895 protein-coding genes, 32 tRNA genes, 4 rRNA genes, 2 other RNA genes, 4 pseudogenes, 4 riboswitches and 5 other annotated features (2 of these 946 cut by a window edge) are annotated in these 922,746 nt (G+C 34.2%); of the genes and pseudogenes, 142 read left to right on the forward strand and 795 right to left on the reverse strand.

The genetic code is table 11. The features are described 5' to 3' along the window. The 3 genes from QTL86_RS10075 to QTL86_RS10085 form a co-directional block, all read right to left on the reverse strand. Positions 1–352, reverse strand: the 5' portion of a protein-coding gene (locus QTL86_RS10075; protein ID WP_127066192.1) for a TetR/AcrR family transcriptional regulator. Its footprint begins 287 nt before the window's first position; 352 of the gene's 639 nt are visible here — the first part of the coding sequence; the start codon lies at positions 350–352; its stop codon lies off the left edge, out of view. A 367-nt stretch (positions 353–719) separates the two neighbouring features. Next, on the reverse strand, positions 720–2,006 hold the full coding sequence (brnQ, locus tag QTL86_RS10080) for a branched-chain amino acid transport system II carrier protein (RefSeq protein ID WP_127066191.1): 1,287 nt from the start codon (positions 2,004–2,006) through the stop codon (positions 720–722). A 405-nt stretch (positions 2,007–2,411) separates the two neighbouring features. After that, positions 2,412–2,747: a YddF family protein gene (locus QTL86_RS10085; protein WP_127066190.1), complete on the reverse strand. Its 336-nt coding sequence runs from the start codon at positions 2,745–2,747 to the stop codon at positions 2,412–2,414. Positions 2,748–3,057: 310 nt separating this feature from the next. Between QTL86_RS10085 and QTL86_RS10090 the strand changes: the two are divergent. Continuing rightward, positions 3,058–4,197 (forward strand): annotated as a pseudogene (locus QTL86_RS10090) (IS3 family transposase). A 43-nt stretch (positions 4,198–4,240) separates the two neighbouring features. On the opposite strand, the gene QTL86_RS10095 reads toward QTL86_RS10090, so the two are convergent. From QTL86_RS10095 to QTL86_RS10120, 6 genes are all read right to left on the reverse strand, one after another. Next, positions 4,241–4,426, reverse strand: coding sequence for a hypothetical protein (locus QTL86_RS10095; RefSeq protein ID WP_127066189.1), 186 nt, complete (start codon positions 4,424–4,426; stop codon positions 4,241–4,243). Positions 4,427–5,075: 649 nt separating this feature from the next. After that, positions 5,076–5,840 (reverse strand): alanyl-tRNA editing protein, encoded by a 765-nt coding sequence (locus QTL86_RS10100; RefSeq protein ID WP_127066188.1) that lies wholly within the window; start codon positions 5,838–5,840, stop codon positions 5,076–5,078. Positions 5,841–5,850: 10 nt separating this feature from the next. Next, complete coding sequence (locus QTL86_RS10105; protein WP_410497119.1) at positions 5,851–6,162, reverse strand: AzlD domain-containing protein; 312 nt, start codon at positions 6,160–6,162, stop codon at positions 5,851–5,853. Positions 6,163–6,209: 47 nt separating this feature from the next. Then, positions 6,210–6,944 (reverse strand): AzlC family ABC transporter permease, encoded by a 735-nt coding sequence (locus QTL86_RS10110; RefSeq protein ID WP_013656532.1) that lies wholly within the window; start codon positions 6,942–6,944, stop codon positions 6,210–6,212. Between the two features lie 29 nt (positions 6,945–6,973). Further along, a complete protein-coding gene (locus QTL86_RS10115) occupies positions 6,974–7,954 on the reverse strand; it encodes a serine O-acetyltransferase (protein WP_243118657.1) in 981 nt (326 codons plus the stop codon). Between the two features lie 58 nt (positions 7,955–8,012). Then, positions 8,013–8,927 (reverse strand): PLP-dependent cysteine synthase family protein, encoded by a 915-nt coding sequence (locus QTL86_RS10120; protein ID WP_127066186.1) that lies wholly within the window; start codon positions 8,925–8,927, stop codon positions 8,013–8,015. A gap of 142 nt (positions 8,928–9,069) precedes the next feature. On the opposite strand from QTL86_RS10120, the gene QTL86_RS10125 reads away from it, so the two are divergent. Beyond that, the gene (locus QTL86_RS10125) at positions 9,070–10,509 is read left to right on the forward strand and encodes a PLP-dependent aminotransferase family protein (RefSeq protein ID WP_127066185.1); all 1,440 of its coding nucleotides are present in this window, start codon (positions 9,070–9,072) and stop codon (positions 10,507–10,509) included. A gap of 306 nt (positions 10,510–10,815) precedes the next feature. Here QTL86_RS10125 and QTL86_RS10130 read toward each other — a convergent pair whose 3' ends face one another. The 13 genes from QTL86_RS10130 to QTL86_RS10190 form a co-directional block, all read right to left on the reverse strand. Continuing rightward, positions 10,816–11,724, reverse strand: a complete 909-nt coding sequence (locus QTL86_RS10130) for an NlpC/P60 family protein (protein ID WP_190283568.1) — start codon at positions 11,722–11,724, stop codon at positions 10,816–10,818. 221 nt (positions 11,725–11,945) lie between these two features. Next, complete coding sequence (gene purD, locus QTL86_RS10135; protein WP_410497120.1) at positions 11,946–13,199, reverse strand: phosphoribosylamine--glycine ligase; 1,254 nt, start codon at positions 13,197–13,199, stop codon at positions 11,946–11,948. Positions 13,200–13,202: 3 nt separating this feature from the next. Further along, complete coding sequence (gene purN / locus QTL86_RS10140) at positions 13,203–13,784, reverse strand: phosphoribosylglycinamide formyltransferase (protein WP_127066158.1); 582 nt, start codon at positions 13,782–13,784, stop codon at positions 13,203–13,205. Then, positions 13,772–14,815, reverse strand: a complete 1,044-nt coding sequence (gene purM, locus QTL86_RS10145) for a phosphoribosylformylglycinamidine cyclo-ligase (RefSeq protein ID WP_127066157.1) — start codon at positions 14,813–14,815, stop codon at positions 13,772–13,774. The genes purN and purM overlap by 13 nt, the downstream gene beginning before the upstream one ends. A 134-nt stretch (positions 14,816–14,949) precedes the next feature. Further along, the gene (gene purF, locus QTL86_RS10150; protein WP_127066156.1) at positions 14,950–16,347 is read right to left on the reverse strand and encodes an amidophosphoribosyltransferase; all 1,398 of its coding nucleotides are present in this window, start codon (positions 16,345–16,347) and stop codon (positions 14,950–14,952) included. Between the two features lie 15 nt (positions 16,348–16,362). Continuing rightward, complete coding sequence (gene purC, locus QTL86_RS10155) at positions 16,363–17,067, reverse strand: phosphoribosylaminoimidazolesuccinocarboxamide synthase (RefSeq protein WP_013656491.1); 705 nt, start codon at positions 17,065–17,067, stop codon at positions 16,363–16,365. A 125-nt stretch (positions 17,068–17,192) separates the two neighbouring features. Next, the gene (purE, locus tag QTL86_RS10160; protein WP_013656490.1) at positions 17,193–17,681 is read right to left on the reverse strand and encodes a 5-(carboxyamino)imidazole ribonucleotide mutase; all 489 of its coding nucleotides are present in this window, start codon (positions 17,679–17,681) and stop codon (positions 17,193–17,195) included. A 120-nt stretch (positions 17,682–17,801) separates the two neighbouring features. Beyond that, positions 17,802–21,518, reverse strand: a complete 3,717-nt coding sequence (locus QTL86_RS10165) for a phosphoribosylformylglycinamidine synthase (RefSeq protein ID WP_410497121.1) — start codon at positions 21,516–21,518, stop codon at positions 17,802–17,804. 364 nt (positions 21,519–21,882) lie between these two features. Further along, positions 21,883–22,602, reverse strand: a complete 720-nt coding sequence (sigF, locus tag QTL86_RS10170) for an RNA polymerase sporulation sigma factor SigF (protein ID WP_127066153.1) — start codon at positions 22,600–22,602, stop codon at positions 21,883–21,885. A gap of 23 nt (positions 22,603–22,625) precedes the next feature. Then, a complete protein-coding gene (gene spoIIAB / locus QTL86_RS10175; RefSeq protein ID WP_013656487.1) occupies positions 22,626–23,054 on the reverse strand; it encodes an anti-sigma F factor in 429 nt (142 codons plus the stop codon). A 24-nt stretch (positions 23,055–23,078) separates the two neighbouring features. Next, positions 23,079–23,420 carry an anti-sigma factor antagonist gene (locus QTL86_RS10180; RefSeq protein ID WP_013656486.1) on the reverse strand — a complete coding sequence of 114 codons (342 nt, stop codon included), beginning with the start codon at positions 23,418–23,420 and terminating at the stop codon, positions 23,079–23,081. A gap of 201 nt (positions 23,421–23,621) precedes the next feature. Beyond that, entirely contained in the window at positions 23,622–25,007 is a 1,386-nt protein-coding gene (locus QTL86_RS10185; RefSeq protein WP_127066152.1) for a tetratricopeptide repeat protein, read from the reverse strand. Further along, positions 24,997–25,170, reverse strand: a complete 174-nt coding sequence (locus tag QTL86_RS10190) for a hypothetical protein (RefSeq protein ID WP_013656484.1) — start codon at positions 25,168–25,170, stop codon at positions 24,997–24,999. The genes QTL86_RS10185 and QTL86_RS10190 overlap by 11 nt, the downstream gene beginning before the upstream one ends. 237 nt (positions 25,171–25,407) lie before the next feature. Here QTL86_RS10190 and QTL86_RS10195 point away from each other — a divergent pair, with 237 nt between their 5' ends. Then, positions 25,408–25,764, forward strand: coding sequence for an ArsR/SmtB family transcription factor (locus tag QTL86_RS10195; RefSeq protein WP_013656483.1), 357 nt, complete (start codon positions 25,408–25,410; stop codon positions 25,762–25,764). Between the two features lie 19 nt (positions 25,765–25,783). After that, positions 25,784–26,962, forward strand: coding sequence for a PLP-dependent aminotransferase family protein (locus QTL86_RS10200; protein WP_127066151.1), 1,179 nt, complete (start codon positions 25,784–25,786; stop codon positions 26,960–26,962). A gap of 152 nt (positions 26,963–27,114) precedes the next feature. Here the strand turns inward: QTL86_RS10200 and QTL86_RS10205 are convergent, their stop codons facing one another. The 4 genes from QTL86_RS10205 to QTL86_RS10220 all read right to left on the reverse strand — a co-directional run bounded on the left by QTL86_RS10205 (position 27,115) and on the right by QTL86_RS10220 (position 31,019). Further along, a complete protein-coding gene (locus QTL86_RS10205) occupies positions 27,115–28,005 on the reverse strand; it encodes a RimK family alpha-L-glutamate ligase (protein ID WP_410497122.1) in 891 nt (296 codons plus the stop codon). A gap of 117 nt (positions 28,006–28,122) precedes the next feature. Further along, complete coding sequence (locus tag QTL86_RS10210) at positions 28,123–28,545, reverse strand: hypothetical protein (RefSeq protein ID WP_410497123.1); 423 nt, start codon at positions 28,543–28,545, stop codon at positions 28,123–28,125. 298 nt (positions 28,546–28,843) lie between these two features. Beyond that, positions 28,844–29,827 carry a tetratricopeptide repeat protein gene (locus QTL86_RS10215; protein ID WP_410497124.1) on the reverse strand — a complete coding sequence of 328 codons (984 nt, stop codon included), beginning with the start codon at positions 29,825–29,827 and terminating at the stop codon, positions 28,844–28,846. Positions 29,828–29,882: 55 nt separating this feature from the next. Next, positions 29,883–31,019 (reverse strand): SLC13 family permease, encoded by a 1,137-nt coding sequence (locus QTL86_RS10220; protein WP_410497125.1) that lies wholly within the window; start codon positions 31,017–31,019, stop codon positions 29,883–29,885. A gap of 398 nt (positions 31,020–31,417) precedes the next feature. Here QTL86_RS10220 and fba point away from each other — a divergent pair, with 398 nt between their 5' ends. Further along, complete coding sequence (gene fba, locus QTL86_RS10225; protein WP_127066146.1) at positions 31,418–32,281, forward strand: class II fructose-1,6-bisphosphate aldolase; 864 nt, start codon at positions 31,418–31,420, stop codon at positions 32,279–32,281. Positions 32,282–32,635: 354 nt separating this feature from the next. Further along, positions 32,636–32,800: an alpha/beta-type small acid-soluble spore protein gene (locus QTL86_RS10230; protein ID WP_013656476.1), complete on the forward strand. Its 165-nt coding sequence runs from the start codon at positions 32,636–32,638 to the stop codon at positions 32,798–32,800. 75 nt (positions 32,801–32,875) lie between these two features. Here QTL86_RS10230 and QTL86_RS10235 read toward each other — a convergent pair whose 3' ends face one another. The 13 genes from QTL86_RS10235 to QTL86_RS10295 form a co-directional block, all read right to left on the reverse strand. Then, positions 32,876–34,570 carry an ABC transporter substrate-binding protein gene (locus QTL86_RS10235; RefSeq protein ID WP_410497126.1) on the reverse strand — a complete coding sequence of 565 codons (1,695 nt, stop codon included), beginning with the start codon at positions 34,568–34,570 and terminating at the stop codon, positions 32,876–32,878. 87 nt (positions 34,571–34,657) lie between these two features. After that, positions 34,658–35,647 (reverse strand): ABC transporter ATP-binding protein, encoded by a 990-nt coding sequence (locus QTL86_RS10240; protein WP_127066144.1) that lies wholly within the window; start codon positions 35,645–35,647, stop codon positions 34,658–34,660. Continuing rightward, positions 35,634–36,662 carry an ABC transporter ATP-binding protein gene (locus QTL86_RS10245; protein ID WP_013656473.1) on the reverse strand — a complete coding sequence of 343 codons (1,029 nt, stop codon included), beginning with the start codon at positions 36,660–36,662 and terminating at the stop codon, positions 35,634–35,636. The genes QTL86_RS10240 and QTL86_RS10245 overlap by 14 nt, the downstream gene beginning before the upstream one ends. 18 nt (positions 36,663–36,680) lie before the next feature. Beyond that, a complete protein-coding gene (locus QTL86_RS10250) occupies positions 36,681–37,865 on the reverse strand; it encodes an ABC transporter permease (RefSeq protein WP_127066143.1) in 1,185 nt (394 codons plus the stop codon). A 10-nt stretch (positions 37,866–37,875) separates the two neighbouring features. Next, positions 37,876–38,796 carry an ABC transporter permease gene (locus QTL86_RS10255; protein WP_127066142.1) on the reverse strand — a complete coding sequence of 307 codons (921 nt, stop codon included), beginning with the start codon at positions 38,794–38,796 and terminating at the stop codon, positions 37,876–37,878. Positions 38,797–39,182: 386 nt separating this feature from the next. After that, positions 39,183–40,142: a D-2-hydroxyacid dehydrogenase gene (locus QTL86_RS10260; protein WP_013656470.1), complete on the reverse strand. Its 960-nt coding sequence runs from the start codon at positions 40,140–40,142 to the stop codon at positions 39,183–39,185. A 4-nt stretch (positions 40,143–40,146) separates the two neighbouring features. Further along, positions 40,147–41,274 (reverse strand): SPFH domain-containing protein, encoded by a 1,128-nt coding sequence (locus QTL86_RS10265; protein WP_410497128.1) that lies wholly within the window; start codon positions 41,272–41,274, stop codon positions 40,147–40,149. 137 nt (positions 41,275–41,411) lie between these two features. After that, positions 41,412–42,641, reverse strand: a complete 1,230-nt coding sequence (locus tag QTL86_RS10270) for an aminopeptidase (RefSeq protein WP_410497129.1) — start codon at positions 42,639–42,641, stop codon at positions 41,412–41,414. 79 nt (positions 42,642–42,720) lie between these two features. Beyond that, complete coding sequence (locus QTL86_RS10275; RefSeq protein WP_127066138.1) at positions 42,721–42,903, reverse strand: DUF4250 domain-containing protein; 183 nt, start codon at positions 42,901–42,903, stop codon at positions 42,721–42,723. Positions 42,904–43,071: 168 nt separating this feature from the next. Continuing rightward, positions 43,072–44,358: a bifunctional folylpolyglutamate synthase/dihydrofolate synthase gene (locus QTL86_RS10280; protein WP_410497130.1), complete on the reverse strand. Its 1,287-nt coding sequence runs from the start codon at positions 44,356–44,358 to the stop codon at positions 43,072–43,074. Further along, positions 44,337–45,116: a folate family ECF transporter S component gene (locus QTL86_RS10285; protein ID WP_127066136.1), complete on the reverse strand. Its 780-nt coding sequence runs from the start codon at positions 45,114–45,116 to the stop codon at positions 44,337–44,339. The genes QTL86_RS10280 and QTL86_RS10285 overlap by 22 nt, the downstream gene beginning before the upstream one ends. 71 nt (positions 45,117–45,187) lie before the next feature. Continuing rightward, positions 45,188–45,285: riboswitch (THF riboswitch) on the reverse strand. 121 nt (positions 45,286–45,406) lie between these two features. Next, positions 45,407–46,840, reverse strand: a complete 1,434-nt coding sequence (locus tag QTL86_RS10290) for a sensor histidine kinase (RefSeq protein ID WP_127066135.1) — start codon at positions 46,838–46,840, stop codon at positions 45,407–45,409. Continuing rightward, positions 46,837–47,523 carry a response regulator transcription factor gene (locus QTL86_RS10295; protein ID WP_013656464.1) on the reverse strand — a complete coding sequence of 229 codons (687 nt, stop codon included), beginning with the start codon at positions 47,521–47,523 and terminating at the stop codon, positions 46,837–46,839. Before QTL86_RS10295 ends, QTL86_RS10290 begins: the two co-directional genes overlap by 4 nt. Positions 47,524–47,705: 182 nt before the next feature. On the opposite strand from QTL86_RS10295, the gene QTL86_RS10300 reads away from it, so the two are divergent. Continuing rightward, entirely contained in the window at positions 47,706–47,924 is a 219-nt protein-coding gene (locus QTL86_RS10300; protein ID WP_013656463.1) for a helix-turn-helix domain-containing protein, read from the forward strand. A gap of 13 nt (positions 47,925–47,937) precedes the next feature. Here the strand turns inward: QTL86_RS10300 and QTL86_RS10305 are convergent, their stop codons facing one another. From QTL86_RS10305 to QTL86_RS10325, 5 genes are all read right to left on the reverse strand, one after another. Continuing rightward, on the reverse strand, positions 47,938–49,677 hold the full coding sequence (locus QTL86_RS10305) for an ATP-dependent metallopeptidase FtsH/Yme1/Tma family protein (protein WP_410497131.1): 1,740 nt from the start codon (positions 49,675–49,677) through the stop codon (positions 47,938–47,940). Positions 49,678–50,127: 450 nt separating this feature from the next. Further along, entirely contained in the window at positions 50,128–50,799 is a 672-nt protein-coding gene (locus QTL86_RS10310; RefSeq protein ID WP_127066133.1) for a GntR family transcriptional regulator, read from the reverse strand. Positions 50,800–50,878: 79 nt separating this feature from the next. Beyond that, positions 50,879–52,138, reverse strand: coding sequence for a hypothetical protein (locus QTL86_RS10315; RefSeq protein WP_410497132.1), 1,260 nt, complete (start codon positions 52,136–52,138; stop codon positions 50,879–50,881). Between the two features lie 62 nt (positions 52,139–52,200). After that, positions 52,201–52,356: a DUF1540 domain-containing protein gene (locus QTL86_RS10320; protein WP_013656459.1), complete on the reverse strand. Its 156-nt coding sequence runs from the start codon at positions 52,354–52,356 to the stop codon at positions 52,201–52,203. A 63-nt stretch (positions 52,357–52,419) separates the two neighbouring features. Continuing rightward, positions 52,420–53,256, reverse strand: a complete 837-nt coding sequence (locus tag QTL86_RS10325; protein WP_013656458.1) for a phosphatase PAP2 family protein — start codon at positions 53,254–53,256, stop codon at positions 52,420–52,422. A 116-nt stretch (positions 53,257–53,372) separates the two neighbouring features. Between QTL86_RS10325 and QTL86_RS10330 the strand changes: the two genes are divergently transcribed. Together QTL86_RS10330 and QTL86_RS10335 are read left to right on the forward strand one after the other, a co-directional pair. Then, entirely contained in the window at positions 53,373–54,275 is a 903-nt protein-coding gene (locus QTL86_RS10330) for a tetratricopeptide repeat protein (RefSeq protein WP_127066131.1), read from the forward strand. Between the two features lie 36 nt (positions 54,276–54,311). Next, positions 54,312–55,397 (forward strand): sensor domain-containing diguanylate cyclase, encoded by a 1,086-nt coding sequence (locus tag QTL86_RS10335; protein ID WP_127066130.1) that lies wholly within the window; start codon positions 54,312–54,314, stop codon positions 55,395–55,397. Between the two features lie 72 nt (positions 55,398–55,469). Here the strand turns inward: QTL86_RS10335 and deoD are convergent, their stop codons facing one another. The 3 genes from deoD to QTL86_RS10350 all read right to left on the reverse strand — a co-directional run bounded on the left by deoD (position 55,470) and on the right by QTL86_RS10350 (position 57,469). After that, positions 55,470–56,171: a purine-nucleoside phosphorylase gene (deoD, locus tag QTL86_RS10340; protein ID WP_013656455.1), complete on the reverse strand. Its 702-nt coding sequence runs from the start codon at positions 56,169–56,171 to the stop codon at positions 55,470–55,472. A 154-nt stretch (positions 56,172–56,325) separates the two neighbouring features. Beyond that, positions 56,326–56,490: a hypothetical protein gene (locus QTL86_RS10345; protein ID WP_013656454.1), complete on the reverse strand. Its 165-nt coding sequence runs from the start codon at positions 56,488–56,490 to the stop codon at positions 56,326–56,328. Positions 56,491–56,614: 124 nt separating this feature from the next. Further along, entirely contained in the window at positions 56,615–57,469 is an 855-nt protein-coding gene (locus tag QTL86_RS10350) for a DUF6734 family protein (RefSeq protein ID WP_410497133.1), read from the reverse strand. A 454-nt stretch (positions 57,470–57,923) separates the two neighbouring features. Between QTL86_RS10350 and QTL86_RS10355 the strand changes: the two genes are divergently transcribed. The 3 genes from QTL86_RS10355 (at position 57,924) to QTL86_RS10365 (ending at position 59,930) form a co-directional block, all read left to right on the forward strand. After that, positions 57,924–58,820 (forward strand): NAD(P)/FAD-dependent oxidoreductase, encoded by an 897-nt coding sequence (locus QTL86_RS10355; RefSeq protein WP_410497134.1) that lies wholly within the window; start codon positions 57,924–57,926, stop codon positions 58,818–58,820. Positions 58,821–59,038: 218 nt separating this feature from the next. Next, complete coding sequence (locus QTL86_RS10360; RefSeq protein ID WP_127066127.1) at positions 59,039–59,536, forward strand: TetR/AcrR family transcriptional regulator; 498 nt, start codon at positions 59,039–59,041, stop codon at positions 59,534–59,536. A 31-nt stretch (positions 59,537–59,567) separates the two neighbouring features. Then, positions 59,568–59,930: a hypothetical protein gene (locus tag QTL86_RS10365; RefSeq protein WP_127066126.1), complete on the forward strand. Its 363-nt coding sequence runs from the start codon at positions 59,568–59,570 to the stop codon at positions 59,928–59,930. Positions 59,931–60,171: 241 nt separating this feature from the next. On the opposite strand, the gene QTL86_RS10370 is transcribed toward QTL86_RS10365, so the two are convergent. The 5 genes and pseudogenes from QTL86_RS10370 to QTL86_RS10390 form a co-directional block, all read right to left on the reverse strand. Continuing rightward, a complete protein-coding gene (locus QTL86_RS10370) occupies positions 60,172–60,768 on the reverse strand; it encodes an HAD family hydrolase (RefSeq protein ID WP_410497135.1) in 597 nt (198 codons plus the stop codon). A gap of 81 nt (positions 60,769–60,849) precedes the next feature. Continuing rightward, on the reverse strand, positions 60,850–61,299 hold the full coding sequence (locus QTL86_RS10375; protein WP_410497136.1) for a GNAT family N-acetyltransferase: 450 nt from the start codon (positions 61,297–61,299) through the stop codon (positions 60,850–60,852). 96 nt (positions 61,300–61,395) lie between these two features. Next, positions 61,396–61,770 carry a hypothetical protein gene (locus QTL86_RS10380; protein ID WP_013656450.1) on the reverse strand — a complete coding sequence of 125 codons (375 nt, stop codon included), beginning with the start codon at positions 61,768–61,770 and terminating at the stop codon, positions 61,396–61,398. A gap of 297 nt (positions 61,771–62,067) precedes the next feature. Continuing rightward, positions 62,068–62,778 (reverse strand): CPBP family intramembrane glutamic endopeptidase, encoded by a 711-nt coding sequence (locus QTL86_RS10385; protein ID WP_410497138.1) that lies wholly within the window; start codon positions 62,776–62,778, stop codon positions 62,068–62,070. Positions 62,779–63,124: 346 nt separating this feature from the next. After that, positions 63,125–63,532 (reverse strand): annotated as a pseudogene (locus QTL86_RS10390) (IS3 family transposase); the annotation flags it as partial. 240 nt (positions 63,533–63,772) lie between these two features. On the opposite strand from QTL86_RS10390, the gene QTL86_RS10395 reads away from it, so the two are divergent. Continuing rightward, positions 63,773–64,246, forward strand: coding sequence for a hypothetical protein (locus tag QTL86_RS10395; RefSeq protein WP_127066121.1), 474 nt, complete (start codon positions 63,773–63,775; stop codon positions 64,244–64,246). Between the two features lie 54 nt (positions 64,247–64,300). On the opposite strand, the gene QTL86_RS10400 is transcribed toward QTL86_RS10395, so the two are convergent. The 5 genes from QTL86_RS10400 to QTL86_RS10420 form a co-directional block, all read right to left on the reverse strand. Continuing rightward, positions 64,301–64,438, reverse strand: coding sequence for a hypothetical protein (locus QTL86_RS10400; protein ID WP_190283560.1), 138 nt, complete (start codon positions 64,436–64,438; stop codon positions 64,301–64,303). 283 nt (positions 64,439–64,721) lie between these two features. Continuing rightward, on the reverse strand, positions 64,722–65,084 hold the full coding sequence (locus tag QTL86_RS10405) for a hypothetical protein (RefSeq protein ID WP_410497139.1): 363 nt from the start codon (positions 65,082–65,084) through the stop codon (positions 64,722–64,724). 14 nt (positions 65,085–65,098) lie between these two features. Then, positions 65,099–65,254, reverse strand: a complete 156-nt coding sequence (locus tag QTL86_RS10410) for a hypothetical protein (protein WP_410497140.1) — start codon at positions 65,252–65,254, stop codon at positions 65,099–65,101. Between the two features lie 438 nt (positions 65,255–65,692). Continuing rightward, positions 65,693–65,878, reverse strand: a complete 186-nt coding sequence (locus QTL86_RS10415) for a hypothetical protein (RefSeq protein WP_410497141.1) — start codon at positions 65,876–65,878, stop codon at positions 65,693–65,695. Positions 65,879–65,992: 114 nt separating this feature from the next. Then, positions 65,993–66,065, reverse strand: a tRNA-Thr gene (locus tag QTL86_RS10420). Between the two features lie 139 nt (positions 66,066–66,204). Between QTL86_RS10420 and QTL86_RS10425 the strand changes: the two genes are divergently transcribed. Next, positions 66,205–66,702, forward strand: a complete 498-nt coding sequence (locus QTL86_RS10425; RefSeq protein ID WP_410497142.1) for an amidase domain-containing protein — start codon at positions 66,205–66,207, stop codon at positions 66,700–66,702. 53 nt (positions 66,703–66,755) lie between these two features. Here QTL86_RS10425 and gltX read toward each other — a convergent pair whose 3' ends face one another. The 5 genes from gltX to QTL86_RS10450 all read right to left on the reverse strand — a co-directional run bounded on the left by gltX (position 66,756) and on the right by QTL86_RS10450 (position 72,219). After that, positions 66,756–68,408, reverse strand: a complete 1,653-nt coding sequence (gene gltX / locus QTL86_RS10430) for a glutamate--tRNA ligase (protein ID WP_410497143.1) — start codon at positions 68,406–68,408, stop codon at positions 66,756–66,758. Positions 68,409–68,691: 283 nt separating this feature from the next. Continuing rightward, positions 68,692–69,873 carry a glycosyltransferase gene (locus QTL86_RS10435; RefSeq protein ID WP_410497144.1) on the reverse strand — a complete coding sequence of 394 codons (1,182 nt, stop codon included), beginning with the start codon at positions 69,871–69,873 and terminating at the stop codon, positions 68,692–68,694. 27 nt (positions 69,874–69,900) lie between these two features. Next, positions 69,901–70,545: an ABC transporter ATP-binding protein gene (locus QTL86_RS10440; protein ID WP_410497145.1), complete on the reverse strand. Its 645-nt coding sequence runs from the start codon at positions 70,543–70,545 to the stop codon at positions 69,901–69,903. Then, on the reverse strand, positions 70,542–71,231 hold the full coding sequence (locus QTL86_RS10445; protein WP_410497146.1) for an ABC transporter permease: 690 nt from the start codon (positions 71,229–71,231) through the stop codon (positions 70,542–70,544). Before QTL86_RS10445 ends, QTL86_RS10440 begins: the two co-directional genes overlap by 4 nt. 34 nt (positions 71,232–71,265) lie before the next feature. Then, entirely contained in the window at positions 71,266–72,219 is a 954-nt protein-coding gene (locus QTL86_RS10450; protein ID WP_410497147.1) for an ABC transporter substrate-binding protein, read from the reverse strand. A 123-nt stretch (positions 72,220–72,342) separates the two neighbouring features. Here QTL86_RS10450 and QTL86_RS10455 point away from each other — a divergent pair, with 123 nt between their 5' ends. Beyond that, positions 72,343–73,503, forward strand: a complete 1,161-nt coding sequence (locus tag QTL86_RS10455) for an amidase domain-containing protein (protein ID WP_410497148.1) — start codon at positions 72,343–72,345, stop codon at positions 73,501–73,503. A 118-nt stretch (positions 73,504–73,621) separates the two neighbouring features. Here QTL86_RS10455 and QTL86_RS10460 read toward each other — a convergent pair whose 3' ends face one another. The 10 genes from QTL86_RS10460 to QTL86_RS10505 all read right to left on the reverse strand — a co-directional run bounded on the left by QTL86_RS10460 (position 73,622) and on the right by QTL86_RS10505 (position 84,317). Continuing rightward, positions 73,622–74,374, reverse strand: coding sequence for an N-acetylmuramoyl-L-alanine amidase (locus tag QTL86_RS10460; protein ID WP_127066094.1), 753 nt, complete (start codon positions 74,372–74,374; stop codon positions 73,622–73,624). Positions 74,375–74,506: 132 nt separating this feature from the next. Continuing rightward, entirely contained in the window at positions 74,507–75,196 is a 690-nt protein-coding gene (locus QTL86_RS10465) for a DUF554 domain-containing protein (RefSeq protein WP_127066093.1), read from the reverse strand. 74 nt (positions 75,197–75,270) lie between these two features. After that, a complete protein-coding gene (locus tag QTL86_RS10470; RefSeq protein ID WP_127066092.1) occupies positions 75,271–76,449 on the reverse strand; it encodes an acetylornithine transaminase in 1,179 nt (392 codons plus the stop codon). A 2-nt stretch (positions 76,450–76,451) separates the two neighbouring features. Further along, a complete protein-coding gene (argB, locus tag QTL86_RS10475) occupies positions 76,452–77,321 on the reverse strand; it encodes an acetylglutamate kinase (protein WP_013656417.1) in 870 nt (289 codons plus the stop codon). A 39-nt stretch (positions 77,322–77,360) separates the two neighbouring features. Next, complete coding sequence (gene argJ / locus QTL86_RS10480; protein ID WP_013656416.1) at positions 77,361–78,581, reverse strand: bifunctional ornithine acetyltransferase/N-acetylglutamate synthase; 1,221 nt, start codon at positions 78,579–78,581, stop codon at positions 77,361–77,363. A gap of 250 nt (positions 78,582–78,831) precedes the next feature. Next, a complete protein-coding gene (locus QTL86_RS10485) occupies positions 78,832–79,707 on the reverse strand; it encodes a metallophosphoesterase (protein ID WP_127066090.1) in 876 nt (291 codons plus the stop codon). A 20-nt stretch (positions 79,708–79,727) separates the two neighbouring features. After that, entirely contained in the window at positions 79,728–80,246 is a 519-nt protein-coding gene (locus tag QTL86_RS10490; protein WP_127066089.1) for a methylated-DNA--[protein]-cysteine S-methyltransferase, read from the reverse strand. After that, entirely contained in the window at positions 80,239–80,874 is a 636-nt protein-coding gene (locus QTL86_RS10495) for a regulatory protein RecX (protein WP_013656413.1), read from the reverse strand. The genes QTL86_RS10490 and QTL86_RS10495 overlap by 8 nt, the downstream gene beginning before the upstream one ends. A gap of 110 nt (positions 80,875–80,984) precedes the next feature. Continuing rightward, positions 80,985–82,988, reverse strand: a complete 2,004-nt coding sequence (locus QTL86_RS10500) for a YcdB/YcdC domain-containing protein (RefSeq protein ID WP_410497150.1) — start codon at positions 82,986–82,988, stop codon at positions 80,985–80,987. Positions 82,989–83,363: 375 nt separating this feature from the next. Beyond that, positions 83,364–84,317, reverse strand: a complete 954-nt coding sequence (locus tag QTL86_RS10505; RefSeq protein ID WP_410497151.1) for a carbohydrate kinase family protein — start codon at positions 84,315–84,317, stop codon at positions 83,364–83,366. 251 nt (positions 84,318–84,568) lie between these two features. Here QTL86_RS10505 and speD point away from each other — a divergent pair, with 251 nt between their 5' ends. The 3 genes from speD to speB are packed head-to-tail and all read left to right on the forward strand — an operon-like array spanning position 84,569 to position 87,119. Next, positions 84,569–85,402, forward strand: coding sequence for an adenosylmethionine decarboxylase (gene speD / locus QTL86_RS10510; RefSeq protein WP_013656410.1), 834 nt, complete (start codon positions 84,569–84,571; stop codon positions 85,400–85,402). Between the two features lie 9 nt (positions 85,403–85,411). Then, positions 85,412–86,269, forward strand: a complete 858-nt coding sequence (gene speE, locus QTL86_RS10515) for a polyamine aminopropyltransferase (protein WP_127066085.1) — start codon at positions 85,412–85,414, stop codon at positions 86,267–86,269. Then, positions 86,262–87,119: an agmatinase gene (gene speB, locus QTL86_RS10520; RefSeq protein WP_127066084.1), complete on the forward strand. Its 858-nt coding sequence runs from the start codon at positions 86,262–86,264 to the stop codon at positions 87,117–87,119. Before speE ends, speB begins: the two co-directional genes overlap by 8 nt. 115 nt (positions 87,120–87,234) lie before the next feature. On the opposite strand, the gene QTL86_RS10525 is transcribed toward speB, so the two are convergent. Both QTL86_RS10525 and QTL86_RS10530 read right to left on the reverse strand, forming a co-directional pair. Then, positions 87,235–88,125, reverse strand: a complete 891-nt coding sequence (locus QTL86_RS10525; protein ID WP_127066083.1) for an S-layer homology domain-containing protein — start codon at positions 88,123–88,125, stop codon at positions 87,235–87,237. Between the two features lie 87 nt (positions 88,126–88,212). Continuing rightward, entirely contained in the window at positions 88,213–88,908 is a 696-nt protein-coding gene (locus QTL86_RS10530) for an MgtC/SapB family protein (protein WP_127066082.1), read from the reverse strand. Between the two features lie 189 nt (positions 88,909–89,097). On the opposite strand from QTL86_RS10530, the gene QTL86_RS10535 reads away from it, so the two are divergent. The 3 genes from QTL86_RS10535 (at position 89,098) to QTL86_RS10545 (ending at position 91,202) form a co-directional block, all read left to right on the forward strand. Then, positions 89,098–89,436, forward strand: a complete 339-nt coding sequence (locus tag QTL86_RS10535; RefSeq protein WP_013656405.1) for a hypothetical protein — start codon at positions 89,098–89,100, stop codon at positions 89,434–89,436. Positions 89,437–89,499: 63 nt separating this feature from the next. Further along, entirely contained in the window at positions 89,500–90,912 is a 1,413-nt protein-coding gene (locus QTL86_RS10540) for a DEAD/DEAH box helicase (protein ID WP_410497152.1), read from the forward strand. Between the two features lie 26 nt (positions 90,913–90,938). Continuing rightward, positions 90,939–91,202 (forward strand): hypothetical protein, encoded by a 264-nt coding sequence (locus tag QTL86_RS10545; RefSeq protein ID WP_127066080.1) that lies wholly within the window; start codon positions 90,939–90,941, stop codon positions 91,200–91,202. A 185-nt stretch (positions 91,203–91,387) separates the two neighbouring features. Here QTL86_RS10545 and QTL86_RS10550 read toward each other — a convergent pair whose 3' ends face one another. The 3 genes from QTL86_RS10550 to QTL86_RS10560 form a co-directional block, all read right to left on the reverse strand. Then, complete coding sequence (locus tag QTL86_RS10550) at positions 91,388–91,810, reverse strand: DUF3783 domain-containing protein (RefSeq protein WP_190283553.1); 423 nt, start codon at positions 91,808–91,810, stop codon at positions 91,388–91,390. 75 nt (positions 91,811–91,885) lie between these two features. After that, positions 91,886–93,988, reverse strand: coding sequence for a diguanylate cyclase (locus QTL86_RS10555; protein WP_410497153.1), 2,103 nt, complete (start codon positions 93,986–93,988; stop codon positions 91,886–91,888). A gap of 631 nt (positions 93,989–94,619) precedes the next feature. Further along, positions 94,620–95,738 carry a glycoside hydrolase family 105 protein gene (locus QTL86_RS10560; RefSeq protein WP_127066077.1) on the reverse strand — a complete coding sequence of 373 codons (1,119 nt, stop codon included), beginning with the start codon at positions 95,736–95,738 and terminating at the stop codon, positions 94,620–94,622. Between the two features lie 371 nt (positions 95,739–96,109). Here QTL86_RS10560 and QTL86_RS10565 point away from each other — a divergent pair, with 371 nt between their 5' ends. Further along, positions 96,110–97,267 carry an AI-2E family transporter gene (locus QTL86_RS10565; RefSeq protein ID WP_410497154.1) on the forward strand — a complete coding sequence of 386 codons (1,158 nt, stop codon included), beginning with the start codon at positions 96,110–96,112 and terminating at the stop codon, positions 97,265–97,267. An 87-nt stretch (positions 97,268–97,354) separates the two neighbouring features. Here QTL86_RS10565 and QTL86_RS10570 read toward each other — a convergent pair whose 3' ends face one another. From QTL86_RS10570 to thrC, 28 genes are all read right to left on the reverse strand, one after another. Then, positions 97,355–97,525, reverse strand: a complete 171-nt coding sequence (locus tag QTL86_RS10570; RefSeq protein ID WP_190283550.1) for a hypothetical protein — start codon at positions 97,523–97,525, stop codon at positions 97,355–97,357. A gap of 80 nt (positions 97,526–97,605) precedes the next feature. Next, the gene (locus tag QTL86_RS10575; protein ID WP_410497155.1) at positions 97,606–98,937 is read right to left on the reverse strand and encodes a M48 family metallopeptidase; all 1,332 of its coding nucleotides are present in this window, start codon (positions 98,935–98,937) and stop codon (positions 97,606–97,608) included. Between the two features lie 13 nt (positions 98,938–98,950). Next, positions 98,951–99,175: a hypothetical protein gene (locus QTL86_RS10580; RefSeq protein WP_410497156.1), complete on the reverse strand. Its 225-nt coding sequence runs from the start codon at positions 99,173–99,175 to the stop codon at positions 98,951–98,953. A 333-nt stretch (positions 99,176–99,508) separates the two neighbouring features. Further along, positions 99,509–102,118 (reverse strand): DEAD/DEAH box helicase family protein, encoded by a 2,610-nt coding sequence (locus QTL86_RS10585; RefSeq protein ID WP_410497157.1) that lies wholly within the window; start codon positions 102,116–102,118, stop codon positions 99,509–99,511. Positions 102,119–102,179: 61 nt separating this feature from the next. After that, a complete protein-coding gene (locus QTL86_RS10590; RefSeq protein ID WP_410497158.1) occupies positions 102,180–103,889 on the reverse strand; it encodes a hypothetical protein in 1,710 nt (569 codons plus the stop codon). 68 nt (positions 103,890–103,957) lie between these two features. Next, positions 103,958–105,073, reverse strand: a complete 1,116-nt coding sequence (locus QTL86_RS10595) for a dsDNA nuclease domain-containing protein (protein ID WP_410497307.1) — start codon at positions 105,071–105,073, stop codon at positions 103,958–103,960. A gap of 203 nt (positions 105,074–105,276) precedes the next feature. Then, positions 105,277–105,417: a hypothetical protein gene (locus tag QTL86_RS10600; RefSeq protein ID WP_410497159.1), complete on the reverse strand. Its 141-nt coding sequence runs from the start codon at positions 105,415–105,417 to the stop codon at positions 105,277–105,279. A gap of 20 nt (positions 105,418–105,437) precedes the next feature. Further along, entirely contained in the window at positions 105,438–105,719 is a 282-nt protein-coding gene (locus tag QTL86_RS10605; RefSeq protein WP_410497160.1) for a hypothetical protein, read from the reverse strand. A gap of 2 nt (positions 105,720–105,721) precedes the next feature. Then, entirely contained in the window at positions 105,722–106,087 is a 366-nt protein-coding gene (locus QTL86_RS10610; protein WP_410497161.1) for a hypothetical protein, read from the reverse strand. 126 nt (positions 106,088–106,213) lie between these two features. Then, positions 106,214–106,870 (reverse strand): PHP domain-containing protein, encoded by a 657-nt coding sequence (locus QTL86_RS10615; protein WP_410497162.1) that lies wholly within the window; start codon positions 106,868–106,870, stop codon positions 106,214–106,216. A 35-nt stretch (positions 106,871–106,905) separates the two neighbouring features. After that, the gene (locus QTL86_RS10620) at positions 106,906–107,955 is read right to left on the reverse strand and encodes a TnsD family Tn7-like transposition protein (RefSeq protein WP_410497163.1); all 1,050 of its coding nucleotides are present in this window, start codon (positions 107,953–107,955) and stop codon (positions 106,906–106,908) included. Between the two features lie 266 nt (positions 107,956–108,221). Further along, the gene (locus QTL86_RS10625) at positions 108,222–110,642 is read right to left on the reverse strand and encodes a SpoIID/LytB domain-containing protein (protein WP_410497164.1); all 2,421 of its coding nucleotides are present in this window, start codon (positions 110,640–110,642) and stop codon (positions 108,222–108,224) included. A 92-nt stretch (positions 110,643–110,734) separates the two neighbouring features. Next, on the reverse strand, positions 110,735–111,157 hold the full coding sequence (locus QTL86_RS10630) for a Fur family transcriptional regulator (RefSeq protein WP_013656394.1): 423 nt from the start codon (positions 111,155–111,157) through the stop codon (positions 110,735–110,737). A gap of 25 nt (positions 111,158–111,182) precedes the next feature. Further along, on the reverse strand, positions 111,183–112,052 hold the full coding sequence (locus tag QTL86_RS10635; RefSeq protein WP_410497165.1) for a putative manganese transporter: 870 nt from the start codon (positions 112,050–112,052) through the stop codon (positions 111,183–111,185). An 82-nt stretch (positions 112,053–112,134) separates the two neighbouring features. Next, entirely contained in the window at positions 112,135–112,623 is a 489-nt protein-coding gene (locus QTL86_RS10640) for an HD domain-containing protein (protein ID WP_127066070.1), read from the reverse strand. 105 nt (positions 112,624–112,728) lie between these two features. Then, positions 112,729–112,920, reverse strand: a non-coding RNA gene (ssrS, locus tag QTL86_RS10645) — 6S RNA. Positions 112,921–113,070: 150 nt separating this feature from the next. Further along, positions 113,071–113,688 carry a V-type ATP synthase subunit D gene (locus QTL86_RS10650; RefSeq protein WP_410497166.1) on the reverse strand — a complete coding sequence of 206 codons (618 nt, stop codon included), beginning with the start codon at positions 113,686–113,688 and terminating at the stop codon, positions 113,071–113,073. A 3-nt stretch (positions 113,689–113,691) separates the two neighbouring features. Further along, a complete protein-coding gene (locus tag QTL86_RS10655) occupies positions 113,692–115,077 on the reverse strand; it encodes a V-type ATP synthase subunit B (protein ID WP_410497167.1) in 1,386 nt (461 codons plus the stop codon). Between the two features lie 16 nt (positions 115,078–115,093). Continuing rightward, the gene (locus QTL86_RS10660) at positions 115,094–116,863 is read right to left on the reverse strand and encodes a V-type ATP synthase subunit A (RefSeq protein WP_013656389.1); all 1,770 of its coding nucleotides are present in this window, start codon (positions 116,861–116,863) and stop codon (positions 115,094–115,096) included. Next, positions 116,856–117,497 (reverse strand): V-type ATP synthase subunit E, encoded by a 642-nt coding sequence (locus tag QTL86_RS10665; RefSeq protein ID WP_013656388.1) that lies wholly within the window; start codon positions 117,495–117,497, stop codon positions 116,856–116,858. The genes QTL86_RS10660 and QTL86_RS10665 overlap by 8 nt, the downstream gene beginning before the upstream one ends. 11 nt (positions 117,498–117,508) lie before the next feature. Next, the gene (locus QTL86_RS10670; protein ID WP_013656387.1) at positions 117,509–117,817 is read right to left on the reverse strand and encodes a V-type ATP synthase subunit F; all 309 of its coding nucleotides are present in this window, start codon (positions 117,815–117,817) and stop codon (positions 117,509–117,511) included. 84 nt (positions 117,818–117,901) lie between these two features. Continuing rightward, on the reverse strand, positions 117,902–118,342 hold the full coding sequence (locus QTL86_RS10675) for an ATP synthase subunit C (protein WP_013656386.1): 441 nt from the start codon (positions 118,340–118,342) through the stop codon (positions 117,902–117,904). A 28-nt stretch (positions 118,343–118,370) separates the two neighbouring features. Further along, complete coding sequence (locus tag QTL86_RS10680; RefSeq protein WP_410497168.1) at positions 118,371–120,344, reverse strand: V-type ATP synthase subunit I; 1,974 nt, start codon at positions 120,342–120,344, stop codon at positions 118,371–118,373. A gap of 19 nt (positions 120,345–120,363) precedes the next feature. Next, positions 120,364–121,401: a V-type ATPase subunit gene (locus QTL86_RS10685; RefSeq protein ID WP_410497169.1), complete on the reverse strand. Its 1,038-nt coding sequence runs from the start codon at positions 121,399–121,401 to the stop codon at positions 120,364–120,366. Positions 121,402–121,403: 2 nt separating this feature from the next. Continuing rightward, complete coding sequence (locus QTL86_RS10690; RefSeq protein ID WP_013656383.1) at positions 121,404–121,721, reverse strand: hypothetical protein; 318 nt, start codon at positions 121,719–121,721, stop codon at positions 121,404–121,406. Positions 121,722–122,144: 423 nt separating this feature from the next. Beyond that, positions 122,145–122,663 (reverse strand): hypothetical protein, encoded by a 519-nt coding sequence (locus tag QTL86_RS10695; RefSeq protein WP_013656382.1) that lies wholly within the window; start codon positions 122,661–122,663, stop codon positions 122,145–122,147. Between the two features lie 71 nt (positions 122,664–122,734). After that, positions 122,735–123,241 (reverse strand): SEC-C metal-binding domain-containing protein, encoded by a 507-nt coding sequence (locus tag QTL86_RS10700; RefSeq protein ID WP_013656381.1) that lies wholly within the window; start codon positions 123,239–123,241, stop codon positions 122,735–122,737. A 286-nt stretch (positions 123,242–123,527) separates the two neighbouring features. Beyond that, on the reverse strand, positions 123,528–125,006 hold the full coding sequence (gene thrC, locus QTL86_RS10705; protein ID WP_127066067.1) for a threonine synthase: 1,479 nt from the start codon (positions 125,004–125,006) through the stop codon (positions 123,528–123,530). A gap of 261 nt (positions 125,007–125,267) precedes the next feature. Here thrC and QTL86_RS10710 point away from each other — a divergent pair, with 261 nt between their 5' ends. Further along, positions 125,268–125,462, forward strand: a complete 195-nt coding sequence (locus tag QTL86_RS10710) for a hypothetical protein (RefSeq protein ID WP_013656379.1) — start codon at positions 125,268–125,270, stop codon at positions 125,460–125,462. Positions 125,463–125,503: 41 nt separating this feature from the next. Next, entirely contained in the window at positions 125,504–125,920 is a 417-nt protein-coding gene (locus tag QTL86_RS10715) for a hypothetical protein (protein ID WP_410497170.1), read from the forward strand. A 125-nt stretch (positions 125,921–126,045) separates the two neighbouring features. Here the strand turns inward: QTL86_RS10715 and sigH are convergent, their stop codons facing one another. The 6 genes from sigH to epsC all read right to left on the reverse strand — a co-directional run bounded on the left by sigH (position 126,046) and on the right by epsC (position 133,864). Next, positions 126,046–126,696 (reverse strand): RNA polymerase sporulation sigma factor SigH, encoded by a 651-nt coding sequence (gene sigH / locus QTL86_RS10720; protein WP_410497171.1) that lies wholly within the window; start codon positions 126,694–126,696, stop codon positions 126,046–126,048. A 391-nt stretch (positions 126,697–127,087) separates the two neighbouring features. Then, positions 127,088–129,712 carry a PA14 domain-containing protein gene (locus QTL86_RS10725; protein ID WP_410497172.1) on the reverse strand — a complete coding sequence of 875 codons (2,625 nt, stop codon included), beginning with the start codon at positions 129,710–129,712 and terminating at the stop codon, positions 127,088–127,090. Positions 129,713–130,212: 500 nt separating this feature from the next. Next, on the reverse strand, positions 130,213–131,118 hold the full coding sequence (gene rlmB, locus QTL86_RS10730) for a 23S rRNA (guanosine(2251)-2'-O)-methyltransferase RlmB (protein WP_410497173.1): 906 nt from the start codon (positions 131,116–131,118) through the stop codon (positions 130,213–130,215). A 27-nt stretch (positions 131,119–131,145) separates the two neighbouring features. Further along, entirely contained in the window at positions 131,146–131,598 is a 453-nt protein-coding gene (locus QTL86_RS10735; RefSeq protein WP_013656374.1) for a Mini-ribonuclease 3, read from the reverse strand. After that, positions 131,598–133,013 (reverse strand): cysteine--tRNA ligase, encoded by a 1,416-nt coding sequence (cysS, locus tag QTL86_RS10740; RefSeq protein ID WP_410497308.1) that lies wholly within the window; start codon positions 133,011–133,013, stop codon positions 131,598–131,600. The genes QTL86_RS10735 and cysS overlap by 1 nt, the downstream gene beginning before the upstream one ends. A gap of 14 nt (positions 133,014–133,027) precedes the next feature. After that, entirely contained in the window at positions 133,028–133,864 is an 837-nt protein-coding gene (gene epsC, locus QTL86_RS10745) for a serine O-acetyltransferase EpsC (protein WP_410497174.1), read from the reverse strand. Between the two features lie 144 nt (positions 133,865–134,008). Further along, positions 134,009–134,220, reverse strand: a binding site (T-box leader). A 169-nt stretch (positions 134,221–134,389) separates the two neighbouring features. On the opposite strand from epsC, the gene recJ reads away from it, so the two are divergent. Continuing rightward, positions 134,390–136,063 (forward strand): single-stranded-DNA-specific exonuclease RecJ, encoded by a 1,674-nt coding sequence (gene recJ, locus QTL86_RS10750; RefSeq protein ID WP_410497175.1) that lies wholly within the window; start codon positions 134,390–134,392, stop codon positions 136,061–136,063. 101 nt (positions 136,064–136,164) lie between these two features. Here recJ and QTL86_RS10755 read toward each other — a convergent pair whose 3' ends face one another. The 7 genes from QTL86_RS10755 to QTL86_RS10785 all read right to left on the reverse strand — a co-directional run bounded on the left by QTL86_RS10755 (position 136,165) and on the right by QTL86_RS10785 (position 145,380). Next, positions 136,165–137,376: a sugar ABC transporter permease gene (locus tag QTL86_RS10755; protein WP_410497176.1), complete on the reverse strand. Its 1,212-nt coding sequence runs from the start codon at positions 137,374–137,376 to the stop codon at positions 136,165–136,167. 9 nt (positions 137,377–137,385) lie between these two features. Further along, positions 137,386–138,912: a sugar ABC transporter ATP-binding protein gene (locus tag QTL86_RS10760; protein ID WP_013656369.1), complete on the reverse strand. Its 1,527-nt coding sequence runs from the start codon at positions 138,910–138,912 to the stop codon at positions 137,386–137,388. Between the two features lie 79 nt (positions 138,913–138,991). After that, positions 138,992–140,113 carry a sugar ABC transporter substrate-binding protein gene (locus QTL86_RS10765; protein ID WP_410497177.1) on the reverse strand — a complete coding sequence of 374 codons (1,122 nt, stop codon included), beginning with the start codon at positions 140,111–140,113 and terminating at the stop codon, positions 138,992–138,994. A 140-nt stretch (positions 140,114–140,253) separates the two neighbouring features. Next, entirely contained in the window at positions 140,254–141,279 is a 1,026-nt protein-coding gene (locus QTL86_RS10770; RefSeq protein ID WP_013656367.1) for a sugar ABC transporter substrate-binding protein, read from the reverse strand. 1 nt (position 141,280) lies between these two features. After that, positions 141,281–142,858 (reverse strand): response regulator, encoded by a 1,578-nt coding sequence (locus QTL86_RS10775; protein ID WP_410497178.1) that lies wholly within the window; start codon positions 142,856–142,858, stop codon positions 141,281–141,283. Next, entirely contained in the window at positions 142,851–144,353 is a 1,503-nt protein-coding gene (locus tag QTL86_RS10780; protein ID WP_127066059.1) for a sensor histidine kinase, read from the reverse strand. Before QTL86_RS10780 ends, QTL86_RS10775 begins: the two co-directional genes overlap by 8 nt. A gap of 10 nt (positions 144,354–144,363) precedes the next feature. After that, positions 144,364–145,380: a substrate-binding domain-containing protein gene (locus QTL86_RS10785; protein WP_410497179.1), complete on the reverse strand. Its 1,017-nt coding sequence runs from the start codon at positions 145,378–145,380 to the stop codon at positions 144,364–144,366. Between the two features lie 232 nt (positions 145,381–145,612). On the opposite strand from QTL86_RS10785, the gene QTL86_RS10790 reads away from it, so the two are divergent. Further along, positions 145,613–146,239, forward strand: a complete 627-nt coding sequence (locus tag QTL86_RS10790; RefSeq protein ID WP_013656363.1) for a histidine phosphatase family protein — start codon at positions 145,613–145,615, stop codon at positions 146,237–146,239. Here the strand turns inward: QTL86_RS10790 and QTL86_RS10795 are convergent. Genes QTL86_RS10795 through QTL86_RS10805 form a run of 3 tightly spaced genes read right to left on the reverse strand, consistent with a single transcriptional unit; the run spans position 146,236 to position 148,901 of the window. After that, positions 146,236–147,036, reverse strand: coding sequence for an ABC transporter permease (locus QTL86_RS10795; RefSeq protein WP_410497180.1), 801 nt, complete (start codon positions 147,034–147,036; stop codon positions 146,236–146,238). The genes QTL86_RS10790 and QTL86_RS10795 overlap by 4 nt on opposite strands. 2 nt (positions 147,037–147,038) lie before the next feature. Then, the gene (locus QTL86_RS10800; protein ID WP_410497181.1) at positions 147,039–147,866 is read right to left on the reverse strand and encodes an ABC transporter permease; all 828 of its coding nucleotides are present in this window, start codon (positions 147,864–147,866) and stop codon (positions 147,039–147,041) included. A gap of 12 nt (positions 147,867–147,878) precedes the next feature. Further along, positions 147,879–148,901 (reverse strand): ATP-binding cassette domain-containing protein, encoded by a 1,023-nt coding sequence (locus tag QTL86_RS10805; RefSeq protein ID WP_410497182.1) that lies wholly within the window; start codon positions 148,899–148,901, stop codon positions 147,879–147,881. 242 nt (positions 148,902–149,143) lie between these two features. Between QTL86_RS10805 and QTL86_RS10810 the strand changes: the two genes are divergently transcribed. Then, positions 149,144–150,802: a glutamine--tRNA ligase/YqeY domain fusion protein gene (locus tag QTL86_RS10810; RefSeq protein ID WP_410497183.1), complete on the forward strand. Its 1,659-nt coding sequence runs from the start codon at positions 149,144–149,146 to the stop codon at positions 150,800–150,802. A 93-nt stretch (positions 150,803–150,895) separates the two neighbouring features. Here the strand turns inward: QTL86_RS10810 and QTL86_RS10815 are convergent, their stop codons facing one another. From QTL86_RS10815 to QTL86_RS10870, 12 genes are all read right to left on the reverse strand, one after another. Further along, complete coding sequence (locus tag QTL86_RS10815; RefSeq protein WP_410497185.1) at positions 150,896–151,453, reverse strand: AAA family ATPase; 558 nt, start codon at positions 151,451–151,453, stop codon at positions 150,896–150,898. Next, complete coding sequence (locus QTL86_RS10820; RefSeq protein ID WP_127066052.1) at positions 151,453–151,875, reverse strand: hypothetical protein; 423 nt, start codon at positions 151,873–151,875, stop codon at positions 151,453–151,455. The genes QTL86_RS10815 and QTL86_RS10820 overlap by 1 nt, the downstream gene beginning before the upstream one ends. A gap of 74 nt (positions 151,876–151,949) precedes the next feature. Continuing rightward, positions 151,950–153,188: a CapA family protein gene (locus tag QTL86_RS10825; RefSeq protein ID WP_410497186.1), complete on the reverse strand. Its 1,239-nt coding sequence runs from the start codon at positions 153,186–153,188 to the stop codon at positions 151,950–151,952. Between the two features lie 153 nt (positions 153,189–153,341). Further along, a complete protein-coding gene (locus tag QTL86_RS10830; RefSeq protein WP_410497187.1) occupies positions 153,342–154,514 on the reverse strand; it encodes an MFS transporter in 1,173 nt (390 codons plus the stop codon). A gap of 28 nt (positions 154,515–154,542) precedes the next feature. After that, the gene (locus QTL86_RS10835) at positions 154,543–155,838 is read right to left on the reverse strand and encodes an alpha-amylase family glycosyl hydrolase (RefSeq protein ID WP_410497188.1); all 1,296 of its coding nucleotides are present in this window, start codon (positions 155,836–155,838) and stop codon (positions 154,543–154,545) included. 90 nt (positions 155,839–155,928) lie between these two features. Beyond that, the gene (locus tag QTL86_RS10840; RefSeq protein ID WP_127066048.1) at positions 155,929–156,828 is read right to left on the reverse strand and encodes an AraC family transcriptional regulator; all 900 of its coding nucleotides are present in this window, start codon (positions 156,826–156,828) and stop codon (positions 155,929–155,931) included. A 174-nt stretch (positions 156,829–157,002) separates the two neighbouring features. Next, positions 157,003–157,075, reverse strand: a tRNA-Lys gene (locus tag QTL86_RS10845). A 22-nt stretch (positions 157,076–157,097) separates the two neighbouring features. Then, a tRNA-Pro gene (locus QTL86_RS10850) sits at positions 157,098–157,172 on the reverse strand. A 62-nt stretch (positions 157,173–157,234) separates the two neighbouring features. After that, positions 157,235–157,306: transfer RNA gene (locus QTL86_RS10855), tRNA-Glu, on the reverse strand. 141 nt (positions 157,307–157,447) lie between these two features. Continuing rightward, the gene (locus QTL86_RS10860) at positions 157,448–157,738 is read right to left on the reverse strand and encodes a hypothetical protein (RefSeq protein WP_013656352.1); all 291 of its coding nucleotides are present in this window, start codon (positions 157,736–157,738) and stop codon (positions 157,448–157,450) included. A gap of 369 nt (positions 157,739–158,107) precedes the next feature. After that, positions 158,108–159,244 carry an isocitrate/isopropylmalate family dehydrogenase gene (locus tag QTL86_RS10865; RefSeq protein WP_410497189.1) on the reverse strand — a complete coding sequence of 379 codons (1,137 nt, stop codon included), beginning with the start codon at positions 159,242–159,244 and terminating at the stop codon, positions 158,108–158,110. A gap of 197 nt (positions 159,245–159,441) precedes the next feature. After that, positions 159,442–160,806, reverse strand: coding sequence for a 2-isopropylmalate synthase (locus QTL86_RS10870; protein ID WP_410497190.1), 1,365 nt, complete (start codon positions 160,804–160,806; stop codon positions 159,442–159,444). Positions 160,807–161,384: 578 nt separating this feature from the next. On the opposite strand from QTL86_RS10870, the gene QTL86_RS10875 reads away from it, so the two are divergent. Beyond that, positions 161,385–161,621: a hypothetical protein gene (locus QTL86_RS10875; RefSeq protein ID WP_013656349.1), complete on the forward strand. Its 237-nt coding sequence runs from the start codon at positions 161,385–161,387 to the stop codon at positions 161,619–161,621. 270 nt (positions 161,622–161,891) lie between these two features. Here QTL86_RS10875 and QTL86_RS10880 read toward each other — a convergent pair whose 3' ends face one another. Continuing rightward, complete coding sequence (locus QTL86_RS10880; RefSeq protein ID WP_013656347.1) at positions 161,892–162,281, reverse strand: hypothetical protein; 390 nt, start codon at positions 162,279–162,281, stop codon at positions 161,892–161,894. 129 nt (positions 162,282–162,410) lie between these two features. On the opposite strand from QTL86_RS10880, the gene QTL86_RS10885 reads away from it, so the two are divergent. Together QTL86_RS10885 and QTL86_RS10890 are read left to right on the forward strand one after the other, a co-directional pair. Beyond that, positions 162,411–162,932 (forward strand): hypothetical protein, encoded by a 522-nt coding sequence (locus QTL86_RS10885; RefSeq protein WP_127066045.1) that lies wholly within the window; start codon positions 162,411–162,413, stop codon positions 162,930–162,932. Between the two features lie 37 nt (positions 162,933–162,969). After that, on the forward strand, positions 162,970–163,242 hold the full coding sequence (locus QTL86_RS10890) for a hypothetical protein (RefSeq protein WP_410497191.1): 273 nt from the start codon (positions 162,970–162,972) through the stop codon (positions 163,240–163,242). A 96-nt stretch (positions 163,243–163,338) separates the two neighbouring features. Here the strand turns inward: QTL86_RS10890 and QTL86_RS10895 are convergent, their stop codons facing one another. Both QTL86_RS10895 and QTL86_RS10900 read right to left on the reverse strand, forming a co-directional pair. Then, entirely contained in the window at positions 163,339–163,497 is a 159-nt protein-coding gene (locus tag QTL86_RS10895; RefSeq protein WP_013656344.1) for a hypothetical protein, read from the reverse strand. Positions 163,498–163,600: 103 nt separating this feature from the next. Beyond that, complete coding sequence (locus QTL86_RS10900; protein ID WP_127066043.1) at positions 163,601–164,380, reverse strand: AAC(3) family N-acetyltransferase; 780 nt, start codon at positions 164,378–164,380, stop codon at positions 163,601–163,603. 201 nt (positions 164,381–164,581) lie between these two features. Here QTL86_RS10900 and rbsK point away from each other — a divergent pair, with 201 nt between their 5' ends. Continuing rightward, positions 164,582–165,508 (forward strand): ribokinase, encoded by a 927-nt coding sequence (rbsK, locus tag QTL86_RS10905; protein ID WP_127066042.1) that lies wholly within the window; start codon positions 164,582–164,584, stop codon positions 165,506–165,508. Positions 165,509–165,591: 83 nt separating this feature from the next. Here the strand turns inward: rbsK and leuS are convergent, their stop codons facing one another. From leuS to QTL86_RS10950, 9 genes are all read right to left on the reverse strand, one after another. Further along, positions 165,592–167,988, reverse strand: coding sequence for a leucine--tRNA ligase (leuS, locus tag QTL86_RS10910; RefSeq protein WP_410497192.1), 2,397 nt, complete (start codon positions 167,986–167,988; stop codon positions 165,592–165,594). A gap of 130 nt (positions 167,989–168,118) precedes the next feature. Then, positions 168,119–168,334, reverse strand: a binding site (T-box leader). 88 nt (positions 168,335–168,422) lie between these two features. Beyond that, the gene (locus tag QTL86_RS10915; RefSeq protein WP_127066040.1) at positions 168,423–169,409 is read right to left on the reverse strand and encodes a DUF4349 domain-containing protein; all 987 of its coding nucleotides are present in this window, start codon (positions 169,407–169,409) and stop codon (positions 168,423–168,425) included. A gap of 713 nt (positions 169,410–170,122) precedes the next feature. Next, a complete protein-coding gene (locus QTL86_RS10920) occupies positions 170,123–171,439 on the reverse strand; it encodes an IS4 family transposase (RefSeq protein WP_410497193.1) in 1,317 nt (438 codons plus the stop codon). A gap of 239 nt (positions 171,440–171,678) precedes the next feature. Next, on the reverse strand, positions 171,679–173,289 hold the full coding sequence (locus QTL86_RS10925; protein WP_410497195.1) for an FtsW/RodA/SpoVE family cell cycle protein: 1,611 nt from the start codon (positions 173,287–173,289) through the stop codon (positions 171,679–171,681). Next, a complete protein-coding gene (locus QTL86_RS10930) occupies positions 173,261–173,623 on the reverse strand; it encodes a PadR family transcriptional regulator (RefSeq protein ID WP_013656338.1) in 363 nt (120 codons plus the stop codon). Before QTL86_RS10930 ends, QTL86_RS10925 begins: the two co-directional genes overlap by 29 nt. A gap of 210 nt (positions 173,624–173,833) precedes the next feature. Beyond that, on the reverse strand, positions 173,834–175,165 hold the full coding sequence (gene mgtE, locus QTL86_RS10935) for a magnesium transporter (RefSeq protein WP_127066038.1): 1,332 nt from the start codon (positions 175,163–175,165) through the stop codon (positions 173,834–173,836). A 287-nt stretch (positions 175,166–175,452) separates the two neighbouring features. After that, a riboswitch (M-box (ykoK) riboswitch) is annotated at positions 175,453–175,629 on the reverse strand. 112 nt (positions 175,630–175,741) lie between these two features. After that, positions 175,742–175,882 (reverse strand): hypothetical protein, encoded by a 141-nt coding sequence (locus QTL86_RS10940; RefSeq protein WP_190283549.1) that lies wholly within the window; start codon positions 175,880–175,882, stop codon positions 175,742–175,744. Between the two features lie 93 nt (positions 175,883–175,975). Next, the gene (locus QTL86_RS10945; protein ID WP_410497196.1) at positions 175,976–176,680 is read right to left on the reverse strand and encodes a DUF3169 family protein; all 705 of its coding nucleotides are present in this window, start codon (positions 176,678–176,680) and stop codon (positions 175,976–175,978) included. Continuing rightward, positions 176,677–176,886, reverse strand: a complete 210-nt coding sequence (locus QTL86_RS10950) for a helix-turn-helix transcriptional regulator (protein WP_127066036.1) — start codon at positions 176,884–176,886, stop codon at positions 176,677–176,679. Before QTL86_RS10950 ends, QTL86_RS10945 begins: the two co-directional genes overlap by 4 nt. Positions 176,887–177,091: 205 nt before the next feature. On the opposite strand from QTL86_RS10950, the gene QTL86_RS10955 reads away from it, so the two are divergent. From QTL86_RS10955 to QTL86_RS10965, 3 genes are all read left to right on the forward strand, one after another. Beyond that, the gene (locus QTL86_RS10955) at positions 177,092–177,301 is read left to right on the forward strand and encodes a cold-shock protein (protein WP_127066035.1); all 210 of its coding nucleotides are present in this window, start codon (positions 177,092–177,094) and stop codon (positions 177,299–177,301) included. Positions 177,302–177,323: 22 nt separating this feature from the next. Continuing rightward, positions 177,324–177,527, forward strand: coding sequence for a heavy-metal-associated domain-containing protein (locus tag QTL86_RS10960; protein WP_127066034.1), 204 nt, complete (start codon positions 177,324–177,326; stop codon positions 177,525–177,527). A gap of 385 nt (positions 177,528–177,912) precedes the next feature. Next, positions 177,913–179,385: a DUF1846 domain-containing protein gene (locus QTL86_RS10965; protein WP_127066033.1), complete on the forward strand. Its 1,473-nt coding sequence runs from the start codon at positions 177,913–177,915 to the stop codon at positions 179,383–179,385. Between the two features lie 93 nt (positions 179,386–179,478). Here the strand turns inward: QTL86_RS10965 and QTL86_RS10970 are convergent, their stop codons facing one another. The 7 genes from QTL86_RS10970 to QTL86_RS11000 all read right to left on the reverse strand — a co-directional run bounded on the left by QTL86_RS10970 (position 179,479) and on the right by QTL86_RS11000 (position 186,289). Further along, positions 179,479–179,724: a DUF1292 domain-containing protein gene (locus tag QTL86_RS10970; RefSeq protein WP_127066032.1), complete on the reverse strand. Its 246-nt coding sequence runs from the start codon at positions 179,722–179,724 to the stop codon at positions 179,479–179,481. A gap of 79 nt (positions 179,725–179,803) precedes the next feature. After that, positions 179,804–181,069: a cytosine deaminase gene (locus QTL86_RS10975; RefSeq protein WP_410497197.1), complete on the reverse strand. Its 1,266-nt coding sequence runs from the start codon at positions 181,067–181,069 to the stop codon at positions 179,804–179,806. A gap of 157 nt (positions 181,070–181,226) precedes the next feature. After that, positions 181,227–182,468 (reverse strand): cytosine permease, encoded by a 1,242-nt coding sequence (gene codB / locus QTL86_RS10980; protein WP_127066030.1) that lies wholly within the window; start codon positions 182,466–182,468, stop codon positions 181,227–181,229. 263 nt (positions 182,469–182,731) lie between these two features. Continuing rightward, the gene (locus QTL86_RS10985; protein WP_410497198.1) at positions 182,732–183,274 is read right to left on the reverse strand and encodes an NUDIX hydrolase; all 543 of its coding nucleotides are present in this window, start codon (positions 183,272–183,274) and stop codon (positions 182,732–182,734) included. A gap of 32 nt (positions 183,275–183,306) precedes the next feature. Then, the gene (locus QTL86_RS10990; RefSeq protein WP_127066029.1) at positions 183,307–184,488 is read right to left on the reverse strand and encodes an iron-containing alcohol dehydrogenase; all 1,182 of its coding nucleotides are present in this window, start codon (positions 184,486–184,488) and stop codon (positions 183,307–183,309) included. A 209-nt stretch (positions 184,489–184,697) separates the two neighbouring features. Next, positions 184,698–185,345, reverse strand: coding sequence for a peroxiredoxin (locus QTL86_RS10995; RefSeq protein ID WP_127066028.1), 648 nt, complete (start codon positions 185,343–185,345; stop codon positions 184,698–184,700). An 80-nt stretch (positions 185,346–185,425) separates the two neighbouring features. Beyond that, entirely contained in the window at positions 185,426–186,289 is an 864-nt protein-coding gene (locus QTL86_RS11000) for an SDR family NAD(P)-dependent oxidoreductase (protein ID WP_410497199.1), read from the reverse strand. 234 nt (positions 186,290–186,523) lie between these two features. Between QTL86_RS11000 and QTL86_RS11005 the strand changes: the two genes are divergently transcribed. Together QTL86_RS11005 and QTL86_RS11010 are read left to right on the forward strand one after the other, a co-directional pair. Beyond that, positions 186,524–186,913 (forward strand): GntR family transcriptional regulator, encoded by a 390-nt coding sequence (locus QTL86_RS11005; protein ID WP_013656304.1) that lies wholly within the window; start codon positions 186,524–186,526, stop codon positions 186,911–186,913. Next, a complete protein-coding gene (locus QTL86_RS11010; RefSeq protein WP_127066026.1) occupies positions 186,906–188,018 on the forward strand; it encodes a DUF1648 domain-containing protein in 1,113 nt (370 codons plus the stop codon). Before QTL86_RS11005 ends, QTL86_RS11010 begins: the two co-directional genes overlap by 8 nt. 188 nt (positions 188,019–188,206) lie before the next feature. Here the strand turns inward: QTL86_RS11010 and QTL86_RS11015 are convergent, their stop codons facing one another. The 14 genes from QTL86_RS11015 to QTL86_RS11080 all read right to left on the reverse strand — a co-directional run bounded on the left by QTL86_RS11015 (position 188,207) and on the right by QTL86_RS11080 (position 206,580). Next, positions 188,207–190,321, reverse strand: a complete 2,115-nt coding sequence (locus QTL86_RS11015) for a transglycosylase domain-containing protein (RefSeq protein ID WP_127066025.1) — start codon at positions 190,319–190,321, stop codon at positions 188,207–188,209. A gap of 67 nt (positions 190,322–190,388) precedes the next feature. Beyond that, on the reverse strand, positions 190,389–191,165 hold the full coding sequence (locus QTL86_RS11020) for a hypothetical protein (RefSeq protein ID WP_127066024.1): 777 nt from the start codon (positions 191,163–191,165) through the stop codon (positions 190,389–190,391). A gap of 12 nt (positions 191,166–191,177) precedes the next feature. Next, positions 191,178–191,867, reverse strand: a complete 690-nt coding sequence (locus tag QTL86_RS11025) for a hypothetical protein (RefSeq protein WP_127066023.1) — start codon at positions 191,865–191,867, stop codon at positions 191,178–191,180. After that, entirely contained in the window at positions 191,867–192,748 is an 882-nt protein-coding gene (locus tag QTL86_RS11030) for an ABC transporter ATP-binding protein (protein ID WP_127066022.1), read from the reverse strand. Before QTL86_RS11030 ends, QTL86_RS11025 begins: the two co-directional genes overlap by 1 nt. Next, complete coding sequence (locus QTL86_RS11035) at positions 192,748–193,119, reverse strand: GntR family transcriptional regulator (RefSeq protein ID WP_127066021.1); 372 nt, start codon at positions 193,117–193,119, stop codon at positions 192,748–192,750. Before QTL86_RS11035 ends, QTL86_RS11030 begins: the two co-directional genes overlap by 1 nt. 261 nt (positions 193,120–193,380) lie before the next feature. After that, positions 193,381–194,931 carry a hypothetical protein gene (locus QTL86_RS11040; RefSeq protein ID WP_410497200.1) on the reverse strand — a complete coding sequence of 517 codons (1,551 nt, stop codon included), beginning with the start codon at positions 194,929–194,931 and terminating at the stop codon, positions 193,381–193,383. A 256-nt stretch (positions 194,932–195,187) separates the two neighbouring features. Next, positions 195,188–197,251: an elongation factor G gene (fusA, locus tag QTL86_RS11045; protein ID WP_127066019.1), complete on the reverse strand. Its 2,064-nt coding sequence runs from the start codon at positions 197,249–197,251 to the stop codon at positions 195,188–195,190. A 198-nt stretch (positions 197,252–197,449) separates the two neighbouring features. Further along, complete coding sequence (locus QTL86_RS11050) at positions 197,450–197,857, reverse strand: hypothetical protein (RefSeq protein ID WP_013656296.1); 408 nt, start codon at positions 197,855–197,857, stop codon at positions 197,450–197,452. 170 nt (positions 197,858–198,027) lie between these two features. Then, on the reverse strand, positions 198,028–199,263 hold the full coding sequence (gene glyA, locus QTL86_RS11055; RefSeq protein ID WP_127066018.1) for a serine hydroxymethyltransferase: 1,236 nt from the start codon (positions 199,261–199,263) through the stop codon (positions 198,028–198,030). A 154-nt stretch (positions 199,264–199,417) separates the two neighbouring features. Further along, positions 199,418–199,999, reverse strand: coding sequence for an indolepyruvate oxidoreductase subunit beta (locus QTL86_RS11060; RefSeq protein ID WP_127066017.1), 582 nt, complete (start codon positions 199,997–199,999; stop codon positions 199,418–199,420). A gap of 1 nt (position 200,000) precedes the next feature. Then, on the reverse strand, positions 200,001–201,728 hold the full coding sequence (iorA, locus tag QTL86_RS11065) for an indolepyruvate ferredoxin oxidoreductase subunit alpha (RefSeq protein ID WP_410497201.1): 1,728 nt from the start codon (positions 201,726–201,728) through the stop codon (positions 200,001–200,003). Between the two features lie 256 nt (positions 201,729–201,984). Further along, entirely contained in the window at positions 201,985–204,438 is a 2,454-nt protein-coding gene (locus tag QTL86_RS11070; RefSeq protein WP_410497202.1) for a DUF4129 domain-containing transglutaminase family protein, read from the reverse strand. Then, positions 204,439–205,617, reverse strand: a complete 1,179-nt coding sequence (locus QTL86_RS11075) for a DUF58 domain-containing protein (protein ID WP_127066014.1) — start codon at positions 205,615–205,617, stop codon at positions 204,439–204,441. Positions 205,618–205,644: 27 nt separating this feature from the next. Continuing rightward, positions 205,645–206,580 (reverse strand): AAA family ATPase, encoded by a 936-nt coding sequence (locus tag QTL86_RS11080; RefSeq protein WP_127066013.1) that lies wholly within the window; start codon positions 206,578–206,580, stop codon positions 205,645–205,647. A 242-nt stretch (positions 206,581–206,822) separates the two neighbouring features. Between QTL86_RS11080 and QTL86_RS11085 the strand changes: the two genes are divergently transcribed. Together QTL86_RS11085 and QTL86_RS11090 are read left to right on the forward strand one after the other, a co-directional pair. After that, positions 206,823–207,605: a threonine/serine exporter ThrE family protein gene (locus tag QTL86_RS11085; protein ID WP_127066012.1), complete on the forward strand. Its 783-nt coding sequence runs from the start codon at positions 206,823–206,825 to the stop codon at positions 207,603–207,605. After that, the gene (locus QTL86_RS11090) at positions 207,602–208,027 is read left to right on the forward strand and encodes a threonine/serine exporter family protein (RefSeq protein ID WP_127066011.1); all 426 of its coding nucleotides are present in this window, start codon (positions 207,602–207,604) and stop codon (positions 208,025–208,027) included. The genes QTL86_RS11085 and QTL86_RS11090 overlap by 4 nt, the downstream gene beginning before the upstream one ends. Before the next feature lie 8 nt (positions 208,028–208,035). On the opposite strand, the gene QTL86_RS11095 is transcribed toward QTL86_RS11090, so the two are convergent. The 64 genes from QTL86_RS11095 to QTL86_RS11410 form a co-directional block, all read right to left on the reverse strand. Beyond that, the gene (locus tag QTL86_RS11095; RefSeq protein ID WP_127066010.1) at positions 208,036–208,902 is read right to left on the reverse strand and encodes a DegV family protein; all 867 of its coding nucleotides are present in this window, start codon (positions 208,900–208,902) and stop codon (positions 208,036–208,038) included. Between the two features lie 273 nt (positions 208,903–209,175). Next, positions 209,176–210,141: a hypothetical protein gene (locus QTL86_RS11100; RefSeq protein WP_410497203.1), complete on the reverse strand. Its 966-nt coding sequence runs from the start codon at positions 210,139–210,141 to the stop codon at positions 209,176–209,178. A gap of 105 nt (positions 210,142–210,246) precedes the next feature. Continuing rightward, positions 210,247–210,690 carry a hypothetical protein gene (locus tag QTL86_RS11105; protein ID WP_410497204.1) on the reverse strand — a complete coding sequence of 148 codons (444 nt, stop codon included), beginning with the start codon at positions 210,688–210,690 and terminating at the stop codon, positions 210,247–210,249. A 431-nt stretch (positions 210,691–211,121) separates the two neighbouring features. Then, on the reverse strand, positions 211,122–211,976 hold the full coding sequence (locus QTL86_RS11110) for a type II toxin-antitoxin system PemK/MazF family toxin (RefSeq protein ID WP_410495001.1): 855 nt from the start codon (positions 211,974–211,976) through the stop codon (positions 211,122–211,124). A gap of 172 nt (positions 211,977–212,148) precedes the next feature. Beyond that, positions 212,149–212,856 carry a lysozyme gene (locus QTL86_RS11115; protein WP_410495002.1) on the reverse strand — a complete coding sequence of 236 codons (708 nt, stop codon included), beginning with the start codon at positions 212,854–212,856 and terminating at the stop codon, positions 212,149–212,151. Between the two features lie 2 nt (positions 212,857–212,858). After that, on the reverse strand, positions 212,859–213,065 hold the full coding sequence (locus tag QTL86_RS11120; RefSeq protein WP_410495003.1) for a hypothetical protein: 207 nt from the start codon (positions 213,063–213,065) through the stop codon (positions 212,859–212,861). Continuing rightward, on the reverse strand, positions 213,031–213,312 hold the full coding sequence (locus QTL86_RS11125) for a hypothetical protein (protein ID WP_410495004.1): 282 nt from the start codon (positions 213,310–213,312) through the stop codon (positions 213,031–213,033). The genes QTL86_RS11120 and QTL86_RS11125 overlap by 35 nt, the downstream gene beginning before the upstream one ends. Next, positions 213,302–213,598, reverse strand: coding sequence for a hypothetical protein (locus QTL86_RS11130; RefSeq protein ID WP_410495005.1), 297 nt, complete (start codon positions 213,596–213,598; stop codon positions 213,302–213,304). Before QTL86_RS11130 ends, QTL86_RS11125 begins: the two co-directional genes overlap by 11 nt. A 64-nt stretch (positions 213,599–213,662) precedes the next feature. Beyond that, complete coding sequence (locus QTL86_RS11135; RefSeq protein WP_410495006.1) at positions 213,663–213,806, reverse strand: XkdX family protein; 144 nt, start codon at positions 213,804–213,806, stop codon at positions 213,663–213,665. A gap of 1 nt (position 213,807) precedes the next feature. Beyond that, the gene (locus tag QTL86_RS11140; RefSeq protein WP_410497205.1) at positions 213,808–214,107 is read right to left on the reverse strand and encodes a hypothetical protein; all 300 of its coding nucleotides are present in this window, start codon (positions 214,105–214,107) and stop codon (positions 213,808–213,810) included. Positions 214,108–214,109: 2 nt separating this feature from the next. After that, positions 214,110–214,559: a hypothetical protein gene (locus tag QTL86_RS11145; protein WP_410497206.1), complete on the reverse strand. Its 450-nt coding sequence runs from the start codon at positions 214,557–214,559 to the stop codon at positions 214,110–214,112. Further along, positions 214,559–214,789, reverse strand: coding sequence for a hypothetical protein (locus QTL86_RS11150; RefSeq protein WP_127065813.1), 231 nt, complete (start codon positions 214,787–214,789; stop codon positions 214,559–214,561). The genes QTL86_RS11145 and QTL86_RS11150 overlap by 1 nt, the downstream gene beginning before the upstream one ends. After that, positions 214,786–215,814: a hypothetical protein gene (locus QTL86_RS11155; RefSeq protein WP_127065812.1), complete on the reverse strand. Its 1,029-nt coding sequence runs from the start codon at positions 215,812–215,814 to the stop codon at positions 214,786–214,788. The genes QTL86_RS11150 and QTL86_RS11155 overlap by 4 nt, the downstream gene beginning before the upstream one ends. Position 215,815: 1 nt before the next feature. Beyond that, entirely contained in the window at positions 215,816–217,753 is a 1,938-nt protein-coding gene (locus QTL86_RS11160) for a hypothetical protein (RefSeq protein ID WP_410497207.1), read from the reverse strand. Further along, complete coding sequence (locus tag QTL86_RS11165) at positions 217,754–220,165, reverse strand: phage tail tape measure protein (RefSeq protein ID WP_410497208.1); 2,412 nt, start codon at positions 220,163–220,165, stop codon at positions 217,754–217,756. Continuing rightward, entirely contained in the window at positions 220,158–220,463 is a 306-nt protein-coding gene (locus QTL86_RS11170; RefSeq protein ID WP_410497209.1) for a hypothetical protein, read from the reverse strand. The genes QTL86_RS11165 and QTL86_RS11170 overlap by 8 nt, the downstream gene beginning before the upstream one ends. 11 nt (positions 220,464–220,474) lie before the next feature. Further along, on the reverse strand, positions 220,475–220,807 hold the full coding sequence (locus tag QTL86_RS11175) for a hypothetical protein (RefSeq protein WP_410497210.1): 333 nt from the start codon (positions 220,805–220,807) through the stop codon (positions 220,475–220,477). Between the two features lie 48 nt (positions 220,808–220,855). Further along, positions 220,856–221,428 carry a hypothetical protein gene (locus QTL86_RS11180; RefSeq protein ID WP_410497211.1) on the reverse strand — a complete coding sequence of 191 codons (573 nt, stop codon included), beginning with the start codon at positions 221,426–221,428 and terminating at the stop codon, positions 220,856–220,858. After that, on the reverse strand, positions 221,429–221,809 hold the full coding sequence (locus QTL86_RS11185) for a hypothetical protein (RefSeq protein WP_410497212.1): 381 nt from the start codon (positions 221,807–221,809) through the stop codon (positions 221,429–221,431). It abuts the gene before it with no gap. Between the two features lie 4 nt (positions 221,810–221,813). Next, positions 221,814–222,125: a hypothetical protein gene (locus tag QTL86_RS11190; protein ID WP_410497213.1), complete on the reverse strand. Its 312-nt coding sequence runs from the start codon at positions 222,123–222,125 to the stop codon at positions 221,814–221,816. Continuing rightward, positions 222,118–222,423, reverse strand: coding sequence for a hypothetical protein (locus QTL86_RS11195; RefSeq protein ID WP_410497214.1), 306 nt, complete (start codon positions 222,421–222,423; stop codon positions 222,118–222,120). The genes QTL86_RS11190 and QTL86_RS11195 overlap by 8 nt, the downstream gene beginning before the upstream one ends. Next, on the reverse strand, positions 222,420–222,719 hold the full coding sequence (locus QTL86_RS11200; protein WP_410497215.1) for a hypothetical protein: 300 nt from the start codon (positions 222,717–222,719) through the stop codon (positions 222,420–222,422). Before QTL86_RS11200 ends, QTL86_RS11195 begins: the two co-directional genes overlap by 4 nt. 21 nt (positions 222,720–222,740) lie before the next feature. After that, positions 222,741–223,598: a hypothetical protein gene (locus tag QTL86_RS11205; protein WP_410497216.1), complete on the reverse strand. Its 858-nt coding sequence runs from the start codon at positions 223,596–223,598 to the stop codon at positions 222,741–222,743. 39 nt (positions 223,599–223,637) lie between these two features. Further along, positions 223,638–224,267 carry a DUF4355 domain-containing protein gene (locus QTL86_RS11210; RefSeq protein ID WP_410497217.1) on the reverse strand — a complete coding sequence of 210 codons (630 nt, stop codon included), beginning with the start codon at positions 224,265–224,267 and terminating at the stop codon, positions 223,638–223,640. 213 nt (positions 224,268–224,480) lie between these two features. Beyond that, entirely contained in the window at positions 224,481–224,663 is a 183-nt protein-coding gene (locus QTL86_RS11215; protein ID WP_013656002.1) for a hypothetical protein, read from the reverse strand. Next, complete coding sequence (locus tag QTL86_RS11220) at positions 224,653–225,441, reverse strand: hypothetical protein (protein ID WP_410497218.1); 789 nt, start codon at positions 225,439–225,441, stop codon at positions 224,653–224,655. Before QTL86_RS11220 ends, QTL86_RS11215 begins: the two co-directional genes overlap by 11 nt. Beyond that, positions 225,431–226,801, reverse strand: a complete 1,371-nt coding sequence (locus QTL86_RS11225) for a phage portal protein (RefSeq protein ID WP_410497219.1) — start codon at positions 226,799–226,801, stop codon at positions 225,431–225,433. The genes QTL86_RS11220 and QTL86_RS11225 overlap by 11 nt, the downstream gene beginning before the upstream one ends. Positions 226,802–226,813: 12 nt before the next feature. Continuing rightward, positions 226,814–228,046 carry a PBSX family phage terminase large subunit gene (locus QTL86_RS11230; RefSeq protein WP_410497220.1) on the reverse strand — a complete coding sequence of 411 codons (1,233 nt, stop codon included), beginning with the start codon at positions 228,044–228,046 and terminating at the stop codon, positions 226,814–226,816. Next, positions 228,037–228,336 carry a ribosomal-processing cysteine protease Prp gene (locus QTL86_RS11235; RefSeq protein ID WP_410497221.1) on the reverse strand — a complete coding sequence of 100 codons (300 nt, stop codon included), beginning with the start codon at positions 228,334–228,336 and terminating at the stop codon, positions 228,037–228,039. Before QTL86_RS11235 ends, QTL86_RS11230 begins: the two co-directional genes overlap by 10 nt. 407 nt (positions 228,337–228,743) lie before the next feature. Further along, the gene (locus QTL86_RS11240) at positions 228,744–229,163 is read right to left on the reverse strand and encodes a phBC6A51 family helix-turn-helix protein (protein ID WP_013655997.1); all 420 of its coding nucleotides are present in this window, start codon (positions 229,161–229,163) and stop codon (positions 228,744–228,746) included. Positions 229,164–229,308: 145 nt separating this feature from the next. Further along, on the reverse strand, positions 229,309–229,713 hold the full coding sequence (locus QTL86_RS11245) for a hypothetical protein (protein ID WP_410497222.1): 405 nt from the start codon (positions 229,711–229,713) through the stop codon (positions 229,309–229,311). A gap of 476 nt (positions 229,714–230,189) precedes the next feature. Next, on the reverse strand, positions 230,190–231,155 hold the full coding sequence (locus QTL86_RS11250; protein ID WP_410497223.1) for a tyrosine-type recombinase/integrase: 966 nt from the start codon (positions 231,153–231,155) through the stop codon (positions 230,190–230,192). 68 nt (positions 231,156–231,223) lie between these two features. Continuing rightward, positions 231,224–231,472: a hypothetical protein gene (locus QTL86_RS11255; protein ID WP_410495033.1), complete on the reverse strand. Its 249-nt coding sequence runs from the start codon at positions 231,470–231,472 to the stop codon at positions 231,224–231,226. Positions 231,473–231,500: 28 nt separating this feature from the next. Next, positions 231,501–231,785 (reverse strand): hypothetical protein, encoded by a 285-nt coding sequence (locus QTL86_RS11260; protein WP_410495034.1) that lies wholly within the window; start codon positions 231,783–231,785, stop codon positions 231,501–231,503. A gap of 49 nt (positions 231,786–231,834) precedes the next feature. After that, a complete protein-coding gene (locus QTL86_RS11265) occupies positions 231,835–232,092 on the reverse strand; it encodes a hypothetical protein (RefSeq protein WP_410495035.1) in 258 nt (85 codons plus the stop codon). A 26-nt stretch (positions 232,093–232,118) separates the two neighbouring features. Beyond that, on the reverse strand, positions 232,119–232,391 hold the full coding sequence (locus QTL86_RS11270) for a hypothetical protein (protein WP_410495036.1): 273 nt from the start codon (positions 232,389–232,391) through the stop codon (positions 232,119–232,121). A gap of 26 nt (positions 232,392–232,417) precedes the next feature. After that, on the reverse strand, positions 232,418–232,708 hold the full coding sequence (locus tag QTL86_RS11275; protein ID WP_410495037.1) for a DUF3850 domain-containing protein: 291 nt from the start codon (positions 232,706–232,708) through the stop codon (positions 232,418–232,420). A 24-nt stretch (positions 232,709–232,732) separates the two neighbouring features. Next, positions 232,733–233,017 (reverse strand): hypothetical protein, encoded by a 285-nt coding sequence (locus QTL86_RS11280; RefSeq protein ID WP_410495038.1) that lies wholly within the window; start codon positions 233,015–233,017, stop codon positions 232,733–232,735. Beyond that, positions 233,010–233,186, reverse strand: a complete 177-nt coding sequence (locus tag QTL86_RS11285) for a hypothetical protein (RefSeq protein ID WP_410495039.1) — start codon at positions 233,184–233,186, stop codon at positions 233,010–233,012. The genes QTL86_RS11280 and QTL86_RS11285 overlap by 8 nt, the downstream gene beginning before the upstream one ends. Positions 233,187–233,234: 48 nt before the next feature. Continuing rightward, positions 233,235–233,531, reverse strand: a complete 297-nt coding sequence (locus QTL86_RS11290; protein ID WP_410495802.1) for a hypothetical protein — start codon at positions 233,529–233,531, stop codon at positions 233,235–233,237. Positions 233,532–233,589: 58 nt separating this feature from the next. After that, complete coding sequence (locus QTL86_RS11295) at positions 233,590–233,865, reverse strand: hypothetical protein (protein WP_410497224.1); 276 nt, start codon at positions 233,863–233,865, stop codon at positions 233,590–233,592. A gap of 90 nt (positions 233,866–233,955) precedes the next feature. Continuing rightward, on the reverse strand, positions 233,956–234,777 hold the full coding sequence (locus QTL86_RS11300) for a DNA-methyltransferase (RefSeq protein ID WP_410495042.1): 822 nt from the start codon (positions 234,775–234,777) through the stop codon (positions 233,956–233,958). Between the two features lie 76 nt (positions 234,778–234,853). Next, a complete protein-coding gene (locus QTL86_RS11305) occupies positions 234,854–235,183 on the reverse strand; it encodes a hypothetical protein (RefSeq protein WP_410495161.1) in 330 nt (109 codons plus the stop codon). 186 nt (positions 235,184–235,369) lie between these two features. Then, positions 235,370–235,765, reverse strand: coding sequence for a hypothetical protein (locus tag QTL86_RS11310; RefSeq protein ID WP_410497225.1), 396 nt, complete (start codon positions 235,763–235,765; stop codon positions 235,370–235,372). A gap of 29 nt (positions 235,766–235,794) precedes the next feature. Next, positions 235,795–236,103, reverse strand: a complete 309-nt coding sequence (locus QTL86_RS11315; protein WP_410495799.1) for a hypothetical protein — start codon at positions 236,101–236,103, stop codon at positions 235,795–235,797. Positions 236,104–236,324: 221 nt separating this feature from the next. Then, positions 236,325–236,777: a hypothetical protein gene (locus QTL86_RS11320; protein ID WP_013655983.1), complete on the reverse strand. Its 453-nt coding sequence runs from the start codon at positions 236,775–236,777 to the stop codon at positions 236,325–236,327. 34 nt (positions 236,778–236,811) lie between these two features. Further along, positions 236,812–237,288, reverse strand: coding sequence for a hypothetical protein (locus QTL86_RS11325; RefSeq protein ID WP_410497226.1), 477 nt, complete (start codon positions 237,286–237,288; stop codon positions 236,812–236,814). 2 nt (positions 237,289–237,290) lie between these two features. Beyond that, positions 237,291–237,515, reverse strand: coding sequence for a DUF3310 domain-containing protein (locus QTL86_RS11330; protein ID WP_410497227.1), 225 nt, complete (start codon positions 237,513–237,515; stop codon positions 237,291–237,293). Beyond that, on the reverse strand, positions 237,508–237,714 hold the full coding sequence (locus QTL86_RS11335) for a hypothetical protein (RefSeq protein ID WP_410497228.1): 207 nt from the start codon (positions 237,712–237,714) through the stop codon (positions 237,508–237,510). Before QTL86_RS11335 ends, QTL86_RS11330 begins: the two co-directional genes overlap by 8 nt. 9 nt (positions 237,715–237,723) lie before the next feature. Then, on the reverse strand, positions 237,724–239,169 hold the full coding sequence (locus tag QTL86_RS11340; RefSeq protein ID WP_410497229.1) for a VapE domain-containing protein: 1,446 nt from the start codon (positions 239,167–239,169) through the stop codon (positions 237,724–237,726). Beyond that, on the reverse strand, positions 239,169–239,684 hold the full coding sequence (locus QTL86_RS11345; RefSeq protein ID WP_410497230.1) for a CHC2 zinc finger domain-containing protein: 516 nt from the start codon (positions 239,682–239,684) through the stop codon (positions 239,169–239,171). The genes QTL86_RS11340 and QTL86_RS11345 overlap by 1 nt, the downstream gene beginning before the upstream one ends. Before the next feature lie 10 nt (positions 239,685–239,694). Further along, complete coding sequence (locus QTL86_RS11350; RefSeq protein ID WP_410497231.1) at positions 239,695–240,087, reverse strand: single-stranded DNA-binding protein; 393 nt, start codon at positions 240,085–240,087, stop codon at positions 239,695–239,697. A 2-nt stretch (positions 240,088–240,089) separates the two neighbouring features. Next, entirely contained in the window at positions 240,090–240,614 is a 525-nt protein-coding gene (locus QTL86_RS11355) for a Rad52/Rad22 family DNA repair protein (RefSeq protein WP_410495053.1), read from the reverse strand. 11 nt (positions 240,615–240,625) lie between these two features. Continuing rightward, on the reverse strand, positions 240,626–241,177 hold the full coding sequence (locus tag QTL86_RS11360; protein ID WP_410495054.1) for an ERCC4 domain-containing protein: 552 nt from the start codon (positions 241,175–241,177) through the stop codon (positions 240,626–240,628). A 57-nt stretch (positions 241,178–241,234) separates the two neighbouring features. Next, positions 241,235–241,759, reverse strand: coding sequence for a host-nuclease inhibitor Gam family protein (locus tag QTL86_RS11365; RefSeq protein ID WP_410497232.1), 525 nt, complete (start codon positions 241,757–241,759; stop codon positions 241,235–241,237). Then, positions 241,759–242,100, reverse strand: a complete 342-nt coding sequence (locus tag QTL86_RS11370) for a hypothetical protein (protein WP_410497233.1) — start codon at positions 242,098–242,100, stop codon at positions 241,759–241,761. The genes QTL86_RS11365 and QTL86_RS11370 overlap by 1 nt, the downstream gene beginning before the upstream one ends. A 1-nt stretch (position 242,101) precedes the next feature. Further along, entirely contained in the window at positions 242,102–242,248 is a 147-nt protein-coding gene (locus QTL86_RS11375; RefSeq protein WP_410497234.1) for a hypothetical protein, read from the reverse strand. Then, positions 242,245–242,415, reverse strand: coding sequence for a hypothetical protein (locus tag QTL86_RS11380; protein ID WP_410497235.1), 171 nt, complete (start codon positions 242,413–242,415; stop codon positions 242,245–242,247). The genes QTL86_RS11375 and QTL86_RS11380 overlap by 4 nt, the downstream gene beginning before the upstream one ends. A 254-nt stretch (positions 242,416–242,669) precedes the next feature. Further along, positions 242,670–242,792 (reverse strand): hypothetical protein, encoded by a 123-nt coding sequence (locus QTL86_RS11385; RefSeq protein ID WP_410497236.1) that lies wholly within the window; start codon positions 242,790–242,792, stop codon positions 242,670–242,672. Then, on the reverse strand, positions 242,789–242,923 hold the full coding sequence (locus QTL86_RS11390) for a hypothetical protein (RefSeq protein ID WP_410497237.1): 135 nt from the start codon (positions 242,921–242,923) through the stop codon (positions 242,789–242,791). The genes QTL86_RS11385 and QTL86_RS11390 overlap by 4 nt, the downstream gene beginning before the upstream one ends. 23 nt (positions 242,924–242,946) lie before the next feature. Further along, positions 242,947–243,120, reverse strand: coding sequence for a hypothetical protein (locus tag QTL86_RS11395; RefSeq protein WP_410497238.1), 174 nt, complete (start codon positions 243,118–243,120; stop codon positions 242,947–242,949). A 13-nt stretch (positions 243,121–243,133) separates the two neighbouring features. Continuing rightward, positions 243,134–244,060, reverse strand: coding sequence for an ORF6N domain-containing protein (locus QTL86_RS11400; protein ID WP_410497309.1), 927 nt, complete (start codon positions 244,058–244,060; stop codon positions 243,134–243,136). A 12-nt stretch (positions 244,061–244,072) separates the two neighbouring features. Then, positions 244,073–244,219, reverse strand: coding sequence for a hypothetical protein (locus QTL86_RS11405; RefSeq protein ID WP_410497239.1), 147 nt, complete (start codon positions 244,217–244,219; stop codon positions 244,073–244,075). Positions 244,220–244,260: 41 nt separating this feature from the next. Further along, a complete protein-coding gene (locus QTL86_RS11410; RefSeq protein ID WP_410497240.1) occupies positions 244,261–244,443 on the reverse strand; it encodes a helix-turn-helix domain-containing protein in 183 nt (60 codons plus the stop codon). Between the two features lie 249 nt (positions 244,444–244,692). Here QTL86_RS11410 and QTL86_RS11415 point away from each other — a divergent pair, with 249 nt between their 5' ends. The 3 genes from QTL86_RS11415 to QTL86_RS11425 are packed head-to-tail and all read left to right on the forward strand — an operon-like array spanning position 244,693 to position 247,195. Next, positions 244,693–245,049 (forward strand): helix-turn-helix domain-containing protein, encoded by a 357-nt coding sequence (locus QTL86_RS11415; protein WP_410497241.1) that lies wholly within the window; start codon positions 244,693–244,695, stop codon positions 245,047–245,049. A 20-nt stretch (positions 245,050–245,069) separates the two neighbouring features. Next, the gene (locus tag QTL86_RS11420) at positions 245,070–245,714 is read left to right on the forward strand and encodes an ImmA/IrrE family metallo-endopeptidase (RefSeq protein WP_410497242.1); all 645 of its coding nucleotides are present in this window, start codon (positions 245,070–245,072) and stop codon (positions 245,712–245,714) included. An 11-nt stretch (positions 245,715–245,725) separates the two neighbouring features. Next, entirely contained in the window at positions 245,726–247,195 is a 1,470-nt protein-coding gene (locus QTL86_RS11425) for a recombinase family protein (protein ID WP_410497243.1), read from the forward strand. Here QTL86_RS11425 and QTL86_RS11430 read toward each other — a convergent pair. Beyond that, the gene (locus QTL86_RS11430) at positions 247,192–247,356 is read right to left on the reverse strand and encodes a hypothetical protein (protein WP_410497244.1); all 165 of its coding nucleotides are present in this window, start codon (positions 247,354–247,356) and stop codon (positions 247,192–247,194) included. The two genes, QTL86_RS11425 and QTL86_RS11430, sit on opposite strands and share 4 nt — an antisense overlap. A gap of 192 nt (positions 247,357–247,548) precedes the next feature. On the opposite strand from QTL86_RS11430, the gene QTL86_RS11435 reads away from it, so the two are divergent. Beyond that, positions 247,549–248,727, forward strand: coding sequence for a hypothetical protein (locus QTL86_RS11435; protein ID WP_410497245.1), 1,179 nt, complete (start codon positions 247,549–247,551; stop codon positions 248,725–248,727). Positions 248,728–248,819: 92 nt separating this feature from the next. After that, positions 248,820–250,406: a transposase gene (locus QTL86_RS11440; RefSeq protein WP_410495382.1), complete on the forward strand. Its 1,587-nt coding sequence runs from the start codon at positions 248,820–248,822 to the stop codon at positions 250,404–250,406. 167 nt (positions 250,407–250,573) lie between these two features. Here the strand turns inward: QTL86_RS11440 and QTL86_RS11445 are convergent, their stop codons facing one another. The 5 genes from QTL86_RS11445 to QTL86_RS11465 all read right to left on the reverse strand — a co-directional run bounded on the left by QTL86_RS11445 (position 250,574) and on the right by QTL86_RS11465 (position 254,874). Then, positions 250,574–250,993 carry a SoxR reducing system RseC family protein gene (locus QTL86_RS11445; protein ID WP_127066007.1) on the reverse strand — a complete coding sequence of 140 codons (420 nt, stop codon included), beginning with the start codon at positions 250,991–250,993 and terminating at the stop codon, positions 250,574–250,576. 66 nt (positions 250,994–251,059) lie between these two features. Beyond that, on the reverse strand, positions 251,060–252,205 hold the full coding sequence (locus tag QTL86_RS11450) for a DUF4097 family beta strand repeat-containing protein (protein ID WP_127066006.1): 1,146 nt from the start codon (positions 252,203–252,205) through the stop codon (positions 251,060–251,062). A 3-nt stretch (positions 252,206–252,208) separates the two neighbouring features. Further along, a complete protein-coding gene (locus tag QTL86_RS11455; protein WP_013656282.1) occupies positions 252,209–252,874 on the reverse strand; it encodes a permease prefix domain 1-containing protein in 666 nt (221 codons plus the stop codon). A gap of 24 nt (positions 252,875–252,898) precedes the next feature. Continuing rightward, a complete protein-coding gene (locus QTL86_RS11460) occupies positions 252,899–253,219 on the reverse strand; it encodes a PadR family transcriptional regulator (RefSeq protein WP_013656281.1) in 321 nt (106 codons plus the stop codon). A 164-nt stretch (positions 253,220–253,383) separates the two neighbouring features. Then, the gene (locus QTL86_RS11465; protein ID WP_127066005.1) at positions 253,384–254,874 is read right to left on the reverse strand and encodes a DHH family phosphoesterase; all 1,491 of its coding nucleotides are present in this window, start codon (positions 254,872–254,874) and stop codon (positions 253,384–253,386) included. Between the two features lie 170 nt (positions 254,875–255,044). Between QTL86_RS11465 and ilvA the strand changes: the two genes are divergently transcribed. Then, positions 255,045–256,265, forward strand: a complete 1,221-nt coding sequence (gene ilvA / locus QTL86_RS11470) for a threonine ammonia-lyase (RefSeq protein ID WP_127066004.1) — start codon at positions 255,045–255,047, stop codon at positions 256,263–256,265. A gap of 92 nt (positions 256,266–256,357) precedes the next feature. On the opposite strand, the gene QTL86_RS11475 is transcribed toward ilvA, so the two are convergent. The 4 genes from QTL86_RS11475 to QTL86_RS11490 form a co-directional block, all read right to left on the reverse strand. Then, positions 256,358–256,732 (reverse strand): VOC family protein, encoded by a 375-nt coding sequence (locus QTL86_RS11475; RefSeq protein WP_013656277.1) that lies wholly within the window; start codon positions 256,730–256,732, stop codon positions 256,358–256,360. Positions 256,733–256,898: 166 nt separating this feature from the next. Continuing rightward, a complete protein-coding gene (locus QTL86_RS11480) occupies positions 256,899–257,654 on the reverse strand; it encodes an exodeoxyribonuclease III (RefSeq protein ID WP_410497310.1) in 756 nt (251 codons plus the stop codon). A gap of 38 nt (positions 257,655–257,692) precedes the next feature. Continuing rightward, complete coding sequence (locus QTL86_RS11485) at positions 257,693–258,154, reverse strand: YbaK/EbsC family protein (RefSeq protein WP_127066002.1); 462 nt, start codon at positions 258,152–258,154, stop codon at positions 257,693–257,695. A 94-nt stretch (positions 258,155–258,248) separates the two neighbouring features. Further along, on the reverse strand, positions 258,249–259,880 hold the full coding sequence (locus QTL86_RS11490; RefSeq protein WP_127066001.1) for a serine protease: 1,632 nt from the start codon (positions 259,878–259,880) through the stop codon (positions 258,249–258,251). A gap of 172 nt (positions 259,881–260,052) precedes the next feature. Here QTL86_RS11490 and QTL86_RS11495 point away from each other — a divergent pair, with 172 nt between their 5' ends. Beyond that, positions 260,053–261,630, forward strand: coding sequence for a YceG family protein (locus QTL86_RS11495; RefSeq protein ID WP_410497311.1), 1,578 nt, complete (start codon positions 260,053–260,055; stop codon positions 261,628–261,630). Positions 261,631–261,645: 15 nt separating this feature from the next. Beyond that, positions 261,646–262,821 carry a toxic anion resistance protein gene (locus QTL86_RS11500; protein ID WP_013656272.1) on the forward strand — a complete coding sequence of 392 codons (1,176 nt, stop codon included), beginning with the start codon at positions 261,646–261,648 and terminating at the stop codon, positions 262,819–262,821. A 138-nt stretch (positions 262,822–262,959) separates the two neighbouring features. On the opposite strand, the gene QTL86_RS11505 is transcribed toward QTL86_RS11500, so the two are convergent. Next, positions 262,960–263,781, reverse strand: a complete 822-nt coding sequence (locus QTL86_RS11505; RefSeq protein WP_127066000.1) for a hypothetical protein — start codon at positions 263,779–263,781, stop codon at positions 262,960–262,962. Positions 263,782–264,005: 224 nt separating this feature from the next. Here QTL86_RS11505 and QTL86_RS11510 point away from each other — a divergent pair, with 224 nt between their 5' ends. Next, positions 264,006–264,659 (forward strand): M48 family metallopeptidase, encoded by a 654-nt coding sequence (locus tag QTL86_RS11510; protein WP_410497246.1) that lies wholly within the window; start codon positions 264,006–264,008, stop codon positions 264,657–264,659. 266 nt (positions 264,660–264,925) lie between these two features. Here the strand turns inward: QTL86_RS11510 and QTL86_RS11515 are convergent, their stop codons facing one another. From QTL86_RS11515 to QTL86_RS11575, 13 genes are all read right to left on the reverse strand, one after another. After that, the gene (locus tag QTL86_RS11515; RefSeq protein WP_127065999.1) at positions 264,926–265,702 is read right to left on the reverse strand and encodes an EFR1 family ferrodoxin; all 777 of its coding nucleotides are present in this window, start codon (positions 265,700–265,702) and stop codon (positions 264,926–264,928) included. A 157-nt stretch (positions 265,703–265,859) separates the two neighbouring features. Next, entirely contained in the window at positions 265,860–266,507 is a 648-nt protein-coding gene (locus QTL86_RS11520) for an amino acid ABC transporter permease (protein ID WP_127065998.1), read from the reverse strand. Continuing rightward, positions 266,507–267,226 (reverse strand): amino acid ABC transporter permease, encoded by a 720-nt coding sequence (locus QTL86_RS11525; RefSeq protein ID WP_127065997.1) that lies wholly within the window; start codon positions 267,224–267,226, stop codon positions 266,507–266,509. The genes QTL86_RS11520 and QTL86_RS11525 overlap by 1 nt, the downstream gene beginning before the upstream one ends. A 128-nt stretch (positions 267,227–267,354) precedes the next feature. Further along, positions 267,355–268,197, reverse strand: a complete 843-nt coding sequence (locus tag QTL86_RS11530) for a transporter substrate-binding domain-containing protein (RefSeq protein WP_127065996.1) — start codon at positions 268,195–268,197, stop codon at positions 267,355–267,357. Between the two features lie 76 nt (positions 268,198–268,273). Next, complete coding sequence (locus QTL86_RS11535) at positions 268,274–268,996, reverse strand: amino acid ABC transporter ATP-binding protein (protein WP_013656263.1); 723 nt, start codon at positions 268,994–268,996, stop codon at positions 268,274–268,276. Between the two features lie 214 nt (positions 268,997–269,210). Beyond that, positions 269,211–270,026, reverse strand: a complete 816-nt coding sequence (locus tag QTL86_RS11540; RefSeq protein ID WP_190283548.1) for an HAD hydrolase family protein — start codon at positions 270,024–270,026, stop codon at positions 269,211–269,213. Positions 270,027–270,051: 25 nt separating this feature from the next. After that, the gene (locus QTL86_RS11545) at positions 270,052–271,173 is read right to left on the reverse strand and encodes a cysteine protease StiP family protein (protein ID WP_127065994.1); all 1,122 of its coding nucleotides are present in this window, start codon (positions 271,171–271,173) and stop codon (positions 270,052–270,054) included. Then, complete coding sequence (locus tag QTL86_RS11550; protein WP_410497247.1) at positions 271,166–272,650, reverse strand: phosphoribosyltransferase family protein; 1,485 nt, start codon at positions 272,648–272,650, stop codon at positions 271,166–271,168. The genes QTL86_RS11545 and QTL86_RS11550 overlap by 8 nt, the downstream gene beginning before the upstream one ends. Continuing rightward, positions 272,625–273,785 (reverse strand): HpcH/HpaI aldolase/citrate lyase family protein, encoded by a 1,161-nt coding sequence (locus QTL86_RS11555; RefSeq protein ID WP_013656259.1) that lies wholly within the window; start codon positions 273,783–273,785, stop codon positions 272,625–272,627. Before QTL86_RS11555 ends, QTL86_RS11550 begins: the two co-directional genes overlap by 26 nt. Before the next feature lie 85 nt (positions 273,786–273,870). Further along, positions 273,871–274,548 carry a response regulator transcription factor gene (locus QTL86_RS11560; protein WP_127065992.1) on the reverse strand — a complete coding sequence of 226 codons (678 nt, stop codon included), beginning with the start codon at positions 274,546–274,548 and terminating at the stop codon, positions 273,871–273,873. A gap of 186 nt (positions 274,549–274,734) precedes the next feature. Then, positions 274,735–275,316 (reverse strand): TerD family protein, encoded by a 582-nt coding sequence (locus QTL86_RS11565; RefSeq protein ID WP_013656257.1) that lies wholly within the window; start codon positions 275,314–275,316, stop codon positions 274,735–274,737. Positions 275,317–275,343: 27 nt separating this feature from the next. After that, a complete protein-coding gene (locus QTL86_RS11570) occupies positions 275,344–275,922 on the reverse strand; it encodes a TerD family protein (protein WP_013656256.1) in 579 nt (192 codons plus the stop codon). A 60-nt stretch (positions 275,923–275,982) separates the two neighbouring features. Beyond that, on the reverse strand, positions 275,983–276,585 hold the full coding sequence (locus tag QTL86_RS11575; protein ID WP_410497248.1) for a TerD family protein: 603 nt from the start codon (positions 276,583–276,585) through the stop codon (positions 275,983–275,985). A 276-nt stretch (positions 276,586–276,861) separates the two neighbouring features. On the opposite strand from QTL86_RS11575, the gene QTL86_RS11580 reads away from it, so the two are divergent. Next, on the forward strand, positions 276,862–277,758 hold the full coding sequence (locus tag QTL86_RS11580; RefSeq protein ID WP_127065990.1) for a helix-turn-helix domain-containing protein: 897 nt from the start codon (positions 276,862–276,864) through the stop codon (positions 277,756–277,758). On the opposite strand, the gene QTL86_RS11585 is transcribed toward QTL86_RS11580, so the two are convergent. The 5 genes from QTL86_RS11585 to QTL86_RS11605 all read right to left on the reverse strand — a co-directional run bounded on the left by QTL86_RS11585 (position 277,743) and on the right by QTL86_RS11605 (position 284,144). Next, a complete protein-coding gene (locus QTL86_RS11585; protein WP_127065989.1) occupies positions 277,743–279,290 on the reverse strand; it encodes a glycoside hydrolase family 28 protein in 1,548 nt (515 codons plus the stop codon). The two genes, QTL86_RS11580 and QTL86_RS11585, sit on opposite strands and share 16 nt — an antisense overlap. A gap of 18 nt (positions 279,291–279,308) precedes the next feature. After that, on the reverse strand, positions 279,309–280,172 hold the full coding sequence (locus QTL86_RS11590) for a carbohydrate ABC transporter permease (protein ID WP_127068026.1): 864 nt from the start codon (positions 280,170–280,172) through the stop codon (positions 279,309–279,311). Positions 280,173–280,227: 55 nt separating this feature from the next. After that, positions 280,228–281,133 (reverse strand): carbohydrate ABC transporter permease, encoded by a 906-nt coding sequence (locus QTL86_RS11595; protein ID WP_127065988.1) that lies wholly within the window; start codon positions 281,131–281,133, stop codon positions 280,228–280,230. 54 nt (positions 281,134–281,187) lie between these two features. After that, positions 281,188–282,531 (reverse strand): ABC transporter substrate-binding protein, encoded by a 1,344-nt coding sequence (locus tag QTL86_RS11600; protein ID WP_127065987.1) that lies wholly within the window; start codon positions 282,529–282,531, stop codon positions 281,188–281,190. Between the two features lie 233 nt (positions 282,532–282,764). Continuing rightward, complete coding sequence (locus QTL86_RS11605) at positions 282,765–284,144, reverse strand: ABC transporter substrate-binding protein (RefSeq protein WP_127065986.1); 1,380 nt, start codon at positions 284,142–284,144, stop codon at positions 282,765–282,767. Positions 284,145–284,545: 401 nt separating this feature from the next. On the opposite strand from QTL86_RS11605, the gene QTL86_RS11610 reads away from it, so the two are divergent. After that, on the forward strand, positions 284,546–285,514 hold the full coding sequence (locus QTL86_RS11610) for a pectinesterase family protein (protein ID WP_410497249.1): 969 nt from the start codon (positions 284,546–284,548) through the stop codon (positions 285,512–285,514). A gap of 101 nt (positions 285,515–285,615) precedes the next feature. Here the strand turns inward: QTL86_RS11610 and QTL86_RS11615 are convergent, their stop codons facing one another. From QTL86_RS11615 to QTL86_RS11635, 5 genes are all read right to left on the reverse strand, one after another. Beyond that, the gene (locus QTL86_RS11615) at positions 285,616–286,437 is read right to left on the reverse strand and encodes a sugar phosphate isomerase/epimerase family protein (protein ID WP_410497250.1); all 822 of its coding nucleotides are present in this window, start codon (positions 286,435–286,437) and stop codon (positions 285,616–285,618) included. 209 nt (positions 286,438–286,646) lie between these two features. Next, positions 286,647–287,477 (reverse strand): 5-dehydro-4-deoxy-D-glucuronate isomerase, encoded by an 831-nt coding sequence (kduI, locus tag QTL86_RS11620; protein WP_127065983.1) that lies wholly within the window; start codon positions 287,475–287,477, stop codon positions 286,647–286,649. Between the two features lie 105 nt (positions 287,478–287,582). Further along, positions 287,583–288,344, reverse strand: coding sequence for a 2-dehydro-3-deoxy-D-gluconate 5-dehydrogenase KduD (gene kduD / locus QTL86_RS11625; protein ID WP_127065982.1), 762 nt, complete (start codon positions 288,342–288,344; stop codon positions 287,583–287,585). Between the two features lie 49 nt (positions 288,345–288,393). Further along, entirely contained in the window at positions 288,394–289,830 is a 1,437-nt protein-coding gene (locus QTL86_RS11630) for a UxaA family hydrolase (RefSeq protein WP_410497251.1), read from the reverse strand. Between the two features lie 12 nt (positions 289,831–289,842). Continuing rightward, positions 289,843–291,306 (reverse strand): tagaturonate reductase, encoded by a 1,464-nt coding sequence (locus QTL86_RS11635; protein ID WP_127065981.1) that lies wholly within the window; start codon positions 291,304–291,306, stop codon positions 289,843–289,845. A gap of 176 nt (positions 291,307–291,482) precedes the next feature. Here QTL86_RS11635 and QTL86_RS11640 point away from each other — a divergent pair, with 176 nt between their 5' ends. Continuing rightward, positions 291,483–292,478 (forward strand): LacI family DNA-binding transcriptional regulator, encoded by a 996-nt coding sequence (locus QTL86_RS11640; protein WP_410497252.1) that lies wholly within the window; start codon positions 291,483–291,485, stop codon positions 292,476–292,478. A 27-nt stretch (positions 292,479–292,505) separates the two neighbouring features. After that, entirely contained in the window at positions 292,506–293,912 is a 1,407-nt protein-coding gene (gene uxaC / locus QTL86_RS11645; RefSeq protein ID WP_410497253.1) for a glucuronate isomerase, read from the forward strand. A 222-nt stretch (positions 293,913–294,134) separates the two neighbouring features. Here uxaC and QTL86_RS11650 read toward each other — a convergent pair whose 3' ends face one another. The 3 genes from QTL86_RS11650 to QTL86_RS11660 all read right to left on the reverse strand — a co-directional run bounded on the left by QTL86_RS11650 (position 294,135) and on the right by QTL86_RS11660 (position 297,898). Continuing rightward, the gene (locus QTL86_RS11650; RefSeq protein WP_410497254.1) at positions 294,135–295,163 is read right to left on the reverse strand and encodes a YheC/YheD family protein; all 1,029 of its coding nucleotides are present in this window, start codon (positions 295,161–295,163) and stop codon (positions 294,135–294,137) included. A 166-nt stretch (positions 295,164–295,329) separates the two neighbouring features. Beyond that, a complete protein-coding gene (locus QTL86_RS11655) occupies positions 295,330–296,562 on the reverse strand; it encodes an ATP-grasp domain-containing protein (RefSeq protein WP_410497255.1) in 1,233 nt (410 codons plus the stop codon). A 295-nt stretch (positions 296,563–296,857) separates the two neighbouring features. Continuing rightward, positions 296,858–297,898: a YheC/YheD family protein gene (locus QTL86_RS11660; RefSeq protein WP_410497256.1), complete on the reverse strand. Its 1,041-nt coding sequence runs from the start codon at positions 297,896–297,898 to the stop codon at positions 296,858–296,860. A gap of 273 nt (positions 297,899–298,171) precedes the next feature. Here QTL86_RS11660 and QTL86_RS11665 point away from each other — a divergent pair, with 273 nt between their 5' ends. After that, on the forward strand, positions 298,172–298,456 hold the full coding sequence (locus QTL86_RS11665) for a hypothetical protein (RefSeq protein ID WP_127065975.1): 285 nt from the start codon (positions 298,172–298,174) through the stop codon (positions 298,454–298,456). 106 nt (positions 298,457–298,562) lie between these two features. On the opposite strand, the gene QTL86_RS11670 is transcribed toward QTL86_RS11665, so the two are convergent. From QTL86_RS11670 to QTL86_RS11710, 9 genes are all read right to left on the reverse strand, one after another. Next, entirely contained in the window at positions 298,563–299,354 is a 792-nt protein-coding gene (locus QTL86_RS11670; RefSeq protein ID WP_410497257.1) for a RelA/SpoT domain-containing protein, read from the reverse strand. Positions 299,355–299,544: 190 nt separating this feature from the next. Then, positions 299,545–300,225 carry a lysoplasmalogenase gene (locus tag QTL86_RS11675; RefSeq protein WP_410497258.1) on the reverse strand — a complete coding sequence of 227 codons (681 nt, stop codon included), beginning with the start codon at positions 300,223–300,225 and terminating at the stop codon, positions 299,545–299,547. 133 nt (positions 300,226–300,358) lie between these two features. Then, complete coding sequence (gene hisS / locus QTL86_RS11680; protein ID WP_410497259.1) at positions 300,359–301,672, reverse strand: histidine--tRNA ligase; 1,314 nt, start codon at positions 301,670–301,672, stop codon at positions 300,359–300,361. A 353-nt stretch (positions 301,673–302,025) separates the two neighbouring features. Beyond that, the gene (locus QTL86_RS11685) at positions 302,026–303,000 is read right to left on the reverse strand and encodes a Gfo/Idh/MocA family protein (RefSeq protein ID WP_410497260.1); all 975 of its coding nucleotides are present in this window, start codon (positions 302,998–303,000) and stop codon (positions 302,026–302,028) included. A 132-nt stretch (positions 303,001–303,132) separates the two neighbouring features. Beyond that, positions 303,133–304,020, reverse strand: a complete 888-nt coding sequence (locus QTL86_RS11690; RefSeq protein WP_410497261.1) for a hypothetical protein — start codon at positions 304,018–304,020, stop codon at positions 303,133–303,135. Then, the gene (locus QTL86_RS11695; RefSeq protein WP_410497262.1) at positions 304,010–306,343 is read right to left on the reverse strand and encodes a DUF3160 domain-containing protein; all 2,334 of its coding nucleotides are present in this window, start codon (positions 306,341–306,343) and stop codon (positions 304,010–304,012) included. Before QTL86_RS11695 ends, QTL86_RS11690 begins: the two co-directional genes overlap by 11 nt. Before the next feature lie 360 nt (positions 306,344–306,703). Next, the gene (locus QTL86_RS11700; protein ID WP_410497263.1) at positions 306,704–309,493 is read right to left on the reverse strand and encodes a calcium-translocating P-type ATPase, PMCA-type; all 2,790 of its coding nucleotides are present in this window, start codon (positions 309,491–309,493) and stop codon (positions 306,704–306,706) included. Between the two features lie 293 nt (positions 309,494–309,786). Beyond that, the gene (locus QTL86_RS11705) at positions 309,787–310,107 is read right to left on the reverse strand and encodes a pyrimidine/purine nucleoside phosphorylase (RefSeq protein WP_127065967.1); all 321 of its coding nucleotides are present in this window, start codon (positions 310,105–310,107) and stop codon (positions 309,787–309,789) included. 181 nt (positions 310,108–310,288) lie between these two features. Beyond that, positions 310,289–312,505: a glucose PTS transporter subunit IIA gene (locus QTL86_RS11710; RefSeq protein ID WP_410497264.1), complete on the reverse strand. Its 2,217-nt coding sequence runs from the start codon at positions 312,503–312,505 to the stop codon at positions 310,289–310,291. A 441-nt stretch (positions 312,506–312,946) separates the two neighbouring features. Here QTL86_RS11710 and QTL86_RS11715 point away from each other — a divergent pair, with 441 nt between their 5' ends. Then, entirely contained in the window at positions 312,947–313,864 is a 918-nt protein-coding gene (locus tag QTL86_RS11715) for a copper amine oxidase N-terminal domain-containing protein (protein WP_127065965.1), read from the forward strand. Between the two features lie 151 nt (positions 313,865–314,015). Here QTL86_RS11715 and QTL86_RS11720 read toward each other — a convergent pair whose 3' ends face one another. The 6 genes from QTL86_RS11720 to QTL86_RS11745 all read right to left on the reverse strand — a co-directional run bounded on the left by QTL86_RS11720 (position 314,016) and on the right by QTL86_RS11745 (position 320,526). Beyond that, positions 314,016–315,716 carry an FAD-dependent oxidoreductase gene (locus QTL86_RS11720; protein ID WP_410497265.1) on the reverse strand — a complete coding sequence of 567 codons (1,701 nt, stop codon included), beginning with the start codon at positions 315,714–315,716 and terminating at the stop codon, positions 314,016–314,018. A gap of 52 nt (positions 315,717–315,768) precedes the next feature. Next, complete coding sequence (locus QTL86_RS11725) at positions 315,769–316,092, reverse strand: rhodanese-like domain-containing protein (RefSeq protein ID WP_127065963.1); 324 nt, start codon at positions 316,090–316,092, stop codon at positions 315,769–315,771. A gap of 94 nt (positions 316,093–316,186) precedes the next feature. Then, positions 316,187–317,419 carry a M14 family zinc carboxypeptidase gene (locus QTL86_RS11730; RefSeq protein WP_410497266.1) on the reverse strand — a complete coding sequence of 411 codons (1,233 nt, stop codon included), beginning with the start codon at positions 317,417–317,419 and terminating at the stop codon, positions 316,187–316,189. A 27-nt stretch (positions 317,420–317,446) separates the two neighbouring features. Further along, positions 317,447–318,142 (reverse strand): Crp/Fnr family transcriptional regulator, encoded by a 696-nt coding sequence (locus QTL86_RS11735; protein ID WP_127065961.1) that lies wholly within the window; start codon positions 318,140–318,142, stop codon positions 317,447–317,449. Between the two features lie 240 nt (positions 318,143–318,382). Next, positions 318,383–320,305 (reverse strand): hydroxylamine reductase, encoded by a 1,923-nt coding sequence (hcp, locus tag QTL86_RS11740; protein ID WP_410497267.1) that lies wholly within the window; start codon positions 320,303–320,305, stop codon positions 318,383–318,385. A 95-nt stretch (positions 320,306–320,400) separates the two neighbouring features. Then, positions 320,401–320,526 (reverse strand): hypothetical protein, encoded by a 126-nt coding sequence (locus tag QTL86_RS11745; RefSeq protein ID WP_410497268.1) that lies wholly within the window; start codon positions 320,524–320,526, stop codon positions 320,401–320,403. A gap of 418 nt (positions 320,527–320,944) precedes the next feature. Here QTL86_RS11745 and QTL86_RS11750 point away from each other — a divergent pair, with 418 nt between their 5' ends. Next, positions 320,945–323,206 carry an S-layer homology domain-containing protein gene (locus QTL86_RS11750; RefSeq protein WP_410497269.1) on the forward strand — a complete coding sequence of 754 codons (2,262 nt, stop codon included), beginning with the start codon at positions 320,945–320,947 and terminating at the stop codon, positions 323,204–323,206. A 422-nt stretch (positions 323,207–323,628) separates the two neighbouring features. Here QTL86_RS11750 and QTL86_RS11755 read toward each other — a convergent pair. Both QTL86_RS11755 and QTL86_RS11760 read right to left on the reverse strand, forming a co-directional pair. Further along, a tRNA-Leu gene (locus QTL86_RS11755) sits at positions 323,629–323,711 on the reverse strand. 53 nt (positions 323,712–323,764) lie between these two features. Then, on the reverse strand, positions 323,765–325,180 hold the full coding sequence (locus QTL86_RS11760; RefSeq protein WP_410497270.1) for a glycosyl hydrolase family 18 protein: 1,416 nt from the start codon (positions 325,178–325,180) through the stop codon (positions 323,765–323,767). Positions 325,181–325,376: 196 nt separating this feature from the next. Between QTL86_RS11760 and QTL86_RS11765 the strand changes: the two genes are divergently transcribed. Continuing rightward, the gene (locus QTL86_RS11765) at positions 325,377–325,766 is read left to right on the forward strand and encodes a DUF4870 domain-containing protein (protein WP_013656197.1); all 390 of its coding nucleotides are present in this window, start codon (positions 325,377–325,379) and stop codon (positions 325,764–325,766) included. An 81-nt stretch (positions 325,767–325,847) separates the two neighbouring features. Here the strand turns inward: QTL86_RS11765 and QTL86_RS11770 are convergent, their stop codons facing one another. The 5 genes from QTL86_RS11770 to QTL86_RS11790 form a co-directional block, all read right to left on the reverse strand. After that, positions 325,848–327,923, reverse strand: a complete 2,076-nt coding sequence (locus QTL86_RS11770; protein WP_127065957.1) for a methyl-accepting chemotaxis protein — start codon at positions 327,921–327,923, stop codon at positions 325,848–325,850. A 147-nt stretch (positions 327,924–328,070) separates the two neighbouring features. Next, entirely contained in the window at positions 328,071–329,072 is a 1,002-nt protein-coding gene (locus QTL86_RS11775) for a siderophore ABC transporter substrate-binding protein (protein ID WP_127065956.1), read from the reverse strand. A 279-nt stretch (positions 329,073–329,351) separates the two neighbouring features. Next, complete coding sequence (locus QTL86_RS11780) at positions 329,352–330,107, reverse strand: ABC transporter ATP-binding protein (protein ID WP_013656194.1); 756 nt, start codon at positions 330,105–330,107, stop codon at positions 329,352–329,354. Further along, complete coding sequence (locus QTL86_RS11785) at positions 330,104–331,072, reverse strand: iron chelate uptake ABC transporter family permease subunit (RefSeq protein ID WP_013656193.1); 969 nt, start codon at positions 331,070–331,072, stop codon at positions 330,104–330,106. The genes QTL86_RS11780 and QTL86_RS11785 overlap by 4 nt, the downstream gene beginning before the upstream one ends. Beyond that, positions 331,062–332,027, reverse strand: a complete 966-nt coding sequence (locus QTL86_RS11790; RefSeq protein WP_013656192.1) for an ABC transporter permease — start codon at positions 332,025–332,027, stop codon at positions 331,062–331,064. Before QTL86_RS11790 ends, QTL86_RS11785 begins: the two co-directional genes overlap by 11 nt. 179 nt (positions 332,028–332,206) lie before the next feature. Between QTL86_RS11790 and QTL86_RS11795 the strand changes: the two genes are divergently transcribed. Then, positions 332,207–332,935: a helix-turn-helix transcriptional regulator gene (locus QTL86_RS11795; protein ID WP_013656191.1), complete on the forward strand. Its 729-nt coding sequence runs from the start codon at positions 332,207–332,209 to the stop codon at positions 332,933–332,935. Positions 332,936–333,069: 134 nt separating this feature from the next. Here QTL86_RS11795 and QTL86_RS11800 read toward each other — a convergent pair whose 3' ends face one another. Next, a complete protein-coding gene (locus QTL86_RS11800; RefSeq protein WP_127065955.1) occupies positions 333,070–333,597 on the reverse strand; it encodes a putative immunity protein in 528 nt (175 codons plus the stop codon). A gap of 226 nt (positions 333,598–333,823) precedes the next feature. On the opposite strand from QTL86_RS11800, the gene QTL86_RS11805 reads away from it, so the two are divergent. Then, the gene (locus QTL86_RS11805) at positions 333,824–334,720 is read left to right on the forward strand and encodes a D-alanine--D-alanine ligase (RefSeq protein WP_127065954.1); all 897 of its coding nucleotides are present in this window, start codon (positions 333,824–333,826) and stop codon (positions 334,718–334,720) included. A gap of 336 nt (positions 334,721–335,056) precedes the next feature. Here QTL86_RS11805 and QTL86_RS11810 read toward each other — a convergent pair whose 3' ends face one another. The 7 genes from QTL86_RS11810 to QTL86_RS11840 all read right to left on the reverse strand — a co-directional run bounded on the left by QTL86_RS11810 (position 335,057) and on the right by QTL86_RS11840 (position 341,912). Next, the gene (locus tag QTL86_RS11810) at positions 335,057–335,872 is read right to left on the reverse strand and encodes a PhzF family phenazine biosynthesis protein (protein WP_410497271.1); all 816 of its coding nucleotides are present in this window, start codon (positions 335,870–335,872) and stop codon (positions 335,057–335,059) included. Positions 335,873–336,424: 552 nt separating this feature from the next. Continuing rightward, entirely contained in the window at positions 336,425–336,964 is a 540-nt protein-coding gene (gene thiW / locus QTL86_RS11815) for an energy coupling factor transporter S component ThiW (protein WP_410497272.1), read from the reverse strand. 363 nt (positions 336,965–337,327) lie between these two features. Then, positions 337,328–338,635 (reverse strand): phosphomethylpyrimidine synthase ThiC, encoded by a 1,308-nt coding sequence (thiC, locus tag QTL86_RS11820; RefSeq protein ID WP_127065951.1) that lies wholly within the window; start codon positions 338,633–338,635, stop codon positions 337,328–337,330. Between the two features lie 168 nt (positions 338,636–338,803). Then, a riboswitch (TPP riboswitch) is annotated at positions 338,804–338,910 on the reverse strand. A 68-nt stretch (positions 338,911–338,978) separates the two neighbouring features. Next, entirely contained in the window at positions 338,979–339,821 is an 843-nt protein-coding gene (locus tag QTL86_RS11825; protein WP_410497273.1) for a 4-phosphopantoate--beta-alanine ligase, read from the reverse strand. Positions 339,822–339,916: 95 nt separating this feature from the next. After that, a complete protein-coding gene (locus QTL86_RS11830) occupies positions 339,917–340,180 on the reverse strand; it encodes a CD3324 family protein (RefSeq protein ID WP_013656184.1) in 264 nt (87 codons plus the stop codon). Between the two features lie 16 nt (positions 340,181–340,196). After that, positions 340,197–341,234: a hypothetical protein gene (locus QTL86_RS11835; RefSeq protein ID WP_410497274.1), complete on the reverse strand. Its 1,038-nt coding sequence runs from the start codon at positions 341,232–341,234 to the stop codon at positions 340,197–340,199. A gap of 264 nt (positions 341,235–341,498) precedes the next feature. Further along, complete coding sequence (locus QTL86_RS11840) at positions 341,499–341,912, reverse strand: C-GCAxxG-C-C family protein (protein ID WP_410497275.1); 414 nt, start codon at positions 341,910–341,912, stop codon at positions 341,499–341,501. 237 nt (positions 341,913–342,149) lie between these two features. On the opposite strand from QTL86_RS11840, the gene QTL86_RS11845 reads away from it, so the two are divergent. Then, positions 342,150–342,866 (forward strand): hypothetical protein, encoded by a 717-nt coding sequence (locus tag QTL86_RS11845; protein ID WP_410497276.1) that lies wholly within the window; start codon positions 342,150–342,152, stop codon positions 342,864–342,866. A 68-nt stretch (positions 342,867–342,934) separates the two neighbouring features. On the opposite strand, the gene QTL86_RS11850 is transcribed toward QTL86_RS11845, so the two are convergent. After that, entirely contained in the window at positions 342,935–343,921 is a 987-nt protein-coding gene (locus QTL86_RS11850) for an aldo/keto reductase (RefSeq protein WP_410497277.1), read from the reverse strand. 427 nt (positions 343,922–344,348) lie between these two features. Between QTL86_RS11850 and QTL86_RS11855 the strand changes: the two genes are divergently transcribed. Continuing rightward, positions 344,349–347,837 carry a starch-binding protein gene (locus QTL86_RS11855; protein WP_410497278.1) on the forward strand — a complete coding sequence of 1,163 codons (3,489 nt, stop codon included), beginning with the start codon at positions 344,349–344,351 and terminating at the stop codon, positions 347,835–347,837. Between the two features lie 82 nt (positions 347,838–347,919). On the opposite strand, the gene aspS is transcribed toward QTL86_RS11855, so the two are convergent. The 4 genes from aspS to deoC all read right to left on the reverse strand — a co-directional run bounded on the left by aspS (position 347,920) and on the right by deoC (position 353,413). Next, positions 347,920–349,722, reverse strand: coding sequence for an aspartate--tRNA ligase (gene aspS / locus QTL86_RS11860; RefSeq protein ID WP_410497279.1), 1,803 nt, complete (start codon positions 349,720–349,722; stop codon positions 347,920–347,922). A gap of 117 nt (positions 349,723–349,839) precedes the next feature. Continuing rightward, positions 349,840–351,105 (reverse strand): histidine--tRNA ligase, encoded by a 1,266-nt coding sequence (gene hisS / locus QTL86_RS11865; RefSeq protein ID WP_410497280.1) that lies wholly within the window; start codon positions 351,103–351,105, stop codon positions 349,840–349,842. 143 nt (positions 351,106–351,248) lie between these two features. Continuing rightward, positions 351,249–351,453, reverse strand: a binding site (T-box leader). Between the two features lie 58 nt (positions 351,454–351,511). Continuing rightward, entirely contained in the window at positions 351,512–352,414 is a 903-nt protein-coding gene (locus QTL86_RS11870; protein WP_013656175.1) for a chemotaxis protein, read from the reverse strand. A gap of 318 nt (positions 352,415–352,732) precedes the next feature. Then, positions 352,733–353,413 (reverse strand): deoxyribose-phosphate aldolase, encoded by a 681-nt coding sequence (gene deoC, locus QTL86_RS11875; RefSeq protein WP_127065942.1) that lies wholly within the window; start codon positions 353,411–353,413, stop codon positions 352,733–352,735. Between the two features lie 221 nt (positions 353,414–353,634). Between deoC and QTL86_RS11880 the strand changes: the two genes are divergently transcribed. From QTL86_RS11880 to QTL86_RS11895, 4 genes are all read left to right on the forward strand, one after another. Further along, a complete protein-coding gene (locus QTL86_RS11880; protein WP_127065941.1) occupies positions 353,635–354,291 on the forward strand; it encodes a hypothetical protein in 657 nt (218 codons plus the stop codon). Positions 354,292–354,550: 259 nt separating this feature from the next. Further along, on the forward strand, positions 354,551–356,554 hold the full coding sequence (locus tag QTL86_RS11885; RefSeq protein ID WP_127065940.1) for a methyl-accepting chemotaxis protein: 2,004 nt from the start codon (positions 354,551–354,553) through the stop codon (positions 356,552–356,554). Between the two features lie 225 nt (positions 356,555–356,779). Continuing rightward, positions 356,780–357,358 (forward strand): transposase, encoded by a 579-nt coding sequence (locus tag QTL86_RS11890; RefSeq protein WP_410494965.1) that lies wholly within the window; start codon positions 356,780–356,782, stop codon positions 357,356–357,358. Positions 357,359–357,383: 25 nt separating this feature from the next. After that, a complete protein-coding gene (locus tag QTL86_RS11895; RefSeq protein ID WP_410494966.1) occupies positions 357,384–358,112 on the forward strand; it encodes a transposase in 729 nt (242 codons plus the stop codon). A gap of 182 nt (positions 358,113–358,294) precedes the next feature. Here QTL86_RS11895 and QTL86_RS11900 read toward each other — a convergent pair whose 3' ends face one another. From QTL86_RS11900 to QTL86_RS11930, 7 genes are all read right to left on the reverse strand, one after another. Then, positions 358,295–358,921 (reverse strand): AAA family ATPase, encoded by a 627-nt coding sequence (locus QTL86_RS11900; RefSeq protein WP_127065939.1) that lies wholly within the window; start codon positions 358,919–358,921, stop codon positions 358,295–358,297. A gap of 290 nt (positions 358,922–359,211) precedes the next feature. Continuing rightward, positions 359,212–359,898 carry a phosphate signaling complex protein PhoU gene (gene phoU, locus QTL86_RS11905; protein ID WP_013656169.1) on the reverse strand — a complete coding sequence of 229 codons (687 nt, stop codon included), beginning with the start codon at positions 359,896–359,898 and terminating at the stop codon, positions 359,212–359,214. Between the two features lie 44 nt (positions 359,899–359,942). Continuing rightward, positions 359,943–360,692 carry a phosphate ABC transporter ATP-binding protein PstB gene (gene pstB / locus QTL86_RS11910; protein WP_013656168.1) on the reverse strand — a complete coding sequence of 250 codons (750 nt, stop codon included), beginning with the start codon at positions 360,690–360,692 and terminating at the stop codon, positions 359,943–359,945. A gap of 12 nt (positions 360,693–360,704) precedes the next feature. After that, the gene (pstA, locus tag QTL86_RS11915; protein ID WP_013656167.1) at positions 360,705–361,496 is read right to left on the reverse strand and encodes a phosphate ABC transporter permease PstA; all 792 of its coding nucleotides are present in this window, start codon (positions 361,494–361,496) and stop codon (positions 360,705–360,707) included. Continuing rightward, complete coding sequence (pstC, locus tag QTL86_RS11920; RefSeq protein ID WP_013656166.1) at positions 361,496–362,359, reverse strand: phosphate ABC transporter permease subunit PstC; 864 nt, start codon at positions 362,357–362,359, stop codon at positions 361,496–361,498. The genes pstA and pstC overlap by 1 nt, the downstream gene beginning before the upstream one ends. A 24-nt stretch (positions 362,360–362,383) precedes the next feature. Next, complete coding sequence (locus tag QTL86_RS11925) at positions 362,384–363,211, reverse strand: phosphate ABC transporter substrate-binding protein (RefSeq protein WP_410494967.1); 828 nt, start codon at positions 363,209–363,211, stop codon at positions 362,384–362,386. A 357-nt stretch (positions 363,212–363,568) separates the two neighbouring features. Continuing rightward, positions 363,569–364,480, reverse strand: a complete 912-nt coding sequence (locus QTL86_RS11930; RefSeq protein WP_013656164.1) for a phosphate ABC transporter substrate-binding protein — start codon at positions 364,478–364,480, stop codon at positions 363,569–363,571. 250 nt (positions 364,481–364,730) lie between these two features. Between QTL86_RS11930 and QTL86_RS11935 the strand changes: the two genes are divergently transcribed. After that, positions 364,731–365,903 carry a class I SAM-dependent RNA methyltransferase gene (locus QTL86_RS11935; protein ID WP_013656163.1) on the forward strand — a complete coding sequence of 391 codons (1,173 nt, stop codon included), beginning with the start codon at positions 364,731–364,733 and terminating at the stop codon, positions 365,901–365,903. A 183-nt stretch (positions 365,904–366,086) separates the two neighbouring features. Here QTL86_RS11935 and QTL86_RS11940 read toward each other — a convergent pair whose 3' ends face one another. After that, a complete protein-coding gene (locus QTL86_RS11940; RefSeq protein WP_410494968.1) occupies positions 366,087–367,484 on the reverse strand; it encodes an ATP-binding protein in 1,398 nt (465 codons plus the stop codon). Between the two features lie 3 nt (positions 367,485–367,487). After that, positions 367,488–368,198: a response regulator transcription factor gene (locus tag QTL86_RS11945; protein WP_013656161.1), complete on the reverse strand. Its 711-nt coding sequence runs from the start codon at positions 368,196–368,198 to the stop codon at positions 367,488–367,490. Positions 368,199–368,375: 177 nt separating this feature from the next. Here QTL86_RS11945 and QTL86_RS11950 point away from each other — a divergent pair, with 177 nt between their 5' ends. From QTL86_RS11950 to QTL86_RS11960, 3 genes are all read left to right on the forward strand, one after another. Continuing rightward, positions 368,376–368,810 (forward strand): hypothetical protein, encoded by a 435-nt coding sequence (locus tag QTL86_RS11950; RefSeq protein ID WP_013656160.1) that lies wholly within the window; start codon positions 368,376–368,378, stop codon positions 368,808–368,810. Between the two features lie 72 nt (positions 368,811–368,882). Next, complete coding sequence (locus QTL86_RS11955) at positions 368,883–369,806, forward strand: TIGR01212 family radical SAM protein (protein ID WP_127065935.1); 924 nt, start codon at positions 368,883–368,885, stop codon at positions 369,804–369,806. A 53-nt stretch (positions 369,807–369,859) separates the two neighbouring features. After that, on the forward strand, positions 369,860–370,384 hold the full coding sequence (locus tag QTL86_RS11960; RefSeq protein WP_013656158.1) for a DUF4364 family protein: 525 nt from the start codon (positions 369,860–369,862) through the stop codon (positions 370,382–370,384). A 227-nt stretch (positions 370,385–370,611) separates the two neighbouring features. Here the strand turns inward: QTL86_RS11960 and QTL86_RS11965 are convergent. The 9 genes from QTL86_RS11965 to tig form a co-directional block, all read right to left on the reverse strand. Continuing rightward, positions 370,612–370,686: transfer RNA gene (locus tag QTL86_RS11965), tRNA-Pro, on the reverse strand. 4 nt (positions 370,687–370,690) lie between these two features. Beyond that, positions 370,691–370,763, reverse strand: a tRNA-Gly gene (locus QTL86_RS11970). Positions 370,764–370,854: 91 nt separating this feature from the next. Beyond that, positions 370,855–371,793, reverse strand: a complete 939-nt coding sequence (locus tag QTL86_RS11975) for a hypothetical protein (protein WP_410494969.1) — start codon at positions 371,791–371,793, stop codon at positions 370,855–370,857. A 37-nt stretch (positions 371,794–371,830) separates the two neighbouring features. Further along, entirely contained in the window at positions 371,831–372,421 is a 591-nt protein-coding gene (gene yihA / locus QTL86_RS11980) for a ribosome biogenesis GTP-binding protein YihA/YsxC (protein WP_013656156.1), read from the reverse strand. Between the two features lie 18 nt (positions 372,422–372,439). Then, a complete protein-coding gene (lon, locus tag QTL86_RS11985; RefSeq protein ID WP_410494970.1) occupies positions 372,440–374,743 on the reverse strand; it encodes an endopeptidase La in 2,304 nt (767 codons plus the stop codon). 37 nt (positions 374,744–374,780) lie between these two features. After that, entirely contained in the window at positions 374,781–376,424 is a 1,644-nt protein-coding gene (gene lonB, locus QTL86_RS11990; RefSeq protein ID WP_013656154.1) for an ATP-dependent protease LonB, read from the reverse strand. Positions 376,425–376,606: 182 nt separating this feature from the next. Further along, positions 376,607–377,893, reverse strand: coding sequence for an ATP-dependent Clp protease ATP-binding subunit ClpX (gene clpX / locus QTL86_RS11995; RefSeq protein WP_013656153.1), 1,287 nt, complete (start codon positions 377,891–377,893; stop codon positions 376,607–376,609). 19 nt (positions 377,894–377,912) lie between these two features. Beyond that, on the reverse strand, positions 377,913–378,527 hold the full coding sequence (clpP, locus tag QTL86_RS12000) for an ATP-dependent Clp endopeptidase proteolytic subunit ClpP (RefSeq protein WP_256372395.1): 615 nt from the start codon (positions 378,525–378,527) through the stop codon (positions 377,913–377,915). Positions 378,528–378,538: 11 nt separating this feature from the next. Next, positions 378,539–379,837, reverse strand: a complete 1,299-nt coding sequence (gene tig, locus QTL86_RS12005) for a trigger factor (protein WP_013656151.1) — start codon at positions 379,835–379,837, stop codon at positions 378,539–378,541. 291 nt (positions 379,838–380,128) lie between these two features. On the opposite strand from tig, the gene QTL86_RS12010 reads away from it, so the two are divergent. Continuing rightward, positions 380,129–380,566: a hypothetical protein gene (locus tag QTL86_RS12010; RefSeq protein WP_013656150.1), complete on the forward strand. Its 438-nt coding sequence runs from the start codon at positions 380,129–380,131 to the stop codon at positions 380,564–380,566. Between the two features lie 101 nt (positions 380,567–380,667). Here the strand turns inward: QTL86_RS12010 and QTL86_RS12015 are convergent, their stop codons facing one another. The 3 genes from QTL86_RS12015 to QTL86_RS12025 form a co-directional block, all read right to left on the reverse strand. Further along, the gene (locus QTL86_RS12015; RefSeq protein ID WP_013656149.1) at positions 380,668–381,216 is read right to left on the reverse strand and encodes a DJ-1 family glyoxalase III; all 549 of its coding nucleotides are present in this window, start codon (positions 381,214–381,216) and stop codon (positions 380,668–380,670) included. An 892-nt stretch (positions 381,217–382,108) separates the two neighbouring features. Then, positions 382,109–384,067, reverse strand: a complete 1,959-nt coding sequence (locus QTL86_RS12020; RefSeq protein ID WP_410494971.1) for a hypothetical protein — start codon at positions 384,065–384,067, stop codon at positions 382,109–382,111. Between the two features lie 15 nt (positions 384,068–384,082). Further along, positions 384,083–385,165 carry a glycosyl transferase family 2 gene (locus tag QTL86_RS12025; RefSeq protein ID WP_013656147.1) on the reverse strand — a complete coding sequence of 361 codons (1,083 nt, stop codon included), beginning with the start codon at positions 385,163–385,165 and terminating at the stop codon, positions 384,083–384,085. Between the two features lie 250 nt (positions 385,166–385,415). Here QTL86_RS12025 and QTL86_RS12030 point away from each other — a divergent pair, with 250 nt between their 5' ends. Beyond that, positions 385,416–385,874 carry a CYTH domain-containing protein gene (locus tag QTL86_RS12030; RefSeq protein ID WP_013656146.1) on the forward strand — a complete coding sequence of 153 codons (459 nt, stop codon included), beginning with the start codon at positions 385,416–385,418 and terminating at the stop codon, positions 385,872–385,874. Between the two features lie 408 nt (positions 385,875–386,282). Here the strand turns inward: QTL86_RS12030 and QTL86_RS12035 are convergent. The 31 genes from QTL86_RS12035 to purR all read right to left on the reverse strand — a co-directional run bounded on the left by QTL86_RS12035 (position 386,283) and on the right by purR (position 408,844). After that, positions 386,283–386,354 (reverse strand) — tRNA-Gln (locus QTL86_RS12035). 6 nt (positions 386,355–386,360) lie between these two features. Then, positions 386,361–386,434: transfer RNA gene (locus QTL86_RS12040), tRNA-Arg, on the reverse strand. A gap of 5 nt (positions 386,435–386,439) precedes the next feature. Next, positions 386,440–386,510: transfer RNA gene (locus tag QTL86_RS12045), tRNA-Gly, on the reverse strand. Between the two features lie 26 nt (positions 386,511–386,536). Next, positions 386,537–386,618, reverse strand: a tRNA-Leu gene (locus tag QTL86_RS12050). Between the two features lie 30 nt (positions 386,619–386,648). Continuing rightward, a tRNA-Lys gene (locus QTL86_RS12055) sits at positions 386,649–386,721 on the reverse strand. A 23-nt stretch (positions 386,722–386,744) separates the two neighbouring features. After that, a tRNA-Gln gene (locus tag QTL86_RS12060) sits at positions 386,745–386,816 on the reverse strand. Positions 386,817–386,847: 31 nt separating this feature from the next. Beyond that, positions 386,848–386,921: transfer RNA gene (locus QTL86_RS12065), tRNA-His, on the reverse strand. 5 nt (positions 386,922–386,926) lie between these two features. After that, positions 386,927–387,000: transfer RNA gene (locus QTL86_RS12070), tRNA-Arg, on the reverse strand. A gap of 5 nt (positions 387,001–387,005) precedes the next feature. Further along, positions 387,006–387,076 (reverse strand) — tRNA-Gly (locus QTL86_RS12075). 113 nt (positions 387,077–387,189) lie between these two features. After that, a complete protein-coding gene (locus QTL86_RS12080) occupies positions 387,190–387,732 on the reverse strand; it encodes a metallophosphoesterase family protein (RefSeq protein ID WP_127065931.1) in 543 nt (180 codons plus the stop codon). An 8-nt stretch (positions 387,733–387,740) separates the two neighbouring features. After that, positions 387,741–388,337 (reverse strand): XTP/dITP diphosphatase, encoded by a 597-nt coding sequence (locus QTL86_RS12085; RefSeq protein ID WP_410494972.1) that lies wholly within the window; start codon positions 388,335–388,337, stop codon positions 387,741–387,743. Continuing rightward, the gene (locus QTL86_RS12090) at positions 388,306–388,788 is read right to left on the reverse strand and encodes a chemotaxis protein CheW (RefSeq protein WP_127065930.1); all 483 of its coding nucleotides are present in this window, start codon (positions 388,786–388,788) and stop codon (positions 388,306–388,308) included. Before QTL86_RS12090 ends, QTL86_RS12085 begins: the two co-directional genes overlap by 32 nt. Before the next feature lie 19 nt (positions 388,789–388,807). Further along, positions 388,808–389,918, reverse strand: a protein-coding gene (gene prfB, locus QTL86_RS12095; protein ID WP_190283543.1) for a peptide chain release factor 2 whose coding sequence is annotated in 2 segments (ribosomal slippage) — positions 388,808–389,842 and positions 389,844–389,918 — 1,110 coding nt in all. Because the reading frame shifts where the segments join, the coding sequence is not laid out codon by codon here. 124 nt (positions 389,919–390,042) lie between these two features. Further along, positions 390,043–390,115, reverse strand: a tRNA-Met gene (locus QTL86_RS12100). Between the two features lie 75 nt (positions 390,116–390,190). Continuing rightward, the gene (locus QTL86_RS12105; RefSeq protein ID WP_127065928.1) at positions 390,191–390,472 is read right to left on the reverse strand and encodes an FtsB family cell division protein; all 282 of its coding nucleotides are present in this window, start codon (positions 390,470–390,472) and stop codon (positions 390,191–390,193) included. An 85-nt stretch (positions 390,473–390,557) separates the two neighbouring features. Then, entirely contained in the window at positions 390,558–391,079 is a 522-nt protein-coding gene (gene yabQ, locus QTL86_RS12110; protein ID WP_127065927.1) for a spore cortex biosynthesis protein YabQ, read from the reverse strand. Between the two features lie 12 nt (positions 391,080–391,091). After that, positions 391,092–391,373 carry a sporulation protein YabP gene (gene yabP / locus QTL86_RS12115; RefSeq protein WP_127065926.1) on the reverse strand — a complete coding sequence of 94 codons (282 nt, stop codon included), beginning with the start codon at positions 391,371–391,373 and terminating at the stop codon, positions 391,092–391,094. 62 nt (positions 391,374–391,435) lie between these two features. Then, a complete protein-coding gene (locus QTL86_RS12120; protein ID WP_013656138.1) occupies positions 391,436–391,675 on the reverse strand; it encodes an RNA-binding S4 domain-containing protein in 240 nt (79 codons plus the stop codon). A gap of 55 nt (positions 391,676–391,730) precedes the next feature. Further along, on the reverse strand, positions 391,731–392,009 hold the full coding sequence (locus tag QTL86_RS12125; RefSeq protein ID WP_013656137.1) for an HU family DNA-binding protein: 279 nt from the start codon (positions 392,007–392,009) through the stop codon (positions 391,731–391,733). Between the two features lie 59 nt (positions 392,010–392,068). Continuing rightward, positions 392,069–392,758, reverse strand: coding sequence for a nucleoside triphosphate pyrophosphohydrolase (mazG, locus tag QTL86_RS12130; RefSeq protein WP_410494973.1), 690 nt, complete (start codon positions 392,756–392,758; stop codon positions 392,069–392,071). A 263-nt stretch (positions 392,759–393,021) separates the two neighbouring features. After that, the gene (spoVT, locus tag QTL86_RS12135) at positions 393,022–393,573 is read right to left on the reverse strand and encodes a stage V sporulation protein T (RefSeq protein ID WP_013656135.1); all 552 of its coding nucleotides are present in this window, start codon (positions 393,571–393,573) and stop codon (positions 393,022–393,024) included. Positions 393,574–393,763: 190 nt separating this feature from the next. After that, entirely contained in the window at positions 393,764–394,777 is a 1,014-nt protein-coding gene (locus QTL86_RS12140) for a peptidylprolyl isomerase (protein WP_127065924.1), read from the reverse strand. Positions 394,778–394,833: 56 nt separating this feature from the next. Continuing rightward, positions 394,834–398,313 carry a transcription-repair coupling factor gene (gene mfd, locus QTL86_RS12145; RefSeq protein WP_410497312.1) on the reverse strand — a complete coding sequence of 1,160 codons (3,480 nt, stop codon included), beginning with the start codon at positions 398,311–398,313 and terminating at the stop codon, positions 394,834–394,836. Between the two features lie 56 nt (positions 398,314–398,369). Continuing rightward, positions 398,370–398,942, reverse strand: a complete 573-nt coding sequence (gene pth, locus QTL86_RS12150) for an aminoacyl-tRNA hydrolase (RefSeq protein WP_013656132.1) — start codon at positions 398,940–398,942, stop codon at positions 398,370–398,372. Between the two features lie 176 nt (positions 398,943–399,118). Then, positions 399,119–401,947 carry a glycoside hydrolase family 26 protein gene (locus tag QTL86_RS12155; RefSeq protein WP_410494974.1) on the reverse strand — a complete coding sequence of 943 codons (2,829 nt, stop codon included), beginning with the start codon at positions 401,945–401,947 and terminating at the stop codon, positions 399,119–399,121. A 493-nt stretch (positions 401,948–402,440) separates the two neighbouring features. After that, a complete protein-coding gene (locus QTL86_RS12160; protein WP_013656130.1) occupies positions 402,441–403,397 on the reverse strand; it encodes a ribose-phosphate diphosphokinase in 957 nt (318 codons plus the stop codon). 124 nt (positions 403,398–403,521) lie between these two features. Further along, on the reverse strand, positions 403,522–404,886 hold the full coding sequence (gene glmU, locus QTL86_RS12165; protein ID WP_410494975.1) for a bifunctional UDP-N-acetylglucosamine diphosphorylase/glucosamine-1-phosphate N-acetyltransferase GlmU: 1,365 nt from the start codon (positions 404,884–404,886) through the stop codon (positions 403,522–403,524). Positions 404,887–404,999: 113 nt separating this feature from the next. Then, positions 405,000–405,305 carry a septation regulator SpoVG gene (gene spoVG / locus QTL86_RS12170; RefSeq protein WP_013656128.1) on the reverse strand — a complete coding sequence of 102 codons (306 nt, stop codon included), beginning with the start codon at positions 405,303–405,305 and terminating at the stop codon, positions 405,000–405,002. 183 nt (positions 405,306–405,488) lie between these two features. Then, positions 405,489–406,598, reverse strand: coding sequence for a glucose-1-phosphate adenylyltransferase subunit GlgD (glgD, locus tag QTL86_RS12175; protein WP_013656127.1), 1,110 nt, complete (start codon positions 406,596–406,598; stop codon positions 405,489–405,491). 11 nt (positions 406,599–406,609) lie between these two features. Beyond that, positions 406,610–407,875: a glucose-1-phosphate adenylyltransferase gene (locus tag QTL86_RS12180; protein ID WP_013656126.1), complete on the reverse strand. Its 1,266-nt coding sequence runs from the start codon at positions 407,873–407,875 to the stop codon at positions 406,610–406,612. 159 nt (positions 407,876–408,034) lie between these two features. After that, on the reverse strand, positions 408,035–408,844 hold the full coding sequence (gene purR / locus QTL86_RS12185; RefSeq protein ID WP_013656125.1) for a pur operon repressor: 810 nt from the start codon (positions 408,842–408,844) through the stop codon (positions 408,035–408,037). Positions 408,845–409,057: 213 nt separating this feature from the next. Here purR and murC point away from each other — a divergent pair, with 213 nt between their 5' ends. The 4 genes from murC to QTL86_RS12205 all read left to right on the forward strand — a co-directional run bounded on the left by murC (position 409,058) and on the right by QTL86_RS12205 (position 414,145). After that, positions 409,058–410,440 carry a UDP-N-acetylmuramate--L-alanine ligase gene (gene murC, locus QTL86_RS12190; RefSeq protein ID WP_410494976.1) on the forward strand — a complete coding sequence of 461 codons (1,383 nt, stop codon included), beginning with the start codon at positions 409,058–409,060 and terminating at the stop codon, positions 410,438–410,440. Positions 410,441–410,622: 182 nt separating this feature from the next. Next, positions 410,623–411,681 carry a DnaD domain protein gene (locus tag QTL86_RS12195; protein WP_410494977.1) on the forward strand — a complete coding sequence of 353 codons (1,059 nt, stop codon included), beginning with the start codon at positions 410,623–410,625 and terminating at the stop codon, positions 411,679–411,681. Between the two features lies 1 nt (position 411,682). Continuing rightward, positions 411,683–412,687: an ATP-binding protein gene (locus tag QTL86_RS12200; protein WP_013656122.1), complete on the forward strand. Its 1,005-nt coding sequence runs from the start codon at positions 411,683–411,685 to the stop codon at positions 412,685–412,687. 132 nt (positions 412,688–412,819) lie between these two features. Further along, the gene (locus QTL86_RS12205) at positions 412,820–414,145 is read left to right on the forward strand and encodes a PLP-dependent aminotransferase family protein (RefSeq protein WP_410494978.1); all 1,326 of its coding nucleotides are present in this window, start codon (positions 412,820–412,822) and stop codon (positions 414,143–414,145) included. Between the two features lie 38 nt (positions 414,146–414,183). Here QTL86_RS12205 and QTL86_RS12210 read toward each other — a convergent pair whose 3' ends face one another. The 3 genes from QTL86_RS12210 to QTL86_RS12220 all read right to left on the reverse strand — a co-directional run bounded on the left by QTL86_RS12210 (position 414,184) and on the right by QTL86_RS12220 (position 417,527). Continuing rightward, positions 414,184–414,882, reverse strand: a complete 699-nt coding sequence (locus QTL86_RS12210; RefSeq protein ID WP_410494979.1) for an N-acetylmuramoyl-L-alanine amidase — start codon at positions 414,880–414,882, stop codon at positions 414,184–414,186. 113 nt (positions 414,883–414,995) lie between these two features. Then, entirely contained in the window at positions 414,996–415,775 is a 780-nt protein-coding gene (locus tag QTL86_RS12215; RefSeq protein WP_410494980.1) for an alpha/beta hydrolase, read from the reverse strand. An 87-nt stretch (positions 415,776–415,862) separates the two neighbouring features. Next, entirely contained in the window at positions 415,863–417,527 is a 1,665-nt protein-coding gene (locus tag QTL86_RS12220) for a glycosyl hydrolase family 18 protein (RefSeq protein ID WP_410494981.1), read from the reverse strand. Between the two features lie 190 nt (positions 417,528–417,717). Here QTL86_RS12220 and QTL86_RS12225 point away from each other — a divergent pair, with 190 nt between their 5' ends. Continuing rightward, a complete protein-coding gene (locus QTL86_RS12225; RefSeq protein WP_410494982.1) occupies positions 417,718–418,374 on the forward strand; it encodes a hypothetical protein in 657 nt (218 codons plus the stop codon). A 110-nt stretch (positions 418,375–418,484) separates the two neighbouring features. On the opposite strand, the gene QTL86_RS12230 is transcribed toward QTL86_RS12225, so the two are convergent. After that, positions 418,485–419,195 carry a Bax inhibitor-1/YccA family protein gene (locus QTL86_RS12230; RefSeq protein WP_127065913.1) on the reverse strand — a complete coding sequence of 237 codons (711 nt, stop codon included), beginning with the start codon at positions 419,193–419,195 and terminating at the stop codon, positions 418,485–418,487. 239 nt (positions 419,196–419,434) lie between these two features. Further along, positions 419,435–420,718 carry an adenylosuccinate synthase gene (locus QTL86_RS12235; RefSeq protein WP_127065912.1) on the reverse strand — a complete coding sequence of 428 codons (1,284 nt, stop codon included), beginning with the start codon at positions 420,716–420,718 and terminating at the stop codon, positions 419,435–419,437. Between the two features lie 351 nt (positions 420,719–421,069). Here QTL86_RS12235 and QTL86_RS12240 point away from each other — a divergent pair, with 351 nt between their 5' ends. The 3 genes from QTL86_RS12240 (at position 421,070) to QTL86_RS12250 (ending at position 423,317) form a co-directional block, all read left to right on the forward strand. Continuing rightward, the gene (locus tag QTL86_RS12240; RefSeq protein ID WP_013656114.1) at positions 421,070–422,692 is read left to right on the forward strand and encodes a putative manganese-dependent inorganic diphosphatase; all 1,623 of its coding nucleotides are present in this window, start codon (positions 421,070–421,072) and stop codon (positions 422,690–422,692) included. A gap of 122 nt (positions 422,693–422,814) precedes the next feature. Continuing rightward, positions 422,815–423,024: a DUF1858 domain-containing protein gene (locus QTL86_RS12245; RefSeq protein ID WP_127065911.1), complete on the forward strand. Its 210-nt coding sequence runs from the start codon at positions 422,815–422,817 to the stop codon at positions 423,022–423,024. Positions 423,025–423,155: 131 nt separating this feature from the next. After that, on the forward strand, positions 423,156–423,317 hold the full coding sequence (locus tag QTL86_RS12250; RefSeq protein WP_013656112.1) for a DUF1540 domain-containing protein: 162 nt from the start codon (positions 423,156–423,158) through the stop codon (positions 423,315–423,317). Positions 423,318–423,388: 71 nt separating this feature from the next. On the opposite strand, the gene QTL86_RS12255 is transcribed toward QTL86_RS12250, so the two are convergent. Continuing rightward, positions 423,389–424,072, reverse strand: coding sequence for an adaptor protein MecA (locus QTL86_RS12255; RefSeq protein ID WP_013656111.1), 684 nt, complete (start codon positions 424,070–424,072; stop codon positions 423,389–423,391). A 418-nt stretch (positions 424,073–424,490) separates the two neighbouring features. Between QTL86_RS12255 and pflB (QTL86_RS12260) the strand changes: the two genes are divergently transcribed. Together pflB (QTL86_RS12260) and pflA are read left to right on the forward strand one after the other, a co-directional pair. Beyond that, the gene (gene pflB / locus QTL86_RS12260) at positions 424,491–426,719 is read left to right on the forward strand and encodes a formate C-acetyltransferase (protein WP_127065910.1); all 2,229 of its coding nucleotides are present in this window, start codon (positions 424,491–424,493) and stop codon (positions 426,717–426,719) included. Positions 426,720–426,837: 118 nt separating this feature from the next. After that, the gene (gene pflA, locus QTL86_RS12265) at positions 426,838–427,563 is read left to right on the forward strand and encodes a pyruvate formate-lyase-activating protein (RefSeq protein WP_127065909.1); all 726 of its coding nucleotides are present in this window, start codon (positions 426,838–426,840) and stop codon (positions 427,561–427,563) included. 109 nt (positions 427,564–427,672) lie between these two features. On the opposite strand, the gene QTL86_RS12270 is transcribed toward pflA, so the two are convergent. The 24 genes from QTL86_RS12270 to QTL86_RS12385 form a co-directional block, all read right to left on the reverse strand. After that, on the reverse strand, positions 427,673–428,329 hold the full coding sequence (locus QTL86_RS12270) for a helix-turn-helix domain-containing protein (RefSeq protein WP_127065908.1): 657 nt from the start codon (positions 428,327–428,329) through the stop codon (positions 427,673–427,675). A 97-nt stretch (positions 428,330–428,426) separates the two neighbouring features. Next, on the reverse strand, positions 428,427–428,924 hold the full coding sequence (locus QTL86_RS12275; RefSeq protein WP_127065907.1) for a GNAT family N-acetyltransferase: 498 nt from the start codon (positions 428,922–428,924) through the stop codon (positions 428,427–428,429). A gap of 268 nt (positions 428,925–429,192) precedes the next feature. Continuing rightward, a complete protein-coding gene (dnaB, locus tag QTL86_RS12280; RefSeq protein ID WP_013656106.1) occupies positions 429,193–430,521 on the reverse strand; it encodes a replicative DNA helicase in 1,329 nt (442 codons plus the stop codon). A 47-nt stretch (positions 430,522–430,568) separates the two neighbouring features. Continuing rightward, positions 430,569–431,015, reverse strand: a complete 447-nt coding sequence (gene rplI, locus QTL86_RS12285) for a 50S ribosomal protein L9 (RefSeq protein WP_013656105.1) — start codon at positions 431,013–431,015, stop codon at positions 430,569–430,571. Further along, positions 431,012–433,021, reverse strand: a complete 2,010-nt coding sequence (locus QTL86_RS12290; RefSeq protein ID WP_013656104.1) for a DHH family phosphoesterase — start codon at positions 433,019–433,021, stop codon at positions 431,012–431,014. Before QTL86_RS12290 ends, rplI begins: the two co-directional genes overlap by 4 nt. Positions 433,022–433,040: 19 nt before the next feature. Further along, entirely contained in the window at positions 433,041–434,024 is a 984-nt protein-coding gene (locus QTL86_RS12295) for a DUF2232 domain-containing protein (RefSeq protein WP_127065906.1), read from the reverse strand. Positions 434,025–434,243: 219 nt separating this feature from the next. After that, positions 434,244–434,477 carry a 30S ribosomal protein S18 gene (rpsR, locus tag QTL86_RS12300; protein WP_013656102.1) on the reverse strand — a complete coding sequence of 78 codons (234 nt, stop codon included), beginning with the start codon at positions 434,475–434,477 and terminating at the stop codon, positions 434,244–434,246. 32 nt (positions 434,478–434,509) lie between these two features. Further along, positions 434,510–434,959, reverse strand: coding sequence for a single-stranded DNA-binding protein (locus QTL86_RS12305; protein WP_127065905.1), 450 nt, complete (start codon positions 434,957–434,959; stop codon positions 434,510–434,512). Positions 434,960–434,986: 27 nt separating this feature from the next. Then, complete coding sequence (gene rpsF, locus QTL86_RS12310; RefSeq protein ID WP_013656100.1) at positions 434,987–435,277, reverse strand: 30S ribosomal protein S6; 291 nt, start codon at positions 435,275–435,277, stop codon at positions 434,987–434,989. Positions 435,278–435,431: 154 nt separating this feature from the next. Further along, positions 435,432–435,605: a DUF951 domain-containing protein gene (locus tag QTL86_RS12315; protein WP_013656099.1), complete on the reverse strand. Its 174-nt coding sequence runs from the start codon at positions 435,603–435,605 to the stop codon at positions 435,432–435,434. A gap of 132 nt (positions 435,606–435,737) precedes the next feature. Then, positions 435,738–435,808, reverse strand: a tRNA-Cys gene (locus tag QTL86_RS12320). Positions 435,809–435,866: 58 nt separating this feature from the next. Continuing rightward, positions 435,867–435,938, reverse strand: a tRNA-Asn gene (locus QTL86_RS12325). Positions 435,939–435,961: 23 nt separating this feature from the next. Then, positions 435,962–436,032, reverse strand: a tRNA-Cys gene (locus QTL86_RS12330). 6 nt (positions 436,033–436,038) lie between these two features. Further along, a tRNA-Glu gene (locus tag QTL86_RS12335) sits at positions 436,039–436,110 on the reverse strand. Positions 436,111–436,119: 9 nt separating this feature from the next. Beyond that, a tRNA-Asn gene (locus QTL86_RS12340) sits at positions 436,120–436,191 on the reverse strand. A gap of 112 nt (positions 436,192–436,303) precedes the next feature. After that, positions 436,304–439,206 (reverse strand): 23S ribosomal RNA (locus tag QTL86_RS12345). Between the two features lie 232 nt (positions 439,207–439,438). Then, a tRNA-Ala gene (locus QTL86_RS12350) sits at positions 439,439–439,511 on the reverse strand. A gap of 53 nt (positions 439,512–439,564) precedes the next feature. Beyond that, positions 439,565–439,638, reverse strand: a tRNA-Ile gene (locus QTL86_RS12355). 5 nt (positions 439,639–439,643) lie between these two features. Then, positions 439,644–439,761, reverse strand: a 5S ribosomal RNA gene (rrf, locus tag QTL86_RS12360). Between the two features lie 144 nt (positions 439,762–439,905). Beyond that, positions 439,906–441,432 (reverse strand): 16S ribosomal RNA (locus QTL86_RS12365). The 16S, 23S and 5S rRNA genes sit together here with 7 tRNA genes alongside, the layout of an rRNA operon. 323 nt (positions 441,433–441,755) lie before the next feature. Then, positions 441,756–442,445, reverse strand: coding sequence for a CvpA family protein (locus tag QTL86_RS12370; protein ID WP_013656098.1), 690 nt, complete (start codon positions 442,443–442,445; stop codon positions 441,756–441,758). A 2-nt stretch (positions 442,446–442,447) separates the two neighbouring features. After that, the gene (locus tag QTL86_RS12375; protein ID WP_127065904.1) at positions 442,448–443,632 is read right to left on the reverse strand and encodes a DUF5711 family protein; all 1,185 of its coding nucleotides are present in this window, start codon (positions 443,630–443,632) and stop codon (positions 442,448–442,450) included. Between the two features lie 172 nt (positions 443,633–443,804). After that, positions 443,805–445,265 carry a glycogen synthase gene (locus QTL86_RS12380; protein WP_410494983.1) on the reverse strand — a complete coding sequence of 487 codons (1,461 nt, stop codon included), beginning with the start codon at positions 445,263–445,265 and terminating at the stop codon, positions 443,805–443,807. Between the two features lie 99 nt (positions 445,266–445,364). After that, positions 445,365–446,651 carry a LysM peptidoglycan-binding domain-containing protein gene (locus QTL86_RS12385; RefSeq protein WP_190283541.1) on the reverse strand — a complete coding sequence of 429 codons (1,287 nt, stop codon included), beginning with the start codon at positions 446,649–446,651 and terminating at the stop codon, positions 445,365–445,367. Between the two features lie 308 nt (positions 446,652–446,959). On the opposite strand from QTL86_RS12385, the gene yyaC reads away from it, so the two are divergent. Next, complete coding sequence (gene yyaC, locus QTL86_RS12390) at positions 446,960–447,529, forward strand: spore protease YyaC (protein WP_127065901.1); 570 nt, start codon at positions 446,960–446,962, stop codon at positions 447,527–447,529. Here yyaC and QTL86_RS12395 read toward each other — a convergent pair. The 9 genes from QTL86_RS12395 to QTL86_RS12435 form a co-directional block, all read right to left on the reverse strand. Beyond that, entirely contained in the window at positions 447,526–448,617 is a 1,092-nt protein-coding gene (locus QTL86_RS12395) for a PTS transporter subunit IIC (RefSeq protein ID WP_190283540.1), read from the reverse strand. The two genes, yyaC and QTL86_RS12395, sit on opposite strands and share 4 nt — an antisense overlap. Positions 448,618–448,739: 122 nt before the next feature. Next, the gene (locus QTL86_RS12400) at positions 448,740–449,258 is read right to left on the reverse strand and encodes a transcription repressor NadR (protein WP_127065900.1); all 519 of its coding nucleotides are present in this window, start codon (positions 449,256–449,258) and stop codon (positions 448,740–448,742) included. A gap of 254 nt (positions 449,259–449,512) precedes the next feature. Next, a complete protein-coding gene (locus QTL86_RS12405; RefSeq protein WP_127065899.1) occupies positions 449,513–450,859 on the reverse strand; it encodes a glucose-6-phosphate isomerase in 1,347 nt (448 codons plus the stop codon). A 256-nt stretch (positions 450,860–451,115) separates the two neighbouring features. Further along, on the reverse strand, positions 451,116–451,862 hold the full coding sequence (locus tag QTL86_RS12410) for a hypothetical protein (RefSeq protein ID WP_127065898.1): 747 nt from the start codon (positions 451,860–451,862) through the stop codon (positions 451,116–451,118). Positions 451,863–452,042: 180 nt separating this feature from the next. After that, on the reverse strand, positions 452,043–454,520 hold the full coding sequence (locus QTL86_RS12415; RefSeq protein ID WP_127065897.1) for a hypothetical protein: 2,478 nt from the start codon (positions 454,518–454,520) through the stop codon (positions 452,043–452,045). Between the two features lie 459 nt (positions 454,521–454,979). Continuing rightward, entirely contained in the window at positions 454,980–455,717 is a 738-nt protein-coding gene (locus QTL86_RS12420; RefSeq protein ID WP_127065896.1) for a 5'-methylthioadenosine/adenosylhomocysteine nucleosidase, read from the reverse strand. Positions 455,718–456,058: 341 nt separating this feature from the next. Next, a complete protein-coding gene (locus QTL86_RS12425; RefSeq protein WP_013656087.1) occupies positions 456,059–456,460 on the reverse strand; it encodes a heavy-metal-associated domain-containing protein in 402 nt (133 codons plus the stop codon). 37 nt (positions 456,461–456,497) lie between these two features. Further along, the gene (locus tag QTL86_RS12430) at positions 456,498–457,448 is read right to left on the reverse strand and encodes a tocopherol cyclase family protein (RefSeq protein WP_190283539.1); all 951 of its coding nucleotides are present in this window, start codon (positions 457,446–457,448) and stop codon (positions 456,498–456,500) included. A gap of 60 nt (positions 457,449–457,508) precedes the next feature. Further along, complete coding sequence (locus QTL86_RS12435) at positions 457,509–457,988, reverse strand: MarR family winged helix-turn-helix transcriptional regulator (RefSeq protein ID WP_013656085.1); 480 nt, start codon at positions 457,986–457,988, stop codon at positions 457,509–457,511. 133 nt (positions 457,989–458,121) lie between these two features. Here QTL86_RS12435 and QTL86_RS12440 point away from each other — a divergent pair, with 133 nt between their 5' ends. Further along, complete coding sequence (locus QTL86_RS12440; protein WP_127065894.1) at positions 458,122–458,463, forward strand: DUF5658 family protein; 342 nt, start codon at positions 458,122–458,124, stop codon at positions 458,461–458,463. A gap of 104 nt (positions 458,464–458,567) precedes the next feature. Beyond that, positions 458,568–459,452 carry a DUF368 domain-containing protein gene (locus QTL86_RS12445; protein ID WP_410494984.1) on the forward strand — a complete coding sequence of 295 codons (885 nt, stop codon included), beginning with the start codon at positions 458,568–458,570 and terminating at the stop codon, positions 459,450–459,452. Between the two features lie 419 nt (positions 459,453–459,871). Here QTL86_RS12445 and QTL86_RS12450 read toward each other — a convergent pair whose 3' ends face one another. The 4 genes from QTL86_RS12450 to QTL86_RS12465 form a co-directional block, all read right to left on the reverse strand. After that, positions 459,872–461,482, reverse strand: a complete 1,611-nt coding sequence (locus QTL86_RS12450; protein WP_410494985.1) for a CTP synthase — start codon at positions 461,480–461,482, stop codon at positions 459,872–459,874. A 244-nt stretch (positions 461,483–461,726) separates the two neighbouring features. Then, on the reverse strand, positions 461,727–462,788 hold the full coding sequence (locus tag QTL86_RS12455) for a methyl-accepting chemotaxis protein (RefSeq protein ID WP_410494986.1): 1,062 nt from the start codon (positions 462,786–462,788) through the stop codon (positions 461,727–461,729). A 29-nt stretch (positions 462,789–462,817) separates the two neighbouring features. Further along, entirely contained in the window at positions 462,818–463,876 is a 1,059-nt protein-coding gene (locus QTL86_RS12460; protein WP_410494987.1) for an undecaprenyldiphospho-muramoylpentapeptide beta-N-acetylglucosaminyltransferase, read from the reverse strand. Between the two features lie 14 nt (positions 463,877–463,890). Next, the gene (locus QTL86_RS12465) at positions 463,891–465,045 is read right to left on the reverse strand and encodes an NADP-dependent malic enzyme (protein ID WP_013656079.1); all 1,155 of its coding nucleotides are present in this window, start codon (positions 465,043–465,045) and stop codon (positions 463,891–463,893) included. 392 nt (positions 465,046–465,437) lie between these two features. Here QTL86_RS12465 and asnB point away from each other — a divergent pair, with 392 nt between their 5' ends. Next, positions 465,438–467,270 carry an asparagine synthase (glutamine-hydrolyzing) gene (asnB, locus tag QTL86_RS12470; protein ID WP_013656078.1) on the forward strand — a complete coding sequence of 611 codons (1,833 nt, stop codon included), beginning with the start codon at positions 465,438–465,440 and terminating at the stop codon, positions 467,268–467,270. 103 nt (positions 467,271–467,373) lie between these two features. Here asnB and QTL86_RS12475 read toward each other — a convergent pair whose 3' ends face one another. The 17 genes from QTL86_RS12475 to dnaX all read right to left on the reverse strand — a co-directional run bounded on the left by QTL86_RS12475 (position 467,374) and on the right by dnaX (position 484,817). Further along, positions 467,374–467,790, reverse strand: a complete 417-nt coding sequence (locus QTL86_RS12475) for an HIT family protein (RefSeq protein ID WP_013656077.1) — start codon at positions 467,788–467,790, stop codon at positions 467,374–467,376. A 24-nt stretch (positions 467,791–467,814) separates the two neighbouring features. Next, complete coding sequence (locus QTL86_RS12480; protein ID WP_127065889.1) at positions 467,815–468,969, reverse strand: SCP2 sterol-binding domain-containing protein; 1,155 nt, start codon at positions 468,967–468,969, stop codon at positions 467,815–467,817. A 169-nt stretch (positions 468,970–469,138) separates the two neighbouring features. Continuing rightward, positions 469,139–469,837 (reverse strand): hypothetical protein, encoded by a 699-nt coding sequence (locus tag QTL86_RS12485; protein WP_127065888.1) that lies wholly within the window; start codon positions 469,835–469,837, stop codon positions 469,139–469,141. 380 nt (positions 469,838–470,217) lie between these two features. Next, a complete protein-coding gene (locus tag QTL86_RS12490; RefSeq protein ID WP_127065887.1) occupies positions 470,218–470,463 on the reverse strand; it encodes a pro-sigmaK processing inhibitor BofA family protein in 246 nt (81 codons plus the stop codon). 66 nt (positions 470,464–470,529) lie between these two features. Continuing rightward, positions 470,530–470,748: a DUF2508 family protein gene (locus QTL86_RS12495; protein WP_127065886.1), complete on the reverse strand. Its 219-nt coding sequence runs from the start codon at positions 470,746–470,748 to the stop codon at positions 470,530–470,532. A gap of 102 nt (positions 470,749–470,850) precedes the next feature. Further along, positions 470,851–472,011, reverse strand: a complete 1,161-nt coding sequence (locus QTL86_RS12500; RefSeq protein WP_410494988.1) for a flagellin — start codon at positions 472,009–472,011, stop codon at positions 470,851–470,853. Positions 472,012–472,033: 22 nt separating this feature from the next. Further along, positions 472,034–472,471: a flagellar protein FliS gene (locus QTL86_RS12505; protein WP_127065885.1), complete on the reverse strand. Its 438-nt coding sequence runs from the start codon at positions 472,469–472,471 to the stop codon at positions 472,034–472,036. Then, on the reverse strand, positions 472,446–472,598 hold the full coding sequence (locus QTL86_RS12510) for a hypothetical protein (RefSeq protein WP_190283538.1): 153 nt from the start codon (positions 472,596–472,598) through the stop codon (positions 472,446–472,448). Before QTL86_RS12510 ends, QTL86_RS12505 begins: the two co-directional genes overlap by 26 nt. Before the next feature lie 11 nt (positions 472,599–472,609). After that, positions 472,610–475,423 (reverse strand): DUF6240 domain-containing protein, encoded by a 2,814-nt coding sequence (locus QTL86_RS12515; protein WP_127065884.1) that lies wholly within the window; start codon positions 475,421–475,423, stop codon positions 472,610–472,612. A gap of 20 nt (positions 475,424–475,443) precedes the next feature. Next, entirely contained in the window at positions 475,444–476,622 is a 1,179-nt protein-coding gene (locus QTL86_RS12520) for an ABC transporter permease (protein WP_410494989.1), read from the reverse strand. Next, positions 476,619–477,845: an ABC transporter permease gene (locus QTL86_RS12525; RefSeq protein ID WP_410494990.1), complete on the reverse strand. Its 1,227-nt coding sequence runs from the start codon at positions 477,843–477,845 to the stop codon at positions 476,619–476,621. The genes QTL86_RS12520 and QTL86_RS12525 overlap by 4 nt, the downstream gene beginning before the upstream one ends. Beyond that, complete coding sequence (locus QTL86_RS12530) at positions 477,842–478,519, reverse strand: ABC transporter ATP-binding protein (protein WP_127065881.1); 678 nt, start codon at positions 478,517–478,519, stop codon at positions 477,842–477,844. Before QTL86_RS12530 ends, QTL86_RS12525 begins: the two co-directional genes overlap by 4 nt. Before the next feature lie 138 nt (positions 478,520–478,657). Further along, positions 478,658–479,119 carry a hypothetical protein gene (locus QTL86_RS12535; protein WP_127065880.1) on the reverse strand — a complete coding sequence of 154 codons (462 nt, stop codon included), beginning with the start codon at positions 479,117–479,119 and terminating at the stop codon, positions 478,658–478,660. Positions 479,120–479,208: 89 nt separating this feature from the next. Then, positions 479,209–482,058, reverse strand: a complete 2,850-nt coding sequence (locus tag QTL86_RS12540) for an EAL domain-containing protein (RefSeq protein WP_127065879.1) — start codon at positions 482,056–482,058, stop codon at positions 479,209–479,211. Positions 482,059–482,222: 164 nt separating this feature from the next. Beyond that, on the reverse strand, positions 482,223–482,801 hold the full coding sequence (gene recR / locus QTL86_RS12545) for a recombination mediator RecR (RefSeq protein WP_041713446.1): 579 nt from the start codon (positions 482,799–482,801) through the stop codon (positions 482,223–482,225). Positions 482,802–482,824: 23 nt separating this feature from the next. Beyond that, the gene (locus QTL86_RS12550) at positions 482,825–483,157 is read right to left on the reverse strand and encodes a YbaB/EbfC family nucleoid-associated protein (protein WP_013656062.1); all 333 of its coding nucleotides are present in this window, start codon (positions 483,155–483,157) and stop codon (positions 482,825–482,827) included. A 46-nt stretch (positions 483,158–483,203) separates the two neighbouring features. Further along, on the reverse strand, positions 483,204–484,817 hold the full coding sequence (gene dnaX, locus QTL86_RS12555) for a DNA polymerase III subunit gamma/tau (RefSeq protein WP_127065878.1): 1,614 nt from the start codon (positions 484,815–484,817) through the stop codon (positions 483,204–483,206). Positions 484,818–484,984: 167 nt separating this feature from the next. Between dnaX and QTL86_RS12560 the strand changes: the two genes are divergently transcribed. Further along, complete coding sequence (locus tag QTL86_RS12560) at positions 484,985–485,608, forward strand: manganese efflux pump (protein WP_127065877.1); 624 nt, start codon at positions 484,985–484,987, stop codon at positions 485,606–485,608. Positions 485,609–485,879: 271 nt separating this feature from the next. Continuing rightward, a complete protein-coding gene (locus tag QTL86_RS12565; RefSeq protein WP_127065876.1) occupies positions 485,880–486,797 on the forward strand; it encodes an AraC family transcriptional regulator in 918 nt (305 codons plus the stop codon). Positions 486,798–486,887: 90 nt separating this feature from the next. Here the strand turns inward: QTL86_RS12565 and ffs are convergent. The 3 genes from ffs to tadA all read right to left on the reverse strand — a co-directional run bounded on the left by ffs (position 486,888) and on the right by tadA (position 488,144). Beyond that, an RNA gene (gene ffs / locus QTL86_RS12570) (signal recognition particle sRNA large type) lies at positions 486,888–487,151 on the reverse strand. An 81-nt stretch (positions 487,152–487,232) separates the two neighbouring features. Beyond that, entirely contained in the window at positions 487,233–487,667 is a 435-nt protein-coding gene (locus QTL86_RS12575; RefSeq protein ID WP_013656058.1) for a hypothetical protein, read from the reverse strand. Positions 487,668–487,685: 18 nt separating this feature from the next. Further along, on the reverse strand, positions 487,686–488,144 hold the full coding sequence (tadA, locus tag QTL86_RS12580) for a tRNA adenosine(34) deaminase TadA (RefSeq protein WP_127065875.1): 459 nt from the start codon (positions 488,142–488,144) through the stop codon (positions 487,686–487,688). Between the two features lie 152 nt (positions 488,145–488,296). Between tadA and QTL86_RS12585 the strand changes: the two genes are divergently transcribed. Then, positions 488,297–489,736: a spore germination protein gene (locus QTL86_RS12585; protein ID WP_127065874.1), complete on the forward strand. Its 1,440-nt coding sequence runs from the start codon at positions 488,297–488,299 to the stop codon at positions 489,734–489,736. Positions 489,737–489,792: 56 nt separating this feature from the next. Here QTL86_RS12585 and QTL86_RS12590 read toward each other — a convergent pair whose 3' ends face one another. Continuing rightward, positions 489,793–490,377 (reverse strand): hypothetical protein, encoded by a 585-nt coding sequence (locus QTL86_RS12590; protein ID WP_127065873.1) that lies wholly within the window; start codon positions 490,375–490,377, stop codon positions 489,793–489,795. Between the two features lie 94 nt (positions 490,378–490,471). Continuing rightward, complete coding sequence (locus QTL86_RS12595) at positions 490,472–491,956, reverse strand: hypothetical protein (protein WP_127065872.1); 1,485 nt, start codon at positions 491,954–491,956, stop codon at positions 490,472–490,474. Between the two features lie 508 nt (positions 491,957–492,464). On the opposite strand from QTL86_RS12595, the gene QTL86_RS12600 reads away from it, so the two are divergent. Beyond that, positions 492,465–493,766 (forward strand): YjiH family protein, encoded by a 1,302-nt coding sequence (locus tag QTL86_RS12600; RefSeq protein WP_330547594.1) that lies wholly within the window; start codon positions 492,465–492,467, stop codon positions 493,764–493,766. A gap of 653 nt (positions 493,767–494,419) precedes the next feature. Here the strand turns inward: QTL86_RS12600 and pyk are convergent. Continuing rightward, on the reverse strand, positions 494,420–496,162 hold the full coding sequence (gene pyk / locus QTL86_RS12605) for a pyruvate kinase (protein WP_127065870.1): 1,743 nt from the start codon (positions 496,160–496,162) through the stop codon (positions 494,420–494,422). A 386-nt stretch (positions 496,163–496,548) separates the two neighbouring features. After that, complete coding sequence (locus QTL86_RS12610) at positions 496,549–497,016, reverse strand: ferritin family protein (RefSeq protein WP_190283537.1); 468 nt, start codon at positions 497,014–497,016, stop codon at positions 496,549–496,551. A 177-nt stretch (positions 497,017–497,193) separates the two neighbouring features. On the opposite strand from QTL86_RS12610, the gene QTL86_RS12615 reads away from it, so the two are divergent. Next, on the forward strand, positions 497,194–497,385 hold the full coding sequence (locus QTL86_RS12615; RefSeq protein WP_127065868.1) for a ferredoxin: 192 nt from the start codon (positions 497,194–497,196) through the stop codon (positions 497,383–497,385). A 92-nt stretch (positions 497,386–497,477) separates the two neighbouring features. Here the strand turns inward: QTL86_RS12615 and QTL86_RS12620 are convergent, their stop codons facing one another. From QTL86_RS12620 to gshAB, 14 genes are all read right to left on the reverse strand, one after another. Next, entirely contained in the window at positions 497,478–498,287 is an 810-nt protein-coding gene (locus QTL86_RS12620) for a DUF2225 domain-containing protein (RefSeq protein WP_127065867.1), read from the reverse strand. A gap of 42 nt (positions 498,288–498,329) precedes the next feature. Next, entirely contained in the window at positions 498,330–499,862 is a 1,533-nt protein-coding gene (locus QTL86_RS12625) for a response regulator (RefSeq protein WP_410494991.1), read from the reverse strand. 2 nt (positions 499,863–499,864) lie between these two features. Continuing rightward, the gene (locus QTL86_RS12630) at positions 499,865–501,655 is read right to left on the reverse strand and encodes a sensor histidine kinase (RefSeq protein ID WP_410494992.1); all 1,791 of its coding nucleotides are present in this window, start codon (positions 501,653–501,655) and stop codon (positions 499,865–499,867) included. 155 nt (positions 501,656–501,810) lie between these two features. Then, on the reverse strand, positions 501,811–504,159 hold the full coding sequence (gene yicI, locus QTL86_RS12635; RefSeq protein WP_410494993.1) for an alpha-xylosidase: 2,349 nt from the start codon (positions 504,157–504,159) through the stop codon (positions 501,811–501,813). A gap of 100 nt (positions 504,160–504,259) precedes the next feature. Next, entirely contained in the window at positions 504,260–505,987 is a 1,728-nt protein-coding gene (locus tag QTL86_RS12640; RefSeq protein WP_127065863.1) for an ABC transporter substrate-binding protein, read from the reverse strand. 41 nt (positions 505,988–506,028) lie between these two features. Next, the gene (locus QTL86_RS12645; protein ID WP_207669764.1) at positions 506,029–506,916 is read right to left on the reverse strand and encodes a carbohydrate ABC transporter permease; all 888 of its coding nucleotides are present in this window, start codon (positions 506,914–506,916) and stop codon (positions 506,029–506,031) included. Between the two features lie 15 nt (positions 506,917–506,931). Further along, on the reverse strand, positions 506,932–507,888 hold the full coding sequence (locus QTL86_RS12650) for an ABC transporter permease (protein ID WP_330547593.1): 957 nt from the start codon (positions 507,886–507,888) through the stop codon (positions 506,932–506,934). A gap of 147 nt (positions 507,889–508,035) precedes the next feature. Further along, complete coding sequence (locus QTL86_RS12655) at positions 508,036–510,306, reverse strand: glycosyl hydrolase family 95 catalytic domain-containing protein (RefSeq protein ID WP_127065862.1); 2,271 nt, start codon at positions 510,304–510,306, stop codon at positions 508,036–508,038. Between the two features lie 203 nt (positions 510,307–510,509). Further along, on the reverse strand, positions 510,510–511,658 hold the full coding sequence (locus QTL86_RS12660; RefSeq protein WP_127065861.1) for an alanyl-tRNA editing protein: 1,149 nt from the start codon (positions 511,656–511,658) through the stop codon (positions 510,510–510,512). A 48-nt stretch (positions 511,659–511,706) separates the two neighbouring features. Beyond that, positions 511,707–512,507: an endonuclease/exonuclease/phosphatase family protein gene (locus QTL86_RS12665; RefSeq protein WP_127065860.1), complete on the reverse strand. Its 801-nt coding sequence runs from the start codon at positions 512,505–512,507 to the stop codon at positions 511,707–511,709. Between the two features lie 142 nt (positions 512,508–512,649). Then, positions 512,650–516,177 (reverse strand): pyruvate:ferredoxin (flavodoxin) oxidoreductase, encoded by a 3,528-nt coding sequence (gene nifJ, locus QTL86_RS12670; RefSeq protein ID WP_410494994.1) that lies wholly within the window; start codon positions 516,175–516,177, stop codon positions 512,650–512,652. 324 nt (positions 516,178–516,501) lie between these two features. Then, positions 516,502–517,335 (reverse strand): sugar phosphate isomerase/epimerase family protein, encoded by an 834-nt coding sequence (locus tag QTL86_RS12675; RefSeq protein ID WP_127065858.1) that lies wholly within the window; start codon positions 517,333–517,335, stop codon positions 516,502–516,504. Between the two features lie 316 nt (positions 517,336–517,651). Next, complete coding sequence (gene nifJ, locus QTL86_RS12680) at positions 517,652–521,191, reverse strand: pyruvate:ferredoxin (flavodoxin) oxidoreductase (RefSeq protein WP_410494995.1); 3,540 nt, start codon at positions 521,189–521,191, stop codon at positions 517,652–517,654. 213 nt (positions 521,192–521,404) lie between these two features. Further along, positions 521,405–523,738 (reverse strand): bifunctional glutamate--cysteine ligase GshA/glutathione synthetase GshB, encoded by a 2,334-nt coding sequence (gene gshAB, locus QTL86_RS12685; protein ID WP_410494996.1) that lies wholly within the window; start codon positions 523,736–523,738, stop codon positions 521,405–521,407. A 238-nt stretch (positions 523,739–523,976) separates the two neighbouring features. On the opposite strand from gshAB, the gene QTL86_RS12690 reads away from it, so the two are divergent. The 3 genes from QTL86_RS12690 to QTL86_RS12700 are packed head-to-tail and all read left to right on the forward strand — an operon-like array spanning position 523,977 to position 527,335. Then, positions 523,977–524,804: a DUF4358 domain-containing protein gene (locus QTL86_RS12690; RefSeq protein WP_410494997.1), complete on the forward strand. Its 828-nt coding sequence runs from the start codon at positions 523,977–523,979 to the stop codon at positions 524,802–524,804. A 13-nt stretch (positions 524,805–524,817) separates the two neighbouring features. Beyond that, positions 524,818–526,203 (forward strand): MBOAT family O-acyltransferase, encoded by a 1,386-nt coding sequence (locus QTL86_RS12695; RefSeq protein ID WP_410494998.1) that lies wholly within the window; start codon positions 524,818–524,820, stop codon positions 526,201–526,203. A gap of 10 nt (positions 526,204–526,213) precedes the next feature. Then, complete coding sequence (locus tag QTL86_RS12700) at positions 526,214–527,335, forward strand: DHHW family protein (RefSeq protein ID WP_127065853.1); 1,122 nt, start codon at positions 526,214–526,216, stop codon at positions 527,333–527,335. Between the two features lie 94 nt (positions 527,336–527,429). Here the strand turns inward: QTL86_RS12700 and QTL86_RS12705 are convergent, their stop codons facing one another. Next, complete coding sequence (locus QTL86_RS12705; protein WP_013656030.1) at positions 527,430–527,771, reverse strand: immunity 51 family protein; 342 nt, start codon at positions 527,769–527,771, stop codon at positions 527,430–527,432. A 209-nt stretch (positions 527,772–527,980) separates the two neighbouring features. Between QTL86_RS12705 and QTL86_RS12710 the strand changes: the two genes are divergently transcribed. Then, positions 527,981–528,655, forward strand: a complete 675-nt coding sequence (locus QTL86_RS12710; protein ID WP_013656029.1) for a Crp/Fnr family transcriptional regulator — start codon at positions 527,981–527,983, stop codon at positions 528,653–528,655. 83 nt (positions 528,656–528,738) lie between these two features. Here QTL86_RS12710 and QTL86_RS12715 read toward each other — a convergent pair whose 3' ends face one another. Both QTL86_RS12715 and QTL86_RS12720 read right to left on the reverse strand, forming a co-directional pair. After that, positions 528,739–529,194, reverse strand: a complete 456-nt coding sequence (locus tag QTL86_RS12715; protein ID WP_127065852.1) for a DUF986 family protein — start codon at positions 529,192–529,194, stop codon at positions 528,739–528,741. A gap of 57 nt (positions 529,195–529,251) precedes the next feature. Continuing rightward, the gene (locus tag QTL86_RS12720) at positions 529,252–529,866 is read right to left on the reverse strand and encodes a restriction endonuclease (RefSeq protein WP_410494999.1); all 615 of its coding nucleotides are present in this window, start codon (positions 529,864–529,866) and stop codon (positions 529,252–529,254) included. A gap of 142 nt (positions 529,867–530,008) precedes the next feature. Here QTL86_RS12720 and QTL86_RS12725 point away from each other — a divergent pair. Further along, positions 530,009–530,081, forward strand: a tRNA-Pro gene (locus QTL86_RS12725). Positions 530,082–530,307: 226 nt separating this feature from the next. Here the strand turns inward: QTL86_RS12725 and QTL86_RS12730 are convergent. The 67 genes from QTL86_RS12730 to QTL86_RS13060 form a co-directional block, all read right to left on the reverse strand. Next, positions 530,308–530,985, reverse strand: a complete 678-nt coding sequence (locus QTL86_RS12730; RefSeq protein WP_410495000.1) for a hypothetical protein — start codon at positions 530,983–530,985, stop codon at positions 530,308–530,310. A gap of 343 nt (positions 530,986–531,328) precedes the next feature. Further along, a complete protein-coding gene (locus tag QTL86_RS12735) occupies positions 531,329–532,183 on the reverse strand; it encodes a type II toxin-antitoxin system PemK/MazF family toxin (protein ID WP_410495001.1) in 855 nt (284 codons plus the stop codon). 172 nt (positions 532,184–532,355) lie between these two features. Next, entirely contained in the window at positions 532,356–533,063 is a 708-nt protein-coding gene (locus QTL86_RS12740) for a lysozyme (protein WP_410495002.1), read from the reverse strand. Between the two features lie 2 nt (positions 533,064–533,065). Continuing rightward, entirely contained in the window at positions 533,066–533,272 is a 207-nt protein-coding gene (locus QTL86_RS12745) for a hypothetical protein (RefSeq protein WP_410495003.1), read from the reverse strand. After that, on the reverse strand, positions 533,238–533,519 hold the full coding sequence (locus QTL86_RS12750; protein WP_410495004.1) for a hypothetical protein: 282 nt from the start codon (positions 533,517–533,519) through the stop codon (positions 533,238–533,240). The genes QTL86_RS12745 and QTL86_RS12750 overlap by 35 nt, the downstream gene beginning before the upstream one ends. Continuing rightward, positions 533,509–533,805 (reverse strand): hypothetical protein, encoded by a 297-nt coding sequence (locus QTL86_RS12755; RefSeq protein WP_410495005.1) that lies wholly within the window; start codon positions 533,803–533,805, stop codon positions 533,509–533,511. The genes QTL86_RS12750 and QTL86_RS12755 overlap by 11 nt, the downstream gene beginning before the upstream one ends. A 64-nt stretch (positions 533,806–533,869) precedes the next feature. After that, complete coding sequence (locus tag QTL86_RS12760; protein WP_410495006.1) at positions 533,870–534,013, reverse strand: XkdX family protein; 144 nt, start codon at positions 534,011–534,013, stop codon at positions 533,870–533,872. 1 nt (position 534,014) lies between these two features. Next, positions 534,015–534,317 carry a hypothetical protein gene (locus QTL86_RS12765; RefSeq protein WP_410495007.1) on the reverse strand — a complete coding sequence of 101 codons (303 nt, stop codon included), beginning with the start codon at positions 534,315–534,317 and terminating at the stop codon, positions 534,015–534,017. Positions 534,318–534,319: 2 nt separating this feature from the next. Next, positions 534,320–534,880 (reverse strand): hypothetical protein, encoded by a 561-nt coding sequence (locus QTL86_RS12770; RefSeq protein ID WP_410495008.1) that lies wholly within the window; start codon positions 534,878–534,880, stop codon positions 534,320–534,322. A gap of 12 nt (positions 534,881–534,892) precedes the next feature. Continuing rightward, positions 534,893–535,948 carry a hypothetical protein gene (locus QTL86_RS12775; protein WP_410495009.1) on the reverse strand — a complete coding sequence of 352 codons (1,056 nt, stop codon included), beginning with the start codon at positions 535,946–535,948 and terminating at the stop codon, positions 534,893–534,895. Beyond that, positions 535,935–537,233, reverse strand: coding sequence for a hypothetical protein (locus tag QTL86_RS12780; RefSeq protein WP_410495010.1), 1,299 nt, complete (start codon positions 537,231–537,233; stop codon positions 535,935–535,937). Before QTL86_RS12780 ends, QTL86_RS12775 begins: the two co-directional genes overlap by 14 nt. 12 nt (positions 537,234–537,245) lie before the next feature. Continuing rightward, on the reverse strand, positions 537,246–537,590 hold the full coding sequence (locus QTL86_RS12785; RefSeq protein WP_410495011.1) for a DUF6711 family protein: 345 nt from the start codon (positions 537,588–537,590) through the stop codon (positions 537,246–537,248). Positions 537,591–537,606: 16 nt separating this feature from the next. Beyond that, positions 537,607–540,855: a hypothetical protein gene (locus QTL86_RS12790; protein ID WP_410495012.1), complete on the reverse strand. Its 3,249-nt coding sequence runs from the start codon at positions 540,853–540,855 to the stop codon at positions 537,607–537,609. Between the two features lie 6 nt (positions 540,856–540,861). Continuing rightward, positions 540,862–541,086, reverse strand: a complete 225-nt coding sequence (locus QTL86_RS12795; protein WP_410495013.1) for a hypothetical protein — start codon at positions 541,084–541,086, stop codon at positions 540,862–540,864. A 143-nt stretch (positions 541,087–541,229) separates the two neighbouring features. Beyond that, positions 541,230–541,586, reverse strand: a complete 357-nt coding sequence (locus QTL86_RS12800) for a DUF6096 family protein (protein ID WP_410495014.1) — start codon at positions 541,584–541,586, stop codon at positions 541,230–541,232. 55 nt (positions 541,587–541,641) lie between these two features. Next, a complete protein-coding gene (locus QTL86_RS12805; protein ID WP_410495015.1) occupies positions 541,642–542,085 on the reverse strand; it encodes a phage tail tube protein in 444 nt (147 codons plus the stop codon). Between the two features lie 14 nt (positions 542,086–542,099). Then, positions 542,100–542,456: a hypothetical protein gene (locus tag QTL86_RS12810; protein WP_410495016.1), complete on the reverse strand. Its 357-nt coding sequence runs from the start codon at positions 542,454–542,456 to the stop codon at positions 542,100–542,102. Next, on the reverse strand, positions 542,456–542,896 hold the full coding sequence (locus QTL86_RS12815) for an HK97-gp10 family putative phage morphogenesis protein (RefSeq protein WP_410495017.1): 441 nt from the start codon (positions 542,894–542,896) through the stop codon (positions 542,456–542,458). Before QTL86_RS12815 ends, QTL86_RS12810 begins: the two co-directional genes overlap by 1 nt. After that, positions 542,896–543,204: a hypothetical protein gene (locus tag QTL86_RS12820; RefSeq protein WP_410495018.1), complete on the reverse strand. Its 309-nt coding sequence runs from the start codon at positions 543,202–543,204 to the stop codon at positions 542,896–542,898. Before QTL86_RS12820 ends, QTL86_RS12815 begins: the two co-directional genes overlap by 1 nt. Next, on the reverse strand, positions 543,185–543,505 hold the full coding sequence (locus QTL86_RS12825) for a phage head-tail connector protein (protein ID WP_410495019.1): 321 nt from the start codon (positions 543,503–543,505) through the stop codon (positions 543,185–543,187). Before QTL86_RS12825 ends, QTL86_RS12820 begins: the two co-directional genes overlap by 20 nt. 28 nt (positions 543,506–543,533) lie before the next feature. After that, positions 543,534–543,668, reverse strand: a complete 135-nt coding sequence (locus QTL86_RS12830) for a hypothetical protein (RefSeq protein WP_410495020.1) — start codon at positions 543,666–543,668, stop codon at positions 543,534–543,536. A 15-nt stretch (positions 543,669–543,683) separates the two neighbouring features. Continuing rightward, complete coding sequence (locus QTL86_RS12835) at positions 543,684–544,595, reverse strand: hypothetical protein (protein WP_410495022.1); 912 nt, start codon at positions 544,593–544,595, stop codon at positions 543,684–543,686. Between the two features lie 26 nt (positions 544,596–544,621). Further along, positions 544,622–545,287 (reverse strand): DUF4355 domain-containing protein, encoded by a 666-nt coding sequence (locus QTL86_RS12840; RefSeq protein WP_410495023.1) that lies wholly within the window; start codon positions 545,285–545,287, stop codon positions 544,622–544,624. Positions 545,288–545,374: 87 nt separating this feature from the next. Then, on the reverse strand, positions 545,375–545,821 hold the full coding sequence (locus QTL86_RS12845; RefSeq protein WP_410495024.1) for a DUF2829 domain-containing protein: 447 nt from the start codon (positions 545,819–545,821) through the stop codon (positions 545,375–545,377). A gap of 15 nt (positions 545,822–545,836) precedes the next feature. Beyond that, complete coding sequence (locus tag QTL86_RS12850) at positions 545,837–546,862, reverse strand: minor capsid protein (protein WP_410495025.1); 1,026 nt, start codon at positions 546,860–546,862, stop codon at positions 545,837–545,839. 5 nt (positions 546,863–546,867) lie between these two features. Then, complete coding sequence (locus tag QTL86_RS12855) at positions 546,868–548,328, reverse strand: phage portal protein (RefSeq protein WP_410495027.1); 1,461 nt, start codon at positions 548,326–548,328, stop codon at positions 546,868–546,870. 10 nt (positions 548,329–548,338) lie between these two features. Further along, positions 548,339–549,634, reverse strand: coding sequence for a PBSX family phage terminase large subunit (locus QTL86_RS12860; RefSeq protein WP_410495029.1), 1,296 nt, complete (start codon positions 549,632–549,634; stop codon positions 548,339–548,341). A gap of 135 nt (positions 549,635–549,769) precedes the next feature. After that, a complete protein-coding gene (locus QTL86_RS12865; RefSeq protein WP_410495030.1) occupies positions 549,770–550,258 on the reverse strand; it encodes a terminase small subunit in 489 nt (162 codons plus the stop codon). 146 nt (positions 550,259–550,404) lie between these two features. Next, positions 550,405–550,809, reverse strand: a complete 405-nt coding sequence (locus QTL86_RS12870) for a hypothetical protein (RefSeq protein ID WP_410495031.1) — start codon at positions 550,807–550,809, stop codon at positions 550,405–550,407. Positions 550,810–551,168: 359 nt separating this feature from the next. Then, positions 551,169–552,134 carry a tyrosine-type recombinase/integrase gene (locus QTL86_RS12875; RefSeq protein WP_410495032.1) on the reverse strand — a complete coding sequence of 322 codons (966 nt, stop codon included), beginning with the start codon at positions 552,132–552,134 and terminating at the stop codon, positions 551,169–551,171. A 68-nt stretch (positions 552,135–552,202) separates the two neighbouring features. After that, complete coding sequence (locus QTL86_RS12880; RefSeq protein WP_410495033.1) at positions 552,203–552,451, reverse strand: hypothetical protein; 249 nt, start codon at positions 552,449–552,451, stop codon at positions 552,203–552,205. Between the two features lie 28 nt (positions 552,452–552,479). After that, complete coding sequence (locus QTL86_RS12885; RefSeq protein WP_410495034.1) at positions 552,480–552,764, reverse strand: hypothetical protein; 285 nt, start codon at positions 552,762–552,764, stop codon at positions 552,480–552,482. Positions 552,765–552,813: 49 nt separating this feature from the next. Further along, complete coding sequence (locus QTL86_RS12890) at positions 552,814–553,071, reverse strand: hypothetical protein (protein WP_410495035.1); 258 nt, start codon at positions 553,069–553,071, stop codon at positions 552,814–552,816. A gap of 26 nt (positions 553,072–553,097) precedes the next feature. Further along, positions 553,098–553,370: a hypothetical protein gene (locus QTL86_RS12895; protein ID WP_410495036.1), complete on the reverse strand. Its 273-nt coding sequence runs from the start codon at positions 553,368–553,370 to the stop codon at positions 553,098–553,100. A gap of 26 nt (positions 553,371–553,396) precedes the next feature. Continuing rightward, a complete protein-coding gene (locus tag QTL86_RS12900; protein WP_410495037.1) occupies positions 553,397–553,687 on the reverse strand; it encodes a DUF3850 domain-containing protein in 291 nt (96 codons plus the stop codon). A 24-nt stretch (positions 553,688–553,711) separates the two neighbouring features. After that, positions 553,712–553,996: a hypothetical protein gene (locus tag QTL86_RS12905; protein WP_410495038.1), complete on the reverse strand. Its 285-nt coding sequence runs from the start codon at positions 553,994–553,996 to the stop codon at positions 553,712–553,714. After that, positions 553,989–554,165, reverse strand: coding sequence for a hypothetical protein (locus tag QTL86_RS12910; RefSeq protein WP_410495039.1), 177 nt, complete (start codon positions 554,163–554,165; stop codon positions 553,989–553,991). The genes QTL86_RS12905 and QTL86_RS12910 overlap by 8 nt, the downstream gene beginning before the upstream one ends. Before the next feature lie 36 nt (positions 554,166–554,201). After that, positions 554,202–554,378, reverse strand: a complete 177-nt coding sequence (locus tag QTL86_RS12915) for a hypothetical protein (protein ID WP_410495040.1) — start codon at positions 554,376–554,378, stop codon at positions 554,202–554,204. 52 nt (positions 554,379–554,430) lie between these two features. Further along, positions 554,431–554,709: a hypothetical protein gene (locus QTL86_RS12920; protein WP_410495041.1), complete on the reverse strand. Its 279-nt coding sequence runs from the start codon at positions 554,707–554,709 to the stop codon at positions 554,431–554,433. A gap of 78 nt (positions 554,710–554,787) precedes the next feature. Next, the gene (locus QTL86_RS12925; protein WP_410495042.1) at positions 554,788–555,609 is read right to left on the reverse strand and encodes a DNA-methyltransferase; all 822 of its coding nucleotides are present in this window, start codon (positions 555,607–555,609) and stop codon (positions 554,788–554,790) included. 87 nt (positions 555,610–555,696) lie between these two features. Next, complete coding sequence (locus QTL86_RS12930; protein WP_410495043.1) at positions 555,697–555,957, reverse strand: hypothetical protein; 261 nt, start codon at positions 555,955–555,957, stop codon at positions 555,697–555,699. Positions 555,958–555,978: 21 nt separating this feature from the next. After that, a complete protein-coding gene (locus tag QTL86_RS12935) occupies positions 555,979–556,194 on the reverse strand; it encodes a hypothetical protein (RefSeq protein WP_410495044.1) in 216 nt (71 codons plus the stop codon). A gap of 21 nt (positions 556,195–556,215) precedes the next feature. Continuing rightward, complete coding sequence (locus tag QTL86_RS12940; protein ID WP_410495045.1) at positions 556,216–556,380, reverse strand: hypothetical protein; 165 nt, start codon at positions 556,378–556,380, stop codon at positions 556,216–556,218. A 21-nt stretch (positions 556,381–556,401) separates the two neighbouring features. Further along, positions 556,402–556,719, reverse strand: a complete 318-nt coding sequence (locus QTL86_RS12945) for a hypothetical protein (RefSeq protein ID WP_410495046.1) — start codon at positions 556,717–556,719, stop codon at positions 556,402–556,404. Between the two features lie 34 nt (positions 556,720–556,753). Next, entirely contained in the window at positions 556,754–557,047 is a 294-nt protein-coding gene (locus tag QTL86_RS12950; RefSeq protein WP_410495047.1) for a hypothetical protein, read from the reverse strand. Positions 557,048–557,267: 220 nt separating this feature from the next. After that, on the reverse strand, positions 557,268–557,720 hold the full coding sequence (locus QTL86_RS12955) for a hypothetical protein (RefSeq protein WP_013655983.1): 453 nt from the start codon (positions 557,718–557,720) through the stop codon (positions 557,268–557,270). A gap of 34 nt (positions 557,721–557,754) precedes the next feature. Next, positions 557,755–558,231 (reverse strand): hypothetical protein, encoded by a 477-nt coding sequence (locus QTL86_RS12960; RefSeq protein WP_410495048.1) that lies wholly within the window; start codon positions 558,229–558,231, stop codon positions 557,755–557,757. After that, on the reverse strand, positions 558,212–558,430 hold the full coding sequence (locus QTL86_RS12965) for a hypothetical protein (protein WP_410495049.1): 219 nt from the start codon (positions 558,428–558,430) through the stop codon (positions 558,212–558,214). The genes QTL86_RS12960 and QTL86_RS12965 overlap by 20 nt, the downstream gene beginning before the upstream one ends. Positions 558,431–558,440: 10 nt before the next feature. Then, a complete protein-coding gene (locus QTL86_RS12970) occupies positions 558,441–560,300 on the reverse strand; it encodes a DnaB-like helicase C-terminal domain-containing protein (RefSeq protein ID WP_410495050.1) in 1,860 nt (619 codons plus the stop codon). Positions 560,301–560,303: 3 nt separating this feature from the next. Beyond that, positions 560,304–561,056, reverse strand: coding sequence for a transcriptional regulator (locus QTL86_RS12975; RefSeq protein WP_410495051.1), 753 nt, complete (start codon positions 561,054–561,056; stop codon positions 560,304–560,306). A 9-nt stretch (positions 561,057–561,065) separates the two neighbouring features. Then, positions 561,066–561,458 (reverse strand): single-stranded DNA-binding protein, encoded by a 393-nt coding sequence (locus QTL86_RS12980; protein ID WP_410495052.1) that lies wholly within the window; start codon positions 561,456–561,458, stop codon positions 561,066–561,068. A gap of 2 nt (positions 561,459–561,460) precedes the next feature. Continuing rightward, positions 561,461–561,985: a Rad52/Rad22 family DNA repair protein gene (locus tag QTL86_RS12985; protein WP_410495053.1), complete on the reverse strand. Its 525-nt coding sequence runs from the start codon at positions 561,983–561,985 to the stop codon at positions 561,461–561,463. Positions 561,986–561,996: 11 nt separating this feature from the next. Then, on the reverse strand, positions 561,997–562,548 hold the full coding sequence (locus QTL86_RS12990) for an ERCC4 domain-containing protein (protein WP_410495054.1): 552 nt from the start codon (positions 562,546–562,548) through the stop codon (positions 561,997–561,999). Positions 562,549–562,605: 57 nt separating this feature from the next. Beyond that, on the reverse strand, positions 562,606–563,130 hold the full coding sequence (locus QTL86_RS12995; protein ID WP_410495055.1) for a host-nuclease inhibitor Gam family protein: 525 nt from the start codon (positions 563,128–563,130) through the stop codon (positions 562,606–562,608). Between the two features lie 145 nt (positions 563,131–563,275). Next, complete coding sequence (locus QTL86_RS13000; protein ID WP_410495056.1) at positions 563,276–563,503, reverse strand: hypothetical protein; 228 nt, start codon at positions 563,501–563,503, stop codon at positions 563,276–563,278. Between the two features lie 39 nt (positions 563,504–563,542). Further along, entirely contained in the window at positions 563,543–563,821 is a 279-nt protein-coding gene (locus QTL86_RS13005; protein WP_410495057.1) for a hypothetical protein, read from the reverse strand. Further along, the gene (locus QTL86_RS13010; RefSeq protein ID WP_410495058.1) at positions 563,811–563,987 is read right to left on the reverse strand and encodes a hypothetical protein; all 177 of its coding nucleotides are present in this window, start codon (positions 563,985–563,987) and stop codon (positions 563,811–563,813) included. Before QTL86_RS13010 ends, QTL86_RS13005 begins: the two co-directional genes overlap by 11 nt. Beyond that, a complete protein-coding gene (locus QTL86_RS13015; protein ID WP_410495059.1) occupies positions 563,926–564,186 on the reverse strand; it encodes a hypothetical protein in 261 nt (86 codons plus the stop codon). Before QTL86_RS13015 ends, QTL86_RS13010 begins: the two co-directional genes overlap by 62 nt. Before the next feature lie 87 nt (positions 564,187–564,273). After that, on the reverse strand, positions 564,274–564,459 hold the full coding sequence (locus QTL86_RS13020; protein WP_410495060.1) for a hypothetical protein: 186 nt from the start codon (positions 564,457–564,459) through the stop codon (positions 564,274–564,276). An 81-nt stretch (positions 564,460–564,540) separates the two neighbouring features. Further along, positions 564,541–564,675 carry a hypothetical protein gene (locus QTL86_RS13025; protein ID WP_410495061.1) on the reverse strand — a complete coding sequence of 45 codons (135 nt, stop codon included), beginning with the start codon at positions 564,673–564,675 and terminating at the stop codon, positions 564,541–564,543. Between the two features lie 30 nt (positions 564,676–564,705). Beyond that, complete coding sequence (locus tag QTL86_RS13030; RefSeq protein WP_410495062.1) at positions 564,706–564,858, reverse strand: BC1881 family protein; 153 nt, start codon at positions 564,856–564,858, stop codon at positions 564,706–564,708. Between the two features lie 13 nt (positions 564,859–564,871). Then, positions 564,872–565,195: a hypothetical protein gene (locus QTL86_RS13035; protein WP_410495063.1), complete on the reverse strand. Its 324-nt coding sequence runs from the start codon at positions 565,193–565,195 to the stop codon at positions 564,872–564,874. A gap of 37 nt (positions 565,196–565,232) precedes the next feature. Continuing rightward, complete coding sequence (locus QTL86_RS13040; protein ID WP_410495064.1) at positions 565,233–566,069, reverse strand: Rha family transcriptional regulator; 837 nt, start codon at positions 566,067–566,069, stop codon at positions 565,233–565,235. A gap of 36 nt (positions 566,070–566,105) precedes the next feature. After that, the gene (locus QTL86_RS13045) at positions 566,106–566,489 is read right to left on the reverse strand and encodes a hypothetical protein (RefSeq protein ID WP_410495065.1); all 384 of its coding nucleotides are present in this window, start codon (positions 566,487–566,489) and stop codon (positions 566,106–566,108) included. After that, positions 566,486–566,746: a helix-turn-helix domain-containing protein gene (locus tag QTL86_RS13050; protein ID WP_013655963.1), complete on the reverse strand. Its 261-nt coding sequence runs from the start codon at positions 566,744–566,746 to the stop codon at positions 566,486–566,488. Before QTL86_RS13050 ends, QTL86_RS13045 begins: the two co-directional genes overlap by 4 nt. Positions 566,747–566,754: 8 nt before the next feature. Continuing rightward, the gene (locus QTL86_RS13055) at positions 566,755–566,961 is read right to left on the reverse strand and encodes a helix-turn-helix domain-containing protein (RefSeq protein WP_410495066.1); all 207 of its coding nucleotides are present in this window, start codon (positions 566,959–566,961) and stop codon (positions 566,755–566,757) included. Position 566,962: 1 nt separating this feature from the next. Further along, positions 566,963–567,637 carry an ORF6N domain-containing protein gene (locus QTL86_RS13060; protein ID WP_410495067.1) on the reverse strand — a complete coding sequence of 225 codons (675 nt, stop codon included), beginning with the start codon at positions 567,635–567,637 and terminating at the stop codon, positions 566,963–566,965. 287 nt (positions 567,638–567,924) lie between these two features. Here QTL86_RS13060 and QTL86_RS13065 point away from each other — a divergent pair, with 287 nt between their 5' ends. The 3 genes from QTL86_RS13065 to QTL86_RS13075 all read left to right on the forward strand — a co-directional run bounded on the left by QTL86_RS13065 (position 567,925) and on the right by QTL86_RS13075 (position 570,509). Continuing rightward, entirely contained in the window at positions 567,925–568,257 is a 333-nt protein-coding gene (locus QTL86_RS13065; protein WP_410495068.1) for a helix-turn-helix domain-containing protein, read from the forward strand. Further along, complete coding sequence (locus QTL86_RS13070; protein ID WP_410495069.1) at positions 568,254–569,273, forward strand: ImmA/IrrE family metallo-endopeptidase; 1,020 nt, start codon at positions 568,254–568,256, stop codon at positions 569,271–569,273. The genes QTL86_RS13065 and QTL86_RS13070 overlap by 4 nt, the downstream gene beginning before the upstream one ends. Before the next feature lie 132 nt (positions 569,274–569,405). Further along, positions 569,406–570,509 carry a tyrosine-type recombinase/integrase gene (locus QTL86_RS13075; protein ID WP_410495070.1) on the forward strand — a complete coding sequence of 368 codons (1,104 nt, stop codon included), beginning with the start codon at positions 569,406–569,408 and terminating at the stop codon, positions 570,507–570,509. 346 nt (positions 570,510–570,855) lie between these two features. Here the strand turns inward: QTL86_RS13075 and QTL86_RS13080 are convergent, their stop codons facing one another. The 22 genes from QTL86_RS13080 to QTL86_RS13185 form a co-directional block, all read right to left on the reverse strand. Then, positions 570,856–571,692: a S1 RNA-binding domain-containing protein gene (locus QTL86_RS13080; protein WP_127065850.1), complete on the reverse strand. Its 837-nt coding sequence runs from the start codon at positions 571,690–571,692 to the stop codon at positions 570,856–570,858. 281 nt (positions 571,693–571,973) lie between these two features. Next, a complete protein-coding gene (locus tag QTL86_RS13085; protein WP_127065849.1) occupies positions 571,974–572,669 on the reverse strand; it encodes a flavodoxin family protein in 696 nt (231 codons plus the stop codon). A 34-nt stretch (positions 572,670–572,703) separates the two neighbouring features. After that, positions 572,704–573,117 (reverse strand): hypothetical protein, encoded by a 414-nt coding sequence (locus QTL86_RS13090; RefSeq protein ID WP_410495071.1) that lies wholly within the window; start codon positions 573,115–573,117, stop codon positions 572,704–572,706. A 121-nt stretch (positions 573,118–573,238) separates the two neighbouring features. Continuing rightward, positions 573,239–574,735 carry a MutS-related protein gene (locus tag QTL86_RS13095; protein WP_410495072.1) on the reverse strand — a complete coding sequence of 499 codons (1,497 nt, stop codon included), beginning with the start codon at positions 574,733–574,735 and terminating at the stop codon, positions 573,239–573,241. Next, a complete protein-coding gene (locus QTL86_RS13100) occupies positions 574,710–576,329 on the reverse strand; it encodes a MutS-related protein (RefSeq protein ID WP_410495073.1) in 1,620 nt (539 codons plus the stop codon). Before QTL86_RS13100 ends, QTL86_RS13095 begins: the two co-directional genes overlap by 26 nt. A 65-nt stretch (positions 576,330–576,394) precedes the next feature. Then, complete coding sequence (locus tag QTL86_RS13105; protein ID WP_410495074.1) at positions 576,395–576,841, reverse strand: MerR family transcriptional regulator; 447 nt, start codon at positions 576,839–576,841, stop codon at positions 576,395–576,397. Positions 576,842–576,991: 150 nt separating this feature from the next. After that, positions 576,992–577,702, reverse strand: coding sequence for an ABC transporter ATP-binding protein (locus QTL86_RS13110; RefSeq protein WP_127065845.1), 711 nt, complete (start codon positions 577,700–577,702; stop codon positions 576,992–576,994). Between the two features lie 15 nt (positions 577,703–577,717). Then, complete coding sequence (locus QTL86_RS13115) at positions 577,718–578,476, reverse strand: ABC transporter ATP-binding protein (RefSeq protein WP_410495075.1); 759 nt, start codon at positions 578,474–578,476, stop codon at positions 577,718–577,720. After that, positions 578,457–579,443 (reverse strand): branched-chain amino acid ABC transporter permease, encoded by a 987-nt coding sequence (locus tag QTL86_RS13120; RefSeq protein ID WP_127065843.1) that lies wholly within the window; start codon positions 579,441–579,443, stop codon positions 578,457–578,459. The genes QTL86_RS13115 and QTL86_RS13120 overlap by 20 nt, the downstream gene beginning before the upstream one ends. A gap of 9 nt (positions 579,444–579,452) precedes the next feature. Then, on the reverse strand, positions 579,453–580,328 hold the full coding sequence (locus tag QTL86_RS13125) for a branched-chain amino acid ABC transporter permease (protein ID WP_013655949.1): 876 nt from the start codon (positions 580,326–580,328) through the stop codon (positions 579,453–579,455). A gap of 206 nt (positions 580,329–580,534) precedes the next feature. After that, the gene (locus QTL86_RS13130; protein ID WP_013655948.1) at positions 580,535–581,662 is read right to left on the reverse strand and encodes an ABC transporter substrate-binding protein; all 1,128 of its coding nucleotides are present in this window, start codon (positions 581,660–581,662) and stop codon (positions 580,535–580,537) included. A 408-nt stretch (positions 581,663–582,070) separates the two neighbouring features. Next, complete coding sequence (locus tag QTL86_RS13135) at positions 582,071–582,775, reverse strand: ABC transporter permease (protein ID WP_410495076.1); 705 nt, start codon at positions 582,773–582,775, stop codon at positions 582,071–582,073. Continuing rightward, a complete protein-coding gene (locus QTL86_RS13140) occupies positions 582,772–583,617 on the reverse strand; it encodes an ABC transporter ATP-binding protein (RefSeq protein ID WP_127065841.1) in 846 nt (281 codons plus the stop codon). The genes QTL86_RS13135 and QTL86_RS13140 overlap by 4 nt, the downstream gene beginning before the upstream one ends. After that, a complete protein-coding gene (locus tag QTL86_RS13145) occupies positions 583,607–584,092 on the reverse strand; it encodes a hypothetical protein (protein ID WP_013655946.1) in 486 nt (161 codons plus the stop codon). The genes QTL86_RS13140 and QTL86_RS13145 overlap by 11 nt, the downstream gene beginning before the upstream one ends. Beyond that, entirely contained in the window at positions 584,092–584,532 is a 441-nt protein-coding gene (locus QTL86_RS13150) for a LytTR family DNA-binding domain-containing protein (protein ID WP_410495077.1), read from the reverse strand. Before QTL86_RS13150 ends, QTL86_RS13145 begins: the two co-directional genes overlap by 1 nt. 453 nt (positions 584,533–584,985) lie before the next feature. Then, entirely contained in the window at positions 584,986–585,774 is a 789-nt protein-coding gene (locus QTL86_RS13155; RefSeq protein ID WP_410495078.1) for an RDD family protein, read from the reverse strand. A gap of 315 nt (positions 585,775–586,089) precedes the next feature. Beyond that, positions 586,090–587,577 carry a TRM11 family SAM-dependent methyltransferase gene (locus tag QTL86_RS13160; RefSeq protein ID WP_410495079.1) on the reverse strand — a complete coding sequence of 496 codons (1,488 nt, stop codon included), beginning with the start codon at positions 587,575–587,577 and terminating at the stop codon, positions 586,090–586,092. A gap of 409 nt (positions 587,578–587,986) precedes the next feature. After that, positions 587,987–590,212 (reverse strand): formate C-acetyltransferase, encoded by a 2,226-nt coding sequence (gene pflB, locus QTL86_RS13165; RefSeq protein WP_410495080.1) that lies wholly within the window; start codon positions 590,210–590,212, stop codon positions 587,987–587,989. Positions 590,213–590,471: 259 nt separating this feature from the next. Continuing rightward, a complete protein-coding gene (locus QTL86_RS13170) occupies positions 590,472–590,834 on the reverse strand; it encodes a response regulator (RefSeq protein WP_013655940.1) in 363 nt (120 codons plus the stop codon). 109 nt (positions 590,835–590,943) lie between these two features. Then, the gene (locus QTL86_RS13175) at positions 590,944–592,395 is read right to left on the reverse strand and encodes a PLP-dependent aminotransferase family protein (RefSeq protein ID WP_127065836.1); all 1,452 of its coding nucleotides are present in this window, start codon (positions 592,393–592,395) and stop codon (positions 590,944–590,946) included. Positions 592,396–592,541: 146 nt separating this feature from the next. Beyond that, on the reverse strand, positions 592,542–592,814 hold the full coding sequence (locus tag QTL86_RS13180) for a hypothetical protein (RefSeq protein WP_013655938.1): 273 nt from the start codon (positions 592,812–592,814) through the stop codon (positions 592,542–592,544). 35 nt (positions 592,815–592,849) lie between these two features. After that, a complete protein-coding gene (locus QTL86_RS13185; RefSeq protein WP_127065835.1) occupies positions 592,850–594,451 on the reverse strand; it encodes a hypothetical protein in 1,602 nt (533 codons plus the stop codon). A gap of 272 nt (positions 594,452–594,723) precedes the next feature. Between QTL86_RS13185 and QTL86_RS13190 the strand changes: the two genes are divergently transcribed. Next, positions 594,724–595,230: an RNA polymerase sigma factor gene (locus QTL86_RS13190; protein ID WP_190283533.1), complete on the forward strand. Its 507-nt coding sequence runs from the start codon at positions 594,724–594,726 to the stop codon at positions 595,228–595,230. 5 nt (positions 595,231–595,235) lie between these two features. Further along, positions 595,236–596,060, forward strand: coding sequence for a zf-HC2 domain-containing protein (locus QTL86_RS13195; RefSeq protein ID WP_410495081.1), 825 nt, complete (start codon positions 595,236–595,238; stop codon positions 596,058–596,060). A gap of 72 nt (positions 596,061–596,132) precedes the next feature. Here QTL86_RS13195 and QTL86_RS13200 read toward each other — a convergent pair whose 3' ends face one another. The 7 genes from QTL86_RS13200 to QTL86_RS13230 all read right to left on the reverse strand — a co-directional run bounded on the left by QTL86_RS13200 (position 596,133) and on the right by QTL86_RS13230 (position 603,699). Beyond that, positions 596,133–596,972 (reverse strand): HAD family hydrolase, encoded by an 840-nt coding sequence (locus tag QTL86_RS13200; protein ID WP_127065832.1) that lies wholly within the window; start codon positions 596,970–596,972, stop codon positions 596,133–596,135. 80 nt (positions 596,973–597,052) lie between these two features. Continuing rightward, on the reverse strand, positions 597,053–598,780 hold the full coding sequence (locus QTL86_RS13205) for an FUSC family protein (RefSeq protein ID WP_410495082.1): 1,728 nt from the start codon (positions 598,778–598,780) through the stop codon (positions 597,053–597,055). Positions 598,781–598,865: 85 nt separating this feature from the next. Then, the gene (locus QTL86_RS13210; protein ID WP_410495083.1) at positions 598,866–599,576 is read right to left on the reverse strand and encodes a hypothetical protein; all 711 of its coding nucleotides are present in this window, start codon (positions 599,574–599,576) and stop codon (positions 598,866–598,868) included. A 256-nt stretch (positions 599,577–599,832) separates the two neighbouring features. Beyond that, the gene (locus QTL86_RS13215) at positions 599,833–600,798 is read right to left on the reverse strand and encodes a polyprenyl synthetase family protein (protein ID WP_127065829.1); all 966 of its coding nucleotides are present in this window, start codon (positions 600,796–600,798) and stop codon (positions 599,833–599,835) included. Next, positions 600,798–601,340, reverse strand: a complete 543-nt coding sequence (locus QTL86_RS13220) for a Gx transporter family protein (RefSeq protein WP_410495084.1) — start codon at positions 601,338–601,340, stop codon at positions 600,798–600,800. The genes QTL86_RS13215 and QTL86_RS13220 overlap by 1 nt, the downstream gene beginning before the upstream one ends. A gap of 10 nt (positions 601,341–601,350) precedes the next feature. Next, positions 601,351–601,734 carry a NusG domain II-containing protein gene (locus QTL86_RS13225; RefSeq protein WP_127065828.1) on the reverse strand — a complete coding sequence of 128 codons (384 nt, stop codon included), beginning with the start codon at positions 601,732–601,734 and terminating at the stop codon, positions 601,351–601,353. An 81-nt stretch (positions 601,735–601,815) separates the two neighbouring features. Continuing rightward, the gene (locus QTL86_RS13230; RefSeq protein WP_013655928.1) at positions 601,816–603,699 is read right to left on the reverse strand and encodes an FAD-dependent oxidoreductase; all 1,884 of its coding nucleotides are present in this window, start codon (positions 603,697–603,699) and stop codon (positions 601,816–601,818) included. Positions 603,700–603,934: 235 nt separating this feature from the next. Here QTL86_RS13230 and QTL86_RS13235 point away from each other — a divergent pair, with 235 nt between their 5' ends. Next, positions 603,935–604,990, forward strand: coding sequence for an FAD:protein FMN transferase (locus QTL86_RS13235; protein ID WP_127065827.1), 1,056 nt, complete (start codon positions 603,935–603,937; stop codon positions 604,988–604,990). A gap of 100 nt (positions 604,991–605,090) precedes the next feature. Here the strand turns inward: QTL86_RS13235 and QTL86_RS13240 are convergent, their stop codons facing one another. The 33 genes from QTL86_RS13240 to QTL86_RS13400 all read right to left on the reverse strand — a co-directional run bounded on the left by QTL86_RS13240 (position 605,091) and on the right by QTL86_RS13400 (position 627,524). After that, positions 605,091–605,576: a hypothetical protein gene (locus QTL86_RS13240; protein WP_013655926.1), complete on the reverse strand. Its 486-nt coding sequence runs from the start codon at positions 605,574–605,576 to the stop codon at positions 605,091–605,093. A gap of 234 nt (positions 605,577–605,810) precedes the next feature. Further along, positions 605,811–605,884, reverse strand: a tRNA-Arg gene (locus tag QTL86_RS13245). A gap of 61 nt (positions 605,885–605,945) precedes the next feature. Further along, complete coding sequence (locus QTL86_RS13250) at positions 605,946–606,827, reverse strand: DUF3881 family protein (RefSeq protein ID WP_013655925.1); 882 nt, start codon at positions 606,825–606,827, stop codon at positions 605,946–605,948. Between the two features lie 239 nt (positions 606,828–607,066). After that, positions 607,067–607,795 carry a glycerophosphodiester phosphodiesterase gene (locus QTL86_RS13255; protein ID WP_190283530.1) on the reverse strand — a complete coding sequence of 243 codons (729 nt, stop codon included), beginning with the start codon at positions 607,793–607,795 and terminating at the stop codon, positions 607,067–607,069. A gap of 109 nt (positions 607,796–607,904) precedes the next feature. After that, complete coding sequence (locus tag QTL86_RS13260) at positions 607,905–608,102, reverse strand: hypothetical protein (protein ID WP_410495085.1); 198 nt, start codon at positions 608,100–608,102, stop codon at positions 607,905–607,907. Between the two features lie 124 nt (positions 608,103–608,226). Further along, positions 608,227–609,153, reverse strand: a complete 927-nt coding sequence (locus QTL86_RS13265; protein WP_410495086.1) for a polysaccharide deacetylase family protein — start codon at positions 609,151–609,153, stop codon at positions 608,227–608,229. 35 nt (positions 609,154–609,188) lie between these two features. Then, complete coding sequence (locus QTL86_RS13270; RefSeq protein ID WP_013655921.1) at positions 609,189–609,494, reverse strand: hypothetical protein; 306 nt, start codon at positions 609,492–609,494, stop codon at positions 609,189–609,191. 277 nt (positions 609,495–609,771) lie between these two features. Then, a complete protein-coding gene (locus QTL86_RS13275; protein WP_410495087.1) occupies positions 609,772–610,119 on the reverse strand; it encodes a zinc-ribbon domain-containing protein in 348 nt (115 codons plus the stop codon). A gap of 38 nt (positions 610,120–610,157) precedes the next feature. After that, a complete protein-coding gene (locus tag QTL86_RS13280; RefSeq protein WP_410495088.1) occupies positions 610,158–610,925 on the reverse strand; it encodes a sulfite exporter TauE/SafE family protein in 768 nt (255 codons plus the stop codon). Between the two features lie 149 nt (positions 610,926–611,074). After that, positions 611,075–612,367, reverse strand: a complete 1,293-nt coding sequence (locus QTL86_RS13285) for a Na+/H+ antiporter NhaC family protein (protein ID WP_410495089.1) — start codon at positions 612,365–612,367, stop codon at positions 611,075–611,077. 187 nt (positions 612,368–612,554) lie between these two features. Then, positions 612,555–613,421 carry a cysteine ABC transporter substrate-binding protein gene (locus tag QTL86_RS13290; RefSeq protein WP_127065822.1) on the reverse strand — a complete coding sequence of 289 codons (867 nt, stop codon included), beginning with the start codon at positions 613,419–613,421 and terminating at the stop codon, positions 612,555–612,557. Beyond that, on the reverse strand, positions 613,418–614,173 hold the full coding sequence (locus tag QTL86_RS13295; protein ID WP_013655916.1) for an amino acid ABC transporter ATP-binding protein: 756 nt from the start codon (positions 614,171–614,173) through the stop codon (positions 613,418–613,420). The genes QTL86_RS13290 and QTL86_RS13295 overlap by 4 nt, the downstream gene beginning before the upstream one ends. A gap of 12 nt (positions 614,174–614,185) precedes the next feature. Further along, positions 614,186–614,863 carry an amino acid ABC transporter permease gene (locus QTL86_RS13300; protein ID WP_127065821.1) on the reverse strand — a complete coding sequence of 226 codons (678 nt, stop codon included), beginning with the start codon at positions 614,861–614,863 and terminating at the stop codon, positions 614,186–614,188. Further along, complete coding sequence (locus tag QTL86_RS13305; RefSeq protein ID WP_127065820.1) at positions 614,844–615,503, reverse strand: amino acid ABC transporter permease; 660 nt, start codon at positions 615,501–615,503, stop codon at positions 614,844–614,846. Before QTL86_RS13305 ends, QTL86_RS13300 begins: the two co-directional genes overlap by 20 nt. A 929-nt stretch (positions 615,504–616,432) precedes the next feature. Next, on the reverse strand, positions 616,433–616,639 hold the full coding sequence (locus QTL86_RS13310; RefSeq protein ID WP_410495090.1) for a helix-turn-helix domain-containing protein: 207 nt from the start codon (positions 616,637–616,639) through the stop codon (positions 616,433–616,435). A 292-nt stretch (positions 616,640–616,931) separates the two neighbouring features. Continuing rightward, positions 616,932–617,138, reverse strand: coding sequence for a hypothetical protein (locus QTL86_RS13315; protein ID WP_410495091.1), 207 nt, complete (start codon positions 617,136–617,138; stop codon positions 616,932–616,934). Further along, the gene (locus tag QTL86_RS13320) at positions 617,110–618,120 is read right to left on the reverse strand and encodes a S8 family serine peptidase (protein WP_410495092.1); all 1,011 of its coding nucleotides are present in this window, start codon (positions 618,118–618,120) and stop codon (positions 617,110–617,112) included. Before QTL86_RS13320 ends, QTL86_RS13315 begins: the two co-directional genes overlap by 29 nt. Positions 618,121–618,516: 396 nt before the next feature. Continuing rightward, positions 618,517–619,290 (reverse strand): sigma-70 family RNA polymerase sigma factor, encoded by a 774-nt coding sequence (locus QTL86_RS13325; protein ID WP_410495093.1) that lies wholly within the window; start codon positions 619,288–619,290, stop codon positions 618,517–618,519. A 71-nt stretch (positions 619,291–619,361) separates the two neighbouring features. Further along, positions 619,362–621,560: a hypothetical protein gene (locus QTL86_RS13330; protein ID WP_410495094.1), complete on the reverse strand. Its 2,199-nt coding sequence runs from the start codon at positions 621,558–621,560 to the stop codon at positions 619,362–619,364. A 38-nt stretch (positions 621,561–621,598) separates the two neighbouring features. Next, the gene (locus QTL86_RS13335) at positions 621,599–621,904 is read right to left on the reverse strand and encodes a hypothetical protein (RefSeq protein ID WP_410495095.1); all 306 of its coding nucleotides are present in this window, start codon (positions 621,902–621,904) and stop codon (positions 621,599–621,601) included. Continuing rightward, positions 621,901–622,230: a hypothetical protein gene (locus QTL86_RS13340; protein WP_410495096.1), complete on the reverse strand. Its 330-nt coding sequence runs from the start codon at positions 622,228–622,230 to the stop codon at positions 621,901–621,903. The genes QTL86_RS13335 and QTL86_RS13340 overlap by 4 nt, the downstream gene beginning before the upstream one ends. 4 nt (positions 622,231–622,234) lie before the next feature. Further along, positions 622,235–622,471, reverse strand: a complete 237-nt coding sequence (locus tag QTL86_RS13345) for a hypothetical protein (RefSeq protein ID WP_410495097.1) — start codon at positions 622,469–622,471, stop codon at positions 622,235–622,237. A 2-nt stretch (positions 622,472–622,473) separates the two neighbouring features. Continuing rightward, on the reverse strand, positions 622,474–622,623 hold the full coding sequence (locus QTL86_RS13350) for a hypothetical protein (RefSeq protein WP_410495098.1): 150 nt from the start codon (positions 622,621–622,623) through the stop codon (positions 622,474–622,476). A gap of 2 nt (positions 622,624–622,625) precedes the next feature. Further along, positions 622,626–623,252, reverse strand: a complete 627-nt coding sequence (locus QTL86_RS13355) for a hypothetical protein (RefSeq protein WP_410495099.1) — start codon at positions 623,250–623,252, stop codon at positions 622,626–622,628. Positions 623,253–623,533: 281 nt separating this feature from the next. After that, a complete protein-coding gene (locus QTL86_RS13360) occupies positions 623,534–623,962 on the reverse strand; it encodes a phBC6A51 family helix-turn-helix protein (protein ID WP_410495100.1) in 429 nt (142 codons plus the stop codon). Between the two features lie 116 nt (positions 623,963–624,078). Continuing rightward, positions 624,079–624,495 (reverse strand): sigma factor-like helix-turn-helix DNA-binding protein, encoded by a 417-nt coding sequence (locus QTL86_RS13365; RefSeq protein ID WP_410495101.1) that lies wholly within the window; start codon positions 624,493–624,495, stop codon positions 624,079–624,081. A gap of 10 nt (positions 624,496–624,505) precedes the next feature. Continuing rightward, positions 624,506–624,721 (reverse strand): hypothetical protein, encoded by a 216-nt coding sequence (locus QTL86_RS13370; protein ID WP_410495102.1) that lies wholly within the window; start codon positions 624,719–624,721, stop codon positions 624,506–624,508. 13 nt (positions 624,722–624,734) lie between these two features. Further along, entirely contained in the window at positions 624,735–625,442 is a 708-nt protein-coding gene (locus QTL86_RS13375) for a hypothetical protein (protein ID WP_410495103.1), read from the reverse strand. A gap of 111 nt (positions 625,443–625,553) precedes the next feature. After that, complete coding sequence (locus QTL86_RS13380; protein ID WP_410495105.1) at positions 625,554–625,787, reverse strand: helix-turn-helix domain-containing protein; 234 nt, start codon at positions 625,785–625,787, stop codon at positions 625,554–625,556. After that, positions 625,787–625,954, reverse strand: coding sequence for a hypothetical protein (locus QTL86_RS13385; protein ID WP_410495106.1), 168 nt, complete (start codon positions 625,952–625,954; stop codon positions 625,787–625,789). Before QTL86_RS13385 ends, QTL86_RS13380 begins: the two co-directional genes overlap by 1 nt. Positions 625,955–626,430: 476 nt before the next feature. Next, positions 626,431–626,628, reverse strand: a complete 198-nt coding sequence (locus QTL86_RS13390; RefSeq protein WP_410495107.1) for a hypothetical protein — start codon at positions 626,626–626,628, stop codon at positions 626,431–626,433. 12 nt (positions 626,629–626,640) lie between these two features. Further along, positions 626,641–626,964, reverse strand: a complete 324-nt coding sequence (locus tag QTL86_RS13395) for a hypothetical protein (RefSeq protein WP_410495108.1) — start codon at positions 626,962–626,964, stop codon at positions 626,641–626,643. Between the two features lie 365 nt (positions 626,965–627,329). Further along, positions 627,330–627,524, reverse strand: a complete 195-nt coding sequence (locus tag QTL86_RS13400; protein WP_410495109.1) for a helix-turn-helix transcriptional regulator — start codon at positions 627,522–627,524, stop codon at positions 627,330–627,332. A gap of 160 nt (positions 627,525–627,684) precedes the next feature. On the opposite strand from QTL86_RS13400, the gene QTL86_RS13405 reads away from it, so the two are divergent. Continuing rightward, positions 627,685–628,197: a helix-turn-helix domain-containing protein gene (locus QTL86_RS13405; protein ID WP_410495110.1), complete on the forward strand. Its 513-nt coding sequence runs from the start codon at positions 627,685–627,687 to the stop codon at positions 628,195–628,197. Positions 628,198–628,216: 19 nt separating this feature from the next. Then, positions 628,217–629,434, forward strand: coding sequence for a tyrosine-type recombinase/integrase (locus tag QTL86_RS13410; protein WP_410495111.1), 1,218 nt, complete (start codon positions 628,217–628,219; stop codon positions 629,432–629,434). A gap of 121 nt (positions 629,435–629,555) precedes the next feature. Here QTL86_RS13410 and QTL86_RS13415 read toward each other — a convergent pair. Continuing rightward, positions 629,556–629,629 (reverse strand) — tRNA-Arg (locus QTL86_RS13415). Positions 629,630–630,355: 726 nt separating this feature from the next. Here QTL86_RS13415 and QTL86_RS13420 point away from each other — a divergent pair. Both QTL86_RS13420 and QTL86_RS13425 read left to right on the forward strand, forming a co-directional pair. After that, on the forward strand, positions 630,356–630,898 hold the full coding sequence (locus tag QTL86_RS13420) for a hypothetical protein (protein WP_410495112.1): 543 nt from the start codon (positions 630,356–630,358) through the stop codon (positions 630,896–630,898). 13 nt (positions 630,899–630,911) lie between these two features. Further along, positions 630,912–632,480 (forward strand): hypothetical protein, encoded by a 1,569-nt coding sequence (locus QTL86_RS13425; RefSeq protein WP_410495113.1) that lies wholly within the window; start codon positions 630,912–630,914, stop codon positions 632,478–632,480. Between the two features lie 106 nt (positions 632,481–632,586). Here the strand turns inward: QTL86_RS13425 and QTL86_RS13430 are convergent, their stop codons facing one another. Further along, complete coding sequence (locus QTL86_RS13430) at positions 632,587–633,465, reverse strand: hypothetical protein (protein WP_410495115.1); 879 nt, start codon at positions 633,463–633,465, stop codon at positions 632,587–632,589. A 5-nt stretch (positions 633,466–633,470) separates the two neighbouring features. Then, a complete protein-coding gene (locus QTL86_RS13435; RefSeq protein WP_127065767.1) occupies positions 633,471–633,983 on the reverse strand; it encodes a sigma-70 family RNA polymerase sigma factor in 513 nt (170 codons plus the stop codon). 222 nt (positions 633,984–634,205) lie between these two features. Here QTL86_RS13435 and QTL86_RS13440 point away from each other — a divergent pair, with 222 nt between their 5' ends. Then, a complete protein-coding gene (locus tag QTL86_RS13440; protein WP_410495116.1) occupies positions 634,206–634,388 on the forward strand; it encodes a heavy-metal-associated domain-containing protein in 183 nt (60 codons plus the stop codon). A gap of 238 nt (positions 634,389–634,626) precedes the next feature. On the opposite strand, the gene QTL86_RS13445 is transcribed toward QTL86_RS13440, so the two are convergent. Continuing rightward, a complete protein-coding gene (locus tag QTL86_RS13445; RefSeq protein WP_127065765.1) occupies positions 634,627–635,619 on the reverse strand; it encodes a Gfo/Idh/MocA family protein in 993 nt (330 codons plus the stop codon). 25 nt (positions 635,620–635,644) lie between these two features. Then, entirely contained in the window at positions 635,645–636,352 is a 708-nt protein-coding gene (locus QTL86_RS13450; protein ID WP_127065764.1) for a FadR/GntR family transcriptional regulator, read from the reverse strand. Positions 636,353–636,538: 186 nt separating this feature from the next. On the opposite strand from QTL86_RS13450, the gene menA reads away from it, so the two are divergent. Next, the gene (menA, locus tag QTL86_RS13455; protein ID WP_127065763.1) at positions 636,539–637,483 is read left to right on the forward strand and encodes a 1,4-dihydroxy-2-naphthoate polyprenyltransferase; all 945 of its coding nucleotides are present in this window, start codon (positions 636,539–636,541) and stop codon (positions 637,481–637,483) included. Between the two features lie 66 nt (positions 637,484–637,549). Here the strand turns inward: menA and QTL86_RS13460 are convergent, their stop codons facing one another. Beyond that, entirely contained in the window at positions 637,550–638,194 is a 645-nt protein-coding gene (locus tag QTL86_RS13460; protein ID WP_127065762.1) for a TetR/AcrR family transcriptional regulator, read from the reverse strand. A 200-nt stretch (positions 638,195–638,394) separates the two neighbouring features. Between QTL86_RS13460 and QTL86_RS13465 the strand changes: the two genes are divergently transcribed. After that, on the forward strand, positions 638,395–639,747 hold the full coding sequence (locus tag QTL86_RS13465) for an S-layer homology domain-containing protein (RefSeq protein ID WP_410495117.1): 1,353 nt from the start codon (positions 638,395–638,397) through the stop codon (positions 639,745–639,747). 204 nt (positions 639,748–639,951) lie between these two features. On the opposite strand, the gene QTL86_RS13470 is transcribed toward QTL86_RS13465, so the two are convergent. Together QTL86_RS13470 and QTL86_RS13475 are read right to left on the reverse strand one after the other, a co-directional pair. Next, the gene (locus QTL86_RS13470) at positions 639,952–641,658 is read right to left on the reverse strand and encodes an ammonium transporter (protein WP_410495118.1); all 1,707 of its coding nucleotides are present in this window, start codon (positions 641,656–641,658) and stop codon (positions 639,952–639,954) included. 240 nt (positions 641,659–641,898) lie between these two features. Further along, positions 641,899–642,354: a TM2 domain-containing protein gene (locus tag QTL86_RS13475; RefSeq protein ID WP_243118651.1), complete on the reverse strand. Its 456-nt coding sequence runs from the start codon at positions 642,352–642,354 to the stop codon at positions 641,899–641,901. A 175-nt stretch (positions 642,355–642,529) separates the two neighbouring features. Here QTL86_RS13475 and QTL86_RS13480 point away from each other — a divergent pair, with 175 nt between their 5' ends. From QTL86_RS13480 to QTL86_RS13490, 3 genes are read left to right on the forward strand one after another with little or no spacing between them, the layout of a single operon-like run. Continuing rightward, positions 642,530–645,490, forward strand: a complete 2,961-nt coding sequence (locus tag QTL86_RS13480) for a hypothetical protein (RefSeq protein ID WP_410495119.1) — start codon at positions 642,530–642,532, stop codon at positions 645,488–645,490. Beyond that, the gene (locus tag QTL86_RS13485; RefSeq protein WP_127065758.1) at positions 645,480–647,288 is read left to right on the forward strand and encodes an SWIM zinc finger family protein; all 1,809 of its coding nucleotides are present in this window, start codon (positions 645,480–645,482) and stop codon (positions 647,286–647,288) included. Before QTL86_RS13480 ends, QTL86_RS13485 begins: the two co-directional genes overlap by 11 nt. After that, positions 647,285–648,772: a reverse transcriptase domain-containing protein gene (locus QTL86_RS13490; protein WP_410495120.1), complete on the forward strand. Its 1,488-nt coding sequence runs from the start codon at positions 647,285–647,287 to the stop codon at positions 648,770–648,772. Before QTL86_RS13485 ends, QTL86_RS13490 begins: the two co-directional genes overlap by 4 nt. A 429-nt stretch (positions 648,773–649,201) precedes the next feature. Here the strand turns inward: QTL86_RS13490 and serS are convergent, their stop codons facing one another. From serS to QTL86_RS13690, 40 genes are all read right to left on the reverse strand, one after another. Continuing rightward, entirely contained in the window at positions 649,202–650,485 is a 1,284-nt protein-coding gene (gene serS / locus QTL86_RS13495) for a serine--tRNA ligase (RefSeq protein WP_127065756.1), read from the reverse strand. 131 nt (positions 650,486–650,616) lie between these two features. After that, positions 650,617–650,822, reverse strand: a binding site (T-box leader). 133 nt (positions 650,823–650,955) lie between these two features. Continuing rightward, positions 650,956–652,479, reverse strand: coding sequence for a methyl-accepting chemotaxis protein (locus tag QTL86_RS13500; protein ID WP_410495121.1), 1,524 nt, complete (start codon positions 652,477–652,479; stop codon positions 650,956–650,958). Between the two features lie 53 nt (positions 652,480–652,532). Next, positions 652,533–653,663 carry an alpha/beta hydrolase gene (locus QTL86_RS13505; protein WP_207669763.1) on the reverse strand — a complete coding sequence of 377 codons (1,131 nt, stop codon included), beginning with the start codon at positions 653,661–653,663 and terminating at the stop codon, positions 652,533–652,535. 761 nt (positions 653,664–654,424) lie between these two features. Next, positions 654,425–656,197 carry a S8 family peptidase gene (locus QTL86_RS13510; RefSeq protein ID WP_410495122.1) on the reverse strand — a complete coding sequence of 591 codons (1,773 nt, stop codon included), beginning with the start codon at positions 656,195–656,197 and terminating at the stop codon, positions 654,425–654,427. A gap of 10 nt (positions 656,198–656,207) precedes the next feature. Then, a complete protein-coding gene (locus tag QTL86_RS13515) occupies positions 656,208–658,580 on the reverse strand; it encodes a hypothetical protein (protein ID WP_410495123.1) in 2,373 nt (790 codons plus the stop codon). 10 nt (positions 658,581–658,590) lie between these two features. After that, positions 658,591–660,282: a S8 family peptidase gene (locus QTL86_RS13520; RefSeq protein ID WP_410495124.1), complete on the reverse strand. Its 1,692-nt coding sequence runs from the start codon at positions 660,280–660,282 to the stop codon at positions 658,591–658,593. A gap of 600 nt (positions 660,283–660,882) precedes the next feature. Further along, positions 660,883–661,212 (reverse strand): hypothetical protein, encoded by a 330-nt coding sequence (locus QTL86_RS13525; protein WP_410495125.1) that lies wholly within the window; start codon positions 661,210–661,212, stop codon positions 660,883–660,885. Positions 661,213–661,367: 155 nt separating this feature from the next. Next, positions 661,368–662,003, reverse strand: a complete 636-nt coding sequence (locus QTL86_RS13530; RefSeq protein ID WP_410495126.1) for a M15 family metallopeptidase — start codon at positions 662,001–662,003, stop codon at positions 661,368–661,370. Further along, positions 661,996–662,202, reverse strand: coding sequence for a hypothetical protein (locus tag QTL86_RS13535; protein WP_410495127.1), 207 nt, complete (start codon positions 662,200–662,202; stop codon positions 661,996–661,998). The genes QTL86_RS13530 and QTL86_RS13535 overlap by 8 nt, the downstream gene beginning before the upstream one ends. After that, positions 662,168–662,449, reverse strand: coding sequence for a hypothetical protein (locus tag QTL86_RS13540; protein WP_410495128.1), 282 nt, complete (start codon positions 662,447–662,449; stop codon positions 662,168–662,170). Before QTL86_RS13540 ends, QTL86_RS13535 begins: the two co-directional genes overlap by 35 nt. Next, complete coding sequence (locus QTL86_RS13545) at positions 662,450–662,683, reverse strand: hypothetical protein (protein ID WP_410495129.1); 234 nt, start codon at positions 662,681–662,683, stop codon at positions 662,450–662,452. A 67-nt stretch (positions 662,684–662,750) separates the two neighbouring features. Then, positions 662,751–662,879, reverse strand: a complete 129-nt coding sequence (locus QTL86_RS13550; protein ID WP_410495130.1) for a hypothetical protein — start codon at positions 662,877–662,879, stop codon at positions 662,751–662,753. A 15-nt stretch (positions 662,880–662,894) separates the two neighbouring features. Then, a complete protein-coding gene (locus QTL86_RS13555; protein WP_410495131.1) occupies positions 662,895–663,203 on the reverse strand; it encodes a hypothetical protein in 309 nt (102 codons plus the stop codon). 2 nt (positions 663,204–663,205) lie between these two features. Next, positions 663,206–663,832, reverse strand: coding sequence for a hypothetical protein (locus tag QTL86_RS13560; protein WP_410495132.1), 627 nt, complete (start codon positions 663,830–663,832; stop codon positions 663,206–663,208). Positions 663,833–663,844: 12 nt separating this feature from the next. Further along, complete coding sequence (locus QTL86_RS13565) at positions 663,845–665,410, reverse strand: phage tail spike protein (protein WP_410495133.1); 1,566 nt, start codon at positions 665,408–665,410, stop codon at positions 663,845–663,847. A gap of 12 nt (positions 665,411–665,422) precedes the next feature. Further along, on the reverse strand, positions 665,423–666,247 hold the full coding sequence (locus tag QTL86_RS13570; RefSeq protein ID WP_410495134.1) for a distal tail protein Dit: 825 nt from the start codon (positions 666,245–666,247) through the stop codon (positions 665,423–665,425). Between the two features lie 4 nt (positions 666,248–666,251). Then, positions 666,252–668,666, reverse strand: a complete 2,415-nt coding sequence (locus QTL86_RS13575) for a phage tail tape measure protein (protein ID WP_410495135.1) — start codon at positions 668,664–668,666, stop codon at positions 666,252–666,254. 14 nt (positions 668,667–668,680) lie between these two features. Next, entirely contained in the window at positions 668,681–668,935 is a 255-nt protein-coding gene (locus QTL86_RS13580) for a hypothetical protein (RefSeq protein ID WP_410495136.1), read from the reverse strand. An 11-nt stretch (positions 668,936–668,946) separates the two neighbouring features. Beyond that, a complete protein-coding gene (locus QTL86_RS13585) occupies positions 668,947–669,273 on the reverse strand; it encodes a hypothetical protein (protein ID WP_410495137.1) in 327 nt (108 codons plus the stop codon). Positions 669,274–669,284: 11 nt separating this feature from the next. Then, positions 669,285–670,163 (reverse strand): hypothetical protein, encoded by an 879-nt coding sequence (locus QTL86_RS13590; protein ID WP_410495138.1) that lies wholly within the window; start codon positions 670,161–670,163, stop codon positions 669,285–669,287. Between the two features lie 7 nt (positions 670,164–670,170). Further along, positions 670,171–670,551: a hypothetical protein gene (locus tag QTL86_RS13595; protein WP_410495139.1), complete on the reverse strand. Its 381-nt coding sequence runs from the start codon at positions 670,549–670,551 to the stop codon at positions 670,171–670,173. Then, the gene (locus QTL86_RS13600) at positions 670,548–670,991 is read right to left on the reverse strand and encodes a hypothetical protein (RefSeq protein ID WP_410495140.1); all 444 of its coding nucleotides are present in this window, start codon (positions 670,989–670,991) and stop codon (positions 670,548–670,550) included. Before QTL86_RS13600 ends, QTL86_RS13595 begins: the two co-directional genes overlap by 4 nt. Next, a complete protein-coding gene (locus tag QTL86_RS13605) occupies positions 670,978–671,280 on the reverse strand; it encodes a phage head closure protein (RefSeq protein ID WP_410495141.1) in 303 nt (100 codons plus the stop codon). The genes QTL86_RS13600 and QTL86_RS13605 overlap by 14 nt, the downstream gene beginning before the upstream one ends. After that, positions 671,270–671,545: a hypothetical protein gene (locus QTL86_RS13610; RefSeq protein WP_410495142.1), complete on the reverse strand. Its 276-nt coding sequence runs from the start codon at positions 671,543–671,545 to the stop codon at positions 671,270–671,272. The genes QTL86_RS13605 and QTL86_RS13610 overlap by 11 nt, the downstream gene beginning before the upstream one ends. 165 nt (positions 671,546–671,710) lie before the next feature. After that, entirely contained in the window at positions 671,711–672,967 is a 1,257-nt protein-coding gene (locus tag QTL86_RS13615) for a phage major capsid protein (protein ID WP_410495143.1), read from the reverse strand. Continuing rightward, entirely contained in the window at positions 672,942–673,535 is a 594-nt protein-coding gene (locus QTL86_RS13620) for an HK97 family phage prohead protease (RefSeq protein ID WP_410495144.1), read from the reverse strand. Before QTL86_RS13620 ends, QTL86_RS13615 begins: the two co-directional genes overlap by 26 nt. Then, a complete protein-coding gene (locus QTL86_RS13625; protein ID WP_410495145.1) occupies positions 673,528–674,742 on the reverse strand; it encodes a phage portal protein in 1,215 nt (404 codons plus the stop codon). Before QTL86_RS13625 ends, QTL86_RS13620 begins: the two co-directional genes overlap by 8 nt. A 47-nt stretch (positions 674,743–674,789) precedes the next feature. Beyond that, positions 674,790–676,490: a terminase large subunit gene (locus QTL86_RS13630; RefSeq protein ID WP_410495146.1), complete on the reverse strand. Its 1,701-nt coding sequence runs from the start codon at positions 676,488–676,490 to the stop codon at positions 674,790–674,792. A gap of 22 nt (positions 676,491–676,512) precedes the next feature. Then, a complete protein-coding gene (locus QTL86_RS13635; RefSeq protein WP_410495147.1) occupies positions 676,513–676,887 on the reverse strand; it encodes a P27 family phage terminase small subunit in 375 nt (124 codons plus the stop codon). Between the two features lie 85 nt (positions 676,888–676,972). After that, entirely contained in the window at positions 676,973–677,266 is a 294-nt protein-coding gene (locus QTL86_RS13640) for an HNH endonuclease (RefSeq protein ID WP_410495148.1), read from the reverse strand. A 240-nt stretch (positions 677,267–677,506) separates the two neighbouring features. Beyond that, the gene (locus QTL86_RS13645) at positions 677,507–678,076 is read right to left on the reverse strand and encodes a site-specific integrase (RefSeq protein WP_410495149.1); all 570 of its coding nucleotides are present in this window, start codon (positions 678,074–678,076) and stop codon (positions 677,507–677,509) included. A 227-nt stretch (positions 678,077–678,303) separates the two neighbouring features. Beyond that, positions 678,304–678,768 carry a hypothetical protein gene (locus QTL86_RS13650; protein WP_410495150.1) on the reverse strand — a complete coding sequence of 155 codons (465 nt, stop codon included), beginning with the start codon at positions 678,766–678,768 and terminating at the stop codon, positions 678,304–678,306. A gap of 12 nt (positions 678,769–678,780) precedes the next feature. Further along, a complete protein-coding gene (locus QTL86_RS13655) occupies positions 678,781–679,746 on the reverse strand; it encodes a tyrosine-type recombinase/integrase (protein ID WP_410495151.1) in 966 nt (321 codons plus the stop codon). A gap of 99 nt (positions 679,747–679,845) precedes the next feature. Then, complete coding sequence (locus QTL86_RS13660; RefSeq protein ID WP_410495152.1) at positions 679,846–680,040, reverse strand: hypothetical protein; 195 nt, start codon at positions 680,038–680,040, stop codon at positions 679,846–679,848. Next, positions 680,030–680,272, reverse strand: a complete 243-nt coding sequence (locus QTL86_RS13665) for a hypothetical protein (protein ID WP_410495153.1) — start codon at positions 680,270–680,272, stop codon at positions 680,030–680,032. The genes QTL86_RS13660 and QTL86_RS13665 overlap by 11 nt, the downstream gene beginning before the upstream one ends. A gap of 35 nt (positions 680,273–680,307) precedes the next feature. Continuing rightward, positions 680,308–680,592, reverse strand: a complete 285-nt coding sequence (locus tag QTL86_RS13670; RefSeq protein WP_410495155.1) for a hypothetical protein — start codon at positions 680,590–680,592, stop codon at positions 680,308–680,310. Beyond that, positions 680,582–680,863, reverse strand: coding sequence for a hypothetical protein (locus QTL86_RS13675; protein ID WP_410495156.1), 282 nt, complete (start codon positions 680,861–680,863; stop codon positions 680,582–680,584). Before QTL86_RS13675 ends, QTL86_RS13670 begins: the two co-directional genes overlap by 11 nt. A gap of 51 nt (positions 680,864–680,914) precedes the next feature. Then, positions 680,915–681,082 carry a hypothetical protein gene (locus tag QTL86_RS13680; protein WP_410495157.1) on the reverse strand — a complete coding sequence of 56 codons (168 nt, stop codon included), beginning with the start codon at positions 681,080–681,082 and terminating at the stop codon, positions 680,915–680,917. Between the two features lie 22 nt (positions 681,083–681,104). Then, positions 681,105–681,380 (reverse strand): hypothetical protein, encoded by a 276-nt coding sequence (locus QTL86_RS13685; RefSeq protein ID WP_410495158.1) that lies wholly within the window; start codon positions 681,378–681,380, stop codon positions 681,105–681,107. Positions 681,381–681,414: 34 nt separating this feature from the next. After that, positions 681,415–681,630, reverse strand: a complete 216-nt coding sequence (locus QTL86_RS13690) for a hypothetical protein (RefSeq protein WP_410495159.1) — start codon at positions 681,628–681,630, stop codon at positions 681,415–681,417. Between the two features lie 416 nt (positions 681,631–682,046). Here QTL86_RS13690 and QTL86_RS13695 point away from each other — a divergent pair, with 416 nt between their 5' ends. Beyond that, positions 682,047–682,505, forward strand: a complete 459-nt coding sequence (locus tag QTL86_RS13695; protein ID WP_410495160.1) for a hypothetical protein — start codon at positions 682,047–682,049, stop codon at positions 682,503–682,505. A 61-nt stretch (positions 682,506–682,566) separates the two neighbouring features. On the opposite strand, the gene QTL86_RS13700 is transcribed toward QTL86_RS13695, so the two are convergent. The 17 genes from QTL86_RS13700 to QTL86_RS13780 all read right to left on the reverse strand — a co-directional run bounded on the left by QTL86_RS13700 (position 682,567) and on the right by QTL86_RS13780 (position 688,493). Further along, entirely contained in the window at positions 682,567–683,388 is an 822-nt protein-coding gene (locus QTL86_RS13700; protein ID WP_410495042.1) for a DNA-methyltransferase, read from the reverse strand. 76 nt (positions 683,389–683,464) lie between these two features. Continuing rightward, a complete protein-coding gene (locus tag QTL86_RS13705) occupies positions 683,465–683,794 on the reverse strand; it encodes a hypothetical protein (protein WP_410495161.1) in 330 nt (109 codons plus the stop codon). A gap of 24 nt (positions 683,795–683,818) precedes the next feature. Beyond that, the gene (locus QTL86_RS13710) at positions 683,819–683,992 is read right to left on the reverse strand and encodes a hypothetical protein (protein ID WP_410495163.1); all 174 of its coding nucleotides are present in this window, start codon (positions 683,990–683,992) and stop codon (positions 683,819–683,821) included. Between the two features lie 21 nt (positions 683,993–684,013). Then, positions 684,014–684,277 carry a hypothetical protein gene (locus QTL86_RS13715; RefSeq protein WP_410495165.1) on the reverse strand — a complete coding sequence of 88 codons (264 nt, stop codon included), beginning with the start codon at positions 684,275–684,277 and terminating at the stop codon, positions 684,014–684,016. A gap of 18 nt (positions 684,278–684,295) precedes the next feature. Continuing rightward, positions 684,296–684,505: a hypothetical protein gene (locus QTL86_RS13720; RefSeq protein ID WP_410495166.1), complete on the reverse strand. Its 210-nt coding sequence runs from the start codon at positions 684,503–684,505 to the stop codon at positions 684,296–684,298. Then, positions 684,495–684,653 carry a hypothetical protein gene (locus tag QTL86_RS13725; RefSeq protein WP_410495167.1) on the reverse strand — a complete coding sequence of 53 codons (159 nt, stop codon included), beginning with the start codon at positions 684,651–684,653 and terminating at the stop codon, positions 684,495–684,497. Before QTL86_RS13725 ends, QTL86_RS13720 begins: the two co-directional genes overlap by 11 nt. Before the next feature lie 31 nt (positions 684,654–684,684). After that, complete coding sequence (locus QTL86_RS13730; protein WP_410495168.1) at positions 684,685–685,161, reverse strand: hypothetical protein; 477 nt, start codon at positions 685,159–685,161, stop codon at positions 684,685–684,687. A 65-nt stretch (positions 685,162–685,226) separates the two neighbouring features. Beyond that, entirely contained in the window at positions 685,227–685,604 is a 378-nt protein-coding gene (locus QTL86_RS13735) for a hypothetical protein (protein WP_410495169.1), read from the reverse strand. A 1-nt stretch (position 685,605) separates the two neighbouring features. Then, positions 685,606–685,791: a hypothetical protein gene (locus QTL86_RS13740; RefSeq protein ID WP_410495170.1), complete on the reverse strand. Its 186-nt coding sequence runs from the start codon at positions 685,789–685,791 to the stop codon at positions 685,606–685,608. Further along, on the reverse strand, positions 685,778–686,011 hold the full coding sequence (locus QTL86_RS13745; RefSeq protein ID WP_410495171.1) for a hypothetical protein: 234 nt from the start codon (positions 686,009–686,011) through the stop codon (positions 685,778–685,780). Before QTL86_RS13745 ends, QTL86_RS13740 begins: the two co-directional genes overlap by 14 nt. Before the next feature lie 2 nt (positions 686,012–686,013). After that, positions 686,014–686,277 (reverse strand): hypothetical protein, encoded by a 264-nt coding sequence (locus QTL86_RS13750; RefSeq protein ID WP_410495173.1) that lies wholly within the window; start codon positions 686,275–686,277, stop codon positions 686,014–686,016. Continuing rightward, positions 686,277–686,525, reverse strand: a complete 249-nt coding sequence (locus QTL86_RS13755) for a hypothetical protein (protein WP_410495174.1) — start codon at positions 686,523–686,525, stop codon at positions 686,277–686,279. The genes QTL86_RS13750 and QTL86_RS13755 overlap by 1 nt, the downstream gene beginning before the upstream one ends. Then, on the reverse strand, positions 686,498–686,959 hold the full coding sequence (locus QTL86_RS13760; protein WP_410495175.1) for a hypothetical protein: 462 nt from the start codon (positions 686,957–686,959) through the stop codon (positions 686,498–686,500). The genes QTL86_RS13755 and QTL86_RS13760 overlap by 28 nt, the downstream gene beginning before the upstream one ends. Then, entirely contained in the window at positions 686,949–687,143 is a 195-nt protein-coding gene (locus QTL86_RS13765; RefSeq protein WP_410495176.1) for a hypothetical protein, read from the reverse strand. The genes QTL86_RS13760 and QTL86_RS13765 overlap by 11 nt, the downstream gene beginning before the upstream one ends. Continuing rightward, a complete protein-coding gene (locus tag QTL86_RS13770; RefSeq protein ID WP_410495177.1) occupies positions 687,144–688,049 on the reverse strand; it encodes a phage replisome organizer N-terminal domain-containing protein in 906 nt (301 codons plus the stop codon). It lies immediately after the preceding gene. 40 nt (positions 688,050–688,089) lie between these two features. Beyond that, complete coding sequence (locus tag QTL86_RS13775; RefSeq protein WP_410495178.1) at positions 688,090–688,329, reverse strand: hypothetical protein; 240 nt, start codon at positions 688,327–688,329, stop codon at positions 688,090–688,092. Further along, positions 688,326–688,493, reverse strand: coding sequence for a hypothetical protein (locus QTL86_RS13780; protein ID WP_410495179.1), 168 nt, complete (start codon positions 688,491–688,493; stop codon positions 688,326–688,328). Before QTL86_RS13780 ends, QTL86_RS13775 begins: the two co-directional genes overlap by 4 nt. A 74-nt stretch (positions 688,494–688,567) precedes the next feature. On the opposite strand from QTL86_RS13780, the gene QTL86_RS13785 reads away from it, so the two are divergent. After that, positions 688,568–688,924 carry a hypothetical protein gene (locus QTL86_RS13785; protein WP_410495180.1) on the forward strand — a complete coding sequence of 119 codons (357 nt, stop codon included), beginning with the start codon at positions 688,568–688,570 and terminating at the stop codon, positions 688,922–688,924. Positions 688,925–689,015: 91 nt separating this feature from the next. On the opposite strand, the gene QTL86_RS13790 is transcribed toward QTL86_RS13785, so the two are convergent. From QTL86_RS13790 to QTL86_RS13800, 3 genes are read right to left on the reverse strand one after another with little or no spacing between them, the layout of a single operon-like run. Continuing rightward, positions 689,016–689,864: a Rha family transcriptional regulator gene (locus tag QTL86_RS13790; protein WP_410495181.1), complete on the reverse strand. Its 849-nt coding sequence runs from the start codon at positions 689,862–689,864 to the stop codon at positions 689,016–689,018. A gap of 42 nt (positions 689,865–689,906) precedes the next feature. Further along, entirely contained in the window at positions 689,907–690,092 is a 186-nt protein-coding gene (locus tag QTL86_RS13795; protein ID WP_410495182.1) for a hypothetical protein, read from the reverse strand. A 26-nt stretch (positions 690,093–690,118) separates the two neighbouring features. Next, positions 690,119–690,322: a helix-turn-helix domain-containing protein gene (locus QTL86_RS13800; protein ID WP_410495183.1), complete on the reverse strand. Its 204-nt coding sequence runs from the start codon at positions 690,320–690,322 to the stop codon at positions 690,119–690,121. Positions 690,323–690,601: 279 nt separating this feature from the next. On the opposite strand from QTL86_RS13800, the gene QTL86_RS13805 reads away from it, so the two are divergent. From QTL86_RS13805 to adhE, 4 genes are all read left to right on the forward strand, one after another. Then, the gene (locus QTL86_RS13805) at positions 690,602–691,003 is read left to right on the forward strand and encodes a helix-turn-helix domain-containing protein (protein WP_410495184.1); all 402 of its coding nucleotides are present in this window, start codon (positions 690,602–690,604) and stop codon (positions 691,001–691,003) included. A gap of 13 nt (positions 691,004–691,016) precedes the next feature. Then, complete coding sequence (locus QTL86_RS13810) at positions 691,017–691,451, forward strand: ImmA/IrrE family metallo-endopeptidase (protein WP_410495185.1); 435 nt, start codon at positions 691,017–691,019, stop codon at positions 691,449–691,451. A 106-nt stretch (positions 691,452–691,557) separates the two neighbouring features. Then, positions 691,558–692,610 (forward strand): tyrosine-type recombinase/integrase, encoded by a 1,053-nt coding sequence (locus tag QTL86_RS13815; RefSeq protein WP_410495186.1) that lies wholly within the window; start codon positions 691,558–691,560, stop codon positions 692,608–692,610. A gap of 531 nt (positions 692,611–693,141) precedes the next feature. Further along, entirely contained in the window at positions 693,142–695,757 is a 2,616-nt protein-coding gene (adhE, locus tag QTL86_RS13820; RefSeq protein WP_127065754.1) for a bifunctional acetaldehyde-CoA/alcohol dehydrogenase, read from the forward strand. A 107-nt stretch (positions 695,758–695,864) separates the two neighbouring features. On the opposite strand, the gene QTL86_RS13825 is transcribed toward adhE, so the two are convergent. From QTL86_RS13825 to QTL86_RS13835, 3 genes are all read right to left on the reverse strand, one after another. Beyond that, the gene (locus QTL86_RS13825) at positions 695,865–697,988 is read right to left on the reverse strand and encodes a methyl-accepting chemotaxis protein (protein WP_127065753.1); all 2,124 of its coding nucleotides are present in this window, start codon (positions 697,986–697,988) and stop codon (positions 695,865–695,867) included. Between the two features lie 170 nt (positions 697,989–698,158). Beyond that, positions 698,159–700,195, reverse strand: a complete 2,037-nt coding sequence (locus QTL86_RS13830) for a methyl-accepting chemotaxis protein (RefSeq protein ID WP_410495187.1) — start codon at positions 700,193–700,195, stop codon at positions 698,159–698,161. A 29-nt stretch (positions 700,196–700,224) separates the two neighbouring features. Beyond that, positions 700,225–700,740, reverse strand: a complete 516-nt coding sequence (locus QTL86_RS13835; RefSeq protein ID WP_013655810.1) for a hypothetical protein — start codon at positions 700,738–700,740, stop codon at positions 700,225–700,227. A gap of 82 nt (positions 700,741–700,822) precedes the next feature. Between QTL86_RS13835 and QTL86_RS13840 the strand changes: the two genes are divergently transcribed. Continuing rightward, positions 700,823–701,443, forward strand: coding sequence for a hypothetical protein (locus QTL86_RS13840; protein WP_410495188.1), 621 nt, complete (start codon positions 700,823–700,825; stop codon positions 701,441–701,443). Positions 701,444–701,667: 224 nt separating this feature from the next. Here QTL86_RS13840 and QTL86_RS13845 read toward each other — a convergent pair whose 3' ends face one another. The 12 genes from QTL86_RS13845 to QTL86_RS13900 form a co-directional block, all read right to left on the reverse strand. Continuing rightward, a complete protein-coding gene (locus tag QTL86_RS13845; RefSeq protein WP_410495189.1) occupies positions 701,668–702,051 on the reverse strand; it encodes a hypothetical protein in 384 nt (127 codons plus the stop codon). 188 nt (positions 702,052–702,239) lie between these two features. After that, positions 702,240–702,665: an acetolactate synthase gene (locus tag QTL86_RS13850; protein ID WP_127065749.1), complete on the reverse strand. Its 426-nt coding sequence runs from the start codon at positions 702,663–702,665 to the stop codon at positions 702,240–702,242. Between the two features lie 19 nt (positions 702,666–702,684). Continuing rightward, positions 702,685–703,983: a phenylacetate--CoA ligase family protein gene (locus tag QTL86_RS13855; protein ID WP_127065748.1), complete on the reverse strand. Its 1,299-nt coding sequence runs from the start codon at positions 703,981–703,983 to the stop codon at positions 702,685–702,687. Positions 703,984–703,994: 11 nt separating this feature from the next. Continuing rightward, the gene (locus QTL86_RS13860) at positions 703,995–705,293 is read right to left on the reverse strand and encodes a phenylacetate--CoA ligase family protein (protein ID WP_127065747.1); all 1,299 of its coding nucleotides are present in this window, start codon (positions 705,291–705,293) and stop codon (positions 703,995–703,997) included. A gap of 298 nt (positions 705,294–705,591) precedes the next feature. Beyond that, a complete protein-coding gene (sppA, locus tag QTL86_RS13865) occupies positions 705,592–706,539 on the reverse strand; it encodes a signal peptide peptidase SppA (RefSeq protein WP_243118650.1) in 948 nt (315 codons plus the stop codon). 17 nt (positions 706,540–706,556) lie between these two features. Further along, positions 706,557–707,105, reverse strand: a complete 549-nt coding sequence (locus QTL86_RS13870) for a Fe-S-containing hydro-lyase (RefSeq protein ID WP_127065746.1) — start codon at positions 707,103–707,105, stop codon at positions 706,557–706,559. Positions 707,106–707,119: 14 nt separating this feature from the next. Then, the gene (locus QTL86_RS13875) at positions 707,120–707,962 is read right to left on the reverse strand and encodes a fumarate hydratase (RefSeq protein WP_127065745.1); all 843 of its coding nucleotides are present in this window, start codon (positions 707,960–707,962) and stop codon (positions 707,120–707,122) included. Next, complete coding sequence (gene ytvI, locus QTL86_RS13880) at positions 707,940–709,073, reverse strand: sporulation integral membrane protein YtvI (protein ID WP_127065744.1); 1,134 nt, start codon at positions 709,071–709,073, stop codon at positions 707,940–707,942. The genes QTL86_RS13875 and ytvI overlap by 23 nt, the downstream gene beginning before the upstream one ends. 458 nt (positions 709,074–709,531) lie before the next feature. Then, positions 709,532–710,323 carry an endonuclease/exonuclease/phosphatase family protein gene (locus QTL86_RS13885; RefSeq protein WP_410495190.1) on the reverse strand — a complete coding sequence of 264 codons (792 nt, stop codon included), beginning with the start codon at positions 710,321–710,323 and terminating at the stop codon, positions 709,532–709,534. A 2-nt stretch (positions 710,324–710,325) separates the two neighbouring features. Continuing rightward, on the reverse strand, positions 710,326–712,008 hold the full coding sequence (locus QTL86_RS13890; RefSeq protein WP_127065742.1) for a PTS transporter subunit IIBC: 1,683 nt from the start codon (positions 712,006–712,008) through the stop codon (positions 710,326–710,328). A 153-nt stretch (positions 712,009–712,161) separates the two neighbouring features. Next, positions 712,162–713,811, reverse strand: coding sequence for a glycoside hydrolase family 13 protein (locus QTL86_RS13895; RefSeq protein WP_127065741.1), 1,650 nt, complete (start codon positions 713,809–713,811; stop codon positions 712,162–712,164). A 103-nt stretch (positions 713,812–713,914) separates the two neighbouring features. Next, a complete protein-coding gene (locus QTL86_RS13900; protein WP_127065740.1) occupies positions 713,915–714,910 on the reverse strand; it encodes a LacI family DNA-binding transcriptional regulator in 996 nt (331 codons plus the stop codon). 199 nt (positions 714,911–715,109) lie between these two features. On the opposite strand from QTL86_RS13900, the gene QTL86_RS13905 reads away from it, so the two are divergent. Next, positions 715,110–715,853 carry a zinc ribbon domain-containing protein gene (locus tag QTL86_RS13905; RefSeq protein WP_127065739.1) on the forward strand — a complete coding sequence of 248 codons (744 nt, stop codon included), beginning with the start codon at positions 715,110–715,112 and terminating at the stop codon, positions 715,851–715,853. Positions 715,854–716,228: 375 nt separating this feature from the next. Here QTL86_RS13905 and QTL86_RS13910 read toward each other — a convergent pair whose 3' ends face one another. The 3 genes from QTL86_RS13910 to QTL86_RS13920 form a co-directional block, all read right to left on the reverse strand. Then, positions 716,229–718,109: a DUF4914 family protein gene (locus QTL86_RS13910; protein WP_127065738.1), complete on the reverse strand. Its 1,881-nt coding sequence runs from the start codon at positions 718,107–718,109 to the stop codon at positions 716,229–716,231. A gap of 342 nt (positions 718,110–718,451) precedes the next feature. Continuing rightward, positions 718,452–718,536 (reverse strand) — tRNA-Leu (locus QTL86_RS13915). 151 nt (positions 718,537–718,687) lie between these two features. Beyond that, positions 718,688–718,772 (reverse strand) — tRNA-Leu (locus QTL86_RS13920). Positions 718,773–718,948: 176 nt separating this feature from the next. Here QTL86_RS13920 and QTL86_RS13925 point away from each other — a divergent pair. The 3 genes from QTL86_RS13925 to QTL86_RS13935 all read left to right on the forward strand — a co-directional run bounded on the left by QTL86_RS13925 (position 718,949) and on the right by QTL86_RS13935 (position 721,548). Next, the gene (locus QTL86_RS13925; RefSeq protein ID WP_190283519.1) at positions 718,949–719,716 is read left to right on the forward strand and encodes a zinc ribbon domain-containing protein; all 768 of its coding nucleotides are present in this window, start codon (positions 718,949–718,951) and stop codon (positions 719,714–719,716) included. Continuing rightward, positions 719,700–720,134 carry a hypothetical protein gene (locus tag QTL86_RS13930; protein WP_127065736.1) on the forward strand — a complete coding sequence of 145 codons (435 nt, stop codon included), beginning with the start codon at positions 719,700–719,702 and terminating at the stop codon, positions 720,132–720,134. The genes QTL86_RS13925 and QTL86_RS13930 overlap by 17 nt, the downstream gene beginning before the upstream one ends. Positions 720,135–720,294: 160 nt before the next feature. Further along, on the forward strand, positions 720,295–721,548 hold the full coding sequence (locus QTL86_RS13935) for an AI-2E family transporter (RefSeq protein WP_127065735.1): 1,254 nt from the start codon (positions 720,295–720,297) through the stop codon (positions 721,546–721,548). An 89-nt stretch (positions 721,549–721,637) separates the two neighbouring features. Here the strand turns inward: QTL86_RS13935 and trxA are convergent, their stop codons facing one another. The 13 genes from trxA to QTL86_RS14000 form a co-directional block, all read right to left on the reverse strand. Then, positions 721,638–721,955 (reverse strand): thioredoxin, encoded by a 318-nt coding sequence (gene trxA / locus QTL86_RS13940; RefSeq protein ID WP_127065734.1) that lies wholly within the window; start codon positions 721,953–721,955, stop codon positions 721,638–721,640. 186 nt (positions 721,956–722,141) lie between these two features. Continuing rightward, positions 722,142–722,789 carry a tRNA (guanosine(46)-N7)-methyltransferase TrmB gene (trmB, locus tag QTL86_RS13945; RefSeq protein ID WP_127065733.1) on the reverse strand — a complete coding sequence of 216 codons (648 nt, stop codon included), beginning with the start codon at positions 722,787–722,789 and terminating at the stop codon, positions 722,142–722,144. Between the two features lie 146 nt (positions 722,790–722,935). Further along, positions 722,936–723,442: a stalk domain-containing protein gene (locus QTL86_RS13950; protein WP_190283518.1), complete on the reverse strand. Its 507-nt coding sequence runs from the start codon at positions 723,440–723,442 to the stop codon at positions 722,936–722,938. Between the two features lie 275 nt (positions 723,443–723,717). Further along, positions 723,718–726,873 (reverse strand): glycoside hydrolase family 9 protein, encoded by a 3,156-nt coding sequence (locus tag QTL86_RS13955; protein ID WP_410495191.1) that lies wholly within the window; start codon positions 726,871–726,873, stop codon positions 723,718–723,720. A gap of 261 nt (positions 726,874–727,134) precedes the next feature. Then, positions 727,135–727,893: an alpha/beta hydrolase gene (locus QTL86_RS13960; RefSeq protein WP_410495192.1), complete on the reverse strand. Its 759-nt coding sequence runs from the start codon at positions 727,891–727,893 to the stop codon at positions 727,135–727,137. A gap of 242 nt (positions 727,894–728,135) precedes the next feature. Next, a complete protein-coding gene (trpA, locus tag QTL86_RS13965) occupies positions 728,136–728,918 on the reverse strand; it encodes a tryptophan synthase subunit alpha (RefSeq protein ID WP_410495193.1) in 783 nt (260 codons plus the stop codon). Next, entirely contained in the window at positions 728,911–730,098 is a 1,188-nt protein-coding gene (gene trpB / locus QTL86_RS13970) for a tryptophan synthase subunit beta (protein ID WP_127065728.1), read from the reverse strand. The genes trpA and trpB overlap by 8 nt, the downstream gene beginning before the upstream one ends. A 48-nt stretch (positions 730,099–730,146) precedes the next feature. Continuing rightward, on the reverse strand, positions 730,147–730,773 hold the full coding sequence (locus QTL86_RS13975; protein ID WP_127065727.1) for a phosphoribosylanthranilate isomerase: 627 nt from the start codon (positions 730,771–730,773) through the stop codon (positions 730,147–730,149). Between the two features lie 32 nt (positions 730,774–730,805). Then, positions 730,806–731,594, reverse strand: a complete 789-nt coding sequence (gene trpC / locus QTL86_RS13980) for an indole-3-glycerol phosphate synthase TrpC (protein WP_410495194.1) — start codon at positions 731,592–731,594, stop codon at positions 730,806–730,808. Further along, positions 731,591–732,613: an anthranilate phosphoribosyltransferase gene (gene trpD / locus QTL86_RS13985; protein WP_127065725.1), complete on the reverse strand. Its 1,023-nt coding sequence runs from the start codon at positions 732,611–732,613 to the stop codon at positions 731,591–731,593. Before trpD ends, trpC begins: the two co-directional genes overlap by 4 nt. A 3-nt stretch (positions 732,614–732,616) precedes the next feature. Next, complete coding sequence (locus QTL86_RS13990) at positions 732,617–733,183, reverse strand: anthranilate synthase component II (RefSeq protein WP_127065724.1); 567 nt, start codon at positions 733,181–733,183, stop codon at positions 732,617–732,619. Further along, entirely contained in the window at positions 733,180–734,676 is a 1,497-nt protein-coding gene (gene trpE, locus QTL86_RS13995; RefSeq protein ID WP_190283517.1) for an anthranilate synthase component I, read from the reverse strand. The genes QTL86_RS13990 and trpE overlap by 4 nt, the downstream gene beginning before the upstream one ends. A 513-nt stretch (positions 734,677–735,189) precedes the next feature. Then, entirely contained in the window at positions 735,190–736,512 is a 1,323-nt protein-coding gene (locus tag QTL86_RS14000) for a PAS domain-containing sensor histidine kinase (protein WP_127065723.1), read from the reverse strand. A 269-nt stretch (positions 736,513–736,781) separates the two neighbouring features. On the opposite strand from QTL86_RS14000, the gene QTL86_RS14005 reads away from it, so the two are divergent. After that, positions 736,782–737,351 carry a LemA family protein gene (locus QTL86_RS14005; protein WP_127065722.1) on the forward strand — a complete coding sequence of 190 codons (570 nt, stop codon included), beginning with the start codon at positions 736,782–736,784 and terminating at the stop codon, positions 737,349–737,351. A 2-nt stretch (positions 737,352–737,353) separates the two neighbouring features. After that, on the forward strand, positions 737,354–738,142 hold the full coding sequence (locus tag QTL86_RS14010) for a TPM domain-containing protein (protein WP_127065721.1): 789 nt from the start codon (positions 737,354–737,356) through the stop codon (positions 738,140–738,142). 200 nt (positions 738,143–738,342) lie between these two features. On the opposite strand, the gene QTL86_RS14015 is transcribed toward QTL86_RS14010, so the two are convergent. The 11 genes from QTL86_RS14015 to QTL86_RS14065 all read right to left on the reverse strand — a co-directional run bounded on the left by QTL86_RS14015 (position 738,343) and on the right by QTL86_RS14065 (position 755,793). Further along, the gene (locus tag QTL86_RS14015) at positions 738,343–739,731 is read right to left on the reverse strand and encodes an MATE family efflux transporter (RefSeq protein WP_127065720.1); all 1,389 of its coding nucleotides are present in this window, start codon (positions 739,729–739,731) and stop codon (positions 738,343–738,345) included. A 112-nt stretch (positions 739,732–739,843) separates the two neighbouring features. Next, positions 739,844–740,278, reverse strand: a complete 435-nt coding sequence (locus tag QTL86_RS14020; RefSeq protein ID WP_127065719.1) for a DUF3788 domain-containing protein — start codon at positions 740,276–740,278, stop codon at positions 739,844–739,846. Between the two features lie 63 nt (positions 740,279–740,341). Then, entirely contained in the window at positions 740,342–741,256 is a 915-nt protein-coding gene (locus QTL86_RS14025; RefSeq protein WP_410495195.1) for a helix-turn-helix domain-containing protein, read from the reverse strand. A gap of 194 nt (positions 741,257–741,450) precedes the next feature. Beyond that, positions 741,451–743,067 carry a hypothetical protein gene (locus QTL86_RS14030; RefSeq protein WP_410495196.1) on the reverse strand — a complete coding sequence of 539 codons (1,617 nt, stop codon included), beginning with the start codon at positions 743,065–743,067 and terminating at the stop codon, positions 741,451–741,453. Positions 743,068–743,165: 98 nt separating this feature from the next. Continuing rightward, positions 743,166–746,963 (reverse strand): glycosyl hydrolase 53 family protein, encoded by a 3,798-nt coding sequence (locus QTL86_RS14035; RefSeq protein ID WP_410495197.1) that lies wholly within the window; start codon positions 746,961–746,963, stop codon positions 743,166–743,168. A 32-nt stretch (positions 746,964–746,995) separates the two neighbouring features. After that, positions 746,996–749,011, reverse strand: coding sequence for a methyl-accepting chemotaxis protein (locus QTL86_RS14040; RefSeq protein ID WP_410495198.1), 2,016 nt, complete (start codon positions 749,009–749,011; stop codon positions 746,996–746,998). 129 nt (positions 749,012–749,140) lie between these two features. Then, positions 749,141–751,213: a beta-galactosidase gene (locus QTL86_RS14045; RefSeq protein WP_410495199.1), complete on the reverse strand. Its 2,073-nt coding sequence runs from the start codon at positions 751,211–751,213 to the stop codon at positions 749,141–749,143. 20 nt (positions 751,214–751,233) lie between these two features. Further along, on the reverse strand, positions 751,234–752,076 hold the full coding sequence (locus QTL86_RS14050) for a sugar ABC transporter permease (protein WP_013655726.1): 843 nt from the start codon (positions 752,074–752,076) through the stop codon (positions 751,234–751,236). Beyond that, positions 752,076–753,398: a carbohydrate ABC transporter permease gene (locus QTL86_RS14055; protein ID WP_127065713.1), complete on the reverse strand. Its 1,323-nt coding sequence runs from the start codon at positions 753,396–753,398 to the stop codon at positions 752,076–752,078. The genes QTL86_RS14050 and QTL86_RS14055 overlap by 1 nt, the downstream gene beginning before the upstream one ends. Before the next feature lie 79 nt (positions 753,399–753,477). Further along, positions 753,478–754,749 (reverse strand): maltose ABC transporter substrate-binding protein, encoded by a 1,272-nt coding sequence (locus tag QTL86_RS14060; protein ID WP_410495200.1) that lies wholly within the window; start codon positions 754,747–754,749, stop codon positions 753,478–753,480. A 24-nt stretch (positions 754,750–754,773) separates the two neighbouring features. Beyond that, complete coding sequence (locus QTL86_RS14065) at positions 754,774–755,793, reverse strand: LacI family DNA-binding transcriptional regulator (protein ID WP_243118649.1); 1,020 nt, start codon at positions 755,791–755,793, stop codon at positions 754,774–754,776. Positions 755,794–756,244: 451 nt separating this feature from the next. Between QTL86_RS14065 and QTL86_RS14070 the strand changes: the two genes are divergently transcribed. After that, complete coding sequence (locus QTL86_RS14070) at positions 756,245–758,155, forward strand: hypothetical protein (RefSeq protein ID WP_410495201.1); 1,911 nt, start codon at positions 756,245–756,247, stop codon at positions 758,153–758,155. Positions 758,156–758,222: 67 nt separating this feature from the next. On the opposite strand, the gene aroE is transcribed toward QTL86_RS14070, so the two are convergent. Both aroE and QTL86_RS14080 read right to left on the reverse strand, forming a co-directional pair. After that, entirely contained in the window at positions 758,223–759,089 is an 867-nt protein-coding gene (gene aroE / locus QTL86_RS14075) for a shikimate dehydrogenase (protein WP_127065709.1), read from the reverse strand. A gap of 222 nt (positions 759,090–759,311) precedes the next feature. Continuing rightward, a complete protein-coding gene (locus tag QTL86_RS14080; RefSeq protein WP_410495202.1) occupies positions 759,312–763,766 on the reverse strand; it encodes a stalk domain-containing protein in 4,455 nt (1,484 codons plus the stop codon). Between the two features lie 410 nt (positions 763,767–764,176). Between QTL86_RS14080 and QTL86_RS14085 the strand changes: the two genes are divergently transcribed. Beyond that, a complete protein-coding gene (locus QTL86_RS14085; RefSeq protein ID WP_013655719.1) occupies positions 764,177–764,533 on the forward strand; it encodes a DUF1622 domain-containing protein in 357 nt (118 codons plus the stop codon). Between the two features lie 116 nt (positions 764,534–764,649). Here QTL86_RS14085 and QTL86_RS14090 read toward each other — a convergent pair whose 3' ends face one another. Further along, positions 764,650–765,927 carry an HAD-IA family hydrolase gene (locus tag QTL86_RS14090; protein ID WP_410495204.1) on the reverse strand — a complete coding sequence of 426 codons (1,278 nt, stop codon included), beginning with the start codon at positions 765,925–765,927 and terminating at the stop codon, positions 764,650–764,652. A 719-nt stretch (positions 765,928–766,646) separates the two neighbouring features. Here QTL86_RS14090 and QTL86_RS14095 point away from each other — a divergent pair. Further along, positions 766,647–768,563, forward strand: a complete 1,917-nt coding sequence (locus QTL86_RS14095; protein WP_410495205.1) for a glycoside hydrolase family 9 protein — start codon at positions 766,647–766,649, stop codon at positions 768,561–768,563. A gap of 56 nt (positions 768,564–768,619) precedes the next feature. On the opposite strand, the gene QTL86_RS14100 is transcribed toward QTL86_RS14095, so the two are convergent. The 4 genes from QTL86_RS14100 to QTL86_RS14115 all read right to left on the reverse strand — a co-directional run bounded on the left by QTL86_RS14100 (position 768,620) and on the right by QTL86_RS14115 (position 773,676). Continuing rightward, positions 768,620–769,540: a sensor histidine kinase gene (locus QTL86_RS14100; RefSeq protein ID WP_410495206.1), complete on the reverse strand. Its 921-nt coding sequence runs from the start codon at positions 769,538–769,540 to the stop codon at positions 768,620–768,622. Continuing rightward, positions 769,537–770,223: a response regulator transcription factor gene (locus QTL86_RS14105; protein WP_410495207.1), complete on the reverse strand. Its 687-nt coding sequence runs from the start codon at positions 770,221–770,223 to the stop codon at positions 769,537–769,539. The genes QTL86_RS14100 and QTL86_RS14105 overlap by 4 nt, the downstream gene beginning before the upstream one ends. A 170-nt stretch (positions 770,224–770,393) precedes the next feature. Then, positions 770,394–773,000 carry an ABC transporter permease gene (locus tag QTL86_RS14110; RefSeq protein WP_410495208.1) on the reverse strand — a complete coding sequence of 869 codons (2,607 nt, stop codon included), beginning with the start codon at positions 772,998–773,000 and terminating at the stop codon, positions 770,394–770,396. Next, positions 772,993–773,676 carry an ABC transporter ATP-binding protein gene (locus tag QTL86_RS14115; protein ID WP_127065702.1) on the reverse strand — a complete coding sequence of 228 codons (684 nt, stop codon included), beginning with the start codon at positions 773,674–773,676 and terminating at the stop codon, positions 772,993–772,995. Before QTL86_RS14115 ends, QTL86_RS14110 begins: the two co-directional genes overlap by 8 nt. A 225-nt stretch (positions 773,677–773,901) precedes the next feature. Here QTL86_RS14115 and QTL86_RS14120 point away from each other — a divergent pair, with 225 nt between their 5' ends. Further along, positions 773,902–774,648 (forward strand): alpha/beta fold hydrolase, encoded by a 747-nt coding sequence (locus QTL86_RS14120; protein WP_410495209.1) that lies wholly within the window; start codon positions 773,902–773,904, stop codon positions 774,646–774,648. A gap of 137 nt (positions 774,649–774,785) precedes the next feature. On the opposite strand, the gene QTL86_RS14125 is transcribed toward QTL86_RS14120, so the two are convergent. Then, entirely contained in the window at positions 774,786–775,721 is a 936-nt protein-coding gene (locus tag QTL86_RS14125) for a helix-turn-helix transcriptional regulator (protein ID WP_127065700.1), read from the reverse strand. A 110-nt stretch (positions 775,722–775,831) separates the two neighbouring features. Here QTL86_RS14125 and QTL86_RS14130 point away from each other — a divergent pair, with 110 nt between their 5' ends. Both QTL86_RS14130 and QTL86_RS14135 read left to right on the forward strand, forming a co-directional pair. Beyond that, positions 775,832–778,624, forward strand: coding sequence for a glycoside hydrolase family 3 protein (locus QTL86_RS14130; protein WP_410495210.1), 2,793 nt, complete (start codon positions 775,832–775,834; stop codon positions 778,622–778,624). Between the two features lie 254 nt (positions 778,625–778,878). Then, the gene (locus QTL86_RS14135) at positions 778,879–779,370 is read left to right on the forward strand and encodes a PepSY domain-containing protein (RefSeq protein ID WP_190283513.1); all 492 of its coding nucleotides are present in this window, start codon (positions 778,879–778,881) and stop codon (positions 779,368–779,370) included. A gap of 165 nt (positions 779,371–779,535) precedes the next feature. Here the strand turns inward: QTL86_RS14135 and tnpA (QTL86_RS14140) are convergent. Continuing rightward, positions 779,536–779,676, reverse strand: a pseudogene (gene tnpA / locus QTL86_RS14140) (IS66 family insertion sequence element accessory protein TnpA); the annotation flags it as partial. A 26-nt stretch (positions 779,677–779,702) separates the two neighbouring features. On the opposite strand from tnpA (QTL86_RS14140), the pseudogene QTL86_RS14145 reads away from it, so the two are divergent. Then, positions 779,703–780,131 (forward strand): annotated as a pseudogene (locus QTL86_RS14145) (IS3 family transposase); the annotation flags it as partial. Between the two features lie 243 nt (positions 780,132–780,374). Here QTL86_RS14145 and QTL86_RS14150 read toward each other — a convergent pair. Then, the gene (locus QTL86_RS14150; protein ID WP_410495211.1) at positions 780,375–783,074 is read right to left on the reverse strand and encodes a glycoside hydrolase family 9 protein; all 2,700 of its coding nucleotides are present in this window, start codon (positions 783,072–783,074) and stop codon (positions 780,375–780,377) included. A 150-nt stretch (positions 783,075–783,224) separates the two neighbouring features. Here QTL86_RS14150 and QTL86_RS14155 point away from each other — a divergent pair, with 150 nt between their 5' ends. Then, on the forward strand, positions 783,225–784,004 hold the full coding sequence (locus QTL86_RS14155; RefSeq protein WP_127065696.1) for a helix-turn-helix transcriptional regulator: 780 nt from the start codon (positions 783,225–783,227) through the stop codon (positions 784,002–784,004). A 278-nt stretch (positions 784,005–784,282) separates the two neighbouring features. Here QTL86_RS14155 and QTL86_RS14160 read toward each other — a convergent pair whose 3' ends face one another. From QTL86_RS14160 to QTL86_RS14265, 22 genes are all read right to left on the reverse strand, one after another. After that, on the reverse strand, positions 784,283–784,660 hold the full coding sequence (locus tag QTL86_RS14160) for a type II toxin-antitoxin system death-on-curing family toxin (RefSeq protein ID WP_190283512.1): 378 nt from the start codon (positions 784,658–784,660) through the stop codon (positions 784,283–784,285). Beyond that, positions 784,660–784,833, reverse strand: a complete 174-nt coding sequence (locus QTL86_RS14165) for a hypothetical protein (protein ID WP_190283511.1) — start codon at positions 784,831–784,833, stop codon at positions 784,660–784,662. Before QTL86_RS14165 ends, QTL86_RS14160 begins: the two co-directional genes overlap by 1 nt. A gap of 72 nt (positions 784,834–784,905) precedes the next feature. After that, positions 784,906–785,169, reverse strand: coding sequence for a hypothetical protein (locus QTL86_RS14170; protein WP_127065694.1), 264 nt, complete (start codon positions 785,167–785,169; stop codon positions 784,906–784,908). Between the two features lie 35 nt (positions 785,170–785,204). Beyond that, on the reverse strand, positions 785,205–785,534 hold the full coding sequence (locus tag QTL86_RS14175; protein WP_127065693.1) for a hypothetical protein: 330 nt from the start codon (positions 785,532–785,534) through the stop codon (positions 785,205–785,207). A 339-nt stretch (positions 785,535–785,873) separates the two neighbouring features. Continuing rightward, on the reverse strand, positions 785,874–786,632 hold the full coding sequence (locus QTL86_RS14180) for a pentapeptide repeat-containing protein (RefSeq protein WP_127065692.1): 759 nt from the start codon (positions 786,630–786,632) through the stop codon (positions 785,874–785,876). 260 nt (positions 786,633–786,892) lie between these two features. Then, complete coding sequence (locus QTL86_RS14185; RefSeq protein WP_410495213.1) at positions 786,893–790,525, reverse strand: multicopper oxidase domain-containing protein; 3,633 nt, start codon at positions 790,523–790,525, stop codon at positions 786,893–786,895. Positions 790,526–790,544: 19 nt separating this feature from the next. Then, a complete protein-coding gene (locus QTL86_RS14190) occupies positions 790,545–790,787 on the reverse strand; it encodes a hypothetical protein (protein WP_013655702.1) in 243 nt (80 codons plus the stop codon). 15 nt (positions 790,788–790,802) lie between these two features. Next, positions 790,803–791,156: a hypothetical protein gene (locus QTL86_RS14195; RefSeq protein WP_207669761.1), complete on the reverse strand. Its 354-nt coding sequence runs from the start codon at positions 791,154–791,156 to the stop codon at positions 790,803–790,805. 18 nt (positions 791,157–791,174) lie between these two features. Beyond that, positions 791,175–791,837, reverse strand: a complete 663-nt coding sequence (locus QTL86_RS14200; protein ID WP_410495214.1) for a hypothetical protein — start codon at positions 791,835–791,837, stop codon at positions 791,175–791,177. Between the two features lie 191 nt (positions 791,838–792,028). Next, entirely contained in the window at positions 792,029–793,789 is a 1,761-nt protein-coding gene (locus QTL86_RS14205; protein ID WP_190283510.1) for an oleate hydratase, read from the reverse strand. A gap of 97 nt (positions 793,790–793,886) precedes the next feature. Then, a complete protein-coding gene (gene pheA, locus QTL86_RS14210) occupies positions 793,887–794,831 on the reverse strand; it encodes a prephenate dehydratase (protein WP_127065689.1) in 945 nt (314 codons plus the stop codon). Then, positions 794,832–795,860 carry a 3-deoxy-7-phosphoheptulonate synthase gene (gene aroF / locus QTL86_RS14215; RefSeq protein ID WP_127065688.1) on the reverse strand — a complete coding sequence of 343 codons (1,029 nt, stop codon included), beginning with the start codon at positions 795,858–795,860 and terminating at the stop codon, positions 794,832–794,834. It lies immediately after the preceding gene. Between the two features lie 775 nt (positions 795,861–796,635). Further along, a complete protein-coding gene (locus tag QTL86_RS14220; RefSeq protein WP_127065687.1) occupies positions 796,636–797,403 on the reverse strand; it encodes an ABC transporter ATP-binding protein in 768 nt (255 codons plus the stop codon). Next, positions 797,403–798,425: a FecCD family ABC transporter permease gene (locus QTL86_RS14225; protein ID WP_013655695.1), complete on the reverse strand. Its 1,023-nt coding sequence runs from the start codon at positions 798,423–798,425 to the stop codon at positions 797,403–797,405. The genes QTL86_RS14220 and QTL86_RS14225 overlap by 1 nt, the downstream gene beginning before the upstream one ends. A gap of 1 nt (position 798,426) precedes the next feature. Next, positions 798,427–799,428: an ABC transporter substrate-binding protein gene (locus QTL86_RS14230; RefSeq protein WP_127065686.1), complete on the reverse strand. Its 1,002-nt coding sequence runs from the start codon at positions 799,426–799,428 to the stop codon at positions 798,427–798,429. A gap of 72 nt (positions 799,429–799,500) precedes the next feature. Continuing rightward, positions 799,501–799,632 carry a hypothetical protein gene (locus tag QTL86_RS14235; protein ID WP_256372388.1) on the reverse strand — a complete coding sequence of 44 codons (132 nt, stop codon included), beginning with the start codon at positions 799,630–799,632 and terminating at the stop codon, positions 799,501–799,503. 26 nt (positions 799,633–799,658) lie between these two features. Next, a riboswitch (cobalamin riboswitch) is annotated at positions 799,659–799,832 on the reverse strand. A 222-nt stretch (positions 799,833–800,054) separates the two neighbouring features. After that, positions 800,055–805,424, reverse strand: a complete 5,370-nt coding sequence (locus tag QTL86_RS14240; protein WP_410495216.1) for an S-layer homology domain-containing protein — start codon at positions 805,422–805,424, stop codon at positions 800,055–800,057. Positions 805,425–805,612: 188 nt separating this feature from the next. Further along, entirely contained in the window at positions 805,613–806,932 is a 1,320-nt protein-coding gene (locus QTL86_RS14245; RefSeq protein WP_410495217.1) for a cadherin-like beta sandwich domain-containing protein, read from the reverse strand. An 89-nt stretch (positions 806,933–807,021) separates the two neighbouring features. Beyond that, positions 807,022–807,267 (reverse strand): phage tail protein, encoded by a 246-nt coding sequence (locus tag QTL86_RS14250; protein ID WP_127065683.1) that lies wholly within the window; start codon positions 807,265–807,267, stop codon positions 807,022–807,024. 492 nt (positions 807,268–807,759) lie between these two features. Beyond that, complete coding sequence (tnpA, locus tag QTL86_RS14255; protein WP_410495218.1) at positions 807,760–807,870, reverse strand: IS66 family insertion sequence element accessory protein TnpA; 111 nt, start codon at positions 807,868–807,870, stop codon at positions 807,760–807,762. Positions 807,871–808,631: 761 nt separating this feature from the next. Continuing rightward, entirely contained in the window at positions 808,632–809,498 is an 867-nt protein-coding gene (gene rsmA / locus QTL86_RS14260; protein WP_127065682.1) for a 16S rRNA (adenine(1518)-N(6)/adenine(1519)-N(6))-dimethyltransferase RsmA, read from the reverse strand. 216 nt (positions 809,499–809,714) lie between these two features. Then, complete coding sequence (locus QTL86_RS14265; RefSeq protein WP_127065681.1) at positions 809,715–810,596, reverse strand: ROK family protein; 882 nt, start codon at positions 810,594–810,596, stop codon at positions 809,715–809,717. A 187-nt stretch (positions 810,597–810,783) separates the two neighbouring features. Here QTL86_RS14265 and QTL86_RS14270 point away from each other — a divergent pair, with 187 nt between their 5' ends. Beyond that, positions 810,784–811,692 (forward strand): helix-turn-helix transcriptional regulator, encoded by a 909-nt coding sequence (locus QTL86_RS14270; protein WP_127065680.1) that lies wholly within the window; start codon positions 810,784–810,786, stop codon positions 811,690–811,692. A 31-nt stretch (positions 811,693–811,723) separates the two neighbouring features. Here QTL86_RS14270 and QTL86_RS14275 read toward each other — a convergent pair whose 3' ends face one another. From QTL86_RS14275 to QTL86_RS14320, 10 genes are all read right to left on the reverse strand, one after another. After that, positions 811,724–813,364, reverse strand: a complete 1,641-nt coding sequence (locus tag QTL86_RS14275) for a hypothetical protein (RefSeq protein WP_410495219.1) — start codon at positions 813,362–813,364, stop codon at positions 811,724–811,726. Positions 813,365–813,373: 9 nt separating this feature from the next. Continuing rightward, positions 813,374–814,543, reverse strand: coding sequence for an MFS transporter (locus tag QTL86_RS14280; protein WP_410495220.1), 1,170 nt, complete (start codon positions 814,541–814,543; stop codon positions 813,374–813,376). Position 814,544: 1 nt separating this feature from the next. Next, positions 814,545–815,870 (reverse strand): glycoside hydrolase family 28 protein, encoded by a 1,326-nt coding sequence (locus QTL86_RS14285; RefSeq protein WP_410495221.1) that lies wholly within the window; start codon positions 815,868–815,870, stop codon positions 814,545–814,547. After that, complete coding sequence (locus tag QTL86_RS14290; RefSeq protein WP_127068006.1) at positions 815,871–816,962, reverse strand: glycoside hydrolase family 105 protein; 1,092 nt, start codon at positions 816,960–816,962, stop codon at positions 815,871–815,873. Between the two features lie 120 nt (positions 816,963–817,082). Next, positions 817,083–818,336 (reverse strand): ABC transporter substrate-binding protein, encoded by a 1,254-nt coding sequence (locus QTL86_RS14295; RefSeq protein WP_127065676.1) that lies wholly within the window; start codon positions 818,334–818,336, stop codon positions 817,083–817,085. Positions 818,337–818,359: 23 nt separating this feature from the next. Beyond that, entirely contained in the window at positions 818,360–819,178 is an 819-nt protein-coding gene (locus tag QTL86_RS14300) for a carbohydrate ABC transporter permease (RefSeq protein WP_127065675.1), read from the reverse strand. Positions 819,179–819,192: 14 nt separating this feature from the next. Then, on the reverse strand, positions 819,193–820,095 hold the full coding sequence (locus tag QTL86_RS14305) for a carbohydrate ABC transporter permease (RefSeq protein ID WP_127065674.1): 903 nt from the start codon (positions 820,093–820,095) through the stop codon (positions 819,193–819,195). 299 nt (positions 820,096–820,394) lie between these two features. Next, the gene (locus QTL86_RS14310) at positions 820,395–821,252 is read right to left on the reverse strand and encodes a S66 peptidase family protein (RefSeq protein WP_410495222.1); all 858 of its coding nucleotides are present in this window, start codon (positions 821,250–821,252) and stop codon (positions 820,395–820,397) included. 74 nt (positions 821,253–821,326) lie between these two features. Beyond that, positions 821,327–821,740 (reverse strand): hypothetical protein, encoded by a 414-nt coding sequence (locus QTL86_RS14315; RefSeq protein WP_410495223.1) that lies wholly within the window; start codon positions 821,738–821,740, stop codon positions 821,327–821,329. 26 nt (positions 821,741–821,766) lie between these two features. Beyond that, positions 821,767–822,327 carry a TetR/AcrR family transcriptional regulator gene (locus tag QTL86_RS14320; RefSeq protein WP_127065671.1) on the reverse strand — a complete coding sequence of 187 codons (561 nt, stop codon included), beginning with the start codon at positions 822,325–822,327 and terminating at the stop codon, positions 821,767–821,769. A gap of 212 nt (positions 822,328–822,539) precedes the next feature. Between QTL86_RS14320 and QTL86_RS14325 the strand changes: the two genes are divergently transcribed. Continuing rightward, positions 822,540–823,199, forward strand: coding sequence for a hypothetical protein (locus QTL86_RS14325; protein WP_127065670.1), 660 nt, complete (start codon positions 822,540–822,542; stop codon positions 823,197–823,199). Between the two features lie 241 nt (positions 823,200–823,440). Here the strand turns inward: QTL86_RS14325 and QTL86_RS14330 are convergent, their stop codons facing one another. The 15 genes from QTL86_RS14330 to QTL86_RS14400 form a co-directional block, all read right to left on the reverse strand. Continuing rightward, positions 823,441–824,559: a copper amine oxidase N-terminal domain-containing protein gene (locus tag QTL86_RS14330; protein ID WP_127065669.1), complete on the reverse strand. Its 1,119-nt coding sequence runs from the start codon at positions 824,557–824,559 to the stop codon at positions 823,441–823,443. A gap of 314 nt (positions 824,560–824,873) precedes the next feature. Continuing rightward, entirely contained in the window at positions 824,874–826,910 is a 2,037-nt protein-coding gene (locus tag QTL86_RS14335; RefSeq protein ID WP_410495224.1) for a methyl-accepting chemotaxis protein, read from the reverse strand. Positions 826,911–827,172: 262 nt separating this feature from the next. Beyond that, positions 827,173–827,328, reverse strand: a complete 156-nt coding sequence (locus QTL86_RS14340) for a hypothetical protein (protein ID WP_410495225.1) — start codon at positions 827,326–827,328, stop codon at positions 827,173–827,175. A gap of 382 nt (positions 827,329–827,710) precedes the next feature. Then, positions 827,711–828,448 (reverse strand): amino acid ABC transporter ATP-binding protein, encoded by a 738-nt coding sequence (locus tag QTL86_RS14345; protein ID WP_013655685.1) that lies wholly within the window; start codon positions 828,446–828,448, stop codon positions 827,711–827,713. 19 nt (positions 828,449–828,467) lie between these two features. Beyond that, positions 828,468–829,238, reverse strand: coding sequence for an amino acid ABC transporter permease (locus tag QTL86_RS14350; protein WP_410495226.1), 771 nt, complete (start codon positions 829,236–829,238; stop codon positions 828,468–828,470). A 113-nt stretch (positions 829,239–829,351) separates the two neighbouring features. Beyond that, positions 829,352–830,179 carry a transporter substrate-binding domain-containing protein gene (locus tag QTL86_RS14355; RefSeq protein WP_127065666.1) on the reverse strand — a complete coding sequence of 276 codons (828 nt, stop codon included), beginning with the start codon at positions 830,177–830,179 and terminating at the stop codon, positions 829,352–829,354. 199 nt (positions 830,180–830,378) lie between these two features. Next, positions 830,379–832,118 carry an ABC transporter ATP-binding protein gene (locus tag QTL86_RS14360; protein WP_410495227.1) on the reverse strand — a complete coding sequence of 580 codons (1,740 nt, stop codon included), beginning with the start codon at positions 832,116–832,118 and terminating at the stop codon, positions 830,379–830,381. A gap of 197 nt (positions 832,119–832,315) precedes the next feature. Then, the gene (locus QTL86_RS14365; protein WP_127065664.1) at positions 832,316–833,338 is read right to left on the reverse strand and encodes a 3D domain-containing protein; all 1,023 of its coding nucleotides are present in this window, start codon (positions 833,336–833,338) and stop codon (positions 832,316–832,318) included. A 572-nt stretch (positions 833,339–833,910) separates the two neighbouring features. Then, a complete protein-coding gene (locus QTL86_RS14370; protein WP_127065663.1) occupies positions 833,911–834,669 on the reverse strand; it encodes a TatD family hydrolase in 759 nt (252 codons plus the stop codon). A 243-nt stretch (positions 834,670–834,912) separates the two neighbouring features. Further along, positions 834,913–837,252 (reverse strand): MFS transporter, encoded by a 2,340-nt coding sequence (locus tag QTL86_RS14375; protein ID WP_410495228.1) that lies wholly within the window; start codon positions 837,250–837,252, stop codon positions 834,913–834,915. Next, positions 837,221–837,667: a MarR family winged helix-turn-helix transcriptional regulator gene (locus QTL86_RS14380; protein ID WP_243118646.1), complete on the reverse strand. Its 447-nt coding sequence runs from the start codon at positions 837,665–837,667 to the stop codon at positions 837,221–837,223. Before QTL86_RS14380 ends, QTL86_RS14375 begins: the two co-directional genes overlap by 32 nt. A 212-nt stretch (positions 837,668–837,879) precedes the next feature. After that, positions 837,880–838,476, reverse strand: coding sequence for a 5' nucleotidase, NT5C type (locus tag QTL86_RS14385; RefSeq protein WP_410495229.1), 597 nt, complete (start codon positions 838,474–838,476; stop codon positions 837,880–837,882). Positions 838,477–838,652: 176 nt separating this feature from the next. After that, positions 838,653–840,323 (reverse strand): phospholipid carrier-dependent glycosyltransferase, encoded by a 1,671-nt coding sequence (locus QTL86_RS14390; protein ID WP_410495230.1) that lies wholly within the window; start codon positions 840,321–840,323, stop codon positions 838,653–838,655. Between the two features lie 183 nt (positions 840,324–840,506). Continuing rightward, on the reverse strand, positions 840,507–841,082 hold the full coding sequence (locus tag QTL86_RS14395) for a cyclase family protein (RefSeq protein WP_190283508.1): 576 nt from the start codon (positions 841,080–841,082) through the stop codon (positions 840,507–840,509). An 86-nt stretch (positions 841,083–841,168) separates the two neighbouring features. Next, positions 841,169–842,536 carry an MATE family efflux transporter gene (locus QTL86_RS14400; protein ID WP_410495231.1) on the reverse strand — a complete coding sequence of 456 codons (1,368 nt, stop codon included), beginning with the start codon at positions 842,534–842,536 and terminating at the stop codon, positions 841,169–841,171. Between the two features lie 298 nt (positions 842,537–842,834). Here QTL86_RS14400 and QTL86_RS14405 point away from each other — a divergent pair, with 298 nt between their 5' ends. Next, complete coding sequence (locus QTL86_RS14405) at positions 842,835–843,179, forward strand: PH domain-containing protein (RefSeq protein ID WP_410495232.1); 345 nt, start codon at positions 842,835–842,837, stop codon at positions 843,177–843,179. An 81-nt stretch (positions 843,180–843,260) separates the two neighbouring features. Here the strand turns inward: QTL86_RS14405 and QTL86_RS14410 are convergent, their stop codons facing one another. The 13 genes from QTL86_RS14410 to QTL86_RS14470 form a co-directional block, all read right to left on the reverse strand. Next, the gene (locus QTL86_RS14410; protein ID WP_127065656.1) at positions 843,261–844,196 is read right to left on the reverse strand and encodes a GTP-binding protein; all 936 of its coding nucleotides are present in this window, start codon (positions 844,194–844,196) and stop codon (positions 843,261–843,263) included. Positions 844,197–844,215: 19 nt separating this feature from the next. After that, positions 844,216–845,337 (reverse strand): CobW family GTP-binding protein, encoded by a 1,122-nt coding sequence (locus QTL86_RS14415; protein ID WP_410495233.1) that lies wholly within the window; start codon positions 845,335–845,337, stop codon positions 844,216–844,218. A 285-nt stretch (positions 845,338–845,622) separates the two neighbouring features. After that, complete coding sequence (locus QTL86_RS14420) at positions 845,623–847,287, reverse strand: diguanylate cyclase (RefSeq protein WP_410495234.1); 1,665 nt, start codon at positions 847,285–847,287, stop codon at positions 845,623–845,625. A gap of 163 nt (positions 847,288–847,450) precedes the next feature. Continuing rightward, positions 847,451–849,427, reverse strand: coding sequence for a methionine--tRNA ligase (gene metG / locus QTL86_RS14425; protein ID WP_410495235.1), 1,977 nt, complete (start codon positions 849,425–849,427; stop codon positions 847,451–847,453). Between the two features lie 195 nt (positions 849,428–849,622). Beyond that, positions 849,623–849,916, reverse strand: a binding site (T-box leader). Positions 849,917–849,987: 71 nt separating this feature from the next. Next, the gene (locus QTL86_RS14430) at positions 849,988–850,599 is read right to left on the reverse strand and encodes an HD-GYP domain-containing protein (RefSeq protein ID WP_127065652.1); all 612 of its coding nucleotides are present in this window, start codon (positions 850,597–850,599) and stop codon (positions 849,988–849,990) included. 121 nt (positions 850,600–850,720) lie between these two features. After that, positions 850,721–851,650: a dipeptidase gene (locus tag QTL86_RS14435; protein WP_410495236.1), complete on the reverse strand. Its 930-nt coding sequence runs from the start codon at positions 851,648–851,650 to the stop codon at positions 850,721–850,723. A 104-nt stretch (positions 851,651–851,754) separates the two neighbouring features. After that, entirely contained in the window at positions 851,755–852,309 is a 555-nt protein-coding gene (locus tag QTL86_RS14440; RefSeq protein WP_410495237.1) for a hypothetical protein, read from the reverse strand. A gap of 118 nt (positions 852,310–852,427) precedes the next feature. Beyond that, positions 852,428–852,751, reverse strand: coding sequence for a DUF1540 domain-containing protein (locus QTL86_RS14445; RefSeq protein ID WP_127065649.1), 324 nt, complete (start codon positions 852,749–852,751; stop codon positions 852,428–852,430). Positions 852,752–852,769: 18 nt separating this feature from the next. Next, positions 852,770–853,312, reverse strand: a complete 543-nt coding sequence (locus QTL86_RS14450) for an NADH peroxidase (protein ID WP_127065648.1) — start codon at positions 853,310–853,312, stop codon at positions 852,770–852,772. Positions 853,313–853,387: 75 nt separating this feature from the next. Continuing rightward, positions 853,388–854,575: a class I SAM-dependent methyltransferase gene (locus QTL86_RS14455; protein WP_410495238.1), complete on the reverse strand. Its 1,188-nt coding sequence runs from the start codon at positions 854,573–854,575 to the stop codon at positions 853,388–853,390. 70 nt (positions 854,576–854,645) lie between these two features. Then, positions 854,646–855,680, reverse strand: a complete 1,035-nt coding sequence (locus QTL86_RS14460; RefSeq protein ID WP_127065646.1) for a YbhN family protein — start codon at positions 855,678–855,680, stop codon at positions 854,646–854,648. Next, positions 855,677–856,741: a glycosyltransferase family 4 protein gene (locus QTL86_RS14465; protein ID WP_127065645.1), complete on the reverse strand. Its 1,065-nt coding sequence runs from the start codon at positions 856,739–856,741 to the stop codon at positions 855,677–855,679. Before QTL86_RS14465 ends, QTL86_RS14460 begins: the two co-directional genes overlap by 4 nt. Positions 856,742–856,844: 103 nt before the next feature. Beyond that, the gene (locus QTL86_RS14470) at positions 856,845–857,402 is read right to left on the reverse strand and encodes a hypothetical protein (RefSeq protein WP_127065644.1); all 558 of its coding nucleotides are present in this window, start codon (positions 857,400–857,402) and stop codon (positions 856,845–856,847) included. Between the two features lie 172 nt (positions 857,403–857,574). Here QTL86_RS14470 and QTL86_RS14475 point away from each other — a divergent pair, with 172 nt between their 5' ends. After that, on the forward strand, positions 857,575–859,137 hold the full coding sequence (locus tag QTL86_RS14475; RefSeq protein ID WP_410495239.1) for an oligosaccharide flippase family protein: 1,563 nt from the start codon (positions 857,575–857,577) through the stop codon (positions 859,135–859,137). Here the strand turns inward: QTL86_RS14475 and QTL86_RS14480 are convergent. Next, positions 859,134–860,423, reverse strand: coding sequence for an aminotransferase class V-fold PLP-dependent enzyme (locus QTL86_RS14480; protein ID WP_127065642.1), 1,290 nt, complete (start codon positions 860,421–860,423; stop codon positions 859,134–859,136). The genes QTL86_RS14475 and QTL86_RS14480 overlap by 4 nt on opposite strands. Before the next feature lie 274 nt (positions 860,424–860,697). Here QTL86_RS14480 and QTL86_RS14485 point away from each other — a divergent pair, with 274 nt between their 5' ends. Further along, positions 860,698–862,356, forward strand: a complete 1,659-nt coding sequence (locus tag QTL86_RS14485) for a phosphoenolpyruvate carboxykinase (ATP) (protein WP_013655652.1) — start codon at positions 860,698–860,700, stop codon at positions 862,354–862,356. A gap of 145 nt (positions 862,357–862,501) precedes the next feature. Here the strand turns inward: QTL86_RS14485 and QTL86_RS14490 are convergent, their stop codons facing one another. The 7 genes from QTL86_RS14490 to QTL86_RS14520 form a co-directional block, all read right to left on the reverse strand. Beyond that, positions 862,502–862,696: a hypothetical protein gene (locus QTL86_RS14490; protein WP_410495240.1), complete on the reverse strand. Its 195-nt coding sequence runs from the start codon at positions 862,694–862,696 to the stop codon at positions 862,502–862,504. A gap of 341 nt (positions 862,697–863,037) precedes the next feature. Then, positions 863,038–863,232, reverse strand: coding sequence for a hypothetical protein (locus tag QTL86_RS14495; protein WP_127065640.1), 195 nt, complete (start codon positions 863,230–863,232; stop codon positions 863,038–863,040). Between the two features lie 47 nt (positions 863,233–863,279). Continuing rightward, complete coding sequence (locus QTL86_RS14500) at positions 863,280–863,474, reverse strand: hypothetical protein (protein ID WP_410495241.1); 195 nt, start codon at positions 863,472–863,474, stop codon at positions 863,280–863,282. Positions 863,475–863,509: 35 nt separating this feature from the next. Continuing rightward, on the reverse strand, positions 863,510–863,674 hold the full coding sequence (locus QTL86_RS14505) for a hypothetical protein (protein WP_190283505.1): 165 nt from the start codon (positions 863,672–863,674) through the stop codon (positions 863,510–863,512). 73 nt (positions 863,675–863,747) lie between these two features. Continuing rightward, positions 863,748–865,268, reverse strand: coding sequence for a radical SAM protein (locus QTL86_RS14510; protein ID WP_410495242.1), 1,521 nt, complete (start codon positions 865,266–865,268; stop codon positions 863,748–863,750). Positions 865,269–865,554: 286 nt separating this feature from the next. Then, positions 865,555–867,573 carry a methyl-accepting chemotaxis protein gene (locus QTL86_RS14515; protein WP_410495243.1) on the reverse strand — a complete coding sequence of 673 codons (2,019 nt, stop codon included), beginning with the start codon at positions 867,571–867,573 and terminating at the stop codon, positions 865,555–865,557. 210 nt (positions 867,574–867,783) lie between these two features. Beyond that, positions 867,784–868,437: a DUF1836 domain-containing protein gene (locus QTL86_RS14520; RefSeq protein WP_243118645.1), complete on the reverse strand. Its 654-nt coding sequence runs from the start codon at positions 868,435–868,437 to the stop codon at positions 867,784–867,786. A gap of 193 nt (positions 868,438–868,630) precedes the next feature. Here QTL86_RS14520 and trhA point away from each other — a divergent pair, with 193 nt between their 5' ends. Beyond that, positions 868,631–869,272 carry a PAQR family membrane homeostasis protein TrhA gene (trhA, locus tag QTL86_RS14525; RefSeq protein WP_410495244.1) on the forward strand — a complete coding sequence of 214 codons (642 nt, stop codon included), beginning with the start codon at positions 868,631–868,633 and terminating at the stop codon, positions 869,270–869,272. Positions 869,273–869,384: 112 nt separating this feature from the next. Here trhA and QTL86_RS14530 read toward each other — a convergent pair whose 3' ends face one another. The 5 genes from QTL86_RS14530 to thyX all read right to left on the reverse strand — a co-directional run bounded on the left by QTL86_RS14530 (position 869,385) and on the right by thyX (position 875,333). Further along, positions 869,385–871,079 carry a methyl-accepting chemotaxis protein gene (locus QTL86_RS14530; RefSeq protein ID WP_127065634.1) on the reverse strand — a complete coding sequence of 565 codons (1,695 nt, stop codon included), beginning with the start codon at positions 871,077–871,079 and terminating at the stop codon, positions 869,385–869,387. Positions 871,080–871,314: 235 nt separating this feature from the next. Continuing rightward, complete coding sequence (gene gltA, locus QTL86_RS14535; RefSeq protein ID WP_410495245.1) at positions 871,315–872,700, reverse strand: NADPH-dependent glutamate synthase; 1,386 nt, start codon at positions 872,698–872,700, stop codon at positions 871,315–871,317. Then, a complete protein-coding gene (locus QTL86_RS14540) occupies positions 872,701–873,537 on the reverse strand; it encodes a sulfide/dihydroorotate dehydrogenase-like FAD/NAD-binding protein (RefSeq protein WP_127065632.1) in 837 nt (278 codons plus the stop codon). Between the two features lie 382 nt (positions 873,538–873,919). Beyond that, positions 873,920–874,117: a cold-shock protein CspD gene (gene cspD, locus QTL86_RS14545; protein WP_013655645.1), complete on the reverse strand. Its 198-nt coding sequence runs from the start codon at positions 874,115–874,117 to the stop codon at positions 873,920–873,922. Between the two features lie 352 nt (positions 874,118–874,469). Next, a complete protein-coding gene (gene thyX, locus QTL86_RS14550) occupies positions 874,470–875,333 on the reverse strand; it encodes an FAD-dependent thymidylate synthase (RefSeq protein WP_127065631.1) in 864 nt (287 codons plus the stop codon). Between the two features lie 273 nt (positions 875,334–875,606). On the opposite strand from thyX, the gene QTL86_RS14555 reads away from it, so the two are divergent. Beyond that, positions 875,607–876,095 carry a dihydrofolate reductase gene (locus tag QTL86_RS14555; protein ID WP_127065630.1) on the forward strand — a complete coding sequence of 163 codons (489 nt, stop codon included), beginning with the start codon at positions 875,607–875,609 and terminating at the stop codon, positions 876,093–876,095. An 88-nt stretch (positions 876,096–876,183) separates the two neighbouring features. On the opposite strand, the gene QTL86_RS14560 is transcribed toward QTL86_RS14555, so the two are convergent. Both QTL86_RS14560 and QTL86_RS14565 read right to left on the reverse strand, forming a co-directional pair. Further along, entirely contained in the window at positions 876,184–877,962 is a 1,779-nt protein-coding gene (locus QTL86_RS14560; RefSeq protein WP_127065629.1) for a DEAD/DEAH box helicase, read from the reverse strand. Between the two features lie 207 nt (positions 877,963–878,169). Further along, complete coding sequence (locus tag QTL86_RS14565) at positions 878,170–879,561, reverse strand: alpha-glucosidase/alpha-galactosidase (protein WP_127065628.1); 1,392 nt, start codon at positions 879,559–879,561, stop codon at positions 878,170–878,172. Between the two features lie 154 nt (positions 879,562–879,715). On the opposite strand from QTL86_RS14565, the gene QTL86_RS14570 reads away from it, so the two are divergent. Continuing rightward, positions 879,716–880,564: an AraC family transcriptional regulator gene (locus tag QTL86_RS14570; protein ID WP_127065627.1), complete on the forward strand. Its 849-nt coding sequence runs from the start codon at positions 879,716–879,718 to the stop codon at positions 880,562–880,564. 110 nt (positions 880,565–880,674) lie between these two features. Here the strand turns inward: QTL86_RS14570 and QTL86_RS14575 are convergent. From QTL86_RS14575 to rrf (QTL86_RS14660), 18 genes are all read right to left on the reverse strand, one after another. Then, a tRNA-Leu gene (locus tag QTL86_RS14575) sits at positions 880,675–880,756 on the reverse strand. Between the two features lie 121 nt (positions 880,757–880,877). Next, complete coding sequence (locus QTL86_RS14580) at positions 880,878–883,490, reverse strand: hypothetical protein (protein ID WP_410495246.1); 2,613 nt, start codon at positions 883,488–883,490, stop codon at positions 880,878–880,880. Next, on the reverse strand, positions 883,491–884,759 hold the full coding sequence (locus QTL86_RS14585) for a TRAFAC clade GTPase domain-containing protein (RefSeq protein WP_410495247.1): 1,269 nt from the start codon (positions 884,757–884,759) through the stop codon (positions 883,491–883,493). Positions 884,760–885,067: 308 nt separating this feature from the next. Beyond that, on the reverse strand, positions 885,068–885,700 hold the full coding sequence (locus QTL86_RS14590) for a hypothetical protein (protein ID WP_410495248.1): 633 nt from the start codon (positions 885,698–885,700) through the stop codon (positions 885,068–885,070). 8 nt (positions 885,701–885,708) lie between these two features. Then, entirely contained in the window at positions 885,709–886,923 is a 1,215-nt protein-coding gene (locus QTL86_RS14595) for a vWA domain-containing protein (protein WP_410495249.1), read from the reverse strand. 3 nt (positions 886,924–886,926) lie between these two features. Then, entirely contained in the window at positions 886,927–889,248 is a 2,322-nt protein-coding gene (locus QTL86_RS14600) for a hypothetical protein (protein ID WP_127065622.1), read from the reverse strand. 32 nt (positions 889,249–889,280) lie between these two features. Next, positions 889,281–892,667, reverse strand: a complete 3,387-nt coding sequence (locus tag QTL86_RS14605) for a tubulin-like doman-containing protein (protein WP_127065621.1) — start codon at positions 892,665–892,667, stop codon at positions 889,281–889,283. Between the two features lie 24 nt (positions 892,668–892,691). Next, positions 892,692–894,473, reverse strand: a complete 1,782-nt coding sequence (locus QTL86_RS14610; protein ID WP_127065620.1) for a vWA domain-containing protein — start codon at positions 894,471–894,473, stop codon at positions 892,692–892,694. A 14-nt stretch (positions 894,474–894,487) separates the two neighbouring features. Continuing rightward, entirely contained in the window at positions 894,488–896,254 is a 1,767-nt protein-coding gene (locus tag QTL86_RS14615; protein WP_410495250.1) for a hypothetical protein, read from the reverse strand. Between the two features lies 1 nt (position 896,255). Then, positions 896,256–897,167, reverse strand: a complete 912-nt coding sequence (locus tag QTL86_RS14620) for a hypothetical protein (protein WP_410495251.1) — start codon at positions 897,165–897,167, stop codon at positions 896,256–896,258. 49 nt (positions 897,168–897,216) lie between these two features. Then, positions 897,217–897,348 (reverse strand): hypothetical protein, encoded by a 132-nt coding sequence (locus QTL86_RS14625; protein WP_410495252.1) that lies wholly within the window; start codon positions 897,346–897,348, stop codon positions 897,217–897,219. Positions 897,349–898,603: 1,255 nt separating this feature from the next. Then, positions 898,604–899,494, reverse strand: a complete 891-nt coding sequence (locus QTL86_RS14630; RefSeq protein WP_127065617.1) for a carbon-nitrogen hydrolase family protein — start codon at positions 899,492–899,494, stop codon at positions 898,604–898,606. Between the two features lie 322 nt (positions 899,495–899,816). After that, positions 899,817–899,887: transfer RNA gene (locus QTL86_RS14635), tRNA-Gly, on the reverse strand. 125 nt (positions 899,888–900,012) lie between these two features. Continuing rightward, positions 900,013–900,582 (reverse strand): hypothetical protein, encoded by a 570-nt coding sequence (locus tag QTL86_RS14640; protein ID WP_127065616.1) that lies wholly within the window; start codon positions 900,580–900,582, stop codon positions 900,013–900,015. A 129-nt stretch (positions 900,583–900,711) separates the two neighbouring features. Then, on the reverse strand, positions 900,712–901,632 hold the full coding sequence (locus QTL86_RS14645) for a stalk domain-containing protein (RefSeq protein WP_410495253.1): 921 nt from the start codon (positions 901,630–901,632) through the stop codon (positions 900,712–900,714). 337 nt (positions 901,633–901,969) lie between these two features. Next, complete coding sequence (locus QTL86_RS14650) at positions 901,970–902,689, reverse strand: SAM-dependent methyltransferase (RefSeq protein ID WP_410495254.1); 720 nt, start codon at positions 902,687–902,689, stop codon at positions 901,970–901,972. Positions 902,690–903,179: 490 nt separating this feature from the next. After that, positions 903,180–903,252, reverse strand: a tRNA-Gly gene (locus tag QTL86_RS14655). A 4-nt stretch (positions 903,253–903,256) separates the two neighbouring features. Then, positions 903,257–903,374: ribosomal RNA gene (gene rrf / locus QTL86_RS14660) — 5S ribosomal RNA — on the reverse strand. A gap of 301 nt (positions 903,375–903,675) precedes the next feature. On the opposite strand from rrf (QTL86_RS14660), the gene QTL86_RS14665 reads away from it, so the two are divergent. Continuing rightward, complete coding sequence (locus tag QTL86_RS14665; RefSeq protein WP_127065613.1) at positions 903,676–904,590, forward strand: CorA family divalent cation transporter; 915 nt, start codon at positions 903,676–903,678, stop codon at positions 904,588–904,590. Positions 904,591–904,738: 148 nt separating this feature from the next. Here the strand turns inward: QTL86_RS14665 and QTL86_RS14670 are convergent, their stop codons facing one another. Next, complete coding sequence (locus tag QTL86_RS14670; RefSeq protein WP_410495255.1) at positions 904,739–905,620, reverse strand: LysR family transcriptional regulator; 882 nt, start codon at positions 905,618–905,620, stop codon at positions 904,739–904,741. A gap of 142 nt (positions 905,621–905,762) precedes the next feature. Between QTL86_RS14670 and asd the strand changes: the two genes are divergently transcribed. Then, positions 905,763–906,854, forward strand: coding sequence for an aspartate-semialdehyde dehydrogenase (asd, locus tag QTL86_RS14675; protein WP_127065611.1), 1,092 nt, complete (start codon positions 905,763–905,765; stop codon positions 906,852–906,854). 104 nt (positions 906,855–906,958) lie between these two features. On the opposite strand, the gene QTL86_RS14680 is transcribed toward asd, so the two are convergent. Then, positions 906,959–907,363: a pyridoxamine 5'-phosphate oxidase family protein gene (locus QTL86_RS14680; RefSeq protein WP_127065610.1), complete on the reverse strand. Its 405-nt coding sequence runs from the start codon at positions 907,361–907,363 to the stop codon at positions 906,959–906,961. A 133-nt stretch (positions 907,364–907,496) separates the two neighbouring features. Here QTL86_RS14680 and QTL86_RS14685 point away from each other — a divergent pair, with 133 nt between their 5' ends. Beyond that, a complete protein-coding gene (locus QTL86_RS14685) occupies positions 907,497–907,820 on the forward strand; it encodes a winged helix-turn-helix transcriptional regulator (protein ID WP_127065609.1) in 324 nt (107 codons plus the stop codon). Between the two features lie 58 nt (positions 907,821–907,878). Here the strand turns inward: QTL86_RS14685 and QTL86_RS14690 are convergent, their stop codons facing one another. Next, the gene (locus QTL86_RS14690) at positions 907,879–908,451 is read right to left on the reverse strand and encodes a DUF1062 domain-containing protein (RefSeq protein WP_127065608.1); all 573 of its coding nucleotides are present in this window, start codon (positions 908,449–908,451) and stop codon (positions 907,879–907,881) included. 385 nt (positions 908,452–908,836) lie between these two features. Between QTL86_RS14690 and QTL86_RS14695 the strand changes: the two genes are divergently transcribed. After that, on the forward strand, positions 908,837–910,045 hold the full coding sequence (locus QTL86_RS14695) for an MFS transporter (RefSeq protein WP_127065607.1): 1,209 nt from the start codon (positions 908,837–908,839) through the stop codon (positions 910,043–910,045). Positions 910,046–910,120: 75 nt separating this feature from the next. Here QTL86_RS14695 and QTL86_RS14700 read toward each other — a convergent pair whose 3' ends face one another. The 12 genes from QTL86_RS14700 to QTL86_RS14755 all read right to left on the reverse strand — a co-directional run. Further along, positions 910,121–910,711, reverse strand: coding sequence for an NAD(P)H-dependent oxidoreductase (locus tag QTL86_RS14700; RefSeq protein WP_127065606.1), 591 nt, complete (start codon positions 910,709–910,711; stop codon positions 910,121–910,123). Positions 910,712–910,828: 117 nt separating this feature from the next. Beyond that, positions 910,829–912,883: an SPFH domain-containing protein gene (locus tag QTL86_RS14705; RefSeq protein WP_410495256.1), complete on the reverse strand. Its 2,055-nt coding sequence runs from the start codon at positions 912,881–912,883 to the stop codon at positions 910,829–910,831. Between the two features lie 215 nt (positions 912,884–913,098). Continuing rightward, positions 913,099–914,085, reverse strand: coding sequence for a DNA polymerase beta superfamily protein (locus QTL86_RS14710; RefSeq protein WP_127065604.1), 987 nt, complete (start codon positions 914,083–914,085; stop codon positions 913,099–913,101). An 8-nt stretch (positions 914,086–914,093) separates the two neighbouring features. Next, a complete protein-coding gene (locus tag QTL86_RS14715; protein ID WP_127065603.1) occupies positions 914,094–914,870 on the reverse strand; it encodes a DNA polymerase beta superfamily protein in 777 nt (258 codons plus the stop codon). Between the two features lie 64 nt (positions 914,871–914,934). After that, positions 914,935–915,573, reverse strand: a complete 639-nt coding sequence (locus tag QTL86_RS14720) for a DUF3267 domain-containing protein (protein ID WP_127065602.1) — start codon at positions 915,571–915,573, stop codon at positions 914,935–914,937. Positions 915,574–915,693: 120 nt separating this feature from the next. Further along, positions 915,694–915,987 (reverse strand): DUF2087 domain-containing protein, encoded by a 294-nt coding sequence (locus QTL86_RS14725; protein ID WP_127065601.1) that lies wholly within the window; start codon positions 915,985–915,987, stop codon positions 915,694–915,696. Between the two features lie 44 nt (positions 915,988–916,031). Beyond that, a complete protein-coding gene (locus tag QTL86_RS14730; protein WP_127065600.1) occupies positions 916,032–916,793 on the reverse strand; it encodes a DUF2087 domain-containing protein in 762 nt (253 codons plus the stop codon). Between the two features lie 325 nt (positions 916,794–917,118). Continuing rightward, on the reverse strand, positions 917,119–917,916 hold the full coding sequence (locus QTL86_RS14735) for a flavodoxin family protein (protein WP_127065599.1): 798 nt from the start codon (positions 917,914–917,916) through the stop codon (positions 917,119–917,121). A gap of 45 nt (positions 917,917–917,961) precedes the next feature. After that, on the reverse strand, positions 917,962–919,416 hold the full coding sequence (locus tag QTL86_RS14740) for a hypothetical protein (RefSeq protein ID WP_127065598.1): 1,455 nt from the start codon (positions 919,414–919,416) through the stop codon (positions 917,962–917,964). A 387-nt stretch (positions 919,417–919,803) separates the two neighbouring features. Then, positions 919,804–921,282: an endo-1,4-beta-xylanase gene (locus tag QTL86_RS14745; RefSeq protein ID WP_410495258.1), complete on the reverse strand. Its 1,479-nt coding sequence runs from the start codon at positions 921,280–921,282 to the stop codon at positions 919,804–919,806. 257 nt (positions 921,283–921,539) lie between these two features. After that, a complete protein-coding gene (locus tag QTL86_RS14750) occupies positions 921,540–922,367 on the reverse strand; it encodes a carbohydrate ABC transporter permease (protein ID WP_410495259.1) in 828 nt (275 codons plus the stop codon). Positions 922,368–922,381: 14 nt separating this feature from the next. Continuing rightward, positions 922,382–922,746 carry the 3' end of a carbohydrate ABC transporter permease gene (locus QTL86_RS14755; protein WP_127065596.1) on the reverse strand. 523 nt of this gene lie beyond the right edge of the window, so only the last 365 of its 888 coding nucleotides appear in the window; its start codon lies off the right edge, out of view; the stop codon is at positions 922,382–922,384.

Below are 922,746 nucleotides of genomic sequence, written 5' to 3' on the forward strand. Positions count from 1 at the left end.
GATGCATCAAGGCATTCTGTGGTTTATGAATATGCTCTACAATTTCCTGCCCACCTTGATTGGTTATATTAAGTGCCATCACAACGCGAATAATCCGTTCATCTACTGGTATCCTTTGATCCTCAGCAATAACCTTGGCTGCTGCTAGAAGCCTATTATTATACCTTTCAATAAGTGCATCCATAATATGCTCTTTTGACTTGAAGTGATAATAAAGTGTTCCTCTGGCAATGCCTACTTTTTCAAGAATATCGTTGGTACTTGTGGCATCAAAGCCCTTTTTTTCAAACAGCTCACTTGCCACATCCAGTATTTCATTCCTACGTTCTTCTGCATCTTTTACATCCCTCATCTTATATTCCCCTTTCTAGACCGACTGTCTGTCGGTTATATAATATTCTTATATTTTAAAATTGTCAATATGTTTTCAAACAATTTTAAACCGTAAAAAAGCTCTAAAAAGAATACAATACCAAATTGTGTTCTTTTTAGAGCTATATGTTTTATTCAACACCAAAAGTCTTTTAAAACACTTATCCTAACTATAAGTTATCTATTACTTTTTTCTAGATTTTGACAGGTTTGATGTAAAAACATTCTATCCTTAGTTTCTAACTGTTCTTTATTAATAAAAAACGTTAAATGTCTATAAATTGAAATAAATGCTACAGCCTAACCATCCTTACATAATAGATAACGAATAATACACTATTATTGTATTACTCCTTTACCTGGTTCCAACTTATTAGTTGATAAACTATAAATACCACTAGAACTGGTACAACCCATGGAAATCCCATGCTACTTAAAGGAATAAGTCTAATTACTTTTTGTAACGGCATAATCCCTAATGTTTGCCCCATAACATCAAATAAAGATATGGCTAGGGTTGTATAAACCGCTATTTGATAAACTCTATCACTAGCAATCCATTGGTCTACAAATGTAAGTCCTATAAGTACAATAATAACAGGATAAAGAATTTTAAGCACTGGTAGTGTAATCCCTACGATTCGATCTACTCCCATAAGTGCTATGCCCATACTTACAATCGAAATTAAAATAGCCCCTAACCAATAAGGTAATTTCCCCTTTGTTAAATCTGAAAAATACTCTGCTCCTGTAGCAGTTAACCCTATAGAGGTTGTTAAACACGCTAAAGATACTGATATTGCAAGAAAAACAGATCCCGTTTCACCTAGAATTTGATGTGCAAGCGATACAACTAAAGCTGTTTTTTCTATTGTTCCTTTCATATGACCTGTATACATCCCCAGGTACATCAATCCTCCATAGATAATGCCCAGGCCAATGATAGCTACTAAAGAAGATTTTAATGTAAGTGTTATAATCTCCTTAGGCTCATTATAACCTTTGGATTTAATCGTATGAACTATCATACCACCAAAGCACACTGCTGCAAGAGCATCCATGGTCTGATACCCTTCTATTAAAGAGTCTGCAAATACATTATCTAAAGTTGTTTCTGTTACTGGCCCTAAAGGTGATATACTCCCTCTAACAATTAATGTCACTAAAGTAACTAATAAAATCGGTGTTAAAAACTTACCTATTAAATCCACAATAGATATAGGACTAATAACAAGGAAGGTATTTATTAGAAAATATATACCAATAATTGCTACAGGATTGATATTTTCAAAAAAAGGTTTAATCCCTATCTCATAGGTTGTTGCAGCTGTTCTTGGAATAGCAAAAAAAGGGCCTATAGTTAGCATAAGTGATGTGATTAAAATTGCAGAGAACAAACTACTTACATGGTTTCCTACAACCCTGAAATCCCCTCCAACTTTAGCTGTTGCCATAACACCTAATAGAGGAAGCCCTACGCCCATAATCATAAATCCAATTAATCCTATCCAGTACTGATCACCTACCATACGCCCAAGGTAGGGTGGAAAAATAAGATTACCTGAGCCAAAAAACATTGCAAACAATGCAAATCCAATAATTATCATGTCTTTTATACTTGTGTCTTTTTTCATGTTGAATCTCCTGTCCATTATTTATGTAACCTACAGATTGTATTTTAATCTATTTTGCTGTGTAAATATAGTCTCAAAAAGTTTAACGCCAATTAAAAAATATTATTTACCTTCTTCTATTATTTTAGTCATAAAGGTATAGCTTACTATTTACTGACACCTTCTCGGGCTACAACGACCATGTAAAAAAGAGCCAAATGACATCTATCATTTGACTCTTCTTTGCATTCCAGCATCTCATTATTCTTTTTGATTTATTCTATAGCAAAAAAGGCATAGCCGTAATCCCTCAGCATGCCCTGCACTTAAAAAAGTAATCTGATATGTTATAGAATTGAATTCCACATTAATTATCTGACCGCTGTCACTCTTGGTAAAAGCCAAGGTCAATTCCTTTCTTGATTACTATTTAAGACGAACCATTCTCTTTAAACAATAACCAATATCCTCTACTTCTTCCCGATTAAGAACAACACCTTCATCTGGTCTTTCATTAAGTTTGAAAACAATGGCTATTTGTCCCACCTCTTGATGAAATTGAATTCGGTTCATCATTATAGGCTGCTCTAATAATTCTCTCATAATAGTTGCTGTTGCTTCATGACCAATAGCTGATATAAATCCATAAGTTTGTAAAAGTTCTCTAGCTGTATCAGTATCAATGTCTGATATTTCATAAAGTCCATTTGTTGTTGCTACAGTTCCATTAAATAAGGCTATAGGCCACGTATTTTCTTTCACCCACTATCTCCCCCCCTAAAAATCTTCCGTTTTTATGAAGTTTAAAACTTTTATCTTGTATATTATTCATACCTTTTCTTATTATTATACTTTCTTCTTAGTTCATTCCAGTCAATGTATCGTCATTTTATAGTCTCATTATATCACAATTCATCATAAAAATAGAAAACTTTCATTTATCTCATATGAAGTTACCTCATTTAATGCAAGAAAAGCTACATCATTAATCATTTGTGGATCTATATTAAATAAGTAGACACAATTTGATATTAGTGATTATATTAAAGTAGACACAAAAGGAGGTGCCCACATGGCAACTAAACAAACTCGTTATGATGAAGATTTTAAAAAATCAATCGTTGCACTTTATCATAATGGCAAAACTCAGACTTCTCTCTGCCAAGAATATGATATTTCACAGACTTCTCTCGCTAAATGGATTAAACAATATTCTACTGTTGAGACCGATGATGGCAAAGTCCTAACTGCTAAACAAATTAAAGAAATGCAAAAAAGAATGGCTCAACTTGAGGAGGAAAACCTCATATTTAAAAAGCGATTGCCATATTCACGCCACACTCTCTGAGCGACTAGATGCTGTTTATAAACTACGCTTTCAGCATGATATCAAAACCCTTTGTCGTGTACTAAACGTAAATCTCAGCACTTACTATAAGCACTTCAACTCTGAATCTGCTCCAAGAGTAAGGGAAAACCTAAATATCAAACGTGTCATTCTTCAGATTTATTCTGACTATGATAAATGTCTTGGTGCTTATAAAATCACATATATCCTCAGTCGTGATTATGGTATAAACATCAGCGTGGGACGAGTGTACCGACTGATGCAATCAATTCTCTTCCTAAAATGTCTACAGATAAACCTTGTAGAGTAAAACATCACGATCAGGGAGAATGCGATAATCACCTCCATCAGGAATTTAACCAAAAGGCTCCAAATCTTGTCTGGGCTAGTGATTTCACTTACATAAAAGTTAATGGTAAATGGTATTATCTTTGCATTGTCATGGGCTTGTTTTCTAGAAAAATCATTGGTTGGCACATAGCTAGCAACCACGATGTTACCTTAACAATGTCAGCTTTTAATAAGGCTTATAAAAGCCGTCATGTTCAGTATGGCCTCATATTTCACTCTGACCAGGGATCTGAGTATACTGCTTTTGCATTTAGAAATCTCTTAGATTCCTATAATGTTGTGCAGTCATTTTCTAAAAAAGGATACCCTTTCGATAATGCTTGTTGTGAAAGTTTTTTCAAATATCTCAAAAAGAATCGCACCAATCGCAGAAACTATCATACCTTAGAGGAACTTCGACTAGATATTTTCGAGTACATTGAAAATCTATATAACAATCGTCTTCCCCACGGTGCGATTGGATATAAAATGCCAAATGAGTTAGAAGCAGAATACTGGGATCAGCACGCATAATTGTTGATCTCAACAAATTTTTTCGTTACAAATCGTGTCCAAACTATTGACTATACTCCAGAGCATCACAAAAGAACCTTAACCATTTTCCTTCTTGTGTAATGCCTAACATCATTAAGTTATATTTGCTTAAATCCATATTTTCTATCGCTGCTGCAGCTGACTTTAAAGATACTTCATATTCATTTGACATCCCACCAAAGATTACTAATACATTTTTCTTTTTCATCGCTCATTCTCCCTTTGATACGCTCAGTTAAATTTTTATAAACTTGCTATATATCTAGATTAACAATTCTTTATAACAATCCACTTACTATTTTCATTACGAATTTGTCATAAATTATTTTTTAATGCTATTAGTGTGGCAATCTGACTTTAGCATGCAAAAAGAGCCAAACAACATTTGTCATTTGGCTCTTTTTATGCTCCAGCACTTCATTATTCACTTTTTCTTACTTATGCTATTGCCAAAAAAGGGCATAGTCATAGCTCCTCAGTACACCTTGCACTTTAAAGGCCTGATAGCATAAGTTATAAAAGTTTCAACGAAGAGTGAGGAGCTCTTAAAAGTCTTAGCCGGTGCACCCTTATGTTAGGAAACTAAGACTTTAAGACTCTGGTTTAAAACTTTATTTAATTGTAAACTTTATAAAAACGTTTTTTGACAACTTATAAGTGGTGCCTCCCTTGCAGCGTACAAGCGAACATTTTCCTTAGAGCTAGAGGTACCTGCAAGGCAGATTGAGCCTTAGTCCAAGCCCGGTCAGTTCATCAATTTGATACTGTGGTGATTATACCATGGCAGTTGTTTGTTATGTTTTTACACCTATTATATGTACCCTAAAAGTGGAATCCCTAATAAAAATTTAACCTTCTTAATCTTTATGATATAATTCCATTGGTAACACATGATTAGGGAATTCTATTGTAATTCTTTGTAGATTTTTTCCTTTACTTTTCTTAGTGATACGCACATTACCAATATATTTGGTAGAAGGTAAGTGTGTTCCTCCACATGCACATACATAATCTAAGCATTTCCAGTAAACAGCTTCTTTTTGCTTAACATGAGCATATGTTTCTATTTTGTAGTCGTTTAAAATAAGTTCATTTACACATTCTGTAATTTTCATTATCTCATCATCATTTAATTTATCATGTATAAAAAAATCCAGCCTAGCTAAATCTTCCCTAATATCTGCCCCTTTAACATACGTTATTATTCCTTTCCTTACTCTATCAATTGCCATTAGCACAAGGTGAATAGCTGTATGTGAAATAGTTAATCTAGCTCGCCTTTCTACATCTATACAAATCTTCACTTTCATTCCTACTTTAAAATATCTTAGATATTCAACCTCTATATAATGATAAATAGGAGTATTAACAGATATAGTTGGAAAGTCTTGCTCCAAGAAAACATCTCCTACTCCTTTTTTTACATTTAAAAAAAGAATTTTTAAGCTTTGCTTAAAATTATCTTCTATTAAAAAACATCCTTTATCTGCCTGTTGTCCTCCTCCTTCTGGAAAAGCTACCGTTTGGTCACATACAATACCCATTTCACTAACTTCTACTACTGTAGCAATACATGTTGTTAAATACAAATCATCATAATATATTTTTTCTGTTTTTATCATTAATATCTCCTTAAATAAAAAATAACTGTATTAAAATAGTTACCGCTACTGTTCCGCAAATAGTATATGTTATATTTAGCTTAGCATAAGAAAGTATGACTGCTACACATCCACCTACTATACCTATTATAGGATAATTTGTATTTACTGATAAAATGCTTGGAAATATCAAAGCTCCTAATGCTGCATAGGGTATAGCTTTTAAAATACCTTCTAACTTCTGAGATATATGCATTTTATCTAATATCATTACAGGCAGTACTCTTGGAATATATGTTACTAAAGACATTCCTATTATTATAAAAACTATTTGTATATCCATTGAGTTCCCTCCATTTGAAGCAAATTTTAATTTATGTAAAATCCCTTTTATTCCTTGTCGATTTTGCTCATAGTGTATTTCCCTTCTTCATTAGTATCACGTAATATTTCGGCACCTATAACACCACCTAGTATAGTCGAACAAACAATTGCCCAGCTAGACTTCATAATTATTCCTAATAATATATTGATACAGATGCTGATAAGTACTACATATAAAACTTTAAAATCTTCATGAATACTTGGCATAATCAAACCAATGAACATAGCATATAGTGCAATAGACATACTTGAACAAATACTTGTTGGAATAATATCTATGATAACTGTCCCCAATATGGTTCCACCAATCCAAGAAACATATGTTATTAATGCTAATCCACCAAAAAAGTATTGATTACAATGGCTATCTTCTTCCATAGACATAATTCCAAAGGTTTCATCTGTTACGCCAAATGCCAATATCCATTGCAACCATATAGGTACATTTTTTAATCGATTCATTATGTAAGTACTCATAATTAAATGCCTAATATTAATAATTAATGTAGCAATTATAATTTCTAAACTTCCAGCACCGACAGATAACATATTCACTGCCATTAATTGACTAGCTCCTGCTAACAACATTATTGACATGACAATGCATTCAAGCTTAGATAATCCTGTTTGAACAGCAATTACCGAAAATGCAATTGATATAGGTATAAAACCTATTAATATAGGTATGCCTTTTTTTAGTCCCCATATAAACATTTGCTTATTTTGATTTAACTTCTTCATGGCAAACCTCTCTCTTTTAATATTTAATATCATCCTATCTGTTCTTTATAACCCTCTCTTCCTAATGCCACTGCCTCTATAATAATTATTTGAAAATCATCCTCAAAATCAATTCGTATATTCATTTTCTTGCATTCTGGACTCTTTTTTTCTTCAGTAAATTTAATTGTTAAGCATATTACACTATCTTCAATAGTAGTCACCTCAAGCTGAACACCTAATATTATACTATTATTTTCATCAACCAAATAAACCCTTGGTTTAGTTAAATTTCTCCCATGTATTTCTATTTTATCGTTACTTTTAGGTATTACTCCATAAATTAAGACCTTTTCCCTATCCTTGTTATACATAATTTGCATCTGATTAGAAATAGAGACTACAGTCTGAGAAGGAATATTCGTCGTTACAACACAATTAGGATTAATGACGACATCGTCTCCAATATTTATAGGCCCTAATATTCTTGCACCTCCACCTATCTGAACATTATTACCTATTGTAGGATGTCTTTTCCCCGGCTTATTATTAGCTATCCTTCTAGAACCAATAATTACACCTTGCAACAAATAACAGTTATCTCCTATAATTGCAGTTTCTCCAATCACACTACCTACACCATGATCAATTACAAATCTCTTTCCAATCTGAGCTGCGGGATGAATTTCTACATGAGTCTTTACTTTAGCTTCTTCAGAAATTAAACGTGAGATTTGTCTACGCTTAATTTCTTCTAGTGTCTTTTCATAGTAAATCGCATTAGCCATTCTATAATATACAACTGCTCTAAAACTCAAATATGAATTAAAGACATACTCCAATTCATTTGCTGCAGGGTCTTTTTCTCTTAGTGCTATTAAATCATCTCCTACACGCACACATATTTCATCTATAACTTGCTTTTTAATATCAGTAATCATCCCGATATCATCCCATTCTTCTTTCGGTAGATATAAATAAAATAAATTTTCTATTTGCTTTTTTATTATTTTATAAATTTTTTTGTCCATTCGTCTATTTCCCCTTTGATTCCTATATCGTGCCCATCAATAAACTACTTATTTCCTATTAATAATGTTCTAAATAACTTCTCCCACTATCCGGTGCAACTGTAACTACTACTTTTCCCCTTCCTAATTCTTTTGCAAACTTTAATGCTATACAAATATTAGCACCTGCTGAAATCCCCACAAGTAAGCCTTCTTTACATGCCAATTGTTTCATCATTCCATTAGCCTCTTCATAAGTTATATCAATGGCATTATCAATAACCTCGCCTTGAAGAATAGGTGGTATCATTCCTATTGAAAGACCCTGGATTTTATGAGGAACTGAATTACCTTCTAAAGATTGACATCCTTTAGGCTGTACTACTACTATATTTGCATTACTAAACTTCTCCCTAATAGCTTTTCCAACACCACTTATAGTTCCACTACTTCCCATTCCTGCAACAAAACAATCTATTTGTTCCAATGCACTAACAATTTCCTTTCCCGTTCCCCTATAGTGTGCCTCTACATTCCCCATATTACTTAACTGATCTAGCCATATATACTCTGGATGTTCATTTAATATTTCATTAACTAATCTAATATGTGAATCATTTCCTGTACTACTATCTGATAAATATACCTTCGCACCATATGCTTCTAACATCCTAATCTTTTCCTTACTATAATTATCAGGAATAACTAATATTAAATTATAACCTAATATGCTCGCAGCCATAGCCAATCCTATTCCTGTGTTTCCACCTGTTGGCTCTATAATTGTCTGCCTAGAGTTAGGAACTAACACCCCTTTTTCTTGGGCTTCTCTAATCATCTGAATTGCAACCCTACTTTTTACGCTACCCCCTGCATTAAATTCTTCTAATTTCACATACACATCAGCCATATCTTCTGACACCACTCTTCTTAATTGAATCAATGGCGTGTTTCCTACATAGTCTATAACAGTATTTCTAAACTCTTTTTCCATAAAATTCCCCTTAGTATAGTTTATTTTTTCAAATTTTCTAATATAATATAACATATACTAAAATTTAATTTTAGTACCACAATTTTACTTTTTTTCTAGTACCACGTTGAATAAACCAACTTTTTACGAAAGGATACTAACTATGATTTGGATAGAAATAGATAAAACAAAAAAACTTCCCCTAATTAGACAAGTTTATCAGCAATTACGAAGTAAAATATTAAATGGTCAATTAAAATCAGGTGATAAACTACCTTCCTCTAGAGAATTAGCTATCTTCTTACATATTTCTCGAAATGTGATTTTAGAGGCATACAATTTACTATTGTTAGAAGGATACATTATTAGTAAACCTTCTATTGGTACTTTTGTTGCAGAAGGCATCTTATTAGACAACACCCTAACCACTCCTTCTCAAAACTTTTCATCTTCTCTACTTTCAAAAAATTCTATTTCTAATGAAAAAACCATAGATTTTCGTTCAGGCATTCCTGCACTAGACTTGTTCCCCCTAAAAAAATGGTATACTTTAGAATCTCAACTTGCTTTAGAGACATCGCCTAATTGCTTTGATTATGGTACGCCTCAAGGAACTCCTGAATTACGCACCTCTATTTGTACCTACCTCCAGCGAACACGTGGCCTAATTTGTGATCCCTCACAAATTATTATTACCAGTGGGTCCATTCAAAGCTTCTCTCTTCTATCTAAACTTCTACTGACTCAAGATACCTCCTATATCATTGAAGATCCTTTGCATTATGAAATCAGAAAAACCTTTGAAACCACTTGCATCAATCATTATAGTGTTCCAGTAGATGAACAAGGTATTCTTACTGCTTTTCTTCCTGAAAATATTAATCCTTCATTTATATTTGTGACACCTTCACATCAATACCCATTAGGTGGTCTACTTTCTATTCAACGTAGAATTGAATTAATTAGATATGCTGAAGAAAAAAATTGCTATATTATAGAAGATGACTATGACAGTGAATTCCATTATTTAGGATCTCCTGTTTCTGCTTTATATGATTTGGCTCCTAATCGTGTCATTTATGTAGGTACTTTTAGTAAAATTCTCTCGCCTTCTCTTCGTATAGGCTACATGATTCTTCCTTATGAATTGGTTGATTGCATTTGCGAATATAAAAAAAGAAGTGACTATTTCACCAACACCCTTAATCAACTGCTTCTTTCTAAATTTATAGATAATATGTACCTTAACAAACACATACTTAAAATGCGCAAGTTATATTTTAAGCGCCATAATACACTTATTGAATCACTACTAAGTACCTTCGATAATTCCGTAACAATTCAAGGAGAATCAACAGGGTTACATTTAATAGCTATGTTTAAACATGTAGAATTTACAGAGCCTCTAATAAAATTTCTTTATCAAAACGGTGTTGCTATTTATCCTATTTGGATTCACTCTCTAAGAAAAGATTACCCAAAAAACAGTATTATTTTAGGCTACAGCCACCTTTCCTGTGAAATGATTCAAAAAGGTATTACACTTTTAAAAGAGAATCTTATTGTTTGGTACAATCAGATTGATAGCAACAATAATGGCTAACGCCACCGTTTAAATCAACTTGTAGTATTCTTTTAACTTACAGGTTGATTTTTTATCTAATGAATTTGTCTATAATAACACTTCGATGTCTTTCATACGGACCTCTTAATACTGCAATATCTAAAACTCATCTTAACTAACTACAATTACTTAAAATACGTACTATTTTATTACTAACGCAAAAATCTCTCAAGACATTAACTAGCAATATCTTGAGAGACCTATTATTTTATACTTATTCTAAAGTCATTTTATGACACATAGTTTAGAAAAACCACCAAATTTTAATATTTCCATTTTTATATTTTATATTACTCTTCTAATCACTTGAAGCGGTAAACTGCCAGATGTATAGGCACCTGAAATAATAATCCCTGTTGATGGTGTACTTGCATGAATCATCTTACCATCTCCTATATAAATGCCACAATGACTAATGGCTGATGCACTGCTTCCAAAGAATAACAAATCTCCTTTTTGAAGGTTTGCTTTAGCAATCAATGCTCCTACTTTGCTTTGATCAATTGAGGTCCTTGGAATCGTTACTCCATGAATTTTCATAACACTTTGTGTAAAACCAGAGCAATCTGTCCCATTTGTTAGACTACTCCCACCATATACATAAGGGTTTCCTAAATACTTCATGGCTGTATCAACCACTTTTTCACCTTTTGAACTATTAGTGGTTGTTGTGCCACCTGTCCATACAGGAATCTCTCCAACATTACTGAGTGGCTGGGTACTAATATAAGCTCCATACTTACAGTCTATATATTGACTCGACACAAACCCGGCACTGCCATTAACCATAATCTTATAAAAGTCATTAACTTTATATAAAACTTCAACATTAGTTCCGCTTTTCAAACTTCCAATAATTTTTGACTTTTGAGTATCCGGATAGCTCCTTATATTTAAACTTGTTGCTTTAACAGTCCCATCAGCTTTTGTGAGTGTTAGGTATTCTCTTTTAATATAAGCTTTTGTACCTTGAATATCGACTTTATACCATACATCACTTGTTCCTACCAAATCAACAATCTGTACTGACTCTTTAGCATAAACCTTCTTAACAATAGATGAGGTTGCTGTAGGATTTGATCTCACATTAAGAACATTTGCATTAACAGTACCTACTGTTTTACCAAATGCAAACTGAGGAAGCATCATCATGCTAGCTCCTAATATCAATGTTATTTTCTTTCTATTCCACATAAAAACCTCCATTTTCGTACCATAAGTTGTATATATTAACAATTTATTACATTTTGTTACAGACATTGTACATCTTTTTAAAACAAATGTCAATTTCTGTAAGAGTATTTCTGTAAAAACTACATAGCGCTATTAATTAAACCCTCCTAATAATTGATTCAAAATAAAAAGCCTCACAACTCTTGAAAATCAAGTAATTGTAAGGCTCAAACCTATTCCTTTTATTTTGCTATATCGCTTCTGTATTGCATACCATCGAAGTTAATCTTTTTCACTTCTTCATAAATAGTAGCTCTAGCTTCACTTAAGCTAGCACCTAAGCTTGTAATAGCTAATACACGTCCACCATCTGTTTGGATGGTACCATCTACTTTTTTAGTGCCTGCGTGGAATAAATAAGTATCTTTATTTAAATCAGCAAGACCTGTAATGACATCGCCTTTATGAGAGGTTTCTGGATACCCTTTGCTAGCAAGTACTAAAGTCACGCTTTGTCTTTCATCCCATTTAATTGGTGTATTTGCAAGGTTACCATCAATGCAAGCTTGCATGATTTCTATTAAATCTGTTTTTAATCTTGGAAGTACACTTTGAGTTTCTGGATCGCCAAAGCGTACATTGAATTCTAGCACTTTTGGTATATTGTTTTCGATCATTAAGCCGATGAAAAGCACCCCTTTAAATTTAAGGTTCTCTTTCTTGAAGCCACTTATAATTGGCTCTAGGATTTGTGTATCAATATTGGCTTTAACTTCTGCCGTGATGATTGGATTTGGTGAGAAGCCACCCATACCACCTGTGTTGAGACCTTTATCATTATCAAGAGCACGTTTGTAGTCTCTAGCTGTTTCCATTGGTACAATACTATCTCCATCTACGAAGCAAAGAAGGGAGGCTTCTGTTCCTGTTAAGAACTCTTCTAATACGATAGTACTACCTGCTTCAGCAAATTTACCACTAAAGATTTCTCTTATAGCAGCTTCTGCATCTTCGTATGTTTCACAGATAAGTACACCTTTTCCTGCTGCTAAGCCATCTGCTTTAACAACCACTGGTAAACTAAAGTTTTTGGCTTCTGCTATACAAGCTTCTACTGCATCGCTTTTAAAGCTAGCGTATGCTGCTGTTGGAATGTCATTGCGAATTAAAAATTGTTTTGTAAAGTGTTTACTTCCTTCAAATTGAGCACATTCTTTATTAGGTCCAAAGATATTTAAGCCTCTTTTTTCAAAAACATCTACAATACCCATTACAAGTGGTACTTCTGGTCCTACAATAGTAAGATCCACTTGCTTTTCTTCTGCAAAGTTAGCTAATACTTCAAGTTCCTCTACTTTAATAGGAATATTTGTAAAAGCATCTTCTGTTCCCCCATTACCTGGTGCTACAAAAATCTCAGCTTCTGGATGAAAACGTCTCACTGTATGTGCAATGGCCGATTCTCTTCCACCATTTCCTACGATTAATATCTTCATGGTTTAGTTGCTCCCCTCTATCTGTTTGATAGCTTCCACCAAAATTTTGTGTTCAATTTCAGCTAAAATACGTTGTTGTAAACTTTCTGGTGTATCGTCTTCCAATACCTCTAATTGACGTTGAAGAATAATTTCACCTGTATCTACACCTGTGTCAATATAATGAACAGTTGCACCACTTTCTTTTTCACCTGCAGCAATTACGGCTTCATGGACATGAATGCCAAAATAACCCATGCCCCCGTATTTGGGAAGAAGTGAAGGATGAATATTAATGATACGTCCTTTAAAGGTATTTACTAATTTTTCATCCATGATTTTTAAGTATCCTGCGCAAACCACAAGGTCTACTTTTTGCTCTAATAATAAAGCCAGCAACTCCTCATCATAATGACCATTCTTTGGATCCACATGAAAAGCGGGGATATTGTGTTTTCTAGCACGTTCAAGCCCATAAGCCGATGCTTTATTAGAAATAACACAGACAACCTCACTTGCTAGCGTGCCATTTTCTACTGCATCTATAATGCTTTGCAAATTGGTGCCACCACCTGATACAAGTACACCTATTCTTAATCTTGACATAAAATCACACCCTTGTTACCTGCTACGATTTCACCGATAACTAATGCTTTTTCATCTGCCTCATGAAGTGCTGCTAATACTTTTTCACTGTCAGCTGCATCAACTACTAACATCATACCAATACCCATATTAAAAGTATTATAAAGCTCATTAACCTCAAGGTTTGAGGTTTCTTCTAAAAATTTATAAATAGGAGGTTTTTCGATGACATTGATATTGATTTTAGCATCTACGCCCTCTGGAAGTGTACGTGGTACATTTTCGATGAAACCGCCACCTGTGATATGTGCAATCCCTTTAATTCTAGCTGCTGCTTTTGCTGCTTTGACTGCTTTGACATATAGTTTAGTTGGTTTAAGCAGTGCTTCACCGTAAGTTTCACCAAGTTCTGCACTATAGGCTTTAAGGTCTACACCTGCTGTTTCCACTAATTTTCTAACAAGCGAGTAACCATTACTATGTACACCTGTTGAAGGAAGTCCAATAATCACATCTCCTGCTTTAATAGTGCTGCCATCAATCATTTCTTGGCGATCTACAATACCTACTGCAAAACCAGCTACATCATATTCACCATCTGGATAAAAACCTGGCATTTCTGCTGTTTCACCGCCAACTAAGGCACATAAGCTTTCTTTACAACCATCTGCAATACCTTTTACAATGCTTGCAATATGTTCTGGTGCAATACGTCCTGTTGCAATGTAGTCTAAGAAGAATAAAGGCTCAGCGCCACCACAAATAATATCATTCACACACATAGCTACTGCATCGATACCGATTGTATCGTGTTTGTCCATATCAAAAGCTAATTTTAATTTAGTCCCAACTCCGTCTGTTCCTGATACAAGTACAGGTTCTTTCATACCTGCAAAAGCACCAAGAGAAAAGGCACCGCCAAAGCTTCCGATATCTGTGAGTACCCCTGGGATAAAAGTTGATTTAACATGCTCTTTCATCTGTGCTACTGCTTCATATCCACGGTGAACGTCCACCCCAGCATCTTTATATGTGATTTTACTATTAGACATTTTTCTTCCTCCTATATCAGCCATAGCACGCTATAGCTATTATTTTTATATTTTATCATTTTTAGAAAAGTATTTCATTCACTATTATAACAGAATGTACCCTAGACAGATGATAATCTAGGGTACTTTCTTTATTAACATTGTGAAGGTGGTGTGCCAATAGGTACTTCCATTGGATACTTACCATTAAAACAAGCTTTACAGAATTGACTCTTATGATTGCATACTTCGCGAAGACCATCTTCACTTAAGTAAGTTAGAGAATCTGCTCCTAAGTATTCACAAATTTCATCGACTGATTTTTGCGCTCCTATCAAAAATTCTCTATAAGGTGTATCAATCCCAAAATAACAAGAATATTGTACTGGAGGTGAAGTAATACAAACATGTATTTCTTTAGCGCCTGCTTTTCTCACTTGTTCTACAATACGTTTACAGGTTGTTCCCCTTACAATCGAGTCATCAATCATAATGACTCTTTTACCCTCAAGATTTTGTTTAAGTGGAGAAAGCTTAATCTTAACTGCATTTTCTCTCATCTCTTGAGTAGGTTGGATGAAAGTCCTTCCTATATATCTATTTTTTACAAGTCCTTCTCCATAAGGAATACCTGATTCTTTAGCATATCCAATAGCTGATGGTACTCCTGAGTCTGGTACCGGCATTACCATATCTGCTTCAATCTTTTTCTGTTTTGCTAACATTTTTCCTGCATTCACACGGAAATCATACACACTATCCCCATCAATGACACTGTCAGGTCTTGCAAAGTAAATAAGTTCAAAGACACAAAGATGTTTTTGACACATATTAGAAGGCTCTATACTTCTTAGCCCTTCCTTATTAATCACCACAATTTCTCCTGGTTCTATGTCTCTTACAAACTCCGCATCTAATACATCTAGTGCACAACTTTCAGACGCTAATACATATCCATCTTTAAGTTTTCCAATGCAAAGTGGTCTAAGACCGTGTGGGTCACGAATACCAATAAGTTCTTCTCCTGTTGTTAAAACTAAGGCATACGCACCCTTTAAAAGACTCATAGTATTTTTAATCCCTGTTTCAATGCCTTTATTACTGTATCTAGCAATCAAGTTTAAAATAGATTCAGTATCTGTGGTGCTATGAAAAATAACACCACTATCTTCTAGAATCTCTCTAATGTTTTCCGCATTTACAAGGTTTCCATTGTGAGCAAGCCCGATATCACCTTTTTTGTATTTAGCTACTAAAGGCTGTGCATTTCTCACATCTTTATCTCCTGCTGTCGAGTAGCGTACATGGCCAATAGCAATATTCCCTTGAAGTTCGTTAAGGGCTGTTTCATCAAATACATCTGCTACAAGTCCCATGCCTTTTCTAACTTCAATGTCCCCTTCACAATTAACTGCAATACCTGCACACTCTTGCCCTCTATGTTGAAGAGCAAAAAGTCCATAATACGCAAGTCTTGAGGCATCTTTTTCTTCTCTATAAACTCCAATTACGCCACATTCTTCATGTAGTGAATCATCTTGTAAAAACTTCATATGACCGCTCCCCTATTATTTGGTTACTCTTGCGAGCATTTCTGCATAAACTTCTTCTACACCGCCAAGATCTCTTCTGAAACGGTCTTTGTCTAATTTTTTGTTTGTTTCAGCATCCCAGAAACGGCATGTGTCTGGAGAAATTTCATCAGCTAGAATAATCTTGCCATCTACACGGCCAAGCTCGATTTTAAAGTCAATGAGTTTAACACCAATTTTTAAGAAATATGCTTTAAGAAGTTCATTAATTTTGAAAGTCATCTCACTCATTACTTTAAGCTCTTCTTCTGTAGCAATATCAAGTGCTAAGATTTGATAGTCATTAATCATTGGATCACCAAGAGCATCATCTTTTAAACAGAATTCAAGTGTTGGATTTTTAAGTACTGTTCCCTCTTCTACTCCAAAACGTTTTGAGAATGAACCAGCAGCTACATTACGTACGATAACTTCTAATGGTACGATTTCTACAGCCTTAACAACTGTTTCTCTATCATTAAGTTCTTCTACTAAGTGTGTTTCAATACCATTTTGTTCTAACATACGACACATAATGTTGCTCATACGGTTATTAACAACACCTTTACCTACGATTGTTCCTTTTTTCTCACCGTTAAATGCTGTTGCATCATCTTTATAACTTACAATGTAATATCTTTCGTCATCTGTTTTAAATACTTTTTTTGCTTTTCCTTCGTAAAGTTGCTCTCTTTTTTCCATTTTAAATTCCCTCCATTTTTTGAATGAAGAATTAAGAATCAAGAGGGAAGAATGAGTTAACTCATCCCCTTATCACGCTCTTCCTTCTTTAATTCTTCTTTTTTGAATTTATTTTTTTAATTGATTTATTGGAATCTAGCGCTTACTGCTGCATCCTTTTCTGCTACTTTTTCCGCCATATTTTTCTTGTGAAGCGCTAACTTTTCTTTTAATTCTGGGCTACTTAAAGCAAGCATTTGAACAGCTAAAATCCCCGCATTCTCAGCACCATCAATAGCCACTGTAGCTACCGGAATACCTGGAGGCATTTGTACCATTGATAAAAGTGAATCAAGACCATCCATAGTACTAGACTTAATAGGAAGCCCAATAACAGGCAATGTCGTAAAAGCAGCAATAACACCGCCTAAATGAGCCGCTTTACCTGCTGCTGCAATAATGACACCAATGCCATTTTTCTCTGCATCTCTCGCAAATTCTTCAGCAGCATAAGGTGTGCGGTGAGCCGAAATAACTCTAACCTCTACCTCTACGCCAAAATCCTTAACTGTTTTTACACCTTTTTCTACAACTGGAAGATCTGAGTCACTTCCCATAACAAAAGCTACTTTCATAATAACCTCCTAAGTTATACTCTCTTGTAATCTAATCTTTTTAGACTATATAACCAACTATCTATTCTATGCTATTTCATAAACCATCTATTTAAAACTACGCTTCACATAGCTTGTTTTTTATTTAAAGTAATTCACCCCAGATGTAAACAGATTTTGCTCTTTATTACCTGGAATATTTTTATGAATAAACTCACCCACACGTTCACTATGTCCCATCTTACCTATAATACGGCCATCAGCAGATATAATCCCCTCGATGTTATGCATACTACCATTTACATTGACATTACCATCTTGACTTGCAAAACCATTTTCATCTACATATTGGCTAAATACTTGACCTTTAGCAATAAGCTCTTTCAACATAGCTTCTGGTGCTACGAAACGACCTTCACCATGTGAAAGTGGGATTTCATGAAGGTCACCTAAGCTAACCCCGTTAAGCCATGGAGATTGCACACTTGTAATTTTTGTTCTAGCCATAAGAGAAATATGTTTACCAATCGTATTAAAGGTTAATGTTGGGCATTCTCCATCCATTTCTCTAATTTCACCATATGGTAATAACCCTAATTTAACAAGTACTTGGAACCCATTACAGATTCCTAACATTAATCCATCTTGCGTATAAAGGTGTTCATGAATGGCTTCTTTTAATCTTTCATTTCTAAAAGTGGAAGCAATGAACTTACCACTACCATCTGGCTCATCACCAGCTGAGAACCCACCTGGGAAAGCAATAATTTGTGCCGACTTAATACCTTGATATAAACGTTCAATTGAATCTTCAATGTCACTGTTTGTACGGTTAATAAATAGTACTTCATTTACCTTAGCGCCGGCTCTTTCAAAAGCACGTCTTGTATCTACTTCACAGTTAGTCCCTGGGAATACCGGAATAAGTACTTCCGGCTGTGCGATTTTTTGTTTAGCTACATAGATTTTTCGCTCCCCAGTGAAGGTTGCATCTGTTGCTGCTAATGGACTATCTACTTTTTGAGTAAAGACATTAGCCGTTGGTGCTAACATAGCTTTAATGATTTCACTGATTTCTAAAGTCACTTCATCTATAGTTACTACTTTTTCTGTTACAGTTTCACCAATGACAGTAACGTAATCTTCTTTTAAGCTTGCTGCTACTTCTGGTGCTACTTCTAATACAATATCTCCATAGGATGCTACAAATGGTGCTATTTCTGGTGGTAATTCTACTTTTACTCCGATTTCATTACCAATAGCCATTTGACTAAGTGCAGCTACTACTCCTCCAGCACCAATAGCATAGGCACTTTGTACTTTATCCGCTTTAACAAGTTCATAAATCTTACTATAAGCTTCATGCATTATACTAAAGTCTGGCATGTAAACATTATCTTTTGGAATAGCAATATAAACAAGACGATTACCTTCTGCTTTTAAGCTACCACTTACACATTCTTTAGCGTCTCCTAAGTTACAGGTAAAAGAAATAAGTGTTGGAGGAACGCTGATATTTTCAAAAGTACCAGACATACTATCTTTACCACCAATTGCTGCAAGCCCTAATTCTTTTTGAGCTTTTAATGCGCCAAGAAGTGCTGCTACTGGTTTACCCCAGCTCGTTTCACCATTTAATCTCTCAAAGTATTCCTGGAAAGAAAGGTAAGTCTTCTTGTAATCTGCACCTAATGCTACAATTTTTGCAATACTTTCTACTACTGCATAAAGAGCACCGTGGAATGGTGATTTTTCTGAAAGATATGGATCAAATCCATGTGTCATAAAGGTTGCTGCTGTTGTTTCACCTTTTACTAAAGGCACTTTAGCCACCATACCATTTTCTTTTGTTAATTGGTTTTTACCGCCATATGGCATAAGTACTGAACCTGCTCCAATGGTACCATCAAACTGCATCCCTAACCCTTTTTGGAGGCCTACATTTAAGTCTTTTAAGGTAGCAAGTATGTTATCTTTTGAAAGTTTCTTCACTTCAATTTCAATTTCAGGAGCTGTTACTTTTGCTTCTCTTTGCTGCGTTACACCTGCGCTGTCTAAGAAACTTCTATCAATATTAACAACTTCTTTGTTCCTCCAAGTCATTACAAGACGTTTTTCCTTTGTTACCTCTGCTACACAAACTGCATTTAAGTTTTCTTTATTAGCTAGATTAATCATCAACTCTAAATCATTTTTATCAATGGCAATTGCCATTCTTTCTTGAGACTCAGAAATAGCAAGTTCTGTTGCATCAAGTCCCATATATTTAACTGGTACAAGGTCAAGGTTAATACGAAGCCCTTCAGCGATTTCACCGATTGCTACACACACACCACCTGCACCAAAATCATTACAACGAATAATTCGTTTTGAAAATTCTGGGTTTCTAAATAATCTTTGAAGTTTTCTTTCTTCTACTGGATTACCTTTTTGTACCTCAGAACCACAAGTATGTAGTGATTCTTCTGTATGCTCTTTAGAAGAACCTGTTGCACCACCACAACCATCACGACCGGTTGCGCCACCTAAAAGTAAAATCACATTGCCTGGGACTGGTTCTTCATGCTTTACATGTGAGCGTTTAACTGCTCCTACTACAGCTCCTACTTCAAGACGTTTTGCTTTATATCCTTGGTGATAATATTCTTTAACTTCACCTGTTGCAAGTCCTATTTGGTTACCATAGGCACTATAACCATTGGCAGCTGTTTTTGTAATCACACGTTGTGGTAATTTACCAGCCATTGTATTTTCTAATGATTCATTAGGATCAGCTGCACCCGTTACACGCATAGCTTGATAAACATAGCTACGTCCTGAAAGTGGATCACGAATAGCACCACCAAGACATGTTGCTGCACCACCGAAAGGTTCGATTTCAGTTGGGTGATTATGTGTTTCATTTTTAAATAAGATAAGGTATTCTTCATCTTTACCATCTACCTTAATGTTATCTACAATTGTACAAGCATTGATTTCCGCTGTCTCGAATAATTCTTTTAAGCCACCTTGTGCTTTAAGATGTTTTACAATAATGGTTGCCATATCCATAAGAGATACTTTTTTATGATTACGTCCTAGTTCTTCACGCATACCATAGTATTCATCTAAAGCTGCTTTAATAGGTGCTGCATATTCACCTTCTTCAACCTCTATCTTAGTAAGCTCCGTCATAAAAGTTGTATGACGACAGTGATCTGACCAATAGGTATCAACTACTTTTAATTCTGTAAAGCTTGGATTTCTATTAATCCCTTTAAAATAACCTTGGAAATAAATAAGGTCATCCAAATTCATTGCTAAGCCTTGTTCTTTTCTAAAGTTTTCTAAAGCTACTTCATCCATATTAATAAAATCTACTAATACCTTGACATCCTCTGGAACAGGATAAGTCATATCTAAACTTGCTACTGGCTCTAAAGAAACTTCTTCAGCTTCTACAGGGTTAATCACATGCTTTTTAATCTTTAATAATTCTTCGTTTGTTAATTCGCCATCCACAATGTAAACTCTGGCTGTTCTCACAGTAGGTTTAAGGGTGCTATCAATAATACGAATACATTGCTCACAAGAGTCTGCTCTTTGATCATATTGTCCTCTTAAATAACTTACAGCAAAAGCCTTGCCACTTGTTAACGCCAGTTCCTCTACTAATGTATCTGATTGAGGTTCTGAAAAAATCGTGTTTAATGCTTTTTCATAAACCTCGTTTGTAATATGCTCAATATCATATCTGTTTAAAATTCTTACTCCCTTAACAGCTTTTATATGTAAAAACTCTTTTAACTCGCTCTCCATACGCTTCGCTTCTACATCAAAACCATTCTTCTTCTCTACATATACTCTGAAAACACTCATCGTGGTTCCCCTTTCGTATGAATTAACCTTAATTAGCTATTGTAAGCGTATCATAATTTAAGAATAGCGTCAATCATTTTATCGAACAATATAGTTTAAGTTTTATTTATCGTTCGACATGCCTCTCGCTTTTTGGATATTTTTAACATTTAATCCTATATTTTTTAATTTCTTTCTCGGTTATACTTCCCTTATCCAGGCATTTTACCGAACGTTTTCATTCTAGCTCTTTATTTGTTGTTCGGTTTTATCAGTTGTAACATGTCTTTTTTATACGCAAAATAAAAGCTAGACCAAGTGTTGCTTCAGCGCAACTTATCTTCATCTAGCCTTTTTATTTCTTATTTTTATAGAGAGCTAAGCTTTAGCTTCCTAACATTTCTCGCATTTTCTTTAAAATACGTTTTTCAATTCGCGACACTTGAACTTGGGATATATCTAAGGCACTAGCAATTTCTGTTTGCGTACGGTCTTCAAAATATCGCATATGAATAATCTCTCTTTCAATGGGTAGTAGCCTTTCTATGAGCTCTGTCAGAATCATTTTGTCTACTAAGCTATTTTGGAGTGTTGGCACCTCATCGATTTTATCCGATAACGTAATAGGCTTGCCATCTCCTTGATAAATAACAGCATTTAAAGATTCTACCTCTGCATTTGACTCTAAAGCCTCTACCACTTCTTCAACTTGTAAATCTAAGCCGGCTGCAATTTCACTAATCGTTGGTTCTCTATTGAGTTCCCTTATTAGCTCATCCTTTAGAATTCTTACTTTATAAGCTGTTTCCTTTAGAGAACGACTTACCTTAATCATGCCGTCATCCCTTAAAAAACGTTTAATCTCTCCTACAATCATAGGCACTGCATAGGTAGAGAATTTAACATTAAAGCTTAAATCAAACTTATCAATACTTTTTAAAAGTCCAATACTCCCTATTTGAAATAAGTCCTCCATATCATAACCACGATTACTAAATCTTCTTACTAAACTCCAAACTAGTCCTAGATTCTCTTGTACTAATATGTTTTTGGCTATTTCATCACCTTGTTGTGCACGTTGTATGAGTTCTAAGGTATGATCCATATTATCCCACCTTTACCTCGGGCTTAGACCGCGAGAGATCTTTTCATTTTTACACTTGTTCCTTTGCCCATTTGTGAGAATACCTCGACCTCATCCATCATGGATTGCATTACCGTAAAGCCTAGACCTGCTCTTTCCTCTTCTAATGAAGTAGTATAAAGTGCTGTCATAGCATCATCTACATTCGGTATGCCTTTCCCCTCATCCACAACTTCTATTTCTACAGTGCGTTCTTCATAAGCACATCTAATGGTAATTAAGCCATCTTCTTTATTACTATAACCATGAATAATACAATTTGTAACAGCTTCTGAAACGGCCATTTTAATGTCATAAAGTTCCTCAATTGTTGGATCTAATTGAGAAACAAACGAACTAATAGCTACCCTAGCAAAACCTTCATTAATAGAACTACTTGCAAATTGTATTTGCATTTGATTTTTCTTTGGCACTTTTTTGTCCCCCTCATGCTTCTCTTAAGCAAAAGCTGCTAATGCTTCCAGTGCTTCTTGTTTACTATTATAAGTTTTCATTAATTTATAAATACCTGACATACTGAGTATTCTTCCTGCTTCTCTTGAAACGTTGTATAATCCAATACTTCCCCCACATATAGCCACACTTCTATACCTTCCCATAAGCATACCTATACCTGAACTATCCATAAAATTCACTTTTTCAAAATCAAAAAGTAAATCTTTTGCTCTATTTTTTTGATATTCCCTATCTACCTCGCGTCTAATTTCAACACAAGTATGGTGGTCAATCTCCCCTTCTAAGACAACCACTAATGTTCGCTCCACCATAATAAATTCCATTCGCAATGTCCTCGCGCCTCCTTATCTTTAATCTCTTATAAGAATAGCGCCTTTTCCAATAATTGTCAATCATTTTCCAATTATTAACTAATATCATGCATTTTTATGATTAGTGGCATTTTTATGTATTTATATTCCTATTCGTAACCATTTTGCCACTATCATCAATCGTAACTTTATGGCTTAGTACTTTAAAACTAATTATTGAATCCTTTCTTTTGCACGTCTTGCTTCATAAGTATCAGGAAATTCTGTGATCACTTTGTTATAGTAATTTTGTGCCTCTGTTATATTCCCTAGTTTCTCTTCTGTTTCCCCTAAGTAATATAAACTTCTTCTAGCTGTTTGTGAAGTCCCGTCATATATAAGGGCAGCTTCTAATTTTCCTTTAGCCCCTGCATAATCTTCTCCATTAAGTAATTGATATCCCTCGTTATACAGTTCCGCTGCTGCCTTTTCATAACAAGCTTCTTTAAGAGCCTCATAAGTCATTTTACTTTCTTCATCTAATAAAGAAGGTGCAATATTATATAAAGCTTCTGCTGCTTCAACATACATTCTTTCCTCTATATGTGTTTTTGCTGTAACTAGCTTATCCTTTTGTACATAAGCACCTAGTTGCTTTTCATATTCTTGTGTCTGTGTTTTTAATTTTGTATTATCAGCTTCTAAAGTAGCAGCTTTTAAGTTAGTATCTTTAATAATTTGATTAAGTTCATCACTTAACTCATCTTGCTTATTAGTAAGTCTTGTAATTTCTTGTTCATAGGACTTTACTTGATTAGGATGTATGAGGAAATGATAAATCACAAACATAGCTATAAGCCCTATAATAAAATAAAGCACTGAATACCTTAAAGATATACTACGATCAATAACACGGACTGGCTTTACTTTTTTATGAGACTGGTTAGTTGGAATGTATTCTAGCTCATAAGGCTGAACTGTAGAAGTGTCTTCACCGCTCAATGCCTTAAAATATCTTAATGCCTTTTGATGTCCACTATCTATCTTTAGTGCACCTTTTATTTGTTCATTTGCTTTGTAAAATTGCTTATCTTGCATATAACATAAACCTAATAAAACCTTTGCTTCTACAAAATTAGGATTGACACCTACTGCCTTCTTTAATCTAATAATGGCTACATCAGTGTTTTTTTGCTTTAAATACTCCAAAGCTTTATTATATAAATGAATCACTTCCTTATAACTAACTAGCTGTTTAGGTGATTTCTGAATTTCATTAATATAGTGCGTAGATACTTCATCTTCCTTATTTAAGGAATGACTTATAATCCACTCTTTTAATGCTTCTCCTACTCTTCCCACTTCAAAATAAATAAGCCCCAATAAATTCCTTGCTTCCGTATTATATTTATTAAGATGAAGTGCTTTCTGTAAATAATCTATTGCTAAAGTCAAATTCTTTTCTTCTGCTGCATAATAACCTCTATTATAGTAAGCTATGCTTCTCTCCCAGATTTCTTTGACCCAGTCTATTTTGCGGTGGCAGGTATGGCAATAAACGTCATGCTTTGCTTTATTTCCACAATATGGACATACATACTCCATCATCTTATTCCCCATCCTTCATCTCTCTTAAGGCACTTGCTTCATTATAAATGTCATTATCAAAAAACTTAAATATATCTATCATATCCATCATATCTTCTTGGCTAATGCGCTCCTCAATACGATTTACATTAAGGATAGGTCTAAATTTCTCTAATTCTTTTTCAAAATTAATCATTTTTCCCCCTCTTTCCCTCTAAAAATAAAATTTATATAAATATTGTCAATTATTCTTATTTCATAGTACAACTTACCATTTAGTTTATCAATATAAATCGTTCAATTCTACTATATTTTTTAAAGTTTTTTGCTTTCTCATTATTAATGTTTTAAGCCTTGTGACTTGACAGTTTCTTAAAAACTATGTACCCTAAATATTAAAATAATGTGTCTTCACATAAAAGAGGTGTCCACAATGTCCCAAAAGATAGATACTTGTACCTGTACCGTCATTCATCAAGATGTTGTACAAGCTGCTTATAAAGCGATGCTCCCCGCTGATACAACTAGTAGCTTAGCTGAACTTTTTAAGATTTTTGGCGATGCTACTCGTATTAAAATTTTAAATGCTCTGAAATGTTCTGAGATGTGTGTTTGCGACCTCGCTGCTTGCTTAAACATGACACATTCAGCTATTTCACATCAACTACGTGTTTTAAAGGCCTATAATCTCGTCAAACCACGTAAAGAGGGAAAAGTTGTTTATTATTCTTTAGCCGACTCACATGTAACGGCGATTTTAAATACAGGCCTTGAACATATCAATGAATAAAACTAAAGGTGGGATACACATGAGTGAAATGTTTTCAAATCGTATTTTAAATACCAAAAAATCTTTTATTAGAGAAATTCTTAAAGTTACCCAAAATAAAGAGGTCATTTCTTTTGCAGGTGGACTTCCAAATCCTATTTCTTTTCCTATAGAAGCACTTAAAACTTCTATGAACAGAGTGGTAGATGAAAATGGCAGTAATGCTTTTCAATATGCTACTACAGAAGGTTACTTACCTTTACGTGAGCAAATTGCCACACGTTATAAAAAACGTTTTGGTTTAGAAGTAAGTCCTAGTGATATCTTAATCACCAGTGGTTCTCAACAAGCTCTTGACCTTATTGGCAAGGCTTTAATCAATAAAGATGACCACGTCCTCATTGAGAAACCTGGTTACTTAGGTACCATTCAAGCCTTATCACTTTATGAACCTCAATTTCATGGTATTAACTTATTAGAAGATGGCTTAGACATACAATCTTTAGAAGTAGCACTTAAAGCTTATGCTCCTAAATTACTTTACACTGTACCTAACTTTCAAAATCCTACAGGTCTTACCTACAGTAAAGAAAAACGTGAAGCGATTTGTAAATTACTTAAAACAACTTCGACTTATCTTATTGAAGATGACCCTTACGGTGAACTTCGTTTTTCAGGAGAAGATTTACCTTATATTGGTTCCCACGGATTAGAACATAGCATTTTATTAGGTTCATTTTCAAAAATTGTTACGCCAGGTATGCGTATTGGCTGGATTTGTACAAAAGACAGTAAGCTTATGGATAAGCTTATTATTGCGAAACAGGCTTCTGATCTACATACAAATTTCTTCTCACAATGTGTGATTTCTGACTATCTTGCCCACAACGATTTAGATGAACATATTCGTAAAATCAAGTCACTTTATAAAGAACAAAGCTCAGCTATGGTAAACGCTATTAAAACGTATTTCCCTGGCAATATTCAAATCACTATTCCTGAGGGTGGTATGTTTTTATGGGCTACCTTGCCAGAAGGAACGTCTTCTTTAGAGTTATTTGACTTAGCTTCTAAAGAAAATGTTGCTTTTGTTCCTGGTGAGCCATTTTATACAGAAGAACTTACTTCTCGTACCTTCCGCCTAAACTATACTAATTCAGATAGTGAAACGATTGAAGAAGGTATTAAACGCTTATCTAAAGTCATTAAAAACAGATAAATATAAAAGGAAGAGGATTACTCAAAAGTAATACCTCTTCCTTTTATATTGCTTCCACTTATTACAACAATCTGGCTTACACAAGTTAACTATTCGTTTATATCACTAAATTAAGCCTACTTTTTTAATATGCCTAGCCATCTATCACCTGATTATAACTGTGCTATTATATGACTTATAATCTTCTCTGCTACGTTAACACCTGTACAACTTTGAATAGCCTTAATATGTGCATTGGAATTAACTTCACATAATATAGGCGTCTCCTCATCTTCAAAAAGCAAATCAATCCCTAGGAAGTCTGCTCCTAAAGCTTTACTTACCTCTAATGCCAACAGATTAAAAGCAGTAGGTGGCTCATAAGCTACTCCTATACCACCATTATTAATGTTGGCTCTAAAATCTGTTTCAGAGGTCCTTAACATCGTTGCTACTATTTCATTTCCTACTATATAAATTCTTATATCCTTCCCTTTGCTATAGCCAATATATTGCTGATATAAATGAGGTACTGTTATTAATTCTTTTCTCTTAGCTGCCAACTCTTCTCTATTTGTCACTAAGTAAACTTGTTCTCCAAAAGAACCATAGCATTCTTTAACTACCATGGGATAACCTAATATTTTTTCTACCTGTAAGAGATACTCTTCCTCCTTCTCTACTCCCCTGAACATTAAAGGTGCCATAATGGTATTAGGCATATGAATCCCCTTACCTGCTAAATACTGAAAGGTCTTTGCTTTATCATCACAAATTTCTATTACCCTTGCACTATTAAATACCCTTACTCCAAGTTGCTCTAATTGCATGGCAAGCCTTATATCCTTATCTAGAAATAAGACGAATTTAGGAAGCTGACTAGGCTTAGCACCTTTTAAAAACAGCTGATCGTCTCCTACTCCTATTATGAGTTCATTATTAAAAATCAGTTCTAGTCCTAATTCTACTTGAGCAGCCGCCTTTTTATAATGATCTACCATCTCCATAAATGTGTCCGTTTTAAGTGATCCATTCACTATCAACCAACCTGTTATTCCAGTCATTATGTTATTCCCTCCATTCACGTCACTTTCTTCCTCTATTTTAAGCTATTTTATAACTAATAAAAAGTGCCTAGCGTGATAAACTGCCGCTGGCACCTTTAAGAGAAATTCATATGATTAAACCCACCATTTCCCATCTTCATCAGACTTAATAGTAGGCTGTTCATCTTTTCGCAAATTAAACTGTTCTTGCCCATTTCTTTGTACTTCTCCTGGTCTAACTTCTTCAAGTGATTGTAATACTTCACTCATTTTGCCTCTTTCTTGTTCTTTATAGGTTTGCTTTTCTTGTTCTTTACTTCTAGTTTCTTCTTTCGCTTTCTTTTCTAATTCCTTTTCTTTAAGTAACTTAATCTTTTCCGAGGAAACAACTTCTTTTTCTTCTTTCCATGGCTCTATATATTCTAGTGAACTATGCTGATAATGCATACTTACATTGTTATTGCTTTTTTTCTGTTTTAAGTTTCTTACTAAACTAAAACCTACTAAAATTGCTACCCCTATAGCAAAAATAATAGCACCTATTAAAAATACACCCAAATGCTTACCCCCTCCTATTTATCTAAATTTTCCATCTTTACAATTATAGCACACGTTTTAATTTTTTATACACAATTTTAACAATTTTATCTATTTACTTTTTAAAATTGATTATCAATTTTAAGTTAGGTAATATAATTGCTATATCCATTTTATTCCATGTTGTTTTTTTATACAAGTATTTATTTTCATTTCAAAATAATAAGGTCACATAGCAAATGAATCTACAAAATCCATTTTACTATCTGACCTTATCAGGTTTTATTGATTTAATTAACGATCTAGTTAGCGTTCTTATCTATCCTAAACAGTCTACAAGCTGTTTAAAAATCAGGTTTTCTGGTTCAGCAGCGTAAGCTTTTTTAAAAGCTTTACTTGCCAACTCCTTTTCACCTAGATGATAATATGCAATCCCTCTTTCTGCCAAGGCATTCATATCATCTTTTCTTCTATTAATATAGAAGTTCATTTCTTCCACACAATTTTTATAATCACCAATGAGCCCATAAATAAGACCTAAACAATAATGTGCATTTTCATTATCAGGTTCAATCTCAAGTACTTTTTTGTAAACCTCTAAAGCTTCATCATACATCTTAAGACTTAAGAAAATGCTTCCTTTACATTCGTAACCAATAGCTAGCTCAGGTTCTAGGGCAATAGCTTTATTAAAACAACGTACTGCCTTTCCATATAAATCTTTGGCTAAAAACTCATCTGCTTTAGCAAAATACATTTCATATTTAGGGAAATTTAAAATAGAAGCACCTTCTAAGTCTTTTTTAGCAAAGAGGTAATTCATTTTATCTCCTGCATAGTTATGTATATACATAGCCACATCTGCAATAATTTTTTCATCTTTTTCAAAAGAAATACCTTCAGACATTTCTTTTGCATCTAATAAGCGAAGTTCTACAGGTAATAATAATGCTTCTGCTGCTGGTGCTACAATGCTATATTTAAAAAACAAACGTTCACCATCCATACTCAAATAAGTCTTAGCTTCACGATAAATGGTAGCCTTTTTATACCAGCCGATCACTTTATTTTCGCCTTCTCTGTTCTTTGAAGTCCATACAACTGTTACATCTTCTACTTGTGTATCATTTGCTAAACCACCGTCTATTTGTTCTAAGGCAATTTGGTCTAAGCCTTCACCATAGCCATAATAATAACCATTTACGTGTTGAAAATTATAACCGCATGTAGGCACTAGCTTTTCTTCATCACCTTCACCTGTATAATATTTCATCCATGGCACATTAATAAATACAATTTTCATGATTTTTCTCCTTTTTTGCCTCTAAAACTTAGTAATTCTAGTTTATCATCAAAATTTAAAATAGTAAATGTAGAAGCTGTAATAGTCCATAACCTAGAGGTACTAATAAAATTAGTCCTAACACATTATACCATGTAAAACTCTTAAAATAGGCTTTCGCTTCTTGCTGATATTCTTTGACAAAGAGTTTATAAGAAATAACACTTGCTAAAGAAGCAATCAGCGTTCCCATGCCACCTATATCTACACCTAATACAAGCTCTTGCCAATTTCCCGTGAAAGGTGCTAGTAACATGGTGGCCGGTACATTACTAATGACCTGACTCATCACAAGTCCACTTAAATAGGTATATCCCTCTTCTTTTAAAAAACTTTGCAGTGCAGCTTTAATTGCAGGGATAGCTGCCAAATTACCTATAAAAATAAAAAAACCTATAAACGTCAATAAAAGTGTATAATCTATTTGAAATAATAAATGTCTATTTACTAAAAGTGTTACAATAATGGTTATACAAAAGGCAATACGATAATCTAAAACGCCAACAACAGAGCTTAAAATAATGATAAAAAGTATTAGAAACACCATAAGTTGTTTAGGTGCCTTCATCTGTACTGGTTCTAGAACTATGGTAATATCTGTCTTTCTCTCTTTTAACAATAAACAGCCTAGGAAAATAGCAGATAAAATAACTAGGCCAGTAGCTACTTTTAAAAACTCACCTAAATGCACACCATAATAAGTATAAATAAAGAGGTTTTGCGGATTTCCCATAGGCGTTAAGCTACTTCCTAAGTTAGCCGCTAGCGTTTGAAATACAACCCACTTAATGGGTACGATTTTGAGCTTTCTTCCTATAATCAGCGTAAGAGGGATGAAGGTAATAAGTGCCACATCATTTGTCATAAACATAGCTGCAACAAAAGTAATACCTACCAATACCAAACCCGTTTGCTTACTATTTTGACAATGCCTTAGCAGGTTAACTGCTAAATAGTCTAACAGGAGCTGCTCCTTAAAAGCCGCTATAACAACCATTAAATTAAAAAGTAACAAAAGTACCTTGAAATCTATGTATGACCACTTGGGTGCTTCCCAGAAACAAGAAATAACCGCTAATACTACTGCTACTACAAGCACTATTTCTTTTTTGATCCAAGTTTTTATTTTCATTAGTCCAAAATGCTCTTTCATACTTTTTTCTATTCTCTCCTTCTAGCTTTTGTCGTATTTTATAATATACAGCTTTTCTATTATATCATGTTTCGTCTTTATTGTTGTTTTATCACCTTAAATTTTAAAGAAATATTTCAAAATTTATTTTTGAGTTTTAATGGTTATAAGTAGGTGAAATTGTAACATATTAACAAGTATTTCTTGTATTTTTTAGCTAGTATTCATTCATTTTCTCACAATTACTTTTATAAAGAAGCTAAATTAATTAATATTTTATGATAAACAACAAATTTTTGTACTTCGCAATGATTAATTTGCTGTTTATTTTTTATCAAAATACCGTTATAATAAAAGCAGGAAGACAAATAATATAATGATTATTATTTTCTCAAAAATGAATAGATGGAGGGCGTAATATGTTAGTTTCAGCAAAAGACATGTTAAACAAAGCAAGAGAAGGTAAATACGCTGTTGGACAATTCAACATCAACAATCTTGAATGGACAAAAGCTATTCTTCTTACAGCACAAGAAAATAATTCCCCAGTTATTTTAGGTGTATCTGAAGGTGCAGGTAAATACATGGGTGGTTATAAAACAATCGTAGGTATGGTTAATGGTATGATTGAAGAATTAAACATTACTGTACCAGTAGCACTTCACTTAGACCACGGTTCATATGAAGGTGCTTTAAAATGCATCGAAGCTGGTTTCTCTTCAATTATGTTCGATGGTTCACACTATCCAATCGACGAAAACGTTGCTAAAACAACTGAACTTGTTAAAATCACAACTGAAAAAGGACTTTCTTTAGAAGCTGAAGTTGGTTCAATCGGTGGCGAAGAAGATGGTGTTGTTGGTGCTGGCGAAATCGCTGATCCAGCAGAATGTAAGAGAATCGCTGATCTTGGTGTAACAATGCTTGCAGCTGGTATTGGTAATATTCACGGTCAATACCCAGAAAACTGGAAAGGCTTAGCATTTGATGCACTTGAACAAATCAACGCAGTAACAGGAACTACTCCTCTCGTACTTCACGGTGGTACAGGTATCCCTGAAGAAATGATTAAAAAAGCAATCTCATTAGGCGTTGCTAAAATCAACGTTAATACAGAATGTCAATTATCATTCGCTGCTGCTACACGTGGTTACATCGAAGCTGGTAAAGACCAACAAGGTAAAGGTTTCGACCCACGTAAATTATTAGCTCCAGGTTTTGAAGCTATTAAAGCAACTGTAAAAGAAAAAATGGAATTATTCGGCTCAGTTGGCCAAGCATAATTCTTTTTATAAAAGAAGGTATTGTAAATTTACAATACCTTCTTTTATTTTGATTTACTACTTTATACTTGTTGTCTTATTTGAAGTATGACATTTTTTTTAGTGCATACAATAAATGTATTGTTCATAAACTTGATTTTAGAATTCTCTACAAAAAATATAATTTTTTATAAACGGTTACTTTAATTTTAACTGCTGACTACTCCCAACCTAATAGGAAAAAAATACTAGAATAAAAAAAATCATACTACACATATTAATACCATAGTAACCGCAAAACATTCCACCTCTTCAAAGAGCATAGAATATTTCGTGGTTACTAAAAAACTAAAAACCTTATAGGGGGCAACCATTATGTCAAACAAACAAGCTTTTGAATCTATGAAATACGAAGTAGCAAAAGAAGTTGGAGTACCTTTAAAACAAGGATACAACGGAGACCTTACAGCTAGAGAAGCTGGAAAAATCGGTGGAACAATCGTACAAAAAGTGTTTGAAAGCTACAAAGGATCAAAATAGTTGATAAGTAAGAAAAAAACCGTCTCATATGAGACGGTTTTTTTCTTACTTATCAATTATTTATTCTTCAATTTCTTATTCTTGTACTTCAATCATTTCAGCATCACCAAACCAAAGTTTGCTTGTTGATGTTAATTCTAAGTCATGTACAGAATCTTGAATCATCATGTTTGTTACATAGTAGTATACAGGAATTATTGGCATATCTTCCATTAAGATATCATGAGCTTTGTATAAGTGTTCCATACGTTCTGCGCCCATTGTTTCTCTTGATAATTGCATTTCTGTATCAAAAGTTTCACTGCTGTAACGACCAATGTTTTGTGTATTAGTAGATTCAAAGATTTCAAGCATTGTTTGTGGGTCATTGTAATCGCCAATCCAACCACGACGTGCTAATGAATCGAAGGCATTATTATTAGTTGTTTCTTGGAATACAGCCCATTCTTGATTAGTTAATTTAACATTAATACCAAGGTTTTGTTTCCACATTTCTTGCATTGCTTCTGCAATTAATTTATGACTTTCACTTGTGTTATAGAGGATTTCAATTTCTGGAAGTCCTGCTCCATCTGGGTAACCAGCTTCTGCAAGTAACGCTTTAGCTTTTTCTACATCACCTTTTGGATTAATACCGTAGTCTCCAGCTGTTTCTGTAAATGATTTTCCTTCATTATCTGTAATACCTTCTGGCATGAAACCATAAGCTACTTTTTGTCCACCTTTAGTTACTTCTTTTACGATTTGTTCACGGTTAATTGCAAGTGATAATGCTTGACGTACACGTGCATCTTTAAGCGCTTCATTATTCATATTAAATGCATAGTAGTATGTCCCGATTTTAGGCATGATATAGAATGTTGGATCCTCTGCAATAAGTGTTGGAATTTCATCTGTTGGAATGAGTTCATTCACATCTAATTCGCCTGCTGTGTATCTTGTATGTGCTGTTGATTCATCTACAATCATATACATTACAATTTTTTCAAGATTTACATTTTCTGCATTCCAGTAGTTTTCATTTTTAACAAGTACAATTTGGTCTCCCATTTTGTATTCTGACATTTTAAATGGACCGTTTCCAATGTATTTAGCTGGATCTTTAGCCCATGCTCCTTCATCATCTACCATATCTTCTCTTACTGGCATAAGCGTAGCAAAGCCTGTAAGTCCTAAGAAGTAGTCTGTTGGTGCACTAAGTGTTACTTCTAAAGTTTTATCATCAATAGCTTTAACACCAAGCTCATCGATAGATTTTTCACCTTTAGCAATAGCACCTGCATTTAAGATATTTGCTGATTCAAAAAGGTACATATATTCTGAAGCTGTTGCTGGGTTTGCACCACGTTTCCATGCAAACTCAAAGTCACCAGCTGTTACAGGTTGTCCATCAGCCCAAGTTGCATCTCTTAATGTGAAAGTATATACGAGACCATCTTCTGATAAAGTATAACTTTCTGCAATACCTGGTACTACCTCTCCATCTTTTTCTCTCATAAGTCCTTCAAAAACATTGTTAATGATATGGCTAGCATCAGTAGCTGAATTAAGTTGTGGGTCTAATGTTAATGGGTCTGCTCCTAAGTTATAGCGAAGTGTTTGGTCTACAGCAAGTACATAGTCCTCATCTGAATCTGTTCCTGTTTCACCTGTAGTTGCTTCTGAACCAGTTGCAGTTCCTCCTGCTGTTTCTGTTTTACTAGCACATCCAGCAAGAGCCATGCTTGATGCCATAATCATAGCAAGTCCTAGTGTAAGTTTCTTTTTCATATTATTTCCTCCTAATATCTATTTTTGTTAACTTCAATAACTTCTTATTTATAAATAGGCATATCTTTCTTAAAGATGGCGCACTAATTATTTTGAATATAAGTGGCAAGCTACTTGGTGCCCTGGTGCCACTTCTTTAAGTGTTGGCGTTACTTCTGAACAAATCTTCATGCATTCACTACAACGTGTACGGAAACGACAACCTGATGGTGGATTAAGTGGACTTGGTACATCCCCTTCCAATACAATACGTTTTTTACCTCTTGCCATATCTGGATCTGGTAATGGTACTGCTGATAGTAGCGCCTTGGTATAAGGATGCGCAGGATGCTTATTAATTTCATCGCTACCACCAATCTCTACAAGGTTACCTAAATACATAACCCCTATACGATTTGAAATATGTTTTACCATAGATAAATCATGGGCAATAAATAAGTAAGTAAGTCCCATATCATTTTGTAAATCTTCAAGCATATTAATAACCTGTGCTTGAATAGATACATCAAGTGCTGAAATAGGTTCATCACAAATAATGAATTCAGGCTCTACTGCCAAAGCACGAGCAATTCCTACACGTTGTCTTTGACCACCACTAAATTCATGAGGGTAACGGCTAGCATGATCCCTCATTAATCCTACTCGTTCTAAAAGATAGTGAATACGATCATTTTTTTCTTTTCCTGTAGCAATGTGGTGTGTTTCAATGGCTTCCCCAATAATATCATTAATTGTCATACGGCTATTAAGCGAAGCATAGGGATCTTGGAATACCATTTGCATACGTTTTCTAAAAGGTAGCATTTGCTTTTCAGAGTATTTGGTGATATCTTCACCATCGAATAGAATCTTCCCCTCTGTTGGTTCATATAACTTAATAAGCGTACGTCCTGTTGTAGATTTACCACAACCTGATTCTCCTACAAGCCCTAAAGTTTCTCCTTTTTTAATATAGAAAGAAACATCATCTACAGCTTTGATGTATTGTACATTTCCTCCCCATAGCCCACTGGTTTTAGTAAAGTATTTTTTAAGGTTTTGAACTTCTATTAAGTTCTCTCTTTTATCTATGTTCATGCGCTCTAGCCTCCTTTACAAAACCTTCTACTGTTGGTGCATTTGGATGTAATAAATGACATCTTGATTTATGCGTTTTAGTCACTTCATAAACTTCTGGAATCTCTTCTAAACATTTTTTCATTGCAAATTTACAACGGTTACAAAATGCACAGCCTTTTGGTGGATTTAAAAGGTCAGGTGGTGTTCCTGGAATAGGTTCAAGCCTTTCTTTAACATCTGATTTAGGATTTGGTACTGAGTTCAGTAATCCCATTGTGTAAGGATTCTTCGCATCGTAGAAAAGTTCTTCAACTGTTCCTTCTTCCATGACCATCCCACCATACATAACAATGACACGAGTGCAAAGCTGAGCAATAACCCCTAAGTCATGTGTAATGAAAATAATTGAGCTATTTAAACGGTTTTGAATATCTTTCATGAGCTCTAAAATTTGTGCTTGAATGGTTACGTCTAAAGCTGTAGTTGGTTCATCTGCAATAATGAGCTCCGGATCACAAGAAAGTGCCATTGCAATAACCGCTCTTTGTCTCATCCCACCACTAAATTCATGAGGATAGTTCTTCATACGTTCTTCTGGAGAAGGAATTCCTACTAAAGTTAACATATTAATAGCAATTTCTTCTGCTTCTTTTTGACTTACTTTTTTATGATTACGAATCACTTCTGTCATTTGATTTCCAATGGTATAGACAGGATTAAGTGCACTCATAGGATCTTGGAAAATCATTGAGATTTCATTTCCTTGAATCTTACGCATTTCCTTTTCTGATTTTTGAACAAGGTCTTCACCTTTGAAGAGTACTGTTCCTTCTTTAATTTTTCCTGGATGTTGAAGTAATCTCATAACAGAAGAACAAGTAACAGATTTACCACTTCCTGATTCTCCTACTACCCCTAATACTTCTCCTTTATATAAATCAAAATCTACATCTCTAACAGATTGAACTTCTCCTAAATGGGTATAAAACGAAGTTTTTAATCCTCTGACTTCTAATATCTTTTCTTTATTCATCTTTAATAACCTCGCTTTCTATTTACGGAGTCTTGGATCTAGTGCATCTCTAAGCCCATCACCCAAGAAGTTGAATGCAAACATAGTAATCGCAATAGCTACTGCTGGCGCAATAAGTTGGTAAGGGTATGAACGAATACCACCTAATGCATCATTAGCAAGTGTTCCCCAAGAAGCTTCTGGTGCAGATACCCCTAAACCAATGAAGCTTAAGAAAGACTCAGTAAAGATAGCACTTGGAATACTCATTGTTAAAGAAACAATAATAGGTCCCATAGCATTTGGAATAAGGTGTCTCATAATAATTTTGAGTTTGGATACACCAATAGTTCTAGCAGCTAGAACGAATTCTTGCTCTTTTAAGCTCAGTACCTGTCCACGTACAAGTCTAGCCATACCTACCCAATAAATAAGACCTATGGTTACAATAATCGTTGTAAGACCTGGTTTGTAAACAACCATTAATAAAATAACCACTAATAAAGACGGTACTGAATTAATGATATCTACAATACGCATCATGATGTTATCTACTCTTCCGCCTTCATAGCCGGCAATACCACCATAAATAACACCGATAAATAAATTAACTAACGAAGCTACAAGACCTACTGTTAAAGAAATTCTTGCTCCATATAAAATACGAATCCAAACATCTCTTCCTAAACGGTCAGTCCCTAATAAATTAGTTTTATTTCTTACCGTTTTTACTGGTGTTGTATCGATTTCTTTACCTTCTACAAAAATTTTATATTTAACACCACCATTTTTCTTTGCTTTTTTAGCATAAGAATAGTCAAGAACAACTTCTTTCCCACCAATTTCATAGGTTTTAGTAGAAAAAGCCATATCTTCTTCTATAGTATCTGGTGCTGCAAGTAATTCACCCTTTTCACTTACTTCTATCAGTTTGTACTCGTTATGTACATATACATATTGACCATCCCAAAGTTTAGTAATGGGGAACTTCGGAGGTATATTTCCAAAACCTGGTTTTTGGTCCGAATAACTTACCTCTGAAAACATCGGTACTAAAACTGCTGTTAATGTGATTAATATAATTGTAACAAGGCCTATCATAGCTAATACATTTTTGCGAAGCATGCGCCATGCATCTTGCCAATAAGTATGACTTGGTCTCGATATTTGTTGTGATTGTTTTTCGCTGTTATCTAATAATTCCCACTCTGAATGTTTACTCATGATCTGCCTCCTAACCTTTAATTTTAATTCTAGGGTCAATATATGCATAAGCAATATCTACAATAAAGACCATTACGATATAAATTGCTGCATAGAATATAGTAAGTCCCATAATAACGGTGTAGTCACGGCTAGATACACTTTCTACGAAGTATTTACCCATACCTGGCACAGCAAAGATTTTTTCTACAACAAAAGAACCTGTAAGAATAGATGCCACCATTGGTCCTACATAAGTTACAACTGGAATAAGTGCATTTTTAAGAGCATGCTTACCGATAACTCTCAACTTGCTAAGTCCATTCGCTCTTGCTGTACGGATGTAATCTTGACGTAATACTTCTAACATACTAGAACGTGTTAATCTTGTTACATAAGCTATTGAAAATCCTCCTAAAGCAATAACCGGTCCAATATAACTCTTCCAACTTTCAAGTCCGCCTGCAGGAATCCATGCAAGTTTCTCTCCGAATATGTACATAATGAATGTACCAATAACAAAGCTTGGTATAGTTACCCCTATAGTTGCAATAATCATAATCACATAATCTATTGCATGATTTTGTTTAAGTGCAGAAAGTACGCCTAACGGTATACCTATTACTAAAATTAAAACAACAGCTAGAGCACCGATTTGTGCTGATGCTGGGAAAGTTTTAATAATAATTTCATTTACCGTTACACCTTTCTTTTTAAAGGAAACCCCCAGATCTCCTTTTGCTAAATCTCCTATATAATCTAAGTACTGCTCCCATAAAGGTGCATCTAGGTTATATTTTTCTGCTAAGGCCTTCTCAATTTCTGGCGTTAATGCTCTCTCACTTGTAAATGGTCCCCCTGGTATAGAACGCATTAAGATAAATGTAATCGTTGCAATTAAAAATAAAGTTATGAGCATCGATACGATACGTTTTAAACTATATTTGAACATAACCTTCCTCCTTCTCTCAAATATCTGATTGTTTAATTCAAATCCAATTAATTTAACTGATTAACATAATACATTATTTTATGATGTTTTGCAAGTTAGTATCGCCATTTTTTTATTTTAACCATTATTTTATGCTATTGGACGATGTTTTTTGACAGAAGTCTGCTGATTATCTTGCAAATTTCTTTTGTATTTGTCCAATTCTTTTCTTAATCTGATTACATAACTTTTAAGTATTTTTCACCTAAAAAGTATACATAAGTGCCAATATCATACCCGCCCACTTTTCAAATAAGTCTGACTTGTCGCTTTACTAAAAAATATAAATAAAAAAAGACTTATAGTTTTTATTCCTATAAGTCTTTAACTATTTTTTGATTTTTATTTTAAACTATGCGATTACGCATTTCGCCTACTTCAAAAGCTCTAATATTTTCAATCACTTCCTGCACTAACACCTGACGTGCTTCCACACTAGCCCAAGCTATATGAGGTGTGATGAAAAGCTTCTCTTGCTCTTTCACCTCAAACAAAGGATTCTCTGCATCAATAGGTTCATTAGCCAGCACATCTAATGCAGCACCCTCAATCAGATTATCATTTAATGCTTTAGCTAATTCCTCTTCTACTACAATCTTACCACGACCTAAATTGAGTAAATAAGCCGTTGACTTCATTTGTGCTATTTCTTTATATCCTATTAAGCCATGAGTTTTTTCATTATAAGGTGCGTGGATAGAAACAACATCGCTGGATGCCAAAAGTTCTTCCAAAGTAACATTCTCATATTGAGTATCACTGATATTTTTGCCTGAAGTAGAATAATAAATCACCTTCATCCCAAAAGCTATACCTATTCTAGCTACAGCTTTACCAATTGCACCAAGTCCAATAATACCTAAGGTTTTCCCCGAAAGCTGATGAAATGGCCATGCAATATAAGTAAAGGTTTCACTACTTGCATAACGTTTACTTTTTACATAAGCATCATAAGCACTGTTATGTTCAATTAAATGCAGTAACATGGCAAAAGTATGCTGCGCTACACTTTCTGTTGAATAGCCAGCCACATTAGCTACTGCAATACCTCTTTCTTTAGCGTATGAAGTATCGATATTATTATAGCCTGTAGCTAACAAGGTAATCAATTTCAAACGCTCCGCATGCTTTAAATTACTTCCATTTAATACAACCTTATTCGTAATAATAACATCTACATCTTTTATACGTTCTTCCACTTCTTCTGGTGCTGTTAAGTCATAAACGACCACTTCACCACAGCTTTCAAAGGGTGTAATATCTATGTCCGCTCCAAGTGTCAATGCATCTAGTATACAGAGTTTCATGCTATTATTCTCCAATCTTTGTTCCACATTCAGGACAGAATTTTACGCCACCTTCTATTGGCTTTCCGCATCCTGTGCAAAATCTTTTCTTTTCTACCACTTCTATCTTTTGACCACATTCAGGACAGAATTTACTCCCCTGTTTAATCATACTTTGACAGTTAGGACATGGCATAAGTTCCCCTGCTGGTGTTGCTGAAGCCACTGGTGTACTTACTGGCTGAGCATTCATAGCGGCAGCCTGTGCCATTTGATTGGCATTCATTTGGTTTAACCCTCCTGCAAAGGCATTGCCCATATGGAGCCCCATGCCTAAGCCCATACCATTTTGCATCATAGCATTAAGCCCATCATTTTCGGTTGACTTACTCATAATCTCTAGCTGCTTTAAGATTTGAATTTTACTTAATTTATCATTTTGAACACTACCTAAAATATTCATGCCTGTTAATTCTTTAAGGTGCTTTTCAATTTCTTCTGGCAAACCAATATTGCCAATCGTAAAGTGTGTCACACTTAAACCTAATTTACCGAAAGATTCCCCTAAAGTGTCTGATAAAGCTGCTGCAATTTCATTATAATTAGATGCAATTTGAGTTACTGTTAACTGTAGGCTACCAATGATATCAGTAAACTGATTGACAATGAATCCTCTTAACTGTTCAGTTATGTCTTCTAAACGATAACGTGATTTAGTACCCACAATATTCGTTAAAAAAACAACTGGATTTTCAATCTTAAAGGCATAATTACCATGTGCTCTTACTTGAACTTGCCCAAACTGGCTATCTGGAATCCAAACTGGATTATTGGTCCCCCATTTATTATTTAAGAACTCTTTCATATTTAAGAAGTAGACATCTGATTTAAAAGGTGATTTAAAACCATAGGCCCATCCCTTTAAGTCACTTAAAAGTGGTAAATTCTTAGTTTCTAGATTATACATACCCGGGCCAAAAACATCAGCTATTTGTCCTTGTTCTACAAAGATGGCCACTTGACCTGGTCTAACCGTAAGCTGTGCGCCATTTTGAATTTCTTGATCTTCCATAGGAAACATATAAACAAGTGTATTACTACTTTCATCTAACCACTGAATAATGTCTAGAAGTTGCTTTTTAAAAAATCCCATTCCAAAACCCCCTTGATTCGTTTAAAAATAGCTTCTTATGAAGCCTCAAAACATCATTTAACCTAAGTATACCAAGAAATCTTCTAAATAGCCATAGCCTCTCTACATCGGTTTGCTATAGCTTCTTTGAAGCATACTTAAAATGCCCATTCTCCAGCTTTTAAAATATAAAAGCTTTCTCCTGCCGTTGTCGTTGCTTTAATATCTAAGGCACTACTTCCTACCATAAAATCATTATGGGTAATAGAAGTGTTTGCTCCTGCTGCTTCTAATTCCTCATCGGTCATAGTTGTGCCGCCTTCTATATTAGTAGGGTAGCTACTACCAATAGCAAAGTGACAAGACGCATTTTCATCAAATAAAGTATTAAAGAAAATGGTATTAGTCTTAGAAACAGGTGAACTTTCTGGTACAATAGCCACTTCTCCTAGGTAACAAGCACCTTCATCTGTTTCGATAAGCTTTTCAAGAACAGCTTTGCCTATTGCCGCATCAAAATCTACGATTTTTCCATCTTTAAAGGTAAAGCTGAAATCTTCTATGAGATTACCACCAAATACAAGTGGCTTAGTTGCTTTTAAGGTACCATTGACACCATATTTGTGAGGCATGGTAAAAATCTCTTCTGTAGGCATATTAGCCACAAAGTAAGTTCCCTTACCACTGCATTCTCCTCCACCTTCCCATTTATGTCCTTCTGGAAGTTCAACTGTTAAATCTGTTCCTGGAGCCACATAATGCAAGGTTTTAATTTTCTTTTCATTTAAGAAAGCACATTTCTTAGCCAAATTGTCCGTATGCGCCTTCCAAGCTGCCACTGAGTCTTCTTCATAAATACGAGTGGCAGCGAAAATTTTATCCCATAACATTGCTTCTCTTTCTTCTTCCCTAGCATCCGGAAATACTTTTTTACTCCATGATGGTGTAGGCATAGATACCACGCACCAACACACCTGCGAACTGCTTACTGCTTTTCTAAATACTGTAAGTGCTTTGCCAGAAGCTTTTTGTGCGATAGCAATTTTGTTAGGCTCGATATCTTTCAGCAAATCTGGATCTCCTGCACTAATACTAATAAAAGCTGCATTTTGTGCTACTAAATCCTCATACTTCTTGACTTCCCATGCTGGAAAATCTCCTAAAGTTTCTTCGGAAGCATAAGTATAAGTTAATTTTCCAATTTGCTCATCACTATACTCTACAATAACTTTTTTAGCTCCTACTTTGTAAGCACACTCTGTCATGGCTCTAGCAAAGGTAGCTCCTTCAATAGGTGTACGAATCACTAACACTTGGTCTTTTTGTACGTTAACACCTACTTCTACTACTAATTTGGCATACTTGTATAAATTATTCTCTAACGCCATATCCGTTATCTCCTTTTATTATTTTTTGATGCTACTAAATAGTTACTTTTTGTTCAAGTTCACTATAGCTATATTTTAATTAGACAGCAATAAATTGATTAGTCTTCTTTTCATAATGGTAACCAATTTTGAGGAGTTGCTCCTCTAACTCTTGTTGATTTTTATCATAAGACTTACAGAGTTCTGTCAAGCTATCTGCTTCATCTCTTAATTTCATATTGACAATACTTAGTAATAAATAGGGATCTTTCTTATTTAACATATCCTTCTCCTTCGTTCATTTTCACCATTCTTAAATCTGATTATAGATAGTTTTATCCACTTTGTAAACTTCTATTATAGCATTCCCTAATGTGCTTTATTAAACCCATTATCAAATAAAAAAATGACATTTATCAAGCCTTTTCACTTAATAAATGTCATTTTCACCTTATATCAGTTCCAGATAACGCTGGCGTATTTCACCAATCATATATAAAGAACCAAAGGCAATTATTTGACTAACACCGTGGTATTCTTTTTCAATTTTCAATGCCCTCACTAGTGCTTCTTGAATATTAGCCATTACTTCTACCTTCATCGAATAAGCACTTAGTTTTTCTGCTAACCATTCTTTTTTTAAAGCTCTTAGGTTATTCGGCTCAGTTACCAAGAGTATATCAAACTGTTTGCTAATAATCGGTAACATTTGTTCTACTTCTTTATCTCTCAAAATACCTATTATGCCTATGGTATAACGTTTTGGTAATTGATTTATCGTTTTAGATAATGCCATAAATCCGTCTACATTATGCGCGCCATCTATAAATACAAGTGGTTTTTCACTTAGTTTTTCAAAACGTCCTTCCCAGACCACTTGCTTTATACCTTGTTTTATTTGTGGTTCTGTTAAAGGCATATGGTAGGCTTCTTGAAGCTTCCTCATAGCTTTAATAGCAATCATACAATTATATGCTTGATGAACACCTAACATTCGAATTTGAAAAACTTCACCTGCTAGTTCAAAACAAGTACCTTTTTCATTCACTGTTACTTGCTTAAGTTCTGCACAATCAGCTACGACTAATTCAGCCCCTTTTTCTTTGGCCGCTTGTTGTAAAACCGTCATCACTTCTACTTCTTGACTTGGTGTAACTACTATCGAATGTGATTTTATAATACCCGCTTTCTCTGTAGCAATTTCAGCTAATGTGGCTCCTAAAAAGTCAGTATGATCAATAGCAACCTTAGTAATAATAGACATGATTGGTTTCTTAATAACATTAGTTGCATCTAATCTACCACCCATACCTACTTCCAAAATAACAAAGTCCACCTCTTGTTCATAAAAGTATAGCAAAGCCATTCCTGTTAGGATTTCAAAATACGAAGGTGCTAAGTCTTCCTGCCTCATTTCTTCTGCAACCTGCACTACTCTACTTGAATAACTTAGAAAAGCTTCTTTTGAGATATCTTGATGGTTAATACGTATATTTTCTCTTGGAGAAATAAGTTCTGGTGAACTAAACACCCCTACTTTATAGCCTGCTTCTTGTAATATGCCTCTTATAAACTGAGTCGTAGAACCTTTTCCATTAGTACCACCTATATGAATTATCTTCAGTTTATCTTCTGGGTTGCCTAAACGCTGCATCAATATACTTATATATTTTAATCCTAGTTTAATAGTGCTACTTTTAAATAGGTTTAGGAGTTCTAAAGCTCGTTGTTCTTGCATAAGTAAGCTCCCTTTACTTTTTGTGGTAATGTACATAAAACGACATAAATGAGTGCTACCTGTAAAGGTATATCAATTAATGATTTAAAAATACGTACAATAACAGAGGCCATGATAGGTACACCATAAAGATTTTGAATCCAGAAAGGGGTTAATATAAGATGAGCCACTATAAAATTTAGTATACATACAAATATTACTTGATCAATAGTAAATAAACCATTAGCTATTCCAAAGCGCTTTTGCACCCAAAGAACAATGATAATAAGTAATATAAGTACCATTACCATCAATATGCTTAAAACAATATTCATAGGAATCCCCATAAAACTGCCTAGATTTTCAACTTCATGAATCCCTATAAAATTAATATAAATCTCTGTACCTGCTAAAGCTAAAACACCTAAAACAAGGTTTATTTTATTGAGGTTCATTGTATTTCTTTGGTTTTTAAAATAATAGAAGGCCATACCAGGAATCAGTCCTACTAAAGTTGCATTTATAGTAAATCCTGGATGATATGGTGCTCCTTGGCTTGTAAACATAAATCCTATAACATCACTTACAAAGCCTGCGACGGCGCCATAAACACCACCAAACAAACTACCTGCTATAAATATGGGGATACTGGTCATAGAAAAGCGTACCGATTTGAAACCAAACATAGGAATATAGATGACAAACGTACTAAAAATGATACTAATGGCAACTAGCAGCGCTGTTGCTGTGAGTGGAAAATGAGATTTGTTTTTTTGCATAAAAATGCCTCCTTAAAATAATATAAGGAGCCGGTCGTTCAAAACAATTTTATTATGCATTATAATAATATTGCAGTGAATGCAAGTAATGAACCGCAACCTCTGAGGTTTTCGTCTATGTTCAACATTCCGTAACAATAGCACTTAACGCTCATTACTTTACCCTGCTCGATAGGTTCTATTTTAACATAAGCTACATGCAATTCCTACGTAAAAAATACACTAAATTTATTTATTTTTTGGATTTATTCTGTAAAAATTAAAACAGGGTTGCAATTAGCAACCCTGCTTTAATTTTTAGTCATTTTCATATAGTTACGCATTTTACCACTAATATTGTTAGGTTCCAACATTTTCGTATGGATAGGAAGTGTTACTATAATCTTAGTATATTCTCCTTCCACACTTTCTATAGCTACTTTACCATTGTGCTTCTCTACAATATTTTTTACCATTGTAAGGCCTATGCCACTACCTTGGTACTGCTCCCTGCTTTTATCACCGCGATACATACGTTCAAATACATAGGGTAAATCTTCTTCTGCAATACCAATCCCATGGTCTTCTACTGTAATGGTACACTCTTTTCCTTGCATACCTGTATATACTTTTATTTCTCCTTTATGATCACTAAATTTAAAGGCATTAGATAATAGATTCATCCAAAGCTGCTTCAGTGCATCTTTATCTGCTGATACCATAACATTTTCTGTTTCAGTATGTTTTATATGATAGTTTATTTTCTTTTCTTTAGCCACTATTTTAAAAGCATCAAATACTTCTTGTACGCTTTCATTTAAATTAATAACCCTAAAATTCATACGTGATTCATTTTCTTCAACATTTTTAAGAAGGTCTAGATTATTAAGCAGCTTTCCAAAACGTACTACTTCTTGATAAAGAACGTTCATTTGTTCCTCATCGATAGGATAAATACCGTCAATCATGGCTTCTAGATTACTTTGTAGAATATGAAGTGGCGTACGTATTTCATGCGAAACATCTGAAATAAGCTTCTTACGAATGGTATCCTGTCTTTCTAGTTTTTCACCTAAATAGTTCATACTATGGCGCAAGGTTTCAATTTCTTTAATCTTACTTTTAAATGGATACCTTGCATTAAGCTTACCATCTGCTAAAGCAATAGAGGTCTTGCTAATACCATAAATATGATAAGTAAATAACCTAGATACATAAAGACCAGCTAAGATAAACCACATTAAAATCATACTAGAGCACCAAACAATACTAACATTAACGTTCTTCTGAAACTTTAAATCGTTTTTCGTTAGTATATCGCTTGGATAATAGCCTATCTTCACATAAGCAATAATCTCACCTGCTTTATTATGAACCGGACGTTCTTCTTGCCTATATAAACTAGGATCTACTTGGTTCGGATATTTTTGATTAAGATCTTCTATAAAGCTTTGCTCAGTCTCTCCCCATATAAAATGCTTATCTGGTCCTAGGAGAGTTACAACAAAATTGCCCATATAATTCTCTAGTAGACTCTGCTGCATTGCATTGTTCTCTAATTCCCCTTTTTCATAAAGCTTCTCCACAAGGGCTACAATGCTATTACCAGCTTCTCTAATATTATTATCAATATAAATCTCAAAGTTCTTTTTAATACTGATATTAACAATCAAAGAAGTCGAAAATACCATAATACAACCAATGCTTAAGAAGATAGAAAAAAGCTGCTTACGAATGGATATCATGCATGTTCCCCTTCAAACTTGTACCCCACTCCTGTAACTGTTTTGATATAACGTGGGTTTTTAGTATCTGTCTCGATTTTCTTTCTTAAATTTTTGATATGCACATCTATAGTACGGTCAAAGCCATCAAAGTCAATTCCCATAACAGCTTCTATAAGTTGGTCTCTACTAAATACACGACCTGGTGCTGAAGCTAATTCATAAAGCAAGTCAAATTCATTGGGTGTTAAGGTGATTTCTTCATTGTTGATTTGCACAATACGTTCTTGTAAGAAAATTTTAAAGTGCCCTTTGTCAAAAACAAGCATTTCTTTATTTTCTTCTCTTTGTTTTCTCGTATCCAGTGCTTTAACACGAGCTACTACTTCTCTTGGGCTAATAGGTTTTACCAGATATTCATCAGCGCCTCTGTCAAAGCCATCAATTTTACTATCTAAAGTACCTTTAGCCGTAATCATAAAAATGTGCACATTAGATACTTGTCTCATTTCTGCGCAAATTTCCTCTCCTTGTATATCTGGAAGCATCAAGTCAAGGAGTACAATATCTATTTTATTTTTATAAAAACAATCTAGCCCACTTCTACCGGTATAACAAGTAAACACCTTATAACCTTCTTTTTCAAGATATTTGGTCATAATGTCAGCTACACGTTCTTCATCCTCTATTACTAATATATTCATGTTAATCGTCCTTTCTAGATGGGATTAATATAACCGTTTTTTATTATTATAAAACAACTATATGAAGAAAGTGAAAAGCCTATAAAATTTATCAATAATTGATTTTACAAAATTAATAATTGTTGATAATTTATCGCTTTTACTTTACAATAGTAAATATATTGGGTAAGGGGGAATAAAAAATGAAATATACTTTCGATGATAAAGAACACTTAATCAACTTTATATGTAATGAAATTATTACCACAGCCGAAGCAACAACGATGCTCAATTGTTCCAGACAATATCTTGATGAACTTGTAAGCAAAGGTAAGATTACCCCCATTAAAACGATCAATCGCGTTAGACTGTATTGGAAAAACGATATTGTGAGTTTATTACAGAGAAAACACAGCAGCTAAAATAAGCTAGCTTCTAGTTAAAGAAGCTAGCTATTTCTTTTTCATTCAATGTTTCTTTTTCTAATAAAGCTGAAGCTAAGCTTTCTAGCTTTTCCTCATGCGCTTTCATTAAAGCTTTTGTTTCTTCATACAAAGCTTTCATTTTTTCTTGACACTTGGTTAGAAGATAATCATAGTCAATAGTTTGTTTACCCATAATGGCTTCTATATTAACAAGGCCAAACTCTTCATCCATGCCATATTTCACTATATAATTCTTCATATCAATGCTAGCTTTTTCAATATCATTACTAGCACCTGTAGTAACATAGTCTTCTCCAAAGGTAATCTCCTCCGCCACACGCCCAGCAAGACTAATTTGAATACGTCCTAAAAGTTCTTTTTTAGTTAGATACATTTTATCCTTGGGTACATTCATACTAAAGCCACCTGCGCCTTTAGTACTCGGAATAATCGTTACCTTTGTCACACTGTTTTCTGGTGCTACAAGTTTAGTGATTAAAGCATGACCAGCTTCATGATAAGCTGTGATTTTACGGTCTATTTCACTAATATTGCTACGGTCTTTCTTTTCTTTCCCTGCAATAACCGTATAGAACGCGGCTTCAATATGACTCTCATCAATAATAGCCTGGCCTTTAGTTGCTGCTAAAATAGCGGCTTCATTTAAAAAATTTTCTAGCATGGCTCCTGTAAAGAATACCGTTTGTTTAGCAAGCTCCTTAGCACTAATCTCACTAGAAATCGGTTTATTTCTCAGGTGTAATTTAATAATGGATTCTCTAGCTGCTAAGTCTGGATAACCGATTTCGATATGTCTGTCAAAACGACCTGGTCTAAGAAGAGCATCATCTAACATATCTAACCTATTAGTAGCTGCAATCACTATAATCCCTTCATCGTCTTTAAACCCTGACATTTCTGTTAATAAAGCATTTAAGGTTTGATCCTTTTCGTCATTGCTTTGGGCTGCATTTTGGCTTCTTTTTTTACCAATGGCATCTATTTCGTCTATGAAAATAACTGCTTTTTCATGTTTTCTCGCTTCTTTGAAGATATCTCTTACACGACTTGCCCCCACACCCACATACATTTGAACAAAGTCTGAACCACTGGCTGAAAAAAATGCTACACCAGCTTCTTTTGCAATAGCCTTAGCCATAAGAGTTTTCCCTGTTCCTGGTGGTCCATACAAAATAAGTCCTTTTGGCATTCTAGCACCCATTTTGGCATATTGCTCTGGATTCTTCATAAAATCGATAACATCTTCCACTTGTTCTTTAGCTTCTACATTTCCGGCAATATGAGAAAAATCTATTTTTAAATCCTTAGGTTCAATAGCTTTTTGACTCATTTTCATGCCACCACTTCCGGCTCCAACCTTTTTAACACTCCTAAAAATCATAATGAATAAACCTACCATAAGTGCCATACTTGCTATATATTGAATGGTAAAGGCCGCCTCTTGAGTTGCTTCTTCTACTTGAATTTGCTTTAAGAGAAGTTCTTCTTTAAAGCCTTCCTTTCTTGGGTTATCTGTTATATAAACCGTGTCATCTTGTTTTAATTTAAATTGTAATTTTGGGCCGCTACTTAAAGTGACTTGTTCTATTTTATTAGCATTTAAATGATTTATAAAGTCATAATAGCTGACACTATTATCGTTCTTATGCTTCTGACTATAAATACCTATAATCATTAGTAAAGCTATTAAACTAACACTAACAATGATTCCTACTCTCTTTTTATTCATATTTCCCCCTTCAAGTCCTCTCCCCTTACACAAGAGAAAAGCTAGTACACTGCTGTAAGAGCATTATAACTTAGGTACTAGGCCTATTTCATTAGTGAGTATATGGAAAACGAGCAAAAAAAGAGAAGAAAGACGACGGGCCTTTCTTCTTGAGAGAAGGTATTTTATTCTAGGGGTAGCAAATAATTAAATATTTGCTGTAACATCTGGGGGAAGTTACAAGTACATTATAGCAAGTGTTTCCCGATAAGATTGCCCTAACTTTTTTAAATTTTATTATATTTTTTATCTATTTTTAATGCGGGTTATTTTTTGTTGTTATTAATACTTTCTTTATTGCTATTTTTTTCACATTATTGTTCATACTGCTTAATGAGTTTCCAAATATTGGTTTGCTTTATTTTATTTTTATGCACTTTTATTGTTTTTCAAAGATTTTAGCTTTTCTAATTAGTGATATCTTGGAGCATCATCTAAATGCATATTTTTACTTACCTGTTCAATATGCTTATTGGTTAGCTCTTCCGCTTTTTCGCCATCTTGATTTTGTATTGCTTTAAAAATAGCTGTGTGCTCTTTTAACAAGCATGTTGCTCTACCTGGAGTTGCAAGAGATTCCATTCTTGTTTTTTGCACGTAAGTATGAAAATCTGATAACATCTGCTTGAGTATTTTACTTTTAGTTGCTTTATAAATCATATCATGAAAGCGATGGTCTAATTCACCTATATGTACTAAGTCCTTCTTTGTTACATAGAACTCAGTTAGCTCAAGTACTTCCTTTAGTTTCTCTAGTTCTTCAGGGGTAATGCGTTCCGCTGCTAATTTGGCAGCCATACCTTCTAAACGACTTCTAATCATAAAAATATCTTGTACATCTTCTTGTGATACACCAGTAACAACCGTTTCCTTATTAGGAATAGATTGTACTAAACCTTCTAATTCTAATTGTCTAATAGCTTCTCTTACAGGTGTTCTACTTACATTTAACTCTTTTGCAATCGTCGCTTCTCTTAAAGCATCCCCAGGCTTATATTTCCCCTCTAGAATGGATTCTCTAATAGACTTAAATACTTTTTCTCTCAATGACGCCTTATCATTTGAACCGGAATCAAATATCACGTCGTGCCTCCTCGTTTTATCTTTTGTATATTTGTATACAAATATATTACCAAATATTCTAGAAATTACAATGGTATTCCTAATATTGAATCCATTTTCCTTCTAAATCTTTAACAGCAATCACACTTTCCTTAATAGAACGATTTACTATTTTCCACTCATTTGTACTAATATCCACTATTGTCTGCCATTTAATGATAACTTTATAAACTCGCTTTACTTCCTTTTGTTCTAAATCATCATATTCCTGATTCGTTAGTTCTACAGTTTCTGTAATACTACTATGTAAACGTCCCTCTTGATCTATAGTTACAGCCTCTGGTTTATAAACTACATCTACTCCTACAATATTTTTTTCTGCAATATACCACGCATTAAATAAATTTAATTGCTTTTCCTTTTGCGTTTCTAAAAAATAAGGACCTATCCCTTCACTTGTATGTTTAGTAATAGCTTCTTCATAACTTTGATAAAAATCGTTTAAGAATTGTTGCCACTTAGCACTGCCTACTTTAGAAAGACTATACTCTTGTATATCTATCATATTATTTCCTTCAGTAACTCGAATAGGTATTTTAACTGGATTTAAATAACCTTCTGGGTGAACTAATTCTAACTGATAATTACCCACTAAAATATCCGACAATTGAATAATCCCTTGATTACTCGCTTCACTTAACTGATCTAAGTGTACTTCTAAATGAGGGGCACAAATAATTTGAACCTGCCCTAATGCATAAGGCAATACAACCTTGGTTATCTGAGGGATTTGAATCATTTGATAATAATCTTTATCTGCTTCATGGGGTAACTCCACCTTGAGCATATATTTACCTGGTAAAAGCTTTTCTTTTTTGTAGCCTATCCCCATTTTATAATCAAGTTTTACACCACCCAAAGAAACCTGCGAGCCGTTAGGCGCTATAATTTGCACCTCTGAAAAGTCAAAAGGAAAACAAATTTTCCAGCCATCCCTATTCTTATTTAGAGTTAATGCCTCTTTCTTGACACCATCTGCAAATTCATATGCTAAGATATATTTCCCATTTAGCCAGCCTACTTTTGAAACATGAATGAGTTTATTTTCCTTGGCATAAAACCGATTGTAATACTGGGTAACAACGGTTTTATCGTTCATTTCCTTTATAGAATTTGGATCTAATAGATGATATATTTTTTCATACGCTTGTTCATTAAGAGCTTTCACATAACAGTCAATGCTATACACGGGACTTGAGTAGTAATGCCACATATATTCAGCACTCTTTAAAAGTAGAAAGCCCATGATGACAGTTAAACAACTAATCATTAATATATTTTTCACTTGATTCTTTTGCATAATAATCCCTCCTATTTGTATAGTTTATATATATGATAGGAGGGACAAGTTTATCACTATTGTTATTTTCTTTCAAACTGCTGGCAATCTGTAATAGAGGAAGACTTATTATTAATAGCTTGCTGTATTTGTATATGTTCTAATGTGCAATATTTTTCTTGTGGATGATGGTGCTTACAAGCCTTTACCTCACACCCAATACTCATGTTCATACTCATAATCTCAACTCCTTTAAGGTGATGAGTTTATTTTTTGCTGATTAATAATAAATATACTTGGCCTTATTTTAACTTTTTAAAAATAAAAGGTGCACCAGCTGTAATCCATAGCAATAGAAGTGCATATTTAATCATCTTTACAATCTTAACAGCTGGTAGTACCTTACTTAAAATCAAGTATATCAGTACAAGACCGCCGAAACCAATAAGTATTTTCTTCAGCTGAATACGCCAATTTTGAACTGCTTCAAATTGTATATACTTCTGTTCAATGTAAGCACCACAAGTCATACCCCATAAAGCTGCTGCGCCCTTATATAAATCAGCATCTACTTTAAAAATCATTACCAATAATACTACAATACTAACACCTATAACATGGGCTGGTCTAATTTCACCCTTATCACCTAAGAGTTTGTTGGCTAATAAAGTAAAAATGACTCCAAAGAAAATACCGCCTAATACATCCATTGGCCAATGTACCCCTAAATATACCCTAGAAAGTGCTGTTAATAAAATGATACAGCTTCCCATAACATACATTCCTTTTGTGCGTAACACTAGCATGGCACCACTCCAAAAGCTTGTAGCTGTTTGCGTATGTCCACTAGGAAATGAAAAACTTGTAGCTGTTTCTGCTCTTATGGGTTTTACAACACCTAAATCAAACGGCCTAGGCATTTGGATTAAATTTTTAATCATTCCATTACCTACAAAGTTAAATAACACAAACCATGCAAGACGTTTACTTTTTATTTTATCAACACACCAATACAATCCTGCTAAAATAGCTACAATAAATAAGCTCTCAGCCATTATGGTAATTGTTGTCATTAGCAAAGTTAGTGTTTCTGTTCTTATTTGTTCAAAAAACTGAAGTATCTTTATCTGTATTTCCATTCATAATCTCCTTTAATCTAATTTAGTACATTCAAAATAATCACATTATATTGTATATATCTTGTTTTTGCATTACAATATATATAATAAGTATCTTTACGACAAGGAGGTTTTCTATGGAGACTCTGAATGCACAACAATCCTTGCATCTTTCTCCTCAAAATTACTTAAAAAATGCTTTAAGCTTGCTTCGCCAAGAGCAACTGCAAGATGCTTTACAATCTATAGATGCAGCCGTTATTTTTAGTGGTAATTCTCCTTTTTACATTTATCAAAAAATACGTATACTATTTAATTTAGGTGCTCTTCAAAGTTGTAGTCAGCTTATTGTATCACAATTAGAGTATTTATATAAATATGGTTCATTATATATTTTATGTCGTAGTATAGATTATTACCAAAAAATCAATGCTTGTAACCTTGAGGAGTTAGAAAATCTGTTAAAAAATGTTCATGTTCCTTACTGCTTAGCCAGTATTTACAAAGAACTTATGTTGCAAAAGCAAAAACCTTTTTTAGCAAAAGCACGTAAAGCCATGGTTCAGGATCATTATCCATTATGTATTGCTTATAGTGATTTATATCTAAAGCTTAATCCAGTTACAAAAGACTTGGTCTACATGAAAGCTTATTCGTATCATATGTTGGGTCAATTGCAACAAGCGCTTCCCTATTACAGAGAATACTTAAAGCTTAATCTGAAAGACCCAAAAGCTTACATTGAATTAGGAGCCATTTTATTAGAAATGGGGCAAGTAAGTGAAGCCTTAGAATACTTTGAAAAAGCATCCTATATGGATCCTACTAATAAAGAATATTTGTCTTATATAGCAGAATGCCATATTGCTTCTAAGAAATACGATTCTGCTATTGCTACTTATCAAACGATAGAAAAATATTATAGCACTGATATACAAAATTACTTTAACTTATCCTATGTTTATAGGAAAATCAATAAAAAACATCTCTCTAAACGTTACTTAAAAAAAGTCAGACAACAACTCAAAACAAAGTACTGATTTAACTAATTATGTATAACAAAGGGGTACGATGGTATGGATAATAAAACTGCAAATAATACCTACTTAGACCTAAATAGTATGGATTCTGAGAAATTCGAAAAGTATCAACGTTTTACAGAACAAACTATTTTTGATCTTTCTCAGCAAATTACTGAACTAGAGCAAAAGCTTAATGTTTTTACTAACCTTTTGGAAATTAGTAATTATATTAATCAATATATTAAAAGCCAAAACTTATTTCCATTAATTAATGATATGCTCATTGGTGTATTTGGAGCTAAATATTCTACCATTTATATTAAATCAGATGATGACTATGCGCAAGTGACCTCTAGGAATTTTTCCTATGATTGTATTGAAATGGAAAAACAACTTATATTTGAGCACCATGAAGAAGAGTTCATTATTAATAGTACAGAGCCTATTTATCCTGCAAAAGATGCCTCAACTGCTATATACTCTTGCTTAGGTGTACCTATCAAAATTAATAGTGGACCTCTAGGCTTTATCTTAATTCAGCATCGTGAAAAAAATTATTTTTCTAAAGATCATGCCACCTTTCTGTCTTCGCTCGCTAACCATGTAGGTGTCGCTATTGAAAATAACTTGCTTTATAATCAAATCAAAGAAAGTGCATGTAAAGATGGTCTAACTAATATCTTTAATAAAAAATACTTTTTTGATACGATTCTATCTGTCCCCAATTTGGCTCAGCAATACTATACGATTGTCATGATAGATATTGATAACTTTAAAAAGGTTAATGATACCTATGGTCATCCTTATGGAGATATTGTGCTTAAAACCATTTGTTCCATTATTAAAAATAATACACGCCCTAATGATATTGTGGCTAGATATGGTGGGGAAGAAATCATTATTTACTTTAATAACTTCATTGATAAGTCTTTAGTTGCTAAACGTGTGGAGCAAATGCGTTATCAGATTGAAACCACCTCTATACCTGGTGATGGTTTCGAATCTTCTGTAACTGCAAGCTTTGGTGTGTATGTTAAAACTGATGAAGCTCTTTCTTTAGATGAAGTCATTAAACTAGCGGATAGCAATCTCTATATTTGTAAACGTTCCGGAAAAAACAAATTTCTTATTAATGAATAAACCTTAATACATAATAAAGGAGCTATGATTCATCTCATAGCTCCTTATTTGCATTTAAATATTCTTATTTGATTAAGCTAATTCTAAAGCAATTTCCATCATTTGGGTAAATGTATTTTGTCTTTCTTCAGCTGTTGTTTCTTCTCCTGTAATAAGGTTATCTGAAATAGTAACCATAGCAAGAGCATTAACACCTGCTGCTGCTGCTTCCATATAAAGTGCCGCTGCTTCCATTTCCACTGCTAAAACGCCCATTTTTGACCATCTTTCAGTAGTTGTTGTATCTGCATTATAAAAAATATCAGAAGAAAGGATATTACCTACATGATAAGGTACATTGTTTTCCTTTGCTTTTTCAACTGCTTTTTCCAACAAGCTGTAGCTAGCAACTGGTGCAAAAGTACCTGGCAAATTGTATTGAATTGCATAATTAGAGTTCGTACAAGCTCCCATACCAAATACAATGTGGCGTAATGGTAGATCAGCACTCATACTTCCTGCTGAACCAATTCTAATAAGATTTTTACATCCGTATACATGAATAAGCTCATGAGAATAAATACCAATAGATGGCATCCCCATTCCACTTCCTTGTACAGAGATTTTTTTACCTTTATATGTTCCTGTATAACCAAACATATTTCTTACTGTATTGTACTGAACAACATTTTCTAAGAAGTTGTCAGCAATATATTTTGCTCTTAATGGATCTCCAGGTAATAAGACAGTTTCTGCAATATCCCCTGGTTTTGCTGCGTTATGTGGTGTTGACATTGTTCTCGTCCTCCTAATTGTATGTTTGGCTATTATTTTTAGCCATGAAGCTTTGCTTCTTTAGATAGCTTATCCTATTTCTTTTAAGATATCACTATCTAACCAAACCTTTTTTCTAGTATATCACATTTCTTAGGAGTTGAACACGCTAGTTTTATGGTCTATGGGCCCTTGCATAACAGGCCTTACATATTTTTCTTGCCCCTCGCACGCCACTTTCAGGCCATACTATCTTCACTCTTGTTCTCCCACAAACTGGGCAGGTTCCTCTCCAGTTTCCTTCTGCTTTAATTACTTTGCCTCTTTTAGATTTTGCCATAAGTTTATCCCCCTTTTAACATTTAATACTCTTTATAAATGTACTCAAGAGTTGTCCACTTTATGACTAATTTTAAATTTCTTTATACATAGCTTATTAGTATTCTGCTATTTTTTATATTGATTTACGATTCATCATATACTTTTAAAACTTCTATCTGCTGCAATACCGGATAAAAATCTGGATAATCTTTTTTTATTCTTTTCATACAACGCTTGCAAAAAGCTATTCTTCTTTCTGGATGGTTACGTAAGTATCTTTTATGTCCCCAAATATGGGTAAAACATTGCTGATGCTCATTAAAAAGCTCCCCTACTTCTGCAAAAGCAAATAGTTCTATCTGCTTTTCCTCTGCACACATCGCTAGTAATCGTTGCTCAGCAAATACCATATATGTAAGAGGATCGTCCCCTTGCGCTGCTCTCATAAACGCTTTAGATTCATTTACATAAAACTGTTTAAAATCTTCGTCACCTATGTACATAAAAGCTGTATTACACGGCCTAACTTCCCAGTTCCATCTTGAAAAAGCCTCATAGTCTGAAGCCATATGTAAAGATTCTTTGGCTGGATAAACATTCGGCTGAAGCTCTTCTTTATGAATAACCGCAATTGAATGCTTCCTTAATTCTTCTTCTACTTTATTCCAAACGATAAAGTCTGTATCCATCATAACACAAGGTGCTTCTTCTTCTGCTAGGGCATAAATCTTCCCTGCTGCCCAAAACACCTTTGGATTTAAATGTGGATCTATATCCGTCAATCTTTCCTCTATTCCTAAATTCCATAGATGCTCTAGTCCTAAATCTCGATAATAAGCTGCACCTATTGGATCTGTTATCATTTTTATATCTCCATTTAACTCCTGCCATTTAAGGGCAGATAAAACGGTCGTAAGTAGCTCAAAATCTTCCACATAAAAATCACCTTTTTGTGACTTTAAAAAAGGGCCTGTCCATGTTGAATGAAATGCGCGCATACTTGTCCCCCCTTATATCAGATTTAAGCCATATCCCTCTAATCCTGAACCTGAAGTTGTTTCTACATTGCTTATACTTGTCATTTTCACCACTCCTTCAGCTATTGTTCTTTTACTTTTATTTCTATTTTATTATATCATTTATGGGATATTTTTTCAATTTACATTATATTTCAAATAAGTATTATTATTCTTGTTTTAATTCCCAATACAGCTTCCCAATACAGCAATACCACTTGATAAAATATCTGTTCCTTCATTTCCGTAGTGGGAACGTCCACCTATAACCAATAGCCTAGAAAAAATCATTTTATCTCCTCAACTATAAATTTATTTTATAAGCATATAGTTTTTTATTATTTTACATTATATATAATCTAGTATATGATGTATAAAAACAGCGAATATTACTCATAAACTTTGACTATTTCACAATTAAATTAGGAGGCTTATTATGTATGATATTATCGTTATAGGAGCTGGTCCTGCTGGAATAAGTTCGGCCATTTATGCTACTAGTCGAGGTAAAAATGTACTGTTAATAGAAAAGGAAGAAATAGGCGGAACTATTAGTAAGGTTTCAACTGTAACACATTATTCGGGTATTATTGCAAGTGAAACAGGTCCTACCTTTTCAAATAGATTGAAAGAACAGGCTCTTGCTTCTGGTGTAAAGATTATTTACGAAAATGTAATCGGTGTTTCTTTATCAGATGACATCAAAACAGTTACTACTCATCAAATGACCTACAAAGCAAAAAAAGTCATTTTGGCCAATGGATGTACACCTAGAAAACTAGGTATCCCAGGTGAAGAATTTTTAACCGGCAAAGGAATAGGCCTCAATGCTATTAGAGATAGTGAAAACTATAGGGAGAAAAATATATATGTAATTGGTGGTGCAGATGGTGCTATCAAAGAAGCCATTTATCTCGCCAAACTAGCAAATAAACTTACTATCATTCACTTCGAAGATAAACTTGGCGCCATACCAGAGTTCCTTGACCAAATTACACAGCTAAATAATGTAGAAGTTCTTACAAACTCAAGGCTAACTGCAGTATATGGCAAAGAACAAGTAGAAAGATTAGAGATTACAAATGAAGCAACTCAGAGTGTCCAAATAATTGAGGATTCTGGTTGTGGCATTTTTGTTTATGTCGGTTCAGCTCCAAATACGCACTTATATGAAGGTCTTACTTTAATAAATGGATATATTTGTGTGAATGAAAAGATGGAAACAAGTATTTCTGGTGTTTATGCAGCAGGAGATATTTGTGCAAAGCAAGTACGCCAAATAGCAACAGCAGTCGCTGACGGTGCTATCGCCGGCATAAATGCTTCAATTTAATATCTCACATTATATATAAGAAACTATTGTATAATAGGTAAATACCTCAAGAGCTACATAGCTAGTGTAAACTTCCTAGCTATGTAGCTCTTTTATTAAATAAAATTACTAAATGTAATCTTTCCAAATGTTCAGTATACTATTGTTGACAAAAATTATAGATAAGGATAAAATAACACTGTTATATAACATAGTTATTATTAAATGGAGATTGTGTCATGCCGCCTAAAAAGCAAATAACCAAAGAAATAATTTTAGAAAAGGCATTTGCCATCACAAAAGAATTTGGATTTGATAGTATTTCTGCACGAACACTTGCTAAGCAGCTTGATTGTTCAACTCAGCCTATCTATCAAGCCTTTACAGATATGGATGGGCTAAAAACAGCAATTATAGAAAAATCTATTTCTATAATGCTGAATTTTATTATCGAACATAAAGATCCTACATTACCTGAGGAACTTGGCTTTATTATTGGCTATGTCCAGTTTGCCAATTTAGAAAAACAATTATTTGCCCTACTCTTTTCTTCTGGCACAAATGGACTTATTCACTCTTTTGCTACTTCTCGTCAAATAAACTTTAATATGGATATGATTATCTATGCCAATGGTATGATTATGATGTCTACATTTCATGCACTCAATCAGTCTTGGGAAGAAAAGAAAAGCATGCTCATTCATGCCTATGAACTATTTTGCCAAGTACAATTATAAATCAAATTGTAGGGAGGCTAGCAATGCCGCTATGAAAAAAATTAATTCAATTGGATATGGTGGTAAAATCCTTGCGATTGGCATGGTTTTTCTCCTACTCATCCCTATGATCACCTATATTTTATCCCCTATCTGTAGGCATGTCGTTTATAAATATATCGGCAAAATATCACTTCTTATAGGCCTACTTACTTTGCTATTTCTTATTCTACTTTTGACAATCGAATTAAGACAAGATAGAAAACTGAATCTCTATTATGACAGTCAAAAAAACAAAAAACTGAAACTAGGAAATGATATTTTTGAATGTCAATCCTGTGGAAATCGAAAGATTCAAGCCTCAGATACCAGCTGCCCTATATGCGGCATTCATTTTACAAACAAGGGAGAATAATGATGGAAACAAAGAAAACTGTACAATTAGAAGCGTTTTCTCAAACTTTACTTATTCCACAGTTAATGTAAAAATAATACATATAACTACTATCAACAAGCTAGACACTAGCACTTGTCTCTAAATTTGAAATTCTATTTAATAGAACCAAGTCATACACTTATTTTTCCTCAACTCATAATTCCATTTAATATACAGCAAAACAGGAATATTTATTTTGATAAATTATAATTTGTCAGTTTCACTTAACTATTAGCCTATTTGCAAGTTCTTTGAAATTCGTAACAGCTTTCCCATCATATTCAACATTTCTACTATTAAATAATATGGTATCCATACCAAGCGCTTGTGCTGCGGCTAAGTTATATCTTCTGTCATCTATATAGGTACAATCAGACGCTAAACACCCCAGTTTTTCAAGTGTATGCTTAAATATTTGTTTATCAGGCTTTTTGATTTTTATGTCTCCGCTTACTGTTATGACATCAAAATAATCATTAATTTTATATTTATCACGGAAATATCTGCTCCATTCACTTGAATCATTTGATATCAAAGCTAATTCATAATATTTCTTTATGCTTGATGCAAATTCGAAAAATGATTCATCAATTTCTACTGTATCTAAATATTCTTTTTCAATTTTGCATAAATTACCTTTAAAGCCTAATCTTTTAAAAACTTCTAAAGAAGATATTTCTCCTACATCTGCTTTATCCCAAATCGGATATATATCAGCTGGAGTTAAATCAGGGAATGTGCGATTTACAAATGAATAGAATCCGTCTCCTGAGTCTTTTAAAATTACACCATACATATCTAATATTACTGCTTTCATATATAATCCCCCTAAGCTCTATCAAGTAAATAAATTCAAATATATGAGTCTATTGCTCTTTTAAATTTATGTAATCGAAATTTAAACAATACTTTTATAAAAGCATACTGCTTCTTCATGATGCGCATATTTTCCGTAATTAGGGCAAATCCGATATCCATTTTTCTGATAAAAACGAACAGCTGTAGTATTAATTTTTCGTGTTTCCAATACGATTTTCCTATATCCATAGCTATACGCATACTCTTCTAGAGTCCACAAAATTTGTGTTCCAATCCCTACTCCTTTTATTTTGGAATAAACACGTTTTATCTCGGCGATATCGTTTGAATAGTTTTGTAGTGCTCCGCAGCCTACAGGCTCGCCAACACTATAAGCAATAACAAAAATTGTACGAGCTGCTTTTAATGCATCAGCCTGAAAACTTGCATTTCCACTACTTCCTGTAATATTCTCCAGTATAGATGACAACTCCTCAATCAACTGTACTGCTTCTTTAGATGTTACAGAGGCTCGCCTTATCTCTATCATCAAAAGTCTTCTCCTTTTAAATTGAAAGTCATAATTCTATAAAATATCTATTTGATTTGTTGCGTTAAACACTTAAAACCAACCCTATTATTCATTTTACATATTTAATCCCGTAATCCAAAAACAAATGGCAGCTATCACAGATAATGGGGTAGCACAATATTTTTCTTTCTTACTTGTTGATAGTAAATTCATGATGGTATTTAGCGATAGATAGATAGCAAAAAATAATACTATGTATTTTGTTGTTTTAATAGAGAACCAGAGAGGTACTATATTCCCAGCTTGCAAGATCACTATAATTGCGAACAATTGAATTACTAAAGAAATCCAACAAAGTATTCTTAATTTTGATGGAATCACCTTATATTTTCCTCCCATTGAAAACTCCCCCAAAGGCAATCCAAGACCTATTAGCATGGTCAATATCGCTACAATTCCAAATAATATCGCTCCTAAAATTTGTATCATTCTTATCCTCCTTAATATTTATACTTTAACTAATTTATAAAATATCATTTTTATCTATTATACAAAAATATTCTTTTAATTGCTGGTTTAAATAACTATTTATTACGATAAAACAAAATTTAACTGTGTATTAATCTATTAACTTGTTTAAAAGCATACTGTTCTACCCTCATAGGATAGTTATAGTTAAGCAGTTTTGTTGTTTCTTGTGATTTGCTTGAAAACATTTCCACTGTTTTTATTGGCGACTCACCAAAATGTGTGCTTGATAGCCACTAGGCCATCAGTTAACTAAAACTATCTTTTCATTCTTTCTTTTGACACAATAAGTATAATGAAAACAGCTACTATCGTGAGCATAGCATAAATATTACTTTCAACAGTAAACTTCGGGAACTGTTCCGATTTAAACACATATGTAACAAATGCATTTGGTAGATTTACAAAATAAGAAACAATCAAGCTGTTGTCAGAAAGCTTATAGGCAATTGCAAAACCAAGGCCAACGGCAAACAATAGCAATATATCTCCGACAGTTCTAAAACCTGGATAGCCTAAATGATAGACAGAAAACATAACTGCAGAAATAAGAATAGCAATGATAGCTCCAAAATCCTTTTCTACTCTGGTTTGAACAAATCCCCTGAACAAGAACTCTTCAAAAAACGTTGTCATGATAAGAGGTGCAATAGCAAGTGGAAGCCTAGTCCACGCTATGTATTCTCTAGCTATTATTTTTGGAATTAACTGCCCGCCAATTGAAAAAACAACAAAAGCAACTAAAACAACACTCTGACGGGCACCTATTTTCTTTATGCCGACAGAAGAAAAGTCCTCTTTGTCTGTAAGAAGAAGGAATATTGGTAGTATTGTACTTATCACAAGACCATATAACACATTATAGAAGATACCGAACACTACTCCCTCAAACATATTCGCAATGGAAATAAATATAATGATTAAAATTTCAGATACCGCGCAAAAAAATATAATTTTACTTTTATTCATAAACTATACAACCACCTTCTCAAGATATAATTAATCTTAGTATTAAATACTAATTTATAAACTTACAAAAATATCTATCCATATTGCTTGCTTAAGTATATGCAGGTATTACATAGTGTACCACTTTAAATGTATTGTATTTTGTCATTTTGTGCAACAAAAATAAGACTAATTCTTTCACCTAGTCCTATAAAAAGTTATTCTTTTATATAAAATGATATTTTAAATATCAAAATAATGTTTTGGTGATTAAAAATTGTATTGGATTGTCAACATTTAACTAGACAACCTTTTTAAGGCTATTCAGTTTGTATTGATATGGTGTAAGTATACAAATATAGTGCTAGCTCATATCAACGCAGACATAAGTCAAATCACTAACCACTATGATTAAGTGGCTTTGATTTTTAAATTCACGTTTCACTAGATTAGAAACTTTAGATTCATTACATTTATCAACATGAGGTTTAAACTGTGCAATAGTGTATTTTGAGATAAGTCCACTAGCTCTCATGATACGACTAATTTTTCGTCCAGATACTTGATAGCCTTCTTTTTCTAGTTCAATCTTAATTTTGCGTGCACCATAATTAGAACGACTATCTTTAAAAATCTTCATTATAGGCGCCTCAAGAATATTTTCATTTCCTTTTTGTTTTGCTTCATAATAATAGGTACTTCTAGATAGCTGTAGGACTTTACACATTGCTGATACAGAGTATTTGTGAAGGTTATTTTTTATCACATTTTCTTTTGCCATTATGATAGCGTGCTACGATTTGTGCTTTAAACTCAGTTGTAAATGTACGTCGTGGTCTGGTTGGGTTAGAATTGGTCATGCTCATCTCCTCTTTAATATAAGTTGATTGCACATAACCCTAAAATAACTGTCCAGTTTATTGTAACCGATTCAAAGGTCGAATTTGTTTATAGAATAAAAATTAAAATATTACTTATAATATCTAGGTAATTATTACTTATATCGAGGTATAAAATGACTAAACATCACTTTAAGCGTTATTTAATTCTTATATGTTTAATATGTTTCACTTTTCATTCATCACATTTTTTTGCACAAAACATTACTACTGTTGATACAAATACAGTAATAGAGGAATCATATGGCTCGCTTAATAATATTCACAAGCAAATGTTAAATATAATAGAGAACTATTTTATTAGTAATATAAGCACTACTACTAGTAAACCTGATCCAGGCTATTTAGATATATATATTTCTCAGTTAAATGCTATAAGTGATAAAATAAAAGCCGTAGACCAATCAAAAGTCACACCAGAACAAAAAACTAAATTAAGAATACTGAGGGATGCTACTGATGATTTAACTTATATTAGCGGTACTCTAAAAAGATTACTAACATCTTTAGATGCTAAAGAACAATATAATTTATTTCGAGCTATCCTATATGTTAGTAATTTAGTAGAGAAAGATTTTTCATACTTCTAATTTTTACATATCGGCATTATGCCGATATGTTTTTTATTTATTCAAAATCAGATTTTATTTACTTTCAAAGCTGCAATCTTTTTCATCTTCTTCGCATATATTGCACCCAAAAATTGTTTCTCCTAATTTACCGTTACATCCATCTGTTATGATTTCACAATGTTTACATTCTAAACATTTTTCACTTAGCATATTATCACCACCTACATACCACATAGGATTTGAATCATAAAAATTATTGCCTAAGTTGTATGATTAAACAGTCCACCAGTATTAGTTTTTGGGCCCTCTGTGATTATGGCTACAGTATGCTCCTTGCTTCCTGATATAATCTTCTTAGTAACTTCTTATCGTATGAAAAGAAACCACTCCGAACAAAAAAGAAGACACAAATGAATTCTTGTCATATTTCTTCAACCGCTATTTATGAACAACAGTGGTTTTTTAATTCTTCTACTATTACTGATTAAAAAAGTTATTTTATATAGCACCAGCTTTGTGGTGCCCTGTTAATACTTACTTCTTCAATCTGTATTGGTATATCATAAGACTTAACGCTACTTACATCCCATGCAACCAAGTCCTTGCCATTTGCATATGCAAATAACTCATATAGACTCAGATAACTTCTATTGCATAGCTGCTGAAAAACATTAGTTACTAATGTACCTTTACAAATAAACTCTCCTTGTATACCTTTGCCACCTGTTACATAGCAAAGTACTTTAAAAGGATATTCAATACCTGCTGGCTTAGTTTTTCTGATTTCTAGTGTCTTTTCTCGGTTCTTGATCATGTGCCAGTACTTCTCATGAACACTAATTAATACTGTTTTCACTTTGTTTTCCTCCCCTATAGCATATCTGCTATGGTTTTAATCACATTCTTAAGCCTTCTATTTATGTCCCTCTCTTGGTTCTTTTCGTGTACCTTTGCAGCTATCTCATCCTTAAGTCTTTGATTTTCTATTTTAAGTGTATCAACATATCTTTGTTCACTATCTGTCATTCATCTTCCTCCTTATCAACAAAAAATACTTTTTATAATTTAAATTTTGATATTGATTTTCATTTTCCTTTGTGGTATATTAAATATACAACAGTACATAAAAATTTTCGTAACTCCCATATGTTAAGCACTGGTCCTACAACTAGTGCTTTTCTTCTGTCCAGCGATATAAAGTTGACACTCTTATGAGCATCTAGCATATATCAAAAACACTTTGTTTTAATTCCAATCAGCTTCTAGTTCTTTACTTGGTGTAACTTCATCACTTTCACTCCATGTATCTACAATCACTTTGCGTTCCATTTTGTGCAAGCTTCATTAAATAAATTGTGAAGTCATCCATATGTCTTAATGATGTTAAATCAAGTTGCCTGCTAAATGATATTGACCATACATTCTCTTCGTTTTTATTCCATCTTGATAGGCTAACTTCTACATTTAGATCTTCTTATTCTTCATCTTGCTCTTGCACTCCATGAATAGCTTGGCATATTTAAAACTGCTCCAGCTTCTTCCCTCTTCTTGTTCGATTTCCATTTCTGTTTCTACATATTCGTAACTTGGGCCATCATCAAAAACAAACAAAAAAGATGTTATAGAGTCACTAAATAAAATAACGAGCATACGTATCTAACTTACGTATGCTCGTTATTTTTATGTATTAAGCTTTCTGTTACGTATATTCTTACGTATAAGCTTCAATTTTACTTTCATCAATCACCTTAGAAGCCTTGATAAAGCTGGAAGGGGGACTCGAACCCCCGACTTACTCATTACGAATGAGTTACTCTACCAACTGAGTTATGCCAGCTTGACACTTGTTTACTTTATCATATTTCAGACAAATAATCAATATTTTATAGCTTATTTTATGTAATATAAAATCATTTACATTATTATATTTTCTCTTCTTATCTCATATACCTAGTAATAAGAAAGGATGTGAACAAATGGATAAAGTCCTACCCTATAATGCTACTGTTGCTATTGCTTATGCTAAAAGATGGAGCTTACTTCGTAATCCTATGTATTTAGACTTTACCCAGCTAGGAGGAGATTGCACTAATTTTATTTCTCAATGTCTATACGCAGGAAGTCATATTATGAACTATACCCCTATTACAGGATGGTATTACAGAAATGCTAATGATCGTTCAGCTTCTTGGACTGGCGTAAATTTCCTACATAAATTCTTAACCACTAATAAAGGATCTGGCCCTTTTGGTAGGGATGTTACGCTAAATGAAATTGTTCCTGGTGATGTTATTCAATTTGGTAATGATATTAATGGCTACCACCATTCCTTATTAGTATTAGAAACAGCCCCTGATCCTACCTATGACCAAATTTTAATTGCTACTCATAGTTATGATGCTATTAATAGACCTCTTTCTTCTTATGAGTTCACTAAGATACGCTTCATCCATATTGAAGGCGTTAGAGCCTAATAAAATGCCTACCCATACTTTATAATATGAGTAGGCATTTTATTATTGTTTTATTAGTTGTTTAAAAAAGCCTCAAATCTCGCTCTTACAGCTTCTTCTCCAATGATTTGCATAATAGTATATAAATCTGGTGTATTTGTTCTATGGCTAATAGCACTTCTTACAGCACCTGCTACATCTGATACCATTCCTTTGAAGGCTGTTGGATCTTTTTTGAAAGCTTTACGATCTGCTGTATAACCAAGACTAATAGCGTGTTCTTTTAATTCATTGAACCAAGTCTCTTGGTCTGTATTAAAGTTATAAACTTCTTTATAAGAAGATATGATTTCTTTAGCTGTTTCTAAAGTCATATTTTTTGGTAATTCTACTTCAGTTTCAGCATTAAATAGCTCATCGTAGAAGTAACAAATCTTTTCTTTAACTTCTGACCATTTACCAAAGTCTTTACGTGGTTTTGGTCCTTCTTTATCGATGTTAAAGATTTCTTTTGACATGGCTTCATGTTTTGTCACTAAGTCGTACATTGCCTTGTCATATTCTTTTGCCCACTCTGTATAGAGGCTATACACTTCTTCAGCTGGCATCTTAGAAATCACATCTTTGCTCACATCATTTAATTTAACAAGGTCGAAAAGTGCTCCACTTTTACTCATTTTATCAAGAGCTACTGGATAGTCATGATAATCAGCCGTTGGATTTTCCATTCTCCATTCTTCAAAGGCAGAGTTAATAATATTTAATAAATATTCTACTACTGAAGCTTTTGGATAACCTTCTTCTTTATAATAGCTTACAGCACTTTCTGGATCTTTACGTTTTGAAAGTTTACGTTTAGAATCACCATCTAATTTCATAACATTTGGAATATGTGCATACTCTGGTCTTTCAAATCCAAGTACGTCAAATAATTGAACGTGAATTGGAAGTGATGATAACCATTCTTCTCCACGAATAACGCTCGTTGTTCCCATTAAATGATCATCAATCGCATGAGCAAAGTGATAGGTTGGAAGACCATCTGCTTTAATAATAACGATATCTTGTATATTTTCTGGAAAAGAGGTTTCCCCTTTAATAAGGTCTACAAAGTTCACACGGTTTTCTGCATTACCAGGTGATTTAAGACGAATAATATACTGCTCACCAGCTTTGATTTTTTCCATAGCTGCTTCTGGTGATAAGTCTCTATAGATTGCATATTCACCATAGCAACCTGGGGTTAATTTAGCAGCCACTTGTTTGTCACGCATAGCTTCTAACTCTTCCGAAGTCATAAAACATGGATAAGCTAAGCCTTTTATGATTAAGTCTTTTGCAAAAGTTTTATAAATCTCTGCTCTTTCACTTTGGCGATAAGGACCATAGTTCCCTTTTGAAGTTGTTTCACCAGTCATTCCTTCATCAAAATCCATACCGAAGTTATGCATCGTTGCAATAGTATCTTCTATAGCCCCTTCTACTTCCCTTTTTTGATCTGTATCTTCTACTCTTAAATAGAAAACCCCGCCACTTTGCACTGCAATTCTTTCACTAACAAGGGCAGCAAATACACCACCAATGTGCTGAAATCCTGTTGGACTCGGTGCATAACGTGTTACCTTTGCACCTTCTTTAAGTATTCTTTTTGGATAAGCTTTTAAATAATCTTCTGGTGTTTTAGTTACATCAGGGAAAATTAATTCAGCTAATTGTTGTAAACTCATGATTTCACCTTACCTTTTTGTCATTTTTATATTGCAAGGAGTCTTTTCATTGGATGAAGCTCATTGGATTATAAGTGTTCATCACCTATTTTAACATGACAAGAAAGTGGACTTATACCCACTTTCCCTTGCTTTCGTTATTTATTCTTTCTTCAATTATACCTATCTCTAGGAACCTTGTAAAGCATTCCTAGTATTCTGTCCTAGCACTAGAATAACGCATTTTTCTTTTTAAAATAATAAACTCTTATTTTAGAATAAGAGTTTTTAGCTTTTCTCTTCATTATTCAACTTCATAATGCTTTGCTTTACTAAGTGACTTTTTGGCTCTAGGTTTTCTTTTTGCTTCTGATAGCTTAGCTTGCTTTTCAAGCTTTTTTGCCTGAGACGTCTTTTTAGTGATATAAGTTCCTTTTTTCTTTTCTTTTGGCTTCTTAGGCATAGCGACTCTATCACTATAAATAGCTCTTAATCGTTTACCACCTTCTTTAGCTGCTGGTTTCTTCTCTGATACTTGAATAGGCTTTACACGTTCTAATACAAATTTAAGCTTCTCATCTTGGCAGATTTGCTTAATATGAGCTACCGTATCTTTTAAATCACTATCTTTATCTTTTTTCATATAGGTTTCGTTTTTAATAGCAGATAATACCATACCAATGTATCTAAAATCTAGACGATTACGCATTTCTTCTTCAAGATGTGATTCGATAAAGCTTTTTTCTAATAGCTCATAAACCTTTATCTGGTCTTCCCACAACTTTTTATTATAGGTATGAAGTGTAGAACTTGGATTTTGTACATAGTGATAGTAAACACCTTGTTCAATAGCTACACTCTGACATTTTAAAAGTGTTTGTACCATAAATACTAAATCTTCCATAATACTAACACCTGGTGCAAACCTTAATTGGTTGGTATCTAAAAATTCCTTTTTAAATAAACCACGCCATACACACCCCATCACACAAACATAAGTAGGCATTAAATCTGGCATACCCACCATATTATTTACCAATTTTTCAATAATGACTTTATCTTCTAATACTTCATCCTTAAAAGAAAATACTTTAGGTGAACTTTTCTTTTTAGTATCTTTGAAATAATTACATAGGCATACAGGACTATCCCACTTTTTAATCTGCTTGTATAGCTTTTCGTACATTGTAGGTTCTACCCAATCATCTGGATCAATAAAACCAACATAAGTACCTGTAGCTGCTTCTAATCCTGTATTTCTAGCAATAGATACACCTTCATTAACTTTATCAATCACAACAATACGCCTATCTTTTTTAGCATATGCCTCACAAATGGCTAAACTATTGTCTTTTGACCCATCATTAACTAATATAATCTCTAGATGGGGATAGGTTTGATTAATAAGGCTCTCTATACTTCTAGATAAATACTTCTCTATATTATATATAGGTACGATAATACTAATGACTTCCACTACTGTCATACCTCACTTTTTATTCTTTTTTTATTTTTAGTATATCCAGTATTTCATTGAATTTTTCAAGCTTATTTCATTTATTACTTCCGAGGAAGATAGATGAATACTATCACCTAGGCTTCTAGCTTCGTTAACATCATGTGTTACACAAATAACTGTACGCCTATCTATTTCTACTTCTTTTAAAATAGCTTCATATAATTTTTCCTTTAATGCCTCATCTAAACCTTTAAAAGGTTCATCTAGTAAAAGGATTTCACTTTCATAAACTAAGGCTCTTCCTAAAGCAATGCGCCTTCTCATCCCCCCGCTAAGCTTGTCAATAGGATAATCTCTATAGGGTTCTAATTGTAAAATCTTTAATAAACATTCTATCTTTTCTTCAATCTGTTGCTTATTATACTTTGTTTTTAGAACATATGCAATGTTCTGCCATACATTTAACCAAGGCATCAGCCGGTCTTCTTGAAACATATAAGCTATTCGCTTGTTTTCTAATCCTATTATCTCACCACTATCATATGGTTCAAGCCCTGCTAATATTCTTAATAGTGTTGTCTTGCCACATCCAGATGGCCCTAGTATGCTGGTAACTTGAGCTTCTTTAATAGAAAGATTAAGATGATTGTACACACTTTGTTCCTTATAACTTTTACAAAGTCCAATAATTTCAATCATACTTTCCTCCTTTCTTTAAATAGAAGGTCAACTATGTATTCACAAAACTGACTAAGTAAAATAATAACAATAATCCATGCAAATACTTCTGTGGTCTCTAAGTAAATTTTGGCATCTAAAAGCTCGTATCCCATTGCATATTTAGGAATTGCTAAAACTTCTGCTGCAATCACTACCTTAAAAGCCATACCTACTACCAGTTGCATGGCCGTCCTTAAATAAGGTCTTAGCTGAGGTAAAACACATTCTTTTATATAATAAAAAGCTTTTACTTCATAAACCTTACTCAGTTCCTTAAGCTCCTGACTTAATTCTAAAAGCCCATTTAAAATATTGGTATAAACCAAAGGATAACACATTAAAAAGCATACAAAAATAGGTACCTCTTCTGACTTAAACCAAAGCAATGCTAAGATAATAATAGCCATTACAGGTGTAGACTTCATAAAGTTTACCATGGGTTTAATAAAAGTTCTAAAAAACAAACTTTTATAAGCCAGATAGGCACTTACTATTCCTAAAATAAGTGAACTACCAACCCCCATAAATACTCTATAAAAAGTACCCGCTATTTGTAAATAAAACACGGTTGTAGTTAACATTTCTAATAGCTTGGTAAAAGTATGCATTGGTGAAGGAATCAATACCTCTTTATCAATACATAAATAAGCTATTTGCCAAAGCATTAACCAAATGCTATAAATCAATGTTTTTTTTAGCTTATTTATTATAATAGAAGGCTTCATCTGGTAAAGTTCCTCCTATAGCCTTTGGATTAAGCGCTTCTAACACTTTATAAAATGTCTCTAGATGTATCTTTGCGGTTTCTCCTTGCTCTAAAACAATATGGCAATTCGGAATAGCTTTAATTGCTATTTCTTTCTTAGCAATAATACCGTACTTTTCCATAAGCGCAGCTGCTTCTTCACTTTTTTCGTTAACGAAGTTAACAGAAGCCTCATAGTCCTTTAAAAAGCTTGATAATGCTTCTTCATCTTCTTTCACCAACGTATTTTGTGCTAAGATAACACCCATTGGTAAAGTGCTTCCTTCTTTCTCTTGCCATGCTTCATTCAAATCTACTGCTACCTGCAACGAAGCTTGTTTAGTTGTAGCAATCGTTACATGAGGCTCTGGTAAAAGTGCAATTGTTCCTTCTTCTGCTACTAGCTTTGTAACAACATCTGTATGATTCGTTAAATAGTCAATAGTCACATCCTGCTCTGGATCTAAACCCGCTGACTTAAGTAGCTGTGTAAGGACATATTCAGGTGTGCCACCTTTTCCACTAGCTATAATCGTTTTCCCTTTTAAATCTTCTAAATTATTAATACTATTGCCGTTTTCTACTATGTACAGTACACCTTGTGTATTAATGCCTACTAAACTCACTGCTTTTTGCGTTTTATTATAAAGTACTGCTCCCATATTAGAAGGGACACAAGCTAAATCTACTTCTCCACTTACAACTTTTCCTACAATTTCATCTGGACTTTGATAAAGTGTTACTTCATATTGTTCCTTATCCTCTATAAGTTGTACCATCCCCATACCTGTTGGTCCATTTAAGGCTGCTACCTTAAGTACTTTTGTTTGCTCTGCAGACTGATTACAGCCAACGCCTAAGGCCAAAGTCATAACACCTACGATTAAACTGCTGATTATCTTTTTCATTTTCAATCTGAATCCCCCTTTGGAAGCTTTATACATCAAACAAATAAATTTTCCATTTATATTTTTTTATAATTAGTACAAACTATATTATAGCGAAAATTTCATTTAAAAGGGGAGAAAAAATTGAAAAAGTTAAATTTTTTCCTAATAATAGGTCTATGCGTGATTCAACTTTTTTCGGTACCTACCATGGCTTCACATTCCATTTCTCAATATGTAATTGACCATGAAGTTACTAAGTCTACTGGAGAAGAATCACAAAGCAAAATCGAACTTTCCGAAGAAGAACTCAAAGCTACTTTTCAGGCCATTGTCAGTGATATTGTAAAAAACCGTAATCAATGCATCCAAAATCTAGATGCAGAAAGCTTAAAAGCTTCCTATAACCTGAAAATCAAGGTAAGCCTTTGGGCTTACGAAAGTGAAGCACAAAAAATTAAATATTTTAAAAACTGGTGTGATAAACAGGCTGTTAAATTTGATCATATTGAATCTGTAGTAAAAGTACGTAAGGTTAAAGAAAAGGAAAAAGACCTTTATGGTATTCTTTGCTTTAATTCTACAGCTTTTACCTATAGCTATTTAGATACGCCTGATGTCCCTAATACCTTTTATCTAGGAACATCCCACTATATTAATTTAAAAAAGGATGGTGATCATTATATCATTACCAAGGAATGGTACACTGATCCATTTGCCGATTCCTTAAATCTTAACACCCTTAAAACAGATGAGATAAGAAATTATATTTTAAATCATACAGCTCCTGATTACTCACCTGATGAACGTACGCAAAAAGCTATTGATTATGCTCATAAATATTGTGGTGTAGGACCTCATCCAGAGTATTTATTTAAATACAATAAAGCTTATAAGAACTTCAATCCTGATGGTGGTGATTGTGCTAACTTTGCTTCTCAAATCTTATATGAAGGTGGAGGCTTTAGAAAAAATGGCACCTGGAATTATGATAACCGCGATGGTACAAAGGCTTGGGTGAATGCACAAGGCTTTAAAAATTATATTATATGCAGTGGGCGTGGCGGCTATTTAGCTAGAGGCACTTATCAAGAGATTTATAAAGAAGCCTATAAGCTTCGACCTGGTGATTTTGTCGCTTACGAAAAGAAGGGGAAAATCACCCATATTTCTACTATTACTGGGCTTGACTCTAAGGGTTATCCACTTGTAACCTGCCATAATACAGATAGACTATTGGTGCCTTATGACTTAGGTTGGAGTAACAAGGGCATTCGCTTTCATTTAATTAATGTTTATTATTAACTTACTTTAATTATTTCCTTTCCTTTTTCACTCAATATTTTAGGGAGGAGCAACCACTTAGATTGCTTCTCCCTATTTTATAAATACCTTTCTCCATATGTTATCTAACATACTGAACTTACTGCGTGGTTACTCCTGTATCAGCAGAAGTTGTTTTCTCATAAGCTTCAATAGCAGTAACAACGGCCTTCATAAGCTTCGTCTGATAAGCTTTATCTGCTAACATACGATCTTCATTCCAGTTACTCATAAAACCCATTTCAAATATCACAACAGGTACTCTAGACCAGTTGAAACCTGTCATATCACTTCTTTCAAAAATACCATTCACTTTGACACCAGCATTTTGTAAGGCTGTTTTTAAATGCTCCGCATATGCCTTACTAGCCGGATGAATACCTACTGTATACTTACCTGTTTTAGAAGGTACTAACAAAACAGCACCTGACTTACCACTGTTTCCAATACTATCACAGTGAAGCCGAATTGTCATGTTAGCCTTAGCATTATTAGCAACTTGAGCTCTTTCAGCGTTACTAATATTGACTTCATTGGTTTCTCTTGTCATCACTACGGCATAACCCTTTTCCTCTAGTAAACTCTTTAAAATAAGTCCTGCTTCTAAATTAACAGCATACTCTGATTTCTTAGTGGCAACACCACTTGTTCCAGAGGAAACCCTTGCTTTTCTACTACCTGAACCTGGAGCAATAGGTTCACTTTTAGAATCACCCTTTGCTTGATGTCCTGGGTCAATGCACACTACAAAGGGCTCCTTTGCAAATACTACCCTTACTTGTGCTAAAAGCATGATAACTGCTAGTACTAAGCATATGCCTTGAGTAAAACGCTTTGAAACTGATTTTCTCATGCTATAATAAACCTCCTAGATGTCTTTTTTCATCTTAGTTATATGTTTATTTTTGGATTTTTACTCTTATAACGTAAAAAAGGTCACTTATTAAGTAACCTTTTATCTTCTATAATCTAGATTTTATCCTTTTTAAAATAAGCTTTGCACTATGTAATAAATCATAGGAATAAATAATGCTGGCAAGAAGTTAGCTACTTTAATCTTTGTAATTTGCAAAAGATTTAATCCTAATGCCACAATAACTACACTTCCTATAGCCCCAATATTGGTAATTTGTACTTCTGTTAAAACATTACCTAAAAAACTTGCTGCAATAGTAATTGCCCCTTGATAAAGTAGAACTGCTATTGCTGAAAAAGTTACACCTATTCCCATGGAAGAAGCATAAATAATAGAAGTAATACCATCTAGCATGGACTTTACAAAAAGCATCTCGTGGTTGCCCTCTAACCCACTTTGAATGGCACCTACAATTGCCATGGAACCAATGCAAAATAGTAAACTAGCTGAAACAAAGCCTTCTGCTATACTACCGCCCTTATTGAGCTTTTTAAAACGTGCCTCTATTTTTTCTCCTAGTCTATTAAGAGCTTTTTCTAAATTAATAGCCTCACCTATAATGACACCAATAATTAAAGATATAATCAGTAGCAATGTATCTGTACTTTTTAAGCTTCCTGATATGCCTATGTATAAAACACTTAAACCTAAAGCTTTCATAATGGCATCATCAAAACGTTTCGAAATGCCACCTTTCAAAAATAAACCGACTATACTTCCTGCTAAAATAGCAACTGTATTAACAATAGTCCCTAACATGATAACTCCCTTTCTTCAATAAAAATAATAGATGTATTGTACCACTTATGAGAGGCAAATACATCTATTGTTTCTTACATTTCAGACAAAACACTTTTTAAAATAGCTATAGCTTCATCTACATGTGCTTTTTCTATAATAAGTGGTGGTACAAAACGAACAACCTTTTCCCCAGCACCAACTACTAACATGCCTTTATCCATACATTTCTTCTCTACCTCTAAAGCTGGCAGAGTCAATTCCATACCTAACATCATACCGAATCCTCTTACTTCTTTTATACAGTCAAACTCTTTTTGGAGTTTAAGAAGTTCTCCTTTAAGGTATGCCCCCACTTCTTTCACATGGTCCAGTAAATGATTAACTGTAAGTTCTTTTAAAACCACCTTAGCAGCTGCTGTCACCAGTGGGTTCCCTCCAAAGGTAGAAGCATGATCTCCTGGAACCAGTACATCTGCTTTACTGGTACATGCCATAGCACCAATAGGAACACCAGCGCCAAGTCCTTTTGCCATGGTTACTATATCTGGATGAATGCCAAATTGTTCAAAAGCAAATAAGGTGCCTGTTCGTCCGATGCCTGTTTGTACTTCATCTACAATTAGAAGTGCGTCATGAGCTTTACAAAGCGCTTCTACTGCTTGTAAGTAAGCAGGATCTCCGGGAATAATACCGCCTTCTCCTTGAATGACCTCTAAAATTACTGCACAAGTTTTATCACTCATAATGGCTTTTAAGCTATCAATATCATTATAATCTGCGTAGCTTACATTAGGTATAAGTGGCATAAAACTCTTTTGATACTTTTCTTGGCCTGTCACTGCTAAAGCACCATGGGTTCTACCATGAAAAGATTTCTTCATAGCAATAATCTGTACTTTATCTTCACTTTTTAATTTACCATATTTTTTCGCTAGTTTTAAAGCTCCTTCATTGGCCTCAGCACCACTATTACAGAAGAAAACCTTATCAAAAGGTGAATTTTCTACTAAAAGCTTAGAAGCTTCTATTAAATTCTTTGTATAGTAATAATTAGAGACATGCATCATTTTTTCTACTTGCTCCTGTAATGCTGCAGTAAGCGTAGGATGTGCATATCCTAATGCATTAACAGCTATTCCTGCGTACATATCCAAATACTTTTTACCCTTTTCATCATATAAATAAACGCCTTCTCCATGTTCAAGTACTAATGGAAAACGTCCATAAGTATGCATGATATATTTTTCCCCTTCATTAACCAGTTGTTCCATTCCTATGCCTCCTTTTTATACATCATAGTACCAATACCGTTAGGGGTATAAATTTCTAGAATGAGTGCATGTTTTTTTCGACCATCTAGAATATGCACCATAGAAACACCTTCTTCTATGGCTTCCATACAACATTCAACTTTTGGAATCATACCACCTGCAATAATACCTGATTCAATATACTTTTTAGCTTCACTATCACTTAAGAAAGAGATCAGTGACTTTGGATCATCTTTGTCCTTTAATACGCCCTCGACGTCTGTAAGAAATACTAATTTTTGTGCATTAAGTGCGCCTGCAATAGCAACTGCAGCATAATCTGCATTAATGTTATACGTATTCCCTTCTTCATCTGATCCAATAGGTGCAATAATAGGAATAAAATCATTATCAATTAAAGATTTTATGAGCCTTGTATTCACTTTTTCAATTTCCCCTACAAAACCTAAATCTACACCATCTTTATTGAGCTTTTTAGCTCTTAAAATCTTACCATCTTTACCTGTTAACCCAACAGGGCAGCCCCCTTGCCCTGAAATCATTTCTACGATTTGTTTATTCACCTTACCTGCTAATACCATTTCCACAACTTCCATGGTTTCTTTGGTTGTCACACGAAGTCCATTAATAAACTCAGACTGGATATCTAAACGTTTAAGCATATTATTAATTTCAGGTCCCCCACCATGAACAATGACTGGTTTTAAACCTACTAATTTGAGAAGTACGATATCCTGTACAATCGTCTTATTAATTTCTGGATCTAACATGGCACTGCCACCATATTTAATGACAACTGTATTGCCATTAAACTCTCTAATATAAGGTAATGCATCTATTAAAACTTTTGCTTTTTCTAAACCATCATTCATTATTAAATCCCCCTAAGGTCAATTCTATTTTCCCAATATTTAGCTTCTATAATCCCCATTAATTTTTACGTAATCATAGCTTAAATCACAGCCCCAAGCTGTTACACTTTCTTTTCCTTCACCCATGGTCACGAGAATTTTTATTTCATTTTCTTCTAGTACTTCTTTAGCTTTTTCTTCACTAAATTTAACAGGTAAGCCTTGTTTGAGCATTGCTACATTGCCAGCAATACTTTCAATGCTAATATCTACTTTTGCAGGGTCAAAGCTAATACCTGAGTATCCCATAGCACAAAAGATTCTTCCCCAGTTAGCATCTTCTCCAAAGAATGCTGTTTTAACTAAATTAGAAGTTAAAATACTTTTAGCAATGCATTTACCATCTTCAAAGCTCTTAACACCTTCTAAATTAACTTCTAATAACTTAGTAGCACCTTCGCCATCTTTAACGATTGAAATAGCAATATATTTACATACTTCATATAACGCTGCATAAAACTTATCAAAAGCTTCTCCTTCTTGATCAATAACTGGGTTGCCTGCCATCCCATTGGCTAAAACAAGCACAGAGTCATTAGTACTTGTATCCCCATCAACTGTAATCATGTTAAAAGAGGTATCGATTGCTTTCTTGAGTGCTTTTTGAAGCATCTCTTTAGTGATATTAACATCAGTTGTAATAAACCCTAGCATAGTTGCCATATTAGGATGAATCATACCTGAACCTTTACCCATACCACCTACAGTAATCGTCGTACCATTAATGTTTTCTTCTAAAGCAATAGTTTTCTTAACTAAGTCCGTTGTTAAGATGGCATCTGAAGCAGCTTCTCCTCCTTCATGAGTTGCACTTACTTTAACTGCTACTGGGCCAATACCTTTTCTTAAAACCTCCATTGGTAAATCCACACCAATAACACCCGTAGAACATACTAAGACTTGCTTTTTATCAATATTAAAGGCCTCTGCAACTAGGCTTGCCATCTCCTCTGTATCTTTTTCCCCTTGTACTCCTGTTGCAGCATTAGCATTACCACTATTAACCACAATGGCATGCACCTTTTCTCCTTCATTTAAAACCATTTGATCCCAAAGTACTGGTGCTGCTTTTACTACATTTTGTGTAAATGCACCTGCATACGTACAAGGTGTTTCACTATAAATAATCGCTAAATCTTTCTTTTTGTTCTTAATACCAATATGCTCTCCATTTGCTTTAAACCCTTTTGGTGCTGTAATGCTTCCTTGTATTAATCTCATCCGAATCCCTCCATATCTATTTATACACTCAACGAATAAACTTTTATTATGTTTATAATTATAAATATTTTTTATTTTATTTCAATACCTTTTTTTATTTTTATGAATAAAATTGTATTTTTATTCATAATCAACGTTTATTTTAATCATTTTTTCACATAAAAAAAGAGCTGTTGTATCAATTCAACAACTCTTTTAAGCGCTTACAAGCTATTTTACTATTAGTTATTTATTTGTATCTCATTCTTGTTTAAGAGTTACTTATTAAAAAACAGGTAATTTCAGGAATATTGCCAAGACGATATCGTACTTGACTGGTTCCTATTCCAGAATTTACGTATAACACCATACGTTCATTCTCTTCAAATGTATATTTACCTTTAATATATTTATTGGCATAAGGTGGTGTAAAAGGCGCTCCTACAAAAGGAATTCGCACTTGCCCACCATGACTATGTCCTGAAAGCTGCAAGTCAATAGGATAACCTGTCACTTCATCTGCCACGTCAGGTGCATGTGAAATAAATAAATTATAGTTAGACTTTTGGATTCCTTCCATAGCTTTTTCGATATTTACCGTTCCTAAAAGTTTATCATCAATACCTATTAAATGAATACGTTCCCCATTTTCTAAAGTAACATATTGATTGTCATTGACCAAAAGCTTAAACTCAGCTGCGGCTAATATTTTAGCATATCTTTTAGTGCCATTTCCTCCATGGTCATGATTACCATAAACTGCAAACTTCCCATAAGTTGCTTGAAGCTGCCCTAAAAGTACACTGGCTTCTTCTACTTCTGTAAACCCCTTATTATCGTCTATTAAATCACCCGTAAAAATAATCAAATCTGGCTTAAGTCCATTGATTCGTTCTACTACACGTTTCAAATCGGTAATGGTAAAGTCTTCCCCTAAGTGAACATCGCTAAATTGTACAATTTTCAAAGTGTCCTTTGGTATGCTTATACTTTGTGTAACTAGCTTTTCTTCTTTTATAATAAGAAGTTCCGGCTCTATGTATCTTGCATAAATATAGATACCTGCCGCAATGAGTACTAAGGTAACACTAATACTAATTACCCACCGCACAAATCTAATGACTGCCTTTATTAACTTTAACAACATCTTTTTCCTCACACTCTCATTTATGACTTATACTTCAGTTCATGAGCCAAAAGCTTCTCTTTAATATCTATTTGATTCCCCATAAAACCTACCATTTTGCCATTCTTACCAATAACACGGTGGCAGGGCACAATAAGTGGTATAGGATTAGCACCATTAGCTCCTCCTACTGCTCTTTGCGCTTTAGGATTCCCAATTCTTTCAGCTAATTCCTTATAACTAATAGTCTCTCCATAAGGAATTTGTTTTAAGCCTTCCCATACTTTTTTTTGAAAAGTCGTTCCTTCTACTACCAAATCTAACTGAAATACTTGACGTTCTCCCTTAAAATATTCCTCTATTTGCTTTTTTGCTTCACCACACAACATTTCATCTCTTTCTAAATCAGGATTTATTTTTTGATAGGCTTTAAAGCCATCTTCCTTTAAGAAAATAGCTTCTACGCCTTTCTCGCAAACCACTATGCCAATAGGTCCTAATAAAGAAGATTCATAAATTGTATAACCTCTTCTCACCTTATCCACCTCTACTTTATTCATCTTTTGTTAACTCTTCTATGGTACGCTTAATCACCTCAGAAGAAAAACCTCTTTGTGCTAAAAAAGCATACAGCTTGCTCTTTAGCTGATACAAGTCGTCTGTTTTCTTTTTATAATATTCAAGTTTTTTCTCCGCTATGCCAATACAATTCTCATAAGCTTCTTCAGTGCTATAATTTTCTTCTAAAGCTTTTGTAATTTGTTCCTGGGAAACACCCTTATTTCTTAAGGCCTCTGCAATATATCTGGGGCCCTTTTTAGAAAATCTTTTTTTATCCCTTACAAAGGCTTCTGTTAATCTACTATCATCTAAATAATTATAGTATCTTAGTTTTTCTAATGTATACTGAATATCTTCTTCACTATACTCTTTCCTTTTGAGTTTCTCTACTAAAACCTTTTCAAAATAGTTCTGTCTACCCAAAAGATAAATAGCGTAGGAAAAACACCTGTTTTTACTTTCTTCTTCCTCTAAAGCTTTTAAAGCTTCTTCATCTATTTTTGCACCTTTTTTCAAATTCATACGAATCAGCGTGTCTTCTGTAACGCCGCAAAAAAATACTTCATCTAAAAAGATATTGTAACGTTCTCCATTTTGTTGTCTGCTAATTTTTGTAATTGTTTTCATTTTTCTACTCTCCTTGACTCCATTATAGCATATTATTAGTCGGGAGATAAATTTCAGAAATATAAAAGGAACTAGAAGTCTTCTACTCTTCTAATTCCTTTTTCATGCTATTATTCAGTTTCTGTACTCAATAGCAAATAATACATCATTTCTAAAGCTTCGGCTCTAGTAAGCTTATCTTTTGGCCTAAATAAACCTGTTTTATCTTTTTGAATCAACTTCAGACCATAAGCTACACTGATATGGCCTTTTAAAGCTTCATCATATTGCTTATCTTCAAAAGGATAGACATATAACTCGGAAATACTTGCTATCTTTTTATATGGGGTTGCACTAATCATATCATAAACAGACTTTTCTCTTGTTAAAGTCTGTTGCTTGTCAAGCGTTGCTTTACCCGTCACTTCTTTATACCATCCACTCACATTTTCATTTTCATCGGGCTTATACCCTTGCGTTACTTGGCATAAAAGATTTAAAAAGTCTTCTTCAGAAATAGGCAAATCTGGTTTTAACTTTTCTCCTTTTAAATAAATACCGCTATCAAATAGCTTCTTAATGAGTGCTTCTTTTGGATGTCCCTTTAAGTCAGTATAAAACTTTTGTGCTTCTTCCTCCATTACTTTTCCTGAATAATCTACTTCCTTGCCGGTAAAAGCATCTAAAAGCATATAGCTCTCCCTGGTGGTATATGCTAAACGATAAACGTCCTCACTTGTTTCCATATAAACTAACTCTAAGCCTATATTTTTAACTGCGTTTTCCTTACTCATCATCCCTTCTGGTGATTTAAAACTCATTTGACTCCAGTTCTTAGAGTAAGATGTGACCTCCCCTAAACGTTGGTCATAGGTAATACTTAATCCCTCTCCGTCTACCAATAAATGATTTACTAAGCGTCCATAATAATAGTTTGTTGTAGTCATGTCTTCATTTGTATAATCATCTTCTATTAACTTCGTTTCTTTAAATTGCTGTGGTGCCACTTGACTTAAAAATGAGGCTGCTTCTTTTTCACTCCAGTGATACTCGGCTGTTTCTGGTGACGTACTACTCCAAAAGTAATAATTTTCTATCTCTGCTGTTTTAGCATCCACCGTTAAACTAACATTTGTCTTATTAACCTCATCCTTTAAAACGATTTGCCTTATATAAATTTCCTTCTGCTTATAAAGATTATTTCTGCTGACTGTAGCTGATTTCACACGTGGAAAATGCTTAGCTACCTTGTCAAGGATCACTTCTACGCTCAATAATCCTTTTGTTTCCTCTACTGCTTTTCTCTCAGAAGGTGTTAAACCTGAAGCACCACTATCATTTTTAGCTGTAACGGACTGACTTTCCTCCGTAGTTGCTTCTTTATATAACTCATTGTCTTCATTTTTATAATGAACTACTAATGCACCTGTAGCTGCATCTATTCCCTTCCTCTCTCCATTTTGGAGTTTGTAAACTAAAAAGCTACTTTTCTCTTCAGTTTTCCAATCATAATAGGTTTTATAAAGTGCTGGTAAGCCCACTTGTTTTAAATAACCTACTTCTGCTTGTTCTAGAGTAATCTTTGGCTGATTGGCATTATACGTACGCTCAGAGAAATCTATTCCTGAAAAACTTTTTATTTCACCTGTCTGTTTGTTAACGTTAACGTAAATGACTTGGTTAAATACTTTAACGCCTTCATGATATAAATCATATACATAAGTATAGTCATAATCACTACTTGGTGCCGTTCTTTCTCTTAGCACTAAAGCTTTAGCATATTCAGGTACTACTTGATTTAAAAAAGATTCTGCTTTAGCTTTTCCTGTTTCCCAATCAATCTTTGCTAAAGTGCTATCACTTGTATGATACAGATTTAAGCGATAACTCAGAATGTCCCCATCACTCTCACACTCTACGTATAAGCTTCCTTGCTTACCTTCTTGATCTTGCCATATGAAACGATAATCTTCACCTGATTGATTATAATTAAACTCTGTAAAAGCTTTTGGCACTTCTATTTTAGCTTTAACTTTGCCTAGTAATCCTTCTAACCCTTGAGTCTTCTCATTAGCAAAACTGACTTGTGGCACTAACATAGCTATCACCGTTAACAATAAAAATTTTTTTCTCATTTTATAACCCCCTTTCATCTTATTTCATTAGACGTAGTAAAGATAAATAAGTTCCCTATTATTTAAATTTTTATAAAATTTTATTATTATACAATCTACTTTGTTTATCAGTTATTATATTCTTTTTTATTAGGCAAACACTTTAACTTTTACAAGTAACTAAAAGGTTGTTAGGTTGTTAGGTTGTTAGCAAGAAAGTGGACTAGCGTCCACATTTCTTCCGCTAGGGAACCCTAGATTTCCTTCGCGCTGACAAAAAAAACATGTCAGCTGAGTACCCTCCTGAATACGGCAGGGAATACTTCCCTAGACTACAAAAAAAGCAGCTATAAGGCCTATCACCTTATACCTGCTTTTTCTTTTTCATCATTGTGCTTATTCAAATGTCGTAGATTGCCATTGTGCTTCTCTAACATAGGCTTCCACTAAATCAGCTGCCATATTAGGATTAATAGTTTCTTCGTGAGCAATAGTAATGTTAGACATAGCAATAGCATATTTAACAATCTCTACTGTACTTTTATTTGCCATATACCCTGCTCCAATGCCTGCTACAAAAGCATCACCAGCCCCTGTAACATTAATCACTTCTAAAGCATTTGCTTTAATAATACCTTCTTCCTTACCATCATTATAATAAACACCATCTACATCAAGACTAATAAATACATTTTGTACACCTAAACCTCTTAGGTAAGCACCTGCTTTTCTAGCATCTTCATATGTTTTCACCTCAAAGCCACATAACACTTCTGCTTCATGTCTATTAGGTTTTACTGTATGAAAATAGTGAAGTAAATGTTTAATCCTAGCTGCTTTAGCAGCTGATACTGGATCTAAAACAAATTTTGTTTTACCTTCATAAGTCGTTACAATATGCTCAATAAAAGGGGGGTTATCTGCACCTAAAAACATATATTCTGCATTTTCAATAATAGAAGCACGCTCACTTAAAGCTTCCTTTGAAAACTCATTGGCTAATTTTGTATCAACCACGGCTGATACCATTTCTCCATTTTCATCTAATATGGCCATATAAGTAGGTGTGGAGCCACCGTGTACGATTAAAGTGTTACTCATATCTAAACCTACTTTTTCAGCTTGTCTTAAAATATCCTTGCCTTTTTCATCATCACCTAAAATAGAAATAAACTGTGTATTTGTTCCTACTAAAGACATATTTTCTGCAATGTTTCTACAAACACCACCGCAAGACACTTTTACTTTTCCTGGATTAGAATCATAGGGTCTATAGGTTGCATAAGAAAAACCAAAAATATCGTATATGGCAATACCAAATACAAGTGCATAAGGTTTATTATTTTCCATGGTCATTATATTCCTTTACTTGATTTTATAGATAACTATTATATTAACATAAGTTTTGTAGAAAACCTATTAAAAAATACCCACAGCTATATTTTTCCAAGATTATAGATAATTATATCTTTTTCATACCAAAAAGCACACTATTACTAAACTTTAAATTTTGTATTACACTATTTTTTGTTGAATTTATTAATTTTTTATCTTATAATTACCTTACTATTTACTATGTAAAGGAGCCGATTTGGAATAAGATGAATAATACAGACTCTAACGCATTAAAGCTACATGGCTTTAATAATTTAACCAAAACTCTTAGCTTTAATATGTATGATATTTGTTACACTAAAACTGCTGAAGATCGTAAGGCCTATATTGAGTATATTGATGAGCAATATAATGCAGAGCGATTAACTCAAATTCTAACTACAGTTACAGAAATGATTGGTGCTAATATACTAAACATTGCCAAACAAGATTATGATCCTCAAGGAGCTAGTGTGACTATTCTTATTTCTGAAGGTGCCGTTCCTGAAATTCGCCATGATGAAGCTAAGTCAGCTTCTCCAGGACCAATTCCTGAAATCATATTAGGCCACTTAGATAAAAGTCACATTACGGTACATACTTATCCTGAATATCATCCTTATGAAGGTATTAGTACCTTTAGAGCAGATATAGATGTAGCTACTTGTGGAGAAATTTCTCCTCTTAAAGCGCTTAATTATCTTATTCACTGCTTTGATGCTGATGTGATGACGTTAGATTATAAAGTACGTGGCTTTGCTAGAGATATTGCCGGTAATAAACTTTTTATAGATCATCCTATTGATTCTATTCAAAACTTTATCCCTGAACATATTCGCATGATGTATAACATGATTGATGTTAATGTTTATCAAGAAAATATTTTCCATACTAAATGCCGCTTAAAACAGTTCGACCTAGACAACTATTTATTTGGGTATACTCAAGAAGAACTACATAAAGGTGAAGCAAAAATAATTGCTAAAAAAGTAAAAAAAGAAATGGATGAAATTTTCTATGGTACTGTTGTACGTGAAGCTATGTTTAATTTAGAGGATTAGGAGGCTCTTATGCAGGATTTATGGTATAGCGAAAAATATGAGGAAGATGTGAAATTCTCAGTGAAGGTCACCCAGCACCTCTATTCTGAAAAAACCCCTTTTCAACAAATTGACTTCTTTGATAGTAAAACCTTTGGACGCTTTTTCACCTTAGATGGCTTTATGATGGTTACAGAAAAAGATGAGTTTATTTATCACGAAATGATTACTCATGTAGCTATGGCTGTTAATCCAGAAGTAAAGCGTGTACTTATTATTGGTGGAGGCGATGGTGGTACAGCTAGGGAAATTTTACGATATAAAACAATTAAAAAAGTGGATTTGGTTGAAATTGATGAACGCGTGGTAAGGCTTTGTCAACAATACTTACCTCTAACAGCTGCGCCTTTTGATCATGATAATAGACTTATTCTTCACTTTCAAGATGGATTAGATTTTGTTCAAACTGCTAAAAATAATAGCTATGACTTAATCTTAGTAGATTCTACAGATCCTATTGGTCCTGGTGAAGGACTATTTACTTATGATTTTTATCATCATTGTGAACGTCTATTAAGTAATGTAGGTATTTTAATTAATCAACATGAAAGCCCTTATTATGAAAGTGATGCCTACGAAATGAAGCGTTCTCACGCTAAGATCAAAGCTAGCTTTCCTATCGCAAAAGTCTATCAATTTCATATGCCTACCTATCCTTCAGGTCATTGGCTCTTTGGCTTTGCTTCTAAGAAATATGATCCTATAAAAGATTTAAAAAGTGATAAATGGGAATCTCTTGGGCTTTATACCAAATACTATAATACAAAATTGCACCAAGGAGCTTTTATGCTCCCTACCTATGTAAAGGAAGGACTTGAAAATGTTTAATACTTATACAAATCAACAATTTATTGGCTGTGATAAGCCTTTTGAAGAAGGAAAGGTGGTTTTATTTGGTGCACCTTTTGATGGTACTACTAGCTATAGACCTGGTACACGCTTTGCACCTACCGCTATTAGACCGGATTCTTACGGCCTTGAAACCTATTCTCCCTATTTAGATTTAGATTTAGAAGACTTCTTAATTAGTGATATAGGAGATGTGGATGTACCTTTTGGTAATCCCCCTAAAGCTCTAGCAGCTATCAAAGCTGTGGCAGCAGAAATCGTTTCACATGGTAAAAAACCCCTTATGATTGGTGGCGAACATTTAGTCAGCTTACCTGTTATTGAAACTCTTGCACATCATTATCCTGATTTACATATTATTCATTTAGATGCACATACAGATTTAAGAGATGATTATTTAGGAGAAAAACTTTCCCATGCTACTGTTTTAAGACGTGCGTGGGATATTTTAGGGGATCATCGTATTTTTCAGTTCGGTATTCGTTCTGGTATGAAACAAGAATTCGAATGGGCTAAAACACATACTTATTTGCATCCTTTTGATACTGTCACTTTAAAAGAAACGATGCAAAGCTTAAAAGGAAAGCCTATCTACTTTACCCTAGACTTAGATGTATTAGACCCTTCTATTTTTTCTGGAACAGGTACACCAGAACCAGGTGGAATCACTATGAAAGAACTTTTAGAAGTCTTTATTATCCTTAAAGAAGCATACCTTATTGGTGCCGATGTAGTAGAACTAGCACCTCATTATGATGCAAGTGGTGTTTCTACTGCTGTAGCTTGCAAAGTAATTAGAGAAATTGCTTTACTTTTAGCTAACTGTTAATCAATTTGAATATAAAAATAATAAACAGGATGTCAACACATCCTGTTTATTATTTTTATATTTATAGAGATATCCCTATAGTACTCATTATAAGCCTATTAAATATGACTAACTATTAATGACTTCTAGGTGTTGCTCTCTGTTGTGTAGCACAGAGAATATCTTTATAGTACGGTGTTGATGGTGTTACGTCTGAAAAGCCACTCGTTTTATTTTTAGTATCACACTCAATATCAAATAGTTTATTAAGAAGTACAACTGCTTGTGTCCGTGTTAAATCTCCTGTTCCTGCTGGTACATCTACATTGGTTGTTTTCAAATACGCAGCTAAACGTGGCATAATCTCCCTTGCTTCTGTTAAGGTTACAGGTTCTGTTGGTCTAAAGGTTCCATCTGCATATGGCTTCATCAAGCCTAGTTTAGTTACATAATTAATCCCATCTGTACTAAATTTAAGTTCAGGCACATCTTTAAACTGATTTTGCTGAGCTGGAATATCATTTTTAGTTAATAGTCTAGCAATCATTGTGGCAAGCTCTGCTCTTGTCACGGCTTGATCTGGCCTAAACGTCTCATCTGGATAACCACTGATATAAGGAAAATTAATGGCAGTTTGCGTACTTTCATCTATTGGCGGCTTACAGAAGGTCACACAGATTTTAGTACTTTTGGTACATCCATTTTCAGTATACTTGATAACTACGGTTTTACTTCCCTTTTGCGGCTTAATAGTAGCAAAGTTAGTCATAAAATCTTTAATCAATTTAGGCTCAGCTATATCCTTATAGTACGCCTTAACTTCAAGCATATCTTTAAAGTCCTTCTCGCTAGTGCCTACAGGCACTTGAATTGCTTTTGGTGAAACTACTATACGCTTAAGTATTGGTGCATTCACTGTAGCTACCTGCCCCTTACTTACCTTTGTCGTTCCACCATAAATTAAAGTTGGAATCAAAATCAAGCATATAACGAATAATGCAATGAGATTCTTAGGTTTTTGTTCCATAGTAAGGCTCCTTTTGTTGCATTAAAATAATGTTTCTTTTAGAGCCTAGTATGGCAAATTCTTTAGTAAATTATTCATCTTTTTCTACTAACTAATTTCTTGAATCGCACGAATGCCATCTAAATGATGAAGTTCAAAAATATATTGAGTATGATCACAATTATCACATAATACTAAAGTCATCATAGCACCTACAATCTGATCTCCATCTTGCTTAATGCGCTGTATTTCCAAATCAGAAACCTTAGTTCCTTGAGCTTTTACATATTCTATAAAATGACTTAATGCACTCATATTATCTAACTCTAAATAGATCTCCATCACTTTTGAATGCATTTGAACATATTCATCTAAACGATGAAGTCCAATCATAACACCATATAAAAAAATACAACTAATAATTGCACCTTCATAAAAACCTACGCCAATAGCAAGCCCCATACATGCGCAGGCCCACAGACCTGCTGCAGTTGTAAGTCCCTTTACTTGATTACGCCCTATTACAATAATAGTCCCTGCTCCCAAGAAACCAATCCCACTAATAACCTGAGCACCTAATCTTGTAGCATCTGTTTGTATTTTTAACACATCTACCATGTATTGACTAGTAAGCATCACTAATGTGGCGCCTATACACACTAATATATGTGTTCTAAAACCCGCTGGCCTTTTCTTTGTACCTCTTTCGATTCCAATGATTCCAGAAAATAAAGTAGCTAGTAGTAATCTAAAAATAATCGATACTGTATTTACTTCTCTTAAATATTCCATTACTTGATGCATGTCTCTTCTCCCCCTCAACAAGGCTGCTTTATGTTTTTAATACTATTTTAGCATAATGCAATGAATTTGTTCGAAAAATATCATCAGTCATAGCATCCTTAACACTTAAGTGCTATTCCATACTGATTCTAAAAGGTCTATAATTAATCTTATAGAATAAATTGATGTCCATTGATAGGAGGTAAAACCATGTATACTTATTTAAAAAAACATGAGGCTTTTATGATTGAAGCTTTAAAAGACCCTTCTGCAAACTTAAACTGGCTCTCTACTTATCATCAAACTCAAATCTTATTTATACAACATGAACGTCTTATTCACCTGCTTATTACCTTATTTTTTGCTTTCTTATTTTTATGTAGTTGTATTGCCACTTTTTGCGCACCTATGCCGCTGTTGTTTTTACTTGACCTCATTTTACTTATTACTCTCCTATTTTACATTCGTCATTACTATCGCCTTGAAAACGGCCTTGAACGTTGGTATAAAATTTATACTGAACTTGAAAATCTCAAATCACCTCACTAGCCTAGTATTTACATATGGTGTATACTATTATAGACCTAAATACCGTATGCAAAGGAGATTACTATGACACATACTTTTAGTGCATTGAAAATAAATCATTCTCTCATTGAAGGGCTAAAACACCAAGGTATTACTTCACCTATGCCTATTCAAGAGCTTACTTTACCAGCTTTTCTAGAAGGCCACGATGTCATCATCGAGTCACATACCGGAAGCGGTAAAACTTTAGCATTTGTCCTCCCTCTTTTTGAAAAAATTGATTTGACAAAACGCGAAATGCAAGCCATTATTTTAGCTCCTACCCATGAGCTTGTTATGCAGATTCATGAACAAATCACTGTACTTGCCAAAAATAGTAGCTTAAATATTCAATCTTGTCCAATCATAGGGGAGGTCAATATAGACCACCAAATCAAAAAACTTCGTGATAAGCCTCAAATTATTGTCGGAACTGCTGGTCGTATTCTAGATTTAATGACTAAGAAAAAAATCACTGCCTCTACTATCCAAACCGTGATTTTAGATGAAGCAGACCATTTACTTGATCAAAACCAAGCTAATACTATTAAAAAAATGCTTTATCTTTTGCCTAAAGACCGTCAAATCTGTTTATGTTCAGCTAGTATGAGCCCTACTGCTATAGAGGCTGTTAAAACTTTTATGACTCATCCTGTTACAGTACGTACTGCAGAGCAAACTGTTCTTAACCCACGCATTAAGCATTTTTGTTTAGTAAGTGAACAACGAGAGAAATTCGATATGCTTCGTAAGCTTTTAGTCGCTACTCATACGCAGCGTGCTCTTATTTTTGTTAGTCAAAATACAGATACAACCACCTTAGTAGAAAAGCTAAAACATCATGGACATTCCGTAGCCACTATTTCTGGTAAGCTTACTAAAGAAGCTCGTAAAGCTGCTTTAACAGCCTTCAGGTCGGGTAAAGTAAAACTTCTTATTTCCTCTGATTTATCTGCCAGAGGCTTAGATGTACCAGATATTACTCATGTCATTCATTTTGATTTTCCACTAACCGCTCATGAGTATTTACATCGTGCAGGTCGTAGTGCAAGAGGCTTTAAAGAAGGTCATTCTATTTGCTTAGCTACGTCTAAAGACTTAGGTGCCATACGTATTTTTGAACGTGACTTCAATATTACAATTGTACCTATTAAACTGATTAAAGGACAAGTTAGAGATTTAAAAACAGGTGAGATTGTTGCTTCTTCTGACCCTAGCGATCAAAAACCATTTTTAGAAAAATCCGAATCAAAAAAACGTAATAAATATCCTAAAGGCTTTAATAGCGAAAAAAAGAAAAACTCTACTGCTTCTACACCAGTACCTGAAGCTAAATTTAAATCGCACAAAAAGAATACCTCTTTTAAGGAGGATGCATCACATGCTTCTCATGCAAGTACGCTAGCTGATGCACTATCTCTTATTGCACAAGATAAATTTGGTAAAAACTACGAATAATCATATCATTGACAAGGGAACTCAACATGGCTAAAAAACAACTGGATTTATCTCACATCCTAGCACCTCTAGAAAATGAATTTAAGGAAACCTTACAAGAAATTTGTGAGCCGCATTCCCAAGAAAACGCTGTATTCGATGCAGCCATAGAGGATTTTATTGCAAAATATGGTGGAAGTGGTTACCGAAACTTAGATGACCTACTTGCTACCTCTGCTTTAGAAGCTGCTAATAGCTTACAAAATGAACCAATTCCCCTAGATATCCTCTTAAAAGATTTATTGGAATAGGAAATGAAAAATAGCTGTAATAAAATAAACAGCTAATAACTTTTATAAATAAAAACCATGTATAACTAAAAACATCCTAGCTATACATGGTTTTTATGCCTATAAAGCTCTTACCGTTCAGCTACTTTACTAAGTAGTACACGCCTATGCACAATGTAGCAAAATAAACGGAGAAGTCTCTTCTTTTAATGCTCATTAAATTGATTATTCTTTACTGCATGATGCTCTTCATTTAAATGTAGCAAAAGCTCCTTTAAAGTCCATTTAATAGAAGTTTCAGTTACAACTGCTATCAATGGCCTATTCATGCGAAACTTCTTTAATCCTTCTATAAAAGCACTTATTCTTGTACTAGAGATATTATTAAAAATAATGGCTTTTTGTTTTAAACATGCGTCTGTACTAGAAGTTAACTGATTATCTAAAATAGCTTGTAAAGTGCATTCACCATGCTCCATTCCAAGTATAATTTGATCTCCTACGCCTGCCATTCTAGCCACCATTTGAATCTGTTTAAGCTCTGCTGGGGTAAAATAATACAGCATCATACAGCTTCTTTCATGAATCACTTCTTGATCACTAACTGTTTTCATTTTTTCAAAAGACATACGCATACCTTCCTTTCTTTATAAAAATACACTTACAGTTAGTATAACATTTTATTTTAATTTAGCAACTTTCTTCTAAGATTCATTCTCTCCTAAACAATAACTAATCATACGATTTCTACCTAATAATTTAGCACGATATAAAGCATGATCTGCAAATTGAATAGCATCACTAAAGTTTAAGGTATACTCATTACAGATATAAAACCCTCCACTTATAGTTACTTTAATCTTGGTATCCTTTTTAGTTTCAAAACAACTTTCACTTAAGGCTTTTTTAATTCTTTGACATACCTTAACGACTTCTTTTTCCGATAAATCATCTAATATCACTAAAAATTCTTCTCCGCCATATCGTCCTACATAATCTTGCTTTCTAACCACTTTTTTTAGGATTTCTCCTATTTTCTTTAGTACTTCATCGCCTAATTGATGACCATAGCGGTCATTTACTTGCTTAAAATAGTCTGTATCTAACATCATCACAACTGTGCTTTTATGTTGTTTATGATTTTTCTTAAATAGTATTTCTCCTTGCTTTAATAAAGCACCTCTATTTAAAAGACCGGTAAGCGAGTCATGCATTCCTAAATACTCTGCTTGATGATATAAAGTAGTATTTTGTATTGTGATAGCCAAATAAGACGCAATTACACGTAATGAATTAAGGTCATTACTATTAAATATATTGACCTTGTAGCTTCCTATTCCAACAGCCCCTATCGCCTTATCATTTATGATAAGTGGCGTAAAAAGAACTGATTGTAGTTGTAACTCCTCTGCTTCACCTATCTCTTTTATATGATATGCTTCAAAATCTCCATTACTTACTGAAATATCTATTCTTTCCTTGGTACAGTATTCTGCTAAATACTCTGTATTTCTAATAAGTTCTTTACGTTCTTTCACAATATCACCTTTATAATCAAACAAAGTATATCGAGGTACTTCTTGATCTAATATAAGAATACTGAATAAATCCATCTTAAATAATTTACTCAGCTGCTTATATATCTTATTATTGAGTACTGTTGGTTTTAAATGTTCTGTCAAAGCAACGCCTATCTGTGCAAGAACTTGCATATCTTGATAAAGTAATTTGTATTTTTCAATTTCTTTAGTCATATTAATTTGATTCAGTTTATCAAAGTATTTATGTACATTTTCATCTAATATATTCTCTTTACTTTTTTCATATTTTTTCAGATAACTGTATGCATCTTGCCACTCGTTAGTTTCTTCATAAATTTCACTTAATAGTTTATAACTTTCTTTAACATAAATCAGTGATTCATCTTGTTCTTCAATAATTTTTTTTAATTTTTGAATAGCCTCATTCATTCTTCCTTGTTTTTTATCATAGTTCGCCCATTCAAATAAACTTTGTTCTTCTATTTCTTTAAATCTAATTTTCTTAATTCTTTCTTTTATATCCTTAAAGTCCTTTTCTGCTTGTGCATATAATTCACGACTTACATTAAGTTTTGCTCTTAAACTTAAAATCTGGATCAACTCAAGTGCATACTGTTCTTCATTCTTCTTGGCTAAATCATAAGCTCTCTTACTATATTCAGCTGCTAGTTCAAATTGTTTTTGGCACAAAAAAAGTTTAAGCCAAGCAATCTCAATATAAAGCTTAGTTGTATCCATTAAAATATAGTCTATGGAAACGATATTCTGTAAAATAAATTCTGCTTTTTTGTAAGCTTTAATAGCAATATATAAATCTAAAATACTTAGTAATAATTTTACTTTAATTTCAGGCCTTGCTAAGGCTTCAGCTTTCTCAAGGCCTTGTAAACCATATTCAATAGCTAGTGCAAACTCTTCTTTTTTTGTAAAGCCTACTAACAACATATTTTGAAGTTGAATAAGTTGATGTTCCTCTACCTCATTTTTAGGCTCTTGTAGGATTTGAACGCCATCTAATAAACCCTCTATCCCCTGGCTATACTTTCCCAAAACAAAATAATATTTTGCTTGTAGCATTAATAGCTCAATATAAGCTTTTTTACTTTCTTCTTTATGAATAAGGGATATAGCGCCTTTAATAGCCTCAATATTATCCTCTATATCCCCCCCCCAACTTCTTGTCATTAATGCAATAAAACCATCTATATAAGTAGGATCCTTTTTTATATTATCAAGCTGCTCTTCTAGCTTCTTCTTGTTTATCATAACTACCTCTTCATTAGACATTATTTACTATTAGTACTATAAATATTATACTATTTTCCTATAAAAAGAAAGTTGTATTAGTAATAATTCTTTATAATTCTACAAAAACTTCAGATTAAATCAAAACAAAACGAGAGCCTTTTACAGCTCTCGTTGATTGCCTTCATTAAAATAAAGTTCACAGCTAATTATTCGCTTAAATCTTTCACCTTTATTCTCATTCCTTGTAACTTTGTAAGTTTGCTTACTTTGGGTAGCCCCCAGACTAAGTTATGGTGATGATCAATAAGTAGTTACTCAAACGATCACGGCCTAAGATGTTTCTTAGTATGGCTAGACTCTACTAGCTTAAGCTTCCTGAATTAGCATTAATAAACTATGTTTTAGCTAGGCAATATTAGGTTGTGATAACTCTCTTTAACTAGTTTGCTACTGCATTCCACTCTCCAAGGGTACCATCTCCTAACTTATATACAGTAAGATTACCTTTGAGATATCTTCTGTACAAGCTTATTATGCGCCAGTTTACTTATTTTATACCCTTAATCATTCACTTTTTTCTTAATCTCAAATCTTGTTGTCTCCTTGTTAAAAAGCTGACTTCTAGATACTAGAAATCAGCTTTTTATCATTATAATCTTAAAATTTCAGTATAAGCTAATAAAAGTGGCGCAACACCTTTAGCTTCATTTTCAACAACTGGTTCTGAAATATAGTATTCAAAAGTACCATCTCTACTGTCTGGACGACCTAATCCTGCCACAAGACAAATGCCTCCTAAGCAAAGCTCTCCATCTTTCTCATATAAATATTTATCACAAATACCTTTAAATGCCTTTTCACCATATGCTCTATAGCTCTCTGGTAAGAAGCCCATTCTTACTCCTTTAAGAATACCATATGCCATGATAGCACTACCACTCGTTTCAAGATAGTTTCCTTCTCTATTACCTTGGTCTACTACTTGATACCACATACCACTCTCATCTTGGAATTTAATTATAGCTTCCATAATATCTTTAAAGTTATTGCTTAATTGTGTATAACCTTCTGTATAGGTTGAATCCATCTTTTCTAAAGTATCTAAGAGTGCCATAACATACCAACCTAATGCACGCAACCAAAAATTTTTAGAAAGACCGGTTACTTTATCACACCATGAAGCTTCTCTTGAAGAATCATAACCATGATAATATAAGCCTGTTTTAGAATCTTTCATTATTTTTTCAACATTAGCAAACTGGTTGAAAATATCTTTATAGTTTTTCTTATTATTAAACTTTGTTTCATATTCCATATAAAAAGGTTGCCCCATATAAAGTCCATCTAACCAAACTTGATTTGGGTAGATTTTCTTGTGCCAAAAGTTACCTTCCTTTGTACGAGGCTGTATTTTAACTTGCTCATAAACTGTATCTATAGCTTTTCTGTACTTTTCTTTACCTGTTAACTCATAAAGTTCAAAAAGCACCTTTCCTGCATTAACATTATCGATGTTTAACTCGTGAATATCATAGTGATTAATCTGACCATCTTCTCTTACATGATAACTAATAAAATCATCTGCAAAAGCTAAATATTTTTCCCCTTTAGTAATGGCATACATTTCTAAAAGTGCTTTAATCATGCATCCATCTATGTAATTCCATGTTGGCTCTTTACCTTGTAATATTTTTTCAATATTCCATATAGGTCTAGCTGGTGTACTCTTATCAATGAGCTCTTCGATGTACTTTCTAAGCATATCCATAGTCGTTTCCTCGTTTCTATTTCAATTCAAAATTTTATTCATATTTATTAATTTATATTAGTATAAACATCTATTATCACTTTATTTTGTTTACACTATTATCTTTATTTTACATGAAATAAATGTATTTGTCATGGAAATAAAAATTTTTATTACTAACCAACAAAAATCAATATTTTTTTTATAAATAGTGCTAAATTGATTATTCTTTGGAAAACCCAAAACAAAGTAAAAGTTTGGTACTCCAAGGTAATTTATCTAACCTATCTACGAACAAGGCAAAAAATGAGGTGCTTAAACAATAATAAATACTTGTTTGCACCTCAAAAATACCTTAGAATAAGATAGATTACAAAATGGAGGAGGTATTTATGAATCGTTTTAAAAAACCTGTTTTTTTAGTAACTTATGGTTTAATCTTATATTTTTTCTTATTACGATTTGAAGTTTTTTCAGGAGTCATGCTCAAACTCTTAAATCTTACAAAACCTTTTATTTGGGGCTTTGCTTTAGCTTATATTCTTAATATTCCTTATACTTATTTCTTAACTAAACTGTTTAAAAGCAATAAGAGAGATCCTCGTTATAAACTAAAGAAGTCTTTGTCACTCATTGCTTCCTACTTAATTTTCTTTTTCATCATTGGCTTTATTTTCTCTATGCTTATTCCTCAATTAGGTGAAAGTATTAATATATTCATGGCTAACTCTACTGAATACTATCAGACTTTACAGAACTACTTAACTGATATTGTTACTAAACTTAAATTAGAGCCTTCTATATGGAATGAAATTCAAAAAGCAATTATGTCTCTCGTAGAAGTCCTTAAAGGTTTATTACCTTCTTTAATTGGTGTTGTTACTAGTACTGCTTCTGGTTTAGTCAACCTGCTGGGTACTTTATTTATCTCTGTTTACTTCTTGGCAAGTAAAGAAACTTTGATGTCTCTTGTCACACGCACCTTAGATGCTTTTGCTACCAATAAGACAAAGACTAAGTTAAAACATGTCTTAGAAGTAACTGATCAAACTTTTAGAGGCTTTATTATTGGTCAACTAACAGATGCACTTATTATTGGTATTATTACCTTTGTTTGCTCTAGCTTGTTTGGTTTTCCTTATCCTATCCTTCTTGGCTTCCTAGCTGGAGTAACTAACGTTATTCCTGTTATCGGGCCATTTATTGGAGCTGTGCCTTGTGTACTTATTATTTTAATGGTAGAACCTACTAAAGCTATTTGGTATGTCATCTTTATTACGATTCTTCAACAAATTGATGGTAATTTTATCTGTCCAAAAATAGTAGGAGACTCTACTGGCTTGGATGGTTTATGGATTTTGTTAGCTGTTATTGTTGGCGGCGGTTTCTTTGGTGTTGTAGGCTGCTTATTAGCTGTTCCACTTTGTGCCGTGGCCTTTAAACTTTATGAAGAATTTTTAAGTCATCGTCTAACAACTAAAAATGCTTCCTCTAGTGATTCTGCACCTAACCCACAATCCACTTCTCCACGTTCAAGAAGATCACATTAAAACGCTCATCTTTTATATACAACTAAAAAGGTAGGTTTCCTATTGGGCAACCTACCTTTTAGCTTTATGTATTATTCTATTTTTTACTTATGAATCTATTTCCCTACCACATTCTTCACAGGTATTTGCTGCTTCATTACATTTTTGACACTTATCATTGTTATAAAGTGGTACATATGTCTCTTCCCCACACTGCTTACAACGAATAAGGACTTGCTTTCTTACTTTCCCTTTTTCTTTACAACGCTTACAAAACATATTCTCACTCGCCTTCTGTCTTTACAAGATTAGTCTTTTTACTTTATTTTATAAATAAATCGTTCTGATTTCAACTATTCCTATCTTACTTTTGTTAAACAAATCTTTCTACTTATAATCTGATCATATTCACCTTGCTTATACCATTCATGTAGTTCTTTAGCTCTTAGTACTGTCCAAGGATGTGTCTGATACAAAGAGCTTAATACCTTAACCACTTTATTATAAGCCTCTGAATCTAAGTTCTCAAATTGCTCCATTTGCTTTAAGAAATCCATTTCATTCATATGCCCATAAAATTGTGGTGGGTAACCTGCACATTTCATTAACGCCTTAATAGCTGCTTTGTGGCTTTGACAAACCAGTAGTCCTGCTCTATCTGCCGTAAGTTCTGACTTTCTATACCAATTATATAAAGAAATTTGAATTCCTGCTCCAATGATACTGCCAAACCCTAATGTCATTTGAGCTGCTATTTCAGCTAAATATGGCAATGCTTGTCCCATCATATGATACATTAAATGCTGACTCTTAATATGCCCTATCTCATGCCCTATGATAAACAGTAATTCATCATAATCTAGTAGACTTAAACATCCAGCATTTAATATAATGATAGGATTTTCAATACCAGTTGTACAACCATTGATTTGAAACCCTTGTTGCACATAAACATCTGGCATCTTATTAAGATTTAATATGCGACAAGCTGTTTTAACAGCTTCATAAATATAAGGCATATTAGTTGGTGTTACTATAATATTACTGCCTGTATACTGAACCTTAATAAATCGTTCTATATCATACTCTACAAACAATTTAAGGGGTGCCTCTAGCATCTTATTACCACGTAATACTTCTAATAAACGATGATCTTCTGGATGTTCATATTCCATAGCGTCAAGATTTGTCAAAATGATTCTTTGTGTAATTCTCCCTGCTTCCCTTTCATCTATATCCGTACTATAAACTTCAACTAATAGCTGCTCTATAAGCTTAGTAATAAACTCTTCTATGTATTCTTCTGGCTCCACAATACATTGCACAGACGTATATTGCTTTTCTTTACATCTATTTTTAATGTAATTTACCCTTTCTTCGCTCCATTCTTTTTCTATGGTTTTCATATCAGCTTTTTCAAGTTGTAACAGCCTCCCCCATTTTTCAGCGAACTTCACTATACCCATACTGCCCTTTAAGCACTGATATAAATATCCATAATTATATATCATCAATTTTTGAGCCTTTGAAAGTTGATGACAGAGCAATTCTAACTGATATTTTCCCTCTGTGACTGTTCCAAAAGATAAATTTTTAAAAGACTCCTGTTTACTTACAAGTTCTAAAACTTGTTTTCTATCTTCCTCATTTACTATTTGATAAATAATACATAATAAGCTATACTGATTCATCTTTTCTCCCCTTCTACCATACCCATGGTCCAAATCCGGAAATAAGAGGAGTAACTTTTTCTTTTTCTGGTATAGGTGCTTCTATTAATGAGCTCACTCGAAAACTTTCTTCATTATTAAAAAGGTTAACATTCATTTGCTCTGTGATACCAACTTGAAAAAGCTGTTGTTGCTTTTTCTTTTCCTTGGCTAAGGCTATCTTATTATCAATTTCTATTAGCTGTGTAAAAATGTTCATTTATATCCCAACCTTTTTGATAAAATATATTTTATATTAAGACTATTATACCATCTTATTAAACTACATATATACTTATTTTATCAAGATAGCCTTCCACTGTACTCTGGATATAAGTCGTGGTATTGTATCCACTTACAAACCTTGAAAATACGTCAGATAATTTTTCATCTAAAAGCAAAAGTCGTGGCATTTGACCCCGACTTTTACTTTTTATTATGCTCTTTTTAGAAATAACTCCTGGTTTTCCAAAATTTAGGTTTTGGAAACAAGTCGTGGTATTTAAACTATTAACTGTTTCAAAAAGATCTTCTGTTTTTGTAGTTTATTCTCTTATTTATCGTTTTCTAATTCATTTAACCTTCTTAATTCTATAAAATCTACGAACGCTTTTGGGGTTAATCCATACAGTCTAAATTCTTCATTAACCTTTTCTCTCCAAATTAAATCACCACTCCCGTTAAATACTGTATGTAAGCTTTTTAATATACTTATTAAACTTTCAGCCCACTTTACTAAAGCACCTCTATTTACATAATATAAGTCATCGCAATAAACAACTCCTTCTTTAGTGATTACATTACTATTCGTTACAAATAATGATATAATCCTAGCATCTTCATCTAGATTTAATTCCCTAAATTTACTTCGTACCCATTGCTTATGACTGGCTCCTTGTCTTATATGTTTAACTGGAATAGGTTTGGTAGTACTTTCATAAATTTTGTCTTCAGCAACTACACATAATTTATTATTAATTACCCATATCGGATCCGGTTCAGCATCCCCTTGAGGATTAGTTGAAAAATATCCCGCTAATTCCCCTAATTCCTTATGCCCTTGTTCAAATTCGTCACCATCTTCACTTTGTAATTTCCTTAAAATAGTATCAAGAGATTCGTAAAATTTCTTTCTCCCTTTTCCCCCTTGTTTAATCATCAATGTTTCAATTCTTTCATATACATCTTTCATCTCATCACTCTGATCTACTTCATTCGTTACTAAACTATTAAACCAGTTAACTCCTATTGTAGATTTTGATGCCTTAATAAATTTTTCCTTATAAGCACTTTCGTAGCTTTGATCACCTTGCATGTATATATTATAGCAACAGTATCCTGCTATATACTCCCAATAGCCCCTATATCCTTTTAACTCTGCCGACTGTAGTTGCAGTAATATATTATCTATATAACTTAACGCCTCTTTATAGTCTTCTTTCCATAAAGAATATTGAGCTTGCACCTCATATTTCGCCGACTCCATTAATTCTGCATAACTTGTATTACTCCTTTTAATAGCATCCTTACTTTCTTCTATAACATCATTTCTCATCGAAATAATTTCTTCTTCAGCACTTCCCCATTGTTCCCTATCATTTAAAAATACATTCAAAAGTTCAAGGTATTCATCTAGATTTTCATACCCTTCTGCATTCAATTGTCCAAATTCAAGTTCCGCTCGTAATTCAGCATTAAACTTCTCTATCCTTTTAGGCCCTAGTAATGAATTCATCAACTCTTCTCCAAGAATACATACAGCTGAATAATCAGTTTGCCCTCTCGTACACCTTCCTATCACTTGGGTAATTCTCGTTTTAATCCTCTCTTCAAATAAAACATTTGCTGCCATTTTGCTAATAAGGAATTTTTCTTGGATATGCGTTGCTGTAGGTAAGTCAAACAATATAAGCATTCTACATTCATCATCTGGAAAATCTATTCCGTCAAATCTACTTGCCATTACCGCAAAAGCATTTTCTGTAGAAACAAATCCTTCCTTTGACACCTCAATATCCTTGCTATTAAATGTTGTAACTTTAGTACTCTTATTTAGGAACTCTAGTACAATATTTTGTGTTTTAGTGTCATTGACTATTACCAACCCCCTATTAACCATGGTTGTAATTTTTTTTAGAATTTCTCCTGTCATATCCCGATCAAAAGAAGCATACGGAAACATAAAAAACCTTCTACCAATAGTTTTATTCTTCCAATCTTTTACCATAGGTAATCTATATATGCTTTTTATTCCAAATGCTCTTTCTAACTCTCCACTCATCCCTGGTGTTGCTGACATATATATTCTTTGCTTTGCATTTACAAACACATTATGCGTTAACGTTGGAGATATATATGGGCGGATAATTATTTCATTACGACTTACATATATATTACATGAATGTAAATTATTTCTTATATTGCTCCAACTATATTTTTGTCTGGAACCCTCCATCTGCATATCTAGTAAGTTTATAATATCTGTATGTTTTGATATTAGTTTACATGCATGAACCATATCACACCAGCTTAAATCACTCTGAATAGCGTCTACTTTGTTCATAATATTATATTGATTTTCACTTAGACAAGTTTTAATAGTTTCTAATAAGGAAAAGTACATTTTTTCTTCTTTTTCTCTATCAATAGTTACTGTCCAATTAGATGCAATATAGTTTTCTCCTGAATGAGCATCATCAAAAATGATAATATCCACATCTTTAAAAAAGGAATTTGTATTAAACAAACTACTATAATTAGTTACTGCAATTGTCTGAGCTGTTTCATACTCATATTTATCTTGTGCAGGATATCCCTTTATTGGTCCTGTAAATGGTGTTGCTTTAATCCCATACTTCTTTTTGGTATAATAAGCAGTCTGATTCACTAATTGGTTAGTAGGACAAACATATACTATCCTTTCCTTATTTTTTCGTCTTCTAAACTCTCCTATCAGCATTCCTATTAAAGTTTTCCCTGTTCCTGTAGGTAACTCTAATGCTAGATCCTTTTTCCCTTGTGCTTCCTTCATATAGATCTCAATCATTTTAGATTGATAATCGTGCACCCCATCTATTTCCCTGTTTTTGTAGTCATCATACATTTCTTGTGGGCTATTAAAATTAATATTTTCTCTTTTTCTACCTTTAAATAAAGTTGACATCAGGCTCTCCTATGTACTATTTTATTTTAATATTTACTAATATCTATCTATGAAAATCAAATCAAAAATGCTGAATTAAAGTTTGTCTGTATACCTCTAACCTATCTAAAGAATTTATATAATCGTCTTCATTTAACAACTCTTGAATTTTTATAAAATTATATGTCTTTACATTTGCATCATTTATTTGATGTTTAGTTGTAGCTACGATAATTTGTGAATTAGCTGGGCTATTATCACTTATTGTTTGCATTATGACTTCACCTTTTTGACTTCCTTGATCTTGTTGCATCGGTGTATCTATAACCAGCGGAAAGATTGTAGCATATTGGTTCTTTTGTATAATATCAAAATAGGCATAGAATAATGCTAAAACACCCCTTGGGTTATCGCTTCCCGTACTTCTTATCTGATACGGTAAGCTTTTCCTGCTATAATGGTCTTCATCTACCACCTCAAGCTTACTTAAATATGTATTTAATGTTTTTGAGAAATCTTGTTTTATTTCTCCTCCCTCTCTCGTTATTTTACTTCTCTTCGCCTTATTCTCAACAAGTTCCTGTTCTATATCATTTAATCTATTTTTTAGTACATCCAACTCTATTCCAAGATCCTCTATAATCTTCTTAACTCCTAGTGATTCAATAATACTGTCCAAAGATATGTTACCTCTGCGTTGTTCAACTATATAGTTAATATTGTTAACCTCATTATTTAACTGATTTACTGCCTGAATATATTTTTTCTTTTGTCGTTCCATCTTCTCTAGTTCTAATTTCCCATTTAAAATTATATCCTCACACTCTCCCTTATCCCTATACAAATTATATTTGGCTTCCATATCATTAGTATGCTCTGTTCCACATATAGGGCATATAACAACAACCTCAGTTTGTTTTTCTAAAAAATTTATATCCTGCTCTAAGTCTGTTAGAATATTTTTAGCATTAAATATATGCACCTTGAGATTTACTATTTCCCTATTAATATTTTTTATATATTCTTTTACTTTAGTTTTTTTCTCTGCTTTCTTATTCAGTTCGTCCATAAAAACATCTAATACCTTTTGATACTCATCTATATCAGTTTCTATTTCTATTAGATTTCCATACTTCTCCAATTGCTTATCGAATATTTTTTGCACCACTTGAAGTTCTTTGTTTTTATCTACTTTCTCTTGAGCATATACTAGTTTGTCATTCAACAACTTATAGTATTCATATGAGTGCACCCCCGTATGAAAATCAATCAATTCTTTTACTGCATTCTTGTATTTTGATAATCCGCTGAAGGACTCCCATTTAGAACTCCAACCCGTGTCTTGATCTAGGTAGAATGGTAAAAACAGTCCACTAACTGGAACAGGATAACTTTTATCTGTTCCATGTATAGGTAAACAGATATTATAATTACATTTCTCGCTATAGAAAGTTATTAATTCTTGACTAGTCAAATACCTTAGTTCCCCCTGTACGTCATTAAGAATGTAATTGTCTTCTTCTCTGTATAGTGTAAAATCTTCATCTGCTATTTTGAATTCTACTAAGGTGGCAATTTTCATCTTCTCCCAGTTTGTTGGATACTTGGTAATTTCAGCTCCTAGTGCATAATATATACATTTGCAAACTAATGATTTACCTGTTCTGTTGAGTGAAATTCCATCTTCAGTATAACTGGTGAAAATGGTGAATCTTTCACCAAACTCAATTACTTTGGCTCGTTTCTGACTCCTTGATACTATTGTAAGCTTTTTTAGAAATAAATTTTTCATCTTCTTTTAACCTCAGATTTCTTATTAATTTCCTGAAACTATGTTTTTTTTCTATATATTTAATTCTATTATCCATTAAACCACCTCATTATTGTCATAGCTCGAAAGAATTCTTTTTCGAATAATGCAAAGATTTCATTTCCACTTAACTTGTTATATATTTCATTCAAAGATTCCTCTATTATCTCTCTAAAGGACTCCGCTTTAGGCATATCTATTACTTCGTCAATAACTATAATTACTTCATTCAACTTTCCTTCAAAATCATTATAATTTTCTAATGCAACCTGTTCACACCACTTCTTAATATTTCGTATTTCTAGGGCCGTATATTTTTCTCCCAATAAGGCGATATGAATTTCTCCCCATATTTTAGGAAAAGATTTGTCTGCTGTAGTTTTCTTAAGAAAGCTTTCTAGCTTGGCTCTAGATATACTATACTTTTCTATAAGTACCTCAAATTCTTCACAATTATATTTATCTTTACTATCATTTATTGTGCGTACTTGTGCCATAAGTGTAGCATATATTGCTTTATTCTCCGTGTAGGTCAATTCCCCGTATTTTGCAACTATCTCTTGTACCTTGATTAATAACTGTTCATGTGAGGTTTCTATCTGTAGATGAGCTTTTTCAAAAGCTATTTCAGTTTTACATTTTTGTTTGCACTTATCTTTTTTACATATATCACACATCTGTTCTGATAAATCTTGGAAGTCTTCCTCCTCAAGATCTTTTAAAAATATGGGGTTTAATGTATCTGAACTTTTTTCACTCTTTGAAAAATTAAAAGGTTTTGTTGAAACAAAATATATCGTTTTATTATAGTTCTGAAAGAGGTTATAGTTATAGAGTAGCTTCTGCAAAAAAGAATCTTTGATTTTGGGTGGCTTACTCTTATTATCTTTTTCTTGTTTTTTCAACACTGCAGGAGTTATAGTAAATTCACTTTTTTTAACATTGGTCTTGATTTGGAACATCTCGATATGCGTTGGATTTTTGCTACTATTAAAAATCACCACATCCTCATGGAAATCCATTACTAATGCAAATTCTTTCTTTTCTTCAAACAATGTTATTATCTTATCTAATGCCCATTCTTGCTGATAACTAAATGCACGTGAAGAAATAGTTCCTGCTACTTCCCTTGGCAGATTTTTAACAAAAAACTCCTCTAATTGCATCACCTATCCCCTCCATCTTTTTCTTTATTATTCAATTTTTTTATTTCTCTTTATTATTAAATATTTTTATTTTTCTTTATTATTAAATATTTTTATTTTTCTTTATTATATAATATTTTTAAGTTTTTTTCATCTTTTTACTTATTAAGGCACAGATAATTTTACATTATCTGTGCCTTTAATCACCTGTCTACCTTTATAACTTAATGCCATTTATTTGAATGACTTATTCGATTCAACTTAGATTCTATGATCTGGTCAATATAATCTTTGATTAGAAATTCCGCTTCTCTAACATCTTTCTCTATTTGTTTATCTGCTAAAATCCCCTCTATTGCGTGCATCAAAGATGTAACATTTATTCTCATTGCATAGCTCCCTTACTTCTTTTTGCATAATACTCATCAAAGATAAACTCTATACCATCTAAAAATCTAAACCATGTATCTAGCCCTCTAATACAGTCTTGATTCAGTTCTTGAGCCACTTCCCATTTCTGATCTTCTTCTAACGTTGTGTATTGAAGAGCAAAGTCACCCATTGCCTCAAATGTTACTTCTCTATCCAGTAAATATTTTAAGAATAGTAGCTGGATGTCGAGCCCCTTCTCTCTCAACTCTTGTAATGTTTGCTTTTCTTTATCCATGGTTACTTTTCTCCTATTCTTCCTTTTCCAATGGCTTGTTTAATCATATCTAGCTCCTGTTGACTATACTGACATTCTACTTCTGCTGGCACTTCAAAACGTTCTGACTTATTATACGCATTAAGCAATACACCGGCGAATAGATGATCATGTGACCATTGACCATCTATCTTGCACTCATAGATAAGTCCTGTACTTGTTAATTCAACTATTACATATTCAATAGGCCCTCTTTCTTCTATTAGTGCTGGACATACATAACACCGATATCTTTTATCATAATAGACCTTGTTTTTCTTGCGACCATACTTTCTATGAAAATACCTCTTTTCATAAGCATATCTTATCTTCCAATATAATCTCTTCATTGTTTATTCCTACCTGTTTTTAATATTACCGTAATAATAAGATATATCTTCTTTTACAATCTACTTACATCTAATCGTAGTGTAATAGCTCATATCAGCTCTCCTCTAGCATTATTTTTTAGCGTTCTAAGTTTCTCTCAGTCCTTCTTTATTATACAACTTACGAGCCTTCAACAAATATTCATGAGCTGCCACCATATTTGTCCACCAATCCATGTCTATACTGTGGGTATCTGATCCAACTACAACTTCTATTCCTTGATGCAATACGTCTTCTATTTGTCCATATCCCTGTAGTAAGTTGATATAAAAAGTTCCTTCAAAGTTAAAATCTAAGAATATGTTATATTGAGTCATGAACTCAATAACTTGCCCTCGAAGTTTCCCTAACTGTTCTAAATCTAAATGGGCCAATCCTATTTTACATGTAAGTTTACTTGACAGGTCTTTTAGACTTTCTAGTACCTCAGCGATATCTGATTGATACTCTAGATTTTCAATAAGTATATAGTCATACTGATTCAATTCATCAATATCAGTATGAGAAACTCTTAATAACGTCCCTATTTTTATTTCTGTTCCTATAAGCACTTTAATATCTTGGAACTTCTTTTTCAAACTTCCTAGCATCTCCCTATAGACAACCTTATCATCCACAAATTCATAATGATCCGATATACCTATCTCTTGAAGCCCATATTCTCTTGCCCTATTAATTAATGCCTCTATGGTACTATCTCCATCACTCCATTGTGTGTGATTGTGTAGGTCTTGATAAAACATCTCTTACTACCTCCTTTAATTCACTCAAAATGCTTCTACTCCACTTTCTCTTTTTCATCTGGTCCTTGCCTACTATACCTAAATCCACACTCTTTACACTCCCATGTTCCTATTACACGCCCTCCAGTCCTCCCGTTTTTAATATATACCTTTTCAATTGAACCCTGCATATATTGTCTACAAAAAGGATTTAAACATGGCCACGGTCCCTCTCCAAAAGGCTTATAATCTAGGGGGTCATATTTTACAAATTCCTCAATTGAGCCAAATAAAAATTGAATAATTATTAAATGACAGATTAACTTTAATTTCTTTTGTTGCTTTTGTGTGATACTCTTAATCCACCCTATACCTTGTTTTAGACTTGCACCCACTGTATCTAAAACCTCATGGCTAAAATATTCAATTATGTCTTTAGCCAGTAACTGTCTATCTAGCAGGGTATGCATATAATATCCTTTATAACGCAGCTTACTTTCATATTTTGCTTGAGCTTCCTCCAAATAAATCCCTTCCAAGACACCTTCATTGAAGATTTTACTAATCATCTTGCTGACTTCATGATAAAAAGAGTGATTATAAATATGCGTTTCTTTTATTTTTTTGATAAGTAGAATAACTAAACTTACATGTGATCCTGCTACAGCACCTTCTTCAAGTATTACTAAATCCAACCCATGCTTATTACACACTAGGTTTTCTGGTAACTGATGCTCTACATGCAAGTAAGGTTCTCCATATTGATGAATTTCTTCTTGATAACACTGCGGGCACACCTTTGCATATTGTGGCCACTTATAGTGGGCAAACATCTCACTATTAATATTTTTAATCATATCTTTATATTCTTCTCGCTTCATACACAATTGGAGTAGTGGCACAATAGATTGATACTGTATAATTTCTTCTAGTGGTAGCAATTGTTGCAGCGTATCATCCTGAAATGATTTTACCTTATATATCCCTATGGAAGTCATTCCAAACATTTCAATTAGATAAGGTGTTTTCGTTTTTGTATGTAGACTATACATTCTTGTTACCCATGAATAAAAAATCTCACCTGTATATGGCCTTAATACGCTCATTGCTATTCATCTCCTATTATACTGTTGTACTTAGGATAATTTTTGAATAATTTTTTATACACTCTATGAGCATGGAAAAAAAGGTAAAGTATTTTTTCTATACTTTACCTTTTTCTATGCCCACGGCTTATTTCCAGCTCCATTTATTCCCACATACTATATTCCCACGACTTATTTCCAGAAACATATAAACTATACATTTTCACGCCCATAACTTATTTCCAATTGTGTTCATTCCCACAACTTATATCCAGTCCACAATCCACCTATTGATAAGTTACTATTTCTACATTCTTATAAAAATGTTTTAATATCACATCATAAGTATACCCCATTTCAGCCATTCCTCTTACACCATCTTGGCTCATACCTACGCCATGACCAAAACCACCACCATACAAAACAATCTGTTTTAATTGCTCTTGATTATTATAGGTAATATCAGGTACAAAAAAAGCACTTGGTAAAAGTGACATAGGATTCGTGATACTACCATCACTTCTCGTTACTACAACTCCTGGATTACCTGCACCACCAAGTAATCGCCTAATCACATACTCTGTTGATACTTTAATAGTTGCTTTAGACCCTTTTAAAATAAGAGTCATTACATTACCACCTTCTCCTCTTTCTGCGACTTGCAGATTTTGGATTTTCCCAATACCTTCTACCCCTTGACTCTTCCACTCATTACCTACTTTCACTTTGATTAATGCTGGATAATCATTAGCAAGCTTACTTATGGCATTATTAACTAAAGTACTCACTTCCTCCTGTGATAACTGTACCTGCCATCTAAACCAAGGTGAATTTTCATCAAAAGCATCTATATCCGCTGCTGTTAGCTTAAAAAACTGATCAGCCATCTTTTCCTCTTTCATATTCTCTACCATCTTGTCACCTGTATACTGCTTTTCAGCCATCATATAGGGTGGTGTATCACTAGGAAAGGTTTCTCCTGTTGCCCATACCTCTCCATAATTAGCCGTGTAACCACAAGAAGTAGCAAAGAACTTACTACTTAATAGTTTTCCCTTGTAAGTTAATACTTTTCCTTCAGTAGCGGCTGTTGCTTCATAAGCTAATGGATTAGGTGCTAAGTTGTTATAAACTTGAGAAGCTGTTGTATCATCGATCTGTGCACCGTACTGAACAAACTTACTGCTTTCCTTACTAGCTACCCCATAGGTTCTAGCTGCAATGGCTTGCACTTTTAATGCTTCAATCCCATAACTTGTTGGCATTTCACTAGGAATAACACCCGCCACATAGTTTTCCATATCCACTTCATTTACAATATGATAGCCATCTTGTACTTTTGTTATTTCCATACATCCTTTATATTTAGGAAAACCTTGACTTTTATTTACAGTCAAAAGCTTCATAGCAGTGTCTCCTTTTGGCACCAAACGTACCACTGCAGCCTCCTTATTCCAATTAAATGTCTGGCTATCCCATACTTCTTCTGGTGCTAGTTTAGATGTTTCTCCATTATATATAAGATCATATTCTGCTGTACTTACTAATTTTACTTGTTTATGAACATAGCTTCCTTCTTTATTAGCAAGTACCACTCTCAAGCCTTCTCTATTACTTCTACCTATTACCTGAAGTGCAACAAGCTCATCACCTTCTTTTCGATAAGCAATTTGTACGCCATAGGGTAACTGGTTAATAGACGTATAATTTCCTAAATCCGTTTTGTCAGAAATTGTTACGTCTTTATAATTTAATACGCCTGCTTTTTCTAAAGTTATAGTATTGCTAGTTACTTTTGTTACGATATCTTTTTCTCCATATATTTCTGGTTCATATGCAATTGCTCCTTCGCTACTTATAGTGAGCTTGCCAATACTCCCCTCTTGCTGGAGATCTACTCCTTTATTTTGAAAGCTTATACTCTTCCCTTTGACTACTGCTGTAACTATCTGGTCAGTTACTAATTTAATTTCGCAATTCTCTATAGTACTTTCTTTGCTTATCACTTTCATGACGCCTAATATTTCTTGCCCCTTTACTGCTACCTGTATCGTCTGATTTTTAAGTGGCTCTAAAATCAATCCTTTAAATCCGTAGGTACCTTGGTCAGTAACGACTTGCCATGCTCCCAGCTGTTCATCTGAAGGCGTTGCTAAGATGACTAAGGTTATGTACTTCATATGAGAATCCTTCTTTACTTGATTCATTGCTGAATAATAGGTATTAATGACCTCATGGATACTTAAATGTTTATCTTTATTAGCTTCACTCTTAGTTGCCGTAACCTCATAGCCTTCTCCAACTACTTCTGATAAAACTTTACTTAGAGTTTGTTCATCCATTAATTGGAGAGCCTCCTTCTCATTTAACGCCTTAAAACCTTGTTGCTGCAAACTTGCATAATATGAACTATACCAAGTCGTCTCAGATTTGTCTTCCTGCTTACCTGTTGTTTCTTTCTCATCTAATGTACATGCCAAAAGTTTTGCTATATTAGCTTGTGTACAAGGTACTTCATACAAACTGCTTTCTTCACTTACAGCTACTGCTTCCCTCCCTAAAAAAAATCCTGGTAAAAGCTCTCGTCCTATCAAACAGTACCATAGCGCGACTATAAAGAGAACCGCCCATAAGGTTGCATCATTTCTTTTCCCTCTTCGTTTTACTCGCCTCTTATAGCGCTTAACCCGATGCATATTTCTGCTCATTTGTTTGCCTCCTTAGTAACTCCTTATACTACAGTCTATGCTAGCTTGTCTTATGTAAGAACAAAATAATAAAAGTGCCTAAGCTTATAAGCTTAGACACTTTTATCGGAATGGCTTGCACACTCAGCACACAAACCTTTTAATTGTAAATGATGTTCTGTTACGACAAAACCCGTTTCCTTATTTAAAGTCCGGCTGAAACTTTCCACTGGACACTCATCTATCATGATATGCTTATGACAAGCTAAACATTCTAACTCATGTGCATGATGATGCTCTTTGAGCTGAAAATAAATTTTTCCTCCTGGTTCACCTGTCTTAGTAACCGCACCTTTTTCAGCCAAGGTATTGAGGGTCCTATATACAGTCGAAAAATTAATGCCTTCTTGTACATCAATACAGCTATAAATTTCTTCTGCTGTAATAGGCTCTTTACTTTTTTCAAGAATAGCTACTATCACTTTTCTTTGCTTAGTTACTTTTATTCCTAAACTTGCTAATAGCTCTTGCTTCATATTTATCCCTCACTTGCAAAGTACTTTATGAAATCATTTGTAGTAGCATACCAAATATAACACCCGTCACATATAGTATTCCTAAAATTTTTATATTCTCTATAAAAGACTTATTGGCCTTAAAAAGAATAACGAGCCCCATACCTGCACCTGGTATTAATCCTGCAATAAGCGAGCCTAAACTTAATGTACCTGCAATATACATCTCTGTTAAAACGATAGAAGCTGCACAATTAGGAATAAGCCCTACTAATGCTGCAAGCACTGGTTGCCACATACTATTGGATAGTAAGATTTGACTTAATGAATCTTCACCAATCCCTTCAATTATAGCATTAAGTATAAGATTTATCACTAAAATATACATAAATACTTTTACAGTATGTAAAAGTGCACTTCTCCAAATCCCATCATTATGGCTATGACATCCGTCTTGACATTTACATCCACCTTGTACTTCCATGTTTTCAGATACCATTTGTTTGGGTGTTAAAGTAGGCCTTCCTAGCATTCTCATTATGGCTTCAATCACTAACCCCATAAAGATTGCAATAATAAATTTTAAACCAAGTACAATTCCCACGCTTTTAAGCATGCCAGGATGAGCAAATAAAATGGGAATGGCTTCATCTGAAGTAGAAATAAAAATAGCTAATAGGGTACCTATGCTAATCATACCTCTACTATATAAATTAGCTCCTACCACAGAAAATCCACATTGTGGTAAGCATCCTAACGTACTTCCGATAATAGGGCCTAACCATTTAGCTCCTACTAACCTCCTATATAAACGATTATCTGTACTGCTATCTAAATAACCTATAAGTAAATAAACTAAAAATAAAAACGGTAATAGCTTTATACTATCTAATAAAGCATCTATTATTAATTCCATAAGACCTCCTATATGCAAATAACTTGCATTTACATTTTCATTATAGCTTTGTTGCGAATCATTTGCAATAGTTTCACAAGAATTAACTTAAATCATCACATTCTTTTAAAGCTTTAAGTAATGAATTAGATGTCTCTTTAGCGCTATGATGATCTTTAATTGCTTCTAAGAACAAAAGATTATAGTCACCTGCTTCACTTAAAAGATTATAACTTATATTCCCATGATAATAATAACATTTCACCATTTTCAAATGGCTCATTTTTTGTATTTTTCCCTTTGTTAAGTGATCTAATACGACTATGATACTTTTCTCTATGGGATTGAGTGGATATTCACTTTTCCCAATATCATGTAGTAGTCCTAAACGTATATATTCTACTTCTTGGTCTTTTCCTGCTCTTTTTTTTAACGCATTGGCGACACGTAAACTATGTTTTTGTTCATAAACCCTAAGCTTGTAAAAGAGTTCTTTTTCTTTCTCAGATAAGTAATGATTTACAAATTCTTTTTCCTCTATACTCATCTTAGCCACCATAGCCCAAACAAACTGCTTAATCCGATAAACCATATCTTGCTCCTTTCTTTCAGTGTATTATGTTTTTCTTATTTTTATGTACTCAGTCATTATTTTTATTAGCAAAAAAGCATCAACCTCTTATAGGTTGATGCTCATACAATGCCCAAAATGCCGGTCCTGCGATTTTGACGCCCTAGACTACTCTAGGTGGGTACCTTTCTTACTTATTCTGCCTTCCACTGCCCAAAGGGAATTATCTTGTGGCCTGACATAGCTAGTAAGTAAATCAAGTTCCCGTGCATAATTTGTAGGTTCAAAATAACAGGTTGTCGTACACCCCAGGTAATTTGTCTTTTGTTACCTTCATTATATCATTTTCTACCTTTTTTGCAAGTTTATTTTTCTCCTAATAGATTCCAATAACTTCCTTACCTTATTCAATTAAAATGGCAATCAAAAAAGACATAAAAACCAAATTAGATTTTTATGTCTTCTTATTTATTGTGCTGAACGTTTCTTTACGCGTTTAAGTCTAAAGAAATCTTCTCTTTCTTTTTCTTCTAGTGCTTCTTGTATATATTTTACTTGTTCTTTATAACGTGGAATTTGAATATGCTGCAGTGCATTGGTTCTTTTTTGAGTCTTTTGTATCTCTTTAGCTAACTTAAAAACTGAGTTATCAATTTCTGCTAATTCATACATCATATAACGTACAGTTCTAAAACGTTCTGCTGCTGCATCTAGTGCTGGATTCGTGTTATGAAAACCATAACTAGGTTTTACAGGCACCTTTGAATACTTAATAGTCGGAATATCGACACCCATAACACTCTTTAAAAGGATATCAAATTCTTCATCCTTAGGAATACTACGCGTAATATTTTCTACATTCTTAATACCTGTTGTAATATTGACATTTTGAAGTTGATCATAGGCTTCTTGCAAGGTAACATAAATATTTCCTTGAATAGCTTTTGCCCGATCTACTAGGCTCATCATTTCTTTGATTAAGACATTTCTCTTTTTATCTAATAACTCAAAGCCTTTATTAGATAAATCAAGTGCCGCTTTAGCTTTAATAAGGTTGGATTTAGTAGGTGCAACGAGAACAGCCATAGCTTACCTCTCCTTTTCACCTTTATAGTACTTCTCTAAAAGTTCTGGTTCAATACGGTCAAGCTCGGATTTTGGTAATATAGATAAAATCTCCCAACCTAAATCTAAAGTTTCCATAATCGTACGATTTTCATGAGCACCTTGGGCAACAAATTTTTCTTCAAAAACTCTACCAAATGTAAGATAAAGCTTATCTATATCACCCAGATCATCTTCTCCTATAATTTGTGCTAAAGAACGTACATCTTGCACTTTGGAATAAGATGAGAAAATTTGGTTAGATAAAGCAGCATGATCTTCTCTTGTATAATCTTCTCCGATACCATCCTTCATTAAACGAGAAAGTGATGGTAAAATATCAATCGGTGGATAAATCCCTTTTTGATTAAGTACACGGTTTAATACAATTTGACCTTCAGTAATAAAGCCTGTTAAGTCCGGAATAGGATGAGTAATATCATCATTTGGCATTGTTAAAATAGGAATCAGTGTAATAGACCCTTTTTTTCCTTCTAGCATTCCTGCTCTTTCATAGATCGTAGATAAGTCACTATAAAGATAACCTGGGTAACCTTTACGAGATGGTACCTCACCACGAGTTGAAGACATTTCACGAAGTGCTTCACTATAGCTAGTCATATCTGTTAATACGACTAATACATGCATGTCTTGTTCAAATGCAAGGTATTCTGCTGCAGTTAATGCGCAACGTGGTGTAGAAATTCTTTCTGTAATAGGATCATCTGCAAGATTAAGATACATAACAACGTGATCAAGTACCCCAGCTGCTTCAAAACTACGTGTAAAATAAGATGCATCATCATGACGTACACCCATTGCACCAAAGACAACAGCAAAGTTATCTGCATTAGCTCCTTCAATCTTAGCTTGCTGAACAATTTGAACAGCTAATTCATTATGAGCAATACCATTACCAGAGAAAATAGGTAACTTTTGACCACGAATAAGTGTCATTAATGCATCAATAGCAGAAACACCTGTTTGAATAAAGTTTCTTGGATAACGACGTGCTACTGGATTAATAGGACGTCCGTTAACATTATATTTGTCCTTAGAGATAATTTGATAAGCACCATCTATAGGCTCACCTATCCCATTAAAAGAACGTCCTAATATTTCTTTTGATAAAGGAAGCTTTAAAGGCTCTCCTGTAAACTTAACAGAAGCATTACCTGTAGAAATACCTGCTGTACCCTCAAAAACTTGAACAACAACGGTTTTACCTTCTACTTTAATAACTTTACCTTTTCTCATTTCCCCATTGTCTAATTTAATATGAACCATTTCATCATAAGCAACATCGTCTATATTGGAAAGGACAATGAGGGGCCCTTCTACTTTGTTTAATTTTAAGTATTCTTTTCTCATATTTTTCCCCTTTCCTTTATTGGTACTTCTTCATTAATGCATCATAGTCACTAACAATACGGCCTCGAAGTTCATCTAATAACTCAATATGATCATTTGGAATATCATATTTCATCTTAACAACATCTTCAAAAACTTGTTCCTTACGTATAGTAGATAAAGGAATACCCATTTTAACGCATTTAAGCGCATTCTCATATAAGTCATCGATAACATGTAGCATCTTATACTGTTTTTCTAAACTTACGTAAGTATCATCCTTATGTAGGGCATTTTGCTGTAAGAAGCCTTTCTTAATCGTTCTTGCAATTTCAAGTACAAGACATTGATCATTAGGAAGTACGTCTTCACCCACTAATTGTACAATTTCATTCAATTTTTCTTCTTCTTGTAATAAACGTACCATTTTAGCACGCAAGCTCAGCATATCTGGTGCTACATTTTCACTATACCAATTCTCTAATATAGAAACATAACTACTATAACTTGTTAAATAGTTAATAGAAGGATAGTGTCTTGCATAAGCTAATTTTTTATCTAGTGCAAGAAAGGCACTTACGAAACGTTTTGTATTTTCTGTTACCGGTTCTGAGAAATCTCCACCCGCTGGTGAAACAGCACCGATAATAGTAACTGAAGCTTCATCTCCACCTAAAGTCTCTACACAACCTGCTCTTTCATAGAACTGAGCAAGTCTTGAAGGAAGATAAGCAGGATAACCTTCTTCTGCTGGCATTTCTTCCAAACGCCCTGATATTTCACGAAGCGCTTCTGCCCATCTAGAAGTAGAGTCGGCCATAATCGCTACATCATATCCCATATCTCTAAAATATTCTGCCATGGTAATTCCTGTATAAATACTTGCTTCACGTGCAGCAACTGGCATGTTAGAAGTATTAGCAATTAATATGGTTCTTTCCATTAAGGGACGATTAGTACGTGGGTCAATAAGAGCTGGGAATTCTTCTAGAACGTTAGTCATCTCATTACCACGTTCTCCACAACCAATATAAACGATAATATCTGCATCGCTCCATTTTGCTAATTGATGCTGCGTTACAGTTTTTCCTGTACCAAATCCACCAGGAAGACCTACAGTTCCACCTTTAGCAATAGGAAAAAAGGTGTCAATAACACGCTGCCCTGTTACTAGTGGTTTATAAATAGGTACTCTCTTACTAATCGGCCTTGGTCTTCTTACTGGCCACTTTTGTACTAATGTTAAGTTCATTGTTTCACCATTAGCTAGTTCTAAAACGATAATAGTATCATTTAGCTTATATTCACCACTAGGATTAACGGTTACAACAGTTCCCTTTATAGAAGGTGGCACCATAATTTTGTGTAATATACTCTCAGTCTCTTGTACAGTTGCATAGACCATACCAGCACTTAAAGTCATACCTACTTCTGCTGTTACTTTAACTTCCCAAAGTTTTTCTTCATCTAAAGAAAGTAAACCAATACCTTCTGGTATAAAGTCAGCAGAAATTTCTTGTATTTTTTTTAATGGTCTTTGTATACCATCAAACATATTACTAAGCATCCCAGGTCCTAAGCTTAATGAAAGTGGTGCCCCTGTAGAGGTAATATGCTCCCCTGCACTAAGTCCTTCTGTTTCTTCATAAACTTGAACAGTTGCAATATCTTCTTGTAATGAAACAACTTCACCTATGAGTTGTCTTTCACCTACTGTTACCATTTCATTGACTTTAAAGTCAGCCATGCCTGTACCTTTAACAACTGGGCCGTTAATGAGTTCTACAATACCAAAACCACTACTCATCTTTGCCACCTACCTCTCCAATTGCTAATGTAATCTTCTCTACAATGCTATCTTTATTCTCTTCAAGCATGGCAAGTATACTTTCATCGATACGCATATTAAGTGCTGGGTCTTCGATAATAAGTCCTCCTAATATTTCTTCTCCCACTTGTTTAAAAGATAGCTTGTTAGAAGAAATACCAATTTTCATTAAAGCTTCTTTAATAAATTCTTGATTTGTTTCAAGGTCATGTTCTGTTACATAAATAACCAATGGATTAGCATAACCTTTTAAAGAACCTAATCCTGAAATAACTTTGGTTAAATAAGATTTATAGTCAGGTGTTAAAATGAATGTTTTAATTCGCTCTTCTAAAGCTGCTATAAAACGTTCTACAACCTTTTCTTTCGTTAACATCGTTTCTTTTTTACTACATAATTTACCTTTACTAATCAGCTCGATTTTCTTGCTCTCAGCTTTTCTCTTAGCTTGTTCTATAAGTTCGTTAGCTTCCTTATCTGTACACAGTCTGCTTTCCGCACTAATCTTCTCATATTCTTTTTCTAATTCATAAAATTTTCTATCAGTTTCTTCTTTGATGTCTTGATGTAACAACTTTGAAAACAGTGTTAGTTTTTGTTCAATCGTAACCATTCTTCTCACCTCTATATGCGAATGCCTACAGACTCTCTTACGTAATTTGTTATAACGTCAGAGCCTCTAGTCGTTCCATGTCTATCTGGAATTTCTATAATTAATGGTTTTTTATACTTAATTTTATAAGTCATAATTTCATCATGGGCTAAATCAACTATTTTTTCTGTAAGAATAATGATACCTATGTCAGGATTACTCATTGCTGCTTTTAAGCTTTCTAGCACTTCTTCTCTTTGATGAAGCACGATGCCGTCAATACCAGCGAGTCTCATTCCAACTAAGGTATCATGATTATCACTAATTAAAAAGGATTTCATTTACTTCCGCCTCCTTATTTGATATCGCCAGTTGGCGGAGTGGCTAGCTATAAAGCTAGTCACTTACACTCAAATTGGTATCTCTTAGATAAATAAGATTAAGATAGAAATAATCATACCGTAGATAGCAATACCTTCTGCCATACCTACGAAGATTAAAGTTTTACCTAAAATAGTAGGATCTTCTGATACCGCACCAATTGCTGATGAACCAACTGAACCAACGGCAACACCTGTACCAATAGTTGCAAGACCTGTACTAAGAGCAGCTGCTAAATATTTAAAACCATCACCTAAACTAAGTCCAGTAGCTGCAGCAGTATTAGCTGTTTCTGCTGTAGCTGCTAATACAACTTGATCAGCACCTACTACTACAAAAGCTACTACCATAGCTGAAAATAAACCTATAGATGTTAGTAATTGTGTTCTTAAATTTCCTGTTTTATTACTCTTCATTGCCTTTACGCCATAAAGAATTGTTCCTACTGCTATCATTGTCCCTAAAACGATTACTAATTGCATCATTATTATTCATCCTTTCATATAAAAACATTTATTTTTCTAATTGAATTGGTTCATAGGCTATACCATCGCCACCAAAGTACTTACTAAACATTTCATAATATTGAAGTCTTAATCCTTGAATAAATACGACTAATCCCTCTAATGTTAAAATGAGTACATTACCAAGTACTAAAATAATAATCTTAAGTGGAATTCCTGGTACCATTTCTGCCATAACAGAAAAAGCCATAAATAAACCCGCATGGTTAAGTGCAAAAGCACCCACACGAATAAAGGAAATGGCATTACTTAAAGTTGAAAGTATGGTTTCTATACCTTCAAACCCACTTTCAATAAAGTAAGACCCCTTATCACCATGTATGAGAGGACGTTTGCCCTCCATTAAATGTGCAAGTGGTTCTTTGAAAACCATAACCACTAACATGAGCAGCATTACTAATACAGGTACATATACTGGGACTGGAATTACTTTTACTAAGCATAACGCCACTGAAATCAGTCCTATAAAGAATATATATCCTGCAATACCATTTTTTCCAAAAAATGCTTGTTCTAAATCTTTCCTTTTTAAAGCATTAATAATACCCATCAAGAAAGATATAGTAAGCACTGCCACACCAAAAGCTACACCTACAATTAAAATCGGCATAATATTAGCTTTATTCAAAGGGCCTCCTTGGACAAGGGCAATATCAGAAATAACTGGCAAATGTTCTAAACCAAAAACGCTACCATAAACAAATCCAAAAATCATTGAAGTTGCACCTAAGCGCTTTAATATACCCCCTGCTGTTTCCATCTTCTTGCTAATCAAAAAGCCAGCCAGAAAGTAAATAAAACCTTGGCCAATATCACCAAACATAATACCAAACATCAGGCAAAAGGTAATAGCTAGGAATGGTGTTGGATCTATTTCATGATATGTTGGTAAACCATATAGCTGCACAATAAGTTCAAACGGTCTAAAGAACCAATTATTCTTAAGCTTGGTTGGTGGTGTTACACCTTGAGCTAACTCACTTGGTTTTTTAGCCATCATGACATATTTATCAGTGACATCACCGATGCGCTCGTCCAGTCTGCGATAATCTTTGGATCTAATCCAAGCAGAAAGTACAAATACATTATTTCCCCTAAAGACTTGTTTCTTTAGTTCAATAATTTTAAGCTCTAGCTTTATTCTGGTATAAATTTTATTTAAAAGGAGAATAAGTTCCCCTCTATTTTCAAAAATATTTTTTTCTAGTCTTTCAATTTGCTTTTTCAGAATTTCTATCTTGCTTTCATTTTCTTTTCTACAAGCAACTACTTCTCCCTCTGCACCAGGGCGAAGTTCTAACTTATTCCAGTTTAAAGATTTTAGTAGTTTTTCTGTTTCCTCTTCCAATTCCCTTAAATAAAAAATAATATAAATGTCTTCTCTAGATGCCTCAATTTCTCCAATTTCAAAAATAAGTGCACTAATGTTCTCTTGATTTTTCTTAATATGTAATCTGTTATCTCTAGAAAGCATCCCCACTTGATATTTAAAGTAATTCAAATGATTGAGCTCTGCAAAATCAATGTCTCTGTTAATACAACTTAAATTCTGATTAAGTGTTTCCAGTGTTTTCATTTGTTCTCTTTTTTCACTAATTGCCTCGATATTGGGTCCAATACTTTGTTGTACTTTTTCATAATCTTCAAGTGCTTGTTGCCTAGTATATGCCTTTATATCTTCTTTAATAAAATGCATTGGTAATTCTAAATCTATAGCCATAGTTTCTAAATTAGATAAAATGTTATAATAACTACTCTCAAGTTCTGCATAATTTTCTTCTTTTACGCTACTGCTAGCTGGTAGCATAGCCTCATATTCATGCATTAAATAATTATTATCGTAAGCTTCGCTATGACTTAAATTCAAATGTACCTTTTCACAAAGTACTAACTCCTGAAGTATTGCATATTCTTCATCTAGGGCGCCTACTAGACTTAAGAGTTTCATTTTCTCAATAGCCATGTGCAACTTCCTCCACTCATTATATTGTATGAACTAAATACTTCCTTAGCTCATTTTCTAACAAAGCATATCTCACACCTTCTGTTAGTGCAACTAAATCATTTACTTCTATTTGTAAAGTATAAATATGGGCAATAGGTGCTTGAATACTCTCCCCTTCTCTTCCTACTTGGCTTACATATTTTAATAGATAACGATCAGCCATACAATGAAGAAAAGCATCCTCATTTTTTTCAAATAAAGGATAATCCAGGTATTCTTGTATCATTTTCTTTAACTCATCTACACTTTTTGCATAACTTAATTGTTTTAGCTTTTTATAAGTTAACTTGTTTCCACAAGGTAAACTGTAAATAAGGATTTCTTCTGATGAAATATCATAATATTTGACAGCCCTATAAATCCATTGTGCATTAATAAAATCAGCTTTTGTACCTATCATTTTTTTAGCTAATGCTTCATCAGCTTTACTTAACTTACTGGCTCTTTCCATTAATGTTTTATAAAACAGAATATAAAGTTGCATTTCCATATGAAATTCTCTTTTGTCCATGTCATCTTGAGTAATATTTTTAACAGCTTGATAATAGATTGTTCCCTTTAGAGCCTCAACAAATTGAGATACTGTTTTACAAGCTAGTAATTTATTATACTGAGATATTCCCCATCTTTCAGAGTGAACAAATAAATGGCGAACTTCTTCTAAATCTTCATTTCTTGAAATAATTCTAAGAAGTAACTGTAGGTCACTAATTTCATATTCCATTAGAAAAGTTTTAAAAAATTCCTTATAGCTACCTGAAAAATAGTGAAGCATCTCTTCTATTTGGCTTACAACATAACCGTCTAATAACATCTCTAAATCAGCACGATGGAGTTCTTCACCCTTATGGGCTTCTATTAACTCTTTATAACCATCTCTTTTCTTTAGGAAGTCAATCATTTGAGTTATACTCTTGTACTCAACAGCCTTTGACCATTCACTTTGGTTAAGAAGTACTCTTCTTTTCCCGTGAATCTTAGTATTAATTGCTCTATATGCTGCAAAAGGATTCATTATTATCCCTCCACTCCGAGAAGTTCTTCAAAGACTTCTTGTAATAATTGTTCCTCTATTTGTAAATAACGATTTTCTACAGCAAGAGCAGTTTTCTTACACTTTTCTTCTTCGAGATTGTGCCTACTTACGCCAGTTGCTACAATTTGCTCATAGATTTCATTTGCTCTTTCTTGAGCTCTCTGTAACGTATCTTGTCTATAACTTGCGATTTCTTTTTCATATTGTTCTTTTTTTAACCTTAAGGCTTCTTCATTTCCTTTTTTGGTATTCAGAGCTACAGAGTCAATTTGAACAATTTGTTTAATGATATCTTCCATAACAATCCCTCACTTAAAATAGCATTATATTCTGTTCTTACTAGTGTTGTTTGTTTTATTAATTTTATTACTTTTATTATTCTATCACTTTATTTTAAAAAAGGAAGATTATTTTTCAATTATATACATTTCATTAACATGCTCATAATTTTATATTCATCTTGTTATGTTTAATTCGACTAATTTTAGCACTTTTATTTATGCATTTTTATTTTTTTTGTTGTATTTTGCCTAATTTCTACTTTTACATCTGTATATTTTTCCTAATACCATTTGAGTTTTAGTTCGTTTTTCATTAATCTTGTAATACCTTTTTAGAAATCATTATTTACCTATTTAATAGCCATTATCATTTTCTTTATTCTTTCTTAACATCAAAAAAAGCCCTTATTCCACAATACTATTTGTAGAATAAGCGCTTTCTTACTCAGTTACTTTTTTTACTTTCAAATCCTCTAAAACTGTTTCTAATGCCTTTTTATTTTTTCCAAACACAACTAGCTTAGCATAATTATAACTATCTATTTCTCTGGTTAATGTCATATTAACTGTTGTTTTTAAATGTCCTTCTTTGATTTTTACGTCTTCAAGATCTCCTTGTTTTAGCTCATACCCTAACCAGCACACACTTGTTGTTGCTTCTGTGAAAATAATAGTATAACAACTATTAATAATAGTAAAGCCTATTACAAGTAATGTAATGATAATGCTATCCTTATTGATGGGTCTTCCTCCTATGAGCGCCGCTACATTAATAGCTATTGTTGTCACTATACATGCGGTACTTACAGTTGTAAAGAAATCCTTTTTTATAGAAAATACTGTTTTATATTCTTTATATTGATTCTTAAATCTTCTTGTACTCATCATATTAGTCAGACGAAGGCCAAGTACTAATACATAAATGATAACAACTAAATAATAGGACCACTTTATATCCATTTTGAGGCTCCCTTCCACTTTAAATGCTACTTGCTTTGCAGAATTCTAAAAATAACTGCTCATATGAGCAGTTATTTTCCACAGCATTGTTTATATTTTTTACCGCTTCCACATGGACATGGTTCGTTACGTCCTACTTTTTTACCTCTAACAACTGTTTTTGTTTTATTGTATTCTCTTTTAATTTCTTCTCTTTCTTCTGCTGTTAAAAGTGTGTTCCATTGTGGTAAACCATAAAGCCATTCAGCTTTAGCGTCTAACATATTCCAGTATAATTTTTTAAGGTCAAATTCTAATCTTACTGCTGATTCTCCTGTAAAGTCTGTTAAATCATATTCACCATTTTTTAAGCTTGTATTAATACCATCAACAAAACCTAAAAATTCTACTTCGTTCATATTAAAACGTTTACCAAGTTCTGCAATAGTTCCTTCTACAACTTCTTCAACATTAGAAAGAAGATGGCTATAAACGTCTCTTTCTCTACCTAAGTAGTTTTCTACAACTTTTTTGTATTCTTCTACAGATCTTTCCTTTGCATCTTCACCGTAATTATTCCATAATTCAAATAATGTCATTAGTATTCTCCTTTTCTTACTTTAAATATGTGCCTAGGATTTCACCATTACTAAAACTACTGGCTTTACTACGTACTCTCTTTATTCCCCTAGCAATCGTCATGGTATGCTTCACCCTTGGCCGGTCACATTTAAAAAGCGCCTTTAGCTCATGCTGTTATTACTTCTTTAGCATATCTATTATACATTATTTCTCTCCTATTTACCACTCCTTATTTTTAGATGCACCCTATAAAAATATTTCCTTTTAATAGGGGTATCTATAAAATATGGCATAGGCCCTATACTATACTAAAAAATCACTAACAACTTGCTTCATACCTTGTACTTCACATACTTTTTTATGCTTAATAGGTCTTGTCGCTATTTGGTCCATAGCTTTTGGCATAGCTCCTTGAATAAGGTGATGCATTTCTTCTAATAAAGTAAAGTCATTAACCCCCTCATACTTCTCATCAATTGCACTCATTACACTTCCTGTAAATTTATAGGGGCTTGCTGTTGATATAATCACTGTTGGTGTATGATCTTTTGTATCTTTTACATAAGTGTCATATACAGCATAAGCTACAGCTGTGTGCGTGTCCATAAGGTAATTTTCTTCATTATATACTTTCTTAATATAATCTTTTGTCATTTGGTCATCTGCATAACCACCATAAAAATCTTTTAAATTAGCTTTCATTTCATCTGATATAGTATACTGCCCTTTTGTTTTTAAAGCATTCATCAAACTGCAGACTTCTTCTGTAGACTCTCCACTAATATGATAAAGGAGTCTCTCTAAATTACTAGAAATTAAAATATCCATAGAAGGTGAAGTTGTTAAATGGAATTCTCTATTTCTATCGTAAGTACCTGTTTGTAAGAAATCAAAAAGTACTTTATTCGTATTAGATGCACAGATAAGTTTTTGAATTGGAAGTCCCATTTGTTTTGCATAATAAGCTGCAAGAATGTTACCAAAGTTGCCTGTTGGTACAACTACATTCATAGCTTCACCGGCTTTAAGCTTTCCATCCTTCATCATTTTTCCATAAGCTGCAAAATAATAGGCTACTTGTGGTACAAGTCTACCGATATTAATAGAGTTAGCAGAAGAAAATTTATAATTCTTATCCGCTATTTCCTTAGCAAACTCCTTATCTGCAAAAATCTCTTTAACTGTTGTTTGACAATCATCAAAGTTTCCTTCTACACCTACTACTAAAGTATTATCCCCCTCTGTAGTAAGCATTTGGCGTTTTTGTACCTCACTTACACCATCTTGTGGAAAAAATACAATAATTTTAGTGCCCTCTACATTAGCAAATCCTTCTAAAGCAGCTTTACCTGTATCTCCAGAAGTGGCTGTTAAAATGACAATATCTTTTTCTTCTTTATTATACTTTTTACTTACAAGCATAAAATAAGGTAGAATTGATAATGCCATGTCCTTAAATGCAATAGTAGGACCGTGAAAAAGCTCTAAAAAGTTTGCTGTTTTTGTATGTACAAGTGGTGTAATTTCTTTTGTATCAAATTTTTCATCATATGCATGAGTAATGCAATGTTTAAGATCTTCTTCTTTTATATCTTCAAAGAAAAGCTTAATCACACGATAAGCTAATTCTTGATATCCCCATTTTGATAGCTCGTCTAAAGTAAAGTCCATTTTAGGTAGTTCTGTAGGAATAAACAAACCACCTTCTTCAGAAATACCTTGTAAAATGGCCTTTGTTGATGTAATATTTTCTAATTTCTTTCGTGTACTTGTATATAGCATATGTTTAATCTCCCTTTCTCCATTTATTCACTGTGAGCTTATATCACTTTATTATAACATTTTATATAGTAATTGCAAAATATTATTAATACTTGTTCATATTTTTAAATTTTCTAACTATAGGGGATATGTATTATTTTCGACTTTTTTGTAACATTAATTCCAAAAGTTTCATACCTTATATTAGAGAAATGTAACGCAGGTTTACCCCCTGCTTCTCTATAAAATAGTTGTACTATTAATGTCTTAGGAGGTATTTATATGGGATTTCAACATGACTTAGCTTGTCTTGTAAACCAAAAAGTTATTATTCACTCCAATCGTTGTAGCTTCTGTGTCATTATTTCTCAAGTTTGCCCTTGCTATATTCGTGCATTAGAACTTGGTTGCGGTAACATCAGATACTTCAACTTTGACCGCATTGATTATATAGAGGAATGTTTACCTCAGTGCTAATTCGGTCTCATAATTTTATAATGAAATAAGGAGGACTTAATATGAGTTGTTGTGGAAAAAATAATAGAAATTTCTTTTCTCATAATCACAGAGTTTGCTGTGATGACTTTGATGATGACCGTTGCTGTGATAGACATCGTGATGATGACCGCTGCTGTGATAGACGTCGTGATGATGATGACTGCTGTGATAGACGTCGTGATGACGACTTTACTGGTATTTCTTGCCCATTTCAGAATAATAATGATTGTCTCTGCGAAAATAGTTTAAGAGATGTTGCTTGTAAATTAACTAATCAAAGAGTTATTATTCATGTAGACGGCTGCAAAATGTGTGTTGTTATCGTAGGAATCGGCAAATGTTTCCTTAAAACAATTAACCCTTGCACACAAAGAATTGTATACTTTAACTTTAACCGCATTGATAACATTGAAGATGTACTTCCTCGTTGCTTTTAGTTCTTTCAAAAAATGCAGCAGATAGATTTTCTATCTGCTGCATTTTTTGTTTAACCTTAAACGTCTTTACTTTATTTTATACTAAATACAATTTACCATTAAAAGCAAGCATTTTGATTGGTTGGCTATTTACAAACACTCTCTAATTTCTTCTTAATCCTTTGCAACGCATTATCAATAGATTTAGGTGATTTATCAAGTTCTTTAGCAATCTCTTGATAGTTCTTCCCACTAATATAAAGATTTAATACTTGCCATTCTAGTTTGCTTAATGCTTTTATAATTTGATTATTAAGAACCTCCAGATTTTCTTTACTGATCATTTCATCTTCTGGTGTCATAGATGTATTGTTTTTAATTGTATCTAATAAAGTAATCCCTTCATCGTCCTCTTCATTCCCTTTATGATTAATAGGAATACTCAGGGATATACTTGTATTAAGCGGAATATGCTTTTGTCTTGAAACTGCTTTGAAAGCTGTACTTACTTGTCTCGTCACACAAAGTGTAGCAAAAGACTTAAAGCTTGTGTCTTTATGAGCATCATAATCACAAATAGCCTTAAATAAACCAATCATACCTTCTTGAATGAGATCATCTTTATCTACACCAATAAAGTAATTTGCTTTAATTTTAGTACGTACGAATCTTTTATATCGTTGTACTAGCACTTCAATTGCCTCATTTATTCCATCTCGATATCTTTCTATTAATTCTTCATCGGTTAATTTTTCCAGATTTTTATTTTCTTTTGATACTCCCTGAATAATTGCCATAACCTGCTCCTTACTCAATATGACCTCTTCGCAATTCTACCATTTTTCTAAAGTTTCTTGACTCATTCATTCTTCAACAGAATTATTTATAATACTCTCATGTGCTTGATATATTACTGATCACTGCTTTTCTTAATTTTTACTTCTTTTAATAACTCAGTAACAGATATTCTTTTTACGTCTACTCCTAAAATAACAACTTGTCCCCTTACGTTATATGCATTAATTACGACAATAATATACTCTCCTTAGTACTATTAGTATACTACAAGTTAATATATATGTTAATAGGCCTGCTTAAATAAACAAAAGGGGATATTATACTAGTAATCTAATGATCACTAACGTAATATCCCCTTTCTTTAATATCCTTCTCTTATACTAAATTTTATTAATGAATATTAGGAACTTCTCTTAATAGCACCTGAATCTCAACATTATCTACTTTTGGGGTAGTAGCATATTGTTCTGCTAAAATAATATTTCCTGTCATAGGGTCTATTAAGGCTTCTCTCTCTTTTGGACATCTTGAGACAGTAAGATTTACTTTAACTGGTGATGTGGATTGAGACTCTAATAGCTTCATATAAGTATTATCATTACCCGTTTGCTTAAAGTAAGCTACATTTTCATTTAAACGGGTTGGAAAATAAATATTGATTTCGTGCGTTTCTCCATTTTTGATAATTGCATTACTATCCTTTATTTTGATGATAATCTTATTATCCACTATAGTTTTTTCATAATTTCCCGTGCCGTCCTTAATAATTTCTTTTCCGTTTATATCCTTTATTTCTATTACTGCATTCTTTAATTGTGATTGTATTAGTTCTTTAAAAACCTTATTACCATTGTCTGTTGCCACATTACTAATATTACTTAAATCAATAACATACTCAACCTTCTTGGCATCTGTACCATAGGTAATCTTTGCATTAACATTAGATATACTTTCTGGCACTATATTATTGTTATTACTTGTTCCAGCAGGTGGCACTTCAATTATCTCTGTCCCAACTACTGTAATAATAGGGCCTACAAGTAATTGGTTTTCAACACCATACGAATCTTTAGTTTTAACAATGACATAATGTTGACCTTCTATGTTAGGTAATATAATCTCTTTACTTAAAGTTTCACTTACATAGACGTCTTTAAGTGTTACTGTAGGCTCCTCTGATTTACTAGCTCGATACCAATCATCAGGAATATTGCGATATGCAGACTCCGGCTCCGATTTTAATTTAATTCTAGGCTGTAAGGCCTTATCATGTGGTGCACCTTCATACCATTCGATATAGAAAGGATAATCTTGCTCTCCTTTTAAACTAACTGATACGTCACCAAGCGTTTGATTTTGTGCATCACTTAATTTCAAACTATCTACAAAGTATACTTCTTTACCATCTACACCAATCCAACCTCTTGCACCATCATCAGCATAAAGTGCTAGATTATATTCTCCATCTGCGTCAGGTCTAATATATCCCCAATATTGAACAGCTTTATTAGCTGCACCAGTAAAGTTGCGGTCCATTAATACTTTATTATCTGCTAATTGCCAACCTGACCAGCTGATCTTATCTGAACTCATCTTATATTGCAAAGAAGGACGATAATCATTTTGTGTTGCATGTCTCCACTTGGTCTCAATTGTATGCACTGATCCTTCTTCGAGATAAAAAACGTTACTACCAGTATTAGAACTATCTCTATAATAGTTCTTTGCTTCGTCTCCATCTTTAGGATACCAGCCATTTCCTCCCCAATAATTCCCCGCGCTCCACTGATCTGCCATAGACCTCCACTCATTAACAAATTGTTTACCATCTATTGTACCATAAGCAGATGAAGATGTTCGAATAGCAAACCAATACCACCCTGATTTTGGTGCAACAAAGTTAGCAGTCATGGTCTGTACACCCGTTTTACTGTTATCGAAAAAAGCACCTTGCTCTGGACGACTACTGTACTGATTATTACTGTCTTCTATAGCACGTTGCTTAATCTTTTCCGTAGTTAAGCGATTCGCGTTATTAAAAATCTCATCATGACTAAGAATATTATCATCTTTTGACGCTTTTGCAACGCCATATCTTACATCATAATGAAATGCTGAAAGATAGCCTGCTTCTTCGTCTACATCAGGATATGTGATTTCTTCTTTAGTGGTAGCTCCGCTTAATGTTCCTATTAATGTCCATGTACCAGTTTTAATAGGAAGCTCTACCTTTGTGCCTAAAGGAACTGTCTTCACCTGGTACTGTGGTGCTTCTGCAAGACTCGAATTTTGCATATCTACATCCACTTGAACTTTGGAATTAAGCCCTGTTATCAAAGGTGTAGCATATTCGCGCTTCAATACTTTCACACCATCTTTTGTTGCTGTATCTGATTCGAAAACCGCTTTGTAACTATCTTTAACAACATTAGTACTATCTTTAACTTCTGTTTTAATATTCAGAAAATTAGGTCCTACATCTAATTTTATCTCTTTGGTTGTCTTCCTCTTAAATTTACCCCCAAACCTTTCCTTTACTGAAAATATCATTTCTTGTGTTGGATTAACCGTTTTATCGGGATCTATACTAGGTTCTACAAACTCTAAATCATCTAGAACCTCCACATAGTAGTCAGTACATTCAGGCCATCCTACTTGTTCTTTAGAGAGGGCATTACTGTAATCCCACCAATCATTCACTTCGTTATTATTTTTATCTATATACGTAACCTGTACCCCTGTTTTACATTGACTACCTGTTTCATAAACAAAAGCTCTTATATAAAATATTGCTTTTCCTTTGATTTCAAATTTCTTTCCACCATTTTGTCCTGTTTTATATACTTCTTTTACTATAGAATTAGTTTCTCTTCCCTTATATATTACTTTTACTTCCTTATAGTTTTTGCTTGATACTTCACTAGGTATAGCTGCATACGTCAATAAACTTTGGATGACCATAATAAATGTAACTAGTATTGCTCCAATCCTCTTACCGATTTTTTTAATATTCATCTTATTCCCCCACTCCCATTTGGAAACGTTTCCAAAAAACTTAAAATAAAAATGGCCTTCACCTCCTTATTATTCTTGTAGTTTTGGAAACGTTGCCATATTCTTTTAAAATATACACCTGTAGTATTAATATCTTATATTATATAGGTATGGTTAATAAATGTAAATATATATGTGTATAATATTTATTAAATTTAAAAAATTAAATATTATATTGTTACTTAATACATCAATAGTCTTTAGATTCTATTTATACATTAGTAATCTGCTCATCTAATACGCTATTACATCGAACTGTATATTCAATTAAATATCTTCTAATATACTATCTGTCATTTTATCTACTATGTAATAGGCTCAAGTGGTTCATTAGGATTGCCTCCTATGATTTTAACATGACTTTTGAAATCAAACATTGTATCATTGGAGGCTTTTTACTATCCTAGAAATCACTACTGCTTATTCTAATTTTCCTTAGCTAAGTAGTGAATTAGTGTTTTTTATTTAAAGTGCCTTTGTCTTACAACTTCATAAACCATAAGGCTAGCTGCTACTGATGCATTTAACGAAGTAACTTTTCCATACATTGGCACACTCACTACATAGTCACAAGTCTGCTTTGTAAGTTTTGAAACACCTTCGCCCTCACTTCCTACTACAATCCCGATAGGGCCAGTTAGATTTTCTTCAAAAAGGACTTTACCATCCATATCTGCGCAAGCAATCCATAAGCCTTTTTGTTGTAAATCTTTTATAGTCTGAGCAATATTACTTACTTTTGCCACCTTAGTGTGTTCAAGGGCGCCTGCTGACGCTTTTGCAACTGTTCCAGTAAGACCTACTGCCCTTCTTTTTGGAATAATAATACCATGAACACCTGCTGTATGAGCTGTTCTGATAATCGCACCTAGGTTATGTGGGTCTTGAATATTCTCTAAGATAAGTACAAAAGCAGGCTCACCTTTAGCTGCTGCATCTTCTAGGATCTCTTCTACACTTACATATTCATGTGCAGCTACATAAGCAACAACACCTTGATGCTTTTCTCTTCCTGTGAGCTCATCTAACTTACTTTTTTCTACCTCTAATGTAACAATGCTTTTTGCTTTAGCCGCACTTATGATCTTAATAACTGAGCCTTCCTTTTCACCCTTTTGAATAAGGATTTTATCTATTTCACGTTCACTTTTTAAGGCTTCAATCACTGCATTTCTACCAAATAAAATATTTTCGTCTATTTCAAAATCCTCTGGAACCGCAGCCCTTCTATTGTATCCTCTAGTAAACTCTGGCTTTTCTTTTTTAAAGTTTTCTCGTTTGTTAAACTTATTTTCTTGATTTGGTTGTTTATCTGTACGCTCTTGTTTCTTTCCTTTTGCTTTGCCGTTTCTCATTTCATTTCTCATGTGCTTTCTTTTTCTCCTTTAAGTCACCTAAAGTGACATTTTTTCTAGCCCTAAATCAATCAATTCTTTAATCCGTTCTACTTGCCCATCTATATATAAATAACCAATGAGAGCTTCTACACCTGTAGCATGCCTGTAGTCACCAATATCACCATTTTTAGGTGAAGAATAGCTTTTTGCATTACGTCCTCTACGAAGAACAGCTTTTTCTTCTTCTGTTAAAATGTCTTCTATGGCATAGTAAAGCTTTGCCTGGGTACTGGCTTTTACTAATTCTCTCGAAGCCTTGTGTAATTTATTAACAGGTGCGTTACCTTTATTCATCACATAAGTACGGATAAAAATCTCATAAACACCATCACCTATATAAGCTAGTGCTAGTGGTGAATACGTATTCGCCTTATGATTCATTTTTCCTGCTGTTAATGTTAAAAGATTTTCTATTGTATTTTCCATCTGGACTTCTTGTACCTTTCTCATTATATACGTTTAAAACGTACACCTTCTCTCGTATCTTCAATCAGTACACCTTGATCTTTTAAAAAGTCACGAATACGATCAGCTTCTGCAAAATCTCTTGCTTTTTTAGCTGCTGTACGTTTTTCAATATACTCTTTAATTTTTTCATCGCTTAAACCGTCTTCATTATTGCCTTTTCTGTCATAAATTAAACCGAGGATGTCTGTAAGCTCATTAAATAGTTTCAATACAGCTTCTACGAATGGTTGTGAAGCACCTTCTTTGGCATAAGTATTGGCAAATTTAACAAGTTCAAAAATGATACTAATGGCATCAGCTGTATTAAAGTCGTCTTCCATATGTTCATGGAAACGTGCTTTAAAACCATCTAGTTCTTTAAGTAATGCCTTTTCCTCTTCTGCTAAATCTGCTATTTGGCTATGCTCTAAGGCAAAACTTAAAGTAGCTTTAGCATTTTTAATACGTTCTAAACTATTTTTTGCTGATTCTATTAGTTCTGCACTAAAATTAAGTGGGCTTCTATAATGTGCATTAAGCATGAAGAAACGTACCACATCATAGCCATACATTTCTCCTACATCACGTAGAGTTTTAAAATTACCAAGTGATTTGGACATCTTTTTATTATCGATATTAAGAAATGCATTATGCATCCAGTAATGTGCAAATTCTTTACCATTAGCACATTCACTTTGTGCAATCTCATTTTCATGGTGTGGGAATACTAAATCCTCACCACCTGCATGAATATCTATTGTATCTCCTAAATAACGTTTAGCCATTGCTGAACACTCAATATGCCACCCTGGACGGCCATTACTCCATGGACTTTCCCAATAAGGTTCTCCTTCTTTCTTAGGCTTCCATAGCACAAAATCCATATGATTTTTCTTTTCTTCTGTAAGTGCAACTCTTTCACTACGTCCTGCTTCTAATTCCTCAAGTACTTTCTTAGAAAGCTTTCCATACTGCTCAAATGCTGCTGTATCAAAGTAAACAGTCCCATTTATTTCATAAGCATAACCTTTTTCTATAAGCTCCTTAATCATTTCAATAATACGGTCCATTTCCTCTGTTACACGAGGATGATGGGTTGCTGGTGTTACATTAAGGTTGTGTACATCTTTTAATGTTTCTTCGATATATTGTGTAACTACTTCATTTGTAGATCTACCTTCTTCATTAGCTTTTTTAATAATTTTATCATCTACATCTGTAAAGTTTTGAACATAGTTAACTTCATAGCCTACACTTTCGAAATAGCGGCGTACTGTGTCAAATACAATATAAGGTCTTGCATTTCCTATATGAATTAGGTTATATACAGTTGGTCCACATACATACATACGTACTTTATGAGGTTCAATTGGTTTAAATTCTTCTTTTTGTTTTGTTAAAGTATTGTAAATTTTAATCATTATCTTTCTCCTTACTGATTCTTTTCTTGATAGTCGTTGCAAGCTTCTTTATTCTCACAGTTTTCATCTTCACAACGATGTTGATTCGGCTGTCTGATGAATTCAGTCTGCTGCATACGTTCACAAAACTCTGGTGATACATAAATCTCTGGTGACTCATCTAAAACAACGGCTTTTTTCATTGCTTTTAATTCTTTATCAGATAAACCCATTTGATGCTCTAGTGACTTAAGCTGTTCTTCTAAACCTTCTACTGTTCTTCTTAATGTGCAAATTTCCATTTTCACAGGGTCTGGCAACTTAACTTGGTCTAAGTCTTCACAAGGATTAATACGTTTTCCTTGAATTCTAACAACTTTTCCTGGAATACCTACTACCGTACTATCTTCTGGTATTTCCTGAAGCACTACAGCATTAGCAGCTATTCTAGAATTATCTCCTACTTTAAAAGGTCCTAATACTTTAGCGCCTGTACTAATCATCACATTATTACCAATGGTAGGGTGCCTCTTACCATGATCTTTTCCTGTTCCCCCTAGAGTAACACCATGATAAATCGTAACGTTATCTCCTATCTCACAGGTTTCACCAATAACGACTCCCATGCCATGGTCAATAAATAATCCTTTTCCAATGATTGCACCTGGGTGAATTTCTATTCCTGTTAACCCTCTACCAATCTGGGAAATAAGTCTGGCTATAAAAAAATGCTTTTTCTTATAAAACCAATGTCCCCATTTATGAAATAATAAAGCATAAAAACTAGGGTACAAAAAGACTTCTGCACTTGTTTTAATCGCTGGATCTCTTTCTTTAATGACACGAATTTGTTCTTTTACATATCCCATAATAACTTATTCCTCCCTTCTTTTAAAAAAATCATTTTTACTACTGGTTATTACTCCTTTTTATTTAAATCAAACAAATGTACTACATACTATTTCTACAAATAGCTATTGTCTTTTGGGCAATAAAAAAACTCCCCCTCCTTGTTCAGAGGCGAAGTCACTCGCGGTTCCACTCTGATTAAGGGACATAAATCCCCTATCTCATTTACTGGTAACGTCAGCCTACGAGATATGCTAAACGACTTCACATATCCAGCTCCAGAATGCACTTCTTATGAATCACTATGAAACTCTTTCACCAACCGAGTCTTCTCTAACATAATTTTTCATAATACTCTTTCTTTCATTGCTTTTATTCTTATACCATTAATATATTCGATTATCTTAACATTTGATAATCCTTCATCTATCTACCCATTATAATATAGCCTATTATGAGTTTCAACACCTCTTGTAAATTTTAATACTAGAAATTATAAAGCTACTCAGCTAAAATACTTGTATAGGTACAGATAGGAGATTCATATGCAAACTATTTTAGAACATAAACAGCAAAGCTATACAAAGGAAGAGCAGTGCGTTATTGATGAGGTATCTTCAACTTACAAACTTTATGATTTTGTTGCTGCTATCATTTGCATGCGCAATGCTTTTAACTTAGATGAAATAAAAGAATATATTTTAGGTACTACGAGACCTAAAAGCTATAAAGGCCTAAAAGATATTGAAAAAGCTATAAGCCTTATTACTGAAAGTATATCACTTAACGAAAAAATTCGTATTGTAGGGGATTATGATGTAGATGGTGTAACGAGTACTTACGTTCTTCTCACTGTCTTCGAAGCTTTAAATTATCCTCATATTAGTCATTACTTGCCGGTTCGCGAGAAGGACGGCTATGGGTTAAACCCAGATATTGTAGCTAATGCCCATGCTGATGGTGTAAGCTTACTCATTACTGTAGATAATGGTATTTCTGCGGTAGAAGCTGTGACTAGTGCTAAGGAACTTGGAATGAAAGTCATTGTTACTGACCACCATGAGCTGCCTAATGAGCTTCCAATAGCAGATGCTATCATTAATCCACATCAAGTAGATTGTGATTATCCTTATAAAAGTCTGGCAGGTGTAGGCATTGCTTATAAATTAGGTCAAGCCTTAATCTCTCACTTTAAATTAAAACCTGCTCCAGCTTTAGTAGCACGTATTCAGGGATTAGTTGCACTAGGTACTGTCTGTGATGTAGCACCTTTAGTTGGAGAAAATCGTCATATGGTAAAAACAGGTTTGGGTGCACTTAATAAAGGTGCCTTACCTGCCGCTACCATGATTAATTCTCGTATTTCTGTGGGAACTTTAGGTTTTCAAATTGGTCCTAGATTAAATGCTTGTGGTCGACTTGAAAGTGCCGAAACCGCTCTTGAATACTTACGTACCACTGATCCTAATACCCTTTATCCTTTTAAACAACGCTTAGACAGCTTAAATAAAGAGCGCCAAGATGAGGAAATGGACTCTATTGCAAGAGTCAATGCAAAGGTTGAAGCCATGACTACCTTACCCGATATTATTATTGACATTGATGAAATGGCTCATGAAAGTGTGGTTGGCTTAGTAGCTGGGCGTATTAAAGAAAAGTACTATCGTCCGACTGTTGTTTTTTCACGCACTATTCATGGTACTTATAAAGGTTCTGGACGCTCTATCGAAGAATATGATATGTTCCAAAGCTTCAAGCCTTTTCTTCATTTATTAGATGGTGGTGGTGGTCACCCTATGGCTTGTGGTCTTAAAGCTTCCACTGTAGAACAAATTCACGCGTTTGCCAAAGCTGTTAACGAGGCTTCCTCTTTAACAGAACATGATAAAACACCAAAGATTTACGTGGATAAATGTATTTATAACGCTTATGAGTACGACTTTAATGAACTAGAAAAACAACTAAGGCTTTTCTTACCTACAGGTGCTGGTAATAGTGCTCCCACTTTACTCATTAAAGATGCCTCTCTTAAATTTAATACAAAATACGCTAAAAATCATCGTATTTCTGAAGTCGTTGCTAACTTTGGTCCTAAATCTATTGCAAGTACTCTTTGGAATGATGATACCCTTCCTGAAGCTGGCGACTATACCGGTGACATTACCTTGCAAGTAAGTGAAACAGGCTGGCAAATTAAAAGTATTTATCTTGCTATTTAAAACACTGTAAAAAGGCATAAGCTAGTGTAGGTCTTGGGGGATTCCACTAGCTTATGCCCTTTTTTATATCAATTATACTAAGTAGTAAAAGAAATGGCTTACTATTTTCTACGTGTTTTTACATCAAATGCTACAGCAATAATAAAAATAACACCTTTAACAATATATTGAAAAGAAACATCTACTCCCATTAAATTCATGCCATTAGTAAGAGACATGATAATGAGTGCCCCAATAATCGTATTGGTTACTTTACCGATACCACCGCTTACAGATACACCACCAATATAAGATGAAGCAATGGCATCTAGTTCAAAAGAAAGACCTGCTGTTGGTGTTGCAGACTGCAATCTTGAAGTATAAAGTACACCTGCTAAAGCCGCTAGTGTTCCCATTGAACAAAAAACAAATAAAGTTACTTTTTTTACATCCACACCAGATAATTCTGCTGCTTCTGGATTACCACCAATACCATAAATATATCTACCGAGCTTCGTTTTATTGAGCATAAAGTTATATGCAAATAGTACAACACTCACAACAACTGCTGTCCAAGGAATTCCTTGATAACCTGCAAGCACACCAATAATCAGTAAAATACAAGCTGAAGTAAAGATGAGCGAGAATATAAATATAGGTCTTGAAATCACATCAAACTCATATCTTTGCTTATTCTTTCTAGCTTTGCACTTAAAGTAGAGCGTTAAAATAACAGCAATAATTCCAATAATAAGTGTCATGACATGAATGCCTGCATTAACAGGTATATCCGGAATAAATCCATTAGATAGCGCATTAAACCCTTCATTCGGTACAATAATGGTTCCTGATTTTTGTGTAGCTAGTGATAATAATCCTCTAAAGATAAACATACCGGCTAGAGTCGTTACAAAAGCTGGTACCCCTATCTTAGCTACTAAAGTTCCTTGATAAAACCCAATTAGTAAACCAATTAATAATACAATAGGAATGACTAGCCACTCGGACAATTGAGCCTTTGTCATTAATATAGCAGCTATGGCTCCTGTAAAGCCAGCCACATAACCTACTGATAAATCAATATGTCGAATAATTAAGATCAGTGTCATACCAATAGCTAGTACTGCCACATAACCCGTTTGATTAATTAAGTTAGAAATATTTCTTGCCTGTACAAAGACACCATCCGTTTTAACAGTAAAAAAGATAAAAATCACAACAAGTGCAATGTACATGGCATAATCACGAATATTATTTTTTGTAAGCTGGCAAATCTCTTGACCTAAACTTAAGTTTTGATTCAATACCTTATTATTTTTTTCTAAGTTACTCATGCTCTCCTCCTATCTTGTTGTAGCCATGGCCATTACTTTTTGCTCTGTTGCTTCTTCTGCTGTAAGTTCTCCAGTAATTGTTCCATTAGACATAACATATAAACGGTCACTCATACCCAGTACCTCTGGTAATTCCGAAGAAATCATAATGATACTCATGCCTTCTTCTACTAATCGGTTCATCAACGTATAAATTTCGTATTTAGCACCGACATCAATACCTCTTGTTGGCTCATCTAATATAAGTACTTTGGGCTGTACAAATAGCCATTTAGCTAGAGAAACCTTTTGTTGATTACCACCGCTTAAATTACCTACTTTTTGTTCAATAGAAGGTGCTTTTATATTGATCGAATCCTTATACTGATTAGCCACATTAATCTCTTCATTAGCATTAATCACATTACCCTTAGTTAATACTTCTAAATTTGCTAAAGTGGTATTATACCTAATATCTTGAATAAGTATTAGCCCATTACCCTTTCGATCTTCGGTTACATAAGCGATACCTGCTTTAATTGCATCTTTAGGATGCTTAAAAGTCTTGGCTTCGCCATTTAAAAGTATTTCACCACTAGTCATTTTATAGCCACTAGGATTACCAAACAAACTCATGGCTAGTTCTGTCCGTCCAGCCCCCATAAGCCCTTGTATGCCAACAATTTCTCCTTTTCTTACATTTAAGCTAATATGATGTAAAATCTCTCTTCCCTTAGTAACATCTTCTACCGTCCAATCTTTGATTTCAAAGCAAATCTCTCCCTGGTCTTTCTTAGCTCTCTTTGGATAAATATTTTCTATTTCTCTTCCGACCATATATTTAATAATCTCTTGCTCTGTTACTTCTTGCTCTTTAGTATCCATTGAACAGATGGTTGCTCCGTCTCTAAGGACTGTAATAGTGTCCGCTATAGAAATGATTTCTTTTAACTTATGAGAAATCATAATGCAAGTTACTCCTTGACCTTTTAATTCTCTTAATAAATCTAATAGATTTTGGCTATCATCTTCGTTAAGGGCTGCTGTAGGTTCGTCTAGAATGAGTAATTCTACATTCTTGCTTAAAGCTTTTGCAATTTCTACTAATTGTTGATTTCCCACTCCTAAAGCTTTGACTTTTGTAGAAGGGTTAATATCTAATCGTACTTTTCTAAGTGCCTTTGTAGCTTCAATAATTGTTTTATTCCAATCGATTATCTTGCCACTCATGAGTTCATGTCCAAAATATATATTTTCATACAGTGTTAACTCTGGAATAAGTGCTAACTCCTGATAAATAATGGCAATACCTGCATTTTCACTATCTGCAATAGACTTAAAGGCCTGCACCTCTCCTCTATAAACAATATCACCTGAATACGTTCCTATTGGATAGACCCCTGATAACACCTTCATTAAAGTAGATTTACCTGCTCCATTTTCTCCAACTAAACAGTGAATTTCGCCCTTCTTAACCTTGAAGTTAACGTTACTTAATGCCTTAACTCCTGGAAAGGTTTTGGTTATATCTCTCATTTCCAAGATGCATTCTTCCATGCCTATGCCTCCTTTAAATTAAGACCGGCTGATAAACTGCCGGTCTTAATCTTAATGTTTATTCATAACACGGTGCTAATTAGTTTAAACCTGTGAATTTAGAAGCATCATAATAGCCTGAATCAATCAACGCTGACTTCACATTGTCCTGTGTTACAACTACAACTGGTGTTTGTTTAGATGGCACTTCTTTTTTACCATTGTCATATGTAGCATCTGTTGCTGGTGTCTCACCTTTTAAAATAGATACTGCCATATTAATAGAATCAGCAGCTAAAGTTCTTGTATCTTTAAATACTGTCATAGATTGTTTACCATCGATTACATATTGAATAGAAGCAACCTCTGCATCTTGACCTGTGATAACATAACTTGATACATCAGAATCTGCTGCAAATACATCTGCAATTGAACGAGATGTGCCATCATTTGGTACTAGTACAAATACATTTCCTTTATCTGCTGCGCTAACTGCTGTTAAGTGAGCTTCAGCTTTGGATTTAGCAACGTTAAAGTCCCAATCAGTTGTGACTTGACCAATAATAGTTGATAATTGATCACGAGTAAGTTCTTTCGTATCCTTTAAGGCTAAAGCTTCAGAAGAATTTTTGATAACGAAGGTACCGTCTGCAATTTTAGGTTGTAAGATATTCCATGCCCCTTGGAAGAATAAGAAAGCATTGTTATCTGTAGCTGCTCCAGCATAAAGATATAATGGATTACCTGTTCCTGATGCTTTTTCACTTAAGAAAGTACCCATTGCTTCTCCAACAGCAACACTATCAAAAGTCACATAATAGTCAACAGCATCGGTTCCTGTAATTAAACGGTCATAAGCAATAACAGTTACACCTGCTGCCTTTGCTGCTTCTACCGTTGCTGCTGCAGCTGAAGCATCTTGTGCACAAATGATTAATACTTTCATACCTTTTGAGATTAAAGTCTCGACATTAGCTTTTTCTGTAGCTGATGAACCTTGACTAAATAGTACTTGATTTGTAAAACCAGCTTTACCTAGAAGTTCTTCAAACTTACCTTGGTCCTGGATCCATCTTGGCTCATCCTTTGTAGGAAGAACAATGCCTACTTCAATATTTCCAGAATTACCACCAGTTGCTTTGCTATCTCCTTTATTGCTACATGCTGAAAAACAAAAAACCATCATAATACATAAAACAAGGCTTAAAATCTTTTTCTTCATAGCACCTACTCCTTTACGGTTTCTTAAGATAAATTGATTGTAGCATAGGCGTATAAGGAGTTTTTTTATAAGTATCTGTACTTTTTTATGAAGTTTTCATTTTTCTTTTAGGAATAGGATATTTTTGTTACAAAAAAATCCTATTCCTTATCCATCATATTGAGATAAACATCCTCTTTTAAATGAAATCCACCATCAATAATGACTTCATCCATATTCTCTTTGGTTACCTTAATTGGTGTCAAAGCACGATAAGGGATGTCGTAACTACCATCATTTATAGTTTGCTTTGTTTGCACTGGCTCATTTTTAGCAAGAGTTACTGCAAGCTCAGCTGCTTCCTTAGCTAACTTGGTAACATCTTTAAAAATAGTCATTGCTTGAGTGCCCTCTACTATTCTTTGACAAGCTGCAAGGTCTGCATCTTGTCCTACCACACATACTTCTCCTGCTAAGCGATATTCTGCTAGAGCCTTTACAGCTTCTCCTGCCAGATCATCATTGCCACAAATAATACCATCGATAGCACCATGTTGTTCCACCCAATGAGATACTTCATCAAAAGCCACTTCTCTTAACCAATTCTCAGCATATGCCTTATGTAACACCTTAATCTTAGTTTTGTTTAAAACCTTAAAAATAGCATCTTCTATTATGGTAACATTATTATCTGTAGGTGAACCACATATCATAATAATGTTACCATTATCAGGCACCTGCTCTGTAACTGTTTCTGCTAATAATTCACCTATCTTTTCATTATCAAAAGAAATATATAGGTCTACATCTGCATTTTTAACAAGCCTATCATAAGCAATCACTTTTATCCCTTGATTTTTTGCTTTTTTGACAAGTGGTGTAAGTGCATCTGCATCCGTCGCTACTAATACAATCACATCTACTTTTTCTGCAATTAAATACTCTATTTGTTCTTCTTGTCTTCCTACTTCCCCATTTGCATTTTGCACATAAACCTCTGCCCCTAGTTCTTCTGCTTTTGAGATAAAAGCATCTTGTTCTCTGTACCATCGCTCTACCACAAAAGAATCAAAAGACAGTCCTATTTTGATCTCTACATTCTCTTGCTTTATGGTTTCTAATGGCTGTCCACACCCTATTAGTACGCACATACAAGTAGCAAGTAAAATCCCTCCTATTCTCTTCATCTTATAGCTCCTCTCTGTACTCAGTCGGCGTTACACCTATTTGCTTTTTAAATAACCGACTAAAATAATTTGGATCTTTATAACCAATTGCTACACATACCTCCTTTATACTCATTTCCTTAATCATTAGTAGTTGTTTAGCTTTTTCTATGCGTACCTGTGTCACATAATCAATAAAATTTTCTCCTGTTTCGTCTTTAAATACTTTACTAAAATAGTAAGCACTAATATTAACTAATCTTGATACACCATCTAAGGAAATATCTTGATTAAAATGCTCATCAATATATTGTTTTGCTGTAGAAACACTCTCACTATAACATTCTTCTTTAACAGCTTGTACCTGTTTTACTAAACCCGAAAGGGTTTCTTGAAACCAACCGCTTAGTGCTTCATCTCCCTGAAGCTGAAAAATACGTTCTAAACCCTCTTCTTCTGTATAATAGGTTGTATCAACTACTTGTCTTTTAATAAGGATAATGGTTTCTAGTAATTTGACTTTAAGCACTACCTCATTGGCACCATAAAAATCTATAAGTTCTCCTAAAAAATGATTGGCTTCTGCTAAAACAGCTGTACTATTTCCTTTTTGTACAAGGGTTAAAAAGTGGTTTTCTAGTTCTGTTATGTAGTTTTGCTTACTATGATGAGATAAGACTAAGTCATTGATATGTACCACACTTCCCTCTAATGACCTTAATGCTCTTACAGCTTCCTTATAAGAAATAAAAAGCTTCTCCATAGACTGTACACTACCTATCCCTGCTCGAAACCTCACATCTATACGTGTCTTTAATTTATTTAGCATATCTCTTGTATATTGTATGATTTTAACACGTTCGTTATACTCATTCTCTAGGTGTAATTCCGGTACAAAAACAACTACCTTATTAGCCATAATAGGACCTATCACACAAGAAAAAAATTCTTTAATAATCTCCTTAAGTTCCTCATAAAACTTTTGTGCTTTTACTGTTACTCCTGTTGGATTAGTCATGTTTTTTTCTTTAATCTCATCTCCAAACTCTATAATCATTATATAGCCATTATTAGCCTCAATATCTAAAAGCTCTTTAAAATTGTTAAGCTGATTATCATAGTCCTCTTGAAATAAAATACTGTGTATAAAACCATTTTCAATAACAGGTACAACCGCCTCTAATTTTTCTTTATTCTTAAGTTCAATTTCCCTCACATGTCTTTGCTGATCTACACGCTTCATTGCTTTTCCTAGTATATCTACTATTTTATTACTGTTAAAAGGTTTTGTTAAAAATTCTATCACCCCTAAATCAATAGCTCTTTTGGCATAATGAAATTGATCAAATGCTGTAATGACTACAAAATAGGTATACGGACTAAATTTTTTAATCTCCTCTATTGCATCCATGCCATTAATACCTGGTATTTGAATATCCATTAACGCAATGTCTGGTCTAAAGTGCTCTGCTATTTCAATAGCAATGCGTCCTGTTTTAGCACTTTCAATAGCGCAAACTTCATTAAAATGCTTTTGAATAATCATCTTAAGTGACTCTATAACGATTCCCTCATCATCTACTAATAAAATCTTATACACGCGCCTCCACTCCTTCCTCTACTGACTGATTTAAAGGAATTTTTAAAGCAACCTCTGTTCCTTTATTCATACCTTCACTACTAATCTCTAAAACTTCCTCAATTCCATAAAATAAACACAAGCGATTAACTACGTTATGTAGACCAATCCCATTAGAGCTCCTACTTTCTTCTTCCTTGCTTGTTTCACCTGATAATACTTGTTTAATTCTCTCTTTACTCATCCCTTTACCGTTATCCTTCACACTAATCCAGATTTTTTCTTCTTTCTCAGCAATGGTAAGTTTGATTTTACCTTGCCACTCAATATCTCTGATACCATATTGAAAGACATTCTCTACAATAGGTTGAAGAATCATACTAGGTACCTTGGTTTGCAGTAACTTGTCATCGATTTCCTTCATGTAGCTTACCTCACCTGAAAAACGTACATTAATAATATAAATATAATAATCTACTAATTGCACTTCTTCCTCTAAGGTGGTTTCTTGATTAATTCTGGCAATATTATATCTAAAAAACTCTGCCATATTTTCAATAAATTCCGATGTACGTTCAGCACCTTCCATCATGGCTAACTGTACCCCTGCATTTAAGGTATTAAATAAAAAGTGAGGATTAATTTGAGCTTGCAAATATTTGAGCTGAGCATCTTTTAAATGATTTTCCATTAAAAGCTCTTTTTCTTTCATTTGACTTTCTATTTCCATACGTTCTCGTAAACGTTGAATATAGTCTTTGATACTACCAATCATCTTATTAAATGCTTTTGCTAAAATTTCTATTTCATCACCGGTCTCTACATGCATTAAATCTATTTCTAAATTACCTTTAGCAATCTCATTGGCTTGATTAGATAAAAGTATTAAAGGGTGTGTAATACGTCTAGATAAAATAACTAACATCACGCCATTAAAGAAAATAACACTCAATAAAATAATTGTACTTGCTAACTCTAAATATTTAAGCGACGAACGTAACTTTAAATAATTGTAGGAATTATACTGAAACTGAGCACTATTTAAACGGCTAATATAAGCATTAATATAGCCATAGATTTGATTAGCGCTGTTATAACAATCATTATACTTTTTTATATTTCTTCCTCGTTTTGCTTGGACAGCTTCATTGGTTTTACTTAAATAGTCTGTAGACATTTTTCGAATATGACTTTCCATCATTAAGCTAGTATGATCTGAAGGCTTTTCATTTAGATTTCTTAACATTCCTTGGAACTCTTGTATACTGATGTAATAAGCTTCTAAGTCCGAAGAGTTCTTAAGCTTTAAATACTGGTACATATGCTCTTGTACTTTCTTTAAACTTTCTGAAAGTTGCATCAGATTCGTATTACTTGTATAAACTGAATCAAACTTATTAATGGTATAATTAATATTCACATAGGTAATAAAGTGAGCGGCTAAGGTAATTACTGAAGTGTAAATAAATACAAAAACAAGCTTACGGCTCATAGATTGATTAATCTTATTATTCATCCTTATCCCCTTAATTCGTATTTACTTTATAGGTATCTATATTCTCTGCATCAATGACATTAATATTAACTGATAAATATTCATTTACTCTTCCCTTTAAATTAAAATCTTCAAGAGCTTTTATGGCTTTTTCACCCATTTGTTTTGTATCAATTGCAATCGTAGAATGAATAATATTCTTGGCAATAGCATCTAGAATGATATCCGACTCATAATAACCCATAATTTGAATATCACCTACACGGTTATAGTCTACTAATGCTTGGTAGGCGCATTGCGTATCCTCTGCAGATAAACAAACTAAGACATCTGTGACCTTCTGTGGATTTAGAATAATATTTCTTATAGATTCTTCCGCACTAAAGGCATTGGCTCTATTAATCGCTTTTGTTTCTACTGTTATTTTCTCTTTTTCTAAAACTTCTTTAATGCCCAGACAAATCATATTTTGATTATTACTTTCTGCTTCTGCATCTACTAATACTGTTACCTTGTTAATAGGCGTTTCAATTTTCTTAATCTGCTCACCATAGGCTTTCCCTAAATTAACACTATTAATCCCCACGAAGCTCTTTCTTTTCCCCTCTACGCCATCATACAACAAAGTAATAACCGGTATGCCTTTCTGATCTGCTTCCTCTAAAAGTGTCGTTGTTTCTTTATCTTCTGGAACAACTAAAATACCATCTACCTCACTAGAAATAGCCATTCGTAAGTAATCATTAACTGAATAATCATTACCTAATTCTTCTCCTAAATTTTCGACTAAAATATGTTGTTTTTTCCCTTCTTCTTTAGCTGCTTCAAAAACACTTTCCCAAAAAGAATCACTTGCTCCTCCTGAAATAAAAACATAGTGCTTATCATAAGCCAGCGAGGTCGTCATTTCTGCTACAGATAAATGACTAATCTTAGCTCTTAAAAAAATAGTTCCCAAAGCAACAATCATTAAGGCAGCCATACAACTTACAATCATACTTATTTTTAAAAGCTGTTCATTACTCATTCTCCCTCTTGGATTTTTCATTTAATTTCTCCTTAGTCCTTGTTATATTGCACATTATTTTAACTTTATTATATAATATTTTATATATTATTACTATTTCTAACTTTATTCTTTTTAAAGGACACTCTTTTATTGTAAATCTATTTCTAATCGACCTATCACCCTACCTATTTACCTTCATATCCCATTTATGCTATAGTGATTAAATGTTTAAACACATTCAAGTTATTTTACATATAAGTAGGAGGTAAATATGACAACCCTATTACTGATCAGACATGGAGAAACACCCTGGAACGTTTTAGCTAAAGTTCAAGGGTGTCAAAATATTGCTTTATCTGAAACTGGAAAAGCCCAAGCTTCTTTGTTAAGTGAAAGGTTAAACGGTGCATTTACTGCCGTCTACACTAGCCCCTTACATAGAGCCTTTGAAACTGCTGAAATTATTTGCAAACCAACACAGCTTAGTCCTATACCTTTAGAAGCACTAAAAGAAGTAGATTTCGGCTCTTGGGAAGGCCTTACCTTTAAGGAAATCTCCAAGTTATATCCAACACATTTCAACACCTGGCTCACAGATGAATCAACTGGACCTATGTACGATGGAGATGGCAGTATTCAAAATGTCAGCAGGCGTGCTAAAGCTTGTATTTACAGCATCGTTCAAAAACATCCTAATGAAACCATTGTCATGGTCTCTCATGGTGGACTTATTAAATCAGCTCTTATTGGTCTTTTTGATTGGAAAATGAATATGTATCATCACTTTGCTTTAGGCAATACTTGCATTACCACTATTCGCTTTGACGAGGCGCAAAGGCCCATGCTTGTTAGTTTAAATGATACCACCCATTTAAATACACCTGTTACAGCGGTTTAATTACCGGCACTTTCATAAATACTAATTCCTTTATTAAAGGTAGCGTAAGCAATTCCCCATCCTACAAGTGCAATAAGTACCTCTACACCTATTAATTTAAGAGCTGCCTCTCCCGTTAAAAAATAACTTGCAGGGTAAAAAGCTACAAAAGCAAATGGCACAATCGTTGATAAAATCAGTTGTATAGGCTTTGAATAAATAGAAACCGGGTATTTTGCAAAATCAGACATATCATAGGTAAGCTGCAAAATACCTCCGCTATTTTTTACCCAAAAAGCTAAAGAAGCAAAAAATAATTTTATATCTGTATAAATAAGTGCACCTGCTCCTATTGAAATAATAAATAAAACAATATTAAGGAGATTTACACTCACAACTCCTTTTTGAATAGATCCCCCTACTAAGAGAAACCCTACCATCAATTCTCCTAAAGCATCTGGTTGAAACTTATCACTAATCAGCTGAAAAAAAGGATTCATAGGACGTAATAAATAGCGATCAAATTCGCCTCTTATAACCATTCTAAAAGCAAGTATCCATACATTATCTGTTAGTAAATGATCAATCCCCCTAGGGATTTGTGCAAATCCATAGATAAAAAGTAATTGATTAAAATTCCAACCATTTAGTTGTGGAATTTGATTAAAAATCAAAGCCAGACAAATAATGCCACAGCTTTGAACTAATAAGTATCCTAATAAACCAATAATAAAATCCACCTTGGACTGCATTAAAGTCTTTAAATACTGTGCTACAAACAACCTATACAATTTAGCATACTTTTTTAATTCTTTCATTTTTATCCTCCCAGTACCGTAAGTCTCTTAGTTGCCTTATGCCATACGATGCAGCTTAATATATAGAGTAATATTACCCATGCAATTTGTTTGCCCATAGCCAAATAGAGGCTACTGCCTTGTAATTTTCCTAGATAAATCATAACCGGCGTATAATTCATGGAAGTAAAGGGTAAATAATCAAATACATACCTTACTGCCTCAGGGAAAAATACAATTGGAATAATCTGTCCAGTAAGGAATAATAACAGTGCATTTTTAATCATTGCCATTCCCCATACATACTGAGTATAAAAAGCAATCATACCAAAACAAAACTCAAAGAAAAACAAAATGAGAAAACTCATCAACCCACTTACTATATAAAAAATTATAGTGCTTAAAGAAGGTGGCATTATTCCTTTACCTACCCAGTTAACTAGAATAAGGCCTAGCCACACAAACCCTGCGGGCATAACTATTTGACTGAACATCCCTCCTAGAGATTCGAACAAAAGCTTAACCTTATAGTTAATAGGCTTTATGAGATTACTCGCTATACTTCCTTCTACAACATCTATTCCAATATCTGTTGCAATTCCTACGCGAACAATACTTCCCGTTACATAGCTCATAAAAATATAGGTAATCATCTCATCTATAGTGAAGCCACCTAATATCTGTTGGTTACTATTTTGATATACAGCCACCCACAAATAGTAATTGGCTAATACCTCTAAAAAGCTGGAAAAAATGAAGAGATAAACACTTATAGGGTAAGCTAAAAAAGTCTGAATCTTTGCTTTCATAAAAGGGATATAAATACGAAGCTGGTGTTTAAGTTTTTTCATATAATCCCCCCCCTACTCTTCTATCATGCCATGCTTATAAATACTTTTTACAATATCGCCAATATCTGTATCTTTCATCTTCACATCTCTAATTTCACTGGTTTTAGCTACCTCATTCATCAAATCTGTAAAGTGGAGCTGATCTTTTTTAAAGCAAAAGCTAATCTCTGACGGATGAAGCTCATAGCTTAGCGCATCCTCTGACAATCCAAATCGTTTTCTATAATCTATTCCTTCAAATGGTTTTGTATCTTTTACATCAAAACTAACTGTTTTGTTAGCTCCAAATAAAGTTTTAATCTTTTCAATAGTACCATCATAAATGAGTTTGCCACCATCAATAATGATAATCCGATTACAAAGCTCCTCAATATCACCTAAATCATGTGTTGTTAATACAACCGTTGTTTGATAACGGGCATTAATTTCCTTAATAGCTACTCTAATATGATCTTTCACTACTACATCTAAACCAATGGTAGGTTCATCTAAATAAAGTACTTTGGGATTATGTAAAAGAGCTGCTGCAATATCAGCTCTCATCCTTTGACCTAAAGATAAGGTTCTTACTGTGCTTTCCATAAAAGGCTCTAACTCTAAGGTTTGATTCAAAAAAGTCATACGTTCCTTATAATCCTCATCACTTACACCGTATATTTCCTTTAAAATTGAAAACGTTTCCGAAAGTGGCAAGTCCCACCACAACTGTGTGCGTTGTCCAAAGACTACTCCTATATTTTGCGCATTCTTTTGCCTTGCTTTATAAGGAATAATACCATTTACAGTACACGTTCCTTTAGTTGGCATCAAAATACCTGTCATCATCTTGATAGTGGTAGACTTACCAGCACCATTACTTCCGATATACCCTACAATCTCTCCTTTATGAATGCTAAAGGAAACATCTTCTACGGCTACCTTTTTTACTTTATCAAATGAAATTAACCCTTTAAATGCGCCCTTCAAGCCTTTATACTTCTTATTAGAAACAAACTCTTTGGTCAAATGATCTACTTCTATCATAATTTGTTCCATACGTTCCCCCCATAATATATGAATAAATTTTCAAATAATTACTAATTATAGAACATTTGTTCTCCGTTTGCAATTAAATTATTTTAGGTTTTAAATAAGTGCCCCTTTATTTTTTTTCAATATTAGATTAGAATATAATGATACTAATTATTTATTCTTAAATTTTCTATTTATAAAATAGATAGATGTATGCTACATATATTTATCTTGGTATAAATCAAATGATAAGTGAGGTTGTAAATATGTCGTTAGAAAATACTTCTTCTAATTTTATCCGCAATATTATTGTTGGAGATTTAGAAAGTGGGAAACATAATGAAATCATTACACGTTTTCCACCAGAACCAAATGGTTACCTTCATATTGGTCATGCTAAATCTATTTTACTTAACTTTGGCTTAGCTGAAGAATTTAATGGGAAAACCAATCTTCGTTTTGACGATACTAACCCAGTTAAAGAAGATACAGAGTATGTTGAATCTATTGAAGAAGATGTTAAATGGCTTGGCGTTCAGTGGGAGAAAAAATTATTTGCTTCTGACTACTTTGAAGAAATGTATAATCGTGCTGTCCTTTTAATTAAAAAAGGAAAAGCTTATGTATGTGATTTAACACCAGAAGAAGCTAAAGAATACCGTGGCACATTAACAGAGCCAGGTAAAGAAAGTCCTTATCGCTCTAGAAGTGTTGAAGAAAACTTAGATTTATTTGAGCGTATGAGAAAAGGCGAATTTGCCGATGGTGAAAAAGTACTTCGTGCCAAAATTGATATGAGCTCTCCTAATATGAATATGCGTGATCCTATTATCTATCGTATTGCTCATGCTTCTCACCATAATACAGGTGATAAATGGTGTATCTACCCAATGTATGACTTTGCTCATCCACTTGAAGATGCTATTGAGGGAATTACTCACTCTATTTGTACCCTTGAATTCGAAGCTCACCGTCCACTTTATGACTGGGTTGTTGAAGAATGTGAAATGGCAGCAAAACCTCGTCAAATCGAATTTGCTAGACTTAATATGACTAATACTGTTATGAGTAAACGTAAACTTAAACAACTCGTTGACGAAAGAGTTGTTGATGGTTGGGATGATCCTCGTATGCCTACTATTTCTGGTCTTCGTAGACGTGGTTATACGCCAGAAGCTATCCGTAACTTCTGCAGAGAAATCGGAGTTGCCAAAGCTGACTCTACAGTAGATAGTCAAATGCTCGATTTCTTCCTTCGTGAAGATCTCCAACCAAAAGCTACTTTAGCTATGGCTGTTTTAAAACCACTGAAGCTTGTGATTACTAACTATCCAGAAGGACAAACAGAACTTCTTGAAGTTGAAAATAATGCAAAAGACCCAGAACAAGGTACACGCATGATTCCATTTTCTCGTGAAATCTACATTGAACAAGATGACTTTATGGAAGTACCTGCTCCAAAATACTTTAGACTTTATCCTGGTAACGAAGTACGTCTTAAAGGCGCTTACTTTGTTAAGTGTACAGATGTTATTAAAGATGAAGCTGGTAATGTGGTAGAAGTACACTGTACTTATGACCCAGAAACAAAAAGTGGTTCTGGCTTTACAGGTCGTAAAGTAAAAGCTACTATTCATTGGGTAGATGCTGCTACTGCCGTTCCTGCAGAATTTAGATTGTTTGAACCTCTTATTTTAGATGATGCCCCAGAAAATGAAGGTAAACACTTCTTAGAGCAAATCAATCCAAATTCACTTGAAGTATTAGAAGGCTTTATTGAAAATGTGGCTTTCAAGGATGCAAAACCACTTGATAAATTCCAACTTGTAAGAAATGGTTTCTTCTGTGTTGATGGTAAATACTCTACAGAGGACAAACTTGTTTTCAACCGTATTGTACCACTTAAAAGCTCATTTAAACTTTAATACAAAATAACAAAATGCCATTATAGGGTTAACGGATAAGTTAATCTTATAATGGCATTTTCATTTATTAGTCGCTACAAAAATGGCTTTGCCTTACCACTTAGCAAGTAGCTCTTTAACTTGTTTTGTTACTTCTTCCTCTGTTGTATTTTCTATTACTTCGATCCCTGGCATTGTAGGGATAGAAAAATCCTTTGTTTTAACATAGGCATCCCAATTTTCTAGTTTCCAAGTATCCCTATCTGATGCTCTCAAAATCATACGCTCATGAATAAGTGTTATGTCACAATATACCCATACTAGCTTTAATTCTGCTTCCATTGAAGCTAAACGTTGCTCTAGTCCTTCTATATAGCTCCTATTCCTAAATTCCTTAGTGAAAGGAGCATTTAAAATAACTTGATCATTATAAATAAGTGCTTCAAGTGCAACCTCCATAGCTGCAATATATTCAGCATCCCTTAAATACGTATTAAAAAAATCAGAATCTCTATTATAGGGCTGATGAGCTGCTGCATATGCTGCTTTTGATAATGGAATAAAGGTATCCTTATCTAGATAAACTGGCTGGCTTAAACTACTTGCAATTTTTTTAGCCACAAAGGTTTTACCACTTGCAGGTGGTGATCCTACTAAAATAAGCTTCTTCATTATTCTCCCAACCTTCTTACCACATAATGGCCATATTTTCCTTCAAAAAAGATATAATTCTTTGCAATAGCATAAAAAGCACTATTATAACCATATCGATCGACACAGTGATCATCTCTTTTAATCCCCAATTTATCACAGATATGCACTAACTTTGGTGTCGTTACAAAAGGTAAAATAATATTATATACGTTTTGCTTATGTAAAAACTCTAATAAGCGTGTTGTGTAACCTAGATTCAAATACGCCTCATCTACCTTAATTTCTCTAATCATTAGCGTGCCATCTGCTTCTTCCTCATAAACAAATTTAAGATTATCATTAATAACCAAAGCAGTTAATCCTTGAAATGGCAGTAAAGTTTCTGGCACTACTCTTACATGGAAACCAGCTTCTGTTAAAAGTGCCTTTAAATCGTTCATATTTTTCCCCTACCTTCTATTTACTTTTTATTTACACCATATTATAATCTTTCCTTTTATCATATACAATATTCTTAATTAATAAAGGTTTGCTGCTCTACTATTCTTTTATCATCACTTTTAAACATAGACCTTACATCCTTTAGTGCAATTTTTAATTTTTCATAATCTGAGCTAGATATAAGTGGGTCTTGTCCTGCCTCATAAAGATGCACAGCTCTTTTAGCTGGTAAAATGCGATAATGATATTTCCCTTTGACCCGTGAATAATCTACCCAAGTTGGAATATAAGTCACCTCTTTTATGGATAATTCTCCTGTTAAAGGTGCTTTATTTAAAATGATATTAAAAATGGCACTTGTTTCTTTATAGCGAGATCTCTGCCCGGATATAAAATTACCTTGTGAATATAAAATAACCACTTCTTTTGATCTTCCATTCATTTGAGTTTTACGTATTTCCATAGGCTCCAGTACATGAGGATGACTCCCTAGTATCACATCTACATCATTTTCTACTAGAAAATCTACCATTTCTTTTTGTGCTTTGTTAGGTGTTCTTGCATATTCCACACCAAAATGTATACTTACGCAAACTAACTCTGCTTTTAAATCTCTTGCTTTTTTAATATCTGCAGCTATTTTTTCTTTATTAATATAATTGATACTATATTCTTTCCCCTTGCTTACTTTAATACCATTGGTGCCATATGTATAAGCTAAAAACGCAATCTTACTTCCCTTTACTTCTTGAATGAGAATAGTTTCACTACTTTCCTTTGTTTGATATGTACCTGTGCATTGTAAACCTCTTTGCTCTAAAACATCTATCGTTCTCTTTAATCCTTCAAAATCTCTGTCTAAGCTATGGTTATTAGCCGTTGTTAAAACATCAAAACCTACGTCTTTAAGCGCATCAGCAAGCTCATCTGGTGCATTAAACCGGGGGTAGCCTGTATACTTTTTATCTTTTCCCGAAAGTGTTAGTTCTAAATTGCCTATGGTTAAATCTGCTGCTTTTAAATAAGGTGCTACTTCCTTAAACATATAATCATATGCATACGTTTTAGTCTTAGGATCATATCCACTTGTGATTTGAGGCTCATGCATCATAATATCTCCTACAGTGGTGAGCTGTATCGTCTGGGGTGTTAGCGCTTCTTGCCATTTTCCTAATACCTCATCTACCTGTGAAGTCGCTTCCTTTACATATTGCCAAACATTTTGTGACTGCTTAAAATTTTCATCAATCTTTCCCCCTGAAATAACCTGAGAATAGCCCATACTTATTGTCAGAACCATTATTTGTAACAATTGTATATAGCAATGAGACATTTCTTTTTCCCTCACCTCTATCTATTTTTAATTCTATTATAGCACCCAATTCCAATTTTTACTAATTATTTAGATTTTTCATACCAACAAAAAGAGCTATTACTTTTAAATAATAGCTCTTTTTGTTGGTATTTATATGTTATTTGATTTTTTTATTCCTCGATTTACCATTTCTGAACAAATGAACATGAGTACAACAAATATCATAAGAAATACAGGCATAATCTTAAAACTCATTCCTTTGGCTAAAAAACCAAATACAGGAGGTATAAAGGTACTGCCTACATAAGCACAAGCCATTTGGATTCCCATAATGCCTTGAGATTGCTCTTTTCCAAATCTCTGAGGTGTTTCATGAAGCATGGCAGGATAAATAGGTGCACAACCCAAACCAATAAGCATAAGTCCTATTAACTGACAATAGCTCGTAAATGGCATTCCTAGTAAAATAACTCCCAGTAAACAAATGATTTGACCTAAACGCATCATTTTAATATTATTAAGTTTTATAGCTAAAAAGCCTGCCAATAATCGCCCTACTGTAATTCCTAAGTAATAGATGGATACCCACTTTGCTGCTTTTTCCGCTGATAAACCTAATGTGTCTACTAAAAAGGTACTTCCCCAAAGTCCAGTTGTTAATTCTACACCGCAGTAGCAGAAAAATGCTATAAGCGCTGGTTTAGCGCCTCTCATTTCTAATAATTCACTTATACGTGTATTACTTTTTTCACTCTCTTTATTCTCTTCTTGTTTCTCCATCTTCTTCCATAATGGTAAAGTTACAAATAAACAGATGACTAAAATACCTTGAATTAAGCCAATAGTGGCATAACCCATTCTCCAACCACTCTCTCTTAATAACCAAAAAGACATAATAAACGGTCCAGCAGTAGCTCCTACTCCCCAGAAGCAATGTAGCCAATTCATATGCTTTGCTTCATAATGTAATGCCACAAAATTGTTAAGGGCCGAATCTACAGCTCCCGCTCCTAGACCTAAAGGAATACCTAATAAACATATTCCCCAAAAGCCAGGTACCATATAAGTTCCTATAAGGCCCAAAGCTGTCATTAGTACACTTATGGCTGTTACTTTTCCTGTCCCAAATCTTTTAATAAGTCTTTCACTGAATAAGCTAGATATAATCGTACCTCCAGCCACAATCATTGTTGCAAGCCCTGCATAAGAAACCGGAACATTGAGTTCTAAATGCATCATAGGCCAAGCTGAACCTAATATAGAATCTGGTAATCCTAAACTAATAAATGAAATATAAATAATTACTAACAAAATCGTAGACATATTTTTTCCTTTCTTAATCCCTTCTTACTTATTCATTTATGGTATGACTTATGATAATAGGTTCACCGAAGGTCTTTAGTAACCCACCTGTAACCTCTACCTTTTCTTTACTTATTAAATTGATATAACTTCCATCTTGTAAAGGCACCTTTACACACGCTTCTTTCCCCTTTAAAGTGAAAAGCCCTACTAAGATTTGCTCCTTAGTTTGATAACTGCCTACTACTATATGTGCCTCATCATAAGCTTCAAGTTCATAATTGCCTTTAGCGACAATGTCTTGCTTTTTAATATTATATAATGCTTGTAATAAATGAGTTAAATCATGGCCTGTTTCCCAGTTAATTGGCTCCTTCTCAAATAGACTTGGTGTATGTTCTGCTTCTACTTCTTGTCCACCATAAATAAGTGCTGTTCCTTTTTGAAAATACATGAAAGCTGTTAGGTTCTTAAGGGCTTTTTCATCTTGAACCCTCTGTTTAATTCTAGCTTGATCATGATTTTCTAAGCATCTAAGCTTTACATAGTTAGAAGGATAAATGACCTCTTGTTTTTTTAATGCTGTAATATACGAGGTAAGTGTAGCTTTGCCTTCTATATAAGCCTCAAATTCATCCCAAATATCATAATCATAAGTTATATCAAAGGCCTGATAAACTTCACTATCCGAACAAGCATTAAAACCTAGATGACGTACATATTTTACAAACCCTGGATGTACTGATTCTGCTAGCCAAATAAAACCAGGGTGAATCTTTTCCACCTCACTTCTTGCTTCTAACCAAAATGCAAGTGGTACAAGTGAAGCTACGTCACAGCGTACACCATCTACAATCTTTGCCCACATTTTTAAAGTTTCTATTTGGTAATCCCACAAAGCTTTATTCTGATAATCAAGATCTATCACATCTGCCCAGTCACCTGCTTTATTACCTAGACTTCCATCTTCTTTTTTATAAAAATACTCCTTATGTTCCTTTGCCAATACCGAATCTATAGCGGTATGATTATAAACCACATCTATGATACACTTCATATCTTTTTTATGTATTGCTTCTACTAAATGCTGAAAGTCTTCTAGAGTTCCATATTCAGGATTTACTTTCCTGTAATCTTTAATAGCATAAGGGCAACCTAAGCTCCCTTTTTTACCTTCCACTCCAATTGGATGAATAGGTAAAAACCATATCACATCTGTTCCTAGAGCTTTAATACGATCTAAATCTTTTTCTATTGCTTTAAAAGTACCTTCCATGGTATGATTACGAACATAAATTGAGTAAATCACTTGATTTCTAAGAGATATTTCTGTACAAAGAGCCATTTCCCCAACCTCCAATAATCTGTTATTTTCTCTTATCATACCATTTCTTAAGCCTATATACTTCTCAAATATTGACCGTTTTTTATGCTTTTATGACTTTTTTCGATATTGTATAGGCGAACAATTCTCTTTGTTTTTAAATAACTTAATAAAGTTACTCATATTATTAAATCCTACTTCTAAACAAATTTCCGTAATTTGCATGTCTGTTTTTATTAATAACTGTTTAGCCATCTTTAAACGGTAATCATTTACATAAGCCATAGGTGCTTTACCTATCATTCTTTTAAAAAACCTACTAAAATATTGCTCATTCATATTTAAGATAGTTGCTAAATCTTTCACATAAAATGCTTCCTTATAATGTTCTTCTATATAACTAAGAACCTTTTTAATAGATTCAACCTTATAATCTACACTACCACTTTTATCTTCTAAAAATAACCCATTATTTTGAAGAATCATTAATATATTGAGGAGTTCTACCTTAATATTTAGCTGGGCACTTAAGCCTTCTGCTACACTTCCTCCAGTAGCTATTGAAAACTGTCCGCTTTGCTGATGCCACTGAACGATTCTCTCATAATGAATTAAAATCTCCTTTCCCACCATATTCTTTATACCTATGAATCTTGGAAAATGTAATTTATTTTCTAAAATAGGCTGGATGAAACGTGCTTGTACTTCATCGTACATACTAAAGCCTAACATTTCTAAGTTAAAGACTAGGGCACTTTCCTTTACATTTCCTTCTGCCTTAAGGGCATGAAGTTCTTCTTGATTAATAAAGCAAAAACCTTTTTCTAGCCAAGTTGGCTCCATATTGATATCTACTAAAAACTGTCCTTCTTCCAAATAAATAAGTTCTACTTCTTTATGCCAATGGTGGTTAACTTCTAACTTTATACGATTATGATCATGCTCATATAATACACAAGGAAAATACGCCGTCCCATGATTTTTTTGTTCTTTTAACGCTTTATTGTTCATTTTTAACTTCCTCTATTTTAAAAATATACGATTAGTAAAAAACCTCTTATAGATTATTTATCGTCTATAAGAGGCTTTTTCACTATTCTATTCTTCACTTGGATTCATATACGCTTTTCTTAAAGTATAAGAGGCGTATTATTTGCACAAAATAATACGCCTCTTATTTATAACTGAGCCACCCGGGAATCGAACCCGGGACAACTTGATTAAAAGTCAAGTGCTCTACCGACTGAGCTAGTGACCCAAACTCTCTTTTACAAGAGAAATCGGGGTGACAGGACTCGAACCTGCGGCCTCCTGAACCCAAATCAGGCGCTCTAGCCAAACTGAGCCACACCCCGTTTTATGTTAGCAACCATTTACTTTCCCAGTCTGTCTCCAGATGGGTATCATCACTAACAAATGACCCATACGAGAATCGAACTCGTGTTACCGCCGTGAAAGGGCGGTGTCTTGACCGCTTGACCAATGGGCCGTGTTGACTTTTATTATATTACATGAACTATTTACATATGTCAACACTTTTTATATCAACTTTAATAAAAAAGACACTTCTTCTGAAGTGCCTTATCTCATTATATTAACTTTCTTCATTATAGTATATATTTACAGCTCTTTATGTGTTAAGTGCTACAAAGACTAATTTAAATGCCATTAATCCTAAGAAAACCACCCCTAAGATTAATGTAAACTTTGCTGCTTTAAATTTCTCCGCGCCAATTTCCTCTGACTCAGCTTTTTTAACCATTTGCATTTGTACTAAACCACTAAGTACTTGGGTTGCTCCAACCACTACAATTGCTAGGTCTACAGTCACCTTACCCAGTAACATTAGCCCCGCAAAAACAACGGCTAGAACGCCACAAACAATTGCAATTATTGTTCCTATATCCAACTTATTTTTCAAGTTTATTTCCTCCTAGTCGTGACTTATTTTATATTTAATTTTATATTTAATTTCATTATAACAAATTTTATTTGATATTTGTTGCTTTTTCTTTTGTGAAGTATGTGATTTTATGCTATTTTATTTTTCATGTTCACTATTTCTTCACTTGTTCTGCACCTTTAGCATATGCTTAATCTCTCTATCTCATTTTTAACCTCTTAAAGTTTGCTTTCTAGCATTTAATGATTCTACTTGATAAGTCTTAAAAAGCCTTTTTCTTCTATTCAAATTTCTATCCAAATAAATAAGTCATAGCAAAAGGTGCCTTTCATTACTTATCACTAAGTAATGAAAGGCACCTTGACTCATCATCTTATGTATAGAAGCTTATAAGTTTTCAATAACACAGTTAGCAAATTCTGCTCCTGTTGCACCATCATTTCTACCTGTCATTTTAATAGTATCATTTGCAATCTTAAGTGCTGCAATAACACGGTCAGCTTCATCTTTATAGCCAATATGACGAAGAAGTAATTCTGCTGCTTTAATCATACTCGCTGGATTAGCATATTGTTCTCTTCCTGTCTCCACCATTCTTGGTGCACTACCATGAATCGCTTCAAACATCGCATACTTATTACCTACATTAGCACTACCTGCAGTACCTACACCACCTTGGATTTGAGCAGCTTCATCTGTAATGATATCACCATAAAGGTTAGGAAGTACAAATACTTCGAAATTCTTTCTTACTTTTTCATTAATAAGATTAGCAGAAATAATATCTACAAACCAGTCATCTACTTCTATTTCTGGATATTCTTTAGCTACTTTATAGCAAAGCTCTAAGAATTTACCGTCTGTTTTCTTAAGAATATTAGCTTTTGTAATAATAGCTACACGTTTTTTACCATTTTTACGTGCGAATTCAAAAGCTTGTCTTGCTATTCTTTCTGTGCCTTGCGTAGTTGTTACTTTAAAATCAAAAGACATATCAGCATCTAAAGCAATCCCTTTGCTGCCAAGTGCATATTCACCCTCTGTATTTTCACGGAAAAAGGTCCAATCAATACCTTCTTCTGGTACTGCTACTGGTCGTACGTTAGCAAATAAGTCTAACTCTCTTCTCATGGCCACATTAGCGCTTTCAATATTAGGACCATCACCTTTACTTGGTGTTGTCGTTGGGCCTTTTAAAATAATATCACAGGCTTTAAGCTCAGCAAGCACATCATCTGGAATAGCTTTATTAGCTGCAATACGGTTTTCTATCGTTAAGCCGTCAATTTGTTTAAATACAATTTTGCCACTAGCTACATCATCTTTAAGTACAGCACGAAGAACGCGCTCAGCTTCTGCTGTAATAGCAGGTCCAATACCATCTCCACCACAGCAGCCGATAATGATTTGATCTAGCTTACTGTAATCTACAGCCCTTGTATCATTTTTCATTCTTTCTACTCTAGCTAATTGTTCCTCTACTAAGGCTGCGAAGTGAGCTTTTGCTGCTTCTAACTTATCCATCTTATATACCTCCTAAATTTTCCGTTTTATATCCTTTTCTATTATATCAGAATAAATATACACTTGTCTAAATTTTATATCATAATCTTATAAAAAAATAATGGAGATGCTGCTTTAACTTCAACATCCCCAACTACATTTTTTAACCTAAATACTTTGTGTTTCTTCAAGTTATTTTCTCATGCTGCCTTAGATGTCTATTTTTGTGAAAGATAATGATTAATATATTCTTCTAATTCTTCATCACTCATAACAGTCGTACGACCATCTTCATATTGTGTATCTACCCAATCTTTAATGCTAATACAGAGTGGATCATTTTTATCAATACCTTTTAGTTGACTACAATCAGGATTACTATTAATCCAGTGAGCAATACCTGCAAGGCCTGATGTATTACTAATAGAGACACGTACAGGTCTATTTAAAAGTTTTTCAGTATCAAAAATATTATAGATTTCTTCATTTTTAAGTAAACCATCTGCATGGATTCCTGCTCTTGTTACATTGAAGTTTTTACCTACAAATGGTGTACGTTCTGGTATTTTCTCTCCAATTACATTTTCAAAATACTCTGCAAGCTCAGTGATTACTGTTGTATCCATACCATCTAAAGTACCTTTTAACTGTGCATACTCCATAACCATTGCTTCTAGAGGTGTATTACCTGTTCTTTCTCCTATACCAAATAAAGAACAGTTAACACTATTACAACCATAAAGCCATGCTGCTGTTGAATTAGCTACAGCACGATAAAAGTCATTATGTCCATGCCATTCAATCCATTCATGAGGTACACCAGCATATTGATGAAGTGCATACATAATACCTGGGACACTACGTGGAATCATAGCACCTGGATAACTTACACCGTAGCCCATTGTGTCACAAGCACGAATTTTAATTGGCATCTTAGTTTCTTCACTAATTCTCATCAGTTCCCTCGCAAAAGGAACAACGAATTTATAAATATCAGCTCTTGTAATATCTTCAAAATGGCAACGAGGAATGATGCCTTTATCAATACATTGTTTAACAATCTTTGTATAGTGTTCAATTGCTTCTGAACGTTTCATATGTAGCTTATGGAAAATATGATAATCTGAACAGCTTACTAAAATACCTGTTTCATTAATCTCCATGTCCTTTACAAGCTGAAAATCTTTTTCAGATGCACGAATCCAAGAAGTAATCTGTGGAAACTCATAACCTAACTCTCTACATTTATAAACAGCTTGCCTGTCTTTCTCGCTATAGAGGAAGAATTCACTTTGTTGAACAATGCCATTAGGCCCACTTAATCGATGTAACATTTTATAAATATCAACAATTTGCTCAGTTGTATAAGGCGCTCTTGACTGTTGACCATCTCTAAAAGTCGTATCTGTAATATAAATCTTTTCCTGCATAGTCATAGGCACATGCACATCGTTGAAGGCAACTCTAGGAATTTCATCATAAGGGAAAAATTCCCTAAACATATTCGCCTCAGCTCTATCCTCTAATAAATGGTTCTTTTCAGGGCTAGTAAGTAAATTAGTTCTCTTATTTAGTTCAAACACAGTATCACTCCTTGCATCTTTCTATTTTTAATCCTTTAATTATCTGAAAATTACTTATGTATAATTGTATACAATCATACTATTCATGTCAATAAAAAATTAAATATTAAATTATAATTTTTTAAATAAAAAAATATTTTACAAGAGTAACATTTTTTTCCATACTTCATACTATAGTTAATGAAGAAGCTAAGAACAAAGTTTCTCAAAACTTGTTTTTATTTCTAGAAAAAAATATTATCATTTACTATTTTGGTAATATAAGTAATTTTTCAAATAGAAGGTTCATATAATTAAATATAGTTTTCATAAGGAGGTCAAATATGTCTGCTTTTAATGGTTGCTGCAATTCGGGCTGTAACACACATTCATATTCTGACTGTCATCCCACTTTTAAGCATAATTGCTGTAACCAATGTCACTTAAGTTGTTCATCCTGGTTACCCCTTATCATTTTGGCTCTTATTCTTATTTGCTGCTTAGGTGAATGTGGTTGTCTTATTATTATGCTAGGAGTTGTTTGTCTACTTTGTAAAGGAATATTATAGATTAAATTTTTAAATATAGGAGGCAATATCATGGAAGATTTTAGATTCTTAGAAGATAACTGTACTTGTATTATCATTATTATAGCATTCTTCTTACTATTTTGCGGTAAAGGCAGTTGTGGTGGCGGCTTTAACCTAGATTGCTTATTCAATAATTTCTTTGGTGGCTGTGACAATTCTGCTTGGATGTGGATTATCATTATTGTTATTGTTTGGATGTGCTTCTGTAAATCACCTTGTGGTTTCTTAAGAAACGATATTCAATAGGCTTAATAAAATAAATAAAAATAGGAGGAGGACTCTTTAGTCCTTCTCCTATTTTATTTATTTCATTTATATACTCACTATCTAATTGGAAGAGGCTGACCAAAAAAGTGGATTTTTCCATCTTTTTAGTCAGCCTCTTATTAGGGAAAAGGTTTTACCGAAATGGCTCATTAAATAGTTTTTCTTTCTTACAAAAATAATTATATCATTGTCTTTCTGCTTTTCAATATAAGTCAATCCTTCTTAACAAGACCTTTATACAGTCTCACTTTATGCATCCATACTTCCTTTTTCTATTGCTGTTACAATTTTGAATAAAACAAGCTTATACATGAGCTTCTTCAGATTTTCCCTGTCTTTATTTTCATCTCTGTAAAGTCTCCCTAGTTCCTCATGCTCTTCCAGGCTTTTTTCAATCATATCATTATAAATAATCGTGTCTACTACAGTTTGTAGTAATTTACTTTCTTCTGGCATAAAGGGTATCATCGCTTTTAATAGCTGTGCTTCCTTGCATAAATTTTGTTCACAGCTTTGTCTATAACCATCTAATTGTCGTTTCATCTGAGATATGTATTTCTTGTCCATATATCCCCATATCAATCCCGCTATTTCTGTTAAATCCTGTTCTAAATTCACGACTAAATTCTCATTCTCCATATGATCACTCTCTTATTAACGAATTCATTAGTATTTTATTCTTTAACTCAGATAAAAATAACCATTTCGGTTCTAATCTTCCTCAGAACTATCATACATTATAAAAGATACCCTAAATGGAGGTTTTGTATGAGCACTCTAGATCGGGCTGTAAATAATGATGTATTAATGATCTCTAAATCACTTCTTCCTTACCTAAGGGCAGACCGTCAAAGGCCTGTAGCTGTTCTTATTAAGGCCATGGAGTTGATGTATACGATTAATTTATATTCCAGTGAGGATTTTGTGCGTTCAATGAGCCGTTCACAAGAGACCGGTTGGGAAAAAAATTTTCTAACGGATGTTAAACAAAATCTTTCTAGCGATAAAGCTTATTTTATAGATGCTATTTTAAAACTTACAGAAGCCAGAGACTTATTAAGCCCACGTAGTACTACTGATGGTTTAGATGAACCTACTTATTCCTTGCATGCTAGTGACTCTGGTATACCTGAAGATGCACCCCTGGCGCCACCGATTACACCTTCTGCCACTTCAGCAGAAACACAAAGTGCTTCACCCAATCCTAGTCAAATCATAGATAAATTATCTCCTTTACTAGATCCTAGTCAAGTTCAATTATTAAAATTACTTTCCGGTTTTATGAAATAAACGATGATATAAACTATTCTTAAAGGAGGTAAACGATATGAAGCTTTCTGAAAACCCTGCTTTTCAAGGTGTTGATCAAGATTTTGTTAGTCGTTTAGAAACTATTTTGTCCAGTGCAAATTATAAAAGTAATGTAGAGGTATTGGGTCTTCTTATGGCTATTTCTAATGAAGCCAATCAAAAAAATATCCCCTTTACTCCTGAGATGCAACTTGCTATACTTCAATACTTTAAAAATCAACTTCCTAAAAATCAAAGAGGACAATTTGATGCTCTCGTTAAGATGCTTTCTTCAAAAAAAGGCTTTTAACAAACATAGTATTGCTCTATAAAATAAAGGTGCTAATCTTTCATAGCACCTTTATTTTTTCTATTTTATTAAAGAACCTTTATAAGCTTCCTTTTATTAAAATGGTATCTCATCGTATATATTCATTCCTATTGTTAAACACACATAAAAAGTAATGATTGCTAATAATAAAGTAGAAAATACAAACCCTTTACTGAAGACTCTTCTACCCTTTTGTTTTTTTCTAGCTTTCTTTTTTTGTTTTTGCTCTGCCATGCACTTATCCTACCTTATCTAAAACTTATCATTCTTATCCTAAATAGATAGTTCTTATTTTGCAAGCAAATCATAGTATGGTCATATTTTATTTGCAATTTGTTTACTTTCTATAACGTTCTATTTCTAATGGTTCATTATTTGAAAAAAGATGAGGATTAATGGCTAGCATGTCATTAAGTAACGCTGCCACTCCCTGAGTCTCGCAAATACGAACTGTAGCATCGCCAAACTTTCCTAGGTGCATCACACCTTTTTCCTTAAAATAATCATCTACTTTCCAAAAATATTCTGACCAATGATCACCACAATGTCTTCTAGAAGGCACTGATAGCTCTTCTCCCTTTTCATTAATAACAACTAATGGCTCCATTTCATCTGTCAGACGTCCTTTAATATCTACCCACTCTTCTACGCCGTGTATAAAAGTATTTCTTCTAAGGTCCACTCCTAAAAGCATAATCTGTGCATTTCTATCTAATAATTTTCCCCAAGGAGACTGTCTTGCACAAGGCGTATGCCATAACTCATTATCTTTTATAAAATCTTCTTTATCTTGTCCTATGGCAGCTACTGAATGTGTAGGATGTAGCGATCTTACAACACCTGGCCTTTTTCTAAATAACTCTGGCAAAATGCCTACACATACCTCTGAATGAACTACATCAAATTTAGGATTTTCTGCATTAATATAAGACCACGTATGGGTAGGCAAGACCAATAGCCCTTCCTTCATGTAAATCATTAAGGCGTCTAATACGGTGTCAGCACCACCTTCTACTTCTCCTATACTCTTCATAGAAGAGTGAACTAATAAGGTGCCTCTTGGATTAATCTTTAATTTTTCTAGTGCTTGCAATAAGTCTTGCTTTGTGTAAGCCATTATTATCTTATCCTTTCTACTAGGTATAATATGTATCTTATGTCTACCATATCATGAGTCACCTTACTTAGCAAACTTTTCTAGCTATTCATTAAAATACTTTATATTTTTACCAAAAATTCTTCATCTTTTTCGGCTCTTTGACAGTTATTAATCCTTGTATTAAGATGAGTAATAAGATTAACACAAAGGAGCCTTATTATGAAAAAGTCAAATATATTAGTCATAGGAAGCTTAAATATGGATTGGATTATTGAAGTGGATCATACCCCTATAGCTGGTGAGACCTTACTAGGCCATTTTGCAAAAGAAGTTCCTGGTGGTAAGGGGGCTAATCAAGCTTATGCTGCTTCTAGCTTAGGTGGTCATGTGACTATGCTAGGCGCTGTAGGCAAGGACCCTTCCGGTGAAAAGCTCCTACAAAGCCTTCAAAAAGCAGGTGTAAATACCTCTCCTATTCAAGCAAATTCAGAAACGGGCTCTGGTATGGCCATTATCTATCTTAATAAGATGGGTAATAATTCTATCGTAGTACTCCCTAATGCCAATAACACAGTAACAAAAGAAGTGATCATGGCTCATGATGAGCTCTTTAAAGTAGCCGACATTATTATGCTACAATTAGAAATTCCTTTAGAAGCTGTCTATGAAGCTGCTACCTTAGCACACAAGTATCATAAGACCATTATCCTTAATCCAGCACCTGCCATTAGTCATTTACCTAATGAAATACTAAGTAAAATTGATTATATAACCCCTAACGAAACCGAATTGAGCACTTTAACAAATCAACCTGTTACTACAGTAGATGATGCTATTATTGCTGCACAAACTTTACTTCGCTCTGGTGTTAAACATGTCATTACGACTTTAGGTGAAAAAGGCGCCGTTTTAGTCACACTAGAAGAAGCTCGTCACTTCCCTGCACTCAGTGTCAAGGCAATCGATACAACTGCTGCTGGAGACTCCTTTAATGGTGCCTTAGCTGTTTATCTTGCTGAAGGAAAATCCATTGAAGAAGCTATTGTCTTTGGTAATCAAGTGGCTGCTATAACAGTTACTCGTGAAGGTGCTCAAAGTTCAATTCCTTTCCGAGAAGAAATACTACCCACTACAGAAAACTTATAAAATTTTATGATAATCTCATATCTATTTACAAAGTAAAAAGACATGTTACTTAGAAGTAACATGTCTTTTTACTTTGTATTTTATTATTTAGCTACAAGGTTAACAATACGTCCTGGAACATAAATTTCTTTAACCACCGTCTTACCTGCTAACTTATCAGCAATAAGCTCTTTTGCTTTTGTAATTGCTTCTTCTTGACTTGCTTCTGGAGAAATCATCATACGTGCAGCAATTTTTCCTGTGATTTGAACAACGATTTCTACTTCATCTTCTTTCATTTTTTCTTCATCGTAAGTTGGCCATGTATTTTCAAATACGCTGCCGCTTCCGCCTACTTTAGCCCAAAGCTCCTCACTAATATGTGGCACAAATGGTGCTAAAAGAATAACAAGAGCCTTAAGTGTTTCATTAGCAAGGCCTCCTTGTTTCTTTTGAAGGTCAAGAAGCTCATTAGTGTATTGCATGAAACCACTTACTACTGTATTTAAGTTGAAGTTTTCCATACGCACTGTAATATCGCGAATAAGTTTATGGCGAATTCTTTCCATATCTTTTGTTTCTGCTACTGCAGTGTTTTCATCCACTAATTTCCATACTTTATTAAGGAAACGGTAAACCCCTTCAATACCTCTATCATCCCATTCAGAATCAAGTTCTGGTGGTCCAATGAAGAGTTCATACATACGAAGTGAGTCACAGCCATATTTCTCAACAAGCTCATCTGGAGAAACAACATTTCCTTTTGATTTACTCATTTTAGCGCCAGCTTTAGTTACCATACCTTGGTTGAAGAGACGTTTGAATGGTTCTTCAAAGTCTACTACTCCAATATCAAATAAAAATTTAGTATAGAAACGAGCGTAAAGAAGGTGAAGAACAGCATGCTCGATACCACCAACGTACATATCTACTGGTAGCCATTTTTTCATATCTTCTTTGCTAATAAGCTCCTCATCATTGTGTGGGTTTGGATATCTTAAGAAGTACCAAGATGAACCAGCCCATTGTGGCATTGTGTTTGTTTCACGTTTAGCTGGACCACCACATTTTGGACAAGTTGTGTTAACCCACTCATCAATAGCTGCAAGTGGAGATTCACCTGTACCTGTTGGCTCATAGCTTTCTACATCTGGAAGACGAATTGGAAGGTCTTCTTCTTTAACCCCTACAATACCACAGCAGTCACAGTGAACAACTGGGATTGGTTCTCCCCAATATCTTTGACGTGAGAATACCCAGTCACGAAGCTTGTAGTTAGTTGTTTTCTTACCAATATTTTGTGTTTCAAGGAACTCTGGAATGGCTTTTTTAGCTTCTTCAGATGGCATGCCATTGAAATCTCCTGAATTAATCATGACACCAGCTTCTGTGTAAGCCTCAGTAAGCTCTTCTTCTTCTCCTGACTTAGAAATAACCTGGATGATTGGTAAATCAAATTTCTTAGCAAAAGCAAAGTCTCTATCATCATGAGCTGGTACACACATGATGGCACCTGTACCATAGTCAGAAAGTACATAGTCAGAAATCCATACTGGAATTTTTGCTCCATTAAGAGGATTGATTGCATATCTACCTAAGAATACACCTGTTTTTTCTTTGTCAGCCATACGGTCTACTGATGATTTTGTAGAAGCATCAAATACATATTTTTCAACTTCAGCTTTTTGGCTTTCTGTAGTAAGTGCCATCACTTTTGCATGCTCTGGTGCCATTACCATAAAGCTTGCCCCATAAAGTGTATCTGGTCTAGTGGTGAAAACTTTAATCTTTTCATCTGTACCTTCGATTTCGAAGTCGATTTCAGCACCATAGCTTTTACCAATCCAGTCAGCTTGCATCTTTTTAACTTTTTCTGGCCAATCAAGACCATCTAAGTCATTAAGAAGTCTTTCTGCATAATTTGTAATTTTAAGCATCCATTGACGAAGGTTTTTCTTCGTAACGGTACTGCCACAACGATCACAACAGCCTTCTTTTACTTCTTCATTTGCAAGACCTGTTTTACATGATGGACACCAGTTGATTGGCATCTCTTTTTCATAAGCAAGTCCATTTTCAAACATTTTAAGGAAAATCCATTGTGTCCATTTGTAGAACTCTGGATCTGTTGTATTAACTTCCTTATCCCAGTCATAAACAGCACTGATATCGTGAAGTTGACGTTTGAAGTTTGCAACGTTTTCTGCTGTAGCAATAGCTGGGTGTACTTTCTTTTGGATGGCATAGTTTTCTGCTGGAAGACCAAAGGCATCCCATCCCATTGGGTGAAGGACATAGTGGTTTTGAAGAATTTTATAGCGGCTCCATACATCTGAAAGTACATAACCTCTCCAGTGACCTACGTGAAGACCATTTCCTGATGGATATGGGAACATATCTAAACAGTAATAAGGCTTTTTACCTTCTGTTTCAACATTAACTGGGTGCTCTTCCCAATGTTTACGCCATTTTTGTTCAATCTCTTTGTGATTGTATTGCATTGTTTTGCCTCCTTAGGTATTGTGTTTAAATCACTATAACATGTACAATTACTATTTATAATAGTGGCTATATAGTGATGTTTTTCCTTTAGTAAATAGCATCAAAAAAACCTTCCGACTCTTAGATATTCCAAGAGACGAAAGGTTCTATTTCCGCGTTACCACTCTTATTTGCAGGGAATCCCCTACACACTCAAACTTCTATAACGGGAAGACCCGCCATGACCTACTATGAGTTCAGCCTGGAACTTAGCGACGAGTTCACAAAATCCATTTTACTACTTCACACCACCCAGTAGCTCTCTGATAAAACGACTTTCCTACTACTTCGCATCATTGTTTTTAATGTATACTATTTTTATAAGGCAAATTTTATCATACTTAATGATGAAAAGCAACGGTTTATTGAGGATATTAACATAATGTAGTACACTTTATTCTTCATTTTCTTCTTCGTTTTTCTCTAGTGTCCTTTTTTTCTTATTATTTCTTTTATAAAGGTTAACACCAATTAGTATAACAGGGATAATTATGACAACAAAAGGTAGAAGTCCTGTAACTAAAATGATGAGCCCTTTACCTATTTCCATTAAGGTATTCATAGAGCCTTTAAACACTTCTTCTACTTGCTTACCAAAGGTTGGATCTACTACTTCTTCCTCTACTACTATTTCTTTTACTTCTTGCACTTGAATAGAAAGCGTACCCATATCTACTAAAGCATCATAGTGCTGAAGTGTACCACTTAGATTTTCTATTTCATAAGTAACATTACTAACTTCTTGTTCTAATTCAAATAGTTCCTGAAGCGTCCCTGATTTCTCTAGAAGTTTTAGTAAACGGTCATATCTTGCTTTTAATGTCTTTAACCTGATTTCTGTATCTACATAAGCACTTGTCACATCTTCACTATTGCAAGATAAGTAAGATACATTACCAAATTCACTTCCCCGATTGACAAAAACATCAAACTGGGCCTGTGGCACTCTCACTGTTAAAGTAGCTGTTCGGTTATTAGAATCCTTATTGTAAAAGCTACTTCCTTGAATATTCGAACTTTCTATGTAACCCCCTAAGCTGATTACACAGTTCGTTAAGCTTTCAACCGTTTGACCAAAGTGCTCTGTTTGAATCTCCATATTTCCTGTTTTAATCACTTTACGATTATACGTTGAGGTGGTATTAATTTTCGGATTCTCACCAGTATACCCCGCTGCATCTTGGACTGCTTTTTCTTCGCTAGTAACTGAAGATTCATTGCTAGTATAGGCTGCTTCTTCTTGTGGTGCTGCATAAGCATTCTCAGCAGGTACAGCAGCTGTTTCACTTGCAGACTTACTACCACAGCCATTAACTAATACCATGCTACTTATTCCTACTACAAACATTAGTTTTTTAAATTGATTTCCCCATTTTTTCATCACTTGACTCCCCCTCAATATTTATTTAATTCTTTAGACGTAAAAAGAACAACTGAGTTCCCCATTTTATTTAAATTTTCAAAAATATTTTATTTTTCATTAGGGATTCCACTTGCAACCCACATATATAGAAGTGTAAAAACAAATTAAATAACTTCCCTCGGCATAATCACCGCAGCATCAACCTGAGGAACTGACCGGGTCGACCAAGTCTCAATCTATTGTTATAGGTACCTCTGGCTCTAAGGAAAATGTTCACTTGTGCGCTGACAGGGAGGCGCCACTTATAAGTTATCGAGTGCGTTTTTATATCTATAGCAGTACCAACAAACAAAGTTTCAAACCAGAGTCTTAAGGCCTAAGCTTCCTCTCATAAAGGTGCGCCGGCTAAGACTTTTAAGAGCTCCTCACTCATTGGTTTAGCTTTCATAATACCTAAAGTATACCTCTTCTTATAGCATCTATATGCTGAGGAGCCATTATTATGCCTTTGATGAGGCTTACTGAAGGAAAAATGAAAGTTAAACTAGAGTCTGGGAGACAAAAAGGGAATCATGCATGTATGCCAATGTCATTAAGTTAACATTGTGATAGAAACGCATCCCTAGGAAAAGAAGTTGAAGATTTATTTCTTCAGCTTCTTTTTCTATTTCCAGGTACCACAAATAGACAGATTTGCATCTGCCTCAAAATTTATATTCTTTTACAAAAATTTATGCTACTCTATAAAGGAAGCCATGAAAAATCTTAACAATTAAGTTTCGTTCCCTATGCCTATCAGGTCTTATAGGAATGAGATTTTTTGCAATTATGGCTTCTACATCAGGTGATGTTGCTTTTCCATGATAGAATAACCTACACATATGCACTGCAACTGAGAAATTTGCTTTATATGTATGCTTTCTTTGCTTTTTTTCAATGACTACGTGGGAGGTAATCATTTCTGCAAAGTTATACATTATCATATGTGCATAGATTTCTTGTTGGATACACATCACCTTTTTTGAATGAAAATCTAACATTCCAATCGTATATTTCAAATCTCGAAAAGATGTTTCAATCTCCCAACGAGAAGCATACAGTTTTTTTACCTCATCAGGAGGATACTTTTCACTATTTAGATTTGTAACTATTGTTTCATAGGAAGTTTCTGAAATAGGAAATCTCACTATTCGGAAGTGTAATTCATAGAATTTAGCAGGTTCAGATTTCTTGTTTTTAAGTGGTAAATAATCAAACGGTTGGGCTGAAGAAACACTTCGATAATGATTTTTGTCTTTGAAAAGTTCTTTGACTGCATTCGTTTTCTTTCTTGTAAGTTTTAAAGAAATATCAATATCAAAACAGTCTGTTTTGGGTAAATCCAATCCATTCTTTATACCATTAATTCCATCTTTGACACGAATAAGAAAGAACCATCCTTTTTCTTGAATGTGAGCCATGCTGTTGAAAGATTCATAACCTCTATCAGCTATCACGAGTGCTTTAGGAATTTCAGAACGATCAACCATTTCTTGTAGAGCGTTATGTTCATTCTTTTCTTTAGATTTTTGTATTATCACATCATGATAAATAGAATAATTTATATTATACAACGCATTTATATGCAGAAGATTATATGATTTTCTTCCATCTTTTCCAGAATGAAATGAATTTAAATCATCAGGATTGGTAGGAATCTGTACATCAGACCCATCAACAGCAAGTATGGGCATATCTTCATTAAAGTTATCTATAAGTTTACTTGAAAAGCCGTCAAATATCTTCTTAAACGCTTCGGGCTTTATCTTTTTCCTCTGCTGAACAAACGCAGAAGAAGTGGGTGTATCTGCAGATGCACCAAATAGATCTAATAATTCGTTTGTAAGGCTCCCACTTCCCATTCCAATAATTCCAGCTAAAATTTTATTCATGGGCAATTTTCTTTTGCGTAAAAAATCACTACCTGGATTGGTACAATAATCTTGCGGATTGTCAGCTAACTTTTGGATTTCATCTACTAAAAGCTTTTTAATTTGTTTGGGTTTCATATGTGTCCTCCTTGTAACTAAGTTTCCTTTAATTACAAGGGCCGCTCTCACTACCTCTTTATTCAATCAGTAGTGAGAGCGGCCACACATTTTCTTTGTCTTGTCAACTACTTTTTCAAAAAAAGATCTCTATACCATTTGATTGGTATAGAGATCTTTTTTCGTCATCTTAACTTAATGACATTGGCATGTATGCATGGTTCCCTTTTTGTCGTTTAGTTGATTTCAATCTTAATGTTCTACTCTTGTACTTGATCCTTAAAAACTACCTCTACTGATTCTACTTCCTCACAGCCCCTTAAAAAATTAAGGGCTGCTTCAGCTAATGCTCTATTACTTAATTCCCCTTCAAAATTATCTTTAAAATCTTTATCTATCTCTTTATCTTCTATTTCAAAAAATGCATTCACCCACTGCATCCATCCTGGCCTCCTAGCTTCTGCTGTACCCTCACTAATCAACTGGACTGGATTAATATCTTTGCGGCGATAAATGCCTAGAAAAAAGCCTATCAGTATCATATTGCAAACCAAGTTAGACCCTCCATAGGAAACAAAAGGCATATAAGCGCCACTTACACTTGGAAGAAGCCCTAAGTTTAAGAGTATACTCAATATAAATTGTACACTGAATAAGCTACTAATACTGATTAATAAATCATGTCCATACCCTTCTCTCACCTTAGCTGCTGTTTTAAAGCATCTTATAAGAAGTCCTATAATCATACACACCAAAATAATAGCTGGTAATATTCCCAAAACACCAATCATAAAATTAAGGATATAATCCGTAACCCCCATGCTTCCATAAGGTGATACCACTTGCGCTACTCCTGATTGCTCTAATGTATAAAATAAACCATCATTTCCTACAAGACTTGCACCCTTACACATATTTCTAAGCTGTATCGTAAGCCATCCATCTTCCATAGGGTCAATACTAGGATTGAGCCAAGCCCTTATACGATCCACCCGTTGAGGGGCCTCTATTATCTTTTTAATAAAGAAGGTTCCCGCCACTCCTAGTATAGTAATCCACACGATGAAATGATGCTTTTTTATCGATATCAGCTTTAAACAGTTAGGATAATGTCTATAGAAAATCCCCACTAGCACAATAAAAACGATTATCCCTTGAGCAAGATTCCCTCTCACATAAAATATTGTAGGAAGCATCATCAGCACGAATAAAAGCATAGCGCCAGGCTTTCCTTTCTTACTCCATTTTCTTGCTAATCCTATATAACTTATTATAATGAGTGGGGAGACTAATACCGCTGTTTCAAGCTGAAAAACACCTATTCCTAACCATTTTTTTGCTCCATGGAAGATACCTATTCTTATCCATTTTTTTGCTCCATTTAATTCATATCCCCATAAAAAAGTTAGGATAAGTAAAACCAGTGCTACTACATATAAAAGTAACGAATATTTCTCTATCCTTTTATAATCCATAAAATACATACCTATTAAACCAACAGCACCTATTACTATACAGATAAATTGCTTGTGCAAGTAACTTGTCCCTTGCATATATGTACTAAAATAATACTCATAAGTAAACATAGTAATTAAACTAATTCCCAGAAGACCTACTATAAGTAAGACTGTAGGCCACTCTAACCTCGGCTTATGCATTTTGTGAAGACTCTTACCGATCTCCACGCTCTCTCCCATTTGTCTTACTGCTTCTTCATAAGCCTTATCCTCTGTGTATCCTTCTTCCTCCATTAATGTTTCCTTTAAAGATTCAATATGGTCATTTAATTCTTGAGCTATTTGAGGATGCATCTTTTTATATCTTACTTGCTCTAATACTTCTTTAAGAAAAGCATCTACATAATGGTTCACTAAGTACCCCTCCCCCTATTACCTTTCTTACACCTTCAGAATAAAGCTGCCACTCTTCTTTCTTCTCTTTAAGTCCCTTTTTTCCTGCTTCTGTAATGCGATAATATTTACGCTTTCTAGCCGACTGGGTATCTTCCCAATAAGCCTCTATCATCCCTTCATTTTCAAGAGCATGCAAAATAGGATACAGGGTTCCTTCCTTAAGTGTAAAAAGGTTGTCGGTTCTTTGCTCTAATGCTTTAGTGAGCTCATAACCATACTGGTCCTTCTCATTTAATAGTTGTAAAATGAGTAAGGTAGTTGTTCCCTTAAGTAATTCTTTGCTAATCGCCATCTCTATACCTCCCATTACAATACATCGTAAATCTATGTATAGATTACTATATCTTTTCAAAAAATGCAACAGTTAAAAAAAGTCTTAGTTTTATGTACTGAGAAGACGCTTTATATCTTTTTTAGGAAATAGATAGACATTATAAAAGTTCAACTAGAGTGCATATTAAAAAACAGCCACTCTAAGAAGATTAGCTGTTTTTTTGTGTTTCTATAACTTAAAGAAAAGCGTAGCAATATTAAAATACACTAAAATAGAGCATGTATCCACAATGGTTGTAATTAATGGTGCTGCCATAATAGCTGGATCTAACTTACATTTTTTAGCGATAAGCGGTAAGATGCATCCTATCACTTTTGCCATAACGATTGTACATACTAAGGTACATCCAACGACTATAGCTAATGTTAAATCACGATACATTAAAAATATTCTAAGTCCATTAACAGTGGCTAATACCATACTCACTATTAATGAAATACGAAACTCTTTAAAAATAACCTTAAAGAAATCCTTGAACTTAATCTCATCCAAAGCTAACCCACGAATAATCAATGTAGAGCTTTGTGACCCACAATTGCCTCCTGTATCCATCAACATAGGAATAAAAGCAACTAGTAATGGAATAGTGGAAAAGGCTCCTTCATATGTGGTAATAATGGTACCAGTAATAGTAGCAGATAGCATAAGCACTAAAAGCCATAAAATACGATGTTTTGCATGATTTAATACAGAAGTTTCAAAATAGCTTTCTTCGCTAGGGCTCATAGCCGCCATCTTAGTCATATCTTCTGTTGTCTCTTCCTCTATAACATCCATAGCATCATCAACGGTTACAATTCCTACCAGATACTGCTCTGTGTCTACTACAGGTATAGCTAAAAAGTCATATTTTCCAAACATCTTAGCCACATTTTCTCGGTCCTCATGGGTATAAGTCCAGATGACATTGGTCTCCATAATGTCTCCAACCTTATCTTCATCCTTTGACATTAATAAATCTTTAACTGATACTAAGCCAATAAGCTTGCGGTTTTCTGTTACATAACATGTATAAATCGTTTCTTTGTCTATTCCTTCTGTACGAATACGTTCAATTGCCTCTGAAACACACATATCTTTTTTTAAATGAATATATTCAATAGTCATCATGCTTCCAGCACTATCTTTAGGATAGTTTAGAATAGTATTAATACTATTTCTAGTTGCTTCATCTGTATTTTTCAAAATACGTTTTACCACATTTGCCGGCATTTCTTCAATAATGTCTACTGTATCATCTAAGAACATTTCATCCATTACTTCTTTAAGTTCTTGATCTGTAAGACCCTCAATAAGCAATTTTCTCGTTAAACTATTCATATAAGAAAAAGTTTCTGCTGCTGCTGCTTTATTAAGTAATCTAAAAGTAATAAGTAATTGTCTTTCCTCTAATGCTTCTAAAAGCGTTGCTAAGTCTACAGGATTCATCTCATGAAGCTGCTCTTTTAAAGTAGAAAAATCCTTTTGATTGATTAATTGTAAAATGATTTCTTTATTCATTTTTTGTCCTCCTCTTTACACTTTGAATTTATATTCATCCTGTAAGCGCAAGACATGTTCTTCATAAAAAATACTAATTCTTCTATATCGGCCAAAGAACGGATGGTTTCTTAGCCACATAGAATCTCTTCTTTTTCCTATTCCGATTTATGCCCTGCCCACTACATTCACCATCCATTCTCCTCACCTCTCTTTTATCACTTTTATTTTGGCAAATAAAAAACCACGCCAAAGCATGAACACTGGCGTGGATCTATATCAATCATCACTTTATAATAGAGTCTAATTCTACTATACTACCGTTCAAACTTTAGCTTCACAGGGCGCAATGACTGGAGTCATCTTGAAATTGCATTAGATTATGCCTTGGATTCGACATAGCCTGCTAACCAACTAATAGTGTCTCCACTATTTCGCGGCAGCAATCCTTATCCTTGTGGTAACCTTATCTACCGGACTATTCAATTCTCTTCCAATCTATACTTAAAAGCCATCTTTGTCAATGTTATTTTATGTAAATCTCTTTATTTCTTTCATCCCCAATCCTTTCCCCTAACAGTCTTATATAATCATCTTTTATATAATATAGGCGTTTATACCTTGCATATCAACTTTATACCATAAATCACTTGTCCCTACTAAATCAACACTCTGCACTGATTCTTTAGCATAGACCTTCTTAACAAGAGATGAACTTGCTGTAGGGTTTGATCTCACATTAAGTACATTTACTAAAATAGCGCTTTATTAGATTAATCTTATACTATTTGACACCGTAAATATAAAGCTTTAGATAACGCTCAAACAACCTTATTTTAACTTATATGAATGATAAATCATCATTACAGTCTGTATAAGCCAAAGGAATCCTACAGGTAAACAAATAACAGGACTCACTTCTAATCCCATAATCAAAAACCAACAAACTACAAACACAATCACGTACATGACTATCATGCCACTCATCGTTTTAAAACTTGCTTTTCCTGTTTCGATTTTCTCACATTCGTCTAACTTATCAAAATAGTCTTTTTTGAAACCTGAATTCATAGGGTCTGAATCAAGCTCAGGCCTTACTTTCTTTATAAGCGAGATATTCGCTACCTCTCCCATAAAGGCTAACATCGCATTCATGATAAACAATACAAAATACACAGATGCCAAATCTTTTTGTAGATTCACACCAAACGCTGTGAAGTTGAGAATCGCACACACTGTAGAAAAAGTCATCACAATGCTCATTTTATTTTCATTTTTATCAAATAAAGAGCCTTCATCATTGCTATAACCATCTTTTTTTAATAAATTGTTAAAATAAAAATATCCCACCATTCCAATAATGCCACATACTAATGCAATCCAGTAAAGGTTTGGAGCAAACTGATTAAATGCTGCCTTAATAGCTGTTGGCTCACTCCTATTCATCAGTATTTGCATGCCACTTCCTAGTATAGCACCACCTAAACCACAAAGTGCAATCACCCCTAAACCTTTTCTCCATTTATAATCTCTCATACTTCTTCCTCCTCCCAACTAAACAAATCTTCAACTGTCTTACCAAAAATCCGTGCAATACGTAGTGCTAATACCACCGATGGATGATAATCTCCACGTTCAATGCTACTGATAGTCTGTCTTGATACCCCACACAGTTTACCAAGTTCCGTCTGGCTAATGCCCTTCTCTTCACGATACATCTTCACACAATTTAGTAATGGCATAATCCACCTCCTTTTGACAACTATTCTTGTCATAATTACATTATATTTTTGACAACTATTCTTGTCAATGACAAATTAACTTGTCACTAGAAAAAGATTAGCCACTACATAGAAAATATTTTCCATTATAAATATAAACTTATAAAGATATACTACATTTAAGCACGCTTATAATCATATCACCTGTTATTTAGGAGGGATTCATATGGCTAGTTATACTGGTACTGTTAAATGGTTTGATAATGAAAGAGGCTATGGTTTTATCTCAACAAATGATGGGCGAGATGTCTTTGTCCATCATTCTAAGGTAAAAGAAAAAAACTATAATAAAGATTTACATGAAGGTGAAAGTGTGAATTTTGATATCATTCAAAATGATAAAGGTTTAGCTGCCTCAAATGTTCAAAAAATATAATTCAAATTAAAAGGAGTATGTCATGCATAAAGTTCACTATAATGTATCAGGTTTACAAAATTCCGAGACAAAAACTCAAGTCAAAAATGCACTAAGTAAAATAGATGGGGTTTCAATGGTTAATGTTGATTTAGGTGAATGCTCTATAGAGGTAGGCTTCAACGATTCTACCAATGAAAGCACCATTAAGGCATGTATCGAAAACACTGGCTGCCAAATCGAATAGTAAGAAAATATTAAAAACCTACAATCACTATAGATTGTAGGTTTTCTGATTCTATATCTAACTTACTATTCCTATATCATCTTTATTCTGATACTAATACTTGACGCACGGTTTAGGACCCCCTCTAACAATTGCTTGTTGTTACTACACTAAGGGCGATAGCATAATCGTATGTTCTTTCGTCTCCCATTATATCTAAAGAGAAGTAAATTGATATTAGAAAAGTAATGGTTTTCAGGTTTATTAATAAAATGTTTTATTATAGACGCCATTTTTAAGAGTACTTTGACAATTCTCCACTATATATGTTTAACTTATCTATATGAAGCACTATTAAAGGTCTTCTAGATAATATACAAATTTTATACAAAAAGGAAATTAAAAAATGAAAATTGGATTTGATAATCATCGGTACCTAACTATGCAATCTGAACACATTCGCGAGCGTATTAGTCAATTTGGTGACAAACTATATCTAGAGTTTGGGGGGAAGTTGTTTGATGACTATCACGCATCACGTGTACTTCCAGGCTTTGCTCCTGATAGCAAACTTCAGATGCTTATGCAACTATCGGACCATGCAGAAATCATCATTTCTATCAATGCCGCCGATATCGAAAATAATAAAGTAAGACATGATCTAGGTATTCCCTACGACCAAGACGTTCTACGTCTTATTCAAGTCTACAGAGAAAAGGGGCTATATGTTAGTAGTGTAGTGATTACACGTTACACGGGACAGGCCTCTGTAAATATGTTCCAATACAAATTAGAAAACATGGATATTAGGGTATATCATCACTATTCTATAGAAGGTTATCCTAACAATGTATCTCACATCATCAGTGATGAAGGCTATGGCAAAAATGATTATGTAGAAACAACTCGTCCATTAGTTATTGTTACTGCACCAGGACCAGGTAGCGGTAAGATGGCTACTTGCCTTTCTCAATTGTATCATGAAAATAAACGTGGTCTAAAAGCTGGATATGCTAAATTTGAGACTTTTCCAGTTTGGAATCTTCCTCTAAAGCATCCTGTAAATTTAGCTTATGAAGCAGCCACAGCGGATCTTAATGATGTCAACATGATTGATCCTTTCCACTTAGAAGCCTATGGCATAACTACAGTAAACTATAACCGCGATGTTGAAATTTATCCTGTACTAGCAGCCATGTTTGAAGGTATTTATGGCAGTTGCCCATATGCGTCTCCAACAGATATGGGGGTCAATATGGCCGGCAACTGTATTATCGATGATGAGGTATGTCAAGAGGCTTCTCACCAAGAAATCATCCGTCGTTATTACCAGTCTATGAACCGCTTAATCAAAGGTGAAGCTACCAAAGAGGAAGTATACAAAATCGAACTATTGATGAAACGAGCTAAAATCACTACTGATGCTAGGTTGGTTGTACCTGTTGCTAATGCATTAGCTGCTGAAACTGGAGCTCCTGCTATAGCCCTAGAGCTTCAAGACGGCAGCATTGTCACTGGCAAGACTGGTGATCTTCTCGGTGCTTCTTCTGCTGCTTTATTAAATGCAGTTAAAATACTAGGAGGCATTGATGATGCCATTCATCTTATCTCCCCTGACTTTATAGAACCCATTCAAACCCTAAAAACGCATTATTTAGGTAGTAAAAATCCTCTCTTACATACAGACGAGGTTCTAATTGCACTTTCTATGTGTGCTGCCACTGATCCAAATGCCAAATTAGCATTAGAGCAACTTCCAAAACTAGCTGGCTGTCAGCTCCACGCTACTGTAGTCTTATCTCCTGTCGATATGAAGACTTTCAAGAAGCTTGGCATTGAGCTTACCACTGAAGCAGTTTATAAGAACAAACCTCTATAATGCTTTCTCCATTACTTACACCCGGTAGATTGCTCTCATACTGGGTGTAAAAAAGAACTGGGCACTTATTTTAGTGCACCAGTTCCTTATCAACTATCTCTTTTCATATGCCGCTACTGCTTTATTGTATTCATCAGGTTCTGCAATCTCTTCTATAATCACGTCTCCATCTTCAGCATTATAATAACGGTAAATATATACGCCTTCTTTAATTTCATCCTCTTCAATTAAAGACACCGCCATATACATTTTGCGTCTCACCTCAAAGGTATCCATAATTGCAAACTCTCTCTCCGTTCCATCTGATACAGGAATACTGATTACTTCATATTCATTCATTACATCGTCTCCTATTATTATACGCTAATCTTTAAGTAACATTATATTCTACTGATAAAACAATTGCAATTATGCCATTCTATTTCTTAAAATCAATCATTTCTTCTTTATCTAAATAAACAGTGGTTTCACCAATCTGTGTCTGAGCAATAACCTTTCCTTTTCTTATAGAATAAGCTACTGGTACTTGTCTTCTTACGGCATCATACCCATTCTCTGCTGGAAGAATAATGAGGTTAGCCGGTTTGCCTTCTTCAATGCCATATTGATCTTGGATATTTAATGCTTTTGCACTATTTTTTCCGATAAGCTTAAGGCTTTCATTAATTTGGCCATAACCCATGATTTGGCAGACATGTAAGCCCATATGAAGCACTTGAAGCATATTGCCTGTCCCTAATGGATACCATGGGTCAAAGATATCATCATGACCAAAGCATACATTAATATCTGCTTCTAGCATTTCTTTCACTCTCGTAATCCCACGACGTTTTGGATAAGTGTCAAAACGTCCTTGTAAGTGAATATTCACCAGTGGATTAGCTACGAAATTAATGCCTGACATTTTAAGCAGCCTAAACAGCTTATAAGCATATGCTCCATTATAAGAATGCATGGCTGTTGTATGACTTGCTGTTACTTTATGTCCCATTTGATTTTCATAAGCTTTAGTAGCAACTACTTCAATAAAACGTGATTGTTCATCATCAATTTCATCACAATGTACATCAATTAAAACATCATATTTTTTCCCTAGCTCAAAGATTTTTTCAATAGAGGCTACCCCGTATTCTCTAGTAAATTCAAAGTGTGGGATGGCGCCAATAACATCTGCCCCTAATTTTAAAGCTTCTTCTAGGAGCTCTAATCCATCAGGGTAAGATAAGATTCCTTCTTGTGGGAAAGCAACGATTTGCAAGGTTACGAAGTCTTTTAGCTCTTCTCTTAGTTCTACTAAAGCTTTAATGGCTGTTAATTCTGGATCTGTTGTATCTACATGGGTACGAATAAACTGAATCCCATTAGCCACTTGCCATTTAATGGCTTGTCTTGCTCTATTTTTAACGTCTTCTTTATTTAAAGCTTCTTTTCGCTCTGACCAACATTGAATACCTTCAAAAAGTGTCCCGCTTTCATTCCATCTTGGCTCACCTGCTGTCAAGGTTGTATCTAAGTGAATATGTGGTTCTACAAAAGGTGGTACCACAAGCCATCCTTTTGCATCAATGATTTCTTCATGCTCTCCTGCTTCTATCATAGGAGCAATTTCAGTAAAGCACCCATTTTCAATTTTAATATCTACTAACTGAGCCTTATCTTCTAATTTCGCATTTTTAATAATCATATCGTTTCTCCTTATCTATTTATTAATTGACTGATTCATTTCCTAAAGAACTTACTACTATTTATTTTCCTCTTATCCTTCATCTCTATACTATTTAGGATATAAGTAAAGCGAAGTACTCTTTGCGTTCCTTGGTACCTCGCTTCACTTATATCCTCTATTTTTCTTTTCGATTGCTAAAAACCACTGTGAGCATAGCGTAACTGATTACAGATGTTACTACTGCATTAATAGGGGTAATACCTGGTAAGAAATGTGCTGCCAGTACACCTAATGCCCATGCTATGATTCCAATCATATTAACACCTTTAAAGCTTGCTTTTTCAAAAGCTTCATATTTGCCTTTATTGATAATAAAGTAGTCTGCAATGATTACCCCACCAATACTTGGCATAAAGGTATTGAGTAAGTTGAGCCAGCTCATAAAGTTGTTATAAAGAATTACCGCAAGTAGTGTTCCTACTATCCCATTAATAATCACTAGTTTACTTTTAGGTTGTTTGGTAATATTTGAAAAGCCAAGCCCTGAAGCATATAAAGCATTATCATTAGTTGTCCATATATTAAGCCCTAGTACAATAATAGCTGGTACGATCAGCCCTTGAAGAAACATGACTTCTGAAATGTCTGCTTCTCCTGTTACCATGGCACCAATAGCACCAAAGATAAACATTAATGTATTTCCTACTAAGAAGGCAATGACTGTGGTACTTACACCAATGCGTTTACTTTTTGCAAAGCGTGTGAAGTCTGGTGTTAAAGTTCCTCCACTAATGAAAGACCCTACTACTACAGCTACAGCGCCACTCATTGTCATAGATTCCTCTGGCGTAATAGCGGCAAGCCCACTTATTCCTCCCACACTATTAATAGCCATTCCTACTGATGTAGAACCTAAAATAGCAATGGCTGGTACTGCAATAGCACTTAATATCATAAGGGATTTCATCCCGAAGTAAGCTGTTGCTGTCATTAAAAGACCTGCTATAGCTACTAATACCCCTACACTAACCCCTGTTACTTTAGAAACTGGAATAGCGAACATGGCAACGCCTACACCAAACCACCCAATTTGTGTGGCACCTAATAAAAAGGATACTAAGTAAGACCCTTTTTCACCAAAGGAATAACGTGCTAATAGGTGAGTTGATAAACCTGTGTCTCCTGCAATGTAAGCCAGTAATCCTGTATAACTACATAAGATGACATTTCCAATAAATACGGCTACAAAGAACTGCTTTAAGTCCATACTTGTTCCTAATGTACCACCACTTAGCATACTTGCTGAGAAAAAGGTAAACCCTAGCATGACCACTAACATGGCTAGAAAGCCTTTCTTATGACTTGCTGATACTACTCCTAATGAAAAATCGTGATCTTCATGTTGTTTTTGCTTCATCTGTACTCTCCTTATCTCAAGTACCATAAACAGAAAAAGAACCCCTTAGTTTGACCTTTAATTGTAAACTAAGGGGCTCTACTTCTAGAAGAGCCCCTATCTCATGGAGCTCTTCTACCGATCCGTTTACCTTATAAGCCTCACTGGACTTAATTAAAGGTACTTTATTTTTTGTTTTATTTAATATAACATTTATGTTAACTTATGTCAATTTCCATCTTTTTCATTTTTCATTGTTTAACTACGAAGAACGTTATTTCTGCTTAATCCTTCAAACACTCTAGTTCCTCTAAGTACACACAATGCTTTATTGTATTATTTTTTATAGCTTCTATACATAGTTCATAATCCATCCACATAACTGCTTCTATCTCTTCTTGTTGTAACTTAAGCTTGCTTAAGTCAATGTCATTTCTTTTTAATCTATAAACCCTTGTAATCTGATTGTCTATAAACGCTTTGCCATAAAAAATATTCGTTTCTGCTATGCGCCTAATCATACGCTCTTCTAGTTCTTCTGAGGAGGCTTTTATACCTAGCTCTTCTTCTAATTCACGAAGTGCTGAATCTACATAGGTTGAACCTGCAGGTATATGTCCTGCTGAGGATATATCATAGCAATCTGGATGGGAATCCTTGTCTTTACTTCTTTTTTGAAGTAAAACATCTAATCTCCCCTTACCATTATCTCTTACAATCCATACATGAGATGTTCTGTGTAAATCTCCCTCAGCATGTACCTTACTTCTTTCTTTTATAATGCCTGTTGGCTCTCCATTTTCATCTACAATATCAAGCATTTCCATGACTCATCCGCCACCACCTATCTTATAGATTATTATTTATTTGCTATCTTATAAATCTCATACATAGCTTTCTCATCTAATACCTTAAAGCTTCCAATGGTACGTGTTCCATAAAAGGCACATCTTCTTGCTAAATCTCTCAAGCTTTCTTCATCTTGAATACCTATTCCTAATTCACTAAAACAAGTTGGTGCACCAATTGACTTAAAATAGCCTACCAATTTTTCTATGGCACGTACAGCACATTTCTTAGTATCTTCTTCTTCAATCCCCCATACTTTTTTACCAAACTGAGCAAAGCGTTCTGGATTTTCCTCATAACAATAATTTGCCCATGCTCCCCATATGGTCGACAAGCTAGCGCCATGTGCCACATCAAATTTACCACTTAATTCATGACCTAATTGATGAGGTGCAAAATCACTTACTGCCCCTAAACCAGTAAGTCCATTATGAGATATGCTACCACACCACATGAGTTCACTCATGGCTTCGTAATCATAAGAATTCTGTAGTGCTTTTTCTCCATAGCTAATCACCGTTCTAAGGAGTGCCTCTGCTACTTCATCCGTAAAAGTATTACCTTTGGTTGGTGTAAAATAACGATCTAGCGTATGCATCATAATATCTACTATACCGTATGTAATTTGCTCTTTAGGTAAAGTATAAGTGATTTCAGGATTCATAATGGCAAATTTAGGGCGATTAAAATCTGTACTTAAACCACGTTTTTCACCTGTCTCTTCATTGGTTAAAACAGAGGAATTACTTGTTTCACTCCCTGCTGCTGATAAAGTAAGTATACAGCCTACAGGTAAACTTCTCTCTACCACTTGCTTACGCAGCCAAAAGTCCCATAGTTCCACCTCTGGATTAGCTACACCATGGGCAATCGCTTTTGCAGTATCAATCACACTTCCTGCGCCTACGGCTAAAATAAAGTCGGCTCCAAAAGCTTTGGCTTCTTCTATAGCCTTCTTAGCAAAGCCTAAACGAGGGTTGGGTTGTACACCTCCTACTGCTTTATAAGGTATATTCTCCTTTTTAAATTGCTCTAAAACTCTATTTAATAGGCCGCTTCTAACAACACTGCCTCCACCATATACGATAAAAATACGGTTTCCTTCAAACTTTTTAATAGCTGCTGTAACTTGTAACTCTGTATCCTTCCCAAAAATCACTTCTGTTGGTGCCCAGTAAACAAAATTATTCATGTCATTTTCTCCTCTGCCCTTTTGGATTTTATTACACTCATTGTTTCTAACATTATTATATCATAGGGTTTTATTTTCTTGACACTATTAAAGCATCTACCACTTCTTAAAATAGTGTGACAATACCCAAAAAGAAAGCCCAATGAACACTTTGGAGCTAAGTGTTTATTGGGCTCTTTATAAAACTTATTATTTTACTATATACCCAGCTATTCCTCTAAAGGTTTGTAGGCAAACCACCAAGCATAACTATTATAAAGCTTCGAATTTTCTTCAGCTTCATAAATATCTGTAGCTGGTGGAATAATCACCTGTTCACCTATGAGCTCATTATTTGGCCAGTTAGCTGGCATGGCGACTTTATTAGCATCAGCTACTTGAAGGGCTACTAAGGCTCTTATAATCTCCTCCATATTTCTACCAACCTCTGCTGGATAATATAAAATAAGCCTTACTTTGCCTGTAGGATCTACATAATAAACAGCTCTTACTGTTTTAGTACCTGTTGCAGTTTGTATCATTCCCAATCTTTTAGCCACATTTCCTAAAGGATCTGCAATAATAGGAAATGGTATACTTACCCCTAAGTTGTCCTTAATCCAATTAACCCATTCAATATGTGGCTGTACTTGGTCTACTGATAAACCTAGCAAATCTGCATTTAACTTTTGAAAGGTTGGATAGTTTTCTGCAAATGAAACAAACTCCGTGGTACACACAGGTGTAAAATCCCCTGGATGACTAAATAAAATAAGCCATTTCCCCTCATAATCATCAGGTATTACCCTTATACCATGGGTTGTCTGCACTTTCATTTGTGGCAGCTGATCACCTATTAAAACAAAGTTATCTGGCATTGCTAAACCTCCCTTATATATGCCCTCACAAGATAGTCGTCTTGTGTCTCTTAGCATATATATGAGACATTAAGCTTTTCCTATGCCTTTAACTTTTGTTGGTAACGTGCCACAAAATAAGCCGCTATGGACCTTGGGACTTTGATTAAAAGTTTGTTTTGTATGCCTGGAATAATTACTTTCTTACCTTTTTGCAGTCCCTCAAAAGCCTTTTTCGCGACAAACTCCGCAGACATGGCAAAACCAGCATCTATTCGCCCCGCCGATTTAGCGAACTGCGTTGCTGTTGCCCCTGGGCACAAGCTAGACACTGTCACACCATAAGGCTTTAATTCCTTATAGAGTGCTTCTGATAACGACAGGACATAAGCTTTAGTTGCATAATAAACAGCTGTATAGGCACCTGGATGATAGGAGCCTGTAGAAGCTACATTTAAAATTTTGCCTCGTCTTCTCCTTTTCATTTCTTTTGCGAATTCATAAGTAAGCTCTGTTAAGCTTGTCATATTTAATGTCATAAGTGCTTCTATCTTTGTAGCGCTGCACTCACAAAACTCACCTACATAACCAGCTCCTGCATTATTAATGAGTATATCTACTGAAAGTTGCTGCTGCTTTATCCATAAATAAAGTGCCGCTCCTGCCCCTGCCTGTGATAAATCTTGTTTGCAAATGACTACCTTCAAATCCGTTCTTTTTCCCTTTAATTGTTTTTCCAAAGCCGCAAGCTTGTGTTCATTTCTTCCTACTAAAATGAGTGAATAACCCTTATCCCAGAATATTTTAGTTAAAGCTAGACCTATCCCACTTGTAGCGCCTGTAATTAGTACATAACCTTGCATTTCACTTACTTCCTCCTTATGAGCTTTCTTTAGTACTCTGCTTACTCTACTACTATTTTTACAAAGCCTTCTATTTACAAAAAGCTTTAATCTCTTAACCACTAATAAGCATTATATCACAAACAACCTTCTTATTTTATTATTCATGTAACGACTCTTTCACTATAACTTAATCCTATTTCACTTGCTTTTTTTGCCACTATTGTTATACTAATTATATAACAATTATCTTAAACGTTCAGTTTCTATGATCTAAAGCAACTTCTTAGATATTCATACTCACTCTTTATAAAAACTGAATCACTATCTTTCAATTTTGAATCAAAGGAGGCTTTTATGCTTATAGAACTCGATTTTAATAGCGAAAAACCTATTTATGAACAACTTTACGAAGCGATCATCTTAGCTATGGCTAATGGTGAGTTAGCGCCTAATGAATCTCTCCCTTCTGTTAGGAGCTTAGGTGAAGAGATTGGCATTAACCTGCATACTGTTAATAAAGCTTATAATTTACTCAAAGAAGAAGGCTATATTCAGATGGACAGACGAAAAGGTGCTCTTGTAAGTTCACTTCCTATTCAGGCCTCACCTAAAACTGAAGCTGAATTAGAGGACGCTTTTGCCCTACTTACTGCTAAAGCTAAGCTAATGGGCCACAATGAAGCTTATTTGCTAAACCGCCTATCTCATTATTACAAGCAAACAGGAGGTGTTCAAAATGACTAATACAACCTTTACTATTTTATCCGTTATTGGAACTAACGTTATCCTTTATATTCTTTTTATATTAACACCTTATTTTTCTACTGCTGATACGTATATGGGGGTTTTCTTAGAACATGCTTATCGTCAAACACCTGAAGCCAAAAAAATCCTTAAAAGTTTTCTTATTCATACAACCATTACTTTTATCATAACAACGCTTATGATTTTATTACTACTCATTAAAATACCCGTTTTAAATCATAGCCCTTTATTGGGGGGTATTCTTTTATTAGAAACTTTATTATACTTTGTTGTTTATGGTAAGTCTTATGCGCAAACAAAAGCTTATAAGAAAAGTTTAAATCTGCCTCAACCTACAGGCGGTAAACTTCTTATTGATACTTCTTTTATGGAGCAAAAAAATAAAATTAAAATGATTTATAAAAAGCTTTTATATATCCCACTAGTAATTGGCCTTTTTCTAGGAGCTTATACACTTTACCACTATAATGAAATGCCTCAGCTTATTCCTACTCATTTTAATATCGTAGGTGAAATTGATGGCTGGGCTAATAAAAATATTGCCACAGCACTTTTCCCTTCCGGCATGACAATACTCATCACACTTCTTTTTAGTTATAGTTTAGATAGCGCCTTTAACAAAAGAAGCAAGCTGAGCAAAGAACAGTTAGAAAAAGGGAAGACTGTTATTTTGAAATATCTTAAATGGAGTGCACTTACTATTCTTATTTTAGTTTTTGCCATTACGTCAATGATGATGGGCATTGTTTTTTCTACCGTTCAAGGAGTAACTTTAACTCCTATTTATAACTATCTTTCAGTAGGCGCTATTTTCTTAAGCGTTATTTTAATGGGATATAATAGCTATTGCTATAAGCGAAATCTTCCCTACAAGGAGGAAAATGAAGCTTACCTTCCTCCTGAAGAACAAGATGATTATTGGCTTTGGGGACTATTTTATAATAACCCTAATGACCCTGCTGTTTTAGTCGCTAAACGTCATGGTCTCGGCTGGACCATCAATATCGGTTCTTTCAAAGGAAAGCTGATTATTTTAGTCACTCTTTTAGTGATTATTGGTGCCATTATTTTTTCCTCTTATTAAACACTATTGTTTATCTTTTTAGTCGATTTATAAATACAATCAATACGCTCGCTAACTTAACTGATAGTTCATAATAAGAGGTTATGCTGATGATGCTTTTAAAATCTTTATCATTGGCATAACCTCTTCAATTTATTTATCCTCTTTTTTCTTTTTTATCGTTTTAAGGATTATTTCCTCGGAAATAATCAAAATTTCTTAATTTCTTCCCCTTGGTGAATTTCATTCATAATCTTTGCCCATAAATCTAAATGATAGTTATTACTTCTTGGCATTGCATCAGGATTACTATAACCGGTCCATATAGTTGCTGCATAATAAGGCGTATAGCCTACAAATAGTAAATCTGTATTATTACTAGCAGTACCTGTTTTCCCAGCTATAGGCATCTGTTTAAAGTGATTTCTAATCTTACCACCTGTATGAGCACTTGGCCCATCTACTACCTCACAGAGCATTGTTGTTAGTTGCCCTGCTGCTTCTTGGCTAAGTACCTGATGACTATTTTGCAACTCACCTTGTGTACGATCTAGTAATATATTGCCTTCCCTATCTTTTACTACTGTATAAAAACTAGGTGCTAGATAAGTACCTTCATTGGCAATAGTCGCATACGCTGCTGTTAATTCTAAAGGTGTAACGCCATCTGTTAAACCTCCCATACTCAGTGCATAAGTTTTATCTTCCTCTCTAAGTGTAGTAAAACCAAATTCCTTTAAATACTCAAAAGATTTGTCTATACCCACTTGCTCTACTAATACCTTGGCGGCTATCACATTCATAGAATTAGCAATTGCTTGAGTTATGGTATAGGAGCCTTGATATTGACCATTCCAATTCAGTGGAGTCCAGCTCCCCCCCTCCTCTATGGTGAAGCTTACTTTTTCATTGCTAATCACCGTATCTGGTGTAATTTTCCCTTCATTTAAGGCTGGTGCATACGCTGCTAATACTTTAAAAGTAGAGCCTGGCATACGCTTTGCCTGCGTTGCATAATTAAAGCCATGATAGTACTTCTCTCCTCTACCTCCGTATAAAGCTTTAACAGCTCCTGTTTTATAATCAGTGACGACAAAAGCGCTTTGTGGCTGTGGCATAGTAATCAGATTTTCACTCACTATTGTGTCTCCTTGTCCTATATGCCATTTTTCAAGTTGCTTTTCTTTAAATGCCGGAATATCCTCTTGGCTATTTAAAATGATACTTTGTACCTTCTTATCAAACATTGTTCCATTAGCTTTTACACCTGCTATACTATACTCTACTTGTATTTTATAAAGACTCTCTGGATAATTACTTTCATCAGCCATATATTTTTCTACAATACTTTGCACTCTAGAGTCTAATGTTGATTCAATCTGAAGCCCATCACTATAGATCTTGGCTTTTGCTTCTATCTCTGAAATATTATAAACCGTTTGTAAATCTTCTAGTATTTGCTTATATAGGGCATCCACAAAATAGCTCTGTATTGCTTCCTTAGGAGCTCCCTCTAATAGTTGTTGGAGTCCTTCACCTAATCTCTCATAAGGCTTTTCCAGTAATGCCTGCTCTTTTTCCTCTGCTGTGAGGTAGCCCGCCTTTTCCATTTGTTCTAAAACCTGTTTAACTTTTTCCCAGTTATTTTCAGGGTGAGTATACAGACTATAATAGGTAGGTCTTTCCGTAAGTACTGCTAATGTAGCCCCTTCTACTAAGCTAAGCTCTGATGCTGATTTCCCATAATATTGATTTGCGGCTGCTTCTATTCCTACAATATCTGCACCAAAGCCCATGCTATTTAAGTAATATTCTAAAATAGTATCTTTCGAATAAAGCTGTTCAAACTTAATCGCTAAATACTGCTCTTGTATCTTTTTTTCTAGACTATTTCCTTCTAGGGCGACAGCATCTTTAATTACTTGCTGGGTAATGGTACTAGCCCCATCTGATAATGACCCAGAACTAAAATTATTAACGACAGCACCTAATATCTTTCTTATATCAATGCCATGATGTTCATAAAACCTACTATCTTCAATAGTAATAACTGCTTGTATAACGGATGTTGGTATTTCTTCTATTCCTATATAACTCCTATTATCTGCAGCTGAGAATTCATCTATTTTTTCCCCTAACACATCATATATAATAGAATTAGCTTTTATGGGCTGCGTGATGTTGACCTCACTTATATCAGGTGCCTTACTTATAGTTTTAGCCACATAAACTATGATACCTATCAGTATTAGTAATAAGCCCCCTAATACGATACTAACCAGCACACGCCTGGTCTTTGTCTTTTTAGACTTTGTTCTCTCCATCTATTTTCCTTCTTTCCTCTCTATTTCATCCCTTCGAATAGTATATTCACTTCATTATCAGCTTGGTTTATAACAAATCATGTGCATAGGCTTTAATAGGTGCTTTTCTAAGTAGGGCATAAGCTAACACATAAAATAAAGTACTATAAACTAGTTGTCCCCAAAAACTAATTATTGGCTTAATCACCATCAGCATACTAAGCATAAATAAAGCTGTCATCTGTGTATGAAATAAAATTTCAGCAATAAAGCTCAGGGCTAAAAAAATGGGTAAAATGCTTAAAACACAAATGGCTGAACTTGCTTTTAAGCGATAAAATAAGCTGCCAATTAAAGATCCTAGGGCAAAAACAAATAAACCTATCCCAATCTCTTCTTTTATACTCGAGACAAATATACTTCCAAATTGAAGATTTTGAAATTCCTTCAAAGTATCATCCAAAAAACCATTTTTCACAGATGCTGCTGGACATAGATATCTCGCTCCTAAAGTAAATAGGCTAGTAATGCCACCATTAATACTTTCTAAAATGATGATTCCTACTGTTCCTACAAGTAGCATTTGTCTTAGATTATTTTTACGATTAGCATAAATACTAATTATGCCTGGATATTCATAATAGCTAAAGCTCATCCCTAATACAAATAAGTAAATGCCCGTTATAATATAGGGTGTTGAAAAAACTAATTTTGCCTGGGCCCTTGCACTTAAATCTAAACCTACATAAGCCTCATAAAACTTCATCAGTGTTATGGCCATTAAAATACTTCCTAATATCAAAACAATGAAGCTTCGTTTAAAAAAAGCTTTAATAAAAAAAGCATTTTCCTGTTTTCCCTTCATACCTTACCTCCTTTATAACCAATTATGGGCATAGGCTTTAATAGGTGCTTTGTAAAGCAGGCCCACAGTGAGACCTATAAATACAGGTATAGCTATGCTTCCTACTAGAATAGGTGAAAAGCCATTCATTCTCTCATACCAAGGTGAAAGCTGATACCTCTCAAATACCTTAATCCCTATAAAAGCTAATACACATAAACCTAATACAAAGCTTCTCCTATGTAACCTATAAAAAAGAGCACCTATTAGGAGTCCTACACTTATGCTTAGTAAACTCAAAAATAAATCCTCTAACAAACTCCAACTTTGAAAACTCCTATAAGGAAGTTGACTTAACCTACCTATACTTTCTGTCAGTATAAATGTAAAACCCCTCATCAATAAGGTTCCTATGCAGCTGACTATGAGGCTATAACTTATTATCCCTTGCAGGCACCTTTTGCGATTTGCCAAAATACTTATGTATCCGCCAAACTGATGGCCACTTAATAGAACCCCTATTCCTCCTAATACAAGCAGCAAAAAAACTATATGTCCCGTATAAAACGAAAGCACCACGCCGCTTTGCTGATTTTCCTTGAAGATTTGCCACTTAACTAAAAACTCTATGCCATCTAACATAACCATTAGCCACATACTCTTTAATATCATCTTAGTTATACCTTTTTGAAGGAATCCAAGAGTAGTTTTATAATCACTCATTATTTATACTCCTTCCCCTTTGTAAGTTCTACAAAAATCTGCTGAATACTCATAGGTGATATTTCTATATGAGTAGATTGAATCAGCTTTTGATCTAGCTCATCAAGTTCTCCAATATAAGCATAGGTTGCACTCTTACCAAAGCTTTCTTTAGGCTTTGCCATTTTCAAAGCTGTTAAACGTTCTAATTCTTCTTTATTTCCAGATAAATAAATGGCTTTTGACTTTAGGCTTTCTACTTCTTCTTGGAGAAGCCTTTCTCCTTGATCAATAATAATTACTTCTTCTAATAAATTTTCTATCTCATTAATGAGGTGAGTAGAAATAATAAAAGTACGTGGCTCTTTTACATATTCATCTAATAAAATTTTATAAAATTGTTCTCTATTAGGAGCATCCATTCCTAATGTAGGTTCATCTAAAATAGTGAGCGGTGCCTTTGAACAAAGAGCCACTATCATAAATAATAAAGACTTCATTCCTCTAGAATACTTACGATAGGCTATATCCACTGGAATATCAAAAAATGCCACCAACTTTTGTTCTAACTGTTTATCATAACCTTCATAAAACTGGCTATACAGCTGCAGAATAGCTTTTCCTTTCATATAAGGCGCATAAAATTCTGCTTCTCTAGCAATACACACCTTCTTTAAAATAGCTGGATTCTTCCTAGGATCTTCTCCAAAAAGCTGTATACTTCCCTCTCTAGCAATTAACTGATTCACTAGAAGATTAATAAGTGTAGTCTTACCTGCCCCATTTCTTCCTAATAAGCCATATATCTTATTAACTTCAAGATTAAAACTCATCTCTTTTAGTACCTCATGTGAGCCAAAGCTATAATTTAAATGCTCTATCTTAACAGCTAGTTCCTCCATCATAATTCCTCCTTACTCATCTCTATCATCTCTATTAAATCTTTCTTACTAATCCCTAACTTTTTCGCTTCTTCAAGGAGATTGGTAATAACAACTTGCTTGAAGCTCTCTTTCCGAGTTTCTTTAATAGCGCTAACAGCCCCAGTACTAATAAACATACCAATCCCTCTTTTCTTATATAAAATATGGCGTTCTACTAATAGATTAATCCCCTTTAAAACCGTAGCTGGATTGATCTGATAAACCCTGGATAACTCATTAGTAGAGGGGATTTGTGTTTCTTCTAGGAAACCTTCTTGTAAAATTTCATCTTCTATGGCTCTAGCTATTTGAATATAAATTGGTTCTTCCTCATTTAATATCCACTTCACCCATTACACCTCCTGGCGTTTCTGTTAAATGGTTAGTTACTCAACTAACTAACCATTTAACTAAGTTATAATGCTTTTTGTATTTTTTGTCAATACTTTATATTTATATATTTTTAAATTTTATTAATTATATTTATAGTCATTTTTTGCATAATAATAGGGAGACTGAATGCTTATACCTCTTTGCGTTTCATCTCCCTATTTACACTTATACGCCCTATGTAGAACATCTTCTTTTTCAAAAAGAGTACGTGCATATGCTTATGGCTTATATGTAATCGTCATCTCTTTCTTGATTGTGTTACCTAACACATCTGTTACTTCTATCACTACTTTATTCTCTCCTGGTTCTAAATCCACCCAGCCTGCTTTAGTTCTATTTTCCCCTTCTTTCTCATCTATCATTTTTTCCCCATTTAACCACCCCTCACAAGATCTATTAATGTAGAACTCAAGGCGAACTGAACGTTCAGCCACTCCCTTTTCTATCATTTCTATGGTTTCTTGAATTGGTTCCATCTCAAAGGGCGTATCATAATAGAAAATGTTATAATACAATTCTTCTGTCTCACCTTTTCTATTAGTTGCTTCTACAAGTAATTGATTTGCTCCAGCAACAAGTTCCACCGTATGTTCAAATCTTTCCCCGTTTAATTCTAGTAATGTAGCATCTTCTTGATTTTCATTAAGAATCATTTTTAACTTAACGTATCGCTTGGTACTTCCATTTAATGAAAAAATAGGTTTTTCAGTGAAATGAGATTTATAAAATTGATCATGCTTCAAACCTTCATCAAATACAATCTCTTGAGTCTTTAACTTAGTCGTTAGTACACAACCATATACATAGCTATCAGAATCATTGCACACCGTTATGCGTATTTTCCCTTCAGGACCTTTGATATTATAATACACGTTTTCATCTCCCTCTAAGGTAACTTCTCCCTTCCTTGAGGTTATTTGCAATATTCCATTCTCTGACATGAAGATTTCTTCACATTCTTGGTCCTTTCCATATATCTCAGAATACTCTAAGTAACTATTAAAGGTGAGTTTCTCATTAGGAGCTAGCCAGTAATAATATTCCTTATCTCTTTCTACAAACCCATCGTTCAAAATAAAATAGTAATTATTATAATCAAACCAATTTAATGCATTAACCACTATACTATATCGAATAAGCGGATTCTGTGACAGCTCCTTTTTATCCTTTATTTTACAAGGTAACCAAAATATCTTTCCCATCTTTTTCTCTCCATAAGCTGCAATTATTTTGCCTCTAGTGGATAGTAAAGGGACTATAGTATTTTTAGGTTTTAGCTCATGCACCTCCGTAACCCACCTATCTACTTTTCGATTCAAATACCATTTTAAACTCTCATTTTCTATTTTTATTTCTCCCTTAGCTACCCTGCCTCCTTGTTCAAACCATTGGTTAAAATACTTCTTTGTAAAATCTTTGCACAACGGATTTAGAATCAATCCTCCACCTTCTTCTACAAATAAATTAATGAGTTGTAGTTGGTTAGCAGTGATTCCCTCTAACTCATCTGCTACAATAATAAAGGAAATATTAGAAAAAATATCATTGCTTAAATATTTACCTATTTCATCTATCTGCTCAGTATTCGTAATAATCAAGTAATCAATCCCAGGATTTTCTTCTATGGTTTGATTATATTGTGTTTGTTTTTTCACGTCTCCAAAGCGTTTTCCATACTGCTGATCCCAGATAAACTTCACACTCATTATCACAATAACTATCACTATAAGTAATACTACTGATAATAATTTCTTTTTATGACAACTCATAATCTTCCCCCTAAGCTGGTATTTCCTAATCTACTTTGTAGCTATACTTTTAAAGACTACAGTTATTCTTTATTATTTTTTAAGTATTCTAACATTTGCTTCTTTGTTTTTAGATGTTTTATTTTGCTATTTACTTGTTTTTTATTGTTGCTTCTCCCTTTTGGTAGTTATCTACTAAAAATACGTCAAAAAGGTTCTTCAACAACTGAAGAACCTTTAATAATCTTTTTATTTAAAACCAAAATTCTGTTCTTATTTATGCTCTAGCAGCAATGACCTTTTGCTGAATATCTACTGGTGCTTCTTCATAACGTTCAAAGTAGTAATCTACTTCTCCCCTGCCTTGTGTCATTGATCGTACATCTGTAGCATAGGTGTAAAGCTCTGCTAGAGGTACCTCCGCAATAATAACCTGTTTACTATCTCTTTGATCCATACCAATCATATGACCTCTGCGTTTTTTCATATCTCCCATAATATCGCCTGTGTATTCATCTGGCACTTTAATTTCTACATGGGCAATAGGCTCTAATAAAGTAGGACTTGCCTTTCCTACACCTTCCTTGAAAGCTAAGGTCGTTGCCATCTTAAAGGCCATTTCAGAAGAATCCACAGGGTGGTAAGAACCATCTAATAAAACAGCTTTAACCCCTACTACTGGATAGCCAGCTAATACTCCTTTTAAGGTACACTCTTCTAAACCTTTTTCTACAGCGGGGAAGTATTGCTTAGGAACTGAACCTCCAAATATTTTTTCTTCAAATACATAAGGCATTTCTAAGTCTCCTGAAGGTTCAAATGCCATGACTACATCACCATATTGTCCATGTCCGCCAGATTGTTTCTTGTGCTTGCCACGTACATTAGCCTTACCTTTAATCGTTTCCCTATAAGGCGTAGTAGGTTGTGCTAAATACACATCTACTTTAAATTTATTCTTTAACATACTCACAACCACATCTAATTGTTGTTCTCCTATACCGCATAGGATCGTCTCATGTGTTTCTTTATCATTTTCTACAGATAAAGTATAATCTTCCGCCATAAGCTTCATTAAGCTACTAGACATTTTTTCTTCATCACCTTTACCTGTAGGGAAGATTGCTTTTTTCACTAAGCCTTTTGGAAATACCATAGGCTCATATTGGTAAGCAAAATCTTTATCTGCCATGGTATCACCTGTTCTAGGTGTTTTGAGTTTAGCTACTGCACCTATATCCCCTGGATACAAGGCAGCTACTTCTTTTTGTTCTTTTCCTGAGAGTACATAAAGATGGCTAAAACGCTCCACTTCACCTGCTCTTACATTGAGTAGCGCATCATCAGTTTTAATGGTACCCGTTTTGACCTTAAACAAAGAAAGTTTTCCAATAAAGGGGTCTACAATCGTTTTGAAGATAAAGATTGATTTTTTTTCATCATTAGAACAAGCTATTTCTTTTACTTCTTCTGTTTTTTGATGAATACCTATAGAAGGCTTAGCTTCATTTGGTGCTGGAAATAAGGAGACCATTGTATCCATTAAAACAGATATACCTGTGGCATTAACAGCGCTGCCACAAAGGACTGGTACAATTTCTTTATTCATCACACCTTTTTTATAAGCTGTTTCTATTTCCTCGGGTGTTAGCTCCTCTTCAGCAAAATATTTTTCCATCAGTACTTCATCAGTCTCAGCTACGGCTTCTAGAATCATGGTTCGTATAGGCTTAATAGCTTCCTCTAAGTGGTCTGGTATTGGGCAAGTTACTACCTTTTGCCCATCAAAGCGGCGACCTAACATTTTAAGAACATGTACATAGCCTACAAACTGTCCTTTTTCATACCAAGGCACTTGAACTGGCGCAATGCTCGTACCAAATTTCTCCTTACAAGTAGTGAGAATGGCTTCAATATTCACATTAGGTGCATCCATTTCAGTAATAAATAGCATTTTAGGGATATCCGCTTCTGTAGCTATCTCCCATGCCTTTTCTGTACCTACCTCTACACCTGCAGAAGCTTTAATCACTATAAGCGCACCATCTGCTACACTTACAGCTTCCTTAACACCACCTACGAAATCAAAGTATCCCGGTGTATCCAGTAAATTGAGTTTATAATCTTTCCATAGAATAGGTACTAAAGAGGTGCGAATCGAAATCTTACGTTTTATTTCTTCTGGATCAAAATCACTGACTGTACTGCCTGACTCAACTTTTCCTAACCTTGATGTCATACCTGCGGCATACAACATAGCTTCTGCTAAAGTTGTTTTACCTGTACTTCCGTGTCCTAATAAAGCAATATTACGAATATATGATGTTTCATATGCTTTCATAGAATGACCTCCTTCAAGATAAGATAACTACTTGCTCCTTATTAATATTATTTCTATGCTCGTATTAAAATTCCTTTTTTTATTTATTATTTTAGAAACAAAAAATATTTTTTATTTTTATAGTCATTTTATACAAAAACAAAAGCAATATCGCCTGATATTTCAATATTTTCCGGCAATACTGCTTTATTGTTGTACCTAGTGATTAACCATACAAAGCTCATCAAGTGCTGCTAGTAACTCTTCTAAATTTGTTTTCATATCTACGCTTTTTACAAGCTCATCAAGCTTTTCTTCTAGCGTCTCGTCTATTTCTTCTATGCCTTGTTTTTCTAAGTAATTAATTAAATAGTTATAAATAAGTGCTTCAAAGTTTCTTATAAATAAACTACTTAAATAATCATTAAGTGCTAGCATTTGCATAATAGTCGAGTCTAAATTTAGATTCATATGCCCCAGAACAGCTTCATTGATAATGCGTGAAACAACAGCTTCTAAGCTATCTACTGAGTACTGGTATAAGGCAGTCAAAATTTTAATTTCATCTATATCTTTATATTTCTCTCTAGTATGAAATTTTTTGTAGAGTAGCTGCGTTTCTTTCACTTCTTCCCCCTCCTTCTCCTAAAAATATACCCCTTTCTCAAAAGCAACTTGCTACCCTTATTATAACACTCCTACCGGGTATTTACATGGCCTTTTAAATCTTTGTGATTTCTTACCAAAATAAGAAGAGCCTTTACTAGCACTTCACCAGTAAAGACTCTTTTTACCTCTTAGTATAGTGGATATTGATTTAATAATGCAGCTACTCTTTGTGCACATTCTTCCTTGTTTGCTTCAAAATCTTTAAGTGTTAGGTAGATAATCTCTGCAATTTCTTTCATATCAGCTTCTTTCATACCCCTTGTAGTAACAGCTGCTGTTCCAAGTCTTACACCACTTGTAACAAATGGTGAAGCTGGATCAAATGGAATCGTATTTTTATTACAAGTAATACCGATTTCATCTAAAAGATGTTCTGCTTCTTTACCTGTTACATTCATATTCCTTACATCTAAGCTCATCACGTGATTATCTGTACCACCTGATACAATGCGAAGGCCTTTGCCGATTAATGCATTAGCAAGTGCTTGTGCATTCTTAATAATCTGAGCTTGATAAGTTTTAAACTCTGGAGAAAGCGCTTCTTTAAAGCTTACAGCTTTAGCTGCAATGACATGCATTAATGGGCCACCTTGGATACCAGGGAAAATAGATTTATCAATCATTGGTGCAAACTCTTTACTACAAAGAATCATACCACCACGTGGTCCTCTAAGTGTTTTATGAGTAGTTGTTGTTACAAAGTGTGCATAGGGTACTGGGCTTGGATGAAGTCCTGCTGCTACAAGGCCAGCAATATGAGCCATATCTACCATAAGGTATGCGCCCACTTCATCTGCAATTTCTCTAAATTTAGCAAAATCTATTATTCTAGAATAGTTACTAGCACCCGCAATAATCATTTTAGGTTTATGTTCTAAAGCAATTTCTCTTACCACATCATAGTCAATTGTTTCAGTTTCCTTATCTACACCATAAGATACGATATGGTAGTGCTTACCTGACATATTAACTGGGCTACCATGAGTTAAGTGACCACCATGACTAAGGTCCATACCCATTACAGTATCACCTGGTTTAAGAGCAGCAAAGAAAACAGCTTGGTTAGCTTGTGAACCTGAGTTAGGTTGTACATTAGCATGCTCTGCTCCAAAGAGCTCTGTAGCACGGTCTCTTGCTAAATCTTCAATTTGGTCAACGACTTCACATCCACCATAGTAACGTTTGCCTGGATATCCTTCTGCATATTTGTTAGTTAAGGTACTTCCCATGGCTGCCATAACTGCTTTAGAAACAAAGTTCTCTGAAGCAATTAATTCAATTTTGTTGTTTTGTCTAGCAGTTTCTTTTTCAATTAGCTCTTTAATCTCTGGGTCTACAAGGTTTAATTCATCTAATGTGTACATTTAATATCCTCCTATGGTGAAGGCAATTAATAATTAAGAATGAATAATAAATAGTTGTTAATTAAAACACCTTCTGATTATTTATTCTTCGTTATTTTTTATTCTTCACCTTTCATTCTTTATTTTTAATTTTTAATTTTTAATTCTTAATTCTTCATTTCTCCATATACGCAGCATAACCTTTTCGAAGTGCTACTTTATTCATTTCTATGGTTTTAGCTGGTACAGTTTTTTCTACAATCTCTTCCCACTCTTCTAGTGAATCTCCAATATAAGCTGCATAAGCACCAATCATTATCATATTCACCACTTTAACATTACCAATTTCTTCTGCAATGGTTAAAGCATCAATAAAACAGTGTTCTTTACACCCTGCTTTTAAAGTCTCTAAAATGTTTTCTGGGTACTTATCAGCTCCCATAACGACTGGCATTGGATCAATTTCTTGGGTGTTAACAATGATTACCCCATTTTCTTTTAAATAAGGTAAATAACGAAGTGCTTCTAACTTTTCAAAAGCAAAGATAATATCTGCTTCGCCTACTTCTACAAGTGGTGAATAGACTTTCTTACCATATTTCACTTGCATCACGACACTACCACCACGTTGTGCCATACCATGTACCTCTGACATTTTTACATCAAGACCTTTAGTCATAGCATGGTTCCCAATAATACGACCTGTTAAAAGTGTTCCTTGACCACCTACACCAACAATGAGTATATTCTTTGTCATATTATTTTACCTCCTTGCTAATCGCTTGTTTTGGGCAAACCGAAGCACATAAGCCACAACCTGCACAAAGTGCTGTATTAATACTTATGCCTTCTTCACCTTTGCAAATAGCTGGACAACCTAATTTTAAACACATGCCACATTTAATGCAAGTCTCATCATTAATATCAAAGTTGGCCCATTTTTCTTTAATAATTAATTTACAAGGTGCTTTTGTAATAATAACAGAGGGTTCTTCTTTGGCTGTTTCCTCTTTTAAAGCTTTTTCCACAGCTTTCATATCATAAGCATCAACAGTTACTACATTGGGTACGCCTATTGCTTTGCATAATGCAGGAATATCTACTGCATAAGTTATTTCATTTTTTAGGGTTCGACCTGTTGCAGGATTGTGTTGATGGCCTGTCATGCCTGTAATAGAGTTGTCTGCAATAATGACTGTAGAAGCACCTTTATTGTACACAATGTCCACAAGTCCAGTAAGACCAGAGTGCATAAAAGTAGAATCTCCAATAATCGCTACAACATTCTTGCTAAATTCCCTACCTCTTGCTTTTTCCATACCATGAGCCATACCAATACTTGCCCCCATACATACACAAGTATCCATGGCCCCATGAGGAGGTGCTGAGCCTAAAGTATAGCAGCCGATATCTCCTGTTACTATGAGATTTAATTTATTAAGAATCGTATAAACACCTCTATGTGGACATCCAGGACAAAGTACTGGCGGTCTTACAGGTAATTTTTCTGCTGCTCTTACAGTTGGTACTTCTAAACCAAAAGCTACTTTAATTTGCCTAACAGATATTTCTCCCTGTCTGCCAAAAAGTTCTTTCCCTTTTGCATTAAAGCCTAGCGCTCTTACTTGTTCTTCAATAACTGGCTCTAATTCTTCTACTATGTATAACTCTTCTACTTCATTAGCAAAATTTTTAATCACTTCTGTAGGCAGTGGATTAACCATATCTAATTTTAAAATATTAGCAGTAAGGCCTGCTTCTTTTACATATTGATAGCAAATACCACTTGTAATAATACCCACTTTACTATCTGCTTTCTCAACATGGCATAAGCCAAGTTGATCTGCATCTTCTGCTAAGCGTAAGTTACGTTCTTCCACCATAATATGCTTAGGTCTTGCATTAGCTGGTGTCATAACATATTTGCGAATATCTTTCACATAAGGCTTAAGTTCTACAGCTTCTCTTTCCCCTATTTCTACAATTCCTTGTGAGTGAGATACTCTAGTAGTAGGCCTTACAATAACTGGTGTATCATAAGCTTCACTGATTTCCATGGCTTTTTTAACAAAGACCTTACATTCCTCGCTATCAGAAGGTTCAAGAACAGGTACATTGGCTGCCTTTGCTATCATTCTAGTATCTTGCTCATTTTGTGAGCTATGCATACCAGGGTCATCTGCAACAAATAAAACAAGCCCTGCATTAACACCTGTGTAAGAGACAGTAAATAAAGGGTCTGCTGCAACATTTAAACCAACATGCTTCATAGCTACAACAGATCTAGCACCTGCTACGCTACTTCCTATAGCTACTTCTAGAGCTACTTTTTCATTAGGTGCCCACTCTGCATAAATCTCATCATATTTAGCTATAAATTCTGTAATTTCAGTGCTAGGTGTTCCTGGGTAAGCTACTGCAACAGTTACTCCAGCTTCATAAGCTCCTCTTGCAATGGCTTCATTTCCAAGCATTAACTTTTTCATGAAAATCCTCCTTCTTTATGATGTAACGATAGTTTTTCGCAACTATTTCTATGATAGCACTAATTTTCTTTATTTTTCAAGCTTTTATGAATATTAATTAGTATAAATGCTAAATTATTTATTAGCAAGTTATTTATAGCAAAACATCAAATGTCATAATTTTAAGTCTATTACTGGAAGCAATAAAGTAGAGACCTTGTAGCTCATAGGCTACTTACGGTCTCTACTCATTCTCTTCTTCTGTTAAGCTTGATCTTTACTTTACTAATAAAAAATGTATTTTAAAACGTATATAGGTTAGCCTACTTAGCTCCTCTGTTAGTGTTCTCTTCAAACAAACTAAATACGCTTCTAACCCCTTGATTTCTTCTCCTGTCACCTGATGTTGCCCATAGCGATAATTTAAGTAAATAGTTATCATTTCTTCAAAAAGTACTTCTTTTACGCTTAATTCTTGGTCTATGCGCTTGGCGTATTCAAGCATCGATTCCTCTTCTTGTTTCTCATACCCTCTTTTTCCTAAATAAAACAATATCTCTTTCAGTAATAACTTAGCTTTTTCATTTGTTACGGCTTTCCTAAGCTTCCTCTTATATTGCAAAGCCACAATTCCTATATAAGTCAGAAATAATGTGGGCAAGATGACTAAACTTAATCCTATGATCCATAAAATAATCCAAGGTACCAGATTTTCTTCTTTTACTCGTTCCTCTATAACAGGTGGCACAAGCGCAGGTGATTGCTCTGGCATGTTGATTTCTGGTGTGCTAGCTTCGGCTCCCATACTAGCTAGTGTCACATTCCAGTTTTGAGCACTATAATTATTAAACTGAGGTGTTGCGTCAAAAGGAACCCAGCCATATCCTTCTATATAAGCTTCTACCCAAGCATGCATTTTACTTTCTGTTACTGGATAAACACCGTTAACGCTTTGATTATAATCTACAACAATGCCTTCTACATAACGCGTAGGAATATCCATACATCTTGCCAGTACTGCTATAGCTGTAGCAAAAGACGTACAATAGCCTTCTTTTTGCTCAAATAAAAAGTAATCTACAAAGTCTTCATCTTTAGGGACTGCCTCTGGTATTTTAGTATAAGTAAATTGGGCTAAGTACGCCTTAATGGCTTCTAATTTGTCATAGGTAGTAGGACTGTCTTTGGTGATATTCTGTGCTAGTTCATATACTCTAGCAGGTAGATGACTAGGTAATGCTGTATAATCCTCTTTAATATGCACTGCTCTTTCATAAAGCTGTTTTTCTAGTTTTGTACTTGTAAGAAAACCAGCTATCCCTTGCTGAGGATAAGCTTGCCAAAAGACGGCATCTTCTGGTAAAGCTGTTGGCACTAGAGACGTCTCTATAGGGTTCTCTTGATAATGGAAATTTTCTAAGCTCCTTAAATAGTCCTTAAATATTTGACTTCCTAAGTTCATTTCCACAAAAGAAAAATGATAATTAAAACCTTTTTTCTTGGTCCGTTTATAAGTGATATTTACCCCTTTGGTAGAAGGTAGCTTTTCATCTTCTTCAAGGCGCATATCGTAGGTAGCATTCGTATAAAATAAGCTTTTTGTACGTAGTTTTTCGAAATTGATGGCGATGCTAGCCGGATGAAAAAGTTCTTGGGCTGTATTGATTCCACTACGATATAAGGAATACAGTAGTTCCTTATATTCTAACTGATACTCCTGCTCATCTTCTATTTCATAGACTTTCTCTCTATCCCATCCATGTCCTGTATAGCTATTTCTTACATTACCTTTTAAATAAGTAGGATTCTTAGGCATAGGGGTTTGCTTTAACTGATAACCTAGTTTTTCATAAAGTTGTTTTATTCTTGTATTTTCTAATAAGGGCAGTACTTCTACTGTTAAAAGGACTTCTTCTGAATTTTCTAGCTTACCCCCTAACTCCATCTTGTCTTGATCTGAAAATCTAATTTGAAACTCACCTGTATCCCCTCTTGTAAATCCTTGAATTGAAGTAGCTAGGTCACTAATGCCCTCTGCTACTTGCTGAGCTGTCTTAATAACAAACTGCCAACTAATAGGTTTTGGAGAGGCTGGCCCTATGATAGAACCAATGCCTATAAGAATCGCAAATGGTACTAAAAAAGTGCTAGCTTTCTTGCTATACTGTTTATTCTGACGCTGATTTAACTGGCTCCCGATTTGTATTAAAACCCATGCCATATAACTTAGCACCAAAACGACAACCTCTTTACCTACCTCTATTTTTTTTATAGTTAAGCCAATCATCCCTATTAAAATAATAGCACTAAGGCCACTTTGCAATTTTATGGATTTCTGTAACAAGTAAAGTGGTAAAAGAACTACTATGTTCAAAATAATACTGCTGCAAAAGGCTTTATAAAATACATAACGATCCTCTATACCTCCATATTGCTCAAGCCACTGGAAGCTTTCATAGAAGCATTTAATAACATCAATATGGAAACAAGCAAGAACGCCTATAAGAAGCCCTATTGCCGCACCTAATAATAAATAGGTTTGTATATACTTTTTATACTTATTGATTTGATCAATCATCAGCCCTATAAAAAATGCTTCTACTACTATCAGCATAATGGGTAATTTTAGTTTCGAATAAGTATTGATGAAAAGTAAAATACCTAACCCTAACAGAATGGTTTTAATAAGATGCTCATAAGTCTGCCATTGCTCATTTGTCATACTTTTCATCTATAGCACCTCCTCTAGCTTAGTTCCTAAGCTTAAACAAACCACCTGTAAATGAGACTCTATAAATAGATCCATTAGCTTCTTTGTTTCCTCATCTGGTACTGCTTCTACTAGAATAATAGTTACTTCATTGCCTCTTGAATAAACTGGTAATAAACAAGTATATAGTGTTTGACTTAAGGTATTAGTCACTAAGATATACTGCTGATTTTCATAAATACTTCTTTCACTCATTTGTATCATGTCTGCTAAAGTAAAGGACGTATTAAAAATGGCGCTGCTACTTTTTTCATATAAGCTCTGAAAATCTGTTTCGCTGTAAATCTTCTGAGACTTTATTTTTTCTTCAGAAAAAAAGATTCTACATGGTATCTTCTTTTTTAAGCAATACTGCGCTAGGGCTAAAATACTTTCGATAATCAGATCTTGGACGATTAGTACTTCTATCTCTTTCCCCTTGGTTTCTGATAAATCCCAAAATAATAAAACACCACTTTCAGGAATAGCGACCCTTGTTCTACTCATCAGCTCTTGTTTTTTAGCACTTAACTTCCAATGAATCATTTTCTTTGTATCACCATAAGTATATTTTCTAGCTTCTGCTGTTAATTCCTCTTCTTGCTTTTTTAAAGGATACAAACTTTGCTTGGCATCCTGGTTTACTGCAATAAGCTTTGAGTCATTTATAGTAATCACTCTCGGTAATACAGTTAGCTTTAACTTAGAGGCTAAGGGATAGGTCATAGGAAACAAGCCAAAGAAATCCACAATTTTAACAGAATCAATCCCTACTTCATATTCTCCTCTATAATTACATACCATCATAGAACTTAAACTTTGCTTGTCACCAGGAAGCATGCAGTACTCTGTATCTTCCTTTCCCTCTAAAACATAAGATCTATCTTTAAAAAAGTGTACCTTTATACTGTGATAAGTCACTTTATCCTCATTACAAAGCTGAAAAAAGTAAGGGACAGGCTCTCCTTTAACAACTGTTTTAGTTCCTACACTTTGATAGATTTTAAAATGCATATAAACATAAAGTACATAAATTAAAGCCACTACTGGAACAGCTAAGGAAAAATAAAATAGACCATAAGCTAAATTACCACCAAAAAAACTGGCGAAGGTACAACTGGCTATTATGCTTAATATCACCATGATTCGACTAATCCACATGATAAACTCCTCCCCCTCTCCTCTATCTTATAAGGTAGGCTGTTTTATTTTAGATAAAATCACCTTAAGGAGCTTTTCAGGTGTTTGCTTATTAAGCTTTGCTTCACTAGAAAGAACCAAGCGATGAGCAAGTACAGGAATAACCATCTTCCGTATATCATCTGGAATGACAAAATCTCTTCCATTCATATACGCTAGAGCCTGTGAACTACGGCTTAAAGCTAAGGTTGCTCTAGGACTAGCGCCTAAGCTAATGGCACTATTATTTCTCGTTTCTTCTACAAGCCTTAATAGATAGTCAATCAAATCAGGATGGACTTTTACTAATTGAACTTCCTTAATCATAGCAATAATGTCTGCTTCTTCTACAACATAATCAATCTGTTTCCACTTGCTATCTTCTAAAAAGGCTTGAACCATTTTAATTTCACTTTGCTTATCAGGATAGCCAATGGAAATCTTCATCAAAAAGCGGTCAAGCTGTGCTTCTGGTAAATTATAGGTGCCTAAGTAGTCTATTGGATTTTGCGTAGCAATGACCATGAAAGGCTGAGGCAGTTGATAGGATTTGCCATCTACAGTAACTTGTCTCTCCTCCATGGCTTCTAGTAAACTAGCTTGGGTTTTCGGAGAAGTACGATTAATCTCATCTGCTAAAATAATATGGTTCATAATTTGCCCTTTAACTAGTTCAAACTGGCCATTTTGCATATTATAAATAGTCATCCCTGTAATATCACTAGGTAAGGTATCTGGCGTAAACTGAATTCTTGAAAAGCCTGAATGAATGGTATGAGCTAAGGCATTGGCTAAGGTAGTCTTTCCAACCCCCGGCACATCTTCTAACAAAATATGTCCTTCGGAAATAAGTGCTACGATTACTAGTTCTAGCACCTCTCTTTTTCCTATAATCACTTGCTCCATATGTTCTAGCATCTTATGAACTAACCCTTGTTTTTCCATTATATTACCCCCTTAAATAAATACCTTTTTTGCTTACTTTATTTTACCTACTTTTTTCTCAGCTTACTTTGTAAAATCTACAATACTATTGTTATAATAATGCATTTTTTATTGATGGCTTTTCAGCCACATTAAATAGCTACTTTTTATGATAAAATTTGGCAGGCCCTACGGCTTTACAGTGAAAACAGTCGCGTGTATACTAGTTAGTAATCTTTAAGTGATAAGGAAAGGATTTAGCGATGAAAGAAACGGCTACTCATGAACAAATTTTAAATTTTGCTGTACATACTGGAGAATTGATGCTTAAAAGTGGTGCAGAAACCTATCGAGTAGAAGATACCATTGCCCGTATTTTAGAAAAGCATCATTTTTGCTCGGTGGATACTTTTGTTATCCCTACAGGTATTATGGTGACCATAGAAGGTGAGACCTTTTCTTTGTCTACAAAAGTAGTTCGCGTTAAAAATCGAGGAACACGTCTTGATCGAATTGAACTTATTAATCAGCTTTCTAGAGATTATGTATCAGGAGAGGTTTCTTTAACTGAAGCGGAGATGAGGTTAAAAGCTATTTCAGAGAGTGAGGGTTATAAAAACCGCACTGTTATTATTTGGGTAGGCATTAGCTGTGCTTTTTTCTCTATTATGTTTAAAGCCAACGCTTTAGATTTTTTTATTACTTTTTTTGTAGGTTTAGGAGTAGGTTATTTACAAAATCGCTTAACTAGAAAGCATATTGTTACTTTCTTCGTTTTATTTATTTGTTCGCTTTTTATAGGTTTTAGTGTTATGTTTTGTTACTACGTATTTAAGGATTCTATTAAGATAGAACCTATTATTATCGGATGTATTATGCCACTCCTTCCCGGGGTAGCTTTTACAACAGCCGTTCGTGATGCCATTGGAGATGAGCTTATATCAGGAATTGCAAGAGGCGTTGAAGCGTTATTAGTAGCTGTAGCTCTGGCTGCTGGCATTGGTGTCTCTCTTAGTGCTTCCTTTTGGTTAGGAGGACTATTATGATTGTGAGTATTGTAAGTGCCTTTATTTCAACCATAGGTTTCTCTATTGTTTTCCATATACAAAAAAAGCACTTGCTTATTTGTGGAACAGTAGGTGCCCTAGGATGGGCTATTTATTTACTTTTAGAAAGAATGGGGGCTTCTACAGTATTAGCTTCTTTTGTAGCTGCCTTAGTGGTTACACAAGCTTCTTACTTTTTATCTAAGCGTCGTAAAACCCCTATTACTGTTTTTTTAATTGCTGGTATTATTCCTTTAGTTCCAGGGTTAGGGCTATATCGTACCATGTTTGCCATTTTAGAGTCTAATTATTCTTCTGCCATTGAATATGCTACTTTGACCTTTGAAATTGCAGGTGTCATTGCTGGCGCTATTGTGATTATATCTTTACTTCCTTTATTATGGCGAAAGCCTAGGCGTTAATGCCTAGGCTATCTTTTTACTCCTTTGAAGAAAATAGCCATTGTACCTGGACCTGAATGACTACCAACTGCTGCACCAACGTAATTGATTTTGATTTCTTTGACTGGGCATTCTTCTAGGATCATTTTTTTCACTTCTTCTGCTTCTTCTAAACACCCACCATGGCTAATAAAGACTTCAGCATTTTTTGGGTCTACGATATCTTCCTTGAGCTTTTCTACTAAAGCTTTTAAAGATTTTTTTCTTCCTTTGACTTTTTCTACTGGTATCAAACGGCCTTCATCATCTACATGCATAACCGGTTTAATTTGAAGTAAGGTTCCAAAGGTAGCTGCCGCCTTTGAAACACGGCCCCCTCTGAATAAATGATTTAAATCTGCTACAGTAAACCAGTGAATGATGTGTAACTTATTCGCTTCAATCCACTCTACTAATTCCTGCAAATTCATGCCGTCTTTTATTTGTTCTAGTGCATAATGAATTAAAAGACCTAATCCCATAGATGCACATTTACTATCTACTACTGCCATTTCTGCTTCTGGATATTCCTCTTTTACTTCTTCTAAAGCCATACGTGCACTATTAACGCATCCACTTAAAGCTGAAGAAAAGCCAATATAAATAACAGGCTGGCTATTTTGGGCGCATTTACGAAAAATCTCGGCAAATTGATACGCATTAGCTTGAGCAGTTTGTGGCATGGCTCCATTTAAAATAGCTTCATAAAAACTCTCATATTGCATAGTCTCTGCTAAGTCATCTTTTTTTTCTTCTCCATTCATAATGATCGTTAATGGAATCACTTGAATGTTATGAGCGCTAGTATATTCAAAAGGTAAATCACAACAAGAATCAGTTACCACTTTTATTTTCATTCTGTCCTCCTTAGGCAACCATTAGATGGCATTTATTTCTATTTATTATATCATCAAACCATTAATTTGTATATTTAAAATAGTCTATCCTTTCTTTGATATCTTATGTTTTTATATGAGTAGATACTGGCACTACTCAAAATAAATACTTTTGTGTCCATTGAGCTTGTTGCCTCCTTAATCTATTAAATACTCTTATTATGCTTAAAATATTAAAAACAAATAAACGGTATGCCTTTAACTGACATACCGTTTATTTTGATATTCTTTCAATTAATTAGAAGCTGCTCCTCTACTACAAGCACATTTTGCGCAACTACATTTTGTACAGCTACCACAGCAATCTCTGTCTCTATCCCTATCTCTGTCTCTATCTCTATCTCTATCTCTGTCTTCAGTTGTCTTTGCATCTTGACCTACTGATAAAGGCCTAATACTTGGTTCAAGTAAGTCTCCACATACGAAATCTAAGCAATCATTATTCTCGTCTTGAACTGGTGATAATTTTGGTGGTACAGTAAGACCTTCATGTTTGAATCTGTATTGTACAAAGTAAATAGATTTAATATAAAGTGTTAGACCAATAGCAAAACATTCTTCATTATCGCCTACTACTTTTGCAAGTGCCTGAGCTGATATACCTTGTTGGATTGTATTATTAGTTGGGAAATTATTGCATCTAACCTCACGGCCTTCTTCATCGTTAATAAATCCCATGTAATTAATAGTTGGAACAAGTTTATTACAACCACTTGGATTTTCCCTTGCGAAAGCTACGCCATAAGGTGTATAAAGGTCAAAGGTAATACAACTTGGATTAGTGCAAGGATCAAAACCACAGCTGTGTTCATCTCCTAAATATCTTACTGTCATCATGCCTTGTTTTACAACTTTACAACATTCATTAATAACAGATACGGAGAAAGTTACATCGATGTCTTTTAAAGTGATTCTGCTTAAATTAGGGTTTCCTTTAGCGGGTACTATTTCTGAAAATCTACAGTCACAAGGGTCAACAAAATTAAAGTCTATGTCTACTACCTGAAGTTGAAGTTTGCAAGCATGGCGAAGATCGCATTTGCTTAAACCATCAAATAAAATATCAATTGTTTCTCTTGAATCATTTTGGCAAACATCTTCAAGCTCATCTAAGCAAATAGTACGGCAAAGATTGATACCGCTTTCATCAAAAACAACTGGAGCCATCATGGTTAAAACTTTAGGTTCTCCAAAGTTCACATTAGTACAACGGAAAATTAAACAGCGTGCAACCCTATATGCTAAAGTTGCACGCTATAAATATGTTTGGTTGTTGTAACCGATTAAGGCTACAATCTTTAATTTTTAATAAAACACCATGTCTAACTTATTTGCCAATTCCTTTATGTCTGTTATTTTACCCCAATCAGTATTAAATATATTTTCGGTTGATACTCCACCACCGCATATACCTTTATCATCGCTATTCCTTATATCTAAACCTATCACATATATTTCTGAACCACGGTTATCCATCTTACTAAGTCTAACAAGGAAATTTCTAATTTCAACATAATTATTAGTTGTTAGTGATTTTGATTCACTGTCAAGTATTACGTTTATTTGTATAACCGAGTCGTTATTATGTACCTCTACTTCTTTTGCAGATTTGAATTCAATAGTGGCTATCTTAATGCCTTCAGCATTGAACGTATTTGCATTACTTAGAAACATGAATGACCTAATTACATTTAGAGCTAAGATGCATACGATTACTATAACTATTATACGCAGATATTTTTTATTCATCTTCCCCACCCCACAAATGATATTTACATTGAACAATACTCGTATAAAGTTATAGAGAATAATATTAAAAGTAAAGCATAGAAAGCTATAATCATAAAATCTCCCCCCTAATATCGAATAAATTTTAAGATAATTCTACACTATTTGATTATGTTATTCAATCTTTCCTTAAATAAACACCATTTTACTAATATATCTATCTGCCACTGCTTTAAATTCCTACGCATAAAAATACCACACCCTTTTATTTTAGAGTGTGGCCTTATAATCTATCTTTTAAACAAACTATTCTTTTAAACCACAAAACCCACCAATCAAAAGATTAGTGGGTTTTGTTATTAGTTAAAAACTGTCTTCTCTATATACCGGCAAGCGGCGCTGTTTTTCTTCGTATTTCTAGTATATGTTCTTTCTTCTAAAAAGTCAACATTTTATTTTGATATGTATAATTTTCTTATTCCTTCATCTATCTTGTCTAAGCTATCTGAAGATAATTTAATTCCATTTAAAACACTATATGAGTTCTTTGGATCATATATTCTTAGCTTACTTATTGTAGTTATTTGTTCCATAAGTGCAATACTACCTTTTTTCATTCTATTTATTTCTCTGTCAATCTTCTTAATAACCTCTATTTGCCTAATTGATTCTTCTAATCTACTACTCGCCGAATTTAAAGCTATTACATGTTCTTCCGTAATTTCATCTATTTTCTTTTTTACATCTCCTTTAAATCCTGGAACCAGTGTTTGAATTGACTTCTCTGCATCTTCTATGTTATTACTGCTAAGCATTTCTTTTATTTCTTTAGAAATATCTATCCTCTTAGCAATTATATTTAAATTACTTTTTATTTGCTGATGCTCACTTTCTGCTTTTTGCATCATCTGCTTAGATTTTCCTTGTAACTTGATATATATTTCATTTCCTAGAACTATATCGTTTTCATGAGCTTCGTTAGGATTATTTTTTATAGATGTTAACGGAATAATTGTTATTACTGATGAATTAAATGCATTATTTTTATCTAAAACAATAGCATAGTGTAATCCTCCTTCTTCACTTCCAATATTATATCCCAAATTAACTTTGATAATGTCACCTCTTTCGTACCTTTTTAAACTCTTGGGATTAAATTCGGATTCCTTCCTTAAATAATTGCAATAATCTTTCATCCAATAAGAAATAAGTGATATCTTCTTTTTATCTTTCGGATTAGTGCTACTTTCAAGTGACTTTAGATAGATATCCATACAATCTATAGCCTTTTCTCTATCAGTTTTCATATTACCCTCCTTTTTTATATTATATTTTATCATATGAACTACATATTTTGTATTAATATTGTATAATCTTTTATTTTTATTAATAATAATCAGTAAATTAAGTAATTTTTACTGATACCTATAGAACAAATCTACGTTTTAGGCATAAAAAAGAAGGGTAAGGCTTTTGGCCCTACCCTAGTTTACTATACTTAATTATTAAAGCTCGTATGTGATTAGCATTGTACTGTTTATACTCCCATAGAAGCCTATCAGAAATGATTTTATCCTTTACTAGTCTATCTATACCACCCATGTTTTTAAGTAGTCCTGGAACGTATTCTAGCTTCATATTGTCCATGCTTTCCCATGCACCAAGAACAGATATAACTTTTCTCTTATACAAAAGCTGTGCTGCTTTCTTAAGTTCTAGATCTTCTTTAACACACTGCTTAAGAAATAGCTCACTCTCTGCCTGTCTGCGCCTTGTTAGTCCTTTTAGCTCTGTAAGTGCCCCATTAACTCTTGCTTTGTTGTACAGTAGCATTTGGCTTGCTACATTAGACCAATATTCTTCTTTAATAGCTTTAAGTAGATTTCCTTTAAAAATACCTGTCCCCAAGTTGTAGCAAAAGCTTACAAGTGCATCAAATTGATTTTGGTTAAAATTAGTACCAAGCTTATTAACTGCATCCTCATAAGCTTTTAAATGATTTACAAGCAAACTATCGGCCTGTGCCTGAGTAATAACCATCCCTTGATGTGGTTTTACTCCATTTATTGGCTCTGTAGTACCCCACCCAATAGTCCATACACCTGCAGGGCATTTATAAGCTTTAAGTTGGCAACCCTCAAACTGCTTAATTAGGTTAATGCCAGTCTGTGATATTTTAAGAGCCATGGCTATTCCCCCTTATTGTCTCTATTCGCATCTACAAGGCCCTCACCTATGATGTAAGCTATTAATGCCCCACCACTTGTAATAATGGCTGTAACTTGTTCTATTGTTAAATTAGGCACATTAAATACAATTAGGATAGGAGTAACAAATCCTACTACTGCCGCCCAAAACTTCCTAGATGTTAACTTCTGTTTCCAATTCACTTTCATTTTTCTTCGCCCCTTTGCTTATATTTTCTTTCTTGGCCTTATCTAAGTAAAAGCCTATAACTATTCCTGTCTCTGCAAATACGCTAGGAATAAGGTATGCAAGAGGACTAGTATCTTTAGTAACCCACATAAGGACCATTGCAAATAAAGTGACTACAATGCAAAAACTAAGCACTATAGCCACTATACGTTTACTGTATTCGATTTTCTTTTTCTTTTTAGGTTTACTTACCCATTTAAGTCCCATCTCTAGCAGCTCCCTTCAATTCATCAATCCTGTGGTGAGCCGATTTAATGCTTTCTTCTGCCCTTATAAGCCTTTCATTCATGTTGTCTATCTTAGAGTCCATCTTATCTAGCTTAACAAGTATAGAAGCATTACCTTGCCTTAAGACCTGCATATCACTCTCTGTTGCCTGGTGATTCGCGCCCTGTTGCATTGTTCGTTGCCGACTAGTATATAACTTATCCCATATATTAAGCACTGTAAGTAATAAGCCAAATATAGCTGCAGCAATAGCCACATATTCCATAGCATTCCTCCTAGAAAGGCATAAAAAATACACCCTCTCGGATGCTTCTATGCCTTATATTTAATTAAGCTTCGAAATCTTCTCCAGTAATCTCTTTGTATTCTGCTTCTGTGATTCTGCCCTTTACTACGAATAAAGCCACTTGCTGTTTTGTATAAATACCCATTTCATAATATCTTTTAGCTGCTGTAAACCATATATTCTCCATCTTATAATACCTCCAATGTTATACTTGCGATTATTTGATCCATAACTGTTACTTGATTAATTAATTCTGCAACTTGCTGCTCTGTAGTTTTGGGTGGACAAATATCAATTTGTTTTGGTGGTTCTTCGTCTACCCATTCTGTGCCTGTCCATTTAGGTTTACCCATCGCATTAGCAATTTGCCAATCATTTTTTACAAGTTGTTCTTTTTCATTAAGAGTATAATGCAGAATATTATCATACTCATCAACACAAACAAAAGCCACTTTATAACCTTGCTCATTTATAACTATTCCAAACATCACTACACCTCCAAGTCGTATGGAATAACAGCAAACACATAATCACTTGAGCTAGCTGTATATACATTTATGGTTCCGTTTGGTAGTATCTCTACGCTACACCCAGTCATAGCACTATTCCTAGCACCTACGCTATAACCTTTAGAAGGAATATATCCACTAGGTAATGTAGCTATAGCTGTTTGTCCTGCGCTAAATTGCCCTGTGCTTGGTTTTGCATTTATTACTAACTTGCACTCATTAAGCCCGTTTTTAACTACATAAGACTCTAATGCACTAGTAGCATAATCTATAAACCCGGAATTATACGGTAATGGAATTTGTGTTTTAGTCAATAAATCATTGATTTGTTCTTGTAAATCTGTATCTCTAGCTTCTACCTCTGTACACATTAGATTCATTACATCATATCTAACTGGTGTACTAGGTTCAAATCTAGTTAAAGCATTCATTATTCATACCCCCCTAAGCAAATATAGTTATTTCCTTGAACTAAAAAACACACCCTGTCATTTAAGGTGGGCGTGTATGATTTAGGCTTCTTATATGTGTTACTGGAATCCTCCCCATCAAATTGCACTTTAAACGGTGAGGTGCTTGTAACAGTTCCACATTTTAGTGTGGGTTGTTGTTTCTTTAGCTTTTCTATTTCTGCATTCAAAATAGCAAAAGAATCTATCATATAGCCACCACCTTCCTACTTTCGACTTTTGCTTGTTGTCCCACGGCGCATTTAAACGTAATGGCTGTTATGGTATATTTAGCGTTTATGTCTCCAACCTTTATCCATACATTTGGCATATATAAATTCATAACATCAGGATCTATTGCTGTTTCAAAGTTTAGATGACTAAACTTACTATTGCTTTCATAAGCATCTTTCTTAGCTATTGCTTGTAATGTGATTAAGTCGGTGGCTTCTACACTCTGTGCATCAACTATACTGCGTCCACGATTAACCGTAGATGTTGGACTGTCAGCGTTGTCGTTAGTATAAGTAAAGCTTAATGGAGTAGCTACGTCTAAGTTGTTAGTATAGCGTACAAATACATTAGGCACATTAAATAAATCTAGCTCATCCACCATGTCCGGTAAAATTATACTAGCTTCATTATCCTCATAGGTCTTAATGTGTATCCTGTCTGTCGGCAGTACATAAGGTTCGGCTTTAAATACTCCGTCCTTATCTACCCATAGGCTTGTATAGTTAATACTAGCAAGTAAGTCGTTAATAATCTCAAGTTTACTTGTACCAATTTCATAATTAAACTCACTATTAAGCGTTTTAGAGGAGTCAGTAATATTGTAGCTATTATTACTACCTATTAGTCGCTTAACCTCATTCACAACATTAGTTCCTACAACTGCTGTGTACCTAGTAGTCACTTTATCATCTAACAACATTTGCAATAGACTGTATGCTGTAATATTTCTAGTCTTTTTGGTTCCTGTAATATTTCTGCTAGGAGAACACAGCATAAACACTCCTAATGCGGTCTTAACTTTATTTAAAGTCATGTAAACCTTAATTCTATCCTTTAAATAATCAATGCTACTATCATCATCCATAACAATAGTAGCACTAGATTTTAGTTGGCTTAGAAATTTGTAAGAAATGGAGCAAGACTCTACATTATAAAGCTTCTTCTTGAATGTGTTTGTATCGTCTAGCAATTCATATTGGAAGCTTAAATATCTGGTAGACATCTTACTCACCCTCTCCATTAAATGTTAATGTTCCATCAAATCGATATGCTCCGTCAAAAAATACTACCGCTGTGTTGCCATCACCTTTATACATATCTTTTTCAATAAAGCTTACTTCCGTAAAAGTAAATCCTATACTATACAAGCTGTTAGTGATTGGTGTTTTTGTAACATTAGATGTAACTTTCCCATAAATCTTTTCCCCTCTACAGTCTCGATAAAGTATTACTTCGCTGCTATCAAAGATATCCATAAAGGCATCATATTCATTAGCTTCTACAGTAAAGCTACACGTTACAATCCTATATTTAACTTCTCCAATTTCCGGTTTAGGAGCTGTACAACCAGCATAAATAGTAGTAACTATCTGTCTAATTTCTTGTACCCTTACACTAGGATCACCGACAAACTCTATAGATTGCGTTAAGTCGTCGCAATTAGCAAAGTTAAAGTTGCTTATGCTAATACTTGCATTTACCACATCACTCTCTATAATTCCGCCTGTTGTTCCTATGGCACGCACTTTATAGTAATGTGTTCCACTACCTAGAAATTCATCTTCATAAGTAAAATTATTATCTAGGTTGTAGGCTATTCTAATCCATTCACTTCTAGGAGATTTTCTCCATATCTCTGCTTTTTCAAATTCGTCACTGTAAGCAATATTAAAGTTAATAACAATACTATTTTTATTAGTAGCATAAATATTTACGATAGGCTTGTTAGGCACCACAAACGCTGTAGTGATTGTTTTACTATCCCACGCTGACCATAATCCAAACTGATTTTTAACACGTACTGCGATTGTATACGTGCCATTATTGGTAAGTGCATAAGTGGATGTGTAAGATGTAGCGCTACTTACCACCTCGTTAGTATTTAATACCTCTGTTCCCGCACTATTGCTAATTTTAAAATGATAGCTTGTATAGGCATCAGAACAAGTCCAGTTAAACGTGGGAGTAGCACTATTATAAATACTTATATCTTCTAGCTGTGGTGTATTAGGGGTAGCATATGCCAAAAATGTTACAGTCTTAGTTGCTGTCCTAACCTCTCCCCAACTACTTGTATAAGTAATTGTTAATGTCATGCTTTTTGTTCCACTTTTAAGAGTTTTAGCTGGAATTACTAAGCTATCGGCAGTTGTGCCACTGTAACTTAAATTGTCCAAGCTTAAACTATATGACTGTTGATTTGTAGTAACCCAAGATACTGTGATATTATTGTCTGCATTTTGGTTTACGTTATCAGGCTCCAAAGATATAATACTAGGCTCTACTCTAGTTAATGTAGCCGTTGTGGTAATCTCCTTACTATCTCCACTTACACCAATTAACTTAAATGTCCATCCACCATTTGTAGTTAATGTACCTTTAGGAATAGTTACACTAGTTTCTGTTGTCCCAGTCCAATTTTTTACTACATTACCATTTAAAATAGCTTGTAATGTCCAACTATCACAGGTTCCTTGCCAACTAATCGTAATATCTTCATCTAAATTAGTGCTACTTAAAACTAAATTGGATATATCTACTTCGTTATATTCTATTGTAATATAAGGCCTATAAGTTTCCGTAGGATGTTTTGCACCATAAAACCTTGCAAAATCAGTGTTGGTATAACCATAAAAAGCATATGTCAAACTTCTTAATGTATATTCGTTTTTTAGATTTAACTCGTATGCAGTATCATGCTGACAATACAAAGGGCCGAACCATGTTGTACCATTACCATATATAGTTATTGGGTAATTATTAGCACCATCGTTACACCTATAGCCGAGCTTTTTTAGTGTGTATTTGCTTATATTGCTAGGTATATCAAACACAATATTTACATCTGGATAATTAAATCCTAGCTTAAAGTAATCTTGGTCCGGATAAAGCTCTGGTTGTAAGCTACTTGTAGCGTATATTTTTAATGTTTTACTTGCCAACTACTCCACCCCCATTCTCATATTTACTTGTGCGTTATTGCACATTTCTACTACATCCACAAATTCTTTCACGCTGTTGGCTGGAATAGTGACATAAAAAGTGTTATGAGTTTCACCACCACTCACTAATTGCTCACTCTGTTGATTATTAATAACCTTTTCTCCACCACCAAAGTACATAAGTTCTCTACCTTTTTCTCCTACCCAGTGCCATCCTTGACTAGCATAATTAGTACCTGTAGCATAGCCACCTACATTAGGAGTAGCCATTGTTGTATATGTGCTACCGGACGCGGCCTTTTGCAATTTGCCTATTTTTTCGTACTGTTGCTTTAAAGCTTGATATTGTTTTTCACTCATTTCAGCTTGCTTATTACTATAAGCTTCTTCTAACTCTAACATCTTAGTTTGAGCATTAGCTTTAAGTTGTAATTTTTTCTCTTCATTAACACGGTCCAAATCAACTTCACGTTGTAAGCGTTGTTTGTATTTATCAAGCTTTTCATTATAACGTTTAACATCTTGTAAGTCACTCATATCGTACTTCTCTTTGAGCTCTTTTTCATATTCCGCCAACCTAGCATCCATGTATGATTTATAGACATCGTCCAAACCTTTAAGTTTATTTTCTAGCTCCTCTTGAATAGCTTTTATAGCATTTGCAGTAGCTTCTGCAGTTTCAGTTGCTTTTGTGCCTGTACCCTCTAAATTTGTTTGCACCTCTTGCATTTTATTAATAGAAACTCCAGGAATAAGATTTAAAGCATCTATTACACCATTACAAGCCTTAACTCCTACATTCTGTACATTAGTGAAAAATCCAGTAGCCCCATCAGCCGCATCTTGAAATCCGCCTAAAATCATGTCCATATTTAGAGTAATCACCCCTAAAGCAACTCGAAGAACGCTGGCTATAACTTTTATAACAGGCTCAAGCACTAACTTAATACCTTCCAGTACGCTCTTGAAGCCTTCAATAAAACTATTCATAGATTCGCTTATTCTTCCAAAAACACCGTTAACAGCTTCAAATAGCACGTCTAGAATAGGACTTAATAACTCCACTAAAGCGTTAAAAGTGGCAACCATTGGCTCAATCCAAGCGGTTACAATATTTATAATGTTACCCACAATAGCAGCTAAGTTGTTGTACAGATTAGAAAATGCCCCTAAAACAGCATCCACCCACATCAACATACGGCTTATAATTGGCTCCAACATTTCGAATGTAGCTATTTGAACAGACTCCCATTTACTTTCTATTCCCTTAAGAAGACCATCTACGTTATCAGCCATAGTCTTAGCCATACGATCTGTTGCACCTGCTGAGTTATCTATTGCATCAGCGAGCTTATTAAAATCGGCTTCACCGGCATTAATTACAGCTAAAAAGCCGGACATACCAGTTTTACCAGCTATAGATTCAGCATTCATTATCTTTTCAGACTCACTCATTTGGTCAAAAGCTTCTCGTAAGTCTAAAATTACATCCTTAAGCTCACGCATAGAACCATCAGAGTTAGTTGTTGCGATATCCATTTCTCCAAAAGCTTTAGAACTAACCTTACAACCTGTTGCTAGTTCGGTAAACATACGTCTTAATGCTGTACCAGCCATGGATGCTTTAACTCCACTATTAGCCATAAGTCCAGTTGCTAAGGCCACATCTTCAATACTATAACCGGCAGCACCTGCGGCGGCGGCACAATATTTGAATGTTTCGCCCATCATATCTACGTTAGTGTTAGAGTTACTAGACGCTTGGGCCAACACGTCACAGAACCTTGCTGTTTCTTCCGCGCTCATCCCAAAAGCAGTTAAAGCATCTGTTACAATATCGGATGTTCTACCTAAATCACCATTATTAACAATAGCTAAGTTAGCAAGTGGTTCTATACCCGCTAACATATCTCCAACTTTCCATCCGGCCATAGCCATATATTCCATAGCTTCACCGGCTTGACTTGCTGTAAGAACTGTATTTTTACCTACTTCCTTAGCCTTGTCACTTAAGAGTTTCATTTCTGCAGTTGTCGAGCCACTAATTGCTTCAACTTTAGACATTTGCTTTTCAAACGCTACTCCAACTTGTACAGATGCTTTAATAAAATCTAGCAGTGCCTTAGTGGCTATAGCTATACCAGCAACAGCTAACGCAACATAAGCGGCTTGTAGACCACCCACGGCGCTAACTTGATCTATAAGTGTGCTCTTAAGACTTCCTAAGTTTGCACCAAGAGACTTAGTTGGGTCCAAGGCTCCTAACAAGGCATTTTTTAAATTACCAAGTCCAGTTTGACCGTTTGCGCCAACACTCGTTAGACTTTCTTTTATCTTATTAAGTTCACTAGCCACATTTGTTTTATCAATAGCCACCTTAATAGATAGCGTAGCTAAATTTAAATTAGCCATTGTTATTCACCCCCTCTAATTTCTTCTTAAGACTCCTTAAGCCTTGTAAATCACACTCTTTAGTCGTTAGCCTTATACCATCAGCTAGTGCTTTTTTGCCATCAGGACATTTTAAAATGTTATTTATATACGCATTGCGACTTAATAAAGCAAACTCGTAGAAGTCTAATTTTTTGACATCTAAATAGCTCATATTGCAATAGTCAGCTACTTGCTTGTAAGTTGCTACGACGTTATCCTCATAAGTAAAAATACTAGATATATCGTACTTTTTCCCCTCGTCATCCTTAAAATGCACAAAGGGGATTGTTAGTTTGGGTTTACTAAAACTCCCTGGCACCACATAAAGTAATCTTGAAGAATCTCACCTTGTGTGAAAATGTCATAGCCTTGCTCAGCTAACCATTCTTTTGTGAACTCGTGCTTTTCCACGTTGTTATTAAGTACTTTAAGTACCAAGGTTCCAATAGTAGCAAGAGCACTAGCTACGTTTTCTGTACTCATTCCGGAGACTTGTTCTCCGATTTCAACGAACACCTCCTGGCTACACCTTTTCACGTGTACAATCTCTTTTTCTTCTTCATCAAGGGCAATTTCCCATGTTTTAACCTTATTTGACTTTTTTGCTAAGTTATAAGCCACTTAAAATTCCTCCTTTATACAAATAAAAAAGAGAGGTTTCCCTCTCTCTTAAGCACTTAATTGTGGTAATTCTTCTTCTATAATTACTAATGTCCCCTCTGCATCTTGTGCAAATGCCTTGATCTCAGCATCAATAACTGTAGCATTTTCTTTTTCAAAAGGTAAGCTGAATCCTGCTGTGTTCTTACCCTTGATTGTCACACGAATATAACAACCATCATCCTTTTTGTGTCTAAAGCGAATAACGTAATACTTACCATTAGCGTTATCACGACCACCAATTTTAGTAACACGTTTACCTTTAGCTTCTGCTGTGGCCGGTGTTGTTGTCACTCTAGCAGTCTCACACATCATGGCTACTACATTACCGTTCCAGCTAAGAATTCCAGTCCCTAGCGTCACATCTTCTTTTGTAATAAAGGATTTAACAACTTGTCCTTTAGAGTCCTCTACATCTTTGTAGGTTGGTGAATATTTTAATGTGGCGCCACTGTCGATATGTGCTACGTTATTGTCATCCACTTCTAGAACGGTATCTTCTGGGATACTATCAGTATAAAGCATCATAAATACGTCTCCACTGCCTAGTGTTACATCCTCTGTATTTGCCAATTTACTCATTTACTTCACTCCTTTTCTTGATAAAATAGTATAATTTGCTTTTAATTTAAACATTTTTAGATCACCATCATACCAACACCCACCACCGTTTTGACTCACTTCTAGAATACTATTAGTAAGCTGTGTGTCCCCTATAGTGATAAGTAGTTTATCTAATCGCTCTTTTATTTCACAGCACTTAAATAAATTCTTGTTTATGATTGTTATTTCAAACTGGCTTTGCTCTTTAATTCCATCACTTAGTAACGGGATAAAGTTATAACCTATACCATCACTTAGTAACGGCATAGGCATTATTTTTGTATTATCAATTTCAGCTTTTAAAAGAGTTTTTAAGGTAGTATCGTTTTTAAGTATCGTTATTAATTCAATAAGTACCACCTAATCACCCCTTTAAAATGTTTACAATTTCAGTTACGTGATTATAAACTGCATCACGCAAAAAAGGGACTCCGGAAAAACTTCCGTGCCCCTCATGGAACGGTACAGCATATTCAATGTCAGTACCTACTGTAGTTGCTAAATCATTTACATCATGGCTTATACTTGCTCTCAAAATACCACTACGATTATGCCCTTGCATGTTCTCTTTAGCTTTATTTTCTACAAATTGCCCCACACGTTCTATTTTATTCTCTAGCAACTTATCTATTTCATCACTAACACCACTATTAATAATTATCGTAATATCACTCACTCATTACCACCTCTTTCAGAAGTAGTTGTGTAAGCCTACTGTCAGTATTAAATGACTGTACTTCATAAGTTGTATCGTTATTAACAATACGATAAGCACCACATTTTTCAAAAGCTTTAAATGTTGTTAATCCAGTAGGAGCATACTTACGATATACAGCGTCATTTGTAACGGTAGAATAAAGTTTGTTTGATGTAGCTACACTAATATCTTGTATAGGCTCCCACGACTCTCTCCACTGCCCCAAGGCGTCTTGTACTCTTACAAGTTGTTCGAGCGTAAACTTTACATATTTCATAATAGCTTCACCCTCCCTTTACCAATACAAGGTAAGCCTAAAGCGGATAGTTGATCGTTAATATAACTAGGATAACCTTTTACAAACGTCTCAGACATACCATTAGCTTCATAGTGGCTAGTACCCTCATGATTAAGTCTATTAAGCTTAATGATTACAATGTCCTCAATCACATTATCCCAAGTATCACTATATTCTTTACCTGTAGACTCTAACTCTTTCTTGGTTTTATCGATAAGGAGCTGTATAACCACCTCATCTGTATTACCTGTCAGCGTTTTAATATTCTCTAACACAGCCCCTCACCAACCTTTCTATTAAGCTGTTGCTTTTGTCATTTTAATAGATTTAGTATCATCAACTAATGCAATAACACCGTATCTATCGTAAACTACTGTATTATCTTTTGTTTCTACGTCACGATCTTGCTCTACACTACCATCTTTTTTAACAAAGAATTTGACAGCATCTTTAGTTGTAATATAAACCGTATCAGCGGGAACTAGTTTTGAGAATAGCACAGGAAGTCCTGCTACTGTACCGAATTGACCAGTATATAAGATTTCACCTTGCTTAGAAGCTTTGTAATCGGTATCTTTTCTAATTTCTTTTCGCTGTGTGTTCCCCATGATAACGAACATACCTTCTTCAATTTCTTGATCAATAACCGCTAAAGCATCTACAATGTGATCATATTTTAATAGTTCTGATTTAGGCCAAGTTGTATTGTTTGTGATTTTACCTAGTTCCTCGAAGTACTCACTCTTAATCTGATTTGTCATAGTATCAGCAGCACCCTTAGTTAATACATCTAACATGTATGGGTCTTTCATAACTTCCATATCATTGTAAACAAAAGTTTGTTGATAACGATTAACCGTATAATCAGTACCAACTAGAGTTGCCTTACCTTTAGCTGAATCTGTGTTTTTAGCACCCTTGGCTAATTTTTCAACACTTCCAGTGTAAGTGTATTTATTGATAGTTTTCTTCATACCTGCGGTTTCTGTTAAAGAATAATCCATTGTCATAAGGCTTCTAACTTCTAGTTGTGTATTTGTGATGTCCGTCATCTTATTTTCAAGTACAAAGTTATCGTAGATTACGTGAGCTGGATTCGCGAAAAATTGTAATGATAAAATAGTGTTTCTTGCTTTAGTAATAAACTTTTTCATAAACTTGCCCTCCTTTTGAGCATAAAAATAAGCGCTCTCTTAAGCGCCATAATAAGTTTTGTATAGTTCCGGATTAGATAAATAAAGCTTGTTTTGTTCGTAAAGTGGTAGCTTCTTAAACTCCTCTTTTGATACAACACCATCTTTATTATCTCCACCTCCGGCAGGTGGTGTTTTGCCTTTAATTCTAGTTTCTACTTCTGCTTTTACAGCTTCTTTAAAAGCTGTTTCAAAACTATTAATGTTAGCTAAAGTTACCTCGGCATCAGCACCAAGTAAGAAGTTTGCAAAAGAAGTAGATAAACCTCTTTCTTTAAGCACATTCTCACATTCTAGCTTATCCTCAGCCTGTTTAATTTTAGCTTCTCTTTCTTCAAGTGCTGCTAACTTCTTCTTAGCTTCTTCTTCTGCTCTTTGTGTTGCATCTAAATTAGCCAATCTGGCAGCTTCTGCTTTTTCTGCTTCTAGCTTTGCGTTATAGTCTTTTTCCCATTTAGCTTTTTCCTTAGCTAGTCGCTTAGCAATAATGTCATTAACTTGATCTTGGCTCAGTTGCTTGTCACCTTGTTTGTCGTCATCATTATTGTTATCATCTTCACCAGCAAAGAATTGTAAGTTAAACAATACAGCCTTAGTTACAGTTTCAAAATATCTATTTTTTAATTTCATAAATTACCTCCAATTTAACGTCTTTCGACTTATTCCTCAGTTTATAGCGTCATGGTGGACAATATAAATTTTACTTAATGGCTCGATACACCCCACCATGCAATCGAATATCCCACAAGTCACGCGTCAACCGCGCCCATATTAAAAAGCACTAGCAAGCTACTCTCTGCCACCTCCTAGTAACAGCTCATTCACTCATATAATCGCTAGTGCTTAAATTTGTTCTACATAATCAATATCTCTTAACCTGATAGCAATTTCTTTTCCATCTACTTTTTTGGCAATCAAGTACTCGTTATCTGCTTCTTCTTCATAAATATTCGACACATATTCTTTAAAATCATAATCAGTAACAACCTCAACACACTTACCTTTAAAATAAATTCTAATCGTCAACTCTTTCACCCTCATTCATTTCAACAATTATGCAACAGCGACAGTGTGGATGTAGAGGTGGTGGACTTCCACCTTTTAAGCTAAAAAGCTTACCCTCGTACTCGCTATAACACTCGTCACAGGCGTCAACTTCAAGCAACACTCTGTAGTATTCATATCCTCGTTCTATTGCTTTATTTATAGCAGCACTATTAAGTACACGCATAGTCTCAGTTCTTACAAGACGCTTACTATCACTTAAGCCTACTTCTAATCTACTCGCTAGGTCACGGCTTACACTCTTCCAGTCCTTACCTAGCACAGCACTATTAGTAATAACCCTTGTAAGCTGTTCTTTAAGTAAGTCTTGCCTTTTCCAAATACGGTCACTAAACGCAGCACCTTTAAAGTTGGCATTAGCTACTTCATATGCTGTTTGCGTATTCAGTAAACTAAAAGAACCACTTAAGACTTCACCGCCGAGATAACGAGCGGATTCCGTGAAAGTGGTTTCGTATAAAGATTGTAATTGTGTGTTTATAATGCTTATTTCTTGCTGCCCTAAACTTGTAAGTATCTTATTAATTTGTTCTTGCATTACGATATATCGACCATACTGGTAGAGCTGCCATTGACTAATTGAGCCATTTTGCAACATCTTAAGCCACAAGTCATTCACCAAGGCTTGTAATTCTTTGGTAGCCGACTTGTAAATCTTAAGTATTTCCTTATCAATTTTCTTAGTACCAAGCTTAAATTGATTTTCAATCAATCTTTCTTCCCAGTAATTAGTCCTCAATGCCATCACCACCAAGTAAGCTGTAAGTATCTAGATTTTTACGTTCTTTCTCTCTCAAAGTACGTTCTTTTTCACGCTGAGCATCACGCTTTTTGACTTCTTCCAGCGGGTTAGTGATACCTGGGATAAGACTAATTAAGCTTTCATCACATAGCAAGTCTCTAAGTTTGCTAATTGGGTCAGCTATACTTTCTAAACCTTGTGGGATGTTGCGATTAAAAGTAATCTCTATATCTCTATAGTCATAATTAGTATCAATACCTTTTACATTCAGCAAGTGTACTATTTTTTCTAGTCGCTGCTGCAGGCCTTTTTTAAACTTCTTCTCTTTCTTGCTTACGAGATCTTCTGTAGAAAGCAAACTATAGAATACGTGACTAGCTGTTGTGTGTGATACAAAGGCACTAGGGTCTAGGTTGGGTACCTTAGAAAGTTTGTGAATTTCATCAACGGTACGTTTCTTAGTGTTTTCACATTGAACGTCATTAGCATTTTTAGTAAGCCATTGCACAACAGCAGCTTGGCCGCTATCTCCGCTTGTGGCTTGAATAATACGATTGTTCTTCATGTCTTGAACACTAACACGATCAGTATCAATTTCACAGTTGGCGAACAATAAGTAGGCATCACTAAAATAATCTAACTCGTTAAGTGTATCAGAACACATCAAGTCATAGGCATCTATTAGGCTAATAACTTTCTCAAAGTCTCCCTCTAAAAAGTTGTTGTTGATGTACTCATTGATTTGAATGTACCCAAATACATTCTCCACGGTGTCTATAAGAGCTAAATCGCCTACGCTTGAACCTCTATACTCACTACAACCAACATCATCATATACCCATGTTGTTATGGTAGTAACGAGTGTTACTGGATCCTGCTCTTCACAATAGCGTATGAAGTACTTTAGGTTGTTTTCTACAGTACCATCATAAATCGGTATACTTTCCAAGGTGTTTAAACCTTTAAACCTCGTATACCCATCTTCATCAACGTACATAACCTCATAGGCCCTGCCGTAGATACTTTGGCTTTCCGCTATGGACAAGTCGTTATCTGCTGAATCATTATAGTTCATAACATTGTCAATTTCAGTATTTAATGTGTCATCTGCTACGGAATAAGCTACTGGCTTACCCACCATATAAGCCGATAAAGTATCGGTAATATATGCAGCATAAGCATGAGCCAACTTATTGTTAGGTTTACTCTCATCTTCAAAACTACGGTTAATGATCGTATCATTCTTAGCTTTATAGTAGCGTTCTAACTTTTTCAAGCGCGGCAACTCTTGCGCCTTAAACAACTCTATATATTTTTTAATTAAATCTAATGTTAGTTCCCCTCTACAAGCAAACATTCGTCACCTCCTTTACAATCCTAATATCGCTTTATTAAGCGTTTTAACTTTGCCTTTTCTCACTTGCTGAATACCATATCTCATAGCATCCATCAAGTGGTTATACTTCTCGATAGGTTCATTCGTGTACTCTCCAGTTTGCTTGTTTTTCTTCCAAGCATAGTTACTAAACTCAGTAATATGATTTTCACAGCTAGGGTGAACATATATTTTAAACTGCTGAATGTACTGTATACCTTGTAAAATTGAACCCTTACCTTTTACGGAACGTTTAATACGCTTAAGTCCATAATCAGATTTCAGCTCGTCAATACTTTTCTGCTCCTGGCAGTCTGCTATGATTATCTCTTTTGAGTAGCCTTTAGCTATTATCTCCCCAGCTATCTCATTGTTTTTAAGGCCCTTTTTGTAAATTTCATCAAATATGTGTATCTCACGCTTATCAGAGTCAACTTTAAATGCTGTAAAAGCACTAGGGTCATTGATATATCCAAAGTCCAATCCAAAACAAGCTACTCCACTTACTTCTCGCCAGTCAAAGTCTTTAATCTCATAAGCAAATATAAGCTTATCGAGAGTAGCAAAATCACCCTCCACATATATCTTGTAGTAGATAGGGTTACTATCTTTCATAGCCATAAGTGAATCTATATAGCTTTGTGGTAAGAATTTATTATCTTTAAAAGTAGTCTTAAGCACGAACATATTAGCCGGAGTGGTCTCCGGATTATCTCTGTGGAAGTACTTGTATACCCAATTATCTTTCGATACCGGATTAAAGCTGAAATACATTTGTAGGTTGTCAGCCTTTGCTCTAAGACGTAAATCTAATTGACTAATATCATCAAGCGTACATTCCGTACACTCTTCCACCCATATATCAGTAATACCAGCTATAGATTTAATTTTCTCTGGGTCGTCTAAACCTTTGAAAATAAAAATAGAGCCGTTCATCAGCTCTATAGTAAGGTCAGTCTTATTCACTTTGCATTGATCATATATTTTAAAGAATTGTAGCGTATCCTTAATCATCTGAAACGTAGAGTCTTTGGATGTATTACCAACTTTACGTATGATTAATATTTTGCGCTTACTACTCAAACCCTTAAGCACCAATTTTTGACTTAAAAAATGAGATTTACCGGAGCCTGCACCACCATATTCGCACTCATACCTATGTGAGTAATCAAATAAGTAAGGTAAGTATGTAGCATTGAAAATCTGTGGGTCTAATTTTAATTCCATGCGCCACTCACCACCCTTAGGTAGTCCGGATATTGAGCTTGTATATTTAATAAGCCGTAATACAACATTAAGATAACAGCGTCTAGTCTATCGCCAAGGTCACTATCAACTACAGTTACATCCATTATCCCTTTTGTCTGGTCCTGCTCATTAATCATCCAATCAACCATATTTAGTGCTGCGCCAACTAAAGCACTCACCCCGGCGCATGCAATGTCTTGCCCAGCAGGTGCCATATGTGCGTGGCCCTCCACTCTAAAACCATTATTTCGTATAGTTGCTGTTATCATAATTATCACCTTCTTTCGTATTCTAATACCTCTTACGCTAATTGTGAGCGTCGTATAGACGTTCTACAGTGTTCAATGTTCAGATGTTAGGGTAAATGTTAAGGCTTTTGTACGAGCGTTATAGATAGGGTTATTTTTGTGTAAAAATATTTTGAGCAATGATTCGCCCGCCCCAGTCACATGTCAAGGGTGGTGTACCCCATCTACGTACACATCATCTGCGTTGCTACGCTACTTTGTTTAGTCACACTGTTACTTTCATGTTAAATAACAAATGTGAAAAGTTATTTGTTATACGCTTAACATAATAAAAAGAGCGCAACCAATGACTATCAAAGGCTACACTCTTTCATATTCTTTATGTTACTATTCGCTAAAGAAAGCTATCGCGAAGAGTTACGTAACATCTAATCGTTGCTGTCCGCCAGTGTGATAACAATTTCGCTAGGGTTTTGCGTTACGTCTACTTTCGTGTCTAAGTATCCATTCAGCTTCATAATGTTCTCACAAGCCTTTAATGCTGTCCTGCTATCCTGACACTTCATAAGCTTTAACGTAGTTTTAATAGCATCCGACAATCCTTCCTCGTACAATCTTTCACATGCTGTTTGATAAGCTTTCTTAAACTTCTCGTTATCTAGCCACTTGTACAAAGTACTTCTAGGAATACCTAATGTCTCGCATGCTTTAGTCTTGTGTCCTCCGTTGCTTATAAGTTCATGGATCATGTCTATTTGTCTTTGCTCTAACTCTTCACAGTAAGCAAACGTACCGTCTGCATTACGTGGCTTATCTTGTTTATAACCTCGCTTGTATTCTCTTGCCATTTGCTCACATCCTTTCTTGAAATAAAAAAGAGATACTCTGCGATTGAGTACCTCTATTGTTTAGTTAGATATTTATTAAATAGATCTTCACTAGCTCTTGCTAGATTCTTTATAATATAATACTAGCATATATGCATAGGACATGCTAGGACATCTTTTCTAGCTTTTCATAGATTCTCTTGTATATCCTAGATGTATGCCTGTATGTATATCCTAGTATACAGGATATCTCTTCTAATGGCTTACAATCAATGTAATGCAATCTTATTAGCTTCTGTTCTTGATAGTCTAGCTTGCTAATCATGTCTATTACTTCTAACTCCTCCTCGGCTACTTTCCCCCATAATTCAATATACTTATCTCTTAGGTCTTTTAACTTACATAATGCTTCTGTAAGCTTATCATTATTCTCATGGCATATAGGCATGTTATCAAAGTTAGTACTGCTTACGCTAGTCATGCGCTCTTTTATTTCTGCTATTCTATATTCTAATTCTCTTGCTTGGTCTAGTAAGTTTGCATATCTTTGCAATTTTTGTTTAATATTCAAATAATTCACCTCTCATTTTAAAGTTAAACTCTGTAACCAACGTTAGTTACAGATATTTCTTATGACTATCAAGGCTTAAAACGTGTTTTGTAACCAAGTAACCGAAAAACCACGTTTCCCTAACTTATACAAATATATTTTTTCTACACACTAAATCCATAGTATAAATATTTATTTTTAAATGTTATATAATATTGGTTACATGGTTACAAGTAAACATAGTATTATAATATATATATGCTAAAGCATTGATAATCAACAAAATTTATGTTTACATAATCTGTAACCAAAGAAGTAACCAAAGTGTAACCTATTTGTAACCGATAAAAGTTATGTAAAACTTGCAAACAATATTTAAGATATTGCCTAAAATTATTTTAGAGTAGATTTGTTAAATATTTGTACTCTCAGACTAAATGACGCACCATTTTTCATATTTTGTTTAGATAAATTATGCTACTCTATGAATAAATATACTAATCTATCTTTATCCCAAACATGCCAAAAATAATTTCATTATCTTTAGGTTTGGCATAACTTTTAGTCATATCTGTAGACTTATGATGAGCTATTAATGCCACTTCTTCTATCGTAAAAGGTCTACCAATTTTCTCGCATAAATAATGACTTCCATTCAACATATTTTCTATTACGCTATGCCGAAAGCTGTGTGGTGTAAAGTATGGAGTCTTAGGATCAAGTTGCTTAAGTATCATATATAAGTCCCCAACCCAACCTCTAAGCGTACTAGTTTTTTCGGCTGGGCCATACTTGCTTTGCCAAAACGATTCATCTTCTCTCTTTACGCTTAGGTGTAGCTGTAGGCTCTCTTTTGCCCTGTCATGTAGTAGAATAAATTCATTTCTTCCGCCCTTGCATACAACTTTTAAATATCCTGCCTTAGCTGTTTCAACATTACTCACTTGTAAAACTTCATTGATTCTTGCCGCACTATCGTATAGAATATCTAGTAGGCACAGATGCTGGAACATTTTGTGCTCTAACAAATATGATCTCAATAGGTCGATTTGTGTTTGGCTTAGAAAAGCAACATCTCTCACAGGATTCTTTTCTAGGCCTTTTATACGTGCTGCCGGATTTCTAAAGTACTCTTCATACTCATCGTCGTCGTCTTCCGCATAAGACATCATCGTTCTTATTGCACACAACAATCTATTAATTCTAGCGTTACTTGCTCCTCTTTCTTCTACCATGAAGAATTTAAACTCATTAAAGTGCTTTTTCTTAAAATCTAAAACACTCATGTTATCGTTAGATAGCAGGTTCCAGCAAAAGAAGAACCGTAGATCATATCCATATTCCCTTATCGTTCTCTCTCCCTTTTTGTCTGCCTTACAATTTCTTAAATACTGCTGCATTAAACGTTTGTTAATATCTAGTACGTTTTCCCACCGCTCTTTGGTGTATAATACTCTGCTCATTTTATTGCTCCTAACTAGTTATAGTTAACGTCCCCAAGATGTTTACCACTAGTCTAAAAGTCGGTTTTCTATTCAAAGTACGCTATATCCCATAATGTCCAAATCAGTTTTCGCGTAATTACCATTTTTACCTTTGAGCCTATTTTAAATTCTCCAGAGTCAAATTCTCTAAAGATTTTATATATTACTCCACATTTACTAACCGTCACTATTTGACTATCAACCTTAACCACCTCAAAAACTCCACAAGCATTCACGTCTGTTATATCTGGCTTGAAGTTCCTTTTTCTCCTTGCATTGTCTAAACTTATAACCATTCAAATCACTTCCAAAGTCGAATTTGTTTCACGCATAACCATCCATAGTGCCTACTTGATGCCACGTTGTGTCATCGTAATTTCCGAATCTATAAATTTTGCCACTTAATGGTCTTTCTACTATTACCATTAAACCGTTATATGGGAACTGCTTCTTAATGGCATCCAATGTAATTGTTTCATCATATCCAAGTTCTGGTATTAATTCTGTTAGCCACTTAGGTTTAAGGACTTCACCATGTAACAGAACAATCACATTATCCATTCCCATTTTAGAAAAACTAATTTCACTAGGGTTTTCTATCTTCCTCATCTTTACCTCCTATGTAGAAGGTGCCAACCTAAGTCAGCACCCTATGTATTTATTGTTTCATTTCTGGTCTGTACAAGCTATTAGCAATGGCTCCATCAATATATTTGAACTCTCTTCCGCAACTAGGGCATCTCTTTAAGATTTTTAAGTTGATCTCATCACTGTCTTTTGATACTCCATTCTGTATTACCGCATTACAATTTCCACACATCATAGATACTGCTGTCATATCTCCTCTATCGTCTCCAAAATCTACACCTATAATAGCTGTATCATGCTTGTATGGTATTCTTATATCTGGCCTCACATTAATACCTCCTTAAAAATCAGATTTTATTTGATTAACTGTGGTATTCCTCTTTTACCCCACCATTTTTCAAGTTCTTGTTTTCTTGCTATGAATCTACTATTTGAATTTTCTTTAATAAATCCAGCTTGCATTTTTAATGTTCTTTTTTCATCAATAACTGCATCTACTAACTCTCTCAATTCTTCCTCTGCAAAGAAAAGCATATCTCTACAAAACAGTAATGCCACACGTAATTCCTCTTTATCTACATCTTTACCATCCTGAACGTCAATAATTACATCTAAGTAACTTCTCATTTCTTCACCTCTTCCAAACTTATTTTTTAATTACTCTCCTGTAGCTTGATACCAAGTATTACGTATCCATCTTTACAATACTCTTTGCTATCTAATACATATGTAACTTTTGCTTCTAAGAACCTACCAGTATATCCATGTTTAGCATTGTTTGCATTCTCAGGTTCATATTCTAATAATAAAAGTACATCACCTTTTTTGAAGTTTCTATCATTTTTTCTTACTTCAAAATTCTTTCCATTCATCCAAATATCATCAAAATAAGGTTGTACTGTTTTAAGTTGATGAACTTCTAATGTTCTTGGTAAACTTATCATCTTAGCTCCTCTCAAACTTATATTTTATTTACACCGGATTATTACATCTTCACAGATAGCTTCTTTGTATCTGCAATAGTTATAATCTTCATCCTCTTCTGGATCATCTTCGTGTGTTGCTGTACTACTTTCTGCAAGGTGTATATAATGTTCTACTTTAACATCTTGCAGTCTTGCATCTGTACATAAGCACAGATCGTCGAATGAATCGCCGCACCATTCTATGAGGGGGCAATCTCCACACGCTTGTTTTGGGATTTCACCTATCTTCATCCTTATTCCTCCAAACTCTGATTTGTTTTTATCCATTCACTCTTTTACAGTTTGGCTCTAATCCACCACCCAATTTTTCTTTACCACATTTGATGCATTTATTCATTCTCCTATGACCATTACAACGATTAATCATATCACCATGTATATTGTACAAAGTTTTAAATTCATGTTTGCAAAATAGTCTTTTTAGAAATTTCTTCATTAACTCGAACCCTTTCAATTTTGGATTTGTTTTGGCAAATAAATTGCTTTACAAAATTACTTCTACCATCCATAAGTAGTTTTCCATACAATTAAAATTCCAATAAATGTCCCACAACGAAATAAAAGTATCATTCATACAACCAGAAAACTCATTACCACAACATACATCCTCATGATCATCCATGAATCTCTGTAATGCGTCATAATTGATACCCTCTTCTACTGATATACCAAATGTTCCATATTCAAATACTATTGAACCCTTATGACCACAAAACATAACCTCATCATCTTCATATATACGCTTTTCGTTTTTACAAGTTAAACCTGTGTCTCTTTTCATATAGTTTCACTCCTCACCAAATTCTTATTTTTTCAAACAAAAAACCACCAACTGTTTATTAGTTAGTGGCAATACTTTTTAGAACTTCTTTTTCATTTTCCGCGACAACCGTAATAACAAGATTGGTTGACATTTGAAGTATTTCAGCAATTCTATTTTTGCATCTTTGAATAGCAGCATCATTAAATATCTGTAACTTGATTTTTTCTACTTCTTCTTGGCTAGAAAATTTATTAAGGGCACTCATATAATTCTTTTCTTGAATTGCAATAAGTTCTTGTAAATGGTTAATTTCAGCCTTTTCACTAACAGATAAATTGCACTCTATTTTCACTACTATATCATCCCCTTTTATCCCTTTTATAAGATTATACCACTAACCAATATTCGATTGTCAATGTACTAAAAATTCATTTTGTTTTTGTTAAAGCTTCATCTGTTGAAATTTACTATCTTCTGTTACTAGCATTTCCTCTTTAGCTCTTCTGTAAAAGTCCTTTGATATTTCAAATCCATAACTACTTCTGCCAAGTTCCATACATGCCCTTAATGTTGATGCGCTTCCACAACATGGGTCAATTACAACGTCTCCTGGATCTGTAAATGTCTCAATCAGTTTCTTTAGTACGTTTACCGGCTTCTGTGCTGGATGAATTTTAGGTATATCCTTACCATCTTTACCCCACTCAAACCAATTAAATACCATGTGCCCTGTTCCTCTGATGTTCTTTCCGTTTTCGTCTACTTGTAGTCCGTTTCTAAACTTAGGCAACCTATCTCTATAAAATAGCAATGCATATTCTGTTGCACCTACAACCCTCATATTTGCTTTTAATACTTGAGGACTATAATTCTTAATGAATACTAGCGGTATGTAATGCTTAAATCCATGCTTATCTGCTGCAAGTATTAATGTGTTAAGTTGTTCGAATGAACAAAATACGATCATGCAAGGTGAATCACTGCTTCTTCCTCTGTTCCCTGGCTTATCATCTTCTTTCTTTAGAAGCTTTGAACAGAAGTGAAAGTACTCATATAAGTTAAAGTTGAAATCACTATTGAATGCTGCCTTCTTTGCAAGTTTACTTTCACCATTTTTATTATCTCCACCTACATACCACATTGGGTTTGAACCATAAAAATTAGTTCCTATGTTGTACGGAACGTCTGCTATTACCAACTGCGCTTTAGGTATCCCATATCTTTTATAGTTTTGAAAGTTATCATTAAATAATTCTGTTTTCATTTTTATTTAGGAGGTTCCTTAAGGATTTATGTGGCCACGACCTCTTTTCCTCCTATTCTTTTTATCTAAACAAAAGTCAATTTGTACTATCTCTTTCTAAAATCCTTAATTCAATCTCACAATGTTCAATTACATCTCTCATTGTGTAGCTTACATAAAACCCATGATTCCATTTTCTGCTATAATCTTCAATTATGTCCTCAACTTTGTAAGTATATCTACACTTCTCTATGTACTCTCTAACTCTCCTATAAGACACCGCAACCTTGTCATACTTAAAGCACTTAAATCTATTTGTTTCATCTTCTGTAAGCCATACTGGATTGATATTATCGTTTAATTTACATCCACCCATATCATCAAGATTTCTACATTGCCAACATGGATAATCCTCGAACTTAATCATTAAACTCATCACCTCACTAAAAGATTAATTTGTACTTCAATTTTCCTTTATCTTCCGCTTGCCTCCCAATTAACTTCCATATATACTTGTCTAGGGATAGAGTTTCGAGTATATTTTTATCAAAAAGGCCTAGTATTTTCTAGTGCCTTTTTGTGCTACTATCAAAAAATTTTATCTGCATTTCTATTAATCAATAGTCTTTACATCCACAGGAATCCACATCTTAGGATTATAATTGAGAGTGTATTTGTATTTTGATACATTCTTTACACCTAGCTGCTCTACTACATATGTAACATTGTCACTTAGACCTACGAAGTGTTTTTGATAATAACCATCTTCATCTTCTACGATTATTTCCAGTTGCTGATCTGCTGTGTCTGCTGTTATAGACATCTTCCCTGTCATTTGAAAGAGCACATCACCCTCAATACAATTAATTACTGTAAGTTGTCTAATCACATTAAAGTTATCAGCTTCTTGTGATAGGTTGTACGATACTCTTTGTGATTCTGTTTGGCACCCTACAAATATTGTTGCCATTATTACCATTGCTGCTACCACTACTATTATTTTTTTCATCTTATTTTCCTCCGTTTAAAAAAGTTATTTTATCTTCCCCACCCATATGGTGTCATAATGTAATCGCTCTTAGTGTCACACTTAATAAAATCTTTAATCTTGCATTCACTGCATGGTATTTCATTACAGTGCCTTGCAATCATAATTGCTGCTTTTTCTAATTCTTCTTGTTCCTGATCATCTTCATTATCTTGCTCATCCGCTTCAGCATCTGGACCTTCTCCGTATTCTTTAGCACAAGCCTTGCTGTCAGGATATAGAAACATACAAGGTCCATTTGTAATGCTACACTCCCATCCATGCCATTCATCCGTTTGCTTTGCACATCTGCAACTCACGTTCATTCCCCCTTATCAACAAAAAACACTTTTATATATCTCTGAGTGGGCACCACTTAGGACTTGTCTTGTGCTCATTTCCTCTTATGTGTTTACATGTAACCGTTGGATGCTCGCATCTCCTATATGTTCGATTAGGGCATTTAGGTCCATACATGTGTTTACATTCCTTGCACTTTGGTACTGCCATATTCTCACTCCTTAAACAACAACACTTTGTTTTAACCACCAATATTGGGATTGGTACATTCCCATGTGTAATCTTTAAACTTTACTTCTTCATTTTTTATGATTGTACCTTTGTGTATTTCAATATCTTGATTAAATTCCATACCTCTCTCATATCCATAAATCTTAAAATCTACATTGTATTTTTCAGATATGCTTGCAAGTTCATGAGCTTCTATTCCCCATGCTTGCTTATACTCAAGAGCCAATACATCTTGCTCATAATCAAACCATATTTCATCTTCTTCTATAAACCCTCTCCTTGAGTCGTTAAGATAAAATCCACTCTTGCCAGTTTTTACAATCATGAAATACTCTTCTTCTTTAATCTCGGCTTCTTCTGAATCTGAAAAGTGTCCCATAGGTTTAATACCATTCTTTAGAAAATTGATAATATCTTCTTTACTACCTCTTACTTTTAATGTTCCCTCACACCAATTTGGCATTATCTATTCCTCCTTAATAAAAATCAACTTTGAGTTACTTAACCACTTTAATAACATGCTGATAGTAATAGCATTCCTCTAGGCAGCCTTTAATTTTGCCATAAAAATAATTACTAAATGTCCTCGTTACTTCTATTTCCACAACATTGTCATAGCTTATTCTGTACTCAACTACTTGCCCTACTTTGATGTTCTTTTTTAGCCACGAAATTCTACTCTTGCTTTTAATAACTGCTTCGTCTATCTCTATTTTTAGCTCTGGACATGGCTTTTCTTTTAATTTGGCCTTATCTGACTTTGCAGCAATAACCGCTTCTTTTTGCACTTTTTTAGCCATATCGTATAGTTTCTTATCAACTCTACTTACTAAATACAGCCTTTCTTGTGCCGCATATGCTGATATATTAGGAAAGCATTGTTCATTTGCTACTTTTAAAGTGCATTTATTTTTAATTATGTATTTAGCTATAACAATTCCCTCTCTTGCCCTATTAGGATTGCGTATTGGCATCTTTACACCCCTTTACTGCTTTCTTCAATTAACCGGTTAATATACCATACTGCCTTTTTTAAGTCCTCAACTCCGTTTTTATGCTTCCAGCGCCATAAATACTTAACTGCATTAGCTGTGCATATAGCATCTAAACCTTGTAGGTCGCTTGTGATGTCCTGCAATATATCTATGCATTCATATTTACCATGTGTGTAATGGCTTGGATGATTAACATTGTCACTCATTTAGCTTACTCCTTTCGTACTTACACTTTCTTTCAAGCTGCTCTAAAGCTAGTAACAGTAGTTCCTGCCAAAACGTACTACCTATATACATTTGAGATAATAGCCTATAGTCATCTGTGACCTTGTCCCAGTTTGTATCATCATAGTTGTCACTAAGAAAACTTTTAACTCTGTCTAGCATTTCATCTTCTTTTCTCATACATCACCTCTAGAATGGAAACTCTTCGCTGTCGTCTTCATATACTCTTTCCCAAAACTTCTGAGGTCCATATGCTAAGAATCGTCTAGAGCCTACTCCCTTTTTCCAACCTTTAATTTTTGATAGAATAAGAGCTATGTCACAGCTATCTTTTCTAGTTGGTGAAGTGTATTCGTTGTACAGAGCTTTTCTCCAAATTTCAAGCACACATACTTCTTGCTTATCCTCTAGATATTTTTCTATCATTCCAACCCTATAATCATCTTCAACAGCATTTTCTTGATGCTTTCTAATGTCATCTACAAGTGATTGGTCAGCAAAAGGTTTCAACTCGCCATTTCTGTATAAGTGTAATGCTTCGGCCCAACACTGCTTAATATCTGCAATAATTTCTTCTTTATGATCGTGTAGATAGTAGCCTGTGCAATTAACAGTAACAGGGTAGAAACGTCTATTACCTGTCTTATCTGTAAGAAATTCAGCCTTATTTGTGGTCCCTATGAATATGCAATGTCTTGGGAGCTTAGATATTCGTTTGCCATAGGCTTTCCTGTGTACATCTGTTCTGCACGTAATATAGGCTTTAACTGCTTCTACTTCTTTAGCCTTGGTTAATGCTAGCAGCTCTCCCATTTCACAAATCCAAGCCCCTTGCAAGATTTCAATGCCCTTCTGCCCCTCTATTTCCTTAACTTCTCTAAAGAAATCATCTTTAAGAGCTAACCACGATACAAAGCTGCTTTTTCCTTCACCTTGCTTTGTTCCAATCAAAACAGGCATATCATCAAATTTGCAACCTGGATTATATAAACGATGTATGCCACCAGCAAAGATAAGTCTGCTAACCTCTCTTGTATATACATCATTTTCTACCCCTAGCCATTTACTTAGAAGCATCTGTATTCTACTTACTCCATCCCATTCAATAGCTTCTATTATGTCTTTTACTGGATTATAAGCATTTTCATTAAATACGATATTTAAGGCATCATTCAGCTTCTTTTCGCTATAAATTCCATACCGTTGTTCTATATACTCTCTAGCATTGCTATCATCTACATCTAACCAACTTTCAATCTTGCCATTAACAACCTTTTCAGGCTCACTTGATAACTCATTGAAAAGCAACTTATCTTTAAATACTTCATCATTTTTTAGAATTGCTACATAGTTATTAATTGAATTTTTAATTGCACCTTTATCATTTCTCGAGAGATAAAAAGCTACTTCAATGACATTGCTTTTAGTCTCTTTGATAAATTTTTTATACTCTTTTCTATGCGCTGAAAGTCTTTTTTTAAATGCTGTTACAATTCCTAGTTGCCTAGCTACAGCCGTTAACCTTTCTTCTTCTTTCAATCTCTCTAATTCGTTCTCTATTTCAAATAACTCTATAAAAGTCTTGTCATCTAGTATATTAACCTCGTTTAATTCACTTGCTGTCTCTTGCAACATTAATAACCTCCTTCCTCTATTAAGTAATCAAGGTAAGCCTTTTGGTTTATGTAGTAGCACCATAGCTCGCTAAATGGCTCTAATATTCCAGGTAGTAGTGCTCTTACACATATTCTGTAATCTTGAGCTATGTGATCATATTCCTTCCTCTTTCTAGCTTCTTTCTTTTCTTCTTCTATGCGTTTATCTGCTATCATTTTGGCTTGCACATACTGTCCATATGTTGGACTGGTATTTGATAACCCAAAGCCATATAAGCTATCTATAAACCCTACGGCACCGCTAAAACTAGTACCTTTATATAACTGTACAAACTTAAATATATCTCCACCAGTTCCGCAACCTTGGCAATAGAAAACTCCTTTTTTATCATTTACGAAAAAACTAGGTGTCTTTTCTAAATGAAAAGGGCAAAGCATCTTGCCTTTAATTAACTTTGCCCCTGTAAGTCTTTCAACTAAGTCTGACATTCTTACTCGCTGTCTAATTTCTTCCTTTATGTAATTAGGATTCATCTAATCACTCCTAGAATGGCATATCGTCGTCCTCATCAAGGTTGGCAGGTGCAATGGTACTCATTGGTTGAACACCTTCTTCTCTTCTGCTTTCTGCGAAGTGTTGTTCTTCAACCACTACATCTACTGATGTGTGTTTTACTTTTTGTGCATCCTCCCATGTATTAACTTGTAGTCTACCAACAATTGCAACCATTTGACCTTTTTTAAAGTATTTCTCTGCAAATTCACCTGCTTTACCAAATGAAACAATATTGAAAAAATCTACATCCGGCTCACCAGGTTTAGTAAATTGTCTCCTTACAGCAATCCCATATCTTGCAACTGCAACTGGATTAGCTGATTGCGAATGGCGAACTTCCGGATCTCTTGTTAATCTTCCTAATAAAACAACCTTATTCATATCTATTTATCCTCCTTTGGTTTTTGTAAAAACACTCTTTTACCTGTGGTTACATTTTTAATTGACAAGCCATCTATTGAATTCCCATCATAAGTTATTCTTTCTACTACAAACTTATCATTACACGTCTTTTTACCGTTAAATTCCTTTATATTACAATCTGCGGCATTCACCCAAATAAAAGGTGCAGTATACAACTCTCTGCCAATTCCCCAGTTAAAACATGATCTTTTGAAACTATCACTAGCCTGTCCTTTTTCCTTTTCTGTATTGCTTTCTGTACCTACGTCTTGTTTCCATACCCATTCAGCCGAACCATCTTTGCGTTCAAAACGTATTCCTACATTACAAAAAAGATTTCCATTTACTATCTCATGTCTACGTTGCCAGCTATCTACTCCCACCGTTTCATCAAGAATGTTCATATCACACCTTGCATCTTTGTAGAGTAGTAGCACTAAGCCGTTAGACTTAACAGACTGCACTCTACATTCAATTTCTTTTGCATCAAGCTTTCTAAATACCATAAATTCACTCCTTATTTATACCTATACCTATTTCCAGTTAATTTTTTGTAATTTCGATAGTACCACCAAAATTCCTCTAATATATTGACCGCTGTTTCCATGTTGTCTTTTAAGAATATAGTTCTAAAATTGTATCTATTCCCACATTGCCAAGACCTTATGGTGTTATAACAATGTTCGCCTATATTTTTTACTTTCCTATTCTGCTTTTCCATGTCTCTATCACTTACTTTAGCTTCTTTAAGCTTTTTTTGACTTGGACAGTTCTCAACAATTAATACACATTGGTTAGCAAGCCTTGACATTGCAAAAAACTCCTTTTCTATACGTGTTCTATCGTGCATTACATTCCCATATAGTTCATCTACATTAGCTTTTCGCTCTATAACACATGATTGAGAGAAATCTCTGTCATCAATTAAGAAGCTGTAGTCTGCAAAGTCTAATTTCCTAACCTCATATTTAACATTTAGATCATTAAGTCTATCGATTATGTGCTTGTTTTCTTTTTCTCTTGTGTCAATTAAAATTGTGACTTTTTTTATAAATTCCTTTTTGTCCATATATCCCCCTTCTAGCCATATAAACAATTCTTATGAAAAACATCTACTTGCAATTTGTTATTTAATTACTACCTGTTCAGCTACTGGCAATACTGTAAGTCCTTCAATGTCTAACACTTCCCCTGTTTCCGTATTTACTATTGAGCCATCTTCTTGAATTTCTAGCTTTTCTTTTAGTCCTGTCCAGTCAAAATCTTTAACCTCTTTAGTTTTTATATAATCAGTAAGTCCTGTTGCTTCTGCATTTTCAAGTAAGACCTTCTTGTCATAGTCAAGCTTCAATCCTGCCTTTTTAACTACTACGTCCCCACTTAGAAGCGTAACCTTAGCTTGTGTCTTAGTCTCTTTACTTGGCACCTGGTCGAATAATGCTCTAATCTCAGCAATAAGGTACTCTTTACGATTGTTTAATATATCAACCTTGCCTTGAAAACTATCTTTAAGTTGCTGAATACGTGCATCAAGTAAGGCTTGTAGTTCTGCTTGTTCCTGCTCAACTTGGTGTACTTCTGCTACTTTTTCATCCATCTGTGATTGTATTGCAACTACTCTTTCATCTATCTCTACTTTTTTAGCTGCCATTAGAATGGTCCTCCTTTTGATTCCTCTTCTGGTTCTTCTTGTGCTTGTGCTTCTGCTTCTTCTAGCTTCTCTTTCTTCTTAACTGCTTTAATGTAATAATCAGCCACGCTAATATTGTAATTTCTGATATCCTCATGAATTTCAAATGTGCCATCATCATACTTACTACCAACAAACATGGCTTTAAATATTTCAGCCGCTTTAGCTACAGGAATTGAAAGAGTTACCTCTTTTTCATTAAAACTTTCTACAATCACAAAGCACTTGCTCAATTCTGCTACCGCATCTGCTTGTTTCCTTAATTTTTCATACTCTTCTAAACTTAAAATTACTTGTCCCATGCTAATACCTCCCTTTAATCTCTCTATTTTGTTTTCTAAGCTCTTTAATGGCTTCATCTGTATTATTTATCACTCTTGCTTTTAAGGCTTGTAATTCACGTATCTCATTTTCATTCTTGGCTATGATGCACTTATCTCCCAATGTCATTTGTGCAACCTCTTTTCATAGCGGATTCTATAGTCCATAACTTGGTTGTAAGTTAACCCTGTAGCTTTACAAATATCCACGTTAACCATGTTAGCTGCAAACATATTAAACACTTCTTGTTGCTCTTCTTCGTTTGTTACGCTTGCTTTCTCGTCTATTGTAGGCATATGTATTCTCCCTTCTTATTCCATTCTTATTTATGTCTATAATTACTCGTACATTGCCAACTCGCCTTATTACTGGCACATCTTCATCTATTTCATTTATGTACTTGTCTTTCTCTTTGCATCTACCTCTGCACCAGTAAGGGTAATCGCAACACCATCTACATGGGTCATCTACTATTAAATTTCTTACATCTCTCATTGCACCACGCTCCTTTTTGTGGCATAATAAATACGATAATTATTTCTTATTGGCATTATTTAAGTTGGCGCTTAAGTAATGCTTTTTTCTTTTGTTCTCTTTTGGCAACCATAGGCTGTCCAACTTTCCATGATACGATTAAGATTGCTGATAAAACTAATATGTATCCCCATGTCATAGCAGCACCACCAATATGAAAATAAATACGAATGATGTAATACCTGCTAATATGTCCTCTATAACCTCTATTTTGGGTTCTCCTCTACATAGTTCTTTAAACTCGTCTAGCATTAAAGCTTTTCTAAGCATCTACCCAACTCCTTTGTTAATTGTTACCGAATAAGTTCACTCTTTAAATATTTATCAAAATTATCTTGCCTAATGAATTGTACTTTTCTAGCTTGTGAACTAAACTCTCTATCAATCATTTCTTTGGCTTTGGTCCACTCATTAAGCGAGATACCCTCTATAGCTTCTAATAATTTGTTGACTTTGCTTTCTTCCATAGTTCTATTCCTCCTATGCTACTCCGTATTTTATTGACATCTCTTTTACTATTGCTATGTAAATTTCTCTTAATCTAGCTTCGCTTGCTATAACATCAAGCTTACTAATCTTATTAGCCTTGCTAGTGCTACCAGTTTCCTCTAATACTTTTCTTCTCATATTAGTTTGCCTAATATTTAGCTTAGCCTTAGCTCTACTATCTAGTAGCTCATAGCTTTCTTTCCTTACTGCCTGGATATTTTCGTTTCCACCTAATTTTTGTGCTATTTTATTGATTAGATTAGTTGTTTCTGTTCTCCATGCTGCTGGATCAAGTACCATAGTATCTCTAATAGCTTGTACCTCTTGCTTTGCTTCTATTGCTGTATTACTTACCTGTGTAAGCTGCTCTTTTACTGCTTTCATATCTTGTAGCTGTGCTATTAAAATATCTTCTATGCACATAGGTTTTTGCTTGATAGCTTGTCTCATTGCGAAATACTCACGTCTAAATTTTTTACGTAATTCCTTAGCTTTTTCTGTTTTCATAAGTCCAACTAATGCCATATACCCTTGCTCTGATAAAAGATAAATATTCTGTGATGCATTAAGAGCATTTTGTGTATATATTCCGCTGTTCTTTGCAATCACCGCGAATTCTTCATTGTATTTCAAGTCTATAATGTCAATACCTGCTTCAAATTCATCTGTATTATTTTTAATAAGCTTGTTTACTTCCTTTAATTCGATATTGTGAATTTCAGCCACAGTTTTAGCTAAAACCACCTTTTCATCTTCTCCAAATCCACCTTCAATCACTGGAATTTCAATTCCCATAAATTCTGTCTTGCCTTTTAAAATTACTGGAGTCATGTCTCCTTGTGCTAATGCATTACTCATTTGATAATTCATCTTTAGTACCTCACTTTCTTGTTGTAATATTGTAGGCTGTGCACTCACACCTAACAAAAATTAAACAGTTTCTCCTATGTACTTAAGTCCTAAATGTTTCTCAAAAGATTTTTTAGCCTTTTCTTCTAGTGCTTTACGTTCTTCTGGAGTAGCTTCTTCTATAGGCTTAACTACACCTCCAACATGTAATAAGATAATGTATTTCATATAAGCACCTCCTATATATCATATTCAAGTCAGATTTTGTCCTATTCTATTACTTTTACTGTCTTAGCTGACTCCTCGTATCTTTGAAGTTCTTCTTCACTAATACGATAAGACTTTCCAATCTTAATGGCTGGAAGTTTCTTCTTCCTTATCCAATCCCATACCGTAATAACTTTTACACTGTATCTTTCTGCAATCTCTTCACATGTAAATAGTTTGCCCATGGCTTTCTCCTTTCTCAAAATTTTCTAAAAATAATAAATAATACTTGTGTATACTTCGGTTTTGTGATATACTTTCATTGTTCAGATGAAGTAAATCATTTTTATTAAGCTTTTAAAATATTAAGTATATTTTTGTTTGCTTAACTTTTATGAAGTATAGTTATACTATAATTCATTTTTGTTTTTCAGTCAATTAAATTGCTTAATATTTATTAAGTATGTGAAAAACTGACGAAAGGAACATTGATTATGTATAGTATTTTTGAACAATTATTACAAAAAAACGGCATCAGCGCTTATAAAGTTTCCAAGGATACAGGAATTTCTCAGGTTACATTAAGTAATTGGAAAAATGGTATTAGTACTCCAAAACAAGACAAATTGAAAATAATAGCAGATTACTTTAATGTTTCATTAAGCTATATTATGGGAATAGAAGAAAAAGAAGTTTATGAAAACGAATTAGAGGCTAAAAACAAAGAAGAAATGGAGTTGTTGTTACTTTGTAGAAAGGTGAATGATGCTCCTGAAGAAGTTCGAGAACAAATAGTTGAACAATTTAAAAATACAATAGATATATATTTAAAAGCTAAAGGTATTAAATAGGCTACTAGGGGGATTTTTCATTGAACAAACCAAACTTTAGGTTGTGCGAAAAACTTGCTACACAACTGCTATCAACTCAAGATATAGCTTCCACCAAAATTGATATCCGAAAATTAAAATATGATAAAAATATATTTTTTGATACTATACAAAACTATGCAACACTAACTCATACTCCCATCGAAAACTTTATAAATCCAAAGACGCAACTACTGTCTGAAGGTTGTTGTATACCTATTAAAGAAAATGGGAATGAGATATATTTAGTTTTATATAATGATAAGGATCAGTCTGATGAACATCTTAATTGGACATTAGCACATGAAATTGGACATATATATATGGGGCACCAATATGATTCTGAAATACAGGAGATAGAAGCACATTTTTTTGCTGCTCAATTACTAATGCCAGAATACGTCATATTTATGATGAGTAAACTTGGAAAACTTACAGCAGATGATATTTATATGTTGTTCAACGTTTCACTTCCAGCTGCAAGAAAACGTTTAATTACTTATCAAAAGAAATCTTATATAACTAAACATAGTTTTGACGAAGATATATGGGAAAAGGTAGAAAATCATGTAAAAAATTATTATATGTTTAAAAATGCTTCTGAAGGTTTTAAAAGATTTTTATCTATACCAACAATTGATGTGTGAGGTGAAAAAATATGATAGCTGCTTTATATATAAGAGTGTCTACTGATGATCAATTAGAGTTCTCGCCAGACGCTCAAAAACGTGCTCTAACTGAATACGCAAAGAAAAATGGTTATCAAATAGATGACCATTATATATTTATAGATGAAGGTATAAGTGGGACTTCCGCCAAAAAAAGACCGGCTTTTCAAAAAATGATTGCTACAGCAAAAAAGAAACCTAAACCTTTTGATGCTATATTAGTTCATAAATTTGATCGCTTTGCTAGGTCTAGGGAAGATAGTGTTGTTTATAAGTCATTGCTAAGAAAAGAATGTGGAATAAAGGTTATAAGTATTACAGAACAAATGGAAGATGATAAGTTTAGTGTAATACTTGAAGCTATGTTAGAGGCTATGGCAGAATACTATTCTCTTAACCTTAGTGATGAAGTTATGAAAGGTATGGTTGAGAAAGCCAGAAGGGGTGGAGTACAGACAAAACCTATATTAGGTTATGACATAGTGAACAATGAAAGGGTTGTTAACAAGGAAGAATCCGAAATTGTTAAGAAGATATATGAAATGTGCCTAAATGGTGATTCTATAGGTGCAATAGCAAGACATCTAAATCTGCTTGGATATAAAAACAAAAGCGGAAATTCGTTTGATTCAAGAAGGATAAAATATATAATAGAGAATCCAGTCTATATAGGTATTACACGTTGGAATTATACTCATTTGCAAGGAACAAAAATAGTAGTAAAACCTGCGAGTGAATGGATTACTGTCGAAAACACTCATGAATCCATAGTATCAAAAGAAACATGGGATGAAGCTCAACGAGTTTTAGGAACATGGCACAAAGACAGAATGCCTAGAAGTACAGAGTATATACACTGGCTAGGTGGCTTACTTAGATGTTCGAAATGTGGTGGAACTCTAGTTTATAAGACTGCTCGTTTTGAAAGAAAAGATGGAAGTATACGAAATGCTGATGGATATCAATGTGGTAGATATAAGATCAAGTCATGTGATACTAGTAACTACATGAGTGTAAAAGATGCAGAAAGACATGTTTTTAATATATTAATCCGTACATTAGACATTGTAAATAATACATGGTCACTCGAAGGATTAAACATTGAATACACGAATAAAAGCAATGAAATTGAACTATATGAAATGCAGTTAAGTAAATTAAACCATAAGTTGGAGCTTGCAAAGAAGGCATATTTAAATGAAATAGACACAATTGATGAATATAAGTTGAATAAAAAAGCAATACAAAAAGAAATATGTGAAATAACAGAAATTATTAATAATAAAAAAGTAAGTGAAACAACTATTATTGAATTTAAGAGTAAAATTGTAACAGCTATTGAAATCATACAAGACACTAGCACAAGCATAAAATCTAAAAATAAAGCTTTAAAGGATCTTATAAAATCTATTGTTTATGATAAAGCTGAAGATAAATTAATAGCCAATTTTTATATTTAATATCGTTGCCATAATTTACACTTAGGTTCTCCAATAGGAGGACACATTGCAACAGCTTCAATAGGTGACATTTTATTTTCAGCAGGGTGACAAACATCACAAATACCTGCATTAGGTTTCTCAAAAAACTTAGCATCGTTGTTACCACAACATTTACTCATAATTAAAAACCTCCTGTATGATTCTAACTTATAGTGAATCATAATTTGTCGTTTCCAATACTATAATATGGAAATTAAAGTCCGTTGGTGACATTTATGTATAAATTTATTTTTTCATCAATATATTTATAAAGAAGTGTTTTTTATTTATTTTATCTCACCTTAATTGGCTATAGTAAGGAGGTTTCCATTGTGTCTTATGTTTGTTATCACAGCAAAAACTTCATGTTCATAGACTCTTCAGTAAGAAATGGCGTTTTCTGTAGATTTTTTCCTCCTAGCGGAAAATCCAAGCCTTTATTACTTCAAAGTACACCAACTACTCATTATAGTGCTACCATAGCAGGTGATGGTAAACCTGAAATAGTGGTCATGCCTAATGCTACTCATATCTACTACTATACTTATACAGGCTCTTCATTTAATAAAACACTACTGCTCACATCAGAAACTAGTACCTCTTTAATACATCCTATGCTCTATACTCAAAATGGCATAAGTCAACTTATTTATCTCATGCAGGTTGCTCCTCACTATCAACTGATGCACCAAGCCATAGGGGAAGGAACCTCTAAGGCTCTTGCTGCTTTTAATCAATGTCCTAATCAAATTAAATACATGACAACCCCCACTGCCTTGTATTTCTTTTATCTTTTAAAAGAGGATTATTATAGCTTAAACTGCATCAAAATAGAAGCCACTGGCGTTAGTACCTTCTGTTATTTGCGTAGTGAAAAACCTATTATCGACTACAGTATATGTTTAAGAGCCGGTGAGGTGCATGTTTGTTACGTCTTAGAAAATCTCGGTAAATATCAACTTTATTACATGAATCCCTCTACCCTACAAATAAACTTCTTAACTTCTAGTGCCACACCTATGGCTCCTGCTATTTTTTACTATTATCATGGCTTATGGATTAATACTTTAATTGACCATCAGCTTCACCTTTTGCTTTCTGTAAATTCTGGTGAAAGTTTCAGTATTCCTGTCCCTTGCTCTATCCAAACACATTTGCAGCGCACTTTTTTTGTAAGCACACCATTAAAGAATTTAGCTGCTAGTGAACTTTATGTTTCCCTAGATACTAAGCTTAAGCTTTGTACACTCTCAACCATTGATTTCGAAGGCTTTCATGAGTATAGTTCAATGCCTGTAGAATTAGAGCTACTACTAGAAGGTTTAGCCCTTCATAGATGTAAAAAGGAAAACTGTGAAATAATCGCTGAGAGCAATCGTTTAAAACAAGAGTTAGGGATGTTAAAAAAGCAAACGCCCTCTTCTTCTACTAAAAAGCAAACTAATATTTCCTCTGCTAAAACAGCTTTTATGGAGGAGCTTACAAGTTGGGACCTTCCCCCTAGGCTCTAGACAAATAAATAAAGGGGATGTAAAAAAACTCCCCTAACGAAAAAATCGCTGAGGTCGTAAGACTTCAGCGATTTTTTTGGTATAATTTATTTATGCTACTAAACAAAAATACCAATGATAATTTTACACCAAGACAGCTAAAATTACCATTGGATATCGAAAAAATAATTGATATTTCAGATCCAGTATATACTTTATGCGAAGTAATGGATCACATTGACCTAACACGATATTTTGTAGAGAAGGACTGCAAAATAGGTCGTCCAAGATGTGATTCAGATAAAATGCTTAAGATTATACTTTTCACTTTTATGGAGCATGGCATTAGTTCTTTAAGAAATATTGAAAAACTCTGCCGTACAGACATCAGATATATGTATCTTCTTGACGGAATGAAAGCTCCATCTTTTGCTACTTTCGGCAACTTTATTCGTAATGAATTAACGACTTCAATTGAACAAATCTTCATTGATATCAATTCTTATATTTTTGATCAAGAGCATGTGGATTTACATCACACTTACATCGATGGAACAAAGATCGAAGCTAATGCTAATCGCTATACCTGGGTATGGAAGAAATCTTGCATCAAAAATAGAAACAAAGTGTTCGAAAAGATCTCATTACTCATCGATACAATGAATTCAGAGATTCTTAGTTTTCTTAATGTGAAGTTAGAAAAAAGAGATGAATATGCGATTGATTACGTTGAGGCATTGCTTGAAAGTTATCAGAAGGCAATAAATCTAGAGGTTTCAAAATTTGTTTCCGGAGCTGGGCATAAGAAAAGTATCCATCAAAAACAGTATCAGGAAATGCAGGGGTATCTAGAACGCCTCAAGAAATATGCAAAGCACATCGAAGTATGTGGAGAGCGAAGAAATAGTTATTCAAAAACTGATTACGATGCAACTTTTATGAGAATCAAACGTGATTATATGGGAAATGACCAACTCCTTCCTGCTTACAATATGCAGGCTGCCATATGTGATGAATATATAGCTGTAATAGACGCAAAACCTTATGCTTCAGACATGGAATGTTTTCAACCCTTAATGGAAAAGTTTAATGCTACTTATGGTCATTATCCAACGTATCCTGTTGCTGACGCAGGATATGGTTCTTATAACAATTATCTTTATTGTGAGGAACATGGCATGGAAAAATATATGAAATTTACTATGTTTGAGAGGGAAACTAAGAATCAAAAATATCATTATGATCCATATCGTGCAGTAAATTTCAAAAGAGATGAACACGGAAACCTGATCTGTCCTAATAATAAAAAGTTTATATATAAATGTGATAGGCATATATATAAAAATCAATATGGTAGAACAGAAGAAATATATGAATGTGAAGACTGTGCAGGATGTCTATATCGTAGTGAATGTTGCAAAAGAGCACATGGAAATAGAACAATACGCCTTAATCGAGAATTAACAGAAATACATAAGGAAGTAATAAATAATCTAGAATCAATTCATGGTGCCTTATTGTGTATGAACAGAAGTATTCAATCAGAGGGGACATTTGGGATAATTAAGTGGGATAGATCTTATAAAAGATTATTTCGGCGAGGTGAAAAAGCTGTCATTTTAGAATTCACGTTAATTTCTTGTGGATACAACCTCTATAAGTATCATAACAAGAAACATCGGACATCCATAGCTGCATAAAAAACGGATATAATATCATCATTTAAAGCCTATAAAACCATAGGCTTAATAAGTGACTTCTAATTTTGTGATAATGACAATAAATCTATAAAAAAACAAGGAGCAGGTCGCTACAGGCGACCTGCTCCTTGTTTCGAGGCTGTTTTTTTACAGCCCCTTTATTTATTTCATATTTCTCTTTTAGCAATAATGTGCGGTAAATACTTTTTAAATTTCCCTTGATTTTCTGCCCATTTTATTCCTATTAGTGGTAAGACTATCCCTAGCAAACCACCTACTAAAACCCATAAGTCCTCACTTCCAAGCCGAAAAAGCTTAGATGCACCAAGTCCTATCACTAGCCCTATAATTAGTCCTATAAGAGGAAAACCATACATCACATAAGTAGCCTTTAGAAAAGTAGGTTGTGCTAATTTTAGTTCCACCATATCTCCTACCTGGCATTCTATTTTTTTTTCACACCTAAGTATGCAGTCTTTTTTACCTGTTATATAGTCACAAGCATGGCATTCTCCGCACATCTCTTGTCGTTCCATTTGAACAATAGCATATCGCTTTCCTACTTCTTTTACAACACCATATGGCATGCCTTCACCTCTTTTCTTTATCTCATTCAATCCCTTAAATGCTTTTTCTCTATTTTACCACTATTTTTACTTTTCATCTACACGAATTGATCCAGAACTTGTTTTTAATTCCAGCTTATATTCTGCACCATTCCCTAATTGGGCGTTAGCTTCTGTTTCTCTTTTATCTTCATAATTCCAAACAATGCTACCTTTAATGTCACCTGAAGAAGTATTTGCTCTTATGGTAGTATTACTAGTTTTAAGCCCCATTTCTATCTCCCCTGAGGTAGCTGTAAACTGTGCATCACCAGTAAGCCTCAGCTCTTCTATCTCTATATCACCAGAACTAGATTCACAGTTTCCTTTTCCTTCTAAAGCTTTCATTATAATCTCTCCTGAAGTCGTTCTTAAGCGCCAGCTTTCACCTATTACTGTACCTAGCTTCAAATCACCTGATGAAGCCTCCATTTCTAGCTCTCCTTCTATTTCCCCTATAGTAATCTGTCCTGAAGAAGTATAGATTTCATGTGCTTCTCCTATTAAACTATTTATTTCAATCTCTCCAGAACTTGCCATACAGCTTCCTTTTCCTTTTAAACTTTTGATAATGGTTGTTCCTGAAGAAGATGTAACCTCATACGTATCTGTTTCTATTCCCTCTAATCGTTTATCTCCTGAGCTAGTAGTTAATTGGACTTCTTTAGCTTTAATAGCCTCTCTACCCACTAAATTCCCAGAGGATTGAGTAGTCTCTAACTTTTCTAATTCCAATACGCCATTAAGGTTAATATCTCCTGAACTGGTTGTAATCATTAAAGTACTCCTATAACTACTAGGTAACCAAATTTCTATTTTATGTTGTGGTTCTATTCCAAAATAATGACTATTCGGCCTTTTCACCAAGATTCTTCCAGCGCTTTGGCTTATTTCGAATAAATCTCTTTTCTCCTTATCATTAGTACTTTCTACTACCTTTAAATCACTTCCTTCTCCTACATTAACTTCAACATCAGCTAAATTAACATCTAACTCTAAAATTTCTATTGCCTCTAATGCACAGGTCTCTTCTTTTACTTTTTCTAAAGGACCGTTAAAAGGTACGCCTTTAAGTAAATTGTTAGAAAAAGGATTATGCCCTGTAGCCCACGAAATCATCACGCTTCCTAGGCCAATCAATATAACAAGTAGTAATCCTAGCTGAATCATCTGATAAGTTTTATTACTGTTCACCGCTTATCTCATCCCCTTTATTTCAAAAATTAATTTAATAATTTGTTCAGCTACAACTCCCATGATAAAAATAATCCAAGAACAATACCATATGCCAAATCTAAAGCTGATTACTAAATAAAGCAGTACAATACAAGACCACATAATAGAACTAATGGAACGATAAATCTGCCTTTTTTGATCATTGCCTTGCTTCCACTCCTTGAACTCTTCTACGATGGTAGTATCGCTTTTTTCATATTTAGGTTTTGATACAAAGTGATAAACTAACAGACAGGTTGCAAAGCCTGCAATACCAAGAAAAATCAGAGCCGGTATATCTGTTCGCCTTAACCAAGGAATCTCCTCACAAATAATGCCTGAGATAATGGCTATAATATATAACCCAATAGAACCACTTACTACTAAAGCTGTTTTTTTGCGCTGGGCTTCTTGTTCTTTATAATTGAGTGGATTTGCAGGCTCTAAGGAACGCAATAATTCATTTAAGTCTCCTATACTTGTAATGGCTATATTATATGCCTCTTCTTCTGTCTTCCCTGATGCTACTAAGTCCATGTACTTAGCTGTTAGATTTCCTATTAACTCCTCCTTTAAGTCCAAAGTACGATGCGTTGCTGGTGCTTCTTCAAACAATTTTTCAACTGTTACCCTTATTTTATTAACCATTATAATCCTCCCACTTCTCTATTTTTAAATTAATGCATCAATTACTGCCTTGGCTTCATCCCAGTCTGCTTTATTACGTTCATAAGCCATTTTTCCTGCAGGCGTAATTGTATAATAACGCCTTCTAGCCCCGGTTGTTTCATCTCCCCAATAAGATATAATATAGCCCATTTGTTCTAGTCTTCTAAAAGCGCTATATAAAGTAGCTTCCTTTAACTCATATTGGTTATCGGTTTTATCTAATATACTTTTGTTAATTTCATAGCCATAGCTATCTTTTAGCATCAGTTGTGCTAAAATAATCGTTTCTGTATGTCCTCTAATTAAATCAGATGTAATTGACAAATGCCTTCTCCTTTCCTGTCTTTTTTATTTGAATTTTTTATATTTTACATATAATATATTCTTATATACCTCGCCTGTCAAGGTATATTCTTAAAAAAAGTATATAAAACTGCAAAAGGGCTCTTCCTTACTTTTAATTGAAGTAAGGAAGAGCCCTTCTCGTTTTAAATCTCTGTATAGGTTTTTTTAAATATTTCTTGTTCAATGATGTAAACATCATTTGTATCTGTTTCACTAATAGCTAAATAGTCACCTACATGCCCGTATTTATACTTATCTGGTGAATAAACTGTAAACACCTTTACTGCCTTTTCTAGAGGTCTTGCATAAATCGTATTATCACCCTTCATAATACATTTTTTAGTATAGCTTTCTAAATAAAGTACCTTTCCTGTGTTTTGTTTTCTAATTCTAGGAAAGTATTCTATTTTAACATCAAAGGGTTCTTCTAGAATTTTATAATTCGTGCCAAAACGTTCCTCATTCATTAAAGAAATAGAACCTTCACGATCTATAATTAAGATATCAGATGCTTTAACAATGCGTTCAATATCTGACTCTAAACTCCTAATAATAATAGGCTCACCTTCAGGTAAAACCTCACTTAATCTAACAAACCCTATAGGTATAGGAATCTTTTTATAATGTCTTAACTTGCTTAAATCTATTTGCATTTTACCTGCATCTACTACCTCAAAGGATTGATAATAAGCTGTTAATTTTCTTAAGAAGTACTCATCATAGTTAAGATGTCCATAAAGCTCGTTAAATTTACTTTTACTAATAAACCCTGCAGCTCTTTCTACATGTCCTCCTCCATTACCTAAGTCACCTGCTAAATAGGCTGCTAATTCATTGGCCATCACTTCTTTTACACAACTTCTTACAGAAAATTTAATGCCTTCATTTGCTTCATTATATACAATACACACATTAACACTATCTACTTGAAGAGCAAAATCACTGATAAGCCCTAAAATATTTGGATCGCACTCTTGTGCTTTTACCATTACATATTTATGTGCATCATTGTAAGAATGACGAATAAGCGCCATTCCTGCAATCTCTAATTCTCTTAAAGTAAGTACCGCATTTCTAAGGCGTCTTAATAGCTGCTTGTCATATTTTAAGCTATCACGCATGTCTTTATCTAACGGGTGGCTTATTTCAATAAAAGAACTGCTATCTGTAAAAAGACCATAATATAGGGCCATAGATACATCTGGATGTTCATTAACATCATATCCTGCTTCACACAGCATATCCCATACAACAGTAGCTGAACTCGCTAAATAATTTCTAATTTCTTGTAACTTAATAGCCGGTACTTCTTGTACATGATGATCAATAATAGCTACATGCTGCGCTTCAAGATGTCTCACATTACCAGCCCCATACTGACAATCTACTGTAATTAGTAACCCTTCTACCTTTAGTTCTTCTATGTATTCAATTGGAATACGTAGTGCTTCTATAAACATCACAATATTAGGCTTAGTAATCAATAAATTACCGCTATATACTAACCTGACTTCTTTCCCTTTGCTTTCAAAATATTTATATAAAGCATATCCTGCTGCAATAGTATCTGGATCTGGATTATCATGGCACTGAATAATGATTTGATTATAGACTTCTAATTCTGCTAATCTCATGTGGTCTCCCCCTACTAATTGTTCTTGTATTATATTAGCATAGCTTGAGAATGGGTGTCATCCTAAAAAATAAACTAATATTTGCATATCTTTATATATTTGACTATAATAGACATTATATTATTAACTTTTGTGAACTATTTCACATATTCATATTGGAGGTCCTATTCATGTCAGACAATCTCGAGAGACTCACTTTAGATGATGTGCTTACAGCTAGAGAACGTATTAAATCAACTTGTATACATACTAGTCTTATTCGTAGCTATGAACTTAGTAAGGAATTTCATAATGATGTTTATTTAAAGCCAGAGAACTTACAAGTAACGGGTGCTTTTAAAATTCGTGGTGCTCTTAATAAAATTAAAACCCTTTCTGATGAAGAAAAAAAACGTGGCCTTATTGCTTCTTCTGCTGGTAATCATGCTCAAGGTGTTGCTTATTCTGGTCATGCCCTTGGAATAGATGTTACCATCGTTATGCCAGAAACCACTCCACTTATTAAAGTACAAGCTACTAAAAACTGGGGAGCTCATGTTGTATTAGCAGGACAAGTTTATGATGAAGCTTACGAAACAGCTAAAAAGTTAGAGCAAGAAAATGGGTATACCTTTATCCATCCCTTCAATGATAAGGAAGTTATGGCTGGTCAAGGGACTATTGCTCTTGAAATTTTAGAGGACATGCCAGATACAGATGTTATTTTAGTACCTGTTGGAGGTGGTGGTCTTATAAGTGGTATTGCTATAGCAGCTAAAGCCATTAACCCAAATGTTAAAGTCATTGGTGTAGAATCTACAGGTGCACAAGCGATGAGATTATCTTTAGATGAAGGCCATCCTGTTTCTCTAGATCAAGTAGACAGTATTGCTGATGGTGCTGCTGTTAAAAGTGTTGGAAACCTAACCTTTGACTACGTTAAAGAATATGTAGATGATATCATCACCTTAGATGATGAAGATCTAATTGAAGCCATCTTCTTATTAGTAGAAAAACATAAAATTGTAGCTGAAGCCACTGGTGCTTTATCTATTGCTGCTCTTAAGAAACTTCATCTAAGAAATAAAAAGGTTGTTTCCGTTATTAGCGGTGGTAATATCGATGTCCTTACTATGTCTTCATTACTAGACCGTGGTCTTTATTCACGCGGTAGACTATTTTGCTTTTCTGTTAAACTTAAAGATACACCTGGACAATTAGTTAAAATTGCAAATATCCTTGCCCGCGTAGGCGCAAACGTTGTTAAACTAGATCATAACCAATTTAAAGCTTTAGACCGTTTACGTCATGTAGCACTAGAAGTAACTGTTGAAACGAATGGACATGACCATATTCAAGAAGTGAAAAAAGCCTTAGAAGCAGAAGGCTATATGATTGAAGTCATTTACTAAAAAAGTGGCTAGTAAAGCCGGCACTTTCCTAGTCAACTAAAAAGAGTAGCAAAGGTATTCCCCTTGCTACTCTTTTTAGTTGATATCAGACCTTAAAGTCTAATCACTTCTACTTTATAACCATCTGGGTCTGTTACAAAATAATATTTAGGTGCTTCCCCTGGAAGTCCTTTAAGTGGTGTTACTTCATAACCCATAGTTTGGTGTCTTTCATGACTTGCTTCCAGATCTTCTACTCCTACAGCAATATGACTAAAACCATTTCCTAATTCGTAAGGTTTTTCTGGATTATAATTATAAGTAAGCTCTAATTCATATCCACCTTCTTGGTCAGATAAATATACTAAAGTAAATTCATGTTCTTTAAAATCTTTTCTTCTCGTTTCGATTAAACCAAGTGCTTCTTTATAAAAAGCTAGTGATTTTTCTAAATCCATTACTCTAATACAAGTGTGTAACATTTTCATCAGTATTCTCCTCATTCATCTAGTCTATTTTATGCATAGTTTATTCTACCACAGATTCTCACATAAGTACTAGTCTGCTTTTATTGACTCAAATAAAAGCTTAATGCCTTTTAAAACCTTAGGCATTTTACTACACCCTTATGGCCTTCTATATACACAAGTTTACTTAAATATTAATTTCTAATATCACAGGGCAATGGTCAGAACCGAGTATTTCTGCATCAATAGCAGCCCCTACTAACTTATCTTTTAAAACCTCTGAAGCTAAGAAATAATCTATTCTCCATCCTGTGTTTTTTTCTCTTGCTTTAAAACGATAACTCCACCAGCTATAAGCGCCTTCTAAATCAGGATAAAAATAGCGGAAGGTATCTATAAATCCTGCTTCTAATAATTCTCCGAATTTACCTCTTTCCTCATCACTAAAACCAGCATTTCCTCTATTCGTTTTTGGATTTTTAAGGTCAATTTCTTTATGTGCCACATTAAGATCCCCACAAATAATGACTGGTTTGTTTTCTTCTAATTTCTTAAGATAAACTTTAAAAGCATCCTCCCATGCCATACGATAATCAATTCTAGCTAGCTCATTTTGTGCATTAGGTGTATATACGGTAACCACATAAGCTTCTTCAAACTCAGCTGTAATAACACGTCCTTCAGTATCATGTTCAGCTATACCCAAACCATAGCTGACACTAAGTGGCTCCTTTTTAGAAAAAAGTGCTGTTCCTGAATAACCTTTTTTCTGGGCATAATTCCAGTACTGATAATAACCTGGCAGTTCTATTTCTACTTGTCCCTCTTGACATTTCGTTTCTTGAATACAAAACACATCTGCATCAACTGCTTTAAAATAATCTAAAAATCCTTTTGTTAAAACGGCTCTAACGCCATTCACATTCCATGATACACATTTCATTCTTGCCATCCTCCATCTTTTATCTTTTGTTTTTTATTTTATTCTTTACATACATCTACCCATTCACCTTCGGTGATTTCTGCTAATTCATGAAGTGACATCTTCACCACTGCATGAGGGCTTCCTGCTGCTGGATAAACTTCCTCTGACTGTTTAAGACTCTCATCTAAATAGATTTTTACTTGTTTAGGTAATCCAAATGGACAAACGCCACCTACTGGATGTCCTGTTTTTTCTAAAGTTTCTTCATAGCTCATCATCTTAGCTTTTGTGTGAAAAGTATCTTTAAATTTTCTATTATCTATTTTGGCCGTTCCACAAGCAACAATAACGATATCTTCATCATTTACATTAAACGCTAAAGTTTTAGCAATTTGCATCTCTGTAGTTTTGAGAGCTTCTGCCGCCAAGCTCACTGTAGCACTACTTTCTTCTAACAAAACAATTTGATGACTGACTTGCTTTTCCTTAAAAAAAGCTTCTACTGCTTCTATACTCATTTGTATCATCTCCTTTTTGTCCTATCTCATTACTTTTTCCTGTTCTTATTATTTTTAATGACTTTTACTTTTTTATCTCTCTTTATACCTATTTCTATAGAAAATTATTGGCAAAGTACTCAATTTGCTCACTTTTTACGGCTAAGTTTAAATTTTGTCCTGCATCAAAACCTGCTGTAATAATTCCTATAAGCCTTCCATACATATCCAGTAGTGCTCCTCCTGAACTACCATTAGAAATAGGCGCTGTAAACTGAATCATAGACATATCTTGAATTTCTCTAAAAGCTGAGATGATACCATCCGATACTGTATTAAATAAACCTAACGGACTTCCTATAGCCACTACTTTTTGTCCTCTTACTAAGTGTTCTCCTCTGTATAGAGGTAAAGGCTTACAACGCTTTTCTACTTTGATTAAAGCTAAGTCATAATTGGGATGATATTTTACAATTCGTGAAGTCACATAAGACTGCTCTTCATTCTCAAATTGTACTTCAAAATGACAACCGTCTCTTACAACGTGAAAATTAGTCAATATATATCCCTCTTCATGGATAACCACTCCTGATCCCCCTTTGAAAGCTCTTCGTTGCCCATCTAACACTGTAATCATCACAATAGAAGTAGAAAGCTGTGCTAATTCTTCATAGCTTAATTCTCTAAGTATCCCAGTATTATTTCCTATAGAAGTAGTTACTGTGCTGCTTACTAAAGGTGCTTGATGATTAGGTACTATTGGCCTTGATGGTTCTGCTGAATGATTACTTTTTGGTGGCACACTTCTTGATGGCATTGCCGATGAAGGTACTCTAGGTGTTTGCCTCTGTATACCATTGCCCACACTGCCTTTATGACTACCTCCTAGATTAATAGAACCTCTTCTTGCGCCGCTTTCTTTAATTGTGGTGTTTTGCTGAGGAGGTCTTTGTATCGATATACTTTGAATAGGTGCCGTGACTACTTCTGATGGTTTTACTATTTGCTTTTTATAAGTTTCAAAAGGAACTAGAGTGGCGGGTACTTGCGCCTTTATAGGATAGCGATATACCTGTGATGTCCTCAGTACTTCTTCATACGCTGCCAAGCAATCCTCTTGTGGATTCATATAAAGTACATCACAGCCCATTAAAAATAAAAAATATAAGAATAAGTATTCTTGCCTTTTAATGGGCCCTACATAAACTACTTTTCCTAATTGTCCTCTTTCTTTAGTTACTAATAAAGGAAGATAAGCTGCAATCCAGCTTAGTAATTTAACTGCAAAATTCTTAGTGGTAGATGCATTAGCATGGGGCATATAGCGCTCATACATATGTAGGACTTCTTTAAAAGCACATTTTTTAGTCCATTCTAATGTATCTGATGTAAGCTCGGCTGGAAAAGGTAACCTGAATTGTTCTTCTGGCTTTGCATCTTTAATCTTTAACCACTCTTCATAAGCTTGAATATAACCCTCTGTTTCCTGTGGTGATAGACTATATTTTAATTCTTCTAAGCGCAAATAAACTGTATCTTTTGCTTTTAACAAAAAATAATCATCTAACCTTTTCACTTGTTGTGAAAATATTTCGTCTGTTTTTTCTACCCCAATGGCTCTTATAAAGAAGGCATTTCTTGTTAAACTGCCAGCCTCTTCTTTGGTTAGCTCATGCTTTATGAAGTCCTCTATAGGATTTTCACACGTTAGGCGAACTACTTTTAATGGCTTAGTCGTAAAAATCATTTTCTCCTTCTCCCCCCAACTCTAAGAAATCTGTTTATGCTACCTATTATATATAAATATAATAATTAAATAAAGCTGTGTTTTATCTTATCAAATAATGCTATAATAAAAAGTAATTAATATTTTATACAAAAAGGAGTGTATTACTATTGGGATAACGGCAGCAAATAACATCTTAGAAACACTTTTTGACGATTCTTCTATGCGTGAAAATAATTACTTTTGTCAGCTTATAGGCATAGCTAATGCTTCATCCTATAATGATACATTAGCTCTCATTCATCATAAATTATCTGAGCCTCATAAAGGTATTATTTTTGATAGAGAAATTCCTAAACCAAATGATCGCTCACTTATTGACGCTATTTTAAATGAACTGACACGTATGAGAATTGGTGCCTTTGCTAGTGAAGATATTAATCTCACTTCGTCACAAACACTTAATGCAAAGATTAGACAGGCTCTAGACCCTGTTATTGCACTAGCCATACAAAAAGAGCGTTTTGCTAATGAAACTATCCGCAATAACTTTATTGCAAAACTAATGATTTGGTGTAATGTTTATGTCGATGAGCTAGACTTTTCCGGCAAAGAGCCTCCAAAATGTTTATTTTATGGTTCTATTAAAAAGCATGAGTTTTACTTTTTAATGCTTCTTGCTCATATTGGCATTGATGTGCTTTATTTTAATCCAACTGGAGATACCCTCATAGATACTTTAGATGAAAATAATCTTTGTCAAAAAGTCATCTTAGGTCCTACCACACAGCAAATCTTGCCACTTATGGAACATGTAGAAAAAGGAGTTGTCGTTGAAAAAGTAACTACTTTTGCACGTAAAGCAACTAATGAGCTTGAGCAAACCCTATATAATGATACAGGTATCTATAAGCCTTGGCAGTTCTCTGATGGTACCACACGCCCCATTATTATGGACTCTGTTATTGAAGATACGCTTACTTACTGGAATGAACCAGCACGTCTTAGACCTGGCTTTAAGACTTCACAAAAAACAGTTTATACCCCTATTTTCTTCAGTAAAATAAGCGGTGTTTATAATGATCATAATGAATACTTTTCTTTGGTAGATAAACTTAAATCAGCTAATAAATGTGTATTTTACGAGACCACTCAGCTTACCTCTGTAGGCTATGGTCAAACTAGAAGTATTCAGTATCATAATATGCAAGGCCAAGGTATCCCTCAAAACACAGCTCAGTACAATCAACAGGATTTATATTCTTTAGCTTTTTGTTTAAATCCTGACAAGACTATTAATCGCACCACAGTTAAAGAACATGTACTCTATAAAAAATTATTAACTTTAAGAGGTGAAATCCAAGAATTCATTTTAGCTAAACTAGAAGAAGTATTTTCACCTAGCAATACGGCTTTCTTTAACTTTCCTATCACGGATAAAGAAAGGCTAAGACTCATGGCCGCTATTTTCACAGCTGAAGACAGTCTTTTGAATCTTATCGATGGTTATGACTTTACAGCGGATGTGCCAAAGGTCATCTTGTATCTTAACTCAAGAGATACTTTTAATACAGACGATGCCATGTTACTAGGATTATTACGTACCATAGGTCTAGATATTGTCATCTTATCACCTAATGGTGCCAATAATATAGAGCTTGTTATTTCTGATAAATTCATTAATCAAATCAAGCTTGAAGAATTTGTTTATGATTTACCCCTTAAAGCACCTGCTAAAAAGGGATCATTCTTTAGTAAATTATTTAGGTAAAAGGAGTGTTTGTACATGGGAATTTCATTAAATCAAGGAGCAGGTAGTGCGCCAGTTCCTACCTTAGAAGCAACCGTTCTAGGTGGTGTTAATCTAGAAAAAGCAGATGCTAATACACAGCTTGTTCCTGTTCAAGAAGCTGAGGTAGTAGCTTTCACACAATCTTATAAAGAAAAACTTCGCCAGCTTCCTGAAGTTGAAAAATTAACCGAGGAAATTCATGTAGATGATATGAATAGTATTCTTGTATTTGGTCAGGAAGCTTCTACTGGTATTTCTAAAATCTCTGATAATCTACTTTCTACAATGAAAGCTGTTAAAGCTGAAGAAGCTGGGGAAATGATTCAGCAGCTTACAAAAGTTATGGATAAATTCGATATTAAAGAATTAGAAGATATCAAAGAACCATCTGCACTTCAAAAACTCTTTAACAAAGCTAAAAACTCCGTAGAAGCTCTTTTCCAAAAATATGAGAATATGGGTACAGAAGTTGATAAAATATATGTCATTCTTAAAAAATACGAATTACAAATTCAAAATTCTAATGTAAGTCTTAAACAAATGTATGAAGGTAACATTGCTTACTACCAACAACTTGAAAAATACATCGTAGCTGGTGAAATGGGACTTGAGGAATTAGATACAAAACTTATCCCTCAATATGAACAAGAAGCTATGGCTTCTGGTGACCGTATGGCTATGACTACAGTAGAAACACTTAAACGTACGCGTGAAATGTTAGAGCAACGTGTTTATGATCTTCAAATTGCTGAAAACATTGCGCTTCAAACGATTCCAATGATTCAAGGTATTCAGTACAGTAACTTTAATTTAACACGTAAAATTAATTCTGCTTTTATTATCACACTTCCAATCTTTAAACAATGCTTAGCTCAAGCTGTTCTTCTTAAACGTCAAGAACTTCAAGCTAAGAGTCTTAAAGCGCTTGATGATAAAACAAATGAATTATTACTTAGAAATGCTCAAAATATGGCTACTCAAACAACAGCTATTGCAAAAATGGCTGGTAGTAGCTCTGTTCAAATGGAAACGCTTGAAAAGACCTGGCAAACTATTGTTCAAGGTATTGAACAAACCAAACAAATCGAAGATGAAAATCATCGTATGCGTCAAGAAAATAGCATGAAGCTAGAACGTATGAAACAAGACATGCTAGCTCCAAAAAAATAATAAGCATGCATTCTTTAAGAAATAGAGGACTCTCCTCCATAGAACAAACATGCTAAACAGTAAAAAGTCATCTTACAGGTAAATACCTGTTAAGATGACTTTTTACTGTTTATTATTTAAGTTAATAACTTTCATGACTTAAAAATCTCTCTTCGAGACCTCTCTAGGCCACGAAAGTAATATCTTTCTAGAAATCTTTAAATCTTTATCTTGTGGAAAATATAAATCACAGAAGAAATTATGATAATTTGCAGTCCAAACGTATTTATCCCAAACTCTTATATTTTCTTTATGAATAAGTAACATTTCTTCAAGCTTTTCCTTATGGCACAGCAATAACTCATGTTTTATTCTTTCAAACTCATACTCATTGTTGCATTCTTTATAATAGCGAAAAATAGTATTTAAATAGTTCAAAAACCATCGTCCATCTGTATCAATTAAGATTTTATTTTGTTGTGGCATGGTATCATAGTAGTTAATATAGCTTTGCAAACGTTCAACTGTTCTATCATCTAAAATAATTCTTGGATAACACGCTAGTTCACTCTCTGTATGATGAGCATCCAGAAGAGCTGGCCCAAAAACTATATCTTCATTAATATAAAAGTCCCCTACACTTATGCCACCTCTAACAAACAATCCTTCTAATGCTAAATTAAATTGATATTCTGATACATTATCTAGAATCTCATCTATTTCTACTTCCCCATCGTCTTTAATCGGATAAGCAACTACCATATTATCTGTAAAAATTTTTATTTTTCCCTGACTATACTTGTTAGGAATAATACACTGCTTATTCTTATTAATAAGATAGTTCATCTCTCTAAGCAGTTTATCTCCAGATCCATTCTTACAAGAATCTACTATCATTTGTGAAAAGCCTAATATATCTATTGCACATACAACAGAATTAACCAATGTGGGATTATCTTGATCATATTTATGTTTAGTCATCTTAACACATCCTTACCTATTGCAGTATCTCTATTTTATCTACTGATTAAATTATTAGAAGCTTTTGCCTCTGTCTTCCCTATTTTATCTTATGTACTTAAACTTAACAAGTTATCCCCCCTACTATTTCTGCTTATCCTAATTGATCTTTTCTATAACTTATTTTATGTCTTACATCATGCTATAATAATAATATATACTTTATAATTACACGGAGAATTAATATGCAATTAATCATAAATGATAAAGAAATCATTTTTAATACTCAATATGGCAAGAGAAAAAAAATGGTGCTAGAAATTTCACCTGAGGGACATATTACTATTAAAGTTCCATCTAAAACCCCTGAAAGTGAAATCATAGCTTTTATAAAAGCTAATGCTAAATCTATTTTTGCTTTTCAAGATCGCCTAGAAAATAGAAAATATATTTCTAGCAAGAAAAATTATACTGAAGATGAGACTTTTTTATTCCAAGGAAAGGCCTGTCAATTAGGAGAGTTACTAGAAACTATTCCTGAAACAGAAGAAGAAATACAGCTTCTTTTAAAGAAATTTTATATAACACAAACCAAAGTAATTGTTAAAAAGAGAGTTAAGCACTTTGAAAAACTCATTGGTGTAAATGCTAAAAGTATTACCGTTGTAGATTCACCTTGTTCTTGGGGCACTTGTAATAGCTATAAGGAACTGACTTTTAATTATAGACTTTCAATGGCGCCACTTCAGGTCATTGACTATGTGATAATCCACGAACTTTGTCATATCCATCATCTCAATCACGATCGTTCTTTTTGGAGAAAAGTAGGTGCTTATGACCCTCACTTTAAAGAACACCAAGATTATCTAGCACGTTTTGGCGGCGTAATGACCATATAGTAAAGAACCTAACAAGTACTTAGCTTGTTAGGTTCTTTACTATAATGATCTATCGTATTAATGTGTCATTTTCTTATTTAAATAAATAGGTCTTATAAAGCAGCCATGTCTGTTCTTCCCACTTATAAATACTTACATTATCAAAATTGCAATCAAAATCACATGGATATTTTTGAATTTACGCCCATACTTTTTCATATAAAGGTTGTAACTTTTTAGATGCCACTGTTACACGAAAGAGTAATCTACCACCTACTGCTTCCTGCTTACTCCTTACCCTCTATACTAGTGCCACTATTAAATAGCATGAGCTCCTTTAAGCTAATATGTCTATTACGAAAACGTTCTTTACCTACTGTACCTTTTTTCCATTCTATAGCTACTTGAGGACAGGCATGAATGCATGCTAAACAATGCTCGCAATGATGCTGAAATTGTATTTCTGCTTTCTCTACAATAATATTCTCTACCGGACATACCTTACTACAAGTTCCGCAATGATTACACTGATTAGAGACGGTAAAGTACTGGTCACAATTTTTTTCTTTAGCAGGAAAAAATTTATATATTATCTTATTAATGAATGTATAGGATTCCACCTTTATGGTTTGATTGCTTTTAACAGCTTCTATAATAGGTTTTAATTGAGCATTTACCTTATTTTCCATTCCCTGAGTATCATTCACCTTATAACTAGGAATATAGTTTTCTACGGCTTTAAGTTTTTTACTATAACTTAAGTGCTGCCCCTTTTGTATTAATAACTTTTCTACTGCTCCACATATTCCCTTTACAGCTCCTCCATAAGTTGCTACAGCAAATATGTAGGGATTCTGACTTGTAATAGTTAGCTCTGAAATAAAGCGTTCTACTTGATAAGGTAATCCCCAGTAATAGGTTGGAAATACAAACCCAATCACTTCATCAACGCAGTTTATATTACCATTTTTCATCGGCAATACTTGCCCTCCTATGGCCTCCCCTATTTGTTTTGCTACATATAAACTATTGCCTGTTGCTGAAAAGCAATAAATAACTGCCATCTATATTCCCCCTTAAATTTTCCTTCAATGACTTATTGATTATCCTTTATATTATATTACACTTGTATGTATTTTCTGTAAAATAAAAGTAACCTAGCATAACTCCTAGAGTTAATTGACTAAGTTACTTGATGTAATTGTTTCTTCCTTTATCAAATTATATGGTAATACGACGTTGATATTGTCTTACTACACAAGATAACGCAAAATTAATAACAAAATAGGTTAGTGCCACAAAACCATAAAGCATTATAATTTGGCCAAAACCTCTTAAGCTTCCTAATACAACATTACTATTTCGAGTAAATTCAGCAATATCCACAACCTTTAAGAAAGAGGTATCTTTGATAATTGTAATAACCTGTGAAAGGAGAGCTGGAATAATACTCTTAAAGGTCTGTGGTAATATAATATAAATTAAAGTTTGAGCAAAATTAAAGCCTTGAGAAGCTGCTCCCTCAAATTGTCCCTTTGGAATAGAATTAAGTCCTCCTCTTACAATCTCCGCAACAACTGCTGAAGTAAATAAAGTAAAAGAAAAGATTCCTAAAGGAATAGGATCTCCTGGAATAGTAAACCTAATCCATAAAATCCAAAGAATATTAGGTGTACATCTAAAAATCTCAATATAAATAGCTGCAAGCGTAGCAAATGGAGATAACACGCCCTTGCAGTAATTTCTCATAAGCGCTAAGATGGTCCCAAATATAATACTTAATATAATAGTTCCTAATGCAATTAACAGCGTCAACTTTAAGCCATCTAGCATAAAAAGAATATTTTCACTTGTAAAAATCTCACTCATTAGGCCACCTCCGTTTTCACTGTTTGACCAGGATGTTTTGGCTTAGGTGGTTCTTTAGCTTTACGCTCTAAGTATCTTGCCAAAGATGCTAATGGGAAACAAATGATAAAGTACATAGCTGCACAAACCAGATATCCTTGTGTGTAATGTCCTCCCGAACTACTTGCCCAAGAATCTGCAAAATACATTAAATCAAGCCCTGCTACCATTGCTAATACTGAAGTATTTTTAACTAAGTTTAAAGCTTGATTAGCAAGCGGTGGCATAATGATTTTTATCGTCTGTGGCAAAATAATATATCTCATCGCTTGAATATAAGAAAAGCCCTGAGAGTTAGCAGCTTCTAATTGTCCTTTAGGAACAGCTTCTATACCTGTTCGAATAACTTCTGCTACATAAGCACCATGATAAATACCTACTCCCATGACACCTAATAAAAATTTATCTACGCGTCCCCCTATTAAGTAGGGTAAACAGCTGTAATAAAAGAAAATCTGTATAACTAAAGGTGTATTTTGAAAAATTTCTATATACACTCTAGCAATCAATTTAAGTGGCTTTCTCTTAGTAGAATACAGTACACCAAAAAGAATCCCAAGCATAATGGCTACTAACAAGCCCACTATAGATACTCTTAAAGTCATACTAAAGCCTTGTAAATATAAGTCAAACTCTTCAAATAAATCCATCCACCATTTTAGATTAAATAAACCTTTCATAGCAACTCCATCACCTTCCTTGATACTCCATATTCGGTTCTGCCTATACCCTAAAATAAGGATTCAAAGGCGAAAAGGAAGTTCTGTTCACCAATGAATCCTTGAAATTTTATTTAGCAAACTTCAAACTATTCAACACCCCAAGCTTTTAACATTTCAGCCATTTTCCCACTATCTACTAAGTCTTTTACTACACCATCAACTGTTTCTGCCAATTCTTTATTACTAAGAGCAGAAGCCACACCATAATCTTGTTCTGCGAAACGGTCTTCTAAAATCATGGTTGAATCATCGCTATAACCAGCTAAAATCGCACGGTCTACAGCAAATACATCAATATTTTTAGTAGAAAGGGCTGTACTTAAAGCTGGATAACCATCAAATTCTTCAAAAACAGGTGTTACATTAATACCTGTTTCTTTGATATAAGCTTCAAACCCATCTTTAGTGATAGAACCTTGAGAAACACCTATAATCTTGCCATCTAGATCATTAATAGATTGAATTCCAGAATCTTTTAGTACCATTAAACCTACTGCATCTGTATAGTAAGGTGTTGAGAAGTTCCAAGACTCCTTACGTTCCTCTGTAACAGTAAAGGTAGCAATAACTAAATCAATTTCTCCACTATCTAATAACCCACCTCTTGTTTTAGCAGTAACACCTTGGAAAGCTACTAATTTCTTTTCTTTCGCTTCAGCTGCAGTGCAATCAAAAATCTTACCTGCTATTTCATAAGCTAAATCAATTTCAACACCTTCATATTCTCCTGTCGCTGTATTTTGAAGTCCAAAACTAGGTACATCTATTTTACACCCTACTTTAAGTACACCTGCATCTTTAATTTTTTGAATGCCACCTGTTGCACTTCCACCAGCTTCCGATGTCCCTGTTTTAGTACAACCTCCTAAAACACCTAGCATGGTTACTGCTAATAATGTTGCCATTATTTTTTTAATTCCTTTTTTCATATCATCAACTCCTTATTTAGGTTTTATTTATTTCATAATGCTTAAAATATTTCTTATGTACTTTATACCAACCTTCTTAACGTAATATTTTACTTAGGAATAGTTTGGTACGCTCATTTTCTGGATTTTCGAAGAAATGCTCTGGTGAACCACTTTCTACAATAGAACCATCGTCCATAAAAATGACACGATCTGCCACTTGTCTTGCAAAACCCATTTCATGTGTTACACAAACCATCGTAATGTTTTCTTCAGATAACTTAATCATAACATCTAATACTTCTTGCACCATCTCTGGATCCAGAGCACTAGTAGGTTCATCAAATAAAATGATTCTTTGTTTTGTAGCAAGTGCCCTTGCAATAGCAACTCTTTGTTGCTGTCCTCCTGATAAGTTTTGAGGATAGGCATCCTTTTTCTCCAAAAGGCCTACTCTTTCTAAATACTGAAGTGCCATTTCCTCTGCCTCTTTTTTAGGCATCTTTTGTAATTTCATAGGAGCAAGTGTAAGATTTTCTAACACTGTCATATGTGGATATAAGTTAAATTGCTGAAATACCATGGCTGAGGAGTTTCTCACAACCTGTGTTTTGTTTTTCCTTGTTAATAACTGTCCATCAATTTCTACTTGCCCTGAGGTTGGTTCTTCTAAATGATTAATACACCTAATCAGTGTACTTTTCCCACTCCCACTAGGACCAATAATAACTAGCTTCTCTCCTTCATTAACCTCTAAATCAATGTTTTTTAAAACATGATGATGACCAAAAAATTTATTAAGACCACTAATCTTTATCACATAAATCTACCTCCTTATTTAAACTTTTCTGCGTTGTTTTCTATCTAATTCCCTTATAACAAATATTACAATAATTTTAAATTTAAAAGAAAACAAAACAGCGCCACGAAGAAAATGAATTCTCGTAAGCGCCATTGCTTCATATGTCTAAATACTTTATATATTAGTGTAATTATAACTAAGGTCTTTTCTCTTGTCAACTCATAATTTTCCTTTAAGACTCTTTTCGACCTTCTATCTCTCCTATTTCTTTCTCAGCCATCTCTATAGCATATCTTAGAATTTCTTCTGCTGCTTTAAGACCACTAACCCTTGCAATACGTACTTGTTCTTTACATATTCCTTCAATATAGGCTTCTTTAGGAACAATACCATAATCTGCTTCATGGACCATTTGATAGTCAAAAATAGAGTCTCCTGCAGCCATAATAGTTTTTTGATAGTAGTTCTTTTGAATATATGCAAGTGCTGACCATTTATTAATACATTCTGGATATAAATAGATCTTTTTGCCATTGACTTGTATTTTCCAACCTTTATTTTCATTAGCATTCTTAAATAACTGAACGGCTTCTTCATCAATATTGCCTCGCTCTCCTATAATAAGCCAAATAAGTCCATCAGACTTATTGTATCCTTTAATAGGCTTTTTATAGTGATTCAGAAATGATGTTAAGACTTCATCATAATTTACAGGTAATGCTTTAATTTGCTCTTTTATATAATCTGACCACTGTTTATCCTCTTCTCCCTTGTAAATAATAGTTCCTCCATTATTAACTACATAAAGCTCAGGGCAGATAGTTTCCTCAAATAATTGAATCCTCTTGTATTGCTGATGGTTTCTAGTCGTAATTGGTACGACAGGTACTAAGTCATTAAGCTTTTTAAGTAAAGTAATTGCTTCTAAACTCATATACGAAATTTCTTTTCCATTATAAGCTTCGACTAAGGCATATTCACATTCAGCTTCTGCTATAAATAGCTTAGAATAAATTAAAGTACGATCTAAATCCGTTGCAAAAAACATAGAAGTTTTCCTTTCACATTCATTTTTATACATCACACATATCTTTGATTAAACCACAGCAAGAGTAGCACATGTCTTGATATACTTCCACCGGTACACCTCTATCTCTTGCCAAAAGTAAAATGTGCTTAAGGTGCTTATCCTCTTTATCTTTTACAAGGATTTTCCAAGGTACCCTTCTTAATAATACTCTTGTTGTTTCACCTACCCCTGGCTTCACTCTATTAATACTGGAGATATCGAAGCACTGCCTAATATTTTCTACACTCTGTGCTGCATTAAAGGCTCCCATCTCCTTATTAACTAAATCCTCTTCATGGATATTAAGCTGAGAAAAATGAGTAGCAATAGTATCTACAAAGTCATTAGATACATCAATCTCCTCCCACTCCTTGTAAAACTTGGAACCATGAAAATCATAGGGGCCAATAAGGTCATTTCTTAAAAAGGTACGACTCATAAGTCCTGATACTGTTGCATTTAAACATGCACTTGGTACTAAGAAGTCCGCTCTTGTCCCATATAAAGAGGTACATTCTCCTGGATCGCAAAGTACTGCTAGTGTATCATCTAAATCCACTTCATATTTATTTTTAAAATGCTTACAAGCTTTCTCTAAAGTATGGCTTATAACACCTTTTCCAGTCCAACCATCTACAAATTGAATATCTCCTGCTGGATGTTCTTTTAATATATATAAAAGGGCATTCTCATCTATTCCCTTATCTCTAATAATAGAAACACTATAGTGAGGCACATTTACTTGATATTTATAAGCTAAATAACGCTTAATCAATACACCAATAGGTGTACCTGCCCTAGCTAGAGAAACAATAACGACATCTTTTCCTTTTTTTCTGTAAATCAGTTCGGCTACTATCCCTGTATAAAAAGCAATCTCCTCTGCCGTTTCTTCTAAGGTATTTTTATAAAGAGTCATATATTCCTTTGTTGGCATATATTCAATAGGAAGCATTTCAGAGTAGTGAGTACCATTTTGCATGGCATATTCACGCTCTAAGTTATTTTGTTCTTCTAATAAACCGTTGATATTCTTTAATAAGAAAATACAATCTTCTTTCCTATAGCTCCCCATAGGTAAAGGCTCTTTTATATGCTTTACATTTGCTACTCCTTGCTCATTCATAGATTTCCTCCAGCTTGCCATCACAGCAAACAAAATATATTTTTCTAATCCCCTTTTCACTAAATACCTCTGCCATCATTTGCTTAAATTCTGGCCTTACATCTCTTTCTATAAACCAAAAGGCTTCTTCATAGTTACCTTCTTGAATATTATAAATATAATTAATAACCGTTTCATCCTCAGGCCTTTTATACGCTAGAGCTGTATGTAAAGGATAATCTGGTCTTTTAGCTGTCATAATAGGACTACGTGTAGTAGATTGATAATAAACCCCTTCTCCCATAGCACATGCCATCATAGCCGGTACATAAATAAACTCCTCCGTACCTATGCACAGTGTCTTTGTTGAAGTTCTATAGCCTGATAGTACTTGCCCCAGTTGTAATAGACGCTTCTCAAAGGTTTTATTTTCATTAGCTGTTAGTCCAAAGCGTCCATTAGCGCTCATATAACCTACTACCTGTTCTCTTTGATCTCCGCCTTTGATCACTTTCTCTGTCATATGGTCTAAGCCTACCTTAAGCGTTTCATATCTTCCGTACCTACCATTATAGTAACTTATAAGTTGAACGCTTTTTGGTGTTTTTGTTACTACCACTTCTTCCTGTAATACATTTGTATTTTCTTCCTCTACGATTTCAGGATATTTTAAAATCTCCTTTGTTTCCATGGCTTCCTCTGATAAAGACTTTAAAATAATGGGTGCAATAGTTCCTTGAATGACTGATATAAATTCAATAGTAACTCCAAGCTTTTCAGCTAAAAGCTTGGCTTTCTCTTTCTGCTCTTCGTTTCTCCAATCTAAAAGTGCCACTACACTATAAGCTTTAGCACCACTTTTTTCATGCAACGCTTCTATTAAATTAAGCGCAGTATTTCCTGTAGTAATTTCATCATCTACTAATACAATATGCGAAAAACGTTTAAAGAAAAGAGGGTCTTTTGTATAACATTCATGTCCTGTTGCATGAGAATGTTCTTCTTGAAAAGCAAAAGTAGGTACTTCACTTATAATAGGTTCTCTGGTGGTATGAATAAATGTTGCTTTATTATCAAAAGCACTAAACATACTATGGCCTAAGCCTGTGGCTGTTTCTGCAAAGCCAATGAAAAGTGTCTCCTGTTCTAACGGATAGGTCACTTCTAAAACCTTTTCACAGGCTTCCTTAGGTAATTCTTTCTTATTAAAGAGCTCCAAAAGCTCATCTTCCTGTAATACTTTACCCACCTGCTTTTTATAATAAACTTCTGCTAAAAGCGTCCCTCCTAATCTAGTCATATAAGGATTAACGGCTAAGTGCTTACCTAATACTTTACTTACAAATAAAAAAATACGTTTTTTATTTTTTCTAACTCCCACTTCAAATAGATGATTTAAAGGGATAGCTTCACTCGTTTCTTGTAAATCAATATGTATCTCTAGACAATCCAATGCTTTAAAAATAACTTGTTTAGAACAAGGCTGTGTAGTCTTCATTTTCATTAATCACTCCATATATTTCAGCTTTAGCTAGTACTTTTCTAGCCCAATTTGTATGTGGTTTCATTTCATTCATTTTATTGCCACCCTTACTCTTAATTACGCCGCTACCTTGATTTCCTATGATTTGCATAGCATCTTCATATTCTTCTTTAGTTACTACTTGCAAAGCATTAACTAAGCGAATGTGAGAAGGATGAATAATCGTTTTACCTACTAGTCCATTAACTTTATCTAAAACAACTTCCTTAATAAGTCCATCTTCCGCTTTATTAACAATGGCCCTACGTGCAATGCTACCTTCTTCTCCATATTTTCTAAATGGTGTTTGACGTAATTCTGGCTTTAGCAACCTGCTATGATTACTAAAAAACTCCCACACTGGACCTGAAATAACAAAGCCGTCTTCAGCTTGACCAAAATAATTAATAATCCTTGCCATACAATCCCGAATAACAGCCACATCATAAATAGTAGCATCAATACTTCTTCTAATGCCAAAAAGCCCTGTAAAGTCTGTGGCTCCAATTCTAATATTTAAAACATTTTCTCGGTACTTAACCGCTAAGTTTTTAATCGTCTGTAATTCTTCTTGTCCGGTTTGTAAATCTATCACTTGCTTAGTTTCTATAATAGGCATTGCATAAAGTTTAATGCCTGCCGCATCACCTGCTTTCTTAATAAGTGATAGCTGTTCTTCTCCTTCTATGCTATTAAACTTCGGCAGATTAATCCCTGTTATATGCTTTACAATCTCCTCCTCAGATAATAGGCGCTTTAACTGCTGTGTACTACGAATACGTATGAAAAGTAGGGGGAGATCTTCTTCTTTCACTATACCATTTTTCAAAGCTTGTCCCAGCCCTATAAAGGTTTCTTTAAGACGCATCTCTGCTTCTTCTACCTGAGAATCTGCAATACCATCTTCAAGACAAATTACAAGTGTCGTAAGTGAAATATATTTTCTAGTTACTAAATAGTCATAAAGCTTTTCATGAATTGCCGGAATGTACAGTGTTGCGCCTAATGCATAACTCAACTTTTCTTTTTCAGTATCTTTAAAAAAAGCATTCGGTTCTTTAAAAAATACACGTTCTTTCTCTTCTTCACTTAAATGTGCATAATGAAACATTCCCCTTACCCTCTTTCTATATATTGGTAATTCTATTATACTGAAGAAATATGAATTTTGTATAGATATTTCCATATTATTACATCTATTTTTTATCTTCTAACATATATCCCATCCCTCTTTTTGTTACAACATACACATCATACCCAAAAGGGCTTAATTTCTTTCTTAAGTGACTCATATACACTTCTATAATCTCTGTAGAAGCATCACTATCATAACCACAAATTCGCTCAAAAATTTGTTCTTTAAAAAGCAAAATATCTTTATTTAACATTAAATATTCAAGCAAATGAAATAAACGCTCGTTTAGTTCTATTTTTTCATCTTTAATCCATACACTTTTTTGCTTTAGGTCTAGGTGTAAATCTTTAAACACCAAAGTATTTTCTTCTGTCATTTTTCCTAGGCGTTTTAAAATGACATACATTCTGGCTTTTAATTCTTCCATAAAAAAGGGCTTCGTTAAATAATCCTCTGCCCCTAACTGAAAAGCTCTTAATTTGTCTCCTAAATCTTCCTTGGCTGTTAAAATAATAACTCCTAACTGCTGCTTTTTATTTTGTACTTCTGCTAATACACTCATACCGTCTTTTCCAGGTAACATTAAATCTAAAATAACTAAATCATAACTAAATGCCTCTAAGTGTAAAAGGGCATCTTCACCTGTATAAACCTGATCTATCTGGAAATCTTCCTTTAAATAGGTATAAATATTATCACTGATTTTATAATTATCCTCTACCAATAATACCTTAATCACATCTTTATCTCCTTTATACCTTAGTTCAGAAATAATATATCGCATTTCCCTTAATTCTTACTTAACCTTTATTATATCATGATTACAGCTTTTCATCCTATTTCACATTTGTATTTCTTGCTCAATAAAAAAGTGTGCTACTCGTAGCACACTTTTTTATTCATCTCTTATTTATATAGATACTCATTAACCAATATTAATACCGAAGTTATTGCAAAGTGCACCTAAACCGCCTTGATAACCACTTCCAATTGCATTAAACTTCCACTCACCATTATGGCGATATAATTCACCTACAACAATGGCTGTTTCTATTGAGAAATCTTCCCCTAAGTCGTAACGAATAAGCTCTGTTCCTGCTGTTTCATCTAAAACACGAATATAAGCATTAGATACTTGTCCAAAGTTTTGATTTCTTTGCATTGCTTCATGAATGGTTACTGTAAAAGCAATTTTTTCAATGTTAGCAGGCACAGTATCTAACTGAACTTTCATTTGCTCATCATCACCATCTCCTGCTCCTGTTGTATTATCACCTAAATGAGTTACTGAACCTGATGGATGACGTAAGTTGTTATAGAAAATAAAGTCTGCATCAGAGGTTACTTTGCCAGCACCATCTGTTAAGAAAGCTGCTGTGTCTAAATCAAATGACTGCCCTCCATCATATTTATTGGTGTCCCAACCTAATCCAACAATAATATTTTTAAGTCCTGGATTAGATTTTGTTAAATCTACTTTTTGTCCTTTTGCAAGTGTTATACCCATTTTTTCTTCCTCCTTATATATTAATTTTTATACATCAAGTCCATAGTTTTTGCAAAGTGCAGCAAGACCACCTTGGAAACCACTACCTACAGCACTGAATTTCCAGTCAGCTCCATTCCTATAAATTTCACATACTACAATAGCCGTTTCTATAGAGAAGTCTTCCCCTAAATCATAACGTAATACATCTTCTCCTGTATCTTTATTAATAACACGTACATAAGCATTAGATACTTGTCCAAAGTTTTGACCTCTTTCTATAGCTTCATGAATAGTTACGGTTACAGCCATTTTTTCCACATCAGCAGGCATTTTTGCAAATTCAAGAAGGATTTGCTCATCATCGCCATCCCCTTCTCCTGTACGGTTATCTCCTGTATGAATAACAGCTTCATTTCTACTCTTTAAATTATTGTAAAAGATAAAGTCTTCATCATGATTTGTTCTACCATTACTTCCTACCAAGAATACAGAGGCATCTAGATCAAAGTCAAAACCTCCTGAATACTTATTAGTATCCCAACCAAGTCCGATAATAACCTTTTTTAAAGCTGGGTTTCCTTTTGTTAAATCAATTTTTTGGCCTTTTACTAAATTAATTGCCATTTGTATTACCTCCTCTATTGCTTATGTGCTTCTTGAACTTATATTTTTAGTTGAAACGTACTAAATATAACGACTTACCATGTTTTTAAGAGATGGATCATTAGTACCATTGCCTACTGCAGCAAATTTCCATTCACTTTCATGTCTATAAACTTCTCCTACAACTAAAGCTGTACTACCTTTATAGTTATCTGTTAAATTAAAACGTACAAGTTCTTGATTAGTATTATGGTCAACAATTCGAATAAATGCATTTTGAATCATCCCAAAATCCTGTCTTCTATTAATACAGTCATAAATATTAACAACAAAAATAATTTTCTCAATTTGTGCTGGTATGCTATTTAACTCAATAAAAATTTGTTCATCATCACCAGCACCATCACCTGTTAAATTATCGCCCATATGCTTAACACTTTTAGATGCATGTGTTAGATTTCCAAAGTAAATGACGTCTTTATTAGAAAGTAATTTGTCATCTGCTCCTAACATAATAGCAGAGGCATCACAATCGATATCTTTATTACCGCCTCCAAACAAACTACCTAGTAAACCTTTTCCTGAGCTTACAGGGTCCCAACCTAGACCAACCATAATTTTATTTAAGCCAGCATTTCCTTTTGTTAAATCAATCTTTTGTCCCTTTACTAAATTAATTGCCATTCGCTTTCCTCCTAGTTCTCCCTTTTACCTTTTAAAGATGGTATTTGTTTTATTATATCATATTATTATCGCTATAACAGAGAGATTTTATAAGATTATTATTTTTTATAAACAAATTCTCTAATTAAAAGTTTCACCTGCTCATATTTTTTTTAATATTTTTATTTATTTTCATCTTTTTTTTTAGCTAAATATGAATTTTTACCGATAAAATTGAATTTTTTTATTAAAAGTGATATAATTCGATTATCAGTTAGTAGAATCAAGGGGGTGCTTATGGTACGCAAAACGGTTTATGCTCCACACTATGATTTTTTCATTGATCAATCGAAAAAAACAGATGTATATAATATGGACTTTTTTCATATGCACAAAAAATATGAAATTTATTATCTATTAGAAGGCTCACGTAAATACTTTATTGATGACTCTATCTATCTAGTCAACGCTGGGAGCTTAGTACTCATTGATGCAGACTCTGTTCATAAAACAGCTAATATGGGGGATGTACCTCATAGCCGTATTGTCATTAATTTTAGTAGTAGCTTTATTGAAGATTTCTCAGATGAATTAAAAGCGATGAATCTCACTTCTATTTTTAAAACTAAATTCACCGTATTACCTCTTTCTTTTAAGTACAAGCTTATTATTGAAAATATCTTGTTTAAACTTGTAGAGATAGGCAGTGATGATATTGAACTCGGTGCTAAGGCAACAGCTGAAGATGAAACTTTACCTAATGCCTACAAAAAAACCTTACTTAAATTGCAGTTATCCGAATTACTTATTATGATTAAAGAATACTTAGAGATTTTACAGCAAAAAGAATATGAATCTCATCAAATTGTTAATAACAAAGTAGATAAAATAATAAAGTATATTAGTGCTCACTATACAGAGGATCTAACACTTACGTCTATTGCCGAACAATTTTATATTAGTCCTTTTTACTTAAGTAAGATCTTCAAAAAATCTACTAACCTTTCCATTATAGAATATATTAACAGCCTTAGAATTAGGAACGCAAAAGAACTACTTGAAAGTTCCTCTACTAAGATTGCAGATATAGCAGAATTAGTAGGTTTTTCAAGTAGTTCTCATTTTAGTCGAACCTTTAAATTGGTTACAGGTCTTTCTCCTCAGCAGTATAAGAAATATTATTCTACTAAGTAGTCTGTTACTTGATCAAGATTTAAGGTTTCTCCAATATGATTTTTTACCACCACATCGTGAAGTCTGATTTTATCTACATTACGTATGATAAAGCCTGATTTCACGATTTTTTCTTGAAAACTAAGCATTTCTGGATAGTCAGGAGTTGCATCTTCTTTAAACTCAATAAACACATTTTTAAAGTTAAGTTCTTTAATCGTTTGCTCTGGAAGTCCATAAATGAAGCCTGCACATACTTCTGAGTTTTCACAATAAATATTTTCGAAATTCAATGTTCCTATATAAGGTGTACGTTCATCTACTGGAAGCTTATCTTTGCTCCATACATACTCTGTTTTTCCATCTGGATCACAGAAATAGAAACAATTAAGAGTGAATGGTGTTAATACCCCATCCATTTTGATATTTTTTATATAAATCTCATCAATAACAGCAGTATTTCCTCTACCACGTCTTGTTTTGATTCTCAGTCCTCTGTCTGTGTTTCTAAAGAAACAACGCTCTACATATACATGTTTGATGCCGCCTGACATTTCACTGCCTAATACTACACCACCATGTCCATATTCCATTAAACAATTTCGGATAATAATATTTTCACTAGGTCTTCTCATATCTACTGGTACACTAATTTTACCAGATTTAATAGCAATACAATCGTCCCCTAATGAGAATTTTACACCAATAATTTCTACACCATTACAAGATTCTGGATCAATTCCATCTGTATTAGGTGAATCCTTTGGGTTATTAAGTGTTAAATTGATAAAACGAAGCTTTGTACTTCTAACAGGATGAACTGTCCATGAAGGTGAATTTTTGATCGTGATTCCTTCTACTACAACATCATCACAATCAACTAAGTAAAGGCTACGTGGCCTCCACGCTCCTCTTTTCACCTTACAATCAACCCACCAATCAGCATTTTGACCATTACCATCAATTGTTCCTTGTCCAATAATGCGTACATCACGAACACCAATTCCTGTAATAATGCTAGCGTAACAGTCTGCCATATCTCCTTCCCAAGAAGCAAGATAAGCTATACTACCATCTTTAAGTATCATTTCCCCAGGTAAAATAGGATAATCCTTTCTATCTGTATGAGCTAATAAAGTAGCACCTTCTAATAACTCAAGCGTCATATGACTTTTAAGAAAAAGTGGAAGTATTTTATACGTTCCTGCTGGTATTACAACTCTTGCACCTTTTGGTGCTGCCATAATAGCTGCTTGGATAGCTGCCGTGTCCATAGTCACACCATCGCCTACCGCACCGAAATCCTTAACGTTTAAGATAGCAGTATCAGAAAGGGTAGCCACTGTATCGGCTACCTCCTTTCCGTTTGCTGATAAACTAATGTGATATTCGGTCGCTGGTGTTAAGTTATAAATTGTAAAGATATTTGTCTTAGGAGACGCCTTAGCTTCACCATTTATACTTAATGAATAGTCTTGGTCTACAAAGTGACAAGCCTCATTCTCTATTTCAATCGTTACACTTGTCGAAGTTACATTGGCTATATTCCACATCGCACACCATTCCTCCTCTTAGCCTTTAATACCACTACTTGCAATACCTTCAATAAAGTATTTTTGAGCTGAGAAGAATACGATAATTGATGGAGCAAGACCAACAAGTGACATAGCAATAACTTTATTCCAGTCAAAGGTACCACTTGTCGCATCCATTGACATTTTAAGAGCAATTGTTAATGGATATTTTTTAACTGAAGTTACGAAGATTAATGGACCCATGAAGTCATTCATTGTCCACATGAATGTGAATAACGCACATGAGATAAGTGCTGGTTTAAGCACTGGTAATAAAATTTGTATCAGGGTTTGGAAGCTTCCACATCCATCGATTTCAGCTGCTTCATCAAGATCTCTTGGAATACCTCTAAAGAACTGAATGAGCATAAATACGAAGAATAATTCTGTTGCAAATAATGCTGGAAGCACTAATGGTGCATATGTGTCAAGTAAACCGAATGATTTCCACATCATGTAACTTGGAATTCTTAAGATAATATTTGGAAGTAACATTGTACCAATTACACATGAGAAGAATAATTTCTTTAATGGAAAATTAAATCTAGCAAAACCATATGCTGTTAATGATGAAGAAATAACTACGAATATTACTTTTGGAATTACAATCTTAAATGTATTTAAGAAGTAATGTCCCATTGTATATTCTGTTCCTGTTTTCCATCCATCAATATAAGGTTGGAAGTCAAAAGAACTTGGAATAAATCCAATTGAAGTAAAAATTTCTGCATTTGATTTAAATGAAGCACCAATTAACCAAATAATTGGATACACCATGATAATAGCTACGAAAATTAAGATAGCATACATACACGCCATTTTAATAGCTTTCTTTCTTTTTCGTTTTGCTTGTCTTTGCATTTCTGCCGTTCTTCCCTGTTCTACTGCTGCATTTTGACTAAGTTGCTGTGTCATCTTATTCTTCACCTCCATTATCACTGTAGTATACCCAGTACTTAGAACTATTGAATGTAATTAATGTAAATGCCATTACAATGATAAATAGAATCCATGACATAGCACTTGCATATCCCATCTTATAGTGTTTGAAGGTATTATCATAGATAAGCATTGGTAAGAGGTATGTTCCTTTTTGTGGATCCCCTGATGTAATTAAATATGGTGCATTGAATTCCTGGAAGGCGCTTACCAACTGCATGATAAAGTTAAAGAAGATGATTGGTGTAATCATTGGTATAGTAATCTGGAAGAAGTTTCTCCAAGGACCTGAACCATCCACAGCGGCTGCTTCATAAAGATCTCCTGGCACTTCTTTAAGTGCTGATAAGAAGATAACCATGGTTGAACCGAATTCCCATACACGAAGTAATACAATTGTAAATAGTGCTGGTGTTGCTTGACCGAACCAACTGATTGGGTCTACACCTACAACACCTAATACTTGGTTAACAAGACCATCTGTTGCAAATAAGAATTTCCAAAGAATGGCAATCGCTACGTTTGAACCTAAAATAGATGGAATGTAGTATGCTGTTCTAAAGAAATTAATCCCTTTAATATTCATATTAAGAATAAAAGCAACAAATAATGAGAATGCTAATTTAAGTGGCACTACTAATACCACGTATTTAGCTGTTACACCTAAAGCTTTAAGGAATTGTCTATTTCCAAAGAGCTTAGTAAAGTTATCAAAACCTATCCATGTTGGTGCATCCATTAGATTGTAATCTGTAAAACTTAAGTAAAAAGATGCTATAATTGGATATAATGTAAATACTAAAAATCCAATAAGCCAAGGCATAATATAGAGAAGTCCGATATAATTCTTCTTATTGAACTTCTTTTTAGCAGTACTTTTCATAAGTCCCCCCTCATTTTATACTGGGCAAGTTAAGCTTGCCCTATTTTTTTATTACTATTGTGCAATTGCATCTAAAATATCAGTCATTTCTTCAAACATTTCAGCTGCCGCTTCTTCAGTTGATTTGGTACCATAAGATACATGCTCAACTGCTGTTTTGTAAGCTTCTTTCATTTCTGAGTTTTCCATATAAATACTCATGATAATTGGATCACAGTTTTCAATTTGAGTTGTTCCTTCAAAAGCAACGCCATCAAGTTCTCCAGTTGATGCAAGTGCTTCTTTAGCAGCTGAAGATGCTGGTATACCTCTTGTTGTTCCAAGAATTTGTGCTGCTTCTGAGTCATTTAATAAATAATTTAAGAATGTTGCTGCATGAGCTGGATATTTTGTATCTTTATTAATTGCAAATAATAAAGATGGTTTCATAAACCAACCTGTTGACTTGGCATCATCCATCATTAAAAGATCACCAAGAACTAATTCTTGACCTTTTTCTTCTAATGCTTTTTCATATTTACCAATTGAACTACTCCACTCAAGTACACCTGCTACTTTTCCATCTAACCAAGATGGTGTTTGGTAAAGTGGTGTTGTACCAGCTTCGTTTGATCTTTCTTCTTGTGTTCTAATTACTTTTGCATCCTCTAAAGATTTATAGAAGTCAAGCGCTTCTTTAACATCTTCTTGTGTAAATCCAAGTGTGCCATCTTCATTAATGAAAAGACGACCTGTTTTTTGTTGCATATAGACAACACTCATATACCACCCTGGGAAACCTGCTCCTGTATCAAGGTCAAATGGATATAAGCCTTGCGCTGCAAATGCTGAACCTGATGCTAAAAGTTCATCCCATGTTTTAGGAATAGCTACACCAACTTTATCAAAAGTTGTTTTATTGTAATATGTACTTCTTCCTGTTGTAGAAACTGGAATAGCATTTAAAACGCCTTTTCTTCTACCAAATGCTAATACATTTTCATTGAATGTACTAAGGTCTAAATAATCACCTAAACTTTCAAGATTGTAGAAACCGGTTCCATCTGGAGAGAATTTTAATAACCAGTCATAGTTAACTTGAAGAATATCTGCTGCTGTACCACCTGTCATCTGTGTAGTGATTTTTTCAGCATGACCATCCCAACCACCGTATTCAGCTTCAATTGAAATATTGGGATATTTAGCTTTGAAAGCATCAATAGCGGCTAATGTTGCTGTGTGACGATCATCCCCGCCCCACCAGTTAAATCTAAGTGTAACAGAATCAGCTGTTACATCTACTTTTTCCACTGGTGTTTCTGTTTTTGGTGCTTCTGTTTTGGCATTATCACTTCCACAGCCAACTAATGAAGTTGCAAGTAAACATGTTGACATTACCATTGCAAGTGTTCTTTTCATCTTAAATCCTCCTAGTTGTCATTCATTTCGGTCAAGTTCTAGTCATTTCATCTAATGCTAATAACCTATATTGAAATTATATAGCGTTTTTTAACAGTAATCCATACTAAAATTTGTTCTTTTTCTACACTATAATACATATATTGCTATCAATCGACTATTTTTATAGTTACAATCAACAATTTAAAGAATATCTCCCCTATAGATAAATCTAAAGGGGAGCATTGTAAATACTATTGAGCAATTGACTCTAATGTGTCTACTAATTCTTCATACATTGTAGCTGCTGCTTCCTCTGTTGTTGCTGTTCCATAAGAAACGGCTTCTACAGCTTCTTTGTAAATTTCTTTCATTATAGAGTTTTCTAAGTATGGGCTCATAATGATTGGTTGACAGTCTTCGATTTGTTTTGTACCTTCATAAGCAAGACCTTCAAGCTCACCTGCAGCTTGTAATGCTTCTTTTGCTGCTGAAGAAGCTGGAATACCTCTTGTTGTCCCAAGAATAACTGCTGCTTCTGGATCATTTAAGATGTAGTTTAATAATACTGCTGCTGCTTCTGGAGATTTTGTATCTTTATTGATTGCAAATAATAAAGAAGGTTTCATGAACCAACCTGTTGATTGTGCACCATCAAGTGTTAAAAGATTACCAAGAACTAATTCTTGACCTTTTTCTTCTAATGCAGATTCAAATTTACCAATTGAACTTGACCATTCAAGAACACCAGCTACTTTTCCATCTAACCAAGATGGTGTTTGGTAAAGTGGTGTTGTACCAGCTTCATTTGATCTTTGTTCTTGTGTTCTAATTACTTTTGCATCTTCTAAAGATTTGTAGAAATCAAGACCTTCTTTGATATCTTCTTGTGTAAATCCAAGTGTGCCATCTTCATTAATGAAAAGACGACCTGTTTTTTGTTGCATATATACAATTGAGTTATACCATCCTGGGAAACCAGAACCTGTATCTAAGTCATATGGATATAAACCTTGAGCTGAGAATTTCTCACCTAACGCAAGAAGGTCATCCCAAGTTTTTGGAAGTTCTGCTCCAACTTTATCAAATGTTGTTTTGTTGAAGTACATACTTCTACCTGTTGTAGAAACAGGAATTGCATTTAAAATACCTTTTCTTCTACCAAATGTTAATACATCCTCTGAGAATGTACTAAGATCTAAGTAAGAACCCATAGATTCAAGATCTAAGAAACCTGTTCCATCTGGAGAGAATTTGCTTAACCAGTCATAGTTAACTTGAAGAACGTCTGCTGCTGTACCACCTGTCATTTGAGTAGTAATCTTTTCAGCATGGCCATCCCAACCGCCGTATTCACTTTCTACTTTGATGTTTGGATATTTTGCTTCGAATGCTTTAACTGCTTCAAGAGTAGCTGTGTGTCTGTCATCGCCACCCCACCAGTTAAATCTGAGTGTTCCACTTACTGCAGATGGGTCTGCAGCTTCTGCAGATGCTTCTGGACTTGCAGCTGCTTCTGTGCTTGGTGCTGGAGTACTTGATGCCTCTGGTTGTTTTGACTCGTTACTACCACAACCAACTAGTGAAGTTGCTAATAAACAAGTTGACATTGCCATTGCTAATGCTTTTTTCATACTAAATCCTCCTAAAAAATGAATTATTAGTGTGAAAGGTTTTGTGTCCTTTCATTTCAGCTTTTACTACACATGCTTATTTATGTATTCAAAGTACGTACCTTAAGTAAGTAGCTTTGGAGCTGACATATAAACTTAAGTCTTTTTCTAGTTAACTCATTCTGATCTTCACTCTAGTTTCTTGATGTCTTATCTAACTTTTTTTGTTAATTATATAATTATTATATATTTAAAATTATATATCTTATTAATTAAATAACCATACATAATATTGTTCTCTTTGGCATGTTTTTTACATATCTTGTTCTCAAAGTATGATTTTTATGGTGATTTTAAACAACTAACTTCCTTCTATGCTATAATCCTATTGTTAAATACTATGATGACAAGGATGTGTAAACATGATTGTAGCAAAGAATAACCAAGGAGATTTTGATTCAGTGCAAGCTGCTATTGATAGTATTCCAAGCTCTAATACAACTTGGTGTACAATATACATCAAAAATGGCATTTACAAGGAAAAAATTCACATTACTTCTCCTTACATTAGACTTATTGGCGAAAGTGCTGATAAAACAATTATTACTTATGATGATTATGCCTATAAGCTTTTTCCTACTGGCGAAAGCTATGGTACCTTCAACTCCTATACCATGTTTGTAGGTACATCTGATTTTCATGCAGAAAATCTTTGTATTGAAAATAGTAGTGGCATAGGTGACAAAGTAGGACAAGCTATTGCTGCTTATGTGGACGGCGATCGTGTGTGTTTTAAAAATTGTCGCTTTATAGGCTATCAAGATACCCTCTTTACAGGCCCATTACCACCCAAGCCTATTGTACCTGGTTCATTTAGAGGTCCCCGTGAAAATGCACCTCTCATTAATGGTAGACAATACTATGAAAACTGTTACATCCAAGGAGATATCGATTTTATCTTCGGCTCTGCTACCGCTTTCTTTTATAGCTGTACCATTTTTTCTAATGATATAGGCAAAAAAGTAAACGGCTATATTACTGCTCCTTCCACACCTGAAGGCCAAGCTTATGGTTATGTCTTTGAAGATTGTAAGATTACTAGTCATTGTCCAAAACACACCGTTTATCTAGGACGTCCTTGGAGGCATTTTGCCAAAAGCGTATTTATTAATTGTGATTTAGGAGCTCATATTATCCCTGCAGGTTGGCATAACTGGGATAAGCCTGACAGTGAGAAAGTAAACTTCTTTGGTGAATATAACAACAAAGGCCCAGGATATACTCCTACAGAACGTGTTAATTGGTCTCATTTATTAAGTGACATAGAGGCTAAACATTACTCTCGTCAAAATGTACTAAATAGCAGTGATAATTGGACTCCTTGGAGTTAATTTTAACAAAGTCAAAATTTACTAAAACAATAGAGTGGGACAAACTTTTTTTTATAAATCATAAAAAAAATTTGTCTCACTCTATTGCTTTACTTTCTAAATTATTTAATAAGTTCCGCCATAAAAGCTCTATCTATTTTCGCTTCTATTGGTTTAATTTCTTCTCTTAACACAGTTGTTTCAGGTTTATTCGTTTTTACCCAATCAATGATACGCTTAAAATTCGCTGCATTATCTTGAAGATTCGTTTTTTCTAGTTCGCCTGTTTCATTTAAGCGTGTTCCTTTCATATGAAGCGCGGCTATTTTATCACCAAAGCAGTCAAATGCGCGATTCCACAATTTTTCTTGTTCCCCTATATTTTTTGCTGTTAAAAGGTTAACAGGATCGAATATGATTTTTAGACGTTCTGAAGGAATTCTTTCTAATAATTCTTTTGTCAGTTCTGGTGTATTTAAAGTATGAAGTGCAACTGGCTCAATAGCTACATCAAGCCCTATTTCTTCTCCTTTTTTTACAATCTGCTCAACAGAATCTACAAGTCCTTCAAAAGCAATTCTTCTTTCCTCATCTGTACTATCCATGCTAAAGTGAGTTGTTTCTGAACCTATACACCTTGCACCTAAATATTTTGCAAAATCCATGCCTAGTAGGAAACGTTCTACATGTTTCTGCCTTTCTATAGAATCTAAATGACCCAATTCTACATAACAACCAAATACAGGAATAGCTATATCATATTTTTCCATAGCTAATTTAATATCTTTTAATAAACTTTCATCTACATCCTCTAAACTATTAACGTCTTCAATTGCTTTTGGAATAGCTAATTGAATCTCATGAAAACCATCATCACTTATTCTTTTAAAAAGTTCTTCTAATGGTTTCTTACCATAGTCATGTGCTCTCAAACCTATATTCATCTATGCATCCATCCTTTTATATTTCATTAATAAAAAAGCATTACTTTATTTCAGGATTAAGTAATGCTTTTTTTGAGGGTAATTTTTGAGTATAATATGTTAATTTATTTTTAGCCACTTTTAAGCTATGCTTAGGCCATGGCATTTCCTATCCGTTTTATAAAATATAACAAAAATGATTTCTACAAAAATAAACGAGTGAACTAATCTTATCTTAAATCTTTAGTTTGGATGTGGTCCATGTCATCAAAGTTTTGATTTTCACCAACCATTCCCCAAATAAAACTATATGCTTTTGTACCTACACCACTATGGATGCTCCAGCTTGGCGAAATAACCGCATCTTCGTTGTGCATAACGAGATGTCTTGTTTCTTGTGGCTGTCCCATCATATGGAATACGATATCATTTTCTTCCATATTGAAGTACAAGTAAACTTCCATTCTTCTTTCATGTGTATGTGATGGCATAGTATTCCATAAACTACCACTTTGAAGTTCTGTAAGACCCATTGAAAGTTGACAGCTCTTACATACTGCTGGATGAATATATTGATTAAGCGTTCTTACGTTCGCTTCTTCTGGCGTACCTAAATATCTCTTATTAGCATCTTCATAACCAATTTTGTGTAATGGATATACTGCATGTGCTGGTGCGCTGTTGATGTAGAATCTAGCAGGTTTATTGCCATCTACACTTTCAAAAGAAACTTCTTTTGTTTCTTTCCCAATATAAAGACCATCCTTATAATCCATTTCAATACGATTGCCATCTACTACAATAATACCTTTACCACCAATATTGATAACACCCATTTCTCTTCTCTCTAAGAAATAATCGCTACCAAGTTCTTTTGAACCTTCGATAACAAGGGCTTTATTTGTAGGAACAGCTGCACCTACAATAATACGATCTACATGACTATAAAGGAATTTAAGTTCTCCTGGCATGAATAAGTTTTCAATGAGGAAATTTTCTCTCATTTCCTCTGTAGTCATTCTTTTTGCTTCATTAGGACTAATACTATATCTTACTTCCATGTTAAACCTTCCTTTCCTTCTCATCAACTATAGCGTCCTCATCTAAGATGAGGACACTTATTTATTATTAACAAATAACTTCTTCATTCTTAAAGCTTACATAGATTATCTAGCTAACCAACCACCATCAACTGCTACTGTGTAGCCATTTACGTAGTTTGATGCTTCTGATGCTAAAAATACTGCTGGACCTTGCATATCTGCTGGTGTTCCCCAACGTCCTGCAGGAATACGATCTAAGATTGCTTCACTTCTATCTTGGTCTGCTCTAAGAGCCGCTGTATTGTTTGTAGCCATATAGCCTGGTGCAATAGCATTTACATTAATGTTGTGCACAGCAAACTCATTTGCCATAGCTCTTGTAATACCCATTACAGCTGATTTAGAAGCTGTGTAAGATGGTACACGAATACCGCCTTGGAATGAAAGCATAGATGCGATGTTAATGATTTTACCGCCATTACCTTGTTCAATGAATTTTCTAGCTACTGCTTGTGAGAAGAAGAATACCGTTTTTAAGTTAATGTTAATAACATCATCCCAGTTTTTCTCAGAGAAATCGATGCAGTCTTCTCTTCTAATAATACCAGCATTATTGACTAAGATATCTACTTTACCGAATTTTTCTACTGCAGTATTAATAATACCTTCGATTGGATCTGTTGACATTAAGTTAGCAACAACACCTACAAATTCTCCACCTTTTTCTTCAATAGCTTTTTGTGTTTCTGGCATTTCTACATAGTCAACACCTACTACTTTTGCACCTGCTTCTGCATATGCAAGAGAGATTCCTTGACCTAAACCTGTTGATGCACCTGTTACGATTGCTACTTTTCCTGCTAAGCTAAATTGATCTAAAATCATTTGACTTACCTCCTAAATATGTATTTATTTTTTATAATAAAAGCTTACTTTATAATGTAACACCATCTTTGAAGATAGCTAAATCACGAATACCATTTTCTTCTGTCTTACACTGAATTTCTCCAGACGCTAATGCTAAAATATAGGCATAAAATTCTGTTGAAACCTCTTCCATTGTTCTGCCAAGTAAAAGCTGACCTGCATTAAAGTCAATCCAGTTTTTCTTCTTAGCATATAATTCATTATTACTTGAAATTTTCACAGTTGGTACTGGTGATCCAAATGGTGTCCCTCTACCTGTTGTAAAAAGAACAATATGAGCACCTGAAACAGCAAGGGCTGTTGATGCAACCAGGTCATTACCAGGAGCTTGAAGTAGATTAAGTCCCTTAGTAACAACCGGCTGACCATAAGTAAGAACATCCTCTACCGGTGCACTTCCACCTTTTTGGGTACATCCTAAAGACTTATCTTCAAGTGTTGAAATACCACCTTTTTTATTACCTGGAGATGGATTTTCATAAACCACTTGATCATGTTTAATAAAGTAATTTTTGAAATTGTTAATGAGTGAAACAGTTTTGTCAAACACTTCTTCATTAACACAACGTTTCATAAGAAGCGTTTCAGCCCCAAACATTTCAGGTACTTCAGTAAGAATGGTAGTGCCACCCTCACTGATTAATTTATCAGATACAGCGCCTACTAATGGATTAGCTGTGATGCCAGAGAATCCATCTGACCCACCACATTTTAATCCGATAACAAGCTCTGAAGCAGGTACATCTTCTCTAGTAAATCCAGAGGCATAATTTACAAGTTCACCAAGGACTTCTAGTGCTACTGCTACTTCATCTTCATGCTCTTGAGAAACAACAAATTTAACACGTTTCTCATCGTAGTCACCAATTACTGCTTTGAGGCCGTCTATGGTGTTGTTTTCACAACCAAGCCCGAGTACTAGTACCGCCCCAGCATTAGGATGATTAATTAAACCAGCTAATGCTTTTTGTGTATTTAAAAGGTCATCACCTAACTGTGAACATCCATAAGGGTGTGTGAAAGTATAAATACCATCAATATTTTCTTTAATTAAACTTTGTGCCTTTTTTTCAATCATTTTAGCAATATCATTCACACAGCCAACTGTTGGAATAATCCATACTTCATTACGAATTCCCACTTTACCATTTGGTCTTTTATAACCTTTGAATGTAGCCGGTGCATGAGTTTCTAATAATTTAACTTCAGGCTCATAGGTATATTCAAGTAAATCACCAAGACCAGTTTTTAGGTTATGGGTATGTACCCATTCCCCCTCACTAATATCAGCTGTTGCTATACCAATTGGATTACCATATTTAATAATTGCTTCACCTTTTTTAATAGGTACAATGGCTTTCTTATGGCCAGCTGGGATACCTTCAGCTTCTTTAAGAGCTACCATCACATTATCTTTTTCATTAATTTTAATAAAATCTAACATAGGTTTATTCTCCTATCCTATTAACTCTTCGAGTGCTTTTCTCATACCCACTGCTGCAATTCTTTCTAAGTGAGCTGTAACTGTATCATTGAAGTTTTTATACTCACCTAAATCTTTACCCCAGAATTTTGTATGGGAAGTAAATTCTTTTACAAGCTGTGCTGTTTCTAATTTGCCAACACGGCTAGCAAAGAATTCAAGTACATCAGCATCGTCCATGATACGATATTCTTCTTCACCACGTTTACCAATTAAAGCACCATCTACAAGTTTATTTGAATTGTAGAATGCCATAAGTGCAGCAAATGAGAATGTTAAATATTTAGGAATGCTACCTTTAGCTTCGTAATGATCATGGAAGCTTACAAGGTTTCTAGCTTTCCATTTTGATACCGAATTAAGTGAAATAGCTAGTACACTGTGATCGATAAATGGATTTTCAAAACGCTCAATAACTGAGTTTGTAAAATCTACTACTTCGTCATGTGGAAGATCTACTGTTGGAACAATTTCATCAAATAATAAATGCTCCATATAAGTACGAATGGTTTTATCTTCCATACAACCTCTTACAATATTTTCACCTGCAAGATAACCTGCAAGTACGGTGCCTGTATGACCACCATTTAAGATACGAACTTTACGATCTCTATATGGTTTTAAGTTATTTGTAAATACGACATTGCAGCCTGCTTTATCTAGTGCAAAGCTTTCTGAAATGTCTTTATCACTTTCAATAACCCAAAGACCAAATGGCTCTGCTACGTCTAATAAATCATCTTGATAACCAAGTTCTTCGCAAAGTACTGCTGCTTCTTCTCTTGGATAGCCTGTTACAATACGGTCTACCAAAGTGTTACAGAAAATATTGGCTTCTTTTACCCAAGTGGCAAACGCTTCACCAAGATTCCAAAGTGCAATATAGTTTAAAATACATTCTTTTAATTTTTCTCCGTTTTTCTCAATAAGCTCTACTGGAAGAATTTTTAATCCTTTTGAAAGATCTCCATTAAAGTGTTTGTAGCGATCAAAGAGAAACTTAGTGAGCTTACCTGGATATGTATTAGGAGGTGTTAATTCAAATTCGTCACTCTCGTCATATACAATACCTGCTTCAGTTGTATTAGATACGATAAATTCAAGTGTTTCTACTTTTGATAACGCTTCGTATGCTGCATAATCTTCATTAGCTGCTACACTCTGGCTTACGCAAGTGATAATTCTTTTCTCATTAACTGTTTCACCATTAGCTTTTCCTCTAAGAATAACTGTGTAAACATTATCTTGTGCTTTGAAACGTTCTAAGTTACCAAATGTAATAGGTTTTACAAGGGCAACTGAGCCATCGAAACAACCTTTTTCATTAGCTACATCTATCATTTGTTCTACGAATGCTCTTAAGAAATTACCTTCACCAAATTGAAGTACTTTAAGAGGACGTTCTTTTTTAACAATGCCTTCATTTACTTTTTTCATTTTATACCTCCGTTTTGTAAGCCATTTTGTAAGCTCTTACATTTTTGATTGTAATAATAAATTCCTTAAAAGTCAACAATTAATTAATAATTTATTTATTAGACATTGACTTTGATTTTTAGAGAAACTATAATATTTTTGAAAGCACTTACAGAAAGCAAAGGAGTGATGAAATTTTGAATATTTATGATATTGCCGAACGTGCTGGTGTATCCATTGCCACTGTTTCAAGAGTGCTTAATGGTAGTCCTAATGTAAGCACAAAAACGAAAGCTAAGGTATTAGGTGTTATTGAGGAAGCAGGTTATACACCTAACGTCTTCGCCAGAGGCTTGGGACTTAATACAATGAAAATGATAGGTGTGCTTTGCACTGATGTAGCTGATATCTTCTATGCAAAAGCAGTTTCTGTCATTGAAAACGCACTAAGACAATATGGTTATGATTCCCTTCTTTGTTCTACTGGCAAAAACTTAGAAGATAAACAAAAATACATTGATTTACTTTTAGCAAAACGTGTAGATGCCCTTATTTTAATTGGTTCTATTTTCAAAGAAGAAACCGACAACTCTCATATTGAAAAAGCTGCTGCCAAGGTACCTACTGTTATTATTAATGGTCTTATTGATGTACCTAATACTTATTGCGTGACCTGTGATGAATATCAAGCTATGTATGATCAAGTCATTCACCTAAACAAAAAAGGGTGCCATGATATTCTCTACCTTTATGACGTAGAAAGTTATAGCGGACTTCAAAAGCTAAACGGCTTTAAGGATGCTCTTAAGCACTGTGGTTTTGGTGTAAATCCTAAGCTTATTGCAAAGGTAGATAAAGATATGTCCCAAATTGAAGCCACTGTTATAGAGCTATTAGATGCAGACATCCATTTCTCAGCTATCATTGCTTCAGAAGACCAATTAGCCATAGGTGCTATGCATGCCTTACAAAAGAAAGGTTTTCATATTCCAGAAGATATACCTGTTATTGGTTTTAATAACTCCTTACTTTGCGAGTGCGCTATGCCTAAATTAAGCAGCGTAGATAACATGGTAGAAACCCTATGCAATACCGCAGTTAATGTACTTACTGATGTCTTTGATGGAAAAACCGTTACGAATAAAATGACTCTTTCCGCTAAATTAGTTGAAAGAGATACTTTTAAATTATAAAACCCAATTGTTAAAGGAGACCTATTCATGAAAAACTTTATGGACAAAGATTTTTTACTTTCTAATGAAACAGCAAAAACACTTTATCATGAGGCTGCTGCTTCAATGCCTATTATCGATTACCACTGTCATATCAATCCTCAAGAAATCGCTGAAAACAGAAGCTTCAAAAACATCACTGAAGTATGGCTTGGTGGAGATCACTACAAATGGCGAGCTATGCGTTCAAATGGTGTAGAAGAAAAATATATCACTGGTGATGCATCTGATAGAGAGAAATTCCAAAAATGGGCTGAAACACTTCCAAAAGCTATTGGGAATCCTCTTTATCATTGGACACACCTTGAACTTCGTAAATACTTCGGTTATGAAGGTATATTAAATGGTGATACTGCTGAAGAAGTTTGGAATCTTTGCAACGAAAAACTTCAATCTGGTTCAATGAACGTAAGAGATATTATCGCTGCTTCTGACGTTAAACTCATCTGTACAACTGATGATCCTGTTGATTCTCTCGAATACCACAAACAAATTGCAGCAGATTCTACTTGCAAAGTTAAAGTCCTTCCAGCTTGGAGACCAGATAAAGCTGTTAATATTGAAAAGGATACTTTTGTATCTTATATTCGCCACCTTGCAGAAGTAAGTGAAATTGCGATTACAAATCTTGAAAGTTTATTTGTTGCATTAAATGTACGTTTAGATTTCTTCCACAAAATGGGTTGCCGCGCTTCTGACCACGGTCTTGATTATGTAGTTTATAACTCTGCTTCTTACGATGAAGTAGATGCTATTCTCAAAAAAGCTTTAGCTGGCGAAAAAGTTACATATGATGAAATGGAAAAATACAAAACAGCACTTTTACTTTTCTTAGGCGAAGCTTATGAAAAACGCGGTTGGGTAATGCAACTTCACTACGGTGCTATTCGTGATAACAACAAAGCTATGTTTGCTAAACTTGGCCCAGATACAGGCTTTGATTGCATCAATACTCGTAACTGTGCTGAAGGAACAGCTGCTTTCCTGAATGCCTTACAAATTCAAAATAAATTACCAAAAACAATCATTTACTCATTAAATCCTAATGACAATGCTTCTATTGGTACTATTCTTGGTTGTTTCCAAGGCTCAGAAGTAGCTGGTAAAATCCAACAAGGTTCTGCTTGGTGGTTCAATGATACAAAACAAGGTATGATTGATCAAATGACAAGCCTTGCTAACCTTTCAGTACTTGGTAACTTCGTTGGTATGCTTACAGACTCAAGAAGCTTCTTATCTTATACAAGACACGATTACTTCAGACGTATCCTTTGTAACTTAATTGGTACATGGGTTGAAAACGGAGAATATCCAGCTGATATGAAAGTCCTTAAAGAAATGGTTCAAGATATTTCATTTAACAATACAAATAAATACTTTGGTTTTAATGCTTAAGAGCTAGTAAACTCCAAGTTTCAACCAACAAAAAAAAGTGTTGCGAAAATGCAACGCTTTTTTTGTTGGTTGAAACTTGGAGTATCTATGTCACGTGTACAAAAAATTCCTAATGCATTCTATCGCTTATTTCTCATGCAAATAATAATCGTTAATGTTGAATCATTAGATTGTCTATATCACCCTTTCAACAGTTACAACATCTGAATGATATTCTTTATTTCAATTATCTTTTTTATTAGCTAAATGAATAGCATAGCTAATAAGGTTTTTCTCCATACCAACCTTTCCAAATAAACTGGGTGGATAACCAGGCCTTCCATTAATTTCATAAAGCCAAAATCGTTTTTGTTCATCAATACCCACATCAATTCCTAGTTGATCAAATTCTTTATGGGCCTGTTTTTCAAAATGTGCTGCAAGTTCTAGACCAAAGGTTTTAAGTTCCTTTGTCAATTCTTCAACATCTTGCGGAAATTCTTGTTGTAAGAACGTCTCAAGAGGAACTCGCTTTCCACCATGATGAATATTGGAAATAATACTTTCACTAGAAGAAATCCTAGCATAAGTGGTAGTATTAACCCATTTGTTATCTCCATTTTTTATGAGATGTATTCTAAGATCAAATGATCGTCCATCACGTGTTTTAGAGTTGATATACGGCTGAACTAGGTACTGTTTTTCTTTAAGTTTCTCAGAAATAATTTGTGATATTTGCTCATAATCATACCTTCGCTTTTTATTATCTATTTCTATAATGTAACTATTAGTTGTTTTTTCAATATAATATACATTTTTGCCTTGACGGCTATTTAAAGGTTTAATAACAACTTTTGGATATTGCTCAAGAAAATGAAATACATCTTTAACAGAAGCTATTTTTTTAGATGGGATAATATATTTCTCGAATAATCCCCCTTTTTTTAATTGATTGTTAATCATCATTTTATCTCCTACCCAAAAAGTAGTATGAGGTATTTCTAGTCTTAACAGCTCGTATAATGCTCTTAAGCTGTGATGTCTCTTAGGAACGTAAGCATTAATCATAACATTTGGAAATGGTCTATTTGCTCTTTTCCATTTTCCATCAACAAGTATATAACCATGAATTTGCCTTTTTTCATAATTAACATCATTAAGTGTGAAATACATAAAATCTGCTCCCAATTCCTTAGCAGCACAAGCATAGTGATATGCTCTTAATAACTTTCTAGGGTGCCTTCTCACATACAAATATCCTATTAAAACCATTATCCTCTCTCCTTTACATATAAAAACTAAAATAATAAGCTTCTAGTCCCATCATATGCCAGACAACCATTCCGTGATATTCACTTTCAACAAATTTACCCACAAAACTAGTAAAAAGGTTGCCTTATCAGTTTTGTGGATAACCATTGAAGATTTTTTAATGAAATCATATTAAATCCTTTTTTTGCGGGGGATAAAGAATAAACTGTATTTTGGAGGTCGCATATTTTGCATTTGCTCTGGCTTCCTCTTCTGTACTGCCAGTAGCAATAATATAGGCATAGCGATAACCCATGGACATAGGAGGTTGTACTGTCATACCTTTTTTTGCTCTAATATAAACATGCTGCACTCCAGGACACCTACTCGCTCTATTTCTACCTATGACTTTTTCTAAAATTCCTTTTTCAGATAAAACGATATAATCGGCAAATACATGTTTTTTAAACCTATAGCTAATATCTGGATCTTGACCAATAGCAAACTTTATGGTTTCTTTCACTACATTAATACCAAAAGCACTGTCTAGTAATTTATTCATTGCACCACCAGAAATACGAGGATTGATTTCTATAACCTTCCAGTTATTATTTACATAACGCATTTCTAAATGACAGGTACCATTTTTCATGCCATGAAGCTGAAGAATAGTTTCTATAGAAGTATAAAGACTTTCATAGAAATCATGGGTAGGATGAAGTAGTAAATTATAGCCTGTAATAATAAAACGTTTGAAAAAGGTGATTTCTTGTTCAATAATAGCAATAATATGCAGTTTGCCTTCAATCATAAAACATTCCGTTAAATATTGAGGACCATCAATAAATTCCTCAACTAACACTGGAATATCTGGATATTTATCAAATAAACTTTTACTAAACTCTTTAAATTCTAAGATGTTATTAGCTTTAATAACATCTTTTGAGCCTGAAGATAGTGGAGATTTAATGATAGCTGGTAAGATACTTTCTATTTCATCATCCGAGACTGAAGAAGGATTATCAATACATAGAAAATGAGGAGAATAGCTGGTATTAGCAAGGACCTTTCTTGATAGAATTTTATCTTCCATATTTTTGATAGCTTCAGTTGAAAAATGATTAACTCCAAACTCAGTAGCCAACTGACTAGCAAGATGGCAATAAGGATCAACAAAACTAATAATTCCACAAATGTCTAATGATTTGAAACGAAGTAATTTGAGTTCTTTCCTGATATCATCTATATTAGCTAAATCCACCAATCTTATTAAATGTATATCTGGATTGGATTTACGTTCTTTGATAAATTTAATTCTATTTGTTAATAATACTGTATAATATCCTAATTGTTCTGCTGCTTTAATTGCTTCACGACTAGAGCCTGATTTTTGAGAATCTAAAAACACAACTGTTTTCATTGTAATAGGCCTCCTTTTCATATTTATATCTACTAAATACTCTTAAATCATTTAAATTTACAAGCATAAGCCAGTCCTACATTTGTAATACTGGAGGTATTTAGTTGAATCTATGGGTACTGCTGAGTTATTCCTATTCTATATTCTAAAACTACCCCCTGATGAATCCTGTTAATTTGCTTAATATGATTAAGTGTATTTACAACACATCAATACGTCTTTCTACCCCAGCCCTTTTATACCTATATTCTCTCTATTTTTAACGAACAGATAAAAATTCTCCAAGAATCAATGATTATAATTTACCTCTTTTAGCTAAGAATATAGCATAGTGAATAAGATTCTTGACAACATCCAATTCTAAATAAAAGGTAGGAGGACAGCCTGGGAGCCAGTTAACTTCATAAATCCAAATTTTTTGCCTATCATCAAGTGCTACATCGATACCAAGTTCATCTAACGATTCACCAAAATACTTTTCTTGAATGGAATCTAAGTGTTCTGCTAATTGAAGAGCAAAGTGTTCGAGATAACATTTAATATCATAGTATGAATCAGGAAACTCTTGCTCTAAGAAAGGAAGAAGATAGTTAGTAGAACCATTACTATTGATATTAGTGACTATCGTTCCATGGGGTGCAAAACGAGGATAAATCGAAGTAATATGCCATTGGTCATTATAATTTTTTTGAACATGTAATCGAATGTCATACACGACATTATCTTTAGTTCTACAATTAATATAGGGCTGGGCTATATAGGCTTTTTCATGAATCTTCGTAGAAATTATTTGGCAAAGTTCATCCAATTCGTATATTGAACTTTCTTTATTCTCTATTACATGATACTCATTACCTTTTGTTTCTATAAACATAATCTCTTGTCCTTTTCGACCATTTACCGGTTTAAACACTATCCTTTCATAAAATTCCAGAAATTCTAAGAAAATTTCAGTAGACTCCATATTTTCTTGTGGAATAAGATAATCACTAAATTCTTTTTCATTCTTTAGCCGCTCATAAACCTTCTTTTTACGTCCAACTGAATAGGAAGTAAAGGGAATCTTCTCTTTGAGTTTATTGATAACTTCTTTTGAGTGATTCAATTTTTCAGGGCATCCTGTGTTGTAAATAACATCTGGGAAGCGACTTTCAGTTTGTAACCATGTTCCATCTTCGTAAATATATCCATTTATTTTTTCATTTACAAAGTCTACACATTTAGGTGAAAAATAAAGTAATATAGCTCCTTCAGCTTTAGCAACTGCTACATATGCAAAGGCTTTTTTTACTGCTTCAGGATTCTTACGTTGATGAAGAAAGCCAATCAATATCACTCAGATCATTCCTTTCGTTAATTTGTTAATGTATAGTAATATATTATTCGTTTTATAGACAATCGGTGAGAGAAATATGTTGCTTTTTGTAATAAACCCTAAAATTGTAATCAAACTGTATCACCTTGTTACTAACTGAAAATGCATTCGTAATTTAACACAGAACGAGTACATTAATAAATATCTTATAGAAATTTGAATCCAAGTTCTTTGAATAAAATTTTGACCTCGTAGAATAATAAACATAATAAAACAATGAAAGGCGTGAATATAATGAGTCAATTTAACTTTACTGTATCCTACTTAGATGCTAACGGTCAAAAACATGATCAAGAAATTTATCTAGATAGTCAAGATTACAAAAAACATTATGAACAAAACTATTCAACTCTCATGCAAAACTATCCTCCTGATCAAGCAGAGAAACATATTTTAGCTACTAAAAAGCATTATATAGAGGAAAACCTTGCTCATCAATTTGGCAGCCATACTGCGTTAGAATATGATGTTGCTGAAATGATTGATACATTAGACCGAGATATAAAAGGTGCTTTGTAAAAAACTAGACCCTTTAAACTATCTTTATAGATAGCTTAAAGGGCCTAGTTTTTTGCTCTTTTATATTCAACAGTTCTCATAACAACCTATTTATCTATTAACTACTCTATTTCTTTAATCTTTCAATCTCTAGTCTCTGTTCTTCTATAATTCTTTGATAAGTGACTTCCTTCTCACACCACTCTTTACTAAGTATATTAATAAGAGAGGCCATTTCATCTGCACTGCCTATAATACGATTAAACAAAAGTAAGTTGGATTTAAGAATCTCCGGAATTTCTATATGAGAATATCGTAATCTATGGTCAATTTCCCCATACCCCTCCTCAAAAATAGTTCTTACTTGAATTTCTGCAATCACTCTTTGATTGGTTGGGTAGAACTCCACTAGATAATGTACCGACCTATATCCCGAGGCTCTTGACCTTACTTCTATATCGAGGTTTTTAAAGACATCCACATTGTCTCCCTCTCTTACATTGGCAGTAATTTCAATGACATTCCAAGTACTAACGATGTATTCATGAATTTCCTGCCACTGTTCCTTGAAGATATGAATAACTCTTATACCTATCAAATCATTAATTTCGTCTTTGTAATTCTCTACTGTAAACTGAAATTCTTCTCCATACTTCAGCTTCCTGTCTGCCACTTTTCTAATCACTTTTTCAATCAGTCTATCAGGTTCTTTCATTCTTGATTTAACCGTATGAATACTTTCTTGGGAGCGAAGAATATTAGCAATAAAATCACCATGATTCTGATAAGCATCCATATGAGTAATATAATCTTCATAAATAGACGATAGAGTGGCTATATCTATTTTATTCTCTTCAATCAATTTCAAAGTATAAGGATACTTCAGTAAAAATTCATCTAGATTAAAATCTGTTATCATGGTTATACTCCTTATCATCTTAAGTTATGTAAGCCATAGTATATCCTCTTTTTGTTGATCCTTACAGTGGTTATACTTTTTCTACTATTACTTATATTATATACTTATCAACTCGTCTTAATCAAATAGTTTAGAGCTCATTTGTCATTGATATCTATTGATTTTCTCTAAAAGTGAATAGATACACATTTTAACGCTCTTCCCTAATAGCAATTGGCCACGCCAAGCTAATAGCCAATAATTCTTGACCAACATAGTAGGTTAATGAATTTAAGAAATCCCCATATCGAAGCCCCTCTACTCCAAATATCTTAAATAATAAAATACCATCAGAAATTAAAAATAATAAAGCTCCCACTATTGTTAATGTAACAGCCACTTTACTATCTTTATAATATCGCTTAAGAGAAATAGCTTTTACTACCATAAATCCTATAATAAACATATAACCCATTACCAATGGCAACATTCCTTTAAATTCAAATTTACCTATCAATAGGATCATTATCAAAGGTATAAGTAGGATTCCAAAGCACAAAAAATCTTCTTTGCTTATTCCTCTCAAACAAGAAAATGCTATGATATAGCATATATGAGCTACAATAAAACTAGCTACTCCTAATAAAAAATAGTTTCTCCCAGAAAAGGCCAAAAATACATCTCCAAACGTTGAAAGTACAAGACCACCTATTATCCAATAGTGATATACTTTATGATCCAAGTTTCTTTTACTACTTACCATTGCTGTGCCTATAAATAATAAACTCGTAAGTGCCTTAAAAATTCTTCTACAAAGTACAGTTCCCATATAAGTGGATATAATGAGTCCACCTAATGATATAATCATGGTACAAAATAAAATATAATGCATAAATATCCCCCATTTGATAATAAAACTTTTTATACTAGCCTATTATTTCTATATCAATTTCTATGCACAGTAGGTAAAATTCATTCAACGATATGCTATACTTTTCTAAAGTTCTTTACATCTATAAACATCTTTACATCATTTGCTTGTTTTGTTCCCCTGTTGTCATATTCTTTACCACCATTTCTCCTGTACTTACTTCATCTTCACCTATAATAACCACATACGGAATCCCCTGTACGTTCGCATAATTAAGCTGCTTTTTAAGATTTCCCTCTTCTAAATAAATTTCCACTTTATTCCCTTGGGCTTGTAGCTTATTTTTCACTGTAACACAAGTTTTAATCGTATCTCCTAATGGACAAATCAAGTAGTCGACTAGGCCTATCTGCTTTTCCACCCAAAAGCCTATTTCTTGCAAAACAAAAAACAGTCTTGTTACGCCAATGGAAATCCCTACTCCAGGTATTTTTTGCTCGGTGTAAAGTTGTGTTAAGTCATCATATCTACCACCTGAACAAACAGAACCATACGTTTCATAGTTATTAATGACGGTTTCAAAAATAGTGCCTGTATAATAATCTAATCCTCGAATAATTTTAAGTGCTATTTGATAGTTTCTTTCATCTACTCCTAATACTTCCAGAATGTCTATTACCTTTCCTAATTCTTCAATACCTTCTAATAGCTGCTGCCTCGTCTCCACTTCATTACCTTTACCTACACTTATTTCATCCACTACTGTCTTCAGAAAACTCAATACTTCTTTAGAACTTCCTTGAAAATTAAGGATTTTCATTAGATATTCCGCTTTTTCTTTTCCTATATAGTCTATCAGTAGATTAAAGCATGCATCTTGGCCTATTTTATCAATTTTGTCAATTAGTCCAAATATCACAGCTTTATTAGGCACCTTGAGTAGCTCCAAGAAACCATTTATTATCTTTCTATTATTAATCTGAAAGGTATAATCCTTTAGTCCAATACTTTCCAGAGCCTCTGCTGCTAAGGAAATGACTAGAGCATCATTTTGAATAGCTAACTTATTTATCCCTACTATATCTACATCTAATTGATAAAACTCTCTATATCTTCCTCTTTGATTACGCTCACCTCTATAAACTTTCCCTAGTTGATAACGCTTAAAAGGAAATTTTAGTTCATTCATATACTGGGCAACATATCTTGCAAAAGGTACCGTTAAATCAAACCTCAATGCTTGTTTTTTATCTGCTTTTTCAATGCGATAAATTTGTTTTTCTGTTTCCCCTGCTGATTTAGCTAGTAAGATATCCTCCTTTTCTATAACGGGAGTATCCATCGGCAAACAACCGTTTCTTTCATAGACCTTAATGAATTTACATATCATTTCATTAAAAATTAGTTGATTCTTTGGAGTAAGCTCCATAAAACCTGGTAAAATAGATGGTTTAATTTTATTTTTCATAATCTTTCTCTCCTTCTATTCAATATTTTTTATTCAACAAAAAAGCACCTAGGCTTTTACCTAAGTGCTTTGATGTCCCTTTCATAGGGGTAGAAATTATGAATTTCCCATCCTCACTGTAGATACAAGCCTAACGAAAAATAGACCTGTATCTACCAAATAAAAATTGGTAGGTCAAGGCCCTACTAGTGATGATGGAATTGTACTTGATTAAGTAATTGCCGATTCATAATTTCCCTCCGTTAAATATAATGTTTTATTATAATACATTACAATCTCTTATTCAACCTATTTTAATTTTTCACTACTTCCAATGCTTATTTCATTTAATTATTTCTTTTTGAAATAAACTTTTAACATTCTTCTTGAGGATAGGAAACACCCCATTCTTTTCTAAGCTGATCCATAATTTCTAATACACGTAGTGTATCTATATGTGGCATTTCTTCACATTCTAGCTTGCCTTCTTTAATTGCTTTAATACAAGCTCTTACCTCATATTCATAGCCTGAAATTTGTTTTGGCATAATAAAGTTCTCAATTTCTTTTCGATCATGAGAAAAAATGCGGATACGTTCACAGTTATTGATATTTTCGACTACCATATAACCTTTATCTCCAGAAATAATACCCTCTCGATTGGTCAAGGCTAAAGTTGTACTATTTAAAATAGCCATTTTACCATCCTTGTATTTAAAAGTAATACTATTTTGCAAATCGACACCTGTATTTGATAAAACTGCTGCTGAACTTATACTTTCTATGTCATCACCAAAGGCCATTAGTGCAAAGTTTATAGGATAAATACCAATATCTAATAAAGCACCACCTGCTAAGCTTGGTTCAATAATTCTTGGTTTATCTGCAATGACATAACCTAAATTAGCAGTAAGTGTATGTGGTGTTCCAATGATGCCACTTGCTAATACTTCATTAATACGTTTTCTAGATGGCATATATCTGGTCCAAATAGCTTCTGCTAAAAGTAGCTTCTTTTCTCTTGCTAGACTTATAAGCACCCTAGCTTCTTTTTCATTAACTGTAAAAGCCTTTTCACATAATACATGCTTGCCATGTTCTAAACAAAGCTTAGCATGCTCATAGTGGTGTGAATGAGGTGTAGCAATATAAACAAGTTCTACTTCTTGATCTTGTACCATTTCTTCATAGGAACCATAAGCTTTTTGAAAGCCATATTCCTCCGCAAACTCTTTGGCACGTGTATAATTTCTGGCTGCTACTGCATAACAGCTTGCCTCTTCCATTTGACCTATTGTTTTAGCCATAACACTTGCAATATTCCCTGCCCCTAAAATAGCAATCTTCATCTCAATCCCTCTTTTCCTGTGTCTTTATTACCGTTTTGGGTGTCACCCTGTTTTTACTATATCGTCTTTTTATCTGTTAAACAATATCCTAAAGATATATATATTTCTTTTTTACGCAAAAGAAGAGATAGATTAAAAATCTACCTCTTCCTCAGCTCCATTAGAATATTGAAGCTTTATTTTACTTTGCTCACCCTTTTTTTCTAACTTTAAACAGCCTAGCTGAGGATAAGTCTGTTTGCTAGTCGTTAAATAATCAAAGCCAAAATTAAGCCACTTATATAAAGAAACTTGATAGGTCCCTGCTGGTGTTTTTTCTAAAACCGCAACTTCATCAGCACCATCTCCTGTTAGATCAATGAACACTAAATCCATTAATTCATTATGAGATAAATAAGAACCAGTCCACTTACGTTCTATAAACTCACCATTCCATGAAAAGAAAAACGGCCTATTCATTACTTCTTTATAATATTTTGTATTTTTATAAACACCTACAAATATGTTCGTATACGCCTCACCTGGTTCTAATTTGCCTGCTCTTAAACTAAAAGGATTTACACTACTTATATCATTTTTGTAAATTAAATACGGAGTTAATAGTTCATTCTCTACCTCTAATGTATAAAACTGCAACTCTCTTCCAAAACTTCTCCCCTTAACCTTAGAAGATTCCTTATTCAAAGTTAATACTAAAAGTTCTTTTTTCCCATCTTGATTCATATCGTAGCAGGTCATATCTAACAAAGGCTCTTCTAGCAAAGTGCTTATAACTTTAGTCGTTGAATTTTCTACATACAACTGATGATTTTTCAAAGTAAGTGTATAACCCTGACCTTCTATATCCACTACTCCGGTTTTTAATATCTCTTTTATTGTAAGACTCTTTACAATAAGCCCAATCGTTACCACTAAAATGATTCCTATCATCAAACAGCTTACCATCTGTTTTTTACTTAACTGTTTTTTACTTAACTGTTTTTTACTTAACTGCTTTTTCTTATGTAGCTTAATAATCATATAACCCATCTGGTCCTGGTGTTGGATTATCAGGTAACATAGCATCATCCCAAATGACTTCTACACTGGTAGTCGTTACCTTGTTAGGCTCTGTAGATACAAAAGATTTTGTCCATTCAGGTACTAAATCTTTAAGTCCTTCTGTTGGGGTAGTCATTGTAATACTTTCAAAGCCATATTCCTTGTTAATGCTTTTTTCAATTCCTAATAACTTATGCCACTCTTCATCTGTTAATCTTGTATCTGATAGGAATTCATAGTAACTAAAGGTAGCTCCTTGTGCTAAAAAGAGTTTTCCTTTATAAGGACAAATAACATAAATTTCATAAGGCAAACCTGAACCTAACTCTAAATAATTCTGGGTATCCAAAATTGTGGCTACATCTGAAATCACAGCAGATGTATAATTCTCAGTAGTAGCTGCATCAATAGACATATTCATACTTGCTAGCTGAGTACTTACTGAATCTACCATACCTCCAAAAGAACTTAAACGATCATATTCTTCAGCTGTAAAGGTTTCATTTGTTAATTCTTTTTGGGCACAACTTAAAATAATTTTTAAATCTTTCTGGATACGCTCAAGAACTTCTTTCGTCTCATCTCTTAAGAGATTTCTTGAAGATAAGCTAGTCATTGTATTTTCTGTAAGACTTAAAAGCTTAGCATAAACTTCAATATTGGGTTCTACATAAATATAAGGCATATTCTCTGGTGGTCCACCCATTTCTGCTACAGGTTGTTTTGAATAAAGGACTGTATCATGCTTTAATTCAGCGTAACTACCTAAAGCTGTATGAATACTCTTATCAGTCCACGCTTCATTCCTCATAAAGTTTGGCATACCTTCTATCTTCTCAAAAGACTTTGTAGCAGAGGAAATCGCCCATACCCATCCTGAATATAAGTTTGCTTCCCATGCTTTGTTTGAAAGTACTTTACATTTGTCTTGTAGGTTCTTTAGAGTAGGTAAATAATTCTCCCATTTTTCATTTGGCTTATAGTATTTTAATACTAATTCTTCAGAACGTTCACTACCTAATGCTGCTGTCACATCTAAACCTGAAGGTACAGGTCTTAAAAGTGGCTCCATTAAATTTTGCATAATATCAGCATCTATGGTATAACGTTGCCCCATAACACGGAACTGCATCCCTGTAGCTACTCCTTGAGTTATTACTAATTTATTTTGGATCTCAGGGGTCCTTAGACCTTCTATTTCTTTTCTTAATGAAGTTTCCTTTGATGAATCCATAAAACTCAGTAGACCTACCTTTTCACCATACACCTTTTTGATAACTGGCTGTATATCGTATAAGGTTAAATCATCAGCTGCCCCTACATAAATAGAAGTTGCCGTATAAATACGGTCCCAACTTGCAGTAGCTTCTTTTGAATTAAGAATAAGTAAACTCATCATTAAAGAAAGTTGGGTGTTTTCTAAATTAAATTTTCTATTACTGTCAATCATTTCAAAGCCTGCTTGCCCATACCACATCATTGCTTTAAAATAACGAGTTAATCTCTCTGTATTTGTATAATGACCTCTTACTGTATACTGGGTATAATCCAACTTTTTACCTGTAATAGGAGAAGTAGTTAGTTCTTTAGCTGTATTTATTAAATTTACTTCTTCATCTACAAGACTTTGTACTTCATCGGGAAGCTTGATATTTTCTCCTAAAAGCTTATTAGCTACTCCATAGCAAGCTGTAATCCTCAAAAGCTGTTTCTTAATACTAGCATTCTCCGGATTCTCATATGCAGCCAAACTTTCTTTGAGCATAATACCGGTAAATCGATTAAGTTCCTCATTAAGCTCAGAAGCTTCTAACCCCTTTAGACTTTCGCTATAAAAAATATGATATAAGTTAAGTACCGCATCAGTTGTAATAAATAAGGGTGTCTTGGTATACTGTCCTGCTTCATACACTTGATGCAATTTTAAGTATGGATATTCAGCCTGAGGCTGCATCACTACAAAGCCATTTTCTTTAAGCATTTGTAATTGATTAGAGGTAAAGCCTTCAAATTGATCAAAGTTGATGACATTAGAAAAATCATCTGCTACAGGCATTTGTTCCACCTGTGGTACACACGTAATATCTTTATAATTGTAATCCGCTATGTATTTCTCTGGTAAAGCTGAAAGCTGCATAATTGAACCTGTTTCCGTTACCTTTAAAGCCTCTTTGTTACTCGTACTGGAGTTAACTAGCTCCGAAAACGTTTGAGGTTCCTCCCTAGTGCAACCTAATAGGGATAGAAGCTGTATACTTGTTAAAACTATAGCTCCTATCCGCAAAAGCCAGCGCCTTTTCATAAAAATACCTCCTCATAAAATGCATGATAATTAATTATAACAAATCTTCAAATAATTTGTGTTAATTTTTTATTACATTTATACGAGAATTCATTCATAATATTGAAATAAATATTTACTTATCCTAATCGCATCTCTACCCAATTTTCAGTCACATGTTTAATATACTTCCACCCTCTAGCTTCTAACCATTCCTTTGATACTTTGTTTAAGTCCCATTGCACTACAATCATCCTTTTTCACCTCATCTAGAGGATATCCATTTTTGTCTTTTTTATACGAATATAAAAGACAAAAAGTGCTAGGAACCCTATTGGTTACACTAGCACTTTTCTTTCATTAGTTCTTTTATTAATTCTTTTATGCGTTTACTTTAGCTACTTCTTTCTCTTTTTTATTTGAAGAGAAAGTCCTAATCACAGCTTTACCAATTTCATTGATTACTACTATAAGTGCTGCTGTTAAAACAACCTTGCCCCACATTATAGCACTTAGTGGTACAGCATTAAAGAAATCTGTAAATACTTGTGTGAAGATTAATTGTGCTACCGCTGTAATACTAATTACTTTTAATGCAATCGTATTTGCAAAGAAATGAGGTATAATACTTGCTGAACCAATTTCCCTACAGTTAAAAGCATTAAACAATGCAAAGAATGCAAAAAGACCAAATAATACTGTTTCCATTTCAGATGCACCATTAGGCATTACTGTTGTATCTGCTCCTAATGGATTAAAGATCATTTGAACTAAGATAATAGCAGAGATGATGATTGCATTAGTAACAATTGACTTAAGCATGGTCTTGGTAATAATACTACTGTTTCTGTTAACTGGTTTTCTGCTAAGAACAGAACGTCTTACTGGCTCTAGCCCTAATGCTAATGCAGGAGGTCCATCCATGATAATATTTACCCATAAAAGTTGAATCGTTGTAAATGGCATTGGTTGATCTAAGATTTGAGATATAACGGCAATTAGGAATGCAACAACGTTAACTGTAAGCTGGAACTGAATAAAACGTTGGAAGTTTTCATAAATACCACGTCCCCATTGTATTCCTCTTACAATCGTGCTAAAGCTATCATCTGTTAAAATAATATCTGCAGCATTTTTACTTACTTCAGTACCAGCAATACCCATAGCAATACCTACGTCTGCTTTATGAAGTGCTGGTGCATCGTTAATACCATCACCCGTTACACCAACAACTTCTCCATTTTCTTGAAGCGCTGTTACAATTCTCATTTTGGTATCTGGTTTAGAACGTGCTACGATATTAATGTTTTTAATTTCTTCACGTAATTCTTCATCTGTTAAAGTATCAATATAAGAAGATTCAACGGCAATTTTGCCACCTTCTAAGAGACCAAGCTCTGCACCAATAGCTTTTGCTGTATTGATATTATCACCTGTAAGCATTTTAGTTGTAATGCCTGCTTTAGCTGCTGTTTTAACAGCTTCAATAACATCCTCTCTAAGTGGATCACGAATACCTACAAAGGCATTGAATACTAACTGCTCTTCCAATAATTTTGGTTCATTAATGGTACCATCTTCTGCAATAGCTCTGCTTACTTCTTCCTCTGTTAAATATTTAAAAGCAAAACCAAGCGCACGCATAGCTTTTACTTGTAATTTTTCAATTCCAACTAATAATGCTTTTTTCTTTTCTTCTGTAAGTGGTACAATTTCTGTCCCTTCTTGAACAAAAGCACAAGACTCAAGAAGTACTTCTGGTGCACCTTTTACAAGTACTGCACTTTTACCTTCATGCTTAATAACGGTAGACATACGTTTAAGCTTAGAATCAAAAGGTATTTGTGAGTGAATATGTGCATTTTTTCTTTCTTCACGGTAGTCTCTATCACGATAATATAAAAGAAGCGCACACTCTGTAGCACTACCTAAGTATTTAAACTCTTTACCATCTTGCTCAATATCAGCTGTTCCATTTAATAAGCAGTTAAGGTCAAATAAACATGGTGTTCCTTTTGGAGGCTCTGTTACATAAGAACCACCCACATACACTGTTTCTACTGTCATTCGGTTTTGTGTAAGTGTACCTGTTTTATCTGAACAAATAACAGAAATAGAACCTATTGTTTCACAAGCTTCTTTCTTAGTTACTAATGCATTAATCTTAGCCATCTTTTGCATAGTAATAGCAAGTGTCATATTAATCATCGTTGGTAAACCTTCTGGTACAGCTGCTACAATAAGGGCAATACATACAATGAAGGCTGTTTTAATACCATCTACTGAGCTTAAGAAACTGGTAATGCTTGAAGTATCAGGTTGCACTGAACCATCCATAATCATTCTTACAGTCATGAAGATGAAGAGTAGACCAGCAATTGCACTTGACACCTTAGAAATCGTAGTCCCTAAATTACCAAGCTTAATTTGAAGTGGTGTTTCACCTGCATCTTCATTAAGGTTTTGTGCAATACGTCCCATCTCAGTATCATCACCAATAGAGGTTACAACAAAGCTCCCTGTACCTTGTGCTACGAAAGTACCACCAAATACCATGTTTCTTTGTTTAGCTGGCACTGGATCTTGAATAATGGTTTCACCTTTATTATTTTGAATACTTTCAAGTTCTACTACAAGGTCTGCTTTTTTACTAACATCGTCGGCTTCACCTGTTAACATATCTTCTCTTACTTTTAAGTTAACATTTTCAATCATACGCCCATCAGCTGGAATCATGTCCCCTGTTGTAATATGAACAATATCACCTGGTACAATATCTGATTTTAAAATAGTGGTGACTTTACCATCTCTAACTACTTTTACTTGAATGTCTTCAGTTAGTTTAGAAAGCGCTTTAGCTGCTTTTTTAGATTTACCTTCTGTTACAATACCAATTGTAATACCCAAAGCTACAGCCACTACGATACCAATAGTATCTGCAAATTCTCCTACAAGGGCACTTATAGCAGCTGCTACAAGCAAGATAATAATCATAGGTTCTGTCAAACTATCTTTAATATTATCCCATAGTGTTTCTTCTTCCCCTGGAGTAAATTCATTTTTGCCATATTTTTCTTGGCGCGCTCTGGCTTCCCCACTGGCAAGCCCATGCTCCGAGTCTACCTTGAGCTCTTCTAATACTCTTTCTGATGTTTCATTGAAGTATTTCATTTGTTTGTGCTCACTCCTTTTAATCCATTGAATTTTTAGATACTTCTATATTTATAGCTTATTCTTATAAAGTTATAATGAAAATGGCGAGACTTATACACTTTTTGAAGTATATAAGTCTCGCCATTCAAGATTAAACCAGAATAAAATTCATGATGTTGATTTAATCACACGTTCAGTGCCGACTACTCCCTTATGGAATACACTATAAATTTCCTTTATTATAGCATTAGTCAAATTCATTCGCAACAACTTTTTATTATTTGTCTATTTATATTCAAATATTCGTTATCTCAGCTTTCTTTTACATAAGAACAACAATAGTCGCTTACTTCTTTAATAATAAGATCAAAACTACTATTTTTCTCAACTTCAAAGCTAGTACCTTCTCCATAGGTAACAAAACAATCACTATTTGGTAATTTCACATCCATAGAGCCACCTAAAACCTCCATGATTTCTTTATCGCCTGTAGAAAAAGTGTAGTTACCTGGAAGCATTATACCTAATGTCTTTCTCTCTCCATTGGATAAAATAACGGTACGGCTTGTCACTCTCCCTTTGAAATAAACATTTGCTTTCTTAATAATAGTTGTATTTTCAAATTGGCTCATCTTGAATCTCCTTAGTTATTTAAAATAATAAGGCTATTCTAAATTATTATTATCATTTTTTCAATCTAATATTTTCCTTACTCAATTATAGGTAGTTTCTTTATCCTTGACTTTAAGCCTTTTTACAGCTACAAAAAAAGCTGCTACGCTTTATGCATAACAGCTCTTTTTGTACTTGATTCTATATTTGTTTAATTACAACAGCTTCTTTAGCACCTGCTTCTACATCACCTATTTTTACAATCTCAACTATTTCATTCTCTTTAAGATTCGGGAAAACAATTGGTGTAATAACAGATGGTACTTTTGCCTTAACGTTTTCAAGATCTACTGTTAAAATCAAGTCACCAGCCTTTACTTCTTGCCCTTGTTCGATATGAGACTCGAAGCCTTCACCGCCTAATTTTACAGTATCTAATCCAAAGTGAATAAGTACTTCATGACCTGTTTCTGTCTCAAAAGTAGCTGCATGTTTTGTTGGAAATACGTTTGTCACTTTACCACTCACTGGTGAGTAAACTTTTCCATCTGTTGGTTCAATGGCAAAACCATCGCCCATCATTTTTTCTGCAAATACTGGATCCGGTACTTCTGTAATAGGCATTAAACGCCCTGTTAATGGCATTTTAATTTCCACTGAAGCACTAGTTCCTTGTGTTTTTTCTTTTACTTCTGCTTTTGTTTCTACTTTTTCATCTTCTTTAGTAGCTATAGCCTCTTTTGCTGCTGCAAGTGCTTCAGCACTTACTTTACCTTCAATAATATCTAGAATATCATTTTTGATAACATCTGATTTTCCACCAAAGATAACTTGAACATTGTCTCCAACTTCCATGACACCTGCCGCACCTAAACTTCTAAGCGCTGCTTTATTTACCTTCTTAATGTCACTAAGACCTACACGAAGACGTGTGATACATGCATCTAAGTTTGTAATATTTTCCTTGCCACCTAAGTGTTCAAGTACTTGAATCGCAAGAGCAAGTCCTTTTTGATCTCCTGATGCTGTATTCCCATCTTCTTCATCTTCTTCGCGACCAGGTGTTTTAAGATTGAATTTCTTAATACAGAAGTTAAATACTACATAGTAAAGAACAAAGAATACAAGACCTACTAATACAATGTATATCCAGTTAGTTGGTACACCTGCTCCTGCTGGAAGAAGGCCAAATAGTGTAAAGTCAATAAGACCACCAGAGAAAGTCATACCCACAAATACATTAAAGATATCCATTAACATGAATGATAAACCTGCTAAAACAGCATGAGCTGCATATAATACTGGTGCTACGAATAAGAAAGTGAACTCAAGAGGTTCTGTAATCCCTGTAATCATTGCTGTTAATGCACCTGATAAAAGTAAACCACCCACTAATTTTTTCTTAGAAGGAAGGGCATTTTTGTACATTGCTAAAGCTGCACCACTAAGACCGAACATCATGAATGGGAATTTACCAGCCATGAAACGTGAAGTACCTTTTACAACTTCAGCCATAGTTGCTGCATCTGCACCCACTAAACCTGACATATTAGAAAGTTGTGCAAAGTATGCTGTGTTTGCACCATTAACTAACATTGTTGTACCGTCTGCAAGATGCACTGTACCTTCCACGAATCCTGTATACCAGAATGGTGTATAGAATACATGATGAAGACCTACTGGAATAAGGCTTCGTTCAATTGTTCCATATAGGAATGTTCCCATGGCACCTGAATTATTAACAAGATCTGCAACAACTGCAATACCATTTTGAACGACTGGCCATACAAATGATAAAAGTACACCAACGAATAACATGACTACTGAAGTTACAATTGGAACAAATCTAGAACCACCAAAGAAGCCTAGAACTTGTGGTAATTGAATCTTATGATATTTGTTATGTAGCGTCGATGCAATAATACCTGCAATCATACCACCAAATACAGAAAGATTAAGTGTAAATATACCAAGTGTTGTTGTTACATATGAGCTATACTCTGCTGGTATATTGTCTGGAGTTAACACACCTAATGGTGTTACCCCTAAAGATAACATAGTTGAAACAGCTGTATTCATAATTAAGAAACCAACAGCTCCTGCAAGACCAGCTGTTCCTTTATCTGACTTAGCTAATCCTACAGCAATACCAATCGCAAATAACAATGGTAAATTGTCAAATACTGCTCCACCTACTTTTTGCATAACTGTTAATATAGCTGTTACAGCTTCTATATTAACAAAGCTAATAAGACCTTGATAAATAGCTGGTGGATTTTCAAGAGATGCTACGTTAAGTAACGCACCACCTACACCAAGTAAGATTCCTGCTGCTGGTAAAAGTGCAATCGGTAACATGAATGCCTTACCTACACGTTGTAAAAGGCCGAAAACTTTACTTATACCTTTATTTTTCATGTTTGTCTCCTTACTTTTGCTAAGTAACCGTTTTCATGGTCACTTTGCACATGCTTATTTTTATTTTTACCTATTAATTTTATCATTAGCTTCGATTATGTCAACTATTTTTATCTATTTAAACATTATATAGTGCAATTTATACATTGTTTGTTTTATATTTTAGTATGTTATTTACATATAATATTATTTGATTTTTATTTTTTATTTAGCAATATTGCTTATTTTTTCACTTTACCTGCTTGTTTTTTCTAATGCAAACTTACTTTTTTATAAGTCTATTTTTTACTTAATAAAGATGTGAAATATTACATTTAAAAGACGAAATCCTTCATTATTTGTTTTTACTTTTCCTATATTGTATAATATTTTTACCTTGATTTAACTTAAGGTTAACTACATAAGACCTGTTATCTTATTAAGCTAAAGGAGACTATCATTATGAAAAAATTAGGGGTATTTTTTATAACTACCTTATTATCCGCAACTACAATTTTGGCTACTCCTATTAAAATTCAAGTTAATGGAAAAGAAATTCAAAGTAAAGTAGCACCTATTACACAAAATGGTACAACCTTAGTACCTCTTCGTATCATTAGTGAAGAATTAGGAGCCTTCGTGGAATGGTCCCCTGCTACTAATACCATTACCATTTATAGTGACCTGGCTAATTTACAATTAAGCATGGGATCCTTAGAAATGACTAAATTAGACTTCGCTTCTAATTCAGAAACACAAATCACCTTAGCCCTAGCACCTATTCAAATTAATAGCACTACTATGGTTCCCTTGCGTGCTATTTCTGAAGGATTAGGTTGCAATATCAATTATGCTAGTGGTGTCATTGATATCAACTCACCTACTACAACTGTGCAACCTGGAAGCCCTCAATTTACTGAAGAAACAAAGCTTATCATCCAAAACGATTTAACCAATAAATATGGTATCTGCCAAACTGTAGCTGGTGACATTCCTCTCACTTTCAGCCTCACAGTTAATGAAAATAAGCTTAAATACTATCCTTGTGATTTTGAAATAGCCGCCAAGCTTTCAGAACAAGATATAGCACACTTAAAAAACTTAACACTTACAGCTCCAGATACAGCCGTATATGTAAAAAAACAACTACAAAGTCATATGGGGCAGCTTGCTTTAGAATTAATAACTACTTATCCTGAAGCAAAATTTTGGGGATATTACGATCTATCTCACTACGAAACAACTGATACAAAACAAAAACTTATTACAAGTTTTGCTTGTACTTGGATGAATTATATGCCTGATAAAGATCTTACTTATGCAGGTAGTAAAAAAGGGTTATTTACATGGTTTACAAGTTATGATACGGAAATTTGGTAAAAAAAGAAGGATTCAGTTCACCTGAATCCTTCTTTTTTTGGGGTATTATGATTTAAGCACTATAAGAATTCTACTGCCTCTAATAGCCTTGTACCTGTATACTTTAATAACCGAATAAAATGAATACTCTTTTATCATATTATATTTCTATTTAGTTAAAATTATAAGCTGTCATAATGGGTTTTCTTTGCTCTACTTGATCCTTAAAATACTCATAAAAGCTTAGTCCTAGAAAGCCCCCTGTTACATTAACTACATTAGTATAACCTAGGTTTTGCAGTGCTAATACTGCATTGTAGCTTCTTTGGCCTGTACGGCAATGAATATAAACTGGCTTGTCTTTAGGAATTTCTTGAGTTCGTTGTCTTAGTTCACTCAGTGGTATATTTTTAGCTTTTTCAAGATGACCTCTTTCGTATTCACCTACTTCTCTCACATCGATAAAGATTTGATTTTGTTCTAGCAGTGGTCTTACTTGATCTACTGTTACCTGTTTAAAGTCACCTGCTAATAAATTACTAGCAATATATCCTGCATAATTCACAATATCTTTTGCTGTTCCAAAAGGTGGTGCATAACAAAGCTCTAAATCCTTTAAATCATAAACTGTGGCATTAAACTTCATAGCTGTGGCAATCACATCAATTCGCTTATCTACGTCCCCTTTTCCAATAGCCTGTGCACCTAATATTCTACCTGTTGGCACTTCAAAAAGAAGTTTAAAGTGAAGTGGATTGCTGTCTGGCATAATGCCTACTTTATCATTTAAAATAAAGTGAACTTTATCATAATGAAGCCCCAACTTTTGAGCTTTAATTATGTTTTCATTTAGACCTGTAGAAGCTCCATTATACTCAAAAACCTTAATAGCTGAACTCCCCATATAAGCGCTAGCTTTAATTTCTATGCCATTGATATTATCTGCTACTGCTCTTGCTGCTTTTTGGGCAGGGCCTGCTAAAGTTAAACGTGCTTTTTCACCTGTTAATAGATGATTGACATCAATAGCATCTCCTATGGCATAAATATCATCATCTATGGTTTCATAGCTCTCATTAACTGCAATAGCACCTGTTGGACTCATTTCTAAACCAGCTTCCTGGGCTAACTTACTTTCAGGCCTAACGCCTATTGCCATTACTACCATTTCTGTTGGTATCTTTTCTCCAGAAGCCAATATGACTGTTCTAGCTTCAAAGTGACTTACAGGACTACCTAGTAAAAGCTGAACACCATGGTCCGTAAGCACCTTGTGAAAAACTTGTACCATCTCTTCATCAAAGGGGCGTAAGATTTGTTTTTCTCCTTCTACTAAGGTAATATCATAACCTGCTTCTCTTAGATTTTCTGCTACTTCAATACCTATATAGCCACCACCAATAACTGTTATTGTTTTGACCTTATTTTGCTCTATATGTGATCTGAGTTTTATAATATCTGCTACATTTCTTACTGTAAAAGTAGGAATAGTATCTAATCCCTCAAGCTGCGGAACGATAGGTTTAGCACCTGGTGACAAAATCAATTTATCATAACTTTCTTCATAAGTTTCACCTGTTGAGTGCTGATAAACCTTAACTTTCTTATTAGTTCTATCGATAGCTACAACTTCTTCATTAACCCTCGCTATAATATTATATTGCTTTAAAAACTTTTCCGGATTCATTAAAACCAGCTTACCTGCTGGCTCGACAGTTCTGCTTAAATGATAAGGTAAAGCACAGTTTGAAAATGATACATGAGGTCCCTTTTCAAACATAATAATTTGATCCTTTTCACTATGTCTTCTGAGTCTAGCTGCTGCTGAAGCTCCTCCTGCTACACCACCTACAATGACTATTTTTTTACCCATAACATTCACTTCCTTTTCTTATTCTAATAGGTAATTTATTATAAAACTCTACCTAAATTCTATTTCTTCCTTTATAAGCAGCCATACCACCTTTTACATTCACTACGTTATAGCCTTTTTCTTGAAGTGCTTTAACCGTTCTCATACTTCTCATACCGGATTGACACATAATATAATACTTTTCATCTTTATTCAAATAGCGTTCAGGTGTACTTAATAAACTGCCCATTGGAATATGCTGAGCTGTTTTTACCTTACCTGATAACAGTTCGTAACCTTCTCGTATATCTATTAAATGGATATCATCTAACATATCATCCAAATCTTCTGCCCAAATAGTTTCTTTATTATTATTTCTATTAAAAACGGAAAACATATAATCTCCTCCTCATAATCAAATGATATTTTTAACCTTTTCGGTTATTCTATTCTTATTATAAGAATTTCTATTCTTTTTGTATGTAACTAACTCACATAGAAAAAAGCTCTAAGATGTTTTTTAAAGGAAGATACATTTCTCCTTCTTGAATATGTGCTGGCACAACTATTTCTAATGGTTCTTCATTATATAATGCTATTTTTTCACCCTGTTTAAAGCTTAGAATATTGTTCCCATCTGTTAAACTAATTTGTTTTTGTTCTGGCATATAGCTATAATTCAAATTCAGTGCTTGGCAGATTCCCTTAACAGGTACTACCCCTCTACCAAAAATAGTTTTTCCTTTTATTTGCGCTTCGTTTATAGTCACTTGCCACTCATGAGAGTTTAAAGTAATCATTTCTTTAGCTAACAAAAATGGTATCTCCTTATTAGCCTTCCAAATCTGGTCGTATTCCATTAAAGAAAGCCTTTTACCATTTGCATTTTTTCCTACCTCCAAGGTAAAAGAAGGCTTCTTTAAACTCTGAATAAACCAATCTGTAAATCCACGTCCTCCTCTTGATTGGCTAATAGGCACTAAGCTATACTGTGTTGCATGAGAAAGCATGCGTCCTATTACTAAAGAATGTTTATACAGCTCACCTGTCTGATAATACCACCAATAAATCACTTCCCCAGCACTATGATAAGCTATAGCTGCTTCGAACTCTTGCACTTTACATAGATCTCTCAGTGCTTGTGTTTCCAATTCAGAGAAAGCTTCTATCCCTGCATATCCACTAGGTCCCGGTGTAGGCTTAGTGGCTATGGTAGCATAGAGGGTTGGATAATTACGATTTAAATCTACACCTCTTCCATTCGCTTTCCATTCTGGTCTAGTACTTAAAGCAATTGTTGCACCATCAGGGTTCACCAAGGGAACAAACCAAATAGATACTGTATTCAACACCGTTCGTACATCTTGCCCATTGATTGTTTGCTTCGCTACGTACGCTTCTGCTAAATAGCTTATTTGATTTAAAATAAGCACTGTTGTTAGAGCCTCTCTTCCATGATGCGTCCCATTAATAAGAATACTCTTTTCTCCTTTTCCTAATTTAAGTGCTTTAATCTCAGTTTGCTTAGTTGTAGAATATCCAATAGTTATTACCTCCGTTATTTCTTCATAATCCTGTGCTATTTGCTCTAGTGCCTTATTCGTTTCTATACTAATTTGTTCCGAATAAATGGCTTTTAAATCTAATGGATTCCCCTTTAGTGATTGTATTAATAAAAGCATTATCATACAACTTTGCCATAACCTATACTTTTTTCTTCTCATTACTATCCCCCACATAGTCAATAACATTTAATGATTAAGGCACTTTTTAAGAGCTTCTATATCTAATAATTTAAAACTATTTTTATAGAAATCAATTAAATTGTCCTCCTTCATTCTAGCTAATTCTCTACACATAGAAGGACGTGACACATTAAGAAATTCAGCTAGTGCCTCTCTATTAGGTGTAATATTAAAAGCCAGCTTGCCACTCCTTTGTGCTTCTTTTAAAAGATAAGTGGCTAGTTTTTCTCTCATCCCTTTTAATAGTAGGAGTTCCATTTTTATATTAAGCATTTCGTTTTTGTCCCCTAGTACCCTTAACATATTATGAATGAGTTGTGTGTGAAAAGAACATCCGTTACTACAATTTTCAATCACATATTTATATGGAATTAATATAACAGTTGTTTTTTCTCTTGCTTTAGTAGATACAGGGGCAATTCTTTTAGAAGTACATACGATGGATTCACCAAACATATGTGAAGCTTCTAAGAAAGCTATAATATGACGCTCTCCTGCTATGTTTTCCTTGATAATCTCTATGCAGCCTTCTAGAACAATGCCTATATGACCTACTTCATCTCCTGCATGAAAGAGATATTCTTCTGCTTCATAGGTTACCATTTTAAATGCCAAACAAGATAATAGTTTTTCCAGCTCCTCTTCTTTGATTTGACGGAACAGGGCTGATTGTAATAAACACTCTGCATAGCGCTTAATCATTTTGACTCGTTCTCCTTTAATTCATTATAAATCTATCTTATTACTTTCTTCTTTTTCTTGCACTATCTATTTTAAATTACTCTCAAAAGAACTTTTTACTAGACTGTCCTTAAACTATAACATTTTTCTAATGCTTATAGGGCTTCTTCCTATTCGCTTTAATCACCCTTTTCTTATTATGCTAAAAATCAATAAAAGCTAGTCTTCAACCCTTTATAAGCCGAAGACTAGCTTTTTATATTAACGTAATTTTTCTATTAATGCTTCTACATCTAAACCATGTACTTGACAAGCTTCTTCTAAAGTTTCCATTTGAGAAGATGGGCATCCAAGGCAGTGCATACCAGCTTCCATTAATACCCTTGCATTTTCAGGATTAATCTTTAAGATGTCGCCAATCACCATGTCTTTTGTAATCATCCCTTGAGAAGTCTCAGCCATTTTTGCTTCTTCACCAAAGAACATCTCCATATCTTCTTCTACTGTAGAAATACCACCAATACCAAAGTTTTCTATTAATACTTTAGCTACATTTGGAGAAAGAAAAGCTGGAAGTGTTGGTCCTAAGTGAATTTCTTTTACTCCAAGATAAAGTAATGATAGTAATACAATAACTGCTTTTTGTTCATACCAAGCAATGTTATAGATGATTGGTAATTCATTGATATCTTCTAAACCAAATACCTCTTTTAATTTAAGTGCAATAAGAGCTAAAGAATAAGAATCGTTACATTGTCCTGCATCTAATACTCTTGGAATGCCTCCGATATCGCCTAAATCAAGTTTATTATATTTGTATTTTGCACAACCTGCTGTTAAGATAACTGTATCTTTTGGAAGTGCCTTTGCAAAATCTGTATAGTAATTTCTTTTAGAAGCTCTACCATCACACCCTGCCATTACTACGAACTTTTTAATAGCACCAGATTTTACAGCTTCTACTACTGTCTCTGCTAATGCAAATACTTGTTCATGAGCAAAACCACCAATGATTTCTCCTGTTTCAATTTCTGTTGGCGCTTTACATGTTTTTGCTAAAGCAATGATTTCTGAGAAATCTTTTTGGCTACCTGCTTCACCTTCTATATGCTTACAGCCTGCATAACCTGCTGCACCAGTTGTGAACATTCTATCTTTATAAGATGCTTTTGGAGGTACAATACAGTTAGTAGTCATTAAAATTGGTCCATTAAAGGCTTCAAATTCTTCTTTTTGTTTCCACCAAGCATTTCCATAGTTCCCTACTAAGTGGCTATACTTCTTAAGCTGTGGATAATAGTGTGCTGGTAACATTTCAGAGTGAGTATAGACATCTACCCCAGTACCTTCTGTTTGAATTAATAATTGTTCGATATCTGCAAGGTCATGACCCGATACTAAAATACCAGGATTCTTACCTACACCAATATTAACTTTTGTGATTTCTGGGTTACCGTAAGTTGATGTATTAGCTTTATCAAGTAATGCCATTCCATCAACACCTACTTTACCTGTTTCTAATGTTAAAGCTACAAGATCATCTGCTGTTAATGAATCATCTAGTAATTTCATTAATGTTTCTTGCATAAACGCATCGATTGCTTCATTATCATACCCTAAGGCATTAGCATGTTTAGAATAAGCAGATAAGCCTTTTAAGCCATAAGTAATTAACTCTCTTAATGAACGAATATCTTCATTTTCCGTGGCTAAAACACCTACTTCATCTGATTCAGCTTTTGCTTTTAAAATTTGATTAACTTCACTAGCTTCTTTATTTCCAGATACTAAATTCTTAAGAGAAGCTAAAATGCCTGTTTTGTTTTCCAAGGCAATATCCCAAGTGGCTGCTTCAGATAAATGATCTTTGTTAGTTAACTGCTGCATTAATTCATTTTTCTTTGCTAAAGTTTCTTTTACTCTTGCATAAAATACTTCATCATCAAAGTTTGCATTTGTAATCGTTGTAAATAAGTTAAGTGTGATATAGTGATTTAACTCTTTACTTACTTTTTTTCCTTCTTGACGTAATCTTGTTGTCACTTCAGATATCCCTTTTGTTACATAGATTAGTAAGTCTTGCATATTAGCTAGTTCTGCACTTTTACCACATACCCCTACCTTTGTACATGCTTTGTTTCCTGCTGTCTCTTGACATTGCATACAATACATTTGATTATTCATATTTCTCTCTCCTTTATTTTAACGGATTTTAGCCATTTCTTCGCTGCTGATAACTGTATTATATCTAAAAGCAACATCAAATTACGTAGCTATGGCTACAAATTAAAAATAAAGAAATAAATAATCACCCTCATCGTAACCTCTGCATCTTCTGGACTAAATACACTTACAATAGCTAGTATTGCAAACCACTCATACCATCTCTCTATTACTTTTAACACGTGTCTTGTACCACTAAGCATGTTACTTTTCCTCTCTGTTCAATATCTCTCTCCATTCCACCATTTTCCCAATATAAGTATGATATAAAAATTGAGTTCTCTAAACTATGATTCATATCGAAAAAATCATGTTTCATGCATCGGTCGGTTTTTGCGACGAATTTATGATAACTTGAAGATGTGAAGCAATATCTTTATGTGAAGCAAAAATTCGTAAAGGAGGAACATGATTATGAAAAAACGATTTAGAGCAAGCTTATCACCGATATATCCTTTATTCCCTAGGGCAATGGGATGCTCAGTAACCATAGGATGAAATATCTTTGAATCGTTTGCTGAAGTGGGCTCTACAAAACCACATACATAATAGAATTACCTAGATTAAATTTATGGAAAAGATACTAAGGAGGATTAAGAAATGAGAAAACGTATTTTTAGTGTATTTCTCACGCTATGTATGGTGTGTACCTTGCTGCCAGCCCAGCTTACCTTTGCGGCATGGACTGGATCATGGAATGGAAGTTGGTATGGAACATGGGATGGACAAGCTGCGGAACTTAGTGACAATATTGGCTTTAATTATGGGGTAGGTGGACACTTATTAGTCACCATGCCTACCACTACATCTAGCTGCTATACTTTTGGAACAACCTCGTCAGACGGACTGACCATTACAGAAACTGCCGCAAATACTGACACATTACCTAATTCAGGTTGGAACTGGGCGGTTAAAAAAGATGCTGATCAGGGAGGACTTCCTACCTATACCTTAATCCTTAGCGGTGCCAACATTACATCAAAAAGTGGGGATGCTGTAATGATAGGAAAATCCAGCGGTAATACTAAGGTTATGAATTTAAACCTTGTTATAAAGGGAAATAACGAGGTGACAGCTCCCACAACTGCTATTGCCATCTATAACAACAAACGTGTTACTGTTAGTGGGAATGGAAGTCTAACGGTGAATGGAGGAAGTTTAGGCTTTTTTGCAGACTTGACAGATGCCCTTGAGATAGGGGATCAGGTTAAGCTCAATGCCACAGGAGGTACAGGTGCTGGACTTCAGGCTTTGAAAGGTACATTAACTATTTCGACCCGTGGTGAGGGGCAAGCAGTAACAAGGTCCGATACAAAAGATGCAAGAGCAATTAAGGCAAAGACTATTGTAATTGACCCTAATGTAGAACTTTATGAAGGAGATATCGGCTCTTATGATAATTGGGGTGAGTCAATAAAAGCAGCAGATTCACCAGCTAAATGGAAAAGAAAGTATAACTTAGCAACAGACTCTGACAGCTATATCCTTCCCGCTGCACAGGTGGGTTATGGTGCACAATCACCAGTTACAGTGACAATAAGTAATGGCGATGATAAAGTAGCAACAGGGGAGCTCTTAGTTCAGTTTGAGAATGGCGGTGCAAGCAACTTTGAATTAAATAAAACAACTATAAGTGATATTGCAGAAAGTGGAAATACGACAGTGGAAGTAACACCTAAAACAGGACTAGCTGTAGGCACTTATACGGATACACTTCAAATAAAAGCTGATGGACGCATAGTCAAAGAGATTCCATTAAACTTCAGTGTGACGCAACAGCTTACCTATACGATTACGGCAACAGCAGGTGTAGGTGGAAGTATTTCACCTGCTGGGAATACTGAAGTTAATAAAGGAGAAAATCAAATCTATAGCATTACGCCAAACAGTGGTTATGCTACTGAGGATGTAAAGGTGGATGGTGTAAGCAAAGGAGCTCTTTCAAGCCATACCTTTAGTGATGTACAAACAAATCATACCATTGAAGCAACCTTTAAGGCTGTTAGCAGTGGGGGTTCTTCTTCAGGTGGAGGCGGAGGTAGTGCCTATACCCCTAGCTATACGGTCACCACTGATACTTCTAAAACAGAGCATGGTCAACTGGTGTTAGAAAAAGGAAAAGCGACTGCAGGTGAAATAGTAAAACTTACCCCTAAGGCAGAAGCAGGCTATGAAATAGATACACTAGTAGTAAAGGATGAAAAAGGCAACATCATTGAAGTTACTAAAAATGCAGATGGCACCTATTCCTTTAAGATGCCTAGCGGTAATGTAACCGTAGAAACCACCTTTAAGGAAAGTCAAAAGAAACCTGTTGTACCTCCTATGAATGAACAACCTGTAACATGGGTAAATACCTTTAACGATGTTGCAGAAACAAATTGGTATTATGATGCGGTGAAGTTTGTAAATGACAAGAATCTTTTTGAAGGAAACAGTGAAAATAGCTTCGCACCTAAACAATTATTGACAAGAGCTATGGTTTGGACCGTAATAGGCCGTTTAGAAGGTGCAGAGTTATCCGGAATTAATGTATTTGAGGATGCACGTACTTGGGCAATAAAAAGTGAAATCTCAGACGCTAGCAACCCAAGTGGTAATGTGCCAAGAGAGCAATTTGTGACCATGCTTTGGAGGTACTACGGCTCACCAAAAGCAAATGCTACGTTAGTAGGCTTTAATGATGCCAATGAAATTGACGATTATGCGAAAGAAGCCATGGCATGGGCAGTGGAAAAAGGTATTATAATAGGTAAAGGTAATGGGCTGCTTGCTCCTAATGACAATGTTACAAGAGCAGAAGCTGCTACTATTCTCATGGCTTATTATAAAAAGTATGAAAATAAAAAGCATTCATCTTAAACAACTTAAATTCTAATTTACTTAGATTATTAAAAACTTCTCATGTGTTAACAGAAACAGTGACTTAAAATCACTTTTAGGTCAAACAAAACTTTTACCTTATGTCCCCTAGGGGCATAAGGTAAAAGTTTTGTAAGCATTACAACAAATAAATAATTGCATCTGATTAGAGACTATACTCATCTTCAGAGTATAAAGTGTATTTACGAAAAGACGTATCATAAAAATATCTCCAACCACAAACTATGGATGGAGATGTAAAAGTTTTTATGGTTTCACCAGACTATTTGACAGGAGGCGGTTCAAACTTCAAACTGACCCGAAAGTCCTCGCATAAAATAACAAAACCCCTCTAAAAACATGCTAATAAGCACGCTAGAGGGGCTTTCCTATGTAAGAATTTGAAAAACATTGAGATTACGTACAGAGAAGGGGACTCGAACCCCCACGCCCTTGCGGGCACTAGAACCTGAATCTAGCGCGTCTGCCATTCCGCCACCTCTGCTTAAAAATAGATGATTTGTCCATCTCTTATTGTAATCACTTTATCTTTATTTTTCAATATAAATTTATACTAGCTAAATAGCTATCTGGTATGGTGCCTAGGCGCCAATAAGAAATGCCCCTGATGCCTAGTAGCTTTGCTAAATCTTCTTTAGCTTCGATACTTCTTGTATTTTCATACCAAATGATATTTCTAACGCCATCTGCTTCATAAATAGCATAAGGATTTTGAGCTATTTCATCATAATAGCTGACTGTTCCTGGTGTATTTAAACGTGTTTCAATCTGAGTATATGTAGGTGTATAGGCAAATGTGTGAATAACCTCTTGATTTTTCATTTGCCACTGCGTACTGGCAAAACTAATTTGAAGTACTAGCTTACTTTTATCTGCAACTGCTGTAGTTGCTTCCCTTAAGGTAGCATAAACTTCATCAATAGGTGTCATAGGTGTCATTACTATTCCTTGCTTTTGTTCATTAACATTTAAGCTTTTAGCTCCATAATCATGTGCCATTAAAATGACACGATCTGCTACTTCTCCAATGCCTTTATAATCATAGCCTTTAAAATAAGTAGTGGGCTGAACAGCCACCATTAAACTTTTTCCTTCTGCTGCTAATGCTATTTTTAGCTCTTTTAAGAAAGTCACATAAGGTGCTTTTAAATCTGCACTTCGTAGCTGTTCAAAGTCAATAGTTAAACCATCAAAACCTCTTTCTACACCATCTTTTTCAATCTTCTTTGTTAAGTTAACTAATGACCTAATCATTTCAGCTCTTTGGGTAGAATCATTAAGTAATTCTCTTATTTGTCCACCTTGGTCTTCGTAATAAACCATTAAGTAGGTCGCTACACCATTAGCTTTTGCTTCGTCTAAAGGTACTTCAAATCCTGAAGGGACTTTAAAATCACCTATTCCATCCGTTACTACAGAAATTTGCTTGTTGGCATCTACAATAACTTCTGACCATCCAAAACTAATCGCATCATAATTTTTAATAAGTGCCATTTGACTGCTAGAACTAATGGCATAAAAAGCATGTTCAAACTGCATATCTGCTTTAATAAGTGCTTCTAAACGGCTTAATATACTTTCAGCTGCTGAGACGCTTAATCCTATTTTAGGCCCGAAGGTCTCACTTCCTGTTCCATTCATTAGACCTAGTGTCTTAACTAAATTAATTTCTCCTTGATGAGTTGTAACATCCTTAAATAACTTTTGCTCTTCATAGTCTTTAGCAACACCCGATAGGCCTAAAGCTTTTACAAGATATACAGCTGCTTCTTCTCTTGTTAGATTTCCTTTTATCTGAGCTGTTTCTTTATAATTAACCTCTAACGTTTGTAAGTGGTTTATAAAAGACTCCTTCTGCATCACAGGATTTTGGATAACAGTACCACCATAGCTTGTTGTTACCAAAAATGTGCCTAATAAAAAACTCACTAGCCATTTCTTATATTTTCTCATTAGTTATCCCCTTTCTCTTCTCCTACCTTTACTATTTTCTTTTTTATTGTATCACGCTTTGACTTATCTAAATATTAAAATTTTATAACTTTAAAAGTTAATGTAAAACTTATCCATTTTTCATCAAATATTAATTTTAATTTTCTGGAAACATGTTATAATAATTTTAACTATTATATAGAAGGAGAAATGTTTTATGTCTAAAGGAAGTTATAGTCCTCATCAATCAAGTATTGCCAACATGGATGCTAACATAATGGCCATTCTTACTTATGCTCTCCCTGTAATTGCTGCTTACTTACCAATCGTTTGGAGAATAGCTTGGCTCATTCCTATCCTTATTTTCTTTATGGAAAAGAAAAGTAACCTTGTTAAATTCCACGCTATGCAATCTGTTGTCCTTTATGTGGTTAGGGTGATTGTCATCAGCATCTTACATGTTATTCCACTCTTGGGTGGTTTAGCTAGTTTTATCGTAGGCATTATCTTTACTTTAATTGCCATCGTTGCCGTTATTGGGGCTTTCAATTATGAAGAGTTCCGTATTCCTTTTATCGGGGATTTTGTGGCACGATTAATTAAATAACCCATTTATCGTATCAATCAAAAACATCAGTTTAATCGTAATCTAAAAAAGGATTGCCCAAAATGGCAATCCTTTTTTAGATTATTTTTCTGTAACCTTGAAGGCTTGTATGGTATGATTAAGCTTTTCCATACGTTCTATTAAGGCTTCTGAGAAAACAGTTAACTGATTCATACTTTCTTGCTGATGTATACTTAGGCTATTCACTTCTTGTGTAGTGGCTGCTGCTTCCTGAGTAACATCCCTAATACGTCCTACCTGCTGCATCACATTTACTTTTGTGCCTTCCATACTATCTACTTGGGTACCAACTTGTAAAAGTTCATTACTCATATGTTGTAAAATATCAATAATACTATAGAATACCTCATAGGTTTCTTTAACCACCTTTTCCTGCGTATTAAAGGTAACTCTGGATTCCTCTACTAAGCTTAAAGTCTCTGACATATGATTTTCCATAGTTGTTAGTGTCTGTCTTACTTCACCTACAGATTGCTTAGACTGATCTGCTAATCTTCTTACTTCCTTCGCCACTACAGAAAAACCTTTTCCAGCTTCTCCGGCTCTAGCTGCTTCAATAGAAGCATTTAAAGCAAGTAAATTAGTTTCCTCACTAATATTTTCTACCATCTGCATAATATGATTAATATTTTTATTAAGTATATTAAGTGCATTCATACTAAGCCCAATTTCTTCTGCCACATTTAATGAATCTGACATCGTAGTATTTAGAGCTTTCATAGTGTCAGAGGCTTTTTCTATCATGGTAGTTGCCCCTGCTGTACTAGCTATAATGTCTGATGTTTTCTGCTTAACCGTATAGATATGCTGAGCTAATTCATTCATAGAACCATTGGTTTTTTGAGTATCTTGAGCTTGTTTCATAGTCCCTTCTGCTAAATCTGAAATGCCTATTGTAAGCTGCTCAATGTTATTAACTGTCTCAAAGATTGTATTTTGTAAAGAATGACTACTTCCTAGGGTATCTGTTACAACATGCTGCGTTTGCTTTAAAAGTTCGCCAGTCTGACGCATCATTTCATTAAAACTATGACACAGTTGTCCTACTTCATCCTTCTTATAACCACTCATTTGTACAGTAAAATCACCTTTCTCGGCTTTCTGCATTAAATTAACAAGCTTAAGGATTGGCTTTGAAAAACTTCTAGCAAAAATATTACCTATGATAAAAGTTAATATAATAATGCCTATTATAAGTAATGCTAATAAAATATTAGCTGACTCTAACTCTGAAGTAAGCGAATTCATAGGAACTTCTACAATGAATTGCCAACCATTATTAATCGGTGCACAAGTTACTAAACGACCATTAATCGGCTCACTCATGGCCTCTGTTATACCCGATGCTATCTGAGCAATATCTTCAGGAATGATGATCTGTTCTTCCTTACTACAAAATAAGATTTTTTGACTTTGATCAGCTAAATAAATAGTCGCACCATCTATCATTTTCATCTCTTGTATAGCAGCTTTAATATTGGCAAGATTAACAACTACAGCTAATGTATAGGTATTAGCACCTTTTTTAGGAATCTTATAGTTATTTGTAAGTAACACCTTATCTTCTGGTAAATTCATATGAGTTATCCATGAAAATGTATTCACCTTATCTTCTTCAATAAAACTGCTGAACTCTTCTGTTGAAAAGTAATCGCTTCTTTTGGTAACGTTTCCATTTTGGGACAAAAATAAAATCTCATCTAAATCACTATTTAGGGCATTTATTCTAAGCAATTGTGCTTGAATCTCATTTTTTGCTTTTACTTGTGTCCCTAGGTCTGTGCTAAAATAATTTTCCACTAACCCACTGTCACTTAACTGAGTTACTGCTATCCCATCTACTGCTTGCTCTATGCTTGACACAAAGTTCTCTACATTTAAAACTGATTGTTTAACGAGTTCTGTACTAAGCTGTATACTATTATGTCTTAAAGCTGATTTCGCCACATTGCTGTATATACCCCCAAGTATAAATACTGCCATTAAAGATATACACAAGCAAAATACTATGAGCCTCGTTTTAATAGATAAGTTTCTTCTTATTGTACTAGTTGGCTTAAATGATTGTTTCTTTCTAGTTTGAAAGGTTAACTGCCTTTTTTTTGAATTAGTTCCTAACCTCTGACCTCTTCTCATTAAATACCCCCTCTTAAAACCACTTCACCTCATTATAGCATATCTTTAATCTTTTTTAAATAATCCAAATATTATTAGCAGTAATCTCTACTCTAAATACAAAAATAAGAGCCTATTATGTTAATTCTAGGCTCTTATCTTGTGTACTTATTTTTCTATCGCCGCTGCAATTTCATTGACCATAGTCATTGTCGATGTAAAGCCACCACCAGCTGTATACCATACAGTTGGATCAAGATAAATGATACGGTCATTTTCACTTGCTGCTGTTTTTTTAATAAGTTCATTATCAAATAGTGCTGGGGCTGACCCTTCTCCTGCTACAACAGCACTACGGTCTACTACAAATAAGTAGTCTGGATTTTGCTCTAAAATATATTCGAAGGAAGCATTTTGACCATGAGTAGATACTTCAATTGTTTCATCTACTGGTTTAATACCAAATTCATTATGAATGATACCAAATCTAGAACCTTTTCCATAAACACTAAAAGCATCACCATTAGCTAAAGCTATTAAAGCATTAACATCTTTTTCTGCCGCTTTGGCTGATACTTCTGCCACTGCATCTTTAATTTCTTTAACCTTTGCTGTTACTTCTTCTTCCTTACCGAAGATTTCACCTAAATAATTCATATTTGTTTCAAAAGAAGTCAGGTAATCTGCATTGTCTACTGCCAAATTAACAGTTGGTGCAATTTTACTAAGCTCTTCATAGTAATCTGCTTGTCTGCCACCAATAATAATAAGCTCTGGTTCTATTTCATAAATCTTTTCCATATCTAATTCTTTAAGTGAACCTACATTTGTATAAAGACTTTCATCTTCTAGGTGTGCTAAGTAGCTTGGTAAACTTCCACTTAGAGGTAGACCTGCTGGTGTAATCTCTAGAGCATCTAATGCATCTAAAATCCCTAATTCAAGTACCACAATATTTTTTGGATTCTTTGGTACTTCTGTTTCACCTAAAGCATGAACCACCTTAACTGTTGTTGCTTCTTGGCCTTCTTCTGGCGTTGCTGATGCTTCTGTGTTCACTGGTACTTCTGTATTGACTGCTCCAGTACCTTCATTTGTAGTAGTTTGGCCACACCCTGTTATAGTAATAGCTGCTGCTGTCATTAGTGTTAATAATAATTTCTTGCTCATTATTGATTCTCCTTTTATTTGATTTGTAATTATTTAGCTAGCTAATTTTATATGTCATCGCTGATAGAAATGAAAGGGATACCCGTCCTCACTATGTACCTATGAAAATGGGAGGGGTACTTATCCTCAGTGTATTGCTACTAAGATGAGAAGCAGAACGCCAGAGGGCAGGCATCCCTTTCATCTCTTTCAACAAATGTAGTTTAAATAATTTTCATTCTCATTTATATCTCATAAATGTTCCTCTACTTTTTAGTAGAGGGCATCGTTTTTTATTTATTAAAAATACACACAGATATTCTGATTATTAATGCTTTGTACATGAAATGGCATGTCATAAATTCCTTCTAAAACACCTGCCCTAATAATATCTTCTGTGTAACCTTCTTTTTCTACTATCCCATTTTTAAGTGCCACAATATAATCTGAGTAGCAAGAAGCAAAGTTAATATCATGAATAACAATGATAACAGTTTTCCCCAACTCATCAACTAGCTTTCTTAAGATCTTCATGATCTCTGCAGAATGTTTCATATCTAAATTGTTAAGTGGTTCATCTAGTAATATATATTCACTATTTTGTGCTATAACCATGGCAATGTATGCTCTCTGTCTTTGACCACCACTTAGCTCATCTAAATAACGGTGCTGAAGATCAGTGAGCTGCATATATCCTAGTGCTTCATCAATTTGTCTTTCATCTTCTTCGTTTAGATTTCCTCCCGAATGTGGAAATCTACCAAAGCTCACAAGCTCACGAATAGTAAGACGCATATTAATATGGTTAGTTTGTTTTAAGATAGCTAGCTTTTTTGCTAGTTCTTTTTGATCCCATTCTAAAACATCTTTACCATCTATCATAACTAAGCCGCTATCTCTCTTCATCAGTCTACTCATAATAGAAAGAACTGTACTTTTTCCAGCTCCATTTGGACCAATGAAAGAGGTAATCTTACCTTGTGGAATATTAATAGATACATCATCTACTACCTTTTTCCCACTATAGGCTTTTGAAATATTCTTTACATGAATCATCTCGCACGTCCTTTCATTAATAAATAGATAAAATAAACACCGCCAACAAAGTTAATAATAATTCCTACGCTTACACCAAAGTTTAAAACACGCTCCGCTATCAGTTGTCCACCTACAAGAGCGACAATACTTAAGAGCCAAATAGCTATTGTTAAGTGTTTATGCTGGTAGGACTTAATAAAATACCTAGCAATATTAACAACCAATAAACCTAGGAAAGTAATGGGACCTACTAATGCTGTTGCTGCTGCTGTCAAGAGTACCACTACAACGAGCATTCGCCTTACTGTTTTTTCATAATCTACACCTAAGTTAATTGCTTGATCTCTACCAAGTGCCATAACGTCTAATACTTTTAGAAACTTAAAACTGTAAAGGAAAGCACCTCCTATTAAAAGTGTTGCTGCTCCTAATACTGCTGTATTAATTTGATTAAAACTAGCCTGTGATTTATCTTGAATAGTTAAAAAGTCTGTTGGATCTGTTAAAACTTGCATGAAGGTCGTAAAGCTTTCAAACAAAGTCCCTACTACAACACCTACTAAGAGCAAGTAAAAAATATTACCACTTTTATTTTTAAATACAATTTTATAGAATAAAACAGAAACAATTAACATTAAAACAAGTGTCAATCCAAAATGAAGTTTTGCATTAGTAATCCATTTGCTAGTTGCTCCTAACGCAAAAACAATAACGGTATTAACTAACATATATAAAGAATCTAATCCTAATATACTAGGTGTTAAAATATGATTGTTTGTTACTGTTTGAAAAATAAGAGAAGAAAAACCAATGGCACCACCTACTAACACAATGGCATAAAGCTTAGGAATTCTTCTACCTAGTGCATAAGAAAAACTTTTTGGAGAAAGTCCTATCAATAAAAAGGCAGCCATCAAAATGATACTTAAAATCACTAGAAGCAGTATTCTTCTTCGGTCTGCTTTGATCATCTTACCCTGCATATTCTGCCCTCCTTAAAATCATCACCAAGAAGATCACACCACCAATAACCCCTACCATCATGCCAATGGAAACTTCAAATGGATAAATAATAAGTCGTCCTAATATATCACATATTAGCAAAAAGATAGGTCCTATAAGTGCGGTATGATAAAGTGCATTTTTTAAGTGATCTCCCATATATAAGGTAACTAAGTTGGGAATAATAAGTCCTAGAAAAGGGATATTCCCAACCGTAATCAAAGTGACTGCCGTAATCATCGCTACAATACCAAGTCCAATATTCATAACCGCCTTATAATTAAGACCTAAATTAGCAGCAAAATCTTCACCCATACCTACAATAGTAAATTGATTGGCATAAAGAAAACCTATTATTACCACCGGAATGCTTAAATATAGCATCTCATAGTTACCTGACATAATCACAGATAAATTACCTTCCATAAAAGAAGTGATATTTTGTACTAAATCATATTTATATGAAAAATAAGCTGTAATAGAGCCTATTACTTTACCTAGCATCATTCCAACTAAAGGTACAAAAATGATGTTTTTAAGTTGAATACGTCTCATCATCGTCATAAAAACTAACGTACCACCTAATGCAAATATAAAAGCAACTATCATCCTGGTCATTTGGCTCGTACTACCTAGCCACATCATACTAACAAGCACTCCTAATTTAGCAAAGTCCGTAGTAGCTGCTGTAGTAGGTGATACAAATTTATTTCTACTAATCTGTTGCATAATAAGCCCACTTACACTTAATCCCACTCCAGCTACAATAATAGCAATGAGTCTAGGCAATCGACTTATAAGCAAGAGCTGTACTTTATCTGGTTTTAATGCTAATAAATCATTTATATGAAGACTACTTACCCCTACAAATAATGAACCTATTGAAAGTCCAATAAGTAGCACAGTCAAATAGCGTTTCTTAATATACTTCTCCACTTTCTGTCTCCTTTGACACTATATAAACCCTGTGTTATACTAAATAAATATCTGCTTTTGATAAACATTATCATTTATTAATTAATCTTATCAACTATATGATTAGTTGTCTTACACGATATTTAGGTTTATTTAAAAATATTAATATGAATTGTAAACGTACTTGAAAGGAGACTCATGTGCTATATACCGAACTTGAAAATGTAATGGAAAATTTTTATTTATGTAGTCATTTAGCTTTATGTGCCATCAATAAGAATAATCATGTATTTCTGAGTATGGGGCATACTATTCCTCATCCTTTAGAACAAAGTCTTTCAAAAGAAACTCTGGCCACTTTACAAGAACGCTTATCTCAAGATTCTCTGATTCATCATGTTCTAGAAGATGGCAGAACCTTTACCATCTGTGCTATTAACCCCAAGTATTTAGAACTTGGATGCTTTGTAATTGGCCCTTATACAACGGATATTCATTTAAAAAATGTCCTTCCCTTTAAACCTGCTCATTGTATGGTGCATCTTATTGATTTACTCTATGCCATTGGTAGTTCGTTTACCCAAACCCACGAAGAAGTGGAAGAAGAATATAACTATCATGTTTCTAAAGCTAAAGACTATATTGAAATACATTATGCTGAACCTATTACGCTAGATGCCTTAGCATCTTATCTAGGTCTTCACAAAAGTTATTTTTGTACTATTTTTAAAAAAGCTACCAAGCAATCTTTTTGTAGCTACACTAATATGGTACGAGTAGAAAAAAGTAAAGACCTTTTAAAAGAAGGAACAGATTCAATCTTAGAAATTGCTTTATCTGTGGGTTTTAGTAGTGCGAGCTATTTCAATACTACTTTTAAGAAACTAGTGGGCATGACACCCATTGAATACCGTAATCAAAATATATAAACAAGTAACTCCTGTTGATTAATCACTCCCTTTAAAATATAAAAATTAGACTACTAAAGTAGCATCTCAATTCATATATAAAATCGCAGAGGATACTTTGATTTAAAGCATCCTCTGCGATTCTGTGCACATCCTTAACAATACCAATTAATTTTAGCTGGATTTTTCTCATTTTCTACAGCAATAGCACGCAATGCTGCTTCCATTTTAGTACATTCCTCAGATGCAATTTGCTCATAAACCTCTGCCTTCTCATCAATACCAACACGATCATATGCAATAGCCGCACAACCATAAAATGCAAGACTCAATGACTGAGTCGTTGTATGTATTGTAGTTGCTGCCTGTGCAACAGCCCTAGCAGCTGCTTGTGCCGCTTGATTTTCTTCTGCTTCTCTTGCTGCTGCACGAGCCTCTAAGATTAGTTTCTTAACCATGGGTAATTTAACTTTACCATCAAGCCAGTCATTTGAGGCATTTATCGCATCTCGTAAACGATTATCGTTTGGGTAAGCTTTTTCATAAATAGAAAGTATATGTTCTTCAGCATAATCGATACACCACTTGGCAATAGTGGTCTTACTTTGTGTTTCAATGAGATGCATAAGAGAAATAATATAGGGTGAATCCACACTTCCAAGCATTTTTCGTGGTTTAGGCATTTCATGACTCCTTCTCTTTTTTATCTTATTTTTGTATATGAATATGCTTAGTCTAGCATACTCATATATAATGCTACAATCACTAAAAACAATAACAATATCAAACCATCTTCTCTTTAAAATGGTTAAAGCGTGGCTCTGCCTTTTATTGATATATTTTCATATAATGGCATTAGTCAAGGCGTTATAACGCTATAATTAATTTTTTTAATAGGAAGGTGACAAAATGAAAGTCGGCATTATAATGGGCGGAATCTCTTCAGAGAAGGAAGTCTCCCTTAAAAGTGGTGAAGAAGTATTAAAACATATTAATAAAACTAAATATGAGGCTATTCCTATTGTACTTCATTCAAAAAAGGAGGCTATAGATAAGCTCAGTGGCATCGATTTTGCCTTTTTAGCACTACATGGTCGCTTTGGAGAAGATGGCACTATTCAAGCGCTTTTAGAAACCTTAGATATTCCTTATAGTGGCTGCCGCGTCTTAACGAGTGCACTATGTATGAATAAACATTTAACTAAAAAACTTCTTGCTTCAGAAAATATCACTACACCTAAAGGTATACTCATTAAAGCCAGTGAACCACTAAATTCAAGTATAGCGAGCACCTTAAACTACCCGCTTATTGTTAAACCTAATACTGGCGGTTCTAGCATTGGAACCTGTAAAGTAGAAAATAAAACTGATTTATTGTCAGCTATTGATGAAGCCTTCAAATATGATGAAGAACTATTGATTGAAGAATATATAGCCGGTGAAGAAATTACTTCTTTTGTCTTAGATGGTGAAGTCTTTCCTACGGTTTGTATTAAACCTCGGTTTGGTCAGTTTTTTGATTATAATTCTAAATATACTATTAATGGTGCTCTTGAAGAAATTGCGCTCCTACCTTCAATCCTTCAAGATAAGGTGACACAGATTTCAGAAAAAATATGGGCTTTATTTAGCTGTAAAAGCTATTGCCGAATTGATTTCATTATTAAAAACGAAACTATCTATGTGTTAGAAATTAACACACTTCCCGGTCTCACAGAAACAAGCTTAATTCCTCAAAGTGCTAAGGCTAAAGGAATAGATTTTACCACGCTTATTGACGCTATCATTAGAACTTCTATGATTTAGTAATAGGATTAAAATTCTTTATTAGAAATTCTACTTCTTACCTTCATATATTAAGGTTAAAAATAAGATGTTAAATAAGAGTCTACAACAAAGAAGTAGCTTATCTAGCGAATGAAATGAAGTGCCTACGTCAAGTACATGTAGCAATAATGAAAATCTGTATGTCGTCAATCTCAATATATGATTGGCGATATTTCTATACCATTTTATTTTTTACGTAATCTCTATATTCAAGTGGCGACATACAGCTTATTCATAGTGAACCACCTGATCCTATAAATATTAGTCATGACAAAAATATCCTTTTAGCTTCACACTAAAAGGATATTTTTCAGTTTATTTATTTAAATCAATTTCAAAACTAGTTTTAAAGAGCTGAATAGCTTCACCACTAATATAAACCTTGTCTTCTTTTAGCTCACAATAAAAAGTTCCTACCCTTTTAGATAGCTGCTTATCTAGGAACTGATTTTTCCCCAATATTTTAGCCCAATAAGGTACTAAAGTACAATGAGAAGAGCCTGTTGCCGGATCTTCAAATACACCACACCCTGGTGCAAAATATCTGGATACAAAGTCTACTTCATTCCCCTTTGCCGTTACTATGATACCAAAAACATCTAAACGATTAACAAGACCTACATCTGGTTTTAAGTTCGTAATCTCCTCCTCTGTTTCATAAACGACCATCACGTCTCTTGATTCATAAAAAGCTATAGGATTACCCCCTAAGGCTTTGATAATATCTGTTCTTGGAGTGATCGCCCTTCCCTCTCTTACTGGAAAACTTAAAGTAAAGCGTTCCTTATTCCTTGTGACAATAATCTCACCACTTTGTGACTTAAAAGTAATTTGTTTCTTTCCTTGTTCTACTTCATTAAATAAAACATACGCTGTTCCTAAAGTAGCATGTCCACATAAGTCGATTTCTACCTCTGGCGTAAACCAACGAATCTGATAGCACTCACCTTCCTTATAACAAAATGCGGTCTCTGACAAATTATTTTCCATTGCTATTTTTTGCATTAATGCTTCTTTTAAGGGCTTTTCCGTCAGGCAAACTGCAACAGGATTTCCTTTAAAAAGCTCATTAGTAAACGTATCTACTTGATACATGGTAATCTTCATACGAACACCTTTCTTTCTCCTCATTTTGGTAATTATTTTATTTCTTATTAGGGAATCGGATTTTTGACTACATATACATAAGTGTAAAAACAAAATAAATAACTTCCCACGGCATAATTACCACAGCTTCAACTTGAGGAACTGACCGGGTCAGCCAAGTCTCAATCTATTGTTATAGGTACCTCTGGACTTAAGGAAAATGTTCACTTGTGCGCTGCAAGGAAGGCGCCATTTATAAGTTGTTTTTAATGTTTTTATACCTCGCATTACCCAAAATAAAGTTTTAAACCAGAGTCTTAAGGTCTTAGCTTCCTAGCATAGGGTGCACCGGCCAAGACTTTTAGGAGCTCCTCACTCATTGGTTTGGCTTTCATAGCTAGTCTTAGTAGGCACTACGCTATAGCGCATACGTGCTGAGGAGCCATTTTGCGCTTTGCCTAAGGTCTACTTAGCTAGTCACGAAAGTTCATTTCAAGAGTCTGGAATCTAAAATAGCTTTTCAAGTATTGATACTACTTGGAGAGCTATTTTTGTTGTCTTTAACTACTATCAATAAAATGAAGTCATCATTCTATTTTAAATTTCCATTCCTTCCCGTCTATCTTCTTCTCTTTTTAGCTTCCTCTGCACCTTACTAAGCATACCGATTCTTTTAAGTGCTCCTAAGAAGATAAATGCCACTGTGCCTCCAATCAGTGTTCCTCCAATAAAAGAGGGAACATAAAACAGCCAAGTCAGCCCTGTCCTACCCCAAATATAAGTCATAACCGGATAAGATACTATGGCCCCAATGATACCTGTTCCAACAACTTCTCCAATAACAGCTGCTAATACTTTACCTTTTGAAAGTTTATAAAAAACACCTGATAAAGTAGCCCCAAATACAGCTCCTGTTAAAGCTAAAGGTGGAATTCCCATAAAAAGCATACGAATGATTCCTATAAGTAAAGCACATAGAAAAGCATCTGTTGGCCCCAATAACACAGCACATACCACATTAATAAAGTGAGCCATTGGACACATACCCTCTACTCTTAAAATCGGTGAAATGACTACGCCAACAGCAATTAATATAGCAAGCATCACCATTCTTAATATAGCATTTTTTGTTTTCATTTTCTTACCTCTTTCTTTTGATTTATTTAAGTGCTAGAGACCTTATACCTTCTTTGGCTATTGTCCTAACTCTCTAAACCTCAAAAAACCAAGATAATCTTAGGTACAATTAAACAGCCTCTATGCAGCACTAGCTTCATTTAGTCGGTCGAAACTTAAAAGCTTCCTCTCACCTCGAAACACGAGTTCCCTAGCTATTTAATTGTCCTTCTGAAAACAAATGCAAGGTGCTCCCCTTCCATTTGCTAGTCTTCCTCATCTTTTCAGACCTATTTCCCTATATAAAAATTTAAAATGAATAATAAGTTATGCACTGATTATTTGTTTCTTCACTCTCAACACCTAATATTTCATTATTCATTCTTACTCTTCATGTAATTCCACTGTTTTACCTTCTATGATGCGATTGGTTGTTCTAACAGCACACATTTTACCGCACATAGAACAACTGTGTTTTTCAGCTGGTGGCATACTTTCAAAGTAATCCCTAGCCTTATCTCCATCAAAAGCTACTTCGAACATTTCTTCCCAATCTAACTTTTGTCTTGCTTCTGCCATCTTGTTATCTAAATCTCTTGCATGTGGTAAGCCCTTAGCAATATCTGCTGCATGCGCTGCAATTTTACTTGCTATGATTCCTTCTTTAACATCACTTACATCCGGTAATCTTAGGTGTTCAGCTGGTGTCACATAACACAAGAAATCAGCACCACTGGCTGCTGCTATAGCACCACCGATGGCTGAAGTAATATGGTCATAACCGGGGAAGATATCTGTTACTAATGGTCCTAATACATAAAAAGGTGCATTATGACATAGACGTTTTTGTAGTTTCATATTGGCCTCTATTTCGTTCATTGCCATATGACCTGGGCCTTCTACCATAACCTGCACGTCTTTTGCCCATGCTCTCTTAGTTAGATAGCCAAGTTCAATAAGCTCTCCGATTTGTCCTGCATCTGAACTATCTTCTAGACATCCTGGCCTTAAGGCATCTCCAAGACTAATGGTAACATCATAACGTCTTAAAATTTCTAATACGTCATCATAATATTCATAAAATGGATTTTCATTTCCTGTCATCTCCATCCAAGCAAACAAGAGAGAACCACCTCTAGAAACAATATTCATCTTACGTCCTTCACGTTTAAAAGCTTCTACTGTACGTCTATTAATCCCTGCATGAATCGTCATAAAGTCAACACCCTCTTTGGCATGAGCTTCTACGACCTTTAAGAAATCCTGTGGTGTAATATGTACTAAATCTTTTTCCAAATACCCAATAGCATCATACATAGGTACTGTACCAATCATAGCTGTAGACATCTCAATAAGTTGCTTACGAAAGGTATTTGTTTTCCCATAATTACTAAGATCCATAATAGCTTCCACACCAAACTTAAGTGCCACCTTCACCTTTTCAAATTCTACTTCATAGTTTTTGCAATCTCCTGATATCCCCAAATTGACATTGATCTTGGTTTTAAGACCCGTACCAATTCCCTCTGGAGAAAGAGATTTGTGATAAATGTTGCATGGGATAGCCACTTCACCTTTTGCTACTAAGGCCCTAAGCTTTTCTACTTCCATATACTCTTTTTTAGCTACAATCTCCATTTCCTTAGTGATTATACCTTTTTTTGCGGCTTCCATTTGTGTATGATATTTCATGTAATCTCTCCTTTTTAAAGGGAGTTTCTCTGTAACCTTACATATCCATTTGAAACTTTATTTGTAGAGCTAATAGCCCTTTAACTAAAAAATGTTTCACCTTCTTAGCTTAAAATAAAGACAGGATATGCTGGCTTCGGCATATCCTGTTACTTACACTTCTTTCGAAGTGCTATCCTCGAATATTTCCCTACGTCAGCATGATCTGAATCAGGTTATGGGTCGAAACTTTAGTTTCCTCTCAGCCTGTCGCACAGACTCCCCTTTTTCTTATTTTATGTATTATTTAAATATTAATTTCATACAAGCAAATCATATCAGAATATTTCTTCTAAATCAACCTTTATTTCTTAAGATAAATATAATCTGAAAGCCTTACGCTCCCTAGACGTATACTCATTACTATAAGCGCTTCTTCAATAATGGTTTCTATACTTGTTAGGCGTTCTATTTCTAACACATCCACATATTCTAGCTGAATACGATAATAGCGCTTTATTTCTGTCTCTAAAAGTAATTTAAGCTTATAACTACTAATATTTCCTCTTTGATAAGCTAACTCTGCTTTTTTAAGCGTATGATAAAGAAGCGGTGCTAATCGCCTTTCTTCTGGCTCTAATAAAGTATTTCTACTTCCTATAATAAGTCCATCTGCTTCTCTCTCAGTAGGTAAGACTCTTATTTCACAAACATAGTGAAAATCACGTATAAGCTGACTAAGTAGGGCTTTTTTTTGAAAATCCTTTTCACTGATATAGTAACGCTGTGGTCTAATACAACTTAGTAGTAAATTTGCCGTAGTTAAAAAGCTTTGATAATACTTAGGATGTATTTGACCCTCAAGACGATTCATAAGTGGTGTATAGATACTTACATAAGTACTACTACCATTAGGATAAAGTCCTTCATAACTTGGACAAAAGAAAAAGTCTACTCCTGCTTTACTAGCTATTTCCTGATCTTCCTCCACCTGTCTAGGATAGAGCTTATAAGCTTCTTCAGAAGAAAACTCATGTGAATGCAAGAAACTACTTACTATAATATATTCATTTTCAGCTCTTGCTGCTTTTATCAAAGCTATATGCCCTTCATGTAAAGCACCCTTTGTCATAATAAGGCCTATAGACCTCCTACCTATGCAATCGAGCTTAGCTGTCATAGCTTCTAATGATGTCATAATATCCATGGTCCATCCTCCTTACCTCATAAGTATTCGCCCTCATTATAACACAACTCACCTATTAGTTTGTATTTCACTTCTATTACAAGTTTCTAAAAAGATTATTTATTGTTATAAACAATCTTTTTAATCGTTTCTACTGAAAGATTATATTCCTCTGCTAATACGTCAATAGCTATTTTACTAGCGAATTTTATACGAATTTCTTCATTTCGCTTATCATAAAAAGCTTTAGCACCTGAACCTTCTCCCCACTTTTTGCGAGCTTTGTATTTAGGTATATAAAGAGCTTCTCCTGAAGTATACTTTTGTACTTCTCTCAGAAGTTGATCAGGCAAAATATCAGCGGCATTTTTGTATTTCACTGCACATCGCCCTTTCTTAATTCATATGATTTAAAAATGCCTCTAAGGTATCATAAATTCGTATTTTTACTCCATGTGCTTTTATTTCAGATACAATATATGCTTCAATCTCATCTAACCTTTCTTTAAAAATGGATAGGTCATTTGGATTAAATACCCCTAGCAAATCCATTTCCTTAAGTCCAAAATCCTTTTGAATACAATCAAATTCACGCTGAAAATGATATCCCCAAGAAAAACTATTAAATGGGTCATTTTTTTCACAATAATAGCCAATACGTCTAAAAGTATAACGCCCTTCTTCATACCATGCAGCCAAATCCTGAAACTCACACTCTTCTTCTTTTATTACTCTTGTATCTTTACTTGAAAAAAAGTCCCTTGTCATCTTGATGAGCTCATAACTTAATGTTTTTATTACCTCTACTTGTTCAGCTTTAATCAACTGCTCATATAACCCTATGAAATGCACAGGTACTTGCTTAAAATCTTTTAATGTTGAAATGATATCTTGTGGGCCATTTTTCATATAAGTCCCATTGCTTGTTGCTATCGCTTCGACTAAATATTGGCTTATAAAACCTGCTCCCTTTCTCACATGACATAAGGACTCCTCAAATGCCATAGTTTTATAAAGTTCCATGGCACTATTAATCTTTTCTAAAGCCTTATTAAAAGTAAAACTGTGGTCTGCTAAGTGGTCTTTTAATGTCTGTTGTAATTGAATAAAGCGTGCTTTGTCTTTCTCATTCCTGGCATATAAAATAATACCATCAGCAAGGCAAGTGGTTAAACTTTCATTTACTTCAGCGAGGCCTTCTACTCTTTCCCATGACATAGGAAATAAATCATAGCCAATTTCATTAATGATGAAGGTTTGTGCTAAAGAATAGCCTTTATCGGTAGCTGGAATGAAAAAGTTAAAAGCCACCTCTTCCCCATCTTCTGGTATACGCCACCCTTTATGACCTACTAATATACTGATATCTTCTGGGTACTTGGTTTCAATTTCATGAATCGCCCAATCTATTAATGGTCTAGATAAGTATTTCATTTTCTTCCTCCCTGTTATTTATTAAATCAAATCAGTCGACTGCTTATATACTGATTATAAAGTCAGACTAATTTGTATTCCATCCCCAGTATTTTTCTAATTATTTTATACCTATTGGTAGTATTTTAATGAGGCCTACCTACCAAGTAAGAAAATGACAATGTACCTCCCTATTAGCTAAGAAAGGCTTCTCATATAAAAGCACTAACTTTTCTAAAAAAGTTAGTGCTTTTATATGAGTCCCTATGTATCAACTATTATCATTTATTTATATTCTTCTAAAATCTCTTCTAAAATGATGCATGCATCTTTTACATAATCACTACACATATCATAGTGGCTACCTGATTTATTTTCTAATAAATCACGACATACTGTACTGCCTTGTTTTTCTTTGAAGCGTTTTGCAAAATCTTTTACCATGGTGAAGGTCTTAAGTCTTGCTTCTCCGTCTTCAGCTTTAGTTCTACCATATAAAAGGCTAATCACCATATAAGCACCTGTTACAGCACCACATTCACCTCTCATACCACCCATACCACCACCAAAAGCTTGTGATACTTTAAGGGCCATTTCATAATCCATACCTAAATCTTTAGCATAAACTGCAAATACAGCTTGTGAACAAGAAAAACCTTCTTTAAAAAGGGCTAATGCTTCATCTACCTTACTGTTCATGATCTATCTCCTTTATTTATGTACTTTATTTGCTTTCTATAATAGCCTAAGTATTTATAAAGCTATTATATACTAACTCTCTTTAGTTTTGAATCTTTAATTCCTATTGCAGTACACAGCATTTCCTCTATAGAGGTATCAATTTTAAATTTTTTTATTTAAATTGATTGTTTAACCTAATCACTATATAATAATCTTAATATTCTATATATTTTATCATTTATAAGGAGACTACTTATGAAAACTAAAGCTCAAAAGGAATTTCTAAAGCAACGTCGCCAATATGAAAAACAACTTAAAGAAAAAGCAAAAAATGATGAACTTTCTTTACCTGAAAAATTAGAGTGGCAACAAATGTCACGAAATAACTATAGGGAGAAACTCTTTAAGGATTCTAAAATTGATATTCCTTCCTTAGTTATTTGGAGATTTTGGCCACATATTTTTATTGTACTTACTATTATTGTAGGAATTATTGGTCGTTGGATTTCCGGACTTATTAGTCCTGCTTCTGATTCAACGAAATACCCTGATTATAGCTATGAGGTTATTCAAGAAGGCAGAAGCACTTATGTGGTTAATTCTAGCTACAATAAGGTTTATCATGCCATCTTAGAAATTTCTGATTCAGGAAATTACCTTTATGATACCTATAATGAAGCCCAATCTACTTATGAAACAACTGACTCTTTTGATATTGATACACTCTATGAGATTGAAACCTTTTACTATGAACCCTATGACTTTCTCAGAGATAGTCTCTTTAGTGATTTAGATGAGCTACATCAAAACATCTTAAAACTTGCTAAAACTGAATATAGCGATATCCCCTTAGACTCTGCTGATTTAAAAACACTAAAAGCCGCTATCGAGACTTCCAAGACTAACTTTGATGAAGAAATCACCCTTGCCATGGCTGATTTAATGAAAACTACTTTGAGCGAAACAAAATAGGATATAGGTTATGGAGTTTATTTTTCCATAGCCTATATCCTATTTTACCCTTTAAATGAGCCTATTACTTAACCTAATAAAATCTTATCAATTGCTTGAAGTTCCTCTGCTGTAAAGTCTAAGTTTTGAATAGCACCTACATTTTCTTTAATCTGAGAAAGCTTGCTAGCTCCTATAATAACAGAAGTCACATGACCTCTAAGTGCCCATGCTAAAGCCATCTGAGATAAACTTTGACCACGGCTTTCTGCTAAGTCATTAAGTGCTTTTGTTTTCTTTAAAAGCTCATCTGTAATCCCCTCTTTATTTAAGAAAGGACTTGTTCCTGCTGCTCTTGAATCTACTGGAATACCATTAAAATATTTATTAGTTAAACGACCTTGTGCCAAAGGTGAAAACGCAATAGCACCCACTTGTTCTTGTTCTAGCACAGCTATGACCTCTTCATTATGACGCTCTAACATATTATAAAACATCTGATGAATCAGGCACCTTACCCCTGCTTCTTTCATAAATTTAATCATTGTTCTAGTATCTTCTGCATTGTAATTAGAAATTCCTACATATAAGGCTTTCCCTTGATCTAAAATACTTTTTAATGCTTCTACTGTTTCTTCCATTGGTGTTTCTGGATCTCTTCTATGATGATAGAAAATATCTACATAATCTAAGTTCATTCGTTTTAAGCTTTGATCTAAAGAAGAAATTAAATATTTCTTTGAACCACCATCTCCATATGGTCCTTCCCACATACCATAGCCTGCTTTAGTAGAAATCACAAGCTCATCTCTGTATGGCTTAAGGTCTGTACGCATCACCTCTCCAAAGTTGCTTTCTGCCGAGCCTGCACTTGGACCATAATTATTTGCTAGATCAAAATGCGTAATACCCATATCAAAAGCTCCAAAAAGCATTTCCTTTACATTGGCTAAACTATTTTCATCTCCAAAATTATGCCATAACCCTAAAGTAATAGCCGGAAGTAACAAGCCACTTTTCCCACAACGATTATATTTCATTTCTTGGTATCTATTTTTATCTGCTACATAACTCATAAAATGCCTCCTTATATGCACTCCTTATTTATTACTCTTTTATGATAACATAATTTTTGAACTACATATTAAATATAGCAAAATATAATAAAAACCACATGAATTTTATAAGAATCTACAAGATTAATTCCACTATCTTTAAACACACCTATACACATACTTCTCCCATCTCTTTCGATCTCATACGCATCTAAGAAAATAGGTTTAAAATATTACTTTGTATCATTTTACGTCACTTTTTTATACATCTTAGTCATTTTTTTGCATTCTCATTGTGTTTTTATTATTTAAATTAGATAATAAAAGTGTAAATTTTTTGTCCTTATTGGTCATTATTTTGTGCTTGTTATTATTAGTTAATGAAAGGAGGATTTATTTACTGTTAAGCGCAAAAAATTTATCTATATTAATAAGGGGGTTAGTTATAATGATTCATTCCAAAAAAGCAGTTCTTAAGTTTTTACTTTCTATTCTTATCTCACTTACTATGATTTTTCCTAACTTATTTGCAGCCAGCTTATCTACTTCACTGATTGGTAACGTTCCCATTACTTCTACTGATGATGATCCCTATTTTACTTGGGATAATGCTACTGTTTATTTTACCATGACAGACCGTTTCTATAATGGTAATACCTCTAATGATACTAGCTATGGGCGTGTCAAAGTAGATGCTACTGGTAAAAATATCGGTACTTTTCATGGTGGAGATGTTGCAGGACTTACTAAGAAACTAAAAGAAGGCTACTTCAAAAATCTAGGTGTTAATGCTATTTGGATGACTGCACCTTATGAGCAAATGCATGGCTACGTCGGTGGTGGTAATAGTGGTGACTTTGCACACTATGCTTATCATGGGTACTATGCACTTGACTATACCATGATGGATAAAAATATGGGAACAGTTGCTGAAATGAGAGAATTCGTTGATGAAGCGCACTCACAAGGTATTCGTGTTATCTTAGACATTGTTATGAATCACCCTGGTTATCTAAGCATGAAAGATATGACAGAGTATGATATTATGCCAACCAATCATAGTAAATCTGAGCTACTTAATTGGTCACCTAGTAATGGGCAAACTTGGCATAGCTATCATGACCTATTCCTTGATTACACTGGACACAATGACGCCTGGGCAAAATGGTGGAGTTCTGGTTGGATTCGTGCTGGTGTAGCTGGCTATACTGCTGGAGATAATTCAGAGCTTCGTATGAACCTTGCAGGTTTACCGGACTTTAAAACAGAAGTAACTAGCAATCAAGGTTTAGCTCCTCTTTTAAAAACAAAATGGTCACAAGAAACTTCTGGTTATGATAACTGGATTGTTCCTGCTGCTAAAAGCTTAAGAACTGATTTAGGCGTTGCTCCTACTGAGTATAATATTAAATGGTTAGCTGCTTGGGTGCGTGAATTTGGTATTGATGGATTCAGAGTTGATACAGCAAAACACGTAGAACCATTCCGCTGGGGACAATTAAAGGATGCTTGTAATACAGCACTTAAAGAGTGGCGTGTTGCTAATCCAACTAAAGCTGGTGCTAATTGGGATGATGATTTCTGGATGACTGGTGAAGTATATAATACTGGTGTAGAATATAAAGCTGAATACTTTGAAACCGGTAAATTTGATTCACTTATTAACTTCTTCTTCCCTAAAGATGGCAATCTAAATACTATTAATAATACTTATCAAGATATTGCAAGTAAAGTTAATACAAAGGATAATTGGAATGTCCTTAGTTATATTTCATCTCATGACGAAGGCTTAACTAGGGCTAATATGACTAATTTAGGTACAGCTTTACTTTTATCTCCTGGAGGTGTTCAAATCTTTTATGGTGATGAAACCAATAGACCTGGCAGCGAAACGTGCTCTGATAAGGATCAACCAAGTCGTTCTGACATGAACTGGTCAAGTGTGAATCAATCAACACTTAATCACTGGCAAATCATTGGTACCTTTAGAAAGAACCACCCTTCTATAGGGGCTGGTACTCATACTGTTATTAGTTCTTCTCCTTATGTATTTAGTCGCACCTATAATAAAGAAGGTATCTCTGATAAAGTCGTTGTGGCATTAAATGCAACTGGTAGTACAACAATTAATGTATCTTCTATCTTTAAAGATGGAACACCAGTAAGAGATGCTTATACCGGCGCAAAAGCAACTGTAGCTAATGGCTCTGTTACCTTTACTGCTGGCTCAGCAGGTGTTATCCTGATTGAACAAAATGGCGAAGAACCACTTACACCAGTTGTTACATTAACTCCTGGAAACGTTGCCGACACAACTAAATATTATACGGATACTTTAGATGTAAAGGTAGCTTTACAAAATGTCACTGAAGCTACTTGCATGATTAATGGTAATGAAGCTTATACTGTTAAGAATGGGGATATCATTACTATTGGTAAGGGGGAAGCCCTAGAGACAACAACTAAAATTACTGTTTCAGCTATTAATGCACTGGGTACTTACTCACAAACTTATTCTTATTTAAAAACTGAACGTAAACCAGTCACGGTTCATTTTTATAAGCCAGCTGATTGGTCTACCCCATCCCTCTACTATTATAATGATGTACTTTCATTAACTGGACCTAAATGGCCTGGTGTTACTATGAATAGCGAAGGAGATAACTGGTATAGCTATACACTTCCAGCCGAATACGAAACAGCTCAGGTTATATTTAATACGAATAATGGTACTACACAAATTCCAGATAAAGAAAAACCTGGTTTTGTCGTAGAAGGCGAAATGTGGTATAAAGATGGTGTCTGGACCTCAACCAATCCGGATGGCAAGCCTTCTGTTACGTTAACGCCTGGAAACAGTAGTACAACTACAACTTATACAAGTAGTACACTTTCCATTAAAGTAATACTTAAAAATGTAATAAGTGCTACCTGCCAAATCGATAATGGTGAAGCTTTTTCAGTAGCTTCTGGTGAAAGCTTCGAAATAGGTAAAGATGTAGCTACTGGTACAATAACTTCTATTAAAGTAAAAGCAGAAAATGAGCAAGGTCTATTTAATGGAACATTTACGTATAAAAAAGAAACGGTGATCCCACCAACAGACATTACTATTCATTTCTATAAACCTTCTAGCTGGGGTATACCAAATCTTTACTATTATGAAACAGAAACCAAAACTGGGCCTAAATGGCCTGGTGAAGCTATGACCAATGAAGGAGATGGTTGGTACAGCTATACAATCAAAGACTGGACCTCCGCTTACGTTTTATTTAATAGTAATGATCAGCAAATTCCTGGAGCTAAAGAGCCTGGTATAAATGTTTCTAAAGAAGTCTGGTACAAAGATGGTGTCCTTTATACTTCAAAACCTGAAGAAGCTAAACTCACTGTTCATTTTTATAAACCTTCTGGTTGGAGTACACCAAACCTTTATTACTATGAAACAGAAACCAAAACTGGACCTAAATGGCCTGGTGAAGCTATGACTGCTGAAGGGAATAATTGGTATAGTTATACCATTACAGGTTCTTCAGCTGTACGTACCATCTTTAATAGCAACGGTCAACAAATCCCCGGTGCTAATGAGCCTGGTATAGAAGTTTCAAAAGAAATTTGGTACAAAGATGGTATGCTTTATACTTCAAAACCTGAAGAAAAGGTTATAACTGTTCATTTCTATAATCCTTCTGGTTGGGGCACACCAAACCTTTATTACTATGAAACAGAAAGCAAAACTGGTCCTAAATGGCCTGGTGAGGCTATGACTGCTGAAGGGAATAATTGGTACACCTATACTATACCAAGCGAAATTGCCGTGAAAGTACTGTTTAACAGTAATAATCAACAAATTCCTACTGCTAATCAACCTGGTTTCGAGGCAAATGGTGAAATGTGGTATAAAGACGGCACTTGGACTTCTAGTAAGCCTAATTAATCATCTAGAGACTTTTTACTTCAATCTAAAAGGCTATTTAAGGGACAGCTTCCTATCCCTTAAATAGCCTTTATTAGTCTGTTTATTCTTCTATTACTTCTTCTTGTTTTTCTACAATGGCAAGTGCTAACTCATCTAATTGTTTTTGGTCTACTACATCTGGTGCATTTGTCATTAAACAACTTGCATCTTTTACTTTAGGGAAGGCAATAACATCACGGATGCTATCAGCCTTACACATAAGCATAATCATACGGTCAAGACCAAATGCAAGTCCGCCGTGTGGTGGCACACCATATTTGAAAGCATTTAATAAGAAGCCAAAGCGTTCTTCTGCTTGTTCGTCTGTGAAGCCTAAAAGGTTAAACATTCTTTTTTGAACGTCATTTTGGTAAATACGGATACTTCCACCACCAAGTTCACAACCATTTAATGCAAGGTCATAAGCTTTTGCTCTTACAGCTCCTGGATTTGTTTCCATCATTTCTAAATCTTCATCCATTGGCATAGTGAATGGATGGTGCATTGCTACGAATCTGCCTGCTTCTTCATCATACTCAAGAAGTGGGAATTCTGTAATCCATACGAATCTAAATTCATCTTGATTGATAAGGTCAAGTCTTCTAGCTACTTCAAGTCTTAAAGCCCCGAGTGCAGCAAACACTACTGATGGTTTGTCAGCTACAACTAAGATTAAGTCATCCTTATCAGCGCTCATTTTTTCTTTAATTGCAGCAAGTGTCTCTTCACTTAAGAATTTAGCAAATGAAGATTTTTCTTCTCCATCTGTTTTTATTTGATGCCAAGCTACACCTTTTGCACCAAAGTCCTGTCCATATTTAACTAAAGCATCAATTTGTTTACGGCCTAAGTCTCCCATACCTTTTGCATTGATAGCTCTTACTGTCCCACCATTTGCAATAGCATTTTCAAATACAGCAAAACCACAGCCTTTTACTACTTCTGTAAGGTCCTGAAGTTCTACTCCAAAACGAAGATCTGGTTTATCAGACCCAAAACGATCCATAGCTTCCTTATAAGTCATTTTTTGAATTGGAAGTTGTACATCCACATCTAAGGCTTCTTTAAATACAGTTTGAATTAATCTTTCATTAACAGCCATAACATCCTCTGGCTCTACGAAAGAAAGTTCCATATCGATTTGTGTAAACTCTGGTTGTCTGTCTGCACGCAGGTCTTCATCACGAAAGCATTTTGCAATTTGGAAGTAACGGTCAAAACCAGATACCATTAATAACTGTTTAAATAACTGTGGTGATTGAGGTAACGCATAGAAGTTACCTGGGTGCACACGTGATGGTACTAAATAATCACGAGCACCTTCTGGTGTTGATTTTTGCATAATTGGTGTTTCAATTTCAAGGAAACCTTCTGTTTCAAGGAAACGTCTTACACTTTGTGTTACCTTACTACGAAGAATAAGATTTTTTTGCATATCTGGTCTTCTAAGGTCAAGGTAACGATATTTTAAACGAAGTTCTTCTTTTGTATCAATGTCTTCTAGGATTTCAAAAGGTGTTGTTTCTGCTTCTGAAAGAATACGAAGTTCTTTAACATCTATTTCGATATCACCCGTTTGCATTGACTTATTAGCATCAGCACCACGAGATACTACTATCCCACGAGCTGCAATTACATATTCACTTCTAAGTGTTTCAGCTTTTTCAAAAAGCTCTTTCTCTGTATTTTCATTAAAAGATAATTGTAAAAGGCCTGAACGATCACGAAGTGTGATAAATAAAATTTGACCTAAATTTCTTCTTCTTTGTACCCATCCCATGACAATAACTTCTTGGCCTACATTAGCAGCACTAAGTTCTGTACAACGATGAGTTCTTTTTAAACCATGCATTGATTCTGACATATTCTAATCCTCCTATGTTATTGGTAAAAATAAACAATTAATAATGAAGCATTAATAATTGTTTATTAAAATGACTTTCAATTATTGTTCTTTATTCTTCATTTTCATTCTTCACTATTATTTCTTGATGATATTGCTAAACATTTGAACGAATTGGCTCATTGGTACTGTTACACTATCCCCTGATTCCATCTCTTTAAGCTGAATTTCGCCATTTTCAAGCTCACTTTCTCCAATGATAGCTGAATAGCGCGCATTAATTTTGTTAGCAAACTTCATTTGAGCTTTGATGCTTCTTTGAAGATGGTCACTTTCTGCACTAATACCTTCTTGACGAAGTGCATTAACGAGTTTGAACGCTTCCATCATGGCTTCATCACCGCGATAACCAATAAAAAGATCACGCATTGCTGGCGCTAATGGTGCATTATTTTCTGCATCTCTTACAATAATAAGACGCTCCATCCCTGCTCCAAAGCCTACCGCAGGTACGTGTTTACCACCTATTTCATCTACTAAACGGTCATAACGGCCACCACCACATACCGTACCTTGTGCTCCGATATCATTAGAGATAAATTCAAATACAGTTTTAGTATAGTAGTCAAGGCCACGAACAATACCCGGGTCTACTACAAATGGAATTTCCATAGCAGTTAAAAGCTTTTGAAGGGTTTCAAAGTGTGCACGGCACTCTTCACCTAAGTTTTCAAGTACAGTTGGTGCATCTTTTAAGTGCTCTTGACACTGTGGATTTTTACAATCTAGTACACGAAGTGGATTTTTATCCATTCTTTCCTGGCAAAGCTCACAAAGGTGTTCTTTCTTTGTGTTTAAGAAAGCTTTTAAACTCTCGTTATATTTCTTTCTACATTCTGGGCCACCAAGAGAGTTAATATGAAGCTCTACTTTATTAATGCCTAAACGTTTTAGTAATGTATGACCAATAGCAATAACCTCTGCATCTGCTGTTGGCGAGTCTGTACCAAACATTTCTACTCCAAATTGGTGGAACTGTCTTTGACGACCTGCTTGTGGTCTTTCATAACGGAAAGTTGGAGAAATATAATAAAGCTTTGTAGGTTGTGTATCAGCAAACATACTATGCTCTAAGAAAGCACGTACAACTGCTGCTGTACTTTCTGGTTTAAGGGTAATACGGTTTTCTCCCTTGTCAACGAAGGAATACATTTCCTTATTAACAATATCTGTTGTTTCACCTACTCCTCTTGCAAAAAGGTCTGTAAACTCAAACATTGGTGTTCTAATTTGGTTAAAGCCAAAATCATCACATAAATTTCTAATGATTTCTTCTACATCCAACCATTTTCTCATTTCTTCTCCATAAATATCTTTTGTTCCTTTAAGGGCACGAAGTTCCATAAGTTACTCCTTTCTGTTTTCACATCTTAAATAGTATTTACTATAATTATTTACATAAGCGGCTATTTTTTAACACATATTTATTATACACCTTCAGAAAATTTTTCCTTTTTAGGGCAATAAAAAACGCCCCTGACATAATTGTCAGGGACGATATAACCGTGTTGCCACCCTGTTTCAAAGACCTTAAGTCTTTGCTCTTCATTAGCCGATAACGGGGCTTAAACGTTACTCCCTACTACTATTTCAAGAGTTCTCTCCGAGATGTCTTCTAATCTCATGTAAGCTCTCAGCTAAATGCTTACTCTCTGGAGTTAAGATTATACTTCTTCTCATCATAGATGTATTTGTATTATCTTATATTTTATCAAAGTTTCCCTTTTAGTCAAGCCTTAAAATTCATAGCTTATTTAAATACTAAACGGTCAACGGCATCTACTAATTCATGGATAGATGGTTTACTAATTTGTGCATCTGCCCCTACTGCTTCTCCCTTATGATAAAGCTCATCTGAAATAAGAGAAGAGAAAATAATAACAGGTAATTCGCATAATATATTATCTTCTTTAATTCTACGAGTTACTGTATGCCCATCTAGAATTGGCATTTCTATATCTGTAATTAAGAGATCCACCTCTTTTTTAAAGCCAGCACCTTGTTCTTGCTTAAGTTTACTTAATGCATCTAGTACTTCTTGGCCATTATCAAAGCTATGAATATTCGTATATCCTGCAGATTCTAGTACAGATTGTAATAAAGTTCTTATGGTTTTTGAATCATCTGCCATATAAATTTTTTTGCTAGCTCTTTCTGATTTTTTAACAATTTCCTTTTGACCTCTTATATATGGGTTTTCTTCTTTAGAAATATCAGTAATAATCTTTTCAAAGTCTAACATTAATAAAATGCCTTCTTCAGTTAAAATATTTCCTACAGATAATGAACCTCTTAATAATTGATCAGGCTTTGTAATATCTGACCACTTCACACGACGAATACCTTCTATGCTATCTACAGCGAACATTACTTGTTTTCTATTAAACTCACATACAAGCGCCATTTTTTTATTTGTAACTTCAGTTGGTTTTTTATCTAATATGTAACTTAAATCAATAACAGTCATTACTTTATCTCTTACATTAGTAATACCTAAGATATTTTGACTGCTATCAGTTGAAGGCCTTACATCATTTAATTGTATAATCTCTCTTGCTTTAAGTACATTAATACAGTAGCGATTATTATTAACTAAAAAAACAATAACTTCTAATTCTCCAGTTCCTACATCTAATAAAACTGATTCTTTCATGGTTTCACTTCCTCATCCTTTAATCATAACTATAACCTAGTTGTTTTTACCTTCATCAAAACAGCATTATTCATCTATTCTTTATAATTTAAATTATACTTTAATTAATTGTTTATTTCAATTAATCTTCTGCAATTCTTGTCAATTTATTCTATAAAAAGCATTGAGCTCCCCTCACACAAAAGCCTCTATCACTTATTGATGTTAGAAATACAACAAAATTATAATCATTTTTAAATAATAAAAAAACATATCAAACACTCTATAAGGTGCTTGATATGTTTTTCATTATTCCTATCAACTAAAAAACCTTTTATATTAGTAAGAACCACCATCTGTTACTTTTTGCCCTGTAACAATAGCAATGCTTTTGCTTACGCCCAGTCTTGTAGCGCCAGCTTCAATCATAGCGTTTGCAGTCTCTGCATCACTAATACCACCTGAAGCTTTTACTTGTATTTGATTACCTGCTGTTTGTTTCATTAATTTAACATCTTCTAAAGTGGCACCGCCTGTTCCAAAACCAGTTGAGGTCTTAACGAAATCAGCCCCAGCTGCCATAACAATTTCTGTTGCTTTTATAATTTCTTCTTTTGTTAAATAACAAGTTTCAATAATAACCTTCACAATTGTCTTTGGATCTGCTGCTTTAGCTGCTTTTACAACCTCTTCAATATCAAATTGAACATAGTCATATTTTTCATCCTTAAGGGCTCCTATATTAATAACCGTATCAATATCGCTTGCTCCATTTACAACTGCTTCTTTTGCTTGAAACGCTTTAGTAGCCGCTGTTTCATTACCAAGAGGGAAGCCTACTACTGTTGTAATACCTATGTCTGTTCCTTCTAACAAATCTGCTGCTATAGGTACATAACAAGTAGGCACACATACTGTCTTAAATTGATAAGCTATGGCTTCTTCGCAAATAGCTTTAATTTCAGCTTCTGTGGCAGTTGCTCTTAAAAGAGTGTGGTCAATTGTTTGTGAAATGTTCATTATTTTAGTCCTTCTTTCTTATAAGTAAAACCTTATTTTAAGCTTATCTTATCATATTTTGCTTTACTCTTACAACTATTCCCATTAGGATAATATTTACTTTTTGGAAATCACACTATTTCTATTTTTTAGTCCAAAATTTATTTTTTATTTTGCATATAATAAAGACCTCGTCCATATATATGTAGTAGGACATCTTATTTTAAAAAGGAGGGTCATTAATGTCTAGTCCTAAATTCATGGTTATCAAACTCAAAGATCTTAGAATTCCAATCCTCATTTTCTTAGTTGTCATTGCTTTATTTGTTTTCTTACTAATAAAGAATAAGACAACACAAACTTTTGCTCCGTCTGATACTTATCAAGATGGTAAATACATAGCTGGCATCACATTATCTGATGCCCAAATGGATTTAGTAGTAGAAGTAAAAGATCATACTATTTCTTCTGTAGCTTTATCTGGCTTAGATGAATCATCAACTACGCTTTATAAAGATCTAGTATCTGGTATTGATTATGTAAATACTTATATTACTACTACCCAATCCTTAGAGCTACCTTCTAATGCTAATACTTCTTCTGCAACTAATATGTTAATGGATGCAGTTAAAGTAGCATTATCAGACAATGACAACGCTTCTATTACCTCTACTTATGAAAAACTGGATTTAACACCTTCAGCTGCTTCAACTGGAGATAATGCTGAAGAAGATATTTTTGTTGATGAATTCGCAGACGATACTCTATTAGATAACACAGCTACTACAGATAATATGGTAGTTCCAGACAATGCTGAAGCTGCTACTTCTAACAATGCTGACACTAACACTAGTGTCGATGCCAATGTTAGTAATGATACGACAGCTAGTACCAACTAATTCTTATCCTTTTAGTAAATTTATCTAATAAAAAAGCGAACTTAATGGTTCGCTTTTTATTATTCTTATATTTCGCTTTATTATTCCTACGCTTTATTATATTTTTTACTCATTTCTTGTCATTTATTGTTGTTAATATAGCACTTTTTACTTTTCTTGTTACAACCTCCCCCTTTTCTAGTATTTTATGACTATTATTTAGTTTTCCAAATTATGTTTGTGTTAAAATAGTTATGACGACTTAAGGGAGGTTTAATCTATGAAAAAAACTAAGCGTCTTAACTACACTTTTTCTATTAAATATAAACTTATTATTATGTTTATATGTTTTGCACTACTTCCTTTGTTTATTCTAGCTATTGTTTTTACTTCTGCTTCTAAAAATGCACTGAGTGCTACTAGTAGTAAACTCACCTTAGAGCTCGTTAAACAAGCCGCTAGTAATTTAGACACCTATACTAAGGATGTAGAAAAAAATGTTACACAATTTACTATTTCTGATTTATCTCAAAGTGGTTTATTAAGAGATTATCACTCAGGTGATGTTAGAAAACAAACTAATGCCCTTGAAAAGATTCAATCACAAATCGTCTATTTTCAAGAACTGGACCATAATGTTTCTAATGTTTATATCACTTCAACTAAAACAAAACTTCCTATTGGTAAAATTCCTTATTTAACTGAAGATGAAATCAAATTATTAGGAGAGACTGCCCAAACGGGAAGCTTTACTTGGACTGCTACAGAAAATACACCAAATGATCATATGGTAGTTTTCCAAACCTATACTGACTTTGATCATAATGCTCAATATACAGTATATGTAGATGTTAACTTAAAGAGTATTTTTGATTATTTAGGTAATATGACACTTCTAGATAATTCTCTTATCTTCCTTGTAGATGAGAATAATGAAGTGCTTTATACTTCCAATGATAGTGTCTCTCACTTAAATGACTCTATTACTAACAATCTTTCTAGTGAGTCCACCTTAGGTTCTTTTAACCAGACAATCGATTTATCAAACTATTTATTCTCATATGCTAGTCTTTCTAATGGTTGGAAGGTCATTGTACAAGCACCTGAAAAATCCTTAACTTCACAACTTAATACAGCTATTGTCATGGTTATTATTCTTGTTATTATTACTATTTTACTTGCAATTGGTCTTGGTTATCTATTAGCCAAGCGTCTTTCAAATCCAATTATTCACCTAATGGGATTGATGAAAAAAGCTGAGAACGGCGACTTGACGGTTATCGCTCCTGAAAAAGGCCGTGATGAAACAACCCAACTATGTAAGAGCTTTAATCTTATGATTGCTAATATGAGCAAACTTATTAACCAAACTCAGCAGGTTATTGTACATACCTTAGATACGAGTAAAATTCTTTCACGTTCTACTTCAGAATCTGTAGAAACCTTTACTCAACTTGCTGCTTCTATTTCTGATATTGCAGAGGGTACTACTCTCCAAGCTATGGATGCACAAGAAAGTAATACAGGTATGATTACACTTGCTGAAAGTATGCAAACTGTTACCAATAAAACTAATCACCTTTTAGAAAATACTGAGGGTGCTAAAACAATGATGGAAACTGCTGCAACAACTATGGATACTCTTACTGCTACTATGACTAATTCTATGCAAATGTCTTCTCATATCCGCGAAAGTATGAATGAATTAAAAACTCTCAATCAAAATATAGAAGACATTATGAAACTCGTAGACAATATCAGTGAAGAAACTAACTTACTTGCCCTTAATGCTAGTATTGAGGCTGCCAGAGTTGGTGAAGCTGGTAAAGGCTTTGCAGTAGTTGCTAATGAGGTTCGTAATCTAGCTGATCAATCTAAGCATTCTACCCTCAATGTACGTGATACGTTAAATACCATTGCTAATAAAATGAATGAAACTACTCAATTAGTAGAACAGTCAAATACCATCATTAAAGACCAATCAACTGTTGTTTCTGAAACTTATCAGCTTTTCTTTAATATTATTGACATTCTTAAACAAATGAATAGTGAGCTTAAAGATATTAACTCTAGTATCAATAGCATGCAGTCTTTAAAAGAAACAATGGTTACACAAATTAACAGTATTGCTACTATTACTCAAGAGTCAGCTGCTTCTACTGAGGAAGTAAGTAGTTTAACAACTACTCAACAAACTGTTATTTCTGACCTGTCTGATTTAGCAAATTCCTTAAAAAATAATATGGAGACACTTAATCAAGCTATTCAAACCTTCAGGGTCTAGTAGATTATACTAATCAAAAAAGTAGTGCACCACATGAAGCAATGTCATTAAGTTAAGATGACGAAAAAAGATCTCTATACCAATCAAATGGTATAGGGATCTTTTTTTGAAAAAGTAGTTGACAAGACAAAGAAAATGTGTGGCCGCTCTCACTACTGATTGAATAAAGAGGTAGTGAGAGCGGCCCTTGTAATTAAAGGAAACTTAGTTACAAGGAGGACACATATGAAACCCAAACAAATTAAAAAGCTTTTAGTAGATGAAATCCAAAAGTTAGCTGACAATCCGCAAGATTATTGTACCAATCCAGGTAGTGATTTTTTACGCAAAAGAAAATTGCCCATGAATAAAATTTTAGCTGGAATTATTGGAATGGGAAGTGGGAGCCTTACAAACGAATTATTAGATCTATTTGGTGCATCTGCAGATACACCCACTTCTTCTGCGTTTGTTCAGCAGAGGAAAAAGATAAAGCCCGAAGCGTTTAAGAAGATATTTGACGGCTTTTCAAGTAAACTTATAGATAACTTTAATGAAGATATGCCCATACTTGCTGTTGATGGGTCTGATGTACAGATTCCTACCAATCCTGATGATTTAAATTCATTTCATTCTGGAAAAGATGGAAGAAAATCATATAATCTTCTGCATATAAATGCGTTGTATAATATAAATTATTCTATTTATCATGATGTGATAATACAAAAATCTAAAGAAAAGAATGAACATAACGCTCTACAAGAAATGGTTGATCGTTCTGAAATTCCTAAAGCACTCGTGATAGCTGATACTCGTGATAGCTGATAGAGGTTATGAATCTTTCAACAGCATGGCTCACATTCAAGAAAAAGGATGGTTCTTTCTTATTCGTGTCAAAGATGGAATTAATGGCATAAAGAATGGATTGGATTTACCCAAAACAGACTGTTTTGATATTGATATTTCTTTAAAACTTACAAGAAAGAAAACGAATGCAGTCAAAGAACTTTTCAAAGACAAAAATCATTATCGAAGTGTTTCTTCAGCCCAACCGTTTGATTATTTACCACTTAAAAACAAGAAATCTGAACCTGCTAAATTCTATGAATTACACTTCCGAATAGTGAGATTTCCTATTTCAGAAACTTCCTATGAAACAATAGTTACAAATCTAAATAGTGAAAAGTATCCTCCTGATGAGGTAAAAAAACTGTATGCTTCTCGTTGGGGGATTGAAACATCTTTTCGAGATTTGAAATATACGATTGGAATGTTAGATTTTCATTCAAAAAAGGTGATGTGTATCCAACAAGAAATCTATGCACATATGATAATGTATAACTTTGCAGAAATGATTACCTCCCACGTAGTCATTGAAAAAAAGCAAAGAAAGCATACATATAAAGCAAATTTCTCAGTTGCAGTGCATATGTGTAGGTTATTCTATCATGGAAAAGCAACATCACCTGATGTAGAAGCCATAATTGCAAAAAATCTCATTCCTATAAGACCTGATAGGCATAGGGAACGAAACTTAATTGTTAAGATTTTTCATGGCTTCCTTTATAGAGTAGCATAAATCTTTGTAAAAGAATATAAATTTTGAGGCAGATGCAAATCTGTCTATTTGTGGTACCTGGAAATAGAAAAAGAAGCTGAAGAAATAAATCTTCAACTTCTTTTCCTAGGGATGCGTTTCTATCACAATGTTAACTTAATGACATTGCCACATGAAGTGCACTACTTTTTATTTATCATTAATTATTTTGTATTTCTTTGCTCAATAAAAGCTTTAATAACAGCTACACTACCTTCTATTCCTAACATACCACTATCTATACATAGTTTATAGTTAAAGCTATTTCCCCATTTTTCACCTGAATAATAATGATAGTAATTAGCTCTTGTTTTATCTATCTTATTTAACTGCGCTTCTGCTTTTTCTGGTGGTAATTGATATTCTTTTATAGCGCGTTCTAAACGAACAGGTAGATCTGCATGAATAAATATATTAACTACACTCTCATCATCTCTTAAAATGTAATCTGCACATCTTCCTACAATAACACAAGACCCTTCATTGGCAAGAGATTTGATGACTTCAGTTTGTGCTATAAATAACTTATCATTAATAGGGAGATCTAGGGTAGGTGGTACGTGATTGCCAAACATATAAGCTCCTGTTACCACAGAATATAACAAACTACTTGCTGCTGTTTCATCTATTTTGTCAAACACTTCCTTACTCATACCACTTTGCTTTGCGGCCATTTCTGTAACTTCTTTGTTATAAAAGGGAATGCCTAAATCTTTAGCCAACTTTTCACCGATTGCCCTACCGCCACTTCCATATTGTCTATCAATGGTAATAATCACTTTTTTGCTCATGGCCATTCCTCCATTCAACTACTTCTTCATTTAATATGCATTAGATGATTGCAGTAGCATTTATACTTTGTAGAATCTACTTTACATTATTATAAAACATTTTTCCAAAATAATCAAATTTGTACTCTATTGTATATTGTATTCTTGCCTATTTAACCCTCTACACAAACTCAATAAATAGTAAGAGGCTGACATGAAATAATGCTTCAACACAAGATGTGCTCTAGCCATTCAATTACTAGATACACCATCTTATATTTGATATCATGTTTCACGTCAGCCTCTTATCTTTATTTTTCTATTTCATTAATAGAAGCATGAATAACATATTCACCTGTTAAGCTGTAATAAATCCACTCTGCTATATTGGTAATATGATCTGCTATTCTTTCTAAATACTTAATAATCATAATGTAATGAAGTCCACTTCTAATAAACTCCTTATCAGCTACCATTTCATCCCTTATTTCTTTCCAAACCTTCCAGAAAGCTTCATCAATCTTATCATCTGCTTTACAAATATCTTTGATATCCTCTATGTTTTTAGTTGCAAAAGTATTTAAGGCTCCTGTTAACATCTCTTTAGCAGCAACAGCCATTTTTTCAATATGGCGTTGGTAGTTAACTTCCTCACTCCATTTATCCTCTTTAAGCTTAATGCTATATTTACAAATATCACAGCATTGATCTGCTATTCTTTCTATATCCGTTACAATCTTAACCACTGATAAGATAAAACGAAGATCTCTTGCAATAGGTTGTTGATGGGCAATAAGTATGGCACATTCTTTTTCTATCTCAAGTTGTATTAAATCTACCTTGTCATCACTATCAATTACTTTTTGTGCTAATGTATGGTCACCATGAATCAAAGAATTAAGTGTATCACTAATCATTTCTTCTGCAGCATGGCCCATTTCAATAATACGTTTGTTTAATCCTTGTAACTGCTCTTCATATACTATTCTAGATGGCATTTTCCTTCTCCTTTACTGATTGCTCTCTGTTTTTTATTAGTGGCTTAGCCAAATCTACCCGTAATATAGTCTTCTGTCTTTTTATGAGCTGGCATATTAAAGATTTTGTGTGTATCATCCACCTCAATTAATTCCCCTAGTAAAAAGAAGGCTGTACGGTCAGAAATTCTTGCTGCCTGTTGCATATTATGCGTTACGATTACAATTGTGTATTGTTTTTTTAGTTCACTAATTAAATCTTCTATTTTAGAAGTAGAAATAGGATCAAGAGCAGAGGTTGGCTCGTCCATTAATAATATTTCTGGACGCATAGCGATGGAACGTGCTATACAAATTCTTTGCTGTTGTCCCCCAGACAAGCTAATGGCATTTTTCTTAAGCTTATCTTTTACTTCGTCCCAAATGGCTGCTTTCTTTAAGCTATCTTCTACAATTTCATCTAATTCTGATTTTTTCTTAATACCTTGCATACGTGGTCCATAAGAAATATTATCATAAATGCTCATTGGGAATGGATTAGGCTTCTGAAATACCATACCTACTTTTTTTCTAAGTTCAATCGTATCCATACCAAAGATTTCTTGACCACGATAAGTAATAGACCCTTCTACCTTAGGTGCTGCAGCCAAATCACTCATACGGTTAAAGATACGTAATAAAGTAGATTTACCACAACCTGAAGGCCCAATAAAAGCAAGTACTTCATTTTCGATAATATCTAAGTTAATATTTTTTAAAGCTTTAAAGTCACCATAATAGAATGATAAATCTTTAATACTCATAATTGTTTCCATAGTCTTTCTCCTCTATGATTTGACTTTACTTAATTTATATCCAATAAAGTAAGTAAGTAAATTTAAAAGTAAAATTGTAATCAGCAGTACAACAGCTGTGCCGTAAGCTTCGTCGAAAGAAATACCTTCTTTAGCCAATAAATATAAGTGAACAGCTAAAGTTCTACCTGATTCCATCGGGCTTTCTGGAAAACGATACATCGTTCCTGCTGTTAAATAAATGGCTGCTGTTTCTCCTACGATTCTTCCTGTCCCTAAAACAACACCTGTTAAAATACCAGATAAAGCATTAGGGAGTACTACTTTAATAATGGTTTTAAACTTAGAGGCTCCTAAGGCAAGTGAACCTTCTCTATAGCTTACAGGTACAGTCTTTAGTGCTTCTTCTGTCGTTTTTACAATAGTAGGTAATACCATCATAGACACAGTAAGTGAACCCGCCATAATAGAGATACCTAATTTACATTGTGTTAAGAAGAAAGCCATCCCGAATAAACCAAATATAATCGAAGGAACAGCTGCCAAACTTTCTGTTGCAAAACGAATGGCATTTACGAACTTGCCTGGCTTTGCATACTCATTTAAGTAGATAGCGGCTCCAATACCAATGGGCCCTGAAATAAGAAGTCCAATAGCTACCATGTATAACGTTGAAACAATTGGAGGAACTAGTTTGCCAAAGTCAATATGCGCTATACCTTTAAACACAATGTAGCCTATAATCCAACCTAACATAATAATAGTTATGGATGAAATTGCAAGTAATATAACTTTTATCAGACTTTCCTTATGTTTTCTTTGCATTATCTAGCTCTCCTTTCTGCCCTTCGAATAAACTGCGTAAGTACTAAATTAATTGCCATAATCAGTACGAAAAGCACCATCCCTGTTGCAAATAGTGCTTGCTGGTGAATGCCTGTTGCATATCCCATTTCCATTGCAATATTAGCGGTTAGTGTTCTTACTGGATCCATAATACTACTTGGGATAAGTACAGAGTTACCTGCTACTAAGATAACAGCCATAGTCTCGCCTAACGCTCTACCTATACCTAGTACAATTCCTGCCATAATACCAGATTTAGCTGCACCTAATTGTACTTTGAAAATATATTGAAATTTAGAAGCCCCTAATCCTAAGGCCCCTTCCTTATATTCATTTGGAACAGCTCTAAGACTTACTTCTGTCATTCTTATCACTGTAGGTAGTAGCATAACTGCTAAAATCAGCATTGCTGCTAATAAACTACTACCACCACCTATACCCCCAAAAAGGTCATTCAGGATGGGTACAATTACCATCAGACCAAAGAATCCATAGATAACAGATGGTATACCAGCAAGTAAGTCAATTGCCGCTGAAAACACCTTAGCCACTTTTTGTGGTAAGACTTCTACTAAAACAATTGCTGTACTCACACCAACTACAACCCCTATAAGAGTTGCACCTAATGTAGCATATAAACTTGCTACTAACATTGGATAAATACCAAATATTTTTCCTGATGGATTCCACTTCTTACCGAATAGGAAATCCCAAATACTCACTTCTTTAAAGAAAGGTACTCCTCCTACTATAATATATACTGCCATAAATCCAACTACTAAAATCATGATGGCTGCACATAACCAAAACACTCTTTTCATTAATTTATCCATGTACTTCATCTACCTTTACTCGTTTATAGATTACTATTGATTAATTGGAATATATTTTTCTGCTATAACGCTTTGACCTTCTGCTCCAACGATATAATCTAACAAAGCTTTTGCCTCATCACTTGTATTATTTGATGTTAAAAGAAGTAATGGTCTTGAAATCATATATTCATTCGCTAAAACTGTTTCAGCACTTGGCATCACACCATCTACTTCTACTAGTTTTACTGTTTCATTCCTATAACCTAAAGAAATATAGCCAATTGCATTTTCTTTGGAAGCTACTGTGGCCATAATACTACCTGTACCTTCACTTACCAAAGCTCTGTCAATAATAGTAGAAGCTTTATCAGTTGTTAAAAGACCTAATAATTCTTCAAAGGCCCCTCTTGTACCTGAACCTGCTTCTCTTGTTACCACAATAATATTCTCATCTTTACCACCTACTTGACTCCAGTTAGTGATTTTACCTTCATAAATATCTTTAATTTGCTCTTTTGTTAAATTCGTCACTTCATTAGTTGTATTAACTACAACTGCAATGGCATCATGAGCAATAACTGTCTCTGTTAAACCAAGTCCTTTTTCTTCTTCACTTAGTTCACGTGAACTCATACCCATATCTGCAGTCCCATCTGCTACAGCTTTAATGCCTGCTGATGAACCATTTCCTTGTACTTCAATATTAGCATCTGGCACGGTTTCTTTATATTTTTCTGCTAATTGTTCCATCGGTTCTGATACTGTTGTAGAACCTACAATTGAAACTTTAGGTCCTTTTGAACTACTGCTGCCACAACCTGTAAGCGCCATAGTCCCAATCATTACCCCTGCTATACATAGAAGTAATTTCTTTTTCATAGCTATATGCCTCCTAAAAATAATATATATCTTAGCCAATAATGTTTTGTAAATTTGTATCCCTATATTACGCCCCTAATGTTTAATTTATGTTGGAACAATGTTAAATCTATGTTAAATAGGCCTAGGCTTACCCACCCTAGACCTACTTCATTCATTTATTTAGTTATTGGGGATAATAACAATTTATAAGATATTTTAGGAGTAAATATTTTGAAACATTAGCAATGTTTAAGTATATTAGCGTATTGCTTTATTAGTTGTTACTTTGTTTAAATATTATTGAATCATTACTTCTCTATTTTTTATGTCCATATTAGCTTATCTACTTCAACTCTTAAGCTATTCATTACACTACTATTTTATAGAGATATACTTATCACTCATAATCTTTTGACCTTCGTCACTTACGATGAAATCAATTACTTCTTGTGCTTCTGCTTTGATACTTGGTTGTGCTACTAAGATAAGAGGTCTTGAAATAGTATAGCTACCTGCTTTTACATTATCTACTGTACATTCTACGCCATCAATTGCCACTGCTTTTACTGTATCATCAAGGTACCCTTCTGAAACGAATCCGATAGCAGCATCCTTTGTTGCTACTGTAGCCATAACTGCACCTGTACCTTCTGAAACTAAAGCTGTTTCTACAATAGTTGAAGCTTTGTTTTCATCTAATAATTTAAGAATTTCTTCAAAAGCACCTCTTGTACCTGAGCCTGCTTCTCTTGTTACTACGATAATATCTTTATCTACGCCACCAACTTCGCTCCAGTTAGTAATTTTTCCTTCAAAGATATCTTTAACTTGATCCTTTGTAAGATCTGCTACACCATTGCTTGGATTAACTACTACTGCAATTCCATCATAAGCAATTACTGTTTCTACAAGTCCTGAGCCTTTTTCTTCTTCACTAAGTTCTCTAGATGCCATCCCAATATCTGCTGTTCCATCAATAGCAGCTTTAATACCTGCTGATGAGCCATTTCCTTGTACTTCAATATTGTCTGGAGACCCAGTAGCTTTATAAGCTTCTACTAATTTTTCCATTGGTTCAGCTATGGTTGTAGAACCTACGATTGATATTTTTACACCTTTTCTTGTTGCATCTGCTGAACTAGCTTCTGGGCTAGCTTCTGCTGATGTAGCTGGTGTAGTACTGGCTTCATTTGTTTTATTTTCATTTCCTGTGTTAGCTGAGCATCCTGCAAACATCATAGTTCCTAATGTTAGAGCCGCAAAGCAAGCTAAAAATTTTCTTTTCATTTTTAATTCCCTCCTGGAAAGCTATAGGTATTATAGCTGTTTTTGTTTTTGTTTTTTCTGTACATCGATATGATATTATTACAATGTTCAATTAATATTTGGTTTAGGTTAAGAATTTGTTAAATAATATTTTTAAGCTCAATGATCCCTTCTTCATCACTTACTAATTGATTCTACTTACTTGGTATACAGCTTATCTATATTGGTGTACAATAAGAATACGAAATGAGTATTTTTAGAGGAGAACATTATGAAAACATTTGAACTAATTGCTACTTCTACCTTCGGACTTGAAGCCATGGTACGAAAAGAAGTAGAAGATTTAGGTTATGAAATAAATGCTGTGCAAGATGGCAAGGTTGTTTATACTGGAGATTCAGAAGCTATTGTGCTTTCTAACTTATGGCTTCGCAGTGCTGACCGTGTACTTATTAAAATGGGAGAATTCAAGGCCACTACTTTCGTAGAACTTTTTGATAAAGTTACTGCACTTCCTTGGGAAGCTTGGATTACACCAGATGCTAAATTTACTGTTAATGGTAAGTCTGTTAAGTCGAAGCTTTTTAGTATCTCAGACTGTCAAGCCATTACTAAAAAGGCAATTGTTAAACGCCTTAGTGAGAAATATAAAATGGATTGGTTTCCTGAAACAGGGCCTTCTTATACGGTACAAGTTTCTATTTTAAAAGATGTGGCTACCTTAACTATTGATACAACTGGCCGTGAAGGTCTTCATAAGCGTGGCTACCGCGTAAGCAATGTAGAGGCCCCTCTTAAAGAAACCATGGCAGCTGCCCTCTTGCAAATTAGCTACTGGCAAAAAGGACGTATGCTTTACGACCCTTGTTGTGGTTCAGGTACTTTCGCTATTGAAGCTGCTATGTTAGCTAAAAACATTGCCCCTGGCCTTAACAGGCAATTTGCTTCTTCTTTCTGGCCACAAGTACCTAAAACACTTTGGGACGAGCTTCGTCAGGAAGCGAGAGAAGCCATTGATCAAAAAGGTAATCCTATTATCTACGCTTCTGATATTGATAGAAATGTCATTAATAAAGCTAGAGAAAATGCGGAAGCTGCTGGTGTTGGTGAATATATTCAGTTCTTTGCCAAGCCTATCCACAAAGCTACCTTGCCACATGGTGATTATGGCATTGTCATTGCTAACCCTCCGTATGGTGAGCGTATTAGTAATCTGTCACAAATTGAACAAATCCATCGTGAGCTTCGTCGCTTAATCGATAGCAATCCAACTTGGTCGCTTTATGCTATTACCTCTGTGGATACCTTTGAACGTGATTATGGTAAAAAAGCTAATAAAAAACGCAAATTATTTAATGGTAATTTAAAGGTTGATTTCTATCAATACTTTGGTCCAAAACCTCCAAAGGATGGAGAAAACTTTAAAGAAATATCTAATAACTAACAAAAAAGTGCAAATATAATCGGCTAGTTGCGCTTTACATTTGCACTTACAAATATCAAAAGGAGCTGTTGCACATTTTATTGCAACAGCTCCTTTGCTTATATGGCTTATCTTATTATTTTTCTTTCCTTAACTTCTCCTATTACTCTCACTTTTCGATGAAGACATTGTCTTATGATTATCTCACTCATCTTCCTTATTCAATATAAGACGAAAACATGTCCCTTCTCCTAATTCACTACTGACTTCAATCTTAATTTCATAAAGCTTTGCAATATGCTTAACTATAGAGAGCCCCAGGCCAGTTCCACCACTTTGTCTTGAACGACCTTTATCTACTCTGTAGAAGCGCTCAAAAATATGTGGAATACTTTCCTCTGGGATGCCAATACCACTGTCTCTAATGGTAATGATTTGCTGCCTACTATTTTCCTGAGTTGTAATAATAATAGCACCATTGTCTGTATATCTTACTGCATTTCCTAATAAATTCATCATCATTTGAGTCAAGTGGTCCTCACTCATATTTTTAATGACTAAAGATTGCTCCTCATTAAATACTATTTTAACAGATTTTTTATCAGCTTGTTCTTGAAGCAAACTCATGCAATTTTCAATGGCACTTGCAACCTTCACATCACCGTATTCTTGTTTATCCATATTTTCGATTTCAGATAGTAATAATATATCTTGGATTAAGCGATAAAGCCTTTTGGTCTCAATGTCAATAATATTTAAAAAGCGATAAGCGACTTCTTTATTTTCTATAGCTCCAGCTTGTAAGGTCTCCACAAAACCTTGAATACTTGTTAAAGGAGTCTTTAACTCATGAGAAACATTACTTACAAATTGATACTTCATTTCTTCTAATCCTCTAAGCTGCGTTACATCTTTTATCAGCAATAAATATTCATATACTTTACCAGATCTACCTACAGCTACCATCGTAATATAGACAATGTATTCTCCTATCTTTAATTCAATCACTTGCATTTTATTAGTTTTAAGCCCTTCAGTAACAAGTTTAACGAACTGTTCTTCTCTTAGTAAATGCGTAATGTGGCAATTGTTAGGTATATTTCCTTTTAACCCTAGTAGCTTTCTAGCCAATTCATTAGTTTCATCAATATACCCCTTTTTATCAATAACAATAATGCCTTCTTCTAAAGAAGAAAACATACTTTCTAATTTAGCTTTTTGATGCCTTAGTTTTCTGATAGTTCCACTTAATTCATCTCCCATATAGTCAAAAGCATGGGCTAGATTTTGTAGTTCTTCTATATCATAATCTCTTAGTTGATGTGTATATTGGTCCTCTTTAAACTTTTTAGCATCCTCAGTTAAAGCTTCAATAGGGTCTGTAATCTTTTTAATAGCACCTTTTAAAACCACATAAAGAACAAAGCTTATGATGCCTGCTATCACAAAAATGTGGTAAATCATACGATTCACCTCACCTGCTGCTAAACTGATTCCAGCTTCATTCATTAGTCTACTACCCATTAAGGTGGCTTCCGCCGCCACTGTAATAACAAGTATCCAAATAGCCGTTAAAGTAGGCCAAATGATTTTATTTTTCATGCGCTACTCCTTTACAAACCTATACCCTACGCCACGAACAGTTTCAATATACTCTCCTATGCCATAGGCTTCAAACTTAGCTCTTAGATAACGAATATGTACATCTACTGTACGTGTTTCACCATAATAATCATATCCCCATACTTTATCCAGAATAACTTCCCTTGTTAAAACCTTTCCTTTGTTACTCATAAGTAACTTAAGAATTTCAAATTCTTTGTAGGTAAGTTCTATGGGTTCATCTTTAAAAGTAAGTAAATGGCTTTCTATATCTAACTTTAAGTCCTGATGTACTAAAAAATGATCTTCCTCTGTTTTTTTAGTCGGCACTTCATTTCTATCAGCTCGGCGCAGTATAGCTTTTACTCTAGCCACTAACTCTCTTACACTGAATGGCTTGGTAATATAATCATCTGCTCCTAGCTCTAATCCCAATATTTTATCAATTTCTTCTGCTTTAGCGCTCACCAATAAAACAGGTACACACCCTAACTGTTCATGATTTCTAAAGATATTAAGTGCAGTGATACCATCCATGCCAGGAAGCATAATATCTAATAAAATTAAATCAATAGGGCTTTCCCCTATACTTTTTTGCATTGCTTCGACACTTGTATAAGTAGATACTATAAAACCATTTGCTTCTAAATTATATTTGATGAGTTCTAAAATATGTTCTTCATCATCAATTACAACAATATGTTTCTTATTCATTATCTCACCCTTTTATAATCATTTTAAGCATTATTGGCTAATATACTTTCTTTTACTATATTACAAGCTGCAAAAATTATAAAGTAAAATTTACATACACTTTTTTATTTTTGTCTGGATATACTAAGCTATATAAAAAGAAATTTTACTTGAAATGACTTTAAGGGGGATCTTATTATGCCAACATTACTGACTAAACAAGAACTAGAAAATCACCTCTATGAATTTCATCAGCTACTTCAAAACTTTGATTATTCTTGTATCAAAAATGTTACCTTTCTTAACTTAGATGCCTTTTTTGCTTATATGGAAAATGTAGAAGGCAATCCTTTTGAAAAACATTATGAAGCACTTCAAAAAAAATTAGATGCCCTCCAACCTTATTTACCCTTTGTTTCTTCTAATAGGGCCAATGAATTTTTAGAGGCTCTTAGTCATACTCAAAATGACGATGAAGTAAAACAAATAAAAGTGAACTATACCAAAATTTTAAGAGATGATTTTATTAAATTTTCTAGAACTGTCACGACAGATGAAGGCTGGAATCATGTCATTAATACGTGTGAAGAAATTAGGCTTAGAAAAGAAGAAATGCTCCTTGCACTTCATTAACTTCTATAAGATAATATAAGTCATAAACTTATATTATCTTTTTTGTTATTTTTACTTAAGTAAGGAGATTTTATGCAAAAACAACGTTATAGAACTCTTAATACCTTTTTACGAGAAAAACATGGTACTAAGGTGATTAAACTTTCCATAGATGGTGGTTTTACTTGTCCTAATAGAGATGGTCGTATTTCTTCTAAAGGCTGCTTATTTTGTAGCGAACGTGGTAGTGGTGACTTTACTTTTTCAGATGAACATTATATTACCAAACAACTTTCTATGGCTACTGGATTACTTTCAGCTAAATGGGGAAATGCCACGAAATATATTGCTTATTTCCAGGCTTTTACTAATACCTATGCACCTTTAGAGGAGCTTAAGCAAAAATATGAAGAAGCCCTTGCTTTTCCTGGTGTCGTTGGACTTGCTATTGCCACTAGACCAGATTGCTTAACTGACGAAATCATTGCTTATCTAGGTGAACTAAGTACGCGTACACATCTATGGGTTGAACTGGGCTTACAAACTATTCATGAACCCACTGCTAAGCTCATTAACCGAGGTTATTCTTTAGACATATTTTATACAGTCGTTCAAAAACTAGCTACTTATTCTATAGAAACTGTTGTCCATCTTATTTTAGGGCTTCCTCATGAGACCAAATCCGATATGCTAGCTTCTGCTAGATATCTATGTCATTTACCATTGCAAGGTATTAAGCTGCATATGCTGCATATTTTAGATAATTCCCCCTTAGGCCACTATTACGAAGCTCATCCTTTTCCACTTCTGACAGAAGAAGAGTATATAGCGCTTTTAGGTGATATTATTACCTTGTTACCTCCCGACTTTGTTATTCACCGCTTAACAGGAGATGGTCCCAAAGAACATCTAATTGGTCCTCTTTGGACTAAAAATAAGCGTCATGTCCTTAATGGTATTACACGCTACTTGAATAAGCATGACATCTATCAAGGTAAATATTTAAACAAATATTGAGTTTACCCCACTTTTAAGATACAATAATAGTAAAAAGTGTGAGGAGGCAAGTTGTGAATATTAATCATGAAGACTTTACAGTCAATAAACTCATCGTACTCTATCTTTTATCGCAAGTAAAAATGCCTCTTTCTTTATCTCAAATGACACAAATAATTCTTGAAAGAGGCTACACAGACTACTTTTCGCTTCAGCAATACTTAACTGAGTTAGAAACTTCTAAGTTTATTACCATCTCCAAACAAAGTAATGCATCTTACTTTGAGATTAGTTCTAAGGGAGAAGAGGCTTTAGAATTTTTCGCTTCCCGTATTCCTGAATTCATAAGAAAAGAGTTAGATCTATTTATAGAAAACAACTGGAGAAAATTCAAAAGTGAATTAGATATTCATGCTGAATATACTCCTAATAAAACCAATGATTATATGGTTCATTGTAAGGTGACAGAAAATCACTCAACACTCATTGATTTAAATATAAGTGTTGGCTCTAAGAAACAAGCTATTGAACTCTGTAACAAGTGGAAGACAAATGCCACTGAACTTTATGGTGAAATTCTGCAATTGCTTTCAAAATAAAAGAGTAGCTAAGTTATTCCCTTAGCTACTCTTTTATTTTGCTTTTTTCTATCAACCATACTTTATTTATACGTTTCTGTTATCATACTCAATATTAAATTAAACCCTATTACTTTTAGTAAGATTTTATCTTTATTTTAGAAGAAAAGGCAAAAAATAAAAAACCTCTGAGCATCAACTACAATGGGCTTCAAAGGATTATTTTTAATTGGCTTATTCAATAAAAATCGGGGTGACAGGACTCGAACCTGCGGCCTCCTGATCCCAAATCAGGCGCTCTAGCCAAACTGAGCCACACCCCGTAAGAGCGCGAAACGGGACTCGAACCCGCGACCCTCTCCTTGGCAAGGAGATGCTCTACCAACTGAGCCATTCGCGCATAATCTCCATCGTCTTGTTATCCGACGAAGATTATATTATCATATTTTAATTTTAGTGTCAACCTATTTAAATCTGAAAACACACTATTTTTATTCATAATTCTCAATTGCCGCTATTTGTTTATCTATATGCCTTTTTAATTCTTTTGCATAAGTATATCCAGGTGTTACATTTCCAAAAAAAGTTTTAAGAACCTCATCAATATGACTCTGCTTTAGATCTTTATTAGGATCTTCTTCTTTTTGTTCAAGGAATACTTTATTGTCTTCTAAATGATTTGCCCCATAGTAAACTTGCTGTACCTCTTTTTCAATAGCTGATACTACCGTCATTGGCTTCGCTCTTGCTTCTACTTCTTTACTGTTAGCAAGCTCTTCTTCATTTAGTACATTTTCTACTAATACCTCTGTTATTGCTTCCTGATAACCTTCTAATTCTTTTTCTTCCGCTAAAAGTTCATTAATCTCAGCAGCTATTTCTTCTTGTAATGTGTTAATGGTCTCTTGATCCTTATTTGCAATAACTTCCCTATTTGGTAAGATTCCTGTAATTTCTTCTTTTTGTTTGTCTATAGGTATACTTTCAAAAGGAATACCTTCTTTATTTTCTACTGCTTCTATTACTTGGTCCCTATTAATAGTTCTAGGCGGTAATTCTATTTCTTGTATTTTTAAAGTACTGGCAATTTGCTCTAATTTTTGTGCTTTTGCAGCATTTATTGGTTTTCTAGGTGGTACCTGCTTTACTTCCTCTGCCTCTCCTTCATCGGTCTTAGTTAAGAACTGTCCCATGGTATGTAAGGTATTATAAATATCCTGTGTTACCTTAAGCTTAGGCTCTTTTGCACGTACCGACTTTGTACGATTTTCTCTAATTCTTTTAGTATGTGGAAATTCTAAGTCTGCAAATAAATCTTTCTTTGGAGTTGTCTGAAGAGAGTTACGTAGTTCAATTTCATCATCATCATCATCTAGCATAGATAATTCAAGCTTGCCTTGCTTTAAATAATATTTATCAGATTTATTCATGATTATCCCCCCATTATAAATCTCTAGTAACTCTTTGCTAGTTCATCTCTTGGATTTCCTCAATAATCTTCCAGAGTTCTTCTTTCCCTTGCTTTGTTTCTGAAGAAAAGCCTACTAATTTATCTTCTGGCATTAAGTTAAGACCTTTTCTAATCATAGATAGGTGCTTTTGAACTTGGCTTCTTTTAATCTTATCCATCTTAGTGGCTACTACAATCACTTCATTATGGTAATGCTTAATCCAGTCATACATCATTTTATCATTATTGCCTACCTCATGTCTAATATCAATTAATAAAATGATCTTCTTTAATTGTTCTCTTTTTTCTAAATAACCTTCAATGAGTTTTCCCCAACGTTCTCTATCTGTCTTAGAGACTTTTGCATATCCATATCCAGGCAAATCTACAAACATATACGTATCTTGCACATTATAAAAATTAATGGTCTGTGTTTTTCCTGGTTGTGAACTTGTTCTTGCTAATGCTTTACGGTTAAGCATAGCATTTAACAATGAAGATTTTCCTACATTAGATTTACCTGCAAAGGCAATCTCTGGCATATCATGTACTGGAAATTGAGACGAAAGTCCCGCTGTTATAATCATTTCTGCTTTTGTTACATTCATTTGATTTCTCCTATAAGCTTATGCAAAAACATATTGTAGCACTTCATCCATTGTATGAACAAAACTAATTTTCAAACCTTCTACAATATGATTTTCTAGCTCTTCTACATTCTTTTTGTTTTGGTCTGGCACAATAACATGCTTAATCTTTGCACGTTTTGCTGCTAATAATTTCTCTTTTAACCCACCAATAGGTAAAACTCTACCTCTGATTGTAATTTCTCCTGTCATTGCTAAATCAGCTTTAACCGGCTTATTTGTCAGTGCTGAAATCATCGCTGTAGCCATGGTAATTCCTGCTGATGGTCCATCTTTAGGTACTGCGCCTTCAGGAATGTGGATATGTAAATCATTTTTTACATAAAAATCTTCTGCTATACCTAGTTCATTCACTTTAGAACGAATATAGCTCATAGCTGCCTTGGCAGACTCCTTCATTACATTTCCCATCTGTCCTGTGAGTTCAAGCTGCCCTTTACCAGGCATACAATTAACTTCAATAGATAATGTATCTCCACCAACGCTAGTCCAAGCTAGTCCCCTTACAATACCTACTTCGGGTTCCTTATTCTTAAGTTCATAATCGAAACTAGAGCTTCCTAAATACTCTCCAAGTTTTTTAGGGGTTATTTGTATACTAGCTATATCTTGCTCAACAATTTCTCTAGCCGCTTTTCTACACACTTTAGCCAACATTCTCTCTAAACCTCTTACACCTGCTTCTTTTGTATAATGTTCAATTAAATACAGGATATTTGTTCTTGAAAATTTAATTTGCTTTTTATCTAAATGGTGTGCTTTCAGCTGATTTGGCAGTAGATATTTCATTGCAATCTCTAGTTTTTCAAGGCTTGTATAACTTCCCACCTCTATAATTTCCATACGATCTAATAATGGCTTTGGAACTGTCGATAAACTATTAGCTGTTGCTACAAACAAAACCTTAGACAAGTCTAATGGCAATTCTAAATAATGATCTTTAAAACTATTATTTTGTTTACTATCTAAGATTTCGAGTAAGGCTGCAGCTGGGTCACCTTTAAAATCACTAGCCATTTTATCAATCTCATCTAAAAGAATAAGTGGATTCATAGACTTAGCTTCAGAAATACCATAAACAAAACGTCCTGGTATGGCACCTACATAAGTTCTTCTATGTCCTCTTATTTCAGCTTCATCTCTCACACCCCCTAAAGAAATACGTACATCATTCCTTCCAGTAGCATGTGCAATTGATTTAGCTATGGATGTCTTACCTACCCCCGGTGGTCCAACTAAACATAAAATAGGTGCTGGAGACTCTTCAGCCAAGCTTCTAACGGCTAAATATTCTAAAACTCTTTCCTTAACCTTTTCAAGTCCATAATGTTCTTTATCTAGGATTTCTGCTGCTTTCTTTAACTGAATATTTTCCTTAGTATAATGATTCCAAGGAATATCCAAGACAGTCTCTATATAAGTTCTAATATTTCCGTTATCAGGTGAACTAGCCGGTGTATTCTTTAAGCGTCTTATTTCTTTTTCTATTTTTTCTTTAACGAACTCTGGAGTATTCTTTAACTGTTCATTATATTTATCAATATCTCCTTGAATACCGTCTTTATCACCTAACTGTTCTTGGATAATCTTAACTTGCTCTCTTAAAAAATATTCTTTTTGAGACTGATCTATATTTTGTTTCACTTTATTAAAAATTTCTTTTTGTAGTGTTAATATTTCTATTTCAGCTTCTAATATGGTAATGATCTTAAACATACGTTCTTTTATATCTAGACACTCCAAAATAGCTTGCTTCTTCTCTACCTCTAAAACAATATGACCAATAATAATGTCCATCATTTCAATACTATTCTTAAGCCCCAGTATACCATATAAGACCTCATCTGTAATACGTGGATTAATAGAAGCATACTTTTCAAATAACTCTGCAATTGTACGTATAAGTGCTTGTTCTTCTTTATCAGCTTCTATAAGCTTATCTTTTATAACCTCTACATCTGCACTCATATAAGTTTCATCTTGCAACGTTAAAATTTTCGCCCTAGCAGTTCCTTTGACAAGCACTTTAAGCTGATCTTCTCCTACCTTAACTGTTTGCTTAATTTCTACTAGGGTTCCAATTTCATATAAATCTTCTCGTTTTGGCTCATCTACATCTGCATCTCTTTGTGAAACAGCTAAAATCATTTCATTTTGTTTCATCGCTTCTTCAATAGCTTTTAATGATTTTTCTCTGCCTACATCAAAATGCATAACCATTTCTGGAAATATTGTCACTCCTCTTAAAGGAAGTACTGGTATATCTTTAATTTCTTTTTTCATCGCTCCACCCTCTAAATTGCCACTTACGTGTTAATCACTACGCATGTAATATTTCATTGGCTTTTTCAATAATCTCTTTATCAAATAAGGTACTAATAACCTCATCTATATCTTCAACAGGAATAATTTCTATATCTATTGTATCAAACACTTTTTGAATATTATCCTTAGGAATAAATACTTTCTTTACGCCAGCTTCCCTAGCTGCCAATAACTTTTCATAAACACCACCTACAGGACAAACCTTACCTTGTATAGATATCTCTCCAGTCATAGCAATATTCCCAGGTATAGCCTTATCAAAAAGTGCTGAATACAACACTGTAAATATAGCAATACCTGCTGATGGTCCATCAATTGGAATTCCCGAGGTAAAATTAAGATGCATTAAATATTCCTTTGTATTAACATTATAGCGCATTTTTAAAACCGTGAGTACATTTTCTACAGAATTTGACGCCATACTTTTTCTTTTAGAACTGCTTTGTTTCATATGCAGTTCTTCTTCTTCTATAATGCCAGTTACTTTAATCTCTGCCTGCTCTATTCCTGTTTTCTTAGTAACAGCTTCTATGCCTAAGACCATACCTCTATTAATCCCCATGACACCTAAACCATTTACTTTCCCTACTGCAGCTTTAGGATCTACTTTCTTTACAAGTCTAGGTACATACCTACCTGTTTGAATAACCCATTCCACATCTTTTTCCAAGATTTCTATTCGTCCTTCTTGATGTACTAAACTAAAAGAAGTCTGCAACATATTAACTGCATCCCTTCCATTATAAGCATACTGTCCTATAAGTTCCTTTGCTTCTCCTACAATGGTCATTTTTTCACGTGCTGCTACATTGTCTACAATGGCCCTAATATCATCATAACTTAAGTCTTTAAAGAAAATCTCTGTACACCTCGAACGTAATGCTGGTGGTATATCTTCCGGATTCCTAGTGGTAGCTCCAATTAATCTAAAATCTGCAGGTAAACCATTTTTAAATACATCATGAATATCTTTAGGAATATTTTCATCACTTTCAGAGTAATACGAGCTCTCCAAAAACACTTTTCTATCCTCTAGAACTTTTAAAAGCTTATTCATTTGCACTTGATGCAGTTCTCCAATTTCATCTATAAATAAAACGCCACCATGTGCCTTTGTGACTGCCCCAGGTTTAGGTTGAGGTACTCCTGCTGGACCATAAGCACCTGCTCCTTGATAAATAGGATCATGAACAGATCCCATTAGCGGGTCAGCAATACTTCTTTCATCAAAACGCAGTGTCGTTGCATCAATCTCTATAAACTTAGCATTTCTTTTAAATGGTGATCCAGGTGATTCCTTGGCAATATCCAATGCAATTCTAGCTGCCGCTGTTTTTCCTATTCCAGGAGAACCATAAATTAAAATATGTTGTGGACTAGGTCCACATAAAGCAATTTTTAAAGCTTGCAATCCATCTGCTTGCCCTATAATATCCTTTTCACTTTTCGGCCTTACCTTTTCAGACAATGGAGGTGTCAATGCAACTTTTCTTAGAGCTTGCATCTTCTCCCATTTTACTAAAGAATCTTTATAAATATTAGATTTAGATGTTGTTTGACTTTTAAGCTGTAGTAAGAAATACATCCCAATTACACACGAAAAAAATAATTGAACCCCAATTAATATACCTGATAACATACAGTATCCTCCTGCTTACTTTTTTCTACTTTACAAGTATTGCCAACAGTTACAAAAAGGATACCTATAAATCTATCATTCATTTAAGAGATCAGGGATAAGTTAGGATGTTACTATCTCATTAATAAGGGGCTATTGCACATAAATGCAACAGCCCCTTATTATATTTTCATGAACACAGCTTAAGCTGATTCATTATTAGCTTTTTTATTCTTTTCTTTTGGTTTAACTTTATCATTATAAACCAATGTAGGTTCTTTGCCTTCTTTAATCACATCTGCATGAATAATAATTTTTTCTAAAGCATCTCCCATAGAAGGTGCATCATACATAATATTTCTCATCATAGTTTCAAAGATGGCACGTAATCCTCTAGCTCCAGTTTCTCTTTCAATAGCTAATTCTGCTACAGCTACTAAAGCTTCTTCTTCAAACTCTAACTTAATACCATCTAGTTCAAAAAGATGCTCGTATTGTTTTGTAAGCGCATTCTTAGGCTCTGTTAGAATTTTAATAAGTGCTTCTTTGTCTAAATTATTAAGAGATACAATGGATGGAATACGTCCTACAAATTCAGGAATAAGTCCAAATTTAACAAGGTCTTGAGGTTCGATTTGTTTAAAGAGTTCGCCTATGCTTTTCTCTTTCTTACTCACAATATTGGCACCAAAGCCCATGCTCTTTTGTCCTACTCTACGTTCAATGATTTTATCAAGCCCATCAAAGGCTCCACCACAGATAAATAGAATATTAGTTGTATCAATTTGAATAAATTCTTGGTGTGGATGTTTTCTACCGCCTTGAGGTGGTACAGAAGCTACTGTTCCCTCTATGATTTTAAGAAGTGCTTGCTGTACACCTTCTCCACTTACATCTCTAGTAATAGATGGATTTTCAGATTTTCTAGAAATCTTGTCAATCTCATCTATATAAATAATACCCAATTGTGCTTTTTCCACATCATAATTAGCTGCTTGAATAAGCTTAAGTAGAATATTTTCTACATCTTCGCCTACATAGCCTGCTTCTGTAAGAGAGGTGGCATCAGCTACAGCAAAGGGTACATTTAACATTTTAGCAAGGGTTTGTGCTAAAAGTGTTTTACCTGTTCCTGTAGGTCCTAAAAGTAAAATATTACTCTTTTGTACTTCTACATCGTTACTCTTACTTTGTTTATAAATACGTTTATAATGATTGTATACTGCTACTGCTAAAGCTTTTTTAGCATCTTCTTGACCAATAACATACTCATCAAGATGCGCCTTAATTTCTTTTGGCTTTGGCATATCTACCATATCATCATCTTCGTAACCAGCTTCAAGCTCCTCTTCTATAATTTCAGAGCATAACTCAATACATTCATCACAGATATAAACATTTGGACCTGCAATAAGTCTTTTTACCTGTTCTTGTGTTTTACCACAAAATGAACATCTTAGCTGTTTTGTATCATCAAACTTTGTTGGCATTCTGCACCTCCTTTGGGAACTATTTTGATGTAATAATATCGTCTATAAGGCCATATTCTTTTGCTTCTTCAGCAGTTTTCCAGTTGTCCCTTTCAACGTCATTATTAATACGTTCAATAGGTTGCCCTGTAAACTCTGATAACATACGGTTCATACGCTCTTTTGTTTTAATGATGTGCTGCGCTGTAATTTGAATGTCAGTTGCTTGACCTTTTGCTCCACCAAGTGGTTGGTGAATCATAACTTCTGCATTAGGAAGCGCAAAACGTTTACCTTTTGTTCCTCCTGCAAGTAAGAATGCACCCATGCTCGCTGCCATACCCATACAAATCGTTGACACATCACACTTAATATATTGCATTGTATCATAAATAGCCATACCATCTGTTATAGAGCCACCTGGACTATTAATGTAAAACATAATGTCTTTATCAGGATCTTCAGCTTCTAAAAACAATAGTTGTGCCACAATAAGGTTAGCTGTAACGTTGTTAACCTCATCACCTAAAATAATGATACGATCTTTTAATAGACGAGAGTAAATATCATATGAACGTTCTCCTCTATTGGTTTGTTCTATAACCATTGGGACTAAACTCATTCTAGTAGCCTCCTTCTCTCTTTTAGGATATATACCTAATCTTCCTATTTTTCCACTTTTTCTGCAGACTCTGTAATCACCTTAACTGCTTTTTGAACTTTAATATCTGCTGTTAAAGCATCTTGCTCATAGTTAGCAAAAGATTTCTTAAGTTCTTCATATGGCATTTGGTACATAGCTGCAATTGTTTTTAATTCTTCATCGATGTCTTCTTCAGAAACAGTAACACCTTCTACTTCAGCAACTTTTTCAAGAACTAAACGAGTTTTAATTTGGTGCTCCGCATCTTTAGCAAAGTTTTCTCTGAATGCATCCATACTTTGACCTGTGAATTGTAAATATTGTTCTAATTGTAAACCTTGAGAAGCCATACGGTTTGAGAAGTTTTTAACGTTTCTGTCTACTTGCTCTTCAACCATAGCTGCTGGTACTTCTAATGTAGCATTTGCTACTGCATTTTCTACAGCTTGTTGTTCAAAAATGTTTTTATTATTTGTCTCTTTGTCTTTAAGAAGTTTTGCCTTAAGATCTTCTTTGTATTCAGCTAATGTTTCAAATTCTGAAATATCAGCTGCAAAATCATCATTAATTTCTGGTAATTCATTTACTTTAATACCTTTAATAGCTACTTTAAATAATGCTGGTTTGCTAGCAAGTTCTGCTACATGGTATTCAGCTGGGAATGTTACATTAACTTCTACTTCTTCACCAATGTTTTTACCAATTAATTGATCTTCAAAATTATCGATGAATGATTTAGAACCAATTACTAAATCATAATCTGTTCCTTTTCCACCTTCAAATGCAGCACCATCTACAAAACCTTCAAAGTCGATTGTTACTTTATCTTGAGGCATAACTGCTCTATCTTCAACTGTGATTTCACGAGCATTTTTTTGTGCTTCTTTATTAACTGCTTCGTTTACTTCTTCATCTGTTACTTCTGTTTTTTCTACTTCAACTTTTAAGTTTTTGTATTCACCAAGTGTTACTTCTGGTTTTACAGTAATAATTGCTGTATACTTCATACCATCTTTTGACATTTCAGTTACTTCTAATCCATTTGGACTAATACGTGCTGCAATATCAATTTTGTTTTCTTCGATTGCTGCAAATAATGTTTCATCAATTAAGATGTCTGCTGCTTTATTGAAGAATACTTCAACACCATACATTTTTTCAATCATCGCACGAGGCACTTTCCCTTTACGGAAGCCTTGAATATTGAAGTCTTTTTTCATTGCTTCATAAGCCTTATCAATTGCCGCTGTAACCTTAGCACCTTCTACTTCTACTGTAAGTTTAACCTCACTTTTTTCCATTGTTTCTACTTGTGTGTTCATTAAAATTTATCCTCCTTAAGGTTTCCCTGCTTTGTAGTGTCATTGCATAAATATAGCATTTTAAACTAACATTTCGTTATTATATCATATCCTTGGTAAAAAATCCATATCGCATTTTCGAATATTTTCTTGATAGTCAACTATATTTTGCATATTTTTCCATGCTTTCATACATGCTTTTCTACTTTTATTCCAAGTATTACAACTAGCCTTATATAGGCCTCTTACCTTATAATTGGGTTATGTAATAACTTTGTAATATAGATTTCACATTAGGAAGGATTTTAAACGATGGATCATTATACAAGTAGCTGCGTCACACTTCAAAGCTTTGACCAGACCTATACAAATTCCATACGTCCTAAACTTGAAGCTATTGATCTTTTTTTAAAATCAAGTGAAGCACCTTATGCCAGCACGGAAGTAGCTTCTGTTCTTGGTGTAGAACATGCTGAATTATTAAACACTATGAATGAAAATAACATTGTAGAACTAAATCGCCTTACCTTTTTTCATGTGATTTTCTATTTATCAAGTGATATTTGTAAATTAATCACTAAGCAGTGGAAATATCATAATTGTAAAGCCTATAGTGCTCAAATGATTTCAGATATTTATAAGTTAAATATACATAAAGTAACCAGTGCTTTTGAAGAAATAGGTACTGAACTCATTACTGATGTAGAACTTATGGAAGTGTTTAAGCGTATTCACACCACTGTTTTTTAGTAGTATAAGCATTTTTAATACTTTTAAAGAAATATTTAGTTTTTCTTAACAACATTTAAAAGGTATATCACTTAGTAGCGATATACCTTTTTATTTTACCCTTATTTATCTGCAATCAACATACCTTTTTTTACTTCTCCTGCTACTATTTCACCCTTTATTATTTCTAATAACTTAAATGCGAATGAAATAGAATAGCCAGCTCCTTTTCCTGTTACCACATGGTTACTTAAGACTACTCCCTCTTCCGAATACTGGCAGCCTATAAGCTCATTCTCATATCCTGGATAGCATGTTGCCGTTTCTCCTTTTAGTAATCCATGCTTTCCTAAAATACTAGGCGCTGCACAAATTGCTGCTATCCATTTATGCTGTTCTTTAAAACATCTGAGTTGTTCTATAAGCATGCTATTTTCTTCTAGATGATTAATACCTGGTACACCACCCGGTAATACAATCATATCAACTTTTGTATGATCTACTTCATCGATAGTTTTATCCATATTAACGCTAATACCACGTGAACTTACCACAGTCTTTCCACTAACACCCACCATAGTAACTTCTACTTTTCCTCTTCTTAATATATCTACTACTGATAATGCTTCTATCTCTTCATAGCCTGTACCAAAATAAACTGCTACTCTCATATTTTCCTCCTTTAATATCAATTTTTTAATTACGAACAGTCTAGCTTACTTAAAAAGATTATTTTTATCTTATAAGTTCATATCACATTCGTACTTTCGTTATTATAACTTAAGTATAAGGGGTAAAAAATAAACTTGCCAGTTATTATCTAATTTTTTTACTTATCTCATCAGAAATAATGTTATTATCTGATTTTCTACCACTATCCTATTGGTAAAATCATTTGAAATAGTTTATTAAGCTATTTTGAAATAATCACCTAATTTGCCTTATACACATAGTATATGCTTGTAATACCCTTATTTTCTATATGTAAATTTGATTTTAGAACAGTGGAAGTTGTATGTCCAATAGCTACGGAAGAAAATATACACCCGAAAAACATTCTATGAATCACTGTAGTTCGGCGCTTCTGAATCAGGTATTGATGTCGGTGATGGTATTAATGATACTATCACTATGGACTCTAGTAATTTGAATGGTATGAACACAGCCTTTAGTATGCCAAGTGCTGGTACTATTAAGGCTCTATCAACATACTTTTCTGTTACAGGTAATTTACCAGTGCAACCATTATAGCTCAAATCTATATATCTACAACACCAAATAAAGTATTTTCACCTGTTGCAAATGGCTTTATTGAGCTAGCACCAGACATCGCTTCAAATAATCTTATAGCTCATAAGATTAACTCTACCTTTAATATAAGTGTAACAGCTAAAACACGTATAATGGTTATTTTCTTCGCTATAGTACCATCAGGTCAAAAGGGTGGAAATAACATCATTGGTTATGCAAGTGCTGGTCTTTTACTAGAATAGAAACCTAAGTCTTTCAGCTAAACTATTTTAGTATGAGGTACCTTTCATAGAGGTACCTCTTATCCATTTATTACTGATTCAAAAATTGCTCTTGAAAAAAATCAACTTGCCAGCTACTTTTATGGAGTTCACTTAAATACTTTAATCCCATAGCTCCATACTGTTTCACTAACCCATTAAAATTTACAGTAATATCATCCGCCACCTCTAGGCGTTGCATGGCTATAGCATGATAAACAACTGATTGATAATTTACTTTTGGATACCACTTTGCCTTTGTTCCATAATAATAGTAATAACCTAATAACAGACTATCATCCTCAAAGCAATGCTTACCTTCTAGAAATCTTAAATCATATCCTCCTACTTCCTCAAGAATATGACTCACGTGAATACAGGGATGCGTAAATCCATGAACAATCTTATTACTTGTTAAATTTCTTAAAAACTTCTGCATTTCCGTACCATCTCTAGGTATCTCCCTTATGGTATTGCCACTGAACTTCATATCTCCACTTTTATCAATAATACCACAGCTAATCATGGGTTCCTCATGAGTTCTTAAGTATCCTACTAAAGCTTCTTCCCATAAAGGTGAAAAAATCATATCTAAATGCAATTCACTTATATATTTTGTTTCTCTCCTATGCGTCCATATGTATTCAAAACAGCGCTGACGCCCTACTGGAATGCCTACATTCTTTCCTTCTCCAATGATAATAAAATTGAGCTTAAATTTCTCTAGAAACTTCTCTAGCTCCTGGTTAGATAAGTACCCTTGATTATAAATAATAACTGTTTTATACTTTGCTTCTTCTAATGAAAAAAGACAAGTCATGGCTAACTCTTGATCTTCTGATAAATGCTCGTTTCTAAATAAAAGTAGTAAAGTATGCACCAATTCCTCTTTTGCTTGAGTCTTAGTTACCTTTTTCTGTGCCAATTCTAAGCATTTATCTTGTATTAGCTTCAAATTGTTCTTTATACGCTGATTATTAGGATTAATTATATTGGCTTCTTTTGCATATACTAACGCTTTATCATACATACCTAAGTAATATGCTCCCAAGGCTGCTAAATCATAGGGAGTCTCATTCCATGCATAGCCCATGTTAATATAACATTTTGACTTCTCTTTGATTTTTAATGCTTCATTGGCCATCATAAAAACTGTTATCCATTCTTCTTTTAAATAAGCATATTGAGCCATTTCTACGTAAGCCTCTCTCATATAAGGTACCTCTGCAATAGCTCGGTAATACCAAGCCTCTGCTTCTTTACCCTCACCTAAGTTTCCATAGCTAGTTGCTATCCATCTCATTGCCGCACATCTTTCTTCTTTCCAAACTGCTGACTTTAATTGTAAATATCTTATTAGTGTATCTATACACTGCTGCGATTTTTCTTTGTACATATATTCCCTACCTAAATAGTAGGTCATCCTATCATCTTCCGGACTTTCTTCTATTGCCATCTCCAAAAGTTCTAGATAAGAGTCTCTAGATTTAGTTGAATCAGGATAATGGTTAAGAACCATCCCTTCTATAAAAACTTCCCTATATGGTTCTTTACCTACATATTCTAAAACTTCATGCACAGGATATACCCATCTAAAATGCTGCCTATCATGTACTTTAAAATAGGTAAACTGGCTATTTGGTGTACCATCTGGATTTAAATTCCAATTATACAGGTATTTACCTTGATGAATGCCTTTTTGCCACGTACTTTCTAATGTTTCTCTCCATCCTGGTACTAGCATTTCATCCAAATCCGTACAGACACAAATATCTACATTCTCCGGAAGATGTTCTAAAGAAATATTTCTAGCCACATCAAAACGCCAAGGGATAATCTCTTCTTTATAAACTACAGCTCCCTTAGTTTCTAATATTTCTACTGTTTTATCCGTTGACCCTGTATCTGTAACAACAATAATATCAGCCTCACTCATAGAGTTCATCCATGCTTCAGCAAATTTTTCTTCATTTTTACATATTGCATAAACTCCCACTTTAAAATGTCTCATTCTACTCCTCCTTCCTTATAATTTGGCTTTAATAAGTTTTTTATTATTTTCTAATCTTGAGTCGTTAGGTAATAACTCACACGCTTTTATAGCATGTTCATAAGATTTTTCATAAAGACCTAAGTAATAACAAGAAATAGCTGCGTAATCTTCTAATATATATCCCCAGCTCTCAGGTTCAACTAAATAACTTCCAGACCTTTCTTTTATTTCTAATCCTTTTTCTGTTACAAAAAATAATAATTCCCAATTTTCTTCACTGTACGCCAACTTTGCCATATATACATAAGGTTCTCTTACATATGGGCACTCCGCTATAGCCCGATAAAGCCATACTTTTGCTTCTGACATATTCTCCATTGCTTTATAACTATTAGAAATAAAACGCATAGAAGCTGACCTTTCCTCATCCCAAGTAGCTGTTGGTAACGACAGATGCCTCTTTAAAATCTCTATACAAGCATCATATTGGCTATAATACATATACTCTCGCCCTAGCCAAAAAATTGTACGATCATCCATAGGGTTTTCTTCTGCTGATAATTCCAATAAAGCTAAGTATTGACTCCTAGGTTTAGTTAAGTCTGGATAATGATTTAACACAATATCATAAATAGCTACTGACTGATCTGGTTCTTCTCCAATATACTCAAGTACCTCATGTACAGGATGAATCCACCTAAAATTATTCCTAGCATGTATTTTTTCCATTACAAATTGTTTATCAGGACTACTATCCGCTTTATATGACCATGTAAATCTATATTTTGCTCTTGTATAAAAAGGTCGCCAGACTTCTTCTAGTTTTTTTCTCCATCCTTTTTCAAATACTTCATCTAAGTCGTTGGATACACAAATATCTACATCTATAGGCACATAGTCTAAGGCCTTATTTCGAGCCACATCAAATCTCCATGGCTCTATCTTATCTTCATAAACAATCGCCCCTCTTTTACGCAATTTACCAACCGTCTCATCCGTAGAACCAGTGTCCAAAACAACTACTAAATCTGCTTCACTTACAGCATCCATCCACCGCTCAACAAACTGCTCTTCATCTTTACTAATCGCATAAACACATACCTTATATTTTCCCATTATTCACCTCTTTACTAAATATAGCCATATAATTCTTTCATACTGTTTTATCTTATTCTCTTATATATATATGACATAGCTTTAATCTAAAACGTATTAATAAGAAATCTTTACTTATTTGCTTTAATATGCCTTCTTATAACAACCTCTCAATTAATTCATACGCTCTATTTTTCTAAATAACATGCTTTTATATTTCTAATATGGTAATATAATATATAGTAAGGTTTAATTAAGGGGGTAATTAATTTTGGAAATTGAACGTAAATTTTTAGTGCAAGACTATCCTTCACTTGAAGCATACTCAAGCGAAAAAATAACACAGGCATACATTTCAACCGATCCTGTTATAAGGCTTCGTGAGATGGGAAACCAATATTTTCTTACAGTTAAATCCCAAGGGCATATGATACGAGAAGAATTTGAAATGCCCATCACCAAAGAGCAATATGATTCTCTTTATAAAAAAGTAGATAGCTCGCCTATTAAAAAAACAAGGTATTTTATTCCTTTAGAAAATCAATTAACAGCTGAGTTAGATATTTATCAAGGTCACTTAGATGGCTTATGCACCGTAGAAGTTGAATTTACTTCCGTAGCCGCTGCTGATTCTTTCAAAGCTCCTCAGTGGTTTGGAAAAGACATCACCTTAGATAATCGCTATAAAAACAATAATTTAGCTACCTACGGAGTTCCTACAGAAAAATAGGAATTTGTTTTATTATTTATTAGGGATTGTCTTTCCTAGCTACATATATCTTTATATAAAAATGAAGTTTTTAAACTAGAGTCTTAGAGGTTTGATTCCTAGCAAAAAGGTGCACCCATCAAATCCTTAAGAGCCCCTCCTCTTGGTTAAGCTTTAATAATTGCTATTTAGTAGTCTCATGAAGCGCCGACAATACTGAGGAGCTTTGCTATGTCTTTCATAAGGTTACTTGTAGCAATTATTAATTAAGTTTCCTCCAAGAGCTAGATAAACAAAAGAAGCCGAACTAAGTATATTTTATTTACTTAGTTCGGCTTCTTTTATAATGTATTTCTACCTTCTTTTTATTTCTCTCACAAACACAAAAAAGCCAGTATAGATGCTATCATCTACACTGGCTTTTTTATACAGGGCTAGGAGGATTCGAACCTCCGTCTGCAGGAATCAAAATCCTGTGCCTTACCGCTTGGCGATAACCCTATATACCGTATCCACAGGGATTCGAACCCCGGACCCACGCCTTAGAAGGGCGTTGCTCTATCCAGCTGAGCTATGGATACATAAGAGCGGGTGATGGGAATCGAACCCACGTAGTCAGCTTGGAAGGCTGAAGTTCTACCATTGAACTACACCCGCATATACTATGCATATTTATTTAATGATGCGGGCGAAGGGAGTCGAACCCTTACACCTCGCGGCGCTAGATCCTAAGTCTAGTGCGTCTGCCAATTCCGCCACGCCCGCATATTAAAACCTTAACTATTGAGTTAAGAATGAGCCACCCGGGAATCGAACCCGGGACAACTTGATTAAAAGTCAAGTGCTCTACCGACTGAGCTAGTGACCCAAACCATAGGACAAATGTCCTAACAGGGCTAGGAGGATTTGAACCTCCGAATGCAGGAATCAAAATCCTGTGCCTTACCGCTTGGCGATAACCCTACATTATTATGTACGTTTGTCCATAATAAAAGGTGGGTAATGGGGCTCGAACCCACGACACCTGGAACCACAATCCAGTGCTACTACCAACTGAGCTATACCCACCATACCGTATCCACAGGGATTCGAACCCCGGACCCACGCCTTAGAAGGGCGTTGCTCTATCCAGCTGAGCTATGGATACACAAGAGCGGGTGATGGGAATCGAACCCACGTAGTCAGCTTGGAAGGCTGAAGTTCTACCATTGAACTACACCCGCATATCATATGCTTCATTTTGTCAGTTTTTAGAGTTCCCTCCTCGACTGACAAAATGTATTATACCTAACTTCTTTGCATACGTCAACACCTTTTATGTTTTTTTTTATTTTTTTTACCTTACCCTATATCTATTACTTATAGGATGTATAATGACATTCTCATTCTCAATTATTTGCATGATATTTGCTTCTTTGATTTGCCCACCCTTAACTTCTACAATAGCATAAGAAGGGTATTTTCCATCTCTAGGCTGCGTCATACTCCCTGGGTTTAATAGAAGTACATCTTCTTTTCTCTCTATATGAGCACAATGAGAATGACCACATACTGCTACCTGTGCTTCATGGGCTATGGCATCAATAATAAGATCATCATATTCTCCCCATTTTACACCATACCTGTGCCCATGAGTCATATAAAAGGATATACCTTCTATAGTTACCACTTCACTGTATGCACCTCCAAAGCCAACATCACAATTACCATACACATAATGTATCTCTACACCAGGATAGTATTTTTGTAATAGCCTTGCATCACTAACATAATCTCCACAATGCAATACAGTACCCACACCTAGAGGAATTGTGCGTTCTAATATCATTTTTACATTTTCAATCTTTCCATGAGTATCACTTATTATTAGTACTTTCATTTACTCACCTACAGCACTTTTAATAATTCTTTTTTCATAGCTTTAAGTGCTTTGGCACGATGACTAATTTGATTCTTCTCCTCCATAGAGAGCATGGCTGTAGAAGTCCCTAATTCTTCTACGTAAAAAATAGGGTCATATCCGAATCCATTAGTGCCCTTCGCTTCATAACCAATATAGCCTTCTAATACACCTGTTGTCGTTATTGTAGCTTCATTCTTACGACTCATAGCAATACTACAAACGAATCTTGCTGTTCGTTCTTCTTTAGCTACATCTTGTAATTTTTCTAATATCATTTGATTTTTTATTTCATATGATGTATCTTTCCCTAAATACCTAGCAGAATATACACCCGGTTCCTTATTTAAATAATCAATTTCTAGCCCTGAATCATCTGCAATTACAATAGCATTTGGTTCAAGCGCAGCTATTGCTTCTGACTTAATGATGGCATTCGCTTCAAAGGTCGTACCATTTTCTTCGATATCTATATCTATCCCTGCTTCTCCCATAGTTTTTACTTCAACTTGTAGAGCAGCTAACATCTCTTTTATTTCTTTTACTTTTCCTTTATTTTGAGTTGCTACTATAATTGTTTTCATCATTTACTCCTAACGGCATCATTTCTTGTGTCTCTGAAATAAGTATATCTACATCCAATAAAAGAATCATTTGATCTGCTTTTTTGATAATTCCTTGTATACAACTTACTTCTTTTTTTCCTAATATAGTTGATGATTCTTCTATATGCATGGTTTCTACTGTTAATATCTCTGATACACTATCTACAATAAACCCAACCCTATTATCCTTTAGATTCATTAAAATCAGTTTTGAATGACTTAAGTTTTCGTGTAATGGCAGGTTTAGTCTTTTTCGTAAATTGAATATGGTAAATACAACACCTCTCACATTGATAATCCCCTCTATATAATCGGGCACCTCTGGTACAGGCCTTATTGATTCATAATTTTGTATTTCTAACACCTTTATTATATCCATACCAAACTCATGTTCTAATAATTTGAAAACGACAATCTGCTTACTCTCCATAAGACATTCCCCCTGAATATCAATCTTTTTGATGAATCCATCCTAAATAAGCATTCATAAAGCGGTCTATATCTCCATCCATAACGGCTGAAGTATTTCCTGTTTCCTCACTCGTCCTATGGTCCTTTACCATATTATAAGGATGAAAAACATAGGATCTAATTTGACTTCCCCAAGCGATATCTTTTTTTTCTCCTCGTATACCATCTATTCTATCCATGCGCTCCTCTTGTTCTTTTTCATAGAGTTTTGCTTTTAGCATTTGCATAGCTCTTTCTCTATTTTGAATCTGTGAACGTTCATTTTGACATTGTACTACGATATTAGTTGGTAAATGAGTAATACGCACAGCTGAATCTGTTGTATTAACATGTTGTCCACCTGCTCCTGTCGAACGATACGTATCTATACGTAAGTCTTCTGGCCTAATATCAATTTCTATTTCATCTGTAATCTCAGGTATAACATCGCACGAAGCAAAGGAAGTATGTCTTCTTCCAGAAGAATCAAAAGGTGATATACGTACCAGACGATGAATCCCCTTCTCTGATTTTAAATAACCATAAGCATTTTCACCACTTATTTGAATGGTTACCGACTTAATACCGGCTTCATCTCCATCGAGATAATCAAGGACTTCCACCTTAAAACCTTTTCTGTCAGCCCATCTTGTATACATTCTAAAAAGCATAGCTACCCAGTCGCATGCCTCTGTTCCACCTGCTCCTGGATGGAGTTCTAATATGGCATTATTACGGTCATACTCCTGATCTAACAATGTGGCGGTAAGCATTTCGCTGTAATCTTCTTCAAAAGTTTTTGCACATGCTTTTGCTTCCTCCGCCAATCCAAGATCCTCGTCCTCATTAGCCATTTCTATAAGCACCAAAATATCTTCAAAACTACCACATAATTTATCGTATTTTTCTATACGATCTTTATAGCTTTTAAGTTGTTGTAGTACACTTTGCGCTCTTTCTATGTCGTTCCAAAAAGCATTGTCCATAGACATCTCTTCTAACTCACTAGCTTTAACTTTGCATCCTTCAATGTCAAAGACGGTTCCCCATTTCAACTAATTTCACTTTATACGGTTGCAAACTTATCTGCAATTGTTCCATTTCTAACATCCTATCACTCCTTTTGTATTTATCATAGCTTGTTTATGTCTCTTTGTTCAACTATTTTCATTCATAAAAGCTAATTTCATAAAAAGAAACAGCTTAAATAGGTTTAAGCTGTTTCTTTTGGTAATAGCGGGAACAGGACTTGAACCTGTGACCTTCGGGTTATGAGCCCGACGAGCTGCCAACTGCTCCATCCCGCGTTATTCTTCTAATAACAAAGCAACACTATATGCTCTGTTAATTTAAGTATAATCCATGTATCATTTTTGTCAAGGCTATTTCTTTTCTCGAAAGACAATTGTATCCTCTTCTACCATACCCAGTTGATCTGTTGCTACCTTTTCAATATACTCTTTAGAGTTAATATCTGTCACTTCTTTTTGTAGTGCCTCTAGCTTATCTTGTTGAACAGCTACTTTTTCTCTTGTTACTTCTAACTCTTTATCAACTTTTTGGTTCAATACCCTAAGATTTTGTCCACTTACAAACAAGCCCACTACTCCTAGGGTAGTGACGATAAATGCAATTCTTAAAATGATTACTTTTTGTTTTCTCATTTGTATCCCTGCTTTTATATAAAATTAAAATTTATTTTGTATCCTTCTTACTTATTATAATATAAAAGCTATTAGCCTTTGTAAATCATATTTTTTGATTTTTTAAAAAACGTTCTGTTTTTTTATCTGCCTCTTGTTGATATTTCTTCCTGGCAATCGCCCGTCTTTTAAGTTTTTGATAGTATTTCATCTGATTGTGTTTATTTTGTATGTAATTTAAAGGAACATTAATCAGCCTTATAGTTCCTCTAACAGGGATAAGGATTAGATGGTAAAGCTTCCTAAGTACTGCTTTTACATAATTAATAATCCTAGTCATAATTCCCATAAAAACAATGCTAAAGGTTAGGAAATACAGAGTTGCTCCTAAAATAATACCAATAAAGATATAAGGTCTTATATCTGCATAATTACATATATAAAGCATATAGAACCCAGTAAAACCACAAAAAATCCAGTATAGCATATCTTCTAGCTGTACAAAGAAATTAGGGTGCTTTATAATTTTTCTCACAATTCTTACTAGGTCAAATATAATCCCCATCATAATCCCTATTTCGATAGAAGTGATAAAGAGCCTGGTTTGACTGCTTACAATTTGATTCATAACATCACCGACTTATTTAAATAATTTCGACATAATCGTGCCCTTTTTCTTACCTTGGCTTTGATTATCATGATAAATAAGTTCATCAACTGTTCCTTCTACAATCACCTCTCCATCATCAATATTCATCTTAATGATATGGAGCCCGTCTCCTTTAATCTCCAGATACCCTTTACCCGTTTCTAATTCTATAACTTCTTCATCAAAAGAAAAAACTTCTGTTACGCCTGTAATAGATAGCTTTTCTCTATCTGATAAAGTAAGCATGTGCTTTCGTCCCATTTTTTCTTCCATTTTTATCATCCTTTCATCTTATAGCCTTCTATAACTATTTATATGAAAGGAAATGATATTTATTACAAAATACGGTACAAGTTATCTGTTTCTTCTTTTTTTACATGTTCCTTAATTTCTAACACTTCATACTTAGCGGTCTGCGTCCCAAAACGAATCTCTATAACATCACCTATCTTTACATCAGTTCCTGGTTTTGCAAGCTTATCATTAACCATCACTCTTCCACTATCACATGCTTCTTGAGCAATAGTTCTTCTTTTAATGATACGACTAATCTTTAAGTATTTATCTATACGCATCTTATCCTCCATTTGAAAAAAAAAAATCTACACTAACAGTGTAGATTTTTATATATTAGTTACCTTTAACAACATCTTTTAAAGCTTTACCAGGTTTGAATTTAGGTGCTTTTCCACCTGGGATTGGCATTTCTTCATTTGTTTTTGGATTTCTACCTACACGTGGTTTACGCTCTGTAACTTCAAATGTTCCAAAACCAACTAATTGAATTTTTCCCCCAGCTTGAAGTTCTTCCATTACAACATCTTCAAAAGCCTTAAGTGCTTTTTCAGCATCTTTTTTGCTAATTTCTGCTTTTGCAGACATAGCAGCTACTAATTCAGATTTGTTCATTATTTGTTCCTCCTCTATTCATGTTTCTAACATGGATATATGTATTGAAAATTTTAGGTTCAATCTTTTGGAACCCTTGAATTTTCAATATATCTAAATCTATTTATAAACTTTTCCATTGATTTTGTCAAGGCAAATTCCGCATTTATCTCAAAAAAAGTGGATAATTTTACTACAGCAAACAGGATTTCGCCTATTTTTTCTTCATTTTGTACAATATCACCTTGTTTTACAGTATCTTTTATGCAATTCAACCTATCAATTAACCCTTCTAATTCCTGTAAAATATCCCTATTTATAGCTCCACTTTTTATTGCTTTCTTTTGTACTTTTTGAGTTTTAACTAAAGCGGGAAGTGTCTTAGCTACTCGGTCCATAGATTCCACCAAGCTTGTCTCATTTTTTTCTTTTTGCTTAAGTTCTTCCCAATTAGCCAATACCTCCTCGGAATTTTCCACCTTCGTATCCTTAAAAACATGAGGATGTCTATAAATTAATTTATGCGCTAAGTCATGGATTACCTCTTCTAAAGTAAATTCACCATCTTCTTTTGCAATTTGTGTATGCATCAGCACTTGCAATAGTACATCTCCCAATTCTTCTCTCATTAAAGGTATATCATTATTTTGTAAAGCTTCCATAAGCTCATAGCTTTCTTCTAATAAGCAGGGAATAAGAGATTCATGCGTTTGTTCTCTATCCCAAGGACATCCACCCTCACCTCTTAGTTTTTCAATAATTGCTACCAAATCCTCATAGCTATATAATGACTCCATTACTCTCCTCCTTGGCAGTTAAAATGCTTATTTCTTTATTTTATCACACCAATTCCCTCCGTACTATAAAGAAAACTTCTCATTTATCTCTTACATTAATCTCAAATATACTCTTTATACCTCTTAGTAACTATTAAGGATGACTCTTTCCTTACTTCTTAAAAATATCATTAACAGTTATTAAAAACAAAAGCCAGCAACTTAATCAATGATTATTAAGGTTGCTGGCTTTTATTTTATTGTTCCATCTGTTTACCTATAAAGCCAGAAGCAGAATAAGCTAATTTTTCTTCTACTTCACCCATAGCATTATTTTTATTAGCTGAAAGAAAGATAACTGCTCCTATAGCATCACCTTCACAAATAATAGGTGAAATCACTTCTGAATAATAGCTTTCTGTAGTTCCTTCTAGAAGAATAGGTACAAATTTTGCATCATCTTTAGTTGCTTTGAAAATAGAGCGTCCTTGAATAATTTTTTCTAAATGACTACTAATACTTTTATCTAAAAATTCTTTTTTAGAACCACCGGCCACAGCAATAACTTGATCTTTATCAGCAATACAGGTGATATGTCCTGTTGCTTGTGCTAAGGCATCCGCATATTCTTTTACAAAAGAGCTCAGTTCACCAACCGGAGAATACTTTTTCAAAATAACTTGCCCTTCATTGTCTGTAAAGATTTCTAAAGGATCTCCTTCTCTAATACGTAATGTGCGTCTAATCTCTTTAGGGATAACGACACGACCTAAGTCATCTATTCGTCTAACGATGCCTGTTGCTTTCAAAAGAAACAACCTCCTTAACAATGTCAAATTGATGATATATAGCTTTAACTATAATTTACAATTATTATGCTACATATTTTGGGATTCTATGCATGATACTCCTTGCTTTCGCTTTATATAATAAATTATTACCAATATCATCAAAACTCATTCAAAAAAAGAATCAAATCATAAAAATGATTTGATTCTTTTAAGATTCTTCACCGAGATTCATAATATGAATATTTTCGTAAGACTCTGTCTTTTCTACTTTGTAAGTTGCACTAAGTTCTGACAACTCATGATTCACAAAATCCTGCTGAATTTTTCTAATAGCAGCTTCTTTCATTGTTACTTCATCCATATCATTAAGCTCTTCTACTTTTACAATTTCATAACCCATACTCGTTTCAATAAGCTTAGGATAAACTGCTCCTATTTTTGCTTCATTAAATACTACCTCTTCTAGACTTTCTTCCATTTCTCCTTTTTTGAAAGTATACTGTCCATCATTTGTACTTACAGCAGCATCTTCTGAATACTTTCTAGCAAGTATCGTTAAATCTTCACCATTTAATGCTTGATTTAAGACATCTTCTGCTCTTTTTTTTGCCTCCGCATCCTTATCAGAAGGTAATGTATTACCCTGTTCATCTTTATTCTTAATGAGCACATGAGTAATAGTCGCACTTGATGTAAATTCACCTTCTTCTTCAAGCACTTTCATAGCTTCTTTAAGTTCCTCTTCATTAGGAATATAGGTTCCACCTAATTGACTAACAACCTTTTCTTCTAACTTTCCATATTCTAAGAACTTCTCATAATCTTTTTGCTTAATGCCATAATTTGTTACAAATTCTTTATTTGTCTCTACATAATTTTTAGCAGATTCCTTAATGGCACTCTTTTCTTCCTTTGTAAGCTTATTAATACCTGCTTCTTCTGCTTTTTGTTTTACGGCTACATAATAGGTTATGGATTTAAGAGCTCTTTCCTTTGCAAACTCCTCTGGTGTTTTTCCTTCTATAGGATCAACATCCCATATGTTAGGTAAAATACTCTCTAGACCGCGCTGTGTTGACCATAAGAAAATACGATATAAGGGCTCTGATACCTTTTCACTATTAACAGTGGCTACTATTGTTTCTTTGGCGCAACCAGTTAATCCAAAAGCCATAATACTTGCTAATACTAGCATAATTAAGGTTCTACTGATGCTCTTCACGCTACTCTCTCCTTATACAGTTCCTTTTTCTCTTTGTAAACTATTATAGCTTATAATCATTCACTCTTCAATTTTTTGAGCAGATGTAATATATTTTTAATATTACTAAGTAGTTCTTTTTTCCCTGCTTCTTCTAGATTCGCTTTAAAAGCAGGTTCCTTGCCTCCTACGAATTTTAGATTTCTACCATACTCTTTAAGTATTTCAGGTACTTTTTCAGCATTAAGAGGTGCATTTTCTTTAAACTTAAAGGTTACATGTTTATTGTTCTCAGATACTAAAATAATATATAAATCATGTGCCATAGCTTTGATAAGGGCAATGTCTAATAAATTATATACAGCCACTGGGATGTTTCCATAACGGTCTTCAATTTCTTCTTGAACATCTAAATAGTCTGTTTCATTTTTAATCGAAGCAATCTTCTTATAAATATCCAACTTTTGTATTTCATCAGGAATATAACTACCTGGAATATAAGCATTCAACTTAATTTCTATAGTTGTTTCATATTCTTCCGCTACTTCTTCCCCTCTTTCTTCACTCACTACTTCCGCTAACATTTTGCAGTACAAATCGTATCCAATAGACTCCATATGCCCATGTTGCTGAGCACCTAATAAATTGCCTGCCCCTCTAATTTCTAAGTCTCTCATTGCAATTTTAAAACCAGCTCCAAGTTCAGTAAACTGCTTAATGGCCTGAAGACGCTTCTCAGCTACTTCTTTTAGCACCTTATCTTTTTGATACATCAAATAAGCATACCCCATACGACTTGAGCGCCCAACACGTCCACGAAGTTGATACAACTGACTCAGCCCCATACGATCTGCATGATTCATAATAATTGTATTCGCATTAGAAATATCCAAACCCGTTTCAATAATAGTAGTACATACTAAAACGTCAATTTCACCTTCTATAAAGCGTAACATGATTTGCTCCAGTTCTCGTTCGCTCATTTGTCCATGAGCAAATGCCACTCTTGCTTTAGGAATTAGCTCTTGAATAGCATGTGCCTTTTCTTCTATGTCTTTGACTTGATTATGAAGGAAATAAACCTGTCCTCCTCTAGCTAACTCTCTATTAATGGCATCCTTAATAAAGTCTTCACTATACTCAATCACATAGGTTTGTACAGGTTTTCTTTCAACCGGAGCTTCTTCTAAAACACTCATATCCCTAATCCCTATTAAACTCATGTGAAGGGTTCTCGGAATAGGTGTTGCTGTTAAATTCATTACATCAACTTGTGTACGAAGCTGTTTAAGTTTTTCTTTGTGAGTTACACCGAAGCGTTGCTCTTCATCAATGATTACAAGCCCCAAGTCTTTAAACTGTACATCCTTGGATAACAATCTATGGGTCCCGACGATAATATCTACTTTTCCACTTGCTAGGCCTTCTAAGCTTTTCTTAATTTGCTTAGGCGTTCTAAAACGTGAAAGCAATTCTATGGTAATAGGATAGTCTGCCATACGTTCTGCAAAACGCTGATAATGTTGCTGAGCTAAAATAGTAGTTGGTACAAGATATGCCACTTGCTTGCTATTTTGTACTGCTTTAAAAGCAGCACGGATAGCCACTTCTGTTTTCCCATATCCTACATCTCCACAAATAAGACGGTCCATGATTTTGTCACTTTCCATATCTTTTTTAACATCTTCAATAGCTTCTAGTTGATCACCAGTTTCTTCATAAGGAAACATAGCTTCAAATTCTTTTTGCCAAATCGTATCTTCTTCATAACAAAATCCTCTTGAATATTGTCTTTGGCTATAAAGCTTAACAAGCTCTTTAGCTATATTTTGAATAGCTCCTTTGACTTTTGCTTTAGATTTTTTCCACTCAGATCCACCTAGTTTACTAAGTTTAGGCGCCTTACCTTCTGAACCTACATACTTTTGGACCATATCCATTTGATTGATATTAACGTACAATACATTGTTGTCTGCATATTCTATTTTTAAATTGTCTCTACTAATACCTTCAATAACAATTTGCTCGACCCCTTTAAATACACCGATACCATGTTGTTCATGTACAACATAATCTCCAGGTGCAAGTTCCAAAAAGCTTTGTATTTTAGCACCACTGTGTTTTTTCTTGGATTTTTTGGTTTTCTTATCTTTTCCAAATAAATCTTTATCAGCCACTATATAAAGGCCTAAATCCTCATAATAAAAACCTTTCTCTAAAACACCCTTGTAAATTAGAATTTGCCCCTTCTTAACTTCCTCTTCACTATTTTCACTATAACTCGCAATGACTCCTCTTTCTTCTAGCTCACTCATAAGACGTAAGGATTTTGCTTTAACACCTGATAAAATAATAACTCTTTTATTATCTTTCTTCCATTCCTTTAAATCCTTCTCTAGGAGTTCAAGATTTTTATATAAAGTATTATTCTCATGCACTTTCAGGGATAGCGTATAAGCAACATCAAAAGTCGCCACTTCTGCATTAAAGTTCATGAGAAAAAGTTTAGTAAAGGTTTCCATTCGCACAATTAAATGCTCATACTCAAAAATAAGCTGAATTTGTTTGGGTAAAATATGCCCGTATTCAAGGCGATCTTTCATACTCATACCGTATTCTTCTAGTACCCGTTCACATCTTGCCTTTGTTTTAACTGGTTCATCAATAATGAGAAGTGTTTCTTTAGGTAAGTAATCTAAAATAGATACTAATTTTAGCGAAGTATATGGTATATACAACTCTAATCCTCGGGGACTAATATCATTTTGAATTTGATCTATTGCCTCTCCCACTTGTTCCTCTATCTTAAGTGCGCTTTCCTTTTTACCGGCTTGTCTTAACGCTTTAGTAGTCTTTTTCAGGTCTTCTTTAATCGCTGGAATAGCTTCTTTTAAAAGGTCTAAATGAAAAATAATTTCCTGATTAGGCACAATACGTAGTGCCTCTACCTTTTGAATAGAGCGTTGTGTTTGCACGTTAAAGTTCCTTATAGAGTCGACTTCATCATCCCAAAGTTCAATTCTATAAGGTTCTTCATCAATAGGTGTATAAATGTCTATAATACCGCCACGAATGGCAAATTGTCCCATTCCTTCTACTCGCCCAACTCGTTCATAGCCCATTTGCACTAATTCACGTTCTAAACGGCTAATGTTAATGCATTCTCCCGCTTGTACAATCTTTGTATAAGATTCCCATGTTTCTTTAGGGGACAAAGGATTAAGTAGGGCCTCAATAGGAATGATAAACACTGCCTTTTCTCCTTTTTGTAAGGCCTCAATCACTTTAATACGCTGGGAAGTAATATCCATACTGTGCACATCTGCGTTATAAAACAAGATATCTCTTGCGGGATAAATATACACTTTTTCTTTACCGTTTAAAGCCATCATATCTTCTGAAATTTGCTTGGTACTTGGCTCATCATAAGTGATAATTACAAGTGGCTTTTCAGTGAAGCAACCTATGCCATATGAAAAATGACCTTTGCAGGCATCTATCATGTTTACAACCTTGACATTTTCACCGTACTCCAGATGCTCTAAAAGCTGTGACATTCCCTGCACTTCTTTTAAAGGTTCTATAAGTCCTTTATGTTTATATCCCAATTTAATCACCGTCTTACTTTTAAGTTATACTTATTCATTGCTTTATCAATGCCATCCGTTACAAACATAGTTGTAGCATCTACAGCATCCTTAAATCTAGGCCCTATTATTTTAAGATCATCTTCTGAAAATCTACCTAATACATAATTAGCCAAGTCCCAACCTGCTGGTTTTTCACCAACACCAAACTTAAGCCTTGAGAAATCTTGTGTACCTATGTGTGCAATAATACTTTTAATCCCATTATGCCCACCAGCACTACCATTTTTACGCAGGCGTAGTTGTCCTACTTCTAAAGAAACATCATCAAAAATAACAAATACCTCTTCATTGGTTATTTTATGAAAGTCCATACAAGCCCTTACAGCTTCGCCACTTAAATTCATATAGGTTTGAGGCTTCATTAAGATAACACGCTCACCTTTAATATTAGCTTCCCCAATTAAAGCTTTATATTTACTTTTCGTTACTTGTATATTATACGCTTCTGCTAAGCTATCTATCACTTCAAAACCAATATTATGTCTTGTGGCTGCATATTGCAGACCTGGATTTCCTAGTCCTACTATTAATTTCATTTTTTCCCACCTATCTTTTATAACTACCAATATATCTTTATAACTTGCTATATCATATTTAAATGTGGCAGTTTTTTATAGTTTATCTGTATTTCTATCATATCATTCTTTTTTCAAATGTATAACAACAATATTATATATTACAATTTACTTTATGCAAATAAAAAACATCTTGGCTAGGAGGGAGGATTATCTCCGGCCAAGATGCTTTTTAGGCTTAGCAAATTACTTTTTAGTAAATGATATACTAGTCTAGTCTCTTTGCTAGTTATTGCTTTAATGTCATCATAGTAAATACTTCCTGTTAACTTATAAGTATCTGCATCTGCTCCTTCTGGCAAAATGGTATTGCACCATAATCCAAAGCCTTCAATCTTAGTTGAATCAAATACAGCATTTGCATCATCTCTACCTACAAAGCTACTAAATGGTATAGTTACTAAGATAGGTCCTGTAGCCTTGTTATATGCTTCATAGTCATTTAAGTATACCTCAAATACATTGCCACCTGATGTCACTTGAATAACAACCTTTTTATTCTTTCCATCTGGAATAGTCCATAACTGTAATGCATTTTGCTTAGACCAATCTACATTATTGAGACTCTTTGTAACACCAATATAACCGCCTGCTACAAGGTTATACTTAAATTCCAGTCCATATTTTCCTGCATACTTCTTATCACTTAAGCTTGGTGCCAATGTACAACCGGTTCCTTTTCCTATACTCCAACTTGTATTTAGAACTTCATTATCTCCATAGTAATCATCGAAAGTATCTACTACTGTAGGTACATAAACAGGTTCTGGCATATTGAATTTACCATTTATTTTACTGATTTCTTTACCCTCTACAGTGAGGTTGATTGTCCCTGTAGTTTCACCTACTTTTTTAAGCTCTGCTTTTGTTAATTCTGACACATAAGCTCCAGAGGCATCTTTAGTTGCAGCTAAGGTTTTAACTACTTTTCCTGCCTTGTTTTTAATTGTAAAGTTAACTTTAGCTGTATCAATGACATTATTAACACTTGCTTTAATTGTTGTAGTATCTAATATACGACTACCTGATGTAGGATAAGTAATATATCCTGTTACATTAGTATTGTCCTTAACTTTTACAGAAAGCTTATTTAAATCTCCTACTTGTGCTGCAAATACAGATTTACTATTATTATAAAAATCAATAAAGTTATCTAGCATTTCATGTCCCTTCATGCTAGCTTCCGTCTTTTCTGTCACATATGGTGTATAATAACCACTGTTTGTTCCAAAGTTTGCCCATAGCAAGAAATAAGATGCCGAAGATGGTGCTATAGCTTCTAGCACTTCATTATACCAATCTTTCCTCTCATTTCCACCTTTAAGTAATACTTCATTTCCATTAGAAATACCTGTTTCTGTTACAGCGAACAATTTATTATGTTGTTGAGCAAATTGTTCTACAACAATAAGTTGCTTTTTAAAATTAGCAATAAAACTATCTCCTTCTGCTGGATATTGATGATACATATCAAAACCTACCATATCAACATAGTCATCTCCAGGATAGCGTTTTGCATAGTCAGTCACACTCTCTGCCTCTGATCCTGGTCCATATACATAGAGAATGTTATGTATCTGTTTTGTATCACGTAAATAGTCTACAGTATATTTATATAAGTTTTTGTAGGCCTCTTCATCACAGAAGGCTGCTCCCCACCAGAACCAACTGCCTGTATTTTCGTGGAAAGGACGTAGTAATATAGGTGTATCTCCCATTTCTTCCGCATAAGCTGCAATCATATCAAGATAAGCATTAAATAAATAATTGAGCTTTCCACCTGGCATAATCTTTTGAACAACATCCCCACTGGTAACCCATGAACCATCCACATTATTGCCTTCACTCAAGAAGTCTGCTTTTGTCCAATCTAGCGTGCCATCTTTCCCTGGTTTATTAGCTATACGGTCAGCAATAATAGTAAAGTTAGGCATGTGTGCTGAAACAGTTATAATAGCACCTTCTGCTACTGCCTCCTTATTCATTTTAGCGCATACTTCTATACGTTGTTGACTAGTCATGCTTGTAGGGTACTGATTTTCAAGTCCACCAGGAAACTCATTTCCAGCTAAAGACAAAGTATCAATTCCCACTACAGCAGAAATAGAGCCTGTCACATCTTTTGTATCTGAATTACTTAATTTCTTATTGCCTGCTTTATGATGTGTATCATTTTGATGACCATACAATACACTATCCGATTTGCCTACGGCTTCTAAATAAGCATATAATTGAGCTACTGAATCTACTGCCTTGTCATCTACCAATTTAACTTCCTTAGATGTATTCATCTGCTTACCATTTGAAACAATAGAATTGGCATTAACCTTAATAGCTGTTTGAGTTTTCACTTTTTGTGTTGCTTCTACAATCACAGGTTCTGTAATAGCAGCTTTACCATTAGTAAGTTTGACATTATCTAGATAAATCTTACCTTTATAATCACAATTACTAGCAGCTAAACAAGGTACTACTGCTTTTAAACCTTTTATTTGTTCAATCTCTTTTCCAAATGAAATGGAAACATTAGCACTTTTATAACCATTTCCCATTGAAGTAAATGCGCTTACTGCAATTTCTGGAATTGTTTCACACTGAGTCCAAGTCCAATCATTCCCCATTTTAGCTACAGCTTGTGCTTTAAATACACCTGTAAAAGTACTTTTTTCTGGAATAATCAAATCAAAACTCAAGGTTGCTCCAGCATTAATTTGGTCAGCATACTCATAATATAAGTCTTGTTGAAAAACAGTAAGCCATGAGTTATTAATATCACCTTCCAATTCAAATCCTAATGCTTTGTTCCCTCCTATGTCCTCTGCTGATGCTTCTTTTTCAAAATCATTCTCATAAATCATTGCGCTTTCCCCTGATGCACCAAATACTTGAGCTGTAGGTAAGATTGGCACTATCATAGTCGCTGCCATAAGAGATGCCCATACCCTTTTTAACTTCTTATTATGCATTTAAAATACCCCCTTCTATATGTTTAAATGCATTATATCACATATTATTAGTTAGAAAAATATATTTTTAAATATATTTTTCTAAATTATTTAGTATTTTTTACTTATCAAATTTTTAATTGTAAGGTTTTTTTAATTTAATTAGTAAATTATTTTATATTTAAAGCACTATTTATGTACATTTTTTGAATATAGATATTTCTTAGCGCACCTCCCCCTCCTCATAGATTTTTTTTGCTCTACACTCTTTTTTATTACTGCCCCGCTCATTTTAACTAATATTATACTTTATTTACAATAAACATTAGTTTTTTTAACCTTAAATTTTATTAGTTAGCTATTAATTCTATCGCATTTAGATAGATTCTATGTAACGCTCCTTATTGCTGTCCTTTTATCTATATCAGTTCAAAATATGTTATATACAATACAAAATAATACTTTTTGTTAATAAAAAAAGAGATAATCCATAAAAGGACTACCTCTCTTTACTCTAATCAAATAATTTAGATACTGATAAATCTTCGTGTATGCGTCTGATTGCATCTGCAAAAATTGGAGCAACTGAAATCTCTTTAATTTTTGCAATTCTTTTCTCTTCTGGTATAGCAATTGTATTAAGCACTACTAATTCTTCAATAGCAGAAGCTTCTATTCTTTCTAACGCAGGACCTGAAAGCACACCATGTGTACAACAAGCATATACAGCTGTTGCCCCTCTTTCTTTAAGTGCATTTGCAGCATTGCAAATAGTTCCTGCTGTATCAATCATATCGTCAATTAAGAGAACACGTTTACCATTAACATCACCAATGATATTCATAATTTCAGATACATTTGCTTTTGGTCTTCTCTTATCAATAATCGCTAAAGGTATATCGAGTTTAGTAGCAAAAGATCTGACTCTACCCACACTACCTAAGTCTGGTGATACAGCCACTACATCTTCTGTTTGATCACCAAATTTATCCGCATAGTATTTAGTTAAAAGTGGCATACCTACTAAATGATCTACTGGAATGTTAAAGAACCCTTGAATTTGTGAGCAGTGTAAGTCCATTGTAAGTACTCTGTCAGCACCAGCTGTTTGCAGAATATCTGCTACAAGTTTTGAACTAATTGGATCTCTAGCTCTTGTTTTTCTATCTTGTCTTGCATAACCATAGTATGGGATAACTGCCGTAATACGCCCTGCTGAAGCACGTTTCATGGCATCAATCATAATAAGCAATTCCATAAGATGTTCATTAGCTGGAGTAGAAGTTGGTTGGATAATATAAACATCGGTACCACGTACTTTCTCGTCAATTTTAACGCTTATTTCTCCATCACTAAATTTCATAACCTCTGATTTACCAAGTGTAACGTCTAATCCTTGTGCGATTTCCTTAGCAAGCTGGGGGTGAGCATTACAAGTAAACACTTTAATATCAGTGTAATTTCTAATCATTTGATTGAGTCCTCCTTCAATAATCGACCATGTATTCCGCAAAATATTATATCATATTGTATACAGGATGCAAAGCATACAAACCATTTTAATGACAATTAACAATTTTTTCTTGTTTTTTTACTTATTTTTGTCGCTTTTTTGCTACCCAGTTTTCCTTGTTTTCTTGTTTTGCTCTAGCTATAGCTAAGCTATCTTTAGGAACAGTTTTAGTAATAGTAGACCCTGCCGCTGTATAAGCATTATCTTCCACAGTTACAGGCGATACTAAATTTGTGTTACATCCTATAAAAGCATTGTCTCCAATTATTGTACGATGCTTTTTCTGCCCATCATAATTAACAACTACACTGCCACAGCCAAAGTTGACATTTTTACCTACATCAGCATCTCCTACATAAGTCAGATGAGATATTTTAGTCCCATCACCAATATTAGCATTTTTAATTTCTACAAAATCCCCTACCTTAATGTTTTTACCGATATGAGAATTTGGTCTAATATAAGCAAAAGGTCCTACATGTGTTCCTTCATCTACAAAACTATCTGTTATAACGCTAATTTCTACCTCAACCTGATCTGCTAGAGTAGTATTTTTTAATTTGGAATGATAACCAATACGGCACCCTTCTCCAATAGCAGTTTTTCCTTCTAGCATACAGCCTGGTTCAATAATGGTATCTTTGCCAATAATAACATCTGACTCAATATAAGTGCTCATCGGATCAATGAAGGTAACACCATTTGCCATATGCTTTTCATTAATACGTTTCTTCATCACCTCTGTTACAGCTGCTAGTTGAACTCTTGAATTAACACCTGCAATGTCATCAGCTTCCCTTGTAGCAATAGCATTTACCTTGTGGCCATCTTTTAATAGTATTTCGATTGTATCAGTTAAATAATACTCGTTTTGTACATTATTATTCGTAAGTTTAGATAAAGCATATTTTAGAAGTTTCGCGTCAAAAGCATACATACCACCATTAATCTCTTTGATTGCTTTTTCTTCTTCAGTAGCATCTTTTTGTTCAACAATTTTTACCAAATTGCCATTAGTATCTCTTACAATACGGCCATAGCCTGTTGGGTCATCCATCATAGCCGAAAGTACTGTAATCGCATTATTATTATGATGATGAAAATCTAACATATCTTGTAAAGTTTCCTCAGTAACTAACGGCGTATCCCCACATAAAATAAGTACTTCATCAGCACTTTCAATAAAGTCCATAGCTTGCATAACAGCATGCCCTGTTCCTAATTGCTCTTTTTGAAGTACATAGCTTACATCTTCCCCTAATGCATTTTTAACATCTTCTGCTTTATGTCCTACAATTAAACAAACCTCTTCTACTCCTACTGCTTTTGCTGCTAATATAGGATATTCCACTAGGCTTTTTCCAAACACTTTATGAAGTACTTTTGAACCATTTGATTTCATACGTGTGCCTTGACCAGCCGCTAGAATTAATGCCTTTGTTTTCATTTAAAATCTTCCTTTCACGTTTCTACTTCTAAGCTATTCTCTCACTTTATAATCATTTATGCAACAAAAAAATGTCCTAAAAGCATAACCTTTAGGACACTCTTCATATGTAATTATTCTTCAGCAGTTAAATCGCTATCATCAGCAATAGCAACCTCATCTGATAATAATACCATTTCATATTTTTCTAACACTTGATTTTGAATACGATCTCTTGTTTCTGAATTAATAGGATGAGCAATATCTCTGAACTCCCCATCTAAAGTCTTACGGCTTGGCATTGCAATAAAGCGTCCTTTATCCCCTTCAATTACTTTGATATCATGAACAACAAATTCATTATCAAAAGTAACAGACACAACTGCTTTCATTTTGCCATCCTTATTGATTTTTCTTACTCTAATATCTGTGATTTCCATTAGCAAATCCTCCCTGTTATTAACTAGTGCCATGTTGGCTATCCTATTAATATTGTATTATTATTTGAATTATATGATATTTTTAAGAAATAGTCAATATTTTTTTATTTTGACTTATAATTCCATCATGCATAAGGCATTTACAACATATACTAGTAACTTAATCACTTTTTTTTAGCGTTATTAAACAATATTTCTTTTTTCCAAAAGAATAATATTGTCTTTTGTTCCAATTACTTTCTGTCCATCAGATACAAAAACTTGTTTATCTAGAATAGCATTTTCAATGATACATCCCTTACCAATGGTAGCTCCTTCCATAATGATAGAGTCTTTAACCTTTGTCCCTTCACCAATAAATACTTTTCTAAAAAGTACAGAGTTTTCTACCTGCCCATTAATAATATCACCTCCACTAACAATGCTATTAAGCACTTTAGCTTGTACATTAAACTTTGTTGGTGGCTCATCTTTAGCTTTTGTATAAATATAAGGGTAGGTATTAAAGAATAGATTTCTTACTTCAGGTGTCAAGAAATCCATATTAATGCGATAGAATTCATTAATATCTCTTATTCTCCTCCAATAGCCTTCAAAGTGATAACCATAAATTTTAAGCTTTTTACGGTAACGAATGATAATATCACTTACTAAATTGTATCTTCCTTCTACTTCCAGTTGTTCTAGAAGTTTAATGAGTAATTCTCTACTCATTACATATACCCCTAAGGAAACGGTAGTAAACTGTGGGTTAAGTGGTTTTTCTTCAAAGTCGATCATTTGTTTATTTTCATCTAACCCAATAACACCATAGTCTTCTACATTATACGTATTCATATCCTTATATGCGATTGTAATGTCCGCATTACGTTGTTCATGATACTTAATAATCTTTTCATAATCCATCTTATAAATTTGTTCCCCTGAAGTAATAACAACATACGGCTCATTACTTTTCTTTAGGAAATCAATGTTTTGGAAAATAGAATCTGCTGTTCCTCTAAAACCATAGGTTTCTTGATTAAGCATGGTCGGTGTGAATAAAAAAAGTCCTGTCTTTTTTCTACCAAAATCCCACCATTTAGATGAACCAATATGATCCGCCAATGATCTCGCACTATATTGAGAAATAACTGCTACTTTTTTAATCCCTGAATTACTTAGGTTACTTAAAGCAAAGTCAATTGCTCTATAAGAACCACCAATAGGCATAGCTGCAACATTTCTTTGTTTGGTTAATACCCCTAGTGAATTCCTTTTTCCACCCGCTAATATGATTCCGATAGCTCTCATGTTTTCCCCTCCTACACAATAAGTGAATGTCCGCTTTCTAATTCGCCGTTTACATAGTGTTCTTGTAGTGTATGACCACCAACTTCACAGTTCTTACCAATCTTAACATTGTCAGGAATAACTGTGTTATCACCTATAGCTGTTATACCGCTATAATAAATATGCGGTTTGGTAACATGTGGGACAGCTTCTCCTACTCCTATATATGTATTTTCACCTATTTCTGACTTTTCAGAAACCACACAGTGATCTAAATTAGCCCCTTTTCTTACTATTGTTTCTCCCATAACAATAGAATTTTTAACAACAGCACCTTCTTCAATAATAACTCTTGGTCCTAGTACAGAATTATAAACTTGACCATAGACTTCACAGCCTTCTGCTACAAGTGATTGCTCTAATATAGCATCGACTCCTATATATTGTGGTAATTGATGTTCTATATTCGTATAAATTTTCCAAAACTCATCATAAAGATTAAAAACAGGCACGGTTTCAGTTAATTCCATATTTGCTTTCCAGTAAGCTTCAATAGTACCAATATCCCTCCAATAATCATTGAAACGATAGGCAAATACATTTTTCTCCCCATTAATCATCTCTGGAATAATATGTTTTCCAAAATCGCTATGCTCATGGATAGTATTATCTTTTATAAGTGCTTCCTTAAGTACCTTCCATGTAAAAATATAAATACCCATAGAAGCCAAAGTACTTTTTGGTTGTTTAGGCTTTTCTTCGAATTCCACAATACGCCCTGTTTCATCTGTATTCATAATACCAAATTGATCAGCAATTTCTAAAGGTACATCAATAACTGCAATAGTGGCATCTGAATTATTTTTCTTATGTTCCTCAAGCATAGCACTATAATCCATCTTATAAACATGGTCACCAGACAGAACCAATATATACTCCGGATTATATTCATCGATATAACGAATATTGTGATAAATTGCATTAGCTGTTCCTGAATACCACGAACCTTCATTTCCCGTTTTTAAGAAAGGTGGTAGTACAGTTACACCACCATTTCTTCTATCTAGATCCCAAGGAATACCTATTCCTATATGCTTAGTTAGAAGTAATGGTTCATATTGAGTAAGCACCCCTACCGTATCAATGCCTGAGTTGATACAGTTACTAAGTGGGAAATCTATTATTCTATATTTTCCACCGAACATAACAGCAGGCTTTGCAATCTGTTTTGTCAGAATGCCCAACCTGCTTCCTTGTCCCCCTGCTAATAACATAGCAATCATTTCTTTCTTATTCATGCAATCCCTCCTACCTTTTGTATGCCGAGTTTATTCTTGAATAATTTCTTGCCTATTACGTATTAGCATTGTACCATTTTCCCATTTTTTTTACAATATTATATCAATATATATTTTTAAAAATTTAACAAAAATATCTGATTTTTTTCTACTTGACTTCTACTCTACATTATAAATATCTACAACCTTATTATTCTCATCCACTGTATCTAACCATAATAGTGTTTTAAAATCTTCTACCACCTTTTTCTCAGGATTTTTAGTAGCCATTAAAACACCTATCCCTACCATTTCTGCTTCAAATTCTTGCATTAAATCAATAATTCCTTTTGCAGTTCCTCCTGCTTTCATAAAGTCATCAATAAACAGTACTTTTGAACCTTTTTTAATTGCTTTTGTAGAAAGGCACATGGTTTTTATACGATGATTACTTCCTGTAATGTAATTCATATGAATAACAGTTCCATCTGTTAACTTACTTTGATTGCGTACCACTACCATTGGTTTATTTAAAATCATCGCTGTCATCAAAGCAATAGGGATTCCCTTTGTTTCTACCGTGATAATATAATCTACTTCCACATCCTTAAATAAGCTTGCTAAAGCTCTTCCAATATTTTTAGAAATAGTTGGAGAGTATAATAAGTCATTTGTATAAATGTACCCTCCCGGAATAATTCTTTCCGAATGATTAATCATTTCACAAAGTTCATTAGTAAACTCCCTAATCTGCTCTTTAGTCATTAATGGATTATAGTATACCCCCCCTGCTGCACCTGATATTGTTTCTATATTTCCTAAATCATATTGTGCAAAGATATCTTTAACTACATCAAGATCTTCACTTATAGTAGATTTAGCACAGTCAAATATATTGCAAAAATGAGTAAGTGTAAAAATTTTGTTAGGGTTATTAGTCAGAATATTTGTAATCACACTAATACGATCATGCTTTTGTACTTTTCTCATTATATTTCTCCTTTTCTAAGCTAAATTGCTTTCTTCTATTATAAACACAAAACCGAATATTTAAAAGCATTACATGAAAAACATTCACCTTTCAAAAAAAATTTGTTTATTATTTTATTCTTGGTATATAATTATAAAATAATATGATGCATAATATGATATAAGGCATCATTTTTAAAGAATAATAATTTATTCATTGAAAGGACTAATACTATGTCAAACATCAATTCTTTAATAGGTAAGAAGAAAATACATTTTATCGGCATCGGTGGCATTAGCATGAGCGGGCTAGCTGAAATTGTTCATTATAAAGGTTATGAGGTAACAGGCTCTGATATGAAGGCCTCAATAACAACTAAACACCTTGAAGATTTAGGCCTTACTATTTATTACGGCCATGATAAAAATAATATTGCTGATGATGTAGATCTTATCGTTTATACTGCTGCTATCCATGAAGATAATCCAGAGCTTCAGTTAGCTCATGAAAAACATATCACAACTATTACACGTTCTAAATTCTTAGGCATTCTTATGAAGCACTTTGATACTCCCATTTGCGTATCTGGTACTCATGGTAAAACAACTACCACATCTATGTTAGCTCATGGATTAATGGCTGCTGACCTTGACCCCACTATTACAGTAGGTGGTATTTTAAAAGCTATTCACGGAAATATTCGCATTGGGCAATCACCTTACTTTTTGACTGAAGCTTGTGAATACTGTGATAGTTTCTTAGACTTTTTCCCTCAAATAGGTATTATTCTTAATATAGAAGAAGACCATATGGACTACTTCAAAGATATTAATCAAATCCGTCGTTCTTTCCAGAAATTCTCAAGTAAAATTCCAAGCAACGGTTTCCTTGCTATTAACGGGAAAGTTCCAAATCTAGATGAGTTTACGGCTCCTCTTTCATGTAAAACAGAAACCTTTGGGATTGGTAGTCATTATAATTGGACTGCTGAAAATATTACTTTTAACGATAAAGCTTGTGCTAGCTTTGATGTTTATTATAACGAGACCTTTATGACACATTTAGACCTTCATGTTCCAGGGCAACATAATATTTTAAACGCTTTAGCTGTTTGCAGTGTCTATCATTTTCTTGGTCTTGAACTTCATTTATTAGGAAAAGGACTTGAGGCATTCACAGGTGCTGATCAACGTTTTGAAATTAAAGGTAAAATTAATGATATTACCATTGTAGATGATTATGCCCACCATCCAACTGAAATTGCTGCTACTTTAGAAGTAGCAAAAGCTTATCCTCACAATCACCTATATGTTGTTTTTCAACCTCATACTTATACAAGAACAAAAGCTTTCCTTGATGACTTCGCTGCAGTCTTAAGTTCCGCTGAAAATGTTATTATTACAGATATTTATGCCGCCAGGGAAAAAAATCCTGGGGATATCTCTGCAGAAGATATCATCAAAAAAATCAACAAAAAAGGCAAGAATGCTCTTTACATGAAAGACTTTGAACAAATCGCTAACTACTTAAACGAGCATACTGTCCCAAATGATTTAGTCATTACCATGGGGGCTGGAAATGTGAATCAAATAGCAGGCCTTTTATTAAACAAATAGTTATCAACAAAACTGCCTGACGATTATCCACACCCTGTGTGAATAATCGTCAGAGTTATCAACAAAAATCACTAAAATCTCCACAGCCCTACGGAGATTTTATTTTTTTGCTTATCATATTTTCTTCATTTTGTGCTATAATACTAACACATCAAATAAATACTTATGAAGGAGGTGTCTCTATGGCATATATTAAATATAAAGTAGCCAAACAACCTTTCGTACATGTTCCTTATTGGTTCATTTCTGACTATATGCCTAAGGCACTTAGTGGTTATACTAAAGTTTATCTTTATTTACTAGCTATCTTTTCAGATACTTCTGCCCCTCCTCTTTCTCTAGAAGAGGTAAGTAACCATCTTGATATGCTTTACTCTGAAGTACTACAAGCACTTAAATACTGGAATGACCAAGGTGTAATTTGCTTTTCTGAACTCTCTCTAGATGAATTTGATTTAGAATTCTACTTTGAAAAACCTAAAGCAAAAGAGGACTCACCTGCCCTTCCTATTTCTAAAACGATTATTAGACAAACTAGACCGGAATATCGTACTGAGGAAATTAATCTTTACTTAGAAGATAGCCCTGCTGTGCTTAAGCTCTTTAAAGTAGCCGAAGAATATTTAGGCAGGCTCCTTACTATCACAGATCAAAAGATACTTTTCAGCCTCTATGATTGGTTACATATGCCCTTTGACCTTATTGAGTTTCTCATCGAACATTGTGCTTCCAATAACCATAGAGCCATTCACTATATTGAAAAAGTAGCTATAAGCTGGGTAGATGAAGGCATTACTACGGTAGCTGCTGCTAAAGAAAAGGTAGCCATGGATAAGCGATATTTTAAAATTTTAAATAGCTTAGGTGCATCTAAAAGTACTCTTACTTCTGCTGAACGTAATTGTATGAATAAGTGGTTTGATACTTATCATTTTAATATGGATGTTATTTTAGAAGCTTGCAAACGAACTGTTATGCAGACCAATAAACCTAGTTTAAACTATGCAGATTCAATACTAACTTCTTGGTATACAGATAAGGTAAAATCTCTTGAAGATATTAAAGCTTTAGACAAAGCCCACGAAAGTAAAAAGGCTTTAAACACACCAACCTCTTCGATTACACCTATCTCAAACAAGGTATCTCAATTTAACAATATGTATTCACATGATTGGGATTTTGATGAGCTAGAGAAATTGCAACGTGAACATATCACACGAAAGCTAAATGGAGGAAACTAACATGACCAATAAGGAATTATATTATAAACAGCTCCTAAGGCAATATGATCTTAAACGTTCAGCGGCTCACCAAGCTAAATTAAAACGCACTGCTGAAATTTATGAGAAAATCCCTCGCATAAAAAAAATTGATGAAACTTTAAATGATAGTGGTGTTAAATTAGTGCGTAGTATGCTATCACCTCATGGTGGTCAATCTATAGAAGATTTTAGAAGTCATACAGATGAACTTATTCGCACAAAAAAAATGCTTCTAGTAGAAGCAGGCTATACACCTCATTACTTAGAGCCTCACTATGATTGTGAGGAATGTAAAGATACAGGCTTTGTAGGTAATAAACCTTGTAATTGTTTTCGCCAAGCACTTATTAATATTGCTTATGAACAATCTAACTTAAAGCATATTTTAAACATCGAAAACTTTGATCATTTCACTTTAGATTATTACTCTAAAGAAATAGATCCTAAAGCTGGCACTTCTCCTTATAACAATATGTATGAAAATCAACAAGTTTGTGCGGGGCTTATTGAAAAATTTGAAACTGAAAAACAAAATCTTTTACTTTATGGTCCAACAGGTCTAGGTAAAACCTTTTTATGTAACTGTATTGCTAAAGAACTTCTCGATCAAGGTTATACTGTACTTTATTTTACCGCACCACAGTTATTTAAACTTTTTGAGGAATCTCGTTTTCATCGAGAAGATATGCAAGAGGCTTCAAAGGAGACCCTAAATACCCTATTTGATGTAGATTTGCTTATCATTGATGATTTGGGAACGGAATCAGTTACCACTTTAACCATCAGTGATTTATTTAACGTTATCAATAGTCGTTATTTAAACCAGACCTCTACAATCATTTCTACCAACCTTACACCAAAAGAATGGAAAGATCGTTATTCAGAACGAATCGTCTCTAGAGTATTTGGTAATTATGAACCTCTTAAATTTATCGGTACTGACATTCGTATGGTAAAGAAATATGGTAAAACCCATAAAAAATAATTCCTATTTATGAAGAAGGAAGTATTTAAAGCTACTGGCTTTAAGTACTTCCTCTTTTTTATATCCATCTTTAATGATATTTTGGACGACTTCTTAATATACATATTTATATAGCATGACTAGGAGGTTATTATGTTTCATACTATTAGTCTTTCAAAATCTGACCCAACCCCTTTATATATACAATTAGCTTCAGAACTTGCTAAACTTATTCAAGGTAATTTTCTAACTCAAGGAATGAAACTTCCTACAATCCGCTTTTTGTCTAAGCAACTTTGTATTAATCGTGATACTGTGGTAAGTGCTTATAAACTTTTAGAAAATCAAGGTCTTGTAGAAAGTCACATTGGAAAAGGAACTTATATCAGCACCCATCCTATATCTACAACAACTACTTTACCACTAGATTCCACTTCTCAAATCTGCTGTAGTCATATTGGTGTACCTAAAACCTTTTTTCCTTCTTCTCTTTGCTTAGATTTAGCTACGGAAATTGTTAAAAAAGAAATTTGGGAAGCTTTCAACGACCCTCTTTATAGAGAAAGGCATCTTCTTAAAAGTACTGTTTCTAATTTTTTAAAACAACTAGGTATTCCTCATCACTATGCTCAAGTACGTATTATTAAAACCATGGATCAATTCTTACTAGATCTATTTAAAGATTCTCCTAAAACAGGCATTTGTGTTGAAGCCATTAGAGACTTATCTTGGTCCTGCTATCTTCGCTCTTTAGGTGCCAAGATTTATGAAACGCCACTCACAGCCGAAGGTATAGACTTAAACATCCTTGAAAAGCATTTACATACTGGTAATATTGCTTATATTTTTATTACATCCCAACTTCAAAACCCTACCGGACTCTGTTATAGCAAAAACTGTAAAAACCAGCTTGTTGAACTAGCTAAGAGATATAACTGTACCATTATAGATGACATAACTTACGCTTCCCTTATGTATGATTCTCCTATTCCTTTTTACGAGGACGATGCACCTATTATCTACATTCATCAGTTTTCTAAGCTTTACTTGCCTTATATGAACTATACTTTCGCCATCTTACCTCTCGCTTTTATTAAAAGATTAAGAGATCCTATTGAATGCAGTTTCAATGAACGTTTATTACGTCACTATCTTAGCTCATCTGAATTAAAAACGATTGAGCATACTATTCTTATGGCTTATAAGGAGCACTATGCACTACTTTCAGATGCCTTAAAGCAACTACCAATTCGTTTAACTCCCCATAATGGTGGTGCTTTCTTTTGGCTTCGTGTTCCTATAAAGCAGTATGATATCCTTTGTCAATACTTACTTGAACATGAAATCATTATTTCTCCTGGTGACTTATTTTCTACAACTTCTTTGAAAGGTTATTTTCGTCTATCTATTACCCACTTGGATTCCTCCCAAATCTATCAAGTTATTCAAGTCCTTAAAAACTTTTTTATTACGTTATAATATTATATTATGAGACAATAAATAAAGGAGCATAGTGATTATGCTCCTTTATTTATTGTCTCATAATACCTAACAATTCCTAGATAAATACTCCATGCCACTCTATCTTGATAGGTCTCACTATTCAAAAGCTTTTCTTCCTCTGGATTGGTTAAAAACCCACATTCTACTATTACAGCTGGAATAAGAGTTGCCCTTAATACATAATAATTAGTATTACTTTTTGCTTCTCGCCTATTCTGAGGGTCTGCATATTCTTTTATACTCTTTTGTATGGCTTCTGCTAATGCTTTTCCTTTTTCCGATTGACTGTTATAAAAAATTTGTGCTCCTTTTACACTAGGTTGAGTAAAAGAATTTTGATGTATACTAACTAATATATCTCCTCCTTCAGCTAATTTCTTTCTTTCTACCATATCCTTGCTCTTGTATTTAACACCATCCATACCATCCACATCATCATCAGTTGTTCTCGTCATAATGACAACTGCACCTGCTTGCTCTAAATAATCTCTAAGTTTTAAAGAAATTTGTAAATTTAAATCCTTTTCATCTGCTCCATTTATACCCGGTTTCCCTGGATCAAACCCTCCATGTCCTGGATCAACGATAATAATCTTAGATGCAATAGAAAGCCCAGAGGTTTCTATTGCTGCTGTGGCAAATTTAAAGTAAGAGGCAATAGCAATAATTCCTACTAAAGCACCCATGAATAATGGTACTTTTATTTTTATCATCTTGACACCCCCTAATGCTCTTTTCTATTTTTATGGATGTTGACAACTCTCTAATAGCATATGCAAAGAAAGGGTTGTCAATTCATATTATAGAATTAACCTACTGATTTTTATTATTTCTCTTCTTGCAAAAACTGCTTAAAGGCCGCTTCTAGTCTATTGATATCTGAATGATGATAACAAAAATGGCCAGAATCACCTAGTATTATTATTTTACTAGTACTCAATTGTTGCTGTATCAACCTTATAACTCTCACTGGTACAAACTCATCTTTTTTTGATTGAATTACAAGAACAGGCTTTTTGATTTTGTTTAATTGCTTTTTGATATATGAAATTAAAATGAAAAGATCTATATATCTTGGAATCCACTTAATATACGTCCAGCTTTTTGTTTTTCCTACACCTATAGCTCTACACTCAGCAATAACATAAGGCTCTTTTTCAGAAAGTCTCCCCGTAGCGATTTTAATGGCCCCTTTAATAACTCTATACTTTAATTCAATAGCTAATGGCAGTGCAAAAAGTACTAAAGATTTTATTTTTCCCGGGAAATGCACTGCATATCCTATAGCTAATAAACTCCCCATGGAATGTCCAACTAAAATAATATATTTATACTCCCTTTCCATCTGTTGAACCTGCTTATTAACATAGTCGACCCATTGATTCAAATGTACTTTTGCAAATGTTTCACCTGTTTCTCCATGTCCTGGTAACAATAAAATTAGAACTGAATATCCTTCTTTATACGCTATAGACCCTAAATTTCTAAATTGCATATTGCCTTCTAGTATCCCATGAATAAAAATAACTACAGTATCTGAAAACGGTCTTTTCTTATAATATTCTTTTTGATGCCTGTGTAATGTCCATCTATCAATATAGTGCATGCTTTTATTCCTTTTATCTCTTTTAGTCAAAAAAAGCAAAGACTTTTTTATAAGCCTTTGCTTTTTTTCACTTTCCTATTCTTTTTATTATTTAACTTGTCCAAGTACATCCCATATATCAGCACTCTCTAAGCCTAATTTCCACGCACCGTAGCCTGCAAGTTCATATTTCTCCATAATTGCTATCCGTTTACTAATCGAACTATAATCTTCAATCCATAATTTATAGGTTGTCTGATCTTTTTCTACTTCAGCATAATTTTGCCCGCTTATGGAATCTAGTTGTGGGATAACTCCCCATTTATCCACTAACTGTTTTGCTGAAGTCATACCATATGGTGTTGATGATAGACCTTCACTTGTTTCTGTCCATAGTCTTGTGTAGAAAGGTATTCCTAACACTAACTTTTCCTTTGGTACTTCTTTTAGTGTATTTTGAATACCCTCATCTACCCAACTAATTTCTGATACAGATCCAGCTGTCTCTGAACCAGACCAATGTTGATCATATGCCATAACAATAAAGTAATCACTTGCTGCTGAGACTTTTTCTCTTTCATAATGCCCTGACCAATTTGATGGCATATATACGTCTACACTAACAATAAGACCTTCTGCTTTAAGCTGAGGATAAAGTTCTCTCATAAACTGTACCCATACTGCGCTAGTTTCATTCTGTATATTTTCAATATCAACATTAATACCATCAAATCCATATAACTTGGATTTATCAATAATCTGCTGAATAACATATTGACGTTTTTTACTACTTGAAAGAATTTCCTTAGTTAAGCCTGTATTAGTAAAGCTGTGGCTTATAATGGGCCATACTTGAAGTCCTCTATCATGGGCTGATTTAACATATTCCTTTGTCCCTCTATCTACTAATGCACCTGTTTCATCTCCAAATTCAAACCAAGTAGGCGAAATAACATTTAACTTATCTACATTAGCATATTTAGCAGAAGCCCAATTTCCTACATTGGCATTTGTCATTTGATCCCATGCTAGCTTAACAGTTTCTCCTAGTGGATTAATTGGCCAAGCTTCTACATCCGTTACTGCCTGAGCCTCTATAGTTTCTTTATGTTTTAAATGAGAAGAAGGTATATAACCAATAATGCCACTTTCACTTCTCACCCTAGCAAATCCATCTTCCTCGGCATAAAGAATAACCTTCTCACCTTTTCCTAAGTTTTCTACTACTGTTGATTTTTTTCTAGGATGTGTACGTAAGCTTGTTTTTCTTGAAATAGTAGCTTGCTCTTGCTCTTCTCTATCATCATAAGCTATAAATAATCGCCCATCTTTGCCTGCTTCTATCCTTACTTTAAAAAAGTCTTCTAATAAATTAGCCGATACATAAAGCTCACCATCCTTTTCTGTCAATGGATAAGTCCCTTGTATACCTGCAAAACTAATTTTATTCTCTTGCTCTGGATAAAGCTTAACTACTTCTCTCACGTTTGTTAAAGTCATTACTTTTTCCGCTTCATCATAAAAAATAATATCACTTACATAAGTATTAGCAAAGGTATATGAAACATATATTTGATCATTTATAGTTATAACTGGTTCTTTTAAATTGATTCGTTCATCTTTATATACCAAGTTATTAGTATTATTCTTAAATTCATCAAAATATGTCAATGGGTCTACTAATTCCCCTACTGTTTGCACTCTATTTACAGTAAAATAAGCAGTTACGACTAACGCTACTGCTATTAATCCTAATATGATTTTTTTTAGCATCAATCTATCCTCCTCTAACTTCTATAGTATAACATATATTTCATTTTTCTACGTATTTCTGACCAAATTGTAATAAATATTATTTTATTGATTCTCTAATCAGCTTATGTTTATTTAATTATTTGACTATTCTTTATTAATCTATTATGCTTAAACTAACAATTCATTTAATATAAAGGAGCTGAAATGATTGAAATATAATAAGCGTCTTTTATTAACACCTCTTATTTTGTTATTAGCTACTGTTTTACTCGTAGGTTGTAGTTCCCCTATAGCTGCCAACTTCATCGCCCTTGATTTTTATGAGCTTATTGTTAAACAAAATGATAAGCCTATTATAGAAGTAGGTCTTTCTGAGGAAGTGGCCAAAACAACTACTACTCATATAACAACTACATTAAAACAAAATATTCAATCAGCCCTTACTACAGAAGATGGCGTTATGATCGATGAAACACAATTAAAAGATCTAACAGAAGCTTACTTATCAGCTTTACATCAGCTTAATGCTACCGCTATCGTTACTTCATCTGAGAACTCTAAAAAGTGTACTGTAAAACTATCAACCTCCTATCTTGACCACAAAGCCATTGACGATGTTGCTGTAAAGACTGCCTTAAAAACTATTGATATTAGTACCTACAAAGATGAAAACCTTTATTTACAAGATTTAACCAATACTTACATAGATGAATTGATAAAAGGCTATAAATCATCTAGCCCATCTACGGATATTCATACACAAAGCTTTGAATTTAAACTAGAAAATAAAATATGGATACCTGTAGATTATGCCCATTTTCTTTCTTCTATTTGCACGATGATTACCTCTGATGATTCTATTTAAGATATTTTAAAGCAAATAACAATAAAAAGAGCTATATCCTAGAGATTAGTTTTATTAATCTCTAGGATATAGCTCTTTCTTACATTATCTGTCATCTTTATACTTAATGATTAATCTCTACTTCCAAATATTCTTACTAAACTAATAAAGATATTAATAAAGTCTAGATATAAGGTTAAAGCACCTAAAATACTTGCATTAGCTAATGCACCATTTGAATCTGCTTGTGCATAAGCATATTGTTTAATTTTCTGAGTATCCCAACCAATTAACCCAATAAAGATAAATACAGTTACATACATTAATGCCATTGTATAACCTGGTGTATTAATGAAGAAGCCTACAAACGTCGCAATAACAAGACCAAACAGTGCCATTACAAATAAACTACCAATCTTAGAAAGATCAGTCTTAGTAACGTAACCATAAATAGTCATAACGGCAAATACACCTGCAGTTACTAAAAACGCATAACCTATGGTTCCTATCTCATATAAAACAAATATAGATGATAAGGTAATACCATTAAGTACTGAATAAACAACAAACCAACCTTTTGCCGCTAGACTACTCATTTTATGTGCTCTTGCACTTAGGGCAATAACTACCACAACTTCTGCAATTGCAAATAACCAATAGCTTCTAATAACTGAATATAGCATATTTACATTACTTGCAACGTATAGTCCTGTAGCAGCAGTTATAAGTAATGCAACTGTCATCCAGCTATATACCCCTAACATGGTTTTCTTCACGGCAGCTTCTCTATTGCTTTGATCATAATAGGTTGTAAAATCTCTATTCATTCCATCTGAATTCATATGTTCTCCTCCTTAAATAACTTATTTCTTTTTATTATAAACCATTTTTTTACTATTTCAAATAACATTATCGCCTATTTTGAAAATTTACTCATTTCATTATAAATCTTTCTTATTAGTTTATCTAATATATGTGATTATATCATGAAGATAATTATATCCAATATTTTTCAATTTATGACATAAGTATCAAAAAGGATAAGGCCTACTGCATAGGCCTTATCCTCTCCTTTTCATCCTTATTTATTAATAACAATGTTTTGATCTCTATTAGGACCTACACCAACCATTGTAATTTTGCAACCAATAAGTTCTTCTATACGAGTAAGATATTTTTTTACACTCTCAGGTAACGCTTCATATGAACGAATATGAGAAATATCTCCCCATCCTTCCATTTCTTCATATACTGGTTTACAAAGTTCTAAGTCTTCAAGACTTGCTGGGAAGTATTTAATAATCTCACCATTAAATTCATATCCAACACAAATTTTAACTATATCTAAATCTTTTAGAACATCTATTTTATTAAGTGCAATTTCTGTTAATCCACTTGTCCTTACTGCAAATTCTCCAATAACAGCATCAAACCAACCACAACGTCTTGGGCGACCTGTTACTGTTCCAAATTCATGACCTTCTTCTCTAATACGGTCACCTATTTCATCATGTAGTTCTGTAGGGAAAGGTCCCTTACCTACACGAGTAATATAGCCTTTCATAACCCCAATACAGCTATCAATCATAGTTGGTCCAATTCCAGCACCAATACAAGCACCACCAGTTACAGGATGAGATGATGTAACATATGGATAAGTTCCTAAATCAAGGTCAAGAAGTGTTCCTTGAGCCCCTTCAAATAAAACCTCTTTACCTGCTTTAATCGCTTCATAAACGCTTACAGTTGTATCTTCTACAAATGGTTTTAATCTTTCTGCGTATTTTTTATAAGTTGAAATAATTTCTTCTGCATCAAATTGCTCTTCTTGATGATATACATATTTAAGCATATCATTTTTAACAGCAACATTAGCTCTTACCTTTTCTGCAAACACTTCTTCATGATAAAGGTCACATACACGTACTCCTGAACGCTCTGCTTTATCCATATAACATGGACCAATTCCCTTCATCGTTGTTCCTATATCTTTACCATCCTTTGCCTGGATAGATTCTTTTGCACGATCTAATGCTTTATGGTATGGCATAACAAGGTGTGCTCTAGAGCTTATTCTTAAAGTGCTTACATCAATCCCTTTAGCTAATAAACCATCTACTTCTCCTAAAATACCTTCTGGATCAATAACAACACCATTGGCTACAATACATTTTTTTCCTGTATATAATATTCCTGAAGGAATTAGTTGGAATTTATAGACCTCTCCATCTACTGCTACTGTATGTCCTGCATTATTACCTCCTTGGCAACGTACAACCACATCTGCCTTTTCAGATAAAATATCTATAATTTTTGCTTTTCCTTCATCGCCCCATTGTGCGCCGATAATGACTTTAGTTGGCATTGCTTACACACCCTTTCCATATTCTAAACATTTTTTTACATTTTACAATTGAAACATGACTATCATAACAAATATTACTTAGAAAATCAATATGAACTCGAATATTTCTTGTCCCATTTAAGAAAATGTTCGATATACTTATTTTTATTTCCTTATTATAGGCTGGGTTCTATTTCATTATTGACATTCCCTAAGTATATTGCTATCTTTATTTTATCCTGTCCCTAATAAGGTATGATATTACTGAATTTTCCACAGGAATTTGTAATAAATTTATTTTTAGTTATTCACACTATAATTATACATTTTTAGTACATCAAGCTAATACTCACTATGAATAAAGGAGAATCTATGGATAAAAAAATATATATTTTCGGACATAAAAATCCTGATACAGATTCTATATGCGCCTGTATCTCATACGCACATCTAAAACGTGCACTTGGTAACCAAAACGTTGAGGCAGTTCGTCTCGGTAAAATTAGTAAAGAAACACAGTTTGCTTTAGATTATTTTGGTGTTAAAGCACCTCGTTTACTTGAAAATATTAAACCTCAAGTAAGTGATATGAATTTTTATAATGTACCTTCTGTTTATGTTGTCGATTCAGTAAAAAAGGCTTGGGATGTCATGACTGAAAATGGACGTCAAATGATTCCTGTTTTATATCACGACCATAAGCTAGCTGGTGTTATTTCTGTATCTGATATTGCTAAAACTTATATCGGTTTAACAGATGGATGCGTTCTTAAAAATCATAAAACACCATTTATTAATGTTGCTTCTGTTTTAGATGGAAAAGTTATAACTGGTTCTTATCCTCATGCTTATGTTTTAGGAGATGTTTATACAACTGCTTCTATTGATGATCATACAGTACTTGCGGATACAGATATCATTATTACTGGTCCAAGTAGCGATCGTATTCAAAAGGCTTTAAATTCTGGAGCTGGCGCAGTTATTATTACAGATCAAAACATGGACAACCTTAAATTAGAGCTTCCTCCAAATTTAAGTTGCGCTGTTATCTGTACTCCTTATTCTTTCTTTAAAACTATTAAGATGGTTTCACAAAGCATCTCTGTAAAAAATATTTTAAAGAAAGATGATATCACTTACTTTGAAACCGACGATTACTTAGATGAGGTTAAGCAAGTGATGCTTAATACTTCTTATCGTCACTTCCCTATCTTAGATCAAGAAGGATTAGTTAAAGGCCTTATTTCTAAACGTCATCTCTTAGATATCCAAAAGAAAAAGGTTATCTTAGTTGATCATAATGAACGAAGCCAAAGTGCTGATGGGATTGAGCAAGCAGAAATTCTAGAAATTATTGACCATCATCGTATTGCTAATATTGATACTGGTAATCCTCTTTTCCTTCGTGCAGAGCCTGTAGGATGTACTAATACCATTATTGGTAAAATGTTTGAAGAGAAAAATATTATGCCTCCTAAAGAGATTGCAGGTATTATGCTTAGTGCTATTCTATCTGATACACTTATCTTTAAATCTCCAACTTGTACACCGGATGATGTTCGTATAGCTAAAAGACTAGCAGAGATTGCTGAAGTGGATCTATATGCTTATGGTGCGGAGTTACTTGCAGCAGGTACTTCTTTAGAAGGTACTTCTCCAGCGGAACTGCTTAATATTGATAGAAAAGCTTTCACTGTTGGTAAATATAACATTAGTGTAGCACAAGTTAATACTGGTGATTTCAAAAGCTTATTCAAAATTAAAGATCAAATTCTAGAAGAAATGCACCATTTAGAAGAAAAAGAAAATCTTGACCTCTGCTTATTAATGGTAACCGATATTGTAGTAGGCGGAACTGAGCTTATGGTAACAGGTCGTGAAAAGCGTTTAGCAGAAGCCCTATTTGGTTTAGACCCTACAGATGATAGCATCTTCCTTAAAGACGTCTTCTCTCGTAAAAAACAAATTGTGCCTAAACTCATGGGACTCTCTTAATTTTAAGAATAAAAGTTGAAAACAAATCACATTCTACTTATAATATAAGAAGGATACAAGATTTGTATTACTATCAGGTTTAAAATAAATATGAAATGCTTATAAAAGAAAGGAGTTTTGACATGGCAAAACAAATTACAAAAGATATGGTTATTGGAGAAATCCTACAAGTAAACCAAGGTGTTATTCCTATTTTAATGAATGCAGGTATGCACTGCCTTGGCTGTCCATCATCTCAAATGGAATCTCTTGCTGATGCATGTATGGTTCATGGCATTGATTCTGATGAATTAGTAGCTGAACTTAATGCGTTTCTTGCAACTGTAGAATAAATAAACAAATAAATGAGAAAGCCATCCTAATTAAGGATGGCTTTCTCATTTATTTCTATAAATATTTTCTTTAAAACATGGCATCCTAATCATGTAGTTAATATTTTACTATATTATTAGGAGGCTTATCTATGAAAAAAAATCCAAGTATCGGTTGTACAGTAAGCTCTTGTCAATATCATGCTGAGTCAGAAAACTATTGTACGCTACAGCAAATTATGGTTGGAACTCATGAAGCACATCCTACTCAAGTTGAATGTACTGACTGTGAATCCTTTGAACCTAAGGCTTAACTTCTAATCATTCTACGCAAATCAAAAGGTACTTTTTAAAGTATTAATACTTTAAAAGTACCTTTTGATTTTTAAAGATATTTAGTAAGTACATCTATAGCATGGAGATAAATCATTACTTTACCATGTTCTTTAAGAAAACTTTCGTTAAGATCTGTAGATGGACATTTACTACCAAATTCTTCCAGTAAACTTGATAATGCTTCACCCTTTACATTGGCTTTTTTATTCTTGCCAAATACTAAAAAGTATTTATCATTATATTTATATAAAGAGTTATCTCCAACAAACATTGGTTGTACGCGATGTGCAGCCATACATGCACTATCAAATTCATTAAATAAAAACGTTAACTGCTTACTACTACTTACAGGTCCCTGGGTCTCAGGTTGCTCAGTGTCTCTTCCCATTAATGCTAAATCCGTTAATCTATCTTCCTCTGGTTCTTTAAAAGTTCTATGGGTAGGCCTTTCGCCAATAGCTTCTAATTTTTGCTCTATTTGCGATGGATCCTCAACTTTAGTAACAACAATCATAATGCTATCCGTAGATAGAGGCACTGCTTCTATCATTAATGGCACATTGTCTGTTTCAAAACCAAAATCTTCATAAGCTCTTGCCATCATATCTTTAAATAAGGCTTGGGCTTTTTTAGAACCATAGGCTAATTCACTAAGCTTCAGATTCCTATCTATAAGATCTGAGTGATTTAAAGTGACCTGAATTTGAGTATCGCTTATCTTTTCTATTTTCATTCAAATCACATCCTTTCTAGATGAATTGCTTTGTTAACATATATAATATCTTATTCACTAAGTATAATGGAGATGATTATAAGTGTAAAGAGTTTAATAACTTAAAATAAATTAAGCCTTTACTTATTCTTACTATTCACCATTCCTATCTTAATTATAGTATAAAAAACATAAAAAAACTATACTTCTATCATCTTAATTATTATTGATTATTCTCAATAATATTTTATGACCAAATATTTCTGCTATAATTCTCTATTCTTTGTAATTTTTTTAACAATAAAATTCTTGACGTGTATACAGTATACATTGTATAATACATTCGTATTAATCAAATGATTAATGTTTATTATTTATTTTTTCGACTACATTGTGTAATTGTAACTTTCTCAAATTAACCTTAAGGAGATGATTATTAATGTTTGAACAATGGAATGGTTTCGAAGCAGGTATTTGGTCTAAAGAAGTTGATGTAAGAGATTTCATTCAAAAAAACTACACACCATATGAAGGTGATAGCTCTTTCTTACAAGGTCCAACAGAAGCTACAACAGCTCTTTGGAAACAAGTACTTGAGCTTATGGAAGAAGAAAGAAGAAAAGGTATATTAGATGTTGAAACAAAAGTACCTTCTACACTTACTTCTCATGGTGCTGGTTATTTAAATAAAGATCTTGAAAAAATTGTAGGTCTTCAATCTGATAAACCACTTAAAAGAAATATTATGCCAAATGGTGGTGTACGTACAGTTAAAAATGCACTTAAATCCTATGGTTATGAATTAGATCCTCAAACAGAAGAAATTTTCTCTAAATATCGTAAAACTCATAATGAAGCTGTATTCTCAGCTTATACTCCTGATATGAGAGCTGCTCGTCACAGTCATATTATCACCGGTCTTCCAGATGCTTATGGTCGTGGACGTATTATTGGTGATTATCGTCGTGTTGCTTTATACGGTATTGATTTCTTAGTAAAAGAAAAACAAGAACAAATGAATCAATTAAATGTAACACCTATGACAGAAACTGTTGTACGTGACCGTGAAGAAACAGCAGAACAAATTATCGCACTTAAAGATCTTGCAAAAATGGCTGCAAATTATGGCTTTGATATTACAAAACCAGCAAAAGATACACAAGAAGCTATCCAATGGTTATACTTTGGCTACCTTGGTGCTATCAAACAACAAGATGGTGCTGCTATGTCAATCGGCCGTACATCTACATTCCTTGATATCTATGCTGAAAGAGACCTTAAAAATGGTACATATACAGAATCAGAAATCCAAGAATTCATTGATCATTTCGTAATGAAACTTCGTATGGTTCGTTTCCTTCGTATTCCTGAATATAATGAATTATTCTCTGGAGACCCAGCTTGGGTAACAGAATCTCTTGGTGGTATGGGTATAGATGGACGTACACTTGTAACTAAAAATACTTTCCGCGTACTTCATACATTAGTTAACCTTGGTCCATCACCAGAACCAAACTTAACAGTACTTTGGTCAACACACTTACCAGAAGCTTTCAAAAAATTCTGTTCAGATGTTTCTATCAAAACAAGTTCTATTCAATATGAAAATGATGATATGATGAGAGCATTCTGGGGCGATGACTACGGTATTGCATGCTGTGTATCTGCTATGAGAATTGGTAAACAAATGCAATTCTTTGGTGCTCGTGCTAACCTTGCTAAAACATTACTTTACGCTATCAATGGTGGCCGTGATGAAATGACTGGCGAACAAATTGCTCCTAAATATCAACCAATCACATCTGAATACCTTGACTTCGATGAAGTAATGGAAAAATTCGATGTTATGATGGACTGGATTGCTAGAGTTTATGTAGATACATTAAATGTTATTCATTATATGCATGACAAATATTGCTATGAATCATTAGAGATGGCACTTCATGATAAAGATATCGTTCGTACATTTGCTACAGGTATCGCTGGTCTCTCAGTAGTTGCTGACTCTTTATCAGCTATTAAATATGCTAAAGTTAAAGTAATCAGAGATGAAACTGGTCTTGCTACAGATTATGAAATCGAGGGTGAATATCCAGCATATGGTAACAATGATGATCGCGCTGATGATTTAGCTGTAATGGTTGTTTCTAAATTCATGAATAAGATTAGAAAACTTTACACATATAGAAATTCAATGCCAACAACATCTGTTCTTACTATTACATCAAACGTTGTATATGGTAAGAAAACAGGTAACACACCAGACGGACGTAAAAAAGGTCAACCACTTGCTCCTGGTGCTAACCCAATGCACGGAAGAGATGTTAAAGGTGCTTTAGCTTCTCTTGCTTCAGTTGCTAAACTTCCATATAGAGATTCTTTAGATGGTATTTCTAATACATTTTCTATCGTACCAAGTGCTCTTGGTAAAACATCTGAAGAACAAATTACAAACCTTACTGGTCTTCTTGATGGATACTTCACTCAAAATCCACACCATGTAAATGTTAACGTGCTCCAACGTGAAACATTATTAGATGCTATGGATCATCCAGAAAACTATCCTCAACTTACAGTTCGTGTTTCTGGATACGCTGTTCGTTTCGTTCGTTTAACAAGAGAACAACAATTAGACATTATTAATAGAACATTCCATGAACGTTTCTAGATTTTCATTTTATTATTTATACATAAAGAGGGTATTTACATCCTCTTTATGTATACCTTATAATAAAAAAGCAGTCTAATTTATTTTATAATATAAAAATGATCAGGAGGAATCAGTCATGAAAGGTAGAATTCACTCAATAGAAACTTGTGGAGCCGTAGATGGACCAGGTCTTCGTTATATCGTCTTTACACAAGGATGTCCTCTTAGATGCAAATATTGTCATAATCCAGATACTTGGAAGCTACAAGATGGCAACGAAGCCGACACTGAGGAACTTATTACAGATATATTAAAATACAAAAGTTTTATGAAAGCATCTAATGGTGGGGTTACTGTTAGTGGTGGAGAACCTTTCTTACAAGCCGACTTCGTAAGAGATCTTTTCATAAAATGTAAAGAAAATGGCTTGCATACTACTATCGACACTTCTGGTTATGTAGATATTGAAAAAGCCGATCCTGTTTTAGATTATACAGATTTAGTTCTTTTAGATATTAAGAGCTATAACCAAAATATTTATAAAAATTTAACAGGTGTCCCTTTAGATCGTACCTTGGCTTTAGCCAAACATTTAGAGAAACGTGGTATTCCTATTTGGATTCGTTATGTACTTGTTCCTAATCTTACAGATAATGAAGAGGATATCGAGGCACTGGCTACTTTCTTAGAAACATTGACTAATGTAGAACGTATTGATATTCTTCCTTTCCATAAAATGGGTGAATACAAGTGGGAACAACTTGGCTATGAATATGAATTAACCGACACAATAGAACCAAACATTGATGCTACTAATAAAGCCGCTGATATCTTTAGAAAACATCATTTACCTATTATTTAATTCTGTAAATTCTCGTAAAAATAGACACGTTAAATGACGTGTCTATTTTTATTTTATGCTTATTAATATGGCTCATTACTTATATAAAATACCAAATCTATCTTAATTATTATAATTCTGCTGTTTGGTTTTTCTCTTTAAAAAATCTATTCCAGAACGAAGCCTTTGTTTTTTTGGGATCTTCTTTATCCTCACTCATTTCTCTTCTCATTTTCTGTACTTCCCTCATGGCCTCATCTAGCTTTTTATAATACTCCTCATTTTTATTAGTTTGTAGTACCTTAAGTTCTGCTATTTTTTCCTCAACCGCTACATCTACTTCTTTTTTTATTGTTTCTTTCATTTCCCATTTTGATTGATCACTATATTCTACTAAAGCTTGCATAAACATCTCTTTCATCATTAATGAGAATTGCTTTACCTTACCATCTTCCATATCTGTGATATCTACTTCTAGTGTCTCTTGCCGTTTTAGAGCTGTTACAGGTGCTATTTGAATACTACTTAGCTGCTCATAGGTTTCTCTTGTCTCAGCATTAGAGTCATGTACAATTCCTTCTATAGCCTTTAATTGCAGCCCTTGCTCCCTCATATCCTGGATCTTTTTAAACATTTCTACATTTTCCATACTATAAACTCTATGGCCTTTGCTATTTCTTTTAATTGTCAAATTAAGTTCTTTCTCATAAAATCTTAAAACGTAAGGTTCTGTTGCTAGCATCTCTGCCACATCCTTAACCGTCAAAAAATCTTTTTCCTGTAACATATCCTCACCCCATCATTTGTAGCCTTTTGAAGATATTATACCATATTTTTACAGTATTTCAATTGTTTAATAGTAAAATTATTAAAATTCATATTATTTACCCAATTATCTTCTGATATGATAATAGATCTAACCATCTATTAAACTTATTTCCTACCTCTTTATAATGTGCACACTTAATATATCCACATTTTTCAAATAAAGCTATACTCCCTGCATTTTCACCACAAATTAACGCAACTAATGTATGTAATTCTTTTTCTTTTGCACGCTCTTCAATAAATGTAATAGCTCTTTTTCCAATTCCTCTTCCTTCATAACCATTTTTAAGATAAATTGTTATCTCTGCAGTTTGATTAAACGCCTCTCTCGTCTTATATTGAGTTAAAATAACATAACCACATATATCTTCTTCTGCTTTAATAATATAACTCTCATACTTTGGATTTTTAAACAACACTAACTCTGACATCTCTTGAGTTGTTATTTCTTTCTTATGAAAGGTAGCTGTTGAGTTGTTTATATAATATAAATATATTTCTCTTACAGCCTCTACATGTTCTTCTGTGATTTTTTCAAATTTATAATTACTCATTTGCATTCCTCTCTCTACTACTCTATAATTAACTTCTGTTCTCCATTAGGACTCACTTCCTATGTTTGAGGTTAGCGCTTGTGACACTATTCTCACTTTAACACCCGAGGATGTCTTTTTATATCCTAAACGCCTGCATAGCTGGCGATTAGATTTTTTATTTAAATTTCACACTCATTCTTCACTACCAATACTCTAATAAAAAACACTTTATAAAATAACATTAACAATGCTTACTTTATAAAGTGCTTATATATCCTATTTAACATTAGTGTTGCATGTTAGCAAATTTCGTATATTGTCCTAACCAAACTAATTCCACTGTCCCAGTTGGACCATTTCTTTGCTTAGCAATAATAACTTCTCCCACATTTTTCTTTTCTGTATCTGGATGATAGTACTCATCCCTATATAAGAACATTACAACGTCTGCATCCTGCTCGATTGCTCCAGATTCACGTAAATCTGATAACATAGGTCTGTGATCAGTTCTAGTTTCACAAGCACGTGATAGCTGCGATAGGGCAATAACAGGTGCATTCATTTCTCTTGCTAATGCCTTTAAAGAACGAGAGATATCCGATATTTCTTGTTGCCTTGATGATCCATCACCTGTTCCACTCATTAATTGTAAGTAGTCAATCATAATAAGGTCTAATCCTTTTTCCATCTTTAATCTACGGCATTTCGCTCTCATCTCCATGACATTAATTCCTGCTGTATCATCAATGAAGATTCTAGAATTAGCTATGTTTGGGATGCTTTGAGCGAGTTTATCCCAGTCATCCTTTTCAAGTGCTCCTGTTCTTGCTTTTTGTGAATCAACCATGGCTTCTGCACACAGCATACGGCTTACTAGCTGATCCTTTGACATTTCCAGGCTAAAAACTGCTACACTTTTCTTATTCTTAATCCCTGCCGTCTGAATAATATTAAGAGCAAATGCTGTTTTCCCCATTGAAGGCCTTGCTGCCACTAATACTAAATCTGATGGTTGAAGTCCAGCTGTACGATGGTCTAAATCAATAAATCCCGTTTCAATTCCAGTGATTCCTCCTTGACTTTTATGGGCCTCTTCAATTTTTTCGATAGAAGTTAATACAATCTCATCAATTCCTGTAAAATCCTCTGTTTTCTTATTTTGAAGAATTTCAAAAATTTGCTTTTCTGCAAATCCCATAATATTATCTAACGGCTCTTCACCTTCAAAACTTTTAGCTGATATCTCATTACTCGCTTTAATAAGTCTTCTAAGTGTTGCTTTTTCCTCCACAATTTTTGCATATTGTTTAATATGTGCTGAAGTAGGTACAGAGCTTGCCAGCTCAGCAATATAACTTAAGCCTCCAATTTGCTCTAATACACCTTTCTGAACTAGTTTATCTTGAATGGTAATAAGGTCTATTGGATTACCTGTGGTATATAACTCCATAATTGCTGCATAAATTTGTGCATGATCTGGTCTATAAAAATCATCGGGCCTCAATATTTCACTTGCAACAATAACCGCATCATGATCCATAATCATTGACCCTATAACAGATTGTTCAGCTTCAATGCTATGTGGAGGAATCCTCATGTTTTGTATTTGCTCCATAGCCACCGTTCTCCTATTCCTTTTATGCTAGTTTGTATCTATATGTTCTACGCCCCAACAACCATTACTTGAACTGTAGCGACAACTTTGGCATGCAATTTAATAACTACTTTTTGTCCACCTAAACCTTTAATAGCTTCTTTAAGTTGAATTTTCTTCTTATCTATCTTAACGCCAAACTCTTTTTCAATTGTTTCTGCAATCTCCTTGGATGTTACAGAACCAAATACTTTGCCACCCTCGCCTGTTTTTACTAACAATTTTACTTCTTTATCATTTATTTTATCTGCAATAGCTTGTGCTTCATCTAATTCTTGTTGCTTACGTTTATCTTCGGATTTTTGCTCTAACATTCTCTGATTTAGATTTACTGCATTCGCCTCTACTGCCAATCCTTTTGGAAATAATGCATTACGTGCATATCCATCTTTAACCTCTAATACTTCGCCTTTTTTACCAACTTTTTTTACATCCTGTGTTAATATTACTTTCATTTTGTTTCTCCTTCCTCAAAGTACTTATTGATTGCATCCTTTAAATAAATTTTTGCTTCGTGGATTGTAGTATCTTTAAGCTGAGCTCCAGCAATACCCAGATGTCCACCTCCACCTAGAAGCTCCATAATGCGTTGTACATTAGTATCTGCTAGTGCCCTAGCACTAATAAGTACACAATTATCCACCATTGTTAATACAAAAGATGCCACTATCCCTTTTATGTTTAAAAGTTCATCTGCTACTTGTGCTGCAATAATACTTGCATTTGCAACTTGTCCATTTACTTCTGATATAGCCATATTATCATTCCAAATTTCAGCATTTTGTATAGCCATAGCACGTATCTTATATGTTTGCATATCATTTTGGAAAAGAAGCCTTACCCTGCTACTGTCAGCACCATTTCTTCTTAAAAATGCAGCTGCCTCAAAAGTTCTTACACCTGCTTTAAATACAAAATTCTTAGTATCAATTGTTATACCTGCCAAAAGTGCATCAGCTTCAATAGGTGTTAATTTGACTTTATCTGTTAGATAATTAAGGATTTCTGCTATCATTTCACAGGTAGATGAAATAAAAGGTTCTAAATAAGTTAAAACTGCATCTTCAATATAATCTGTACTTTTTCTATGGTGATCAAATACCACGACCTTCTCTGCTTTATCTAGAAGTTCAGGATATTCTAAATAACTACGGCGGTGAGTATCTACAATGACTAATAAAGTATCTCTCTTTATCTCTTTTTCCGCTTCTTCATGGCTAATAAATAAGTCTTCGTATTCTTTGGATTGTACTATTCTATCATATAATCCTTTAACTGCAAAGGTTGGACCATCCAAAATAATATGTGCTTTCTTACCCATAATAGAAGCTGCTCGATATACACCTATAGCAGCACCTAGGCAATCCATATCAATTCCTTTATGCCCCATGATATAAATCTTATCCGCTTCATGAAGTAGTTCCTTAAAGGCATATGCTTTCAATCTAACCTTTACTCGTGCACTCTTTTCTACTTCCTTAGTTTTTCCACCATAAAATGTATACTTGTCATTATTTTTAATAATTGCTTGATCTCCACCTCTACCTTGTGCTAAATCAAAGGCTATCCTAGCATCTTCTTTAGAACTCAATAATGATTTTAAGTTAAATCCTATTCCTAAACTTACAGTGACAGGGAGTTCATTTCCAACTTGAATATTACGCATTTCATCTAGAATATCAAACTTAGTTTCTTTCATACGTTCTAATTCTCTTTTATTAAAAACCATAATATACTTGTCACGTTCTATTCTAGCAATAACAACTTCCCTTTCTTTAAACCACAAATTAATCTTTCTATCAATAATAGCTAATAGCATAGGACGTCTTACTTCTTCTATGCTATGTGAAATCTCATCAATATTATCAATGCATAAATACCCCATCATACAGCGTTCTTCTTGAATTTGATTCTTAAGCTTTTCATTCTCTGTGTAATCTAAAAAATAAACAATTTGCTTATTTATTTGATCATTTTCTCCACGATGAAAATTCTCCACTAAAATTCTGTAAGTATTCCCCTCCAAATGAAAATGCTTATCACTAATTTGCTTATTGGTAACCCATTCTCCTAATTTTAAGTCTGGTAATATTGTTTTGATATTCTTTCCTAAAAGTTCTTTATCCTTACAAATCTTTTTAAAAGCTATATTAACCCATTTAATTGTCCCGATTTCTTCAATTATAACTACTGGTATTTCTACATTTGAAAACATACTATCTTTAATAACAGTTATTTCATCTACTTCTTTTTCAACTTGTAGCTTAACATAACGACAAACTTCTCGTTCACTGAATATACTAACGATTAAAAGAATAGCATAAATAAGTAAGCTTAATATAGCTTGTGGTGTACTAAATACTCGTGATAGTTGAGTAATCAGTCCTATAGTCACTAAAGCTTGCGTAAATCTAAAAATGACCATGGCATACGAAAAATTCTTTTTTCTCTTGCTTTTCATTTTATTTTCCTTTCCTCATTTAAACTACAATTTTAACCTTTCTATAGTTAAATATGGTATCTAAACATCCAAAAAACATAACTAAATATGGTGATATTGAAAGTAGTAAAAATATAGCAACACAGCCTATGATCTTTATTCCTTTATTAATTTTAGCCCTACTTAATATTCCCACTAATGCAAGCGCTCCTGTAATCTGAAACAACGTCATTAAGAAAAATGCCACATTTAGTCCTAATATACTCCATCTAGCACCTTCATTTCCATTTGAAGCAATAGCAATCATTGAAATAAATAAAATTAGTACTGCCATCTTAGATAGTCTAAAACTAAGAAGTTCTTTCAATGATGGAAAGCTTTTATTTTTACGTCTAAGAATTGTATTAACTATAATAACTAAAAACCCTGTAGATATAAGTAACTGTAATATAATTAAAGCACTATATACTGACTGCATAGCATCTACTATAGAGTTTATCAGCTGTTTCATCTCTAAACCTAACTCCGCTATATTACTAGTAGTAAGACTTGGATTTTGCATAATTAACCATTCCTGAATAGTATCTAATGAAACACCATTTATACTATCTAAAATACTTGCATATTGAGCTTGAAAATCTATCCCTAGATACTTCATTAATACGAAGAAGCCTAAAACTACTACCGATAGGCTTAAAGTAGCATACATAATAATATTGGGCAATGGAAATTCTTCTTTGTAAAAATATAACACTACATATGTTGGAATACATGCACTTATTAAGTAGACTAATATACAAATTAAGTTACTCGTAGTTAGATATATTCCTAAAACAATTACAAATTGAAAGACTATATGCTGCTCTTTACTCAATTTATTTTTTATAAAATAAACAATTAATGGCACCGCAATAATAGGAAACAGTGCCAATCCTACCGCATAATATACTCCTACTATACCTAATAATATATATATTGCGATTAAGCATATTCTACTTATTATGCTCTTTGCATTTGAATCCATAAAATTGTGCCTCCTTTATTCTGCTCAAATACCATGAATTAATGTTTTTTTATTATACCACATAAAAGGTCCTGAATTCTAGTGTCTGTATAATTCTATGCTAAACTCCTATTATTCATATTACATTTGTTTACAACAAAAAACCACTGCCGAAGCAGTGGTGTGTGCATATTGGTGTGTGCTTATTTATCTCTCTAAGTTTATAACGTTCATTAACTTTTAGTCTTGTGTATATGGTAAAAGTGCGATGTGTCTTGCACGTTTAATAGCAACTGTAAGTTTACGTTGCGCTTTCGCAGAGTTACCTGTAATTCTTCTAGGAAGAATTTTACCTCTTTCAGAAATAAATTTCTTTAAAGTGTTAATATCTTTATAGTTAATTTTTTTGATATTATCACCAGCAAATTGATTTATTTTACGTCTTCTACGATTGTGTCTTTTTTGCATTGCCATTGTGTATTCCCTCCTTCTTTAATTAGTATTAATTAAAATGGTAAATCGTCATCTTCATCAAAATTAGTAGGTGTAAACCCACTTGCTATATTTCCTGAAGAAGGATTTGGTGTAGGTACACTTGTAGGAGTATCCATCATTACACCACGTGATTCAGCAGAAGATCTACTTTCTGCAAAATGTTGCTCTTCAGCCACTACATCTACTGATGTATGTTTAACTTTTTGTGCATCCTCCCAAGTATTAACTTGTAGTCTACCAACAATTGCAACCATTTGACCTTTTTTAAAGTATTTTTCTGCAAATTCACCTGCTTTACCAAATGAAACTATATTAAAAAAGTCTACATCTGGTTCACCAGGTTTGGCAAATTGTCTTCTTACAGCAATTCCGTATCTTGCTACTGCAACCGGATTCGCTGATTGTGAATAACGTACTTCTGGGTCTCTCGTTAGACGTCCCATTAATATAACTTTGTTCATACTCCGACCCCTTTCTTCAGGTAATTACTATTTTTCATCAAGAGATACGATTAAATAACGAAGAACAGTTTCCATGATACGAACTCTGCTTTCAATTTCAGCTGGAACTGAAGTTTCAGCTTGGAATTGGATAAAGTAGTAGAAACCTTCTTTTTGCTTGTTGATTTCATAAGCAAGTTTTCTTTTGCCCCAATCGTCAACGTTTGTGATTTCTCCTCCAAAACGTACGATAAGATCTTTCACTTTTTCAAGTGTAGCTACTTTTTCTTCTTCGCTTAATGTTGAGAATAACACAACTGATAATTCATAATTTCTCATTACAGCACCTCCTTTTGGACTTTGGCCCCACGTCATAATGCGTAGAGCAAGGATTACATTACAGTATAATATATTATCATACTTTTATATATATGACAAGCCTTTTTTCTAATTTTAACAATACAATATCTTACATTTATCTGTCTAGGTCCTATTAAATTTTTCTCTTCACACTCTTTTCAAATTTTTCCCTTGAAATCATTATTAAATGATTACATGCAGAGCACCTTAATTTAAAATCTGCACCTATACGAAGGATTTCCCATTTATTACTGCCACATGGATGAGGCTTTTTCATTTCAACTAAGTCGCCTGTTTGATAACTCACTTTTTGTCCTCCTCTTAATATATAATCTTATTTTAATATTATTATACATTTTTTATTAAATAAATCCTACAGTAATCTAACTACTAAAAAAAGGCCTAGAATTCTTCTTTTCTAGAATCCTAGGCCTTTTCAAGGCGGCAACCAGATTTGAACTGGTGATGAAGGTGTTGCAGACCTCTGCCTTACCACTTGGCTATGCCGCCATATATTTAGTATATGCACTAATAACGTGATATAATACAATGTTTTAAATAACAAAAACTCCCCGAGTAGGGTTCGAACCTACGACCCTCCGGTTAACAGCCGGATGCTCTGCCGCTGAGCTATCGAGGATTAGTAAGTATTTAACTTATTTAAGGCGGCAACCAGATTTGAACTGGTGATGAAGGTGTTGCAGACCTCTGCCTTACCACTTGGCTATGCCGCCATAAAATGACCCGTACGAGAATCGAACTCGTGTTACCGCCGTGAAAGGGCGGTGTCTTGACCGCTTGACCAACGGGCCTTATTTAAACTCCCCGAGTAGGGTTCGAACCTACGACCCTCCGGTTAACAGCCGGATGCTCTGCCGCTGAGCTATCGAGGATTATTTCTTTTACTCTCTTGAGCACTTATGAAGTATATCATATCTATTGACTTATGTCAACACCTTTATACTTCCAAAACTAAACACAATTTTTTATTCAACCTTTATTATCTAGGTCAAACCCTCGAACCGTTAGTATTGGTCACCTCAATGTATTACTACACTTACAGCTCCAACCTATCTACCTCATAGTCTCTAAGGGGTCTTACTCCTTTCGGATGGGAAATCTTATCTTGTGGTCTGCTTCACGCTTAGATGCCTTCAGCGTTTATCAGATCCAGACTTGGCTACTCTGCTATGCCATTGGTATGACAACAGATGCACCAGTGGTCCGTCCATCCCGGTCCTCTCGTACTAAGGACAGCTCCACTCAAATTTCCTGCGCCCACGACGGATAGGGACCGAACTGTCTCACGACGTTCTGAACCCAGCTCGCGTACCGCTTTAATGGGCGAACAGCCCAACCCTTGGAACCTGCTTCAGCTCCAGGATGCGATGAGCCGACATCGAGGTGCCAAACCTCCCCGTCGATGTGAACTCTTGGGGGAGATAAGCCTGTTATCCCCGGGGTAGCTTTTATCCGTTGAGCGATGGCAATCCCACTTTCATACCACCGGATCACTAAGTCCTACTTTCGTACCTGCTCCACCCGTCGGTGTCGCAGTCAAGCAACCTTATGCCTTTGCACTCTTCGAATGGTTTCCGACCATTCTGAGGTTACCTTTGAGCGCCTCCGTTACTCTTTAGGAGGCGACCGCCCCAGTCAAACTGTCCACCTGACATTGTCCCAGACCCGGGTAACGGGCCATGGTTAGAAGTTAAGTATTACAAGAGAGGTATCCCACCGGCGACTCCACCTAGACTGGCGTCCAGATTTCTCAGTCTCCCTCCTATCCTGTACATGTAATACCCAACCTCAGTATCAAGCTACAGTAAAGCTCCACGGGGTCTTTCCGTCCTGTCGCGGGTAACCAGCATCTTCACTGGTACTACAATTTCACCGGGTGCGCTGTCGAGACAGTGCCCAAATCATTACGCCTTTCGTGCGGGTCAGAACTTACCTGACAAGGAATTTCGCTACCTTAGGACCGTTATAGTTACGGCCGCCGTTTACTGGGGCTTAAGTTCAAAGCTTCGTCCTTAGACTAACCTCTCCCCTTAACCTTCCAGCACCGGGCAGGCGTCAGCCCTTATACATCACCTTTCGGTTTAGCAAAGACCTGTGTTTTTGTTAAACAGTTGCTTGGGCCTATTCTCTGCGGCCTACCTAAGTAGGCACCCCTTCTCCCTAAGTTACGGGGTCATTTTGCCGAGTTCCTTAACAACGCTTCTCCCGTCGGCCTTAGGATTCTCTCCTCATCCACCTGTGTCGGTTTACGGTACGGGTACCTATCACGCAATAGCAGCTTTTCTCGGCAGTGTGGATTCAGCAACTTCTCTACTTTTATTTCGATCCCCATCACACTTCATCCTCGCCTAACGGATTTGCCTATTAGGTGCGACTTTGTGCTTGGCCCAGGATACCATTCCTGGGTTTGCTTATCCTCCTGCGTCCCTGCAGTTCTGATAATAGGTAGTACTGGAATATGAACCAGTTGTCCATCGACTACGACTTTCGTCCTCGCCTTAGGTCCCGACTTACCCAGAGCAGATCAGCTTTACTCTGGAAACCTTGGATATTCGGCCTACAAGATTCTCACTTGTATCTCGCTACTCATTCCGGCATTCTCACTTGTAATTACTCCACAGCTCCTTACGGTACTGCTTCTGCGTCGTTACAACGCTCCTCTACCAATCCACTATTGTGAATTCCATAGCTTCGGTGGTGTGTTTTAGCCCCGGACATTTTCGGCGCAAGATCTCTCGACTAGTGAGCTATTACGCACTCTTTGAATGAGTGGCTGCTTCTAAGCCAACATCCTAGTTGTCTTCGAAATCTCACATCCTTTTCCACTTAACACACACTTGGGGACCTTAGCTGATGGTCTGGACTGTTTTCCTTTTGACCACGTGTCTTATCACTCGTAGTCTGACTGCTGACGGTATCTTGATGGCATTCTTAGTTTGATATGCTTCGGTAAGCTTGTGGGCCCCCTAGGCAATTCAGTGCTTTACCTCCATTAGACTCCTATCAACGCTAGCCCTAAAGCTATTTCGAGGAGAACCAGCTATCTCCGGGTTCGATTGGAATTTCTCCGCTACCCACACGTCATCTCCACCTTTTTCAACAGATGTGAGTTCGGACCTCCATTACCTTTTACGGTAACTTCATCCTGCACATGGGTAGGTCACCCGGTTTCGGGTCTACTAACAATGACTATTTTGGCGCCCTATTCAGACTTGGTTTCCCTTCGGCTTCGTACCTCCTGGTACTTAACCTTGCCACAGCTAGTAACTCGCCGGACCGTTCTACAAAAAGTACGCGGTTGCGCATCATATGGCGCTTCCACTGCTTGTAAACATAGAGTTTCAGGTTCTCTTTCACTCCCCTCCCGGGGTTCTTTTCACCTTTCCTTCACAGTACTATGCGCTATCGGTCACCGAGGAGTATTTAGGCTTGGGGGGTGGTCCCCCCGGCTTCCCACAAGGTTTCTCGTGTCTCGTGGTACTCTGGATACTGCTAGGCTTCACTTGGATTTCGCTTACGGGATTATCACCCTCTTTGATGAGACTTTCCAGACTCTTCAGCTATCCGCATTCTTGCCATGACGCAGTCCTCAACCCCAGATTACAAGTAATCTGGTTTGGCCTGTTTCCCTTTCGCTCGCCGCTACTTAGGAAATCGATGTTTCTTTCTCCTCCTGAAGGTACTTAGATGTTTCAGTTCCCTTCGTTCCCTTCCTATAGTTATGTATTGGCTATAGGATGACAGAGGTTTGCTCTGCCAGGTTTCCCCATTCGGATATCTACGGATCAAAGTTTATTTGCAACTCCCCGTAGCTTTTCGCAGCTTATCACGTCCTTCATCGGCTCTCGGTGCCAAGGCATCCACTCTACGCTCTTAGTAGCTTGACCTATAATGATTAACTTTCGTTAATCGGTCGTTTGTGCCTTGTTAATCAACTTTCGTTGAATACAAAGAATATTTATTATCGGTTAAATTGTAGATTTTACACCCTGACAAACATTTTTGCACTAATGTGCGTGTACATTTATCGTTAGGCGCAAGTTATATTGCTATAACTTACAAATCTATTTTAAATTGTGTTTAGTTTTCAAAGTACAAATTGTCCTATTGTAAGGACAGTGGAGATTAAGGGATTCGAACCCTTGACCCCCTGCGTGCAAGGCAGGTGCTCTCCCAACTGAGCTAAACCCCCATATGGTGTTTTTTATTATTGAGTTAATCCTATCATCACTTCTTAAAAGTGAATAGGCCCGAGTGGACTCGAACCACCGACCTCACGCTTATCAGGCGTGCGCTCTAACCACCTGAGCTACGAGCCTATAAAATGTGGCAACCACTTACTCTCCCAGTCAGTCTCCCGACAAGTACCATCAGCCGCTTAGGTCTTAACCTACGTGTTCGGAATGGAAACGGGTGTTTCCCCTAAGCGCATCATCACCACAAATTTATTAGAATTCAATTTTACACTAGATCTTAAGCAACACCTCACCGCCGTTTCACTTCGGTTCGGTGCTTTGATAGTTACATCTAGCGATGAACTCTCAAAGCAAAACAGTAACTATTAAACCTTCGATTTCTATCCTTAGAAAGGAGGTGATCCAGCCGCACCTTCCGATACGGCTACCTTGTTACGACTTCACCCCAGTTATTGGTTTTGCCTTAGACGGCTCCCTCCCCGAAGGGTTGGGTCACCGGCGTTGGGCCCCCCCAACTCCCATGGTGTGACGGGCGGTGTGTACAAGACCCGGGAACGTATTCACCGCGACATTCTGATTCGCGATTACTAGCGATTCCAACTTCATGTAGTCGAGTTGCAGACTACAATCCGAACTGGGACTGCTTTTTTGAGGTTTGCTGACTCTCGCGAGATCGCTTCCCTTTGTAGCAGCCATTGTAGCACGTGTGTAGCCCTAAACATAAGGGGCATGATGATTTGACGTCATCCCCACCTTCCTCCAAGTTATCCCTGGCAGTCTCTCTAGAGTGCCCAACTCAATGCTGGCTACTAAAGATAGGGGTTGCGCTCGTTGCGGGACTTAACCCAACATCTCACGACACGAGCTGACGACAACCATGCACCACCTGTCACCAATGTCCTAGCAAGCTAGGAAAGAAGGCATTACCCTTCGGTCATCGGGATGTCAAGTTTAGGTAAGGTTCTTCGCGTTGCTTCGAATTAAACCACATGCTCCACCGCTTGTGCGGGTCCCCGTCAATTCCTTTGAGTTTCAATCTTGCGATCGTACTTCCCAGGTGGAATGCTTAATGTGTTAACTTCGGCACCGAGACCCGTAAGCCCCGACACCTAGCATTCATCGTTTACAGCGTGGACTACCAGGGTATCTAATCCTGTTTGCTCCCCACGCTTTCGTGCCTCAGCGTCAGTTATGGTCCAGAAAGCCGCCTTCGCTACTGGTGTTCCTCCGAATCTCTACGCATTTCACCGCTACACTCGGAATTCCACTTTCCTCTCCCACACTCTAGTTCATCAGTTTCAGAAGCAGCTTAGAGGTTGAGCCCCTAAATTTCACTTCTGACTTAACAAACCGCCTACGCACCCTTTACACCCAGTAAATCCGGATAACGCTCGCTCCCTACGTATTACCGCGGCTGCTGGCACGTAGTTAGCCGGAGCTTCTTAGTCAGGTACCGTCATTTTTTTCTTCCCTGCTGATAGAAGTTTACAATCCGAAGACCTTCTTCCTTCACGCGGCGTCGCTGCATCAGGCTTGCGCCCATTGTGCAATATTCCCCACTGCTGCCTCCCGTAGGAGTTTGGGCCGTGTCTCAGTCCCAATGTGGCCGTTCACCCTCTCAGGCCGGCTATGGATCGTCGCCTTGGTGGGCTGTTATCTCACCAACTAGCTAATCCAACGCGGGTCCATCCTATGCCGATAAAATCTTTACTATAACAATCATGCGATTGTCCATAGTTTATGCGGTATTAGCGTTCGTTTCCAAACGTTATCCCCCTGCATAGGGCAGGTTACCCACGCGTTACTCACCCGTCCGCCACTAAGTTCTAGGAGCAAGCTCCTATCACTTCGTTCGACTTGCATGTGTTAAGCACGCCGCCAGCGTTCATCCTGAGCCAGGATCAAACTCTCATATAAAAGTTTGTCCGTGTAGTATTTCTACTACTGACTATTTTACTTAGTACAAGTTGTACTGATTCTCATCTCTTATTAGAGACGTAATGAATCGACTGGTTTATAGTTACTATTTTGTTTTCAAAGTTCATTTGTCGACGCCGACTTTCCTCAGCGACGTATATTATATTATCATGTCATTTTACTAGTGTCAACTACTTTCTACCATTTTTTTATCCTTTATTTTTATGTTTTTAAATAAGACTTGTGATAAAGTAATAAGTTATTTTATCGCAAGTCTTATTTAAAAATTAATTATTTTAGACCGTATTCCTACACGGCTCTATTTATATATGAAACAAATAATTATATACCATAATTATTAAGTTATTTTCATACAACCATTTCGATAAATAACTTGATTGTATTTCTAAATAAATACTTTGTATACTAGGTATCTCAATCAAGATTGGAATAATAAGCCCAACGATAGATAACATTAAAATCCCCTTAATAATCCCTAAACATAGCCCCCCTTGTTTATTAAATGTTGAAATAATGGGTAAATGCTCGATAATTCCTGATAAAAGTTTAATAACTGTGGTTAATATTATCTTTAGAACTACCCATGTTAAAAATAGTGCTAGCATCCCCATAAGCATTTGAGTAACATAAAGACTTATATACTCTTTAATATTAGTAGCACCCAATAAGTCATACATAGCTGTATTGTTATTATTTTTAACCTGTTCAACAAGTATATCCGGCATCCATGTAATATTTTTCGTAATAGCATCTCCCTGTGATTGTAAGCCTCCACCAAATGAAATATCTTCTACCTTCTTACTAATAGTCTGATAAATCCACGTATAAACTGGTGTTATCCTTAATAACATCGTCATCATAGGATAAACAATAAAAGATAATACTAATGCTATAATTGAAGTTCCAAATGTCAAAATTGACTTTATAAAGCCTCTTTTATAGCCTATTATGCCAAAAATACTTACTACGATAATAACACTCAAATCTAGCATTTCTATTTTCTCTCCTTCTTTGGGGTAAGTAAAATAACTTTTTCTTTATTTATGGCAATACCTCTCTTCAAAGTAGTAGAATAAATCACCTTACTAACATCTAGAGTAGGACTATATTCAAAAATCAAGTTTCCTAATCTGTCATATCCCTTAAAGATTCCCTCACTTTTATAAACTACTCCACTTGAATCTGAATAAAAACTTTCGGCTCCTTCTTTTAACTGTAATTTAAATATTTCTTGACCTTTCGAATTCAAATAAATTAATTGATCCTGGCGATGAATAATATTTTGAGCTGGTTTTTCACTTATAATAAGAGGGAGGTACCCATCACCGTATTTACTCATTTCCATTATATATGGAGTAAATACTGAATATAAATTGCTCTTTGTTGTTTGTTCGTTCCCTTCGGTATCATACCATGTTACCTTTTTATCGCCTACACTTACTAAAGTATTCTCATTTATAAATTCAAGAGCATAGATAAGATTATCTTTTTGCTTTATTCCATATTTAATATTATCTAGTTGTTCTGTCTGTTTATCAGTAACATCAATTCCTATTAGTGTTGATACTACTTGTGGCTCATTTATATTTATGTAGCTGACAAGAAGCAAGTTGCTATTAGGAGATATTTCGGCTACTATTGGATAGCCATCATTTTCTATAAAGCTTGTCCTTTTGCATATAAATTTACCGCTCTTATCGTAAGCAGTTACAGTATGAGATTTTTCACTTTCTTCTATAGTTACCATACTTCCTTCTTGATTGACAGAAAAATAAATGATTGGATTAGTTGTAGTTATTTCAGTCTGTCTTCCTTTATCATTAAATAAAATAACACTTTTTCCATCTTTGCTTCCTACTGCAATATACGGTGTCCTCTGCTTAACAATAATGCTATTTAAACTTAATGTATCTGACCAAATTTCTTGCTTATCAAAATCATATGCTGTAATTCCATCTGTAGTTATCTTATAAATTTGTTTGTTATTTACTCCAACATACGTTTTCTCTTTAGTATCTAATGTTAATATAGTGTCACTTTCTATCAAGGTTGCTTGTCCTTCATTATGTATATTAATCCATCCCTGAAGCTCTGCTATGTAAACAAAGATTCCCATAACAATAATGAGTAGTATGATATTTGTAATTTTAAACCGACGTTTTTTAATAACATCTGTCATTCTGTTTCCTCCTCTATTAAATCCCTTCTTTTATCATACAACACATAGAATTTTTTTCAAAGAAAGATTTAAAAATGAACATAATAAAAGGCCCAACATTTTACTTAGTGTAGCAGAAACTTTTATATTTCTATTTCTCCTTTTTAAGCTATTATGTTGTAGCCCTTTATTTCTAAATCATTGTCCTATATAATATTTGATATTTCTTTGCTGCATCATCCCAAGAAAAGTCTTTTTTCATTCCATTAATTTGCATTTGTCTGAAATGTTCTTTTTCATTGCTATAAAACCATTGAGCCTCTTCTATTTTTTTATACATCCAATATCCTGAGCATTCCTCAAATTCAAATCCGGTTCCCTCTCTAGTTTCCATATTATAATGAATAACTGTATCTTTTAATCCACCTGTTTTTCTAACAATAGGTACCGTCCCATATCTCATAGCAATAAGCTGCCCTAAACCACAGGGTTCAAATAAAGAGGGCATTAAAAACACGTCGCTAGCAGCATATATCTTTTGTGCTAAAGCCTCGTTAAAAGTTAGAAATACATTGGCTCTTCCTTGATACTTATATGCAAAATGTTTAAACATATCCTCATACTCTTTTTCACCTGTTCCTAGAATAACAAATTGAACATTAAGTTGCATAATTTTATCCATAACCCACATATTATAGATTTGTTCTTTCATTAAATCAAACCCTTTTTGGTCCGTAATCCTAGACACCACACCAATCAACATTGCATCTGTTTGTTCTAATCCATATTCTTTTTGAAAAGCTACCTTGTTCTTTTTCTTTTTATCCAATGTGCTCTCTGTATAATTCTCATATATATACTTATCTGTTTCCGGGTTATATATATCATAATCTATGCCATTTAAGATGCCTTGAATTTTATAATAAAGCTTCTGCCCTAATAAACGATCTAATCCACATCCATACTCATTAGTTTTAATTTCTTCTGCATAAGTAGGGCTAACTGTTGTAATTTTGTCCGAATAAAGTAAACCTGCCTTCATATAACTCACAGCACCATGATATTCGATACGCTCTGGTGTCATATAGTCATTTGTTAACTCTAAAACATCCAAGGCTTCTCTGCCAAATAGACCTTGATATTTTATATTATGTATTGTATATACTGTTCTAACTTTAAAAAAAAATGTGTCTCTACTGTACATCTCCTTTAAAAATAAACAAATCGGACCTGTTTGCCAATCGTTGCATTGAATAATATCTGGCATAAAGTCTATATATCTGAGCATTTCTAATACACCTTTGCAAAAGAACGCAAAACGTTCATAATCATCTTGATATCCATATAGTTCTGGTCTTGAAAAATAGGTATCACTTTTTAAGAAGTAAGTCGGTACAATTTGGTCATCATAATAAATACCGACACCTTGAATACGCCAACCTAGATATACATCATAGCTTGTTAAAAAATGTTTATCATGTTCAAAAAATTTATTTCTTATAGATTGATAGTATGGCATTACCACTCTTGCATCCACACCTTGTTCTCTAAGTTTCTTTGGTAATGCTCCAATAACATCTGCTAATCCACCTGTTTTTGCATAAGGAGCAACTTCGGATGATACAAATAAACATTTAAGTGTAGCGTCTTTCACTTTTATTCCTCCGATTCTAAAAATGATATACTTATATATTATCATACACTTATTTTTGTTTATTTGCACACAATTATTTGTTTTTTTACTATTTTTGCGTTATTTCTGCTTATAAATAGGTAACTTTAATTCTTGTCCTACATATATTTGATCTGTATTTTCAATATTATTAATTCTAGCTATATCTATTGATTTTTTAGCTTCCCCATACTTTTTATAACTAATGTCTGCTAGGGTATCACCTACTTGTACTACGTATACTTCGTAATCTTGGTTTTCCGCCAAAGAAGTTGATTGATTTTCTTGTTTATTCTCGTTTATTCCTGTACTTTGCTGTGTTTCTTCAGCTTCTTCTTTTACCTGTTCATCCATAATTCCAGTATCTGAAACTTTTAAATTTGTCTCGTTTCCTATAGTTGCCGGTGTAATTGCTAAATTGATATCTTCACTAGTCATTTGATTCATTGTTGCATCACTATTTGCCACTACTGTATCTGCTAATCTTTTATTATCATTCATTTTTACAATAGCAGCTGTTAATGCAATCAAAACGACGCTTGCTATCATAACTGTAAAATTTAAATTTTTACGTTGAGTATATTCAGTCTTTCTTATCTTACCTATTTCTCTAAATTGATTAACAACTGCATCTCTCATTTCCTCTTTCGCTCCATTATTAAATGGATGATCCAACATATACTGTTGCATTGCTTCATTTCGTTCGTAATACATACAGTATCCTGTCTGTTCTTTTAATTCTTCGTCTTCATAGACAAAAGCAGTTTCTATCTTATTTATAGCATCCACTAATAAGCAAATACTTCCACTCCCCTCAAATACACTTTTATGTTCCCTTACTTCTTTCATCGTTAACATAGTTCCATATCCAGGTTGCATATGCATCCAGCCAATAATATCTTGATCTTTAAAATAGCACTTTCTCTTCTGCTCTATATCTTCTAGGACATTACCATCTATCCATTCACTATCTTCTGCTAGCAGCTCCATGTTAATAGGAATAATACCTCTTACAACAGCTTCTTTACTCTCTCCATAGATCTCTCCTATTAATATTGCTGAACTTTCCTTTGCTAAATCAGCCTTTGCTAATTGATAAATATATGTATATACATAATCTTCAATGAAGATGTGATATTTACAATCCATCTCTCCAATTATCTTGAGATTATCTAACTTTTCATGATTTTTTTTGTTACTGCTAATAGCAATAATCTTACTATCTTCATTAACTTCTTCTATATTTTCTTGGCTTGTACCATACCTTAGTAATTCTTCTCTTTCCTCTAACATATCTACAGATTTCTGTAAGTTCATCTTTCTCCCATGGTCTTGTTTTCCTTGGTTCTTTCTTGGTCTATAACTCATTTTTCCCACTTAAATCACCTTCCATTTTTATCCATTTTTATTTATATCATACTATACAGAAGGTTAATATTTTAATGTTTGTTGTCGATGATTTCACTTTTTTTATTGCCATATATAACATTTATTTTTTGCTTTTTGATATTTTATTCAAGAATTCATTATTTTTCTTAATTATATAGACCATATTTTGTATAAATTGTGTGATTACTACAGATAACTTATATGTAAATAAATCCCATATGAATTGGTAAATAAATCACAACAAAATTGGAAGACTATAAAGAGATTTAGAAAGTGGTGATATATTTATGGATTTAGGTTATAAACGTAGTTCCATCTACATTAATGTTAACGAAGAAAATCCTCTTAGTTTATTTTGTAAGCACTTTTCCTCTTACCTATCACTTTATTTACCTCTTCATCACAATGAGCTTGTAATTGTCTGTATCGGTACAGATAGAGCTACTGGTGATAGTTTAGGTCCCCTTGTTGGCTATAAGCTTAAAGAACTTTCTTATGAACAAGTCACCCTATATGGTACTTTGAACGATCCCGTCCATGCTAAAAACTTAGAAGAGACTTTAGAAACTATAATAAAAGACCACCCCAGAGCTTTGGTGGTGGCCATAGATGCTTGTTTAGGTGCTGCTGAAAATGTTGGTTGCCTTACACTAGGTGAAGGCTCCATTAAGCCTGGCGCAGGCGTAAAAAAGGATTTACCTCCTATAGGACATATCCATATCACTGGTATCGTTAACTTTAGCAGCTTAATGAATATGGTCATACTTCAAAATACCAGATTATCACTTGTCATGAAAATGGCTGATACCATTGCTTCTGGTATAAAGTATTGCTTATGGAGATATTATCAAGATTAAAGATCTAGCTTTAAGTCATTATCTCTAATCCAATTTTTCTTTCTCATTATCTCTGCAAATATCCAAGTAAGTATTGCAGGTAAAACAAAACAGATAAGTGCAATCTCTATTAATAATATGATATTATTAGTTCCTTTTTCTAACATGGTTTGCCACATTAATAGTGGACCTACAAGTCCTGAAGTTCCCATTCCTGATCCAGTTGCAATATTTTCTAATTTAAATACGACTGTTGATAGAGGTCCTGTAATTGCACTTGCTAAAATAGGCGGAATCCATACCTTAGGATTTTTAATAATATTAGGCATTTGTAACATAGAAGTTCCTAGTCCCTGTGCTACAAGTCCATTTACTTTATTTTCTCTGTAACTCATTACAGCAAAGCCTATCATTTGAGCTGCGCAGCCTGCTGTTGCTGCCCCACCGGCAATCCCTGATAAATCTAAAATGACACCAATGGCTGCAGAGCTAATAGGCAAAGTTAAAAATATCCCCATTACCACTGATACGACTATTCCCATCAAAAAGGGTTGTAATTGCACTGCTACTTTAATAAGTTCACTTAAAAGAGTTGTAAAAGCAGATAAAGAGGTTCCTATCTTATACGCTACAAAGCAACCTGATATAATTGTTACCGCTGGTGTTAATAAAATGTCTAGCTTGGTTCTTCCTGATACAAGGCGTCCAATCTCTATTCCAATAACAGCTGCAACAAATGCCCCCATTGGATCTCCTGGGCCTGATAATAAAATACCACTTTCTGTTATAATCGCTCCCGCTACTAATTTAGCACCATACGCACCTACTAAACCATTTAAAATACTAGAATACATAACAAGTTTGCTTGCCTGTAATTGATGTGCAACACCTACAGCAATTCCTACTCCCGTCATAACTGTTGCTAATGCCCCTAATTGCATTAAAAATTGTCCTATCCATATATTGGGCATAAATGAGCCTATTTGCTTAATAATAGTCCCTATAAGTAGGGTAGAGAAAAGTCCTAGTGCCATACCACTTAGGCCTTTTATTAGATACCTATCCACAAACTTTTTTCCATATGTACGCCACGTTTTTATATTATCCATTATTTTTCTCCCTTATCTTGCATTTTACATACAATATATCATGTGTCATGTCACCAGTCAATTAGCCTTGTCTTTTAACATAAAAAGAACATCATTTGTAGATGATGTTCTTTTTATGTTAACTATGAATGTGTCACTAAATACCCTTTAGTATTTAATTCCTCTTCTATAATATCTAATTCATCTTTACTACTAGCTTCAATAGTATGCATATGCATACCGTCAGTTAAACTTAACAGCGTGCTAGCCTTTGTCTCTTTTAGCTTTTCCACAAACTGCTTAACCTCTCTACGCGTTTTTATCATTAAGCCTGCAACTACTTCTCCATAGACAGGATGCATAATAATCACATTTCTTACACGCCCACCATTATCAATAATAGTATTAAGTTCATCCTCAGCTTCATCATGTGTATGCTTAACCCATATTACCCGTTGTAACATGTTAGATGCATCTTGATTAAGAATATACCCTCTTGCAGTAGCCAATATATCATATCCACTTGCACGAAGTAATGCCACATCTTGAACGATAACTTGTCTACTTACTTTAAAATGCTTAGATAAGTATGTTCCACTTATAGGTTTTGTTTCTCTTTCTAATAATTTTAGTATTTCTTCCCTTCTTTGTTCTCCATCCATTGATTACACCCTTCTCTGAACTTATGTTTTAGTTCTATAATCAAATTATAGCAGATAAGTACTAGGGTTGCAAAACATCCTATTCTATAAATAAGTCCCTGGAAACTCAAATTAAACATTTCCACTCATTACTACAATAAATTGTTATTTTCCTATATTCAACTATGAAAAATGATATTTTTCATTCAAGGAAAGCCTTATAAATGAGCTTATATGGCTTCATTTATAAGGCTTTCTTTGATTTATCTATAATATTATTTATTAAGTCTCGCTAAAAGTGTTTCTCTAAGTGATTCAAATCCTTTTTTGCCTAAAAGTGCAAACATATTTTTCTTATATTCTTCTACACCTGGTTGGTCAAATGGATTAACTCCTAATAAATAACCACTAATACCACAGGCTTTTTCAAAGAAGTAAATAAGTTGTCCCATATGGTAAGCATCAATAGCTGGTAAGTTAACAACCATATTAGGTACTCCACCATCTACGTGAGCAAGAATAGTTCCTTCATATGCTTTTTTATTAACAAAATCCATTGTTTTTCCAGCTAAATAATTAAGACCATCTAAATCAGATACTTCTTCTTCAAGTACAACATCTTTTCTTGCATTTTCTACATTTATAACTGTTTCGAATAACATTCTTTGACCATCTTGAATATATTGACCTAAAGAGTGAAGATCTGTAGAAAAGTTAACTGATGAAGGATAAAGACCTTTTTGATCCTTGCCTTCACTTTCTCCGTATAATTGTTTCCACCATTCACCGAAATATTGTAAACAAGGTTCATAGTTAACAATAATTTCTGTTGATTTCCCTTTTCTAAGAAGTGCATTTCTTACAGCTGCATATTGGTAGCAAGCATTTTCTTCTAAATTTGGTGTTGCAAACTCGACTCTAGCATCTGCTGCACCTTTCATTAATTCATCAATATCAATCCCTGCTGCTGCAATAGGTAAAAGTCCTACTGGTGTTAAAACGGAGAAGCGACCACCTACATCATCTGGAATAACAAAGGTTTCGTATCCTTCTTCTTTTGCAAGTGTTAATAGAGCTCCTCTTGCTTTGTCTGTTGTTGCAAAGATACGACTTTTAGCTGCTTCTTTTCCATACTTTTCTTCCATAAATTTTTTGAATACACGGAAAGCAATTGCTGGTTCTGTTGTTGTTCCTGATTTTGAAATAACATTAACGCTTACTTCTTTGCCTTCACATACATCTAAAAGGTCCTTTAAGTAAGTTCCAGAAATATTATTTCCTACATAATAAATTTCAGGTGATTTTCTTTGGTCTTTGCTTAATGCATTGTAGAAGGTATGACTTAAAGCATCAATACATGCTCTAGCACCTAAATATGAACCACCAATACCAATTACAATAAGTACGTCTGAATCTTTTTGGATCTTTTCTGCTGCTGCTTTAATACGTGCAAATTCATTTTTGTCATAATCTACTGGTAAATCAATCCAACCAAGAAAATCGTTACCAGCTCCTGTTTTGTCATGTAGCATTTTATGTGCGGTTTCCACATGTTCTTTGAAATATGCTACTTCATGTGCTTGTACTCCTGTTTTAGAGTAGTCAACAGTAATTTTACTCATGAGTTAAACCTCCTAATTTTCGACAGGTTAATTTATTTTTTAACTATTTCATTATAATTCAATTTATCTTTGAATGAAATAGTTAATATTATTCTAGCTACCAAAATTTTTATGATATAATATAACTATTATAAGCACTTTAGTTAATATTTATTATTATAGCTCTCCTCTATAAACATCTTAACTAAATCCCCCCCCATAAATTGATTAATTTATAGGGGGATAGTGTATCTTTTTTATTCTGTATTTTATATCATCAATCACTTAGATGATTAATAAACATAGCAATGTCTTTTTCTGTTAACCTTTCCTTTGATTTTACTTGAGGGACACTTATTTCTTTTTCTTGTTTTTTCTTATTGCAATTTTTTATTGGCTTAGTGTCAAAATCTTTTTTTTGAGCTTTCTTTAATAAAATAAGTTCTTTAGCTTGTCCCTCTTCTAACATTCTTTCATCCTTATTGTTACTTACTTTAGTTTTATTATTTGTTTGAAGAGGATATGTATTTAAAATATAATCTTCTACTAATACAATCATTGCTTCTTTCTTTTCTTCTAGTGCCTTTACAATAATAAATATTTCTACGCCTATTGCTAGTAGTATACTAGAAATAATGACAATTATACCTTCTAAAGAAGTATTAATATTATTGATGAACCCAATGGCCATTTCTAGTATAATAATCCCCCACATAATGTACTTTGCCTTATTAGCTACATTATTTACTCCTATAAAAGTGAATTTACCTATATATTCTTTAAGCAAACTACTTTTTATCATACTATATAAGTCTGTCACTTGATCTTCTTCATTAACGTACTTTTCATGGCGATCTAGAATATCAGCAATAAATGCCACACTCTGCTTTGTTCGATATGCTCTTTTACTTGTATAAATTTGGATACTCTTTTCTATTTCCTTATATTTTTTCTCAAGCATCATATGGCATAAAACAATAATAAATATGATAGCTATTTCAAACAACAATAAGAATATTAACATTTTTTCATCTCCCTTTATCTTATTTACATATTTTAACATTTTTAAAATATTTTGTATATCATTAATTTAATTCTCATACATTTGCTTTTTGCTTAGTCGCTATTAAGTATAAAAAAACAACTAACACAAAATGGTCAGTTGTTTTTTTATACTTAATCATTATTATATGCTATTTATTATTTAATTAATCTTAGTTAGGTAGTAATATCTAGCATCTACATCAATATTACTACTTCCAGTTTGTTCCTTTGCCACATTTCTTCCATCAATAGTAATATAGGTTTTTATGCCGTAGGTTATAGTTGCAGTAAGTTTCTTATTTTGTTCTGCTACAACTGCAGTCTCTACGTTTTCTACAATATATTTATTTACATCTTTGGTCAATGTATTAGGTAACAAAATTCTAATTTTGTATTCTCCATAATTCAACAATCCTGCAGGGTATTTAATTATCATTTTCTTATTCACATTATCTAAAATTATATTTGTAGAAATAGAATTATTGAGTTCATTAGTTAGTGTACTATCATAAGTATATTTAGGTGTTACTGTATCTGTTTCTAGTCCATCTCGTTTATATACCATAAAACGTATACTTTCAGCTCGTGATAAATCAAATGGTGTAATGTCAGTAGCTGCTTTATTGAAATCTATTTCTGCTTGACCTCTTAAAAATTCATCTAGTAGTGGCTTAGTTACTGAAGTATCTTCTTCTAACTTGGTTACAAAATCAATATTAGTTGTAGAAAAAGGAATGATTTTACTTCCGTTGAGTGTCATTGCATTTACGATTGCAGCAGCAAATTTCTTTTCTACGAACTTCATTTTTATGATTGTTAGATTGGGATCACTTGTATCCCTAGCAAATTCTTCTGCATAATAAGTTTTACCTGTTGCAGCATCTACTATCTCCATATAATAGTCCGTTGCTACTCCTAGCTTTTGTGATCCTATGTCTTTTAGATAGCCATAAATTGTACCATTTGAATAATTATCAGGATGTAACTTTAAACTAGGGTCAGAATTACTTCTGATAGAAAAATCTAGTCCTGTTCCTATTTTAGTAACTCCATCCTCTTTATAACATTCAAATGCATATACCTTTAAATTGGGAATGCTATTAGTAACATCAAGCTCACCAATCTTATTATTACTCATAAATACTTCTGATTTTAATGTAACTTTTGAATGTCCTGTATCACGGTTATAACCTCCGCCAAGTGCACTAATAATACTTCCATTATAATTTGCCGCACCAACATAAAGCTCACTTTCAATTGTTATTTTATTCGTACCATGTGAACCTTCTTTACCTGTTCCAATACCAGCAGCTCCACCTGAACCATATGCATGTTGAACTTGCGTATTCTTTATATAAATCTCTTGAAAGCCACGAGAAAGACCTCCGCCTATACCTGCTGCTCCTCCTGAGCCTTGTGCCAATCCAATGATTCCATCCAACAGCTTAATAACTTCATTTCCAGTTCCTTCACACCCTGTTCCTATACCTGCTGCTCCCAATCCACCTATTGCTTCTTGAATAAACGGATCATTATCTACAGGTGTTTCCTCTCCAATAACTATCAGACTACATCCTCTTTCACTACCGCCACCAATTCCTGCTCCTCCTTTAGATGAACCGTCATCAGAACCATATGCTTTTATGATTCCACCTGTTATGGTAACACTTTCAACAGCTCCCTGAGCTCCTGCTCCAATCCCGGCTCCTCCTAGCCTACCTCTAGCTTCAACTTCTCCGCCTTTTATTAATACCTTAAAACCTTTGCCCCCATTATCTTGTGAACCACCACCGATGCCTGCTCCTCTATCTCCACCTTGTGCCTTCACGGTTCCTCCCTCAATGATAATGTTTGTTGCATCAGCTGCCTTCATATATGCAGTACCAATCCCCGCTCCTCCACTTCCTCCTTGAGCGTTGATTATTCCATCTTCAATAATGATATCTTGTTGCTCCGTTGAAGCACTCTCACCAGCCCCAATTCCAGCTGCTAGATTTCCACCTCTAACGTTAATGGTTCCACCTTTAATGACAATTTTTCCGTTTCCTTGCTTTATGGTGTTATAATTACTTCCACCAATTCCAGCCGAACTATTCCCTGCCTGTATTGTCAAGGTTTCTGAATTTGTAGGTGCATCAATTTCTAATGTATTACCCGTATATACGGCTATTCCATTTGCCCCAGTACTTACTATACTATTCTCACCTTCTATGATTAAAGTTGTAATAGAAGTATTTCTTGTTACATCTATTCCATTACCACTTACACTCATTTTTAAATCTTGTATCGTAAGATTTAAAGGTGTTGTTCTTGTTTGTACGACAATAGATAGCCCGCTATATATCTTGCTTGCATTACCTTTAATGGTTATATTGCTTATACTACTTGGTATTTCAATACTCTTATTTCCAGTACTGGTATCTAAACTAGATATATCTAAAATCTTATTGTTTATAGTCGCTAAATAAGCCGCATCTATAGTGCTCCATCCTACTGGGACTATTTCTTCCTTTACTGCAGCTCCTGTATTTTTACCTACAGTTGTGCTATTTCCCTCTGCCAAGATAGGCACTGTGGCAAATGCCATACTAGCACATACTGCATAGACCAATACCCCTTTAAATAGTTTTCTTTTCATACGCTCCGCTCCTTTTAATTATTTTTAATTTGCGATTATAAATATCCACTCTATCTTTTATATTCTTACGAACACATGTAGTCTAATTATATTTTATTATATTTTTCTAACTTTTTCAAATATTGATTATGTATTATCTTGCTGATTCGTCTTAGATTTTAATTACCTTTTATAAGTTCCACCTTGTCTTGGTGTAAATAATTGTCCCCTGTTAGTTATTTGAATGCAATTTATTACACCATCTCTCTTCTGTCCTATCTTTAGTGCTTCTTTCATTAATTCTTTGATTTCAAATCTTGCCTATAAGCAATAAAAAAGGACTAAACTTCATGAAATGTGAACTCCCCTCAATAAGCTAGACCTAAAAGTCTAACTTATTGGGGCACATTATCATGAGCAAGGTTTAGTCCTTTTTTATTGCTTTATTCTTATATTTCCTACCATTAAATCTATGATATTTTATGCAAGGTGTTTTAAGATCCCTTCAATCATCTTACTAGCATTTTTAGCTGCTACATCTACAAATTCTTCGAAGTTAACATCTGCACTTTGGTCTGCTTTATCAGAAATAGCTCTGATAATAACAAATGGTACTTGATTTAAGAAACAAGTATGTGCAATCGCTGCGCCTTCCATTTCTGCACAATATGCTGTAAAAGTAGAATAGATATCTTCTTTTACTTTCATGCTACACACAAATTGGTCACCACTAGCTACTCTTCCTACATATACTTTACCTGCACCTTTAAGCTTTTCTGCAGCTTTTTGAGCGGCTTCAATGAGCTTTTGGTCAGCTTCAAAGTAAGTTTTTTTCATACGTGGAATTTCCCCTCTAGGATTTCCTACTGCTGAAGCATCCATATCGTGCTCTACCGTATCACTAGAAATAACAATATCTCCAATGTTGAGTTCTGGATAAAGACCACCTGCTACTCCTGTATTAATAATGTATTCTGCATGGAATATATCTACTAAAACCTGTGTACATACAGCTGCATTTACTTTACCAATGCCACATCTTACAAGTACAATCTCTTTTTCTCCTACTGTTCCTACGTAGAAAGTCATACCTGCTATTTCTTTTTGCTCTTTAACTTCCATTTTTCTTTTAAGAGATATAATCTCTTCATCCATTGCACCTATAATTCCTATCAACCTTGTATCTCCTTCCACTAAATCGGCTTTTTCATTTAGCATATAATTTATCTTTTCTTTCGTTATAATCTTAAGCTAAATAAGATACTTTGGCAACTGCTTCTCTTTTATTAATTAGATTATGAAATTAATGCCTATCCTTTTAACCTCATAGTTTTTAACAAAATATACTTTGTATATGCCATATATAGGGACATCGTAACTTTTTCTAATAACTTCATTAATTCTGTTTCCTAATAAAATTCAACTAAAGTGTGTATAAAATAGCACAAGCTATTTATATGAATTAATTTGCATTCTTTATTATCAATTAATGTTATATCTTATATAACACCTTGGTATAATATGCTCTCCTTTAATGAAATTATTTCTTAAGCATTGTCTTACTTTAGTTTTCCCAATTGAGCAAGTAGAACTGGCCTCATTTTTTGCCATACCTTTTCTACATTCTCTCCTTCATTTCCCTGCATATCCCAGCCTGCCTTAATATCATCATAATAATCAATTCCCACATCGATCATAACCTGTAACCAGTTATATACCTTCTGTACACTTACTTGATTAGGGTCATAATTAATCGTCAATATACCTTTATCATAATCTACATCAATATTATTAATACCTGGCATTAACGTTATAGCTTTCTGAGCATAGGTCTCATATCTCTTATATTCATCTTCTACTTTTTTAATCTGTGCCACATAAATTTGAAGTTTACCTGGAGTATTGGATACGACTTCTAACTTAATCATATTTTTTATAAATTGTTTTTTTATTCCTAACATATCAAGGCTCCTTTCTTTATAGTTACCTTATGTCATTTCACTTAAGTTTAGACGTATTTCCTCCAATTTTTAAATGGGCACATTCTCCAATATCCTCGAAAACAGTTCTTCCTCCTTGTGTTACCTTAACTTCTATTTTTGAATCTATACACTCATAAACATCCCTAATAAGATGTCCCATTGGCGATGCTATTAGTGGAACATCTTCTTTGCCAAAAACTTTAAGGTCAATTACCTTTGATTTTTCTGTGATAATCAAATGAATATAACCTTTGTAGCGATATAATTTGGCAATATGAGCCCCGGTATAATTAGCATAAATTTCTGTTTTATCATTAAAATAAAAGGGCATAGCAAAAGCAGTATAATAATTCAAAAAAATCGGCATTCTAGCCACTCCTACCATCATGGCAGCATCATGTTTTTGAAAATGATTACACTGCATCCAAAGCCATACATTTGGAAAACTTTTTCCCCAATCCTTGTCTAAAGCTCCTCTTCCTTCATCAAAACTAATTTCTTTATTGTTAAAATTAATTTCTCCCATAATAATATGGGTTAAAGATAATACCTCGTGATAAGAATTTAAAAAAGGCAGCCATTTAATAGGACCCATTAATCCCGGTCTCCAGAATTTTGTTTCTAACTGCTTTCCTTGGGAGAAAATAATCTTCCCGTTTAATTGAAATTTCTCTTCATCTAAATCTAATTGAATAAAGTCTCTTGATAAAACATTATTTTCAATAGTTATACTATCACTAGTATAGCTAAATGCTTCAATAGGGTATTTTACAATACGATTCAAATGCGGTATATTGCTACCTATTTGTATAAAAGCGTATTTTTCTTTTCCTTGTAGTAAAACGCCTAGAACTATACTCAGCATATGTTGTTTTGAGGCATCTACTAAATAGACATGCCATCTTTCAAAGTAATCGGTTTTCTTTAAACTTCCATAAAAAAATTCTTCTTTATTTATAATTCCCATAGTAGCACCTCTTTTTTTCATACTACTATAGTTTTGTCATTTCATTATAAGAATATACTTTTATTTGTCATTGCTTTTAGCAGGATCTTTCTTAGATAAAACGCTATAATTATCTTTAAAAAATTGGTTAAGTCGTTGCATAGAAGCAATCAGTACCTCATTGTCTTGATCTGATAAATTATCTGTCATTGTTCTTACCATTTTTTCATGAAAAGCCTCATGAACACGATAAGCTAATTTTCCCTTTTTAGAGAGTCTTATTTCCACATAACGTCTATCTGTTTCTGACCTTTCCCTTAAAACATATTCTTTCTTAACCAAACGATTAATAGAAGTAGTCAACGTTCCCACTGTGATACCTATTTGACTCGCTACTTCTGTCATTGTTCTATCCTCTAAGCCTATGGCTTCTAAAACATGCATTTCTGTAATAGATAAATCACTAAAGTGTCCATTTTTTAGAGATTCTTTCTCTATATTAAGTATGTCATTAAATAATTCTACTAATAGCTCATTTACAATCTTAATCGAACCTTCCATCTTTCCCTCCGTCGCTCCTTTGACTTCATTTATAAAGCCTTGATAAAGAAAGTTTAAAAGGGTGAACTTATCTTGTCAAGCACTGCTTATAAATTTCTATTTTTTTGTCAATAATTGTTATAGGAGGTGCACAATGAAACTTACTCACGTAGAAGCTTCTAGAAAACTTATTCGTAAGTTTTGGGGGCTTTATATTTTAAACTGCACAGATATACTTTTTACTTATACCTTTTTAAAAACCGGAGGCTTTTACGAAGCTAATCCATTTATGCGTTCTATTGTTACTAATCCTTACTTGTGTTTACTTATAAAAGTTATTTTGCCTGGCATAGCTATACTCTTCTTAGTTCACTACTTAGAGCATAATACAAAACCACTTGCTCATATTTGTCAATGGGCTGCCAATTTTATCATTTTGGTGTATTTTCTTATCAACACCCTGCATATTTACTATTTTTTTACAATCATCTCCTAGAATTTAGCTTGCTTAGCTTTGTAGCCTCATATATACTTATTTTAATATTAACTACAAAATGTGACTTGTTTCAAAGGAACAAATAAAATTCAGTGAGGTACATTATGATTGTCTTTAATTTAATTCGCGGTATGTTTATGGCATTTGCCGATAGTGTTCCAGGTGTTTCAGGAGGTACTATTGCATTTGTTATGGGATTTTATAATCAGTTTATTGATTCTATTAACGCCCTTACATCTCGTTCTTCTAAAGAAGAGAAAAAAGAAGCACTTATTTTTTTATTAAAAATAGGTATAGGCTGGGCAGTAGGTATGATTATATCTATTCTTTTTATTGCTTCTATATTTGATACTTATATTTATCATGTTAGTTCTTTATTCCTTGGCTTTATCATATTTTCCATTCCTCTTATTTATAAGGAAGAAAAAGAAACTATCAAAGAAAATACTAAACATGTAATCTATTTACTTCTTGGTATCATTATCGTAGCACTTATTACCTATTTTAACCCTGTTTCAGGTGGTAGTGGCGTTGAAATAAGTAGTAATCAATTTTCTTTCGGCTTAGGCGTATATGCTTTTATTGCAGGTATGATTGCTATCTCTGCTATGGTTTTACCAGGTATTTCAGGTTCTACTTTACTATTAATATTTGGACTATACTCGACTATTATCACAGGTGTAAAAGACATTTTACATTTTAATTTTGCTTCACTTCCTTTAATTATTGTTTTTGGTATAGGTGTATTAGTCGGTATTGTTAGCGTTGTCCGTATTATAAGTAAGCTACTCAAAACTAAACGTTCACAACTTATCTATTTTATTTTTGGTTTAATGATTGGCTCTCTTTATGCTGTTGTTATGGGGCCAACTACTTTAGATATTCCTAAAGCACCCATGTCATTATCCACCTTTAATATTATTTTCTTTATTATAGGCGCGCTTATTATCTTCGGTTTAGAAAAACTTAAAACCATTATGCAGCGCTAAATCTTATTGGCTCATTTTTATTATTATTCCTTATAAGATTAAATAAAATCATCATTTACTATTTGTAGTGGTGATTTTATTTTAAAATTTTAGGAAAAAGCTATTCTGTTTACATATAGCTTATTGAAGTAGTTGTTCTCTGGTTTCTACTTCCTATATACAGCATTAGTTTTCCTTTATCCAAAGTCATAAGATAATAGGCCTTAAACATGTAACACATCTTATGAACTCCTCACTGGTTAATTCTTTGTAAAACACCCTTACATTTACTTTACTAATAGCCTCCAGGTTTTGAGGAGTAACTTAGAAGCTAAATAGCCTAGTAAATAGGGACTAATCGCAAATAATAGACCAGTTTGGAAATATAAATAGGCTTAAACTCTAGAAAAAGAGTTTAAGCCTATTTATACTGCTTTTAATTATTTTATTTCTTGTTTAACTGCTGCACCTACAAAATCTTTGAATAATGGATGAGGTCTATTTGGTCTTGATAAAAATTCTGGATGGAACTGTGCTCCTACAAACCAAGGATGCTCTTCAATCTCAACGATTTCTACTAATCTATCATCAGGAGATGTTCCTGTTATTTTTAAACCTTTGCTTGTTAAAAGGCTTCTATATTCATTGTTATATTCATAGCGGTGACGGTGTCTTTCTTCTATTTGTTTTGCACCATATGCAGCATATGAATTACTGTTTTCTTTAAGTACACATGGATAAGCTCCAAGTCTCATTGTACCACCTAAATCTTCAATATCTTTTTGATCTGGCATAAGATCAATAACTGGATATTTTGTATTTGGTGCTAGCTCTGAGCTATGAGCCCCTTCAAGTCCTGCTACATGTCTTGCAAATTCAATTACTGCACATTGCATACCTAAGCAAATTCCAAAGAAAGGTACTTTATTTTCTCTCGCATAACGTACTGCTTCAATCTTACCTTCTACACCTCTATCTCCAAAGCCTCCTGGTACTAAAATACCTTGTACATCTTTGAAAATTTCAGCCGCATTATCTTTTGTTACTGTTTCTGCATTAATCCAATCAATGTCAATTTCTGTACCATGATAAATTCCTGCATGATGTAATGATTCTACAATTGAAAGATAAGCATCATGTAATTCTACATATTTACCTACTAAAGCAATCTTAGTTACTTTATCTCTATTTCTTTCTTTTTCGATCATTGCTTTCCATTCTGTTAAATCCGGCTGTGGACAATCCATTCCTAATTTTTTACATACAATTTTAGCAAGACCCTCTTCTTCTAACATTAAAGGTACTTGATAAAGTGTCTCTGCATCTAAATTTTGTACAACACAATCCTTATCTACATTACAGAATAATGCCATCTTATATTTCATATCTTCTGAAATAGGATGCTCACTGCGACATACTATAATATCTGGTTGAATACCTATAGAAAGTAACTCTTTTACAGAATGTTGAGTAGGCTTTGTTTTCATTTCTCCTGATTTAGCAAGGTATGGAATAAGTGTTACATGAATGTATAATACATTTTCTCTACCCACATCTGTGGCTACTTGTCTAATTGACTCTAGGAAAGGTAAACTTTCGATATCTCCAACTGTCCCACCAATCTCTGTTATAACAACATCAGATGTCTCACCAGTATTACCTACACGATACACACAATCTTTGATCATATTTGTAATATGAGGAATAACTTGTACTGTTGCACCTAAGTAGTCACCTTTACGTTCTTTGTTAAGAACAGACCAATAGATTTTACCTGTAGTTACATTGCTATACTTATTTAATTTTTCATCAATAAATCTTTCATAATGCCCTAAGTCTAAATCTGTTTCACTACCATCGTTTGTTACGAATACTTCTCCATGTTGGTAGGGGCTCATAGTACCTGGGTCTATATTAATATAAGGATCAAATTTTTGAATAGTAACTTTCTTTCCTCTTGCCTTTAACAATCTTCCTAAGCACGCTGCTGTAATCCCTTTGCCTAAGCCAGAAACTACTCCGCCTGTAACAAAAATATATTTTGTAGACATCTTTTTCACCTCAACCGTATATTATATTTCTCACACTAACCTTCTTATTGTATTATTATAAAACATTTGTGTCAAGTAATGTATTCCTATGTTACTTTATTTTAGAATTTGTTTTATTCATTTTTTTATCCTTGTTTTTAAAAACTGATAGTAACTGGAAATTTACTTTGTAAGCTCAACACAAAATTCCCCCATTGCAGAGGGGGAATTTTCATATTTTCTATATCAAACTCATACCTAAATATTATTTACCACTTAAAATCTTGTAACTATTTAATTCTTTTAATGTATCCATTAAATCTGCATATATTCCTGTTAATGCTTTAATAGACTGAGTCGCTGTTACTAACACTTGGTCTGTCTCCTTTAACTCTAAAGAAGCCGTCTTTACACAATCAAAGTTAGTCACTGCACTTTGCGCCTTACTTTGTTTAATGCTACTTTCTACTTCACTCACATACCCTGTCATTGTCTCAATTTCATTTTTAAGTAAATCTGTATTAGTTTTACTATCTTGAATATTTCTGTCTACTTCTTGAATTTCTGTCGTTATTTTTTCAATTCCTATAGTTGTTGCTTCCACTTCTTCACTCGTTTTCATAGAAGCATTCTCTAAATCGCCTAAAAACTGTGTCATATGATCTAGTAGTTCTTTAGTGCCATCAGATAGCTTTCTAATCTCCTCTGCAACTACAGCAAAGCCCTTGCCAGCTTCTCCTGCTCTAGCTGCCTCAATAGAGGCATTAAGTGCTAATAAATTAGTTTGTTCTGCAATTGAAGCAATACCAGAAATATTACTTGTAACATTCTGAGCTGTTTCTATAAATGTCTTAACCTGTTTTTTCATGGATTTTCCAGTTGTATTAATCTCTGTAATAGTTCCTGTTATAACAACTAAGAGCTGTTCCATATGCTTTGTACGTTCAACAGATGCCTGTATCTTAGCATTCATCTCTTTAACCAATTCCGTCATACCTTGTGATTTTTCAGAGATTATTTCACATTGAGTATTTCTAGAATTACATTCTGCTACTAATGAGTTTTCCAATCCTGATAATTCATTAATATGCTTATTGATGAATTGTCTACTTTCATCAACTTGATGAACTATATGGCTTACTTGCTCATCAAAACCCTCTATTCCTTTAGTCATATTTTGAAGTTTCTTCTTAATAGCAATTATCTCTTCTACTGTTTCTGCTTTTAGAAGTGCTTTTTTACTATTGTTAATTTCTTCTAGTAAGATTTCTAGTTCCCCTTCTGCTAGCTTTCTCATCATTTCCACATTTTGCTTATTATTAAACATGCTCATCCCCACCTTCTAATGCTTTTTATCTATTGATATTTTTGTATTTCTAACATAATCTTTTGTATGCCACTAAGCTTCGTTGCCTCTCTCATCCTATTTATATAATTATGACGGTGTTCATATACTTCATTAAGCATCTTACATAAACTTTCTCTATTAAGTTCTTCTTCAAATAGTACCTCACAATAGCCTTTTTTCTTCATTGCCTCTGCATTGAGGATTTGATCACCTCTACTTGCTGCTGCTGAAAGTGGGACAAGAAGACTTGGAATATTAAGTGCAATAATTTCTGCTATTGCATTAGCACCAGCTCTTGAAAGCATAAAGTCCGCTGCCTTTAATAAATGTGCTAATTCCTCTCCTACATATTCAAACTGTTTATAACCTTGTTTATTTAAGAGGCTTTCATCTAGATTATTCTTACCACAAATATGAATTACATTGAACTTAGTTACTATGTCAGGTAAAGCTTCTCTTAGTACTTCGTTAATCTTTCTCGCCCCTAAGCTACCCCCCATCATTAATAAGGTTGGCTTATCATCTTTAAAACCACAAAGCTCTCTAGCAATCTTTTTATCACCTTTAAATAATTCTTCTCTAATAGGTGAACCTGTGTAAACACCTTTATCTCCAACATATTTTAATGTTTCTTCAAAGTTAACACAAATTGTTTTAGCTTTCTTAATAGCAATTTTATTTGCAAGTCCTGGTGTCATATCAGATTCATGAATGATAACCGGAATTTTAAGTTTGTGCGCAGCTAGTACCACTGGCACTGTTACATAACCACCTTTTGAAAATACCACCTGAGGTTTAATTTCCTTTAACAACTTGCAAGCATCAAAATAGCCTTTTATTACTTTAAAAGGATCTTTTAAGTTTTCTACTGATAAATAGCGTCGTAACTTACCTGAGGCTATGCCGTAATAAGGTATATTAGCTTTTGTGACTAAGTCTTTTTCAATGCCTTGATGACTCCCGATATATTTAATATCCCATCCGGCTTTTTTAAGACTTGGTATTAATGCTAAATTTGGTGTCACATGACCTGCTGTGCCCCCACCTGTAAGTACAATTGTTTTCAACTTTTAGTCCTCCTTTATTTACTTGCCATTTCTATAACAGCTTTTGCTACAGCATCTGCTACACCTGGTGTAAATGGCTGTGGTAAAATATTTTCTTCATTTAATTCTCCGTCACTTACCATACCTGCAATAGCTACGGCTGCTGCAATTTTCATATCTTCTGTAATTTGCCCAGCTCTTGCCATAAGTGCACCTTTAAAAATCCCTGGGAATACAAGTACATTGTTAACTTGGTTTGGAAAATCTGAACGCCCTGTACCTACTACTCTAGCACCTGCTGCTTTTGCTAAATCTGGCATAATCTCTGGTACTGGATTAGCCATAGCAAATACAACTGCATCATGATTCATACTTTTAATCATTTCCTCAGAAACAATCCCAGGCGCTGAAACGCCTACAAATACATCTGCACCTTCAAGAGCTACTTTCAAGTCGCCTCTTAATCCTCTTGGATTCGTTACTTTTGCAAGCTCAGTTTGTGCCCAGTTCATCCAGTCTTCTTTTATTTCTAGTATGCCCATTCTATCTACTACTGTAACATCTTTAAAACCATAATGTAAAAGAAGTTTAGTAATAGCAATCCCAGCTGAACCTGCACCATTAACAACTACTTTAACTTCTTCCTTTTCTTTACCTGCCACCTTAAGTCCATTGATAATCCCTGCTAATACAACAATAGCTGTACCATGTTGATCATCATGAAATACCGGAATATCTAATTCTTTCTTAAGGGCTTCTTCTATTTCAAAGCATCTTGGTGCTGAAATATCTTCAAGGTTAATACCACCGAAGGTAGGTGCGATTTGTTTTACAAATTGAATAATTTCTTTAGTATCTTTTGTATCAATACAAATAGGAATTGCATTGATTCCTGCAAATTCCTTAAAAAGCACCGCTTTTCCTTCCATAACTGGCATTGCTGCCTCAGGTCCAATATCACCTAAACCAAGTACTGCTGTTCCATCCGATATAACAGCAACGGTATTACCTTTCATTGTATATTTATAAACATTTTCTTTATCTGCTGCAATCTCTTTACATGGTTCTGCTACACCTGGTGTATAACATATAGATAGTGCCTCTCTACTATCTACTTTAGCCTTAGAAGTAACTTCCAACTTCCCTTGCCATTTCTCATGCATCTCTAAAGCTTGTTCTCTTAGGTTCATTGTTCTATCTCCTTCTTCCATCCCTTACCTTTAATCATAAAAGGTAGTCTTAGTACCTCCTCCAGTTTGCTTGGCTAACCACAAAAAACTTAGCTCACAAGAACATCTTCCTATCTAGTAATCATCAGTGCTTACTATACTATATATGTTGCTTATGAGCCTTCTTTCATTTTTAGGGTGCCTCTGTTTTCTAGCGGGTACCTTTTATTTATTTTCCTATTATTTTAATAATACTTTTGATTATTTATGAAGTCAATAATTATCCCTTTTATTTATGGTTTATTATTTGATAATTCGGCAATACTTTATAAGAGAAAATAAGGGTAGCATTGCTTTTACATAGCAGATATGTTAAAGTCTTATGTGTACAAAAAGGAAAGGAGCCCTTACATATGTGTGGTTTTTGCGGCTTTGTAGATACAAATATTGAAAACAAAGAATTAGTACTCACAAATATGATGGATAGCATTGCCCATCGTGGTCCAGATAGCTCTGGAAAGTTTAGTGATGCGCATATTAATATGGGATTTAGACGGCTGAGTTTTCTAGACTTAGAAGCAGGTGCTCAACCTCTTTATAATGAAAACGAACGTTTTGTTCTTACATTTAATGGTGAGATTTATAACTATAAAGACATTAGAGAAAAGCTTATTGAAAAAGGACATGTTTTTAAAACTAATACTGACTCTGAAGTTTTAGTTCATGGTTATGAAGAATATGGTACAAGCCTTTTATCTCACCTTCGAGGTATGTTTGCCTTCGTTATTTGGGATAGAGAAGAAAATACACTTTTTGGTGCAAGAGATTTCTTCGGTATTAAACCTTTTTATTATACTCAAACTGAAGATGGCTTTATTTATGCTTCTGAAATCAAAGCAATATTACAACACCCTAGCGTAAAAAAAGAGCTTAATGAAGAAGCTTTGGAAACCTATTTGACTTTCCAATACTCAGCACTTCCAGAAACCTTCTTCAAAGGTATTTTCAAATTACCACCAGCTCACTATTTCGTTATTAAAAATGGTGAAATGACAACAACACGTTATTGGGAACCTATTTTTAATGAAACTGATGGTACTTTAGAAAACTATGTTGATGCCATTGATGCTCAAATGAAAGAGTCTATCGAAGCTCATAAAATTAGTGATGTAGAAGTAGGATCTTTCTTATCTAGTGGCGTAGATTCTAGTTATGTAGCTAGTTGCTTTGGCGGAGATCATACTTTTACAGTTGGTTTTGCTAATGAAAAGTATAATGAAATCAGTTATGCTGAAGAGCTTTCTAAGGAAATTCACATTCCTAATACGAATAAGGTTATTACACCAGAAGAATATTGGGATGTACTTCCTAAAGTTCAATACTTCATGGATGAACCTTTAGCTGACCCTGCTGCTGTTGCTTTATACTTTGTATGTCAATTAGCTAGCCAAACGGTTAAAGGTGTTCTTTCTGGAGAAGGTGCAGATGAATTTTTCGGTGGATACAATATCTATAAAGAACCTCTTGATTCTGCAAGCTATCGCAAGTTACCAAAAGGTCTCCGTAAATGTTTTGCAAGTATCGCCAAAGCCTTACCTTTTAACTTCAAAGGTAAAAACTTCTTGATTCGTGCAAGCAAGGATATTGAAGAACGCTTCCTTGGAAATGCTTATATGTTCTCAGAAGAAGAACGTAAAAAACTTCTTAAAGTAAAAACATCTGCTATTAATCCATTTGAAATGGTTAAGCCTATCTATGATAAAGTAAAAGATAAAGATGATATTACAAAAATGCAATATGTGGACATGCATATGTGGCTTGCAGGAGATATTCTCCTTAAAGCTGATAAAATGAGTATGGCTCACTCTTTAGAGGTGCGTGTACCATTCTTAGATCGCAAAGTATTTGAAGTTGCTTCTAAAGTACCTGTTAAATATCGTGTCAATAAAGAAAACACCAAATATGCTATGCGCTTAGCAGCTAAACGTAATTTACCACCAGCTGTTGCTAATAAAAAGAAACTTGGTTTCCCTGTTCCTATTCGCGTATGGCTTAAAGAAGATAAATATTATCATATTGTAAAAGAAGCCTTTACTTCTGAAGTAGCAAATAAGTACTTTAACACCAACGAATTAGCGGCCTTATTAGAAGGCCATAGAGCTGGTAAAGCTGATAATAGCCGTAAAATTTGGACTGTATTTATGTTTTTAACTTGGTACAATGTCTATTTTCAAAATGAAGCATAAAAAGGAGGGAATCCATTACATAGTGGATTCCCTCCTTTTTGCTTATTTTAACTCAAGCTCACATTAACATTATTTATTGGCATCCTCAAACTAAGCCACTTAGTTATTTAACTGCTTGAATGCATTTTAAAACTGCTTCTAATTCTTCTAAAGTTGTTGCACTATTAGCACTCTTGTTTAAAGTAATACCATCCCCTGCCTTCCTAGGCACTAGATGTAGATGGAAGTGATATACACTTTGTCCTGCTACCTCACCATTGTTTTGAACGATATTCATACCTTCTGCATCCACAGCTAGCTTGATTCTAGTAGCCATCTCTTTAGCTAAAGGATAAAGTGCCTGAGCTACTTCTTCTGGCAACTCAAATATATCTTTATAATGCTCCTTAGGTATAATGAGTGCATGTCCCGGTGCTGCTGGAAAACGATCCAAAATCACTTTAAACAACTTATCCTCATAAATTGTAAAGGATGGAATATCTCCTTTTATAATCTTACAAAAAATACAATCTTCTTTCATCACATATACCTCTTTCCCATAGGATTATAAAGTCTTAAACACCTGATCTAGTTTTGGTAAAATAGCAAAATTGCCTTTTACCTTTAACTTCCCTAGCATAAAAGCTTTTTGATAAGTAATCTTCTTAGTCAAAATTGACTGAAGCACTTCCTCACTTAAAATCATTTCAACAGTAGGACTTCCGTCTATTTCCTCTTTAAACCAACAGTCCCCATCCTTAATAATAATATAGCCTTCTTCCTCTATGTCTGTTATATGGTATCTTAATATTAAATCTAATTCTTTATCAAATTGCGCTATGAAATAGTGTGGAATCTGTTGTAAGCGTTTACTATTAGCATTGGCCCCTAAAAATTGAGGAGGTCTCGTATAAACACCTGTGCTAAATTCCTTAAATCCCTCTTCATCTACTTCTCTTTGAAGTAAATTAGCTATTTCTTTTATAGTCTGCTCTTTTGTAGATAAATTAATAATGTGCTCTGACTCATCTCTTTTTTCCACATCAGTATCAATCTCTGTGCTCACCTGTTTCTTATTAGCTTCTTCTCGTATTAAATCTGCAAAGCTTCTTATTTCTACTGGTTTTTCTTTCTCTATTTCAGTTGTTACCGACGGTTCTTCTTGAATAAGATGACTTAAATTTCCTTTCTTCATCCCATAAAAAATGAAGCGCTCACTCGATATAACATTCATACGTTCCTGTTTAACTAAACGATAAAAATCTTCTACCTCTCGTTCTAATCGCTCTTGCATCTGAGTCATATCCGTCTGTTTATTAAAAAATAATTTTCCACCATCTGTGCCTCCCAGAATATTCCAACACCTTAGCATCAAATTCGCAGCTTCTTGTTCACCTAACCATCCACTATAGGTAACAGCCAATAGTGGTTTATTAAAATGGTAATCTTCATATAATGTAGCCGAATCAAAAAAACTTTGCATTGCACCATGCATACTTAGCATAGGAACCATAGTCATCGCAATAACACCTTTACTCTCAGCAATAGTCTGCATTACCTTTTCTATTTCTTTGTTTTTCTTCCCATCAAAGTAGGGTAATTTATTAAGCTCTATCTTATGTACTTCAACATCTAACTCCTTTAAAACTTTCAGTATGATGTTTAAGCTATATATTAATGGTTCTGGGGTACACTGGGCAAGTAATAAGGTGATTTTCATAGTGCACTTCCTTTCTTTTGTATAAACAGCTTATTTTAAGGCCCATAATAAAGCTTCCAGCTCCTTATGAACCTTAGAAATATCCCTTGATATGTTTTTATTATACGCATATTAATATAGAGATTTCAATAAAATTATATGGTTTATATTATTCTCCAAAGGTAGTTCATCATAATACTAGAAATTCCTGTGCTTGTGGTAGATAATAAAATTTTAATTCTTCTACCTCCCAATAAACATAAAATAATTTACGTTTAATAACAGCATGTAGTATATCTCCTACTCGTAAATATTTATAAGTAGGATACTCTAGTAGCAGTTTATATGGTTTACTTTGTCCCAATTTATTTAAAATAACTTGTCCCCCTTCTTTGCATTCTTGAACTTCAAAAACGGCTTGTTCATACGTAGTAGCAATGTCTGTATAATTATTTTTTTTCTTCTTTTCTTTGTATTTGTCTAATGCAATAATAATAGGATTAACCGAGACAACTGGGTCTTTAGTCATTTTCAAAAGCATATTTTTGGCCTTATATACTCTCATATATTCTTGTCCATAGCTTTCCAAAATAGTAGGAGTCTCTACCTCCTCTTGTTTATTTCTTTTCTTTATATAATAATATATATCATGTATCGTATAAATAATCTGATAAGCTTCTACATCACTCAAATACTTTTTGTTACGAGGTAACCAATAGAGCAATAACTTATCGAGCATCTGCCTATCTAAATCTTCTTCTCGTATATCTAAACCACTATTAGTAATGTATTTACAAAAAATCTCAATTCCTGCTTTTTGGATATCATAGATATAAGAGTTTTTTTTAATATCTTGTACATATTCTTCAATACGTTCTAATAAATGCATATACTCCTCCATAGGTATAATCGTTATCATTCGTTGTTATAGTGTATACACATGCTATAGCTTTTATACCTATATCTGGAAATATGTTTTATTTAATTCAATTATATTTTGCAAAAAAAGAACTCTATAGTCACCTATAGAGCATAAAGGGATTGATATGTTATACTTACGTCAAATCAACTGGATATATTTTTTTCCACACCTATATCCACATTTATATTAACACATCTGTGAATAACTGTCAATATTTTATTCCTTATATTTACAAGCTTCTATAGTTAAAAAAATATATTATCCACATTATTAACATCTTTTCAGATTATTTTTCTACATGTGTTATCACCATATTTATTAAACTTATCCACAAATCATCAACACACCTATATCACCATTGATATAATATACATTGTAATAATCCCTGGAATTCCAAGTAGACTTGCAACGCCCATAGTTAACAGATTAATACCTATAGCATAAGTCGGTAATAATCCATTAATACAATAAATAATGATAAAACCTGCCACTCCATTAATAATAAAATTAAAAATCTGTTTTCCAAATAGTATCCATACTAAAATAGCAATACATATTCCTATACATATAAAAATCACTAAATCCCCATTCATTGACTTCCTCCATGTATGCTTCTAAGCTTGTATATTTTATTAATATGCCTATTTTATTAATTTAGACTATTTACGGTATAACGTTTTTAATTTTTTTATTAGGTAAGTATATTTGGCTTCTGTGGCCTTATAGGAATAGCTATAATAATCTACCAGATCTGGATCTACTACATTTTCAAATCCTTCTAAAGTTGCTGCTAATTCTTTTTGCACATCACAAATTTCCTTTTCTATAGCCTTATTTTCTTCATGTTGCACTTTTTTATTGTTATTATCCTTATTCATTAGGCACCTCCTTTATTTAAGTATGACCTAACGCCTATAGCCTTATACACACTCATAAAAATAAAAACCAGATTACTTTAAAGTGTAATCTGGTTTTTATTTTTATGAGTTAAGAAGTTGTAATACTTGTTGTGGTCGTTGATTAGCTTGTGCTAACATAGCTGTCGCTGCTTGAGAAATAACATTATATTGTGTGTAGTAAGCCATTTCCTCTGCCATATCCGCATCTTGTATACGTGATAACGACGATGTCATATTCTCTTCGCTCACCTGAAGATTTGCTGTAGTATGCTCTAACCTATTTTGATATGCGCCTAATCTACCTCTCATTAAAGATGTTTCCGTTATGGCTGCGTCTATTCTTGCTACCGGATTACTGGTATTATCAAATGTTAAAAAGCTTTGACTTACCTTTCCTAAACTACCACTTTTGATAGTAGTCATGGTTGTATCATCACCAATAGGTAATGAAGCCGCGCTTATTTGTTGTCCTGCTACATCATTACCAACTTTAAATATTAACTTTTCTCCTGCTTTTACTGTAACAGCCTCTGTTGTTCCATCCTGGGTAATATCAAAGTTTACATCTTCTTTTAGTTTAATACTTACGACACTACCAGCTTTTAATTTTATATCTCCTGAAGAAAAATCTACCACTTGTCCATCTATACTTACTTCACTGCCCGCTGGAATATTAAATGCTCCCGGTGAAGTTAACCCACTTTGTACTCTATCCATGCTAACACCCGTTAAATTGACTAATACATTGGCTAAATTAATACCATCTCCATTAATATCCATACATTGGTCTTTATTTGCTCCTATATGTAATGAAAACTTATCATAACTTCCATCCAAAAGGTTCATCTTATTAAATTGTGAACGTTGTTGCATAGATTCCATTTCTTCTATTAACTGATTAATCTCATTGATAGCTGACTCTTTATCTTCCGCACTATAAGTTCCATTTGAAGCTTGTACAGTAAGCTCTTTCATTCTTTGAAGCATACTATGCACTTCATTCAACGTTCCTTCAGCTGTTTGAATCATTGAGATACCATCCATCGCATTACGATTAGCTTGCTCTAATCCTTTTACTTGTGTACTCAATTTTTTAGAGATTGCCATTCCTGCTGCATCGTCAGCAGAACTATTAATTCGTAATCCTGAAGATAAACGTTCCATCACTTTAGCTGTTGTGTTATTAGCTTTTGATAAACTTGTTAAAGTTCTAATAGCTGACATATTGGTATTAATTTTCATTTTTCCACATCCTTTTATGTAATTATGCTTTAAATCCCCTGTTGGGCTGTTTCATACTTAACTCATTTAAATCATTAGGACCGTAGGTAAGCCCTGCATACACGACTTCTGCATTATCTATACATGGAGAGGATAGCTTTTCTTCTTGTGTCGCTTGCTTAAAACCCTCATAAATCTTACTTATAATCTTATATGCTTCTTCTATAGGTTCCGCAGTTTTTGCATTTACTAATAAACCTTGTACATAAACATAAATTCTAAATAATTCTTTTGATAGGTCGAATTCAAAATTAAGGTCTCCAACTAGCATTTGTATAATCTCAATAGATTTTTTTAATTTCTTTTCTCGTTCTTCCCCTGTATTTCCCTCTGCTGCTTTTATATTTTCTAGCAGTATTTCATAGGTAATACAAAGTAATTCTCCCCTTGAAGCATTAGCTATGGTAGATACTGTAATCATTATTTTCGCTCCTATCTGTCTCTTCAAAATAGCTGATAAATTGCTTTACTACATCTAATATATCGTCTTTTTTTCTAGTTTCCTTAGCCTGCTTTTCCTTATTCTTACTTATGTTAGACTGCTGCATAGCATCCTCCCCTATATCATTTCCTCAAAGTTGCTATCACCTCTTTTTAAAGGTATTGCACTCATCTTATCAGGCTCTACTTCCGTAGCATAAGCCGTATATTCTACGTTATATCCAATTTGTGTTAAGAGATTCATTAATGTTTCACCATGAGCTTCTAGTTTATTGGTAACACTTTCAGTTTCTCCCTCTACTTTATAACCTAGATGATCATCTTTTATTTCTATGTATGCTTTGACCATCCCAAGATTTTTTGTTTGATAGCTAATAATAGCTTTGGTATGTTGCCCTGATTCTACAGAGTGATGTGCATCCTTATGAACATAAAGATTAACTAATCTTTGCTCTCCATTGATCACAAACGGAATCTGATATAATCCTTCTTTATCTATTAATTGTCGTTGCAAATGACTTGCTTCCTCTAATTGCTTATACTGCTTATACTTAAGTAGGTCGCCTGACAAAGTGGCTACTTCTTGTTCTTTCTTTGCCGTTTCTTCTAATTTCAAAAGTTCATCTTCTATCTCATCTAAATGCTCTGGTAATTCGTCTTTTAACATACCTGCTTCATTCAGTAAATCTCCATACACCGTAGGTTCATGAGTTATTTTGTCCATCCAATAAATATTAGATAAGGTTAAAGGAACTTTTTGTTCTATCATCTTTTCAATAACCTCTGGTTCTACATTTTGTACAGCTTCTAATTTATCTAGAAAACTCTTTGGCAAGGTTGATAATCCTTCAAAACTTCCCACTTCTTTTTTAAATTGCTCTTTAATATAGGGATATAATAATGCGCTCATCTTACTTAGTTTATTGATATTACCTTCTGACACAGGTAGTTCCATTTCTTCTAATTGCTTAATAAGCTGAGCTGCTTTACTCGTTTGTTCACTCTGCTCATTGATTAAATTCTTGGCTGATTGTTTATTATATTGTAAATTCTCTAACTCCCCAAAATCATCATCGATATTTACTTCAATATGATTCTTGTCTTGTATGTAGCGGGTAGCCTCTTGTAATTTTTCTATAGTAAGCGGTAAATCATTTTTAAACAAGTATCCTATCACTTCTTCTTTATGCTTTGTTACACCTTGTAAAATACGATATAATCCAATCATTACTTCCTTTTGTTCACTATTTATTTGCTTTTGTTCTTGTAATGCTACAATTGTTTCTGCTGTACTTACCTTTAGACCTTCTAACTTTTCCTTACTCATCCATGTTAACAAAGTATCTACTGATGCATAATAAGGATTCATTCCTTCTTTAATAAAAGCTGCTGCTTGGATAGGTGTCATGTCTTCTAGAAAGGTAGTAAGTTTAGTAACAATACTTAACACTGAGGTTATATTCTCAGAACTTACTTCCATTCCATTTGTAATAAGTGCTTTTGCAGCCTGAATTGTTTCAGCTGTTACCTCTATATTTTGCCCTTCTAAAAGGCTTTCAATTTGGCCTTCTACTTTCTTAATAGTTTCTCCAAACCTTTTTTCTACTGGTGTTTCATTTTCACTATAAGCATTTAAAGCACTTTTTACCTCTGCTAAAACAGCTGTTTCTTGACTGTTTAATTCGATATGAATCGTCTCCATAGGATAACGTTTCATGTCTATAACAGTATCTAAAACTTCCGTAGTTGCTGTTATATTAGCTTCGTTTACTTCTAGGCCTACTTGGTTAAGTGCAGCAATCACTTTTTGTTCTTGTAACTGCTGAAGCTCTTTTGCAACAACACTCAGTTCTGCACTTTCTAACGGTAACTTTTCACTTATTTTCTGAGCTGCCTCTAAAGTAAGCTTTGCTCTAATTTGATTAATTTGATCTTTAATTTCAGTCACTGCTTGGTCCATATTAATGACTTCTTGATTCTGCATCGTTCCATCTGACAATACTGATTCAGCTTCTGCTGACTTAACATTTTGTACTTCTACAGCTGATGGTCTTGCTGCTTGCTGCTCCTTTAATATGGCTTCTGTGTTTTTATAAATACTTTCTCTTAAATTAGTAATATTAACGTCTTTACCCTCTTCAATAAGCTTTTCGATATGCTCATCTGTAACCATGCCTAAATCATCTGTAATACGATCTATCTGATAAGGCTCATATTGCACTGCATTGTCCTGGAGTAACTCACGATCTCCAGAAGCTTCCGCCTGAGGTTCCAAGGCAGCTACTGCTGCTTTCATATTTTGAAGCTTTAATACATCTTGCTTACTAACATCCATCCCACAACTCATTAGCGCCTTAGCTGCCCAAGTATTTCCTTCGTTATTAGGAAGTCCGTTCATTTGGAGCACACTAGCTATATCTGATTTACTAAAATTTGTGCTTACTTTCTTTAAATTTCCTTTAAAATTATTGGTATATAAATTATTAATAGTGATAGGTTCTTTACTTATTAAAGTATTTAAGTACATTGAATCGTTAGCTTGTTGAATAACACTGATTTTATCACTTACCTTTTTAGATTCGCTTTCCTGTTTCTTCGTATCTTCACTTTCTTCCTTGGACATATGACTATTTTCCAGTCCTCTATAAGCCTTTGAATCATCAATTAATAAAGATTCTAAATTAAATCCTCTTTTATGTAGTTCATAAATATCTTCTTCTCTTAAATCAAATTGATTCTTTAGTTGACTTAAAAGTTCATTATCTACTTGCTTTGTATCTTCTTCTGTATAAGTATAGCTTTTAATCTGCTCTATCACTTCTTGAAGATTAAAACGTTTAGGCTCTGATGATTTTTCATTATTCTCAACTACCCCCTGCATACCAATTGGGGTATAAGTGCTATAACCTAATTCCTTTATTCCTTGGATCATATATCCACCTCACCTTTGTGCTACTTATATAGTATGTCGTCACTAGAGCGCAAAATCTTTAATCTTGTAACTACATAGTAAATCAATGTACATACTATAGTCGCACTTACTAAACCTAGTAGATATGTTGTACCTCCTAAATAATAATAAGGCACCATCAAGTAAGACAAATATTTAAACCATGTTTGCATACTACTCATATCTACTACAATGGGACAAAATAAAATAGCTGCAATAATACAAATGGGAATCATCGAAAACCACAATTCACTACTAGAAACAAGCTCACTCACCAATAACACTAAGGCGGCCAAGCATAGAATATAAGCTATTAATAACCCTACTTCTTCTCCTAAATCTAAATAAATGATTTCTTTTCCACTTAGTTTAATAATAATAAGTGCTAGGATTCCTACTATCGTTTGTAATGAAATATGCGCACCAACAAGCGGTAAATCAGGATTCAACTTACCTTTTCCTATAGTGCAAAAGCGGCTATAAATTTTCCCTCTTCTGTCTTCAATTAATCTAACTCCCATGAGCAAACTACTCATCATTAAAAATATCGCCATCAACCCTTTCGCTATCCTTAATATACCTTCTCTTTTTTGCACAGTTGCACCAATGACCTTCGAGTCTCCTTGAACAAAAACAATTTGCATTAACTCGCCATCGGCATAATAATCTTCCACCTGCTGATGAATCCAATTTTTTAAATCTATCTCTACTTGCATATAAGATTTACCTTTTAATGTCATGTATGCAATATCTTCTGCCACAAGACGATATATCGTCGCTGTTACTACTTCTTGAAGGGGTCCTTGAGCCATAGTAGCCGGAGAAGTAATGACTGTTATTGCCTTTTCAAAACTCATATTCTCCTTTTGTTCATCAATAATAGGCTTAATAACAAATCCACATTCAACTTCATTAGTAGCTACAGCTTTTTCTAAAATCTCCACTGTATCATACTTTATAAAGTTAATCCCCTTGTCTTCCAGTAAAATATCCGAAATACGATTTCCTAAGATACTATCACTCCAAAGACCTGCTTTTAGGCTTCCTTCATCTATGTATGCTTTACCATAACTCACAATCAAACTCATTAAAATAGGTAAAATGATGAGTACTACCATATATGCTTTATCTCTTAAAAGTTCTTTTAATTTTAGTCTAAGGGCCACACAGTAAAATCTCATCCTCTCACCCCTCTTCTTCTAAGCATACCAATACCTACCATTAAGCATGCCGCAATCATTATGACTACTTTTATATATGCTATTGGCTCACATGCAACACCTACTAAAGGCTTTAACAGTTCTAACGCATAATCATTATACGTAAATCTCCCCATTTCATTAATTGCTTCTGGCAAATAGGCTGCTGGAATAATCCCTCCAGATAAAAATGTCATAACCGCTACAATGACAAATATAAATAAGCTATAAGCTTCTTTTCCTTTGAGCACCATACCTATTATCACACTTACACTTGCCAAACTAATAGCTCCTAATATAATGCCAAATAATCCTTGAATTGAAAAATGCCAATCGATTTCTAAACCAATCATCCTCGATAGCACAGCTACACTCCCCAGAATAATGCCGCCAGCTACTAAGTTAAATAAGCTTAAGCTAATTACTTTACTCACTATTAATTTTTCGGGGTTTAATCGAACCACACTATATCTCATTAAGTTTTCCTTCTTATTAAGAGGCTCTATAACCTCCATAATTAGTATTAAACTTAAAAGCATCATAGCTATAAAGCCTGATAAAATATAGTGTTCTAACGGTGCCATATTTTTGGTAGCTACTACTTCTTGTTCTTCAAACAACTGATGACGTCCTAACATTTCTTTAGCAAAAATAATATTAATTTCTTGCATTAATTTTTCAAAGCTAATACCATCATCTGTGCCAAAAGTTTCATAAGCATCTAAAGTTGTATAAATACCTACTTGAGCTGCAGATAGGAGTTTAGCTGCTGCTGAAATCAATTCATCTGCTACTATGCTTTCTAATAAAGTACCATCTTTTTTCTCAATCGTGAGGGGTGTATTCACCCCATTCATAATATCCTCTACAAAATGCTCTGGAATAGTAATAATGGCGGTTACTTGGCCTCGTGATAACTTCTCTTTAGCTTCTTCTTTAGGTAACACTTCAATATCGCACAGCTTTGTGACAGTCTCCATTTGATTAACTGTATCAATAATCATATCCGTCCACTTAGAAGCTTCTAAATCTACAATAGCCAATGTAAAGGGCTGCACATTTTTATTAGCATAAAGTATCTGACTTCCTGCCATGCCAATTGCTAAACATAAAATAGACATTTGCATAGCAAAAAACAATAACTTTTTATAGTGTACTGCTAATACCTTAAGGTCTGTTTTTATACTAATCCTTAACTGTCTCATGCTAGTAACCTATATACCATTTCATCGAAAGTACTACACTCTTTATTCTCTGTTCTTAATTCAGCTAACTTAGCTTCTTTAATAATGGTCCCCTCTTTTAAAATACAAACTCTGTCACAAAGTCGTTCTATCTCATCTCCAGAGTGACTGGTGTAAATAATCGTTTTTCCTTTTTGTTTAAGCTCCAATAAGTAATCAATTACCTCATTTTTATAAATTATGTCTAAAGCACTACAAGGTTCATCTAAAACGATATACTGAGGATCATCTATTAGTGCAATTCCTATATTTACACGTTTCTTCATTCCACCTGATAAATGCTTTACCTTTTCTTTTAACATATCTTCTAGACCTAATACTTCTTTAAAATAAGCTGTATGCAAGATTTCATTTATATGCTTATTGTGAGCTGCAGCCCAAAACTCCAAATTATCTTTTACTGTTAATTCTTCCATTAATGCATTATCTTGTGGTACATAGCCAATTTTCCCTTGAATAGATCTTTCTCCATTAGTTGGTTTGAGTGCACCTACCATAATAGATAATAAAGTAGATTTCCCTGAACCATTAGGTCCTATAATGCCCAAACACTCGCCTTCTTCTATCTTTAAATCTACTCCCTTTAAGACTTGCTTCTTACCATAATTCTTTTTTATACCTTTCATCTTCAACATACGTTTCCCCACCTTTAATCATTTTACAAAAAAGGCTGTTGCATTACCTATGCATCAGCCCTCCTATAACCTATTTTGATTTACTGAAAAGAATATATTATATCAAGTACGCTAAGCTTAATTAATACCTTGCCAACTTTATGAATTAGCATTATTTTCATTCCATGTTATTACTTTTAAATTCATGATGCCATTAGCCTCTATCTCTTCTTCATATTTATCTTCTAACTTAAGTTGCATTTCTTTTAAAGCAGCTTTAGTGATATCTTGATCTACATCCCCTGCATAATTAAGTGCATCACGACGTGCAAGTCTCATAATAAGTTCTTCCCAAAATACACGTGTTTCATATTCGTCTATATATCCATTAAAATCTTCATCTTCATATTCACGAGTTGGTATATATTCGCTGTACTCTTCATCGTACTCTGCAATATTTTCTAATCCATATTCTTTAGCCTTAGATAAAAAGAATTGTTCCATATTGGCATATTCCTCAATTTTTTCTTCTTGACTTCTCATACTGTTAATAAGAATATTCCCAGCATATACCATATCTAAAAGCACCTTGAATTCTTCTTTTGTGCATTCAATTTTCATTTTTATTTCCTCCAACTTTTCTTGCTAAATATTATTCTTCTAGTCTACAAAAGTTATTAGCTGTTGTCTAGCCTAAATACCCTCATCTATCAGGCATACTTCTCCTCCTGTAACCTTTCCTCTAATTGATTTGGCATCAGTGGTTTACTAAAGAAATAGCCTTGTATAAAATCACAACCTTTTTCTTTTAAAATAGATAACTGCTCTTCACTTTCTACTCCTTCTGCTACTACGAGAATATCAAGTGTGTGTGCCATTCCAATAATACTATCAACTATTTCAGATAAAACTCTGCTTGTTGTGATTTCATCTATAAACGATTTATCAATCTTTAAAATATCTAGTGGAATGCTACGCAAATAATTAAGGGACGAATAGCCTGTTCCAAAGTCATCTAGCGCTAATTTAATTCCCATCTTCTTAATCTCACGGAATAAGTTTATACTTTTTTCCACATTTTCCATAAAAACAGATTCTGTCACTTCTAACTTAATAAATTCAGGTGGAATTTTAGCATTTTGTACCATCAACTTAAGTTTATCAATAAAATTTCTATCCTTCATTTGTAATGAAGATACATTAATGGTTATACTTAAGCTTTCATATCCAACTAATCTATAATAACTTAATTCTCTTAAAGCATTTTCTATAACCCAATCACCTGTGGGAATAATAAGTCCCGTTTCTTCTGCAACAGGAATAAACTCACCTGGTGATATAAAACCTAACTCATCATCCTTTAACCTTAATAAGGCTTCTGCCGCCACTGTTTTTCCAGTCTTAAGCTCTATTATAGGCTGGTATTGTAAATAAAGCGTATTCTTTCCTATCGCTTCTCTAAGAGCACCTTCTACTAAAAGCTTTCTATCCAATGACTTTGACATATCTGGAGCATAGAAGCTATAGCTGTTTTTACCATTATCTTTCGCTTTATACATGGCTGTATCTGCATTTTTAAGAAGTATATCCCCGCTTGTCCCATCTAACGGATACAAAGCAATACCGATACTACATGTAATGTGAATATCTTTTCCATCAATACGAATTGGATCTTGAAATATATTAAGAATAGAATATACCATTTCCTGAATTTCACCTAAGTCAGAAACACTGGTTTTAAAGATAACGAACTCATCTCCTCCAAAACGACTTATGAAAGAATCTTGTGGAATAATATGTCTAAGTACTTTCGCTACGTAATTTAGCAGTTTGTCTCCCATCTCATGGCCTAATGTGTCATTAATTTTCTTGAAATCATCAAGATCTATAAATAAGAGAGCTGCATCTTTAATAGCTTCACCAGGTGAGAGCCACGTCTCTAAACTCTCCATAAAGGTCTGCTTATTTAAGCATCCTGTTAAAACATCAAAAAATGCTAATTTTCTAACACGCTCCTCATTAGCCTTATTATCTGTAATATCCGTTAATATACCAATCAACTTATCTAATTTGCCATTTTCACTTCGAACAACATGTCCTTTACATAATAGCCACCTATGTTCATTCTTCATATAAAGTTCTTGACTAAAACTATCGGTCCTTCCTTCTATACACCCTTTCAGCACTAACATAAATACTTCTATATGATGAGGCTCTAACGTATTCTTAATAACATTAAAAATTTTAATGTTATTACTACTATACCCCACTAATTCTTCCCACTTCTCTGTAGCAAAAAAAGTCTTGGTTTTAACATTATACTCCCAAATCACTTCTTCAATGGCATTTAGGGTCGTTTTATATCGTTTCTCGCTAATCAGAAGCGCTTCTTTACTCCTTGTTAATTCCTCAATGTTATTTTTCAATTCGGCTTGAGTGGCAGATAATTCTTCACATACATGATTCAAATCACTATGACTTTCTCCTAGACTTTTTAGCATTTGATTATAATGCTTCGAAAGAACACCAATTTCATCATTGCCTGCATAAGAACAAATCTGACCAAAATCACCATCTGACGCATGACTTATTATTGTAGTGAGTTGATCTATTGGCCTTGTAATCTTCTTAGAAATCTGCATACTTGCTATACTTACGATAATAACAAGTACAATAATACTCATAATAATGAGTAAAAATTCTATTACTGCTTGTTTTTCTATCTCTTTTACGTTTTGAACAACACAGATAATCCAATCTATATCTCCTACAATATAAAAAGAACCATATTTTTCTTGTCCTTTATATGTATAAACACCTGCACCATGATTTTCTTCTTTATCATAAGCCTCTTTAATCATCTGCCTCATCCCATCACTCACTAAAGCCTCCCCTTCTTTAATAATATCCGGGTGAGCAATAAAATTTAGCTTTTCATCCAATATGTAAGCATAGCCTGTTTGTTCAATTTTAATATTCTTACTAAAATCACTAAACCAATTATTAAATATAACTTGGCACACTGCTCCGATAACTTCATCGTATTCATTTTTTACCGGTACAGTGATATTAATAACCTTACCACTTTCCGTATTAGAAAATAAAATGTCCGAAAAAACAGTTTCGCCTTCTAATACGTTTTCGTACATCTCCTGATCTTTTAAAGTAATCTGTTCCGATTGCTCATTACTATCAATAAAGATGTTTCCCTCTTTATCAATCAAAAAAGCCTCATATATATCTTCATTTGTACATACTTGTTTCAAAAGTTCTTTAGCCTTCTCTACCTTCAAGCTACTCATCCTAGTAGCGTTACTTTCTTTTTCATTTAATGCATCTATAATACGCTCATCTGTGGCTAATACTTGTACACGGTACTCTTTAGCTTTTATTAATGCCTCTAAAGCTCTTCCTTCAGAAGTAGCTAATTGTTTAATATTATTTTCACTTCTCCTAATCAGATTATTAGCCGAATATAGATAGATAACAACAGCTAAAATAAGTAGCGGCACACAAATTAAACTTATCATTATTAAAGGTAATTTTTTCTTAATTTGCATCAGACCACTCCTTACACTATTTTTTATAGTATAACATACAGAAAAGTAATATAAAATGAAAAATACATTTTATTAAAATATTCTAACTTAAAAACACCTTATTTATTTAGTTAATTAAATGCAAAAAGAGATTATTAAGTTTTCTCCTTAATAATCTCTTTTCACTACATTTCACGTCTACCTTCTAACGCTCTGGTAAGTGTAATTTCATCTACATACTCCAAATCTCCACCTACTGGTACACCATGAGCTATACGGGTAATTTTTATACCAAGGGGCTTTAATAACTTACTAATATACATAGCTGTTGCCTCGCCCTCAATATTAGGATTAGTGGCAATAATCACTTCTTCGATGGCTTCCTTTTGGATACGCTCTAAAAGCTCTTTAATCTTGATATCACTAGGACCTACTCCCATCATAGGCGAAATAGCACCATGTAGTATATGATACAGTCCTTTAAATTCCTTCGTTTTTTCATAAGCTGCCATATCTCTCGGGTCTTCTACCACCATAATTTGACCATTAGCCCTATTAGAATCCTTACAAATAGGACAAAGCTTATCATCTGTAATCGTACAGCATTTCTCACAATAGTTAATATGCTTTTTAGCAGCTACTAAAGTATTTGCTAAATGTTCAACTTTTTCTACAGGCATACTAATAATATGAAAAGCCAAACGTTGAGCAGATTTACTTCCTATTCCCGGCAATCTTGATAACTCTTCTATAAGAGCTACCATCTTATCTCCATAATAGCCAGCCACTAGAATAATCCTCCAGTTGGTAAACCTCCTGTAAGTTTGCCCATTTCTTTTTGACTAAGTTCATCTGCCTGACGAACAGCTTCATTTACTGCAACAAGTACTAAGTCTTCTAATGTTTCTACATCATCTGGATCTACTACATCTGGGTTAATTTTTATAGATTTGATTTCTTTTTTACCAGTAATCACAACTTCTACCATACCACCACCTGCTGTTGCAGTAAGTTCTTTGGTTTCAAGAGCAGCTTGTGCTTCTTCCATTTGTTTTTGCATTTTTTGTGCTTGTTTCATAAGTTGTTGCATATTAGGCATACCGCCACCAAAATTTTTCATTCTTTCTTCCTCCTAAATAACACTATATTATGGTATCTATTTTACCTTATTTAACTTCAATATTAAAGTTTATTTTTGATTGTACGTTTCTTAACACCTTGGAAATATCTTGAACCTCTTCTGAAAGCTTAGGGCTAGAACCATATGTTTCAATAGATTTATTAGCATAATCATCGGCTGATATAGTTCTTACTTTCACTTCTTTACCTGCCACTTGATTAATAGCCTCTTTAATTTCATCCAGATACTTATTGACCCCAGCTTCCATTCCTTTGCGATATACAATATAAAGGAGGTCACCTTCTATATAGCCAGCTTCAGCTGTAGCATAAACCGTTCTAGCTGCTGATGTAGTCCCTAGCTTACTTACAATTTGAGGCCACTTATCTCTTAAACTCTTCACCTCTTCTGGAACAGCTTCTGGTAGTTTATGTGGCACTATCTCTTTTTTAGGAGCTGCTTGTACCACTTGTACTGGAGACGCTACCGAAAGACCTTCTTGCATTAATTTCTCTAATTTTTCTTCAAGTAATTGTACTTTTGTCATCATTCCTTCTGGAGAGCTATCCATCTGTACTTCACTCAGTTTAAGAAGTGCCACTTCTAATAAAATCCTAGGAGATACTGACGTACGCATTTCATACTCTAATCCACTTAAATGCTTCATATAGCGCATGAGTTCATTAGTACTTATATCACTCGCTTGCTTTTTAAGTGCCTCAATATACTCTAAGCTATAATCCAGTACTTCTACTCCACCCTTAGTTGTTTTGGCAACTAAAAGGTTACGGCTATGCTCTAGTAAATCACTTACAAACTGCCTCATACTTCTGCCTTGTCTATTAACCTCTTCACAAAGTTCTAAAACCTTTGTAGCGTCTTTACCTGCAATAGCATCAATCATTTCAAACAGTATATTACTATCTACAGCTCCAACTAGATATAATACTTTATCTAACGTAATTGTTTCACCAAAATAAAATGAAATACTTTGCTCTAAAATACTAAGTGCATCACGCATACCACCATCAGCCAACCTTGCAATATAAGCCAGTGCTTTTTCCTCTATGTCAATTTTCTCTGTTTGCATATAGCTAATAAGTGTTTCTTCAATTTCTTTAGCTGAAATACGTTTAAAATCAAAACGTTGACATCTAGATAAAATAGTAACCGGAATTTTTTGTGGATCAGTTGTTGCTAAGATAAAAATGACATGAGCTGGAGGTTCTTCTAATGTCTTTAAGAGAGCATTAAAAGCACCTGTAGAGAGCATATGTACCTCATCAATAATATATACTTTATACTTGCCCACAGCTGGTGTATATTTAACCTCTTCATTAATTTCACGAATATTATCTACACCATTATGTGAAGCCGCATCTATTTCTATAATATTAATACCTGCACCATCACTTATCCTCTTACAAGTTTCACATTTACCACAAGCAGAACCATTCACTGGCTCCTCACAGTTAACTGCCCTAGCAAAAATTTTAGCAATAGAGGTTTTTCCCGTCCCTCTACTTCCTGAAAACAGATAAGCATGAGCCACACGATGTGAATTTATTTGGTTTTTAAGTGTACGCACAATATGCCCCTGTCCTACTACGTCATCAAAAATATAGGGTCTGTACTTCCTATATAAAGCTAAGTAACTCATGTTTTCTCCTTTCTTTATTGACTACCAAATTTTCATTATGTCTTATTATACCACAATTTAAAGTGTTCTAATACAAGAAGTAGCTTTTTAACCACGGAGCCAAGTTCCTTTTTTTACCATTTACCATAATATATATAGTATCACTTTAATGATTGAGGTTGTTTACTATGTTAGAATCTGCTTTACTTGTTACTTCACTTTGCATAGATGCCTGCATTGCTAGTTTTGCTTATGGTACCAATAAAATTAAAATTCCAGTCCTTTCTGGTTTGATCCTCACAGGAATTTCTACCCTATTTCTAATTATCTCTATCAGTCTTGGCTCTATTATTAAAGGGTTCATTCCTGCAAACTTAACTAGTTTCATTTGCTTTGGCATTTTATTTATTTTAGGTTTTATGCGACTTTTCGAAGGTCTACTCAAGCAATATTTAAATAAAAAAGCAATTTCACCAGGAAATATCGAGCTTACCCTTCTTAATTTCAAATTAGTACTTAACGTTTATGCAGACTCAACTCTTGCCGATATTGACCATTCTCAAACATTAAACGCTAAAGAAGCTCTTTACCTGGGTATTGCTCTTTCCCTAGATAGCTTAGTGGTAGGTTTTGGTGTAGCCTTAGCCTCTATTAACCTTTTACAAATTATAGTTCTATCAGTCCTTTTTAACTCAGCAGCCATTATACTAGGTGGAATTTTAGGACGTAAATGCGCAGAAAAACTTAGCATAGATCTTTCTTGGCTAGGTGGCGCTACACTTATCTTACTTGCGTTATTAAAAATTTTTTAATCATTATCTCTTAAGGAGTACTACTATTTTTGTAGTAGCGCTCCTTTTTAGTAGCTGTGGAACACTTAACTTCTATAAAGGAATATGAACATTAGATCTTCTTTTTATTCATATGTTAAATAAATATTCATACTGAATTTTTAATGAAATATTATATCCATCCTATAATCTATTATTAAACACCTGTATTGCTAGATTAAATAAATTGTGATATATTTTATTTAATCAAAATATGTATATTTTATGATATTAATTTAACGGAGGTACTCCTGTGAGTTTTTTAGATAGTATTTCCCCTAATCACACTTCTAGCAATTTTAATATAATATCTCTGAATATTAACACACATTTATTAGGTTGCTGCAATAGATTAAGCGTAGTTATTATTGAAAAAGGCATTGGATCAGTCTTGATTAATGAACAAGTCGTTTCTATAACTAGTCCCATGATTATCTGTTTAAATGAAACTGAAAGGCTTCATTTTACCTCTGCCTCAAATCTTATTGGTAAAGTAATTTCATTTCATCCGAATGCTATTAAAGATTACTTTACACTAGAAAATATTAGAACGTTAGATCATTCCTTCTCTGTAGAAGATATTAGATATATTATGAGTTTATCTATTTTCTTTAAAAGGTCTAAAAATTATACTGGGCACCTCTCAACTTCTGAACCAGTTTTAAAACATTTGAATAAATTGTTAGAAACTATTTCAGCTACTGCAGAGCAACCCGTCCTTTTATCACTACGATTATCGGAATTCTTAACTTATATTGAACGTTTGGTAAAAACATATTCGATTTTATCGGAATCACTTATTGCTGAAACTTCTTTTGAAGTTAAAGATGTTCTTTTATATCTACATAATAATTATAAACAAAAGATTACCATCCCCGATTTAAGCAGATATTTCCATGTCAATCGCACTACTCTTAGCGATCGTTTTTTCGAGGCTACTGGTGAAACTATCATTACCTACTTAAACAAGCATCGCATTAATCTTTCTGCCATTTTGCTTAGAGAGTCAACACTATCCATCTCGGATATCGCAGATGAGGTTGGATTTAATGATACTGCTTATTTTGCTAAATTGTTTAGAAAGTATATGCATCATACGCCTTCTGGATACAGACAGAGATATTATGCTCTTTCACAATTACATAAGGTTGACGAAAAAGCTGAGTTTTAGGACTAAAACTCAGCTTTTTCTTTATTTTGCATACAAAAAAAAGACTAAGCTCTTTTGCTTAATCCTCTTACTTCATATTTATAATTGAATCCGTGCACTTCGCTTCGACAAAAAGCCATATACGTTACCTTAACAGTTAACTCAGACTAGGCAACCTCACGGCACATAAGCGATCTTACTTAGTGCTGCTTCCTTCCGGACCTGACACGGTTCATAAGTGCTTATTGCGTAAGACCCAATCCTCATCGCCACTTATTAAGGGCAGACTATACAAATTCCTGCCTCAGACGAAGCATCACCCTTGCTATAGCGGGTTGCAAGTACAGGGCACCGCTACCTCCCCGGCTAGCACGGAAATTTTTTGACAAGTATCTGTCACAGGTATTAGTATACCTTCTTTCATGCTATATGTCAACGTCTCTCTTTTTCATTTTCTTAAGCTAAAGCTGCTTTTATTTTCTCATAATGTTTTTCTGATACATTTTTCATTACTTGAACAATAGCTCCCATAATTAAACCTGCATTAAAGTGTGCTTCATCAGCAGGGAAAAACATAGATACAACAACACATTGATCCTTTGTTAATACATATTTTACGGTTGGTAATTCTAAATTGCATTCATTTAAGCAGTCAAGAATTGCTGCGTTTCTTTCCTCAGGTATTTCATTCATGAGTAATGATTGCACACCTAAGTAGACTGTATCATTAATAGTAATAACTACTTGTTTTTTATCTTCTCCCATCGGATAAATACTTCTAAAGAAAATAGTATCATCTTTTTCTTCTTCCTTAAACATATTAACTGTTTGTGTTTCAATCATAAAATCTCTAAGCATTCTTGCTTTCTTGTGTCTTGGATTTGCTGCCATAATTCCCCTCCGATAATTTTATTTTTTTTGTCTCATCTGCTTAAAATAGTTTTTTAGTAACTGACTTGCTTCTTCTTCACAAACACCTTCTACTACTTCACAACGATGATTGAGCTCATCCATCTGCAATATATTTAATACAGAGCCGCCAAAGCCAGCTTTAGGACTACGTGCCCCAAAAACCACTCTAGGCAGCCTAGCTTGTACAATAGCACCGCTACACATAGGACAAGGCTCTAAAGTAATGTAAATAGTACACTCTTCAAGTCTCCAATCCTTTATATGCTTACAAGCCTCATTAATAGCCATTACTTCTGCATGAGCTAAGGCATTTTTATCTGTATTTCTTCTATTATGCCCTCTCCCTATAACCTGCTCCTTGTAAACAATAACAGCTCCTATAGGTGCTTCATCTAGGGTAAATGCCTTTTCAGCTTCTATTAATGCTTGTTTCATAAACTCAATATCTTTTTCCATAGTATCTCCTCTTCTAAAAACCATTTTCAATGATCTCTAGGTACTTTAAATTATATATTTAATTTGCTATTGTTTCCATAGTTATTTTCAACAAGTATAATTTTTTGTATTATGTTACATCCTACTTTATATCATAGACAGGTGGTGACCCCATGATTTTATCAACTGACTTAGAAAAAAACATACAAATGTTTCGTGAATCTCTACCTTTAGGAGAAAGCTTTGATGTCTTAGAACGCAAAATTACTGTTCACGAAACTACTTTTTATCTGTACTATTTAGATGGTTTTGCAAAGGATACTAACTTAGAATATGTTCGTCGTGATATGACTAATCTCTCTGCTGAAACCTTCAAAACTATTCAGTCTGCCAAAGAGCTTTCTGAAAAGGCAATTAGTTCTATCGAGGTATCTACTGATAACAATATAGATAATCTTATCATTGCTGTTCTTTCCGGGCAAACTGTTTTACTCGGTCCCCATTATGCAGAAGGCCTCATTATTGACCTTCGTACTTATCCTGCCCGCGGTACTGAAGAACCTGCTAAAGAAAAAGTATTACGAGGCTCTCATGATGGGTTTGTTGAAACATTAATATCTAACACAGCTTTAATCCGTAGACGCATCCGTGACCCTCATTTGGTCTTCGAAATGGAAAATATAGGTGATGTATCTAGAACAGATGTTGTTGTTGGTTACATGCGTAATAAAGTGGACAAAAAAACGCTTTATAAAATCAAACAAACTATTAAAACACTTAATGTTGATGCTTTAACTATGGGTGATCAAAGTCTAGTAGAATCTGTACATTCTTACTCTTGGTTTAATCCTTTTCCTAAAGTTCGTTACACAGAAAGGCCTGATGTAGCCGCTGCTCACCTCATGGAAGGAAAGGTAATTATTCTTGTTGACAATACACCTACCGCACTTATTTTACCAACCAATATATTTGATTTCATGCAATCTGTGGATGATTATTATTTACCGGTTCTAACTGGTAATTATTTAAGGCTTATTAGGTATCTTGTATTTATTACTAATCTTCTTATTAGCCCCCTCTTCGTTCTCCTAACAGACAATCCAGGATGGATACAAGGTAGGGCTGCTGAATTCTTATTGCCTGATGTACCTTATGTGATTCCTATTTTCCTTCAATTTGTCATATTAGAAATCGCACTAGATGGACTTAATCTAGCTTCACTTAATACACCGAGTGCTTTGGGCACCTCTTTATCTATTATTGGCGGACTTATTTTAGGTGACTTTGCTGTAGATACTGGTTGGTTTATCCCGCATACTATTTTATATACAGCCGTTATCGCGCTTTCTAGCTTTACCCAAACAAGTATAGAACTTACCTATGCTTTTAAGTTTTCCAGATTACTACTTATTATTTTAACAGGATTGCTAGGTACTACTGGTTTCATCATTGCTTTAGTTATTATTATTACAGTCATTGCATGTACGAAAACCTTTACTAATGAGCCCTACCTATATCCTCTCATTCCTTTTAACGGGAATGCTCTTTACCACTTACTTTTTAGAACTAGAATCTGTACCAAACAATCCATTGGTAATAAGAAAACAAATTAATTAGCAAAAGCCTTTTATAGTGTTTCACATAACACACTATAAAAGGCTTTTGCTAATTAAAGGTAATTTACTACCAATGGAAAATAATAGGTTTTACTACTATACGCCATATATTTCCCCCAAGAAGTTAACAATAACATCACTATGGAAAATAATACAAGAAACAGTTCAACTAAACAAATACTTTTCAGACGATTAGCATCTGAATGAGCAATTTGTATTCCTGCTAAATACTGTAAATACACACCTAATAACTGTGCTCCAATAAAAGCAGTTATAGATAACATAGGTATTCTGCTACACATATTGGCCAAAATAACCCAAATATGTATATATACAGACAAATTGATAACTTTGAAAAAAGATATTTCCCCTTTTGCAAGCCAAAATATTACTTTAAGAAATATAACAAATATTAGTATGGATGCAATAACTTCTGCGAACATAATAATTGAAAAAGTATTTCCCCTTAAAAGCTTACTACAAATACTAAGTATTGCTGCAACTAATAACTGCATTATATCTATTTGATTATTACTTGCTATTTTATTTATTACACTTTTAGGACAAATCAAGGTGAATAGATAAAGCCTATGCTCCATCATCTTTGAGTCGTCCTGCCTTTTATTCTCTTTATTCATTTTCCCCCAACTTCCTAATGTTCTGTTTTGCTCTTCATTACACTTCTCTATTCGCTCTAGAAGTAAAACTATCTTTATCCTATCTATTTAACCTTTATTCCGTTTTAGAGTCTTCTATCTCCACAGTGATTTTCAAATCCCCAAGTCCAAATAATGTTTTTATCTCCACTACTTTTTCATTTAGCTTCTTCGTAAGATTATCTCTTTCTACTGCTATCCCCTTTAAGGCCTCTTGATTATCGTCATATCCCATTTTTTCTTTAATAGCACTTACTTCATCCTCTAACTGATTAATTGTCTGCTGCAGCGCTGTTCTTACTTCTACTTTTTGACTTCTTTCTCCTTGTAACGTTGCTATATCACTTAATTCCCTACTAGAAACTTCTACATAATAAGGGTATTCATTACCTTTATTATTTACCTTGGTTCCTTTTAAGTAAATGTCTACATAATAAACTCCTTCAGATAAAAAGCTTGTCTCAGAAAGCTTTACAATATACTTTTGCCCTGATGGTTTATAGTTACCAAAAATGCCTTTCTTAGGAATGGAAGCTTCATATTCATTATTACCTGTTCCTGAAGATTTTTCAATATAAAGCGCCATATAAGCATAGTCAGTTAAATCTCCTAATTGACTATCTATACCACTAATTTCATTATTCAAAGTTGCTAGTTCGCCTTGTTTGCTTTCTATATCTTTTAAACTCTGTTCTATTTGAACTTCTACAGCTTCTTTTTTATTCTTAAGATCAACTTCCCTTGTATCTAATTCTTTATATTGATTACGTACTAGGTAAATTTCACTATATAAATTATTAAACTTAGTATAGGTTCCATCATCCAGAATTTGGGTTTTATTTAAAAATTCAACCCATACTCTTAACTGTTCACCTTCTATTGATTGGCCTTTTAAAGATTTGAAAATATTTTCTTTAGCATTTTCTGAATTTAACTTACTAAAAATAGTAGCCTTTTTAAGTTCGTTCTCTTCTCCTGTTAAAGCCAGAATCGGATACAAATCAAATTGAAACTTTTCAAATGGTAGTGTCTTAGGATATATACTTAAAATCTTATACATATGATCTATAAAAGTGGTATCTACCTTTGCCACCGCTCCATAATACATGACAAGGCCTTGTTCTAAATCACTAGTTTCCATTCTTTTTATATAATTTTGTATACTTGAATGATCTAAATTCTCCATAAGTGTTTGCATTAAGACATCTGTTGTCGGTATAAATAAATTCTTTTTATTATAGCCTTCAATAACTTCTAATTTTTTCTCTGACGTAAACCGTTCAAAGTAGGTTTCAAAAAATTGACGACTTTCTTCTGACATTTCTTTTTGTTTTAATAAATACTCTATTCCTTGTGAAAAATACCAATCTGCTTGGGCATCACTATTTTTCACACTATCCTCTAAAATACTGATAATTCCCGTTGTATTGCCTTGCATTTTATAAGTCATAAATTGTAACACATGAAGATTAGCAGTAATTAGTCCTATAAGTACTGCTACAATAAGACCTGCCAATAATACCCATTTATATCGATTAAACTCTTCTTTTATTCTTTCCATTTTTTACTCCTTATATCACTAATCCTTTGATTGTTCCTAGCATTATACTATTTTTTCTTTTATTATACAATTCCTCTTTAATTAGCTAGCGAGCTTGTCGATTTAACTCTATTATAGAGGATTCTATGTCGTAACGCAAAATATTTTATTATTATTACAAATCTTATGTCCTTATTTAGATACCCCCATAGCCTTGTTTTTAAGTTCTTACTGCTATATGCTTATTATGTTCTGTTTTACTATATCCTTTCTCCAAGTATGGTTAATGCCGTGCATTACCATACTTTTTTTATGTCTTGTATCTATATTTCAAAAAACGTATATTTATACATGAAAATACTTGTTTTTTATGTGTTTAGCCGATATAATAATGCATAATAATAGTTGACATAATTTTTTCAGAAAGGTTTTTACAAATATGCACTCAACAAAAAAACAGCAGTCGAAACATTATTTATCAGCGCTTTTTAAATTTATAATACCTTCCCTAATAGGGATCTTCCTGTTTATGATTCCTCTTCCTAAAGATGGTTCTATCACTATTCCTATTGCCATCTTATCTACAGGACTTCAAGAATTATTGGGCCATCATACGCCTATTATTTTAGTGGTTGTTACTGGCATTTCTGCACTAGGAAGCCTTATTACTTATCTTTTTAAACCTAAATTGATTATGGGAAGTAATCTTCTTAATTCACTTTTTAACACCACTTGGGTTTGGCTTAGTTTAAGAGTCTTAGCCTTTGCTTTTATTAGTATCATTACTATGCAAGTATCTGGTTTTAATTTTCCACCTTTTATGCTTCCTTTAGTAGAAGTCATAACTTCTTCAGATACCGGTAGCCTTGTACTAGCAGATTTACTCCCTGTACTTTTCTCAATTTTTCTATTTGCAGGATTATTTTTGCCACTTTTACTAGATTTCGGCCTACTTGAATTTATAGGCTCTCTTTTAGTAAAAGTCATGCGTCCTGTATTTGGACTTCCAGGACGTTCTGCCATTGACTGTATTGCCTCTTGGTTGGGCGATGGTACTATCGGTGTATTACTGACTAGCAAACAATATGAAGAAGGTTTCTATACAAAAAGGGAAGCTGCTGTTATTGGTACTACCTTTTCTCTTGTATCAATTACCTTTAGTTTGGTTGTTATTAATACAGTTAAATTAGGACATCTTTTTGTTCCTTTCTATTTAACTGTCACGGTAGCTAGTTTGGTGGCTGCTATCATCATGCCTAAACTCCCACCACTTTCCTTAAAAAAAGATATATTATATGATGGTTCTACACCAGAAGCTTCAACTGAGGAAACAACACACCTAATTGCTCATGGTTTTAAGAATGCACTCCAAAAAGCTGAAAAACAAACCTTTAAACAATCAATTGTAATAGATGGCTTTAAGAATGTACTTGATATGTGGTTTGGTGTCATCCCCGTAGTTATGGCTGTAGGTACATTAGCACTTATTTTAGCCACTTATACACCTCTTTTCCAAATACTTGGCATACCCTTTACACCACTTTTGAATGTACTTGGTGTACCTGAAGCAGCTGCCGCTGCTCAAACTTTAGTAGCTGGATTTGCTGATATGCTCCTTCCATCTATTTTAGCCTCTTCTATAGAAAGTGATATGACAAGATTTATTGTAGCAAGTGTCTCCGTCACTCAACTTATTTATCTCTCTGAAGTTGGTGCTCTTTTATTAGGTTCTAAAATACCTGTTAAGTTTTGGGAATTATTCATCATCTTTATTGAACGTACACTTATCACGCTACCAATTATTTCATTGATTGCTCATCTTATATTTTAATATTAATTAAAAATAAACTAAGTTTACCACGAACTTAGTTTATTTTTAATTAAATAGATTTTTATAAAAGATAATTACTAATATTTACTTTGTTAAATTCTATTTCTATTATTGACCTTAATTCTCCTCTTATGTTAGGATAATTCATGTAGTAGTTTACTTTTTTATGTATACTTGTTATTTTTTTACATTTTATCATATAAGAGAATCCTTTATGAATAAAAAATTAAAGCACATCTTTATACTGCCGTAGCTACTATTCTAGTTTTATCTAACTTAAGTGTTACATACGCTTCAAGTATACTTATTAATTAGAATCTTAAATCTTTCTACAAGTTCAAGTACAAGTAGCTTTACTAATAGAAATCTGTATTGGAGCAGATATTCTTAAAAATGAAAGTTACTTTATTCCTAAAAACATGGTAACAAGAGCTGATATGGCTACTATGTTTGCCAAAATTATTCCCCTAGATACTTCTAAGTAGTAACATACTTTAGATGATATATACACTTTATCAAAATAAGCTCTAGTCTATTAAATATTTGACTAGAGCTTATTTTTCTTACCTTGTTTTCTCATAACTTTATCATCTTATAGTATTTTAGTTCATAAAAAAAGAAGATCCCTATAAATAGTGATCTTCTTTCTATTTTTAGTTACTTGAAACAATTCCTCTACCTGCATCTAGGCTTACAACCGAACCTGTTTTAAGAATATCTGTTGCATTTGTCGCACCAGTAATGACTGGAATATCAATAGCAAGTCCAACAATTGCAGCATGTGAGTTAACACCATCTTCTTCTGTAATAATACCAGCTGCTCTTCTTAATAATGGTAGCATCTCATTTGTAGTTTCTGGAATAACAAGGATATCCCCTTCAATAAATTTCTCATTAGCTTCTTCTTCTGTTTTACATACGCAAAGATTACCACATACTTGTTTTGAACCAACACCTACACCTGAAACTAAAATATGTCCGATGACATCTACCTTAATCATATTAGTTGTACCGGTTACGCCTACTGGTAAGCCACTTGTGATAACAACTAATTCCCCTTTATTAACCATACCTGTGTGTTCTGCTACAGTTAATGCTTCTTCAAATAATTCATCTGCATTTTGTTTTTCTTCCATTAAAAGTGGTTTTACACCCCACATTAAACTCATGTGACGGTATACACTTGTTGAAGTTGTGCAACCCAAGATAGGTGATACTGGTCTATATTTAGAAATCATTCTAGCTGTTCTACCTGACTTAGTTACAGTTACAATAGCTGCTGCACCAAGGTCATGTGCTGTTGTACAAGTAGCATGTGAGATCGCACTAGTTACATTATTAGTTGCTGTACTACCTCTTTCTTTAAAACGTTTTACATAATCAATATCTGACTCTGTTTTTAAAGCAATTCTCGCCATCGTTTGTACTGATTCAACAGGATATGCACCTGCTGCTGTTTCACCAGATAACATAATAGCACTTGTACCATCGTAGATTGCATTAGCAACATCACTAATTTCGGCTCTTGTAGCTCTAGGATTTTTCATCATGGAATCTAACATTTGTGTAGCAGTAATAACTTGTTTACCTGCTGCAACTGTTTTCTTAATAATCATTTTCTGGATAGATGGTACTTCTTCTCCTGGAATTTCAACCCCCATATCTCCACGGGCTACCATAATTCCATCAGATACACGAATAATTTCATCAATATTATCTACCCCTTCTTGATTCTCAATTTTAGAGATAATATTAATTGTATGACAATTATATTCTTCAAGAATTCTTCTGATTTGAAGAACATCTTCGGCGCATCTTACAAAAGAAGCTGCAATAAAGTCATAACCTGTTTGAATTCCAAAGATGATATCAGATCGATCTTTTTCACTTAAGTATGGCATAGAAAGTCTAGTATCTGGTAAGTTAACACCTTTATTGTTTGATACATCACCATTATTCATAATTTTACAAACAATATCACTGCCGTCTACTACTTTTTCCACCATTAACTCAATAAGACCATCATCAAGTAATATTCTTGAACCTTCTTTTACATCATTTGGTAAATTCTTGTATGTGATAGAAACAATTTCATTTGTTCCTAGAATATCTCTACTTGTAAGTGTAAATTGTTCACCTTTTTTAAGAGAAACTTTTCCTTCTGCAAATTGACAAACTCTTACTTCTGGTCCTTTTGTATCAAGTAAAACTGCTATTGGTAAATCTAATTCTTTTCTAAGTTTATCTACACGGTCAAAATTTTCTTTATGACTTTCGTGAGTGCCATGTGAGAAGTTGAATCTAGCAACATCCATCCCTTCTAGCATTAATCTCTTTAGTATTTTGTCATCCTTTGTTGATGGACCTAATGTACATACAATTTTAGTTTTTCTCATATTAGTATCTCTAGTCTCCTTTAAGATTTTGCTTCGTAATATGCTTACACGACAATTTTCGTACTTATTATAACATATTCTGCATCAAATTACATAGAATATCCTATAATAAATGTTAACATTTCTTCCAAATAAATCACATTTTTAAGTATTTTATTTGACTTATCGCTATTATTGATTGATTTTTCCCTAATTATTACATTTAACTAAGTATTTTAGAATTACTTTAATAATAGTATCTTACTTCTAAATAGTATTATGACTCTCATACGGATTATTTCTATGGTTAAATCATATTAAACTTATTCCCTACATGACTACATCTAATATCATATAAAACAACCTTGAAAAATTCCTAATATAGTCATTTTACAAGGTTGTTATTCTTAACTCATTATAGTTGTAGTATAAACATAATTATATAATATGCCATGCCTTATTTCATCTGTTAAAATATTAAAGACTGCATCCCTGTAAGAATTATCTGGTAAACCTGACATAATCGTACGATATCTTCTAACAGCTTCCGTCTCACCTTTTAATGCTTTAATAATCCCCTCAGTAAAATTAGCAGGTGGAACAAATTCTTCCTCCATCGGCATAGGCGCTTCATTTCCTGTTAATTGCTTATACATACTTTTAAAAATCTTATTATGCATTTGTTCATCTTCTTTAATCCCAGTTATAGTTTTTATAATATCTTGCCTAGCTTTTTCACCTATATTATTGGGAACGTTATTAATAAGCCATTCATAAAACATTGCATCAGATTTTTCATTTTCAATTGAACTTCCAATTAAACTAATGGCGTTTGCTAATTGTTCTCCCGTAGGATAACTTTGCCTCATCCACATATACATCATCCTAAATAATAAATTCACTATATCTTATGCTAAATATTTAAACAGAGTTCATTAATTTTACATTTATTTTACATTTATCTTTTCCTACATTCTTCCTTTTCCTTGTATGAATCCTCACTTTTTGTTTATACTATGTTTGTACTTACTTATATAAAAGGAGGCTATGACATGAAAGCTGTTGTAGATAAAGATACTTGTATTGGTTGTGGACTTTGCCCATCTATCTGTCCTGATGTATTTAGCATGGATGATGAAGATGGTAAGGCTGTTGCTATTTCAGGGGATGTGCCTGAAGAATTAGAAGATGATGCTAGCGAAGCTGCTGCTTCTTGCCCTGTTGAAGCAATTACTGCTGAATAATTTAATCAAGAGGTGCTATCATACAAGAAGTCAAACTTGTTCATATGATAACACCTCCTTTATTTTTTATTTAAATCAAATCTATTCTACTATTATTCAATATGATGATTTTCCGCTATCTTTTTTTCATCATGAATAACACCTTTTAAATGAAGCGCTCTTGTTTTAAGCCTTAAGGAAATACTTTTGTCCAAAATAACATAACTAATCCATTGCATTGCTTTATCATATTCCTTAAACCTTCGATAAATATCTGCAATAATGTATGCTGTCGTTAATTCTCCCAGTTCAAATATTGGAAAACGCTCATTATTATAAGCATTTTCAAATCCCGTTAAAGCATGACTTAGAAATAGCTTCTCTTGCTCTGCATCTTTTAATTCTCTATAAATCCACGCTAACTTTAAACATATATAAGCTTTTTCTCCATCTTTAGCTTTTTTTACAAAACTATTAAGGAGTGCTAATTTATATCTGGATATAGCTGATTTTGCATCTATAATAGGCTCATAATGATAAGTTTTGTAAACCGAACTAATTTTCTCCCTAATCCATCTTATTTGACTCGTCGTTAAAGTGCTAAAATTTTTACTAAGAGCAGCATAACCGCAGGTTTCACATACAATACATTCATAAAAAATAGGATTAGCGATATCATACTCTGGCTTTAAGTCTAAATCTGAATTAACTAATCTATTTTTACCTGAACGAATAGCTTTTGTTTTAAATTCTGTTTTACACACAGGGCATACATAAGTTTTATCATATAAAACTTCTTCTAATGTAACTCTTTTCCCCTTCTTATTTTCAATTTCATTAGAGACTTCTTTTTCGGGAAAAAGTTCTATTTTCTCTAGATTTTCAAACCCCATGTCTTTTAATTCTTCAAATATATTAATCACTTAATCACTACCTATCTCGTTTTCTCAGGGCTAGGCTGACAGCTACTTTTCACAATTCTTCTTATACTCTAAAGGACTAATTCCAACATACTTTTTAAACTTACTATGAAAATAGTCAATATGTTTATATCCTACTGCCTTAGCAATTTCATACACTTTCATTTCTTTATGACGAAGCAATTCCTTTGCCCTGTTTATTCTTAGCTGATCAATATAAACATTAAAGCTTTGTCCCGTATAATTCTTAAAGCTTTTTCCTAAGTAAGCGCTATTATAATTAAATAACTCTGCTAACAATTCTAGTTTTAGTTCCTTATTATAGTTGTTTTCTATGTAATAAATAATCTTTTTCATATTATTTTCAGGACTGCTTACTTTAAACTCTTGTACAATAATACGTAACTGTTCCTCTATATATTCTATAACATCTTCTACATCTCTACAATGATAAATTACTTCTATTATTTGTTCTCCACTAGGTAGAAGCTTTCCTACTTCTTGATTTGCCTCCATTGTCTTTGTCCCAGTCTTAACTAAGATATTACTAAATACTGAAATAACTTTATCTTTTCTTACGCTTTCACTTTGCAGTTGCAATTTGAGTTCTTCTAGTACTTGTTTAATCTTAATCATATCTCCAACTTGCAATAATCGGTAAATCTGCTCACTAACATGCTCCACATTTATTATTCTGCTCTGTTCACTCTCCTTAGCATACCTATCAATACGCTTAGAAGTTAAAAGCCTTTCATTTGGATACAAAAATTTCTTATCCAAAAGTTCTTTAACTAAAGTATAACTCTCACCTATCTCCTGTATCTTGATCAGTGAAGTATCTAAAGCCATTTTGCATGTAATCTGATACCTCTTTGCTAATTTTTCTTGCAAGGTATCAATAACCTCATCTATATATCCTTGTTCTTTATTTTGAATAATGATTAGGAGATATTTCTCAACAATAAGTGTTTTCACAGCTAAGCGTGCTTCTAGATAATCCTTTATTTGCTCTTCTATTAAACTTACTGTTTCCTTCTTGTCTTCTATATCTACAAGCAGTAATTGATAATTTTCATTTTTTTCTTTCAACTCATTGTACTTATCCTGCTCCATTATACTCAATGAACTTCCTAATAATAAGTGAGTTAATAAACTTTTAATAACATAAGTCTCACTTACATCTAATTTTTGAGTAATTTCTTTCTCCTTTAGAATTTTATCTTTAATTTTTTCAATCATTTCAATTAATTCATCTTCATCTATTGGTTTTAGAATATAAGCTTCTACCCCTAGGCCCATGGCTCTTTTAGCATACGTAAAATCTGAATAGCCTGTTGTAATAATAAACTTTCCTTTAAATCCTCTTTTTTTAGCTTCTTCAATAACTTCTATCCCCATTAAACCTGGCATTCTAATATCTATTAAAATCAAATCTGGATTCAATATCATTATTTTCTCTAAGCCATCTTGTCCATCTATGCCCTCACCACATATGTCAAAACCTTCTGCTTCCCAAGGAATAATTTTCTTTAATCCTTCCCTTACATTAGGTTCATCATCAATAATAAGCACTTTCATGTCTACCCCTCCTGCATTTTTGGCAAAACAATTGTTACTGTTGTTCCCTGATCCTCTATGCTTTCAATTGTAATACCATACATATCACCATAGTATAGTTTGATTCTTTCATTTATATTTTTCAGGCCTACTCTATTTCTTTCTTCTATTTGTTCACCATGTAAACTTCTCTGAATTTGCTGTAACCTTTCCTTGCTTATTCCTAAGCCATTATCAGAAATAGCTATTTTTAAACAATGATTCTGTTCTTTTATACTACAAACAATTTTTCCACTTCCTTGCTTAGCTTCAAGTCCATGTATAAATGCATTTTCTACAATAGGCTGTAATAATAATGGTAATAAGTAGTACTTTTCACTTTCTATTTCATTCTCAATATGATAACTAATCCTTTCACCAAATCTAAACTTCTGAATGGATAAATAGGCTTCTATCATTTCTAATTCTGAAGCTAAACTCACACTACGATCGGACACTTCCAGATTTCTTCTAAGAAGCTTAGATAGTTTTTTTACCACGCCAGCAAGTTCTGTTTCTCCATTGCAATAGGCTTTCATACGAATGGTTTCTAATGTATTATATAAAAAGTGAGGATTAATCTGGCTAGATAGCATCTCAAACTGCATTTCCTTTTGCTTTCTTTTTAGTTCCTCTTTTTGCACTTTAGCAGAATAATTTTCTTCTATAAGTTGTTTAACGCTCTCTACTGTTTGACAAATATCTTCATAAAGCTCTCCGATTTCATCATTCCCCTCAATGCTCTTTCTAATATTAAAATCACCTAGACTAACCTTATGCATTTCTTTTCTCACTAAAATGATACGGTTTGAAAACCCCTTAGAAAATATCAAAATGAGTATTCCTGACAAACCTAAGCTAATCATTATCATCGCCAAACTCGTCCTAACAATTTTTAGCGTCTCACCTGTAATACTATTAACAGACATACTCATGCATATCTCAACTTGACTATTAAACGTTTTAGCCGGTGTAAAGCTAGTAAAAATAATGTATTCTGCACCTGTGTCATTACTCACCTTAATCTTATAATTCTTATTTTGTTCTACCTGCAACTCTCGTAAGTGGTCAAGTTGTTCATATAGAGGATCACTATTACCGGATGTTGTTACCACCTGTCCATTAATAGTAATCATTGTATCGTAGGGTTCATCTTTAATAATTCTATTAATCTTTTCTGGATCGAAATTAATAACTAATACACCTAATAAATTTTTCTGTTTATCTCTTAGTGCTCGTATCAAGCTCATATAGTATTGTTTCCTTATTTCATCATATTTAAGATGCCATTCCATCTGACTCTCTCTTGCTAAAGCCGCTTGATACCAATCGGATCTCTTAATATCCTCTGTTGCTCTTACAAATTGAGAATTATTTAGTAATGTAAGGTTATCATTGTAAATACGAATACTACTAATTTCTTCATAATGCATCAGGTATGTAGATATAATAGTTAAGTCCTTATAGGTATTTACAATCTGAGCACTGTCTTCAAACTGTGTTTTTAAAACTTGAGCAATTTTTCCATCTACATAAATACTCTCTGCTACAGAATTAGCAATCTTTATTTTTTCATTTAAACGTTCTTTAATACGTTCAATATTAACACATGCTTCATTGATAGCCCTATCTACAACCATATTACACATGAGTGTTGTCAACTGTACACCTATGATTAATATAGGTATAAGAATAACAATGACATAAATCCCTATGAGTTGTTTTTTGACTTTCATATTTCTATTAAAGGTTAATATCTTCTTTATGATCCTCATAGTAACTCCCCTATCCTTGTTATCCATTATATTATAGCATTTTTTATACTAATAAAAAAATTTAATTTTTATATAAGATGTTGCAGAATACTTTTCACAAAAAAGGTGCCTATAAGCTTTTATATAAGTATAAAACGCTATAAGCACCTCTTTCTTTATAAATAACAAATAATCTGGTTCTCTGCTATATGTGGTACGATGTGAATACCATCACTTTCTATAGTAAAACTTCCACCTTCTAATTTTTCTATAGCCATTATACCCTTTAATATGATGCTAAAAGCTTTGTTATTTCCTTTAAATGAAATATTCACTGTCTGATTTGCTTTAAGTACACTAACGTCTAATTCTACTTCTTCATTCATATTAATAACCTGAGTTGACGCTACCTTACCTTCTATTAGACCATATGCTGCTATTTGTACCCCTTCTCTATAGTCATAGTCTGGCTTTAATGAATTATTACCTATAGCAATTAAACTGTTAGGACGAACAAGCATAGGTATACTCTTATAGCCATGCTTTTCATTAATCCACTTGCCGCCTTGAACACATTCTCCTGTTAAAAAGTTAGTCCAGTTGCCTTCTGGTACATAATACTGTGCTAATCCTTCTTCATTAAAAATAGGAGCAATTAAAATATTTTCGCCTAGCATATATTGTTTATCTAAGTATGCACAAGTTGGATCCTCTTCAAATTCAACAACCATAGCTCTCATTGTAGAAACACCTGTTTTAGCAGTTTTAGATGCTGCATTAAATAAATACGGCATTAAAGTACATTTTAACTCTGAAAAATATCTAACAACTTCTACGGCTTCTTCATCATACAGCCAAGGTACACGATAAGAGGTGCTACCATGCAAACGACTATGAGAAGAGAGTAGTCCAAATGCTGCCCAACGCTTGTAAACATCTGCTGTAGAGGTACTTTCAAATCCTCCTATGTCATGACTCCAGAAACCAAAGCCTGAAAGACATAGAGATAAACCTCCTCTCAAGCTTTCTGCCATAGACTCATAGTCAGCTGTGCAATCACCTCCCCAGTGAACAGGGAATTGTTGCCCTCCAGCTGCTGCTGAACGAGCAAATAATACTGCTTCTTTTTCTCCCTTTTTTTCCTTGAGAATATCAAATACTACTTTATTATAAAGTTGTGTATAATAGTTATGCATTTTATCTGGATTACTACCATCAAAATACATAACATTCTGGGTAGGGATTCTTTCACCAAAATCTGTTTTAAAACAATCCACTCCCATTTCTAGAAGAGCTGCTAGTTTTTCTTTAAACCATGTACAAGCTGCTGGATTAGTAAAATCTACAATGCCCATACCTGGTTGCCACATATCCCACTGCCATACAGAACCATCCTTACGTTTAAGTAAATAGCCTTTTTCCATTGCTTCATCAAATAAACTAGAAGCCTGCGCTATATATGGATTAATCCATACACATACTTTTAGGCCTTTTTCCTTAATACGTTTAATCATCCCCACTGGATCTGGAAATACTTCATCATCCCAAGTAAAATCACACCAGTTAAAGCCCTTCATCCAAAAGCAATCAAAATGGAAAACATGGAGAGGCACTTGCCTATCGGCCATACCATCTATAAATCCCATGACAGTCGCTTCATCATAATTAGTTGTAAAAGATGTTGTGAGCCACAAACCAAATGACCAAGCTGGTGGAAGGGCTGGCTTTCCTGTTAAACTAGTATAGTTACGTAGAACTTCTTTCATATTCTCGCCCGCAATAAGGAAGTATTCTAAACTTTCACCTGGTACACTAAACTGTACCTTTGTTACTTTCTCAGAGCCCACCTCAAAGGAAACTCTTTCAGGATGGTTAACAAATACACCATAATCTTTATTGCTAAGATAAAAAGGGATAGCTTTATAGGATTGTTCCGTACTAGTACCACCATCTTCATTCCAAGTCTCTACTGTTTGACCATTTTTAATAAAAGGTGTGAAGCGTTCTCCTAAACCATAAATGAGCTCTCCTACAGATAAGCTCAGTTGTTCTCTCATAAAAGTACTGCTCAAGTCTTCATTCATGAATTCTGCATCATAATTTTTAATATAAGCTGTTGATTTAAAATTACTTGAAGTGAGTTTCTTGCCTTTTCTATAAAAGCTCATCTTCCATTGCTCTTTATCTTCAATAACAAGACTCAACTCACCATTTCTGATTTCAACTTTCCCTTCACTTTGGAACATTTCTAAATCAATTTCTTCTGATGCATAGATCTCAAAATAGGGTCCTATCTTATTAATGCCTTTATAATGTTCTACCTGAATTTTAAAAACATCTTTCATTGGAGCTGAAATAGTATAAGTCAGCACTGGCCCACCTAAAGTATCTCCTCTTTGTTTGATTTTCTTGGAGGGCGCAAAAACTTCTATTCGTTTCCCTTTTTTGCATGTCTGATAAATTTCTTGTGGACTATAACTTTCAATTCCTTCTTTATTAAGCCAACAACCATTACTAAATCTCATCGCTTTTCTCCTTTTGTCTATAAAATTGTGATATAGCACAAGCTTGGCAAAATTACTTTACCAAGCTTATGCTTTACTGCTATTTATTTTAGGGGGAGACTTAGTTACCCCAGAAACGAATCTTTTCTTGGGTTAACTTAGTCATTTCTGCATTAGCATCTTGTACACCAATCTCATCAAGCTTAGCTAAGATTGTATCCCACGCTGCATCAAAGTCTGCTGGTTTTCCAAGAATAGCTTGTGTCACAGCTTGTTGAATATAATCCTGTGATTTTTGATTAAATACTTGTAAATTACCATCTGATGGAATATTAAACTGCCATGCTTGACCATGTTTAGAAACACCAAGCTCTTCTGGAGTTGGGAAGAAATCTGTCCATAATTCTTTGCCATAAGCTTTAAGTGTTTCTTTTTCAGTTGCTGTCATTTGTTCGATAATCGTTTCTTTATTGTCTAATGTAAATCTGTTACCTGTTGAATCTATGCCTCCATTACCTTGTTGTGGGAATGGATAAACATATTTAGTAACACCTGTTTTCTTAGTAAAGTCTTTATCTGATATTCTTGCAGCTGCCATTTCTGGTGTTAATTGTCTCTTGCCATTTGCATCATAAGTATAGTTTTCACCTTCTAATCCCCAGTTAATAAGGATTTGAGCTTCTTCTGAACACATCCAATCTAAGAATTCAAAAGCTTTTTCTTGGTTTGGACTAGATGAGCAAATACCAATACCATGACCACCACTAAAACCATAGTCTTTCGTTACAGCTGGTTTAAACTCCTCTGATACAGTTACAGCAAGTGGAGCCGTTGTTCTTTCTTCCATACCTGCAGCAACAAGTGCTTTTTTAGATTCACCAGTTCCCCATTCAGGAGTAGCTGTTCCAAGTACACGGCCAGATGCAAGTTTTGCAAAATATACATCTTCTTGTTGTGTAAAAGATTCTGGATCTAGTAATCCAATATCATTCATATGGTTAAGCCATTTCATATAATCTTTTACACCTGGTGCAAGATATTTATAGATAGCTGTTTGTGCATTATCATCGATTGCCCATTCACCATCATCTGGAATACCAGAAGCAGCAGATGCTACATTTCCTACTGTAATAAGCCATCTCCAGTCACTTCCCATAAGGGTAAGACCGATGGTATCTTGACCATTAATTTGTGGATACTTATCTTTATAAGCTTTGATTGCTTCCTCATATTGTGCAATTGTTTTAATCTCTGGATAACCTTGATCTTTTAATACAGCATGTTGAATTTGCATAACACCATCTGTTTTCCAAGCTGCTGTATGAACACCATAGGTACCCATTGTATAAATATTAGGGTCAGCTTCTGAATATTTTAACCTCTGAATCATATCTCCGTAAAGTGCTTTTGTATTAGCACCTTTTTCTTCAATGAAATCATTTAATGGGATAAGTGCTCCTGCATCTACAAGAAGTCCTGTATCACCTTTTGCAAAAATCATATCAGGATAATCACCACTAGCAATCATCAATGGAATAGCTTGCTCATCACCACCGACAGCATGCTCAATTTCCAAGGTAACACCTGTTAATTCTTTGATTTTTTCAGCAACTGGATCAGTAAATTCAATATCTTCTGTGATGTCTTTCATAAAAATCTTTAAAGTAACTGGTGTACGGTCTTCTAAGCCTACAAAACCACTTTCATCCGCTGATGCGCTAGGTGATGCTTCCGTACTTGCTTCTGGACTTGCTACTGTTTCCTTCCCACCATTACCACCACAGCCTGTTAACATGCTTCCAAACAAACTCATTGCCGCTAATAAACACACAAATTTTCTTTTTTTCATTTTTTCATCCCCTCAAAATAAAATTTACTTAATATAATACATTAACTTTTTACAGCTCCTACAGTCATACCAGATACAAAGTAGCGTTGTAAGAATGGATAAACGCAAACAATAGGTACGGTTGTGATAACTGTAATAGCCATCTTTATAGATTCTGGATTAGTCGTAACTTTTTTGAGTCCCTGGGTGTTGATATCTGCTGCTTTTACTCCTGCTGCAGCATTATCTAGTACTTTCATGAGTTCATATTGTAGTGTAGTTAAATAATCTTTTTTAGCATATAAATATGTATCAAACCAACTATTCCATTGTCCCACTGCAACAAATAAGGCAACGGTTGCAATAGCCGGCATACATAGTGGGAATATAATCTTCCAGAAGATTACTAAATCATTTGCCCCATCTATCTTGGCTGATTCTTGTAATTCAAAAGGCAAATTATCCATGAAAGATCTTAGAACAATAACATTAAATGCATTAATGAGCATTGGCCAAACATATACTGAAAACTTATTAATTAACCCTAGGTTTCTAATAACCATATACTCTGGAATAAGCCCCCCACTTACATACATTGTAAGAACGAAAAGTACGGATATAGGCTTTCTAAACATATAATCTGTTCGGCTCAATGTATAAGCTAACATTGTGGTACAAAGCACACCTGCTATAGTTCCTATAACCGTTCTTAAAACGGAATTGATAAAACCAGTAATAAGCTTGCTATTAGATTCAAAAATGCTAATGTAATTTTGGAATGTAAACTTTCTTGGTATAATATGTATACCACCTCTTACAGTATCTGTTGCATCATTAAATGAAATGGCTACTACTTGTAAGAAAGGGTATATGGTGATAATTAAAACAATAGTCATTAATAATGTAACTATAGCATCAAATATTGTTATCTTCTTTAATTTAGCTAGCACACTCTTCCCCTCCTTTTAAATGAGCCTTCCTTCGCCACTTTTCTTAGCCAAGGTATTTGCAATGAAAATAAGTACGATACCAACAACCGACTTAAACATACCAATGGCTGTACCATAGGAGTATCTTACCATTCCAATTCCATAATCTAAGGCATATTTATCAAGTACTAAAGATTTAGCTGCTACTGTATTGTTTCCTAATAAGTATTGCTTTTCAAAACCAATATTAATTAAGTTTCCTATAGACATAATTAATAAGATAATTGCTGTTGCTTTAATGCCTGGCAGTGTAATGTTTTTAATTTGTTGCCATCTATTAGCACCATCGACTTTAGCCGCCTCATAAAGCTGCATGTCTATACCTGTAATAGCTGCCAAATAAATGATTGCATTCCAACCTGTTTCTTTCCAAAGGTCCGATGCTGTAACAATACCCCAAAACATAGATGGCTTAGCCAAAAAGTTAATCGGTGTATTAATAATATGTAAATTCATCAGTATTTCATTAATAGTTCCCGTAGGCGCTAAAATTTGACCTACAATATTAGCGACTACTACCCACGATACAAAGTGAGGTAAATAAGAAATGGTTTGAATCAGTCGTTTAAATTTAAGTGATCTTAACTCATTAAGTAATAGCGCGAAGCTAATTGAAAATATGGTACTAAATACAATAGCTAGAATACTCATTCCCAAGGTATTTTGTAGAGCTTGATAAAATTGTTCTTCTTTAAATAGCACCTTGAAATGTTTAAGCCCTACCCACGGTGATTTAGTAATACCTAATTGTGGCTTATAATCCTGAAAAGCCATGGCCCAACCTGTTAAAGGTAAATACTTAAAAATAATAACCCATATTACAAAGGGTGCAGACATTGCAATTAAGTATTTTTGTTCTTTCATTCTTGACCATACAGTCATTTTTTTAATGGTTCCTGCATTTTTGTTTGTTTTAACTAAAATATTACTCACTCCCCTCTGTAAGCTATGCATTTTGTTGTATATATCTATATTAATATAAGTAATTCATTAAATATACCTCTAAAAATACAGCTATTTGAGGGTAAAAATTGCACCTTTTCATATACATTTTAAATAAACTTTAAAAAGTTGGTTAAATCATTTGCAAGCCCTTATAAATTCTAGCGTTTCTCCCTGCTTAACCTTACATAATAAAATCTCATCTTCTACTTCTTTTTTACCCTTTAGTACGATCTTATCTTTGGATTTTACCTTTATTTCTCCATCTCTACCTATATGTAATTTTGCACTTACCAAATGCCCATCTTCCCAGTCTATATCTACCGTCACTTTCCCTTTGGCACATAATCCTGTTACTTTACCATTTGGTATTCCTTTAGGTAAAGCTGGCAATAACTCAATATAATCCTTTTCTCCTTGTAATAGCAGTTCACTTATTCCGGCTGCTGCCCCAAAGTTACCATCAATCTGAAAAGGCGGATGATTATCTAACAAATTAATCAGTGTAGAACATTTAAGTAATTCCTTTATATTGCTATAAGCCAAGTCTCCCTCTTTTAGCCTTGCCCACAAATTGATAATCCATGCCCTACTCCAACCCGTATGACCTCCACCATAGCTTAGACGCCTTTCTAAAGTTTTCTTGGCTGCCTTCGCCCATTCTGGTGTATCTTCTTTAGTAATTTGGTGGCCTGGATATAGTGCAAATAATTGTGAGATATGTCTATGCCCTGGCTCTACCTCCTCATGATCCTCTCTCCATTCCATAATCTGACCATACTTACCGATTTGTATAGGAGGTAATTTTTTTCTCATCTCTTTAAAACATTGAATTTCTTCTTCCGCTTCTCCTACTAACTGACCTGCTTCAATAATTGCAGTAAATAATTCAAATAATATTTGACTATCCATACTTGGTCCTATACACACAGTTCCTTGTTCCCCTGAAGGTAAGCGATAAGTATTTTCAGGAGATGTAGAGGGGCCTGTTACCAGATAGCCATTTTCATCCATCATCAAGTAGTCTTTAAAGAAGTCTCCTGCTCCTTTAAGAAGATGATACTTTTCTTTTAAGAATACTTGATCCAAAGTATACTCATAATGCTCCCATATATGTAACACTAACCAAGCTGCTCCCATAGGCCAGATAGTTGCTGGCATCCACATATCTTGCGGTGCCGCATCTCCCCAAATATCCGTATTATGATGCGCCATAAAGCCTCTACAACCATACATCTGCTCTGCTGTTTTCTCTCCATGTATTCTTACCTTCTCTAGGTGTTCAACTAAAGGCAAATGACATTCTGATAAATGGCATTTTTCTGCCAACCAATAATTCATCTCTGTATTAATATTAATGGTATACTTACTGTCCCATGGGGGTAACCATTCTCCATTCCAAATACCTTGTAGAGTAGCAGGCAACCCACCTTCCCTACTACAACTAATTAACAAATAACGTCCATACTGAAAATACATGGCTATTAAATCTAAATCTTCTCCACCCTTTTTTATTCTTTCAAGGCGTTCGTCTGTAGGTAAATGATTTAATGATTCTCCTCTTAAATCCAAAAATAGGCGTTTGTATAGACTTTTATAATCTGCCACGTGCCTTGCTTTTAACTCCTCATATCCTTTCTGTGTTGCTTTTTTCAAACGTTCTTCACAAATACTCCTTGGATTACTGTCTTTATAATCTGTAGTTGCTGTCACTAAAATAATGACTTCATTACAACCTTTTGCATAAAGACGTTGTCCTATGTTTTGTGCAGTTCCTCCATTAGGTATAAGCTTCATCATAAAATGATATCCTATTCCTTCACTAGAACAAGGACCACTTGAACCATACAAGCTCATGCCATCTTTGCTCATTTCTATCTCATCATTATATTTCCATCTATCAATATAAGCCATTAATTCTATTTGTTCCTCTTGATCACATCTTAACCGAACAACTAGTAAGTTATCGGGTTTAGAACAAAAATACTCTCTTTCAAACTTTCCTTTTGGACTCATATAACCTACTGTAGCACAAGCTGTTTCTAAATCTAACGTTCTTCTATAGTGACTTACTTGTTCTTCTTGCCCAAAGCATTGAATAACCAAATCCCCTAATACAGAGTATTGCCTTTGACCATCTGGAGTTCCAAACATACTCATGGATAAAAGTTTCTCTGCTTCTCCTATCTTCCCCTGCCATAATAAATCTCTTATAACAGGCAAATATTTTCTAGCATCTTTATTATTCCTATCTCTAAAAGTACCATACCAAAGGCTTTCCTCATTCATTTGAATGAGTTCTTTTTTTATTCCTCCAAAAATCATGCCCCCTAATGCACCATTGCCAATTGGTAATGCTTCATTCCAATTCCGTGCTGCTTGTTTATACCAGAGTACTTGATCTAGCATAGGCCCACTCCTTATAATAGTTTATTATATTATTTATTCTAATTTATTATAATTATTCACTCATTACAATATGAATTTCTGCTTATGATTTACCTAATAAAACATTCCTCTCTATTATCTAGAACCAGCCATTAACATTATCACTATCTTATTAAAAATGGGGGTGCTAATAGATATATGGCACTCCCAATAAAACATAACGTCTATTCACTCAAAAACAATTTAATTTCTTCCCATTCCCCCAACAAACTTCCTTGACAGAGCTCTGATGAGCCTCCTCCTTTGCCTTGAAATTTCATATTCATTGCTTTGCAAAGAGGTCTTATATCTATTTGGCTATTTCCTAGGGCATACTTAAATCCCGTTGCATCAGGTGTTACTACCAGACAGGTTTTATCTACCTTCTGTATTAAGAGAGTACATAGTTTTCTTAGTTCCTCTGGAACTAAACCTTCTTCACAAATACAAAGTGTCGCTTGATTGCACTTTATATATTCTTCTACCTTATATGAAAAAAGTTTTCCTTTAACTTCTGCTAATTTAAACTTTGTTTCGTTGAATTCTTCTTGTAACTTTTGAAGATGCGATGTAATCATCTCAGGTTTAGCTGAAAGTATAGCCATGGCACTACTTACGATTTCTTGCTTCTTACTGTAATCTTTTAGTGCTCTCTTGCCACAAGCTAATGTAAGCCTTGTACCACCTCGATGTCTTTCACTACTAATAAACTTAATCATTCCAATCTCCCCAGTATACTTCACGTGTGTGCCACAGCAAGCGCAGGTGTCATACCCTGGTATGGTTACTAGTCTAACATCCTCATTGAGTTCAATTTTAGAACGATAAGTCATCTCTCTTACTTCCTCTTGTCCATAAATAGCCCCTTGCACTGGGATATTTTTATAGATAGCTTCATTGGCTAAGTATTCTATTTCTGAAACTTGCTCACTTGTTAACTCACCATCTACATCTGCCGTCATATTCTCTCTACTCAAATGAAAACCTACATTGTTGTAACCGTAATGCTTATTAATAAGACCTGATATAATATGTTCCCCACTATGTTGTTGCATCATATCAAATCGCTTGTCAAAATCTATCTTACCCTCTACACTATTGCCTACTTCTAAAGGGCACTCTACTATATGATAAATCACATGGTCCTTTATACGAACATCTTTAACTTTTACACCACCTAATATGCCTTCATCTGATGGTTGACCACCTCCTTCAGGATAAAAAGCTGTTTGATCAAGAACTACCTCATACCCCTTCTTTCCTTCATTGCAACTTAATACGGTTGCCGTGAAATCAGTTAAATAGCTATCTGTATAATATAACTTCTTAGTCATCTGTATTCTCCTATTCTGTTATTTCTGCCAAATATCTCTCTAAATCCTTTAATCCTCTAACTCCAGCTCTACCTCTACCCCATAATGATCTGAAACTACATTTTTATAATCTCCATTGAAGATAACCTTTGAGCTTTTAACCGTTAACGTCTTATTTACCAAAATAAGATCAATACGCAAACCTACTTTATTACCTTTCCAGCCGGCTATTTCTCCCTGTACAGTAACTCCTTGATCTTTTTCTCCTGCTAGAATATAGGTATCATAAAATCCTTTATCAATTAGATAATCATAGCCCTCTTCTCTAAGATTCGCATTATTATTGAAATCACCCATAAGTAGACTAAGTTTATCTGAGTCCATTTCTTCTACTAATCGATCACACTGATATTCAAAAGGCTCTATTTCGTCATGCCACCAACCTAAATGACAAGAATATAAATCTATTTCTTGTTCTTTATACGCTACAGTTACTTTAACAATCTTTCTCGCTTTAACATCGTCTCTATCTCGACTCTTACTTACTGTAAAGCAAGAAGTGTGCGTAATCGGCATCTTGCATAAAATAGCAGACCCTTCTTCATATTCATCTCTAACAACTTTAGATAAGTCCCAAAAGCTATTATACTTTGGCCCACCTATTTTCTCTATTAATTGCTGTAATACCACCATAAAATTATCTCTTCTCAAATGTCTATCTTGTAAATAGGGTGATGCTGTACTTTGATTAATTTCTTGTAGTGCAATGATATCATAGTCTCTTTCTTTTATGATTTCTGCTAAATATCTCATTTTTTCCTCTTGGTTCTCTTCTCTCCATGAATGTGTGTTTAACGTCAATATTCTCATGCTAGCTGCTCCTTTTGTAGTAAACTCATGATTATAACCTATTTATTTATGAGTTTACTACAAAAAGAGACAGGAGACAAATAACTCTTCCGGTTACTCATCTCCTGCCTTTTATTTATCTTTTATTGAAAGGTTATACAAATTATCTTTCTGCTAAACGTAAGTAAGATTCATATCTTGTTTTAGCATTTTCTTCTGCTAGCTCGAAGAGTTCCTCTGCTTGTGTTGGATATTGTTTAGCAAGTGATGAGTAACGTACTTGTCCCATAATGAAATCTCTAAAGCTAGCTGTTGGTTCTTTTGAGTCAAGGCTAAATGGATTTTTACCTTTTTCAACATTTGGATTATAACGATATAAATGCCAGTAACCAGATTTAACCGCTTGATCTTCATTAGCAACAGAACGTCCCATACCTTCTCTTAGTCCATGGCTAATACATGGTGCATAAGCAATGATAATAGATGGACCTTGATGTGCTTCTGCTTCCATAATAGCTTTCATAAATTGGTTCTTATCAGCACCAATAGCTACTTGAGCCACATAAACATTGCCATAGCTCATCATCATCATACCTAAATCTTTTTTACGTGTCTTCTTACCAGATGCAGCGAATTTTGCAATAGCTGCTGCTGGTGTTGCTTTAGAAGATTGACCACCAGTGTTTGAGTAAATTTCTGTATCAAATACTAGTACATTAACATCTTCACCTGATGCTAATACGTGATCAAGACCGCCATAACCAATATCATATGACCAACCATCTCCACCAAGCATCCATACAGAACGTTTAACAAGATAATCTTTCTTATCTTCAACTTCTGCAAGAAGTGCTTTAGCTGCTGGATCAGTAATTGTATTATTTTCAAGTACTTCTAATACTTTAGCACTTGCAGCTTTAGAAGCTTCACCTAAGTTCATTACTTCTAGCCATTCATTAAATGCTGCTTTAGCTGTTTCATCAATATCTAAGTCAACTAATTCATGCATAACATTAGCTAATTTATTTCTCATTTGATTAACACCAAGACTCATACCAAGACCATATTCAGCATTATCTTCAAATAAAGAGTTTGCCCATGATGGTCCTTGACCTTTGCTATTTGTAGTATATGGTGTAGATGGCGCAGAACCACCCCAAATAGAAGAACATCCTGTAGCATTAGCAATCATCATGCGATCTCCGAAAAGCTGTGTTACAACTTTGATATAAGCTGTTTCACCGCAACCTGCACAAGCACCTGAGAACTCAATAAGTGGTGTCTTGAATTGGCTATTTTTAACGTTCATTGTAAGATCTAAATCATCTTTACTACTTACTTCTTTCACAACAAAGCTCCAGTTTGCATCTTCAACTTCTGATTGAGAAGCAAATGGTTTCATAACTAAAGCTTTAGTTTTAGCTGGACAAATATCAGCACAGTTGCCACAACCTGTACAGTCATATGGACTAACTTGTATTCTATAAGTTAAGCCTTCTAAACCTTTTCCAATTGCTTTCTTAGTAGCAAATGTACCTGGTGCTTTTGCTTGTTCTTCTTCTGTTAAAAGCACTGGTCTAATACATGCATGTGGACAAACAAATGAACATTGATTACATTGAATACAATTTTCAATCTCCCATTCTGGTACTTCAATAGCAATACCACGTTTTTCGTAAGCAGCTGTTCCTGCTGGAAAAGTACCATCTTCAAGACCATTAAATGCGCTTACAGGAAGTTTATCTCCTTCTTGAGCATTCATAGGACGTAAGATGTTAGTAATGAATTCTGGTTCATCTACAGCTGCTGCCGCTTCTTCTACTGCGCTTGCCCAGCTAGCTGGAACATTAACTTTAACTGCTGCTTCAAAACCACGGTCAATAGCTGCATAATTCATATTAACAACTTTTTCGCCTTTTTTACCGTAAGCTTTAACTACGGCTTCTTTTAAGTATTTAATAGCATCTTCTTCTGAAATAATATTAGCTAATTTAAAGAATGCTGATTGCATAACCATATTAATACGGTTACCAAGGCCTACTTCTCCTGCTATTTTAGTTGCATTAACAATATAAAATCTAATTTCATTGTCAGCAATATATTTTTTCATATGTGCTGGAAGGTTAGCTTCTAATTCACTTTCATCCCAAATACAGTTAAGTACGAATACTCCGCCCTTTTTAAGTCCTTTTAATAAATCATATTGATGAACATAGGATTGATTGTGACAAGCAATATAATCTGCTTCATCAATTAAATAGGTCGAACGAATAGGTGTATCACCAAAACGTAAGTGAGAAATAGTTACTCCACCTGATTTTTTAGAGTCGTATGCGAAATATGCTTGTGCATATTTATCTGTATGATTACCAATGATTTTAATGGCTTGCTTGTTAGCACCAACTGTACCATCAGAACCAAGACCCCAGAATTTACATCTTACTGTACCTGGCTCAGCAATTTTTAATTCGTCTTTGTAAGTTAATGAAGTAAATGTTACGTCATCATTAATACCTACTGTAAATCCAGTCTTTGGCTGAGCACTTACTAAATTATCAAATACAGCTTTAATATCTGTTGGTGTTGTATCTTTTGACCCAAGACCATAACGTCCACCAATAACTGTAGGCGCATCAGCTTTTCCATAAAATGCTGAACATACATCTAAATAAAGTGGTTCACCTGCTGAACCTGGTTCTTTTGTACGATCTAATACACAAATACGTTTTACTGTGCTTGGAATAGCTGCAAGTAAATGTTTTGTTGAGAAAGGTCTATATAAGTGAACTTTAACTACACCGTATTTAGCACCTTTTTTATTAAGTTCTTCAATTGTTTGTTCAATTGTTTCTGTTACAGAACCCATTGCTATAATGATATCTTCTGCATCATCGGCACCATAATAATTGAATAAACCATAATTTCTACCTGTTAATTTATTGATTTCTCCTATGTATTCTTCAACAACAGGTACTAAGTTGTTATAGAATTTATTACTAGCTTCTCTTGTTTGGAAATAAATATCTGGATTTTGTGCAGTTCCTCTTGTTACAGGATGATTTGGAGAAAGTGCATTATCTCTAAATGCTTTAAGAGCATCTTGATCTACTAGTTTAGCAAAATCATCATAATCAATTGCTTCTACTTTTTGAATCTCATGTGAAGTTCTGAAGCCATCAAAGAAATGTACAAAAGGAATTCTACCTTTAATAGCAGCAAGGTGAGCCACTGGTGCAAGGTCCATAACTTCTTGTACAGAGCCTGTTGCAAGCATAGCACAGCCTGTTTGTCTTGTAGCCATAACGTCTTGGTGGTCGCCAAAAATGTTAAGCGCTTGAGCAGCAAGAGCACGGGCACTTACATGGAAAACGCCTGGTAAAAGTTCCCCTGCAACCTTATACATATTAGGAATCATTAATAACAAGCCTTGTGAAGCTGTAAAAGTAGTTGTTAAAGCTCCAGCTTGAAGTGAGCCGTGGAAAGCCCCCGCAGCTCCTGCTTCAGATTGCATCTCTACTACATTAACAGTTTGTCCGAAAATATTCTTCCTTCCTTGAGCAGACCATTCGTCAACTACTTCTGCCATAGTTGATGAGGGGGTAATTGGATAAATTGCAGCAACATCAGTAAAAGCATACGCAACATAAGATGCAGCTGTATTACCATCAACAGTCATCATCGTTTTTCCCATATTATCTCTCCTTTTTATTTATTAATAATACAAGCATTCCAAATACTATCTAAAGTATTCTAAATAATTTTACGCTTTTGGCCAATATTTGTAAATATCTTGCACTCAATATCTTATGTTTTTGTAAATTATTTATCGGGTCATTTAGAATTTCTTCATGAACTAACTAGCAAAAAGGGACAATTTCTTTTAAATAACTTGTTTAAAATTACTTTTTTATACTCAACTAATATATTTTACTTTAGTATTGTTAAGAATCTAACTTCTTGCTAATATCCTTATTGTTAAAAAACAATCTATATATTCGTTTTGAGATAGTTTTATTTATATATTTTTCTCTGAATTGGTAGATATATTTTTGAGAAGCCATCTTATAGATTGTTCTATATACTCTAGTTGATTAGATGCATCAAAATGTTCTATATTAAGTGTCCCATCATACCCCATAAATTCTAGTTTATCAAGTATTTCCTTAATTTTAATAACACCAGAACCTACTGGAGTTGAAAACAAGGCCGTTCCATCAGCAGCTATCTTAGCCACTTCTTCTCCCTTCATGGCAGTACTTCTATCTTTTACATGAACATATACAATATAGTCTTTCAACAACTCAAAAGCCTCGATTTCATCTTCACCTCTATATCTGTAGTTACCTGTATCAAAAGTATGCTTTAAATCTGGAACCTGCTCCATAAACCATAATATTTCTTTTGCTGTAGTATAAGGTGCACAAACATTATCATAATCTTCTAAAGTAACAGTGATTCCCTTATCCTTGGCATAATCACACATTAATCTTAATGCCTCAACCATATGCTTTATAGCTTGTTCGCGTTTGATACCTACTTCTTCTTTTAACAATCCTGGAATGACTAGTACAAACTTAGCTCCCATATGCTCCGCTAGATCAATTAATCCGTAACCAGCTTCACCTGTTTCCTCATAACCAAAATCAAAATATTTATAGATACAACTAATCTCCAATTCGACTGCCTTTAATAATACTTTCATCTCTCTAGTATAAGGCTTTAACTCTTCATAGGAGCATGCCACAGATTGAATCCCCATATTTTTTACTTTTTTCAATACCTCTGAAAGTGATAAACCTGTTTGTTCACTTGCCAACAAAATGTGATTATAACAAACCGACAACTTCATATAACATCCTCCCATCAGCTTACCCATTTATATCTCTTTTCTTTATGGGCCCCTATACAAGATTGAAATTATGTACAATGTTATTTCGTATACACTCTACTAAAACTACTATATGCTACAAAAAAAATTAAATCAATAGAATATACGATACGATTGTATATTATTGTAAATAATCATGCACTAATCTTACTTTTATATCCTATAAACCGGTTTATTCTCATTACACTTATAATTCTTGTCTTCTTAATACAGCAAAAGAGAAGATATCACCTAATTGGTATATCTTCTCCTCTGATATATTTTAACTTCCCTAGCTCTATACTTGTTCAGCTAAACGTTTATAATTTTCATAACGTTCCTTTGCATATTGCTCAGTAAGTTCAAATAAATGTTCAGCATGTTCTGGGAACTGTTTCATTAAAGCTGAATAACGCACCTGCGCCATTATGAAATCTCTAAAACTTTCTTTTGGTTCTTTCGAATCTAAAGTAAATGGATTTTTACCTTGTTCTTTAAGCAATGGATTAAATCGATATAAATGCCAGTAACCACATTTAACAGCTTGTTCCTGATTAGCTGTTGTTCTGCCCATACCTTCTCTTAGTCCATGACTAATACATGGGGCATAAGCAATAATAATAGATGGCCCTGGGTGTGCTTCTGCTTCTATAACAGCTTTCATAAATTGATTTTTATCTGCTCCCATAGATACTTGAGCTACATACACATTCCCATAGGTTATCATCATTAAACCTAAGTCTTTTTTACGAGATTTTTTACCAGAGGCAGCGAATTTAGCAATAGCTGCTGCTGGTGTAGATTTAGAAGCTTGACCACCTGTATTAGAGTAAATCTCAGTATCGAATACAAGCACATTAACATCTTCACCTGAGGCCATGACTTGGTCAAGACCACCATAACCAATATCATAAGCCCAGCCGTCACCACCTAATATCCATTGTGAACGTTTAACAAGATAATCCTTTCTTTCCTTAATCTCATTAATTAAAGTTTTAGTAGCTTCGTCAGCCGTTGTGTCTTTTTCTAATATCGCTAGAACCTGCTCACTTATTCTTCTAGATTCAGCCCCAGATTCTTTTGTACTTAACCATTCATTAAATGCTAATTTCATATCTTCATCAATAGGCAGTTCTAGTAAAGACCTCATATTGTCTTCGATTTTATTTCGCATTTGTTTCACACCTAGATACATTCCTAATCCATATTCAGCATTATCTTCGAACAAAGAGTTGGCCCATGATGGTCCTTGGCCTTTTTCATTGACCGTATATGGTGTAACAGGCGCAGATGCCCCCCAAATAGAAGAACAACCAGTGGCATTAGCAATCATCATACGATCTCCGAAAAGCTGTGTAATGACTTTAATATACGCTGTTTCACCACAGCCTGCGCAAGCACCTGAGAACTCATGAAGAGGTTGTCTGAACTGGCTACCTTTGACGGTATGTGGTGCCATAACATCTCCCTTATTGGCAATTTTAGAAACTGCATATTCCCAGTTAGGTACTTCCTTTTCTACCTGAGTATGGAGTGGTTTCATAATAAGGGCCTTACCTTCTTTTTTACCTGGACAAATATCAGCACAGTTACCACAGCCTGTACAGTCCATTGTATCAACTTGAATGCGATAACCAAACTCATTCATATCCTTTCCCATGGCCTTAAGTGTTACAAAACTACCTGGCTTTTCGCTTTCCTCTTCGGTATTTAAAAGATAAGGTCTAATTGTAGCATGCGGACAAATAAATGAGCATTGGTTACATTGAATACAGTTCTCGGGAACCCACTCTGGTACATTAATAGCTACTCCACGCTTTTCATAAGCTGCACTACCACTTGGAAAAGTACCATCTTCAATCCCATTAAATGTACTTACTGGAAGGCTATCGCCTTCTTGTCTACTCATAGGGCGTAATATCTTCGTTACAAATTCAGGTTCGTCAAAACCTCTTTCATCTACACTTGTTCCTTTTTTCCAATTTTCTGGCACATTAACTTTTATCGCTGCATCAAGCCCCCTATCAATAGCAGCATAGTTCATATTAATAACCTTTTCACCTTTTTTCCCATAAGCTTTAACCACTGCTTCTTTTAAATACTGAGCTGCCTGGGCCTCTGGTATAATATCTGTTAACTTAAAGAAGGCTGCTTGCATAATCATATTAATACGGTTACCCAGTCCTATTTCAGAAGCAATTTTAACAGCATTTACAATGTAGAATTGGATGTCATTTTCTGCGATGGTGCGCTTCATGGTAGTTGATAAATTCTCTTCTAATTCTTTTTCATCCCATAAGCAGTTAAGAACGAATATGCCTCCCTTTTTAAGTCCTTTTAAAACATCATACTGATGTATATAAGATTGATTATGGCAAGCAATATAATCTGCTTCATCAATAAGATAAGGTGCATTAATCGGTTCTTTACCAAAACGAAGATGTGACATGGTTAAGCCACCAGACTTTTTAGAGTCATAGTCAAAATAAGCTTGAGCATACATATCCGTATAATTACCAATAATTTTTATAGCTTGCTTATTAGCCCCAACTGTACCATCTGAACCTAGTCCCCAGAATTTGCAACGTACTAAATCCGGCACTTGAAGCTTAAGTGGTTCATTTGTATTAATGGAAGTATGCGTAACATCATCATCAATGCTCACAGTGAATTGATTTTTAGGTGTACTACTTAAAAGATTTTCTACTACTGCCTTAATATCTGTTGGCGTGGTATCTTTAGAGCCTAATCCATAACGACCACCAATAATCATGGGTGCATCTTCTTTTTCATAGAAAGCAGCACGTACATCTAAATAAAGTGGTTCCCCTATAGCACCTGGCTCTTTAGTACGATCCAGTACACATATACGCCTAACATTCTTTGGCACCGCTTTAAGAAAGTGTTCTACTGAAAAAGGTCTATAAAGATGCACTTTAACAAGACCTAGCTTTTGTCCTTTAGCATTTAAGGCATCTATAGTTTCCGCAATGGTAGCTGTTACAGACCCCATAGCTACAATAATATTTTCTGCATCCTCTGCTCCATAATAATCAAAGAGGCCGTATTTTCTGCCAGTAAGGGCATTCATCTTTTCAATATATTCTTCTACAATAGGTACTAGAGCTTCATAAAATTTATTACTTGCCTCCCTTGTTTGGAAATAAATATCTGGATTTTGCGCTGTACCACGAATAACGGGATGATTAGGAGATAAAGCTCTATCTCTAAAAGCTTGAAGCTCTTCTACGGGCATTAGCTTTGCTAAATCTTCATAGTTAATTGCTTCTACTTTTTGAATCTCATGTGAAGTTCTAAAACCATCAAAGAAATGAACAAAGGGTACACGTCCTTTAATAGCCGCAAGATGTGCTACTGGTGCTAGGTCCATAATCTCTTGAACAGAACTAGTTGCAAATAACGCACATCCGGTTTGTCTTGTAGCCATAACATCTTGGTGATCACCAAAAATCGAAAGAGCCTGCGCAGCTATTGCTCTAGCACTCACATGAAAAACACCTGGTAAAAGCTCTCCGGATACCTTATACATATTTGGAATCATAAGTAACAAGCCTTGTGAAGCAGTGAAGGTACTTGTTAACGCACCTGCTTGAAGTGAACCATGAAAAGCCCCTGAAGCCCCTGCTTCAGATTGCATTTCTACTACATTGACAGTTTGTCCAAATATATTTTTCTTGCCTTGTGCGGCCCATTCATCTACTTGTTCAGCCATAGGTGTAGATGGCGTAATTGGATAGATAGCTGCCACATCAGTATACGCATAAGCGATATATGCTGCCGCTGTGTTACCATCTACAGTCATCATTGTTTTTCCCATTTCATCTTTCCTTTCTAATGTCTTAACTTGAAGCCTATTTTCTCGATATCTTTTATTCTATTTTTCACTTCACTAGTGTTTCACATTAAAGGATAATTCATACTTGTTTTATACAAAGACATATAGAGAGAAAAGAAAAAAGCTGAGCATTTCTCGCTATACGAAAATCTCAGCTTTTACCATTTTATTCTTTTATAAGTTTTATTTGATCATCTAATACTGAGTGCAATCAGACTCTAAATTAAATTCTAGTACCTTTAAAACTTGTTCAGCTATTTGACGTTCTGTTCCTTTATAAGGATAAGAATGAATATGAATAGCGGGATTAAAGTTAAGTTCAATAATTGCATAAGGTGCTTTTTCATCTCTATAATCTTCTAGCATCATATCAACACCACAAAACTTAGCACCTACTGCTTTGGCTGCACGAACAGCTATCTCTTTAAAGTATTCTGGAATATCATCTGTATAATCAATGCTATCTCCACCTGTGCTAATGTTAGAATTTTCCCTCAAATAAACAACCTCTCCTTCAGCAGGAATATAGTCGAAATCCAAATCGCTTTGTTTTAGGAATAAAGCGCTACTTGCATCTAAGTTAATTTTTTCTAATGGTGTTTTATAACCTCTCCCTCTTAAACTATCTTGATTTTTTATAGCTACTAACTGTGTTATCGTATGTGCTCCATCACCTATAACATTGGCCGGTACGCGGTGAAGAACTCCTGCCACTTGATCTCCGATTACAAGGAATCGGTACTCCTTACCTTTAGCAAACTCTTCAATTAACACTGTATCATCATGTTCAAAGCCTATCTCAAGCGCCCTTTTGATATCTACTTCACTGGCTCCCTGTGTAAAAATACTAATGCCTTTACCGAAATTCGTAGATTTTGGTTTAACAACAATAGGTTTATTGGCATAACGCTTAACTGCTAACTCTAAGCCTTGTCCTTTAAAAACTTCAATACCTTTTGGTACACAAATCTGGTGCTTCTCTAACACCTTCTTAGTAACTGTTTTATTTTCCATCATCAGCATAGTCATATAACTATCTTTAGATGTCTTGGTAGCTTGTTTCACATATTCGGTATGTGTTCCTTGGGTAAGAGCAATAAAGTTGTCACTACGATCTAATACTTCTACTTTTATTCCTCTTTTAATAGCTTCTTTCATAAGGATTTGTGTAGAAAGTTCCATATCATCATAACCATATAGTTTATAACGGTTCGCATAAGCATCTTTTTTATAAATTTCTGCTAGTTCTAATTGGCTCTGTAAATAGCCTTTTTGTTTAGAGAGTTCTGTTATTTTAGCTGCATAAGTACGCTCAGGATCACATACCTTCTTGACCATTTCATCAATAACTTCTACCTTGTTAAGATCTAAAGTTTCTTCCATCACTTTCATTTCATCTAAAATTTCTAAAGCCCACTCGGTCTTCGTAATTTCTTTTCCTTCCTTACTTAACCAAACCTCTAATCTTCCACCCTTGGCAATTAAACGCTGATTATTAGTAGCTTCTTCCTGCCAATTACTTAGCTCTTCTTTACTTTCTTCTTTTATGAGAAGGTATAACATAAATAAGTGTAAAAACTCTAAGTCTTCTAAGCTAATACCGCCTTTTTCAAAAGGATTATTATCAATACTTCTCACTTCAATATATAAGATACCTTCTTGTTTTAAGGACTCCAGTAGTCTTGTATTATCCTTTGCCTTTGGCCTGATTTGACTATAAAGTTCTTTGTGACTTTGAATCATGCCATCTGCTACAAATCTCTCAATACTTTTTGCATAGGCCTCTACACTAGAGTAGTCAGGATAAAGATCAGTATGATTTTTATAACCACATTCACCATTACGATAAGATACAGCCCCTGGATTTGTAAAGCTTTCTTCATCTACCTTATTTAAATAGCGTGTACACTCTGTAGCATAGGTTTTATGAAATACAGGTGTCGCTCCTAATAAATAAATAAGTAACCAACGATACCTTAAATAATTTCTTGCCATCTTCAAATAAATACTATCTTTGAATAGCTGATAACTTAAGTGAGTATCTTCTGCTTCATAAAGTCTTTGTATAAAATTTTCTTCAAAGGAAAAATTATAATGTATTCCTGAAATAAGTTGCTTTTTCCCTCCGTACTTCTTAAGTAGCTCCTCCCTATAAAGCCTCGCTTCTTGACAAGTTTTACAATCTCTATATTCGGCAATAGGAATATGTTCATCTGCTGGTATATCGCACGGCATAGAACCCGGCCATATATATTCATCTTCTATATTAAGCGCGACTATATCATATAAAATATTTAAGTAATCGTATGCTTTTTGACTACTATCTAAATTAGGTGTAATAATCTCTACCTGGCTCTCAGAAAAATCTGTAGTAATGTATGGGTTTTTAAGTTTATCCCCAAATACAGCCGGATGCTTGGACATAGCAAGCTTTCCTTCAGGTGTTACTCTAAGTCCTTCTCTTTCAATACCAATGCTTGCAGCTAATAATTCTTCTATATTAAATAATTGCTTTAATTGATTAAGCATAAAATCTCCTTCCAACTACATTAATGTATACTACGTAATAATGATTATAAAATAGTATACCTCATTTTTATTAAAAGCTAAACAATAATTCAATTTTAATATTTTCTCGTATTTTATTGATTTAGGGAACCTTATTATACCATTTTTCGTCATAATTATTATAAATATACTTATATTTTATGATTACACTTTATCATTGCAATCTAACAATTAATGGATTTATATTAAGGAGACAACTATGAGAAAACAATTTGTAATGGCTATAGCCGCGCTAACACTCAGTACAGTCGTTGTAGGCTGTAGTTCTAAATCACCAACTTCATCCGAGATGAATACAGAGGCTTCCTCTACCCCTGAAGAAAAACAACCTACTACTGAAGAATCAACTAGTGAACCTGAATCTAGTATTGTTCCAGAAGAAAGTATTATGCCAGAAGAAACTGTAAAGCCTGAAGCAACTATGAAACCCGAAGAAAGTGTGACTCCAGAAGCAAGTACTTCACCTGAGGCAACAAAAAAACCTGAGACAGCTTCCACGCCACAAACAAGTCTAAAGCCTGAAGCGACTGCTAAACCACAAGCAACACCTAAGCCTTCACCAAAACCTGAAGCTAGTACTAAACCTGCAGCAACTCCAAAACCTGAAGTAATACCCAAACCAGAACCAATACCCAGCCCTGAAACAACTAGTTTAAGTGCTAGTGAAGTATATAGTAAGATTACCTCTGATCTTGACTTTTCTCGCCTAACAGATGTAGATGATACCTTATTAAAAGATCTCTATGGTATTGATACTAGCCTTCTAGACAGTTACTGCGTTAAAATGCCAATGTTAAGCTTTAGTATTTCAGAAGTTGGTGTCTTTAAGGTTAAAGATGTTAAAGATGTAAATACTATTGTAGAAGGCATTAATAAACGTGCCGAAAATGTTGGACAAATGCTCTATCCTTCTCTTATCGAAACCTTTGAAGGTAGACAAGTCATCACTAAAGGAAATTACATATTATTTGCTATGGATGAGGCGGCAAGTACTATTGCTTCAAACTTTAATAGCCTTATCAAGTAAGGAGCTCTGATTTATGGTATTTAGCAGTTTACTATTTTTATTTATATTTTTACCTGTTTTTTTAACAGTCTACTTTATACTCCCTAAAAATTTACGCAATCTTATATTATTTCTAGCTAGCCTCATGTTTTATGCATGGGGCGAACCTGTTTATGTGTCTATTATGATTTTTTCTACTGTGCTTGATTACACATGTGGATGCATTATTGATCGCTTTAGGAAACATAAGCTGATTCCCAAATTAGGACTTGGTCTCTCTCTTATAGGAAACTTAGGAATGCTAGGCTTCTTCAAGTATGCCGACTTTTTTATTAGTAATACTAATGCACTTTTTGGAACTCATTGGGATTTACTTCGTATTGCATTACCTATAGGTATTTCCTTTTATACCTTCCAGACCATGTCCTATACCATTGATTTATATCGGGGTAAAATTCAAGTTCAAAAAAATATAATTGCCTTTGGTGCTTATGTAGCAATGTTTCCTCAGCTTATCGCCGGCCCTATCGTTACTTACGCCACCGTTGAAAAAGAGCTTAATCACCGCGAAGTTACATTTGAAGATTTTGGATTAGGTGCCATGCGCTTTATCGAAGGACTTGGAAAAAAAGTACTTATTGCTAATAACATTGGTCTTTTGTGGGATCAAATACTCAATACACCTATTAATAATCTATCTATTATAGGAGCTTGGCTAGGTGCTATTAGTTTTGGACTTCAACTTTACTTTGACTTTAGTGGCTATTCTGATATGGCTATTGGACTTGGCCGAATGTTAGGTTTTCGTTTTCCCGAAAACTTTAATTATCCTTATATTGCTAAAAGTGTATCTGATTTTTGGCGAAGATGGCATATGACCTTAACCGGTTGGTTCAGAGAGTATGTGTATATTCCTTTAGGAGGGAATCGTGTAAGTAAGCCTCGTTTCTATCTCAACATTTTGATTGTATGGTTTTTAACAGGTTTTTGGCATGGTGCTGGCTGGAACTTCATCCTTTGGGGTCTTTTCTTTGCCGTGCTTATGATTATAGAGCGTAGCTTTTTACTTAAGTATTTAGAAAGATTACCTAGTTTTATCTCTAGATTTTACCTTTTATTTGTTGTAACAATAAGTTGGGTGCTTTTTGCTCATGACTCTTTGGAACAAGCCATTTCATATCTAAAGGTTATGTTTGGTATAGGTACTAACAGTTTCATTAATACCCCCTCATTATATGCTATCACCAATTTTTATGTCCTTATCATTATTGGAATCGTATTTGCAACACCACTAATGAATAATCTTAAAGCACGTCTTAATGAATGGGTTGTATTTGCATTTTATGTCGTTACTCTTTTTCTAAGTACTGCTTACTTGGTAGATGCTACTTTTAACCCGTTTTTATACTTTAGATTTTAGGAGGTGAACCATGAAGAAAAAATTACCTTTTGTAATAGGTATTACTTTTATCTTTTATATTTTTACTTTCTTTGGTTTACAACTACTAGCCAAAGACAAGACCTTCTCAGAGTTAGAAAACCGTAACTTAAGTGCTAAGCCATCTTTTACTATGGCTAGCTTATTAGATGGTACTTATGGCAAAGCTTTTGAGACTTATATAGCTGATCAATTTCCTTTAAGAAATCAATTTATCTCTACTAAAGCTTATAGTGAACTCATTTTACAAAAGAAAGATAATAATGGGGTTTATATTGGAAAAGATGATTACTTTCTTCAAAACTTTGATGCACCCGATTTAGATTTAGCAGCTAGAAATGCCACTTATATTAATGAACTTGCTAAAGAGTTTAAAGTTTATGTTGGACTTGCTCCTACTGCAACTAAAGTGCTTGAAGATAAATTGCCAAACTACGCCACCCCATATGATGAAGCATTTTATATTTCTACTTTTTATAATAAACTTTCTAATCAAGTTACTAAACTAGACTTTCTTAATACTTTAAGCACTCATAAGGATGAGTACATTTATTATAAAACAGATCATCACTGGACTACTTTAGGAGCTTATTATGCTTATACTGAATTTTGCAAATCAGCTGATTTAATTGCTTTAACTTTAGATGACTTTAAAATTGAAGATGTAAGTGATGCCTTCTATGGAACCTTATTCTCTAAAGGCAATTTCAGTTTTGCTACACCTGATACGATGCAGCTCTTTTATCCTAAACAAACTGAAGCATTGGAAATAACCTATGAAGTAACAGGAAAGACCTCTTCTAGTCTTTATGAATATTCTCATTTAGATACAAAAGATAAATATAGTGTTTTCTTAGATAACAATCACCCTTTAATTAAAATTAAAACCTCTATTAAAAATGGACGTAAGCTTCTAGTGATTAAAGATTCTTATGCAAACTCTTTTATTCCTTTTTTAACGCAGCACTACGAAGAAATTCAGGTTCTAGACTTACGATTAATGAATGTGCCTGTTGCAACTTTTGCAAAAGAAGCTGGCATATCAGAAGTTCTCTTACTTTATAATGTACAGAATTTTAGTGTAGAACCTAAGCTAAGTTTATTACTTAAATAACTTTTTTAAATCATAAGATGTATAACGTTAATAAAAGTGTCTGCTCATTTTTAGGTAACAGACACTTTTTATTAACACTATACATCTTTTATTTTTAATCAATCTCAGCACGTGAAAACAACTCTAAAATAAACTCTGAATCTTCACAAGCATCTTTAAATGCTAATACAAACTTCTTAAGAGCTTCCGAATCTTCACTATAGGCACAAAACATGCCCGCTTCTGAATCAAACTCTATATCTTCTAATAATTCCTCACATTTCTCCTCAAGGAAAACTCTAGCTAAAGCTTCCCAGTCATATCCATTTCCTTCACACCCCTCATCTTCTCTAGACTCAAAAATTTCAGGCTTATAATCTCCAGCATTTAAACATACAGAAAAACTACCATTTGAATCATTCCACCAGAAAGGTTTTATTTGTTTTTCAAAATTCATAATGACTCCCCTTTTAACTTACTTTATTTTCCAAATACTACTACTAATAATAATAGTTTTTTTCTTTCTATTGTCAATATAAAATACAAAAATTTTATATTATATTTATCCTATCGCAAATATTAAATACTCATCTTATATAAAAGAATCTAGCTATTGCTCTTTAAATAGCTTAAAATAAAACTATCTATAAACTTAAGGAGAATTCTATGTTAAATGAGAATGTAATGGTATTTTTACAAGACAACCTAGACTTTTGGCCTCATTTAAGTGCAGATCAGCAAAGTAATGTTATTGCCCATACCTCTATAGCTCGTTTTACAAAAGGGCAGACCATGCATCGTGGTGATCAAAATTGTATGGGGCTTATTATGATTCGCTCAGGACTGCTTAGAGTTTATATGCTCTCAGAGGAAGGCAAAGATATTACGCTCTTTCGTCTAGTTCCTGGAGAGCTTTGTTTACTTTCTGCCTCTTGTATCTTGAACCAAATTACCTTTGATGTACACATTGATGTTGAGGACACCTGTGAACTTGTTTCTGTTTCTTCCCATATACTTTCTGACCTTATGACCGATAATATTTATGTAGAAAATTTCATTTATAAACGTTTGGTAGATCGTTTTTCAGATGTGATGTGGGCCATGGAACAAATACTTTTTATGAGTTTTGATAAACGCTTAGCCATCTTTTTAGTAGATGAAATGTCAAAGACTCATTCAACAACTCTTCGTCTTACTCATGAGCAAATAGCCAAATATATAGGTAGTGCTAGGGAAGTCGTTACGCGTATGTTAAAATATTTTTCAAACGAAGGAATTGTGGAACTTTCTAGAGGTGGTATTACTATCATTAACCCTACAAAACTTAAATCCCTTCTTTAAAAGTCAGAAGTTAAAGGGGCTACTCACAAATGAGTCCTAGCCCCTTTAATTGTCAATTCTATACATTTCTTTATTAAGCGTTTTTAATTTGTATTTACTTCTTTAATCTCTTTCTTGCCCATATAACCTCTGTAATTATCCATGGCAACTTCTAATTTTAGGAACTCTTGCTCAGACCAATGAAGATCTCTTCCATTATTTAAAACAATCACATAGGTAGTAGGTCCTTTTCTAGTTATTTCTTTGACTTCTATAATATCATTGTAGTGTATTCTGTCTTGCTTAAAAGTCCCTTTAAATACAATACCTTTTTCAAAAAAGCTAATTTTTCTATGTCTCATGCGTATCAATACTAATGACAGAATAATTACAATTATCCCTAATCCAATTACTGCAAGCCTTTGCGTACGCCAATAGTCCTGTGCCATCATGATTACTACAAACCACATAAATAACATAATCGTATACCAGATACCTGCTCTTGATTTCACAACCAACATTAAATCACCATATTCTTTATCTGATGAACTTGCTTTCATTTTTCATCATCCCCTTAATCATCGCTATTAAGCCTTTTAATTTTATCCATCTTTAAGTTAACCATTTTTCAGATTGATGAGCATCCCCTCTTTTATAAGTGGAACTAATAAATGATAGTCTATTAATTGTGTATGTTTCGGCCTAGCCTCCTTAATATCGTAATTATTAAACTTACTATTTGTTATAACTATTCCTCTATTGGCTTTATAATGCTTCATATTCTCAGAAACTCCTTGAACGGCTTCTTTCCATGAAGCAGCATCTATTTCAGTCCTATACTTAGTACAGATGGCAATAACTTCTTTCTTTCTCTTTGCTATTAAATTGATACTCATTTGTTCTGATTTTGGAATACCTTCTACTTCATACCCTTTTGTTTGATATAAATCTGCTATAAGCTTGTCAAAATCTTTAGCTTCTACCTTATTTAAGTCTTCTTCGATACTATTCATATGGATCTTACCATAAGGTCCCCTCTCATCTCCGAGGCTTCCCTTCTTATAAAACCTACTAAATGTACTTTGTCTGAGAAATGGCTTTCCTATAAGCATTAACACCCATTCAATGAAAATCAGAGTAAAGTAAGTTAAAGTGTTAGCCTCTCCTTTAAAAATCAAAAGTGCTATATAAAAACTAAACAGCATAATAAGTCCATTAAAAATGTATTTCATTGACTTCCTCCCTTTAGGTAATTACTTTCTTTAAGCATTCACCAAATGGGATTGGTTTAATCACTAGGTCTTTACTTTCTTATCCAATATATGTATAATAGTGGAGCGAGAATAAATTTGTAGACACATAAAAATCCACTTTCGGGATGTGGCCTAGTTGGTAAGGCGCTTGTCTGGGGGGCAAGAGATCGCGTGTTCAAGTCACGTCATTCCGATTATTATCAAGCACCCATCAAATCAGAGGTAGTCCTTGCAGTTCAAGGGATTATCTCTTTTTTATTTCTCCTTTCTTCTTAATTAAAATAGCTAATTGAAATATTTTATACTGTAAATAACACTGTAAAAGCATCAAGCTTTTATTCTATAATAATACGCAAGAAAACAGCGTGCAACCCTATATGCTAAAGTTGCACGCTATAAATATGTTTAGGAAAACATAACTTAATTCAATGCTATCTCAAATTGCTGTACTAAATTATCATCGAAAAACTCTGGACAAACTTTTTTACAATCTTCTTCACTAGATCCACTGAATGCCATTTTCATCATTTCATTATATTTGTCACCATAATTTATATCTCTGTAATTTAATATTATCTTACTACCTGTAACATCTTTCTTCTTATAAATATCGAATTCAAATGTTTCTGTGCTATTTGCTTGTATTTGTTTACTTAATGTTCCTTCATTCATAATACCTATGCCTACTCCATCTTGGAACAAGCCTAATTCGTACCCATCTTCCATTTTAGCACTCCATGCTATAGCAGATGTGTTTAATAACTCTCCAGTCGTGTTTGTTAACTGAGCTGTTACGTGAATACTATCATAATCAGCACAAGCAACAATATCGCTGCCTATTGCAAAGTAATCTCCATTTTCTTGTCCTACATTGTCAGCTGTTCTATCTCCTACAGGCTGACCAATTTCTGTTGAAATTACTACTGCTGTTGGATATTCATTTTTTTGTTCTTCCTTCTGTTCTTCTTTTACTTCTGGCGAAGCTGTTTGCTTATCAACTACCTCATTTTTAGGATTAGCTGTTGTATCAGATGCTGGCTGATTACCACACCCTACTAGACATATACAAAACAATGATATAGCTATAAATTTCTTCATTTCTTAAACTCCCCTTTAAAATCTATTTTAAGACAATTCTATCTTATTATTTTGTAATATTCAACTTTTTCTTAAATAAACACCACTTCACAAGTATATCTATCTGCCATTGTCTTAAATTTTTAACACCTTTATACATAAAAATACCACACCCTTTTATTTTAGAGTGTGGCCTTATAATCTATCTTTTAAACAAACTATTCTTTTAAACCACAAAACCCACCAATCAAAAGATTAGTGGGTTTTGTTATTAGTTAAAAACTGTCTTCTCTATATACCGGCAAGCGGCGCTGTTTTTCTTCGTATTTCTAGTATATGTTCTTTCTTCTAAAAAGTCAACATTTTATTTTGATATGTATAATTTTCTTATTCCTTCATCTATCTTGTCTAAGCTATCTGAAGATAATTTAATTCCATTTAAAACACTATATGAGTTCTTTGGATCATATATTCTTAGCTTACTTATTGTAGTTATTTGTTCCATAAGTGCAATACTACCTTTTTTCATTCTATTTATTTCTCTGTCAATCTTCTTAATAACCTCTATTTGCCTAATTGATTCTTCTAATCTACTACTCGCCGAATTTAAAGCTATTACATGTTCTTCCGTAATTTCATCTATTTTCTTTTTTACATCTCCTTTAAATCCTGGAACCAGTGTTTGAATTGACTTCTCTGCATCTTCTATGTTATTACTGCTAAGCATTTCTTTTATTTCTTTAGAAATATCTATCCTCTTAGCAATTATATTTAAATTACTTTTTATTTGCTGATGCTCACTTTCTGCTTTTTGCATCATCTGCTTAGATTTTCCTTGTAACTTGATATATATTTCATTTCCTAGAACTATATCGTTTTCATGAGCTTCGTTAGGATTATTTTTTATAGATGTTAACGGAATAATTGTTATTACTGATGAATTAAATGCATTATTTTTATCTAAAACAATAGCATAGTGTAATCCTCCTTCTTCACTTCCAATATTATATCCCAAATTAACTTTGATAATGTCACCTCTTTCGTACCTTTTTAAACTCTTGGGATTAAATTCGGATTCCTTCCTTAAATAATTGCAATAATCTTTCATCCAATAAGAAATAAGTGATATCTTCTTTTTATCTTTCGGATTAGTGCTACTTTCAAGTGACTTTAGATAGATATCCATACAATCTATAGCCTTTTCTCTATCAGTTTTCATATTACCCTCCTTTTTTATATTATATTTTATCATATGAACTACATATTTTGTATTAATATTGTATAATCTTTTATTTTTATTAATAATAATCAGTAAATTAAGTAATTTTTACTGATACCTATAGAACAAATCTACGTTTTAGGCATAAAAAAGAAGGGTAAGGCTTTTGGCCCTACCCTAGTTTACTATACTTAATTATTAAAGCTCGTATGTGATTAGCATTGTACTGTTTATACTCCCATAGAAGCCTATCAGAAATGATTTTATCCTTTACTAGTCTATCTATACCACCCATGTTTTTAAGTAGTCCTGGAACGTATTCTAGCTTCATATTGTCCATGCTTTCCCATGCACCAAGAACAGATATAACTTTTCTCTTATACAAAAGCTGTGCTGCTTTCTTAAGTTCTAGATCTTCTTTAACACACTGCTTAAGAAATAGCTCACTCTCTGCCTGTCTGCGCCTTGTTAGTCCTTTTAGCTCTGTAAGTGCCCCATTAACTCTTGCTTTGTTGTACAGTAGCATTTGGCTTGCTACATTAGACCAATATTCTTCTTTAATAGCTTTAAGTAGATTTCCTTTAAAAATACCTGTCCCCAAGTTGTAGCAAAAGCTTACAAGTGCATCAAATTGATTTTGGTTAAAATTAGTACCAAGCTTATTAACTGCATCCTCATAAGCTTTTAAATGATTTACAAGCAAACTATCGGCCTGTGCCTGAGTAATAACCATCCCTTGATGTGGTTTTACTCCATTTATTGGCTCTGTAGTACCCCACCCAATAGTCCATACACCTGCAGGGCATTTATAAGCTTTAAGTTGGCAACCCTCAAACTGCTTAATTAGGTTAATGCCAGTCTGTGATATTTTAAGAGCCATGGCTATTCCCCCTTATTGTCTCTATTCGCATCTACAAGGCCCTCACCTATGATGTAAGCTATTAATGCCCCACCACTTGTAATAATGGCTGTAACTTGTTCTATTGTTAAATTAGGCACATTAAATACAATTAGGATAGGAGTAACAAATCCTACTACTGCCGCCCAAAACTTCCTAGATGTTAACTTCTGTTTCCAATTCACTTTCATTTTTCTTCGCCCCTTTGCTTATATTTTCTTTCTTGGCCTTATCTAAGTAAAAGCCTATAACTATTCCTGTCTCTGCAAATACGCTAGGAATAAGGTATGCAAGAGGACTAGTATCTTTAGTAACCCACATAAGGACCATTGCAAATAAAGTGACTACAATGCAAAAACTAAGCACTATAGCCACTATACGTTTACTGTATTCGATTTTCTTTTTCTTTTTAGGTTTACTTACCCATTTAAGTCCCATCTCTAGCAGCTCCCTTCAATTCATCAATCCTGTGGTGAGCCGATTTAATGCTTTCTTCTGCCCTTATAAGCCTTTCATTCATGTTGTCTATCTTAGAGTCCATCTTATCTAGCTTAACAAGTATAGAAGCATTACCTTGCCTTAAGACCTGCATATCACTCTCTGTTGCCTGGTGATTCGCGCCCTGTTGCATTGTTCGTTGCCGACTAGTATATAACTTATCCCATATATTAAGCACTGTAAGTAATAAGCCAAATATAGCTGCAGCAATAGCCACATATTCCATAGCATTCCTCCTAGAAAGGCATAAAAAATACACCCTCTCGGATGCTTCTATGCCTTATATTTAATTAAGCTTCGAAATCTTCTCCAGTAATCTCTTTGTATTCTGCTTCTGTGATTCTGCCCTTTACTACGAATAAAGCCACTTGCTGTTTTGTATAAATACCCATTTCATAATATCTTTTAGCTGCTGTAAACCATATATTCTCCATCTTATAATACCTCCAATGTTATACTTGCGATTATTTGATCCATAACTGTTACTTGATTAATTAATTCTGCAACTTGCTGCTCTGTAGTTTTGGGTGGACAAATATCAATTTGTTCTGGTGGTTCTTCATCCTCCCATTCTGTTCCCGTCCAATGTGGCTTCCCCATAACATTAGCAATCGCCCAATCGTTTTTTATAAGCTGTTCGTTTTCTTTAAGAGCATAATGCAGAACATTATTATGCTCATCCACACAAACAAAAGCCACTTTATAACCTTGGTCATTTATAACTATTCCAAACAACATTATTACACCTCCAAATCATATGGAATAACAGCAAACACATAATCACTAGCACTGGCTGTGTATACATTTACGGTCCCGTTTGGCAATATCTCTACGCTACACCCAGTCATAGCACTATTCCTAGCACCTACACTATAACCTTTAGAAGGAATATATCCACTAGGTAATGTAGCTATAGCTGTTTGTCCTGCGCTAAATTGCCCTGTGCTTGGTTTTGCATTTATTACTAACTTGCACTCATTAAGCCCGTTTTTAACTACATAAGACTCTAATGCACTAGTAGCATAATCTATAAACCCGGGATTATACGGTAATGGAATTTGTGTTTTAGTCAATAAATCATTGATTTGTTGAGTATTAGTTGCTATCTGTTTCTGTAAGCTTCCATCTAAATTTGCATCCTTCATGTCAACAATCTGTTTAGCAAGCGTTCCTGGTATAGTAGAATTTTTCTGCTTTGTAATCTCTAAATCATTATTTTTTACGCCTGTTTCAATTCTCTTAAAATCTTCCTTCGTAACATCATTACTTGTGTTGTCCCAATCTCTTTCTTGATATGCCATTGTTTTACCTCCTTAATCAATATTATCTGCCCAGACACTTCCATTTACGTTTAGATTACCTTCTACCACAATTGTCCCATCCTTAAATGTTAAGCTTGTCTTTGCATACTTGCCTATATATAAATCTGAATTTTTACTCGTAACTGTTGCACCTTCACCACTATTAAGCTCTAGCCTGTACTCGTTTGGATCATTTAAATCACGCCCCAAATACAATCTTCCTTCTAAACGCTTTATTAGGCTATATGTCCTTCTTACTGTTGTTTCTCCCTCGCCTTTAGCGTATGCATTAATATCCCCTTCGCGAGTAATTTCGACGTAATTTCCACCTTCTATATCGCCCGAAAAAATAGTAGACCCACGCATGGTAACACCATTAATCGTACCTCCTGTAATCGTACCAGATACAATGTTTACTGATGTGATATTGAGGCCAGCAAATGTTTCAGCAATAATTGTAGCTGCATTAATACCTCGTCCGTTTACAGCAGAAGTCCAATTCCACTCGCCATTGGGTAATTTACTGTCAGCAACTCTAATAGCTCCTCCCGTAATCTCAACCGCCTCTGTACTATCTTCTGGTGTAGTGCCATTTAGAAATGTAAGTATTCCATTTTTCTGAGTGATTGTTCCGCTCTCATTAGCAAAAGCATTCATGGTTAGATTAATTAGTCCTTCTAACATATCAGACCTTACTTTACCAGTGCTAGAAGTTATCTCTTTTATCATATCCCAGTACCTAGAATTTGCTTTTACATATTCCATAGTTGCATCAACTACAGTTTCAAAAGTAATCCCAGTAATAGTAGCATCACCTATAACATCAAATTGTAAGAAGGTAGCTTCACTATCAATACTTAATTCAAAACTAACTTCTCCATTGAATTGCACTGGCATAAAATAAGTTTTATAGTTGCTGTCACTTAAAGTTGCATAAATTCTAATAAAACTCTTCCCACTACCTATGTTGCTACAATTATAACTTAACTTGTATCTATCAGCCTTGTTTGTGCCATCAAGAGTGATGCCTTGGCTTACATTGCCACTCGCATTATCAATAAGCTTCATTGTCTTTAGCCACCCCCTTGAGCGTACATTTCAAACCACCATTAAACACAAGATTTTCCTCCAATATAAGCACGTCATAAACATCTATAGCTATAGTGTCTCCTACCTCGTATAAAGGGTTGCCAAACGTCTTAAGCGTGCAGTTAGGATGCTTATAAATCTCCGTGTCATAAACTGTTGCGCTTTGTATGTACATATTAGATACTTGCTTGATATTGCTATCTGTATCAGTATTTTTTAAAGTAGCTGTACTTATATCTAGTCCATACATCTCAGCTTCGATATTCTTTGCCAATACCCCGCTATTATTAACACTAAAACCAAAGCTATCACTTCCTATTGTGTAATCTGCAACATCTACCATATCGTCAAATATACATACTTGCGGAATCATTGTATTCCCAAAGTCAATAGTTCCTATATTGTAATTCACAACACTGCCCGGTATGGTAGCTGTTACTTTACCTAGAGATTTTTGTTCGCTACTTGATGGAAAGAATAAACTCACTTTTACATCATTATATTGATCACTAGAATCATCATCCAGTTCAAAGTTGATTAGCTCTGTACCAATATCTAAAGTATCTACCGGATTTGAAAATCCAAACTTTTTAACATGTACTTCAAAAGTATCTGAAGGAGTAATATATCCATCTGTAAGAGGTAAGCTAAATGTAGCTGGTAATTCAAAAGGCAACTTTAATTCATAAGTAGAATTAAACCCAAAATCAAAAACAGCTTGATTAGCTTCTGCCATTTCCTCAAATGTTTCAAGTAACTTAGAGCTTACTGGATAACCTAGTGTCAATCTAGGATTAACCACACTAGAATCAATCGTATAATTATAGCCTAGCTGATTAAATACAGTTTTCTCATATGTTAGCAGGTCAGTATTCTTCATCATTGGCAATGTGGCTATGCCTTCTATGTAACTTAAATAATCTAGTGCTTCTATACTTATAATTTTACTTATCTTGTTAATCTTAACCTGACTAATATAGAGTAGGGCTTTTTTACACATGCCATCTCCACATTTATAGTAAAGATTAATAGCCATTCCTTTAGTTAGATTAGTTGTGTATTCGTTGTACATAGCCTTTATATCTGCTACTTTTCTAACTACTCCACCTAATCCTTTTTCTACTTTTGCATTGTAAGTAAGGCTTTGTAGCTTATCTTTCTGCAAAAAAACATAGTTATCGCCGTTTTTATAAGCAATAACTACGTTTATATCTCTAGCTTGCTGTTTAATTGCTGTTGCAAAATCTCCTATGTATGGTAGCATCCAAAGTCCTCCTTACAATTCAATAAAATTCACCTTGAAATCTTTATATGTATTTTTACCATCTATAACGCGAAGTATAGGAATGCTCCTATCACCCTTATAAACCGATATAGTCTTATCATTTCCATCTTCAGGATCAGTAAATGTAATACTAAAAGTAATGGATTTAATGGCCTTTAATAGTTTGGTCATATCTTCCTGTGTAAGATAATTCCACGAACACTCTAGCTTGTACTTAGTAGCAACTAAGTCAATATGCATTGTACCTGTAGAATCACGCTCGGCTTCTGTAATGTCATACATCATTGGCACCATACCAGAAGGAGTGGGCATTTCCACTCCATTTACCTTAAGCATATATGCTCACTCCCTTCTAAATATCAATATTTAATCTTCTCATTTCTTTTATCACATAGGGAACAAATAATCTTGCGAATACTGTTCCATCTAGTTCCATATTTGCCTCTTGTCCTTGCCCTATACCTTGGTTGTTGTAATTCATTACAGTACTCATTGCATACATAACAGCATTTCCAAGGCTACTAGCAAGCTTATCTACAAAGCTAGTATTTTCTAGAGGAACAATCATCTCTTTGCCAGCTTCACCCGCAATATAATTACCCATGAATGTCGCACCATCTACAACCCCACCACGAGCAAGTTTAGGAATTGTTGGGATACTAAATCCAACACGTCCACCACCTAAAGCATCTGGCATATCAAAACCGATAGAATTAATCTTTCTGATAAGTCCATTGATGTGGTCGATTATTCCATTAACTGCATTTTTCACACCATTTTTTATACCATTAAATGCATCTATACCTTTTTGCTTAATATTATTCCAGGTATTGTTAAACTTTGTTTCTATAGGTGTCACGATTGTATTAGAAAACCATGTTACTGCGCTATTCCATGCATTTTTTACACCAGTCCATGCCTGAGTTGCCAAAGTACCAATGCTGTTTTTCCATTCTGTAAACTTGGTTTTAATAGGTTCAATAATTGTATTTGAAAACCAATTTACGGCTGATTGCCATGCCGAAACTACTGCGTTCCATGCTTCTGTTGCTAATGTTGAAATAGCAGTTCCCCATTCTGCAAATTTTGTTTTTATTGGTTCTATAATATTGGTGTTAAACCACTCACTAGCTGAAATCCATGCCTTACAAATATCATCCCAACATTTGCTTGCTGTTTTAGTCATGTTATTCCATAAATCAATAAAGAATTTACCTATAGGCTGTGTTACATTTTTATCAAACCATTCAGCTAATGGACTAAATAAATTGCATATTCCTTCTTTTGCGCCTTCCCATGAATTCATAAAGGCTTCTCCTAAGAATGTTATTATTCCACCTAAACCATCACAGATTAATGTCTCTATTGCATTACCTATTCCAGATACAACTTCTTTTATCCCTTCCCAAGCCTTATCCCAATCACCTGAGAATACTCCAGTTAAGAAATCTAATACTCCTCCTAGTATTTCAAAAAGAGCATTCAGCATGTCTGAAATATATATTATGGCCTTTTCTACAGCTAACCATATATTTTTAATTGCAGCTTGAATTAAAGGAGCCAATACATCTATGAGTTGTGAAATTATAGGTGCAAGTATGTTTTGCCATAAGGTTGATATCATTTCAAATGCCTTGCCTATTGTTTCATTCATCTGCTCTACCATAGGCCTAATATTATTTTCATAAAGTTCACTAAACCCATCAGCTATATCCATCAGGGTGGGTGCTATATATTCGTTGTACGCATCTAGCAATGCACCGAATACTTCTGATATACCATTTTTGAACCTTGTAAATGCTGGTTCTATATATGTATCATACATGGATATAAAATCTGTAAAAAAGTCTGTTACACCTTTGCTGAGAGTTCCAGTAATACTTTCTATTGGCTTAAGCGTATTTTCTAGTGCTAACTTGATTTTATCCTTATTTTCTTCTATCGGCTTGGTAATACACTTAAGAATATCACGACCTAGTTTAGATAAAATCTCTTCTACTCCAAGTGAAGCATTATAGAAAATACCTATTATATTAGCTGTAATCTGTTGGGCATCCTCATTCCCAAATACAGAAAATATATCCGCAAATGTTACAGCAAAGTCTCCTGCCAAGTTAGCAATCTCTGCTTTAGCATCCATGATTCCAACTAAACGATCTTTAATAAACTGTGAGTTTTGTTGCAAATACTTGTCAATTCCTCCTAGTAAGTTTTGTGCTACCGTCGTTCCTATACTAACAGCTGCACCAGTTACTTTGCCAAGATTTAAAGCAATTGATTCAGCTAGACCTTTAGCTGATTGTATCACTTCACTATCAGTAAAAATATCTTTTAGACTTGTCTTTATACCTTCAATAGAATTGTTAATATCATCAACTTGTGCCTGCCATCCATCACCTAGACCTATTTCAAAGCCTTGTTGGAACAATCCTTTAAGATATTCCATAGTTGATTTAATCTTATCCGCAAAGCTTTCTGCCGCTTGACTCATTACTGTAGATGTAGCAACTCCAGTATCACTTGTACCATTTCCACCACTACCAGAACCACTGTCACCACTTCCGCTATCCTTAGCCAGACTATTAATTTCATCAAACCCCATAATAGCATTTTTAGCAGCTTTCCCTGCCTTTTTAGCACTATCCCCTGCATCATCTGCAGCATCTGCCATATCACTATACCCATTAGCTGCATCATTTGCACCAGTGGCTACTTGTTGCACTTGTCCGGCTCCTGCATTAAAGTTAGTTCCAAATAAAGTGTTCATAAATGCTGCTATTCTATTTGTAACATTGGCAAGTGCTAACGCCATAGAATTTAGTACTGGAAGCACTACGCTTACAATAGGCATAAATGCATTGCCTAAATTAAGTCCTATATTCTTTAAGTTAGCTGTAAGCTTCATAAGTTGATAGTTGGTGTTCTGCTGTACACTTGCACCAAATTGATCATTAACCTGTTCTAAGATAGACATAACCCTTATTTGCTGTTGTTCTTGGAATGTGAGTTTATCCCATGTACGACCATTTGCAATTTCTTTGAATGCCTTAGAGGTTTTTAACATAGCTACTTGTGCATAAACACCTATATCCTCAATAGCTTCTGTATTACCAAGTATACCGCTTCGAATACGCTCACTTACATCTTTTACAGTCCTTCCAGTACTAGATGCAACGATTGTAGTAGCTTCCAGTAATTCAGTTGTATAGTTAGCCATTTTGGAGGTATCCTTTTCAAACCCTCTAACCAAATTACCGTAAATTCTAGCGTAGTTCATTGCATCAGCGCGAGCCATTCCAAACGTTAATGCATTCTTCTCAATCCAAGATTCTATAGCAGAAGCATTTTCTTTAAACATTCTATTAACTTGCTGTACACTGGCTTCATAATTACGAGATAAATCGAACATAGATTTAATAGCTTTACCAATACCTAATGCGAGCAAGGTTCTCTTTAAATTAGCAAACGTTCTTGCCATATTAGTACTCATTGTATTGGATTGTCTTTGTACACCTTGTAATTGCCTTGTTAACCCTTGCATCTGCTGTTCTAAGCCTCTTGTACGAGCAGTTACTATTACCTGTAACTCTTCTACTGTCATATGCTATCACCCCTTTCTATGTTGTTTTTTCCATGCCTCGTTATAAGCTAGTAAACGAGCCTTCATAATTTCTTCTTTGCTCTGCTGATGCACCTGCTTAGGTTTATCAAATAATCCATCAAACACTTCCCATATTTGTAATGGCTGCTTTGGTTTCTTACTAAATAGATTGTTTACTCCATTAATAACCAGCATTGCATTGTTATAACTACATAAAGCTTCAAATTGCATTTCTTGTTTTTGCTTCTCTGTATAAGCTTCGATTAAATCATTCGTCTCAGCAATCGTATAATCCCAGAACTCAAAAGGAGTTATTTCACATTTTATAGCTATTTTATAAAGTGCATCTATGTACTCCCCTAGTGTTTTATAAACTACTCTTTCACTAGAGTTAACTTCGGGTCCTGATCTTTATCCTCTTTAGGAAGTAAACCACTTACTTGGAATACATCCATAAGCATTGGAATAAAGTCTGCTAAGTCTTTACCTTCTTCGATAGCTTCATCCATAAGATCATAAACTTTTTGCATTGTATATCCATGTTCAAACTTCTGTAAGCTTGCATGTAATGTAGCAGAAATAAAATCAAAACTAGGCATCTGACCTCCTGCACATTTCATCAGTTCATTAACTGGATTGGTGCCCAACACCTTTTCTAAAGCAACTGTATTTTTAGTATCTAATCTAAGTTTTAATTCTTTTTCTCCAACATTAAATTTTGTATAATTCATTTCATTCATCCTTTCTAAATAGAAAAATAAGGCTAGGTATACCCCAGCCTTTTAATTATTCGCCAACACTTGCACTGCTTGGCACAATTTCAGATTGTAAGCTCATGTTAATGCTGTATGTAAGTGCTGTATTAACACCTCCACCAGCAAGCTTTAAATTTGGAATAGCTTCGAAACTCATAATAAGTCCATCACTAAACTCTACTTTCCAAAAATATTTTGTTTTTGAATCCAGCTTTTCATTAAGTTCTAAATAGTTTGCTTTAGAATAAAGGAAAACAAAAGATAAATCTCCCAAATCCTTTACTCCTGGAATACTTCTTTTTACTGTATCCTTTAAGGTTGTCACATCAATTTGTTCAGGGTCTCCACCCATTTCAGGAACTTCTTGAAGGTCTGGAATATCTGTAAAAGTCCCTGATTCTGCATCAGATACAGAAATCTTTGCTCCTACTGTACTTGTACCAGTACCTGCGCTTAAAGTTAAAGTTAATGCCATTTTCATCATCCTTTCTATTTTTCATAAATTCGATTTGTATTGTAATCATAAACCCCACTATATTTCATGGCTTTATGCCTTAACCCACTTGGATCATCCAAGTCTAAGCATTGTCCACGCTTAAATCCTAATGCTGATATTAATTCATCAACTTTACTAGCTATACTAGTTGTAGATTTATCTGAATAAATATCAATACTATAAGCTAAATTGGTACGTTTTTCTTTACCTTGATTGGCTTTAGTATTAACTACCTCTGCATAAAGAATAGAAGGTAGTTGCTTCATGGCTGTATTATAACTTGCTGTAACTGTTACACCCTCTATTGTTGCCAGTGCATCAGCTACTCTTTGCTTGCCTTCTGTGTACATTAGCTACCTCCTAATCTTCTAATTTCTTGGTTTAATTCTGCTACACAAAGCTCTTTAACTGTATCTTTATTTTGCATGAGCGAAGGATATAAATAAGGTTGTGCTGGCATACCTGCCCAATCTTCACGATATCCATCACCTATAGGTCCTTTAGGCGGAGAAGGAGATTGAGCGCCGCGCTGTCCTGTACCATACTCAACATAAGCAGCATACTCTTTGTTAGTACCACATGTGCCCTTTACACCATTTTCAGTTATTTGTGTTTCAATATGTATTGAACCTCTTAATTCGCCTGTAGGAGCAGGGCAAAGGTCCTTTGCATCTCCTTCTATAACACTCATGCTCTTGCCTATTCCTCGATACATGCAACCTTGAGCATTTCCACCAAGTTGATTGAGTTTACTGACAAGGCTATCTAAGCCTTTTATTTGAATACTCATTAGCTCACCACCTTAATATCAAAACGATAATGTCTATCCCATTTTTCGATAACTTGCACCTCATAGTACTTATTATCTACTAAGATAAACAACCCCTCTTCTATATAGGTATTAGGGAACATATAGACTGTCAAATACTTTGTAAGCTCTTTACCATACAATTGAGCTTTAAGTTGTCCACTACAAGGCTGAATATCTGCATTAATAGTTGCTATTTCCTCATAACCATCTAATATCTGGTTACGTTCATCATCTGGCTTGTATTTAGCTTTATTCAGCTTGTATGGTTTAAGATTTCTTAGACGCATAATTGCTCACCCTCAACCTTCTAAAGCCTACTAGGGCATCTTGGATATCCTTAGGGAAGCCATCAACCCACGATTGAGACTTTCCTCCTTGGCTATCACTACTCATTCCCTCGCTACCTTGCTTGTTGTATTGAATGATAGCTATTTTAATTTGCAATGGGTGCATAGCTGCTGTTAGCTCTTTTCTATTGGTAGAAGCAAGTATTTCCCCCTCTACATCTTCTAAAATAGCCTGTAGAAGTTCATCTTGTGCTGTGTCTGCAATTCCTAACCTAAGCTTTAATCTTTCAATCTGAGACATTTAAACCCCTCCAATCATAAAAGAGGGGCTATTCAGCACCCTCTTGCTTATCTTTCTTTGTTGATTTTTTCTTTTCAACTTCTACCCAGTCATCTGCTTTTAATTTTTCAATTAAAGCTTGTGACACAACAATGCGCTCGATATTGTCTTTTTTTAGAATCAAGAAATATCCCTCCTCTTATTTTGTATTTACCCAAAGGGTTTTCTTTTGCTGATCCTTAACCCATAAGTCATGGTATCTGCGATAGTCCATTGCCCAACCACTAAATTTTTGATTTACTGTTGGGTCAAAAATACGTAATGAGTCCTGTTTAGAAATAGCTAATGGTGTACTGGTTGCAGATATAATAAAGTTTACTTCTTTTGCAGTTGTAGCTTTTATATATCCACCTGCTTCTTGCCCTGTTGTTTCTCCATCATAAAGAGTGATTGCTGTATACATACGATTTTCTGGTGTTTGAAGTAATGGCACTCCATCAATGCTAGGGCATGTTGTATTAAACCCACCTACTGAAAATGTTTGTGAAGCTAATTTACCTGCCATATATAATTCAACTTCCATAAGTGCATCATATGTAATTTGGCATACGAGAGGTCCATTATACCCTTTCTGACGAATAGCTTTAATCCCTTCTTTAATCTTTTGGACAATGGTTGCTGCTGCAGGTGTATAACCATCAGCTCCCATACTTGCACTAGTTGCAATTGTAGCTAATTTTGATAAACGGTAAGCATCAATCTCTGGAATAACATTGGTTCTTTGAAATTCACCTAAAATAGATGATGCAGTAAGAACAAAGCCTGTTTCGTCTACGTCATTTGCGTCAATACCAAAAGCTCTACCACGATCTTGTGTCATTTCATAGGTTTTGTATGAGAGGTTTACTCCACCTTGAACAAAACCTTCATTATTGGCACGTTTATAGTCTGCTAGACCTTGGGTGCTTAATACTGGTATCTTTACCTCTTTACCACCATTGTATTTTACTTGCCCTGCATTAGCTTCCATCCATCCAGTACAAGACTCTTGGATTGCCATTTTGTCGAGTTCATTTTGAATAATTGTTGAATATTGGATTACATTTGCCATATTTTATACCTCTTTCTTAATTAAAGTTATATTTGTCCTCTTATCGCTTTAGCAATTTGTGCTGATAAAGCATCACTTCCTTGATCTCCTGCTTTAGGAGCACCTTTGCCTTTTAATTTTTCATTTACTGCTTTTTCTACTGCTGATTGAAAAGCTGTTTTAACTGCTTCAATAGATTTATTGCATGTATCTGCATCAGCATAATTGAGCACTTCTGCAAGTTCTAAAGGTAGCCCTTCGCTTGCCAATGTCTCTTTAGCTGTTGCTTTAAGCTCTCTAGTATTCAAGTCTGCTAGTCGCTTGTTAAAATCTGCTTCTTGTTTTTCCTTTTCATATTGAGCCTTTTGGTCAGCGTTCATCTTTGCAAGTTTTTCCGCTTCTGTCTTTGCATCCTCAATAGCCTTTTGTTGCTCCGTCTGCCATTTACTCTTAGCAGTTTCAAGAGCCTTTGCTACACGCTTATCAAATTCACTTTGGTTAGCCTTATCCTTTAGTAAATCATCAAAGCTCGGTGTTTGTTCTCCACCCTCTCCACCTTCCAAACCTGTGCCTGGTTCTCCTGTTCCTGGGTCAGTACCAATTGAACCTGTTCCTTCTCCACCTTCAGCAAAAAACTGAATGTCAAATGGAATTCTTAAGTTTAATTTATCTGCTACTTTGATAGCTTTTGTAGTTGCACTTTCTATAATCATATTTATCTCCTTTTCGCCCATATCGTTCTATGCCCGATATGTTCAGTTTTATTTGGGTAGTTTCTTGACTTGCCTAGGTCAAGTGGCTTAATCTACTATTTCCCAATTCTCAGCAAATAGCTCAATCATTGTTTCTTTCCATGGAACACGTCCAAATCTACTTTCTACATAAAGATAAGGAGCTGTCATTTTACTATGTTCATCCGGGAACTGTGCCCTAATCACAACATCAGATGCCCATTGTGGCAGTCTCATACCCATACCTCTTTTTACTAACTTAAGCGCATCACCAAACGACATATGCGCCTTACCTCCTAATACCGGAGTATTTTCTTCATTGGCAATCACCCAATCATCACTTGCAATATTCTCAAAGGTATAACTAGGCCTTTCTGTTTCCCTAATATCCATTACTTGCCCATTTTTACAGTGCATCATAATTGTGTCATTTTCCCATGCCCAATAACCTCCCCATGATGGTAATTTAACTTTGTTGCCTTTCTTCATTTCTTGAAACGCTTCTCTAAAATTCATCTCTTATTCTCCTATCTAAGCTACATATTTTTTCTTCCATTCTGGATAACTCATATTGTCTACTAAGTAAGTCCTTCCTGTCTCTGGATCACGAGCCCTACGTTTAGCACGATTAAGTATCTCATCATTGATGTAACTTCTAATTGTTGACCTACAAAACGGATGTAAAGGTGGGCAGTTATCTCCAGGTACTTGCTCACTTATCAGATATATCTTCCTGTCATGCTCTTGGCATACTTTTGAAGTCCTCATATCTAAGGTTGCTACAAACACATACTTTTCAATTCCAACTTCTTTATACCCTTCAAGTGCTGCTTGGTTATTAAAGAAAGTAGTTTCAGTCCTCACGAGCCTCTCAGCTGCAAACTTACCATACTGTGTTTGTTCTTCTAGCTCCTTAGCAATAGTGTTTAATGCCTTTCCACTTAAGAACCCTCTAGTAATAATGCTGTCTAAATTACTAGCTAAGGCTTGTGTGTTCCCCCATACTCTTGATGAATAATTGCTACCTAACCACTCAGTATTTAGTATCATGTTGACAGCTCTAGTATTTATATTAGCTACATCAAATGCTAAATTAGTACCTTTTTGGAATTCATATATGTTTCTGTAATAGCTGCTCTTAATGGTATTTACGTAGGCTTGCTTTGATAGCTTTAGTTCCTTATCTGCTAGTAGCCTGTAATTTACATTAAGTGATTGTTTTAAGGTTTCCAATCTAGTAATTCGTGCCCTGTAAGCATTCTTATTTAACTCTGCTAATATTGACTTCTTAAGCTCTTCATTGCTTGTCTGTGCCAATCTCAGCCTCAATTCATCAACATTATTAGGTATCTTTCCATTAAGAAACTGTTTAGCTTGTGCAAGTGTTAAATTATGTCCCTTTGCATACTTAATAAATATCTTATCAATATCCTGCTGAACATCTTTTACTGCCTTATCATAAGCTTGATTAATTCGTAGAAGCTGCTGAGTATTTGATTGATGGTTATCCGCAAGAATCTGATTAACCCTATCATCCCAATAAGCATTACTCTTCATCTACCTCACCACACTTTTGACTTACTTTTAAATCCACCTTTCCCATCATCAACAAACTCATCATCTTTTTCACCAGTTTCATCTACTTGCTTAAACTCATATGAACCAAAGGTCTCTTGCTGTAACTTAACCTTTTCTTTAAGGTCCTCTTTAAGCTTTTTGATTTCTTCCTTAGTATCATCTATAAAGTCAAGTAAGCTTAATCGTGTTTCATCACTTACCACTCCATCTAAAGCAACAACCATATTAACAAGCTCCTGCCTATTGATTGGAAGGCTTCTACTCATTTCAATGTCGATACATCCTGGATCTAAATTAAACCCTTTAATGTTGTAGTAGTTACACATAAGCTTAAGCCTCTGCTTTAATCCTTGCCTAAAGAAGTTCTCTTTCTGTTTAATAAGCATTTCAAAAGCTAATAACTTATAAGCTAAAGCTACTCCTGAGTCAGTACTTGCGAAGTTTGCATCAGATAAGCATGGCACCTTACTAAACTCATGAATATCATCTTTAATAGCTTTCTTTAAGACCTCTACCTCTGTCTCATTCAAAGCTTTTTGTAACCAATCTGCCTCGGCTCCTTGTGGCAATTCTAATATACCTAGTTCTCTAAGCTGTTTTACTGTTTCAGTCACTTCATCTTTGTCATCACCGAAACTTGCCCCAACTACTTTAAGCATTGCATCCACAAATTGTTGTTTATCATTTACGCGGTCACTTTGTAAAAGGTTATATGCATCAATGAGACTTATTACCTGTTCAAAGTCTCCTTGACAGCTCTTTTTATTCTTATACTCAATAAATGGAACCATACCGAAGAAATGATCGTCTTCATTTACCAAATTATATGTGCTAGGCTCTTCAAGAGTTTTGCTTGTATAGTGATAAGTCTTATCTTTTGTATAAACGAATATTGCATATTGCTTAAGCACACCATTTACATCATTTTGAGGGTAGTAGTTTACTCCAAATAGTGGCTTATGCTTAACCGTATCATCTACAACTAAGAAACCATGCTCTGGTGATATCTCTGCAAAGTCTATAATTGGAGCATCATCATCTGTAGCGAATGGCAATTCTAAAGCTATACCGTAAATGCTACGGTCACGATCTAATTCAACATCATGTGAATGGATATCCACATCTTTGAAGTTGTCTGTAATCGGTGTAATATCTAGTTCACCTTTACCTTCTTCCACACTTTCACTTTTATACTTAACTGGATTTCCTAAGAAGTAACCTGTTGACATGTCTACTATGTACTCAGCATGATTACACACAAGTCTATTGTTTGGTGCTTTGGGATTATCTCTTTGTCGCTTCTTTATAGCGTGTTCCCCATAGTAATAATCATGCAAAGTTTTAAATCGTTCTTTTTGCTTCCTATGTTCTTCTATACAGTTCCTCAAAAGTGCTGGTCCAGGTGAGCCATCTTCTAATAAATCTGCATCTCTAATTAAACTCATGCTATCCCTCCTACAATCCTAATTTCTTCTTGCTGCCTACTTTAACCTTAGTAATTAACATATCTGCTTCTAATGCATACCTTGTTGAGTCTATACTGTGATTGTTTTTATCAGGATAGCTGCCTTTAGGGTTGCCTTGACTATCCACTTCTAATTCATATCCTAAAAACTCTCTAGCATGATTAGGAGCTCTTTCTTTGTCAATTATTATTTCTTCTAGTTCTTCACTTAGAAACTTAATGCCATGATCTACTGAGTCAGGGCCCTTTTTAGCACCAACTATCCTAATCAAGCCTAAATTTTTAAACTCATTAATTGTCCTAGGCTCTGCTGAATCAGCTGTGATTGTTTTGTCTTTATGTCCGACTTTACTAATTTCTTCTACAGCCTTACTGTTTCCTAACTTGCACTTATACACCTCTCCAAAAATAAATAATCGCTTACGCTTTTTGTCATAATGACATAACGTAAACGATAGAGGGTCAGCTCCATAACCAAAGTCAAGCCCTTGCCTAATACGGTCAAATATCTTAATTTCATCATCTGCAATCTTGCGGATAGTAACATTAATGAATACTTCTAGTCCTGTTCCTGTTACTGCTCCTAAATAATCATGCTCATACTTTGTAGGCTTAGTTGCTTTAAGGTGCTCAGCTTCAATTATGAATTGTTCACCTAACCAATCCCTTGGTACTGTCAGATAAGTACTATGATGTACAATCTTATCTGGTCTTTCATCTAGTACCTCCATATTGGTCCAGTTTCTTTGACTTTCAGGAGGGTTAAAGCTGTAGAATACTAAAAAGTTAGGACCGCCACGCATTAAAGATTGATTAATGTTCCTAATCTTATCGTAGTTTTCAAACTCATCTACTTCTTCATACCAAATGTACTTTATCCAGCCTTTTGATACCTTAGTTGACTTTAGCTTTTTAGGTTTGTCTGCCCCTTTGAATAATACCTGCTGGCCTGTAGGTATATAAATTAGTCTTAATGGAGATAGCTTTACCTTCCATTCGTTGCTTACACCTAGCTTATCTATTGCCCATACCATCTGTTCAAACACTGAGCCTTCCAGCGTATCTTTTACACGTCTTATAATAAGAGCATTGCTCATAATGCCATTTTTAGCATCTCTCATCATACCAAGTATGATTTCAATACTGATAAAAGATGATTTGGTAGAGCCACGCCCACCTTTTAACCAATAGTGTGTTTTCAACTCTTGCTTAATCTCTTTATGTATCTCGTAAAAGCTAGGAGCTATTATATCTTTAAGCCTAATTTGAGTTACGTATTCATTCATAACACCACCTCTAAAAGTTTAGTATTACTGTCTATTTCAGTTCTAAAACATAAAAACAAGACTTAGCACACTACTAAGCCTTGATTCATCGTTATCTACTCCCACAAATAATAAAATGTTATCTGTGGCATATTGCTATATGTCATCTATAATTTGAACACCTACTGCACCCTCTAATTCTAACTTATCTTTGAACATACCAAGATGCTTACCAATAAGCTCTAATGACTTAGTTTTATCATAAAGCTTTATTTCACGTTCAACCATATCACCAGTGTCAGTACTCATCGTCTTAACTTTTACAGACTGAATTGCAGCTGTATCATCCCTACTTGCATTGGCTAGTACTTTTGCTTTATCCATATTAATAACGTCTGATGCATTTACAAAACCCAGCTTAGCCAACTCAATAAGCACTCTATCTTGATTAATACCTGTACGTTTTGAGCGTTCAGCCATTGCTTTGTCTACATACGCGCGAATATTAACATTCGTTAACAGCCTACTCCCTTGCTCTGTTGCTGTATTGGGCGAATAACCTGCTCTAATAGCTGCTTGAGTAGCATTTAGATCAATAAGGTACTCATCACAAAACATTTGTTGCTTAGCTGTAAGTTTGGACATAAACGCCACTCCCCTTTCTGTGAAATAAAAAAGAGATACCCAATATGAGTATCCCTCTTGTTTAGTTAGATATTTATTAAATAGATCTTCACTAGCTCTTGCTAGATTCTTTATAATATAATACTAGCATATATGCATAGGACATGCTAGGACATCTTTTCTAGCTTTTCATAGATTCTCTTGTATATCCTAGATGTATGCCTGTATGTATATCCTAATATGCAGGATATCTCTTCTAACGGCTTACAATCAATGTAATGCAATCTTATTAGCTTCTGTTCTTGATAGTCTAGCTTGCTAATCATGTCTATTACTTCTAACTCCTCCTCGGCTACTTTCCCCCATAATTCAATATACTTATCTCTTAGGTCTTTTAACTTACATAATGCTTCTGTAAGCTTATCATTATTCCCATGGCATATAGGCATGTTATCAAAGTTAGTACTGCTTACGCTAGTCATGCGCTCTTTTATTTCTGCTATTCTATATTCTAATTCTCTTGCTTGGTCTAGTAAGTTTGCATATCTTTGCAATTTTTGTTTAATAGTCAAATATAAGTCACCTCACAATTTTTATAAAAAGCGTGCATGAAATGCACATATTATTTTATTATTTATTCTTTACATTCTTGTTTGTGTCAACTTTCTGTTCAACTTGATGCAGTTTTGCTGTTACTTTTGCTGTTATAACTTCTGTTACTTTGCTGTCATTCTGCTGTTATGTAGTAGCTTAAAACTATTTGATAGTCATAGTGTAAAGGCTGTTACTTTTCGTACAGTTTTGCTGTTACTTTTGCTGTTACAAAATTAACACTTTTGCTGTTAAAAAACCTGTTCTATTTTTGAGCCATTTTTACAGCATTTTAGGTGTTATCTTAATGAATAATTATGAGTAAATATAAATAAATACTCTACGCAATTTTGATTCCAAACAGTCCGAAAATCAGCTCATTGTCACGAGGTTTTAAGTAGCTCTTGGTCATGTCGATGCTTTTATGATGAGCTAACATCTGTGCCTCTTCCATGGTAAATGGGCGCCCTATTTCTTTACATAGATAGTGTGTTCCGTCTGTAGTGTTTTGTAAAAAGGTATGCCTAAAGCTATGCGGTGTAAAGTATGGTGTGCTAGAATCTAGTTTCTTAAGTATCTTGTACATATCATTTACCCATCCCCTCAAGGTACTGGTGGTTTTTGCAGGACCATACTTACTTTGCCAAAATGCTTCATCTGGCTTTTTAACGCTAAGGTGTAGTTTTAAACTCTCTTTTGCATGTTGATGTAATAGTATGTATTCACTTTTTCCGCCTTTACATACAACCTTTAAAAATCCTTGATGTGCTGTTTCTGTATCTTTAACCTGCAAGACTTCATTGACACGAGCTCCGGTGTCGTATAGAATATCTAACAGGCATAGATGCTGGTACATCTTATGCTCAATTAAATAGGCTCTTAGTAAGTCTATTTGGTGCTGGCTTAGAAAAGCATTCTCCTTGATAGGTTTCTTTTCTAAGCCTTTTATACGTGCTGCTGGATTTCTAAAGTACTCTTCATAATCGTCATCATCATCCTCAGCGTAGCTCATCATGGTCCTTATTGCTGATAGTAGACGATTGATTCTAGCATTACTTGCGTTACGTTCTTCCACCATGAAAAATTTGAATTCATTAAAGTGCTTTTTCTTAAAATCTAAAACACTCATGTTATCGTTAGATAGCAGGTTCCAGCAAAAGAAGAACCGTAGATCATATCCATATTCCCTTATCGTTCTCTCTCCCTTTTTGTCTGCCTTACAATTTCTTAAATACTGCTGCATTAAACGTTTGTTAATATCTAGTACGTTTTCCCACCGCTCTTTGGTGTATAATACTCTGCTCATTTTATTGCTCCTAACTAGTTATAGTTAACGTCCCCAAGATGTTTACCACTAGTCTAAAAGTCGGTTTTCTATTCAAAGTACGCTATATCCCATAATGTCCAAATCAGTTTTCGCGTAATTACCATTTTTACCTTTGAGCCTATTTTAAATTCTCCAGAGTCAAATTCTCTAAAGATTTTATATATTACTCCACATTTACTAACCGTCACTATTTGACTATCAACCTTAACCACCTCAAAAACTCCACAAGCATTCACGTCTGTTATATCTGGCTTGAAGTTCCTTTTTCTCCTTGCATTGTCTAAACTTATAACCATTCAAATCACTTCCAAAGTCGAATTTGTTTCACGCATAACCATCCATAGTGCCTACTTGATGCCACGTTGTGTCATCGTAATTTCCGAATCTATAAATTTTGCCACTTAATGGTCTTTCTACTATTACCATTAAACCGTTATATGGGAACTGCTTCTTAATGGCATCCAATGTAATTGTTTCATCATATCCAAGTTCTGGTATTAATTCTGTTAGCCACTTAGGTTTAAGGACTTCACCATGTAACAGAACAATCACATTATCCATTCCCATTTTAGAAAAACTAATTTCACTAGGGTTTTCTATCTTCCTCATCTTTACCTCCTATGTAGAAGGTGCCAACCTAAGTCAGCACCCTATGTATTTATTGTTTCATTTCTGGTCTGTACAAGCTATTAGCAATGGCTCCATCAATATATTTGAACTCTCTTCCGCAACTAGGGCATCTCTTTAAGATTTTTAAGTTGATCTCATCACTGTCTTTTGATACTCCATTCTGTATTACCGCATTACAATTTCCACACATCATAGATACTGCTGTCATATCTCCTCTATCGTCTCCAAAATCTACACCTATAATAGCTGTATCATGCTTGTATGGTATTCTTATATCTGGCCTCACATTAATACCTCCTTAAAAATCAGATTTTATTTGATTAACTGTGGTATTCCTCTTTTACCCCACCATTTTTCAAGTTCTTGTTTTCTTGCTATGAATCTACTATTTGAATTTTCTTTAATAAATCCAGCTTGCATTTTTAATGTTCTTTTTTCATCAATAACTGCATCTACTAACTCTCTCAATTCTTCCTCTGCAAAGAAAAGCATATCTCTACAAAACAGTAATGCCACACGTAATTCCTCTTTATCTACATCTTTACCATCCTGAACGTCAATAATTACATCTAAGTAACTTCTCATTTCTTCACCTCTTCCAAACTTATTTTTTAATTACTCTCCTGTAGCTTGATACCAAGTATTACGTATCCATCTTTACAATACTCTTTGCTATCTAATACATATGTAACTTTTGCTTCTAAGAACCTACCAGTATATCCATGTTTAGCATTGTTTGCATTCTCAGGTTCATATTCTAATAATAAAAGTACATCACCTTTTTTGAAGTTTCTATCATTTTTTCTTACTTCAAAATTCTTTCCATTCATCCAAATATCATCAAAATAAGGTTGTACTGTTTTAAGTTGATGAACTTCTAATGTTCTTGGTAAACTTATCATCTTAGCTCCTCTCAAACTTATATTTTATTTACACCGGATTATTACATCTTCACAGATAGCTTCTTTGTATCTGCAATAGTTATAATCTTCATCCTCTTCTGGATCATCTTCGTGTGTTGCTGTACTACTTTCTGCAAGGTGTATATAATGTTCTACTTTAACATCTTGCAGTCTTGCATCTGTACATAAGCACAGATCGTCGAATGAATCGCCGCACCATTCTATGAGGGGGCAATCTCCACACGCTTGTTTTGGGATTTCACCTATCTTCATCCTTATTCCTCCAAACTCTGATTTGTTTTTATCCATTCACTCTTTTACAGTTTGGCTCTAATCCACCACCCAATTTTTCTTTACCACATTTGATGCATTTATTCATTCTCCTATGACCATTACAACGATTAATCATATCACCATGTATATTGTACAAAGTTTTAAATTCATGTTTGCAAAATAGTCTTTTTAGAAATTTCTTCATTAACTCGAACCCTTTCAATTTTGGATTTGTTTAACCTTAATCCACTTTTAAAGATTTTCTAGTGAATCCTTTTTCTTCTGCAAATTCTTTAATTGCTTCCTCTTCCTCTTCTGTTCTTCTCGTATGCTCTACTCCATATCCTCTTGTCATTCCACAACTAAATGCCCAAAGCATAAGCCATTCAAATTCTGCTTTATTTTTTGGCATCTTCATCTTCTTTCCCCCTAACAAATTCTTATTTTCTCAAACAAAAAGCCACCAACCGTTATTGGTTAGTGGCAATACTTTTTAGAACTTCTTTTTCATTTTCAGCAACAACCGTAACAACAAGATTGGTTGACATTTGAAGTATTTCAGCAATTCTATTTTTGCATCTTTGAATAGCAGCATCATTAAATATCTGTAACTTGATTTTTTCTACTTCTTCTTGGCTAGAAAACTTATTAAGGACACTCATATAATTCTTTTCTTGAACTGCAATAAGTTCTTGTAAATGGTTAATTTCAGCCTTTTCACTAACAGATAAATTGTACTCTATTTTCACTATATCATCCCCTTTTATGAGATTATACCACTAACCAATATTCGATTGTCAATGTACTAAAAATTCATTTTGTTTTTGTTAAAGCTTCATCTGTTGAAATTTACTATCTTCTGTTACTAGCATTTCCTCTTTAGCTCTTCTGTAAAAGTCCTTTGATATTTCAAATCCATAACTACTTCTGCCAAGTTCCATACATGCCCTTAATGTTGATGCGCTTCCACAACATGGGTCAATTACAACGTCTCCTGGATCTGTAAATGTCTCAATCAGTTTCTTTAGTACGTTTACCGGCTTCTGTGCTGGATGAATTTTAGGTATATCCTTACCATCTTTACCCCACTCAAACCAATTAAATACCATGTGCCCTGTTCCTCTGATGTTCTTTCCGTTTTCGTCTACTTGTAGTCCGTTTCTAAACTTAGGCAACCTATCTCTATAAAATAGCAATGCATATTCTGTTGCACCTACAACCCTCATATTTGCTTTTAATACTTGAGGACTATAATTCTTAATGAATACTAGCGGTATGTAATGCTTAAATCCATGCTTATCTGCTGCAAGTATTAATGTGTTAAGTTGTTCGAATGAACAAAATACGATCATGCAAGGTGAATCACTGCTTCTTCCTCTGTTCCCTGGCTTATCATCTTCTTTCTTTAGAAGCTTTGAACAGAAGTGAAAGTACTCATATAAGTTAAAGTTGAAATCACTATTGAATGCTGCCTTCTTTGCAAGTTTACTTTCACCATTTTTATTATCTCCACCTACATACCACATTGGGTTTGAACCATAAAAATTAGTTCCTATGTTGTACGGAACGTCTGCTATTACCAACTGCGCTTTAGGTATCCCATATCTTTTATAGTTTTGAAAGTTATCATTAAATAATTCTGTTTTCATTTTTATTTAGGAGGTTCCTTAAGGATTTATGTGGCCACGACCTCTTTTCCTCCTATTCTTTTTATCTAAACAAAAGTCAATTTGTCCTTACTCAGAATAAGTAAAACCTGTATTCCTTGACCAAAAACCTGCTTTAAGCTTATTAAAGCCAAACTCTGTTATGTCTAGCAAATCATCAACTTCTAACCCTGCAAGCATAACTTCAAAATCATAATCTGTTGCCCCTAGCTCTTCTAATACTTCTCTGTTACTGGCTGTGTCCTCTACATGTATGTAAATCATTGTTCTATCTGAATCAACATCATAATCAACTACTTTTAATTGATTTAGCTTTTCTAAGTTATCCATGTTTAACATCCTCCTAAAAGATTAATTTGTACATATTATTGATTTGATATTGTCTTTGTTAATTATTACGCTATCACCAAGCTGAACGCTTTCAATGTGAATGCTATCGTCGTATAAAATGTAAACTTCGCCTTTTACTATTTCCCCACTTGTTGTTTCTACTTCTACGGCGTCTCCCTCTTTAAGTTCTGTGTCTCCATCAATTATCCATATTGTTACTGTACTTATATCTGCCATGCTTTCACCCTTTCAAAGAGATTAATTAATAATTGCTATTACTGTATTTTCTTCATCTTTGCGACTTATCTCTATAATTTCTGTTACTAAATCGTATTGCCCGAAGTGATCTCTAACATATACATTTCTATTTCCATATAGCTGCAAACAATCTTCTAGCTCTGCTATTAGCTCTACTAAGTCCACACTATCACCCTTTACAAAAAGTTATTTTATTACCTTAGGCTTAAAACCTAATATATCTTCAATCCATATCTGCTCTTTTTGTCTTGAATTACCGATTAATACCTTATGTTCAAATCCACTTATATCTAAGTCAAATAATTCTTCAAAGCTATTGAAAGTCTTTCCTACCACATCTTTGTGTGGAAGATACCCTACTATGTCACTAACCGTTAACTTATCATCTGTGAAAACTTTAATCATATCTCTTTTAGTTCTCTCTGGATGTTTATTAATTAGTGTTTCAAATGGATAATCAACCTCATTAAACATCTCATTTAAAATTTTTACCCATGCTTTCATGTAACCTCACCTTCACAAAAACTATTTGTTTAATTTAATCTCTTGGTGGCCTTGGGTTGTCTCCACTACTTGTTAATCTGCCACCATTTCCATACCTGTTTATATCTGTTAAATCTCTTTTTATTCTTCCAGTAAGTCCGTCTATGTGTTGCAAAATACCGTTAAGCTCGTGTAGCTTATTCATTGCTTCATCCAGTTCCGTTGTATCTACTTCAACTTTAACTTGAATACTACCTGATCCGTTACTTTTAGCTTCATTAAGCTGCTCTTTTAATGTCTTATTCTCTTTCACAAGTGCCGATATGTACTGCTCTTGACAATAACTCACGATTATTCCTCCCTTAATAGAAAAACACTTTTATATATCTCTGAGTGGGCACCACTTAGGACTTGTCTTGTGCTCATTTCCTCTTATGTGTTTACATGTAACCGTTGGATGCTCGCATCTCCTATATGTTCGATTAGGGCATTTAGGTCCATACATGTGTTTACATTCCTTGCACTTTGGTACTGCCATATTCTCACTCCTTAAACAACAACACTTTGTTTTAACCACCAATATTGGGATTGGTACATTCCCATGTGTAATCTTTAAACTTTACTTCTTCATTTTTTATGATTGTACCTTTGTGTATTTCAATATCTTGATTAAATTCCATACCTCTCTCATATCCATAAATCTTAAAATCTACATTGTATTTTTCAGATATGCTTGCAAGTTCATGAGCTTCTATTCCCCATGCTTGCTTATACTCAAGAGCCAATACATCTTGCTCATAATCAAACCATATTTCATCTTCTTCTATAAACCCTCTCCTTGAGTCGTTAAGATAAAATCCACTCTTGCCAGTTTTTACAATCATGAAATACTCTTCTTCTTTAATCTCGGCTTCTTCTGAATCTGAAAAGTGTCCCATAGGTTTAATACCATTCTTTAGAAAATTGATAATATCTTCTTTACTACCTCTTACTTTTAATGTTCCCTCACACCAATTTGGCATTATCTATTCCTCCTTAATAAAAATCAACTTTGAGTTACTTAACCACTTTAATAACATGCTGATAGTAATAGCATTCCTCTAGGCAGCCTTTAATTTTGCCATAAAAATAATTACTAAATGTCCTCGTTACTTCTATTTCCACAACATTGTCATAGCTTATTCTGTACTCAACTACTTGCCCTACTTTGATGTTCTTTTTTAGCCACGAAATTCTACTCTTGCTTTTAATAACTGCTTCGTCTAGCTCTATTTTTAGCTCAGGACATGGCTTCTCTTTTAGCTTACTCTTATCAGACTTTGCAGCAACAACCGCTTCTTTTTGCACTTTTTTAGCCATATCGTATAGTTTCTTATCAACTCTGCTTACTAAATACAGCCTTTCTTGTGCTGCATATGCGGATATGTTAGGGTAGCATTGTTCATTTGCTACTTTTAAAGTGCATTTATTCTTGATTATGTACTTAGCTATAACAATTCCCTCTCTTGCCCTATTAGGATTGCGTATTGGCATGTTGCTTACTCCTTTCGTACTTTGCTTTAGCTTCTAAGTGGTCTAGGACTGCATAAACTAGACTCTGCCACAAGCCACTACCCTTATACTTATTGCAAATAGTAGGTAATTCTTGCGCTAGCTTATCAAAGTCAGTATCATCATAGTTAGCTTCTAGCCACTCTAAAGCTTCTCTAAACATTTCTTTTTCTTTCCTCATATTCCACCACCTAAAAAGGTAATTGATCGTCATCTATTTCAGACTGCGCATAAGTTTTTTTATAACCATAGCTTTTATTTAAATCTGCAGAGGTGTTATAGAACCTTCTACGCTTCTTATCAAAATACATTACTGCATTTTTATCACTTGTTCCTGTGGGTCTGTCTTTTAGAAGTGTAATAGTGGCATCCCTTGGATCTATCATTACTTTGTTTTTAGGTGGATTAGCTAGGTAATCTTGATATTCCTGCTTAACTTCTTCACTTGTCCTACTAATAGCAAATACATAGTCAGCCAAGTTTGTAATATCTCCACTCCCTGCCACATCAAATTTAGTAATCTTGCTATCTGCCTGTGGCTTTCTTGGGTGAGCCACCAAATGAACTATCGCATTGTACTGTAAAACAAATATTTTAAGCTCATTTACAAATTTCTTTTGAGAAGATAGCTCATTACCCCCATCCTCAATATCAATTTTCATAAGGTTGTCTAGTATGAATACCCTTACCCCTTTACGCTTCGCCAACATTCTCATAGTGCTTAAAATTTCTTTAGCTGAGTAATCTTGCTTGTTGTAAAGGTAAAGCTTGTCGTCAATCCACTCTGTTATATTCTTAGAAGCAAATTGATTTAGCTTGTAGTATTTCTCTAGCCACTTATTGGTTAACTCCTCTATATCTTCATCATCTGCAATAGTGTTATATAGCCAGTATTTGAAGTTAGAAGGTGTCAACTCTCCACTAAAGCAAAATACTTTGTACCCTTGTGAAATGCTCTCAGAAATAAAAATCTGATTAATTACGGTACTTTTACCGCTGCCATTGTAACCAGTAGTAATAGCTAGACTACCAAACACTATACCTAAGCAGTATTTATCTATTACATTAATCCCTGTCTTAATCTTTTCAGCTTCGTAAACGTTAAAATCTTCTATCTGTGAAGCTGTTAAAACTCCATCTACATCTAGCTCTTTAGCATTGGCTAACTGTTTAAGTACTTCTTCTTTCCCAAACCTGTAAAGCACCTCGTTAATGTCGTTTGCTATTGTGCAATAAACTACTCTAGTACAGTTATCAAGTCTATTGGCTACGATCATTGCCCCTTGCTTGCCTGCATCATCATCATCAAACCATAGTGTTATTTCATCAAATTGCATTAGCCAATCATAGTTTGCTTCTATCCAGCTATCACCTTTTGCGCCTGCTGGAACACTTACAGCATTTTTATAACCAGCTTCTATAAGGCTTAAACAATCAAATTCACCTTCACATATTACAAGCCTTTCGGTTACATTAACCTTATCCATGTTGAAAAGCGTTTTTTCATTTTTGCCTTCTCCATCCCACCAGTTTTTAGGTTTACCTTTTTCAGTCTTGTATGCAGGTCTGTACTTATTTGCTATATGGTTCCCGAATTGATCTCGATACTCAAACACTACGTTTTTGCCATCACCCTTAACCCCTATATAGTTAATGGTATTGTCACTTATCTTTCGCCTGTGTATATAGTCTTTGATTGTATCTATAGGCTCATTATGTGCCACTACATCAAGCTTTTTAGGCTCATGCTTACTAAGTGTATAGTTAAAATTAAAGTCGTTTATAATGCTTTCTGTGGCTTCTATGAATGACAAGTTGTAATGGCTCATATAATGGTCAAACAAGTTATAGTGCCCGCCACACCTGAAACAATGAAAGTCGGCTTTTTCTTCATCAAAGCTCATGTTAGGACTACTAGGATTATCGTTGTGTAGCCAACACACATACTTTTTGTTTTTGGCTTGTAGCATTAAATCGGCTTCTATTTTGCTTCTTACTTGGCTAGGAGATAAGCCTTTCTTTATCTCTTGCACTATCTCTTTTAAGTCCATAGCCTACCTCCTAATAATCTCTCCTGTTTCCTCGTCAATATATGGTCCTTTAGTTGGTGTACTACTTTCTTCTTGTGCTTCTATCTGTAAGTAGTCAAGGTAACCACCATTGAAGAACGTGCTGCCATGCTTTACATATTTGATGTCTTTGCCTTTACATTCATTTGCATATGCTATTACACATTTTTCTATTGCATCATAGCCATATTGCTCTATTAGCTTTGGTAATTTAGCTATAGCTTGTGCTTTCCCTTTTTTGTTTGGGTAAAGGCTCCATATTTTTTCACACTCTGCATCAAAATGCACATTATTATTATTCTTTTCTTTCTTTACATTCTTTACATTCTTGTTTGTGTCAACTTGCTGTTTATTTGCTGTCACTTTGTTGTCAATCTGCTGTTCATCTGCTGTTGCTTTGCTGTCAACATCTTCATCTTTTGATTGATATAACTCCCAATTTTCAATGGTTACAACCCGATATTTGCTGTTCATTTTCATTGATATTATTTTTAGCTTTTCTAGTGCCTTTAAGTAGTTATCTGTCGTACTTTCTTTTAGTCCTAATTCGCTTGCCGCTTTTTTTCTTCCAGTAACAAATTGCCCAGGTGTAAGTTCTATAGTATTAAGCCCTACAACTTGATCGCGCTCCTTGTGAGAAGCCTTTAATAAGCACCATATAAACACTTTTAAAAGCTTCTCATTTTCAAAAACGCTACTGGAAAGAAGTTTTCTGTGTAATCTTACCCATCCGCCCATAATTACCTCCTAGAATGGCATATCGTCGTCCTCATCAAGGTTGGCAGGTGCAATGGTACTCATTGGTTGAACACCTTCTTCTCTTCTGCTTTCTGCGAAGTGTTGTTCTTCAACCACTACATCTACTGATGTGTGTTTTACTTTTTGTGCATCCTCCCATGTATTAACTTGTAGTCTACCAACAATTGCAACCATTTGACCTTTTTTAAAGTATTTCTCTGCAAATTCACCTGCTTTACCAAATGAAACAATATTGAAAAAATCTACATCTGGTTCACCTTGTTTAGTAAATTGTCGCCTTACAGCAATTCCATATCTTGCTACTGCAACTGGATTAGCTGATTGAGAATAGCGAACCTCTGGATCTCTTGTTAATCTTCCTAATAAAACAACCTTATTCATATCTATTTATCCTCCTTTGGTTTTTGTAAAAACACTCTTTTACCTGTGGTTACATTTTTAATTGACAAGCCATCTATTGAATTCCCATCATAAGTTATTCTTTCTACTACAAACTTATCATTACACGTCTTTTTACCGTTAAATTCCTTTATATTACAATCTGCGGCATTCACCCAAATAAAAGGTGCAGTATACAACTCTCTGCCAATTCCCCAGTTAAAACATGATCTTTTGAAACTATCACTAGCCTGTCCTTTTTCCTTTTCTGTATTGCTTTCTGTACCTACGTCTTGTTTCCATACCCATTCAGCCGAACCATCTTTGCGTTCAAAACGTATTCCTACATTACAAAAAAGATTTCCATTTACTATCTCATGTCTACGTTGCCAGCTATCTACTCCCACCGTTTCATCAAGAATGTTCATATCACACCTTGCATCTTTGTAGAGTAGTAGCACTAAGCCGTTAGACTTAACAGACTGCACTCTACATTCAATTTCTTTTGCATCAAGCTTTCTAAATACCATAAATTCACTCCTTATTTATACCTATACCTATTTCCAGTTAATTTTTTGTAATTTCGATAGTACCACCAAAATTCCTCTAATATATTGACCGCTGTTTCCATGTTGTCTTTTAAGAATATAGTTCTAAAATTGTATCTATTCCCACATTGCCAAGACCTTATGGTGTTATAACAATGTTCGCCTATATTTTTTACTTTCCTATTCTGCTTTTCCATGTCTCTATCACTTACTTTAGCTTCTTTAAGCTTTTTTTGACTTGGACAGTTCTCAACAATTAATACACATTGGTTAGCAAGCCTTGACATTGCAAAAAACTCCTTTTCTATACGTGTTCTATCATGCATTACATTCCCATATAGTTCATCTACATTAGCTTTTCGCTCTATAACACATGATTGAGAGAAATCTCTGTCATCAATTAAGAAGCTGTAGTCTGCAAAGTCTAATTTCCTAACCTCATATTTAACATTTAGATCATTAAGTCTATCGATTATGTGCTTGTTTTCTTTTTCTCTTGTGTCAATTAAAATTGTGACTTTTTTTATAAATTCCTTTTTGTCCATATATCCCCCTTCTAGCCATATAAACAATTCTTATGAAAAACATCTACTTGCAATTTGTTATTTAATTACTACCTGTTCAGCTACTGGCAATACTGTAAGTCCTTCAATGTCTAACACTTCCCCTGTTTCCGTATTTACTATTGAGCCATCTTCTTGAATTTCTAGCTTTTCTTTTAGTCCTGTCCAGTCAAAATCTTTAACCTCTTTAGTTTTTATATAATCAGTAAGTCCTGTTGCTTCTGCATTTTCAAGTAAGACCTTCTTGTCATAGTCAAGCTTCAATCCTGCCTTTTTAACTACTACGTCCCCACTTAGAAGCGTAACCTTAGCTTGTGTCTTAGTCTCTTTACTTGGCACCTGGTCGAATAATGCTCTAATCTCAGCAATAAGGTACTCTTTACGATTGTTTAATATATCAACCTTGCCTTGAAAACTATCTTTAAGTTGCTGAATACGTGCATCAAGTAAGGCTTGTAGTTCTGCTTGTTCCTGCTCTACTTGGTGTACTTCTGCCACCTTTTCATCCATCTGTGATTGAATTGCTATTACTCTTTCATCTATTTCTATTTTTTTAGTTGCCATTATAATAAATCCCCCTCTTTTTCTATTTCTTCTTTTTTTCTATTTCTTCTTTTCTTTCTACTTCTTCCTGTTTTTCTTTCTTCTTAACTGCTTTAACGTAATATTCAGCTACAGAAGGGCAATAGTTTAAATTGGCTTCATCAACCTAAATTTCATATGTATCATTATTAAACCCGTTCTCAATAAGCATTGATTTAAGTATTTCAGCAACCTTTCCAACTTCAATTTCTAGATAAATTTTCTCATCGCCATATGCCTTATATAACTTAAATATATTCCTGTAGTTTTTGGCTACGTCTCTTGCAATTTCTCCTGCATCTGCTTTTTTCTTTAATTCCTCATATTCTTCTAAACTTAAAATAACTTGTGCCATTCTAAGACCTCCCTTTAATTTTCCTGTTGCCTTGCCTATCTACAACACCACCAAATTATGCTTCAAATAAGCTTCTAAGCAATCAATGTGTATCATCTTATTGCCATGCATTATAACGCTCATTCCTTTGTATAATTCCTTGTGGCACCCACAGTCACATGTACCCATGTAGTCGGCTTGATAATCTAATTCTCTAGGAGCTTCTAAGTGAATAATTATGTGTTTATTACCAACACGTTTAAGTTGTCTGTTCTTTGCTTTTAGCATTTTAATAGCATTTTGATTCCTATATATCTCTAGCTGTGTACTAAGCTTCACCATTGCACCTCTTTTCATAGCATTTACGATAATCTTTAACCTGGTTGTAAGTTAACCCTGTGGATTTACAAACATCTATATTCTCCATTCTTGCAGCGAACATATTAAACACTTCTTGTTGCTCTTCTTCGTTTGTTACGCTTGCTTTCTCGTCTATTGTAGGCATATGTATTCTCCCTTCTTATTCCGTTTTTATTTATGTCTATAATCACTCTTGTTCTTCCTGTTGCTGTCACTACTGGCACATCTTCGTCTGCTTCCTTTATGTACTTGTCTTTCTCTTTGCATCTACCTCTGCACCAGTAAGGGTAATCGCAACACCATCTGCACGGGTCATCTACTATTAAATTTCTTACATCTCTCATTGCACCACGCTCCTTTTTGTGGCATAATAAATATGATAATTATTTCTTATTGGCATTATTTAAGTTGGCGCTTAAGTAATGCTTTTTTTATAACTCAATTCTTAAAAACCTGTAGCCAAGCCTTTTACCGCTCGCACCTTTCTTTATTTGTGTGTATACGGTACATTTTTTAATTCCAAATACATTAGCTAATTCTTCTGCGCTGTCCTCAACGCAAATGGGTAACTCGTATTTATCTGCTGTTACCGCCATCCAAGCTGTCACGTTTCTCACGCTCCCTCTTTGCAATTATGGGTTGTCCAACTTTCCATGACACGATTAAAATTGTTGATAAAACTAATATGTATTCCCATGTCATAAGAACACCACCAACACACAAATAAATACAAATGATGTAATAGCTGCTAAAACATCCGCTAAAATCTCTATTTTGGGTTCTCCTCTACATAGCTCTTTAAACTCATCTAGCATTAAAGCTTTTTTAAGCATTTACTCAACTCCTTTTGATACAAGAATTGGTTAATCTATAACCACCAATATGATTGCTGGGCCATTTACCTTTACCTCAACATCTTTATATGGTTCAGCAATTGTTTTTTCTACGCCTTCTCTTTTTGACAATTCCTCAACTAACTCTTTTGTTGTAAACTTACTTAAGTTATTCTCTTCCATGGTTCTATTCCTCCTATTCATTAATAACTTCATCTATTTCAGACATTACATTCCAATACTCACCAGTGATAAAATCAACAGCTTCTTGTGCTGTGATTGGCCTAAGTTCTCCGGTATCTTCATCTTTAACTTTTGAATCTGGCACCTGTTGTAAGTATTCAGCAAAACCCTCTTGCAAAGCCTCTATCACTCTCTGATTTTCTTCTTCAATGCCATCTTGAATTACTGCTATAATCTCTTCTTGGCGCTCGTTAGCAGGTATTTCAAAATCATTTAGATTAATAATGTTTCTTTCTGCAGCTATTCTTACGACTTTCTCAATCATTTTTCTTTTCATTTCTTTCCTCCAAATTAAATAATTAACACTACTTCTATCAAGCTACATTGCTTCTAACTTTTACATACTGTACAATGCTGGCCATGTGTCTATCTAGTAATCTATCTACCATTGCTGTACTGTAAACAACTTTGACTTTATTGCCTTTAATCGTTTTACCTGTATATGAATACCCTTTGACTGCTACATAATCAAAAAACTTTTGGTTTGGTTGGAATTGTCTACTTCTTTCACCTTCAAAGCTCTTCATTTCTCCAAATCCATTCTCAGAAAACCATTCGTGCAATATTGTTGTTGTTAATTTGCGTATGCCTAGCATTTCTACTACTTGCTGAGCTGAAAGAATTTTGTTTGTTCCATCTTTTAATCTAGCTGTTTCCTCTGCCACCTCAATTTTTACAAGTTCTTTGTGAGCTACAATTGCATCAGAACCACCATCATATATTTTTAATGCTAACTCATGTTTCTTAGTGAGCTTTGGAATTTGTTTCTTTAGTGACTGTTCCAATTTCTCTATGTACTGTGTTGTCTTAAATCGTACAACTGCTGATTCTTTGTTTAGCATCTGCAAGACTCCGGATTTGTTAAGTGAGTAGCAAGGTCTTGTTTCACCCTTTTTATCTGTATAATTAACGAGCGCAAAATTGCTCTGGTTAATTCCGACACTTTCTAATACCTCAATCTCTTTTCTTATATCTCTAAGTAACTCTTTGTGCTGTTTCTCTGTCTCATTACTTTCTTCTTTTCTAAACCTATTAATCAATTGTGTAAGTTCTACACTTGTAATCATCACTTCTGCTTGTCCATCTACACCATTTAAAATTACTGGAGTCATGTCTCCTTGTACTAATGCACTACTCATTTGTTTGTTCATGCTCTCAACTCCTCATCTTTTGTTCCTAAAAACCTTCTACCTATAAATATCACTATGCTTTTCCCAGTATTTCTGTAACTCTATTAATTTTGGCCACTCAAACTTCTGTATGGCTTCAAGTATTGCTAAAGACATTTCTTTTGCCTGGTCATAATTTAGTGTATTGATTTCTGTAAGTCTTGACACACCCAAATACTCCTTTATAATTCCGCCTATTGCGTTAGCAAGTGTTGTGTGCATATTGTCTCCATCGCCATATCTTTCTTTTAATTTAGGGCAAATAATTGACTCTCTTATTGTTTTCCATGTTTTGCTTTCTTCAAGGAACTTCATTAATTCTTGATTCTTCATTTTTAATGCTTCGTTTTCAGCCATTACGGCTTTCATTTTTTCTAATAACTCTCGTTCTTCGCTTGTCATGCTGTTTCTCCTTTCAATAATTCATTAAGACTGTCACCTTTAATCTTTATTCCTCCAAGTTTTACCGTGTCTAACTCACCACGCTCAATCATGTTATATATGGCTCTTGGTGTTCTATGTAACATTTCAGCTACTTCTCTAACTGTGTAGAAGCTCTTTTCAATCTTATTATTTTCAAATGCCAGCTGAAGCTTTGCCACCGCTTTTTCTAGCTGATTTACTTTCTTTAACAATCGTTCCTCTTCTTTTTTTGTCATATTTCCACCTACTTACTTACAATTAAATCAAGATTAAGATATTTAGCTATCTGTATTTTCCTTTCAGTACCATTTCTAGTTCCTTTTAAAATATCTGTTAAATATGGTTGTGAAATTCCTACCGCCTTAGCTAATTCACCTTTGGCCATATTTTTATCTATTAATGCTTTTTCTACCTCTTTACCAAAAGATGTATAGTTAACTCTTTTTGGCATATTAATTCTCCTTTCTATCAAATAAACTTTGCTGAACAATCATTCCCATTTCTTCTGCTGTCTTTCTTATGTACTTAATAACTTCTGCCTTTCTGTCATAAGGAATATCTTCCCACTTATCAGCGTTAAAGTGTTCTAGTGTCAAACCTTTAAGCACAACCTCGTCACCTTTGCAAGCTGAATATGACTTGATAGCATTGTTAAAGTCTAATTTTGTCTTATGGCTCGGTCTGTGGTTCTCTTTGCCCTGTTCTGCCAGTTCATCAACCTTTAAGCTGATTTCACCTTTAAAGTCTGTAAACATTTTGTAAATTGTTTCTAGTGACATTCCACTATTGAAGTAGTTATTAACCAACTGCCTTTGAACTTGCCATGACAAATCATCTGTGAATGACTTCACTAGCATTAGGTAGCCTTGCTCGGTAATTAAAATTAATTCCTTTGCATTACTGCCGACGAAATTCGTCGTCTGTTTAAACGCCTTAAGTTCATCACCTACTAATTGGAAATAGTCAGTGTTCTTAATTAACTTGCTCTTGTTTTCTCTAAAATTTCTGCCAGCTGTTCCATCTGCCCTGTTGTGCATTAAATCAATGTCCTTAAAAGTTACTACTCGTTGCCCTTTAAATTCTTTGACTTGTAACTCTGTTGTCCCTATTGTTACTAGTTCTTGCATTGTGTAACCTCACTTTCTTTATAAATGTGTTGTTTTTTAGCTAATTTTATTGACAGTAGCGTATTTTAAATGTATTATAATAGTTGTGTAGCTTAAAATATACTTTAAGGGCATAGTAAATAAGCGCTAGTTGGGGAACAAGCCGTTTTTATTATTACTATAACCTTTACTTACTGTCTTTTTTTGTTGCTTTTCGTATTAGCTAAATTCAGTATAGTATAATTTACGCTACTTGTCAAACTCATTTTGTATTATTTACGATATTTATTTTGAAAGGGCGTATTAACATGACAATAGTTGATAGAATACGGATGCTTTGTATTAATAGCGGAATGACATTAACTGGTCTAGAAACTGAGCTGGGTATAGGTAGAGGAATTATAAAACGTTGGGAAAAATCTTCTCCTAATATGGATAATATTCAAAAAGTTGCTGACTTCTTTCACGTGTCTGTTGATTATTTATTAGGTAGGGAAGAAAAATCTTCTTCATTAGAACTACCACCAAACATTAGGGCTGCAGCCAGAGGACTTCTTGACTTATCAGAAGAAGATAGAGATCTTGCTATAAACATGATTAATTCTTTATCTCGCAAAGGGAAAGAGGCTAAAGATAGTTGAAAATACCGAAGTATGCTAGATATGATTACTGTGCTATTAAGGCTAACGAATTCATCAACAAATATAAGCTATACTTTTTCCCAATAGAACCATTAAAGATTATTCAGCATGAAAAATGGGGACTTACGAAGTATTCAGAACTAATGTCTGAATATGGTTGTGATTTGGATACAGTGATAAGATGTCTGAAAAGTAAAGATGGATATACTATACTTGATGAAAACAATTACTCAATTGCATATAACGACCTAATAGAAGCTAATGGAAGAATTACTTTTACTCTTATGCATGAAATAGGACATATATATCTTAATCATTTAATAGACTTTGAAAAAACCACCATATATAGAAGTGACATGACAAATTCAGAAAATGATGTTTTAGAAAAAGAAGCCAATGCTTTCACAAGAAATGTATTAGCACCAGTTGATGTTGTTAATAGCCTGAATAATTTATCAAAATCATATATATCTAATTTTTTTGGAATCACTGAAGGAGCCGCAAAAACTAGGCTAGACCTCCTTGCAACCGATAAAAATAATAATAAAATTACAGATGTTAATTTTAAACTCAATATCTTTTTTGATGAATTTTATAGGAAAAGGCATTGTGCTATTTGCAACAACGCTTTGATAATTAAAAAAAATGTGTATTTCTGCCCAATATGTGGCGGAAATTCTTTTAATGAAGATAGGAGTAACACTATGGAATATGATGATGAATATCAATTAGATGAGAACGGGAAAGTTGTAGAAGAATGTGTGACTTGTAGAAATATAGATTTGCCTTCTGGTGGCGTATTCTGCAAAATTTGTGGAAAACCAGTTGTAAATAAATGTACAAATCCAACGTGTGGAAGACCCTCTGATGGAAAATCTAGATATTGCATACACTGTGGGAGTGAAACAACATTTTTTAAGCATGAATTGTTATATCCTTGGGATTATCATTTATCCCAATCTTCGTCAGAATTTACCCCCTCAAATTATGAAGATGATGATGATTTGCCGTTCTAATACATAAAAACAAAGCCCTAGTGCTACCAACACTAAGGCTCTATATGTGCATAATTTATACACACATAATTCACAAATTTAGTATATCTTATGCACTCCAATATTTCAATAAAATAATAAGGAGTGAGTGTTTTGGCTAGTTATTTTAAAAGAGAATTCAAAAAGAAGGATGGCACAACATATACACGCTGGGTAGGCGAAGAAAAAATAAATGGTAAAACTAAATCAGTATACGGAAAAACAGAAAAAGAATGCAAGGCTAAAATTAAATCACTCATACTGGAACACGAAATTTACGGAAACGAACTAAAGAAGAATATCTATACCCTCTCGGAATGGACTTATAAGCAACTTTATGAAGAAGTGAAGCCACACATACAAGCAAGTACGTTCGAACGATATATGAGCATATATAACACTCATATAAAGAATTCTGTAATAGGTAAAACAAGCATAACTGATATAAATCAGATTGATATACAAAACTTTTTTAATTCAAAAAATGATATGGCTACTGGTGTACTTAAAATTATGAGGTATACCATACGGCGAGTTTTCGAATATGCAAAAAAACATGGGGTTATAAGAGAAAATCCTTGCATAGGCATTAAAATACCACCATCTAAAGCTAAAACAAGAGATATTATTATAATGACATTAGATGAGCAAGAAAAGTTTATCGAAGTTGCATCAACCAGAGATAATAAAGCATTATTTTTAACAGCACTGTTTACTGGTCTTAGAATGGGAGAATTAATAGCTCTTAAATGGGAAAATGTAGACCTTGAAAATGGCACAATAAACGTATGTGAATCTTATAAGCGAGTTAGAGCATATACTGATAACGGCGATTCAGAATATATAATAGATAAAAAAGCACCCAAGACAAAAAATGGTAATCGTATAGTGCCAATTCCCACTAAATTATTGCCTATTCTTAAAGAGATCAAGACAGACAACGAATTAGTATTCTGTAATGCTAAAGGACAGCCCATGACCGAAATAACTATAAGGAGAGAACAAAAGCGTATATGCGAACAAGCTCAAATACGGTATATTAATTTTCATGCTTTAAGACATACCTATGCAACTAGATTAATAGAAAACGGTATAGATGTGAAAACAGTATCCATGTTAGTAGGTCATGCCGATATCCAAACTACGCTTAACATTTATGTCCACAGTACAGATGACACCAAAAAGAATGCTGTAAATACATTGGACAAATTTTTTTAACTGTAAATCATACTGTAAATAAACTTCAAAAATACTTACAGTTATTGAATATCAAGATATACAAATCTTTATATGCGCGTGTTCAAGTCACGTCATTCCGATTAAAACCACCTTATTAGATAAATAAGGTGGTTTTTTATTTATCATCATGTGACCTTTTTAAACCTCCTAGCTCTTTTACAAAAAGGTAATAAAGCTCACCTTAAAGCAGGCTTCTTTACTCATTTTTTAATCATTACATCACAGTTTATCCCCTTTTGTCTAATTAATTTTTCGCAAAGAATTTAACAACTCTCCCTTTTTATTAAAGTACCTATTTAAATACTTTACCATTCGTGCACTTTACTTACCAGTTTCGATAAATCCCATCTTCTTTAATTTCTATGACACCTTCTTTCATCAATCTACCAATGGCTCTTTTAAAACCGGCTTTACTCATTCCTAGCTGCTCTTTAATCGTCTCTGGTGAGCTCTTATCATGAAGCTTTAACTTCCCTTCTTCTTTATATAATATCTCCATAATCTTTTTTGCATCATCTTCCATTTGCAAATGCGCTGGTTTTCTCATACTAAGTTCTAGTTTACCGTCCGGTCTAACCTTACTTACTCTTAAGTTTAATAAATCACCTACTTTATAATCTCCATAGAGCTCTTTAATAGGTATTAAACCATGATACCTGTTATCTACAGCTATAAATGCACCAAAAGCTTCTTTTATATTATAAAGGATTCCACTCACCTCGTCTTTTTCCCTATAAGGTGAATGCGCTTGTAATAGTTCATAAACCCTCATAGTGGCACAGAGTCTATCACTTTTGTCTCTATACATACCTACTAAATAAGAGCTTCCTTTATTCACTTTTTCTGTTTGCTCACTAAACGGTAAAAATAAATCTCTTTCTAATCCCCATTCTAAAAATGCACCTATACGATTAATACTTACCACTTTTAATAGTGCTAGTTCTCCTATTATTAACTTTGGCCTTTTAAGAGTTGCAATCTTTCGGCCTTCTGAATCTCTATACACAAATACTTCTATCAAATCCCCTATTTGCAAAGTTTCTGGTTTTTGCCCTCTAGGAAGTAAAATATCTCTATCACTTTTTTCTAAATCATTTAAGTATACGCCTTGCGTGGCTTCTCTTACTACTTTCAACCTCTGAAACGTTCCAATTTCTATCATTACATTCTCCTTTGCTTACTCCTACTAATCGACCTCCATCATAACACAGTCCTTAACTCAGGTGCTACCTTTCTAGCTCACTTTATTTTTATCTATTTCCTTAAAAACACAAGGTGCTTCATCTTCTTCCTTTACTAAATTGTATTGAGAACTATTGTCCTGGATAAAGTAGCAGGTCTACAGAAATCGTAATAAAAAAATACACCCCTTTATTTCTGACTTAAAATAAAGGGGGTGTATTTAAAAAATTTTTCTATTTATACAAATCCTACTATAAATTGCTATAACCAACCCTTTTCTTTCCAATACTTTTTATCTAATCCCACGATACCATTTTCATCATAAGTATTAATCATCTTTGCCATAAGCTTCATCATTATATACCTAAATAAATTAGTGCTACCTAAGTTCTGGTGAACGAGTGCTTTATAGAAGATTTTGGCTCTTTTTCTAGCTTTCTTTCTCATGCCTTCTACATTCTGTCCATATTGTGCTTCTCTTACACTAAAAGAATATATTTTTCTAAATCCAAGATATTTAAATGTACTTCTAATGGTTCGATGTGTATTTTTCATTCCTGCTCCTGCTGCTGTTGCAAAGGAGAAACCTACCTTATTAAAAAAGATAGGTTCAGGTCGATGAGAAAGCCACAGGGTAAATAAGTGATCTAATACATTTTTTAAGCCTCCAGTCACATCGAATACATAAGTGGGGGAAGCTATAATAATACCATCTGCTTCCCTCATTTGCTTTATGACGGGTAGCATGCTAGCACTATGTGGGCAATACTCTATGCCCCTTATAAGACAAGTTTTACATCCTGAGCATATATATGGCATGGCTTCTGGCACAAAAACTTCTTCAAACTCTATTTCTTCTAATCTTTCTGCTAGCTGCTTTAGCTCTCTTTTAAATACCTCCATTGACTTATAAGTAAACCCTTTTCGATTCGTCCCATAAATAATAAGTACTTTCATATCCTTTCCCCCTCGCCTCTGCTAGGCTCTTATTTTAGAGCATTATTATTCTTGAAGCTTCAATTAATAGTGTTTTAAAAATAATAGTACTAGATAAAATAAAAAACATAACCTTCCAATACCCTTGCTTTCTTATAAATAAACTACTTAATGCTGCAAAACCAATGACCGCTCCTGCTAGGGTACATAAACGTGATTGTATACTAGGGAGCGTAAACATCCCTGCTTCTATACTCTCCCCCATAGCAGCTCGTACTGAATAATGATAGTCATCTCTAGTTGCTACCAAAATACATACCCAAAGCCCCCATAAGACAATACATAGTACCCTACGCCCCCATGTTTTTATTGTATTTCTTTTTATATAAGTATAACCTATATAAATCCATATGCTTATTATTGATAAACTAGAAATACTTGTTATTATGTTTCCAAAATATAGCTCCATTTTTATTCCCCCTTCATTAACTAACACTTGTTAGTATTATATTAACTAATGAATGTTTGTAAATCAAGTTGATTTACAGATTTTTAATTAAATTTTAATCATTTTAAAAAAATCAGTACTATCAATCCACTATTTTGTAATACAGCTCTGTAGCATAACTAGATTTAAGCGGCTCTCCTTCTTCAATATGATAAGTTCTAGTACCATCCTCCTGTCGCATGGCTCTTAAGCATAATATATCTTTTTCACTTTTTAAACTCATTTTTTGTGCATATGAATATAGATGGGTTACATAAAAAACATCTATGCTCGACTCCTTTAGAGCCTCTATTACTTCTTCTGCTAATTGTGCACCATCTTTTTCCGCAGTAGTACTGAATGTTTCATTCATCAGTATCATACTATTAGGCTTCATCATACTAATAAGATATTTCATTTTTCTAATTTCTTGTTCTAGTAAGCCTACTATCATCATTTCATCTTCCGAATCGGTAAAATGCGTAAATATCCCTGTAAAAATCTTATTTTCATATTGATTGGCTGTCACAAATAAGCCACATTGAGCCATAAGCTGTGCTATTCCTATACTTCGTAAAAAAGTAGTTTTCCCACCTTGGTTAACTCCTGTAATTAACCAAAGGTGCTTGTTATTAGCTATGAAGCTATTACCTATCGTCTTTTGCTTCTTCTTTAAGCTAAGCCCAGGGTCTATAAGCTCTTTAAATATAAACCTGTCACACTCTTTCTTTAAAGTAGGCTCACATATGCATATACCTTGCTCTCTAAGTGTTTCTTCTAACTGAAAAGCACCTACATAAAAGGCAAATTCACTTTTTAATGCCTCAAATAAGTAGCCTATTTCTTTATTTAAACTTGAAAACCTTCGAATATATTCTATTAAAACAGCTTCTCTGATTTCTTCTGCTTGATTTTCTAAAGCACTATAATCTAAGCTAATCACTTTTTCTCTTTTTGCCTTTTTTCCAATCAAATACTTTTTTGGACCTTTCACCTCTTTTTTCTCCGATTCTATATATTCAAGTTCTACCTCTGTATACTTTCCTCCTCTTCCTATCTCCCCTGCTAATATAATAATGGCTCCTTCTTTGATTTTCCGAGCTATTTTTATCAAATCTTCTACCTCATAAAAAAATGAATTGGAATACTTACTTAATAGCTCCTCACATAAGCTTTGCATTTTAAAGGAATGAACTACTTCTTTTAATTGACATAAAGATTCACACACTTTATAGAGGTAGCTTACCTTTTTTTCTAGAATTTCACTTTGTGTCATAAGTCTTTTCTCACTACGGATAGTTTGATTATACTTAGGCTTTATAAATTCCTCTTCTTCCTTGGCCACTTCAATACCTTCTGACACATACTCATAAACTAATCTAAAAAGTTTAGGATACTGCTTACAATCTTTCCTTACCTGTTGTCTAGCGCTAATCTCATCTTCTTTCATTAAAGGGGTTAATAGATGTTTTTTACAAATCTCATAAATAAACCTATCCTTTTGCGCCATAGCTTCAAGGATAATCTCCAAATTCAAATCCCTTATCAACAATTCTTCATATGTTAACTGTTCTTTATTCACTCTCAGCTGCTTTTCCATGAGCTATCGCCTCCTTTATCTCCTTTTTGGTAAGACCATACTTCTTAGCTATTGTTGAAGCATAAGCCAACTCTCCGGCTGGCTTTCTTGCAATTGTATATGTTCTTGTATGAAGCGTATCTTCCAGGACTTCTGCTACTAGACTTATCATTTGTGGACAAGTATCCGTCAAGCTTGGAACATGAGTTACACAAAAAGTATGGTGGCCTTGTTTTAATAGTCTCTTGATTAAACGCTGACTTAACTCGTAAGCATCTACAGAAGTAGTTGAAGAAAAAAGCTCATTAAATAAGTACATCCATTTTCCTTCATCAGAAGTTTCTAACAATGTTTTAATGCTCATTAACTCTTCTTGTAATTTGCTATTTTGTAGCATAGTACTTTCTTCTGTGCTAAAATGCGTGCATATACCTTGATACAACGGTATCTGTGCCTTACTAGCTGGTATAAATAGTCCTTGCAGGGCCAAAACAATACTTTGCCCTAGACTCCGAAGATAAGTCGTTTTTCCACCTTGATTGGCACCTGTAATCCATGCCCCATATTCCTCTGGGCCTAGCTCTATACTATTCTTAATAATTATAGGAGACATTAATTTTCTTGCTAACGCTAGATCATACATACCGCTTAGCTTTAATGATGCTTCTTTTGAAACCATAGGGTAAGTTACAAATAGACCTCTCTCTTTTAACCTTTTCTTATAAAGGATTACTTGAAAATAGAAATATAAATCTTTTCGTAATTGTCCTATCTTCGAATCATAAAAATCTTTATGATTTTCTATCCAGAATTTACACTTATTAAATAATGTTGAATATTGTTCTAATAAATAATCTCCTATTTGTTGCTCTATATTATTGTAAGTAATCTGGTTAAAAAAAGAAAATTTCTTACTATTATTATCATCTGCTTTCTCTCGATCATCCATTGTTTCCTCACAAGTGATAGTAATACTTACTTCTTTATGTGATACCTTCATAGTATAGTGAATAGTTTTTAACCTTTCATATAGGTTTTCGCTCTCTTTCCATATGTTTTGTTCTGTATTTATCAATGCTTTCATATATCCACTGGCTAATTGAAGGCCTTTAGATGCTATACGGTATTCTACTAGATTAATAAACTTCACTATTGCCTCATAGTAAACTATCATAGCTTCTAGTTGATAGGCTATCCTTTGCACTTCATGAGTTACCTCCTCCTTATATCCGATTAGCTTTTGTACTAGCTGCAATTGTTCTAGTAAATAGTTAACTCCTTCAAAAACTGCATCCTTATCTAAATCTTTGAGTATATCTTGCCTATAAATAATTAAGGATAATTCATTTGGTACTTCAAAAAATAATTTTCTATACTCTTCATCATCTCTGATAGGAAATATGTCTTCTGTAATTTGATTAAGGTTCAGGTCTTTATAAAATAAAGGAACTTCCTCAAATGCTTTTTTCTCCTGCAGTGCTACCATTTTATTACCTATATACTCGTATTTGCGCTCATCTTTTTGAGATAATAACCCCTTCGGGTGCTGTTTTGCCTTTTCTTTTAGCTTGAGCATTTGTTCCTTTGATTCATATAGCAAACTAAAAAACGTCATAGCTTATCCCCTCCTTTTTAGATGGAGTATAAACTATGACGCATGTGTAAGGTCAACCTTCTTTTTTAAAGCCATAAAATTTGTGAGAAATCATGTTCTAGCTTTTCATTTTCTAAGCAAGCTAGGCGTGCTAACTTAGTGGCTTCAGCTTGTTCATCTGCTAGTTCTTTTAACATACCTAATGCTTTTAGCATAGCATTAATATTTTCAATATTATATGTGGCCACTTCCACAATTCGTTGCTGCTCTCTTCTTTTATCACATAATCTCTCAATGACTTGTTCCTTTAATAAACCTGCTTCTTTCATTTCCTTAATTTCTTGCAATGAAAAACCTACCTTTTTAAAGCTAATAATGGTATTTAACTCTAACATTTGTTCAGTATCATAGTAACGATAGCCATTTTTAGGATCTATGTATGCTGGATGAAATAGCCCTAGCTTATCATACAAACGCAGTGCTCTATCGGATACATTACAAAATGCTGCAAAATCTTTTATTTTTATAAGCATGTTTCTCTCCCCCCTTTTGCTAACTGCATTGTATTCTTCGTGTTCTTGCTTTACCACTTTTCCTACAAGTAACTCTTTTCATTCAATAAAAAGCACTCAAATTGTTCCTAATTCTAGTAGACATTTGAGTGCTTCTTATTAAATTACTTTTTACTCACCTAAATACGCTTTCTTAATAGAATCATCATTAATTAGATCTTTTGCATTACCTTCTAGTACAATCTTCCCTGTTTCTAGAACATAAGCTCTATCTGCAATAGAAAGTGCTTTTTTAGCATTTTGCTCTACAAGAAGAACGGTTGTACCGCTACTACTAATTTCCTCAATAATCTTAAAAATCTCGGAGACATATAATGGAGAAAGTCCCATAGAAGGTTCGTCCATTAAAATAATTTTAGGATGTGACATAAGTGCTCTACCCATTGCTAGCATTTGTTGCTCACCGCCACTTAAAGTCCCTGCAATTTGTTCTTTTCTTTCTTCAAGTCTTGGGAACTTGGTATAAATCATACGAAGTGTTTCTTCCATTTCTTTCTTATCTTTACGAGTATATGCGCCTAACTTTAAATTTTCAAGCACTGTCAGCTCTTGAAAAATTCTTCTACCTTCTGGTACATGGGCCATTCCCATACTTACAATATGATGTGCTGGTGTTTTAAGAAGGTTTTTTCCTTCAAATTCTATACTTCCTGCTCTGGCATCTACTAAACCTGTAACGGTATGAAGAATAGTGGTTTTTCCCGCACCATTGGCACCAATTAAAGCAATAACTTCACCCTCATTAACTTCAAAAGAGATTCCCTTGATTGCTTGAATCATGCCATAATATACTTCTAGATTTTCTACTTTTAACATAGCCATAAGGTTATCTCCTTTCTATTCTCCCAAGTAGGCTGTAATAACTTGTGGATCATTTAATACCTTGCTGGTTTCACCATGGGCAAGTTCTTTACCAAAGTTAAGCACTGTAATCTCTTCACATATACCCCCTACAAGCTTCATATCATGTTCAATAAGTAAAATCGTCATCTCAAACTTATCTCTTACAAAGCGAATAGTCTCCATGAGTTCTGCTGTTTCATTAGGATTCATGCCCGCTGCTGGTTCATCCAAGAGAAGAAGCTTTGGATTAGTTGCTAATGCCCTAGCAATCTCTAATTTTCTTTGCTTACCATAAGGTAAATTAGATGCTAACGTCTCTTTTTCTTTATCTAAATCAAATACAGCCAAAAGCTCTGTAGCTTTCTCATTCATTTCTTTTTCTTCTTTAAAATAACGAGGCAAACGAAACATTCCTTCTGCCACAGTATAATGCTTTTGATTATGCAAGCCAATTTTGACATTATCAAGAACTGACATATTATTAAACAAACGGATATTTTGAAAAGTTCTTGCAATTCCTTTGCGATTAATCTCTATAGTAGCTTTACCAGTTAAATCTTCACCATCTAATAAGAAGGTGCCGCTAGTTGGCTTATAAACACCTGTAATCATATTAAATACAGTTGTTTTCCCTGCACCATTAGGTCCTATTAAGCCATATAATTGTCCTTTTTCAATTTTTAAATTAAGTCCATCTACTGCTCTAAGGCCACCAAATACAATGGTTAAATTATTAACCTCTAATAACGCCATCTTCAGCTCCTCCTTTCTGTGCTTTTTTACCTTTTAATTTAGCGAAAAAGCTCTTTTTAAATTCAGCAAACTTTGGAGATGCATTTAGAATCATCATAACAATAAGTACGACTGCATAAATAAGCATTCTATAATCCGCAAGACCACGAAGTACCTCCGGAAGTACAGTAATAATAGTAGCTGCAATAATAGAACCTCTAATACTGCCCATACCGCCTAGTACTACAATAACTAAAATCTCAATAGATTTATTAAAGTCAAAGGTATCTGGTTTTAAAATACCTAGGTTATGGCCATATAATACGCCTGCCGCACCTGCAAAGAAAGCAGCTACAACAAAAGCCAATAACTTATGATAAACTACATTAATACCTACAGACTCAGCTGCTATAATATTATCTCGAATAGAACAAATAGCTCTACCTGCTCTAGAATTAACTAAGTTAGAAATTATAATAACTGTAATGACGATAATCACAAATACTAAGGTATAGTTTGCAGACTTATCAATTCCTTTTAAACCACCTGCACCACCTGTAACCTCTATATTCATCAAAATAGAACGAATAATTTCTCCAAAAGCCAGCGTCACTATTGCTAAATAATCTCCTTTTAATCTTAGTGCAGGAATACCGATAATACATCCAAATACTGCTGCTACTAAACCACCAATAATAAGAGCAATAGGTAGCTCAATATATGTTGGTAAATTAGCATAGATTGTAAACATACACCCAGCATAAGCACCTACCGACATGAAACCTGCATGACCTAAGGTTAGCTCTCCTAAAAAACCAACAGTTAAGTTAAGAGAGACCGCTAAAATAATATTAACTCCAATTGGTACTAATAAACTTTGATAGTGTCTTGATAAAGAACCTGTCTCTACAAGCATAAAAACAAGAGCATAAACTGCTATTGCAGTAACAATTGCTATGATATTCTTTTTATGTATGAGTTTTTTCATAGTCGTCACCTATACCTTATCCGTTCTCATTTTACCTAATAAACCAGCTGGTTTCACTAGAAGAACAATAATTAATACACTAAACACAATAGCATCAGCTAAATTAGTGGAAATATATGCTTTTGATAAGCTCTCAATAATGCCTAATAAAATACCTCCTAGCATAGCACCAGGCACACTACCTATTCCCCCAAGAACAGCTGCTACGAAAGCCTTAATTCCTGGAAGAGAACCTGTATAAGGGCCTACAAACCCATAAGAACTCACGTAAAGCACACCAGCTACTGCAGCTAGTGCGGAACCAATAGCAAAAGTAATAGAAATGGTACGATTAACATTAATCCCCATCAATTGAGCTGCTCCTTTATCTTCTGAAACAGCTAACATAGCTTTACCAATTTTCGTTTTATTTATAAATAAAGTAAGACCTATCATAATAATAAGTGTTACCCCTAAAGTAACAATAGATTCACCAGTTAATTCAATGCCTGCTATTTGTATAGGCTGAATAGTAATAACTGAATTTACTTTTCTTTGTTTAGATCCAAAAAGCAATAAAGCTACGCTTTGTAAGAAATAACTTACACCAATAGCAGTAATAAGCACTGTAAGGGGTGATGCTTTTCTAAGAGGTTTATAAGCAATTTTCTCAATAGTTACACCAAGTACTGAACAGACCACAACGCTAGCTATTACTGCTACAGTAGGTGGTAAATTAAGGCTTGTCATAATTAAAGACAATGTATAAGCACCGACCATAATAACGTCTCCATGTGCAAAGTTCAACATTTTCGCAATACCATAAACCATGGTATAACCAAGGGCAATAAGTGCATAAATACTTCCAAGATTAAGTCCATTAATAAGTTGTTCAATAAAGCCCATGTTTGTTCCTCCTTTTTAATTCGTTTATCTTCTCTCTTTCATAGCTAATCATCTCTAATACCTCCACAAGCAGCCAGATCCAATCTCTTAGATTGCCTCTGGGGGCATAAGAGGTGGCTAACTAAATAAAATGCTGCCCTAAATAGCTCTCCTACTAGTCTTAAGCAAGCTATTTAAGGGCAGCCTTAAACATAGATTAATATCTATTATTTAGCAACATATTGTCCATCTTGGATCATAGCAACCAAAGCTGATTTATTTGGTTCACCCTCAGCTGTGAAAGTCATATCGCCTGTAACACCTTTAACTTCAATTTTAGTCATAGCAGCAACTAGATTTTCATTTGTCACATCACTACCACAGGCTTCAATAGCAGCTTTGATAGCATATACTGCATCGTAACCATCTGCTGCAAATTGATCTGGTGTAGCATTATATGCTTTTTCGTAAGCAGCTACAAAAGATTTTACATTTTCTTTGTCAGCTGTAGCAACGAATGGTGTAAGGAAAATAGCTCCATTAATATTAGTTGTGTCACCACCTAATTGATCAATTACGCCATCCCAACCATCAGCACCAAAATATGGTAAGCTAACACCTACTGTTGTAGCTTGTTCTGAAATAGCAGCTACTTCTGCATAGTAGATTGGAAGGAAGATACAATCAGCATTAGTTCCTTTAATTTTTGTAAGTTGTGTTTTAAAGTCAATATCACCTGATGTAAATGATTCCTCAGCAGCAATATTTAAACCTACATTACCTGCTTCAGCTACAAATGCTTCTTTAATTCCCTTACTATAATCACTAGCTACATCATAAATAATAGCTACATTTTTATAACCATTGTCAGCTATGTATTTAGCCATTGTTTGTCCTTGAAGTGGGTCTGTAAAGCAAATTCTGAAACTATTTGGTTGTTTTGTACATTCTTGAGCTGAACCGCTTGGTGTGATCTGAAGAATGCCATCTTTTACAGATTCATCAGATACAGCAATTGAACATCCTGATGTAACTGCACCAACAAGTGCTGTAACGCCTTGGTCCATAATTTTGTTATATGCACTAACTGCTTTTTCTGCATCATTTACATCATCTTCAAATACAAGTTCTAATTTTTTTCCATTAACACCACCAGCTGCATTAATTTCATCAATAGCAACTTGTGATCCTTGCTTAACAGAAATACCATAAGAAGATGCATCTCCTGTTAGAGGTCCAATTCCTCCAATTTTATAAACATCACCAGATGTAGCTTTGTCACCACATCCTACTAAACTAGCAGCACACATAGTAGCAGCTAAAATGGCTAAACTTGCTTTAAAACTCTTTTTCATCGTCTTATCCCCCCTGGATTAAATTGACTTTTGACATATCTTTAACCAATATATTCATTACGTCAAAGTTAATGAAAATACAAAAAAATATTTTACATAAAAAATATACTATCATTTATAACATTTGTCAATTTATAATCTCGTACAGTTTATTCTGAATATTTAAAATAACGATGTTTTTGATTTACATTTTTTACAAATTGATTGTCCTTATTCCTTTTAATTACTGCATTATGCTTTGATTATTTTTTAATTTTTGCAATTTTAATGTGTTAATATATCTTTTCCTTTTTAAAGCTCTTAGTGACTTATGTCACTTTAATTCATTATAAGATTTTATTAATATTACAAAAAAAGAGCTTGCAACTTCTAATTTGCAGCTCCTTTTAATCTATCCTTCTTTTTTCTCTACACTTCTCTAAATTGCTTTCTATATACACTAAAAAAAATGATAAATACTAGTAACAAATTAATGCCTATTATTGCACCTTGTTCTAACGTGTACATCCTTAAACTCGGCTTACTTATTAAATAACTAATTTGTTGGCTATACGTAATTTTAGCTATTTTTTCAATACTTGTATTAAAACTCGATAGCATTGGTAATAGAGAAAGCACCAGTCCTAGTGGTACTGTTAAAGCAGTAGCCCCCATTTGATTTTTAGCTACTAGCCCTACTATAAAACCAATAAGCATAGAACAAATACTTCCTAACATCATGTTCATTATAAAGCTTACAAAACTACCACCACTCCACTTTCCCATTATGGCGAAACACAACGTTCCTAAATGGGTTCCTAAAAAAATAAAACTTCCCACACCTATTAAATAAGTTATTGGCTTTACATTAGCTAGCATTAATACTTTTAAAGTACTTTTCTCTTTTTCTTCTGCAACTACTGAAGCTGTAGCTACAATAGGTAAAAATACCATATGCATAGACGCAAATATTTTTATAAAGAAATTTTCTTCACCTACCTGTGGTGCTATAGCTGTTACCATGATAAACCCTAATAACGGATACACAATATATAAAACTAATACCTGAGTATCTTTAAGTGTATCTTTTATCTGCTTAATAAAAATGGCTCCTACTTTATTTAACTGAATCACTGAGCTAGCTCCTTTCCTGTTAATTTAATAAAAACCTTTTCTAAGTTCGGTTCAGAGGAATGAATAGTAGCAACTTGTTCTTCTTCAAAATATTTAGCAATCACCTTTCCACTTGAGGGAATATGCTCTAATTCCACCACTTCTCCATCCTTTTGTAAAATAACAATCTTATTTTCTAAACTATGTTTAAGACAAATCTCTCTTGGTGTACCATATTCTATGATGGTCCCCTCAAAAAGTAGAGCTACTTGATCGCAAAGCTTTGTTGCCTCCTCCATATTGTGAGTTGTCAAAAATACTGTTGCCCCTTCATCTCTTAGACTTAAGATGAGTTCGTGAATAGTTTTAGCCGTTGTAGGATCTAGCCCGCTAGTAGGTTCATCTAAAAAAAGAAGCTTAGGTTTATTTAAAATAGCCCTTGCTAATACAAGGCGTTGTAACATACCCTTTGAAAGTTTTTGTACAGAAATCTTCTTTGCATCTTTTAAAGCTACTTGTTCCAATACCTCATCAATTCTGACTTTAGGCAAATGATAGAGCCTAACAAACAATAAAAGATTATCATAAACACTTAACCTAGTATATAAACCACAATTATCTAGTACCATGCCCATTTGATTATACTCTCTATCAGTTAATTGCTCACTTGAGATTCCTAACACTTCCGACTTTCCTGTAGTAGCTTTTAACTGTCCTGTTATTATTTTTAATAAAGTTGTCTTCCCTGCTCCAGAAGGTCCTAATAAGCCCAAGATTTCGCCTTGACTTACTTGTATGTTAATATCTTTTAAAGCTATTTTTTCACCAAAACACTTTTGTATATGTTCTAGGCTAATGACCATTTCTTTCCACCTCCTGTTTTTTTTGATACGCTGTTAATAATCTTTCATATTCCTTTTCTCTGCTTTTAAAAATCACACTAAAAATAAACATACTGATTAATAAGCTGACTATATAAGACACAATGAACCCTATCCACGCTAAGCCACTATCTATCGGAAACCATCCCCACCAAGCTACTAAAATTGTTATTGCAATAAATATGGTACTCATAAATAAAATCATTCTTTTGGCATAGCTCATTTTTTTAATCCAACATTCTGTTAGAAATACATGTTGCATGCTCGTCATAATAAAAGAAAGAATTGCAACTTGAAATATCCCCCCATAACTTAATCCTCTTGCTCCCAAAATAGTAGAAGCCCATTGTGCTTTTTCTCCACCCCACGCCCCAGTAATAGCAATAATTAAAAGCGCAACCATAAAACACCTTGCCATCTGGTCAAAAAACTTTATTAAACCAACTCTCTCCTTCATTATATTTTACCTAACCTTTCCTTTATATGAATGGCGTATTGCCTAGAGACATATAATTTCTCTTCATTACTCATGGTGACCTCTAAACGTCCACCAAGATCTGGTTTAATACGCTTAATATGTGAGAAATTAATTATTATTGATTTGCCGGCTCTAAAAAAATTGCTAGTTTCTAGCAGCTCTTCTAATTCATAGAGCTTTAAATTACTTTCATAAATGTCCCCAGCTGTATATAAAAAAGTATGCTTATCCACAGTGTCAATGTATAATATCTGAATAACATCTAAAATATAGATTTGTTGGTCTTTTATACCTTTTAGCTTCTTATTAAATAGCTCTAGTAGATCTTGAATTCGTTTTACTTCTTCATTTGCTTCTTTACAACGTATAATAACCTCTATCTCATTTTGATCTATTTGTGTATCAATATGAATTTTCACAGTTTCTCCACCTAACCTTCCCCCTTATATCCAATATATTTAAAATTATATATTCTTTCAATTAATTATTTCTAAGTTGCTACTTATAATACCTAAGTGGTAAGTAGCTTATACAATTTAATAAGGCGGATACCGTTCTTACGATATCCACCTTATTAGTTGTATTCTTATTTATTTTTTAACTTATGACCGTTTCAGTCAACCTATTTCAACTACATAATCTAGCCTTACCGGTTGACTTTTTTTCATTCCGAATAATGTATTAAGAACGGGGCAGCGCTTTAATACTACATAGATAGCTATAGTAGCAATAAAACTTAAAATCATTATCACTAAACTTTGCACACTTCTATATGGCACGAGAGGTAATACATAATAACCAATAGTAATAATAACAGTCTGATGAATAAAATAAATCCCAAAGGAAGCTTTTGCTAAATAACTAAAAAAACACTAACGGTCTTTAATCACATAAGTATTAGCAATGCAATCATGTAACCCTTGCTTTTGCGCAGAAAGTCCAATCATTATAAAACCTATAAAGAAAAAGGCTAATGATAAAAGCTTGGAAAAACATCTTAAGATACCTTGAAGTAAAGTAATACTTTCTCCCTTTGCATTAACAACACGTATTTTCATCGCTCGCTTTCCAAGTGTAGCCCCTTTAGCAAATACTTCAAGACCAACAAAGTAGATGCTCATCATTAATGCTAGAACGTCTCTATTAAATATTTTCTCTATAGGTTCTCCAATTATCCCCCACAAAATAGCTAATACAATAAAATCAATCCCAAAAGCTATTGTTCTAGAGAAAAAGCCCGCAAAAATACCACGAACATACTTTAAGTCTTGTGATGCTTCCATTGCTTGGCTTTTTCTTAATTCTTCTTGCTCCCTTTGTAATCTGTAACGTTCAGCTACTTCCCTTTGTTTTCTCTGCCTTCTTGTTTCATATCCTACTGGTGGTATAGGATTAGCCCTGGTATTTTGTATATCATTTATTGCAGAATTTGGCCTAGAATGAACTGTATCGGCCGAGGTTGTTGCAGTCGCTGTGCCTCCTGTAGTAGTACTTGTGGGTCCATTAATCTTAATATTAATGCCACCTACATTCACTTCTATATTTGAACCTTGAGTTTGTCTAACCTCTGGTACTGGTATTGGATTTTCTATGGGTGCCCCACATCCTCCACATGTCACTTCCCCTGGTAAGCATGTTCTCCCACAATATTCACATTTCATTTCTAATCTCCCCTATAAGTATTAATCTGTTTATACTGCTTTATTCGTTATTAGATTATTTTACCATGTTTTAACTATTTTTTATATTATATTATGTATTTTATATCAATCAAATTATTCAATTAATATAATACGTATTTTATTAATTGATATTCCTAGTACACAAAGCTATCCACTTCTAGTCATTGGTACATAAAACAGGGTAAGGCCTTATGGAAATTATCTTTCATACTACCTTACCCTTATATTTATTTTAAATACTACTCCATCTTAGTAATTCTAAACTCTGCATAATTACTATGATATACCCAGGCTTTATTGATTAATCCCTATAATGTAAAGATAAGCATCTTCTTTCTTAGAGATGGCATATTCTTCAAGCACTGTACATTGACTTCTACTACTTACTTCTTTCAATACTAAACTCTTATCTCTTGTATACATAATTATTACAGCTTCATTCTTTAATACCCGCAATGCCTTATTAAAAAACTCATGATATAGCATTACCATTTCTTGCTCAGATTTTCTGCCTCCACGAGTTGGCATATTGGTAAAGATTTCATCAAATAAATAGTTATGTGTAAAGTCAAAGAAATCACGATTTATAAAGTTAATAACGGCCTCTGCTCTTTTGGCATTAATAATTGCCTTATCTATGGCTTCTCCAAATAAATCAATACCATACATTGGATTTGCTGGAACTAACTTATGACGTTCTATCAGCATTGTGCCTACTCCACAGAATGGGTCTAATACCTGTGCCCCTTCTTTTAAATATGGCTCAGAAATTTTAGCTACAAGGGCTGCCGTTACTGGCTGAATACTAGCTGCTACTGCATGCTTTCTATATTCAAAACGTTCATCTTTAATGGTATAAAGCTTAAGAAGTACATTAAACTGCCCTTCTTTATTTTCAACTAACCTAATTTCCACTTCATAATTTGAGGTAGAATTAATTAATGCTCTATCTGATGCTTTTTCTAACTCGAAAGCCAATTTTTTGGCAAAAGCACTTTTCTTATCTAGAGGCATTTTAGTTTTTATCTCTAATCTAAAATAATAAGGCAATTCTCCTGTATGTCTTTTAGTTAAAAATGCTAATAAACCACCTTTATATATAGCCATTGCCGCTTCTGTTGGGTCATTTACAACAGTGGCTACATCTTTTAATCGAAAAAGTAATTCTGAATAAGTTCGAATACTTAATATTTCTTTTAGATCTTTTGTTCGTACTAATACCCCTGCATTAAAAATCCTTTTGTTGCCTTGGTGAATTTGTTCTAAAGTAATATCTTGGTGATCTCTATTAGTGAGTAAAACCAAATCCGATAATTCATCATATCCCATGAAAGTATGCCCTTCAGGTCTTTCTATATCTAAAATCATATTAGTAAGTATCTTCATTTCTTCATGAATATGCTTCATACTTGTTTCTTCAAAGTTACTAGTTGTTAAAAAGCTTAAACGTTCCTTCAATTCTTCAAGCAAATGACGATAATCTAAATGACTTAGTGCCACTAGATAGTCTCCTTTAACAAAAAGCTTATCTTCCTTTATATAGGCTTCAAAAAGCTTATCAACAAATTCAGGTACTGCTAATTCTCCCATAATTAAGGCTGTATTTTTACGCACTTTAGCGTCTTCATCTTCTAACAACTTGTATAAAAGTGTATAACTACCTGCTAAATAATAAATAAAAGCCATACGATTACTTTCTTCTTTTAATAGCTTTTTAAGTTCTATAAGATTTTTTCTAACCTCGTGTCCACCTTGTATATTTTCATAAATTGCTCTAAGCATATTTTCTCCTTATGACTCATGTGTTATAGTTGCTCAATTTACACTATCACCTTTTAACTCTTTTCGCAACTCCTACCTTTAGATAAACGCCTTTTATTACCTACCCAAACAGTATCTTAAATATATTATTTGCATTAATGTTATTTTCAAAGCATTATTCCTACTTGTAAAATTGAATTACATACATTGCTCCCTCTAGCTTACGTCAAAACAAGCTGTTTCTACTATGGAGTATTTTAATTACTAATATTTTATAAAATATTTAAGGAAGTACATGCTATTAGAACTACCCACTATATTACATTCACCTAAATATATTAAAAAACGCAAGCCCTAGTTCTAGGAGCTTGCGTTTTTATTTAACTAAGAGGATTTGTTAATGGTTTGGAATGGTTTTGTTTATCTACTACTACATTCTTTCGTGGAAGGTACGGCTGATAACATCTAATTGTTGTTCTTTTGTAAGCTTAATAAAGTTTACAGCATATCCTGATACACGAATTGTAAGTTGTGGGTATTTTTCTGGGTGATCCATTGCATCAAGTAATACTTCTTTATTAAGAACGTTTACATTGATGTGTTGTCCTGTTTGGCCAAAGTAGCCATCAAGAATACCTACCATGTTTGTAATACGATCTGTTTCGTTATTACCAAGTGTTGATGGTACTAATGAGAATGTATATGAAATACCATCATTAGCATGTTCGAATGGTAATTTAGCAACTGAAGCACATGCTGCAAGAACACCTTTTGTTTCTCTACCATTCATTGGGTTTGCACCTGGTGAGAATGGTACACCAGCTTGACGTCCGTCTGGTGTTGCTCCTGTTTTCTTACCATATACAACGTTTGATGTAATTGTAAGAACAGATTGTGTGTATACAGAGTTTCTATATGGTGTGTGTTTTCTGATTTCTTGCATAAAGTCCTCTACTAATGATACAGCAATTGAGTCTACCTTATCATCGTTGTTTCCGTATGCTGGGTATTCTCCTTGGATTTCGAAGTCAATTGCAATACCTTCTTCATTTCTAATAGGTTTAACTTTAGCATATTTAATAGCTGATAATGAGTCTGTTGCTACTGCAAGACCTGCAATACCACATGCCATTGTTCTTAAGATATCTGTATCATGAAGTGCCATTTCAATTCTTTCATAAGCATACTTATCATGCATGAAGTGAATAATGTTAAGAGCATCTGTATAAACCTTAGCAACCCATGCTTTAGTGATTTGGTAGTTTTTCATTACTTTATCGTAGTCAAGATATTCATCACCAGTCATTGGTTCAATACCTGGTACTACTTTGATACCAGTTTTTTCATCTACCCCACCATTGATTGCATAAAGTACAGCTTTAGCAAGGTTAGCACGAGCACCAAAGAATTGCATTTGTTTACCGATTCTCATTGGAGATACACAACAAGCAATACCGTAGTCATCACCAAATTGTGGTCTCATAAGGTCATCACTTTCATATTGAATAGCTGATGTATCAATAGATACTTTTGCACAGAAGTTTTTGTAACCTTGTGGGAAATGTTCACTCCAAAGTACTGTTAAGTTTGGTTCTGGAGCTGGTCCAATGTTGTAAAGTGTGTGAAGGTAACGGAAACTATTTTTAGTTACAAGTGAAGCACTCATATCTTCTAACATACCACCAAGTGATTCTGTTACCCATGTTGGGTCTCCTGAGAATAATTCGTTGTATTCTGGAGTTCTAAGGAATCTGATGATACGAAGTTTCATGATAAATTGGTCAATGATTTCTTGAACTTCTTGTTCTGTAAGTTTACCTTCTTGTAAATCTCTTTCTGCATAAATATCAAGAAATGTAGATGTACGTCCGATTGACATAGCTGCACCATCTTGTTCTTTAGTTGCTGCAAGGTATGCAAGATATAACCACTGTGTTGCTTCTTGGAAATTCTCAGCTGGTCTAGCTAAATCAAAACCATACATTTGACCTAATTCTTTAAGTTCATTTAAGGCTTTGATTTGTTCTGCTAATTCTTCACAGTCTCTCATTGTCTCTGCTGTAAATACTTTAGAACGTTCTTCTTTATCTTTCATTTTGAATTCGATTAATTTATCGATTCCGTAAAGAGCAACTCTTCTGTAGTCACCAATAATACGTCCACGACCGTAAGCATCTGGAAGACCTGTTACAACGCCTACTTTACGTGCTGTACGAATATCTTTGTTATATACATCGAATACACCTTGGTTATGTGTTTTTCTGTATTTTGTAAAGATTTCTTTCATTTCTGGATCTACTTCATAATCGTATGCTTTTAAAGCATTTTCTACAACTCTCATCCCACCAAATGGATGACAGCTTCTTACAAGTGGTGCATCTGTTTGAAGACCAACGATTTTTTCTTTATCTTTATCAATATAACCTGCTGCGTGAGAAGTGATTGTTGCTACTGTTTTAGTATCTGCAAAACAACCTCTTTCTCTTTCTTTTACCATAAGTTCGCTAAGTTCACTCCAAAGATCTAATGTGTCTTGTGTAGGACCAGCTAAGAAACTATCGTCACCTGTATATTCTGTATAGTTGTTAACGATGAAATCTCTTACATTAATTTCGTTTTCCCATTTGCCTGATTTAAAGTTTCTCCAATGTGTCATATGCGCTGTAAAAGTAGATGCTTTGTGCTCTACCCTTACTACACCCCCTTTGATTAGTGAATTTTGACTTTGTATACTGTATACACTTCTAACTTGAATTCATTATACTATATGAATTTCGTTTTGTAAATAATAATTATTATTTTACAGTAAATATTTTTTAATAATTTAAGTTTTCTATTAGAGTCTAAACTTATTTGTATTTAAACAAAAAAAATGTTACCCCTTTGGGTAACATCTCACTTACTATATCCATCTATCATTTTAAGCATTTATTAATTGCTTCTACTATTCTATCGGCTTGAAAAGGCTTAACAATAAAGTCTCTGGCTCCTGCTTGAATAGACTCTAGTACCATTGCTTGTTGTCCCATAGCTGAGCACATAATAATTTTGGCATTTGGATCTTCAGCTTTAATTTGCTTTACAGCACCAATCCCATCTAATTCAGGCATTGTAATATCCATTAATACTAAGTCCGGGGATACTTCTTTATAACGTTCAATTGCTCTTAGACCATTTTCTGCTTCACCAGCTACTTCAAACCCATTCTTTGTTAAGATATCTTTTAACATCATTCTCATGAATGCTGCATCATCTACCACCAATATTCTTCCTGCCATTTGTTTCACCTCATATATCTAGTCTTTAATCTTTCTTCTTATTTCGTAATAATAAGTCGATTTCTTTAGTTTTATACTTTACTTTAAGATTATACCATAATTTCCTATATCACGGAATAATATTCTTACTTATCTCTTCACCTATTATTTTTAACCCTTTAGAAATCTCTTCTTTCTTCAGCCTTGCAAATCCTATACGAAGACTAGAAGTTACTTTCATACTAGGTTCAAAAATATCACCTGGCATAAATAGTACTCCTCTCCTATAGCACTGCTTTAGTAGTTCCCTCGTATCTATCTTATGATTTAACTCAATAAAAATATGAAGTCCTCCCTCTCCCCAAAGCTTCTCATAAGGTATATATTCTTTGATTTGCTCTACTGTATATAAATATTTTTCTCGATAATATTTTTTTGCTTTTTTTACATAGCGTTCAAAGGCACCACTTTTCATATATTGCACAAAAACAGCTTGATCTACGAAGGAAGTATGAATCGTTTTTGCCCTCTTTACACTTTCCAAAGTATCAATGCAGGCTGAGTCTGCCATAATCCAACCCAACCTTAATCCAGGAAATAGTATTTTAGAAAGACTTCCTATATAAATAATATGATTACTTTCACCGGTCAGTGCCATAAGTGGCATAATATGCGAACTAGAATATAAAAGTTCTTCGTTAAACCCATCTTCTATACAAGGCGTATGATAGTCACTTAATATACCATAAACAATTCGCCTTCTTTCTCCGCTCATTACAATTCCTGTGGGATTTTGATAGGAAGGTGTTAGATATACCCACTTAGGCTTATATTTAAGTATAGCATTCTCTAAAGCCTCTGGTAATATGCCTTGTTCATCCATAGGTACCCCTACTACCTGCAAACCATAAGCCTTCATCATTTTTAACGTTGTATGATGAGTTGGACTTTCACATAAAATAACATCTCCTGCCTGAGTGTACGTACTTAAAATAAGATCTAGCCCTTCCGTAAAGCCATTGGTTATTAAAATATCTTTTTTGTTCCCGTCTACACCTTTACCTACCATATAGTTCATTAAATACTCTATTAAATCTCTATAACCTTTTGCGTAGCCATAATTAAGTAGTTTTTCTCCCTCTAGAGCCATAACATCTAAGAACGCTCTTTTAAACTCTTCTACATCGAATAAATTTCCTTCTGGTGCAATACTTTTAAAAGAAATCATTCCTTTTTCATAGCGGGGTTCTGTTTTAATAATATCCATTTGTTCACATGTTTGACCATAGCTATTAATCCGCTGTTTCCACTTTATGTTCACTTCTTGCCAATCATTTTTAGCTTCTTCTTTTACAAAAGAGCCTTTTCCCTTAATACTATAAATGATGCCTCTGCTCTCTAAGTTTTCATAAGCTGTTAAAACTGTATTTCTACTAATCCCCAGTACACTACTAGCTTCTCTGGTAGAGGGTAATTTACTATCCTTAATTAATGCTCCTGCTTTTACCGCTTTTTCTATATGTTTTTCTATTTGCTCATAAATAGGGGTATCTTGATTAAGTATTAGTGTAGAAAAAATCAAATTTACTCCTCCTTGCTGTTTAAGTTACTAAACGTATCCAATATATTCACTTTATCATACATCCTTTTCATACTCAACATTGCCTATAGAGGTAGATAGTAAAACATCCTCTTATCTTTAATACTTCAAATAAGAGGATGTTTTTATTATTTTATTTTTATAGTCGTTCTTTGTTCACAGCTTTTGCAAATATAAGTCGCTTCTGTTTCTTTTAGCTCATGAATTTCCATGAACTCCCCACAGTGAGGACAAGTTTTGTAGCGTTTGAGGCTATAAGGTAATGTGCTAGATTTTTCTTTCGTAAGTTGCTTTTGTACTTTATCTACTGGATCAAATTCACCCATACGTTCTTTAACATCTTGCTTAGTAGTCTTGTGTGACACTTTTTCAAATTCATCCATACGAGATTCTACATTCATTCCTTATCCTCCTTTTACGTCTATTTTATATCATTTTATTGTAAGAAAGCTGATCCTATTGATTGAATATTATTTTGTATACTTTGAGCTATAGCCATTAATTCTGCTGTAGTAAGTTCCAAAACATATTTTACTTCTTCTTTACTTTCAAACTTAACATCTTTTGCTTTAATAGCCTTTGCACCATATTCTACTGCAAGATTAACTTGCATTTCATTACTGTAATCATCACTTACTTTACAAGTTAATTCATCTATAGTAGTAGATATTTCTTTTGCACTTACTACTTTGGTTCCTTTTCCTGCTATAGTAGCTGACCCTGTGTAAGGAAGTGTTGCTTCGAAGTTAACTTCAAAGTTATTATCCTTAGCTTTTGAATCATAAGACGTATTATAGCTAATAAAACCTGTTTCTCCATCAGATGTAATGCTTACTTTGAAAGCTTGTTCGAATACACTACCTTTTTCACCCAAATTATTATTAAATGCCACTTCTACTTGAGCCTCATCATTTACTCCAAACGAAAAGCCAATCTCATTAAGTAAATTTTCTTTATCACCCAAATTAAATTCAACACTTATCATCTCTTCATCATATGCATTATCAATAATAGTGCACACTCCTGATCGAATAAAATAATCATCTACATGAAGTTCAAATTTTACATCTACATCACCATATGTACTGCCTTGTGCTATTTGTTCTAATAATTCTTCTTGAGTAACACCTGAGTATTTTGCTACTAAATTAAATAGGCGGTCAGCAAAATCTAGTTCCATGATAATAGCCATTTGTTCTTTATTAAAATTGGCCATTTGCTCACCAGTTACAGTAACCTCATAAACATCGTAGCCTTCTACTTTTTCATTAAGCTTTTCTATATCCAAGCCTTTAATGGTATCTTCATATAATTTATTAACCTTGTCAATATACTCTTTATTATCTGCCATGCCTAAAATGCCATTAAAATAGTCACCTATGGCAGTAAACATTTCTTTAACTTCTTCTATTTGTGCTTCATCAATACTTTCTCCGCCCCCTAGTGCATACATCGGTGAGTTTTGTAAGTCTTCAAATAAAGTATCTAATTTAATAGCATATGGATTTCCTAGTACTTTAGGAATATCAATTCCTAATTCTTGGTCAGCTTTATAAAGCGTCGCACCAACCAATTCTAAATCACCTTGCTTTGCTTTTAAATCAGCATTCCAGTACTTCCCGTCTTTAGTATAAGCTAAATCACCTTGAACAGCTAAATCTTTTACAACGGCATTAATAATGCTCTCATTTTCCATGCCGCTTACACCTTTAATTTTTACATTAAAGTTCATATCAGCCGCTTCTGATTTTAAAATATCAGCTAAAACCTTGCCACCATTTCTTTCTTCAAGTAATGTCATCTCACTAGCTAACTTGTCTTGTGTATTAAGAAGCGCTGTATGTACTATTTCTTGTGGTGTGCCCTTTAACGTTCTCAATTTAACTTTAGAACCATTATTTCCTAAACCACCCATAGCTAATAAACCTACTGTTATTGCTAATACTCCCACAATACATGCAATGAGTACTATAATCTTCTTATTACCCTTTTCACTATTTTTTGTGCTCATTACTTCATTTTGATTATTTTCTTCCAACTTCGTTCCCCCTTAAATCATTATATGTATATCACATACCTTTACATTATATCGGAATAGATAGAATATTTCCACCCTTGATCACGTATTATTATAAGTATTTTATCATATTTATTAATTGTCTTCTTAATTAATACCTTTAAAAGAATCTCATGTTCAACAAACAAGTAAGTTGACCTCTTTTTAATAAAAAGCCGAAAAATAAATTGTCACGAATCGAAAAAAAATTACACTAATGAAATAGAAACATGTTTCGGAAAGAAGGTGATGTATTGCAAAATGATGATATGAATAAACTCTACGAAAGGCATAGCAAAATGGTTTACCTCTTCCTTTTTCGAATGGCAGGAAGCCATGAACTCGCAGAAGAATTAACGCAAGAAACCTTTTACCAAGCATTTTTATCCTATGCCCATTTTCGTGGAGAATGTAAAGCATCTACTTGGCTATGTCAAATTGCTAGGCATGTGTGGCTACAGTACTTGCGTAAAAAAAAGGATTTATACTCCATAGAAGAGATCGCAATACCTTTGACCAATATAAACTTATTTGATCCATTAAAGACTTATATTCTAAAAGAGGAAAAAAACACTTTTTATCACATGCTGCAAAAATTACCAAACGACATGAAAGAGGTTGTCATCCTCCGAATTACATCCGAACTAAGTTTTGCAGAGATTGGGGAATTACTAGGAAAAAGTGAAACATGGGCTAGAACTAATTTCTTTAGAGCCAAGCGAAAGCTACAAGAATACATCAAAGAAATGGAAAGGAGCTAAAAGTCATGAAATTAAATTGTTATATTGTTGAGGATTTAATGCCTTCCTATATTGAAAATCTAACTAATGAAAATACCTCTAAGGATATTCAAGAACATTTTATTGAATGTGAAAGGTGCAAAAAACTTTATTCAGATATGAAACAGGAGATCCTCCTACCCGAAAACCTGCAGATGGATAATGAAGAGAAGAATAAAAGTGATTTGAGATATCTGGGTAAGATTAGAAAAAATTGCGATCGAAAATCAGTCATTAGCCTCATTGTATTCGTATGTATTACTGCATTATTACTTATGATTGCGTGGAATAACATCGGAAATATTCATACAAGCGTAAAGTTATCTTATGTGGTGCTTCCATTAGTTATTTTAACCGGTGGTTTTTTATGCTATAGAAGGTTTGAAAAAAGCAGACAAAGAAACTGGGATTTATGGCTCGGTCAGATACTAGTATTAACCACGGCAATAATAGTCATTTTAATTATGTACCTTTCTTATTCATGGGTAAATAACCATACTTACCCTTTTGGGTTACAGGCGTATGAAATAGGACCATTTGTAGCTAGATTTTTATATATTGGTATAGGCATTGGAGCTGTAGTCTTTTTCTATGGAGCTCTCCAAATTTTAAAAAAATCTTTTGCTTACTATTTTTTGTGTTCTCATTCGATTAGCCTTATATGTATGTCTATAGGATTTTATCGAATTTTAAAAACCCTGTCTAGTATAGAAGGATACACGTTATTGTGCTTACAGACAGGTATTGTTTACTGGATTGGCTTTGTCATAACCATTATCCTTTGGTGCATTTTAAAAAATAAAAGGTTATAAAATTACTCCAACAATAAAAATGCTGAACGGCCACATCAATGTACCATTTGTGGCTGTCCAGCATTTTCTTACTTAAATTAATCCATATTTCTTAAAGCTTTTATATAAACCATCCTCATCAGGAGAATCTGTGATATCATCCGCCACCTTCTTTAGAGCCTCTGCACCATTTGACATTGCCACACCACAAGCTACATATTGTAGCATCTCTATATCATTATAACTATCCCCATAAGCATAAGTATCCTTCTGCTCAATACCTAGCGCTTTGAGTACAATCTCTATTCCTGTTGCTTTATGCACTTCTTTTAGCATAAGTTCACCGCATAGTTCTCCTTCTCGTCCATAAGACCCTGGAATAGCTACGAAGTTCTCTTTAAACTCTTCTTGCACTTCTTTTAAAGACAATTGAGCTCCCATAAAAGTGACTTTATTAATATCTTCTCTTATGATATCTCCCTCATCTTGCATATGTGCAATAAAAGAAAGCATATTTCTTTCAAGATCTTCTTTAGCATCTGGATAACGGGCGATATTAGCATTCATCATCGCCATCAAATAGGCTTTTCCACCTTTACTGGAATAAACCTGACTAGTGGCCTCTAAATAAAATTCAATATGGTTGGCCTCAAAAAAGTTCACAATATGTGTGACTTCTTCCTTAGGAATATAAACTTCATGAATAGCTTTTCCTTCTAATTCTACATAACCACCTGCTGCTCCTATAATGCCATCTAGATTCATTTTAAAAATTTCTTCAGGTATCTCAGCTCTAGAGCGTCCTGTACACACAAAAATAACATGTCCGTTTTTTCTTGCTGCTGCAATAGCTTCTCTAGCTGAGTCTGGTATTTTCCCATGATGATTAACAAGTGTTCCATCTATATCTAAAAAAATGGCTTTTTTATTCATGATGCACCTTCCCTTCTCTCTATAAGCCTATTATAGCTTATCCCTTCTCTTCTGCCTACTCCACTTTTCTTTTCTTACATCTAAGTGTTCCTTAAAAGCTTATGGCCCAGCCTTATAGCAAATTCTGTATTAACATTAATAATGGTTGCTACTTTAGGGTCTTTGTAACTTTCATTTTTCATAGAAAGCTTTTGGCATAAAACTGCAGAATGAATAATCGTATCTCTTATATAATGCTTGTTTTCTTTTCCTTCTAAACTAGCAATACCTTGCTGTTCTAGTACAGCATTAAGCTTGTCAATTTCCTTGATTAACTCCTTAATACCATCCTCTATTTTATAAGGCACCAGCCTAGCACTTAACTCTGCTACAGTGGCACCTATTATCACATAAATGATTCGGTAAAAAACTAGGACATTAACCCCACTACTAAATGCCGATAAACTCATGGAGACAATAGTTAAAAAGAATGAGATGCGATAATAGTCATTAAAAGCATAGATCAAATAATAGCCACCTATTAAAAGTACTAAATTAATCCACCAGGTTCCTATGACATTAATGACTATGCCTACAATAATAGCTGCTAATACATTACTTTTTATCCTATCCTTCTTCTTCCTAATAGTATCCTCATAGTAAGGTGCTGTAATAGAAATAATGGGAATAACCACCCAAATGATTTTATAAAAGCCTAATAAATCTGCTAAAGATAGACTTACAGATAAAATAAAAGACATACGCATAGCAAAATTAAAGCTTATACTCTTAGGGTTGCAAATGGTTTTTATACTCATTTGTACATGCTCTAGATTAGACCTCTGCCAATTATAATAAAGTTTATCTCTTGTCTTATAATCTAAAATATTTAGCTCAACGAAATTGCTATAAATCCCATAAATCATATCTACTATTTCTTCTTCAAATCCATTAGCTACGCTATGTTCTTCTAAAAAGCGCCATAAAATTCTAATCACTTTTGTTCGTGTTATTTGTCTTTTAAAATAGCTATCAATAACTTCTGTAATACCTATAAGTTCCTGCAATGCCTTTTTGTCAAAGCACCCTCTTTGATACTCACATGATAGCTGCACTAAGAGAACATTAAAATAGCTAATATTCATATAGAATTGAAACTGTATCTTTCCTACATAAGTGGTTAAATATCGCCTATAGCCTGTTAAATAAATGCTATGTGCTACTTCATTCATATACTTATTGCAAGTAGAACTAAGTGCTTCATCATAATGTCCTTCTAGAATACACTTTAGTTGTTCATTAATTACTTCCCAAGCCTTACCGATATTGGGATCTAAAAGTGCCTTATTCTTGTTCTGTTTAATTAAAGTAGTTCCCAACATAACTACTAAGACAAATACGACTAATAATAACCTACTAGGTAATGCACTAAGTTCTATAGTATTATACTGTGAAAACACATAAAGCATGATAAAGGTTTTATATGCCATTTGATCATAGGGTGAAACAAAATAATAAGTAATAACAAACAAAGTAGCCATATTAATAGGTATTCCCCACCACCTATTTCTGGATGCTAAAAAGGCTAAACAAACAATCAGGGTATCTATTAAAATCAGTTTTGCAATCTTCCTTACTGTTTGTACCCTTAAATTTTGCTTCTCAAAAGTATTTGCCCCCAATAAAATAACAAAAGCAATCATCATACTACTTTTTCCAAACAAAAATCCTGCTATAAAAGTTACTAAGACCATCACTGTTCCTTTTAAAAGCATATCTGGTACATCTATTTTACTTTTTGATAATAAAGAGTTCATCATTAGTTTCATTCCTACCCTTATATTCTTAAGGATAGTTTGGTTATTTTTTCATATCTTATTCTTATTACATCTATATCTCTGAGCTTTTTACCTTTTAAAGAATCCCCATAAAACAATTAATTTGGTCTGCTAAGTTTAGTTCCTTAGGTTTCCAGCTTCTCTTTACTTCTATTTGCAATACTGGCGATTCACTGATTTGCTTAATAAACTCATCTAACGCTTCATCATACCATGGAGGAGTCCAAGGTCCTGAACGACATATATGAATAGCTGCTACGTCTATTTTCCTTTTAAATAATTCCTCTAAACTAAGAAAGTGTACCTCATAAGCATCCATTATTTCCTTAAAATCTTCTTCATCTTCTTTCGTATAGGGACTGTAAATAATATTAGCCTTATTTATATACTTTTCCTTTAGTAACTTTCCTAACCAATTGGCACAGTTTATTTCAAACTCTAATGCTGCCAAACCACCATAGCCCAAATCACTGTGAGCATCTAAAGAATATACTTCTGTGCAATCCCACTCTTTAGCAATCTTATAGGCTTCTTCATGCCCCTCAGTTACGATAACAGGTATCGTCTTCTTTAGCTTCAAAGCTTTTTTAGCTTGCTTCCAAAACGTTCTATAAAAAGGTACCAAATTATAAAAGTTCTCCAAGTGTTCATTTCTTTGTAAGCAAATTAAATGACGCCTATACCACTCTTCTAATAAGTTAACTTGATTTTCTCTATAAGACATATAGTGCTGACTATGTACATTAATAAAATAATCCCAGTCTATAGTTAAAAGTACTTTATCCATTATTATGCTCCCTTCTCTTCTTTATTAATGGTTAAATGGCTCTCATCGTATATAGTGAGTATTTTATTCTTTGTAAACCTTGCTATTCTTTTTAGTATACACCATATTTCAAGTAAAGGCATGATTCTCTTCCTTAATAAGTCATTTGAAATGCCTACAATTATTCACTGAATAATCATTTCGTCTCAATACAAAAAAGGTGTAGCAAACTTAAAACTTGCTACACCTTTTCATGCTACTTATTCCTACCCAGTTATTAATATGCTCTTTCTAAAAGCTCCCTACTCATTTCCTTGAGCATGCTTTTATATTCATTATCTGGTAATTGACCTATTAATTTATAAGCTTTATCAGTATATTTTTTAGCTAAGTTTCTAGCACTCTCTATTCCGCCTAATTCATGAGTCAGCTTAAAAATAGCTGCAATATCTTCATCCTCATATATTTCTTTATCTAGAATAGTTAAAAGCTCCTTTGGCTGTTTCTCTAACACATAAATGAGAGGCAAGGTATACAACCCATCCTTAAGGTCATTGGCACTATCTTTGCCTAATGTATTCGTATCACTAACATAATCTAAGATATCATCAATAATTTGAAAAGCCATTCCTATATTATGTCCGATATTCCAAAATAGTCTACTCAGTTTTTTATCACAATTACTTTCTGCAGCTCCTATATAAAGGCTTAGTGAAAATAATTCTGCTGTTTTTCCTGAAACACGCTTTAAATAATTTTTAACTGATACATTTTTATCAAAACGTGAGTTAAGTTGTTCTACTTCTCCTAAGCAAATTCTAGACATAGCCTTACTATCTATTTGAATGCTTTGCAGAGAAGCCGTGCTTGCTAAAAGCTTAAAGCAGATACAAAATAGATAATCACCAATATAAACTGCATAGTCCTTCCCATATTTTGATTGGACCGTCTCTTTTCCTCTACGAAGCTTTGCATCGTCAATCACATCATCATGTACAAGTGTCGCCATATGGAAAAACTCCATCACTGCGGCTAACACCCTTGTTCGCTCTTCTTCGTACTCACCAAACTTTGCTGCAATGATAGAAAAGCCTGGTCGAATCATTTTCCCATTTGAATGAATCATATCCTTAATAGAACTTTCAATTACCTTATCTTTGCAATAAGCATTTTCATCCATAAGGTCTATAACTACTTCTAGCTCTTTTTTGATTTCTGGATAACTATCCCAGAGTTTATGCATTAATGATTCCTCTTTTCTATTTCCATGATATCTCTAAATATAGTAAGTTTATTCATGTGCCCTATTACATAATTCGCTGCCATTCCCACAAAAATACCAGTTACAATTCCTGCCAAGGACAGGAATGGCAAATATAGCATAACGCCTATATTTCTCACAATAAATGCCGCTACTAAGAGCTGACCAATATTATGGAATACTGCACCTGCCGCACTTACTCCTATAATACTTACTTTTTCTTTTAATCCGTCCTTAATCACTACCATAATCAAAAAACTAAGTACTGCACCCATACTACCATACATTAGCCCCGATACACTTCCGCCAAAAATACTACTAAGAAAAAGTCTAGCAACTATCACTTTAATAACATCGCTTTTCTTTGGTAAGGTATAAAGTGCTAATACAGTAATCAAATTGGCTAAGCCTAATTTAGCACCCGGCGTCATAAAAGGAACAGGAATATTTCTTTCAAACAAATGTAGCACTAATGCAAGAGCTACAAGGAGGGACATATAAATTAAATGTCTTGTTTTTTGCATATTTCTCCTCCTAATAAATTCTGCCATCTACTTCATTATTATGGTCAGTACCCTTTATTTCTATATAAACTTGGTGTGGTAAACAAACAATCACATCACCAACTTGGTTTTTTGCCCCAAACTCCTCACAAAGATGATCTGGACAATCTGCTTCTTCTACTCTGATGCTTTCATTCTCTACCACTAACACATTTGTTCCTATTGACGATTTAATCGTATATTCCTTAGACGTAACTTGTCCCGTTAAAGGAATATCCATATAAGGCTTACCTTCTACCGTAATATAAGCATAGGTACCATTAAAGTCTCCTAACAAAAACACTTTAAATAACAGATACGGTAAGAAGGAAATGAGCAATAACACTCCAATAATTATTTTATCCCATTTTTTCATGGCGTTACCCTCTTTTTACCAACAACTTTTACATACAAATTTCGCCTTACACAAAGGTAAGGCGAAATAAAATCATTTATATTAAGCAGTTTTTTCTTCTTTATAAATATGCTTGTTCTTACCAATCCACCAATTGCCTACTAGCTTAGTAATCCATGGCATTACATAGTAATCAAGACCAAATGTTCTACCAGCACCACTCATTAAAGCAATTCCACCAAAAGTATACCATAAAATATCCCATCCAGCCATAGCTGAAAGTATAAAGTTCATAGTCATGAATACTGATGCTGCTGAAGCAAGCCATGTGAATAAACCAGCAATAAGCGCAAGTCCAATCCCAATTTCTAAAATAACAACCATGATTTGGAAAATATTAGCCATAGTTTCATTTGGAATCATGATTTTCATAATAGATTCATAGAATTTAGGCATACTACTTAAAATAGGTGTTGCATATTCTACTGCACCTTCTGCTGCTGATGAAGCACCTGTTAAACCATCTTGAAGCCATGAAAATGGCATATTGATATTACCAGCTTTTACCCAGCTGTCTGCACCAATTGTAAATAGCCACTCACCTTTATGGAATAAGGCATCTACTGCAGTTTCCCATGTACCTTCACCACAGAGTTTAGCAAGACCTTCTAATAACCATACACAGCCCACATAAAGTCTAAGTGGAATGAGCCATAAACGATTACCTTTAGAAGCTAAGTGTCCTCTAAGAATCGTTCTATTTTCTTTCATATCAAAGAATTCATGTTGTAAATAGTGATATACAGCCGGAATATTAAGTATTCCAAATAAGTAAATCATATTTACAATATGTTTTGCTGCCATAGCAAAGAAACCGGAAAGTTTAATACCCATTAAATTTGCTACACAGTATTTACCACCTATTGATACCATGAAACCATGATAACTAGATTTGAATTTTACTTTTTCTTTGTTTTCAATAGAAGCAATAATATTTTTCACTGCTGTTGTCGCTGTTTGCTCTGCCGCTTCTACAATTTGAGGATTTCCTTTACCTGGCTCCTCTTCTACGTATGCACAGTCACCGATTAGATATACATTTTCATGATGAGTTGATTGCATGTACTCATTAGCTTGAAGACGGTTAGCTCTAGTGGTTTCTAATCCATAGGCTAAGCATGCAGTGTTATTTTGGATACCACAAGTCCAAATAAGTGTTTGTGTTTTAATCACTTCACCTGATTTTAATGTAATAGCATCTGGTGTTACTTCTGTAATTGGACTATCTTTTAAAATACGTACACCATGTTTAGTCATATATTTTTCAGCTTTATCAGCTTGTTTTCTATCTAGCATGTTAAGAATAGTGCCTGCTGCTTCTACTACAAGAAGTGATACTTCGCTTTCATCTACTCTATACTCACGTGCAAGCGTTGATTTCCACTCCAGAAGTTCACCTGCCATCTCAATCCCTGTGAAGCCTGAACCTGCCACAGCGAAAGTAAGCATTTCTCTTCTTTTAGCTTCATCTCTTTCAAGTGAAGCTGCTTTAAATTTGTATTCAATATGTTCTCGGATTTTAAGGGCATCTTCAAGAGACCAAAGGCTAAATCCATACTCATCAACACCTGGTACACCAAAAGATGCTGGTTCATTACCCATTCCAATCATTAAGTAATCATATGCATACTCACCATATGTTGTTTTTACTTTTTGCGCAGCTATATCTACATTATCGATATAGTCTACTACTACTTTTACTTTCGTTCTGTGGAAGATTTGGCTAAGGTCTACCTTAACTGACTCTTCTGGCACACGGCCACCTGCTACCTCATGAAGTTCTGTCATGAGAGTATGATATGGATTTTTATCGATTAGTGTGATTTGTACATCGTTATTTTTCTTGTACTTTTTAGCAAGTTTTTTTGCGGCATGCACTCCAGCATAACCTGCCCCAAGTATAACGATATTCGTTACTTTACTCATCCTTCACCTCGTTTATAATGTGTCTCATTTTTGTAATTAATTATTTTAGTTTATTTTACATAATTACTATACCGAATTTTTGTTAAGAAGTCTACTATTAGTTTGCTATTTTTCTCAATAGATAGTTTTTCCAGTTTAGCCTTGGTAAGCGTATACCATTCTATTTATTTTGTAGTATAATAAAGGCTAGAAAGCTTATTTTAAGCTTTCATTTAGTCATTAAATGGAGGAAAAAATGTATAACTATTTAAAAAAATTTGGGCTGTCTCTTATATTATCTTCTTTAATAGGTGTTATTTATTTAACAGGCTGTAATCAAGCCACGCCTACTACAGTCGAGCCATTATCCCGTACAGAGTTTGTTTTAGGGACGGTTGCTAAAATCTCTCTTTATGACCATCAATCTGAAGAAATACTTGATTTAGCAGCTAATAGGCTCCATGAATTAGAAGATACCTTAAGTATCAATAAAACAGGCACTTTAATTGATGAAATTAATAACCAAGCTGGAATCGCACCTGTTCAAGTAGATGAAGATACTTTTAAGGTAATTGAAAGAGGTCTAGCTTATAGTGAACTTACTGATGGTGCATTTGATATTACTGTTGGGCCTATTGTTAAACTTTGGAACATTGGTTTCCCTGAGGCCAGGATTCCTAGTTCTGAGGAAATTAAGGCGGCCCTCCCTTTAGTTGGATTTGATAAAGCCACATTAAATGCTGCAGATTCAACTGTTTATTTAAAAGAAAAGGGAATGCAGTTAGATTTAGGCGGCATTGGTAAAGGCTATGCCGCTGATGAAATTGCTGACTTACTTCGCTCACAAGGTGTTCAGCATGCTTTAATAGACTTAGGTGGTAACCTTTATACCTTAGGTACTAAAGTAGATGGCTCTTTATGGAATATTGGTGTTCAAGATCCTTTTAATCCCAGAGGTAAAATTATTGGGCGCCTAACGACTGCTGATCACTCCATCGTTACATCAGGTATTTATGAACGTTACATCGAAGATGAAGCTGGTCATAAGTATCATCATATTCTAGACCCTAAAACAGGTTATCCTTATGAGAATGAAATTGCTGGTGTAACCATTATCAGTAAATCTTCTACAGATGGGGATGCACTTTCTACTTCTGTCTTTGCTCTTGGTATAGAAAAAGGTCTTGAATTTATTGAAAGCCAACCTGATGTTGAGGCTATTTTTATAACAACGGATTACAAAATCTATATCACAGAGGGATTAAAAGATATTTTCACCCTAACTAATGATGCTTTTACTTTAGCTAATTAGTATCTATCACTACTTCGTTTCTTAATCCGTTACCAAATCAAAAACTACCCTAGTATAAGAGGTAACCTCTTATACTAGGGTAGTTTTATATGTGTCTTTACTAGTTTAATGCAGCTTTTACTGCTTCTAATAAAGCAGGAACTTTGATAGAAACACCTGTTACAGCATCAGTGTGACCATCTTCGTCTGTTAATGTAACTTTTTCTAAATCGAAGTTATTTTCAGCTAAGAATGTAGCAAGTGAATCTACTTGTTCATTCCAAGGTGTACTTCCTTCACCCATGTCATATGTTCCAGCAGCTGCTGCTTCATATTTACTTGAGTTATCTTTTGTACTAATGTAATCAAATTTAACGCTTACTGGTGTCCCAGCTTCAAATGTTACAGTTGCAACTGTTTTTCCTTCTTCATCTGCTACTTCACCAACTTTTTCACCTGTGAAAGCTTCTTCTGTTGCTGGAGTTTCAGAAGCTGCTGGCGCTTCTGTAGCAACTGGTGTTTCTGCTGGCGCTTCTGTTTTAGAACCACAAGCTGTTAATGTTAACATTGAGCTTAATAATAAAGCTAATACTGCGAATTTTTTCATATTGTCCTCCAAAAATATATTAATAGTAACTTCCACATTATATAGCAATATTTGTATCATTTCAATATTTACGTCGACTTTTCATCAAATTTTTTCTTTCCAGTTACTCCACCTTTGTTTTTTATCCTATGAATAATATGTAAATACATTCTGTATATTAACTAAAACCTTTATTACAATAAAAAAACAGCTTATAGGCTAAAAACCCTATAAGCTGTTTTTTTTGCATTTATACGTTCCCGACTGGAATCGAACCAGCGGCCTACCGCTTAGGAGGCGGTCGCTCTATCCTACTGAGCTACGGAAACCTATAACTTTAAAAGTTATCGCAATTATTATACTACATTTTTATTTGCTATTCGTCAAGTACTATTTAGAGGTCACAATAGTTCCTTGTAGCCAACAAGTACCCATAAAACGCATACCTATGCTTGGATATCCCACAAGATTAGCTTTATTAATAAGGACTTCTAGCGGCATATCATTTACATCTAAAGTGAAAAGATATGATTCTTCTCCTGTTTGCGTATTTTTTCTATTCTGTATATCTGTAATTTCTCCTAATATAGCATACGTAGCATCTACCAAAGTAGTCGGTACAAAATAACCGCTCATAATAGAAAGGAAATCTTCTTCAAACATACGCTCTTTTAATTGATCATCTAACTCTTTTTCTTCTTCTTCTAATTTAGCTCTAGCATCTTCATCGCCTTCTCTAGCTTTTTGAAGCATCACTTTAATTTTTTCTCTTTCTTCTTTTTCTACAGCCTCATCTTCCTCATCTTTTTCAATAGGAAGCACAACAGTACCTTCCATGGCAAGTGCTGCAATCTGAACTTCATTAAAAGTCTGCATCATTTCTACTGCTTCTGTATATTCTACTACATTTTGTAGCCAAAAAATGAATTGCATGCCTGTCTCTGCTTCTTCACAAATAGCATAATAATTATACTCGTCGTCTATGCATTCTACACTAAGATCTTCTACTTTTACGGTATAATGACTACTTAAATAAGGTTCACACTGTTCTATTTCAAGCTTAGTATCTTTTTGGTCTGCCCTTACGACAATCCTAACCATGACATACATATCTTTTCCAAATTCTTTTAAATACTCTGCGATAATATCTTGATTTGCTTTGCGACTTGCAACTTGCTTCGTTGGCTTATCTAGAATGCCACTCACAATCTTCTCAAGATTATATTTTTTTTCTATATCAGAAAAGCCTATTGCTGCAATTGGAGATTCCATATCCATCCCCCTCTCTATCCTTTTGCCTATATGATCTTCTACCTATATTATATAGCAATCCCTCCTTATTGACTAGCTATCTTTAGAAGTTATCCTATATACCATAGGCCTACTATAAATATATCTCCCATAAGGCTATAATATACCCTATCATGAAGTGTATAAGATGCATATAAAGAACGCATAAAAAAGACGTAAGAAAAGCCAGCTAGCTTTTCTTACGTCCTATACTCTTTTTCTTAGCATAAACCGTTAATAACATCATTGAAAGTATCTGGATGATTTGTAATTACTGCATCAACACCATATTCTTTCATAAGTTTCATATCTGCTATATCATCAACTACCCAAACTGTTACTTTTTTACCAATGCTATGAACTGTTTCAATAGCAGCTTTATCCATTTTTGTGTAATCACAAGAAATAGAATCTGCATATTGATAGCTACGGATATCAAAAGGCATTTCTTTACAAAGTAAAGCCGTTTGAATATTAGGTGCCATAGTTTTAATGCGTTTTAATGTTTCTACATTATAAGAAGATAAAATAACTTTGTCCTCTGCACCTACTAATTTAACACGATCAAGAACTTGTTCTTCAATAGCTTCATAGTCCTCATCACTATCTTTGATTTCCACATAAAGCTTAACATTATATTTTTTCACTAGCTCTAGTGCTGATTTAATACATAGAATTTTTTCACCTTTATATTTAGGGTCATATTTCACGCCTGCATCAAACTCTAGGAGTTCATCAAGTGTATGATCTTTAATATAGCCCGTACCAGTAGTTGTACGGTCTAATTTGCTGTCGTGAATAATAACCAGCTTGTCATCTTTTGTCATGTGCACATCTACTTCGATGCCATCACAGTATCCTTCAGTTAAAGCTTTTGCAAAGGCGATATTAGTGTTTTCTGGATACTTACCACTAAATCCTCTATGAGCAATATTTAACACTCTATTCATTGTTCCCTCTCCTTTCATACTATACAATCAAAAAATATTCCCTCATGACATATTATATATTATTTTTAGAATAACTTCTAACCTTTTTTATGAGAATCTTATAAACAAATTATGGCATTAACTCCCAACTGTAGTTTGCTTTACAATTGGGACACACTTCTTCACTTCCCCACATATAGTCCATTGCCATAAAAGGAAGTATACTATTAGTGGTCATAAACGGATAAATAGGTGGTTCTAATACATAATCTAACACTTGTCTACTTGTTTTACGATAACCACATTGTTTACAAACATATCCTGCCATATCATCAACTCCTTAGATGTTATAACCTCTATGTTTTATTTTTAGACAAACAAGCTAAAAATATACAAAAACATCCGCCTTATTTAAAGACGGATGTTCAGTATTTTTTTCTTATTAATATACATTATTTTTTGAATTGAACAGGTACTGTTTCACTTGTTAACTTTTCAAATGTAAAGCCTTGTTTTCTAAGCCCTTCTACAATTTCTGGCAATGCTTCTACTGTAGTTGTTTTAGGTGCTGCATCATGCATTAAAATAATAGCATGCTTTTGGCCCTCTGCACCATTTAGTACAGAATTGACGATTACGTTTTTATCTTGTTTATTAGCCGATGCATCCATAGAGTCTACATTCCAGTCAAAATAAACTAATCCTTCTTCTTTAACCTTCGCAATAATTTGATCCATTAAATCTTTTCCACCATGTTTTATACTAATAGTATTATTGGAACCTCCTGGAAAGCGCATGACATCTGGTTTTACTCCTGTTACACTTTCTAGATGATTCGATAAAGCATTAATATCTTGCATAAAACTATCTACGCTTGTATAAATTTGATTATATTGATGGGTATTAGAATGAATCGCTAGCGTATGTCCTTCATCTACAATACGCTTATAAATATCATCTTGATTTTCTTTACCTAATACAAAAAAGGTAGCTTTTAAATGATTTGCTTTTAAGAAGTCTAAAATCTTAACAGTGTTATCACTTGGTCCATCATCAAAGGTTAAATAAGCATATTTTTCTGTTGCTCCCGCTAAAGAATTTGCTAATTCTGGATTTTTCTTTTGTGCTTCTTCTAAATCTAGTTTTACTTGTCCTACTTGCTCTTTTATTTGTTCAATTCTACCACTATAATCTTCTAAATCTGCTTGCATGCTTACCTTAGATGCTTCAATCTCTGCAAGTTCTTTCTTCACCCCACTAAGCTCTTGTACTTTATTGGGCATTTTAAACGCTAACACACCAGTTGTACATACAAAAAATATTGATAAAAATAAAAATACGAGTGTTGCCCCTACACGAGGCTTTTTCCTATATGCCATTTTTCCACCTTCTACATCCCTATGCTAACTTATGTTTATTCACTCTTCATTGATTCTGGTATGACGATTGGTTCATATTTAGCTAGTTCTTGGCTAAGCCCTTCTAGCTGATTTTTATATTCTTTTTCTTGCTGTACCATCTCATCTGTCATGCTTTTTATACTATCTAGTTCGCTAGATAATTGATTAATTGTTACGTGATATTTATTTAGACTCATATTAGTATATACAAAACTTCCTAATAAAATACTCGTTACAACACATGCTCCTCCAGTAATCCATAATAAAGTCATGTAAAATCTGTTTTTTGATTTTCCAAAGTGCAAGTTGTTTCTTTTCACATTATCCCCTCCTTATTACCCAGTATACTATCTTTTTATACAGTTTTAAACCTTATTCTCTAACAATTTATTTGGTATTTAATAGCTATTTTGAGCCTGGGTTTAAAAATGTATCAAAAAAAGTACTTTCTCTATATATAGACAGAATAAATACTCAAAAAGTTTCATCTATCTCTATTTATTGTTTTCTGTATTAACTTACTTAGAATTCAAAAGCTGCCTTTGCACAACTATTTATAACTATTGTTACTCATATAAAAAGAATAACCTATAAAGATTATTCTTTTTCACTTACTTCTCTTCGTCTTTGTTCTTCCATGGCTTTTAAATAGCTAATTTGTGTAGGGGTTTTCCCCGCGTATTTAATCGCATCATCTATCCCACCACTTAAAGCACCCTTTAACTCCTCAAAACGCTCTTTGCTTACTTCTATGTAGCTGTTGCAGACTGGACACATCATGCAATAAGTCGTTTTATATGGAATAACTGGAATAAAAAACAAAGTAAACCATACCCTAAGTACACATAATTCCCACTGTGCTTCATTGTTACAATGCCCGCACTGCAATCTTCCAATCGCCCCTAAAAACTTCTTTGTTACTTTTCCCCATCCAAATATAATCATTCTCCCACTCCTTATTTAATTATTTAAAACTCATTTTCTTACATTAATAAATCATATAGTAGCTTTACAAATAGTAGACCAATCACTACAAAAATAACATATCTTACTTTTTTAGCACCACCCTTAATAGCAAATTTAGCCCCCATATAAGCCCCTACGATGCTACAGACTGCAGCTGGAATAGCTAAGATAAAAATGACTTTGCCTTCTATAAAATAGAGTACTACAGAGGTTAAATTAGATGCTAGGTTAGAAACTTTAGCACATCCAGAGGAAGTTACTAAATCAAGTCCCAATAATCCGGAAAACCCAAGTATCATAAAAGTCCCTGTTCCAGGTCCAATTAAACCATCATAGCATCCAATAATAACTCCAATCATGCCAGATAAACCTATAAGCTTTATTGCACCTAAGCTTTTTTCTTCTAATTGTTCCCCAAGATTTTTTTGTGTCATAATAAACAGAGCTACTAAAGGAAGAGCAACAAGCATCAATACCTTCAGGTGTTTTTCACTAATATACAAAGCTAGCTTGGTCCCTATAGTTGAACCGATGATAGCCCCTATGGCTGAATAGATAGCTATTTTCCACTTAATCTTACCACTTTTGATGTACTTACCTGCTGCTATAATTGTTCCGCAGCTAGCTGAAAATTTATTGCTACCAGCTGCCATATGAATAGGCATTCCTGTCATCATATAAGCAGGCAAAGAAATTAGTCCGCCGCCACCTGCTACTGCATCTACGAAACCAGCTATAAAAACAAGAGGGCAAACAATGAATAAATTTTTAATTATCTCTTCCATGAAGTTCTCCTTAATGTCATCAATATGTATTTAGATTCTACATTATTTTTTAATTATTTTCAATTTTAAATCTTTTTATTTATAATAATTTAAATTTCTTTGCAAATAAATCCCCTGAATTGTTAGTACTCATTCAGGGGATAACTTATTTATTTTTTTAACTTTGGAAATCCTATTACAATAGCAATAATTCCACATATGCCCATTAAAATAGGATAGTGTAAGTAACCTAATATCTCCATAGGTGATACACCTACTAAACCTGCTGCTATAAGGAGCTGTGCACCATAAGGAGTAATTCCTTGAATACACGCTGAAAAAATATCTAAAATACTAGCCGTACGTCTTGGATCAATATCATACTCCTCAGCAATGTCTTTAGCTAGTGGTCCTGCCATAACAATAGCTATCGTGTTATTCGCTGTACACATATCCACTAAACTTACAAGAGCTGCAATACCAAATTCAGCACCTTTCTTCGTATGGATACGGCGCTTGATAAAGCCAAGCAAATAGTCAATCCCACCATTTCGCTTAATCAGTTCTAGCGTTCCTCCAATAATAATGGATAAAATAACGATTTCTGCCATACCAATCATTCCATTAGAAGCTGCTTCTACTGCTGCAAATAAATCAAGGCTTCCTGTTAGTACACCAACAGCACCTGCTAAAAGTGTGCCACCTGCTAATAGCACAAATACATTAACACCTGCCAATGCGCCTACCAGAACGGCCACATAAGGAAGTACTTTTACCCACTCATAAGTATATCTTCCTGGTATTTCTTGATGATACTGCCATGTCATAACAGTTAATAGCACAATAGTAATGAGCGCTGCAGGCAATACAATAAGGAAATTCACCTTAAATTTATCTCTTAATTCACAGCCTTGTGTACGTGCTGCTGTAATAGTAGTATCTGAAATCATAGATAGGTTATCGCCAAACATTCCTCCACCAATAATGGCACCAATTACTAACGGAATAGGCATACCTGTTGTTTCTGCAATTCCCAAACCAATTGGTGCTAAAGCAGTAATCGTTCCAACTGAAGTTCCCATTGATAGTGAAATGAAACATGCTATTAAAAATAAACCGCCTACCAGAAACTGAGAAGGTATAAAGGATAAGCTTAAATTAACAGTAGCATCAACACCACCCATGGCTTTTGCTACACTAGCAAAGGCCCCTGCTAAAATGAAAATGATGCACATCATCATAATATCACTATGCCCTGCTCCTTCGCAAAACACTTCTATCTTCTTATTTAATGGTTCCTTCCTATTAAACATAAGTGCTACAGCTGTGGCTGTAATAAAAGCTACAAGTACAGGCATTTTATAAAAATCTTTCGTAGCTATTCCAACCCCTAGGAAGAGCACAAGAAATACTGCTAACGGCAAGAGTGCAAAGGGATTTCCCTTTTGATTGTCTTTTTTCATGATGTCTATTCTCCTTCGTCATATCCATAGTTGTCGCATAGCCATTATATTAACATAATTTCTTTATAATAATCCACAAAAATATAGTAAAAGGAGAAACTCTATAGTCTCTCCTCCTATTTCTTTAATTTCCATCACCTATTACTTAATGGCTTTTTTAAAGCTTTAACTTATCATCATTTTTAATCTATTTAACTTCTCCACCTTCTACAACAACGCTCTCAGGATCTACGCTGTCACCATAAACAGGTAATAAAGTAGCTTCATAAGCTGAATGGAAAAAATTCTCTTTAGCTAGCGCTTTAATTTCATCATTAATCCAGTTTAGTAATTCTGTATTACCCTTTTGAACAGCAGGTGCAATCGTATCTAGACCACCCAGTGACTCAATGCCTGTTGTAAAACCTGGATTTTGAATAGCCCATGCAAATACTAAAGTATTATCATGTGCAAGTGCAGCTCCTCTAACATCTTTTAGTGCATTAAAGGCTTCTGTATTCTCATCATATTTAAGAAGTTCAATATTAGGATAGTTTTCTGTAAAGTAAGTCTCTGCTGTCGTTCCTTTATTTACAATTAATTGCTTTCCTTCAAGCTGAGAAACATCTGTAATAATGGCCCCATCAGGTGATACAACACCAAGAGCTACCTTCATATAAGGTAATGCAAAATCTACAACTTCAGCACGATCTTTTGTTACTGTAAAGTTAGCTAAAATAATATCTACCTTACCTGACTGCAGATATTCCACCCTACTTGCTGCTTCTACTAAAACAAACTCTACAGCATTTTCATCGCCTAATAAGTCTTTAGCAATACGCTTAGCAAAGTAAACATCATAACCTTGGTTTACTCCATTTTCATCTACATAACCAAAAGGTGGTTTATCACTAAAGACGCCAATTCTTATCTTACCTCTTTCCTTAATAGCTTCTATACCAGAAGCACTTTCCCCATTACTACTTGCCTGCTTATTACTTGAGCAAGCTGTTAAACTTCCTAAAATCACTAATAAACCTACTAATATACTTAATACTCTTAAACGTTGTTTCATTTTGTTTCCTCCTCAAAATTAAAGATATTTAAAAATTGTTTTGCTCTTAAAGTACTAGGGTTTTCAAAAAACGCTTTTGGTGTGTTTTCTTCTATAATTTCACCTTGGTCTATAAATAAAATTCGGTCTGCCACAGCCTTTGCAAATTTCATTTCATGAGTCACAATAGCCATGGTTGTTCCTGCTTTAGCAAGTTCCAAAATAACATCTAATACCTCTCTTACCATTTCTGGGTCAAGTGCAGCCGTCACTTCATCGAAAAGTAAAATCTCCGGGTTCATACACAGAGCTCTTACAATAGCTACCCTTTGTTTCTGTCCTCCTGAAAGTTGACGAGGATACGCATCTTTTTTATCGCTTAATCCGACCCGTTCAAGCAATTTCTCAGCTTGCAAAGACGCCTCTTCCTTATTCCTTTTTTGCACTTTTATAGGTCCTAATAATATATTTTCCATCACTGTCATATGCGCAAATAAATCATAACTTTGAAATACCATGCCAATCTTTTGCCTAATTTGGGGCCAATCCTTCTTACTCCTAGTAATACTTTCACCATCTAATTTAATGTTTCCTGCTTGAAAAACCTCTAAACCATTTAAGCAGCGTAATAAAGTACTTTTTCCACATCCTGATGGTCCTAAGATGACAATTACTTCTCCCTTTTGAATTTGAAAAGAAATATCCTTTAAAACAGGTGGATTGTTATCATAACTTTTATATAAGTGTTCTATTTCTAATAACATTTCTGCCATATGTATGCCTCCTTATGATTGCCACTTCATTTCTAATTTTTTAGAGAAAATAGAAATGGGATAACAAATAATAAAATACAAGATAAAGATAAAGCCATATACCCACAGAGGAGCACTAGGCACTTTTAAAATTGAGGCTTCTATAATCTGTTGACCTACCTTCAATACCTCTACAACACCAATTAGTACAATTAACGAAGTAGTTTTAACCATACGAGTTGCTAAGTTAATAGCTGCCGGCAGCATTCTTCTTACAGCTTGTGGGATGATAATATAACGATAAATTTGAATTTCGCTTAACCCAATAGCCCTGCCACTATCACTTTGTGCCTTAGGCATGGAAGTAATGGCTCCTCTTACTATATCTCCCATCTCAGCTGTTCCCCATAAAGTAAAGACAATAATCGAAATAATCTCTGCCTCTATATGATAACCAATGAGCTTTGTTAAACCAAAATAAAAGATAAAAAGCCATACCAAGATAGGAATAATTCGAATAGCTTCTAAATAAATCCTACAAATCACTTTTACTGCCTTGTGCTTGGAAGTCATCAATATGCCTAACATAATACCCAGTACACCAGATAAAATCATTGCAATGAGCGCTACTTTCATAGCTACTCCCAAGCCACCTATCAGTCTAATCAGGTTCCTGCCTTGGAAAAGCACGTTAATTCCCAAATCCTGCATATCTCATCCTCCTTTCAATCCAAGTAAATAATATGGAAAGTGGCAATAAAATAATTAAATATGCAATCACTAATAGAAAAAGGGCTTCATCTGTCTTGTAATACATACCAATTAAATCTTTAGCAACAAACATTAAATCAGCTAAAGCAACTGCACTAAATATAGATGTTTCCTTTAATAAAAAAATAATATTAGCACCTATACCTGGCATAGCAACTGCAAATGCTTGAGGTAAAATAACATGTTGTATCAGTTGCCATTCATTTAGTCCGATACTTAAGCCTGATTCAATTTGAGACTTACTAACAGCTTCTAATCCTGATCTGAAGGCTTCCGCCATATAGCTTCCACCTAGAAAAGTTAGTCCTATCACTGCACAGGTTTCCGCACTTATCTTTACTCCCAACTTTGGTAACCCATAGTATAAAAAGAAAAGTTGTATTAGTAAGGGTGTATTTCTAGATAATTCTATGTAAGCTCCCACCACTTGCTTCGCAATTGGAATCTTATAGTATCTAATCATGGCACATATAAACCCTACTAGAACAGCTAGAACAATTCCTACTCCTCCTAAGGTTAAAGTCAGTTTAGATGCTTCAACGTACAAGGGAACATATCTTTCTATAGCACTTATATCCATCTTCGTCCCTCCTTTGATTTCATTTCCTAGTATTCCTATTTGTTTTGTTTTTTATTTTATTCAGTATACTCTTATTATTTTTACTTTGTCAATATTTTTAGATTTAACTAAACCTTATTCCATATTAATTCTATGAAATGGACAATCTTATTAATGACCTTATTTCTTAATATTTTTACTAGTTTTTCGATGTCTTTTCCTTTTTTGTGTCCACATACGCCCTACACTTTTCTTTTTTATGTTGTGGACAGATACTAGACTTTTTACCGCATACAATTGATTTTTAAAATTTTTTAACTTTCATTAGGGATTCCCCTGGTTCATCACATATACATAGATGTAAAACAAAATAAGCAACTTCCTCGGCTTTAGTCTAGGTAGCATCAACTTGACGCGCTAGCAGTAGAGGTCCATCTATAAGTTGCTAAATACGTTTTTACATCTAGTAGTACCAAATAAAGTTCTAAATCAGAGTCTTAAAGTCTTAGTTTCCTATCATAAGGGTGCACCGGCTAAGACTATAGGAGCTCCTCACTCATTGGTTTAACTTTAATAGCTATCCTTAATGCCTGTTTCTAACTACATAAACATGCTGAGGAGCCATTTTATGCCTAGAATTAGGCCAATTAGGAAGGCTATGTGAGTTTCTCCCATGAGACTGTAACAAAAAAAGACCTAGACTTGTATCAATTGATACTTAAGTCTAGGTCTTTTTTTTACGCACGCGGTAGGATTCGAACCCACGACATTCTGATTTACAGATTGGCATTTCATTACAAATCACACCACCTTAGAACCCTTGATTTTATTAGGTTTCTTTTTAAAAAATCTCATGTCATCACATTTTATAATACTGCTTTTCAAGTTTACTACACACTTGCTACACACTTTTATATATACTTTCAATAGCTAACGTACTACTCATTTGTTTATACTGTTTTTTCCTTCTTCTTCATTAACCATATCTTAAAGTCTCTTTTAGTAATTCTCTTGCTTCTTTCTCCCACTAAAAAGCATGGAAAATCTTTAGAGTTAAATAGCTGATATACTTCGCTTTTAGAAAGCCTTAACAGTCCCATTACATCCTTTGGGGAAAGACACTCAATCTCATCTTGTTCAACTACCTCATATTCCACGATTAATCACCTAACTTATTCAACTTTTTCTTAAATAACTCTATCTTGACTATTATATCTATCTGCCATTGTTTTAAATTCCTACGCATAAAAAGACCACACTCCTTTACTTTAGAGTGTAGCCTTATGATCTGCATTTTAAACGAACTATTCTTTTAAATACAATATATATCATAAACACCGATAAAACAGGTGTTTTGGTAGATACGTACTTATCTTATCAAATGAGGTTTGAAATAACCACTCATAGCTATAAGCTTTTTAGAACCACAGGAATAGCTATGGGTTTTCTTTATACTACTGGCATAAGTGCTGCTTTTTCTTCTTCTCGAATGCTAATTACTTCATCCATATCTTCTATTTTGTTTTTATTCTTTTCGGATGTCGTGACTAAATAAATTTTAAAGACTCTGGATACAGTTTCTACCTCACCTACTGATTGTAGTTTTTTCTCAATATTTTGTCCCATTTCATAAACTTTCACTATGAATCTTTTCATTATCTAACACCTCCAATAATTTCTTTATATTTAATACGCCATGCCCTTGTTCATGGGGACAGGCGTTTATGGGTGTTACTCCACTATACAACATATCTTTCAACCTATTTATATCCCTGTTACATCTATCAAATATACATGCACAAACTCCCGTTATAATAGGTGCTGAAAAAGATGTCCCTGATGTAAATCTGTTATCTCGATAATTATTGTACCCAGAAGTAAGTATATTCGGTTTACCTTGATCTATTCTACCTCTACTGCTAAATTTAGCAATATTATTATTACCATCTATCGCTCCAACAGTTATAGCCTCTTCAGCTCCACCAGGACAATTTATTGTTCCTATAGCTGGACCTGAGTTGCCAGCTGATGTTACCACTATTTTCCCCTGCCTTGTTAATAAATGAACAAATTGACAAATCTCACAAGTTCCATCACATTCTACCATTCTTCCAATAGATAGTGACATATTAACTATATTTATATTATCATCGAAATATACCTCTTCAAGAGCTTTTATTACATTGCCTTCTGCAAATTGCTGTGTTTCCGTAATCTTAATGTTAGTAATATTAGCCTTTGGAGCACATTTGTTAATTGTAGCCGCAACGACTGTTCCATGTCCAAATAAATCTTCCGCATTAACTTTTCCGATATTAAAACAGTCAATTTCTTTTACCACATTATTTACTTCGCTCTTTTTTACACCACTGTCTATTACCGCAACATTTATTCCCCATCCAATCATACATTTTGACTTTAAAATCTTTTCGTTTACACATGGGATAAAGTCAAACGACTGTAATTCACCAGTAGCTTCTTCTCTAATATTCTTAACAAAATCTGCCTGTTCTAGTTCTTTACTAATGTTGCTTATAATTATTATCGGCAAAACCTTAGAAATAAATACATCTTGAGTAGAAAATTTTCTTATTTCTGATTCAGTTAGCCATCTTTTTAACTCTACTATGTACCCCATATTGTCCCCCAAAAATGAATATTCTGATTTTATACGATTATTTTAACATCAGTGTCAATATACAATATATTGCAAACTTTATCCACAGACTACAAGATGTTGTACTTATTATTAATTAATTGTTACAAAATTATTATATATTTTTATTATAAACTATATGTCAACATACCCTGTCTTTCCTGCCTTTGTTAAACTTTTATTCAATAAAATCCACTTTTTCATCTTAAACAATTTCACAATTTCTTGCTTATACTCTTAAAACAAATCCGCCTTTTAGAAAAAAAGAAAGGGTAAAGCCTAAGTCCTACCCTAACTTACTTGCATATTTAATTAAAATACTGACTCAGGTGTTTTGGTCCGTTATATTTATCTGCTTACTATAATACCCCCTACTACTTACTGAATGGGGGCTATGCCCTCCCTCTGTGACTTTATGCGTTCAAGAATATCGTTTACTGTTGGCCTATTTGAATTGAATATTGCATATTGATTGTGTGCATCCCTAGTACCTGGTGATAGCAGGCGTTCTTTACGTTCTATACTCATTTCTTTTTTCATTCTTCTGCCCCACGTACTGTTTTTCATTTTCTTCAAGCTATCCTTTTCAATTTGTCTTATTCTTTCTACAGATAAATTAAATACATCTCCAAGCTCCCCTAATGTACAAGACTTGCAATCAAACCCATATCTAAATTTAACTATCTGCCTTTGTTCTAATGATAATCTTTCATGCATGACTTGTTCCATTTCTTCATGTAGCTGCTGATAATAAATACTATCTTCTACTTTACACATTCCTTCTTCATTATCCGTTATGGTATCAAGTAACTCTACTTCTTCTTCATCTCCATAAGCTGGCCTATTTAGGCTTATCTCATCATTGGTATTTCTGTTATCAATAAATCTCATAATCTTTTGCTTTATCCATAGAGCTGCATAGCTACTAAATTTAGTTCGATTCTCCATATCAAACCTATATTTACGTGCTGCCACCATAACACCAATAGCTCCCTCTTGGCATAGATCATCGTAATCTATACTAGCAGTTTTACCTGTGTAGAACTTGCTAGCTATTAATCTTATTAACCCATTATTTTGTTCAATAATAGCTTCTAAGACATTATAATCATCTGATAGCTGATATTGCATTACTAACTCTTCATTAGTCATACAATCCCTCCTAAATAAAAAATAAGCACCTCATGTAGCATTATTTCAGCTACACAAGGCGCGCTATTATCCTATACAGTACCCATTCTCATATTTACTTGTGCGTTGTTACATATGTCCACTAAATCATTTAAATCTTTTATGCGTGATATATCAGCATTGATTGTTAAGTTATAGGTGGCTCCACTATTCATAATTTGTTCTGTTTGGCTGTTATTAATAACTTTCTCTCCACCACCAAAATACACTAGCTCTCTGCCTTGCTCTCCTACCATGTGCCAGCCTTGTGTAGCGTAGTTGGTACCAGTATAATATCCTCTTCCTGTTCCGCTACTACCAACACTATCATTAGCACCTACATTTACTTTAGCTGCTTTAAGCTTTAAATCTAACATTTCATTGTATTGAGCAATGATTTCTTTGTTGTTACTTTTTACAATTTCATCTGTTTCATTCCACGCATCCATAATAGCTTTATCTAATTCAACATTTTTCTTTTTTGTCTCTTGCTCATCAATTAATGCTTTTTGTCTGTCTAAACTAGAGGTTCTTTGTACTTCATCTTTCTTTCTAAAAGCTTCTATTTCAGCATCTATTGATTTTTCATATTCAGCCAACTCTAATGCTTTTATACGAGCAAGTTCTAAGGCATTGGCACCGTTCTTTTCATATAGACTATCTAGGCGCTTTTCTTCTTCAGACATTAATTTGCTCTTATACTCAGCGTATTCATCATCTAGATGTTCCATTTCATAATTGAATTCTTTAGCTCTAGCTTTTAAGCTGTCGTATTTCTCATCTGTTAAAGCCATAATCTGTTCAAAACATTCATCCCACGTACTAGGTAGCTTTTCAACTTCTGTTTTTAAGCCATCCGTTAATTCTTCACTAGATGCTTTCATTTCATCCATATTTTCTGAAAAGCTAGTCTTAAGTTTTTCTACTGGTTCAATGGCAACTCCAGGCAATTTATTAAGTTGTTCAATACAAAAGTTAATACCATCAATTAAACCATTAGGAATAGCTAGCAATGCATCCCCTATAGATTGCATAGCCTTAGTTACTGGCTCTTTTATACCTTCAAACCAACCTACCATTGTGTCCACTATTGGAGACAATACTGACATAACTGCTGTACTTATACCGTTAACCATGCCAAAAACTGCACTTAGTAATCCGTTAACAATTTCAATAACAGGACTTATGGCCGCCATTATAAGCTTAAAAGCTTCAATAATCGGTTTAAATTGATTAAATAGACTTTGCAGTACACCGCCTACTAAATTTCCTAGCAAAGACATTATAGGTTCTAAGCTTTTTAATACATCACCAATCATAGAGTTAAATGTTCCTAATGCTGGTAATAAACCATTGCCTAGGCTTACACCTAAACTATCAATAGTATTTTGTAATGTCTTTTGGCTATTAGCGTAACCATCACTAGTACGTGCAAAATCTCCTTGTGCATCTGCAGTAACAGAAAGTAGATAATTATAACGAACCATTACTTTTTCTGATTCTGACATTTTATTGTATGGCTGTTCTAGTCCTTCTGCTAAAGCATATGCGCTAAGATTAGCTTCTGTCATTATAATACCTACTGCTTTTAACGGTTCAGTTTCACCTAACAAACCTGCTCTAATCTTATCAAATGATTCTTCAATTTTTAGATTTTTAAATGAAGCAAAATCACCTGTCAATTCTGCCACTTTTTTTGACATATCAATTGTTTCTTTTGAAGTCAGCCCCATACTTTTTAGTATAGAACCCATTGTGGATGAGAATTTCTTGGCTTGTAATTCAGATAAACCAAAAGCATCTGCACTCTTTTTTGCCCATTCATTTATTTCATTAGCATTAGATCCAAACGTAACATCTATAACGTTTTGTATCTCACTTAAATCACTGGCTAATTCAATACCATTAGAAACAAATTCTTTTAGGCCTTCTATAGCACTTGCAATAGCTTGTGTGGCCATTTGCATCAACGCACTTGTAGCACCAGCCACAGCACCAGTTAGTATTGAAGCCATACCACCAGCAGAAGAAAACATACTTCCTAAGTCATTTAGTGATGTACCAAACAATTGTGTTTGACCTATGTTGTCACGGATTGTTTGCCCTAAGCTAGCAAAACCACCTATGGCTTGTCCTGTGCTATTTCCTGCTTGCTGTACTGCTCCAGTTAAGCCGGTAATCTGTTGTTGTGCTTGTTGTACCCCTGTAGCCTGCACTTCTACACTAAGTGTTGCTAAATTTAATGCTGCCATCTTATACCTCCTTTCTATATGGGTTTACTAAGAGCTTATTAAGATTCTTTCATAAAATCGATATACCCAAAATAGATAGCATAGAGGATATTAATAGGCATTTCTTCAAAGTCACTAGCTTGATAGGTAACACCCTCTTGATTGTTGTTTAAAATAAGCGTAGTTGCCTCATTAAGCAAGTTTAATTTCTCTTCGGTACTTTCAACCTTGTCAAGCTTATTTGTATAGCTATCTAATAAAAGCAGCTGTTTTTGAGTAGGTTTATTGATGTTTAACGCTGAACCATCCATCATAGTTACATTCCATACTTTATTTACAAGTGTAGTTAAATCCAATTTCTTCATATAGTCTTTTTCTCCTTAATATTATTTAAAATTTGTACACTCTCTATAGCATAATCTAAATACCATATATACAACTCATGGTATGCTTCCTCTGTAAAACCTTGAAGATCATTCTCCGAAAATAATAAGCCATCAAAATTGTTATTAAGAATAACTAACGCCAACTCTTTTAGTAATTCAGTTTTATCATCTTTAGCGTTGATTTCCTTTGCTCTACTTAGCAATTCTTTACTTTGTGTAGTTGATGGCTTTTTAATATGTATTTCCATGCCATTAGGAAGCTTTAGTTTCGCACTAGCTTGTTTCATCAAGTATATTGCTTTCATAGGCCTATACCTCATTTACATATAGCGTATTTTCCCTATATACCTTGTCACCCTTAGTCGTTTCTCTAAGCTTAAGACTAGCGTTAATTGATAACTGAGCACCCGGTACTACTTTATCAGCTAGCTTAATATCTTTCTTAGTGATAGTGAATTTTAAAGGACCTTCCCCTGTTTCTCCAATAAATACACATACGTTATCTTTCTTTACTACAATCTCTTTTACTGTTACTAGAAATTCCACGTCTACCCCTCCAAACCCATTACTCTTCTTAAAACTTTCATGTTTTCCTGTTCTTTTTCTGCTTGTTCACGCTTTAATCTTTCTTCATTTGCTTGTTGTTGCTGAACTTTTCCATCTTCAACTAATTGTACTAATCTTTCCGCTTCTGTCATGATTACACCTCCAATTTATAAGCAATTTGACCTATTCTCTCTACGGAACTATACGTTAAATATTCAACATTGATAGCTTTATTAAGCAGCTTTACATTATTGTTTAAGAGCTCTAATTGCTCTTTTTCACAAGTAAACTTGTCTTTATTGTTGGAATACCATTTATGAATCACTTTTAAATCTCTGCCATCCACTTGCTCGCTAATAATAGTTAAATCTGATGGTATTTGTTCAACAGCGTTTTTAGCTTCTAAAAATTCATTTATAGCATTGCCTAATTTATTGATAGCTTCATGCACAGCCTGTTCTTTCTTTTCGATTTTAATTTCTGCTAGTTTACTTTCTAGCTCCTCCTCTATATCTCCATTAAAATGGGCCTTAAAGACTTTAGATCCAATAGCATATTGTAATGGTGATAAAGTTGAATTAATATCAGTAATCTCTGCTTCTATAGTCTTAATTCTATCCATAACACTCTGATCTAGTGAAATCGCGAACTCGTCTTTATACTTTTTGATTTCGCTTTCTTTAACATCCTTCTCAGCAATTAATCTGGCAACTTGTTGCTTTAATTCATTAATACTCTGCTCTCTACTAGCTATCTGTTGTTTTAATTCATCTAAAAACATGTTCATTCTCCTTTTCTTCTCATAAAAAATAGCACTCTCACAAGTGCTTAGGTGTATTTGTAATAAAAAATATTTTGTGTAACCATTCATGGGCACCCCATCCAACCAAGTGGGGGCATAGCCTATCCTCTACCAACCACGCTACGCTCAGCTATACTCTGCGCGAAATACTTGTAATACGAATAGTAGTTATTGTAAACTAATCATGCAACCACTTGACTATCAATGGATTGTAAAATCACCTTTAAACGTAACAAGTGTAAGTTTAGTTATACTGTGCTTTAATTAACAAAACAATCACCATCATCACCGGATAATGTGATAATTATCTGTTCAGGTTTTTCTGATATGTTACACTTGGTGTCTAAGTATCCATTAAGCTTCATTATATCTTCTGCCGCTTTCAATGCTGTTCTACTATCCGGACACTTCATTAGGTTCATCATGGTATTCAATGCTTCCGTTAATCCGTCCTGGTATATCTTCTTACACGCTTCATGATAAGCATTGAGGAATAATTCATTATCTAGCCACCGGTACAATGAGACTCTAGGGATGCCTAATGTCTCACAAGCTTTAGTCTTATTGCCACCGTTAGAAATAAGCTCACAAATTACATCACGCTGCCTTTGATCTAGCTCTTTAGCAAATGTAAATGTTCCATCTTCTAATCTATTTCTATTGTAATTCTTAGCCTTTTCATTACCCATAATCTATCTCCTTCCGCAATTATTCTAATAAAAAAAGGACTGGCCAATTAGCCAATCCTCTATGATTTAATTATAGTCTTTACTACCCGACATATACAATATGATACATCCGACTTTTATACGACAATTAAAGGTTCTATCTTGTTTATGATGCTCTTAATTCTCCTGGACACTGTATCAGGGTTAACTTCTAATACGTTAGCTACATCATTTACTTTACGCTTCTTAAAGTATCTTAGTTCTATTAATTTTAATTCTTCTTCTGTGAGTACACTTAAAGCATTATCAATTATCTCTGCTTCTATTAACTTATCGTTTATCTTAGCTTCTAGCTCTCGCTTAGCTGTTTCTTTATATACGAACTCTAGTTCAACGCTAGAGGTTACTTTATTAGTTGGTGAACCCTGTTTAATGCTACCGTATCCTATGCCATGTACTCCTATGTATTCTCCTTCAATACGCTGCTTCTCTAATTCTAAGCGCCTAATCTCAGCTTTAAGTACTGGATAATTTTCAAGTTTTTCTTTAACCATCCACTCACCCCTATTTTTTAATTTTGTCATTTATAAACACTTTGTCATGTAGTATCTCATAGTACCTACGTAAGTAACATTTCTTATCCTTTTTAGTTAATGCAATCATTAATATGTTACAGAATTCTTCTCTACTAACATCAAAGTTACCTGCTCCAAACACATTAAATCCTGAATCATACATAGCATTAGCTATTTCTTTTACTTCTGCTCTTGTAATATTCATATCTATTCTCCTTTTATAAGGCATCTATTGACATATAGCCATTTTCGTCAAGTATATTCCTTTTATTGATCTTCTCCCTGTAAATAATCTCTCCTGTCTCTTGGTCAATATACGGGCCTTTAGCTTGCATACTGCTCTCTTCTTGCGCTGATGCATCTATGTAGTCGAGATAACCTCCATTGAAGAATGTGCTGCCATGTTTTATATATTTGCTCTCCTTACCTTTACACTCATTAGAATAAGCCACTACACACCTCTCAATTACTTCATATCCGTACTTATCTATTAATTTAGGTAGTTGCTTAATAGCCTGTGCTTTACCCTTTTTATTAGGATAAATAGACCATAATCGCTCTACTTGTTGAGCATATTTATTTTTCTTTTCTTTCTTATCTTTATTACTTTCTTTATTAGGTGTTAGGTCTTTGTTAGCTCTTTGTTGGCTCTTTGTTAGGTCTTTGTTAGAGTCTTTGCTATATTGTTCTACATCATGCTGATAAAACTCCCAATTTACAATGCTAATAAGTCTTCCTGTCTTTGTTGATTTGTTTGTTAAAAAACCTAGCTTTTCAAATCTTAATAGTGCTGTCCTTACATTTTGTATTGTTATCCCTTTTCCACATTTACTCACTATACTATCTAAACTAGTCACAAATTGTCCCTCTTTTACTGAGAATTTATTGCCATTCCACTCCCAATCATTCTCTTTAAAATTTGCCATTAGTAATAGTGTTATTAATATAGATTTTTGTTCAGGCGTCGAATTTAACCATATAGGTTTATCCAGTATCTCTCTATGTACTCTAATCCATCCGTCTATATTATCACCACCTTAAAGTTCTTGTCCCAAGTATTCATTAATAAAATCATCAATAGCCGAATATGGTACCAATATCTTATTGCCAATTTTAATACTTCTAAGTGCTCCGCTCTTACATAGCTGATATGCCCTGCCCTGTCCTATCCCTATTATTTTGCCTGCTTCTTTAGGAGAACAAGTTAAACTCTCTATCTTCTTTTTTTGCTCAATAACTTTTTCTGTTAGATTTTCTACTACTTGGCTCATTATTCAATCACTTTCCCCTCTATAATTTCAAAACCATCTAAACACTTCTCTATAATCTTCTTGATGTCTTGATACTGCTCGACTCTAGTTATGTAGTTATCTATATCTAATGTTCCTTCTTCTCTTAACATATACACAATCTTGTTAATTAGACTCTGCCTTGTCATAATTTATCCTCCTTAAAAATAGCTTATCATGTTTTTTTCACTGTTTTTTAAAATTGCCTTTCAGTCTTAAAAAAGTTGCATTTTCATATAAAACAATTTATATTTAGCAGTAACTAAATATGCATTCAAAGCATTGGTAATACTATATTTTTCAGGTCACATCTAAGATAGAATAAATCTATATTTCTTTAAAAAAAATATAAAATAGGTCAATATTTTTCTTAAAGCGCTTTAAACTATATTCCCTAGCTTTATTCATTGAGTAGCAAGGTCTTTCTTGATTTTGCTTGTCACGATATGACCCCACCTTAAAATTTAGGACGGCTATTCCAACACCTTCTAGGACTTCGATTACAATTATCTATATAACCCGAGCGCAAAATTACTCTGAGCTATTGCATTTTATAGACTCACACGTTAAAATTAAAGTGCGAATTTAGTTTTAACGGTGAGCCTTTGATTAATGCCATGTGGTGTTAGTTAAGGGCTTCTTCTCTTTGTTTCATTACTACATCTTTAAATGCTACAACAAAATTTAAGGCTGTTTCATGAGCTTCAAAGCTATTATTATCTCTAATATTTTCAATCAAATAGTCAAAAAACATTGGTAAGTTACTTGTCTCTACTTGTTCAACCATTTCCAACATCTCTTTTGCAAATGTTTCACTATTCATATATATCAGCTCCTATTCATTTATAATCTCACTAATTTCGCCTTCAATTCTCCAGAACTCTCCATAAATAAGTTCCGCCATTTCTTCTGTTGTAAAAGGCCTTTGTTCACCTGTTGACTCGTCTGCTGTTGTATATTTAGCTACTTCAAAGATATAATCGCTAAAACCATTTACAAGATCTTCAATAACTTTTTTATTTTCTCTATCAATCTCACATTCGATAACTTCAATAATTTCTTGCTTACGTTCATCCTTTGATAAACTACAATCATCTAAACTTATAAAATTACACTCAACAGCTTTTTCTACTACTTTCTCAATCATTTCTCTTTTCATTATGTATTTCTCCTTTTCTTCAATTTACGGTTACCAACCGTTTATAGGTTATAAATTAGAATATTTGAGGACCGTCCAAAATTGGATTGTCCTGCTAGGTGAGCGAAAAATTTCCCCCACCTACCCCAAGGAAATTTTTCTCTCGGGTCATATAGCTCTCCACAAGTATGTGGTCTCCGAAAAATTTCCGACTCCTTATACGTCCACAATTTTGTGGTGGTTACTGCTATTCATTAAAATAAACTTCAACTTTAACGTGAATGCTTTGGCTATAAACCTGTACACTTCTTATACAACAATGTCTTTTGTCACGTATGTATGGTAATTTAACAAGTCTGCTTAATGTGTCTCTCAGATGATTATCCTTAAATCAAATCTTCAACTTTAACGTTAAGTGCTTTAGCTAGTTTATATACTGTTTGTGGTCTAGCTTTTTGTGTTCCTGCTTTAAATCTTGCAATTGTAACTTGACTAACTCCACTCTTTTTTGAAAGCTCTGTAGCAGAGTACCCATAGTTAGCAATAGCAATTAGCAGTTTGTTTCTGTTTATTATTAACATTTTACATCCCTCTTTTCATACAGATACAAAAGTATCTCTTTCATATTTACATTGTACGATACTTTTGTATCGTTAGTCAAGCAATACTTATTGTTTTTTTATATTTTATATATACAAATGTATCGCATAGTATTATTATTATATCAAGAGGTGATAATATATGGAGCTTGGTGAACACATAAGATTGGCAAGACACTGTAGCGAACTAACTCAAAAAGAATTAGCAAAAAGGGCTGGATTATCTGAAATAACAATAAGGAAGTATGAAAAGGGCGAACGAAAACCTAAGATTGAACAGCTTAGAAAAATAGCTAAAGCACTTGGACAAGAACCAGATTACTTTCTAAGTAATGATAACAAAAGAGTGTTATTAATAAATGATGTTAATACTAAGTTGAACACTTATTTAAAAGACAATGGCAAAGATACCAGAGCAATTGCTTTAACGCAACTTATTGTCGATTATTTAATGGATATTGAAAAAACTCATCCTGAAATTGCGGAAAGTGATTATGAAAGATACTTAGACCTAGTTACTGATTTTATATCCAATGTTTTTGATAGCATTATGCTTATTGATAATGATATGGAAAAACACTTTTTATTTTTATCTCAGGCAAATAAATTGCTAAACTTACAGATAAATGACTATAGAAAAACAATCGAATTATAATTTATGAGAGGAGCATCTCATGGCAGAAGACAATAAGAAAAAGAAAAAGCCCCGCTCCAAAGCAAATGGAGAGGGGACTATATGGCAGGAAAAACGTAATGGTAAGACCTATTATAGAGGTGCCTATGTAATTGGCTATGATGCTGATGGAAAACCTCTTAGAAAGCTGTTTTCAAGCTATAAGAAACAAGATGTTATAGATAAAATGGCGGACTACAAGTCCCAAATGAATAATGGCTTGATTCCTACATCAGATAAAATGACATTAGAACAATGGTTCCATACTTGGCTATTTGAATTTAGAATAAACAACCTTAAAGACACTTCTTTTGAACGCTATGAAGGTGTTTATAGAAACTATATAAAAGGTACTAGCCTAGGCAAGAAAAAGCTTATAGAAATCAGAACAGCAGATATTCAAGCATACTACAATATGCTCTCAGAACAAGGTAAAAGTACCAATGTAATCAAAACACTTAACAAGCACCTTAAAACCTGTATGAATGATGCTATTAAACAAGGCTATATTATGCGTAATTACTGCTCACTTGTAACTATGCCTAAGAACACTACCAATGAATTAGAGGATGATAATGAGATTACATTCTTTACTCCTGAAGAACAACAACAGTTCCTTGATTCGTTAGATAAGCATAGAAATAAGGCTTTGTTTGTACTTGCTCTTGGTAGTGGCCTAAGATTAGGCGAACTTATGGGACTAAAATGGGAAGATATAGACCTAAAGAATAATACCGTTAGCGTAACCAGGGCCATATCTCAACTTTCTAAAGTGGCTAAAGATGGTTCTCGTACATGGTCTATACTGGAACACCCTCCAAAGACAAAAAGCAGTATTCGAACTATTCCTATACCATCTAACGTAAGCAAAGAATTAAAAAGACATAAAAAGCAGCAGGATAAAGAAATATTAAAACACGGAGATTTATATCAAAAGAATGGCCTTGTTTTCTGTACTGAATTGGGCAATTATATTGATACTCGCAATTTAACTAGATCATATGCTCGTGCCCTTTCTAGAGCTGATATCCAACATAAGAAATTTCATTCAATGCGCCACACCTATGCCACAAGACTTTTTGAAGCTGACGTTCCTATTAAGACTGTTCAAAAACTTATGGGGCATAGTGATATAACAACTACCATGAATATTTACACTCATGTAATGCCAGAGAAAATGACTGAAGACGTCCAAAAATTAAATCGGCTATTTAAGTAGCTTATATTTTTTTAATTTCCTACTACACATCTACTACACATTTTTCATTATTACACACTTAAAACGCAAAAAGTCCTAGGCCTGTATCTCTTGATACTCAAAGCCTAGGTCTTTTCATTTACGCACGCGGTAGGATTCGAACCCACGACATTCTGATCCGAAGTCAGACGCTCTATCCAGCTGAACTACGCGTGCATATCTATCATATTTTAGCATAAATAGTATTGAGTTGCAATGGTTGATAACCTAGTCTATTTTTCTTGTTGTCACACAGCAACTTTTCTATTAATAAACGAATATACTCAAACAGCTGAATTAACAATATATGTAGAGAAACCACCTACTTTAGAAATATACCAAAAGCTTATTAAAGGGTGTTGTTGTAAAGAGACTATATTCTTTATCCAGATTAAAAACAATTCAAATCGAGATATAGAAAATCTAGAACTTATTAATTGGATTTATAGTAATGGGACTTTTACTATTAAATGCATTGAGCTTAAAGAAGGATGCCATCATTTACACTCCCATCATATCTCTTTCTACATTCCTCTCCTCAAAAAAAAGAGCAACTTTATATAATCTTATCTTTATGCAATAACTCAAGCCATCATATTACAAATTGCATTAAAGCTACTCATTATACTATGACTTCATCCCAAAATATAAAAAAGGAAATCTCTTTATATGGGTCAGCTATTGCTATATTGCTCACTGTAGTAATTGCCATAAAATCACATCCTTTTATACTATCTAAAATATTTTTCTATAACATACTATGAAGCAAACGACCAAAGTTGACATGCTCTAATCCTAAAATAAAAATTTGCTATTATTCCCAACTATCTTTTTGAAACTTTTTCTCTTTCTCCTTTATCTAACGAATGTAAAACACTTACAAAAAAACAAGGAGAACTTATTATGAAAACAAATAAATTTTATGCATTAGGTACTTTAACTTTAGTAGTTACAGGAGTCTTATTATCTGGATGTAATTCATCTACCTCATCACCAGAACCTACAACTTCTCCAATTACTACTAAAAAACCTAATACTGAAACTAATACGCAAACTTCAGAACTTCACGCCATTATTAAACTAATGGGTCAATCTGATTCCGCTGTGGTTGAAGCATTGGGTGAAGGTGAACCCTCTTTATCAGAAGATACAAAAGCCGTACTAACTCGTGATTATACTTTAACTTTCTTAGATACTGAAGTAACAGCTTCAGTAGCTATGAATGAAGCAGAAAAACTTAGTTTGCTATCGATTTACTTACCTGATAATGATTTCTCAGCCTGGTCCTCTAAGTTAACTTCTCTTCTAGGTGAACCTAGTTCTACTAAACAAGATAATGGTGAAGAAGCCAATGGCCTTAATGAAGCACTCTGGGAAAATGATGGTACTAGTATTTCATTAAGAAGTGTTTATGGTGCGCTAATCATTGAACTCTATAAACTTTAAGAGGTAGCTTTCTATGAAAAAAACACTCACTTATCTTATTATGATTGCACTGATTTGTAACTTACTTTTTGGCTGCAATAAAGCACTTCCAAAGCCAGAAGGTGTCACACTTCTCGACTTCCAATTAGGCGAAAGCTCCACATTTGAACAAGATACTGAGATTTCCTATCCTCTAGACGGCCTTCTTGGTATTCCTAAAGGAGATACTAACCCTGTTGTATTTATTTTACATGGCGCACATCCTGTAGAAGATGTTACTGAAACTAGATACTACAAAGGTTTTGAATATCTTGTTCGTCATCTAGCTGAAAATGGCTATTTAGCTATTTCTATTAATATGAATAGGGCTTATAGCTTGGAACCTATAGAGGGTATTGAATCAGACCGTGCTTATAATATATTTAAGGACTATTACTCACTCTTAGAAAAAGCTAATAGTGGAGAAAAAATCTTTTCATATGACCTAACAGGAAAAGCTAACTTAGATCAAATCAATTTTATTGGTCACTCTCGAGGTGGTGACAATAGTTTACATCTTACTAAAACTTTAAAGGAGCAAGGTAACTCTTCTGTACAATCTGTTCTTTTAGTGGCACCACCCTTCAATTCTCCACTCGAAGAAGCTTATACAGATATACCAACTGGTATTATCCTTCCTCAATACGACGGTGATGTAGCGACTTTAAATGGAGTTGAAGTCTTTAACTATGTTTATCTTTTAGATTCTAATCGTAAAACGCCTATAACTTCTGCTTTCCTATATGGTGGTGATCATAGTCAATTTAATACTGAATTAGCAGGCAGAGATGTTCTTTTCACTTATGAAAATGTCACCTATATCACACCTACTGAGCAACAAGATTTTCTTAAGCAATACGCTACAGATTTTCTAAACCATTTTAATTTTAATATGACTACTACAGATTTAATTGAAACACTAGGTAATGTAGCTCCTCCTAGATATCCTGTGGACTTTATGCCTTCTATTCGTTTACCAGAAGAGAAAAAACTTGTTACTCCTAACAAAAACCTTGCAGCTTTAAAGGAAAATAGGCCGAACTTATTAGTAGAGTATGCAGAGATGAGTATTGTGCCAACAGAAGATACAATTGCACCCTTTAATCATCCCTATGCTTTAAGTGAAAATATGCCGCTTTATCGTATTTCTTGGCAAGACAATGCGCTAGAGCTTACCTTTCCTATGAAAAATATGGATTTTACCAGTTTTAACTATCTTTCTTTATATATGGCAAATAACCCGACTGTCCTACTTAATGATGATAGTACGCCTATTGCTTTTGAAATTGAATTATTAGATATGAATGGGCATAAGGCAAGCTATAAGCTTGATGCACTTAAAGATTCCGCTTTAAGATATATTGCTACGCCTATCGTCAACGTATTTGAAGGCATGGATGATTTCAGCCCTTATTGGAAGGCTAAATATTATACACCATTAAGCACACAAATCATTCCACTTTCAAACTTTAGCAATCTAGATTTTAGGGGTATTGAGTCCATTACTTTAAAAGGTATTAGCTCATCTGGTTCCATCATCTTAGGTGGTATCGACTTATACTAAAATACAACTTATTGGCAATTTCTTTGCCAGCAACCTAAAAAATCAACCATCATTTAAACTGGTGGTTGATTTTTTTGTATTTGTTAATTCTTCTGGTACTAACTACTTACTTTGGACTTTGACCTATTTTTCGTTTGGCAATATGCCATTTAACTGCGATTTCTTGATTTTCTTCTAATGCCTTTAACCAAGTTAAAGCTTCTTCCTTTGTTTCATAAGGTCCCAATTCTAAAACAAAGTTCCCTTGGTCTGTTTTTTGAATATGATGCGGGTAATCTGCTGATAAACTCTCACTAGATAAGGCCATTGCTTCATTATTAGCATAAGTTTCACTTTGCACAAAATATCGGGGTGTTGTATTTTCTCTAACTTCTTCTCTAGTCATTGTAATATGAAGTCTTCCGGGATTCTTATACTCCTCCATTTGTACAGCCACATTTTCCTTAAAAGCAACCACAATATGATAACTCGAATCATCTAAGGTAATAATATTATACACATCTTTTACTAAAGGTAGCTGTTCCAGCTTTGCTTTTACCGCTTGAATGTCAAAGCCTCTTACTCCTTGTAATTTCATTTCAAGTTCGTAGGGATACTGATGATACGTAAATTCATAAACTGGTACATCTGATTCAAGATTATTGTTTCTGGTAAAGTAAAGATCAATGCTCTCCTCTTCATAACTATCTACATTAATATATAAACCATCATTTCTAACCCCACCTTCTGCGATGCTGCCTGTGAAATTTAAGATTTTAATAAGTTCTCCTACTACAGGAATTTTAACAAGCTCTTTAGCTAAAATAGGAACATTGGCTACAGTAGTAGTTAGTCCTCCTACAATTATAATAGTTGCCACCACTAGCCTCCATTTTTTATGTCCTTGTTTATCCTTTTTATAAGTAATCCCTCTATTAATCCCCTTTTCAATAGCTGCATTTAATTCTTTCGGAACAGAAATATAATCATAATCTTTTAAATCCATCTATTTTAGCCTCCCTCTAAAATTTTCTTTATTTTTTTCAGTGCTCTATAATGTATGGTTTTAACTGTACCTTCTGACTTATTTAAAGCCTGTCCAATATGGGTAAAGGTCACGTCTCCAAAATATTTCATAGTAATTATTTCCTTTTCTTCTTCTTTTAAGTATTCTAAGGCATCATATAAATCTACTTTTTCCTCTAAACCTTTATGTGTGGTTGGTTCTATCTGTTCATGCTGGCTTTCTAGAGAAATAAGTTTTTTCTCTTTCTTAATCCTTGTTAAAGCTTCATTAATTACAATTTTGCAAAGCCATGTATCAAAGTATTGTATTTCTCTTACTTTATGGATATGGATGTAACTTTTAAATGTTGCTTCTGAAACTACCTCTAGCGCTATGGTTTCATTTTTTACATAGCTATACGCAAGTTTATACATCTTTTCTCCCCTGTCTTTAATAAGCTTTTCAAAGCTTTCATTACAGCCTCTCTTTGCTCTTTGTATCAGTAGCTCATCCTCCATCTTTCTCACCTCACTATTAGGTATTCCTTTCCCCTATTATTAGATACTCTAGTATGCGTAATAGTTTCATCGTTCATGTATCAATTTTTATCTGCCCTTGTTTTTAATTTTTATATTTACAATTCATTTTCATACTAAACTTACGATACGAGGGACATACTATTTTAGAATATTAATCTATTACTTTGAAAGGAGTACATTATGAATAAAGTACATTGTTCTGTGTCAGGTTTACAAAATTCCACTTCAAAAACTAGTCTTAAAAACGCATTAGGTAAATTAGATGGCGTTCAAATGATTAATGTGGACTTAGGACGCGGTTCTATTGAGGTTGGCTATAATGAAGCTACTTCTGAAAATGAAATAAAACATTGTATTGAATCTACTGGCTTTTCCATCCAATAACTCATTTATTTCATATTAAAGCAGGGGTTATGGTATAATTAATATTTATAAAATCTAATGAATAAAAGACCTATGAATCTAGAGGTTTACACTAGTTTCATAGGTCCTTTTGATATAAATAAACTATTATTCATTTTTGCTGGGCATTTATATATTTTGCGACAACCGCTTCTTTAAACGCTTTCATTTATTCTTTTAATGCTTCTTATCACCCCCAATATGCCTATTTTTGAGATTATTATTTTTCTTTCTCGCCCTCATAATACATCCCCCACTCTTTTCTAATAGCTGTCATAATCTCCATAACATCTGTCGTATAAGGTAACATCATCTCATCTTGTTCTCCGCCAACAGCCCTTTCCATATCCTCCATTTCATATTGTAATGCTTTAGAACCTTCTCCCAATTGAATCACTTCTTTTTCTCCTGTAGCTGTGTAAGTAATGGTTGCTTCTGCTGCTCTTGGATATTCCATAATTTCAATATAAGCTTTATCACAAGATATCATGGCACGTTTAGGTTGCTTTGAATGTAGTGTTAAGGCAAGTACTGCCATTTCACCTTCATCATTCATCATCAAAATACCTGATTGTTCATCTGCTCCACTTGGTGCATATTTCACCTGAGATGCTATCTTGTTCGGTTTAGAGATCATAAAACACCTTGCCAAGGTAATGGCATAAACTCCAATATCTAGTAGTGCACCACCAGCAAGAGACATGTTAAAGAAACGATTATTCATATCATATTCTTTATAGCTTCCGAAGTTAAGCTGAATCATTCTCACTTCACCAAGCACACCTGATGCAACCATTGCTCTAAGCTTTTTATAAAGTGGCATGTGGTAGATGGTCATTGCCTCAGCTAAAACAACCCTCTTTTCCTCAGCCAAAGCCTTTGCACGTTCTAGCTCTTCACTATTTAAAGTAATAGATTTTTCACAAAGTACATGCTTTCCATGTGCCAACGCTACCATAAGGAAATCAATATGTGTATTATGTGGAGTCGTAATATAAATAATATCTACTTTAGGATCTGTAAACATCTCGTGGAAGTCATCATATACCTTATTTATATGATACTTATTTGCAAATTCAATTGCCTTTGAATGTGTACGATTTCCTACTGCATAAATTTTCTTTCCTGCATTCGTTAAGGCCTCTGCCATTTCATTAGCCACAACACCTGTTCCTAAAATAGCCCAGTTAAATGCTCTTTTATCTTGATTCATTTCTTTTTCTCCTTATAATCTTATGCTAACTATTTTTAATTGCAGAACGTACTTGTGAAATGTGTTCTTGCATCAGTTGATGTGCTTTATCAACTTCCTTGTTTTCTATTGCATTAAATATTTTTCTATGCATAATGGCTGATTCTTTAAAGTGATTATGATTAATTGTATTTTCTTTACTAAAATAATCTTGCTTTGCTGTGACATAACGTAGCGTTTCAATCATCTGTACTATAAAATTATTATGTGAAGCAGCTGCAATGCCCAAATGTACTTCCCCATCACACCTCATCATTTCTTTTTCATCCACCTTCTTTTGTTCAAATAAAGCAAGGGTCATCTCGTGATTAATCAGTGATTTTTCTAAATGAAGCAGGTCTTCCTCTGTCCTATTAAGTGCTGCTAATTTTGCTGCATCTGCTTCAATAAGGCTTCTTGCTTCAAACACCTCTTCAATAAGAGAGCGGTCAAAAAGGCCATATGTTTGTATGATATTACCTATCATATGTGGTTTATAGCCACAAACATAAGTCCCTCCTCCCTGTCTTGTCTCTAGTATTCCCATTGTCCCTAATATACAAATAGCTTCACGTAGTGAGACTCTACTTATTCCTAATTCTTCAGCAAGTGCTCTTTCATTAGTAAGCTTGTCTCCCTCGCTAAACTCCTTTTGCTTAATCTTTTCTAGAATATAATTCACTGCCACTTCTCTTGGACTTACTTTTGCCTCCATCTACAACTCCTTTGTAATTGGTATGACCAAACTTAAATTGGTATAACCAATTTTAAAACACTCATGTATTTTATGTCAACTTTTAATTATTCTTTTCATTATAAGTCCCTTAATACCCTATCTTGTTAAAATAATATGCATCCTATATACTATTAGTTGCTATTCATCTAACATTAGGAGGTTTTTATGACAATTTCAGCTTTTCTTAAATTAGTTGAATTACCTACCAAGGTAGCCAGTGTTATTCCTTTTTTATTTGGCACGCTTTATGCCTTTTATGCCTTTGGTGAGTTTAATTTTACTAATACCATTATCATGTTTTTGAGCATGTTAATCTTTGATATGACTACTACTGCTATTAATAACTATATTGATTATACTAAAGCGCTTCAGAAAGATGGGTATGGTTATGAGATACATAATGCCATGGGGGCATATGGACTTAGCCCCAAACTAGTACGCTTTCTTATTTATGTAATGTTAATGGTATCTACAGGCTTAGGATTTTATTTAGTTTTCCGTACAAATATCATCGTACTAGGTCTTGGTATCCTTTGTTTTGCTATTGGGATTTTATATACCTTCGGACCTTTGCCGATTTCTAGAACTCCCTTCGGCGAAATTTTTTCTGGATTTACTATGGGATTAATTCTCCCCTTTATTGCTATTTATATTCAGGTCTTTAATCAAGGTATTGTAAACTTTAGTTTTGATGAATGGCAACTTCTTTTAGTACTAAATATTAAAGCACTTATAGGCATCTTTTTAGTTTGCCTTCCCTTTATTAACTGTATCGCAAATATTATGCTTGCTAATAATCTTTGTGATATGGCAGAAGACCTTATTAATAAGCGTTACACTTTACCTATTTATATAGGGAAAAAAGCTGGACTTATTTTATGGGAAGCCCTTTATTATTTAAGTTATGTTGCGATTATCATTAGTGCTGTATTAGGTTACCTTCCTTGGTTTTGCTTATTTACTTTAATTACACTTGTTCCAATTCGTAAAAATATTGCCCTGTTTAAAGAATTGCAAACTAAAGGAGATACTTTTGTCTTCGCTATAAAGAACTTCTTACTACTTAGTAGCTCGTATATCATTACGCTTATATTAGGTATTATTTTCTAATGAAAAACTAAATTGTTTCTAAAGAATGAACTAAAATAATTAAAGCGCTGCCATTGCAGCGCTTTTTTAAAGTTTCCAAATACGATTCATGATAGATAAATGCTCTTTATCAGGTGCAACGTGATCACTTAAATAAGTGCCTGTAATAACACCTATCACTAATGCACTTAGCTCTTTCTTAGTACCAGGTAAGGTAATTTCACCTCCAGCCTTAGCTTTTTCACACATTTCTTCAAAAAGCTTGCCTAAGGTTAATTCATTATAATAAGGGTACTCTTCTTCCTTGATGCCATTAAAAAAATAAACAAACTCAGCATCAATAAGTTTCATTTCATTAGCTTCTTCACCTACGGTTAATAAGAAGTTAATATAGCTGCTAGTGAACTTAGTATATTGCTTTTCTTCTAAAAACCACTGGTAAACTTCTTTTAGCTTGTCTTCAAAAGCCATATCCTCTTTCCACTGCTTCATACGAAGTGCAATTTTAACTGTAAAAATTCTAATGAAGTAGTGAAAAATATGCTCTTTCGTTGAAAAGTAATTAAAGAATGTACCTCTTGAAATCTGTGCCTTTTGACAAATCTCATCAACTGTAATCTCAGTAAACTCCTTTTGTTTCAAAAGGTTAGCTGCTGTTTTTAATATAGTGGTTCTAGTTTTAACATAGTTAATTTTCCTTAGTGAAAAATTCTCTAATGATTGATACATCATAATAAATATATCTCCTCTCAAATTTTACATTTTATATTCTTCTAAAGTATGGTCCATTTTGAGGTTCTTATACATTTTTACAAAAAAAATTATTAAAAATAATATCATTTTTTAGTTTTCTTTTATAAAGTTTGATGTTTACATTCTATTAGTATATAATGTTAGAAGATTTATGGTTATTTTTTTGAAAGGGGCCCTAAATGCAAAAAAAATATTTATCTTTTTTACTTTGCTTTATTATTTTTTCGAATTCATTATTTGCATCAGCTCTACCTGATATTAGTGCCGATGGTGCAATTCTTATAGAACCTAAAACCAATACTATTATTTATTCTAAAAATATGTATCAAACCTTTTATCCTGCTAGTACCACTAAAATTCTCACTGCTCTTGCAGTACTTCAGGATTTACCTACAGATATGATTATTACTAAAACACAAACTGCTGCAGATGAGGTTCCTGCTGATAGTAGTCAAATTGGTTTAAAGGTAGGTGATCAATATACTGTTTTAGATGGTTTATATGCTGTACTTATGGCTTCAGATAATTATGTTTGTTATGACCTTGCTTTAGCAGATAAGGGGAATATCTCTGCTTTTGCTAAGCGAATGAATGGGTTAGCTATTGACAGTAATGCTCTATTCTCCCATTTTATTAACCCTCATGGCTATCACGATCCTGATCACTATACGACACCTTATGATTTATCCCAAATTGCTAAGGCAGCTTTTGATGACCCTATTTTAACTAAAATTGCTGGAACAAGCAGCTATAATTTTAAAGTAGCTAATAGTGATGTGGTTATTCCCCTTACACATACCTCTGCTTTATTAGATAAAAATAGCCCTTATTATAATCCTCATGTAGTGGCTTCAAAGACTGGCTATCATACACCTGCAGGGCGTACTTTAGTGGCAAAGGCCGTTTATGATAATATTGAACTCATTGGTGTGGTTATGAGAACCGATGCGCCTAATCAGTTTGAAGATATGAATAAACTCTTTGAGTATGGTGCTAGTAACTTTACTTTATCTACTCATGTAAAGGGCTTCGACTATCTTACTAACCATACGTATTCTAACTGGGCAAAGCCCTATGTAACTCAGGCATTACAAGAAGGTTGGATTACTAATACCACTCATAACTACCTCTCTCCTATTACAAAACGTGAATTTGTGACTTTACTCAAGAGTGCTACCCCTACAAGCTACAATTCACTTTTAGAAAATATAATTCAGTTTAATGGTTCTTCTATTTACAAAGAAAACCTTAAAACTACCAGGGGTGAAGCCGCCAAAGTCCTTTATCAATTTTTAAGCCAATTAGATTTAGCTAATATCTTACCTTCAAAAACTATTGTTGATCTAGACCAAACCACTGATTCCTATGCAAAAGCTATTCAATTTTGTGTAGATATAGGTATTATGAGTATTAATGAAAATGGTTATTTTGGTCCTAACGAACCTTTATCTTATGAAAACGCCCTATGTATTGTTTCAAAGGTTAATGATATTATTAAGCGCTATGATTCCTATGGTTTGCCAGTATCTTAATAGCAACTAGTTAGAAACCATGATAACTATTCAGTCTTACCTCATAACGACATGTGCTATTCATTAATATAAAAATTAATATGTTATCGTATAAAAGAAAAGTGATTGGCACTGTCCTCTTAATCGTATAATCATCTCTAGCTAAATAGAATAAAAAAACTGTAGACATTGTTAGTGCCTACAGCTTTTTACTTTATTGTCTATTTATTGTACATCTTGGAGGGCCTCATATCCTTCTTCACCTGTACGAACCTTGATAACATTTTCTACATCATAAACAAAAATCTTACCATCTCCAATATGTCCTGTGTATAGTACCCGTTTAGCTTCTTCAACCACTGTACTTACTGGAATTTTACATACTACAATGTCTACTTGGATTTTAGGAAGTAAGTTAAGTTCCAAAGGTACACCACGATAATATTCAGTAGCACCTTTTTGCATACCACATCCTAATACATGATTAACTGTCATTCCTGTTATACCAATAGTATTCATGGCTGCTTTTAAAGCTTCAAATTGACTTTCTTTAGTTATTATTCTAATTTGAGTCATTTTTACATCAGAACCTACTTCTGTAGGTTTTAATGCACGCTCTACAGGAACAGCCACCTCTGGACTAACTTTCGCTTTATCCTTTGTTGTAGCAACTTCTCCCATAGCCCCCCCATTCATAGTATAAAAATCTGCATAAGCACTAACTAGACCATGTTCTGGTAAATCTAGACCACTTATTTCTTCTGCTGGTGTTACTCTTAAACCAACTGTGTGTTTTAAAACCAAAAACACAATTGTCATGGTAATTGCTACCCAGAAAAAGACTGATACAACTCCTAATATTTGAATACCTAAAAATTTAATGCCATGTCCGTAAAAAAGTCCTTCTGAAGTAGAGAAAAGCCCTGTCAAAATAGTTCCTACTGCTCCACAACAGCCATGAACCCCAATGGCACCAACAGGATCATCAATCTTTAATACCTTATCAATAAACTCAATACCAAAAATTACGACAAAGCCTGCAATAATACCAATAAAGAATGCCCCCATAGGATCTACCACATCACATCCTGCTGTAATAGCTACAAGTCCTGCTAAAGAACCATTTAATGTCATGGATACATCCGGTTTTTTATAACGAATCCAAGTAATAATCATAGTTGTTACTGTTGCTACTGCTGCTGCTAAGTTAGTAGTTGTAAAAATAGATCCCATAGCCATAAGTGCTTCATCACCTTCTGCACTCACCGTAGACCCACCATTAAATCCAAACCAGCAGAACCAAAGAATGAAAACTCCTAATGCCCCAAGGGTAATACTATGCCCTGGTATTGCCTTAGCTGTACCATCTTTAGCGTACTTACCAATTCGTGGTCCTAATATCTTAGCACCAACAAGTGCTGCAACACCTCCCACCATATGAACTGCTGTAGACCCAGCAAAATCATGGAAACCTAATTGTAAAAGCCAACCTCCACCCCAAATCCAATGACCAGATATAGGATAAATAACTGCACTAATGACTGCACTGTAAATACAGTATGAAATAAATTTCGTTCTCTCTGCCATGGCACCAGATACAATCGTTGCTGCTGTGGCACAAAAAACGGTTTGGAAAATAAAAAATACATACTTAGGGATACCTTCTGGTAGAACCGAAGCATAATCCCCCATACTAAATAGGTCAATTCCCCCCACAAGGGCACTACTTCCGGCAAACATTAATCCAAAACCAAATAGCCAATAAATAGGTGTACCAATGGCAAAGTCCATTAAGTTCTTCATAATAATATTTCCTGCATTTTTGGCTCTAGTAAAACCTGTTTCAACCATAGCGAATCCTGCTTGCATAAAAAATACTAACGCTGCTGCTACTAATACCCAAATGACACTTACTGATGAATACATACTCATTTCCCCCTTATATCGAATCTATTTTCTTATTAATCATCACCGTCACTACTTCGCGGTCTTCTAGTAAGTCAAAGCTTGTTACTTTCTAGTCTATTTTCAGCTGCTTAAAAAATAAAAAAGGCGCTATAGATTTTCATCTATAGCGCCTTTGCTATTAACTATTAGCATAGCACTTTTATGTGCTAATTTGTGTTAAGATTTCGTAAAGATTCATATCTCAATTTACTATTTGTTTAATCTCTAACCTTTTAGTGGCACCCCATCTGCATCTAAATCTAGTTGCCCACATAAAATTAAAATACCATCAATAAATCCCCAAATATATCCGATTCCAAACAAAGGTAGGGTACATAACTGGCCTACTGCTACCCCTGTGTAACCCAAATAAAATCTTCCCACTCCAAATCCACCTAAAAAAAGTTGAAGTAACCCAGCGATTAATCTAGACTTTTGATGTTCATAAACTTCTTCCTCTAAAACTTCCTTTTCATGACCACTCATTTCATTTTGAAGGCTTACTTTGTTTAAATAATCTTGCTGGAATATTTTATTAATTCCTTCTTGCTCATTCATTAAGTCCTCTTGCATTTGTTCTTGTGACCTATTGCTTACTTCATTTATTCCTTGTTCTGCTTGGCATATAGGACAAACCTTTACTCGTTCCCCTAGCTCTTGCCCACAATTTTTACATTTCATAGGTTTTCCTCTCTTTTCCTATCTCATATTACTTTCATTTTACCATGATTGGTTTTATCTTTTCAATGTTAGTACCACTATTATTCTAGTTTTAAAAATTGTATATCCTCTATACATATGTTAAAATATTCTAAATAATCTTTTACAAATTACTCATACAAGGTAGGTTATTATTATGTCAAATCCAAATCGTAAACAATGGAATAAACCTTATCTTCCCATTAGAAACCTGATTCTATGGGGTTGGGATAATAATCATAATCCTAGCTTCTTAGTGCTCTATGGGGAACATCAGTATGAAACTACTAGCTCACCTGCGGCTACTTCTACCATCTCCTCCGACAAAACAGGATTCCTCGGTTCTTTATTCAAATCTTTATTTAGCTCCTCTGCCACTCAGAACCCTGATCCACCTAAGGCTATTATCCCGACTCAATCCTCTTTTCTAGATGAACAAGTGACTTATACTCACTATGCTATTTTTAAAGGCCATGAAGGTCACTTACCTAGCTTTGAGGCTTTAAAAATACTTACTGAGGATGAGCAGAAAAAAATGTATTATAAAAAAGGTGTATCTTATGACTGGCGTTACCATACAGATGCTAATAGCCTTGTAGAAAGTTTTAAGCCACTAGAGGCTCCTACAACTTTCACTTACTTTAATCCACCACCTTATGAATACTATGTGGTGCAGTTAGAAAAACAAGGGTTAGTATTTTCTAATTTCACCTTAGCTAAGCACCCTAATGATTTTCTAAAACTTTCAGGTGATACCTTTAAATATTATTCTGAGATGTCCAAAATCCTTTCCCATCCGCTTTTGTATATGAGAAAAAAATATTTAAATGCGTTGCTTGATCAAAATCCACCTGCTGAGCTTTTACAATTGCTATTTAAAATTGGGAGCTCCGAGCTTATTTCAGGACTTTGCCTAGAACTTGCAAAACGTAAAAATCCTATCTTAATAGAAGAAACCAAGGAACTTCTTAAAAATCCTATTAACTTTGAAAGTATAAGCTACAGTCAAGGTGTTTTGCGTTGTGCTAATATTTATGTTCACACATTAGATCCTAAGTCAAAACAAGCACGCCTCCAAACTATTTATAAGATGCTGCCTGATGCAGATTTGCATTTAATCAATATTCAAGGCAAACCAGTTGCTGAAGGTAAACATTTCTCTGGTGCTCAATATCATACATTTGCTAATCAAGGTGTTTTTAAGAAAGATTACTGGACATATGACCGGGAGCTTCGTACCTCTATTAAAAGGACTTATCCCGCCTTTTATAAAGTAGGCCCTTATACCGATGGCTATGATCTTAATATTTTAGCTTTTAAAAATACACTTCAAGAAGCCATTTCCTATGACTTAGCTGATGTAGTTGGGAAATTAGCCTATTACCTAGATTCACCTAGACTTAGATATTACTTTAAAGGCTCAGGTAAAACAAAAGCTTATAACTATCTTATTGGAAGTGTAAGGCGCACCATAGATGATTATGCTAAAAACCAACCTGACTTATTTATAGCTGCTATGAAATCCTTACTGCCTAGCTATACCTGTGATGATTATCTTTGTAGATTCCCTGGTAATTTTCAGTTTAACTATTTTATTCGCCGTTACCTTTATCATGACTTCACTGAAAAGCCACCTACCAATTGGCGCAATAGATATAGTTGGTTTAGTGAAGATCAGCTGATGAAACTAAATGGACGTTATGAAATGATGAAGGAGCTATGGGATCAACACTTAGAAGATGTCCTTTACATTGCTAGTCATGCACAAATTCCTTCTATTCAGAAAGCCTGTTACTACATCATAAAAGAATCTCCTACTACAACTGAGCTAGTAACCACTCTTTCTCATCAGCAGCTTATTCTTCTTAGCCAGTCAGCTTTTTTACCTTTGGCAGAATTATTTATGCAGTATTTAAATGAAAGACTTAATGCTTGTACCACTTGTGAACCAAAGTTGCTGCTAGCTTTAATGGATACATCTAACGAAAAAATCAAAGCGCTTGCACTTCAATATATATCACAAATTAACGGCTCTTTCTCTCCTCTTTTGCTAACAGAATGTATTTTATTAGAACACGCTGATGGCTGGTTAGAGACCCTTCAAGGTGAGCTAATGGCATTAGATATGAATCAGTATGCAGATTTCATCGTCGCTTTAACCGAAAAACTCATTACTTTTAAAGACGAAACCCCAAAGCTTACAAGCGAACTTGAAGAACTCCTTATGCTATCAGCTCACAAGCTAGAAAGCTTATCTTTCGAAAAAGCCAGCTATGTTATGATGCATATAAGAAATATACTTAGTCAGGTACCAAAGCTTTCTTCTAGCTTCTTAAATTATTTTGAATGCCTCCTTTTCTCCTTTAATGAAGATACCTTAGAAGTACTTCTTAAAGGTGACGGAAATCTAGAAACTGCCTTGCCTGTAGCTCAGCGTCAAAAGCATCTATTAGCTTTATTAACCGCTATTAAGGAGCAAACCTTACCTTCTGATGCAGCATTCAAGCTCATTTTAGAAGAAGGTAATCCCCCTATGATAAAAACCTTACTTACTTTATTAGAAAAATTACAAAGCACCTTACCGCAGAGACCTACGCTTTTACTTCTTATGCTGGAGTCTGACGTGGTCGTACTTAATGATTTAGCTACTAGTGTATTTGAAGCCTTGCCTCAAGAAGCTTCTGTATTAGCACATCAGCTTATCATTGATTCGCCTCTGCCTAAGGTCTATAACTATGGACTTTTAAATTTAGATAAGCTGTATGGTGATTTTATTCCTAAGACTTTTATCCTTCAGCTTTTAGAACATCCTAGTAGTGAAGTCAAAGCTTATATCAGTCATAAAATAGATGCTATTCTAGAGGACTTAAGTACAGAAAATGCTGAGACCTTCATGTATTATGTAAAAACCCTTTTGCTACTACCTAATAAGATTTCAAAAAGTAAAGATATCATCTACAAGCTGCTTCCTTCATTTGTTTTACAAAATCCTAGTTTTAAGGAAGTCGTTGAAGCCGAACTTTTAGCCATTGGTGGTTCAAATATTAAACGAGACAGTGAGCGTGCATTAATGAGTCTCGCCCAAATCAGAAAGGAGTTCTCAGCTTATGAAAGTTAATTATGATTATGCAAGTCCTTCTCTTTGCACCCAAGAAAATAATCAAACAACTCTAGGCCTTAGTCCTGATCTTTCAAGAAGTGAGCAAGTTTCCTTTTTAGGACGTTTAAAGCACCCTCTCATTTTTCGTGATGCTATGCTTATGCTTAGACAAATTGTTATTTCAGATGCAAGGCCCGCTAAAAAAGAGCGTGTAGAATTTTTTGACTGGCTAGATAGAGAAATTGAACGCCGTGTTGTATTACATGACCAATATGCCCCTCAGTTAAGAGCTTCTCTTTCTCAAGATATTGATGAAACCATAGAAGCACTTGGTTCAAAAGATGATGAAATTGCTAAATTACTAGAGGTAAAAGCTGCTTTAAAGAAAGAAATTGATGCTTCTGATACTTGGAAAGACTACTATAAGCTAGAACGTAGCTTTTGGCAATATATCAAAAACAAGGATTTAGACCTCTGGTTTGTTTTAGATCCTGTTATTACAGTTCATGAAGATCAAGTATCTTTCGAGGCTTTTTCTTTAGATGAATCTATTTATGGTATCTTATCCATAGACAAAGAGGAATTTGAACTCTTAGCACCTCCTAAGCTGGGCACTACCAATATTGACTTTTCTTACAAACTTGCTCAGGAAATGGAACGCTTTCGAACCTATAATGATGTAGTTCTTTCTGTTAATCCTGGTGGCTTTACTGTAGCTAGCGGTGTCCTACCTGAACATTTAGAAAAGAAAATTGACTTACCTGAAACTTGGATTAAAGGCTTTAATCAGGTCTCTGCAGCTGCTAGCTTAGATGGTTTAGAACTAGACTTATCACCTATTGATTTTTATGACATTTGTAGCTTTTTGAAAAGACATAAAGCTCATAAAAGTCCTCGTTATATGAAATGGGTGCTAACACCTAATAAGCCTATTGAAATTGTCTTTGAACCTTTTAAAACAGTTCTTACTTTACAAACCTATTATACTGGAAGCAAAAAACGCGAGGAAAAGATTTGGGGCAGACGCCGTTTTCTGGTGGCCGAAAAATTAATTCCTTTAGCCAAAAGCTTTAAAGTGAAACTTCTGGGCTTTGGTATGCCTCAGTTTATTACAGCTGACTTAGGTACTATGAAACTTACAATCGGTTTATCCTCTTGGTCTAGTAATGATTGGGTCAAAGGGACAGCCTTTAATGTTATGGCAGGTTTTATTGGTGAAGGTAATTATCCAAAAATCTACAAGCTTTTAAAAGAAAAGCGTGCCTTAAGCTTTGATCAAATCTATCACTTGATTCCGGAAGACTCTAAATCGCTTTGCAAAGCTGGCATTGGTAGCCTCTTAAAACGTGGTGAGGGCTACTTTGACTTAGTCCATGGTCTTATTCGTTTTAGACAGCTTTGTAATACACCTATTCCTCTAGCCTTATATGAGACAACACCTATTGAAACAAAGGTACAAAATCATTTAAATGAAGGAATGGATTATTTTACGGCTCAGCTTAATCCAGAACAAATCTTTACTTTTACCCATCATCTTCAAATGCCTAATGAAAAATATCACCGCTGGAATTTTAGAAATACCCCTGACTATGAAAGAGAATTTGATTTAACGGATACAACTCTTTCTATTAATAATGATGGTGAGATTTGCATGGTAAACTGCAACTGTAGAGCTTTCCAAAAAGGTCCTAGAAATATCTCTGCGCCTTGTGCTCATATTCTTGCTTTATATATGATGTCCTCAAAATTTTTAAAGCTAGATTTAGAATATCATAAGGTTTATAAAATAAATGATATTATGGAGACGTTATTATGATAGTTCAAACACATTCACAAAATCAAAGACAAAGTTATCGAAGTGAAGTAAGTCAAAAAGGTAAAAAGGAATTTACTTTATTAAAAATGCAGGAATACGGCTTTTGGCCTAAAAATTTACCTACACCATATGAAAAGCAAAAAGCTGAAACTAAAGAAGATTATGAAAAGCGAAAAGCACTATTAAAAGAATACGACAAGCTTAGTAATGACCTGGCCAATCTTTATGGAGAAAAAGAGGCCATTAATCTTAAGCTTCAGGAATTAAAAAAGAAATATACTGCCACCTGGGATTATGAAAAAATCCGCCAAGACATTGCCAAAACTATTATGGCAGAGTCAGTAGCTAGACGAGCTGAGCGTAAAAAAGAACGCGAAGTAGCCCAAGCTGAAAAATCAGCCGCTTGGCAAAAAGCAAAAACTGAAAACATTGTTTTTATCGGTAAAGGTTACTCTAGTGGTCTGCAAGACAAATTGACCCATACTAGCAAATTAGAAAGTTTAGGTCTCCCCCTTATCGAAACAGATCATCAGCTAGCTAGTTTTCTGGGACTTACCTATACAGAGCTAAGATTCCTTACTTATCATCGTGATGTGGTCACCTCTGACCATTACTATCGCTATGAAATACCTAAGAAAAAAGGCGGATTTCGCCAAATAGCTGCCCCTAAGCCCCTTTTAAAACAGGTTCAAAGAAAAATTCTAGTAGAAATACTAGAAAAATTACCTATTGCTGAAGAAGCTCATGGGTTTATTAAAAATCGCTCTGTTGTTTCTAGTGCCGAGGCCCACATAAAAGCGCCTACATTATTGATTACCATGGACCTAGAAAACTTCTTTCCTACCCTTACCTTTGAGCGAGTAAGAGGTATGTATAAAAGCTTTGGCTACTCAGGTTATATCGCTTCTTTACTAGCTATGCTTTGCACCTATTGTGAGCGCATGACTATTGAAGTAAGTGGAACTACTAAATATGTAAAAACTTCACCTCGCATACTTCCTCAAGGCTCTCCTGCAAGCCCTATGATTACCAATATTATTTGTAAAAATCTAGACCATCGTTTAAAGGGCCTATCAGCTACCTATCAGCTGACCTATTCTAGATATGCTGATGATATGAGCTTTAGCTATAACGAAGCTGAGGAAAATCTTAAGTTAGGGCAGTTTCTAGGATTAGTAAGTCTCATTGTAGAAGATGAAGGGTTTCATATTAAAGCTTCAAAAACGAAAATACTTCGTCCTCATAACAGGCAATGTTTAACAGGCATCGTTATTAATAATGAAGAAATAGGCGTTCCTAAAAAGTGGGTCAAAAATCTTCGTGCTGCCATTCATCACGCCAAACTCCTTAACCAAACAGGTCAGCCTATTCCTACTTCGTTATCACAAGAAATTCAAGGTAAAACCTCTTGGCTTAAAAGTGTCAATCCTGAACGCTACAAAACTATTATTGAAGCTGGTTTAAGTGTAATAGCTCATTTCTAACACTATATCATTTTTCTTACATTACACGTTAAATAATTATACACTTTTTACAATTATTATTGAATTCCATCACTTTTCATGTTATAGTTTTACTATCCAAATTGTGTACTATAAATTTCTTGGCCTTTATGCTACGGTGTTTCGCCGTGGTGCGTCATATAGCTTACATACTTCACTAGGCTCTGCGCAATTCGCTACGCTGCCACTACTGTGCACATTTAAAACCTATCCTGCGGTTATGTGACAGTAGTGGCGCTACGCTGAAGTGTCATAACCTAATCATTGGCTTGTTAGCAAGAAATTTATAGATCAATGCCTAGCGGCACAAAAAGAAGTGTCATACAACTCACATCCACAAGTTGTATGACACTTCTTTTTGTAAAATTTTATAATATTTTTCGAACTATAACCTTCATTAACTACCTAACTTTATTTTTGAGGGGCTTCAATCTTTTCTATCCCACCCATATATGGACGAAGTGCTTCCGGAATAATAACAGAACCATCTGCTTGTTGGAAGTTCTCTAAGATTGCTGCTGTAGTACGTCCAACTGCAAGACCACTACCATTTAAAGTATGAACAAATCTTGCTTTATCTTCTTTGTTATCTTTGAATTTGATATTAGCTCTTCTTGCTTGGAAATCTTCAAAGTCAGAACAGCTTGAAATCTCTACATAACGACCATAGCTTGGCATCCAAACTTCAATATCATACGTCATAGCTGAACTAAAACCTAAATCTCCTGTACAAAGTCTAACTACTCTATATGGAAGACCAAGTGTTTTTAAGATATCTTCAGCATCATTTGTTAGTTTTTCAAGTTCATCATAAGAATCTTCTGGCTTTGTGAATTTAACCATTTCTACTTTATTGAATTGGTGTTGACGAATGATTCCTCTTGTATCACGACCTGCTGAACCAGCTTCTGCTCTAAAGCAAGGTGTGTACGCACAGTGTTTAATCACTAAGTCTTTACCATCTAAAATTTGATCTCTATACATATTGGTTACTGGTACTTCAGCTGTTGGAATAAGGAAGTAATCTGTATCTACTACTTTAAAAGCGTCTTCTTCAAACTTAGGAAGCTGACCTGTACCTGTCATACTTGCACGATTAACCATAAGTGGTGGAAATACTTCTGTATAACCATGCTTATCTACATGCATATCAAGCATAAAGTTCATAATCGCACGTTCAAGTCTAGCACCAAGCCCTTTATAAAATACAAAACGAGAACCTGTTACTTTAGCTGCTTTTTCAAAGTCAAGAATATCTAAGTTTTCACCAAGATCCCAGTGTGCTTTGATTTCAAAGTCAAAGTTTATTGGCTCTCCTATTTTACGCATTTCAAAGTTCTCTGTATCATCTTTACCAACTGGCACAAGTGGATTAGGAAGGTTTGGAAGTCTCATAACAATATTTGAGATTTTCTCATCAATTTCCTTTACTTCTGCGTCTAATACTTTTACTTCATCAGAAAGCTGTTTCATTTCTGCAAAGATTGCAGTTGTATCCTCCCCTGCTTTTTTCATAGCTGGAATTTGTTTAGATACTGCATTTTGTCTACTTTTGTGAGCTTCTACTTCTTGAAGAAGGGTTCTTCTTTTTACATCTAACTCTGTAAATTCATCTAAATTGTAGTTACCACTTCTTTTAGCAAGTGCTGCTTTAACGCCTTCTAAGTCTTCACGTAATAATTTGATATCTAACATTTTCTTCACCTCATGAAAGTATAATATATAGTCTTACGCTTCACAAAACTGGCTCCGACTACTATAGAACCATACGCTAAATAGAAATTTTTCCCAATAAAAAACGTCCTTCTATTCAACGTTTTGTGAATAAAAAGGACGAGACTCTCCCGTGGTGCCACCTTCATTTATTAATAACCGAAGTTATTAACCTCCAACGCTGCTATAAAGGGCTGCTCCCTCTGATTCATCACCAGTAGCTCCAAAAGCGGACCGCCAAAGTCTATTTACTAGTTCTCACCAACCACTAGTTCTCTGAAAAATACATCTTAAGCTTTTCTTTTATCATCGCTATTATTTTATAAGATTTGCATCTATTATAAAATAGAATACCAAAGATTACAATAGTCATTTATGATTTTACTAGGCATTCATCACTTATGATCTTTCTAAACTTTTTAACAATGAATTAGTAAACTAGAGCTTTGCATTTATAGATACTTTTTCATTTCATTAGAAGTACTTAATAATACTTCAGCAATAGCTTTGGTTTGCTTGGTACGTGCTTTATTTTTCTCAGTTGTTAAATTTGTTTCTTCTACACCTGCCATCGTTTCTTCACTAACCGCCGAGATTTCATGTATGCTATTAACAATTTGTTGGTTAGACTCAAAAACCTCTTCTACTTTATTAGATACAAGCTTGATATTATCATTAACCTGACTCATATTTCCAATTGTTTCTTTAAATATCTTTTCGGTATCTTTAATACTTTCATTCTGCTTTTCATTAGTTTGTCTAAAGTTCATCATCATTTTCACAGACTCATTTGCCATCTCTTGTAACTCATTTACAATCTGAGTAATATTTCTTGTTAATTCACCACTTTGTGTTGCTAGATTTCTTACTTCATTAGCCACTACAGCAAAACCTTTACCAGCTTCTCCAACACGAGCACTTTCAATAGTTGCATTAAGAGAAAGAATATTAGTTTGTTCAGATATAGACGTTATATTTTTGGTAAGACGTTGAATCTCTATTACCTTTTCGTTTAAATTAATCATTGACTTATATACATTATCACTATTTTCATTTAAAAGGTCTGTTTGACTCCCTAACTCGTCAACTATGTTTACCCCTTTATTCATAGACTCGATGGTATCCTCTGAAATCTGTCTCATACATTCTGAGGCTGTTTTGGTTTCTTCAATCATATCCCCTATCTTACTTGTAAGTTCTGTTTGACTTTGAATATTGCCTACGGTATTAACAACCCCTTTAGAAATATCACTTACTGCATTATTTATAATATCACTAGATAACTCTAGTTCTGAAACAATATCATAAACATCCTTTGCATTTGTATCTAATACTCTCGCTGTTTTTAACACTTCTTTTAATAATTCTTGCTGTTTGTCGGCACCTTCTTGAATATGATACGTCTGACTATCATTAAGAAGTATAGCAATTTTGGTACCTAACATAACTGTAATACAAACAGCACTAATGGATATGACCTGCATAAATAAATCTCTAAAACTTGCTTGGTCTACAATAGGATGAAGTACTCCCGAAATTATCACATAAATCAAATTACATAAAATAGTACTGATTCCTATGATCTTAATCAGCTTATAATCATAGTATAGATAATAAATAACGATTAAAGGGATGATATATGTATAAAGCATTTTCATGTTACAAGTAAACATGGTGATCGTATACATAATAAAGAAACTACTGAAATTAATCCACCTTAAAGATTGATTCTCCGGATTTTGCTTATACTTGAAGATAGATAGACTCATGCTTAAGAAAATTGATTCCCATACTAACGTCGTATATATAGGATTAATATCCTTTATGATTCCTAACACACCAAAAGCAATTAATCCTTCTAATATGGCTAAATTAACTAGTACTATTTTATTAACACTTTTTCTACTTTCTGCATAATCCATCGTTGCATTATATAATAATGTTACCTTCTTAACTTTATCATTAATTTGCTCCATCTCATGTTCTTCCTTTCATCCAATTTATAGTATCTTTCTTACTCTTTTCTATTTTATTGTCCTGCATAAACATCTTTTATAAATGTTTGTACTTCATTCCATGCCTTCTTTCCTTCAGGTACTATTTGCCATGCCATTTGAAAAACATGAAACATTCCATTATAAGTGGTTTCTTGCACCTTAACTCCAGCTGCTTCTGCTTTTTTTGCTACATCTATAGCATCATCATAAAGTATTTCATGCGTCCCTACTTGTACAAGTAAAGGTGGAAAATCTTTATAATCACCATAAACAGGAGATATATACGGATCCTTTATATCATGCTCCCCTACATAATCAGGATTACTAATTTGAAGGGCTATCCCTTGTAAACCTTGTCCAAGACACGGATCTTTATCATAATTGTCAGTTCGTGAAGGTGAGGTATTCTCTAGATTAGCCCAAGGTGACATCACAATCACTGCTTTAGGCAAAGGTACTTCATTGTCTCTTAAATAAAGAGTAGTTGCTAATGCTAATCCACCTCCTGCTGAATCACCTGTAATTATAATATTTTCATTACTATAGCCTTGCTCCATTAACCATTTATATGCTGCAACTGCATCCTCGAGTGCTGCTGGATAAATATCCTTAGGTGCTACTCTATAATCAATAGTAACTACATCACAATCTTCATTAGCTTGTGAGTATTTAATAGCTATATCTCGATAAGAATTAATTAAAGGCATAACATAAGCACCACCGTGTAGTTGCAAGATCACTCTTTGACTATTACTCTCTTCTTTAGAAAGCTTTTCTATAGGCAAACTTCCTAGATTCGTTTTTTCTACAACATAACCACTTGGTGCGCTCCAATCGGCTTCATTCATATAGTTTGCATTAGCAGCACTTTTTGCTGCTACCAATTCTCTCAAAAGTGCCCCTGATAAACTTACTTGTTTTGTTAACTGGAAATCGACAATTATAAGAACAATGATTAACACCCAAAATAAAAAACCCTTTATCCCTTTCCATGCTACTTTGCTACGTATAATAATTGAGCCTATAATAATGAGACCTAGCCCTATCCAACCCCCTATATTATTTTCACAGATTAACATGGCATAGCTAGACAAGGCCACTAGTATCATTATTCCTATAATATATATAATCCAACTTATTCCCCATCTATTTTCTTTTTTCATCCCAAATACCCTCGAATCTTTTAAATTTTCTAACTTTTATATCGACATTTCATTCGTTCCATATTATAGGTTGACTATATATTAATTACATATTTTATTTTTAAATCCAATTTTAACTATTTTTTTATTATGATATTTTATTTTCAAAATATGTATATAAATAAAATTCACGGGCAATAATACTATCGTACCAAGTGTGAGGTACATCGCTAAATCCCCCCTCAGCCTAGGTTTCTCCCCCTGAAACCTAGGACTTTTTTATTCTATTGATAGTCAAAGGCTTAAAATTTAAAATTTGTGATTTGTATACTACTTGTGAACTATTATATATATCTAAAATCCCCTAACAACATCAATTTCATGTTGCTAGGGGATTTTTATATACTCAAATTATTGTATTTTTATCTAAACTATTATCCATGTACCTTATGTATATTTAATCTCATTTTCCCATCTTTATTATATATATTTTATTTTCTATAGTAGTTTATAAGAAAAATAGATAAATATACATTATATAGAGTATAAAAATAGCGTGTAACCTTACTAATTCAAAAGTTACACGCTATTTTTATATTAGAATTAAATATACATTATTTCAATGTAATCATTGTATTATCATCTAGCAACCAGTTTGTATAATCCACCTTCACTTCTTGCAATACCTTATATATCTTTATTATATTTAACAACTACCTACCAGCTACCTACTTTATTAAATTTTGATTTTATTTTCTATATAACCTATTCTCATTCATTATCTACCTTCGCTGTTCAACTACTTCTTTCATACTTGTAAGCGCTGCCTCAACACAAAGTATTCCATTCCCCCAAGTAATGTTAGGATAAGGTGACTGACTACTTGGTCGTCTTGCAGTACGTAACATAAAAATTCTAATGATATCTCCATACAAATTAATATTTCCTAGTTGATAAATACCGTACGACATCATTAAAACATAAGCACCTGCTACAAAAGCTGAAGCTGCGCTAGTACCTGATAATGTTGTATATAGATTTTCACTTTCTGAGGCTGGTACTGTAATATTCACTCCTGGTGCAGTAATCCCAGGTTTCACTCGTCCATCTGCACTAGGTCCTCTTCCTGAAAAAGAAACCGGTTGTACTGTAAAATTATTGTACGCTCCAACACTTGTAATCTTATTTGCTGTTGCTGGTGTTGTTATAGTTTGATTGAGATCTGCATTTAAAAATTGAGTTTGATTTTCTGTTTCTGTTACAATACTTCCCCATATATGGTAATTTCCCTCTAATACAATATTCCCACCTGATATAGTTAAGTTCCAAATTCCATTATTAATATTCCTACCACCTTGACCTTGGAATAAAATATAAATTAACTGTTTATCTATATTAGTGAGCGGAGCCGAAAAGTTAATCATTACAGCTGTTTCATCAAACAAATAAGCACGACTAGCATTTAACAAATTCAGTTCCTCCGTTTTTTCACCATTAGGTGCTTGAATAGTTAACTTTATATCATCAGTAAACCTGCTCCAGATACAGCAAGCATAATTTGCAATATTTCCTTCAATTAGTAATTGTTGCTCTTCAAATGTTCCTATATCAACCTTGCCTGATGTATGACTTCCTCTATTTCCTTGATTGCCCACACCTACTACAATATTAGTCATCCACATATTATATACTTGATTAATATATAGTTCTATAGGTGCACTTCCATCATGTGCTGTTAAATTATTTCCTATACCTAGTAAAATTACGACAGGTTTTTCTAATTCTTTTGCTTTTCTAACTACATAGTAAAGTCCCTGCATGACTTCTATATCTCGTGGATGCTCCTTTGTTACTGTTCCTAATTTAACGATTAACAATTCACATTCTGGTGCCATTCCCTTGTTAATGCGACCGGTACTACCTCTCCCATTTCCTGCTGCAATACCCGTTATCGCTGTACCATGTCCTATCATATCTTGGCTAGGAACAATGGCAAGCTGTTCTTCTTTCGTGTTCCGACTTAAAGCCGCATTAATTTGCTCACTTGTAAACTCTACTCCACTAGAAAAGCCTACTGGTGATGTACCCAAAAGTGTCTGATCCCATAAATACTTAATACGCGTACTACCATCTATATTTCTAAAGTCTGGATGACTATAGTCAATACCAGAATCTATTACTGCTAATAAAACACCTTCTCCTGTCACAGTAAAATTTCCACCTGGATTACTTACATTGGATGCACATACTGATCCTAACCCGATATCAATGTATTCACACATGGTAGGTAATGATAGGAATACCACTTGTGGATGATTAGATAAATTAGGGATTTCCATCTTATTAATAAAAATCTGAGCAAATCCACCTTGTAGGTTATATGCTGAAAATGCATATTTCTCCTGTATTTGATTAATATTACCTACATACTGCATGATGACTTCCCAAATACTTTCATTCTCTGTTGTCATAAATAAACTTCTAACATCTTTAGTTAGCAACCTTTCATAGCGTAGTGCCAATTGTAATGTGGCATTAATCTTATTTGTAATCATTGCTTACCTCCTAATCTATGGGAGTTGCTAATACTTGTGGGAGTCTCTCTAATTGGTATACTCCATAACCTTGACTTCTATCTGGATAGGTAACGTCTTCAAATTGATATACATTACTAAGTATCAAATTCCTCATAATCAGTGAATTAGCTCCTGGCTCCCCCATTTCAACTTGCCATTTATCATATAGGCAAGCTATAGATCCAAGTAGTGTACTTGCTGCTATAGCTGTTCCTTCTGCATTATTCCATCTATCATCCGATATTAAGACAGATATCCCTCGACTTACACATATAGGATTAGTTATCCCATTCCAATTAAATCCTCTACCTGCACTTCTTAAGATTACAAAGTTTTGTCCATCGAATCCTGATACACTAATAATTCCATCAGTAGTTGCATTAGAACCCAATGTCGTAAATGGCGTAGCAGGGCTTAACGTTACATTAGGATTTAGTTGTTGTTGTGAAAGCCATAAATCAATCATTCCTCGTGTTGCAACTTGTTGTTCTATCTCAATTGTCCACGTTCCTGGTGTCATGTTCTCTATACTAAATAATATATATTGACTGCCATTATTATAATCATCCAAAAGCCCTGTTGAATAAATTGTGGCCTTTTCTCTATTCGTAATGGCTTTTCTTTCTAGTTTAATGGCATGCTCATTATCCTTTGGAGGATAAAGCATAAATTCAGTATTTTGAATACATTTTATATAAATAATACCCACTAAGTAAGGTGTCTGCTCTTTAACTTGTAAGGAAACCTTATTTAATACATCATAATCACTTACTAAAATACTATGATGATTTTTATCACCTTCCTCCCCTGTAGGCATAATAAAGGTATAGTTTTGTTTTCTTGCTAACTGAGAGAGCATTTGTTCTATTATGCTGCTCCCATCATGCGCAGAGATATTGGTACTATATGGAATATAGATTACAATAGGCTTATTATTAAGTTGTGCAAGCTCCATGAGTTTATGTACTGCCACTAGAACTTCTGGCATTAACACCCCTTCCTGTTCTTCTACTCCACCATAAATCCTATTAATAGCTTCAGGTGCTTTATTGATTTTAGCTACTATAAACTCAGCATGAGTAGCAATCCCCCTATACTGTTCATCTTTTCCTCCAGCAATCTGTAATATTAAGGTTTCATCCTCTTCACTAGCTGGCAAGGGTACACTTTCTCCTGGATTAGATAACGCTAGTGCTGCATTAATTTGATTCGAAGTATAATAAATGCCCTCGTTACCTTCCTTCTGTTCCCACATACATGCAATACGTGTTGTCCCTGATTCATTTCTTAAATAACTTTTTCTATAATCGACCCCTTTTGTCCCAATAATGCCAATGTAAACACTTTCTCCTAGATATTTTAATTCTTGTGATACTTGGTTATATGCTTTAAGAGGCTTTACCTCTTCTTTTTGAATCAGCGCAGGTGTTAAAATAGGTGACATATAATTAGGCGGAACATGATGTGCTATTTCTTGTCTAAAGCTATCTATCTTTTGCCTTTCATCATAGATAAATGTATAATTTTTACCCACACAAACTGTTTTTAATCCAAGTTCTTGGTAATAACTATAATCTTTATCATCTAATAAATTAAGCGGCACATATATTCTCTGACTGAGTGGTATTCGGTCATAAAAGTTGTCTTGATAAAGTGACATTTGACTTTTATTTTCTAGTAACTCATTGCCTTGTTTCCTAAAACACTTTTTTATGAGTAACTTAACCTCAGCCTCTAACTTATGTGTATAAATCATTCTCTTTTCATTAAACTTATTTCTTTCACTTAGTGGACATTCATATTGATATATTTCTTCCCTAGCTACGCTATTTATACAAATACTCTTATATGTTTCTAGATATAGATTGAAAATTTCCTGCATCAATGAATGAGATTTAAAATATGGCAACTGACTTTCTATATGACTAACAATCACTAGTGTACGCTTAAGTTGTTTGGCGATTTGATGAAGCTTCTCTATTCCCATTAAGTACTCACTAGAGTAAATTCTTTCGGTACTACTATAACAGCAAATCCATGGGGTATGTTGTTCCTTTATATTTTTTTCTTCCCATTTTTGAGAAGAAAAATCATATTCATAACTTACCTCTGCTGAATCTACTCTATTACCTATCGTTGCTACTATAATTGGTAAATGTATTAGGCCTTTTACTGTCGTAAAGGGTACCTTTTTTAACAGTAACTCATAATCCGGCTCTATGTCAGTGACTCTTTCTTTTATCTCTACAAGTTTATCATCTGTAAGTTCTATTATAGATCCAAACTCTATTAGTTCCTGTCTTTGCTTCAGAAATAGTGTTTTACACAACATCGCATCTACCTTGGGCACAATGTATTTCATGATATCCCTCCTATATATCAGCAATACTACTTTGTAAATCTAACCTTCCATACCCTTCGAGATTATTAGGATACATCACATTTTTTTGCCTTCTGGCACCCTTTACTAAAATCCCTGTAGCAATTACAGTATTCATATAAGGTGAGTTTTTATCTACTACTGCCCATTGTAAAAGCAATGCGCAGGCCGAAGCTGTTATAGCTGCGGCTGCACTTGTACCAGTATAAGTTGTAAATCCTCCACCTGGACTAGGTCCTTGTATATTGACTCCCGGTGCAATAATATTAGGTTTAATAACACCATTGGGCGTTGGTCCCCTACCTGATGCAATATATACACTATCATCTATATAATCATAAGCCCCTACTATTAGAGAAAACCTCTGTGTTCCTGGGATTTGAACTGTTGTATTAGGATCAGGTCTTAAAAATCTAGTGGTATTTTCAATAAAGTCACGTCTAGGTAACCAAATATGAAACACGCCATCTACTATAATTTCCCCTAAAATCACTAATGACCAAATACCCGGGGTTGGATTCTGTAATCTAATAACAATTTGCTCATCCCCTGATAGAAAGCTGGGATAGCGATAAGTTACTGTTGCTATGGTTCGTTCTAAATTAAAGCTATAAGTCTGATCCTGCTGTGATAAAATGGGAATACTTTCAATCACCTGACCTAGTGGACTTCTTATAGAAATACGTAATCGGTTATCGCTAGCTGTCATCATAAACATAATAAATCCACTTTCGTTTTCACCCACATTAATTTCTACTACTTCGCTCATCCCTAGAGCAACTTCTCCTCTGTAATGATGTCCACTGTTTGCTTCATTCCCTGCTGCAATGACAGTAATGACATTAGGGGCTATAGAAAGCTCTTGTAAAAAAATTTCTAAAATCTCCGTCCCATTATGTGGCCCATAATTTGAACCCATACCTATGCAAATGACAATAGGTCTATTTAAGTCGTATGCTACCTCCAGTAAATAATTAATTCCTGTTAAAATATCCGTATCTTGATAAGCTGGTACTTCTTTGTTAATCATATGGTAATCTCTAATTCTTGCACTGACTTGCCTTAATTTTACCATAACGATACTTGAATCAGGAGCGCCACCTGCAAAACCATCTATGTTTGTTTGATCATTTCCTGCAGCTATACCTGCAAGAAAAGTCCCATGCCCTATTTCATCCCTTGATGGTACAATACTAAAAGGGTCTTCTGCTTGTAATGCTGCATTTATGTCCCTTTGGCTATATATACTTCCATATCCATAGGTTTCTGGTGGATTGCCCTGAATTGTTTGATCCCAAATAGATATAATACGTGTAGTACCATCTGCATTTTGAAATAGTGTATTGGTATAATCAATGCCCGTATCTACAAATCCTATCAAGACCCCCCTTCCTCTTAACTCACCATAAGGATAGTTATGAAAGATTGAAATATTAGATACTTCCAATGCGTTGGTTACATTAAGCCCAAAGGGCGCTGGTTCTAATATAAAATTAATCACTTGTTGTAATCTTACAAATTCTTGTTCACTCTCTTTAGGTACTTGAACAGTATATATATATGATGCAACTTGTTTAAAAATAAGTTTTGGAAAAGTAGATTTTAGTAATTCAACATTTTTTATATCCCTAAGTGCATAGTTCATTAAGATATAAATATTACCATTCTCTTCTATTTTCAACACCCCCTTATAAAAGTTCAAAATCCTATATAATCCTTTAGAACACATATATATATTTATGCTTAACTCCTATTCACTTATGAGGATATTTTTGCAAAATACTAAGCTCGTATGATTTTATCATGCTAAGTATCACATTTAGTAACTTTAAGTTGATATTAATATGTAAAAATTTATTTACAACTATAAAAGCCACTAACTTTTGCTAGTGGCTTTTATGCAAACTATCTTTTTAATTTAACTAAAAATTATAGTTGTATTTGTTATATTTATATTACTAGTTTTATATTATTTTTAATAATTCTTTTACATAAGGCTGATAAGGTTAGACCTTACCAACTTTATGCATACTTTTATGTATGCTTATTTCTTACTTATTTCTTTCTATCTTCTTGCTAGGTATATCACTAGTATAATAATTACAACTACAACTGCTACAATACTAACTATTAATACTGTCTCCATACCATCACCTTCTTTCATTTTTCATTTGTGAGGTACGAATTTATTATTACCTTAATATCACAATACTATTCATAATAAAAGGCAGGACTTTTATATCCTGCCTAATTAAACTATTCTTTTATAGTAATCCTTTAAGATCTACCATACTATCTCAATCATTCTATTTTTAACAGTATAACCACATTTGGTATAAAATACTACTAATTCATCGTAGCTAGTTTCTGGATGCCTAGCTTCACCTGTAATTCTACGTATTCCATACTTACCTTGTAGTAACACTCTTAACTTTTCAAGAGATTGCTTACCAAAACCCTCTCCTTTATACCCATCTTTTATTTTTATCTCATCTAATTCAAACGTATCTCCAACTTTCTTACCATCTATAAAGCCAACCTCCATTGCTTTAACCTTTATGATTATATTGAGATATTCCTCACTAATAACATGTTCTTCAATAAGTTCTACCATGAAAAGCACCTCCAATTATATGTTGTTTATATAATAATATATAATTCAGATAATAAATCAAGCTTTATTTATATAAATCCGCAATTGCTTACCTATACTTTTAAAACAAATCTACGTTTTTAGGCATAAAAAAAAGAAGGGCACCTAATGGCACCCTATAGTTTTGAAGCATATTTAATTAAAAGTGAGCGTACATGATTGGCATTATATGAGCCTGTGCGCCACATATAGTGATTAGCTATAATTCCTGTAGCCACTAACTTATCTAATCCACCTAGCTTTAATAGTAGAGCATCTACGTTCTTTAAATTAATTCGAGCTAAATCATTCCAGTTAGTAGCATTAATAGAAATCCCCTTGCTAATAATTTTAGCTACTGCATTAATTAAATCATGATCCTGTTTAATCGGTTCTTTCCAATCCTTAGAAATTTGAAAATGTGGTGTATCAGGTGTGGTCCATGTACCTCCCCATTCTATACCTAATTCCTTGGCTACTGCACCAGCCTTGGCAATTATCTTCTTATCGTATAGATCGTTAGGAGCCTTGCAAGCTATATCCCAAGCCATACCACCCTTATGATTGCTATTTCTTGTCCAAGTTACCATTTTACCTGGTCTTGTTCTACCTTGCTCATATAGATAATCCTGTCGTTCTTGGCTACGATAACACTCCGTAAGGAATATATCTATACCTCTTTCAGCACAGGCAGTTAGAAATAATGTACAAGCTTTTTTTGCTAGAGGTTGCAAGCTATTAATATCTCTACATGCACTAGTTACATTACTCATCTGTACCACCTCTATTCGCATCTACAAGCCCTTCACCTATAATGTAGGCTATTAATGCACCACCGCTTGTAATAATAGCTGTGACCTGTTCTATAGTTAAATTAGGCACGTTAAATACAATTAGGATAGGAGTAACAAACCCTACTACTGCCGCCCAAAACTTCCTAGATGTTAACTTCTGTTTCCAATTCACTTTCATTTTTCTTCGCCCCCTTAGCTATATTTTCTTTTTCTGCTTTCTTTAGATAAAATGCTATAACAGCTCCTGTCTCACCAAATACACTCATAATCAGCGTAGACAAGGCTGATAAGTCTCTTATATAAATCATAGCTCCCATACTGAACAAAGTGACTACAATGCAAAAACTAAGCACTATAGCCACTATGCGTTTACTGTATTCGATTTTCTTTTTCTTCTTAGGTTTGCTTACCCATTTTAGCGCCATTTACTCACGCTCCTTAAAAACCGACTTCTCTAATGCTTTTACACGTTGTCTCAATTCTCCTATATTAATATCATCTATCTTAACAGATAGTTCGTTTACCTTATTAGTAAGAGTATCCAACGAAGCTTTAAGAACTCCATCCTCATAACCTCTTTTTCTTTGCCCTTGCATTTGGCCAAAAACAAAACCTAGCATAGCTATTCCTAAACTTATAACCCAATAAGCATTTTGCATAATTACCTCCTTAGAAAAAGGCATAAAAAATACACCCTCTCGGATGCTTCTTCTATGCCCTATGTGGTTATTTTTGTGGTGTTGCTAGAATTAATTCTTTTTCTTCTGCTGTAAGGTAGCCTTTTTCTACCATCTTATCAAGATAAGCTTCGTCAATTTTTCCTACAATCCACATGTTTAATAAAAATTGATACATAGTTATTCCTCCTTTCTAAGCTTTTAAAAGTAGGTCTAATATTGCATTTTCTACAGTATCTAACCTTGATCTAGTTTCATTGGCATCTGCCACTAAATCATCTAACGTGGGGCTTGGACAAATATCAATTTGTTCTGGTGGTTCTTCATCCTCCCATTCTGTTCCCGTCCAATGTGGCTTACCCATTGCATTAGCAATCTGCCAATCATCTTTTATAAGCTGTTCGTTTTCTTTAAGAGTATAATGCAGAATATTATCACGTTCATCTACACAAACAAAAGCTACTTTATATCCTTGTTCATTTATAACTATGCCAAACAACATTATTACACCTCCAAATCATATGGAATAACAGCAAACACATAATCACTGGCACTGGCTGTGTATACATTTACAGTCCCGTTTGGCAATATCTCTACGCTACACCCAGTCATAGCACTATTCCTAGCACCTACGCTATAACCTTTAGAAGGAATATATCCACTAGGTAATGTAGCTATAGCTGTTTGTCCTGCGCTAAATTGCCCTGTGCTTGGTTTTGCATTTATTACTAACTTGCACTCATTAAGCCCGTTTTTAACTACATAAGACTCTAATGCACTAGTAGCATAATCTATAAACCCGGAATTATACGGTAATGGAATTTGTGTTTTAGTCAATAAATCATTGATTTGTTCCTGCAATTCTTGAACGCTTATAGCTGCATTTGCACTTATTCCTGTATCCACTTCACCTATCCACCAGTTACCATTTTCACCTATGTACGGTGAATTACCAGGAGAACCTTGCTCACCTTGTGGCCCCTCAGGTCCTTGTGGTCCCTCTATAAGTTGAGCATCTTCAATTCCTTTTACTATAATATTTTGATTTCTTATAAGCTTACTAATTGCTTGTGCTCCAGAATCTTGAGTAGGATAAATTTTTTCTAGTTGGTTTAAAACTGTTAAATCCATCACTCTACCTCCCTATTGTATATTGTTTGCATAGACGTTTCCATTTATATGTACATCCCCGTCTATTGTTACCCTGCCATTCCCTAGGACAATTGATGATGTGGAGGTTCCCCCGAAATACCCAGTTAGGGAAAGAGGGCCATTTCTAGAAAGTATGGAACCTGCAGCTCCATCTATGTTTAATGCATTAGCAGTTCTATCATCTAAATTTGTACCTAAGTTCATACGTCCTTCGGACCGTTTAATTATGGAGTAGGTTCTCCGGGTTACACCATTTGTGTTAGCATATCCATTTATATCCCCACTTTCAGTTATCTCCATATAGTTGCCATCTAACCTCGTACCTGCATAAATAGTAGAACCTTCTATTGTTATTCCTGTTATTGTTGCACCGATTAGGTTATTTACCACTATACTTACTATCTGTGCACTTAATGCATTTAAAGCACTTGCTGTAATACTTGTGGCTGTAAGGCCATTACTGTCTAATGCAGTCTGCCACACCCACTCACCTTGTTCATCTTTATTATTAGCAAACACAAGCCCTTTTGCTCCCCACAAGGTAGCGAATGTGCTAGCTTCTTTTGTAGGTTGGTCTTGCCAATATAGGGCATTGTCCCTGTGTTCAAACGTGCCTGTGGAATTTACTATTTTAGAAGCTATCTGAGTTAGAGAATTAAGCTTGCCAAGAACAATATTTCCTTTTTCATTAAGTACATCATCTATTCTATTCCAATTTGGAGCACTCTCTTGAATAGTAGTTTTAACCTTTTCAATATCTTGCTTAACGCTTGAAAAACTGCTTCGCATGTCTTTTATGGCATCACCCATAACCACTTTTCCATTAAGTCCAGTAAGAATATCTTTTTCTATTTCTATAATCTTGCACTCAATATCTACATTAAGCCTTTGATCTGTTACTCTAACCGTATCACCTAATTCATAGTGCCCTAGTTCTTCTAGTTCACTTCCTTGCACAACCTCTACTTCGTAACTAATTGTTTTGTCTACTCTATTAATAATTCTCTTAACAGACTTAAGGTTCTTACCAAATATAAAGCCTGTTCCTCTATTAGCTCCTCGTGATTGTAGTAAATCTATGTAGTGTCTATAATACTTAAGCTCTCCATGCCAGTTATTAGCTATTGCAATACTGATTTGCTTACTATTACATTGCTCTGTGTACTGTATATCTGTTTTTTCTGTAATATCGCAACTTCTTAATGTAAAATTAGTACCAATCAAACATAAAGCCATCACCTCAGCAGCACTGGCATAAGTATGATTAAAGTCATTCATTATATTATTTATCAAATCATAACTAATATGTTCGCATTCAACTGCCACTGTAAGCATATTATCTTCATCATGCAACTCTTCAATCAGATTAACTCTAAATAGGTCATTATCATAGTTAATTAGATTGGATTCATCATATAAGTAACCAGTTTTAAGATGATCTATTGTGGCTACAAAACTCAAAACATACTCTCCATTTAAAACCTCTTTAACTTTAGCTTCTGTCAAATTATTCAAGAAGGCTAGTACTGTGCCCTCTGCATTTTCTATCTTAAGCATTATCTAGCCTCCTTATACTATGTAAGTATTTTTAAAGTCTATTGTAATAGATACGTTCAAGTCTGTTCCACCAATATAAACAGTGCTTTCACCACTTGGAATAGTTGGGAACACCCCTTGCCACTGTGGTAATACAGATACTTTTTGATTGCTTACTACTTTATACACGTTCATATTTTCTGTATCTACAAAAACTGTACCGTTTAAATTTGCAATACTAAACTCTGCATTATTAACTTCTAATGTTAGCAATGTAGCAGTACCATCTATAATAAATAATGGTTGTGCTTCAAAATTTCCTTTATTACTTATGGTTTTAACCGTGTATGACGTTATATTCTCCCATATAGCACGATTTACTAACGCTCCTATGCTATCTGCTGTCATAGTTAGATTAGCCACTAGATAATCTCTTAAATCGTCATACAACTCATACAAACAAAAACTAGCTATAAATGTGATTGTAATTTGCGTAAAAGTACCACTATCTTTATTTGTCACGCTCTTGTAAAATCTAGCTTTGTAGAAAAGATTAGGTCTATCGGCAAAGATTAACTTATCCTCTTTACCTATCCACTGTTGAAGTAAATTAGTAATCTTAGCTTGCCTTTCTGTAGCAGTACCATTAAATCCTATTACGACCTTTATTTCTATGTCATCATATCTATTGTCATAATATTTACTACCATTCCTATAAGGGGCTGTAAACTCTTCATATTGCATTGTCGGACTGCATGCTCTATCTACACTTACCAACTTAGGAGTATTGAGGTTAAAGTCTAAGTTAGTAACTGTTACACCTGCAAAAGTCATACTTCCTATTCTACTTAATCCCATACTCTCATTTACCTCCTACTAATCCTAATGCTCTATCTCCACCTACTATCTGCTCTCTAAGTTGCCTGCTAGTAGTCCTAATACTATCTTTGCTATTCACTTGAGGGTAATACATCTTAATAACTATAGGCTGCACGTTTGATTCTGTTGTTTCTTCAGAATTTCGACGAGCATTATTCTCGCTTGCTGTTAACACAGCCTCTCCCTTATGCAACTCAGCCAAATAACCATCATAAGGTACGTTATTTATACCCCCTGCATGACTTCCATCTACCTTACCTTTATCCATACTAGATTCACTTTTTTGCCAAAACATAACCTTGTCTTTAATCCAGTTAACTTTGTCGCTAACCCAACTAGATATACCATTCCAAACGTTTTTAATACCATCCCAAAGCTTATTGAAGATTTCTTTACCTGCATTAAACATATTGCTATTTATATTTTTAACACTGGTTACTATGTTGTTTAACTTTGTTGTAAGCCATGTAGTTAACTGATCCCATACCCATTTGACTCCATCCCAAAGCTTGTTAAATATCATCTTTGCTGCATCAAATAGAATTGGGCCTATATTCTTAACCAATGTTACAAGTGCATTTAGCCATGCATCAAATATTCCTTTAAGGTTATCCCACAAGTTAGAAGCGTATGTCTTAATTCCTTCCCATACACCTTCCCAATCCCCTTTGAATGCAGCGCTAAAGATATTAAATATATCTCTTATTGCATCAAATGCTGTCTTAAATATAGCTCCAATATAATCCCAAATAGATTGCGCTATTGCTTTAATATTGTCCCCATAAGCTTGCCAGAATTGCTTAAACCACTCGACAAATGCATTAACTATTCCGGTTATAAACTGTATAGCTGAACTAAAACATTCTCTTATAGCTGCCCATGCTTGGTCTATAGCCATTCTGACTTCTTCGTTATTTTGATACAAGTAAACAATAGCGGCTACTAAAGCTCCTATTGCTGCAATTACTGCAATTACTGGAGCTGAAATGCCTCCTAATGCTACACCTAACGCTGCTGTTACTCCTCCTGCTGCTGTTATTGCTGCTGTAACTGTTGCTACTACACCACTAAGCATTGTAAATAAAGAGGTTACTGTGGTAATGACTTGAAAAGCTGCAAAACTTGCTGCAACTCCTGCAATAATAGGGGCAAGTTGTTGTAAAACTGGTAATAGATATTGGATTGAGTTAACCAATGCATCAAACACAGTTCCAACTACTTCTATTGCTGTTCTTACACCACTCATGGCTATTTCTATTACAGATTGTATCTCTGGCATATTAGAATTAATCCAATTCGCAAAGTCATTTAGTAATGGCATTAAGCTATCACCAAGTGGTACCAAAACACCTACTTCTATTTGCCTTCCTATACCTGCCATAGCTTCACCAAATGAGTCATATTTGATTTCTTTAATTGAATCCATAGTTTCTTTTGTCTTGTCAAATTCGCCATTTACATTTGTTAATGCAAGTGTTACTTCTGACCCCATGTCCTCCCACATAGTACCCCATAGTGCTACACCTGCTTGATTCTGGATAATCTTATCGTCACAATTTGCCAGGGCATTATTTACTTGCTTAAATGCTTCCTCTGCTCCCTCCCCACCATTAGCAAACTTTTGAGTAAGTTCTTCAGCATCTAATCCTAAGCTCTCAAAAGCTTCGATTGTAGATTTACTAGCATCCTTTGAGCGAATTCCAAACTCTTTTACGGCATCACCCAATTTGTCATAGTCAAATACACCATTTTTAGCACCGTTGCCCATCATGTTAAACATGTCTTCTACATTTAAGCCTAATTGTTTGAAATGCACTGAATACTCATTAATAGAATCTAGCATATTACCATTCTTATCTAAGCCATTTTGAGCACCCTGAGCAATAAGATTAAAAGCTTCTTCTCCAGTTACACCAAACTGCTTCATCATCATATCTGCTGCTCTAGTTGACTCTGTAACCTCAAATTCAAATGTATCTCTCAATGCTAATGCATTGGTTGTAAATCCTTCTAGTTCTTGTCCTGCCAATCCCGTCTGCTGCTTTACACTAGCTAGTGCAGTTGCCACATCCTCAAAGCTTTCTCCATAATTTTGGCCATAGATTGAGAGCAAAGACTCTTTTAAGCCATCCATTTCCTGACTTGTAGCACCAGTTTGAGTCTGTAAAGTATTCAATGCCTTTTGACATTCATCACTTGCGCTTACTGCTTTAATTGCCATACCTGCAGCCGCTGTTCCAATAGCAATCATAGCCGCTCCTGCTATTTTAGCTGCATTAGCTAATCCAGTTCCTAACTTACCTGCCAATCCTTCTGCCTGTTGTCCAGTTGAACTTATAGAATTATTAGCTGCTGTATTATCAACTAAAATAGTCCCCATTAGTGTGAATATATTCATGATTTACCTCCTCTCTATCTAAATTTGAAAAGAAGATCTTCAAGTACATTTTCGATAGGCTTCTGCTCAATCATGCATTCGCTTGGCTTTCTATAATGCATTGCTTGCTTAAATTCATCTAAGCTCATATTTTGATATCCATTTAGCCATCTTTGACGTACATCTTCCTCAGCTTTTTCATCTATAACAAAGTTGATTTGCTCTATAAAATCTTCAAAATCAAGGGACAATACTTCTTGTACTGCCCCTCCATATCTCTTAAATAGCAAGTCCCTTATTTCTACTGCTTTAAAAGACCTGCAGATTTGAAAAAACTCATTAAGTTATTTTCTGTAGCTAATTGTTTAAAGTTAGCCACGATCACTTCAAGACTCATATCTGCTGTTTTAGCTTCAAATACATCATCTAAAAGTTCGTATACTCTCTTTTCAACGTTATCATCCCCACAAGCAGTAATAACTGCCATCATGCCTTCTATTCCTGCTTTTTCAGTGCTCATTTCACCTTTCTGAGCCTTAGCAATAACTTCTCCAAGTTCATCCTTAAGATTAGCAGCCTTAATGATTTTAGCCATTGCAAATAAATGTTTACCTGTTAACTTTTTCATTTCTATTCCTCCTAAATCGTAGCAATCTCTGATTTAATCACTGTATGCATGTTAAATTGAACTACTTTACTTTCACTATCTAATTCAAATAGATAGATAACTTGTCCTTCTTCTACTTCAATATCTGCTTCACTTGTGTATGTCGTTCCACCATCCAATACTTGACCTACTTCTGCAATTTCTGTATCTTCTGTACCTACAATATAGCTAAACGTATTTCCTGTCTTACTTGCTGTTACAGTAGCTTTAGTTGTTCCTTCTTCTGTGCCTACTGCATATGTAGCACTAAGTGTTGCACCTGCTACTGGTACAAAAATTGCAAATGGAGGTACTTCGTAGTCCGTAGGACTTACATGGCCCTTGAACGTAGTAGGAATAAGAGATACTTTCTTATCTTGTGGATTAATGCTAATACCATCTGTAGCCAGTGCATTGTATACTTGGATAATCATAGGTTCATCATAGCCTTTAACGTCACCTAAAAAAGTAACATTACCTTTGTAGTCAGAAAGTTCAATGTACATACGACCTTCAATTTTCTTGTAAGTACCATTTTTAACATTAGAAGTTTTAGAAGCACCAAGGGCATTAGCAATATTAGTTGCTGTAACTTCCATAATGTTGGCTTGCATTGTTACTTCCCAACCTTCTACTTCCTCCATACCCATAGCAGCACTTGGCACACCATCAACTTCGATTGGTGTAATAGTAGGCTTAGCTGTAAAACTTCCACCACCTTGGGTAGCACCTATCAATTTACCTGCTGCTACTGCACTAGCAAAAGTATCTGTTTCTACATCAAAGTCTTTAAAGTAAGCACCTGCTCCTGTTTGTAAATCTGTCATGGTTTTCTCTGTATAACCTGTCATTCTTTTCTTAAAAAGTCCCATACTTTTATCATCCTTTCACATTAAAATAAGTCAAATTAAAAAGGAGTACGATATGTTGTATCTCCTTGTCCTCATCATCAATATTGTTCCTGCTATTTAAATCAACATCAAAAGATTGATTACCATCACTGTAATAGCATTTATCAAACTCTTCTATGCTGTCAGCTAGTTGTTCAGCTAGTTTTATATCCCTAGTCCATACATGAACTTCCCATAAGTAGTCATATTGATGTTCTGCTTTAGTATGTCTTAGATAGTACGTAAAGTAAGGATAATCTGTTGTGCTAGGTGCTTTACGATAATATGCCTTACTATGTACTTGCTTTAAAATGCTAGTTAAAGCTTTTTTTAGCTCATTAGTTTTATCAAATATAGCTAGTATGCTCAATCATCAGCACCTCCTTCATAATCACCCTCGTTGGGTACATTGGGATTATCTTGATTTAATGCACTTAAATACTGTGCTTGTATCTGTTGCATGGTGTCTATATTGTCTTGTACTGTACTTGTCATTAATCCTAGCCTAGAGGTTTTAGATGAACCAAACTCTTGGAACCCACCATAAAAAGCATTTGGCTTAATTCCCACTAATAAATCAGGTGTTTCTTGTTTGCTCCTCACCCAGTATTGTGTGTATCTACTCACATTGCCTTTTTTACGTTTAAATCTCCAATAATAAGATTGTTTAAACCTGTTACAAAACAATTTACCACAATCTCTTAAAGCTGCTCTTATAAGCTCTTTAATTGTATATTGCGTATAGTCCACGCTTGAAATGTACTCAATTCCATCCCTTTTGATTTTTACTACAGACTTAGGAACCGACATGTACATCACCTTCTAATGTAATTTCAATAAAATCATTATCTTCATAAGTTCTAATGATTTTATATTCCTTGCCATCATAAATTGCTTTTCTCTCTCCTTGATAATCTAGCTTATTTAACTGTATTTTTATTTCTGGTTTGAAACCTTCTGAATGAGCTTGATAAAACTCAGCTTGTCCTATTGACTTTTTATTACAAAATAATTGTCTATTATTGCCATTAGGAATAGAATCCCCTGCGTCATCATCTGTGTGTGTTTCACTAATAAGTTCAATTACATCATCCCACATAGTTGTCACCTCTTGCTTTTACTATTCTATTCTTGATTCTAAGTTCCAAGTTTCTTGCAAGTGGTATATCGTCTGTTCTTTTTCTATATATCCATGTAGCATAGTCTGATAAAAGCATTTGATCCTCTATATTATTTAAGTCTAATACAATTCCTTTTTTCTCTATTTCTGCCTTTGAAGATAATAATAATGCATTAAAATAGGTATCTCTCAATGTATGAGAAATACCTAAGTCCATTTTAAGAAGTTGTAATACTTTTTCCATATCACATCACCTCCATTATCGCGGATACTATTTCGCTTTTTAAGTTACTGCTACTTATACCATACACCCCTAAATTAGAAGCTATAATGAGCAAATCTGCTTTAGTCATAGCTTCTAACTGTTTTTGAGTATATGTTATCCGCTCAATACTAAAAGTAGCAGTCTCTAGTTTCCCACTGCTGGCAATGTCACAAGTACAAATGCTTTTGCCTTTACTGGCTTACCATCAAATCTAGCTTTACCTCTGAAACCTGTTTGATCCTCTGTAAACTTGACATGCTCTGACTTATCAATGCTAATATCTTCTCTTTCCACAAGTGTGTACTTATCAAATTCTCCGAATAGCACCTCATCTGTATTCATATTGTTGTTAAATACTACTCTGAGTCCTAGTAAATCTGGTGATGAAAGATTTGGTAGCTTACCTACTACATTACCTTGTGAATTTACTTGAATAGTAAACTCTAGGAAACGGTCATAGTATGTACTACGTTTCATGACTGCTACGATTTCACCAACACTGTCCTCACCTGTATCAATCTTACCTATATGTTTAACAACATCCGCAATACCATTCATAGTTGTAAGTACAACCTTATTGCTTTCTGGTAATTTTGGAATGATGCCGTCTGGTTGTTTTGATGCAGCTCCTTCACCTTTTACAATTGCTTTATCAAGTGCTAAACCAATTGCACGTGCTAACTTTTTACATACATATTCATCAAGATTGATAAGGCTATCATCAAGCATAGAGTTATCAACAAATGTAACTTTTCCAACTTTAAAACCATCAAAGTCAACATTTGTAATTGTACCAACTTCACCTGTTGCAAGTGTTCCTTTCATTTCAATCCAAGTTGCAGCTGTTGTATCTGTATCAACTAAAATACGTGCTGTACCTTTTGCTCTAATTTTATCTACCAATGGATATAGAGTTGTGTAATCTCCCATAATATCCATGATTCGATTAATAATTATTTGTGGAATAACCAACCCTTCTCCAGCAACTGCTCTAATGTTTCTGAACTTATCATAAAACTCTTTTACTTCACTTCTTTCATAGTACTCACCTGTTTTTAATAACTCTCTTACTTGTAATCTATTCATTACTTGTCCCTCTCTTTCTTTGTGTTGTGATATAGGATTCTTAATTTTACTTCTAATTTCTTCGATTTCAGCTTCAAGACTTGTAATTTCTTCTTCTAAAGCTTTCTTGCTTTCTTCATTTTCTGCTTTATCAGCTTCCAATTTTTCAATTTCACCTTCAACTGCTGTAACCTCTTCATCAGTTTTAGCTTCATCAATAGCTGTTATGAGTTCAGATTCACGTATCTGAAGCTCTTGTGACCTAGTTTGTAACTTTTCTAAATCCACCTTTCTCTGTTCAATTTTTTTATTAATCATTAATTGTTTGAGTGCCATTTTGAACCCTCTCTTTCAAATGTTTTTTCCTAACTTCTAGTTGCTTAGCTTTATGCTGTGAAACTTCATTACTTCTTGCTTGAACACCAGTATCTTCATATGCAGGGAATGTACATACAGAAACTTCATGAAGTTCTACCTCTTCAATTGTCCATTTAACCGTTCCATCTTCTCGCCATTCAGTATTTTCCTGTAAAATATTAAATCCAAAAGAACACTGATCTACATCTCCACGTTTTACACGTTCATAGAGATTAACTGCATCTGTGTCTTTTGGATTAATACGAATACTTCCCCAAAGTCCATGACTATCTACTTTTAGTTCTAATGTGCCAGACTTATTTCTTCCAAGTACAAGTGAACTGTCATGATTTATTAATGCCCTTACATCATTACCCATTGTATTATTAAATGCTGTTGCTGCTATCTCTTCAAATGCTCCTGGCCATAATTCTGTTTGTTTATTAAATACTACAAAGTATCCTTCAATAAGCATTTCTTCGTTAGGTTCTGCTCTTGTTTTAAGATCACACGCTAGACTACGTGTTTGTAAATCGATTCTACTCATTTTTTATTTCTCCTTCCGTTAATTTCTTTTGTTCTCCTACCTTTGACACAGGTATGTAATTTTCAAGTACTACAAAATCATTCATACCCACATTATCTACTGGAGAATAATCAAACTCACTTCTACCTTCATTTCTATTCATCATGCCACCACTAACCATTTCTTTTACGAAACCTACCTTTTCACTAAGGTTATATTGCATAAGTGATTTAGGATTAAATTTAAAATACATATCAGGTGAGTAAAGTAATTTTCTTGTAAGCTCTTGTTGTATTATTATTGCAATACTCATGATAGTAGTTGAAATGAAATTGTTATAAGCATCTTTGTTGAAATCACCTATTCCAACCATAAAAGGTGGAATTCCAAAAGCACTAGCTATAGTCCTTTTGTCGAGTGTAATACTATCTTGAATAGCTAAATCATTAAGAGAAAGCGGTTGTATGGTCTTAACATCAATTTCTCCTGTTGGAATAAGCCATGGTTCACCAGCTTCACTAGAACCAACATAGCTACCAAGTATTTTTTCTCTTTTATCTTTATCTTGTAACTCTTCAATGTCTGAATTAATACTTATAATAATGCTTGGTTTCCACTTGCTTCTTAAGAATCCTTTTTTAGTGGCATTTGCTTGTATTAATGTATTAACCGTCTCAATGATAGTTGATTTATATCCTTCTCCTACCCAAGGTTCATCTTCTTTAGGGACTAAAACAAAGTGCAATAATTCTCCTTGATTAAATATAGTTGAACCATACCTAATTTCATACTCTAGTCCACTCTCATAAAATGAACATTTATTAATATCTATTGGCTTTAAATTATTAATAAATGTACCTGAAACTTCTGGATAAACAACACTATTCCCATGAAGTACCATATCTTTAACTATCTTAAAAATAAAATTTTTTCTATTCATATATGAGCATGGATAGACATCTATTTTTTTTGATAATTCATTCTTAACTCGGTAATCACCATTTTCTCCATTTGCCATTAGCATGATGGTCATTGATGAAACTAAATCTGCGATAATATTTGCGCACTTTACTACTTCTTCATTTTTTGAAAGCCTAGTATATCCAGTAGGCAATAACTCATCATTACCACTTAAAAAATAGGCTAAAGTAGTTTGTGTTCCCGTTGTATCTCCTGTTCCTATATTTGTATCTGCCCTAGTACGATTGTTGTTTCTTTTTTTGCTCATTTAATACCTCCTTGTAATATCTATTTTAAAAATACCTATTAGGTATTTTAAAACCATGAGTTCAATTTAGAGCTATTAGTCATAGCTTCAAGTTTTCTCACACACGCAAAAACCGAAGCATCAAATATATCTATTCGTTGCTCCGGTTTAAATTTTTCATATTGAATCATATCATCAGTTTTCTCTATTGCTACTACATTTTGTAAACAATACTCATAAGCTTGAGAATGTAAATAATATAATTCTCCATTTTTCGCTTTCTTTTCTATATGTCTAAAGCCTTCTGATTTTTTATAAAAATACTGTGGTTGATCTATAATATTGAACCCTGACTTTTTCATTAGAATAAAGTACTCTCTACAAAACTTTCTATCATGTCCAACTTGCTTAATCTTAAAACCTAACTTCTTCATCTTTATAAACCAATTAACAATATCAGCTTGATTCACTGTTGCACTATTGCACATATCAAGCCAACCATCATCTTTCCATCCGAATAGTGGTATATTATCTTCCTCGGCTTTCTTTTTTGCAGCTACTATAGGAAACCATGCATGAGGGATAATTATATCAACTTCTTTTCCTTCTGGTGTTATGTATGTACCATAAAGGGCTGCTGCTGTTAAGTCGTGTAACTTTGACAAGTCGGCACCACCATACCAAGCTATAGGTAATTTTGCTAATTCCTCTATCGTCCAATTATACTGTCTATCACTTTTTCTAAATTCATCAATGTTGAAATATGCCTTAAGCGCTGCTGTAAATACATTTAATGATTTAGCTAAAAAGTCTTTCCTTTGTTGAGGATCATTTAGTGCTTGCATTGCATCATTCATAATATCATTTGGCCTAATTGATACACCATAAGCTGGGTTCGCCATTTCATGTACAACTGGATTAGTAAAGTCAACATCTCCATTCTCATCCACAGGAGCTTTGCATATAAAAATGAAGTAAGCTTCATCAGTTACCGTTTTATTTAATATTTTTTTGCAGTATTGAAGCCTTTGGTAACAAAAGCTACTCATATCGTCTCCTGCTGTTGTTATACCAATCATAAGTTTATTAGTGTAGGCTTTCATAGCTTCTTTTATAATGTTATATTGCTTAGGCGATTTATAAGCATGTATCTCATCTGCAATAGCTATATTGCAATTTAGAGAGTCCTGTCTATCCGGATTAGCTGCCAAAGCTTGAATATATAAGCTCCCATCTTCTCCTATTTCTCCACTTATACTATGCTCCTGGTTATTATCAATAATCCTAAAATTGTCCTCTTCGCCCATATTCTTTACATTGAATAATATAAAGTTGAAACTTTCTAATGCCTGCTTTAATGCTGCCGCTACTATGTATACTTTACTTCCTGATTTTCTTTCAAGTAATCCAAGTGCCCATGACAGTCCTGCTGCAAATGAAGTTTTTATGTTCTTACGAGGTATAAAAATAAAAGCTTCCTTAAACCTTCTTATTTTAGTGCCTTTGTGATAAAAGCCTAGCAAGTTATATACTATGAATTTATGAAAAGGCTCTAATAAAAAAGGTGTTCCACGTAATGGAGTTCCATCTAGTTTTTCACCTTGAGCATGACAAAAGGTCTTTTCAATGATTTGAATAACAAACTCTGCATCACTAGGATTAAAATCATATTTATCACTTGTGAAGTCTTCTAAAAATCTATCTACGCATTGTTTTAATTCTTCACATGCTATCTTTTGTCCACCAGCTATGCTGTTAGCGTAATCCATTACCGTCTTAAAGTTTTTGTAACTACTCAAAACTCTTAAGCGCCTTTGCTAATCCACTTTTTTTACTATCTATCTTAGCATGTATCTTTTTTAGGCCAGCTGGTGTAAGGCCTAAAACTGTTTCATGGCTAATTAAGTCTTTTCTTATAGTTTCTATTGCTAAATATGTTGCTGTCTTTCTGATGTTAGTAAACCCTGCCTTATTAGTATATTCTTCAGTCACTTTACAGTCTTGCTCAAAAAATTCTTCCATAAGCTTATCATACTGATATTTTGTTTCAGCATACATTCTTATTGTTGCATCAAACTCACTTTTATATGTACCTATTGCTTCCATATTCGTTTTTGTCTTCTTGATTATTTTTTTGATCTCTTTCTCATATAACGTTTGTGCCATTTTTTACGTTACCCCCTTTCTTAAAAATTCGCTCTATTGGAAAAGATGCCCCCCATCGGTCCCGAGTATGTTTTTAAAATAAAAATTAAGTGGGGGGGATTATTCTTCTTTTCAAGTCTTCTCCCATGTCTGTTAATCTATTGGTAACTCTATCATGTAGCTTATTATGAATTTCATTACTTACCGAAATCAGATTCCAATCACAATACTGATACTCTGGATATTCCTCAACCGGATAAATATGATGTACTGTATTAGCATCAACGTTTTTGCCATACCTTTTACTTATCTGACACAAGTACTTATCACGTCTTAATATCTTACTTCTTTTTGCTTCCCATCTTTTATTTTTGTACCTCTTAGGATCATTCCTATTCATTATTTCCCAACCTTTATCTGATAACTATTATCATATTTTTATTTGGAATAGTGACTAAATCTATTGACTATCAATACTTTGATGGTGTTTAGTTATTATTCTTATTTTACTTATCTTAGAATACTGTAAAATAAAAACGTTTTTTTCACTCTAATAGAAGAAACTAATACTTTTTTTAAATTACTTTACACAACCTTAATATGTAAAGATAATACTAATTCAAAAAAATAAAACACATGTTCAATATCTCTTCTTCTTGAAACATATGTCTTTCATTAGCTTCTCATTATTATCTTGTGTAACTCCAATATACCTTTTGGTAACTGATATATCACTATGATTAAATATATCCATAATACTTGCAGCGTCTTTTGTGTCTTGATACATCCAGTACCCAAAAGTTTTTCTAAGAGTATGACAACCTATTGGATCGTTATATTCAAAGTAACCAGCAACTTCATTAAGCATTTGCCAAACTCTTTGTCTAGTTATCGGTTTATTTTTATTGCCACGTACTGATTTGAAAAGATACTCCCAAGGCTGCATATCTTCTATATATTCTTTTAATGCTGCTTTTAAATCATTGTTAATTGGTATGCGCTTCTCTTTTCCTGTCTTTTCTTCTCTGAAATATATGTGTGCTCTATTCTTAACATCTCTTACCTTTAGTGGCAATATGTCTGATATACGTAAGCCACTGTATAGTCCAAACATAAACAACACATAATCCCTTTTATTTTTTCTTTTGTAAAGATAATCTTGCATATCTAATATCAAGTCAAAGTTTCTTATCGGCTCTACTGTATTCACTATATCACCACCTTTCCATTCAAAACAAAAAGAGCAATAGCTTTGCACACGTTAAGCTACTGCCCTTTTATCCTACTTTGTACCTTTTATTCTTCAAGAAATATAGCATTTATTAGATAGCTTATTTGGTAATACACAATAGCTCGTAATGTTGCTGTACTGTTGTATTATTTTATTTCTTGATACTACCATGTTACTACTTTGAATGTGTGTTTTTCAACCGGGTTTTAGTGTGTTTTTGGTGTGTTTTTGGTGTTATTGAGAAAATTAACTAAACTAGATACTATAATTTTTCTCTTACTGCTCATTCCATCCTTTGATACATTAAGTGCCGACATCATATCCTTTCCTTTTCTCCCTAATATGTATTTAAGTCTTACAAACTCTTGCTCTTCATCAGACAAAGTGGTTAGCATATTGTCTATTCTTTCAATATATCTTTCTTTACTTCTCTTTATTTTTAATAGCCTATCAATTTCTTGTGTTCTTCTTAATACTTCATCTGCTACTGGATCACCTGTTTTATTTGTAGGTGTACTCTGCATTATCTCATTATCACTTTTTCCATTTATACCTTGAAATGATTCTTTCATTTCTTCTATCTCTAAGTCAATATCCTTTGCTTCTGCTTTTGTTCTAGTGTAAGCATATAGCATACCTTCAACGTCTTTAAAAGTCTTTTCTTTATTCACTTCTTCACCTTCTTAATTAATACTTATACCAAACATGTTAAAAATTATTTCATTGTCCTTAGGTTTTGCGTAGCTCTTGGTCATATCTGTAGATTTATGATGTACTATAAGAGCTACTTCTTCTATTGTGAATGCTCTTCCTATTTTCTTACATAGATAGTGACTTCCATTGAGCATATTTTCTATTACTGAGTGCCTAAAGCTATGTGGTGTAAAATACTGTGTTTTTGAATCTAAAGTTTTAAGTATCACATACAATTCTTTTACCCATCCTCTAAGTGTACTAGTATCTTTAGCTTGTCCATATTTACTTTTCCAAAAAGCTTCGCCATCTTGCTTTATACTTAAGTGAAGCTTTAGGCTTTCTTTTGCTCTATCATGAAGTAAAATATACTCATTTCTTCCACCCTTACATGTGACTTTTAAATATCCATTATTAGCTGTCTCAGTATTACTTACTTGAAAAACTTCGTTAATTCTTGCTCCGGAATCATACAAAATATCTAACAAACATAAGTGCTGATACATTTTATGATTTAGCAGGTATTCTCTTAATAAATCTATCTGCAACTGACTAAGAAACGCTATATCTTTAATAGGTGCTTTTTCAAGTCCTTTAATCTTTGAAGCTGGATTCCGTATATAATCCTCATAATCGTCATCATCATCTTCTGCATATGACATCATGTTCCTAATTACACTCATTATACGGTTAACTCTTGCGTTGCTTGCCATTCGCTCTTCAATCATAAAGAATTTAAACTCGTTAAAATGCTTTTTCTTGAAGTCTAATACGTTCATGTTATGATGATACATAAGATTCCAACATAAGAAGAACTTCAAATCGCATTCATATTGTTCTATTGTACGAGGTCGCTTCTTTTCAGACCTACAGTTTCTTATATACTGTTGCATTAACTTTTTATTGATTTCCTTAACGTTTTTCCATCTTTCCTGTGTAAATAATACTCGTGACATGCTATCATCCTCCTTAAAAGCCAAAATATAGTTAACCTGTATTTTTCTCTAAGTAATTGACTGCCTTCACTACATTCATCTTTTATTGTAAAAAATATATCATTCTATAACCCTGTCTCTTCTACCAATATGAGCTGCTATAACCCCAAGTAACTCTATGCAAAGCATCTTATCTTTAACTTCATCATACTTAGCTGCTATTACTGTAGATTGCTTTTTAAATTCTTCTATGCCACACTCGCTTTCAAGTATGTTATAGCAATCTCTAAATATTTCTTTTTCTTTACCTTTCATTTTTCATTACCTCAAACCTAGTACGAGAGTACTTTTCATACTGTCCTATATCATTTTTTACAACTATAAGCTGCTCGTCTATGCTTTCTGTGTAGTAAATCTTATTTAATGTTAACTCTAGTTCTACATCATAGTTATTAAAGCATTTAAGTTCTATTTGTTTGCATTTTGGTACTAATTCCAAACATTTCTGTCCTTCTATGTAGCAAATTTCTTCATATTCACATCTCATATATCTCACATCCTTTGTTTCAAAGTCGAATTTGTTTAAATGTTTTCTAGCTGATCCTTTAGCTGCTTAATCTTTTGCTTTTTATAGTTAGCCAAAACTTCTACTTCCTCTTCTCTTAACACCACAGTGCTTCCAATGCAATCTAAGTTGTGAGAACAGTATAGGTTATAGTGTGTTTTTTCTTTAGGTAACTTTAAAATCTTTCTAAGTTCTCTACCTACAAACGATTCTTTATAGCAAATCATATTTGCTACTTCTGCTTCTAGTGTAACTATTTCCTCTCTGATTGCATTAGCTTGATTTAACTGTTCATTCGTCATGATTACCTCCTAATCTTCTGCCACACATAGGACAATAATTTATGCTGCAATATGCTGGTAGTCCTTTGGTGTTTATAATAACTAATGATCCATCTACATCAGCGGGGCATTTTATTACAAAACAATCAATCGCATTTATATTCTCCGCTCTACTAACTTCTAACTTTTTACCAGCTTTGCAGTATGCACAACCATCATTCAGCTTTTTACTAGCATGGCTTGGTTTTGGTGGTATATAGTTGCCTGGTTTAGTATCTCTTCCTGATTTCATACTTACCTCCTATGTAGAAGGTGCCAACCTAAGTAAGTCAGCACCTATGTATTATTTAGTTTTCTTATATCCTAGTGCTTTCAATCTAGCTATTAAGTCTATTCTGCTACGTCTTGCAATCTTAACATCACCTTCTGATACCCAACATGATCCGTCAAAGAATACTACCGCTTCTTTTGTATTTCCGTTTTTATAAACTACGCTATTTATTTCAATCACTCCTAAACGAAATCAGATTTGTTTACTTCCACCATTCCGTGGCAACCTCTCTGTGATTTTCCCACATATAATCATGAAATTCGCTTTCTCCCATTCCATCTGAAAAATCATATTCTTTATTGCTGAACGCTTCATCTACATACTCTTTACATCTATTACAAGTTTTCCATGAATAAATATAATCCTCAACATACGTTGATGCTGTATACTTTTCCCCTTTTAATATTTCTTTGCCACAAAAATTACATATATGTGTTTTTCTAGCTTTAACTATTTGATGGCTTTTTAGTATATCCATTTAATTTTTCCCCCCTTTACAAACTTATATTTTATTACTTTAAACCTTTAATAAATTCCTTAATATCTTTTTTAGTATCATCTGGTAGTTCATGGAAATGTTTCATCCCATACATCTCCCATTTTCTAATAGAATAACCTTTTTCATTTGCAAGTTGATAAGCTGATTCTCCATCATCAATTTGCATACATTGTTGTACAAGGTTGTTATTATGGTATATTACTATAAAACACATCTGCTCATTATCCACATTTTCACTCCTCTTACAAACTCTTATTTTTTCACTTTGCTGGTATATAACTTATTATTATAAGAAAATACATTTAACATAAAAATTATTCATAGTATTATGATTATACAAATTATTACTAGGAGTAGATTTAAATGTTATTAAAGCTTTTTAGAAAACATGAATTTTTATTTTTGTATCTTGTATTCATAATTACCATACATGTTATTTACAAAATACTAAATGCAGCCATTTAAGCGAATCGCTTTCTCTCTTAGCCCCTTATCGGGGCTTTTTACTTTTCAAGATTTTTATTATCAATGCATAGATTTCATTCTTTAGTGTTATATTATCAATGCAGTAATATTTATGTTTCACCGTCTTTTCATTCAACCACAGCCCCTTATTGGGGCCTTTTAATTACGAGGTATATACAAATGATGCATCTAAAGAAGTTACTTATATTGGCACTCTCATTTTGTTTGATTTTTTCTTCCACTACAGCTTATTGCTCAAACAATAAAAATAAGAATATTCTTAGTGATTCTTATGACTCCCTACTTAATATTCAAAAGCAAATTAACTTAATTTCTAGAAATGGTTATATAAACAACGTGAATGGTCAACCAAACGGTACACTCCTATCTCAACTTAATATCTTTTCGTCGCAACTTAATGGTATTAAAAATGACTTACAAACGGCTAAGTCTAAAAATCCTACCGATCCTAATTTAGAATCATTAATAACAATTTCTGATTACTTATCCTATATTTATGGCAAAACATATGAGTTTCTATCATCAAGTGATCCAGCCATTCAATATAGAGCACTAGAGGCAACCTTTTTAGCTAATTCATTAGTTAATCAAGTTTTTTTGTATGCTAATATCAAATAATATAGTATTGCACGGCCCCTATATGGGGCGTTTTTTTATTTCAAAATTCATTTTGTTTTTGTTAAAGCTTCATCTGTTGAAATTTACTATCTTCTGTTACTAGCATTTCCTCTTTAGCTCTTCTGTAAAAGTCCTTTGATATTTCAAATCCATAACTACTTCTGCCAAGTTCCATACATGCCCTTAATGTTGATGCGCTTCCACAACATGGGTCAATTACAACGTCTCCTGGATCTGTAAATGTCTCAATCAGTTTCTTTAGTACGTTTACCGGCTTCTGTGCTGGATGAATTTTAGGTATATCCTTACCATCTTTACCCCACTCAAACCAATTAAATACCATGTGCCCTGTTCCTCTGATGTTCTTTCCGTTTTCGTCTACTTGTAGTCCGTTTCTAAACTTAGGCAACCTATCTCTATAAAATAGCAATGCATATTCTGTTGCACCTACAACCCTCATATTTGCTTTTAATACTTGAGGACTATAATTCTTAATGAATACTAGCGGTATGTAATGCTTAAATCCATGCTTATCTGCTGCAAGTATTAATGTGTTAAGTTGTTCGAATGAACAAAATACGATCATGCAAGGTGAATCACTGCTTCTTCCTCTGTTCCCTGGCTTATCATCTTCTTTCTTTAGAAGCTTTGAACAGAAGTGAAAGTACTCATATAAGTTAAAGTTGAAATCACTATTGAATGCTGCCTTCTTTGCAAGTTTACTTTCACCATTTTTATTATCTCCACCTACATACCACATTGGGTTTGAACCATAAAAATTAGTTCCTATGTTGTACGGAACGTCTGCTATTACCAACTGCGCTTTAGGTATCCCATATCTTTTATAGTTTTGAAAGTTATCATTAAATAATTCTGTTTTCATTTTTATTTAGGAGGTTCCTTAAGGATTTATGTGGCCACGACCTCTTTTCCTCCTATTCTTTTTATCTAAACAAAAGTCAATTTGTACTATCTCTTTCTAAAATCCTTAATTCAATCTCACAATGTTCAATTACATCTCTCATTGTGTAGCTTACATAAAACCCATGATTCCATTTTCTGCTATAATCTTCAATTATGTCCTCAACTTTGTAAGTATATCTACACTTCTCTATGTACTCTCTAACTCTCCTATAAGACACCGCAACCTTGTCATACTTAAAGCACTTAAATCTATTTGTTTCATCTTCTGTAAGCCATACTGGATTGATATTATCGTTTAATTTACATCCACCCATATCATCAAGATTTCTACATTGCCAACATGGATAATCCTCGAACTTAATCATTAAACTCATCACCTCACTAAAAGATTAATTTGTCTTGTTAAACCTTGCCTTTACTAGCTCACTAAACATACTATCTACAACCTTTTTATCTTGATCGAAAAAGTCTTTTCTAGGTACATTTACCCTTGTACAGCAACCACAAATCACGCTATCACGTCTAATACAATTTTTTCTTACATCACAATTTGTTTTAAACAACTTTCTCACCCTTCCAAAAAGTTATTTGTTATTCAGCCTATCCTGTAATCTCCTAATCTTTCCTTCCTTTACTGCCAATACCAAAGGACCAATGTTATAAATAAGCTTTAGCTGTTCAAGCATTATTTCAACATCTGCTATTTCCTCAGCTATATGGTCCCAATTATCTTGACCTCTTTTGTTCTTACATAATTCCTTGGTTAATTCGGCCATTTCTTCGATTGCTATTGTCTTCTGCATGTCCGGTCCATATTTAGCTATTGCCTGTTTCAATATCTCTACCACCCTTGCACCTCCTAAAAGCTATTTATTTGACTTACAGCTATGAAACTTTTTTATTCTTAGCCTATCTAATGTGTTATAACCACTAAGGTCCTTAAAAACCTGCCTATATAACTGTCTTTCCCATCTTTCTTTATGTTCTTCGCTTCCCAGGTGCTTAACTGGTATTCCCGCTTCTTCTATGTCTGTTGTAATTTCTATTTCAACTACCATAGAGGTTTTAACCTTCATCCTCTTCCTCCTCACAAGCATCTGGACCTTCTCCGTAGTCCTTAGCACATTGCTTACTATCCGGTATAAAATACATACAACCACTGCCGCTAACTTCACATACATATCTTCCTGTATCTTCATCAAACTCTGCACATTTACAACTCACGTTTATCCCTCCTAACAAAAAACACTTTTATTTAATGAAAATCAACTGCGCCATCATCTAAAGCATATTCAAAAGCTTTCATCCAACATATATACCTCTCTATAAAGAATTCTCCGTCATTAAATGTTTTAGCAAATTCTTCAGCTTCTTTTTCGTGTTTCTTAAAATCTTCAAAAAGCTTTTTACTAACAACTGGCCCTATTACACCTTCATTGTCTGCGAAATTAATAAGTTCTTGAAATGCTATGTCACCTTTAAATTCTTCTAGCGTATCTCTCCAATATCCGTATCCAGAATAGCTACCTGCTCTAAATCCAAATGAGTCCTCATATGTATATACACAATCAGCTTCAACACCTTCTCCCCTTCCCGGGAAGTTTTCCTCTGACCATTTCATACTTTCACCTGGTCTCCATTCTGTTTTCCAATTAACTAAATCACCATCTTCATCTACTTGTGGATTTTCAACCACCTTTAATTTTTTATAAGCTGTAATATCTAAACCCATCTTTATCTCTCCTTTTAAAAATCAACTTTGTTAAACCAATCCTTTGAACAATCAAGTTATCTATCTTATGCACCATAGTTCATGCCTGAACTAAACATATTTTTAGGATATTTAAGCAATTTTCCGTCTTTTGTTTTTACTATAAATTGATTATTTAACTCTTCGATAATCTCATATTCATCATCTAATGCAGATAATAATTTTTCATAGCAATTTATTAGTTTGATTTTTTGAGAAAAATCCATTTTGGGATTGTAATCTACCTTTTTCAAGAAAAATAACTTGCAGCTTCTCATTCTTATATTCTTTTGAATTGATGTTCTTATACTATGAGCTGCAACATTATTATCTTTTGCTGCTTCACATACGCTCGCATATTCTCCAACATATTCACCTGTATAATAATCTAACTGAACTATTTCTATTGGCTTATTCCCATACATGCTATTCCTCCTCTATAGCTATAAATTTCCTCCCTTTGTATTTTCCACTCATTCCTTGATTTATGTTCGAATATAAAGCTCTACATGTTATACCTGCCCAAGCTGCAACCTCTCTACTTGTTCCTACAAAAAGAGGTAATTCTAAACTATCTACTGTAACTGCCATATAAATCTTAGGTTTTGGCATTTAGAACCCTCCTTATCCTTTTAACATTATCTTTCCCATAGCAAAGATCTCTTCTTATGCCTTCAAGTACATTTATTACTTCTGCTGTAGCTTCATTGATTTGCAGTTCATTAAGCTCATTAATCTTTTCATCTAATAACCGTATATCTTTTCTAGTTGCTTCTACTGTAATTTTGAATCTCTCTATAGATTCATCTTTAAGTTGTTGCTTTGATTTCATTCTCACCACAACCTTAACTGGCTCTCGCCAAATTCATCCGTAACCTCTTTAAAGGCTACTTCTTCACTTCCAATTTCACTTCTTAGGTAACTCTTAAGATGTTCCTCGCAATTACCATTGCACTTAATAGTGCCTAAATAGTGAAATATATCCTCTATCTCACAAGCCTTTATTCTGCTTTTACTAAAGCTTTTATGTACTACTTCTGCTGTTACAGGTTTTCCACCTAGCTTGCTATTTCCTACATAAGCTTTCCAAACTTGCATTATAGCTTCTTCCAACCTACTGAAATTCCATTTTTCTCTAATTGATATGCCAACCAATACAACCTGTCCCTACAATAGCTTGTAGCTACTTTATCTCTTTGAAACTGCCATACTATCTCTGTAACACCGCTTGGCATACTTTTAAGTTTTCTAATCTTATCGCAAACCTGTGTAAGCTTTTTAATATCCACATTATTTTTATCTAATGCATAGATTTCACTTAACATTTTCCAAGCACCTTCTTCCATAATGGCCTGTTTGCTAATGCTATATCCTTATCTGCTTCTTTAAGTGCCTGTTGTAAAGTGTTATTGTTTAATTTAAGCTTATCTATTTCTTCCTCTCGACAACTTATAGTAAGTTCTCTGAGCTTAAGTTTATTTTTTAGGCTAGCAATTTCCTTGTCCAAACTTTCGTTTGTTTTGGTTAACTGTGCCACTTCTTCTGCTAAGGATATATTTAATTCAATAGCCTTTTGTGCTGCACCAGTTCTTTCGATAAGCTTGTCCTTGGTTTCATTCAAGAGCTCGTTTGCTACATTATGCTTAGATTTATTTTCCTTAGCTAATAGATTAGCTGCATCACGCTCAATTTCAGCCTTTTCTCTTTTTGCCGTTTCTTCCCTTAACAAACTCCTTAACTGTTTTCTATTGCATCCTGCACCTAACCATTTATTTTTCATTTTCACCAACCCCATTCATTAGATAATTAGCTGTAACAACCTTTGCCTGTTCTTCAGTAAGATTGTTATCCTTTTTAAATTTGCAATACTTTCCTACTACTCTTAGAGCTGTCACATTAGCCTTTTTAGCTACTTCATTCGCCCAAATTAATAACTCATCTGTTTCCTTGTGTGGATCACTCACTTAATGCCCCTCTCTTTCTTTAGCTAGTTTTGATTTCCTTTCTAGTTGTAATTTTTCTAATTCATCAAGATCCCAATCATGAGAAGCCATTGAATTATATGATTTCACTTTGTTACTTACTTGACTTGATATTGGTTGTGTATTCTTATTTGTATAGTTTCCTTCAAGTACTTTAGGAAAATTCTTAGGTTTAAATAACCAATCAAAATTGATAATGAAGTCAGTTTTATATCCCATTAAGAAATCACTTTCTTTTACAAGATTTATTGCTTTGATTACATCATCAAAAGAATATTCTCTTACTCTAGCTTTAATTGCCTTATGCCTTGCGCTATTAGTAGTAATCTTTTTAACTTGCGTTAGTCCTAAAGAGTTCCAAGTACTTATAATAAGTTCGAGATTTAATGGCGGTTTACCGCAAACATCACTAGATGTTTTCTCTATCTCTGTCTCTATCTCTGTCTCTATCTCTGTCTCTATCTCTGTCTCTATCTCTGTGTTACATTTTGTTTCTATAGCGTTACATTGTAACGCTTGTTGTATTGCTCTATGTTTTCTTACTCGTGATGTTACAGAAGATTCACTTCCTATAAGTTCTTGCATGGCTGCCATGTATAGAGTTTCACTGTCCCAAACCTCTATAACATTTATCAGTTCAAGCTTTTCAATAGTTGATGCAACTATTACTGGATCTTCATTTATTGATATAGCAATTTCTTCTGCTTGATTAGGCATTATGTGTTGATGTTGTATAATTCCTTCTGTCCTCAGACTCTTTAATTGCATTTTTAGATATACAATTACCATTGCATCCCCACCAGGCATTTTTCGTAGTGCCTTTATGTACGTTTCATCAAAGAAGTCCTCTTTTAATTTAAGCCAGTAGAATTTTTTTTCATTACCCAATTTGCAAGCACCTCTCTTTCGTGTTAAAATTGGGTTGTAATTATTTTCTATGTGCATGGTTAAAGGTTGCCGCCTTTACCATGTTTTTTTTCTTTTCAAATTCTCTTTTGCTGATGTTGACTCTTACGTAATCTAATACAAAAAATACTATTGTTGCTACTCCAATTCTTGTAAATGCTTGTCCTACTGTTAGCACATCACACTCATATGAACCACATGTACCATAAATAAATATGAAGCACATTAGCATAAGTAAGCCTAGTAAAGTACTTCTTTTCATTTTAGCAGCCCCCTTAACTGACTATTTAAATCTTGGTAATAGCTTGCTTGTAATGAATTACCCTTACTTAAGCAGCTGCAAATTTTATCTTTATTATTTTTAATCTTTTTTTGAATTGCTACTTTTATAATCTCTTTTCTCTCTTGCTTTGTTTTTTTATTCATAAACTTATACTCCTTCATTTGTTTTATAATAGTTTTAGTTGTAAAATGTAATAAAAACGTTAGGATGTGATGTTATGAAGAGTTTCAATAAATCTGCTGAAAAAGTTTTAAAATACATATTAGATAAATCAAAGCTAGAAAAGACTATTTACATAGATGGTTCTGAGATAAGAGATAATTTTGAAAATGAATTGTACATAGATGAAATATTACTCTTATTAGAAGAACATGGATATATTGACCTAGCAAGCTTTGACGGATTTATTGGTGCTGAAATTACTATTAAGCCTTCAGGTTTAGCATACTTTGATATAAAACGTGAAGAAAAAATAGAATACATTAAAGAACTGCTTATATCAAAGGCCAGTGATATTATTGTTGCTGCAATAACTAGCGTAATAACCTGCCTAATAGTAAACTCACTTTCTTAATAACATCATCATAAAAACTGATACTAACACTGAGGGAATTACTACAAATACAAGCTTATCTAATACCTTAATAAGTATTTTTTTAGCTTTTTTACTCATACTTGTCCTCCCTCTCAATAACAGGTAATATACCATTTTGCTTAAGCAAGTCATAAATAAACAATCTACCTTTTTGAGTCCACTGTGTATGTAGCTGTGTTCCAATTGTTCCATCTGGTTTGGGATAGGATTGAGTTTTAGACTGCGTATATCCTTTTGCTTGATATTTCTCATATAAGAGCCATATACCGCATCTTTTGTACTGAACACCAAATTGATTAAGCTTTTTATTAAGCGTTTGTGCTCCCATACCGTAATCTTTAGCAATCAGGCTTATTGGCATTAAATCAGTACTTTGTAAAACAAGATCATAATACGTAGCTTTAGGCTTTAACTCGCCTATAATTTGTTGCTGTTGTGCATTTTCCAATTGCAGAACTTGCTTTTCTTGTTGTTCTATAATCCAAGCCTTAGCTCTTTCTATGGGATCATCTATCATGTAAGAATTTTTTTGAGTTTTTAATATGTACTTCTCCATTTTATTAAAAGCTTCTATGTATTTTAACTTCCATTGCAAAGCTTCTTTACCTGTAAATCCCATTGCTAACAATGTAAAACCGTCACGAGTAATCAAATATTCCAGATACCATTGCTTATTTTGAGAATGTTGGTAATTGCTTTCTATAAATAGGCCTGCCGAATTTTCGTCCACCCCTTTTATAATTTCTCTAATACTATCTAACACATGCTTGTGTTCTTTATTAAATGTTTCACTTACGTATCTACTACTTACCACTGCTTGTCCATCTAATGTGACAATATGTAAACCTTCATTCACACCTTTTAAAATCACTGCTGTTTGATCTCCTTGTGCTAATGCATTATTCATTCGATAATTCATCTTTAGTACCTCCTTTTTAACCTAATCAAATTGTTGTTTTATTTAATTTGTGTCAATTCCCACATATTCATAAAATAGCTTGGGTGATATGTAATAACTCCATTTCTTATTACCTGGTTTCTTTTTAGCAACTCCAAATGCAAATGTTCCATCTTGCAAACATATCCTAATAAAGTGTGGATCAAGATGCATTATCTGAGCCGCCTTAGTTACACTAATTCTTTCCATGACCTTCAACTCCTAAATCCATTAATCTAAGTAAGATTTAATTGCAAAATCTCCACTATCTGTTTCTTGCGCTCTGTAGCTACTCTCTTTCCTTGTAAAATATCTGATATGTACATTGGGCTTACACCTATTTTTTCAGCTAAATCCGAGTTATTCATGTCTAAATCAATTAGTTTTTTAGCCACCTCTTTACCAAAAGGTGTGTAGTTCCTAGTTGCACATCTTGCCATACTATATCCCTCCTTTAAAATGTTTATTTTTTAAGCATAATATATTGACAGTTGAATATTTCCATTGTATTATTGTAAATGAAGAAAATATTCATCAATAAGGGTATGACAAATAATACGCTAGTTGGGGAACGAGTCGTTTTATTTTTGCTATATCTTAAATTTACTGTCTTTAATTCTGCATATATCTTATGCTTAAATACAGTATAGTTGAAAATATTCATCATGTCAACGCAGTTTTTGATGTTTTTTCTTCACTTTATTGAAAGAGGTGTCGATATGACGTTGGTTGAGAAAATACAGGAATTGTGTAGAAGAAATACCACAACACAAAGTTCACTTGAAAGAGAATTAAACTTTGGAAAAGGAACTATTAGTAAATGGGATAAAAGTTCACCATCTGCTGACAAGCTTCAGAAGGTTGCTGATTATTTTCATGTCACAACAGACTACTTATTAGGAAGAGAAGATAATAAAACTGAATTAAGTGCTAGAAATAAGAAAGATATTGCTAAAACTCTAGAAGAAATAATGGATAATATAGATCAAGGAAATGCTCTCGCATATGGTGGAGAAATCAAAGAAGAAGATAGAGAACTTTATAAAATGGCTCTTCAACATGCTTTAGAAATTGCCAAACTTAAAAGTAAAGAAAAATTTACACCTAAAAAATACCGATAAATGGGGGAGTTATGTGATTACAAACTATATAGACACGAAAGTAAATGAAATTACCCAAAATGGTACTCTATTAGATTTGTATGAAATAGCTGATATAAATGACATCATAGTTTACGAAGATGATTTGGGAGAAAATACTCCAGGGGCATACCATTACGAATATAGGATTAAAATCATTATGATTAATAGTACTTTATCATATTATCATAAGATGATTGTTTTAGCACATGAGATAGCACATGCCTTCTTACACCCATATGAAGAAGCAAATTTCACTACTATTGGTTGTGTGAAAAATGTAAAAGAAAATGAAGCTAATTATTTTGCATGCAAATTACTTGATGTAATAGGGTTTTGGAAGAATGAAGAACTTTGCATTTATGAACACGAAATGTCTAAATCCGATATAGGATTTATTGGCATATATAAAAATTATATGAAAATATAAAAGAGCCTAGTGCTACCAACACTAGGCCCTAAGCGTATGAGCCATACACTGTCACTGGTTAAGTATATCTTATGCGCTTCAAGTTTTCAATAAGGAGTGTGTATTTATGAAATCACTAAAACTACCAAATGGTTATGGTTGCGTATGTTATTTAGGTAATAAACGTAGAAAGCCATGGGCCGTAAAGATAACAACTGGATTTGAAAAAAATATTGATACAGGTAAGCTAAGGCAAGTCAGAGATTATCTTGGCTTTTTTGAAACACAACCGGAAGCTGTTGCTGCTCTTGCCAAATATAATGATAATCCATATGATTTAAAAGCTAAAAAACTTAAACTGTCAGAGATATATGATAAATGGTGCCAAACGACTGATTACATCAACCTGTCTGATTCAACTAAAAAATCTCATAAGCTGGCATATAATAAATTGTCCAGTATACATGGAACAGTATTTTCTAAATTAAACACACTTGTCCTACAAGATGTTATAAATAGTGCTACAGACAAGCCGACTGTAAAATTGCAGATTAAAAAGCTACTAGGAAATTTATATGATTATGGAGTTAAATTTGATGTTGTATCAAAAAACTACTCCCAATATATAGATACTGGTGATACAAACAGTAAGATTGAACGTCGCATATATACTCATGATGAGATTGAACTAATGTGGGCAAACCTCAGCAATATAAAATGGATGGACAGCATATTATTTATGTTATATACAGGTTTTAGAGTCAGTGAAATGCTAGAACTTAAAACAGAAAACATTGACTTAGAAAATTTAACAATTAGCGGTGGTAAAAAAACAGCTGCTGGGAAACGTACTTTACCTATCCACAGTGCTATTGTGGCGATTGTGAAAAATAGATATGACATAAATAATGAATACCTCTTTTCAACTTTAAAAGGGACTGGTATGACATCAGATAGTTATAGAGTTACTTTTTATAACCCTATAATGGATCAACTTAATTTGACTGGTTCTGGCTGCCACGATTTAAGACATACATTCTGTTCAAAAATGGATAGTTATGATATTAATAAGGTAACATTGAAAAAACTCATGGGGCATTCAACAAAAGATGTAACGGATATTTATGCACATAAAACAATAGAAGATCTGCGAGCAGCTATCGAACTTCTAGAGTATTAATTTGTGTACTACTTGTGAACTACAATCTTATTTTTACGTACTTTTTTACGCTTTTAAGCCACCTTAAACACTTGGAAATACGTTAAATTCCATTAAAAAACATTCTCCCCCTGAAACCTAGGTCCTTTTTATGTCATCATTTATCAATAATTTGTATTTTTATACTATCCACTTATTGTTTGATAAAAAGATTTTTCGCCAATTATTTCGTTATTATTTTAACATTATTGTTTAGTAGATTTCCTTTCTATTCTTAATTCAGTCTCTTACTTTCATTAACTTGTATATTTTTTTCTGTCTTTGTATACATAAAAAACTTATTTTTTAGTATGTTAAATTATTGACAACTTATTCTCCTTATGTTAACATCAATTTGTAGTCAAAACGAAGAACACTTCGAAAAACAACTACATTTTTTCAACAAATCAATTGTTAAAAAAATAACACTTCAATACACTTACACGTTTCATATTTTCAAAAGAAACATCACATAATAAACTTATATTGTTTACATCAAGGAGGCTTACTTAAATGTCTGAAAACAAAAAAGCAAAAATTGACGCACCAGTAATTGATGCAGTAAAAATGGTAGATGAATTAGCACAAAAGGCATCTGTTGCTTTAGATGAAATGCTTAAACTTGACCAAGAACAAATCGATGAAATCATAAAAGCTATGGCTCTTGCTGGGCTTTCAAATCAAATGCATCTTGCAAAAATGGCAGTTGAAGAAACTGGCCGTGGTATCTTTGAAGATAAAGTAACTAAAAATATCTTCTCAACAGAATATATTTATCACAGCATTAAATATGATAAAACAGTTGGTATCATCGAAGATAATGATGATGAAGCCTATATGTTAGTGGCTGAACCAGTAGGGGTTGTAGCAGGGGTTACTCCAGTAACAAACCCAACTTCAACTACAATGTTCAAAGCCATCATCTCTCTTAAAACAAGAAATCCAATCATCTTTGGTTTCCATCCATCAGCTCAAAACTGTTCAGCTGAAGCTGCTCGTATTGTAAGAGATGCTGCGATTAAAGCTGGTGCTCCAGAAAACTGTGTACAATGGATTGAACATCCATCAATCGAAGCAACTAATGCTCTGATGAATCATCCAAAAGTTGCATTAGTACTTGCTACAGGTGGTTCTGCAATGGTTCGTGCAGCTTACTCAACTGGTAAACCTGCACTTGGTGTTGGTCCTGGTAACGTACCTGCTTTCATTGAAAAAACAGCTGTAGTTGAAAGAGCTGTAAATGATATTATCTTAAGTAAGTCTTTCGATAATGGTATGATTTGTGCTTCTGAACAAGCGGCTATCATCGAAGCACCTATCTATGACAAAGCAGTAGCTCTTATGAAAGCACAAGGCTGCTACTTTGCTACTAAAGAAGAAGTTAAAAAACTTGAACCAGTTGTTATCAACCTTGAAAAAGGTATGGTTAATGCAGCTATTGTAGGTAAATACCCATATGAAATTGCTGCCATGGCTGGTATCACAATTCCAAAAGAAACTAAAATCCTTTGCTGCGAAATTGAAGGCGCAGGTCCTGAGTATCCACTTTCAAGAGAAAAACTTTCTCCAGTACTTGCAGTTATTAAAGCTAAAGACGTAAACGATGGTATTACAAAAGCTGAAATCATGGTTGAAATGGGTGGTCTTGGACATACATCTTCTGTTCACTCAACTGATGATGAAGTCATCAAAGAATTCAGCCGTCGTCTTAAAACTGGTCGTATCGTAGTTAACTCACCATCTACACACGGTGCAATTGGTGATATCTATAACACAAATATGCCATCATTAACACTTGGTTGTGGTTCTTACGGATGTAACTCTACAACTCAAAACGTAACAGCAGTAAACTTAATCAATACAAAAAGGGTGGCAAAACGTAAAGTGAATATGCAGTGGTTTAAAATTCCAGAAAAAATCTATTTTGAAGCTGGTTCAATAGCATACCTTGCTAAAATGCCAGAAGTATCTAGAGTATTAATCGTAACTGATCCAATGATGGTTCAATTAGGTTACGTTGATAAACTCGTTTACCAATTAAATAAAAATCCTAATAACCCAACAATTGAAATCTTTAGTGATGTAGAGCCAGATCCAGACTTAACGACAGTACGTCGTGGTACAGAAATGATGAACTCATTTAAACCAGACACAATCATTGCTCTTGGTGGTGGTTCAGCACTTGATGCTGCTAAAGGTATGTGGTTATTCTATGAACAACCAGAAGCAGACTTTATTGCTATGGCTCAAAAATTCGCAGATATTAGAAAACGTGTTTATAAATTCCCTAAACTTGGTCAAAAAGCACAAATGGTATCTATTCCTACAACTTCAGGTACAGGTTCAGAGGTTACTTCATTCGCTGTTATCTCAGATAAAGCAAACAATATGAAATATCCACTTGCTGACTACGAATTAACTCCAAACGTGGCAATCATTGACCCTGACTTTGTTATGAGTGTACCTCCAGTTCCAACAGCTGATACTGGTCTTGACGTATTAACACATGCTATTGAAGCTTACGTTTCTATCTTAGCATCTGACTATACTGATGCGCTTGCACTTAAAGCGATTCAACTTGTATTTGAATACCTTCCACGTTCATACAAAAATGGTGCTAAAGACCCAGTAGCTAGAGAAAAAATGCATAATGCATCAACTATCGCTGGTATGGCCTTCACTAATGCCTTCTTAGGTATTAACCACTCAATGGCTCATAAACTTGGTGGTGAATTCCATATCGTTCACGGTCGTGCAAATGCCATTTTATTACCACACATTGTAGAGTACAACGGATGTACAAACCCAAGTAAGTTTGTTATCTTCCCTAAATATGAAAAATATATTGCACCACAAAAATTCCAAGAAATTGCTAAAGCATTAGGTCTTCCAGCTTCTACGCCAGAAGAAGGTGTTAAATCTCTTGCTAATGCAATCCGAAACTTAATGAAAGAGCTTAATATGCCTCTTACTATTAAAGAACTTGGTATCGATGAAAAAACTTACATGGCTAAAGTTGATGAATTAGCTTACAAAGCATTCGAAGACCAATGTACAACAGCAAACCCAAGACTTCCAAAAGTAACTGAGCTTGCTGAACTTTATAAAAAAGCTTACTACGGTAAATAATTAATCCTTAATTATTTCCTTTCAATTCAATCAATCCCTCACAAAAAGAAGCTGTTACAAACGTAACAGCTTCTTTTAATTTCTCTTCTTTAATTTTAGTAGACGTTTTAATTAATAATGAAAGTCTCTACACTTGCATCTAGCGTTTCAATACTAGTCATAAGTTCACTTGCTAAATGTGCAAGCTGCTGCATAACAGCTTTTTGTTCTTCACTTAATGCATTAACTTCTTCTACCGCTGCTGCATTTTCTTCGGTAACGGTAGTAATACTTTCAATTCTGATACCCATCTCATCTTTATACATAGTCATTTCGCTAACGCGATTATTAACATTTTCAAGTTCTTCGCCCATTTCATGTAGGCCACTAATCATTTGCTTCAAGGAGTCATTTGTTTTGCTAACAGCTACTTCCTGTTTACTAAATACTTCATTAGATTTAGATACTAAATTCGCTGTATGTAGAACCTTCTTCTCTATATCTCTTAAATTTTCTTTAACATGACTAGAGGATTCTTTTGATTGGGTTGCTAAATTTCTTACTTCATTTGCAACTACTGCAAAACCTTTTCCTATGTCTCCAGCCCTAGCCGCTTCAATACTAGCATTAAGCGCTAATAAATTGGTTTGTTCGCTAATACCATCTAGTAAACTCATTACCTCACCAATAGCCTTTGTTAATGCACTAAGTTCCTTAATACTCATACTGATCTCATTAGAAATAGTATGAGTAGATGCCATAGTTCCATCTAAAAGTTGCATATTTTTGTTAGCTTCTTCGATAATTTGTCTTGTTCCTTGATTATGTTTAAAGAGAGTAGATGTATCTTCAATAACCTGACCAATGCTTTCAGAGAGTTTCTCCATCACAATAGCACTATTTTGTGTATCCTCTGCTTGACTATTAGAACCTTCCGAGATATTTTCAATAGACAATGCCAATTGTGAAAAAGTCTCCGTCGAATTACTAGTGCTCTTCTTTAAAATATCGCCTGCTTCTAAAGTATGATTAATAGTATTTTTAGCTTCTTGTAGTAAAGCTTTAATATTCTCAATCATATGGTTAAAGCTATGACCTACTTCAGTAAATTCATTATTTCCTTTAATATTCGCTTCGACAGTTAAATCACCTGTTTCTGCTTTCTTCATTAAATCCTTAAGCTGTTTTAAAGAAGTAGTAATACCTCTAGAAATAAAAACGCCTGCAAAAACTGCTACTAAAGCTGCTATCGCAATAACTAGCCATACAACTCGAACCACCTGGCTAATACCTGTGGTTAGTGCGCTCTCTGGAATTTCAGCCACAATTTGCCAACCATTATTACTTTTCGCATAAGTCACTAAGCTATTACCAACTGTTATAGGCTTTTCAGATTCTTCAAAGTTAATATTACTTTTTACCGCATCACTCATAGGAATATCAGAATTAGAGCAGACGATTTCTCCATTCATATCTACAATACTCACCTTAGAATTATCAAAAAGCTTAATGCTATTTACCTTTTCTTGCAGTACTTCTAAATCAACTTTAGCTATTAAAATACCTGCTGCTTTACCTCGTCTTAAATTGGCAAGCTTCCTGATTGCATAGATTTCTTTACCTTCATCAGTATTTACAAGGCGCCAAAGTGTACCATTACCAACTTCTTCTTCTAAAAAGCTTACTAAATTAGTGGTTGTCTTCATACCTATAGTAGAGCTTATTTGATTTTCTTCATCTATCACAATAGCGTACCCTTCTATAGATTCATCTAAAGAAACACTATAATTAAGCAATTCTCTAATTTGCTTAGATATGTTAAACTTATTCAACTTTCCTATATCACTATCTTCATTCTTTATTGCAGTTATATATTCATTAATTAAATTAGTTGATGAAGCATTTAAATCATTAATAATAATTCTCGTCATGCTTGTTTCAACACCATCTGTATAATAACTTATATTGGCACTTGTCTGCTTAACCATCTCTAATGCTAACTGACTGCTGGTTTCTTTTACTGTTGACTTAGATTGACTAGAAGAAAACAAATTCACTAGTACCAAAGGAATAACTACACAAAGTACATAGGATAAAATGAGTTTATCCTTTATTGTTCCTGCTTTTTTAGGTTTAATTTTTATTTCTTTAGATTTATTTTTTATCTTCTTTACTTTAGGGCTAGTTTCCTTTTTATTTCTTACTTTCTTCTGTTTCTTTGTAACTTCCTTGCTTAGCTTTAGTTTTTTCATGTCCACTCCCCCATTTACCTTTTAGCTATTTTTTTTATTTTTTTAGCTTATTTTTAAAGTCATATATTACTATTATGACCTATTTTTTTAGTTAAGGGAATAGATTTTCTTATATTTTTCTTATTTTTTCTAATTATTTATACTTGACCTATCTTATCCACTAGAAAAATTTATACTTTAAAATGTTTAACGCTCTTATCTAAGCAATCCATCACTTTATTAAGCTCCAATGCCATTGCTGAAAGCTTCTTCATAACATTCTTTTGTTCTTCACTTAAGGCATTTACTTCTTCAGTGGCTGAGGCATTTTCTTCTGTTACCATGGTGATTCTTTCAATTTTATTACTCATATCATCTCTTAATTGTTGCATATCTATGGCTTGATGATTTACTAGTCCTAATTCTGTGTCAATATTTTTAAGTCTATCGATTATCTCATTAAAAGCATTATAGGCTTTTTGTACAGCATGTTCTTGCTCTTTAAAAATAGCATTGGACTTGGTTACCAGTTGAACTGCTTGAGTTGTCTGCTGCTGAATTGTATTTAATGTTACTCTTACATTCCCTGTAGATTGTTTAGATTGCTCTGCAAGATTTCTAACCTCATGCGCAACTACAGCAAATCCTTTACCTACTTCCCCTGCCCTTGCTGCTTCAATACTTGCATTAAGTGCCAATAAATTAGTTTGTTCACTAATACCATCCACTAAGCTCATAATTTGTTCTATACTCTTAGTTAACATACTTAATTCCAGAATACTTGCTTTAATCTCGTCTGACATACTAATAGAAGAAACCATAGTTTTATTAAGGAGTTCTATACTATCTGTAGCATCCTCAATCATACGTCTTGCACCCTTAGTATTTTCAAATACATTTTGTGTATTAGACCTTACCTGCTGAATGCTGCTTGATAGAGCCTCCATAACTACAGAGCTAGTAGCTGCATCCTCTGTTTGTCTCGTTGAACCTGCTGTTATATCCCCAATAGACGTTGCAAGCTGTTCAAAGGCCTCAACAGATTTTTCTGTATTGCTACTTAATACTTCTCCATTTTCCAAGGTTGTATGAATCACATCCTTAGTTTCTTCAATTAGCTTTTTAATATTAACAATCATATTATTAAAGCTTACACAAAGCATGTGCATCTCGTCCTGACCCTTTGCTTCTACTTGTACCGTTAAATCTCCACCTTCTGCCGCTTTCATCTTCTTCATTAATTCAATAATAGATGAAGTAAAGCCTTTAGAAACCAAATAACCTACTAGTACAGCTAATATAGCTATAATACTTACCAACCCCCATACTAATAGGTTAACACTCTTAACTGAACTAGTAAGTGCTGCTTCTGGTATTTCAGCAATGATTTTCCAACCATTATCAGAGGTTGCATATGCATATAAGGTTTTATTAACAATTTCACTCCTTACTTCTTCCTTAGTTGCTAGAAGTGTGTTTAATGCATCACTTAAAGTCTCTGGAGACTTGCCACATAAAATAGTATTTTTTTCATCTACTGCATATACATTCGCACCGTTGAACAACTCAATATTAACTAAATCATCTTCTAAACCTTCCATATTCACCCCAGCTACAAAATAACCATTATCTTGACCTGTAAGGCTATTTTTAATTGCTTGCAAATAATAGATATTATCTTTTCCATCTCTATACCATAGGCCATCTTTTGATACTTCAAGCGTTCCAAAGGCTTTCTTTTCTTCTTCACTTAAGGTCCCCACAGTTCCTAATACTGTTCCATCTTTTTGTACAATCATTGCACCGCTTATATTCTTCTCAATAGCAGTAATACCAGCTAGAAGCTTCCTAATATCATTTAACGCTGCCATTTTTTTATTACTATCTTCTGCTGATATGTATTTATTAAGTAAATTATTACTCGTATCATTTAAACTATTCAAGATAAATTTAGAGACATTTTTTTGAATATCATTTGTAAAATAATTAAGATTAGATCTTGCTTGCTTTACCATTTCTGTTGTAAGCTGCTTACTCGTATTTCTTAAGGTAGTTGTAAATCTTCCTGATGCCACCATATTTACAATGAGTAGTGGAATAGCTGCAAATAAAACGTAGGATATAATTAGCCTTGATTTAATAGATTTTTTACGTGTTTTATTTCCCTTCTCCATGATTTTAGTAGATGGTTTGCGCACTTTTAAACTTCCATTAATTCCTTCCTTCATGCTAAATCTCCCTTCGTTTTCTTTTATTACTACTGCACTTTAATATCTAAAAATAATTTTGCAATAATATCACTGGTATTAAGTAGAACCACTTCTGTGATTTTATTATTTTTATCTATTGTTATTTGTGTTTGATCACTCATGGCAATTTTTTCTACCTTTTCCCCCTCTTTTTCTACTGGAATAATTTGATAATTAACTTCAAAGGTATAGGTTTTTAATTCATTACCTTGTTTCGTAACACTTTTGCATACAACACTTTTTATTTTTACCTGATCTGCATTTGTTTGATAATAGAGTTGTGGATACATATAACCTACTACATCATCCAAATACTTCTTGTAACTTTCTTCTGTGAAAAATTCCGAGAAACTTTTTTTTAAAATAGCTTCATCACCTTGAGCTTCTTTATAAGTTTCACATTGCACTTGTTTAATTATAAATTGCTGTAATACCTTGATGCTAGCATCTTGCTGGCATCCTGATAAAAACAAACTTAAACTAACTATATAACTTAAGACAAAAATTATTTTTATCCTCTTCATTTTTCCTTCTTTCCTTTTCCATTCATAAGTTTATTACATTTGGTAAATATTAAACATAAATCATATTCTATTGGAGGTATTTATGAAAAAGAAATACTTGCTTATTTTTATTCTGCTCATATTTTGTTTAACAAGTTGTTCCAAACAAGAAACTGAGAATCCTGGTGAAACAGTTGTTAATTTTCTTAATGCGCTTCAGCAGCAAAATTATGCTAGTGCTAAAGCTTACTATAGTGAGAATCTAGATAACTTACCTAACTTTAAAAACAAAATAGAAGCTATTTCTCCCGCAGTAGCAAATGAACTCTTTAATAAACTAGCTGACTTTAGTTATACCATTAAAAAAGTAGAAATTGATCCTAATGACAAAAACAAAGCTAGTGTAACTGTTAGTTTACAATGCTATGATTTAGGTAGTGCTTTTCAAAACATTATTTTAGACTATCTCAAAACGGATTTAGAAATGACTTTTGATGGTGCCAAAGATGAGGAAATTATACAAAAAGCTGAAGAGACAATCTTGGCTGACATTGCAAAGAGCGAAAAAAACTTTCGCCAAGCGATTATAATTGCTTTAACTAAAGAAGATGATGTTTGGAAGTTAGATAAGATTAGTGAAAATCGAGAATTGCTTAACGCTCTGTCCGGTAATATTATTAATACTATTGAAGAAATTAATAATGACATCAATACTATCAAATAAGCATATAAAACTCACTGGAAAATTTTCTAGTGAGTTTTATATCTTTTGTTTTATTGTATCATCATTCTTACAAATATTTAATAAATTATTTTACTGTTTATGTTGATTTTCTTGTTGTTTTTATATAAAAGGCTCATTATCAATTGCTATATTTTATACAAAGAATAGTATACATTAATTCCATATATTGTATAATAAGTTGATTTACTCAAATAAAACAAACCTTATTTCTCACCTAGTACATTTAATAGAACTCTCATTTCTTCATAGTAAGTATCAATGATAAAACGTCTTAAATGGTCTGTTGTTTTTCCTTGATCAATGAGATTCTTTCTTTCTAAAGCCTCATACCATACTTCTGGCTTTGTTATAAGTTTAACTTGTGATGCCGTTAGTAATCCCTGTCTATAATTTACAACCTTATAATTTTTTAATTCTAGATAGTCTCTTATTTTAGCATAAGTAGTTTCAAAAAGTCTTAAATAAAATTTTTCTAAGGCTTCTTGGTCCAATTCACCTAAAATATTTTTTTCTATCATGTTTCCTAACATTTGTGTTAATTCTGCGTAGCTTAATGATTTACCTTCTCTACAAAATGTTGTTTCCATAGCCTGTCCCCCTGTTTCGACATTAATTTTATATCATTATAACATCATTGTTTTTAACTTTGTATATTTTTATATAAAATTTCTTATTTTATATACTTATTTACATTCATTTTATTGTATTTTTTAGTATAGACAAAAAAACAAGCTTAATGTTTAGTGCATATTTAACTAAACATTAAGCTCTGTTACTAAATTTGATAAATATCGCAAGCTTTCATCATTTCCATTTGATGACTGCAAAGACTTTCTATTGTTTTTTCACAACTTTCCGTTCTTAAGATAATAGAAGCATCACTTCCTATTGAGAAAGCATACATATATTCAATGCTAATATTATCTTCAGAAAGGTAAGCTAGCATTTTCTTTAATCCCCCTGGCTTATTAGGAACCTTACAACATATAACCGGTGTGATTTGTACAGAAAAAGCTTGCTCTTTTAATAAGATTAAAGCTCTGTGAGGATCACTTACAATGAGTCTTACAATGCCATAATCAGATGTATCTGCAATTGATAATGCTGACACATTAATACCGTTATCTCCTAGAATAGCCATAACCTCATAAAGTCTACCTGATTTGTTCTCGATAAATACAGATAATTGTTCAATAATCATACTTATTCCTCCTTTAATCCTATTTAGGACGCTTATCGATGATACGCTTTGCTTTTCCTTCGCTACGTTCAATCGTCTTAGGTTCCACTAATTTCACCTTAACTTGAAGTCCTAAAACACTTTTAATCTCTTCTGTAATTCTCCGTTCGATTTCCTTCATATAACGCATGCCATCAACGAATGTAACATCTTCCTTACCTTCAACCCATACTTCCAGGGTATCTAAGTTATTCGTACGATCTACAATAAGAAGATAGTGTGGTGCTGTCTGACCTAATTTAAGAAGAACACTTTCTATCTGTGATGGGAATACATTAACGCCTCTAATAATTAGCATATCGTCAGTACGTCCATCACACTTAGTCATACGCACGGTTGTCCTACCACAAGCACAAGGTTCAGTCACCAAACTAGAAATATCCTTGGTTCGATAGCGAAGAAGTGGAAGTGCTTCTTTAGTAATACAAGTAAATACTAATTCACCTTTTTTCCCTGGTTCAAGAGGCTCTAGTGTATTTCTGTCTACAATTTCAGGTACAAAGTGATCCTCATTAATATGTAAATGTTGTTGCATACCACACTCAAAAGCTACACCTGGCCCAATGACCTCACTTAAACCATAGCTATCATGTGCCTTCATTCCCCACTCAGCTTCAATTTGATTTCGCATTTCATAGCTCCAAGGCTCAGCCCCTAATGGTGCTGCTTTAATCCCCATTTCTCTTGGATCAAGTCCCATTCCCTTAATGGTTTCAGCTAGGTATAAGGCATAGGATGGTGTACAAATCAAAACGTTACTTTCAAATTCTTGCATGATTTGAATTTGCTTTTTAGAGTTACCTGTAGAGATGGGGACAATAGTTGCCCCTAGTTTTTCAGCACCATAGTGGAATCCTAGGCCACCAGTAAAGAAGCCATAACCTAAGGCATTTTGAATAATGTCTTCATCTGTTACTCCCATAGCTGTATAAAAACGTGCAATACAATTAGCCCATATGTCTAGGTCGTTCTTGGTATAGCCTACTACAGTGGGTCTACCTGTAGTTCCTGAAGAAGCATGAACTCTAACTACTCGTTTCATAGGAACTGCAAATAATCCATAAGGGTAATGATCCCTTAAATCTTGCTTAGTTGTAAAAGGTAATTTAGATAAATCTTCTATGCCTCTAATGTCTCCTACTTCTAGTCCCATGTCATCCATTTTCTTCTTATAAAAAGGCACATTCTCATAGACACGTTCAACTGTTGCAATTAATCTTTCACTTTGTAACTGGTTCATTTCGTCTCTAGATAAGCACTCCTCTTTCTGCCATATCACAACCATCACCCCTATTTTTTTCTTTTATCAATAATACGTTTGGCTTTTCCCTCACTACGTTCAATTGTTTTTGGTTCAACTAGCTTGACTTTTACATGAAGTCCTAATAAGCTAAATAATTCACTTGTGATATGCTTTTCTACTTTTTCTAGAGATTTAATGGCATCTGTAAATAACCCTTCCTTAGCTTCTACCCATACCTCTAAAGTATCCAGGTTATTAATACGTTCTACGATAAGAACATAATGAGGTGCTACCTCTGCTACTTTTAGAATAACACTTTCAATTTGAGAGGGGAATACATTAACGCCTCTAATAATTAGCATATCATCACTACGCCCTGTGATTCTGCCCATACGTACTAAAGTTCTACCACAGCTACAAGTACCACCTTGTAAACTTGTTAAATCTCTTGTTCTATAACGAAGAAGTGGTAATGCCTCTTTAGTCACACAAGTAAATACTAATTCTCCTTCTTTGCCATAAGGTTGTACTTCTAAAGTGTCTGGATGAATAATCTCTGGTACAAAATGATCTTCATTGACATGAAGGCCGTTCTTTTCCTCACAGTCAAAGGCTACACCAGGCCCCATGATTTCACTCAGTCCATAAATATTCATAGCTTGTATACCTAGTAAATCTTCAATTTCTGCTCGCATCTCTTCTGTCCAAGGCTCTGCCCCAAATATACCTACACGTAAATTGGTACTTCTAGGGTCAATCCCCATATTACGCATACTTTCTCCTATGTATAAAGCATAAGATGGTGTGCAAGCTAAAACAGTGCTTCCAAATTCCTCAATCAATTGAATTTGTTTTTTTGTATTACCACCTGAAATAGGAACAACTGTTGCGCCTAAATGCTCGCCACCATAATGAGCACCTAGACCACCTGTGAAGAGGCCATAGCCATAAGCCACTTGCACGATATCCTTTTTTGTTACACCATAAGCAGTAAAACATCTTGCTACCATATCTGCCCACATGTCTATATCATTTTTAGTATAACCTACTACTGTTGGTCTTCCTGTGGTACCTGATGAGGCATGAATACGAACAACTTCTTCCATGGGCACTGCAAATAAACCATAAGGATAATTATCCCTTAAATCTTGCTTGGTTGTAAAAGGAAGTTTGCTAAGATCATCTATACTTTTTATATCACCAGGCTCGATACCCATGTCTTGCATTTTTTTCTTATAAAAAGGTACGTTTTTATATACACTTTCTACAGTTTGAATAAGCCTTTCCCCTTGTAGTACCTTTTTTTCATCTAAACTCATTGTTTCTTCTTTCTGCCAATAACCCATTTGGTACCTCCTTATATCTCCTGTTTACTATGACATACACCTAAAAATTCTAACATTTTTTATTTTATGTATCAATAATATAATATTACATATTAAACATAATATTTAGTCTATTTTTCATAAAATCTTTGCATATTTAAAAGTATACTGTATTTTTATACTTAATATTTCTTCATATCAGTTATTCACCTCTTTTCTTACAAAAACTACATACGCTGTCACAAGAAAGTAATTAAGTAATCTCTTATGAAAAAACTCGCCAATAAAAATGTTTTTTACACTTTTATTGGCGAGTTTTCTAATTCCCGTAATAATACATTAACCTTGGCGTTTTATTCACTTCAATATACTTTTGTATCTCACTAAATTGGCTTAGTAAATCTTTACTTTCCGTCTTAGCACCTAAAAGCATATCTAATAACCCCACAGTAGGTGCATCTTCGCTATACCAACCACAATTTTCTAGCTGATTTTCACTCATCATGGCATGCATGGCATCTTCTACCGTACCTACTTCATCAATTAATCCTAAATCCTTTGCCTGTAATGCAGAATACACTCTACCATCAGCCAATTCTTTTACTTTCGCTTCGGTCAGACTTCTATTTTCTGCTACCACATCTACAAAAATATTATAACTTTCATCAATCATCGTTTGAAGAATTTGTCTTTGTTCATCTGTTAAAGGATTACCCATGGCTTTATTCTCACCTGAGACAATATTTTCAGTTTTAATGCCTAATAATTCTTGCAAGCCAGTGGTATCTGTCATTGACATAATAACACCTATAGATCCTGTCATTGTCATACGATTGGCATAAATTTTATCTGCCGCCATACAAACATATAAACCACCAGAAGCCGCTGTTTGTGCCATGTAAGCATAAACAGGTCTTTCGGTAACTTCCTTATATTCTTTAAGCTTTAAGTAAAGTTCATCCGATTCATAAATGCCACCACCTGGCGAATTAACATATAAGAAAATCCCTTTATTTTGTTTATCATACATTAGCTCATTAATACGATTAATCGTCCAAGCATGATTATAATTCATTTCACCCTCTGCAATCGTTCCTTGTACATAAATGGTATCAATGATATTACCTACTCTAGGCATTTTACTTTCTGTTCCTGTTAGACCACTAATAACTGCCCCCCAAATGTTAACAAATACAATAATACCAATGATAATGCTAATGCCCACTACTGGTCCACTTATTCTTTTTTTATATCTGTTTTTTTCCACCTTGGAACCTCCAACTTCTATTTACAGTACTTGGTCTTTCCTGTTTCATATAAATTATTTCCCTTACTATCAATGGTTACAATAACGGGTAAATGCTCTACTTCAAGCTTGTAAATAGCTTCTGCCCCTAAATCTTCATAGGCAATACAAGTCATTTGCTTCACACATTTTGAAATGAGTGCACCAGCACCACCTATAGCTGTTACATAAACAGCACCTTCTTTCTTCATTGCTTCAATAACAGCTTCATTTCTAAGGCCTTTACCAATCATCATGGTTTCTCCCCATGCCATAAAAGTAGGTGCATACGCATCCATACGCCCACTAGTTGTAGGACCACAGCTTCCTATTACTTGACCTGGTTTAGCAGGTGCTGGACCAGCATAATAAATGGCTACATCTTTCATATCCATTGGGAAAGGTTTACCTGTCTCATGTTCTTCAATTATACGTTTATGCGCCGCATCTCTAGCTGTATAAATAGTTCCGTTTAAAAGTAATTTTTCTCCTGCTACTAAACTTCTTGCTTCCTCTTTTGTAATAGGTACATTTACTATTTTACTCATTTCCCTTACTCCCCCTATAATCTCACATGTTTATGTCTATTGACATGACAGCCCATATTAATAGCTAATGGCATAGAGGCAATATGACAAGGATAATCTTCAATATGTACAGCTAAAGCTGTTACGACGCCACCTAATCCTTGTGGTCCAATACCTAGTTTGTTAATTTCTTCTAGTAATTCTGTTTCTAATGCTGCCATACGTGGGTCTTTATTATGACTGCCAATTTCTCTTGTAAGTGCTGTTTTTGCCAGTAAAGTACACTTTTCAAAGTTACCACCAATCCCAATCCCTACAACTACGGGCAAGCACGCATTGGGGCCTGCTAAAGTGACTGCCTCTAGGACAGCTTTTTTCACACCTGCTACTCCCTGTGATGGTGTTAACATATATACCTTACTCATATTCTCACTACCACCACCCTTTGGTGCTAGCATAATATCAATATTTTCTCCCTCTACTATTTCATAATGAATAATAGCTGGTGTGTTATCCTTTGTATTAACACGATAAAGTGGATTTTCCACAATTGACTTTCTAAGATAGCCTTCTGTATAGCCTTGTCTAACACCTTCGTTAATGGCTTCTGTTAATAAGCCCCCTTCAAGGTGTACTTCTTGCCCAATTTTAACAAAAACAACTGCAGTTCCAGTATCCTGACAAATAGGAATATCTTCTGCTTTAGCAATATCTGCATTAGTACAAATATCTGTTAAGATATCTTTTCCTACCGGACTTATTTCCTCTTCTTCACCTTTTTTAAGTGCTGCATAAATGTCATCTGGCAAATAATAATTAGCTTCTATACAAAGCTTTTTAACTGCTGCTGTTACTTCACTTACTAGAATGCTTCTCATGAACTTTTTCTCCCCTACTATCTGTTTTCGCTATGGGCTTAAATTTGGGTAAGGCCCCAACATTTTGCAGCATCTTTAAAATAACCGCTAATGCTGGCCCTATAATAAGCCCTATAAATCCCATGGTTCTATAGCCAATATAAACCGCCATAACGGTTACAAGTGCGTAAACACCTATTTGTGTAGATAAAATCTTTGGCTCAAAAATTTGTCTTGTTACAAAAATAATACCATAAATACAAAGTAATCCAATAGCTAAAGTGTATTGTCCGGTAACCAAATTATAAAGTGCCCACGGAATCAAAATAGTACCACTCCCAAACACTGGCAGCGCATCTACAATTGCAATAATGACGCTTAGTAAAAGTGCATAGCTCACTTGAAAAATGAACAAGCCTACCATACAAATACTAAAGGTAATACTCATCATAATCACCTGTGTTCTTACATAACCACCAATAGCACTAAGAACGCCTTTTTGCATAATGACAACCTTATCTACAATAGTATCAGAAAATTGTGCTTTAACAAAGTCTTTTATTTTATAATAATCCTTGGTCATAAAGAAGGTTGCCACTAACATAACTACCGTAAAAAGCACGATATCTGGTACCTTAGACACTGCATTATATGCCACAGGAATGACTGAACCTAAGTAACTACTTAATTTATCCATAATTTGTTCAATAAGTTGGTCTAAATTACTAATAGCACTAGGTGTCTTGCCTGTTCCAAAAAAAACTGAAAAACGTTCTTCTAATTGACCAACTTGCATAATCAGTTCTTCTGTTAAACTAGGCAAATTATATGCAATAGCTACCACTTGCTCCCATAGCTTCTTAATGAGAAATGTTAATAGCCCCAGAACGCCACTTAAAATGGTTAGCATACTTAAAATCGTTCCTAAAGCTCTAGGAAGTCCTGTCTTCTTATTAATCCAAGTTACAAAACCATTTAGCAAACTAGCAAATAGCCACGCTACAATAAAAGGTGCAAAAAGACCTAGTATATTAAGCTTTATAATGACAAAAGCAATAAGTAAAATAACTAAAATCATTACTACTTTTTTTCCTCTTTTTTCATACCACACCTCTAGTTTATCCTCTAGCATTCCTTTCTCACCACTTTCTTCTTTAACAAATGTATTTTTATTAATTCTTTCTTTAGTTTATTTTTATAATTACATCACACTTATGTATAAATATAGCCGAAAAAGGTTCATTAAAATCATCTCACAAATTAATTTTATTATAGTATAACTGGATAATATGTAAGAATCATAAATTATATTTTTTAATTTCTAGGGATACTCCGTTTTACCATAATCCAGATCTAAGCTAATTAGGATCCGTTCATACTATGACATTAGCTCAGGAGTCCCTCAAGATGAGTATGGTCAAGCATCACCTATATTTTCTAGAAGTCCTCTCCCCAAGGAATATTCGATGGGCTCTTCCAAGGTATATTGACCTAGATAATAGGTGCTACTGACTACTTGTCGGCTTTGGGACAACACAAAAGGAGGCTCATGCAAATAAGCCTCCTTTTGATGCGTTAAAACGCCTTTCCTTATAATTCTATTTCTACTTGTACACCATGATGATCCGATATCACAGCTTTATTACTGCCATTAAAAATAACTTTGGAACTTCTAACCTCTACTTTTTGATTTGTAAAGATATAATCTAAACGAAGGCCTCCGGCATTTTCTTCCCAGCCATGAATCTTACCTTGAACAGTAACCCCATTATCTTTATCCTTGGCAAGCATATACGTATCTTTCCAGCCTAATCCTAACATATAGTCATAGCCTTTATCTCTTACATTAGCATTATTATTAAAGTCACCTAACAAGAAAGCCCTGCGCTTAGGATGTAACTTTGCATTTAGTTTATTAAGCTGCAGTTTAGCTGGTTCTTCTTCATCTTCCCACCATCCTAGGTGACAGCTATAGCAATCTATTTCTTCTCCCTTATAATTAATAGTCGCTTTAACAATCCTTCTTGATTTCCAGTTTAAAGTATCCTTAGTCTGACTAACAAAGAAGCTTTCTTCTTCTATAATGGGATGTTTACTTAGAAGGCATAGGCCTTCTTCATAAACTTGAAATCCTATGTGTGCAAAATCCCAAACTACCTCATAATGATTTACTCCTAATTTCTGCAATGCTTCTTGTAGTATAACTACATAATTATCTGTTTTAAGTTGACCTTTAAACTGCTTGCCTAACATATGCTGGCTAACTTCTTGAAGTGCAATAACATCATAGTCGTTTTCTTTGATGGTTTTAGCCAAATAGTTAATCTTATCTAATTGGTGATCTTCCTGCCAAGAATGACAGTTTAAAGTTAATAATTTCATCTTTATACTCCTAATACGTCTTGAATATGAGACTTAAGCACATCTGCTTTAGGTCCGTAAATAGCTTGTACCCCTTTATCTTTCATAATAAGACCAAGAGCACCATTTTGTTTCCATTCTTCCTTACTTCCTACTTTGGCTGTCTCTTTAACCGTCACACGTAATCTTGTCATACAAGCATCTACATCAACGATATTTTCTCTTCCACCTAAAAGCTCGATAATAGCCATTACTTGCCCATCTGCTGACTCCTTTGCCTTACTTGTTTGCGTCGTAACTTTCGCTTCCTGAGCTACTACTGGTTCTTCCTCGTCAATGTAGTTGCCATTACGCCCTGGTGTTGCAATATTGAATTTCTTAATAAGAATATTAAATATACCAAAATTGATACCAAAGAATACAACACATGTGAGTAAAAAGTTAACAATATCAAGTCCAATACCTGCATTTACCATCATTGGTACTCTTGTTAAAAATTCAATGAAACCAAAGGCATGAATTCTTAGATTTAAAACATCCGCTAATGCAAAACCAATTCCTGTAATAATAGCATAAGCTACATATAAAATAGGTGAAACAAACATAAACATGAATTCAATAGGTTCAGAAACACCTGTTAAAAATACTGCTAATGCTGCTGATAGGAAAATCGTTTTGTATTTTGCTTTCTTCTCTTTATCTACATTACGGTACATAGCAAAAGCAATACCGATAAGAGAAGCTGATGAAAGAATCACTTGGCCTACTTTAAAACGAGCTGGTGTAATAGATGTTAAGAGTGTGTTATAAGCTGTCATATCACCAGCCGCTTTTAAGTTGTTAAGGTCTGTTACCCATGCAAGCCATAATGGGTCTTGTCCTGCTACAATTTGTCCTGCCGCAGAACCAGTAATCATTGTATAAACACCACCAAGTTCTGTATAGTTCATTGGCACAGTTAACATATGATGAAGTCCGAATGGTAATAAAAGTCTTTCTAAACAGCCATAAATAAATGGAGCGAGTACTGGTGCTGTATCTTGTGAACTTGCAATCCATGCACCAAAGCTATTTAAGCTTCCTTGAATAAATGGCCATACTATAGATAATATCACAGCTGTTGCTGTTGAACCAAGAATAACTACAAAAGGTACAAAACGTTTTCCATTAAAAAACGCCAATGCTGATGGTAATTTATCAAAATTATAGTATTTATTATATAAATTAGCACCTAAGAAACCTGAAATAATCCCTACAAATACACCCATGTTAAGCGCTGGTGAACCCAAAATAGAAGTAAAATAATCTCCTACTGCCATTGGCGCCCCAAGTAAACTATTAACAGTAGCTGTTCCTTCTGCCAACATAGCACTTGTCACACCAAAAATAGCACCTGTAATACGATTAATTAGTATAAAGGCTAGAAGTGCTGCAAATGCCCCTCCTGCACGTTCCTTTGCCCATGATCCCCCTATTGCTACTGCAAAGAGGATGTGTAAGTTCCCTATAATGGCCCAACCAATGTCCTCCATTACCCTTGCAATCACTTGAACAAAATTTACATCCACATACATACCTAAAAGCTTCGCGAGTGAGATCATAATACCTGCTGCTGGCATAACAGCAATAACTACTAAAAGGGCCTTACCAAACTTTTGCCAAAAGTCAAATGAAAATAGCTTTGTTTTTTTTACTGTTTGTTCCATTTTGTCTTCCTCTCTTATCTCTTTCTAGTCTATTCTTAGTATTTTTCTAGCTCTTTTGCTTCTCTACTGCTTGTACAACTCTTATTTTTATGTTCTTATTTCTTCCCTTATATTTTTACCTATTACTTTTTATTGCCTATTCTTATATTTCTGCTAGCTTAAACGATATAGTCTTGCTTCATAAGGCCTTATTACTTCCAGCTGATGCTCTTGCTGAATTTCATAATTGCTTAAAAGTAATTCTCTATCTTCTAAATCAAAGTCAGCCGTAAACTGAGCTTCTTCACCTGTTAGATTACAAATAATAAGGAACTTGCCATGATCATCTGTTCTTGTATAAGCATAAAGCTGAGTATCCTCTGGCATGACTAACTCATACTTTCCTTCTATAAAAGTAGAATTTGCTTTTCTAATACGAATCAAGTCTTTATAAAAGTTTAAAATAGATTGTGAGTCCTCTAATTGATTTGCTACATTAATAGCTTTTACATTAGGATTCATTGCAAGCCACGGTTCTCCTGTGGTAAACCCGCCTTTTTCACTACCATCCCACTGCATAGGTGTTCTAGCATTATCTCTTGAAGCTGCCCACTCATGCTTTAAAGCCACTTCTTTTAACATGCCTTCTTCTCTATTTTTAATATAACGATTATAGGTTGCAATATCGTTATAATAGAAGATTTCCGGATAATGAACATTTGTCATCCCAATTTCTTGTCCTTGATAAATAAAAGGTGTCCCTTGTTGCATAAAGTACATCATAGCTAAAGCTTTACTACTTTCTGCCCAATACCTCTCATCATCTCCCCATTTAGAAACAACCCTTACAATATCATGATTTTCTATAAAGAGAGCATTCCAGCCTTCTTTATAAAGAGAGTTTTGCCAACGACTAAGTACTTTCTTTAAAGCTAAAACATCTAGCTTCTGCTCCCCTTCAGTATCCCATAAATCAAGATGTTCAAATTGGAAAACCATATCAAACTTGCCATTCTTTTCTCCTACCCACAGCTTAGCTTCCTCGGCATTTACGCCATTAGCTTCTCCTACCGTCATAATGTCATATTTAGAAAAAGTTTCTTTATTTAACTCCTCTAAAAAATCATGAATTCCTTCTATATTCATATGCTTATCGAACGATGAAACATATTGAAGTCCTTCTGGATTGGGCATATCTAATAGACCTGGTTCTTTCTTAATATGGCTAATAGCATCTATTCTAAAGCCATCTATTCCTTTATCTAGCCACCAATTAACCATTGCATAAAGTGCATGTCTAACCTCCTTATTCTCCCAGTTTAAGTCTGGTTGTTTTCTACTAAATAAATGAAGGAAATACTCATCTGTCGCTTCATCATATTCCCAAGCTGAGCCATGGAAAATACTTTCCCAGTTGTTAGGCTCTTTGCCTTCTTTGCCTTCTCTCCAGATGTACCAATCTCTTTTATTACTTTCTTTAGACGCTCTTGATTCTAGGAACCAAGGATGTTCATCTGATGTATGATTAAGTACTAGATCAATAATAAGCTTCATACCTTTTTCATGAACCTTTCTTAAAAGTTCATCAAAATCAGCCATGGTTCCAAATTCTTTCATAATGCCTTGATAGTTACTAATATCATAACCATTATCGTCGTTAGGTGATTCATACATAGGACAAATCCAAATCACGTCAATCCCTAAGTCTTTTATATAATCTAATTTAGAAATGATGCCTTGTAAATCACCAATGCCATCACCATTTGAATCCATAAAACTTCTAGGATAAATTTGATAGCCTACGGCCTCTTTTCTCCAATTCATTTTTTCCTCCTGTGCAACCGGTTTCACAGTTGCTTAAAAAATATTTCTTTTATATTATTTATGTTAACATATGAAAACGGTTTGTGCAACCGTTTTCATTAAATTAATTAAAAGATTCACGTTCTATCAGCTTGGTTTCAATAATAGCATGCATATGATCCTTTATATAACCCTCTAATTGTTCTACTAGCAACTTAGCAGCTGCATACCCCAATCTTTCTCCATAGATTTCTACAGACGCTAAAGCTGGTTTTTGATAAGCCGCTAACATAGTATTATTAAATCCCACCAAAGCCTTAACCTCTCTCCCTATTTTGTTTAAATAGTCATTTACGCCTACTGCTATCAAATCATCCGTAGCAATAATGGCTGTAGGTGATTCTTTTATAAGTAAATCCATTGCCTCTTTTCCTGTTTGCTCATTAAAGGCTTCTCCATGATAAACCAACTTTTCTTCATAAGATATGTTGTGAACTTCTAGTGCTCTTTTATAACCTTCAAGACGATCTTTAGATACAGTCCATTTCTGCTTTGCTCCTACAAAAGCAATTTTTTTATGTCCCTTCTTAATCATCGCTTCTGCTATTTCATAAGTAGCTCCAAAGTTATCATTATCCACCCATAGCACAGATGTTTCACGTCCCGGACGCCCTATAACTACAAAAGGAAATCCACTTTCTCTTAATTTCTTAATTGTTTTATCATTTACCTCTGATTTCAAAATAATAATCCCATCTACAATACCATTTTGACTAAATTCATCTATATTACGTTCCTCTTCTTCTTCCTTTCCAAAGGCATACATTAGAAAATAATGTTTTTCTTGAGCATACATACTAATCCCTTGCATCATTTGAATAAAAATAGGATTGCCAAAGGATACACTAGCATCCATAGGTAAAATAACACCTATAGTCTTGGTTTGATTTCTAGCTAGGTTTCTTGCCATCACATTAGGCTTATACCCCAAGCGTTCAATAACTTCTTTAACCTTTAATCTTGTTTCTTCACTAATCCGTTCATTATTAGACAGTACCCTTGATACTGTTGCTTTTGATACCCCTGCTTCGCGAGCCACATCATTAATTGTCACCTTCATAAAATAGTCCTCTCTTACCTTTTCTCTTATTTTGATTATATCGTAATTTATAAGACCTATCCAATAGAATATATTTAACTTCCTTGGCATTATGCTCTTTTCCTTTTAATACCATGCCTATAATTGTCTACTTTTTCTTGTTTCATCTTTTATTGTATATTATAATCCTGTTGTTATGTTAACTAAAGGAGACTAATTTATGAGTAAATTAATTAAATGTAAAACTTGTACTACAGAAATGGCTTCATCTGCTACCACCTGTCCAAAATGTGGTGCAAAAAATAAACAACCTATTTATAAAAAATGGTGGTTTTATGTAGTTATTATTCTTATAATTGGAGCTTTAGCTGGTACCACAGAAGATACACTATCTTCAGATGCTACTAACAAACCTAATACTGAAAATCCAGTTACCACTCCAGAGAATACTACTGCAAGTGCTACTCCAGAATCAACGCCAACACCTGTAGATAAAAATCCTGCTATTAAAGCTGGAACTTATAAAATAGGTGCTGAACTTCCTGCTGGCGAATATTTATTTATTGCAGATTCTATGGGTTACATGGAAATCACTTCTGATTCTACAGGTAGCTTTGATAGCATCATTGCTAATGATACAGTTACTAGTCATCGCTATATTACTGTAAAAGATGGTGAATATCTAAAATTACAAGGTGGTAAAGCTTATGCTTTAGCTGATGCTCCAAGTATCGTGCCTGAAAATGGATTATATCAAGATGGTATGTATAAAGTAGGAACAGATATTCCTGCTGGAGAGTATAAAGTGATGCTTACTTCTAGTATAGGATATATTGAAGTAACTTCTGGAAGTAGAGGCGTGTTTGATGAAATCGTAACAAATGATGCCCCAACAGGAGATACTTATATTACCGTTACTGAAGGTCAATATTTAAAATTACAAGGTGTTGAAATTCAAAAATAATTAATTAGTCTTATATAGATTAATAAACAAAAAGGTATTGTACTTATAATAAATGTACAATACCTTTTTTGTATTTCATTTCTATATTAATAATTAGCCTAACCTCAAATTTTGAGCAAAAAAAATACACCAAGTTGGGGGACTCGGTGTAAAAAATAGAGTTTTGTAAGGGTTTGCTATTTGGATGAATAATGCTACTTTATGTGTTTAGGGGAGTTTCGAGTTTAGGGGAATAAAGTAACATTACTTCCATATGTAATCGTTTATTCGATTACTGTTCCGTTCGTATATAAGAATAACATCATTTCTTGTCTATTTTACCTCTAATTTGTAAACAATATGTGAATAAATCAGATTTTGTGAATTTTTTGTTACTTAAAATTTAATAGAAATAAGATTTCTATAATCTTCAATTGTGCCGTCATTTAAACAACATTCAATAATCTCTCTACCTAATGGATTTAAGTCAGGAGATAAATATTTTTTAAGTTCTTCTTTAAAGAAATCACCTAAAATAGTTGCTCCTTTATCATAGCCTTCAATTCCTATTTCAGGTTGTAATTCTGTACGAAGCAATACTTTTGGTACATGTGTACCGTCTACTCTTAAATTTTCAAGAGAGTAGCCTAGAAGTGGACATCTTGACTCTATTAATTGCTCTTCTCTAAATTGTACACTGCCTCGTCTTGCTAAGTAATCACGAGCAATCCATTGAGACATGAAACCTACTTCATAAGCGCCAATATGCTGGTTAGGAATAAGAATATATCTTGTATCTGGTGTTGCTAAAATTTGCTCTAATAGTAAATTAGCTTGATCTACTCTTCTTCCTGTAGCAAATGGCCAATAAGATCCTACACCTTCACTCTTCATACCACCATCACTATCTAGAATACTTGGGTTAGCATGGCCTCTTGGTGCAACAAGACGCCAAATCCAAGCAAGTGCTGGAGGAAGGATATGGAACATACCCATAATACCATAAGTAGGTTCTTCTTTTGTACAAAGAGGTGCACGTACACCAAAGCTACGAATATCTACTTCTGCTGGACCATCTTCTACATTTGGCACAAAAGCTCTAGGCATAATAATGCGTGGGTTAGGACAAGGTTTTCCAAGTTCTTCATCTATTGTATGTTCCCAAATTAAGCAAGTTGAATCTGGTGTTGCATTCATATTTAAGAACACAAGTGGTGTCTTAGGATGGATACACATTTTTTCATAATAAGGGTCTGTCCCATATTCAGTAATATGATTAACACGAAGGAACCAACCTTCTTCTCCATCAATAACCACAAGCTTTTTGCTATCATTTTGAATACTTGGATGACACATAGCCATATCATCTGTTACTGGTCTAAGTTCACATTTTGCACTAATATTAACATAGCTGCTGTCACCTGTTACCATGTTAGTTGCAAGACGTACGCGTCCTTCTGCATCTTTATGCATTTGCTCAGCCATCTCACTCTTACCACCGCCACTAGCACCTTCGTGCATAATAGTAAGTACATTTTCATATGGCGTAATAACTTTTACAGTTGAAGCATGAAGTGTTACCCATCCTTCTCTTTCACCGATATCTAAAAGGACACTATAAACACCCTTTTTAGCACTTGGGCCTGGATAAAGGTTATATGCAAATACTTCATGTAAGTTATCTAAACGATTATGTACAACAACTTGTTTACCATCAAAATGCGTATGTCTAAATGGTGGTGCTACATAAACAATAGCTCTTGGTGTGAAACCATCTCTTATCTCTTCTGCTGGAATAAAAGCTTGAAGGTCAGAAAGTGCTGTAGCAAAGAAAGCAGCATTGCGTGGTCCTATCATAAGAGCTTCATACCCCATTTTGCTGCCACCTGCTAAAAATGGCATTACTATAAGGTCTTGTTCATTAAGCCATTCGAAAGTTTCTTCTCTAACGCCTTCAAAATCCATACCAAACTCATCTTTATATCTTCTTTTATCTGTTGGTTTATGATCTCCAATCACCATTGAGTTTGGATCACGTCTTCTCATGTACATATCTTTATAATTAACTGATATACCATTTTTGCAACGTACTACATCCGCTTCTACTACAGGTCCTTTTCCTTTTACATTATAAGCAACTTGAAAGGTTTTCTGATATTTTTCACCTAGCGAAAGCTCTAAAAGTTGTTCTCTAGATGACGGTACAATAATATTATCTTTCTCATTTAATAGATTTTCCACTTCTTGTGGCAGGTTCATTTTTTCCCAAGTTTTCATCTGCTTCATCTCCAGTATAAATTTTTTAACGTTTTTATATAAATAGATACAAATAAATCCTTACTTATTTTTTCTTGCATTTTTCCTATCTCTACCATCATACAATATTTAATTTTAAGAGTAAATAAAATACAAGAAAAAAATTTTTAGTTTACTTATTATTTTTTATAATTTCACTTATAAATTGCGTATTTTTGTATTATATTATAATTTATTCTGTATATTTATCTTAAAATTATTTTTATTCATTAATGTTTATGTTTTTGTAATTTCATGTTAAGAATTCCATATGTATACAAAAAAAGACCATTGTAATAAATACAATGATCTTTTTCATCTTAATGCGATTGGGGGGACTCGAACCCCCAAGCCCGTTACAGGCACTAGATCCTTAGTCTAGCGCGTATGCCAATTCCGCCACAATCGCATTTTTCAATATTAATATTTTCAGGACAGATACTATTATACCTAAACCTATTACATATGTCAACACTTATTTTTTATATAGCCTATAAACTCAATCTTCTCTATGCAAAAACCCCTCTTTTAACAAGTAGTTAAAAGAAGGGTTTTTCTACTGCGATTGGGGGGACTCGAACCCCCAAGCCCGTTACAGGCACTAGATCCTTAGTCTAGCGCGTATGCCAATTCCGCCACAATCGCATTTATATCTGCCTTATCTCTTAAGACAAGACATATTATATCTAATACATTGGCATATGTCAACTCTTTTATCCATTCATTATTTATTTAAACAGATAATAGTACTTTTTTGATTTTTTATAGTATAATTGTCTTGTATTTTTCTAAATTATCTATTTTTTAAAGGAGTGAGCTATTTGATTTGTAAAAACTGTGGTGCGAATAACCCTGCAGACGTTGTTACCTGTCCCTACTGTGGTACAGTAGATGATCAGGCTTTAATGGAAGTCAAAAAAATAGAACAGCAGGAAAAATTGCAAGCCCATTTAACCGCTAATAGTGACGAAATGATTACAAAAAAGGCTTCTAAAGTCTTTGGTCGTCTTACTATTGCTATTTGTGCTGTACTTAGTGTTATTATGATTGTGTTTGGTATAGTAACCTATTCTTGTGAACACCAAGAGGAATGGTATAGAAAATCACAAGTATCAGGCGCTAATTATAAAGCTAATTTAGAACGAATTAGCAACTATCTTGATAACAAACAGTATAGCCGCGCTCTTGCACTTGTTTATGCTACTTCTCCAGATTATAGTTCTCTTGATTATTATCCAGACTTTTATAAAGAACTTTTTATGATTGACTCCTACGCTTATTTTATATATGATATCCAAAACTATATTACTTATGATGACTCTTTATCTAGTATCGAACTCTCTACTTTTAAGTTAGAATATGCTAAAGATGTATATGATACTACTCCTACTAATGAACGCTGTGCTGCTATTAAAGAAGAGCTTAGTGAAAGTCTTGATTTATATCTAAGATATTATTATCGTCTAACAGCTGAAGAATTAGAAGAATTAAAAGAGATTCCTAATATCGAACAATTTCAAATAGAAGGTACGACTCACTTTGAAAATATCATTCAAGAAAGGATGGCTGAATATGAAAAAAACAACTAATCCTTTAAAATACATTATCATCATCATTACTTTTGTTATCATTTTTGTCGTAGTAATGATTAATCTCTATACTAAATATAAGGAAGTAGCTAGCCGATATGAATATAATTCTATTGCTAGTAGATTGAAAATGCTAGAATGGGATAAGGAAGATGGCTATCTTAAAAATGTAGCTAATAAGCTTTACATAGACCAAAACTTTGAATCAGATTTTGATGAATATTGGGAGTTTGCAACAATAGAATCTTGCTATTTACAGGGCTTAACTTTAAAAAGGGCTATTGCAGAGGGGGACACCTCTAGACGTACTCAACTAGACTTTTGTATTCAGAAGATTTCTGACTATGTTTCTACGGTAAATGATCAAAAGCTGAAAAACAATGCTAAAAGTTTTCTAAAATCACTTACTAATAATTAGCATATTATTCCTTAAGTGCTTAAGACTAATTCATTTTAATTATTCTTAGGTACTTTATTTAATTTTTCTTAAGATTTCTGTTGGATTTTTTAATACTTTATATGTTCTTTTTAAATCTATAGTATGCTAAAATTGAACCATTATCTGCGGAGGTATAGTCATGAAAAACTTTTGGAAAAACAATTCTTATTTAAAAGTTTCTTTATACGCTATTATGGTCGTAGTGGTGTCTATTCTTTTTTATCGTATTTCTTCTAATACAGATAATATTGCACCCTCGATTTTAGCTTTCTTTAAAGGAATTATTAGTATTATCGCCCCAATCTTATATGGATTACTCATTGCTTATTTATTTAATCCTATAATGATTTTCTTTGAAAATTATTTTATTAAATGGTTTAAACCTTCTACTGTGAATCAGAAAAAAGCCATTCGTAGCATTTCAATTGTGGCTGTTTACATTTGTATTATAGGTACTGTTATCCTTATGTTCCGTTATCTTGTGCCACAAATCACAGAAAATATTAAAGATCTTTCTGTGGCCTTACCTGATTATGCTAATAACTTAGAAGAGAAAATTAATGCCCTTGAAAAATCCGTTAATCAAAGTATCTCTGGCTTACCTTATCAGTTAGATACTTCTCAAGTTTTTACGATGATTGATCCTGCTAAATACCTTAACACTGACTTTCTTGGAAATATCGTAAGTAATTTAATGGGACAAGCTATGAGCATTGTTTCTTCCTTATTTAACTGGGTTATGGGACTTGTGATCGCTTTTTATGTACTTATGCAAAAAGAGTCATTTTCTTATGGTACTAAACGTCTATGCTATACTCTTCTTAGCCGTCAAAAAGCTGATAAACTTATTGCTGTCTTTTCAGAAGGACATGAAATCTTTATTAAATTCTTTGTAGGTAAATTTATCGATTCCTTTATTATTGGTGCCATTTGTTTTGTAGGCCTATCTATTCTAGATAATCCTTATGCGATTCTATTGTCCTTCATTGTAGGTGTACTTAATATGATTCCTTACTTTGGACCACTATTAGGCGCTATTCCTGCTGTTATCATTACACTTTTTACTGGTTTTATGCCAGCTGTTGTCGTCGGTATTTTTATTTTCCTTCTTCAACAATTTGACGGACTTGTATTAGGTCCAAAAATCTTAGGCGATTCTATCGGACTAAGTCCATTTTGGATTATCTCAGGTATCTTAATAGGTGGTGCACTTTGGGGCCCTCTAGGTATGTTCTTCGCTTCTCCTATTATCGCTGTACTCCTTAAGAACCTTAATCGCTATATGGACCGTGTATTAAGCCAGAAGGATGTTCATCTAGACCCCATTCCTGTAGATACTCCATTGCCTTCTGAGGAGAAGCCTGTAAAAGTAGGTAAAAATAAAACTAAATAGATGAAACTAAGCAAATAAAATATAATAAATAAAAACGCTGATTTCCTTACATAAGGAACATCAGCGTTTTATTTACTATGCTATTTATTTTAAAGCATACTATTGATTTTTTGTTCTAAAACTGTTTTTGGAACAGCACCTACTACTTGATCTACTACTTCACCATTTTTAATGAAAAGAATCGTTGGAATGCTCATAATATTGTATTTAGAAGCAGTTCCACGATTTTCATCTGTATTCACTTTCCCAATACGTACTTTTCCTTCATAATCGCCTGCTAACTCATCAATAACTGGAGCCATCATTTTACATGGTCCACACCAATCAGCGTAGAAATCTACTACTACTGGAATTGAAGATTCAAGTGCATCTGTTTTAAAATTATCATCTGTAAATTTATATGCCATATTTATTTCCTCCTTATAGACGTATATATATGTCTAGTTGATTTTTATACTATAATATAAGGTTAGTTTATTATATCTTGTCATTAAATGCAACATATAATTATTCTTAGTTAGTATATCTTACTTTTCATATTCTATGCATGAGAGGAGAAAAAAACTTTTTTAATATATCGTCATTATAATTGATTACTGACGTGGATTAACTGCTTCTAGGCGGTTAATCGTGAAGCCTAGCTCTGAGAATTTTTTTTCGTATTCTGTCATAATGTTATCTTCCATGCCACTGTTATGAAGGTCCAAAGTTACATTTTTCATAAGCCAGCCACTAACTGAAAATTCTTCGATTGAAAAAGCAAAAAGGCCTTTGTTATCTGTTTTAAAGTGGATTTCTCCCTCTTTTTTTAGAATATCAGCATATTTTTCGAGAAAACCTCTGTAAGTTAACCTTCTATTAGCATGTCTTGTTTTTGGCCATGGATCAGAGAAATTAAGGTATAGACGTTCTACCTCTCCTATTTCAAAAATTTCTTTACAATTACTAACATCAAAATATAAGAATCTTAAATTACTTGGGGTTTCTTCTGATAAATTTGCTTTTTTACATGCTTTATACACAACTGTCTCTGCTCTTTCAGCTGCAATATAATTAATGTGTGGATTTCTTTTGGCTAGTTCTGTAATAAAACCGCCTTTTCCACATCCAAATTCAACATGAATAGGGTTATTATTGCCAAATACTTCATGCCATTTTCCTCTAAAGCTTTCAGGATTTAATACAACTCTTTCATCTTGTGCTAAATACTCAGGTGCTCTATTATCTCTTCTTAAGCGCATGGGTTATTCCTTCCTCTTCTATATGAAACTCACCAGTATCATGATTTTTCGTTTTTGTCATACTTAACTATTATAATAAGTCCATGACTTAAAAGCAATATATCTAAATTTGGTAGGTCTCTGAGGAACATCTCTTTTGAACTCTCTCATTTAGTGAAAGTAATTTTCCCCTCTTGATAGCTTACTTTATATCCTAAATTTTCACCTACAAAACGTATAGGTAAATACGCTGAGCCTTTATAAAGTTCTACTTTAGCTCCCTCTATTGTTAATACGGTTTCGCCATTTTTAACTGCCTTATTGTAATATAAGGGAAGCTCTAAGGTCACAGCGCCTGAATCAATATAAGCCACCTTATGCTGCGGAGCATATGATACACTAATACCCAATGCATTTCCTAATGCACGAACCGGTAAAAAGGTCTTTCCTTCTACACTCATAATAGGTGCGCTTAACTCTATTTTTTTATTTCCTAAATAGAAATCCACCTCTGGAAAAGTCATTTTACTTGCGTCTGATACTTGCTTCTTTTCTGTACTCATTATTTTTTGTACTGCTTCGCTTAGTTTGTATTCCTTCTCTTCTGCCCCTAGAATCGTTCCTTGAAATAATGTTACTCCCAATAAAATTACACCTAACTTTTTTAACCGCATGCTTTTTCCCCCTTTAATATAAATCATAGATGTCCTTTTTCTTCCGATCACTAAAAAATTAATAATAAAGCATTTTATTATTAGCCTGTACTTTTTTATTTTATCATACACTAAATATTCTGTTAATAACAATTAACAGTTTTCATGAATATCCTATCTACTTGCCTTTCTGCTGTCTCTCTCTTTTTCCATGAGCTTTTGTATCAAATAAGAAAAAAACTATCACACAATATCGTAATCGTGTGATAGTCTTAGTGCATTTTACTCTTTCACCTTTACTGTGGCATTGTACCACTTACGACTGCATCATTGTAAAGTACAACAGCCCCATTACTGTAAGAGTAATCATTACTTTGGTCAAAGTTTGACCAATTCGTATTTGTTAATCGCCCTTCTATTTCCAGAGTATCTCCTACTTCTAGGTCATATCCAACCTTTTCGAAAGTTAGCTCTAAATACGTGTCAGCACCATTAACAGGTGTATCTAAGTTAACAACTTTATAAGTTATATCACTTGTTAACGCTGCATACCAAGGTGCTTTATTAAAGGTCATGCTTGCATGGTCACAGAAATAGGTTTGCCCCACATTCCCCTCTTTAGTGAAATAGTAACGTACACTTAAAGCCGCTAAATCAACTGACTCACCTTCTGTATTTTTCATTATTATTTTTCGACCTATTGTGTTGCTAGTAATTGACTCACTTCCTTGCATTTTAAAACTAAAACCTTCTAAGTCACTTACCACTACTGGTAATTTAATTTGCATTGTTACAGGCTTACCTTCTTTTTCCTCTCCATTTGCTAAGGTAGCAACTGCTTTAAATGTTACTGTTAAGTTACCACTAGCTCCGCCTTTAGATGGCGTATTATAAAGCGTTGTATAGGTTAGTCCACTGCCTTCTCCTAGCTTTTCATTATTAGCATAAATAGCAATCTTCGTCACAGCTTCATTTTCACTAACGGCTGTCACTGGTATACTTACACTTCCTTTAGTAGCATCCACTATACTTCCTTCTGCAGGCTCTATAAGTTTTACAACAAGGGCTTCTGGCATGCGATATACAACAGTTATAGTAACAGGCTTACTTGTGATTGTTGTACCATTTGCCAAATGAGCTTTTGCACTAAAAGCAATTTTCCTTTGTTCAACGTTAGAGATATTATCTGCCACATAATCAAAAGTATATGGTGCATTTTGAACTTCTCCAATTTGAATACCATCTGCATAATAAGCAATACTTGTAACAGATTCTTCTCCAGCACCAACAATTGCTTCTAATGTAATAGGCTTTTCTCCTTCTATGTAGCTTATTGTACTACCTTCAACAGGTGTATTAATACTCACATTATAACTTGTAGGCTCTTTGCCAAATACTTTCTCACCATTTAAATAAACAGGCACATACTCTGTAAGTACTTCTACCTTTGTTAAACCTTCATGACTCCAGTCATTTGTAAAATCCCAATGTACCTTATACTGACTATCTTGAGCTGGCACAAGGCCAAAATGAATTTCACGATTACCATGAAAACTATTTTGAGACCAGTCTAATTCTATATAAGCAATATTTTTTTCCTCATCCCACATAAAAGGTCCATTGATATTGGTTTTAACACCATCCACAATACTTGCTTGGTCATACATTACTTGCACTGATAATTCTTTTAAACTTTGCCCTGCCTCTACCATCTCAGAAATATCAAAGAAATACCTAGCTTTTAGTCCACTTTCAAAACTTGGTGGGCAGCTGGTATCATTATGAATTTTCACTGTTATTTGAGAACGCTCACTATTTTCTTGTTCAATCTTTGCTGTAGCATAAAATGGACGTTCATCTTTTTCCTCCGGTGGAAAGTTTTCTAGAGGTGCTTGTCCTTTTCCATAAAGCTCATAAAGTCCGGCAAGGGCACCTACAAAACCTGCATTATAATCGATTGCCACTTCATTATAGACATAGTCTGTAATATCATCTTTATGATAATCATCTCCATCTGGTCCACCTACTAAAGCACCCCAAAGTGTATGTCTCTCTACTACGGGCTCAAGCATACTATTGGTTAATGAACCATGTGCTGCGCGGTGGTGTGGATAAATAGCAGAGATATCAGAGTATCCTACTTCATAACAGCGGTTCATCGGATTATCTCCTAATAAATAGTCCATTTGTGATTTACACCACTTAGTAAAATCACTATTGGCTTTATACTTATTATAAACAAGTGCACATAGTTGAGCTGTTGTTTCATACCTTGCAGATCCCCAAGTGCTTACTACCTTATAGCCTGCTGGTGTACTTGCCATGTAAGTGGTATCATTAGGATTTTCATGTGGCACACCTGACCAGTATTCAATATTCCATCTAAAAAAGTACCAATGCTCAGGATTATTGGTAAGTGGTGCTAATTTAGCAAACACACCTCCCCAAACCGTATCCCACGAATGTACCCAAATATTTTGCCAAGTACTTGAGGTTGTACTAATAATACGACTCATATAGCCTGTATAAGCGCCATTTGCATCTACAGCTGTAATATCCGTAAGATAAGATTTATCTCCCGTAGCAATGCTTAGCCATACAGCTGCCCAAGACATCTCATCCTCATCATAGCTTGAATTATAAAATCCTCCTGAAAAACCAAGTCCTCTATTTTCTTTTGCAAATTCATAGAGTGCCTCGGCTGTTTCTAAGCTTTTCTCTGCATAAACAGGGTCAGAATCCTTAAAGTTTAAGTAGTTAATAGCAAGTGAAGCTGCTGCTCCTGCACATTGGTCACTAGCAGGTGTCTGTGCTGATGCAAAAAAGGCCGGTCTGGCTGTTTTTTGAAGTTCAGGTGGTCCCCAATAATTATGGTCTGTTGTACCATCTCCTACTTGATAAGCAAAAGCAACAACTTCACCCTCACTATTTTTAAAGGTACAACGCATAAAATAATCATTAAACCATCTTAAAATACTTTCAATATGCTCCTTCTCTCCAATTGCTACATAAGACTCTTTAAATTCATAGTACCCCCACCCTAATGTAGAGCCAGAATAACTTTGAGGTAATCCAAATTTTACATGATCTCCTGCATCATGAAAACCACCACTTAGGTCTACAGTGCCATCTCCATCAGGATCTAAAGCCTCCTTATTTTGTTTAATGAAACTGGCTGATAGATTAGTTCCCATGCCTGTCACATCATCTTTGGGTACTAAGGGAACAAACTTGTCCTCTGTATGACAATCTCCACGCCAAGTTAATTCCCCTTCACCTACACCGGACCCACATTTGTTTGCATCATAGAAATACATGGATTTTTGGAAAGCTTCAGCATAGTTAAAGGGTGGTTCTACAGGGCCTGCAATAATAGGCATACTAACACCTAGATTGAGTACCATAGAAGTTGCCATTAAGCTGACCATAATTTTTTTATACCTTTTGTTCATAAAACTCCCTCCTTTGTATTTTCTAAATATTTTGTACTTTAATCCTATCACTGCTACCTTTACTGTAAATATATTTTGTATACTATGTAAAATATCTACACTTATTGTGTAAGTTTGTAAAATAAAAAAGTAGTATAACTAAAAGGTCTCTGAGAAATATGCCTCTCGATGACCTTTAGTTATACTACTTCTACTCTCTCATTCATTTAATCTATCCCTAATCTTCATTCCAAATCTCATTACTACTCTAAATATTATCCTTTATTCTCCCAGCATCCACAAGATTGCTATCTCTAAGTACTCATTCCAGAACTTCCAGTCATGCACACCTTGGCTTTCTTTATAAGTTACATTCACCCCTTCTGCTTTTAAGAAATGATGAAAAGCTCTGTTTTCTCTTATTAAAAAGTCTTCTGTTCCACAAGCCATAAAGATAGGTTGAATCATTTCTCCCTTTTTCTTTCTTTCCTTCACTAGATATTCTGGATTATTTACACTTCTTTCTAACTGATTTAAATCTCCAAAAGTATTTACATAATAATCATAATCAGCTTTAGCATCTCTAAAACCTTCTTTTTTATTTTTAATATTATGTATGATGAGAGCTGATGATAAACCAAACATCTTTCCAAAGTTCTCTGGATATTGAAGCCCTGTATGGATTGCACCAAAGCCCCCCATAGATAAACCACCAATAAAGGTATCTTCCTTTTGATTAGATAGCCCAAAAGTTTTTCTAATATAGGTCACTAATTCTTGACCTGTAAACTGTCCATAGGCCCTTCCTGTTCCTTTTCCATCTAAATAAAAGCTATTTTCTCCAGAGGGCATGACTATTGCAAGGTTATATTTGATTGCCATCTCCTGGGCCAGACTTCCCAACATCCAATCTACAGTGTTCCCTGAAAAGCCATGAAGTAAATACAAGGTTTTAGTTGCTCTTTCATAATGCTTATTACCCTGTATCATTCCTGATGGTACATCATTAGGTAAAATGACATGAATTGTATTACTCCTCATAAGTGAGTTTGAAAAAAAGTTGACTTGTAGTAATGCCACAATCTTACTCCTCTCATTCGTGAATTTTATAAGGCTAATCTTTTATCTATGGTAGCACATGGATATAGGACTGTCTTATTAAGCATTTCGGCTTATAGTGATTATTCATTAAGGCCATTTCATTTGATTTAGCCCAACAAATGATATATTAATAAGGAATATGCTTTTAGTGGGACAGTCCCATAGATCTATCAGCTCATCAGCTATATACTTTTTATAATGTCACCTGCAAATTGCATTAAATAAGGCGCTGCTGCTTCTCCATATGCTTCAACTATTTTTACAATGGCACTACCTACAATAATGCCATCAGCATAGTCTTTTAATAAAGTCGCTTGTTCTTTGGTAGAGATGCCAAAACCTAAGGCAGTTGGTATAGTGCAGTGCTCTTTAATATTTTCAAAAAAGCTTCCTAAATCAGTTTCTATGCTTTCTCTCGTACCTGTTACACCCAGAGAAGAAACACAGTATAAGAAACCTGTAGCCGTTTCACATATGGCCTTTATACGTTCTCCCGAAGTAGGTGCCACTAAAGCGATTAAATCTACTCCGTTTGCTTTTGCATAGCTATTAAACTCTTCCTTTTCTTCTAAAGGCACATCTGGAATAATAATGCCATCCACGCCTACTTCCTGACATCTCTTAAAGAAGCTCTCTATTCCGTAGTGATGAATGGTATTCGCATACATTAAAAATACCAGTGGAATCTTCGTTTTTTCTCTTACTCTTTCTACTAGTTCAAAAACAGCTTCTAAACTAAAACCCTTTGCCATAGCCCTTAAATTAGCTCTTTGAATGACTGGACCATCTGCTACTGGATCTGAAAAAGGAATACCAAGCTCAATAAGGGTACTTCCTGCTTTCTCTAAGGCATAGATAAATGCCTCTGTTGCTTCTATATGTGGGTCACCTACTGTAATAAAAGGAATAAAAGCCTTTTTTCCTTCTTCATGCTTTTTATCAAATGCAGCTTGTATATTACTCATGTACATCTACCCCCTTATATCTAGCAATAGCGGCTACATCCTTGTCGCCTCTTCCTGAAACATTGACTACAATGGTTTGATCCTTGCTCATGGTACCTGCTATTTTCATGGCATAAGCTATAGCATGAGAGCTTTCAATAGCCGGAATAATACCCTCTGTTTTTGAAAGATATTCAAAAGCAGCTACTGCTTCTTCATCAGTGGCAGGAACATAGGAAGCTCTTCCAGTATCAAAAAGATAAGCATGCTCTGGTCCAATCCCTGGATAATCAAGTCCTGCTGAAATGGAATACACAGGTGCAATACTGCCTTCCTCTGTTTGTAAGAAATAAGATTTCATGCCATGAAAAATGCCTACTTCACCCTTACTTAAGGTAGCTGCATGTTCTGTGGTATGAATACCATGCCCTGCTGCTTCTACACCTATAAGTTTTACTTCTTTATTGGGAATAAATTCATAAAAAGCGCCCATTGCATTACTGCCTCCACCTACACAAGCAATCACCACATCTGGTAATTTGCCTTCTGCTTCTAGCATCTGACTCTTCATTTCTTTACCTATAATACTTTGAAAATCTCTTACCATTTCTGGATAAGGATGAGGCCCCATAACAGAACCAATACAATAAAAGGTATCTTCTACTGTCCTGGTCCAATCTTGAAGTGCTGCATTAACTGCATCTTTTAAGGTTCTAGTGCCCGTTAAAACCGGTGTTACCTTAGCACCTAGAAGCTCCATACGAAATACATTAAGTGCCTGTCTAATGGTATCTTCTTCCCCCATAAACACCTCACAACTCATTCCCATAAGTGCTGCTGCTGTGGCTGTGGCTACGCCATGTTGACCTGCGCCTGTTTCTGCAATAATACGTTTTTTACCCATACGTTTTGCTAATAACACTTGGCCTAACACATTATTAATTTTATGAGACCCTGTATGATTGAGGTCCTCTCTCTTTAAATAAATCTTAGCACCACCTAAGTCCTTTGTCATCTTCTCTGCATAATAAAGTAAAGAAGGTCTACCCGTATACTTTGCAAAAAGTTCCTCTAGCTCTCTATTAAAAGCTTCATCTTCTTTATAATAGGCATAAGCTTCCTCTAATTCCTTCACAGCACTCATCAATGTCTCTGGGATATATTGTCCTCCGTAAATGCCATATCTACCTGTTTCTTTCATATCATTCTCACCCCATTTGATTCTTATTTTATTTTTTAATTTCTTTCATTACGCTTCATAAGCTCTATATTTTTGTATCAATTCACTCACTTTTATAGCATCTTTTACCCCATTAGTTTCTACACCACTGCTGACATCAATGGCAAACGGTTTCCATTTACAAGCTTCTTCTATATTATGAAGTCCTATCCCTCCAGCTAAGAAGTAAGACCTTTCAACTACCTCCAATAACTTCCAATCGAAGCTCTTGCCACTACCGCCATAAAGTCCTTCCTGATACGTATCAAAAAGTAGATAATCTGCCGTCACTTCTTGAATAAAAGGTAACAAATGCTTTAATTGCTTTTCATCCTTAATTCTCATAGCCTTAATCACGGGGATACTCACTTGCTGCTTTAGTTCCTTGATCATTTCTAAGGACTCGTCTCCATGAAGCTGAATGACATCAATAACCTTATCCTCGGCATACTGACCTATTACCTCAAGGCTTTCATTCACAAAAACTCCAACAGCCAAAATCGAAGGATTGAGTAATGCTTTTAGCTTCTTAGCTACCTCGTAATTAACCCGCCTTTTGCTAGGAGCCAAAATAAATCCCACATAATCAGGCCCATACTTATTCACAATTTTTACATCATTTTCAGACTTTAATCCACAAATTTTAATTTTACTCACATTTCTATCCCCTCTTGTTTCTCTCGTTGTGTCTAATAAGCTCCTTTAAATAGCTGTAGTTTCTCCACTCTATTAGGCGCAGTCATCAAACTTTCTCCTATTAATGCTGCATCACAGCCTATTTCTTTTAATAAAGCCATATCCTGAGTTGTATGAATGCCACTTTCAGCTACAAATACTTTGTCTTTAGGTACTAAAGCTCTTAGCTTAATAGAGGTTTCTAAACGTACTTCAAAGGTCCGTAAGTTTCTATTATTAACCCCTATTATCTCTGCCCCGGCTACTAACGCTATATCTACTTCCCTTTCATCATGGGTTTCTACGAGTGTTTGTAAATTCAAACTCTTAGCTAAGCTTAAATAACTCCTAAGCTGAGTTTCAGATAAAGCAGCTACAATAAGTAAGATAGCATCTGCTCCTATTGATTTTGCTTCATAGATTTGCCACTCATCAATAATGAAATCTTTTCTAAGAATAGGAAGTCTCACCTTTTCCTTAATAGTTGTCAAATAACGATTATCTCCCTGAAAATACTTAGGCTCAGTGAGTACTGATATAGCAGATGCACCTCCTATTTCATAGTCTTTAGCAATAGTTAGATAATCAAACTCCTGACATATTAAACCTTTAGAAGGAGAGGCTTTTTTTACTTCAGCAATAATATGGATGGACCTTTCATCTTCTCTTTTTAGTGCTTTCTTAAAATCCAAAGTAGCAAAGTTTTGAAACTCTATATCCCCCATTAACTGCGAAGTAGAATAGCGTTCTTTAAGTGCTGCTACTGCCCTTTTTCTATCCGCTATAATTTGATCTAGTATCATATGGCCTCCTTCACGAAGCTTTGTGTTGCTTTAATGAAAGCTTCTAATTTCTCCATAGCCTTGCCACTATCAATAAGCTCCTCTGCTAAGCTAATGCAGCTTTTCAAATCTTGATTTTCTAAAGCAGTATAAAGTGCCACACCTGCATTTAAAGCAACCATATCTCTTTTGGGTCCCTTTTCACCCTTTAAAATACTAAGGGCAATTGCCTTATTTTCCTCTGCCCCGCCCCCTGTTACTTCACTTAAAGGTGCTACGCTAAGCCCTAGACTTATTGGGTCAATGCTATAGCATGTAAGCTTCCCCTCTCTTACTTCACACACCTTAGTCTTACCGCTAATAGAGACTTCATCTACCCCATCTTCACCATGAACTACCATAGCTCTTTTCACTCCTAGGTTAAATAGCACCTTTGCCATAGGTTCTACTAAAGCCTCATCATAAACCCCCATCACTTGAAGATTGGCATAAGCCGGATTAGCTAAAGGCCCTAAGATATTGAAGATTGTTCTAACCCCTAAATCCTTCCGGGTCTTAGCCACATACTTCATGGCACTGTGATAAACTGGTGCAAACATGAAACAAATACCTATTTCTTTTAATACCTCTTCATTTTGTTCTTTGGTTAAGTCTAATTTCACGCCTAAGGCTTCTAGTACATCTGCACTACCACATTTACTAGAAACACTGCGATTTCCATGCTTAGCTACCTGAATACCTGCTGCTGCTACCACTAAGGAAGCTACCGTAGACACATTAAAGGTATTTGTACAATCTCCTCCTGTCCCTACAATATCAATAAGATTACCTTCTCCCTTCAGCTGCAAACACTTTTCTCTCATACCTTTGGCACTGCCTGTAATCTCTTCTATGGTTTCTCCTTTCATACGAAGAGCAGTTAAATAGCTTCCTATTTGTGCTTCTGAAGCTTCTCCACTCATAATCCAATCCATTGCTAAAGTGGCTTCTTCGATGCTTAAGTTTTTACCTTCTAACACTTTTTTTGCTATTTCATTCATAAACTACACCTCCAAAAAGTTTTTGATTATTTTTTTACCTTCAGGCGTTAAGATGGACTCTGGGTGAAACTGAAGTCCAAAGGTTGGATGACTTTCATGTTTAAGAGCCATAATAGCTCCTTCTTTATCCTCTGCTACTACAACAAGTTCTTTTGGCAAGCTCTTTCTCTCCACAATAAGGGAATGATATCTACCAACTAGAAGCTCCTCCGGTAATTCACTAAAAAGCTTACAGCTCTGATCCACCTCAATATAACTGGTTTTACCATGTAAGATTTCTTTTGCTCTCATTACCTTCCCACCAAAAGCTTCTCCTATAGCTTGATGTCCAAGACATACCCCTAAGATAGGTACCTTCCCACTAAAATACTTAATCGCCTCTAAAGAAATGCCTGCGTCTTTAGGATACTTAGGTCCCGGAGAGATGACTAAATGACTAGGCTTTAACTTTTCTATTTCAGAAAGCGTGATCTCGTCATTTCTAAAAACTTTTATATCTTCATTCATGCTTCCTATAAGCTGATAAAGGTTATAAGTAAAGCTATCATAATTATCAATCATTAAAATCATAAAATCTCCCTCACCTTCTTCATGGCTTCTAATACGGCTGCTCCTTTATTAACACTTTCCTCATATTCCTTTTCTGGAATGGAATCTAGTACAATACCACCACCTGCTTGAATATAAGCATAACCGTCTTTTTTCACAACTGTACGAATAGCAATGCATGTATCTAAATTACCATCGTAGCCAATATAGCCAATAGCGCCTCCATAAACACCTCTTCTTGATTCTTCTAGCTCTTCAATAATCTCCATAGCCCTTACTTTAGGTGCTCCTGACAAAGTCCCTGCTGGTAAGATGGAACGAATCGCATCTATGCTTGTTAAACCTTTCTTAAGCTTTCCTTGAACCGTACTGGTGATATGAGTCACATGAGAGAACTTTTTAAGCACCATATAATCTATAACTTCTACAGTATTAAATTCACTAATGCGTCCTAGATCATTTCTAGCCAAATCCACTAACATGTTGTGTTCAGCTAATTCTTTAGTGTCTTTTAATAGTTCTTCATCTAACAATGCATCCTCTTCTGGGGTCTTACCTCTGGGTCTTGTTCCTGCAATAGGCATGGTAGTCACTACACTACCTTGCACTTTTACTAAGGTTTCTGGTGAAGCCCCTGCCAGCTGCAGATCATCGAACTGCATTAAATACATATAAGGTGAGGGGTTAATGGTCCTAAGTACCCTATAAACATCAAATAAATTACTTTCTAGTTTTGCTTTGAAAACCTGTGAGAGAACAACTTGAAAAATATCTCCATTGCGAATGTATTCTTTGGCTTTTTCTACACGTTTCATAAAAGCTTCTTTGCTGGTGTTACTTTCAAAGCTTAACTCTTCTTCAAATTGCACCTTTCTACGTTTAGTCGGTCTACTAATGAACTCTGCTAATTCTTCTAACCTTCTTTTACCTTCACTATAAGCTTCCTCTATAGCTCCACTCTTAGTATCTACGTTGAAAATAAGAATGAGTTTTTGTTTAAAGTGATCAAAAGCAATGATCTCATCGAAAAACATAAGTTTCATATCAGCAGCCTGAAGTTCGTCTTTATTACTTAACTTCAGCTTCTCTACATATTTCACAGTTTCATAGCCAAAGTAGCCTACCGCACCGCCTGTAAAAGGTGGCAAACCTTCTAGCTTTGGTGCTTTATAGCCTTCTAAAATCCCCTTTAATACCTTCAAAGGATTTTCCTCACTACAGCTCACTTTCTCTCTAGTCACATAAAAGCTTTTACCATCCTTTACGAAAAAATTGGCTTTTGGATTGCAACCAATAAAGGTGTATCTAGCAATCTTTTCGCCGCCCTCGATGCTTTCTAACATAAAATAACGATCATACTCTTCCTTAATCCTACTGAGTATTGCAATAGGCGTTTGAAAATCCATATACATCTCTAAACGAATAGGGATTTTGTTATACTTCTTGGCTAAAGCCTTTACTTCTTCTAAACTTGGTTTAAATATGTCCGGTCTTTTTAATTGGGTTTCGCTCATTATTACTCCTCCTTTTCGTTCATAACCTTAATCACTGGCTTTTTTTGGGGTTTGCATTGATTATCAAATCAAATATAAACTAGGAATAATGGCCTCTTATGAGAGAGAAGTAAGCCTGTAAACCAAATAAAAAACGCCCATCCTGGATGAAAAATCATCAAGGATGAGCGTATAGTTAGTCTATGCCCACGGTACCACCTTGCTTCGTATGAAAAAATCATACGCACTTATGCAGAATGCCATCACATTCCTCACCCGTAACGGAGGTGCATCGTCATAAGATACTTAGAGACTTGCTCTTTTCATTATGCCCTCAGGAGTCCATTTGTCTAATTCGTTTACTGCTAGGTTTCCACCACCCCTAGCTCTCTGGAAGTTCGTGATTAGTTTTATCTCTCCCTCATAGGTTTTTAAGGTCTATTTGATTAATATCTAATATAGACTTATTTTTTAAAAAATTCAATACTTTTTATTTTATTTTTTAATATTATTTTTATTAAATGTATTTTCTCTTTAAATATCATATATATCAGAGAATTCAATGTTACATTTTTCTTCTATTTGTTGACTTGTACTTCCATAATAAATATCTTTCTCATCTGAAATCTGCACGATAGGGATTTCAAAGATAAAGCTAGAGCCTTTATTTAGTTGACTCTTCGCCCAAATGCTTCCCTCATGCAATTCCACCAAATATTTACTCACTGTAAGCCCAGTACCACTACCCTCACATTTTCTATTAAGTGAGGTATCAATCTTTGCGAAACGTTTAAATATGTACTCTAATTCTGTTTTTGGAATACCAATACCATTATCTTTCACTGTAACTCTTACCTTATTATCCTTTACTGTTAAACTTACTCGTACTTTGCTGTCATCTTTCCTATATTTTATCGTATTAGATAACAAGTTAAGCATAATTTGTTCAATAGCTGATGGATCACAAGCTGTTATTAACTCTTGTATATCTGTGTCAAAGGTTATTTTAACTTTGGTACTTTGCATATGGTCTGCTACTGCCAAGCTAATTTGCCTAACTATACTTACAATATCACAGTTTATAAAATTTAACCGATATTCATCTGATTCCAGCTTTGCTATTTCAGTCAAATTTCTAATCAGTCTTAACAACCGATACACATTACGCTGAATAATTTTATCATGTCGTTTAAGAATATTTAACTCTATTCCTTGCCCATTCTTTTCTAGCGCACTCTTTATTTCTTCAGATTCTAACTGCAATGTCATATAAATGACATTAAGAGGTGTCTTTAATTCATGAGACATATTAATAAGAAATTCATCTTTTAACATTTCTAACTCTTCTGCTTCTCGCTTAGCTAGGCGTTCTTCTTCTTGTTCTTTTTGCAGGGTAATATCTCTCCCTGTAAGCAAATGAATTTTTTTATTAGCTATATATTTACCACGCCACTCGATCCACTTATATTTTCCATCTTTACACTTACATTTTGCTATATTTGTAGCTACTTGCCCACTTGCTTTACACTCATTGATGGCTGTGATAATTTGAACAGCATCAGGAGAATCAATAAACTCCACATAGTTCTTTTTTAACACCTCGGACTCTTCCCACCCTAAGATATCCTGAAAACCATTATTACAACTAATAATCTCTAAATGCTCATTTAATATAGCATGTATGTCTGTTGCTATGTTTAAGAAGGTTTGAAGCTCTTGTTCTAACGCTTGGTATCGTTTTAGTTTTTCCGATGAATGTTGATGTACTATTGATTTTTGTGCATTGCAAAATTGAGTTTTTGCTACCTGATCTGTAATTAGCAATTGGTCATTTAATTGATCAAAAATATTAAACACGAAACCCCTCCTTTTCCCTTTCCCCTAGTTTATCTATATTTTATCAGTGAATTCTTTATTTTCCTATGATTATATACAATATCGTCCTATTTTTTGTTTTAATTTACAGTTTTTATAAAAATACTATATTTTACTTAGTTCTTCAACTTTTTTTGTGATTTTGGAGGCTCCTATAAATATAAACTTCTATTAGGATTACTAAAATTTTTATCTATATTATTGTTTTGTTTCACACATACTAGAGTTAAGACATAGAAAGGAGCTTTTATATGAAAGCAGGTATCAAATGGTTAATCGGCATAGTTGCCCTTGTTCTTATTATTATTTTTGTAGGAGTTGGTTTTTATAACAGCTTAGTCACACTTGAGCAAGATGTGGATACTGCTAAAGCTAATATAGATACTCAGCTCCAGCGTCGCTCGGATTTAATTCCTAATTTAGTCAATACTGTTCAAGGTTATGCCTCACAAGAAAAGGAGATTTTTACGCAAATTGCAGATGCTAGAACTCAGCTTGCTGGTGCAACTAATGTAGCCGAAGAAGCAACTGCAGATAGAGCTTTATCTAGTGCTTTATCTCGCCTACTTTTAATTGTTGAAAACTATCCAGATCTAAAATCCAATCAAAACTTTAGAGATTTATCAGTTCAATTAGAAGGTACTGAGAACCGTATTGCTATTGCAAGACAAGATTATAATACTGCTGTTACTAGATACAATACCACGAGAAGAAGATTTCCAAATAATATTATTGCCGGCTTATTTAATTTTGAGCCTAGAACTTTATTTGAAGCAAGTAGCGGTGCTCAGGAAGTCCCTACTGTAGACTTTAATCGTTAGTCATGAAAATAAAAGGGGCATTGAAGCGATTTTCTTCTCTGGTTTTACTTGGTATACTCATTTTTAGCAGTTTTCAGCTTAAAGCAGCTTATCGCTTTCCTGAGCCTACACCTAATAAGTACGTCAATGACTATGCAAGTGTAATCGATGAAGCATCCGCAAGGCAGATGATTGACTTAGGCTATGAACTGGAACAAAAAACAGGAGCACAAGCCATTATTGTAACTATTTCTAGCTTAGATGGTGCACCTATTGAAGATTATGCTAATCAACTTTTTCGCTCTTGGGGTATTGGACAAGCTCATAAAGACAACGGGCTTCTTATTTTATTAGCTATTAATGATCATAGTTGGCGTATTGAAGTAGGTCGCGGTCTAGAGGGAGCCATACCTGATATCCTAAGTAATCAAATTATGCAAGAACTAGCTAAACCTGAATTTGTACAAAACAATTATGGCGTTGGCCTTGCTAAAGCTTATAGTAAATTCTGCGATACTATAGGTACCGAATATAATGTAACCCTTACTCACTCTCTAGGTGTAGCCTTACCAGAAAGTACCACCGCACCTATCAGTCACAGAAATGGCTATATCGGTACACTAACTATTATTCTCTTTGTTATTATTGACCTTCTTTTTAATAGAGGACGTATTTTTTCTTTTATTTTACAAATGCTCTTTTGGAATAACTTCTATAACAGAGGTGGTCCTAGAGGAGGTAGTGGTGGTGGAGGCTTTGGAGGCTTTGGTGGTGGCTCCTCAAATGGTGGAGGTTCTTCTGGTAATTGGTGAGTGACACCATCCATTTATAATAAGAAAAAGCTTTTTTTTAAATACAATATAAAAAGGACTATAACATGTCCCTTAATCGGGCGATAGTATAGTCCTTCTCTATTTCTAGCAATGTATCATAAAATTCATGTCCTAACAACTAAGAAAGCCACTGAGTACACTAGCTATTCATTTATCTCAGTATAGCCATGATAAATTTTCTATGATGTTGCATTTAATTTCTTTTGTATAATCTTTTTATATGAAAGCACGAAACAAATAACTGTTGTTGTGGCAGCTAATGTATCTGCAATAGGTTCTGCATAGAAAATCCCATTAAATCCTAATCCTAATGGAAGAATGAGTACTAATGGCACAAGTAAAATGACCTTTCTTAATAATGCTAAGAATAAAGAAATTTTTGCTTGCCCAAGAGCTATAAAGGTTTGTTGGCAAGCCATCTGTGCACCCATTACCCAAATCATACTAAGGAAAATACGCATACCCCAAATCGTCATCTCTGTTAATTCCGGTTTATCATTAAATAAACTCACGAAGAAACCTGGGAAAATCATAACCATTGCCCACAATGTTAAAGCCATTGTTACAGAACTAATAAATAATACTTTAAAAGTCTTTTTAACACGGTCCATATTATTAGCCCCATAATTATAACTAATAATAGGCTGGGCACCTTGTGCTAAACCTGAAATAGGCATGAGCATCACTTGAAGCACACTAGAAATAATCGTCATAGCACCTACTGCCGTATCGCCATATGCTTCTCCCCCTACTTTACTGCCGTAGATAAATAAACTTTTATTAAGCACAATATTAACAAGACTTTCTGTAGCTTGCATAATAAAAGGCGCTACACCTAATGCTACAATAGGTAATAAAATCTTTTTACTTATTTTCATGTTGCTTTTTCTAATTTTTAATTTTGTCTTTTTTCCAAGCAAAAACCACATTACCCATACAGCAGATATGGTTTGAGAAATAATAGTTGCTATAGCAGCTCCTTTTACTCCCATTCCAAATCCAAAAATAAAAATAGGATCTAAAATAATATTACTAATAGCACCAATTAAAACGGTAGCCATACCCATTCCTGCAAACCCTTGAGTATTAATAAAAGGATTCATTCCTAAGGCTAATTGGACAGATATAGTTCCCAACAAATAAATACTTAAATAATCATTGGCATACCCAAAAGTATTACTACTAGCTCCAAACATCATCAAAAGAGGTCCTTTAAAGCTATAGAAAAATACCATTAAGATGGCCGAAATAACTAAAAGTGCTGATAAGCTATTTCCTAAAATCTTTTCTGCTTCCGCCTTTTTACCCTCCCCCATTTTAATAGCGGCACAAGGTGCTCCACCCATACCAATAAGTGAACTAAATGCTGTAATAAGCATTAATATAGGGAAAGTAAGCCCTATTCCTGTTAATGCTAAATCCCCTGTTTCAGGGATACGCCCAATGTAAATTCTATCAACGATATTATAAAGGGCATTAATAATCTGTGCTAAAATAGCTGGCACAGCTAACTTAAAAAGTAATTTCCCAATTGACCCCCTGCCTAGGTCATTGCTTGCTGTTTCCATCCTTTTCCCTCCTCGTGATTATTATTATGTCATCTATGCACTAATTTTCATTGTAGCAAGCCCTTTTGTATTTTTTATGAATCACTTTATAAGCTCAGAATAAAAACCTTTTTCATCCATGTTTTCTTTTAGCATTTCTTCGTATAGCTACAATTTTTTTAATATCTTCTAATCTATCCCCCTCGTCTTCAAGATCAATCATTAACCAGCATTGTCCCATTCCTTTGTCTGTTTTATGATACAAGTCTTGTAAATCCTTTGTTAATTCAGTAAGTAACTTAATAAATTCTTCTTTTTCATTTTCTCCTATTACCACAAGAACTTTGAAAAAACCTTCATGTGGATATAGTGTACATAGGGTTTTACCTAATCTTTTTAGTTTTATATTCCAGCCTGGAGCCCAAGAACATTTACTATATTCAAGTATAGTCTTTACCCCATATTCCTTTATCAAATAACTATAAAATTCATCCCATAAGCTATTATTTACATAATCACTTATCTCATATAATGCTGGCATTCGATCTCTCTCTAATATATCTATCATATCTATTCTCCCCCTGAACTCAAAATTAAGTATTTTAACTTATCTCATCTATTTATTACCAACTTATGATTTCAATGCAACAGGCTTTACCCAAATCTCCATAGACGTAATCTCTTTATCATGACTTTCATAACGTTCAACAGAAAACGGCTCAATAAACAACTTATGATTGGGTAGCCAAACGTTAAATAAATATTGTTGTGCTTTATAAAGTCCATCCATTACCAAGCTCTCAAAATTTTCAGTTTCGAATGAGCAGACAATATACTCCCCTTTTTGAAGCTCCCAATTACTAAAGTCTTTTAGTATTATTGGTGACTTAACCTGTGCTCCTGCAAAATAAACGAAGAATCCTTCTTCTATACAAGGGTATGCGACACCAATTTCATATCCTTTGTTTACTAAACCTGGAATATTCACTTTACGTTCATGAAAGTTTCTCCAGAACTTATCCAGTGGATCAATACCTGATTTAATGCCAAGTCCTTCAATAAATTGGATAGGTGTTTTTGTTTCTAAACCCACGTAATATTCTGGCTCCAGAAGCTTCTTTCGACTGATTTCGATTACAATCCCATCACTGATTAGTGGCACATTTTCGTCAATAAGTGTGTAATTAAGACTAAGCTGCGGCTTTGTCATACGGTTTAATGCCACTGGATTTTTACGATAGCTCTCTGGAGTCATATCAAAAGTTTGTTTAAAAATACGTGTAAACTGTTCATGGGAAGAAAACCCTAAATCTAATGCAACATCCAAAATACGCTTATTCCTTTGAAGCAGACCTTCCGTTGCTTTTGCCATACGACGTAGTTTGATATATTCCATCACTGATTTCTTTACTAGCCTACTGAATAATCTTTGATAATAGAAAGGTGATAAAGCAGTCATTTCAGCAAGCTTTTTAATTTCAATTGTTTCGGATAAGTGTTCATCAATATAATCAAGCGTCATTTGTATTTGTTCCCATGCATGCATAACAACATCTCCTTTTATTTATATCTTATGCCTAGAATAACACAAAAACAGTTTATAAGCTTGACTATCAATGCTCTTTTTACACATCATTTATTTAATATCCAACTACTTGTTTCCTAAAAATATTTACTGAAATTAATTGACACGCAATAAAAAACGGTATAACATCAGAAAATGTCATACCGCTATACTTATTATTCAATTTCCTGCTTCTCTATTGCTTCGCCCATCCTAGCTCTGATAGCTTGTAATCTTTTATCAATTTCTAGTAAATAATCCCTTTCTTCAAGTGCTTCTGAATCTAGTAATCCTTCTACCTCACTCATTTCATTAATACATTCTATGGCTTTCTTAGGATTAGTATCTAAACCAGGCTCTTCCTCCTCTTCCTCTAGCATATCCTCAATATTAATCTGCTGAGATATATAACGAGACTCTATGGTCTTTTGGATATGAGCTTTGTCAAAAAGTTTTTGACTTTGAGGAATATTACTCATTTTACTAATTTGCTCTTCTAATTCTCTAGCTTTTTCTTCTACTCTCTTATCCTTACTAATGCTATCGATAATTCTCTTTAATTCCTTGGTAATCGGCTCTGTACTCGTTTCCTTTGTTAGGTCGCCTACCACAGCACCTTCTGGTAAAATAAAGTCTTCCTGCTCTTCCACCCTTGGCTTAGGACATATAGGTTTGCATATAGGCTTACAAACGGATTGCTGTGCTTCTTCTTTATGCTCACATGGCATTTCCTTATGCATATACTTTTCCTTGTGCTCACATGGCATTTCCTTATGCATATACTCTTCTTTGTGCTCACATGGCATTTCTTTATGCATATGCTCTTCTTTGTGCTCACATGGCATTTCTTTATGCATATGCTCTTCTTTATGCTCACATGGCATTTCTTTATGCATATGCTCTTCTTTGTGCTCACATGGCATTTCCTTATGCATATACTCTTCTTTATGCTCATATGGCATTTCCTTATGCATATACTCTTCTTTGTGCTCACATGGTAAGATAACAGGACCTGGTTCTAGCGGTACTTTTGGCTTTGGTAATATCACAGGTCCTGGCTCCATTGGTACTTTTGGCTTTGGTAATATGACTGGTCCTGATTCCTGTGAAACTACCACTTTAATTTTTTCTATGGAAATTGTCTTTTCAGCTACTACTGGCACCGGCAATATGACTGGAACTGGTTCCTGTACTACTGCTTTAGGCTTTTCTACTGGTACTGGTTCCTTTACCACTATCACTTTGACCTTTTCCTCTGGCTCTGGTTCCTTTACTACTACTTTAGGCTTTTCTACTGGCATTGTTTCCTTTACTACTACTTTAGGTTTTTCTACAGTTCCTGTTGGCTGCTTTGTTACGGTTTTAGGCGACACTTGATTCGTAGACTTTTGTTCATTTCTTGGAAATAGACTATCGACCATCGATAAAAGCATATACCTATCTCTACTAAAGCCAACTACTACAGCCTCTGCCCCTCTCATTTCATGTTCAGCCACTAATGCTACACCGTCAATCTCCTCTAACCTTAAGCCACTTCCTAGAATATTTTTTTCATCTACAATCCATTTTGTTTCCTTTTCTGTCCCTAACTTTCCCACCTTAATGCCTTCGTTATGATTTTTACTAAATATACAAAACACATAACGATTACCTGATGGTAATGCCTTTAGATTTTGTACATAGCATTTAATCATACCTGGAGAAGAAAGTGTTACATGCCCTGTTACTTTGCGGTCGTCTATGCCATATGTAGAAATGTTTTCTTGCAAGCTAATCAAATTATTTACATACATTTCTCTATCCCTCCGTTGTCCTTGTTAGTCATTCTATACTATGTATATGAAACTTCTTTATATCCTATGACAACAAAGGGATGAGCTACTTTGAATAATTATAGCAATTCGTTTAATTTGCTAAGTACTATCATCATTTCCGCCCTTGTAAGTGTTTTGTCTGGTGCCATCTTTCCATTATTCATACCCTTTAGCAAACCTACTTGATTACAGTATACAATGGCTTCTTTATAAGGTGATTCCTCAATATCTGTAAATGTTGTTATTTCATTAACTATTTCTAACTTACCTTCTGTTATCTCATATAATACCTGTGCAAAAAGCTCTCTAGACAAAGGCTTTTCTTGTAAAGCAGCTACTTCTTTTAAGGTTTTCTCACTTAATTTGCTGCCTATAGACATTTTATGAGCATAAGACCAGTTAGTCTTATCTGTCCAATACTGACTTACTATATCTCTTGATAATTTAGTTTTCATCTGTCCATTTAAAAGCAAAACGCGGTCTAAGAAGGTAAAAGCATCCGCAACTCCTAAAGCTTGATTTGGTGCAAAGTTTTCTTCGTCCATACCTCTAGCTAAGCCTAATTGAAGCGCCTTCTCAATATTTCCATATGCCCAATGAGTGTTAGCTACATCTTTAAAATTCATCTCCTTAATAGGTGTAAGAGTTACATAATTTAGCGTTATACCCATTTTTTCTAAAGCCTTTGGATCAGTTAATAAAGCTTTTAACTGTTCTGTTGTAAATATAGAACCTGTTAGTTCATCTAGCCATTTTAGATCTTGACTCGTTTGTAATAGGGTATAAGGCATATACTTACTAAGCTTTTGAGTAATCTCCTCTTGCTTAGAGGTAGATAAGTTATTATAGGCGTTTAGAAAACTATTACTTGATGTACTAGAGGTTGTTTGTGTTGTATCACCACTATCTCCACCTGTACTACCTCCACCGTTATTGCCAGTATCAATTTCTTTAGAATTTAAGTAGCAGACAAAATCATCTATGGTTCCCCAACCATTTGCATCACATTTAATAGCAATACCAATCGTTAAGGTACCCTGTTCTACTAAAATATCTTTAATCGTTGGTGTGTTCCAATTAGCCCAACCTTTAACGCCTGTCTCAGCTTTATACGTTTTGTCTCCTACTTTAGCATAAATAGTCATCTCACTATTATTGCAATCGCCCCCTTGTAAGGAAGCGCTAAAATCATAATAGCCTTTTTCTAGTCCCGTAAGTGTTTGCTCTACAGTAAAATTGATAGCTTCATCATTCCAAAAATGCACACTATAATTCCCTGTTTTTGCATCAGAAGCTTTGTTTTGATAGCCTACATAATCAGAACTTTCTCCTAAATAATCAATCTTCCACATACTATGATCTGATTGTTCAAAGCTTGGGTTAAGTACAAGGTTCTTTGGACGAATAACAAGCTGACATTTAACTTGAGCCCCATCTATTAAGGTACCTGTGATTTCATAAGTTCCTGCACCTTTTTCTTTAGCTACTGCAATAGCCGCTTCATCCCAAGTAACATTAAATGTCTCCTGTGTCCCATCATTAAAGAAACCTTTGATAGCTTCTGGTAATACAATCTCTGCTCCTACTTCTGCTGCTACTGAAAGTGTTTCATAGCTTGTAAGCTTACGATCAGTTACTGCTCCATTCTTCAAATAGCTATAGGTATATAATGAAGGAAGTGGCTTACCTTCTTTATCAAATAGAGCTTGATTATCCCAAGAGCTACCACCATACCATACCCCTGCATCTTCTGGGTCATATTCTTTTGCATAGCTAGATGCCCAACCTGAACCATAGCGTTCCCAAGTCTCTTTTCTTTCTTCTAAAGTAATTTGTGGTACAGTAATCCAGGCTGGTTCCCAGTAAAATATACCTATTCCCGCTTCTCCCACATTAACCACTGCTTCTGCTACGTCACGAAGTGAATTAGCTTGGCCTTGTGCAGAGATTTCATAGTTAAGATCCTGACCTGATTCTTTAGGTGCTGAATTTTCATGTCCATCTGTATCTTCTTTAGTATAAACATAAGAAGTTTCTGCTACCATTACCTTTTTACCATATGTATCTGCTACATTTTTAAGTACAGAAGTAAGATTACTTAATGTACCATGCCAAAATGGATAGTAGGAACTAGCAAATACATCATAGTCTACATTATACTCATTCAAAGTCTTAGCAATTTTTGCATACTTACCTGAAGTTTCAGGATTGGTAAAATGTAATGCTATTAGTATATTAGCATCTATTTCTCTAATAGCTCTGCTACCTTCATTAAATAAGGCGCACATATTGGCCCAATCTGTTTCTCCGCAAAAACCATTTGTTGTTTCATTACCTACTTGAATCATGCCTACATCTACGCCTGCTGCTAATAATGCCTGTAAACTTGTCTTTGTGTACTCATACACAGCTAATTTTTTCTCTTCTAAAGAATAGCTCTCCCATGCCTTTGGAGCTTTTTGTTTAGCTGGATCAGCCCAAAAATCAGAGTAATGGAAGTCAACTAAAACCTTCATCCCTGCCTGGGTTGCACGCTTACCAATTTGAATAGCTTTAGCTAAATCATTATTACCGCCACCATAGCCATTTCCATTAGCATCATACGGATTATTCCATACGCGTACACGCACATAATTAGTGCCTGATTCCTTTAAAGTTTTACAAATGTCTTGTACATTTCCAGCTTTATTATAGAATTGAACACCACTTTCTTCTAATGCAATTAAACTTGATATGTCCATTCCTCTAATGAAATCATCACTAATACCCGGAACATAATCAATAAATAAATCACCTTGCTCTGGTATTGGTTTTTCGTCAGGTTTTGGTACATCTGAATCTTCATACGTCTTTAAGCTTACTTCATCTATGTAACCATAAGCATTAGGTGAGCCTTCTATTGTAATTTGGATAGGTACATCTTTTGTTTCCGTTGTTTCAAATACTAAATAGACCTTTTCCCATATATTCCAGCCTTGTGTTGCCGCCGCCTCACCGGATTCATCTAATGCATTAAGGATTACCTTACCACCATCGCCTCCCATAGAATAAACACTTAGGGTATACTTACCAGCTGGTAAATCTTTTACTGTTTGTTGTAACGTAATCGTATGACTAACGATTTCACTACTATCAATCCAATATTTGATGCACTGCTGACCTTCTCTAGCTAAAATATCAGCATTACTTGCATAAGCAAATTCTTCTGGTTTAGCTTTATTCCAATCTGTTGTATCAATCTTCCAATCAGACCACAGCGTACTACTTTCTTCAAAACCACCATTAACAATGGATGGTGCATCCGTCTCCTCTTTCTTAGCAGGTATTGCCTCTACTCTTATATCATCGATATAACTATAAGCTCCCGGGGTAGCTGCTATAGTAAGCTTTATGGGTATATCTCCCGCCTGTTCTACTTCAAAGGATAGTTCCACTCTCTCCCAAGTGTTATAGCCTTTATTAATAGCAAGTGCTGATGAAGTAGTTGTTCCTGCACTTAGCTGAAGTGTGGCAGACTTCTCTCCCATAATATACGCTGATAAAGTATACTCTCCCTTAGGTAAACCTTGAATGGTTTGCTCTAAAGAAATCTCATAGCTATTTACTTGCTGATCATTTACCCAGTAAGTTATAGCTTGCTCTCCTTCTTTGCCCTGGATATACGAATCAGTATTATACTTAAAGGACTTTACATTTGCATCAGCCCATGACTGAGTCATAATCGTCCAGTCCGTCCAAATAGTAGCATCATCTTCAAAGCCACCATTTGTTATGTAATTAGTAACCACTTCTTGACCATAAACCACTATCTTATCCACTGGTATACCTGTTAAACATAAACATAGCATTAATAAATAAGTTATTCTTCTTCTCATTCTATCATCCATCCTTCTCTCATGGTTGTATACTAAATTTGAAAATGACTTATTGCTTGTTCTAGTTTCTTCGCATCTTGATCTAATAACTCCGCTGCCTTACCCAGTTGTTCTACAGCTTCTAATTGTTTATCTGCTGTATTTTGTACCTCTTGTGAAGATACTGCTGTCTGCTGTGATACTGCAGTAATATTACCAATAGCACTTAATGTATCATCCTTGACTACTTCAATTTCCTTAATATCCTTTGAAACTTCCCCCAAATTAATAACCAAGTTTTTAATATTTGAATTGATATCATTAAAGATTTCTACAGTTAACTTAAGTGCTTCTTCTTGCGATGAGGCAATTACTTCTGTTTGCTTAACAGCTTTTACTGTCTCTTTGGTTTTCACCGCTATATTTCCTAAAAGCTCTTCTATTTTTCTCGCACCTTCCGCAGATTGCACTGCCAATTTATTAACTTCTTGAGCTATAACGGCAAAACCTTTACCCGCTTCCCCTGCTCTTGCTGCCTCAATAGAAGCATTTAAAGATAATAAATTCGTTTGTTCAGCAATGCCATTAATAACGCCTACAATGCTTTCTATGGCTGCAGAAGCTTTTGATAGTTCTTCAACATCTTCAATGACACTACTAGTGGCACCAATCGTTTCCTTTACCTTTTGAGTTAGATTATCTACTAATCCAACCCCTTTTTCTACAACTATCTTAGTCTGACCAGTAAAAGTTTCAATTTCACCTGTACTTTTATATAGACCTTCTATTCTATCTGATAAGTCACCCATTTGCCTTAAGCACTTACTAGAATCCTCTGCTTGCAAAATAACACCTTTTTCAATTTCACCAATGGCGCAGTTTATTTCTTTACTAGCCGTTAATAGTACATTAGAAATATGAGACATATCCTTAGAAGACCTTACAATCTCTTCCCCTACATCTGTCGTTTTATGTATGAGCCCTTTCATATCCGTGAGCATACCCGTTATGCTCTTAGATAACTGTCCGAACTCATCTTTTCTATTTCCCTTTATTTCAACTGTTAAATCTCCTTCAGCAGCTTTGGATAAGGCTTTTTGCATATTCTTTATGTTCTTTTCAATCCCCCCTGCCATAAGAGAACCTATTAAAATCGCTACTATGCCTGCTATAATCACCATAATAAAAGTAAGCCTTTTAATAGTTTCGGCTTGTGCAATAATTGCGTTCTTAGGAATAAGCGTGGTAAGCATTGCCCCTGTATCTCCTATTTTGGAATAAACCAACAACTGCTGAGCGCCATTATAATCTACATAACTATAGCCCGAGGTCTCCTCACTTGCCTTAAAATCCTTTAAAACCTGAAAGGTACCAAATACACTAGTTTCCTTAGTCCCTAGTAAAGTTTCTCTTTCATCAGGTGCTATAAAACCCACAACATTGCCTTCTTCACCACTAAGCTCTTCTAAGCTGTTTACAAGCTTCTCCTTACTAATATCAACGATAATGTAGCCCTCTCCTTGAATAAATTGACGCGTGTAAGACATCACATAAGCTGCGCCTTCACTGCCTGTTGCTTCATCTAAGAAAAGATGATAACCGTTCCACTCATACTGCTTCCCACCAGCTGCTAGCGCTTTGTTTTCTTCTGAATCTAAATACTCCTCATAATGCTTAGTGCTTAAGGTACCTCCTGTAGCATAACTTTTGCCATAAGCCGATAAAACGTTAAAAGAGTTAACAAAATCATTACTAGTAGCTACTTTAACAAAGGTCTTATAAAGTGCTTTTTGTAAATCTTCCTCTTCTGACTTTGTAGTACAAGCTGCTGTATAGTACTTAATAAAATTTGAATCTGTTAATAGCTTAAGCACTTCATTTTCAATATTTTTTGTTACTAAGCCTAAGTATTCCCCTTTACTTTCTATAGTCCTTACAAGGCTTGTCTCATAATTTTTCCTCAAGGCCGTTGAAGATTGTAAATACGAAATAACACCTAATGAAATCATTAATAATACAGGGATTAAAAAAGCAATGATAAGTTTATTTTTTATTTTATGCCACTTCATACTTTCTTCCCTCCTTTAAACACTTTTCCTTAAACCTTACCTCATAAAAAAAGTTACCCAACTCTAATAATCTTTAACTTATTGTTGGGTAACTTTTGTCACAGTTATCATGTCATTAGCATTAGTTCATTAAGAAATAGCATGCTTATATTCCGTCATTACTTCTACACTCATTAGTTCACAAGCATAGCCCTTTTCCATTGTTGGCCATTCTTCTAAGAAGATTTCTGCATTCTTTTGTAAAGGCATAATTTCTACTTTAAGTGTTTTAGGGAATCCAAAGTGTTTCAAACCAATCTCCCACGATCTACCAGTATAGAAATGGTCATCTACATACTCATCATTGATATATAATTTTGCACTATCTCCTACATAACGTAATTTAATAAATAAATCATTTGCTGATTGATCTCTTTGACCAATGTTAATCTCATAGGTCTTCTTTTCCTTGGTCTCTTCTAATAGCTTATAGCTCACTATGGATGTCATCATTTCTTCTTTCCCTTCATATACTGCAAATTGGCCTTGATCTACTTTTCTTACAAAGCCTTTTGGTGTTTCCTTTAGCGCTGGATAAGCTTTTAAACCAGCTTTACCTCTTCCTATTAATTGAGTACCTTTGTCTGTTTGTAGAACTGCTCCCTCAGTGATGATTAAATATTCTTTATCTAGCTTAATCTTCCATGCATTTTTAGCTTCTTGTCTCGATAAAGTCAATAATTCACTTTGCTTTAACTCACCTTCAATTTGATAGCAAGGCTTCTTATCTCCATAAAAAACATAAGTTGTCATATCTTCATTATTTAATTTGCAAAGTGGTGTTACTACAGCTGTTTTAAGCCAAGCGTCTCCTAACTTCATATTAAATGGGAAGAAGAAAAAGTCTTCATTTCTCACATCTATAGCTGGGTAAGTAAGTGTTTCATCCTTTAAAGGTACTGTTAACACTACATTTTTATGTTCTGCCATCTGGCAGCGTCTTTGATAGTTATTAATGAAAAGGTAGCCTGATTTACCATTATGTCTATAGCTCGTTCTTAAGTCTGTGAAATTGGTTGGGTATAGTGGATTACTTTCTGGCATAGTAGCTGGCATTTCACAAAGTTCACTACCAAAATCTTTGATAAACATGGTTAATAGCTTAATTTCTTTATAGGTTTCTGAAATCTGACCATATTGCCTAATAGGTGCTCTAAAGTCATAAGATAGTTCTGGCAAGTCATTAATAGACCCTGTTTCCTTTGATTCTTGTAAAAAGGAAAGCTTACCTTTTGGATTAGTACCACCATGATACATATAATAACCTAATAAATTAACACCACTTCCTAACTTCACCATAGACATAGCCCCAATATCCTTTGAAGTTGCTATAGGCCTTCTATGATGTGTCACTTGATGACCACCTCCAAGTTCAGCTGTTAAATAAGGGAACTTATTCATATCAAAGGTAATCCCTGTACCAAAGCCGTAATCACTACCAATATTATGGTCATTACGTTCATGAGTAAAAATATAATTACCACTTGGCTCAATATCTGTTAGGCGTTGGTCCCAAGGCGCTTCACAATAACCGCCCATTACAGGAAGAAGTCCTCCTGTTACTGCACCTCCCCAGCCTGTGGCTGTATAAATAGGGACTTCAAAGCCAATCTCTTTTGCCATTTGTGTCAGAATACGCATATGTTCTTCGCCTTCTTCTCCTGTTAATCCACCACAATGACCGTATTCATTCTCTATTTGAAGACCAATAATAGGGCCTCCATCTTTTAATAACAATCCCTTTACTTGCTCATAGATTTTACTATAAAATTTTCTTACTTCTTCTAAGTATGCCGAATCATTCGTTCTTACTTCAAAGTCCTTCTGTAATAACCAATCAGGAAAACCACCATTTCTCACTTCGGCATGACACCAAGGCCCTATACGAAGAATCATATAAGCATCACAAGCTTTGCAGGTCTCTACAAAGCTTCGTAAATCTTTATCACCTGTAAAATCACACTCTCCTTCAATTTCTTCATGGTGAATCCAAAGGACATAAGAGGAAATAACATCTACCCCTCCTGCCTTCATTTTATAAATAGATTCTTTCCAATATTCTCTTGGATACCTAGAATAATGGATTTCACCCATAATAGGAAACCAAGGCTTTTGATCTTTCAGCATGTATTTTTCATTGTAGCTAAATGTTGTACTTTTCATATCTGATCCTCTTTCTCTCACTATTCTTTTACAGCAGATCCACCCATACTTGTAATCATTGTTTTTTGCATAACTACAAAGAAAATAATAAATGGGATAGCGATTAATAATGCCCCTGCTGCAAAGGTTGTAAATTCATTTTTCTTCTCTGTTAAAAAGCTACTATATAATCCAAGAGCTAAGGTTTGTTTATCTGATGAACGTAGCACCATTTTAGGGAAAATATAATCCATCCAAGGTGCTGTAAAACTAGTAATACCAAGGAAAATAATAATAGGTCTAGCTATTGGGAAAATAATGCTTCTAAAAATTCTAAAATGACTTGCACCATCTATTCTAGCGGCTTCATCTAAGCTTTTAGGAATCGTATCAATGTAGCTTTTAACCATCCAGGTATTATAAGGAATATTACCTGCTAGATAGACTAAAATAAGGCCCCATAGTTTATCTAAACCACCAATTCTAAGTAAAATAACATAAATAGCAACCATCCCTACAAAAGAAGGAAATATTTGTAAAATAAGCATTGCCATCATCATACTCTTCTTCATTGCAAATTGAAAACGAGAAAAAACATAAGCGCCTAATGAAGCAATCAGAATTGTAGCTAACGAAGTACATACTGCTACATATAAAGTATTTTGGAACCATTTCACATAGTTCGTATCATTAAATAAACGTTCAAAATGCTTAAAAGAAATACCATCTCCAAAAGGAATAATGCTTAGTGAAGCTATAGAGTTTCCTGGTGAAAATGCCCCACTAACGACATACATCAAAGGATAGATTACAAATAATGAAGTCCCTATTAAAAATAAGAGGATGAAGGCTAAATTAATTTTTTTAATAACTTTGTTGTTCATTAGATTTCACCGTCCTTATAGGATTTTGTCTTTCTAAAGTTGTAGATTGCAAATGGCGCAAGGACAACGAAGATTACCACTGCAAGCACGGCAGCATAGTTGTATTTCAGTAAGTTAACTGTTAACTTATAAATCCAGGTTACAAGTATATCTGTTCCGCCAGCACCTGTGGTTGTGCTATCTGCTACAACAGGGTTACCACTGGTTAAGAAGAAGATTGCACCGAAGTTATTGATATTGTGAGTAAAAGACATGATAATCAGCGGTGTTGTTTGATAAAGTACAATTGGTAAAATCATTTTCTTAAAGATTTGGAATTCACTTGCCCCATCAATTTTAGCTGCTTCATAAATATCACTTGAAATAGCTGTCATAGACCCCATAATGAGTAACATGAAATAAGGGAAGCCAGCCCACAAGTTAATGAGTACACAAACGAATTTAGCAAGCCATTCATTACTCAGCCAAGGAATTGTCCCTGATATAAGTCCTAGTTCTACTAAAGTACGATTCACAATACCAAAACTACCATTTAATAAGTTTTGCCATACAAGCATACTTACAATAGCTGGTACTGCATAAGGCAAGATAAAAATTGTTCTAAAAACGGGTGCTAATTTTAATTTACTTTGCTGGAGAATTACAGCCATTATCATGCCACCGAAATAACAAGTCATCGTAGCAAAAGCACCCCATACAACTGTCCATATTGCCACTCTTGCGAATCCTGTAGACCACGCTGCACTTCCACCAAACATCGCTTTAAAATTAGCAAATCCAACCCAGTCTACCGTATTATTAGGCGGAATATGATTGGGTGCTGCATAGTTTGTAAAAGCCACGCAAGCAGAGAAGACTAAAGGAACAACAACGAAAAACAAAACAAGACCTACAGTAGGCGCAAGCCCTAAAATAGGAAAGGCTTTCTGAGCTGTGTCTGATAGGATTTTTTTCTCACTTTTAAATTGACCTTGAATACAATATTCTTCATAGGACTTTAAAGCACTACGTACAGAAATCACATAGATTGCAATGAAAATAAAAACAACAGCTAAGATAATGACACCATCTATCAGCATAAATATGGAGTTATCTCTTTGTTTCACTGGTAAATTCGGTTGAGGACTTCCTAAAGTAATCATATTTATTAACTTCTGAACCACTATTGGTGAGAAAGCTAACATCATTAATTCGATAAGTGCATAGAATGCACCTTTAATATATTCTTTTAAATAAACGATATGACCTAGCCCCATAAATAATATGGATGTTAGCAGAACTTTTTTTCTAGAAGAACCATCTGTCTGTAGATTGGTTTGCATAAATTCACCCCTCTTTATGTATTTCCTTTATTAAAAAGGTGCACAGATTCCTCTGTACACCTCATCTTTAGGCTAGCACTTATTGGGCTAAGATAGTTGCATTACAAGCGTCTAATTCAGTTTGAACGTCTGCACCGTCCCAAATATTAGCACTTGCAGCTTTCATAGCATCCCAGAATGCATTCATTTGTGGTATAGATGGCATTGGGAAAGCGTAGTCTAATTGTTTTAAGAAACCTTCGATATATGGACTATCTACTTCAACATTGATTGCTGGTAATGCCCCTGTAAGGTCAAAACGTAATTTTTGCATTTCTTCTGACATTAAAAATTGTGAGAATAAGTTAGCTTCTACTGGATGTTCACTATAAGCTGATACGAACATCGCTCTTGTTCCTGAGAAAGAAGCTGATGGTGTATCATTGCCTGGTAAACTTGGAAGTGCTGATACTCCAAAGTTAAGTCCTGCACCTTCAAAAGTAGCTACGTTCCATAAACCAGTAATATAAAGTGCTACATTACCACTACTAAATGCTGAATCACAGGCTGCTGTTGTAAGGTCAGCTGAAGGAACGTCTAATGCACTTCTAAGGCTTTGGAAGAATTTCATTCCTTCTACTGAAGCTGCTGAGTTAATATTAGAATTGGTTGTATCTGTTCCATCTGGTCCAAACATACGGTTATCTTGGCTTGTTGTAAAGATAATTGTATAGTAACCATTTTGTACGTCCATCATGAAACCATATTGATTATTATGTTCTGCATTGAATTTTTCACTAAACGCTTTTAAATCTTCCCATGTAGTTGGTACTTCTTCTTCAGCAATAAGGTCTTTATTATAGAATAAAGCATAAGTTTCTGCTGATACTGGGTAACCATACATAGTACCATCATATGTAAGCGCTGATGTAGATGCTGCTAATGCAGTTTTTGTAACTTCTTCAGCATTTTCTGTTGGAAGTACATGACCACCTGCTACTAATTCCCCTAATTTATCATGTGGTGCTGCAAATACATCTGGTCCTACCCCTGCTGGACCATCTAATGCGATTTGTGTAGTTGTATCACCTAATTCTACATTCACATATTCAACTGTAATATTAGGATATTTTTCTGTAAAAGCTGCTCCTGCTTGTTTAATGAACTCATCAGGTCCAGCTGTTGATTCCCATACTGTTAAAGTAACTGGATCTGTTGAGACAGCTGGCGTAGATGCTTCAGTACTTGCCGCTGGTGCTTCACTTGCTGCAGGTGAAGCTGCTGCCTCACTACCCCCATTACTACTACATCCTACTCCCATTGTACCTGCCACACATACTGCTGCTGCTAAAGCTAACTTTTTAAGTTTCATATTAAAATACCTCCTCGTAAATTTTTACATGGTTGATTTTTTTAAAACTATTTCATAATCTAATAAGGTTTTATTTACTATTTCTTTACCTGCAATGAGGTTAATCAAACACTTGCCCGCTTCAATACCCAAGGTTTTAATATCAATCCTTAATGAGGTAATTGGGGGATTATAATTTTCTAGGTAAGCGCTGTCATAAAAGGATGCAATCTTTACATCCTTTGGCACACTGTACCCAGTCTCATTAAGTCTTGTGAGTACTCTGCTACAGATAATATCATCACTACATACAATGCAATCTACTTTCCTATTCATAATCGTATCTACTGCTCTATCAATCAGAACATTGCTAGTCATATCTGTGTAGACAAGTGTTTCATTAACAGGTATGCCATTATCTTTAAAGGCTTTTAAGAAACCTTTATAGCGATTTGTATTAACTATATGACGCTGATTACCTGCCAGTAAGGCCATGGTGGTATAACCAGATTTAATGAGGACAGATGTCAGTTCACAACACCCATCTATGTGATTATTATCAATCTGTATAACCTCATCCTCTTCACTAGAACCTACTACTACAAAAGGAAGGTGTGTTTGCTTCAGATAGTCGATAGATCTATCATTCACTATTGGCCTTGTTAGAACGATACCATCTACTTTATTATTTTTTATTAATCTTTTTAACAAACTAATATCATTTTCTGTTGCCGTTGTAACAACTACATCATAATCAAAGCTTGCCGCTACATCACAAATACCCATTAAGCAGCTTTGAAAGAAAGGAATTTCTGTTAGATTTGTATCTGCCGGAAGCACCACCCCAATATTAAAGGTTTTGGATTGCGCTAAACTTTTTGCGATTAAATTAGGTCTGTAATCATGTTCATGAATATATTGTAGAACACGATTTCTGGTAGCTTCACTAAGCCTTCCTTTTCCTGATATAGCTCTGGAAACAGTTGTTTTAGATACGCCTAACTCTCTAGCAATATCACTAATAGTAAGGTTTTTAGATACTTCACTTACACTTGCATCTTCCACAAATACACTTCCTTTCATTGAGCAACCGGTTGTTTATATATTCAGATTATCACCAATTTTTTGCACTGTCAATGTCTATTTTATATACTCAAACCTTATTTTTTCGTATATTTTTTAACATTTTTCACAATACATTGATTTTACTTCTTTGCAACATTGCGCAACCGATTATTCTTTTTTAAATTTTTTATCAAATTTAATTTTACCTCTATTTACTTACATTAGCACACCTTTTTTCTGATTAGTCTAAATCATTTCGCACTATTTTTGCACCTACGTTGCGCTTTTATAATAATTATTTTTGTACTCTTACTTTTTTATATTTATTTTTACACTTCGTCACCTATTTCTCTACATTTTAAGCTAATATCTTCCGTATTTACATTTATTTTTATATAATATTTTTAGATTCAAATTTATTTTCATATTTCTTAATAAAGGAGCAAAAAAAATGTTAAAGTGTTTAAAAAAGATTTTCAACTATTCACTATCCGTTTTTGTAGCTATTAGTGCCATGGCTATTTCTCCCTCTTCACTTCTAGCTGCTTCTAGCATTACCCTTAAAAGTAGCGGTGCTTGGTTCGAGTCTGCTTATGCTGAATGGGAACAATACAACGGCGCATCTAGCTACAATGTGTACTACAAATCTTCTTCCAATGATTACACTCAAGTAGATAACGAACTTATCCGAGGTACCCGTGTTGATATTCCAGGTCTTAGAGGTGATACTAACTACACCATCAAAGTAGTTCCTGTCGTATCTGGAACTGAGGTTACTTCTGCAACTGCACAATTTAATGTCACACCAGCTACTTATGATCGTTCTGGTTATGCTTTCTTTAATGGTATGACTACTGGTGGCTACAACGAAGATGGTACTGTTAAGTCAAATGCCAATATTGTTTATGTAACAGATGCAACAAAAGATACTGTGCAACTTAACGGCTACACAGGCATTGCCAATATTCTTTCAGAATCTGCAAGGAAAAATGATAAAACACCTTTAATCGTTCGTTTTATCGGTACAATCAATGTTCCTAAAGGTGCTACAAGCTATCCTGAGAATATGGTTAAGGTCAAAGCTGCTGATAATGTAACACTCGAAGGTATTGGACCAGATGCTAATATTTCTAAATGGGGTTTTTGTTTCCAACGAAGCTCCAATATAGAAGTAAGAAACCTTGATTTTTACTGGTATCCAGAAGATGCTATGGGGTTTGAATCAAACTGTTCTAGAATTTGGGTACATAACAACACCATTAGAACCGGTCACCAAGATAATCCTTCTGAGTCAGATAAAGCTCATGGTGATGGTGGTACAGACTTTAAATATACCGATTATGTAACAGTGTCTTACAACCATTACGACAGTTGCGCAAAAACCTCTTTATGTGGTTTAAAAGAAAATGCAACTTATCGCCTTACTTTCCATCACAACTTCTTTGATGGAACCGGCTCTAGAACACCTCGCGTACGTTACTTTGATATTCATGTTTATAATAACTATTACAAAGGTGTATCTACCTATGGTATTGGCGCTTCTGTTAACTCTAATATTTTCTCTGAAAACAACTATTTCGAAGATACAAACAAACCAATGGTTATTTCTATGCAAGGTAATGGTGGGACAACTTTCTCTAGCGAAAATGGTGGCACCATCAAAGCATATGGCAACAAATTAGTTAACTGTACTAATTATCTTCCTGGTACAGATTACTACGAAGCTGCATCTAGAGACCAAATCATTAATTTCTCAGCGAATAAAGGCGGCTCAACCTATAACAACTTCGATACCAATGCAAGTAAATTCTATGTCAATGATTATGTACTTCATTCTGCTGATACTGCTAAAGAAATGGTTCTAAGCTACGCTGGAAGAATGAAGGGTAGTATATCCGATTCTACTACTCCACCTGATACAGGCGACAATAATGGTGACACTGACAATGGCGATACTGATAATGGTGGCACTGATAATGGTGATAATAATACGGGCGACATTTCAGATTGTGTTGCATTAGGTACTTATGACCTTAATAAATCCACCATTCCAGCAACAGAATGCATTGTTAATAACATTACTTTTAATGTAAGAAGTGTAGAATCTACTGGTGTTAAATTAAGAAGTAATAATACGATTACTTTTAAAGTAGCTTCATCTTGTACACTTAAGATAGAGACCACCGGTAAAGGTGTTACTGTTTCTTCTACTGACGGCCAAATCAATTTTAGCGGCTCTACTTCAAACTCAGTCACGACTGAAGCAGGCTCAACAACTATGGCACTTACAGCTGGCACCTATACGATTACAGGTGCCGAGTCAGGTAGCAATACCTTAATGACTAGCATTGCATTTTATTAAAACAAAAAGGCAGAGACTTTTTATATGGTCTCTGCCTTTTTTGAGAGCTTCCTCTCTATTTGTTATTTTATTGATTAATAACGCCTTGTTCTACCAATAATGCCAAGATCTCCTCATATGCAGCTACTTCTTTTCCTGTCCATAAGTAAAAGCTATGAACAGCCTGATTGATGAGCATACCTATGCCATGAACTACCTCCAAGCCATTGGTTTTAGCCCATAAAAGTAGCTTAGTATCATGTGGTGTATAAACAATATCACATACTACCAATCCCTTTGGTGGACTAATAGCTTCATCTATTGGGCAAGAATCTTTTTGTTTACTCATCCCTACAGGCGTTGTATTAATTAAAAAATCCACACCTTGCAAATCACTTTCAGTCATATTGAGTGATTCAATTTGAATACTTACTTTTGTAAAACGCTCTTTAATTTGCTCCCCTAGCTGCTTGGCTTTTGCTAAGGTGTTATTACAAATAATAAGTTTATTTACACCAGCTGCTGCTAACTCTACGGTAATCGCACGACTTGCACCACCTGCACCTAGAACCATAACTGTTTTTCCTTTTAAGGTATGGCCTGCTTCTATAACGGATTTTACAAAGCCTACACCGTCTGTATTATAACCAATAAGCTTTCCATTGTCGTTTTTAATTGTATTAACAGCTCCTATAATAGCTGCATTGGGATCAATCTCATCTAGATAATCCATTACCTTAATCTTATAAGGAATCGTTACATTACTCCCCACTATACCTAATGCTCTAATTCCCTTTACAGCAGCCTCCACTTGATCTTCCTCGACATCAAAGCATACATAGCGCATATCTAACCCACATTTCTCTGCTAAATAATTATGTATATAAGGTGAAAAACTGTGACTTACTGGATGTCCTAAAAGACATGCTAATTGGGTAGTTCCACTTATTTTCATTCGAATCACGCCTCTCCTATGTTCCTCAAATTTCCTGTTTATCTCATTTTTATTATAAAAGGTTCTATCACCAAAAACAATCAATCCAGGCTACTCTTTTAGCTATTATATTCATCAACTAAAATTTAAACGGTATACTATATAGAAAATAGGTCAATTTAAGAAACTGCTCTTAAACTGACCTATCTCATTTACCTTCTATATCTTATCACCAATACAACCCTAATATACAATCTCAATAGCTTTTTCTGTAGGTAACCAAAGCACATTAGCTCCTACTGTTTCTGAAACAAATCTAAGTGGTACTAAGGCTCTTGCATCTTTAATCAGCATACCATTTGTACTACTTAATGTTAGCTTTTTACCATTTAAAATAATAGTTGCTTGTTTGGCTTCATGATCCCATTTTACTTCTGCACCTAAATTTTCCACAATAAAGCGGATAGGTACCATTGTTGTATCCTTTACAATCATAGGTGCAACATCATTAACAATTGTTTTACCATTTACTTCGGAACTTGTTTTACCAATAGCCAGATTTAATTTAAAGAGTTCTTTTGCCTCTAAAATGCCGTAGTTACCTGCCTGATCTACCTTAGCTATGAAAGTTTTGGTTTTAGCATCATAGCTGCCACCTACTTTTACAACTTTATAAGTCCCATCTTCTTGTTTTTCGTATCTTACAAGAGTTAGCTTATCAGTATTCTCAGCACTAACTTTCGATAAATCAAAGGTGAGTGTAATTGGCTCACTAATAACTTCTACTTTTTTATTGGTACTCATTTCAAAAGCTACTGTTGCTACGCTATCAAAAAACGTCTTGAAATTTTCATTCTGGCTGATTTGCGTCTTAATAGCTGCTAATTCACTAGCTACTAGACTTGGCACTTTAATCGTTAGACTTAGTTTTTCCCCATCTGTTACTTCCTTAATAAGTTTCTCATTCAAGGTAATGGTTACACCATTTCCTTCAATAACAACACCTGTTTGGCTACCTATTAACTCGCTTATTGCCTCTGCAACTAATTGAACCGCATTGTTTCCATCTATTTTAATAACAGGTGTTTTACCCTCTTTAAGTGCTTCTATAATTTTATCTACCACTGTTGCTATCGGTTTTGTTGTACTAGAATTTGTGGAGCCTCCACTTGATGAACCGCCACCTGTTGAACCTCCACCTGTACTAGTTCCACCAATTTCTTTACCAATGGTAATTACTGTTGGATTTGGATTCTTAGTTAATACAGCCCCTATGCCATCTGGTGCACTTGCTGTTAATACTAAAAGACCTTTCATATCAATACTTCCGTCTTCTGCAATAGTAGGAACGATAGTTGTATCCAAATTGGTAAACCAGTCATCACTAACAGAGGTACCTTCAGTATTCACTCCATTAATATAGTTACTTCTATCTGCTAATGAATCTTGACCCTTAAGATCCATTGTATCGCTATCATTTCCTTTATAGGATATAAAGTTTTCTAATACCCAATCTGTTATTTTGGCATTCGTATTAAAGAATAGATTCTTACCTTCATTACCATAAGAAGTTGTATTATAAACCATGCAGCTTGGATTACTATTACTAAATACACCATTATTTAAGTTTGCAAAAGAAACACTATTTTTTAATACATGTGGTACAGATATACTTTCACCACCTAATTTGAAACCATTACCTTCACCTGTTTTACTTGGATTACCAAGTAATGTACCATTTGCATAAGCTACAGAGCTTTCAATCGTCACCGTACCAATTGGTCCTGTCGTTGATTTCGCATATAAATCCCAACCATCATCAATATTATGATGTGCGATACAATAGCGGAATACATTACCTTCTCCAGCGGTTAATTTAGCTGCAAAACCATCTGCATCATTCCCTAACGCATCACAGCTGTTATAAACCTCACAGCTTAATATTAAGTTATAGGATGGCCACATAGTGTTTGGCTCATATGCACTACCACTAATTTGAAGGCCTGTATCTGCATTATCATGAATTAAAAGTTTTTCAATCGTATTATAATGTCCACTCACTTGTACCGGACGTTTAGCATTTGGTGAATTCATAAGCTCAATATTATAAATATGCCAGTAGTTACCATTTACTGTAATACCATTTGTGCTGCAGTTTGATAAATCAAAAACAACTCGTTTACCCGGCTCTGACATTAATACAATAGGCTCTTCCTTTGTACCATTGTTACCTCTGGCAATATTAATACCCTTTGTCAATTTATATGTACCATCTAAAAGAACAATCTCTTGACCTGGCTGTGCAAAGTTAACAGCTGTTTGTACATCTAAAGGACTGGCTTTTGTCCCTTGGTTAGATGCTGAGCCGTTTGCTCCTACATAAATGGCATTTTCACTTGTTCCATATTGTTTGTAAGTTATGCTAAAAGGTATTTCAATAGACTCATAGGAACTAAGTTCCTCATTATCTGCTAATAATTCTCCTTGACCTAATTTATCTGCTGGAGTAAATATAGCTGTAAATTGATTTGTTTCTCCTGATAATTTCACTGGAGCTACCGCTCTAAAGGTGCTTGCCTCTCTAGGATCAAGTACAACCTTAGAAGCCACTACATTTCCTGCTGCATCTTTAATATCAATTGTTCCTACTACATTAGCTTTAAAAGCAGCTTCATATTTTTTATTAGACGTTGTTGTTGTAGAATCTAGACTAACTGTTGGTGTTACATATTTTAATGGTCTTTCTTCCTTTGGCTCATCTGCACTTGGATGAATAGTTGTAAAGCTATAATCAAGTACAGTCACCATAATTTTACGGCTTGCACACATACCTACATAATATTTACTGCTATCTTGTTTCAATAAAAGTTCTGGTTCATAGCAAATCACTTCATTCGTTTTGTCATTACTCATATATGCATGGAAACCAGTATTACTCTTTCTAAGTGTTAAAGTATACACTTCCCCATCTTCAAACTTAGGTGGATTTGAATTAGTTGCTGTTGTATAGTCTTTCTTAAATTCCCAATCAAATGGTTCTGTATCAATCGTCTTTCTCGCTGAGTTTGCAACAGTTGGTCCCGCTGTATAACCTGTTACAAAATAACCTCCTGGAATACCATAACCATTAATAAGTGTGCCATCTACTGTCTTCACATACTTTCTAAACATAGCACCCGCTGAGTTAAAGTAACGTGCACTACTTTCTCCAAGCACCATTGTATCAATAGCCATTACACCGAAGCCTGATTGATTATCTTTACTACCAGAGTCATCTACTCTGAAAGTAGCTGTTAAAGTAAAGTTTTCTGTTTCTGGATTGATTTCTGTATAATAGTATAAGAACCCATCTTCACTATCTGCTAGCTTACCGCCAGTATTACCACCGACAGCTCTAGCATCTAAGGTAATAGAACCGTCACTATTTTCAGTGATGGTTCCAGAAGCACCTGAACCTACTAAACCACCTAAAAATCTTTCTACGCTAGCTGCCACCTTTTTAGTTGTTGTAGCCGACTTAGATTGACCACTACCATAAGCAGTTACCTTAATTGTATAGGTTTCACCCACTGTAAGACCTAAGATGTCACAAGTCGTTACTTTTAAATCCTTTTTTTCAAAAAGATTATTGGCTGTATCCTTAACTTCCACATCATAGGTTTCCGCATTGAGTGCATCATCCCAATCTATTGTTAAAGTAGCATTGGTTGGTGCTTCAATAGCTGTCGTTTTAACATTCGTAATCTTAACATCACCTAATGGTACAACAAAATCATTCAGTGCAAATATATCACTGCTATAGCTTGTTTTACATCCCTCACGAATAGCTTCTGCCACTATTGTGTAATCTTCTGATTTTTCGAGAGTTAAAGCAGTAATGCCTGTGCCATCTGCTTCTAGATTGTCAAGTAATTTACTCGTTGTTAGCTTATTAGAACTATCATAAATCTTTACCCATATTTTATCTGTCTCAGCATTTGGAAGTGTACCAGATACTGTAACATTCACTTTTCTTTGATCAACAGTATCTTGCACTGCACTTACAACAGAAGGCTTAGTACCATCTGCAAAAGTAACTGTTTCTACAGTTCCTTGTATTACTTTTACATAATAAATATTGATTCCACTACCAGTTGAACGGATATTATAGGTACCTGCCGCATCAATAGTTGCTTCACTCATAGGCAATTTTCCATCTGAATCACTGCTTTTACCTACTGCTTTTAGTGTAGTTACCTGATTATCCGCTTCATCATAAATACCTAATGTCCTATCTGTAGAAGAACTGCCACTTAAAGCAAATACTTGAACAGTAGCTGATCCCGTTGTTGTAAACTCAATAGTACGCGCTGCAGCATTTCCGGTACCATTTAGCTTAATACGTTTGCTAAAGCTATGATAATACTCACTCATATAACTACTGCCATCAATATCTACCTCTTTGCCAGCTGCTGCTTTAATTGTAAAGTCCCCAGCCACCTTATCTGCTGCTAACTTAGCATTTTCTAAATCACTAGCATTCAGTATTTTTATGCTGCTCTCTGTAGTCGTTGGCATCATACTATCATTAAATACCTGGATGCTCGTATCTACTGGTTCTTCTTGCAATAACATCGTTGCATTTAATGGTAACCCTAAGGTTAACATGATCACACTCAGAACCCATGCTACTACCTGATTCTTTACCTTCTTACTCATAATAGATCCCCTTTCAATAATTTAATTATGTATATTAGTATCATTACATACGGATGTATGTAGTTTTACTCAAATAAGTAATTAGGACCTTCTAGTTTAATTTTGTATAATAATTATAATTATTATCTAATTTAATAATTATTTTAATAATTTTAATTATATATTACACCATAACGCAAATTAATTTTATGATATTTTTTAACTTTTTAACGTTTTTATGATATTTTTTGTTAAATTTTTATATTGTCTTATTTTTATTTATCCATCTCAACCTATATCTATCTACTTATTTGTTATGGAACAGAAAAACTGCTATCAGCTTTTAATGATTTATTAGAGTGAATTTTTAATCCTTTATATTTTGCTCGTATTCGAGAAATAATAATTTCAAATCTAAAAGGGAGGCTCTTATGTTAGAAGAATTAATCATTCGCTATCTTCCTCTTCCTATTCATCTCCTCGAACTAATGGGAATTACCGTTATTACTATCGGTGCCTTTAAAGCCTTTTACCAATACGTAAAATCCTTGCTTTTGAAAGAACATTACCCTGTCAAATACCAATTTGCTGAAGCCATGGCTATGGCCTTAGAATTCAAACTCGCTGCTGAGATTTTAAAAACGGTATTAGTTAGAAGCCTTCAAGAAATCGCTATCCTTGGAGCCATTGTCCTCCTTCGTATTCTTATCACGCTTATCATCTACTGGGAAATCAAACAAGATAACGCCGAAAATGCTCCCGAATATAACTCCAAACAAAAAAACTGACCTTGATGGCCAGTTTTTCACTTTACTCTGGTGGTAAATAGATTAAACAAATATTTGGTATTGCAGCATTAGGTAAAGCAAGATTATGAGAAAAAAGTTCTGAATTGAAATAAGCTTTATTTTCTATTGTTGTAAATATCATCCTTTCCTTCACAATATGCGCCTAATCTTGGATTAAAATAATCCTGATTATTAATCACAATATCACTTCTTTGCTCAGGTCTGTATTCTTCAAGATACTTCCTCTGTACTGGTATATACTTATTTGTATATTTTTTTATAAATCCTTCTCCATATTTCGGGACATCCCTTACCTGCATCCGCCTTAATACTTCATCAAAATCAATATGCAAAAATACAGTTGTATCCAAATATTTGAGCAATGGTTCTCTAAACAAAAGCACCCCCTCTATTAGTACAATGGTATTTTCATCTATATTGTAATGAATAAAATTTTCGTATTTATTAGTATCTAAATTTAAACACAAAATATCTTTGTCAATAGAGCCCAACTTATTCAATGGACCTAAAATTTCATCAATAACTTGGTCATAGTTAAAAGCATTATGATAATAAGCTTCTATTTCATTATCTCCCTTACAACGCAATTCAGCAGGATTATGGTAGTCATCAATATGTATAATCGTATTCTTGATTTTTAAACTTGAAAGAAACTTAGAATATGCTTTTGTAAATACTGTTTTTCCCGATGTATCTACACCGTTAATACCTATTACCTTTTTGCCTTTTCGTATACTTCGGTCTGTTATGGTATAAAAGATTTCTATTCGATTTACATATCCGATGATGTCTGTAACATTCTGTATAATATACGTAGCCGCCCCCAATTCATTTATATTGCCATAACCATACATAGCAGCTATAGATGGAATATTATTTTCCGCAGCTGCCTCTATATCTGATAGAGTATCTCCTATAACAACTGCTGGTGAATTATTGTCTAATATTTTTCTTATAACCTCTCCTTTATTGTTAGCCTCTTTTGCGCTATATATATTAGAAAAATATTTAGTTATTCCTGTCTTTTTTAGTACAAGTTCAATATATTCTGAGCTTCCGTTTGAACAAATAATAAGTGTATGTCCCTTCGATACAAGTTCTTCAAGCAGCTCTATAACATTTGGGAATAATATGCCATTTTCTCTTACTTCTTTCTGCTCTAATTCACGAAAACGATCATACACATCTTGCTGTTTTATATGAGGAGGCAGTATGTTTGTTAAAAACTCAAAAGTTTTTTTCCCAATATTATATGTTATTACCGTATCATCTACTTTTTCTATCGCTAACTCATCAAACAAGTGATTTACAGCTGCAATATCGCATAATGCTGTTTGAAATAAAGTCCCGTCCAAATCAAATATAATTATCATTCTGGCCTTCCCCCTTAAATTCATCTCTTCTATACCACTACTAACACTAATAAACCTAATTCTTATATTGTTAGGTTAGGTGCTAATTGTATTTTTACTTTATCTCCTAATAAAGTGATGTCCTTGTAGCACCCCTCTCCTTATCCACTGACATAGGTATAAAACTTGTATGTCCTCATGTCACATCCCCTTCTGTGATTATGTAAAAATATTACTATTTATAGCATAACTTGTTATAGTATAATTTTCAATTAAATGACAAAATCTTTTGACATTTTAGTAAATATAAGAACTTCTTTTAAACATAGTGTTCTAGAAAAACTATGTTTAAGCTTGAATAAATGGATAACAAAGTTCTAGATTGAAAAGGAGTGTTGCAAAACTAGGTAACTAGTTCGCAACACTCCTTTTTAGCGTGCTAATTTATATGATATAAATCATTCTTATCTATTCAAATTCTCATAATCGAGATACAATAAATCTATAATTCAAAATTTTAAACAAATTGTTAATAGTGTATTTCCCCAGTAACACAGATTTATTGAGCTTTTAATAAGATTATCACTTCAACATATGCCAATTTTTCTTACAACTTGCCCCTATTTTTCTGACAATTAATCTCTTTATAGTATAATTTGTATTGTCTTAGACATCACGTCTTATCACTTTTAGAAATAATTTGTTAAATCTAAATCCAAAATTCTAAGGAGGAACAGAGTATGAAAAAACGTACTCACATGAAAAGAAATGTGGCTTTACTTACAGGTTGCACCGTTTTTGGCTCTATATTCTCACTACTAGGTAACTTCAATCCAACTCAAGCTGCTACTGATTATGACTATTTAACCGCATTAAAGTATGGTATCCAATTCTATGATGCCAATAAGTGTGGTAAAGACGCTGGTACTAATAATGCCTTTGACTGGCGTGGCGCTTGCCATGTTAATGATGGTAAAGACGTAGGACTTGATTTAAATGGTGGTTATCATGACTGTGGTGACCATGTTAAATTTGGCATCACTCAAGGTTACGCAGCAAGTGTACTTGGTTGGAGTTTTTATGAATACAAAGATGGCTTTGATAAAGCGGGTGCTACAGAAAAAGCATTACAAACGCTTAAACATTTTACAGATTATTTATTAAAATCTCATCCTAATGCAAATGTTTTCTATTATCAGGTTGGTGATGGTAATGCCGATCATAGTTATTGGGGTGCCCCTGAAGCTCAAGGTGACCGCTCTACTATGTTTAAGGTAGATGCGAATAATGCTGGTTCAGATGTTGCTGGTGAAGCTTCTGCTGCACTTAGCTTAATGTATCTTAACTATAAAGACATTGATTCAGCTTATGCTGATCGCTGTTTAGCTGCTGCCAAATCACTTTATACCTTAGCTAAAGTTAAACCAGGTACTAGTCAAGGCCAGAGCTTCTATACTTCTAGTAGTTACAAAGATGATTTAGCTTGGGCTGCTACTTGGTTATATCAAATCACTGGTGATTCAGCTTATCTTAACGATGCTGAAAATTATATGAAAACCTCTACCGGAATTGCAAAAGATGAATGGACTATGTGCTGGGACAATATGCTCAGTCCTGCTACTATTCAGCTCTATAAGCTAACTAATAACTCGGTTTATTTAGATGCCATTAAACATAATTTAAATTACTGGTATAACAGTGTTCCAACCACACCTGGTGGATTAAAATACTTAAATAACTGGGGAGTACTCAGATATTCTGCGGCTGAGTCTATGATTGCCCTTCAGTACTATGATTTAACAGGAGATACTGCTGCTAAGTCCTTAGCCACTACTCAAATCAATTATATTCTTGGTAAGAATCCTAATAATATGTCTTACATGGTTGGCTACGGCTCTAAATACCCACTCTATCCACATCATAGAGCAGCTAATGGTTATACCTATGCAGATAGCGGTAACTTAAAACCTGCCAAACATGTACTTACAGGTGCATTAGTGGGTGGTCCTAACTCTAACGACCAATATAGTGACAATGGTAATGATTATGTTTATACAGAAGTAGGTATTGATTATAATGCTGGGCTCGTTGGTGCACTTGCAGGTTTAGCCTCCAATCAGGACGGACCAGTTCCTACACCAACGCCTACTCCTACACCTACTCCTACACCAACACCTACTCCTACACCAACGCCTACTCCTACACCAACGCCTACTCCTACACCAACGCCTACTCCTACACCAACGCCTACTCCTACAGAAGGTGTTATTCCTAAGGTTAGTGTTACTACGCAGTTAGGTAGCTCTGTCAATCAGCAATATGCTATCACCTCTGTAGGTAGTCAAAATCTTGATCTTTCTAAGCTCACTATTCGCTACTACTACACCAAAACAAGTACAAAGAGTCAAAGCTTCTGGTGTGATAGTGCAGGTCTTCAGCTTAATGTATCTCCATGGTATGTGAACCTTTCTTCTGGAGTAAAAGGTACTTTTAAAGATGGTTATCTAGAAATCACTTTTGATACTACCTATAGCATGGCACCAAACTCTGGTTCACTTAATTTAGGTGTTCGCTTTGCTCAAAGTGATTGGTCTGGCTATGAAAATCTAGTTGATAAAGGCTATGAAGTTTATTACAACGGTACATTAATTAAATAATGATAGATAAAATGCAAATAGAGCCGAACAAATCGTTCGGCTCTATTTGTATCTTATTATCTACTTTTCGGTAAAAATACAGAAAAGCAGCTTCCTCTTCCTACGTCTGAAGTGACCTTTATGTAACCGCCCTCTGCCAATACAATTTCTCTAGCTAAGTATAAGCCTATCCCTACTCCCTCTTTTTTTGCAACTCTAGGACTTCTGTAAAAGCGTTTAAAAATAAGAGCCAACTCTTCTTCTGTAATACCTATTCCTGTATCTATAAAATCAACTCTACAAAACATCTCATATTCACTGATCTTAATAGTAATGCTACCTTCCTCAGCCGTATACTTAATGGCATTGTCTAACAGATTAGCAAACACTTCTTGCGTCCATTTACCATCAAAGCTTGCTATATCTCTTCCCTCACTTGGCTCCCATTGAAGTTTTATCTTCTTCTCCTCTAGTTTTGCTTTTGCTTCCTCTAATACCTTATTAATAAGGGGCGCCAGGTTATTGGTTGCTGGCGTTACGGTAATGATGCCATTCTCAAGACGAGAGAGTTTCACTAAGGAGCGTATAAGGAAGTCTAATTTTTCGCTTTGAAAGCTTATTTGTGTCACTAACTCACTTGCTTCTTCTGTCAATTCCTTCTCTTTTAAAAGCTCACTATAAAGTAATAGATTAGCAATAGGCGTCTTGGTTTGATGTGAAATATCAGAGATTAAGCTTTTAATATGCTGATGCTGTACTTTAATACTTTGCTGAGATAGCTGGCTACTTGTGAGAAATTCTGCTAGTTTTGCTTCTAATCTTGATTGCCTAGATTCATTAAAGCTACTTTCTTTAAACTCATCTTTAATAACAAGCTCTAACATCTTCTCTAATCCTTGCATAGTTCTATTAGCTTCTTTATAAGCTCGTATACCTATAATGATACATACTAATGCTATTAAACAAACTATTATCATGATAATGACTAATAGCTTCATTCTGCCTCACCCCTTATCACCCAGGTATAGCCAATACCATAAATGGTTTTGATATATTGAGGCTTTGCAGGATTATCTTCTAATTTTTCTCTGAGCCTGCGAACTGTTACTGAAAGCGCATTTTCATCTACAAATTCGCCGCCATCCCAGATGCGCTCCAATAGATCCTCTCTGGAAAGGATTCGTCCCCTATTCATTACTAGTAATCTAAGTAAGCGTTGCTCTGTTTTACTTAAAGCCAACGCTACATCCCCTTTTAAAAAGGTCATGGCATCAAAATCAAAACTAAAGTTCCCTAAACAAATGATTTTCTTATCTACCTGTTCTTTTCTTCGCAAAACTGCTTGTATTCTAGCACGAAGCACCGCTAAGCTAAAAGGCTTGGTAATATAATCATCTGCCCCTGCCTCTAATCCTACTACCTCATCCATCTCTAAGTCATTGGCTGTAATAAAAATAACGGCTGAACTGAATTTTTCTCTTATTTCCTTACAAAGCTCTAGGCCGCTTCCATCAGGCAGATTAATGTCTAAAAGGATTAGGTCAAAAGGCTTAAGACTCAGCTTATGCCTAGCTATTCTTAAATCCGAAGCTTCAGACATTTCATAGCCTAGTTGCTGCATAGCTAGAGCAATTCCTCTGGATAAGGCTAAATCATCTTCTACAATAAGAATGTTTTTCATGCTACTTCTCCCTTTAACGACTGACGATCATTATTTAGTCTATAGTGCAATATTAAATATTACGAGAAAATGAAAAGGGCTAGGTATCCTCAATTGCCCTCCCCTATTTTCTTAATTATATAACATTAATAGGAGCTTTGTAACACTTTCTCTTAGAGCCTGTTATGTACTTACTCACCATCTTTTAGTTCTTCGACGATGGACTTCTTGTTATTGGTGTGATAAGACCAACGAGGTATAATGGCTGTTAGAATGACTAATAAGGTACATGCTATTAATAGGGGTGCTAAAGTAAGTTCAAAACTTAGAAACCACATAGCCTTGGTTAAGCTTTTTAAGACTGTATATGACACCAGTAAAGTAATAACTATAGAAACTATGGAAGTGTATACTGCATAGTAAATGCCTTCAAAGGTAAGCATGCTGAGCAATTGCTTTTTGGTCATGCCTATGCTTTTTAACATGGCAAATTCTTTTTGTCTTGCAATAATACTCGTACTCATGGCATTGACAAAGTTAAGTAAGCCAATCAAACCAATAATTAAACACAACGCTCCTCCTACAAGCACTAATACATTTCTAAATTCAAAAAATTCCTGTTTATAGCTTTCTCTTGAACAATAACTCATGGTCTGATTGACCGCTTCTGTGTAATTTTTAAGGAATAATTCTATTTGTGACTCTTCCCCATCTATGCTTTCGCATAAATAAGTCATTCGGCTTATTTGTGGTGTATAGGTTTTAAGCTCTTCTACTGGCATAGCAAAGGTTACTAAATCTCCATAGGTTCTACTAGTATTGGTATAAGTCATGCGATAGAAACCCATGATTTCATATTCCTTTTCTCTTCCGTAAACTTCAGTTGTTGGCTGCTTTATAACTTTCCCCTCTTTGTCATAAGCTACCCCAGCTTCATCAAAGTAACTAACATTAGGATCTGTTATTGTCTCTTCAAGTACCTTAAGCTTTACCTTATCTCCTATATCATAAAGGGCTTCATCATAAACAATATTGCCATAGTCATCATCCATTAGCCCTAGTAGCAAGTAATTTCCTGACTTGAACTTTTCTAAATCTAATTCACCTTTAACGATATCCAAGTTTTCAAGGTTAAAATCATCCATTGCATAAATTCCTGTATAAATACCTTGCGTTTTATCAAAATGCATCTGCTGTCCATAATAAGTAACTTCCCCTTCATATTCAGCCCTAATATCTACTCCCATAGGTGTATAAACGCCTCCACCTCCTGCAAAAGCTGGTTGCGCTTCAAGCATTGCTACTAATTCCCCATCTACCTCTTTTTGCTCCTGAAGATAATCATTACTAAAGTAGCTAGCATGAGCCACTTGAAAATCACAATCTATAAACTTGCTTACGAATTTATTCATATCAAAGCTATTGGCTAAACAAAATACAGCATTCATCAGCACTAAGCTAAGTGACATGGAAATCACAGCTATAACGGTTCGCTTTCTATTTCTACCTAAGTTAGCAAAAGCCATTTGATAAAGCTTAGACCCATTGGTTCTTTTCTGTTTTTTGGTATAGCCTTGGTCTACGCCGCTAAATTTAACGGCTTCTACCGGTGTTATCTTAGCTGCAGCTTTGGCAGGCTTATTACAACTCAGGAGTACTGTGGCCATAGCAAATAGAGCTGAACCTATAAAAATCATAGGACTAAAGTTTAAACTACTTTTTCCTCCATTCATATGAGCTGTTAAAAGCGGCAGAAAAAGCGCGCCCAATCCAAAGCCTAGTATAAGCCCCATAGGAATTCCCCATAAACACATTTTAAGGGCTTCTTGTTTAATAATACTTTTAATTTGTCTTCCTGTAGTTCCTATGGTTTTTAATAAACCATAAAAACGTATTTCTTTGATAACTGAGATTTGAAAAATATTATAAATAATTAAATAGCCTGTTAGCATAATAAGCACTATGCCTAAAACAACTGCCACAATGCTTCCAATGTTATTATCTAAAGAAGCACTCATATAAGACCAATTCACACCATAATGAATACCATTATCAGCATTTTCTTCTATAGCATAGCCACTATCTGTAATCACCTTCTGCACATTACCTTCGATATCCTTGCTATTGTTAAAGTAAAGATCTGCTCTAATAGAACCATTGATATCAAAGTCTTTTTTATAAGCTTGTCCTCTCCCCGGTAAGTACGCTTTGACAAAGCTTTCTGAAACAAGTCCTATTCCAACGGTAAAGGCAGGCTCGCCTTCATACCAACCACTTAAAATAAAATCTACCGTTTCAATTCGGTCATTAAAATCTATGTCTAAACTAACCTTTTCCCCTACCTTAGGTGTTATACCCAGTCTTTGGAGGGTTAGATCATCTAATACAATGTGATTTTTATCTCGCGGAAAAGTGCCTTTCTTTAATTCGATAAACCCTAACTGGGCACACACTTTATCATAGTAATCAATCTCAACAGGCCTTTTAACTAAAGTTTCATCTACTACTGTTCCTACATAAATACATTTACCGACTTTATCAATCAAAGGGTGCTTTGTTAACTTCTGATACTCTTCTTCGCTTAAATACTTTAAAGAAGCATGGGCAGCCCCTCCCGCCATACGCATATTGTTATATTCCATACTTTTGATAATACCTGCACCTAAAGTAAATAAAGTGGTAAATAAAATAGTCGTTAGAGTGATGGCAATAATAGCTGTTCGGTTACGTTTTTTATTACTCTCATAGTTCTTTTTTGCAAGATTACGAATAGCCTTGGTGTTTTGCACCTTAAACATGAGCCTCACCTGCCTTAACCAGTAAACCATCTTCAATACGCACAATACGGTCAGCTAGCTGAGCAATTTCTTCATTATGGGTAATCATCACTAAGGTTTGTCCAAATTGATCACTGGTAATCTTAAGCATGCCTAAAACATCTTGAGACGTACGGCTATCTAAATTTCCTGTTGGCTCATCCGCTAAAATAATGGCTGGCTTAGCTGCTATAGCCCTGGCGATAGCTACTCTTTGCTGCTGCCCTCCTGAGAGCTGACTCGGTAAACTCATGAGTTTCTTTTCCAAGCCCAAGGTATGTATAATTTTATCTATATAGGCTTTATCCGGTTTATTGCCATCTAGTTCAATTGGCAAAACAATATTTTCATAAACATTAAGTACTGGTACAAGATTATAACTTTGAAATACAAAGCCGATTTTGCGCCTTCTAAAAATAGTTAGCTCCTCTTCTTTAAGTTTAGATAAGTCCTTACCATCTACTATTACGGTTCCGGAAGTAGGCTGATCAAGCCCTCCTAACATATGCAAAAGCGTAGACTTTCCACTTCCTGAAGTGCCTACAATAGAAACAAATTCTCCTTTTTCCACCGTAAAATCTATTCCATCCAAAGCATGTACAGCTGTATCCCCCTGTCCATAGTACTTTTTTAGATTTTCAGTCATTAATATCTGCATCTTATTCCCCCCTTAGTTTATAACTCTATTATAGCTCTAACATATGTCCATAATCTTTCCACTCCTAAAACAAATCTAACAGTATTGAAAGATTGTCTATTCCTACTTTATAACATGATGACTTAATCATATAAAGGACTTTTTCTCTTCCTCTTACTTTGTGTTATAATCATTCATAGCGACATAAAAGTAAAAATATGATTATTTTGAGAGGAAGTGGGTAATATGAAGCATTACTCTAATAGTAAAAAGAAACTATGTCTTATCCTGACCACTGTAGGTGTTATACTAGCTGGTCTTATCCTTGCCTTTTTTATTTATGTTAATAACTACTATCATACAGAATCATTAGCTATGAGGTTCTTAGAAGATAATCAAACTATTAGCTTAACCTATGAAAAGGATTATCTTGTTCTGGCTCCAAAAGAAAATGCACTAGACACAGCCCTTATTTTTTATCCTGGTGGCAAAGTAGAATATACAGCTTATGCCCCTATGCTGAGCAAACTGGCAGAAGCTGGCTACATTTGTATTATTCCTAAGATGCCTTTTAATCTAGCTGTTTTTGATCAAGACGCAGCCACACCTATTATGGCAGATTTTCCTGAAATTAAGCATTGGTATCTAGGGGGCCACTCTTTAGGTGGTGCTATGGCAGCAAGCTATGCTAGCAAACATAGCGAAGCTTTAGATGGCCTCATTTTATTAGGCGCATATAGCACCCAAGATTTATCTCAGCTTCCTCTTAAAGTCCTTTCTATCTACGGCAGTGAAGATAAAGTCTTAAATAAAGCAAACTATGAAGAAGGCAAAGCTTTTCTTCCTAATGACTTTACTGAGCTTTGCCTTGAAGGTGGTAACCATGCCTATTATGGTGAGTATGGCGAGCAAGCAGATGATGGTCATGCTACAATCACTAGTGAAGAGCAAAAACGACTTACTGTGAAGGCTATCCTCGAATTTTTCCATTAACATAGAAAAGGTAGCTAGTCTAGCACTTCCCAAAATAGTGGCTAAACCCTTAGGAGATGTCATTCTTTTTATACCCAACTACTACAATAGCGGACTGTCAACTTATTAATTGACAGTCCGCTATTAGATTTATAGATTTAACTATGATTGTATTTTAATTGTTGGGGATAATCATTATTACTTTTTGCTATCTTATAACCTTTTCTAAACTGCTTAGGAGATGTATTTTTATATAGCTGAAATAACTTGATAAAATAACTCGTTGTACTAAATCCCACTGTATGAGCAACCTCTGTAATATTCAGTGTTGTGGATATAAGTAATTTTTCTGCTTCTGTAATTCTTATTCGATTAATATACTCACTTAAATTCATTCCCAGATATTCATTAAACGTTCTAGAAAAATAACTATAGCTCATATTACAAAGGTTGGCTAACTCTGCGGCTTTAATTTCTTCGTCGTAATGATGTAGTACATAATCAAAAGCAGGCTGCAATCTTTTCATCGTTTCTCTATTTACATCTACATCAATCACAATATCTATTCCTTGCTTATGAAAATATCTTAGTAGCCATAAAAATATTCTTCCTATATGATTTTTTATGGCTAGTTCATACCCATAACTCCTCATTTCAAATTCATCCAACATTTCATAAAGAAGCTTTGGAATAAATGTATTTTCAATCTCAGACTTGTCAATGACCTTTTGATGTTTCCCGTTTTCTAGAATAAATGGTAAGACATATTTTAGCTGCAAATGATCTTGAAACATTGTATTATAAATGACTTCTGGTTCAAATCTAAGGACAATATACTTTCCTCCTTCACAAGAATGTGAATCAATTTGATGCACTTCTTTTGAATTAATAATCACCAAATCTCCTTGCTTGAATAAATGGGCTTCTCCATTTAAAAGCACTTTGTATATACCTGATATACCATATAAAATCTCGATATAACTATGATAGTGTGCTGGAAAAACGTTTCCCTCTGCCTCTACATTGTGAATATGACAGAGATAATTATAAGATATTCCATCAATAATTTCCTTTTTTTGTTCTAGATAATGCATATCACCCTCCACGACAAAATATTTCTATTTTTTTATAAAAATATTATATCATCTATTTTATCAATCATTTATACTTATTTTATCATCAAATTTTGGGAGGTAAGATAAATATGCATAAAATAGGTATTCCTTTAGAAGGATTTGCTGAATTTTCCAAAATAGTTGCCGCTAACGGTGCTGTATTAATAAAAAATCAAGAACAAATTCTTCCTATAAAACCAACTGACAGGGTATCCATCTTTGGAAGAACTCAAATCAACTATTATAGAAGTGGCACCGGATCCGGTGGTAGCGTCAATGTGCTTTATAGCACTAATCTTTTAGGCGCTTGTAGAACCCATGAAGCGATTACAATAAATGAAGATTTAGCTACTATTTATGAAACTTGGGTCTCCCAAAATCCTTTTGATAATGGCGGTGGACGTTGGGCCTGTGAACCTTATCACCAAAAAGAAATGCCCCTCTCAGATCACATTGTAAAAGAGGCAAGAGGCAAATCAAACAAAGCAATCGTTGTTATTGGACGTACTGCTGGTGAAGATAAGGATAATACCAATGAACCAGGTAGTTATCAGCTGACAGACGAAGAGAAAAACATGCTTCAACTTGTAACAAAACATTTTGAGCAAGTTGTTGTTATTCTAAATGTAGCCAATATCATCGATATGAACTGGATAAATGACCCTAGTCACCTTCATCCTATCCAAGGCGTTCTCTACATTTGGCAAGGTGGTATGGAGGGTGCCAGTGCAGTGGTCGATTTACTAGTTGGCACAGTAACACCTAGTGGTAAGCTTACAGATACAATAGCTTATTCCCTCGAGGACTACCCTTCTGCTTCAAACTATGGTGATCCTATCAAAAATTCCTATCAAGAAGATATCTATGTGGGCTATCGCTACTTTGAAACATTTTGTCCTGAGAAAGTCCAATATGAATTTGGATATGGTCTATCTTATACACAATTTGAGATTAAGCCTAGCGAAGCTTCTGTTATTACAAAGAACAATGAAAAGCATATCCAACTTGAAGTGCTCGTTAAAAATATAGGTACTCATTTTGCTGGCAAAGAAGTTGTCCAGGTCTACTATAGTGCACCTCAAGGAAAATTAGGCAAACCTGCTAAAGCTTTGATTGCCTTTGAAAAAACAGATTTACTGGCACCAGGTACCTCTCAAATACTTCATATAAGCTTTCCTATTAACCAAATGGCTTCCTATGATGATAGTGGCATCACTGGTTATAAATCTGCTTATGTACTTGAACCAGGTGAATATATATTCTATATTGGAAACAGTGTAAAAAATGTCACAAAGCTTCATATCGATGGCAAAGCTAGTTATCACCAAGCTTCACTTGAAGTCACTTCTCAGCTTACAGAGGCTTTAGCACCAACAGAAGCTTTTACAAGAATAAAACCTGGTGCAAGAAATGCTGATGGTACTTATGAACTTACTTATGAAAATGTCCCTACACAAAGCATTTCTCTCTCAGATCGTATTCAAGAGAATCTCCCTGAATCATTACCTATAACAGGGAATAAGGGCTATACCTTAAAAGATGTTTATGAAAAGAAAATTCCCATGGCGACCTTTATCGCTCAGCTTACAGAATACGAGCTAGCTACACTTGTTAGAGGGGAAGGGATGAGTAGCCCTCTTGTAACCCCTGGTACAGCTTCTGCCTTTGGTGGTGTATCCGATAGCTTAGTAGCTTATGGTATCCCTGCCGCTTGCACAGCTGATGGCCCTTCTGGTATTCGTATGGAAAGTGGCCATCATGCCACCCAAGTTCCTATTGGCACACTTCTTGCAGCAACCTGGGATACCAAACTTGTTAAGTCCCTTTATGAACTAGAAGGTAAAGAATTGTTACGCAACCAGATTGACCTCTTACTTGGACCGGGACTTAATATCAAGCGTTATCCTTTAAATGGCCGTAACTTTGAATATTTTTCTGAAGATCCTCTGATTAGTGGTGTTTTTGCTACTGCTATAACACAAGGTCTTGAACTTGGTGGTGGTTATGCTACCCTTAAGCACTTTGCTTGTAATAATCAAGAAAAAGAACGTTCAGTGGTAGATGCAATCGTTTCAGAACGTGCCCTAAGAGAAATTTATTTAAAAGGTTTTGAGCTTGCCGTTAAAGAGGGTGGTGCAAAAGCCATTATGACAGCTTATAACCCACTAAATGGACACTGGACAGCCTCTAATTATGATTTGAATACTACTATCCTTCGTGAAGAATGGGGATTTAAAGGTATTGTTATGACAGACTGGTGGGCAAAAATGAATGATGTGGTAGAGGGCGGAGAAGCAACAATTCAAAATACTCATTTTATGGTACGCTCACAAAATGACTTATATATGGTAGTAGGTAATTACGGTGCCGAAAACAATATCTACGGTGATCATACGATTGAAGCTTTAAATAGTGGCACATTACAAATTGGTGAATTACAGCGTTGTGCCATGAATATATGTAATTTTTTAATGGAAACGACTGCATTTTCTAGAATGACTGCTAATAAACCAAAACTTCGTTTTATTAAAGCTTCCTCTGAACCTACTTCAATAGAACCACATAGTTTAGCCGAAAACCCTGAAGTAGCTTTTGACCCAGTTAGTCCTCCCTGTATTCAAGTTTCTACTGCTGGTGCCTATGATCTTATTGTTCATATGATGTCACCTGAAAGTTCCTTAGCGCAAACCGCTTCTAATGTGTACTTAAATAACGAATTAATTGCTACCATCCAAACCAATGGTACATCTGGTAAATGGATTACTCAAAAACTTGTTACAGTAGAACTTGAATGTGGCAATTATCAACTTACCGCAAACTTCATTAAACCAGGTCTTCAAATCGGTTCAGTCACATTCCAATTAGTTTCCCGAAATAGCTAATTTATTTGACTACTTCTTATCTCTCTCAATCAATAAAGGCTATATCTTTTTCCTACCAATGGATATAGCCTCTATTCATCCAATCATATGTTTTGCTCTCTTTCTCTACTTTATTTTGTTAATATGACTATAAGCAACTAACTTCAACCCATAAACCTTTTTAAAGTAAAACGTATTGATTTTTATTAGCTGCTCATACTACTCTTATTATCAAGAATTTATTACTTTGTATGACTACAAAAGGAGACCTTATAATGAGAAAAAAATTTTTAGTTATGAGCATTTTACTAACTACATTAAGTGCTACTTCCGCTATTGCCGCATCTCATATTTCTATCAATGACGCTAGAGCTATTGCACTTAAGAAAGTACCTGGAGGCACAGTCACAAGTATTGATTTGGATTATGAAAGAAATAAAGCCATTTACGATATTGATATTATCCTTAATCAATACGAATATGAGTTAAAGCTAAATGCCCAAACAGGTAGTGGTATCTCTATTACCAAAGAATTAAGAGATGATTACGCCTCTTCCCAAAGCACCAAGTTTATCTCCATGGAACAAGCTAAGAATATTGCACTAAAAAAAGTCCCTGGTGCAACAGTTGACAACATTGAACTAGATTATGAAGGTGGCAGAGGGATTTATGAAATTGAATTATCTCTTAAACGCTATGAATATGACTTAAAACTAGATGCACGAACAGGCAGTGGCATTTCTATAAAAAAAGAATTGCGCGATTAACAGAAACCCCTTCTTTAAACTTTTAAATAGCATAAAGACCTAGTAAGGCTTATGTAATATGCTTCTCCTTAAGTAGCCAAGGTAAATACCTAAAATCTACTTAAAAGGAAGCATATCAAGCCACTATGTCTTTTCTTCTTTCGTAAGCGTAAAATATCCCTGGACCTAAGTAGCTAAGTAGTCACAGGGATATTTTACGCTTACAAACTTTCTCTTCCAATAGTGATACTGATCAGGTGAAACGGCATTTGCCTTACACCACTCTTGAATACTAAGTTCGCTACTTGTACGCTCATCAATACGCTTACGCCATTGCTCTTACTTTGATATCATTGTCATATATTTTAGACATGTTTAATGGTAAAATCATTAGCTATAACATTTCTCTTCACTCAACATTTAGTCAAACTCTGGATATGTTGGACAAGGCTTTTGTAAAAATCTCTAATGGTACAGATCTTATTCTCCATTCAGATCAAGATTGGCAGTATCAAATGAAACAGTATCAATCCCGTCTCAAAGAAAAGGGGATTATTCAAAGCATGTCTAGAAAAGGGAACTGCTTGGATAATTCAGTAATGGAGAATTTCTTTGGATTACTAAAAACAGAGATGTTCTATAATCATGAATTCAATTCAGTAGAACATGTGATTAATGAAATAGAAAATTACATAGAGTATTACAATAATAGAAGAATTAAGTGCAAACTAAAAGGACTGAGTCCAGTGCAATACCGAATTCAGTCCCATAGAATTGCCTAAATATAAACCGTCCAATATTTGGGGTTCAGTTCATTAGCAATGGATATAGCCTTTTTTCATCAATTAATTAAAATATCAATCGCCCTTTAACGACTATATGACGTCGTAATATGATATACATCTTCTTCTCTTAAATAACTTAAGAGTCCTTATATCTCCCACCTATTTTTATCTCTATTTAGTATACTCAGTTTAGGTAAACGCAAATTTTCTAATCTTCCACGAAAGAAGTAGCTACTCTTATCAATGATACACTTGCCCATCATATACGAGAACAATTTTCTTTTCAGCAAAGTTAGTAATCTCACTCCAATCATTATTGGCATAGCGAACCTGTAATTGAATACTTCCTGTATTAGGTTGTAGCACATAGTTTTGATTGAGTTTAACTTCTAAGTAATTACCATTGGTGTCACTACCAAAGGTTCCCGTTACACCATTAAAAGCAACATACCAAGGTGATACGGTTAATTGCGCTGCTGCATTATCACACCAAAAATTCATGGTCTTAGTATCATTTTTTGTATAATAGTATTTAATGCTAAGCTTAGATAAATCTACAGCTTGAGTCGTTTTAGGTGTTAACGTATATGTTTGATTAATAGAACTTCCTGCTGTTGTTACAACTTTTAGATCTACTATTGTATTTGGTGTTTCCTCTCCAGGATTGCTACCTCCACCTGGGTTTTCGCCACCTCCTGGATTTTCACCACCACCTGGGTTTTCACCTTCTCCAGGGTTTTGACCTTGATCAACCTTTCCTACTAAATCCAGTCTAGTAAGCGTTGCTACAAGTGGTGAATTCCAATAGATGTCCACCTCATTGGTAGAGTAACTTTCGATATGGTCTAAGTAGCATTTAGCTGGTGCCATCCCTTTTAAATAAGCTTTTGCATAGGTATCTTCTAAACTGGCATTAGGTCCACCCACAAGCATTCCTGGAATAGCTGCTTTTTGTACAATAGAAGGTCTATGGTGTGGGTTCTTAGGAGAAGTTGCTCCATAACCTGTTACATAGCATAAACCTATAGCATTTTTACCTAAACAGTAGTTAAGGTGCTCTTTAGCCCATTTAAGATAGTCTGCATTTGCTTCTACGCTGTAAGCTGTAATCAAAGTAAGCGCATTATTTAAAGTAGACATATTACTTCCCCAATAATAATTCACGCCATTTGAAACGCCATAACTGTCATTTTTAGCTGCTGTTACAATATCGTTAGCTTGGCTGACTATACTCGCTTTTACTTTATTATATGTTGCTGTATCTGTAGAAGCTGCTTTTAAGTAAGCGGTGTTACCGTAGTTACCAACACCACCCCAATCAAAGCCTATTTCTACTTTTTGATTGACGTAATTTTTAAATGCCTCATGATATTTAGCTTCTCCTGTTGCTTTAAAGAGCTGTGCAGCTGCCCAGTATCTCTCATCTCTGTCACTTGTGTCACCATATTCACCTGTTTCAATATCAGATGGGTTTTTAAAGTTACTGCTTGGTGCTTGTTCTAAATAACTCCATGCTTTCTTAGCTGCTGCAAGGCATTTATTAGCATAAGCTAAATCAATGTCTTTATAAGTCTCATAACCCATAGCCATAACAGCTGCAAAATCAGCTGTAGCTGTTGTAGATATAGGACATACGATTAGCTGCCCCGTTTCTTCTTGTGGCATCACATATCCTGGGAAACTGGCACAAGTTACCTTATGATAAACACCTCCATTGGTTTGATTTTGCATTTTAAACATCCAGTCTAACTGGTTTTTCACTTCATCGAGTAAATCTGAAACACCATTTCCACTTTCTGAAATCCCCATTTGATCAGTAAACGCTGCTTCGTTATCCCCATAAGCAAGTAGTAAATCAGCTACAGCTTTGGAGGTTGCCACTACATAACGTCCATAATCTCCGGCATCATGCCAACCACCTGAAACATCAATGGTTTCATTAGTACCATAAATCTTAGCTTGGGTTGTATGGCAAGTAGGATGTGACCATTTTCCTGCAAGGGTACTCGTAAGTTCTTGTCCACATCGTTGCATATAAAACATCTTGAAAGCATCTTTAAAGACATTTTGATAAACATCCTCACTGATTTTAAAGCTATAAGATTCTCCAGCATGAGTTGTTACAATCTTATAAGTACCAGGTGTTTTTACTGATGAAAAATCTCCTGAGCATGTGTTTTCTTGTGTTGCAGCATCATAGCGACTGTTTGATATATTGCCTTCATAAACAGTAGTACCGGTATCTACTGACACCACACTAAACTTAGTGTCCTCAATAGCCCCTCTAAAGACAACCGTTTTGGTTTCTTCTGGTTTATAACCTATTTGGTTTAAAACCACCTTTTTCTCTTCAACTGGTTTGTCTTCTTCGTCATAAACTACATTGCTGTCATCTACAAGGTAAAGCTCTACATTGTCGATTCTAACCTGATGGCTAGCAACAGCTCCATCTACATTTCCAAGGTTAAAAGCAAGCCTAGGCATTTTGTCTGTTTCATCTAGCATGGTGAATGTTTTGGTAATGGTCTGCATGACAGGAGTAGTGCTTATTCTATCATCTACATACCCACGATAATCCCCGCTATTAAGCTGAATCCTATAATCTACTTGTCGATTAACGCTTGAACTAATATCAAATTTTAAAACATACTTTCCATTTTTATATAATTTAAAGTCATCGTAATTAACCTGCATACTATAGGACTCTGTTCCACAATCTTGAATGTTTGCTTCAAGCTGTCCTTGATTTACTCCTAGAGTTCCCTTGCCTCCTAGAGTAGTGAAATATCCCCAAATCCCTATACCACTTTCAAAGTTACCATCTTTGATTAAATTCGAGGTGCTAGACTGTGTGGTCTGTGCCCATAGCATAGAGGTACTACTACTTACAGTACAAAAAAACATACATGCTGATAAAAATAAGGTGAACGCCTTTCTCATCATATCCTCTCCTTTTCATTGAGTTCATTACTTCCACTTGCATTATATGTATACATATAGTTCATCTTATTCTAACAATTAAAAATAATTTTTAAAATGATGTATCATGGTATTTAACTGATAAATCATGTTGTTTAAGGAGGTTTTATGATGAAAATTACGTACATTGGGCACAATCATACTCATGATATGGATTTTGAGATTCAACGTCCTCATGGTTCTGGAGACTACTTAGCTCTGCTTCTTAGAAGTCATGGTCTCTTTCTTTTAAATAACCAACCTGTCGTTCTATCACCAAATACCTTTTTCTTATATCAACAAGGTACGCCTCAGTATTACAAAGCTTATATGGAGCCTTTTTCTAATGATTGGTTTCACTTTACCCTAGAGGATGATGAAACTGATTTCTTTGAGTCTTTGCAAATTCCTTTTGAGACTCCTATTTCACTCCATCATTCACCTTTCTTTTCTTTACTAATCAAGCATATGACCTGCGAGTATTATACAAAGCCCTATTTTTATAATCAGAGCCTAGATCACTATCTCTCATTGTTTTTCATTAAGATTTCAGAAGCTTATCAGACTTACTATGAGCCTCTAACATCTTTACATATTAATCAGCTCGTCCTTCTTAGAAGCAAAATCTATAGTCGTCCTTATGAAAAATGGACAGTGGAAGGCCTTGCTCACGAGATTAATCTAAGCCCCTACTATTTTCAAAAGCTGTATAAAAAACAGTTTAATATTTCCTGCTTAAAGGATATTATTAACGCACGTATCGAATATGCCAAGCACTATCTCACCCTCATTGATATACCGATTAAATCTATTGCTGAAAATTGTGGTTATGAAAATGATGTCCACTTTATGAGGCAGTTTAAATCGGTTACAACTTATACGCCTAGTGAATATCGCAAGCTCCATACTTAGTATACTTATTACAAATCAAAACGGGTTGTCTTAAATGGCACTAGCCAATAATCTTTCTAAAACACTTGCTATTGAATCTGTATTGATCAATTAATGAATACTAAAAAATCCTACAATACTTTGAAACCAAGTATTGTAGGATTTTATTTACTCTATCTCATACGATAAGAACTTGTAATGCACGGTTTAGGAAAACTGCTGAATATACTCATGTTTATCATATTCTTCTAAATGATCTATAATCCCAAACTCTGCAATACATGGCACTTTTATCCCCTCTATTTCTTGTGACTTATAATCCACTCAAATATTTCTTCTTCATTTTTATCTCCACTAGCCACAGCTAACCCTAATTCTATAAGTTCTTGTTGTGTATAAGCTAAAATAATGCCATTCATCTTGCAAAGTAAGTTCATTACAGCTACACCGATACGCTTATTTCCATCTACAAATCCATGATTACAGATAAGGCTATATGTTATGACTGCTATCTTGCTTTCATCTGGTGTATATAGTTCTTCTCCCCCGAATGTCATATTCCCTCTACCTAAAGCACTTTTTAGAAGTCCTGCATCTCTAACTCCACTACTTCCACCTGTTCTTGCTACTATCTTTTTATGGAACACTACTAATTGTTCAAATCCTATATCCTTCACTATTTAGCAAGCTCCTTTAGTGCTTCTTCATTTTCAAATATAACTTCATCCATAAGATTTCCTATCATTTTCTCATTTTTTTGTTTTAAAAACTCTACAAAATCTATTACTTCCATTTTCTGATTGTCTGTTAGTGCTTCAAATTCATTTACTAACTTTTGAGCAAGTGTCATGCCTCTTCCTCCTCTTATTTTATTATTTATCTTTATTATACAATATGAACAACATTCTTGTTAACTATTCATTTATAAGCTTTTCCACTCCTCAAGTTGCTTGATAAGCACTGGAATATGACATACAATAGCATCTCTTGAATAATCATAGCTCCCATCTTTTAACTCATATTGCTGATAGACAATAACCGTATCTCTATTTAACTTGTTTAACAAAATTTCATTCCCCTCAAATTTTCCTTCCCTTATATGGCAAGATAGTAAGAATTTTTTTATTTCTTCATACATCTCATCATACATTTCAGACTCAAAAAAATCTTTCAATCTCTTATCCATATTTTCATTCCTTTCATTTCCCTATTCTTAGCCTTCTACACAAATTTAGTATAGAATTCATAGCAGGTCCACTTCTCTATACAAGCTATTATTTCAACCTTTGACCAAGTCACCACTTTCTCCACTGGATTCTCCCAATCATACTCCTTTACCACTTGTATGATATAATTCCCGCCATTTTCTCCATTTACATACCATCCTAAGTCAATAATTATGTTAGCTTTATCACTTATAAGCTGTAACAAGTCTTCATTCAATTCATAGGAATATTCTTCACCGTGTATTGAGATATCATATTCTGTAAAGTTATTATAAGTAATTTTCCATCCAGCTTGAATTCTGAGTGGTTGTAATTCAAAGAACATTTAATCCCACCTATCCATCTCTTTCTTTTATTCTAACATGATTAATTTTACTAGTAATATTAATTTATAAAATATACTTCTAAAGTCAATATTTCTTACTATTTATTATATACTTGTCAACTCATAGATGGACATTCTAATCATCCTTTGCGATGTCGTAACGACGACGACTAATTGAAACTACCTGGTATTACTTAAAAATGCTTATTATTTTCTTACAAACAGAAAAACTCGTAAGCTATTGATAGTCAAAAACTTACGAGTCTCATATAATTGTACCTGATAGAATGAATTCTTATGACACACGGTTTAGAAAATCCTATTCTATGCCTTTTATCTCTAAATCAACCCTTCTGCTTCATGCTTTGCAAGGAATTTTATGAGATAACTTAAAGTGCAAAAATCATTGTCGATTTTGCCTTTCATTAGTGTCAAACCTTTAATTAAAGTTGTTTCTTCAAATTGTTCTAAAAGTCTCATCATACTAATGGTATTGATTTCACCCTCTTTGGTATCTAATACTCTAGAAGCTTTTACATATTTATTCTCCATAGCTAGTGCTACTGCTTCTTTTAAAGGTTCACTTATTTCTATAGTTGGTGCTTCTTCATAAATCTTAATATTAACGCTAATGGTATTTAAGTTCTTGGCTTTAGTCACATCTGTCCCTACAAAAATAACATTTTTAAAGACCGCATCAGAGAAGTCTACACCATCTAAATTAGCTCCTTCAAATACCACATCCTCAAATCTCGCTCTTTTAAAACGGCTTTTCTTTAAATTACTCCCTACAAACTCTGCTGCTTTAAAAGAAGCGCCATAGAAATTACAAGATTTAAAGTGGGCTCCTCTAAAGCTAGTAAAATCAAAATTAGAACCTGAGAAGTCGCAATCATAACAATGGCTTCTTCTTAAATCCTGATACATAAAATTCTTATTTGTTTTCTCAGCATTTTTGTAGTTAATGCCAGGCTCAGCTTTTTTCTTCATTGGTGGTTTCTTCCCACCTGTTTGCTTATTTTTAAAGTTACCACCTTGATTACCTCTGTTATTTGATTTATTAACATTTTGCTTATTAGTCTTGTTTTCGTTAGTCATTATTTTCCCTCCAATATGATAAAAAGCCTTAAACTTTACCTATCTGTTTTCTATTATAACATATCTAATCAATCTCATACTTAGCTTTGTTAATTGAGGTCTATTGGCAAAGGGAATACTACGTAATCCTTAAATATCTCACAAGGCAAAGTGGCTATAACACTTTTTAGGTTATAGCCACTCTCTATTATTCCTATCTCAAGATCTATTTAAGCATCGTATAGCTTACTCTATTACTCATCCAGTCTCTTTAACAACCCTCATTGCTCTAATGGCATTAATCCCTCTTCGCCTTCTTCAACCACATGCATAATCCCCCACATACCAGATTCTATATCCCAAGTAATGTTAGCAGATTGATACATATAGCCTCCTGTTTGATATACTCCAGCTGTAGCTCCTCCTATTAGGTCTTTCCTATAGTTATCACCGATTGTAATAGCTCCATCTACTCCTATAATAGGTGAATTCATATTGGTACTCTCTGAATGCTCCGCATGACCATGCACATAAAATGTGGTTGCTCTTGGTTTTTCAGCTGGCATGAGTAATTTAATGGTAATAGGATCACCTGGATTTGCATAAAATACAGGGGTTGAAATATCCGATAAATCCGGCTCATCTGAAGTAAATACATTACCTATTACAGGATCTTGTAACAGTCTATTATAGAAGGGCTCACTTCTTAGGTTATATCCCTTCATACCTTGATCTTCTGTATCAAGATCTTCATCATCTACTGCAATCTCTGGATTAAAGAAGAATTTAGGGAGTAAGTCACCTTTCTTATCTTCTAGATAAATACCATTATGAGCCAGCAGTACAAATTGCCTATAATCAGGTAGAAATGGATTCCTAATAACCAGTTGATCTCCCTTATCCTTTTCACATCCAGTAAATGGATCGTAAGACTTAGAACCCACCTCTGCAAAGCTAAGTGCTCCAAATAAACCATGTTTTCTATGATTCATTGAATCACCAAAGTCTACAACTATAGCTTGTGTGGCTGTTTCTGGATAATACCATCTATAGGTAATAGATTCTCCTACTCCTATAGTCTGATCTGGATTAAATCCTATTGTTGCACCATCAGAACCAAGCACATCATATTCTGCACCTTGGGTATTCATAGAGACTCTTGAACTATATGGCCAACATTTCTGTACAGGTACCTCTGGGAACTGTGGTACATCTAGCTCCTTCGGCATAAGATTCACTAAAGTTAATTCTATGCCTTCTCCTGCATTAATAGTGAGTATAAGCGGCTCTGGATTCTTCTCTCCACATAATACCTTCTCTACATCTTCTAGTAATACAAATATCATGCCATATGGGTCATTATCACAAAATTGATTATAGATGATAGGCTTTTGCACCGCAGCTACATTGAAGTGATTTACTTTAGTTCCACAGGGGAATGGATTACCCGGTGAAGTCGCTTTAGGTGGTGGGCAGCATGTCTGATATGGCATAGGCTCTTTTCGTCTATGAAGTAGTGGTCTATCTTTTAGCGGATATAAAGTAGGTATCGAGGTTCCCCTTACCCTAGTGATTCCCCATGTTCCTAACCAAAGATCATCCATACCACTAGAATAATACAAAACATCAAAGTCTTCTCTGCCACTTAAGCTCTCTAATGAAAATTCAAAGGTAAAGGTTTCTGAAATCCCTATATGCTGCTCTGCTACAATAGTTGAGTCTACATCTGTTCTATCTCTATGCCATTCATACCTGTTAAAGTTAATAGCATGAGATTCTTCATGAGCTCCATCAATGAGCCTTACTCTTACAGGATCCCCTGCATAACCTTCAAATAGTGGTGTCCAAGGATCTCCATGCACATAAGAACTAAATACGTGGGCTGGTTCACCACCTCTTATATCAAATGGTGCATTGGTATAATTAAAAGCTATTACCCCCATATCATCCATGATGCCAGGCTCATCTGGTGGATTTAGTGCCTTACCTTTTCCATCATAAACTGGTGCCCAGTCATGAACTGCTAAACAGAATTCCCTGAAATCTGGAATAAATGGATTCTGTATGATAGCCTGCGTACCTGCTGTCATACGTTTTCCTGTGTGAGTATCTAAGAATTTAGATCCTTCTGACTCTACTATCAGTCCACCAAATAAGCCATGTAGCTGTACAGAATTTGCAAAAAGGTGATCATGGAAGAAACATACTTTTAGCTCTACATCGGCATACCATCTATAAACAACTGTTTGTTCATGAGCAGTTCCTGTAAAGTAATTCCAACCTGTATTAGCGCCATCAGATGAAAGTACATCGAATTTTACAAAGTGTACGTGAGTAGAAGCAAATAAGGTATTAATTTGAATTTGAAATGCATTAGGTCCTAGTTTCTCTGGAAACTTATTCGTAAAATGAATCTCTATACATTCTCCTGCCTTAGCCCTAATGAAGAGCGGTTCAGGTTTTTTAGTTCCATTTCTAATAGCTTCTTCATCTTTTTTGAGTACATAAAATCTTCCTTCTGGGTCATGCCAATCGGCTTCGTTATAAACAAGATTTTGCTGAATTCCTACTATATCATAGCGACGTACAGGGGCATCTTCTGGACAAGGATTTACAAATAACGCACCTAGTTCAGCGTTACCTACTAATGCATCTTTCTCTAACTCTGTTATTGGAAAATCTCGATCATAGCCTTTAGGTGGTACTGGACTTCTACATCCTACTTTGCCTGGAATAAAGAATGGAAAACCTGGGTGCTTTTCTGTAGGTTTGGGTGGACAGGGTCTATCTGGAAGTGGCATGAGCCTTGTAACGGGTGTGCCATCAGGATAACAACGATTTCCCTCTTCAAGTACATCATGGATACGTTGAATGCCCCACATGCCCTCAGCAAAGTGAGGATATAAATGGCAGTGATAAACAACATCTCCATAGGCCTTTTGCAAACTACCTGCTCCATATAAAATATCAAAGGCAATGGTCTCTCCTGGTCCAAAGGCACGTGAATCATTTAAGAAAGATTCTTGTACTTCTGGTTCAGATAACCACTGTTGCAAATGTAAATGGAAAATATGGGTTTCCTTTACGCCACCATGAATGGCATACCATCTTACAGGGTCTGCTTTATAGCATCTAGGAAGTATAGTAGGGGGTGGATCTCCGAATACCCATGAATCATGGTGTACTTCTTCCCCTTCACAGTAAGGACATACTACTTTTTCCATAATGAGCTGCATTTTATTACGCATAGGTTCTGCACGGTAGTTAATAGAATGCGTCATTTCTGGAAAACCGGTCATAGGATCTATAGGTGTTTCACCAAACCTGTTTTTAACAGCTGCTTCATCATGAAAAATCGTTACAAATTCTCTAAAATCTGGCCTGAAAGGATGGTGAATATCTGCAAACACACCACTTTCTAGTGGACATCCGCTCTGAGGATCTGTCCATGTACTACCTGGTGCTTCTACAACTATGGCACCAAATAAGCCATGTATATTACTCCCTATTTCTGAACTTAGTGCATTTCCTAAATCACTAAAATGAAACGCTCCTTGCGCCTGGGCATACCATCTATAATAAATGGTTTTTCCTGGCGCTGCTAATGAACTTTCATTGTCTCCTACAAACGCACCATCTGAATTCTGTACCTCATAAGGTAGGCCTTTGACATTCATAGAAGCAGAAAAGCAAAGTTCGTTCTTAAAGGTAATTTCAACAACATCGCCCTGGTGTGCACGTATGACTAAAGGCTGTACGAGATCCACATATGTTCCTGGACATTTTTTTATCCTTTTTTTAATCTTTTTTTTGTTTTTATCTAGCACGTACATGAGGCCATTCGGATCCACATCTCCGTATTTATTGTAGACAATAGGAACTTGAATGGCTGATACACAAAAATGTCTAACCATTATTATCTCCCCTTCCTATTTACCACACAACAGGAATTTCTCCCTCACTTTCTTCAGCATAAAATGTTGCAATGTGTTCTAATTGGATAGCAAACTCTTGATTCTTTAATGGACCCGGTACGCCAAATTCACTTATGACATGTATGGTGTCAGGTTCTACTTTTATGAGTCTACCTACTACAAAAAATGGAAAAGCGCCTGTCATAACAAGTACTCTATTTCCTACGCTAAGACTTATTCTCTCTACTAATGTTAGATTCATTACTTTCCCTCCCTACTAAAAAAGTGAAAATCTAATTGAAGGATCAAATGGTGTAAACCATACAATGTTAATCAGTGGAATGATGAGCGGTGTTGGAAAAATAAATTCAGGTGCATTACTCATCTTAATATTTACATTTTCAAGTACCACATACTCATCCGTTACTTCTACCACATCGCCGCAAAAGATAGGTCTAAATACTTGATTAAGTATATTGAGTTGATTATCATCTAAGACAACTAGCAGTGATTCTCCCATAAAGGCCTCTAAATCTTGCGCTAGGTCACGCCTTGCAAATAAGCTTTCTTGATCACTTGAATGGCATTTCTCTCTACATTTATCCTTATGATTACAACTACTCTTTCCCATATTCTATCCCCCCATTTTCTAATGCTCATGCACATTATGATCTATATATAATTTAATGTCTCCAGCTATTAGCGCTCCACCTAAGTTAGTAGCTCCTGCCTGCACAGATGTACTATAGATGAAAATCTGAGTTGATCGTTCCTCATGTCCTGGATGTCTTTGATTTCCTTGCTCTACTTGATGCCCTTGTTCTTTTTCTTTTTCTTTTTCTTTTTCTTGTTCACTTTGTTCTTCTTGATATACTGTAATGACAATATCCCTAGTACTAGCTTCCTCATGGAATATAGCGAGCATATGCGTTTTACCGTTACTTTCAAAGAATTTAAGAACATCTGCTCTCACTTTAATCTCCTTACCTATATCTTGCAATTCAAGCTCTCCCTTATAAACTTGCATTTCACGTTCCACAAAAATAGTAAAGCAAATTTCCTTCTGACTCTGGGTGTCTAATAAAATACCCTGCCCATCCACTAATACCTCATGATGAGGTATCCTAGGCACATTACATACCTCAGGTGCACATACTGGTGCAAATACACCATTGCACATGCTACTAGACATATGGCACATAGCGGGCCCTTTACAGCCTGTATCCCCTGTTCCACATCGCTCCATTTCACACGTATGGCACATTTCTTTACAGTCTGTATCTTCTTTTTTACATCTTTTCTTTTTAGACATATAAGCTCCCCCTTTCTCACTTTAAAGTTTTCTTTCTCATTACTATCTCTACTAACTCGTCACGCTTGTTTCTGCTATCATAGTATGTTCGATATGCTATTTGGTTCTATTTATTTAATAAATTTCTACATAATAAGACAAAGGAACTATGCTGCAGCTGCAATAGTTCCTTTAAATAAAATATTATATTTTTAACGATAAGCTGTTTTTATAGCCTTAGCTAAAACTTTAGGATCTTTATTATAAGGTGTAACAGGGCAGACTTTCTTATCCTTCACACCAAACAAGGTATAAACAGCTATTCTAGCGGCTCTTACTGAATACTCTTCAGTAAATACCATGTCTTCCGGGATCTCAACAAACTGGCTAATCATGGCAAAATTAGTAGAGCCTTCTGGTACTACCTTTGGTCTATCCTTCATTTTACGTGGTTGGAACTGTGCAACAATATAAGGCATCATACATGGAATGACATTGATGACTGTCTCCATTACCTCTTCCAACTCTTCTTCCATATGAAGATGATGAAGGAGCTCAGTTAAAATCTCTTCACCGCTGCAATCTCTCATAGGCTTTTTCACATAATCACCAATGCGGTCTGTATAAAGGCCATAGCCCCAAAAGATGGTGACATCCATAGGCTGCTTCTTAAAATGAGGCTGGGCAGCAACAACAATACTCATAAGCCAGCTAGAATCCTTAAAGGTCATGAGTGCTCCACTACCTGGGATATTCCCTGAGAATTTTTCTATCATTTTAAGAAGCTTATTACCACGGCAGGTAACCGTAAAGCTTTCCCAATTAGTTTCACTAGGATGTCCAAAAAAAGGTGTTGGATTTCCTAGATTAGGCCTCTTTCTAGCAACTTTCTTCCACAATTCTCCTGAAATGGGATGCTTGGGTTCATAAGGTGCTGGCGTATTAAAATCTCCCAAGGTTGCACAATCTGTCATACACCCATTGGTCATTATACAAACATCTTCTTCCTTTAAATTAATAATCTTTTCGCCTTCCTTATCTTCTATATGAAGCGCTGAAACTGTAATACCGGGCCCTTGTTTAAACTCTATATCTGTCACAGTAGCATTAATGCTAAAGTCTACATTGAAAGCATCTAAATAGGCTTTTAGCGGTAGGATAACAGACTCATATTGATTATAAGGTGTACGTGTAACCCCTTCTAAAGTTTCAATTCTAGAGAATTCGAAAATCATACGATCCATATAACGTTTAAATTCAAACAAGCTAGACCACTTTTGAAAAGCAAAGGTAGTTTGCCACATATACCAAAAGTTAGTAGTAAAGAAATGTGGGGTATCTGCAAACCATTGTTCAATAGTCATATCATCAAGTTTACTTTCTGGCGTAGCCATAAGTTTTGCAAGAGCTAGCCTGTCGGCCTTATTAAACCCCATGCTTTTTACATCTTGAATAACGCCCCTCTTGTCTACTAAACGTGCTTGAGCATGAGTAGGATGTAAATGGTCAAAATTTAAGATTTCTTCTGTCACACTCATACCTGGCATATCTAAGGAAGGAATACTAGAAAATAACTCCCAAAAATTCTCATAGGTTTCTTCATTAAGCATACGACCTCCACGACATACAAAGCCATATACGGCTTCACCTGCACCGTCATTGCTACCACCTAATACTTTTAAACCTTCAATAATATGGATGTTTTCGCCTTTAAATTGGCAATCTCTAATCAAGTATGCTGCTCCAGCTAGAGACCCTAAGCCTCCACCAACAAAGTACACATGTCCCTTCTGATGCCTTAGACCATGAGCTGCTCTGGTGGCTGCCTCCCAGCTTTCTCTTTGTGACTTTTCCTCTTTTTGCTCTTTTAACTTCTTGCCACTTAACATAGCAATAGCTCCTGCTGCTGCACCTATAACAACGCTAGCTGCTACTATAGGCGTGGGTGATGCTTTTTTTCTTCTTCTTTTCATAAAAACAACCCCTTCGGTTCTCGTTAAATATTGTCAAAATGACTTCCTTTATAACTTAGACCAAAGAGGCTATTATTATTCAATATTATTTACTTTCTTACTCGCTTTGCTTATAATTCCCTAATATTTTAAAATAAGGACACTCGTCTTTAATCTTACTCAGCGCTATAAGCACATTAACATCTTGTAGATTACCTTCTAAGTCTGCAAAGAAATAATACTCCCATTTCTTTTCAAGTAGTGGTCTAGATTGAATCTTTAGGAGATTTAATCCATTGTACGCGAAATGACCTAGAATATTATAAAGTGATCCACTCGTATGAGCTGTGTTAAAAACAATACTGATTTTATCACACTCATCTGTAATATGCATTTTTCTAGCTAATATAATAAAGCGAGTAAAATTATTTTTATTAAAATGGATATTCGATTTTAGAATATCCAGACCATAAAGGCTTGCAGCACGTTTACTAGCAATAGCAGCTTTACTAGCATCTTTAAGCTCTGCTACATGTTGACACGCTGTAGCCGTATTGATATAAGGTATTTGTTTCATTTTGGGATGTTCTTTTAAGAAAGCTTTAGTTTGTGAAAGACCTTGAGGATGAGAATAAACCTCTTTAATATCCTCTATCTTTGCTCCCTTTAGCCCTAATAAGTTATGTTCAATCTTAATGGTCTGCTCCCCAACAATGTAAAGCTGATGTTCCTTGATTAAATCATATGTATCAAAAACCTCACCTGCACTAGAATTCTCTATAGGCACTACCCCATAGTCAATACTGCCTTCTAAAAGTGCTTCAAAGACATCTTCAAATGAGTCATGGGCGATAAGCTCTGACCACTGACCTTTAAAGTAGGTATAGGTAGCTTCTTCCCCGTAAGCACCTGGTACCCCTTGGTAGCCTACTCTAGGAGAGGGTTTAACAGTTTCGTTAATACCCTCTTCTATTTGGTTTAAAATATAATCACTATGCTGATATAAGTTTTCAATAGATAATTTTAATCTGTCCGTAATGCCTTTATAGTCTGCTTCTCCCATTTATTTCACCCCGCTGATATGACGATCTTCTACTGCTGCGTATTTAGCAACTTTACTGATAATGTGGCTGAAGCCTTCTGGTGTTACAGATTGTGGCCCATCACAAAGTGCTTTTTCTGGATTGTTATGAACTTCAATGATTAGGCCATCTGCTCCTGCTGCAATAGCTGCTGCGCACATTGGTTCTACCATATAACGAAGACCTGTGGCATGGCTTGGGTCAATGATAATAGGTAAGTGACTAAGCTTTCTAATAGCTGGAATAGCTGATAAATCTAAAGTGTTACGTGTATAATTTTCAAAGGTTCTGATACCTCTTTCACAGAAGATAACTTGCTCATTACCGCCTGCCATAATGTATTCTGCTGACATAATCCACTCTTCAATTGTAGCTGAAAGACCTCTTTTAAGTAAAATAGGTTTTTTAGTTTGACCAAGCTGTTTAAGGAGTGAGAAGTTTTGCATATTTCTTGCGCCTACTTGGATAATATCTACATCTTCTACGAATTGGTCAAGTGTTGCTGGGTCCATAATTTCTGTAACAATTGGAAGGCCAGTTTTAGCTCTAGCAATTTTAAGAAGCTCTAAGCCTTCTGCTTCAAGTCCTTGGAAAGCATATGGAGAAGTACGAGGTTTGTAAGCCCCTCCTCTAAGGAAAGTGGCACCGGATGCTTTTACTGCTTCTGCAATCCCCACAATTTGTTCTTCACTTTCTACAGAGCAAGGTCCTGCAATAATAGCAATGTCCTTTCCTCCGATTTTTCTGCCCCCAATTTCAAATATACTATCATCTGGATGAAAAGCTCTATTGGCTTTCTTATAAGGTTGTTTCACACGCATAGCTTTATCTACTCGGCTATCTCTTGAAATATCATCGACTTCAATAGATGATGTGTCTCCAATGAGTCCTAAAACTGTACATTGGCTTCCTGTAATCTTTTGAATTTTTATGTCATAACTAGATGTCAATTCTTTCATTAATCTATTAATTTCCTCTTCTGGTGTGTTGTTTTTCATTACAATAATCATATTAAATGACCTCCCATATTTTAGTATTTACTATTTCTTAAAGTTTATTTTTAACGGTTGTTATTTTTTGGCTATTACTTCTGCTTACATGATTTAATCTACATTTTGAACCTATTTCTTACAGCAACTCTTTCACTTTAAAATTAAACTACTCTATTTATATCAAATTATTGAAATCATCCTTGACTTACTAGAATACTGGGCCCTTTCTTCGTTGTAAGTCATCTTATTTCAATAAATGAGTTTTCTATGGTAAAAAATAAAGGCCTTATGCTCCTAGGAACATAAGGCCTTTATATCTTTTATGAGTTCGGAAATAAGATATATTGACTTAGACTAATATGCTAGAAGACTTTAACTTATTTTGTTTGCAGCAAAAATAACCAGCGCTAAAATAAAAATAGCCCCAGCTAAAAAAGTAAAAGTTAAATTGTGCTGCAAGTTTTTTAGTTAAAGTACTCATCAATAGATCTCCTTTCCCTCAAAATTTTATTTTCAAATTTTCAGTATTTACTAGTAGTTTTAAATTAGGTTTATTATAAGTGGATAATTTTTGTTTGTCAATGTTGTTTTTTTAATTTTGACAGCCAGCCTTACTTCGCTATTAATAGGTTTCCTTTGTCATTTGGTCTTTGAAAGGCCTTTCATCAAGGGCCCTTACCTGACAAATAATCTGACTATTTTTGTATGTTTTGCACAAATAAATCATTTTATAAACGTACTCATGTCCTATCTTCTCTGCTTAAATGCCTCTAATATTATTAGCTCCTTTAGCTTAAAATAAACGCGGTACAATATAGCTTTGCCCTGCTTCTTCTATGAGATGCAATTTTTGATGATAGACACGCTGTAATTCTATGCCTTGCACCATTTCTTGTGGTGTACCTGACATAATAATCTTTCCCTCTTCCATAAGTAGTAACTCCTGGCAGCTTTGGAGAGCTAGATTAAGGTCATGGAGCACCATGACAATCGTTAAATGACGCTTTGCTTTGAGCCTTTCGATGCAATGCATCAGCTCAATGCTATTATGCATATCTAACATAGAGGTGGGCTCATCTAATAATAAAAGTGGGGTATTTTGAAGTAATGCCCTACCAATAAACACCTTTTGTGCTTCGCCTCCACTTAAGGTATTAATAGGCTGGTCTTTAAGGTGCAAAATCTGTAGTTCCTTTAAAAGCTCTACAACTTCCTCCTCAACTTCCTTAGAAAGGTTTCCCCATAGATCCATTTCTGTGTATTTTCCCATTAATAGCATTTCATAGACGCTAAAGTCCACTTGCCTTGTATTTTCTTGAAAAACAAAGCTCACCTTTTTAGCATAATCCTTGACATGAAAGCTTCTTATATCTTTATCCCCATAAAAAATCGTATTTTTAGGTGGCACGATGAGGTTCATCATATGCTTAAGGAGGGTACTTTTTCCTGCGCCATTAGGTCCAATAATCCCATAGGTTTTGCCTTCTTCAAACTGGAAGGAAATACTGTTTAAGATTGTCTTATGACTTTTTTCATAGCTTAAGTTTCGAATACAAATCACTAGCTTTCCCTCCTGCGCTCTTTATAAATCAAATACATAAAATAAGGTGCTCCGAATAAAGCAGTCACAATACCTAATGGCACTTCCCCTTTACTAGACACTGCCCTTGCTAAGTCATCACAAAAGAGGACGAAGTACATCCCGAAAAAGCCACACAATGGTAAGGTACGCTTATAATTAGAGCCAAATAACAACCTCACCATATGGGGAATAATAAGTCCCACAAAACCAATAGTCCCTGTAAAAGCCACATTAGTGGCAATTAAAATACTGCTGGCTACTAAAAGCCTTTTCCTCACTTTGCTTACGTCTACCCCCATTGCTTTAGCCGCTTCTTCTCCCATTAAAAGTAAATTGAGCTCTTTACGATAAACAAAAAATAAGCATAGAATAGGCACAGTAATAGCTAGTAGAATACCAACTCGCTTATAAGAAGCTGCATTTAGAGAACCCATCCCCCATACAAATACGGCTAACTGCTTATCTTCGCTTTGAATTCGTATATAAGATAAGAGGGCAGAAAAGAAATAGTTAATAGCAAGACCTGAGAGCAGCAGCCTAATAGGTGATACTTTTCCTTTAATGCCTGATAAGCTAATGACTAAACCATTAGCAAGCATAGCACCTACAAAAGCCCAAACAGGTAAAAACCCTCCTAATATAAAACCCATAGCCGCACCTAAAGAAGCCCCTGAAGAAACGCCTAACATATAAGGGTCTGCCATATCATTTCTAAAAAGGGATTGGTAAACAGCGCCAGTTATGGCTAGATTAATGCCTGTAAGTAGTGCCATTAAAATTCTTGGGATTCTTAGATTCCACACAATGGTTTCTTGTCCCTTGGAAATAGATTCACTAAGAGGAACTAGCTTTAACTTAGCGCCAATAATATTGATGATGTCACCTACAGTAATATCAGCAACACCTATAATCACGGAGATACACGCAAATAAAATCAGACATAAAGTTAATAGGAAATATAAATAGCTTATATTTCCTATTAACGCCTTTTTATGTTTCATCTTATTTTGCAAGTTCTGGATGAATTTTTTGCGCCATCTCTACGAGGGCATCTGCTACTCTAGGGCCTTGTCTTGAAATACTATCTCCGTCTATTTCATAAACTTTGCCTTCTTTCACAGCTCTTAAATCCTTATAGAAATCAGTTGTTGCCATGTCAGCAGCCATATTTACGCCTGATGGTACAATAATTATATCTGGGTCACCATCAGCGATTTGCTCTTTGCTAATAGACCAACCTGAGATATCCTGGGCAATATTTGTAGCACCTGCTAAATGAATGATTTCACCAATGAAAGTATCTCCACCTGCACCGTAATCACTTTCACCAAAGCCTGTTGCATAATATACTTTTGGGAGTTCAGTTAAGTTAATTCCTTTAAGAGCTATTTCTAAGTCAGCTACTTTTTGTTTCATTTCAGCAACTACCTCTGCTGCTTTTTCATCTGTACCTGTAAGCATACCTACTTTTTCAATAGCAGAGTAGGTTCCTTCAAAGTTTTCTTGTTCATTAAGGAAAGCCACATTAATCCCTACTTCTCTTAATTTACCAATGACTTCTTCTGATACGTGAGTTGCACCTACTACTAGGTCTGGATTTAAATCTACGATTGCTTCTACATTAGGGTTAGAAGTACCCCCTATTTCTGGAAGTGCTGTAATGCTTTCTGGATAGTTGCAGTATTTTGTACGACCTACCATTTTATCTTCTAAACCTAAAGCACAAAGAATTTCTGTTGTACTTGGTGCTAAAGAAACGATTCTCTCTGGTTTCTTCGTTAAAGTAATTTCTGTTCCTGTAGAATCAGTAATGGTCACGTTAAATGCTTCATCTGCAGTTTGCTCTGGCTGACTTGTGGCTTCTGCTGAGACTTCTGGTGATGTACTTGGAGCTGTTTGGTCCCCTTGATTTTTACTGCCACAGCCTACTAATAATAAGCCCATTAAAAAGGTTACTAATAATAAACTAATGACTTTTCCTTTAAGTGCTTTCTTACTTCTCATTTTTAGCCTCCTATGCTATTTTTTAGAAGAATCCCTTTTCTCATCTTCTTTTCTTAGAGCCCTTTTAATCACTTATACTTTGACAAAAGTTCCCTTTATCTCTGCCTGCTTTTCTTTGAAAAATTTTTCGGCAAAATAAAATAGCTGCCCAAGATTTCTTAGGGCAGCATTAATAGCACCATCAACTATTTTTGATAGTTTCACGTACTATTCTCTCCCTCCGAAAGAATACTTTCTCACACATACAAGGCAGGTCTCCTGGCTCATAGTTCTTCCTCCGGCGCCTTCCCATAAACCTTGGTTTACAGTGGCTTTTGCCTTCGTCCCTATTAACAGTAGCGGGGGCTGCAGTTCTTAACTTTCCCTATTAAGTCCTTACGGACACCTTCTATGCTTTATTCATTTGTATTATTTCTGTATTATCATGTCATACTATTTTAATGCTGTCAAGCTTCAGTCTCTACTACTATTCTTATGAAGCTATGATTATTTTTATACTATTTAATGAGATTTGCCCCTTGGCACTTAACACCTTTCTATGATGCCGCTATACGGAAGGCACTCTTTGATTTGATTATTTTCAAATCATATCCTTAACCATTCTACAAACTCTAACAACTAGCATCTTAGATTAATTCAGCCTTCTTCAAAAGCTTGATAATAATAGTTGCACTTTCTGCTCTTGTTAAGTTATCTTGCGGAGTAAGCCTTCCCTTATTATCTCCTGTAAAAATACCATTCTCTATGCAGATTGTAGCTGCCTGTCTTGCGTATAATGAAATACTCTCAGCATCCTTAAATAACTTAAGTTGATTACTCACATCCGTATCAGATACTGTTACATTCATACCTGCTATCTTCATGGCTTTCGCAAGCATTGTCATTGCTTGCTCTCTGGTAATTAAGTCTTGTGATCCAAAATTTCCATTTGAATAACCATTAAGTATGCCATACTCATAGGCAGTATAAATATAATCATAATAGGAATCCTCTTTGTGAACATCACCAAACTTTTCTGAGGAATTTGTTCCTTTTAGTCCAAGTGCTTTGACTATCATTGAAGCAAATTCTGCTCTTGTTATCGCTCTGTTTGGAGCAAAATTCCCATTACCCACACCATCATCAATTAGTCTTGAACCAACATCATTCACATAATCCTTTGCCCAGTGTTTTTCTACATCCTTAAATGTTACCGGATTCCAAATAACTGTATAGGTACTGTTAGTAAGGCTGTTGATCTTTGCATAATATCTTTCATCAACATACTTGACTATGGTAGGAACATGTGTGAAAGTGCCATCTTTGTTAAATACTACCCCTGTCGTTATTTGATTCGGATCAACTCCCTTTGGTAAAAGCACTGTTCTTTCTACGTAATGGTTAAACTGAGATACCTCAACCGTTTTGCTACCGTTTGTGCAAGTTATTTCAAAGTCCGTAGGATGTACTACTAACTGGAAGTTATTCATTTTAGCACTGGTTTCAACCTTCGTTATTGTTTCTTTTGATGAATTTGAAACACTAATGTTTACTTTGATATCTTTTAACTGAACCTGACTACCTATTTTTTCTGAAATGCTACCTATATTAATAGCTGCTGCAGGTAGCGTATAACTAATATTCTCTGTTTTAATCTCAAGGGTTGCAGCTTTATCTTGCATGTTCTTAACCGTTTGACTGTTGAGCTGTCCTATTACAATATCTGAGTTGTTATATACAGGAATTATAATCGTGCTCCCAACATTTTCTGTATTTAGCTTGGCAGTAAGCTTTTCATCATCTAGTTGAATGGTTGTTTTCTTTCTGCCATTTTCCACTTCAATTTCAGAGGTTGCATAGTTCACTTTATCATTGTTAATCAATATTTCAATAGTTGGAGTAATGACTGCCTTAGGAGAATATGAACCACCACCACCACCACTTTGTCCTGATTTCTTTCCTACAACACCTGTTCTTACACTTTCTACTGCTGTCCCCTGTGCTATTCCAGTTGCTGCTACTGGGATTACTTTAAAGCTGATATATTTTTCTTCATCTGAACTAGTAAGTACATAGGTGATACCTATTGCTCCTGCTATCGCAGTCTTGTTAAGTCCTGATGCATTATCTGCTCTGTACCATTTATAGGTGCTGGCTCCTTGTTCATCTCCGTTGACATCACTATAAGTATAGTGACCTGTAAGTGTTTCTCCTACCTGAAGTGTTCCTGTGATTTGCTGCACTGTTGCTGTAGGGGCTACTTGAGCTAATGCTACTGGTCCTATCCATGCGCTCTCTACTGCAATACCTTGAGCAATTCCAGTTGTTGCTACTGGTGTTACTTCAAAACATATATACTTTCCTGCATCTCCACTAGTAAGTACATAGGTTGTTGCATTTGCTCCTGCTATTACTGTTTTATTTAGTCCTGATGCACTATCTGCTCTGTACCATTTATATGTGCTAGCTCCTTGTTCATCTCCATTGACATCACTATAAATATAGTGACCTGTAAGTGTTTCTCCTACCTGAAGTGTTCCTGTTATAGGCTGCACTGCTGCTGTAGGTGCTACTTGAGCTAATGCTACTGGTCCTATCCATGCGCTCTCTACTGCAATGCCTTTAGCAATTCCAGTTGTTGCCACTGGTATTACTTCAAAGCTTATATATTTTCCTTCATCTGAGCTAGTAAGTACATATGTTATACCTGTTGCTCCTACTATCTCAGTTTTATTAAGTCCTGATGAATTATCTGCTCTATACCACTTATAAGTACTTATTCCTTCTAAATCTCCATTGATATCACTGTAAGTATAGTGACCTGTAAGTGTTTCTCCTACTTGTAATGTTCCTGTGATTGGCTGCACTGTTACTGTAGGTGCTACTTGAGCTACTACTATCGGTCCTGTTCTCACACTCTCTACTACAATACCTTGAGCAATTCCAGTTGTTGCTACTGGTATTACCTCAAAGCTTATATATTTACCTATATCTGCACTGGTAAGTACATAGGTTATACCTGTTGATCCTACTATCTGATCTTTGTTAAGCCCTGATGCATTATCTGCTCTATACCATTTATAAATACTTGCTCCTTCTAAATCTCCATTGACATCACCGTAAGTATAGTGACCTGTTAGTGTTTCTCCCACCTGTAGTGTTCCTGTTATTGCCTGTACTGTTGCTGTAGGAGGTGCTTCAGCAGGTACTATTATTCCTGCCCATGCACTCAATACTGCTGTTCCCTGTGCTATTCCGGTTAAAGCTACGGGTGTCACCTCAAAGCTTATATATTTTCCTTCATCTGCACTCTGAAGCACATATGTTTTAGCGTTCGCTCCTGCTATCTCAGTTTTATTAAGTCCTGATGAACTATCTGCTCTGTACCATTTATAAGTGCTTGTTCCCTCTAAATCACCATTTACATCACTATAGGTATAGTTTCCTGTCAAAGACTCTCCTACCTGTAGTGTTCCTGTTATAGCCTGCACTATTGCTGTAGGTGCTACTTGAGCTACTACTACTGGTCCTACCCATGCACTCTCAACTGCAATGCCCTGTGCTATTCCAGTTGCTGCTACTGGTGTCACTTCAAAACTAATATATTTACCTATATCTGCACTCGTAAGCACATAGGTTTTGGTTGTTGCTCCTGCTATCTCAGCTTTGTTAAGTCCTGATACATTATCTGCTCTGTACCATTTATAAATACTAGTTCCTTCTAAATCACCATTGACATCACTGTAAGTATAGTGACCTGTTAGTGTTTCTCCTACCTGCAGTGTTCCTGTTATAGCCTGCACTGTTGCTGTAGGTGCTACTTGAGCTACTACTATCGGTCCTGTTCTCACACTCTCTACTACAATACCTTGAGCAATTCCAGTTGTTGCTACTGGTATTACCTCAAAGCTTATATATTTACCTATATCTGCACTGGTAAGTACATAGGTTATACCTGTTGATCCTACTATCTGATCTTTGTTAAGCCCTGATGCATTATCTGCTCTATACCATTTATAAATACTTGCTCCTTCTAAATCTCCATTGACATCACCGTAAGTATAGTGACCTGTTAGTGTTTCTCCCACCTGTAGTGTTCCTGTTATTGCCTGTACTGTTGCTGTAGGAGGTGCTTCAGCAGGTACTATTATTCCTGCCCATGCACTCAATACTGCTGTTCCCTGTGCTATTCCGGTTAAAGCTACGGGTGTCACCTCAAAGCTTATATATTTTCCTTCATCTGCACTCTGAAGCACATATGTTTTAGCGTTTGCTCCTGCTATCTCAGTTTTATTAAATCCTGCTGAGTTATCTGCTCTGTACCACTTGTATGTACTGGCTCCCTCTAAATCACCATTTACATCACTGTAGGTATAGTTACCTGTCAAAGTCTCTCCAACTTGCAGTATTCCTGTAATAGCTTTCACTGTAGCTGTAGGTACTGCTTCAGCTAAAACGACTGGTCCTGTTCTAGCACTTTCAACTGCAATGCCCTGTGCTATTCCAGTTGCTGCTACTGGTGTCACTTCAAAACTAATATATTTACCTATATCTGTACTCGTAAGCACATAGGTTTTGGTTATTGCTCCTGCTATTACTGTTTTATTTAATCCTGCCATATTATCTGAGCTATACCATTTATAAATACTAGTTCCTTCTAAATCACCATTTACATCACTGTAAGTATAGTGACCTGTCAGTGTTTCTCCTACCTCCAATGTTCCTGTTATTGGTTGTACTATTGCTGTGGGAGGTGCTGGAATCTCAGATATATAGTCAACAGTCAGGGTAGGATTGCTTATAGAACTTATTGAAGTATTTCCGGCCATATCGTAGAGCTTTACACTTACAATTCCACCTAATGCAACTGCCGCCTGCAACTCAGCATTGTTGTTTGTTCCTAAATTAAAGGTGACCTGTGTATCTCCTGATGTGATTGACGTATCAGATGCAATCAGTGTATCTGATAGATAAAGTTCTGCCTTACCACCTGTTACATCAGCCGCAGTAATTGTCGCTATTGCAGTCATGTTTGTATTTGACTTATTTAAACTATTTGCAATAACCGTTCCACCTATAGGTGTTACTGTAACCGCTGTTGGTGCTGTTGGTGCTGTCTTATCAAAAATGATCGGACTTCCTGCTGTTACTGCTGTCATTTGCATTGCCTCATTGTTTACTATATCCTTAAAATTAAGTGTGAATGGTATTGTCCCCTCTGTATCTGATTCTTGCATTATATAGGTAGCCTTCCAGGTCTTCGCATCACCATCACCAGCATCGTTAACAATAGCAGTCTGCCCAGCAATTGTTACAGTTGGACTTTGAATATTTTCATTGGTTGTTATGCTTAGTGTAATTTGATCTCCTACCTTTGCTACTGTTGTTACATTTGCATTATCTGAAGTCATTGTTAAACCCAATATGATTGGTGGAACTTCATCTACGGGAGTAACATCATACGTAAGCGATTCTAAATATCCTGAGATTATATCAAGATTTCCTCCACCCAGGTCAGCCCCGCATATTCTAATTTCATCGACATTCTTAAACTCACTGTCTTTGCTACGCATATCAAAATACTCATCTGCAGTTGTGTCAGAATAATTGATAAACTGTTTCTCAGTAACCTGTATACCGTCTCTCCAACCAGTTACAAACATACTATGTATAGATGAACCCGTAAAATTAAATCCGCCAAAATTAAACTCATCTCCGTTACTATTTAAAATATGTAGTTCATCCACCTGGCCATATCCAGTGGATATTGAAAGCCCTGCTGGTCCTGTCCATTTCTCTATAGCTCCATCGTTAGCAGCAGCACCATCTATCTTTGCAATAAATCTCCAATTATTGTATGTATATACCCCTCCACTTAATGCAGGAGTCCCGTCTATAAATCCCCATCCCTCAAAATCTTCAACCATATCTGCAGCAAAAATACTTACTGGATTTGTTATTAGCATACTACCAATAAGTATAACGGATATTATAATTCTTATTATCCTAGATTCCATTTAAATCCTCCCTTTTTCTTTATGCCAGCTAAGTTACTTTCATATATCGATAGATTATATTAAAAAATCCAAAAAAATATACTACTGCTTATTGTAATATCTTTTCATTATGAACATTAAAATATCTAAGCACATTAAATAAAGTATTCAATATGCTTAGATATTAACTTTAGAAGCACGTCATAAAATTAAACCCTATTTATACTTAATGTATAATTTTTAGTCCCTATAGCTCCTGATTTTGAAACTACCAATGAAATGGTGTTAACTGCATTTGGCAAAGAAATAGCAGCGGAAGCCACACTACTTGCTACAGTTTGACTACTACCATTACTAGTTATTGTAACTGATGCTCCATTATCTTCAGCAATTGGCATAATAACAACGCTACTGGCTTTTAAACTTACTACTGCGGTATAGTTAAATGTTGCTTGATTCATGTGAGCAACATCACTATATGTAAATCTGTTTCCAGTATATGCTAAATTAACCCTATCTAAATACAGACTGTTCTCTCTTACCACTGTTATGGTATACGTTTGTGAAGCAGCACCATTTGTGACAGCAATATTTATCGTATTGCTACCTACATTTAGATTGACCGTTGAAGGCTGATTACTAGTTGCAGTATTTCCATTTACCTTTATTGCGCAGCCTGCAATATTTGTAGCAGGTGTCACTGTGACACTCTTGATATCATAGACCACATTTTGAGTGGTATAATTTAAATGATTGCTTGAGAAGGTTGGATTAAGTGCTCCGCTACTGATTACTAGATTACTTATGATAGCTCCCTGTTCTCTTTCTACTATAATAGTATAATTCTTGGTAGTCACACCATCTAAAGCCTTTACCAATACGTTTATGGTATTGGCTCCAACATTTAGATTGACTGTACTTTGTCCGCCTGTCATTACTGTGCCATTCACTATTATAGTTGACGTAGCATCTGCTGCCGCTGCAGAAACAGTAATACTTGATGTACCGTAGGGCACATTTGCAGTCGTATACGCTAAAACAGCAGGATTAAATGTGGGTGTAAGCGAACCACTGCTAATTGCTAATGACGACAGGTTTGCATTAGGTGGATGACCATTAATTTCAAGATCCATAAGAGAAGCATATTGAGGATTTACTCTTAGACCTTTGGTTACATTTAACTTTACATATCTATAAGCCCCCACTATGCTTCTTGAGGTTATAGCTGCTGTATTATTCACAACAGAGTCTATCACTACCCAGTTTGCATTATTATTGCTTCCTTGAAGTGAATAATCACACATATTATAATCAGGAGTTGCCCAACCTGCCGTACCCATATGTCTTACAGTCCATGCTGTAATAACAAATGTGGCACCCAAATCAACAGTCATATAAGCTGGAACGGTATTACACAGCCATCTGCTTGTGGGCTGTAATGTGCCGTCAACCGCTCTTGAAGGCGAATAAGGTAATACGTAGCTACTTGCTCCAGCAGCTTTATTTAAAGCAATATTAGGATCTGCCATATTCTTTCCATCCTTTCTCCATCAAAATACTTTCCGTATTTTGATAATTGACCTTGAAGACAAATGTTATTAATGATTCAATATCGCCATTACTGTCTTTGTGGATAAATCCCTTCTGTTGCAATATAGTACTTCATGTTTGGCAATGGCTCTGCACCTTTCAAGTTTGGTAATGCAAATGTCCCCTGCGCTGCATTCCCACCATATGTATTTCCAATTAATGAATATAAAGCCTGATTTTGTGCAATGTTTAAGATTTGCCCTTCACAAGACATCCAACCCATTGGTGCAAAGGTATAGGGAAACAGTGTAATTTCGCCTAATAAATAATCCATAATCCTACCTCCTAAAATTTATATTTATATTAAATCTTGTTACTTAAATAATTAACTGCGATTTGAGGACAATTGTTCCTGCAATCATTTAAATATTCTGATATAACTAACTTCTAGGTGGGTAAAAGCTTTGATGTCATTTTAATCATAATAAAGTGAAAAAGATGTGCGGATAATAAAAGTTAAAACAAGGTGACAGGATGCTTTAGAACTGAAGAAGGTAACAAAAGTTTTATGACCATGATATCTTATATTAGTATGACTCAAAAGCATAATATAGGTTCTATGAAAGCAATAACAAAAGCGCTGATTAATGAAGGTGATTTTATTTTTGTATAAGTAGTGACTAAAAAGCCATTTAAATTATATAATATTCTAAAAATTTTTTAAACATTTTTATGTAAAATATTTAAAATTTTATTACAAATGTAAAACATTGTATGTTGCATGCATGTAAATACATATGTTTAACTTTCTCTTCTAGTAGTGATACTAGTCTGATGAAATAGTGTTTACCTTACACCACTCTTGAATACTAAATCCACTACTTGTATATTCATCAATGCGCTTATGCCATTGTTCTTCCCTGGATATCATTGTCATAAAAAATATACCTCCATACATCATTAATGTATAGAGGTATATTTTTTATGACATGAGGTTGACGGGATAGGAGGATAAGGTGTTATTCTCGCTTTCAATACGTTATTTTACTGTTGGTCAATCTCCTAGGGATTTTTACACTATTGAACATCGATGAAATTTTTTTAATAAAATTTTTAGGGAATCAGCTTGCTCATCACATATAGTATAGTGTAAAGATAAAACAAATAACTTCCCATAGCAGAATCACCACAGCTTCAATCTGAAGAACTGACCGGGTCAGCCAAGTCTCAATCTATTGTTATAGGTACCTCTGGACTTAAGGAAAATGTTCACTGATGCGCTGCAAGGGAGGCGCTTCTTATAAGTTATTTGCCCATGCTTTACATCTAACAGTACCCTAAATAAAGTTAAAACCAGAGTCTTAAAGCCTTAGCTTCCTCATCACGAAGGGTGCACCGGCTATGACTTTTAGGAGCTCCTCACTCTTCGGTTTGACTTTCATACTTATGTCCTTAGTCTCTGTACATGCAAGCTGTGCTGAGGAGCTGCTGCTATGCCCGTTTAGAGCTAAAGCATAGGTATAAAGGTCAAAACGAAGTGGCTGGCAAACAAAAGCCCATCTTTTCAGTTATTTACTAGAAAGATGGGCTTTTGCTATGTCTTAGCTTATATTTATAACAAAGACGGATTAATACCCTATTTCATGTGTATTAATCCGTCTTTTGCCTTCTTAATTCTCAACCCTTAATTCTTAATTCTTATCGATGTTCATCAATATAATCTGAAAGTCTTGCAAACTCTTCAATGGATAAGGTTTCCCCTCTTGTTTGAGCGCCTATACCACTTTCATCTAAAATCTCTTTAAGCTTATCTTTATCTAGGCCTAATTCTCCGTGCGCTGCTAAGGTATTAAGTAATGTTTTTCTTCTCAGCAAGAACGCTGCTTTTATAATACGAAACATTTGTTTCACATTATTCACCTTTACTGGTGGCTCTTCATGTACGGTTAATTTAATAACTGCTGAGTCTACATTAGGTCTAGGCATAAAGCAGTTTCTTGGCACATTAGCCACTAAGTATGGCTCAGAGAAATAATTAACGGCTACTGAAATAGCGCCGTATTGCTTCGTACTTGGTTTAGAAGAAAGTCTATCTGCTACTTCTTTTTGAACCATAACGGTAATACTTTCGATAGGTAACTCATTTTCAAGTAAAGTCATAATAATAGGCGTTGTAATGTAGTATGGTAAATTTGCTACTACTTTAACTCTTTTATGAGGTGACTCTTCTGCTATGAGTTTGGCTAAGTCTACCTTCAGCACATCTTTATGAATCAGTTTAAAGTGAGGCTCTGCTCCAAATTGCTCCGTTAAAATAGGAATGAGCTGATCATCAATTTCAATGGAAATAACTTTCCCTGCATGCTCAAGTAAGGCCTGTGTCACACAACCAATACCTGGGCCAATCTCAATGACGCAATCTTCCTCTGTAATATCTGCGGCTCTAATAATTTTATCAAGTACATGTGGGTCTATTAAAAAGTTTTGTCCGAATTTCTTTTGAAAAGCAAAAGGGTATTTACTAATAACTGCCTTGGTGCCTTCCACTGTTGCTATCTTTTGCATAGTGTTAGTCGCTCCTTAAAATTGTTCATTGCCTTATCATAGCATATTTTTCTTTAGTATTAAAGTAATTGCCTCTTCTAAAACTTTCAAGATATAATTTTTCTTAATTCTATCTTTAACTCAAATTGTCAATATTATGACATAATCAAAGTAAAAAAAGCTTAGCACTATTTTCATCTTGCTAAGCCATTAATTTTTCTATTAAGCTTTTAGTATCTATAGATTTAATTCATCTAATGCATTCATCGCTAATTTAATGCAGCCTTTGATTCCCTGATCATCATTTAATGATGCAGGTACAATGTATTCATCCATTTTTTCAAATTCTTTTGTTTGAATATAATCATTAACTAAAGCCTTCACCTTATGCCTAATAAGTGGGAACAGTTGTTTCTGATTCATAACGCCTCCACCTAAAATAATCTTCTGTGGACTTAAGATCATCATATAGCTAGTTAAAGCTTGTGCTAAGTAGCTACTCTCGAGTTCCCAGACTTCTGCACGCTCAGTAAGCTCATAAGCTTTTTTTCCCCATCTTTCTTCAATAGCTGGACCTGAGGCCACTCCCTCTAAGCAGGTTCCATGATAAGGGCACTTTCCAGTATAAACATCATTTATTTCTGGCTTTACAGGGATATGACCTGCCTCTGGGTGTAGCATACCATGTAAAAGCTTTCCATTTATCATAATACCAGCACCCACACCAGTTCCTACTGTTAAATACAGTGCATCTGTTAATCCTTTTGCACATCCCCATGTAGCTTCACCTAATAAAGAACCATTCACATCGGTGTCGAAACCAACAGGTATATTAAGTGCCTCCTTAAATACGCCTACAATATCAAAGTTTCTCCATGCAAGCTTTGGTGTACTTGTGATATACCCATATGTTTTTGAACTATGATTGACATCTATTGGTCCAAAGCATCCAATCCCTAAAGCACTAAGCTCTTTTCCTTTAAAAAACTCAATCAATTTTGGCATGATTTCCCCTGGTGTTGTCGTAGGAATAGAAATTCTCTCAATAATTTTCCCCTCTTCATTTCCTATGGCACACACCATCTTAGTACCGCCTGCCTCTAATGCTCCAAATATCATTCTATTCATCTCCTTCATCTATTAGTTTAATAGGCTTTTAGCCACCTATATACTTTTCTTATTGTTGCTCTATGATATATTCTAGGTTAAACTATAATTAAAATTATCTCTATCAGTTATGTAATTAAAAAATATCAAGCTTTATTTTTATAACAACCTCTTCATTCTCTACATAAGGAGTCTCTCAATGGCAAAAAACTATTTATTACACTATGAACGTGATCACTTCATTACGATGAACGATATGCTTCAATGCCACTACTATTTTGATTATGGTGAACGTTCATTTGATATTAATATGGAATTTCAGCACTATCATGCTTTCTATGAAATCATGATTCTTCTTAGCCCTCAAGCTCAGCATTTAATTAAAGGTATTCCTTATGATATTGTTGCTGGAGACCTAGTTCTTTTACCACCTTCTGTTCTTCACAAGTCTATTTATCCAGAAGGGGAGCCTAGCAAACGCTTAATTGTTAATTTTATACTCCCTGATGATACGTTTAATGAGCTTGAATATTATAAACCGCTTCTTAATATTTTTGAGGAAGAAGTACCTATTTTTAGATTTGAACCTCATACCAGAAAAAGGCTATTTGCCCCTATTGATGATATATTTACATTGACCAAAAGTACTTCCTATGAAGCTGACCCTACAAGCCAAATGATTATACATATGAAATTTATAAACTTTCTTTATGATCTAGTCCATGCTAGAGATGAGAATATTTATATTCCTCATAATACCTGTTCACCAAAAGACATGAAAATTTATGATATTGCCTTCTACATCCATAATCATTATCATGAGGACTTATCACTAGCATCTTTGGCCAAACAATTTTTCTTAAGTCCATGTTACTTATCCCACCAATTTAAAGAAGTAACTAACTTTACCTTAACACACTATATACAAATTAGTAGAATTCAAAATGCCAAATATCTGCTTCAAAACACTGATTTCTCTATCACTGAAATAGCTCAAAGATGCGGATTTCAAAGCTTTTCTCAGTTTAATCGTATTTTCCGACGTGAGTGCCAGGTTTCTCCTTCAGAGTTTCGAAAAACCGGTATATCTTGGAAACCAGAGTCCTAAAAAAGCAGACCGTTAAGGTCTGCTTTTTTAACTATACCACTTTCTTTCCGCTTCTAATTTTAATAACCTTATCAAATTCCGTATACTCCGTTAAATAGAGGGTAAAAGCATATTTTGATTGCTCTTCGCTTCCAAATTTTCCATTGGTAAATAGATGTGTTCCAAAACCTGGTCCTATTTCTAAACTATCACTGCTATTAGAAAATACTACATTTCCCTGTTTTAATATCATGCTATTACCTGGTGCTGCTTGTACAGTAAATTGCTCATTCCAAAGCAGGTCTGCTCCTGATACTGCTATTTCTACACGGAAGGGTGCTCCTTCAACCCCAGAAGCTTGTATATGAACATTTATACCGTCTTGCTCTTCTTCCACCTGAACTTTAAGTTTCATTTGTGGTCCTTCAAATGTTTCACGTCTCTCATTGTCCATCTTCCACCAATCACTAGTAGCTGGCTTTTCTTTAAAGGGTAAATAGTACCAGCCTTTCATGACTTGTTCTAAACAATGTCCTGTATCTGTTTTTTCTAGTACTTCTGGAATAAAGCCTCTATGTTCGAAAAAGCTGCCACCAAGCTTCATTTCCATATGTATTGTCTGATTACTAAAGTGCAGGAAGCCTGACTTTTGAGCCATTAATGTATAGCTATATTCTCCATGGCGTACTCTAAGTATCCCTGACTCTTGATAGAGTCTAGAAAAATCTAATACATTACGTATGCCTTCATGCTCTAGCATCTTTAGTTCTGGGCGATTCATCATATGAATCAGATGATCTGGTGCAGTAATACCCTTTTCTTCAATGATTTTAAAAATATAGTTTGCCATATCTAGATACTCTGGTATATTTCTTCGATATCCCATATCCAAATATTCCATATAGTAATCCTTTGGGAAAACCAATGTACCATTATCCTGCCTTGTAGAATTGGCAGTAAAAATGCTGCCATTAGGCTCTATGTAAGTAAGCATCATTTCTAGATTTTTGACAGCATACTCATAAAATCTTTCTTCACCTGTTATATCGCCTAACGTTATCATGGCATCATTATTAATCCTATTGTAATTACCAGATGACTTTTCAGCGAACTCTCCATCTTCATTACAGTCAATACCTTCATTAAGATACTGATTGGCGCATAAAATCATTTCTTCATCATCAAAATATTTGCCACACTCCATTAAATTAGAAGCAATAGCCCAGCGATGATTAGGTGTATGAAAACCACCTATTTTTAAGCCTTCAGCACCTTTTCTTACAATACCTTTTATAGTTTGGTAAATATGCTCTTCTTCTTGTGTTTCTCTCTGTTTTTCTAAGTACTTTAAGCAGGGTAGAAATCTTTTAATACAAAATGCTGTATCTGGTGCAGAGAAGAAATTACAACTAATTAAATCAAAAAGCCCATTATCATGTTGAACCCTAATGACATAATCTAATGCTAGATTAATCATCTGATAAACACGGTGCTCTTTATAATAAACAGAATCACTATTACAATAGGCCGCAATGGCTGTCGTAGCACAATAAATGGCGTGTTTCCCATGTATCAATCCTTTTTTATCTACAAAGCCCCCTTGTGTAGGACCTTCTGCTAACACTTGTGATCTTAAACTATGTTCTACCCTTTTTTCAGTATCCTTTAGTATCTTCCAATAATGAGCTAACATCATTTCCTCCTAAATATAACGTTTCATCTTTACTTTCTTAATAAAAATCAAAAAGATTCCAAAGAAACAAAGTAAACTAATAGGTAATATCATAAATCCAATACGATATCCAAATAAATCGATAGTTTTTCCAAAAACTACATTAAATACAATATCAAACAGAGTGGCTAGGCTTATAATGGTTCCAGTTGCTGAAGCCACACAATCCTCTGGATAAAATCCCTGTACAGAAAGTACCAAGGTAGGATAAATAACAGACAAAAACAAACCAGATAATCCTAATAAGAAAAGTGTTCCTTTGATTCCAAAAGCAACTGCCCCTATGTAGAAAATAACCCCTACTACGCCAAAATACTTAATACTTTTTATGGTCCCTAGTTTTTGAACAACTGGTGCAAAAATAAACCGTCCTATTGTTATGCCACCGAAAAACAAAGATAAATATAAGGAAGCTTGTCCTTCAACTAACCCAAGTTGTTCTTTACTATATATAACAAACCAGTTCATAATGCCATGTTCTGCAACAAAGTAGCAGCCAAATATCAAGAACAAATAGATAAATGCTGGATTACTCACTACTTCTCTTATAGAGCTACCTTTTTTATCAACTCTTTCTGTTTTTTCTGGAATCTCCACTTTGTAAAAGAGTAAAAAAGCAATAATTCCTAGTATGAGTAACACTCCATTAGTTAACTTCCACCAATTAAAATCAGAAGCAAAACGTCCGAGTATACCTTGGCTTGCACTGGTTCCCATACCCTGAGCAAAAAACAAAGTATTTACAATCATAACTGGTGACAAGAATAATAGCGGCGTTAAAAGATTAATCATGGTATTTAGTAAGGTGGATGCTCCCATCGTTATAAATACACCTATGAGAAGCATCCAATAACTATCTGTCACTAAATAAAGACCGACTGCTAAAATCCATAAAAGTAATACACCTAAAAACACCTTTTTCTTCTGATAACGATCAGCTAACTTTGTCCCTATCAGAAGAAAAAGTAAATTACCTGCATAGCTCACTGTCATAATCATAGAAATCTGAAAAGCATTTAATCCAAAATGAGACTGAAAAACTGGAGCAAATATACCTCTTAGTGCATCACTGGCACCTAATGCAACCATTAAAATGGCTAGGGTAACATATAAAATTCGTGATTTATGGGTCTCTTTCATGTTACATAGTTTCCATATTCTCTACTTGAAGAATATGCTTTTCTCCTGCCACGAATTCTTTCATATTTTCCTTACAATTTACTTTTACATTAGAAAGCTTTATACCATCAACCTTATCTATATACATACCATAAAGCTTAGATGGTATAATGCCTTCACCTTGACATGGTCTAATATCATAACTATCAGAAGGCCATTTAGATGTTTTTTCAAGAGTTACATTAATATTTTCTAAAACCAGATCTTTGATAATATGTCCTTCGCTACCTGAAATAAATATACCATTTTCACTCTTACAATTCACATTGCTTATTCTCACATTACGAATCTGCCCTGCTGTAACACCATCTTTTCTATTGATAGCAGTAATATAAATAGGTTCTGCTCTTCCCCACCATTGCTCTGAAAATCTTCTGGTCTCAATGGTCACATTAGAGATTTGAACATTTTCAATATTGCCTTTGTCTCTTAGTTGTAAAGAGATTCCTCTATTGCTACGGCTAATACAACAGTTTTCAATAATGATATTCTCAAAATTGCTCTCACTTTCTGTACCAAACTTAATGGCAGCACTTGTTGAAATCAAAGTACAGCCTGAGATGATAATATTTTTGCATGGTCCATATTTTTCATACCCTTTAGTATTTTTTAAGACAATACAATCATCTGCACATTCAATATGGCAATTGATAATTCTTACATTCTCACAGTGGTCTGGGTCAATGCCATCGCTATTAGCCATCTTTAAGCTATTTAAAATACGAATGCCTTCGATTAAAACATCATAGCAACCTGCCATATGTAAAGTCCAGAAGCCACATTTAGTAAGTGTAATGTCCTTTACCGTTAAATGCTTAACTTCTTCAATTAAAATCATTGGTATACGTGGATAGTATGTTCCTTCTATGTGATACTGACCCTCATGTCCATGATATATTTCTTCACTTCCATCTATACTTCCGAATCCTGTAATTCTTATATTTTCTCCGCCTTGTGCATAAATAAAGTAGTGGCGTGGACGACCATCATACTCACAATTAATATAAGAGGGTACATTACTTTCTTTCTTTACTTCCACTCCTTCAAAAGGATCCAAAGCTTGATAATCATTTAAATCATCACTGGCCATTAAAACAGCTCCACTTTCCACATGAAATTCAACATTAGATTTTAATATAATAGATCCAGCTTTATAAACCCCTCCAGCTGGTAATACTACTCTGCCGCCTCCAGCTTTTGTACATTCATCAATTGCTGTTTGTATAGCTAGTGTATCCTTTGTGATGCCATCGCCTATTGCTCCATATTCTAATACATTATATTGCATCTATTTTTCCTCCTTTAATATCTCTAACATAAATAGGATTGCTAGTGCCTGTCCATATGGCATTGGTCTTAATTCAATGTTTTTATAAAAATCCTTATCTTCTCTCCCCATTGGTGTACCATATGATACTTGATGTAAAATACCTTCTTCATCTGTATAATCTAGAATAGGTGCAACAGCTTTTTTGGCATACTCTACATATTCCTGTCCTAATAATCCTAAATGAACCCCTTTTAATATACCGTAGGCAAATCCGCAGGTTGCACTAGCTTCTAAATAAGACTCTTTATCGTCCACTAATGTATGCCACATACCATCTGCTGACTGATACTTAACCAAGGCATCTACTTGGCTTTTTAATGATTCAGTTAAAAAGCGTTTTACACTTTCTTCGCACTCTACCATTTCAATGAACTCTGGAATAGCCGCTGTAATCCAGCAGTTTCCTCTGCCCCATAATGCCTCTGCAAAATTATGATTGCCATTAAAGGTGAATCCATGGAACCATAATCCCGTTTTTCGATCCGTTAAATATTTTATATGAAGTAAAAATTGATATTTAGCTTCTTCTTTATATTCACTCTTATCTAGAATTCTTCCCATATTAGCTAGAAATAGGACTGCCATAAATAGTGTATCATCCCATAGTTCTTGTTCATTTAAAGTATCCGAGGTTAAATGCTGAAATCCCCCTTCTTTGGTACGTGGAAAAGATGTTATCATCCATTCTGCCCACTCTTTACATATTTCCATATAGTCTTCACGCTTTTCATACTCAGCTAAAAAGGACATTGCTAGGAGTGGTGCTGTGGTATTGACATTCTTTGAAGGCAAGCCAATTTTTAATTGTCTATCATAGTATTCATTAAGGGTTTTCAAATATCGCTTATCCTGGGTATGTTGATACAGCTTCCAAAATCCAAATAATCCAACACCCTGTGTCCATTCCCAAAATTTGTACTTTTCAATATCATCTCCTACGAGATTATGATTCTCCATTCCTTTCAGAAAAATATCATCTACCTCGTATAACACTTTTTCAAAACTATTCACATAGAGGTCTATTGTTCTAAGAATGTTTTGTTTCTCCATAGTATTCGACATTATATTTCTATTCCTTTCCCCTTAATATATATTGAGTCATAAAAAGCCGTCACCGAACTAATTCTTTTCGTATGACGGCCTTACTTCTAATCTGCTAAAATAATAGTCCTATTCATACACACCTGTTAAAGTTTCTAGCTGTGTCTTTATTACGTAATCCATAATACCTTCGCTATCCATTTCTCCTGCAATAGCTTTATCTAATGCATCTCTTACAGCATTACCATAAGTTTCATTAGCATGGTATTGAGTTGTTACCATTTTGTCATAGCTTGATTGACTATTAGATTCATTAATTTCTGTGTTAAACACATCTAAACCTTCTACTGAATATTTAGGCTCAATACCTTTTTTACCTGGTAAGTAGTTACCTAAGCTGCAATATTCTGCATAATTCTCATCTTCGAAGAACCATTCAAGGAACTCAACTGCTTCTGCTTCATGACCTGTACCTTCCATAGCATAAAAATAGTTTCCACCAAGGCTAGTAGCCTTATCTGTTTCATATGGCATAAGTACTGGAGCCCATTCAAAGTCTTTAATATTTTGAGCATAATCACTCATTACCCAGCTTCCTGCATAGTGAGCTGCAACAGTACCTGTTTTGAATACATCTTGTGCATTTTCTGTTCCTACACCTACAGATGCTTTAGAAATGCCACCTGCTTTATACATATTAAGTAAGTAGTCTAAGCCTTGTTTGGTTGCATCACTTCTAAATGTTAGTTTGTTGTAATCGTTTGCATCAAAAAGTTCCATTCCAAATTGATATAAGAAGTTGTTAATTCTTTGCTGAGAGTGATCCATTACAAATCCTGTTTGAATGTTAGTATTCTTCTCTTGTACTTCTTTTACAGCTTCTTCAAATTCAGTCCATGTCCATCTTTTTTCTTCTGTAAGTGGATAAGCAACACCTGCATTATCAAAGGCAGTTTTGTTAATAATCATACCAACTGCAGTCGTATTAATTGTAGGTGCATAGAATCTTCCATCAATAGTACCATCTAAAAGAAAATCTTCTGCTTTCAATGAAGAATCTTCTAATGGATGAATGTAATCTGCAAATTGAACCAGCTCGGTTGTCTTAACTAATGATGGCAACTCATTTACAGCAGCTCTATTTTGAAGTTGAGTTTTAATATCTGCGTATGCAACTTCATTAAGTTTTACTTTTATTCCTTTATCTTTATATTCCTCATTGAATTTTTCAACCATATGGGCCATGGCTCCACCTTCTAATGTATCATCACTTAATAATAATTCTAGTTCTACTACTCCCTCTGATTTCTCAGAGCATCCTGTTAATATAGTTGATAATCCCATAGCCAGGCCTAATGTTAATACTGCAAACTTTTTCTTCATATTATCACTCCTCCAATTTTTATTTAACCTTTTACTCCAGAAGACATATTAGAACTCATAATTTGTTTATTAAATATAATAAATACAATAAGTACTGGAATCATAGAAAGAACTGATGCTGCAAGTAATACTGTCCAGTTAACAGCTTCTGCACCTGATAGTGTTCTTAACGCTAACTGCAATGTATACTTCTCTGGACTTCTAAGTGAAAGTAGTGGCCAAATATAATCATTCCATCTCCATCTAAAGCTTAGGATTGCTAATACAGCAATCTGTGATTTACAAATAGGAAGCATAATCTTTGCAAAAATCACTCCTTCATTTGCTCCGTCGATTCTAGCAGATTCCATTAACTCATTTGGTACTGTAATGAAGAACTGCCTCATCATAAAGACTCCCGTCATGGTTCCTACTGTTGGAATAATACATCCCCATAGTGAATCATAAAGTCCCAATTTATATAAAATAGTGAAGCTTGGACGCATAATAACTTCTGTTGGAAGCATGGTGGTAGCTAATAGTGCAAAGAACAAAATATTAATCCATTTATATTTGTACTTTGCCAGTCCATAACCGCACATACAGCTCATTAAAATGGTACTAACAGTAGCTATTATTGTTACAAATGCAGTATTTGCTGTGTATCGTATGAAATCGAATTGCTCAAGTGCCACTTTATAGTTTTCCCATGTGGGGGATTCCGGTAAAAATGTTAATGGATATCTAAATAGTTCACTGCCGTCTTTAAAAGAACTTATGAGCAGCCAGAGCACAGGAAAAATCCAAATAGCCGCAAAAGCAATTGAAAAGATGTATGTAAAAATTTTTCTAGCTTTTTTCATTTTCTGACTCTCCTTTAATCATTATTATTATTCATTCTAGTCTGTACTATGGACAATACCATTAAAATAAAGAATAATACCATAGATGCCGCACTAGAATAACCAACCTTCATCTTGTCAAATCCTGTGTTATAAATGTACTGAATCATATAGGTGGTTGATGTACCAGGTCCACCATTTGTTAACGTCTGTACCATTGCAAATGCCTTGAAGGATGTAATAATAGATAAAATAATGACCATAAAAGAAACTGGTTTTATACTTGGAAGTGTAATACTTTTAAATACATTCCAACTATTTGCCCCATCAATAACTGCTGCTTCTTTGAGTTCTCCAGGAATCTGTTTAAGTGCTCCTATGAAAATCAGCATATTCGTTCCACATCCTGCCCATACACTGGCTATAATGGTTGTAATAAATGCAGCAGTTGGATTAGTTGCCCAACCAATTGGATCCATTCCAAGTCTTCCTAAAACATAGTTGAATAGTCCAAAGCTCTCTCCAAATATCCATTTCCATGTAAGACCTACCATAATGGTAGAAAGCAATGTAGGCCAATAAATTAAAATCCTTAGTATAGAAATACCTTTTATTTTCTCTGATGAAAGTAGTAGCCCTAATCCCAACGAAGCTATATAGCCAATTGGTACTGATACTACTGTAAACTTCACTGTATTCCATAGGATTTTATAAAATTCTACATCCTTAAATAATTTAATATAGTTTTCTAATCCTATAAAATCCATTTGTTTTAACCCATTGAAATTAGTTAAAGAATACCAGATTCCTACAATTGCGGGCGCCACAAAAAACACAATAAAAAATAATATATTAGGTAAGCAAAAGGCTAATGCCCATTTGTGGAGATAGTCCTTTTTTTTGTGTGTTCTGTTTTTCAAAACCCCTGTTTTTACCACACTATTTCCTCCTCTGTTAATTATTTATGTTAAGCTAATTATAAACAGTAAATATTTCTAGTGCTATGCATTTTTTTAGTATTAATTGAAATAACATTGCATATTTTGCTTTTATCATTTAGTCAATATATCCATATACTTACAATAAAACTTGTCAATTTCATCACTATTGTACTAATGCCAATACTCATAGTTCTTAGTTATAAGTGCACTATGGACATAAAACACTCTATTTGTAGATAAAAAAAACACCTCCTCTTAATTAATAAGAGGAGGTTAACAACAAAACTATAAGTCCTTTACAAAGAAATCCTTTCACCTATACGAAGGCATTTACTGTCTTTGCCATGTCCTATTTGCATTGTTTTAGCAATAGGGATATCTCTATCCCCTATTAATTCTAGTAACAGTTCTTCTATGGTTGGGCTTAAAGCTTTTTCTTCCATTTCTAAGAAACTGCCTAGTAAAATCCCTTTGACTTCATCTAATACACCCATTTGCTTATATTGATTCAAAAAGGTAGCCATTTGAGCTGGCTTACCGCTCATACCTTCTAAGAAGAGGACCTTATCCTTAAAATCAGGGAAATAAGGCGTACCTGCTAATTTGAGTAAGCATCTAATATTACCACCTATGATGATACCCTCTAATTTTTCACCTTTTATAAAGTGATAATCAAATTGAAATAAATCCTCTTGTTCTTCAAATAAGCTTTTATAAAAGGCTTCTTGCTGAACCTTTGCATCATCTCCTATAAGGAATCTGACTTGGTATAAATAAGAGCTTATTCCCGTTTTAGCATAAATACTATCAATGACCGTCGTTAAATCACTATAACCAAAGTATGGCTTATTGGCCTTTTTTATCCTCTCAAAATCTAAGAAAGGTAATACCTGATTGGCAATATCCCCTCCTGAAATGTCAAAGATAGCTTTTACACTTTCGTTTTGATAAAAGTTCATTAATGCCGCTGCTCTATCTTTTCCACTTGCCGCAAAAACATCCTTTTGGGCATAAATATATGGGCTACTTAATACTTCTAGCCCCCAGCCTTCTAACACTTCTTTGAGAGCTGCTATTGTCTCTTGCATCCCTGTACTAAGTCCATTAGAACAACCTACTAACGCTACTGTATCACCTATTTTTAATAATGGCACGATCTCCACCTCCTTATATCTTGTTATTCTTTTATCTTTTCAAATTAAGTATACTATAGTTTTCCGCACTCTTTTTATTTTGCAAGCTTAAACTTTATAAATTTTTCAAAAAAGGTAAGGCCAGCCAACAATAAAGCAAATCCAAGTCCCACATAGAAAAATGCAATCAACCAATCTGGCCATAAATGCTCCATACGAATTATAATGCCACCAGACATCATCACTGCCATGATTATAAAAGACTTCTTATCAAAAAAATGCCAAAACCACTGCTTTTCCATTTCATAAGATGTAATTCTCTTAGTATGCTTTTTAACAAGAGGCCCAAAAACTATGAATTGAAAAAATGCAAAAACTAAAATAGATAATGCAATTAAAAAAGCAGAAATATGGCCTACATAAGCCTGACATCCAATATGTAGCACATTATATCCTGCAATGCTCCATACTAGCCCTGCTAGAAATAATAAATTAAATTTTTTAACCATCTTAATCCCCCCTTAAAGGATACTTATCAATATAGTAATTTATCAATTAGTTTTATCAGAGTAGAATAATTTTTTTGGTTACCTTTTGCACTGAGAACAATATTTGAAAAGGTAAAGTTAATGAATTCATCTCTAGTGAAGGAATCATCAAAAATCCCTTCCTTAATCTTTTTATCATTTTCAAGAACTTTTTTTAAATGGTAATGAATATGTGTAAGATATTTCTCCATCATCATACGGCCTTTTTCTAGCTCTTCTTTCTGATGAATACTATGTGGATGTGCAGTCAGTATGTCTGGATACTCACTACAACACTTGTCAATCATACTTATTAGCCATATAAGACAGTCATGGAAAGAATCTAGTTCTTTATATCCCTCAGCATTATGAAATATATCACACCATATAGCAGCAATGGTTTCGCTTATTAAAGCCTCTTTATTTTTAAAGTAATTATAAACAGAACCTACGGAAACATTTGCCTCTTCTGCCACGTTTCTTATATTAATAGCCTTAATTCCCTTTTCAGCAGCAATCTTTTTGCTTGCATTCAATAATAATTCTGCAGATGTTATAACTATATTCAAGTTATCTCCTCCTCGTTTGAACTATGTTCATTTTAATTCAAAATAATTTCTTTGTCAAATTTCCTTTTAAAATCAAATAAAATCGAGATTTATGTAGCTAAATCAACTTTTAAAATAAAAAACAATTATTGACAAACCAATAATAAATCCATAAAATGAACATTGTTCACATTTAAAACATAGATTAATCCACAAAGAAAGGATGAAAAATGATGCAAGCTATAGTTGAAACCATATTTGACACCGTCTACTTGATATCAGTCATAACAATAGGTATCTTAATGATTCTAAAAAGCAAAGGAAATAACCAGTATAAGCTTTTCGGGATTATGGCAATCGTTTTAGGCGTAGGTGATTCCTTCCACCTTATCCCTCGTGCCCTAGCCTTATGTACAACTGGCCTCGAAAATTTCACCACCGCACTAGGTATAGGGAAGTTTATTACCTCCATTACCATGACAATCTTTTATATCATTTTATATTATGTGTGGAGACTACGATATCATGTCAAAGGACAAAAGGGCGTCACCGCTGTAGTATATGTATTATCCGCTTTACGTATTGTCCTTTGTCTATTTCCTCAAAACCAGTGGCTAAATGATGTATCATCTATCTCATGGGGAATTTACAGAAACATACCATTCGCACTACTCGGCTTACTTATTATTGTGTTATTTTATAAGAGCACTAAAGAAAATCATGATACTTCCTTCAAATGGATGTGGCTCACGATTGTTCTTAGCTTTGGCTTTTATATTCCAGTCGTATTATTGGCAGATGCTATCCCTATGGTGGGTATGCTGATGATTCCAAAAACTTGTGCCTATGTATGGACAGTTGTTATCGGTTACAAAGATATGCAGCGTAGTTAAATTGAACCCAATAAAAAATGACGATTCTTAATACACAAAAAGGACTACCAAGAAACTTCTAATAAATACAAGTGCTATAAATCTTCGGATTTACCAGCATCTATCTCTTGTATTAAAAGTTGTTTCTCAGTAGCCCTTTTTTAACTATCTATGTTTCAATCCCCTTCTTTAAAGCTTCTCATTCCTTCTTCTTTTAACAAATTAACAAACTCATCTGCCTTACCTTTTTCAACTATACTAATTACTTTCCAATAAGGTAAGTAATAGTCTTATCTTTATCTTCTACGGCATCATGATATTTAAACACGAGTGCTTCTTCAGTCTCCCACACCAAATTAATATTATCTTGAGACGTTAATGGCATATCAAACGTATAGACATAATATTTGGCTTCTTTTTCTTTTTCTGTTCCTTCAGGAATAAAATCCAATATCCTAGTAATCTTACCATTTACTAAATCAATAACATGAATGGTATTTTGATATCTACCTACTATATAGTTATTACTATAGCTAATTGGAACAAAACCTTCTCCACCTAATTTTTCTTTTAGGTTATAAGTTTTAACTAAAGTCCCTGTTAAATCATCATATATTTTAAATTCAGTTCCTGTACTAATAGCAACTTCATTATTTTTGTAGAGTATGCCAGCTTCAGCTTGAATACTTGGCTTTTCTACTAGCTTGTCAATTACCTTACCATCTTTCATATAAAAAGTCGTACGAGCTATCTGAGTGAGTGCGCCCTGAATAGCATAGGTCACACAAACCATTTCACTCCCTGCGTTAGTTCTTCTTAAAGTTACATTCTTCCCATCTACTACGTCCTCATCATAAGTATTAATATCTCCCACTACCTTTTTCCCACTGGCAGTCCTTACCATTAACTTTTTGTTCGCCTCATCAACTGTATATTTTCCTTCTAATGCCACCTTGTTTTCTTTACTCCACTGAACACCCATTTCCAGAGCCTCACTCACAAAGCGAAGTGGTATATAAGTCACACCATTGATCGTTTGAGGCGCTACATCTATGGTTACTACTTTGCCATTAACCTCTGCTACTTTACTCCCCACCTGCAATACAACCTTATAAACTCCATCTACAATCTCAATCTTACCTGTTGCTTGCTCCCAGTTCACCTTATACCCTAATTGCTCTGATAGGTCTCGTAGTGGGAGCATGACGCTTTGATTAATCACCTTCGGTTCATTACTTAGCATTAACTCCTGATTATTATAGCTAACACTTATCTTGCTTGCTGCCATAAGCTCATTCATCTGTGGTGTACCTAATAATAGTAGACTTGCTACTATCCCGCTAAAACTTTTTACTATTCCTTTTTTATTAATCCCCTTCATAGCTCCACCTTTTCTTTTATATAGACGTTTTTTATGTTTTCATTATACTCATCCTTCTATAGCAACACCATATGATTAACTGAAACTTAATTCATTTGTAATATTCTGTATTTTCCCCAACTTATACTTGGTTATTATTTTTAATAAAAATCAAAAACATCGTCTTAATGTTATGCTTTATACCAGTGAAAAACTATCCAATGCTTCTATTTAAAATCATATCAAATTAATAGAATATAAAAAAGCACTAGATAACCTCTATCTTCTAGTTATCTAGTACTTATCTATTTGTATTATATATCACTCATACTCTATTATTTTACTTTAAACTGTTCCATTTGTTCTGTTAATTCCACAGTCAATTGATTAACGGCTTTGGCAACATCTCGAATACTTTCACTAGATTGATTAAATTCTTCTGCTGTAGCAGCTACTTCCTGTGAGGCTGCCGCTAATTCTTGAGAGGCATGGGCCACTTTTTCTATACTTGCTTTAATGCTATCCTTTTGACGTTTATTAGCAACTGAAACAGCTGCCATAGCCTCTGTTTTGGGTAGGATACTTTTCATTGCGTCTGCCATATGTTCAAAAGTCACTACCGCTCTATCAATATTTTCTTTTTGCACTTGCATCTTCACATTGATTTCATCACTAGAATTTGTTAAATGTTCCCCTTCATTTAAAACTGCCTCAATAATCCTACTAATTTCACGCACTGACTCTTGACTTTGTTCAGCTAATTTTCTAATCTCTTCTGCTACCACGCTAAAGCCTCTTCCTGCTTCCCCAGCTCTAGCTGCCTCAATAGCTGCATTAAGGGCTAATAAATTCGTCTGTTCTGAAATTTGTGTAATGGCTGCAGTAATCCCATTAATAGAAAAAATTTTCTTGTTCATGTTTTCAATCATATTTCCAAACTGGTTAAAGGATTGATTGAAGGTATCTACTGAAGTAACTAAATCTCTTACTTGCTCCTGACTCCCTTTAATCTCGTTTTCTGCTTCTAAAGTAACATATATAACCTCTTCGATGTTGTTTTCCATCTCATCTAAGTTAGCAACAAATTCATCCATCTGCTGATTCATATTTGTGATTTCTATAGATTGATTTGTATTTTCTGTGGCGGTATTTGTCATAGAGGCTGCAATATTATTAGCACCCTCATAGATTTCATGTGATACTCCTTCTAAGCCTTTCGCTTGTCCCATTAATACGGTTGCATTATGTTCAACTGCAGTTAGTGTCTTTCTTGTGGCATCTATACTCTTTTGTAGTGCCTCTGCCATAAGAGTTATTTCATCCCTAGTCTTTTCATCCTCTGTATTAAGTTTAATAGTGAAATCACCTTGAGCCATTTTATCAATTTCGCCTTTAAGATAATTCAGTCTTTTTCCTAATGGCTTTGCAGTTATAACCATCCCTATACATAATAAGATCATTGCTATACTACATGATAAAGTATTAACTGTTGCTATTTCAATGACCTCACTAATGATATCTTTTCTTTTCACCTCAAAAGCAAGGCTCCACCCCTGGGAATGAGGTACATTATGATAGACGATATATTTATCCATACCATCATTAATCACTTCAGCCCCCTCTCCACCTTCAATCATTTTTTGATGGACCTTAGCAATATCTTCTAAGTGAGTAAGTGTAGGGTCTTGTTCTAATTCCTTGATAACATTGTATCTCTCGGCTACCTCTGATGAATTATTAGAGGCAATTACTGTGCCTTGTTTATTAAGCACATAAGATTTACCTTCCTGTAGATATTCTAAATCCTGAATCATATCCGAGAGGAATTTACCATCAAAGGTACATGTAATAGCTCCTACGACCTGCGTACCTTGTTTGAGCGATGCTCCCATAAATATAATTTGTTGTCCAGTTTTTATATTATAACTCGGACTGCTTATATACTTCTTATCTTGCATTAAATCCTTAAAATAATCTTTATCAGATATATTATTCTCAAATCCATCGGTTGAAGTTAATTGTCCCCCCAAATCAATATATCCAATAGATTTGACTCCATATTTCTCTCCATATAAATCTACATAACCTCTAAGTACATTTTCTTTTTCATCAAATCCAATCTCTGGATCACATAAGCGTTCATCTACTGAAATAGTATCCACTAACATCAAGTATTTATCTAATCTTCCTTCTAATAACCTAGCATTATCTTCTACCATCTTAATAGTGCTCTTGATTGTAAGATTTTCTATACGTGTAACCCCTACTAGATACATAGCAACAAGTGCTACACTAAAACTAAGTACTGCTATGTACCATAATCTCTTAGTTAATTTACTTACTACACTTGTCTGCTTAAGTTTTCTTGCCATCTTAACTTCTCCTTATTTAGTAATCATTATAGTAACTCTTTACTAGACAGTGAGAAATTTTTGCCCCAATTTTTTATGTTTTTTAGCAGTATGTCTTACTGATACTTTCTCCCTTTAAGTACTTCTAACTGTCTAGTTTTTCAGCAAGTCACCTGTATATCGGCATAGCTTTAATTCATCATAATGAATTAAATTAATTTTAAAAAATTAATTTAATTCATTTATTTTAAATAATTTAAAGTGTATTGTATTTTAACCTCGGTTAGTTCTTACTCAAGATGGTATTCGATTTTCCTATCATATAAGTAATTGTCTTATCCTTATCTTCTACACTATCATGATACTTAAATGGTAGTGCCGTATCCCTCTCCCAAACTAAACCAATATTATCTTGAGCAGTTAGAGGCATATCAAACATATAAACAAAATACTTTGCTTTCTTCTCCTTATCTGTGGCCTCTAGAATAGCATCTAATATCCTGGTTACCTATCATTTTTGATAACTTAATATGTCTCATATTCTCTGCCTTTTATCATTATGTTTTTCTTTCTTTGTTCGTCATACTGATTATCCTATAAGATAAGAATTAACTTACAGAAAGTAAATTCTATTGTAACCAACATATACTCTTATTTTATTACATAAAAATACGACCTCTTTTGAGGTCTTATTCTTCAAAATACCTTCCTTTATAAAAATTCTCATTTCCAAGTTTCTTTGCTGTTAGTCTAAAAATAAAATGTGCTTTTACTTAGTGTAAAAGCACATTTTATTTTTAGCATTATTCTACTTGATTTTATTAAGCTTCAAGGACTCTCTTTAGGAATTCTTTGGTTCTTTGTTCCTTTGGTGCATTAAAGATATCTTCTGGTCTGCCTTCTTCAGCTATAACGCCTTTATCCATGAAAACAACTCTATCCGATACTTCTTTGGCAAAGCCCATTTCATGGGTAACTACTAACATAGTTAAGCCGCTATCTGCTAATTCCTTCATAACCTTTAGTACTTCTCCAACCATTTCTGGGTCAAGCGCTGAGGTTGGTTCGTCAAAAAGCATCACATCTGGCTCCATAGAAAGTGCCCTAGCAATAGCTACACGTTGCTTTTGTCCACCAGAAAGCTGTTTTGGCTTAGCATGAATATATTGATCCATACCTACTATTTTTAAATACTTCATTGCAATCTTTTCTGCTTCTTCTTTGCTACGTTTTAACACCTTCATTTGTCCTACAGTACAGTTACTAAGCACATCATGATTATTAAATAAATTAAACTGCTGAAATACCATACCTAATTTCGTACGATAGGCGTAAACATCATGCTTATCATCTAAGATGTTCTCTCCATTATAAATAATTTCGCCACCACTTGGCTTTTCAAGTAAGTTAACACAACGTAGTAAAGTAGATTTACCTGAACCCGAAGACCCAATAATACATACTACTTCTCCTTTATTAACAGAGAAATCAATGTCCTTTAATACTTCGTGAGCGCCGAAGGATTTATTCAAATGTTTAATTTCTATTACTTTTTCCATATGTATCTCCTCCTTTACCCTATATCATCTCTTTATTATGCTTTAAAGCTTCTTCAGGTGTTTGTACCTGCATTTGATTACCTATCATATTATAATTCTCAGGACCATCCAGTTTCTTTTCAACATAACGAAGAATTTTAGTTACTGTATAAGTCATAATGAAGTATAAAATACACGCCACAAAGAAAGACTCAAAATATCTAAAGTTATTTCCTGCTACAGACTTAGTTTGGAAGAACAATTCATTAACACTAATAACATTAAGCACTGAAGTATCCTTAATGTTAATAACAAATTCATTACCTGTAGCTGGAAGGATATTACGAATAACCTGTGGTAATACAACATGTCTCATTGTTTGTAAGTGATTCATACCAATAGCCTGTGCTGCTTCAAATTGTCCTTTATCAACAGAAATAATGCCACCACGCACAATTTCTGCCATATAAGCACCAGTATTAATAGAAACAATAAAAATAGCTGCCCCCAGAACATTCATATCCATGCCAAAAGCCAAAGCTGAACCGTAGTAAATAACCATTGCTTGAACAATCATTGGTGTACCACGGAAAAAAGCTATGTAAGCTGACAAAATCGCATTGATTACCTTTAATAAAATACGTTTAATCCCTCTCTCTGGCATAGGCACTGTACGTACCACACCAATTAACAATCCTATTATAGAGCCTAAAATAGTACCTACCATAGAAATCAGCAGTGTTAAACCTGCACCTCTTAAGAACATAGGGCCGTTGGTTGAAATAATTTTTACAATCCACTCAAAGCTCATTTGTTTCCTCCTGTTTTTCTTAACTGCATCTATTTATGTATCCTATCAAACAAAAACTAAGGGCATGCTACCATTAGTCTCGTTTTTATTACTCTTCATTTAATTAAATCTACTTAGTTAGCAGCTGGTTGATTCACAATAGCTGTATCCATAATCGTCATACGTTCTTCTTCTGAAATACCCTTTAAGATTTCATTCACCTTAGCTGTCAAATCACTATTTTTTGCAATACCTACTGCAATAGCTGTATCATCATCTGAAGTCTCAAAGCCCTCTGTAAATTCAACCATAGCAAAGTTTGGATTTGCATTAGTCGCACTTACACCTTCTGGTCGTTCTGAAACATAACCATCAATCATACCTGATTCAAGGGCTACACGCATTGCTGGGAAGTTATCCATAGCTGATTGTTTCTCTACACCATTTATTTGATCAATAACAGTATAGTGGAAAGTATTTAATTGAGCTGTAACCTTAGCACCACTAAAATCTTGAATAGATGTAGCATTTTCATATGCACTGCCTTTTTTAATAACCATAACTAAATCAGATTTGTAATAGTTATCAGAGAAATCAATGGTTTCTTTACGTTCAGCTGTTGGTGACATACCTGCAATAATGGCATCTATTTTCCCAGAAGTAAGTGCTGGTACAAGACCATCCCATTCTGTTTTGACGATAACTAATTCTTTTCCTAATCCCTCTGCAATTTTCTTTGCGATTTCCACATCATACCCACCTGCATATTCAGCACTGCCATCAATTTTTACACCACCATTACTATCATCCATTTGCGTCCAGTTAAAAGGTGCATAACCACATTCAAGTCCTACTCTAAAAGTACTACTTTCTTCTCCTGCTTTAGTTCCCGAACCACAACCTGTAAGTAAAGTAGTTCCCATAACTACTGCTGATATTAATGCTGCTAATTTTCTCCTCATATTTTCACACTTCTTTCTTTTTTTACAATTTTTGAGAGTAAAAAAGGCACTCCACAACTAAGGACTTTACCTCATTGTAAACTGCCTAAAGATTCCTTACTCAATTTGTAGTCATTTTATCACTTTTCCGCATAAAATACAATTATTATTATTTTTAAATTATGTTATTAAATTAACAACATGATTGTTCTATATTTTATTACGCTGTTTCAAACTGCATATTATAAAGCTGAGCATATATACCATTTTCACTCATTAAAGCTTCATGTGCACCTTTTTCTGCAATACCTGCTTTCGTTAAAACGAGAATCTCATCGGCATTCCTAATAGTACTTAAGCGGTGGGCAATGACTAAGGTTGTTCTTCCTTTAGATAACTCATCTAACGACCTTTGTATATAACGTTCACTTTCATTATCTAAAGCCGAAGTTGCTTCATCTAAGATAAGTATCGGCGGATTTTTAAGAAATACCCTAGCAATGGCAATACGTTGCTTTTGTCCACCTGATAACCTTACACCTCGTTCACCTACGAAAGTATCATATCCTTCTGGAAGGCTCATAATAAAATCATGAATATTAGCTTTTTTTGCCGCCTGGGTTATTTCCTCATCACTAGCATTAGGATCTCCATAAGCAATATTTTGTTTAATGCTGCCACCAAATAAATACACATCTTGCTGCACAATACCTATGGCATCCCTTAAAGAACTTTGTGTAATATGTTTAATGTCTTTACCATCTACTAGGACCTTTCCTTCACTGACTTCATAAAAACGAGGAATCAGTGAGCAAAATGTGGTTTTACCTCCACCTGAAGGGCCTACCAATGCAACTGTTTTACCAGCTGGAATATGAATGTTCATATTACTTAACACATTCTTTTCTTCATCTGCATAACTAAAAGAAACATTTTCAAAGGTAATATCTCCTTTTACTTCTCCTATTGGTTGTGCATCTGGTTCATCATCAATTTCTGGATTAGTACGTATAACGCTTAAGAAACGTTCAAACCCTGTCATACCTTTTTGGAACTGTTCGGTGAAGTTAACTAGCTTCTCTACTGGATTTAAGTAGGTATTAATATAAAGAATATAAACCGTTAAATCGGCTAAATTCATTTCGCCTCTTGTAATAAATAATCCTCCTATTAGTACAGTAGCTAAATATAAAATGTTTTTAAAGAAGCCATTACCACTAAAATATTTACCCATAATAAGGTAGCTTTCACTCTTAGTCTCAACGAAAGCTTCATTGCCTGCTTCAAACTTTTCCATCTCTATTGCTTCATTGGCAAAAGATTTAACCACACGAATACCACCTAAAGCATCTTGTGTAATGGCATTGACCTCTGCAATCTTTTGTCTATTCTTTGCGAAAACTGCTTTCATTTTACGATTATAATAGAGGGAGAAAGCCAGCATAATAGCTGTAAAGAAAATAAGGATAAGCGTCATCTTAATATTAATCATACTTAAAATAGCGAAGGTCCCTACAATCTTTATGCAAGATATAAAAATATCCTCTGGTCCATGGTGAGCAAGCTCTGATATGTCAAAGAGGTCATTGGTAATACAAGACATTAATTTACCTGTATTGACTTCATCATAATAAGAGAATGAAAGCTTTTCTAAATGACCGAAAAGTTCCTTTCTCATGTCTGATTCCATTCTAGCCCCCATAATATGTCCCCAGGTAGTAATATAATATTGGCAGAAAAATGCGAGTATATACATGCCAAGAAGAATACTTCCTATGATGATGATAAATTTAATAATCTCACTACCATCATTTAAGACGTATACTTCATTCATTAAGAACCTTACCAAGAGAGGGAAGGTTAAATCTATACCTGAGAGAGTAAGGGCACAGCCCATATCATAATAAAACATTTTACGATACGGTTTATAGTACTTTATAAACTGTTTAATTGTGTCCATTATTTCATCTCCTACTTTTAGTTGTATCCAATGATTGTAACATAATTTGATATGAGGTATCAAATCCTAGATTCACCAATCTTTTTCTAATAATGATTATTTTATTGTTTACTTTTATCAGGCCTATCCTGAGAATGCAAACTTTCTTATTCAATAATAAAAGAGCAATTCACTTCTAAAGTGAACTGCTCTTTTATTTAGTAAGCTTTACGCTCTGCTTTTACATCGACATCTTGGTCTTTTAGTACATAGACATTAAGACCATACTGGCGTCCAAATTGGTAACATTCTTTATTACTGTTAAAGAATAAATCAACAATATTACCTTTAATAGCTCCACCTGTATCTCCAGCAATGGCAATACCATAACCTTCAACATAGATTTTTGTTCCTAGTGGAATAACCTTCGGGTCAACTGCAACCATGCCTACGAATGTAGTCATACCACTTGCAGTACGGTTACCCCATCCATCATTACCATTTGTATACGCTGTAGCTTCCATCTCATATACTTTTGTATATGCATAACTTTTTCCTGTAAATGAGTCTTTGATAGAATTCTGTACACCTTTAAGTACAATCTTTTCTGTAGGTTCTTGTGTTACATTGACATTTAAAACCTTTTCGTCAACCACTTCACCACCAAAGTAAGTTCTTTCTAGACTTACTTCTTTAAGCCCATTTTTACCTTCTTGCTTAACTTTCGTTTCACCAAATGCTAAATCAGCTGTTTCAACAACTTTTGTTTCAAAGCCGATTTGTCTTGTTTCGTTTACTGTTTCAACTTTTTTTGTCTTAACAGTAATTTTCATACCGTCTGTAATTTTTGTTTCTAAGCTAGGTTCAACTGCTAAGCCCTCAGCATTTATTAAACCTTTTGCATCAATGATATCCCCTACTGTAGTAAGTCCAGTTTTGAATTCAACTGTTTCTCCATTTTCTGTATAGCTTACTGTAGGTTTCCATCTTTCTATAGTGATTTTCATATTGTCTTCAATTTCAGTTTCTAATGCAGGTTGCACAGTATCTTTGTCACCAAGGGTAACCTTCAACTGCGTTAATAGTTCTTTTACGCTACTTGCGTCTGTTTCATATTGAGTCACTTTCCCGTCATCGACTAAAGTAATAATCTTTGACATGGATTGATAGGCTGTAATACTAACTGCACATAGCATAAACAACGCTACAATCAATAAAGCGATTCTACTTCGATTCTTCATGATATCCTCCTTAAAATGATTGTCTTGATAAAAGTTTAGTTTTATCTTTACTAATCAAAACAATTGGTCTTTCTCACTTGATCTGGTGAATCGGGCTTTACTACAACGATTTGTTAATAAATGTAATTTTTAGTTTATTGCAACTACAAATACGATTGTAATATATATTTTTTAGTTTTTCAAGCTTTTTGTAACAAGTTTTTATTTGAAAATCAGAAAATTACACCAAAATTCCACCTACACCCACGATTTATCAATGGTTTTACGCATTATAAATTTCTTTTTCAAAAAACCATTTTTAACAATTATGTAATATTTTATTAATAACTATTATATGTCCTTTTCATTATTTTTATGACACCCATCTTTTTTTATTTTATTTCATTAAAATTCTTACTCATTTGCGAGATATTTTTTCTCTTTAATATACTTTTTTTCTATTTTATTCCATATCATTTTCTTACCCTTTATAAAGCATAAGTTTAGTATTTGTATATAAAATAAAAAAACAGCTTTTTCCAAAAGCTGTTTTTTTATTTTCTTTTTTTCTCTTTTCTCCCAAGCCTTCTCGTCTAAATTCTAAATAATGTTTTAGCATTTTGACAGCTTATGCTAGCCACTTCTTCTGGGGTCACACCTTTAATTTCTGCAATTTTCTCTACTACATATTTTAAGTAAGATGAGTCATTTCTCTTTCCTCTATGAGGTACTGGTGTTAGATAAGGTGAATCTGTTTCAATGAGTATATTTTCGAGTCCAATAGTCTCCACTACCTTAACTGTTTTTTTGGCGTTTTTAAAAGTTAAAGAACCACCTATTCCTATGAAAAAACCTTTTTTAACATATTCTTTAGCGAGTTCATGACTTCCTGAAAAACAGTGAATAACACCTTCTCTTACTCCGCTTTCCATAATCAAATCAAAAGTCTCCTGCGAAGCTTCTCTACTATGAATAATTACTGGAAAATCAAGCTCTTTTGCTAAAAGAAGTTGCTTTTTAAACCATTCTCTTTGTACTTCTCTGGGTGAACTATCATAATAATAATCTAACCCTATTTCACCAATAGCTACAACCTTCTCATAACTAGCTAGCTTTCTCATTTCTTCTAAATCTTCTTCTTTTAAGCTTTTTACATCATGTGGATGTACTCCAATGCTGCAATATATAAAAGGATATTTTTTAGCTAAAGCGATACCTGTTAAACAAGAAGCCATATCTGCGGCTGCATTAACAATAAAATCAACCCCCTTAGCTTTCATCCCTTCCAGTAATTCGTAACGATCTTCATCAAAGCTTTCATCATCATAATGTGCATGTGAATCAAAATACATTTTCTTTTCTCCTTCTCATTTTCAAGCAGTATTTGTCTCTTATGCTGTTATTGTAACGGTTCTATGTCAAAATCACAAGGGTAGGCCTTTTTCTTAAGCATACATCCTGTCCATCTAAATGGTTATTTAATCTCTCCTTATTTCCATTCACTATTATATAGAAGAAACTCATACTTTTTTGTTCAAAATAACAAAAGATACCTGTTGTTATCATGCCTAACACAGGTATCTTTGTTATTCTTCTTATTGAACTGATGCATTTTCCTTTTCTAATACTTCTGTTTTATAATCAGTTCTTTTATTACTATAGAAAGCCAAAAATACAATAGCAAGTGCTGCAGCAATAGCTGATGTTAAATAAACCCTTTGGAAACCAACATTTAAAGTTATTTGAAAGCTTTCTTCTAAAACCACCTTTTTATCATCAATGGCTTTTAAATAATTATCTTTTGCTTTAGCAAAGCTATCTGGAATGGCAGCTTTTAAGCTATTCATCTTCGTAACCATATCATTCATCTGCTCCTCGGCAGTCTCAATACCTCTTAGACCTGCTTTCATTCCTTCTTGACCCTTCTTACTTTTTTCTAATTCTGTCTCTAGATTTGCTATAGCTTTTGTCAATCCTTCTTCTTTAGCTTTGAGTTGTTCTAATGATTTAACTTCTTCTAGCTCCTCAAGGACTGCTACTGGCATTTGCTTCTTTACAGCTACTGGCAGAAGGTCCGCTAAGCTCATGCCTGAAGGTAGGGTATTATTAGCACCTTGTTTACTCATCATCTCTAAAATACTTTGTAATTGAGTAAGTACTGCTTTTTGTTCTTTGATACCTGCTTCCATTCCCATAATGCCTTGACTAAGACCTGTGTAACCCTCATTTAATTTTTCCTTTTGTTTTTCTAATTCAGGTATTCCGGCATTAATACCTGCGATCCCTTGATCTATTCCTGCTTCGATAGAAGCGATCACATTAGGCGTCATCATGTCAAACATACGGCTAGAAAGTGTTTTACTATTTTCTACGATAGTCGTCACATCTGAATCCTTCATTAGATTCTCTAGGTCCTCTGGCATCTCAAAATCTGAGCTTCCATTAAAGTCAATTTTAACCGTTTGCATAGCTGTTAAATCTGGAATAATAATATCTTTTAACTTTTCTGCCATTTGAGGATTTTCTTTAAGTGTATTAAAAGTATCTGTGATTTCCTTCTCATAAGGTAAGTCTGGTACTGTTAGCTCTTGTGGTAAAAGGTTCATCACATTGCTTTGAATATTCCCTCCAGCGGCTGCAATGAAACCTACCATAATTGTAGGGGCAATAGCCGTTCCTATAGAACGCACTAAAGAAACTGTTGCAAGTGCAGAATTAGATTCTGCTTCATCTGTATTAGCCATCATCATATAGTTAATTGGCGTTCCCATAGTAAAGCCAATACCAAGTCCCGTAAATACCAAGCCTATTACAACTGTTAACATATTAGGATAGTAAGTTGTTACAAATACAAGGAATACTGATCCTACTATGGAAATAATAAAGCCAAGTGCTAAAATAAGTTTCGCTCCAAACTTATCAATAAGCTTTCCGGATACAGGAGCCGCAACCCCTGCAAATAGTCCTAAAATGATAACCAAGTAGCCACCACTACCTGTTTTAATCTTAAGTACATTCTCTGAAAATTGAGGTACGAAAATCATTCCCATCATGACAACCCCACTAATAAAAGAAATAATTAAGGTGACCACGATATTTTCATTAGTAAAGTATTTTAAATTCATAACTGGGTCTGCTGCTTTTTTCTCTATGAGCACAAATACAGGTAATAATAAAATGAAAATAAGTAAGTATGGATAGACATCTGTTGATTTCATACTATTTAAAAACTCGAAGAAATCAATATTTTTAAGTCCATAGAGTAATGACAGCACCATTACTGTAAGGGTGAGTATCCCTAAGCCATCGACCTTCTTGGTATCTCTTCTTTCACTACGAGGTAAAACAAAAATACCTGCTAAAATAATAAATAAAGTAATCGGTATATTCACATAGAAAATAAATTGCCAATTATTTTGCCCAAACAAATCTAAGATGGCACTTCCTGCAGAGGCACCAAAAATATTGGCAATACCATAAACGCCTCCTACCATACCTAAAGCCATCCCACGCTTTTCCGGCGGATAACTGGTGCCAAACTCTGCTGTAGCCACTGGTACAATGCCACCTCCACCAATAGCTTGAATTGCTCTAGCAATCAGTAGCATACTAAAGCTACCTACCTCTTGTGAAAGACCACATAAAAGTGAACCCGTACCAAAAAGCGTTACGCTTAATAGATAAACATACTTTCTACCAAACTTATCCGCAAACTTTCCCATAATCGGAATACTGGCTGCATAAGCAAGCGTATAAATGGTAATCATCCATATTCCTGTTTGCCCATCAACACCTAGGTTACTTTGAATAATAGTCCTAGCTGGTGTTACAATTCCAGTATCAATAGCTCCCATAAATATGCCTGCCAAATATATAATTGTAATTAGAACCAAATTAGGTTTTTTAATGACATTGGTCATTAACATCATCTCCATCTTTTAAATGATTAAGTACGTTCTTTGAAATAGTTCCTACTAATTTTTCAACCGTCTTTATCTCTTCTACACTCATTCCTTCAAAAATAGCAGCATTAAATTCTTTTAGAAGCTGTTCCATTTCAGTGATAATCTCCTTGCCGCTTTCACTTAAAGTAATGATTTTTTCTCTTTGATTTTCTTCATTCACCTTTCTGATAATATATCCTTTTTCTTCTAGCTTTCCTAAGGTTTTTGCTACAGCTCCTTTATCCAGTTTATAAAACTGAGCAATGCTTTCTTGATTAACACCATTGTTTTTAGCTAAAAACGTCAATACCACATGTTCTGCGCACCCCACGCCATACTTTTGAAGCTTTCTTATTAAAAAAGCATTGGAATGTCTAACAATAATAGACAGATCGTTCATGAGCATCTTAAAAACCTCCCATTGGTAACTCATTTTTATAGTTGTCAAAACAACTGTTGTCTTGGCAACTTTTATATTAGCACCTCCCGAAAAATTGTCAATATATTTTGAATATATTAATTTGTCGTTAAGAATTTACAAACCAAAAGAAAAGGCAAGCTAGACTTCTGTCTTTGCTTGCCTTAAAGGTTTTATCATCATTATTATTTATTCATGGCTTATACTACTTCCAAAGCTTCCTCATCAAAATAACGCTCCATAAGCTCTGGGTAGCATAGTTCTATAATCATTCGTTCAAAATTTTTCCAATTAGTAACACGTCTATAGTTACCTGGGGCAGTCTTGTTATGAGACCTTTCGAAAACGATAGGTGTTCCACCTGCCTTAGCAAAGTCTTCTATATTATGCATACCATCATCTAAAAGATAGTCTCCTTTAATCATGTACTTTCTTCTACAGACAATGACACGTTCTTCTGGGAAGAAAGGTAGATGTTCCTTAATCCATTCGTGCTTAGCTTCTACACTGCAGGATTGCGCTGCTGTTACAATGTACATTTCAAATAAACCACTATGATATAATCTTGTAAATACCTCTAATGCGTCTGGTGTTGGCTCTAAGTGCCTAAATAGCTCTGGTTCATGCATCACCGTTTCTACTTCTTCACCAAACACTGTATGCAGATTCCAATTATTACACTCTTCTGGGCTTATGTCTGTCTTGTATTTCTTATTATAGGCCTCTGTAACGCCCTTGATGTATTCTGCTAATACATCATCTTGGTCTATTAGTAATGTCACTTTTTTCTTTTCCACGGTGTCTCCTCCTTATTATTGTCCTCTTATTTTATAAGCGAATTTATTATCATTTTATTATACAATCTTTATTTTAGTTCCTAGTTTTTAGTGCTTCTCATAAAAAATATTCTTATATGTAAAGCTTTACTTCATTTAACACTAAAAGGGCATTGACTATGCAACGCCCTTTCCTTCTAATAAATATGCCACATACCACCTAAACTAATCCACTCAGCATACTTCTCTGGAATTAAAAAGCCTGAATAAATAGGATAGCAAAATGCAAACACAAGTACTGCTATAATACCATACCATAGATAAATAGGTTTTTTACTGGCTTCATCTAAAGTCTTAATAAGTCCTACTAAAGCTAAAATCATCAGAGGTACGACTGGGAAGTAGTGGTATAAATACATAATGCGAGGTACAAGCATATAAGGTACATATACCGCTAATATAGCAGCTACTAAAAAGCTATATTGCTTACTTCTCTCTAGAATCATTTCTTTAACAGCGTAAATCATAGCTACAATCCCTGTCCACCAAATGAACGGATTACTAAAAAGGGCTATACTAGACACCATCCCCTCTGCTACCTGACCATCATAATACCATACTGGCTTATAACCAATCGGCCAAAAATACCATGGTGAACTAAAGGGGTGTGTTGCATTAAGTTGTGAGTGATACTCGTACATTCTTACTTGTTCATTACACAGAAACTGTACAAAGCTATCTTGCCCGCTAATCAAGTAATAAGGAATAAATGAAACCACGTAAATTGTAATCGGAACTACACCAAAGAAAATAAAGCAACTTAATACGATTTTCTTACTTTGGCTCCTCCAATTTCCATAGCTTGTAGCCGACTTTGAACGTATAAATAAATCTACAAAGAAAATAACGGCTAGGCCTATAGCTGCATAAGCACCATTCCACTTAGTAGCCATGGCCATCCCTAGGAATATCCCTGAACCAAATAATTGGAGTAGTTTCTTACCTAAAGAACCTTCTGTCTTACACGAAATATATTGGTACATAAATAAATAGGACAAAAGAATAAACAATACAAGGAAGCTATCCACTGTCCCAATCCTCGTCTGTACAAAATGCATCCCATCTGCTGCAAAAAGAATCATGGCTAAAGCTGCGTATTTAGTAGATCCAAAAAGTCTTTTAGCAAATACATAGATAACAAGTAACATCAACAAACCTGCTATATTTCCCATCAATCTATAAGCAAATGGATTCATACCTAAATATTTAATAGGAATACTCATGATTAACTTGCCTAATTGCGGATGGGTCCATTCATAAATGTCCATACCATGAACAAACTCATAAGCTGTACGTCCATGATAAATCTCATCGAAATACGTAGAGTTCAAATAACTAATTTCTCCTGGAACTACCTTTGCTTCATCAACAACTGCTTCTGCTCCCTCTAGGGCTGTCACCGGTAATACCTGGCCTGCTTCATTATACAAAGCTATTTCTCCAATAATACCGTAAGGTGCTTCTGCTTCAATGGCTAAATAACGTATATCTGCATCTATTTCTAAATCTTCCCAAGCAAAAACCCGTTTTTGTTCTAAATCACTTAGAAATTCATAACCTACATTATCTTCTGATGTATAAAGTTTAAATTTACCAAAGCGGGCACCACTATAATGTCTTATCTTACTTACATGAACCTGATCTCCTAAATCTACTACAATACGAGCATTATTTTCTTCAGGTCCCCAAAAGCTTTGTGGATTCTCCATGCTTCCTAAATTAAAAAAGGATAAAACACCATATATCAGCACAATACAAAGCATCCAAAAGCTATCCTTCAAGGTCAAATTATATTCTTTTTTAGGCATAAAAATCATTTTTCTTCTTTAGTAGCCTCCTATCTAAGCGCTACTAAATCCTCCTTATCATCTGATATTCCTGCGCCTAATGTTCCTATTCACTCTTTATTCACCTTAAAGTAAATCATTAAGCATACTCCATTATGCAAATTATACCCCATATTCTAACTTTATTAAAGGTAGAGTTTAAATTTATTCTGGTTGCACAGCTACTACCCTACATTTAATCCCTGTTGCCTCTGGATCTTCATGCCACATAGTGAGCATCTTACATACTGACTGAGGTTCAATGGCACTTAAATTAGTTAAATTCTCAATGACAAAAGTGCCATACTTTAAGAAAAGCTTGTCTGCTTCTACATGATCCTTTCCTTTTCTTAAATCCGGTGCATCAATCCCTACAAATTTAACACGTTCCATAGCCAATTCTTGAATAAGCTCCCAAGAAAATTGGGTGCTGCTACTAAAATATAAACCACTACCATAAGGATGCCTTTCAATAGAACCTGTGCGGAACATGACAAAGTCTCCTGGTTTCACATAATCTAAATCTACATCATCAATGGTTATTTCCCTATCTTTAATATGACTCACATCAAATAATACGCCTCTAGTTTGCATATATTCTAGTGGTAATTGTACTTCTCCATATATATCAAAATGAGTACCTACATGGCCCATTACAATATGTTTCTTTAACTGAACTTCTGCTTGTTTATAAACACGATTACTTTTCTTTACCTGTAATGTTAAATCAATATACCTCACATCATGTCCCCCTCTTTTATTGTCCTTATCATCATTATACCGATTTTTCCATTTTCTGTCTATGTCACACCATAGAAAAAGCATCTCTATGAGAGATGCTTTTCATGTACTAGATTTTTAATCCACTTATTAGAACGTAATCTGAAATATTCAAATGGGACCTTAATCATTTCCTCTGTGCAAACAAGGAAAAATACGCTATAAACAGGCCACTTGAGTGCGAGTGCGCCTATAAACGCCAATGGTACTGAATAAAGCCAAATCGTACCGGCTTGTACTAGCATGGAGTAAGTGGTGTCTCCGCCTCCTCTAAATACACCGATAATCATAATGGCATTAAACGAACGCAGTGGCATAAAGATAGCCATAGTTCTTAAAACCAGTATAGCTGCTTTATAGGTCTCTGGCTGAATGTTAAACCATCTCAGGATTGTTGGGGCCGAGATCCATATACCAATACCTAATATAATCCCTATAACTGGTGTTAGCTTAGCTACTTTATGTGCATAATCTTTAGCAACCGCTTCTTCTTCTGCACCGATTTTATTCCCTATCATAATGGCTGCCGCTGTTCCTACTCCCGTAAGAAAAATAAAAAACATATTGATAAGCGTGCTAGAAATTTGCATGGTAGCAGAAGCATTAGTACTTATTTTAGCATAAGCTACTGAATAAGCTGCTGAGCCTACTGAAAAAACAAGTTCATTAGTAATAACAGACCATGATGTTTTAAAATAAACACCTACTGTTTTTAAACTAAAGCTATATAATTCTTTTAGTTTGGCTGCTACTTTATTTTTAGTAAAGTAAACAATACTTACTATAAAAACAACCTCCACTAAACGTGCTAACATTGTTGCTAATGCCGCTCCCTCTACTCCCATCGCAGGTGCACCAAGCTTTCCGAAGATGAAAACCCAGTTTAAAATAATATTTACACCTACTCCTATTAAGCTTGCAAACATAGGTAATTTTGTTTGACCTGTACTCCTTAATGCAGAAGAATAGGCTTGGGTAAAATTCATAAATAAACAACTAACGGCTACAATCTTTAAATAGTTAACGCCTAAGGCGACAACTGCTGCATCATCTGACATAATATCCATAATCACTTCTGGAAAGAAGAATGCCATTATAGCAAATAAGCTAGCAGCTACAAAACCTACAGTTAAATCTATCCCTAGAAAGGTCTTAATTCCCTGTAAATCTTTCTTTCCCCAATATTGAGCCATAAATACACTGGCTCCAGCATTAATCCCTAATATGCAAAGCGTAAAAATAAACATATATTGATTAGCGAGTCCTACTGCAGAAATAGCTGTCTCTTGTAAGCTTCCTACCATCATAGTATCCACTAAATTAAGGGATGAGGTCACAAAGCTTTGAAGTGTAATAGGTACTGCTAAAGTAAGCATTGTACTTAGAAATACCTTATCCTTAAATATCTTTTTCATATCGCTCCCCTTTCTATAAATCAGTTTACTAAAAAGCAAAAAGAGCAAATGGGTTGTTAGCCGCCCATCTGCTCTTTTTTTATGTGTTATCACTTTTCATTTAATACTGCTTTGTTTTAACCAGAGTACATTTTCATATAAAAGCGAATAAATGTCAATAGCTAATTGAAATTTTTATGTTAATAGGATCTAGATATTATTTCCAGTTTTCCTTTTTTCCCCTATAAACTAATGACTTCACGTGCTATACTGTACTTAAAAGTTTGCGTAACTATTTAAGAAAACAGGAGGTATACGTATGGGAATTTTTGGAGGTACCAAATCTACTAACACTAAGTATTTTGAACGTTTTTTAACAGAAGGTGAAGAAATTGAAGCCGTTTATCGTTTAGTAGTAGACGAAATGTGTTTTACTAATAAACGTATTATTTTCTTTGATAAGAACGCCTTCTCTACTAAAAAAGGAAAGGTATCTATTCCTTATCGTAGTATTTCTCATTATATGATTGAAGATGACGGTATCCTAGACAGAGATATAGAGATTAAGCTTATTGTTCATAACGAAGAATTTATACTTAAGTTTTCTAAGGGTTGTGACTTTATAGAAATTGAAAAACTCCTTACCTTCTATGTATGTGATTAAAACTTCTTAAATCAAAATAAGGTGCCAAGTACAAATATGCAACTTGGCACCTTATTTTCTATTGAAACTAAACTTCTTATTTTAAAAGGCTACCATATCTTCTTGTTGTTCTTCTGCTTTCACTATACTTTTTACATAAAATATTGGTCCATCACCTTCATATACTTCAGCTGGTTCCCAACGGATTTCACCTAGTATTTCTATACTATCCTTATTTTGAAAACGTGGTTTCCCAATATTTTTACAATATAATCCCATAAATGCAATATCATCCTCACAGCATGGCATGGCAAATCGGCCAAAGTTAAAGCAGTCCTTTGGATCTGTGGGCTGCTGAAAAAATAAGCCTCTTACCTTTATCTTTTTCCTCATGTAATGTTCAGGATGATCCCACAAATCAATATACCAAGTCCCATAGTGTTCTTTTGCAACATCGATTAATTCTGCACTTAAATCATAGGGTAATTCTTCCTCAATGGGCTCCATTACAAAATCTTTAGAACTAGTGAATAACCTTGCTTGCCCATTAATAGATTTCACAGCACCTCTTAATAATGCTAGATTAGTTGTAGGTAAGCAGCGATTAATAATAACCAGGTCTGCTATTTTAAAATGTTCTATCATCAGTGATCTCATATTATTCATGTAAAGCTCAAAGGTTTCTCCATTAACTAGAACCAAGCTTTGATATAAAAACCAGTTTTCCGGTAAGGTTACATCAAAGGCACTTTCTAAATTCCACATCCCATTAAATTCAATAACAACACGCTGTGGCTCATAAGTGTTTGCTAACTCTTCCAATAATTCACTTGTAAATGCTTCTTCCTCTTCAAGGTTAATTAGGGTAATATGATTCTTTTGAAATAGTGCTTTATTGTACTCCTCCACGCCTTCTTCGCAGCAAATAACAAGTGTATTTTTCCCATCAGCGAAAGCTGGCTTTTCTAAAAGACTTTCAATAAAAGCCGTTTTCCCCGCTTCTAGCAAGCCATTAAATAAAAATATTGGAATTCTCATATGATCTTCTCTCTTTCTCTCAGTATTCTCCTAGTAATTCTTTAAGTCCTGCTTCATCTAGCTTTGTACCTATTATACATAAGCGGCCTGTATAATCTGCTGCTTCTTCCCTTATTTCATACTCTCCCGGCACCATATCAAAACAGAACCAATTCCCCTCTTTGTCTTGCAAAATACCTTTGGCTCGTAAGATAACACCATATGTCTCTGTATGAGCTAGCTTTTCTAAAATAGTTCTTATTTCCTCTTTATCAAAACGTCGTGGTGTTTCCATTCCCCAACTAGTGAATACCTCATCTGCATGATGATGCCCGTGTTCATGATGGTAATCATGCCCACAACTACAGCTTTCATCATGTTTATGATGATGTTCCTCCTTCTCACTTTCAGCATGATGCTTACAGTCACAATGCTCATCATGATCATGTCCTTCTTCGTCATGATGTTCATGATGATGTTTATCTTCATGGTGATCATGTTCATGATGATGCCCTCCACAATGTGGACATATCTCTTCCTCTTCTAATAACTCCCTTTCTAAATAATTGCCACTTTCCATAACAGCTAATAACTTATCACCTGTAATCTCTTCCCAAGCAGTAGTTACAATCGCAGCTTCTGCATTACGCGTTTTAATAAGCTTAACAGTTTCATGCAATTTTTCTTCTGAGCAGTTTTGGCTACGACTTAAAATAATAGTACTAGCACTTTCTATTTGGTTATTAAAGAATTCGCCAAAATTCTTCATGTACATCTTACATTTTAGGGCATCCACTACTGCTACCTTGCAATTAAGACTTACTTCATTTCCTAATGCCACTTGTTTAACAGCTTTAATGACATCTGAAAGTTTACCTACTCCAGATGGTTCAATAATAACTCTGTCTGGATTATACTTTTCTAATACCTCTTTTAATGCAGTGCCAAAATCCCCTACTAATGAACAGCAAATACATCCGGAGTTCATTTCTGTAATCTCTACACCCCCTTCTTTTAAAAATCCACCATCTATACCAATCTCACCAAATTCATTCTCTATAAGCACAAGCTTCTCACCCTTAAAGCCTTCTTTAATGAGTTTTTTAATAAGCGTTGTTTTCCCTGCTCCCAAAAAGCCTGATATAATATCTATTTTTGTCATGTGTATAACCTCCCTATCTTATCAAAATATCTATGACCTAGTTCACATGCATTTCAATTATATGACTTAATTATGGGTATATCAAATATTTTTATACATTAATCAGAAATAAACATACTAATTCTCGGATAAATTCTTTATCATATGCTTATGTTTATATATGATTTTTACGAAGATGTTTGTTAAGGAACTCATAATAGGAGAATTACGATTTTAACCAAGCACAAACAACTCTTATAGAAATAGCAGCCATAATCAATAAAAAGGTGGATTGAATCCACCTTTTTATTGATTTATTTCATTGTAAAGTTCAGTAAGCTTTTCATAAGGTTGGGTTCCAAACTCTTTATGTAGCATTGCTTTAATATGCTTATAGGCTTTCAAGGCTTCTTGGGGCTTGCCAATTTTAATAAGCATATCAATAAAGTAATAATAAATTTCTTCGTCAAATTGTTCTTTTTGTAAAACACTACGACAAATAGAATGAATCTCCTCATATTTTTCTTGCTCTTGCAAAATCTTTAGAGTGCTGTGTAAAGCTTTTATATATAAACTATGATAATAGGTCTGAGTAGAAAACATCCATTGCTCTGGTACAGTCCCTTGTAAAAAGTCCCCTTTATAAAGCTTTAAGGCCTTTTTATAAAGAATCAGTCTTTGCACTTTTGTGATTTCTTCTTTATCTGCTTTTTTACATAGTCTCTCGAACTCATTGCAATCAATACGGCAAATATACCCTTTATTCCAATGATAAGTACCACCACTTTGTACAATTAATTCTCTAGCATAGGGAACCTGTAGCTTTTGCAGTGTTTCTCTTAAACGATACGATAAAGTTTTAAGCGCATAGTTAGGTTTTTCAACCTCTTCTCCTGGCCAAAGTACTTCGATTAATTCTTGTTGAGTAATCTCTTTATCCTTAAACACAATAAGGTACTGTAACATAAGCCACATTTTTTTTGAACGATTCATAGTTGAGGTAATGCTTTTATCACCAATAGCAATCTTAAAATCCCCTAGCATAGAAATTTCTATAATAGAATGATCTTTAGCCCTATTATATTCCCAAACAACCCTATTTTTCCCCATTCCCTTAGCCCAATATAAATGTCTATCAACTATATCAATGAGATCATCAAGTACCTCACCTTCTTTGGGTGACTTAGTCATCCCACCTATACTTACAGTCACTTTCTTAGCAATAGTTGATTGACTATGAGGTATATTCAGATTTTCTACTGCTTGCCTAAGCTTTTCTGCTATTATTAATGCCTCTTCTTTTTCCGTTCCTAGTAAAATAACAATAAACTTCTCTCCACTATATCTACAAACATAATCACTTTTATTAGGAAGATTTTTGCTAACAGTTCTAGCAATATTTTTAAGAACTTCATCTCCTTTAAGGTGTCCATAATAATCATTATATTGTTTAAAGTAATCGACATCCAAAAGCATGGCTGTAAAAGCATATTGCTTACTTATTGCCTTCTTCCACTCAATATCTGTGTGTCTATCATAACTTCGTCTATTACCTATCCCTGTTAGTCCATCTAGCATAGCCAAATTCTCTATTTCTTTACGATATAGATAAAGGTCACTATGGGCTTTAACTCTAGCTTTTACAATAATAGGATTAAAGGGTTTTATAATATAATCAACTGCCCCTAGGCTAAAACCTCTTTCTTCGCTTTCATCATCTGTAAGGCTCGTAATGAAAATAACGGGGATGTCTTTCGTACTATCTATTGATTTTAATTTCTTAATCACTTCAAAGCCATCCATCTCTGGCATAATAATATCTAATAAAATTAAAATGGGTGCTTGCTCAATTGCCTGTTTTATACCTTCTTTTCCATTTTTACAAATAGAAACCTTATAATCTTTAGCCAATATATTACTTAAAATTTTTATATTTGCCACGCTATCATCAATAATTAAAATACGCTCCATTGTCGTGCCTCCAGACTTGTTCTAGTCTTATTATAGCAGATAAATATTTAATAATTATTAATTTTAAATTATTTCTAACAAATAATTTATCTTCGTTCTAAAAAAATCCCCTGTAAGACCCATACTCTTTTGAGTATCTGACTTACAGGGGATTTACTATCATTTATTTTACTACTGCTCCACTTACCATTTCACCAAGAGGGCCTACTGCAACTAAGTTACCGTTATCATCTGATGCACAAAGTACCATACCTTGTGAAAGGATGCCACGAAGTTTAACTGGTTTAAGGTTCGTTACAACCACTACCTTTTTACCTACGAACTCTTCTGGTGAATAATAAGCGGCAATACCTGATACGATTTGTCTTACTTCGTCACCTATTTTAATCTTAGATACAAGAAGTTTATCAGCTTTTGGTACTTTCTCACATTCGATTACTTCACCAATTTTAAGCTCAACCTTTGCAAAGTCATCAATCGTGATTTCTGCTACTTCTTCTATCTTTTCTTCTTTTTTAACTTCTGCTTTTTTGCTGTCTTTAGCTTTTGCTTCTTCTTTTTGCTCAGCTGTTGGTGCTTCTGCTTCAAGAATGGCAAGTTCCTTTTCTTTATCAATACGAGGGAACATATTTTCACCTTTTTTAGCTGCTACAGTTCTTGAAAGTGCTCCAAAGTTATGAATAGAATCCCAAGCTGTTAATTCGCCTCTTACAATGCCAAATTGTGCCCAGATTTTTTCTGGTGTTTGTGGCATAAAGGGTTCAATCATAATGCTGACAATACGAATCACTTCTGAAAGAGTATAAAGTACACCTGCAAGTTTAGCATGGTTAGCTTCATCTTTTGCAAGTACCCAAGGCATTGTTTCATCAATATATTTATTCATTCTTCTAATGATTACCCAAATGTCTTCAAGGGCATTGTTGAAGAAAAGTTTTTCCATACTGCTTTCCATTTTAGCAATTTGCTCTTTAACAACCTTTTGTACATCCACGTCAAATTCATTACTTTCTTGCAGCTCTGGTAGTGTGCCAAAGTATTTTTCGATCATCGCTACTGTTCTTGATGTTAAGTTACCAAGGTCATTAGCAAGGTCTGAGTTGATTCTTGAAATAAGGGCTTCATTAGAGAAGTTACCATCTTGACCAAAGGCAATCTCACGAAGTAAGAAATAACGGATTGCATCGCTACCATAACGACCTACGAGTACACTAGGATCTACTACTGTCCCTTGTGATTTACTCATTTTCCCACCGTTAATAACTAACCAACCGTGACCAAAGATTTGTTTTGGAAGTGGTAAATCTAATGCCATAAGCATTGCTGGCCAAATAATAGTATGGAAACGAACGATTTCTTTTCCTACTAAGTGTACATCTGCTGGCCAGAACTTTTTAAAGTTACTGTCATCAGCTTGAAGGTAGCCAAGTGCTGAGATGTAGTTTGATAACGCATCCAGCCATACATATACCACGTGACCTGGATCGAATTCTACTGGAATACCCCATTTAAAAGATGTACGAGATACACATAAATCTTCAAGACCTGGGCGAAGGAAGTTATTAAGCATTTCGTTTTGTCTTGTATTTGGTTGAATGAAATCAGGATTTTCTTCAATATGCTTAATGAGTCTATCTTGGTAAGCTGATAATTTAAAGAAATAAGATTCTTCCTTTACTTTTTCTACTGGTCTACCACAGTCTGGACATTTGCCATCTACTAATTGGTGTTCTGTAAAGAAGCTTTCACATGGTGTACAGTAAAGACCTTCATATTCACTTTTGTAAATATCACCTTTGTCATAAAGCTTTTTAAAGATTTTTTGAACTGTTTCTTCATGTTCTTTATCTGTTGTACGGATAAATTTATCATAAGAAATGTCCATTGTTTTCCACAAGTCTTTAATCCAGTCAACGATATGATCCACAAACGCCTGTGGAGTAACACCATCTTCTGCTGCTCTTCTTTCGATTTTTTGCCCATGTTCATCTGTTCCTGTTAAGAACATGACATCATAACCACGAAGACGTTTATATCTGGCCATAGCATCAGCTGCTACTGTTGTGTAGGAATGTCCAATATGAAGCTTGTTACTTGGATAATAAATTGGTGTTGTAATGTAATACGTTGGTTTACTCATTTAAATGCTCCTTTTCTTATATGATTATTTTATATAGTAGTTTTTCTTATTTATTTAGTTTTAATCTATCATTTAAAAACTAACTACTACTACAAAAATGAACTGTTTAATGGAATTTAGTGAAACGCCTAAGTAAATGAGATTCTAATCCTTCATTAAAAACAATCAAAAAACCTCGTCCTCATAACAAACTGTTATAGAGGCGAGGTCATCACACGCGTTACCACTCTACTTCACTTATACCTTACAATATAAGTCTCATTAAGTACTTCCACTCTACTCTTAAGGTTTTCATTTCTTTTTTCTTTAAAAGTCATTTGGAGTTATACTCTTTCGCTATAACAGGCGAAACCTGTTGCAGCCTAAATCCTAGGATCGTCGGTGCACCATTCCGAGGCCATGTTCAGTTTAATTTTCCTTGCTTCTTCTCAGCTCCCGAAGCTCTCTTTAAAAGATCCTTAAACCTACTCTTCTCTTCACTATGTTTAACTATTTAACTTGTGTTATTTTATCATAGTTTACCCAATATTTCAATATATAATCTCTCACCTATTCAATTGCTAGCTGACTACCTTTAAGCTCAATAGATGTTCAAAATGTTTTACTGCCACACTAGCTACTCGCGGATCATACATCCTACCTATATTAGATTGTATTTCATTTTTGCAATATTCTATAGATAAAGTTTCTCTATAAGCTCTTTTACTAGTCATAGCATCTATGGAATCACAAACCGCTATGATTCTAGCTTCTAAAGGAATATTTTCTTTTTCTAAGCCATAGTAGCCTTTACCATCCCATCTTTCATGATGATAAAGAACGACATCACTTAATGGCTTAAGTGCTTCCGATTTTTTCAAAATATTAGCTCCTATAGAAGTATGACGTTTCATACATTCCCACTCTTCTTCAGTTAGCTTACCTGGCTTATTTAAAATATGATCAGGAATACCTATTTTCCCAATATCATGTATATGACTTGCTATATGCACCGTTGCTTTTACACTATCTTTTTCACCTAAATAATCGCATAATAAATCAGCCATTCCTCCTACTCTTCTGGAATGATTAGCTGTATAGGTATCTTTGGCATCTAATGCCGTAACAATACTTTCAATCACATCATAATAAGCAAATTGGTTATTTAGTAAAGACGGCATATTTGTGTTCACGTCATTTCCTTCTTTCATCCAGTCTAATAGCTAGCTTATTGCATCTTTTTTAAGTGTATTACGGTTTTTTTAGATTGTCAATTTCAATGCTGTAAATTATATTGTTATTTTTTGTTTTTTATCATTTATTTAGTATATTGGCGAAATTTAATGCATTTTTAAAACATATTTTGTCACTTATAATCTTACCGTAATTTTTGACCAGCTCATTGTAAAAACACTCTACTTTTTCAATATTAGGTAAATCCATAGGCATAGTAGCACCATCAAAGTCAGAGCCTAGGGCAATGACATTCTCTCCACCAAGTTCTAGAAAATGTGAGATATGAGGTAGTAATTCCTTTATACTGGCTTCTGTAGTCCCATTAATAAAGGTAGGGTAAAAATTCATTCCCACTAGTCCCTTCCTTTCTACAATTGTCTTAAAAGCCTCATCACTTAAATTTCTTGGATGATCACATACCTTCTTACTATTAGAATGCGTTGCAATAAATGGTTGGTCACTATGGCTTACTACATCCCAAAAGCCCTTTTCTGCTAAATGTGACACATCTATAATCATACCTAATCTATTCATTTCACTTACTACTGCTTTTCCAAAGTCTGTTAAGCCACCTGCTGATTCTTGCATACACCCATCAGCTACTTCAGAGCGGCCATTCCATGTTAATGTCATGAATCTAATCCCTTTATTATAAAGGTCCTCTATATGTTCTAGCTTACCACCAAGTGCTGCAGAACCTTCTACAGCTAATAAGGCCACCCTTTTCCCTTTTTCTAATGCTTCATTTATTTCTCTACCACTTGTACATAATTGCATCACAGCTTCATTCTTTTGTAGCTCTAATAATAAGTAGCTATACACTTTACAAAAATGCTCATATGCGACTTCTCCTCTAAGGTTGTCATTCATCCAAATGGCATAAACTTGTACCCACTCTTCAAAATTCAAGCCTCTTTCTATACTTAATTGCAAGTTGTTTCTGTAAAGTCCTAGACGCTTTTCAAAACATTCTGTAGCTGTATCACAGTGTAAATCAAAATATTTCATTCTTTTCACTCCCTTTATTAGCTCCTATATTCCTATTATACTCCTCATACTAAAAGGACTGCTGCATCATCTCACAGCAATCCCTTATTTTCTTTAGAAATATTTTAGTCATTAACAAATTTAAAGGTACTCATAATAAGGGGAATGTACTCCTTATTAGTCCAGATTACGACATACTTATAAGGTACCCCATCTATTGTAATAGGTTCCTTATATTGTACCACTAATGCAGCATCTCTGTCTTTAAAAAAAGCAGACTGATCAGCAGATGGATAAATAACTCTTGCAGGCTGCCCATCTACAATAAAATTTCTCACTGTAGGATTAGAGCCATAGGGTTGATAAGTTTCATTAATTTGTTGCTTAACAGCTGCATCTATATCTTCACCTATACCTGAAAAAGTACTTACTTCAAAAAAACCTGTAGGCCCTTCATATTTATCTTCATATCTAGGATTTTTACTCCAGCTTCTAGGGTATTTAAAACTTATTTTATAACGTCTGCTTATAAATTCATCTAATAAGATGCCTGGCACAGTAAATTCTTTATTGCTCTCTTCGTTATTTCTTATGTCTACTAATGATTTTTCATTGTTTTTAACTAAGCTACTAACTGCCAAAACCCCTAAACCTAGCATTGAAATTGTTTTCTTGTCCATGCTTTAATACCTCTTTTAAAATACTTTCATATTATTCTATTTCTAAAAGAGGGAATAGGTTCCTAAAATGGCAATAAAAAAATCTATCTAAGTCCCTATACCTAGATAGATTTTAAATTTATCTTCTTTCAAAGCTAAGACAATCTGTTTCTGTGTAAATCTCTGCTTCTTCCTTTGAAGGTCCTATTTGAAGCTCGTTTAATGAACAATGCTCACTGCTATTATGAATGCACGTATCTACTTTACAAAGAATAGCATCTGTATCTCCTCTATTTTCAGTATATTGCGCCAAGTCACTATAACCTAAACGGTTAAGGAAGCTTCCACAACAAGTACTTTCATTATCTGTAGAGCCTTTGCCTCCAACATTAATAATACTAGCACGGCAAACTTTATCTTGATTATAAGAGCAGGTATCAACACCACAATGAATTTTAGGCATACTTTTTCCTCCTTTATGCTATTTAAAATATCTGTCGAGTAAGCCTTTGAAAGCACAGCCATGTCGTGCTTCATCTTTTGCCATTTCGTGTACACTATCATGGATGGCATCTAAATTTTGTGCTTTTGCTAGAGTTGCTATTTCTTTCTTTCCTTGACAAGCACCATACTCTGCATCCACTCTAGCCATAAGGTTAGCTTTGGTATCTGCTTTAACCACTTCACCTAACATTTCTGCAAAGTTAGCCGCATGGTTTGCTTCTTCATAAGCTATGCGTTTGTATGCTTCTGCTACTTCTGGATAGCCTTCACGATCAGCTTGTCTACTCATGGCAAGATACATACCTACTTCTGTACATTCCCCCATAAAATTAGCACGAAGTCCTTCTAAAATTTGAGGATCTACTCCCTCTGCTACACCAATGCGATGTTCATCAGCCCATTGGAGGCTGCCTTTCATCTCTTCAAACTTATCGCTACCTACATTACAAATAGGGCATTTCTCTGGTGGTGTTTCACCTTCATAAATATAACCACATACTGTACAAACGTATTTTTTCATTATCTCATCCTTTCCTTACCTAATGATGTACAAGTTTATTATGCGAAAAAAAGGATATTTTATGCTAAAAACTAATTATTTGTATCGTGTATATAAATATTCTCTAGTCATTGGTAATTGGTTATTAACCCCTTTAGTAAATAAAATCTGATGTAAGTCAATAACGCCGTTATTAAAGCTGGCAGCACAAGAACATAAATACATCTGCCACATACGTATAAACCTTTCATCAAACAGCTTTCTTACCTCAGGTAAATGCGCTTCAAAGCGCTCATACCAAGAAAGCAAGGTCTTAACATAGTGCCTTCTTAAACTTTCTACATCTTGTACATAGTATTTATAGTCTGCTGACAAATGAATAATCTCTCTTAAACTAGGTATTACCCCTCCTGGAAAAATGTATTTCTTAATCCAAGCATCACCAGGATATTCTCCATAAGCACTAATATAATGTAACAAGAACAAACCTTCTGGTTTTAATACAGCATCTACGCTTTTGAAAAACAAGTCATAATTCTCTCTACCTACATGTTCTAGCATTCCTACACTTACAACTCGGTCAAATTTTAGGTCTGAGACACGTAGTTCTCTATAATCCATTAATTCTACTTGCAAGTAATCCTCTAAACCTTCTGCTTTTATTCTCTCTTTAAAACCTTTATACTGCTGCTCACTTAGGGTAATACCTACTCCTTTAATGCCATAGGTCTTAGCAGCTTCAATTAAAAGATACCCCCAACCACACCCAATATCTAATAAACTCATACCTTGTTTTAGATTAAGTTTCCTCAAAATATGATGTACCTTATTATATTGTGCTTCTTCTAAAGTATCTGTTTCGTTTTTAAAATAGGCACAAGAGTAGCTCATAGACTTATCCAACCAAAGTTTATAAAAGTCATTTCCTAAATTATAATGCGAACAAACTTCCTTCTTTTGATTTTTCGCAGAGGTTGAGGTATGCAATAATTTTTTAAGTGCACTATAGTCTGTAGAAAATTGATTTTGGAATTTAAAAAGTTCATCTAGTGCCTCTATTAAATCCCCTTCTACTTCAATAGCCCCATTCATATAAGCTTCCCCTAAAGCTAGCGAGGTGCTCTTTATAAGTTTCTTGTAGGCTATAGGTTCATGAATAATTACTTTAAACTTCGCTGGCATCTGCCCAATATGCAATTCTTCTCCTGTTTCAAACTGAACGTCAAAAGAAGTCCCATCAAATCTTTTGAGGAACTTCTCCATTAATTTTGCTTGTATGTTCATCTTATCACTCCTCTTATAGAGGAGTATCACCGTTTTAGATGCATCTTATTCCATGTATATTCTATTACAACTAGGCGCCAATCTTACTTTCACCAGTTAAATTTCTAACTTTATGGTCAGGTAGCATGGTCATAACGCCACCTATACATAATGGAATGTAAAAAGTAATCAGTCGCCAACATAAAATAGCAGTCGGCAAAATAGTAGTTGGGAAGAAAAGTTGAAAGAACAAGAAAAAGCTACCTTCTGCTACCCCTGAACCTCCTGGAATAGGAACAAAAGATGAAATCATTACTATAAAAGCCGCTGCTGATATAATAACAAACATTTTAGTTCCTGCTAACCCAAAAGCTTTATACACTGCATAAGGAATTAAAAAGTAAGCTGTAAGCTGCATAATCGTTAACATACTTACTTGTAAAAGCAAACTTGTATTTTTCTTCAACAAACCAATATTTTTATTAAATAAATCAATTTGAGCAATGATTTTTCTTTTAATGCCTGTAGGATGTTTAATGATTCTCATATGGTGGAGTAAATTAACTCCCCAAAATCCTACTCTTTTAAGTTGTTGTTTCATAAATACAGAAGCAACCAAAATCATTACAATACCAAAATTAATTAAAAACCCTATTAAAGATAAATACACAACGCCACTAATCTTAGAAAAAAAGAATGGCATCTGTATTAAAAGTGCAATCATAGAATACAAGGTTAAAATAAGCTGATAAATAATAAATTTCGTCATCAATATACTAATAGACGTTCCTACTGGTACTCCTTGCTTCGCCATAATAAAAGCTTGCATAGGTTGTCCACCAGAGGCAAAGGGTGTAATGGCATTAAAAAACTGACCTGTCATTACTACCTTAAAGGCATTCCATAAGGAATGTCCTCTTTGCATCTTATTAGTAAGCATATATTGTATAATGGTTTCTACTCCTACATATAAGCCAATGCATATTAGTCCTATGAGTAACCATTTAGGTGCTAAAGTTTTAACACTTTCTAACATCATTTTAGGATTACCTTTACCTAGTAAAATCCATGCCATGATTAAACCTAATATGAATACAAATAGAACATTCCATTTATATTTTTTCATGTAGTAAATTCTCCACCTGCTAAAAGTATTTTCTTATTCGCGCACAATATTTCAGCATAAAATTCTTGCCACATTGAAAGGATATGTTCTCTTGAGTAAAATTCACTTCCCTCTTTTGACTTCGCAATATATTTTTCTTTATATGCTATGTCATTTCTAAGTCTTTGAATATGTCCTATGAATTCCTCATTCGTATTACCCTTCATATAGTAATCAAAAAGAATATTAGGATAAATATCTAAATCTCTTAAAAGAATCGGTGTATTGCAATTCATTGCTTCTAAAATAATCATAGGAAAAAGTTCACTATAAGATGGTAAAAACATAAGATCTGCTATGTTATAAAGTTCATTCATCTTATCCCTTTCTACTATGCCTAAAAATCTTACATTCTTAGGTGGATTGTCTAAAAGCTCTTTTACTTCTTTATACCCAGATGTGATATTTCCAAAGGAAAAACCTCCTGCCCAAATAAACTCTACTTCTGGCATCGCCTTAGCAATCTCTACAAATTCAAAAACACCTTTTCTAAGCTGTAATTGTCCTGCACAAAGTACTACAAATTTATCTTGTGGAATGTTATACGCTTTCCTTAATTCTTTTTTCTGAAGCTCATTCATTTTATAAAACTTCTCTTTAGAAACAAAATTAGGGATGTAAGCTATTTTATTTCTTGGAATACCGTAAGCTTCTAGCTTGTCAATAAAATTAGGATTAACAGTTACAAGATAGTCCATACTTTTATAAAACTCAATAATATATTTATAAAAAACGTGTGTAGCAATATGAGGTAATTTAATACTACCATCTACTGTTTCTGGTAGAAAATGTACGGCTCCTACTGTTACACTTTTTCTAGCCTTCGCGAATGGCAAGCTTAAGTAATACGGCAAGTTAATGGTGTGATAATGCATAATATCCGCACACTTTACCTTATTAACTTCTATTGTATATTCTTCTCCTAGTCCGTTTTGTACTAGGTCTAGTTGTTCTAAATAAGCAGAACCAACACCTTGTCCCTTTACCTTATCTGCTGCTGATAGCATATTGATTGTTGGCATATTTAGACCTCCCTGCCAAAATTTCTTATACATTTACAGTCACTATTATACCTTAATTTTTACCTCATTGTATAAATCTTAAGTTTTTTTAATATTTCTCATATTAAATATAAGCTTTAAGGTAATCATAGGCGTTTTTATAAGCTCTTGTATAAATACTACCACCATAGATTGTTTTTTTCTTTCCCTCTTTAGTTACTTTTTCACTTTTTCCGAAAGCTATTAATTCTTCTCCGATATACTCTTCCATGGAAGCTACAAAAAAACTATCTTTAACATATTGTTCCCCAAAATCCTGAAAAACCTCTTTTTTTGGATGTTCCAATATATGTTCCTCACTGTCATTAAAATGGAATTTATAAATGCAAAAGCAAAAGAAAATAACCTTATCTAATGATTCAAGGTTATCAAATAATAAATTATGAAGATATTTATTTCCTACGTAATCCGAGAATTTCATTCCCTTTTCTATTGCAAAAGCCTTTAGCCCTTCTGATGCAGGCTCATCGGAATCTAATTCTAAATCTATCAGTGCTTTTGCATCACTTTTCGTAGCTGCTTCTGGCAAAGTAATTCCTAAAGAACGTGCATAATCTTTTTGCATGCTTGTAGCTGGACTTTCATCTATACGATTAAGTATTTTTTGTCTTTGACTTCTCATATTTTTCCTCCTAAACAACTGACCATTTACAGTCATTATACCTAGCCCACTCTATTAAAATCAACGTCCAATTTCAACTAACTAGTCCTAATTTTTCATAGCTGCACATATACTGTTTTCATACAAGACTTTTAAATGTACCTTACTTTTTCTCTTTGAAAGGAGACAATCTATGAAAGAGCAGACACTTATGGTCAGTACGCTTATTTTAACAGCTACTTCTTTCTTTACCCGGACTATAGGCATGATTTCTATTGTTTTTTTATCTCATATATTAGGTGCTGAAGGCATTGGCATTTATGAACTTACTATGTCTGTTTATACAACTGCAGTTGCCTTTGCTTCTGCTGGTCTTAGCGTATCTGTATCTAAATTAGTAGCTGAAGAATTAGGCCGCAGGGCTCCCCATAACATTGCTAAGATTATGCGTATTGCTTTTACCTTTGCCCTAAGCTTAAGCTTTTTAATAAGTATTCTACTTTTTATAGGCGCACCTTATTTAGCCATGCACATTATTCATGATTCTCATGCTAGTATAGGCCTAAGACTCCTTTCTATTAGCATTCCTTTCATTAGCTGCTCCTCTTGTTTTAAGGGCTACTTTTATGCCACTAAAAAAACTGTTTTTCCAGCCAGTGCAGATATTATAGAACAAATTGTTAAAATGGGACTTATTCTTACTCTTGTACAGCTCTATTCTCCTCTTGGCCTCTCCTATGCTTATGGCGCTATAGGCCTTGGACTTACAATTGGTGAAATGACCTCCTGGAGCTATTTAGGCTCACTCTTTATTTTAGATCGCCGTAAATATCATCAAGCTCATAATAAAGAAAATAGTATCGCTTTAGAGAGCTCTACTAATTTATTTATACGTCTAATTAGCATTTTATTACCTATTGCTTCTATTTCTTATATTGCTTATGTGTTTATGTCTATTGAAAACATTTTAATTCCTACTGGACTTAAGAAATTTGGAAACTCTTTTCAAGAATCTATGGGGCTATATGGCATGCTAAAAGGCATGGTACTACCTATTTTATTTTTTCCTTCTGCTTTTCTTACAGCCTTCTCTACTACACTGGTGCCTGAAATTGCCAAGGCCAATGTGCTAAAGCGAAAAGAACGAGTGATTACAACTACTAATCGGGTGTTACAACTTACCTTTATCTTAAGTATTTTAGTAGTTGGTATATTTGTGAACTATAGCAATGAACTAGGCTTCGCTATCTATAAAAATGAAGCTATAGGCCCTATGCTATGTGCCCTTTCTTTAGTCGTACCTTTTATTTATATTGAAGTAGTTACAGATGGTATCCTTAAGGGCCTTGGTAAACAAATGAGCTGTCTTAAATATAGTATGTTAGATTCCATCTGTCGCATTATTTTAATTTACTTTCTATTACCAATTAAGGGCATGACTGCTTTTATGGGTATTATGATGATTAGTTGTATCTTAACCTCTACTCTTAATTTCAATGCATTATTAAATACGACGCATATTAAATTTCAGCTTACTAACTGGCTTTTAAAACCCAGCCTAGCAGCTGCAGCAGGAGGAACATTCTCTAGACTTATTATTAATCGTTTTTTCCGTTATCAATTTGGTTTAACAACTAAAGTGATTATAGGTATTAGTTTAACTATTATAATCTATTTAGTTGTTCTCTTTATTATAGAATGTTTATCCTCTGAAGATTTGGCTTGGTTAAAAAAACACATGCCTTTCCTTAACTAATTATGAGCTACCATCATTTCTATCACATTTAAAAATTCATCTACTTCCTCTATTGTATTATAAAGTCCAAAGCTTGCTCTCACCATTCCTGGTTTTTCAAGTTTTGGATTAACTAAATATTTGTACCGTTCTTCATTGTCTATACCTAGAAGACGCATGACATAAGGTTGTGCACAAAAGCACCCTGTTCTAACAGCAATTCCTCTTTTATCTTGTAGAAATTCTCCTACTTTGTCCTGATGCATGCCCTGTATATTAAAGGGTATAACCCCCACTCGGTTTTGTTCTAAATAATCTCCATATAATATGACTTTTGAAATTTGTTTAAGGCCTAATAATAAGTGATTTCTAAGAATTTCTTCATGTGCTTGTATTGCCTCAAAGCTTATCTTTTTCAAAACTGTCATAGCTGCAACAACAGCCATGACACCTAAAAAATTAGGTGTTCCTGCCTCATCTTTATAAGGTGTGTCCTTATAATAAACATCATTATCAAATACAAACGAAACTGTTCCTCCTCCTTTTAAAAAGGGAGGACATTCTTCTAACATTTGCTTTGAAGCTATAACTACCCCACTTCCAAAAGGTGCATACATTTTGTGACCAGAAAACACTAAGAAATCAATGTTTTCATCCTTAGTCTTTCCTTTTATATTAATTTCTCTATGAGCTACTAATTGTGCCGCATCAACAATCAGCTTAGCACCATATTGGTGAACTAATTTGGCAATCTCATGGATAGGTGTAATATAACCAGTTACGTTGCTAGCACCTGTAACACTGACATATTTAATTGTTCCCTGAGCTTTTTTTAGTCGATCCTCCAAGGTATCTATTTCTAGCTTCCCTGTATTTTCATCTACCTCAGCATAAAAAGGCTGAGCTACATTCCTCCATGGTAAATCATTGGCATGATGTTCCATACGCGTTGTTAATATCTTATTGTGATTACGATTACATAATAAGGTAGCTAATAAATTAATTCCTTCTGTAGTATTTTTAACATAGATTACCTCATAACCGTCATTAGGTGTTAATCCAAAAAAATCAAGTACTTCCTCTCTTGACACTTCATAAGCCTTCGTGCAATAGGATGACTTATGCCCACCTCTACCAACCGAACCGTACATCATCATATTTTCATAAATAAATTCATCTACCTTTTTTAAAGGAGGAGTTGTAGCCGCATTATCAAAGTTGATAGGACACACAGACTCTCCATCTATAAGTTTAACCGGCACCTCTATACCATTAAACAATTCTCTGTATTTAACCTTTTCTTCCATCTATATTCTCACCCCCTAGAAAATTATATTCTTTCTAAATAAAATTATGAATATATGCCTATTGGTCTTTTATTTATATAAAATCAGTCAAATATGTTTCTATATTTAACTTTATTTTCAATATTTAATATTATTTTTTATAATAATATACAAATCAACTATATTTGTTGACTTATTCCTAAAAATAAAAGATAATTGTGTTTAGAGAGGTTTATCTCAAATTTAACAAAATAGCATGCAATGATACTATTTTTATTTTAAGGAGGATTTACATATGTCAACAAAAGCAAGATTCCCTAGAACTGAAATTGGAGCTAGTAATCCTATTTTCCACCAAATTCGTACCACAATCGAAACAGCATTCTATGGTAATAATGTAACGCCTGTAACATCTCTAAAAGAAGCTTATAAATTAGCTAAAAACTCTCCTGGTACTGTAGTAACAGATATTCCTGTATACAAACCAGAACTTTTAGGCCTTGATGAAGATAGTAAGATTCTTCTTTTCAATGATGGTGCTGTAAGTGGCCGTGCTGCTGCTGCTCGTAAAATCATGGGCGAACCAGGCGTTAATCAAGGAGAATATGCATTAAAAATAAGTGAAGCAATTTACAAAGCTCGTACTAAAAAGCTTTATCATGCACAAGCTATCGTAGGTCTTGATAAAGATTTCTCTGTAAAAGCTCACCTCTGCATTCCTGAAACTCAAGAAAATATTATGTATTCTTGGTTACTAAACTTCCAAGCGATCAACGAAGAAGTTTCAAGAATGTATGCTGAGTCTAAAGAATATCCAGATGGAGACCTTTACATCTTCTCTGATCCAGACTGGTCACATCCAGATCATCCAATGGGTCTTACCTTCTTTGACCCAGAACACAACTGTGCTGCTATCCTTGGTATGAGATACTTTGGAGAACACAAAAAAGGTACATTAACACTTGCTTGGGCTATGGCTAATCGTCATGGTTATGCATCTTGTCACGGCGGTCAAAAACGTTACAACCTTCCAGGTGGTAAAGCTTTCGTAGCTGGTGTATTCGGACTTTCTGGTTCTGGTAAATCAACACTTACACATGCGCGTCATGGCGGTAAATATGATATTACTGTACTTCATGATGATGCTTTTGTTATTTCAACAGAAGATGGCTCTTCAGTTGCTTTAGAACCAGCTTACTTTGATAAAACACAAGATTACCCACTTACTTGTGAAGATAACAAATACCTTGTTACAATGCAAAACTGTGGTGCTACTATGGATGAAGATGGTAAAATCGTTCCTGTTACAGAAGATGTACGTAATGGTAATGGTCGTGCTGTTAAATCTATTCTCTGGTCACCAAACCGTGTTAATAAATTTGATGAACCAGTTAATGCTATCTTCTGGATTATGAAAGACCCTACTATTCCACCAGTAGTAAAACTTAGTGGTGCTGAACTTGCTTCAGTTATGGGTGCTACACTTGCTACCAAACGTTCAAGTGCAGAAAGACTTGCTCCTGGCGTAGATCCAAATGCTTTAGTAGTTGAACCATATGCTAATCCATTTAGAACCTACCCACTTGCAAATGACTATGATAAATTTAAAGCATTAGTTGCTGAAAGAAATGTAGATTGCTACATCATCAATACAGGAGACTTCATGGGTAAAAAAGTAACACCAAAAGATACGCTTGGTGTACTTGAAGCCATTGTTGAAGGTAAAGCTACTTTCAAACCATGGGGACCATTCTCTGATATCGAAATTATGGAAGTTGAAGGCTTTGTTCCAGACTTCTCTGATAAAAACTATGTTGACCAATTACAAAAACGTATGCAAGACCGTGTAGATTTCGTTGCATCTCGTGATACTGTAAAAGGAGGCTTCGACAAACTTCCTGCCGATGCTCTTGAAGCATTGAAAAAAGTTGTTGCTGAAGCTAAAAATGCTTAATTTATTTTAAATAACCTAGTGTGAAAATCGCCAATTGAAGCACTAAAAAGGCATCCTATCAAACGAAAATCTCTCGTTTCATAGGATGCCTTTGTTTTTTAAGTCTAGCTACTTATCATTTAATAATCTTAGCTCTTATTTATTTTCAAGCTCTATTAGGATATATCTTATCATTCAAAAGTATCACCTTATCTATTGACTGTGGCCTTACAGGATAAACACCATATTTTAGCATAACTATTGCGTTTGTTTTTTGCGAGATACTTATTTCAAATCCACCTGCCATTTCCATCAGTTCATCATCTGTAAGTTGTTTAATCATTTTTTTACATTCTTTCATTTTAAATTCCCCCTTGATTTATTAAATTTGAATTTTTGATATAGAAATAATGCTTTCCTTATCAACGCCTAACTCAATAGCATCAATAAAAGATTACACCATTTGATTTATAACAAAGCATCTTAAAGTCCGAGGAAAATATGCAATTAGATACTCTTCAGCTTCTATGTAATGTACCCTCATTTAATACTCCTTCTCCTTTAATTTATAGATACAATATTAAATTAATAATATAAGGGAGTTTAGCCCATTCATTTAACTAAACTCCCTTATATAGAAACATTATTAGTACTACCTTTATCTTCACATACTATTTCTAACATACGAAGATAAAGAATCATTTAAAATTTTGTTATAATTGGAGAAATAGCATAAAGTGCCATTATAGGTGGTATTACCTTAACTGGTGGTAATAACGGCGGAAATAAAGGTGGGAATTTAATTATATTTATAATATTAGGAAAACTAACCCCACCTACTAAGTCCATAAGTTCTTCATCTGTTAATGTTTGAATTGCTTTTTTATTTTCTTCCATTTTATTCATCTCCTTATCGATTATTCAAATTTTTTAATTTAAGTATTCTAGCATTTTGTATACCTTCTAATAACACCACCAATAGGTATAAATTTATCAGGTACTGCTACTAAACCTGATAATATAGGAAGCTTCAATCCAGGTAATGTATTGATTGCACTTATGGTTCCTCCTGATATTTCTTGTAATTCTTCAATAATAATTTCATCCATTATAAGTTCTTTTTGCTTGTTATTATCCATACGCTTCTACTCCTACAATAAATTTTTCTTGCTTACTAAAATAATCCCAATACTCTTTTTATGAACTCTGGAAAAATAGGACGAATAGCATACATTAATACTGCTACCTTATTTAGTGAAGTTTCTGCTATAAATCCTCCTGCTAATTCCATAAGTTCTTCATCCGTTAGCTCTTTGGTCACTTTTTCGTTTTCCTGCATCTTTAACCCTCCTTGTTTTTAATATTTATTTTTAAGTTTTCAATAATGAAAATTAAAAATACCTGGTTTTACTCTAAGAAATCCCTAATCTTTTATTAAATAACTCCTCATATGGCTTAAATTCTTTATACTTTAATGTAGCCTCATAAATAAGGGCTTGGGCTTCTTCTAACTGATTATCTTCAACTAAAGTAATTGCTAAATCATAATACGGGTCTAAAAATGTATGATCTGTATGTTCAATAGCTCTTTTTAAATAAGCTATTCCTTCTTCTACTTGTCCCATCTTTGCTAGCGTTAGACCTAGTCCTTTTAAGGCATATACGTCCAACGGATTATTCTTTAAAATACTTTCATTACATTTTTTAGCTTCTTCGTAGTTCTCTAACATAAATGCGACAAATCCATAGTTTTTATAAGCTTCTAAATCAAATGGCTCATGTTCTAAATATAATGACAGTGTCATCTCTGCTAATTGATACTGCTTATATTGTAAAAATTTCATAGACTTAAGTAAGAGTTCTCCAGTGTCTATTACTCGGCTAAAAGTCTCTTGAGCTTGATCCATTACAAGGCTATATGAGCAATACTTGTTTTCTTCATAAATGCTGCCTTTATGGACTAATCGGGAATTCGTACATCCCCCTTTACAAATAGACCCATACTTACATTTTTGGCAATTCCCCTTTAATTGTTCTTTTACTAATTGACGATTCCAACTAAAAGCATCTGCCTTTTCCCAAATTGACTTTAATGGCTCTTCTCTTATATTTCCTTCTACTAACTCGTTATCTCTAATAGATACGCACCCTATAATATCTCCATTATGTAAAATGCCAAAATTATGTTTTCCTGCTCCACAGCCATCCCAACCATATCCTTCTTGCCCTGAGTTTTTTTCTCTTACCTCTATTTCTTTTGCATTGAAATAACCTATACAATCTGCCAAATCAATGATAATTCCTCCCTTTTGAGTTTCTTCATATGCAAAATTGATAATATCATTTATAATTTCTGGTGGAGTTACTAAATCTTGATGGTGAGCCATATTTCCCATCGGTAAGCCTATTTGAAGTTGCCATCTTTCAACACCTTTATCTATTAATATATTCTTTATCTGCTTTAATTCATTTATATTTTTATTATGAATAGTAGTAATAGCTGCCGTATGTACAGAGGTGTTTCTTAAACATTCAAAAGCGTTCATAGAACATTCAAAGGAGCCTTCTCTTCTCATATAATCATGGGTTTCTTGAAGACCGTCTATACTAATTGCTAATGTATTAATGCCCGCAGCTTCAGCCTTTTGCGCCTCTTTTTCTGAAAATAGCCAACCATTTGTAATCATATTTGGTATAACACCATTTTCGTTAAGTGCCTTTGCAATTTGATGCCAATCTTTCCTTATAGTAGGTTCCCCTCCTGATAAAGTAATCCATTTTAACCCCAGCTCCCCTATTTCTTTACATAGTCCTAGTGCTTCTTCTGTGGTTAATTCCCCTATCAAAGCTGATGAGCAACTGGAACCGCAGTGCTTGCATTGCATATTACACCCCATTGTAATCTCCCAAACTGCTGTAATTGGTTTATACATCTTTACTCCCCTTTCGTCTTTTATAAACTTTTCACTACAAAAAGTTTTTCTCTTATAGAATAGTTATGACAAACTGGTGACTTAATAACTAAAAAACAGTACATTCATTTTTAAATTTTCAAAATTTTATAAAAAAATTTTACACTATACTTTTATACACTTCAACCTAATGGCCTGACATGTATGTTTATGAATATATAATGTTACTATTCTTCAAATCATTTACATAAAAAAGGTGTTACATAGCCTCTTAAAACGAGCTATGTAACACCTTTTTTCTATATCATTAATACAGTTTAAATTGTTTTGTTAAACTTGCCAATGCTTCTGATGCTTCTTTATTTTCATTTACTTTGGTTAGTATTACTTGGTTTTGTTTTTCTATACTGCCCATGCTTGCAACAATATCTGTTGCTGCACCTACAATATGAGTAGTTGCATTGGAGATGTCTCCCATATTATGTGTCGTATAAGAAATTGCATCAACGATTTCTTCTGACTTTTCCTTAATTCCTTCTACCATCTGTTTAACTTCATTACCTGCTTCTTTATATTTAAGCGTAATGCTAATCATATTTTCATAGTCATCTAAAACCTGGTGCTTAAGAATATTTAACATGTCTGCTGAAGCCGATGAGAGGTCTTGTACAGCTTTTAACACCTCATTAATATTGTTCTGAATAACATGTACTTGCTCTCCTGTAGCCTCTGCTAGATTTTTCACTTCATTAGCGACAACCGCAAAGCCTCTCCCTTGTTCTCCGGCACGTGCTGCTTCTATTGTTGCATTTAGAGCTAATAAATCTGTCTGCTCCGCAATAGCTAAAATACTGTTAGATACAGTAGTAATTTCTTCAACAACTTTCACTTTCTCTAAAGCTTTTCCTAGTCTCCCACTAGCCTCCATATACAGCTGTTGTACCTGATCTTTAGATGCAATAGTCTCTTCATGTAATTTGGTAGCTTGCAACTGAATATCCTTTGCCATAGCTACTCCCTTTTCTACATATCTATTAGACTGTCCTGTACTATTCTCCACATTATGTATAACTTTATCCATCTCTTCTAGATTAGCAGATACTTCTTCTAAGCTTGCTGTGATATTCTCTACTGTACTTGTTGTATGGCTCACTTCATCTGTAATGCCTTTCATCATACTTTCTATTTCATTTCTACTCTCTAGTACTGCACCTTCTGTATCTTTAATCTCTTGCATTGTCTTATGAAGGACCTTGATCCCCTCATCTAATACTTCTAACGCCTCACCTACGTCATTATTAGGATAATGAGCTACCTGATCTACTATAAGTTCACATCTACCTAATTGTTTAGCTCTTTTGTTCATTCTTTCAAGTGAGTTCTTCATGTAATAACGTATAAGTAAACTTATTATAATAGAACTTATAATAATCAAAATAAGCGTAATAATAATATTTGTCCATAATATATGATTTAAAGGCTGTAGTTGCTCTTTCTTTGACTCAGTAACAAGCAAAGACCAAGCAGTTCCTTCTAGAGGTTCATAGGTTACGTATCTCACCCCATCATTAAAATGATATTCTCCTTGGCCACTTTCCTTAGCCATTAATTGATCAAGTAATTCATTTAAATAGGTACCTTGCTCTAGAAATGGTACTCTATTAAATACTAAGTCCATATCCTTATGAGCCACAAATTCTCCTGCATTATTAACAATACACGCATATCCACTGTTACCAAAACCTACTTGTTGTATAATCTCATTAACACTATCTAAAGTTATACTTCCACAAAGTATACCTATTATTTCCCCTTCTTTTCCCTTAATAGGTGTTGTTAAGGTAATAATGCTGACACCTTCATCTTCTACAATATAGGGCTCCGTAATAACAGGTTCTCCTTTAATGATAAGTTTAAAGAAATCCTCTTCCTTTTGATATTTAATAGCATTTTCTTTTGCATAATGCACATTCCCATCTGTATACGCTACAAACAAATCTCGATATTGCCATGCATTAGCTTCTCTAATCAAAATTGCTTGTTGCTCATTCCACTGCATAGAACGTACTTCATCTAATACTGCAATATTTTCTAATTGTTGTTTTCTTATCTGAATTTCCCGTCCTACGCTCCTTGCTACTTCTCTACCATTTTGTTGTAGGTGATTCATCGTCAAGTCTTTTATTGTTTTTTTACTTTCATTGTAAGAAATCATGGAAATAGCTGTCGCCACTACTATAATACATAAAATACTACATAGCGTAATTATCAAATCGATATGTAGCGACATTTTCTTACTCTTATTTACTGTCCTTTTTCTAGTCATATTGAGTCCCCCTTGATGATTTTGTTTACATAATTTTTTCACTGTATTATAATACAATATTTATTAAATAAAAGTCAATTTCATATACTTTATATTTTTTACTTAAACTAAATAATATATTTTAATCCTACTATTTTGATAGAAATCCCTATACGACTTGCAAACTTCTTTAACGCTAAAAAGACAAGAACTTTTATAGCTCTTGTCTTTTTACAACTCATTTACTTTAATTTTTTCATCTATTATTTTTTCTGCTAATCTTTTATAATAATTTGCTCTTTGTGTAAGCATAATAACCATAAGCATATCTTCTATTTTAGGTTTTACTTTTTCATCTGTCTCTCTGTTCTCAGCTAATTCACTATCTAATTCTCCCACTTGCTTTAGTTCCAATGGGATTAAGTTAGATTCTTCTAATTGCTGATTTAAACTAACTTTAACCTTCTCTACTTGCTCTTTAAAGTCATCAATCCCCTTCTTTTTAAGGGTTAAATAAATTTGGTATATCTCTTCAAGCTTTTTGGCATCAACTCGGTCTTCTTTAACAATAATGCCAAATAAAGTCTTGATATCTGAAATAGTTAAGATTTGCTTCATTTCATATAAAAGGATCATAAGTATAATGTGTTCCCTTGTATACTTTTTCTTCTTAGCAGGCATAAGAAGTTTATCCTTTGCATAATTATTAATCATGGTTTTTGTCAGTAGTTTATCTTCTTCGTTCCTTTTCGTATGTGCCAATTTTTCTTCGAAAAGTGTAATGACTTGATCCATATACAAATCTAAGTTAGGAATGCTTTGAGGTTCTATTACTTCATCTAATTTTAAGGTCTCTATTATTTTATTAATCTCTTTATTTTCCACAGTGCCCTCCATTAGTAGTCTTCCTATCTTTATAAGCTCTACATTACTACTTTCATCATACACATCCCATATATTAAAATCAAGAGAATTTATTTTAAAAACGCTATTGACTTATATGCTAACAATATGATAAATTTTATATATAACATTAAGTAGTATTAGAAACTACTTAATGAGTTTAGGAGATGATTATATGAAACAATATTTACGAGAACCAGTTAATGCCTTAACTCATTTATTCGGTGCTGTACTTTCATTAATTGGCACAATCTTTTTACTTAACCTTACTGATATTTCTCTTAGCACTACAGCTATTGTTTCAATTATTATATTTGGTATAAGCTTAGTTGCTCTCTATACAACTAGTGGCATTTACCACTTAGTCCACACCACTGATGCGATTTTGCTTAAACTAAAAAAATTGGATCATTCTATGATTTTTGTTTTAATTGCTGGTTCTTATACCCCATTTTGTATGCTCTCATTAACAGGTGCTTGGAAATGGAGTATTATTATTACTGTCTGGAGTCTTGCAATCATTGGTATTATTTTAAAAGTATGTTGGATTAATATGCCTAGATGGCTTTCTACCGGCTTTTACATTGGTATGGGTTGGATTGCTCTTTTTGCACTTAAACCACTGTATGCTTCACTTTCTTTAGGTGGCTTTATCTATTTGCTACTAGGAGGATTAATGTACACCATTGGTGGTATCATTTACGGCTGCAAGAAACCTAATATTTCACCTAACTTTGGCTTTCACGAAATTTTTCATATCTTTGTTATGTTAGGTAGTGCCTGCCACTACTGGGCTATTCTTAGATATGTCCTTTAATAGGCTTTAAAGTCTTTAAGACTTTAAATAAATTCACCAATTGAATAAGATAACCTCAAAAAAAGAAGAGCTTTTACAGCTCTTCTTTTTTGAGATTATCTTATTCAATAAATTAAACCTTAAAAGTATGCACGTTATCTTTTAACTGATTGATCATGTCTTTAAGTTTCATTGCTGATTGTGCCACTTCTTCTGTTGCGGTATTTGCTTCTTCACAAGCTGCTGATACTTCTTCACAGGAAGCCGATACTTCTTCTGCAATAGAAGAACTATTTTCAATGCGCATTAATATACTCTCCTTTTGTCGTTCTAAAACATGTGCTTCTTCATTAACTGATTTAATCTGAGGAACAATTTCCTCCACTGCTTTAGTAATCAACTTGAATGACTCAAACATTTGCTTTAAGCTATCATCTTGATGTTCTAATTGCGTAGTCATCTCTCCATTTCCCTCAATAAGTACCTTGGTTTCTACTGAAGCATTACCAATAATTTCAGCTATATTTTTAGTAGCCATTTGACTTTGCTCCGCTAAGTTTCTAATTTCCTCAGCAACCACACTAAATCCTCTTCCCATTTCACCTGCTCTCGCTGCTTCAATAGCTGCATTTAAAGCTAATAAATTTGTTTGTTTTGAAATATTTTCAATGACTATGATAATTTCATCAATATTTTTCATGTGATTCTCAAATGAATTAATTTTTTCACTATAATTATTGAAGTATTCCCCAAAGATTCTCAGTGCTTTCATTACCTCTTTTATATCTTCATTACCTTTGAGAGCCACTTCATTAATTTGTTCTGCTTTTTGATTAATTTGATCTACGGAAGAAATAACTTGAGCTATACCATTCCCTAATGCATGAGCCTCTTCATTAATACCTACTAAGTCAGTAGCTTGATCTACTGTACCTTCTGCTACGCCTTGAATAGTCATAGTGATATTATCTATTACCTTTGCCATATCTTCTGAAGAATTAGATAACCCTGCTGATTCACTATCCACCTGATCTGCCAGATGATTCATATAAACTAAAGTCTCCCTGATGTCTTTTTGCATCTGTGTAACACTTCTGCTAATATCTCCTGTTTCATCAGCAAACTCTTGGATATAATTTGAAGCCTCATATGTAAAATCCTTGTCTTTTAAGTAATCTACTTGCTCACATACACTTATAATACGCCTACTAATACGTGTACTTACAATTCCCATAGCAATAAAAGCCGCTAATAACAGAATTAATGTGGTAATTAAAGTCCACTTCAAATAGTTCTCTATATTTGCTATATGCTTCGATCTATCTGCTGCCATAAATAACATCCCTATAGGCGTCCCTTGCTCATCTTTAATAGGCTCATAACTACAAGTGTAACTAATTCCCTTGATTGTCCTTCTTTCTTGAAATAATTTTCCTTGCTTTAGTACCCTATCAATAATTTCATTACTTATTAGTTCATCACTATTTACCTCTTTAATAGTACTAGCAATTATAGTTTGCTCACAAAAGATGATATACTCATATCCTGTATATTTCTTTAGTACATGAACTTCTTCTATGCCTGTTAAACTCTCGTCTCCTTTTATCAAGTCATTTTCTACTTTTTTGTAGGATCCAGGATAACGGCTATCCATGTCAAAGTTAAAAAAAATCATATTAGTTTTCATTTGATCTCTTACTAAGCTTGTTGTATTAAAAACAAATGAAATACTACCCAGAATAGTAAATACTATGCTTATGACTAATACCATGGGTATAATTAAAGCATATAATCTTCCTTTTAATCTCAAATTTAATCTGAATTTCACTACCTTTTCCTCCTACTTATCCATTTATTTTCATATTTTAACACAATATCACAAAAACACTCAATCTTCTTTGCTCAAAATAATTGACAAATCTAAATAAATTTTTTAATAAATATAAGATATTTTTTTGTATAATAGTCAAGTTGTTTACAATTTCACATGAAAAATAAGGCACATATGGTCAATTAGCCATATATGCCCTATAAACTTCAAAATTATTTTCTGCTAAAGTTGATTATTTCGATTGAATGTATTCATCCATTGCTGCTGCTGCTTTTTTACCTGCACCCATAGCCAGAATAACTGTTGCTGCGCCTGTTACTGCATCTCCACCAGCGTATACACCTTCTCTAGTGGTTAAGCCAGTTTCTTCTTCTGTAATAATGCAGCCACGTCTATTGGTTTCAAGGCCTTTTGTAGTACTTATAATAAGAGGATTAGGACTTGTACCAATGGCCATAATGGCACAATCGATGTCTAATACAAAGTTAGAACCTTCTTTTACAATAGGACTTCTTCTTCCTGATTCATCTGGTTCACCTAATTCCATTTCTACACATTCAACACCTGTTACCCAACCTGCTTCACCTAGGATTTGTACTGGGTTAGTAAGATTTTTAAAGATAATGCCTTCTTCTTTAGCATGCTCTACTTCTTCTCTTCTTGCCGGCATTTCTTCTTCACCGCGGCGATACACAATATATACGTTTTCTGCCCCAAGACGCTTAGCACATCTTGCAGCATCCATTGCTACATTACCACCACCAAATACAGCTACACTCTTACTATTATGTATAGGTGTATCACTTCCTTCTTTATAAGCTTTCATCAGGTTAACACGTGTTAAAAATTCATTAGCTGAATATACCCCTTTTAGATTTTCTCCTGGGATATTCATAAAGTTAGGAAGACCTGCACCTGAGCCTACAAAAATTGCCTCAAAGCCATCTTCGAAAAGTTCATCGATAGAAATAACTTTACCAATTACCATATTAGTAAGAACTTCTACTCCCATAGCCTTTAAAGTATCAATTTCCTTTTGTACAATGGCTTTTGGAAGTCTAAATTCTGGAATACCATATACAAGTACACCACCAGCTAGATGAAGTGCTTCAAATACTGTTACTTTATAGCCCTTTTTAGCTAAATCCCCTGCACAAGTAAGTCCTGCAGGGCCAGCACCTACAATTGCTACCTTGTGTCCATTTGCCTCTGGTACTTTTACTTCTTCTTTGCTATTAGTCATATGATAATCCGCTACAAAACGTTCAAGGCGGCCAATACCAACACTTTCTGTTTTAATACTCCTTACACATTTAGCTTCACATTGTGTTTCTTGAGGACAAACTCTACCACACACAGCTGGTAAACTACTAGATTCATGAATCACTTCATAAGCTTTTTCAAAATCACCTTTTTGAATTTCAGTAATAAAGCCTGGTATATTAACATTTACAGGGCAGCCACTTACACACGGTGAATTTTTACAATTTAAGCAGCGGCTAGCTTCTTCCTGTGCCATTTCTAAAGTATAACCTAATGCAACTTCCTCAAAGTTTCCATTTCTCACTGTAGGATCTTGCACTGGCATTTCTAATTTTTTAGGGCTCATGTTTGCCATTTATTTCACCTCCATTAGATTACAGTGATGTTCTAGTGCATGTTTTTCAAAGTCTTTATACATGCTAGATCTAGAAATAGCTTCATCAAAGTCTACTTCATGGCCATCAAAATCTGGTCCATCTACACAAGCAAACTTCACTTTGCCGCCTACTGTTAAACGACAACCACCACACATACCTGTACCATCAATCATAATAGGGTTCATACTCACTACGGTCTTTATACCATATTGTTTAGTAAGCTGTGCTACAAATTTCATCATGACTAAAGGTCCAATAGCAATGACTTCATCATATTCATTACCTTCTTTAATCAATTTTTCAAGAGCTGCTGTTACAAGGCCCTTTTCTCCATAGGAACCATCATCTGTCATAATAAACAGACGATCACTTGCAGCTTTGAACTCCTCTTCTAAAATAAGTAAGTCTTTATTTCTAAAACCAACAATAACATCAACTTTAGCTCCTAAGTTATGTAATTTCTTAGCAACTGGATATGCAATAGCAGAGCCTACTCCTCCACCAATAACAGCTACTTTTTTAAGTCCTTCGACATGAGAAGCTACTCCTAATGGTCCTACAAAGTCACAAATGAATTGACCTTCTTCAAGTTCACTTAGAGCTTGGGTTGTTTTTCCTACAATCTGAAAAATAATGGTTACTGTCCCGTTTTCACGGTTAAAATCTGCGATTGTTAAAGGAATACGTTCTCCCTCTTCATCTACTCTTAAAATAATAAATTGCCCTGGTTCTGCTTTTTTAGCAATAGCTGGTGCTACAATATCCATAAGTACGACTGTAGGATTAAGCACACGCTTTTTAACAATCTTATACATAGTATCCTCCTTTATTCTTCGTAAATATATTTCCTATATACCAAGTACCCTTCCCCTGTGTATTTAAGAAAAGGCCACGATGATCGCAGCCATTTTTATTACCTTAATTGCCGCGATTCATTGCAGCAAAACGAGTTGTTAATTCCTTAACATTCCATTTCTAGTTTATCATTGTGTCCTTTATATTTCAACAAATTTTTATACTATTATATACTTTTTGTTAATATTATTGTATTTTTATTCATTTTAGTTTTCATTTTCATTCTAGATTCTAGTATGCAACTTCTTTATAGGCTATAATTTGAAATTTTTTATAGCTAACATCTACAAAAAAAGACGATACCCAAAAGTATCGTCATTATCTACAATTATTTAACGCTAACTATGCTTTTGTAACGTTAGCAGCTTGTGGTCCTCTGTTACCTTCAACGATATCGAAGTTAACTTCTTGACCTTCTTCTAATGTTTTGAAACCGTCGCCTTGGATAGCTGTGAAGTGTACGAATACATCATCTCCACCTTCTCTTTCGATAAATCCAAAACCTTTTTCTGCGTTAAACCATTTAACTTTACCTGTCATGTTACTAGGCCTCCTTAAATAAAATCTTTTATTGCTAAAACACTGCTACGCAAAACGTTATTCGGTCTTGCTAGTTTTTTTGTTACAAGAGGCCTACCTATCCGTTTTTGTTTCAATATTTTAACTTACTCACTAATATTATCATAATTGTCGCGAAAAATCAAGATGCTTTAAATTTTTTTACATAATAATATTAGAATTATAAAAATTTTTTAGAGGAATTTTTGTAGATTTTCCAATTCATACATCTACTGTTTAGCTAATATTTTATCTCATTTAACAAAAGGGCAAGGCCCTAATAATACTTTTACTAATCCAGTACTATGAAGCCTTGCTCTTATAATATTCTTGATTATTTCTCATATTTTTTAATAATTTTACCATGCTTTTCTTTATAATAAAGCATCTTACCACAAGTCATCTTACCTTCTTTACATTTCCCATGAACGCAGGTAGGGACTGCATACTTGAATATAGTTGGAGCAATTTCCATACAAGCTAACCACATTTCATAGGCCATATCTCTAATTTCTTCTTGTGCTCTATCACATAGTCTTTCTTTAAAGAAATTAAAAAGTGCTCTAACATTCATTGTTACTTGAATTTTTGTTTCACATGCATTTGGAAGCACATAACGTGCATTTTCTATAGCAATCTTTTCAAGCTTTGAATAGAGTTTTTTATCACTATCCTTGAGAATCTCCACTAGAGCCTCTCCCTCTATACCATTTGCTATAGCTGAGCTCACTTCTTCCGTTACTTTACCAGTTGCTGCTTGTTCTTTGATTTGTTCCACTAACAAACTAAGGGTGATATGATTATAGTCCTCTTGCAATTTCTCCATCATCTTAATATAGTCTGCTTTTAAACGATCATATTTAGCTATTGGCTTTGGAATAACATACTCAAACTGTCCTTCACTTACATAACGTTGTGATTTCTGAGAATAGCTGCAACCTATTCTATGACGTACTAATTGATGCGTTAAGGAACGACTTACACCTTCAATTCCAAAGGTAATGCTACTATGCTCTAGAATGGAACCATGCCCGATTTCTAAAATCATATTTAAAAATCTTTCTGCACTTTCTGGTGTAATTTGGTCTCTTAATTCTTCTATATCTGCTGAACTATAGCAAAGTCTAGCTCCTCTTACTATATTTTGTTCAAACTCTGGTGTATGACTTAATATGACTACATTTAATTTAGTTTCCACTTGATTCTCCTCTTATCTTTCTGTATATATTAGACAACCTATCTAAACTAACGCTTATGGTTTATACTATAATTTGATTAGTTATAGATAAAAGTAATAGTAGATTAATTTCTCTCTATGATGAAAGTGTATTACAAAAGACTTCCACTGGCAAGTATCTTATTAAATCCTGTCTTTCATTAATGACTATTAACCTTCTTTTCTATATTAACCTATTAGTATCATATCCTTGATATACTATAACTCTATCAAACTTTAAAGGAGATTACACTATTGATTTGTTTAATCGCAGCTGTTAGTAAAAATAATCAAATTGGACTTCACAATCAAATGCCTTGGCATATTCCTGAAGACCTAGCTTATTTTCGTGAAATAACAAGTGGGCATACTGTTATCATGGGAAGAAAGACCTTCGAAAGCATAGGTAAACCTCTCCCCCATAGAACCAATATGGTTTTAACTACAAACCCTAACTTCTCTGCGGAGGGTGTTGTTGTTCTGCATAGCTTAAATGAAGCATTAGAGTTATGCAAAACAACAACAGAAGCAGTCTTTGTAATTGGTGGTGGTGAAATTTATAAAGCCTTTTTACCTTTCGCAGAATATTTATACATTACTTTAATTGATGAAGTTGTTGAGGGAGATACTTGTTTTCCCGATTATCAAAAAGATTTTCTATTGATAAAATCCACTTGTAGTAAGTCGCAAACACCTACTGGTCATTATTTTTTCTTTACTCTTTGGAAAAGAATAGGTCATTAATATATATTTCCTACAATAAAAAATTGCTATCTCATATATATTTTACAATATATGAGATAGCAATTTTTATTGACTTCATTTGCTCATATTATCTATTATTCTTATCATTACTACGAGAACGGTAGTTTGAACGGTTTCCATCTTGGCGTCTATTACTATCTCCACGTCTCTCACCATTGTTTTCCTGACGTCTTGATGTACTACGACCCATTTGTCTATCTCTACCATCTTGTTTTCTATTAGCTACTTCAATATTCACTCTTCGTCCTTTTAAGCTTTCGCCTACAAGGTTAGCCATAATATCTCCAAGATGTTTTTTTGGAATTTCAAAGAATGAGAATTTATCAAGCATATCTACACGGCCAATTTCCTTACCTGTAATATTACAGTTAGATGCGATAAATTTAACAAGTTCTGATACTTGAAGGTCGTCTTTACGTCCAAGGTTAATAAATAAACGTACAAAGTCTCCATCAATTTTGCTTGTATCATAATTGCTACGTGCTGCTAAGTCTTCTACTGAATACTCTGCTGAAGCTCCCATAACCATTTTATCCATAGTCATTTTAAGGAAGGCTGCTGCTACTTCTAGAGATGTTGCGTAATTTTCATCCTCAATGTCGCCTACTTCTTCAAGCATCTTTTCAATAAAACCTGTATATTTTGTAAGCTTACCTTCAGCTAAAATAGCTTTTACTTCATCTATAATTCCAGAAAGTTTATTTTCTTGAATATCTTCAATTGAAGGTGGCTTAATAAGCTTAATTTTTGATTTTGTATAACGTTGAATATCACGTAATTTAGCTAATTCTTTACCAGCTGCAAAAGTATAGGAAACACCTTCTCTTTGTGCACGACCTGTACGACCAATACGGTGTACATAGTACTCTTCATCACTTGGTACATCATAGTTAAATACTGCATCTACATCATCTACGTCAATTCCTCTAGCGGCAACATCTGTCGCTATAAGAATATCAATGAGCCCATTTCTAAAACGAGACATAACATTATCTCTTTGAAGTTGTTTCATATCTCCGTGAAGTGATTCTGCACTGTAACCTCTTGCTTGAAGGTCTCTACATAAATCATCTACACGTCTTTTAGTGTTACAGAATACTACTGAAAGCTTAAAGTTATTCGCATCAATTAGACGAGATAAAACTTCTACCTTATTGCTATCTCTTACTTCTAGATAGTATTGTTTAACTGTTGGTACTGTTAACTCTTTATGAACAACATTAACAGTGATTGGGTTATTTTGATATTTATTAGCAATATCTAAAATGGCTTTTGCTAAAGTAGCTGAGAAAAGTACAAATTGACGTTCTTCTGGTACACTTTCTAAAATAACATCAATATCTTCACGGAATCCCATGTTAAGCATTTCGTCTGCTTCATCTAAGATAATCATTTTTAAATGTTCTAATTTTAAAGTTCCTCTTCTAAGGTGATCCATAATTCTACCTGGAGTACCTACAATAATTTGAGGTCTTTTTTTAAGAGCTATAATCTGTCTATCTATTTGTTGTCCTCCATAGATAGGAAGAGTACGTATACCTCTCTTATATTTAGCAAGAGCTGAAAGCTCTTCTGTTGTTTGGATAACAAGCTCACGTGTTGGACAAAGAATAAGCACTTGTACTTTTTCATTCGTAGTGTCAACACTTTCTATTGCTGGAATACCGAATGCACAAGTTTTACCAGTTCCTGTTGGCGCTTGTGCAATAATATCATTACCTTGTAAAATAATAGGGATCGCTTTCCCTTGAATAGGCGTTGTTTCTTCAAATCCCATATCATGAGCCGCTCTAATAATGTCTTCTGATACTTCTAGTTGGTTAAATAATATACTTTCTATAATCATTACCTCTACAATCTATTAAATAATTTATAAGTGAAATTAATCTATTCGCTTACATCCATACCTTTAATCATACTACATATTACTTGAAACCTCAAGGAGTAAAATGTTCCTATTATAGGAAAAATGCTTCTATTCAAGGGCTAGCGAGTTTCTTGAATAAAAGCATTTTTGTGAATTATTTTCTATTAAATTTTAACTGCTCTATATTTATAATTTCCAACCAGGTAAATAATTTGCTGTATTTTTGAGCATTTCTTCAAAAAGCTCCTCTGTATCCTCTAAGGATATATTAACTAATGGGTCATTAGCAAAAGCTACAAAAGCTTTTTTCTTATCTTTTTCTAATGCGGCTTCTAGAATAAGATGTGCATTGGTAATATGACGTGTTGCTATTCCTTGAATAGCACTTGGAAGTTTTCCCGCTACTATAGGTAATACCTGTCCTCTTCTAAAAATGGCATTGGTTTCTACAATAGAGCCTCTTGGCAGATTAAAAATTTGACCTTCATTAGGCAAGTTAACATTGGTTACTAGGTCTTCAAGACCAACTAATGCCTTGATTTGTCTAACGCCTTCTTCTCCTGAATCTTTAACTTCGAAAACTTCTTCGCCTTTAACAAGTCTCTTGCTTTTAGCTAATCTTTCTTTTAAATCCTCTTTTCTCCAGCTAACAGGTGTTAAACTAAATTTCCAATCCATAACTGTTTCTGGATTCTCTATATACCAGTTACCTGACATAAACTCAGCTAGGTGTCTATCTCCTGCTGCTGCAATAATACCGTATCGCTTAAAAAGATCAAACTTCACTCTATTAGCTGATTCAAAGAAGTCATTCATCCAATTTCCTGTTTTCCCTTCTTCAAAACCGTTTTCATAATATTTGTCTACAAACTGCTTGTAGATTGGCATTAAATCTAATCCTTTATAAGAAGCCTCATCAATCCAGGTAAAATGATTAATTCCCTTGACATTTATCTTGATTTCTTCTCTTGTAGCGCCCTCTATGCCCTCTATATCCTTTAATGCTGCTGCTAATAAATTCTGTGCATTAAATACCTCGTGGCAACAACCAAATGCTTTAATCCGTGGAAATACCTCATAAAGCGTTTTTACACATAAAGACATAGGATTGGTATAGTTAATAACGAAAGCTTCAGGACAATTCTTTTCTATAGCTTTTGCGAACTCCACATACATAGGGACGGTTCTTAATCCCCTAATAAGTCCCCCTGGGCCAACTGTATCCCCAACAGATTGATAAATCCCATATTTTTCTGGTGCGTGTACATCGGAAGCCATCTCATCAAAAGTACCTGGCAAAATGGAAATCACAACAAAATCCGCTCCCTTTAAAGCACTCTCCAAGCTTTTATCTGCCCTATATTGCCACTTACCTTTGACATCTTCTCTATCTTTTAGGCGATTACCTATTTTTTCATTCTGCAATGCTGCTTCATAATCAATATCATAAAGCGTTACTGTCCCCGCTAATTGTGGCTCTCTTGCCAAATCACTCATCAGTTGCCATGCCCAACCTCTAGACCCCCCACCAATATAGGTGATTTGTATATCTTCGACTCTATCTTCAATGTACTTCATCTTTTTTAGGCTCCTTTCCCCTATCATATATCTTTATTGTACCTTTATTATTTTTATATTTCTCTGTATTTATTGTTCTTTTTCTTTAAATTAGTCTTTTTTTGTTCCTATTTAAAATTATATATTATATACTTAACAAGGAGGTGCATCTTCGATGAGTGACAAACAAGATCCTATCAAGCAAAGCGGCTATATCATTGAATATGTTAAGCGCGAAACAGCACTTAATATGCCATCTAATCACTATCATAGCTATTATGAAATTTATTACCAACTCTCAGGTGAACGTTATTATTTCATTAAAGACCGTTCTTATTATCTCAAAAAAGGTGATATTGCTCTTATTAATAGTTATGAACTACATAAAACACTGCAAGCTGGAGGCAATACTCATGAGCGTATTTTAATTTACTTCGATCCTAGCTATCTAAAAACATTTAAAGAAGCTGTTGACGACTTTGATTTATTTCAATGCTTTGAAAAAACCACTCCTGTGTTTAATCTAGGTCCTAAAGAACAACTTTTTATAGAAAAGTTACTTTACTGTATGCTAGAAGAAGATACCCAACGCTCAGAGGGCTATACTTCTTGTACAAAGGTTTACTTATTAGAGCTTCTTATTTTTCTAGGTAGGTTTTCTCCTGAAATTAAAAATAGCTACTTAGAATTTCCAAGTAGCCTACACAAAAAAATATCTGAAATCACTAGCTATATTAACATTCATTATAAAGAAGACCTATCTTTAGATAAAATAGCTAATCTGTTTTATATGAATAGTTACTATCTCTCTAGAACCTTTAATGAAGTAACAGGATTCCATTTCACTCAATACGTTAATACTGTTCGTATACGTGCTAGTGAAGAGCTTCTTCAAAAAACTAATTTAAGTATACTAGAAATTGCCATAGCAGTGGGTTATAGCAACTCTACTCACTTTGGGCGAGTCTTTAAACAACTTCTTGGTGTTTCTCCTTTGCAATATCGTAAAATTAATAAATTTTAATAAAACACAGATGAAGTGAGAAGAATATCTTCTCACTTCATCTAATAAAAAACTATTTTATTCAAACAAAAAAAGACGTATTCATTTAAAATGAATACGTCTTTTTATTATGCGGGCGAAGGGAGTCGAACCCTTACACCTCGCGGCGCTAGATCCTAAGTCTAGTGCGTCTGCCAATTCCGCCACGCCCGCAAACCTGATACTTGATTATAATAACAGAAAGTATCGGGTTCGTCTAGTCTTTTTTTTATAAAAACTTGTCTTTTACCATAGTTTAAATATTATATATTTTTCCAATCACTTTTCAACTTATTTAGTTTCCTGTATGAGATGAAGTATTTTCTTGCTTCTTATTGTCATTTTGCGATGTATCTGGTGTTTCAGACTTAGTCTTAGTTTCTGCTGGGGTCTTTACTTGTTCCTTATCATTTACTGATGGCTGAGTTTTTTCTTCTTTTACATCTACCTCACCTTGCTTGTCTTTATTAGTTTCATCAGTTTCGTTTTGCTTTTTATTATTTTCTTCTAAAAGCTTAAGCTGAGCTTTCACTTGGTCTTCGGGTAATCCCAGCTCATTTACTGGTAGTTTAATACTTTGCTCTAATTCTGCTGCTGTTGTATCTATAATAGGTGGTGGCGCTAGGTAATAATTATAAGCAAAGTAACCTCCTATGCCTACCCCTGCACAACCTATTAGAATCATGCCGGTTATAGCTATTGTCTTCCCATATTGACTAAGTAGCTTTATAATGGCTGGTTGCATTGCTTTATTCAGCTTAGCATATAAAGTCTTTGTTTTTAATTGACCTTCTAACTTTTGTTTAGCTAGTTCTTTAGGCCACTTACCCTCTTTTTCTTTAAGTTTAGTAAAGAAACGAATCACTGTTGTATCAAAGCTGGTCTTATTCATATAAATTTCTTGTCCCTTACTCCAAATAATAAAATCTAGCATGATAGCAGGGCTAATAGGATACAAATATTCCAGAACTTTGGTTAAATTTAAACGCCACATTTCCTCACTATAAGCCTCTTTGTTTGGCTCAAGAAATGCATACACTAACATATAAAAATCTTCTTTTTTTACAGTTTGTTTATAAAAGTGTTGAATTTGTTTTTGTACAGCTTTATTTACTTTGATATGCTTCGGACTCATTGCCTCGAGACTTGTCTTCAGCTTTTGATAGTCTTTAATAGCTTCATAATTTTCATCATCATAAATATGTTTAAATGTAATATGACATAAAGCTACTTCAGACTCTATTGCTTCTAAACGTATATGCTTTAAGAAATGTTCTTCTGCTAAAACAACAAGTTCTTCATATAAACGCCCTTGATGCTTTTCACACCACTGCTGGACTTTTTCTAATAGCTTGACTTTATTGCTAGCTGCCCTTAAGCAGTCCATAAATCTCGTTTTCACTAAATTAGAGTAATAAACATCAGTAAACAAAATACTTTCTATAGGCTCAAATTGTTTTACCTGAGTAATAAAAGCATCTAGGTTATTAATACCCTCAAATGCTTCTTTTATATAGGTATAAGCCACTTGTTCTTTTAATTCTTCTCTACTATATAATTTTCCAAATAAACTTTGATAAAGCGCTGTTTCCTTGCTTGCTTTAGCAAAGATTTCTTTTATATAAGCTCCATTATTTTCTCTTCTAGCTACTTCTATGGCTTCTAATAAAATACGTAGCATATCTTCAAAGTTAGTTTTACTGCCTTGATTAACCTTAAGTTTAAATTTCAGCATAGCTACTATTTCTTCCTGACTTAGAAGCACTCCACCTCTTAAACTAGCTTCTAAGCTACTGATTGCATATCCAATCACCTCTATGAGTTCTCTCTTAAACTCATCTCCAATAGGTAGGTTTAAATAACTTAGTGCTTCTGTTAAAAATCCTTGTCTTTCTCTACCTTCCTCTAATACATAAGGCTTATGATTAGACAAATACGCATAGATAACAAATAAAGTAGCCGTACGGTTATAAAAGCTAAGGGTCTTCTCTCCCTTGTCCTTCATGGCATTTAAGAGCTGCTCACCATAGCTATTAAATTTTTCCCATAATGGCTTTATCGACCTAAACATAGCTGCCACTTTAAAATAAGGATCTAAATGAGTGGTCTCATCTAAGTTTAAGAACTTTTGACTCACGAAATCTAATACAAATTCCTTTGTTACTTTTCCATCATAACGAAGTACATCCTTCTCTAAAAAGGTAATATGAATATTCTTTTTAGCTTCGCTGCTACGTGAATAGGTGCTTACACCTAATTCCTCTGTTACGCTCCAAGGCAAACTAAGGTACACATGATAAAGTAAAGCCTTGGCATAAGTCCCCAGTTCAGAAATAGGAACATCTAAAACAATAAAGACCTTTTTCTTTGAGCTCGCTGCAGTAAAAATGGCAGCTAAAAGCTTTTCAAAAAGTATTTCATCCATTTTTAGCTCACTTAAGAGGCGTGCTCTATCCTTAAATAATACTGAATTTCCTTCATAAGGAATAGCTGCTAAAGTTGGAAGCTCTGATCCTAAGCCTATATCATAAGCTGTTTGAAACTGGGTAATACCAAATAACTTTTCTGGTTCTTTTACATAACGGTGTTTTTCATTGGCTGATAGCACATAATTATGCATGAAGAATGTAGAACGAAGACCTGTAAAGTCTTTACTTTTATAGACCGCTTGTCCGATAATGAGTTCACCTGAAGCTACTGGCATAATCACAAGATTGGGGGGATATTTAGTCTCATCTTCCTCCCCACTTTTTTGTAGTTCGCTAGGGCTATCATAGCTACATAATGGATGAAGATATTTTTTAATAAATTCTAGCTTGAGCTTAGGAGACTTGGCAATGGTATCATAACCATCTGTTTTTGAGAACAGACCACCACGTTCCCTTGTATAATATTGTTGCTCAATCATTTATTTCACCCCTTCATTGCTACTTATATAACCTAATTTATATAATAGCCATAAAAATGGCTCATCAATACGCATAGGTTGAATCACCTTTTCTAATTTTCCTTCTACTGGATTTTGTCCTAGTGAAGACACTGCGAAATAAGAGACATTTTTAAAATGTACTTCTACGGCGTCTTTAAAAGCAAGATCTACTTTTTCTAAGAAACGTTGTACTTCGCCATTAATATTTTCATATTCATTTAAGTTAAAATAACCCTTGTGGATATAATTTTCAAATACATTACTATTAGGTTTAATATATTCCCCTTCTTCTTCTGCTAAAGAAGTAAGCATATCACTTTTAGTAATCACAACAGCTGTTGGTATACTAGTTTTCCCATCTTCCTGGCTTCCAATAAAATGTTCAGCAAGGGTTACAACTACATCTCTAGATTCTTGATATTGAGAAGTAAAATCTCCTCCATTGTCATCTTGATTAAGTATTAACTTACGTCTGATAGTAGAGAGCTGTAATGGATCCACTAAGAACAAAATCCCCTCTGCATTTCTAATATGATTAGCATAAAGAGCTAAATATTCCTCTTCTACCATTCCTTCTCCTGCTACATCAAAGAATACCAAGCTTAACGGTGCTTTAGAAGGATCCTTGAACTTAAATTGAAAAATAAAGGGTTCTTGTTTTCTTTCCTTTTGGGTAGATTCTATTAAACTATTTTGCAAGAATAAAGGATCTAAATATTGACTACGAAAACGTCTACTTGTATCACTATTGATTGGTAAACAAGCTGCTTCAAAGTTATGCGCTGTAACGTTTTCTAAAGTATTAATAAGCGAGGCCATATAAACAGACTTCCCTACTTGAGAGGCTCCGATAATAGCAATGATATTACTTGGAGCACGCCCTGCTGAATAAGGCAAATCATTGTGACAATAAGGACATAATCTCTTCTTTGTTTCTACGTTATATTTGTCTTTCATGCTAATGAGTACATCATCTACATAATGCCTATTTTCTGCTGGTACCAAATAAGGATTAAGAACAGCTTCTAGTTCCTCACTTCCCTCTAAGCCAAAGCGCTCTAAGTATTCATTCAGCTTAGCATCTTCTTGAAGACAATACTCTTCATCTTCTTCCTTTGAATGAGCTGCTCTAAAGACGACTGTATCTGGACTAAATTTATTAAAACAATGCGGGCATACAATAGGAAATTTCTTTTGCACAGGTGCTTCTTCTTTCCTCCCGCCAAATAAACTTTTAAACAAACCCATTTCTTCACTCCTTTCAATATTTAATTACACACCTTTTTTATCTTTAAGTTATATTAAAGTTATATTTAACACATGATTGCTGTTAGAAATGAGAGAGGGGGCTGTCCTCAAGGGACGACTTCGAAGTATTTTCAGCCGTCACTTAGTGAGTGTTTTGGATGGTTTTTAGCCCACGTGTTTGAGGCATAGCCGAGTTTGTGGGCGTTCATCCAAATAAATGAACTTAGTGACGGCGAAAATATTGCGCGGAGTACCTGAGGATGGTCCCCTCTCTCATTTCCTCAACAATGTTTAATATATATACTTTTCTACTCTTTATAAATACCATACACTTCTTTATGCTCTACTTCATCTGATAAGTAAATTCTAACGTACTCATCCTTAGCAACTTCTATTTCTGGTAGCAGATTATCACCAGCTACAAAATCCGAGATAAATTGAAATTGCATACCGTCCTCATTATTAACAGGAATACTTCCTTTTTTCTTGACATAACAAAGCGCTTCCCTAGGTAAATCCACTTCACAAAACACTTGCATTTGAACCATCTTACTATTACTAAAAAGCTTTTTTCTTTCTTTTAAAATGTATCTAATGGCTATTTTTCTAGTCATGACCTGTACTCTATTATTGCCTTCTTCGCTACTTATCAAATAAGTTTCTTCTGGTGTTTGTACATATGGACATACTTCATATTCAATAAGTCCCATCCCTGGATGCGAATCTATAAACCCTCCAAAACGCACATATTCACTTTGAGTATATTTTCTATAGGGCTTATCCCTATTAAAATCTTCCTTCTCTAATAGATTTCTACGGTAAATATAAACTTGCTCCAATTCCCTAGGCCATTTAAAGCTAAGATATACTTCATCTTCTTTTACCTCAGCTTTGAGCCCCGTGAGCCTAAGGAGCGTATTATCACTCATTTTTACTTCCATCTTTTAGCTTAAACCTCCCTTGTTCCGTGATAACTATCTTTAAAAGTTATAAGGCCTGTAAAAGTTGCGAGGCAAAGCCCAAACATAAGCCAATAGCCTAATCTTACCATGTAAGGTGTTGTTCCTTGTTTAAATAGCATTTCTACTACAATACCACCAATTAAACCTCCTAAAGTGCCACCTATCATCAAGCCTTTAGCCAAGAAACGATTGTCAAACATAATCCCTAAAGCTAAAGCCATTAGAAAGGCTAAAATAGTTAAAAAGCCTACTCTAAGAACCATATAAAGCGTTACCTCTGCTTTTTCATCAGAACGCTCAGTCATAAGTTCTCTTTTGCCCTCGTCATAACGAATTTGTCCAAAAGCACCTGCTATCATAGTCGTATCAGAAGTACTATAATGCTGCCCACCTGTAAGATTAGCTATATCTATTAAATACTGCTCAGCAGAATTATCGCCATACATCATACCTATGGTATAAATAGGGATATTATTTTGGACATAGTTACTTACTAAGCCAGGGATATTGGAAGCTGAATCATCTGAAGGTGCTCCATCCGAAATCATAATCAAACTACCACTATGATTTTTTGAGTTATTTTGAATTAACTCATAAGCTTCATTGATCATATCTCTTACACCAGTCTGTCCATCGTCATTCTGCTGATAGCTAGCTATCTTAGCTTTTACAACTTCTTTTTGTTCCTTCGTAGTAGCTTCCATAAAATTAAATTGAAGAATCGGACTATCGTCAAAGGTCATAAAGGCAATTCTTCTATTGCCTTCTAAATTGTCAATCAAACTACTAGTTGCTTTAAAACGTTCACCATTAGGGTCTGATTGCTCCATACTACCAGAGGTATCTATAGCAATAACAATATCTTTAAAAGCTTTTTCCTTATTCACATTCATACCATATAGGAATTGAAATAAGCCACCACTTAGGCCTAGCATTAATAAGGTAACAGGGATAAATAGTTTTAAAGAGGTCTTAAAATACTGCTGTTTCCATCTATAACCGATTAGTTGTGGTGATAGCCATTGTGAGATCAATAGCAAAGCTGCTACAAACATAGTACCCACACCAAAATAAAGCCCCATCCTTAAATAAGCTGGCCATTCCTCCCCAAAATGAAGTAACAGTTCGCCTACCAAAAAAGCTAAGAGGCCCCCTATTACACTAAGTACTACAGCTGTTATACTAAATCTCTTACTTCCCATTCCTTAATCCCCCTTTTTACTTATTTCCTGGTTACTTGAAAATAAATAACCTTCTTTTATATATGCATCATAGTAGCGCTGAGCTGTTCTAGTGAAAATTAGGTCTGAAGCCTTAAAGCCCCCCATAAGCTGAAGTTTTTCTAAGCTACTTTTTCTTTGATCATTAATATAGGCTAACTTATAACTTCTAGAGGTTTTATCCTTTTCATAGGCATATATCATAAACTCACTCTTGCGATCACCAAGGAAGTACTTTTCCTCATAACGATGAGTGGTTGCCGCTGAATCTAAGTAAACACAAGGCTTAGAATTCTCTTCTAAACTTAAATAGAGCATGTGATAAAGCTCACTTTTAGCTGCTACATCTTTTTCCTCATAGCTGACTAACATATTGGCCCTTGCTAAAAGTTCTTCTTCAAAAGATAGTCTAAAGAGCTTTTCATCTTGTAAAATATATTTTTCTTGCAATATAAAGAGCTTTTCTAAAAACTGCTCTCTGCTCTGACTTAGAACGCTGGTGATATCTCCCATATATTTTTCTTCAAGTAGGAAATGTTCACCTCTAGCTTTCTTTAATTGTTCTAACTTGTTATGTACTAACTTTTCATAATACTCATTAACATTCTGTACAAGGTAAGCCTCTTCAAATTTATTGGCTTCCTCCATTAGCATCTTCAGCAAGCTACCTACTTCTTCTAATTTCTTAAGCTCTATTTTGATTTCGTTATAAATTTCCTCCAGAATGTCTTTTATAGTCTCCATAGCCTTAAGCTTTAATTTCTTCTCTAACCTTTCATACTTCAAGCTATAAACCTCACTTACTAAATACCCTTTTACATCCCTTAAATATTTCTTATCAAATAAACCAAACTTACTTCCTATCACTTCTCCAACTGATTTATTTTCTTTTTCTTCAAGGGTTACTTCTAGCTGTTTTATTTCATAGCCATATTGTTCTCTTAGCTTATCTATAGCCCTCGTTTGTTCTATCTTAAAGAGTTCTTCTAATGCATAAGGACCATAATCTGGATGATTGATGACCTCAGCATAGATTTGCTTTTTTATTTTCTCCTTACTCACTTTCTCTGCTAACTTTCTTTCACTACTCTTAGTAAAGTTGGCACTGAAAAAATCCTCTAGACTTTTTTTATAAAGCTGCTTTTCAGCATCTTGAAAACTTAAACCCTTTAATTCTCTAAAGCCTATAGACTGAGAAATAACACTATAAATCTCACCCAGGTTTTCTTTTGGCGGTATAATATCATCTATCAAACTACTTAGCCTCATTTCATTTAAGCCTACAGCTTCTAATAAAGCCTTGCTTTCCTGAATGCCATGATAGCTCAATTCTTCTTTATAGGCATTAAAGAGATGATAAGCTGTAGCTAAATAAATACCCACCCGAGGCTTTTTCACCTTTGCAAGTCTTGCACTAGCAAAACGATGTTCGCCTCCACTCATGATATTTGTCATAAATACACTATTATTATACTGCTCTCTAGCTTCAGCTAATTCGATTTCCTTTTGTTCTCTATTCTTTAACAAATTAAAAGCTGCTATGGTTTCATAATGCTTTTCTTTAGCGTGCTCTATTTTTTGCCCATTTTCTTTTTTATCAGATAAAATGAAAGTTAAATTAAATAAAGGTTGATTATAAACTGTATTTAATTTTAAGCCATCCTCTAAAAGTTCTAATGGCTTCTCATAACAATAATCTCTAGCTTGGTAAGTCTCAATTTCCTTAAAGAAACTCATACTTATAGCTTGCTCTAATGGTGTATAAATGGTCTCCTCTAATACTGTAAATAAGTCCACTGTCACTTGTTTAAAGTCTTGTTCTAATTTTTTCTTTAGGAGCACAACAATATCCGGCAATAAACTATTCATCTCTTCACTGGCATCTGTAATCACACTGACCTGAATCTGCTCCCAATAGTGAAACATCTTTCCCTTTTCTAAAATAGCTTCTCTTACCTTGGTTATTTGCTCATTTAAAATCTTTAACGCATTTTCCTCTTCAAATAATTGGCTACTTAAAGTGCCTCTAGACGACTTTTCCTCTCCTTTACCTAGTGGTAATACAAGAGACGAAGTCTGCCCATCTTCTATTCCTTGTTCTAGTCCAATATATAAATACATGATGCCTTCTGCATTCATGACATTTTGGCTAAACTCAGTCTTCATGCTTTTTATACTCTCTTTAACCTTATCTCCTAAAACCACAAATAAAATAGGGGACTTCGCCCGAATTTCATTACTCCTCAAAACACATTCATCATCCCCTAAGGCATAATGATATGCTCTTTCTAGAATTTCCTCTTTCACGCTAAGGTCCCCCCTTTTTGATTTTTATTAAACTAACTTAATTTCTTTTTCAGTTCTTTTGTATAACTTAGTATATCACGGTAGAAATCATAAATCTCCCTGCCATCTACAATCTCATGAACTTCATCTTCTATTTCTTCTCTTCTTTCTCCATAAACTTCAAGAATCTGTTCTAAGCTTGCCATAAGTTCACTAATATCTTCGCTTTGAGTTAAAGCTTTTACACGTCTTTCTGCTTTTCTAAGCATCACTTCCTTCTGTTTGCCTTCCATAGCTGTAAAGCGTTTGAAAAGTTCATACTCAGGATATTTATTAACATCCATCACATTTAGAAGTGGGTCCCAAAGTTCTTCTTCTGCATCTTTATCATAAATATAAAGTGCTCCTTTTTTATAAATAGTCTTAGTATAAATCGCCTTTACAAAGTTCTCTGTTGCTTTAGCTTCTTCTTCAGCTAGGGCAATAGCACCCCTTAGTTTTTCGATATAAGCTTCTACTGCTTCATACTTTTTAAGCTCTGCTTTTAAAAGTTCCTGTTGTTTTGGATAACGAAGAATACCTGAAAATGCCATTTCTTCTGAATAGCTATTCATAATAGGATATTCTACCTTATTACCTTTTAAGCCTTCTTTTACTTGCTCTTCAAAGTCTGTTAAAGCTTTTTTGATACTTGTAAAGTTTGGTTTTTCAAAGTCTATACCATAAGCTTCTGCTTGCTTTTCTAAATCAAAATCAGTTACGCAGTTTAAAACATATTGATTAGCAAGACCGGTTTCTTCTTTTTTAGTTACCACATGATATTTAAGAGCTGCTGCAAAACGTGTTTTTAAAGTACCTGCTTTATCCTCAATACGATTATTTTTATAAGTATCTCCCCAAGCTTCTACTGGAATAGGAGAAGGTAGATTCATCCAGTTTTCCTTCTCTGTCATGACCAAATGGCGGCCTACACCTTCTTTAGTAGCAATGGTTTCCTCATAGAGTTTTTCATAGCTCTTAAGTGGTCCATAAGCATAAAGAGGTATACCATTTCTAGTAGTTACCCAGAAAATACGATTGGTAAGCTTGCTTTGTCTAAGTGAGAACTTAGCTGCAGAATTAGGATACTTTTCTTGGAAGTTCTTAAGTCCCTTATAAATACTTGGTGTATTGGTTGGTACAGAAACCATAGCATAGTATGGGAAATTAAATTCTGAACTATTGGTTAAGTAGAATAATGGCACTGCATCTCTTGCTAATTTGGAAGCAATTTGTTTTTCTACTAAATCTGTTAAAGATTGTTCCTCTCCATATTTCATGACTAAGAATTCTTCCATGGTTTTAGAAATAAGATCTGAGAACTTATCTGTAATAAAGTCAGAAATACTTGTGATAATATCAATCTCAGCTTCATTAATCCAGCTATCTGCTTCTTCTAAAAGCATACTTGTAAACTCAGAAACTAAAAGCTGTGGATCATACCCATCGATAACTTTATCAATATGTTTTGAAATATCTCTTACACTTACTACGTTCCAGTGATAAGTTACATTTCCTCTTTCATCTACAGACTCATCTGCATTTACAAGGATTTCTCCATCCTTTTCAAAGATATTTCTAAGGGTACCTAAGATTTCCTTAAATACAGCATACATTTTATTATTTTGATCAATAAGAAGTAATCTTAAATCTTCATAAGCTGCAATCATCTTTGTATATTTCTCTGTGTCAGCTCTTAAAATATATTCTGAAATTTTGCTGCTAATGTATTCATTCTTTTTCTTTTCTTTAGAGATAAACGCTGATTTGGCTTCTTGCATTTTTTCAATACAAGTATCTACTTGATATTGTATTTGCTTAGGCAAGTTAGCAAGCTGTTCTTTAAGTGAAACAATATAAGCCTCGATGGTTTTAACTAAAGAGAAACCTTCTCTATTCACAATCATATTTGAAGCATACACTGGGCCATGCTCTGGACTTGTGAAAAGACGTCTTATTTCCCTGGAAATAGTTTCCTTTAACTCATTAGGAAGCTGATTAGCTGCTTTGTTATATTCTTCTCTTGCTTTCAAGAGGTAGTTCTTTTCTAACTCTGCATCCATATTAATAGCTTGTGTTTTTACGACGTTGTTATATGCATATGCCTCCCTTGTTTCAAAGCCTGGCAGTGGTTCTGGTACGCTATCTTCAAAACGTTTACTCACACTATCGATGTCTAACCCTAAACGTCTAGCCAGTGCCATAACCTCTTCTTCTGTAGGTACAGCATCAAACATACCTTCAATACGTTTAAACACTTTAAAGGCCATATAAGTTGTCATTTCTTCAATTGGTAAAATGGAAGCTGAGGCACCTATGATATTGTATTTATAGTTAGCTGGTAGTACGGCTTCACGCATTTGCTTAATATTCGTTTCAATATTGCTAATATAGTCATGGATAGCAAATTCTTCTCCTGACTGTTTATCTTCACTAGCCATAAAGTTAGTGATGTTCTCTGCTGTTACATTCATGCAGTAATCATAAGCATTGTGAATGGTCTTACCCTCTGTATCAGTAGCAGAAATAAGGTGGCAAAGATCAAAAGGTGCTACCTGACAGTTAACACTTAATCTTGTGCCATAGTCTTGGATAAAGTGTTCACCACGTTCTTCAATGTTCATCCAATAATCTAGCTCCTTAAGAGCTGCATAACCATTCTTTTTAATATATTCCTGAGTATGTATACTAAGAGATGGATTAGCAAGGTTCACATCTGGTGTAAATAAATACCCCATAATGTCAGAACGATCAATACCACTACCACCTGCTTCAATATCTAATATTGCTCTAGTGATATAAGCAATATCTAAGAAACAACCACTACCTGTTCCACCTGATAAACCTGTTAATAAAAAGATATAGATCTTTTTATCAGTTCCTTTTTGTAGCTCTTTAATCTTCTTTTGAATGGCGTCTACAACTTGATTAATCTTAGTGAAAAGTAATAATCTACCACCTTGCCTTACCCCAGAAGCTCCATTAATCCCATCTGCAATATGAAGCTCAGATGAAAGCCAAGATGACACACTTGGATGTAATCTACTTCTATTTTGAAGCATAGAACCTATCCCTGCTTCTGAGAGAAGTACAAGTTCATTAAGTGGATCTAGCCCAATCCCCTTATACTTTTTATTTTTATCTTGTTCATTGGTTTCAAAAGCTAAGAAATCTACATTTTCTGGCTTATCTTTTCTCTTCTTAGTAAGTGGATCTACTGGCAAGTTAAAACGTCTGTTAATTTGATATTTAAGTCTTAGCAAAGCATCGATACCTGTACCACCTAAACCAATAACAAGCATAGGATTGTCAATCGTATCTACCCTAATCTTCTTACTTACAATACCTCCACCCTTTTGGATGTCTAACTGTTCGATATGATCTCTAATAATTGGTTTCATTTTCTTCCTCCCTTTGTCCTTCTATTATAATAAATACTCTATTTGTACGGTCTGACCACTGTCTGCAATATTAATACTTAATCTGTCACCCTTTTTAAGTTCAAGCCCTTCATTTGCTTTCACCACTCTACCACTTTTTTCAATAGCATAAGCTGAGTTATTATACAAAATCACCTTATCACCTGGTGCTGCCTTTAAAATAACCTTCTCTGTTTCTTTAAACTCTGGTGCAAATTGTAATAAAGCATGTAAACTTACTTTACCTTGGAATAAACTTAGCTTTTTGTACTGTGGTGGTGTAAGCTTTCCTGTGGTATTATCCTTGAGTTCTAGTACGACTTGACCAACTAAAGGTGTTTTCGCCACTTTATAAGCTTTTAAAGCAGGAGCGATAACAATTAGTAAAACCACGCCTAAAATACCAAGACCTATATAAAGCCATAGTGGATTACTTTCTTCTTTTGTATCTTCCGTGTTATTTAGATTGGGTGTTGCTGCTGGACTAGTTGTAGCTACTGCACCTACTTGAATCTGAGTTTCAGTACTTTCTCTTACGTAGCTTGTATCTTCTACAATCACCTTAACTGTATAATCGCCCTTATCTTTTAAAGTATATTCACCTGCAAAGCTTTGTCCTTGTAGTTGCATATTAATTCTAGTTTCTATGCCTGTTTGATTCTCTGTTAAAACCAAGTAGCCTTTAGCACTATTATATAAATTAGGATCATTTACAGCATTCCCCTGTAAACTGAGATAAGCTTCCACACTCAGCTTATCACCTACCCCATAGTTACTTTGACTTAAGGGCTTCATCGTTACTTCTATATCGTAGTTGTATACTAAGTCAATATTAATTTGATCACCCGCAACCCCTTTGACATACAGTTTCCAATCTCCCTGCATAGGCCTTGCTAGTTTTAAAAGACTATAGCTATTAGAAGTATGTAAAGTGATATTTTGTGATGGAATCGTTTGCTCATTTCCATTTGGGTCCACTAACTTAAATTCTACCGGACTTTTTGAAGTTGCTGATAAGTTAGCTTCTAATACATTGCCATTGGGAATATTAACAACCACTTCTTCAAAATTACCTGTTCCCGTAATAGGTCCTAAAGATTGTACTTTTAAATTAGAATGTGCCGCAAAAATTTCAGTTAGGATATCTGGTAGTTCTGCTGGGTCTTTAGTTGCAAATGCCTTTGCCTTTGTATCTACTGAAATTTTTTCTAAGTAAGCTTCATTCAATTTACCATTGTCATTTAAACCAATTGTATAAATCGGATAACCTTCTGACTGAGCCTGGTTTATAATAGCAGCTAAGTCTTTATCAATATCTGCTGGGGTGCGGTTAGCCACTCCACCAATTGCATTATTACCATCTGTAAAAACAACAATCAAGGGACTATTTCCAGAAGCATTCCTTTGATTTAGCATCTTCACTGCTTCTTTTAGACCTGATGTAATATCTGTATACTCTAAATCTCTGGTGATACCATCTACGAAGTTTTTAATATTTTCCTTGTCGCTTTGGTTCTTAACCAAACTCATAGGGTAGGTCTGAGACACATCAGAACCATAGGTTACTACACCCACCTGATTATCAGTAAACCCCAACATATCTACAAAGAGCTTAACACCCTCTAATCCTAATTTATTAGGGTCTGTTTCCTTCATAGACCCACTAGCATCTATCACTAGAACAGCATCTAACTGTGAATCACTAGTAGCTGCCATTAACATGCTTGGAAATAGAAGGAGCATAATGGCAAACCCTATTATAAAAATTCTATTGATATATTTTCTCACTTGCCCGCCTCCTCTTACTCTTTTTGCATTTCTAATACTCTAATTTTAGGCCTTAATACCTCTAGCTGAAGATCAGTATTATAGAATGGCTCCATACTTACAATTTCACCAATAACCGTATAAGAACCTTTGTTAATGGCCACACCATCTTCTCTATAAATATAAGCCATTGAATCAGAATAGAAAGTATTACCTACATAATAGTATGCATTTACTATACCATCATTTGAATCCTCTGACACATAACAACTAAACTTAACTAGTTTGCCCTCATAATTTGCTAAATTAGTATCTGATAAATTAATAGGTGTGGTTGCTATTTCTTGTTTCTCATAGCCCTCTTCTCCTAATATATAATCATAGGTATAAGGAATCGCCTCATTACTTGGATTTGTTATTTTCAAATGTTTAAGGCCATCTATTAACTCTATCTGATCGCCTTCAAATTCTGTTAGATATTCTAATCTATTATTGGTAAAACGTAATATTGGCAATCTAATCGCTTTATTGGTTCCTGCTACTCTGAGTCCAACTAAATAATCCCCTACATCAATCTGCTTTACCTCATCTGGAGTAATACCTAAATCATTTAAGTTAAACTCATGGGTATTAACTTCATAATCTTGATATTCGCCTATGAAAAGTATTAATTCTAACTTATTAGTATTTTTGTTCATAGCTATAAGATACTGATTCGCATCAAAACTATTTGTTCCCGTTTGAATAAAGTCATACTGCTCTATAGGCTGCTGAAGCAGCATTTCCGGATGCTCATACTTTTGCATCTTCTCGGCCACTTCTATTTCCTTTGTATAGTCTTTAAAATACTTCAATTCCTTATAAAGTGTGATGAGTGTATCATATTCCTTGGCTTTTAAAAATTTTTCTATTTCCTTTTCTTTTTCCACCATAAAATCTTCTACAATCTTCTCTATAGCCTCATCCTTATAGGCTGGGTCTGCTCCACTTCTATAAGCACTTATGTACTGTTCAAAAGTCTTAGTCTCTTCTTTTGATTTTTGTATTAATGTCTCATACATGAATCTTTTAACTTGAGGTGTTAACCACTCTGTCTCAAAATCATACGCTCTATTAGTCACATAAATGTCACTTAGTTTGTCTATTAAATCTCTAAAAGTTTGAATGCCTGTAGCCACTGCATATCTGTCATAAAGTTCCTGATCACACTTTTTAAAGAGCGCTAAGATGGCATCTTCCTTATCTTGTGAAAAATACTGGGCTGGTACTAAAAATATTTTTTCCTTGGCCCAATTATACTTGCCTTGCATAGGATTTTCTAACTCATTTACAATACTAGCTTTAAAATGTGTCCATCCAGTGAAAATAGCTTGATCAATCGGATATTTTTCTAAAAGATACTGTCTTTGTGAATCTGTTAGATTTAAGAATCCCGATACTTCATATTCACTAACATAATCCTCAAAGGCATCTAAATCTTTGCCCTCACTACTTTCTGTTACTTTTCCATATAAATCAGCTATGTAATCTTTATACTCCGTGATCCAGCTTAATGCTGTAAGTGTACTAGTAGCTTCTTCTTCCTTGTAATGAAACCATCTATAACCTTTTGCACGCTGTAAACTTTCTTCAGCTTCTATCCACTGCTGCTTTTTATAATGCTCTATCCCATCATTTACAAAGCCCATTTTCCCTATGATATGCCTTGCTTTAAAAACGACTACCACTAATATTACTGCAAATAATAGGAGAATAAACCCTTGAACTAGCTTTCCTCTTTTATATCTATTTCTTTTATTCATCTCATTCCTCCCCCACCAATGTCGCTATCTGACTAATGATTTCTTCTCTAAGGGCCTCATCAGAGATCCCATCTTGAATCTTTCTTAATCTTAATAATCTTTCTTTTGGTAGGTAAGGTAAATACTCTTTTAATGCTAAAGCATATTTATTTAATAAAAACTTAGAGCGAAGTGCTCCCCCAAGCACACTAGCCACTATTTCTTCGCCCTTTTCTTCCGTTAAAACTTGCTGTCTATAACGTAGTATGTAATTAATGGTCGCTTCATCAATAAGCTCTTTTTTTAATTTTGCTACTTCATAAATATATCTAATAAGAAGCATATTACAATCTGGCAAAAGTACGGTTTTAAGTTCTAATGGTAAGTCTTTTCTTAAATGAAAATGATTTAAGCAAATAAGCTTATAAACTCTTATTTCTTCATTATCTACTAATTGGCTTAAACATCTTAGCTTTTCATAAGCACCTAAGTAATCTCCATTATTCATCTGTTCTTTACACACTTCCCATTGCTTTTCAAGGTCTAATTTGATTCTCTGGCTATTGGCTCTGACATGCTTTTCTAATTCCTTTTTACAATAAGCTTCTTTATAACGTAAATAAATTCCCCCATAAAGTACTATACAAACTATTGTATAAACTGTTCCCCAGAAAATTGCAGTCCAGCTCATACTTACTACAAACATGAGGGCATAAAGCATCACAAGAATACCCATGCCATTTAAAAAATGTCTTTTAACTGTTTTTTCAGCAATACATTCAAGAGATACACTTACATCAGCTTTCCCACATTTAATGCAAGGCTTTTGATCATTCATATGATAGGTATTACAGCCCATGCAATAAGCTAAATAGTCAAGCGGACTATCATAAACTGGTAGCTGGTCAAACTGTACTACTAATTTTTCTGTCATATGTTTACTCCTTTAGTTCTTCTTTTTACAAAAGTCTTCCATACCTTTATTATTTTCCATTTACTAGCTCTATCAATTCCTCACCAACAACTTTTTTATCTTTGGCTCTCTTTTTATATTTAAGCCCACAAAAAAAGTAATGGCCTAATAAAACTAATTGGACAGCTCCAATAATCCCCATTAGTATAATAGACATATTCCACCTCAGAATCCTATAATATACGCTTATTATACGCTCTAGCATATTATTTAACAATAAAATATCCTTTACATTAATATTAATTTTATATTTAGTTTGCCCTTATAAAAATTAAGATTTCTTAATAAATATTAAAAAAAGGACTACCCTAAGTACTTAACCAGAAGTATCTCTTTCATACTAATCATAGGTTAAGTAGCATAGGATAGCCCTTAATAATTTATATATAACTAACTTATTTAAAGATTTTATTTAAAAATCAAATAGAAATTTGCTTGATCGTTTATAAGGATTGCTGCTAGGCAGAAATGAGAGGGGAGAGCTGTCTTCCGTGACTCCCCTCTCATTTCTTACAATCATTATTGACCTTACAAACGTTCAAGACCTTAAACGAGGAGTGCAAAAAAGATATAATAACAATTCGTTACTTTTTATTAGGGATTCGGCTTTTTGGCTACATATAGATAAGTGTAGAAACAAAATAAATAACTTCCCACGGCATAATTACCACAGCTTCAATCTGAGGAACTGACCGGGTCAGCCAAGTCTCAATCTATTGTTATAGGTACCTCTGGACTTAAGGAAAATGTTCACTGATGCGCTGCAAGGAAGGCGCCACTTATAAGTTGTTCTAAATGTTTTTATACGTAGCATTACCAAATAAAGTTTTAAATCAGAGTCTTAAGGTCTTAGCTTCCTAGCATAGGGTGCACCGGCCAAGACTTTTAGGAGCTCCTCACTCATTGGTTTAACTTTCATAACTAGTCATAGTAGGCACTAAGCTATAACGCATACGTGCTGAGGAGCCATCTTGCGCCTTGTTTAAGGTCTATTTAGCTAGCCACGAAAGTTCATTTCAAGAGTCTGGAACAAAAATAGCTCTTCAAGTATTGATACTACTTGGGGAGCTATTTTTGTTGTCTCTAACTGCTATCAATAAAATGAATTAGCTTTTCTTTTTCTTGAAAACGCTTTGGGAGAGTGACTTTACGCGTTATTGTTGGTAGAACTGAGAGAAGGTGGCTGTCCTAGCGGGGTGACTTCGGAGTATTTTCATTAGGCACTTAGCGAACGTTTTGGATGGTATTTAGCCCACGTGTTCGAGGGAACCGAGTTTGTGGGCGTTCATCCAAAAAAGTGAGCTTAGTGCCTAATGAAAATACGGAGTGGAACCACGCAGGATAGTCACACTCTCTCAGTTCCGCCCAAATAGCCTAGTGAAGCCACCGACACATTTCTACTTTTCTCCTGCAAGCTCTTTATACCATTTCGCATAAAGTTCTGGCCTAAAATCCGAATGTCCTAGTCTAGAGTTCTCTTTAAAGATCCCTCTTTCAGCTAAACTTAGATCAATAGTAGCTATATACATTTCTTGCTCACCTGCATCTGGTGCATCAAAGGGTTTACCTGCGTAATAATAAACCTCTTGCATCTTTCTAGAAGGCCCTATGATGCTACTGCCTCCCCAAAAATCATTCACTAAATCTATGCCACATAAATTAGCCGTTGCTACATATACGCCATTCATTAAAACCGTACTTTCTAAAGTCGCTCTCCCTTTGGCTGCTCCTCTACTTTTAGCATATGCAGTACTATTCACAATCAGTCTCGCTCCTTTAGCTGCATAATAACGAATCAGTTCTGGAAAAGCATATAGATCATAACAAATAGCAATTCCTATAGGTCCCCAAGGTGTTTCTACTAGAAGTGGCTCTTCCCCTGGCGTAGCCCAATTAGGTTCATCTAAAGCTAGATGTATTTTTCTATAAGTGTAACTCATACTTTCTGGTGTAAGTACTAATGCCGAGTTATGAATAGTTGCATCATCCTTCTTATTTCTCTCAGGCATCCCCAGCACGATATACATATTATATACTTTAGCTAAATCTAATAGTTCACTCACCATTTCTCCATATTTATTTTCCGCTAACCTAACTTGCATCTTTTGTTCTTTAGCCACATGGTTTTCATCATCATAACCTGTTAAACATAATTCTGGTAAAACAATAAGATTTACTCCCCTTCTACTAGCAGCCTCTATATATCCTACTATTCTTTCATAGTTAATGCTTTTCTCTCCCCATCTAGCATTAAAATTTACAACTGCTACAGATATAATCTGTTTCATACCTATCACCTCTTTTAAATATAAATTATTTTAACTAGTTAATAATAATGTTTATATGACCAAACAAATTGAGCTAATTAAAATTATAGTATTAATTATTTAATAGTTCAAATTAATTTTATCCACATTTTGAGGATAAAAGGCATGTACTCTGTGTATAACTTGTTATTTTCTTGTTAGTATGTGGTTATTTATGGGGATAATATAATCACTTCTTATATCTAATAACAATTTATATCAAGAAGTAAATTACTTTTTTTATGAATAGAATCAAAAAAATAAGAGCTACGAAATTTTTCATTTCGCAACTCTTATTTAAGTAAGCGGGTGATGGGAATCGAACCCACGTAGTCAGCTTGGAAGGCTGAAGTTCTACCATTGAACTACACCCGCAAATGTTGTTTATCACTATATAAATAATACAAAATTTATTACCATATGTCAAGCAATTATTTTACTTTTTTTTGAAAAAATCTAGGCTAATAAAAAGAAGGCATCCTAGAATGCCTTCTTTTTATTTATTCGTTCTTTTGCCCACAGTTTGGACAAAAAGTAGAATCTATCTTCATTTTTTGACCACAGCTTTTACAAAACACTTCTGGTTCTGCTGTTGTAGTTGGTGACGTTTTAGCTGTAAACTGCTCCACTACTGATTTTGGGATTTCTACTTGACTTACAAACATATCAGCTTCGCTTGTATCTTTCCCTGAAAGCTTTTTGTTAATCTCACTTGTATTTTTGCAAATAATGATGAGTACTAATAAAAACTCATAAGAAATTCTTAATATAATATTCCATAAAACAATGATCGCAATGCCTAATACAAATGAATCAAACAAAGAAACAATTCCTAATAAAGTTATAAAACATGCAGATATTAAATAAATAACCTTTAATATGGCTTCCACTAAGAGTTTCTTAAAAGCCAAAAAATCATATAACCATCCCATAAAACCTGTAAACTTCTTGTCGTTTTTAGGTGTTAAAAATAGAAAGTATAAAAGTATACCACCAATAATAGCTACTAAAAAACATACTCCTATAGCACCTGCGTTACTTACTCCTCCATAATAACTTCTCTCAAACATCTTTTCACCCCCATAGAATTTTGTACATGAACATATTTTCTTCATATACAGATTTATTCTACCATAGGCAATGTCTGTTTAAAACAAAAAGTATCATCATTTACGAAATATTGTATATTTTTATACAAATCATTTTAATAAATGAGCTGTCTCCTCAGAAACCAAAATACTACCTGCTTGTAATTTATTTACTTGCTGTAGTATTTTTACTTGATTATTAATAGAACACGTTGATTCTCCTATTTTAAAGGTTACTTCTAATTCTCCTTTAGTGAGAGTAACTTGCTTATTTTCATTATCCCAATTGATTTCATATTCTAAATCAGTAGCAATCTCTCGCAGCACTTTATAATCCGCTGTTACTTCCGTTTCTCTTTCGCTATTCTCATTTATTAACTCTCCACTAGCTACTTTTTCATCATCTAAAATCATTACAAAAAGTGGTGTCGTTTGCGCTGGAATACTACGTGTAGTTACATCATAAATAACAGTAGCATTTTTATTTTTAATATCATCAGCAGTAAAGACGCGGCGTTCACCTTTTATATTCTTAATCACTGTATTTTCACCAATATTAAGTTTCAAGGTATTCGCTTCATTTACTAGATTTTCATCAAAGTATCCTACTTCTATCGAATTTTTAGGTGAATTGATTATCACTAAAACAGCTGATGAAGACATTGGTGGTTGACTTAATGCCATTGGTGAATTCTTAGGATATATAACAGTTACTTCCATCCCTTCTTTTAAATCCTTTTGAGATTTAAAGCTTAATGTATTAGCATCTAATACAGGTACTTTAGGTTGCAGATTAAAAAAGATACCATTATTATAGTCTCCTACTAAAATACGTGTACCATGTTTTGTTGTATCTATTTCTGTTATTTCACCCTTTTGAACTAAATATAAACCCTTTTCTTCTTTTTGATCCATAACAATTTGAGTTGCTTGTTCTACTTCATTAACACTTACTGCCTGAGCCATTACACTGGCTTGTGTTACTAATAAACTCATTCCTAATACTGCACTTAAAAATCTTTTCTTATACATTTTCTCACTCTCCTAGAATATCTTCTACTTTAGTATGAACTAACTCTAATTATTATATCCCACATTTATGGTGTAACGTACTTATGTTATCTATTCGTAATAATTTTTATACAATTAACCTTTTATGTTATTAGGTCTCTTTATTGGTATAGCTTTATCAAAAGTGTTTAAAGAAAAACATGTAAAGAAGATAGTGATTATCATGCTTATCTTTTCCGGACTATCTCTAATCCTTAACAATCTTATTCTCTAGTAATCCTCTCTATAGACACAAAAAGCCGTAAATTCTTTTTTCGAATTTACGGCTTCATTAATTAGTTTAATCATCCATATAACATTACTTTTTTATTGCTGTCATAAGTACTAATGTAAGGTAGTTTTCTATATCCGCATCATGGAGATCATAATCAGCTGTCATTCTCCAGATTGATTTGCCGTCAGGAATTTCTTGCGCACAAGTAACATCTACCAAATCTGTCTTTTCCCAGAGCTGTTGCCACCACCCTGCGCTGTGCCAAGCATACATATTAGGTTCCCAGAAAGGTTTCATTTTTTCTGGTAAACCGTTAGTAAACTCCTTTGAAAGACCAGGATTGACAAGGCCAAACTGTCCACCTGGTTTAACTAGCTTAGCATAATGATCACATAAATAGCATTCATCTGTACCAAAGTAATGATAAGCATCAATGCTGATAGCTGCATCGAAAAAGTTACTTGCAAAAGGAAGATTATGTGCTTCCGCTCTAAAAGGGAATACTCTATCTTCTACTCCGGCTTTTACAAATCGCTCATAGTTCTCTGTTGCACAAGACCATAAATCATTTGCAAATACAGTAACACCAAATTCTTTTGCCAATATAATTGAAGTGAAGCCTGCTCCACAACCCATGTCCAATACACGCATGCCAGGTTTTAAATTTATTTTTTCACATAAAATTTCAATAAGACATAATGCATCTGGTCCCATGATGTATTTATAGCTATGACTGTTATTAAAATCATCAATTAAACTTTGAATTAATGTATTATACTTTTCCTTTAAAATAAAATTCCGCATTTGCAGAACCTCCTATTATTGTTATTTTTTGATCTTCATAGTTGAAGGAGGCAAAAGAATAACAACCTAAGGCGGTAAAAAATGGTTAAGATGCCATCGGCTTTATCCTAATGCCACCTCAACAACAATGCTATATTTTTTAAATATACTAATCACATCCTTTCCTTATTGTACTTAAAATATATCAGCTAATTAATCCAAACTCAAGTTAAACTTCTGAATATTTTCAGTTGTTTTCTGTGTTTCATAAAAGGTATTATTTTTTGATACTAACCCTATTAAATCAAGTTTTATTTCTATCTGTATAAAAGTGGTGAATTTAAGGAAATATTAAAAGTACAAGAGAAAGGGAAAAAGAATTAAATTTCATAGATGAGTTTCTGATTTTTCTAACATACGAGCAAATAACGGAAATGAGTCTTGATTAACTATGCCATAAATTATATATCTGCACAACAAAAAAATCCCTTGAAATTCAAGGGATTTCATAAGCGCGAGACGGGACTCGAACCCGCGACCCTCTCCTTGGCAAGGAGATGCTCTACCAACTGAGCCACTCGCGCATAAATCTGGCAACCACTTACTCTCCCAGTCAGTCTCCCGACAAGTACCATCAGCCGCTTAAGTCTTAACCTACGTGTTCGGAATGGAAACGGGTGTTTCCCTTAAGCGCATCATCACCAGAAATTTCGTCGTCATTTCTCTTGACGACTATTTAAATATACACTATCCCATTACATATGTCAACTACTTTTTAAGATTTATTTTGCTAAGTCGCTATTCTTTCTATACTCAGCAGATGAAATTCCTGCTACACTTTTGAATACCTTTATTTTTTGTATTAGATACCTAAATTTTATAAGGTATCCTTTTTTCTAGAAAGTGATAAAATAAAAATTAGGAAGTCTGAAGAGTGAGAAGTATAAATGAAGAGTTAATCGTTTATGGTGGAAAAACAATAAACAATCAAGAAATCAGGTGAGTTAATGTATTATATGATTAAAGAACGGCTTGTACCTTTAGAAGATAAGCCACAAGGGGATTTAACCGTAAAGACCGTGCAAATAGTGACATTAAAGGAGTGGCAAACTAGCGGTGCTACTTCTAGTGTGCATGCAGAAAGTTTTAAGAGCTATGCAAATATTCATTTATGCAAATTAGAGAACTATGCTGATTATATGTTAGGAACCTTTTGTATACCCTCAAAACAAAACTCTAAACAAAAAAAGCGCTTTATCTATTATATTCACAAGGATGGCATTGTCTTTGTGGATGATAGCGATTTAGTCAAAGCTTTACTTGAAAAAATGAGTCATACCAGAACTTGGGATACGCCTACCTTAGAGACTTTCTTTAGTAATTTTTTGGAACTACTTATTGATAAGGATTTGCTTTATTTAGAGGAACTTGAAAATAGAATTGCTAAGATGGAATCTACCATTTTGAATGGAGAAATTGCTCATTTTAATCATACGCTTATGGATTTTAGAAAAGAACTTCTAACACTTCATTACTATTACTCACAACTTGTAGAGGTAGGAGAGGTCTTGGGAGAAAATGAAAATGATTTCTTTAACGAACATAACCTAAGACTTTTTGACTTTTTTACAAGGAGAGTCAGTCGTCTTCAAAGTAATGTACAAATGCTAAGAGAATATGCCCTTCAGGTAAGAGAAGAATATCAATCCCAAATAGATATTAAACAAAATAATACCATGAGGATTTTAACTGTAGTAACTACTATCTTTTTGCCACTTACTTTAATTGCGGGTTGGTATGGTATGAATTTTACTTATATGCCTGAATTAAGATGGAAGTATGGTTATCCTCTTGTTATTGCCATCAGCTTAGCTATTATTTGCTTAAGTATTTGGATTTGTAAAAAGAAAAAATTTCTTTAGTCTTCTGTTTTGAAACCCTAGGTTTTATATTTTGCTATTTTAAGCACAGTAAAACATATCATATTGGTCTGAGGAGCTATTACTATGTTCTTTTTTAATTAATGTTTATTTCATACTTAATGCTGCACAAAATTAAAAACCAACTTACTTATAACATCTCTTTGCACAAATTAATAAACGCATCTAACGCCGGTGAGATCCATTTATTTTTATGATATAAAACCTGTGAAACTATTTCAAATTCTGCCCCTTGCCATTTTAGTGGTATTAACTTACCACTTTTTACCTCTTCTTCAACTGCTACTCGAGGGAGTAATGATATGCCTAATCCACTCATAGTAAATTGTTTAATAGCATGAACACTACCTGATTCTAGAGTGATACGAGGACTAATCCCCTCATCTTTTAAAATGCGTTCAAAGGCTGCTCTGTAGCTACAACCCACTTCTGTTAAAATAAGTGACTCTCCTTCTAAATCTTCTGGAAGAATCTTTTCTTTTTCTAATAAATGATTACCTGGATAAGCTAAAAGTAGCATCGGTTCATCTCTTTCTATCTCAGAAATAAATTCACCTCCATCAATTTTGGCTCCTAACGAAAAGGCTACATCTATTAGATTATCATTTAAATAGCGTCTAAAATCTGCACAACTTCCAAATTTAAGGGCTATCTCCACTTCTGGATATAGTTTTCTATATTCCTTAATAATCTCTGGCAAGCGTATGACACACAAAGATTCTGCTACGCCAATGGTCAAAACACCTTTTGGGTACTCATCTTCACTAATATTATTTTTAATATCTGTAGAGAGCTTCAGCATTTGCTGTGCATAAGGAATAAGCTTCTTACCATCATGTGTCAATGATATATTCTTTCCAATCCTCTCAAATAACTTTACACCTAACTCTTCTTCTAACAACTTAATTTGAGTAGTTACAGAAGACTGAGCATAATTAAGTGTATCTGCTGCTCTTGTAAAGCTTTGCAATTTACTAATCATCAGAAAAGTATTAAGCTGCTTTAAATCCATAAGACCAACCTCCTATTAATGAAGTTTCTATAGTTCAAAAAAATCGAATGATATTATCTATATTATCAATTTTACTAATGCTTGATTTTATCATATGCTAATAAAAAAGAAAATTCAATCATTCATTAAGGAGGTTTGTGAAATGAAACAAAAATTACAAGTAGGTATCATCGGCGCTACTGGTATGGTAGGTCAACGCTTTCTCTTACTTTTAGAAAATCATCCTTGGTTCGAAGTTACTGTTTTAGCAGCTAGCAAACAATCTGCCGGTAAACCTTATGAGGATGCTATTAAAGATCGCTGGAAAATGTCTGTTCCTATTCCTGAAAAATATAAACAAATGATGGTAGAAGATGGTGAACAGATAGACCTTATTAGTCAAAAAGTGGATTTTATCTTCTGCGCTATTTCATTAGATAAAGCTGCAACTAAAGCTTTAGAAGAAGCTTATGCCAAAGCTGAAATTCCTGTCATCTCTAATAACTCAGCTAACCGCTATGTAGAGGATGTACCTATGCTCATTCCTGAAATTAATGGACATCATATCGCAGTTATTGACTCCCAAAGAAAGCGCCTTGGTACCAAAAGAGGCTTTATCGTTGTCAAACCTAATTGCTCTATTCAAAGCTATGTGCCGCCACTTTCAGCTTTAATGGCTTTTGAACCAGAAACTATTCTAGCTTGTACTTATCAAGCCATATCTGGTTCTGGAAAATCCTTTAAAGAATGTCCTGAAATCCTAGACAATGTCATTCCTTTTATACCTGGCGAAGAAGAAAAAAGCGAACAAGAGCCCCATAAAATATGGGGAAGTGTTCAAAATGGTAAGATTGTTAATTCCAATTCACCACTCATTACAACTCAGTGTTTAAGAGTACCTGTTTCAGATGGTCACCTAGCTGCTGTTTATGTGAATTTCAAGAAAAAGCCTACTAAAGAAGAAATCTTAGAAGCTCTTAATCATTATGAATTCAATCCACTGGCCCAAAATCTACCTAGCTCCCCTGAGAAGTTTTTATGCTATATGGAAGAAGAAAACAGACCACAAACAAAATTAGATAGGAACTTTGGAAAAGGGATGGGTATTACCATTGGTAGGCTTAGAGCTGATACTGTATTTGACTATAAATTTGTTTGCTTATCTCACAACACATTAAGAGGTGCTGCTGGAGGTGGTGTATTATCTGCTGAATATCTAGTAGCTACTGGATATCTCTTTGCAAAATCACTTTAGTTGTCTCAATCACATATGATAATTTTATGAGAGACTATAACATTATGAAACTTAAAAAGCACGTACTAGCTTATACTAGAACGTGCTTCTATTAAATATATACTTTATAACTCATAAGTTTTTGGCGGATTACCTGAGAAATCAGCTATAGTAGCTTTTGCTTCATCAAGATAAAAGATTTCAAAGATAGGATTTTCTGCTGTTTGGTAAATAGATTTAACAAGGCCACTTGTTGCAAGAATGGCTTTCTTTATTTCTAAATCCGGAGAAAATACTACTTTTCCACTTAATCTCAGCCAAGCAAACTTCGGACTAGAAGTCACAATTTCTACATAGGGATTGTCTTGCATTTCTTTATAAACTTCTTTTGTATTATTAGTACAAAAATAAAGCTTGCCACCTTGATCAAGCATGAATTGAAAAGGCCTTACCTTTGGTCTGCCATCAAGTCCTATTGTAGCAAAATACTGTACTTCATTCTCTTTTAAAAATTGAATTACTTCATCCATTCCTTCATTCCTCCAAATTAACTTTATTGCAATCGATTGCTTATGAATTTATAATAATTCTAAAAGTAACTTTTGAAAAGTAAGCACCTTAAAGTACTATAGGTACCTAGAAGAAACTATTGGAGGAATAATTATGCAAAAAATACTACCACCTTGTCCAATTGAAACCACTCTACTTCTTATAGGTAACAAGTGGAAAGTACTCATTTTAAGAGATTTATTTGATGGAACCAAACGCTTTGGAGAACTAAAAAACTCTATCGGAGATATTAGTCAAAAGGTATTAACTCAAAACCTACGCAAAATGGAAGAAGATGGCCTTATTAACCGTAAAGTTTATCCAGAAATACCACCTAGAGTTGAATATTCCTTAACTGAACTAGGTCATACCTTACAACCTGTTATGGACTCCCTATGGCAATGGGGCGAAGGTTATCAAAATCTGAATAGCATCTAAGTATGTATTTTATTTATCTAAAAACACAGGGCAAAATTTTTGCCCTGTGTTTTCTTTACTATGGTAGTATATCTATATACATTTTACTTTTTAGCTTAGCCTTCCATAATTTCTTTTCTTCCCTACTACTTAATATACCTTTTTCTACTAAACTTCTAACTTGCGCTCTAGATATTTCCAATTGCCTACTTAATACTTTATCCATGCGTATAGTAAATACTTCTTCACATTCCAGAAGTATGGTTACCTTTTCTTCCAATGCTTGTATATCCAGTGTTTTCCCTTCTATTGTATATTCTATTTCATGGTAATCTAGAATTGAACCATTTCTTCTATGAGTATCTACATCAAATGCGTAAAATCTTGCAAGCTCCTTATCATTATCTATAAACCATTTATACTGATTATTTGGTATTTCTTTTGGATTAACTCTTGACAAAATAGTCATATTCCATGTTGTCTTACACTTTTTGCACTGGTAGATAAGCCAAACATCTAATTTACTTTGATTAGCATTCACTCTAAATTTTTTACTATTTTCAAAGTGTGCTTTTCCTCCACATTTAGAACAATTCCTTATTACATTGGGTTCATTGATAGGTATAACCTTCCATCTAATAATCTCTTGCATCTTGTGCTCCTTTTTTTATGAAGCCGCACAAAAATATAAGATTTTTTATTTTAATTTAAAAATGTATTCCTATTTTCATACAGCTTATTATTGAATAGAATAAGAACACATTTGAACTGGTGTAATCATAAGACATTTCCTCCTCTGATATGATGTCCTTAGCATATCATCTCTCTCATCACAAAAACACCTTAACCTCATTATAGAATAAAGAATAAGGCCTACCAAAGACTAAGCCTTTTGCTCTATAAAATTTCTTAAAGATGAATATGATGTAACTTTTATAATTTACCAGTAATATACTATAAGATTTATTAAAACCACAAAAATAACAAGCAGAATAATATATAATGAAATTATAACTTTGTTTTTAAAGGAGATAAATATGAATTTTCATTATAAGCACACCATGTATGCTTCATTCACTGGCTATATAGTTCAAGCTATTATTAATAATTTTATACCTTTATTATTTTTAACATTTCAATCACTATATGATATACCCATTTCTAAAATTACTTTTTTAGTGACCTTTAATTTTGGAATACAATTAGTCATTGATTTATTGTCAGCAGGATTTATAGATAAAATCGGTTACAAGGCTTCTGTGATTATTGCCCATATTTTTTCTGCTTTAGGCCTTATATCGCTTACTATACTGCCAGAAGTTTTTAGTGACCCTTTTATAGGATTGATGATTTCAGTTATGATTTATGCTGTTGGCGGTGGCCTTATTGAAGTACTTATAAGTCCTATTGTAGAAGCTTGTCCCACAAATAATAAAGAAGCTGCCATGAGTCTATTACATTCTTTTTATTGCTGGGGTCATGTAGGAGTAGTTTTACTATCAACCTTATTTTTCACTTTGTTTGGTACTTCAACTTGGAAGGTACTAGCTCTTCTATGGGCTATTATCCCTGTACTTAATACCTTTTTCTTTGCAAAGGTTCCTGTTACTCATCTGATTGAGGAGCATGAAAATGGATTGACTATACGGGAATTATTTTCTAAGAAAATTTTTTGGAATATGTTGCTTTTAATGATTTGTGCTGGGGCGAGTGAGCAAGCTGTAAGTCAGTGGGCATCTACTTTTGCTGAAAAAGGACTCGAAGTTAATAAGTTTATTGGAGATCTAGCAGGACCAATGTTTTTTGCTGTTATGATGGGGCTTTCAAGAATGCTATATGGTAAATTGGGTGAAAAAGTAAATCTTGAGAAAACAATGCTTTATAGTTGTCTTCTTTGCTTTCTAAGCTATCTTATCATTTCACTTTCACCACTACCTTTATTGAGTTTACTTGGATGTGGTCTATGTGGCTTAGCTGTTGGTATTCTTTGGCCTGGGACATTTAGCATGTCATCTGCAAAAATCAAGAGAGGTGGAACAGCTATGTTTGCGTTTTTAGCATTGGCCGGGGATGTGGGATGCTCTATTGGACCAACTGTTGTAGGGACAGTATCTAGTCTGTTTAATGACAACCTTAGAACAGGCATTATAGCCGCTATTATCTTTCCTATCCTATTGATTCTGGGTATAATCATCTGCATGATTATAAGTAATAAGCCCATACACACCTCGCAAACTATAGATTAATCTATAATTTCCTACCATAACATCTTTTTTGGGCTTTATAGGTACAGCTTCTAACAGCGTATATAAAATATGAGATTAAAAGCCTCTTCCTAATTCGTATACATCTTGTAAATGTTGATTAATCTTACTATTTCTATACGCTTCTTCATTCCAATGAGTCATTTCATCTAGAATCACCATTTTCTTTTCTTTAGCTCTGTGTCTCACTCGATCACCTAGCATAACTGTTTCCATTGCTTCTTTCTCTCCTGTTTCTTCTAAAGTCTGAAGTGTTTTGCCAGCAATAGCTATGAAAATAGCTTTTTTTAATATTTTCATTTGAGGTTCTGGATTATATGCAAAACCACAAGTCCACACTCTATCAAACCAACCTACTAGTTTTGCGGGTGCTTCTGTCCAAAATACTGGGTAAATAAAGGCAATCGCATCTGCCTCTTGCACTTTTTTCTGTTCTATTAATACATCCTCTGCAACAGGTATCTCTGATTTATAATAGGCTTCCCTAAGATATTCTTCTTCACTAAGCACCTCATTAAATGACATCTCATACAAATCTGAGATGTCATACTCATGATTTGCATATTGTAAGCCTTTTACAAATTCTTCTTTTACCTTATGTGTAAAGCTTGTTTTACTGGGATGACAATAGACTACTAATACTTTCATAGATTTCCTCCTTTTTTGTTACTTTAATTGTATTTTAACATTATGGCCTTCATTAAAAACCCCATACTAGTTTTATCTCTAGTATGGGGTTTTTAATCTTTTTATAAGTCTAATAGCTTATATCTGGGATTTGGTAGGGGCTGCTTCTAATTGGGTGTTTTTAATCTCAGCTAAAATCTGTTCTTTTATACGTTCTACTTCTTCAGATTCTTCGTGGCCTTCATTACCATTTAAAGCCGTTAATTTTTCACTCATTAAAAGCATAATAAGGGATTCAAAGGCATTAACGCCTTGGCCTTCTCCTCCTGCTTGAATAACAGTCTTAGGTACGATATCAATCTTGCCCTCTTTAACAGCTTTAGAGAATTCACTCATCACGTCACTAATTACCTTGTACTGTGGACCACCATAAGCATTAACTTGTTCTCTAGCAGCAATAGCCTTTGAGATACCTACTCTTGCTTCTTGATCTGCTTGTGCTTCTGCTGTTACTTTAATTCTAAATGCCTCACCTTCAGATTGCTTTTTAATCTTATAAGAGTCAGCTTCTGCTAGGCGCTGAATCTTTTCAGCATCTTGTTTAGCTTTCATCAGCTCGGCTTTACCTTGATTTTCTTGAATCCTAATATTAATATCAGACTCAGTTAAGGTGGTTTGTTGTTTAGCTACTGCTTCTGCTTCTCTTAATTCTTTTTCTTTCTCGGCTGCTTTTTGTTGGGTTTCGTAGGTCTCTAATTGCTCTTTAGCAATTTGTCTACTACGAAGCTGTGTAAGAATGGTTTCTATATTAGAATCTGAAGTTGAGCTACCCGGTGTACCAATAAGTACTTCTTCTAACTCTAGATTATAATGCTCAAAGCGTTCTCTCATCTCCATAGCACTTTGGCTCTGGATTTCATTTCTTTGCTGCAAGAGTTCAATGAGTGTTTTCGTTTGCCCTATATTTTTAAAGTAAGCAGAAATCATAGGATCTAAGGTTTGATCAACTAGCATCTTTACATTCCCAAAACGTTGAATAACATAAGGTGCTTTTCGATAATCAATATGGAATACAACAGATAGTGGTAAGGTTGGCTCAAAAGCATCCTTTGTGATAAGACTAACTTCTTTAAGGTTCTCATCATATTTGTGATTCCCTGTTTGATTAGAAATCCATTTTAAAATAACATTGGTTGTAGGCACTTTTACAATGCTTCCTGCATAGGTATTAAAAGCATATTTACCTGGCATTAATGGTTCATTCCATACCCCCCTATACCCTTTTCCAACAAGTTCTCCGTGCTTATAATCATTACCAGAAGAATCTTCACCCTTTGCGCCAGTATAAGAAACAACTACTCCTACAAAACCTACTTCAATGATTACTTTAGGAATATATTCAATAGTTGCAAAAAGTCTATTAATAAAATAAGTACCATCTGCTAAAACCTGATATTGTCTACCTCTATAACCACCAGCCTTTAAAAAGGCATCAATATCTTGGAAATTGTTATGATAATGTGGATCAGTTGCTACATCTCCTACTGTTGGACAAATAATATTGCCACTGCCTAAAGATGGTCCATCGTGGACCGTTACAATACCAATTTCATCTTTTTCCCCTTGAATGACAACTGGCCTAAAACCATTTCTATTTTTAATAAGCTCTGACATTTGCATAAGCGTGTCTTGCTCTGCCCTATTACCTATTTTTAAGCAGTGCGTCTTATCTTCAGTAATAATCACAAATTGTGCTAGGTTAAACGCATAAGTTCCCTCACGAATAATACCTTGTTGTGGTCCTTTTTGTCCTTTATTTTGTAAAAAGGCCCTTACATTTTGAAAATTATTAGACTCTTTAACAATCCTGCCTAAAGTTTGTGTAGCTTCTAAAGACTCTCCGTCTCTTGCAAATACATAAGCTATTTTTCCTTGTGGTACTGTTACAAGAGGTACCGTATGTACCTTGTAGAGAAGTGGTGATTTAAAATGAATACCTCCTCTTAAAAGGTCAGGCTGATAACCGGCTTCTCCATTCAAAGCAATGATTTGCTCCTTTAGAGAACCTTTAGGAGACCACCATTTTTCAACGATTCCTACTCTATCATTAGGGATAATTTTAAAACCAACGAGCCAAAAGAATAAAATAACTGCTATGATTCCTACTCCGCAACCTACAATTATACTAATCATTCCTTATCCTCCTTAATTTAACAACTGGATTGAATCATCTTAGTATAGTACAGATTGTGTGCCACTTCTATATAATAATAAAAATATTATAAATAATTTATATTTTCTTAACACAAAGTCTTTCTACTTGATAATGTTGTAAAACAAATTTATTTTCCCCATTACAAAAGCTCTATAACTAACTAAAATGTTACTTCTAGCTAGCTATAGAGCTTTCATTTGTAATAATAACTTTCGTAAATAGATTCTATTAATTTTTGAACTTTATCTTGTTGTGGTCTCTCTGGTAACTTAGTAAGCTGAGCTGCTTTATTAAAATGTTTTTCACAGCTATCTACAATCTTAAATATCTGATCCCAACTATACTCTCCATGTCTAATACTTAATAATGTAGGTAAGTGTTCCTCTAATCTTGTGCGAATGCCCTTGCCTTCTAATATATATGTGCCTGTTATCAGTATTCTTACTAAATGCATGGCATGCTTATATAATTTACTTTCTTCTTTCTTATGATTACGATGTGTAAGCTTCTCATAGCTTTTAATAGTATTAGTCATATTGGCATAAATACTTGTGAAATCTCTTAAAGGGTAATCTTCTAAGTGAATGGTCGTTCTTAGATCTTGGCTCTCTTCATCCACATAAACGACTATACTGCCTTTATCAAAAGAAGTATAATCATCATTAAATTGTTTAATTTGTCTTGAAAGTGTAGCTGCTATATGCTGCTCCTTTAATACTTGGCTGGCACTATTTTGTGCTAGCGCATTTTGAAGTCTTCTAAGCTGAGCCATTGCATAACCACCAAAAGTATCTGCAACTTTTTGAGATAAGAAAAGCTCTGTATTGTCTCTTAGAAGCTTTCCTTGTGGTGTCATTTGATAAATGCAATCTTCATCTATGCCTAATAATTCCAAGGTTTGGGGATTGGCATTCAATCCTAATCTTACAAATTTCTTTAGGCCAAAGATAACTGTGTCTGTATGAAGGTCTTCGTACTGTTCAAAGCTTTCTAATCCAAATAGTACTTCCTTTCCTTCTATGGTACAGCCACGTAAATCTATATCGCTATTTTCATATTGGGTTCCATAACCGTATGAGCCACTCACCACTAAATATAAAATTCTATCGCCTAGCGCCTTTTCGTTTTTTAAAAACTCATAGGCTTTACTTTCTAATCGCTCTGTAACTTCTATTTTCATCACTTCTCTCACCTAATTAACCAATTTCTAAAACACTCATCTAATAACTTTGCCTCTTTAAGTGCTGTAGTTGGTTTAGCTTCCTGTAAATAGTTATCACAGACTAATAAAACTTTTTCTATATAACCAAGCAACTTAGTATGAGGTCCTATGACATAAGCTTCATCTACAGTTACTTTTAATTCTATTAAATGTTTAATCTCTGATATTAACTCTAGTTCTAGATTTAAGCTTTCCATAAGCTGATTTATTTCCATCGGTGGAATAGTGTGATGGTTTAATACATAGTCACACGCCAATGCACTTCGTAAAGCATAAAAATAAGCTTTTAACTTGCCTAATGATGTTTCCTTGATTTGCTGTACTTTGTTATAAGCTAAGCTTTTATAGTGATAAAGTGCTGTTTTTTCATTAAAATAAAGTACTGCTAATGCCATACACTGGTCCCTAAACTCTTTCTCCTCCCTATAAGCAATTGGAGACTGCAACCATTCCCATACTGTTGGGTTAGATTTTCTAATATGAATGAGTAGCTTTTTCAAATCCCAACCATCTACATCATATACCTCATCTACAGGAAGACTTATATGGTCTATTACTTCTCCTATGGTTAAATAATTCTCCAAAGGTTGAGTATATACAAAACGACAATCATAATCTGAGTCAATTGAAGGAAATCCCCATCCTCTACTTCCTGATTCTATGGCCATTAAAATATGAATACGTTTTTCCGCTTCTAATTCGTTTAAGGTTTGTTTGATATTATCGACAATCGTTGGATTCATTTTTCCCCTTTACCTTTCCTATAACTTTTCTTTATTATAGCTTATGTATCAAATCTTTTAGGGTTTATTTATTCTCTTCTCTATACCAATAACTATGAAATCCGTAATTTTGTATGATGCTATCTTTTGGTGTTTGTGTAATCGTAGAATAGATATTTAAGTAATCACCTATTCCAGTAAATATATTAAGCACCGCCAATGAAATAAGGATTTGCGAAACTGACCTATTGCCATCAAACATACCCATGATCCATAATACATATGGTATAAAACCTAATACTAAATTAGGACATAAGGACATCCATATAAATCTCCTGCGAGAAATAGGTGCATTACAATACACAAATGCTGCAGGCTCTTCTTTTTTATACCAAATTTCCTTAATACTTTCTTTTGGATAACAAATAGCATGTAGCCCTTCATGAATAGGAACAAGAGGTAAACTTATTATACTAGCAATTAGGATGCCTCCTGCCAACTGCTTTATATTAATCTCCGAAAACTGCATCTGCCATACTTGGATTTTTACCAGAATACCAATAATCATTATTATAAATATTGGTACACTAATAAGTGTTCCTTTTATAAACACTTCTTTCATCGTATCTGGTTCTTCATACTTAATAGCTGCTTCAGGTAATCTTCCTGTTTTTAGTTGTTCTTCATCTTGATATCTGCCCATGTACTTAATATTTTTAAACATCCCCAAACTCCTATAATAAGATTATTTTTCTTTGCTTTATCTTATCATTTCTTCTTAGATATCAATCTATCTTTATTTATTTTTTATTATTCCTAATGAATACCTATATGCCTCATTCTTCTAGCTTAATCCATATTCTTCAGGAGATGGCTGATTTTCTTCTAACGTATATACCTTTCCATCCTCAGTCCTATTAATAAAGTGATAGTTGTACATTTCTCTTCTAAGTAGTGCTGCATCATTAAAAGTACATATCTCATTAATGGCTTCATTCATTTCCTTTTCTGTATATGTCTTATGAGCTTCTAATTGATTAGCTATATAAAACATAACAGCAATCTTTAGTTTTCTTTTAGATGGATACATCGATAATTTACCACTTGAATCCAGATAATTTTTCAACCATTTTTCCATCATCATCATCTCCCTTTATATACTTCTATTATTTTTCCCTCGTACTATTTTACACGATATATACCACAATCATCTGAACGTTCTAAAAAGCCATACTCAATTAAAGCTCTTCTAATCGTTGGATAATCCTCATAAATTCTTTTTAGAATGTGATTAATCTCTTTTTCTTGATACTCATAATCAACTTTGAATTGTTTCATAATTTCTCTAAGAAGAATAATTTTTTTCTTTTCCTTCGCCGGGAATTGTTTAATACATCCCTCGGTGTCTAGATAAGTTTGAATCGTTTTTTCTCTTTCTAGGTCAGTTATGCTATATCTATCATCAATCATATTAGCTGATAAGTGCACCTCTTCTAGAACCCCTATATCTGATTCATTTATTTTTCTACTTATTTTTTCTTCTAGTGACTGCATCGTTGCTAAATACAACTTAGCTTGTTTTTCTTTTTCTCTTAGCTTAAAACGATGATTTCTAACAGTTGAATGTGCAATCCCTAGATCCTTGGCAATACTTCTATCATCTTTTCCTTCTGCCATAAGCCTTAAAATTTGTTGCTGTACTTCTGATATACCTATAGCAGTTGATTTACCCTTTAAGAAATACGTAGCTGCACATTCATGTGTACTAATAATATGGTTTCTTATGGCACCATAAGCATCATATAATTCCGTTTCTATTTGATAAATTCTTCCCTTTTTAAATACTTTTCCACAGAATAAGCAAATATACTCTTCTTTACTTTCTTTATAACCTACTGTAATTTCATCTACTGAAGCTTCCCATACCAAATCTAAATTTTCCATGCCAATCTCCCATCAAATTTTATTGATTGATATGATTTTATATTAGTTTTTGATTTTTGTCTATAATATAGTAAACATTTTTATTTTTTGTTTATATTTTTATATATGCATTTATTTTTATCAACCTCTTCCTCCTGTACAAATCCATCTATATATAAAAAGTACATAACTATTTAATTACTATCATAAACAGAACTTCACTAACGCACCATTTTAATATGACCGAATAGCTAAAAGAGCACTATATAAACTAGAGGTTATAAACATTCCTAGCTTATACAGTGCTCTTTTAGCATTTTATACTTTCACAAATTGAATTATTTACTTACTTCTTATATGTCACCATGACTTTTTTCCCTAACTTTTTGCCTAAGAAGTAAAAGAAATACCCTATAGGCCTTTTATAAATAGGAACTGGAACAACCCTATCATATACAGTGTCTTTTCTAATAGGATCTGTCCAATAGCTACCATCCTCTGTTTCATATTCACTCCCTTTTACATAATACAGAGACATTCCCCTAAATAAGTTATAGGGAATCATAACTAAGACACTTGGACTATGTAATTTTTCAAAACTAGTATCTTGATAAAACTTTTTAGTTACCTGCTCACACTTCATTTTTGTTTTATTATTAATCCTATAATCATTCCAGCTATAAGCTGGGACTGGCAAAAGATAACACTTGTTAAAGCCTATTCCCTTCAAAAAGGATGCAATACTTTCAGCTGCTGATTTAGCCCCTACACCTCCTGTTGTCGTTATAACTAATGCTTTTTTAGTAAAGAAGTGTGGACGATGAAGGAGGTAACACAAATGATCGAAAAAGTTTTTAAGCAAGGTAGTTTCCCTTCTATTATAACTAGTCGAGGCTACTATGATTCCATCAGCTTCTTCCATGGCATTTAACACTTGCTGAATCTTTTCATTATGAGGGCAATTACTTTCTCCTGTTCTAAAGCAAAGAGAACAACCTGTGCAAAATGGTAATTTCAGATTTAATAAATGAATTTCTTCTATAATACTACTTGGTTCTATGGTTTTTAGTATACCTTGAACCTCTTCTGCTAATTTCCACGTGTTTCCCTTATGTGGGCTTCCATTAATGAATAGATATTTCATCTTCTTGTCTCCTCTCATTAATGCTTATTCTATCTTAGTTCTTTCCTATTTATGAAGTATACTAAGCCATGTCCATTCACCATAATCTTCTTCTTTTAATAATAATCGACTTATATTAACCCCTAAAAATACTAATGTAGAAATGACTACAAAAATAAAGTTCCTTGCTTCAGAAGTCATATCTGGTTGAAAAAAGATTGAGTTTAAAGGTAACATGCTCTCAAAGTGACTTGCATAAAACACGAACCCAATACCAAAGTTAGTCATACCTGCTAAGAACTGAACAATAAAAATAGCTATACTTAACCTCATTATAAAATTCTTATTTAGAATACCCTCTTTACTTTTTCTTTCTCTAAGTATCCATGTTATAGCAAAAAGGGTTACCATGTTTATACTTATTGCAAATACAGTACTTACTATGCCTTTACCAAACAATAGCCACGAACTAATGAATACTGAGTTTATTGGCGAGGTAGTAACAGAACTACTGATTAAAACTAATAATCCAATCCCAATCAACCCTATTCTTGAGTGCTTCATCTGTACTATTATGCTTCCTATCCCTACATTTAAAATGGTAGCTATTATACCTACTAATAAACTAATAAAAAAACCTGCTCCTAAACTCTTTAGCCCTATACTTTCTATACTCATACCACTTTTTAAAATAGGAGTGACTATCATTAATAATCCTAGTCCACTTCCTACTAGTACTGCTAAAGAACCTCTAGATACATATTCCTCGTTTTTCTCCTCAGATTTTGGAATAAATAAGCTCCTACCAATCATATATAATGGTACACTTAAGACTACAAATAAAATGACTATACTTATGTTAATAAACCTAGATATACCTAAATTTCCATGTAACCATATGTATTGCTCTGTAAAAAATAGCCCCCATTGTTCTAGCATTGCATATCCAAATGAATAGTTCTGATCCATGCCAAAACTAAACTGAGACATTGTCATAAAATTAATCAACGCCAGAAAGATTGCAGAAGTCCATACTATTTTAAAATTGACATCTCTTTTTCTTTCTATATATTTTAGTAAAATAAGTATAAGAAGCCCTACCTTAAATGCAGCAATCCCCAATATCACCCATCTAAAATTTCTACTTAGCCCTATATCACTTGGTACCAACTTTTGAAGCCACAGGCTTAACACACTCATGGGCAATACAAATAAAAATCCCCAGAAACCTATAAGTCCATTCCTAATACTGTTATTCTTAATAATCTTAAATACAGTTCCAATTACACCTAAGATAATGAATAGGATTATTGATATCTCAGAATTAATTTTTAGAACATCTAATAAACTATCCTTTGCATATTCAAAAGAATAATTTAGTCCTGGTATTGGCTTAACCACGCATCCCACAACTACCAATCCTATAGTGATCAATGCATAAATTCCTAAAATAACTACTGCTAAGATTCCCCACATACTTTTTCTTGTTTTTACTGGCCCACTTAAAATCTCCTGTTCCATTATAACACTCTCCCCTTCTTATTTTTAATAAAACCCCATTTTTATTTATAATCATTCAGTTGCTATATCGATTGAATTTTGAAGAGCTGTGAAAAATTAATACTGAGCAGTACCAAACTTCTTTTAATACAACTGAATACCTGGATTAATTTTATAATATTTAGATTTTTTATTCAACTATAGATAACCCATTTGAGAGGTGTAATTATATTGTTATAATCCAGAAAATAAGTAGGCCTCAAAAACCTTCTTAAATCCTAGATTTGAAATAGTAATTTCTAGGATTAACAATATGACCTAATGTCATAAAGGAGCGTTTGTACAGAGCTAAGGTACACAATAAAAAAGTAGCTAAGATTTTTAATCCTCCTAGCTACTTGCAAATCATTATTTAACTAATGTTCCATTATAATAAACTTCATACCCTTTATCCACTAAGTTTTCATAAGCAGACCAATCACTTTGGGCAAGACGAATTCCTAAATTAAGTGACCCAGAGTTTGGCGCCATACTATAGGTAGTATCAAAGGTTATTTCAAGATAGCCATCTTTAAAAGTACCTTTTACGCCTGAAGCAAGATTCACATACCATGGAGATACATTGAGCTGAAGGCCTGCATTATCACACCAAAAGCTTTGACTCTTTGTACTTGTTTTAGTGTAATAGTAGCGGATAGTGAGCTTAGAAAGATCAAGGTTTTGACTACCTACAGATGTAATAGTATATTGTTGATTGACAGAGCTACCTAACTGGGTAGTAACGCTCACCTTAGGGATAGCACCTTCTGTTGGTGTTGGCGTAGGTGTAGGTGTTGGGGTAGGTGTTGGGGTAGGTGTTGGGGTAGGCGTAGGCGTTGGTGTTGGTGTTGGCGTAGGCGTTGGTGTTGGCGTCGGTGTTGGCGTCAAACTATCTTTTAAATAACTCTTCAACCATTGCAATGCTGGACGTTCTGTTCCAGAAGTATTTCTAAGATGTGTGTTACTCTTCCATGTTTGACCTTCGATATATCCCCACAATGTAATTCCTTTTACACCTGAGTGCTCCCATAATACAGGGAATTTTTCTTTATAAAGTGCTAGCTGTGTACTATCATCACCTGACATATCAAGCTCTGATACATAGATAGGTAATCCTGTTGCTGCTAATTTATCTAGATTAGTCTTCATGGTACTTACAGACACATAATTCATATTAAACTCATGACATTGAATACCAATTCCGTCAACCAAATTTCTTTCTTTTAATAAGTTAATAATTTGAATGTATTGATTAGTAGCGTTAGTATCACTAATAATACCATACTCATTAATGAGTAACTTACCTTGACAATATTTTCTAGCTTGGGTGAAAGACCAAATAACCCAATCCCATCCTGTTTCACCATCTCCACCAATTGCATCTTTATAAGATGGTTTAGCATGCAGCGGCTCATTAACAACATCTATCATATCCACTGTACTATACCTTGATCCAACTGCCTTAATCCATTCCAAAACTTCTTCTTGTTGTTCTGCCTTAGAAAGATTTTTAATCCAGTTAGGTTCTTGACTCCCCCATACTAGTGTATGAAATTTAAATGGATAGTTATTCTGCTTCGCATAATTAAAATAGCTATCTACTGCAGTCCAATTCATACTATCTCTAGTACCCTCAACTGCATCCCACTTACTCGCATTTTCTGGCGTAACTTGGTTCCAATAGGTTCCAAAATCACTTGGAATACTATTTCCAATGACATTGCCTAAAAATTTACTACCACTCGTCATACTTGCATAGGCATCTTGTTTGGGTATGATGGTTGCTGCCATCATGAGTCCTGCTACTAAAAGAGCCGTGCATTTTTTACTTAACTTCATTAATTTCATACCTATTCCTCCTTAATAAAATTTCAAATCAAACCTTTGATTTGTGATGTGTAGTTTATCCTAACATCTAATGAAATCTTAATATATATTCGGAATATTTTAAATATTTTTGTTTATTATGTATATTTTTATGTGTTATTTTGTTATTTTTTTGTTTGTTTTTACCAGTTTTAGGTTATTTATTAAGTCTTTTATCCTCTACTTGTAGCACTCTATAAGTGGGAAAGTCCTTTTATAAATCCCTAAATGATTAATAGTTATCCTTTAACAGCCCCCATTACTAGACTGTCTTGTACTTGTCTATTAAGTAATAAGTAAATCATTATCGTTGGTATGGTTGCTACGACCAATGCCGCTCCAATAGGTCCCCATTGAGTTAAAAACTGACTTGACATAGATTGAATACCTACTGTTAGCGTTTTCTTTGCATTATTGCTAATGAATACTGTTGCAAACATCAGCTCATTCCATGCTTGTATAAATGTAAAAATGGATACTGTAGCTATAGCCGGTTTCAATAAAGGTAGAATGACTGATATAAAAATCTTATAGATACTGGCACCATCTATACTTGCTGATTCCTCTAATTCTCTCGGAATACCTGCTACAAAGCCAGTCATAATCATAATTGCCACTGGCATAGCAAAGGCTACATATGGAATAATCAATGACCATGCGGTATTTAGTATATGCAAGGTTTGCATCATATAAAATACAGGTAATAAAGCTGCATGAATAGGAATCATAATACCTATCATAAAAATAGTCATAGCTGTTTTTCTAAGCTTCCATACCATTCGTTCTAATGCATAGCTGGCTGTTACCGCTACTATAATGGTTAATAAGATGGTCATACCTGTAACAATCACACTATTTAATAGGTAGATACCTACATTGCCTCCCATAAATGCTGATTGATAGTTGGAAAAGATCCAATGCCTTGGAAGTCCTGCTATATTCTCACCAAATATTTCTGTGTTATCTTTAAGAGAAAAACACACTAACCAATAAATAGGAAACAGGCATATTACAGTCCATATGCTCAGTAATAAATATTTTAAACCTACCACTATCCTTTTACCCATGTGCTTTTCCTCCTTTAATAACGTTTCTCTATTTGACTAAAAATGCCTCTAGCTAAAGCTGTAAAAATAAAACACTCAATAATAATAAATACTGCCATAGCACTTCCATAGCCGTATCGATAGCTGTTAAAAATACTCTTAACCATAAGTGTACTTGGCACTTCACTTGCACCTGCTGGGCCTCCATTAGTTAGTACAAATACTAAATCAAATACTTTAAGTGATCCCGTTACTGATAAAATAGTACTTACCTTAAGCATAGGAATAATAAGTGGTATGGTTATCTTAGTTGCCATTTTCCTACTACTTGCTCCATCTATTTGAGCTGCCTCATAAATATCAGGTGATATCGTCTTGATTGCAGCATATAGTAAAAGCA

The organism is Cellulosilyticum sp. ST5 (assembly GCF_046529625.1).
Lineage (GTDB): Bacteria > Bacillota > Clostridia > Lachnospirales > Cellulosilyticaceae > Cellulosilyticum > Cellulosilyticum lentocellum.

Coding starts and splice junctions, on each gene's coding strand:
- QTL86_RS14410 (WP_127065656.1), bottom strand. CDS start 844,196: ATGAGAATTCCAATATTTTTATTTAATGGCTTGCTAGAAGCGGGGAAA.
- QTL86_RS13110 (WP_127065845.1), bottom strand. CDS start 577,702: ATGGCTATGTTAAAAGTAGAAAATCTAGAAGTATATTATGGCATGATT.
- QTL86_RS13355 (WP_410495099.1), bottom strand. CDS start 623,252: ATGTTTTTAGATGAATTAAAACAACAGATAGCTAGTAGAGAGCAGAGT.
- QTL86_RS10785 (WP_410497179.1), bottom strand. CDS start 145,380: ATGAAAAATCCAAGAGGGAGAATGAGTAATGAACAGCTTTTAAAAATA.
- rsmA (WP_127065682.1), bottom strand. CDS start 809,498: ATGCAAAAGATAGCAACAGTGGAAGGCACCAAGGCAGTTATTAGTAAA.
- QTL86_RS14435 (WP_410495236.1), bottom strand. CDS start 851,650: ATGAAATATTTTGATTTACACTGTGATACAGCTACAGAATGTTTTGAA.
- QTL86_RS10545 (WP_127066080.1), top strand. CDS start 90,939: ATGGCTAAAAAACAACTGGATTTATCTCACATCCTAGCACCTCTAGAA.
- QTL86_RS13205 (WP_410495082.1), bottom strand. CDS start 598,780: ATGAAACTAATGATGAACTCTTTATTATCAAAAAGTAAAATAGATGTA.
- QTL86_RS14150 (WP_410495211.1), bottom strand. CDS start 783,074: ATGAGAAAGGCGTTCACCTTATTTTTATCAGCATGTATGTTTTTTTGT.
- pflB (WP_410495080.1), bottom strand. CDS start 590,212: ATGACACATTGGAGAAACTTTAAATCAGGCAAATGGGAAAACGAAATT.
- QTL86_RS10270 (WP_410497129.1), bottom strand. CDS start 42,641: ATGGCGTTAGAGAATAATTTATACAAGTATGCCAAATTAGTAGTAGAA.
- QTL86_RS11850 (WP_410497277.1), bottom strand. CDS start 343,921: ATGAGTTATGTAGCAGATAAAAATAGATACCAAGAAATGAAATATAAT.
- QTL86_RS10975 (WP_410497197.1), bottom strand. CDS start 181,069: ATGATTATTAAAAATGCGAAATTAGAAGATAAGGCTCAGTTAGTAGAT.
- QTL86_RS11685 (WP_410497260.1), bottom strand. CDS start 303,000: ATGAAGATTGCTATTTTAGGGGCAGGGAATATTGCAAGTGTTATGGCT.
- QTL86_RS10325 (WP_013656458.1), bottom strand. CDS start 53,256: ATGGAAATACAGATAAAGATACTTCAGTTTTTTGAACAAATAAGAACA.
- QTL86_RS13775 (WP_410495178.1), bottom strand. CDS start 688,329: ATGAAAAGAAGTACTTTACTAGGCTTACTTATGCTAATGTGCTTCATA.
- QTL86_RS10355 (WP_410497134.1), top strand. CDS start 57,924: ATGTATGATATTATCGTTATAGGAGCTGGTCCTGCTGGAATAAGTTCG.
- QTL86_RS13130 (WP_013655948.1), bottom strand. CDS start 581,662: ATGAAAAAGAGTTTTAAAGCAAGTTTAGCCATTTTAGCTGCTACTATG.
- QTL86_RS11070 (WP_410497202.1), bottom strand. CDS start 204,438: ATGAAAAGTATGACAAATGAGCAATGGCAGACTTATGAGCATCTTATT.
- QTL86_RS11590 (WP_127068026.1), bottom strand. CDS start 280,172: ATGCAAAGACAAGCAAAACGAAAAAGAAAGAAAGCTATTAAAATGGCG.
- QTL86_RS11665 (WP_127065975.1), top strand. CDS start 298,172: ATGAGTCAATTTAACTTTACTGTATCCTACTTAGATGCTAACGGTCAA.
- QTL86_RS11610 (WP_410497249.1), top strand. CDS start 284,546: ATGATTGTAGCAAAGAATAACCAAGGAGATTTTGATTCAGTGCAAGCT.
- QTL86_RS11760 (WP_410497270.1), bottom strand. CDS start 325,180: ATGAGAAAATATAAGAAATGGCTAGTGAGTTTTTTATTAGGCACATTT.
- QTL86_RS13325 (WP_410495093.1), bottom strand. CDS start 619,290: ATGACTAATGAAGAGTTAGTAATGCAATATCAGCTATCAGATGATTAT.
- QTL86_RS11520 (WP_127065998.1), bottom strand. CDS start 266,507: ATGAGTGAGATTTTTACAAGTGAAAATATTCTTTTTATGCTAGATGGC.
- QTL86_RS14465 (WP_127065645.1), bottom strand. CDS start 856,741: ATGCCAACAATCAATATGCTATCAGCAGCAGATAAGGTAAAGGGACAA.
- rbsK (WP_127066042.1), top strand. CDS start 164,582: ATGAAAAAGTCAAATATATTAGTCATAGGAAGCTTAAATATGGATTGG.
- QTL86_RS12730 (WP_410495000.1), bottom strand. CDS start 530,985: ATGAAGAAATTTATAGCTATATCATTGTTTTGTATATGTCTAGTAGGG.
- QTL86_RS14055 (WP_127065713.1), bottom strand. CDS start 753,398: ATGCAAACCAATCTACAGACAGATGGTTCTTCTAGAAAAAAAGTTCTG.
- QTL86_RS10540 (WP_410497152.1), top strand. CDS start 89,500: ATGACACATACTTTTAGTGCATTGAAAATAAATCATTCTCTCATTGAA.
- QTL86_RS12775 (WP_410495009.1), bottom strand. CDS start 535,948: ATGAAGCTTATTGATAATGCGAGTGGCAATGTAAGCCAAGGCATCACT.
- gltA (WP_410495245.1), bottom strand. CDS start 872,700: ATGGCAAACATGAGCCCTAAAAAATTAGAAATGCCAGTGCAAGATCCT.
- QTL86_RS12400 (WP_127065900.1), bottom strand. CDS start 449,258: ATGGATGGAGAACAAAGAAGGGAAGAAATACTAAAATTATTAGAAAGA.
- QTL86_RS13320 (WP_410495092.1), bottom strand. CDS start 618,120: ATGGGGTACATAGTAGAGTTAAAAAGATGGCTAACTGAATCAGAAATA.
- QTL86_RS11110 (WP_410495001.1), bottom strand. CDS start 211,976: ATGAAAACTGATAGAGAAAAGGCTATAGATTGTATGGATATCTATCTA.
- QTL86_RS13505 (WP_207669763.1), bottom strand. CDS start 653,663: ATGAAAAAAGAAAATAGATGGGGAATAAGTTGGATTATATATATTATA.
- menA (WP_127065763.1), top strand. CDS start 636,539: ATGACAATTTCAGCTTTTCTTAAATTAGTTGAATTACCTACCAAGGTA.
- QTL86_RS13545 (WP_410495129.1), bottom strand. CDS start 662,683: ATGCAAAATGCTTATTGGGTTATAAGTTTAGGAATAGCTATGCTAGGT.
- QTL86_RS13575 (WP_410495135.1), bottom strand. CDS start 668,666: ATGAATATATTCACACTAATGGGGACTATTTTAGTTGATAATACAGCA.
- QTL86_RS13180 (WP_013655938.1), bottom strand. CDS start 592,814: ATGAATGTAGAATCTCGTATGGATGAATTTGAAAAAGTGTCACACAAG.
- QTL86_RS11095 (WP_127066010.1), bottom strand. CDS start 208,902: ATGAAAATAAAAGTGGTAACTGATTCTTGTTGTGATTTACCTTTTGAA.
- QTL86_RS12160 (WP_013656130.1), bottom strand. CDS start 403,397: ATGATTAGAAATTACACTGATATTAAAGTGTTTACTTGTAATGCTCAC.
- QTL86_RS11545 (WP_127065994.1), bottom strand. CDS start 271,173: ATGAATGAGCAAGGAGTAGCAAATGTAAAGCATATAAAAGAGCCTTTA.
- QTL86_RS11485 (WP_127066002.1), bottom strand. CDS start 258,154: ATGAGTATAGAAGCAGTAGAAGCTTTTTTTAAGGAAAAGCAAGTCAGT.
- dnaB (WP_013656106.1), bottom strand. CDS start 430,521: ATGGAGCAAATACAAAACATGAGGATTCCTCCACATAGCATTGAAGCT.
- QTL86_RS13655 (WP_410495151.1), bottom strand. CDS start 679,746: ATGTCACGAGTATTATTTACACAGGAAAGATGGAAAAACGTTAAGGAA.
- QTL86_RS14375 (WP_410495228.1), bottom strand. CDS start 837,252: ATGGAGATGATGTTAATGACCAATGTCATTAAAAAACCTAATTTGGTT.
- QTL86_RS10725 (WP_410497172.1), bottom strand. CDS start 129,712: ATGAATATTAAAAAAATCGGTAAGAGGATTGGAGCAATACTAGTTACA.
- QTL86_RS13140 (WP_127065841.1), bottom strand. CDS start 583,617: ATGGTCATTAGCCTAGAACATATACAAAAGTGTTTTGGTGAAAAAATA.
- QTL86_RS11280 (WP_410495038.1), bottom strand. CDS start 233,017: ATGGATAAAAACAAATCAGAGTTTGGAGGAATAAGGATGAAGATAGGT.
- QTL86_RS10485 (WP_127066090.1), bottom strand. CDS start 79,707: ATGTTGTTAAAGTTAATAAAGGCAGTCATTAGATTTGTGCGGTGGGTA.
- QTL86_RS14180 (WP_127065692.1), bottom strand. CDS start 786,632: ATGACTAACGAAAACAAGACTAATAAGCAAAATGTTAATAAATCAAAT.
- QTL86_RS14110 (WP_410495208.1), bottom strand. CDS start 773,000: ATGTTTAAGGTGCAAAACACCAAGGCTATTCGTAATCTTGCAAAAAAG.
- QTL86_RS10255 (WP_127066142.1), bottom strand. CDS start 38,796: ATGTTCAAATATAGTTTAAAACGTATCGTATCGATGCTCATAACTTTA.
- QTL86_RS10555 (WP_410497153.1), bottom strand. CDS start 93,988: ATGATAAACAAGAAGAAGCTAGAAGAGCAGCTTGATAATATAAAAAAG.
- QTL86_RS10465 (WP_127066093.1), bottom strand. CDS start 75,196: ATGTTAGGGACTATTGTTAATACAGTTGCTATTTTAGCAGGAAGTATA.
- QTL86_RS14620 (WP_410495251.1), bottom strand. CDS start 897,167: ATGACAGAAAAATTAGTAGTACAGTTTGACCAGCTACCAGTTTATGAT.
- QTL86_RS14250 (WP_127065683.1), bottom strand. CDS start 807,267: ATGGATTATTTATTAGGCGAAATTACACTGTTTCCCTATACCTTTGCA.
- QTL86_RS14330 (WP_127065669.1), bottom strand. CDS start 824,559: ATGAAGGGGATTAATAAAAAAGGAATAGTAAAAAGTTTTAGCGGGATA.
- QTL86_RS14455 (WP_410495238.1), bottom strand. CDS start 854,575: ATGAACATACAAGCAAAATTAATGGAGAAGTTCCTCAAAAGATTTGAT.
- trpA (WP_410495193.1), bottom strand. CDS start 728,918: ATGAGTAATATACAAGCTGCATTTGATAAAAAGCATGAAGAAGGAAAA.
- QTL86_RS12270 (WP_127065908.1), bottom strand. CDS start 428,329: ATGTTACAGGAAAAAGATTTTTTGACGGTTAAGGATGTGGCAGAGATG.
- purF (WP_127066156.1), bottom strand. CDS start 16,347: ATGAAGTTTTTACAAGATGATTCACTACATGAAGAATGTGGCGTAATT.
- thiW (WP_410497272.1), bottom strand. CDS start 336,964: ATGAAAACAAAAAATGCTATATTAAGAATGGTGATGCTTGCTATATTA.
- QTL86_RS13055 (WP_410495066.1), bottom strand. CDS start 566,961: ATGCCAAAAAGAGTTAACTATACATCTTTTGGTAAAGAGGTAGAAAAA.
- QTL86_RS11335 (WP_410497228.1), bottom strand. CDS start 237,714: ATGAGAAAAGAAGATGAAATGCTAGACAGAGTTAAAAGTTTTCTTAGT.
- QTL86_RS10530 (WP_127066082.1), bottom strand. CDS start 88,908: ATGCATCAAGTAATGGAATATTTAAGAGAAGTAAATACAGTATCGATT.
- QTL86_RS10245 (WP_013656473.1), bottom strand. CDS start 36,662: ATGAATAAAGAAAAGATATTAGAAGTCAGAGGATTAAAAACTTCGTTT.
- QTL86_RS12120 (WP_013656138.1), bottom strand. CDS start 391,675: ATGCGTATAGATAAATACTTAAAGATTAGTCGTATCATTAAAAGAAGA.
- QTL86_RS10200 (WP_127066151.1), top strand. CDS start 25,784: ATGAGTGAAATGTTTTCAAATCGTATTTTAAATACCAAAAAATCTTTT.
- QTL86_RS13815 (WP_410495186.1), top strand. CDS start 691,558: ATGAAATCACTAAAACTACCAAATGGTTATGGTTGCGTATGTTATTTA.
- QTL86_RS12210 (WP_410494979.1), bottom strand. CDS start 414,882: ATGATAAAAATAAAAGTACCATTATTCATGGGTGCTTTAGTAGGAATT.
- aroF (WP_127065688.1), bottom strand. CDS start 795,860: ATGATTATTGTAATGAAAAACAACACACCAGAAGAGGAAATTAATAGA.
- QTL86_RS11475 (WP_013656277.1), bottom strand. CDS start 256,732: ATGAAAATGTTACACACTTGTATTAGAGTAATGGATTTAGAAAAATCA.
- QTL86_RS13635 (WP_410495147.1), bottom strand. CDS start 676,887: ATGGCACAAACGTTATATGAGAAAGAGATCAAAAAAATAATCAAGAAG.
- QTL86_RS12850 (WP_410495025.1), bottom strand. CDS start 546,862: ATGAAGAGTAATGCTTATTGGGATGATAGGGTTAATCAGATTCTTGCG.
- QTL86_RS11235 (WP_410497221.1), bottom strand. CDS start 228,336: ATGATAACAGCAACTATACGAAATAATGGTTTTAGAGTGGAGGGCCAC.
- QTL86_RS14245 (WP_410495217.1), bottom strand. CDS start 806,932: ATGGCAGATCCTAATATTGCTTTAAATAAAGCTGCTGGAGCAAGTAGC.
- QTL86_RS12800 (WP_410495014.1), bottom strand. CDS start 541,586: ATGAATTATACAAAATTTAATGTTGGAGAAAAAGAATTAAAACTTAGA.
- QTL86_RS12245 (WP_127065911.1), top strand. CDS start 422,815: ATGGCAAAACAAATTACAAAAGATATGGTTATTGGAGAAATCCTACAA.
- QTL86_RS14715 (WP_127065603.1), bottom strand. CDS start 914,870: ATGAATCCAACGATTGTCGATAATATCAAACAAACCTTAAACGAATTA.
- QTL86_RS13305 (WP_127065820.1), bottom strand. CDS start 615,503: ATGGATATAAGTGCTATAGAAAGATATGTTCCCTTGTACGTTGAAGCA.
- QTL86_RS10425 (WP_410497142.1), top strand. CDS start 66,205: ATGGATAAAGTCCTACCCTATAATGCTACTGTTGCTATTGCTTATGCT.
- speD (WP_013656410.1), top strand. CDS start 84,569: ATGAATAATACAGACTCTAACGCATTAAAGCTACATGGCTTTAATAAT.
- QTL86_RS13025 (WP_410495061.1), bottom strand. CDS start 564,675: ATGCTTAAAAAAGCTTTAATGCTAGATGAGTTTAAAGAGCTATGTAGA.
- QTL86_RS11115 (WP_410495002.1), bottom strand. CDS start 212,856: ATGGCTCTTAAAATATCACAGACTGGCATTAACCTAATTAAGCAGTTT.
- QTL86_RS11765 (WP_013656197.1), top strand. CDS start 325,377: ATGTCTAAAGGAAGTTATAGTCCTCATCAATCAAGTATTGCCAACATG.
- argB (WP_013656417.1), bottom strand. CDS start 77,321: ATGAATGATGGTTTAGAAAAAGCAAAAGTTTTAATAGATGCATTACCT.
- QTL86_RS13760 (WP_410495175.1), bottom strand. CDS start 686,959: ATGAAAAATAAATGGTTAGGTGCAGGATGCAATAGAAAACAGTTAAGG.
- QTL86_RS13330 (WP_410495094.1), bottom strand. CDS start 621,560: ATGGCAGCATTAAATTTAGCAACACTTAGTGTAGAAGTGCAGGCTACA.
- QTL86_RS12865 (WP_410495030.1), bottom strand. CDS start 550,258: ATGTCCAAACTTACAGCTAAGCAACAAATGTTTTGTGATGAGTACCTT.
- QTL86_RS12665 (WP_127065860.1), bottom strand. CDS start 512,507: ATGAGAATATTGACGTTAAACACACATTCATGGAGAGAAGAGAACCAA.
- QTL86_RS11410 (WP_410497240.1), bottom strand. CDS start 244,443: ATGGGCAAACTATTTACATGTGAAGAGATTGCAGAAAGATACAGTGTA.
- pflA (WP_127065909.1), top strand. CDS start 426,838: ATGAAAGGTAGAATTCACTCAATAGAAACTTGTGGAGCCGTAGATGGA.
- QTL86_RS12235 (WP_127065912.1), bottom strand. CDS start 420,718: ATGCCAACTAAAGTCATTATCGGCGCACAATGGGGCGATGAAGGAAAA.
- QTL86_RS10680 (WP_410497168.1), bottom strand. CDS start 120,344: ATGGCTATTGAGAAAATGAAACTCTTAAGTCTAGTAGGCGCCCTAGAT.
- QTL86_RS10585 (WP_410497157.1), bottom strand. CDS start 102,118: ATGTCAACTTTATTTAAAGGTAGAAAAAGAGAAAATATTAATTTTAAT.
- QTL86_RS10495 (WP_013656413.1), bottom strand. CDS start 80,874: ATGAAAACAATTACAAAAATTAGCAGACAACAAAATGGAGAACGTTAC.
- QTL86_RS14185 (WP_410495213.1), bottom strand. CDS start 790,525: ATGGTTAGACATTTTTGTGTATCAGCCATTCAAGTTCCTATTGTCTAC.
- QTL86_RS11940 (WP_410494968.1), bottom strand. CDS start 367,484: ATGAAAAATAAAATCATTTGGCCTACTTTAACGGCTATTTGGATACTT.
- QTL86_RS14165 (WP_190283511.1), bottom strand. CDS start 784,833: ATGACACTTGCTCAAAAGTTAGTAAATGAATTTGAAGCACTAACAGAC.
- yabP (WP_127065926.1), bottom strand. CDS start 391,373: ATGGAAGAAAAAATGGGACGAAAGCACATGCTTACTTTATCAGATAGA.
- QTL86_RS13295 (WP_013655916.1), bottom strand. CDS start 614,173: ATGGCAGAAATGTTATTAGAAATAGAACACTTATATAAAAGTTATGAT.
- QTL86_RS14725 (WP_127065601.1), bottom strand. CDS start 915,987: ATGGAAAAATGGTTGAAAAATTATCTGGATTCAAGTGGTAAATTATCG.
- QTL86_RS12405 (WP_127065899.1), bottom strand. CDS start 450,859: ATGAGTAAAATTACTGTTGACTACTCTAAAACAGGAGTACAAGCACAT.
- QTL86_RS13225 (WP_127065828.1), bottom strand. CDS start 601,734: ATGAAAAAATGGGATAAAATAATTATTGGAGTGTTATTGCTCATTTCC.
- QTL86_RS13845 (WP_410495189.1), bottom strand. CDS start 702,051: ATGGAAACAACATTTTGTAGAGAAGGTAAATCATTAAGCTACGCAGAA.
- QTL86_RS14045 (WP_410495199.1), bottom strand. CDS start 751,213: ATGAAAAGTACAACATTTAGCTACAATGAAAAATACATGCTGAAAGAT.
- QTL86_RS11575 (WP_410497248.1), bottom strand. CDS start 276,585: ATGGCAATTAATTTAGTAAAGGGACAAAAGATTGATTTAACAAAAGGA.
- QTL86_RS12915 (WP_410495040.1), bottom strand. CDS start 554,378: ATGAAGATGCCAAAAAATAAAGCAGAATTTGAATGGCTTATGCTTTGG.
- QTL86_RS12780 (WP_410495010.1), bottom strand. CDS start 537,233: ATGCTACCATACATAGGAGATTTTGCAACAGCAATTAAACAGCAAGCT.
- QTL86_RS11010 (WP_127066026.1), top strand. CDS start 186,906: ATGACTAATACAACCTTTACTATTTTATCCGTTATTGGAACTAACGTT.
- QTL86_RS11395 (WP_410497238.1), bottom strand. CDS start 243,120: ATGGAAGAAAGCAAAGTCAACAAATTATTAGAAGCTATAGAGGGTATC.
- QTL86_RS14340 (WP_410495225.1), bottom strand. CDS start 827,328: ATGTTTGATATGCCTCTAACTGCTCAAGATAATATTGGTTTAGTTTGG.
- thrC (WP_127066067.1), bottom strand. CDS start 125,006: ATGCTATATACAAGTACACGAAAGAAATTAGAAAATATTACATCAACA.
- QTL86_RS11750 (WP_410497269.1), top strand. CDS start 320,945: ATGAGAAAACGTATTTTTAGTGTATTTCTCACGCTATGTATGGTGTGT.
- QTL86_RS12025 (WP_013656147.1), bottom strand. CDS start 385,165: ATGGGAAAATATAAGGTATGTGTTTATGCGATTAGTAAAGATGAAGAG.
- QTL86_RS10375 (WP_410497136.1), bottom strand. CDS start 61,299: ATGATAGAGATAAGGCGAGCCTCTGTAACATCTAAAGAAGCAGTACAG.
- QTL86_RS14370 (WP_127065663.1), bottom strand. CDS start 834,669: ATGTATTTTGATTCACATGCACATTATGATGATGAAAGCTTTGATGAA.
- QTL86_RS14270 (WP_127065680.1), top strand. CDS start 810,784: ATGGCAAAAAACTATTTATTACACTATGAACGTGATCACTTCATTACG.
- QTL86_RS13125 (WP_013655949.1), bottom strand. CDS start 580,328: ATGGGCTTTATTGAACAACTTATTAATGGACTTAATCTTGGAAGTATT.
- QTL86_RS12020 (WP_410494971.1), bottom strand. CDS start 384,067: ATGAGACATTTTAAAGTGGGAGTTTATGCAATATGTAAAAATGAAGAA.
- QTL86_RS10365 (WP_127066126.1), top strand. CDS start 59,568: ATGAAAAAAATTAATTCAATTGGATATGGTGGTAAAATCCTTGCGATT.
- QTL86_RS14135 (WP_190283513.1), top strand. CDS start 778,879: ATGAGAAAAAAATTTTTAGTTATGAGCATTTTACTAACTACATTAAGT.
- QTL86_RS10830 (WP_410497187.1), bottom strand. CDS start 154,514: ATGTCTACGATTTTGTTAGTAATTATTTATATTTCATTTATTAGTTTA.
- QTL86_RS11605 (WP_127065986.1), bottom strand. CDS start 284,144: ATGAAAAAAGCATTAGCAATGGCAATGTCAACTTGTTTATTAGCAACT.
- QTL86_RS10360 (WP_127066127.1), top strand. CDS start 59,039: ATGCCGCCTAAAAAGCAAATAACCAAAGAAATAATTTTAGAAAAGGCA.
- QTL86_RS11120 (WP_410495003.1), bottom strand. CDS start 213,065: ATGAAAGTGAATTGGAAACAGAAGTTAACATCTAGGAAGTTTTGGGCG.
- QTL86_RS11845 (WP_410497276.1), top strand. CDS start 342,150: ATGAAAACTAAAGCTCAAAAGGAATTTCTAAAGCAACGTCGCCAATAT.
- aroE (WP_127065709.1), bottom strand. CDS start 759,089: ATGAAAATAAGTGGAACTACCCAATTAGCATGTCTTTTAGGACATCCA.
- QTL86_RS12010 (WP_013656150.1), top strand. CDS start 380,129: ATGGATCATTATACAAGTAGCTGCGTCACACTTCAAAGCTTTGACCAG.
- QTL86_RS10110 (WP_013656532.1), bottom strand. CDS start 6,944: ATGAAGAAGTTAAATCAAAATAAGCAAATGTTTATATGGGGACTAAAA.
- QTL86_RS11340 (WP_410497229.1), bottom strand. CDS start 239,169: ATGTTGCAAGAGACAGCAAGTGAATTAAACGAGGTTAATATACTAGAT.
- QTL86_RS11735 (WP_127065961.1), bottom strand. CDS start 318,142: ATGATTAAGCGCTATGCAGAGTGTTTATTACAATCAGCCCTGTTCCGT.
- QTL86_RS12660 (WP_127065861.1), bottom strand. CDS start 511,658: ATGACTAAGAAGTTATATTATACAGATAGCTATTTAACTGATTTCACG.
- QTL86_RS10445 (WP_410497146.1), bottom strand. CDS start 71,231: ATGCTTTGGCAAATAGCTTATTTATGTATTGATAAAGAGGTATTGATT.
- QTL86_RS14705 (WP_410495256.1), bottom strand. CDS start 912,883: ATGATTAGTATAATTGTAGGTTGCGGAGTAGGAATCATAGCAGTTATT.
- QTL86_RS10400 (WP_190283560.1), bottom strand. CDS start 64,438: ATGCTAAGTGAAAAATGTTTAGAATGTAAACATTGTGAAATCATAACA.
- QTL86_RS14730 (WP_127065600.1), bottom strand. CDS start 916,793: ATGGAAAATTTAGATTTGGTATGGGAAGCTTCAGTAGATGAAATTACA.
- QTL86_RS11370 (WP_410497233.1), bottom strand. CDS start 242,100: ATGGGACAAGTAATTTTAAGTTTAGAAGAGTATGAAAAATTAAGGAAA.
- QTL86_RS14345 (WP_013655685.1), bottom strand. CDS start 828,448: ATGGAAAAAGTAATAGAAATTAAACATTTGAATAAATCCTTCGGCGCT.
- asnB (WP_013656078.1), top strand. CDS start 465,438: ATGTGTGGTTTTTGCGGCTTTGTAGATACAAATATTGAAAACAAAGAA.
- QTL86_RS10185 (WP_127066152.1), bottom strand. CDS start 25,007: ATGGGGAATAAGATGATGGAGTATGTATGTCCATATTGTGGAAATAAA.
- QTL86_RS10385 (WP_410497138.1), bottom strand. CDS start 62,778: ATGAATAAAAGTAAAATTATATTTTTTTGCGCGGTATCTGAAATTTTA.
- QTL86_RS13255 (WP_190283530.1), bottom strand. CDS start 607,795: ATGAATAGAGTGTTAAATATTGCTCATAGAGGATTTAGTGGTAAGTAT.
- QTL86_RS13795 (WP_410495182.1), bottom strand. CDS start 690,092: ATGGAAAGAATTAGTGTAACTAAGGCGGCTCAGATAATGCATCTTGAT.
- QTL86_RS11840 (WP_410497275.1), bottom strand. CDS start 341,912: ATGAACAGTAAGGTAGATGAAGCATTAGCCCTTTTTAAAGAAGGTTTT.
- QTL86_RS14470 (WP_127065644.1), bottom strand. CDS start 857,402: ATGAGAAGTCAAAGACAAAAAATACTTAATCGTATAGATGAAAGTCCA.
- speB (WP_127066084.1), top strand. CDS start 86,262: ATGTTTAATACTTATACAAATCAACAATTTATTGGCTGTGATAAGCCT.
- deoD (WP_013656455.1), bottom strand. CDS start 56,171: ATGTCAACACCACATAACGCAGCAAAACCAGGGGATATTGCAGAAACT.
- QTL86_RS10840 (WP_127066048.1), bottom strand. CDS start 156,828: ATGAACAATAAAGCGTTAAAAGAACAAAAAAATCATGGGACGGCGTAT.
- QTL86_RS10505 (WP_410497151.1), bottom strand. CDS start 84,317: ATGGAAAATAATAAACCTTATGCACTTGTATTTGGTATTGCCATATAC.
- QTL86_RS13265 (WP_410495086.1), bottom strand. CDS start 609,153: ATGGCATATAGGAAAAAGCCTCGTGTAGGGGCAACACTCGTATTTTTA.
- QTL86_RS11525 (WP_127065997.1), bottom strand. CDS start 267,226: ATGAAAGGTTTATTTAATCTAAAATGGTGGATGGATTTATTTGAAGAG.
- QTL86_RS12960 (WP_410495048.1), bottom strand. CDS start 558,231: ATGCCAATACGCAATCCTAATAGGGCAAGAGAGGGAATTGTTATAGCT.
- QTL86_RS13425 (WP_410495113.1), top strand. CDS start 630,912: ATGAAAAAAACACTCACTTATCTTATTATGATTGCACTGATTTGTAAC.
- QTL86_RS13430 (WP_410495115.1), bottom strand. CDS start 633,465: ATGGATTTAAAAGATTATGATTATATTTCTGTTCCGAAAGAATTAAAT.
- QTL86_RS10190 (WP_013656484.1), bottom strand. CDS start 25,170: ATGATTAATTTTGAAAAAGAATTAGAGAAATTTAGACCTATCCTTAAT.
- QTL86_RS12550 (WP_013656062.1), bottom strand. CDS start 483,157: ATGAAAAATTTTGGTGGCGGTATGCCTAATATGCAACAACTTATGAAA.
- QTL86_RS14300 (WP_127065675.1), bottom strand. CDS start 819,178: ATGAAAAAAGCTAGAAAAATTTTTACATACATCTTTTCAATTGCTTTT.
- QTL86_RS11325 (WP_410497226.1), bottom strand. CDS start 237,288: ATGCCAATACGCAATCCTAATAGGGCAAGAGAGGGAATTGTTATAGCT.
- QTL86_RS14400 (WP_410495231.1), bottom strand. CDS start 842,536: ATGAAAAAGATATTTAAGGATAAGGTATTTCTAAGTACAATGCTTACT.
- QTL86_RS13870 (WP_127065746.1), bottom strand. CDS start 707,105: ATGAGTAAAATAGTAAATGTACCTATTACAAAAGAGGAAGCAAGAAGT.
- QTL86_RS12525 (WP_410494990.1), bottom strand. CDS start 477,845: ATGAGACAGTTAAGGATTAGTATAAAAACAGACCTTAAGGTATTAGCA.
- QTL86_RS13730 (WP_410495168.1), bottom strand. CDS start 685,161: ATGGGTTTAGATATTACAGCTTATAAAAAATTAAAGGTGGTTGAAAAT.
- QTL86_RS14315 (WP_410495223.1), bottom strand. CDS start 821,740: ATGGTTAAAAAATTTAATTTATTATTTCTAGCAGGGCTAGTATGGAGC.
- QTL86_RS14050 (WP_013655726.1), bottom strand. CDS start 752,076: ATGAACAACAAAGTTATTAAAAAAATTAATTTAGCCTTCATCCTCTTA.
- tnpA (WP_410495218.1), bottom strand. CDS start 807,870: ATGACAATGATATCCAGGGAAGAACAATGGCATAAGCGCATTGATGAA.
- QTL86_RS10695 (WP_013656382.1), bottom strand. CDS start 122,663: ATGGATATAAAGTGGTCCTATTATTTAGTTGTTATCATTTATGTATTA.
- pheA (WP_127065689.1), bottom strand. CDS start 794,831: ATGGGAGAAGCAGACTATAAAGGCATTACGGACAGATTAAAATTATCT.
- QTL86_RS14120 (WP_410495209.1), top strand. CDS start 773,902: ATGAAGCATTACTCTAATAGTAAAAAGAAACTATGTCTTATCCTGACC.
- QTL86_RS13665 (WP_410495153.1), bottom strand. CDS start 680,272: ATGAGATGTGAATATGAAGAAATTTGCTACATAGAAGGACAGAAATGT.
- glyA (WP_127066018.1), bottom strand. CDS start 199,263: ATGTACACATTAGATGAATTAAACCTTGTAGACCCAGAGATTAAAGAG.
- kduI (WP_127065983.1), bottom strand. CDS start 287,477: ATGGAAGTAAGATATAGTATTAGTCCTAATGAAGCAAAAAGAATGACT.
- QTL86_RS14595 (WP_410495249.1), bottom strand. CDS start 886,923: ATGGGAAGTAAGAGATTTAGTATAACAGCTGTAGTACTTAGTGTAATA.
- QTL86_RS12845 (WP_410495024.1), bottom strand. CDS start 545,821: ATGAATTTTAGAGAAGCGTTTCAAGAAATGAAGAAAGGCAACAAAGTT.
- QTL86_RS10895 (WP_013656344.1), bottom strand. CDS start 163,497: ATGGCAGAGCAAAAACAAAAAAAGAAAGCTAGAAAAAAACAAAAGGGT.
- QTL86_RS10780 (WP_127066059.1), bottom strand. CDS start 144,353: ATGAATAATAAGATTAATCAATCTATGAGCCGTAAGCTTGTTTTTGTA.
- QTL86_RS14605 (WP_127065621.1), bottom strand. CDS start 892,667: ATGAAACCAATTATTAGAGATCATATCGAACAGTTAGACATCCAAAAG.
- asd (WP_127065611.1), top strand. CDS start 905,763: ATGAAACAAAAATTACAAGTAGGTATCATCGGCGCTACTGGTATGGTA.
- QTL86_RS13630 (WP_410495146.1), bottom strand. CDS start 676,490: ATGGATTACGCTAACAGCATAGCTGGTGGACAAAAGATAGCATGTGAA.
- QTL86_RS11015 (WP_127066025.1), bottom strand. CDS start 190,321: ATGGAGAGAACAAAGTCTAAAAAGACAAAGACCAGGCGTGTGCTGGTT.
- QTL86_RS12475 (WP_013656077.1), bottom strand. CDS start 467,790: ATGAAAGAAGATTGTATTTTTTGTAAGATTATAAAAGGAGATATTCCA.
- QTL86_RS12860 (WP_410495029.1), bottom strand. CDS start 549,634: ATGAATGAATACGTAACTCAAATTAGGCTTAAAGATATAATAGCTCCT.
- QTL86_RS11415 (WP_410497241.1), top strand. CDS start 244,693: ATGTATAGTATTTTTGAACAATTATTACAAAAAAACGGCATCAGCGCT.
- QTL86_RS14010 (WP_127065721.1), top strand. CDS start 737,354: ATGAAAATAAAAGGGGCATTGAAGCGATTTTCTTCTCTGGTTTTACTT.
- QTL86_RS11595 (WP_127065988.1), bottom strand. CDS start 281,133: ATGAAAAGTACTGCTAAAAAGAAGTTCAATAAGAAGAATTATATCGGA.
- QTL86_RS13035 (WP_410495063.1), bottom strand. CDS start 565,195: ATGAAAAGAAAAATGATTGAGAAAGTCGTAAGAATAGCTGCAGAAAGA.
- uxaC (WP_410497253.1), top strand. CDS start 292,506: ATGAAAAACTTTATGGACAAAGATTTTTTACTTTCTAATGAAACAGCA.
- QTL86_RS14485 (WP_013655652.1), top strand. CDS start 860,698: ATGTCAACAAAAGCAAGATTCCCTAGAACTGAAATTGGAGCTAGTAAT.
- QTL86_RS11675 (WP_410497258.1), bottom strand. CDS start 300,225: ATGCATTATATTTTATTTTGTACCATGATTATATCATTAGGTGGACTC.
- QTL86_RS11225 (WP_410497219.1), bottom strand. CDS start 226,801: ATGTTTGCTTGTAGAGGGGAACTAACATTAGATTTAATTAAAAAATAT.
- QTL86_RS10265 (WP_410497128.1), bottom strand. CDS start 41,274: ATGGGATTTTTTAAAAAGCAACTTCTAGACATTATTCAGTGGTTAGAT.
- QTL86_RS12975 (WP_410495051.1), bottom strand. CDS start 561,056: ATGGGCGGATGGGTAAGATTACACAGAAAACTTCTTTCCAGTAGCGTT.
- QTL86_RS13830 (WP_410495187.1), bottom strand. CDS start 700,195: ATGAAGGAAGGAATTAATGGAAGTTTAAAAGTGCGCAAACCATCTACT.
- QTL86_RS11530 (WP_127065996.1), bottom strand. CDS start 268,197: ATGAAAAAAGGAATTAAAAAAATAATGGCAACATTATTAGCAGTAACC.
- QTL86_RS10615 (WP_410497162.1), bottom strand. CDS start 106,870: ATGTTTTATCAAGACCTACACAATCACACACAATGGAGTGATGGAGAT.
- QTL86_RS12595 (WP_127065872.1), bottom strand. CDS start 491,956: ATGGAAAGAATAAAAGAAGAGTTTAATCGATATAAATGGGTATTATTG.
- QTL86_RS13385 (WP_410495106.1), bottom strand. CDS start 625,954: ATGACAAGGCAGAGTCTAATTAACAAGATTGTGTATATGTTAAGAGAA.
- QTL86_RS13745 (WP_410495171.1), bottom strand. CDS start 686,011: ATGAAATCAAAGCAACAACTTAAAGATGAATCTATAGAGAGATTCAAA.
- QTL86_RS13955 (WP_410495191.1), bottom strand. CDS start 726,873: ATGAACAAAAGGTATAAAAAAATTATGGTCAGCTTAATGGCAACTTCT.
- QTL86_RS11300 (WP_410495042.1), bottom strand. CDS start 234,777: ATGAAAACAGAATTATTTAATGATAACTTTCAAAACTATAAAAGATAT.
- QTL86_RS13525 (WP_410495125.1), bottom strand. CDS start 661,212: ATGGTAGAACTTATTGAAGAACATGTTATTAGTGAGGAATATCTCAAT.
- QTL86_RS11585 (WP_127065989.1), bottom strand. CDS start 279,290: ATGTGGAATATAGCCAATGTAACTTCGACAAGTGTAACGATTGAAATA.
- QTL86_RS13490 (WP_410495120.1), top strand. CDS start 647,285: ATGATAGTTCAAACACATTCACAAAATCAAAGACAAAGTTATCGAAGT.
- QTL86_RS14005 (WP_127065722.1), top strand. CDS start 736,782: ATGAAAGCAGGTATCAAATGGTTAATCGGCATAGTTGCCCTTGTTCTT.
- QTL86_RS14480 (WP_127065642.1), bottom strand. CDS start 860,423: ATGGAAGAAAAGGTTAAATACAGAGAATTGTTTAATGGTATAGAGGTG.
- QTL86_RS11925 (WP_410494967.1), bottom strand. CDS start 363,211: ATGAAAAAGAAATTACTTCTATGTATAGCAGGGGTAATGATTGGGACT.
- QTL86_RS10790 (WP_013656363.1), top strand. CDS start 145,613: ATGACAACCCTATTACTGATCAGACATGGAGAAACACCCTGGAACGTT.
- QTL86_RS14285 (WP_410495221.1), bottom strand. CDS start 815,870: ATGCAATATAATGTATTAGAATATGGAGCAATAGGCGATGGCATCACA.
- QTL86_RS10675 (WP_013656386.1), bottom strand. CDS start 118,342: ATGATGCAATTAGTAATCGTTTTAGGGACAATGATAGCAGTAGGAACA.
- QTL86_RS13090 (WP_410495071.1), bottom strand. CDS start 573,117: ATGGAGCTATATTTTGGAAACATAATAACAAGTATTTCTAGTTTATCA.
- QTL86_RS11275 (WP_410495037.1), bottom strand. CDS start 232,708: ATGATAAGTTTACCAAGAACATTAGAAGTTCATCAACTTAAAACAGTA.
- QTL86_RS13790 (WP_410495181.1), bottom strand. CDS start 689,864: ATGAATTATCGAATGAATAATGCATTAGCACAAGGAGATCAAACAGCA.
- QTL86_RS10415 (WP_410497141.1), bottom strand. CDS start 65,878: ATGCTCGTTATTTTATTTAGTGACTCTATAACATCTTTTTTGTTTGTT.
- QTL86_RS11060 (WP_127066017.1), bottom strand. CDS start 199,999: ATGACAAAGAATATACTCATTGTTGGTGTAGGTGGTCAAGGAACACTT.
- QTL86_RS13750 (WP_410495173.1), bottom strand. CDS start 686,277: ATGCAAGTTTGGAAAGCTTATGTAGGAAATAGCAAGCTAGGTGGAAAA.
- QTL86_RS12480 (WP_127065889.1), bottom strand. CDS start 468,969: ATGAAAATCACCTTATTACTTGCCCAGTGTACCCCAGAACCATTAATA.
- QTL86_RS11780 (WP_013656194.1), bottom strand. CDS start 330,107: ATGATTCATGTAAAGAATATTTCAAAAGCCTATAGTGGGAAAAAGGTA.
- QTL86_RS10660 (WP_013656389.1), bottom strand. CDS start 116,863: ATGAGTAGTGGTTTTGGTATTGTAGAACTCATTAACGGCCCAGTTGTT.
- QTL86_RS12700 (WP_127065853.1), top strand. CDS start 526,214: ATGAAGAAAAAATTACCTTTTGTAATAGGTATTACTTTTATCTTTTAT.
- QTL86_RS14640 (WP_127065616.1), bottom strand. CDS start 900,582: ATGTTTGAGAGAAGTTATTATGGAGGAGTAAGTAACGCAGGTGCTATA.
- QTL86_RS11900 (WP_127065939.1), bottom strand. CDS start 358,921: ATGAGCAAAAAAGTGATTATTACCATTGATAGACAATATGGAAGTGGC.
- QTL86_RS13410 (WP_410495111.1), top strand. CDS start 628,217: ATGGCAGAAGACAATAAGAAAAAGAAAAAGCCCCGCTCCAAAGCAAAT.
- QTL86_RS10195 (WP_013656483.1), top strand. CDS start 25,408: ATGTCCCAAAAGATAGATACTTGTACCTGTACCGTCATTCATCAAGAT.
- QTL86_RS14420 (WP_410495234.1), bottom strand. CDS start 847,287: ATGGAGCGTATTTTAATTATTGATGATAGCGTGGCAAATATAAAAATT.
- QTL86_RS14090 (WP_410495204.1), bottom strand. CDS start 765,927: ATGATAATTATATTTGATTTGGACGGGACTTTATTTCAAACAGCATTA.
- QTL86_RS12600 (WP_330547594.1), top strand. CDS start 492,465: ATGATTCCTCTTCCTAAAGATGGTTCTATCACTATTCCTATTGCCATC.
- QTL86_RS13045 (WP_410495065.1), bottom strand. CDS start 566,489: ATGACAAGCGAAGAACGAGAGTTATTAGAAAAAATGAAAGCCGTAATG.
- trpB (WP_127065728.1), bottom strand. CDS start 730,098: ATGAAAGAAACAGGTAGATATGGCATTTACGGAGGACAATATATCCCA.
- QTL86_RS13585 (WP_410495137.1), bottom strand. CDS start 669,273: ATGAAAAAGTTAACAGGTAAACATTTATTTGCAATGGCTAAAATCATT.
- QTL86_RS13115 (WP_410495075.1), bottom strand. CDS start 578,476: ATGGCGTTATTAGAGGTTAATAATTTAACCATTGTATTTGGTGGCCTT.
- QTL86_RS12640 (WP_127065863.1), bottom strand. CDS start 505,987: ATGAAAAAAAGAAAATTTGTGTGTTTATTAGCGGCAATGAGTTTGTTT.
- QTL86_RS11670 (WP_410497257.1), bottom strand. CDS start 299,354: ATGATAACAGATTTTAATCTAGATGAATTTTTACTGAAGTATCCTTAT.
- QTL86_RS14415 (WP_410495233.1), bottom strand. CDS start 845,337: ATGACAAAAATAGATATTATATCAGGCTTTTTGGGAGCAGGGAAAACA.
- QTL86_RS12900 (WP_410495037.1), bottom strand. CDS start 553,687: ATGATAAGTTTACCAAGAACATTAGAAGTTCATCAACTTAAAACAGTA.
- QTL86_RS13010 (WP_410495058.1), bottom strand. CDS start 563,987: ATGCCTACAATAGACGAGAAAGCAAGCGTAACAAACGAAGAAGAGCAA.
- QTL86_RS14035 (WP_410495197.1), bottom strand. CDS start 746,963: ATGAGAAGAAGAATAACTTATTTATTAATGCTATGTTTATGTTTAACA.
- QTL86_RS10760 (WP_013656369.1), bottom strand. CDS start 138,912: ATGGAAGAATGCATCTTGGAAATGAGAGATATAACCAAAACCTTTCCA.
- QTL86_RS12790 (WP_410495012.1), bottom strand. CDS start 540,855: ATGACAGTAGAAGAGTTACAGGTAATAGTAACTGCTCGTACAAGAGGC.
- QTL86_RS13960 (WP_410495192.1), bottom strand. CDS start 727,893: ATGAGGAGTAATACAATTCATGTCATTTTACCTAATGATGTACCATCA.
- QTL86_RS10470 (WP_127066092.1), bottom strand. CDS start 76,449: ATGGAACAACTGGTTAATGAAGGGGAAAAATATATCATGCATACTTAT.
- QTL86_RS10590 (WP_410497158.1), bottom strand. CDS start 103,889: ATGAAAAATTTATTTCTAAAAAAGCTTACAATAGTATCAAGGAGTCAG.
- QTL86_RS13590 (WP_410495138.1), bottom strand. CDS start 670,163: ATGGGACTTTTTAAGAAAAGAATGACAGGTTATACAGAGAAAACCATG.
- QTL86_RS10815 (WP_410497185.1), bottom strand. CDS start 151,453: ATGAAGAAGCTTATTTTAGTAGGATCACCACCTGCAAGTGGTAAAACC.
- QTL86_RS11240 (WP_013655997.1), bottom strand. CDS start 229,163: ATGGCAAGAGAATACAAGCGAGGTTATAAACAAGATAAGCCACGTAAT.
- QTL86_RS14505 (WP_190283505.1), bottom strand. CDS start 863,674: ATGCAGGAAAACGAAAAAGTGACCAAAGAGCTAACGGATGAAGAACTT.
- QTL86_RS12840 (WP_410495023.1), bottom strand. CDS start 545,287: ATGATTATAGAAAGTGCAACTACAAAAGCTATCAAAGTAGCAGATAAA.
- QTL86_RS12795 (WP_410495013.1), bottom strand. CDS start 541,086: ATGCAATTTGAAGCTTTATGTAGTTATAACAATGCAATGCTGGTTATT.
- QTL86_RS11945 (WP_013656161.1), bottom strand. CDS start 368,198: ATGAATAAGAAACATATTGTTGTAATTGATGATGAAGAACATATTTTA.
- QTL86_RS13155 (WP_410495078.1), bottom strand. CDS start 585,774: ATGAAATGTGAATATTGTGGGAGAACATGCTTACCAGGGGAAGTGACA.
- QTL86_RS14060 (WP_410495200.1), bottom strand. CDS start 754,749: ATGAAACTTAAAAAGTTAGCTTTAGCAGCAGCAGTATGTGTGGCAGGT.
- speE (WP_127066085.1), top strand. CDS start 85,412: ATGCAGGATTTATGGTATAGCGAAAAATATGAGGAAGATGTGAAATTC.
- QTL86_RS13450 (WP_127065764.1), bottom strand. CDS start 636,352: ATGGAGGCAAAAGTAAGTCCAAGAGAAGTGGCAGTGAATTATATTCTA.
- QTL86_RS14750 (WP_410495259.1), bottom strand. CDS start 922,367: ATGGGTAAAAGGATAGTGGTAGGTTTAAAATATTTATTACTGAGCATA.
- QTL86_RS11825 (WP_410497273.1), bottom strand. CDS start 339,821: ATGGATATTATGACATCATTAGAAGCTATGACAGCTAAGCTCGATTGC.
- QTL86_RS13600 (WP_410495140.1), bottom strand. CDS start 670,991: ATGTCGGTTCCTAAGTCTGTAGTAAAAATCAAAAGGGATGGAATTGAG.
- QTL86_RS14360 (WP_410495227.1), bottom strand. CDS start 832,118: ATGGACACAATTAAACAGTTTATAAAGTACTATAAACCGTATCGTAAA.
- phoU (WP_013656169.1), bottom strand. CDS start 359,898: ATGCCATCTAGAATAGTATATGAAGAGCAGTTACAAGGATTAAACAAA.
- QTL86_RS13475 (WP_243118651.1), bottom strand. CDS start 642,354: ATGAAATGTAAAAATTGTGGGCAAGAGCTAGGGGAACGAGTAAAGGTT.
- QTL86_RS10130 (WP_190283568.1), bottom strand. CDS start 11,724: ATGTGGAATAGAAAGAAAATAACATTGATATTAGGAGCTAGCATGATG.
- QTL86_RS10575 (WP_410497155.1), bottom strand. CDS start 98,937: ATGAATCAGTATAGCTTATTATGTATTATTTATCAAATAGTAAATGAG.
- QTL86_RS12760 (WP_410495006.1), bottom strand. CDS start 534,013: ATGGAGAATATATGGTTTACAGCAGCTAAAAGATATTATGAAATGGGT.
- QTL86_RS11855 (WP_410497278.1), top strand. CDS start 344,349: ATGATTCATTCCAAAAAAGCAGTTCTTAAGTTTTTACTTTCTATTCTT.
- QTL86_RS11375 (WP_410497234.1), bottom strand. CDS start 242,248: ATGACATTGGGAGATAAGTGCATCATAGCCAAGAATGAAAATGAGATA.
- QTL86_RS11895 (WP_410494966.1), top strand. CDS start 357,384: ATGGCTCACATTCAAGAAAAAGGATGGTTCTTTCTTATTCGTGTCAAA.
- QTL86_RS12610 (WP_190283537.1), bottom strand. CDS start 497,016: ATGTGGATGAGGCAAAGTTATCCTACGGGAGAACAATTAGCAAACGCC.
- QTL86_RS11705 (WP_127065967.1), bottom strand. CDS start 310,107: ATGAGCCAATTTGAAAATACAACTATTATTAAGAAAGCAAATGTTTAT.
- QTL86_RS10435 (WP_410497144.1), bottom strand. CDS start 69,873: ATGACAGTAGTGGAAGTCATTAGTATTATCGTACCTATATATAATATA.
- QTL86_RS13060 (WP_410495067.1), bottom strand. CDS start 567,637: ATGCAAGAACTAGTAACAATAGGGACAACAGAGTTACAAGTCAAAGAA.
- QTL86_RS13050 (WP_013655963.1), bottom strand. CDS start 566,746: ATGACAAAAAAAGAAGAGGAACGATTGTTAAAGAAAGTAAATCAGCTA.
- QTL86_RS11700 (WP_410497263.1), bottom strand. CDS start 309,493: ATGAAATACTTCAATGAAACATCAGAAAGAGTATTAGAAGAGCTCAAG.
- QTL86_RS14365 (WP_127065664.1), bottom strand. CDS start 833,338: ATGAAGAATCGAAGTAGAATCGCTTTATTGATTGTAGCGTTGTTTATG.
- QTL86_RS13675 (WP_410495156.1), bottom strand. CDS start 680,863: ATGAAATCAGGAAGAGATACTAAACCAGGCAACTATATACCACCAAAA.
- QTL86_RS12935 (WP_410495044.1), bottom strand. CDS start 556,194: ATGGCAGATATAAGTACAGTAACAATATGGATAATTGATGGAGACACA.
- QTL86_RS10410 (WP_410497140.1), bottom strand. CDS start 65,254: ATGACAGATAGTGAACAAAGATATGTTGATACACTTAAAATAGAAAAT.
- pflB (WP_127065910.1), top strand. CDS start 424,491: ATGTTTGAACAATGGAATGGTTTCGAAGCAGGTATTTGGTCTAAAGAA.
- QTL86_RS11710 (WP_410497264.1), bottom strand. CDS start 312,505: ATGAAAAATAAAGGTATAAGTAAAGTTTTCGGCCTTTTACAACGTGTA.
- QTL86_RS10770 (WP_013656367.1), bottom strand. CDS start 141,279: ATGAAGAGAATAGGAGGGATTTTACTTGCTACTTGTATGTGCGTACTA.
- QTL86_RS11500 (WP_013656272.1), top strand. CDS start 261,646: ATGGGAATTTCATTAAATCAAGGAGCAGGTAGTGCGCCAGTTCCTACC.
- QTL86_RS11030 (WP_127066022.1), bottom strand. CDS start 192,748: ATGGAGGAACTAGCTGTTAAGATAGAGCATTTAAATTATAGCTTTGGC.
- QTL86_RS13215 (WP_127065829.1), bottom strand. CDS start 600,798: ATGCATAAACTCTGGGATAGTTATCCAGAAATCAAAAAAGAGCTAGAA.
- QTL86_RS13280 (WP_410495088.1), bottom strand. CDS start 610,925: ATGGAAGAGATAATTAAAAATTTATTCATTGTTTGCCCTCTTGTTTTT.
- QTL86_RS12465 (WP_013656079.1), bottom strand. CDS start 465,045: ATGAACCTAAGAGAACAAGCTTTAGAGATGCATGAGAAATGGCAAGGG.
- QTL86_RS13705 (WP_410495161.1), bottom strand. CDS start 683,794: ATGATTAAGTTCGAGGATTATCCATGTTGGCAATGTAGAAATCTTGAT.
- QTL86_RS13100 (WP_410495073.1), bottom strand. CDS start 576,329: ATGACGTTTTTTAGTTTGCTATATGAATCAAAGGAACAAATGCTCAAG.
- QTL86_RS14590 (WP_410495248.1), bottom strand. CDS start 885,700: ATGGAAGTAAAAATGAGTGATAATACGCTCCTTAGGCTCACGGGGCTC.
- QTL86_RS11695 (WP_410497262.1), bottom strand. CDS start 306,343: ATGAAAAGGCGCTGGCTTTTGCGGATAGGAGCTATAGTTTTAACAAGT.
- QTL86_RS12855 (WP_410495027.1), bottom strand. CDS start 548,328: ATGAGTTTAATTAGAGATGCAGATTTATTAGAAGATGGCTCACCTGGA.
- QTL86_RS12590 (WP_127065873.1), bottom strand. CDS start 490,377: ATGAATAAAGAGAATAAAAGGCAGGACGACTCAAAGATGATGGAGCAT.
- rlmB (WP_410497173.1), bottom strand. CDS start 131,118: ATGAGAAATGAAATGAGAAACGGCAAAGCAAAAGGAAAGAAACAAGAG.
- QTL86_RS13095 (WP_410495072.1), bottom strand. CDS start 574,735: ATGGAAAAGCAGCTGAGAGTGAATAAAGAACAGTTAACATATGAAGAA.
- QTL86_RS11540 (WP_190283548.1), bottom strand. CDS start 270,026: ATGTTTTTTGCAACGGATTTAGATCGTACTTTAATTTATTCTAAGCTA.
- QTL86_RS10565 (WP_410497154.1), top strand. CDS start 96,110: ATGAATCGTTTTAAAAAACCTGTTTTTTTAGTAACTTATGGTTTAATC.
- QTL86_RS13620 (WP_410495144.1), bottom strand. CDS start 673,535: ATGAGTAGAATCGATTTACAAACACGTAGTCTAGCGTGTGATCTTAAA.
- QTL86_RS14355 (WP_127065666.1), bottom strand. CDS start 830,179: ATGAGGAGAAAATTAGCAGCATTAATATCAGCAGTAGTTATGGGAACT.
- QTL86_RS13445 (WP_127065765.1), bottom strand. CDS start 635,619: ATGAATCAAGATAAAAGAGCATTTAACTGGGCTATTTTAGGAACAGGT.
- QTL86_RS12745 (WP_410495003.1), bottom strand. CDS start 533,272: ATGAAAGTGAATTGGAAACAGAAGTTAACATCTAGGAAGTTTTGGGCG.
- QTL86_RS12080 (WP_127065931.1), bottom strand. CDS start 387,732: ATGAAAGTACTAATAATAAGTGATACTCATGGAAAGATTGAAAATGTA.
- QTL86_RS11600 (WP_127065987.1), bottom strand. CDS start 282,531: ATGAAAAGAACACTTGCAATGGTAATGTCAACATGTTTACTTGCAACT.
- QTL86_RS12715 (WP_127065852.1), bottom strand. CDS start 529,194: ATGAAAGCAAGTTCATCAGATAAAGAATATGGTGATTTAATGTTGGTT.
- QTL86_RS11885 (WP_127065940.1), top strand. CDS start 354,551: ATGAAAAAAACTAAGCGTCTTAACTACACTTTTTCTATTAAATATAAA.
- rpsR (WP_013656102.1), bottom strand. CDS start 434,477: ATGGCAATGCAAAAAAGACACAATCGTAGAAGACGTAAAATAAATCAA.
- QTL86_RS11230 (WP_410497220.1), bottom strand. CDS start 228,046: ATGGAATTAAAATTAGACCCACAGATTTTCAATGCTACATACTTACCT.
- deoC (WP_127065942.1), bottom strand. CDS start 353,413: ATGAACATTTCACAAACAATTGACCACACTCTTTTAAGAGCAACTGCC.
- QTL86_RS13530 (WP_410495126.1), bottom strand. CDS start 662,003: ATGAGTAATGTAACTAGTGCATGTAGAGATATTAATAGCTTGCAACCT.
- QTL86_RS13990 (WP_127065724.1), bottom strand. CDS start 733,183: ATGATTTTAATGATTGATAATTATGATAGCTTTACTTATAACCTTTAT.
- QTL86_RS13825 (WP_127065753.1), bottom strand. CDS start 697,988: ATGAAAAAACTAAAGCTAAGCAAGGAAGTTACAAAGAAACAGAAGAAA.
- QTL86_RS14565 (WP_127065628.1), bottom strand. CDS start 879,561: ATGAAGTACATTGAAGATAGAGTCGAAGATATACAAATCACCTATATT.
- spoVG (WP_013656128.1), bottom strand. CDS start 405,305: ATGGAAATCACAGATATTAGAGTAAGAAAAATCAATAAGGATGGCAAA.
- QTL86_RS12995 (WP_410495055.1), bottom strand. CDS start 563,130: ATGGCAACTAAAAAAATAGAAATAGATGAAAGAGTAATAGCAATTCAA.
- QTL86_RS13905 (WP_127065739.1), top strand. CDS start 715,110: ATGAGTAAATTAATTAAATGTAAAACTTGTACTACAGAAATGGCTTCA.
- QTL86_RS12625 (WP_410494991.1), bottom strand. CDS start 499,862: ATGAAAGTGCTTATTATTGATGATGAACCTAATGTAAGGGAAGGATTA.
- QTL86_RS10370 (WP_410497135.1), bottom strand. CDS start 60,768: ATGAAAGCAGTAATATTAGATATGTATGGTGTAATTTTAAAAGACTCA.
- QTL86_RS13340 (WP_410495096.1), bottom strand. CDS start 622,230: ATGAAAGCAATATACTTGATGAAACAAGCTAGTGCGAAACTAAAGCTT.
- QTL86_RS11490 (WP_127066001.1), bottom strand. CDS start 259,880: ATGATTTTTACGACTAAGCCATTAAAAGTAGTTCGCCTAACGTGTGAA.
- QTL86_RS13465 (WP_410495117.1), top strand. CDS start 638,395: ATGCAAAAAAAATATTTATCTTTTTTACTTTGCTTTATTATTTTTTCG.
- aspS (WP_410497279.1), bottom strand. CDS start 349,722: ATGTCAGAATCAATGCATGGTTTAAAAAGAACTCATCGTTGTACAGAA.
- QTL86_RS11550 (WP_410497247.1), bottom strand. CDS start 272,650: ATGAAGACTACACAGCCTTGTTCTAAACAAGTTATTTTTAAAGCATTG.
- QTL86_RS13605 (WP_410495141.1), bottom strand. CDS start 671,280: ATGTGGGATGATGTAATTGAACTTATTAGTGAAACACACACAGATGAT.
- QTL86_RS13885 (WP_410495190.1), bottom strand. CDS start 710,323: ATGAAATTATTAACTTTAAACTGTCATTCTTGGCAGGAAGATCACCAA.
- serS (WP_127065756.1), bottom strand. CDS start 650,485: ATGTTAGATATCAAATTATTACGTGAAGACTTAGAAGGCGTTAAAGCA.
- purE (WP_013656490.1), bottom strand. CDS start 17,681: ATGAAAGTAGCTTTTGTTATGGGAAGTGACTCAGATCTTCCAGTTGTA.
- QTL86_RS12530 (WP_127065881.1), bottom strand. CDS start 478,519: ATGTTGAAGATGAAAGGTATAAAAAAGAATTATGGTAAGAAGCAAGTC.
- QTL86_RS12910 (WP_410495039.1), bottom strand. CDS start 554,165: ATGAAGAAATTTCTAAAAAGACTATTTTGCAAACATGAATTTAAAACT.
- QTL86_RS12765 (WP_410495007.1), bottom strand. CDS start 534,317: ATGTTGTTTGGAATAGTTATAAATGACCAAGGTTATAAAGTGGCTTTT.
- QTL86_RS13835 (WP_013655810.1), bottom strand. CDS start 700,740: ATGAAGAGGATAAAAATAATTTTTGTCTTAAGTTATATAGTTAGTTTA.
- QTL86_RS11805 (WP_127065954.1), top strand. CDS start 333,824: ATGAAAGTCGGCATTATAATGGGCGGAATCTCTTCAGAGAAGGAAGTC.
- QTL86_RS10865 (WP_410497189.1), bottom strand. CDS start 159,244: ATGGATAAGTTAGAAGCAGCAAAAGCTCACTTCGCAGCCTTAGTAGAG.
- QTL86_RS10165 (WP_410497121.1), bottom strand. CDS start 21,518: ATGAGTGTTTTCAGAGTATATGTAGAGAAGAAGAATGGTTTTGATGTA.
- QTL86_RS12575 (WP_013656058.1), bottom strand. CDS start 487,667: ATGGCAGCAAATCCAAGACACAAGAAAGCAAGAATGCTTAGAGATTTT.
- QTL86_RS12585 (WP_127065874.1), top strand. CDS start 488,297: ATGATTTTATCAACTGACTTAGAAAAAAACATACAAATGTTTCGTGAA.
- QTL86_RS11320 (WP_013655983.1), bottom strand. CDS start 236,777: ATGCCAAATTGGTGTGAGGGAACATTAAAAGTAAGAGGTAGTAAAGAA.
- QTL86_RS14275 (WP_410495219.1), bottom strand. CDS start 813,364: ATGTTAGCTCATTATTGGAAGATACTAAAGGATACTGAAAAAAGGGTA.
- tadA (WP_127065875.1), bottom strand. CDS start 488,144: ATGGAAAAAGATATTGAGTTTATGAAACAAGCATTAATAGAAGCTGAA.
- QTL86_RS13315 (WP_410495091.1), bottom strand. CDS start 617,138: ATGAAAAGATTCATAGTGAAAGTTTATGAAATGGGACAAAATATTGAG.
- gltX (WP_410497143.1), bottom strand. CDS start 68,408: ATGAGTTTACAACAATTAGCTGAATTAATTTTCCCTGATGTAACTAAA.
- QTL86_RS14490 (WP_410495240.1), bottom strand. CDS start 862,696: ATGAAAGAATGTAAAAAAATGATTAAACAACTTACAGATGATGAACTG.
- QTL86_RS10765 (WP_410497177.1), bottom strand. CDS start 140,113: ATGAAGAAAAAGATTTTAAGCCTTGTTTTATGTATTATGATGGTTTTT.
- QTL86_RS12835 (WP_410495022.1), bottom strand. CDS start 544,595: ATGGCAAATGTAATCCAATATTCAACAATTATTCAAAATGAACTCGAC.
- QTL86_RS10100 (WP_127066188.1), bottom strand. CDS start 5,840: ATGATAAAAACAGAAAAAATATATTATGATGATTTGTATTTAACAACA.
- QTL86_RS12295 (WP_127065906.1), bottom strand. CDS start 434,024: ATGGATTCAAATGCAAAGAGCATAATAAGTAGAATATGCTTAATCGCA.
- QTL86_RS10115 (WP_243118657.1), bottom strand. CDS start 7,954: ATGGACAAAAAAATTTATAAAATAATAAAAAAGCAAATAGAAAATTTA.
- QTL86_RS13550 (WP_410495130.1), bottom strand. CDS start 662,879: ATGTATCAATTTTTATTAAACATGTGGATTGTAGGAAAAATTGACGAA.
- QTL86_RS12540 (WP_127065879.1), bottom strand. CDS start 482,058: ATGCAAATTAAGAAAAAATTACCTTTAATAATGATAAGTTTAATTTGT.
- QTL86_RS10380 (WP_013656450.1), bottom strand. CDS start 61,770: ATGATACAAATTTTAGGAGCGATATTATTTGGAATTGTAGCGATATTG.
- QTL86_RS13930 (WP_127065736.1), top strand. CDS start 719,700: ATGAAAAAAACAACTAATCCTTTAAAATACATTATCATCATCATTACT.
- QTL86_RS11285 (WP_410495039.1), bottom strand. CDS start 233,186: ATGAAGAAATTTCTAAAAAGACTATTTTGCAAACATGAATTTAAAACT.
- QTL86_RS10640 (WP_127066070.1), bottom strand. CDS start 112,623: ATGGTTTATCGGATTAAGCAGTTTGTTTGGGCTATGGTGGCTAAGATG.
- QTL86_RS12705 (WP_013656030.1), bottom strand. CDS start 527,771: ATGAATTTTGAAAAACAAATAAAACCTTTCTGGTGGAATGATTCAAAT.
- QTL86_RS12690 (WP_410494997.1), top strand. CDS start 523,977: ATGAGAAAACAATTTGTAATGGCTATAGCCGCGCTAACACTCAGTACA.
- QTL86_RS14560 (WP_127065629.1), bottom strand. CDS start 877,962: ATGATTATAGAAAGTATATTATTTAACCAACTAGAAGTATCAGAAGAC.
- QTL86_RS10755 (WP_410497176.1), bottom strand. CDS start 137,376: ATGAGTAACTTAGAAAAAAATAATAAGGTATTGAATCAAAACTTAAGT.
- QTL86_RS12205 (WP_410494978.1), top strand. CDS start 412,820: ATGTTTCATACTATTAGTCTTTCAAAATCTGACCCAACCCCTTTATAT.
- QTL86_RS10105 (WP_410497119.1), bottom strand. CDS start 6,162: ATGGATATACAAATAGTTTTTATAATAATAGGAATGTCTTTAGTAACA.
- argJ (WP_013656416.1), bottom strand. CDS start 78,581: ATGAGATTAATACAAGGAAGCATTACAGCACCAAAAGGGTTTAAAGCA.
- QTL86_RS12500 (WP_410494988.1), bottom strand. CDS start 472,011: ATGAAAATTAATACCAATATGTCAGCTATTAGAACTTTAACAAGTTTA.
- QTL86_RS12735 (WP_410495001.1), bottom strand. CDS start 532,183: ATGAAAACTGATAGAGAAAAGGCTATAGATTGTATGGATATCTATCTA.
- QTL86_RS13275 (WP_410495087.1), bottom strand. CDS start 610,119: ATGATTATATTTGGATGGGGAAAAGTAACAAAGAAGTTTTTAGGGGCG.
- QTL86_RS10535 (WP_013656405.1), top strand. CDS start 89,098: ATGTATACTTATTTAAAAAAACATGAGGCTTTTATGATTGAAGCTTTA.
- QTL86_RS13470 (WP_410495118.1), bottom strand. CDS start 641,658: ATGAGTATGTATTCATCAGTAAGTGTCATTTGGGTATTAGTAGCAGCA.
- brnQ (WP_127066191.1), bottom strand. CDS start 2,006: ATGAAAAAAGACACAAGTATAAAAGACATGATAATTATTGGATTTGCA.
- QTL86_RS13360 (WP_410495100.1), bottom strand. CDS start 623,962: ATGGGTAATGAAAAGGCTAAGAATTACAATAGAAATAGATTAGAAGAT.
- QTL86_RS13240 (WP_013655926.1), bottom strand. CDS start 605,576: ATGAAAAAATTCGCAGTATTAGCTTTATTATTAAGCTCAATGTTAACA.
- QTL86_RS10230 (WP_013656476.1), top strand. CDS start 32,636: ATGTCAAACAAACAAGCTTTTGAATCTATGAAATACGAAGTAGCAAAA.
- QTL86_RS10600 (WP_410497159.1), bottom strand. CDS start 105,417: ATGCACGCAATAGAGGGGATTTTAGCAGATAAACAAATAGAGAAAGAT.
- QTL86_RS14695 (WP_127065607.1), top strand. CDS start 908,837: ATGAATTTTCATTATAAGCACACCATGTATGCTTCATTCACTGGCTAT.
- QTL86_RS10315 (WP_410497132.1), bottom strand. CDS start 52,138: ATGCAAAAGAATCAAGTGAAAAATATATTAATGATTAGTTGTTTAACT.
- glmU (WP_410494975.1), bottom strand. CDS start 404,886: ATGAAAACAAAGGCATTAATTCTAGCGGCTGGTCAAGGCACACGTATG.
- QTL86_RS11630 (WP_410497251.1), bottom strand. CDS start 289,830: ATGTTAGATTTTATTAAAATTAATGAAAAAGATAATGTGATGGTAGCT.
- QTL86_RS10930 (WP_013656338.1), bottom strand. CDS start 173,623: ATGGCGATTAGCAAAGAATTACTTAAGGGAACAACTACCTTACTCATT.
- cspD (WP_013655645.1), bottom strand. CDS start 874,117: ATGACAGGTAAAGTTAAATGGTTTAACGCAGAAAAAGGTTTTGGATTT.
- QTL86_RS12675 (WP_127065858.1), bottom strand. CDS start 517,335: ATGAAGTTGTCGGTTTGTTATAATCACATTTTGTTGGCAAGTGAACAA.
- yihA (WP_013656156.1), bottom strand. CDS start 372,421: ATGAATGTAACAAAAGCAGAAATGATTATAACAGCGGGACTTTCGTCT.
- QTL86_RS12085 (WP_410494972.1), bottom strand. CDS start 388,337: ATGAAAACAATTATAGTAGCAACTCAAAATAAAGGAAAAGTAAAAGAA.
- QTL86_RS12905 (WP_410495038.1), bottom strand. CDS start 553,996: ATGGATAAAAACAAATCAGAGTTTGGAGGAATAAGGATGAAGATAGGT.
- QTL86_RS13370 (WP_410495102.1), bottom strand. CDS start 624,721: ATGAATATTACAAGAGCAGAAGTAAAAGAAATAGCTAATGCTATGTAT.
- QTL86_RS14115 (WP_127065702.1), bottom strand. CDS start 773,676: ATGCAGATATTAATGACTGAAAATCTAAAAAAGTACTATGGACAGGGG.
- QTL86_RS14155 (WP_127065696.1), top strand. CDS start 783,225: ATGAAAATTACGTACATTGGGCACAATCATACTCATGATATGGATTTT.
- QTL86_RS13350 (WP_410495098.1), bottom strand. CDS start 622,623: ATGACAGAAGCGGAAAGATTAGTACAATTAGTTGAAGATGGAAAAGTT.
- nifJ (WP_410494994.1), bottom strand. CDS start 516,177: ATGGGAAAAACGATGATGACTGTTGATGGTAATACAGCTGCATCTTAT.
- QTL86_RS14450 (WP_127065648.1), bottom strand. CDS start 853,312: ATGAAAAAATACGTTTGTACAGTATGTGGTTATATTTATGAAGGTGAA.
- QTL86_RS14390 (WP_410495230.1), bottom strand. CDS start 840,323: ATGCCTAAAAAAGAATATAATTTGACCTTGAAGGATAGCTTTTGGATG.
- ilvA (WP_127066004.1), top strand. CDS start 255,045: ATGTCAGACAATCTCGAGAGACTCACTTTAGATGATGTGCTTACAGCT.
- QTL86_RS12750 (WP_410495004.1), bottom strand. CDS start 533,519: ATGGGACTTAAATGGGTAAGTAAACCTAAAAAGAAAAAGAAAATCGAA.
- QTL86_RS11405 (WP_410497239.1), bottom strand. CDS start 244,219: ATGAAATACATTATCTTATTACATGTTGGAGGTGTAGTTAAGCCTATA.
- QTL86_RS10710 (WP_013656379.1), top strand. CDS start 125,268: ATGGGATTTCAACATGACTTAGCTTGTCTTGTAAACCAAAAAGTTATT.
- QTL86_RS13085 (WP_127065849.1), bottom strand. CDS start 572,669: ATGAAAGTACTTATTATTTATGGGACGAATCGAAAAGGGTTTACTTAT.
- QTL86_RS13700 (WP_410495042.1), bottom strand. CDS start 683,388: ATGAAAACAGAATTATTTAATGATAACTTTCAAAACTATAAAAGATAT.
- QTL86_RS14295 (WP_127065676.1), bottom strand. CDS start 818,336: ATGAAGAAAAAGTTTGCAGTATTAACATTAGGCCTGGCTATGGGATTA.
- QTL86_RS13890 (WP_127065742.1), bottom strand. CDS start 712,008: ATGGAACAAACAGTAAAAAAAACAAAGCTATTTTCATTTGACTTTTGG.
- murC (WP_410494976.1), top strand. CDS start 409,058: ATGTCAAACATCAATTCTTTAATAGGTAAGAAGAAAATACATTTTATC.
- QTL86_RS11950 (WP_013656160.1), top strand. CDS start 368,376: ATGCCAACATTACTGACTAAACAAGAACTAGAAAATCACCTCTATGAA.
- QTL86_RS13610 (WP_410495142.1), bottom strand. CDS start 671,545: ATGGAAAAAGTATTACAACTTCTTAAAATGGACTTAGGTATTTCTCAT.
- QTL86_RS12535 (WP_127065880.1), bottom strand. CDS start 479,119: ATGAAAATTGAATGCACAAAAGAAGAATTCAAGGTGCTTTTAGATATG.
- QTL86_RS13695 (WP_410495160.1), top strand. CDS start 682,047: ATGATGCATCTAAAGAAGTTACTTATATTGGCACTCTCATTTTGTTTG.
- QTL86_RS10550 (WP_190283553.1), bottom strand. CDS start 91,810: ATGTCTTTTGAAAAAATGAAAACAGTTAGTGATCAAGAAGTGATTCAT.
- QTL86_RS13160 (WP_410495079.1), bottom strand. CDS start 587,577: ATGCTTAGAGCAATTTATGAAAATATACAAGGTGGACACGAGGTTAGA.
- QTL86_RS12220 (WP_410494981.1), bottom strand. CDS start 417,527: ATGCTAAAAAAAATCATATTAGGATTAATAGCAGTAGCGTTAGTCGTA.
- QTL86_RS12740 (WP_410495002.1), bottom strand. CDS start 533,063: ATGGCTCTTAAAATATCACAGACTGGCATTAACCTAATTAAGCAGTTT.
- QTL86_RS10875 (WP_013656349.1), top strand. CDS start 161,385: ATGGAAGATTTTAGATTCTTAGAAGATAACTGTACTTGTATTATCATT.
- dnaX (WP_127065878.1), bottom strand. CDS start 484,817: ATGAGTTACTTAGCTTTATATAGGAAGTACAGACCCTATATTTTTGAT.
- trmB (WP_127065733.1), bottom strand. CDS start 722,789: ATGCGCTTAAGAAGAGATAATAGAGCACCTGAGTATTTAGCACAAGAT.
- QTL86_RS12495 (WP_127065886.1), bottom strand. CDS start 470,748: ATGAATAAGGATAATAACAATAAAAAAGTGCAACATGAAGAAAATAAG.
- QTL86_RS11930 (WP_013656164.1), bottom strand. CDS start 364,480: ATGAAAAGAAAATTTTTAGCTTGCTTTGCGGCTCTAACATTAGGAACT.
- QTL86_RS10920 (WP_410497193.1), bottom strand. CDS start 171,439: ATGAAACCCAAACAAATTAAAAAGCTTTTAGTAGATGAAATCCAAAAG.
- QTL86_RS13840 (WP_410495188.1), top strand. CDS start 700,823: ATGAAAAAGAAATACTTGCTTATTTTTATTCTGCTCATATTTTGTTTA.
- QTL86_RS13170 (WP_013655940.1), bottom strand. CDS start 590,834: ATGGCAGGAAGAATATTGGTGGTAGATGATGCAGCATTCATGAGAATG.
- mgtE (WP_127066038.1), bottom strand. CDS start 175,165: ATGAATAAAGAAATCATTTTACAATTAATCAATCAAAAGGATTTTTCT.
- QTL86_RS13755 (WP_410495174.1), bottom strand. CDS start 686,525: ATGGAAGAAGGTGCTTGGAAAATGTTAAGTGAAATCTATGCATTAGAT.
- QTL86_RS11250 (WP_410497223.1), bottom strand. CDS start 231,155: ATGAGCAGAGTATTATACACCAAAGAGCGGTGGGAAAACGTACTAGAT.
- QTL86_RS13300 (WP_127065821.1), bottom strand. CDS start 614,863: ATGCAGGATTTGGGAATTAACGTGCTTTTCCAAGGCAGGAACCTGATT.
- QTL86_RS12490 (WP_127065887.1), bottom strand. CDS start 470,463: ATGAATGGGGATTTAGTGATTTTTATATGTATAGGAATATGTATTGCT.
- QTL86_RS11165 (WP_410497208.1), bottom strand. CDS start 220,165: ATGGCTAATTTAAATTTAGCTACGCTATCTATTAAGGTGGCTATTGAT.
- QTL86_RS13565 (WP_410495133.1), bottom strand. CDS start 665,410: ATGCTTAAGATAGAAAATGCAGAGGGCACAGTACTAGCCTTCTTGAAT.
- QTL86_RS12560 (WP_127065877.1), top strand. CDS start 484,985: ATGTTAGAATCTGCTTTACTTGTTACTTCACTTTGCATAGATGCCTGC.
- QTL86_RS14475 (WP_410495239.1), top strand. CDS start 857,575: ATGAAAGAGCAGACACTTATGGTCAGTACGCTTATTTTAACAGCTACT.
- QTL86_RS11890 (WP_410494965.1), top strand. CDS start 356,780: ATGAAACCCAAACAAATTAAAAAGCTTTTAGTAGATGAAATCCAAAAG.
- QTL86_RS12370 (WP_013656098.1), bottom strand. CDS start 442,445: ATGCTAGATTTGAGTGTTATTATCGTAGTAAGTATTTTTGGCATAATA.
- QTL86_RS12885 (WP_410495034.1), bottom strand. CDS start 552,764: ATGAGGAAGATAGAAAACCCTAGTGAAATTAGTTTTTCTAAAATGGGA.
- QTL86_RS11480 (WP_410497310.1), bottom strand. CDS start 257,654: ATGAAATGTGTATCATGGAATGTGAATGGCGTTAGAGCCGTTTTAACA.
- QTL86_RS10970 (WP_127066032.1), bottom strand. CDS start 179,724: ATGAATGAATATGAAGTAATCAGTATTCCTGTATCAGATGGAACGGAG.
- QTL86_RS11425 (WP_410497243.1), top strand. CDS start 245,726: ATGATAGCTGCTTTATATATAAGAGTGTCTACTGATGATCAATTAGAG.
- QTL86_RS14735 (WP_127065599.1), bottom strand. CDS start 917,916: ATGAAATATCTATTCATTAATGGAAGCCCACATAAGGGAAACACGTGG.
- QTL86_RS11505 (WP_127066000.1), bottom strand. CDS start 263,781: ATGACTAAACATAAATATGATCAAGATAATCCCACATTGGTTAATTCT.
- QTL86_RS14630 (WP_127065617.1), bottom strand. CDS start 899,494: ATGAAACAGATTATATCTGTAGCAGTTGTAAATTTTAATGCTAGATGG.
- QTL86_RS10280 (WP_410497130.1), bottom strand. CDS start 44,358: ATGCAAGAACAACGAGCTTTAGAACTCCTAAACCTATTTAAAAGTAGC.
- QTL86_RS13260 (WP_410495085.1), bottom strand. CDS start 608,102: ATGGCAGGATATGTTTGTAAACAATGTGGTTATCGTAAAACAAGTAGA.
- QTL86_RS10835 (WP_410497188.1), bottom strand. CDS start 155,838: ATGGCTCTTTGTACAGAAATATCTCTTAGAAATCAAGTGATTTACTCA.
- QTL86_RS11290 (WP_410495802.1), bottom strand. CDS start 233,531: ATGAAAAGAGACACAGGTTTAACTTGTAAAAACGAAAAGCGTATATAT.
- QTL86_RS14030 (WP_410495196.1), bottom strand. CDS start 743,067: ATGTATGTAAATAATTTGATTAGCTTGCAAGAAAACATTTCTACATAT.
- QTL86_RS14080 (WP_410495202.1), bottom strand. CDS start 763,766: ATGAGTAAGAAGGTAAAGAATCAGGTAGTAGCATGGGTTCTGAGTGTG.
- yicI (WP_410494993.1), bottom strand. CDS start 504,159: ATGAGATTTAGTAATGGTTGTTGGCTTAATAAAGAAGGAATTGAAAGT.
- yyaC (WP_127065901.1), top strand. CDS start 446,960: ATGGATTTAGGTTATAAACGTAGTTCCATCTACATTAATGTTAACGAA.
- QTL86_RS12445 (WP_410494984.1), top strand. CDS start 458,568: ATGATTGTCTTTAATTTAATTCGCGGTATGTTTATGGCATTTGCCGAT.
- QTL86_RS14240 (WP_410495216.1), bottom strand. CDS start 805,424: ATGGAATCTAGGATAATAAGAATTATAATATCCGTTATACTTATTGGT.
- QTL86_RS14515 (WP_410495243.1), bottom strand. CDS start 867,573: ATGACTAGAAAAAGGACAGTAAATAAGAGTAAGAAAATGTCGCTACAT.
- pth (WP_013656132.1), bottom strand. CDS start 398,942: ATGAAATTAATAGTAGGACTAGGAAATCCAGGTCTGCAATATGCAGCC.
- QTL86_RS12200 (WP_013656122.1), top strand. CDS start 411,683: ATGACCAATAAGGAATTATATTATAAACAGCTCCTAAGGCAATATGAT.
- QTL86_RS14125 (WP_127065700.1), bottom strand. CDS start 775,721: ATGCATTATCTAGAACAAAAAAAGGAAATTATTGATGGAATATCTTAT.
- QTL86_RS13380 (WP_410495105.1), bottom strand. CDS start 625,787: ATGAGCCAAGTAGTAGAAAATCTAACAGAAAAAGTTATTGAGCAAAAA.
- purD (WP_410497120.1), bottom strand. CDS start 13,199: ATGAAGATATTAATCGTAGGAAATGGTGGAAGAGAATCGGCCATTGCA.
- QTL86_RS14615 (WP_410495250.1), bottom strand. CDS start 896,254: ATGAATAAAAGAAATAGATATAAAAGAGGAAAGCTAGTTCAAGGGTTT.
- QTL86_RS10620 (WP_410497163.1), bottom strand. CDS start 107,955: ATGAGCGTATTAAGGCCATATACAGGTGAGATTTTTTATTCATGGGTA.
- QTL86_RS10800 (WP_410497181.1), bottom strand. CDS start 147,866: ATGAAAAAACTTAAACACCAGCTTCGTATTTATATCCCTTTTATGAAA.
- QTL86_RS13895 (WP_127065741.1), bottom strand. CDS start 713,811: ATGAATTGGAGAAAAGAGGCCGTAGGCTATCAAATTTATCCTAGAAGT.
- QTL86_RS10670 (WP_013656387.1), bottom strand. CDS start 117,817: ATGAAATCCTTTTTAATTAGTGATAATCATGATACCTTAGTTGGAATG.
- QTL86_RS11150 (WP_127065813.1), bottom strand. CDS start 214,789: ATGATAGATTCTTTTGCTATTTTGAATGCAGAAATAGAAAAGCTAAAG.
- QTL86_RS14460 (WP_127065646.1), bottom strand. CDS start 855,680: ATGAAAAAATATAAATGGAATGTTCTATTTGTATTCATATTAGGTTTA.
- QTL86_RS12290 (WP_013656104.1), bottom strand. CDS start 433,021: ATGAAAAGCAAGAGAAAAAAGAATTTTTCGTATGCCATGGTCATTTTT.
- QTL86_RS12630 (WP_410494992.1), bottom strand. CDS start 501,655: ATGAGGATCATAAAGAAGATATTAACCTTTAATAGAAATATGAAAGTC.
- QTL86_RS13720 (WP_410495166.1), bottom strand. CDS start 684,505: ATGAAGGTTAAAACCTCTATGGTAGTTGAAATAGAAATTACAACAGAC.
- QTL86_RS12925 (WP_410495042.1), bottom strand. CDS start 555,609: ATGAAAACAGAATTATTTAATGATAACTTTCAAAACTATAAAAGATAT.
- QTL86_RS12195 (WP_410494977.1), top strand. CDS start 410,623: ATGGCATATATTAAATATAAAGTAGCCAAACAACCTTTCGTACATGTT.
- QTL86_RS14740 (WP_127065598.1), bottom strand. CDS start 919,416: ATGGAACAGGAGATTTTAAGTGGGCCAGTAAAAACAAGAAAAAGTATG.
- QTL86_RS10810 (WP_410497183.1), top strand. CDS start 149,144: ATGTCGTTAGAAAATACTTCTTCTAATTTTATCCGCAATATTATTGTT.
- QTL86_RS10570 (WP_190283550.1), bottom strand. CDS start 97,525: ATGTTTTGTAAGCGTTGTAAAGAAAAAGGGAAAGTAAGAAAGCAAGTC.
- QTL86_RS11730 (WP_410497266.1), bottom strand. CDS start 317,419: ATGAGAAGAAAAAAGTATAGGTTATGGCAAAGTTGTATGATAATGCTT.
- QTL86_RS13405 (WP_410495110.1), top strand. CDS start 627,685: ATGGAGCTTGGTGAACACATAAGATTGGCAAGACACTGTAGCGAACTA.
- QTL86_RS10805 (WP_410497182.1), bottom strand. CDS start 148,901: ATGGAACAAATTATGATAGAAGTAGATCATTTGACCAAAGAGTTTGTT.
- purM (WP_127066157.1), bottom strand. CDS start 14,815: ATGTCTAATAGTAAAATCACATATAAAGATGCTGGGGTGGACGTTCAC.
- QTL86_RS11040 (WP_410497200.1), bottom strand. CDS start 194,931: ATGAGTTGTCATAAAAAGAAATTATTATCAGTAGTATTACTTATAGTG.
- QTL86_RS10900 (WP_127066043.1), bottom strand. CDS start 164,380: ATGGCTTACACAAAGCAAGACTTATTGCAAGCACTAGAAAAATTAAAG.
- purR (WP_013656125.1), bottom strand. CDS start 408,844: ATGAGAAAAGTACAAAAGCATGATCGTATTAGTGTGATTACAAATATT.
- QTL86_RS11365 (WP_410497232.1), bottom strand. CDS start 241,759: ATGGCAGCTAAAAAAGTAGAGATAGATGAAAGAGTAGTTGCAATACAA.
- QTL86_RS12105 (WP_127065928.1), bottom strand. CDS start 390,472: ATGAGAAAACAAAAAGTAATCATTTTAAGAATTGCATTTATCGTCACT.
- QTL86_RS13365 (WP_410495101.1), bottom strand. CDS start 624,495: ATGGTTAAAGAAAAACTTGAAAATTATCCAGTACTTAAAGCTGAGATT.
- QTL86_RS13105 (WP_410495074.1), bottom strand. CDS start 576,841: ATGCTTATAAAAATAAAAGATTTTGCAGCATTTTGTAATGTATCCGAT.
- QTL86_RS13485 (WP_127065758.1), top strand. CDS start 645,480: ATGAAAGTTAATTATGATTATGCAAGTCCTTCTCTTTGCACCCAAGAA.
- QTL86_RS13670 (WP_410495155.1), bottom strand. CDS start 680,592: ATGACGAATGAACAGTTAAATCAAGCTAATGCAATCAGAGAGGAAATA.
- QTL86_RS13290 (WP_127065822.1), bottom strand. CDS start 613,421: ATGAAACAACGTTTAAGAGTATTAAGTATATTAGTAGGTTTATTAGTG.
- QTL86_RS11580 (WP_127065990.1), top strand. CDS start 276,862: ATGGTACGCAAAACGGTTTATGCTCCACACTATGATTTTTTCATTGAT.
- QTL86_RS13120 (WP_127065843.1), bottom strand. CDS start 579,443: ATGAAAAAACTCATACATAAAAAGAATATCATAGCAATTGTTACTGCA.
- QTL86_RS14745 (WP_410495258.1), bottom strand. CDS start 921,282: ATGAAATTAATGAAGTTAAGTAAAAAATGCACGGCTCTTTTAGTAGCA.
- QTL86_RS10275 (WP_127066138.1), bottom strand. CDS start 42,903: ATGTTAAATAAGAAAGATCCCTATTTATTACTAAGTATTGTCAATATG.
- QTL86_RS10985 (WP_410497198.1), bottom strand. CDS start 183,274: ATGGAAATGCTTGATATTGTAGATGAAAATGGAGAGCCAACAGGCATT.
- QTL86_RS14015 (WP_127065720.1), bottom strand. CDS start 739,731: ATGGAAACAGCAAGCAATGACCTAGGCAGGGGGTCAATTGGGAAATTA.
- QTL86_RS10990 (WP_127066029.1), bottom strand. CDS start 184,488: ATGAATAATTTTGTTTACTGGGCACCAACAGAAGTGATTTTTGGGAAG.
- QTL86_RS12415 (WP_127065897.1), bottom strand. CDS start 454,520: ATGAAAAGAAAACTATTTAAAGGGGTATTGGTCTATGCAGTATGTGCT.
- QTL86_RS11445 (WP_127066007.1), bottom strand. CDS start 250,993: ATGCCATATGGTGTTGTAAAAGAAGTAGGAAAGCGATATGCTATTGTT.
- QTL86_RS10440 (WP_410497145.1), bottom strand. CDS start 70,545: ATGATTGAAATTATTGGACTTTGTAAAAGTTATAAGGAACAAAGTGTG.
- QTL86_RS10125 (WP_127066185.1), top strand. CDS start 9,070: ATGATTTGGATAGAAATAGATAAAACAAAAAAACTTCCCCTAATTAGA.
- QTL86_RS12510 (WP_190283538.1), bottom strand. CDS start 472,598: ATGCAGCAGTCTAACATAAGTAAGAATAAGGAAAAGCAGGCTAAGGAA.
- QTL86_RS10395 (WP_127066121.1), top strand. CDS start 63,773: ATGACTAAACATCACTTTAAGCGTTATTTAATTCTTATATGTTTAATA.
- QTL86_RS11465 (WP_127066005.1), bottom strand. CDS start 254,874: ATGAGATTAGCAGAATTAGAAGTCTATAATCAAATCATTATTCAGTGC.
- QTL86_RS10665 (WP_013656388.1), bottom strand. CDS start 117,497: ATGGTTACGATTGAACAAAAACTAACACTGTTTTCAAAGTTGTTACAT.
- QTL86_RS11380 (WP_410497235.1), bottom strand. CDS start 242,415: ATGCCTACAATAGACGAGAAAGCAAGCGTAACAAACGAAGAAGAGCAA.
- QTL86_RS11080 (WP_127066013.1), bottom strand. CDS start 206,580: ATGGAAAAACAAGGGTTAGTTCATAAGATGCTAGAACATATGGAGCAA.
- hisS (WP_410497280.1), bottom strand. CDS start 351,105: ATGGAACTTCGTGCCCTTAAAGGAACAAAAGATATTTATGGAGAAGAA.
- QTL86_RS13735 (WP_410495169.1), bottom strand. CDS start 685,604: ATGTATGGGAATAAGCCAATAGAAATAGTTCAGTTAGATTATTATACA.
- QTL86_RS12825 (WP_410495019.1), bottom strand. CDS start 543,505: ATGTCTCAGATTGAAAGATTAAAGCTTAGGTTAGGAATTGCAGACACA.
- QTL86_RS10915 (WP_127066040.1), bottom strand. CDS start 169,409: ATGAAAAAATGGGGAAATCAATTTAAAAAACTAATGTTTGTAGTAGGA.
- QTL86_RS12435 (WP_013656085.1), bottom strand. CDS start 457,988: ATGGAAGGTTCGATTAAGATTGTAAATGAGCTATTAGTAGAATTATTT.
- hisS (WP_410497259.1), bottom strand. CDS start 301,672: ATGAAAAATAAAATTAAACCATCTATTTTACCAGGTTTTATGGAGCTT.
- QTL86_RS12485 (WP_127065888.1), bottom strand. CDS start 469,837: ATGCATTTATTAGAACGTATTGAAGAATATGTACAAGATATTAAAAAA.
- QTL86_RS14175 (WP_127065693.1), bottom strand. CDS start 785,534: ATGTTCTTTGAATTACAACCACTCAGAATTCAAGCTGGATGGAAAATT.
- QTL86_RS14085 (WP_013655719.1), top strand. CDS start 764,177: ATGTTAGAAGAATTAATCATTCGCTATCTTCCTCTTCCTATTCATCTC.
- QTL86_RS13555 (WP_410495131.1), bottom strand. CDS start 663,203: ATGTTGTTTGGCATAGTTATAAATGAACAAGGATATAAAGTAGCTTTT.
- QTL86_RS13910 (WP_127065738.1), bottom strand. CDS start 718,109: ATGAAAACTTGGGAAAAAATGAACCTGCCACAAGAAGTGGAAAATCTA.
- QTL86_RS14325 (WP_127065670.1), top strand. CDS start 822,540: ATGCAAGCTATAGTTGAAACCATATTTGACACCGTCTACTTGATATCA.
- QTL86_RS12425 (WP_013656087.1), bottom strand. CDS start 456,460: ATGTTAGGAATAAAAAAACAATTTATAAAAAATATGATTAAGTTAGAA.
- QTL86_RS13540 (WP_410495128.1), bottom strand. CDS start 662,449: ATGGCGCTAAAATGGGTAAGCAAACCTAAGAAGAAAAAGAAAATCGAA.
- QTL86_RS11570 (WP_013656256.1), bottom strand. CDS start 275,922: ATGGCAATTAATTTAGTAAAAGGCCAAAAAATTGATTTAACAAAAGGA.
- QTL86_RS13850 (WP_127065749.1), bottom strand. CDS start 702,665: ATGATTATTGAACAATTATCTGTATTTATCGAGAACAAATCAGGTAGA.
- QTL86_RS13230 (WP_013655928.1), bottom strand. CDS start 603,699: ATGAGTAAAGTAACGAATATCGTTATACTTGGGGCAGGTTATGCTGGA.
- QTL86_RS10880 (WP_013656347.1), bottom strand. CDS start 162,281: ATGGAGAATGAGAATTTAGTCGTGAATTTAGAACAGGATTTAACAGAA.
- trxA (WP_127065734.1), bottom strand. CDS start 721,955: ATGGCATATAAATTTACAGATGATAATTTTAAAACAGATGCACTTGAA.
- lon (WP_410494970.1), bottom strand. CDS start 374,743: ATGAAAAAAGAAATTAAAGATATACCAGTACTTCCTTTAAGAGGAGTG.
- QTL86_RS14445 (WP_127065649.1), bottom strand. CDS start 852,751: ATGCCTAAAATTCATTGTGGTGTTGATACCTGCTCTTATAATCAAGAT.
- QTL86_RS10700 (WP_013656381.1), bottom strand. CDS start 123,241: ATGACATTATTTGAATTATGGAATAATTACGGTGAAGATGCAAAGGAA.
- QTL86_RS14645 (WP_410495253.1), bottom strand. CDS start 901,632: ATGTATAAGAAAAGATTTTTAAGTGCAGTATTAGGAATGAGTTTATTA.
- QTL86_RS12450 (WP_410494985.1), bottom strand. CDS start 461,482: ATGTCTACAAAATATATTTTTGTTACAGGCGGAGTAGTTTCTGGCTTA.
- QTL86_RS10290 (WP_127066135.1), bottom strand. CDS start 46,840: ATGATATCCATTCGTAAGCAGCTTTTTTCTATCTTCTTAAGCATTGGT.
- QTL86_RS13390 (WP_410495107.1), bottom strand. CDS start 626,628: ATGAATAGTGAAACATTTGCAAAAGAGATGTTGGAAATGGTTGAACAA.
- sigH (WP_410497171.1), bottom strand. CDS start 126,696: ATGGCAATTATTCAGGGAGTATCAAAAGAAAATAAAAATCTGGAAAAA.
- QTL86_RS10235 (WP_410497126.1), bottom strand. CDS start 34,570: ATGAAAAAGAAACTTACACTAGGACTTGCTATGATTATGGCATCAAGC.
- QTL86_RS12015 (WP_013656149.1), bottom strand. CDS start 381,216: ATGAGAGTAGCAGTTTATTTTGGTACAGGCTATGAAGAGATAGAAGCA.
- QTL86_RS10955 (WP_127066035.1), top strand. CDS start 177,092: ATGGCTAGTTATACTGGTACTGTTAAATGGTTTGATAATGAAAGAGGC.
- trpE (WP_190283517.1), bottom strand. CDS start 734,676: ATGAGCGAAACCCAATTAAAAAGACCGGACATATTTAAACCAAGTTTA.
- QTL86_RS14225 (WP_013655695.1), bottom strand. CDS start 798,425: ATGAAACATAAAAAGGCGTTAATAGGAAATATAAGCTATTTATATTTC.
- QTL86_RS13285 (WP_410495089.1), bottom strand. CDS start 612,367: ATGAAAAAAGACAATCAAAAGGGAAATCCCTTTGCACTCTTGCCGTTA.
- QTL86_RS10490 (WP_127066089.1), bottom strand. CDS start 80,246: ATGAATAAAGTAGAGGTGGATAAGGTGAGAAGAGGTTATACAATTTAT.
- QTL86_RS12155 (WP_410494974.1), bottom strand. CDS start 401,947: ATGCATAATAAGAAGTTAAAAAGGGTATGGGCATCTCTTATGGCAGCG.
- pyk (WP_127065870.1), bottom strand. CDS start 496,162: ATGAGAAAAACTAAAATTGTATGTACATTAGGTCCATCAACAAAGGAT.
- QTL86_RS13640 (WP_410495148.1), bottom strand. CDS start 677,266: ATGAATAGGAATGATCCTAAGAGGTACAAAAATAAAAGATGGGAAGCA.
- QTL86_RS12250 (WP_013656112.1), top strand. CDS start 423,156: ATGAAAAAAAATCCAAGTATCGGTTGTACAGTAAGCTCTTGTCAATAT.
- QTL86_RS11800 (WP_127065955.1), bottom strand. CDS start 333,597: ATGCCTAAACCACGAAAAATGCTTGGAAGTGTGGATTCACCCTATATT.
- QTL86_RS11140 (WP_410497205.1), bottom strand. CDS start 214,107: ATGTTTGGAATAGTTATAAATGAGCAAGGTTATAAAGTGGCTTTTGTT.
- QTL86_RS13950 (WP_190283518.1), bottom strand. CDS start 723,442: ATGCGGTTAAAAAAGTTAGGTGTAATTTTATTGGGAGTAACATTATTT.
- epsC (WP_410497174.1), bottom strand. CDS start 133,864: ATGGGATATGTAAAAGAACAAATTCGTGTCATTAAAGAAAGAGATCCA.
- QTL86_RS14200 (WP_410495214.1), bottom strand. CDS start 791,837: ATGTCTAAAAAGAAAAGATGTAAAAAAGAAGATACAGACTGTAAAGAA.
- QTL86_RS14380 (WP_243118646.1), bottom strand. CDS start 837,667: ATGCTCATGAACGATCTGTCTATTATTGTTAGACATTCCAATGCTTTT.
- QTL86_RS11635 (WP_127065981.1), bottom strand. CDS start 291,306: ATGAAAAAAGTAAATGAAGGCATTGTTAAAAAAGAACGTCCTCTTAAA.
- QTL86_RS14440 (WP_410495237.1), bottom strand. CDS start 852,309: ATGGACAAGAAAACAATTTCAATGCTAGGTTTAGGGGTTTTGGCAGTT.
- QTL86_RS10605 (WP_410497160.1), bottom strand. CDS start 105,719: ATGGATAAAGAAAAGCAAACATTACAAGAGTTGAGAGAGAAGGGGCTC.
- QTL86_RS14265 (WP_127065681.1), bottom strand. CDS start 810,596: ATGATATTTGGAGCATTAGAGGCAGGCGGTACTAAGATGGTGTGTGCC.
- mfd (WP_410497312.1), bottom strand. CDS start 398,313: ATGTCACAGCTTTTAGAGCATCTGGAGTACGGTGAAAATGTCAAGGTT.
- QTL86_RS12180 (WP_013656126.1), bottom strand. CDS start 407,875: ATGAATAAGAAAGAAATGATTGCTATGTTATTAGCAGGGGGACAAGGA.
- QTL86_RS13040 (WP_410495064.1), bottom strand. CDS start 566,069: ATGAACAAACAAATGAGTAGTGCATTAGTACAAGGAGACATGACTCCA.
- fusA (WP_127066019.1), bottom strand. CDS start 197,251: ATGAAAGCATATGAAACATCATATATTCGTAATATTGCTTTATTAGGA.
- QTL86_RS11440 (WP_410495382.1), top strand. CDS start 248,820: ATGCTACTAAACAAAAATACCAATGATAATTTTACACCAAGACAGCTA.
- QTL86_RS12615 (WP_127065868.1), top strand. CDS start 497,194: ATGAAAGCTGTTGTAGATAAAGATACTTGTATTGGTTGTGGACTTTGC.
- QTL86_RS13805 (WP_410495184.1), top strand. CDS start 690,602: ATGACGTTGGTTGAGAAAATACAGGAATTGTGTAGAAGAAATACCACA.
- QTL86_RS10215 (WP_410497124.1), bottom strand. CDS start 29,827: ATGAAAATTGTATTTATTAATGTGCCATGGATGAAATATTATACAGGT.
- QTL86_RS11555 (WP_013656259.1), bottom strand. CDS start 273,785: ATGTTTCATTATGCACATTTAAGTGAAGAAGAGAAAGAACGTGTATTT.
- QTL86_RS11430 (WP_410497244.1), bottom strand. CDS start 247,356: ATGAGTAAATGTTGTGGTAACAACGATGCTAAGTTTTTTGAGAAACCT.
- QTL86_RS13395 (WP_410495108.1), bottom strand. CDS start 626,964: ATGAAAAGAGAAATGATTGAGAAAGTAGTAGAAAAAGCTGTTGAGTGT.
- QTL86_RS11330 (WP_410497227.1), bottom strand. CDS start 237,515: ATGAGTGACAATGTTAATCATCCAAGCCATTACACACATGGTAAATAT.
- QTL86_RS10345 (WP_013656454.1), bottom strand. CDS start 56,490: ATGGCAAAATCTAAAAGAGGCAAAGTAATTAAAGCAGAAGGAAACTGG.
- QTL86_RS10250 (WP_127066143.1), bottom strand. CDS start 37,865: ATGAGTAAACATTCAGAGTGGGAATTATTAGATAACAGCGAAAAACAA.
- QTL86_RS12930 (WP_410495043.1), bottom strand. CDS start 555,957: ATGGATAACTTAGAAAAGCTAAATCAATTAAAAGTAGTTGATTATGAT.
- codB (WP_127066030.1), bottom strand. CDS start 182,468: ATGAAGCAAAAACAACATGAAGATCACGATTTTTCATTAGGAGTAGTA.
- QTL86_RS10655 (WP_410497167.1), bottom strand. CDS start 115,077: ATGAGAAAAGAATACTTAAAATTAAACAAAGTAGAAGGGCCCCTCATT.
- QTL86_RS13460 (WP_127065762.1), bottom strand. CDS start 638,194: ATGATGTATCAATCATTAGAGAATTTTTCACTAAGGAAAATTAACTAT.
- QTL86_RS14665 (WP_127065613.1), top strand. CDS start 903,676: ATGTATTATATGATTAAAGAACGGCTTGTACCTTTAGAAGATAAGCCA.
- QTL86_RS10595 (WP_410497307.1), bottom strand. CDS start 105,073: ATGCAATTAGAGGAGTTTTTTGTTAAAAATCTGCCAAGGGAAGTAGCA.
- QTL86_RS11350 (WP_410497231.1), bottom strand. CDS start 240,087: ATGAATAAGGTTGTTTTATTAGGAAGATTAACAAGAGATCCGGAAGTT.
- QTL86_RS11125 (WP_410495004.1), bottom strand. CDS start 213,312: ATGGGACTTAAATGGGTAAGTAAACCTAAAAAGAAAAAGAAAATCGAA.
- trpD (WP_127065725.1), bottom strand. CDS start 732,613: ATGAATGAAATAGCAAAAAAAGTGTTAGAAGGTAAAAACTTAAGCATC.
- QTL86_RS13660 (WP_410495152.1), bottom strand. CDS start 680,040: ATGAAAGGTAAAGAAAAAGAAATATTTAGAGATTGCTATAACATACTT.
- QTL86_RS12755 (WP_410495005.1), bottom strand. CDS start 533,805: ATGGAATATGTGGCTATTGCTGCAGCTATATTTGGCTTATTACTTACA.
- QTL86_RS11260 (WP_410495034.1), bottom strand. CDS start 231,785: ATGAGGAAGATAGAAAACCCTAGTGAAATTAGTTTTTCTAAAATGGGA.
- QTL86_RS12655 (WP_127065862.1), bottom strand. CDS start 510,306: ATGCTAGATCAAGTACTCTGGTATAAACAAGCAGCACGGAATTGGAAT.
- QTL86_RS13740 (WP_410495170.1), bottom strand. CDS start 685,791: ATGCCAAAACCTAAGATTTATATGGCAGTTACAGTAGATAGTTTAGAA.
- QTL86_RS10890 (WP_410497191.1), top strand. CDS start 162,970: ATGAAGCTTTCTGAAAACCCTGCTTTTCAAGGTGTTGATCAAGATTTT.
- QTL86_RS13515 (WP_410495123.1), bottom strand. CDS start 658,580: ATGAAATACATTGTGCCCAAGGTAGATGCGATGTTGTGTAAAACACTA.
- purC (WP_013656491.1), bottom strand. CDS start 17,067: ATGGAAAAAAGAGAGCAACTTTACGAAGGAAAAGCAAAAAAAGTATTT.
- QTL86_RS13200 (WP_127065832.1), bottom strand. CDS start 596,972: ATGAATAAAAAAGCCATTTTTTTAGATATAGATGGAACACTTGTTAAT.
- QTL86_RS11075 (WP_127066014.1), bottom strand. CDS start 205,617: ATGTGGATTAGTCGAATCATGGTGATATTAAGCATAATAGCCAGTTGT.
- QTL86_RS11105 (WP_410497204.1), bottom strand. CDS start 210,690: ATGAATAAAAAATATCTGCGTATAATAGTTATAGTAATCGTATGCATC.
- QTL86_RS13615 (WP_410495143.1), bottom strand. CDS start 672,967: ATGGCACTCAAACAATTAATGATTAATAAAAAAATTGAACAGAGAAAG.
- QTL86_RS12395 (WP_190283540.1), bottom strand. CDS start 448,617: ATGGATAATATAAAAACGTGGCGTACATATGGAAAAAAGTTTGTGGAT.
- clpX (WP_013656153.1), bottom strand. CDS start 377,893: ATGCCAACAAAGTTTGATGATACAAAACAGCTAAGATGTTCATTTTGT.
- QTL86_RS10690 (WP_013656383.1), bottom strand. CDS start 121,721: ATGGAAGATATCATTAAACAAATTGTTCAAATTGACTCTGTAGCTCTG.
- QTL86_RS12520 (WP_410494989.1), bottom strand. CDS start 476,622: ATGAGATTTTACTGTGTGGCCCTTAGACTAAAATTAAAAGAACTTTTA.
- QTL86_RS12980 (WP_410495052.1), bottom strand. CDS start 561,458: ATGAATAAGGTTGTTTTATTAGGAAGATTAACAAGAGATCCAGAGGTT.
- QTL86_RS12880 (WP_410495033.1), bottom strand. CDS start 552,451: ATGGTTATAAGTTTAGACAATGCAAGGAGAAAAAGGAACTTCAAGCCA.
- kduD (WP_127065982.1), bottom strand. CDS start 288,344: ATGATTTTAGATCAATTTAGCTTAGCAGGAAAAGTAGCAATCGTAACA.
- QTL86_RS11510 (WP_410497246.1), top strand. CDS start 264,006: ATGCAATTAATCATAAATGATAAAGAAATCATTTTTAATACTCAATAT.
- QTL86_RS11135 (WP_410495006.1), bottom strand. CDS start 213,806: ATGGAGAATATATGGTTTACAGCAGCTAAAAGATATTATGAAATGGGT.
- QTL86_RS10580 (WP_410497156.1), bottom strand. CDS start 99,175: ATGAACATTTTTACACAGCTAATAGAAATTGATAATAAGATAGCCTTA.
- QTL86_RS13220 (WP_410495084.1), bottom strand. CDS start 601,340: ATGCAAAAAACAAGACATTTAATTTATATGTCCCTCCTTGTAGCTCTT.
- QTL86_RS12695 (WP_410494998.1), top strand. CDS start 524,818: ATGGTATTTAGCAGTTTACTATTTTTATTTATATTTTTACCTGTTTTT.
- QTL86_RS12230 (WP_127065913.1), bottom strand. CDS start 419,195: ATGAATTCAGATGGAATGAATAGAGATTTTACAACCTATTATGATCAA.
- QTL86_RS13015 (WP_410495059.1), bottom strand. CDS start 564,186: ATGAGAGATGTAAGAAATTTAATAGTAGATGACCCGTGCAGATGGTGT.
- ytvI (WP_127065744.1), bottom strand. CDS start 709,073: ATGCTAGAGGATAAACTAGAGGTGTGGTATGAAAAAAGAGGAAAAAAA.
- QTL86_RS13000 (WP_410495056.1), bottom strand. CDS start 563,503: ATGGCACAAGTTATTTTAAGTTTAGAAGAATATGAGGAATTAAAGAAA.
- QTL86_RS10625 (WP_410497164.1), bottom strand. CDS start 110,642: ATGAGCAGAAATATGCATCGGGTTAAGCGCTATAAGAGGCGAGTAAAA.
- QTL86_RS13570 (WP_410495134.1), bottom strand. CDS start 666,247: ATGGGATTAAGTAGAATAGGAAGTATGACTTTTGCAGGTGTAACAGTT.
- QTL86_RS11715 (WP_127065965.1), top strand. CDS start 312,947: ATGAAAAAATTAGGGGTATTTTTTATAACTACCTTATTATCCGCAACT.
- QTL86_RS11360 (WP_410495054.1), bottom strand. CDS start 241,177: ATGGACAAAAAGGAATTTATAAAAAAAGTCACAATTTTAATTGACACA.
- pstC (WP_013656166.1), bottom strand. CDS start 362,359: ATGAAGTACATGGATAAATTAATGAAAAGAGTGTTTTGGTTATGTGCA.
- QTL86_RS13195 (WP_410495081.1), top strand. CDS start 595,236: ATGAAATTAAATTGTTATATTGTTGAGGATTTAATGCCTTCCTATATT.
- QTL86_RS13145 (WP_013655946.1), bottom strand. CDS start 584,092: ATGAAGGAGAGAGTTGGTTTAATAAAGTTTTTTGACCAGATGGCAAGG.
- QTL86_RS10610 (WP_410497161.1), bottom strand. CDS start 106,087: ATGAAGAGATTATATTGGAAGATAAGATATGCTTATGAAAAGAGGTAT.
- QTL86_RS11145 (WP_410497206.1), bottom strand. CDS start 214,559: ATGAATGCTTTAACTAGATTTGAACCTAGTACACCAGTTAGATATGAT.
- QTL86_RS13400 (WP_410495109.1), bottom strand. CDS start 627,524: ATGTTAATAATAAACAGAAACAAACTGCTAATTGCTATTGCTAACTAT.
- QTL86_RS12820 (WP_410495018.1), bottom strand. CDS start 543,204: ATGCGTCTAAGAAATCTTAAACCATACAAGCTGAATAAAGCTAAATAC.
- QTL86_RS14710 (WP_127065604.1), bottom strand. CDS start 914,085: ATGAAAATAGAAGTTACAGAGCGATTAGAAAGTAAAGCCTATGAGTTT.
- QTL86_RS14170 (WP_127065694.1), bottom strand. CDS start 785,169: ATGGATAAGAGATTGAAAGATTTTTTTGAGTCTGAAATGTATGATGAG.
- QTL86_RS11005 (WP_013656304.1), top strand. CDS start 186,524: ATGCTTATAGAACTCGATTTTAATAGCGAAAAACCTATTTATGAACAA.
- fba (WP_127066146.1), top strand. CDS start 31,418: ATGTTAGTTTCAGCAAAAGACATGTTAAACAAAGCAAGAGAAGGTAAA.
- QTL86_RS10650 (WP_410497166.1), bottom strand. CDS start 113,688: ATGGCTGTTCTCGTTGCACCTACTAAATCCAACCTTATTAAAGCTAAA.
- trpC (WP_410495194.1), bottom strand. CDS start 731,594: ATGATACTAGATCAAATTATAGCGGATAGAAAAAGGGCAGTAGCAGCA.
- QTL86_RS13250 (WP_013655925.1), bottom strand. CDS start 606,827: ATGGAATCTCCAATTGCAGCAATAGGCTTTTCTGATATAGAAAAAAAA.
- QTL86_RS12375 (WP_127065904.1), bottom strand. CDS start 443,632: ATGACAGATGTTATTAAAAAACGTCGGTTTAAAATTACAAATATCATA.
- QTL86_RS10260 (WP_013656470.1), bottom strand. CDS start 40,142: ATGAAACTCTGTATACTAGATGCATTGACACTTGGAGCGGACATAGAT.
- QTL86_RS12240 (WP_013656114.1), top strand. CDS start 421,070: ATGGATAAAAAAATATATATTTTCGGACATAAAAATCCTGATACAGAT.
- QTL86_RS12385 (WP_190283541.1), bottom strand. CDS start 446,651: ATGAGTTATAGACCAAGAAAGAACCAAGGAAAACAAGACCATGGGAGA.
- QTL86_RS13065 (WP_410495068.1), top strand. CDS start 567,925: ATGACAATAGTTGATAGAATACGGATGCTTTGTATTAATAGCGGAATG.
- QTL86_RS14130 (WP_410495210.1), top strand. CDS start 775,832: ATGCATAAAATAGGTATTCCTTTAGAAGGATTTGCTGAATTTTCCAAA.
- QTL86_RS14500 (WP_410495241.1), bottom strand. CDS start 863,474: ATGGATAATAACAAGCAAAAAGAACTTATAATGGATGAAATTATTATT.
- QTL86_RS11205 (WP_410497216.1), bottom strand. CDS start 223,598: ATGAAAAAGTTTATTACTAAAGCAAGAAACACTATTTTATCATTACAA.
- QTL86_RS12875 (WP_410495032.1), bottom strand. CDS start 552,134: ATGAGCAGAGTATTATACACCAAAGAGCGGTGGGAAAACGTACTAGAT.
- QTL86_RS12945 (WP_410495046.1), bottom strand. CDS start 556,719: ATGAAAGCATGGGTAAAAATTTTAAATGAGATGTTTAATGAGGTTGAT.
- QTL86_RS10995 (WP_127066028.1), bottom strand. CDS start 185,345: ATGCCAGATAACTTTGTTTTAATAGGTGATCAGCTGCCACAAATGAAA.
- QTL86_RS14205 (WP_190283510.1), bottom strand. CDS start 793,789: ATGAAAAGAAGAAGAAAAAAAGCATCACCCACGCCTATAGTAGCAGCT.
- iorA (WP_410497201.1), bottom strand. CDS start 201,728: ATGAAAAAGTTAATGCTTGGAAATGAAGCCATTGCAAGAGGAGCTTAT.
- QTL86_RS13900 (WP_127065740.1), bottom strand. CDS start 714,910: ATGAAGGTGACAATTAATGATGTGGCTCGCGAAGCAGGGGTATCAAAA.
- QTL86_RS14350 (WP_410495226.1), bottom strand. CDS start 829,238: ATGAGCTTTGAGTGGATTGTAAAAATTATTTCAACCAACGGCCCTATG.
- QTL86_RS10945 (WP_410497196.1), bottom strand. CDS start 176,680: ATGAGAGATTATAAATGGAGAAAAGGTTTAGGGGTGATTGCACTTTGT.
- QTL86_RS13560 (WP_410495132.1), bottom strand. CDS start 663,832: ATGGATTTAACAGTTTTAAACCAACTAGAAAAAATTTATCCTACTCAA.
- QTL86_RS14040 (WP_410495198.1), bottom strand. CDS start 749,011: ATGAAGTGGCATAAAATAAAAAATAAACTTATCATTGCTTTTTTAATC.
- QTL86_RS14540 (WP_127065632.1), bottom strand. CDS start 873,537: ATGTATAAGATTGTTAAAAAGCGTGTGCTTAATCCTACAGTCGTACTT.
- QTL86_RS11390 (WP_410497237.1), bottom strand. CDS start 242,923: ATGCTTAGAAAAGCTTTAATGCTAGACGAGTTTAAAGAACTATGTAGA.
- QTL86_RS10305 (WP_410497131.1), bottom strand. CDS start 49,677: ATGAATAAAAAGAGAGTAGGAATCATTGTTAGTGTTAGTTTAATAGCT.
- QTL86_RS14580 (WP_410495246.1), bottom strand. CDS start 883,490: ATGATTGAGCAACAATATTATACAAGGGAACGTGGTGGTCTGTTCTCA.
- QTL86_RS14230 (WP_127065686.1), bottom strand. CDS start 799,428: ATGAGAAGTAAGAAAGCACTTAAAGGAAAAGTCATTAGTTTATTATTA.
- QTL86_RS10560 (WP_127066077.1), bottom strand. CDS start 95,738: ATGGATATGCTTAGAAAGTACATCGAAGAGCTCATTGATAAGAGTACA.
- QTL86_RS13685 (WP_410495158.1), bottom strand. CDS start 681,380: ATGGATATACTAAAAAGCCATCAAATAGTTAAAGCTAGAAAAACACAT.
- QTL86_RS11770 (WP_127065957.1), bottom strand. CDS start 327,923: ATGAGAAGAGGTCAGAGGTTAGGAACTAATTCAAAAAAAAGGCAGTTA.
- QTL86_RS10180 (WP_013656486.1), bottom strand. CDS start 23,420: ATGGAATTTATTATGGTGGAGCGAACATTAGTGGTTGTCTTAGAAGGG.
- QTL86_RS11090 (WP_127066011.1), top strand. CDS start 207,602: ATGATTGTGAGTATTGTAAGTGCCTTTATTTCAACCATAGGTTTCTCT.
- QTL86_RS10525 (WP_127066083.1), bottom strand. CDS start 88,125: ATGGAACAAAAACCTAAGAATCTCATTGCATTATTCGTTATATGCTTG.
- rplI (WP_013656105.1), bottom strand. CDS start 431,015: ATGAAAGTAATATTAACACAGGATGTAAAAAAAGTTGGTAAAAAAGGC.
- QTL86_RS10295 (WP_013656464.1), bottom strand. CDS start 47,523: ATGAATATATTAGTAATAGAGGATGAAGAACGTGTAGCTGACATTATG.
- QTL86_RS12440 (WP_127065894.1), top strand. CDS start 458,122: ATGAAACTTACTCACGTAGAAGCTTCTAGAAAACTTATTCGTAAGTTT.
- QTL86_RS14700 (WP_127065606.1), bottom strand. CDS start 910,711: ATGAAAGTATTAGTAGTCTATTGTCATCCCAGTAAAACAAGCTTTACA.
- QTL86_RS12505 (WP_127065885.1), bottom strand. CDS start 472,471: ATGATTACAGTATCTACCATAGCTAATGCTTCAAGGGGAGAATTACTT.
- QTL86_RS12710 (WP_013656029.1), top strand. CDS start 527,981: ATGTTAAATGAGAATGTAATGGTATTTTTACAAGACAACCTAGACTTT.
- QTL86_RS11310 (WP_410497225.1), bottom strand. CDS start 235,765: ATGAAAAAAATAATAGTAGTGGTAGCAGCAATGGTAATAATGGCAACA.
- QTL86_RS11455 (WP_013656282.1), bottom strand. CDS start 252,874: ATGGTTAATAAAATAAGGGTAACAGTTGAAAAATTGTTTGAAGAAGCA.
- QTL86_RS11725 (WP_127065963.1), bottom strand. CDS start 316,092: ATGTTTTCCGTTTTTAATAGAAATAATAATAAAGAAACTATTTGGGCA.
- QTL86_RS13335 (WP_410495095.1), bottom strand. CDS start 621,904: ATGAAGAAATTGGATTTAACTACACTTGTAAATAAAGTATGGAATGTA.
- QTL86_RS10885 (WP_127066045.1), top strand. CDS start 162,411: ATGAGCACTCTAGATCGGGCTGTAAATAATGATGTATTAATGATCTCT.
- QTL86_RS13780 (WP_410495179.1), bottom strand. CDS start 688,493: ATGAATAAAAAAACAAAGCAAGAGAGAAAAGAGATTATAAAAGTAGCA.
- QTL86_RS13510 (WP_410495122.1), bottom strand. CDS start 656,197: ATGATTACAAATAAGATTAATGCCACATTACAATTGGCACTACGCTAT.
- QTL86_RS12815 (WP_410495017.1), bottom strand. CDS start 542,896: ATGAGTATTCAAATAAAAGGCTTAGATAGCCTTGTCAGTAAACTCAAT.
- purN (WP_127066158.1), bottom strand. CDS start 13,784: ATGTCAAGATTAAGAATAGGTGTACTTGTATCAGGTGGTGGCACCAAT.
- QTL86_RS11690 (WP_410497261.1), bottom strand. CDS start 304,020: ATGATTATTAAGCTACATAAGAAAAAGCAGTTAAGTAAAAAACAGTTA.
- QTL86_RS14650 (WP_410495254.1), bottom strand. CDS start 902,689: ATGCGGAATTTTATTTTAAAGGAAAAGTATAATACATTAATTCAAAGT.
- QTL86_RS11880 (WP_127065941.1), top strand. CDS start 353,635: ATGTCTAGTCCTAAATTCATGGTTATCAAACTCAAAGATCTTAGAATT.
- QTL86_RS14025 (WP_410495195.1), bottom strand. CDS start 741,256: ATGCATGCATGGGAACAAATACAAATGACGCTTGATTATATTGATGAA.
- QTL86_RS11020 (WP_127066024.1), bottom strand. CDS start 191,165: ATGAAGGGAAAACAGGAAAATGCTTTTTTTATTAAAGCTTTTTTTAAA.
- QTL86_RS14280 (WP_410495220.1), bottom strand. CDS start 814,543: ATGAAAGAGACCCATAAATCACGAATTTTATATGTTACCCTAGCCATT.
- recR (WP_041713446.1), bottom strand. CDS start 482,801: ATGGTAGCTCTTATAGAAGAGTTATCAAGATTGCCGGGAATAGGAAGT.
- QTL86_RS10965 (WP_127066033.1), top strand. CDS start 177,913: ATGAAAATTGGATTTGATAATCATCGGTACCTAACTATGCAATCTGAA.
- QTL86_RS11155 (WP_127065812.1), bottom strand. CDS start 215,814: ATGTCTACCAGATATTTAAGCTTCCAATATGAATTGCTAGACGATACA.
- QTL86_RS12985 (WP_410495053.1), bottom strand. CDS start 561,985: ATGGTATTTAGAAAGCTTGATGCAAAAGAAATTGAATGTAGAGTGCAG.
- QTL86_RS11615 (WP_410497250.1), bottom strand. CDS start 286,437: ATGAATATAGGTTTGAGAGCACATGACTATGGTAAGAAACCATTAGAA.
- sigF (WP_127066153.1), bottom strand. CDS start 22,602: ATGGATCATACCTTAGAACTCATACAACGTGCACAACAAGGTGATGAA.
- QTL86_RS10330 (WP_127066131.1), top strand. CDS start 53,373: ATGGAGACTCTGAATGCACAACAATCCTTGCATCTTTCTCCTCAAAAT.
- QTL86_RS13535 (WP_410495127.1), bottom strand. CDS start 662,202: ATGAAAGTGAATTGGAAACAGAAGTTAACATCTAGGAAGTTTTGGGCG.
- recJ (WP_410497175.1), top strand. CDS start 134,390: ATGCAAACTATTTTAGAACATAAACAGCAAAGCTATACAAAGGAAGAG.
- QTL86_RS10795 (WP_410497180.1), bottom strand. CDS start 147,036: ATGAAAGAATTAAAAAAGTATGCTAAATTGTATAGGTTGTTTGTAGCA.
- QTL86_RS13935 (WP_127065735.1), top strand. CDS start 720,295: ATGAAAAACTTTTGGAAAAACAATTCTTATTTAAAAGTTTCTTTATAC.
- nifJ (WP_410494995.1), bottom strand. CDS start 521,191: ATGGGAAAAACAATGATGACTGTAGATGGTAACACAGCGGCAGCATAT.
- QTL86_RS14510 (WP_410495242.1), bottom strand. CDS start 865,268: ATGTATAAACCAATTACAGCAGTTTGGGAGATTACAATGGGGTGTAAT.
- QTL86_RS11655 (WP_410497255.1), bottom strand. CDS start 296,562: ATGAAAACAGTTGTGTTTTTAGATTCTCAAAAATCAGGCTCTAGTCGT.
- QTL86_RS12720 (WP_410494999.1), bottom strand. CDS start 529,866: ATGAAATACATTTTTAATGGACTTATTATGCTGTTTAGTTTTTATATA.
- QTL86_RS11270 (WP_410495036.1), bottom strand. CDS start 232,391: ATGAGAAGTTACTTAGATGTAATTATTGACGTTCAGGATGGTAAAGAT.
- QTL86_RS12125 (WP_013656137.1), bottom strand. CDS start 392,009: ATGAACAAATCTGAATTAGTAGCTGCTATGTCTGCAAAAGCAGAAATT.
- QTL86_RS11305 (WP_410495161.1), bottom strand. CDS start 235,183: ATGATTAAGTTCGAGGATTATCCATGTTGGCAATGTAGAAATCTTGAT.
- QTL86_RS14105 (WP_410495207.1), bottom strand. CDS start 770,223: ATGAAAAACATTCTTATTGTAGAAGATGATTTAGCCTTATCCAGAGGA.
- QTL86_RS11955 (WP_127065935.1), top strand. CDS start 368,883: ATGCAAAAACAACGTTATAGAACTCTTAATACCTTTTTACGAGAAAAA.
- QTL86_RS11810 (WP_410497271.1), bottom strand. CDS start 335,872: ATGAGGAGAAAGAAAGGTGTTCGTATGAAGATTACCATGTATCAAGTA.
- QTL86_RS11870 (WP_013656175.1), bottom strand. CDS start 352,414: ATGAAAGAATCAGTTTTATTAGATGTAGGAACTGGAGAATTAGAAGTT.
- QTL86_RS14020 (WP_127065719.1), bottom strand. CDS start 740,278: ATGATAGATATATTAGAGAGAGATCGAATGCCAGCATTATATGAGATA.
- QTL86_RS14585 (WP_410495247.1), bottom strand. CDS start 884,759: ATGGGTTTGTTTAAAAGTTTATTTGGCGGGAGGAAAGAAGAAGCACCT.
- QTL86_RS13210 (WP_410495083.1), bottom strand. CDS start 599,576: ATGGATAAAGTACTTTTAACTATAGACTGGGATTATTTTATTAATGTA.
- QTL86_RS12955 (WP_013655983.1), bottom strand. CDS start 557,720: ATGCCAAATTGGTGTGAGGGAACATTAAAAGTAAGAGGTAGTAAAGAA.
- QTL86_RS11565 (WP_013656257.1), bottom strand. CDS start 275,316: ATGGGTATAACACTTGCAAAAGGACAAAAAGTAGATTTAACAAAATCT.
- rpsF (WP_013656100.1), bottom strand. CDS start 435,277: ATGAGAAATTATGAATTATCAGTTGTGTTATTCTCAACATTAAGCGAA.
- QTL86_RS11255 (WP_410495033.1), bottom strand. CDS start 231,472: ATGGTTATAAGTTTAGACAATGCAAGGAGAAAAAGGAACTTCAAGCCA.
- QTL86_RS10685 (WP_410497169.1), bottom strand. CDS start 121,401: ATGAATCCTTTTGCAGCATATAGAGCAATTAATACTAAGATTCACGGG.
- QTL86_RS11835 (WP_410497274.1), bottom strand. CDS start 341,234: ATGAAATACTTATCTAGACCATTAATAGATTGGGCGATTCATGAAATT.
- QTL86_RS12965 (WP_410495049.1), bottom strand. CDS start 558,430: ATGAGGAAAGAAAAAGAAATGTTTAGAGAAGCTTTAGAGTGGCTAGAA.
- QTL86_RS11775 (WP_127065956.1), bottom strand. CDS start 329,072: ATGAGCAAGAAATTATTATTAACACTAATGACAGCAGCAGCTATTACT.
- QTL86_RS10960 (WP_127066034.1), top strand. CDS start 177,324: ATGCATAAAGTTCACTATAATGTATCAGGTTTACAAAATTCCGAGACA.
- pstB (WP_013656168.1), bottom strand. CDS start 360,692: ATGGAAACAATTATGAGTATTAAAGATTTATCATTCTATTATGGTGAC.
- QTL86_RS10460 (WP_127066094.1), bottom strand. CDS start 74,374: ATGAGAAAATCAGTTTCAAAGCGTTTTACTCAAGGCATATGCTTAGTA.
- QTL86_RS12430 (WP_190283539.1), bottom strand. CDS start 457,448: ATGGGAATTATAAATAAAGAAGAATTTTTTTATGGAAGTTTAAAGAAA.
- hcp (WP_410497267.1), bottom strand. CDS start 320,305: ATGAATAATCAAATGTATTGTATGCAATGTCAAGAGACAGCAGGAAAC.
- QTL86_RS13435 (WP_127065767.1), bottom strand. CDS start 633,983: ATGGAGGATGAGCTACTGATACAAAGAGCAAAGAGAGGCTGTAATGAA.
- tig (WP_013656151.1), bottom strand. CDS start 379,837: ATGAACACACAAGTAGAAACAATGGAAAAAAGTGAGGTTAAACTTACA.
- QTL86_RS11935 (WP_013656163.1), top strand. CDS start 364,731: ATGAAAACATTTGAACTAATTGCTACTTCTACCTTCGGACTTGAAGCC.
- leuS (WP_410497192.1), bottom strand. CDS start 167,988: ATGCAATACAATCACAAAGAGATTGAACAAAAATGGCGTAAACATTGG.
- QTL86_RS14670 (WP_410495255.1), bottom strand. CDS start 905,620: ATGGATTTAAAGCAGCTTAATACTTTTCTGATGATTAGTAAATTGCAA.
- QTL86_RS11385 (WP_410497236.1), bottom strand. CDS start 242,792: ATGACATGGGGATACATATTAGTTTTATCAGCAATCTTAATCGTATCA.
- QTL86_RS11130 (WP_410495005.1), bottom strand. CDS start 213,598: ATGGAATATGTGGCTATTGCTGCAGCTATATTTGGCTTATTACTTACA.
- glgD (WP_013656127.1), bottom strand. CDS start 406,598: ATGAGAGCTATCGGAATCATATTAGCGGGTGGAAAAAGGAATTCACTA.
- QTL86_RS14720 (WP_127065602.1), bottom strand. CDS start 915,573: ATGTTTAAAAATATTAAGTACATGGGCAGATATCAAGATGAAGAACAA.
- QTL86_RS14100 (WP_410495206.1), bottom strand. CDS start 769,540: ATGAAGCTATTAGTCATTATCATGATAATAGTTTGTTTAATAGCATTA.
- QTL86_RS10735 (WP_013656374.1), bottom strand. CDS start 131,598: ATGAGAAAGGTACAAGAAGTCCAGATGGAAAATACAATAGAAAATCTT.
- QTL86_RS12970 (WP_410495050.1), bottom strand. CDS start 560,300: ATGGACTTAAAAGAGATAGTGCAAGAGATAAAGAAAGGCTTATCTCCT.
- QTL86_RS12455 (WP_410494986.1), bottom strand. CDS start 462,788: ATGTTTAATAATAAGCAAAATGTGGAAATGATGAGAAAGCTAGCAGAA.
- QTL86_RS13785 (WP_410495180.1), top strand. CDS start 688,568: ATGAAGAGTTTCAATAAATCTGCTGAAAAAGTTTTAAAATACATATTA.
- QTL86_RS12420 (WP_127065896.1), bottom strand. CDS start 455,717: ATGCTAAATGAAAAAGCCGATTTAGTGGAAGGAGATACAAGGTTGATA.
- QTL86_RS11345 (WP_410497230.1), bottom strand. CDS start 239,684: ATGAATCCTAATTACATAAAGGAAGAAATTAGACAGCGAGTAAGAATG.
- QTL86_RS11650 (WP_410497254.1), bottom strand. CDS start 295,163: ATGGTTTTAATAGGATATTTGTATGTGAGAAGGCACCCTAGAAAGTTA.
- QTL86_RS10335 (WP_127066130.1), top strand. CDS start 54,312: ATGGATAATAAAACTGCAAATAATACCTACTTAGACCTAAATAGTATG.
- QTL86_RS14190 (WP_013655702.1), bottom strand. CDS start 790,787: ATGAATCTAACATTAGTAGAGAGAATAAGTCTTAGCGTAGGAAATAGA.
- QTL86_RS14405 (WP_410495232.1), top strand. CDS start 842,835: ATGGGAATTTTTGGAGGTACCAAATCTACTAACACTAAGTATTTTGAA.
- QTL86_RS13500 (WP_410495121.1), bottom strand. CDS start 652,479: ATGGAGCAAATTAATGATAAAGTTAAGAAGGTAACATTATTATATAAT.
- yabQ (WP_127065927.1), bottom strand. CDS start 391,079: ATGAATCAAATTGTAAGCAGTCAAACCAGGCTCTTTATCACTTCTATC.
- lonB (WP_013656154.1), bottom strand. CDS start 376,424: ATGTTATCAGGTATATTAATTGGGGTTCAATTATTTTTTTCGTGTGTA.
- QTL86_RS14570 (WP_127065627.1), top strand. CDS start 879,716: ATGAGTGACAAACAAGATCCTATCAAGCAAAGCGGCTATATCATTGAA.
- adhE (WP_127065754.1), top strand. CDS start 693,142: ATGTCTGAAAACAAAAAAGCAAAAATTGACGCACCAGTAATTGATGCA.
- QTL86_RS11210 (WP_410497217.1), bottom strand. CDS start 224,267: ATGAAATTAAAAAATAGATATTTTGAAACTGTAACTAAGGCTGTATTG.
- QTL86_RS12515 (WP_127065884.1), bottom strand. CDS start 475,423: ATGATCCAAGGAATAAAGGAATTAGGTTATAGCACTTATACCCCAATT.
- QTL86_RS10285 (WP_127066136.1), bottom strand. CDS start 45,116: ATGCAAAAAAACAAATCTCATTTTCCACTCACAGCAACAGCGCTGCTA.
- QTL86_RS10350 (WP_410497133.1), bottom strand. CDS start 57,469: ATGCGCGCATTTCATTCAACATGGACAGGCCCTTTTTTAAAGTCACAA.
- QTL86_RS11355 (WP_410495053.1), bottom strand. CDS start 240,614: ATGGTATTTAGAAAGCTTGATGCAAAAGAAATTGAATGTAGAGTGCAG.
- QTL86_RS14685 (WP_127065609.1), top strand. CDS start 907,497: ATGCAAAAAATACTACCACCTTGTCCAATTGAAACCACTCTACTTCTT.
- QTL86_RS12770 (WP_410495008.1), bottom strand. CDS start 534,880: ATGGCATATCAAGAAAGAGATTGGGACAACACAAGTAATGATGTTACG.
- QTL86_RS10205 (WP_410497122.1), bottom strand. CDS start 28,005: ATGACTGGAATAACAGGTTGGTTGATAGTGAATGGATCACTTAAAACG.
- QTL86_RS10635 (WP_410497165.1), bottom strand. CDS start 112,052: ATGGAATTAATAATAGATGCTTTATTAGATAGTATAAAGCTATTACCG.
- QTL86_RS14095 (WP_410495205.1), top strand. CDS start 766,647: ATGAAAAAACGTACTCACATGAAAAGAAATGTGGCTTTACTTACAGGT.
- QTL86_RS12305 (WP_127065905.1), bottom strand. CDS start 434,959: ATGAACAAAGTTATATTAATGGGACGTCTAACGAGAGACCCAGAAGTA.
- QTL86_RS13860 (WP_127065747.1), bottom strand. CDS start 705,293: ATGGGTTATTGGCAGAAAGAAGAAACAATGAGTTTAGATGAAAAAAAG.
- QTL86_RS10820 (WP_127066052.1), bottom strand. CDS start 151,875: ATGAACGATTTAAAGGCACTTTTAACAGAAGCTGGTTTCCATGTAAGA.
- QTL86_RS11515 (WP_127065999.1), bottom strand. CDS start 265,702: ATGGCAGTTATTTATTGCTTTTCAGCAACAGGCAATAGTTTATATGTA.
- pstA (WP_013656167.1), bottom strand. CDS start 361,496: ATGCAAAGAAAACATAAGGAAAGTCTGATAAAAGTTATATTACTTGCA.
- QTL86_RS11785 (WP_013656193.1), bottom strand. CDS start 331,072: ATGCAGGGTAAGATGATCAAAGCAGACCGAAGAAGAATACTGCTTCTA.
- metG (WP_410495235.1), bottom strand. CDS start 849,427: ATGAGTAAACCAACGTATTACATTACAACACCAATTTATTATCCAAGT.
- QTL86_RS10320 (WP_013656459.1), bottom strand. CDS start 52,356: ATGAGTATGAACATGAGTATTGGGTGTGAGGTAAAGGCTTGTAAGCAC.
- QTL86_RS13800 (WP_410495183.1), bottom strand. CDS start 690,322: ATGGCAAGATGTGCAACTAGGAACTACACACCTTTTGGTAAAGAGGTG.
- QTL86_RS14625 (WP_410495252.1), bottom strand. CDS start 897,348: ATGGGGATTATTGGAGCTGTCCAATTAGTTTTATTAGGCCATTACTTT.
- QTL86_RS13030 (WP_410495062.1), bottom strand. CDS start 564,858: ATGGAAGAGAATAACTTAAGTAAGTTTACAACAAAAGAGTTAGTTGAG.
- QTL86_RS12090 (WP_127065930.1), bottom strand. CDS start 388,788: ATGGAGAGTAAGCAGATTGTCGTTTTCAAATTATTAGAACATGAGTTT.
- QTL86_RS10240 (WP_127066144.1), bottom strand. CDS start 35,647: ATGAACATAGATAAAAGAGAGAACTTAATAGAAGTTCAAAACCTTAAA.
- QTL86_RS11085 (WP_127066012.1), top strand. CDS start 206,823: ATGAAAGAAACGGCTACTCATGAACAAATTTTAAATTTTGCTGTACAT.
- QTL86_RS14680 (WP_127065610.1), bottom strand. CDS start 907,363: ATGGATGAAGTAATTCAATTTTTAAAAGAGAATGAAGTACAGTATTTT.
- QTL86_RS12895 (WP_410495036.1), bottom strand. CDS start 553,370: ATGAGAAGTTACTTAGATGTAATTATTGACGTTCAGGATGGTAAAGAT.
- thiC (WP_127065951.1), bottom strand. CDS start 338,635: ATGAAATATCATACACAAATGGAAGCCGCAAAAAAAGGTATAATCACT.
- QTL86_RS12410 (WP_127065898.1), bottom strand. CDS start 451,862: ATGTTAATATTCTTATTGTTGTTTGAAATAGCTATCATATTTATTATT.
- QTL86_RS12990 (WP_410495054.1), bottom strand. CDS start 562,548: ATGGACAAAAAGGAATTTATAAAAAAAGTCACAATTTTAATTGACACA.
- QTL86_RS10120 (WP_127066186.1), bottom strand. CDS start 8,927: ATGGAAAAAGAGTTTAGAAATACTGTTATAGACTATGTAGGAAACACG.
- QTL86_RS11180 (WP_410497211.1), bottom strand. CDS start 221,428: ATGAGTAAATTGGCAAATACAGAGGATGTAACACTAGGCAGTGGAGAC.
- QTL86_RS10220 (WP_410497125.1), bottom strand. CDS start 31,019: ATGAAAGAGCATTTTGGACTAATGAAAATAAAAACTTGGATCAAAAAA.
- QTL86_RS10500 (WP_410497150.1), bottom strand. CDS start 82,988: ATGAGAAAAAAATTTTTATTGTTAACGGTGATAGCTATGTTAGTGCCA.
- QTL86_RS12810 (WP_410495016.1), bottom strand. CDS start 542,456: ATGTACACAGAAGGCAAGCAAAGAGTAGCTGATGCACTGGCAACAATA.
- QTL86_RS11975 (WP_410494969.1), bottom strand. CDS start 371,793: ATGAATAAATCTGATAAATATTATTTAAAGCAAGGCAAGCTTGAATTA.
- QTL86_RS13420 (WP_410495112.1), top strand. CDS start 630,356: ATGAAAACAAATAAATTTTATGCATTAGGTACTTTAACTTTAGTAGTT.
- QTL86_RS14495 (WP_127065640.1), bottom strand. CDS start 863,232: ATGGAAGAAAATAAAAAAGCAATTCAAACATTAACAGATGAAGAACTT.
- QTL86_RS11025 (WP_127066023.1), bottom strand. CDS start 191,867: ATGAGTGATTATAAAACTACTCTTGGATTCCTTCAAAAAGGTATAACT.
- trhA (WP_410495244.1), top strand. CDS start 868,631: ATGAAACAATATTTACGAGAACCAGTTAATGCCTTAACTCATTTATTC.
- QTL86_RS14070 (WP_410495201.1), top strand. CDS start 756,245: ATGTTAAAGTGTTTAAAAAAGATTTTCAACTATTCACTATCCGTTTTT.
- QTL86_RS12785 (WP_410495011.1), bottom strand. CDS start 537,590: ATGCTTAAGGTAAATGGAGTGGAAATGCCCACTCCTTCTGGTATGGTG.
- QTL86_RS13080 (WP_127065850.1), bottom strand. CDS start 571,692: ATGATAGAAATTGGAACGTTTCAGAGGTTGAAAGTAGTAAGAGAAGCC.
- QTL86_RS12215 (WP_410494980.1), bottom strand. CDS start 415,775: ATGCACTATATTGATAGATGGACATTACACAGGCATCAAAAAGAATAT.
- QTL86_RS13480 (WP_410495119.1), top strand. CDS start 642,530: ATGTCAAATCCAAATCGTAAACAATGGAATAAACCTTATCTTCCCATT.
- QTL86_RS14335 (WP_410495224.1), bottom strand. CDS start 826,910: ATGGCAAGAAAACTTAAGCAGACAAGTGTAGTAAGTAAATTAACTAAG.
- QTL86_RS12805 (WP_410495015.1), bottom strand. CDS start 542,085: ATGGCATTAACTTTAACTTTAAGCGCAGGTACTGGTACAAGTACAGTA.
- QTL86_RS11195 (WP_410497214.1), bottom strand. CDS start 222,423: ATGAAATATGTAAAGTTTACGCTCGAACAACTTGTAAGAGTACAAGAC.
- QTL86_RS10300 (WP_013656463.1), top strand. CDS start 47,706: ATGAAATATACTTTCGATGATAAAGAACACTTAATCAACTTTATATGT.
- QTL86_RS10095 (WP_127066189.1), bottom strand. CDS start 4,426: ATGAAAAAGAAAAATGTATTAGTAATCTTTGGTGGGATGTCAAATGAA.
- QTL86_RS13375 (WP_410495103.1), bottom strand. CDS start 625,442: ATGGCAAATTTTAAAGAGAATGATTGGGAGTGGAATGGCAATAAATTC.
- QTL86_RS14195 (WP_207669761.1), bottom strand. CDS start 791,156: ATGGGAAAGAGTAGTTGTAATCATAAGGATAAATGTAGAGAGAAATGC.
- QTL86_RS10715 (WP_410497170.1), top strand. CDS start 125,504: ATGAGTTGTTGTGGAAAAAATAATAGAAATTTCTTTTCTCATAATCAC.
- QTL86_RS12255 (WP_013656111.1), bottom strand. CDS start 424,072: ATGAAAATAGAAAAGATAAGCGATACTCAAATTCAGGTCACTTTAAAT.
- QTL86_RS10630 (WP_013656394.1), bottom strand. CDS start 111,157: ATGAAGCAAGAGCTATTAGCAAGTTTAGGAATAAAAGTAACTAAGCAA.
- QTL86_RS13875 (WP_127065745.1), bottom strand. CDS start 707,962: ATGAGAAGCATTCTAGTAAGTGAAGTAACAGCAGCAGTTAAAAAGCTT.
- QTL86_RS11720 (WP_410497265.1), bottom strand. CDS start 315,716: ATGGGTAAAAAAATAGTCATTGTAGGTGGTGTAGCAGGAGGAGCTTCA.
- QTL86_RS14690 (WP_127065608.1), bottom strand. CDS start 908,451: ATGCAAGAGATTATTAGATGGAAGGTTATACCTATCAATGAACCCAAT.
- gshAB (WP_410494996.1), bottom strand. CDS start 523,738: ATGCTTAATCAATTAAAGCAATTATTTAATATAGAAGAATTATTAGCT.
- QTL86_RS12275 (WP_127065907.1), bottom strand. CDS start 428,924: ATGAGTAATTATAAATTTGAAAAAATCACAGAAGAACATGTAGAGGCT.
- QTL86_RS10950 (WP_127066036.1), bottom strand. CDS start 176,886: ATGCCATTACTAAATTGTGTGAAGATGTATCGTGAAGAGAAGGGCATT.
- QTL86_RS10450 (WP_410497147.1), bottom strand. CDS start 72,219: ATGAAAAAGATAATCAGCAGTTTAATCGTAGGTGTTATGACTTTGGCC.
- QTL86_RS13625 (WP_410495145.1), bottom strand. CDS start 674,742: ATGAGCAAAAAAAGAAACAACAATCGTACTAGGGCAGATACAAATATA.
- QTL86_RS14290 (WP_127068006.1), bottom strand. CDS start 816,962: ATGGAGAAACAAAACATTCTTAGAACAATAGACCTCTATGTGAATAGT.
- QTL86_RS13235 (WP_127065827.1), top strand. CDS start 603,935: ATGTATAACTATTTAAAAAAATTTGGGCTGTCTCTTATATTATCTTCT.